This window comes from Actinomycetospora sp. CA-101289 (genome assembly GCF_050955895.1).
Taxonomy (GTDB): Bacteria; Actinomycetota; Actinomycetes; order Mycobacteriales; family Pseudonocardiaceae; genus Actinomycetospora.
Map to the genome: position 1 here is coordinate 729,304 of NZ_CP192093.1, position 895,502 is coordinate 1,624,805.

The following is an 895,502-nucleotide window of genomic DNA, read 5'->3' on the forward strand; positions in this document are numbered from 1 at the left end:
CGTGGTCCGCGAGGACGCGAGCGGCGAGATCGTCGGCACCTACCGGATGCTCACCCCCACCGGGGCGCGGGCGGCGGGGCGCCTCTACGCCGACACCGAGTTCGACCTCGGCGCCATTTACCCGCTGCGCGCCGGGCTCGTCGAGGTGGGGCGCTCCTGCGTGCACCCCGCGCACCGCCACGGCGTCGTGCTCTCGCTGGTCTGGGCCGGGATCGGGCGCTACATGGCGCTCACGGGCCATCGCTGGGTCGTCGGGTGCGCCAGCGTCCCGCTGACCGCCGAGGGCGCCCTGCCCGGCGGGGTGTGGGACCTCGTCGCGTCGCGCCACCTGGCCCCGGCCGCCCGCCGGGTGCGGCCCTGGCGCGAGGCCCCGATCGGCGCGCACGACCCGCACGCCCCCGGGGCCGGGCGGGCCGCGCACGCCGCGCTCCCGCCGCTGCTGCGCGGCTACCTGCGGCTCGGCGCCGAGATCGGCGGCCCGCCCGCCCTCGACCCCGACTTCGGCGTCGCCGACCTGTTCGTCCTGCTCGACCACACCGCGATCGACCCCCGCTGGCGTCGCCACCTGTTCGGGGAGGGCGCGTGAGTCCCTGGTCGCCGACCTCGCCCTGCGCCCCGGGCTGCCTGCCCGCCCCGGAGCCCGTCGCCGGCGCGGCTCGGGCCCGGTGCGTCGCGCGGGTGACCGTCCGCGTCGTCGCGCTCCTCGCGGTCCTGCTCGCGGGCCTGGTCGTGGCCTTCCTCGTCCCGCTGGTGCGCCCCAGCGCGGTCGGGCGGGCGCAGCAGTGCTGGACCGCCGCCGCGCTGGGCGCCTGCGGGGTGCGGGCGCGACGCACCGGCCCCGCCGTCCCGCCCGGCGCGCTCGTCGTGGCCAACCACGTCTCCTGGCTCGACGTGCTCGCGCTGGGCGCCGTGGCACCGGTGCGGATGCTCGCCAAGCGCGAGGTCCGTCAGTGGCCCGTGCTGGGCGTCATGGCCGCCTGCGTGGGCACGGTGTTCCTCGACCGCGACCGTCTGCGCGCCCTGCCCGCCGCCGTCGCGGGCCTCGCCGACGCCCTGCGCGCCGGCACCCCGATCGGCGTCTTCGCCGAGGGCACCACCCGCTGCGGGCGCGACCTCGGCCCGTTCCGCCCCGCGGCGTTCCAGGCCGCGCACGACGCCGGCGCGCCCGTCGTCCCGGTGGCCGTGCGCTACCGCCGCGACGGCGTCCCCCTCGACGCCAACGCGGCCTTCGTCGGCGACGACACGCTCGCCGACTCGCTGCGCCGCGTGCTCGCCGCGCGCGGGCTCGTCGTCGACGTCGTGGCGCTCCCGGCGATCGATCCCGGCGCGGTGCCGGCAGGGCCCGCCAACGCCGACGCCCGCCGGGCCCTCGCGCGGGCCGCGGCCACGGCGATCGCCGACGCCCTGCCGCCCGACCCCGGCGGCCACCCCGCCGCCGGTCCCCTCACCACCGTCCGGGAGCTCGACCATGCCGCCTGAGCCCGCCCCCCGCGCCGCCTCGTTCGCCGACCGCGCCGTGTTCGCGGCCCAGTTCGTCCGCGCGCCGCTGGCCACGGCGTCGGTGTGGCCGAGCAGCTCCGCGCTCGCCCGCGCCGTGGCCGACGCCGCCCTGCGTGTCGCGCCCGCCGACCCCGTCGTCGTCGAGCTCGGGGCGGGCAGCGGGGCGTTCACCGGCCTGCTCGCCCACCGCCTCGCGGGGCGGGGCCGCCAGCTGGCGGTGGAGGTCAACCCGGTGCTCGCGCACCGCCTCGCCGAGCGGTTCCCGCGCGTGGAGGTCGTGCCCGCCGACGTCGCCGAGCTGGACGCGCTGCTGGCCCTGCGCGGCATCGCCGGCGCCGACGTCCTGGTCAGCGGTCTGGGCTGGTCGGCGACCCGGCCCGGGCGCGGGGACTCGCTGGTGCCGGTGATGGCGCGGGCGCTCGCCGACGACGGGGTGCTCGTCCAGCTCGCGTACGGCCCGACGTCGTGGGCCGCGCCCGCGCGGGCCCTGCGCGCCGACCTCGCGGCGTGCTTCGCCGAGTGCGGGACGTCCTCGATCGTGTGGCGCAACCTGCCCCCGGCCCTCGTGCACCGCGCGGCCCGCCCGCGACGCTGAGCCGTGCCGGGCGGTCGCCCACGCGTCACACGCGGCACACCCGCCTCGCCCGTGGGTGACGGCGGGTCACCCGGTCGGCCAGCGAGGGTCACCGAGGGCCGACGCGTCGTGATCCGCCCAGGTCAGGGGCGGGGTGGTCCGCGGACTCGTGTACGGTCCCGCAACCATCGGCCCGGCCGTCCGGACCGCGGCAGCCGTCGCGGCGTGGCGTCCTCGGTCGAACCACCGTCCGTGTGACCGTCTGTCTGACCGGTCCGACCGACGTCGCGGACCCCGCGACGATCCCGCACCACAGAGAGGGGAGACACCGCGATGGCACTCCCGACGCTGACCCCCGAGCAGCGCGAGGCCGCCCAGGCCAAGTCGCGCGAGGCCCGCCAGGCGCGCTCCGCCCTGCTGGCCGGCATCAAGAGTGGGGACGAGTCCATCCCCGCCGTGCTCGACCGTGGCAAGAGCGACCCGATCGCCGGCAAGACCAAGGTGTCGCAGCTCGTCCGGGCACTGCCCGGCTACGGCCCGGCCAAGGCCGCCGCCGTGCTCGAGCAGGCCGGCATCCCCGAGGACCGCCGGGTGGCGGGCCTCGGCTCCCGCCAGCGCGAGGCACTGGTCTCGGCGCTGGGCTAGAGACACCGCGCCCGCCCCGCCAGGGCGGGCCCGGAACGACACCGGGGCGGCCGGCGATCCTCATCGGATCGCCGACCGCCCCGTCGTCTGTCTGCTGTCTGCCCGGAGCGGCTCAGTAGCCGCCGGAGTCCTGCGCGTCGCCCGTGCGGTCCGCCCGGTGCCGGCCGCCGCCCTCGGCGTCGCGCGGCGTCGAGCGCTCGGCCGAGGACGCGGCGGGCGACGGGGTGGCCGCCGCGGGCGCCACGGCTGCGGCCGCCGTCCCGGCCTCGCTCACCCGGAGCTCGCCGGTCGGGGGCGTCGGGTCGTCGCCGAGCATCGCGCTGCCGCCGACGACGGCGACCCCGCCCGCGGCCAGGGCGCCGACGAAGGCCAGGGCGCCGGCAGTGCGGGTGGGCAGGGGGACGCGCCGTCCCGGACGCCCGCGGCCGACGGCGGGCACGGCGTGCGACGGCGTCGGCGGGGCGAGCGCGCTGGGCACCGCGGCGGGGTAGGCGGGACGCGGCGTGCCGCCGGTGCTCGGGTCGGCGGGCAGGTCGGCCGCCGTGCGAGGCACGGCGGCGGTCGCCGTGCCGCCGGTGGGCGACGTCCCGACCTCGGGCAGCCCGGCGCGGCGGGCGCTCGCCGCCGCGAGGGCGATGGCGGCGAGGTCGAGCGGCGAGGTCTCGGACGCCCGGACGGGCGCGACCGGCGGGAGTGCGGCGGGTGCCGGTCGGCGGGCGCCGCGGCCGACGCGGGGCAGCGGCCCCGAGGGGTGCGCGGCGCCGAGGCCCTGCTGCGGGAGCAGGGCGCCGAGGTCGGTGCGCGTGCTGGTGCTCGGTGGGGGCGGCGTCGCTGTTCGGGCGCCGTCGGCACGGTGTCGGGCCATGCGTCTTCTCCGTCGCGCCGCCGGGGGTGGACCTGGCCGAGGGGGAGCGAACCAGGTGCCGCGCGACCGGTGGGGAGTCCGGCGCCGGCGTTCGGCCTGTCCCGCGGATGCTCGGGGGCCGCGCCCGCCGGACAGGCCCGGGGCGGGACGAGCGCGGGTCCGGCCAGCTGCCACGAGTGCCCGGACGTCGATGACACTAGGCCCCGGGGGAAGACCGCCCGGGGCGCCCGTCTCCCGGCCGAGCGACGCCGCGGGCCCCGGATCTGCCCTGCTCACGGGGCTGCCGGAGGGTGACGACTCGGCGACGGTGAGGTCTCGGAACCATCACGGAGTGACGTAGGTCACCATCAGGTGCGGCTGTTCGGCGCAGGAGGGCCGTCGCGCTCCGCATCCGGCGCGCGGGTGCCCTGGGCCGGGTGGGGGTCGCGTACTGTCGCGGGTCGACAATCCGGGGACGGACGCGTTGCATCGGTGCCGTCCCCCGACCGACGCGGCGCGGGTGGTGGGTGCGCCCAGCCCCGGCCGCGCCCGCACCCCAGCACGGCGTCCCGGTCCACCGGGGCGCGGAGAGGCGTCGATGAGCGACCGGGTCTCCCCCCACCCCGATCCCCATCAGGACCCCCACCCCGACCGCCCCGGCTCCACCGGGGAGCACGTCCTCCAGGACGCGCTGGGCACCACCGACCGGGCGGCGCGCTTCTACGACGACCAGGTCTGCGACCGCCTCGTGCCGTCCATGCAGGAGTTCGTGGCGCGCATGTCGATGGCGTTCGTCGCCACCTCCGACGCCCACGGCGAGTGCGACTCGACGCTGCGGGCCGGGCCCCCCGGCTTCCTGCGGGTGCTCGACGACCGCCACGTCGCCTGGCCCGAGTACCGCGGCAACGGCGTGATGGCGAGCCTGGGCAACATCAGCGAGAACCCGCACGTCGGGCTGATGATGATCGACTTCACCGACGAGCTCATCGGCCTGCACGTGAACGGGAGCGCCCGGCTGGTCGAGGACGACGCGCTGCGCGCCGAGCACCCCGACCTGCCGCGGGAGTCCGTGCCGGGGCGCCGGCCCGACGTGTGGGTGGAGGTCACCGTCGAGGAGGCCTACGTCCACTGCCGCAAGCACATCCCCCGGCTGGTCCCGGTCGACCGCCGGCGCTCGTGGGGCACCGACGACGCGCGCCGCAAGGGCGGCGACCACTTCGGCGTCGCGGCGGCCCGCCGGGCGGTCGCCGAAGGCGCGGCGGACACCGAGGGCCCCGAGGTCGACCCCCGGACGGAGCAGCGGGCCGGGGCAGGGGCATCCTCCGCGGAGTGACCACCGATCGCCACGCGTGGAGCAGGCCCGAGCTCGAGAGGGTCGCCCCCGGCGTCCACCGCCTGCCCCTGCCGCTGCCGAGCGACGCGCTGCGGGCGGTCAACGTCTACCTGCTCGCTCCCCGGGGCACCGACGGTGAGCTGACCCTCGTCGACGGCGGCTGGGCGATCGACGCGTCCCGCGACGTGCTGGCCCGGCTGCTCGGCGAGCTGGGCGTCGAGACCCCCGAGGTGCGGCGCTTCCTCGTCACGCACGTGCACCGCGACCACTACAGCCAGGCCGTCGCGCTGCGCCGCGAGCACGGCGCCCGGGTGTCGCTGGGGACGGGGGAGCGCGACTCCCTCGAGCGCATCCAGGGCCCGGACCGCGGGTTCGACGCCCAGGTCGCGGCGCTCGACCGGGCGGGCGCGCAGGCGCTCGCCGACGAGGTCCGGTCGTGGCTCGCGCAGGCCGAGGCACCGCCCGCGGAGGACTTCGCCCTCCCCGACGACTGGCTGGTCGACGGCCAGCGCCTGGACGCGGGCGGGCGCTCGCTGCGGGTCCGCGAGACGCCGGGCCACACGCGCGGGCACGTCGTGTTCGTCGACGAGACCACCGCCGACCGGACGATGCTGTTCGCCGGCGACCACGTGCTGCCCCACATCACGCCCTCGATCGGCTTCGAGCCCGCCGCGCAGCCCGGGGCGCTCACCCGCTACCTGTCCTCGCTCGCGGCGCTGCGCGCCGAGCCGGACCGCTTGCTCCTGCCCGCCCACGGGCCGGTCGCGCCGAGCGTCCACGCCCGCGTCGACGAGCTGGTGGCCCACCACGACCGGCGCCTCGACGAGATCGCCGCGGCCGTCGCGTCGGGCCTGCCCACGGCGGCGGAGGTCGCCGGCGCGATCCGGTGGACGCGCCGCGAGCACCGTCTCGAGGACCTGGAGACGTTCAACCGGATGCTGGCGGTGCTCGAGACCGACGCCCACCTCGAGGTCCTCGCCGCCCAGGGCCGCGTGGCGCGGGTCGCCGAGCCGGACGGCGCCGGCAGCGACGAGGTCGTGCGACACACCGCCGCCTGACCCGACACGCCCGGCCCGGCGGCGCCGCGTCGCGAGCGCGGCTACCGTGGATGGTCGTCCCGGCACACCGGCGCCGGACCGTCCCGCTGGAGAAGGCCCGCGTGACCGCCTCGTCCACGTCCGCCGCCGACACCGCCCGCGGCGACCGCCCCGATGCCGACAGCTCCGAGATCGGCGGCTCCGCCGACCCGGTCGCCGTCGAGCAGCCCTACGTCACGATGCTCTACGGCAAGCTCGACGACCGCCGCGCCGAGACCGCCGGCCTGCTCGCCCGGGTCCTGCGCGACGAGACCACCGGGACCCCGCAGGCCGTCTCCGAGCGCGACGCGGCCGCCCAGATGTACTCCGAGCAGCTCGCCACGCTGTCCGCGGTCGAGAACGGGCTCTGCTTCGGGCGCCTGGACCTCGACCCCGACCGGCCCCCGCCCCCGCCGGCCGACGACCGCCGCGCGGGCGACGAGGTCGAGGGTCTCGAGCAGGACGTCCTCTACGTCGGGCGCCTCGGCCTGCTCGACGAGGACCACGACTACGAGCCGCTGCTCGTCGACTGGCGCGCCCCGGCCGCCCGGCCGTACTACACGGCCACCGCGGCCTCGCCCGACGGCGTGCGCCGCCGCCGGCACATCCGCTCGCGCAGCCGGCGGGTCACCGCGGTCGACGACGAGGTGCTCGACCTCTCCGAGGCCGCCCGCCTCGGCGCCGCCACCCAGCGCACCGGCCTGACCGGCGAGGCCGTGCTGCTCGCCGCGCTCTCGGCCGGACGCACCGGGCGGATGGGCGACATCGTCGCCACCATCCAGGGCGAGCAGGACCGGGTGATCCGCTCCAGCGCCAACGGCGTCGTGGTGGTCGAGGGCGGCCCCGGGACCGGCAAGACCGCGGTCGCGCTGCACCGCGCGGCGTACCTGCTCTACACCCACCGCCGCCAGCTCGCGAAGCGCGGCGTGCTCGTCGTCGGCCCCAACCCGACGTTCCTGCGCTACATCGAGCAGGTCCTGCCCTCGCTCGGCGAGACCAGCGTGCTGCTCTCCACCGTCGGCGAGCTCTACCCCGGGCTGTCCGCGCGCCGGGCCGAGCCCGCGGAGGCGGCCGCGCTCAAGGGCCAGGCGGACATGACCCGCGTGCTCTCGGCCGCCGTGCGCGACCGCCAGGAGCTGCCCCGGCGCCCCGTCGAGCTGGTGGTCGACGGCGAGCCGGTGGTGCTCGACCGCGACCTCGTCGCCCAGGCCCGCACCCGCGCGCGGCGCACCCGCCGCCCGCACAACGACGCCAAGCGCACCTTCGTGCGCGAGGTGGTCGACCAGCTCGCCCGCCGCGAGGTCGACCGGGTGGGCCGCGACCTCGACGGCCGTTCGAGCCTGCTCGACCGCGGCGACCTCGCCGACGTCCGCGCCGGGCTGCGCGCCGACCCCGACCTGCGGGCGGTGCTCGACGACCTGTGGCCGACGCTGACGCCGCCGCAGCTGCTCGCCGACCTGTGGACCACCCCGCACCGCCTGCGGGCCGCCACGCGCGGCTGGCCCGACGCCGACCGCCGCCGGCTGGCCCGCGCCGCCCCGCCCGCGTCGCTCGCCGACGGCGACTGGTGGAGCCCCGCGGACGCGGTGCTGCTCGACGAGGTCGCCGAGCTGCTCGGCGAGGACGACACCGCCGCCCGCGAGGCCGAGGAGCGCAAGCGCGAGGCCGACGAGGCCTACGCCGCGGGCGTACTGGAGATCCTCGCGATGGAGGAGGACTGGGACCCCGAGCTGCTGCGCCCCACCGACGTCATCGACGCCAGCGTGCTGGCCGACCGCACCCGCGAGGTCACCCACGCCTCCGCCGCCGAGCGCGCCGCCGACGACCGCACCTGGACGTTCGGCCACGTCATCGTCGACGAGGCGCAGGAGCTCTCGCCGATGGCGTGGCGGGTGCTCATGCGCCGCTGCCCCAGCCGCTCGATGACGCTGGTCGGCGACGTCGCCCAGACCGGCGCCCGGGCCGGGGCGTCGTCGTGGGGCGAGGTGCTCTCGCCCTACGTGTCCGCGCGCTGGCGCCGCGAGGTGCTGACGGTCAACTACCGCACGCCCGCCGAGATCATGGCGGTGGCCTCGGACGTCCTCGCCGCGATCGACCCCACGGCGGCCACGCCGACGTCGGTCCGCGAGTCCGGGGTCGAGCCCCGCGCCGTCGCCGCCGACGAGGCCGGGCTGGCCGCCGCGGCGGCGTCCTGCGCGCGCGAGGCCCGCGACGCCGTCCTCGACGCCGAGGGCGCCGGGCGCGTCGCGGTGCTCGCGCCGGGGACCCGGGTGCCCGCGATCGCCACGGCCCTGGGTGTGGCGGCGGGACCGGGCGGCGACCCGGCCGTGGACCTCGAGTCCGAGGTCGTCGTGTGCGAGGTGTCCGAGGCCAAGGGCCTGGAGTTCGACGCCGTCGTGCTCGTCGACCCGGACGGCGTGGTCGACGGATCGCCCCGCGGCCTCAACGACCTGTACGTCGCGCTGACACGCGCCACGCGCTCGCTCGTGGTGGTTCACCCCGGGGCGCTCCCGGCCGTCCTGGGCCGTCTCGAGGACGCCGATCGCCCCGTGTCCGGTGTGTCCTCCGATGTGTCCTGAGACCGATCGGGTAACGCCCGCGCGCCGCGAGCCGAACCACCGGGGGCAGGCCGGGCGCGGTCGCCGGTCCGTGGTGACGTCCGGGCGGCGGGTTGCCGAAGGGCAACCCGCCGTTCGGGCGACGCGCCGCCCCGGACGTCACGCAGACGAGGGACCCGGTCGTACGGGATGATCGGGGACCGAGCCGCGCACCGGGAGGAGGGCCGGCCATGAGTACGGACACCGGCCCACCGGCGACGGTCGGCGGCCGCTACACCCTCGGCGACCTCATCGGGCGCGGCGGTGCCGCCGACGTGTTCCGGGCCCGCGACGAGCTGCTGGGCCGCGACGTCGCCATCAAGATGTTCAACGCGGCCGGCTCGGCCACCGCCGAGGGCGCCTCGCCCGGCGACCCGGCCGACCCGGCGGAGAAGATCGGCGACATCGAGGAGGGCCAGGAGGCCCGCCACCGCCGCGAGGTGCTCACGCTGGCCGGCCTCTCGCACCCCGGCCTCGTCACCGTCTACGACGTCGGCGACGAGGACGGCCGCGCGTACTTCGTCATGCAGCTCATCGAGGGCGACACGCTGGCCCAGCGCGTGCGCGCGGGCCCGCTGCCCGTCGTCGACGTCGTCGCGCTGGGTGCCGCCCTGGCCGACGCGCTGGCCTACGTGCACCGCCGGGGCGTCGTGCACCGCGACGTCAAGCCGGGCAACGTCCTGCTCGACGCCGAGGGCCGCGCCCACCTCTCGGACTTCGGCATCGCCGCCGTCCACGACGCCGCGCCCGTGACGGCCGCCGGCATGGTCATCGGTACCGCGTCGTACCTCAGCCCCGAGCAGGTCCGTGGCGAGCCCATCGACGGCGCCGTCGACATCTACGCGCTGGGCCTCGTGCTCATCGAGTGCCTCACCGGGCGCCGCGAGTACCCCGGCAACGCGCTCGAGGCCGCGGTGGCCCGGCTGCACCGCCGCCCCGTCGTCCCGCCCGGCCTGCCGCCGGGTCTCGAGACGCTGCTCACGGCGATGACCGCCGACGACGCCGCCGACCGCCCGACGGCCGAGGAGGTCGTGGTCGCCCTGCGGGGCGTGTCCCGCGAGGTCGGCATGGAGGCCGAGACCGTCCTGTCGCCGGTGCTCATGAGCGCGCCCACCGGTGCGCTCGCGGGCTCCGGGCCGATGGCCGTCGGGCCCGCCACCCAGGCCCGCGCCCCCGAGCTGGAGGCCACCGGCGCCTCGCTGCTCGCCCAGCCGCCCGTGCGGCGGCGCCGACTCGCCGCCGCCGTGGCCGCCGCCGCGGCGGTGCTGCTCGTCGCCGGTTCGGCCGTGGCGTACGCGGTGCTCGCGCAGGACACGCCGCTGCCGCCCCCGCCGGTGGCCACGCTCGCGCCGCCCCCGCCGCCGCTGCCGATCGCGCCGCAGGTCACCACCACCACCGACGAGACCGAGGCGGCGGCCGCCCCGCGCACGCGCCGCAGCACCACCGTGCGCCGCACGACCACCACGACGACCACCACCACCACGACGACCACGCGACCCCCGGCCGTCGTCGTCCCGCCCCCGGTGGTCGAGGAGCCGGACGAGGACGACACCGAGACGGCCTCCCCGGGTGTCCCGGCGCCGCGCCAGGGGCAGACGGTCCCGTAGGTCACCGGGCGGGTCAGCCGCCCGCGGGCAGCGGGGTGAGCGCGTCGGCCACGGAGAGCACCGGGCCCGCCGGCAGCAGGCCGACCACGGCCTCCGGGGCGGGCGGGAACACCTCGCCGAGCCCCAGCGCCGTCGCGGTCTCCGGGTCGGGCACCGCCGACGCCGTCCCCGAGCCCGAGATCACCGTGGCGCTGCCCGGCGCGTCCGGGCGGCCGACGGGCACGGCGCGCACCGTGACCCCGGCGCCGGGCACGGCGACGGCGTCCACCCGGTCGCCGGAGCCGTCGGCCTGGGCGAGCGTCGCGGGCGGGGTCGTCGTCGCGGGCGGGGTGGTGCCGACCGTGAGCAGCACCGGCCCGCCGCCGTCGGCGCTCGCGCAGGTGGTGGGCGCGTCGGCCATCGGCACCGCGCGGGGCACCGGGTCGGGGTAAGCGCTCACCGCGATCCCGCGCGCCGTGCCCAGGGGCCGCAGCTGGCCCGGCGACACGATCGGCACCGGGGCCCCGGCCCGCGCGGGATCGGGGTCGGACAGGCGCACGAGGCGGGCGACGACCTCGGGCACCTCCTGCACCCCTTCGCGCTGCACGACGTACCAGCGGTCGGGCGTCCCGGGCCCGACGAGGCGCACGACCCCGCCGACCGGCTCGCCGACCAGCAGCCCGCCCGGCGGGACCTCGCTCCGCCCGAGGATGGCCGGCGCGGTGATGGGCGGGCCCTCGGCGAGGGTGTTGAGCAGGCTCGTGCTCACCGGGCGCGGCAGCTGCCCGGCGAGGCCGAAGGCGACGACGACGGCGGGGTCGCGCAGGTCGAGGCGCGAGCGCACCCCGTCGTGCACGAGCCAGGTGCCGTCGAACCGGTCGCGCAGCAGCAGCCCGCGCCCCGGCTCGAGGGGACGCGCGGGGGCGGTCGGGCCGGCGAGGACGGTGGTCCACACGCGCGGCTGCTCCCACGGCCGCGCGGCGCCGGGCTGCGGGCTGCCGGTGTCGCACACCGACCAGACGGGCGGCACCGGCGCCCCGGCCGGCGGGAGCGCCGGCGCGTCGACGATGCCGACCCCGCGCTCGCGGGGCGCGGCGGCGATGTCGGCCTCGGTGACCTCGACCGGGGAGGGGTCACCCGCCGGCCCGCCCGCGGCGGCGAGGGCGGCGAGCACGAGGCGCGCGGAGGCGAGGTTGGGCACGGGCACCAGCCGGTCGGGCTCGTGCACGACGACGTAGAGCGCGCCCGAGCCCTCGGTGACCACGACGCCGGCGGTGCGCCAGTCGGCGGGACGGTCGAGCAGGCCCCACACCGCGGCCACCCCGAGCGCCAGCGCCGCGATCACCACCCCGGCGAGCGTGGCGCGGGTGTGCGAGCGCAATGGGTCCGCGCCGGGCACGGCCTGGCGCCGGACCAGCGCGGACTGCAGCCGGCGCAGCCCGAAGCGGTACGCGTGGACCTGGTCGGAGGTCGTCGTGGGCGGGGGCATCTCGTCGCGGATCGTGGCACGTCCGGAAGCAGCGAACGCGCCGTTCGCTGCTTCTCACGCAACGAACGGCGAGTTCGCTGCGTTGTTGTGGGGCCGGGTCAGGCGGCGACGGGCGTGCGCGCCGGGCGCGGGGAGATCCGTAGGCTGATCGTCGCGTGGACGACCTCGCGGCCGTCGGCGTCGGTGAGCGTGATCTCGGCGTCGACGTCCTCGCGCTCGTCGCCGAACGCCGGGGCCTCGGGGAACGTCGCCACCGCCAGGAGGTCGGTCTCGGCCTTCGCCAGGTACTGCACGGTCATCCCGCGCGGGATCCAGCGGTGCGTCGAGGGCACCGTGGCCTCGGCGAGCACGCCCATCGCGTACTCGGCGAGGTTGCAGGACGCGATGGCGTGGACCGTGCCGAGGTGGTTGTGCACGAGCCACCAGTTGCGCAGCGACACCTCCGCCCGCCCCGGCTCGAGGCGGCGGATCACGGGCGCCGCGGTGAGGAAGTACGGCGCGCGCAGCCACACGGCCGCGCTGACGAGCAGGCGCCCCGGCCACGAGCCGGAGAAGCGGCGCCAGGTGCCCAGGACGCTCGGAGTGCTCACGGCGCCAGGTTACCGGGCGGTAGCAAGTCCCCGCCCCGGACGACCACCCCACGCAGGGGGTGACGCGGTGGTTGACGAACGGTCGTTCGGGGGTACCACGGTCGTGCGCAACCAGGCGCTCCCCGCCGGGAGGACCCGATGACCACCCCTGGACCCGCCCGTCCCGCCCCGCTCGGGCCCGAGGGACTGCGCGACGTGCTCGTCGCGGTGCTCGACGACCTGGTCTTCCCCGCCCGGCGCTGGCAGGTGCTCACCACCGGCGACCTCTACGGCGTCGACACCGCCACGCGCAGCCTGCTGGCGCTGCTGCCCGAGCGCCACTACTCGTCGCTGGCCGAGATCGCCGCGGTGATCACCGCCGTGCTCGCGGGCCGCCCCGTCGAGGCCGTCGGGCAGGCGCCTCGCCCGCCGATGCCGCCCATCGCCCCCCGCCGCGGCCCCGTGCCCGTGGCCGGGCGCCAGGTCGTGCGCACCCCGGACCGCGCGCCCGCCCGCCGCCCGGTGCCCTCCACGCCGGTCGCCTGACGCCGGTCGTCGGCTTCAGCCCTGCTCGACGAGGTCGAAGGCGTCGTCGCCGATCCAGACGCGCAGGCCCTCGCCGTCGTCGGTGATCGCGCCCTCCTCCTCCTCGGAGAGCTCGCGGGCCGCGCCGAGCGAGCGCTCGTCGTAGCCCACGCGACCGTCACCGAGGTCCCGCGGTCGGTACTCCGACGCGAGCACCGCCGTCCGGCTGCGCGTCGCGAGGTACGCGGCGTTGTCCGACCCGACGTCGGCGACCCAGTTCTGCGCCCGCATGGGTGTGGGTCTACTCGACTCGCCACGGCCGCACAATCCGCTGGACCCGCACCCCGGTGCAGGTCCTAGCGTCGCTCCCGGTCGGCGGGAGGGGGCGGGGAGATGCGCGCGCTGCGCCCGTTGCGGCGGTCCGCCTACCGGCGACTGGCCGCGGCGCTCGCCCTGTCGGTGCTGGCCGAGGGCGTGTGGACGCTCGCCGTGGTGTGGCAGGTGGTCGAGCTCGGGGGCGGGCCCGTGGAGCTCTCGCTGGTGGCGGCGGCGCTCGCGCTCGGCGTGATCGTGACGGCGCTGCTCGGGGGCGTGCTCGCCGACCGCGTGCCGCAGAAGCGGATCCTCGTCGGCGTCATGGCGCTGCTCGCCGGCGCGATCGGGCTGGTCGCGGGGCTCGCGGCACTCGGCGCGCTGACCGTCCCGCTGCTCGTGGCCGTCGCCGCGGTGATCGGCCTGTCCATGGGGCTGTTCTTCCCCGCGTACTCGGCGCTCGTGCCGGCGATGGTCGACGCCGACGAGCTGCTCGCGGTGAACGGGCTCGAGGGCGTCGTGCGCCCCGTGCTGCTCCAGGGCGCGGGCCCCGCGCTCGCGGGTGCGCTGGTGGCGGCCGCGTCGCCGGCCGCGGCGCTCGGGGTCGCCGCGCTCACGTGCCTCGCCGGGCTCGGCGCGGCCCTGTCCCTGCCCGCGCGGGCCCTGCGCCGCGACCTCGGCGCCGACGGCGGCGGCCGCGTCACCGCCGTGCTCCGCGACCTGCGCGAGGGCGTCCGCTACATGGTCGGCACGCGGTGGCTGCTCGTGACGCTGGTGTTCGCGTCGCTGATGGTCCTGCTGGTGCTCGGGCCGCTCGAGGTGCTCGTCCCGTTCGCGATCATCGAGCGGGCCGGCGGCGGGCCCGGCGGGCACTCGCTCGTGCTGCTCGCACACGGGGCGGGCGGGGCGATCGCGTCGGTCCTCGTCGCCTCGCTGCGCCTCCCGCGCCGGTACCTGACGGTCATGATCACGATGTGGACGGCCGCCTGCGTCCCGATGGTCGTCTTCGGCCTCGCCCGGTCGGTGTGGCCCATGGTCGTCGCGGCCTTCGCCATGGGCGGGCTGTTCAGCGCCCCGCAGGTGATCTGGGGGACGTTGCTGCAGCGCCGGGTCCCGCCGGCCCTGCTCGGGCGCGTGACGAGCCTCGACTTCTTCGTCTCGCTGGGGTTCATGCCGGTGTCCATGGCCCTCGCGGGGCCGGTCGGCGCGGTGGCGGGGCTGACGCCGGTGTTCCTCGTCGCCGGCCTCGTGCCGCTGGGCGTCGGGGCCGTCGCGCTGGTGCTCGGCCGCCTGGGCCCCGACGAGCTCGCGCACCCCCTCGACGTGGTGCCGGCCGGGGCGCGCTGACCTCCCGGCGAGGGGCACGGCGCGCATGATCGACGGGCGCTGGCCCTGCCGGAGGTGCTCCTCGCGGGTCGGCGCGGTCCATGATCGCTCCCGCTGCTCCTTCGGGCCCGCCACACGGGGTCGACGGAGCACCCGGAGCGATCACGCGCCGACCGGCCCCGCCCGCACTCCTTGTGTGTCGGCTGTGAGCCCTGGGGCGCCCCGGACGGGTAATAGTTACTGAGATGCCCTGCACTGCGAGGTGACGGACCTCCGGGAAGCGGGAATGTTGACAGGGTGATCCGTCCCATCCCGCGTTCTCGGCGTGTGCGCTTGGTCGTGCGCCTCGCCGTGGGCGTGCTGTCGATGGGCGTGGTCGTGGCTTCTGCGCTCGGCTGGGTCCAACTGCGCGCTCTGGATCGATCCACCCCGGTCGCCGAGGTGATCGACACCCCCGCGCCACCGGCCACCGGCGAGCAGAACATCCTGCTGGTCGGCCTCGACTCCCGCACCGACGCTCAGGGCAACCGCCTGCCCGAGGACGTGCTCGCCGCGCTCAACGCCGGCGACTCCGCGTCCGGCGGCGGCACCGCCGACTCGTTGACCGTCGTGCACGTCCCGGCGGGCGGCGGCCGGGCCACCGCGATCTCGGTCCCGCGCGACGCCTACGTCGATCTGGGACAGGGCCTCGGTCGCCACAAGATCAATTCAGCGTGGTCGCGAGCGGCGGCCCAGGCCACCGAGGCCATGACCGGGTCGGGGCCCACGGGCAGCACGAGCCTGTTCGCCGCCGAGGCCGCGGCGCCGCCGTCGCCGGACGACCCGGCGGTGGTGCGCACCGCGTCCGCCGCGGGCGCCCGCGCCACGATCGGCGCCGTGCAGCAGCTCACCGGGCTGCCGATCTCGCACTTCGCGGCGGTGAACCTCGCCGGGTTCGCCGACATCAGCACCGCGATCGGGGGCGTGCCGGTCTGCCTGCGCGCCCCGGCCCAGGACTCCTACACCGGCCTCGCGCTGCCCGCCGGGCCGCAGCAGGTCAGCGGCCCCCAGGCGCTCGCGTTCGTCCGCCAGCGCCACGGGCTCCCGGGCGGCGACCTCGACCGCATCGCCCGCCAGCAGGTGTTCCTCGCCGGCGCCACCGAGCGGCTGCTCTCGGCGGACACGGTCGCCGATCCGTTCGCGCTCGCGCGGATCACGTCGGCCGTGTCGCGGTCGGTCACCCTCGACACCGGGTGGGACGTGCTCGCCTTCGCCCGCCAGATGCAGGGCCTGTCCGCCGGCGCGGTCACGTTCCGCACGATCCCCACCGGCTCCACCGAGCTGAGCACCCCGTACGACGGGACGGCCGTCGCGGTCGACGCCGACACCGTCAGGGTGTTCGTCGGCACGGCGATCGCCGCCGACGCCGGCGACCCCGTCGCCCTCGCTTTCCTCGCGCCGCCGCCCCCGGCGGCCGTGCCCGACCCCTCGGTGGGCAGCGGGCGGGACCGCCTCGATGCCGTGTCCTCGGAGGACGAAGCGTCGGGCTCCGACGAGGACGGCGACGAGAGCGACGGGTCCGGCGAGGAGTCCCTCACGACGACCACCCCGACCGTCCCGCCGCTCTCCCCGACCCCGCCGATCACTGCCGCCGCGCCCGGCTGCATCAACTGACGGCCGGGGTTCGCCCGGACGCCGACCCCCCGGAACGAACGAACGGCGCTCTCGCTGCTTCCGAAGCAGCGAGAGCGCCGTTCGTTCGTGCGGGGGCGCGCTCAGCCGGCGCGCTCGGAGCCCAGGGTCACCGGGACGTCGCGCGGCTGACCGCCGGGCGAGGTGACGGTCAGCGTCACCGCGGAGCCCGGCTGCTGCGCACGGATCGCCGCGACGAGGCTGTCAGCGTCCGGGATGACCCGGCCGTCGACGCGGCTGACGACGTCGCCCTGCGCGAGGCCCGCCGCGGCCGCGGGGCCACCGGGCGTGATCTGCCCGAGCACCGCCCCGTCGGCCCCCTCGGCGACGCCGACCCCGAGCACCGCCCGGGTGGCGAAGCCCTGGGTGACGATCTCGTTGCCGATGCGCGCGGCCTGGTCGATCGGGATCGCGAAGCCCAGGCCGATCGAGCCCGACTGGCCGCCCGAGGACTGGCCCAGCGACGCGATCGCCGAGGTGATGCCGACGACGCGGCCCTGCATGTCGACCAGCGCGCCCCCGGAGTTGCCGGGGTTGATCGCGGCGTCGGTCTGGATCGCGTCGAGCACCGTCGCCTGCCCGGTCTGCGCACCGCCGCTGGCGACGGGCCGCTGGAGCGCGCTGACGATGCCGGTGGTCACCGTGCCCGACAGGCCCAGCGGGGAGCCGACGGCCACGACCTCCTGGCCGACCTGCAGCGACGCCGAGCTGCCGAGTGTCGCCGGGGTCAGCCCGGAGACGCCCTGGGCCCGCACGACGGCGAGGTCGGCGCCGGGGTCGGTGCCGACGACCTGCACGGGGGCGCGGGTGCCGTCCTGGAACACCGCGGTGAGGCCCTGCGCGGCGGCGCCACCCTCCGGCACGGTGCCCGAGCCCTCGAGCGGCGGCTGCTGCTGCTGCGCGGCCTGCCCGGCCTCGAGGACGTGGGCGTTGGTGAGGATGAGGCCGTCGGCGGAGATGACCACGCCCGAGCCCTCACCCGACGCGCCCTCGAGCTGGACGACGCTGGGCAGGACGGTCTGGGCGACCTGCTCGACGGAGCCCGCGGGCGCCGCGGCCGCCGGGGCGCCTGACCCGGACGGCGCCGACGAGAGCACCGAGGTGCCGGCGCCCGCGGACGCGGCCTCGTAGCCGACCGCGCCCCCGATGCCGCCCGTCACGAGCAGCGCGGCCAGCGCGCCGGCGACGAGGGCGACGGGACTCCGGCGCCGCGGCGGGCCGGGAGGCGGACCGAAGGGGCCGGGCGTCGTGGGCGGGGGACCGGGCGGACCGGTGGGGGTGTCGCCGAGGTGGCCGCGGCGGGACCACGGGTCGCCGGGGTGGCCGTAGGGCCCGCCGGCGGGGAGGCCGGAGCCGGGGGGCGCGGTGGGGTAGCCGCCGGGTCGCTCCCCGGCCGGGCCCGGGGGCAGGGTGCCCGTGCCCGCGGAACGTCCTGCGGGGTCCGCGGCGGGGGAGGGGGAGGTGGGGCTCGTGTCGCTCACCCTCACCACACTCGGCCCGGGAGCTGTGCCGACCCTGCGCTCCACCTGCGGAGATACTGAGAGGACGCCCTCGGTTCACCGCACGACGCGGTACCAGTGCTCCGTCTCGCCGGGGACCCTCTCGAGGCGCACGCGGTCGCCGTCGGGTCGCCGGAACAGCGGCGTGCCGTCGCCGAGGAGCACCGGGGCGAAGAACACGAGCACCTCGTCGAGGAGCCCCGCCGCGAGGCACTGCGCGGCCACGTCCGCGCCGAGGACGTTGACGTCGCGGTCGCCGGCCAGCGCCTTCGCCCGCTCGACCGCGGTCACGAGGTCGGTCGCGAACTCGACGCCGGCGGGCCGGTCGTCGGGGGGCCGGTGGGTGAGGACGACGACCGGGCCGTCGTACTGCCCGCCGAACGCGCCCTCCGCGTCGGTGCCCTTGTTCGGGTCGTCGCCGCCGTAGGTGACGCGCCCGACGAGCAGGGCCCCGAGGCGGCCGAGCAGCCGGTCGGCGGCCTCGTTCTCCCCGCCGAGGTGCTCGCTGAGCCAGGACATGTCGCCGCCCGGGCCGGCGATGAAGCCGTCGAGCGACGCGGTCGCGGAATAGATGACGGTGGCCATCGGGCTCCTCAGGGCCCCAGCAGGGCGTCGACGAACCGGTCCCAGGTGGGCTCCGGCGGCAGTTGGTGGCCCATGCCCTCGAGCTCGAGCAGCCGGGCGCCGGGGATCGCGGCGGCGAGCGCGCGGCCGTGCTCCACGGGGAACAGCGGGTCGTCGGTGCCGTGGACGACGAGCACGGGCAGGCCGGCGAGGTCCGCCATGGATGCGGGACCGGTCGGGCCGAGGTCCATGACGAAGTGGTTGGTCGTGCTCGCGGCGAGGTCGCGGGTCCGGGCGACGACCCGCTCGGCGATCGACTGCATGCGTGCGTCGTCGAAGGCGTCCGGCCCGGCGAAGGGGCGCTCGCCCTCGACGAGCGCCGTGACCGCCGCCGCGGGGTCCGACCAGTCCGGGGCAGGCCCCCGGTCGGCGAACACGGCCTGCATCTCCGGCGTGGCGCTCGGCAGCTGGCCGGCCGTCGGACCGATCGCCGTGGTCGCGACGAGGGTGAGCGCGCGCACCCGCTCGCGGTGCTCGAGGCCGAGTTCCTGCGCGATGCCGCCGCCCAGCGAGAGCCCGACGACGTGCGCGCTGTCGACGTCGAACGCGTCGAGCACGGCGACCGCGTCGGTGACGAGATCGCGCCCGGTGTACCCGGGGGCGCCGGCCGGCCAGGACGTCGAGGCGCCGGTGTCGCGGTGGTCGTAGCGGATGACCCGCTGCCCGCGGGCGACGAGGAGGGCGCACAGGTCGTCGTCCCACCAGTCGCGCGACCACCCGCTCCCGGCGATGAGGAGCACCGTGGGGGCCTCGGCCTCGCCGAGCACCTCCGCGTCGATCTCCACGCCCTCGCCGACCTCGACCAGCACGGCGACCCCCTCCGGTTGCGTTCTGCCACCGGTAGTGGAGCGGACGACCGAAGTGGTTGTCAAGTGCAACCGGTCCGGGTGGCGATCACAGCTCGCGCACAGGTCGGGCACACGACCCGTCCACGGTCGCGCCCGACGCTCGGGGTCATGGCCACCGCGACCCCGCTCCGCGCCCCGTCCGCCCTCCGCGCGCCGATCGCGGCGACCGGCGGCGTCGTGCTCGACGTCGTCGTCCCCGTCCTCGACGAGGAGCGCGACCTCGGTCCGTGCGTCCGGCGGCTGCACCGGCACCTGACGCACGGGTTCCCCTACCCGTTCCGCATCACCGTCGCCGACAACGGCAGCGCGGACGCGACGCCGGCGGTGGCCGCGGCGCTGGCCGCCGAGTTCGCCGAGGTCACCGTCGTCCACCTCGCCGAGAAGGGCCGCGGGCGGGCCCTGCGCGCGGTGTGGTCGGCGTCGGACGCGCCGGTGCTCGCCTACACCGACGTCGACCTGTCCACCGACCTCAACGCGCTGCTGCCGCTCGTGGCCCCGCTGATCTCCGGGCACTCCGACCTCGCGATCGGATCGCGGCTGGCAGCGTCGGCGCGGGTGGTGCGCGGGGCGAAGCGGGAGGTCATCTCGCGCTGCTACAACGTGCTGCTGCGCGGCACCCTGCGCACCCGCTTCTCCGACGCGCAGTGCGGCTTCAAGGCGATCCGCGCCGACGTGGCGCGCCGGCTGCTGCCGCTGGTGGAGGACACGGGCTGGTTCTTCGACACCGAGCTGCTGGTGCTCGCCGAGCGCTCGGGCCTGCGGATCCACGAGGTGCCCGTCGACTGGACCGACGACCCCGACTCGCGGGTCGCCGTGGTGGCCACCGCGATGGCCGACCTCCAGGGCGTCGTGCGCGTCGGCCGGGCCCTGGCCACCGGCGCGCTGCCGGTCGCCCGCCTGCGCCGGGAGATCGGGCGCGCCGACGAGGTCGCCGGCGTGACGCCCGGACTCACGGCGCAGCTGGTGCGCTTCGCCGGCATCGGGATCGTCTCGACGCTGGCGTTCCTGCTGCTCTACACGCTGTTCCGCGGGGTGCTCGGGCCGCAGCCGTCGAACCTGCTCGCGCTCGCGGTCACCGCCGTCGCCAACACCGCGGCCAACCGGCGCCTGACCTTCGGCATCCGCGGGCGCCGCCACGCCGGCCGCAGCCAGGCCGAGGGCCTCGTGGTGTTCGGCCTCGGGCTGGCGCTGACGTCGGGCTCGCTGGCCCTGCTCGGCGCGCTCGCCCCGGCCGCGAGCCACGCGGTCGAGCTCGCCGTCCTGGTCGCGGCGAACCTCGTCGCGACGCTCCTGCGCTTCGTCGCCTACCGCGCCTGGGTCTTCCACCCGCGCCGGCAGCAGTCATGAGGGATGTCAGCGGAGTGGCTCCGCTGACGTTCAGTGTCCGTAACTCCACTCCGATCATGAACCCGGAGCACCGATGACCACCGCGACCGCCCCCGACGTCGCCGCCCCGCCCGCCCCGCCGACCGACCCACCCCCGCGCGGCGCCTGGCCGCGGCGCGCCTGGCGCGGGCGGGCCGAGGACCCGCGCTGGGTGCGCCCCGCCCTGCTCGGGCTGCTCGCCGCCACCGCGCTGACCTACCTCTGGGACCTCGGCGCGTCCGGCTACGCCAACACCTTCTACGCCGCCGCCGTGCAGGCGGGCACGCAGTCGTGGACGGCGTGGCTGTTCGGGGCCCTGGACGCCCCGGGCCTCATCACGGTGGACAAGCCGCCGGCGTCGCTGTGGGTCATGGTGCTGTCCGGGCGGCTCTTCGGGTTCTCGAGCTGGTCGCTGCTCGCCCCGCAGGCGCTCATGGGCGTCGCCGCGGTCGGGCTGCTGTACCTGACGGTCCGCCGCTGGTCGGGGCCGCGCACGGCGCTCGCGGCCGGCGCCCTGCTCGCCGCGACGCCGGTCGCCGTGTTGATGTTCCGGTTCGACAACCCCGACGCGCTCCTCGTGCTGACCATGGTCGCCGCCGCGTACACCACCACGCGGGCGATCGACGCCGCCGGCCGCCGCGCGGGCACCTGGTGGCTCGTCGGCACCGGCGCGCTCGTCGGCCTGGGCTTCCTGACCAAGCAGCTGCAGGTGCTGCTCGTCGTCCCGGCGCTCGCCCTGACCGTGCTCGTCGTGGCGCCCTCGCGCCCCCGCCGTCGCGTCGGCGACCTGCTCGCCGGCGGTGCGGCGATGGTCGTGTCCGCCGGCTGGTACGTCGCGCTCGTCGAGCTCTGGCCGGCGTCGTCGCGGCCGTACATCGGCGGGTCGACGACGAACTCGCTGCTCCAGCTCGCGCTCGGCTACAACGGCCTGGGCCGCCTCCTCGGTGGCGAGGGTCCGGGCGGCGGCGGTCGGGGCGGGCCCGGCGGCCCGCCCGCGGGAGCACCTCCCGGAGGCATGGGAGGACCCAGCGGCCCCGGAGGCGGCGGCTTCGGCGGGAACCCCGGTGTCGGCCGGCTGTTCACCACCGAGTTCTCCGGCCAGGCATCCTGGCTGCTGCCGGCGGCGCTGGTGCTGCTCGTCGCGGCGCTGTGGGCGTTGCGCGGCACCCCGCGCACCGACCGCACCCGCGGTCTGCTGCTCCTCGGCGGCGCCTGGACGCTCGTGCACGCCGTGGTCTTCAGCGCGATGAGCGGGATCATCCACCCCTACTACGCCGTGGCCCTGGCACCCGGGATCGCGCTCACGACCGCGGTCGGGGCCTCGGTGCTCTGGCGCCGGCGCGCGGCGACGTGGCCCCGCGTCGTGCTCGCCGTGGTGGTCGCCGGGACCGCCGCGTGGAGCGCCGTCGTGCTCACCCAGCACGGCTGGCTGCTCGGGGCGCGCTGGGTGCTGCTCGTTGCCGGGGTGCTCGGGGCCGTCGCGGTGCTCGTCCCGCCCGCCCGCTGGGGCCGGGTGGCGACGGCCGGCGCGGTCGCGGCGCTCGTCGCCGTCCTCGGGGGCCAGGCGGCCTTCGCCGCGGTCACCGCGACCACCCCGCACACGGGATCGATCGTCAGCGCGGGTCCGGGGACGCTTAGGGACGGGCGCGGCGGCCCGGAGGGCGAGATCCCGTCACCGGCGCTCGTGGCCCTCGTCCAGAGCGCCGGGACCCGCTGGGCCGCGGCGACGGGCGGGGCCCAGGGCGCCGCGAACCTCCAGCTCGCCACCGGGGTGCCGGTGATGGCGCTGGGCGGGTTCTCGGGCAGCGACCCGGCGCCGACGCTCGCCGGGTTCCAGGCGGCCGTGGCGGCCGGGGAGGTCCGTTACTACGTCGAGGGGGGCGGAAGCGGCGGCCGGATGGGCGCCCGCGGCACCAGCGGTGAAATCCGTGCGTGGGTGCAGGCGCACTTCACGCCGATCGACGTCGCGGGGAGCACCGTGTACGACCTGGGCGCCCCGCGCCCGTAGGTCCCGCTGGACCACCGGCTCCGGCCGGTCCCCGCGAGGGCCGCGCGGACCCTCCCCTCGGGTCCGCGCGGCCCTCGCCTGCGGGGCTCAGATCGGGCGGTACGCCTCGACGAGGTGGCCGAACACGACGACGTTGTCCTCGTAGCTGCGGGTGCTCTCGTTGAAGACGCCGCCGCAGGTGATCAGCCGGAGCTGGCCGTCGTCGGTCGGCCCGTAGACCGCCTCGGTCGGGAACGCGTCCTTCGCGTACTGCTCGACGCGGTCGACCGTGAAGACGGCCGTCGTGTCGTCCTCGCGGTGCACCTCGACGGCGTCGCCGGGGCGCATGTCCTTGAGGCGGGCGAACGCGCCGGCCTCACCGCGGAAGTTGACGTGCGCGGCCAGCACGGCCGGCCCGATCTCGCCGGGGCTGGCGCTCTGCTGGTACCAGCCGACGGTCGAGGCGCTGCGCGGCACGTCGAGCGAGTTGTCGTCGCGCAGGCCCAGACCGGTCGTCTGGTCGGTGGCCAGCCCGATCGACGGGGCGTCGATCCCGCTGATCGGCGACGACGGCAGGGGCGTCGGCACCGCGACGCGCTCGGCGACCGGCAGCGAGTGGGCGCGCGGCCCCTCGTCCTCACCGCCCCCCACGAGCGACACGAGCACGCCCACCGCGAGGAGCGCGAGGACGATGGCGGTGATGCGGCCGGTCACGCCGCCGAATATGCCCCCACGGCGTGACGACGACTCCGGCGGTGCCTCGGCGACCTCGGGGGCCTCGGGCGCGGCCACGTCAGCCGGCCGCCCGGCGCGCGGACACGAGCTGGCCGCCGCGCACGGCGCCGGCCCCGGCACCGATGGCCGCGATCGCCAGGAAGATGACCTGGCCGGCGTTCGGGCCGGAGTCCGAGCCGTCGCCCGCCGCGATGCCGCCGACCGGGTAGCCGGTGTAGGCCACGCCGCCGACGCCGCGGTCGCACGCCTGGCCGTCGTTGTCGCCGTCGAGGTTGTTCGGGTCGGACGGGTCGGCGATGAGCACCGCCTGGGCGTCCGCGGTGTCGGCGAAGTTGATGCAGTTCAGATCGTTCGACGGGACCACCGGGGTCACGTAGCCGTAGTACGGGTTGCCCGGGCCGTAGTAGGCCGGGGGCACGGTGACCGTCTCGGTCTGCGTGTGGGTCGACGGCGTCGAGGACGTCGTCGTGGTGGTGGTGGTCGTGCCTGTGCCGGGGAGCTCCGGCAGCTCGATCTCCGGGATCTCCGGTCCGTCCTCCCCGCCCAGCAGGCCGCCCAGGTTCCCCAGCGTGTCGCCGAGGAAGTCACTGACCCCGCCCACCGGGTCCGAGAGGTCCAGCGGGCCCGCGGCCGACGCCACCCCCGCCGTGGAGATCATGCCCGCCGCCACCAGCCCGACCAGCGCGGTGACCCCGCGTCGACGCCCGTTCGCCATTCCCCGACCCGCCCCGTGATTCGTCCGATGTGTCCGGGGGCTCCACGTCTACGGCTCCCCCGTTCGACCTAACGGAGCAGAGACGCAGAGGGTACGGACGAGTACGGGCGGTGCTCAGGACCCGGACGGGCGCCCCGCGGCGTCCAAGCGGGCGACGGCCTGGTCGGGCAGGCGCAGCGAGCCGGCGGCCACGTTCTCCTCGAGGTGGGCGGGGTCGCCCGTGCCCGGGATCGGCAGCACCGTCGCCGACCGGCGCAGCAACCACGCCAGCGCGACCTGCGCCGGCGCCACCCCCAGCTCGCCGGCCACGTCGGCCACCGCTCCCGGGTCGGCCACCGCGCCGACGGCCAGCGGGAAGAACGGCAGGTACGGGATGCCCGCGCCGGCGCAGTGGTCGACCAGCGGGTCGTCGTCGCGCTGCAGCGGGCTGTAGAGGTTGGACACCGTGGCGACCTCGGTCATCCGCTCGGCCGTCCGGACCTGGTCGAGGTCGACGTTGCTCAGCCCGATCGCGCCGATCTTGCCCGCGTCGCGCAGCTCGAGCATGGTGCCCAGTGCCTCGGCGAACGGCACGACGTCCGGCCCGCCGTCGTCGATCCAGCGCAGGTGCGCGACGGGCACCGACTCGACCCCGAGCACCCGCAGGTCGCGCTCGGCGCCCTCGCGCAGCTGCTCGGGACGCAGCGCCGGCGCCCAGCCCGCGTCGTCGGTGCGCCGCCCGCCGAGCTTCGTGACGAACACGAGGTCGTCCGGGTACGGCCGCAGCGCCGCGGCGAGGATCTCGTTGGCGACGTCCTGGTCCGGCGTGCCGTAGTACCAGGCGGTGTCGATCACCCGGACGCCCAGCTCGACGGCCCGCCGGCACACCGCGACCGCGCGCTCGCGGTCCGTCGGCGGTCCCCACACCCCGGGGCCGGGCAGCCGCATGGCTCCGAACCCCATGCGGGGCACCTCGCGCCCCGCGAGACGGACGGTGCCGGCGTCGGTCGCGCTGACGGTCATGCGGACCACCCCAGCACACGGCGCCACCGCCGGCAGGTCGGCGATCACTCACCCGAACGGGTGTTCTCAGTCTCGTCTCAGCCATGGACACCGAGAGTCGGTAACGGCGTTCACTCTCCGTGCGACGACTCGGCGTGACGGCCGAAGGGTTTCGGCCGCGAGGACCCGATGAGGAGCAAGGATGAGGGGTCGACGGAGCAGCCGCAGCGCCGCGGTCGTGCTGGCCGGCTGTGTGGGCCTGGCGGTGATGGCGCCGGGTCTGGCGCTCGCCGCGGAGGTGCCGAGCCTGACGACGAAGTCCGACTGCGAGGCGGCCGGCTACACGTGGACCACCGCCGGTGTGTGTGACGACACCCCGACCTCCACGACGACGACCACCACGGAGTCCTCCGGCGGCGGGAGCACCGGCTCCTCGGGCGGCTCCGCCTCGTCCGACTCGACCGGTGTCGGCACAGGCAGCACGACGGGCACCGACGGCGGCAACACGACCGGCACGCCGGCGGGCACCCCCGGCACCGGGACCGCCACGGGCACCGCCGGCACGACGGGCACCGCCGGCACGACGGGCACCGCCGGCACGACCGGCACCGCGGGCACGGCGAACCCCGCCGCGGACGACTCCAGCGCCGCCGACGACACGACCCCGGCGCCGTCGGCCACTCAGCGGCGGGCGGCGGAGTCCCTCGTGGGGCCGAACGCGCTGAGCGCCGACGCCACGTCCGCTCTCCTCGCCGACGACCTGGTCCCCGGCCTCGACGGGCTCGGCCTCGACTTCTCCGACCTCCCTGTGCCGCTCCCGACCGGCGGCCTGGACTTCCCGAACCTCGAGATTCCCGCACTGCCGGCGGACGGCGTCTTCACCAGCCCGCGGGACGCCTGCGCCTACCTCGCCGGTTCGGTGCCGGCGCCAGCACAGGGTGCAGAGCAGCTGGCTGCGGCGTTCGAATCCTTCTGTGGGTCCCTGCCGGAGAGCTTCACCGACTTCGACCCGAACACCATCCTCGGCGGCCTGCTCGACCTCCTGAACAACCTGCTCAACGCGCTGCCGGACGCCCCGGGCAACATCTCGACCGAGGCGCCGCAGTACGTCCCCGCCGACTACTGGGGCTACTGGCACCACCAGTACGACGTCGACTGCCCCGAGCTCACCTACGACGAGGCCAACCAGATCCTCGACTGGGACTCCTCAGACCCGTTCCGTCTCGACCGTGACAACGACGGCGAGGCCTGCGAGGACAACGCCCACGGGAACCGCGTCGAGTCGGTCGAGTACATCGGCTACCCCGTCGGCGGGGTCGCGACGGGCGACGGCAGCACCGACTCCGGCGCCTCGGGCGTCGAGGTCGCGCTGGCCGCCGGCGTGCTCTCCGGTCTCGGCGTGACGGGCCTGGCGCTCGTCCGGCGCTTCGCGCGGCAGGGCTGAGGTCATGGCCACCACCACCGAGCAGCGCAGCAGCAGCACCAACGGCACCAGCGGCACGACCCGGGCGACGATCGGCATCCTGGTCGTCCTCGCGCTGCTCGCGGTGGTGGCCTACCTGTCGGGCGACCCCTCGCAGCGCGTCGGGCCCGCCGCGGCGGACCTCCCGGCCGACCGCACGGCGGTGGCGCTCCCGCTGGAGCCCGCCACCACGACGAACCTGCGCGTCCCGTCGATCGGGGTCGACACCCGGCAGCTCAAGGAGCTCGGGCAGACCGAGGACCGTCGCCTCGAGGTGCCGAAGGACGCCACGACCGTCGGCCACTACGCCGGCGGCGCGGCCCCCGGCGAGCGCGGGCCGGCGATCTACGCCTCGCACGTCAACTACCGCGGCGTCGACGGCGGCTTCGCCCGCCTCGCCGACGTCGAGGCCGGCGACCAGGTGCTGATCGACCGCGCCGACGGGGTCACGGTGGTCTACTCCGTCGACCGCGTCGACGAGGTCGGCAAGAACGCGTTCCCGACGGCCCAGGTGTACGGGCCGACCTCGGGTGCGGAGCTGCGGCTCATCACCTGCGGCGGCGAGTTCGACCCCAGCGTGCGCAGCTACGAGGACAACATCATCGTCTTCGGGCACGCGGTGGAGGCCTACCGGGCGTAGGCCCGTACGGCACACCCCGGGCGGCCGGGTCCCCTCACGGGGGCCCGGCCGTTCGGCGTTCTCAGGTGCCGCACAGGCGCCGGTCAGCCGCGGCACACCGGACGGGCGGAACGTCGGGTGCATGACGACGATCGCCACGGCGCCGACCGTGCCCCTGCTCGACGCCCCACCGCGCCGGCGCGGGGCCCCGGTCGCCGCGGTGCTCGCCGTCGTCCTCGGCGCTGCGACCGTCGTCGGCGCCTACCTCCTCGCCGTGCTCGACCCCGCGGGCCGCGCCCTCGACGACGCCGTGCTGCACGCCGCGACGAGCCTCGGCCTGCGCGGCGAGGGCCTCACGCTGCTCGAGCTCGTCGGCGTCCCGACGGTGGCGTTCGCGGTCGTGGTGCTCGCCGGCATCGCGATCGCCCGCGGACGGGGCGGGCGCGCGGTCGGCGTGGTGGCCCTGGTGCTCGGCGCCCAGGTCGTCACCCAGCTGCTCAAGGCGGGCCTGGCCCGCCCGGACTCGGTCGACGCCAACTCCCTGCCCAGCGGCCACGTCACGCTCGTCGCCTCGCTGGGCCTCGCCCTCGTGCTGGTGGTGCCGCGCCTGCTGCGCCCGCTCGCCGCGCTGGCCGCCGTCGCGGTGACGGGCGTCGCGGGGGTGGCGACGATGGTCGCCGGCTGGCACCGCCCCAGCGACGTCGTCGCCGCGGTGGGCGTCGTGGTGGCGACGGCCGGGGTGGTCAGCCTCGCGGGGGCGCTGCTCCCGGGGCGACGGCGTCCACGATCTGCATGACCGACTCCCACCGCGTCACCACGCGCCCGAAGCCGTGGCGCACGAGCGCGTCGGCGAGCTCACCGCGCCGGAACACCCGCATCTGACCGACGCGGCCGAAGACCTCCGTCGCCCACCGCGTCGGGCCGGGCCCGTGGGAGGGGACGGCGACGGCGAGCCGCCCGCCGGGGCGCAGGACCCGGACGATCTGCGCGAGCGCGGTGTCCAGGTCGGGCACCAGGTGCAGGCACAGCGAGCAGCAGAGCGCGTCGACCGTGCCGTCGCGCAGCGGGAGGTCCATGGCGTCGGCGCGGACGAAGACGGTGGTGTCGCCGGGGACGGCGTGCGCGGCCCGCCGCAGCATCGGCGGCGACAGGTCCGCGCCCACGACGAGCCCCGACGGTCCCGCGGCGTCGGCGAGGCGGCGGGTGTGCGTCCCCTGCCCGCAGGCGAGGTCGAGGACGGTCTCGCCGCCGACCAGCTCGAGGCGGCGGTCGACGGCGTAGAAGTCGCGGACCAGGCCGCCGACCGCGCCGGGCAGTCGGTCGCGCACGCGCTCCCCGGAGCCGAGCACGAGGTCGTAGGCCCCGGCGCCCCCGACCGACTCCCACAGGTCCTGGATGCGGCCCCGCGACCCCGGGTGGCCCTCGACCAGGTCGAGGAACGGCCCCGTCGTGTCCGCCGGCAGCGGGACCGACAGCAGCGTCGCGAGACGCTCGACCGCGCTCGCGGACGGGCTCACCCGCGGCCCCGGACGGCGTCGCGCAGCGCGTCGAACTCGCCGACGACGGCGTCGGCGAGGTCGTGCAGGTCGGGCATCAGCTCGGCGCAGGCGAGCAGGCCGATGTCGAGCTGGTCGACGTAGCTCTGCACGGTGATGTTGAGGCCGACGGGGTCGGCGACCGCGGACACCGGGATGTAGTGGGTCATCGCGGCGCCGCCGAGGTACAGCGGCTCGCGGGGACCCGGGACGTTGGAGACCACGGTGTTGAACGGGGCGGGGGCGATCGAGCCCCACCGGGTCAGGGCCCGGCTGACCGCACTCACCGTCGCGGGGACGCCGAGCCCGGCGGCGTCCGGGCTCAGCTCGCCGGGCAGCGCGGCGAACACCTGCTTGGCGACGCGGAGCCCGTCGTGGGCCACGCTCAGCCGCTCCACCGGGTCCTCGACGTCGGTCGGGAGCGCGGCCACGGTGGCCGAGACCCGGTTGGTCCACTGCTCGTCCTCGCCGCCCTCGCGCAGCGACACGGGGATCATCGCCGTCAGCGGCCGGTCGGGCAGCTCGCCGCGCTCGAGCAGCCAGCGCCGCAGGCCGCCCGCGCAGAGGGCGACGACCACATCGTTGATCGTGGCGCCGGCCTCCTTGCCCACCGACTTGACCTCGGCCAGCGGCAGCGCCCGGTGCGCGAAGCGGCGGTACCGGCTGACCGGGGCGTTGAACGGGGTGGGCGGCGTGACCAGCGGGGGCAGGCGGGGGAGGTCCTGCTCGGGGTCGCGCTCGCGGCCGACGTTGAGCACCGAGCCCAGCGGGCCGCGCAGGCTGCCGCGCACCCGGTCGGCGAGGTCGATCACCGCGGGGTTGCGGCTGGCGCGGGCCACGCTCTGGCCCGCCCGCGCGGCGAGCAGCAGCCCGCGCGCCGGGCGGCGCAGCCCGTTCGCGGCCGCCCGCGCGAGCACGCCCGCGGTCGACGGGGGCGCCTCGGCCTCCCACTCGCCCGCGTGGCTCGGCGCCTCGGCGTCGGGGGTGTCGTCGAGCATCAGCTCGAGCAGGTCCGCGCCCGCGGCCCCGTCGATCGTGCTGTGGTGGATCATCGTGAGGATCGCGAACCTGTTGTCCGACAGGCCCTCGATGACGTGCGAGACCCACAGCGGGTGGTCGCGGTCCATCGGCGCGGCGACCAGGCGGCCCACGAGCTCGTCGAGGTCGTCGTCGGACCCGGGCGGCGGGACGGCGCTGCGCCGCACGTGGAAGTCGAGGTCGAAGTCGGGGTCGTTGATCCAGTAGGGGTGGTCGAGGCCGAACGGCACCTCGACCAGGCGTCGGCGCAGGGGCTCGAGCTGGTGCAGGCGGTCGGCGAGCTGGCGGCGCCACACGGGGTGGGGCTCGAAGTCCGGGTCGTCGGGCCGCTGGAGGATCAACAGCTGGCTGACGTGCAGGAACTGGTGGTCGTCCTCCAGGTCCAGGAAAGCCGAGTCCAGACCCGACAACTGCTTCACGGTGGGTGACCTCCTCGTCGACGCCCTCGGCGAGTACCCAGTCTGTCGGCACGGTCCGCGCGCGACCAGGCGCACCCCCGGACGCATCCGGGCTCGCCGGGTTCACCTCATCGACGGACTCAAGTCGGGATCCCCGGCGTCCGTAACCTCCAAGCGTCACATCCGTTGAGCGATCCGGGGGGAGGGTCACCCGATCGGTGGTGCACCCCGGATCGCACGGACGGACGGAGAGCCAGCCATGGGCAGGCACCAGATGGCGGCGTCGACGTCGGCCCGCGCCCGGGTGGCCCTGGGTGCGCTCCCGCTGGTCGCCACCGTCGGCGCCATCGGCGTCGGCTCCGTGGTGATGAGCCCGACCGCCGCGGAGGCGCCCCTCGAGCGCCCGGGCGGGGGTGTCGGTGGCCTCGGTCCCGCGGCGCCGCTGCCCTTCGTGCCCGCACTGCCCGGCGCCCCGGTCACCGTGCTCGACCTCGCCAGCACCGGCGGCCCCGTCGCCGCCGACCCGATCGTCCCCGGCCGCACGGTCGGCGCCGCGTCCCCGGGTCGGGGAGACGCCGAGGCCGCCCCGCGCCGCACTGCGCGCGCCGGTGCGGCGGGCGGGGGCGGCACCGTCGCCCGTGCCACGGCTGCCCGCGATGCCGACGCCCCCGCGCGCGGGGGTTCGGGTGGTGGCGGCGGCTCGGTGGATCGCGACGACTCCGGGGGCGGCTCGGCGGGCTCCGGGGGCTCGTCCGGTTCCGGTGGCTCGGGTGGGTCCGGCTCCTCGGGTGGGTCGGGCGACTCCGGTGGCTCCGGGGGTCGGGGCGGTGGCCTCGTCGGCGGTCTCCTGGGCGGCGTGGGGCAGACCGTCTCCGGCGCGACCTCAGTGCTCTCGTTCGGCGAGTCGTCGCCGTCGCTGCTCTCGTTCGACGCCTGACGCGCTGACCCCGCGGGTGCGCCCGCCCGGCGCCCGCCCGGAACCGCCGAAAGGCGCCCACGGCCCGCCTGTCCGAGCGATGGTGCCCTTCGCTCGGAACCCCGGCGCACGTCACGCGGCCATTTACATAGTTAGGTGATACAACGGTCTGGTGACCGCACCGACCGACGCCCGGCTGGCCACCGCGGCCGCGCTCGACGCGTTCGCGACCTGGGCGATCCGCGCCACCGCGAGCCGTGAGCTCAGCCTGACCACCGCGTCCACGCTCGCGACGCTCGACCGCGACGGGCCGCAGCGGCTCTCCGACCTCGCCGTCCGCGAGGGCGTGACCCAGCCGAGCATGACCGCGCTGGTCAGCCGCCTGGAGCGCGACGGCCTGGCCGCCCGCGGCGACGACCCCGCCGACCGGCGCGCGGTCGTGGTGACGCTGACCGACGCCGGCCGCGACGTCCTCGCCGACCGGCGCACGCGGCGCGCGTCGCGACTCGCCGACCTGCTCGACGAGCTCGAGCCCGGCGAGCGGGAGGCGGTCGAGGCCGCTGCGGCCGCGCTGTCCCGCCTGACCCTGACCACCCCCGCACCCGCACGAGGAGCGTCGTGAGCACCGCCAGCCCGTTCCGCCAACCGAAGGCCGTCTGGGCGGTGGCCTTCGCCTGCGTCATCAGCTTCATGGGCATCGGGCTCGTCGACCCGATCCTGCCCGCGCTGGCCACCCAGCTGGCGGCGACGCCGGCGCAGGTCTCGCTGCTGTTCACGAGCTACCTGCTCATCACCGCGGTCGCGATGCTCGTGACCGGCTGGGTGTCCAGCCGCATCGGCGCCAAGGCCACGCTCGTCACCGGGCTGGTGATCATCGTGGTGTTCGCGGCGCTCGCGGGCGCCTCGGGCTCGATCGGCGAGATCGTCGGCTTCCGCGCCGGCTGGGGCCTGGGCAACGCGCTGTTCATCGCCACCTCGCTGGCGGTGATCGTGGCGTCCGCCAGCGGCGGCTTCGCCGGGGCGATCATCCTCTACGAGACCGCGCTCGGGGTGGGCATCGCGCTCGGTCCGCTGGTCGGCGGCCTGCTCGGCTCGGTGAGCTGGCGCGCACCGTTCTTCGGCGTCGCCGTGCTCATGGCGATCGCGCTGGTCGCGACCCTCGTGCTGCTCGACAAGACCCCCAAGCCGACCACGAAGATCGGGCTGCTCGACCCGATCCGCGCGCTGCGCCACCGCAGCCTGGCGACGATCGCCGTCACCGCGTTCGCCTACAACTGGGGCTTCTTCACGCTGCTCGCGTACTCGCCGTACTCGATGGGCGGGCTCTCCGAGCTCGGCCTCGGCGGCGTCTTCACGGCGTGGGGGGTGCTGGTCGCGATCTTCGCGGTGTTCGTCGCCCCGGCTCTCGAGCGGCGCTTCGGCACGGTGCGGGTGCTCTACGTCGTGCTGGCCCTGCTGGCCGTCGACCTGCTCGTCATCGCGGCCTGGGACGACACCCCGGCCGTCGTGATCGGCGCGGTGATCGTCGCCGGCGCCATGATCGGGCTGAACAACACGCTGGTCACCCAGGCCGTCATGTCCGTGGCGCCGGTCGCGCGGCCCGTGGCCTCGGCGTCCTACAGCTTCGTGCGCTTCCTCGGCGGCGGCCTCGCCCCGTGGATCGCGGGCCTGCTCGCCGACGCGTTCCTGCCGGACACGCCCTTCTGGGTCGGCGCGGGCGTCGTCACCCTCGGCATCGTCGTGCTGGCCACCGCGCACCGTCTGCTGCGCGCGGTCGAGACCGGGGAGACCACGGTCGACCCCGAGCACACGGAGAGCGACGAGGACTCCGACCGCCCCGTCCTCGTCGCCGTCGACGGCGCCCCGCACGCCCCCGCGGTCGCCGCCGCCGGCGGGCGCCTCGCCGCCCTGACGGGCTCGCCGGTCGTCGTGGTGCACGTGCCCGAGGACGCCGTGGTCGACGGCGCGACCGCGAGCGACGGCGACCCCGGCCTCGACCGCTCGGTGGCCGCCGCCCGCGAGGCCCTCGGGCCCGACGGTGCGGTGACGACCGAGACGCTGGCGCCGGCCGGGGACCACGGCGACGTCGGCGCCGCGCTGGCCGCCCTCGCCCGTCGGCGCCACGCCCGCGCCGTCGTCGTCGGCCCGCCGCGCGGGGGCGCGCTCGCCGCGGTCGTCGCGCCCAGTGCGGACCGGGCGCTGTGGATCCAGGGACCGTGCCCCGTCGTGGTCGTGCCCGACGAGGACCCGGCACCGACGGCCGTCGGGCGCTGACCCGCACACGCGAACGGGCCCGGCCCACCGTGACGGTGGACCGGGCCCGTTCGGGTGCCCGTGGGCTCTGCTCAGGCCGGGATGCCCGGGAGCTCGAACTGGCTGGGGAGCTCCGGGAGGTAGTCGCTCAGCACCGGGAGCTGCGGGAGGGTCGGCGCGTCCGGGAGGCCCGGCAGCTCGACGCCGTTGAAGGTGTTGTGCTGGCCGTTGCCCTGGCCGATGACGTTGCCGGCGTCCGCGCCGATGTTGCTGCCCTCGGACGTGACGTTGTTGTTCTCGTCGATGTGCGACTCCGACGCCGAGGCGAACGGCGCGGCGGCCATGAGACCGGCGGTGACGCCGACGGTGACGAGACCCATCTTCTTCAGCACGTGAACTCCTGGGGGTGTGGGGAGCGGGAGGAGTGGGGCCGTGCGTGTAGACCCCGGACACACGACGGTCCGGCCACGACGAGGTGACCGGACCGTCGCGCGGGTCCTGTTAGGAGGTCGGGAAGGTCGGCAGCTCGATGGGCACCTCGGGCAGCTCGGGGGTCTCGGCGCCCAGCACGCTCACGGCGACGTTGTTGCCGCTGACGTTGCCGTTGAGGATGTCGTTGCAGACGATGTTGAGGGCGTTGGCCCCGCCGATCGGCGCCTGGATGAGGGCGTTGCCGAGGACGGCGTCGCCGTCGATGCCGCCGTTGGCCTCGGACGAGCCGCCGGTGACGTTGCAGTCGGACGACGAGCCGTGGTCGGAACCGTGGCCCGATCCGTGGTCCGAGTCGTGGCCCGACTCGTGGGCGGAGGCGAACGGCGCGGCGACCATGAGGCCGGCGGTGACGCCGACGGTGACGACGCCCAGCTTCTTCAGCACAGGAACTCCAGGGGTTTGTCGGGGGAGCGGGGCGTGGAGCCGACTGGATGACAGCGCAGCGCCGTTCGCCTCAGACGGACCAACGAGGTCGTGATGAGCGCGTTACCTGTTTCCGGCCCATGTCCGCCGAACGGGGGATAGATCGTCGGGAACCTGCAGGTCACGCGGACGCACGAAGGCCCGGCCACCTCGCGGGTGGCCGGGCCTTCGTGGGCTCGCGGGACTACGGCAGCGGGAGCGCGGGGATGTCGGCGCCCAGCACGCTCACCGCGACGTTGTTGCCGCTGAGGTTGTCGTTGAGGATGTCGTTGCAGACGATGTTGCCGACGTTCGCTCCGCCGATGGGCGCCTGGACGAGGGCGTTGCCCAGGAACGAGTCGCCGCCGATGCCGCCGTTGGCCTCGGACGAGCCGCCGGTGACGTTGCAGTCGGACGACGAGTCGCCGTGGCCCGAACGGTGGCCCGAACCGTGGTCCGAGTCGTGGCCCGACTCGTGGGCGGAGGCGAACGGCGCGGCGACCATGAGGCCGGCGGTGACGCCGACGGTGACGACGCCCAGCTTCTTCAGCATGTGGAACTCCATGTGTGTCGGGGAGCGGGCGTGGGGCCGACAGGACGAGAGCGCGGCACCGATCACCTCGGACGGAGCAACGAGCACGTGACGGGAGCGTTACCTCCCGGCGGGGTGCTCCACCCGATCGGGTGCGGGAACGCGACAGGCCCGGGACGCACGAAGGCCCGGCCACCGAGCGGTGGCCGGGCCTCCGGACGAGCAGTCGCTCAGAGGACGTCCACGGCGACGTCGTTGCCGCTGAGGTTGCCGTTGAGGATGTCGTTGCAGACGATGTTGCCGAGGTTGGCCCCACCGATGGGCGCCTGGGCGAGCGCGTTGCCCAGGAACGCGTCGCCGTCGATGCCGCCGTTGGCCTCGGCCGAGCCGCCGGTGACGTTGCAGTCGGACGACGAGCCGTGGCTCGAACCGTGGCTCGAACCGTGGCCCGAACCGTGGTCCGAGTCGTGGCCCGACTCGGTGGCGGAGGCGAACGGCGCGGCGACCATGAGGCCGGCGGTGACGCCGACGGTGACGACGCCCAGCTTCTTCAGCATGTGGAACTCCAGTGGTGTGTCGGGGGAGCGTGCGTGGGCCGGACGGATGGGGCATGCCGGTCCTCGCTCGGACGGGCTCAACGAGGCCGCGACGGCTCCGTCACCTCTCGACGCGGCGGACGACCCGAACGGGTGACATCGCGGGCGCCGGACGGTCCCACGGACCCGGACGCACGAAGGCCCGGCCACCGATCGGATGGCCGGGCCTTCGGACGAGCAGTCGCTCAGAGGACGTCCAGGGCGACGTTGTTGCCGCTCAGGTTGTCGTTGAGGATGTCGTTGCAGACGATGTTGGCGAGGTTCGCCCCACCGATCGGCGCCTGGACGAGCGCGTTGCCCAGGAACGAGTCGCCGTCGATGCCGCCGTTGGCCTCGGACGAGCCGCCGGTGACGTTGCAGTCCGAGCTCTCGTGCCCACCGTGCTTCTTCTTGTGGTGGTGGCCGCCGTCGTCGTGGGCCTCGCCCGCCGACGCGAACGGGGCCGCCACGAGCAGACCCGCGGTGACGCCGACGGTGACCATTCCGGCCTTCTTGAGCACTGTTCCCCCAGGGGAGTCGTCGTTGGAGCGTTCACGGCACGGCGGGCCGTTCGGGGCTGGACCGCCGGAGGTGGGCCGCCGCGAGGGCGGCCCACCGTTCGCGTCGGGACCGGGCGGACCCGGTCACGTCACGTCGTCTCAGATCGGCAGGAGCCCACCGGCGACGTCGATGGCGACGTTGTTGCCGCTGAGGTTGTCGTTGAGGATGTCGTTGCAGACGATGTTGAGGGCGTTGGCGCCGCCCACCGGGGCCTGCGCGAGCAGGTTGCCGGCGAACGTGTCGCCGCCGATGCCGCCGTTGGCCTCGGCCGAGCCGCCGGTGACGTTGCACGAGCCCGAGTCCTCGCTGCTGCCGTGACCACCGTGACCACCGTGGCCACCGTGGCCGTGGCCGCCCTCGGTGGCGGAGGCGAACGGCGCGGCGACGACGAGTCCGGCGGCGACGCCGATACCGACGACACCCAGCTTCTTGATCACATGTACTCCTCGGAGAGCTTGTCGGGGGAGCGGGACACACCCGGTCGGTCCGCCCGTGAGATCGGGCAAGGACGCGGGGGCGTGTCCCCGAGGAGTCACCGCCCCGGACCACGAGGGTCCGCGGGATGACGTCGGGGTCTCAACGACGCGATCACGGGGCGGTTACGCAGCGGATCTGAACTGGCCGTGTCCGTGACGATCCGTGATCGCAGAGGGCTGATCGGCGACGCCCTGCGTCCTCCGTCCGGGGCTCCGACGCGTCAGCCGTTCGGCGCAGTGGCCCCGGTGCTCGCGGAGCCGGAGAGTGGCCACACCACCAGATCAGGGGGCGGTCCGTCAGCAGATCCACCGACGCCCGGCGTGAGCCCCCGGTCGGCGCAGGCTGCTCCGGCCGTGCGGGACCATGAGCCGGTCCCTTCGACAGAGGTGGTGGGTGTGGGTCAGGCCCTGCGCGAGCTGGTCGACGACGTGCTCGACCTGGAACGCATCGAGCGCGACATCTTCCGCGGCCGCAGCCCGCGCGAGTCGCTGCTGCGGGTGTTCGGCGGCCAGGTCGCCGGCCAGGCGATGGTCGCGGCCGGACGCACCGTCGACGACGACCGCGGCGTGCACTCGCTGCACGGCTACTTCCTGCGCCCCGGCGACCCGTTCGCCCCGATCGTCTACGAGGTCGACCGCACCCGCGACGGGCGTTCCTTCACCACGCGCCGCGTCACGGCCGTCCAGCACGGCGAGACGATCTTCACGATGTCGGCGTCGTTCCAGCGGCCCGAGGAGGGCGTCGAGCACCAGGCGCCGATGCCGGAGACGCCGGGGCCGGAGGGCCTGCACCGGCGCGACATGCCACCCGTGCCGCGCGACGAGCCCGCGTACACGACCACCGGCCGGGCGCTGACCTGGCCGCTCGACGTGCGCTACGTCGACCACGCGCCCTGGGACGAGACCGCGGACCGCGACGCGCGCAACCGGGTGTGGGTGCGCGCCGACGGCGAGCTGCCGGACCCGGACGAGGCCGGTGGCCGCCTGCTGCACGTCTGCGTCCTGACCTACGCCAGCGACCTCACCCTGCTCGAGGCGGCGGTGTTCCCCCACGTCGTGGGCGGCGCGGCGTCGGGGCGGGTCAGCCTGGCCAGTCTCGACCACGCCGTCTGGTTCCACCGCCCGTTCCGCGCCGACGAGTGGCTGCTCTACGTGCAGGAGTCGCCGAGCGCGGGCGGGGGCCGCGGTCTGGCCGCCGGGCGCTTCTACACCCGCGACGGCGTGCTGGTGGCCTCCGTCGTGCAGGAAGGGCTCATCCGCCGGCGCTCGTCGTAGGAGTCGGCTCCCTCCGTCTCCGCCTCCGACGCCTCCTCCGGCGTCGGCGTGGCCGCCGCGTCCGCGGCGCGGCCGAACAGCTCGAAGTCCGCGGGCTCGAACCGGCGCGTGCGCCACCAGTACCGCACGGTGGAGCCCGGCCAGGTGGTCCGGTCGACCCCGGCCGCGTCGAGGTACAAGCTCGTGCACCCGCCGCGGGTCCAGATGCCCCGGCGCAGGCGGCGCTGCACGGCGGCATTGCTCCGCTGCTGCACCTCGGCGCGCACGTCGAACCCGCCCATGCCGGTGGCGTGCACGGTGGTGATGGCCTGCGCGACGTAGCGGGTCTGGCACTCGATCATGAAGACGACCGGGTTGTGGCCCAGCCCGGTGTCGGGGCCGAGCAGGAGGAGGAACAGGTTGGGGAAGTCCGACACCGTCATCCCCAGGTGCGTGGCCATCCCGTGCTCGGCCCAGACCTCGCGCAGCGTGCGCCCGCCGCGGCCGACGATCTCGAGGCCGTCGAGGGCGTCGGTGACGTGGAAGCCCGTGCCGTGGACGATGACGTCCACCTCGCGCTCGGTGCCGTCGCCGTCGACGATCGCGTGGGGCCGGACCTCGCGCACCCCGCCCGTGACGACCTCGACGTCCGGGCGGGCGAGCGCCGGGTAGTAGTCGTTGGAGACCAGCACCCGCTTGCCGCCGATCGAGTGGTCGGGCGTCAGCTTCGCGGCCAGGTCGGGGTCGCCGACCGAGCGCGCGATGTGCCGGGCCACCAGCGCCTCGACCGGCTTCAGCGCCTTCGGGTGGAGGTGGAAGGCCACCGCGCGGGACTCGAGCGCGGCGGACATCGCGGCCCGGTAGGCGCGGTGCGCGCGCGGGTGGCGGGCGAAGAAGGCGCGGCGGCGCGCCGAGAGCGGCCCGTCGTTCTTCGGCAGCACCCAGGCCGGCGTGCGCTGGTAGAGCTGCACCTCGGCGGCGACCTCGGCGATCTCCGGCACGAACTGGACCGCGCTGGCCCCGGTGCCGATCACCGCGACGCGCTGGCCCCGCAGGTCGACGTCGTGGTCCCACTGCGCGGAGTGGAACGCCGGGCCGGCGAAGGTGTCCGCGCCGGGCAGGTCCGGGACGTGCGGCCGGTGCAGCGCGCCCGTCCCCGCGACGAGGAAGCGGGCGCGCCACGTCGTGCCGCCGCGGGTGTGCACCGTCCAGGTGCGGTCCTGCTCGTCCCAGGTGGCGCCGGTCATCTCCTGGCCGAAGCGCACGTGGCGGCGCAGGTCGTGGTCGTCGGAGAGCGAGTACGTGTGCGACGGGATGTCGCACGCGCAGCCGGGATGGGTGTTGTCGCGCCAGGTGCCGCCCGGCGCGTCGGCCTTCTCCAGCAGCACGACGTCGGTGATGCCGGCGCGGCACAGCGCGAGCAGCTGCCCCAGCTCCGCGAACCCGGACCCGACGACGACGACCTCGTGGGTGGTCTCAGGCGCCGACACGGGCGGACTCCTCCTGCGGGATCACGGTGGTCAGCTCGCCGGCGGGCGCATCGAGCAGCCCGGCGAGGTGCGCGGCGACCTCGGCCGCGCGCTCGAGGTTGATCATGTGCCCTGCGCCGGGCAGCAGCACGATCCGCGCGTCCGGCAGCTCACCGGCGATCGCGCGGGCGTGGTGCTGGGGGCAGAGCCGGTCGCGGTCGCCGACGAGCACGACGGCCGGCACGCCCCGGAGCGCGGCGAGGGCCTCGCGCCGGCGGTGCTCGCCGATCGACAGGCGGAAGGCGGCGACGCTCGGCGGGTGGGCGGCCAGGGCCTGCTCGGCGACCGAGAGCACGTCGGCCGGCCGGGGGTGGCGCCCGAACACCAGCGCCCGCACGCTCGGGGCCAGGAGGGTGGCGCGGGTGCGGGGGCGGGCGCCGCCGGCGCGGCCGACGTCGCCGATCTCGCCGGCCGGCGCGCGGTGGCCCAGCCGGGCCATGAGGGGGACGAGGACGTGCTCACCACGGGCGACGAGGCGGCCGCGCCGTCCCGAGAGTCCGAGGTCGAGCTGGTCCATGTCGTCGCTGGCGGTGGCGACGAAGGCGATCCCGACGACCCGCTCGGCCACCAGCCGCGGATGGCGCTCGGCCAGGGCCATGAGCGTCATGCCCCCCATGGAGTGGCCGGCGAGCACGAGCGGGCCGTCGGGGACGCGCTCGCCGATGAGGGCGGCGAGGTCGTCGGCGGCGGTGCCGATGGTCGCGGTGCCCTCGGCGGCCGCGTCCGAGCCGCCGTGGCCACGGTGGTCGTAGCGCAGGATCCGCGTCGTCACCCCGCTGCGGCGGAGGTCGTCGACGACGCGGTCCCACGACCGCAGGTCCTGCGACCACCCGTGCACCAGCAGGAGGGTGGGCGCACCGTCGGACGCGCCGGACTCGGCGACGCGCAGCCGCGTCCCGTCCGGCGTGGTGAACCGGTCGACGTCCTCGCCCACGACGTGCCCCTTCCCCGACGGATCCAGTGCCTAACGCTCTCCCAGGAGGAACGACTGGCGCCACCACGTCATGCCCGGGTGACCGACCAGACCCACCTCGTCGAGGAACGGGACGATCTTCTCGCCGGCCCACCGGACCATCTCGTGGTGGTGCGGGTTGGCCAGCGCGGCGCGGCGGCCCTCGGCGGGGTCGATGCCGACCGCCGCGTAGACCTTCGGGTTGATCAGGCTGCGCACCACGAACATCGAGATGAACGCGATGATGAAGCGCTGGTAGGCCTTCTCGGTGCGCGAGATCTCCGCCATGCCGCGGGTGACCTCGTCGCGGGCGAAGGAGACGTGGCGCGCCTCCTCCATGATGTGGATGCGGTTGACCTGGCGCATCAGCGGCTGGATGCGCTCGTCGTTGGCCTGCTCGCGCTGCAGCCGGTCGAGCACCTCCTCGGCCACGAGGATCGCGCCGTAGGCGGCCGGGCCCCGGCTGACCACCGAGAAGAGCTTGCCGAGCTGGCGGACCGACTCGCGCGGGCCGTAGGGGTCGACACCCGCGGTGGCGACCATGCGCGCGAACATCTGCGAGTGGCGGCACTCGTCGGCGACCTCGGTGAGCGCGTACTGGGCCCGGGGCGAGGTCGGGTCCTCGGCGTAGAAGTCCTTGAGCAGCCGCTGCATGAGCAGCACCTCGAACCACAGCCCGACGCTGGCGACGCTGCAGGCCTCGTGCTTGCCCAGCTCGAGGCGCTGCTCGGGCGTCAGTCGCTCCCAGAGCTCGGTGCCGTAGAGCGAGACCCGGTGCTCGGGCACCCAGAGCGCGTCGTCGACCAGGGGGGCGTCCCAGTCGATGTCCACCGACGGGTCGTAGGCCTTCTTCGCGGAGGACTTGAGGAGCCGCTGGGCCGTGGCGTGCCGGTCCGGGTTGGTCCGCTGTGCCGTGGGGGCGCTCATCGCTGCTGGTCCTCCTGCATCGAGACCGGGGGGTCGCGGTAGGTCGTACTCCGGGTACGCCGCACCTGGTGTACGTCTTACCGCTGGTAACTGTAACTGGTGGTAGCCTGCGGAGCCGTGCCGGACGATGTCAAGCCGCGAGCCGCATCCAGCCCCGTCCGTGACGGGCGTCGCACGCGCTGGGAGAAGCACCGGGCCCAGCGGCGTGCCGAGTTCGTCGAGGCCGCGATGCGCGTGCTCGCCGACGTGGGGCCCGACTTCGGCATCGAGTCGGTCGCGGTGGAGGCCGGTGTCACCAAGCCGGTGCTCTACCGGCACTTCTCCGACAAGGCCGACCTCGTCGAGGCGATGGGCGAGCGGGCCACCGAGATCCTGCTCGACCGGCTGATCCCCGCGCTCAACAGCGAGGAGGCGCCGCTCCCGCGCATCCGCAAGTCGATCGACGCCTTCTTCGGGACGCTCGACGACTACCCGAACCTCTACTGGGTCCTGGCCCGGCACACCCCGATCGACGGCCGCGGCCCCGACGTGGTGCGCGAGGACAAGGAGATCATCGCGACGGCGCTGTCGGCGCTGCTCGGCGACTACCTGCGGGCCTTCGGGCTCGACTCCGGCCCGGCGGAGCCGTGGGCGCACGGGGTCGTCGGCTTCGTCCAGAACACGGCGGAGTGGTGGCTCGACCGCCGCTCGATGAGCCGTGAGAGCGTCACCGAGTACCTCACCGTGCTGGTGTGGGCGGCCATCGACGGCTTCGCCCGCGAGCACGGGGTCACCATCGACCCCAACGTGCCACTGGAGATCAACAAGGTGGTCCAGTTGCGGTCCGGCGACGACCGGGGCGCCGTGCCCCGGGCCGGGGACGGTCGAGCAGGCGGCCGTGTGGGACCAGGCACCACCGATCGAGCAGTGAGGAGCCCCGAGCGATGACGCCAGCGGCAGCACCCGAGCACGACGGAACCCACGACCACGACGAGGACGGCTACCGGGGCCCGGCGACGCTCCTGGTCGACGGCACGGAGTACGCCGTCGACGTGGTCCTCGTCGGCCACTTCGAGCCGCTCGACGGGCGCTACCACTGGTACGGGCGCGTGGGCGCCCACGCCGAGCTGGACGCCGCGCTGGGCGGGGCGAAGCGCCCCGCGCGGGTCACCACGCCGGCCGGCACCGCCGACGGCGAGCTCTCCGACGTCGACCCGTGGGGCCGCTACCGGCTCGCGGGCGTCTCGACCCCGCCCTTCGCGGTGGAGTCGGCGGGCGAGCTCGAGGCCGACACCGTCGGGGCGCTCTGATGGCCGCCGCCGGAGGCGGGCGCTACGCGCGGGCCGAGGCCGAGCGCGAGGCCGCGGTCCACGGCCTGTCCCTCGACACCGTCCTGGCCGTCGCCACCCCGGAGCGCGCCGTCCGCGTCATCTCGGACCTGCTCGGGCCGACGGTGACGTTCGGCCCGGTGCCCGCGGGGCCGCACGACATGGCCACCGCCGAGGCCACCGGCACCGTGGGCCGGCTGACCGGGCGACGCGACGGCGTCACGCGGGTGGTGGTCCACGTGCCCGTGGCCCTCGACCTCACCGTCACCATCGGCTCGCGGCGCATCCCCGCCGAGGTCGACCTCGTGGTCCGCGTCGGCCTCGCCGGCCGGGCGGTGGCGGGCGCGGTGGAGATCGACGTCGACCCGATCGCGGCGGAGGACATCGACGCCGACATCCGCACGCGCGGCGTCGGCGGGGTGTTCCTGCGCCGGCTCGGCGACCTCGACGCCGAGGTGCGCCACCACGTCGGGGTCTGGGCCTCGACGCTGCTGGCGACGCCCGAGGCGATCGAGGAGTGCCGGATCGCGGTTTGAGCCCTACGTGCGTGATCTTCTGAGCTATGGCTCAGAAGATCACGCACGTGGTTAGGCGCGGGACAGCTTGACCAGCTCGTCGCGGTCGACGACCTTGACCCGCGGGCGCCCGTGCGGCTCGCCGCGCCCGCGCTCGTGGGCGTCGATGGCCGCCCAGCCCTCCTGGTCGACGAGATCGGGGCAGCGGTCGCGCAGCCACGCCTCGACCTCGTCGGGAGCGTGCCCGCGCGGCTCCCGCTCCCCGAGGTCGGCCAGCATGTGGCGCACCGTCTCGTTGGCGTCCTTCTTGTTGGTGCCGATGATCCCGGTGGGCCCGCGCTTGATCCAGCCGACGACGTACTCGCGCTCGCGGTCGTCGACCCGGCCCTCGGCGTTCGGCACGGTGCCCGACGCCTCGTCGAACGGCAGGCCGGGCAGCTCCACGCCGCGGTAGCCCACCGCACGCAGCACCAGCCCGGTCGCCACCGTCTCGCGCTCGCCGGTGTCGACGGCGCGCACCCGCCCGTCGTCGCCGGTCTCGAGCCGGTTGACGCCCAGCACGACCTCCTCGACCCGGCCGTCGCCGCGGATCTCCACCGGCGAGCGCAGGAACCGGAACGCCATGCGGTGGCGCGCCGCCTCGTCGGGACCCTGCTCGGCGAAGCGGCGCAGGATCTCGAGGTTGCGCCGCGTGCCCTTGCTCAGGGTGTCGTCGTCGGCGATGCCCGCGGGCACCTGCTCGGGGTCGACCACCACGGCCAGGTCGTCGATGTCGGCGAGCTCGCGCAGCTCGGTGGTGGTGAACGAGGCCTCGAGCGGCCCGCGCCGCCCGCACACCAGCGCCTCGCGCACCGACGACGCCGCGAGCGCCTCGACGGCGTGGTCGGCGGTGTCGGTGGCGCGCAGGTCGGACTCGGGCAGCAGGAGCATCCGCGCCACGTCGAGGGCCACGTTGCCGGCGCCGATCACCACGGCGCGCTCGGTGTCCAGCGGCGGCTCGAGGTCGACGAAGTCGGGGTGGCCGTTGTACCAACCGACGAAGTCGACCGAGGCGACGCTGCCGCGCAGGTCCTCGCCGGGGATGCCGAGGCGGCGCTCGGTCTGCGACCCCACCGCGTAGAGGATCGCGTCGTAGCGCTCGAGCAGCTCCTCGCGCGTCACGTCCTCCCCGAGGTGGACGTGGCCGAAGAAGCGGAACCCCTCGCGCGCGGCGGTCTTGTCGTACTGCGAGCTCACTGACTTGATCTTCGGGTGGTCCGGGGCGACGCCCGCGCGGACCAGGCCCCACGGGGTGGCGAGCCGGTCGAACATGTCCACCCGCACGTCGGGCCCACCGGCCGCTCCTGCGTCCAGGAGCGAGGCCGCGGCGTAGAAGCCCGACGGCCCGGAACCGACGATCGCGACGTGGTGGGGTCGCGTCGTGTGATTCTCCACCGACGCATCGTGGCCCACCCGGCCGCAGCCCGCACCCGTCCGCCGGGACGGCCGCTGCCGACCGCAGTCGGGCGCTGTCGCGGTCACCGTCGCCACGCCGGTGGACGACACGCCGACGACAGGGTGATCCCGAGCCGTGGCGTGGCCCGATCCCGCCTCGGTCGAGTGGTCACTCCATGGGATTCCCGAGCGCGAAATCCGCCCCGGAGCAGGGCTAACGTCCTCGGCGATGATCAGCGACGGGCACGGCGGCGCGCAGCCGACCACGGTGGGGACGCCGTGGCGGCGCGGGCTCGACGTGTTCGACGACTACGCCGGTGGTGGCGTGCTGTCCGAGGAGCTCGCCGACGACCTCGTCAACGAGCTGATCGCCGGACCGCGGCCCCGCCGCACCCGGCGCGCCCCGGCCGGGCCACACCCCGCCGGTCGGCCCGGGCCGCAGCCCAGCCGTCCCGTGGCCAGCCCGCCGGCCGGGCGCCCGCGCCTGACGCTGGTGCGCGGAGGTGCCTTCGGCACGTGAGCAGAAATTGGTGCTGGAGCACCGACCGATGCTCACGTGCGCGTAGCGCACATCAGTCCTTCACCGCGACGAGCACCAGGTAGTACAGCTCGTCGCCGGCCATGCTCACGCGGTGCCGGAAGCGGCGGCGCACCACCGTGCGCGACGGGTGCTCCGACGCGGTGGTGTCGGCGATCATCTGCTCGACGTCGGTGGCGTCCTTGCCGCCCTCACCGCCCGCGAGGGTCAGGGCGAGGAACGAGCCGGGCGGGAATGCGTCCCACAGCTGCGCGAGGGCGTCCACCGGGACGTGCCCCTCGCCGACCGCGCCCGCGGCGACGAGCGCGGTCAGCCCCTCGTCGTGCACGAGCGCGGTGACCTCGTCGACGTCGAGGCGCTCGCCCACCAGGTAGTGCGCGTAGAGACCGGGCCGGTCGCGGTGCGCGGCGTCGCGGGCCTCGTCGACGCCGTCGGCGCCCGCGACGACGGTGACCCCGCGGTCGCGCAGCTCCTCGCCGACCACGCCGTTGCCGGCGCCCAGGTCGAAGGCGCGCAGCCCGTCCGCCGACCGTCCCTCGGCCTCGGCCGCCTCGACCAGCGCGCCGGCGACGGTGGCGGGGGAGGCGCACTGCAGCCGGTGCTGCACGACCTCCTCGTAGAGCCCGGGCACCGCGTACACCCGCGCGTAGTCGTGCAGCACGATCCGCTCGTCGCCGCCGTCGGGGTGGTGGAGGACGAACTCCTCCTGCGCCTGGCGCCGTCCCGGGGTCGTGTCGAGCTCGACGGTCCAGCCGGCCGCCGGCTCCTTCGCTGTGGCCATGGCGGTCATCCTGCCCCGGACGTGCGGTCCCGCGACCGTGACGAAGGTCCCCTCGCCGTTCCGCCCGCGGGCCCGGGGAGTCACGCTCGAGGGGCAGTGGCGCGTCGACGCCGTCGCGGCTCACCCACCTCGGCGGGGACCGGTGGCCCGGTTCCGTACGGGAGGTCCCCATGAGCGCTGGACCCGCGCCCGTCAACACCGTCGCCCAGCTACTGCGCCCGGGCTCGCGCCCGCGGGCGGCGGTCGTCGACGCCCAGGACCGGGAGCACGCCGTCACGGTGGTCTCGCACCTGCTGCACGCCGAGTGCGAGCAGTGGAGCTGGACGGTCCACCGGGCCGACGCCCACCGGGCGGACGCGCTGCGGATCGTCGGCGCGCTGTGCCGCGAGGGCTGGGCGCCACACCCGGCCGCGTGAGTGGCCGCACCGCCCTCGGCGTCCGGAGGTAGATTGCTGCTCCGATCGGCTCAGTGGAGCCGGAGGGGGTGAGCATGGCCATCGAGGTGGACGGCGTCGCGATCAACGAGACGTCACGGGGGTCGGGCGCCGCGTGGAAGTGGAGCACGAACGGGCCCGCCCCGATGGACTACGAGATCCAATGGGTCGAGAACAAGGACGTGTTCCTGTACTCCACCCGCGTGCGCCCGGGCGGCTGGAACGTCTCGCAGCTCGACCCGCAGACGTGGGTCGGCGACGGGACGCTCGAGGGCGCGCGGGAGATGGTCGAGCGCGGGCTGCCGACGCTGCCGCACTGACCCGTTCGGCGCATCACCGGAACGAACGAACGGCGCTCCTGCTGCTTCGGAAGCAGCGAGAGCGCCGTTCGTTCGTTCCGGGTGCGGGCGTCGGCTAGCTGCTGCCGCCCAGCACGCCGGCCTCGCTCAGCTTGGACATGACGGCGTTCGGGCCGTCGAACTGCTCCTTGTCGAGGCCCTTGAGCGTGTCGACGAGCTGCTGGTCGGCCCCGTTCGAGCTCGCGTGGTCGGCGAGCTCCTGCGGGCCCCCCGGGTAGTTGAACCCGGCCAGCGTCTTCTGCACCTGCGTGACGTCGTAACCCATGGCGCCCGGTTAACCACCCGGCACCGCCGACAACCCCTACGCTCGCGCCGTGCTGGCCCGCGCCTTCGGCATCGCCCGCTCCCTCGTGATGTACCACGGCATCCCGGGGCGCCAGCGCCGGATGCGCCGGTTCTACGGGCAGTTCCTCGGTCCCGGTGACCTGGCCTTCGACGTCGGCGCGCACGCCGGCAACCGGGTGCGCGCCTGGCGCGCGCTGAGCGCGCGGGTGGTCGCCGTCGAGCCCCAGCCGGACTTCGTCCGCCTCCTGCGCCTGTTCTTCGGGCGCGACGACCGCGTGACCGTGGTCCCGGCGGCGCTGGGCGCGGAGCCCGGCGTCGCCCGCCTGGGCATCTCCCGGGCCACGCCGACGGTCTCCACGGTGTCGGCGGACTGGCGCGCGGCCGTCAGGGACGACGCGGGCTTCGCCGCGGTGCGCTGGGAGGAGCCGGTGCCCGTGGCGCTGACGACGCTCGACGACCTCGTCGCCGAGCACGGCGTCCCCGCCTTCTGCAAGATCGACGTGGAGGGCTACGAGGCCGAGGTGCTCGTCGGCCTGTCGCGCCCGCTGCCCGCGCTGTCGTTCGAGTACCTGCCCGCCGCGCACGACGCCGCCCTGGCCGCGCTCGCCCGCGTCGAGGCGCTCGGCACCTACGCGTACCGCTACTCGCCGATCGAAACCATGCGCTGGGACCCGACCGCGCCCGACCGCTGGCTCGACGCCCGCGAGCTGGTGGCGCTGCTCGACCGGCGCCGCCCGGCGGGACGCTCCGGCGACGTCTACGCCCGGCGCCTGCCCGCGGCGACTCCCGACGTGTGACGACCGGTGCCGGCGACCCCGGGCTCCGGCATCCTGGACGGCGATGATCCACCGGTCCCGCGCCGCCACCCCGACCGCGCTGCAGCTGGCGGCGGCGGGCGCGCTGCTCGCCGGGGTCCTCGCGCTGCTCGTGGTCACGGTCGGCGTCGGCGCCCTGCGGGTCCTCGCGGCGGTGGCGGTGGCCGTCGTGGCCGGCGCGCTCGTCGCGCGGGCGGCCCGGCGCGCGGGGGCGATCACGCTCGGAGCGGCCGGCGCCGTCACGCTCGCCCGCGGGGTCCTGGTGATGGGCGCGGTCACCCTGGTCGGGCGGGTGGAGGCGTCGGCCGTGCTCGTGGGGCTGGCCGTCGTCGCGCTGGCCCTCGACGCCGTCGACGGGCCCGTCGCCCGGCGCACCGGCACCGCGTCGGCGCTGGGGGCGCGCCTCGACGTCGAATTCGACGCGTTCCTGCTGGTCGTGCTGTGCGTGCACGTCGCGCTGACCGGCGGTGACTGGTGGGTGCTCGCGGTGGGCCTGCTCCGCTACGCGTTCGTCGCCGCCGGCCGGGTCCTGCCCTGGCTGCGCGGGGAGCTGCCGGTGCGCCGCTCGGCCAAGGTGGTCGCGGCGGTGCAGGGCGTCGTCCTCATCGTCGCGGCCGCGGACGTGCTGCCCCCGGTCGTCGAGCGGGTCGCGATCGCGGTCGCCCTCGCGGCGCTGGTCTGGTCGTTCGGGGTGTCGGTCGTGTGGCTGTGGCGTGGCGCCCGCCGACCGGTGCGCTGAGAGACTCGTGCCCGTGGCGCCCCCGTTCCCGGCCGTGGTGTTCGACCTCGACGGCACGCTGACCCAGCCCGGCACCACCCGCCCCGCCCCCGGGGTGGTGGCGCTGGTGGAGACGCTGCACGCCCGCGGGGTGCCGCTGGCCCTCGCGACCTCGGCCGGCACGGCCACCGCCCGCCGGGTGCTGGACGAGCTCGGCCTGCTCGGGTGCTTCGGCAGCGTCGCGGGACGTGGGTCCGACGGCCTGCTGGCGGGCAAGGACGCCGTGGTCGGCGAGGCGCTGCTCGGGCTCGGGATCCCGCACGCCGCGCCCGGCAGCCTGCTGGTCGGCGACGGCCCGGCCGACGTCGAGGCCGCGCTCGCCCACGGCCTGGTGCCGGTCGGCGTCGCCTGGGGCGGGTCGTCGGCGGACGCGCTGCGGGCGGCGGGGGCGACGACGGTGCTGGAGCACCCGGACGAGCTGTGGGCGATCCGGGCATCCTGAGCCCGTGCCCCGCTGGGTCCTGCACCTCGACCTCGACTCGTTCTTCGCCTCCGCCGAGCAGCTGACCCGCCCGACCCTGCGCGGGCGGCCGGTGCTGGTGGGCGGGCTCGGGCCGCGCGGGATCGTCGCCGGGGCCAGCGGCGAGGCGAAGGCGCACGGCGCGCGCTCGGCGATGCCGATGGGCCAGGCGCGCCGGCTGTCCCCGCACGCGGTGGCGCTGCCGCCGCGCACCGCGCTCTACCGGGTGCTCTCCGAGCGTTTCTTCGGCGTCGTGCGGGCCTGGGCGCCGGTGCTCGAGCAGATCGCCTACGACGAGACCTTCGCCGAGCCCGAGGCGCTCGCCGACGCCCGCGCCGACGACGTGGCCGCCTTCGCCGAGCGGCTGCGCGCCGAGGTCCGGGAGGTCACGGGGCTCGCGGTGTCGGTGGGCGCGGGCTCGGGCAAGCAGGTCGCCAAGATCGCGTCGGGGCGGGCCAAGCCGGACGGCGTGCACGTCGTGGCCCAGGGCGGCGAGCGGGCGCTGCTCGACCCGCTGCCGGTGCGCGCGCTGTGGGGCATCGGGCCGGTGGCCGAGCAGACGCTGCACCGCGCGGGCGTCGAGACGGTGGCCGCGCTCGCCGCCCTCGAGCCCGGCGAGGTGACCGCGCTGCTCGGCTCCGCGGTCGGCACCGGCTTGCACCGCCTCGCCCGCGGGATCGACGACCGCCCGCTGGTGGAGCGGGGCGAGGCCAAGCAGGTCAGCGCGGAGACGACGTTCGACGAGGACCTCTCCGACCTCGGCGCGGTGCGGTGCGCGGTGGCCGAGCTCGCCGAGGGCGCGCACCGGCGCCTCGTGGCGTCGCACCGGGCCGCCCGCACGGTCAGCGTGAAGATCCGCAGCGCCTCGTTCGGGACGACGAGCCGCGCGGAGACCCACGCCGACGCCACCACCGACCTCGCGACGCTCACCGACACCGCCCAGCGCCTCGCCGTCGCCGCCCTGCCCGACGCCGGCGTGCGGCTGGTCGGCGTCTCGTTCTCCGGGCTGACCACGGCGGTGCAGGAGGCGCTGTTCCCCGGCACCCCCGCCGCGCCGGCCGCGGCCGCGCCAGCGCCCGTCGCGGAGCTCCCCGAGCCCGAGCCCGAGCCGCGCCGGGAGTGGCGCACCGGCGACGACGTCGCCCACCCCGAGCACGGCCACGGCTGGGTCCAGGGCGCGGGGCACGGGCGGGTGACCGTGCGCTTCGAGACCGCGACGACGGGCCCCGGTCGCGCGATCACGTTCCGCGCCGACGACCCGGATCTCGCCCGCGCGGACCCGGTGGCGAGTTTGGCCTGACGGCCTCGTGCGTGCTTGTCCGTGCTGGAGCACGGGATCAGGGGAGCACGCCGATAGGGCTCACAGATGCGGGAGCGCCGCGTCCACCAGCAGCCGCGCCGCGTCCCCGGCCGCCCGTAGAGCCGCCGGCTCCGCGGCCACGGCGTGGGCCACCAGCGCGCCCTCGTGCAGCACGAGCAGCTGCAGCGCCAGGCCCGGCGCGTCGGGGACCCCCGCGCGCTCGAGCTCGGCGGCGAACAGCGTCCGCAGCCAGCGTTTCTCGTCGTGGATGACCGCGCGGCCGGGGTGGGCGGCGTCGTCGAGCTCGGCGAAGGCGTTGACGAACGCGCAGCCACGGCCGGCGCCGGCGACCCACTCCTCGAGCGCGGCGAACGGGGCGAGCGCGCGGTCCACCGGGTCGTCCGCGGCCTCGACCGTCGCCACCACGAGGGCGCGCCAGCGCTCGTCGCGGGCGCGCAGGTAGGCGGCCACGAGCTCGTCCTTCGACCCGAAACGGTCGTACAACGTGCGCTTGGTGACCCCCGACTCGGCCGCGATCGTGTCGACGCCGACGGCGTGGATCCCGCGCTCGTAGAAGAGGACCGACGCCACGTCGAGGATGCGCCGGGCCCCGGGCGTCAGGGTCATGTCCTTGCCTTCACAGGTCTGTGAACCTACGGTCGGACTTCACAGACCAGTGTAGTGGAGGACGGTCATGATCCCCGAGACGATGCAGGCCGCGGTGCTCACCGGCTTCGGTGGTCCGGAGGTCCTGGAGCTGCGCACCGTCCCGGTGCCGCGGCCCGGCGACGGCGAGGTGCTCGTGCGGGTCACCGCGGCCGCGCTCAACAACACCGACCTCTGGACCCGCCGCGGTGCCTACGGCCTGCCCGGCGACCCGGACGCCCTCGCCGGTTGGCGGGGCCCGGTGGCGTTCCCGCGCATCCAGGGCGGTGACATCGCGGGCGAGGTCGTGGCCGTCGGTGCCGGCGTCGGCGCGGGACGCGTGGGCGAGCGGGTCCTCGTCGACCCCGCGTTCTACGACGGCCCCGGCCCGGACGCGAGCCCGGTGGGGCTGCTCGGGAGCGAGGCCGACGGCGGCTTCGCCGGGTACGTCGTCGTGGCCGCCGACCGCGCCCACGACGTGTCCGCGTCACCCCTGGACGACGACGAGCTCGCCTGCCTCCCGGTGGCCTACGGCACGGCGGCGGGGATGCTCGCGCGCGGGCGGGTCGGGGCGAGAGAGACGGTGCTGGTCACCGGGGCGTCGGGCGGCGTGGGCCTCGCGGCCGTGCAGCTCGCCGTGGCCCGGGGCGCGCGGGTCGTGGCGCTCACCGCCCCCGGCAAGGACGACGTCCTCCGCGAGGCCGGGGCCGACGCCGTCGTGCACCGCGGTCCCGATCCGGAGACCGTCGCCGCGGCCGCCGCCGATGCCGTCGGCGGCCCGCTCGACGCCGTGGTCGACGTCGTCGGCGGGCCGCTGCTGCCGGCGCTGCTGACGCGGGTGCGCGACGGCGGCCGGTGGGTGATCGCCGGGGCGATCGGCGGCGCGTCGGTGCCGCTGGACCTGCGCCGGCTCTACCTGCACAACGTCGCGCTCGTCGGGTCGTCGATGCACACCCCGGCGCACTTCGACGACCTCGTCGCCGACGCGGTCGCCGGGCGGGTCCACCCCGTCATCGCCGCCCGCCACGACCTCGCCGCCATCCACACCGCGCAGGACGAGTTCTCGCGGGCCGAGCGGGTCGGGAAGGTCGTGGTCCACCCGGTGTGAGTGCTTGTCCGTGCTCCAGCACGGACAAGCACTCACGAGCCGAAGGCCGACCGCAGCTCGTCGACGAAGTCGCCGGGGACTTCCAGCGAGGCGAAGTGTCCGCCGGCGGGCAGGGCGTTCCAGTGGCGGAGGTCGACGTAGCGCGCCTCGACCCACGCGCGGGGCAGCTTGACCATTTCGGCCGGGAAGTACGACACCGCGCTGGGCACGGTCACCGGCGAGGTGGTGTCGACGCCGCCGAAGCTCTCCCAGTACAGGCGCGCCGAGGACGCCCCGGACCCCGTGAGCCAGTAGAGCGACACGTTGTCGAGCACCCGGTCGCGCGGCACGCCGCCGAAGCCGTCGCCGTCGGTCCACGCGACGAACTTCTCGGCGATCCAGGCGAGCTGTCCGGCGGGCGAGTCGACGAGGCCGTAGCCCAGCGTCTGGGGACGTGTGCGCTGCTGCGCGGAGTAGCCCGAGCCGGCCTTGCGGAAGTCCTCGCTCTCGGCGAGCCACCGCCGCTCGGTCTCGTCGAGCTGCGCGTCGTCGAAGCCGTCCGGGCGCGGGGCGCGGGGCATCGTCGTGTGCATCATCGCCACGCGGTCGGGGTGGCGGACCGCGAGCGCCGTGGTGATCATCGCGCCCCAGTCGCCGCCCTGGGCGAGGAACCGGTCGTAGCCCAGGCGGCCCATGAGCTCGGCCCAGGCGTCGGCGATGCGGTCGACGCCCCAGCCGGGTCCGGTCGGCTTGTCGCTGAACCCGTAGCCGGGCAGCGACGGCGCGACGACGTGGAAGGCGGGCAGCGCCTGGCCGTCGGGTCCGTCACCGGGGTCGGTGAGCGCGTCCAGCACGTCCAGGAACTCGATCACCGACCCGGGCCACCCGTGGGCGAGGATCAGTGGCTGTGCGTCACGACGCGGTGACCGAACGTGCAGGAAGTGGAGGCCGAGACCACCGATCGCGGTGCGGTACTGCCCGCGCCGGTTGAGCTCGTCCTCCACCCGGCGCCAGTCGTGCTCCTCGAGCCAGGCGCGGCACAGCTCGGTGACCGCGTCCAGGCCCAGGCCCTGCGACGGGTCGGTCGCCGGCTCGGGCAGGCGGACCCGGCGCAGGCGTTCCCGCAGGTCCAGGAGCTGTTCCTCGGGCACGTCGAGCACGAACGGGACGACCTCGACGGTCGGATCGCCGGTCGGCACCGGGGCGGGGGAGGCCACAGCCGCAGACCCTAGGCAGACACGCGGGCACCTGCCGAGCGGTGCGCCCGGATGGAGTGTCGGTCCGGACCAGCGCGACACGCCGACGGCTGGTGTTCATGACCCGAACGAGCCAACTTGGCGCCGAGGTGTCACACGAGGGCCCATGGTGGCGATGGACGGAGCGGAGGTGATCAGCGTGCTCGATGATCGTTCGGCGGTCCTGCTCGCGGCGGCGGCAGACCTGGACGAGTGCGACGGCTACGTCGTGCTCGTGTTCGACCCCGAGACCGGGGAGCTCGACGCCCACGGTCCCTACGAGGGGGTCGAGGCGACACTCCGCGTGGAGGAGATGCGGAAGGAGTTCGACGACGACGGCCTCCGGGACGTCGTCATCCGCGTCTCGCGGCTGCACCGACCGCGCTGAGGACCATCCCGGTGCCGGGTCCCCCCACCGACCCCGGGATGGTCCCCAGCGCCCGGGGTACTCCTGGCGCCGGACGAGGCGACCGGCGCGGAGGAGTGGCTGCATGGTGAGCGGACCGACGGTGCGGGAGGCCTCCCTCGAGGTCTTCCGCGCCCACGGCATGACGACGGTGTTCGGCAACCCGGGCTCGACCGAGCTGCCGATGATCGCCGACCTGCCCGACGACTTCCGCTACGTCCTGGGCCTGCAGGAGGCCGTGGTCGTCGGCATGGCCGACGGCTACGCCCAGGCGACCGGCCGTCCCGCGCTGGTCAACCTGCACACCGCCCCCGGGGTGGGCAACGCGGCCGGCGCGATCGTGAACGCGGCGGCCAACGGGGCGCCGCTGGTGATCACGGCCGGGCAGCAGGTCCGCCCGATGATCAACCTCGAGGCGCTGCTGACCAACGTGGACGCGACGGTGCTGCCCCGGCCCGCGGTCAAGCTGTCGATGGAGCCCGCCCGCCCGGCCGACGTGCCGGCCGTGCTGGCCCGCGCGATCCACGTGGCGATGTCGCCGCCGCGCGGCCCGGTGTTCGTGTCGATCCCGATGGACGACTGGGACGCGGTGCTCGACCCCGAGACGGAGGCGGCCGCGCTCGTCGCCGGCCGCCGGGTGCACCACCGTGCCGGGCCCGACCCCGAGGGTCTCGACGCCTTCGTCGCGGCGCTGGACGGGGCGCGCGCCCCGGCGATGGTCGTCGGCGGCGACGTCGACGCCTCCGGCGGCTTCCACGACGCGGTGGCCCTCGCCGAGCGCCTCGGCGCGACGGTGTTCGCCCCGCCGTCGGACGGGCGGGTGGGCTTCCCCACCGACCACCCGCAGTTCCGCGGCGCGCTGCCGATGGCCATCGCGCCGGTGGCCGAGACGCTGGCCCCGTACGACGTCGTGCTCGTCCTCGGCACCGCGGTGTTCCGCTACTACCCCTACGTGCCGGGGCGCTTCCTGCCCGAGGGCACGCGGCTGCTGCACGTCACCGCCGACCCCGACCAGGCGGCGCGAGCCCCGATGGGCGACGCGGTCGTCGCCGACCCGACGCTGACGATCCGCGCGCTGCTCGAGCGCGTCGGCCCCGGCCCCGACGACCGGGCGGCCCCGCCGCCGGCGCAGGAGCTCGCGGCGCCGCAGGGCGGCAGCGGCGGGCGGCTCTCGGCCGAGGAGGTGTTCGCCACCCTCGCCCAGGAGTGGCCCGAGGGCGGGGTGATCGTCAACGAGGCGCCCTCGCACCGGCCGATCGCCATGGCCCGTGTCCCGCTGGCCCGCCCCGGCAGCTCGTACTTCTCCGCGTCCGGCGGCCTCGGGTTCGGGCTCTCGGCCGCGGTCGGCGTCGCGCTCGCCGACCCGCAGCGCCCCGTGCTCGCCGCCATCGGCGACGGCTCGCTGCAGTACACCGTGCAGGCGCTGGCGTCGGCGGCGTCGCTGCAGGTCCCGCTCACCGTGCTCGTCCTGGACAACCGGGAGTACGGGATCCTCAAGTGGTTCGCCGCGAAGGAGCAGACGCCGAAGGTGCCCGGGCTCGACCTGCCCCTGGTCGACCACGTCGGGCTCGCGCAGGCCTACGGCGTGCCCGCCGAGAGCGTGGGCGGTGTCGACGAGCTGCGCGCCGCCCTGCGCCGCGGGTTCGCCGGCCCGGGGCCGCGCCTGGTGCACGTCCCGGTGCCGCCGTCGGGGTACTGATCCTCTTGACCTCGACGTCGGTCGAGGTCCGATCGTGGTCGGCGTGAGCGCGGGCACCGGAATTCGGCATGAGGGTCGTCGGGCCCCCGGCGTAGCGTCGACCGGGCGCCGACGCCCGGGTCGGCACGGGGAGGACCACGCGGTGAGCACGCAGGCGACCACACGGCCGTCACCACCGGCGCGCGACGACGCGGCGCCCGCCGTCGAGGTCGTCGACCTCGTCAAGCGCTACGGCCGCAGCGGGCCGCCCGCGGTCGACGGGCTGAGCTTCGCCGTGCGCCGCGGCGAGGTCTTCGGGCTCCTGGGACCCAACGGCGCGGGCAAGACCACCACGGTCGGGGTGCTGACGACGCGGGTCACGCTCACCTCCGGGCGCGCCACCGTCGCGGGCATCGACGTCGCCACCGACCCGGTCGCGGCGCGCGCGGTGCTCGGCGTCGTCCCCCAGCGGCCCAACCTCGACCGCTCGCTCGACGCGCGCGGCAACCTCGTCTGGCACGCCGCGTACCACGGCGTGCCTCGGGCGCAGCGGCGCCGGCTGGCCGACGAGCTGCTCGAGCGCATGGGGCTCGCGGAGAAGGCGAGCACCAACCCCGACGAGCTCTCCGGCGGGCAGGCGCAGCGGCTGATCATCGCCCGCGGCCTCATGCACGACCCGCAGGTGCTGTTCCTCGACGAGCCGTCGACGGGGCTCGACCCGCAGGCGCGCCTGTTCGTGCACGACCGCATCGCCGACCTCGCCGCGTCCGGCGTGACGGTCGTGCTCACCACCCACGACATGGACGAGGCGGCCAAGCTCGCCGACCGCGTCGGCATCGTCGACCACGGCAAGCTGCTCGCGCTGGACACGCCGTCGACGCTGGTCGCGGGCCTGCCCGGCGAGGCCACCATCGACCTCGTGCTCACCGGCGCCGACGCGGCCACGGTGCGCGCGCGGGTCGGCGAGCTGCGGGGGGTGGCCGGCGTCGACGACCGCACCGGCGAGACCGACGAGACCATCCGCCTGCGGGTGCGCTGCGACGGCGAGGCCGGCGCGGCGCTGCCCCCGGTGCTCGGCGCGGTGGCCGCCACCGGCGCCACCGTGCACCAGGTCGAGCTCGGCGAGCCGACGCTCGAGGACGTGTTCATCGACCTGACGGGCAGGGGGTTGCGGTGAGCGCGCCGACGCGGACGGTCAGCCAGGGGCGCGCGTTCCTGGGCGTCCTGGGCCGCGACCTCGCGGTCACGGGCAAGGAGTTCGGCACCTTCGTCAGCCAGGTGCTGGTCCAGCCGTTCTTCCTGCTGTTCGTGTTCGGCGTGGTGCTGGGCCAGCTCGGCTACGTCACGCCGGGCTACGCGCAGCTGCTGCTGCCGGGGCTGCTGGCGCTCAACGCGTTCTTCGTGGCCGTGCAGGCCACCGCGATCCCGCTGGTCATCGACTTCTCGTACACCAAGGAGATCGAGGACCGCCTGCTCGCGCCGCTGTCCACGCGCCTGGTCGCGGTCGAGAAGATCGTGTTCGGCGCCGCGCGGGGCCTGTTCGGCTCGCTGGTGATGATCCCCGTCGGCTACCTCGTGCTCGACGAGGTCAACTGGCAGCTCTCGGGCCTGCCGATCGCGGCCGTGCTGCTGGTGCTCGGCGCGCTGGCCGGCGGTGCCGCGGGGCTGGTCATCGGCACGCTGGTGTCGCCCCGCAAGATCAACGTGGTGTTCGCGCTGGTGATCACGCCGCTGCTGTTCACGGGCTCGACGCAGTTCCCGTTCCTGCAGCTCGGGAACCTGCGCTGGTTCCAGGTGATCTGCGCGCTCAACCCGATCACCTATGTCTCCGAGGGGCTGCGGGGCGCCCTGACGCCCGCCGTGCCGCACCTCCCGGCCTGGGTCTGCCTGCTGGCGCTCGTCGCCGCGTGCCTGCTCTTCGGGGCGATCGGCATCCAGGGCTTCGTGCGGCGGGCACTCGATTGATCGGGTCGGCGTTCGTGGCGCTGTTGCATCGGCTCGACACCACGTTGTCGGCCGCGGGGTTCGACGATGTCCTCCGCCTCCCCGCCCTCCCGGCGCGCGGAGAGCCCGGGTCGCTCACCGTGCTGGCGCACCTCGACGACGCGCTGGCGCGGGCCGCGGAGGAGGTCGACGAGGAACTCGCCGACGTCCTGCGCCCGCTCGTGCGCGGGGTGCCCTGGCGTCAGACGGCCGCCTACGTCGACGCCCCGCCGGACGCGTCGTTCCTCGACGGCTACGCGCACGCCACACTGGCGGAGTCGCCGTGGGCCGCGTGCGGGCTCGTCCTGCTCGGGCCGGGCGTGCGCTGCCCCCCGCACCATCATCCCGCCGAGGAGTTCTACCTGCCGGCGGGAACGATCCGCTGGGTGCACGGGCTCGACGAGGCCCCTGCGCCAGAGCCGGCCGGCGCACTGATCCACCACGCGCCCTGGCAGCCGCACGGGATGTGGACCGAGGACCGCGCGGTCCTGCTCGTCTACGTCTGGACCGGGGCTGTCGCGACACCGTCCGCGTTCTGCTGACGGGGTCGTGGCGCTGGGCGTGCCGGGCCCGGCCGCTGGGTAGGCCCCGATCATGCGACACCAGGAGTTCCTCGCCGGCGTCGCCACCCGAGGTGGCTTCGCCGACAACGACGACGCCCGCCGGGCCGCCGACGCCGTGCTGGCCACGCTCGCCGAGCACCTGCCCGGCGACGACCGCGACGCGCTGGCCAAGGCGTTGCCGAACCTGCTCGAGCAGGAGGCCGGCGTCGACCGGGCCGGGGGCGGCGGGACGCCGACCGAGGCCGGCCTCGTCGACGAGGTCGCCCGGCGCAGCGGGTGGGCGCCCGAGCGCGCCCGCTACGCGCTGACGGCGGTGATCGGCCAGCTGCACGCGGAGGACGCGGACCTCGGCGAGCGCATCGGGCGCGTCGTGCCGGAGGACCTGCGGGGGAGCGGGCCGACGCTGCCGCCCGACGCCGCGTCCGAGGGCGCGCAGGGCCGCCCCCAGCCGGTCGACGCCGACGAGCTGCAGCGCGTGCTGAACCGGCTCACCGATTGGTCGGGCGACGGCTCGGGCATCGAGCGCACGGTCGAGCTGCCCTCGGAGCACATCGACCTCGTGCTCGAGCGCCTGCGGGCCGCCGAGAGCGAGATCGGCGCGCGCCTGCGCACCGTCGAGCGCACCGAGTCCTCGCTGACCGTGCGCGCGCGCACCGAGAGCATGCAGGCCGTCGCGGCCATCGACCTCGACCTCGCCGAGCGCTTCGACGACATCGTGGCGACGGTGGGCTCGGCCTGAGGTGCGCCCCGCGCACGTGAGCAGACAGCGGTGCTGGAGCACCGATTTCTGCTCACGAGCGCGCAGCGCACCTAGACGACGCTGAACCCGGGCGGCAGGGGGGCTCGCCCGGTCAGGGCGCCGAGGATCGCCGAGCCGTGGCCCAGCCGGACGCCGACGCGCGCGAGCAGGGCCGCGACCCCGGCCGTCGTCGCCTCATCGAACGCGACGGCGAGCCCGGTCGCCGCCGCGATGTCGTGCCCGTGCACGACGAGCTCGACGGTGCGCGTCGGCACGTACGACGCGACGCGCAGGCCGCCGGCGATCGTCTCGATCAGCGCGTCGGGGTCCGCCGCGCGGGCCGCGGCCACCGCGCGGTCGGCGAGGTCGCGGAACGCAGCGGCCGGGTCGTCACCGAGGGCCACGCCGGCGTCGCGCCCGCGCTGGGCCACGGCATCCTGGTCGACGCCCTCGCCGGTCGCCGACGGCAGCAGGGCGTAGTACCCCGCGGCGTCGGGGACGTCCTCGCGCGCGGCGGGCCGCTCCAGGTAGGTCAGCACGGTGACGAACGCGCGGCTCGTGTGCCCGACGAGCGAGCGCAGGTCCCACACACCGAGCGCGGGCGCGTCCCACGCGTTGGGCGGGATGCGCTCCACGAGCTCGGTCACGGTCCGGGCGGCGTCGGCGTAGTGGTCCAGCACGTGAGCGATCCTGGGGCCTATAGGCCCAAAGTTCACTCACGGAGGACTCAGGCGATCAGCTTCGCCGCCACCTGCGCCAAGCGGGTGCCCTGGACGCGCGCGGCGTGCAGGGCGTCGTCGTCGGGCGCCGCCGACTTCCTCGACACCCACGACGCGCCGTACGGGTTGCCCGACGACATCAGCGACGGGTCGGCGGCGTAGCCGAGCGGCATCACCAGCGCGCCCCAGTGGTAGAGCACGTTGTTCATCGACAGGATCGTCGCCTCCAGCCCGCCGTGGCCGGTGGACGCGCTGGTGAACGCCGTCCCGACCTTGGAAGCGAGCTTGCCCTGCGCCCACAGCCCGCCGGTGGTGTCCAGGAACGCCTTGAGCTGCTCGGCGGAGTTGCCGAACCGGGTCGGGCTCCCGAACGCCATGCCGTCGGCCCACTCGAGGTCGTCGAGCGACGCCTCGGTGTCGTACGGGTTGTCCTCGACCCACGCCTTCCACCGGCGGTTGGCCTCGATCGCCTCGGCCGGCGCGCGTTCGGCCACGGGCCGCACCCGCGTCTCGGCGCCCGCCTCGCGGGCCCCCTCCGCGAGGGCCTCGGCGAGCGCGGCCACGTTGCCGGTCGCGGAGTAGAAGACGACGACGATGCGGGGCGCGCGCTCGGGCACAGGGCCTCCCGGGTCGGGGTGGGACCCCGATCATGACGAGCGACCCGCGCGCTCCGCACACCGGGCCGCGGCGGCGCAGAATGGCCCGGTGACGACGCGGGAGGGCACGGCGCGGCCCCCGGTGGGCGGCGCCTCCGACGCCGCCGGCCCGCGCGGGCTCGTCGCCCTCTACCGCCGGCTGTCCGGCCTCGTCGCCGCGCCGTCGGCCGACGTCCAGGCGGTCGTCGCCGTCGTCACGGCCGAGCTCGGCGTGCTCGCGGCCGTCGTCGGGCCGTCGGCCGAGGTCCTCGCCGCCACGGCGCCCGGGCTCGGCGTGCCCGAGGCCTCGGCGCGCCTGCGCGGCACCGCTCACCCCACCGCCCCCGCCACCGCCTGGCCCCGCACCCTCGACACCGCCGCGGCGGCCGGCCGCGCCCTGCGCGTGCCCGGGCCCGGGACCCGTGTGCAGGTCGTGGCCCCGGTGCTGCTCGGGCGCGAGGTGCCCGCGTTCGTCGTGGCCGAGGAGGACACGGCCACCCGCGACCGCCCCGACGCTCTCGCCGGCGACGACGTCCTGCTGCTGGTCGCGGAGCACGCCGCCACCGTCGTCGGGGTGCTCGCCGGGCGCGACCGCGTGCTGGCGACGGCGGCGGGCCAGGTCCGGGGCGACCTCGTCTCCGGGCTGCTGCTCGACCGCGCCCGCGACGCCGACCAGGCCGCGCAGTGGGCCGAGCACGTCGGCTACGACCACGGCGTCGTCCACCGCGTCGTCGTCGTGTCCCCGGACGACGACGACGCCTACGGGGCGGGCCCCGCGAGCCTGCTCGGCGAGGCCGAGGAGCACCTGCTCGCGGCCGCCCCGGCCGCGCTGACCGTCGTGCGCGACACCGAGACCGTCGCCGTCGTCGGCGAGCCCGCCGACCCCGTGGCCGTCGGCGCCGCGTGCGCCCGCCGCCTCGCCCGCGGCCGGGTGCCCGACCCCGACGCGCACTGGCCGGTGACCGTCGCCGTCGGCGGACCGGTGCACGCCCCGCAGGAGATCGCCGCCTCCTACGACCAGGCGCGCCGCACGCTGGTCGCCGCGCGCCGGCTCGGGCGGGCCGGGCGCGTGCTGCGCTTCGACGACCTCGGCGTCCACCGGCTGCTGCTGCAGATCCCCGACCCCGACGCCGCCCGTGCCTTCGCCCGCGAGGTGCTGGGACGCCTCGCGGCCGAACGCTCCGAGCGCACCGTCGAGGTCCTGCGCACGCTCGCCCGCTACTTCCGCGAGGACGGCAGCCCGCAGCGCGTCGCCCGCGCCCTCAACGTCCACCCCAACACCGTCGGCTACCGCCTGCGGCGCGCCGAGGAGCTCAGCGGCCTGCACCTCGACACCTACCGCGACCGGCTCGTCGCCCAGGTCGCGCTGGAGATCCTCGGGGAGATGGAGGAGTGAGCGAGTCGTTCGCCACCGAGTCCTTCACCGCAGCCCTCGCCCGCCGCGTCCTGCTGTGCGACGGCGCCATGGGCACGCTCGCGCGGGCCTCGGGCGGGCAGGTCGAGGGACCGGGCGTCGAGCTCTGCGTCGTCGCCCCCGAGCTGGTCAGCGCCCTGCACGAGCGCTACCTCGCCGCCGGGGCGGACGTGCTGCAGACCCACACGTTCGGCGCCTCCCGCCCGCGCCTCGAACGCCACGGGCTCGCGCGCCGCACCCGCGAGCTCAACCTCGCCGGCGCGCGCCTCGCCGCCCAGGCCCGCGACCGCGCCGGGCGCCCGGCCTGGGTCGCGGGCTCGGTGTCGCCGGTGACGCCGCCCGGGCGCGGGACGACCGCCGACGCCGGCGGGGTCGCCGCCGCCATCCGCGAGCAGGTCGCCGCGCTGGTCGAGGGCGGCGTGGACCTCGTACTGCTCGAGACCTTCAGCCGTGCCGACGAGCTGCTCGCCGCCGTCGCGGCCACCCGCGCGGTGACCGACCTGCCCGTCGTCGCCCAGGCCACGTTCGTCGACGAGGACGGCAGCCCGCTGACCGCCGCCGGCGAGTCACCCGCGGACGTCGCCGCCCGCCTCGCCGACGCGGGCGTCGTCGCGGTCGGCAGCAACTGCACGCTCGGCCCGCAGGGGCTGCTCGACGTCGTGCGCCGCATGGGCTCGACGGACGGCCCGGTGCTCGCCGCCCAGCCGAACGCGGGCCTGCCGCACGTCGTCGCCGACCGCTCCGTGCGCTTCGCCGGCGACGCCGAGCACTTCGCGCGCTACGTGCTGCGCTACGTCGAGGCCGGCGCGCGCCTGGTCGGCGGGTGCTGCGGGACGACGCCCGAGCACACCGCAGCCGCCGCGAGCGCCCTGACCACCCACGACGCCTGGGCGCCGCCGTCGGATCCGTCGCCGCCGCCGGAGCCGATCGCGGTCCGCGGCGACGTGCCCGCGGTGAGCGACGCGCTGCCGCCCGCGCAGCCCGACGTCGCGCCCGGCGGCCGGGGCGCCCTGGAGCGCTGGTTGCGGGGCCACGGTCGGCGCGACTTCCTCGTCGCCGCCGAGGTGGCCGGGCCCGGCGGGCCGGACGAGCACCTCGCGCGAGCCCGCCGCGCCGTCGCCGGCGGGGCCCGGGCGCTCTGGGTGAGCCGCCCGCGGGCCCGGCGCGTCACGACCGGCCCGGCCGGGCTCGCGCTGCGCCTGCACGACGGCGTGGACGTCGACACCGTCCTCACCCTCACGAGCTGGCAGACCGGCATGCTCGCGCTGCAGGCCGACCTGCTGGGTCTGCACGCCCTGGGCCTGCGGGCCGTGGTGTGCGAGACGGGCAACCCGCCGGTGCACGCCGAGCAGGCCGTGCGCGACGGGGTGTGGGAGGTCGACGGCGCCGAGCTGCTGCGGATGGCCGCCGGCCTCAACCGCGGCATCGACGCCGACGGCGTGGAGCTGGGCGTCGCGACATCGTTCCGGCTCGGCGCCCGCTTCACCCCCGGCGCCGACGACCTCGACCACGAGGCTGCGCGCACCGTGGCCAAGGTCGAGGCGGGCGCGGAGTTCCTCGTGTCGCGGCCGGTGTTCGAGCTCGAGCGGCTGCGGGTCGTCGTCGACGCGCTCGACGCGGCGGGGTGCCGGGTGCCGGTGCTCGCGTCGGTCGGGGCGCTGACCGGCTACAGCCAGGCCGAGCACCTGCGCCACGAGGTGCCCGACGTCGTCGTCCCCGACGAGGTGCTCGAGGCGATGCGCGGCGCGGGCGACGTCCCGGACGCGGCGCGCACGGGCCTCGCGCTGGCCGCCGACCTCGTCGCGCAGGCCGCCGATGTCGTCGAGGGCGTCGTGGTGCGCTGGTCGGGCCCGGCGCTGCCCGGCCTCGACCCGGCGACGGCCGTGGCCCGCCTGCGCGCGGCAGCCGGGACCGGGGCGCGCGTCAGGCGCTGAGCGAGGTGACGGTCGCCTTGTGCTGGTGGACGGCGGGCTGCGGGGCGCCGCGCAGGCGCGCGACCGTGGCGCGGAGGTAGGCCACCTCGCGGGTCAGCGAGGCGACGGTCTCCCCGTCGAAGTCGTAGGACATCTCCTGGGGCATGACCACGACCCCGCAGCAGGGGCACGTCGTCGGGGCGTTCATCGTGGTCACTCCGTGATCGTCGGCGCGAGGGGCGGTCACGGCCCCGTCACCCTCCAGTGTTCGCCGACGCCGGGCGCCGGGCACTGTGCCCGCCCACAGAGATCACGACGGCGGCGTTGTGGTGCGCCACAGCCTGCCCCCGGTTGCGCGATCAGCGTCCGTCGACCAGCCGAGCCCGCCACGCGTCCAGGTCCGCCTCGGGCACGCCGGCGTCGCGGAGCGGGGCGCGCGGGTCGTCGTCGAGCAGGTCGAGGACGGCCTCGAGGTGCGCGGGCTCGACGCCGACGCGGCCCGGGTCGGTGTCCGGCTCGAGGGCGCCCTGGAGGGCCAGGCGGTCGCGCAGGGCGCGCCGGTGGTCGTTGGTGGCGGCGAAGTCGGCGGCCACCGCCTCGCGGGTGACCCCGGCGGTCCGCAGCAGGAGCGCGACGGCCACGCCGGTGCGGTCCTTGCCCGCGGCGCAGTGCACGAGCAGCGGTCCCGGCCCGTGCGCGGCGACGCGCACCAGGTCGGGCATCCACGCCTCGCCGGTGCGGACCAGGAGCAGGTAGAGCTCGTCGAGCCCCCGCCGCTGGCGCTTCTCGGGCGGGGCGCCGCGCATCAGCACACCGGGTGCGAGCGCCTGGATCAGCGGCAGCGGCGTCAGCTCGGCGACCTCGGCGAGCGGGTGGGGCCGCCCGTCGAGCTCCTCGGGGTTGCGCAGGTCCACGACGCTGCCGGGCGGCCACGTCTGCCCGTCGGGGCCCTGCTCCGCATCGCCGGCCATCGGCGCGTCCCCCCGCCACAGCACCCCGGGACGTGTGCGCCGACCGTCGACGGTCGGCAGGTCCCCGACGTCGCGCAGGTTGGCGAGGTACCGGACGGCGTTCGTCGTGACGGCGTCGGTGGGCGGGGGAGCGGCGGGCACCGGCGGTCTCCTCGTGTCGGGACCTCCATCGTGACCCCGCGCGACGCTCCGTCGGGGCGGGGGTGGGCGGCTTCACCCCGCCGTCGGGCTCGACCGGTGACCCGCTCGCTGCCCGACGAGCGTCCGGGCCGAGCTGAACCGTGTCCTGAGGACACGGGTCGCCGACGACCAGCTCCCGCACCTCGACACGCCGAGGACGCTGGCGCCGTGGTGTGGACAGTGACGGCGGACGCGGAGGAGTTCTGGCACGCCGTGCGTCCCTACCTGCGCGCCCATCGCGTCGAGTCGACGGTCGTGCTGACGATCGTCGACACCCTGCGGCGCCGCGGCCCGGCGCCCGGCGACCCGCCGGTGCTGGCGTGGTGGGACGCGGGCGACGGCGCGACCGCGGTGGTCGTGCAGACCCCGCCGTACCGGCCCGTGGTGTCGGCGATGCCCACCGACGTCGCCGCGGCGTGGGCGGGGGAACGGCCGCGCCCGGCGCGCCTGCTCGGTCCGGCCGCGGTCGTGGACGACCTGGCGGCCGCGTGGGACGCGACCACCGAGGTCGTCGTCGCCGAGCGCCTCCACCGCCTCGCCGGGCTCCGGCCATCGGCCGCCGCGACGCCGACGCGCCCCGCCCGTCACGCCGACCGCGCGGTGCTCTGGTCGTGGCTGCGGGAGTTCCACGACGAGGCGACCCCGGACGACCCGCTCCCGCCGCGGGCAGCGCTCGACGCGGCGATCGACGAGGGGCGGATCGTGGTCGCGGAGGCCGACGGGACGCCCGTCGCGTACGCCTCGGTCAGCCCGACGGTGCTGGCCACCGCCCGGATCGGCCCGGTCTACACACGCCCGGAGCACCGCGGGCGCGGTCACGGGTCGGCGGTCACGGCGGCGGCCGTTCGGCGCGCGGGCGAGCGCGGGGCCGAGGAGGTCCTGCTGTTCACCGACCTCGCGAACCCGACGAGCAACGCCCTCTACGCCCGGCTCGGGTTCGTCGGAGTCGCCGACCTCGTCGACGCCGCCCTCGTGCCCGTGACGGGGCGAGCGTCCACTCAAGGTTGACGATAAGGAGATCGTCAACCTACGGTGGACGCATGGCACCCACCAACGTCCGCCTCGACGACCTCATCAACGCCATCACCTCGGTGCACTCCGACGCCCTCGAGCAGCTGCAGGACGCAGTGCTCGCCGCCGAGCACCTCGACGAGGTCGCCGACCACCTCATCGGCCACTTCGTCGACCGCGCCCGCCGCTCCGGGGCGTCGTGGACCGACATCGGCAAGCGCATGGGCGTCACCAAGCAGGCCGCCCAGAAGCGGTTCGTGCCGAAGGGGTCCGGCGAGATCGACATGCAGGAGGGGTTCGGCCGCTTCACCCCGCGCGCCCGCAACGTCGTGGTGAAGGCGCAGGAGGAGGCCCGGTCGGCGGAGAACGCCGAGATCACGCCGGCGCACCTCGCGCTCGGACTGCTCCACGAGCCCGAGTCGCTCGCGGTGCTGTCGATCACGGCCCTCGGCGTCGCGCCCGAGACCATGCGCCGGACGCTGCTCGGCACGCTGCCCGCCCGGTCCGACGAGATCGGCGCACTCATCCCGTTCGACGCCGCGTGCAAGAAGGTGCTGGAGCTGACGTTCCGCCAGGCGCTGCGCCTCGGGCACAACTACGTCGGCACCGAGCACATCCTGCTGGCGCTGCTCGAGCACGAGGACGGCAGCGGCACGCTGACCGGGCTCGGGCTCGACCGCGAGGCCGTCGAGAGCCACGTCGTGCGGGCGCTCTCCGTGTTGACCGGCGCGCCACAGGACCCCGCCGCCGGGCCGAAAACCGGCTGAGATCGAGCCGGCGGCGTGGTCCGATGACCGCGTGCACGTCGCCTTCTCACCGCGCCCCGACGGCGGCTCGGTCGCCGACATCGACCGCGGCGACGGGCTCCGGTTGCGGCTGCGCTCCTACGACCGCACCGGCGTCGTCCCCCACGACGCCGTGCACCTCGTCGGCGAGCGCGCGCTCGGACTGACCGGCGGGCTCTGGGGCTCGATCCGCGCGGGCGCCCTGTTCGATAGCGTCGAGATCACCGGCGGGAACCCGCGCCACGACCGCCGCGCGGTGTCCGACCGGGTGCGGCGCGAGAACGCCCGCGAGCTGCGGCTCGCCGAAGTCGTGGTCGGTGTGCTCGCGGCGTCGATCGACGCGGACGGCCCGGCGCTCGAGGCCGCCCTGGACGCCGCGTGGGGCATCACCGAGACCGGACCCGCGCCCTTTACCGGCGAGCAGGCGGCGCGGGCCGCCGAGGAGCTGCGCGCGCTGCGGGACCGCTGGCGGACCCTGCGGCCCGGCGAGGTGATCGCCTACGACTGGCCCGAGGCGCCGGTCAGACGCCGTAGACGCGCCCGGGCGTGACGAACACGCCCGCCCGGCGTTCGCGGGACATCGTCGCGTCGAACTCGTCCCAGTCGTCGTGGGTGCCGCCGGCCGCGGTGAAGATGCCGCGCAGCAGCGCCGGCACGTCGTCGACCCCCGCGAGCACGTCGTCCGGGCCGGCCAGCTCGACCGAGCCCTCGACCGTCCCCCAGCGCCAGCCCGAGCGCACCGTCACCGTCGCCCACGGGCGCGCGCGCAGGTTGGCGAGCTTCACCGACCCGCCGACCGCCACGAACGCGACCACGGGCGCGCCGGTGACGGGGTGGTCCATCACCCCCGCGTTGACCAGCGTCGACTGGATCGCCCCGCCGGCGCGCGCGGTCGACACGACGACCAGCCCGTGCTCGTCGGCCAGCTTCGAACGGAAGTCGTCGAGGTCCACGCCGTGAGCCTGGCACGCGCTCAGCTCACGGCGAAGCCGAAGGGCAGCTCGAGGCGGTGGGCGGCGAGGAGGTCGGGGTCGGCGAGGATCTCGCGGGTCGGCGCGTCGGCCACGACCACCCCGCCGTCGATGACCACTGAGCGCGGGCAGAGCTGCAGCGCGTAGGGCAGGTCGTGGGTGACCATGAGCATCGTGCGGTCGAGGCCCAGCAGCACCTCGGCGAGCTCGCGACGGGCGACCGGGTCGAGGTGCGTCGAGGGCTCGTCGAGCACGAGGATCTCGGGGTCGCAGGCGAGCACGGTGGCCAGGGCGACGCGGCGGCGCTGACCGCCCGAGAGGTGCATCGGCGACCGGTCGGCGTGCGCGGCCATGCCGACGGCGCCCAGCGCATCGGCCACCCGCCGCGACAGCTCCGGCTCGGTGACGCCGAAGTTCGCGGGCCCGAACGCGACGTCGTCGCCGACGGTGGGCATGAAGAGTTGGTCGTCGGGGTCCTGGAAGACGATCCCGACGCGACGGCGGATCTCCTGGAGGTGCTCGCGGGTGACCTCGAGCCCGCCGACCCGGACCGCGCCGGCGCCCGCCCGGTGCACGCCGTTGAGGTGCAGCACGAGCGTGGTCTTGCCCGCCCCGTTGGGCCCCAGCAGCGCGACCCGCTCGCCGCGCTCGATGCGCAGGTCCACGCCGAACAGCGCCTGGTGGCCGTCGGGGTAGGCGAAGGCCAGCCCCGCGACCTCGAGGCTGGGGGTCATGGGTCGAGCTCCGCTGCGCTCCGTCTCCCCGACCGTCACCAGGCCCAGTATCCCGACGCCGCGAGCAGGACCGCCGCGGCCGCGGGCACCAGCGCGGCCGCCCACGTCGCCGTCGACGCCGACGCCGTGGTGAAGGCGGGCATGGTGCCGGTGTAGCCGCGGGAGAGCATCGCCAGGTGCACGCGCTCGCCGCGCTCGTAGGACCGCAGGAACAGCGCGCCGACCGACCGCACCGTCGCCCCGAGCTGCCAGGCGAACCGGGGGTCGTGCCCGCGAGAGATCCGCGCGAGGCGCATCCGGCGGGCCTCGGCCGCGATGACCTCGAGGTAGCGCAGCATCAGCGTCGCGATCACGCAGACCATCGCCGGCACCCGCAGCCGCGAGAGCCCGGAGACGAGGTCGCGCAGCGGCGTGGTGCCCGCCAGCGTCACCGACACCAGGACGCCGAGCGTGCCCTTGACCAGGATGTTCCACCCGGCGAGCAGCCCGTCGACCGACAGCGACATCCCCCACCACTCGACCCGCGGGCCGACGGCGAAGAACGGCAGCAGGACGGCGAGCACGACGAACGGCGCCTCGATGAGCGCGCGCGCCGCGAGCCACCCCGGCGGGATGCGCGCCGCGACCCATACGCCGACGAGCAGCAGGAACTGCAGCCCGAACACCGCGAACGCCTCGCGTGGCGTGGCCACCACGGCGAGCACGAACACGAAGGCGCCGACGATCTTCACGTGCGCAGGCAGGCGGTGGACCGCCGAGTCCCCGGCGCGGTAGAGCGGGTGGGCGTGCCCGGCCGCCACCGCTACTCGACCCGGCTCGGGGTCTCGCTCCGCGACGACCGCCGGCGCAGCACCCAGAACAGGCCGCCCGCGACCGCGAGGGTCAGCAGCACGCCGATCGCGCCCGCGACGCCGGTGGTGCCCTCGGAGCCGCCGACGGTGTAGTCGGCGAGCGGGCTCCCGGCGGTCGCGTGCTCGCCGGCGTTCTGGGCGATGCACGTGCCGCCGACGGGCTCGCCGGCCTCGTCGAGCTCGCAGCCCGACTGCGTCACGGCGTCGAGGCCGTCGGGGCTGCCGCTCGCGGCGTACGAGACGACCCCGGCGAGCAGCAGGGCGACGAGGAGGAAGCCCGCGTAGAAGGCCACCGGGAGTTTCTTCACGAGCGCGCCCCCTGCGTCCTGATCTGCAGCGACGGCCCGGCCGCGCGCGTGAGGTACACGAGGTCCGGGCGCGCGGCGGCGACCGCGCCGACGGTGAGGGCGGTGATGATCCCCTCGCCGATCCCGATCAGCGCGTGGAAGCCGGTCATCAGCCCGAACACGGTGCCCAGCGCCAGGCCCTGCCCCCCGAGCGCGTACTCGAGCACGAAGCCCAGCGAGGCGACCACGGTGTTGACCCACGCGGCGACGAACGCGGCGAGCACGAGACCCCCGCGGCTGCGCATCGCGATCCGGCGCATGGCCACCGCGACGCCGTAGCCGACGAAGCTGCCGATCAGCGCCATGTTCGTGATGTTGGTGCCCAGCGCCGACAGGCCGCCGTCGGCGAACAGCAGGGCCTGCAGGAGCAGCACGATCGAGACGCACAGCGCGCCGACGTAGGGCCCGACGAGGATCGCGCACAGCGCGCCGCCGAGCAGGTGGCCGCTGACCCCGGGCAGGATCGGGAAGTTCAGCATCTGCACCGCGAACACGAAGGCGGCGACCAGGCCGGCCATCGGCGCCGTGCGGTCGTCGAGGTCGCGGCGGGCGCGGGCGACGCAGAACGCCAGGCCGAGCACCGCGATGAGGGCGAAGAGCACCGAGATCGGGGCGTTCACGATCCCGTCGCTCATGTGCATGGCGACGAGCCCGGTGTGCGGTTCCACGAGTCACCCCCGCGAGGCGGACCGAGCCACCCGGTCGGGCGGTGGGGTCAGTGTGTCGCAGGTGACTCGTTGTCGCACTAATCCTGCGACAACCGATCACTGGCCGAAAGGAGGGTGTGGCGGGACCGTCGGCGTGGTGCGCCGGATCGGAGGATGCTCGGCGGCACGGGTCGTGGGAGGGGTGGTCGCGGTGGAGCGGACGACGTGCGTCGTGGTCGGCGGCGGGCCGGCCGGGATCGTCCTGGGCCTCCTGCTCGCCCGCGCCGGGGTCACCGTGACCGTGCTGGAGAAGCACGCCGACTTCCTGCGCGACTTCCGCGGCGACACCGTGCACCCGTCGACGATGACGCTGATCGACGAGCTGGGGCTCTGGCCCCGGTTCGCGCGGCTGCCCTGGAAGCCGATCGAGACCACGCAGGTCGTCCTCGACGCGGGGTCGGCGACGCTGGGCGACCTGCGGCGGCTGCGGCGCCTCGGCCAGCCGCACCCGTTCGTCGCGATGGTGCCGCAGTGGCACCTGCTCGACATGCTCGCGGGCGCCGCCGAGGAGGAGCCGGGCTTCACGCTCGTGCGCGACGCCGAGGTGGTCGACCTGCGGCGGGCGGGTGGGCGCGTCACCGGGGTGCGGTGGCGGGACCGGTCGTCGGCGGGCGGGGCCGAGCACGAGCTCGCCGCCGACCTCGTCGTCGCGTGCGACGGCCGGGGCTCGCGTGTGCGGGAGCTCTCCGGGCTGCCCGTGCACGACTTCCCGGTGCCGATGGACGTGTGGTGGTTCCGGTTGCCGCGCGGCGACGGCACCGGCGACCCCGCGGGCGGGATCGGCCGCGTGAGCGACGGGCGGCTCGTCGTCATGCTCGACCGCGGCGACCACTACCAGGTCGCTTACCTCATCCCGCGCGGCGCGGACGCCGCGTACCGCCGGCAGCCGGTGCAGGTGCTGCGCGACGACATGCGCCGGCTGCACCCCTGGCTCGGCGACCGCGTGGACGGGCTGCGGTCCTGGGACGACGTGAAGCTGCTGGCCGTCACCCTCGACCGGCTGCGGCGCTGGTCCGCGCCGGGCGTGCTCTGCGTCGGCGACGCCGCGCACGCGATGTCGCCGATCGGCGGGGTCGGCATCAACCTCGCCGTGCAGGACGCCGTCGCGGCTGCGCGGTACCTGGGTCCGCTGCTGGCCTGCGCCCCCGCGGACCCGGCCGCGGTCGACCGGGCCGCGGCCCGCGTGCAGCGCCGTCGGTGGTTGCCGACGGCGGCGACCCAGGCCGCCCAGCGGGTCGCGCACCGCGTCGTCGTCCGGGCCGTGCTCGGCGCGACCGCCCCGACGCCCGGCGGGGACCGGCTGCCCGCGCCGTTGCGGCTGCTCCGGCGGGTGCCCGCGCTGCAGGTCGTGCCGGCCTACCTCGTGGGCGTCGGGGTGCTGCCCGAGCGCGCGCCGATGTGGGCGCGCCGCGGCGCTCAGGAGACGGGCCCTCAGGACGCGGGCGCGAAGAACTCCAGCGCGTTGCCGTCCGGGTCGGTGAAGGACAGCGCCCAGCCGTAGTCGGCCTCGACGACGCCGCCGTGCGGCACGCCGAGCAGGTCGAGGTGCGTCTGCCACGCGGCGACGGCGGGCCGGTCGGGGCAGGCGAACCCGACGTGGTCCAGGCCCGGGGCGACGACGTCGAAGCGGTCACCGGCGCGCGCGGTCTCGTGGGCCGTCAGCCCGAAGAGCTGGCCGCCGGCCAGGGCGAACACCGTCCGCTCGAACGGCCCGTCGGACAGCGTCATGGCCGGCTCGACGCCGAGCAGCTGCTCGTACCAGGCGGTGCTCGCCGCGAGGTCGGTCACCGACAGGGCGACGTGGGCGATCGAGGGCAGCTCGGGCATCGAGACCTCCGAGGATGGTCGGGACGGTGACGCGCCGGAGGTCGGTAGACAGCGCGACGCAGGAGCGCTGACTGCCGCACCTCCTTGGCGCGACGGACTAGTCGGCGCGGACGGGGAAGTGTCGCGGTCCGCGCAGGACGGTGGCGACGCGGGGCACGATCCTCCCCGCGGGGCGCAGGCGCGGCATCCGCTGCGCCAGCACCTCGAGCGCGACCTCGCCCTCCATGCGCGCCAGGGCGGCGCCGAGGCAGTAGTGCGCGCCGCCCGAGAACGCCAGGTGCGGGGTGGTCTGCTCGCGGTGCGGGTCGAAGCGGTCGGGGTCGGCGTGCGCGGCGGGATCGCGCCCGGCGCTCGCGAGCAGCACGAGCACGCCCGAGTCGCGCCGCAGCGTCCGCCCGCCGATCTCGACGTCGGAGTGCGCGAACCGCGCCGTCAGCTGCACCGGCGGGTCGAAGCGCAGGGTCTCCTCGACCGCGCCCACGGCCAGGGCCGGGTCCGTGACCAGGTCGTCCCACGTGCCCGTGGCCTGCAGGGCGCGCACGGCGTTGCCGATGAGGTTGGTCGTGGTCTCGAAGCCCGCGACGAGCAGCAGCTGGGCCATCGACACCAGCTCGTCGAGGGTCAGCGCGTCCTCGTCGAGCGCGTGCACGAGCTGCGAGATGACGTCCTCGCCCGGGTCGGCGCGGCGGCGCTCGACGAGGTCGCCGAACAGCGCCCGCAGGTCCGCGGTGGCCCGGGACAGGGCGTGCGCGTGGCGCACCGAGCGCACGCCGTCCAGCGCGGCGCCGAGCGCGCGGCCCCAGCGGGCGAAGCGCGGGGTGTCCACGTCGGGGATGGCGAGCAGCTCGGCGATGATGCTGATCGGCAGCGGGGCGGCGAGGTCGGTGGCCAGGTCGAACGTCCCGCGGGCGTCCGCGTCGTCGAGCAGGCGGCCGGTGACCTCGCGGGCGGTGTCCCGGTAGCGCGCCAGCCGCCGCGGCGCGAACGTCGGCTGGGCGAGGCGGCGCAGCCGGGTGTGGTCGGGCGCGTCGAGCGCCAGCAGCGAGAGGTCGATCGGCTCGATGAGCGCGGCGCCCGGGTCGGTCGGGTCCTGCCCACTCGCGCTGCTCGCATCGTCGGTGGGGTCGAACGGCATCCGCCCGTCCGCCAACCGTACCCCGAACCGCCGGTCGCGCAGCACCGCGGTGCACGCCTCGTGGGTGGCGACGGCGTTGATGCCGGTGCGACTGCGGACCACGCCGCCGGCGGCCTGCGCACGCAGGGTGGCGTAGGTCGGGTAGGGGTCGAGGCGCCACGGCTTGTGCATCAGCCGCGCGACGGGGTCGCCGCGCAGGGCCAGGGCGAGGCCGCCACCGCGCATGACGGCGATGCGGGTGCCCAGGCGCAGGTCGGCGCGCCACCGCGGGAGGGACCGGCGCGCGGTGCGCGGGTCCGCCTGCTCCGTCGTCACGTGCCGCGGCCTCCCGGTCTGATCTGGACTGGTGCTCGTCGGGCGGGGGTGCCCCCGTAGGTTCGTCCGGTCCGGTGCGGAGTGTCACGTCTGCTCGGCTGGATCCGTCACCAGACCGGGCGGAGGGTGAACAGTGCCGGTCCGGGCGATCCCCGGACCACAGTGCCACCAGGATCGCCACCAGCATCACCGAGGATCCGCCGACGAGCAGGACGGGAGCGGGACGTGACCAGCACCAGCCCCGCGCCGCGGTCCGTCCCGGCACGCGCGACCGACCCGGTGCGCCTGCTCCGCTCGTGGACGCCGGGCCTCGGTTCGTGGCTGTCCGGCCCCGGCGGGTCGCTGCTGACCCGCGGGACGCTCGCCCGGCCCCCGTCGGCCGACGCCGACGCGGTCGCGCGCTGCCTGCGCGAGGTCGAGGCGGGCCGCCCCGCGTCCGCCGGGCCCGCCCTCGCCGTCGGCGCCCTGCCCTTCGACCCCGCCGCGCCGGCGCACCTCGTCGTGCCGGAGCACGTCGAGCGCGCGGCCCCGCTGGGCACCGTGCTCGTCGCCGAGCCCACCGGCGCGCCCGTCACGGGCACCACGCGGTCGGTCCCGGCCCCCGAGGCCTACGAGGCGATGGTCGCCGAGGCGCTGGCGCGCATGGGGTCCGGCGACCTGCAGAAGGTCGTGCTCTCCCGCGTCCTCGAGGTCGTCGCCGACGCGCCGGTCGACCCGGTGCGGATGGTGCGCGAGCTGGCCCACCGCGACCCGCGCAGCCACCTCTTCGCGGTCGACCTGCCCGCCGACCGGGCCGGCACGCCGCGGACCCTGCTGGGCGCGAGCCCCGAGCTGCTCGTCGCCCGTGACGGCGCCGAGGTCGTCGCCAACCCGCTGGCCGGGTCGGCCGCACGCTCGCCCGACCCCGCCGAGGACCGCCGCCGCGCCGACGCCCTGCTCGCCTCGGTGAAGGACCACCACGAGCACGCCCTCGTCGTCGCTGACGTCGCCGAGCGGCTGCGGCCCCTCGTCGACGACCTCGAGGTGCCCGCGACGCCCTCGCTCGTCGCCACCCCGACGCTGTGGCACCTGTCGACGACGCTGCGCGGGCGCGTCACCGACCCGGCGGTCACGTCGCTGCACCTGGCGCAGGCGCTGCACCCCACGCCCGCGGTCTGCGGGGTCCCGCGGGCCGCCGCGCACGCCGCCATCACCGAGATCGAGCCGTTCGACCGCGGCTTCTACACCGGCACCGTCGGCTGGACCGACGCTCACGGTGACGGCGAGTGGGTGATGGCGCTGCGCTGTGGCGAGGTCCAGGGTGACCACGTGCGTCTGTGGGCCGGCGCCGGCATCGTCCCCGCCTCGCGTCCCGCCGACGAGCTCGCCGAGACGGCGGTCAAGCTGCGGACGCTGCTCGACGCGCTGGGACTCGACGAGGCCTGATGGGTGCGACGGCTCCGACCTGGGCCCAGGTCCGCGACGGCCGCGAGGTCCTCGCCGACGACCACCTGCTGGTGCTGGACAAGCCCCCGGGCTGGTCGGTGATGGGCGAGCGCCACGACATCGACCTCGTGCGCCTGGCCCGCGACGCCGGCGAGACCCTGTGGCCCGCGCACCGCATCGACAAGGTCACCTCGGGGCTCGTGCTGTTCGCCCGCCGGCTCGAGGCCCACGGCACGCTGACCCGCCAGTTCGCCGAGCGCAGCGTCGCCAAGACCTACCTGGCCGTCACCCGGGGCACCGGGCTGCCCGCGAGCGGGTCGATCGAGCTGCCGCTGGCCGTGGGGCGCAAGAACCGCGTGCGCATCGCCGCCCCGCGCGAGGCGATCACCCGCGACGGCGACCACTGGAGCGTTCCCGCCGACGCCGTGCTCGCCGGCGACGTCTACCCGTCGACCACGACGTTCGAGCGGCTGGCCGAGGACGACGACCGCACGCTGCTCGCCGTCCACCCGGTCACGGGCCGGCGCCACCAGATCCGCGTGCACCTCGCCTGGATCGGCCACGCCCTGGTCGGGGACCCGTTGTTCGAGAAGGCGCCGACCACCCGGGTCGGCCTGCACTCCTGGCGCCTGGGCTTCACCGCCCCCGACGGCACGCACCACGATCTCGAGGCCCCGCCGCGCGAGGACTTCCGGTCGCTGGGTGCCTTCGGCATGTGAGCAGAAATCGGTTCTGGAGCACCGAATTCTGCTCACGTGCCGAAGGCACCTAGCCCAGCGCCTCGGCCAGCAGCCCGATCGACCGGCGCATCTGGTCCTCGCCGACCTCGCGCACCCGCTCGAGCACGGGCTCGTGGGTCACCGCGGACCAGTCGTGGGTGTGGGTCACGAGCGTGTGGTCGTCGTCGGTGGCCGCGAGCTCCCAGCTCCAGACGTGGCCGGAGGGCTGGGCGCCGGGCTTGGCGGGCGCCCACGCCAGCGCCCGGTCGGGCTCGTAGCGCACGACGTGGTTCTCCACCGTGTAGCGCCCGCGGTCGGGGTGCTCCATCTCCATGACGAACACGTCGCCGGCCTCGGTGATCGCGAGGTGGGTGTGGGAGGCGCGCACCGTGCCGCTGCCGTCGAGGTCCGGGTGGCGGTCGGGGTCGGCGAGCAGGGCGAACACCCGCTCGACCGGGGCGTCGACGGTGTCGCTGACCGAGATCTGGGTGTCGCTCACCCGGCGATCGTGTCAGGTCCGCCCGCGGGGTACTCGGCGCGCATGGGCACCCCGGAGATCACGCTGCACCGCGGCGACATCACCACCGCCGAGGTCGACGCCGTCGTCAACGCCGCCAACTCGGGCCTCCTCGGGGGCGGCGGGGTCGACGGCGCGATCCACCGCGCGGGCGGGCCGGCGATCCTCGAGGCCTGCCGGGAGCTGCGGCGTACGACCCTGCCCGACGGCCTGCCCACCGGGCAGGCGGTCGCGACGACGGCGGGGAACCTGCCGGCGCGGTGGGTGATCCACACCGTCGGCCCGGTCTACGCGAAGTCCCAGGACCGCTCCCACCTGCTCGCGTCGGCCTACCGCGAGTCGCTGCGGGTGGCCGACGAGATCGGGGCGCGCACCGTCGCGTTCCCCGCGGTGTCAGCGGGCGTGTACGGGTGGCCGCTCGACGACGCGGCGCGGATCGCCGTGACCACCGTGAAGGAGACCGACAGTGCCGTGCGCGAGGCACGGTTCATCCTCTTCAGCGATCAAGCGTACGAGGCATTCGTCCGTGCGGAGCAATCGAGTGGGTGATGTGTCCTGATCGTCGGCCACGCTCTGCGGCGAACAGCCCAGACCCACTGAGGTTGTGCCACGAACCGGTCCAGGTGACGTGCGCCCGACCACGGTGAACGGTCCGTGACCCCCTCGTCACTGCGTCGTTGTGCCCCTCGGATCGCGGTGCGAAACCGCTGGTCCATCCCCCGTCCGGGGTTCGGGCGGGGTGCACGGCGACGAGGGGCAGGGACCATGGCGGGCAGGCATCGCAGGGGGACGCGGCGCGGGGTGCCGACCGGTCGGATCGCGGTCTCGGTGGCCGCCGTCGGCCTCGGCGCGCTGCAGCTCGGCGGGATCGCGAGCGCGGCGCCCGCGGGGGCGGCCGGCGTCGGGGGGACGTCCTGCACGGACGCGCGCATCAAGGCGTGCGTCGACCTCTCCGAGAACCGCGCGTGGCTGCTCGACGGGCAGGGCAACGTCGTCCGCGGCCCGGTGGTCAACAGCCACGGCACCGAGGGCCACGAGACCCCGACCGGCGACTTCGTGATCCAGCGCAAGGAGCGCCACCACGTGAGCCGGGAGTACGAGGGCGCCGAAATGCCGTACTCCGTCTTCTTCGACAACAACGGCCGCGCGTTCCACGGCGGGAACACCGACCGCGAGTCGGCCGGCTGCGTGCGCCTCGGCATGGAGGACGCGAAGGCGTTCTTCGAGCACCTGAACCCGAACGACCGGGTCCAGATCGTGGAGTGATCCACCCCCTGAACGGGTCGCGGGGCGGGGGACACACGCGAGGGGGGTGTCCCGCGCCCCGCGACCGCTTTCTGGTCGGGGACCGGTCAGGCGCGCCGGCGCAGCACCAGCGCGACGGCGCCGGCGACCACGACGAGCGCGATGACCACGAAGACCCAGGCGGGGACGCCGCCGCCGGAGTCGTCGGTGGACGACGCGGCCGGTGACGGCGGTGCGGTCGGGTCCGCATGCCCGGCGTGGGCCGGGTCGGCCGGGGCCGCGGCGCCCGGGGTGGTGGCCGTCCCGGGCGCGACCGCGGCGGCCGGCGACGGGTTCGTCAGCGTGAAGCCGATCGACCCGCTGACGGGGTGCCCGTCGCTGGAGACGACCCGGTAGCCGATCTCGTAGGCGCCGGCGGTGGGCAGCGGCCCGACCGGCACCGTCACGACGTCGCCCTGGGTCGTCACCTGGCCCTGCTCGTGGTGGGCGCCGTCGGGCCCCACCACCGTCAGGGTCGCGAGGCCGGGCTGCGGCTCCTCGTCGAAGGTCACCGACACCTGGGTCGGCGCGGTCGCCACCGTCGCGCCGTCGGCCGGATCGCTGCCCGTGACGACGTCGTGCGCCGCCGCGGTCCCGCTGGTGAACAGCAGGGCCAGCAGGGCCAGCAGGGCGGCGGCGAGCAGGCTCCACCGCGCGGGGGGTCGGGGGACGGCGTGCGCCGTCCGCGTGGGGGTCATGGGGGTCCTTCCGGGGTGGGGGTGTCGTCGGCCGCGCGGATCAGCGCGGCGACGGCGGCCCCCGCCGCGGGTGGTGACCGACGGCCGCACGCGCCGTGGGCCCCGGCGCGGCCGGGGCGGGGCGGGCGAGCAGCGGGACGGGCCCGCCGGTGACCGGGACGTCGGTGAGGAGCGCCCGCCACGTGCGGCGCAGGGTCGTCCAGCGCTCGCGGGCCGCGCGGGCCAGGGCCCGGTCGGCGCGGGCGAGCGCGCCGCCGACGAGGGCGGCGACGGCGAGGTGCGCGAGCACCATCCCCGGGCCGTGGGCGGTGTCGGTCGCGTGGTGGTCGTGCTCGGCGGCGTCGGCCGGCAGGGACAGGTGCAGCGCGAGCTGCCCGACTGCGAGGAGGGCCACGGTGCGCGCGGGCGGGCCCGGGCGGGCGCCGAGCAGCGCGGTGCCCAGCACGACGAGGACGGCGACGGCCAGGGTCGGCAGGGCCGGGGCGACCGCGCCGCCCGCCTCGCCGTGGACGGCGACCCCGAGGACCGCGGCGCAGGCGCCGAGCAGCACGGCGCGGGGCGCGGCGGCTCGCTCGGGGGTCACGGGCCTCCACGGTAGCCCGGCACGCCGCGTGCCCCGCGTGCCCGTCCTCACCCGCCTCGTGAGCGATCCTGGGGCCTATAGGCCCAAAGATCGCTCACGTGTGGGCGCGCACGAACGCGGCGGCCTCGGCGACCGCCTGCAGCGAGGTGCGCGGGGTCAGGCCGCCGGTGGCGACGTAGCCGTGGGCGGCGCCGAGGTAGCAGGTGTGGCGGACCTCGACGCCCGCGCCGGCGAGCGCCGCGGCGTAGTGGTCGCCGTGGTCGCGCAGCGGGTCGTGCTCGGCGGTCTGCACCAGCGCGGGCGGGAGGCCGGTGAGGTCCGCGCGCAGCGGCGAGGCGTACGGGTGGGTGCCGTCGGCCCCGCCGAGGTAGAGCGCGTGGAACCCGCGGATGTCGGCGGCCGAGAGGATCGGGGCGACGGGGATCGCGCGCTCCGAGGGCAGGACGTCGACCATCTCGACGCCCGGGTAGACGAGCACCTGCGCGACGATCGCCGGCGCGTCCCGGCCGTCGCGGCGCCGGTCGCGGGCCATGAGGCAGACGACGGTGGCGAGGTTGCCGCCCGCGCTGTCGCCCATCACCGCGATGCGGGCCGGGTCGATGCCCCAGGCGCCGGGGTCGGCGACCAGCGCGGCGACGGCGTCGTAGCAGTCCTGCGCGGGCACCGGGAACGTGTGCTCGGGGGCGAGCCGGTAGTCCACCGAGACGACCACCGCCGCGGCCTGGCGGGCGACGTGCGCGCAGAACCACTCGGACTGGTCCAGGTCGCCCTGCACGAACCCGCCGCCGTGGAGGTTGACCACCACGGGGGCGGGCGCGTCGGTCGACGGCGGCCGGTAGACCCGCACCGCGAGCCCACCCGGCACCGCGGCGGTGGGCAGGCGCGCGTCCTCGACGGCGACGTCGCGCGGTGGGGTCCCCATCACCGCCCGGGCCAGCGGGCCGTGCTGCAGGCGCAGCACGGCCTCCCGGGCGGCGGGGACGTCGGCGGGCGCGAGGCGGGCGACGGAGCCGCCGAGACGGCGGCGCAGCGCGCCCACGGCGCGCAGGCTCAGGGGGAGACGCACGGTGCCATCACAGCACCGGTGCTCAGCCCACGGACGAGCTGATGTTGACCTCGATGTTGCCGCGCGTCGCCTTCGAGTACGGGCACAGCTCGTGGGCGCGGGCGACGAGGCGGTCCGCCGTGTCCTGGTCGGCGCCGGGCACCGTGGCGGTGAGCCAGACCTTGAGCCCGAAGCTCTCGGCGTCCGGGCCGATGCCGACCTTGGCCTCGACGCTCGAGGAGTCGATGTCGACCTTCTCCTGGCCGGCGGCCAGCTTGAGCGCCTGGTGGAAGCAGGCGGCGTACCCGGCGGCGAAGAGCTGCTCGGGGTTCGTGCCCCCACCCGGCCCGCCCATCTCCTTGGGCATGGTCATGTCCTGGTCGATGATCCCGTCCGACGAGCGGACGTGACCGTTGCGGGCGTCACCGGAGGACGTGGCCTCGGCGGTGTACTTGATGTCCATACGACACGGCGTACCCGGGCCGGGCCAGATCACTCACTCCGGCCAGGCCGGCACCCGCTTGCCGAGGAACGCGGCGATGCCCTCGCGGCCCTCCGGCGAGCGGCCGCGCTCGCCGATGCTGGCCGACTCGACGTCGAGGTGGGCGGACAGGTCGGCGGGGGTGAGCACCCCGCCGGCCGCGCGCACGAGCCGCTTGGTGGCCGCGAGCGCCTGGGGCGGCCCGGCCGCGATCCCGTCGGCGATCGCGTCGGCCTCGACGCGCAGGTCGTCGTCGGGCACCACCCGGGCGGCCAGGCCCGCCGCGAGCGCCTCGGCGGCGCCCATCGGCCGGTTGGTGAGGAACATGTCCATCGCGCGCGCCCGGCCCACGGCGGCGGGCAGCGACGCGGTCATGCCGCCGTCGGGGGTCAGCCCGATCGCGGTGTACGCCGGGCGCAGGCGGGCGCCGTCGGCCAGCACGACCAGGTCGCCGGACAGGGCCAGCGACAGCCCGATGCCCGCCGCCCACCCCTGCACGGCGATCACCACGGGCGCGGCGAGGTCGAACAGCGCCCGCTGGCCGGCGTGGAAGGCGTCGGCGAGCTCGGAGAGGCTGCGGTCGGGCTCGGCGGCGAAGCCCCGGATGTCGCCGCCGACGCAGAAGTTTGGCCCCTCGGCCACGATCTCGACGCAGCGCGCCTCCCGCGCCGGGCCCGTCACCGCGGCCAGGAACTCCCGGCCGAACGCGTGGTCGACGGCGTTGTGGGCGCCCGGGTTGGCCAGCACCAACCGGCACACCCCGTCGCCCTGCTCGATCCGGATCCGCTCGGGATCGCTCACCCGACACCCCTCCCTCGTCCAGCCCCCGTCCAGCACAGGCGGGGTGATGCTGCCACGCTCGGCCGCGCCAGCACCGCGCCGCGATCATCGAGGGTGACCCGTGCCCGACCTGCACATCCCCGCGTCCGCGGGCAGCCACCAGTCCGCCTACCTCGCCGTGCCGCCGGTGGGCGACGGCCCGTTCCCCGGCGTCGTCGTCCTGCAGGACGCCTTCGGGGTGGGCGAGAACATCAAGGACCACGCCGAGCGGCTCGCGGCCGCCGGCTACCTGGCCGTCGCCCCCGCGATCTACACCGCCCGCGGCGGCGGGCCCCGCTGCGTCGCGGCGACCATGAAGGCGATGGGCTCGGGCCAGGGTCCGGTGTTCGACGACATCGAGGCCGCCCGGACGTGGCTCGCCGGCCGCGACGACTGCACCGGGCGGATCGGCGTCATCGGGTTCTGCCAGGGCGGGACGTTCGCGCTGCTCTCGGCCGCGCGGCACGACTACGCGGCGGCGGCCCCGAACTACGGCATGGTCCCCGAGGACGCCGAGGCCGACCTGGCCGGCATCTGCCCCGTGGTCGCCAGCTTCGGCGGGCGGGACCCGGCGCTGCGCGGGCACCCGGAGCGCCTCGAGGTCGCGCTGACGAGCCTGGGCGTCGACCACGACGTGAAGACCTACCCCGACGCCGGGCACAGCTTCTTCGAGCACCTGGCCGGGAACCCCCTGCTGGTGCGCTTCGCCGGCTTCGGGTTCCACCGGCCCAGCGCCGAGGACGCGTGGGCCCGCATCCTGCGGTTCTTCCACACCCACCTGCGGGCGGAGGTGACGGCGACGTGAGCGAGCCCCTCGAGAGCTACCTCATCGACATGGACGGGGTGCTCGTCCACGAGGAGAACGCACTGCCCGGGGCCGACGAGTTCATCCGCCGCCTGGGCGAGGCCGGCAAGCACTTCCTGGTGCTGACCAACAACTCGATCTACACGCCGCGCGACCTGCAGGCGCGCCTGCACGCGAGCGGCATCGACATCCCCGCCGAGAACCTGTGGACCTCCGCGCTGGCCACGGCCCAGTTCCTGGACAGCCAGCGCCCGGGCGGCAGCGCGTTCGTCGTCGGCGAGGCCGGGCTGACCACGGCGCTGCACGACGTCGGCTACATCCTCACCGACCGCGACCCCGACTACGTCGTCATCGGCGAGACCCGCACCTACTCGTTCGAGGCGATCACGCGGGCGATCCGGCTCATCCAGGGCGGCGCGCGCTACATCGTCACCAACCCCGACGCGACCGGCCCGTCGCCCGAGGGCACGCTGCCCGCCGCCGGGTCGGTGGCCGCGCTGATCACCCACGCCACCCGCCGCGACCCGTACTTCGTCGGCAAGCCCAACCCGCTGATGATCCGCGCGGGCCTCAACACGATCGGCGCGCACTCCGAGACCACCGCCATGATCGGCGACCGGATGGACACCGACATGGTCGCGGGCATGGAGGCCGGGCTGCACACGATCCTCGTGCTCTCCGGCGTCACCGACCCGGCCGAGATGGACCGCTACCCCTACCGGCCCCAGCAGGTGGTGCAGAGCGTCGCCCACCTGGAGGTGGGCGTGCGGGGCTGACCGGGTACTTCGCCCGTATGCCGGAGGACTTCGAGGACCTGCCGTCGACGCTGCAGCGCTCGCCCAAGAGCGCCCGCGAGACCTACGCCAAGGCGAAGGAGTCCGCGGAGGACACGTACGGCAAGGGCGAGCGCGCGAGCCGCACGGCGTACTCGGCGCTCAAGCACACGCACGAGAAGGTCGGCGACCACTGGGAGCAGAAGGAGGAGTACGGCCCGTCCGACTCCCGCGCCGAGAGCGGTGGCGCGAACCCCAGCGGTGAGACCGGCGGCGGGGTCGACGCCAACGCCAGCAAGGAGCACCTCTACTCCCGCGCCAAGGAGCTCGGCGTCGAGGGCCGCTCGAAGATGGACAAGGACGACCTCGCGAAGGCCGTGCAGAAGGCCAACGACCGGGAGACGCGCAAGGCCCGGGGTGACTGACCCCGCCGTCGAGCCGGCCGACGCGGTCACCGGGCCGGTGCTGCCGGCGCGCCCCGCGCTCGGGTGGCTCGAGCTCGTGGTCGCCGCGGTGGCCTACGTCGTCCTGCAGATCGGCCTGTTCCTGCCGATCGGGCTGCTGTCCGAGGGCACGCCGCCCGCGCCGCTGCTGGTCGCCGTGTCCGGGGCGTCGGCGCTCGGCGCGGTCGCGATCGCGGTGTCCCTGCGCGTCCGCCGGCCCGCGGCGGTCGGCCTGGTGCGCACGAGCCTCCGCCTCGTCGCGCTCGGGGCGGGCCTGGGCGTCGCGGTGTGGCTGCTGTCCCGCGTGCTGATCGTCGTCTACATCACGGTCACGGGCGACACCTCCGACCCCCAGGCCGCCCTGACGCTGTTCAGCGGGCCGGTGTCCGCCGCGCTCGTCATCGCGATCGGCGGGCTGGTCGTCCCGCTGGGCGAGGAACTGCTCTTCCGCGGGCTCGCCTACCCGGTGCTGCGCCGGCTCGGGCGTGTCGTCGCCGTCGTGCTCACGGCGGGCGTGTTCGCCCTGGCCCACGGGCTCAACGTGGTGTTCGCCGCGGCGTTCCTGCTCGGCGTCGTCAACGCCGTGCTCTACGAGCGCACCGGCTCCATCTGGCCGGCCGTGGCCGCCCACGCCACCTTCAACCTGATCTCGTTCGTCCTGGTGCTGGTCGTGGGCGGCCAGGTGTAGGTGCCTGCGGCACGTGAGCAGAAATCGGTGCTGGGGCACCGAATTCTGCACACGTGCGCGCAGCGCACCTCTAGCCCTTCTGCTCGGTCGGGCGCACGAGCACCTCGTTGACCGCCGCGCGCGCCGGGCGCGTGACCATCCAGACCACGGCGTCGGCGATGTCGTCGGCGTGCAGCAGCCCCAGCTCGGAGGCCTGCGAGGCGTCGGGCTTGTTCTCGTCGCCGGTGTTGGTCAGCTCGGTGTCCACGAGCCCCGGCTCCACGAGGCCGACGCGCACGTGCTGCTCGGCGAGCTCCTGGCGCAGCGCCTCGGAGAACGCGCCGACCGCGTGCTTGGTGGCCGCGTAGACGTTGCTGCCGGGCCCGGTCACCGTGCGCCCGGCCACCGAGCTGACGGTGACGACGTCGGCGACCCCGCGGGCACCCTGCGCGGCCCGCGCGAGGTGGCCCAGGGCGGCGTGGGTCGTCGAGAGGACGCCGTGCAGGTTGACGTCGACCATCTTCTGCCACTCGCCGAGATCGGCGTCGCGGGCGAGGTCCATCGACCCGTAGCCGGCGTTGTTGACCAGCACGTCGACGCCGCCGTGCTCCGCGGCGGCCTCGTCGACCGCGGCGCGCACGGCGTCGGCGTCGGCCACGTCGACCTCGTGCACGCTGGCGCTGCTGCCCAGCTCGCGGGCGAGGTCCTCGAGCTTGTCGCGCCGCCGGGCGAACAGCGCCACGGCGGCGCCCTCGGCCGCCAGCGCGCGGGCGGTGGCGTTGCCGATGCCGCTCGAGGCGCCGGTCACGATCGCGGTGGTCCCGTTCAGCTGTCCCGTCACCGGGCGGGCGTACCCGGGGTGCGCTCCGCGCATGTGAGCACTTCTCGGTGCTCCGGCACGAAGAAGTGCTCACGTGCGCGTCAGCGCACCTGCTCTGTCGGCCGCACCAGCATCTCGTTGACCGCCGCGCGCCGGGGCCGCGTGACCATGTAGAGCACGGCGTCGGCGATGTCCTCGGGCTCCATGAGACCGAGCTCCATCGACGCCTCGGCGTCCTCCGCGGCGCCGCTGCCCTCGGTCATCTCGCTGCGCACCAGCCCCGGCTCCACCAGCCCGACGCGCACGTGGCGCGCGGCGAGCTCCTGGCGCAGGGCCTCGGAGAACGCGTTCACGGCGTGCTTGGTCGCGGCGTAGACGTTGACCTTGCCGGAGGCGACCTTGCGCCCGGCCACCGACGAGATCGTCACGACGTCGGCGACCCCGCGGGGCCCCTGCGCGGCGCGCACGAGGTGCGGCAGCGCGGCGTGCGTGGTCGCCAGCACCCCGGTCACGTTGACGTCGACCATGCGGTGCCACTCGGCGAGGTCGGCCTCGAGCGCCGGGACCATCGAGCCGTAGCCGGCGTCGTTGACCAGCACGTCGATGCCGCCGAGGTCGCGTGCGACGTCCTCGAGGGTGCGGGCGACCGCGTCGTCGTCGGTGACGTCGACCTCGTGGACCACCGCCCCGTCCAGCTCGCCGACCAGGGCGTCGAGGCGCTCGCGGCGCCGCGCGAGCAGCGCCACCCGGGCGCCCGCCCCGGCCAGGGCGCGCGCCGTGGCCTCGCCGATGCCGCTCGACGCGCCCGTGACCACGGCCGTCGTCCCCTCGAGTGCTCCCGCCACGCGGTCCTCCCCACATCGACGCTGATCACGCAGAGGCGTACCACGAGCAGGACCGTGGAACCCCCTGCTCCGTGAGTACCGCCATCGACACCGACATCGAGGTCCACGACCCGGCCACCGGCGAGCTCGTGGGCCGCGTGCGCCCCGCCGGCCCCGACGAGGTCGACGCCGCGGTCGCCCGCGCCCGCGCCGCCCGCGACGGCTGGGCCCGTACGGCGCCCGGCGACCGCGCCGGCCTCGTCCGCGACGCCGCCGGGGCGGTGCGTGCCGTCGCCGAGGAGCTCGCGCGGCTCAACGAGACAGAGACCGGCCGGCCCTACGACGACGGCCTGGGCGGCGTGCTCGCCGCGGCGGGCACGCTCGAGCAGTACGCCGAGCTGGGCCCGGTGCACCGCGGGCGCTCGCTGCAGGGCAGCTGGGGCGCGACCGACCTCATGGTCCCCGAGCCGCGCGGCGTCGCCGCCGTCATCACCCCGTGGAACGACCCGGTGGCCGTGGCCGGCGGGCTGATCGGGGCCGCGCTGGTCACCGGCAACACGGTGGTCCACAAGCCCAGCGAGCGCTGCCCGCACCTCGGGCGCCGGTTCGCCGAGCTCGTCGCGTCCTTCCTGCCCGAGGGCGTCCTCGAGATCGTCGACGGCGCCGGCCCGACGGGTGCGGCGCTCTCCGGGCACCCGGACGTCGACCTCGTCGCCCACGTCGGCTCGGTCGCCGCCGGCCGCGCGATCGCCCAGGCCGCCGCGGGTACCGGCGCGCACGTCCTGCTCGAGAACGGCGGCAACGACCCGCTCGTCATCGACGACGACGTCGACCCGCGCTGGGCGGCGGAGCAGGCCGCGCTCGGCTCGTACGCCAACGGCGGCCAGGTCTGCGTGTCGGTCGAGCGCATCTACGTCGCGGCCGGCATCGCCGAGCCGTTCCTCGACGCGCTGGCCGAGGAGGCCGCCCGCTGGGTGTACCGCCCCGGTCCGGGGGAGAAGGCGCTGGGCCCGCTGGTCGACCGCCGCCACCGCGAGCACGTCCACGGCCACGTCGCCGCGGCGATCGCCGACGGCGCCCGGGTGCACGCCGGCGGCTTCCTGCCCGAGGGCGAGGGCGCGTTCTACCCGGCGACCGTGCTCTCCGGGCTCACGCCGGCGATGACGATCCTGCGCGAGGAGACCTTCGGTCCGGTCGCCCCGGTGCGCGTGGTCGAGGACTTCGCCCAGGGCCTGGCCGAGGCGATCGACGACCCGCACGGCCTCGCCGCCACCGTGATGACCGGCCGCATGGCGCACGCCCAGCAGGCGTGGCGCGAGCTGCCCGTCGGCACCGTGAAGATCAACGCGGTGTTCGGGGGCGCGCCGGGCGGGGCGGCCGAGCCGCGCGGGCGCTCGGGGTCGGGCTTCGGCTACGGCCCGGAGCTCCTCGACGAGATGACGACCACGAAGGTCGTGCACTGGGCGCCGCTGCCGTAGCGGGGCCGGCCGGACCTCGCCGGACCCCGTGACGAACGAACGGCGCTCTCGCTGCCACCGATGCAGCGAGAGCGCCGTTCGTTCTCGACGGTGGTTCGCGAACGGGTGTGCGGGCTGCTCCGTCCCACCGGCAGGCCGGACCTCGATGGCGGAACCCGCGCTGAGCGCGGGATCCGCCACCGAAGTCGTCAGCGCATGAGGGCGACGAGGTCGCCCGGGAGCTGCTCGAGGGTGCGGTCGACCTGGTCCTCGGGCAGCCACTCGCGCAGCAGCCGCAGCACCTGCTCGACCTGGCGCTCGACCTCCTCGGCATCCACCGAGGTGACGTGGCCGCTGACGGCGTCGACGAACGCGTCCTTGCCGATCGCGCGGGCGGCGTCGTCCTTGGGCCGCTGGGCACGCAGCTCGGCGGACAGCTCCGGGGGCAGGGCGATCGTGAGCTCCTGCGCCAGGCCGCTGCTCACCGTCTTGCCGAACTCGTTGAGCGTGCTGCGCACGAGCACCTCGGCCTCGGAGGCGTTCTCGAGGCCGAGGCGACGCTGCACCTGGCCGCTGAACGCGGCGAGCGTCTGGCTGGAGCGGGCGGGGTTCGGGTCGTCGGGGTTCTCGTCCTGCTGGACGGGCGGGGTGGTCATGGTGCGTCTCCTCTGACGTTCGGTGCGCGCTCGTCCGTGCCGGAGCACGGACAGCCGCTCACGAGGCGGAGCCGAAGCCCTCCTGCGCGGCGTGGTGCAGGCCCGCGGTCCAGCGCGCGCGGCGCTGGTCGTCGGTCTGCTCCCACCACGCGGGGCCTCGCTCGCCCAGGGCGGTCTTGGCCGCCTGTACCCGCCCGCGGGCCGCCGACTCACCCTCGGTGTCGCCCGCGCGTGTCGCGGTGCCGACGTCGCGGCGGGCGGCCATCAGCCAGCGCCGCAGCACCGCCGCGTCGTCCTCGGGGATCGCCGGGTCCGTCGCCCGCCACCGCCGTCCCTTGACGACGATGTACCGGCCGTCGTCGGTGTGCTCGACCATGCGGCGCGTCAGCCGACCGGCACCGCGCGCACCCGCCGCGCGGCGTCGACGACCTCGCCGGGCGCGATCGCCAGGCACTCCTGGCCGAACGGGCACACGAGCTGGCGGCACGGCGCGCACGCGACCCGGACGGTGAGCACCTCGGCGCGGGTGGTGCGCGGCGCGTATTGGCCGACGGTCTCGGTGCCCGCGAACAGCTCCACGACCGGCGCGCCCACGGCGTCGGCGAGGTGCACGCCGCCGGAGTTGTTGGCGACGACCACCTCGGCGCCCGCGAGCACCGCGGCCAGGTCGCCGAGGCCGAGCCCGGTGACCGCCAGCCCGGCGCCGCCGGCGACCGTCGCGACGAGGTCGGCCTCCTTCGCCGTCCCCGTGACGGCGACGGTCAGGCCGTCGGCGGCGAGATCGCGGACGACGGCGGCGAAGCGCTCCGCGGGCCAGCGCCGCGACGGGCAGCTCGCCCCGGGCGCCACCACGGCGTAGCGCGTCCCCGCGAGCGCGGCGGGCACCTGGGCGTCGTCCGGCACGCGAGCGGCCAGCCCGTGGCCGCGCGACGGCACCCCGACGGCGGCGAGCTGGCCGAGCATCCGGTCGACCTGGTGCTCCTCGTCGGGCGGCGCGGGCACCCAGTGGGTCAGCAGCCCGCCGCCGAACTCCTTGGACGTGCCGACCCGCACCGGGATCCCGGCGCGGCGGGCGACCTCGGCGGCGGGCCACGGCGACTGCGAGAACGAGGTGAGCACGACCGCCGCGTCGAACCCGCGGGCCGCGAGGTCGTCGACGAGGGCGGCGTCGGGGTCGGCGCCGGGCACGAGCTCGAGCTGCTGCCACGACACCGATGCGGTGACGACGTCGTCGACCTCGGGCAGCAGCGCGGCCGCCGCGGCGCCGGCCGGGGAGGCGAGCAGCACCAGCTCCGCGCGGGGAGCGGCGGCGCGCAGCGCCCGGAACACGGGGCCGGTCATGAGGACGTCGCCGACGTTGTCCGGGCGCACGACGAGGACGCGGCGCATCGCGGCCCAGTCGGGGTCACCGTGCCCGGGGCGGTGCGCCGCGGGGTGCCGGAGATCGGGCAGCGGGTCGGCGGGCACGGCCGCGAGTACCCGCATCGGTGGCAGGCTCACCCGCCGTGACCTGGTTCTCCACCCGTCGCGTGGCCCCGGGGGTGTGGCTGGTCGCCGAGCCCGGGCACGTCAACTCCTTCCTCGTGGCCGGGCGCGACCGCGCCGTGCTCGTCGACTCCGGACTCGGGATCGCGCCGATCCGCCCCGTCGTCGAGGCGCTCACCGACCGCCCCGTCGACGTCGTGCACACCCACGCCCACCTCGACCACGTCGGCGGCGACGCCGAGTTCGACCGGGTCGCGATCCACCCCGCCGGGGTCGCCGAGCTGCGGGCGGGCGCGAGCGCGGCCGAGCGGCGCCGCTACCTCGCCCACACCCGCCGCCTGCTCGCCGCCGCCGACGCCTACCGGGCGCTGGACCGCGACTTCTTCCACCTGCTGTCCGCGGACTCGGACCCCCGCCCGCTGCCGCCCGGCGTCGACGAGAGCACCTGGGCGCCCGGTCCCGCCCCCGAGCCGGACCTGCTCGCCGACGGCGACGTCGTCGACCTCGGCGGGCGCGCGCTGACCGTCCTGCACACGCCGGGCCACTCGCCCGACTCGATCTGCTTCCTCGACGAGCGCGCCGGCCTGTTGTTCGGCGGCGACACGATCAACACCGGACCGACCTACGCGCAGGCCCCGGAGTCCGACCTCGCGGCCTTCGCCGCGTCGACCGCGCGGCTGGCGGCGCTCGCCGACGACGTGCACCTCGTGCTCGTGGGGCACTTCGGGCGCGCGGTGGTCGAGGGCGCCTACCTGCGGGAGGTCGCCGACGCCTTCGCCCGCGTCGTCGCCGGCGACGCCGTCCTGCGCCCGGCGCGCGACTGCGACGACGACCCGGTGCGCGAGGCCGTCTTCGACGCGTGCTCGATCTATCTTTGAGCTCCGCTCTCGTGCGTGCTCGCCCGTGCCGGAGTACGGCCAAGCACGCACACCTGCGCAGGTCAGCACGGTTGCCCGTCCGGCTGTCCGGGTATCGACGCCCGGTGAGTCCCCTCCGCGTCGCCCTCGTGCACGGGCGCGCCGACCCCGCCCACGACGGGGTCGCCGACTACACCATGCACCTCGGCGCGGCGCTCGATCGCCAGGGCGCCGAGGTCGTCGACGTCCCCGTGGACCCCGGTGTCCGCGGGCTCGCGCGCACCGCCCGCTACCTGCGCGCGAGCCGCGTCGACCTCGCCCACGTGCAGTTCGCGCCGTCGGCGTTCGGCTTCTCGGGCGCGGTCGGGCTGCTCGGCGACCTGGTCGGCGCGCCGCTGGTGACGACGCTGCACGAGTACGGCGGGTGGTCGTGCGCGCCGCGGGTGCCCGCCCCAGTGTGGTCGACGCTCGAGCGGCGCCGCCTCGCCGACCGCGACACCGGGCGCCTCGTCCCGCGCAGCGCCGCGGTGCTCACCACCAACGGCGAGCACGCCGCGGTCCTGCGCGAGCGGTGGGGCGTCGATCCCCGGCGCGCGCCGCTGCTGCCCAACGTCGAGGTCGACCCCGACGCCCCCGACCGCCCCACCACCCGGCGTGCCCTCGGGGTGCCCGAGGACGCCGAGCTCGTCGTGTTCTTCGGCTTCGTGCACCCGGTGAAGGGCCTGCGCTACCTCGCCGACGCCGTCGCGCGCCTGGCCGCCGAGCACCCGCGACTGCACCTGCTCGTGCTCGGCGGGTTCACCTCGCTGGCGCTGCCCGCGGACGAGGCGGCGGCGTTCCGCGACGAGCTCACCGGCCAGATCGCGGCGGTGGGGGCGGCCGACCGCGTCACGATCACCGGGCACCGCCCGGCCGGCGAGGTCTCCGCCGCGCTGCAGGCCGCCGACGTCGCCGCGTTCCCGTTCACCGCGGGGGCGACGCTGAAGAGCGGCGCGCTGCTCGCCGCGCTGGACCACGGGCTGCCGACGCTGGTCACGCGCCGCCCCGACGCGCCCGCGGACCCCGACCTGCGCGACGGCGAGACGGTGGTCGTGGCCCCGCAGGTGCGCGACGCCGGCGTGCTCGTCGACGGGCTGCGCCGGCTGCTGGACGACGAGGCCCTGCGCCGGAAGGTGGCCGCGGGCGGGCACGCGCTGGTGCACGGCCGCGACTGGGACACCCTCGCCGCGGACCACCTGGCGCTCTACCGGGATGTGCTGGCGTGCGGATCCTCCTGATCGACCTGCTCGGCGGGCTGGGCGACCTGATCATGGTGCTGCCGAGCGTGCACGCGCTGGCCGACGCCCACCCCGGCGCCGAGCTGACCGTGCTCACCCACGCCCCGAGCGTCCCGCTGCTGGCGCGCGACCCCGCCGTCGCCGCCGTGCGCACCGCCGAGAAGCACGACGAGCGCGCCGCCGTCGAGCAGGCGCTGGCCGACCTGGCCCCGGACCTCACGGTCACCACCACGCGCTTCGAGGGGATCGGCGACCTCGTGGAGGCCGACGCCGCGGCCCGTGGCACCCGGGCGGTCGCGAACCTCTGGCGCTCGCCGCCGCCCGACGAGCTGGTGGGCGAGCGCTACCAGCGGATCCTCGCGGGCGAGGGCCTCATCGCCGGCGAGGTCCGCCCCCCGCGCGTGGTCCTCGGCGACGACGAGCGCGCGGCGGGTCGAACCGCACTCGTGCAAGCGGCGGGCCACCTGCTGGCGATCAGACACAGCACGCCGATAGGGCCAGGAAATCACCCCGCTCGCGACCATGGGACGCCCACCGTCCTCGTCCCCGACGCCGGCATGGCCGTCAAGCGCTGGCCCGCGCGCCGGTGGGCCGAGCTCGCCGCCACGCTCGCCGGCCCCGTCCTCTCGGTCGGCCCGGTCGACGGCGCCATCGAGCTCCCGCCCACCGACCTCCGCGGACTCGGCGCCCTGTTCGCCGCGGTCGGCGAGGCCGGCGGCACCGTCGTCGGCCCCGACACCGGCCCGGTCCGGCTCGCCGCCGCCGTCGGCGCGCGCACCGTCGCGCTCTTCGGCCCCACGGCCGCGTCCCGCTACGGGCTCGAGGAGGGCACGAACCTCCAGGGCCTGCCCGAGTGCCCGCACCGCATGCCCACCGCGATCACCGAGCAGGTCTGCTGGTGGGACGCCGGCTGCCCGCTCGCGCCCGAGCCCGCGTGTCTCCTGGATCTCCCCGCCGACCGGGTGCGACAGGCGGTCCTCGCCGGCGGGTAGAAACGGGGACATGCGCTATCTCGACCTCCCCACCGCGAAGAGCTGGTCCGCGATCGGTCTGGGCACCTGGCAGTTCGGGTCCCGCGAGTGGGGCTACGGACGCGACTACGCCGGTGCCGACGGCGAGGCCGGGCGGATCGTCGCCCGCGCCCTGGAGCTGGGCGTCACCGTCTTCGACACCGCCGAGGCCTACGGCTTCGGGCGCAGCGAGCGCATCCTCGGCGAGGCCCTCGACCGCGCCGACGCGGACCCCGCGACCACCGTCGTCGCCACCAAGATCTTCCCGGTGCTGCCCGTGGACCAGGTCGTCGTCCAGCGCGGCACGTCCAGCGCCGCGCGCCTGCGCCGCAAGATCGACCTCTACCAGGTCCACCAGCCCAACCCCGTCATCGGCGACGGCACCACCATGGCCGGGATGCGGACGCTGCAGGCCGCGAACGTCGTCGACGAGGTCGGCGTCAGCAACTACTCGCTCGACCGCTGGCAGGGCGCCGAGACCGCGCTGGGCACCCAGGTGATCTCCAACCAGGTGCAGTACAGCCTCGTGTCCCGCGAGCCCGACCGCGACCTGCTGCCCTACGCGCGCACCGCGGGCCGGGCGATCCTCGCCTACAGCCCGCTGGCCCAGGGCCTGCTGTCGGGCAAGTTCGACGCCGACAACCGCCCGGCCAACCGCGTGCGCTCGCTCAACCCGCTCTTCCTGCCCGAGAGCCTGCGCCGGGTCACCCCGCTGATCGAGACCCTCCGGGCGATCGCCGACGCCCACGACGCGACGCCCTCGCAGGTGGCGCTGGCGTGGACGATCCACCACCCCGTGGTCTGCGCCATCCCGGGCGCGTCGAGCGTCGCGCAGCTGGAGAGCAACTGCGCCGCCGCCGAGATCCGCCTCGGCGACGACGAGTACGACGCGCTGACCGCGGCCGCCGAGTCGTTCGAGCCGGTGCGCGGGCTGTCGGCCCTGACCGGGATCGCGCGCGCCCAGATCGGCGCCTGACTCCGCGCCCGCACGGCCGACGCCGGGCGCGTCGTAACAACGGTCACCCCTCGACCGATCCCCGGCGGGGGAGTGCGCGGGCGCTTCCCAGAGGGGGGAGCGGGTGCTCGTCGCGCCGATGGTGTGTCCGCGGTGCCGCCAGGCGCTCGCGCCGAGCTGGCGCTTCTGCGTCGGCTGCGGGACCGGAGCGCCGCCGACCGCCCCCGCGCCGACCCCTGTCGCCCGACCGTCGTCCCTCGGCTGGGTGCTCGGTGGGGTCGGCCTCGCCGTGGTCGTCGTCCTCGTGCTCGTCGCCGCGCCCTCGGTGGCGAGATCGTCCGGCGCCGGCGCCCCGTCGTTGCGCGCGTGCGCCCAGCACTACGTCGACGAGTGGGGTCCCGGGCTGGCGTCCGCCCGCGGGCTGCAGATGGACCGGGCCGTGCTCGCGCTGGCGATCGTCAACGGCAGCTTCGACGCGCCGACCGACATCCCGCGCGACGTCCTTCGCCAGGCGTACCAGGGTCCGGCGCCGGATCGGTGGAGCCCGCCGGACCGGTTGATGGACGCCGCCGCCCGAGATCCCTGGTTCGGCACCTGCCACGACCAGCACGGTGCGTCGGCCGGGCGCGCCGACGAGGTCCTCGGCCAGTTCGGTTGCCGGCAGATCCCGCAACGACCATTCCGGGTCCGGTGCCAGTGACGACGCTGACGGCGTCGACGAGGAGGGGGACGGACATGGCGCAGTGTCAGGCGTGCGGGGGGAGGTCGTCGCACGCGGTGGGTTGCGTGGCCACCACGATCCCGGTGGGCGTTCCCGGACCGGTCACGGCCGCCCGCGTCCTGGTCGTGCTCTCGGGCGTCGGCGGCCTGCTGTGGGGCGTGTTCGGGGTGGCCGGCGGCCTCTTCGCGCTCTCGCTCAGCCGGTCCGCCGGCGTGGACGGGGACGCTCTCGGATCGTCCGAGATGGGGGCGTACGGGGTCGCGACGGTCGGGGAACTCGCCGTCTTCGGCGTCGTCGCCGGCGTGCTGTCGGTCGTCCTCGCGATCGTGGACTTCGTGTGCGCGACCCGGATCGGCCGTGGCAGCCGGGGTGCGCGGTGGCTCCTGACCGGGACCGTCCTCGCCGACCTGGTGCTCGGCGTCGTGCTCGGCACGGCCGTCGACCCGACGTTCCTCCCCCAGCTCGTCATCTCGGTCCCGTGGGCCGCCCTGGTCCTCGGGTTGCTGTGGCTCACGGGGTCGGCGCGCCGCTTCTTCGGCGACGAGGCGCTGCCACGGGACGCGGCGCCGGGCACCCCGGTCGGTCTGTCGACCCCGTTCCCGGTCGACCCCCCGACGTCGCCGCTCGGTCTCCTGGTGCCCGCCGACGTGGTCGTGCCGGCGCAGCACGCGCGGTTCTGCTCACGCTGCGGGCAGCCGAGAACGCCGGCCGGCGCCTTCTGCGGTGGCTGCGGTGCCTCCCTGCGGAACGAGACGCCCGCCGTCCGGATGCGGGGCTGATCAACGGGGACTTCACGCGCACAGAAGCAGCGAACAGCACGTTCGCTGCGGACAGGGTCAGCCCAGCCGCGCCAGCATCGTCCGGTTGCGCGTCCCGGTCTTGCGCAGCAGCGAGCCCACGTGCTTCTCGACGGTCTTGGCCGAGATGGCGAGGATGCGGGCGATCTGGCGGTCGGTGAGCCCCCGAGCCACGAGCCCGCGGACCTGGTGCTCGCGCGGGGTGATGCCGGCCGTGCGGGGCGGGGCGGCGAGGCGGCCGAGCTGGTCGTCGGCGAGCAGCGTCTCGCCCCGCCCGGCCGCGGCGACGACGGCGACGAGGCGGTCGGTGTCGGCGTCCGGGTCGACGCAGCCCTTGACGCCCGCGGCGATCGCGGCGCGCAGGCGTTCGTCGGCACAGTGTTGCGCGAGCAGGACGACCGCGGGCGGGTCGGGGAGCGCGGCGAGGCCCTCGAGGACGGCGACGAGGTCGTCGCCGAGCAGCTCGTGCTCGACCACGAGGACGTCGGGACCCAGCAGCCGGCAGGCGCCCGCGAGGTCGTCGGCGTCGGTGACGGCGGAGACCTCGGACACCATCCCGAGCCCCGGCTCCCCGAGCTGCAGCATCCGGACGACGCCGGCGCGCACCACCGGGCGGACCGCGGCCACGAGCACGCCGGTGCGGGCGCGTCCCGGGGTGGGCGCGGGCGCGGCGGAGCAGGGGACGGTGACGCGCAGGCGGGTGCCGCGCCCCGGCGTGCTGTCGATCTCGAGCTCGCCGTCGAGACGCCGCGCGCGGGCGGCCGTGGCCCGCAGGCCGAGGCGCGCGCCCGCCCCGGCGACGTGCAGCCGGGCCGGCGCGGCCGCGTCGAAGCCGCGCCCGTCGTCCTCGACGAGCACGGTCAGGGTCCCGGGCCCGTGCAGCACGCCGACCCGCACGGTGGTGGCCCCCGCGTGCACGACGACGTTGAGCAGGGCCTCCTGGGCCATGCGGAAGACCTCGTCGGCGACCTCGTCGGGGATGGCCCCGGCGCCCACGGTGACGAGGTCCGCGCGCACCGACCCGTGCGCCTCGACCCACGCCAGCTCCTGGCGGACGGCCTGCTCGAGGGTGCGCCCGGCGAGCGCCCCGCTGTCGGCCAGGGCCAGCACCGCGTAGTCGGCGAAGAGCTCGGCGAGGTGGACGTCGGCGCCGGAGAAGGGGCCGCCACCGGCGACCACGCAGGCGCCGACGATGCGCGGACCGCGCCGCACGGGCACCGCGAGCACCGGCGGGTGCCCGGGACCGTCGTCGACCACCGGCGCCCGCGTGGCGAGGACCCGCGCGACGGCGTCACCGGGCACGCTGCCCGTGCCGACAGCCACCGTCGCGCGCCCCGCGGCCTCGTCGACGCGCACCACCCAGCCGGCGCCGCCGGCGAGCGTGCCGAGGTGGTCGGCGATGCGCCGGAGCAGCGGGTCCTCGACGCCCGTGACCTCGGGCGTCGGGGAGAGCGGAGCCGCGGCGACCACCAGGCGTCCTCCTCGACGTCCCCTCGGACCCTAGATGCATACAAGATGCATCGATCTTCTGAGAGTAGGGTCACGCGCACTCGACAGCAAGGGTGGTGCGGTGGCGGGGAACGGGGTGTCGGCCAAGGAACGGGCATACCGGGACACCAAGGCACGCATCCTCGACGGCTCGCTGCCCGGCGGTGAGCTGATCACCGAGGGGCAGGTCGCCGACGCCCTGGCGATGAGCCGGACCCCGGTGCGCGAGGCGTTCCTGCGCCTGGAGGCCGAGGGGCTGCTGCGGCTGTTCCCCAAGCGCGGCGCGCTCGTCGTGGCGGTGTCCCCGGCGGAGGTCGAGGCCGTGCTCGAGGCCCGCGAGCTGGTCGAGGGGCACGCGCTGGGCAAGCTCTGCGAGGCGCCCGCCGACGAGCGCGCCGCCGTCGCCCGCGCCCTGCACGACGTGCTCGACGTCCAGCGCGCGGCGATGGCCGCGGACGACGAGCCGGCGTTCGCCGAGGCCGACCGGCGCTTCCACATCACGGTGGTCGAGAGCGCGCGGAACCCGATCCTGCTCGAGCTCTACGCCTCGCTGCGCGACCGCCAGCTGCGCATCAACCTCGGCTCCATGGACCGCGGGCCGCGGCGCCCGCGCGAGATCCTCGCCCAGCACGAGGCGATCGTCGACGCGCTCGGCCCCGGCGGGGCGGACGAGGCCCGCGACCGGCTGCGCGAGCACCTGGACGCCACCCGCCTCGCGGTCGGCGGCCTGCGCACCCCCGCCGCGCCCTAGCGAACGGTCGCGGGGGATTTCCCCCATGCCCGGGGGTGGGGAGAGTCCCCGTGGTCGGGGCGGGCCGGGCGCTCCTAGCGTCCAGCGACGCCGAGCGTTCGCCCGGCCTTCCCCCACCTCGCCCGGAGGCCCCTCCATGCCGGGACTGACCCTGGCCGACGCCCGCCGGATGCTCGACGCGGGACTGGCCGAGGCCGACGCGATCGGCCAGCCGATGAACGTGGCGATCGTCGACGCCGGCGGCCACCTCGTGGCGTTCGCCCGCCAGGACGGCGCGATCCGCGCCAGCATCGACATCGCCCAGCGCAAGGCGGCCACCTCGATCCTCATGGAGGCCCCGACGGCGGCGCTCATGCCGCTGGTGCAGCCGGGCGCCGAGCTCTACGGCCTCGAGCAGACCGCCGGCGGCATGGTCGTCTTCGGCGGCGGCATCCCCGTGCACCGCGACGGCGAGCTGGTCGGCGCCGTCGGCGTCAGCGCCGGCTCGGCCGAGCAGGACGTCCGCGTCGCCGAGGCCGCGGTCGCCGCGCTCAAGGCCTGACCCGAGCACGACCCCCCACGAGCGGATGGTGAGCGACCCGTGACCCAGACCGGTGACCGGCATCTCGACCCCGCGGTCGACTACCCCCTGAGCAGCCGGCGGCCCGACCTGCTGCACACCCCGACCGGCAAGCACATCGAGGACCTGACCCTGGACGCGGTGGTGGCGGGCGACCTCAGCCCGCTGGACCTGCGCATCGCGCCCGACACGCTGCTCATGCAGGCCGAGATCGCCGACGGCGTCGGGCGGTGGCAGCTGGCGGAGAACTTCCGCAGGGCCGCCGAGATGACCGAGATCCCCGACGAGCGTGTCCTCGCGATGTACAACGCCCTGCGGCCCAACGCCTCGACCGGGCAGGAGCTGGCCGACCTGGCCGACGAGCTCGAGCGTGAGCACTCGGCGTCGCGCACCGCGGCCCTCGTCCGCGAGGCCGCCGAGGTGTACGAGCGACGCAACCTGCTGGCCGCCGCCGACGACTGACCCCGCGGACGACACCGTCGCCCCGCGACCCGAGAGAGGCCGTCATGACCAGTACAGACCGCCCGGCCCAGAACCGGCACTCGCGGCGCACCGAGATCCTCGAGGCCCGACCGGTCCAGCTCGACGGCTTCGTCGAGGAGTGGCCCGAGGTCGGCATGATCGCGATGGAGAGCCCGTACGACCCGGAGCCGAGCGTCCGCGTCGAGGACGGCGTCATCGTGGAGATGGACGGGCGCGAGCGTGCCGACTTCGACTTCCTCGACCAGTTCATCGCCGACTACGCGATCGACGTCTCCGCCGCCGAGGAGGCCATGGCCCTCGACGCGCAGGAGATCGCCGCCCGGGTCGTCGACCCCCGGGTACCGCGGCAGGACATCCTCCACCTCACCCGCGGGCTGACCCCGGCCAAGCTGCTCGACGTCGTCGAGAGCATGAACGTCGTCGAGATCATGATGGCGATGCAGAAGATGCGCGCCCGGCGGACCCCGGCCAACCAGGCGCACTCGACCAGCGCCCGGGACAACCCGGTGCAGGTCGCCGCCGACGCCGCGGAGGCCGCGCTGCGCGGGTTCGCCGAGCTGGAGACCACACTCGGCATCGTGCGCTACGCGCCGCTGGTGGCCATCGCGCTGCAGGTGGGCGGGCAGACCGGGCGCGGTGGCGTCATCACCCAGTGCGCGCTCGAGGAGGCGACCGAGCTCGAGCTCGGGATGCGGGGCATCACCGCCTACGCCGAGACGATCTCGGTGTACGGCACCGAGTCGGTGTTCGTCGACGGCGACGACACGCCCTGGTCCAAGGCGTTCCTCGCGTCCGCCTACGCCTCGCGCGGGATCAAGATGCGCTTCACCTCGGGGACCGGGTCCGAGGTGCAGATGGGCAACGCCGAGGGCAAGTCCATGCTGTACCTGGAGATCCGCTGCATCCAGGTGGCCAAGGGCGCGGGTGTGCAGGGCCTGCAGAACGGCTCCATCAGCTGCATCGGTGTGCCCGGGGCCGTGCCGTCGGGCATCCGCGCGGTGGCCGCCGAGAACCTGGTGGCCAGCATGCTCGACCTGGAGTGCGCGTCGGGCAACGACCAGTCGTTCTCGCACTCACCCATGCGGCGCACCGCGCGCACCATGCCCCAGCTGCTGCCCGGCACCGACTTCGTCGTGTCCGGCTTCTCCGGCGTCCCCAACGCCGACAACATGTTCGCGGGCTCCAACTGGGACCCGGAGGACTACGACGACTGGAACACCATCCAGCGCGACCTCAAGGTCGACGGCGGGCTGCGCCACGTCGCCGAGAAGGAGGTCCTGGCGGTGCGGGGCAAGGCGATCCGCGCCCTGCAGGCCGTCTTCGCGGGCCTCGACCTGCCGCCGATCACCGACGAGGAGGTCGACGCCGGCATCTACGCCCACGGCAGCGAGGATCTCCCGGAGCGCGACGTGCTCGAGGACCTCAAGGCGGCGAAGGGCGTGATGGACCGCGGCATCACCGGGCTGGACCTGGTGGCCGCCCTGGAGAAGGGGGGGTTCCGCGACGTCGCCGAGAACCTGCTCAACGTGCTGCGCCAGCGCGTCTCCGGCGACCTGCTGCAGACCTCGGCGATCCTCGACGGCGACTTCTCCGTGCGCTCGGCGATCAACGACGCCAACGACTACGCGGGTCCCGGCACCGGCTACCGCCCGTCGGGCGAGCGCTGGGAGGAGATGAAGCGGCTGCGCCACGTGCTGTCCGCCAGCAACCCCGAGCAGGAGGTCGAGTGACGTGACCAGCACCGAGACCGGGCGACCGGAGCGCACCGCCGAGATCACCGAGACGGGCCCGGCCGGACGCGGGGAGCGCGAGGACGAGGTGGTCCTGGGGATCTCGCCCGCCTTCTGTTCCTTCTTCACCAAGACCATCTCGAACATCCCGCTCGCGGAGGTGCTGCGCGAGGTGATGGCCGGCGTCGAGGAGCAGGGCGTCGCGCTGCGCATCGTGCGCGTGAAGGACTCCAGCGACCTGGCCAAGATCGCCCACCGGGCGGCCCGGCTGTCCGGGTCGGGGATCGGGGTGGGGATTCTGTCCCGCGGGACCTCGATGATCCACCAGAAGGACCTGGCCAAGCTCAGCAACCTCGAGCTGTTCCCCCAGGCACCGCTGCTGACGCCGGAGACCTTCCGCGCCATCGGGAGCAACGCCGCCCAGTACGCGAAGGGCGAGTCGCCCGCGCCGGTCCCGGTGCAGAACGACTTCATGGCCCGCCCGCGCTACCAGGCCAAGGCCGCGCTGCTGCACCTCAAGGAGACCGAGATGATCGAGCCGGACGGGGGCATCGTCGAGCTCGACGTGTCGATCCGACGCGCCGGGAGCTGACCGCGGTGGCGTCCGGCGGGCCGCGCCTCGTCGTCGGCGTGGACATCGGCAACTCGACCACCGAGGCCTGCTGTGCCCGCGTCGACGACGACGGCGGCGTGGAGTACCTGGGCAGCGGCCTCGCGCCCACCACCGGGATCAAGGGCACCCCCGACAACGCCGAGGGCGTGCGGAAGGCCGCCGGGCAGGCGCTGGCCGACGGCGGGTGCCGGTGGCCGGACGTCGATCTCGTCCTCACCAACGAGGCCACCCCGGTGATCAGCGGGCTCGCCATGGAGACGATCACCGAGACCGTCGTGACCGAGTCGACGATGATCGGCCACGACCCCCGGACCCCGGGGGGCAGCGGGATCGGGGTGGGCACCACGGTCGCCCTGGCCGACCTCGCCGATCGACCGGCCGGCGAGGACGTCCTCGTCGTGGTGCCCGCCGCGGAGGACTTCGAGGACGTCGCCGAGGCCCTGGTCGCGGCGGCCCAGCGCGGGGTCGGGGTGCGCGGCGCGATCCTCGGGGGCGACGACGCGGTGCTGGTGGCCAACCGGCTGGAGGAGACCCTGCCGATCGTCGACGAGGTGACCCTGGTCGACGAGGTCCCGCTGGGCATGCTCGCCGCCGTCGAGGTCGCCGAGCCGGGACGCACCATCCGCACCCTGTCCAACTCCTACGGCATCGCCACCCTGTTCGAGCTCGACGCCGAGCAGACGAAGATGATCTCCCCCGTGGCCCGCTCGCTCACCGGCAACCGGTCCGCGGTCGTCGTGCGCACCCCCGGCGGCGACGTCACCGACCGCCGGGTGCCGGCCGGGTCCATCGCCCTGCGCGGGCGGTCCTCGACGGTGTCGGTCGAGGTCGACGCGGGCGCCGACGAGATCATGCGGGCGCTGGCCCGGATCCGGCCGCTGGTCGACGCCGAGGGGGAGAGCGGCACCCACGTCGGCGGCATGATCGCCGGTGTCCGCGACGCGATGTCGGAGCTGACCGGGCAGCGTCCCGACGAGGTCGCCATCGAGGACCTGCTGGCCGTGGACACGCTCGTGCCGCAGGAGGTCCGCGGCGGCCTGGCCAAGGAGGTCGCGCGGGAGGACGCCGTCCTGCTCGCCGCGATGGTGCGCACGAGTCGCGGGCCGATGGAGCAGGTGGCCGCCGAGGTGCGCCGCGTGCTCGCCGAGGAGGCCCAGCGCGTGCTCGAGGTCGAGATCGGCGGGATCGAGGCGGAGATGGCGGTCGGTGGCGCGCTGACCACCCCCGGCAGCGGGGAGCCGATCGTGGTGCTCGACCTCGGCGGCGGCTCGACGGACGCGGCCCACGCCGACACCGACGGCGAGGTGTACTCGGTGCACGTCGCGGGCGCCGGGGACCTCGTCACCACCCTCATCGATGCCGAGCTCGGCCTGGACGACAAGCAGGTGGCCGAGGAGGTCAAGCGCTACCCGCTGGCGAAGGTGGAGAGCTTCTTCCACATCCGTCACGAGAACGGCACCGCCCAGTTCTTCACCGAGCCGCTCGCCCCGGAGCTCTTCGCCCGGGTCGTGGTCCTCACCGACGAGGGCATGCACGCGGTGCCGGGCCGCCACGACCTGGCGACGCTGCGCCACACCCGGCGCGAGGCCAAGCGGCGGGTGTTCGTGGTCAACGCGCTGCGCGCCCTCGAGCAGATCGCGCCGGGCGGCACCCTGCGCCAGATCGAGTTCGTGGTGCTGCTCGGCGGGTCCGCGCTCGACTTCGAGATCCCCGACATGATCGCCGACGCGGTCGCGCCGTACGGCATCGTCTGCGGCACCGGCAACGTCCGGGGCAGCCTGGGCCCGCGCAACGCGGTGGCGTCCGGGCTGGTGGCCGGGCACGCCCGCGGCCGCCGGGTCTCGGGGGCGGCGTGAGCGTCGGCGACGGCCCGACCCGGCCGGTGGTGCTCGTCGCCGCTGCCGGGACGTTCCCCGCCGCCGTCCTGCGGGAGCTGCGCGCGGGGCTGGAGGAGGAGGGCGTGCCGCACGAGCTGCGGCCCGGGCACGACGACGAGCCCGACCCGACCGCTCTCGCCCACCGCGTCGCGCGCGACTCACCGCTCGAGGTCGGCGTCGGCCTGACCGAGCGCGGGATCGCCGTCCACCACGGAAAGCTCCCGGCGGGGCGACCGGTCGCGGTCGACCCCGACGTCACCGCCGAGGTCGCCCGGCGGATGGGTCACGACGCGGCCCGCGTCGTCACCGGCGTCCCCCTCAAGCTGGTGACCGAGGAGGACCGGGGATGAGCGGTTACTGGGTCGTATCCCTCGCTCAGCGAGGGATACGACCCAGTAACCGGCGTCAGGCCGTCGAGAGCTCCGCGTTGCGCCCGGGCTCGTCGAACTCGAGCGCCTGGCGCAGCGCGCGCTGACCGGTCTCGATCCCGCGGCGCAGGACGTCGGGGTCGGTCTCGAGCGGGTTGATCGTGTCCGCGCCCACGGGCGGGCGGATCTCGAACAGGTGCGGCGGGTCGTCGCCCGGCGACGCGGTGGCGTGGGCGAGGCGGCGGTCGTCGTCGCGGCGGTTCTCCAGGCGGTTGCCGACGACGTGCACGAGCCCGGGCACGTTGACGGTGCCCAGGCGCGAGACCAGCGCCTTCTCCAGGCGCGTGGCGTCGATCGCGGTCTGGTCGGCGCGCCGGGTGCGCAGGACCAGCACGTGCGTGGCGCCGTGGTCCAGCGCGATGTGGAAGGGGATCGGCTCGGCGACCGCGGCGTCGACGTAGCGGCGCCCGGCGATCTCGACGGGCAGCCCGGCGAGCAGGGGCACCGCGGCGCTGGCGCGCAGGGCGAGCTGCAGCGACTCCTTGTCGACGATCGTGTCGGCGAGGTCGACGGCCTCGCCGGTCTCGACGTCCGTGGCCACGGGGTGCAGCGTGACGGGCGCGTCGATGACCGCCTGCCAGTCGAACGGGATGACCTTCTCGCCGACGGTGTGCACGAGGTACTCGACGTCGACCACCGGCTGGCCGCGCAGCCCGCGCCCGGGGTTGGTGACGCGCGACATCAGCCCCGGGCGGTACCAGCCCGCGGTGCAGAGCGCCGCCTGCGCGCCCACCAGCCAGCTGCCCGCGAGCGCCCCGGCCGACGAGCCGTAGACGGCGTCGAAGCAGTGGGCGAGGCCCAGTTCCTCGAGCGCGAGCACCATGCCGCTGGAGTAGGTGGCGCGGCTGCCGCCGCCCTCGACGGCCAGCACGACGCGGTGGGCGTCGCTGCGTGTCTGCGGGCACGACCCCTCGGCGCGGCGGGCGGCCAGGACGTCCAGGACGGGGTGGGCACGCACCGGAGCATCATGCCCGGTGCCCTGCGGCTCCACCGATCGGGCTACGTGCGTGATCTTCTGAGCTATCGCTCAGAAGATCACGCACGTACATCAGCGGACGAGTACCACCCGGTCGATCTCCTGGCCCGTGTCGGTGGTGGCGCGGACGGTGAGGCTCGTCGGGCCGCCGGCGGCGGGGGGCGGGGCGACGTCGACGGTGACGTAGGCGTAGTCGAGGTAGCGCGCCTGCGACCAGTCGACCGGGTCGGGCTGCTTCTCGTCCTCCCCGAGGGCCAGGTAGCTGGCGACGGCCACGCCGCTGTCGGGGCCGGGTTGGCCGCGGTACCGGTCGGTCACGCCGGGCTGCCACTCGTAGCGCGGGCGCCCGCCCGAGCCCACGCACACGTACGTCGTCCCGTCGGTCTCCGGGCGCACGGTCGCGCCGTCCGGGGCCTGCAGCACCGAGCGCCCGCGCCGGATCGGGTTCGTGCGCTCGTACTGGTGATTGTGGCCCTGCAGGACGAGGTCGACGGCGAACTCGTCGCACAGCGGCGCCACCGCCGCGCGCACCCCGGCGTCCGACGCGTGCGCCTCGGAGGTGGCGAAGGCGCAGTGGTGCAGGAACGCCACGACCCAGTCGATCGACGGATCGGCGCGCAGCGCGGTGAGCGTCTCGCGCAGCCACGTCACCTGCGCCCCGCGCGAGTACCCCGCGTTCGTCGGGATCTCGGTGGACAGGTCGTTGGCGTCGAGGCTGATCACCCCGACGTTGCCGTGGCGGAACGTGTACACCGACGGGCAGGCCGACGGACCGTTGCGCGGCAGGTCCAGGCGCGCGGCGTGCCCGCCGTAGCCGTGGGTGGCGCCGCCGGGGCTGCGGTTGTCGTCGTAGAGCGCCTCCATGTCGTGGTTGCCGGTGGCGAACATCCACGGCGTCGACGCGGCGCTGCGCTCGATCTGCGCGAAGTACGTGGTCCACACCGTGGGGTCGAACGCGTCGAAGCCACCGGGGGCGCGCCGGGTCCCGGCGCTGCGCACGGGGTGGCCCTCGCCGGAGGGGTCGGCGTAGCAGATGTCGCCCGCGAGCAGGTGGAACGCGGGTCGCTGGGCGGCGACGCGCTCGACCAGCGCGGACGCCGGCGCGGGCGTGCGGCGCGTGTCGTCGGCGTCGTAGTAGCCGTTGGTGAAGCCGTCGAGCCCGCTCGGGGGCACGGTGTCGACGCCCTGGTCGGCGAACGCGGTGAAGCTCCACGGCGCCGTCGACCCCGGGCCGGGCGCGGTCGTGAAGTCGGCCTCGGCGGTGGTCGTGCCGTCGGCGAGGCGGAACCGGTAGCGGTAGCGCTCGCCGGGCGCGAGGCCGTCGGCCAGGGCGTGGACGAAGAACTGCTCGCTGCCGCGGATCGACCCGTCGGCCTGCGGCACCTGCGACACCAGCCGGCGCACCTCCACCGGCAGCGTCGTCCCGAACGCGCTGTCGCGGCCCAGGTCGACGACCACCGGGCCGGCCGGCGCCGCGGTGAGCTCGCCGGCGAGGGCCATCTGGCGCTGCGGGTCGGCGCCGAAGGCGAGGTGGCGGCCCACCACGGCCACCGGTGACTGCGCGGCCTGCGCGCACGCGGCGACCGTCCAGGGCGCCGAGGCCAGGCCCATCGCCGCGAGGACGCCGGTGCCGCCCTTGAGGGCCGCGCGCCGGCTCACCGGGTGGCGGCGCAGGTGCGAGGTCAGCCACTCGTGCTGCTCGGCGACGGTCATCCGGGCCGCCAGGGCGGCGGGGACGCCGACGTCGGGCGCCTCGCGGCGCGGTGTGGAGGTCACGGTCGCAGGGTCTCCGGCCGCGGGCGCTCCCGCCCGACGACACGGCGGACAGGCGGTGAACACGGGGCGACGTCCGGAGGGGTAACGGTCAGATCGCCCGCGCCTCCGCGCTGCCCGCGGCGATCGGGAACACTGATCGGGTGAGCCTCGCGACCGCCGTCCTGCGCCGGGTGATGCGCCTGCCCGCCCCCCGCGTGCCGCGGGTGTCGGTCGACCGCGACGTCGCGGTCCCGATGCCCGACGGCGTCGTCCTGCGCCACGACCACCACCGTCCCGCCGGGGTCGAGCGCGGACCGGTGGTCGTGGTGCGCAGCCCCTACGGGCGCGCGGGCTGGATCGGCACGGTGTTCGGGCGCCTGGTGGCCGAGCGCGGCTTCCAGGTCGTGGTGCAGTCGGTGCGCGGCACCGCGGGCTCCGGGGGCGTCCTCTCGCCGTTCGACGAGGCCGAGGACGGCGCGGCGTTCGTCGAGTGGGTGCTCGACCAGCCGTGGTGCGACGGGCGCCTGGCGACGCTGGGCCCGAGCTACCTGGGGCTGACCCAGTGGGCGCTCGCCCCGGCGGCGGGCAAGGCCCTGCGGGTGATGGGCACGCTGGTCACCGCGTCGTCGTTCCGCGACCAGACCTACGCCGGCGGGTCGTTCTCCCTGGACAACGCCCTGTCCTGGAGCTCGATGATGCGCACGATGGCCGCCGGGCCGGTCGCGCGCACCGTGCGCCTGCTGCGCGGGCGCCGCACCATCACCGCCGCCCTCGACACGCTGCCCCTGAGCAGCGCCGACCGCCGCGCGACCGGCGGCGAGGTCGACTGGTTCCAGGAGTGGCTGCGCGAGTCCGACCCGGACTCGGCGTACTGGACCCACCGCGCCTACACCGGCGGCGTCGAGGACGTGGCGCGCGCCGGGGTCGAGGTGACGATGCTCGGCGGCTTCCAGGACATCTTCCTGCCCTGGCAGCTCGCGGACCACGCCGCGCTGCGGGCCGCCGGCGCGCGCCCGCGGCTCGTGCTCGGCCCGTGGGTGCACACCGCCGGCCCGGGCATGGCTGCCGGGATGCGCGAGGCGCTGGCCGCGTTCGAGCGGGTGCTCGGCGACGGCGCGACGACGGTCACGGCCGCCACCAGCGACGACGCCCCGGTCGCGGTGACGCTCTCGGGCGGCGGGGGCACGCGGCGGCTCGCCGACTGGCCGCCGCCCGACGCCGCCGCGCGCACCTGGTACCTGCGCGCCGACCACTCCCTGTCGGTCCAGCCGCCGCCCGACCACACCGGCGGCGCCGTGCGCTGGCCCGGCACCCGCGTCGACTACGACCCCGCCGACCCGACCCCGGCCCTCGGCGGCCCGATCCTCACCGGGCGCTCGGGCCCGCGCGACCAGGCGGACCTCGAGGCCCGTCCCGACGTCGCCGTGTTCACCTCGGACCCGCTCACCGAGGACGTCGTCGCCCTCGGCCCGGTGTCGGCGACGGTGCACGTGCGCGCCGAGACCGAGCACCTCGACGTGTTCGTCCGGGTCTGCGACGTCGACCCGCGCGGGCGCTCGGTCAACATCACCGACGGCCTCGTCCGCCTGGCCCCGGGCTCGCCGGCGCCCGCCGCCGACGGCACCCGCGCGGTGGACCTGGAGCTGTGGCCGACCGGGCACCGCTTTGCCGCGGGCCACCGCCTGCGCCTGCAGCTCTCCGGCGGCGCGCACCCCCGCTTCGCCCGCAACCCCGGCACCGGCGACGCGCTGGGCGAGGCCACGACCCTCGTGCACCAGCCACGCGAGGTGCTCCACGACGCCGCCCACCCGACCGCGGTGACGCTGGCCGTCGAACCCCGTCGCTGACCGGTGAGCGGTGCCCCGGCTGCTCCGCCCGGGTGACGCCGTGCCGCCGCCGGGACCCAGGTCACACCGCCCGTCGGTGGCGGGCGTCCCCTGGTCGACGCCACCGGCCCGCGAGGTGGAGGCCGGGCGCCGACCGTCGACCCTTGGGGGCATGGCCGTCCTGACCCGCGCCCGCCCCGTCCACGGCGTGCGCACGAGCGACGGGGTGCCGCTGCACGTCGAGATCCGGGGCCACCAGGGTCCGACCGTCGTGCTCACCCACGGCTTCACCGTCGACTCCGCCGAGTGGTCGCCCCAGGTCGCGGCACTCGCCGACCGCGCGCGGGTCGTGTGCTGGGACCAGCGCGGCCACGGCCGCTCGGGCTGGGGTGACCCCGCGAACGCCACCATCGACCAGCTCGGGCGGGACCTCGCGGCCGTCGTCGACGCCGTCGCCCCGTGCGGGCGGGTCGTGCTGGGCGGGCACTCCATGGGCGGCATGAGCGTCCTGGCGCTGGCCCGCCAGCACCCCGAGTGGTTCGGCACGCGCGTCGCCGGGGTGTTCCTCGTCGCGACGTCGGCGGGCGAGCTCATCTCCGACGGGGTGCTCGGCGTCCTGCACGCCACCGCGCGCCGCGCGGGCGTCCTGCCCGCCGTGCTCCAGGGCGCGCGGCTCGCGGCGCCGCTCGCCGACCACCTGCCCTGGCGCGACTCGCTGGTGGGCCGCTGGCTGGTGCGCCGGCTCGCGTTCACCGCGGACGCGAGCGACGAGGAGGTGCGCCGCCTGCAGACGGTCACCGAGAGCGTGCCGCTGCCCGTCACCTCGGCGTTCTCGTCGACCCTGCTCGAGCACGACGAGAGCGGCGCGCTGCCCGCGCTGGCCCGCGTCCCCACGACGGTCGTCGCCGCCACCGACGACCGCCTGACGCCGGCCGCACACGGCCGGCGGATCGCCGAGGAGCTGGGTCCGCGGGCCCGGTTGGTGCAGGTCGAGGGCGCCGGGCACGCCGTCAACCAGACCCACCACGACGTCGTCGACGCCGCCCTGCTGGCCCTCGTCGACGGGCTGCGGCGCGGGTAACCTCGCGGCCGTCCCCGCCCGCCGGTCACGCACGCGGCATGTGTGAGCACCGGGCGTACGGGGCACTGACCAACCGCACAGGTTCTCCGGTTCAGACACCAGCCGGGTCAGCTCATGAACAACGAGCGCCCCGCCTGCGTCCGGAGACCCGCTCTCCGGATCCTCGGGGCCCCTCGGGGGTGACCGATGGCTGGACGCAGCAGTGAGTACGACGAGTACGTCCCGTTGCTGGCGGAGTACGCGTCGCTGTCCGACGACGATCCGCGGCGCGAGCGCGTCCGCGAGAGGCTCGTGGTCGGGTTCCTCCCGGTGGCACGCAACATCGCGCGGCGCTTCGCCCGTCGCGGTGAGCCCACCGACGACCTCGAGCAGGTGGCCTCGCTGGGCCTGCTCCACGCGCTCGACCGGTTCGACCCGGGCCGCGAGCGGGACTTCCTGTCCTACGCGGTCCCGACGATCATGGGCGAGGTCCGGCGGCACTTCCGCGACTCGGCCTGGTCGGTGCGCACGCCGCGCAGCGTCAAGGACCGCTACGTCGCGGTGGGTTCGGCGACGGCGTCGATGTCCCAGCAGCTGGGGCGGGCGCCGACGGCCGCCGAGCTCGCCGAGCACCTGGGCATGAGCCGCGACGAGGTCGCCGAGGCGATCGCCGCGCACGGCTCGTACCAGCCGGCGTCGCTCGACGAGTCCCTCGGCGACGGCGACGACTCGGCGCTGATGGACATCCTCGGGGTGGCCGACGGGGAGCTCGACCGGGTCGAGGTGCGCACGCTGGTGGGCGCCCTGGTCCGCGACCTCCCCGAGCGTGAGCGCACGATGCTCGCCCTGCGGTTCGTGCACGAGAAGACCCAGGCCGAGATCGCCGCGGTGCTGTGCATCTCGCAGATGCACGTCTCGCGGCTGCTCTCCCGGACGCTGGCCGCCCTGCGCGACCAGATCGAGCGCGAGGCCGGGATCGACCAGCTGGTGGCGGTCTGAGCGGGGGCGCGGTCGCGCTGGCCGGCCGCATCGGCGGACGGCTGCGCGACGGCGCCTGGCGCATCGCGCTCGCGGCGGTCACGGCCGCCGTGGCGTGGGTGGTCGCGCAGTACCTGCTCGGCCAGCCCGCGCCGATCTTCGCCCCGATCGCGGCGGTCGTCTGCCTCACCGACGCGCCCGGCGCGCGGGGCCGGCGCGCGGTGCGTGTGCTCGCCGGGGTGTGCGTCGGCGTCGCCGTCGGCGAGCTCGCCGTCCGGGTGCTCGCCAGCGGCTGGCTGCAGATCGGCGTGGCCGTCGCGGCCGGGATGCTGGTGGTCGCCCTCGGCAGCATCAACTCGCTGGCCCTGCTGCAGGCGGGCATCGCCGCGCTGCTCGTGGTGGCCCTGGCCTCGCCCCAGACGGGCTGGACGCGCCTGCTCAGCGCCGTCATCGGCGGGGCGCTCGCGCTGCTGGTCAGCCAGGTCCTCGCCACCCCGAGCCCGGCCCGGGTGATCACCGGGGCCGCCCGTGACGCCCTGCGGGTGCCCGCCGACGCGCTCGGCGAGGTGGGCGCCGCACTGCGCGAGCGCTCGGCCTCCCGGGCGGCGCGCGCGGTCGAGGCGCTGCGCGCGGGCCAGGGCGCGCTGGCGTCCTTCCTCGACGCCAGCGACACCGCCGCCGCCCTGGCCACCTCGACGCTGCGCGGGCGCCGGGAGCGCGGCCGGGTCGACGAGCTGCGGACCCGCCTCGCGGCCGTCGAGTACGTGCACGCGAGCTCCGTGCTGCTGGCGCGCACGGTCGCCGAGGCGCTGGGCGACGGCGCCGACGTCCCCGGGCACCTCGCGCGCGGCGTGGACGAGCTCGCCGCCGCGGTGCGCGCGGTGGCCGCCGACCCCGCCGCGCCCGACCCCTCTGCCGACGACCCCGCGGGCCCCCGCCCCACCCACGAGATCGCCGACGAGCTCGCCGCCGTCCGCCCGGGCGGGCTCGCCGACCGCGACGCCCAGCTCGCGACCCAGCTGCACCTGCTGGCCCTGGACGTGGCGGCGCTCGTGGACCCGTCCTCCGCTCCTGCCCGTACGTGAGCGATCTTTGGGCCTATAGCCCCCAGGATCGCTCACGTGGGGGAGCCGTTTGCCCCGCCGACCGCGGGGACACCTCCGGGGCATGGTCGCTCCCGCCCTCCCCGCGCACGAGCTCTCCGCGTGGCACGACCCCGAGCACGCCGAGGAGCCCGACACCTACCCCGCCCTGCGCGGCGACCGCCGGGTCGACGTCGCCGTCGTCGGCGCGGGCATCACGGGGCTGACCACGGCCGTGCTGCTCGCCCGCGAGGGGCTGCAGGTCGCGGTGCTGGAGGGCCGGCGGATCGGGGCGGTCGCCAGCGGCAACACGACGGCGAAGATCTCGGTGCTGCAGGGCACGCGGGGCGCCCAGCTCGACGCGCGCCACGACGAGGAGACCGTCGACGCCTACTTCGCCGCGCACCGCGCCGGGTACGACTGGCTCCTCGACCGCGCGCGGCGCGCCGACTGCGACCTCGAGCACCGTGACGCGGTCACGTGCGCGACGACGGGGCGCTCGTCGGCGGGCTCGGAGGCGGTCCGGCGCGAGGCCGCGGTGCTGCGCCGGGCCGGGTTCCCCGCGCAGCTGGGCACCGACGTCGGGCTGCCGTTCGCCGTCTCGGAGGCCGTGACACTGGCGGACCAGGCGCAGTTCGACCCCATGCCCTACCTCGCCGACCTCGCCCGCGAGCTGCACGACGGCGGCCACGCGGTGCACGAGAACACCCGGGTGCGCAGCGTCTCGCTGCTCGGCGCGCCCCGGCTGCGCACCGACCACGGCGAGGTCCGCGCCGAGCGGGTCGTGCTCGCCACCGGCGTCCCGATCCTCGACCGCGGCCTCTACTTCGCCCGCGTCGAGCCCAGCCGCTCCTACGCCCAGGCTGTCCGCGTCGACGGGCCGCTGCCCGAGGCCATGTACCTCTCGGTCGACGAGCCGACGGTCTCGCTGCGCACCGCGGTGATCGAGGGCGAGCGGCGCCTGCTCACCGGCGGCTTCGGCCACCGCGTCGGCGCGAGCACACCGACGTCGTCGCACGAGCGGGCCCTCGCCGACTGGGCTGCGCAGCGCTTCCCGGTCCGCGAGATCACCCACCGCTGGTCGGCGCAGGACTACCTGCCCGAGGACGGCCTGCCCTTCGTCGGCCCGATGCGCTGGCAGCCGCGGATCCTCGTCGCCACCGGGTTCGCGAAGTGGGGCATGACCGGCGGCACCGCGGCGGGCCTGGCGCTGCGCGACCACGTGGTCGGCCGCGACAACCCGTGGATGCGGGCGCTGCGCGCCGACCGCGCCCCGGCGGCCTCGGCGCTGCCGACCCTGGCCCGCGCCAACGGCGAGGTCGGCCGCTACCTGGCCACCGGCTGGGCGCGCCCGCACCTGCCCACCGGCGCCCCGCTGGCCGAGGGGGAGGGCCGGATCGAGACGACGTCGCACGGCAAGGTCGCGCGCTGCCGCGTCGGCGGGGTGGAGCACGAGCTCGGCGCCGTCTGCCCCCACCTCGGCGGGATCGTGGCGTGGAACGACGCCGCGCAGAGCTGGGACTGCCCGCTGCACGGCTCGCGCTTCGCTCCGGCTGGTGAGGTGCTGGAGGGCCCGGCCACGGCGGGGATGGCCTCGCCGCCGGGGCTCGGGCGGGTGGTGGCGCCGCGGTCGACGTGACCCGCGGCGACTTCGGTGGCGAAATCCGCGCTCAGCGCGGGTTCCGCCACCGAGGTGTGGCGTCACCGCCCCGGCCGCCGCCCCGTCAGGTCCGTGACCGCCCGCTGGGCGGCGCTGAGCAGCGCGCCCTCGACGCTCCAGCCCGTGCGCACCTCGCCGGACGCGCCGGGCAGCCGTCGGGCGGCCTCGCGGTGCACCGCGCCCATCAGCTCCAGCGCGCCGGAGCCGGGCGGGTGGCGGTCGGCCTGCGGCGACATCGCGCCGGGGTCGTCACGCACCTCCTCGAGCGCGCTCGCGAGGTGGTCGAGCAGGTCGGCGAACGACCCGACGAACATCGGGTCGAGGCAGCCCTCGTCGTCGGCCTCGCGACCCTCCTCCGCCGCGTCCGCCCGTGCCGCGTCCTGCTGCTCGGCGGCCTCGACCGTGGCCTCGGCGAGGTCGAGCACGTGGCCCGCCACCTCGACCAAGGCGTCGGCGGCCGGCCCGAGCGTTGCGGTCGGGTCCGGGGTGCGATCGCGCCGGCGCAGCGGGTTGAGCCGCAGGCTCTCGCGCGCCCAGGCGACGCTGTCGCGGGCGCGGCGTGCCTCGTCGGCGAGGGCGCGGGCGCGGTGCAGCCACTCGTGCGCGAGGTCCTCCCGCGGCTCCCCGTCCTCGCGCAGCGACGCGGCCATGCCCCGCAGCAGGTCGGCCTGGCGGGCGACCGCACCGGTCAGGGCCTCGCGGGCGTCGCGCTGGTAGACGGGCGGCAGCACGAGCATGTTGACCACGACGCCCACGCCGGCGCCCACGGCGATCTCGGCGAGGCGGACGACCGCGTGCAGGGGCGAGCTCGCCGCCGGTTCCGCCTCGCCGACCAGGATCAGCGCGGTCACCGCCACCCACTGCCCGTGCTCACCGAACGTCCGCAGGCGCCCGATCAGCAGCCCGACCAGCACGACGAGCGCCAGACCGACGACGACCTGGCTGGTCAGCAGGGTCGCGGCCAGCGCGAGCACGACGCCCGCGGTCACCACCGCGAGCTGCTGGCCGGCATCGCGCACCGACCGGTAGACCGTGACCTGCACGACCATGAACACCGCGGCGTACGGCGCGAGGAACGGCTGCGGTGCCTGCAGCACCCAGCGGGCGAGCAGCCACGCCAGCGCGGCGGCCGCCGCGGCCTTGGCCGCCTGGATGACCGCCTCCCGCTCCGGGCCGCTCGACCGTGCGGCACGGGCGAGGAAGCGCGGCGGGCGCAGCACCTGGCGACGGGCACGCCCGGAGAGCGTGCGGACGGAGGGCGGCATACGGCACGGTGTTCCCACCCGCGCCGCCGGCGCGAACACGACCACCGGGAGGTCCGCATGTCGCCGGCCCAGGACGCGCCCCCCGAGGCCGGGCCGGCCGACGCCGACGAGGAGCTCCCCACCTCGCTCGAGGACGCTGCCGACCTGCTCTACGGCATCGAGCGCGAGGAGTTCATCCCGCACCGGGACGCGCTGGTCAAGCGGGTGCGCAAGGCCGGCGACCGCGAGCTGGCGGGCGAGATCGGCGCGCTGCGCAAGCCGTCGGTGGCGGCGTGGGTGGCCAACCGCCTGGCCCGCGAGTTCCCCGACGAGATCGGCGGGCTGGAGGAGCTCGGCGGCTCGCTGCGCGAGGCGCAGGAGAAGCTCGAGGGCGACGCGCTGCGCCAGCTCTCCCGCCAGCGCCACGGGCTCATCAACGCGCTGGTGGAGCGCGGGCGGCGGATCGCCCGCGAGGAGGCCGTGCGCCTGGGCGATCCGGCGATCCGCGAGCTCGAGCGCACGATCGGCGCCGCGCTCGCCGACCCCACGGCCGCGCGGGCGCTGGCCGGCGGCCAGCTCGCCGGCGGGATGGAGGCCGGTCCGGGCCTCGGCGACGGCGGGATCAGCGCCGCGCTCGGCGGGCCCGCCTCCGGGGCGCGTGCCGGCCGCGCCACGCGGCCCGCGCCCGGCGGCACCCGCCGTCCCGACCGTCGCCCGTCCCGTCCCGCCGCCCCGGCCCGGGAGGAGCCGGACGAGGACCTCGACGACGAGGACGACGACGCCCTCGACGTCCGGGACGACCGCGAGTCCCGCGACCAGGAGGACCGCGAGCGCGCCGAGCAGGAGGAGCGCGAGCGCGCCGAGCGGGAACGCCGCGAGCGCGAGGAGCGCGAGCGCGCCCAGCGGGCCGCCGAGGAGGCCCGGACGCGGGCCGACGCGGCCGACGACGCCGCCCGGCGCGCGGGCGAGGACGCCGACGCCGCGTCCGCCGAGGCCGAGGACGCCGACGCGACCGTGAGCGACCTGCGCGCCCGGCTCGCGGCCGCCGAGGACGCCCGGCGCGGGGCCTGGGACCGCGCCGACACCGCGGCGCGCGAGCGCGACACCCGCCGCCGCGAGGCCGAGCGGGCGCGCGAGGACGCCGAGTCCGCGGAGCGCCACGCCCGCTCGCTCGACTGAGTCGGGTTCGGCAGGCTGCACCGCATGAGCGCATCGCCCGGCGGCACCGGCCCGCTGATCGTCACCGTGGGGCGCGAGGAGCTGGTGATCCGGCGGCGCTACGAGGTGCTGTCGATCGTCAACGACATCCTCGTCGCGATCTGGTTCCTCGTCGGCAGCATCCTGTTCTTCTCCGCGGCGACGACCTACGCGGGCACGTGGCTGTTCGTCCTCGGCAGCGTCGAGCTGCTGATCCGCCCGATGATCCGGCTCGCGCGGCGGGTGCACCTGCAGCGCGTGCCGGGCGCCCAGGGCGGCCCCACGGAGGCCGACGCCGACTTCTGATCCGGTGCGACGTGTCACCCGAGCGGTTCCGCCCGTCGGTGCTCGGGCAGGCCGTACCGATGAGCACCTCGCACGGGGCAGAGGCCGTCGAGGCCGTCGAGGGCGCGGCCGGGCATGCCGCGCACGAGGCCGCCGACGCCACCCTGCACGGCGGCGGCGACGCCCCGAGCCGCCTGGTGGAGATCCTGGGGCGGGCGGGGCTGCTGGCCTACGGAGCGGTGCACCTGCTCATCGCCGGCCTCGGGCTGCGCCTGGCGCTCGGGTCCCGCCCCGCCGAGGTCGACCAGCAGGGCGCCGTCGCGGCGGTCGCGGCCGTCGGCGTGGGCGGGCTCCTGCTGCTGGTGCTGTTCGTGGCCGGGCTGGTGGCGTTCGCGGCGTGGCAGATCACCGCGGCCGTGGCGGGGTTCCGCTGGGTCTCCGGCGGCGAGCGCTTCCGCAAGCGGGTCGGCGCCACGGCCAAGGCGATCGCCGTGCTCGCCGTCGCGATCGCCGCGACGCGGACCGTCCTCGGCGCGCCGACGAACGGGCGCGCCGGCCCGCAGAAGCTGGTCGCCTGGCTCCTGGAACTACCCGGCGGCGCGCTGCTGGTGGGCGCGGTCGCCGTCACGGTGATGATCGTCGCCGGGACGATGGTCTACACCGGCCTGGCCCGCACCTTCATGGGCGACCTCGTCGACGAACCGCCGGAGTGGGCCCGCCGCGCCGCGGTGGTCCTCGGCGCCGCCGGCAACCTCGCCCGCGCCGTCGCGTTCGGCGCCGTCGGGGTGCTTTTCGCGATCGCGGCGCTGCGCGGCGACCCGAGCCGGGTCGGCGGGCTGGACGCCGCCCTGCGCGAGCTCGTCAGCCGCTGGCAGGGAGTCACCCCGCTCGTCGCCGTGTCGCTCGGGCTGGGCGCGTTCGGGATCTACTGCGTGCTCGACGCCCGGTACCGCCGCTCCTACTGAGCCGCGCGCGCCCCGAGCCGCTCGAGGCGCCGCGCCGTCGGCCACTTGACGTGCGAGGCCCAGCCCAGCTTCTCGAACAGCCAGATCGTCCGCGCCGAGATGTCGAGCTGAGCGCGGCCGACGCCGTGGCGCGCCGAGGTCGGGTCGGCGTGGTGCAGGTTGTGCCACGACTCGCCCATGCTCGGGATCGCGAGCAGCCAGACGTTGGTCGAGCGGTCGCGCGCACCCCAGGGGCGCTCGCCGACGAGGTGGCAGATCGAGTTCGTCGACCACGCCACGTGGTGGGTCATGCCGACGCGCACGAGGCTCGCCCAGAAGAACGCCGTGACCGCGCCCCACCACGACCACGTCACGAGCCCGCCGATCAGCGCCGGCGCGCCGAGGCTCAGCACCGTCAGCCCGGTGAACCAGCGGTGCACCGCGCGCATGTCCGGGTCGGCGAGGAGGTCGGGGGTGAAGCGCTGCTGGTTCGTCAGGGACCGGTCGAAGATCCAGCCCATGTGCGCGTGCCAGAAGCCGCGTACGAGGGCGGCCGGCGACGTGCCGAACGCCCAGGGGGAGTGCGGGTCGCCCTCCTTGTCGGCGAACGCGTGGTGGCGCCGGTGGTCGGCCACCCAGTGCCGGATCGGGCCCTGGACGGCCATGCTGCCGGCGACGCCCAGCGCGATCCGCAGCCCGCGGTTGGCCCGGAAGGCGCCGTGGGTGAAGTACCGGTGGAAACCGACCGTCACGCCGAGCATCGTCACGGCGTAGAACCCGGCCGTCAGGCCGACGTCGAGCCAGGTCAGGCCCCAGCCCCAGGCCAGCGGCACCGCGGCGATCAGCGCCACGAACGGCACGAAGGCGAAGAGGTAGACCATGACGTGCGGGGCGATGTGGCGCCGGTGGTCGGAGAGGTCGGCGCGCGGGTCGACGGTCGCGTCGGGAGCGTCGGGCGGCGGGGTGGAGAGGTCGGCGGGGGGCAGGGCCGAACCGGACGTCATGCGGAGGTGCTCCCGGGGGGCGGCGGGTCGGAGGCGACGGACACGTCGACCAGACGGCGGGTGCCGACGAAGGCCAGCCTTACACGAGCACGGTGGGGCTCGCCCTCCGGGCACGTCCTGCACGCGCGACCGCCGGGCGAGGTTCGCCCGACGGTCGCTGCGCGCTCACCCGGACGCCGTACCTGCCGGCCTCAGCTCGCCGGGACGCCCGGGTAGCCGGTGACGGCCAGCTCGAGGCGGCCCTCGCGCACGCGGGTGCGGAAGGTCGGCTGCGGCGCGGTGGCCGGGCCGTGCACCACGGAGCCGGAGTCGAGCCGGAAGACGCTGCCGTGCCACGGGCACACGACGCAGTCGCCGCGGCCGTCGCCGTCGACGATGCTGCCCTCGTGCAGCGGCGCCGAGGCGTGCGCGCAGCGGTCGGCCAGCGCGTGGATCGTCTCGCCGCGGCGCACGACGAGCACCCCGACGTCGCCGATGATCCGGCGCGTCGGCTCGCCCTCGGGCAGGTCGTCGGCGGAGCCGGCGTCGGTCCAGTCGCCGGGAGCGATGTGGGGGTAGCCCTCGGCGTGGTTGGCGCCCATGGCCTGGTGGTACGCCATGTGCCCGCCGAGGTTCGCGCCGACGACGCCGGCCGCCAGCGCCGCCCAGCCGATCAGCGCGCCGCGGGTGCTGCGCCCGCGCAGCCGCGCGGCCAGCGAGGCCACGTAGCCGGCGATCATGGCGCCGTTGGCCGCGGCGTGCACGATCCCGACGCGCTGCTGCTCCTCGTGGCCGTCGGCGTAGTCGGCCCAGCCGGCGGCCAGCGTGGGTGCCGCCGAGACGAGCCCGAGGGCGATGAGCACGGTGGCCGGGCGCCGGGTGCGGGGCACGACGTCGAGCACGCCGGCCGAGGTGAAGAAGCTCAGCGACGCCTGCGCCAGCACCGGGTGCAGCGGGTGGCCGAGCCACACCCCGTGCAGGGCGTCCTTGACGTCCTGGCGCTGCAGCACCTTGTGCACGAGGTCGCGCGCGGGCGCGGCGATCTTGTCGAGGGCGGGGTTGTTCGCGAGACGGTCGATGTCGTCGAACGGGCGCACGGGAGCCTCCGTGGTGTGGTGGTGACGGTGTTTGGCCCAACTCGGCGTCCGGGCAAACCCCGCCGACCACCACCGGTGAACGAAGGTGCCGCCGTGACGGCGAAGCCCCGCCGCACCCGCGAGGACTACGAGCGCGGGCTGCCCGACCACCACGACCCCACCGCAGGCTTCGGCGGAGCGGCCCCGACCTACAGCGCGCTCACCTTCCGGGCGGTGCTCGCGGCGTTCGGGCTGCTCGCCTCGATCGCGGGTGTCGTCGTCTTCCTCGTGGTGATCTGGCTGCCGTGGGCGTCGGTCGCCTTCGGCGTCGTCGCCCTGGTCTGCCTCGTCGACCTCGTGTGGGTCCTGTACCGCAAGGCCCGCGGCGAGCCGGGCTAGGGCTGCCGGGCCAGCACGTAGGGGGCGAGCGCCGGCTCGGTGAGGACGTGCGGGTAGGTCGCGACCTGGAACCCCGCGCCCGCGACGTAGGACGCGAGGTTCCCCGGGAAGGCCACGGGGTCGACGCCCTCCTGGAACGGCGCCAGGCACGCCGCGCGGTCGATGCGCCGCGTCGCGGCCGGACCGTCGTGGTCGAGCGCGTCGACGACCAGGGCGTACGCGACGGCGTCGAACGAGCCCATCGACAGGTGCTCGGCGACGTGGCCGGGGCAGACGTCGAAGGTCGAGATGTTCGCCCGCCGGCCCTCGCCGGTGGTCAGCCGCGAGCTCGGGGCCGGGCCGAGGTTGGGCACGACGACCTCATCGGTCGGGGTCCACAGCGAGGTGTAGTCGATGCCGGCGAAGGTCTCGGCGCGCGAGTTGAGCGCCGTGGTGAACGCCGAGAGCGTCTGCTGCTGCCAGAACGCCGGCGCGCAGCCCGCCGCCGCGCACACCGGGTAGGCGTCGAGCGTGCCGTGGTTGGACGGGTCGATGCCGACGACCTCGCCGACCTGCGCGCGGGTGTCGGGCCAGAACCGCAGCGCCCAGCGCCCGATCATCCCGCCCTGGCTGAAGCCGACGATCGCCAGGCGCTGCCCGCTGCGCCGGTGCACCGCCCGGATCGCGGCGACGACGTACTCGGCGGAGACCTGGATGTCGCTCATCGCGTGGTTCGGCAGCGTCAGTGCGCAGTACGGGCGGTCGTCGGTGGCGAACGCGCGCTCGTAGTTCCAGGAGAAGTTCTCCTCGGCGGTCAGCGTCGTACCCGGGATCAGCAGCACCGGGGGGCGGGACGCGTCGTCGACGTCGGCGGTGCAGTCGAGTGCCTCGGCCAGCGCGCCGTCGCCCACCTGCAGCGCGGGCCCGGCGCGGTCGAGCGGGGCGTACTCGCGCGCGGGCTGCGGGACCGGCAGCGGGAGCTGGGGCACGGGCGCGGCGGCCGCGGGTGCCGCTGACACCACCACCGCCAGCGCCACCCCGAGGGCGACACACCACGCGCGGGCCCTGCTCGTCCGACCGCGCGCCATCGCGGACCTCCCATCGCGAGCCGGGTCACCGGCCCGCCGACACAACGACGGCGCGTGGGGCCGGTCACGCCCCCTGCTCGGCCTCGGCCGGGGGCTCGGCGCCGGGGGGCGCGGTGACGACACCGAGCGGGCGGCGGCGCGCGGCGGGCGAGCCCAGCGCGCGGGAGATGCCGCGGGCGGCCGCGCGCACCGCGGGCACGATCGCGCGCGGCTCGGCGCCCGCGCTGGGCACGACCACCGACAGCGACGCGACGACCCGGTCGTCCTCGCCGCGCACCGGGGCCGCGACCGACATCGAGAGCAGGTCGACCATCCCGTCGCACACCGCCACGCCCTCCCGGCGGACCGCGGCGAGCGTGCGGCGCAGGACGTGCGGGTCGGTGATCGTGCGCGGGGTCAGCGCCGGCAGCGGCCCGGCGAGGACCTCCTCCTGCACCGCCGCCGGCGCGTACGCGAGCAGCACCTGCCCGACGCCGGTGGCGTGCAGCGGCATCCGCCCGCCGACCCGGGTGAACACGCGCACCGCCTCGGGGTGGGCGAGCCGCTCGACGTAGACCACCTCGTGCCCGTCGCGCACCCCGAGCTGCACGTTCTGCCGCGTCGCCTCGTAGAGGTCCTCGAGGTAGGGCATGGCGCGTTCCCGCAGGCCCAGGCTGCGCGGCGCCAGCGCGCCGACCTCCCAGAGCCGCAGGCCGACGCGGTAGCGCCCGTCCTCGCCACGCTCCAGCGCGCCCCACGCGGCCAGCTCGCCGACGAGCCGGTGCGCGGTCGAGAGCGGCAGCCCGGCGGCCCGGGCGATGCCGGAGAGCGTCAGCGCCTCGGCGCCCGGCCCGAACGCGGAGAGGATGCCGAGGACGCGCGCGGTCACCGACGGACCCGCGCCCGACCCGCCCTGGTCGTCGTCCCGACGGCTCACCCCGTGCTCCTTCCGGTGGCCGGAAGCGCGATTCTGCCACGGCGCGGCGGCACGGCACGCTGGCGCGGTGACCACCACCGACGGCGTCCCCGCCCCGGGCCCGCGCACCGCGACGCAGCGGGAGGTCTCGGCCGAGATCGTGACCGCCGCGGGCACCGCGCCGCGCTCCGACGGCCACCCCGACCGTGCCTACCTCCCGTACCGCAGCACCGCCCTGCGCGCCCCGCAGCGCCCGCTGGTGGTCTCGCCGCCGAGCCTCACCGAGCTCGCTGCGCCGGTGTTCGGCGTCGCGGACGTGACCCCGGTCGAGGCCGACCTGACCCGGCACCACACGGGCGAGCCGCTCGGGGAGCGGATCATCGTCACCGGCCGGGTGATCGACGGGGACGGGCGCCCGGTGCGGAACCAGCTCGTGGAGATTTGGCAGGCCAACGCGTCGGGGCGCTACCGCCACGAGGGCGACCAGCACCCGGCCCCGCTCGACCCGAACTTCACCGGTGGCGGGCGCGCGCTGACCGACGAGGACGGCACCTACCGCTTCGTGACGATCAAGCCGGGCGCCTACCCGTGGCGCAACCACACCAACGCCTGGCGGCCGGCACACATCCACTTCTCGCTGTTCGGCACGGCGTTCACGCAGCGCCTCGTGACGCAGATGTACTTCCCGGGCGACCCGCTGTTCGGCCTCGACCCGATCTTCCAGTCGGTCACCGACGAGAAGGCCCAGCAGCGGCTGGTCGCCGCGTACGACCACGACGTCACCCAGCCCGAGTGGGCGCTGGGCTACCGCTGGGACATCGTCCTGGACGGGGCCCACGCGACGCCGCCCGACCCTGACCAGGGAGACGGAGCCTGATGCTCGACCTCACGCCCTCCCAGACGGTCGGGCCGTTCTTCGCCTTCGGGCTGCCTTTCGACGGCGGCGGGGACGTCGTCCCCGTCGGGACGCCCGGCGCGATCACGCTGCACGGCACCGTGCGCGACGGGGCCGGCGCGGCCGTGCCCGACGCGCTGCTGGAGTTCTGGCAGGCGGGCCCCGACGGCCGCGTGCCGGTGCGCCCGGGCTCGCTGCGCCGCGACGGCCGCTCGTTCACCGGCTTCGCGCGGGTGGCCACCGACCGCGCCGGCGACTACCGCCTGCGCACCCTGCGCCCGGCGGCCCCGAGCGACGCCGTGAACGCCCCGCACCTCGCGGTGACGGTGTTCGCGCGCGGGCTGCTGCACCACCTCTTCACCCGCGTCTACTTCCCCAACCACGTGCAGGCGAACGCCGACGACCCGCTGCTCGCCGCCCTCGACGAGGAGCGCCGGGCGACGCTGATGGCCGTCCCCGACGGCGGCGTCACCGGCCCCGGCTACCGCTTCGACGTCCGCATGCAGGGCCCGGGCGAGACGGTGTTCCTCGACCTCTCCGCCCACGGGCTCGCCCAGCCGCCCGCCGAGACCGTCGAGACCCCGGAGACGTCGTGATCCCCGACCGCACCCAGGTCGCGATCGTCGGCGGCGGGCCCGCGGGGCTGATGCTGGCGCACCTGCTGCGGCTGCGCGGCGTCGACTCGGTGGTGCTCGAGGCCCGCCCGCGCGAGCGCGTCGAGACCCGCCAGCGCGCCGGCATCCTCGAGCACGGCACCGTCGACGCGCTGCGCGAGGTGGGCGCCGACGCGCGCATGGACGAGCTCGGGCTGCCCCATGACGGCTTCGAGCTGCGCTTCGAGGGGCGCAGCGTGCGCGTCGACATGCAGGAGCTCACCGGGCACCGCGTGATGATCTGGGCGCAGACCGAGGTGACCAAGGACCTCATCGCGCTGCGCCTGGAGCAGGACGAGCCGCTGCTTTTCGACGCCGAGGTGCTGGCCGTCGAGGACGTCGAGACGGACGCCCCGAGCGTCCGGTACCGCCACGACGGCGCCGAGCACGTGTTGCGCGCCGACGTCGTCGTGGGCGCCGACGGGTCGTACGGGCCGGCGCGCCGCGCGATCCCCGAGCACCTGGTGCGCCGCTTCGAGCGCATCTACCCGTACTCGTGGCTGGGGATCCTCGCCGACGTCGCGCCGTCGTCCCACGAGCTGATCTACGCCCGCGGGCGCGAGGGGTTCGCGCTGGCGTCGATGCGCTCGCCGAGCGTCACCCGCGCCTACATCCAGGTGCCGAACGGCACCGACGCGCAGACCTGGGCCGACGAGGCGATCTGGGACCAGCTCTCCGCGCGGTTCGCGCTCGACGACGGGTCGTTCACCTTGGAGCGGGGGCCGATCACTGACAAGTCGGTGACCCCGATGCGCAGCGTCGTCACCGAGCCGATGCGCCACGGGCGGCTGTTCCTCGCCGGCGACGCGGCGCACATCGTGCCGCCGACCGGGGCCAAGGGCCTCAACCTCGCCGTCGCCGACGTGCGCGTGCTGGCCGAGGCGTTGGGCGAGTGGTTCGCCGCGAAGGACGAGACGCTCATCGACGCCTACTCCGACACGGTGCTGCGCCGCGTCTGGAGGGCCGCGCACTTCTCCTGGACGATGACCACGATGCTGCACGTCGACCCCGACGGCGACCCGTTCGACGAGCGCCTCGCCCTGGCCCACCTGCGCCACCTCGAGACCTCGGAGCCCGCCCGGCGGGCGCTCGCCGAGAACTACCGGGGGCTCGCCCTGGGGGCGGTGTAGCGAGGCCTAGGGTCTGCTCGACGAGCGAGCGACCCCGGGGGAGCACCGCATGGGCGACCGGCTGATCTTCCAGCTGGGCACCAACAACTGGCAGCGCGACGGCGAGTTCGCGCCGGGCTCGGGGATCCTCCACGAGGCGCACCACCGCGCCTACAACGAGCTGCCCGGAGTGCGCTGCTACTCGATGTACCCGTCGCGGGTGCAGCGCTCGCGGCCGGGCGAGGACGACGTCCGGGTGTTCGCGCTCGACCACGACATCCCGATCTGCGAGTCGATCTCCCCGGTCTCGAGCTACCGCTGGCACGCGATGCCGCCCGACGAGGTCGCGGCCTACCGGGAGCGCCTGACCGCCGAGGCCACCGCGTTCATCGACGACGTCGAGGCCACAACCGGCGACGAGTTCAGCCTGGCGATTGCCCACCACGCGTTCATGAACGCCGTCGTGATGCGGGACGTGGTGCGGGCGCGCGTGGCGGCCGGCCGGCCGCGGATGCCGCTGCTCGACTTCGCCCACGGCACCGAGCTCAAGATGTACGTCCACGAGCAGCGCGGCGACGACCCCGAGCACTTCCCGCTCCGGTTCCTGCCGTTCATGGAGCAGGAGAAGATCTTCGACCCCGGTCCGGAGCGCGGCGTCGACGTCGTCGCCTCGATCTCCTCGGAGCAGATCGAGGCGTTCTCCTCGGTGTTCGCCGACTTCCCGCGCGAGCGGATCGTGCTCTCGCACAACGGTTACAACCAGCAGGTCTTCTTCCCCGCGCCCGAGCTCTACGACGACCGTGCGCGGGTGCTCGGCGAGTTCACGACCCAGCCGCCGCCGGGCGGGGACCGGTCGCAGCCGTCCGCGTCCCGCGCGCCAGCTCCGCTGCGCTCCGTGTCGCCCCAGCCGGTGGCGCCCGAGGGCGGGTTCGACGCCGTCGTCGCGTTCGTCGGCAAGTTCGCCGACTGGAAGCGCCTCGACGCGCTGCTGCGCGCCGCCGCGTCCTACGAGCGCGACGAGCGCCGCATCCTCACCGTCGTCGCCGGCTCCGGGCCCGTCGAGGAGCAGGTGCGGATGCACGAGCTCGCCGCCGAGCTGGGCCTCGAGCGGACCTACTTCGTCGGGCCCCGCCAGCAGGAGGAGCTCGCGACGATCTTCGCCTGCGCCGACGTCGGGGTCTTCCCGTCGTGGCGCGAGCCGTTCGGCCTGGTGTTCCTCGAGTGCATGGCCTGCGGGACGCCGGTGATCGGCGCCGACTCCGGCGGCCCGCGCGACTTCGTCACCGACGAGGTCGGCACGCTCGTGCCCGAGACCGACGACCGCCAGGAGCTGGCCGACTCGCTGGCCGCGACCGTGCTCCGGTCGCTGGACGAGGGCTGGAAGCAGGCGAAGGGCCCAGAGGCCGCCCGCTACGCCCACGACCGGTTCAGCGTCGTCACCCAGGTGTCGGGCCTGCTCAGCGAGGTCGACCGGATCACCGGCTGAGTCCGGCCGTCAGACCCGTGTGACCCGGTCGACCAGCGCCGACGTCGCCACCATCGTCGTGAACCGCGCGACGCCCGGGACCCGCGCCAGCGTGCGCCGCAGCAGCACGTCGAGGGCCTCGACGTCGGCGACGTCGACACGCACGAGGTAGTCGACGTCGCCGGTGACGTGGTGGCAGCTCACCAGTCCGTCGAGGTCGACGATGTGGCGCTCGAACCGCCCGACGGTGTTGGCGGTGTGGTCGACGAGCGTCACCGACAGGTGCACGACCAGCCCGCGGCCGACCGCGTCGGGGTCGAGGACCGCGCGGTAGCCACGCACCACCTGCTCGCTCTCCAGGCGCCGCAGCCGCCGCTGCGCCGACGACGGGGAGATCGACACGGCCTCGGCGAGGTCGGCCAGGCTCTCCCGGCCGTGGTCGGCGAGGTGGTCGAGGATGCGGCGATCGACCCGGTCCAGGGCCGGCTGGGCGAATCGTGCGCGCTTCGGGGCGGTCACGACGCCATCATGCGCTTGAACTGCCCGGTTGCGCCGAGATCGCCCGACATCACCCGCACCCGCGCGCGCAGGGTGGAGGCATGAGCAGGAGGACGGCGCTGGGCGCGATGGTGATCGCCGGCGCGGGGTGGGGAGCGGTGTTCGCGGCGCCGGAGCTGGCGCCGCTCGCGCCCGCCCTGCTGCTGGCCATGGGGAGGTTCGTGGCCTTCGGGGCGGTGTCGCTGCCCCAGGTGCGCGCGGTGCTGCGCGCCGACGTGCCGTGGGGCCGCGTCGTGGCCCACGCGCTGACCGGCTCGTTGCTCTACTACGCCCTCGTCGCCCTGGCCGTGCGTCTCGCCGGCCCGACCCTCGCCGTCGCGACCATCGGGCTGGTCCCCGTGGTGATGGCGCTGGTGTCCGCCCGCCGGCGGGGGCGCGCGGGCCTGCTCGCCCTCGCGCCGGCGCTCGCGCTGGTGGCCGTGGGCCAGGTACTGGTGCACACCAGCCCGACGCCCGGGCCCGGCGGGTGGTCCGCGGTGATCGGGACGGCGCTGGCGCTCGTGGCCGTGGTGTCGTGGAGCTGGTACGGCCTCGACTCGCACCGCCTGCTCGCCGCGCGCCCCGACCTCGGCCCCGTGCTCGCGGGCGCCCAGGGCCTCGCGGCCGGCGTGCTCGCGCTGCCGCTGGCGATATGGCTGCTGGCCGTGGACGGCGTGCCCGCCGAGCCCGTGCGCGCCCTGCTCGTGGTGCTCTTCCTCGGCCTCGTGTCGTCGTGGCTGGCGGTGCGCCTGTGGCACGCGGCGGCCGCCCGGCTCTCGCCCGTGCTGGTCAGCCAGCTCATGGCGCTGGAGACCGCGTGGGGCTTCGTGTTCGCCGCGCTGCTCGCGGGCGCCGTGCCCGGCCCGCTGGCGCTGGCGGGCGAGGCGGCGCTGGTGGCCGGGGTCGCGCTGGCCGTGGTCACCGACGCCCACCGCGAGCGGCGGGAGCACGCCCACGGCGGCGCTCACACCGGCCCCGGCTCGTCGGTGAGCACGGCCCGGGCCACCCGCAGCGCCGCGTCGCGCACCCGTGACGAGCGCGGGTCCTCGGCCGAGGTGTGCGCGACGGCCTCGAGCAGCGCGCACACCTCGAACCCCGCGTAGTCGCCGGCGAGGCCCGCGTAGCGGCCGACCGCCACGCGGCGCCGCAGCACGGCGGCGGCGCGGTCGATGGTCTCGGCGTCGAGGCGCGCGCGGGCGCGGCGGTGGTCGATCGTGGACACGAGGGCTCCCCTCGGGCAGGCGCGGACAGGCGGATCCGGCGGGCGCCGCGGGGGAAGCGCGACGCCGACCATCCTGCCCGCGACCCCCGACAACCGCGCCCACCTCAGCCCGCGCGACGCGCGAGGTGGTTGCAGCGAAGGCGTCCCTGGCTGCGCGGGACGCAGTCGAGGCGTCCTTCGCTGCGACGCCTCGGGACTCCTCAGCCCGCGGGCCACCGCACGACGAGCCGGGTCCCGCCGTCCGGCGAGGTCGTGGCGCGCGTCGTGCCCCCGCGCCCCGCCACGAGGCGCGCCACCAGCGCCAGGCCCAGCCCGCTGCCCGCGCCGGCGTCGGGGCGCAGGCGGGTGAAGCGGTCGAAGACCCGCTCGCGCTCCGCCGGCGGGATGCCCGGGCCGTCGTCGTCGACGAGCAGGCGCACCCACCGCCCGGCGGGCACCACCGCCACGTGCACCACCGTCGCCGCGTGGCGCCGGGCGTTGGCGAGCACGTTGTCCAGCACGATCCCGACCTCGCCCGGCGTCGCCGCGACGGTCACGGGGCTCGGCGCCCACAGGGTCACCGCGACCGTGGGCTCCTCGGGAAGCCGCGCCAGCGCCTCGCCGACCGCGTCGACGAGGTCCACCGGCCGGGCCGGCACCCGGTCGCCCGCGTCGGCCCGCGCCAGCGCCAGCAGGTCGCCGACCAGCCCCGACAGCCGCTCGGCCTCCCGCGCCACCGCGTCCCACGAGGGCGCCTGGTCGGGGTGCGCGACGGCGACGTCGGCCTGGGCGCGCAGGGCGGTGATGGGGGAGCGCAGCTCGTGCGCGGCCTCGTCGGTGAAGCGCTCGAGGCGGGCGACGGCATCGTCCCGGCGCGCCAGCAGCGCGTTGATCTCGGCGGCGAGGGCGGCGAGCTCGTCGCGCGCCGGCGGCACCGGCAGGCGCTCGCCCGGCGGGAGCGACGCCGCCGCGGCCCGCATCCGGTCGACCGGGCGCAGCGCCACCCGCGTCGCCACCCCCGTCGCGAGGCCCACCCCGAGCGCCCCCAGCAGCGCGGCCACCACCAGCGCGCGGGCCGCGTCGGCGAGCAGGGCCGCCGCCCCGACGAGGTCCCGAGACGCCAGGACCAGGCGCGGCGACCCGTCCGGCGCCGGGACCGGCACGGCGACCCAGCGCTGGGGACCGAGCGGACCCGCGACCGTCACCGGCTGCCCCGCGGCCAAGTCGCTCGTCGCCTCCGCGTCGACGGGGCGCGGGCCGCGGCCGTCGACGGGCTCGCCCGCGAGGTCGATCACCCGCACCCCGACCGGCACGGCGGTCCCGCCCGCCACCGCGCCCGCGGCCGCCGCGGCCCGCTCGGTGAGCGCCTCGTCGCCACTCCCGATCACCGCCGCGTACAGCAGCCCACCGGCCACCCGCCCGACCACGAGCAGGGCGACCAGGGCGACGACCCCGACGACGAGGCTGATCCGCGTCCGCAGGGGGCGCCGCGCCCACCAGCGCTTCACCCAGGGCCCAGCCGGTAGCCGCGCCCGCGCTCGGTGCGCACGAGGTCCCCGGCGCCGACCGCGGCAAGCTTGCGCCGCAGGTAGCCGACGTAGACCTCGACGACGTTGCGGCTCGCCGATCCGCCGCCGCCCCACACCGCGGTGAGCAGGTCGTCGCGCGTCAGCACCGCTCCGGGCCGCACCGCCAGCGTGTGCAGCACCGCGAACTCGCGCGCGGACAGCTCGACCGGGCGCCCGTCCCACGTCACCGACCGCGTCGCCGGGTCGAGGCTCAGCGCGCCGTGCACGACCCGCGCCGCGGCCGGGCCGGAGCGCCGCAGCAGCGCGCGCAGCTGGGCGACGAGCACGACGAACGAGAACGGCTTGACCAGGTACCCGTCGGCGCCGAGGTCGAGCCCGTCGGCCTGGTCGACCTCGCCGTCCTTGGCCGAGAGCAGCAGCACCGGGGTCGCGACGCCCTCGGCGCGCAGGGCCTCGAGCACCCGGTAACCCGAGAGCCCGGGCAGCAGGATGTCGAGGACCACGACGTCGTACCCGCCCGTCGCGGCCTCCCGGAGCCCGGCGTGGCCGTCGGCGACGGCGAGGACGTCCATGCCCTCGGCGGTCAGCCCGCGGCTCAGGGCGTCGCGCACCCCGGGCTCGTCGTCGACCACCAGAACCCGGGGCACGCCCTCGACGGTAGGGCTTGCCGACACCCCCAGCGCGCCCCCGACGCTGAGACCGTCTCAGGCGTCGGGGGCGACGATGGACCCATGGGACGCAGGAGCTGGGTCGGGGCAGGGCTGGGGGCGGCGCTCGCGGGTGCCGTCGGCGTGGGGCTCCTGGTCGCCCCGGCGGGCGCCGCCGCGGCGCCGGTGCTGCCGCCGGTGAGCCCGGAGGACCTCGTGTCCTCGGTGATCGCCGCCGACGCGCCGCCGCTGGCCGGCGAGGTCGAGGTCGACAACGCCCTCGGCCTGCCCGCCGTCCCCGGGGTCCCGCAGCTCGCGAACGGCACCTCCGCCGTCCGCGTCTGGTCCGGCGGCGACGGTCGCGGCCGTGTCGCGCTCCCGTCGGCCGACGGCGAGCGGACGCTGGTCTCCGACGGCACCACGCGCTGGTCCTACGACTCCCGCGAGCGCACCGCGACCCGCGCCCCGGCCGAGTCCCAGGACCGCCCCGACGCCCAGGACCCGACCACCGCCGCGACGCAGGCCGTCGCCACCCTGCGGCAGTCGAGCACCGTGGCCGTCGACGGCACCGCCGAGGTCGCCGGACGCGCTGCGTACCAGCTGGTGCTGACCCCGCTGCCGACCGAGCGCACGCTGCTGCGCGAGGTCCGCGTGGCCGTCGACGCCGAGACGCGCCTGCCGCTGCAGCTCACCGTGCTCGCGCAGGGCTCCGGCGAGCCGGCCCTGCAGGTCGGCTTCTCCGAGATCGCCTACGGCCCGCAGGACCCGGCGCTGTTCACGTTCACCCCGCCGCCCGGCACGACCGTGCAGGACGCGCCGGCCCGCGACGGGGTGCACCCTGACGGCGACCGGCCGGGCACCACCGTCGGCGACGGCTGGGACCGGGTCGTGGTCGGCCAGGTCCCCGCTCCCGAGCAGGGACAGGCACGGCCCGAGGGCGCGCCGGACCTGTCGGCGCTGGGCACGCCGGTCAGCGGCCCGTGGGGCACCGGGCGCGTCATCACCACCGCGGTCGCCACCATCATCGTCACCGACGACGGCCGGTTCGCCGCGGGTGCGGTGCCGCAGCAGGTGCTCACCGAGGCCCTGACCCGGTGACGGCGGCGACCCGGGCACCGGAGACGGCGAGCACCCCCGAGACCGGCGCGGTCGCCGCGCGGGTCCGGGGGCTGCGCAAGACGTTCGGGTCCACGGTGGCGATCGACGACGTCGACCTCGACGTCCCCGCCGGCGCCGTGCTCGGGATGCTCGGACCCAACGGGTCGGGCAAGACCACGCTCATCCGCATGCTGCTCGGGCTCACCCGCCCCACCGCGGGCACGGTGGAGCTGCTCGGGCACGCCGGGGACGACCTGCCCGCGGCGCTGCCGGACGTCGGGGCGCTCGTCGAGGGCCCCGGCTTCCACCCCTTCCTGTCCGGGCGCGACAACCTGCTGCGCGCCGCCGCCACCGAGCCGCGCCTCGACGGCGACCTGCGCGCGCCGGTCGACGCGGCGCTGGAGCGGGTGGGCCTCGCCGAAGCCGCGCGCCGGCGCTACCGGGGCTACTCGCTGGGCATGAAGCAGCGCCTCGGTCTCGCCGCCGCGCTGCTCGTCCCGCGCCGCCTCGTCGTGCTCGACGAGCCGACCAACGGCCTCGATCCCGCCGGCACCCGCGACGTGCGCCGGGTCGTCGCCGAGCTGCACGACGCCGGCGCGACCGTGCTGCTCTCGTCGCACCTGCTCGCCGAGGTCGAGGCGGTGTGCAGCCACGTCGCGGTCCTGCAGACCGGGACCCTGCTCGTCGCCGGCGAGCTGACCGCCCTGCTCGACGCCGACGCCGGCGGCCTGGTCGTCAGCACGCCCGACGCCGACGACGCGATCCTCGCCCTGCGCGCGGCCGGCGCGCCCGCCTACCGCGCCGAGGGCGGCGTGGCGGTGCCGCCCGGCCCGCTCGAGGCGCCGGAGGTCGTCGCCGCGCTCGTCGGGGCCGGGGTCGCCGTGTGGGAGGTCCACCGCCGGCGTGCCCACCTCGAGGAGCTCTTCGCCCGCCTGACCGAGGAGGACGCGTGACAGCGGTCGAGACAGGGCCCACCCCGGCGCGCACCACCGCCCCGCTCGGGCGCCTCGCCGCCGCCGAGGTCCGGTGGGTCCTGCGCCGCCCGCGCACCCTGGTGCTGCTCGGGCTGCTGGCGCTGGTGCCGGTCGCGCTGGGCGTCGGCATCGCGCTCACCGGCGGCCCGGGTGGCGGCGACGGCGACGGGCCCGGGCTGGTGGCCCAGGTGGCCGGCAACGGGCTGGTCCTGCCGATCGCCGCCCTCGGGCTCGCGCTGGCCCTGCTGCTGCCGCTGACCGTGGCCACCGCCTCCGCCGACGCGATCGCCGGCGAGGCCGCTCACGGCACCCTGCGCGGGCTGCTCCTCGCGCCGGTCGGGCGGACGCGGCTGGTGGTGATGAAGGCGGCCGGGGTGGTGACCGTCGCCGTGCTCGCGGTGCTCGTCGTCGCCGTCGTCGGCGTGCTCACCGGCCTGGTGGTCGTCGGCGGCCCCGGCGGCACGATGATCACCCTGTCCGGCACGACGCTCGGGCTCGGCGAGGCGCTCGGGCGCGTCGCGCTCGTCGCCGGCTGGACCGTCGTCCAGCTCCTGGCCGTCGCCGCGGTCGCCCTCGCGGTCTCGGCGTTCACCGAGCACCCGCTGGTGGTGCTGGCGTCCGTGCTCGGCGGGCTGATCGTGTTCGGCGTGCTCGCGGCGATCCCGTCGCTGGAGTGGCTCCAGCCGCTGCTGCTGACCTCGGGCTGGGGTGCGGGCACCGACGCCCTGCGCGACCCGCTGCCGCTGGGTGACCTGGCCTCGAGCTCGCTGCGCGCGTTGGTCTACGTCGTCCTCGGCGCCGCGGTGACCGTGGCGCGGATGCGGCGCCGGGACGGGTAGGCGCTCACACGAAGGCGTCGCGGTGCTCGTGCACCCACTGCGCGAAGGTCCGCCCGGGCTTGCCGGTCAGCGGTTCCACGTCGTCCACCGGCTGCGGCACGCCGTCGCTCGCCGCCCACAGGTGCAGCAGCGAGTCGGCGACCGCGGGCGGGGCGTAGGGCCCGAGCTGGACGCGGAACGCCTCCGGCGACTGGGCAGCGACCTCGACCTCGCGGCCGGTCTCGGCGGCGATCACCGCCACCTGGTCGCGGAACGACAGCGACGCCGGCCCCGAGAGGCTCGGTGCGCTGCCGCGGACGTCGCCGCCGGTCAGGGCCGCGACGGCGACGTCGGCGATGTCGTCCTCGTGGATCGGGGTGACGTGGCTGTCGGGGTAGGGGAGCTCGACGCGCCCCGCCCGCACCCCGCCGGCCCAGTCCAGCGTGTTGGCGGCGAACGCGCCGGGGCGCAGCAGGGTGGCGTCGAGGTCCGCGGCGCGCAGCGGGTCCTCGGCGCGCCGGTGCATCGCGCCGATGAGGTCCTCGGGGTCGTCGTCGAGCGTCGAGGCCGACGACAGCAGCACGACGTGCTCCACCCCGGCGGCGACCGCGGTCTCGGCGACGGTCGCCGTGTCGCCCAGCGCGTAGAGGAACACCTGGTCGACGCCGTCGAGGACCGCGCGCAGCGTCGCGGGGTCGGCGAGGTCGACCGCGACGCGCGCCACGCCGTCCGGGACGTCGAGGGCCGCGGGGTCGCGGCCCGAGGCGCGCACCTCGCCCGCGGGCACGCCGGCGTCGAGCAGGGCGCGGACGACGCGGCGGCCGACGGTGCCGCGGGCTCCGGTCACGAGGATCATGCGAGTTCTCCTTGAGTTCGCGAACGGCGTTCGCGACGAACACCGTACGCCACGAACACCATTCGTCAACTAGGCTCCGCCGGGTGCCCGCCGGACCCCGCACGCGTCCCGCCAAGGCCGCCCTGAGCCGCGAGGCCGTGGTGGCCGCGGCGCTGCGCGTCGTCGAGGAGGTCGGGTACGACGCCGCGAGCATGCGGCGGGTGGCCACCGCGCTCGAGACCGGGCCGGCGTCGCTCTACGTCTACGTCGCCGACCGGCGCGAGCTCATGGAGGCGGCGCACGACCTGGCGCTGGCCGGGGTGGAGGTGCCGGCCGAGGGCGACTGGCGCGCGCGCCTCGAGCTGCTCGTCGACCGCGTCGTCGCGGCGCTGGCCGCCCACGGCGACATCGCGATGGCCGGGATCGCCGAGGTCCCGCTCGGCCCGCACGTCCTGCGGCTGCACGAGGCGATGCTCGGGCTGCTGCGCGCCGGGGGCATCGACGAGGCGTCATGCGCGTGGGCGGCGGACCTGCTCGGCCAGTACATCGCCTCGTCCGCGCTGGAGCAGGCCGTCTGGTACCGCGAGCAGGCGGCGATCGCCGACCCCGACGAGGCCACCGAGGAGGCCATGGGCGCGGCGTTCGGCGCCCGCCTCGACGCCGTCTACGCCGCTCTGCCGCCCGCGGAGTTCCCCGTCCTCACGGGCCTGCGGCCCTGGCTGACGCACGGCGGCGGGGACGCGCGGGCGTCGTGGAAGCTGCGGGTGATCGTGGACGGGCTGCTGGCCCAGGGGTAGGTGGCGCGCGACGGGGGCGCGGTGCCCATGATGTGCGCCATGACGCTGCTGGCTGCGCTGCTCGGCGGGGGCCTCGACGATCCCGAGGCGATCCGGGTCGGCGACACGGCCATGTCCGGCCCGGAACTGCTCGGGGCCGCGGCCGTCGTCGCCGACCAGATCGCCGAGCGCCCCTCCGAGGGCCCGGTGGCCGTCCTCGCCGAGCCGACGGCGCGCACGCTCGTCGCCATGGTCGGCGGACTGCTCGCGGGCGTCCCGGTCGTCCCCGTCCCGCCGGACGTCGGTCCCGGCGAGCGTGCCCACGTGCTCGCCGACTCCGGGGCGTCGCTGTGGATCGGCGAGCGCCCGCCCGAGATCACGCTCCCGGTGCGCAAGGTCGACCTCAACCGCCGCAGCGGCGACCCCGCCCGGGAGGTCCCGCACGACGGCCCCGCCCTGGTCCTCTACACCTCGGGCACCACCGGCGCGCCGAAGGGCGTGCTGCTGTCGAAGGCCGCCATGGGCGCGGGCCTCGACGGGCTCTTCGACGCGTGGGGATGGACCGCCGACGACACCCTGGCCCACGGCCTGCCCCTGTTCCACGTGCACGGGCTGGTGCTCGGGGTGTTCGGCGCGCTGCGGGTCGGGTCGCCGCTGGTGCACGTCGGGCGGCCGAAGCCCGCGTCGTACGCGGCGGCGGTGCGCGAGCAGGGGGCGAGCCTGCTGTTCGGCGTCCCGACGATCTGGTCGCGGATCGCCGCCGACCCCGAGGCCGCGGGCGCCCTGCGCGCCGCGCGCCTGCTGGTCTCGGGCAGCGCGCCCCTGCCGGTGCGCGTGTTCGAGCAGCTGCGCGAGCACACCGGTCAGGCGCCGGTGGAGCGCTACGGGATGAGCGAGACCATGATCACCGTGGCGGTGCGCGCCGACGGGGAGCGCCGCCCGGGCTGGGTCGGCGTCCCCGTCGCCGGCGTCGAGACCCGGCTGGCGTCCACCGACGAGGACGCCGAGGGCGAGCTCCTGGCCCACGACGGCGAGAGCATCGGCGAGCTCCAGGTCCGCGGCCCCGGGCTCTTCGAGGGCTACCTCGGCCGCCCCGACGCCACCGCCGAGACGTGGACGCGCGACGGCTGGTTCCGCACCGGCGACGCCGCGGTGATCGACGAGGGCGGCTACCACCGCATCGTCGGGCGGCGCTCGGTCGACCTCATCAAGACCGGCGGCTACCGGGTCGGCGCGGGCGAGATCGAGACCGCGCTGCTCGAGCACGCCGGCATCAGCGAGGCCGCCGTGGTCGGGGAGCCCGACGACGACCTCGGCCAGCGCATCGTCGCCCACGTCGTGCTGGCTGGGGACCCGGTGGACCCCGACGAGGTCATCGCCTTCGTCGCCGAGCGCCTCTCGGTGCACAAGCGCCCGCGCGAGGTCCGCGTCGTCGACGCCCTGCCCCGCAACGCGATGGGCAAGGTGCAGAAGGCGCGCCTGTCCATGTGAGCGATCTTTGGGCCTATAGGCCCAAAGATCGCTCACATGGGACGGCGGGCGCGCAGGACGGCGTCGTAGAGGAACCGCGGGCGCCCGTCGGGCTGCACGGCGTCGCGGCCGCGACGCTCGGCGACCTCGACCGTCCAGCCCTCCAGTGCGTCGTCCAGCTCGACGACCAGCTCCTCGGCGGTCGCGAACATGTCGGCCGGGTGGTGGTGCTCGGCCTCGGGCGGCATGCCCTCGGGGTCGTGGCCGACGAGCAGCAGCGTCCCGCCGGGGCCGACGGCGCCGGCGATCGCCCGGTACAGGCGCGGCCGGTCGGCGCCCGGCAGCTGCATGAAGTGCGCGGTGACGAGGTCGAAGCCGTCGGGTAGCGGGTCGGCGAAGAGGTCGACGACGCTCGTCGTCACCCGGTCGGCGAGGCCCTCGTCGCGTGCCCGGGCCGCGACCCGGTCCAGGGCGACCCGGGAGACGTCGATCGCGGTGACCCGCCAGCCCCGGCCGGCGAGCCAGATCGCGTCCCCGCCCTCGCCGCTGCCGACGTCGAGCGCGGTGCCCGGCGCGAGATCGGTGACCTCCTGGACGAGGACGGCGTTCGGCTCGCCGCTCCAGACCCGCTCGGTGGCGCCGTAGCGGTCGTCCCAGAACGCCGCGGTGTACTGCTCGTGGGTGGTCATGCGGGGACTCCTTCCCGGCGGCGGGCGACGGCCCGCGCGATGTCTTCCTCGACGAGATCGGCGTTGATGCGGGCGCCCGCCATGGTGCCCTCGGCGGCCGCGGCGACGACCTGGGCCGAGAGGTCGCTGACGTTGCCCGCGACCCAGACGCCCGGCACGGCGGTGCGCCCGGTGAAGTCCGCCGTCACGACGTGGCGTCCGCCCATGGGGTGGTCGGCGACCTCGACGCCGAGGTCCTCGAGCAGCCCGCTGCGGGCCACGAACCGGGGCCCGACGACGAGGGCCTCGCGGGCGACGACGCGGCCGTCGGCGAGGCGCGCGCCGACCAGGCGTCCGTCGGCGATCTCCAGCCCCGTCACCTCCTCGTCGATGACGGCGACGTCGAGGGCCGCGAGCTGCTCCTCCTCCTCGTCGGTGAGCGCCGGCGCGTGGTGCCGGAGGTAGACGAGGTCGGCGGTGAGCTGGGAGAAGAGCTTGACCTGGTGCAGGCTGTTCGGCCCGGTGCCGAGCACCGCCACCGCCTGGTCGCGCACCTCCCACCCGTGGCAGTACGGGCAGTGCAGGACGTCGCGGCCCCAGAGCTCGCGGACGCCGGGCAGGTCGGGCAGCTCGTCGACCAGGCCGGTGGCGACGAGCAGGCGGCGCGCGTGCAGCGTGTCGCCGTCGGCGGTGTCGACCGCGAACAGGTCGCCCTCGCGGCGGGCTGTCGTCGCGGTGCCCGACCGGATGCGCCCGCCGTAGGACTCGACCTCGGCGCGGCCGAGGCGCACGAGCTCGGCGGGCGGCAGGCCGTCGCGAGTGAGGAACGCGTGCACCCCGGCGGCCGGGGCGTTGCGGGGTTCGCCGGCGTCGAGCACCAGGACCGAGCGCCGGGATCGGGCGAGGGTCAGCGCGCCGGCCAGGCCGGCCGCGCCACCCCCGAGGACGAGGACGTCGAGGGGTTCTTCCATGCCCCGAGCGTGCTCCGGCGCTCGTCACGCGGCCAGGATTCTTGCCAGGATGGCAAACGTGGACGACGTGCTGGACGACCTCGGTGCCCGCCTCGCGACCCGCCGCCGCCGCGCGGGCCTCGGGCTGGCGGAGCTGGCGGAGCGCACGGGCATCTCGATGAGCACCCTGTCGCGCCTCGAGCACGGCGGCCGGCGCGCCACCCTCGAGCTGCTCCTGCCCCTGGCCACCGTCTACGGCACCGGGCTCGACGAGCTCGTCGGGCTGCGCGAGGGCACCCCGGCGCGCGACGAGCCGGTGGCGCGCACCGAGGACACGGTCATGTACCGGCTCTCGCGCAGCCCCGGACAGCCGGCGGCGTACAAGTTCGTCTTCTCGCCGGCGCGGAGCACCCCGCCCGACGAGCTGCCCACCCACCAGGGCTGGGAGTGGGTCTACGTCCTCGCCGGGCGGCTGCGCGTGATCAACGGTGACGACGACCTCGTGCTGCGCCCGGGCGAGGCGACCGAGATCGACACCCGCCGCCCGCACTGGCTGGGCAGCACGGGCGACGGGCCGGTCGAGGTCCTGGCGCTGTTCGGGCGCCAGGGCGAGCGGGTGCACATGCGGCGCGTTTGACCTCCGGTCTCGTGCGCACACGGCGGACGCCCAAGATCAGCAGGCCCTCACGCACCTCGTGGAGATCGACATCGACCACCAGGTCCTGCTGATCTTCGACGAGGCTTGACCGCCCGCAGTTGTGAGCGCTTGCCCGTGTTCTGGCACGGTCAAGCACTCACGAGCGCGCAGCGCAAAGGTGGCCTGTCGCACGGAGGAGAACCGGTCGGGCCTGACGGTCCTACGATCCCGCGCATGACCTCACAGCTCGACGAGAGCCCCGAGGACCTGACCCTCGCCGCGCAGTTCGACGACCCCACGCGCGCGCAGTGGCGCGAGCTCGTCGCCGGGGTGCTGGCGAAGTCCGGGCGCGAGGTCTCCCCCGAGGAGGCCGAGGCCGCGCTGGCCACGGTCACCGACGACGGCATCACGATCGCCGGGCTCTACGCCGCCGAGGACGCGCCGGACGTCGCCACCGGGGTGCCGGGGCTGCCGCCGTTCGTGCGGGGCGCGCGCGCGGAGGGGCAGGTCGCGGAGGGCTGGCTGGTGCGCCAGCGCCACGCCTTCCCGCCCGACGCCGACGTCGCCGAGGCCCACGACGTCCTCATGGCCGAGCTGGAGAACGGGGTCTCGTCACTCTGGCTGGTGCTCGGCGACGCCGGCGGCCCGCCGGTCGACGCGCTGCCGCGCCTGCTCGAGGGCGTCTTCGTCGACCTCGCCCCCATCGCCCTCGACGCCGCCCGCGACACCCCCGCCGCGGCCGCCGCGCTGCTGCGGTTCGCCGAGGAGAACGGCCCCGGTGCGATCGGCGGCAGCCTCGGCTACGACCCCCTGCTCGACCGCACGCAGGGCGGTGCTCCGCTCGACGACGCCTACCGCACCGCCCTCGTCGACCACGCGAAGCAGGCCGCCGCCAGCCACCCCCAGCTGCGGACCGTCGTCGCGGACGGCCTGCCCTACCACCGCGCCGGCGGCAGCGACGCCCAGGAGCTCGGCGCCGCGCTGGCCGCCGGGGTGCACGCGCTGCGCCTGCTCACCGACGCGGGCCTCGACACCGACCAGGCGTTCCAGAGGATCGAGTTTCGCCTCGCCGCGACCGCCGACCAGTTCGCCACGCTCGCCAAGCTCCGCGCCGCGCGCCGGTGCTGGGACCGCATCGGCGACGTCTCCGGTGCCGGCGAGCCCGCCCGCGCCATGCACCAGCACGCCGTCACGAGCCCCGCGATGATCACGCGCCGCGACCCGTGGGTGAACATGCTGCGCACCACCGTCGCCACGGTCGGCGCGGGCCTCGGGGGAGCCGAGGCGGTCACCGTCCTCCCGTTCGACAGCGAGCTGGGCCGCCCGGACGACGCCGCACGGCGCCTGGCGCGCAACACCCAGGCGCTGCTGCTCGAGGAGTCGCACCTCGCGCACGTCATCGACCCCGCCGGCGGCTCCTGGTACGTCGAGTCGCTGACCGACGCGCTGGCCCGGAAGGCGTGGGACGAGTTCACCCGCATCGAGCGCGACGGCGGCATCGTCGCGGCCCTCGATACAACACAGCACGCCGATAGGGGCAGCCTCGCCGCCCGCCTCGACGCGACCTGGGAGCAGCGGGCCGCCCGCATCGCCCGCCGGAAGGACCCCATCACCGGCGTCAGCGAGTTCCCGAACCTGCACGAGGACCTGCCGCGCCGCGAGCCCGCCCCGGACACCCCGCACGAGGGCGGTCTGCCACGGCGGCGCTACGCCGAGGTCTTCGAGCACCTCCGCGACCGCGCCGACGCCGCCGCCACCCGCCCGACGGTCTTCCTCGCCACGCTCGGCGAGCTCGCCGAGTACACCGCCCGCGCCTCGTTCACCACGAACCTGTTCCACGCCGGCGGCGTCGCCACCACCGACGGCCCCGGCGGCACCGACCCGCAGGAGATCGCGACCGCGTTCCGCGAGGCCGGCACACCGGTGGCGGTGATCGCGTCGTCGGACAAGGTCTACGACCAGCACGCCGCGGACGTCGCGGCCGCCCTGCGCGAGGCGGGGGCCACCCGCATCCTGCTGGCGGGGAAGAAGGACGTCGAGGGCGTCGACGGCACCCTGTACGCCGGGTGCGACGCCGCCGCCGTCCTGCAGGACACCCTGGAAGCGCTGGAGGTCCGATGAGCATCCCCGACTTCACCGACGTCGAGCTCGGCACGCCCGCGGGCCCGTCGGGCGACTGGGAGACCGCGCTCGAGGAGGCGACCGGCAAGGGCGCCGAGGACCTCGTCTGGGAGACCCCGGAGGGCATCGGGGTCAAGCCGCTCTACACCGAGGCCGACCTCGAGGGCCTCGACTTCCTGCGCACCTACCCGGGCATCACGCCGTTCCTGCGCGGGCCCTACCCGACGATGTACGTGACGCAGCCGTGGACCGTGCGCCAGTACGCCGGCTTCTCCACGGCCGCGGAGTCCAACGCGTTCTACCGGCGCAACCTCGCCGCCGGGCAGAAGGGCCTGTCGGTCGCGTTCGACCTGCCCACGCACCGCGGCTACGACTCCGACAACCCGCGGGTGTCGGGCGACGTCGGGATGGCCGGGGTGTCGATCGACTCGATCCTCGACATGCGCCAGCTCTTCGACGGCATCCCGCTGGACCGCATGTCGGTGTCGATGACCATGAACGGGGCCGTGCTCCCGGTGATGGCGCTCTACGTCGCCGCCGCCGAGGAGCAGGGGGTGGCGCCGGAGCAGCTGGCCGGGACCATCCAGAACGACATCCTCAAGGAGTTCATGGTCCGCAACACCTACATCTACCCGCCGAAGCCGTCGATGCAGATCATCTCGGACATCTTCAGCTACACCTCGGAGAAGATGCCGAAGTTCAACTCGATCTCCATCTCCGGCTACCACATCCAGGAGGCCGGGGCCTCGGCCGACCTGGAGCTGGCGTACACGCTGGCCGACGGCGTCGAGTACCTGCGGGCGGGTCGAGACTCCGGTCTGACGGTTGACGAGTTCGCCCCGCGGCTGTCCTTCTTCTGGGGCATCGGCATGAACTACTTCATGGAGATCGCCAAGCTCCGGGCCGCGCGGCTGCTGTGGGCGAAGCTCGTGGCGTCGTTCGGCGCGCAGAACCCGAAGTCGCTCTCCCTGCGCACGCACAGCCAGACCTCCGGCTGGTCGCTGACCGCGCAGGACGTCTACAACAACGTCGTCCGCACCTGCGTCGAGGCGATGGCCGCCACCCAGGGGCACACCCAGTCGCTGCACACCAACGCCCTCGACGAGGCGCTGGCCCTGCCCACCGACTTCTCCGCCCGCATCGCGCGCAACACCCAGCTGCTGCTCCAGCAGGAGTCGGGCACCACGCGCACCGTCGACCCCTGGGGCGGCTCGGCCTACGTCGAGCGCCTCACCCGCGAGCTCGCCGGGCGCGCGTGGGCGCACATCGAAGAGGTCGAGTCGACCGGCGGCATGGCGCAGGCGATCGACGAGGGCCTGCCGAAGATGCGCATCGAGGAGGCCGCCGCGCGCACCCAGGCGCGCATCGACTCGGGACGCCAGCCGCTGATCGGCGTCAACAAGTACCCGCTGACCGCGGGCGAGGACGTCGACGTCCTCAAGGTCGACAACGCCGACGTGCTCCGCCAGCAGGTGGAGCGGCTCAAGCAGCTGCGCGACGACCGCGACGGCGAGGCCGTCCGCAGCGCCCTGGAGCAGCTGACGAACGCCGCCCGCGCCGCGTCCGAGGGCACCCGCGAGCGCGGCCTCGACGGCAACCTGCTCAAGCTCGCCATCGACGCCGCGCGCGCCAAGGCCAGCGTCGGCGAGATTTCCGACGCGCTCGAGGAGGTCTACGGGCGGCACCGCTCGGACGTCCGGACGATCTCCGGCGTCTACCGTGACGAGGTGGGCGAGAACTCCGCGGTCGAGGCGGCCCGGCAGGCCGCGCAGGCCTTCGAGGACGCCGAGGGCCGCCGCCCGCGCATCCTCGTCGCCAAGATGGGCCAGGACGGCCACGACCGCGGGCAGAAGGTCATCGCCACCGCGTTCGCCGACCTCGGCTTCGACGTCGACGTGGGCCCGCTGTTCCAGACGCCCGCCGAGGTCGCGCGCCAGGCCGTCGAGTCCGACGTGCACGTCGTCGGCGTCTCGTCGCTGGCGGCCGGCCACCTGAGCCTGGTCCCCGCGCTGCGCGACGAGCTCAAGGACGCCGGTGCCGAGGAGATCCTCATCGTCGCCGGCGGCGTCATCCCGCCCGGCGACCACGAGGAGCTGCTGGCCAAGGGCGCGGCGGCGATCTTCGGGCCGGGCACGGTGATCGCGGAGGCGGCGACCCAGCTGCTCGAGACGCTGTCCGAGCGGCTGGGGCACGGCTCGGCCTGACTTGACCAGGTCTGACCAGATAGGCTGGGGACGTGGCCGACCAGGTGAACGTCTACGAGGCGAAGACGCAGCTCTCGAAGCTGCTCGAACGCGTCGAAGCGGGCGAAGAGATCGTCATCGCCCGCAACGGGCGGCCGGTGGCGCGGTTGGTGCCGTCGCAGCGGAGCGCCCAGCAGGAGCCGCGACGGCTCGGCGGGCTCGAAGAAAAGATCTTCTACACGGGCCACTGGTCCGACGGGGACGAGGAGATCGCCGACCTGTTCCACGGCTCGGCCGGCGCCGAGGGCCACGAGCCGTGAGGCTCCTCCTCGACACCCAGGCGCTCATCTGGTCCGTGGGGAGCTCCTCGCTGCTCGCAGCGCCCGCGAGGCAGGCACTCGAGGATGCGGCGAACACCGTGGTCGTCTCGGTCGTCTCGCTCTGGGAGGCAGTGATCAAACAGGCGACCGGGAAGCTGGTCCTCGACGAGGACCTGGCGTACGCCGCGCGGGAACGCGGCTTCGACGTCCTGCCCATCCGTGAGGAGCACGCCCGGGCCGTCGCCGACCTCCCCCTCCACCACCGCGACCCGTTCGACCGGATGCTGGTGGCACAGGCACGTCACGAGGGGTTGACGCTGGTCACGGCCGACCGGCGCCTCGAGGCGTACTCGGTGGCGGTACTGCGTGCGGACGCGTGAGACGGGAGATCCGGTGATCGACCTCGAGAAGTACGTCGACGGCGTCCGGTCCGGCTCGCGGCTCTGGATCGGGCGGGGGATCACGCTCGTCGAGTCCACGCGCCCCGACCACCGCGAGGCCGCGCAGGAGCTGCTCGTCGAGCTGCTGCCCCACGCCGGCGGTGCCCGGCGGATCGGCATCTCCGGGGTGCCCGGCGTCGGGAAGTCGACGTTCATCGGCGCGCTCGGCTCGACGCTGACGGCGCAGGGCAGCAAGGTCGCGGTCCTCGCGGTCGACCCCAGCTCCACCCGCTCCGGCGGCTCGATCCTCGGCGACAAGACCCGGATGAACGAGCTGGCCACCGACGACGACGCCTTCATTCGCCCGTCGCCCACCGCGGGGACGCTCGGCGGGGTCGCGAAGGCGACGCGCGAGACGATGGTCGTGATGGAGGCGGCGGGCTACGACGTCGTCATCGTCGAGACGGTGGGCGTCGGGCAGTCCGAGACGACGGTCGCGCAGATGGTCGACTCGTTCCTCTTCCTCACCCTGGCCCGCACCGGCGACTCGCTGCAGGGCATCAAGCGCGGCATCCTCGAGATCGCCGACGTCATCGCGGTGAACAAGGCCGACGGCCCGCACGCCCGCGAGGCCAAGCGGGCGGCGCGTGAGCTGGAGCAGGCGCTGGCGATGCTGCGTCGCCAAGAAGACGGCGAGGGCCGCGAGACCTGGAAGGTCCCGGTGCTGACCTGCAGCGCCGCCGAGCGCACCGGCCTCGACGACGTCTGGTCGGCGCTCGTGCGCCACCAGGAGCACCTCGACGACGGGGGCGGCCTGGCCGAGAAGCGCGCCCGCCAGCAGGTCGACTGGACCTGGCAGATGGTGCGCGACCGTCTGCTCGGCCGGCTCAAGGACCACCCGGAGGTCAAGGGCATGCGCTCCGAGCTCGAGCGGGAGGTCCAGGCCGGGGAGCTGACGCCGGCGTTGGCCGCCGACCGGATCCTCGACGCGTTCCTCGAGCGAGCGGGTACTCCCGCACCATGAGCGAGGCATCGGGGCCGGCGTCGGGCGGCGACGAGGGGTACCTGTCGAGTGTCGTGTCCGGGCTGCGCGGGGCCGCGGAGAACGTCGTCCGGGCCGCCGGGGCGGTGAACCCGCTGGGCGAGATGCCCGCGCTCCCGGAGGTGGCGACGCACCCCGGCGCGATGTCGGCGGCGCAGCTCGGCGCGATCCGGTCGGCGCTGCAGGCCCAGCGCGACGCCGTCGGCGCCATGCAGAGCCAGCTCACCGCGTTCGACGAGCAGCTGCAGGTGCTGCAGCGCCTGCTCGTCCCGCTCGCCGAGTGGAGCGCGACGTGGGCGCGGCTCGAGGAGCGGGTGGTGCCCCGGGCCGCGGCCGAGGAACCCGATGAGTCCTAGTTGCTGATCGCCGGCGCCGCGCCGACGTAGCGGTCGTCGACGAGCTGGTCGACGAGGAACGCCGCGATGTCGGTACGCGCCATGGGGCTGCCGACGCGGTCGCGGCCCAGGAAGCCGACGCGCAGGGTGCCGTGGGTGGGGATGTCGATCGGCGCCGTGATCCGGGCGATCGTCCAGTCCAGGCCCGAGGTGGCGACGACCTCGCTCATGCCCTGCACCTCGCGCAGCGCACCCGGGATGAGCAGTCCGATGGCTACGGGCACGAGGCGGTCGACGAGGCCCGGTCGGTCGCGGGGGTCGGGAACGCTGACGGTGGCCAGGGCGACGATCCGCCGGACGCCGGACTCGTGCATCGCGGCGACGATCGTCCGCGTCGCCTCGGTGAGCGGGCCGCTGCGCAGGAACGGGTCGATGGCCGGGCCGAGCGCGCTGATGACCGCGTCCGCGCCGTCGATCGCGTCGCGGACCGCGTCGGTGTCGTCGAGCTCGGCGACGACCAGCTCGAGGCGGTCGTCGGTGATGGTCATCTTCTCGGGCGAGCGCACCAGGGCGGTGACGTCGTGGCCGACGGCGAGGAGACGGCGCACGAGGTGCAGGCCGATCTTGCCGGTGCCCCCGAAGACGGTGACCTTCACAGGCGGACCTCGCGATCATCGGGGGTTGGTCCCGACGGGTTACCCGCGGATCGGCCGTGCAGCCGTAACCGCCCTCACACGCCGTCGGCCTGCAGCCCGCCCCCGCCGTCCGCGACGACGACGCTCGCGGCGGTGGACGCGGGGACCCCCGGGGTGCTCACCGCGGCCACGACCCGGAAGTCCGCGCGCCACGCGCGGGGCGTCACGGTGTGGCGCACGTAGCCGCGGCGCCGGTCGACGAGGTGGATGTGGGGGTTCTCGGCGAGCAGCGCGGCGTCGCCGGGGCCCTGGGGCGCGCCGTCGCCGCCGGAGCTGATCGAGGTGGTCACGAACTCGGTGGCCACCGGCCGCGAGGTGGGGTCGCGCGAGTCGGCGGGCACGTCGCAGGCGTGGTGGGCGTGGACGTCGCCGGTGAGGATCACCGGGTTGGGCGTGCGGGCGGCGACGAGGTGGTCGCGCAGGGCGTCGCGCTCGACGGCGTAGTCGTCCCAGGAGTCCTCCTCGATGGCCGTCCCCGGTCCGGGCGCGAGGTCACGGGGCGAGAAGAACACCTGCTGGGCGAGCGTGGTCCAGCGCGCCCGCGGCGTCGCGAGCCCCTGCCACAGCCAGGCGCGCTGCTCGGCGCCGAGCAGGGTGCGCGCCGGGTCGGCGGGGTGGGCGGGGTCCTGGTCGCTGCGGTGGCGGCGGGTGTCCAGCAGGTGCACGTCGAGCAGGTCGCCGAAGGTCAGGCGGCGGTGCATCGCCATGTCGGGGCCCACCGGGCGCTGGGCCCGCCGCAGCGGCATGTGCTCCCAGAACGCGCGGTAGGCGTCGGCGCGCCGGGCGCGGAACACGGCCGGGTCGCCGTCGGGCTCGCCGTCGACCTGCGAGACGTCGCCGGCCCAGTTGTTCTCCACGTCGTGGTCGTCGAGCGTCACCGCCCAGGCGGCGGCGGCGTGCGCGGCCTGCAGGTCCGGGTCGGTGCGGTACTGGGCGTGGCGCACGCGGTAGTCGGTCAGCGACGACGCCTCGGTGACGGGCAGGTGCCCGCGCCCGAGCGTGCCCTCGCCGGGGCCCTCGTAGATGTAGTCGCCGAGGAAGACGACGAGGTCGAGGTCGTCGCGGGCCATGGCGGCGTAGGCGTTGTAGTACCCGTCGGGCCGGTTCTGGCAGCTCGCGACGGCGAACGCGAGGAGGCCGAGCGGGGCGCCGGGCGGCGGGGCGGTGCGGGTCCGCCCGACCGGGCTGGTCTCGGCGCCGGCGCGGAACCGGTAGAAGTGCTCGGCGCCGGCGCGCAGGCCCGCGACCTCGACGTGCACGGCGTGGGCGTCCTCCGGCCGGGCGACGACGCTGCCGCGCGCGACCGGGCGCCGGAACTCCGCGTCCGCGGCGACCTCCCACCCCACGAGCACCGGCCGAGCCGGCATGCCGCCGTGGCCGTCGGGGGCGACGGGGTCGGGCGCGAGCCGCGTCCACAGCACCACGCCGTCGGGCGTCGGGTCGCCGGACGCGACGCCGAGCGCGAAGGGGTAGGGGGTCGCGGGCGCCGCGGCGTCGGCCGCGCGCACCCACGGCGCGCCCAGGACCACCGCCGCCCCGGTGAGCGCCGCAGCGCCGCCGAGCAGCGTGCGGCGCGACACCACCGCACCCGCCTCGTCCACGTCGCCGCTCCGTCCCGGTGGCGGGCCGCCGGCGAACGCCGTGCCCCCACCCCAACAAACGGCTCACGGGGCTCCGCGGATGCCGACCGTCCGTCGCCGGACGTGTTCGCGGCGCACAGCTGGTACACAGCGAGCACCCAGCGGGCGCCGACCGGCGGCTGTCACGCTGAGGCGCGTGAACGCAGCCAGCCGCTCCGACCTGCGGCGTCCCGACGGCACCCCGGTGCGGGCGCTGGTGGTCGACGACGAGCCCACGCTCGCCGAGCTCCTCGCGATGGCCCTGCGCTACGAGGGCTGGGACGTCCGCAGCGCCGCCGACGGGCTGGGCGCGGTGCGCCAGGGACGCGAGTTCCGCCCGGACGTCGTCGTCCTCGACGTGATGCTCCCCGACATCGACGGGTTCGAGGTGCTGCGCCGGCTGCGCGCTGAGCGCCCCGACGTCCCGGTGCTGTTCCTGACAGCCCGCGACGCCGTCGAGGACCGGGTCGCGGGCATCACCGCCGGCGGCGACGACTACGTGACCAAGCCGTTCAGCCTCGAGGAGGTCGTCGCCCGCCTGCGCGGCCTGCTGCGGCGCGCGGCGGTGGCGACGGCGGTGCGCGGCGACGCGACGCTCGCGGTCGGCGACCTGACCCTCGACGAGGACAGCCACGAGGTCGCCCGCGGCGGCGAGCCCGTCGAGCTGACGGCCACCGAGTTCGAGCTGCTGCGCTTCCTCATGCGCAACCCGCGCCGGGTGCTGTCGAAGGCCCAGATCCTCGACCGGGTCTGGAACTACGACTTCGGCGGCCAGTCGAACATCGTCGAGCTCTACATCTCCTACCTGCGCAAGAAGATCGACGCGGGGCGGACGCCGATGATCCACACGGTCCGCGGCGCCGGCTACGTGCTGAAGCCGGCGTGACCGTGCGGTCCTGGGCGCCGTCGCTGCAGAGCCGGCTGGTGGTGACCACGGTGCTGCTGCTGACGCTCGTCAGCGGCGTGGTCGGTGCCGGCGCGGCGCTCTCGCTGCGCGGCTACCTCTACCGCCAGCTCGACCAGCAGGTCGGCGAGATCGTGCGCTTCCGCGCGGACCCGCCCCCCGGCGACCCGGACCGCCGCCCGCCCCCGCCCGACGCCGGCGGCGGCTTCGTCGGCGGGGGACCCGAGCGGCCGGCCGACACCCTCGAGGTCGTCGTCGACGACGGCCGCGTCGTCCGCGCCGTCCTGATCGGCCGGGGCGGCACCAGCCGCGCCCTCCCCGCCGACCAGGCCGCGCCGGCCATCGCGGTGGCGCCGGGCGGGCCGCCCGACACCGTCGAGCTCGAGGGCCTCGGTCCCTACCGCGCCGCCGCCGTCGCGCGCCCGGACGGCACGGTGGTCGTCGTGGGCCTGTCCACGGCGGCCCTGGAGAACACCGTCGACGAGCTCGTGGCGCGCGAGGCGGCGATCTTCGGGGTCGGCGTCGTGCTCGCCGGCGTGGCCGCGGCGTTCCTGACGCGGCGCACCCTGCGCCCGCTGCACCGCGTGTCCGCGACCGCGCGGCGGGTCTCGGAGCTGCCGCTGTCGTCGGGCGAGGTGGAGCTGGCCGACCGCGTGCCCGAGGCCGACGCCGACGACCGCTCCGAGGTCGGGCGGGTCGGGGCGGCGCTCAACCGGATGCTCGGCCACGTCGCCGCCGCGCTCGCCGCGCGCCAGGAGAGCGAGACCCGGGTGCGGCGCTTCGTGGCCGACGCGAGCCACGAGCTGCGGACCCCGCTGGCCGCGATCCGCGGCTACCACGAGCTCGCGGTGCGCCGGGGCGGCGACGTGCCCGACGAGGTGGCGGGCCTGCTCGACCGCATGGGGGCGCAGACCGAGCGGATGTCGGCGCTGGTCGAGGACCTGCTGCTGCTCGCCCGCCTCGACGCCGGCCGGCCGCTCGCCCGCGAGCCCGTCGACCTCGCCCGCGTCGTCGTCGACGCCGTCACCGACGCGCACGCCGCCGCCCCGGACCACCGGTGGGCCCTGGACCTGCCCGATGCCGAGGACGAGGAGCCGGCGGCGCTCGAGGTCGTCGGCGACCCGGAGCGCCTGCACCAGGTGGTGGCGAACCTGCTCGGCAACGCCCGCACCCACGCGCCGCCGGGAACAGGGGTCACCGTGCGGCTGCGCGGCGGGCCCGACGGCGTGCGCCTCGAGGTCGCCGACGACGGCCCGGGCATCCCCGCCGACCTGCTGCCGCACGTCACCGAGCGCTTCGCCCGCGGTGACGCCGGGCGGGCGCGCACCACGGGCAGCACCGGCCTGGGCCTCGCGATCGTGGCCGCCGTCGTCGCCGAGCACGGCGGCCGGCTGGAGATCACCAGCGTGCCGGGCGACACGCGGGTCACCGTGGCGGTGCCCGCCGCGCCGTCGGCTCCCGTCGCCCCCGGCGTCCGCCTATCCTCCGGGCCATGAGCCACCCGGGGCCGGACGAGACCCCGCCCGACGAGCAGGGCGCCAACGAGCCGTCACGGCCGCCGACCGCGCCCGTCGCGCCGATGACGCCGCCGCCGATGCGCGCGTCGGACGCCGACCGGGAGCGAGTGGCCGAGGTCGTGCGCACGGCGGTGTCCGACGGGCGCCTGACCCTCGTCGAGGGCGACGAGCGCCTGCGCGAGGTCTACGCGGCGCGCTTCGTCCGCGACCTCGAGCCGGTCACCGCGGACCTGGGCCCGACGGGGACGGCCACGCCCGCGGCCCCCGCCGCGGCGCCAGCACACCGCCCGCTGGGGCACATCGAGCGGCCGGCCACGACCTGGTCGGTGGCCGTGCTCTCGGGCGCGCAGAAGCGCGGTGAGTGGACGCCGGGCCACACCCACAGCGTGGTCGCGTTCTGGGGCGGCGCCGACCTGTCGTTCCGCGACGCGCGCATCGACGACGCCGGCCTGGAGATCGCCGCCGTCGCGGTCATGGGTGGCATCGAGATCGACCTGCGCGGCATCCCGGCGGGCGCCGAGGTCACGGTCCGGGCCGTGGCGATCATGGGTGGCATCGAGGTGGTGGTCGATCCGGACACCCGCGTCACCGACGGCGGTGTCGGGCTCCTGGGCGCGTTCGAGAACGGCGCCGGCGTGCCCCGCGGCACGTCCGGGCCCCGCGTGCGCGTCGTCGGGGTCGCCCTGCTCGGCGGGGTGTCGGTGTCGCGCAAGCCGCTGGCGATCGAGGGCTGAATCAGCGCTCCAGCAGCCGGTCGAGCTTCTCCTCGATGCGGTCCATCCGCGCGCTGAGCTCGGTCAGCGTCCGGAAGGCGGTGGCGTCGGTGTTGAGCACGGCGTCGAGCCCCGACATGCGCACCGGCGACCCGGGGACGCGCGACGGGTGGCGCTCGCCCTCGAGCAGGGCGGCGTGCAGCTCGTTGACCCGGTAGTCCAGCCACGCCAGCAGGTCGCCGACCGCGATGCCCCGCCCGTAGCGGGTGCGCACCTGGTCGCGCAGCAGCGACGCGTGCTGCGGGCGGTGGCTCGCGTGACCCCGGTGCCCGTCGTCGTCGAACAGCTCCTCGAGGATGCCGTCGTCGTCCTCGTGGTGGTGATGATGGTGCTCGACGGGGGGCGGTGGCTGTCCCCAGGGCTCGCTCACGGCGGCCACTCTAGGTCAGCGCTCGAAGCGCTTGGCCACGTCGTCGGCGAGCCCCGACACGACGCGGGCGGCGGCACCGGCGGCGCCCTCGGCCTGCTCCTTCGCGGCGCCCGCGACCTCGGCGGCCTTCTCGCCCGCCTGCTCGGCGGCCAGCCCGACCTTGTCGGTGATCGATCCCGACTCGAACGTCGCGTCCGGGCCCGGGGTCACGAGCGTCTCCTCGCCCGAGTCGAAGCGGACGCGGTACGGCGGCCCGTCCTCGCCGAGCACCTCGACGACGGTGCCGGTCCGGTCGGGGACGTCGGTGTGGTTCGCGTGCATGCGGATGCGGTCGCCCACGGACGCGCTCACGGGGTCCTCCTTCGCGACGGGATGCCGGCGGACGGGTACCCCGACACGAGCGAAGGGCACCTCCGATCGGTCTACCCGATCGAAGGTGCCCTTCGCTCAGTACTGCGGGCCGGTCAGCCGGTGGCCACCGCGGCGGCCGGGCTGTCGACGGCGAACGTCAGCTCGCCGTCGGCGACGTCGACCGTCACCGTCTGCCCGCCGTGCAGCTCGCCGCCGAGCAGCATCGACGAGAGCCGGTTGCCGACCTGGCGCTGGATGGTCCGGCGCAGTGGCCGGGCCCCGAACTCGGGCTGGAAGCCCAGCTCGGCCAGGTGGTCGACGGCGGCCTCGGTGACCGCGATGCCGATGTCCTGCGTGGCGAGGCGCTCGCGCGTCTCGTCGAGCAGCAGGTCGGTGATCCGGCGCAGCTGCGCGGCGTCGAGGCGCTTGAACACGATGACCTCGTCGATCCGGTTGAGGAACTCCGGCCGGAACGACTCCCGCAACCGCGGCATGAGCCGCTCCTGCAGGGACTGCGACGGGTCGACGCTCGACGGCGCGAACCCGAGGGCCTGCGTGTTCGTGGTGATCAGCTCTGAGCCCACGTTGCTGGTCATGATCAGCACCGTGTTGCGGAAGTCGACCGTGCGGCCCTGCGAGTCGGTCAGCCGCCCGTCGTCCAGCACCTGCAGCAGCGTGTTGAAGACGTCGGGGTGGGCCTTCTCCATCTCGTCGAGCAGCACCACCGAGTACGGCCGGCGGCGGATCTCCTCGGTGAGCTGGCCGGCCTCGCCGTACCCGACGTAGCCGGGGGGCGATCCGACGAGCCGCGAGACGGTGTGCCGCTCGGAGTACTCGCTCATGTCGACGCGGACCATGCGGTCCTCGTCGCCGAACATCTGCGCCGCCAGGGCCTTGGCCAGCTCGGTCTTGCCGACGCCGGTCGGGCCGAGGAACAGGAAGCTGCCGATCGGGCGGTCGGGGTCACCCAGACCGGCCCGCGAGCGGCGCACGGCCTCGGCGACCGCGGCGACCGCGTCGTCCTGGCCGACGACCCGCTCGTGCAGCTCCTCCTCGAGCTTGAGCAGGCGGTCCCGCTCGGTCTCGGTGAGCTGGCTGACCGGGATGCCGGTCGAGCGCGAGACGATCTCGGCGATGTCCTCGACGCCGACCTCGAGCACGCCCGGCTGGTCCGACCGGCGATCGGTGCGGGCCTGCTCGAGCTGCGTCTGCGCCTCCGCGATCTCGTCGCGCAGGGCGCCGGCGCGCTCGTAGTCCTCGTCGGCGACGGCCTGGTCCTTGTCGCGCTGCAGCGACTCGAGCTTGCGCTCCAGCTCGCGCGAGTCGGTGTGCGGGCCCTTGGACCGCAGCCGCTTGCGCGCGCCGGCCTGGTCGACGAGGTCGATGGCCTTGTCGGGCAGGAACCGGTCGGTGACGTAGCGCTCGGACAGCTCGGCGGCCGCCGTCAGCGCCTCGTCGGTGAACCGCACCTGGTGGTGCGCCTCGTACCGGTCGCGCAGCCCGTGCAGGATCGCGATCGTGTCGTCGACCGACGGCTCGGGCACCATCACCGGTTGGAATCGACGCTCGAGCGCCGCGTCCTTCTCGATGGACTGGCGGTACTCGTCGAGCGTGGTCGCGCCGACGATGTGCAGCTCGCCGCGGGCCAGGGCCGGCTTGAGGATGTTGCCGGCGTCCATGCCGCCCTCGGACGAGCCGCCCGCGCCGACCATGGTGTGCAGCTCGTCGATGAAGACGATGAGCTCGTCGGAGTGCTCGCGCACCTCGGCGACCAGCTTGGTCATCCGCTCCTCGAAGTCACCGCGGTAGCGCGTGCCGGCCACCATGCCGGTGAGGTCGAGCTGGACGATCCGCTTGCCCTCGAGCTGCTCGGGGACGTCGCCGGCAACGATGCGCTGGGCGATGCCCTCGACCACCGCGGTCTTGCCGACGCCCGCCTCGCCGATGAGCACGGGGTTGTTCTTGGTGCGCCGCGAGAGGACCTCCATGGTCTGGTCGACCTCGTCCTCGCGGCCGACGACCGGGTCCAGCTCGCCCGCCCGCGCCTTGGCGGTCAGGTCGACGCCGAACTGGTCGACGGTGGGGGTGTCACTGTCGCCGCCCTGGCCGCCGGCGCCGCCCTGGCCGCCGCCGCTCGGGCGCTGGCCACCGGTGGCGGCGGAACGCTGCAGCGACTGCGGGGTGACGCCCTGGGCGCCGAGCGCACGGCCGACGGGGCTGTCGTTGTTGGCGGCGAGCGCCAGCACGATGTGCTCCGGGCCGATGTAGCTCGAGCCGAGGGCACGGCTGATCTGGTGCGCGTCGAGCAGCGTGCGCTTGGCCGTCGGGGTGAGCGACGGCGGCTCCGTGCGGGCCTCGCCGCGGGGCAGCTGCTCGTCGGCGGTGCGCTGCAGCGCGTCGGGGTCGGCCCCGGCGCCGGACAGCAGCTGGCGCAGCGGGGGGACCTGCGTGACGACGTGCAGCAGGTGCCACGCGTCGAGGTCCGCGTTGCCCCGCTCGGCGGCCTGCTGGGCCGCGGCGCCGACGAGCTGGCGCGCCGGCTCGGTCATGAGCTGGGTGATGTCGATCCGTTGGACGCCCCGCGGGGAGGCACCGCCCAGGAAGCGGGCGAGGAAGTCGTCGAACGGGCCGGACCCGGGACCACCGGGCCCGAAGGCGCTGGTCATGAAGCTCCTCAGTGGGTCCACGCCGGCGGGTGACGCCGGCACTGACGGGATCAGCAAAGACGGCGGGACTTTCATTCCTGAGCCGCACCGACTCAAGTCGTGACGCGGGCCATGAGTCGACCGCACTCAGGATCGGGCTACCCGGGTCACGGCATGGTCACGCGCCCGCGCGGGCACGCCGGGCGCATGAGCCGCCCGATGACTGCAGGGACCGTGACCGCCCGCGAGGTCCACCTCGTCCGCCGCCCCTCGGGGATGCCCGATCCCGACGACTTCGCCCTCGTCGACCGCGACCTGGGCGAGCCGGGCGACGGCGAGGTCCTCGTCGCCAACCACCACTTCTCCGTCGACCCCTACATGCGCGGCCGGATGAACGACGTCCCCTCGTACGTGCCGCCGTTCCGCCTCGACGAGCCCATGGACGGGCGGGCCGTGGGCGAGGTGGTCGCCAGCAACAGCGACGACGTGGCCGTGGGCGACCTCGTCACGACCAACCTCGCCTGGCGCACCCACGGGATCGTCCCCGCGCGGCAGGTGCAGAAGGTCGCCGCGCCCGAGGGCGTGAGCCCGTCGGCGTTCCTCGGCGTGCTGGGCGCGCCCGGTCTGACCGCGTGGGTCGGCCTGCTGGACAAGGCGTCGTTCCGCGAGGGCGACGCGGTGTTCGTGTCCGGCGCCGCGGGCGCGGTCGGCAGCCTCGTCGGGCAGCTCGCGAAGCTCAAGGGCGCGTCGCGCGTGGTCGGCAGCGCCGGCAGCGCGGACAAGGTGCGCTGGCTGACCGAGGAGCTCGGCTACGACGCCGCGTTCAACTACAAGGACGGCCCCGTCGTCGACCAGCTCCGTCAGGCCGCACCCGACGGCATCGACGTCTACTTCGACAACGTCGGCGCCGACCACCTCGAGGCGGCCATCGCCTGCGCCAACGACTTCGCCCGCGTCGCCGCCTGCGGAGCGATCGCGCACTACAACGACACCGACGAGGACCCGACCCCCGGTCCGGCCAACCTCTTCCAGATCGTCAAGAAGCGCCTGTCGATCCAGGGCTTCATCGTCACCGACTCGCTGGACCGGATGCGCCCGTTCCTCGAGGAGGTCACCCCGTGGGTCGCGGAGGGCCGGGTGAAGTTCTCGGAGACCGTCGTGGAGGGCATCGACCGGGCCGTCGAGGGTTTCCGCGGCATGCTCCGGGGCGAGAACACCGGGAAGATGATCATCAAGGTGTAGGTGATCCGGTCGTGCCCGGGGCGTCGTTTCGGGACGCGACGCCACCGGGCAGCCGGACCCATGCGTGCACTGACATGGCAGGGACAGCAGGACGTCCGCGTCGAGACCGTGCCGGACCCGACGATCCAGCAGCCGACCGACGCGATCATCAAGGTCACGAGCACCGCGATCTGCGGGTCCGACCTGCACCTCTACGAGGTGCTCGGCCCGTTCCTCGACCCGGGCGACATCCTGGGCCACGAGCCGATGGGCGTCGTCGAGGAGGTCGGGTCCGACACCGGCGACCTCGAGGTCGGCGACCGCGTCGTCATCCCGTTCAACATCAGCTGTGGGCACTGCTGGATGTGCGAGCGCCAGTGGTTCGCCCAGTGCGAGACCACCCAGAACCGTGACCAGGGGATGGGCGCCTCGCTGTTCGGCTACACGAAGCTCTACGGCCAGGTCGCCGGCGGCCAGGCCGAGTACCTGCGGGTCCCGCAGGCGCAGTTCGGGCCGATCAAGGTGCCCGAGGGCCCCGCGGACGAGCGCTTCCTCTACCTCTCCGACGTGCTGCCGACCGCCTGGCAGGCCGTCGCCTACGCCCGCGTCCCCGAGGGCGGCAGCGTCGCGGTGTTCGGGCTCGGCCCGATCGGTCAGATGGCCGCCCGGATCGCCCGCCACCAGGGCTTCCGCGTCATCGCCGTCGACAGCGTGCCCGAGCGCAACGCGATGGCCCGCCGCCACGGCATCGAGGTCGTCGACGCGTCGAGCGTCGACGACGTCACCGCCGCCATCCGCGACCTCACCGACGGCCGCGGCACCGACTCCGCGATCGACGCGGTCGGCATGGAGGCGCACGGCAGCTCGGTGATCCCGCAGCTCGCGCAGAAGATGGCCAGCAAGCTGCCCAGCGCGATCTCCGCGCCGCTGATGCAGGTGGCCGGCGTCGACCGCACCGCCGCGCTCGTGGCCTGCGTCGACGCGGTGCGCCGCGCCGGCACGGTGTCGCTGTCCGGCGTCTACGGCGGCACGGCCGACCCGATCAACATGCTGAAGATGTTCGACAAGGGCATCGAGCTGACCATGGGCCAGGCCCACGTCAAGCGCTGGATCCCGGACATCCTGCCGCTGCTCACCGACGAGGACCCGCTCGGCGTGCACGACCTCGAGACCCACCGCCTGCCGCTCGAGTCGGCGGCGCACGGGTACGAGATCTTCCAGAAGAAGCAGGACGACTGCATCAAGGTCGTCCTCGCGCCGTGAGCGCCCCGCACGAGTCGTCCCTGACGTTCATCGGGACGGCGACGACGCTGCTGCGGTGCGGGGGGATGACGGTCCTCACCGACCCGAACTTCCTGCACCGCGGGCAGCGCGCCTACCTCGGCTACGGGCTCTGGTCGCGGCGTCTGACCGAGCCCTACCTGACGCCCGCCCAGCTGCCCGCCCTCGACGGCGTCGTGCTCTCGCACCTGCACGGCGACCACTGGGACCGGGTGGCCCGGCGGGGCCTGGACCGCTCGCTGCCGATCGTCACGACGCCGGCGGCGGCGCGCACGCTGCAGTCGCGGCAGCGCTTCCGCCGGGCCACCGGCCTGGAGACGTGGGAGCAGCACACGCTGCTCGGGCCGGCGGGCGCGACGCTGCGGGTGACGGCGCTGCCCGGCATCCACGCGCCGCGCCCGCTGACCCGCCTGCTGCCGCCGGTGATGGGCAGCCTGCTGGAGTTCGCGGACCCGTCCGGCGAGGTCGTGCGCCGCATCTACGTCTCCGGCGACACGCTGCCCTTCGAGGGCATCCGGACCATCCGCGAGCACATCGGGGAGGTCGACCGCGCCGTCCTGCACCTCGGCGGGACGACGCTGCCCGGCGGGCTCGTCGTGACGATGGACGGGCGCATGGGCGCCGACGTGCTGGAGACGATCGCGCCCCGGCGCGCGACCCCGATCCACTACGACGACTACGGCGTCTTCCTCTCACCGCTCGAGGACTTCCTCGGCGAGGTCGAGCGGCGCGGGTGGGACGACCGCGTCGACGTCGTCCGGCGCGGCGAGACGATCGCTCTCTAGCCGGACATCCTCGCGGCGATCTCGGCCGGCATCCCGGGGCCGGGGACGGCGCGCAGCTCGGCGGGGTCGTGCACCTCGCCGCAGGTGTCGCACACCAGGCGCTGCGCGACGTCCCCGCCGCACCCCTCGTGCCGGTAGAGCACCGGCGGGCCGTCGGGGGCGAGGTGGCGGTCGCCCCACGCGGTCAGCGCGACGACCACGGTGGCGAGCTCGCGGCCCTGCTCGGTGAGCGCGTACTCGGCGCCGTCGGGGCCCGTGCGCTCCATGATCCCGTCGGCGACGAAGCCGTCGAGGCGCTTGGCGAGCACGTTGGTCGCGATGCCGAGCGAGCGGAAGTCGCCGAAGCGGCGGGCGCCGGCGAACAGCGCCTTGCGCACGATCAGCAGGCTCCACCGCTCCCCGACGACCTCGAGGGCGCGCGCGGCGGAGCACACCTCCGCGTCGTAGGTCCTTCCCAGCACGGGGCCGAGGCTACGGACGCGGGCTTGCATCACGCAACTCGCTGCGGCGAGGCCTGAACGAACGAACGGCGCTCTCGCTGCTTCGGAAGCAGCGAGAGCGCCGTTCGTTCTCCGGGTCCCGGCGCGCCGTGAGCGACACGCCGAGGACCGGGGTCAGGCGTCGCGGAGCGCCAGGAGCAGGTGGTCCTTGCCCTTGGTGCTCACGAGCTTCGCGTCCCACCCGCCGTCGACGGCGGCGGTGTGGAAGTACGCCTTGGACGGCGCGCGCACCGGGGCCTTGAACACCACGTCGACGGTGAACGCCGGGCCGTGGCGCCCGGCGAGCGCGGCGAGCGCCCGGGCCTTGGTCCACATCCCGTGCGCGATGACCCCGGGCATCCCGAACGCCTTGGCCGCGAGGCCGTTGACGTGGATCGGGTTCACGTCACCGGACACCGCGGCGTAGCGGCGCCCGATGTCGCCGGAGACCGTCCAGATCGCGTGCGGCAGCCGGCCGACGTGCGGCTCGGGCTCGGGCGGCGCGGCGGGCACGTCGTCGGCACCCTCGGGGGCCGGCGCGCCGCGCACGAAGTACGTGCTGCGCGAGCCCCAGATCTCGGCGTCGTCCTCGTCCCGCACCTCGGTGACGAGGTCGACCTGTGCGCCCTTGGGGTGGGCGGCCAGGCGCTCGGCGTGCACGACGACCCGCAGCGGCTCGCCCACCGCGGGCGGACGGGCCTGGGTGATGACGTTGCGCAGGTGCACCATGCCCGGCGCGGGCAGGGGGAACTCGCGGTCGGTCATCAGCCGCATCTGCAGCGGGAACGCCAGCATGTGCGGGTAGGTCGGCGGCACGACGCCCCCGACCTGGAACCCGCAGACGTGCGCGTAGTCGGCGACGGCGTCGGCGTCGATGCGCACGCCGGGCAGCTCCAGGCGGCGGTCGGGCAGCGTCGAGCCGCCCGAGCGCGCCGTCAGCAGGGCCCGGCCGTAGAGCACGCCCAGGGTGGGCGGCCCGTCCAGCGTCTCGGTGGTCACGGTCGTCAGGCCCCCAGGTAGTTCTGGCCGTCGACCCGCAGGACCTGGCCGTTGACGGCGTACGAGGCGCCCTGCGCGAACCAGGCGATGGTCTCGGCGACGTCCACCGGGAGCCCGCCCTGGGTCATCGACGACAGGCGCCGCCCGGCCTCGCGGGTGCCGACGGGCATGGCCTTGGTCATCGCGGTCTCGATGAACCCCGGCGCGACGGCGTTGATCGTCGCGTCCTTCTCCACGAGCAGCGGCGCGGTGGCGTCGACCATGCCGATGACGCCGGCCTTCGAGGCGCCGTAGCTGGTCTGGCCGCGGTTGCCGGCGATGCCGGCCATCGACGACACGGTGACGATGCGCCCGCCGCGGTGGAACACGTCGGACGACAGCAGCGCGTCGTTGATCTTCAGCTGGGACTCCAGGTTCACCGCGATCACCGAGTTCCAGCGGTCGCGATCCTGGTTGGCCAGCAGCTTGTCGCGGGTGATGCCGGCGTTGTGCACGACGACGTCGAGCCCGCCGTGGCGCTGTGCGTGCTCGAGCAGGCGATCGGCGGCGTCGTCGCCGGTGATGTCGAGCTGCAGCGCGCTGCCGCCGACGTCGTTGGCGGTGCGCGCCAGCGCGTCCCCGGAGGCGGGCACGTCGACGCAGATCACGGCCGCACCGTCGCGGCGCAGCGTCGCCGCCACCGTCGCGCCGATCCCGCGTGCGGCCCCGGTGACCACCGCGGTGCGCCCCGCGAGGGGCTTGTCCCAGTCGACGTGCTGGCTCGACCCGGAGAACCCGGGCACGGTGCCGACGTCGAGGCGCTGCCCGTGCACGAACGCCGAGCGCGACGAGAGGAAGAAGCGCAGCGTCGACTCGACGTCGTTCTCGGCGCCGTCGGCGACGTGCACGAGGTTGACCGTCGCGCCGTAGCGGGCCTCCTTGGCCGCCGAGCGCACCAGGCCCTCGAGGGCGCGGCGGGCCGCGCGGACCGCGGGTGAGGTGGCCTCGGCCGGCACGTCACCGATGACCAGGACGCGTCCGGACGGGCCGACCCGGCGCATCACCGGGGTGAGGAACGCCTGGACCTCGGCGAGGTCCATCGGGCCCGACAGCCCGGTGGCGTCGACGATCCCGGCCGCGACCTTGGAGGTCGAGCTGCCGCCGCCGACCGGGGCGTTCGGGTCGTCGTGCACCTCGATTCCCAGGTCGGTGAGCAGGGAGCGGACGACCTTGGCCACGCGGCCGTCGGCGGTCGCGCTGCCCAGCAGCGCCGGGCCGGACAGCAGGGGCTGGCCGGGCTCGTAGCGGCGCAGCTTCGGCACCGGGGGGAGCCCGACCTGGCCGGCGATCGTCTTGCCGAACGAGGAGTTGACGAAGTCGGAGTACCAGTCGTTGCTCATCTTCCTAGGCCTCCAGGATCGCGACGACGCCCTGACCGCCGGCCGCGCAGATCGAGATCAGGCCGCGGCCCGAGCCCTTCTCGTGCAGCAGCTTCGCCAGGGTGGGGACGATGCGGGCGCCGGTGGCCGCGAACGGGTGCCCCGTGGCCAGCGACGAGCCCACGACGTTGAGCTTGGATCGGTCGAACGAGCCCAGCGGCTCGTCGTACCCGAGCTTCTCCTTGCAGAAGATCGGGTCCTCCCACGCGGCGAACGTGGCGAGGATGGTCGAGGCGAACGCCTCGTGGAACTCGTAGAAGTCGAAGTCCTGCAGCGTCAGGCCGTTGCGCTCGAGCATCCGCGGCACGGCGTAGGCCGGCGCCATGAGCAGGCCCTCGTCGCCGTGCACGTAGTCGACCGCCGAGGTCTCGGCGTCGACGAAGTGCGCCAGCACCGGCAGGCCCCGCTCGGCGGCCCACTCGTCGCTGGCCAGCAGCACGGTCGCGGCGCCGTCGGTGAGCGGTGTGGAGTTGGCCGCGGTCATCGTGGCCTCGGTGTCGGGGTAGCCGGCCGGCTTGAACACCGGCTTGAGCTTGGCCAGCCCCTCGACCGTCGAGTCGGCCCGCAGGTTGTTGTCCTTCGTGAGCCCGAGGTAGGGCGTCATGAGGTCGTCGAAGAACCCGCGGTCGTAGGCCTTGGCCAGGTTCTGGTGGCTCGCGGCGGCGATCTCGTCCTGGGCGCGGCGGCTGATCTGCCAGGCCGCGGCGGTCTGGGCCGCGTGCTCGCCCATCGACATGCCGGTGCGCGGCTCCTTGTTGGCCGGGATCTCGGGGACGATCTGGCCGGGGCGCAGGCCGGAGAGGGCCTTGAGGATGCCCGCGGTGGACTTGGCGCGGTTGGCGGCCAGCAGGACGCTGCGCAGGCCCTCGTTGACCTCGATGGGCGCGTCGCTGGTGGTGTCGACGCCGGCGGCGATGCCGCTCTCGATCTGCCCGAGGGCGATCTTGTTGGCGATCAGCAGCGTGGTCTGCAGGCTGGTGCCGCAGGCCTGCTGGACGTCGTAGGTCGGCGTCGCCGCGGCGAGGCGGCTGCCGAGCACGGCCTCGCGGGTGAGGTTGAAGTCGGTGCTCTTCTTGAGCACGGCGCCGGAGACGACCTCGCCGACGTGCTCGCCGGCCATCCCGAACCGGGCGACGAGCCCGTCGAGGGCGGCGGTGAGCATGTCCTGGTTGGACGCGCGGGCGTAGGCGCCGTTCGACCGCGCGAAGGGGATGCGGTTGGCGCCGACGATCGCGGCGCGGCGCGGCAGGGAGCGGGACGGTGATGCCGAGGACGAGGTGGGGGCCACGTTTCCTCCCGGGTCGCGGACGGGGGCGTTCACGGCAGCGTGACGTGCGCCGTGGGGGCGGAGTTACCCGAAAGTATCAGGTACCGTCGGTAACGTGAGCCGTCGTTCCACGCATCACGTCGACACGGGCCCCGGTGCGGGCCGTGACGGCGAGCGCGACGGCTCGCGGCCGCGGCGCGACCGGCGCTCGAGCCGCTGGGACGAGCATCGCCGCGCCCGGCGCCACGAGCTCACCGCCGCCACGATCGTGGCCATCCGCGCGCACGGCGCCGAGGTCGGCATGAGCCAGGTCGCCGCGCAGGCGCGCACCAGCAAGACCGTCGTCTACCGGCACTTCGCCGACAAGAACGACCTCTACCTCGCCGTGTGCGACCGGGTGGCCGAGGTGCTCGTCGGCCAGCTGCAGAGCGCGATGCGGGACTCCGCGGACGACCCCCGCGAGACGCTGGTGTCGGGCATCGACGCCTACCTGCGGCTCATCGAGGCCGACCCCGAGGTCTACCGCTACGTCATGCGCCCGCCGAAGCTCGACCGGCCGGCGAACGAAGACCCCGTCAGCGATCTCTGCACGGTCATCGGCGACCACATCGCGGAGATCATCTCCACCGAGCTCCGTCGCCAGAACCGCGCCGTCGACCCCGCACTGACGTGGGGCCACGCGCTGGTCGGGATGGTCCGGGCGGCCGGCGACCAGTGGCTCGCCGCGCGGCCGGACCTCGAGCGCGAGGTGCTCGCCGCCCAGCTCGCCGACCTGGCCTGGGCCGGGTTGTCGCGCACCGTGACGCCCTCCGCGGCGTCCTCCGCGTCCTGACGGCCCCGCGAAACCCCACTCCGCTCCCCCGGGAGGACCCCGTGAATCACCCGACCGATCGAGTTACCGACCAGTACACCGAGGCGACCGTCGCCGCGGTCCAGCGCACCCTCGACGGCCGCTGGCACACCCTGCGCGACGAGATCCGCGGCCGGCACGACTTCGCCGAGCTGCGCGTCCACCCCGGCACCGACGTCGAGAGCTACCGGGCGGCGATCTGGGAGATGCTGCAGCGCCTGGCCGACGACGGTCACGCGGTGCACGGCTTCCCGACGGCCGTCGGCGGGCGCGGCGACATCGGCGGCTCGGTCGTCTCCTTCGAGATGCTGGCGTTCGCCGACCTGTCGCTGCAGGTCAAGAGCGGTGTGCAGTGGGGTCTGTTCGGCGGCGCGATCCAGGCGCTGGGCAACAGCGAGCAGCACGCCCGCTTCCTGCCCGGGGTCATGGACCTCTCCCTGCCCGGGTGCTTCGCCATGACCGAGACCGGCCACGGCTCCGACGTCCAGTCGGTGCACACCACCGCGACGTACGACCCGGGCACCCGCGAGTTCGTCATCGACACCCCCACCGAGGCGGCGCGCAAGGACTACATCGGCAACGCCGCGCGCGACGGGAAGATGGCGGCGGTGTTCGTGCAGCTCTACAGCCTGGGCGAACGGCACGGCGTGCACGCCGTCCTCGTCCCGCTGCGCGGCGACGACGGCGAGGTCCTGCCCGGCGTCGAGATCACCGACGACGGGCACAAGGAGGGGCTCAACGGCGTCGACAACGGGCGCCTGGCCTTCCACGGCGTCCGCGTGCCGCGCGAGAACCTGCTCGACCGCCACGGCTCGGTGGCCGAGGACGGCACGTACTCCAGCTCGATCGAGAGCGAGAACCGGCGCTTCTTCACCATGCTCGGCGCGCTCGTGCGCGGGCGCGTGAGCGTCTCGGGCAGCGCGGTGGGCGCGGCGTCGCTGGCCCAGACCATCGCCGTGCGCTACGGCGAGGCACGCCGCCAGTTCGCCGCGCCCGGGGGCGAGGACGAGATCGTCGTGCTCGACTACCTCGCTCACCAGCGCAAGCTGCTGCCCGGCCTCGCGCGCACCTACGCGCTGCGGTTCGCGCAGAACGAGCTCGTCGAGATGCTCCACGACGTCCAGACCACCCGCGAGGCCGGCGGGGAGGTCGACGAGAAGCGCCAGCGCGAGCTCGAGTCCCGCGCCGCGGGCACCAAGGCGCTGACCACGTGGCACGCCACCGCGACCATCCAGGCCTGCCGCGAGGCGTGCGGCGGGCAGGGCTACCTGTCGGAGAACCGCCTCGGGCAGCTGCGCGCCGACACCGACGTGTTCACCACGTTCGAGGGCGACAACACGGTGCTGCTCCAGCTCGTGGCCAAGGGCCTGATCTCGGGCTACGCCGACGACTTCGGCAACCTCGACACCCTGGGCACCGTGCGGTTCGTCGCCGACCAGGTGCTCGACACCGTCGCCGAGCGCACCTCGCTGCGCCAGCTCGCCGAGCGCCTGCGGGCCGTGGGGCCGGGCCGCGACGAGGACGACGTGCTCGACCGGTCGTGGCAGGTCAAGCTCCTCGACGACCGCGAGGAGCACACCCTCGACGGGCTCGTGCGCCGCCTGCGGCCTGCGCGCGACAAGAGCCTCTCGCCCGAGCGCCAGTTCGCGATCTTCAACAACGCGCAGGACCACCTCCTGCGCGCGGCCCGCAGCCACCTCGACGGCCTCGTGCTCGACGCCTTCGTCCGCGGCATCGACCAGGCCGTCGACCCCTCGGCCCGCACGCTGCTGAGCAAGGTCTGCGACCTGTTCGCCCTCTCGCTCATCGAGGAGGACAAGGGCTGGTTCCTCGAGCACGGGCGGATCTCCGCGACGCGGGCGAAGACGGTGACCGCCGAGGTCAACCGCCTGTGCCAGGAGCTGCGGCCCCACGCCCGCGCGCTCGTCGAGGCCTTCGGCATCCCGGAGGAGTGGATCGGCGCCCCGATCGCGACCGGGGCCGAGGACCGCCGCCAGGACGAGGCCCGCGCCCACGCCGCCTCGCTGCACTGACGGTGCACTGACGGTCCGCGCACCGTCCGTCGTCCTCTCGCGCGACACCATCCGTGGACTCCGGTCGGAACGGGTACGGGTGGCACGATGACCGCCCGGCCGTCGGCCGGAGCAACGAGGGCGCGAGAGGACGACGACGTGAGCACTCCGGGCGAGGGCTACGGCCAGCAGAACCAACCGGGTCAGGGGCAGTCCTACGGGGAGCCGGCGTACGGCGCGGGCTCGGGTCCGAACCCGCCCGGCTGGGGGGACCCGGCGACCCCCACGGCGAAGCCGCGCAACGGGGCCGGCATCGCCTCGCTGATCCTCGGGATCCTGTCGATCCTGCTCTGCTGGCTCGGCTTCGTGGGCGTCCTGTTCGGGGCGGGCACGGCGTTCGGCCTCGGCGCGATCCCCGTGGTCCTGGGGCTCCTCGCGATCATCCTCGGGATCGCCGGCCTACGACGAGCGCGGCAGGGCGTCGCCAGCAACCGCGCTGTCTCCATCATCGGCCTGGTCCTCGGCATCCTGGGTCTCATCGCCGCAATCGCCATCACGCTGACCGCCGCGCTCGCATCGACGGTCGTGCAGCCGAACGTGCAGGAGCTCCAGCAGTGCATCTCGAACGCGCAGGGTGACCCGGTCGCCCTCCAGCAGTGCCAGCAGCGGTTCTCGGGGCAGTTCCAGAACCTGCAGAACGGCGTCCCGCAGGGCGACGGCGGCTGACGCACCCACCGACGACGACGGCCCCCGCACCCGATGGGTGCGGGGGCCGTTCTCGCGTCTGGGTGTCCGGACCGGGCGATGAGCCGCCTCGCGGCGCGTGGCACAGCAGGGCTTCAGCCGAACGATCGTCCCTGGAGGCCTTCTTAAATGAGACCCGGGGGCACATGGCGCCCGGCCCGGACACCCCATTGAACCCCATGCCGGCGCGGTCTGTTCCCGGGGTCCGGCGATCCCGTCAGCGGGGGAGGACGGCCAGGGCGTCGGTCACGGCGCGCAGCGGGTCGGCCGACGGCGCGTTGACGATCGCGAGATCCTCGTCGCGGCCGCGGCGCACCATGGTCGTCGACCCGCCCCCGTCGAGCGACGCCGCGACGGGCGCACCGAGGTCGGTGAGCAGCCGGGCCAGCTCGGCGAGGGTGGTGCCGATGCTCGCCTCCTGGCGCCCGTCGACGGTGACGAGCCAGAGCCGCCGCCCGTCGTCCGAGAGGCCGACCGCGGTGCGCGGCGCCCGCTCGCTGTCCTGCAGGCCGGCCAGCACCCGCCCGCCCCGCGCCAGCGGCAGGGCGCCGACGGCCACGCGCAGCGGCGGCGCGCCGACCGCGGCGACGGTGCGCTCGACCCGCAGCGCCGTGTCCACCGCGAGCCCGCGCAGGGACGCCGCGCCGTGGTCGCGACCGACGAGGGCGACGGTGCCGGCGGGCAGCCGGTCCGCGCCGGGCGGCCCGACCGCGACGACCTGCCCCCGGGCCACCCGGACCTCGAGCGTGTCCGCGCTGCACGGCGCGTGGGCGTCGGTGTCGGTGCCGCAGGTGGCGCGCGCCCGCGGGGAGTCGCCCCAGGCCGCGTCGAAGACGCCGACGCCGTCGACGGGCACCGCGTAGCCGTCGAGGCCCGCGAGGGGCACCTCCCGGTCGGCGGCGACGGCCCGTCCGCGCTGGGTGACGCGCGCCAGGTGCGCCCGCCCGTCGGCGTCGACGCCCACCACCGTGTCCGGGTCCTCCCCGGGCGGTCCCGGGGGCGCGGGACGCCGGCCGGCAGGGACGCCGGAGCTGCGCAGGGCTCCGTCGACGACCTGCACGCCGACCGGCGCTCCGCTGCCGCCCTGGTCGAAGAACCCGCCGTTGACCGCCGTCACCGCGCCCGCGCGCCCGGCGAGCTCTGGCACGGTGGCGACCGCGGCCACGACGGGCGGGGTCAGCAGGTCCACGCGCACGGCGGGCGAGGCGAGGTCGACCTCGACGACGTCACCGCGGATCGGTCCGCCGCGCGGGTCGGGCAGCGTCGTCGTGAACTCGCGGTACGTCGTCCCGGGCAGGTCGGGGGCCGCGCGGGGGACGAGCAGCGCGTCGAGCACGCGGCCGTCCGGGGGCGGCGGCTCCGGCGGGCCGGCGCCCAGGGTCAGGGCCGCGGCGGCCAGCAGCGCGAGGGTGCGGGCCCACCGACGCCTGGCGGCCACGCGTGCCTCCCGGGGCGTCGGCGGGCCCGCCTGGGGAGCCCGGCCCGCGACCCTGGACCGGCGGTGCGCCCCGGAACGGCCCCGACACACCTCGTCCGCCGGACACCGCCCGGTCGGGTGGCGCCGGAAGAATCCGACAAGCCGGTCGTTCCGGACGGAGCGTCGGTATCGTCACAGCGGGGAACCCTCGTTCCGGTGTGTCCGTTGCGAGCGCGAGCACTCGAGAGCCGACGGCAGTGGTGGAGGAACAGGCGTGACGGTCCCGCTTTGGGCATGGGCGGCCACGATCGGTGGCATCGTCGTCCTCGTCGGCATCGACATCTGGCACGCCCGCTCGCCGCACGAGGTGAGCTTCCGCGAGGCGACGCTGTGGTCGGTCATCTACGTCGCCGTCGCCGTGGTCTTCGGCGTGATCCTCCTGTTCGCGATGGGCACGAAGGAGGGCACCGAGTACTTCGCCGGCTACCTCGTCGAGAAGAGCCTGTCGGTCGACAACCTGTTCATCTTCGCGGTGATCCTCGGCCAGTTCGCGGTGCCGAAGCGCCACCAGCAGAAGGTGCTGCTGTGGGGCGTCATCGGGGCGCTGGTGATGCGCGCGATCTTCATCGCCATCGGTGCCGCGGTGATCTCGGCGTTCGCGTTCGTGTTCGTGATCTTCGGCCTGTTCCTCATGTACACGGCGTGGACGCTGATCCGCCAGCACGGCCAGGAACCGAAGGACATGCACGACAACCGCGCGGTGAAGTTCGTGCGGCGGATCGTCACGGTGCACGAGGACCAGGGCGACCACCAGGGCGAGTCCGACGACGGCAAGCTGACCGCGCGGGTCAACGGCAAGTGGGGCGTGACCCCGCTGTTCATCGTCGTCGCGGTGATCCTGTCGGTGGACCTGGTGTTCGCGCTCGACTCGATCCCCGCGATCTTCGGCATCACGCAGAACGCCTACATCGTCTTCACGGCCAACGCGTTCGCGCTGCTGGGCCTGCGGGCGCTGTACTTCCTGCTGGTCGGCCTGCTCGACCGCCTCGTGCACCTGTCCTACGGCCTGGCGTTCATCCTGGCGTTCATCGGCGTCAAGCTGATCCTGCTGTACCTGCACGAGGACGTGAACCCGGCGATCCCCGAGATCCCGACGTGGCTCTCGCTCGTGGTCATCGTGGCCACGCTCGCCGTCGTCACGGTCACGAGCCTGGTGTCGACGAGGAACGCCGAGGCGAAGGCCGCGGAGTCGTCGGACGCCCCGGCCGAGCTCGAGTCGGGCGACGGGGGCGGCACCAGCAGCACCACCGACGCCGACCAGACGGGCTCGCGCACCCAGTCCTAGGGTCGAGGGCGTGACCGACGGGCGGGACCGGGACGCCGAGGGCCGCGCGCGCAACGCGCGGCCCCGGGACGCGAGCGGGCGGCCGCTGCCGCGGGGCGTGCGGGGCGTGGAGCGGCCCGAGGAGGACGAGCCGCTCCCGCCGGACGAGGCGTTCGCCCGGGCGCAGGAGTTCCTCGACCACGATCGGCCCTTCGACGCGCACGACGTGCTCGAGGCGACGTGGAAGGCCGCGCCGCCCGACGAGCGCCTGCTGTGGAAGGGCCTCGCTCAGCTCGCGGTCGGCCTGACCCACGAGCAGCGGGGCAACCCGCGCGGGGCGTCGTCGCTGCTGCGGCGCGGGGCGGAGACCATCGGCGAGGCGCCCGAGGCGGCCGCCCGCCATGGCGTCGACCTCGTGGCCCTGGCCGACTGGGCCGCCGCGCGGGAGGCGTCGGGGCCGTCCGCGCCCGGCCTGGTGCTGCGGGCCCGCTGACCGTTTCGGGTCGCCCGCCTCCCGGGCAGCCGAGGATCGACGGCGCCGGGACCGGCGCCGCGTCGACTCCCCGAGGAGGAAGCAGACGATGGCGGGCGAACTGGACGGACGGCGGGTCGCGATCATCGCCACCAACGGCGTGGAGCAGGTGGAGCTCGAGCAGCCCCGGTCGGCGGTCGACGGGGCGGGCGCGCGCAGCACGCTGATCTCGCTGTCGACCGACCCGCTCCAGGCGATGAACTCGGACATCGACAAGGGCGACACGTTCACCCCGGACGCCGCGATCTCCGACGTCTCGGCCGACGACTTCGACGCGCTGATCCTGCCCGGCGGCACGATCAACGCCGACCAGCTGCGCCAGAGCGGCGACGTCGTGTCCTTCGTGCAGGCGATCTTCGCCGCCGGCAAGCCGGTCGGCGCCATCTGCCACGCGCCGTGGACGCTCGTCGAGGCGGACCTGGTCCGCGGGCGCACGCTGACGTCGTACCCGAGCCTGCGCACCGACATCCGCAACGCCGGCGGCAACGCCGTCGACGAGGAGGTCGTGGTGGACAAGGGCCTGGTCACGAGCCGCACCCCGAACGACCTCGACGCGTTCTGCTCGAAGATCGTCGAGGAGTTCGCCGCGGGTGCGCTGACGCGCACGTGAGCAGAAATCGGTGCTGGAGCACCGTTCGCTGCTCACGTGCACGGAGTGCACACTGCCCCGCGTGACCGACCCCGGGCTGTTCGACGCCGTGCTCGCCCGCGGGGGCGCCCGGGGCGCCACGACGGACGCGGCGTGGGTCGCCGCCCTCCTCGAGGTCGAGGCGGCCCTCGCCGCTGCGGCGGCCGACGCCGGCACCCTCGACCGCGCCGACGCGGAGGCCATCGCCGACGCGTGCCGCCGCCCCGTCGACCCCGGTCGCCTCGGCGCGGCGGCGGCGTCGTCGGGCAACCCCGTCGTGCCCCTGGTGGCCGAGCTGCGGTCCGCCCTCGAGGGGTCCGCCGCATCCGGGGTGCACCGGGGCGCGACGAGCCAGGACGTCCTGGACACCGCGGCGGTGCTGGTCGCGCGGCGCGCCGTCGCGGCGGTCACCGACGACCTGCGCACTGCCGCCGACGCGGCCGCCGCCCTCGCCGCCGCGCACCGCGACCTCCCGGCGGCCGGGCGCACGCTGCTCCAGCAGGCCGCACCGATCACCGTCGGCCTGCGCGCCGCCGGGTGGTGCGCCGGCCTCGAGGCCCCGGCGGCCGCCCTCGCGGCGTGGCGTCCCGCGGTGCAGCTCGGGGGCGCGGTCGGCACGCTCGCGGCGTTCGACGGGCACGGTCGCGAGGTCCGGGCCGCGCTCGCCCGCCGCCTCGACCTCGACGAGCCCGTGCTCGCCTGGCACACCGAGCGGGGGCGCATCGCCGAGCTCGCGGGGCTGCTGGGGCGCGCCGGCGCCGCGGTCGGCACCGTGGCCACGGACCTCGTGCTGCTCGCCCAGACCGAGGTCGGCGAGGTCCGCGAGGACGTCGCCGGCCGCGGCGGATCGTCGACGCTGCCCCACAAGCGCAACCCCGTCGCCGCGGTGTCGGCGCGCGCCGCGGCGATCACCGCGCCGGGCCTCGTGGCGTCGCTGCTGACCGCGGCCGGCCTCCACGAGCACGAGCGCGCCGCCGGCCCGTGGCACGCCGAGTGGCGCCCGCTGACCGAGCTGCTGCGCACCGTCGGGTCCGGGGCGTCGTGGCTGGCCGACGCGCTGACCCACCTCGCCGTCGACCCCGACCGCGTCGCCGCCTCGCTCGACGTCACCGGGGGCCTGCTGCTCGCCGAGCAGGCCACCACGGGCCTGCGCGCGCGGCTCGGGCACGCCGCCGCGAAGGACCTCGTCACCACCGCCGCCGGTACCGCCCAGGACGAGCACCGCCCGTTCGCCGACGTGCTGACCGAGGCGCTCGCCGATCTCGAGAACCCGCCCACCGACCCCGCGGCCGAGGTCCGCGCGCTGCTCGACCCGGCCGCCGCGGTCGGGGAGGCGGCGGCGCTCGTCGACGACTTCCTGCGATCCCGTGAGGTGACCTCGTGAGTCCGCACCCCTCGACCCAGGACTGGGACCCGGCCGGCGAGGAGGTGCGCCGGGCCGTGCTCGGCGACGCCCACGTCGACCGCGCCGTCGCGAGCACCGACGACGTCACCGCCGACTTCCAGGACTTCATCACCCGCTACGCCTGGGGCGGCATCTGGACCCGGCCGGGCCTCGCCCGCCGCGACCGCAGCATCGTCACCCTCTCGGTGCTCGCCGCCCTGGGCCACGAGGGCGAGCTGGGCATGCACGTGCGCGCGGCGCGGCGCAACGGCCTGACCCGCGAGGAGATCCAGGAGGTCCTGCTCCAGGTCGGCGTGTACGCGGGCGTGCCGACGGCCAACCGGGCGTTCGCCGTGGCCCAGAAGGTGCTCGCCGAGCTCGCCGAGGAGCCCGGCACCGCCTGACGCCCGCCGCGTCGGGCGACGGCTACCGTGGTCGGCGCAGTACGGTCACTCGGCGCCCGGCGACGGAGCCTGACCGGTGCGGGCCGACGACGATGGGCGGGGACGGGAGCCGATGGAGCGCGCGGGGGAGGCACGGGGGCGCGTCCGCCGTGCCGCGCTGGCCGGGGCGCTCGCGGGCCTCGCGCTGCTGGCCGCCGCCTGCTCCTCGGGGCCGCCCACGGGCACCCCGCCGATCCCGACGTTCCCCGGTCCGGGCGCCGCGCCCGTCACCAGTGCGCCGCCGCCGCGCAACAGCATCCTGCCCACCGAGTGCGACCAGGTGCTGGGGTCGGACCAGCTGCCGAACTACCTCGGGCTGCCGCTGGGCTCGGTGCGGGTCACCGCGCTGCGCGACGTCCCCGCCCCGCAGGTCGGGCGCCTCGAGCGCGTGACCTGCAACTACACCTCGCTGGGCGGGCCGGGTGCGCCGCCGCCGAACACGCTGATCCTCAAGGTGCTCACCAGCGGCTACACCGACCCCGGCGCCGCCGCGGCGCAGTCGCAGGTCAACCGGGACGCGAACGCCAGCTCCGGCGTGCCCGCGCAGCCGGTGCCCTTCGGCACCGCCGAGGCGCTGTTCTACCCCGACCCCGAGGGCCCGGTGCTCGTCGTGGTCTACGGGCGGGTGACGGCCAGCTTCACCCTCACGCCCGACCGCCCGGTGCCCGACGAGCAGGCCCAGCCGGTGCTCGTCGACCTGGCCCTGCGCGCCCTCCCGGTGCTCGTGCCGCCCACCGGGTCCTGACGGGCTGCGCGCCTGACCTACGCCGGGGCGCGCGCCGCGTCCACCCTGCCGTGGACCGCGGCGAGGAAGGTGTCGACGCGCACGCGCAGGGCGGCCACGCGCTCGTCCACGGGGTGGCTGAGGTCGGGAGCGACGGTCGGCGTCGCCTTCTCGAGGCGGGTCACCGCCGGGCACGCCAGGTCGTCGCAGATGTAGGTGCCGACGCTGTTGCCCTCGCGGCCGGCGGCCCCCGCGCGCGGCGCCGTGTGCAGGGTGACGGCGCCGTCGGAGCGCGTGGTGCGGCAGAGCGCGCACATCGCCGTGCGCCGCCGACCGCCGCCGGCGGCCGGGCGCAGGAGCACCCCGGTGACCACGCCCTCGTGCAGGCTCACGAGGTAGGCCCGCTGGGGCATGCGCGGGTCGCGCCAGCCCACGAACTCGACCTCGTCCAGGTCGGTGCCGACGACGTCGTCGGCGAGCGTCATCCGCTGCGCGTCGCCCTTCGAGCAATTGATCATCGAGCGACGGACGGCGTCGGCGGTCAGCGCGTGCACGGGTCACATCGTGCCAGGGAACCCCGGCGCCTATAGTTGCCCGAAGCTAAGCACCCGAGAGCGCGGAGGCGACGTGACGACCAGCGTGGGGGAGAGCCCGACGGACTCCCGGTACCGGTGGATCGCACTGACCAACACGACGCTCGGCGTGCTGATCGTGACGATCAACATGTCGATCCTGCTCATCGCGCTGCCCGACATCTTCCGCGGCATCGCGCTCGACCCGCTGCGCCCCGAGAACATCAGCTACCTGCTCTGGCTGATCATGGGCTACCTCGTGGTGACCGCGGTCCTGGTCGTCACCTTCGGACGGATCGGCGACATGTTCGGCCGCACGCGGATGTACACGCTGGGCTTCGCGGTCTTCACGGTGTTCTCGGTCCTGCTCGCGGTCACGTGGCTGCAGGGCGACGCCGGGGCGATCTGGCTGATCGTCATGCGCGTGCTGCAGGGCATCGGCGGCGCGCTGCTGCTGGCGAACTCGACGGCGATCCTCACCGACGCCTTCCCGGCCCACCAGCGCGGCCTGGCGCTGGGCATCAACTCGATCGCCGCGATCGCCGGCTCGTTCCTCGGCCTGATCATCGGCGGGGTGCTCGCGCCGGTGGCCTGGCACCTCGTCTTCGTCGTCTCGGTGCCGTTCGGTCTGTTCGGCACGGTCTGGGCCTGGGCGAAGCTCAAGGAGACCAGCGAGCGCCACGCGGGCCGCATCGACTGGTGGGGCAACGTCACCTTCGCCGTCGGCCTCGTCGCGGTGCTCATGGGCATCACCTACGGCATCCAGCCCTACGGCGGGCACGTCATGGGCTGGACCAGCCCGACGGTGCTCGTCTGCCTGATCGGCGGCGTCGTGGTGCTCGGGGTGTTCGTCGTCATCGAGCGGCGCATCGCCGACCCGATGTTCCACCTGTCGCTGTTCTCGATCCGCGCGTTCACCGCCGGCAACATCGCCAACCTGCTCTCCGCGCTCGGCCGCGGCGGCCTGCAGTTCATCCTCATCATCTGGCTGCAGGGGATCTGGCTGCCGCGCCACGGCTACGACTACGAGTCGACGCCGCTGTGGGCCGGCATCTACATGGTGCCGCTGACCGTCGGCTTCCTGATCGCCGGACCGCTCTCGGGCGTGCTCTCCGACCGCCACGGCGCCCGCTGGTACGCGGGCGGCGGCATGGTCGTCGCCGCGGGGAGCTTCCTCGCGCTGGCGTTCCTGCCCGTCGACTTCCCCTACGTGTGGTTCGCGGTGATCCTCGCGGTCAACGGGCTCGCGATGGGCCTGTTCTCGTCGCCGAACCGCGCCGCGATCATGAACAGCGTCCCCGCCCGCCAGCGCGGCGCGGCCGCCGGCATGACGGCGACGTTCCAGAACGGCGCCACGGTGCTCTCGATCGGCATCTTCTTCTCGATGCTGATCCTGGGCCTCGCGTCCACGCTGCCGTCGGCGCTGTTCACCGGGCTGACCGGGCAGGGGGTGCCGGCCGACGCCGCCGGCCGGATCGCCGAGCTCCCGCCGGTGAGCACGCTGTTCGCGGCGCTCCTGGGCTACAACCCGATCGAGACGCTGCTCGGGCCGGGCGTGCTCGCCCAGGTCGGCCCCGACCAGGCCGCGTTCCTCACCGGGCGCAGCTTCTTCCCGCAGCTCATCAGCGGGCCGTTCGCCGACGGGCTGACGCTGGCGCTCGGCTTCGCCGCCGCGTGCTGCCTCGTGGCCGCGGTCGCCTCGCTGCTCGACGGGGGCAAGCCCAGCGTCGAGGCGGAGGCGGCCCCGGCGCTCCCGCCGGCGGGCCCGCCGGCCGACGGGCGTCCCGTCGCCGTGACCGGCCGCGTGCTGGCCGGCGACGACGCGCCGGCCGCCGCGGTGCTCACCCTCGTCGACGCGCGCGGGCAGGAGGCCGACCGGACGACCACCGACGACGACGGCCACTTCGCCCTGCGCGCCGACGGGCACGCCGGAGAGCACCTGCTCATCACGTCCCCGCGCGGGCGGACCGCGGTGGCACCGGCGGCCACCCGGGTCACCGTCAACGGGGCGCCGGTGCACGTCGACGTCGTCCTGCGGGAGCGTGCGGCCGCCCGCTGATGGGCCCTCGGATGTGGCAGTTACTGGCTCGTATCCCTCGCCAGGCGAGGGATACGAGCCAGTAACCGGGGACGACCTCACGCTGCGCTCGCCGCCAGCGCGCGGCGGACGACGTCGGCGAGATAGTGAGGGTTCTCCTGGAGCTCGTACCAGGTCACCCGGATGACCCGCCAACCCCCGATCACGACCTCGTTCTGGCGCAGGCCGTCCCGGCGGAAGCGGTCGACGTCGCGGTGGAAGGCCCAGCCGTCGATCTCCACCGCCACGCGTTGCACGGGGAACGCGAGGTCGATGACGACGCGGCCGAAGCCCGGGAGGTCGACCGGGAGGTTCGCCGTCCAGCCCGTGATGCGCGCCCGGTCCAGGAGGCGGACCGCGTCCCGCTCGGCCTCCGATCGCGCTCCGCCGTCGGCGAGCTCGACCAGGCGGCGAGCGAGGACCGCGCCGTGGCGCTGACCCGTCTCGCGCAGGGCCTCCCGCAGGGCGGACACGCCGAAACGGCGACGCTGGAGAGCCCGGTCAAGCAGTCGCGCGCCCTCCACGAGCCCCAGCGTCGTCGCCGCCTCGAGGGCGGCGAACGACTGCCGCACCACCCACACCCCGTCGACCAGCTCCCGGTCGAGGGGGGAGACCGTGCGGCGCACGACGCGGACACCGGGCGGCGCCCTGTGCCCGGCCGTCGGCCCCACCGCGATCGTGATGGTCGCGGGCCGGCGGTCGGTGAGGTCCCACCACGCCGCCCCCGCGTGCCCGATCAGCGTCGCGCCCTCCCCGCCCCAGAGCGCGGCCGCGCGCAGCCTGGCCCTCGGGGTGAGGTCGTGGGTCGCGGCGAGGTAGACCCGTGGGTGCACCACGAGCCACTCCCCGGAGTCGACCCGGCGATCGATGGCGGCAGGGGACAGACCGAGCCGGCGGGCCTGGTCGTGGCGGACGAGGCCGTCCTGGCGGCGCAGGAGCTGGAGAAGCTTCATGCCGGGTTCGACGCAGCGGCCCCGCGCCCGGCTCCACAACGGGTGTCTCCGGCGCCGGCCTCAACGGTTACTGGCTCGTATCCCTCGCCAGGCGAGGGATACGAGCCAGTAACCGCGCAGAGCCGGGGTCAGCCCGCGCGCACGGCCTCGATGTCGATCTCGATGCGCAGGGTCCGGCCGACCGCGAAGATGCCCGCGATCACCGACTGGTTCCAGCGGATGTCGAAGTCGTCGCGCGAGAGCTGGGTGGTCGCGCTGAAGCCGGCGCGCTCGCCGCCCCAGAGGTCGGGGCCGGCGCCGTGGTAGACGACGTCGAGGTCCACGGTGTGCCGCACGCCCTTGAGCACCAGGTCGCCGGTCATCGTCCACCGGTCGCCCGTGTGACCGGCGATGCGCGTCGACGAGAACTCGATGTGCGGGAACGCGAGCACGTCGAGGAAGTCGCCCGCCCGCAGGTGCTGGTCGCGGGTCTCGTCGTCGGTGTCGACGCTGGCGGGGTCGATGCGGGCGTGGACGTGGGTGCTCGCGAGGTCCGGGCCCATCTCGATCGCGCCGGAGAAGCGCCGCAGCCGCCCGTGCACCTTGGTGATGCCGAGGTGGAACGCCGACGCCGCGATGCGCGAGTGCACGGGGTCGATGTCCCAGCGGCCGGGCGCGGGCAGGGTCAGCGCCCCGGTGCGCGTGAGCACCACGCGGCCGAGGTCGCCCGCGCCGGCCACGGGCCGCGCCGCGGGCGTGTGCCCGAGCGCCGAGGTGATGACGGTGGCGGGCCCGTCGGGGAGACCCTCGACGACGAACGCGCCGTCGCCGCCGACCGAGGTCCTGCCGATCTGCGTGCCCGCCGCGTCGATCACGGTGACCACGGCGAACGGGACCGGCCAGCCGTCGCTGGTGACCGCGACACCGCGCACCCACCCGCCACCACGCGAGGCGCCGGACACGACCGTCCGCTCGCCGGCGCTCACCACCGCTCCGTGCGCTCGCCCGCCTCGGTCACCTCGTCGGTCTCGAGGTGCTGCCCGTGCCGGCCCTCGGCCACCGGCTCGCCGTCGGTCGCCGTCGCCCGGCCCGCCCACCCGTCGCCGTCGGACGCGGCGCCCGGCCCGTCGACGGCCGGCGGGACGAGGCTCAGCACGACCTCCGACGGGTGCCCGGGGCCGATCTCGATCTCCGAGGCCACCGGGGCGTAGCCGCTCGCGGTGATCGTGTAGACGCCGTGGGCGACGTCGTCGAAGCGGAACGACCCGTCCTCGCCGGTGACGCGCGAGCCGACGACGTGGCCGTCCTCGCTGACCAGCGTGGCCAGTGCCTCGGCCACGGGACGCCCCGCGCCCGCCGAGCGCACGGTGCCCGTGAGCTGGGTGCGCGTGGCCAGCGAGATGTCGTGGGCGACGTGGCCCTCGCCGGGCACGCGGACGGTCTCGGCCACGGGGGCGAGGCGCGCGGCCGCGGCGGTGAGCGTGTAGGTGCCCTCGGTGAGGTCGGAGAACCGGTAGCCGCCGTCGGCGTCCGAGCGCGTGACGGCGACGACGGTGCCGCGGACGTCGGTGAGCGTGAGGACGACGTCGCCCTGGCCGCTGACCCCGCCGGCCTCGGTGTGGCCGTTGGTGCCGCCGCCGTGGCGCACGCCGACCGTGCCGCCCAGCGTGGCGCCGCCGCCGGCGAGGCCGACGTCGTGGCGCAGCGGCCGGTCGGCCACCGCGACCAGCGAGGCCTGCGGCTGGTGGGTCGACGACGAGCAGATGACGAGGTACGTCCCGCCGGTGGGCGGGACGAGCTGGAAGTGCCCGCCCTCGTCGGCGGCGGCGCGGTCGAGCTGGTCGCCAGAGAGGTCACACAGCGTCAGCGCCGCACCGGGCACCGGGGCGCCGTCGCCGCGCGTCACCCGACCGAAGATCATGATCGGTTCCTGACCGTCCACCGACGTCCACCTCTCGACTCTCGCGCGCCGGCGGCCGGACGGCCCCGAAGCGCTTGGATAGTACAAGCATCCATGTGTCCGGGCTCGCCGTCGATCGTCTGGCGCCCTCCCCACGATCGGGCCACCCTGGAGGCATGGCCGACGCCCCGTCCGACACGCCCGCGCTGCCGCGTCCCGAGCTCGACCTGGACGCGGACCGCGAGGCGCTGGCCGATTTCTACTCCTACGGCGACCTGCTCACCGACGACGAGACCGCGACGCTGCGGCGCCTGCGCGGCTACCTCGCCCGGGACGTCGCGCCCGTCGTCGAGGGCGCGTGGGAGCGCGCGGAGTTCCCGTCCGAGCTGGTCAAGGGCTTCGCCGCGCTCGACCTCGCCGGCCTGCCCTACGGCCTCGGCGAGGGACGCACCGAGCCCGCGCGCCGCGTCTTCCTCGGCTTCATGCACGCCGAGATCGCGCGGATCGACCCGTCGGTCAACAGCTTCTTCGGCGTGCACACGGGGCTCGCGATGGGCTCGATCCACGCCGGCGGCACCGAGGAGCAGCGCCAGCGCTGGCTCCCGTCGATGGCGCGCATGGAGACGATCGGCGCGTTCGGCCTCACCGAGCCCCACGGCGGCTCCGACGTCGCCGGCGGCATGGAGACCACCGCGACCCGCGACGGGGACGAGTGGGTCCTCGAGGGCGACAAGCGCTGGATCGGCAACGCCACCATCGCCGACCTCATCGTCATCTGGGCCCGTGACGGGGAGACGAACGACGTGCGCGGCTTCGTCGTCCCGTCAGACACCCCGGGCATGACGGTCACCAAGATCGAGGGCAAGACGGCCCTGCGCATCGTCCAGAACGCCGACATCGCCCTGCGCGGCGTGCGGGTGCCCGACGACCACCGCCTCTCCGGCGGCTCGGGGACCTTCGCCGACGCGGGCGGGGTCCTGCAGCGCACGCGGGCCAACGCGTCGTGGGGCGCGGTCGGCACGCAGATGGCGGCCTACGAGCTCGCCCTGTCCTACGCGCAGCAGCGCGAGCAGTTCGGCCGGCCCATCGCCGGCTTCCAGCTCATGCAGGAGCTGCTCGTGCAGATGCTGGGCAACGTCACCGCCTCGCTCGGCATGGCGGTGCGCAACGCCCAGCTCCTCGACGCCGGCGGGGGCTCGGACGCGCACTCGGCGCTGGCCAAGGAGTACTGCGCGAGCCGGATGCGCGAGACCGTCGCGTGGGCCCGCCAGCTCGTGGGCGGCAACGGCGTCGTGCTGGCCAACGGCGTGGCGCGGTACTTCGCCGACGCCGAGGCGCTGTACTCCTTCGAGGGCACGCGCGAGATGAACACGCTGATCGTCGGGAAGCGGATCACCGGCCACAGTGCGTTCGTGCGCTGACCGCCCCCGACCGGGTAGACCCCCCGCCGTGCCACGCCCCGGAGACAACACCAGGTGACGCCGTCCTCGACCATCGCCGTCGGCCTGGCCTGCTGCTCCGCGCTCGCCTACGCGCTGTCGGCGGCCCTGCAGCGCCGCGAGACCGGCCGCACCGCGGACGGCCCCGACCGCAGCGGTGTGCCGTTCTTCGGCTCGCTGCTGCGCCGGCCGTGGTGGTGGGGCGGCGTGGCGGCCATGGTGCTCGGCGCGCTGATCCACGTGGTCGCGCTGTCCTTCGGCCCGATCACGCTGGTCCAGCCGATCGGGGTGACTGCGCTGATCCTCGCGCTGCCGCTGGACGCGTGGCTGGAGCGCCGCCGCATCCAGCGCCGGGAGTGGTTCGGCGCGGTGGTGCTCGTCGCGGGGCTGGCGGGGCTCTTCGGGCTCGCCGAGCACCAGCCGAGCCTCGCCCGCCCGGAGACGGGGATCGTGCTCGGCGCCATCGGCGCGGTGCTGGTGACGGCGGCGCTCGTGACGCTGGCGAGCGGCCGCGCCCCCGCCGTCCCGCGCGCGGTGATGCGGGCCGCGGTGTCCGGGCTGTGCGCCGGCGCGACCTCGGGCCTGGTGCGTACGACGTTCCGGCTCGTGGAGGACGGGCGCTCGCCGTGGCTGATCGCGGCCGTGCTCGCCGCGGTGTGCGTGCTGCCGGTGGCCTCGATCCTGCTGCTGCAGACCGCCTACCGCGACGGTGGCCTCGACACCGGCCTGTCCACGCAGATCACGCTCGACCAGGCGGCGGCCATGGCCATCGGCATCGTCGTGCTGGGGGAGCGCTTCGCGATGGGCCTGCAGGGCGCGACGCTGGCCGCGGTCAGCGCGGCGGTCGCGGTGGTGGGCCTCGTGACCCTCATCCGCTCCGGCCCGACGCCCGAGCGCACCGAGCCCGCGCCTACAGCACCAGCACCAGGCCGCTGAGCAGCGCGAGCACGGCGACCGCACCCCCGAGCACGAGGACAGCGCGGTCGGCGGCGAGCGGGACGGGCAGCGGGGCCCGGCGCAGGCGCAGGGTGCGCTGCCGGCCGTAGAGGGCGACGCCGGCGGCGAGGACGAGCGCCAGCACCGCGACGCCCGAGGCCGGGCCGAGCCGGCCGTGCGACACCTCGCGCACCGCGAGCAGCAGCGCGTTGGCGCCGACCCCGAGCGAGGTGCGGCTCCACGCCAGCCCCGTCCGCTCGGCCTGCAGGCCGCCGTCGGACGGGGACGTCACCGCGTCGCGGCTCACGCCGCCGACCGGAAGGCGACGATGGCCAGCCCGAGCAGCGCCAGCGTGACCAGGCCCGCGGCCAGCACGTAGGGCAGCCGCTGGCGGGGCAGCGGGCGGCCCCGGCGGATCGCGGTCTCGACGCCGCGCCAGCGCAGCACCCCGCCCGCGGCCGTCACCACGGCCAGCGCGGTGAGCAGCCCGCCGACGACCGCGCGGGTGCCGGGGATCGCGAACTCGGGCAGCAGCTGGACGACGGCCACGCCCGCCGCGAGCAGCGAGAGCGACGTCCGCAGCCAGGCGAGGAACGTGCGCTCGTTGGCCAGGGTGAAGCGGTAGTCGGGCTCGTGCTCCTGCTCCTCGGGGGCCTCGCCCACGGACACTCCCTCCCGGCGCGCACACGGTGGACGTGCGCATGCTGCCGGGTCGGGGGCGCGGGCGCTCAGGCCAGGGCGGGGACGAGCACCACCAGCGCGCCGAGCGAGCCGTTGGTCTGCGGGCTCGTGGGTGCGGCGGTGTTCTGGGCGAGCAGGAACAGGACCACGGCCAGCACGATCACGGCCGCGAGCACCGAGCCGACCATCAGGCCCACCCGCAGGGTGCGCTGGGGACGCCGGTCGCTCATGGGGACCACCTCCGGGGAACACGTCGTCGTGGACCCCATCGGATAGCCGGTGGGCGCGCGCCCACCCGGCTCGTGCGTCACACCACGTGCAGCGTCACGTGCGCCCAGGAGTTGTTCACGTAGCCCTTCGGGTTCCACAGCTCGGCGGGGTCGGCGGGCTGCACGCCGCCCGCGGAGTCCCAGGCCCGGACGACGACGCGGGTGGTGCCCACCGGCAGGTCGAGCTCGGCCTCCCAGAGCCGCCAGCTCCAGCGTCCCGCCTGCGGCTCGAGGTCGGCCTGGATCCAGCTCGCACCGCCGTCGGTGGAGACGTCGACGCGGACGATCGTGCGGTCGCCCCCGGCGAGCGCGTAGCCGGCGATCCGCGTCGGGCCCGCGGGCACCTCGGCGCCGTCGTCGGGGGTGAGCACGTCCGCGTTGACCGCGATCTGCCCGAGCGCCACGCCGCGGCCCCGCGCAGGGGACGCGTCGGCGGGCAGCAGGCGGTAGGCGACGGCCTGGAAGAAGCCCTCGGAGGGTGCGTCGCGCACCGTGACGCGCTCGACCCACTTGACGCTGCGTGCGCCGATCCAGCCGGGGACGACGACCCGGACGGGGGCACCGTGCGCGGCCGGCAGGGGCTCGTCGTTCATCGACCAGGCCAGCAGCACCTCCGGCGCGAGCGCCTTCTCCAGCGGCACCGAGACCGTGTACGGCTCGGGCTCGCCCGGCTCGTCGGTGACGTCCGCGCCGACGAGCTCGACGTCGGTCGCGTCGGGGTCCACGCCGACGTCGCGCAGGACGTCGGCGAGGCGGACACCGGTCCAGCGCGCCGTGCCGGTGGCGCCCGGGCCCCACGGGGTCTCGCCCGGCAGGTCGGCCACCTCGATCAGCCCGGCGCGGCGGTTGCCGGCGCACTGCAGCGTCACCACGTCCGTGTGCTCCGCGAAGCGCTCGCGCAGCGCGCCGAGGGAGAACGTGGCGGGCCGCTCGACCCGCCCGTCGACCCGCAGCGTCCACGCCGCGGGGTCGATCCGGGGCGTCTCGACCGCGTGGTTGCGGTGGTAGAAGGCCTCGACGGGCGTGAGGTCGCGACCCGCGAGCGCGCTCCGCGGTGGCTCGGCGTTGTACGGCTGCGACGAGTGGACGGTCATCTCGTCCGGCTGGGTGGACACGGTGCTCCGGGGGTCGGCGACGCGGGGTGAGGAGGCTCCGGGGTCGGTTGATCCGACCGGGTGGACCTCCGGACCGGGTCCGTGATCAGGTCTCCCCGAGATCGACGAGGACCGCGGTGACGGCGACGAATGCCCAGGTCAGGGCCGGTGGGAAACGCCCGTGTGGTGCTGGTGTGGTGCCCGTCGGGCGGTCGGGGCGGAGTCGTAGGGTGCGCCACATGACGCAGACGCCGATCTACGAGGAAGTCCGCCGGGCGCTCGGGCGGGCCGACCGCGGCGCCGGCCGGCGTGCGTTCCGCGAGGACCTCTCCACGGGCGCGGACGAGCGCCCCTCGCGCCCGGTGATGCTGCGCGGCACCGGCGGTCGCCACCGCCGCTCGGGCGACTGAGAGCGGTCGAGGCGATCGCCCCGCCGCGGGGCCCCGCCGTGGGGCGCGAGCGCCGTCGGGCACGCTGGTCCCCCGGAGCGACCGGTGCCGGGGCCGGTCGCCGAGGTCAGCGAGGGCAGCCATGAGCGAGCAGTCCGGACCTCCGGGCGCGCCCGGACCGGGCCGCGGGCGCCACGCCGCGCCCGGCGCCGGGACCGGCGAGCAGCCCGGTCCCGGTCCTGCGCCTGGTTCCGAGGACGGCGACCGGCCGCCCGGCGCCGTCCCGGGCCGCCACGCCGCGGGCCCGCCCGGCCCCGATCTGCGGGGACCCGATCCGCGCGGTCCCGGCGGTCCGCCGCGCGGTCCGCAGGGACCCCCGCCTCCCGGCTACCGGCCCGGCCCGCCCGGGTCCGGCCCCGGACCAGGCCCCCAGGGCTGGGGCCCGCCCGGCCCGGGTCCGCAGGGTCCGCAGGGTCAGCCCGGGCCGGGTCCGCAGGGTCCGCCCGGCGGCGGGATGGCGCCCGGCCGCCCGGGCCCGCCCCCGCCCGGCGCCTGGGCCCCGCCCCCCGGACCACCCGCACCGCCCGCACCGTCGCGTCCGGCACCCGGCGCCCCCGTCGAGCCGCCCACCCGCCGCGTCGGGGGCGACGAGTCCCCGACCCAGCTCACGGCGGACCGGGACCCGGACCCGGACCCCGACGACGAGCCGGCGGGCCACCGCGCGGCGGGCGGCGGCGAGAAGCCGGGGCTGTCGGTGGCCAAGGTCAGCGGCCAGGCCGCCGCCGCGGTGACCACCGCCGGGGTCGGCTCGTTCCTCGGCGGGGCGAGCGGCACCGTCGCCGGCGCCGGCATCGCCGCGATCATCACGACGGTCGGCGACGCCTTCTACCAGCGCTCCATCGAGCGCACCCAGCACCACGTCCGCAGCCGGATGCGGGGACGCCGCGACCCGGCAGACCCGGCCGATGCGGACCGCACCACGGTCTCGCCCACCGGCCCGGGCACCGACCCCGCCGAGCACCCCACGGTCGTCATCGGCGCCGACGACGCCACCCGCGCCGCGCCGAGCGCCGGCCCCGGCACCCGCGTGCTCGGTGCCGACCGGGACGACGCCGACGACGAGGCCACCGCCCTGCACGGCGCGCCCGGCGGTGACCCGGACGACCCCGACGAGGACCCGGACGGTCCCCGTCCCACCCCGTGGCGGCGCTACGCCCTCCTCGCCGCGACCGCCCTGCTGATCTTCCTCATCGCGATGCTGGCGATCACGGGCATCGAGCGGGTCAAGGGCTCGCCGCTGGGGGGCGACGGCCAGGGCACGAGCGTCGGCTCGGTGTTCGGCACGGCCGAGCCCCGGACGTCGACCTCGGCACCCGAGACCAGCGACAGCGAGCCGGCCGACGACACGACGACGAGCGAGGCCCCGGCGAGCACCACGTCGGAGGCGCCGGACACCAGCGTGACCACCACCTCGCAGCGCCCGCAGCTGGTGCCCAGCGGCCTGCTGCCGGGTAACTGAGCCGGGTGCGCACCGACTTCGACCCCAGCACCGTGGGCGCCGGCGGCTTCTACAAGCTGCTGACCTCGGTGATCGTCCCGCGACCGATCGCCTGGGTGGTGACGCGCTCGGCCGACGGCGTCGACAACCTCGCGCCGCACTCGTTCTTCACCGTCGCGTGCACCGACCCGCCGATCGTGCAGTTCACGTCGATCGGGGAGAAGGACTCGCTGCGCAACGCCGAGGCCACCGGCGAGTTCACGGTGTGCCTGACGCCCGAGCCCCTGCTCGAGCACGTCAACGCCACGGCCACCGACTTCCCGCCCGGCGAGAGCGAGATCGACGCGACCGGGCTGACCCGCGAGCCGTCCCTGCGGGTCGTCACCCCGCGCATCGCCGAGTCACCGGTGGCGCTGGAGTGCCGGCTCGAGCAGGTCGTGCGCCTGGGCAACTCCGCGATCGTCCTCGGCCGGGTGCTGCACGCCGCGGTCGACGACGCCGTCCTCGTCGACGGGCGTCCCGACGTGCGGCGCCTCGCGCCGATCGCGCGCCTCGGCGGCAACGAGTGGTCGACGCTGGGCGAGGTGCTCGCGACCCCGCGGATCCGCTACGCCGACTGGCCCGGTCACTTCTCGGGGGAGTCTGCCGCAGCGTCGTCGAGCACCTGAGCGACCCGGTCGGCGTCCCCGAGGGCGATCAGCCGGCCGCGGGGGTCGGCGACGAGGCGCCGGGTGGCGTGGTCGAGCAGGCCCATCGTGCCGGTGATCGTCGCCGCGACCGTGTTCCCGCGACGCAGCTCGGTGTCCATCCGGAACGTCTTGCCCGCCCCGAAGCGCACGTCGACGGTGACCTCGACGTCGTCGCCCACGCGCAGCTCCGCGAGGAACCGCACCGTCGACTCGAGGATCACCGGTCCGACGCCGGCGGCGGTCATGTCGGGGACGTCGATCCCGGTCGCCCGGAACAGCTCGGTGCGGCCGTGCTCGGCGTACTGGTGGTACACCGCGTGGTTGACGTGCCCGTTGGCGTCGGTCTCGTAGCCGCGCACCGTCACCGTCGTCGCGAACATCGCGGTGATCGTGACAGGCTGCCCCGGTGCGCATCGGGATGGGTCTGAACTACAGCGGCGGCTTCGAGGAGACGGTGGCCGAGCTCGCCGAGCACGAGGCCGCCGGGCTGGACATCGTCTTCGTCCCCGAGGCGTACAGCTTCGACGCGGTCAGCCAGCTCGGGTACATCGCCGCGCGCACCAGCACCGTCGAGATCGCCTCGGGCATCCTGCAGATCTACACGCGGACCCCGTCGCTGACCGCCATGACCGCCGCGGGCCTCGACTACGTGTCGAACGGCCGCTTCACCCTCGGGATCGGCGCGTCGGGGCCGCAGGTCATCGAGGGCTTCCACGGCGTGCGCTACGACGCGCCGCTCGGGCGCACGCGGGAGATCGTCGACGTCTGCCGGCAGGTGTGGCGCCGCGAGAAGGTGCAGCACTCCGGCAAGCACTACACGATCCCCTTGCCGGCCGAGGAGGGCACCGGGCTCGGCAAGCCGCTGAAGATCATCAACCACCCGGTGCGCGACCGGATCCCGATCGTGCTCGCGTCCATCGGCCCGAAGAACGTCGCGCTGACCGCTGAGATCGCCGAGGGCTGGCTGCCGATCTTCTTCGTCCCGGAGCGGGCGCACGAGGTCTGGGGCGAGTCGCTCGAGGCGGGCAAGGCCAAGCGGGACGCGGCGCTCGGCGACCTGCAGATCTACCTGCAGGCCGCGCTGTGCATCACCGAGGACGCCGCCACCGCCCAGCAGATGCTCGACGGGATGCGCCCGATGGTCGCGCTCTACGTCGGCGGCATGGGCGCGAAGGGCAAGAACTTCTACAACGACGTCGCCCGCCGCTACGGCTACGAGGAGGAGGCCGACAAGATCCAGGACCTCTACCTCGACGGCAAGAAGGACGACGCCGCCGCCGCGGTGCCCGAGGAGCTCGTGAGGGCGATGTCGCTGATCGGGCCCCGCACCTACGTCGAGGAGCGGCTGCAGGCGTTCGCCGCCGCGGGCGTCACCACGATCAACGTCACGCCCCTGGCCGGCACGCCCGAGGAGCGGGTGTCGCTGGTCGGCCAGGCCAAGCAGCTCGCCGCCGACCTCTAGGAGCTCCGGAATGCGCGTGTTCGCCGACGTCGACGAGCTGCGCGGTGCGGTGGGGGAGGACCTGGGCACGAGCTCCTGGGTCACCGTCGACCAGCACCGCGTCGACATCTTCGCCGACGCCACCGACGACCACCAGTGGATCCACGTCGACCCCGAGCGCGCCGCCGCGGGGCCGTTCGGGCGCACCGTGGCCCACGGATTCCTCACCGTCGCCCTCATGCCGAAGTTCGGCTGGGACACCTTCGAGGTGAAGGGGGTGTCGATGACGGTCAACTACGGCCTGAACAAGGTGCGGTTCCCGGCGCCGGTCCCGGTGGGCAGCCGTGTGCGAGGTCACTGCCGTCTGGCGGACGTCACCGACGTCGCGAACGGCGTGCAGGCCACCATCGCGGGGACCGTGGAGATCGAGGGATGGCCGAAGCCGGCGTGCGTCGCCGAGGTCCTCCTGCGCTACCTGCACTAGCCCGTCACGAGGAGGTCGGCCGTGGCCGATGCGGTGATCTGTGAGCCCCTGCGCACCCCGGTGGGGGGCTTCGGCGGGGCGTTGCGCGACGTGGCGCCCCAGGAGCTGGCGGCCACGGTGATCCGTGAGCTGGTGTCGCGGACGGGCATCTCGGCCGACGACGTCGAGGACGTGGCGTTCGGGCACTGCTACCCGACGATGGACGCCCCGGCGATCGGGCGGGTCGCGGCGCTGGACGCGGGCCTGGAGGTGACGGTGCCGGGCATCCAGGTCGATCGGCGCTGCGGTTCGGGGCTGCAGGCGGTGCTGTACGCGGCGATGGCGGTGCAGACCGGCGGGGCGTCGCTGGTGCTCGCCGGGGGCGCGGAGTCGATGTCGGGAGCGTCGTACTACTCGGCGGCCCCGCGCTGGGGCACCAAGGCCGGCGGCTTCGAGATGAAGGACGCGCTGGCCGAGGGCCGGGTGCACGCCGGCGGCAGGAACCACCCCGTGTGGGGCGGGATGATCGAGACCGCGGAGAACGTGCGCAAGCGGTACTCCATCGGCCGCGAGGAGCAGGACCGGCTGGCGGTGCGCAGCCACGAGAAGGCGACCGCGGCGGTCAAGGCGGGCCGCTACGCCGACGAGCTGGTGGCGGTGACGGTGCCGGGGCGCAAGTCCTCGACGGTGGTGGACGCCGACGAGCACATCCGCCCGGACGCGACGCTGGAGTCGCTGGCGAAGCTGCGCCCGATCATGGGGAAGTCCGATCCCGAGGCGACGGTGACGGCGGGCAACGCGTCGGGGCAGAACGACGGCGCGGCGGTGTGCATCGTGACGACGCCGGATCGTGCGGAGCAGTTGGGGCTGCGGCCGCTGGCGCGGCTGGTGTCGTGGGGGCTGGCGGGCGTGGGTCCCGAGGTGATGGGGATCGGGCCGGTGCCGGCGACGGCGGCGGCGCTGGGCCGCGCGGGGCTGACCCTGGCGGACCTGGACGTCATCGAGCTGAACGAGGCGTTCGCCGCCCAGGCGCTCGGGGTCGGGCGCGAGTGGGGCATCGACCTGGTCACCGACGAGCGCGTGAACCCCAACGGCTCGGGCATCTCGCTGGGCCACCCCGTCGGCGCGACCGGGGTGCGCATCCTGGCGACGATGCTGCGCGAGATGGACCGCCGCGAGGCGCGCTACGGCCTGGAGACCATGTGCATCGGCGGCGGCCAGGGCCTGGCGGCGGTGTTCGAGAGGCTGGCGTAAGTCGTGCCAGCGTGGGGGCCACGCTGGCGTCAGACGCCAGGAAAGCCCCCACCTCGCCGGGCCGGTGACGCCGGTCAGCGACCCTGCCAGCGGGGTTCGCGCTTCTCGCGGGCCGCGGTCATGCCCTCGACCGCGTCCTGAGTGCCGCCCGCGACCCGGCGCATCGTCTCGCCGAAGCGGATCGCGTCGGTCTCGCCGAGGTGCGGCGCCCGGCGCGCCATCTCCTTGATCGCGCGCTGGGCCAGGGGCGCGCCGGCGAGCAGCCGGTCGGCGAGCGCGCGGGCCTCGGTCATCAGCTCGTCGTGCGGCACCACGCGCGACACGAGCCCGATCTCCCGGGCGCGCTCGGCGTCGACGCGCTCGCCGGTGAGCAGCAGCTCCATCGCCGGCTGCCAGCCGATGCGCTGGGGCAGGCGGATCGCGCCGACGATCGTCGGGATGCCGAGCCGGACCTCGGGGAAGCCGAACGTCGCCCGCTCGCTCGCGATCACGAGGTCGCACCAGGTGACGAGCGTCAGCCCGTAGCCCAGGCAGTGCCCGTTCACCGCGGCGATGACGGGCTTGTAGATCTCCCAGCCGCTCTCGAACGAGTTGACGGTCGGGCGCTCCCAGAACGAGCCGGGGAAGTCGCCGGCCGGGTTGCCCTCGCCGCTCGCGTCGGCGCCGACGCAGAACGCCCGCCCCTTGCCGGTCACGATGCCGACCCACGCCTCGTCGTCGGCGCGGAAGCGGTCGAACGCCTCGTTGAGCCCGTCGCGCATCGCCCCGTCGATCGCGTTGAGCTTCTCGGGGCGCGCGTAGGTGATCGTCGCGACGTGGCCGTCGCGCTCGTAGCTGACCCGCTCGCTGCTCACGGCGACACCGTAGGGCGGCGGTGCGCACGCGGTGGACCGGCGCGCCCTCCGGGCGAAGGGCGCCCGTGGCCCGTCTAACCAGCACGGGCGGCGCGGACCGGGCCGCCACCAGATGTGCGCGCCTGCCCGTGCCCCAGCACGGGCAAGCGCGCACGAGTGCGCAGCGCCAAGTGACGTACTCGATCGGGGGTCCGGGTCGCCGACGTCGAGGGGCAGGCGCATACTTGTACTCAGCAACCGATTGTACGGAGCATGCAATGGATTCGACCGGGCTCCCCGCGCCGCCGGGGGTGGACGACCGCTGGCTGGTCTCGGACCGCCTCGGCCACCAGCTCATCCGCGTCAAGCGCGCGATGGAGCGCGCCAAGGCCAGCGGGGCGGTCGGCCCCGACGGGGTCGAGCGCGCCGCGTACATCCTGCTCGCCCGCCTCGTCCTCGAGGGCCCCCGGCGCTCGAACGCGCTCGCCGAGTCGGTGCACTCCGACCCCTCGACGGTCAGCCGGCAGGTCGCGGGCCTCGTGCGGGCCGGCCTCGTCGAGCGCACCCCGGACCCCGAGGACGGCCGCGCCACGCTGCTCGCTCCCACGCCCGAGGGCCTGCGCGTCTTCCAGACCAACCGCGATCGCCGCAACCGCGAGATCAGCGCCATGACCGGCCACTGGGACGAGGCCGACCGCGTCCGCCTCGTCGAGCTGCTCGGCCGGCTCGCCGGCGACCTCGAGGACCACACGCCCGCCCCGTCCCACGCCCCGTCCTCACCCGTGCTCGCTTCCCCGGAGACCTCATGAGCACCACCACCGCGGCCCCGGCTCCCCCGGCCGCCGCCACCGACGCCCCGGGGAGCACCGGCTTCACCCACCGGCAGATCCTCGCGATCCTCTCCGGGCTGATGCTCGGGATGTTCCTGGCCGCGCTCGACCAGAACATCGTCGCCACGTCGATCCGCACGATCGCCGACGACCTCAACGGCCTGAACCTGCAGGCCTGGGCGACCACCGCCTACCTGCTCACGGCCACGATCTCGACCCCGCTCTACGGCAAGCTCTCCGACCTCTACGGGCGCAAGCCGTTCTTCCTGTCCGCGATCGGGATCTTCGTCGTCGGCTCGGTGCTGTGCACCATCGCGACCTCGATGTACGAGCTCGCCGCGTACCGCGCCATCCAGGGTCTCGGCGCCGGCGGCCTGATGAGCCTCGCGCTCACGATCATCGGCGACATCGTCCCGCCGCGGGAGCGCGCCCGGTACCAGGGCTTCTTCCTCGCCGTGTTCGGCACGTCGAGCGTGCTCGGCCCCGTGATCGGCGGCTTCCTCGCGGGCCAGGACACGATCATCGGGATCACCGGCTGGCGCTGGGTGTTCCTCGTCAACGTCCCGATCGGGATCATCGCGTTCTTCGTCGTGTTCCGGGTGCTCAACCTGCCGCACACCCGCCGCGAGCACCGCATCGACTGGCCCGGCGCGCTCGCGCTGGCCGTCACGCTCGTCCCGATCCTGATCATCGCCGAGCAGGGTCGCGAGTGGGGCTGGGGCTCCACGTCGGCGATCGTCTGCTACGTCGTCGCGGCGGTGGGCCTGGTCTCGTTCCTGCTCGCCGAGCGGGCGTACAAGGACGACGCGGTGCTCCCGCTGCGCCTGTTCAACAACTCGGTGTTCAGCCTGACCTCGATCATCGCGATCATCACCGGCATCGGGCTGTTCGGCGGGATCGCGCTGGTCCCGCAGTACCTCCAGATCGTCACCGGCTCGACGCCCACCGAGGCGGGCCTGGAGATGCTGCCGCTGGTCGGCGGGCTGATGGTGTCCTCGATCGTCTCCGGCCAGCTCACCTCGCGGACCGGCCGCTACAAGATCTTCCCGGTCATCGGCCTCGGGCTCATGACGATCGGCCTGGTGCTGTTCCACTTCCGGCTGCACTACGACACGCCCTACGGCGAGGTCGCCCTGCTCATGGTCGTGTTCGGCCTCGGCGTCGGGCTCTGCATGCAGACCCTGGTGCTCGCCGTGCAGAACGCGGTGCCGGCCAAGGACATGGGCGTCGCGACCGCGTCGGCGACCTTCTTCCGCCAGATGGGCGGCACGCTGGGCGTCGCGGTGTTCCTGTCGATCCTGTTCTCCACCGTGGGCGACAACATCCGCACGGCGTTCGCCACCGCGATCGGCACCCCGGCGTTCCAGGCCGCGGCCGCCGACCCGGCGGTGCAGGCGAACCCCGCCAACGCCGTCGCGCTGAACCCCGCCACGGGGGCGGCCCAGGTCGTCCAGGACTCCTCGGTCCTCCAGCGGATGGACTCCCGCCTCGCGGAGCCCTTCCTGGTCGGGTTCGCCGACTCGATGGACCTCGTGTTCCTCGTCGCGGCCTGCGTCGTGGCCGTCGGCTTCGTGCTCATCTGGTTCATGCGCGAGCTGCCGCTGCGCACGGTCTCGGGCATCCAGGCCCGCGACGCCGAGCGGGCGGGCGGCCCGGGGGCCGAGGCGGCCGAGTCCGCCGCGCTGAGCGCCCCCTCGACGCCGCCGGTGCCGGCGGACGCCGCCACGGCACCCGCGCAGAACGGACACAGCCAGAACGGGTACGGCCTGAACGGGCACGGCCAGAACGGTCACCACCAGAACGGGCACGCCCAGAACGGCCAGCGCCCCGACTGGGGTCCGCCGTCCACGGTCGGCGCCCCGGCACCGCAGGGCCCCCGGGTCCACGGCCTCGTCACCGGCACCGCCGGCGGCACGGTCACCGCCGCGGACGAGGTGACGATCTCGCTGCACGGCCTCGACGGGGCCCCGCTGCAGCGCACGGGCCTCGACGCGCGGGGCGGCTACGCCCTCACCGCGCCGGGGGCGGGCACGTACGTGCTCATCGCCAGCTCGCCGCGGCGCCGGCCCTTCGCCGAGCTCGTCTCGGTCGACGGGATGCCGGTGCGCCGCGACGTCGCCCTCGCCCGCGTCGCCACCCTCGGCGGGCGGGTCACCGAGCCCGACGGCACGCCGGTCGCCGGGGCCACGGTCACCGTCACCGACCCGGCCGGCGGCGTGGTCGCGGTGCGCCGCAGCGACGATCAGGGCACGTGGGGGAGCGGGGAGACCGAGCCCGGCGTCTACACCGTCACCGTGCTGGCCCCGGGCCGCCCGCCGGCGGCCGGTCGCGTCGACGTCCGCGAGGAGGGCGCCCGCCACGACGTCGTCGTGCCGGTCGTGCGCCACGTGCTCGACGGCGTGGTCCGCGGCGGTGGCGGCGCCCCGGTGCCCGAGTCGCTGGTGGTGCTCGTCGACCGCGACGGCGGCGTCGTCGCCTCGACGGTGACCGGGGAGGACGGCCGCTTCCACTTCGCCGACCTCGCCCCCGGCCGGCACATGCTCACCGCGAGCGGGTTCGCGCCGGTGAGCGAGGAGGTCGTCGTCGACGGGGCGCTGCCGGCGGACGTGACGGTCAGCGTCACCCCGCCGCGCCCCGCGGTCCCGGGCCGCCACGAGGCGCCCGAGCAGCCCGAGCAGACCGGGGACGAGCTCACCCGCTCCGCGTACTGACGGCGGCGGCCGGGACGGGGCACCCCGTCCCGGCCGTCAGCTCGTGGCCCGCTCCAGCGACGCCTCGACCTCGAGCTCGGCGTCGGTGCGCCCCACCCAGGAGGCGCCCTCGACGCTCTTGCCGGGCTCGAGGGTCTTGTAGACCTCGAAGAAGTGCTGGATCTCCAGCCGGTCGTACTCCGAGAGGTGATGGATGTCGCGCAGGTGGTCCTGGCGCGGGTCGCGGGCGGGGACGCACAGGACCTTGTCGTCGGGGCCGGCCTCGTCGGTCATCCGGAACATGCCGATCGGGCGCGCCGCGACCAGGCAGCCCGGGAACGTCGGCTCCTGGATGAGCACCAGCGCGTCCAGCGGGTCGCCGTCCTGGCCGAGCGTGTGCTCGATGTAGCCGTAGTCGGCGGGGTACGCCGTCGCCGTGAACAGCGTCCGGTCCAGCCGCAGCCGGTGGCTCGTGTGATCCATCTCGTACTTGTTGCGGACCCCCTTGGGGATCTCGATCAGTACGTCGAACTCCACGGTGTCGTCACCGCTCCCTGTGCTCGTGCGCCTCGTCGGGGACCCCCGCCCGGCCTCTAGTGTGGGGCACCGGCCGGGGTGAGCCGGCACACCGCACAGGTGACCCCGCCCTCGTCCGGGTGGGGTGAACGGCAGGTGAGGAGGGGTGCGGGCACGTGAGCGGCGACGACCACCCCGCGCACCCCGGGACGCCCTCCGCCGGCCGGCGGTGGGGCCGGCGGCTGCTGGCCGTGCTCGTGACGGTCGTCCTGCTCGGCGGCCTCGGGATCGGCACCGCGCTCTCGGCGCCGGCCTTCGCCCGCTCGGTCGGCCTGCCCGTGGCGCTCGTCGGCGGCGAGGCGGCCGAGCCGCCGGAGCCCGCCACGCCGCGCGCGCGCCTCGCCGCGGTCGGCGCCGACGCGCCCGCTCCCACCGGACCGGGGCTCGCTGCCGCGCTCGACGCCCGCGTCGCGGCCCTGGGCGACGTCACCGGCTCCGTCGTGGACCCCGCCACCGGCGCGGTGCTGTGGAGCCGGCGGCCCTCGGAGCCGCAGGTGCCGGCGTCGGTGACGAAGCTGCTGACCAGCTCGGCCGCGCTGCTGCGCCTCGACCCGACGCTGCGCTGGACGACCACGGTCGTCGCCGGCCCGACCCCGGACTCGGTGGTGCTGGTCGGCGGCGGCGACCCGACGCTGGCGTCGCTGTCGGGCGGGCGCCCGACCGTCTACCCCGACGCCGCGCGCCTCGACGACCTCGTCGCCGCGGTGCAGACGGCCCGCGCCGGGCAGCCGGCGATCAAGCGGGTCTACGTCGACGTCTCCCGCTACGAGAACGGCGGCGGCAACGGCGTCGCCGCCGGCTGGGACCCGACCGACGTCGCGAGCGGGTTCGTCGCCCCGATCGTGCCCGTGATGCTCGACGGCGGGCGCAGCGACCCGACGGCGCTCGACGTCACGCGCACCGCCACGCCCGCCACCGACGCGGCCCGCCAGCTGGGCGCGCGCCTGGCCCGCGGCGGCAGCGCCCCGGTCGCGGTCGTCGGCACCGCCCCGCCGGGCGCGCCCGTGCTCGGGCAGGTGACCTCGCCCCCGGTCACCGAGCTCGTGCGCACCGCGCTGCAGAACTCGGACAACGTGCTGGCCGAGGCCCTGGGCCGCGAGGTGGCCCGGGCCGTCGGCGAGCCGACCACCTTCGACGGGGCCGCCCGGGCGGTCACCCGCGTGCTGGGCGAGGCGGGGATCGGCACCAGCGGGGTCACGCTCGCCGACACCAGCGGGCTCTCGGTGAACGACCGCGTCCCGGCGACCGCGCTCTCGGGGGTCCTCGCGCCCGCTGCCGCCCCGAACGGTGCCGATCCGCGCACCGCGGCCCTGCGTCCCCTGCTCGACGGGCTGCCCGTGGCCGGCGGGGGCGGCACGCTCGCCGACCGCTACACCCCGGGCACGGCGGCGGCGGACGGACGCGGGTGGGTGCGCGCCAAGACCGGCACGCTCACCGCCGCGAACGCGCTGGCCGGCGTCGTCGAGACCGCCGACGGGCGGGTGCTCGCGTTCTCGTTCATGAGCAACGGCGTCGACCCGGGTACGGCCCGGCCGCGGCTGGACGCGCTGGCGGCGGCGCTGCACGCGTGCGGGTGCCGCTGAGCGGGTGACCTGCCGACGTACGGTGGGTTCGTGGCCGCTGACCTGACCTCCGTCCCGCGTGGCACGGGCCTGCCCGTCGACTGGGACCTGGCCGCGGCCACGGGCGCCCGCCTCGTGCCCGCCGGCCCGGTCGTGACGCCCGAGCAGGCGGCCGCCGAGGTCAGCCGGCTGCGCGAGGGCGCGCGGGCGGGGGAGCAGCACGTGCGCGACCTCACCGGCCTCGGCGCCGGCCTCCCGGTGCCCGAGGCCATGGTCGTCGACCGGCCGGGCTGGATCCGGTCGGCCGTCGACGGCATCGCCGCGCTGCTGGGTGACGTCCCCGGTCCCCGCGCGCCGGAGGGCCTGGTCGGCGACGCGCTGGGGCGGGTCACGCGCTCGGCGTCGGGGCTGCAGATGGGCACGCTGCTGGCGTTCCTGGGCAGCCGGGTGCTCGGGCAGTACGACCCGTTCGGCGGGGAGGACCGCGCGGGGCGCCTGCTGCTCGTCGCGCCCAACGTCGTCGCTGCCCAGCGGGCGCTCGACGTCGACGCGCAGGACTTCGCGCTGTGGGTCTGCCTGCACGAGGCCACCCACCGGCTGCAGTTCACCGCCGTCGACTGGCTGCGCGACCACTTCCGCGCCGAGGTCGCCACGTTCGCCGGCGGCTTCGACCGCACCGCGTCGGGCGCCGTCGACCGCCTGCCCGAGGTCCTGCGCGCCGTGCGCCGCGACCCGCCGCGCGACGGCCTGGCGCTGGTCGAGGCGCTGCAGGGCCCCGAGCAGCGCGCCGTGCTCGACCGGCTGCTTGCCCTGACCACGCTGCTCGAGGGCCACGCCGAGCACGTCATGGACGCCGTCGGCCCCGAGGTCGTGCCGTCGGTGGCGTCGATCCGCGCGCGGTTCACCCAGCGGCGCCGCGGCGGGAGCCTCGTCGACCGCGTCCTGCGCACGCTGCTGGGCGTCGACGCGAAGATCAAGCAGTACGAGCAGGGGCGGGTCTTCGTCGACCAGGTGGTGGACGTCGTCGGGCTGTCGGGGCTCAACGCGGTCTGGACCTCGCCGGACACCCTGCCCCGGCGCGCCGAGATCACCGACCCGGCCGCCTGGGTCGCGCGCGTCCACGGCTGACCTCGTCGTGCGGGTGCCCGAGCCGGTCGCCACCGTGCGCCGCGCGGTGCGCGAGGCCCTGGGTGCGTCCGGCGAGGTCCTCGTCGCCTGCTCCGGCGGCGCCGACTCCCTGGCCCTCGCGGCCGCCGCGGTCCACGTCGCGCCGGGGCGGGTCCACGGGGTGGTCGTCGACCACGGCCTGCAGGACGGCTCGGCCGACCGGGCCGCCGACGCCGCCGCGCAGCTGCGGGACCTGGGCGCGACGGCCGAGGTGGTCGCCGTCGACGTCGGCACCGCCGGCGGCCCGGAGGCGGCGGCGCGCGTCGCCCGGTACGCGGCGCTGCGGAGCGCGAGCGAGGCGCACGGCGACGCACCCGTGCTGCTCGGGCACACGCTCGACGACCAGGCCGAGACCGTGCTGCTCGGGCTCGGGCGCGGCTCCGGGGCGCGCTCGCTCGCGGGCATGGCGGCGTGGGATCCGCCGTGGTGCCGGCCCCTGCTCGGCGTCCGCCGGGCGACGACGCGGGCCGCCTGCGCCGCCGCCGGCCTCGGGGTGTGGGACGACCCCCACAACGACGATGACCGGCACACCCGCGTGCGCCTGCGCCACGAGGTGCTGCCGCTGCTCGAGGACGTGCTCGCGGGCGGGGTCGCGCGCGCCCTGGCCCGTACGGCCGGCCAGCTCGCCGACGACGACGCGGCGCTGGTGACCTGGGCCGACGCGCGCCGCGCCCTGCTCGTCGACGCGGACGGCACCCTCGACGCCGTCGGCCTGCACCCCGAGCCGCCCGCGGTCCGCCGGCGCGTGCTGCGCGCGTGGCTCGCCGCTGCCGGTGTCGCGGAGCTCACCGAGGCGCACGTGCGGGCGGTCGACGCGCTCGTCGCGGCGTGGCGCGGACAGGGAGCACCGCCACTCCCCGGCGGGTTGGAGGTGGTGCGGGGGCATGGCAGGCTGCGGATGCTCGCCGGCCCGGACCGGGCACTCGGCGCAGCGGAGCCGGCTCACCGGGAGGCACCGGTTCCACCACCGCCCGCCCTCCCGCCTCGAGCCCCGGTGAGGAGCCCGTCAACGGTGTACGACGGCGACATCGCGTCCGTGCTGATCACCGAGGAGCAGATCCAGGACAAGATCGTCGACCTGGCCGCGCGGATCGGCGCCGACTACGGCGAGCGCGACCAGGACCTCGTCCTCGTCGGGGTGCTCAAGGGTGCCGTGATGTTCATGACCGACCTGGCGCGCCGGCTGCCCATGCCCACGCAGCTGGAGTTCATGGCCGTGAGCTCCTACGGGTCGTCCACCTCGTCGTCGGGTGTGGTCCGCATCCTCAAGGACCTCGACCGCGACATCTCCGGGCGCCGGGTGCTGATCGTCGAGGACATCATCGACTCGGGCCTGACGCTGTCGTGGCTGCGCAAGAACCTGGAGTCGCGGGGGCCGTCCTCGCTCGAGGTGGTCACGCTGCTGCGCAAGCCCGAGGCGGCGAAGCTGGACGTCGACGTGGCCTACGTGGGGTTCGACATCCCCAACGAGTTCGTCGTCGGGTTCGGCCTCGACTACGCCGAGCGCTACCGCGACCTGCCCTACATCGGGACGCTCGACCCGCACGTCTACGCGTGACGGAAGCGTGACGGACCCCGGTCGCTGAACCGTCACTCATCCGGTGCGGCCCCGGGCGTCGCACTGCGGTGACGGGGGGCTACCGTCCGCCACATGGCGGGTGCGCGTCGCTCTCTGTGGCTCGTCAACGGGCTGATCGTGCTGGTGGTGCTCCTCGCCGCCGGCGGTGCCGTCGTGGCGCTGACGTCCAGCGGCGCCCAGGACACCGGGCTGCGCACCACCCCGGTGGGCCGTGGCACGGTCGCCGAGACGGTCACGGCCTCCGGCGGGGTCACCAGCGCCCGCGGGTCCACGTTGAACTTCGCGGCGGGCGGGCGCATCGACGAGGTCCGGGTCGCGGTGGGCGACCGGGTCACGGCCGGCGAGGTCGTCGCCACCCTCGACGCCGACTACGCCGACGCCAACCTCGACGCCGCCCGGGCGCAGCGCGACGCCGCCCGCGAGCAGCTCGACGACGCCCGCGAGGCGCGCGACAACCCGCCGGCGACCGCCACCCCGGCGCCGGCCGCGGCTGCCCCGGCGCCCGCCGCGGGGGCCGGGGCCGCGGCACCCACGATGCCCGGCGCCGCCGCCCCCGGGGCCACCACGCCCGGCGGCACCGCGCCCGGCACGGCGCAGCCGTGCCAGCCCTGCCAGCCGGGGACCCCGGGCCAGCCCGGCCAGCCCGGCCAGCAGCCGCCGGGCCAGCAGCCGCCCGGCCAGCGGGACGCGCCCCTGGTGGGCGTCCACGGCTTCTCGTCCGCGCTCCCCGCGGCCGCGCCGAGCACCACGCCCGCCCCGCCCGGAGGCGGCACCGGCGGCACCGGGACCGGGACCACGGGCGGCGCCGGGGGCACCGGCGCTGCGGGCGGGGCCGGCGGGGCCGGCGCGACCGGGGGCTCCGCGAGCTCGCCCGAGACCGCCGTCGCGCAGGCCGAGGCCTCCCTGGCGCAGGCCGAGGCGTCGGTCGTGCAGGCCGAGCAGGCCACCGAGGACCTCGAGCTCGCGTCGCCGCAGGACGGCACCGTCGTCAGCCTCGACGCCGGCCCCGGCCAGCTGGTGCCCGCCGGCGGCACGGTGACGAGCTCGACGTCGTCGGGCAACCCGACCGGCGGCACGCTGCCCGACGGCTCGGCCGCGGGCGGGTCGGGTGCCGCCGGGGCCGCCGCGTCGGCGGCGGCCGGGGCCGCGGGCGCGGCCGGTGCCGCGGGCGGCGGCGCCGGTGGGTCGGGCGGCGTCACGGGCTCGCCGACGGCGCCGGCGGTCATGACCGTCCTCGACCTCTCGGCCCTGCAGATCCGGGCGGAGGTCCCCGAGCTCGACGTGGGCCGGCTGACGGTGGGCCAGCCGGTCGAGGTGACGGTGAACGCGCTGGCCGGTCAGACGCTGCCGGGCACGGTCACCGCCGTCGACCTGCTGCCCGGCACCGGCAGCTCGGTGCAGTACGGCACCGTCGTCACCCTCGCCGGCCCGCCGCCCAACCTGCGGCCCGGGATGTCGGCGAGCATCGCCGTGACCGTCGCGCAGTCGCCGAACGTGACCTTCCTGCCGTCGGTGGCGGTGACGCCGATCGGCGGCGAGTCCGCGACGTCGGGCACCGTGCGGGTCCTCGGGCCCGACGGCGTCCCGCAGGACCGCACGGTCGGGCTGGGGCTCTCGTCGGACACGCTCACCGAGGTGCGCTCGGGGCTCGCGCCCGGCGAGCTCGTCGTGCTGCCCGACCCGAACACCGCCAACGTGTTCGGCCCCGGGCAGGGGCCGCCGCCGAGCCTGGAGGGCGGCGGGGACTCGGGCGGGCGCGGCGGGGGATGACCGCGGACGCGCCGGTCCCGCACGTCCTCGACGTGCGCGGGCTCTCGAAGGTCTACGGCGAGGGCGAGACCGCCGTGCACGCCCTGCGCGACGTCGACTTCTCGGTGCGCCGCGGGGAGTTCGTCGCGGTCATCGGCCAGTCGGGGTCGGGGAAGTCGACGCTGCTCAACGTCCTCGGGTGTCTCGACGCCCCGACGTCGGGGAGCTACTTCCTCGAGGGCCTCGACGTCGCGCAGCTCGACGAGCGCCAGCAGGCCGTGATGCGCAACCGGCAGATCGGGTTCGTGTTCCAGGCGTTCAACCTCATCCCGCGCACGAGCGCGCTCGCCAACGTCGAGCTGCCGCTGATCTACGCCGGGGCCGGGCGGCGGGTGCGCCGCGAGCGGGCGCTGGCGGCGCTGCAGCTCGTGGGCCTGGCCGAGCGCTCCGACCACCGTCCCAACGAGCTCTCCGGCGGCCAGCAGCAGCGTGTCGCGGTGGCCCGCGCGCTGGTCACGGGCCCGGCGCTGCTGCTCGCCGACGAGCCCACCGGCAACCTCGACTCGGAGAGCACCACCGACGTCCTCGCCCTGTTCGACGGCCTGCACCGCAGCGGCCGCACGATCGTGCTGATCACCCACGACGACGAGGTGGCCGCCCGCGCGGAGCGCGTCGTCGTCGTCCGCGACGGGCGGCTGACCGAGGCGTCGCCGCGGCGGGCGCGGGCGTGGTGACCCGGTGAGCCCACGATGAGTCCGGTCGAGATCGTCCGCTTCGCGGTGCGCGGTCTGATCGCGAACCGGCTGCGGTCGCTGCTGACGATGCTCGGGATCATCATCGGCATCGCCGCGGTCATCCTGCTCACGGCGCTGGGCAACGGGGCGTCGCAGTACATCCAGGGTCAGATCGCGGGCCTGGGCGCCAACAGCATCACGGTCATCCCGCGCCAGCCGCCCGCGAGCGCCGGCACCGACGGCCGGCCGCTGAGCGCCGCCGACGCCCGCGCCCTCGCCGACCCGCAGGGCGCGCCGGACGTCGCGTCGGTGTCGCCGGTGGTGACGGTGTCGGCGTCGGTGGACGCGGGGCGGGCGAGCTCCGACGCCACGGTCATCGGCAGCACGCCCACCTACTTCACGGGCGCCAACGTGCAGCTCGGCACCGGGCGCACCTACACCGAGGCCGACGTCGCCGCGGGGCGCAAGGTCCTGATCCTGGGCCGGACCGTCGCCGACGACCTGTTCGGCCTGGGATCGGACCCCGTCGAGCGCGACGTGCTCGTGCGCGGCGTGCCGTTCCGCGTGATCGGCACGCTGGCCAAGGCCGGGCAGGGCCAGGGCCTGTCGAACCCCGACGAGAACGTGCTCGCGCCGATCACCGCGCTGCAGGGCTCGCTGACCGGTTTCGGCGACCTCAGCCAGATCGTCGTGCAGGCCCGGTCCACCGAGGCGCAGTCCGCCGCCGAGAGCGAGATCAACAGCATCCTCGACCGCCGGCACGGCATCAGCAGCCCCGACGCCCGCGACTACCAGGTCATCAGCGCCCGCCAGCTCGCCGAGGTGCTCAACCAGACGCTGGGGGCGTTCACCCTGCTGCTCGCGGCGATCGCGGCGATCTCGCTGGTGGTCGGCGGGATCGGGATCACGAACATCATGCTGGTGTCGGTCACCGAGCGGACCCGGGAGATCGGCATCCGCAAGGCCCTCGGCGCGCCACCGTCGGCGATCCTCGGCCAGTTCCTCGTCGAGTCGATCATCCTGAGCCTGGTCGGCGGCGTGCTCGGCGTGGCGGTCGGCTTCGCCGGCACCCTCGTCCCGCTCGGCGACTTCCGCCCCGTCGTCCTGCCCGCCGCCGTGGTCGCGGCGGTGGGGGTGTCGGCAGCCATCGGCATCTTCTTCGGCGCCTACCCCGCCCGCCGCGCGGCACGCCTGCGCCCCATCGACGCCCTGCGTCGCGAGTGACCCCGTGACGTCCCGAGGAGGAGCCGTGAGCCAGTCGCCCGAACCCGACCGGTCGGCGTCGGAGCCCGCCGAGACCGCGTCGACGGAGACGGCGGGACCGGAGCCGGCGGGGACCACCGAGACGACCGAGGAGCCCCGTCGGCCCGCCGACGACGACGGCCACGGCGCGGTCACCGAGCAGTTCCCGGTGCCCCCGCCCGCGCGCCGGTCGCCGGCGCCCCGTGGACCGATGGGGGGCCCGCAGGGTCCTCCGCCGGGCCAGCCGCCCGAGCGCTCGCCCGACCAGGAGCGGGCGGCCGCGGTGCTCGACCAGCCCGTCGACGACCGCGACCTCGCCACCCGCCTGCGCCGCCCCGGTCTCGCGCGGTCGACGCGGGTGCTCCTGCTGGTGCTCGGCGCGGTGGTCTGCCTGGCGCTCGGCGCCTTCGTGGGCCGGGCGACGGCGCCGGACATCGGCCCGGGCTCGGTGCCCGACCTGCTGGGCGTCGTCGAGTCCGTCCAGCCGAGCAGCGGCGGCTTCCCGATCGTCACCATCCGCTCGGGCGACGGCACGCTCACGCCGCTGCGGACCTCGGCGGGCACGAGCGTCGCGGTGCCGCGCCCCGACGGGCCCGCGGGTCTGCGGGCGGGCCAGCAGGTGACCGTGCACGCCGAGCGCGGCGCCGACGGCGCGATCACCGCGGTGCGCGTCGACGTCCCGGCGGGCGGCTGACAGGCGGAGGCGGGGCAGCGAAGGACGCCTCGCCTGCGTCGCACGCAGCGGAGGTGACCTTCGCTCCCGACCACCACCCACCCCGAGCTGATCCCGCCCGCGCGCCGGGGCACCGCTAACCTCCCCCCGTGGCCGACCAGGGTGCAGCTGCCGAGATCGCCGCCGGGTACGCGACGGAGGCCGGGGCGCTCGAGCTCGGCACCGTCGTCGTCGACGGTGTCGCCGACCCCGCCGCGCGGGTGCGGATCCCGTTCGCGACGCTGAACCGTCACGGCCTCGTGGCCGGCGCGACGGGCACGGGCAAGACGAAGACGCTGCAGAACCTCGCCGAGCAGTGCTCGGCGGCCGGGGTCCCGGTGCTGCTGGCCGACATCAAGGGCGACCTCTCGGGCCTCGCCCGCGCCGGCGAGTCGTCCGACCGCGTCACCCAGCGCTCCGCCGACACCGGCGACGACTGGACGCCCACCGCGTTCCCTGTGCAGTTCCTGTCGCTGGGGGCGGGGATCGGCGTGCCGGTGCGCGCGACGATCACGGCGTTCGGGCCGATCCTGCTGGCCAAGGTGCTGGGCCTCAACGACACGCAGGAGTCGACGCTCGGGCTGATCTTCCACTGGGCCGACCAGCAGGGCCTCGCGCTGCTGGACACCAAGGACCTGCGCTCGGTGATCCAGCACCTGCTCTCCGACGAGGGCAAGGAGCAGCTCAAGGGCATCGGCGGGGTCTCGGCGTCGACGGCCGGGGTGATCCTGCGGGCGCTGGTCAACCTCGAGGCCCGCGGCGGCGACGAGTTCTTCGGCGAGCCCGAGTTCGACCCCACCGATCTGCTCGCGGTGGAGCCCGACGGCAAGGGCCGGGTGACCCTGCTCGAGCTGGCCGACCAGCAGGCCGACCCGACGCTGTTCTCCACGTTCCTCATGTGGCTGCTCGCCGAGCTCTTCGAGGAGCTGCCCGAGGCCGGCGACATCGAGAAGCCCAAGCTCGTCTTCTTCTTCGACGAGGCCCACCTGCTGTTCTCCGACGCGTCGAAGGCGTTCCTCGACCGCATCGAGCAGACGGTGAAGCTCATCCGGTCCAAGGGCGTCGGCGTCTTCTTCTGCACCCAGCAGCCCACCGACGTGCCGAACGACGTGCTCTCGCAGCTCGGGGCGCGGGTGCAGCACGCGCTGCGGGCGTTCACGCCCGACGACCAGAAGGCGCTGACGCGCACCGCGCGCACCTACCCGAAGAGCAAGGTCTACGACATCGAGGAGTCGCTGACCTCGCTGGGGACCGGCGAGGCCATCGTCACCGTGCTCTCCGAGCGGGGCGCCCCGACGCCCGTGGCGTGGACGCGGCTGCGCGCGCCGCGCTCGCTGATGGCCGCGATCGGCGAGCCGGCGGTCACCGAGGCCGCGCACGGCTCCCCGCTGTGGGGGAAGTACGGCACGCCGCTGGACCGGGAGTCGGCCTACGAGAAGCTGTCGGCGAGCTCCGGGGCGACGGGCGCGCCGGCCACGCCGCCCGCGGAGCCGGTGCCGCCCCAGCAGCCCCCGCAGGAGGCGCCGCCGCAGGCCCCGCCGCCGGCGGAGGACGAGGGCCCGGGGTTCGTGGAGAAGGCGATGGCCAACCCGGTGGTCAAGTCGTTCGCCCGTTCGCTGGCCTCGTCGCTGGGACGTGAGATCACGCGCGGCCTCTTCGGCACCGCGCGCCGGCGGCGCTGAGGGCGCGGGCGAGCTCGCGCGCCCGGCCCGGTGTCGTGCCCGGGGGGTACGATCGAGCAGATCAGGGCCCCACGGACCACCGTGCGTGCGCGGACCCCGAGCCGAGACGAACTGACTCCGACCGCAGGGTCCACCCGGGGAGGGTCGAGGGCCGCCTGGAGGCCGCAACCGCATGGACCGCAAGCGCCTTCTCCGCAATCCACTCATCTGGATCGTGGTGTTCTTCCTGGTCTACCTCGGGGTGTCCTCGCTGCTCAGCGACACCCGGGGGTACACCGAGGCCCCCACCTCGCTCGCGCTGCAGCAGATCGAGACGCGCAACGCGTCGGAGATCACGATCGAGGACAAGGAGCAGCGGCTCCGCCTGACCCTCGCCAACCCGGTGCAGGTGCCGGGCGTCGACGGCGCGCAGGCCACGACGACCAACCAGATCTACGCGCAGTACCCGGCCGCCGCGACCGACCAGATCTTCGCCCTGGTCCGGCAGAACCAGGTGCCCCAGGGCTTCGACACACGGGTCACGCAGGACTCGATCCTGACCCAGATGCTGATCTACCTGATCCCGCTGGGTCTGGTGCTGCTGCTGCTGTTCTGGATGATGAACTCCCAGGGCGGCGGCAACCGCGTCCTGTCGTTCGGCAAGTCCAAGGCCAAGCAGCTCAACAAGGACATGCCGAAGACCACCTTCGCCGACGTCGCGGGCGCGAACGAGGCGGTGGAGGAGCTCTACGAGATCAAGGACTTCCTCCAGAACCCGAGCCGCTACCAGCAGCTCGGCGCCAAGATCCCCAAGGGCGTCCTGCTCTACGGCCCGCCCGGCACCGGCAAGACGCTGCTGGCCCGCGCGGTGGCCGGCGAGGCGGGCGTGCCCTTCTACACGATCTCGGGCTCGGACTTCGTCGAGATGTTCGTCGGTGTCGGCGCCTCTCGCGTGCGCGACCTGTTCGAGCAGGCCAAGCAGAACTCCCCCTGCATCGTGTTCGTCGACGAGATCGACGCCGTCGGCCGGCACCGCGGTGCGGGCATGGGCGGCGGCCACGACGAGCGCGAGCAGACGCTCAACCAGCTGCTCGTCGAGATGGACGGCTTCGACTCCCGCGGCGGCATCATCCTCATCGCCGCGACGAACCGCCCCGACATCCTCGACCCGGCGCTGCTGCGCCCCGGCCGCTTCGACCGCCAGATCCCCGTGGCGGCCCCGGACCTCGCCGGCCGGCGCGCGATCCTGCACGTGCACTCCGCGGGCAAGCCGCTGGCGCCCGACGCCGACCTCGACGGCCTGGCCAAGCGCACGGTCGGGTTCTCCGGCGCCGACCTCGCCAACGTCATCAACGAGGCCGCGCTGCTCACCGCCCGCCTCGGCGGGCAGCAGATCACCGGCGCGAACCTCGAGGAGTCGGTCGACCGCGTGATCGGCGGCCCGGCGCGCCGGAGCCGGATCATCTCCGAGCAGGAGAAGAAGGTCGCGGCGTACCACGAGGCCGGCCACGCGCTCGCGGCGTGGGCGATGCCCGACATCGAGCCGGTCTACAAGGTCACGATCCTGCCGCGCGGGCGCACCGGCGGCCACGCGCTCGTCGTCCCCGAGGACGACAAGGAGCTCATGACCCGCTCCGAGATGATCGCGCGGCTCGTGTTCGCCATGGGCGGGCGCTCGGCCGAGGAGCTGGTGTTCCACGAGCCGACCACCGGCGCGTCGTCGGACATCGAGCAGGCCACCAAGATCGCCCGCGCGATGGTCACCGAGTACGGCATGAGCGGCAAGCTCGGCGCGGTGAAGTACGGCCAGGAGCAGGGCGAGCCCTTCCTCGGCCGCACCGCGGGCCGGCAGGCCGACTACTCGCTCGAGGTGGCCCACGAGATCGACGAGGAGGTGCGCAAGCTCATCGAGGCGGCGCACACCGAGGCGTGGGAGATCCTCAACACCCACCGCGACGCCCTCGACGCCCTCACCGGCGAGCTCATCGAGCACGAGACGCTGCAGCGCAAGGACCTCGAGCGCATCTTCGCGTCGGTCACCAAGCGCCCGCGGATCACCGCGTTCAACGACTTCGGCGAGCGCCACCCCTCGGACCGGCCGCCGATCAAGACCCGCCGCGAGCAGGCCGTCGAGCGCGGCGAGCCCTGGCCGCCGGCCGGCGAGCGCGACGAGCGCGCGGCGGTCAGGACGGCCGTCGGCAACGGCTCGGGCAACGGGCACGCCGTGCACGGCACCAACGGTGCGCACGGCTCCCACGCCTCGGGCAGCGGCCCCGACGCCGGGTCCGGCTACGACGCCGGCTCCGGGCACGACGGCGGCTCGACGCCGACGCCGCCCGCGGGCCTGCCCTCCACGGGCATCCCGGACGTCTACCGCACGGGCGCCAACGGGCGCCGGTCCGCGGACGCCGGCGACAAGCCGTCGTCGGTGGCCCCGAACTACGGGGCGCCGCCCGGGTGGACGCCCGCCACCGTCCCGCACGGCACCACCTGGAACCCCGGCGGCGCCGGGCGCTCCGGCGGTCAGCACGGTGCTCCGTACGGCGGACAGCACGGTGCGCCGCAGGGCGGTCCCGCCGCAGGGCCGTACGGCTCGTCACGCTCGCCGGGCGAGGCCGTTCCGAACCCGTACGGTGAGCCGGACGGCCGCACCCGCGAGGGTCGGCACACCGGTTCGCCGGGCTGGGCCCGCGACGGCCAGCCCGGACAGGACGGTCACGACGGCCCCGACGGCGGTCCCGAGGGACGCGACACCCCGCGCGGTCAGGGCTGAGCCAGGGTCGGCGCGCGCCGCCGACCGGGTCGAGGAAGACCGCGAGGGAGACGTGACGACGAGCCAGGAGCTGGACGGCGACCTCGACCCCACCGGGGTGCGGCCCGATGACGACGGAGCCGGCGGCCCGGTGGGCGCGGCGATCGCCCCGCCGTGGCCGGGCTTCGACGCCCCGCGCGCCGAGGCCGCGGTGCGCGAGCTGCTGCTCGCGGTCGGGGAGGACCCGGACCGCGAGGGCCTGCGCGAGACCCCGGCGCGGGTGGCGCGGGCCTACGAGGAGCTCTTCGCCGGCCTGCGCAGCGACCCGGCCGCGGTGCTCGACCGCACCTTCGCCGAGGACCACGACGAGCTCGTGCTCGTGCGCGACATCCCGATGTTCTCGACGTGCGAGCACCACCTGCTGCCCTTCCACGGGCAGGCGCACGTCGCCTACATCCCCGCCCACGACGGCCGGGTCACGGGGCTGAGCAAGCTCGCCCGCCTCGTCGACCTCTACGCGCGGCGCCCCCAGGTCCAGGAGCGGCTCACGCGCCAGGTCGCCGACGCGCTGTCCGAGCGGCTCGGGGCCCGGGGCGTGCTCGTGGTGATCGACGCCGAGCACCAGTGCATGTCCGCGCGCGGGGTGCGCAAGCCCGGCGCCCGCACCACGACGTCGGCGGTGCGCGGGGTCATGAAGACCTCGGCGAGCACCCGCGCCGAGGCCCTCGGCCTGATCCGGGGCAGCTGAGTGACCACCCCCCGCCCCGTCCCGCACGCGCTGCCCGACCCCGGGCGGTGCGTGGTGATGGGCGTCCTCAACGTCACCCCCGACTCGTTCTCCGACGGCGGGCGCTGGCTCGACCGCGACCACGCCGTGGCCCACGGCGTCGACCTGCACCGCCGCGGCGCCGACCTCGTCGACGTCGGCGGCGAGTCGACGCGCCCCGGCGCGCAGCGCATCGACGCCGAGACCGAGACGGCCCGCGTGGTGCCCGTGGTCCGCGAGCTCGTGGCGTCCGGGGTGCGCGTCAGCGTCGACACCACGCGCGCCGCCGTCGCCGCCGCGGCCGTCGAGGCCGGCGCCACCATGGTCAACGACGTGTCCGGGGGCCTGGCCGACCCGCGCATGGCCGCCACCGTCGCCGACACCGGCGTCCCCTGGGTGATCATGCACTGGCGCGGTCCCAGCGACCGGATGACCGAGCTGGCGTCCTACGAGGACGTCGTTGGCGAGGTCCGGGCCGAGATCGTCGAGCAGGTCGACCGCGCGGTGATGGCGGGCGTCGACCCGGCGCGGCTCGTCCTCGACCCCGGGCTCGGCTTCGCCAAGACCGCGGCGCACAACTGGCAGCTGCTGCGCAAGCTCCCGGTCTTCACCGGGCTCGGCTTCCCGATCCTCATCGGGGCGTCGCGCAAGCGCTTCCTCGGCGCCCTGCTCGCCGACGACGACGGCACCCCCCGCCCGCCCGACGGCCGCGAGATCGCCACGGCCGCGGTGTCGGCGCTGGCGGCGGCGCAGGGCGCGTGGGGTGTGCGGGTGCACGAGGTCGGGCCGTCACTGGACGCGGTCGCGGTCGCGGCGGCCTGGTCGTGGGGCACGTCGCCGGCGGAGGTCGAGCCGTGACCGACGTGACGGACCGCATCGCCCTGCGCGGGCTGCGGGTGCGCGGGCACCACGGCGTGTTCGACCACGAGCGCCGCGACGGCCAGGACTTCGTGCTCGACCTGGTGCTCGACGTCGACCTCGCCCCGGCCGGCGCGTCCGACGACCTCGCCGACACCGTCGACTACGGCGCGCTCGCCGAGGGCGCGGCGGCCGTGGTCGCCGGTCCGCCGCGGCAGCTGATCGAGGCCGTCGCCGCCGAGGTCGCCGAGCGGGTGCTCGCCGACGCGCGCGTCGCCGCCGTCGAGGTGACGCTGCACAAGCCGCAGGCCCCGATCGGCGTCCCGTTCGACGATGTCGCGGTGGTGGTGCGGCGGGAGCAGCCGCGGTGAGCCGGGCGGTGCTCTCGCTGGGCTCGAACATCGGCGACCGGGCGGCGAACCTGAACGGGGCCCTCGCCACCCTGCGCGCCGCGGGCGCCCGGGTCGTGGCCGTCTCGCCGGTGTACGCGACGGCGCCGTGGGGCGGGGTCGAGCAGGACGAGTTCCTCAACGCCGTCGTCGTGGTCGAGGACCCGGCGTCCCGGCCGCAGGACTGGCTCGCCCGCGCCCGCGCCGCCGAGAGCCGCGCCGGGCGCACCCGTGACGTGCGCTGGGGCCCCCGCACGCTGGACGTCGACGTGATCGACGTCGACGGCACCACCAGCGACGACCCGCGGCTGACCCTGCCGCACCCGCGCGCCCACGAGCGCGCGTTCGTGCTGATCCCGTGGCTCGACGTCGACCCCGACGCCCGGATCACCGGGCGCGGGCGTGCCGCCGACCTGCTCGCGGCCCTGCCCGACGCCGAGCGCGACGGCGTCCGGCGCGACGCGGCCGAGCTGGCGGGGCCGCGGTGAGGACCCGGACGAGCCCGTCGGTGCTGCTCGTCGCCGCGGTCGCGGCGGGGCTGACGGTCAACGTGCTCCTGCAGGCCGCGTACGGCGAGCTGCCGCCCCTGCCGCTGCTCGCCGGGCTCACGCCGCTCGTGCTCGGCCTCGCCGAGCTCGTGCTCGCCGGCGTGCTGCGCGCCCGCATCCGGCGCCGGCCCGGGTCGCGACCGGTCGACGCGCTCGCCACGGCCCGGGCGGTGGCGCTGGCCAAGGCGTCGTCGCTGGCCGGGGCGCTGGTGGGCGGCGCGTGGGTCGGGGTGCTGGCCTACGTCCTGCCGCTGCGCGACCGGGTCGACGCCGCGGGCGCCGACACGGCCAGCGCCGTGGTGGGTGTCGTCGGCGCGGCCGTCCTCGTGGGCGCCGGGCTCTGGCTGGAGCACTGCCTGCGCACGCCCGACGACCGCGACGGCCCGGCCGACCGCAGCGACCGCTCGGGGCCCTCGGGCCCGGCGCGCCGGCCCTGAGCGGGACGTCACCCGACCGCGGACCGGCCGTGCCCCGGCGGGGGGACCCGGGCCGGACCCGTGTCCTCGCTATCGTGGACCGATGAGCACCCCGGACGGGGAGCTGCGCGCGAGCGTCGGCCCCGACCGCCGACGCGGCGCGTTGGTCGGCGCGGCATCCGTGCTCGCGGTGCTCGCCGCGTCCGCCGTGGTGCTCGCCGAGGACGCCCGGTGGCTGCGCCTGGCCGTGGTGGCTGCGCTCTGGGCCGCGCTGATCGCCGCCTTCGTGCTCGCCCGCCAGGCACGGGCCGCCGCGGCCGGGGCGGAGGCGGTCGCGGAGGCGGACGACCTCGCCGACGAGCTCGCTGCCGCGCAGGAGGAGGCCGAGGAGCGGATCGCGGCCCTGCAGCGCGACCACGAGCGACGCCTGGCCCGCGAGACCGGCGCCCGCGAGGAGGCCGAGCTGGTCGCGGAGAAGGCCCGCGAGGAGGCCGCGTCGCTGCGCGAGGAGCTGGTCCGCGAGCGGTCGCACGCCGACGCGGTGACGCTGCAGTCGGTCGGGGTGCCCGCCGTGCACGGGGCGCCCGGCCCGCGCGGGGTGCGCCTGCGGGTCGTCGGCGACTCCGGGCCGCTGCCCCGGGGCGCGGCGCCGGTGCCGCCGCCCGCCCCGCTGCGCCCGACCGGGCCGAGCGCCCCCGCCCCTCGCTCCGGGAGCTCCTCGGGCGCCTCCCGCCCTGGCATGGCCCCCCTGCGCCGGGCGCCCGGACCCGACCGCCCGCTGCGTCCCGCGGCGCCCCCGGACGCGCCGGCCCCTGCCGCGCTCGCGGGCGGCTCGTTCGTCGACCAGTACGTCCGCGAGGCCGGCTACGCACCCGGCGAGCAGGCGCCCGACGACCAGCCCGACGAACGCCGGGCCCGCCGCGGTCCGCCCCGTGGCGCCGCCAACCGCTGGCCCGGCGACTCCTCCACCAGCGGCGGGCGCACCGTCGCCGAGCTCCTCGCCGCCCACGCGGCCACCGGCGGTCCCGGCGGACGCCGCCGCCGCGAGCCCTGACCGGGCTCCTGAGCCGGCCGCAGGGACCCGACCCCGCGCCCCCCGGCGTCGAGGTCGTTACCCTCCGGCAGAGTGATCGCCCCTCCCGTCCGCTTCGCGCCGCAGCAGCGCCGGACGTTCGTCTGGCCCCTGGTCGGCCTGACGGTGCTCGGGCTCTGCGGCCTGGCCACGGTCGGCCTCGCGAGCACCGAGATCGGCGTGGCCGGCGTCCTCGTCGGCGTCGTGCTCGCGCTGCTCCCGGTCGCGCCGGTGGTGGCCGCGTTCCTCTGGATCGACCGCTTCGAGCCCGAGCCGCCGCGCCTGCTGCTCGCCGCGTTCCTGTGGGGCGCGGGGCTGTCGGCGCTCGTCGCGGTGGTCATCAACTCCAGCGCGATCATCGCCGCCGAGCTGCTGCTCGGGCGCGGTCAGGGCGACCTGATCGGCGCGGTGATCTCGGCCCCGCTGGTCGAGGAGTTCGTCAAGGGCGCGTTCGTCGTCGGTCTGCTGCTCGTGCGGCGCCGGGAGTTCGACGGGGTCGTCGACGGCGTCGTCTACGCCGGGATCACCGCGGCGGGCTTCGCGTTCACCGAGAACATCATCTACTTCGGCCGGGCCTTCACCGAGGCCGAGGGGGCGCCCGCCACGGCCGTCGTGGCGACGTTCGTGCTGCGCGGCGTGCTCTCGCCGTTCGCGCACCCGCTGTTCACGGCGATGATCGGCATCGGGGTCGGGATCGCCGCCGGCGCCCGCTCGCGGGTCGTCGGCACGGTGGCGGTGCTCGGCGGCTACGTGCTCGCGGTGATCCTGCACGCGCTGTGGAACTCCTCGACGCAGCTCGGCGCCGGGTTCTTCGGGGTGTACCTGCTGATCATGCTGCCGCTGTTCGCCGGCATGATCGGCCTCGTCGTCTGGCAGCGCCGCCGGGAGCGCGACGTCCTCGCCGCCCAGATGCCCGGCTTCGCCGCCGCGGGCTGGATCGCGCCGAGCGAGGTGGCGCTGCTCTCGAGCCTCACCGGGCGGCGGCGGTGGCGAGCGGCCGTGCACCGGCGGGCGGGCAAGGTCGCGGCACGAGCCGTCGAGGACTACCAGCACGCGGTCACCGAGCTCGCCTTCCTGCGGGCGCGGGCCGAGCGCGGCGCGCTGCCGCCCCGCGCGGACTGGCACGCCGAGCTCCTCGACACCGTCGTGCGCACGCGCCTGGCCGCCGTCAACGCCCCCGGGGTGCAGGGCCCCACGGGCCCACCGCCCGGCGCCGGCGGCCCGCCACCCTCGTGGTTCGGCGGCGCGCCCGGTGGTCACCCCGGCCAGCCGGGCCCGCCCCGGCACTGAGCGTCGCCGCGCCGGGTGTGCAGCGAAGGACGCCTCGGCTGCGTGGGACGCAGCGAAGGACGCCTTCGCCCGCCACCGCCCCCCACGTCCCGCCGCGTGAACCCGCTCACCGCCGCCACCGCGGCGCGCGGCGGCGGTTACCGTGGGCCTCAGTGATCGTCCGGTACCCGCGCGAGTGGGACGGGAACGAGCCGGAACGAGGTGGCGCGTGGGCACCGACGCCGACGAGGGCGTCGGGCGGTGGGAGCAGAGCTCTGCCGGTCCGACCCCTCGCGAAGGATCCCGGCTCGCGGTCGGCGTGGTCTCCGCCGGGCGGGTCGGCGCCGTGCTGGGCGCCGCGCTCGCGGCCGCAGGCCACACCGTCGTCGCCGCCTCCGCGGTGTCCCGCGCCTCGCGGGCCCGCGCCGAGGCCCTGCTGCCCGGCGCCGAGATCCTCCCGCCCGACGAGGTCGTGCGCCGGTCCGACCTCGCGCTGCTCGCGGTGCCCGACGACGTGCTGCCCGGCCTGGTCCGCGGGCTCGCCGCGTCGGACTGCCTGCGCCCCGGGCAGATCGTCGTCCACACCTGCGGCGCCGCCGGCGTCGGCGTGCTGGCCCCGGCCGTCGAGCACGACGTGCTCCCGATCGCCCTGCACCCCGCGATGACGATCACCGGGCGCGCCGAGGACGTCGCGCGCCTGTCCGGCGCCTGCGTCGGCGTCACCGCTCCCGAGGGTCCCCTGGAGGACGCCGAGGCGGCCTGGCTGGTCGGCGAGGCCCTGGTCGTCGAGATGGGCGCCGAGCCCGTCCGCATCCCCGAGGCCGCGCGCCCGCTCTACCACGCGGCCCTGGCCCACGGCGCGAACCACCTGGTCACGCTCGTGCGCGAGGCCGCCGACCTGCTCCGCGGCGCCGGCATCGAGCCCGCCGAGCGGGTGCTCGCGCCGCTGCTGTCCGCCGCGCTGGACAACGCCCTGCGCCACGGCGACCGCGCGCTGACCGGGCCCGTCGTCCGCGGCGACGCCGGCACGATCGCGACCCACCTGCAGCACCTCGAGGACCGCGCCCCCGACGCGGCCCCGCTCTACCGGGCCCTGGCCCGCCGCACCGCCGAGCGCGCCCGCGCCGGCGGCCTGCTCGACCCGGCCGCCGCGGACCACGTCGTGTCCGCCCTCGCCGAGAGGCACCGCCCGTGACCAAACCGTCCAGCCTGCGCACCCACGACCTCGTGGGTCGCGCGCGCCCCCGGTACCGCGCCGACAACCTGACCGTGCACCGCGACCCGACCGCCCTGCGTCGCGTCACCCGCGCGCTGCGGGGCGCCGGTCGGCGCGTCAACCTCGTGCCCACCATGGGCGCCCTGCACGAGGGCCACCGCGAGCTCATGCGCCGGGCCCGCGGCGTCCCCGGCGCGACCACCGTCGTCTCGATCTTCGTCAACCCGCGCCAGTTCGCGCCGGGCGAGGACCTCGACCGCTACCCGCGGGCCTTCGAGGGCGACCTCGAGATGTGCCGCGAGGAGGGCGTCGAGCTCGTCTTCGCCCCCGAGGTCGAGGACGTGTACCCGGCGGGGTTCGCGACCTCGGTGCACCCCGGGCCGCTGGGCGACGAGCTCGAGGGCGCCGTGCGCCCGGGCCACTTCGCGGGCGTGCTCACCGTCGTCGCCAAGCTCTTCGCGATCACCGTGCCCGACGTCGCGTTCTTCGGCGAGAAGGACTACCAGCAGCTCACGCTCGTCAAGCGCATGGTGCGCGACCTCGACATCGACGTCCACGTCGTCGGCGTCCCGACCGTGCGCGAGAGCGACGGGCTCGCGCTGTCGAGCCGCAACGCCTACCTCTCCGACGACGAGCGCGCAGCCGCGGTCGCCCTCTCCGCGTCGCTGGCGGCCGGCCAGTACGCCGGGGAACAGGGCGCGGCCGCGGTGCTCCACGCCGCGCGGTCGGTGCTCGACGCCGAGCCCCGCCTGCAGCTCGACTACCTCGAGCTGCGTGACGACGACCTCGGGCCCGCCCCCGAGATCGGCCCCGCCCGCCTGCTCGTCGCCGCCCGGGCCGGCGCCACCCGCCTGATCGACAACGCGGCCGTGTCCGTCGTGAGGAGAGTCTGACGTGCAGCGCACAATGCTGAAGTCCAAGATCCACCGTGCGACGGTGACCGACGCGAACCTGCACTACGTGGGTTCGGTGACCGTCGACGAGGACCTCATGCGGGCCGCGGACCTGCTGCCCGGCGAGCAGGTGGCCATCGTCGACGTCACCAACGGCGCCCGCCTCGAGACCTACGTGATCACCGGCCCCGCCGGCTCCGGGGTCATCGGGATCAACGGCGCCGCCGCGCACCTCGTCTCGCCCGGCGACCTCGTCATCCTCATCTCCTACGGGGTCATGGACGACGCCGAGGCGCGGACGTACCAGCCGCGCGTGGTGTTCGTCGACGAGGCCAACCGCGTGCTCGACCGCGGCGTCGACCCGGCCCGCGTCCCCGACGCCGCCCCCGCGACCTCACTGCTGCGCCCGGGCACCGACGCCCGGCCCGCGGCGCCCCGCGAGACCCGTCGCCCCGTCGCCGGCCCCGCCATGACCACCGTCGGCGGGTGGGGCGCGGAGCCGCCGCGCGAGACCCGGGACGAGCGGCCGCGCCGCGACTCCCGCACCGCGGCGGAGACCACCGACGCCCGTCGGCTCGACGCTCTGCTCTCCGCGGACCACTGAGCCGCGGGCGGGGCTGACGGACCGGGGGGACCGCGGTGCTGCTCTGCGTCGACGTCGGCAACACCCAGACCGCGCTGGCCCTCTACCCCGACGACGGCGACGGGCCGGCGGTGTGGGACGCGCGGATGCGCACCGAGCCCCGCGCCACCGGCGACGAGCTGGCCCTGCTCGTGCGGGGCCTGCTCGGGACCCGGGTCGGCGACGTCACCGCCGTGGCGGCGCTGTCGACCGTCCCGGCCCTCCTGCGCGAGATGCGCGCGATGGTGGCGCGGCACTTCGCGGGCCTCGACCACCTGCTCGTCGAGCCCGGGGTCCGCACCGGGGTGCCGCTGCTCGTCGACAACCCCAAGGAGGTCGGCGCCGACCGCGTCGTCCAGGCCCTCGCCGCCTTCGAGCGCCACGGCGGTCCGTGCGTGGTCGTGACGTTCGGGACCTCGACGACGGTGGACGGGGTGTCGGCACGCGGGGAGCTGCTCGGCGGCGCGATCGCCGCCGGCGTCGCCGTCTCCGCCGAGGCGCTCGCGGTGCGCGCGGCGGCGCTGCGCCCGGTGGAGCTGGTGGTGCCCCGCTCGGTGCTCGGACGCAACACCGTCGAGAGCATGCAGGCCGGGCTCGTGCTCGGGGCCGCGGCGCAGGTCGACGGCCTGGTGGCGCGCGCGTCCCGGGAGATCGCCGAGCGCGACCCCGAGGGCCGGGCGCCGGTGGCCGTCGTCGCCTCCGGGGGCCTGGCCCCGCTCGTGGTCGACGAGTGCGCCACCGTCACCCACCACGTCCCGGACCTGACGCTGCTCGGCCTGCGCTCGGTGCACCGCCGCCGGCAGGAGCGCCGCGACGACCGGGCCGCCCGTCGGGGCACGCGGGCCTGATTCTCGACGAGGTGCGCGAGGCGGGCGACCGCCAGGCCGTCCCGGAGTAGGACTGAGGGGCGCCCTTGCTGCACCCCACGCAGCGGGGGCGTCCCTCGCACGTCCGGGCCCACCCGACGAAGGAGCCGACGATGACCGATCCGTCCACGACCCTGCGCGAGCTGACGGGGCTCCCGGCCACGCCGGCGGCCCTGCGCGACTCCGTGCTCGTGATGATCGACCTGCAGAACACCTACACCCGCGGCGTCATGGCGCTCGAGGACGTCGAGCCCGCCATCGACGAGGCCGCGGCGCTGCTCGAGCGGGCACGCACCGCCGGCATCCCGATCGTCCACGTGCAGCACGACGCCGGCGAGGGCTCGCCCTACGACGTGCGCGGCGAGAGCGGCGCGATCGTCGACCGCGTGGCGCCGCGCGAGGGCGAGCACCGGATCGTCAAGAACTACCCGAACTCGTTCGTGGGGACCGATCTGGAGGAACACCTGCGCGGCCGGTCGGCGCAGAATCTCGTCCTCGCCGGGTTCATGACGCACATGTGCGTGAACTCCACGGCGCGCGCCGCGTTCAACGCCGGTTTCGCGTCGACGGTCGTGGCCGCGGCCACCGCGACGCGCGCACTCCCCGGACCGGACGGGACGGTGTCGGCGTCCGCGCTGCAGAGCGCGAGCCTCGCCGCCCTCTCCGACATGTTCGCCGTCGTCGTCCCCGACTCGCGCGCGGTCCCCGACTGACGTGCAATTCACGCTCCCCGTGCGGGGCGGCACACTCGACAAACGGAGTGTCGCGGAAATAGGGTCCGGCCACCATTTTTCTTCGGTCGAACTCCCGGGAGGTCGCGCGATGGCGCAGAAAGTCGTGGTGTCCCTGGTCGACGACCTGGACTCGTCGGAGGCCGACGAGACCGTCGAGTTCGGCATCGACGGCGCCACGTACGAGATCGACCTCTCGGAGACGAACGCCTCCGCGCTGCGCGACGTCCTCGCCGACTACGTCGCCCACGCCCGCCGCAGCGGCGGACGCCGCAAGTCCGCGGCCGCCGCACCGGCGGCGTCCCCGCGCCGCGGCAGCGGCGGCGGGCGCGCCGCGGTCGACCGCGAGCAGAACCAGGCGATCCGCGAGTGGGCCCGCAAGCAGGGCATGACGGTCTCCGAACGCGGTCGCATCCCCAGCGAGGTCTCCGAGGCCTACCACAAGGCGCACTAGGCCCCGGCCGGGACCGCCGGGGCAGGCGACCACCGCTCCGGCGGCGGTTGTCCCGCCGTCGCCGGTCTGGGACAACCCCGGCATGGGCGATGACGGGAGCACCCGCTGGGTCGGGTCGATGCCGGAGGTCTACGCCCGGTGCCTCGTGCCCGCGGTGTTCCGCCCGTTCGCCCGCGAGCTCGCCCGGCGCGCCGCCCAGCTCGCGCCGACGCGGGTGCTGGAGCTCGCCGCGGGCACCGGGGTCGTGACCGCGGAGCTGGTCGCCGCGTGTCCCGACGCGGACGTGACGGCGACCGACCTCAACGAGGCGATGGTGCGGCTCGCGGAGCCCCGGGTGCCGGGTGCGACCTGGCGGGTGGCCGACGCCGCGGCGCCGCCGTTCCCGCCGGGATCGTTCGACCTGGTCGTGTGCGGGTTCGGGGTGATGTTCCTGCCGGACCGCCCGGCCGCGTACGCGCAGGTGGGCCGCGTGCTCGTCCCGCACGGCCGCTTCCTGTTCAGCACCTGGGGCACCCTCGCCGACCACGGCTTCGAGCGGGATCTCGTCCGCGCCCTGGAGCGGCTCTTCCCCGGCGAGGCGCCCACGTTCCTGCAGCGGGTTCCCCACGGCTACGCGGACACCGCGCGCGTCGCCGACGACCTGCGCGCCGGCGGATTCGACGTCGTCGCCATCGACACCGTGACCCTCGAGGGCCATGCCGACGGCCCGGAACAGATCGCCGTCGGCTACGCCACCGGCTCACCGGTGCGCGCCGAGCTCACCCGTCACGGCGATCTCGACACCACCGTCGCGCGCCTCACGGCGGCCCTGACCGAGATCGTCGGCCCGGGCCCGCTCACCGTCCCCATGACGGCCCACGTGGTCGAGGCGCGCCGACCCGCGTGATCGACGCGCGCCCGGCTACGGGCCGGCGGCGTAGGCGGTGAGGGCCGTCCGGTCCACCGTCGCCGCGCGCCCGCCGGGGTGCAGGACGAGCACGCCGCGCTCGGCCAGCGTGCGCAGGGCGGTGTTCAGCGTCTGGCGCGCGATGCCCAGACGCTGGGCGAGCAGGGTCTGCGGGCGCCCTCGCCGCCGCTGGTCCCCGCCACCCTGACCGAGCCGGTCGCCCCGGTGACGGTCGACCGGACGCCGCCCGCGCGCATCTCGCCGCCGCTGCGCGGAGCCGGCTGGCTCGACGGCGACAGCTGCTGCCGGCTGGGCGCGCACCGGGGCGCGGTCAGCCCGATCGACGGGCAGCTGTGGGCGCCGGAGCGCTTCGCCATCGACTACGTCCAGACGGACCCGGCGGGCCGGATGATGACCGGACCGCCGACGGACATCGCCAGCTACCCGTACGTGGGCTCGGACATCTTCGCCGTCGCCGACGGGCCGGTCGTCGGCCTCGTGGGCGACCTCCCGCAGCAGCCGCCCGGGATGAGCCCGAGTGGCCTGACGCTGCAGCAGTACGGCGGCGACCACGTGGTGCAGGACATCGATGGCGGGCGTTACGCCTTCTCCGCGCACCTGCAGACGGGGAACCCGCTGAACCTCGCCGTGGGGCAGCAGCTGACCCGCGGCCAGGTGGTCGGCAAGCTGGGCAACTCCGGCAACACCGACGCACCCCACCTGCACTTCCACGTGATGGACCGCCCGGACCCGCTCGCGGCCAACGGCCTGCCGTTCGAGTTCGACTCCTTCACCCTCGAGGGACGGGTGACCTCCGAGGAGTCCCTGCAGCAGGGCACCGCGGGTCCCGTGCCGTTCCGGATCGACCGCCGGCTACCCGTCGGCGCCGTGACCCCGCCCGGGTGGTTCGCCCGTCGCGAACACCGTCGCGGGAAGACCGGGACGACGGCGGTCGTTGCACCCCCCGTGACCCCGGACGACCGGTCCGGGGAGTCGGCGGGCGTGTCCGCCGTCACGGTGGTGGAACCGTCGCCGTCCCGTGACGTCACGCGCGACGACTAGGATGGCCTTACGGTGCTTCTGTCCGGGCACCGTGGGGGTCCCGATCCGTCATCGGGCACCAGCCAAGGGGCCACCGGGCCGTCTCCTTCGGGGACACTCGGTGGAGGACCGCCGGCGCAGCAGTCAGGAGTGACGAATGTTCGAGAGGTTCACCGACCGCGCGAGGCGGGTGGTCGTCCTGGCCCAAGAAGAGGCCCGGATGCTCAACCACAACTACATCGGCACCGAGCACATCCTGCTCGGGCTGATCCACGAGGGCGAAGGCGTCGCCGCCAAGGCCCTCGAGTCGCTGGGCATCGCCCTCGAGGGTGTGCGCCAGCAGGTCGAGGAGATCATCGGTCAGGGCCAGCAGGCCCCGTCCGGCCACATCCCCTTCACCCCCCGCGCCAAGAAGGTGCTGGAGCTGTCGCTGCGCGAGGCGCTGCAGCTCGGGCACAACTACATCGGCACCGAGCACATCCTGCTCGGGCTCATCCGCGAGGGCGAGGGCGTCGCCGCCCAGGTGCTCGTCAAGCTCGGCGCGGACCTCAACCGTGTGCGGCAGCAGGTGCTGCAGCTGCTCTCGGGCTACCAGGGCAAGGAGCCCGCGGAGTCCGGCAGCCAGCGTGGCGAGGGCACCCCCTCGTCGTCCCTGGTGCTCGACCAGTTCGGTCGCAACCTCACCCAGTCGGCCCGCGAGGGCAAGCTGGACCCGGTCATCGGCCGGGAGAAGGAGATCGAGCGGGTCATGCAGGTCCTCTCCCGGAGGACCAAGAACAACCCGGTCCTCATCGGCGAGCCCGGCGTCGGCAAGACCGCCGTCGTCGAGGGCCTGGGCCAGGCCATCGTCAAGGGCGAGGTGCCCGAGACGCTGAAGGACAAGCAGCTCTACACGCTCGACCTCGGGTCGCTCGTGGCCGGCTCGCGCTACCGCGGTGACTTCGAGGAGCGCCTCAAGAAGGTGCTCAAGGAGATCCGCACCCGCGGCGACATCATCCTGTTCATCGACGAGCTGCACACGCTCGTGGGTGCGGGTGCCGCCGAGGGCGCGATCGACGCCGCGTCGATCCTCAAGCCGATGCTGGCCCGCGGCGAGCTGCAGACCATCGGCGCGACCACCCTCGACGAGTACCGCAAGCACGTCGAGAAGGACGCCGCGCTCGAGCGCCGCTTCCAGCCGATCCAGGTGGGGGAGCCCTCGGTGGCCCACTCCATCGAGATCCTCAAGGGGCTGCGCGACCGCTACGAGGCGCACCACCGCGTCTCGATCACGGACCCGGCGCTGGTCGCGGCGGCCACCCTGGCCGACCGCTACATCAACGACCGCTTCCTGCCGGACAAGGCCATCGACCTCATCGACGAGGCCGGCGCCCGCATGCGCATCCGCCGCATGACCGCGCCGCCGGACCTGCGCGAGTTCGACGAGAAGATCGCCGATGTCCGTCGCGAGAAGGAGTCCGCGATCGACGCGCAGGACTTCGAGAAGGCGGCGCGGCTGCGCGACGAGGAGAAGAACCTCATCGGGCAGAAGACCGAGCGCGAGAAGCAGTGGAAGTCCGGTGACCTGGACGTCGTCGCGGAGGTCGACGACGAGCAGATCGCCGAGGTCCTGGCCAACTGGACCGGCATCCCCGTCTTCAAGCTCACCGAGGAGGAGACCACCCGCCTCCTCCGCATGGAGGACGAGCTCCACAAGCGGATCATCGGCCAGGAGGACGCCGTCAAGGCGGTCTCGCAGTCGATGCGCCGTACGCGGGCCGGCCTCAAGGACCCGAAGCGTCCCTCGGGCTCGTTCATCTTCGCCGGCCCCTCGGGTGTCGGTAAGACCGAGCTCACCAAGGCGCTCGCGGAGTTCCTGTTCGGTGACGACGACGCGCTCGTCCAGATCGACATGGGCGAGTTCCACGACCGCTACACCGCCTCGCGGCTCTTCGGCGCGCCCCCCGGGTACGTCGGTTACGAGGAGGGCGGCCAGCTCACCGAGAAGGTGCGCCGCAAGCCGTTCTCGGTGGTCCTGTTCGACGAGATCGAGAAGGCCCACTCCGAGGTCTACAACACGCTCCTGCAGGTGCTCGAGGACGGCCGCCTGACCGACGGTCAGGGCCGCATCGTCGACTTCAAGAACACGGTCATCGTGTTCACGTCGAACCTCGGTACGCAGGACATCTCGAAGGCCGTCGGTCTCGGGTTCCAGTCCGGTGCGGATGCCGGCTCGAACTACGAGCGGATGAAGAACAAGGTCACGGACGAGCTCAAGAAGCACTTCCGTCCCGAGTTCCTCAACCGCATCGACGACATCATCGTGTTCCACCAGCTGACCGAGAACGAGATCGTGCAGATGGTGGACCTGCTGATCGGGCGCACCGAGAAGCAGCTGGCCAACAAGGACATGGCGCTCGAGCTCACCGACAACGCGAAGAAGCTGCTCGCCCAGCGCGGCTTCGACCCGGTGCTCGGCGCCCGCCCGCTGCGCCGCACGATCCAGCGCGAGATCGAGGACCAGCTCTCCGAGAAGATCCTGTTCGGGGAGATCGAGTCCGGGCAGATCGTGCTCGTCGACGTCGAGGGCTGGGAGCCCGAGAACGACGAGAAGGGCGTCACCAAGCCGGCGCCGGAGACGGCCACCTTCACCTTCCGCGGTGAGGCCAAGCCGACCCCGGTGCCCGACACCCCCGAGGTCGCCGCGGCGGAGTGACTCCGCCCGCTGATCGTCACCCGAGCCCCGGTCCTCTGCGGAGGGCCGGGGCTCGGTGCGTGTCGGGGGTCTTCCTCGCCAGCCAGTGTCAGCGGAGCGGCTCCGCTGACGATGAGTGTCCGCAACTCCGCTCCGTCGACACCCCGATCCTCAGGCGGAGTCCCTGAACAGCCTGATCCGCGGTGGAGGAAGGAGCCGGGCGATCTCGACCCCGGCCTGGAGGTCGGCGGCGACGCCGTCCGGGTCGTCCCGGCGCTGCGAAGGACGTGTGCTGAGGGCGTGCAGGCCGACCGCTCGGAGGCACCGCTGGCGCTCGACGGTCTCGCGGACCTGGTCCGGCGTCGCGAAGTGCTGCTCGACCGAGTCGATCTCCCACACGAAGCCGATCTCCTCGACGAGCCCGTCGACGATGGCGACGAAGCGTCCTCGCTCGTCGTACACCGTCACGTTCCACGAGATGGCGGGTAAGCCGTCGATGCTGTTCCAGAACTCCCGGGCCTCGAACTCGGCCGGGGACAGCACGCCGTCGTCGACAGCCGCGAGCACTCGGCGCGGCGCCGCCGTCCCTTTGCGCGACGCCCGGTCGAGCTCGACGCGCAGCATCTCCCCGGTCAGCATCCGCCGCTGCACCGCTTCGGTGAACAACGCGGCGATCGCGGCGAGGTCCTTCATGCGGCGAGCGTGGTCCATCAGGCACCGGGCGAGGGGAGCCACGGGTAGCCCGTCACGGAGAACCGCCTTCGGCATCCGGCGTGTCCTCTCCACGATGGCGTGGCCGGTGCTGGTGATCTGGCGATCGTTCGACACGAGTACGTGCACCGTCTCGAGATCGTGGCCCCGTCGCATTCCGTGGTGCCGGGCCGCGCCGAGACCGGTGAGGACGGCGCCCGGGCCGGCGTAGTGTAGCGCTGCGATCTCGAGCTCGCGTCGTGTCGGCGTGCCGTTGGACAGCTTGATGGTCGCGGGGAGCAGGAGCGTCCACGGACCGTCCGCCTGCGTACGCCGGTAGGTGGTGCGCTCGGGAACGCCCAGCCGGGCGAGTTCGCGGGCGCGGATGACTCCCTCCCAGCTGGCCGCGAGGAGTCCGGCGAGGTCGTTCCACCGCGTCCCGTGTCGCACGCCTCCACTGTCGATCTGGGACTCCCCATCGGTCACGCACTGGCTCTGGAGCCGGTGGACGCATGTGGCCGATGGGGACGGTGCCCGGCTCAGCGGATCGACGGAGCGCCATAGCGGACACTCATCGTCAGCGGAGCCGCTCCGCTGACACTCAGGGGTACAGGGCGGCCAGGGCGCGGGCAGTGTCGATCATCTGCTCGCGCAGGGCCGGGGGCCCGAGCACCTCGACGTCGGCGCCCAGGGCCAGGAGCTCCCCGCGGGCGTGGGCGATCGACTCGATCGGGATCACCGCGCGCACCCAGCCGTCATCGTCGGTCGGCCACGCGCCCTCGGCCAGCGCGCGGGCGGTGTGCGGGCTCAGGCGCACCGGGGCGAGCTCGAGCGCCCGCGGGGAGAAGCGCACGGTCGCCTCCGCCTGGTACAGCGCGTCGGTGAGCTCCTGGGTGCGCTGGTGCCAGTACTTCCAGAGGTCGAAGCCGTCGGGGCGCTCGAAGCGCACGTCGAGGGTCTCGAGGTCGAGGATGCGCGCGATCCGGTAGGTGCGCGGCGACGCGGCGGGCTCGCCGTGCGGCGAGGCCACGAGGTACCAGGTGCCGGCCTTGAGCACGAGCCCGAGCGGTTCGAGCTCGCGCTCCACCTCCGGCTCGCGCCCGCCGGTGGCCCAGCGCCGGTAGCGCACGCGCAGGACCCGCTGGTTCCACACGGCGTCGGCGACGCCCGTGAGCGTCGGCACCTGGTCGGCCTCGCGGAACCAGCCGGGGGCGTCGAGGTGGAAGCGCTCGGCGATCCGGCCGGCGCGGTCGGAGAGCTCGGTGGGCAGCGCCGCCTGGACCTTGAGCTGCGCGGCCACCAGCACCCGCCCGAGCCCCAGCTCGGCGGCCGCCTCGGGCATCCCCGACAGCGCGAGCGCGTCCGCCTCCTCGGCGGTCATGCCGGTCAGGTGAGTGCGGTAGCCGTCGAGCAGCGAGTACCCGCCGTCGGGCCCGCGGTCGGCGTAGACGGGCACGCCCGAGGCCGACAGCGCGTCCATGTCGCGGTAGATCGTGCGGATCGAGACCTCGAGCTCGTCGGCGAGCTCGCGCGCGGTGAGGCGCCCGCGGTTCTGCAGCAGGAGCAGCACGGAGAGCAGGCGGCTGGCGCGCACGGGTCAGTCGTACCCCATCCCTGACAGGTCCTGTCAGGCACGTCCCCCGTCCGGACCGACAGCTTCCACCGGCTGCCGATCCGGAGCGGCCCCACCTGCGTCCCCGGGCCCGTCGGGCTGGAGCTCGTCGGGGATGCCGTCACCGTCGTCGTCGCGCAGCAGCGGGTCGACGATGCCCGCGCGGGCGGCCTCGAGCTGCGCGGCCACGGCGACGCCCAGCAGCAGCGCGATGCCCGTCACCGTCGCCCAGAGCAGCAGCGCCATGACCCCGGCCAGCGGGCCGTAGGTGTCGCTGAAGTCCCCGGACACGGCCACGTACAGCGCGACGCACCCGGACGCGGCGAGCCACAGCACGACGGTCAGCCCGGCGCCGAGCGCGAGCCACGAGAGCCCCGGCTGGTGGCGTCGCGGCGAGTGCCGGAACAGCACGGTGACCGCGAAGAGCATCGCCGCGAGCCCCACCGGCCAGCGCAGGATGTCGAAGATCGTCTCGGCGACGTCGCCCCACCGGTAGACGTCCTCGACGGCGTCGCCGAGCGGCCCGCCGGCGATGATCAGCACCAGGCCCACCCCCAGCGCTGAGCCCGCGGTCAGCGTGAGCACCGCCGCCCGGGCGTACTTGCGGACGAACGGCCGGTCGCGCTCGGTGCCGTAGATGCGGTTGGTGCCGCGCTCGAGCTGGGCGATCGCGCTCGTCATGGCCAGGAACGCCGTCGTGAGGCCGAACGCGACGGCGAGCTCACCGACGTTCTCGCTGCGCGAGTCCTCGGGCTCGCCGTCCTCCTCGGGGAGCTCGGCGGGCCCGCGGGCGACGACGTCGGCGAGCAGCTGGTCCCCCGCGCCCGGGGACACCGCCACGACCGTGCGCGCGACGACCTGCGCCACCGACTCGGCGCCCACGGCCGTCGCCAGCCCGCTGCCGGCGATGACGAGCGGGACGATCGCCAGCGCGAGCTGCAGCGCGAACCCGCGGGCGTGGCTGAACCCGTCGCCGTAGCGGAAGCGCAGCAGCGCGGTGCGCAGCAGCGTGACCAGCCCGATCCCGCGGGCGGTGTGCCAGGCGTCGTCGGCCTGCAGGGCGTCACCGTCCATGTCCGTGGTGACGGGGACCGCGCGCACCGAGCTCACGGCGCCATCTTGCCCGGGATCCTGACGGAGGGTGTCACCCGCGGTGCGGCAGGCTGGCGCCCATGGTGGTGACGATGAGCCGCGAGCAGGTGATGGCGCACCGGGTGGCCGCCCAGGGGCTGCACCGCGACCGGCCCGCGGCGGTGGGCGCGCTGGCCGCGCTCGGCATCCAGGACGCGGGGCCCACGGCCCGGCTCGCGCTGGCCGCGCGCACGGACGGCGACCCCGACCCGGTCGCCCACGGCCTCGTGGACGGGTGGACCCACCGCGGTGCCCCGCACCACCACCCGCCCGTCGAGCGCAACGCGATCGCCCTCGCCGCCCGCCCGTTCGACCACACCGACGCGGCCGCGCGGCTGCACTGGAGCGGCCCCGAGCAGCAGCGCGTGGGCATCCCGGCGCGCGAGGCGATCGACCGGGCCGCCGACGCGCTCGCCGAGGTCGTCACCGAGCCCATCACCAAGGGTGCCGCCAGCGGCGCGGTGACCAAGCTGCTGCCCGACGCGCTGCTGCGCGACTGCCGGCCGTGCGCCTGCGTCCACATCAACGAGCAGCTCATGCGGCTCTCGGCCCTGCCCGTCGGCGTCGGGCTGGACGCGACCGGCAAGACGCTGCTGCTCACGCCGCCGCCGACGGGTTGGGAGCGCCCGGTCGACGGCGACCCGGCGCAGGCCGCGCGGCTGGTGCTCGCCTACCTGCGGGTCCTCGGTCCGGCCGGGCCCCGCGAGGTCGCCGACTTCGTCGGGACGTCGGCGAAGGCGTTCGCCCCGGCGTGGGAGGCGGCGCTGCCGGTGCTGGCCGAGGTCCGCGTCGGCGACCGGGCGGCGTGGCTGCCGGCCGACGACCTCGACGCCGCCCTCGACGCCCCCGAGCCCGACCTCGTGCGCTTCCTGCCGCCCTGGGACCCGATGCTCCAGGCCCGCGACCGCGAGCTGCTCGCGCCCGACGCCGGCGTGCGCAAGGAGCTGTACAAGATCATCGGTAACCCGGGGGCCCTGCTGGCGGGCGGCGAGATCGTCGGCACCTGGCGGCCCCGCGCGTCGGGCAAGCGCCTGACCCTCGAGGTCAGCCTGTTCGGCCCGCTCGAGCCCGACCTCCGCGCACGACTGGACGACGAGGCCGAACGCGTCGCCGCCGCGCGGGGGCTACGCCTGGCGGGGCTGAGTGGGGTGTGAGCGCTTGCCCGTGCCTGAGCACGGGCAAGCGCTCACGAGCGCGCAGCGCCAAGCGCCTCGAGGGTCGCGCGGGCGCCGGCGGCCAGGGAGACGCCGCGGTCGTGACGGATGTCCGGCTCGCGGACGTTGATGCGGATCAGCGCGCCGGACGCTGCGGATGCGAGCTCGGCGTGCCGGCGCACGGTGGGCACCGCGGTACCGGCGCCCAGCTCGACCACGACCAGCCGTGACGCGTCGCGGGCCCGCAGCCACGCGCGGTGGGCGTCCTCCTTGGCGGCGTGGTGCCCGGGCACCCAGGCCCCGTCGCCGAACATGAGGATGTTCGGCCGCGCCACCGCCCCGCACCGCGGGCAGGCCGGCAGCGGCGGGCGGGCGCGCATCGACTCCTCGTCGATCGCGAGGTCGACGTCGTCGGCCGGCCAGGTGCCCTCGTGGCAGGGCCGGGTGCACTGCAGCATCCCGATCGCGCCGTGGCACTCGGTCACGTCGTCGTCGGCGAACCCGGCGGCCTGGAACGCCCCGTCGACGTTGGACGTGAACACCCGTGTCGGCAGGCGCTCGGCCCACCGGCGCAGCACCGCGAACCCGTCGTGCGGGACGGTGCGTCGGTAGAGCGCGAGCCGGTGGCCGTAGAAGCCCCACGCGAGCTCGGGGTCGGCGTCGAAGTGCTCCGGGTCGGCGATCTCCTCGAAGCGCAGGCCGAGCCGCCGGTAGGGCGGGTAGGCGCGCCAGAAGCCCTCGGGGCCGCGGAAGTCGGGCAGCCCGGAGTCCACGCCCATCCCGGCGCCGGCGCAGATCAGGAGCGCGCCGGCGCCGTCGAGCAGCGCCGCCGCGGCGGCGACGCCGGCGGGGTCGGGCGCGGGTGGCGCCTCGCTCAGGACTCGCCGCCGCCCTTGCCGACCGACAGGGCGACCTCGAACTGCAGCAGGTCCGCCCCGGTGGCGACGGGCTGGGCGCGCTGGCCGCTGTGCGCGGCCTCGGCGGCGCCGCCGGTGCGCCAGGCCTCGAAGGCCTCGTCGGACTCCCACCGGGTGTAGACGAAGTACCGGTGCTCGCCCTCGATGGGGCGCAGCAGCTCGTAGCCGAGGAAGCCGGGCGTGGCCAGCATGCTGTCGCCGTGGGCGGCGAAGCGCTTCTCCAGCTCGGGCCCGCTGTCCTCGGGGACGTGGATAGCGTTGATCTTCACGACGGCCATGGCCACCAGCCTACGTCTCGCCGGGCAGCGCGAAGCGGCCGTCGGCGAGCTGCTCGACGAGCCCGTCGACGAGCAGCGAGTCGAGGCACCGGGCGCGCTGGGCGGGGTCGGTGAGCCACGCGGCGTCGAGCTCCGGAGCGGGCACCGGACCCGTCGCGTCGCGCAGCACCGCGAGCAGCCGTCCGCGCACCTGGCGGTCGGTGCCGGCCCAGGTCTGCGCGCGGCGCACCGGCCCGTCCCACGCCGGGCGCCCGCGCCGCTGCCACGCGCAGTGCGCGAGCACGGGGCAGTCGGCACACCGCGGACCGCGCGCGACGCACACGGTCGCGCCGAGCTCCATGAGCGCCGCCGACATGGTCGCCGCGTCGGCGTCGTCGCCGGGCAGCAGCACCTCGACGTCGGCCAGGTCCCGCGTCGCGGCCGCGCCCGCCTCGGCCTGCCCGTGCACCGCGCGGGCGACGACGCGGCGGACGTTCGTGTCGACCACCGGCACCCGGCGGCCGTAGGCGAAGGCGGCGACGGCGCGGGCGGTGTAGGTCCCGATGCCGGGCAGCGACTCCAGCGTCGCGACGTCGGCGGGGACCACGTCGCCGTGCTCGGCGGCGACGGCCTGCGCGGCCGCGTGCAGCCGCAGTGCGCGCCGCGGGTAGCCGAGCCGCCCCCACGCGCGCAGCACGTCCGCGGCCGGCGCGGCGCCCATGGCCGAGGGGCGGGGCCAGCGCTCGAGCCACTCGCGCCACGGCCCCTCGACCCGCGCGACGGGTGTCTGCTGCAGCATGATCTCCGAGACCAGCACGCCCCACGCGGTCGTCCCCGGGCGGCGCCACGGGAGGTCGAGGGCGTGCGCGCGGAACCAGGGCACGAGGACGTCGGCCAGGGTGCCCGGGGACGTCCCGGCGGTGGTGGTGGCCATCGACCGCCGATCCTGCCCGGGGCACCCGCCGTCGCCACCGTCGGGTGAAACGGTCCGGGCACGGCGTGGTGAAGGGTCGCCGAACACGAGCGCGAACCTACTTTCCGTGACGTGCTGGAGCCGGTCGGACCACTGGCGCCGTCGGTGTACTGGCGGCGGCGGTCCGTGGCGCTGGGTGTCGTCGTCGTCGTGTTCGGCCTGCTCTTCTGGGGTGTGACCGGCGGGGGCGGCGAGCCCGAGCCCGCCGCGGTCGAGGCCCGCGCGCGGGCGGCGGCGATGGCCGGGACGCCGGGTGAGGACGCTCCCGGGCCCGTCGAGGCCGCCCTGCCCACCTCGCCCCCGGGGGTCGCGGGATCGCCGGTGGCCCCGGTGCTCCCGCCCGGCGACGCCCCCGGCATCCCCCCGACCCCGGGGCCCGACGCCGCGCTCTTCGCGCCCCCGGGCGGCGACGGCTTCCGCGGCCTCCCGCAGGGCGTCCCGACCGGCTCGGCCGGTCCGCTGCTCTCGACCCCGACGGCCACGGCGGCCCCGACCGCGGCGGCCCCCGCCGAGACGCCCCCGACGACCGCGCCCCCGGTGGAGGCGACCCCCGCGAGCGAGCCCGCCCCCGGTCCTTGCGCGGACGGCGACCTGCGCGTGACCGCCCGCACCGACGCGACGACCTACCCCGCCGGGCAGAAGCCGGTGCTGAGCCTCGTGGTGACCAACACCGGCGCCGTGCCCTGCGTGCGCGACCTCGACGCCGCGAAGCAGGCCGTCGCCGTCGTGCGACAGCCCGGCGACGGGCTCTGGGGCAGCAACGACTGCTCGCCCGGCGACACCGACGACGTGCGCACGCTGCGACCCGGCGAGGAGGCGGTGTTCTCGGTGCGCTGGTCGGGGCGCACGTCGACGCCGGGCTGCGCGGGGGAGCGGACGGTGGTGCCGCCGGGCACCTACCAGCTCATGGCGCGCCTGGACGGGATCGTCAGCGAGCCCGTGGCGTTCACGCTCGCGGGCTGACCCGCCTCAGACCTGCGAGCGCTCGAGGCCCACCCGCCCGAGCGCCTCCACGAGGTCGTCGACGGCCACCGAGACTAGGCCCGGCGGCGACCGGACCTCGCCCGGCGGGACGAGCGCCCGGCTGACGCCCAGCCGGCCGGCCTCGGCGAGGCGACGCTCGAGCCCCACGACGCGGCGGATCTCCCCGCCGAGCCCGACCTCGCCGATGGCCACGAGCCCCGAGCGCACCGCCTCGCCGCGGAACGCCGACGCGATGGCCAGCGCCACCGCCAGATCGGACGAGGGCTCGCGCAGCCGCATGCCGCCGACGGTGGCGACGAACACGTCCCGGTCGTAGAGCCGCATCCCGCAGTGCTCCTGGAGCACCGCGAGGATCACCGCGACGCGCCCGGCGTCGAGGTCGGACACGACACGGCGGGGCGGGGCGCTCTCGGAGCCCCGCTTCGCGACCAGCGCCTGGACCTCGGCCATGAGGGGCCGCTTGCCCTCCATGGTGACCGTGACCGCCTGGCCCGCGACCGTGCGCTGGAGGCCGCCGGTGAACAGGCCCGACGGGTCGGTGACCTCGGCGATGCCGGCCTCGTGCATCTCGAAGCACCCGACCTCGTCGGCGGCCCCGAAGCGGTTCTTCAGTCCGCGCACCATCCGCAGCGCCGAGTGCCGCTCGCCCTCGAACGACAGGACGACGTCGACGAGGTGCTCGAGCGTGCGCGGCCCGGCGATGGCCCCGTCCTTGGTGACGTGCCCGATGAGCACCACCGGGAGGTCGCGCTGCTTGGCCAGGGCGACCAGGGCCGTGGTGACCGCGCGGACCTGAGAGACGCCGCCGGGCGTGCCGTCGACGGTGGGCGTGCCGACGGTCTGCACCGAGTCGACGACGAGCAGCTCCGGGTCGACCGCCTCGACGTGCGCCGCGACCTCCTCGAGGTCGGCGGTGGCCGAGAGGAACAGGTGCGGCGCGAGCGCCCCCGTGCGCTCCGCACGCAGCCGGACCTGGCCCGCCGACTCCTCGCCCGTGACGTACAGCACGGTGGCACCGGCGCGCGCCCGCTGCGCCGCGACCTCGAGCAGGAGTGTGGACTTCCCCACCCCCGGCTCGCCCGCGAGCAGCACGACGACGCCGGGGACCAGGCCTCCACCCAGCACGCGGTCGAGCTCGCCCACCCCGGTGGGCCGGGCCCGCGCCGTCTCGAGGTCGACCTCGCTGATCAGCCGGACGGGGCTGGACGGCCGGGCGGACGGCGACGGCGGCACCCCGGAGCGCCCGGCGGGACCGGCCGCCGGCATCTCGGGCGCCTCCTCGACCGTGCCCCAGCCCCCGCACTCCGGGCAGCGCCCCACCCACTTCGCGGTGGCGTGGCCGCAGGCGGTGCACTCGAAGCGGGCGGCGCGGGTCCGGGGCATGTCGGCACCGTAGGCCGGACCCCCGACAGCGGTGGCCGGGTCGGGCGGGTCAGCCCTCCGAGGGCCCGGCCCCGACCACGATGACGGGGATCGTCACGGCGCCGGCGCGCTCGAAGGTGAAGGTCACCGCGTAGGTGGGCCCGGCGCGGAGCTGCTGGGTGACGCCGGTGAGCACCACGCGCATCGAGGCCGTCAGACCGCGGTTCGCCGGGTCGGAGGGGCCGGCCGGGCCGGGCTCGGCGCCGAGGATGCGCACCGCGTTCTCGCCCGGGACGACCGCGGAGCCCTCGACGCGGGCGCCCACCGCGTACGGCGTCGTCACCGACACGAGGCGGTCGGGCTCGGCGCCCTCGTTGATGATCGTGCCGCGGATCGGCACCTCGGCGCCCGAGGGCACGGTCTCGGTGGGGCCGGAGTCGATCGAGACGTCCTGCAGCACCATGGCGCCGACCGCGCCGCGGGCACCGGCGGCCTGGGAGACGATCGTGTCGGTCTGTGTGACGGTCCCGGCGCTGCAGCCCCCGAGCGCGAGCCCGGCGGTCAGCAGGGTCGCGACGACGATCGCCGGTCGGGTCCCGCGCGGGCGGCGGCTCATGATGCGGAGCGTCCTCTCGGGCGTGCGGCAGGCTCTCTCGGGCAGCGACACCCTAGTACCAGCCCCGCGCTCCGGCCCTTCGGGAGCGGGCCCCCACCGGGCCGAGCACGGCGCAAGCCGACTTGTCAAGTCCCTGACCTGCGAAGACGGCGCAATCCCCTGCGATGCCCGCGCGGCGGGCGTGTTAATCTGGAAAGAGCGAAAGGGGCTCGGGACACATGGTTTTCAAGGTCGGCGAGACCGTCGTCTACCCGCACCACGGTGCCGCTCTCATCGAGGCCATCGAGACCAGGACGATCAAGGGCGAGGAGAAGAAGTACCTCGTCCTCAAGGTTGCCCAGGGCGACCTGACCGTCCGGGTCCCCGCGGACAACGCCGAGATCGTCGGCGTCCGCGACGTGGTGGGCCAAGAGGGTCTGGACCGGGTGTTCGAGGTGCTGCGTGCGCCGCACACCGAGGAGCCGACCAACTGGTCGCGCCGGTACAAGGCGAACCTCGAGAAGCTCGCGTCGGGCGACGTGAACAAGGTGGCCGAGGTCGTCCGCGACCTCTGGCGCCGCGAGAAGGACCGCGGCCTGTCCGCGGGCGAGAAGCGGATGCTGGCCAAGGCGCGTCAGATCCTGGTCAGCGAGCTGGCGCTCGCGGAGGGCACCGACGAGGTGGCCGCCGAGTCGCTGCTCGACCAGGTCCTGGCTTCCTGACCGGCGTCGCGACGGTGACGGTGCTGCGGACGCGGTGACCGTCGCCGCGATCGTCCCGGCGGCGGGGCGAGGTGAACGGCTCGGCCTCGGCCGGCCGAAGGCCCTCGCCGTCGTGGGCGGTCTGACGCTGGTGGCCCGCGCCGTGGACGGTCTCGTCGCCGGCGGGGTGGACGTCGTCGTGGTGGCCGCGCCACCCGGCGACGAGGACGCGGTGCGGTCCGCGCTCGGTCATCGCTGCGCGACGGTGGTGACGGGCGCGGACGACCGCGTCGGCTCCGTCGACGCCGCCCTCGCCGCGCTGCCCGCCGACACCGAGGTGGTGCTCGTGCACGACGCCGCCCGCTGCCTGTGCCCGCCGGACGTGGTGCGCGCGGTGGTCGACGCCGTGCGCGCCGGACACGCGGCCGTGGTGCCGGCGATGGCTGTCGCCGACACGCTCAAGCGCACCGGCCCGGCCGGCGAGGTGACCGCCACCGTCGACCGGTCCGGCCTGGCCGCCGTGCAGACGCCCCAGGGCTTCGCGGCGACGACGCTGCGCGCGGCCCACGATCGCGCTCGCGCCCGCCGCGAGGCCGGCGAGCCGCCCGCGGCGACGGACGACGCCGGCCTCGCCGAGGACCTCGGCGTCAGCGTGGTGACGGTTCCGGGCGACCCACGCGCGTTCAAGGTGACCACCCCGCTCGACCTCGCGATGGCCGAGGCGTTGGTCGTGGCGGGGTCGGCGTGAGGGTCGGTATCGGTACCGACGTGCACCCGGTCCGCCCCGGCGTGCCGTGCTGGGTCGCGGGCCTGCTCTGGGAGGGCGTCGACGGCTGCGCCGGGCACTCCGACGGCGACGTCGCCGCCCACGCGTTGTGCGACGCGGTGCTCTCGGCGGCGGGCCTCGGCGACGTCGGCGCGGTGTTCGGGACGGGCCGACCCGAGTGGGCGGGCGCGTCGGGCGTGCGGTTGCTCACGGAGGTCCGCGGGCTCGCGGTCGCCGAGGGCTGGGCGCTCGGCAACGCCGCGGTGCAGGTGATCGGCAACGCCCCGCGGATCGGTACGCGGCGCGACGAGGCGCAGGCCGTCCTGTCCGCGGCGCTCGGCGGGCCGGTCGCGGTCTCGGGGACCACCTCGGACGGCCTGGGGCTCACCGGGCGCGGCGAGGGGCTGGCGGCCGTGGCGACCGCGCTGCTCGTCCCGGCCTGATCCTCGCGGGTTCTCCCGAACCGCACCCACGCGCCGCGGCGACTGCCTAACCTCGCGACGAGGGGAGGCGCCGGTGTTCACGACCAACTGGGGGAGCTGGTCCCACCAGGCGATCTACGACGCCCTCCACGGCGCCGACCAGGGGCGCGACGGCTTCCGCGAGGCCGGGGGCACGTGGGGCGCCCTGGCGGGGCGCATGGTCGCCGTCACCGACGCCATCGGCCGCGCCAACACCACCCTGGGCGCCGTCTGGAAGGGCGCGGCGCAGGAGGGGGCGACGGAGGCGATCCGGCCGCTGAGCCCGTGGGTCGACAGCGCGCGGGAGGCGGCGGGCACCGTCCAGATCGCCGGGCAGCAGCAGGCCGACCGGCTCCGGGGCACCCGGGACGCGGTGCCGCCGCCCACCTACTCGTCGTGGATGGACGCGGGCGTCGAGGGTTTCCTCGACGGCAGCTCGCTGTCCACCGCGGGCCTGGCGACCCTGCCGGGCGGCCCCGGCGTCGTGCTCGGCACCGCCGGGGACGACATCTACCGGGCGATCACGCGGCAGCAGGACGAGGAGCGCGCCGCGCAGCAGGCCATGGACCGTTATCAGGAGACCAGCAAGCCGCAGATGGCGGCGCTGCCGAAGTTCGCCGGTCCCGGGGCCAACGGTGTCGAGCCGTCCGTGCCCGGGGGTGGCGGCGACGGCGGTGGCGGGGGCGGCGGAGGCGGTGGTGCTCCGGGCGGCGCCGGCGTGCCCGGGGTCGGTGGGGTGCCCGGCGCGGGTGCCGGTGGTCTCCCGGGGGCGGGTGCCGGCGGCGTGCCGGGCGTCCCGGGGGCCGGTGCCGCGCCGGACGGCACCACCGGATCGGGTGACGCGCCGGACGCTGGGCTGCCGGGTGACGCCGGCGGGCCGGGCGCGCCGGACGTCGACGCCACCCCGTCGGGGCCCTCGTCGACCACCACGGCGGGTGCCGCGCCCGTCCCGACCGTGCCGGGGCTGCCGGGCACGGGCGGCGCGCCCGCCGCCGGCGGCGTCCCGGGTACCGGTGCGCCCGGCGGCGGCGCGGGGGCCGGGGGGACGTTCCTGCCGCCGGTGGGCGGGGTGCCGGGCACGGGCGGAGGCGCCGGTGCCGGCGGGCGCCTCCCGCCGGGGTCGGCCACCGGCACGACCCCCGGCGGCGCCGGACGCGCCGGCCTCCCGGGGCTGCCCGGCGCCGGGAGCGCCGGCCGGGGAGGAGGACTCGGCGGCGGGGTGGTCGGTGGTGCCGGCGGCCTGCCGGGGACGCGGGCGCCCGGGGTGGCGGTCGGCGCCGGGGAGGCCGGTGGAGGAGGTCTCGGGGGCGGTTCATCGAGTGGCGGCCGCTCGGGCGGCCTCGGGGGCGTGGCGGGCCTCGGCGAGGGCGCGCGTGCCGGGGCCGGGGGTGGCGCCACGGCCGAGACGGCCGCGGTCCGCGCTGCCGGAGCGGCCGAGGGACGCGGCGGGGGCGTCCCGATGGTGCCGCCCGCCGGCATGGTCGGCGGCCAGGGCGGCGACGGCCGGCATCGCCGGCCCGACTACCTCACCGAGGACGACCCCGACGCCATCGCGGGCGCGCTGCCCGCCACCGCGCCGCCGGTGATCGGGGAGTGAGCGCCGGGTGAGCACCGCCGCCTCCACCCGGCCGGCCGGGCGCTCCGTCGGCGTCCGCCTCGACCTCGGCCAGTACCTCGCCCTGTGGCGTCACCTCGGGCTCGGGGAGCGTCCGGCAGCGCTCTACGTCCGCGACCACGGCGCGACCCACGAGGAGCGCGACGCCCTCGACGCGGCCGCGTGGTGGCGTCTCGGGGCCCGCGGGCTGCTCGACCACCGCGGGGCGCCCGACGCCGGCCTCGCCGACGCCCTCGCCGTCCTCGCCCGCCCGGCCCGCGAGGTGGACGTCGTCGTGCAGGCGCCGGGCGCCGAGCCGCACACCGTGTGCGCGGTCGCCCGGGGCGGGCTGGGGCTCGTGGCGCGCCTCGAGGACGGCGGGCTGCTGGTGGAGCCGGCCGACCCGCACGACCTCGCCGGCTCCCTGCTCGCGCGCCTGCCCGACGCGCGCCCGGCGCCCGGCGTCGCCATGTCCCTGCCCGCGGAGGCCCTGTTCGGCAAGGGGCTCTCGCTCGACGAGCGCTCCCGGCGGCTGCGGCGCGCGGGGGTGTCGCCGCACCGGGTGGAGCGGCTCCGCACCTTCTGGTCCCGCCCGCCCGACCGCGCGATGACCTTCGGCGTCGCCGCCCGCGACCCGCACGGGCGACCGCACCGCGGCGCACGCACCGTCACCGTCCTCGACACCGCCGCGGGCCGCGTGTCCTGGGGCCTCGACCCCACGGGCCGCCACGTCCTCGTCCACCCCCTGGACCGGCCGCGGCTGCGCACCGAGCTGGGCAAGCTCCTCGACGCGCACGTCGGGGAGGTGGCCCGCGGGCGGTAGCTCAGCGCAGCACGGCGCGCACGGCCGCCGGGGCGTCCGACGGGCGGTGCAGCGGCACGGAGCGCCCGCCGCCCGCCGCGGCGAGGCGGGCGCAGGAGATCCGCGCCTCCTCGTCGTCGACGGTCACCAGCGTGTGCACGCGCGCGGCGCCCGCGGCCGCGGCGATGGGGGCCGGGTCCTCGCCCTCGTTCCACGCGCCGTCGGTGAGTACGAGGACGTCGGCGTGCGGGACGCGCGCGGCCGTGGCCTGGGCGAGCGCGGTGCGCAGGCCGAGCGCGAGGTCGGTGGTCGAGCCCCCGCGCAGGTCGAGCAGGGCGTCGAGCACGACGGACGGGGCGGCGGGGGAGTGCAGGTGGCGCAGCACCACCGCGCGCGACCAGAAGGCGACGACGGCGAGCTCGTCGTCGGTGCGCAGGCCCGCGGCCAGCGCGCCGGCCGTGGTCACCGCGGTCGTGAGCGGCTTCCCGGCCACCGACCCCGACGCGTCGACCAGCAGCACGAGCGCCCGGCCCGGCGAGCGCCAGCCGCGCCAGCGCAGGTCCTCGGCACGGATGGGGCGGTGCTCCAGCGAGCGTTCGAGCGTGGCGTCGAGGTCCAGGTCGAGACCCTCGCCGGCCACGGTCGCGAGCCGGCTCGACCCGCGGCGCTGCGTCTCGCCCGCCCGCGCCGGGGGCACGAGCAGGCGCACCGCGAGTCGTCGCGCCTTCGCGCGCAGCGCCGGGTCGGTGGCGCGCCCGAGGTCGGCGAGCAGGTCGACGGCGGCGTCGGGGTCGGCGTCGTAGGCCCCGGCCATGGCCGCCTCGTCGAGCACCCCGACGGTCGGCGTCACCTGCTGGAGGTCGTCGTGGCGGCGCTGGAGGTCGGCGCGGGTCTCGGTGCGCCGCGCCTGGTCGCGCAGGAGCTCCTCGACCTCGCGCGGGTCGGACACGACGCGGGGCGGGGCCCCGGGCGACCGGCCCGGTTGCTGCGGGGGCGGGTCGCCGGGGCTCAGGCTTTTCCCGCGTCACCGTCCCCGGAGCCGTCCTGCTCGTCGGCGGGCGCGCTCGCGGCCCACAGCTCGGCGACGACCTCCTCGACCGTGCGCGTCGAGCCCTCGAGCAGCTGCACGCGCCCGGACAGCGCGGCCAGGGCGGCGTCTGTCCCGGTGGTCTCCGCGCCGGCGGCGAGACGCCCCGCGAGCCCGACCTCGCGCAGCTCGGCGAGCGACGCGGCGACGGCCACGAGGTCCAGCGCGCCGCGCACCGACGACCCCAGGCGCAGGTCGGGGTGCGCGCGGGTGGCGCGCGTGGCGCGGACGGCACGCTCGAGGAAGCCCGCGTCGACGACGCCGTGGTCGCGGCGCACGATCGCGGTCTCCTCGTCGGCGTCCTGGTGGACGAACCCGACGCGGCACGACCGGTCGTAGAGCGCCGGCGTGATGCGCCCCGTGCCGACCGCGTCCGACGGGTTCATGGCCGCGACCAGCCGGAAGCTGGGCGCGGCGTCGACGATCCCGAGGCGCGGCACGTGCAGGCGGCGCTCGGAGAGCACCCCGAGGAGCACGTTGAGCGTCTCCTCGGGGACCCGGTTGAGCTCCTCGACGTAGAGCAGGGCGCCCGAGGTCAGCGCGCGCACCAGCGGGCCGGGCACGAAGTTCTCGGGCCGGTAGTCCTCGGTGAGCACGCGGGAGGGGTCGTGGTGGCCGACGAGGCGGGCCGGCGAGAGCTCGGCGTTGCCCTCGACCAGCTCGAGGCCGACGCCGGCGCCCTCGGCGAGCGCGCGCAGCAGGGTGGTCTTGCCGGTGCCCGGCGGACCCTCGAGCAGCACGCTGCGCCCGGCGGCGAGCGCCGCGGCGATCACCTCGGACTCGCGCACGCGCCCGACCACCGACGCGCGGGCGGCGTCGATCATGGAGCGGACCGGCAGCGAGCCGGCGGTGGGCAGACCGGGGGCGGCCCCGGGGTCCACGAGGGACACCGGGGCCGCTGAACCGTTGATCAAGGTCGTCGATACCTCAGTCGAAGATCAGGACGCCGCGGATGTTCTTGCCGGCGTGCATGTCCTCGTAGCCCTGGGCCACCTCGTCGAGCTTGTACTGCTTGGTCACGAGCTCGTCGAGCTTGAGCTTCCCGTGGTTGTAGAGGTCGAGCATCTTCGGGATGTCGGCGCGCGGGTTCGACGAGCCGAAGAGCGAGCCCTTGAGCTTCTTCTCGAAGAGGGTCAGCTCGCCGATCGGGATCGGCACCCCCACCTCGGTGATGTCGCCGAGGCCGGTGACGATCACGGTGCCCTGCTTGCGGATCGAGGAGAACGCCTCGCCGACGTGCTCGGGCTTGGTGACGCCGATGGTCACGATGGAGACGTCGGCGCCCTGGCCGTTGGTGAAGCCCTGGGCGATCTCGGTGGCCTCGGACATCGACTCGACGGCGTGGGTGGCGCCGAGCTCGAGGGCCTTCTCGCGCTTGAACGCCACCGGGTCGACGGCGATGACGTTGGCCGCGCCGGCGTGGGCCGCGCCCTGGACCGCGTTGGCGCCGATGCCGCCGATGCCCTGGATGATCACCGTGTCACCGGGCTGCACGTCGCCGGTGTTCACCGCGGAGCCCCAGCCGGTGCCCACCGAGCAGCCGAGCAGGCAGGCGACCTCGAGCTTGGTGTCCTCGGGGACCTTGATGGCCGAGTCGACCGCGACGGTCGTGTACTCGGTGAAGGTGCCGATGCCGCACATCTGGCCGACGTTGCTGCCGTCCTCGAGGTGCAGGCGCGTCGACGGGTCGTCCCAGCGGGTGCCGGCGAGCAGGCCCGCGCCGAGGTCGCAGAGGTTCGAGTGGCCGGTGGCGCACCAGCGACACTTGCCGCAGGCGGGCAGGAACGAGAAGACGACCTTGTCGCCCACCTCGAAGCCCTTGGTGTTCGGCCCGACCGACTCGACGATGCCGGCGCCCTCGTGCCCGCCCGCGAACGGGTAGGTGCCGACCGGGATGTCACCGGTGGCGATGTGGTCGTCCGAGTGGCACAGACCCGAGGCGACCATCTTCACCCGGATCTCGTCCTGCCGCGGGTCGTCGACCTCGACCGTGGCCGTCTCGTACTTCCCGGGGGCCTGTCGAACGAGGGACGTGCGGCACGTGATGGACAACGCTGACCACTCCTTGCGTAGTGAGACCGTCGAATGATGCGCACGACTCTATGGCTCCCCTCACACGTTGGGAAGAGGGTGACCGAACGATCGGTCGGTCGGCTGACGGCGGGCTCACCGACGGGTCGGCGGGGCGGATCCGGCGTTCCGTAGGATCCGGACGGTGAGCCTGCACCTGTACGACACCGCACGACGCGAGCTGCGGGAGTTCCGTCCGCAGCGCGCCGGCACGGCGTCGATCTACGTGTGTGGCGCCACCGTGCAGGGCGTGCCCCACGTGGGCCACGTCCGGTCGGGTCTGGACTTCGACGTCCTGCGCCGCTGGCTCGCGCACAGCGGCTACGACGTGCTGCTCGTGCGCAACGTCACCGACATCGACGACAAGATCCTCACCAAGGCCGCGGCCGCCGGCCGGCCGTGGTGGGAGTGGGCCGCGACCCACGAGCGCGCGTTCGCCGCGGCGTACGACGCCCTGGGCTGCCTGCCGCCGTCGGTGGAGCCGCGCGCGACCGGCCACGTCACCGAGATGGTCGAGCTGATCGAGCGGCTGATCGAGGGCGGGCACGCGTACGCGGTGGACGGAGACGTCTACTTCGCGGTGAGCACGTGGCCGTCCTACGGCGAGCTGTCCGGCCAGCGCATCGACGAGATGGAGCAGGGCGAGGGCAGCGACACGCGCGGCAAGCGCGACGCCCGCGACTTCACGCTGTGGAAGGCGGCCAAGCCGGGCGAGCCGGACTGGCCCACCCCCTGGGGCCGCGGACGCCCGGGCTGGCACCTCGAGTGCTCGGCGATGGCCACCCACTACCTCGGCCCGCGCTTCGACATCCACGGTGGCGGCCTCGACCTCGTGTTCCCGCACCACGAGAACGAGCTCGCCCAGTCGCGCGCCGCGGGCGACGGGTTCGCCGAGTACTGGATGCACAACGCCTGGGTGACGATGTCCGGCGCCAAGATGTCCAAGTCGCTGGGCAACACACTGACCATCCCGGCGGTGCTCGAGCGCGTGCGCCCGGTCGAGCTGCGCTACTACCTCGTCGCGCCGCACTACCGCTCGACGGTGGAGTTCTCCGAGCACGCGCTGGCCGAGGCCGCCGCGGCGTACCGGCGCATCGAGGCGTTCGTGCACCGCGTGCACGACCGCGTCGGCGCCGTCGAGGTCGGGCGGATCGCCGACGCGTTCGCCGCGGCGATGGACGACGACGTCGCCACGCCCGCGGCGCTCGCCGAGGTGCACGAGACCGTGCGGCGCGGCAACGCGGCCCTCGACGCGGGGGAGCGCGCGGACGCGCTGGCCGCCGCGTCGGCGGTGCGGGCGATGACCGGCGTCCTCGGGCTCGACCCCGTCGTCTGGGCCGACGGCGCGACGGGCGGCGGGGCCGCCGACGCCGCGCGCCAGGCCCTGTCGTCGCTGGTCGAGTCGCTGCTCGACCAGCGCATCCGCGCCCGCGGCGAGCGCGACTTCGCCCGTGCCGATGCCCTGCGCGACGAGCTGACCGCCGCCGGCGTCGCCGTCGAGGACACCGCCGACGGGCCCACCTGGTCACTCAAGGACGGTGCGTAGATCCATGGCCGGCAATTCCCGCCGCCCCGGTGCCCGGCGCAAGCCGGGGACGAAGAAGGGCCCGACCAAGGGCTCGGGCGGCAAGGGCAAGCGCAGTCTCGAGGGCAAGGGCCCGACCCCGCCCGCCGACAAGCGCCCCAACCACAAGTCCTACCGCAGCGACGGCGCCTCGTCGTCGGCCTCGCCGGCGCGCGCGTCGGCCTCGGCGCCGCGGCGGCCCGCGGGTGAGGACCGGGGGCGCCGCCCCTCGTCGCGCCGCGAGGACCCCGACGGCCCGCAGACCGTGCTCGGGCGCAACCCGGTGGTCGAGAGCCTGCGCGCCCACATCCCCGCCACCGCGCTCCACGTCGCGCAGGGCATCGAGGTCGACGACCGGGTGCGCGAGTCGATCCGCAGCGCCTCCGAGCGCGGGATCTCGGTGCTCGAGGTGCCGCGCGTCGACATCGACCGGATGGCCGACGGCGCCGTGCACCAGGGCCTCGCGCTCACGGTGCCCGCGTTCGAGTACCTGCACCCCGACGACCTGCTCGAGGAGGCCCGCCAGCGCGCCCACCTCGCGCGCGTCGAGCCGCTGCTCGTGGCCCTCGACGGCGTCACCGACCCCCGCAACCTCGGCGCCGTCCTGCGCTCGGCCGCGGCCTTCGGCGCGCACGGCGTGCTGCTGCCGCTGCGCCGCTCGGTGGGCGTGACCCCGGTGGCGTGGCGGACCTCGGCGGGCGCGGCGGCGCGCATCGCGGTCGGGCGCGCGACCAACCTCAGCCGCACGCTGGGCGCCTGGCTCGACGAGGGCCTCGTCGCGGTGGGGCTCGACGGCGAGGCGCCGGCCGACATCGACCACCTCGACGACGTCGCGGGCCCGGACGCCGCCCGCGGGCCGCTGGTGCTGGTCGTGGGCTCGGAGGGCAAGGGCCTCTCGCGCCTCGTGCGGGAGACGTGCACGGGGTCGGTGTCGATCCCCATGGCCGGCGACGTGGAGTCGCTCAACGCGTCCGTCGCCGCCGGCGTGGCCCTGGCGGACGTGGCGCGGCGCCGGCGGGCGTGACCGCCCGGAGTCGGTGATCAGCAGGTCGAAAAGCACCTCCGGAGGGGTCGTTCCGGTGCCTTTCGACCTGGTGATCACTGGGTGACGCGTGCTGCTCGGGACGCGCACCGACGGCCCGCCTATCCGAGCGAAGGTGCCCTTCGGTCGGAATCCTCGCGCGCCTCGTCCTCGCGCGCCCCGTCCTCACGCCCCGCGCCCGGCCCCACCGTGCAGGCCTCGGCGTGCTCGCCCGGCACGGCGATCTCGGTGTCCTCGTCCCGCCCCCGCAGGGCGCGCGTGCCCACGACCCGCCAGTTCCTCGCCTCGTCGCCCGCGCGCTCCAGCGCCGCGCCGGACGCCACGACGCAGCCCTCGATCTCCTTGGCGACCTCCGTGAGGCGCGCGGCCTCGTTCACCGGGTCGCCGATCACCGTGTACTCGTAGCGCCGGGTGTCGCCGATGTTCCCGGCGACGGCCTCGCCCGCCGACACCCCGATGCCGGCGCTCACCCCGTCGAGCTCGTCGGCGATGCGCCGGCCCAGCTCGCGACCCGCGCGCAGGGCGCAGCCGGCGGCGTCGTCGAGCGCGGTCGGCGCCCCGAACACGGCCAGCGCCGCGTCGCCCTCGAACTTGTTGATCCAGCCGTCGTGCTGCTCGACGACGTCGATGACCACCGCGAAGAACGCGTTGAGCATCTCGACGACCTCGGTCGGCGGGCGAGTGGCGGCGAGCTGCGTCGACCCGACGAGGTCGACGAACAGCACCGCGACCTCGCGGACCTCGCCGCCGAGCTCGACGTCGTTCTCCAGCGCCGTCCGCGCGACGTCCTCGCCGACGTGGCGGCCGAACAGGTCGCGCACCCGCTCGCGCTCGCGCAGCCCGGCGACCATGGTGTTGAAGCCGGCCTGCAGCAGGCCCAGCTCGGTGGTGTCGAACACGGGGACCTCGGCGTCGTAGTCGCCGTCCTCGACCCGCCGCTGCGCCCGGCGCACCGCGAGCACCGGCGCGGCGGTGGACATCGCGGTGAGCACGGTGACGAGGAACCCGACGACGAGCGCGACCCCGCCGAGCACCACCACGACGAGCGCGAGCCGGTCGACGGTGTAGCCGCCGAACACCCGCGCGGCGGCCGCCGCGAGCACCACCCCGGCCAGCGGGACGGCGGTGCCCATCACCCACGAGCCCACGGCGCGCAGCGCGACGCCGGGCAGGATGCGGTCCTCGGGCGGCTGGTCGTCCAGCACCCGCGCGACCTCGCGGCGCAGCACGCGCTCGACGAGCCGGTAGGTGACGGCGACCGTCGCGAGCCCGCCGAGGGCCACCGTCACCCCGACCGACATGCCCAGCCGCGGGCTGGTGAAGACGTTGATCAGCACGAACAGCACGAGCGCCGCGACCCACAGCACCGTCTGCACGGTGGCGAGGCGCAGCGGGCCGCGCAGCACCACGCGCCGCACGCGCTTGCGGTGCCGGCGCACCGTCGTCGCGTCGGCGCCCGGCCCGGGGGCGCGGGGCACGCGCATCCGGAGGTGCCCCCACACCACGCCGACCAGCACCGCGCCGAGCAGGTAGCCGCCGAACGCGACGAGGTTGCGCATCAGCGCACCCGGGTCGTCCTCGGTGAGCTCGCCGAGCGGCAGCACCCACGCGGCGACGACGAGCACCACGCCCGCGCCCACGATGTTGGGCGTGACGACGACGAGGCCGAGCGCGAGCCGCGTGACGAGCCGCAGACCGCGGTCCTCGGGCGCCGCATCGCTGGACGCACCGTTCATGCACGGAGTGTAGCGGGGAGAGTGGCGTTCAGCGCAGTCACCAGGCCCGACCGGCGACGACGATCACGCCCCGCAGCGGGTCAGCCCGCGGCGACCGCGACCCGTCCCCACCGGGCCCGGACGGCGCCGAGCACCCGGCACACGAGGTAGATCGCGAACGCGATCGAGGCGACGAACGGGCTGATCGGCAGCCCGGCGACGAGCGAGATCAGGATCCCGCCGATCACCGCGACTTCGGCGAACACCACGGCGAGCACGGTGGCCAGGGTCGGCGAGGCCGTCAGCTGCGCGGCTGCGGCGGCCGGGGTGATGAGCAGGCAGAGCACCAGCAGGGCGCCGACGATCTGCACCCCGAGCGCGACCGTCACGCCGAGCAGGACCGCGAACACGATCGACAGGGCCCGCACCGGGACGCCGCGGGCGGCGGCCATGTCGGGGTCGAGGCTCGCGAACAGCAGCGGCCGGTGCACCACCGAGAGCACGACGAGCACGACCACCCCGACGACGGTCAGCGCGAGGACGTCGCCGACGTCCACGCCGACGATCTGGCCCACGAGCAGGCCGAACTTGTTCGCCGAGCGCCCGGTGTAGAGCGCCTGGAACAGCACGCCGAGCCCGAGCCCGAACGAGAGCAGCACCCCGATGACCGCGTCGCGCTCGCGCTGCGCGCGTCCCAGGGCGCCGAAGACCAGCGCGACCAGTACCGCCCCCACGAGCGCACCCCAGCCGACCGCGTCGCTGCCGAACACCAGCAGCGCCCCGGCCCCGCCCGCGAACGCCAGCTCCGCGGTGCCGTGCACCGAGAACGCCATGCCCCGGCCCACGACCAGCGGGCCGAGCAGCCCGGAGAGCACCGCGAGCACGACGCCCGCGATCAGCGCGTTGCGCACGAAGTCCAGGGAGAGGAGGTCGAGGGTCGAGGTCACGAATGGCCCCCGGTGGGGACGAGACGGTCCTCCGCGCCGACGACGAGGATGCGGTCCCGCACCCGGACGACCTCGACGTCGGTGCGGTAGAGCTCCGAGAGCGTCTCCGACGTCATCACCTCGTCGGGCGTACCGACGCGGAACTGCCCGTCGACGAGGTAGAGCACCCGGTCGGTGACGGGCAGCACGGGGTTGAGCTCGTGGGTCACGAACACCACCGCGGTGCCGTGCTCGCGGCGGCGGCGCTCGATCAGCTCGACGACGGTGCGCTGGCGGGCGAGGTCGAGGGACAGCAGCGGCTCGTCGGCCAGCAGCAGGCCGGGGTCGCCGACGAGGGCCTGGGCGATGCGCAGGCGCTGCTGCTCGCCGCCCGACAGGGCGCCGACCGGGGCGTCGGCCCAGTCCAGGGCGTCGACCTGCAGCAACGCCTCCCGCACCCGCCGGGCCCGCTCGGCGCGCCCGCGGAAGGCCGGCCCGAACCGGTGCCCGTCCAGGCCCAGGCCGACGAGGTCGCGCCCGCGCAGCGGCGTCAGCGGGTCGACGTTCTTCTGCTGCGGGACGTAGCCGACCGTCGGGCTGCCCCGCCGCGGCGGGCGCCCGCCGACCTCGCACGTCCCCGCCGACAGCCCGAGCAGGCCGAGCAGCACCATCAGCAGCGTCGTCTTGCCCGACCCGTTGGGCCCGAGCACGGTGACGAACTCGCCGGGGGCGACGTCGAGGTCGAGGCCCGACCACAGGGTGCGGCCCCCGCGCCGGACCTCGGCGCCCGACAGGCGGATGGACGGGGTCACGCGCTGGTCCTCACGCCGGCGCGCCGTCCAGCGCGCGGGCGAGCTCGGTGCCGGTGCCGCTGTACCACGGCAGGTAGTCCAGGCCGGCGGGCAGCGTCTCGGTCACGTTCACCACGGGCACGCCGGCGCCGCCCGCGGCGTCGCGCAGGCCCATGGTGAGCGGGGTCTCGGTCTGCGGGTTGAACACCAGCGCGGTGACGCCCCGGCCCGTGACCAGCTGGGTCGCCTCGGCGAGGGTGGCCGCCGGCGGGTCGGTCTCGTTCTCGATCGCCTCGCTGAACGCCGGCGGCGTCGCGTCGGCGACGCCTGCGGTGGCCAGCAGGTAGTGCGCGATCGGCTCGGTGGCCAGCACGCGCGAGCCCGGGCGGGCCGGTCCGATCGCGGCGACGCGGGCGGCCTCGGTGTCGACCTGCCCCGAGAACGCCGTCGCCCGCTCGCGCAGCGCCGTGGCCTGCGACGGCTCGACGGCGGCCAGCCGGTCGGCCACCTGGGTCACCACGCCCTTGACCGCGGTCGGGTCGAACCACACGTGCTCGTTTTCCTGCGCCTGGTCCCCGCGCAGCGCGAAGGCCTCGACCGACCGCCCGCGCAGGGCGGGGTCGCCGTCGAGGATCTGCTCGACCCACTCGTCGTAGCCGCCGCCGTTGACCACCACGAGGTCGGCGCCGGCGATCGCCGCGGCGTCGGCGGGCGTGCTCTCGTAGGAGTGCGGGTCGGCGGCCGGGTCCTGGATGATCGAGCGCACCTCGACCCCGGGCCCGGCGACCGCGCTCGCCACCGCCCCCCACACGTTCGTCGTGGCCACGACCTTGAGGGTCCGCCCCGGCGCGGCGCCGTCCGACGGCGGGGTCTGCGGGGCGGGCGCACCCCCGCCGCACCCGGCGACGAGGAGCAGTGCGCCCACGAGCACGGCGAGCACGGCGGTCGGGCGGGCGCGGACGGACACGGCTGACTCCTCGGTACGGCGGCTCCGACGGCCGTAACGATAACGGTTATCAGTTGCCGCAGGGGGCGCCGGGGTCCCCCGACCAGGTCACACCCGGCGCACCAGGACCCCCACCGGTCGCGTGGAGTGGCCCTAGATCGAGACAGTCGATACGTTCGGGCGGTGGGTGAGGCACTCGAGGGGCGCCGGTCGCGGCGCACCGCCACGCTGGCCTCGCTGGCGGCGGAGCTGGGCGTGTCGCGGACCACGGTCTCCAACGCCTACAACCGCCCCGACCAGCTGTCGCCGGCGCTGCGCCGGCGCGTCCTGGACACGGCGCGCCGTCTCGGCTACCCCGGGCCCGACCCGGTGGCGCGCTCCCTGCGCACCCGCAAGGCCGGCGCGGTCGGCCTGCTGCTCACCGAGGCGCTGTCCTACGCCTTCCGCGACCCCGTGGCCGTGCAGTTCCTCGAGGGCCTCGCGCTCGCGTGCGAGGACAACGGCTCCGGCCTGCTGCTCGTCCCCGTGAACCCCGAGGCCGACGACCCGGGCGCGGTCGCCCGCGCCGGCGTCGACGGCTTCGTCGTCTACTCGATGCCCGACGACGACGACAACTTCCATGCGGTGCTCGAGCGCCCGGTGCCCGTCGTGGTGTGCGACCAGCCGACCGCCGTGCCCGACGTCGACCGGGTCGGCATCGACGACCACGCCGCGATGGTCGACATGGCCCGCCACCTCGTGGGGCTGGGCCACCGCCGCGTCGGCGTGCTGTGCATGCGCCTGTCGACCGAGCGCAACGACGGCTTCGCCAGCCTGGAGCGCCAGGAGCGCGCCCGCTACGAGGTGCAGCGACGCCGGCTCACGGGGCTGCGCGAGGGGTTCGGCGAAGCCGGCGTGGACTGGTCGACGGTGCCGGTGGTCGAGCGCTACGACCACAGCGAGTCGGCGGGCGCCACCGGCGCCGAGCAGCTGCTGGCGCGCCACGGCGACGTCACCGCGCTGGTGTGCACCTCGGACATCCTGGCCCTCGGCGCGTTGCGCCACGCCCGCCAGTCCGGGCGTGTGGTGCCCGACGACATCACCGTCACCGGGTTCGACGGGGTCCCCGCCGCCGAGCGCGCCGAGCTGACCACGATCCGCCAGCCCACCCTCGACAAGGGCCGCGCCGCCGGCGAGTTGCTGCTCGACCGCGGCGACCGCCAGCGCTCGCGGACCCTCCTGCTGCCCACCGAGCTGCTCGCCCGCGCGACCTCGGGGCCCGCGCCGCAGCGCTAGTCGCCGACCCCCAGCACCTCGAGGAAACCTGCGGCCCAGCGCTCGACGTCGTGCTCCAGCACCTGCTCGCGCAGCACGCCCATGCGCCGCCGCGCCTCGTCCGGGTCCTGCGACGCGGCCTCGACCACCGCGTCGCCGACGGCGTCGAGGTCGTGCGGGTTCACGAGGTACGCGCCCGCCGCGAGCTCGTCGGCGGCGCCGGTGAACTCGCTGAGCACGAGGGCGCCGTCGCCCTCGGTGCGCGACGCGACGTACTCCTTGGCCACGAGGTTCATGCCGTCGCGGTAGGGCGTCACGAGCATGACGTCGGCCGCCCGGTAGAACGACACCAGCTCGGCGCGGGGGACGGGCTGGTGCACGTAGTGGATCACCGGGTTGCCGATCGAGGCGTGCTCGCCGTTGATCCGCCCGACGGTCAGCTCGATGTCGTCGCGCATCTCGGCGTAGTGCTCCACGCGTTCGCGGCTCGGCGTCGCCACCTGGATGAGCACGGTCTCGGCGGCGTCGAGGCGGCCCTCGGCGAGGACCGCGGCGAACGCCCGGAGACGGACGTCGATGCCCTTGGTGTAGTCGAGGCGGTCGACGCCGAGCAGGACCGTGCGGGGGTCGCCCAGTTCGTGACGCAGCGCCTTGGCCCGCTCGGTGGTCGCGTCCTCGCGGGCCGCCGTGTCGAGCTCGCCGGAGTCCACCGAGATCGGGTGCGCGCCGATCGTGATCGTCCGGCCGTCGGGCGCCGTGACGTGCCCCGCCTCGCCGTCGGTGGTGATCGCCGCGTCGTCCGCGGTCGCGTCGGTGAGGCGGGCGGCGACGCGGCGGAAGTTCTCGGCGCTGCCGACCGTCTGGAACCCGACGACGTCGGCGCCCAGCAGGCCCTCGACGACGGGACGACGCCACGGCAGCTGGGCGAAGAGCTCGACGGGCGGGAACGGGATGTGCAGGAAGAACCCGATGTGCAGATCCGGGCGGCGGTCGCGCAGCAGCCGGGGCACGAGCTGGAGCTGGTAGTCCTGCACCCAGACCGTCGCGCCCTCCGCGGCCACCTCCGCCGCGGCGTCGGCGAACCGCTCGTTGACCCGGGAGTAGGCCTCCCACCACGAGCGCTCGAAGCGGGGCGTCGCCACGACGTCGTGGTAGAGCGGCCAGAGCGTCGCGTTGCTGAAGCCCTCGTAGTAGGCCGGGAGCTCGTCGGCGGTGATCGCTACGGGGCGGATGCCCATGCCGTCGTCGTCGAACGGCTCGGGCTCCGCGTCGGCGACGCCCGGCCACCCGACCCACGTGCCGCCGCGGGCGCGCAACGTCGGCTCGAGGGCCGTGACGAGCCCGCCCGGGCTGCGGCTCCAGTGGCCGTCCTCGTCGAGGTCGAGCGGCAGCCGGTTGGCCACCACGACCAGGTCAGAAGACCCGGGGGCGTCCTCGGTTCGACTCACGTGCCCTGTCCTCCGCGCTGAGTCCGGGGATGCAGCGGCGGATCAGCCGCTGCAGGGGCCAGCCGATCTGCTCACCGAAGGACACCCCGGCCGCGAGAGCGAGACCGAAGGCCAGGGCGAGGAGGATCGTCACCGCGCTCGAGCCGACGCTGTTGTACGCGAGCTGCGAGAACCCGCGGTACATCGTCAGTCCGGGGAGAAGCGGTGTGATCCCGGCGATCACCAGCACCAGCGGGGGTGTACCCAGTGAGCGGGGCAGCACCATCGCGACGAGCCCGAGCGCCGCGGCCGCGAGTGCGGCGGCCACGACGTCCCCGGCGCCGGCCAGGGTGAACAGCGCGTAGACGCCCCAGGCGGTGGCCCCGGCGACCGCGGCGAGCGGCAGCGACCGCAGCGGCGCGTAGGCCGAGAGGGCGAACAGCAGCCCCGCCGCCGCGGCCGCGGTCAGCGACAGCGGGTGCAGCGTCGGCGTGGGGCTGGGCGGGACGACGGCGGCGAAGGCCATCGCGCCGGTGCCGAGCACGCTGCCGACGAACTTGATGCTGACGACGACGCCGACCAACAGGCCCGCGGAGGCCAGGACGACCTCCACGGCGCGGCCGGCCGCCGTCAGCGGGAAGCCGGAGATCGCGTCCTGCACCAGGCCGACCAGCGAGAGCCCGGACAGCAGGACGACGAGGCCGGCGGCGATGACGAAGGCGGGGGAGTCGTCGAGCACCCCGGAGAAGGCCAGCGAGGTCGCGATGACGGTGACCACGGCCGAGCCGACCATCTGCTGGAAGAACATCGGCACCCGCCGTCGGCGCAGCCATCGGGCCGCGCCCCAGACGATGCCGGTGGCGACCGTGGCGAGCACCGCGACCAGCAGGCCGCCGCCGATGAGGAACCCGACCGCGCCGGCGAACAGCGACCGGGCGAGCCCGGCGACGAACCGCGGGTACGGGTGGGGGCCGTCGGCGGCCTCGCCGAGGCGGGTGAAGGCCTCCTCGAGCGCCAGCGGCTCGTCCCGCTCGACGATCGTGGCGATGATGTCGTCGACCTCGGTCAGGCGCGTGTAGTCCTGGGTGCGGTACCGGACGTTGCGCATCGTCGTGACCGGGCCGGCCTCGTTGCCGCGGTGGCAGCACATCGTGATGGTCGAGAACGCGATGTCGACATCGCAGACGGGCAGGCCGTAGGCGCTCGCGATCGCGAGCATCGTGTCGTGCGCGACGGCCGCGCCCGCGCCGGTCGCGAGCTGGACCTCGCCGACGCGCAGCGCCAGGTCGAGCACGCGCAGCACCGTGCTGTCGTCCGCGACCTCCGGGCCGGGCACCGCCGGCAGCAGCGTGTCGCGCATGGTGGGCGCGTCGATCGCGCGCCGCAGATCGGGTGAGACGGGGAACTGTCGACGGAGCGAGCCACGGGCTCGCTGGGCCACCCCCACGGGCGGACCTTCCTCTCCTTGCGCACCGGGCTGCTCGCGTCGCGCACGTGGCACCCGGGGGAACTTCATCCAGCACCTGCCCAGACGTGTGGGGTCCGACCGCGGTTGTCGTGAGGGACCGTGCGCCGCGTCCCACCCGGCTGGAGGTGGGCCCGGGGCTCGACCGTCACCTCGCGCCCCGACCCTAACGACGCCGTCGACCCGCCCGCCGGGCCGCCGGGGCCAGCGGCCCTCGTAGCATGGGCGGCGTGCCGGCGTAGCTCAATCGGCAGAGCACTCGCCTTGTAAGCGAAAGGTCCGGGGTTCGATTCCCCGCGCCGGCTCCGTCACCTGACACGCGCCCACCGGGCCGCCTGGCAGGCTCGATCCGTGCCGAGTCCGACCATGCGCCCCCTCCGTGACCTCGCCTGGGCCGCCATCGGGCTGGGCGGCGCCTTCGGCTGCATGCGCGCAGTCGAAGCGCTGCGTCCTGAGGTCGTCGCGGACGACCCGCGCACGGCCGAGGACGACCCGTTCCGCCGCGAGCTGCCCCGCGCCTACGCCGTGTCCGCGGCCGCGATCCTGGCCAGCCCGCTCCTCGGGGCCGGCACGGGGCGGCTGCCGTGGATCACCGGGCCGCTGGGGCTCGGGGTACAACTGGCCGGCGTCGGCCTGCGGGTCTGGGCGATGCGCGAGCTGCACGGGCACTACGCCCGCACGCTGCGGGTGGTCGACGAGCAGCCGGTGGTGCGCACGGGGCCGTACCGGTACGTCCGCCACCCCGGGTACCTGGGCGCGTTGCTGATCTGTGTCGGCGCGGCGGTCAGCGCCCGCAACGTCGCCGCGGTCGCCCTGACCGCCACGGCCGTCGGCACGGCGTACGGGCACCGCATGGACGCCGAGGACGCGCTCCTGCGCCGCGACCTGTCCGGATACGCCGACTACGCCGCGACGACCCACCGCCTGGTGCCCACGACGGGGTAGGGGCACCATCGCGCGGCATGTCCCTCGACGATGTGCGCGCGGCCATCGACCGCATCGACGACCAGATCGTCGCGCTCCTCGCGCAGCGCCAGGCGCAGGTCGAGACGGCGGCCACCTTCAAGGCCGACGACGCGGCGGTCCGCGCGCCCGATCGCCGCGCCGCGCTCCTGGCGCGGGTGCGTGACCGCGCGGTCGAGGAGGGTGTGCACCCGGACGTGGTCGCGGCGACCTACACCGCGATGGTCGACGCCTTCATCGCCCTGGAGCTGGGGGAACGCCGCACCCGCGGGAGCTGACGATCTCGATCGGCGGCGTGTCGCCACACGAACGGCGGACACGGTCGGAGATCCGATAACGCCCGACCGCGGGGCCTCGAACTGCCGGGTGACGAGATCGACGACTCCGCGGGGAGAGCCACCATGATCGCGCACGTGCCCGGCACCGACCGGACCCTCGACATCGCCACCGAGATCGACATGCCGCGCCCGCGCCCCGCCGAGCCCACGCTCGTGCCGGCGCCGGACACCGCGCGGGACCCGTTCCTGGTCGCCGCGCAGCTCGAGTCCTCGGCCGTCGTGCTGACGTGGCTCGTGCGCCTCGCGCTGCTGGTCGTCGTCGGGCTGGCGGTCCTGGTCGCGGTGCTCTGACCGCGCCGGCCGGACCGTGATCGCCCCCGGTGCTCCCACGACCCCGCCAGGCGAGGTCGTCGGAGCACCCGGAGCGATCACGAGCACTCAGGGCGTGATGACCACCTTCAGCGCGAGGTTCGCCGCCGCGTCGGCGAAGACCGCGTAGGCCTCGTCCATCTGGTCGAAGGTGAAGGTGTGCGTGCCCATCTTCTCGGCCGGGATGCGGCCGCTGGCGACCATCTTGAGCAGGGTCGGGATGGACACGGTGTCGACGAGGCCCATGGTCAGCGTGACGTTGCTGATCCACATGTCCTGCATCGGCAGCTCGACCGGCGTCCCGTGCACGCCGACGTTGGCGATCGTCCCGCCGGGCCGGACGAGCGACGCCGCGGTCAGCAGGGTCTCCGGGTAGCCGACGGCCTCGATGGCCACGTCGACGCCGAGCCCGTCGGTCAGCGCGATGACGTCGCCGACCGTGCCCGGGCCGACCTCGACGACGTCGGTGGCGCCGAACTCGAGCGCCTTCTCCAGGCGGAACTTGTTCGAGTCGATCGCGATGACCTTCGACGCGCCCCAGAGCCCGGTGGTCAGCACCGCGGACAGCCCGACCGCGCCCGCGCCGACGACGGCGACGGTGTTGCCCGGGCGCACGCCGCCGGCGAGCACGCCGACCTCGTAGCCGGTGGGCAGCGAGTCGGCGAGGAAGATCGCCTGCTCGTTGCTCACGCCCGTCGGCACCGCGTACAGCGAGGTGTCGGCGTAGGGCACGCGCACGAACTCGGCCTGCGTGCCGTCGATGAGGTGGCCGAAGATCCAGCCGATGCCGCCGACGGTCTGGCAGTGCGAGGGCATCCCGCGCTGGCAGTACTCGCAGCGCCCGCACTTGGTGATGGCCGGGACCAGCACCCGGTCGCCGACCGAGAAGCCGCGCACGGCGTCGCCGACCTCGGTGATCGTCCCGACCGCCTCGTGGCCGAGGATGCGGCCGTCGGTCACGGCCGCCACGTCGCCCTGCAGGATGTGGAGGTCGGTGCCGCAGATCGTGGTGGTGTCGACCTTGACCACGACGTCGGTGGGCTCCTGCACCCGGGCGTCCGGGACGTCCTCCCAGGCCTTGTTGCCGGGACCGTGGTACACCAGTGCCTTCATCGTCCGCCTCCGTCGCGCTCGTCGCCCCCGCCGGAGATCGACGCTAGTGGCGCAGGACACACGGGTCTGTCCCATCCTGGGACGATCGGGAGCCGCTCGGCGGGCCCGAGGCCGCGCGGCGTCCCGGGATCGGGACAGGTGCGCTCCGCGCACGTGAGCACCTCTTGGTGCTGCAACACCGAGAAGTGCTCACGTGCGCGCAGCGCACCTCACCCATTAGGCGATGTAGCTGATCCCGAACGCGTCGATCTTGCGGTAGAGCGACGAGCGGGCGATGCCGAGCAGGGCGGCGGCCCGGTAGCGGTTGCCGCGCGCCTCGTAGAGCGCCTGGATGATCGCGTCGGCCTGCGCGGTCTCCAGCATCGACAGGCGCGGCGCGCGGCGCGTGAAGCAGAGGGCGGGCAGGTCGGGCGCCTGGACGACGCCGACCGGCTTGCGGGCCACGACGTAGCGCAGCACGTCCTCGAGCTCGCTGATGTTGCCCGGCCACGCGTAGCCCTCGAGCACGCGCACGACCTGGTGGGACAGCCGCAGCGAGCGCCCGCCGCTCATGGTCCGCAGGACGGCCTGGGCGATGTCGCCGAGCTCGTCGGCGCGGTGGCGCAGCGCGGGGACGCGCACGGTCTCGTGGAAGTGGCGCAGCAGCAGGCCGTAGGGACGGCTCGCGTCGACCGACGTGGTGTCGAGGCACGCGACGGCCGCGACCGTCTCGGAGCGCGCGAGCAGCAGGCGCAGCGACTCGTCGAGGCGCCGCGCCGAGAGCGGCGTGAGGTGCGCGAGCCCGCGCAGGACCACGAGGTGCGGGCGCGTCGGGGGCCGCTCGGCGAGGCGGGCGACGGGCTCGGTGGTGCGGGCGCCGTCCCCGGGGTCGGCGTCGAGCACGGTGACGGCGCCGTCGCGGTGCAGCCGCCCGAAGTGCTCGACGGCCAGCGTGCACTTGCCGACGCCGGCCTCGCCGACGAGCACCTGGTGGCGGCGCTGGGCGAGGTTGGCCACCAGCTCCTGGCGGGCCCGCAGCGACGGGGTGAGCAGGTCGCGGTTGGCGCGCACCCGCGCCTCGGCCTGGCTGCGGTCGGCGGGGTCGCGCTCGTCGCGCAGGTCGGCGGCGAAGTCGCGCCGGGCCGTGGGCGCGACGTGCGAGCCCTGGCGGCGGCGGGCCTCGGCGTCGCGCCAGGCGTGCTCGTCCACTGCGGGCCCGGCCGCGAGCACGCACCCCACGAGTGCGCCGTCGTGGCGGACGTCCTCGAGGTCCACGTCGGCGGACGCGCCCGAGGGCAGGTCCACGCGCGCCGGGTCGGCCGCGCGCCCGAGGGCGAGGCCGGCGACGGCGAGGTCGGCCAGGGCCTGCTGGTCGCCGGGCGGCAGGCGCCGGACCCCGGCGCCGAGCACCACCTGCTCGCCGTCGGTGGCCACCGTCCACGCCGCCCCGCCCGCGGCGGCCGCGGCAAGGGCGTCGTGCACCGCGAGGACGCGGCCGCGACCGTGCACCCGGTCGTGCTCGGCGACCTCGCGGGCCAGGGCGCGGACGAACGGGACGTCACGGGCGGCGCCGTCGGCCGCGTGCCGCACCACGACCAGGGCGAGGCCGTCGACGGGCGCCGCGGCGGCGGCGAGCACGCCGAACGCGGGGTGCAGGTGCTCGGGCCCCTCGACGGCCAGCGCGCACCCCTCGTGCAGGGCGAGCGCGGCCGCCGTGGTGCCGACGGCGTCCTCGGCGTGCCGGTGACCGGGCACGAGGCCCACCGCGTCGAGCAGCTCGCCCAGCGCCGTGTCCCCGTCGCGCCGCACCTGGACCACCCCGTCGCGGTCGACGACGAGCACGGAGGCGTCGAGCTCGGGGTGACGGGCGTGCACGCCGTCGACCACCGACTCGGCCGCGGCGACCCGCGGGCCGTGGTCCAGCCCGGTGACCGCGGCGACGAGCCGCTGGGTGTCGACGCCCGCGGCCCGCGCCCGCTCCCACGACGCGAGGACGGCCGGCCGCACGACCTCCGGCGCGACGGCCTCGCGGCCCAGGAAGCGGCGACGCGCGGCCTCGAGCTCCCGCGGGTGGGCCACCCCTCGACGCTAGCCCGCGACCAGGGGCGCGGACAGGTCCATGCGCGGGGGGACTTGCCGCCGACACCGGCCGCCGATTCACTGGCAGGCCGATCGCGGGTCCACCCGGGCGGCCTGCGGTCGGGTCCCCATCCCGTCACGCCCAGGAGCACCGTGGCCGATCCCCGGCAGGAACTCGTCGAGCTCATCGACCTCGTCGAGGAGGTCGCGTCGCACGTCGAGGCCCTCGAGGAGACCGACGACACCGACGCGCCGCCGCCCGTCGCGGGCCCGTCGCCCGCGGCGAGCGAGGAACGGGCCGTGCGCGCCGCCGGCGCCCGCTTCGCCGGCCAGCGGGCGCGCGAGATGCGCGAGGGGCTCGACCGCATCCGCGCCCACGCGCAGCGCGTCGCCGACCAGGCCCGGCGCAGCGGGGTGGCCGCCCGGGAGGCCGCGCGGGGTGGGCAGCCGGGGCCGACCGTGTGGGCCGGGACCCCGTGGCCGGCGGTGGAGCAGGCCGGCCGGCGGCTCGCCGGCCTGTCCGTCGACACCGGCGACGTGCCGTGCGACCAGGTCGTCGAGATCGTCCGCGACGCGCTGGCCACGGCGCGCCACGTCGGCCTCGCCACGCCCGACGAGCACGGCCGGGCCGTGCTCCTGGCCGGCGACCACGCGCTGCGCGAGGTCCTCGAGGACGAGGCCGCGGGGGACGGGCCGGTCCGGGCGGCGCTGCACGGCACGGCGCCCGTCGAGCCGACCGTCCACCCCGGCCTCGGGAGCGTCCTGGTCCTGCCCCTCGTCCCCGTCGCGGACGGGCGCCCCGAGGACCGGCCCCGGCCGATGGCCCTCGTCCTCGCCGCCCCGGAGCAGGACGGGATCGACGCCGTCACCGCGCGCCTGGTCGCCGTGCAGGTCTCGGTGCTGCTGTGCGGGGCCCGCCGCGTCGCCGGGCTGCACCGCGCGCTGGAGAGCCGCGACCTCATCGGCCAGGCCAAGGGGATCGTGATGCAGCGCGACGGGGTGGACGCGCAGACCGCGTTCCGGGTGCTCGCGCAGGCCTCGCAGCACGCCAACCTCAAGCTGACGTCCGTCGCGCAGTGGCTCGTGGCGGAGATCGCGGCCCGCGAGGGGGCTGGCTGCTAGGCGCGCAGCGTTTCGCTGGGCGAGCACCCGTAGCGGCGGCGGTAGACCACCGAGAAGCGCCCGGCGTGGGTGAAGCCCCAGCGGGCGGCGATGTCGGCGACGGTCGCGCCGCGGCGCGGGTCGGCGGCGAGCAGCTCGTCGTGCGCCCGCCCCAGCCGCAGGTGGCGCAGGTGCGCGAGCGGGGTCGTGTCGCGCCAGCGCCGGAACGAGGTCTGCAGGCCCCGGACCCCGAGCCCGGCGGCGGCGGCCACGTCGGCCACGTCGACGTCCTCGCCGGCGTGCTCCTCGAGGTAGGCCAGGGCGCGGCGCAGCGTCGCCGGCTCGGGTGGCGGGCCCGGCGCGGCGTCCTCGCCGGGCACGGGGCCGAGCTCGTCGACGACCTCCCCGGCGCAGGCCAGCAGCGTGACCCCGGACCGCACGGCGCGTTCGAGCAGCGCGTCGAAGGCCACGTCGGGGGCGACCCGGTCGTGCCGCGCGAGCAGGGCGCGCGCCGCGGCGACGAGGTCGCGCGCCCGTCCGGCGGGGTCCGGTGGCACCGGGTGGCCCGCCGCGCGGGCGGCCACGAACCGGCCGACGTGGCGGGCGACCTCCGCGGCCACCGCGCGGACCGGCGCGGGGAAGGCGGCCCGGGTCCCGGCGGCGAGCGCCAGCGTCCCGCCCGTGCCGGCACCCAGCGGGACGACGAGCAGCGACGCCGGCGCCGGGTCGCCCGCGCGCAGCCCGGGCCAGCGCGGGTCGCCGGCGACGTCGTCGACCGCGATCGGGGTTCCCGACCGGGCCGCGAGCACGCACGGCCCCTGCGTCACGGCCTCGGCGGCCGCCGGCGCCAGCGTCCCCGCCGACGGGGTGCGCACGCCGCCCTCCCGGGTGGGGACGGTGATCCGCGCCCACGACACCGACTCGCCGACGGCCAGGGCCTGGCGGCACAGGCGCGCCAGCGCGTCGACCGGGAGCCCGTCGGCGTCGAGGCGGGCGGGACGGGCGCGCTCCTGGACGCGGCGGGCCCCGCGCGCCATCTCCCGGGCCCGCGCCCGGACCTCGGCGACCTCCGCGCGCAGCGCCCGGGTCTCGGCGCGGACCAGGTGGGCCTGGGCGCCGCGGATCGAGCGGTTCTCCGCCGCCGCCGGGTCGTCGCCCGCGAGCACCAGGGGCCCGCAGTGCTCGTCGATCGCGGCGAGGCGACGGGAGAGGTCCTCGAGCATGTCGGCCAGGTCGTCGACCTCGTCCGCGCCCGCCTGGTCCTCGGACGTCACGGCGTCGCCGCCGGCGTGCCGGGGGCGTCGACCTGGTCCATGAGCACGATCGCGCCGCCGGGGCGCTCGCGCCCGGACAGCGGCGAGATCGAGATGGCGAGCTGCACGGTGCGCCCCCGCCGGTTGACGGCCTCGAGCCGCAGCGGGTCCTCGCGCGGCGGCGTCCCCTGGAGCACCTCGCGCACCAGCGGGCGCACTTCGTCGGTGGCCAGCCCGATGTCCAGGTTGAGCAGGTGCTGGCCGACGGCCTCCTCGGACCGCAGGCCCCACAGGTCGTCGGCGCGCCCGTTCCAGGCCTGGACGATGAGGCCGGTGTCCACGACCACCACGGCCGTGCGCAGGCTGCCCAGCACGGACTCGAGGAAGTCGTTGGCGCGGTCGAGCGCGACGCCGCGGTCGCGCAGCTCGTCGTTCATCGACCGGAGCTCGTCGTTGGTGCTCTGGAGCTCCTCGTTGGTCGTCTCCAGTTCCTCGACGGTGCTCTGGAGCTCTTCGTTGGTGGTCTCGAGCTCCTCGACGGTGCTCTGGAGCTCCTCGTTGGTGGTCTCGAGCTCCTCGACGGTGCTCTGCAGCTCCTCGTAGGCCGTCTCCACCTGGCGGTGCGCCGACTGCAGCTCGGCGGTCATGCGCCGGTAGCGGGTGACGTCGGTGAAGTACAGCGCGACCGGCACGCCGTCGGCGGTGCCGGCGTCGAGCGGGACGATCTGCACGTCGAAGACGAGGGTCTCCGACGCGGAGCGGGTGAACTCGGCCTCGTGCTGCCACATCGACGTCCGGTGGCGGCGGACGTCCTCCCAGGCCGAGCGCAGCCCCGTGATGCGGTGGCAGAGCTCGAGCTCGGTGAAGCGGCGACCCACCTCGCGCGGCGACACCCCGAGCTGCGCCTCCGCGCGCTGGTTGATCCGCGCGACGACCTCGTCGGGGGTGACGACGATCGTCGCCAGCGGGCTCTGCCGCAGCGTCTCGTCGTCGAGGGCCTCCTGGGTGCCGGTACGCGCGGGCACCCGGCCCGCCGCCGCGCCGAGGCGCCCGCCGCCGTCGCCGCGGTCGGCCTTGCGGAAGAAGCGGCGCTCGAGGTCGACGGGCAGGAAGAGCCGGCCGTGGGACAGGAGCATCTCGGCCTTGCCGAGGAACAGCACGCCCGCCGGGTTGAGCGCGAAGTGGAAGCGGCGCAGCACCTCGGCCTGCGTCTCGGCGTTGAGGTACATCAGCGTGTTGCGGCACACCAGGAGATCGAGACGGCCGATCGGGGCGTCCTGCACCAGGTCGTTGCGCCCGAAGATGACGCTGCGGCGCAGATCGCCGCGGAAGGTGTGCCGGGTGCCGGTGCGCTCGAAGTAGCGGTCCCGCCACTCCGCGGGCAGCGCCTGCAGGTCCTTGTCGGTGTAGGCCGCCGCGCGGGCCGTGGACAGGGCGTCCTCGTCGACGTCGGTGGCGTAGACCTTGACGCGGCGCCGGAACTCCTCGAACCCCACGGCCTCGGCGAGCACCATCGCGAGCCCGTAGGCCTCCTCGCCGCTGGCGCAGCCGGCCGACCACACGCGCACCGGCTCGTCGCGGGTCTTCGTCGCCAGCAGCTGCGGGACGACCTCCTCCTGCAGCTGCCGCCACGCCTCGGGGTCGCGCAGGAACCCCGTGACGTTGATCAGCACGGTGTCGAAGAGGTGCGTGAACTCGTCCTGGTCGACCTGGAGGAGGTCGAGGTAGTCGGCGAACGCCCCGACGCCCACCTGCTGCATGCGCCGCTGGACGCGCCGCTGCAGGCTGGAGCGCTTGTAGCCGGTGAAGTCGAAGCCGCGGCTCTCCTTGAGGAAGCCGAGCAGCGCCTCGAACGCCGCGTCCGGCCCGGCGTCGACCCCGTCCTCGCTCATGCGGCGCGCGCGGTGAGCCGGGAGAGCTCGCCGCCGATCCGGGCGAGCGGCCGGACGACGGCGTCGGGGACCCGCGCCAGCGCCGCGCGGGGCATGGAGTCGAACAGCGCCTCGTCGGGGTCCTGCACCACCGCGGTGCCGCCCCGGCGCACGACCTCCACCAGGCCCGCGGCCCCGTCGTCGAGCAGCCCGCTGAGCACGCAGGCGATGCCCCCGGGCCCCGCGATCGACCGGAAGAGCGGGTTCACCGCGGGGCGGTGCCCGTCCTCCCGGGGACCCTGCACGACCTCGGCGCGCCCGTCGCCGGCCAGCAGGTGGTGGTCCGGGGGCGCCACGAGGACCTCGCCGGCCCGCAGCGGCTCGCCGTCGCGGGCGTGGCGCACCGGCAGCGCGCAGCGGCGCGCCATCAGCGCGGGCAGCACCGTCGGCCCGACCGGGGACTGGTGCAGCACGACGAGCACCGTCGCGGGGAGGTCGGCGGCGAGGTCGCCGGCGAGGACGAGCAGGGCCTGCACACCCCCCGCCGAGGCACCGACACCGACCAGGAACGCGGGCGGGTCCATCGCTGCTGCCTGCCTCTCACGGGTCGATCGGTCATGCTAGACCCGGGGCCGGGAGCGGACGGGGCTCCTGCCCGGGACCCGGACCAGGGGGTTCGATGGACGACGCCGAGCTGGAGCGGGCCGCGCAGGCCCGGCACGCCGCGCGCGAGCAGGCCGAGCACCTCGGGCACCGCATCGCGGACCTCGCCGCGCGGATCGCCGACACCGAGGAGGGCGTGGCGGACGTCTACGAGGACGCCGCCCGCGTGCGCCCGCACGCCGCGGAGCGCCTGCAGGCGCGGGCGCGGGAGGCGCGCGCCTTCGCCGAGAAGGAGCGGCGGGCCGCGGGCGAGCGGGTCGAGGGCGCGGACGACTGAGCCGTCCCGTTCCCGGCGATACGCTCCCGCGCATGCCTCCCGGGACCACCGCCGGCGACGACGCCGCCCGCGTGCGCCGCGCGGGGTGGCTGGTGACCGGCGCCGCGGTCACCGTCGCGGTGGCGACGCTGCTCGTGGTCGGGCTGGTCCCGCCGGGGCCCGGGCGCACCGCCGCCGTGGTGACCGCCGTGGTGCTGGCCTTCGCGCTGGCCGCGTGGCGGGCGGTGCGGGCGCGCCGCGACACCACGGCCGTCGCCGGCCTGCGCCCGATCTCGAGCTGGCTCGCGGCCTTCGCCTGGGCGGTGACGGTGTTCTCGGCGCTGGTGGCGCTCGCCGCCCCCGACGAGGGCGGGCGCGCGGTGATGGCCGGGCTGCTCGCCGGCTGCCTGCTGGTGCTGGTGGGGCGCGGCGCCGAGCAGGTGGGGGCCAGGAGCTAAGTGAGTCCGGCGCGCCGCCAGACGATCTCGGAGGCGCCGCCGACCATGCCGACCTCGCGCAGGAAACCCAGCACCTTCTCGGTCATGAACCGCTTCGTGGCGGCGTGGTGCGGGTTGGCCAGCGCCGCCGTGCGCCCGACCCGCCCGGAGAGACCCACCGCGCGGTAGACCCGGGCCTGCACGAGCGCGTTGACGACCTCGCACGAGACGAGCGCGGTGAGCCAGCGCTCGCGCTCGAGCGCCGCCCGCGACAGCGTCGGCACCAGACGGGCGAGCTCCTCGCGGGCGAACCGGACGTGGCGCGCCTCCTCGACGACGTGCACCCGGCTCACGGCGCGCAGCAGCAGCTGCACCCGCTCGTCGTGCAGGGCCTCGCGCTGCAGCCGGTCGGTGGCCTCCTCGGCGACGAGCACGCTGGCGAACATGCTGGCCCCGGCCCCGATGTGGCCGTAGAGGCCGCCGAAGCGGTGCAGCAGGCCGTGCGGGCGGTAGTCGGGCGTCCCGAGCGCCGCGACGGCGCGGGCGAACATGACGGAGTGCCGTGTCTCGTCGCCGACCTCGGTGAGCGCGTACTGGGCGTGGCCCTCGCGCAGGTCGAAGTCGTAGGCGTAGCGCGTGAGCATCTGCATGAGGATCAGCTCGAACCACAGGCCGACCGAGAGCATGCTCGCGACCTCGTGCTCGGAGAGCCGGATCCGCTGCGCCTCGTCGAGGGTCTCCCAGAGCTCGGTGCCCCACAACGACGTGCGTTCCGGGGGCATGCCCCAGCGGCCCTCGACCAGCGGGGCGTCCCAGTCGATCTCGACGTTCGGGTCCAGCGTGTGGCGCGCGGAGGAGGCGAGCAGCCGCGAGGCGACCTGCTCCCGCGCGGCGGGGATGAGCGTGCGGGTCATGGTCTCCCCTTCGTCGGCGGACTCAGTGTTACACGTACACGGTGTCTCGTGTAGTTGGTCCCGTCACGCCGCCGGTGCCACCCTGGTCCGACCATGACCGAGACGTCCCCCACCGACGGCCGGGCCCTGCGCTGGGCCGGGCACCGTGAGGCGCGGCGACTCGAGATCGTCGACGCGGCGGTGGCGGCCATCGCCGAGCACGGCCCGGACGTCACCACCGAGCAGATCGCCGCCGGCGCCGGCGTGTCGCGCCCGGGGCTCTACCGGCACTTCGAGGGCCGCGACGACCTGCAGAGCGCGATCGCCGCCCGCTCCGTCGAGCGCCTGGTGCACGAGCTGGAGCCGGTGTGGCGTCCGCAGGGCCGTCCCTTCGACATGCTCGCCCGGGCGCTGCGCGCGCACCTGCGCTGGCTCTCGGACAACGCCAACGTCTACCGCTACCTCAAGCGCACCTCGTTCGGCACCGGCGGCGAGTCGGCGACGACCAACGTGCGCGCCACGGTCGCCGAGCACGTCGCGGGCATGCTGATCGACGGCTCGCTGGGCGCGGAGATCGAGCCCGCGACGGCCCACCCGCTCGCCTTCGGGCTGATCGGGATGGTCGACTCGGCCGCGGCGCACTGGCTCGACGCCCCGCACGGCGCCTCGCTGGACCAGCTCGTCACCCAGCTGACCGAGTCGTGCTGGGCGGTCATCCGGGCCACGGTGGGCACCGCGCGCCTGGACGCGGCCGGGAGCCCGTAGATCGACCCTGCTCCGGCGGTGCGACGATGAGGGCCCCCGCCGGAGAGAGGATCCGACGCATGGCGATGCGCCGCTCGTTCCCCACCGTGCTGTCCGACCGGCTGCCGGAGACCCGTGACTTCTACGTCGCCCTGCTCGGGTTCGAGGTCGCCTTCGACAGCGACTGGTACGTGGCCCTGCGCCGCGGCGACGGCGACGGCGAGCACGAGCTGGCCGTCTGGGCCGTGGGCCACGAGCTGGTGCCCCCGCCCTACCGGGCCGACCCGGCCGGGGTGATCCTCACGTTCCTCGTCGACGACGTCGACGCGGTGCACGCCGACGCGCGCCGCCTGCGGGTGCCGCTGGTCGCCCCACCCCGCGACCTGTTCCACGGGCGGCGCCAGATGCTCGTCACCGACCCGAACGGCATGCTCGTGGAGATCTCCAGCCCGAGCACGCCGTCGCCGGCGTTCACGGCCGAGCTCGGGCGCCGGGGACGGGCCGCGGAGACCACCGGCTGACGTGCCCGACGACCGGGATCACCGCACGAACCCCTTCACCGAGCTCCTCGGGGGCCGCGGCCAGGCGCTGGACGCGTCGCTGCCGTCGGTGGCGTTCGTCGCGGTGTGGCTGGTCGCCGACGGGCTGGGCGCGGCGCAGCCGGTGCTCGCCGGGGGCGTCGCCGCGGTGGTCGTCGCCGGCGGCGTCGCGCTCTGGCGCCACCGTCGCGGCGAGCGGCCCCGGGCCGTGGCCGTCGGGCTGCTGCTGGCGGTCGGCGCGGCCCTGCTCGCGCTCTACACCGGGCGCGCCCAGGACTTCTTCCTGCCGCGGATCATCGCCAACGCCGGGAGCCTCGCGGCCTGGCTCGTCTCGATCGCGGTGCGCTGGCCGCTGCTGGGCCTCGTGGTGGGCGCGCTGAGCGGCCACCCCACGCGCTGGCGGGGCGACCCCGACCTCGTGCGCGGCTACTGCCGGGCGAGTTGGGTGTGGGTCGCGCAGTACGCGGTGCGCGTCGCGGTGTTCACCGGGCTGTGGCTGGCCGACCAGGTCGTGGCGCTCGGGATCGCCCAGGTCGTGCTCACCTGGCCGCTCGTGGTGGCGTGTGTCGCAGCCTCGTGGCCGTTGGTTCGCTCGGCCCTCCCGCCGGGGCACCCTGGGCCCTTGCGCCCCGTCGTCCAGGAGTCCTGACCCACGTTCGAGCAGGGAATCTGCGCCGTCCGGTCCAGCGATTGGGCCGGTCGGGGGAGAGCCTTTGCGTCCGCGGGTGAACGCTCTCACGCATGGGCAACGAGGCACGATGGCGGGCGTCGTCCGTAGTGGTCGGCGGGAGCGTCGAACGACGCGGGCGCCCCCGCCGACCGGCCATCCGGCCCCCGCGAGGGACCGTCCGCCCCCGATCCGCGCCATACGGGAGCCATGTCCGAAGAGACCTCCGACAAGCCCGGGAACTCGTCCTCCGGTATCGGTCTGACCTTCCCGCAGATCATCGCCAGCGCCCTGGCCGCCGCGACCGCGGCGATCATGGGGTCGTTCCTCGGTGTGCTCGGCACCATCGGCGGCGCCGCCGTCGCGTCGATCGTGAGCACCGTGGGCTCCGCCCTCTACCAGCGCTCGCTCGAGGCCACCCGTGACCGGGTCAAGCAGCGCCTCGTCGTCACCGGCACCGGCCACACCAGGGTGGCGTCGGCCGTCGGCCGCGTCACCGGCCAGGCCGGTCAGGGCGCCGCGCGCGCCGTGCCGCCCCAGGGACAGCCGGGCGCCCGTCCCGGTGCGCCGACGCAGGCGCACCCCACCCGCCGGGTGGCCGGGCCGCCGATGGCGGGGCCCGGTGTGCCGCCGGGTCCGCCGCCGCTGCGACCGGGCGTGCCGCCCGCCGACCCCACGCGCCCCGTCCCCGGGGTCGCGGGTCCGCCGGCCGGGCGTCCCGCGCCCGGCCGGGTCGCCCTGCGGGCCGAGGGTCTCGCCGACCCCACGCGGGTGCACCCGCAGGTGGGCCCGCCCACCGGGGCGCGCCCCACGACGTTCATCCCGCAGAGCCGCCAGACCGGCACCCCGCCCGGCGGCGGACCGGCGCAGGCGGGTCCGACCCAGGTCATGGGCCAGGGCGGGCCCGGCGGGCCGTTCGGCCCAGGTGGGCCCGGCGGTCCGGGTGACGTCACGCAGGTCGCCCCGGTCGAGCCGGGGCCCCACGGGCGGTTCAGCGCCGCGGCGCTGATGACGGCCCTGCGGGGGCTCGGGTGGAAGACCTGGGTCACCCTCGGGGGCGTCGCCGCGAGCGTGTTCGTCATCGCCCTGCTCGCCACGGTCGGCGTCGAGACGGCCACCGGGCACCCGCTCTCGGGCGGGTCGAGCGGGACCTCGGTGGGCAGCATCTTCGGCCAGGAGACCGGCACGGGCGAGGCGACGACCGCGCCGTCGGACGCCACGACCGACGACTCGACCGCGACCTCGACCGACCAGCAGGACACGCAGGACGCCGACCAGCCCCAGGACGGCGACACCTCGAGCAGCCAGCCGCGCAGCACCACCCCGTCGCCCCGCTCCTCGCAGGGTGGCGTGCTGCCGAACCTGGTGCCGGGCTCGGGCGGATCCGGCGGGGGACCCACCAACGGTTGATCTCGCGCCGCGCCACACCTCGACGGCCGGACGAACGCTCTAGCGTTCGTCCGGTCGTCGTCGTTCGTCCGGACGGCGTAGTGCGCGCGAGGCGGGGGTGCGGGGGATGGGTCGGCGGCACGGCACCGGCCTGCTCGCGCTGCTGCTGCTCGCGGCGGCCCTGCTCGCCGCCCCCGCGCCGGCGTCCGCCGCCGCGCCCGACCAGCTGCGCCAGGTCAAGGAACGCCTCGACGCCCTCGCCGAGCAGCGCGGCGCGCCCGCGGCGGTCAGCGCGTGGTGGGTCGACGCGCCGAGCGCGACGGTCGTCCTGGCCCTGAACGCCCGGCCCCGCGACGCCCGCGCCGCGGCCTGGGTGGACGAGGCGCAGCGCGTGGACCCCGCGGTGCGCCTGGTGGACGGGGTGGCGGCGCCGACGCCGCGCGCCGACCCGCCGCCCGTCTACGACCTCGTCGGCGGCGACGCGATCCGCCTGGGCGGGAGCCGCTGCTCGATCGGGTTCTCGGCGCGGACCGCCACCGGCGCGCCCCGCCTCGTCACCGCCGGGCACTGCACGAACCGCGGCGGGGACGTCAACGGGGCCAACAACGTGCCGATCGGGCCGGTCCGCAGCTCGGTGTTCGACCGCACGGGCGACTGGGGTGTCGTCGACGTCGGCCCCGGCTGGCGCCCGACCCCGTCGGTCGCGGCCGAGGCGTCCACCACCCGCGCGGTGACGGGCACCGCCACCGCCCCGGTCGGCGCCGCGGTCTGCCGCTCGGGCTCCACCACGGGGTGGCGCTGCGGCACGGTGACCGCCGTCGACGTCACCGCGAACTACTCCGCGGGCCCGGTCCAGGGCCTCGTGCTCACGACCGCGTGCAGCGAGGGCGGCGACTCCGGCGGGCCCTTCGTGGCGGGCAGCGCGGCGCTGGGCGTGCTCTCGGGCGGCACGGGCGACTGCACCACCGCCGGCGGCTCGAGCCTCTACCAGCCCATCGACGAGGTGCTGCGCAGCGAGGGGCTGACCCTGGCTACCGCCTCGTGAGTGCTTGTCCGTGCCAGGGCACGGACAAGCACTCACAAGCGCTGGCGCAAAGCTCGGGCGGCGGCCTCGGGGTCGTCGGCCTCGGTGATCGCGCGGACCACGACGATGCGCGTCGCCCCCGTGGCGAGCACCTCGTCGAGGCGGGCGTGGTCGATGCCGCCGATCGCGAACCAGGGCCGGGCCGGGGCCGCGGCGGCGGTGCTGCGGACCAGGTCGAGGCCCGGGGCGGGGCGTCCCGGCTTGGTCGGCGTCGGCCAGCACGGCCCGGTGCAGAAGTAGTCGACGCCGGCCTCGGTCGCGGCCGCGGCGGCCTGGTCGGCGTCGTGGGTGGAGCGCCCGATCAGCACGTCGTCGCCCACCACCCGGCGCGCCCACGGCACGGGCAGGTCGTCCTGGCCGAGGTGCAGCACGTCGGCGTCGGCGGCCAATGCGAGGTCGGCGCGGTCGTTGACGGCCAGCAGGGCGCCGTGGCGCCGGGCGACGCGGCCCAGGACGGCGAGGGCGGCGAGCTCGTCGCGCGCCTCGAGGCCCTTCTCGCGCAGCTGCACCACGTCGACCCCGCCGCGCAGGGCCGCGTCGGCGAACTCGGCGAGGTCGCCCTGCGCCGCGCGGGAGTCGGTGCACAGGTAGAGCCGGGCGTCCTGGAGGCGGTCGCGGCGCGCGTCGCGGGGCGTCGTTCGCGGTGCACTCACCGCACGACGCTATCGGAGTAGCGTCGAAGCCCGTGCGGGACCGGCTGGTCGTGGTGGGGGCGGGCGCGGTGGGGGCGGCGATCGCCTGGGCCGCGGCCCGCGACGGGCTCGCCGGCGAGGTGGTGCTCGTGGACCCCGACCCCGGCTCGGGGGCCTCGCGGGTGGCGGGCGGCATGCTCGCCCCGATCAGCGAGGCCTGGCCGGGGGAGCAGGAGGTCCTCGAGCTGGGGGCGGCGTCCCTGGCCGCGTGGCCGGCGTTCGCCGCGGCCGTCGCCGCCGACGCGGGGCGCCCGGTGGGCCTGCGCACCGAGGGCACGCTGCAGGTGGCCACGGACGCCGCGGACGTCGCGGACCTCGACCGGGTCGTCGAGCACCTGCGCGCCTGGGGCCGCGAGGTCGAGCGCCTGACCGGCCGCGAGGCGCGCCGCCGCGAGCCCGCGCTGGGGCCGGCGGTGCGCGCGGGCCTCGCGGTGCCCGACGACCTCGCCGTCGACAACCGTGCCCTGCTCGCCGCGCTGGACGCGGCCGGGCGTGCCCGTGGCGTGGTGGCCGAGCGCCGGCGGGTGACCCGGGTGCTCGACGACGGGGTGCGGGTGACCGGGGTGGAGGTCTCCGACGGCGTGCTCGAGGCCGACCGGGTCGTCGTCGCGGCGGGAGCCTGGTCGGCGTCGCTGCACCCGGCGCTGGCGGGGCGCGTGCGCCCGGTCAAGGGCGAGATCCTGCGGGTGCGCGCCCGGCGCTCGTCGCTGCCGCCGCCGGTGCGCACGGTGCGGGCCGCGGTGAACGGGCGCGGGGTGTACGCCGTGCCCCGCGACGACGGGCGCATGGTCGTCGGTGCCACGCAGTACGAGGCCGGCTTCGACCCGGACGTGCTGGTCGGCGGGGTGCGCGACCTCGTCGCCGACGTCGAGCGGGTCCTGCCGGGGATCGCGGACTACGCGCTCGAGGAGGCCGCGGCGTCGTTCCGTCCGGGCACCGACGACAACCTGCCGCTGCTCGGTCCCCTCGGGCCGGCGGGTCTCGTCGCGGCGACCGGGCACGGGCGCAACGGGATGCTGCTGGTCGCCGTCACCGTCGACGCGGTGAGCGCCGTGCTGCGCGGCGAGGCGCTGCCCGATGTGGTCCGTCCCGCCGCCGCCGCGCGTAGCGTGGGCGCCGCAACCACGGGAGCCCGGACGGACGCGGGCTGAGAGGGGGCCTCGCCAGATCGCTGGCCGTGGCCCCGACCGTCGAACCTGATCCGGGTCATGCCGGCGCAGGGAGGGGGAGGCCATGGACGTCTGGCTCAACGACGACCGTCGCGAGGTCCCGGCGGGCACCACGGTGGCCGCCCTCATGAGCGAGCAGGGCGTGCCGGAGCGCGGCGTCGCGGTGGCCGTGGACGGTGCCGTCGTGCCGCGCGCGTCGTGGGCGACGGTGCGGCTGGTCGACGGCACGCGCGTCGAGGTCCTCACCGCCGTGCAGGGAGGGTGAGCATGGAGCCGCTGGAGATCGGGGGCCGCAAGCTCGGTTCCCGCCTGATCATGGGCACCGGAGGCGCGGCCAACCTCGCGGTGCTCGAGCGGGCGCTCGTCGCGTCGGGCACCGAGCTGACGACGGTGGCGATGCGCCGCCTCGACGCCGGCGGCGGCCCGGGGGTGCTCGCGCTGCTCGAGCGCCTGGGCATCGAGGCCCTGCCCAACACCGCCGGCTGCCGCACCGCCGCCGAGGCCGTGCACACGGCGCGGATGGCGCGCGAGGCGCTGGGCACCGACCTCGTGAAGCTCGAGGTGGTCTTCGACGAGCGGACCCTGCTGCCCGACCCGATCGAGCTCCTCGACGCGGCCGAGCAGCTCGTCGACGACGGGTTCACGGTGCTGCCCTACACGAACGACGACCCGGTGCTCGCGGCGAAGCTCGCCGACGCCGGGTGCGCCGCCGTGATGCCGCTGGGCGCGCCGATCGGGACGGGGCTGGGCATCCGGAACCCGCACAACATCGAGATGATCACCGCGTCCTCGCCGGTGCCCGTGGTGCTCGACGCGGGGATCGGCACGGCGTCCGAGGCGGCGCAGGCGATGGAGCTGGGGTGCGCGGCGGTCCTCCTGGCGACGGCCGTGACCCGCGCGTCGGACCCGGAGGCCATGGCGCACGCCATGCGCCTGGCGGTGGAGGCCGGCCACGCAGCCCGGGGGGCCGGGCGCATCCCCCGCCGCTTCTGGGCCCAGGCCTCCAGCCCCGTCATCCCGGGCCAGGACGGGCAGGACTGAGTGTCAGCGAAGTGGCCCTATCGGCGTGCTCCCCTCATGCAGACGTTGAGTGTCCGTATCGGCACTTCGATCACCGAGGTCAGAGGCCCGCGACGGCCAGGCGGCCGGCGGCGTCCATCGGCTCGGTGGAGCGCAGGGCGCGGCTGAGGACGAAGGCGCCCTCGAGGGCGCTGAGGATGCCCAGCGCGCGCTCGCGGTCGCCGCCGAGACGCTCGGTGAGGACCTCGGTCCACGACGTGAAGACCTCGGCGGTGGCCTGCCGGAGGACCTCGTCGGTGCTCGCGACCTCGAGGGCGACGGTGGCGATGGGGCAGGCGTCGACGTAGTCGGTCTCCTCGAGCGTCTCCGCGGCCCCGGCGAACACCGACCGTACCGACTCGGCGGTGGTGGCCTGCGCGTCGTAGACGGCGAGGACGAGCGCCTGGAAGTAGGCGCCGCTGGCGCGGACGACCTCGGCGCCCAGCTGCCGCTTCCCGCCGGGGAAGTGGTGGTAGAGCGAGCCGAACGGGGCCTCGGCCTGCGCCACGACCGTCTTGAGCCCGGTGCCGGTGTAGCCCTGGCGCCGGAAGAGCTCGGCGGTGGCGAACAGGATTCGGTCGCGCGTCGGGGGCTTGTCCACCCCGCGATCCTATGCTCTTCTCTCACTAGAGCGATCTATCTAGAAGTAGAGGAGTCAGGGCATGAGGGAGATGCTGGCGGGCGCCGCGGTCGGGGCCGTCGCGGGCCTGGGTGCCCGCGCGATGGTGCCCGTGGCGTTGCGGGGCAAGTTCCGCGGGGACGTCCGCCGACTGAACGCGGGGGACCCGTCCACGCTCCTCGGCGCCTACGCCGACGACGCGGTGCTGCACTTCCCGCAGGGCGACCACCGGTTCTCCGGCCCGTGGCGGGGCAGGGCCGCGATCGAGCGCTTCCTGCGGACGTTCGTCGCCTCGCGCATCCAGGGGCAGCTGCGCGACGTCGCGGTGAGCGGCCCGCCGTGGGCGCTGACGATCTGGGCCCGCTTCGATGACCACGCCGACGCCGACGACGGCACGAGGCTCTACGAGAACCGGGCCGTGCTGGTCCTGCGCACGCGCTGGGGACGCGTGGTCGACCACGAGGACTTCTTCACCGACACCGAGCGCATCGCCGCCTTCGACCGGGCGCTCTCCGAGCGGGAGCTCGTCGCGTCAGCTCGCTGACTCCGCCAGCTCCTTGAGGCGCGGCAGGGTCGCCTCGATGCTGCGCGCGTTCATCGCCGGGAACGAGGTCCGGTCGATGAGCGCCGGGCCGAGCGAGGTCGACCAGTCGAAGGTCTCGGTGACGCGGGTGCCGTCCCCGGCCGGCTCCAGCTCGTAGCGCCACCGGTGCCGGCCGAAGTGGCGCCAGGCGATGCGGCGGTCCTCCTCGAACTCCACGACGGTGTTGGAGATCCGGTAGGGCAGCCGGATGCGCATGGCGACGCCGAACGTCGCGCCCAGCGACAGGCGCGCCGGCCCCGACACCGCCGAGCGCACGGAGCCCGAGCCGTCGAAGTCGGGATGACGACGCGGGTCGGCGAGCAGGTCGAACACGGTGTGCGGCGGGGCGTCGATCTCGATCGAGCGGGACACCTGGCGTGCGGTCACGCCCGCCGCCTACCCGCGCGCCGGATCGAGGATGCGGATTTCCTCGCGTTGAACGCCAGCGTGGCCCCCACGCTGGCACGGGGCGCGGTCAGGACAGGGCCACCGGCAGCGCGTCGACGCCGTAGACGATCGAGGTGGTGCGGAACGGCTGGTCGTCCAGCGTGCCCGCGCCGTCGGCCAGGTGCAGGTGCGGGAACCGGCGCAGCAGGGCCGGGTAGGCCGCGCGCAGCTCCATGCGCGCCAGCTCCGCGCCGACGCAGCGGTGGATGCCGTGGCCGAAGGCGAGGTGCGGGGTCGGCTCGCGGCGGGGGTCGAAGCGCTCGGGGTCCGGGGTCAGGCGCGGGTCCCGGTCGGCGGCCGAGAGCGACACGAGCAGCCCGTCGCCCTTGCTGATCTGTACCCCGCCGAGCGTCATGTCCTCGGTGGCGAAGCGCGGGAACGCGATCTGCACCACGGTGAGGTAGCGCAGCAGCTCCTCCACGAACCCGTTCACCGCGTCGGGCTCGTCGCGCACGAGGGCGAAGCTGTCGGGGTCGCGCAGCAGCACCATGGCGCCGAGGGCCAGCATCGACGCCGACGTCTCGAGCCCGCCGGTGAGCAGGCCGTCGGCCAGCTCGGCCAGCTCGTCGTCGTCCAGCTCGTCGCCGTGGTCGCGGATCAGCTGCCCGAGCAGGCCCTCGCCCGGCGCGACGCGCTGCCGCGCGACGACCCCGCGCAGGTACTGCATCGACCCCGAGATGTTGTCGAAGACCGCGCCCGCGCCGCCGAAGAGGTCGAAGCGGGCGGTGGAGAGCGCCTGGAACTCGTCGCGCTCGTCGTACGGGATACCGAGCAGCTCGCAGATGGTCAGCGACGGGATGGGGGTCGCGAAGTCGCGCACCAGGTCAACCGGCTCGCCCGCCGCGACCAGTGCCTCCATCACGTCCAGCTGGCCCTCGACGATCTCGGCGATCCGCGGGCGCAGTCGGCTGAGGCGCCGGATCGTGAACTCGGGGGTCAGGAGGCGGCGCAGCCGCGTGTGCTCCGGCGGGTCGGTGAAGCCCAGCCCACCCGGGTTCTGGCCCTCCTTGACGCCGGCCTGGCCCACGAGGTGGCCGAAGTCGTTCGAGAGCCCCCGGGTGCGGCCGAGGACGGCGCGCGCCTCCTCGTGGCCGGTGATCAGCCACGCCGTCACCCCGAAGGGCAGCGGGAAGTGGCGCACCGGCGCATCCTCGCGCGCCTCCCGCAGCGCCGGCACCGGGTCGAGTCCGTCGCGGCGCAGCGGCATGAGGGCGTGGTCGGGCAGCAGCGTCACCGGATCGAGCCCGCGCCGGCTGCGCCAGGCGAGGTAATGGCGCGCCGCCCAGCCCACGACGCGCGACCGCCATGCGGCCAGGCGTGATCGGTCCACCGTGTCCATGCTGCCCCTCCCGTGCGTCGCGACGCCGACCGGGGGCCGAGGCTAGGACGTTGGGCTGCCCGGGGGACCCGGTGGTAGGGGTGTGTCACCCCACCGTTCGTCGGGGTCGGCCCCGGAGCCGTCCCCGGACGTCCGTGACGCCGTGCTGTCCGGATCGTCCCGTACAACCGGTTCGGGGTCCACGGCCGGGGCGCGGACGAACGTCGGACCGCGCAGCCCGAGGCGGGCGAGCTCGATCTCGGCGAGCCGGGACAGGACGTGCGGATCGCCCCGTCGCCAGCCGCCCGCCGCGCCCGGCACCGCGCGCGCCAACCGGCGCGGCGAGCCGTTGGCCAGGGCACGGAGGGCCAGCAGGTCCGCGTCACCGGCGCCCGCGGCGCGGCCCAGGCCGTCGCGCAGCGCGAGCACGGCGCGCGCCGAGAGCATCCAGCGCACCCGCAACGACAGCCACACGGCGACGACGGGCAGCAGCGCCAGCACCACGAGCAACCAGGCGAGCCCGGTGGCCAGCGACGCGACCGCGGCGACCTCCTGCTCACCGGCCGCGACGAGCGAATCACCTGCCTGGGTTCCCCCGGACAGGGCGCGGGCGAGGTCGTCGCCCACGAACGGCACCCCGGACGCGGTGTCGGCGGCGGAGCCGAAGGTGTCGCGCACCCGCTCGCCGGCCCCGCCGAGCCGGCGCCCCGGCTCCTGCAGGGCGAGGACCGCGTCGTGGAGCAGGACCGCCATGGACACGACGATCGCCGCCCACGTCAGCACCGCGACGTCGGCGACGAACTGCTGCGCGCGCCGTCGCGGCCGTTCGGCGTACACCGCCCAGCGGGCCCGGGTGGGACGCAGCACGGGCAGCGGGTCGGCGTCGGGCGGCACGGCGGGTGTGTGCCCCCGCACCCCCGGGGGCACACCCGGCCCGTGCCGACCCCGCGCCGCCCTCACCGCGTTGCCGTGCTCGACGACTACCAGCAGGTCGCCTCGGCCCACGCCGACTGGGACTCGCTCGGCGCGCAGGAGGTGACGTTCTTCACCGAGCACCTCGGGGGGCCCGACGACGTCGTCGCCGCCCTCGAGCCCTACGACGTCGTCGTGGCGATGCGCGAGCGCACCGCGTTCCCCGCCGACGTCCTCGCGCGCCTGCCGCACCTCGGCCTGCTGGTGACGACGGGCCCGGCCAACGTCGCCATCGACGTCGCCGCGGCCCGCGAGCGCGGCGTCACGGTCTCGGGCACGGGCGGCGTCAGCCCGTCCACGCCGACGGTCGAGATGACGTGGGCGCTGATCCTCGCCGCCGCCCGCCACGTCCCCGCCGAGGACCGCGCCGTGCGCGAGGGCGGCTGGCAGCACACCCTCGGCCGCGACCTCTCGGGGCGGCGCCTCGGCGTCGTCGGCCTGGGCGGGCTGGGGCGGCCGGTGGCGACGGTCGGGCTCGCCTTCGGCATGGACGTCGTCGCGTGGAGCCAGCACCTCGACCCCGACGAGGCCCGCGCCGCCGGCGTCACGCCGGTCGAGGAGGACGAGCTGCTGGCCACCTCCGACGTCGTGACGATCCACCTCAAGCTCTCCGAACGCACCACCGGCCTCATCGGGCGCGACGAGCTGGCGCGGATGAAGCCGACCGCGCTGCTCGTGAACACGTCCCGCGGCCCGATCGTCGACGAGGACGCGCTGGTCGCGGCGCTGCACGAGGGCCGGATCGGCGGGGCGGCGCTCGACGTGTTCGGCACCGAGCCGCTGCCCGCCGACTCGCCGCTGCGCACGTTGCCGAACACCGTGCTGACCCCGCACCTGGGCTACGTCACCGAGGGCTCCTACGACGTGTTCTACCGCGAGGCGGTGGAGGACATCGCCGCCTGGGCCGACGGCGCCCCGATCCGCGAGCTCGGGTGAGGTGCGCTCCGCGCACGTGAGCACCTCTCGGTGCCCGAGCACCAAGAACTGCTCACGTGCGCGCAGCGCACCTCACCGGTGGGCGTGCACCGCCCAGAACGGCGAGACCGGGCCGACGCCGGCGCCGAGGGGGTAGGACTCGGCGACCGCGCGCCGGATGTAGCGCTCCGCCGACGCGACGGCGTCGGGCATGTCCAGGCCCCGGGCCAGCGCGGCGCACGTCGCGCTGGCCAGGGCGTCGCCCGCGCCGTGGACGTGCGGGGTGTCGATGCGCGGGCCGCTGAACTCCCAGGTCCGCTCGCCGTCGAAGAGCAGGTCGATCACCTCGGGCGACCCGCGCAGGTGCCCGCCCTTGACCAGCACGTACCGCGGTCCCAGCGCGTACAGGGCCGCGGCGGCCTCGCGGGCGGTCGCGGCGTCGGTGACCTCGACGCCGACGAGCAGGCGCACCTCGTCGAGGTTCGGGGTCGCGAGCGCCGCGCGGGGGAACAGCCGCGTGCGGATCGCCTCCATCGCGTCCTCGGCCAGCAGCGGCTCGCCGGCCATCGACGCCGCCACGGGGTCGACGACGAACGGGACGCGGTCGGCGTCGCGCCCGATCCCCACGTCGTCGACGACGTCCGCGACCGCGTCGATGATCTCCCGCGACGCGAGCATCCCGGTCTTGGCGGCCCCGACGCCGATGTCGGTGACCACCGCCCGCACCTGCGCGGCCACGGTCTCCGGCGGCACCAGGTGCACCCCGGAGACGCCGAGCGAGTTCTGCACGGTGACCGCGGTGACGGCCACGCACCCGTGCACCCCGCACGCCGTCATCGCCCGCAGGTCGGCCTCGAGCCCGGCGGCGCCGCCGGAGTCGGAGCCCGCGATGGTCAGCGCGCGCGGCGGGGTCTCGGCCATCGGCCCATCATCGCCTCACGCGTCGCGCTCCCAGTCGGCCACCGACCACAGCGCCGACACCGGGCCGTGCCCGGCGCCCAGGGGGTAGGCGTGCGCCACCGCCCGCGTCACGTACGCCTTGCCCAGCGCCACGGCGTCGGGCAGCGCCAGGCCCCGCGCGAGCCCCGCGGTGGTGGCCGAGGCCAGCGAGTCGCCGCCGCCGTGGCTGTGCTCCGTGTCGATGCGCGGCGACGAGTACGCGCGCTCGGTGCCGTCGGCGGTGACGAGCAGGTCGACGACCTCGGCGGACCCCTCGAGGTGCCCGCCCTTGACCAGCGCGGCGCCCGCCCCGAGGTCCAGCAGCGCCCGGGCCGCCTCCCGGGCGGTGGCCTCGTCGACGACGTCGACGCCCACGAGCAGCCGGACCTCGTCGAGGTTGGGGGTCACGAGCGTCGCCCGCGGGATGAGCGCGTGGCGCACCGCGTCCAGCGCGTCGGGCGCCAGCAGGGAGTGGCCGTGCATCGACGCGGCGACGGGGTCGACGACGAACGGCACGCGCGTCCCGAGGCCCACCTCGCCGGCGGCCGCCACGACCGCCTCGATGATGTCGCTCGACGCCAGCATCCCGGTCTTGGCCGCGTCGACGCCCATGTCGCCGGCGACGGTGCGGATCTGGTCGGCGACGACCTCGGGCGGCACGGCGTGGAAGCCGGAGACGCCCACGGAGTTCTGCACGGTGACGGCGGCGATCGCCACCGCCCCGTGCACCCCGCAGGCGGTGAAGGCGCGGACGTCGGCCGTGATGCCCGCCCCGCCCCCGGAGTCGGTGCCGGCGATCGCGAGGGCGACGGGCGGCGTGCGGGCGTCCACGGTGATCCCTCCCGTGCCGGCATTACCCGGCGTGGTGCGACGGTCGGCGGCGCGGGCCGGTGTGGCCAGCCGCCCTCTCAGCCCGCTCTGGCGAGCTCCCGCGATCGGTGCGGCGACGCTATCAGCGCTCGGCGAGCTCCGTCGGCACGGCGAGGACGTCGACCATCGCCGCGCCGCGCAGCACCGTCACCGGCATCGTGCGCCCGATCGACGGCGCGAACAGCCGGCGCTGCAGGCCCTGCGCGTCGCTGACGGCCTCGCGGTCGGCCGAGACGACGAGGTCCCCGGGACGCAGGCCCGCGCGCGCCGCCGGGCTGCCGGCCACCACCTCGGCGACCCGCAGCCCCTTCGGGCGGCCCAGGCGGGCGGCGATCTCGGCGGGCAGCGGCGCCGGCGCCCCGACCAGGCCGAGGTAGCCGCGGCGCACCCGTCCCTCGGCGCGCAGCGTCTCGAGGATGCGCCGCGTCGTCGCCGAGATCGGCACCGCGAGCCCGAGGCCGACGCCCGCGACCGCGGTGTTGATGCCGACCACGCGCCCCGACGCGTCCGAGAGCGCGCCCCCGGAGTTGCCCGGGTTGAGCGCGGCGTCGGTCTGGATCACGTCCTCGACCACCCGGCTCGCCGATCCGCTGCGCACCGGCAGCGCCCGCCCGAGCCCGCTGACGACGCCGGCGGTGACCGAGCCGGCGAGCCCCAGCGGGTTCCCGACGGCCACGACCAGCTGGCCGACCACGAGCGTCGCGGCGTCGCCGAGCTCCAGCGGCGGCGGCGTGGGGTCGGGGGTGACGAGGACCGCGAGGTCGGAGAGCGCGTCGGCGCCGCGGACGGTGACCGTGCCCTCGGTGCCGTCGGCGTAGGCGACCGTGCCCTCGCGGTGCCCGCCGACGACGTGCGCGTTGGTGACCAGCACCCCGTGGTCGAGCACCACGGCCGACCCGCTGCCCCGGCCCGCGCGCACCGCGGCGACCGAAGGGCCCACGGCGGCCGCGACCGTGCTCACGGTGCGGGAGTAGGCGTCGAGCTCGTCCACGCCCTCGTGCTTACACCGTTGCACCGGTCCCGGTGCGCGTGTCCGCTGTGGGTGAACCGGGGCCTCAGTGCCCGAACGGGTCCGGGTCGACGCCGGGCATCCAGGAGTGGCCGGGCACGCCCCAGCCGTGGCTGCGCACCGCGCGCTTGGCGGCGCGGCGGTACCGGCCCACGAGGCGGTCGAGGTAGACGTACCCGTCGAGGTGGTCGGTCTCGTGCTGCAGGCACCGGGCCAGGTAGCCCGTGGCCGTCACGACGACCTCCTCGCCCTCCGCGTCGGCCCCGCGCACCTCGGCGGCCTCGGCCCGCCCGGTGGGGAACGCCTCGCCGGGCACCGACAGGCAGCCCTCCTCGTCCTCCTCCTCGTCGGGCATGGTCTGCGGCGGCGGGTCGGCGGTGAGCACCGGGTTGACCACGACACCGCGGCGGCGCTCGCCCCCGAGGGCGGGGTCGGGGCAGTCGAAGACGAACACCCGCCGGTCGTCGCCGATCTGGTTGGCGGCCAGCCCGACGCCGTTCGCGGCGTCCATGGTGTCGAAGAGGTCCGCGACGAGCGTGCGCAGCGACTCCCCGCCGAACTCCTCCGCGTCGACCCGGCGGGTGGGGCGGTGGAGCACCGGCTCACCGACGACGAGGACGGGCCTGACGGTCACGGCGGGCACCGTAGTGCCCGCCCGTCCGCGTCGACCCGGCGCCGGACGCCCCGCGTTGTCGGGGCGTCGTGCTGTAATGGAGGGGCGCTAATGACAGGCGTGTCATTCGCGCCAGCTCCGACGCCGTGGCAGGAGGCGAGCAGCGTGGCGGACGCGGTACGGGTGCATCCCCCGCAGGACGACGAGCCCTCGGACGGGCTCGACCGTCGGGATCGGGAGATCCTCGCGTTCGAGCGTCAGTGGTGGAAGTACGCGGGCGCGAAGGAGCAGGCGATCCGCGAGCTCTTCGACATGTCCGCGACGCGGTACTACCAGGTGCTCAACGCGCTGGTCGACCGCCCGGAGGCGCTCGCGGCCGACCCGATGCTCGTCAAGCGGCTGCGGCGCCTGCGCCAGAGCCGACAGCGGGCGCGTGCGGCGCGTCGGCTCGGAGTCGAGCCGCGATAGTGGTCTCCTGACCTCCGTGCGGTAGATCGCCGCCACGGAGGGAGCAGGATGACTGGGCCAGGGTCCGACGCCTCGCGGATGCGCATCGCGGGCATCGTCCTGCTCGCCGTCGCGGGTGTGGCCGCCGTGGTCGGCCTGCTCGCGCTCGGTGGCGAGGGGCCCTCGAGCCCCACCGCGGCCCCCGCGAGCCCGACCTCCGCCGCGCCCCTGCCCGGGGCCACCGGCGACCCGGCCGCGGGTCAGCCCGGGGGTCCGCCGGTCGGCGCCCCCGGCCAGGCCCCGCCCGGCCAGCCCGGCGGTCCGGGCGGCTTCGTCCAGCCCGGTCAGCCCGGCGCTCCCGGCCAGCCCGGCGCTCCCGGCCAGCCCGGCGTCCCCGGCTCCCCGCTCGCCGCGGGCGCCCCGGCCGTCGGCGCGCCGATCGTGCCCGGTGGCGGCGGGGCCGGCGGTGCCGGCGGCGGTGCGCCCGGTGGCGGCGGTGGCGGCGGTGGCGGTGGGGCCGGCGGCGGCTCCGGTGCCACGTCGGCGGTCGCGGTCCGGGTCTTCAACAACTCGACGATCGTCGGTCTCGCCGACCGCGCCGCGGGCGACCTGCGGGCGCGGGGCTGGAACGTCGCCGAGGTCGGCAACTACCCCAACGGCGTCATCCCCGAGAGCACCGTCTACTTCCGCCCGGGCAGCGGCGAGGAGGGCCCGGCGGACGCGATCGCGCGCCAGTTCGGCATCCGCGCGATGCCGCGCTTCGACGGCATCCAGGGCGCCTCGCCCGGCGTCATCGTGATCGCGACCAACAACTGGCGCTCGGGAGCCAGTTGATCCGCGCCGGATCTCCTTGGCGCGACCAGTTAGCCCGTCTGGTCGGCGTAGGCCTCGAGCTCGGCGAGCTGGCGCGGGTCGAGCGAGGGCCGCACGGCGTCGCGGGCCGCGGCCAGGTCCGCCGCCGACACCTCGGTCGAGTCCAGCGACGTGCGCATCGCCGTGAGCGCCGCCTCGCGGATCAGGGCCGCGCAGTCGGCCGCCGAGTAGCGGTCGAGGTCGGCGGCCAGCGCGTCCAGGTCGACGTCGTCGGCCAGCGGGGTGTCCCGGGACGACGCGCGCAGGATGTCGGCGCGGGCGGCCGCGTCCGGCGGCGGCACGTACACGCGCCGCTCGAGCCGCCCGGGGCGCAGGAGCGCGGGGTCGATGAGCTCGGGGCGGTTGGTGGCGCCCAGCACGACGACGTCGCGCAGCGGCTCGGCGCCGTCGAGCTCGGTGAGCAGGGCGGCGACGACGCGGTCGGCGACACCGGCGTCGGTGGACCCACCCCGGCGCGGGGCCAGGGCGTCGATCTCGTCGAGGAACACCAGCGCGGGCGACGCCGCCGCGGCGCGGGCGAAGAGCGACCGCACCGCGCGCTCGGACTCGCCGACGTACTTGTCGAGCACCTCGGCGCCCTTGACCACGAAGACGTTCAGCGAGCCGGTGCCCGCCAGCGCCCGCACGAGGAACGTCTTGCCGCACCCGGGCGGGCCGTAGAGCAGCACGCCCCGCGGCGGGGACACCCCGAGCCGGGCGAACGAGTCGGGGTAGCGCAGCGGCCACAGGATCGTCTCGGTGAGCGCCTGCTTGGTCTCCACCATGTCGCCGACCCGGTCGAGGGTCAGCCCGCCCGACGACAGCGTCTGCGACCCCGACGACAGCGACGCCGGGCGCACCGACGACACCCCGCCGAGCAGGTCGTCGGTCGTGAGCGTCGGCTCACCGTCGTCCGGCCCGACCCGCAGCGCCGCGCGCACCGCGGCCTCGCGGCGCAGCGCGACGAGGTCGCCCGCGACGAAGCCCGGGGTGCGGGTGCCGACGGCGGCGAGGTCGACGTCGCGGGCCAGCGGCACCTCGCGCAGCAGGACGCGCAACAGCTCGGCGCGGTCGCGGTCGCCCGGCGCGGGCAGGGTCAGCTCGCGGTCGACGAGGTCGGCGCCGCGCACCCGCGGGTCGAGCGCCTCCGCGCGCGATGACGTGATCACCAGCGCGACGCCCGCGGTGCTCGACGCCCGGCGCAGTGACTCGAGCACCAGGGTCGACAGCGGCGGCGGGTCGGCGGCGGGCAGCAGCATCTCGCCGTCGGTCACGAGCAGGACGCCCGGCGCGCTCGACAGGGCGTCGTCGACGGCCTCGCGGACGCGGGCCGCGGCGGTGCCGGCCTCGATGGCCGCGACGGCGGGGCCGTCCAGGTGCACCACGCGTGCCTCGGCCTCGGCGGCGACCGCGCGGACCAGCGTGGTCTTGCCGACGCCCTCGGGGCCGCTGACCAGCACCCCGAGGTGCGGCGCGGCCCCCAGGCGCTCGAGCAGCTCGGGGCGGCGGAAGACGAGGTCGAACCACTCGCCGAGACGGCGGGCGGCGTCGGCGTGCCCGATGAGGTCGCCGACGGCGACGACGGGCTCGGCGGGCGCCTCGGCGACCGGCGCGGGCACGGCGGCCGGGGCCGTGGTGGAGACCGGCGCGGTCGACGGGGCGGCCGCCGTCCCCGTGCTCGCCCCGTTGCGCCAGCGCACGACCGTGGTGGGGCCGACGGCCAGGGCGGCGGCGGGGTCGATGCCGGCGGGCGCCTCGGCGGCGGTCACCGTCACCAGCTCGGTGGTCCACGTCCCGCCGAGCGCCGCGGCGAGCCCGCGCCGCGCGCCCGGGGCGTCGGCCCCTGGGGCCGGGGCGAGGTCCTGGGGCAGCAGCGAGAGCGTGTCCCCGGGCAGCAGGACCTTGCCCGTGAGGGCGAGGCGCAGCGTCGCGGGCGGCAGGGCGGCCGTCGCCAGCCGCGAGCCGGCCAGCTCGACGTGGCGCGCGACCGCGACCGGTGCGGCGGCCACGCCCACGGTGGCGCCGTCGACCGCGCCGGCGTTGACCATCGTCGTCTCGTCGAGCACCGCCGCGCCGGGCGCCGCGGGCTCGGGGGCGGGCGCCGCGAGCGCGGCCGTGGTGCGCGCGCCGGTGACGCGGACGGCGTCCCACGCCTGCAGACCCAGCGCGGTGATGACCTCGGGGTGCAGGCGGACGACGCCACGGCGGGCGTCGCCGGCGGAGGTGCCGAGGCGGGCGAGGAGGTCGACGCGGCCGGGGGCGGTCACGGGCGCTCGTCCCGGTGACGGCGCAGGCCGAGCCGGCGCGAGCCGCGCGGGCGGGGCCGGCCGCGGGCGTCGTACCCGTCGCGCTCGTCACGCCCGCCCCTCCGGCCCCGCCCGTCACTCGACGGCGTCGGGGGTGGCAGCGGCGCGGTGCGCTCACCGCCGCGCACGCGGTCGCCGTCGCGGTCCCGGTCGCGGCCGATGTTGCGGGCGGCGCTGCCGGCGCGGGCCGCGGCACCGGCGACGCGGCGGCGCAGCGGGCGCCGGGGCGGCGCGAGGCCGAGGCGGCGGTGCGCCCGGCGGACGGCGCGGCGCTGGCGCGGGGGCACGTGCCACACCTCGGGGTGGCGGCCGAGCCAGCGGTAGCGGTTGGCGGCGTAGGGGATGTGCAGCAGGTAGATCGCCACCGCCACCGCGTAGACCACGAAGGGGAACGTCACCAGGGCCGCGGCCGCGAACGCGACGGCCACGAGCAGGGGCGCGACCAGGGGCGGCGGGACGCGGACGCTCTTGAGCGACGCGGTGGGTACGCGGCTGATCATCAGCGCGCCGGCCAGCACCGTCCACACCGCGACGGCGATGGGGCTCGACCAGAACCCCGGGCCGAGCTGGACCTCGAGCGCCAGCGGGGCCAGCACGACGAGCGCGCCCGCGGGGGAGGGCACGCCGACGAAGAACTCCCCGGCGTACGGCGGCGCCTCGTCGTCGTCGGAGAGCGTGTTGAAGCGGGCGAGGCGCAGCGCCGCGGACACCACCAGCACGAGCGCCACGACCCACCCGATGCGGATGTCGTGCAGCGTCCACAGGAACAGGATCAGGGCCGGGGACACGCCGAACGAGATGCAGTCCGAGAGCGAGTCCAGCTCGGCGCCCATGCGGCTCGTCGCGTCGAGCAGGCGCGCGAGGCGGCCGTCGAGGGCGTCGAAGACGGCGGCCAGCGCGATGGCGGCGAGGGCGGCGACACGGTTGTCGGTGAGCATGAACTGCACGCCCGAGAGCCCCGAGCACAGCGCCAGCACGGTGACCGCGTTGGGCAGCAGCCGCACCCCGCGCCCGCCGGACCGCCCGGCGGCGGCGTCGGGCGTCATCGGGGGCCGGGCTCGGGCAGGTCGGCGAGCACCGTCTCGCCGCCGACGGCCCGCTGACCGGGCTCGACGTGGATCGTGCTGCCGGGCGGCAGCAGCAGGTCGACGCGCGAGCCGAAGCGGATGAGCCCGTAGACGTCGCCCGCGCGCACCTCGTCGCCCGGCGCCACGTCGCAGACGATGCGGCGCGCCACGAGGCCGGCGATCTGCAGGACGACGAGGTCGTGCCCGTCGGTGCCGTGCACCCACGCCGCCGTGCGGGCGTTGGTGTCGCTGGCCGCGGGCAGGTCGGCGGACAGGTAGCCGCCGGGCGTGTGCTCGACGGCGCGGACCTGGCCGTCGACGGGGACGCGCTGCACGTGCACGTCGTAGACCGAGAGGAAGACGCTGACCCGCGGTCGCGGCCCCGGCGGCAGGCCGAGGGCGACGAGGTCCGCGGGCGGCTCGGCGACGTCGACGAGGCTGACGGTGCCGTCCGCGGGCGCGACGGCGATGCCCGCCCGGCGCGGCGTCGTGCGGTGGGGGGCGCGGAAGAACGCGGCGACCCCGGCCGTGACCGCCAGCGCGGCGAAGGTGCCGCGCCCGCGCAGCGCGCGCAGGCCGAGCGCGGCGGCGGCGACCGCGCCGATCACGGGGCGGCCGCCGGGGTGCAGCGGGGGGATCGTGTCCCTCACGAGGGTCAGTGCGTGACGGACGGTGCCGCCGGGGACGGTCTCGGACTGGCCCATCGTCGCTCTCGGATCCCTCTCCTCGACGGCGCGCGCGAGGAAAACCTATCGGCAGGGCCGCGGTGAGGACGAGGTGGGAAGGGGGCGGGATGGGGCCGGGGCCGCCAACCCCCGAGTCGGCGACCCCGGCCAGGAACCGCTCGTCCGCTCCCCAGCGACAAGCGGTTGGTCCTCGAGGGGCCCACCCGGGAAGTGTCCGGGACGCGCTCCGCGCACCCCATGACACCTGTCACACATGGTGCCCGATGTCGGGCGGTGGCGGAAGGCCGGGTCGCCCCAACGGCGCAACGGGACCGCTCGACGGGACGGTCGACCCCGCCTCGACCGGGGCGTGAGGCGCCACATCGAGCCACTCCTGCATCACCCGTCCAGGAGCCAGACCTCGACGGGCTCGCCTGCGTCGACGTGCGTGGTCTGCTCGCCGACCACCAGGAGGCAGTCGGCGCGGGCCAGCGCGGCGAGCAGGTGCGAGCCCGCCGCGCCCACCGTCGAGACCGTCCCGGCGACCGCGTCGATGCGCCCGCGGCGGAACTGGCGCCGCCCGGCCGGCGAGTCGAGGGCCTCGGCGAGGCGGGCCCGCACCCGCGGCCGCGCCGGCTGCGGGTGGCCCGCGGCGGCGCGCAGGGCGGGGCGGACGAACACCTCGAACGACACCAGCGAGCTCACCGGGTTGCCCGGCAGCGTCACCACGGCGACGTCGCCGAGGGGGCCGGGATAGCGGCCGAGGCCCTGCGGCATCCCGGGCTGCATCGCCACCTTGGTGAACGTGACGCCCCGGTCGGTGAAGGCGTCCTTCACCACCTCGTACGCGCCGGCGCTGACCCCGCCCGAGGTGAGGACGAGGTCGACCGGGTCGTCGGGGTGCGCGGCCAGGGCGTCGTCGAGGGTGGCGGTGAACGCGGCCACGTCGTCGGGGACGAAGCGCAGGAGCTCGGCCGTGCCGCCCGCGTCGGTGACGGCGGCGGCGAGCATCGGGCCGTTCGACTCGTGGATCTGCCCGTGCGCGAGGGGCTCGCCGGGCGCGACCAGCTCGGAGCCGGTGGACAGCACGAGCACCCGGGGCCGGCGGCGCACCGGCAGCGCCCCGGCGCCGACGGCGGCGGCGAGCCCGAGCTGCGCGGGCCCGAGCAGCGTGCCGGTGGGCAGGACGACCGTCCCGGCCGTGACGTCCTCGCCGGCGCCCCGCACGTTCTGGCCGGCGGCGACGGCCCGGTCGACGCGCACCCGCTCGGTGCCGGCGTCGGTCCACTCGACCTGGACGACCGCGTCCGCGCCCTCGGGCAGCGGTGCGCCGGTCATGATCCGGTGCGCGGTGCCCAAGGCCAGCGGCGGACCGTCGGTGCGCCCGGCCGGGATGTCGGCGGCGACGGGCAGCGCGACGGGGACCTCGCCGAGGTCGGCGCTGCGCACCGCGTAGCCGTCCATCGCCGAGTTCGCGAACGGGGGCAGGGCGACGGGGGAGGCAAGGTCCTCGGCGAGCACCCGGCCCAGCGCGTCCGCCAGCGGCACCGTCTCCGCGGGGGTCGGGGAGAACAGGGCGGCGACGGCGGCGGCGTGCTCGTCCACCGGCCGCATCGCCGCGGGGTCGCCGTGGTCGTGGCCGTGTCCCTGCCCGTGCCCGTGTCCCGTCACGGCGCGCATCGTCCCGTCCGTCACGTGACCTCGCGATCGGGCCCCGCGATCCGGCCCGGTGGCGGCGCAGGGCGGCGTTAGGGTCTGCGGCGTGGCGGACCGGAACACGCAGGACCTGACCGGGCAGCGGCTCGGTCACTTCCGCGTGGACGGGGTGATCGGCCGCGGCGGCATGAGCGTGCTCTACCGCGCCACCGACACCCGCCTGGGCCGCCGCGTCGCGCTCAAGGTCATCGACGAGGCCCTGGCCGCCGACCGCGAGTTCCGCGAGCGCTTCGTCGACGAGGCCCGCAACACCTCGGCGATCGACCACTCCCACGTCGTCCCGCTCTACGACTTCGACGAGACCGACGGCCACCTCTACATCGCGATGCGCCACGTCGAGGGCCCCGACCTCGCCAGCATCATCGACGGGCGCCCGCTCACCGTGGCCCGCACGCTGCGCCTGCTCGGCCAGGTCGCCGACGCGCTGGACGCCGTGCACGCGCGGGGCCTCGTGCACCTCGACGTCAAGCCGGCCAACGTGCTGGTGACGACGCGCGAGTCGGCCGGCGAGCACGTCTACCTCGCCGACTTCGGCCTCACCCGCCGCGGCGCCACCGGCCACCGCACCTCGGGCGGCGACTTCCTCGGCTCGCCCACCTACGCCGCCCCCGAGCACCTGCGCGGCGAGCCCGTGGACGCGCGCACCGACGTCTACTCGCTGACCTGCGTGCTGTTCACCTGCCTCACCGGGCGCGCCCCGTACCTGGGATCGGTCACCGAGGTCATCGACGGCCACCTCGGCGGCGACGTGCCCTCCGTCGCGGAGCTCGCCGGGCTCGACCCCCGCATCGACGAGGTCGTGCACCGCGGCATGGACCCGGACCGCCCCCGGCGCCACGAGTCGGCGAGCGCGGTCATCCAGGCCGCCCGCGGCGCGCTCACCGGGCCGGGCCCCGCGCCGCTCGTGGGCCCCCCGCCCGCCCGGAGCGTCACCGGCCCGCCGTCCGGGCCGCTGCGTCCGCCGGGTGGGCCGGGGGGCGACGGGGCCGACCGGTCCGCCGCGTCGAACGGCACCGGGCCTCCCGCGGGCACCCCGCCCCGCGGCACACCGCCGCCCGGCCGCCCCGGGGGGCCCCCGCCGACCCCGCCGCGCGGCGCCCCAGGACCCGGGCGTCCCCCGTCGGGACCGCCCCGTCCCCCGGGTCCGCCGCCGGGACCTCCGGGCGCGCCGCCGCCCGGCCCGCTCACGCGGTCGTCGGTGGCGCCGCCGATGCGCCTGCGCGACCCCGTGCCGCCCGACCGCGACGGCTCGTTCGCCCGCGCCGGGGCCGGTCCCGGCCGGGTGCTCGTCATCGCCGGCGGGCTGGCTCTCCTGCTGCTCGTGGTCCTGCTCGTCCTGCTCCTGGGCTGATCCCGACACCCCGGGGGGTTCGGTTGCACTCCCTCGACCCGAGTGCCAGCATGGACTTGGCACTCGGTATCGTCGAGTGCCAGGTCGGGACGGTGAGGCCGGCGGAACGGAGCCGGCCGTCCGTCGCGGGCACCGGACCCCGGCCCAGCACGTCTCTCATCGGAGGACCCCCCGCATGGCCAAGATGATCGCGTTCGACGAAGAGGCCCGGCGTGGCCTCGAGCGGGGCATGAACACCCTCGCAGACGCCGTCAAGGTGACCCTCGGCCCGCGTGGCCGGAACGTCGTCCTGGAGAAGAAGTGGGGCGCCCCCACGATCACCAACGACGGCGTCTCGATCGCGAAGGAGATCGAGCTCGAGGACCCCTGGGAGAAGATCGGGGCCGAGCTGGTCAAGGAGGTCGCGAAGAAGACCGACGACGTCGCCGGTGACGGCACGACCACCGCGACCGTCCTCGCCCAGGCGCTCGTCCGCGAGGGCCTGCGCAACGTCGCGGCCGGCGCCAACCCGATGGCCCTGAAGAAGGGCATCGAGAAGGCCACCGAGGCCGTCTCCCAGCAGCTCCTGAAGTCGGCCAAGGAGGTCGAGACCAAGGAGCAGATCAGCGCCACCGCGTCGATCTCCGCCGGCGACTCGCAGATCGGCGAGCTCATCGCCGAGGCGATGGACAAGGTCGGCAAGGAAGGCGTCATCACCGTCGAGGAGTCGCAGACCTTCGGGCTCGAGCTCGAGCTCACCGAGGGCATGCGCTTCGACAAGGGCTACATCTCGCCCTACTTCGTCACCGACCAGGACCGGATGGAGGCGGAGCTCGACGACCCCTACATCCTGCTCATGTCCTCCAAGATTTCGTCGGTGAAGGACCTGCTCCCGCTGCTGGAGAAGGTCATGCAGTCCGGCAAGCCGCTGGCGATCATCTCGGAGGACGTCGAGGGCGAGGCCCTGGCCACCCTGGTCGTCAACAAGATCCGTGGCACCTTCAAGTCGGTCGCCGTCAAGGCCCCCGGCTTCGGTGACCGCCGCAAGGCGATGCTGGCCGACATGGCCATCCTCACCGGTGGCGAGGTCATCTCGGAGGAGGTCGGCCTCAAGCTCGACACCGCCGACCTGACCCTGCTGGGCCGCGCCCGCAAGGTCACCGTCTCCAAGGACGAGACCACCATCGTCGACGGTGCCGGCGAGCAGGACCAGATCCAGGGTCGCGTCACCCAGATCCGCTCGGAGATCGAGCGCAGCGACTCCGACTACGACCGCGAGAAGCTCCAGGAGCGCCTCGCGAAGCTGGCCGGCGGCGTCGCGGTGATCCGCGCCGGTGCCGCCACCGAGGTCGAGCTCAAGGAGCGCAAGCACCGCATCGAGGACGCGGTGCGCAACGCCAAGGCCGCGGTCGAGGAGGGCATCGTCGCCGGCGGCGGCGTCGCCCTGCTGCAGGCCTCGGTCGGCGACGTCTTCTCGGGCCTCGGGCTCGACGGGGACGAGGCCACCGGCGCCAACATCGTGCGCACCGCGCTCGAGGCGCCGCTGAAGCAGATCGCCCACAACGCCGGCCACGAGCCCGGCGTCGTGGCCGAGAAGGTCCGCGGTCTCGCGCTCGGTGAGGGCCTCGACGCCGCCACCGGCGAGTACAAGGACCTGATCGCCGCGGGCATCATCGACCCGGCCAAGGTCACCCGGTCGGCGCTGCAGAACGCCGCGTCGATCGCGGCGCTGTTCCTCACCACGGAGGCCGTGGTGGCGGACAAGCCGGAGAAGAACGGCGGCGGCGGGGGCGACCCCACCGGCGGCATGGGCGGCATGGACTTCTGATCCACGCCTGACTCAGCACGAAGGGCCGCACCCCTCAAGGGGTGCGGCCCTTCGTCGTTCCCGGGGTCGCGGGCGCTCAGCCTGGCGGGGTCAGGACGACGAGGAGGCGCTCTCGCTCTCGGTGTGCTCGTCGTCCTCGCCGATCTCGTCGCGGCGCTGGCGCTCGCGGTAGCCGTACGCGGCGCGCCGGACGGCGTCCTCGCTGTCGAGCCCCGAGCCCAGGGCGCCGGCGATGGTGGCCAGGCCGGTGGCGAGCCAGGCGAGCACGAGGTGGTCGCCGAACGTCGGTGGGCGGCCCAGGCTCGAGCCGAGGACCGACGGCTCGAGGAAGAACAGCGCGCCGAGCAGGGTGAGCACGTACACCGCGGCCGCCATGGTCAGGACGCCGAGGGACAGGGTGATCACGGTGGAGGCGTTGTAGAGGATCGTCTCCTCGCGCTCGCCGGGGTCGCGGGCCCGTTCCCAGAGGTGGTGGGCGCCGATGATCCAGGCGACCATCAGCGCGACGGCCACCAGCAGGGTCAGGATGAGCTTGCCGGTCGCGAGGCGGGTGGACAGCACCCAGGTCGTGGTGGAGGTGAGGGTCAGGTAGGCGCTGGTGCCCAGGACGGCGGCCAGTGCGGTGCGCATGCCCACCACGAGGCGCCAGGGCTGGTTGGTGCGCACCATGCCGGCGAGCAGGCGGGCCCGCCCGCGCCCCCGGGTCGTGACGTAGCGCCGGGTGTGCCGCCCCTGGTCGAGGTGGACGACGCGGACCGGCTGCAGGTGCTTCGCCGCCGCGCGTCCCAGGCGGCCGGGGTGGTGCTGCCCGCGCTCGAGGCCGGCGTCGGCGGTGCCGGTGAGGTCGGCGACCAGGCGCACGATCGCGTGGCGCACCTTGTGGTGCTGCAGGAACGGGCCGAACCCGGGCAGGGAGAGCCCGGCGACGCGGCGGTCGTGGTCGAGGTCGGCGAGGATCGGCTGCTGGCCGTGCTGCATCGGCAGGTCGGTGAGGTACACGCCGATGTCCCAGTCGGTGTCGGCGGTCTTGTCGGCGACCGCGCCGAGCACCTCCTCGGGGTCCTGCACCGACGCCGTCACGGGGTGGGTCATGGTGCGGACGTCCCAGTGGGTGTCCCCGTCGACGCGTTCCCCGAGGACGCCGGGCAGGGTGTCGACCAGCTTCGCGGCGACCTCGGCGGGGGTGTCGGGATCGGCCAGCAGGCCCACCACCACGGTGCGGCGCTCGTCCTGTGCGGACGGGTCCCTGCTGCGTCGTTGCTCGAGGTCGGTCATCGGCCCTCCTCGCCCGTGCTCGACCGCCTGGTGAACCCGGAGGGTGGCCGGCACGGCGCGGACGGCAAACCACGCCCGACGCGGTGATCACGGGCACCTCGTCGACGTCGGGCAGGTGCGCGCGGTGCACCCGGTGCCCGTGATCTCCGAGGACCCGCGCCCCGCGCGCCTTAGGCTGGGCCGGTGGCGACCGCCCCCGTGCCGCACGCCGTGTCCGCGCTCCCCGCGCCGGGCGAGGTGCCCGTCGACCTGCCGGACCTGCTCGGCCGGCTCGCCCGTCGCGACCCCGCGGTCACCGCCGTGCTGGACGCGACCCCGGACGGCGCCGTCCACCCGGTGACCCGCGGGGAGCTGTGGCGCCGCACCCGCGCCCTGGCCGAGGAGCTCCGCGAGCACGGCGTCGGCCCCGGCGACGCGGTGGCGGTGTGGATGCCGAACTGGAGCGACGCGATCGTGTGGCAGGCCGCGGCGGCGGCCCGCGGCGCGCACGTCGTCGGCGTCAACACCCGCTACGGGGTGGAGGAGGCCGCGCACGTCCTCGAGCGCGCCCGGCCGCGCCTGGTCGCGCTCGCCCAGGGCTTCCACGGGCTCGACCTGCTCGCCACGCTGCGCGACGCGGTGGCGCGGGCGGGCGTGGTCCCCGAGGTCGCCGTCATCACCGGTCCGGGCGGGCCGGCGCCCGAGCCGGAGACCTCCGACGTCGGCGCGGGCGCCTGGACCCCGCGGCGCGACGACGGCCCGGAGCCCGCGCCGTCGGACCCGACTGCGCTGGCGGTCGCGTTCACGACGTCGGGCTCCACGGGCCTGCCCAAGCTCGCTGCGCACACCGGCGCCGCCGTGCTCGCCCACGCCGTCGCCGACGCCGCGGTGCTCGGGCTGGGCGAGGGCGACGTGGTGCTCGGGGCGCTGCCGCTGTCCGGGGTGTTCGGCTACAACGCGGCGATGGCCGGGCTCGCGGCCGGCGCGGCGGTCCTGCTCGAGCCGACGTTCGACGCCGACCGCGTGCTCGACCACGTCGCGGCGCACCGGGTCACCCACCTGGCCAGCGGCGACGACCTCGTCCTGCGCCTGCGCGCGGCGTGGTCGGCACGGCCCCGCGACCTGTCGAGCTGGCGCTGGTGGGGTGTCGCCGACTTCCAGGGCCGGTCGCACGAGCTGGCGGCCTGGCTGGGCGAGTTCGGGACCCGTGTCGCCGGCGTCTACGGCTCGTCGGAGGTCTTCGCCCTCACCGCGACCTGGCCCGACGACGAGCCCGCGCCCGCGTGCCTCGCCGGCGGCGGGCGCGTGGTGCACCCGGACATCGCGGTCCGGGTCGTCGACCCCGACACCGAGGCCGTCCGGGAGCCCGGCCAGGAGGGCGAGCTGCAGTTCCGCGGGCCCGCCGTGGTCGACGCCTACCTGGGCGCCGAGGTGCCCGACGCGTTCACCGCCGACGGCTGGTTCCGTTCGGGCGACCTCGGCGTGCTCGTCGACGAGGGCGCGTTCGTCTACGTCTGCCGCCGGGGGGACGCGCTGCGCCTGCGCGGATTCCTCGTCGACCCCGCCGAGATCGAGCGCCGGCTGGCCGCCCACCCCGACGTCGCGACGGCCAAGGTCGTCGGGGTGCCCGACGCGGACGGGGCGACGCGCGCGGTCGGGTTCGTCGTCGCGACGGCGGGGAGCGCGCCCGCGGGGGAGGATCTGGCGCGGTGGTGCCGGGAGGTCCTGGCGGGGTTCAAGGTGCCGGCGGCGGTGCACGTCGTCGACGCCATGCCGACGACGTCGGGCACCAACGGCACCAAGATCAAGGCCGCGACGCTGCGCCAGTGGGCGGTCGAGAGGGGATGAGGCGGTGCGGGGCGTGTACCTGCCCGGCGGACGCCGGGTCGACCTGCGCGAGGTGCCCGACCCCGAGCCGGGCCCGGGCCAGGTCGTCGTCGGCGTGCGCGCGTCCACGATCTGCGGCAGCGACCTGCGGGCGATCTACCGCGAGCACCTCGGCGAGGGGCCCGAGGCCTACCGGGACGTGATCGGCGGGCACGAGCCGTGCGGGCAGGTCGTCGCCGTCGGGCCGGACGTGGCGCGGGTGCGCCCCGGCGACCGCGTCGTCGTCCACCACATCAGCGGCTGCGGGCAGTGCGACGAGTGCCGGCGCGGCTACCAGATCAGCTGCACCTCGCCGCGGCGTGCGGCCTACGGCTGGCAGCGGGACGGCGGGCACGCCGACCTCCTGCTGGCCGAGGAGCGCGACCTCCTCGTCCTGCCCGACGCCCTGACCTTCCTCGACGGCGCGTGCGTGGCCTGCGGGTTCGCCACCGCCTACGAGGCGCTGTGCCGGGTGGCGCTGGCGGGCGGCGAGCAGGTCCTCGTCACCGGGCTCGGCCCGGTCGGACTGGCCGTGGGGATGCTGGCGTCGGCGATGGGCTCGCCGTGGGTGGTCGGCACCGACCCGTCGCCGGAGCGCCGCGCGCTGGCCCGCGACCTCGGCGCCGTGGACGCCGCGGTGGAGTCCGACGACGGTGTGGACGGGGATCTGGACGACCTGCTCGGCGACGGCGCCGAGGTCACCGTCGACTGCTCCGGGGTCGGCGCCGCCCAGCTCACCGCGCTGCGCCACACCCGTCGGCACGGCCGCTGCGCCCTGGTCGGCGAGGGGGCGACGCTGACCGTCGACGTGAGCGAGGTCCTCATCCACCGCCAGCTCACCGTCCACGGCTCCTGGGTGGCGCCCACGTGGCGGATGGCCGAGCTCCTCGAGCGCCTCGTGCGCTGGGACCTGCACCCGGAGCGCGTGGTCACCGACCGGTTCGCGCTCGCCGACGCCGCGCGCGCCTACGAGGTGGCCGACGCCGGCGCGCGCGGGAAGGTCGCGATCACCGCCGAATAGCCCGGATGCCCGGTTCCTGTACCGGGAGCGCCCGGTCGCCTACGGTGCGTCGCACGGGGGCGAGCGGGAGGAGCACGGATGAGTCAGGTGTCCGATCCGACGAGTACCGAGCGCCACCGGTTGCCGGTGCGCACGCTCGTCGCGGCGAGCATCGGCAACGCGGTCGAGTGGTTCGACTGGACGATCTACGCGACGTTCGCCGTCTACTTCTCCTCGCAGTTCTTCGACAAGAGCAACCCGACGCTCGCGCTCATCGGCACGACGAGCACGTACGCGCTCGCGTTCTTCTTCCGTCCGCTGGGCGGGGTGATCCTCGGGCGGCTCGCCGACCTGCGCGGACGCAAGTTCGCCATGCTCGTGACGATCATGCTGATGGCGGGCGGCTCGCTGCTCATCGCCGTGCTGCCGACCTACTCGGTGGTCGGCTGGCTCGCGCCGATCCTGCTGCTGCTCGCCCGTATCGCGCAGGGGCTCTCGCTCGGGGGCGAGGTCTCCAACGCCAGCGCCTACCTCGCCGAGATCGCCCCGCCGGCGCGCCGCGGGCGCTACTCGAGCTTCTTCTACATCTCCACGGGCACGGCGCTGCTGGCCGCGTCGCTGCTCGGCCTGCTGCTCACCACACAGCTCGACCGTCCCGAGCTCGAGTCGTACGGGTGGCGCATCGCGTTCGCCGTGGGCGGCGTGCTGGGCATCGTCGGGCTCTGGCTGCGCCGCACCCTGGTCGAGACCGAGCAGTTCGAGGAGAACGTCGAGAAGGCGCGGAGCACCAAGAACCCGCTGCTCCGGACGCTCACGCACTACCCGCGCTCGGTGCTGCAGCTCTTCGGGTTCACGCTGCTCTCGACGCTGTGCTACTACACGTTCTTCAGCGCGCTGACGCCGTTCGCGGTGCAGTTCCGGGGTGCCCCCGGGAGCGACGTGTTCCTCGCCCTCTCGATCGGCACCGTCGTCTTCATCGTCCTGCAGTACCCGATGGGTGCCCTCGCGGACAGGTTCGGCCGCAAACCGCAGATGCTCGTGTGGTCGGCGGCGTTCACCGTGCTCACGGTGCCCCTGAGCCTGCTGATCACCGATCGACCGCCGCTGATCAACCTGATCATCGTGTTCTCGGTCGGGCTGGGGCTCTACGCGGTGTTCTCCTCCATCGCGCCCGCGATCATGAGCGAGATCTTCCCGACCGAGCTCCGCGCCCTGGGCATCGGTGCCTGGTACAACCTCACGGTCGCGATCTTCGGTGGCACCGCGCCCCTGTTGATCGCGGCGCTGTCGAGCGCGGGGCGGCCCGACCTCTTCTTCTGGTACGTCTCCGCCGGCGCGCTGATCGCCTTCGTCATCATCCTGACGCTGCCCGAGACCAAGGGCCGCGAGCTGACGTAGGGGACGAACCGGGCGGGTGGTGGCACGCTGGGGGACATGGCGCTGCTCCGGACCCTGCTCAACCTCGTCTGGCTCGTGCTGGCGGGGGTGTGGATGGCCCTGGGCTACGTCGTCGCGGGCGTGATCTGCTGCGTCCTCATCATCACGATCCCGTGGGGCATCGCCTCGTTCCGCATCGCCCTGTTCGCGCTGTGGCCGTTCGGCAGCCGGATCGAGCGCCGGGGCGACGCGGGCCTGGGCTCGACGCTGGGCAACATCGTCTGGTTCGTCGTCGCGGGCTGGTGGCTGGCGCTCGGGCACGTCGTGACGGCGATCGCGCTGGCCATCACGATCGTCGGCATCCCCTTCGCCTGGGCGAACCTCAAGCTCATCCCGGTCTCGCTGACGCCGCTGGGCCGCCGCATCGTCGACACCGAGGACGCGGCGGCCTTCGCGGTCGGTGACCACCGCACCCCGGCGCCGACGCGCCGGTGATCGAAGTACCGATACGGACGTCCAGTGTCAGCGACGCCACTTCGCTGACATCTCGGGCTGGTCGTACCGCCGCCGGATGCTCGAGCCGCGGCGGGTGACGTCGACGCCGTAGACGTGCAGCGAGATCGTCGTGCCCGGCCCGGTGCTGGTCACCCGGTGGATGTCGCCGGGCGGCAGCAGCCCGGTGACGGTGCCGGGCCCGGCGACGTCCTCGCCGGTGGCGACGAGCCGGCCGCCGTCGAGGCGGTAGCGCGTCTCGTGCTCCTCGCCGCTGTGCACGCCGACCACGCACCACGAGAGGTGGTCGTGGACCGGGGTGCTCTGCCCCGGCAGCCACACCAGCGCGACCAGGGAGAACGCGCCGTCGCCCGCGACGTGCAGCACGTGCTGGCGGTAGTGGGCCGGGTCGCCGACGCACTGCGCCGGCGTGAGCAATCGTGGATCGCCGAGGTGCGGGGCCAGGGCGTGGCCGACGGCGTCGACGCGCGCGAGGCCCGGCGCGGTGTCGCGGACGGCGGCGTCGAGGGCGGTGGTGAGGGCGGTCAGGCCGGTGGTGAGGGTCGTGGTCATCGGTGGCTCCAGGGGGTGTCGGGTCGTGCTCAGGCGACGGCGGCGAGCGGGGTGGCGGGGCGCAGGGCGGCGGTGAGGGTGACCACGTGGCCGGCGGTCTCCACGGCGATCACCGGGAGCACGGAGGCGACGAGGACGCGCACGCCGACGTTCTCGGCGAGCACGTCGGCGACGAGGCGCGAGTAGCCCTGCGCCCGGCCTCGCGAGGCGACCGCGGTGAGCAGCCGGCGTCCGACGCCGCGTCCCTGCCAGGCGTCGACGACCTCGATGGCCAGCTCGACCTCACGGAGGCCCGTCGACATGAGCCGCGCGATCCCGACCGGGGTTCCGTCGGGGGCGAAGGCGGCGACGGCGAGGTGGCGCCGGCCGTCGACGGCGGCGAGCTTGCGCCGCACCGCCCCGGTCATGCGCGGGGTGGCGCCGTGGAAGCGCAGGTAGCGGCTGTGCGCCGACAGGCCGGCGAACACCGCGTCGAGCACAGCGGTCTCGCCGTGCCCCAGCTCGCGCAGGGTCACCGTCGGCGGGCTGCCGCGGTGCCGGGACCTCGCTGTCGCGCTGGTCGGGTGGGTCGGGGTGGTCGGGGCGGGGAAGTCGATGACGGTCATGGAGCGAGGGTGCGGCGCGAGGGGTCGTCACCTCGTCGGTGAGCGCTCCCCATCTCGCGGCGCGCCGTTCCCCATGTCGCGGTGCACGGCCGATCGGCGGTTCTCGCCGCCCCGGACCGTCCCTAGCGTGGTGGGGCCTGCCACCCGCGGAGGACCCCGTGACCGCCCCGCCCGACACCGCCGACCTCGCCGACCGCCTCATGGGCCTGTGGTCGACGCCGCTGCCCGAGGACGACGCCGAGGCGCTGCGGGCCTTCGCCGCCGTCTACACCGACCCGGTCGAGCTCAACGGGACGACGACGGCCCTCACCGACCTCGTCGCCCGCGCGCGGCGGACGCAGGCGGCCTACAGCGGCATGCACCACCACCTGCTCGACCGGGTCGACGCGCCCGGCCGGCTCGTGATCGCGTTCCGGCTGCGCGGGACGCACACCGGCCCCGCCCCGACGGCGCTGGGCGACGTCCCGGCCACGGGCCGGCCCGTCGACGTCCGCGTGATCGACGTGCTGACGCTGACCGGGGACCGGATCAGCGGCATCGTCATGGTCGCCGACGAGCTCGGGCTCCTCCACGGCCTCGGCGCGGTCGCGCTGACGACCGCCTAGCTCGACGGGTCGGGCCTCTCCGACTCCGGCTCGCCCTCGCTCTCGACGTCCGGGATCACCGGACCGAGCAGGTCGTCGGCGTCGACGATCCGGTAGGCGTAGCCCTGCTCGGCGAGGAAGCGCTGGCGGTGCGCGGCGTACTCCGCGTCGACCGAGTCGCGGGCCACCACGGAGTAGAAGTGCGCCTGGCGACCGTCGCCCTTGGGTCGCAGGATGCGGCCGAGGCGCTGGGCCTCCTCCTGTCGGGACCCGAACGTCCCCGACACCTGGATCGCGACCGAGGCGTCGGGCAGGTCGATGGAGAAGTTCGCGACCTTCGACACGACCAGCACAGGGATCTCCCCGCGCCGGAACTGGTCGAACAGGGACTCGCGCTCCTTGTTCTTCGTCGAGCCCTGGATCACCGGGGCGTCGAGCGCGACGCCGAGCTCGTCGAGCTGGTCGAGGTAGGCGCCGATGACCAGCGCGGGCTCGCCGCGGTGGCGCTCGAGGATGCTCTTGACCACCGGGATCTTGGTGCGCGCGCAGGCGCAGAGCCGGTAGCGCTCCTCGGCCTCGGCGGTGGCGTAGATGATCCGCTCGTTGTCGGTCATGGTCACGCGGACCTCGACGCAGTCGGCGGGCGCCACCCAGCCCTGGGACTCGATGTCGCGCCACGGCGCGTCGTAGCGCTTGGGCCCGATGAGCGAGAAGACGTCGCCCTCGCGGCCGTCCTCGCGCACCAGCGTCGCGGTGAGCCCGAGGCGGCGGCGCGACTGGAGGTCCGAGGTCATGCGGAACACCGGCGCGGGCAGCAGGTGGACCTCGTCGTAGATGATCAGCCCCCAGTCGCGGGAGTCGAACAGCTCCAGCGCCCGGTACTCGCCCTTGGTCTTGCGGGTCATCACCTGGTAGGTCGCGATGGTGACGGGGCGGATCTCCTTGCGCTCCCCGGAGTACTCGCCGATCTCCTCCTCGGTGAGCGACGTGCGCGCGATCAGCTCGCGCTTCCACTGCCGCCCGGCCACCGTGTTGGTGACGAGGATCAGCGTCGTGGCCCCGGCCCGCGCCATCGCCGCGGCGCCCACCAGCGTCTTGCCGGCCCCGCAGGGCAGCACGACCACGCCCGAGCCGCCGTGCCAGAAGCCCTCGACGGCGTCGGCCTGGTAGTCGCGCAGCTCCCAGTCGGACTGGTCGAGCTCGATGGCGTGCGCCTCGCCGTCGACGTAGCCCGCGAGGTCCTCGGCGGGCCAGCCGACCTTGAGCAGCGCCTGCTTGAGCCGCCCGCGCTCCGACGGGTGCACCACGACGGTGTCGTCGTCGATGCGGTCGCCGATCATCGGGCTGATCTTCTTGTTGCGCAGGACCTCCTCGAGCACGGCACGGTCGTTGGAGATCATGACCAGGCCGTGGACCGGGGAGTTCGTCAGCTGCAGGCGCCCGTAGCGGCCCATCGTGTCGACGACGTCGACGAGCAGCGCCTGGGGCACCGCGTAGCGGCTGTACTGCACGAGCGCGTCCACGACCTGCTCGGCGTCGTGGCCCGCGGCGCGGGCGTTCCACAGCGCGAGCGGGGTGACGCGGTAGGTGTGGACGTGCTCGGGGGCGCGCTCGAGCTCGGCGAACGGCGCGATCGCCTGACGAGCGGCGGGGGCGGCCTCGTGGTCGACCTCCAGCAGCAGGGTCTTGTCGGACTGCACGATGAGCGGTCCGTTGCCGGGCTGGCTCAACCTCTCGACCTCCGGGCACATCGACGGGTGGTCCGTCCCATTCTCCCCCGTCGGCGGGGCGCGCCGTCGACCGGAGCGGGGACACCGCTCGGGGAGCGTCCCGGCGGTGCCGGACATTCCCGGGCGCACGGCGGATACAGTGGCCCCGCTCGACCCCGCCCACGATGGGTGACGGCCCGACTCGTCGGCGTCACCCGCGCCGACGCCAGGGACGCCTGACCACGCTGATGCTCTCGACCGACCTGCTCCCCGACCATGCTGACCGCGGGTACCCGCGCGCCAGCGCGGCGTCACCCACGTGCCGCGGTCCGGTGCGGTCGGTCGCGACCATAGACCATGACTGGTCACCCAGCGTCGACCAGGGACGTGTTCGGCGCGGGGGAGTGCCGGGCGAAGTCCGACCGACCGGCGGAACCGGGAGGACCCGTCCGTGACCACCACCGAGCGAGCGCCCGACCGCACGCCCGACCGCGCCTCGGTCCGGTACGGCAGCGAGGGGCGCGACCCGCGGCCCGACGAGCGGTCCGGCGGCGACTGGAACGAGCGGCTGGCGCTGCGCAACTGGAGCCTGCCGGTCAAGCTCGCCGCCGTCCTGCTGGTCCCCACGCTGTTCGTGGTGGTCCTGGGCGTGCTGCGCATCGTCGAGCAGACCGACGAGGCGGCGTCCTACGACAGCGTCCAGCAGGCGGTGTCGCTGGAGGACCGCACGTCGCAGGTCCTCGACGACCTCGCGGCCGAGCGCTCCGCGGCCGCGGTCTACGTGGCCTCCGGACGCGCGGGCGGGTCGGGGCCGGTCGAGGAGCGCATCGGCATCACCCGCGACGCGGTCTCGGAGCTGCGGCGCGCGGCCGGCGGCGCGGACTCGCTCGACCAGCAGACCATCACCTCCTTCGACCAGGCCGACGGCGAGCTCGACCAGCTCGACCGGCTGCGCGACGACGTCGTCGACGGCCGGGTGGACGCCGCCGGCGCGATCGCCCGCTACACCGAGACCGTCGACACCCTCGAGGTGTTCGACCGCTCGCTCTCCCGCGAGGCCGCCGACCCCAGCGTCGCCGGGCTGTCGTCCGGGCTCTACTCGCTGTCGGTGGTGCGCGAGGAGGACGCCTACGTCCAGGCCGTCGTCGCCGCCGGCATCGCCGCGGGGCGCATCGACGCGCCGTCGATCGACCAGGCGCGCAACGCCACGCTGCGCCGCTCGATCGCCGTCGACGACTTCCGGTCCGCGGTCGGCAGCGCCGACGCCGGCCTCGCCGACGCCGTCGTCGGCCCGGACGTGGACAACCGCGACCTGCTGGCGCAGGTCGTGCTCGGGCGCGGTGCCGCCGGCCTGCCGCTGCAGGTGTCGGGGCCCGACTGGGAGCGCGCGTCCGGCGCGGTCGAGGACCGGGTCGGCGGCGTGGCCGAGCAGCTGCGCGGCCAGCTCCAGGGCCAGGCCTCCACGCTGCAGCAGGACGCCCGCAACGGGGCCGGCATCTCGTCGGTGATCCTGCTGCTCGCCCTGCTGGCCGGCGCCGCGGTGGTCTTCTTCGTCACCCGCTCGCTGCTGCGCCCGCTGCGCCTGCTGCGCCGCACCGCCCTCGACGTCGCCGAGCGCCGCCTCCCGCAGGCCGTGCGCAGCCTGCGCGAGGGCGAGGCCCCCGACACCACGATCGTCCCGACGCCGATCACCACCCGCGAGGAGATCGGCCAGGTCGCGCGCGCGTTCGACCAGGTGCACGAGCAGGCGGTACGCCTGGCCGCCGAGCAGGCCGGTCTCCGGACGGCGTTCAACTCGATCTTCATCAACCTGTCGCGGCGCTCGCAGGCGCTGGTCGAGCGCCAGCTGCGGCTCATCGAGCAGCTGGAGAACTCCGAGGAGGACCCGGAGGCGCTCTCCAACCTCTTCCAGCTCGACCACCTCGCGACGCGCATGCGCCGCAACTCCGAGAACCTGCTCGTGCTCTCGGGCACCGACCTCTCGCGGCGCGGCAGCAAGCCGGTGCCGCTGGTCGACGTGCTGCGCGCGGCCGCGTCCGAGGTCGAGCAGTACCCGCGCATCGACCTCGCCCCGCCGCCCCAGGCCCAGCTGCTCGGGCGCACCGCCAACGACGTCGTGCACCTCGTCGCCGAGCTGCTCGAGAACGCCACCACGTTCTCCGCGCCGGACACCCGGGTGCAGGTCCGGGCCACGCAGAACGCCGACGGCAGCGTCCTCGTCGAGATCGTCGACGCCGGCGTGGGCATGAGCGAGGAGGACCTGCACGAGGCGAACACCAAGCTCGAGTCGCCGCCGACGGTCGACGTGTCGGCCTCGCGGCGGATGGGCCTGTTCGTGGTCGGCCGCCTGGCCACCCGCCACGGCATCGCCGTCTCGCTGCGCAACCGCGAGGAGGGCGGGGTCGTCGCGACGGCCCTCGTGCCCGCCACCGCGGTGCTCGCCGTCGTGCCCGACGGCGCGCCGGCGGTGCCCGGCGGTCGGCCGCGCGTCCCCGAGCAGGGGCGCACCGGCACCGGCCTGCCGCAGCGGGGGCAGCGTCCCCCGGGCGCGGGCTCGTTCTTCTCGCCCGGCGTCGACCCGGAGGCCGGGTCCGACGAGGGCGCGCGCCCGTCGCTGCCGCGCCGCGGGGCGACCAACGGGGCGCGCAACGGCCACGGGATCCCCGGCGGCCAGGGCTCCAGAGGTCCCGGACGCCCGCGCCATCCGGAGCAGGGCCCGCCGCGCGGTCCCGAGGGCGCGCCCGCCGAGGCCCCGACCGCGTCCGCGCCCGAGGCGGCCCCCGAGGACGAGGCACCGGAGCAGGGCGAGGGCAGCCGTCACGGCATGGTCGGCGGCACCGCGGCCGCGGGGTCGGCGGCGCTGATCGGCGCGGCCGCGGCCCGCCGGCGGCGCCCGCGCGACGGGGACGACGAGGACGCCCCGGTCGACGACCGCGAGGCGGTCGAGGAGGCCGACGAGGTCCCCGAGCAGGCACCCGCCGAGGGCGCCGGCGAGGACGACCCCGAGCCCTCCGGGCGCCACGTCCTGCGTCCCACCGGCCCGCCGCCCGGACCGCCGCCGCAGCAGCAGCCGCAGCAGCAGCAGCGTCCCGGCGCGCCGGTCGGACTGCAGGGCGGTCCCACGGGGCCCGGTGGTCCGGGTGGCCCCGGCGGTCAGGGCGGTCCCGGCTGGGGGCCGCCGCCCGGCGGCCGTCCCGGGGGTCCGCCTCCCGGCTGGCGCGGTCCCGGTGCCCCGGCGGGTCCCCCGCCCGGGCGCGGACCCGGTGGCCCGCAGGGCCCCGCCGGCCCGCCCCGCGGCCCCGCCGCCGGCCCGCCGATGTGGAACGGCGCCCCCGTCGTCCCGCCGCCCGGCGGGCCGATGCCCCCGGCCACGGACGACGCCGGAGCGGCGGCGCGCGAGGACGCGCCGGAGGAGGTCCCCGCCGACGCCGTCGAGCCCGCCGACCTCACCGAGGGCACCGACATCCCCGACATCCCCGACGTCGGCGACCAGGTGACCGGCGACCGCGACCACGACCGGGTCACGCCCGGCACGGCCGGTGTGGCGATCCCGGCCGAGCCGGAGCCGCCCGCGGAGACGCCGGCGCAGGACACGGCCGCGCCGCTGCCGACCCGCGAGCCCGGCACCACGCGGCGGGGCACGTTCCCGCTGCGGCCCCGGGTCGTCCAGACCCAGCCCCGCCCGGCCGAGCCGGAGCCGGCCGCCACGGAGGCCCAGGAGGCGCCGGAGGCGCCGGAGACCCCGGCGTCCGACGAGCCGGTCGCCGGCAGTGCCGACACCGTGATCGCCCCCGCGGTCGGCGCCGACCCCCTGCCGGACCCCGACCCGGAGGCCGAGGACGCCGAGGCGCCCGAGGCGGCGGCCCCGGACGCCCCCGAGAGCGAGCCCCTGGAGCGGCGCTCGCCGGGGCGGCGGCTGCCGCCCAGCGGGGTGCCCTTCGCGCCCGGTCTGGCCCCGCGCCTGCGCCCGCGCCGTCCCACCGGCAGCCCGGCCGACGAGGCTCCGGAGCCGGCGGAGGCGCCGGGCCGGGTCGACGAGCCCGTCGCCCCGGCGGTGTCCGAGCAGGCCCCCGAGCAGGCCCCCGAGGACGTCGAGCCCCCCGCCACCCCGGCCACCCCGGCCGGCGACGGCCCGGCAGATGGCCCCGCGGACGTCCCGCCGGCCACCGGCGGGCTCCCGCGGCGCGCGCCGCGCCAGCCCGTCGGATCGCCGGCCCCCACGTCCGACGGCGGCCTCCTGTTCGACCCGGCCCCGGCGGCGAACGGCAGCAACGGGAGCAACGGGCACACCGGCAACGGCGGGTCCCGTCCCGGCCGCGCGGCGCCCGAGCGGCTGCCGACGCGGGCAGGCACGCCGCAGCGCGAGCGGACGCCGATCTACGACGAGGTCGCGTCGGCGTGGTTCCGCGAGGCGCCGCCGGCGGCGGGACCCGACGAGGCCGAGTGGGCCTCCAGCTCGGGCGACGAGGGCTGGCGCGCCGCGGCCGCCACCGCGGACGCGCTCGACGCCGGCACGGGCGAGGGCACCACGGAGGCGGGGCTGCCCCGCCGCCGGCCGCGGGCGCACCTCGTGCCCGGCGCCGCGCGTCCCGCGCCCCCCAGCGAGGGGCCCGCGATCCCGCGGCGCAGTGCCGAGGCGATCCGCGGTCGTCTCGCGAGCTACCAGCAGGGCGTGACGGACGGGCGCACCACGCGGCGTGCCCGGCCGGCCGACACCGTGGGCGAGCCCGACGCGCGCCCCGGGGATGAGGAGGAGCAGTGACCGGAGCCCAGTCGCAGCCGAGCCGCTTCGGCTGGTTGGTCTCGAACTTCGCCGAGCGGGTGCCCGGGGTGGCCCACGCGGTCGTCGTGTCGGCCGACGGGCTGCTGCTGACCGCGTCCAGCCGGCTGCCGCGCGACCGCGCGGACCAGCTCGCCGCGGTGGCGTCGGGACTGATCAGCCTCACGCAGGGCGCCGCTCGCTGCTTCGAGGCCGGCGAGGTCGTGCAGACGGTGGTGGAGATGGAGCGCGGCATCGTGCTCCTCATGTCCATCAGCGACGGCTCGTGCCTGGCCACCCTCGCCGCCCCGAACTGCGACATCGGGCTGGTCGGGTACGAGATGACGTTGCTGGTCGACCGTGTCGGCCAGCTGCTGACCCCCGAGCTCCGCGCCGAGCTGCAGGGGTCGGCGGTGCGATGACCGCGTCGAGGGGGTGACCACCCGTGAGCGATGAGCCCGGCGAGTCCTTCGCCGACGTCCTCAACGGGATCAGCGGCGCGCCGCGCCCGAAGGGCGAGCGGCGCGGGCTGTTCCGGCGCCGGCGCGCGGGCGACGCCCCCGAGACGCCGGCGACCCCGGACGACGGCGCGGGCCCCGGCCCGGACCCCGACGGCACCGAGGGCTTCCTCGCCGCGGACGGCCACCTCGACGGCGAGGGCGCTGAGGGCGCGCACGCCCTGGCGCCCGGGGAGCCCCGGACCGCGCCCTACGGCGTCCCCCGGTCCGGGCCGCCGCGGCACGAGCTCGCCGAGCCCGAGTCGCCGGCCGAGCGCGACGAGGACGTCGCGATCGTCCGGCCCTACGCCTGGACCGGCGGGCGCACCCGCCCGGTCTACGACCTCGCCGTCGAGACCCTCGTCTCGGTCGGCACCCCGGGCCGCGATCCGTCGCGCATCCCGCGGTACGAGCACCGCGCCGTGGCCGAGCTGTGCCGCGAGCCCCGATCGGTCGCGGAGGTGGCCGCGTTGCTGACGCTGCCGCTGGGCGTGGCCCGGGTGCTCATCGGCGACATGGCCTCCCAGGGCACCGTCGTGGTGCACCAGACCGCCTCGACCTCGGGCGACGTCCCGGACCGGGCGCTGATGGAAAGGGTGTTGAGTGGACTTCGACGGCTCTGACCCGGTCGTGGCCGATCCTGTCCCGACCACCACCTCCGCCAAGATCGTCGTGGCCGGCGGGTTCGGGGTCGGCAAGACGACGTTCGTGGGCTCGGTCTCGGAGATCGACCCGCTGACCACCGAGGCCGTGATGACCGACGCCAGCGCGGGCGTCGACGACCTCTCGGCGGTGCCGAACAAGCGCACCACCACGGTCGCCATGGACTTCGGGCGCGTGTCGCTCGACTCCGACCTGATCCTCTACCTGTTCGGCACGCCCGGGCAGGACCGGTTCTGGTTCATGTGGGACGACCTCGTGCGCGGCGCGATCGGCGCCGTGGTCCTCGCCGACACCCGCCGCCTCGCCGACTGCTTCGCCGCGGTCGACTTCTTCGAGGACCGGCGCCTGCCCTACGTCCTCGGCGTCAACCTCTTCGACGGGCAGCTGCGCCACGACCTCGAGGACGTCCGCGAGGCGCTGGCCATCGACCCCGCCGTGCCGGTGCTGACGGTGGACGCCCGCGACCGCGAGTCGACCAAGCACGCGCTCATCGCGCTCGTGGAGCACGCGATGCAGGTCTGGGCGGTCGGCGCCCGGGCGTGATCTCGGCTCGCCCCCGCGCTGCGCCATCTGCGCGCGCCCTCCCGGAACGAACGGCGCTCTCGCTGCTTCCGAAGCATCGAGAGCGCCGTTCGTTCGTCCGGGGTGGCGAGCTAGCGGTCGGCGAGCACGCTCACCGAGGTGATGCGGTGCAGCGCGAACGACAGCGGGGCAGCGCCGATGGTCGAGCCGTTGGTGTCGCCGTCGTCCTCGGTGCCCTCGACACCCTCCAGCACCCCGCCGCCGACGCGCAGGGGGCGCACGACGCGCTGGGACGCCGTGCCGTGGGCGTCGACGTAGCCGATCCACACGCTGCGCCCGGTGCGGGCGGCCTCGGCCAGGACAGCTACCGTCGCCGACGTCGCCGAGCGCCCGGACCCCGCGCCGGTGGTGCGGCCCCGTGACGCCGTCGCCGCGCGGTCGCCGGCACGCATCTGGGCGACGAGCGCGGTGACCTGGTCCCCCGAGAGCGTCGGCGTGGTGCCGTGCGCGCGCTCGGGGCGGCGGGCGGGGGTGCGCCGGCCGCGGGGGCGCAGGTCGAGCACCCCGCCGACGTCGTCCTCGGCCACCGGCGAGAGCCCGGCGGCGCGCAGGGCCTCGAGCACGTCGGCGAGCGGCTGCGGGCTGACGATCACGGTGGGCGCGATGCGGCGCAGCTCGAGACGCTCGGCCTCGGGGTGGGCGAGCACCTCGGCGACCAGCGCCTCGTCCTCGGAGCGCAGGAACGACGCCGCCGCCCCGCCGCGCAGGCGTCCGTGGCGGCGGGCGACGTCGTCGACCATGTAGGTCAGGCCCTGGGGCACCGGGGTGGCCGAGCGGGTGGCGAACAGCTCGTGCAGGTCGCCGGCCGTCTGCCCGAGATCGAGCGCCCTGCGCACGGTGGCCTCGCTGATGCGGTACACCGTGGCGCTGCCCGCGGACTCGACGTCGGCGACGCGGTCGAGCGCCATGGCCAGCTCGGGCTCGAGGCGCCCCGGGGCGATCGCGGTGAGGTCGGCCTGCAGGAGCACGTGGTCCACGGGGTCGGGCAGGGCGCGGCGCAGCGCGGCGGCCGCGGCGCCGTCCGGGTCGTCGCCGGGGCCGCGGGCGACGATGAGCAGCTCGCGGGTGGCCGAGGTGATCGCGTCGTGCGCGACGAGCCCGAGCGTCGTCGCCTCGCGCAGCACCGTGCGGACCATCTCGTCGCGCTGGCGCCCGCCCTTGCGCGGCGCGCGCCACGCCAGCGAGGCGACGAGGTCGTCGGTGCTGGGCGGGCCGTCGCCGTCGTCGAACTCGCGCAGCCGGTCGAGCACGCGGCGGCGCAGCGCGGGCGCCCAGGGCCGGCGCGCCTCGTCGGACAGCGGGCCGATGAGCTTGTCGCCCACGTCGCGCGCACCCACGAGCGACGGGGCGCGCGGGGTGTCCAGCCAGCCGCGGGCCAGCGCGACCCAGCGCAGGTCCGGCCCGGAGGCGAGCCAGCGGTCGACGGTGACGGTCGGCGTCCAGGCCGGGTCGGCGCCCTCCGAGACGGCGATCAGCCCGGCCCCGGCGAGCACCTCGACGAGCAGCGCCGCGCCGGCCTCGTCGAGACCCAGGTCGCGGGCGACGCGGCGCAGGTCGCGCACGCCGAGCCCGCCCGAGCGCAGCACCGCGGGCGGGCGCGCCGACCACGCGGTGAGCACGGCCTCCGCGCGGCGCGTGAGCTCCAGGACCTCGCCGGCGGCGGTGGCGTCGACGTCGGCGGGCGTGTGCCGCCGCGGCGGGGGCATGGGGTCGGTGGTCGGGACGTCTCCCAGGGGGCGGTCGCCCCGCACCCCGAGGGCGGCCTCGCGGGTGAGCTCGACGGTCTCCAGGTCGATGCGGACCAGCAGGCCCGCGGCCAGCAGCCGCCCGACCGGCCCATCGTCGACTCCCTGGGCGCGGCTGCGCCCCACCGGACCGTCGGCGGCCAGCGCCTCGACCACCCCGCGCTCGTCGGCGGCCAGCGCGTCGACGACCGCGGCGGGGTCGTCGGCGGTGGCGATCGCGGAGAACTCGGGGGCGGGCCGGCCGAGGCCGCCGGGGTAGCGCACGGAGACGTCGCGCAGCGCGGGGACGGCGCGCAGGCCCGTGGTGGCGTCCGGGTCGGCGCGCGGCAGCGTCGTGGCCACGGTGGAGCCGTCGGGCCAGACGAGCGCCCGCTCCTGGAGCCGGGCGAGCGCCGCGCGGCCGTCGGCGACGCGGTCGGCGCCGAGCAGCGCGAGCACGTCGCCGACCGCCACCGCGGCCTCGTCGGCGCGCACCACGAGCAGCGCGTCGACCACCTGCAGGGTGAAGGCGTCGAGGTCCTCGCAGACGCGGCCGACCGACATCCGCACGCTCGCCCGCGTGGCCACCACCCCGGTGTCGGCGGGGGCCGGCAGCGCCAGGTCCGGGCGCGCGCGCAGCAGCGCCCCCAGGGTGTCGTCGTCCTGGGCGCGCAGGTGCTCGAGGAGGGTCCGGCCGGACATCGGCTCCCACGGTAGTCGGGGACCGGCGCGGGCACCCCCGAGGTGCGGCAGACTGGAGCCCCGCCGACCGGGCGGGGTGGGATGCGGGAGGAGCCGGGCATGGCCGACCACGACGAGGGCCGCGAGCAGTCGAGCGAGACGCCGCGCCAGGACCCCTGGTGGCCGGAGGTCGACGGCGGCCACCCGATCACCGAGCTCATGGCACCCACGCAGGGCTCCCCGTCGCCGTACGGCGAGACCGAGTTCCCGCTCCCGGCCGACCAGCTCGGCTACGAGCACCCGGTCACCGAGATCAACCGCTGACCACCGTCCGGGTCGCCGGCCTCCTGCTCGCCGCCGGCGGCGGCACGCGGATGGGCCGGCCCAAGGCCGCCGTCGAGCTCGACGGCGAGCCGCTCGTGGTCCGGGCCGTACGCGCGCTGACCGAGGCGGGGGCCGACCCCGTCGTGGTGGTGCTCGGCGCCGGCCTGCCCGACGCCGCCGCGCTGCTGCCCGCGGGTACGCGGTGGGTGCCGGCGCCGGGGTGGGACACCGAGGGCCAGGCGGCGTCGCTGCGGGCGGGGCTCGACGCGCTCGCCGGGACGGACGCCGACGCGGCGCTCGTCGCGCTGGTCGACACCCCGGGCATCGGGCCCGCGGCGCTCGCCCGGGTGGCCGCGCACGCGACCGGCCCGGACGCCCTGGCCCGCGGCGGGGTGGACGGACGCGCGGGCCACCCGGTGCTGCTCGGGCGGGCGCACTGGGACGCGGTGCGCGCGGCCGCCCACGGGGACGCGGGGGCCCGCGGGTTCCTGCGGGGCCGCGACGATGTGACCGTGGTGGAGATCGGCGACGTCGCGGTCGGCGACGACCTCGACACCCCCGAGGACGTGCAGCGCTGGACCCATCGGAAGGAGGCGCGACGGTGACCGTCCCCGGACCCGGTTACGCGATCACGGCACGTGTCGAGGCCCCGGCGAGCGCGACCGCGGCGGGCGACCTCGCCGTCGCCGTCGGGCGCGTCGGCGGGGTGATGACGGCGTTCGACGTCGTGGAGTCCCGCGCCGAATCGATCATCATCGACATCAGCTGCAACGCGCTGTCCGAGGAGCACGCGGAGCAGATCACCGACGCCCTCGGCGGCCTCGACGGCGTACGGGTGCGCAACGTCTCCGACCGCACGTTCCTCATCCACCTCGGCGGCAAGATCGAGGTGACGCCGAAGGTCGGCCTGCGCACCCGCGAGGACCTCTCCCGCGCCTACACGCCGGGCGTCGCCCGCGTCTGCCAGGCCATCGCCCGGCGGCCCGAGGACGCACGCAGCCTGACGATCAAGCGCAACACGGTCGCCGTGGTCACCGACGGCTCCGCCGTGCTCGGGCTGGGCAACCTCGGCGCGGCCGCGGCCATGCCGGTGATGGAGGGCAAGGCGGCGCTGTTCAAGCGCTTCGCCGGCGTCGACGCGTGGCCGGTGTGTCTGGACACCCAGGACACCGAGGAGATCATCCGCACCGTGCAGGTCCTCGCCCCGGTGTACGGCGGCATCAACCTCGAGGACATCGCCGCGCCCCGCTGCTTCGAGATCGAGGAGCGGCTGCGCGACCTGCTCGACATCCCCGTCTTCCACGACGACCAGCACGGCACCGCCGTCGTCGTCCTCGGCGCGCTGCGCAACGCCCTGCGCGTGGTGGACAAGGAGATGAACGACTGCCGGATCGTGGTCTGCGGGGTCGGCGCGGCCGGCTCGGCGATCATCCGGCTGCTGCTGCCGCTGGCGCCCGCCGACCTCATCGCGGTCGACGTCGACGGCGTGATCCACCCCGACCGCCCGGGCCTGCACCCGAGCCTGGAGTGGGTGGCCGAGCAGACCAACCACGAGCGCCGCACCGGCACGCTGCGCGACGCGATGCCCGGCGCCGACGTGTTCATCGGGGTGTCGGCGCCGAACCTGCTGCACGAGGCGGACGTCGCGGGGATGGCCGACCGCGCCGTGGTGTTCGCGCTGGCCAACCCCGACCCCGAGATCGACCCGTCGCTCGCCCAGCGCCACGCGGCGGTCGTCGCCACCGGGCGGTCGGACTACCCGAACCAGATCAACAACGTCCTGGCGTTCCCGGGAATCTTCCGCGGGCTGCTCGACGCCCAGGCCCGCGGCATCACCGACGACATGCTGCTCGCCGCCTCGGCCGCGATCGGGGACGTCGTCGCGGAGCCCAACCCGCTGTTCATCGTGCCCAGCGTCTTCGACGCCACGGTGGCCTCGGCGGTGGCGGGCGCGGTCCGCAAGGTCGTCGAGCGCGCCCGCGAGGAGGGCGCCACGGCGGTCGACGTCGGCGAGGCCCTGGCCCTGGGCGAGGAGACGGCGAAGGCGGTCGAGGGCGCGGATGAGTGAGCAGTCGGGTCTCACGCACGTCGACGCGACGGGCGCGGCGCGCATGGTCGACGTCGGCGACAAGGAGGTCACGCGCCGCACGGCGACGGCCACCGGCGTCGTGCGCACGACCGCCGAGGTCACCGCCGCCCTGCGCGACGACACCGTGCCCAAGGGCGACGCGCTGGGCGTCGCCCGGGTCGCGGGCATCATGGGGGCCAAGCGCACGCCCGACCTCGTGCCGCTGTGCCACCCGATCCCGCTGGCCGGGGTGACGGTGGACCTCGAGGTCGGCGACGACCACGTCGCGATCACCGCCACCGCCCGCAGCGCCGACCGCACCGGCGTCGAGATGGAGGCGCTGACGGCGGTGGCCGTCGCGGGGCTCACGCTGCACGACATGATCAAGGCACTGGACCCGGCGGCGACGCTGGACGCGGTGCGCCTCGAGCGCAAGGAAGGCGGACGCTCCGGTGTCTGGACCCGACCCGACGGCCGCTGACCCGACCCGGCGCGCGCGCGTCGTCACCGCGTCCAACCGCGCGTCGTCGGGCGTCTACACCGACCGCGGCGGGCCGATCATCGTGGAGTGGCTGCGCGGGCTGGGCTTCACCACGCCCGACCCGGTGGTCGTGCCCGACGGCGAGCCGGTGGCCGCGGCGCTGCGCGAGGCCGTCGCCGACGGGGCGCACGTCGTCGTCACCACCGGCGGCACCGGCATCGCCCCCACCGACGCGACGCCCGAGGCGACGCGGGCGGTCATCGACTACGAGGTGCCGGGGCTCGCCGACGCGGTGCGGCGGGCGGGCGCGGACAAGGTCCCGACGTCGGTGCTCTCACGTGGCGTCGCGGGCGTCGCGAAGCGCACCCTGGTGGTGAACCTGCCCGGCTCCCCGGGCGGGGTGCGCGACGGCCTGGCCGTGCTCGAGCCCGTGCTCGCCCACGCCGTCGACCAGATTCTCGGAGGGGACCACCAGTGAGCGCACCGGAGACCGCCCGCATCCTGCGCGCGACCGTCACCGAGGAGCCCCTCGACGTGGCCGAGCACGCGGCGCTCGTCGACGACGCCGCGGCGGGCGCGGTCGTCACGTTCGCGGGTGTGGTGCGCGACCACGACCACGGCCGCTCGGTGACCGCCCTGGACTACGAGGGCCACCCCAGCGCCGCCGCCGTCGTGGAGAAGGTGGCCGCCGACGTCGCGGCGAGCTTCCCCGGGGTGCGGGCGCTCGCGGTGACCCACCGCGTCGGCCCGCTCGGCATCGGTGACGTGGCGCTGGCCTGCGCCGTCGCCGGCGAGCACCGCCGCGAGGCGTTCGACGCCTGCAGCGAGCTCGTCGACGCCGTGAAGCGGGAGCTGCCGGTGTGGAAGCGCCAGGAGTTCACCGACGGCACCGAGGAATGGGTCAACTGCCCCTGAGCGGGCCCCTCCTCGCGCAGCGAAGGCGTCCCCGACTGCGTGGGACGCAGTCGAGGTGACCTTCGCTCCGCGCACCCGGCGCCGCGTCAGCCCATCGCCAGCGTCTGGCCCGGGAGGATGAGGTCCGGGTCTCCTGCGATGTCCGGGTTGGCCTGGGCCAGCGAGCGCCACGAGGCCCCGTGCGCCGCGGCGATCGAGCTGAGCGTGTCGCCGGCCTTCACCGTGTAGCTGCCCGCCGAGGACGACCCGGACGACCCGGTGTCGCGCACCGTCCGCGTCTCGGTGTCCTCGGACTCGTCGTCCTCAGAGGAAGAGGAAGACGACGACGACCCCGACGGCGCGCTGCCGTTGGGCGAGTCATCGGTCTGCCCGGTCTTGCGCGAGCACGTGGGCCAGGCGTTCATGCCCTGCTCCGCCTTGACGCGCTCGGCGACGCGGATCTGCTCCGCGCGCCCGGCCTCCTCGGGCTGGCCGCTGCCGCCGAAGGCGCGCCAGGTCGAGTCGGTGAACTGCAGGCCGCCACCGAAGCCGTTGCCGGTGTTGATGCCCCAGTCGCCGCCGCTCTCGCACTCGGCGAGGGCGTCCCAGTCGGTCTCGGCGTGCGCGACCGGGGCGGCGAGCAGGGCGGCGGGGATCACGGGCGCGCCGGCGGCGACGAGGGCGAGGCCCGCGCGGCCGAGGCGGCCGGGACGGCGGGGCGCGCGGTGGCGCCCGGAGCGGGCGGGGGTGGCCGAGGACAGCACAGTGTTCTCCACGGGCCGCGTCGCACCGCCGATCCGGGCCGTCGCGGTGGGGGAGCGGACGGCGCATCCGGTCGTCGGGTCCTGTCCGGGCACGTGCTCGGGGGAGCGGGGGCCCGCCGGACAGGACGCACGGGCTCCGGTCGGCACCGCCGTGCGGGCCGACGCGCCGAGGCTAGATCCGCGGCGAGGTCGCGACCGGTGGCTCTCAGCTTCGTGAGGAGACGAGGAGATCACGAACGGGTGACGAACGGGCAGCTCCGCGGTCTCGTCGTCACCGAGGGCGACTCATCCGCGGCGGACCGTGGCTGAGGAGGAGTGGCGCACGTCACTCCCACACACGGCGACCCCGGCTCCTCGGGGGCGGGAGCCGGGGTCGTCGCAGGCGTGCGGGGAGTGTCAGCCCACCTTGAGCTGCTGGCCCGGCGCGATGGTGTCCGGGTCGGCGAGGGCGTTGTTCTGCGTCAGCGACGCGACCGAGGTGCCGTGGGCGGCGGCGATCGCGCTCAGCGTGTCGCCGCTGGCCACCGTGTAGGCGGTGCCGGGGGCGGCGGGCTGGGCCGGGGTGGTCGCCGCGATGCCCTCGGTCTCGGCAGCCGAGTCGTCCGACGCCGAGGACGACGACTCCGAGGAGGCCTCGGACGCGCCGGAGTCCTCGCTGTTCGCGGAGCTGTCGGTGTTCCCGGTCTTCTTCGAGCACGTCGGCCAGGCACCCATGCCCTGCTCGGCCTTCACGCGCTCGGCGACCTGGATCTGCTCCGCGCGACCGGCGTCCTCCGGGTCACCGGAGCCACCGAACGCCTTCCAGGTGGAGTCGGTGAACTGCAGACCGCCACCGAACCCGTTGCCGGTGTTGATGTTCCAGTCGCCACCGCTCTCGCACTGGGCGAGCTCGTCCCAGTCGGTGTCGGCCGACGCGATCCCGGTGCTGAGCGCCAGCGGGGTCGCCGCCATCGCGCCGACCAGGAGGACCTGCGCCGCTCGCCGTCCGAGGGCGTGCGCCAGCGACTCTTCGGTGTTCCGAGCCATGACCTCTCTCCGTACCGCGCCGGGCGAGGTGAGCCGTGCGGGCGGGTCGACGGCCGGTTCCACGCGGCCTCACCGCCCGGGGTGCCGAGCACCCGGGGCCTCTGTCCTGCCACCCGTCCGGTCCGCAACTTTCGTCTCGGGTCACCCGGGGCCGCTGGACGGGTGTTCGGCGCGGCGACCCCGGGGGTGTCGGGCTCCCCGGACCGAGCCGGTCCGTCGGTGGAGCCGTTGGCGAAGGTACGGAGCGCACAACAGGTTTCAACCCGGGCTCCGTGCGACCGCCGTCACCCGATCGTCACGGTTTCGTGACCTACCGGAGCGGAGATCCCTGCTCCACGGCCGAGATGATCTTGCGTGTCCGGATGTTGCACGCGTGTCGTTAAGATCTGCTCTGTGCGTGGCCTCACGCCCGGCACACGACCGTTCGGAGCAGCTCCGGAGCAGCTCCGAGCAGCTCTGCCCTGTCCTCCCAGGTCGGGGAGCCCATCCTGCCCGGTCGTCCGGTGGCTGCCGGATCGGGGCTGCGGGATGCTGGGGACGTGACCGCACCGACCGCCAGCAGCCCGGACGACCTCGCGCGCGCCCTCGACCGCACCGGGTACCTCGCCGACGCGGGCCTGGCCTCGGCGGCGTTCCTCGCGCTGCGCATGGGACGCCCGCTGTTCTGCGAGGGCGAGCCCGGCACCGGCAAGACCGCGCTCGCGCACGCGCTCTCCGAGGCGTTGGGGCTGCCGCTCGTGCGGCTGCAGTGCCACGAGGGCATCGACGCCTCCCAGGCGCTCTACGACTGGGACTTCCCGCGCCAGCTCCTGCACCTGCGCGCCCTCGAGGCCTCCGCCACCGCGTCGCACGCCGAGCTCGACGTCGACGCCGTCGAGTCCTCTCTCTACGACCGTCGCTTCCTGCTCGCCCGCCCGGTGCTGCAGGCGCTGCAGGACGCGCCGTGCGTGCTGCTCGTCGACGAGGTCGACCGCGCCGACGACGAGTTCGAGGCCTTCCTGCTCGAGGTGCTCGCCGAGAACTCGGTGACGATCCCCGAGATCGGCGTCGTGCGGGCCGAGACGCCGCCGCTGGTGGTGCTGACGTCCAACCGCACCCGCGAGGTGCACGACGCCCTGAAGCGCCGCTGTCTCTACCTCTGGCTCGAGCACCCCGACCTCGCCCGCGAGACCGCGATCCTGCACCGCCGGCTGCCCGACCTGCCCGAGGGGCTCGCCGAGCAGGTCGCCCAGGCGGTGCACGCGCTGCGCGGCCTGGACCTGCTCAAGCCGCCCGGCGTCGCCGAGTCGATCGACTGGGCGCAGGCACTGCAGCTCGTCGGCGCGCGCTCGCTCGACCTCGCCTCGGCCACCGCCACGCTCGGCGCGGTCCTGAAGTACCGCGAGGACGCCGACCGGGCGCGCGACAAGCTGGACGCCCTGCTCGCCTCATGAGCACCGGTGACCAGGGCGGGAGCAGCGACGCGCCGGCGCCCCGCCCGCACGCCGGCGCCGTGCTGGCCGCCGGCGTCGTCGACACGCTGGGCGGGACCGCGCCCCCCGACGGCGACGCCGTGCTCGAGGACCTCGTCGCCTTCACCCGGCTCGTCCGCAACGCGGGCGTCCCGGTCACCACCGACCGCGTCGCGGCCTACCTGCAGGCGCTGCGCCTGTCCGACCTGACCAGCGAGGTCGCCACCTACTGGGCGGGGCGCCTCACGCTGTGCGCCGACCCCGACGACGTCGTGCGCTACGACCACGCGTTCGCCGCGTGGTTCTCCGCCGATCCCCGGGACCAGCGGATGGGCCGGTCCGCGCCGCCGAAGCCGCGCATCTCGACGATGGCCGCGCTCACCGAGCCGCCGCCGGGGTCGGGCGTCGACGGCGACGAGGAGGAGACCCCGGAGCTGCGCGTCGCGGCGTCGGGCGAGGAGATCCTGCGCGACCGCGACATCGCCGAGCTCTCGATCGGCGAGCGCGAGCACCTCAAACAGCTGCTCGCCCTGCTGCGCCCCGCCCCACCGCGTCGGCGCGCCCGTCGCCGGCGTCCCGCGCGGCGCGGCGAGCCGGACATGCGCCGCACGCTGCGCGCCGCGCTGGCCAACGGCGGCGAGATCGGTGACCTGCGCCGCCGCGCCCGCCGCGTACGCCCGCGCCGGGTGGTGTTCCTCATCGACGTCTCCGGCTCGATGAGCCCCTACGCCGACACGCTGCTGCGCTTCGCGCACGTCGTCACGCGCCGGACACCGAGCGCGGTCGAGACGTTCACGCTCGGGACGCGGCTGACCCGTGTCACCCGCGAGCTGCGCCAGCGCGACGCCGAGCGCGCCCTGGCCGACGCTGGCCGCGCGATCCCGGACTGGTCGGGCGGCACGCGCCTCGGCGAGGTCCTGCGCGCGTTCCTCGACCGCTGGGGCCAGCGCGGTGTCGCGCGCCGCGCCGCGGTCGTCGTCTTCTCCGACGGCTGGGAGCGCGGGGGCGCCGACCTGCTCGGCGAGCAGTCCGCGCGGCTGGCCCGGCTGGCGCACGCGGTGATCTGGGTGAACCCGCACGCGGGCAAGAGCGGCTACGCGCCGGTCCAGGGGGGAATCGCGGCGGCCCTCCCGCACGTTGACCGGTTGTTGGCGGGTCACTCCCTGACCACGCTGGCCGAGCTGCTGGAGGTACTGCGCGATGCGTGACGTGCTGCCGACGCTGGAGGGCTGGTGGGCCGAGGGCCGCCCGGCCGCGCTGGCCACCGTGGTGGGGACGTTCCGGTCGGCGCCGCGACAGCCCGGCGCCTCGATGCTCGTCGGCGACGACGGCCAGGCCGTCGGCAGCGTGTCCGGCGGCTGCGTCGAGGGCGCGGTCTACGAGCTCGGCTCGGGCATCCTCGAGGGCACCGACGACGCGACGCTGCAGCGCTACGGCGTCTCCGACGACGACGCGTTCGCGGTGGGCCTGACCTGCGGCGGCATCCTCGACGTCTACGTCGAGCGGGTCGACCGCGAGTCGTTCCCGCAGCTCGGGGCCATCGCCGAGGCGGTGCGCGAGCACCGCTCGGTCGCCGTCGCCACCATCGTCTCCGGGCCCGCCGACCGCATCGGGCGCCGGCTCGTGGTCTGGCCCGACGAGGTCGAGGGCAGCACGGGCTCGGCCCGCCTCGACGACGCGCTGCGCGACGACGTCCGCGGCCTGCTCGCCGCGGGCCGCTCGGTGCTCGTGTCCTACGGCACCGACGGCGAGCGACGCGGCGAGGGCCTGCAGGTGTTCGTCGAGTCGTTCGCCCCGCCGCCGCGGCTCATCGTCTTCGGCGCCATCGACTTCGCCGCCGCCGTGGCGCGCATCGGCACGTTCCTCGGCATGCGGGTCACCGTGTGCGACGCGCGCCCGGTGTTCGCGACGTCCAGCCGCTTCCCCGAGGCGCACGAGGTCGTCGTCGACTGGCCGCACCGCTACCTCGCCGCCGAGGCCGAGGCCGGGCGGATCGACGGGCGCACCTCGCTCGCGGTGCTCACCCACGACCCGAAGTTCGACGTGCCGCTGCTCGAGGTGGCGCTGCGCCTGCCGCAGGTCGGCTACATCGGCGCCATGGGCTCGCGGCGCACCCACCTCGACCGCCAGCAGCGCCTGCTCGACGCGGGCGTCACGCCCGAGGAGCTCGCGCACATGTCCAGCCCGATCGGGCTCGACCTCGGCGCCCGGACCCCGGAGGAGACCGCGGTCTCGATCGCCGCCGAGATGATCGCCCAGCAGTGGGGCGGGCGCGGCACGCCGCTGTCGGACCGCGAGGGCCCGATCCACACCGAGTCGAACGTCGAGCCGGGCATCCGGAGCGGCGAGCCCGAGCCCGAGGTCGCCGGCGCCCTGAGCTGACCGGCGACCGCGGGAGCCTGCTCAGACGACGCGGGCGGTGAGCAGCAGGTACTCCCAGTCCATCACCGTCGCGCCCGTGCCCCGGTCGTGGCGCTCGGCCACCGCGGCGATGTCGCGGTCGAGGGCCGCGGTGCGCTCGGGGTCGTCGGCGTTGTTGCGGTACGCCACGATCGTCGGGCCGTAGGTCTCCCGCCAGTAGGTGCGGAACTCCTCCGGCGAGTCGAACATCGTGACGGTCACCGTCTGCCGGCGGACCTCGACGTCGGTGACGCGGTCGCCGAGCAGCTCGCGCACGTGCGCCTCGTCGCCCCACAGGGGCGGGGGCTGCGCGCCGGGCGGGGGCGGCGGCACGTACGGCTTCATCGTCCGGAACAGATCCCCGACGAACCCCTCGGGCGTCCAGCTGATGAGGCCGAGGCGTCCTCCGGGGCGGGTCACGCGGACGAGCTCGTCGGCGGCCTGCTGGTGGTGGGGCGCGAACATGACCCCGACGCAGGAGGTCACGACGTCGAAGGTGTCGTCGGCGTAGGGCAGCGCCTCGGCGTCGGCCTCCTCCCACCGCAGGTCCACGCCCTGGCTCGCCGCGAACGCGCGCCCGGCGTCGAAGAGCTCGGGGGTGAGGTCGGAGGCGACGACGTCGGCGCCGGCGAGCGCGGCGGGCACCGCGACGTTCCCGGTGCCCGCGGCGACGTCGAGCACCCGGTCGCCGGGCCGGATCCCGACCGCGGTGACGAGGACCGGGCCGAGCTCGGGGATGAGGCGGGCGGCGACGTCGGGGTAGTCGCCCAGGCCCCACATCGTGCGGTGCTTCGCCTTGAGGGCCCGGTCGGCGTCGGTGTCGGTGACGGTCATGGTGGAACTCCCTCGTCCGTGGGGCCGGGGCCGTCCCGACCGCCACGGAGAGCGTCCGCCGCCCGCCGCCACCGGCACATCGGGAACGCCTCCCCATGTTCGGAGGGAGACGACTAGGCCGATCGGGACGTTTCCCCCGTGATGTCGATCACGTACCGTGATACGGGTGGAGTTGCTCGAGCGCGACGACGAGCGGCGCCTCCTCGAGCGGGCCTGGCAGGAGGCGCGGTCGGGCGCGGGCTCGATCGTCCTGCTCGCGGGCGAGTCGGGCATCGGGAAGACCTCGCTGGCCCGCGACGTCGCGGCCGGGCTCGACGCCGCCGAGGTCCTGTGGGGCGTCTGTGACCCGCTGGGCGTGCCCCGCCCCCTCGGCCCGCTGCACGACGTGGCCGCCGACCTCGGCGAGCCCGTCGCCGGCCTGCTGCACGCCGGCGCCCCGCCCCACGAGATCCACCGCGCGCTGCTCGAGACGCTCACGGCGCGCCCGCTGCTGCTCGTCGTCGACGACCTGCAGTGGGCCGACGAGGCGACGGTCGACCTGCTGCGCTTCCTGCTGCGCCGCATCACCGGCTGCCGCTCCCTGGTCCTCGCCACCTACCGGGCCGACGAGCCGGACGCGCAGCCGGCGCTGCGCGCCCTGCTCGGCGACGTCGCGCGCACGCCCGCCGCGACGCGCGTGGAGCTCGGCCCGCTGTCGGTCGACGCCGTCACCGCGCTGGTGGGCGAGCGCCCCATCGACCCCGCGCGCCTGCACCGGCTCACCCGCGGCAACTCGTTCTTCGTCACCGAGGTGATCAGCCAGGACGGGGACGCGCTGCCCGTCTCGGTGCGCGACGCGGTGCTCGCCCGCACCGCCGGCCTCGACGCCGACGCCCGGGACCTCGCCGACCTCCTCGCCTGCGCCCCCGGCGCCGTGCCGGACACGCTGCTGCCCGCGCTCGGCGTCGGCATCGGGCCCCTGCGCACGCTCGACGCCGCCGGCCTCATCGCCCGCGACCGCCGCGGCATCACCTACCGCCACGACATCTGCCGCCTCGCCGTCGCCGGCGCCATCCCGCCCGGCGGCGAGGTCGACCTGCACCGGCGGATGCTCGCCGCGCTCGAGACGCTCCCGGACCCCGACCCGGCGGTGCTCGTGCACCACGCGCTGGCCGCCGGCGACGACTCGCGCGTGTTCCGCCACGCCGGGCGCGCCGGGCGGGTCGCGGCCGCGTCGGGCGCGCACACCGAGGCCGCGCGCTTCTTCGCCACCGCCCTGGAGCACGCCCCCCACGACGCCCGCGGGGCCCGGGCCGGGCTCTGCGAGATGCTCGCCCAGGAGCTCTACCTCACCGACCGCCTCGAGGAGGCGATCGCGGCGTGCGACCGGGCCATCGCCTGGTGGGAGGCCGACGGCGACCTCGACGGCGTCGCCGCCGGGCACCAGTCGCTGGCGGTGTTCCAGTGGTACAACGGCGACCGCCCGCGGGCCGAGGAGCACGCGGCCACGGCCGTCGCCATCCTCGCGCCCCGCGCCGATCCCGGCACCCGCACCGCGGCCCTGCTCGGCAGCGCCCTGATGATCCAGGCCGTCCAGGCCATGCAGGAGAGCGACCTGCCGACGGCCCGCGAGCGCCACGACCGGGCCCGCGCGGTGGCGGCCGGCGTCGTCGACTACCGGCTGGACGTCCGGCTCACGGTGGTCGACTCGGTGGTGGCGATGATGTCGGGCGACCTGCGGGCCCGCGACCGCATCCTCGCCGTCCTCGACGCGGCGGGTGACCGCTTCTGCGAGGCGCACTCGGCGGGCTGGAGCAACCTCGTCAACGCCGACGTCGAGAACCGGCGGCTCGACGCGGGGGAGAAGGCGCTGGACCGCAGCCTGCCGCTGACCGTCCAGTGGGACGTCCCGCTGTGCCACGGCTGGCAGCGCGGCGTCCGCGGCCGGCTGCGCATGCTGCGCGGCGCCTGGGACGAGGCCCTGCACGACGCCGCGGCGGTGCTCACCGACAGCGCGGCGCCGCTGACGCACACCTGGCCCTCGCTCGTGCGCGGGCTCGTCGAGCTGCGCCGCGGCGACCCCGCGGCGGACGCGCACCTCGAGCAGGGCTGCGACCTCGCGCGCCGCTACGCCGAGCCGTTGCGGCTGCTCCCGGCGGCCTCCGCGCTCGCCGAGCGCAGCTGGATCACCGGCGTCCCGGACCCGCGCCTCGACGGCGCGGCGGAGCTGCTCGCCGTCGCGGGCTCGCGGCCCGGCGTCGAGTGGTCGGCCGGCGAGCTCGCGGTGTGGCTGCGGCGCCTCGGGCGCCCCGTCACCCCGCCGCCCCTGCCGGCCGACTCCCCGTCGCGCCTGCTGCTCGACGGCGACGCCCGTGCCGCCGCCGCGCGCTGGCAGGAGCTCGGGTGCCCGTACGACCAGGCCCTCGCGCTGGTGGACACCGGCGAGCCGGCGGCGGTGTTCGCCGCGCTCGAGGTGCTCGACCGGCTCGGGGCGGACGCGGTCGCGGCCAAGGTGCGGCGCGACCTGCGCGCCCGCGGGGTCACCGGCGTGCCCGCCCGGCCGCGGGCCGCGACGCGCACCAACCCCGCGGGGCTCACCGCGCGCCAGGTCGACGTGCTGTGCCTCGTCGCCGAGGGCCTCACCAACGCCGGCATCGCCGCGCGGCTCTACATCTCCGAGAAGACCGCGGACCACCACGTCTCGGCGATCCTCACCAAGCTCGACGTGCGCACCCGCCGCGAGGCGGCCGTCGCGGCCCGCACCCTCGGGCTCCTCCCCGAGCGCCGGCGGCGGGCGCGCGAGACCGCCGCGGGCTGACCCGGGCACCCGAGATGGGGAGCGGGCACCGATGTGACCGCCCCCCGCCCGGCCGCACCGTCGGCGCATGCACCTCACCGCGACCCCCCGCCCCGCCACCGCCACCCCCGCGACCAGGACCTTGCTCGGGATCTGGGCCCACCCCGACGACGAGACGTTCGTGTCCTCCGGCCTGCTCCTCGAGGCCCGGGAGCGGGGCGACCGCGTCGTGCTCGTGACCGCGACCCGCGGCGAGCACGGCACCGACGACCCCGGGCGCTGGCCGGCCGACCGCCTCGGCGCCCACCGGGCCCGCGAGCTCGACGCCGCGCTGGCGATCCTCGGCGTCACCGAGCACCGCTGGCTCGGCTACGAGGACGGGACCCTGCCGCTGGTGCCCGTGCGCACCGGGGCCGCGCGCGTCGCGGCGATCGTCGAGGAGGTCCGGCCCGACACGATCGTCACCTTCGGCCCCGACGGGTTCACCGGGCACGCCGACCACCGGGCCGTCGCCGCGTGGACCCGGCGCGCGTGGCGGGCCGCGGCGCCGGGCGCCGAGCTCGTCCAGGCCGTGCTGCCGCCGGGGTTCACGCGGCGCTTCGCGGCGATCAACGACGAGTTCGGCGTGTTCATGGACGCGCCCGCCGCGGAGGTCGCGCCGGACCGCCACCTGCGCCTGAGCGGCGCGCGGCTGGACCGCAAGATCGCCGCGATGCTCGCCCAGGACAGCCAGACGCGGCGCCTCGTCGAGGGCGTCGGGATGGCCACCTTCCGCCGCTGGTGGGCCGAGGAGTCGTTCGTCGTGCGGACTTCGGCGGCTGTGAGAGCGGCGTGAGGAGGAGCCTCGGAGAGGCCTCCGTTAGGCCGGACGGAGCAAGACCGAACTCGTCGGTCACCCTGCCGCCACCCCTTGTCCGTCTGTAACGTGGCCCACGAACCGTCCGGCGAGAAGGGGGCAGCGTGGTCCTCGTCGACAGCGTGACCCGTGCGGGGGGTTCGGTCATCGCGCGCCGGCGCTCCGCGGAGGAGCCCGCGGACGAGGCGACCGTCTCGCCGGCCCCGCGCCCGGCCGACCGGGCCGCCGCCCGGCCGCGCTCCGCGACGCCCCGGCTCGCGAAGTTCCACGTGCCGGAGATCCTGTTCGGCCCGGGCTCGCTGCCCGAGGCCGCGCACGCCGCGGTGCGCCTGGGCGCGCGCCGCCCGCTCCTCGTCACCGACCCCGGGCTCACCGAGGCGGGCTGGCCGGCGCAGCTGTGCGCCCACCTCGCCGACGCCGGGCTGCGCGCCACGGTGTGGGACGGGGTGACGCCCAACCCCAAGGACCACGAGATCGCGGCCGGCCACCTCACCTACCTCGACCAGCGCTGCGACGTCATCGTCGCGCTCGGCGGCGGCTCGGTGATCGACGCGGCCAAGGGCATCGCGCTGCTCGCGGGCAACGGCGGCACGATCCTCGACTACGAGGGCGTCGACCGCATGGCGCTGCCCATCCCGCCGCTGGTCATGGTGCCGTCCACCTCGGGCACCGGCGCCGACGTCTCGCAGTTCTGCATCGTCACCGACACCCGCCGCAACACCAAGATCACGATCTTGGGCCGGGCGATGGTGCCCGACGTGTCGGTGGTCGACCCGCACCTGCTCACCACGATGCCCGACTGGCTCAACGCCTCCACCGGCCTCGACGCGCTCACCCACGGCATCGAGGCCTACGTGTCCCGGGCGCACAACCCGCTCACCGACCACCACGCGCTGCAGGCCATCGCGCTGGTCGGCGAGCACCTCGAGCGCACCATGGACCACCCGTCCGAGGAGGCCGCGCGCACCTGCATGGCGCAGGCCGCGCTCGAGGCGGGCATGGCGTTCACGAACGCGATCCTCGGCGCCGCGCACGCGATGAGTCACCAGGTCGGCGGCCTGCTCGACCTCCCGCACGGCGTCATCAACGGCGTGCTGCTGCCGCACGTCATCCGCTTCAACGCCGAGCACGACCCGCACCGCTTCGTGCCGATCGCGCAGGCCCTCGGGCTGCCCGGCGACATCGCGCCCGACTCCGACGCCGGCGCGGCCGAGGCCGCCGAGTGGGCGGCGTGGGAGGTCCGGCGCCTCGCCGACGAGCTCGGCGTCCCGAAGGGGCTGGGCGAGATCGGCGTGACCGAGTCCGACGTCGGCCTGCTGTCGGTGATGACGCTCGCCGACGCCTGCCTGTCGACCAACCCGCGCGAGGCCGACCAGACCGACGTCGAGACGCTGTTCCGGGCGGCGCTGTAGTGGTGGCCGGCGTGGGCGCGGCATGAGCAGCCGGATCTCCCCGGACCACCACGACCTCGACCAGCTCACCGGCATCCGGTCGGGCAAGCCCTCCTTCTACGTCGAGTACCTCGCGTCGGCCGAGCGGCTGCGCCGGGTCATCCACGCCCTCGACCGCATCTCCCGCGCGCTGGTGCGCACCACCGAGGGGCCGGGCACGCTCGTGCGCGCGGTCGCCGAGGCCGCCGCCGACCACCTCACCGCCCACTGGGTCGTGTTCGCGCTGGCCGACGGGGCGCTGCCCGAGGCGGCGCCGCGCCATCTCGTGCTCGGGCCCGTGGGCGACGAGGTCGACGCCGACGACCCCGTGGTCCCGCCGTGGGTGTCGGCGCACCTGCGCGGCGTGCGCTCGGGGGCCGGGCACCGCCACGGGGCCGACGCCGAGCCCGCGCCCGGCCACCACGCCCAGGACCCGCACCACCTGCACGTCCCGGTGCACCTCGACGGCGACGTCGTCGGCGAGATCGTCGCCTGGACCGGCGCCGAGCGGGCCATCGACGCCACCGACGCCTCGGTGCTGCGCGTCCTCGCGGGCCAGACGGCGGCGGCGCTGCAGAACTCCGCGCTGCACCAGCGCACGATGCGCCTCTACGGCGAGGCCAGCCGCCACGCCGAGGACCTCGCCGCGCGCAACGAGCAGCTCCAGCGCACCCGCGACGCGCTCACCGTGGCCCGCCAGCGCGAGGTGCTCGACTCCGAGCGTCACCGCATCGCCCGCGAGCTGCACGACTCGGTCACCCAGTACGCGCTCTCGGCCGGCATGCAGATCGAGGTCGTGCGCTCCGAGATGCGCGACGAGCGCCAGCGCGAGCGCCTCGAGACCGCCAAGGCGCTCACCCGCCGGGCCGTCGAGCAGCTGCGCTCGGCGATCTACGCGCTGCACCACTCCGGCGACCGCGGGCGCCAGAGCCTGCCCGCGATGCTCGAGGAGCTCTCGACCGTCCACATGCCCTCGGACCTGCGGGTCGAGGTGCGCATCGAGGGCCGGCCCGTCGCGCTGCCCTCGGCCGCCGAGCGCTCGCTGTTCCGCGTGGCCGGCGAGGCGCTGTTCAACGCCGCCGTGCACGCGGAGGCCGGCGTGGCCGTCGTGCGGCTGGCGTTCCGCAAGGACCGCCTGGTGCTGTCGGTGTCCGACGACGGCACCGGCGACCCCGAGCACGTGCGCCGCGCGCTGCGCGTGGCCGCGGCCGGCGATCTCAACGGCTCGCACCGCGGCCTGGTCAACATGGCCGAGCGCGCCCGCGAGATCGGCGGCACCCTGCGCATCCGCCGCTCCCCGCAGGGCGGCATCCGCATCGAGGTCGGCGTGCCCCTCCCTCTCCCCGCCGGCGTGTCGCCGTCGGGTGCCCCCGACCACTCCGACCCAGGGAGCCGGTCATGACCGACATCCGTGTCCCCGCCCGCGCCACCGCCCGCCGGGGGGAGGTGCGCATCGTCCTCGTCGACGACCACGCGATCGTGCGCCAGGGCCTGCGCTCGGTCCTCGAGCGCGAGCCGCAGTTCGCCATCGTCGGCGAGGCCTCCAGCGCCGCCGAGGCGCTCGCCGTCGTCGCGCACCAGCGCCCGTCGATCGTGCTGCTCGACCTCAAGCTCTCCACCAGCTCCGACTCCGAGGGCCTGCAGCTGTGCCGCCAGCTGACCCAGGCGCACCCGGGCGTCGGGGTGCTCGTGCTGACGACGTTCCTCGACGACCGCCTGGTCGTGGAGGCCGTGCACGCGGGCGCCCGGGGCTACGTGGTCAAGGACGTCGACACCACCGAGCTCACCGCGGCCATCCGCGCGGTCTCGCGCGGCGAGTCGGCGTTCGACTCGCGCTCCGCCGCCGCCGTCGTGCGCTCGCTCAACGGCCAGCAGGCCCACGGCGACCCGCTGACCACCCGCGAGCTCGACGTCCTGCGCCTGCTCGCCCGCGGGATGTCGAACCGCACCATCGGCCGCGAGCTCTTCATCTCCGAGACGACGGTGAAGTTCCACGTCGGCAACCTCATGCGCAAGCTGGACGTCACCCGCCGCGCCGAGGCCGTCTACGCCGCCTCGAAGATGGGGCTCATCTAGTCGCTCCAAGGAGATGCGGTAGTCAGCGCTCCTCCGTCGCGCTGTCTACCGACCTCCGTCACGCTCCGACGGCACCGGGGGGAGTGCCGTGGCGCACGGGATGTGCCAGCGTGGGGGCCACGCTGGCGATCCGATACAGCACGCCGATAGGGCCAGGAAAGCACCCACGATCACCTAGAGAGCTCCACGTCCAGCGCGGCGATCACTTCGGGGTCGGCGATCATCTCGATCACCGCGATCCGGCCGTCGACCACGACGAGCTCGAACGCCGAGTACACGTGCCCGCCCGGGGCGTAGACCGCGCCCGGCACGCCGTCGAGCAGCGCCGGCTGGGCCGCCTGCGCGCGCCCGCTGAACACGCGGGCGACGGCCTCGGCGCCCTGGAGGCTCTCGGCGAGCTCGGGGGCGCCGCGGTCCCGGTTGGCTTCCGCCGCGGCGACGGCGACGCGGTCGGCGCGCAGCTCGACGTCGGGGTCGAGGACGGCGAGCAGCCCTGCGAAGTCGCCCTCGCGGGCCGCGGTGAGGAACGCGTCGACCACCTCGCGGCGCCGCGCCGGGTCGGCGTCCGCGTCGGCCGACCCGCCTCGCACCCGGCGACGCCCGCGGCTGGCGAGCTGCCGGGCGGCGGCGGGGCTGCGCTCGACGACGGTCGCGATCTCGGCGAAGGGCACGGCGAAGAGGTCGTGGAGCACGAACGCCAGGCGCTCGGCGGGCTCGAGGCGCTCGAGCACGACGAGCAGCGCCCCGCCCAGCGCGTCGGCCTGCAGCGCGCGGACCTCGGGGTCGGGATCGGGGTCGGCGGCCGCCTCGGCCTCCTCGAGGTCCCACTCGGAGCGGGTACCGCGACTGCGCAGCATCGACAGCGCCACCCGGCTCGCGACCGTCGTCAGCCAGGCGCGCAGGTTCTCCACCTCGGAGACGTCGGTGCGCGCCAGCCGCAGCCACGTCTCCTGCACGGCGTCGTCGGCCTCGGCGGGGCTGCCCAGCAGGCGCAGCGTCACGGCCCGCAGGTGCGGCCGGTGGGTCTCGAAGTCAGCGGCGAGATCGGTCTCGTCCATCTCCTGTCACATCCTCCGCTCGGGGTGCGTCACCTCCATGACCGGCACGCGCCGGCCGATGTGACCACATCTCGCGAGGAGACACCCATGACCGGACGGCTGGAGCAGTTCACCCGCGCCCTGCCCGGGTTCGGCGAAGCAGTCGGCTCCATGATCGGCACCATCCACGCGACCGGCGTCCCGGACACGACGCTGCAGCTCGTGCACCTGCGGATCAGCCAGATCAACGGCTGCGCGTTCTGCGTGGACAGCGGCACCAAGACGCTGCGCAAGGGCGGCGAGCCCGACGAGCGCCTCGACATGCTCGCGGTCTGGCGCGAGGCGCCTGGCTACTCCGACGCCGAGCGCGCGGCGCTGGGCCTGGCCGAGGCGGCGACGCGGATCGCCGACCGCCCGGACGCCGTCCCGGACGCCGTCTGGGACGAGGCGGCCCGGTACTTCGACGAGACCGCGCTGGCCGGGCTCGTCGCGCAGATCGCGCTGACCAACCTGTTCAACCACGCCAACGTCACGATCCGGCGGCCCGTGGGCGCGTGGTGACGGACCCATGTGCGTGATCTTCTGAGCCATAGCTCAGAAGATCACGCACGTCAGGGGAGCGGCGCCAACAGCCGGTGGGGATGGCGCAGCGCGCGGCTCACCGCGTCGTCGCGCTCCGGGCGCGTGCCGTCGTCGTCGTCCGGGTCGACCGACCGGGTCTCCAGCGACGTCGCCGGCGGCAGCGTCCCGCATGCCGGGCACAGCCCGCCGGTGGTGAGGTCGGCCCCGCCGGCGGGGCAGTCGGCGTGGCGGAAGCGCCGGCGCCCGCCGCCGGGCCCCACCCGGTGCCGGTCGCCCCAGCGCGCGAGCGTGAACAGCGCGGGCCAGAGGTCGAGCCCGGCCGGGGTGAGCACGTACTCCTCGCGGCCCGGGGCGTACGGGCGGCGCTCGAGGACCCCGGCGTCGACGAGCGTCGCCAGGCGGTCCGACAGCACGGCGCGGGGGATGTCGAGGTGGGCGCGCAGGTCGGCGAAGCGGCGCACGCCGAAGAAGCAGTCGCGCAGCACGAGCAGGGTCCAGCGCTCGCCCAGCACCTCGAGGGCGCGGGCGAGCGCGCAGTCCTGGCGGTCGTAGTCGCGGCCCAGCGGCACGGTGACCACGCTAGCAGTTCGGTTCAACCATCGAACCGCACCTGCTAGCGTCCGGCCCGTGACCACGAGCTCGGTCGACCGTCCCCGCGCCACCCTCGCCGTCGCCGGGGCCGCCACGTTCCTCGCGCTCGTGGTGTTCACGACGCCGCTCGCGACGCTGCCGTCGACCGCCACCGCGCTGGGCGCGGGCCCCGCGGCGCAGGCCTGGATCCTCAGCTCGATGAGCATCGGGCTCGGCGTCGCCCTGCTGTCGGTCGGCGCGCTGGGCGACGACCTCGGCCGCCGCCGCGTCCTCGTCCTCGGCGCGGTGGTGCTGGCGGCGTCGTCGGTGCTCGGGGCGCTCGCGCCGTCGGCGTTCGTCCTGGTCGTCGCGCGCATCCTGCAGGGGGTCGGCGGGGCGGCGCTGGTCGCGTGCAGCCAGGGCCTGCTGGGGCACGCGTTCCCGGCCGGCACCCCGGAGGCGCGCACCGCGAGCAGTCTCTGGGGCGCGAGCCTGGGCGCCGGCATCGCCGCCGGCCCCTTCCTCGCCGCCGGCCTCGACCACGTCGTCGGCTGGACCGGCGCCTACTGGGCGGCGGCCGTGGGCGCCCTCGTCCTCGCGCTCGTCACCCACCGCGCCGTGCCCGAGTCGCGCGCCGCGCAGCCGCGCCCGGTCGACCTGCCCGGCGTGCTCGTCCTCGCCGCCGGCGTCGCCGCCCTGCTCGCCGGGCTGGTCGAGGGCCGCGCCGGCTTCGGGCGCCCGGTGGTGCTCGCCCTGCTCGCGGTGGGCGTCGTGCTGCTCGTCGTGTTCGTGGTGCTCGAGCGCCGGCGGGCCGCGCCCATGCTGGACGTGACGCTCTTCGCCTCGCCGGCCTTCGTGGCCGCCACCGTCGGCGCCCTCGCCACCGGCATGGGGATCATCGCGACCACGTCCTTCCTCGCCACCGTCGTCGAGCGGGGCCTGGGCAGCACGGCGCTGGTCGGGGCGCTGCTGCTGTTCGCGTGGTCGGGCACCAGCGTCGTCACCGCGGTGCTGGCGCGCCGGCTGCCCGCCGCCTGGTCCGGGCGCCTGCAGCTCGCCGCCGGGCTGGTGGTCGTCGCCGCCGGGCAGCTGCTGCTGTTCGGGCTCGCGACGGGCGACTCGCCGCTGTCGCTGATCCCCGGGCTCGCCCTCGCCGGCGCCGCCAGCGGCGTGGTCAACGCCGCGCTCGGGCGCGAGGCCGTGGCCAGCGTGCCCGCCGGCCGCGGCGCCATGGGCGGGGGCGCCAACAACACCGCCCGCTACGTCGGCTCGGCGATCGGGGTCACGGTGATCGCCGTCGTGGCCACCCGCCCCTCCCTGGGCGGCGGCGCCGAGGGGCTCGTCGCGGGCTGGAACGACGCGCTGCCGATCTCCGTGGCGTTCTCGGTGCTCGGCGCGGGCGCGGTGGCGGCCTGCCGACCCCGGCGGGTGCGGACCGCCGTGGCGAGCGGGTGACGCACGCGCGTCCGCGGGGGAGGATCGGGGCCATGGACAAGTCGAAGCTCGCCGAGACCCAGGGTCCGCTCAAGTCGCAGTACAAGGACGACCCGGAGTCGGCGGTCGTCACGCTCAAGGCCGACGGCGACGTCGACGGCTCGGGCATCGCGTGCCGCGTGCAGACCGCCCAGGCGATGGCCGAGGCCGGGCTGCACCCCGCCACCGGCGGCGACGGCACCCAGCTGTGCTCCGGCGACATGCTGCTCGAGGCCCTCGTCGCCTGCGCCGGCGTGACGCTGCGCGCGGTGTCGACGTCGATGGGCGTCGACGTGCGCGGCGGCAGCGTGCACGCCGAGGGCGACCTCGACTTCCGCGGCACCCTCGGCGTCGCGAAGGACGCGCCGGTCGGGTTCCGCGAGATCCGCCTGCGCTTCGACCTCGACACCGACGCGGACCCCGACACCCTCGCGACGCTGCACAAGCTCACCGAGCGCTACTGCGTCGTCTTCCAGACCCTCGCCAAGCCGCCGGAGCTCTCGGTCGAGATGACCCCGCGCCAGACCGCGAGCGCCTGAGGCCCCGCCGCCGGAACGAACGAACGGCGCTCTCGCTGCTACGGAAGCAGCGAGAGCGCCGTTCGTTCGTGCGGGGACGACCTCAGTCGGTGTGGTAGGGGTCGTAGTGGATGTTGCGGAACGGCGTCCCCGCGTCGAGGAGCGCGTTCGTGGTGGCCCGGACCATGGGCGGCGAGCCGCTGATGGTGATCTCGCGGTCCGCCCACGCGCCGTAGCGCGCGACGACCTCGGCCAGCGTGCCGGTCTCGGCGCCGTGGCGGCGGCCGTCCTCCGGGTCCTCGACCACGGGCACGACCGTGAACCACGGGAACTCCTGCGCGCTGCGGCGCAGGCCCTCGATGTCGTAGAGGTCGCTCCACGTGCGGCCGCCGACGAACAGGCACACCTTGCGGTCGGTGCCCTCCATCATGAGCTGCTCGACGATCGCGCGCGCCGGGGCGAGGCCCGTGCCGCCGGCGATCATCAGCAGGTCCGAGCGCCCGCGGGGGTCGAGGGTCATCTGGCCCATGGGCGGGCCGATGCGCCACACGTCGCCCACCCGGGCGTGCGAGACGATCGCGCGGCTGACCCAGCCGCCCGGCACCGTCCGGACGTGGAACTCGAGCACGCAGTCGGGCCCGGGCGCGTTGGCCGGCGACATCGAGCGCCACATGCGCGGACGCTGCGGGGTCTCGACGCTGACGTACTGGCCGGCGAGGTAGGGCACCGGCTGGCTGGTCTGCACCCGCACGACGGCGAGGTCCTGGTTGATGCGGCGGTGCTCCATCACGCGCGCCATCCACACCGCGGGGCCGCGCTCGGCGTCGGCCGCGTCGCGCATGGCCTGGGCGACGATCGAGTAGGCGCCGCCCCAGGCCTCCTCGACGTCGCGGGTCCAGATCCGGGGCCCGGCGATCTCGCCGATCGCGCCGAGGAGGGCCTCGCCGACGCGGTCGTAGTGCTCGCCGATGACGCCGAACTTGCGGTGGTCACGCCCGAGCTGGCGCAGGAAGATCGACAGCTCGTCGGGCCGGTCGACCATCTGCACCACGTGCACCAGGGCGCGCAGCAGCCGCGTGCGCTGCAGCTCCATGGTGACCGGGAACAGCTCGCGGGTCTCGGGCGCGATGCGGAACAGCCAGCCGTAGAACAGCGAGGTGAGCTCGTCGGAACGGTGCGCGACCGCGGCGAAGCTCTGCCGGATGAGCGCCACCATGTCGTTGACGTCGTTGGACGCCGCCGCCTCGCGCGGCGCCGGCATCCCGAAGTTCTCCGGCGGCGCGGGCTGGGACACCGAGCTCGGCATGGGCGGCGGGGGAGCGGTCGGGACCATGCTCCCGCCCGGGCCCGACGGCATCGCCGAGGTCGTCTGCCCCGACCCGTAGGACGGCGGCGCCGGCGCACCGGCCGGCCCCATGGGGCGTTGGCGCAGGCCGGCGGGCGGGCCGGCCGGCCCGGTCGGGTAGGTCATCGGGCTCCCATCGGACGCGGAGCGGTACGGACCCGGCGCGTCGAGTCCGGTGCGTGGCGCCCCGTGCGGGGCGTCGCGGCGATCGTCGGCGATGTCGAAGACCGAGCTGTCGGTCTCCTCCGGACCACCCGGGCGGCCGGCGCCCATCGGTGGTCCGAGGGGACGTGAGGACGTCTCGTAGCCGTCGGGCTCCGGTCGCCCGCCGTACCAGGCGTCCTCGGTGGGGGGATCACGATCGGGCTGGACACCCGGGCCACGGGACCGGCCGTCGGGTCCCCCGGCCAGGGAACGGTCGTCCCTCGCTGCGGTCACGTCTGGTCGACTCCTCGTCCCGGATGACTGGACTCCCCCCGGCGTCGCGCCACCCTAGCGGTTGTCCCCGACCAGGAAACGCTACTCCGCGTCCCACTCCGCACCGCTCCGTCGTGTGCTCGTGCGGTCAGCGTAGGGCCGCGCCCGCCGAGCGGGACCCCCGGGCTCCCGCATCGGGTGACGCGTCCGAACGGCCCCGTCACCCGTCGTGGCGGGACGACCGCTCCCCGCGACCGGGGCGGATCGGGCGCGCCGGGCGGGCTCTCGCCGTCGCCGGACGGCGGTCAGTCGGCGGTGGGGTCGCCCTCGTCGGCCTCCGGGCCGGGCGCGAGGTCGTCCAGTCCACGGTCGCCCTCCGTGGCCTCGCGATTGCCCGGCGACTCCTCGTCCGGGTCGTCGGCGCGGGTCGTCGGGCGCTCCGTGGTCGTGGAACGCGGGGTGCCTGTCGACGAGCTCGGTGACCCGGCCCGCGTCGACGTCGTGGGTCGCGGGCGGGCCGTGGTGGCCGGCGCGCGGGTGGCCCGGGGTGCGGCGGCCGCCGACGGCTCCGCGGCCCGGCGCGCCGTCTCCCCCCGCGGGGCGTCGCCGTCGTCGACCGTGTCGAGCAGGCTCGTGCGCGCGGTGGGGGTGGTGCCGGCGTCGCCGACGGGGCCGGCGCCGATGGGCGCCTGCTCCGCCGGCACCTGCGGGATGTCGGGCAGCTCGACCTGCTGGCCGGTGCGCTGCGCGTCGAGCCCCAGGGCGATGCCGACCCCGCCGACGGCCACCGCGGCCATCACCGCGGCCGCCGCCGGCACGGACGACAGGCCGCGACGGGGACGCCGGCCGGCCGGGGACAGCACGCGCGCCATCTCGTCCGCGCGTGCCCGCATCCGCCGGGACGGGCGCGGCCACCGGTGCGCGGGCGGCGCCTCGGGCGTGAGGACGGCGTCGACGTCGGGGCGTCCGGGTGCGGCGAGGTCGGCGATGGCCGGGACCTCGGGGACCGCGGGTCGTGGTGGCTCCGGAGGCTTCGCGCGGGGCGCCGGGCGCGCCGGCGGCAGCACCACGGTCGCGCGGTCGTCGGCGAGCGGCTCCTGCGGGCCGCGCCGAGCGATCGCGGGCCCCGCGGGCTCCGGGGCTCGCGTCACGGTGCACCTCCCGGCCCCGCGAGCGCGTCGTCCCCGACGACGTGACGCGCTGTGTACGAGACCATCACACGTTGTCGACGGCAGAGGGTGCCAGACGTGCTCGACCGGCGAAGGACGACCCGGCGCGCCGATCCCGTCGATCACCCGTCGGTGGCTGCCGACCGTGTCCGGACCACCCTCTACAGTGGCGTCACGTGGAGCCGTCACGGGTGATGGGTACGCGCGCGCAGCCGGTGACGGCACGCGGCGTGGTCGTCGCGCGGCGCTCGGACCCTTTCGGGGTCGACGTGCCCGCGATCCGGGGCCCCGGCGCTCTCCCACCTGCCCCGACAGGCCCTCGGCCCGGTCGTGGCGTGCACGGTCTCCGCGGCGTCGTTGCGCCGAACAGGCGATCCGGGTTCGAACGCTTCCCGGAGTGATTGATCCGAACGGCGAGATCCGCTTCCAGCACCGGGGCGGCACAGTGAACGGCGGCCGCGCGGGGACGGCACGACGACACGGAGGTGGCATGACGCGCGGCGTTGCGGTCGAGGTCGTCAGCACGGGGGACCAGGTCCCCACCCCGCACCCGCGGGACCGTCGACCCCGTCCCCGTCCCCGGGTGCCCGCGGCCGGGCCGGTGACCCCGGACGTCGAGGTCGCCCCGGCGCCCCGCGAGGGCCCCGACGACGTCGTCGTGGCGGTCGTGGGCCCGGCGGCGGACGAGGTGGCCCCGGACGCCGTCGCTGAGCCGGCCGGCGAGGCTCCTGTCGACGTGGCCGACGCGTCGGCCGAGACGACCGTCGAGGTGGGGCCCGCCGCGGTGCGCCCGCCGGCACCGGCCCAGGCCCCGGCGTGGACCCCCGTGGACCCCGACGTGGCCGAGGAGTTCCTCCGGCTCTTCCACGCCGAGAACCCGGCCGCGGGCCCCGTCGAGCCCCGCGTCGCCGCGGTCCGCGACGAGATCGCGCGCACCGGCACCTACGTCCACACCCACGACGAGCTCGAGTTCGGGGCGCGGGTGGCGTGGCGCAGCTCCGCGCGCTGCATCGGGCGCCTGTACTGGCGCAGCCTGCACCTGCGCGACCGCCGCCACGTGACCGCGCCCGACGAGGTCGCCGCCGAGTGCGTCGGGCACCTGCGCGACGCCACGCGCCGCGGGCGCATCCGCTCGACCATCACGATCTTCGCCCCGGACGGCCCCGCCGGCCCCGGGCCGCGGGTGTGGAACGAGCAGCTCATCCGCTACGCGGGCTACCGCGCCGGCGGGCGGGTGCTCGGCGACCCGCGCTACGTCGGCTTCACCGACACCGCCCGCTCGCTGGGCTGGCTGCCGCCGAGCCCCATGGGGCGCTTCGACGTGCTCCCGCTGGTCGTCAGCGGCGGTGGCGAGCACGCCGCGGCGGGCCCGCAGATGCACGAGGTGCCCCACGACGCCGTGATGGAGGTGGAGCTGCACCACCCCGAGCACGCGTGGTTCGCCGACCTCGGGCTGCGCTGGCACGCGCTGCCGGTGATCAGCAACATGCGCCTGGACATCGGCGGCATCTCCTACCCGGCCGCGCCCTTCAACGGCTGGTACATGGCCACCGAGATCAGCGCGCGCAACCTCGCCGACGCCGACCGCTACGACATGCTCGGCGAGGTCGCCGAGGCCATGGGGCTCGACACCTCCAGCGACCGCACCCTGTGGCGCGACCGCGCGGCGATCGAGCTGACCAGCGCCGTCCAGCACTCCTTCGATGAGGCCGGCGTCTCGCTGGCCGACCACCACGGCGAGTCGCGGCGCTTCCTGCGCTTCGTGGAGAAGGAGGAGGCGGCCGGGCGGCACTGCCCCGTCGACTGGAGCTGGATCGTCCCGCCGATCTCCGGGGGCCTCACGCCGGTGTTCCACCGGTACTACGACGAGCCCACCGATACCGGCCCCATGTTCCGCGTCGACGACCAGGCCAAGGCACGCGGCCAGGGCTGTCCGATCTAGTCACGGCCGATCTGGTCGGGCTCGTCGAGGAACGCCTCCACGCGAGGCGCGAGCTCGTCGGCCTCGGTCACGAGGGCCAGGTGGCCGCCGTGGTAGAGGTGCAGGCGGGCGTGGGGCAGCAGGCGCGCCAGGATCTTCGCGTTGACGACGGGGATGATCGGGTCGTCGTCGCCCGCGAGGATCAGCGTGGGCTGGCGCAGCAGCGGCAGCACCGGCAGCGTCGTCCACCACGACCCGGCGGCGAGCTGGTAGAGGTAGCCGCGCAGGGACGTCTCGCTGCGCCCGGTGTGCAGGAGCTCGGCCGCGCGCTCCGGGTGCGTGCGCATCGTGCCGCCGTAGATCGACCCGGCGATCCGCGCCGCGTAGCCGGGGTCGCGGTGGCGCCGGGGCGACACCATCCGGGCCAGCACCTTCGGCCGCGCCGGCACCATCAGCGCGCCCGTGCCGGTGGCCACGAGCACCAGGCGCCGGCAGCGTGAGCGGCACTGGAGCGCGAACTGCTGGGCGAGCCCGCCGCCCCACGAGATGCCCAGGACGTCGACGCGGTCGTGGCCCAGGCGGTCGAGCAGCTGCGCGACCAGGGGCGCGAACGTCGTCATGTGGTACGGCAGCACCGGCGTCGCGGAGCCGCCGATCCCCGGGACGTCGAACCGGATCACCCCGCGGGCGGGGTCCAGGGCGTCGACGAACGGGCCCAGCAGCTCGAGGCTCGCCCCGATGCCGTTGAGGAGCAGGAGCGGGGGCGCCGACCCGTCGCCCACCCGCTCGACCACGCGGAGCCGCCGGCCGCGCACCACCACGGTGCGCGCCGGGGGGTCAGGTCGTCTCGCGGACGTACTCACCGGGAGCCTTCCCGAGCACCGGGTGGGCGGCCGAGCCCGGCGACGACGGGGCGGGTCGCCACGCCCCCGAGCGCTCGCCCAGCCACGCCGCCCAGTGCGGCCACCAGCTGCCCTCGGTCGTGGTGGCGCCGGCCCGCCAGTCGTCGGGGTCGGCGGGGTTGTTGTCGCGCGTCTCGAAGCTGGCCGAGGACTCCTCCGGCGGGTTGACCGTCGCGACGACGTGGCCGCTGGTCGAGAGCACGAAGCGCGGCTCGGCGCCGAGCAGCCGCGTCGTCGCGTAGACGTTGCGCCACGGGGCGATGTGGTCGTCGACGGCGCCGACCAGGTAGCTGTCGACGGTGACGGCCGACAGGTCGATCGGGGTGCCGAGCACCGTGATCGCCCCGGGCCGCGTCAGCGGGTTCTCCAGCCCCATCTGCACGAAGTCGCGGTGCAGGGCGGCCGGCATGTTCGTCTGGTCCTGGTTCCAGTACAGGACGTCCCACGCCGGCGGGTCCTGGCCCAGCAGGTAGTTGTTGATCCAGAAGTTCCAGATCATGTCGGTCGGGCGCAGGAAGGAGAACATCGCCGCGAGCCCGCCGCCGTCGAGGTAGCCCTTGCGGGACGACTCGGCCATGGCCGCGGCCGCGGTGAACCGGTCGAGGAACGCGCCGTGGGTGCCGGCCTCCGCCCAGTCGAGCACGGTCACCGAGAGCACCAGCCCGGCGATGCGGTCCTGGCGCCCGGTGGCCGCGAGGTGCCCGAGCACCATCGCCGAGAGGGTCCCGCCCGCGCACAGGCCCATGAGCTGGGTGGACGAGGAGCCGGTGACGTCCTCGACGGCGTCGAGGGCGGTGAGCACGGCGTCGGCGTAGGTGTCGAGGTCCCAGTCGGCGTGGCGGCCGTCGGGGTTGCGCCAGGAGATGGCGAAGACCTGCTGGCCCCGGGCGACGGCGTACTCGAGCAGGCTCTTGCCCGGCGCGAGGTCCGCGATGTAGTACTTGTTGATCATCTGTGGGACCAGGAGCAGGGGCGCCTCGCGCACCTGTTCGGTCTGCGGGTCGTACTGGATGAGCTCGAAGACCTCGGTGCGGGCCACGACCGCGCCCGGCGTCGTCGCGAGGTCCTCGCCCACGGTGAACCGCGAGGCGTCGACCGTCGAGGGCAGGAGCGAGCCGGAGCGCAGGTCGCCGACGAGGTTGCGCAGGCCCCGCAGGAAGTGCGTCCCGCCCGAGTCGACGGCCGCCTTGAGGACGGTGGGGTTGGTCAGCGGGAAGTTCGAGGGGGAGAGCGCCTCGAGGACGTTCCCGGCCACGAACCGCAGCCGCTCCTGGGTGCGCCGGTCGAGGTCGGCGTCGTCGATGAGCTCGTCGATCGTCCGGCCCGTGGCCACGTAGGCCTGCAGGAGGCGGTGCAGGGCGGGGTTGTGACGCCACGCCGGGTCCTTGAACCGTTTGTCGCCGCCGGCCTCGACCTCCGAGCGGCCCGCGACGATCTGGCCGAGCTCGCCGGCCCAGCGCAGTCCGTGGCGCGCGACGCTGCCGGGGTGCGACAGCAGGGCCAGGGCCGCCTTGGCGGGCGTGAGTCCCGGGGGGTGCGTCGGACCGTCGCCCCGGACGATGTCGCGGGTGATCGCGTCGGTGGTGGTCCGCTGGCCGCTGCGGGGCGCCCCGGAGCCGTCCGTCCGTTCGGTGGTGGTGGTGATGGCGCTTCTCCTCGGACCCGGACTGACACGGAGTGTGCAACCGACCACACGCCGTGCGGCCCGTCAAGCTGGGCCGAACGGCGCTGATCATTCCCCCGCGGCACGGTTGGCCGGACGCCGAACGGGGCACCGTTCCGCCCACCCTCCACACCGGGAGTCGACGATGACGAATCTGGCCACGGGGCTGGTCGAGACCTCCGAGGAGCACGGCGACCGGCCGGCGCTGCGCCTCGACGACCAGGTCGTGACCTACGCCGAGTTCCTCGACGCCGCGCGCCGGGTCGCGGGCATGCTCCGGGCGCGCGGGCTGGAGCCCGGCGCGCGGATCGGGCTCGTCTTCCCGAACGTCCCCGCGTTCCCGATCGTCTTCTACGGGGCCGTGCTGGCCGGCTGCATCGTCGTGCCGATGAACCCGCTGCTCAAGGGCCGCGAGATCGAGTACTACCTCGACGACGCCGGCATCTCCGTGGTCTTCGCCTGGGACCAGGCCGCCGACGCGTCGCGGGAGGCCGCGCAGGGCCGGGACATCGAGGTGGTCGCCGTCGGCGCCGCCGGGCCCGAGGACGACCAGCTCGACGGCACGCCGGTGGACGACCCCGCCGACCGCGCGGACGACGACACCGTCGTCATCCTCTACACCTCCGGCACCACGGGCTCGCCCAAGGGCGCCGAGCTGACCCACGCCAACCTGTCGACGAACGCCCGGACCTCGGCGAAGACGCTGATGGACCTCACCGCCGACGACGTGGTGATGGGCTGCCTGCCGCTGTTCCACGTGTTCGGGCTGACGTGCGGGCTCAACGCCACCGTGGTGACCGGCGCCTGCCTCACGCTGCTGCCGCGCTTCGACGCGGCCTCGGCGCTGTCCATGATCGGGCGCGACGGCGTCACGATCTTCGAGGGCGTGCCCACCATGTACTCGGGGATGCTCCACGTCGACGGGCGCGAGCAGTACGACATGTCGTCGCTGCGCTCGTGCCTGTCCGGGGGCTCGGCGATGCCCGTCGAGGTGCTCCGCGAGTTCGAGGAGACATTCGGCTGCATGGTGCTCGAGGGCTACGGCCTGTCCGAGACCTCGCCCGTGGCCTCGTTCAACCACCCCGACGCCGAGCGCAAGGCGGGGTCGGTGGGCACCCCGATCGCCGGCATGGAGATGCGCCTGGTCGACGACGACGGCAACGACGTCACCGGCGAGGACGCCGGCGAGATCGCCATCCGCGGCGAGGGCCTCATGAAGGGCTACTGGGGCCGCCCGGAGGCGACCGCCGAGTCGGTCCCGGACGGCTGGTTCCGCACCGGGGACGTCGGGCGCCGCGACGACGACGGCTACTTCTTCATCGTCGACCGCAAGAAGGAGCTGATCATCCGCGGCGGGTACAACGTCTACCCCCGCGAGATCGAGGAGGCCCTCTACGAGCACTCGTCGGTGGCCGAGGTGGCCGTGGTCGGCATCCAGGACCGCGACCTCGGCGAGGAGGTCGGCGCCGCCGTCGCCCTCAAGCCGGGCGCCGACGTCTCCGTCGACGAGCTGCGCGACTTCGCCAAGGAGCGCCTCGCGGCCTACAAATACCCGCGCCACGTCTGGCTGCTCGACGAGCTGCCCAAGGGCCCGACCGGGAAGATTCTCCGTCGCGAGATCGAGCCGCCCGAGGACCTCTAGGGTCTCAGCCCACCTCGACGACCAGCCAGCCGCCGTGGTCGTCGGACACCGTGAAGGGCCGGCCTGCTCGCTCGCCGAGGGCGCGCAGGTCGGCGTGGTCGAAGGTCCGCAGGTGCCCGTACACCGGCTCGGGAACGTCCTCGTAGGGCACGGCCACGACGACGCGGCGGCGGGCCACGCGCAGCGCCTCGTCGAGCACCGCGGTGGTGTCGCCCGCGGGCAGGTGCTCCAGCAGGTGCACCGCGGTCACCGTGTCGACGGAGCGGTCGGCGGCGGGCAGGGCGCGGGCGTCGGCCACCACGGGGCGCACGGTCTCGCCGCGGCGCCGGGCCACGGCGCCGAGCAGGCCCATGGTGCCGCGGGTGTGGTCAGTGGCGACGACGTCGAGACCCTCCTGCGCGAGGCGCAGCGGCAGGAACCCGAAGCACGAGCCGACGTCGAGCACGCGGTACCCGCGGACCTCGGCGAGCGCCCGCTCGTGCACCGGCGCGAACGCCGCGAGCGACGACTCCGGCGCGACTCCGGCGTCGACGGCCGGCGCCGGGGAGCGGAGTGCGGCGAGGCTGTTGGCGTAGAAAGTCGACCAGGCCGTGAGCGGGTCGCTGATCGTCGAGCGGACGACGCCGGTGAAGATGCGCTCGAAGTCGGCGGCGGACGCGACGAGGCCGGTGAGCTCGCCGGCGATCAGCCCGGCGATGTCGTCGTCGAGCTCGTCGGGGCGCAGCCGGTGCAGCACGAGCAGCCGGTCGCCGGGGCGGTGCACCTCGAAGTGCTCGGTGACCCGCTCCGGCGGGCGCGCGGCGACGAGGCGTACCGGGACGGGCGCGCGGTCGACGTGGCACACGACGACGTGCCGGTCCTCCCACCGCCCGGGGTGCGAGGGCGCGAGCGGGTCGATGCGCACGGTGCCCGCCGGGACGCCCGCGTCGCGCACGCCGGTCACGGCGTCCTCATCGCCCGATCATCTCGGCCGCCATGTCGTGGCTGACCTCGGAGAGCCCGGTGAGGTCGCGCACGACGCGGATGCGGTCGACGTACTCGGCGTAGCGCGGCAGGTCGCACGCCCCGAGACCCCAGGAGTAGCGCGGCTCCGGGGTCAGCCAGATCGTCTCGCGGGCCCGGCGGGTGATCTCGGCGAACGCCTCGAGGTTCGCGTCGTTGCCGTTGCCCCGCCCGTCGCCCAGCACGATCACCGTGGAGCGGCGGTTCACCGCCGACCCGTGGTCCTCGAGGAACGTGCCGAACGAGGTGCCGTAGTCGGAGTTCGCGTCGACGTCGAGCATGTCGCCGCCGAAGATCAGGCCCAGGGCGTCCTCGACGGTGTGGTCGGCGAACAGATCGGTGACCTCGAGCAGGTCGGCGACGAACGCGAACGAGCGCACCTGCCCGAACATGTCCTGCAGGCCGTGCACCAGGTGCAGCGTGAACCGCGCGGTGGCGCGCACCGACAGCGACACGTCGGCGAGGATCACCAGCCGCGGCTTGTCCTCGGTGCGCGAGACCGTCACCGGCCGGAACGGGATGCCGTCGAAGCGCATGTTGCGCCGCATCGTGCGGCCGGGGTCGATGCGCCCGCGCGGGGACTCGCGGCGCTTGTGGGTCAGCGCGCCGTGCAGGGTCTTGGCCAGCCGGCGCAGCGAGTCCTCGAGCTGCTGTCGCTCGTGCTCCTCGGCCCGGTCGACCTCGGCCCGCTGCGCCTCCTCGTCGGCGTGCCCGCCGTCCATGACCCGCTGCTCGATCTCCAGCAGCCGCTCGAGGTGGCGCTTGATGGCCTCGGGGAGGTTCTCGAGCATGCCGGCGAGGCGGCGGCGCAGCGCCATGGCGTCGCTCTCATCTCCGGCACGGCCCTCGGCGTCCTCCTCGACGCCCTGCAGCCACCCCAGCAGGGCCTCCTGCTGGGCGACGTCGAGGTCGGCGTCGACCTTGGTGCCCGACGCCGTGGCGATGTCGCCGGGCAGACCGCCGCCGTGCAGGTGGTCGGTCTCGATCTGGACCTTCTCGCCCGCGCCGGTCTGGTCGGTGGCCCCGTCCTTGGAGAAGATGATCTCGTCGGTCATCGCCGCGAGGTCGATCTTGTTGGCCTCCTGGTGCAGGTTGTACTGCTGGGCCATGTCGTCGGGGTCGAAGAACTCCCGGATGTCCACCGGCTTGCCGTGGTCGTGGCCCTGCTCCGGGGTCTCGCTGGGCTCCTCGCCGATCGTGAAGTTCTCGAGCGTGCCGTCGTCACTGAGGTCCTCGTGCCCGTGCCCGTGGCCGTGCCCGCGCTCCTCGGCGCCGATGCGCACCAGGGCGAAGAACGCGTCGAAGATCTCGTCGAACGTGTCCTCGTCGCGGATGTCCTTGACCAGCGAGACCCGCAGCGCGGCCTTCAGCGTCTCGCGGTCGGCGAGGACCCCCGGTTCGCGGGCGCAGCGCATGGCGTCGAGGACCTCCGAGGTGGAGACCCGGACCTGCCGGACGCGCAGCAGGCGGACGAAGCGGTGGATGCTGGCTTCCATCTAGAGCGCGCGCTTCTTGCCCAGCCCGAACGAGCGGTTGCCCTGCGACGAGCTGATCTTGCGGGGCTGGCTCGCCGGTGCCTCGCCGGACTTCGCCTTCTCCTGGTACTCGCGGCCCGGGGCGCCGTAGACCCCCGCGTGCCGCCCCTCCTGGTCCTTCGCGGCGCGCACGGCGCGGCCGTCCGGCCCGTCGTCCGCGTCGTCGTCGACCGGCCGCGCGACGGCCGGCGCGGGGCCCGACGAGCGCCCGTCGTCGTGCTCGCCGTCGTGCCCGTGTCCGTGCCCGTGTCCGTGGCCGTGCCCGTGGGCGTCGTCGAGCTCGGCGTTCGGGTCGACGAGCTTCGGCAGCGCGCCGAGCGCCTTGGTGACGTCCTTGTCGTACTTGACCACGACGCTCACGGTGTCCGAGAGGATCGCGCTGGAGAGCTCGTCGACGCCCAGCACGGCGAGCGTGCGGGCCCAGTCGATGGTCTCGGAGATGCTCGGCGCCTTGCGCAGCTCGAGCTCGCGCAGCCCGCGCACCACCTCGACCAGCTCGCGCGCCGCGGCCTCGGGGAGCCCCGTGCCCTTCGAGCGGACGATCTCCAGTTCGCGCTCGGCGGTCGGGTAGTCGAGGAACAGGTGCAGGCAGCGCCGCTTGAGGGCGGCGGCCAGGTCGCGGGTGTTGTTGCTGGTCAGGATGACGTAGGGCTTGTTGTCCGCGATGAACGTCCCCACCTCGGGCACCGAGATCTGGAACTCGCCGAGAGTCTCGAGCAGCACCGCCTCGAGGGCCTCGTCCGCGCGGTCGACCTCGTCGATCAGCAGCACGACGGGCTCGTCGGAGCGGATGGCCTGCATCAGGGGGCGCTCGGCGAGGAACTGCTCGGAGAAGAACACGCTGTCCTGCGAGGCGATGCGCTCGACCGACGTCGCGATGTCCGGGGCGTCCTGGACGATCTCGGCGATCTTCTCGCGCAGCATCTGGGTGTAGAGCAATTGCTTGCCGTAGTCCCACTCGTAGAGGGCCTTGGTCTCGTCCTGGCCCTCGTAGCACTGCAGCCGCAGGAAGCGCCGTCCGGTGGCGGCGGCGAGCATCTTGGCCAGCTCGGTCTTGCCGACGCCGGCCGGGCCCTCGAGCAGCAGCGGCTTCTCGAGGCGGGTCAGCAGGAACACCGTCGTCGCCAGGCGGCGGTCGGCGATGTAGCCCTGCGCGGCGAGCGCGTCGACGACCTCGTCGACCGAGCCGAAGGGGAACGTGGCGTCGGTCGGGGTGCTCACGCGGGGGGTCCTCTCGCTGTCGGGGTGTCGTGGTGGACACGCCGGTGCCCGGCAAGCCAGAAAGAAGATTCTGCCCTGCCGGGCACCGGGCGATGCGTCAGCTCAGCAGGTCGTCGAGGTCACCGTTCATGCAGTGGTCGACGACGGGGCGCACCGTCGTGAAGGTGCACTCCTTGGGGTTGCCGGGCGTACAGGCGTCCCCGAGGACGTGGTTGGTGATGCGGTCCACGTCGGCGGCGTCACCGGTGATCGTCTTCTGGCCCTCGTAGTAGCTGGTGGGGCCCTTGCCCAGGCGGTTCTTCGAGTACGAGTCCTGGGTGACGTCGGTGAACTTCTCCGGGATGCCCACGTCGCGCAGCAGGCGGATGGCCGCGGCGAGCGCGGCCTCCGCGGCCTGGACGTCGGTCATGTGCGTGGTGTCCACGCCCATGGCCTGGGCGATGCGCGCGAACTGCTTGTAGGCCACCGGCATGTTGAACGCCCACACGCGGGGGAGCGCGACGGCGTTGTTGAGGCCGTGGTGGGTGTCGTAGAAGGCCGACACCGCGTGCGAGATCGAGTGGATGATCCCGAGGCCGCCGGAGTTGAAGGCCTGCGCGGCGATGTACTGGGCGTACATCATGCCCTGGCGGCCGGGCAGGTCCTGCCCGTTCCAGACGGCCTCGCGCAGGTGCTGGTTGGTCAGCTCGATCGCGTGCAGGGCGTTGCCGAGGCTGGGCTCGAACTTCAGCCGCGAGACGTAGGGCTCGGAGGCGTGCGCGAGCACGTCGAAGCCGCACTGCGCGGTGAAGTCGACCGGGCAGTCGTAGTAGAGCACCGGGTCGTCGATCGCCAGGCTCGTCACCGAGTTGTCGTCGAACGCGACGTACTTGTGCGGGTTCGCCGGGTCGGTCGTGGTGTCGGTGATGACGTAGGCCCACGACGTCTCGGAGCCGGTGCCGGCCGTCGTCGAGACCGCGATGTGCGGCGGGTTCTTCGGGTTCTCGGACTGGTTGAAGCCCTCGAACTCGTTGACGTTGCGGCCGTCGTGCGCCACCGAGATGCGGGCGCCCTTGCAGGCGTCGTGGCTCGAGCCGCCGCCGATGGAGACGAAGCCGTCACAGGAGTTCTCCTGGTACATCTTCACCGAGTCCATGACGTTGTAGTCCTTGGGGTTGGACTCGACCTGGTCGTAGATGACCGTCTCGATCCCGTGCCACTTCATGGACTCGGAGATCTTGTGGACGATGTCCGTGCCGCGCAGACCCGAGGTCATGATCAGCGTCTTCTTGAAGCCCATCTTGAGGGCCTCGGGGCCGATCATCTCGTGCGAGCCGGGCCCCAGCAGTGCCCGCGGGAAGGGGTGGAACTCCTTGATCGGGAACGGCTTGAGCAGCTCGTCTACCTGCATGGCGGTCCTCTCGTCGACTCCAGGTCCGCCAGCGACCCGTCGAGGCCGGCGCTGGCGTGATCCGGCGCGACGCTAGGCGTGGCGCCGGTCACGGCAGAAGGGGTCCGTGGTGATCCCGACCACGGCGACGGTCCGGGCCCTGCACCTTCGGGCAGGTGGCCCGCCTGCCCATCAGGCGGCGTTGTCGTTCTCCGGTTGTTGCCAGCTCGTGGCCGGAGACGGCGCGGGTGGGAACGGCGGGCCCGGGGAACCTCCGGCGGGTGGCGGGCGAGCTGGCGGGACGCACGGCGCTCGTGACGGGCGCGAGCCGCGGGCTCGGGAGGGTGATCGCGGCGGGCCTGGCGTCCGCGAGCGCCGACGTGGTCGGGATGGCGCGCGATCCCGCGGCGCTGGAGGCGGCGGTGGCGTCGTTCGGGGGTCCGGGGTCCCACACGGCGCTGGCCCACGACCTGGCGGACGTCGACGGGATCGCCGCGCGCGTCGAGGGCCTCGAGGTGGACGTGCTGGTCAACGCCGCGGCGGTGATGAGCGGCCGGCGATCGAAGACGCTCGACACCTCGCTGGCCGAGTGGCGCGACGTGCGCGCGGTCGACCTCGACGCGCCCTTCGCCCTGGTCCAGGCGCTGGTGCCCGGGATGGCGCAGCGACGGTGGGGCCGCGTCGTGAGCGTCAGCGCCTGCCTCGGGCGGATGTCCGGGCCGGGCACCGCCGGCGGCCTCGCGCCCTACCGCGTGGCCAAGGCGGGGCTCAACGCGCTGACCCGCAACCTCGCGCACGAGCTCGCGCTGGGCCGCCGCGGTGTCCTCGTCGACGCGACCTGCCCGGGCCACTGCCGCACCGACATGGGCGGGCCCGAGGCGCCCCGCTCGGCCGAGGAGGGCGCGGACACGGCGCTGTGGCTCGCCTGCCGGGACTCGACGCCCGCGGACCCGGCGCCCACCGGGCGGTTGTGGGAGGACCGGGTCGAGGTGCCGTGGTGAGGGCCGGTCGGGTCGCGGAGATCCGGATGGGTGGCGCGTCCGTCCCGCTGAGCGGAGCGTCCGCGCCACAGCTGCAGATCTCCGCCCTGGTCAGCCCGGGTGTGCGTGCTTGCCCGTGCCAGGACACGGGCAAGCGCTCACGAGGGCGGAGCCCAAAGGGCCGCCCGGGCGAGGTCCAGCGCGCGCTCGGGGGAGACGCCGAGCGCGGTGACCCGGCGCGCGTACTCGGCGGCCAGCTCGCGGGCCGGGTCGCTGGCGGCGTCGGCGCCGACGATGAACGTGCCCAGACGCCCGCGGGTCTCGACGACGCCCGCGGCCTCGAGCTCGCGGTAGGCGCGGGCGACGGTGCCGGGCGCGACGTTGAGGTCGCCGGCGAGGCGGCGCACCGCGGGCAGGCGGGTGTGCGGGGCGAGCTCGCCGGAGCGCGCGAGCGCGGTGATCCGCGAGCGCAGCTGCTCGTAGGGCGGGTCGGAGGACGCCGGGTCGAGGTCGATCAGCTCGCTCACGCGAACCCCCGCGCCAGCGCGTCGAACGCCTCGTCCACCAGCGCGCCGAGGGCGTCGGCGTCGGCCTCGGGGTGCCCGTGCCAGGCGCTGAACACCGCGCGCATCGCCGCCACCACGGCCCGGCCGAACACCTGCGCGCGCAGCGACGCCGCGTCGACGGCCCAGCGGCGGGCGGCGTCGGCGGCGAGCGCGGACTCCCAGTCGCGGTAGCGCACCGTGGCGCGCGCGGCGAGCTCGGGCACGTCCTCGATCAGCCCGAGGCGCCGGCGCAGCGCGGGGAGCTCGACGTCGGCGTAGCGGTTGACCGCCAGGAACGCGGCGCGCGCCGCGGCCACGGGGTCGGCGCCGGGCTGCTCGGCCAGCGCGAGGACGAGCCCGGCCAGCCCCTCGTCGAGCTCGCCGAGCACCACGTCGAGCTTGGTGGGGAAGTACCGGAAGAACGTGCGACGCCCCACCCCGCCGGCCGCGGCGAGCTCGTCGACCGTGGTCTCGTCGAAGCCCTGGGCCGCGAACAGCTCGAGCGCGACGTGCTCGAGGCGCTGGGCCACGGGCACCCGGCGCGCACTCCTGGTCACCACACCAGCATCCCCTACCAACTCGCGTCCATGGTCGCCCCCGCCGAACGGACGGGCGGGTCCCACCCGGTGAGCGTCTGGCGGGTGGCACCGAGTGCCGCTTAGCGTCACCAGCGCCCGAGGCACCCGCTGGTGAGGAGGACGCGATGGAGGAGAACGAGGAGTTGGTCGAGGAGACCCTCGTCGAAGAGGTCTCGATCGACGGCATGTGCGGCGTCTACTGATGACGACGACGGCGGCGGGGGCCGGCCCGCAGAGTCAGATCTCGGGCTCAGCCCCCGCCGGCGTCGACGGCTTCGACGCGGACGGGCCGTACCGGATCTCCGGTTCGGTCTCTGTGCGCCCGGAGTCGTTCGGCGCGCTGGTCTACGACTTCCACACCCGGCGGCTGTCCTTCCTCAAGACCCGGATGCTCGTCCGGGTCGTCGAGACGCTCGCCGACCACCCCGACGTCCACGGTGCCCTCGCCGCGGCCGAGGTCCCTGCACACCAGCGGGAGCAGTACCTCAAGGCCCTCGCCGGCCTCGCGCGAGCGGGCACGATCAAGCCCCGGGAGGACGCCCCGTGAAGCTCGTCGACCACTTCGTCGAAGGCCTGACCTCCCCGATCTGCCTGACCTGGGAGCTCACCTACGCCTGCAACCTCTCCTGCGTGCACTGCCTGTCCAGCTCCGGCCGGCGGGACCCGGACGAGCTGTCGACGGACGAGGCCAAGGCCGTCATCGACGAGCTCCAGCGCATGCAGGTCTTCTACGTCAACATCGGCGGCGGCGAGCCGACCGTGCGCAGCGACTTCTGGGAGCTGCTCGACTACGCAATCGCCCACGACGTCGGCGTCAAGTTCTCGACCAACGGCGTCAAGCTCGACGAGGCCCGCGCGGCGCAGCTGGCGAAGACCGACTACGTCGACGTCCAGATCTCCCTCGACGGCGCGACGGCCGAGGTCAACGACCACGTCCGCGGGCCCGGCTCCTACGCCACGGCGATCCGCGCGATGGAGAACCTGTACGAGGCCGGCTTCGGCCAGTTCAAGATCAGCGTTGTGGTGACGCGCCACAACGTCGACCAGCTCGACGACTTCAAGGCGATCGCCGACCGCTACGGCGCCCAGCTGCGCATCACGCGCTTCCGGCCGTCCGGTCGCGGCGCCGACTCGTGGGACGAGCTGCACCCCACCCGCGAGCAGCAGCGCCAGCTCTACGACTGGCTCGTCGCGCGCGGCGAGGACGTCCTCACCGGCGACTCGTTCTTCCACCTCTCCGCGTTCGGCGAGGAACTGCCGGGCCTCAACCTGTGCGGCGCCGGGCGCGTGGTGTGCCTGATCGACCCGGTCGGCGACGTCTACGCCTGCCCGTTCGCGATCCACGAGCAGTTCCTGGCCGGCAACGTCCGGTCCGAGGGCGGGTTCAAGACGGTGTGGCAGGACAGCGAGCTGTTCGCCGAGCTGCGCGGGCCGCAGTCGGGCGGGGCGTGCACCCAGTGCTCGCACTACGACGCCTGCCAGGGCGGCTGCATGGCGGCGAAGTTCTTCACGGGGCTGCCGCTCGACGGGCCGGACCCGGAGTGCGTGCTCGGCAACGGCGAGCGCGAGTTGGCGAAGCTGGAGATGGACACGATCGTCCCCAAGCCCTCGCTGGACCACTCGCACCGGACGAAGCCCCGGGAGCAGGGCGGGCCGGTCCCGCTGACGCTGTCGGTGCGCCGGCCGGACCGGGCGTGCGACTCCGACCCCCTCGCCGGGGAGGGGACCCGCCTGCCCGCCGGCATCCGGGTGGGCTGACCGCCCGCACAGCAACGGTCGCGACCGCGGTGTCCTCCCGCGCGTGACCGTCGGGTCGACCCGGGCCCCCCCGCCCGGGTCGGCCCACCCCACGGCGGCGTACGCAGCCCCCGCCGCCGTGGTCCCCCTGCCCGGCGGGGCGCGCGACGCTCGGGAGCATGCCCACGATCACGGCCAACGGCACGACGCTCTACTACGAACGGCGCGGCGAGGGGCCACCGCTGCTGTTCGTCTCCGGCGGTCCCGGTGACGCCGGGTTCTGGCCGGAGGCCGCTGACGCCCTGGCGGACGAGTACACCGTGGTGAGCTACGACCGACGGGCGACCTCGCGCAGCCCACGCCCCGAGAACTGGACGGCGACGTCGGTCGAGGAGCAGGCCGACGACGCCGCCGCCCTGCTCGAGGCGCTCGACCTCGCGCCGGCCGTGGTCCACGGCCACAGCGCGGGCGGGATCATCCTGACGAGCCTCGCACTCCGCCGACCGGACGTGCTGCGCGGCGCGATCTTCCACGAACCGGCGTACGTGGTGACCCCGGGCGGGCACGAGACCTTCGCCGGACTCCAGCAGCGCCTCGGCGGCGCGATGGGGGAGGGCGGGCCTGCCCACGGCATGGAGGTGTTCCTGCGCTGGGCCGACGGCGACCAGGTCTACGAGTCCCTCGATCCCGACTTCCGCGATCGGATGCTCGGCGACGGCGAGGTCCTCTTCGGCCTCGAGATGGGACCGGCGCTGAGCTACATGCCCACGCCCGAACAGCTCGCGGCGATCGAGGTGCCGTGCGCCGTCGTCGTGGGGGCGGACAACCGGGATCCCGGGGCCACCCACCACTGGGCGTACGAGGCGTCGCAGTGGATGGCCGAGAGCCTGGGCGCCCCGCTCGTGGAGACCCCGGGCGCCCACGGATCGATGATCACGCACCCGCAGGCCTTCGTGTCGACCCTGCGCCCGATCCTGGCCGACCTCGCCGCCCCGTCGCGGGTCGAGGCCTGACCCGATCCGATCACTCGGTTCCTCCCGCTGCGAGGGGTGGTCGGACCGTTCGCACCCACTTCTGATCCGGGTCCCCGACCAGCACGTATGACCCTGCATGAGCGCGTCATCACCCTCCGCACCGGAGCCGCTGGCCGCCCTCCCGTTGCTGGCGGAAGCCGGCGTGAGCGTCTACTGGGTGCCGCTGGACGGCCGCACCGCCTGGATCGCCGACGCGGACACCCGGCAGGTCTGGATCTCCCGGGCGATCCCCGGCCACGCCCTGCTGCGCTACCTCGTCGAGGCGCTCGGGTTCGTGGAGGAGGCCTCGGCGGCGCCGGACGAGCCCGGCGAGCCGGTCCTGCGGCTGGTCCACTCCGCTGAGCGGGTCGAGTGCCGGTCCCGCCGCGGGCCGGCGACGCTGGGCGTCGTCGACGACGGGTGACCGGCGCGTCGGCGTCCTGACCTACACCCGGTGCCACCCGAGCGCCGTGTCGTCGAGCAGGTGGCGCACGAGCAGTTCGGTGCTGGCGGTGGCGTCCGGGTGGGTGACGACGTGCCAGGGCCGCGAGACGGGCACGCCCGGCACCGGCAGCTCGACCAGCGTGCCGTCGGCGAGCAGCCGGGCCACGCCCTCGCGGGCCACGAGCGTCACGCCGAGCCCCGCGCGGGCCGCGGCGATCGTCGCGCCGTGCGAGCCCAGGACCAGCTGTGACGGGGTGCCGGGCAGGTCCTCGAGCAGGGCGCTGAGCGTGGCGCGGATGCCCGAACCGGTCTCGCGCAGCAGCCAGGTGGCCGACGCGGGGTCGAAGTCGGCGGCGACGTCGGGGGCGCCGACGACGGTGAGGACGTTGTCGCGCACCGCCCGCACCCGGGCCCCGACGTCGCCGGGCGGGCTGCCGGCGACGACGACGTCGACCTCGTGGTGGCGCAGCATCGGCCACACCGCGGCGCTCGGGGCGACCTCGACGCCGAGCGTGACGTCGGGGTGGCGTGCGCGGAACGACGTCAGCAGGGCGGGGAGCAGGTGCTCGCCCGCGGTGGTCACCGCGCCGAGGCGCACGAGCCCGCGTTCGGGGTCGGCCTCGCCGTGCGCGGCGGCCGTGGCCTCGTCGAGCAGCCCGAGGATCCGGCGGGCGTAGCCGGCGTAGCGCGTGCCGGCGGGGGTCAGGCGCACGCCGCGCCCGTCGCGCTCGAGCAGCGCGACGCCGACCTCCTCGCCCAGCGCGCGCACCGCGGCCGAGACGGTGGACTCGGTGACCACGAGCGCGCCCGCCGCCCCGCGCACCGACCCGTGGTCGGCGAGGGCGACGAACGCCCGCAGGCGCGCGGTGGTGGTCACCGGCCCAGCTTGGCGCTCCGCACGTGTGCGCGCTTGCCCGTGCTGGAGCACGGACGAGCGCGCACGAGAGCGGAGCTCAAAGGCCGCCCTCGAAGACGCGGCTGGCGCGCAGGTCGGGGGCCTCGAGGGTCGTGAGGTCGTCGAGACCGACCTTCCCGCCGCCCTCGCCCAGGCGGCGCGCCTGGCGCATCCGGGTGCGGTCGAGCGCGTTGCGGACGCTGCGGGCGCCCGCGAACCACGGCTGCTCCCGGCGCAGCGCGAGGTACTCGTGCAGGGCCCTGTGCGCCTCGTCGGAGAACCGCAGGCCCTGCTCGGCGACCATCCCCTCGGCGATGGTCACCAGCTCGTCGGCCGAGAAGTCCGGGAAGTCGACGTGGTGCGCGACCCGGCTCTGCATCCCGGGGTTGGCCTCGAAGAACGTGGCCATCCGGTCGGCGTAGCCGGCGAGCACGACGACCAGGTCGTCGCGGTGGGACTCCATCGCCTGCAGGAGGATCTCGATCGCCTCGCCGCCGTAGTCGCGCTCGTTGCCCGGGCGGTGCAGGTAGTACGCCTCGTCGACGAACAGCACGCCGCCCCGGGCCTTGCCCACGATCTCCTTGGTCTTCGGCGCGGTGTGCCCGACGTACTCGCCGACCAGGTCGTCGCGCGTCGCCGTCACCACGTGGCCCCGGCGCAGGTACCCGAGGCCCTTCAGCAGCTCGCCGATCCGCTGAGCGACGGTCGTCTTGCCGGTGCCCGGGTTGCCGGTGAAGCACATGTGCAGCGTCGGGCGGTCCGCCGTGATCCCGAAGCGTTCGCGGACGCGGTCGACGACCAGCAGGGCGGCGAGCTCGCGCAGCCGCTCCTTGACCGGGGTCAGCCCGACGAGCTCGCGGTCGAGCGCGTCGAGGACGTCGTCGACGCCGGCGTCGCGGCGGACCTCGGCCAGGTCGACGGTGTCGTCGGGCGCGAGCGCCTCCTCGCCGCGTCGACGCTCCTCGGCCTCGGCCGCCGTCTCGTCGGAGACGGCGGCCGAGCGACCGGAGGTGCCGAACGCGGCGCGTCCGTCAGCGGCCATCGCCGTTGCTCCGCGCCCCGTCACCGTTGCGGCGGTCGCGGCCGTAGCGCTGCCCGGCCGGGCGCTCGGTGGCGTAGGAGTGCGTGGTGTAGGCGATCTGGCGGTCGCGGCCCTCCTGGCGCTCCAGGCGGAAGCCCGGCTCCTCGGACGGCCGGTTGACCAGGAACGACAGCGCGACCGTCTGGCGACCCAGCGAGGCGTCGTAGGCGATGACCCGGACGTAGTGCTCCGGGTGCTCGTCGCGGCAGGCGCGGACCTCGTCGAGCAGGGCCGCCGGGTCCTGCAGGTCGAACATCGGCAGGCCCCACATGTCCCAGTAGGTGTTGCGGGGGTGTGGGTCGTCGGTGAACTCGATCGACAGCGGCCACTCGTGCGCGAGCGCGTAGTCGATCTGCAGCCGGATCTCGTCGTCGGTCAGGTCGGGCAGGAACGAGAAGGTGCCCTGGGTGATCCTCATCGGTGGTCCTCCTCGGGTCAGCTGGCGGTCGGGGTGGCGTCGACGGTGTCGGTCGAGGCGTAGTCGAAGGTGACGTCGCCCCAGGTCGCCAGGGCCATCTCGAGCGGCTTGTTGCGCTTGCCGGCGTCGCGGAGGATGTCGGGACCCTCGGCCAGGAAGTCGCGGCCCTCGTTGCGGGCCTTGATCATCGCCTCGACGGCGACGCGGTTGGCCTCGGCGCCCTGGGCGATGCCCATGGGGTGGCCGATGGTGCCGCCGCCGAACTGCAGGATCGTGTCCTCGCCGAGGTGGTGCAGCAGCTGGTGCATCTGCCCGGCGTGGATGCCGCCGGAGGCGACCGGCATGGTCGCCGGCATCGAGACCCACTCCTGGTCGAAGTACAGGCCCTTGGACGGGTCGGCGGAGTACGAGTCCTTGCGCAGCACGTCGTAGAACCCGTGGACCGAGGCCGGGTCGCCCTCGAGCTTGCCGACGACGGTGCCGGCGTGGATGTGGTCGACGCCGGCGAGGCGCATCCACTTGGAGATGACGCGGAAGCTCACGCCGTGCGTCTTCTGGCGCGTGTAGGTGGCGTGGCCCGCGCGGTGCAGGTGCAGGATCACGCCGTTGCGCCGCGCCCACTTCGACATCGACTGGATCGCCGTGTAGCCGACGGTGAGGTCGAGCATGACGATGACGCTGCCGAGGTCCTTGGCGAACTCGGCGCGCTCGTACATCTCCTCCATGTCGCCGGCGGTGATGTTGAGGTAGTGGCCCTTCACCTCGCCGGTCTCGGCCTGGGCCTTGTTCACCGCCTCCATGCACGCCAGGTACCGATCACGCCAGCGCATGAACGGCTGGGAGTTGATGTTCTCGTCGTCCTTGGTGAAGTCCAGCCCGCCGCGCAGGGCCTCGTAGACGACGCGGCCGTAGTTGCGCGACGAGAGCCCCAGCTTCGGCTTGGTGGTCGCACCGAGCAGCGGGCGCCCGAACTTGTTGAGGTACTCGCGCTCCTGCACGATCCCGTGCGGCGGGCCCCGGAACGTCTTGACGTAGTGCGGCGGGATCCGCATGTCCTCGAGGCGCAGCGCCTTGAGCGGCTTGAAGCCGAAGACGTTCCCGATGATCGAGCTGGTCAGGTTCGCGATCGACCCCTCCTCGAACAGGTCGAGGTCGTAGGCGATGTAGGCCATCCACTGGCCCTCGGCGCCCGGGACGGCGTCCACGCGGTAGCACTTCGCCTGGTAGTGCTCGAAGGTCGTGAGGCGGTCGGTCCACACCACGGTCCACGTGGCGGTGCTCGACTCGCCGGCGACGGCGGCGCCCGCCTCCTCCGGCGGCACCCCCTCCTGCGGCGTCACGCGGAACGCGCAGAGCAGGTCGGTGTCCTTCGGTTCGTAGTCGGGCTGCCAGTAACCCATCTCCGCGTAGGGGATGACGCCCGCGCTCCAACGATCGGCCATGACACGAGAGTGGGCGTGATCACTGTGGAGGACAATCAAGTGTTGTGGGTGGACTCTTCGCTTTGCGACGAAGTGTCGAGCGGCGCGGTCACCGCCACCCTCGTGCCCGTCCCCGGGCGCGAGGTGATGCGCACGGAGCCGCCGACCAGCTCGGCGCGCTCGCGCACCGACGCCAGCCCGTGGCCGTTCCCGGCGCGCCGGGAGGGGTCGAACCCGACGCCGTCGTCGGCGAGCTCGAGCCGCACGCCGTGCTCGCCGGTCGCCAGGCGCACGGTGACCTCCTGCGCCTCGGCGTGCTTGAGCACGTTCTGCAGCGTCTCCTGCGCGATCCGGTAGAGCGCGACCTCGACGTGCTCGGGCAGGCGCCGCTCGTCGAGGTCGAGCACGGCGCCCACCCCGGGCAGCCCGCGCGCCAGCGCCGCGAGCGCGCCCGCGAGGCCGAGGTCGTCGAGCACCGGCGGGCGCAGCGCCCCGATCGCCGACCGGGCCTCGTCGAGCGTGGTGAGGACGAGGTCGCAGGCGGTGGCCAGGTCCTTGCGGGCCGCCCCGGCCTCGTCGCGGTCGACGAACGTGCGCACGGCGTCGAGGTGGAACGACAGGGTCACCAGGCGCTGGGAGATGCCGTCGTGGATGTCGCGGGCCAGGCGCTGCCGCTCGGCCTCCTGCGCGGCCACCATCTGCTCGGCGAAGCGCCCGTGCGCCTCCTCCCGCGCCGCGAGGCGCCGGTGCATCCGCGCCTGGTGCAGGGCGCCGGCCAGCAGGCTCCCGATGGCCAGCAGCACGCGCACGTCGCGGTCGTCGAACTCGCGGCGCGCCAGCGTGTGCACGTTGAGCACGCCCGCCAGGCCCGCGGGCTCGCTCTCCATCGGCACCGACACCATCGACGCGTAGCGCTCGCCGTGCAGCTCCGGGATCGCGACGTAGCGGGGGTCGGCGTGCTTGTCCCCGGGGATCACCGCGGGCTCCCGGTGGCTCGCGACCCAGCCCGTGACGCCGGTGTCGAGCGGCAGCCGCACCTTGCCCACCTGCGCGTCGAACGGCGGCGTGGCGCCGGCCAGGGTCAGCGAGCGCTCGGTGTCGTCGAGGACGTGGACGAAGCAGACGTCGGTGGCCGTCGCCTCGGTGATGACGCGGGCGACCGCGGCGGCGAGCGGCTCCACGCCCGGCCCGCTGGTGGTGGCCTCGATGATCGCGAGCAGGACCTCGTTCTCCCGCTGCGGGTCGTCCAGCCCGAGCCCCCGGGTGGTCACCGGAAGACCCCCTCGCGCAGCGCCGCCGCCACGGCCGCCGTGCGGTCCGCGACCTGCAGCTTGCGCAGCAGCGAGCGCACGTGGCTCTTCACCGTCTCGTCGCCGATGACGAGCTGGCCGGCGATCGCGCGGTTGCTGTGCCCGGCGACGAGCAGGGCCAGCACCTCGCTCTCGCGCTGGGTCAGCCCCAGGTGCGCGCCGGGCCAGAACTCGTCGCGCTCGAGGCGGGCCGCCGACGCCGCGGCCCGCCCGGCCATCGTCGCGTCGACCACCGTCGTCCCCGACGCCGCCATCTCGAGGTGGCGGACGAGCTCCTCGCCGCCGATGTGCTTGAGCAGGTAGCCCGCCGCCCCGGCGCGCAACGCCTGGTAGAGGTACTGCTCGTCGTCGTAGACGCTGAGCAGCACGACCTTCTGGCCCGGTGCCCGTTGCGCGAGGCTGCGGCACAGGTCGAGGCCGCTGTCGCCGCGCAGCCGCACGTCGCAGAGCACGATGTCCGGGGTCAGCGAGAGCGCGACGTCGAGGGCCTCCTCGGCGCCGTTGGCCGTCCCGACCACCCGGACCCGTGCGGCGAACGGGGCGAGCATGGCCTTGAGGCCCGCGATCACCATCTCGTGGTCGTCGACCAGCACCACCCGGAGCGGCGGTGTGGTCCGGGTCATAGGCCCACACTAGGTGCCGTCTCCCCCCTCCCACCCCCCGTCGCGGGGGAGAGGGGATCAGGCCCCCCGCCTAGCGTCGGCGAGGACGAGAGGAGACCTCGTGCCCGACAAGTCCCTGCGCATGCGGCGCGCCGGCGGTGACACCCCGGTCAAGCGTCCGGTGATGCTCGCCATCGCCGGGGACAGCGCCGCCGGCAAGACGACCATGACCCGCGGTCTGGTCGAGGCCCTCGGTCCCGAACGGTGCGTGTCGCTGTGCACCGACGACTACCACCGCTACGACCGGGAGGAGCGCAAGGACAAGCCGTTCACCGCGCTCCACCCGGACTGCAACTTCCTCGAGATCATGGAGCAGCACCTGCAGCTGCTCGCGACGGGCGCCCCGGTGCTCAAGCCCGTCTACGACCACAGCACGGGCCAGCTCGTGCGCCCGGAGCTGGTCGAGCCCGCCGAGTTCGTCATCGTCGAGGGGCTCTTCCCGCTGTGGAGCAAGCTCTCGCGGGCCTGCTTCGACGTCTCGGTGTTCCTCGACCCACCCGAGGAGATCCGGCGCGGCTGGAAGGTCGCGCGCGACACCACCAAGCGCGGCTACACCGAGGAGAAGGTGCTCGCCGAGCTGGAGACCCGTGAGCCCGAGTCCGAGGCGTACATCCGCCCGCAGCGGGCGAACGCCGACCTCGTGGTGCGGTTCGCGCCGATCGAGGGCCGCGACGACCCCGAGGACACCCCGCTGTCGGCGACGGTGATGATGCGCCCGACCATCGACCACCCCGACCTCAGCGACGTGCTGGCGGCGGGGCTCTCCCGCGCCATGCACCTCAAGCTCGAGCGCGACGACGACGGCCGGCCCGCCGAGTCGCTGCACGTCCACGGCTACGTGCCGCGGGAGGAGAGCCTCGCGGTGGAGAAGGCGATCTGGAGCGCGCTCGGCGCGCCCGACACCGAGACCCCGGACTGCCTCGGGCGCCTCGGTGACGCGCGCAGCGAGCCGCTGGCGATCGCCCAGCTCCTGCTGCTCTACCACCTGACCGACGCGGCCCGGTGAGTGCGCTCCGGGCCGTCGTGTTCGACGTCGACGGCACCCTCGCCGAGACCGAGCGCGACGGGCACCGCGTCGCGTTCAACGAGGCCTTCGCCGCCGAGGGCGTCGACCTGCACTGGGACGTCGAGCGCTACCGCGAGCTGCTCGCGGTGACCGGCGGCCGCCGGCGGGTGGCCACCGCGCTGCGCGAGCAGGGCGCTCCCGACGCCGAGGCCGTGGCCGCGCGGGTGCACCGGACGAAGACCGACCTGTTCCTCGACATCGTGCGCCGCGGCGAGATCGACCCGCGCCCGGGCGTCCGGGACCTCGTCGACGACCTGCACGCCCACGGCGTGCGGGTCGCGGTGGCCACGACGGGCCGGCGGGCGTGGGTGGAGCCGCTGGTGACGCACCTGCTCGGCGCCGGAGCGGTGGAGACCACCGTCTGCGGGGACGACGTCGAGACCCTCAAGCCCGACCCGGAGGCCTACCTGCTCGCGCTGCGGCGGCTGGGTCTCGACGCCGCCGGGGTGGTCGCCGTCGAGGACTCCGGCCCCGGGCTGGCGGCGGCGCGGGCGGCGGGTCTCGTGACCGTCGTGGTCACCAATCCCGACACCGCCCACCACGACGTCGGCGACGCCGCGGTCGTGCGCGAGGCCTTCGACCGCCCGACCCCGCTCACCGCGGCGGCCCTGGACGACGTGCTGACGGGCGCCCGCCCGTAGGCGGACGCCCGTCGCGTCCCGTCGGTCCCGCACACCGGGTCAGCCGTCCTGGCCCCCCTCGTGCCCCGAGCCGCCGCTCGACGGGGACGACTCGTGGCCGCCGTCGTCACCGGACTCGTGGTGGTCGTCGCCGGAGTCGTGGTGGTCGTCGGTGGTGTCGTGGTGGTCGTCGGTGGTGTCGTGGTGCGTGTCCGACGACGGGCGCCAGGTCGACGATCCGCTCGACGAGCTGCCCGCGGAGCGCGGGGCCGGCGCGGCCGAGGAGCTGCTCGCGGTGGCCGGGGCGACGACGGGCTGCGCGGGCGCGGACGACGCCGGCGCGACGACGGGCTCGGCGGGGACCTCGACCGGGGCCTCGGGCGCCGGCTCCTCCGACACCTCCGTCACCTCGGCCACCGGCTCCGACGCCGCGGCGACGGTCGGCGAGGCGGCGCCGGCGAGGGCGATCGCGCCGCCGCCAAGCACCCCGACGGCGACGGCGGCCGCGGCGAGGGCGACGGCGATGCCGCGGCGCTTGTACTGCGGGGGACGGACGGGGGCGACCGGGGCCGAGAGGGGCCCGGGGCCGGACGCGGGGCCGGCGGCGGGACCGGCCGCACGCAGCGGGCGCACCCCGGAGACGGGGCGGGTGGGCGCGAGCCCGACGGCGCGGGTGACGCCGTCCTCGGCGGAGCGGGCGGCCAGCCGCGCGGCACCCCGCGCCACGGCGTGCTCGGGCTCGGGGTCGACGGCCACGGGGCGCCCGAGCGCGTCGGCGATCGAGGCCGCGACCGACCCGATGCGCGGCGACCAGCCCGCGAGCACCACGGCGTCGAGGTCGGCCGCCGCGACCTGCGCCGACGCGAGCGTGCGGTGCAGGCCGGCGGCGACGTCCTCGTCGGCCGGCTGCGCGCCGGCGGGGTAGGCGAGGCCCTCGGGGCGACCGAGGACGGTGAAGACGCCGGAGCGGTGCCGCAGGACGGTGGCGTCGACGCTGCCGCCGCCGAGGTCGACGACGGCGAGGACCGCGTCCTCGCGCAGGCCGTTGCCGGCGGCGTGCTGGCGGGCGGCGGCCTCGGGCTCGCTGACGAGGCTGACCTCGCCGAGCCCGAGCGTGCCGGCGACGCCGGCGAAGGCGTCGCGGTCGGCGGCGCTCCAGCTCGCGGGGTGGGTGAGGACGGTCGCGGCGGGCGCGCCGCCCTCCTGCGCCGCGACGACGTCGACGACCCGGCGCAGCAGCACGCCGAGCAGCGCGCCGGCCGCGAAGGGGGCGCCGTCGAGCAGGAAGGGGGCGGGGTCGGCGAGCCGGGGGCGGATGGACCGCGCGACGCGGGCCGGCTCGGCGACGGCCGCGCGCTCGGCGGCGTCGCCGATCAGCGGCGGGCCCTCGGCGCTCCAGAGCACGACGGACGGCATGGCCGCGGTGTGCTCGCCGAGCGCGGCGACGTCGACACGCCCGTCGCGGTGGACGGCGGCGGTGGTGATCGTCGTGCCGAGGTCGATGCCGAGGTGGTAGGTCATGGCGTGCTCCGTGGTGTCGGGGGCTCCGGGCGGGACGACCACGAGCTTCGTGTCCCGGCGCCCCGCGCGGAGGGGGGTGAACCCCACCTCGGGCGGGGGCGGACCCGCGGATTCCGGCGGGCCCGGCGCCGGGTACTCCACCGGGCGTGACTTCCCTACTGAGCGGAATTCGGCGGGGCCTCGCGGCCGGCGCGGCGGGCACGACGGCGCTCAACGCCGCCACGCAGGCCGACATGGTGCTGCGCGCCCGCCCCGCGAGCGGTGCGCCGGCCGAGCTCGTGTCCACGGCCGCCGACCGGCTCGGCGTCGAGGTCCCCGGGAAACGGGGCGAGCGGACGCAGCGCCTGGAGGGCCTGGGCGCGCTGGCCGGCACCGGGACGGGCCTCGCGGTCGGGGCCGTGGCCGGCGTCCTGCGCGCGGCCGGGGTGCGGCTGCCGGCCGCGATCGGCGGGCCGGTGCTCGGCGCCGCCGCGATGGCGGCCACCGACCTCCCGCTGGCGCGCCTCGGCGTCAGCGACCCCCGGAAGTGGGGCGCTGCGGACTGGGCCGCCGACGCGCTCCCGCACCTCGTCTACGGCGTCACCACCCACGCGGTGCTGGCGGCCGGCGACGACGCGGACCGGTACGGGGCGCCGCCGGCGCCGTCGGCGGGCTCGCTGGTGCGGGCCACGCTGCTCGGCGCGGCCACGGGGTGCCGCAGCACGGTCGGGCTCACCGCGCTCGCGCTGCGCGCCCGGCGCACCGACCCGTCCCCGGCGAACTGGTTCGCGTCCCCGGGCCGCCGCGCGGTGCCCGTGCTGGCGACGCTCGGCGAGGTGGCGGGCGACAAGAGCGCGGCGGTCCCCGACCGCACGAGCCCGGGCGGCCTCGCGCCGCGGATCGTGCTCGCGTCCACGGCCGCCGACCTCGCCGCCCATCGGGACCGCTACGAGGGCGGGCCGCCGGCGCTGGTCGCCGCGCTGGCCGCGGTCGGCACGGCGATCCTGGGGCAGCGCCTGCGCGGGGTGGCCCGGCAACGTTTCGGCTCCGACCTGCCGGGCGCGCTGATCGAGGACGGCGTGGCCGCCGGGCTGGCGTGGGTCGGCGCCGGCGGCGTCACTCGTAGAAGTACGCGCCCCGGGTCTTGAACGACCCCATGCCGGTGGTGCCCGAGACGTGGATCGTGGGCCGGCCCGGTCCGGCGGGGCCGTGGTGGCGGTTCTTCACCGAGCCGCCCCAGGTCGCGCGCAGTTCGTCGGTGTCGACCGACCAGCCCTCGGGCACGACGAGCACGATGCTGCCCATGCCGCCCTTGACCTCGAGGTCGATGTGCGGCGGCGGGGACGGGACCTGGCGGAAGTCGAGCTTGACGTCGGACATGCTCGGCTCGGCGACGATGCGCCGCGGCACCCGCCAGGCGCCGGTGCGCTTCTCGCTGGACCACCCGGCGCTGAGCACCAGGGGCTTCTCGTCCGCCGGCGGTGCGGGCGGCTCCTGCCACGGCAGCGTGGCGGGGAGGTCGGCGACGAGGGGGTCGAGCTCGCCGTAGGTGCGGGCGGCGTAGGTGCGGGCGAGGCGCTCGTCGACCTCGTGCAGGTCGAGCCGGCCCTCGGCCAGCGCCTCCCGCAGGATCGCGGCGACGGCCTCGCGGTCGGCGTCGCCGGCGCGCATGGCCTTCGCGTCCTCGCCCACGGCTGAGGATCCTAGTCGCCGCGGCTAGCGTGATCGTGTGCTCGGCGACCCCGTCGCGCTCGGCCGGCGGACGGCGCCGAGCCGGGTGCTCTTCGGCCCGCACACCACGAACCTCGCCGACCCGCGCCGCCCCCGCGCGCTGGGCGACGACCACGTCGCGCACTACCGGGCGCGCGCGGCCGGGGGTGCGGGCGTCGTGGTCACCGAGGTCGCGTCGGTGACCGCCGACGACCACCCGGGGGAGTACGCACCGCTGGCGGCGGAGTGCTCGGCGGGCTGGGCCGCGGTCGCCGCGGCGTGCCGGCCGTACGGGACCCTGGTGCTCGCCGGGCTCGGGCACGCCGGCGGACAGGGCTCGTCGGCGTACACCCGGGGCCCGCTGCGGGCGCCGTCGGCGGTGCCCGACCCCGCCACCGGTGAGGTGCCCGCGCCGTTGGACGCGGACGGTCTCGCTGTCGTGGTCGCCGGCTTCGCGGAGGCCGCGGCGGCGGCGGTCGCGGCGGGCTGCGAAGGCGTCGAGGTGCAGGCGGGCCAGCACGCCCTGCTGCGCCAGTTCCTCTCCGGTCTGACGAACCACCGCGACGACGCGTACGGCGCGGACCGGGCGCTGCTGCTGGTCGAGGTGCTCACCGCGGTGCGCGAGGCGGTTGGGCCGTCGGCGCTGGTCGGTCTGCGCTTGACCGTCGACGAGAGGGCGCCGTGGGCGGGGATCACGCCGGCGTCGGCGCGCGCGGTGCTCGCGCGGGTGGCGCCGCTGGTGGACGTCGTGGTGCCGGTGCGCGGGTCGGCGCTGTCGGTGGGCGCGACGCGGCCCGACGCGCACACGGGGCCGGGGTTCCTGCGGGCCGTGTGTGCGGACCTGCGGGTCCCGGGCGTGGCCACCGTGCTCGCGGGGAGCGTGGTCGACCCCGATCTCGCCGACGACGTGCTGCGCACCGGCGACGCCGACCTCGTCGAGATGACCCGCGCCCAGCTCGCGGACGCCGACCTCGTGGCGCTCGTGCGGGCCGGGTCGACGCCGCGCCCGTGCGTGCTGACCAACCAGCGCTGCCGGGTGCGCGACGTCCGCAACCCGCGGGTGTCGTGCACGGTGGCGGGGCCCGAGGTGCCCGAGCGGGTGATCGGGCGGGACGTGGCGCCGGTGCTCGTCGTCGGCGCGGGGCCGGCCGGGCTCGAGGGCGCGCGGACGCTGGCGCGGGCGGGGTGCGCGGTGCGGGTGGTGGAGCGCGAGGGGGAGGCCGGCGGGCTGTTGCGGCTGGTGGCGGGGCTGCCGGGGCTGGAGCGGTTCGCGCGGCTCGTCGCGTGGTGGCGCGACGAGCTGCACGCCCTCGGCGTGGCGGTGGAGCTGGGGGTCGCGGTGGACGTCCCGGCCGAGGGGCGGGTGCTGCTGGCGATCGGGGGCGTCGACCGGCCGTCGCGCGGGATCCCGATCGCCGCGGCGCTGCGCGACGGCCTGCCGCCGGGCCCGGTGGTGGTCGACGACCCGGTGGGCGACGGCGCCGCGGTGGCGCTGGCCGAGCGGCTGGCGGGCGACGGCCGGGAGGTGGCGATCGTGGTGCCCGGCGTGCTCGTGGGACCGGGGCTGGCGCGCACCGGCGACCTCGTCGACGCGCAGGGCCGGCTCGCCCGGGCCGGGGTGCGGCGGGTGCGCGAGGCACGGGTGACGGGGTTCGCCGGCGGCGCGGTGACCGTGGCCGACGTCGTCACCGGTGCCGAGATCGTGCTGCCGGCGACGGCGCTGGTGGACGCGGCGCCGCGGCGCGCGGATCCCGTGGCGCCCCGCCCCGGGCTGCACGTGGTCGGCGACGCCGTCGCTCCGCGAACCGTCGCCGAGGCGGTGCGCGAGGGGCGGGCGGCGGCGCGGGCGTTGCTGTCGTGAGCGATCTCGGGGATCCCGTGCGGCTGGGGCCGCTGGTCGCGCGGAACAGGATCGTCTTCCCCGCGCACCTGACGAGCGCGGCGGTGGCGCGGCGCCCGACCGCCCAGCACGCCGCGTACTACGGGGCGCGGGCGGCCGGTGGAGCTGCGCTGATCATCACCGAGGAGCAGTCGGTGGACCACGCCGACCGCCCCTACGAGAAGCTCGTCGACGGCACCGACCCCGCCGTGGTGCCGGGGTACCGGGCGATCGCCGACGCGGTGCACGCGCACGGGGCGCTGGTGCTCGCGCAGCTCGGGCACAACGGCGGGCAGTCGTCGTCGGTGTACTCCGGCGCGCCGGTGGACGGGGCGGACGACGTGCCCGACCCGATGTTCGGCGAGGTCCCGCGGGTGCTGACCCCGGCCGGGTTCGACCGCCTGGTGGACGGCTTCGGGCTCGTGGCGTCCCATGTGGCGGCGGGTGGGATGGACGGCGTCGAGGTGCAGTGCTCGCAGGCGTCGCTGCTCCGGGCGCTGTTCTCGCGGGGCTCGCCGCGGGCGCTGCCGTTCCTGGTCGCCGTGCTGCGGGCCGTGCGCGCGGCGGTCGGGCCGGGGCGGGTCGTCGGTGTCCGCGTGCAGGGGGACGAGGGGGTGGCGGGGGGACTGTCGACCGCTGACGCCGTGCGCGTGGCCGTCGCGGTCGAGCCGTACGTCGACTACGTCAACACCGCCGTCGGCGTCGCCACCCGCACCCTGCCGCTGATCGAGCCGCCGATGGGCGTGCCCGCGGGCTACGCCGCGCACGTGCCGTCGGCGGTGCGGGCGGCGGTGTCGGTGCCGGTGATCGGGGTGGGGCGGTTCACGACCCCCTCGCAGGCCCGCGAGACGTTGCGGGCGGGCGCGTGCGACCTCGTGGGCGTGGTGCGCGGCCAGATCGCGGACCCGGAGTTCGCGCGCAAGGCCCTCGCCGGCGGGCGCGTGCGGCGCTGCATCGGCTGCAACCAGGAGTGCATCGCGCGCGTGGGCCTCAACCGGCGTCTGGGGTGTGCGGTGAACCCTGGTGCCGGTCGTGAAGCAGCGAACGCCCCATCGGCGTGCTCCCCTGAACTCGCTGCTCCTCCGCGCTCCCCGTTCGCTCGCGTCCTCGTGGTCGGCGGCGGGCCCGCGGGGCTGGCGGCGGCGGTCGCGGCGGCGCGGTCGGGGCACGCGGTGACGCTCGCCGAGCGAGGTGACGCCCTCGGTGGGCAGCTCGCCCTCGCCGCCCGGGCCCCCGAGCGCGGCGAGCTGGCCCACGCCGTCGCCGACCTGGCGCACGCCGCGCGCGAGGCAGGGGTGGCCGTGCGGCTGCGGACGGAGGTGAGCGACGCCGGCGGCGCCGATCTCGTCGTCCTCGCCACCGGCGCCCGCCCGGCCCTGCCCGCGTGGGCCGAGGGGCACGAGCGCGTCGTCGACGTCACCGACGTCCTCGCCGGGCGGGTCACGCCGACCGGGCGCGTGCTCGTCGTCGACGCCGGGCGGTCGCACGCGGCGACGTCGACCGCAGAGCTCCTGGCGCGCCGGGGTGCGTCGGTGGCCACGCTGACCCCGGCCCTCGTCGCGGCGGGCGACCTGGCGCCGACCCTGGACCGCGAGCGCTGGCGCCGCCGGGCCGCCGACCTCGGGATCGTCGAGCACACCGACCGCGTGGTGCTCGGCGCGCGTCCTGGCGGGCTCGACGTGCTCGAGCACCTCACCGGCGAGGTCACGCCGTGGGACGCCGACTGGGTGGTGCACGCGGGCCCGCCGACCCCGCACGTCCCGGACCTGGGCACCCTCGACGTGCCCGTCGTCCGCGTCGGCGACTGCGTGGCTCCCCGGGACCTGGGCGCGGCGATCCGCGAGGGCGCTGCCGTACGTGAGCGATCCTTGGGCCTATAGGCCCGAAGATCGCTCACCTAGGGTCGGCCCCGTGGAGATCGCCGACGCCCGGTGGCCGGAGTGCGAGGACGTGCCCGTGCTACTCGTGCCCGTCGGGGCCACCGAGCAGCACGGCCCGCACCTGCCGCTCGGCACCGACACCCTCGTCGCCGCCACCGTCGCCGCCCGCAGCGGGCTGCCCGTCGCCCCGGCCCTGCCCTACGGCGCGTCGGGCGAGCACGAGACCTTCCCCGGCACCGTCTCGATCGGCACCGAGATCCTCGCCGCGGTGATCGTCGAGCTCGGTCGCTCCGCCTGCCGGTTCGCCCGCCGGCTCGTGCTGGTCAACGGCCACGGGGGCAACGTCGCCGCCCTGCGCGCCGCCGTGCCGATGCTGCGCGCCGAGGACCGCGACGTCGCCTGGTTCCCGTGCAGCGTCCCCGGCGCCGACGCCCACGCCGGCCGCCACGAGACGGCCGTGGTGCTCGCGCTCGCCCCGGACACGGTGCGCGAGGACCTCGCCGCGCCCGGCAACACCGCGTCGCTGCGCGAGCTCATGCCCGCGATCGCGGCCGGCTCGGTGCGCGACGTCAGCCCGTCGGGGGTGCTCGGCGACCCCACCGGCGCCGGCGGGGGCGAGGGCGCCGAGACGGTGTCGGTGATGGTCGCGGGGCTGGTCACGGCCGTGGAGCGCTGGGTGGTCGACGACGCGTCGGGGCGCCTGACCTGAGCTGGTCGCGCCTAGGGTGCGGAGCGTGGGCCGCCCGTTCGCCGACCGCGCCGACGCCGGGCGCGCCCTCGCCGCGCCGCTGGCCGAGCTCGGGTTGCGTCGCCCGCTGCTCGTGGGGCTCGCCCGCGGCGGGGTGCCGGTCGCGGCCACCGCGGCGGCGGCCCTGGGCGGCGGCGCCGAGGTCGGGGTGGGCGTCGCCCGCAAGATCACCGCGCCGGACCGCCCCGAGGCGGGCCTCGGCGCCGTGGCGAGCGGCGGCGAGCCCGTGTGGTTCGACCTCGCGCTGGACCACGCGGGCCTGACCCCCGACGACCTCGCCGACGTCGTCGCCGCCGAGCGCGCGGAAGCCGCCCGGCGCGAGGAGGCGTACGGCCCGCGGGGCTCCGTGGCGGGGCGCGACGTCGTGCTGGTCGACGACGGCGTCGCGACGGGCATGACGGTGCGCGCGGCCCTCGGCGGGCTGGAGGCCGGGGGGCCGGCGCGGGTCGTGCTGGCGGTGCCGGTGGCGGCGCCCTCCGCGCTCGAGCGCCTGGCCGCCGACTGGGGCGGGCGGGTCGTCGCCGTCCTCGTGCCGCCCGACTTCCGGGCCGTCGGCGACGTCTACGACGACTTCGCCCAGCTGACCGACGACGACGTCCGGCGTGTCCTCGGTCGCTGACCCGCCACAGCGACGCTGCCTAGACTCGCCGGTCATCGCCACCCCCACCCTGCCCGCCACGGCTCCGCCCCGGCCGGCGCGCCTCCCGCACGGCTGGACGATCGTGCTCGACCGCCGCGTCCTGCGCGTCGACGGCGGGCGCACGCTCGTCGGCGGGTCGCCGCCGCGCGTGCTGCACCTGTCGCCCGCGGCGTACGGGCGGCTCGCGGGCCCCGGTGGCATCGCGGCGGACGCCCGGCTGACCGTCACCGACGCGACCTCCGCGGCGCTGGCCCGGCTGCTCGCCGACGCCGGCGTCGCGCACCCCGTGCCCGCGCACGGGTCCGCGCCCGGCGCGGACGCCGTGTCGGTCGTGGTGCCGGTGCGCGACCGTCCCCGGGAGCTCGCGCGGCTGCTCGCCGCAGTGCGGGCGACGGCGCCGGGGGTGGGCGAGGTGGTGGTCGTCGACGACGGCTCCGCCGACCCCGACGCGACCTCGCGCGTGGCCGCCGACCACAGGGCCCGGGTGGTCGGTCACCCGACGTCGCGGGGCCCGGCGGCGGCGCGCAACACCGGGGCAGGCGCGGCCACGGGGGAGCTCGTCGCGTTCCTCGACTCCGACGTGGTGCCCGAACCCGGCTGGCTCGAGCCGCTGCTCGGGCACCTCGCCGACCCCGCCGTCGCCCTCGCCGCACCACGCATCGTGGCCTGGTCCCGGGGTGTGGTGACACCTGCCGGTGCCAGCGTGGGGGCCACGCTGGCAGATCCAATACAGCACGCCGATAGGGCGAGAAAAGCCCCCAGCTCGATCGCGCGCCGGGTCGTCGCCCGCTACGAAGAGCGACGCTCCAGCCTCGACCTCGGCCCCCGCCCCGCGCCGGTCACCGCGCGCTCGCGGGTGGCCTACGTGCCCAGCGCCGCGCTGCTCGTGCGCCGCGAGGCCCTGGGCGCCGGGTTCGCCGAGGACATGCCCGTGGCCGAGGACGTCGACCTCGTCTGGCGCCTCGCCGCCGACGGCCACCGGCTGCGCTACGAACCCGCGTCGCGCGTGGCCCACGAGCACCGCGACGCGGTCGGCGCGTGGCTGGCGCGCAAGGCGTTCTACGGCACCGGCGCGGCCCCGCTGGCGCTGCGCCACCCCCGCCGCGTCCCGCCCGTGGCCCTCGCGCCGTGGACGGCGGCGGCGATCACGCTCCTGGGCGTCCAGCGGCGGTGGAGCACGGTCGCGGCGGGCGGCGTCACGGTGATCGCGACGGCCCGCCTCGCCCGGGGTCTGGCGCGCCGGTCTCGCGGTGATCGGGGTGCCGATACGGACACTCAACGTCTGCGACGCCACTTCGCTGACACCACCGGAGCCCTCACCCTCGCCGCCGTCCTCGCGCCTTGGGGCCTCGGCGGCGCGGCGTGGCAGGCCGCCGGCGCCCTGACCCGCCACTGGTGGCCCGCGGCCGCCGTCGCCGCGCTCGCCTCGAAACGCGTGCGCCGGGCCCTCATCGCCGCCGCCGTCGTCGAGGGCCTCGCCGACTGGGCGCGCTTCCGCCCACCCGGGGCCGGGCCGGCCGACGCCCTGGGCCACGTCGTCGCGCACCGCCTCGACGACCTCGCCTACGGCGCGGGCCTGTGGTGGGGCGCGTGGCGCCACCGGACGGCCGCGCCGCTGCGCCCCGATCTCTCCGGGAAGGGACCCGACCGATGACCGTCCTCGTCCGCACGGTGGCCGTCGGCCGCCCCCGCGAGGTCCCCGGACCCCGCGACGGCGACCTGACCAGCACCGCCATCTGGAAGGAGCCGGTCGAGGGCCCCGTCGAGGTCGGGCCCGAGAACCTCGCCGGCGACGAGCAGGCCGATCGCGTGAGCCACGGCGGCCCGGACAAGTCCGTCTACGTCTACGGCGAGGAGGACCTCGCCTGGTGGCGCGGCGAGCTCGGCGCGCTCGACGACCAGGTCTTCGGGCAGAACCTCACCACGGTCGGCTACGACCTCCGCGACGCCGTCGTCGGCGAACGGTGGCGGGTCGGCACGGCCGAGTTCCTCGTCGTCCAGCCCCGCACCCCGTGCTTCAAGCTCGGCATGCGCGCCGGTGACCGCAGCATGCCGCGCCGGTTCACCGCCGCCGTCCGCCCGGGCGTCTACCTGCGGGTCACGACGACGGGCACGCTCGCCGCGGGCGACGAGCTGCACGTCCTGGATCGCCCTGCGCACGGTGTCACCATGGCCGAGGCGTTCGCGATCGTGCACCACGACCGGGACCGCGCCGCCCGGCTCCTCGAGGCGCCGGACCTGCCGGCCGGGTGGCACGCCTGGGCGCGGGAGCGCCTCGCGCACCACCGGTGATCGTGGGGGATTTCCTCGCGTTGAACGCCAGCGTGGCCCCCAGGCTGGCACACCCCGTGGCACAACCCCGGCGGGCCGGCGTAGGCCCCTCGTGAAGCCCGCCCCTCCGTTCGGAGGGGGACGCTGCTGTCCGGAACGGTCTGATTCGGGCGCAGCGTCCGACGCTCCCACCGACCTCGGCCCGCACACGCGGAGCACGGCAGCTTTAACACCCGCGTCTGCGGACCTCGGCCCCGGATCGGCCCGGACCGGCTCGCGATCACCCCCGACCCGCCCACGAGTGGATGTTGCGCCGCCCGGACGTCGGGGGTGTGATGTGGCAGCCGCCACGCCGGAGTTGGTCGGCAACCTGTGCCCGCAGCCGTCGCGGACGAATCCTCGTCGGTGTGTGGGTGCGGTGTTCGAACACCACCACCACGTCCTCGGCCCTCGACGTCCGGGCTCCGGTGCCACGCCGTCGAGCCGAGTGAGGAGTGAGGTCCATGGCACGCATCCGGACCACCGTCGACGGACTCGTCTACGAGGACGACGTCGAGCCCCGCATGCTGCTCGTCCAGTACCTGCGCGAACGACTCGGCAAGACGGGCACGGTGATCGGCTGCGACACCAGCAACTGCGGAGCGTGCACCGTCCACCTCGACGGGTTGAGCGTGAAGTCCTGCTCCGTCCTGGCCGTCCAGGCCAACGGCAGCGAGGTGCTCACCATCGAGGGGCTCGAGCGTGACGGTCAGCTGCACCCGATGCAGCAGGCCTTCCACGACAACCACGCGCTGCAGTGCGGCTACTGCACGCCCGGCATGATCATGCAGTCGATCGACCTGCTCGGGGAGAACCCCGACCCCACCGAGCAGGAGGTCCGGGAAGGCATCGAGGGCAACCTCTGCCGCTGCACCGGCTACCAGAACATCGTGCGTGCGGTCCAGGACGCTGCCTCGAAGATGAAGCCGGGCAGCTCCCCGGCCGCCGAGGCCGGCGCCAAGCAGACCGTCGCCGGCGGAGGCGCCTGATGACGACCACGGAGAACCCCACCACGCCGACCACGGAGATCGGCCGTGACCGGCGCCGCAAGGAGGACCGCCGGCTCATCACCGGGCGGACCCAGTGGACCGACAACAAGGCCCTCACCGGCCTGCTGCACATGGCGATCGTCCGCAGCCCGTTCGCGCACGCGAACGTCAACGCCATCGACACCTCGGCCGCCAAGCAGGTCCCGGGCGTCGTCGCCGTGTACACCGCGGCCGACATCGGGGCCGACCAGGTCCAGCTGCCCTGCGCCTGGCCGATCACCAAGGACATGAAGTCCCCGCAGCGACCGGCGCTCGCCGGCAGCCGCGTGAACTTCGCCGGCGAGGGCGTCGCCGTGGTCGTCGCCCGCAGCGCGGCGATCGCCAAGGACGCGGCCGACCAGGTCGAGGTCGACTACGAGCAGCTCGAGCCGGTCCTCGACATGGAGGACGCGCTCAAGGACGGCGCCACCCTCGTGCACCCCGAGCTGGGCACCAACCAGAACGCCCAGTGGATTTTCGACTCGGGCGAGGCGGGCTCGGGCGGCAGCCTCACCGAGGCCCTGCAGAAGGCCGAGTCCGACGACGACCAGATCGTCGTGCGACGCCGCTTCCGTCAGCAGCGACTCGTGCCGGTGTTCATGGAGCCGCGCTCCACCGTGGTCGACCCCAGCGGCGAGCAGCTGGTCATGTGGTCGTCGACCCAGGTGCCGCACATCCTCAAGACGATGCTGGCGCTGACGCTCGGGCTGCCCGAGCACAAGATCCGTGTCATCGCGCCGGACGTCGGCGGCGGCTTCGGGGGCAAGCTGCAGGTCACCCCCGAGGAGGTCGTGACCCTGCTGGTGGCCCAGAAGCTGGGCAAGCCGGTGAAGTGGACCGAGACCCGCTCGGAGTCGCTGCTCTCGGCACACCACGGCCGTGACCAGATCCAGGACCTGACGATGTCGGTCACGAAGGACGGGCAGATCACGGGCCTGGGCGTCGAGCTCCTGGCCGACATGGGTGCCTACCTCGGCCTGGTCGGGCCGGGCGTGCCGGTCCTCGGTGCGTTCATGTTCAACGCGATCTACAAGATCCCGGCCTATCGGTTCGACTGCACCAACGTCTTCACCACGAAGACGATCACGGACGCCTACCGCGGCGCCGGGCGCCCCGAGGCCACCTTCGGCATCGAGCGGATGATGGACGAGGTCGCCCTGGAGCTCGGCATGGAGCCGATGGAGTTCCGGAAGAAGAACTGGATCCGGAACGACGAGTTCCCGTACACGACGGTCAGCACGATGACCTACGACTCGGGCAACTACGAGGCCGCCACCGAGCAGGCCATGCAGATGTTCGACTACGACGGTCTGCGTCGCGAGCAGGAGGAGCGTCGCCGCCGCGGCGACGTCAAGCAGCTCGGCATCGGCATCTCGACCTTCACCGAGATGTGCGGGCTCGCCCCGTCGCGCGTGCTCGGCTCGCTGGACTACGGCGCCGGCGGCTGGGAGACCGCGTCCATCCGGATGCTCCCCACCGGCAAGGCCGAGGTCGTCGTCGGCGTCAGCCCGCACGGGCAGGGCCACGAGACCGCGTTCTCGCAGATCGTCGCCGACCAGCTCGGCGTCGGCTTCGACGACGTCGAGATCCTCCACGGCGACACCCAGTCGTCCTACCGGGGCCTCGACACCTACGGTTCGCGCTCGCTCGTCGTCGGTGGCATCGCCATCGTCAAGGCGGCCGAGAAGGTCATCGAGAAGGCCAAGCCGATCGCCGCGCACATGCTCGAGGCCTCCGAGGGCGACCTCGAGTTCTCCGGCGGGCGGTTCACGGTCAAGGGCACCGACAAGGGCGTGGGCATCGCCGACATCGCGCTCGCGGTGTTCGCGGCCCACGACTACCCGGAGGGCATCGAGCCCGACATCGACGCCCACGCGACCTTCGACCCCGAGAACTTCTCGTTCCCGCACGGCACGCACCTGTGCGCCGTCGAGGTCGACACCGAGACCGGCATGGTCTCGATGTACAAGTACGTCTGCGTGGACGACGTCGGCAACGTGATCAACCCGCTGATCGTCGAGGGCCAGGTGCACGGCGGCCTGGCGCAGGGCATCGCCCAGGCCCTGTTCGAGGAGGCCGCGTACGACGACCAGGGCACGCTGCTCTCGGGCACGCTGGTCGACTACACGCTGCCCAGCGCGGCGGACCTGATCCACTTCGACACCGCGAACACCACCACCGCGTCGACCACCAACCCGCTCGGGGTCAAGGGCGTCGGCGAGGCCGGGACGATCGCCTCGACCCCCGCGGTCGTGAACTCGGTGCTCGACGCGATCCGCCACCTCGGTGTCAAGGACATCGACATGCCGACGACGCCCTACCGCGTCTGGTCGGCCATCCAGAAGGCGTCGGGCACCGCCGGTCGCGGCGACGAGGCGAACATCGCCTCGCCGGGCGCCGGTCTGGGCTCCACGGCCAGCGACATCTCGAAGGGCGACACCCAGGGAGGACACCTGTGATCCCGGCCCAGTTCGACTACGTCCGGCCCACCACGGTCGACGAGGCGCTGCAGGCGCTGCGTGACGGCGGGGACGACGCCAAGATCCTCGCCGGCGGGCAGAGCCTGCTGCCGGTGCTGCGGCTCCGCATGGCGGACCCGTCGCTGATCATCGACCTCAACGGCATCGCCGAGCTCAAGGGTGTCCGAGAGGAGGGTGACCGCATCGTCGTCGGGGCGATGACGTCGCACTACGACGTCACCCGCGACGACACGCTGCGCCAGCACGTCGCGCTCATCCAGGAGGCGACCAAGACGGTCGCCGACCCGCAGGTGCGCCACAAGGGCACGCTCGGCGGGGCCCTGGCCCACGCCGACCCGGCCGGCGACCTCGCCGCCCCGGCGCTGGCCCTCGAGGCCGAGTTCGTCATCGCGGGCGCCAGCCGAGACGGGTCCGGGACGAGCACCCGCACGGTGGCGGCGGCGGACTTCTTCGAGGACTACTTCACGACCGCCATCGGCGACGCGGAGCTCCTCACCGAGATCCGCTTCCCGAAGTACACCGGGTGGGGCGCGCGGTACGAGAAGTTCAACCGGGTCGCCCAGGCCTGGTCGATCGTCGCCGTGGCCGCCACGGTGAAGGTCGACGGGGGCACGATCTCCGACGCCCGCATCGGTCTGACCAACATGGCGGGCACCCCGGTGCGCGCCCGGGCCGTGGAGTCGGCCCTGGTCGGCCAGAGCGCGACCGAGGAGAATGTCCGCAAGGCCGCCCAGGCCGCCGCCGAGGGCACCAGCCCGACCGCCGACGCCGACGCCGGTTCCGACTACCGCGAGCACCTCGCACGGGTGCTCACCGGTCGGGCCGTCCTCGCCGCCGCGGGCTGACGCTCCCGCGTCGACCGCCGTCCGACGACCCGTTCGTCACGACGCCCCGGCCCGCCCCCGCCTCGCGGGGGCGGGCCGCCGTCGTGAACCGCACCCTCTCGGAGGTACGCCAGTGAAGCTCGAGAACGAGTTCACCGTCCCGGTGGACATCGACACCGTGTTCGACGCCCTGAACGACCCGGAGAAGGTCACGCCGTGCTTCCCCGGGGCCACCCTCGACTCGCGCGACGGGGACGACTTCACCGGCACGGTCAAGGTGAAGCTCGGCCCGATCTCGATGACCTACAAGGGCAAGGGCACGTTCATCGAGCGCGACAAGACCAACCACAAGGTCGTCGTCGACGCCCAGGGCCGTGACTCGCGGGGCAACGGCACCGCGTCGGCCAAGGCCACGCTGACGATGACCGACGAGGGCGGCAAGACCAAGGTCAACGTCCTCACCGAGATGCAGGTGACCGGCAAGCCCGCGCAGTTCGGCCGCGGCGTGATGGCCGACGTCGGAGACAAGATCCTCGGTCAGTTCGCGACGTGCCTCGCCGACGAGTTCGGCAGCGCGTCCGGCGGGCCGGCCGCGGCGGGCGTCAGCGGCACCGACACCGCCGCGTCCGGCGGCAACGGCACCGCCCCGGCCCCCGAGGCCGTGTCCGGTGGCTCCGGCGCGCCGGTCACCGGGCCGCCCTCGCCCGCCCCGGTGGCGTCCGGCTCGGGCGCGCCCGCCGCGGCGGCCATGCCCACCACGGTGGCCGAGGCCTCGAAGGGCGACCAGGGCGCCAAGCCCGGCGCGTCCGTCGGCGGGGCCGCGAGCGGCACCGGCCAGGCGGCCGCCCAGCCGAGCCAGCCGCGTCGCCAGCAGGTCGAGGCCATCGACCTGCTCGACAGCTCGCGCGACGCGATCCTCAAGCGCATGGTGCCCGTGGGCATCGGCGCCGGCGTCCTCGCCGCGCTGATCGCGATCATCCTGGTCGTGCGCGGGCGTTCGTCCTAGTCGCGTCCGTGTTCGCAGCGATGGGCCCCTTCGGTCGAGTAGACCGACCGGAGGGGCCCTTCGCCCGTGTCCGGGGTCCCGCACGGCACAGTGACGACCATGACCGCCTCCCCGACCTCGCGCACCGCGGTCCTCCTCGACGCGCTGCACGGGGGGACACCGCTGGTGCACTGCGTGACGAACCTGGTCGCCACGAACTTCTCCGCCAACGCGCTGCTCGCGCTCGGCGCGTCGCCGGCGATGGTGGAGGACCCCGAGGAGGCCGGCGAGCTCGCCGCCGTCGCGGGTGCGCTCGTCATCAACACCGGGACGATGTCGCCGGCGCGCGCCGACGGGATGCACGCCGCGGTCGTCTCCGCCCGCGGTGCGGGGACGCCGTGGCTGCTCGACCCCGTCGGCGCCGGCCCGCTGACCATGCGCACGCGGGTGGCGGGGCACCTGCTCGACCTCGGGCCGACGGTCGTGCGCGGCAACGCCTCGGAGATCCTCGCGCTGGCCGGACAGGAGGGCGGGGGTCGCGGGGTGGACGCGACCGCCTCCGTCGAGGACGCCGCCGGCGCCGCCGACGAGCTCGCGCGCCGGCACGGCACGGTGGTCGCCGTCAGCGGCGTGGTCGACCGGCTCACCGACGGGTCCACCGTGCACCGCGTCGCCGGCGGCCACCCGCTGATGGGCCGCGTGACGGCCATGGGCTGCGCGCTGGGCGCCCTCACCGCCGCGTTCCTCGCCGCCGCCCGCACCACCGGTGACGACGCGCTGACGGCCGCCGTCGCCGCGCACGCCGTCGTCGGCGCCTGCGGGGCCGCCGCCGGGGCGACCGCCCGCGGGCCCGGGTCGTTCGTCCCCGCGTGGCTGGACGAGCTGGCGGCCCTCGACACCGCCGCCGCGGCCGGCACCGACGCGCTGGTGGACCCGGCGTGACGCCGCTCGATCCCCGCCTCTACCTCATCGTCGACCCGGTGCACGGTCCCGGCGACCCGCTCACCGTGGTGCGCGCCGCCGTGGCCGGCGGGGTCACCGCCGTGCAGGTCCGCGCGCCGGACGCCACCGGCCGCGAGCTGTTCGCGGCCACGCGGGCGGTGCTCGACGCGCTGCGCGACGCCGGGGTGGCGGTGATCGTGGACGACCGCCTCGACGTCGCGCTGGCCGCCGGCGCCGACGGTGTGCACCTCGGCCGGAACGACGTCCCGCCGGAGGCCGCGCGCCGCGTCGCCGGCCCGGGGCTGTCGATCGGCTGGTCGGTGACCGGGCCCGACGACCTCGATGCCGCCCGCGCCCTCCCGGCCGGCACGATCGACCTCCTCGGCATCGGCCCTGTGTTCGCGACCGCCACCAAGCCCGACGCCGCCCCGCCCACCGGCGTCGACGGCCTGCGCCGGCTGTGGGAGGACGCGCGGGCGCTCGGGCTGCCCGCGGTGGCCATCGGCGGGATCGGGCCGGACAACGCCGCCGAGGTCCTCGCCGCCGGCGTCACCGGGCTCTGCGTCAGCTCGGCGATCGCCGGCGCGCCCGATCCGGGCGCCGCAGCCCACACTTTGCGCTCCGCGCTCGTGAGCGCTCGCCCGTCGTGGGGCACGGACAACCACGCACAGGCCGGTGGCCCAGACTGATCCCGTGCGCCCCGGTCCCACGAACTCCCTCGTCGACGTCGCCGGCCTGCAGGTCGGGCACGCGCAGCTGACCGGGGAGGGCGCGCTGTCGGGGACGACGGTCGTGCTCCCGGGCCCCGACGGCGCGGTGGCGGGCGTCGACGTGCGCGGCGGCGGCCCCGGCACCCGCGAGACCGACGCCCTCGACCCCCGCACGCTCGTCGAGCGCGTGCACGCCGTCGTGCTCACCGGCGGCAGCGCCTACGGGCTCGCGGCGGCCTCGGGGGTCGCCGACATGCTCGGTGACGCCGGGCGGGGCTTCCCCGTCGGGCGCGGTCCGGGCGAGGTCGTGCCCGTCGTGCCCGGCGCCGTGGTCTTCGACCTCGGGCGGGGCGGGCGCTTCACGGCGCGTCCCACCGCCGACACCGGGGCCGCGGCGCTCGCCGCCTGCAGCGATGCCCCGCCCGCCGAGGGCGTCGTCGGCGCGGGCACCGGCACGCTCGTCGGCGGGCTCAAGGGCGGCGTCGGCACCGCGTCGGCGGTGCTGTCGGACGGGACGGTGGTGGCCGCGCTGGTGGTCGCCAACGCGGCGGGCTCCGCGGTCGACCCCGTGACCGGCGAGCTCTGGGGCTCCCGGCACCGGTACGACGGCGACGCCGAGCTCCCCGCCCTGCCCGCCGACCGGTCCGCGCTGCTCGCGGCCCTGCAGGAGGCGGCCGCCCCGCCGACGCTCAACACGACGATCGGCGTCGTCGCCACCGACGCCGGGCTGTCGGTGGCCCAGTGCGCCAAGCTCGCGGCGGTCGGCCACGACGGCCTCGCCCGCGCCGTGCGCCCCGTGCACGGGATGACCGACGGCGACACGCTCTTCGGGCTCGCCACCACGGCGCGCCCGGCGCCGGATCTCTTCGCGCTCCAGGAGATCCTCACCGCGGGCGCCGACTGCGTCACCCGCGCCGTCGTCCACGCCGTCCTCGCCGCCCGCTCGGTGCAGACGCCGGCGGGGCACTGGCGCGCGTACCGCGACCTGGTGGGGTGACCGCCTCGCGCGGCACCATGGAGCGCGTGGAGGGCTACCGCGAGCGGCCGGTGGCGCCCGGGGTGGTGCTCTGGGCCAGCGACGGGTCGGCGACGACGATCCTCCCCGACGGCTGCCTCGACCTGATCTGGAACGGCGCCGGCCTCGTCGTCGCCGGGCCGGACGCGGCCGCGCGACACCACGCGGGCGGTCCCCCGCACACGGGCCTGCGCTTCTCCCACGGACGCGGGCCGGCCCACCTCGGCGTCCGCGCCGACGAGCTGCGCGACACCACGGCGCCCCTGGCCGCCGTGTGGTCCGACGCCGCGGCGCGTGAGCTCACCGAGCGCGTCGCCGACGACCCCGCCCGCGTGCTCCCCGGCCTCGCCACGCTGCCGGGCGCCGACGACCGCTTCGGCGCCCGCGTGTTCGCTGCCCTGCAGCGGGGCGCCGGCGTCGCGGGCCTGGCCGACGCCCTGGGCACCACCACCCGCACCCTGCACCGGCGCTGCCTGCCGGTGTTCGGCTACGGCCCCCAGCACCTCGGGCGGATCCTGCGCCTGCAGCGCGCGCTGGCCCGCGCGCGGGCCGGGACGCCGTGGGCGGAGGTCGCCGCCGTCGAGGGCTTCGCCGACCAGCCGCACCTGGCCCGCGAGGTCCGCGCCCTCGCGGGCACGACGCCGGGCCGCCTACTGCAGTAGCGCGAACAGGTCCACCTGCGACCCGTCGGGGTCGTGCACCACGGCGTAGCGCATGCCCCACGCGGCGTCCCACGGCGCCAGCTCGCCGACGTGCCCGGCGTCGACCAGCGAGGTGTAGACGGCGTCGACCTCGGCGGGCGAGTCGCACCGGAAGGCCAGCGCGTTGCGCTTCCCGCCGCTCGGCGGGGTCCAGGACGGGTCGATGGAGCGGACCGTGGCCTCGGTGTCGAAGGCCAGGCGCATCCCGCCGCCGAGGTCGACCTCGACGTGGGGCTGGCCGTCGGCCTCGGGCGGCGCGTCGAGGCCCAGGCGGCGGTAGAAGGCGAGGGCGGCGGCCATGTCGGAGACGACGAGCTCGACGACGGTGAGACGGGGCGGCATGGCCGAGACCGTAGGCGCCGTCCGCCCCGCGGGGCTTGGAGCGATCGGACAGGATGCGCACGTGCCGCACGCCGAGGAGCGCACGCTGGGCTTCACCGCTCCGCTGCGCGCCGACAACCTCTTCGGTCACCTCGTGGCCACCGCGGTCCCGGGCGTCGAGGAGTGGCACGACGGCGCGTACCGACGCAGCCTCGACCTTCCCGGCGGGCCCGGCGTCGTCGCGCTGCAGCCCGGTGCCGACGGAATCCGCGCCGTCCTGACCCTCACCGACCCCGCCGACGCCGACCGCGCGACGACGCTCGCGCGCCGCATCCTCGACCTCGACGCGGACCCGGTCGCGGTCGACGCCACCCTGCGCGCCGACCCCGTCCTCGCCCCGCTCGTCGACGCCGCGCCGGGCCGCCGGGTGCCCGGCTCGCCCGACCCCGACGAGTTCGCGGTGCGCGCCGTCCTCGGCCAGCAGGTCTCCACCGCCGCCGCGCGCACCCACGCCGGCCGCCTCGTCCGCGGGCACGGCACGCCGCTGCCCGAGGGTTTCGCCGGCGCCGGCAGCACGCTCACCCATCTCTTCCCGAGCGCCGCCGCGCTGACGGCCGTCGACCCCGACGAGCTCGGCATGCCGCGCACCCGCAAGCGCACCCTGCTCACGCTCGTGCAGGCGCTGGCCGACGGCGACGTCGTGCTCGACCCCGCCGGCGTCCCCGCGGCCCGCGCGGCCCTCGGCGCGCTGCCCGGGATCGGGCCCTGGACGGTCGACTCGGTGGCCATGCGCGCCCTCGGCGACCCGGATGCGTTCCTGCCCTCCGACCTCGGGATCCGCGTCGCGGCCGAGCGCCTCGGGCTCCCGGGGCGCGACCGCGACCTCGTCGCGCGCGCCGAGGCGTGGCGCCCGTACCGGGCCTACGCGACGCAGTACCTGTGGGCGGCGCTGGACCACGCCGTCAACGTGATGCCAGGGTGAGCGCGTGGACGCCGACGACGAGATCTGGAGCGCGCTCGACAAGGTCGCGGAGACGCGGACCCTGCTCGTGGCCTGCGCCTTCGACGGCGCGCTCGCCGCGGACGACGGCGATCCCGCCCAGGCCCGCGCCGAGCAGCAGTCCTCCGAGGCGCTCAACGTCCTCATCGCCCTGCCCGCGACGACGGTGGCGGTGGTGTCGGAGCGGCCGGCCGAGGAGGTCGCCGAGCTGATGTTCCTCAGCGGCGCGAAGGGCGGGGGACGGGTCGTCGCCCCCGAGGGCGTCGACGCGCTGCGCGCCGAGGTCGGGGCCACCGCGGTGGTCGCGGTCGGCGTGCTGCCCGACCCGGTGCCCGGCGACGACGACGTCGTCATCGGCCTGGCGACGATCCTCGGGACCGAGGACGCCCCGTACCAGGTGGAGGACGTCGACGACGTCGCCGAGCTGCTCGAGGAGCTGGCGAGCCTGCGCCGCCGGGTCTGACCGTCAGAACAGCAGGCGGTCGCGGCCCTCGAGATCGAGCAGCGCGCGCTTGCGCTCCAGCCCGCCCGCGTAGCCGGTGAGGCTCCCGTCGGCGCCGACGACGCGGTGGCACGGCACGACGATCGCGACGGGGTTGCGGGCCATCGTCCCGCCGACGCGCCGCGCCTCGGCGGGGCCGAGGCCCACCGCGGCGGCGAGCTTGCCGTAGCTCACGGTCTCGCCGTAGCCGACGGCGGCGAGGCCGTCGAGGACGCGGCGGTCGCCCGCCGGGTGGGCGTCGAGGTCGACGGGCACGGTGAACTCCCGCAACGTGCCGGCGAAGTAGGCGTCGAGCTCGCGGCGGGCGAGCTCGAGTACTCGGCCCGCGTCCCCGTCCGGGAACCCTTCGCCGTCGCCGGGCGAGAACCCGAGCAGGGTCAGCCCCCGCGGTGACGCGTCGAGGTGCAGCGGGCCGATCGCGGTGTCGTGGACGACGCTCATGTCCTGGGGAACACCGACTCGGCCGAAAGCGTGGCGGTCAGCCGCCGGCGAAGGGCGGCAGGACGTCGACGACCGCACCCGATGCGGGCACCACGGTGCGGTCGCGCACGGCCACCTCGTCGAGCAGGAAGCTGGCGGCGGCGAGCACGCGGGCGAGTGCTTCGCCGTGGTCGGCGGCCAGGGCGGCGACGAGGTCGTCGACGGTGGCGCCCGCGGGGACGGTCACGTCCTCGCTGCGCGTGCCGGCGGCGGCCTTGGCGCCCGCGAAGTAGCGCACGGTCAGGGTGGTGGTGGGCGCCGAGGGGGCGCTGGTGGCACGGGTGGGCGCGCTCATCATCCTCCGATCGCGCTCATGGGACGGTCGGGCTGCAGGAAGCCGGGCTCGTCGATGCCGTGCCCGGGCTTCTTGCCCCACATCGCCACGCGCCAGGCGTCGGCGATCTCGTCGTCGCTGCCGCCGCCGCGCAGCAGGGCGCGCAGGTCGTTCTCGCTGCGCGCGAACAGGCAGGAGCGGACCTGGCCGTCGGCCGTCAGCCGCGTGCGGTCGCACGCGCCGCAGAACGGGCGGGTGACCGAGGCGATGACGCCGACCTTGGCCGGCGACCCGTCGTGGCCGGTCCACCCGTCGACGAGGAAGCGCTCGGCCGGCGCGCCGCCGCGCTCGGCCGGGTCGGGCAGGAGGTCGAAGCGGGTGCGCAGCGAGGCGAGGATCTGCTCGGCGGTGATCATGCGGTCGCGCTGCCACGAGTGCCCGGCGTCGAGGGGCATCTGCTCGATGATGCGCAGCTCGTAGCCCTCGTCGAGCGCCCAGGCCAGGAGGTCGGGCGCCTCGTCGTCGTTGAGGCCGGGCATGAGCACCGTGTTGACCTTGATCGGGTCGAGCCCGTGCTCCCGGGCCGCGCGGAGCCCGTCGAGGACGTCCTGGAGCCGGTCGCGCCGGGTGATCTCGGCGAAGCGCTCGGGGCGCAGCGTGTCCAGCGAGGCGTTGACGCGGTCCAGGCCCGCCGCGGCGAGGGCGGCGGCGCGGCGCGTGAGCCCGAGGGCGTTGGTGGTCACCGACATCTCCGGCCGCGGCGTGAGCGCGGCGGTGGCGGCGACGATGTCCTCGAGGCCCTTGCGCAGCAGCGGCTCGCCACCCGTGAAGCGGATCTCCTGCACGCCCAGGCGTTCGACGGCGATGCGCACGAGGCGCACCACCTCGTCGTCGGTGAGCGCCTCCTCGCTGGGCATCCACTCCAGGCCCTCGGCGGGCATGCAGTAGGTGCAGCGCAGGTTGCAGCGGTCGGTGAGCGAGACCCTCAGATCGGTGGCGACCCGGCCCCACGCGTCGACCAGACGGGCGTCGTCAGGTCGGCCGGTGGTGTCCGTGGTGGCGGTGTCGGCCCCGGGGACGGCCGGCACACCGAGATCGAGAACGGTCATCACCATCCACCCTAACCGCGGCGCGCGGCGGCGGTGGGCGACATCTCCGCAGGTGGGTGGCCCTGCGCCGCAGGTGCGGTGCGTCGTCCGGGCGACGCTGCGCACGTGCGGGCGCACGCCGGGCACAACGGTCCGATCGGAGGGGCTCAGGGACCCCGGGGGAGCAGGCCGTGGACGGCGGCGCGGGCGAGGCCGGCGGCGATCGTGCCGTCATCGTGGTCGGGAGTCGGGCCGCCGGCGAACGACTCGAGGAACGCGCTCATCTGGCAGGCGCCGAGCAGCAGCACCGCGGCGGCCCGCGGGTCGACCGCGGCGGCGACGCGGCCGGCGTCCCGCTCCGCGGCGAGGTAGGCCGCGACGGCGTCGACCACGGCGTGCGGACCGGTGCCCAGGCGGTCGAGCGCGGCACGGTGGGCGGCGAGCACGGCGGGTTCGGAGTACAGCGAGGCGGCCATCGGGAACGTCTCGCGGTAGAAGGCGAGCGCGTCGGCGGCGACCCCGGCGAGGACCGCCTCGACGTCCGCCGTGCCCACCCGGGCGGGCAGCGCGTCGAGCCGCCGGCCCAGCCCCGAGGGCAGGCGCTCGACGAGCACGGCGACGAAGAGCGCCGTCTTGTCCTCGAAGTGCTTGTACAGCGCGGCCTCGGAGAACCCGGCCTCGCGCGCGATCTCCTTGGTCGTCGCGCGGGCGAGGCCCCGGGTGCGCATCACCGTGTAGGCGGCGTCGAGCATGCGGTCCCGCGTGCTTGACCCGGTCCGCGGCATCCCGTCATCCTAGGTTGGTAAGTACTTACTCACCGAGGAGGGGCCGTGCGGGTCGTGCTGCTGGGGGCGTCCGGGCGCACCGGACGCGAGGTCGTGGCGCAGGCCCTCGCGCAGGGCCACGAGGTGGTCGCCGTCGCCCGCGCGGGTTCCGACGTGCCCGACGGGGTCGAGATCCTGCGGGCCGGCTTCGACGACGACGCCGCGGTCGAGGGGGCGGTGCGCGGGGCCGACGCCGTCGTCTCGGCGCTGGGTGGCCGCGAGCGGGGCCCACGGACGGTGTGCGCCGACGGTGTCGCCGCCGCGGTGACCGCCATGCGGGCCACCGGGGTCCGCCGGCTCGTCGTCGTCAGCGCGGCGGGGATGCCCGGCGAGGGCGACGACCTCCCGACGCGGTGGGTGCTCAAGCCGATCCTGCAGCGGGTCTTCCGCGACGCCTACGCGGACATGGCGCGGATGGAGGAGATCGTGCGGGCGAGCGGCCTGGACTGGACGATCGTGCGCCCGCCGCGGCTGGTGGACGGCGTGCGGACCGACCGCTACCGGCGCACGCTCGACCGCCACGTGCACGGCGGGCGCCAGGTCTCCCGGGCCGACGTCGCCGCCGAGGTCCTGCGGGCGGTGACCGACCACGACACCGTCGGGCACCTCGTGGCGATCGCGGACTGACACGCTCGGCCCCGGACGGGTGACACGCCGGGGCGATCGGGTCCCCGGGCGCGGCGCGCCGGGCCACTAGCGTCGGCGGCCATGTCCACCGGTCGGCGCCGCCGGGGCTGGCTGGTCCCGACCCTGCTGGTCGCCGTCCTGATCGCCGGGGCCGCGGGCGCGGTGATCGTGCTGCGCTTCCCCGACCTCGTGCCGGGTCCGTCGGCCACCGTGGTGCCCGTCGTGCGCGCCGACGTGGTCGCCGAGGTACGCGCGCCCGGCGCGGTCCGCAGCGCCGCCGAGTCCGAGGTGTCGTTCTCGGTCAGCGGCACCGTCACGGCCATCGAGGTGGCGCCGGGGACGCCCGTGCGGGCCGGTGACGAGCTCGCCCGCCTCGACACGGGGCCGACCACCGGCCGCCTCGACGCCGCCCGGGCCGCCCTCGACGCCGACCTCCGGGAGGTCGACCTCGCCCGCCAGCGCGTCCCCGTCGACGTGGTGGTCCTCGCCCGGGCGGAGGCCGACGCGGCCCGCGACCGCGCCGACGTGGGCGACGCCGAGCGGGCGCTCGAGGACGCCGTCCTGCGCGCCCCCCGCGACGGCACCGTGACCGCGGTGGCCGGCCAGGTCGGCGACCGGGTGCTCGCGGGCGCGCCCACCCCCGACGACGCGCCGAGCCGACGGCCCTTCGTGCGCCTCGCCGACCTCGGGGCGCTGGTCGTGCGGGCGTCGGTGGCTCCGCGCGACGTCGCCCGGGTCGAGGCCGGCCAGCCGGCGAGCGCGGCGGTGGACGGGGCCGGCCCGGCCGTGTTCGGCGAGGTCGTCGGCGTCGAGCCCGCACCCGGATCGGACGGCGCCTACGGGGTGACCGTGGCCGCCGCGACCCCGCCGCCGGCGCTGCGCGTGGGCCAGGGCGCGCAGGTGCGCGTCCTCGTGGCCCGGGCGATCGGCGTCCCGGTCGTGCCGGTCGAGGCCGTGCGGGTGACCGGCCCGGACCGTGGCACGGTGCTCGTCCGCGCGCCCGAGGGCCGCGGACCCGACCGGGCCGTCGCCGTGACGACCGGGCTCGCCGACGACGTGTCGATCGAGGTCCGGGACGGGCTGCGGGTCGGCGACCGCGTCGTCGTCCCGCGCACCCCGTTCGTCGGGGCGCGCCCGTGACCGCGCCCGACGAGGAGGACACCGACCCGCGGGCCGCCCTGCCCCCGCTCGCGCCGCCCGAGCGTCCCCGCCCGCGGCGGTGGGTGATCGGGCTGGCGCTGCTCACGGTGTTCGTGCTCGGGGTGGTCGGCGGGGTGCTCGCCGACCGCCACCTCGCGGTCGGGTGCCGGGGCTGCCCGCCGCCCGCGGGGGAGGGGACGCCGCTGGTGGGGACGGTGGAGAGCGTGGCCGACGGCCTGCTGGCGGTGCGCACGCCCGAGGGTCGGCTCGTGGTGGTGCGGGCCGCCCCGGACACCCGCGTGCTCGACGAGCGCCCCCGCGCCGGCGGGCCGGCGGGGCTGTCGCGCGGGACGCGCGTGAACGTGGTCGGGGTGCGGGACGCGGACGGGCTGCTCACCGCCCTCGAGGTCGGGGTGCCGGGCTGATCCGGTCAGGAATCGAGAAGCAGCGATCTGTGGGCCCTCCCTAGCGTTCTTCCTCGTCGGGAAGCGCACGGGAGGGGGCGGACAGATGACGCAGGCAGAGGTCGCGACGGGGGCACGGCCGGGGAGACGGGCCAGGGTCATCCGGCAGACCCATCGCTGGGTGAGCATCGCGTTCGTGATCACGGTCGTCGCGTCGACGGTCGTCGTGGCCGGGGGCAGCGCCGCCCTGTTCTGGGTGGTCTACACGCCGCTGCTCCCGCTCGCCGCCCTCGTGCTGACGGGTCTGTGCCTGTTCGCCCTCCCGTACTCGGCGCGCCGACGGGCGGCGGCCGGGGGCCGCTGAAGGCCCTCGCGTCGAGCGGTGCGGCTCGTCCGTCGCCGAGGCGAGTGCCGAGCGCCCCGCGCGAGCCCGTCGGCTTCCCCGAACGACCCGTGGTTGTCGGGGGTGGGCGCTAGTGTCGACCCATGTTCGAACACGTGTTCGCATCGCTGCCGGAGGGTGTCGCCACGACGCCTCCCGGTGCGGCGTTGGGCGCGCTGCTCGAGCAGGTCGACCCCCGCACAGTGTCCCCGCACGACACCGTGGTGCTGGTGCGGGCGTGGCGCCGCCAGCTCTCCCACCACGAGGCCCGCTTCGCCCTCGCCGCCCGCGAAGCCGCCCTCGCCGACCCCGACCGGCCCGGCGGCCGCCGCGAAGGGATGGGCGAGTTCTCCGCTGATGAGTTGCGGGTGGTGCTGCACGAGTCCCGCACCCGGGTGGGGAAGCTGCTGGGTCAGGCCGACACGGCGATCGCCGCGATCCCGCCGCTGTGGGCGGCGTGGGACGCCGGGCGCATCGACACCGACCGCGTCCGCATCTGTGTCACGTGGACGTCGTCGTTGTCGGCCGAGCACGCCGCCCGGGTGGTGCGCGAGGTCCTACCCGAGGCCCCGCGGTTGACGTTGTCGGGGTTGATCGACCGCATCCAGCAGCTCGCGTCGGGGCTCGACCCCGGGTGGGCGGCCCGGCTCTACGACAACGCCCGCCGCCAGCGTCGGGTGCGGACGCGGCGCACCGAGGCCGGCACCCTCAACCTCTCCGCCCTGGACCTGCCCCTCGACGCCGGCTGCCGGTCGGCGGCGCACATCGACGCCATGGCCGTGCGCGCCAAAGCCCTCGGCCATCCGGGGCTGATCGACACCATCCGCACCGACATCCTGCTGGCCCTGCTCTCCCCCCGCGGCGCCGGGCACGACGACGACACCGTCATCGCCGCGGTCATCGCCGCCGCCGACCCCGCCGACCCCCCGGGCCGCCGGTCACCCCAGCACGTCGGCCGCACCCGACCCGCCCGAGAGCCTGCCGAAGACGACGGGGAGCCCGACGGGGAGCCGGCCCGGCCTGGTGGTGGCCCGCGGCGGTCGCGGATCGAGCTGCGGGTGGGTCTGCTGACGTTGTTGGGGCTCGACGAGAAGCCCGCGACCATGCCCGGCTACGGGGTGGTGCACAGCGTGCTGGCCCGCCAGTTCGCCCGCCAGCTCTGTTCGGCGCAGTGGCGGGTCGCGGTCACCGACGACCAGGGGTTGCCGGTGGCGGCGCTGCTGCTGCGCCGCCGGCCCCGCGGCTACGCCACCACCCCACCCGAGGACCCGTCTGACACCCCGGTGATCGGGCCGCGCCCGATCGTCGAGCTCCACATCGACGAAACCGCCCTGGACCGGCTCCGCCCCGCCGAGCACCCCGGCTGGACCGAGGTCATCGAGGAGCTCCAGGCGCAGTACGCCGCGTGGCGCCCACCCGAGCCCGAGAGTGCCACCGAGGCGGCGCGGCGGCTGCCGCCCGAGGCCCTCACCCGCTGGATCCAGGTCCGCGACCGCACCTGCGTGTTCCCGCCGTGCCGGGCGTCGTCGGTGGCCGCCGACATCGACCACACCCGCGCCGCCACCACCGGCGGCCCCACCGCGGGGGCGAACCTCGGGGCGCTGTGCCGCCACGACCACCGCCTCAAGCACGAAGCCGGCTGGCACCTCGACCAGACCGCACCCGGCACCTTCACCTGGACCAGCCCCACCGGCCACACCTACCGACAGCACCCCCAGGCCGCGGCCCCCGACATCCCGCCGCCCGCGACCTTCCGGCCCCGCTCCAGCACCACACCCACCGAACTCGCCAGCGACGAACCCCTCTGGACCAACGACCCCTACCCCGACACCGACCCCGCCAGCCCACCCGGACGCCACGGGCGACCCGACGACCCGCCGTTCTGAGTGACGGGCCTGCTCTCGCGGGCCGTGCTCAGAGCGCTCGGTTGAGCCAGTTCAGCAGGTCGGCGCCCCACCACGAGTCCGTGGCGCCGGCCGGGGTGACGGGCGCGGGCGTGTAGGGCGGGTCGGGCGGCAGGTCGAGCACCAGGCCCGGCGGCGGGATGCGCGTCGTGGTGGTGGTGGTCGTCGTGCCCGGCTCGGTGACCTCGGGTGCCGTCGTGGTCGTGGACGCTGGCGGAACCACCGTGGTCGTCGTCGGCCCGGCCGTGAGCGGCACGGTCACAGTCGTCGGGACGATCACGGTCGTCGGCGCGAGCGTGGTGGTCGTGGGCGCGAGCGTCGTCGTGGTCGGCGCGACCGTCGTCGTGGTGGTCGGCGGCACCGTCGTGGTTGTCGTGCTCGGGGGCACCGTCGTCGTCGTTGTCGGCGTGACGGTGGTCGTGGTGGTCGGTGGCACGGTCGTCGTGGTCACCGGCACCGTCGTCACCGGCGCCGCCGTGGTCTCGGTCCGCGTCTCGGTCCTGGTCCGCGTCGCGGTCTCGGTCGTCGTCCGCGCCGGCGCGGCGGTGCTGGTCAGCCACAGCCCCCGCAGCACCGGCACCGCGCCGTCCGCCCCGCGGCGCAGCAGCACCCGCACCGACAGCTCGCCGGTCGGGCGGGGGAGGGTCGCCTCACCGCTGCGGGGCACGGTCACCCACGGACCCCAGTGCCCGTCGGCGCCCAGCCCGCGGGCCTGGACCACGACGCTCGTCCCCTCGGGCGTCTCGGCGGCCGGCACCCCGGACACGGCGGACACCGGCCCCTCGGTGCGCCGGGGGGCGAGGACGAGCTCGCCGATCTCGAGCCCGCTCGGCCGGACCGCGCCGTCGACGAGCTCGACGCCGCGGTCGTCACCGCCGGCCAGCGCGATCTCGGGGGCCCAGCTCTCGGTGCCGGCCGTCGCGGCCGCGGGCACGGCGAGCGCCACGGTGAGACCGACCCCGCCGGCCACGAGCGCGAGGACCGCCGCCGGGCGGCGTCGGGGATCAGCAGGTCGGGACATCGCGCGCCTCCAGCAGGTCGGCGGGCACGTACTGGGCGTCGCCCACGCGGATCCAGCGCGGGCCGATCCCGGTGCGCCCGCCCGGGCCGTCGGCCGCGCACTCGTAGGTCACGCGGGCCCGCGGGGCGACGACGCCGACGACCGGCGCGTCGGGGGCCGGTGCGGCCCGGACCTCGACGCGGGCGTCCCGGTCGAGCGGGCTGCCCGAGGGCCCGGTACCCGTCCAGAGGTAGGTGACGGAGACCCACGCGTTGTCGGTGAGCCCGAGGTCGTCGCGGAACGTGCCGTCGGCGAGGTCGATGCCGGCCGGGTTGGTCACGCGGCGACCGGAGCCGTCGCGGCCGTCGCGGTAGCCGTCGGCGAAGGCGGCCTCGGCCTGCGGTCGTCCGCGGGGCAGGTCGCCGAACGCCTGGCGCTGGTCGGGGGTGTTCCAGTGGTCGTCGGTGGTGTTCCACGGACCGAGGTCCCACACCGGGGCCCAGGTGCAGCGGTCCGGGCGAGAGCAGACGCGGACGGTGTAGTCGCCGCTGCCCCGCGGCGCGAGGGCGCGGCGCGACGGCAGGGCGACGAAGCGGTCGTCGCGCTCGACCTCGTGGCCGTTGGCGGTGTCGTTGCCGACCAGGCCGATGCGGGTCGCGAACACCTGCGCGGTGAACGGACGGACCGGCCGGGGCGTGGGGAGCACGGCGGGTCCGCGGTCGGCGGTCAACCAGAGCCGCCGCAGCGCCGGGGCGCGGCCGTCGGGGGCGGCGACCAGGGTGATGCGCACCTGCAGCTCGACCGTCGGCTCGAACAGGCGCGCGGGCATCCCCGGCCGGGCCTCGGACCAGGAGCCCCAGGTGCCGTCGTCGCGGGTCCCGCGCACGGCGACGATCACCTCGGCGCCGGGCGGCACGTCGGCGGTGGCGTCGGCGGCGACGCGGTCGGTGACGGCGGCCGGGCGCCGGGGCGCGAGCAGCAGCTCGCCCTCGGCCGGCGCCGGGCCGCGGCTGGTGGCGCGGGCACGGAGGTCCTCGAGGCGCACGGCGTCCCCGTCCGCGACGACGTTGGTGTCGTCGCCCCCGGCGATCGCGAGCTCCGCCGCCCACGACTCGCTCGACGGCACGGCCCCCGCAGCCGGGGTGACGAGACCCGCGGCGAGCGCCGCGGCCGCGAGTACCCCCGCGATGACCAGCGCCCGGCCCGACCGCCGTGTCGGCATCCGCACTCCCACCGTCGGGTCCTCGCGGGAACGAGGACGTCGCCGCCCATGCAAGGGCGCGGACTCTCCGTGGACAAGCGAAACCACTGGGACGCGTGTGGGTGATAGCCGGACAGGTGACTTACACCGTTGTCGTTCTCTTGATCGACACGCCGCGCGGCGTCCCGGTCACCCCGGGCCGGTGCGGTACGTGTACGCGAGTGCTCGACGAGGGGGTGGCCGGCGCGACGTGCGTGGTCCATGACGAGCGCCCTCAGGCCCGCCGCCGGCTGACGCTGCTCCTGCGCGAGGCCACCGGACCCGACGCCGTCGTCGAGGCCGAGGACGCCGACGATCTCCTCGCGCGCCTCGCGGTGACGGACCGGGCGATGGCCGTGCTGGGGCTCGCCGAGAACGAGCCGACCGGCCTCGCCGCCGTGCGCCGCGTGCTGACCGAGGCGCCGGGGACGGCCGTGCTCGTCGCCGGCTCCACCGAGGCGAGCGGTCAGCAGGCGCTGGCCGAGGGCGCCGCGGGCTTCCTGCGCTGGGACGCGCCCCGCACGATGATCCGCACCCTCGTGCGCAGCCTGTCCTCCGCGGCGGCGGGCGACGACCTGCTGCCCCGGGCCGCCACGTCACACGCCCCGGCGCCGCGCACCGGCGAGGCCGACGGACTCGGCGGCCTGCGCGACGTCGTCGTCGACCTCGAGGCCCAGCGCCGCCTCGAGCTCTCGGTACGCGAGGTGCAGGTGCTCATCGGCGTCAGCCGCGGGCTGACCAACGCCGACATCGGACGCCGGCTCTACCTCTCGGACCACACGGTCAAGTCCCACACCGGGCACCTGTTCCGCAAGCTCGGCGCGGGCGACCGCGCGCAGGCGGTCAGCCACGCCTGGCGGCTGGGCCTGTTCGTCCCCGCGCCGACCAGCCGCGCCGGCGCGGCTAGTGCGCCTTGATCTCCTGGCGCGCCACGGAGCGCAGGTGCACCTCGTCGGGACCGTCGGCCAGGCGCAGGGCGCGCGCCCAGGCGTAGGCGTAGGCCAGCGGGAAGTCGTCGGACACGCCGCCCCCGCCGTGGATCTGGATGGCACGGTCGATGACGCCGCACGCCATCCGCGGGCACACCACCTTGATCGCCGCGATCTCGGTGGCCGCGCCCCGCGCGCCCACGTTGTCGATCATCCAGGCGGTCTTGAGCACCAGCAGGCGGGCCTGCTCGATCTCGATGCGGCTCTCGGCGATCTGCTCGCGCACGACGCCCTGCTCGGAGAGCGGGCGCCCGAAGGCCACGCGCTCGTTGGCGCGGCGCACCATCGCGTCCACGGCGCGCTCGGCCATGCCGATGAGGCGCATGCAGTGGTGGATGCGGCCCGGGCCGAGGCGCGCCTGGGCGATGGCGAAGCCGCCGCCCTCCTCGCCCAGCAGGTTGTCCACGGGCACGCGGACGTCGTTGAACTCGATCTCGCAGTGCCCGTGCTGGTCCTGGTAGCCGAACACCGGCAGCGCGCGGGTGATCGTCATGCCCGGGGTGTCACGGGGGACCAGCACCATCGACTGCTGGCGGTGGGTCTGCGCGTCGGGGTCGGTCTTGCCCATGACGATGAAGATCTGGCAGCGCGGGTCGGCGGCGCCCGAGCACCACCACTTCGTGCCCGTGATGACGTACTCGTCGCCCTCGCGGCGGATCGAGGTGGTGATGTTGGTGGCGTCCGAGGAGGCCACGCCGGGCTCCGTCATCGCGAACGCGGAGCGGATCTCGCCGGCGAGCAGCGGCTCGAGCCAGCGCTGCTTCTGGTCGGTGGTGCCGAACAGGTGCAGCGTCTCCATGTTGCCGGTGTCGGGCGCCTGGCAGTTGATCGCCTCGGGGGCGATCACCGGCGACCACCCGGACACCTCGGCCACGGCCGCGTACTCGAGGTTCGACAGGCCCGAGATGTCGGGCAGGAACAGGTTCCACAGGCCCCGGTTGCGGGCCTCCGCCTTCAGCTCGTCGACGATCGGCGGGCACTCGTGCTCGGCCGACGTCCCGCGACGCTCCTCCCGCCAGGCCTCGTAGACCTTCTCCGCGGGGAGCACCGCCTCGTCGAGGAAGGCCCGCATCCGGTCGGTGTAGTCCTGGGCTGCGGCGCTGGGTGCGAAATCCACCCCTGCAGCTTCGCACCGCGGTCCGGGGTGGCGCGAGGGCAGGCCCACGAGGCGTGATCTCGGACCTGCGGCTCGACCGGCTCACTGCGAACGCACTTCCGGGCCTATGCTGCCCGATCGTGACGCACTTCCGGATCGCCGAGGCCGCGCGGCTGCTCGGGGTCAGCGACGACACGGTCCGCCGCTGGACCGACGGGGGCGCCCTCGCGGTGGCCACGGACGCCAGCGGGCGCAAGGTCATCGCCGGCGCCGACCTCGCCGCGTTCGCCCGCGCGCAGGCCCACGCCACCCCCGACCCCTCGGGCGTCGGGCGCTCGGCGCGCAACCGCTTCGTCGGCCTCGTGACCCGCGTGGTCAGCGACACGGTGATGTCGCAGGTCGAGATGCAGTGCGGGCCGCACCGCGTGGTGTCGCTGATGAGCACCGAGGCCGTCGAGGAGCTCGGGCTCGAGGTCGGCTCGCTCGCGGTCTCGGTCGTGAAGGCGTCGCACATCATCGTCGAGACCCCCGGAGGCATGGCGTGACCCGCGCCCGCGTGCTCGTCGTGCTGGTCGCCCTGGTCCTCACCGCCTGCGGGACCTCGTCCGGCCAGGAGGCGCCCCCGGCCCGCACGCTCACCGTCTCGGCGGCCGCGTCGCTGACCGACGTCTACGACCAGCTGAAGCCTCAGTTCGAGCAGGCCAACGCGGGCACCGAGGTCCGCTTCAACTTCGGCGGCTCGGACACCCTCGCCCAGCAGATCGTGCAGGGCGCGCCGGCCGACGTCCTCGCCACCGCGAGCGCCCGCACCATGCAGACCGCGCAGCAGGCCGGCCGCATCCAGGGCCAGCCGGTCACGTACGCGACGAACAAGCTCCAGATCGCGGTGCCGCCCGGGAACCCGAAGGGGATCACCGGCCTCGCGTCGCTGGTCGGTCCGCAGGTCACCGAATCGGTCTGTGCCCCGGCGGTGCCGTGCGGCGCCGCCACCGAGGCCGCCGAGCGGGCCGCCGGCGTCACGCTCGACCCGGTCAGCGAGGAGCAGGACGTGCGCTCGGTGCTCCAGCGCGTGCAGACCCGCAACGTCGACGCGGGCCTCGTCTACATCACCGACGTCAGGGCGTCGAACGGGCAGGTCCAGGGTGTCGACTTCCCGCAGGCGACGGCCCCGGGCGCGGCGCAGAGCTACCTGATCGGCGCCGTGACCGGCAGCCAGGACGCCGACCTGGCGGACCGCTGGATCCGGTTCGTCACCGGCCCGCAGGGCGACGCGGCGCTGACGCAGGCGGGCTTCGAGCTGCGGTGACGCGCGCGCTGCGCCTGCCCTGGCCGGTGTGGGTGCCCGCCGCGGTGGGCTTCGGCCTCATCGCGGTGCCGGTCGCCGGCCTGGTCGTGCGCACCAACTGGCCCGACTTCGTCGCCCTCGTCACCACGGAGGCCGCCGTCGACGCCCTGTGGCTCTCGCTGCGCACGGGACTGCTGGCCACGGCGCTGTGCCTGCTCCTCGGCACGCCGCTGGCGCTCGTGCTCGCACGGTCGGACCTGCCCGGCCTGCCGGTGCTGCGCTCGATCGTCCTGCTGCCGCTCGTGCTGCCCCCGGTGGTCGGCGGGCTGACCCTGCTGTTCCTGCTCGGGCGCACCGGACCCGTCGGGCGCCTGCTGGGGGAGTACGGGATCACCGTCCCGTTCTCCACGGCGGCCGTCGTGATCGCCCAGACGTTCGTCGCGATGCCCTTCCTCGTGGTCAGCCTGGAGGGCGCGCTGCGCACCGCGGGCGACCGCTACGAGGTCGTCGCCGCCACCCTCGGCGCGTCCCCGCTGACCACGTTGCGCCGGGTGACGATCCCGGTGGTGCTGCCCGGCCTCGTGTCGGGAGCGGTGCTGGCGTTCGCCCGGGCGCTGGGCGAGTTCGGCGCCACCATCGCCTTCGCCGGCAACCTCCAGGGCACCACCCAGACCCTGCCGCTGCTGATCTACATCCAGTCGCAGGACGACCTCGACGGCGCGGTCGCCCTGTCCCTGGTGCTCGTCGTGGTCGCGGTGCTCGTCATCGTCGCCACCCGCACCCGCACCCGCGACGCCACGGGTGTGCGGTGACGGGCCTCGACGCGCGGGTCACGACGCGGCGCGGCGCGTTCGTGCTCGACGTCGCCATCGAGGTCGCGCCCGGCGAGGTCGTCGCCGTGCTCGGGCCCAACGGGTCGGGCAAGTCGACGCTCCTGGCGACCCTCGCCGGGCTCGACGCGCCCGAGGACGCGCGGGTGACCCTCGGCGGCCGCACGCTGACCGACACCGCCGCCGGCGTCGCGGTTCCCCCGCACCGGCGCCGGGTCGGCCTGCTCTCCCAGCAGGCGCTGCTGTTCCCGCACCTGTCCGCGCAGGACAACGTCGCGTTCGGCCCCCGCTGCGCCGGGCACCGCCGCCGCGACGCGCTGGCCGCGGCCCGGGAGCGGCTCGCCGACGTCGGCGTCGCGGAGCTCGCCGACCGGCGCCCCGCGGCCCTGTCCGGCGGCCAGGCGCAGCGGGTCGCGATCGCCCGGGCCCTGGCCACCGAGCCCGAGCTCCTCCTGCTCGACGAGCCCTTCGCCGCGCTCGACGTGGACGCCGCGCCCGCGGTGCGCTCGGTGCTGCGCCGGGTCGTGCGCGACACGGGCCAGACGACGCTGCTCGTCACCCACGACGTGCTCGACGCCGTGGTGCTCGCCGACCGCCTCGTCGTGCTGGCCGAGGGGCGGGTCGTCGAGCAGGGCCCGACCGCCGAGGTCCTCGCCCGCCCGCGCTCGGCGTTCGCCGCCCGGATCGCCGGCCTCGACCTCGTGCCCGGCACCGCCGCCGCCGGGGGCCTGGGCACCGCGGACGGCACCACCGTGCACGGGGCCGCGTCGCCGGAGGTGACGCCCGGCGAGCCGGCGGTCGCGGTGTTCGCGCCCAGCGCGGTGGCCGTGCACCGCGAGCGTCCCGGCGGCAGCCCCCGCAATGTGCTGCCCGTGCGCCTCGCCGCCCTGGAGCCCCGCGGCGAGGTCGTGCGGCTGCGCGCGGCCGCGGTGCCCGGCGGGCCGGCGTGGGTCGAGGGCCTCGCCGCCGACGTCACCCCGGCCGCGGTCGCCGAGCTGGGCGTCGGGCCCGGCGACGACCTGTGGTTCGCCGTCAAGGCCACCGAGGTGTCGGTGCACCCCACCCGGCGCTGAGGCCCGAGGAGGTGGGACTCAGCCCGCCTTGCTCGCGATCATGTCCAGCGCCTGCTCGAGGTAGCCCTTGAAGCGCGGATAGTTCTCGCTCATCGGGAAGTGTCCGATCTCGGCCATCTCGAGGAACTCGGCGCCCGGGATGCCGTCGGCGGTGCGCCGACCGTCCTCCGGGGTGGTCAGGTAGTCGTACTCGCCGGTCAGCATCACCACCGGGCAGCGCCCCGTGTCGATCTCGCCCAGCTTCCCGCGCAGGTCGTGGTCGACCGAGTAGTAGTACAGGTCGCCGCGGAACGCCTCGGAACCCTGCGTGTAGTAGAACCACGTCTTCCAGCGGTCGGCCAGCGGCGACTGCGGCGCCATGAGGTCCCACGTGCCGCTGGCGGAGACCTGCGCGGCGTTGGCGTGCGGGTGCTGCCACCAGTCGAGGAAGAAGCCGGGCGCGTAGTCGGCGCCCTCGACCGGGATGACGCCGTGGAAGCGGTCGGGCCGGCGGTGGGCCAGGTCGAGGGCGACGTTGCCGCCGAACGACGAGCCCATGAAGATCGGCTCGTCGAGCGCGAGGGCGTCGCAGAAGTTGACCACGAACTCGGTGAAGTGGTCGGTGGTCAGCCGGTACTCCGACGTCCACCACTCGGTGTTGTTCGGCGGGTCGGACTTGCCGTGGCGCGGCAGGTCGTAGGCGATGACCCGGTAGCGGCTGGTGATGTCGGGGTCGCGCAGCAGCTCGCGCCACTGGTGGTTGTGGCACCCCGCTGTGTGCTGGCACACCAGCGGGCGCCCCTGCCCGGCCTCGAGGTAGAAGACGTCGTACTCGGCGCCCTCGACCTCCACGCGGACGTACCGTCCGACGACCTCGTCGTGGTTCGCGCTCGTCACGTGGTGCCCCCTCAGCCCAGCGGTCCGGTGATGCGCAGCAGCTCGAGCTGGCGGGTCAGCACGCGCAGGTTCTGCATGATCACGAGGTGGTCGCCCTCCAGCGTCATGTCCCGCTGGAACGTCGCCGACCAGATGCCGTGGCACATCGGCGGCGGCACCTCGGAGCAGAAGCCCTCCCAGGTCTCGCGGCCCGCGCGGATCGCGAAGTCGTAGGGCTCGAGGGGCCCGGGATCGGTGACGAGCTCCTCGACCTTCCCGCGGTGCATCCGCACCAGGAAGCGGTGGTCCACCATGTCGAGCAGGTAGCTGCACGAGAAGTAGCGGCCGTGCGCCTGGATCTCGGGATCACCGTCGGAGAGCTCGCGGAACCGCTCCACCGCGGTCGTCGCACCTGTGCTGGTCATCGTGCCTCCGGCTCGTCGCGGGCGGGCGTCCCGGGGGCTTGCCGGCATGACCCACGCCACAAACCGCTAGAGGTCCGGCGGTCCCCCGAACAGCGGCTCGTCGACCGCCCGGATCTCCTGGCCCGGCAGGCCCTCGGGGTGCTCGCGGCGCACGGCGTCGAGGGCGTCGAGCGCGAGGTCGAGGTGGTGGCGCTTGGACGCCTCGTAGAACTCCTGCGCGCCGACGGCGAGCTTCGGCGAACCGTGCAGCGGCTTGTCCGAGACGCACAGCAGCGTCGCGTGGGGCACGCGGTAGCGGAAGCCGTTGGCCGCGATCGTCGCCGACTCCATGTCGACCGCGACGCTGCGGCTCACGCGCATCGCCGCGAGCGTCGCCTGCTGGGTGAACTCCCAGTCGCGGTTGTCGGTGGTGTGCACGATGCCCAGCCGATAGGTCATGCCGGCCTTCTGCAGCGCGTCGAGCAGGAACGAGTTGAGCCGGTGGTTGGGCACCACGGGCACGTCGAGGGGCAGCACCTCGTCGAGGACGTGGTCGGCGCGCTGGTAGCCCGTGGCCAGCACGAAGTCGCCCTTCTGCTGGTGGTTCCGCAGGCCGCCGCAGTGCCCGATCATGATCATGGTGTCGGGGCGCAGCACGGCGACGTGGTCGGTGGCGGTCTTCGCGTTGGCCGGCCCGACGCCGATGTTCACGAGGCTGACGCCGTCGCCGTCCTCGGTGCGGTGGTGGAACGCGGGCATCTGCACGCCTTCGCGCGCCGGGCGCTCGGCGTCCGGGAAGCGCTCGCAGAACGCGTCGACGTGCATCGCGTAGTTGGTGAACAGCACGTGGCGCTGGAACGAGGTCGCGGGCGTGCCCGTGTAGTGGCCGATGCGGTCGAGCGAGAGCGCCATCCGCTCGGGGGAGAACAGGAACAGCTTCTTCGACCGCGTGTCGACGCGCTCCTCGTCGAGCGCGGAGAAGAACGCCGGGTCGTCGAACGGCGGCTGGGGGCGCGACGCGCGTGCGGTGATCCGGGCGCCGGCGTGCAGCAACCCGGCCAGCTCGCGGCACAGGTAGCGGCGGATGGCGCTCGCGCGGGCGAACTCCCCGTCGAGGTGCGGGTTGTGCGTCGACCACGGCCGCTCGACCTCGAGCGCCCCGTACCAGCCCGCCGCGTCGGCGTCGGCGAGTGCGGTGACCAGGCGCTCGGTCGCGGCGTCGACGTCCGCGGGCGCGGTGCGGGTGCCGTCGACGGTCACCGGGGCGGTCGGGGCCCCGGGCGAGGCGGGCCGACCCTCGTCCCGCGCGGCGTCGTCGCCGCGGGTGTGGATGGAGGACATGCCGCGATCGTCGCAGCGCCCTCTGCCGCTCTCCGTCCCGGCGTGCGATCGTGGCCGGGACCACACCCGAACGATCGTCCGGCCGACGGTCGGCCCCAGCGAGGAGGCCCGCAGCGGTGAGCGCCCCCAGCGTCCCGAGCACCCCGTCCTACACGTCGGGGACGTCCGACGTCCCCCTGCTCGGGGACACCATCGGCGACAACCTCGACCGCACCGCGGCCGCCCGTCCCGAGGCGGAGGCGCTGGTCGACCGGGCGCGCGGCGAGCGGTACACGTGGGGGCAGTTCGTCGCCGAGGTGGACGCGCTGGCGCTCGGGCTGCTCGACGCCGGGGTGGCCGTCGGCGACCGCGTGGGCATCTGGGCGCCCAACTGCGCGCCGTGGACGCTGCTGCAGTACGCGACGGCCAAGATCGGCGCGATCCTGGTCAACATCAACCCGGCGTACCGCACCCACGAGCTCGAGTTCGTGCTCAACCAGGCCGGGGTGTCGGTGCTCGTCGCCGCGCGCAGCTTCAAGACCTCGGACTACGCCGGGATGATCGAGCAGGTCCGCGGCGACTGCCCGGGCCTGTCGCGCGTGGTCATCATCGACTCCGACGAGTGGACCGGGCTCTTCGACCGGTCGTCGGACGTGGCCCGCGTGCGCGAGGTCCAGGCGACGCTCACCCCGGACGACCCGATCAACATCCAGTACACGTCCGGGACCACGGGCTTCCCCAAGGGCGCGACGCTGTCGCACCACAACATCCTCAACAACGGCTTCTTCGTCGGGCAGCTCATCGGCTACTCCGACGTCGACCGCGTCTGCATCCCGGTGCCCTTCTACCACTGCTTCGGCATGGTCATGGGCAACCTGGCGTGCACCAGCTCCGGCGCCACGATGGTCATCCCCGCGCCCGGATTCGACCCGACGCTGACGCTGGACGCCGTGGCCGCCGAGCGGTGCACCTCGCTCTACGGCGTGCCGACGATGTTCATCGCCGAGCTGGGGCTGGACGACTTCGAGTCCTACGACCTCACGAGCCTGCGCACCGGGATCATGGCCGGCTCGCCCTGCCCGATCGAGGTGATGAAGCAGGTCGTCGAGCGGATGGGCATGAGCGAGGTGGCCATCTCCTACGGGATGACCGAGACCAGCCCCGTCTCCACCCAGACCCGCACCGACGACTCGCTGGACCGTCGCGTGTCGACGGTGGGCCGCACGATGCCGCACCTCGAGTCGAAGATCGTCGACCCGGAGACCGGGCGCACCGTGCCGCGCGGCACCCCGGGGGAGCTGTGCACCCGCGGCTACTCGGTGATGCTCGGGTACTGGGAGCAGCCCGACAAGACCGCCGAGGTCATCGACCGCGCCCGCTGGATGCATACCGGCGACCTCGGCGTCATGGACGACGAGGGCTACATCAACATCACCGGACGCATCAAGGACATGGTCATCCGCGGCGGGGAGAACATCTACCCGCGGGAGATCGAGGAGTTCCTCTACACCCACCCCGACATCGTCGACGCCCAGGTCATCGGGGTGCCCGACGAGCGCTACGGCGAGGAGCTCATGGCCTGGGTGCGCCAGAAGCCGGGCACCGACGCGCTGACCGTCGAGTCGCTGCGCGAGTTCTCGCAGGGCCGGCTCGCGCACTACAAGATCCCGCGCTACGTGCACGTCGTCGAGGAGTTCCCGATGACCGTCACGGGCAAGGTGCGCAAGGTCCAGATGCGCGAGGAGGCCGTCGGGCTGCTCGGCCTCGGGAGCAGCCCGACCGCCTGAGCCCCGTCGCGACTCCGATTCGCGGTGGCCGCGGCGGGCTAACCTGGAGCCCTGCGCTCCGGCCGGTCGCCGGGGCGCTTTCTCGTCGATGACGTTGAACAGGAGACGACGGTGCCGACCGGCAAGGTCAAGTGGTACGACGCCGAGAAGGGCTTCGGCTTCCTGTCCCAGGAGGGCGGGGCCGACGTCTACGTGCCCAAGAGCGCGCTGCCGCGCGAGGTGGAGGCGCTGAAGTCGGGGCAGCGGGTCGAGTTCGGCATCGCCGAGGGCCGGCGCGGGCCCCAGGCGCTGCAGGTCCGGCTGGTCGACCCCCTGCCCTCGGTGGCCGAGGCCTCGCGCCGCTCGCCCGACGAGCTCCACGGCCTCATCGACGACATGATCAAGGTGCTCGAGGCCCGCGTGCAGCCCGACCTGCGCCGCGGCCGCTACCCCGACCGCCGGCACACCAAGCAGCTCGCCGAGGTCGTGCGTGCCGTGGCCCGGGAGCTCGAGGGCTAGTCACGGTCGGCGCTCCGCGCTGGGCCCGGCGGATTGCGGGCCTACCTCTCGTAGACCTCGAGATCGTCGTTCCACGCGACGTGCCTGTCGGACTGGCTGTCGCGGTAGACACCGGTCTTGAGGTAGTTGGTCTCGTTCTTGACGATGTTGGCGAAGTTGATCCCGCCGAGGGGCACCCCGTCGCGGGAGAGCTCCTGGAAGCCCACGCGGGAGTCCCGAGACCACTTCACGTGCAGCACGTAGTCGTGCCACACGCCCGGGTCGATCGGGCAGAGGTTCTTGGTGACGCCGATTCGGTCGTTCTGGATCGACACCTGTCCGCCCTCTGCGTGCAGCGACAGGGGCGGCGAGCCCGAGGCCGAGTGCCACTGCATGAAGATCAGGCCCCAGCCGGTCGCCTCGGGGAAGGTTCCGCCCTCGTCACCGAAGCGGGACGACCACCGATACCAGGTCTCCTCGCCCTCCGAGACCAGGAACGCGCCCTCGACGGCGACCTCGGAGCGCTCGTCGCCCCCGAAGTTCGGGACGTCGCCCGGGCCGACCTCGAAGCGGGACGCGGTCGGATGACCGGCTCCGCCGTCGCGGATGCACGCCCGCGTCGTGCAGTAGCTGCCCGGCGTCCCGTTGAGGTCCTTGTTCTGCATGTTCGACCACGGCGACCACCCGCCGTCGTAGTTGAGCCTGCCCACCAACCGCGCGTCCGCCGGCGTCACGGGGGTGGTCGGGGGGACGGTCGTGGTGGTGGTCGTCGTCGGCGGCTCGGTCGTCGTCGGCGGCTCGGTGGTCGTCGGCGGTTCGGTGGTCGTCGGCGGTTCGGCGGTGGTCGTGACCGGCGGGGTCGTGGTGGTGGTCGTGGTCGTCGTGGTGGTGGTCGGCGGGGTGGAGACCGCTGGCACCGTCCAGCGCTGGGCGGTCGCGGTCGAGCAGCCGGTGACGACGACGGCCGTGCCGGGTGCGGTGCCGTTGCTCTGCGGCGTGAGGCACCGGTTGGCCTTCTGGTTGAGGAGCGTCCCGTCGGTGCGGACCGTCCACCGCTGGGAGGTGGACGGTCCGCACGCCGCGAGCACGACGGGCGTGTTGTTCCCGGACGCGCCGCCCGAGGTGTCCAGGCAGCGGCCCGCCGGGGTGCGGATCGACCCGTCGGACCAGCGACTGAACTGCTGGGTCGTCGTGGTGGCCGGGCCGCACAGGCCGATCCTGACGGGGCTGCCCGGCGCCGTCGCGTCGTTCGGGTTCTCCAGGCAGCGGTCGGCGGCGTTGCGGAACTGGCCGAGGACGGTGTCGGCCGCCGCCGTCGGCGCCGCCATCACCGAGAGGACCACGAGCACCGCTGTGGCGAGGGCCGCGAGCGCAGCCTGCCAGCGCTTCGTGCGCTGACCGACCTCGTCGGACGGCGTGGTGGTCGGTGTCATCACGGTCTGGTTCCCCCTCGGCCCCAGCAGTCGCGAGAGCCTTGTGTGAGCGTTTGCGGGCCCGGAAGGTCCATACGAGCGACCATCGACCCGACGTCCAGGCGATCGGCGACCCGCCGCGTTGCGGATCTGGCCGACGACCGGTGCGGCGTCGGCGGCGGGCGCCGAGATGACGGTCGAGATCGCGAGCGCGGCGGCGATGAGCACGCCGTGTGGCGAGCCAGCGGTGCGCTCGACGCGTGGCGACGGCCACGTGCGATGTCCATGAAGCGATTCCCCCCAGGAGTCGCTGGTGCATCGTGGACGCACGAGGTGATCGTTACTGATTCGACACAGCTGAACGGGTGAGCAGGTCGTCCACGACCCGATGTGGCGTCGTTGCGCCGGGTGGCGGCGCTCTCGGTCGCTCAGCCCGCCGGGACGGCCGGGGTCGAGGTGACCGGCACCGGGGCGCTGGTCTCCGTCGTCGCCGGGGCGGTGGCGGCGGTCGGCGCCGGGGTGGCCGCGGGCTCGACGAGCTCGGGCAGCAGGGGCTGGCGCGGGGTCCCGCCGCCGCCGACGCTGCCCGGCCCGTTGTTGTCGACGGCGGCGAGCGCGGTGCGGATGCGCTGGAGGTCGCGGCTCCAGGCGTTCGCGGAGCTCGCGTAGACCTCGAAGTCCTGGCCGTAGTCGCTGCGGAACTGCGTGCGCGTGTTGCCGCCGGGGCCGTTCTCGGCGTTGAGGGCGAACGAGGGACCGTAGGTGTCGTCGACGACGTAGGCGCCGTAGTTCTGCAGCGTCCAGGCGATCTGGCGCCCGGGTTCGGTGGTCAGCCCGAGCGAGGCGATGTCGACGCTCGGCGGGATCGCGAGCAGCGAGCCCATGCGCATGGCCGCGTTGGTGTTGCCGCCGACCGAGCCGTACCAGCCGACCGCGTAGCTGTCGGACTTCACCGCGGGCCAGCGGAAGCACTCGGCGCGGGTGGTGCACTGCGCGAGCTCGCCGCGGGCGTAGAGGTTGATCTTCAGAGCGTGGCGGGGACCTTCGCTGCTGCCCGGGCGCAGCTCGCCGACGCGGATCGAGCCGCCGAGGCCGCTCATGCCCGAGCCGCCGTGGGCGCCCTGGACGCCGGGACCGTAGATGTCCTGGTCGGGATACCGGACGTAGCTCGTGGCGGGCCCGCCGGCGGTGCAGCGGGCCAGCGGCTGCGTCGAGACCACCGTCCGGCCGTCGGCCGCGAGGAACGACGCGCTCTCGTTCTTGTTGTTGCTGGGCAGCACGTAGCCCGCCGGGATCGGCACGGTCGCGAGCGTCGTCCGCTCGGTCTTGCACCGGTCGCCGCCCCAGCCACCGGAGCTCGCGAGGACCGGGGTGAGCGGAGCCGTGGGCGTCATGACGATCGGCTCGTCATCGATCTGCGGCACCCGGGCGCCGGTGCTGCCGCCGGGCAGGGCGGGCAGGCCCGCCGGGACGTAGACCGCCCCGCTGCCGATCGGGGTGTTCCAGATCGAGCTCGAGGCGAACGGCTGGCGGAGCGGGTCGCGCGCGCCGGTCGGCGGCGTGGTCGTCGTGGTCGTCGTCGGCGGCACGGTCGTGGTGCTCGTGGTCGGCGGGGTCGTGGTCGTCGTCGGGGTGGTCGTCGTGGTGGTGGTCGGCGGGGTGGAGACCGCCGGCACGGTCCAGCGTTGGGCAGGGACGGTCGAGCAGCCGGTGATGACGACCTCTGTGCCCGCTGCGGTGCCGTTCCCCTTCGGCGCGAGGCACCGGTTGGCCTTCTGGTTGAGGAGCGTCCCGTCGGTGCGGACCGTCCACCGCTGGGAGGTGGACGGTCCGCACGCCGCGAGCACGACGGGCGTGTTGTTCCCGGACGCGCCGCCCGAGGTGTCCAGGCAGCGGCCCGCCGGGGTGCGGATCGACCCGTCGGACCAGCGACTGAACTGCTGGGTCGTCGTGGTGGCCGGGCCGCACAGGCCGATCCTGACGGGGCTGCCCGGCGCCGTCGCGTCGTTCGGGTTCTCCAGGCAGCGGTCGGCGGCGTTGCGGAACTGGCCGAGGACGGTGTCGGCCGCCGCCGTCGGCGCCGCCATCACCGAGAGGACCACGAGCACCGCTGTGGCGAGGGCCGCGAGTGCGGCGGCCGAGCGCCTCGTGCGGCGACCGATCCCGTCGGACGATGTCGTGGTCGGTGTCGTCACGATGTGGTTCCCCCCTCGGTCCCAGCAGTCGCGACAGCGTTCAGTGAGCCTCGTCCGGCCCGGAAGGGCTGGACCGGTGAACGCCGCTCCGACGTCCGGGTGAGGAAGCAACCGCCGGTGGTCGACCGGCCGCCGAGGGCTGCTCCGCCCGGCCGCCCCCACTGCGCGGGACGGCCGGGGTCGTCGCCGGGGCGGCCACCCCGGCCTCAGTTGGCCGGGACCGCCGGGATCGAGGTGACCGGGACCGGAGCGCTCGACTCGGTCGTCGCCGGAGCGGTCGCCACCAATGGCGTCGGCATCACCGGCGGCTCGACGAGCTCGGGCAGCAGCGGCTGGCGCGGCGTGCCGCCACCGCCGACGCTGCCCGGACCGTTGTTGTTCACGACCTGGAGCGCCTGGCGGAGGCGCTGCACGTCGCGGCTCCAGGCGTTCGCGGAGCTCGCGTACACCTCGAAGTCCTGGGCGTAGTCGGCGCGGAACTGCGTGCGCATGTTGCCTGCGGGTCCGTTCTCGGCGTTGAAGGCGAAGGACGGGCCATAGGTGTCGTCGACGACGTAGGCGCCGTAGTTCTGCAGCGTCCAGGCGATCTGGCGTCCGGGCTCGGTGGTCAGGCCCAGCGTGGCGATGTTGACCGTCGGCGGGATCGCGAGCAGCGAGCCCATCCGCATCGCGGCGTTGGTGTTGCCGCCGACCGAGCCGTACCAGCCGACCGCGTAGCTGTCGGACTTCACGGCGGGCCAGCGGAAGCACTCGGCGCGCGTCGCGCACTGGGCGAGCTCGCTCTTGGCGTACAGGTTGATCTTCAGGGCGTGGCGCGGGCCGGTCTGGCCCGGACGCAGCTCGCCGATGCGCAGTGAGCCGCCCAGCGCGCTCATGCCCGAGCCGCCGTGGGCGCCCTGGATGCCGGGGCCGTAGATGTCCTGGTCGGGATAGCGCACGTAGCTCGTCGCGGGGCCACCGGCCGCACAGCGGGCCAGGGGCTGGGTCTGCACGACGGTGCGGCCGTCGGCGGCGAGGAACGCCGCGCTCTGGTTCTTGTTGTCGCTCGGCAGCACGTAGCCCGCCGGGATCGGCACGGTCGCGAGCGTCGTCGGGTTGGTGACGCAGCGGTTGCCGCCCCAGCCGCCGGGGCTGGCGAGGATCGGCGTCAGGGGGGCCGTCGGGGTCATCACCAGCGGCTCGTCGTCGACCTGCGGCACGCGCGCGCCGGTCGAGCCGCCGGGCAGGGCCGGCAGCCTCGCCGGCACGTACTGCGCGCCGCTGCCGATCGGCATGTTCCAGATCGAGCTCGAGGCGAACGGCTGCAGCAGCGGGTTGCGCGGCCCGACGGGGATCACCGGCGGCGTGCTGGTCGTGGTCGTGGTCGTGGTCGTGGTCGTCGGCGCCGGCGTGGTCGTGGTGGTCGTCGGCTGCGTGGTGGTCGTGGTCGTGGTGGTGGTCGTCGGGGGCGCGGTCGGCGTCGAGACCGCGGGCGTGGTCCAGCGCTGCGCGGCCGCACCCGTGCAGGTCACCAGCACCATGCGGGTGGCGTTGGCCGTGCTGCCGTTGAGCGGCGAGAGGCAGCGGACCGCCTGGCGGTTCACGATCAGCCCGTCGGTGCGCACGACCCAGTGCTGGGTCTGCACCGCGGGGTTGCAGGCGACGAGCACCACCGAGGTGTTGACGGCGGTCGCGTTGTTCAGGGTGCCCAGGCACCGCCCGGCGGGGGTCTTGATCGACTCGTCGGCCCAGCGCGTGAACTGCTGTGCGGGCGCCGTGATCGGGCCGCAGGGGTTGATCTGGATCTTGTTGTTCGCGGTCGTCGCGTTGTTCAGGTTCTCCAGGCAGCGACCCGCGGCGTTGCGGAACTGGCCAGGGATCGGTGCGGCCTCCGCCGCGGGCGCCGAGATGACGGTCGAGATCGCGAGCGTGGCGACGAGCACGCCGAGCGTGGCGAGCCAGCGATGGGCCTGCCGTGTGGTGATGGCCCGTGCGATGTCCATGAAGCGATTCCCCCCGAGAGTCGCTGGTGCATCGCGAACGCTGTCGGTCATCGTTACGAAGCAGGCAGGGCCGTACGGGTGAGAAGGTCGCAGACCACTCGATGGGGTGTCACTGCACCGGGTGGTCGCGCGTCACCTCGCGGTCGGTCGCGCGTGCCTCAGCGGTCGTCGACGCTGAGCACCCAGGTGGCGCGGGTGGCGAACTCGAGCCCGTTCGGGCCCTGGGTGATGCGCGCGCCGTACTGCTGCACCTCGGCGCTCGCGAGCTGGTCGGTCGCCGTCGGCAGGACCAGCGTGAAGCTCGGCGTGGAGCCGGGCGGGAACACCGGGCTGCGGCCCTGCTGGGTGGCGCCGGCGGCGTCCCGGAAGGTGAACGCGAGCTGCCAGGGCGTGCTCGCGACCGCGTCGGGGACGATCACCGCGAGGGGGGTGTTCGGCGGCACGCGCAGCACGGCCACCGCGTCGGGGTCGCTGTCGCACTCGGTCACCGCGACGTCGCAGAACTGCCCGGCGCCCACCGCCGTGCTGGCCCCGCCCGCGGCGAAGGCGACGTCGCCGGGGGAGTCCGGCCCGGACGTCGCGCGCACGACGAGGACGACCACCACGACGACCACGACCACGAGGACGGCGGCCGCCACGGCCACGGTGCGCCGCGAGAGCGTCCTCACCGGCGCAGCCGCGGCAGCATCGACGACCCCCGGGTGATCAGCACGGTCTGCACGGTACCGAGGGCCACGACGACGGCGATCACCGTGAATCCGATCCACCACGTCGGTGGCAGCAGCACGCCCAGCGCGCCCCCGAACACCCACGACAGCTGCAGGATCGTCTCCGAGCGCCCGAACGCGGACGCCCGGCCCGCCTCCGGCAGGTCGCGCTGCACCACCGCGTCGAGGCAGACCTTGAGCAGCGCGCTCGTCGTCGCCGCGACGAGGGCGGCGACGGCGGTGGTGGCGATGCCGGTGAGCACGGCGGCGGTCACGGCCGCGGCCAGGGCGAGCACCAGGCAGACGACCATGAGCACCCGGGGGCGCCCGAAGCGCTGGCGGGCCCCGATGAAGTTGCCGAGGAAGCCGCCCGCCCCGGCCGCCGCGCCCACCGCGCCGAGCAGCAGGAGCTGGTCGCCGGGCGCGCCCTCGGTCTCGTTCTTGACCACGAACGCGGCGAACAGCATGAGGAAGCCGGTGAGGCTGCGGATGGTGCCGTTGGCCCACAGGGCGGTGGCGACGTCGCGGGTGAGCGGGGCACGCTTCGGCGCGTCCGGGCCGACGCCGGGCACCGGCAGGATCGTCGTCGGGATCTCGCCGTCGGTGACCTCCACCCACGCGGGGATGCGCAGGCACAGCCACACCCCGGCCAGGCAGATCACGGCGGTGAGCCAGGCCGCGCCGGGCGAGCCGAACAGCCACGCGACGCCGGCGCCGATGCCGCCGGCCACGCCCGAGGCCACGAGCCCGAACACCGTGAGCCGGGAGTTCGTGGTGACCAGCGACATGCCCGGCGGGAGCACCCGCGGGGTCACCGCGGCCTTGAGCACCCCGAACGACTTGGACAGCACCATGATCCCCAGCGCCGCGGGGTAGAGCGCCCAGGTGTCCATGTAGAGGGCGAGGACGACCGCGAGCGCGCCCTGGCCCGCCGTCGACACGGCCATCGCCACGCGCCGGCCCTGCTGGAGCCGGTCGAGCAGGGGGCCGATGACCGGGGCCACCAGCGCGAACGGCGCGACGGTGATGAGCAGGTAGAGCGCGACCTTGCCCTTGCTCTCGGCGCTGGCCGCCGAGAAGAACAGGGTGTTGGCGAGGGCGACCGCGAGCGTCGCGTCGGAGGCGTAGTTGGCCATCCAGGCGTAGGTCAGCGCCGTCATGCCCGAGCGGTCGGCGCCGTCGGCCGACGCCGCGCGGTGGAACGCCTGCGCGCCCCGCTGGGTCAGCCGCCGGGCGCGCCAGGCCGCCACGCGCGTGACCGTGATCTTGCGGGGGCCGGCGTCGTCGTCCTCGGGGGCCTCGACGTAGGTGTCGCCGGCCTCCGGCCCGGGATCCGGCTCCGGGGCGGGCTCGCCGGTCGGGGGCCGGGTGTACGGGGCGGTCGGCGGCAGCCGGCCGGGACGCCGCGGCGGCGGGGGACCGTAGGCGCCGTGGCCCGGCCCGCCGCCGGGTGGCGGCGTGCGCTGGTCAGGGCCCGGCCGGCGCCGCGGGTCGTCCCCGGGCGGGCGCCGGAACGGTCCGGTCACGGGTCCATGATGACCGAGGACCGGTCGCCCTGGGGACCCTCGGTGACCGGCCGTCGACCGCGGGTGCGCGGGCCGGGGCCGTCAGGGAGGGGGCGAGGGTGCAGTTCGGGCCGTACCGGATCGAGAGCGAGCTCGGGCGTGGCGGCATGGGCACCGTCTACCGCGCCTACGACACCCGCCGGGGCCGCACGGTCGCGCTCAAGCTGCTGGCCGACCACCTCGCCGGCGACGAGACCTACCGCGAGCGATTCCGCCGCGAGGCGCACGCCGCGGCGCAGCTGCAGGACCCGCACGTCATCCCGCTGCACGACTTCGGCGAGATCGACGGGCGGCTCTTCCTCGACATGCGGCTGGTCTCCGGCGTCGACCTCGCCGCCGCCCTCGAGCGCGGCGGGCGCCGCCCGCTGGACCCCGCCCGCGCCGTCGCCCTGGTCGGCCAGGTCGCCGAGGCCCTCGACGCCGCCCACGCCGCCGGGCTCGTGCACCGCGACGTCAAGCCGTCGAACGTGCTCGTCACCGACACCGACTTCGTCTACCTCGTCGACTTCGGCATCGCCCGCTCGGTGCGCGACGAGGGCACGGCGCTGACGACGACCGGCGCGGCGCTGGGCACGCTCGACTACATGGCGCCCGAGCGCTTCGACGGCGCGCCGCCCGACCGCGCCGCCGACGTCTACGCCCTGGCCTGCCTGCTGCACGAGGTGCTCACGGGCACGCGGCCCTTCGCCGCCGACACGGCCATCTCGGTGATGCGCGCCCACCTCGCGGCGCCGCCGCCCCGGCCCAGCGCCCGCGCGCCCGTGCCGCCCGGTCTCGACGAGGTCGTGGTGCGGGGGATGGCCAAGGACCCGGCGCACCGGTACCCGAGCGCCGGCGCGCTGGCCGCCGCCGCGCGCGAGGCCGTCGCGGGCCGTCCCGTGGCGCCGCCCCCGGCACCGCAGGCGGCGATGCCGACGATGACGCCGGGGCCCGTCGGGCCGCCCCCGGGCACGTGGCGCGCCCCGTCCTGGTCCGGTGCGGCCGCCCCGCCGCCCCCACGCCGGGCCCGGTGGGTCGTGCCGCTGGTCGCGGCGCTCGTGCTCGCGGTCGTGCTGCTGGCCGTCGCGCTGGTCGTGGTCCGGCCCGGCAGCGCGCCGGGCCCCGCGCCGACCGCGGCGCCGGCGACGGCGCCGGCGACGGCACTGACCAGGGCGGCCCCGTCGTCGAGCGTCACCGGGGTCCCGGTCAGCGGCGTCCCGGTGTCGATGCGCGGCGAGTGGGCGGGCACGGGGTCGGAGGCGACCGCCGCGACCGTGCAGGTCTCGCTGCGCGACGGCCAGGTCGGCGAGCGCGTCGCCACCGTCGCCCTGCCCACCGCCGGCTGCTCGTTCGCCGGCGTGCTCACCGGCGCCGCCGGGCAGGTGGTCACGATCGGCATGACCGCCGAGACCAACGGCGGCGGCTGCGTGTCGACGGGCACCGCGACCCTGACGCTGAGCGGCGCGACGCTCACCTATCGCTTCACCTACCCGTGCCCTCCCGGGTGCGGGACGCCCGACAACGTCGCCCGGCTCAGCCGCACCGTCGGGTGAGCGGCACAATCGTGACGTGGTCCCCTTCGCCGACCCCTTGAACCAGGTCATGACCGACCCCGAGACGACCGAGCCCCCCGTGGCCCCGCACCTCGCGGCCGAGGGCGACCTCGCGCGAGCCGCCGCCGTGGAGGAGGCCGAGGGTGACGCCGGCCAGGTCGGCGACACCGTGGCGGTGCGCACCGAGGACGTGCCCGACGCCGCCACCCACTACTTCGCCGCGGCGAAGCCCGGCTACCGCGGCTGGTACTGGGCGGTCACCGTCGCCGGGCCCGAGGGCGACGTGAACGTCAGCGAGGTCGTGCTGCTGCCCGGCCCGGAGTCGGTGGTCGCGCCGACGTGGGTGCCGTGGAGCGACCGTGTCCGCGCCGAGGACCTCGGCCCGGGTGACCTGCTGCCGGTGGACGACGACGACGAGCGCCTCGTCCCCGCCCACGCGGCGCTGGACCCGGACGGCGACGAGCCCGTCGAGGTCTCCGAGGCCGGCGAGGCGGGGCCCGGCGTCCGCGAGGTCGGCGACGAGCTCGGCATGGGCCGCCCGCGGGTGATGAGCCGCGAGGGGCGCCTCGACGCCGCCGGGCGCTGGTCGGACGGCGAGTTCGGGCCGGGCGCGGAGATGGCGAAGGCCGCGTCGGCGCACTGCGGCACGTGCGGGTTCTACCTGCCGGTCGCGGGCTCGCTGCGCGCCGCGTTCGGGGTCTGCGGCAACGGCAACGTCCCCGCCGACGGGCACGTCGTGCACGCCGAGTACGGCTGCGGCGGGCACTCCGAGCTCCAGGTCGACAGCGGGTCGATCGTCGCCGTCGCCGACCTGATCTACGACGACGGCGTCGAGATGGAGCCGGAGACCACCGGATCGCGCGGCTGAGGAGCGTGCAGGCGGGGGCCACAACGGGCACGAGGTGCCCGTGAGCCCGGACCCCTTCGACACGGCCGCCCTGCGCCGCGTCGTCCTCGACGCGTGGGCGGCGTCGCCGGCCCGCTTCCGCGAGGACGCGAACGCCGAGGAGGACCTGCTCCGCGGCGGGTACCGCGACCGCTGGTTCGTCGAGCTCGCCCAGAACGCCGCGGACGCCGCCGAGCGGGCCGGGACCACCACGGTGCTGCGGGTGCGCATCGTCGACGGTGCCGTGCACGTCGCCGGTGCGGGCGTGCCGCTCGACGCCGACGGGGTGGCCGCCCTGGCGTCGCTGCGCGCGTCGGCCAAGCGCGACGGCGGGGGCGTCGGGCGCTTCGGGGTCGGCTTCGCCGCGGTCACCGCGATCAGCGACGCACCGCGGGTCGTCACGCGCCGCGGGGACGGCACCGTCGCCGGCGTCGCCTTCGACCGGGCGCGCACGGCCGCCGCGGTCGCCGAGGCCGGGCCGGGGGCGGCCGAGGAGCTGGCCCGCCGCGACGGGGCGGCGCCGGTGCTGCGGCTGGTGTGGCCCACCGGTCCCGACGAGCCCGCCCCGCCCGCGGGCACGGACACCGAGGTCCGGTTGCCGCTGCGCGCCGGCCTCGACCCCGCCGCGCTGCTGGCCGCGGCCGCCGCGCAGGCCGAGGACCTGCTGCTCGCCCTGCCCCCGCTGCACGCGGTCGACCTGCCCGACGGGGTCGTCGCGCGCACCGCGGAGGGCGAGGGCACCGTGCGCGTCGGCACCCGGCGCTGGCACGTGCACCACGTCGAGGGCGCGATCCCGGCCGAGCTGCTCGCCACCCTCGCCGTCGAGGACCGCGCCCGCCCCGCCTGGCGCGCGACGTGGGCCGTCCCCGCCGACGGCCCGCCCCTCGGGTCCGGGCACCCCGACGTCCTGCACGCGCCGACCCCGACCGACGAGCGCACCACGCTGCCCGCGCGCCTGCTCGCCGCCGTCCCGCTCGACCCCGATCGCCGCCACGTGCGCCCGGGCCCGGTCACCGACCACGTGCTCGCCGCCGCGGCCGCCGCCTACCCCGACCTCGTGCGCGCCCGCCCGCCGCGGGAGCGCGCGGCGCTCGTGCCCCGTCCGGCGCTGCCCGGCTCCGCGGTCGACGCGGCGCTGCGCGACGGCGTGCTCGCCGCCCTGCGCACCGCCGCGTGGCTGCCCGCCGCCGGCGGGGGCGCCGCCGTGGCCCCGGCCGGCGCGCAGGTCCTCGACCTCGACCCCGCCGGTCCGCCCGACGTCCTCGCCGCCCTCGGCGAGCGGCTCGCCCCGGTGCTGCCGGGCCTCGTCGACAGCCGCCTCGCCGGTCCCGCCGATGCCGGGGCGCTCGCCGCGGTCGGCGTGGCGCGGGTGGGCGCCGCGGGCCTCGTCGACGCCCTGGCGGGCCTCGAGCGGCCGGTGACGTGGTGGCGCGCGCTGCTGGCGTGCCTCGCCGCGCTGCCCGCCCTGACCGGCGCGCGGGAGGAGCTGGGCGCCCTGCCGGTCCCGCTGGCCGACGGCCGCGTGGTCCTCGGGGCCCGCGAGGTGCTGCTGCCCGGCGGGGACACGGCCGTCGCCGAGCTCCTGGCCGCCGCCGCGGTCCCCGGCCTGCGGGTCGCCGCGCCGGGCCTCGACGACGACCCCGCGGTGCGCACGCTCCTGCTCGGCCTCGGCGCCCGTGCCCTCGAGGGGTCGGCGCTGCTCGCCGACGCCGCGCTGCGCGAGGCCGTCGAGCGCTCGGAGGACGACGCCGAGGCGGGCGCCGACACCGACGCCCTCGCCGACCTGGTGCTCGCGCTGGTGGCGGGGGGCGCCGAGGCCGGCCCCGAGCTGGGCGCGCTCGCGCTGCGCGCCGCCGGCGGCGGGCACCGGCGCGCCGACGAGCTGGTGCTGCCCGACGGCGCGCTGCGCGACCTCGTCGACCCCGACGGGCCGCTCGGGGTGCTCGACCCGGGCGTCGCCTCCGCCCACCCGCGGGCCGCGCTGGTCGCCGTCGGCGTCCTCGACGGCTTCGCCGTGCTGCGCGACGACGACCCCGTCGGCCCCGACCACGACCTCGACGACGAGGAGACGTGGTGGGCCGAGGAGATCGACCCCGCCGACCGTCCCGGCGGGACCCTCGCCGATCCCGGTCCGCTGGTCGCCGTGCGCGACCTCGACCTCGTCGCCCCCGACCGCTGGGACGCGGCGTGGCCGGTGCTCGCCGCCGACCGCGAGGTGCGCGAGGCCCTCGGCGGCGCGCGCCCCGTCGGGGTGCCCGGCGACGAGGGCCCGCGGCCCTACACCGCGTGGTGGCTCGGGCGGCACGGGCGGCTCGCGGGCCGCCCGCCCACCGCCTGGCGCCTGCCCGCGGCGGGGGCGGTCGACGGGCTCTACGACCCGGTGCCCGACGACGTCGCCGCCCGCCTCGACCCGGCCTTCCTCGCCGCGGTCGGGGTGCGCACGCGGGCGCGCGTCACGGGGGCCGACGACGCCGCCGACCTGCTCGCGCGGCTCGCCGACCCCGCCCGCCCCGTGACGGCCGCCCGGGCCGCCGCCGCCCACGCCGCGCTCGCCGACGCCGTGGCCGCCGGCCGGGTGCCGGTGGCCGACGTCGAACCACCCGCCCGCGTGCGCACCGCCGACGGGCAGGTCCACGACGCCGAGACCGGGTCGTCGGGCCGGGCGGGCCGCGGCGTCCCGCCGGCCGTCCTCGACCGCGCGCAGCTGGCCGGCGTCCTCCCGCTCGCGGCCCTCGTCCTGCCCGGCGGCGGCGACCCGGTGCTGCTCGCCGACCTGCTCGACCTCGCCCCCGCCTCCGAGCGCGTCCGGGTCACCGTGCGCGAGGGCGGTCGCCCGGTGCCGTGGGAGGATCTGGCGCCGGCCGTCGCCTGGGCCGCGGTGCTGGGCCGCCCGCTGCCCGAGGGCGCGCTCGTGCTGCACGACCGCCTGCGCGTGCTCGTCGTCGACGACGAGCGCGGCGGGGCGCCCGTCGAGTACACGCCCGCGGCGTGGGTGGACGGTGACGGCGTGGTGCACGCCGACGACCCCGTGCGCGGGCTGCTCGCGGCCCTCGCGCCCTGACTGACTACTCCGTCTTCTGGGCCCACTTGACGCCGCGGCGCTTGGCCCGTCGCTGGAGGCCCAGCACGATCAGCCCCAGCCCGCCGAGGCCGATGCCGACCAGGGCCGCGCCGAACCACACGTCGAGCGGGCGGGCGCCGGTGGCCGCGAGGACGCCGAGCACCACCGCGACGGCCACCCACACCGCGGAGCCGACGAAGATCGCCAGCACGGGGTCGGTCAGCCGGGTCGGCAGCGCCGGGGGCTCGGCGTGCAGGTCGAAGCGGGCCACGCCCCGCATCCTAATGTGAGTGATTTCCCCGGCGATCGAGCCGCGAAGATCACGCACATGGGATCCGGGTGAACTGGTTAGCCTGCCGCCCGTGCTGCAGCGCTACTTCCGTCTGAACGAGCGCGGGACCTCGGTCGCCCGTGAGGTCCGCGGTGGCGTCGTCACCTTCGTGACCATGGCCTACATCGTGGTCCTCAACCCCCTGATCCTCGGCAGCATCGACCCGGCGTCACCGTCGGCGAAGCGCGACGTCATGGGCATGACGCTCTCGGTGCCGCAGGTCGCGGCCGTGACCGCCCTGGTCGCCGGCGTCATGACGATCATCTTCGGGCTGGTCGCGAACTTCCCGTTCGCGATGGCCACCGGCCTGGGCATCAACACCCTCGTCGCGGTGTCGATCGCCCCGCAGGTCGGCTGGTCCGAGGCGATGGGCCTCGTCGTGGTCAACGGCGTGATCATCGTGATCCTCGGCCTCACCGGGTTCCGCACCGCGGTCTTCAACGCCGTCCCCGACCCGCTCAAGATCGCGATCGCGGCGGGCATCGGCGCGTTCATCGCCTTCATCGGCCTCGTCGACGCCGGTTTCGTGCGCCGCCTGCCCGACGCCGCGAACACCACCGTCCCGGTGGGCCTGGGCATCAACGGCTCGATCGCCTCGTGGCCCACCGCCGTGTTCTGCTTCGGGCTGGTGCTCACCGGCGTCCTCGTCGCCCGCGGCGTGCGCGCCGGGATCCTGCTCGGCGTGCTGGGCACGACGGTGTTCGCCGTCCTCGTCGAGGCGATCGTGCAGGTCGGGCCGTCGAACGGCACGAACCCGAAGGGCTGGAACCTCGGCTACCCGGGCCTGCCCGACTCGATCATCTCGGTGCCCGACCTCTCGCTGGTCGGCGACGTCTCGTTCGGCGCGTTCGCGCGACTGCCCGCGCTGGCGGTGACGCTGCTGGTCTTCACGCTCGTGCTCGCCAACTTCTTCGACGCCATGGGCACCATGACCGGCCTCGGTCGCCAGGCCGGGCTGCTCGACGAGAACGGGCAGCTCCCGCGGGTCGGGCGCGCCCTGGTCGTGGAGGGCGCGGGGGCGGTCGCCGGCGGCGTCGCGTCGGCCAGCTCCAACACGGTCTTCGTCGAGTCCGCGTCGGGCATCGCCGAGGGCGCGCGCACCGGGCTCGCCAACGTCGTCACCGGCCTGCTCTTCCTCGCCGCGATGTTCTTCACCCCGCTCTACGAGGTCGTGCCCGTCGAGGCGGCCGCGCCGGCGCTGATCATCGTCGGCGCCCTGATGATCGGCGGGGTGCGCGACGTCGACTGGTCGGACTTCTCGGTGGCGCTGCCGGTGTTCCTGACGATCGTCGTCATGCCGTTCACGTACTCGATCGCCAACGGCATCGGCGCCGGGTTCATCAGCTGGGTGCTGCTGCGGTCGGCCACCGGCCGCGTCCGCGCGATCCACCCGCTGATGTGGGTCGTCGCGGTCGCGTTCGTCCTCTACTTCGCGGTCACACCGTTGCGGGTGCTGTTCGGCCTGTGAGGTACTCGGTGCCGTGATCGAGCCCTACCAGGTGGTCGGCCTGGTCCCGACGATGCGCGGCATCCGGTACCGCGACGAGATCCAGCGCAACATCGAGCACCTCGAGCACCTGGTGAAGGCCGCGTCGTGGCTCTCGGCGATGGCGCTGCCCGTCCGGCTGATCACGATCCCGGAGGGCGCGCTGCAGGGCTTCAACGACGAGGTCCTCGACCACGACCACGAGTGGTTCGCGCGCGAGTGCGCGATCGACATCCCCGGCCCGGAGACCGACGCGCTCGGGCGCATGGCCGCGACGTACGACGCGTACGTCATGGCCACCGCGAAGGCGCGCCACCCCGAGTTCCCCGGCCGGTTCTTCAACGTCGGGTTCGCGATCTCGCCGCAGCAGGAGATCGTGCTGAAGCACCACAAGGTGGTGCCGCTGCTGCCCGTCGAGCACTCGGTGACGCCGCACAACGTGTGGGACCGGTGGGTCGAGCTCTACGGCGACGGCCTCGACGCCTTCTACCCGGTGGCCGACACCGAGATCGGGCGCCTCGGGAGCATGATGGCGAACGAGGCGTCGTACCCGGAGAACGCCCGCGGGCTGGCGATGAACGGCTGCGAGGTGGCCTACCGGGGGCCGTACCCCCACCCGCACGCCGGCAACGGCTTCTACGAGATCCAGAACAAGGCCCGGGCGCTGGACAACAACATGTACGTGGTGGCCAACCAGGTCGGCACGTACTACCTGGACGCGGACTCCGACATCCCCATCGACACCTTCGGGTCGCCGAGCATGGTCTGCGACTACCGCGGCAGCGTGGTCGGGGAGGTCGGGTACTCCGGCCACTCCACGTACCTGGCGGGCACGATCGACATCCCGGCGCTGCGCGACTTCCGCGCCCGCGCGCAGTTCGGCAACTGGATGAAGGACCTGACCACCGAGCAGTACCAGGCGATCTACCGGGACCCGATCTACCCGAAGAACCTCTACCTCGACCGCGCGCCCTACGGCCACGCGGAGTACCGCCGCGAGGTCACCGAGAAGCAGATCGAGCTCCTGCACGAGCGCGACGTGTGGCGGCGTCCCTGACCGGAGCCCTGGCCGGGCCCCGGGTGTGACGCAGGCCGGGCTCCGGTTGACACCACTGCCCGGTACCGGGAGCGTCGCGCCGATGGGTTGGGCACCGCTGACGCGCCGCAGGCACGTCGACCACGGGCTGCTCGCGACGACGCTCTGTCGTCACTGAATCGCTGCCCCCACGCCGCCGCACCGCCCCCTGCTCGCCCTCCACCCCCTCTCCGAGGAGGCCATTCGCCGTGTCCGTCGGCATCCCCACCGAGCCCCTGAAGTTCGCCTACTGGGTCCCCAACGTCTCCGGTGGCCTGGTCACCAGCGCCATCGAGCAGCGCACCGACTGGAACTGGGACTACAACCGCGACACCGCGATCGCGGCCGAGAACAACGGCTTCGAGTACGCGCTCTCGCAGGTGCGCTACATGGCCAGCTACTCCGCCGAGTACCAGCACGAGTCCACCTCGCTGTCGCTGGCGATCATGATGGCCACCGAGCGCCTCAAGGTCATGGCCGCCGTGCACCCCGGCATGTGGCACCCCGGCGTGTTCGCCAACTTCGGCGCCACCGCCGACCACCTGACGAACGGCCGCTTCGCGACGAACGTCGTGTCCGGCTGGTTCAAGGGCGAGTTCACCTCGTTCGGCGAGCCGTGGCTCGAGCACGACGAGCGCTACCGCCGCACCGAGGAGTTCATCCGCTGCCTCAAGGGGATCTGGGAAGAGGACCACTTCGAGTTCCGTGGCGACTTCTACCGGTTCCACGACTACACGCTGAAGCCCAAGCCCCTGAACACCCCGGAGCGGCCGCACCCGACGATCTTCCAGGGCGGCAACTCGACGGCCGCGCAGAAGATGGCCGGCCGGGTGTCGGACTACTACTTCTCCAACGGCAAGGACTTCGACGGCGTCATCGAGCAGCTCGACGTCATCAACGCGACGGCGGCCGAGCACGACCGCACCGTCAACTTCGGGCTCAACGGCTTCATGATCGTCCGGGACACCGAGAAGGAGGCCCGGGACACGCTGCGCGAGATCGTCGAAAAGGCGAACGTCGAGCAGGTCGAGGGCTTCCGCCAGGCCGTGCAGCAGGCCGGCGCGTCGGCGTCGGACAAGAAGGGCATGTGGGCGGACTCCTCGTTCGAGGACCTCGTCCAGTACAACGACGGCTTCAAGAGCCAGCTCATCGGCACCGCCGAGCAGGTCGCCGAGCGGCTCGTCGAGTACAAGAAGCTGGGCGTCGACCTCTCCCTGCTGTGCTTCCTCCACGTCAAGGAGGAGATCGAGCAGTTCGGCGAGAAGGTGCTCCCGCTGGTGCGCGAGATGGAGGCCGAGCTCCCCGACGCCCGGCCGGCGCTGGCGCAGGCCTGACTCCTACGTGAGCGGAATTCGCGGCGATGGCCGCGAATTCCGCTCACGAAGGGTCGCGCGGCCCAGCCGCGCCGCGTAGATCACGGCGCTGAGCAGGAAGAACGCGGCGGTCAGCAGGAGCCACGTGGTGGCGTAGCCCTGCGTCGTCATGCCCGCCGAGAAGAGGAACGCGCCCTCGGCGTGGCCCGTGATCGTCGGCAGGTAGATCAGCCCCAGCACGGCGGACGCCATCACCGGCAGCCGCACGTGGTTGGTCGCCGCGACGGTCACCGGACGCGCGGAGACCCGGCGGCGGACCCAGCGCGTGAGCACCAGCGACCGGTCCGCGAGCGCGTAGAGCGGGTAGAGCACGAGGTCGTGCGCGATCACCGCGCCGAGGAACCAGACGAGCAGGTACCAGGCGCTCGGGTCGGGGACGACGAACGTGAGCACGGCGCCGATCAGCGCGAAGCAGCCGAGCAGCGCCAGCAGGTGCAGCGGGTGCGAGCCGTAGAACCGGCGGAAGGCGTCCATCACGCGACCCGGAAGTCGATCGAGGCGACCCACTTGGTGTTGTGGACGCCCGGGAGCGCCGGGACGATCACGCGCGCCGGGAAGCCGTGGTCGAGCGACAGGTCCGCGAGCGGGCTCCCGTCGTCGTCGCCCACCCGCAGGGCGAGCAGGGCGTCGGGGTGGAGCACCTGGTTGGCCTGCAGCGTGGTGCGGGCGAACGCCCCGGAGGTCTCGACCGACGCGACGTACGCGTTGGCGGGCTCGGGGACCCCGGCGCGGGCCGCGAGGTCGCGCAGCCGCACGCCGCTCCAGGTCCGCGTCGTCGACCAGCCCTCGACGCACGCGATCGGCAGCGTCGCGGTGTGTTGGGGCATCGCGGCGAGGTCGGCGCGGGTGAGGGCCACGGCCACCGGGCCGCCGGTGAGGCGCAGCGTCCAGCCGTCGCCGACCGTGGGCGGGATCCCGGCGCCGAAGGCCGTGCGGTTGACCTGGAAGTCGTTCGGCCCGGTCCCGTAGGACTGCCCGCGCGGGTGCAGCAGGGCCAGCGGGCGCAGGGCGTCCCACGTCGACCCGATCGACAGGACGCCGACCAGCACGCCGCCACCGGCGACCGTGCCGAGCAGCCCGCGGCGGCTCATCGTCGGCGGTGAGGGGGCGAGGGCGACGAGGCCGTGCTCGTCGGGGGGCTCGGGGCGCGTCTCGTCGACGGTGTCGTGCAGCCACCGCCCGGGCGCCCCGGAGCGCAGCGACCGCACCATCGTCGGGAGCTTGATGACGACGTGGCTGACGAAGCCCGCGATGAACACCCACGCGCCCCAGTAGTGCGCGGTGTAGAAGCTGAAGCCGAACGAGTAGTCGTACTGGATGTTCATGATGCCGGTGATCAGCTCGAACAGGATGCCGCCGACCAGCGCGAGCAGCGAGATCCGCTCGAGCAGCGACGCGATCGAGACCACCGGCGGCCACGCGAAGAGCTTGGGCACCACCGACCACAGCTTGGCCAGCACCACCGGCACGAGCACCAGGCCGCCGACCACGTGCAGGCCCTGGGTGAGGCGGTAGAGCCACGAGGGGCTCGCCGGCCAGTCCCACAGCGGCAGACGCAGGAGCCCGACGTCGCCGGGGATCGCCTGCCCGAACTGCGGGCCGTAGGCGAGGTAGGACAGCAGGCCGGTGAGGATGACGATCGGCAGGCCGACGAGCAGGACCGAGGCGAACACCGACGTCAGCCACGGGCCGCGCAGGGGGCTGCGCCAGGTCCGGGGACTGAACGGCGGGGGCACCGGGATGCGCGCCAGGCCGCGCCACAGCCCGCGGGGGAAGCCGTAGGGCGGCTCGGGACGGGTCGGGGGCGGACCGTCGTCGACGACGGCTCGCTCCTCGCGGTCCTCGGTGGCACTGCTCACCGTGCGCCTCCCGTCGAGCGGCGCGGTGCCGCTCACGTGGGTGTCCGTGGTGGAACGGGTATCGGTTCAGTGCAGGGAACAGGATGAACACCGTCGTCTGACAGGAGCCCACGCGTGGCGGACAACGTCTACAGCAAGACCGAGATCGTCGGCAGCTCGGCGGACAGCGTCGACGAGGCGATCCGGGGGGCCGTCCGCCGGGCCTCGGCGACGCTGCGCCAGGTCGAGTGGTTCGAGGTCGTCGAGATCCGCGGGCACGTGCAGGACGGCGAGGTCGGGCACTTCCAGGTGACCCTCAAGATCGGCTTCGCCCTCGAGGACACCAAGTCCTGAGTCGGCACGTCCCCCGAACCGTTAGGTAAGCTCACGATCGTGATGCGTGGATGCGGGCCCCGGTGAGCGGCGGCACCTTCGCCGCCCTCCGGGTCCGCAACTACCGCCTCTTCGCCTCCGGCCAGGTCGTCTCGCTGGTCGGCACCTGGATGCAGCGCGTCGCCCAGGACTGGCTGGTCCTCGAGCTCTCCGGCGGCAGCCCCGTCGCCCTGGGCGTCGCCGCGGCGCTGCAGTTCGGCCCCACGTTGCTGCTCTCGCTGTGGGGCGGGGCGATCGCCGACCGCTACGACAAGCGCCGCCTGCTCATGGGCCTGCAGATCGGCATGGGCGCGTGCGCGCTCGTCCTCGGCCTGCTCGACGTCGGCGGCCTGGTCACCCTCGCCCAGGTCTACGTGCTGTGCGTGCTGCTGGGCTGCTTCTCCGCCCTCGACGGGCCGGTGCGCCAGTCGTTCGCCGGCGAGATGGTCGGCTCGGGCGGGCTGGCCAACGCCGTGGCCCTGAACTCGATGACGTTCAACACCGCCCGGATCCTCGGCCCGGCGGTCGCGGGCCTGCTCGTGGCCGCCGTCGGCACCGGCTGGGTCTTCCTCATCAACGCGGTCACCTTCGTCGCCGTGCTGGCCGGGCTGTTCGCCATGCGCTCCGCCGAGATGCACGCCTACGCCCGCGCGCCCCGCGAGCGCGGCGCCGTGCGGGCGGGGCTGCGCGAGGTCCGCCGGCACCCCGACGTCGTGCTGCTGCTGGTGCTCGTGTTCTTCGTGTCCACGCTCGGCATCAACTTCTTCGTGACGCTCGCGATCGTGGCGCGCAACGTCTTCGGCCGCGGCGCGGAGTCCTACGGCCTGCTCACCTCGGCGCTGGGCCTGGGCTGCCTGCTCGGGGCCTTCGGCGCCGCCCGGCGCGTGGGCCGCCCGCGCCTGCGCACGGTGCTCGTGGCCGCGGCGGTGTTCGGGGTCTGCGAGCTCGTCGCGGGCCTCATGCCGAACTACGCGCTCGTGGCCCTGCTGCTCGTCCCCACCGGTGCGGCCCAGCTGCTGTTCACCAGCGCCGCCAACGCCGCCGTGCAGCTCGGGGTCGACGAGTCGGTGCGCGGGCGGGTCATGGGCCTGTGGATGCTCGTGCTGCTCGGCGGCACGCCCGCGGGCGGGCCGGCGCTGGGCTGGCTGGCCGAGGAGTTCGGCGGCCGCGCGCCCCTGGTGCTCGGCGGCGCCGCGTCCGTGGTGGCCGCGCTGGCGGCGGGGCTGTGGGTGGTGCTGTGGCGGCGCCGGGAGGGCCGGGGCGGTGGGGATCAGCCGCCGGGCCAGTCGTGGACCGGCTCGTTGGCCTCCATGCCCTCGAGGTAGCCGCGCATCATCCGGCGGATCGCGGCGGGCCGGTCGGCGCCGTCGCGCTCGGCCTCGGCAACGGTGCGGACCTGCCACGTCGCGCCCGTGCACCGGCGCACACAGCGCTGCTCGATGATCCCCAGGTAGCGGTCGACCGCGGCCCCGTCGACGCCCCAGGCGGCCAGCCCCTCCTGGGCCAGCGGCAGCATCCGGCGCAGCGCCAGCTCGTCGGCCCGCACGGTGCCGATACCCGGCCAGTACAGCGCCGCGTCGATGCCGTGGCGCGCGCCGGCGGTGAAGTTGGCCTCGGCGGCGTCGAACGACATCAGCTGCCAGGGCGGGCGCTCGGACTCGGCGAGGGCGCGGATGAGGCCGTAGAAGAACATCGCGTTGGCCACGGCGTCGACGGCCGTCGGCCCGGCGGGCAGCACGCGGTTCTCCAGCCGCAGGTGCGGGACGCCGTCGGCGACGTCGTACACCGGGCGGTTCCAGCGCCACACCGTGCCGTTGTGCAGGCGCAGCTCGTGCAGGCTCGGCGGGCGGCCCGCGTCGAGCTCGGCGAACGGGTCCTCGTCCTCGGCCAGGGGCAGCAGCGCGCCGAAGTAGCGGACGTTCTCCTCGAACAGGTCGTAGGCCGAGTGCGCCCACCGGTCGCCGAACCACACCCGCGGGCGCACGCCCTGGTTGCGCAGCTCGACGGGCCGGGTGTCGACGGCCTGGGTGAACAGCGGGACCCGGGTCTCGGCCCAGAGGCGGCGCCCGAGCAGGAACGGGGAGTTGGCCGCGAGCGCCACCTGCAGGCCCGCGATGGCCTGCGCCGCGTTCCAGTACGCCGGGAACGCGTCGGGCGTGAGCTGCAGGTGGAGCTGCAGCGACGTGCAGGCCGCCTCGGGGGCGATCGAGTCGACGTCGAGGACGAGGTGCTCGGCCGGGGCGCCGCCGACGGGGCCGTGGCGCGGCGCGGGCGGCTCGGTGATGTCGAGGCGGAACGGCTCGCCGCGGGCGGTGAGCATCTGCCGGTTGAGCAGGGCGTAGCGCGGGTCCTCGGTGAGCTGGTCGGAGGCGAGGTGCTCGGCGGCGAGGGTGGGCAGGATGCCGATCGTCACCGCCCGGGCGCCGACGCCGCGGGCGCAGTCGCCGGCGGAGGACACCGCGTCGAGCACGTCCTGCTCGAGGTCACCCGCGCTGGCGCCGGGCAGCATCCGCGGCGGCAGGTTGATCTCGAGGTTCCAGCGCCCGAGCTCGGAGGTCAGGACGTCCGAGGCGGACCGGTCGAGCACGGCGTGGTTGAGCATCGCCGGGCGCATGTCCTCGTCGACGAGCGCCAGCTCGATCTCGACGCCGGTGCTGGGCTCCTCGGCGGCGAAGCGGCCCTCGGTGACCATCCGGCCGAAGGCCTCGAGGCACCGGTGGATACGGGTGCGGTACCGGGCCTGGTCCGAGGCGGTGAAGAGGGTGGCGGTGAGGTGCTGGCCCATTGCCCGCGCGGCTCCCGTCCCGAGTCCGACCTGATCGTCGGAGCTCCCGATGGAGCCCCGACCCCCTCACGTGCGTGCACCCCGACGCGCGGCCACGCTGACACAGCCCGCTGGAACACGCCAGGCGCTGACACCGTCCGTCCACGGAAAGCGTCCGTTCAGCGTACGGCAGCGCGGAGAGCGACCGTTCGTCGACGGAGCGTCACCACCAGGCGGGCGGTGCGCTGCGGCGTCACCCGCTGCGCCCGAAGTCCTCCGGCGAGATGTTGTCGAGGAACGCGCGGAAGCGGTCGACCTCGTCCTCGTCGGTCGCGGCGCCGCTCGCCGGCGTCTCCTCGGCCTCGTCGTCCTCGACCACGACCCCGGCGTCGGCGAGCACGCCCTCGGTGGCGTGGATCGGCACGTCGGCGTGCAGCGCGATGGCGATCGAGTCGCTGGGCCGGGCCGACACGCGCAGCCCGCGGTCGAAGACGAGGTCGGCGTAGAAGGTGCCGCCGCGGACCTCGGTGATCTCGATGCGCTCCAGGCGCCGCCCCAGGGCCGACACCACGTCCGAGATCAGCACGTGGGTCAGCGGGCGCTCGGGCAGACGGCCCTGCTGCTCGAGGGCGATCGCCTCGGCCTCGGCCAGCCCGATCCAGATCTGCAGGCAGCGCTTGCCCTGGGTCTCCTGCAGGAGCACCACCGGGTGCCTGCTCTCGCCGGCCCCGCTCGCGCCGCCCTGCTGCGTGGCGTCGTCCACGGCCAGCACGCCGACCACCCGCATCTCGCTCACGCGCCCAGCCTCCCACGTCCCCGGGCACTGCCGGGGGCTTCCGTTCCGTCGGCCACCGGGTGCCCGACCCGCGGGCCACGACACTCCTGCGACACCCCCGACCTCGCCGATCGCCGCCCTCCCCGGCGGGTCGGTGAGGTCTGGAACGATACGCACGTGGCGCGTGTGGTGGCGGTCGACGACGCGGCGGACCCGCGTCTGGCCGACTTCCGCGACCTCGCCCGCGCCGACCGCCGCCCCGACCGCCCGGGCGGCCGCGGGCTGGTGCTGGCCGAGGGCACGGTGGTGGTCCGCCGCCTGCTCGCCTCGGGGTACCCGCCGCGCGCCCTGCTCGGCGTGGCCCGGCGGATCGAGGATCTCGCGCCCGACCTGCACGCCACCGACGTCCCCGCCTACGTCACCGACGCCGACACCATGGCCGACGTCGTCGGCTTCCACCTCAACCGCGGGGTGCTCGCCAGCGCCGACCGCGCCCCGAGCCCCGACCCGGCGGCCCTGGTGGCCGGCGCCCGCCGGGTGGCGGTGCTCGAGGGCGTCAACGACCACGAGAACCTCGGCGCCCTGTTCCGCAACGCCGCCGCGCTCGGGGTCGACGCCGTCCTCGTCGGCCCCGGCTGCGCCGACCCGCTCTACCGCCGCAGCGTGCGCGTCTCGATGGGCCACGTCCTGCGCGTGCCGTTCGCCACCTGCGCGCTCGACACGGCCGTCGCCGCGCTGCGCGACGCCGGCTTCACCGTCGCCGCCCTGACCCCGGCGGGCGGCCCGTCGGCGCTGGCCGCGCTCGCGGGCCATGAGCGGCTCGCGCTCCTGCTCGGCGCCGAGGGCCCGGGGCTGTCGGAGGAGGCGCTCGCGGCCGCCGACGTCCGGGTGCGCATCCCCATGGCCGGCGACGTCGACTCGCTCAACGTGGCCACGGCGGCCGCCGTCGCCTTCCACACCACCGCTGTGGCCACGGGGCCGCTGCGGTGAAGGTCGTCGAGGTGCGGGCCGTGCGCGGCCGCGTGATGGTCGCGGGGGTGCCGCTGGGGGACCAGGGCGTCGAGGGGACGGCCGGCGGGCGCACCTGGGGCCTGCCGCCGGACCTCGTCGACGCGCTGCAGGAGTGGGCGCGGGTGGCCGCGACGGTCCGCCCGCTCGCGGCGGTCCCCCGGGCGCACCCGACGGCCCCGCCGCCCGCCCCCGACCCGGCCGCGGACTCGGTCAGCCGCCGTGGCCGCCAGCTCGCCGCCCGGGTCTCGGTCGAGCTCGCCGTGCCCGTCGACTACTGCGACCCGGTCACGGGCCACCGTGTCGCGCTGCGCGCCGTCACGCGCACCCCGCACCCGCCCCCGGTGCCGCTGCCCGTGCGCGCCGTCGAGGGCGACGGGGCGGCGCCCCACCCGACCGGCGAGGGCGACGGCACGCCCTCGCCCGCGGCGGCCGCCGCCGAGGCCACGCCCTGGGGCACGGGGCTGGTGCTCGCGGTGCTGGTCGCGGGCCTGGTGCTGCTGGCCAACCTCGCGCTCGCCGCGCCCCTGATCACCGGGCTGGGCGTGCTCGGCCTCGCGGTCGACGCCGCGGTCGTCGCCGGCCTCGTGCCCGCGCTGTGGCTCAACCGCCACGTGCCCACCTGGCGCTGGGCGGTCTACGGGACGTTCGCGGGCACCGGGCTGGCGCTGCTCTTCCTGGCCGTCGCGGCGTTCTGAGCCGGTCCTGGGCGGGTCCTGGGGTCGATCTAGGCGCGCGGCGAGCGCGTGCCCAGCAGGACGTCCTCCCAGGACGGGACGATCGGGTGCGTCCGCCGGCCGCGGCGACCGGCGTCCTCGGGCGGCACGGTGGCGGTGGCGGCACCGGGCTCGTCGCCGTCGCGCCGCTCGGTGCGGGGCACGGGCACCTGCTCGCCGGTGGCCGGGGGTGCGGGGACGGTCGCGGGGACGTCGGCGGGGACGTCGGCGGGCGGCACGACCGGGCGCGACGGGCGCGCCCCGCGCCGGGCCGTGGGAGCGCCGCGGCGGCCCGAGGGGGGCGTCACGGGAGGCGTGCCGCGTCCCGACGTCGCCGGCCCGCGCGCCGGGGTCGTGTCGCCCGAGACGGCCAGGGCCGGCGTGTCCTCGGGCGCCGCGACGGGCTCCGGGGCCGGTTCCGGAGCAGCGGCCGGGGTGCCGTCGCCGCGGCGCGGGCCGCCGACGGGGTCCTGGCCGAGCAGCTCGCGGGCCGCGTCGTCGCGCGGCTCGACGGTGCCGCCGGCGGGGCCGGGGCGGTACGTCCAGCGGGCCGTGTTGTCCGAGCGCCCCGCCTGCCACGAGAGCGTGACGACCCACTGGGCGTCCTCGCCCTTGCACGCGTCCCAGCGGGCCTCGTCGTGGTCCTGGCCGCGGGCGGAGAAGGTGGCGGCGAGGATCTCGCCGAGCGTGCGTCCGTCGGTGCGGGCGGGGTCGGCGGGCAGCAGGGGGTGGGCGCGCCGGGCGATCTCGGCGACCCGGGCGCGCTCGAGCAGCACCGGGTAGGCGAAGCGCTCGACGTGCGCGACCGTGACCCCGCCCGCGGCGGCGACCTGGTCCACCGACTCGCCGGCGCGCACCCGGGCCTGGATGTCGCGCGGGCGCAGCGGGCTGGTCACCTCGATCTCCATCTGGCCGAGGCGCCGCACGTCGCCGCGGGCCGCGGCGCGCAGCCGCTCGTCCCCGGCGACCGCGAAGCGCTCGTGCCGGATGGGGTCCTCGAAGATCACGGTCTGGTGGTCGTCTGCCAGGCCGACGACGCGCAGCTGACGCATCCAGGCCTCCCCGTCGGCTCGCGGCCCGGGCCCCGGACAACACTGCCGCTCTGGGTGAGCGGTGGAGGGGGCGCCGTGCTCGCCCACCGACGCTAGGCGACCCCTCTCCCCGGACGAGGGAGGCGCGCCGCCCGTGTCACGGGTCAGGAGTGGCCGGAGTGAGCGGTGGACACGGGCGGGGCGCCCTCCTCGGAGCGCCCTCGCCCGTTCAGCCCAGCGCGGTCACGTCAGACGCTCGACCACCCAGTCGATGCAGCGGGTCAGGGCGGTGACGTCGTCGGGCTCGACCGCCGGGAACATCCCGACGCGCAGCTGGTTGCGGCCGAGCTTGCGGTAGGGCTCGGTGTCGACCACGCCGTTGCTGCGCAGGATCGAGGCGACGGCCGCGGCGTCGACGTCGTCGGAGAAGTCGACGGTGCCCACGACCCACGAGCGGTGCTGGGGGTCGGTGACGAACGGCGTCGCGAACGGCGACTCCTCGGCCCAGGTGTAGAGGCGGTCCGAGGAGTCGCGGGTGCGCCCGGTGGCCCAGTCGAGCCCGCCGCCGGCGTTCATCCACTCGATCTGGTCGGCGAGCAGCAGCAGCGTCGCCACCGCCGGGGTGTTGTAGGTCTGGTCCTTGCGGGAGTTGTCCAGCGCCGTGGGCAGCGACAGGAACTCGGGGATCCAGCGCCCGCCCGGACGGTCCCGGTCGATCTCCTCGACGCGCTCGAGGGCGGCCGGCGACATGATCGCGATCCAGAGCCCGCCGTCGGAGGCGAAGGACTTCTGGGGGGCGAAGTAGTAGACGTCGGACTCGCTGATCTGCACCGGCAGGCCGCCGGCGCCCGAGGTCGCGTCGATGGCGACGAGCGCGTCACCGGACCCGCTGGGCCGCGTGACGGGCACGGCGACGCCGGTCGAGGTCTCGTTGTGGGCCCAGCCGATGAGGTCGGCGCTGGGGTCGGACGTGGGGGCCGGGGCGCTGCCCGGGTCGGCGGAGACGACGATCGGGTCGGCGAGGAACGGCGCGCCCTTGGTCACCGAGGCGAACTTCGAGGAGAACTCGCCGTAGGTCAGGTGCAGGCTGCGCTCGCGCACGAGGCCGGCCGCGGCGGCGTCCCAGAAGGCGGTGGTCCCGCCGACGCCGAGCACGACCTCGTAGCCGTCGGGGAGGGAGAACAGCTCGCGCAGGCCGTTGCGCACCCGGCCGACGATCGACTTGACCGGCTTCTGGCGGTGCGAGGTCCCCATCACGCCGGCGGACTCGGCGAGGTGGGCGAGCTGCTCGGGGCGCACCTTCGAGGGGCCGCACCCGAACCGCCCGTCGCTGGGCAGGAGCTCGGCGGGAATCTGCAGCGTGTCGGTCGACGTGGTCACGGCGGCCATCTTCGCAGCGCGCCCGCGCCGTCGCTGTCGTGTGGGCCACTGTCACGGGCTTTGCCAGCGTGGCGGCCACGCTTGCACTCAACGCCAGGAAAGGCCCCACGATCACCCGGCTCAGGCCGAGCGCGCCACGTCCGCCACCGGCCGCGCGCCCGGACCCACGTACTGCGCCGACGGCCGCACGAGGCGCCCGGTGCGCCGCTGCTCCAGGACGTGCGCCGCCCAGCCGGCGGTGCGCGCGCACGTGAACATCGCCGGCATCATCGGCGCCGGGACGCCCGCGAGGTCGAGCACGACCGCCGCCCAGAACTCGACGTTCGTCTCGATCGCCCGGTCCGGGCGACGCTCGCGCAGCGCCGCCAGCGCGGCGGCCTCGAGCGCCGCGGCCGCCTCGAAGCGCGGGGCGGCGAGCTCGCGGGCGGTGCGCCGCAGCACGCGGGCCCGGGGGTCCTCGGCGCGGTAGACGCGGTGCCCGAAGCCCATGAGCCGCTCGGAGCGGTCGAGCACCCCGCGCACCACGGCCTCGGCGTCCCCGGTCCGCTCGACCTCCTCGAGCATCGGCAGCACGCGCGCCGGCGCCCCGCCGTGCAGCGGGCCCGACATGGCCCCGACCGCCGCCGACAGCGCGGCCGCGGCGTCCGCCCCGGTCGAGGCGACGACGCGCGCGGTGAAGGTGGACGCGTTGAGCCCGTGCTCGGCGGCCGAGACCCAGTAGGCGTCGAGGGCGCGCACGTGGACGGGGTCGGCGTCGCCGCGCCAGCGCCGCAGGAAGCGCTCGACGGGGTCGGCGACGCCGTCGAGCTCCGCCTCGGGCACCGGCGGCAGGCCGTCGCCCCGGGCCGCGCGGGCGGCGAGGACCAGCGCGGCGGCCGCCCCGCGGGCGAGGTCGTCGCGGGCGCGCTCCGGGGTGGCGTCGAGCAGCGGCAGCAGCGACCAGCGCGCCCCGAGCAGCGCCAGCCCGGCCTGCACGTCGACGCGGACGTCGCCGCTGAACGGGGGCTCGGTGCCCGGCTCCTCGTGGGGCAGCGGCCGCCCGAGGTCGCCGTCGACGAGCAGCCCGAACACCTCGCCGAACCCGACCGTGCCCACGAGGTCCTCGATGTCGACGCCGCGGTAGCGCAGCGCGCCGCCGTCGCGGTCGGGCTCGGCGATCTCGGTGCGGAAGGCGACGACGCCCTCGAGCCCGGGGGAGTAGCCCGGGGGCGGCGGCGGGACCGACGTGGAGGCGGGAGCAGCAGGGGTCAAGAGGTCCTCCTCGCAGCACGACGCGGGGACCCGGGTGCGGGCCCCGCTGCCCGACGGACCCGCCGGTCCGCCGGGGTGTGGCGACGCGTGGTGGGCCCGCGTGCACGGTGCGCCGCGCGTGGGCCGAGGGGCTATGTGGGCCTGCTCACGTCGCCCCGGGAGTGACCGGGGATCTGTCGCGGACGGCGCCGGATCCCTACCGTGCGCCCGGGAAACGGACACCGGACGCACGAAGCCGATGAGGAGGCCGGGTGACGAGCACGGGCGCGGAGCTGCCGGGCATGCGGGAGGACTACCGGTCCGCGTCGCTCGACGCCGCCGACCTGGCGGACACGTGGCACGCCCAGCTGCTCGCCTGGATCGCGGCCGCCCGCGAGGCCGGCCTGCCCGACGCCAACGCCATGGTGCTCGCGACCGCCGACGACGAGGGCCGCGTGACCACGCGCACCGTCCTGGCCAAGGACGTCGACGAGCGCGGGGTCACGTTCTTCACCAACTACACCTCGGAGAAGAGCCACCAGCTCCGCCAGACCCGGCGCTGCTCGGCCACGTTCCCGTGGCTCGCGCTGCAACGGCAGGCGACGGTGATCGGCACCGTCGAGCTGGTCTCCCGCGAGGACACCCTGGCCTACTGGCGCACCCGGCCGCGCGGCTCGCAGCTCGGCGCCTGGGCGTCGCCGCAGTCGGCCGTCGTGCGCGACCGCGGCGCCCTCGACGACCAGCTCGCGACCGTCACCGAGCGCTTCGCCGACGAGGAGGAGATCCCACCGCCCCCGCACTGGGGCGGCTGGCGGATCACGCCCACCCACGTCGAGTTCTGGCAGGGCCGCCCCGACCGCCTCCACGACCGCCTGCGCTTCCGGCGCACGGACCCGGGCTGGGTGGTGGAGCGCCTCGCGCCCTGAGGGCGCAGGATTCCCCGGTGCCACGGGATCGATCAGCGCGCGGGTTCCTCGCCGACACCACGCCGCTGCGCACGCCGGCGTTCCGGCGGCTGTGGATCGCCGCGATCATCACGGTCGTCGGCGCGCAGCTCACGGTCGTCGCGGTCCCGACGCAGCTCTACCAGCTGACGGGGTCGTCGACGTGGGTCGGGCTCACCGGGCTCTTCGGCCTCGTCCCGCTGATCGTCTTCGGCCTGTGGGGCGGTGCGATCGCCGACGCGGTCGACCGGCGCGGCCTGCTGGTGTTCACCGGCACGGGGATCGCGGTGACGTCGACGCTGCTGGCGGTCGTCTCGCTCACGGGCGTCGGTGGGCCCTGGACGATCCTGACCCTCTACGCGGTGCAGAGCGCGTTCCTCGCGGTCAACCAGCCGACCCGGGCGGCGGTGCTGCCACGGATCCTCCCGCACCACGAGCTCCCGGCGGCCAACACGCTGCTGTTCACCGTGAACCAGCTCGGCTCGATCGCCGGCCCGCTGCTGGCCGGGGTCGCGCTGACGTTCACCTCGGTGGGCACGCTCTACATCGTCGACGCGGTCTGCCTGACCGCGTCGATCTACGCGGCCTACCAGCTCCCGCGCCTGCCCGTCGCCGACGGCGAGCCGGGCGGCCTGCGCGGGGCCGTGCACGCGGTGCGCCGCAGCGCCGGGTTCCGCGACGTCCTCGCGGGCTTCCGCTACATCGCCATGAGCCAGGTCCTGCTCGTCTCGTTCCTCGTCGACGTCGTGGCCATGGCCGTCGGCATGCCGCGCGCGGTGTTCCCCGAGGAGGCGGTGACGGTGTTCGGGGACCCGCCCAGCGGCGGCCCCGCGCTCGGCGCCCTCTACGCCTCGATCGCGATCGGGGCGACGCTCGGCGGGCTGTTCTCCGGGCGCCTGCACGGCATCCGCCGCCAAGGGGTCGCGGTGACGGTCGCGATCTGCGTCTGGGGCCTCGGCGTCGCCCTGTCCGGGCTGACCTCCATGCTGTGGCTCGCCGTCACCCTGCTGGCCGTCGCGGGCGCCGCCGACCTCGTCAGCGCGGTGTTCCGGCAGACGATGCTGCAGGTCGTCGCCACCGACGAGATGCGCGGCCGGATGCAGGGCACGTTCACCGTCGTCGTCGCCGGCGGCCCGCGCCTGGGCGACCTGTGGCACGGCCCCGCCGCCGCGGCCTTCGGCCCCCAGGCGGCGACGACGATCGGCGGCGTCGGCGTCATCGTGCTCACGCTGCTCGTGGTGGCGATCTTCCCGGTGTTCTGGCGCTACCGGGCGCCGGTCGGGGACGACGACACCGTCGGCTGAGCCCCTACTCCGCGACCTCGCTGCGCTGCTCCTGGCGCTGCTCGCCGTGCTGCTCGTTGCGCCGCGACCCCGGCGCCGCGGCGTGCGGGAAGCCGAGCCCGTGCTGGGGCACCTCGGGGGAGGCGGAGTCCAGCGGGACGGCCGGCGAGCGCACCAGCCCGAGCTGGGCGGTCTGGCGCGGCAGCAGCGCGTCGAGGGTCCAGTCGACGGCGGTGCGGATGCGGTTGCCCGGCATCGACATGAGGTGGTAGCCGCGGGCGACGACGTGGGCGGGCGTGCCGGTGAGCTTGATGCCCAGCGGGTTGGCCGCCGCCTGGAAGCCGCCGAGGTCCACGACGAAGCCGAGATCGCGGTGCTTGTAGGCCTTCTCGCGCCCGTGGCCCAGCGACGCGGCGACGTTGCGGCCCGCCAGCGTGCCCTGGCGCTCGGCGTGCTGGGCGGTCATCGCCGTGTACTGGCCGGGCCGCGCGCGGTCGGGGACGGCGGCGGCGTCGCCGCACGCGAACACCTCGGGGTGGCCGGGCACGCGCAGGTGCGAGTCGACGACGAGCCGGCCCTGGTCGACCTCGAGGCCCAGGTCGTCGATCAGCGGGTCCGGGCGCACGCCGACGCACCACAGCAGCGTCCGGGTGGGGATGGTGTCGCCGGACGTGAGGCGCACCCCGTCGCCGGTGGCCTCGTCCATCTGCTCGTGGGTGCGGACGTCGACCCCGCGCTCGCGCAGCACGCGGTCGGCGGTGTGCGCGAGGTGGTCGGCGAGCCCGGCCAGCACCTCGCCGCGGCTGACCAGCACCCAGTGCGGCTCCTCGAGGCCGCGGCTGCGCGCGAGCTCCTTCATGAACAGCTGGCCCTGCGCGGCGACCTCGGTGCCCGTGTAGCCGGCGCCGACGACGACGCAGGTCAGGCGGGCCGCGCGCTCCTCGGGGTCCTCGGACATCGTGGCGAGCTCCACCTGCCGGATGAGGTGGTCGCGCAGGTAGAGCGCCTCGGGGACGCCGCGGAAGCCCTGGGCGTACTCGGTCACGCCGGGCACCGGCAGCACCTTGTGCACGCTGCCGGCCGCGATGACGAGCCGGTCGTAGGTGGTCTCGTGGTGGGCGCCCTCGGGGTCGAGCCAGCCGATGCGGCGCTGGTCGAGGTCGAGCTCGTCGACCTCGCCGGGCGCGTGGCGCACGCAGGCCGGCAGGGCAGCCCGCAGCGCCACCGTGATGCGGCGCGGCTCGAGGATGCCGGCGGCGACCTCGGGCAGCAGCGGCAGGTAGAGGAAGTAGTTCGTCGGGCTCACGAGGAGGATGTCCACCGCGTCGCCCATCCGCTTGGAGAGGGAGCGCGCGGCCTTGAAGCCCGCGAAGCCGCTGCCGACGATGACCACCCTCGGCGGGCGTCCGGTGGTGGGCCCCGTGTCGTCCGTCATGCCCTGCACTGTTTCCGCTCGGGGGCACCCGTCAAACCGGGCACGCACGGCCGACCCCCGATCGTCACAGCGTTAACGTGGGCCGGTGCCCCCCACCGGCGAGCAGATCGACCTCGTGGCGGCGGACGGCCGCGCCGTCGTGACCGGGGTGGGCGCGGGTCTGCGGGCGCTCGCGCTCGGCGGCCACGACCGCGTCGAGGGCTTCGACGTGGAGTCCACGCCGCCCAAGGGGGCGGGCATGGTGCTCGTGCCCTGGCCCAACCGCATCGCCGGCGCGCGGTACACCTGGCGCGGCGAGGCGTACGCCCTGGAGGTCACCGAGCCCGCCCGCGGGCACGCCATCCACGGCTTCCTGCGCCGCCGGCCGTGGACGGTCACGGCGCGCGCCGAGGACGCGGTGACGCTCGCCGCGGACGTCGACCCCGCCTGGGGATGGCCCGCGGCGCTGCACGTCGAGACCGCCTACGCGCTCGCGCCGGGCGGGCTCACCGTCACCCACGCCCTGACCAACACCGGCGACCGCGACGTCCCCGCCGCCCTGGGCACCCACCCGTACCTGCGCGTCGGCGACGCCGCCCCCGACGACTGCGTGCTGACCCTCTGGGCCGACCGGGTCGTCGACGTCGACGACGCCCTCGTGCCCACGGGGGTGCGCCCGGTGACCGCGGCCGAGGACCTCCGCGCCGGGCGCCGCGTCGGCGACCTCGCCCTCGACACCTGCTTCGGCGTCGCGCCCGCGCCGGACGGGACGCTCGGCGTGCTCACCGCGCCCGACGGCCGCGCCACCGCCCTGTGGGGTGACGCCGACGTCCGCTGGGTGCAGGTCTTCACCCCCGACGACCTCGACGGCCGCGGCCGCGCCGTCGCCGTGGAGCCGATGACCTGCCCGCCCGACGCCGCGCACTCGGGCACCGACCTGCACGTCCTCGCGCCGGGGGAGACGTGGACGGTCCGCTGGGGCATCCGGGACGCGGAGCGAAGCGGAGCCGGACCATCCGACGCAGTGCGGGACGACACGTGAGCGGCCGCGTCGTCGTCGGCGGCGAGGCGCTGGTCGACCTCGTCCCCACCGACGGCGCGGCTGGTGTCGGCTCGGCCGGCGGCGACCCGGCCCTGCGCCCCCTGGCCCCGCGCCTGGGCGGCGGGCCGTTCAACACCGCCGTGGGTCTCGGGCGCCTCGGGGTCCCGACGACGATGCTGACCCGCCTGTCCACCGACCCGTTCGGCGACGCGCTGGTCGCGCGGCTCGAGGCCAACGACGTCGACACCGCCCTGGTGCAGCGCGGCCCCGAGCCGACCACGCTGGCCGTCGTCACCCTCGACGCCGACGGCGCCGCGCGCTACGCCTTCCACGTCGAGGGCAGCGCCGACCGCCTGGTCGCCGACCCGGGCGAGCTCCCGCCCGACACCGCGGCCCTGGCGGTCGGGACGCTCTCGCTGGTGCTCGAGCCCGGCGCGAGCCGGTACGCCGCACTGGCGCAGCGGGAGGCCGGGCGCGGGCGGCTGGTCAGCCTCGACCCCAACTTGCGGCCCGGGCTGGTCGACGACCCCGACGCCGTGGTGGCCCGCCTCGACGCGATCGCGGCCGTGGCCGGGCTGGTCAAGCTCTCCGACGAGGACGCCGAGCGGTGGGGGCGCACGCCGTCGGACCTGCTCGACGCCGGCGCGGGCGCCGTCGTGCTGACCCGGGGCGCGGACGGCCTCACCGCGCACACCCGCGGCGGCGGGGTCGTCGAGGTGGCCTCGGACGAGGTGGGCCCGCTGGTGGACACCATCGGCGCCGGCGACAGCGTCCATGCCGCCGTCCTGGCCTGGCTGGCGGACCGCGACGCCCTCGACCGCGACGCCGTCGCCCGCCTCGACGCCGACGCGTGGAGCGAAGGGCTGCGGTTCGCCGCGCGGGCCGCGGCCTGGACCGTGTCCCGCGCCGGCGCCGAGCCCCCGTGGCGCGCCGAGCTCGACGGCACGGCACCCGGCCGTCACGAGAGTGACGCGGACCACGTCGGGCGGCGGCGAGGCTCGTGATGCGTCACGGACCGCGCGAGCGCTACGGTTCGCGCTCGTACGAACCCCGACTGTTGCGGGAGTGCGCCGCGGGGACACCCCCGGCGCGCCGGCGGTCCGGCTCGAAGCCCGCGGCCGGCGCCGCCGCCCCTCCCGCTCACGACGCTCGTGAGAGGGACTGACTGCCGATGGCCAGCGAGGACTCCGAGAAGCGCACCGCCACGCTGTCCTACCCGGGCGGCGAGCACACGATGGAGATCGTCGAGGCGACCGAGGGATCCTCGGGGGTCTCGCTCGGCAAGATGCTCGGCGAGACCGGGCTGATCACCCTCGATCCCGGCTTCGTGAACACGGGCGCGTGTCGCTCGGACATCACCTACATCGACGGCGACGCCGGCATCCTGCGCTACCGCGGCTACCCCATCGAGGATCTGGCGAAGAACTCGACGTTCGTCGAGACGAGCTATCTGCTGATCTACGGCGAGCTGCCGAACAAGCAGCAGCTCGAGACGTTCACCGACCAGATCCAGCGGCACACGATGCTGCACGAGGACCTCAAGAAGTTCTTCGACGGCTTCCCGGTCGACGCGCACCCGATGCCGGTGCTCTCGTCGGCGGTCTCGGCGCTGTCGACCTTCTACCAGCGCAGCCTCGACCCCTTCGACGAGCCCAACGTCGACCTGTCGAGCGTCCGGCTGCTGGCCAAGGTCCCCACGATCGCGGCCTACGCCTACAAGAACTCGATCGGCCAACCGTTCCTCTACCCGGACAACTCGCTGGGCCTGGTCGAGAACTTCCTGCGCCTGACCTTCGGCCTGCCCGCCGAGCCCTACGAGGTCGACCCCGACGTCGCCAAGGCGCTCGACATGCTGTTCATCCTGCACGCCGACCACGAGCAGAACTGCTCGACGTCGACGGTGCGCATGATCGGCTCCTCGCAGGCCAACCTCTTCGCCTCGATCTCCGGGGGCATCAACGCCCTGTTCGGCCCGCTGCACGGCGGCGCCAACGCCGCGGTGCTCTCGATGCTCGAGGGCATCCGGGACAACGAGGGCAACGCCGACGAGTTCGTCCGCAAGGTCAAGAACAAGGAGCCGGGCGCCCGGCTGATGGGCTTCGGGCACCGGGTCTACAAGAACTACGACCCGCGCGCCGCGATCGTCCGCGACACCGCCCGCGGCATCATCGAGAAGCTCGGCGGCGGCGACGAGATGCTCGACATCGCCATGCGGCTCGAGGAGTTCGCGCTCGAGGACGACTACTTCGTGGAGCGCAAGCTCTACCCGAACGTCGACTTCTACACGGGCCTGATCTACCAGGCGATGGGCTTCCCGACCGAGATGTTCACGGTGCTCTTCGCCATCGGCCGCCTGCCCGGCTGGATCGCCCACTGGCGCGAGATGATCGACGACCCGGACACCCGCATCGGCCGCCCGCGCCAGGTGTACACGGGGCCCACCGAGCGCTCGTACGTGGACCTGAGCCAGCGCTAGACCGATCGGCCGCACCCCCGAACGAACGAACGGCGCTCTCGCTGCTTCCGACGCAGCGGGAGCGCCGTTCGTGCGTTCAGCGGCCGGGCGGGGCACATACTGCGCGCCAGGTGGGGTAGCCGGGGCGCATGAGCGACGCCGGGGACGAGACCGCGATCGTCTGGTTCCGCCGCGACCTCCGGGTGTATGACCAGCCGCTCTTCGAGGCCGCGGCGGCGCGGGCGCGGCGGTCGCTGGCGGTGTTCGTGCTCGACCCGCGCCTGCTCGACCCGTCGGGCACGCGGCGCCGCACGTTCCTCTACCGCAGCCTGCGCGAGCTCGACGAGGCCCTCGACGGGCGCCTGCTCGTCGTGCGCGGTGACCCCGCGGAGGCGATCCCGAAGCTCGCCGGCGCGGTGGGCGCGGGCAGCGTGCACATCGCCGCCGATTTCGGCCCCTACGGCCGCGAGCGCGACGAGGCCGTCGGCAAGGCGCTGGAGCAGCGGGGCGTCGAGCTCGTGCGCACCGGGTCGCCCTACGCCGTCGAGCCCGGGCGGATCACGAAGTCCGACGGCGAGCCGTACAAGGTCTACACGCCGTTCAGCCGCGAGTGGGCCAAGCGGGACAAGGGCGCCCCCGCCGCGACCGACGGCCGCACCGTCGACTGGCTCGACCCGTCGGAGAAGGACGGGGGCCCGCGCGCGGTGCGCATCCCCGACGACGAGGACGTCGACGCCGACCTCCCCGCCGCCGGCGAGCAGGCCGCCCGCGAGCACTGGGAGGCGTTCGTCGACGAGCACCTCGAGGACTACGACGAGATGCGCGACCGGCCCGACAAGCCCGCGACCTCGCGGATGTCGGTGTACCTGAAGTACGGCGTGATCCACCCGCGCACGCTGCTCGCCGGGCTCGGCGGCACCGGCAAGGGCGCGACGTCGTTCCGCAACGAGCTGTGCTTCCGCGACTTCTACGCGTCGGTGCTGTGGTTCTGGCCGCGGTCGGCGCGCGAGAACTTCAACCCCAAGTTCGAGCGCATGCCCCTCGACACGGGCTCCGACGCCGAGGAGCGGTTCCGCGCCTGGCAGGAGGGGCGCACCGGCTTCCCGGCCATCGACGCCGCGATGCGCCAGCTGCAGGGCGAGGCGTGGATGCACAACCGCATGCGGATGGCCGTCGCCTCGTTCCTGGTCAAGGACCTGCACCTGCCCTGGTGGTGGGGCGCGCGGCACTTCATGCGGCTGCTCGTCGACGGCGACCTCCCGTCCAACCAGCACGGCTGGCAGTGGGCCGCGGGCACGGGCACGGACGCGGCGCCCTACTTCCGCGTGTTCAACCCGGTGACCCAGGGGGAGCGCTTCGACCCCCAGGGCGACTACGTGCGCCGCTGGGTGCCCGAGCTGGCCGGGATCGAGGGCAGGAAGGTCCACCAGCCCTGGAAGCTGCCCGAGCCCCCGAGCGACTACCCGGCCCCGATCGTCGACCACAAGGCCGAGCGCGCGGAGGCGCTGGACCGCTTCAACAGGCTCTGAGGGCCGCCCCTCTCAGCCCCGCGCCCGCCCCAGCGCCTCGCGGAAGCTCACCCGGGCGCCGGTGCGCAGCACCGAGTTCGCGTAAATCCGCCCGCCCAGCCACAACGTGCCGGCGGTGAACGCGAGGGTCAGCGCGAACGCCAGCACCACCTGGCCCACCGGCGCGACGCCGAGCGCGACGCGGGCGGGCATGAACAGCGGGCTGAACGGGGGCAGCAGCGAGATCACGGTGATCGGGGTGCCGCGGGGGTCGGACGTCAGCAGGTTGAAGCCGACCACGAACCCGAGCAGCACCGTGATCGTCACCGGCGAGAGCACGCTCTGCGTGTCCTCCTGGCGCGACACCAGCGAGCCCGCGGCGGCGAAGACCGTCGCGTAGAGCGCGAAGCCGAGCAGGTACCAGACCAGCACCGACACCAGCGTCGACACCAGCCCCGCCCCGGCCGCGAGCACCCCGGCCGCCCCGGCGACCGCGAGCCCGGCCCCGCCCAGCACGACGAGCTGCACCAGCCCCACCGCGCCCAGGCCGAGCACCTTGCCCAGCAGCAGCTGCCACGGCCGCACCGACGACAGGACGATCTCGACGACGCGGCTCGACTTCTCCTCGACCACGCCCTGGGCCACCATCGCGCCGTAGGTCTGGATGGAGAAGAAGAGCAGGAACGCGCCCGCGAGGCCGAGGCCCAGGCGCTGCCCGGCCTGCGGGTCCGGCGGCTCGGCGGCCACGACGGCCGGCCCGGCCTCGGACACGACCGCGTCGAGCGCGGCGGGATCGACGCCGCGGCCCGCCAGGAAGGCGTCGCGGGCGGTCGCGGCGGTGGCGTCGACGATGACGCGCTCGAGATTCGCGTCGGGCTCGGTCTCGACGTACACCCGCGGGCGCACGGGGTCGCCGGTGATCAGGGCGTCGAGGTCGCCGGCGCGCACCGCGGCCTCGGCGGCCGCCGGGTCGGGCGCGCCGACCACCGTGAGCGTCAGGCCCTCGGTCGGCGCCGCGCGCAGCAGGGGGTCGGTGAGCGCGACCGCGGGGCCCGCGACGGCGACGCGCGCGGTGTCCTCGCCGGAGGCGATCGTGGCCACCACCGCCGCGTAGACCGCGAGCAGCAGGAGCACGACCAGCGTGCCGACCACGAACGCGCGGCCCTTGACCTTGGCGGCGAACTCCCGGCGCGCGATGAGCAGCACGGGGCGCAGGGCGGGGCTCACGCGGCCACCCCGGGCCCGGCCGGCGCGGTGGTCCCGGCGACGGTGCCCCGGTAGATCTCGGCGAGCGCGGGCCGGCGCCGGCGGAACTCGTGCACCGGGCCGGTGCGCCGCGCCGCGTCGAGCACGCGCGCCAGCGTCGCCTCGGACGCGTCGGCGAGGGTGAGGACGGTGCCGCCCTCGGCCGCGCGGCTGCCGGTGACGCCGGGCAGGCCGTCGGCCCACCCCGGCAGGGCGGCCGGGGCGACGACGACCAGCTCGCTGGCCGAGGCCTCGCGCAGCTCGTCGACCGTGCCCTCGGCGACGGCGCGCCCGGCGCGGACGATGCCCACGCGGTCGCAGAGCCGCTCGACGAGCTCGAGCTGGTGGCTCGAGAAGACCACGGGGGCGCCGGCGTCCCGGCGCTCGCGCAGGACCTCGCTCATGACGTCGACGGCCACCGGGTCCAGGCCGGAGAACGGCTCGTCCAGCACGAGGACGTCGGGGTCGGCGACGAGGGCGGCCGCGAGCTGCACGCGCTGCTGGTTGCCGAGGCTCAGGCGCTGGACCTCGTCACCGCGGCGCTCGGCGAGCCCGAGGCGCTCGGTCCACCGGTCGGCGGCGACGCGGGCGTCGGCCGCCGAGCGCCCGCGCAGCTCGGCGAGGTAGCGCAGCTGGGTCCCGACGGCCATGCGCGGGTAGAGCCCGCGCTCCTCGGGCATGTAGCCGATCCGGCGCCGCGACACGGCGTCGAGCGGCCGCCCGTCGAGGCGGACCTCGCCGGCGTCGGCGGCCAGCACGCCCAGCGCGATCCGCATCGTCGTGGTCTTGCCCGCGCCGTTGGCGCCGACGAAGCCGTAGAGCTCGCCGGGCCGCACCGTGAACGTCATCCGGTCCAGGGCCACCGTCGACCCGAACCGCTTGGAGATCCCGTCGATCTCGAGCATCCGCTCCCCCTGTCCCGGCCGGGCGACAGGATGTCCGACGCCGTGGATCCCGTCCAACCGAGGTGCCGGCACCCGATCGTGACCGCGTTCGCCGTCACGGGACCTGGTGGTCGGACGATCTGCAGAGCAGGGTGAAGGCGTCGGGAGGGGACGATCGTGCGGCTGCTGGTGGTGGCGGGGCTGACGCTCGTGCTGTTGATGGGCGCCGTGCCCCTGGCGGTGCCGGGCACCCCGCCGGCGGTGAGCGTGGCGCTCTTCCTCGTGGCCGGGTTCGCGCTGCTCGGGGGGCTGGTGCTCCTCGCGCGGAGCCGTCGTGTGCAGGGTCGTGCGGACGTCTCGCCGGTCGTGGCGGCCCCCGTGATGCCCGTGCCCGCCGTGGCGGGCCCGGCCGGCGTCACGGACTACGTCACGGTGCGCACGCGCTGGTAGCCCCGCTCAGCGGCCACTGGAGGGCCAGGGCGCGGTCAGCGGGGCGCCGGTGAGCTCGCCCCGCCACGTCCACACCCACGCCGGCACGCGGGCGTCGACGGTGTGCACCACGGCGCGCTCGCGCCGGTAGTCGGGGCCCTCGTAGTCGTCGAGACGCGGCAGCGCCGACGCCGGGTCCGCCAGGCGCAGCAGCACGCCCCGCGCCCGCCCCGTGCCGCCGCGGGCGAGGGCGGGATAGCCGCGCCCGGTGTCGTGCACCCGCCCGGGCAGCCACGCGTCCTCCGGCGCGCCGGTGACGAACGGGGCCACGAGCCGCCACGCCCGCCGGCCGGGCATCAGCGTGCCGTAGACGAGGACGCGGTCGGGCCAGGCGAGCGGCTCCGGGGTGCCGGGCTCGACGGTCACCGCGCCCGGGGTGAGCGCGCCGGGCTCGCCGACCAGGGCGCGGGCGGCGTCCTGGTCGACGTCGGCGACCCGCACCGGGGCGCCGTCGACCAGCAGCGGCGCGCGCACCGGATCGCCCGCCCAGTACGTCCACACGCGCTCGAGCTGCGCGCCGTCCTCGGTGACCACGCGTCCTGTCTCCAGGCGCACCAGGTCGTAGCGCTCGCCCCGGCCCTCGCAGCGGTCGAGCACGGCGACCTGGTCCGGCGTCGCCATCCACACCGCGTGGGTCTCCACCGCGCCGGGCACGGGCGCGAGCGTCGCCGGCCGGACGCCGTCGCGGGCACGCAGCCCCGACGCCCAGACGGCCGCGAGGCCCTCGACCCGCGCGCGGAGCACCACGACCGGGCCCGCCAGACCCAGGTGCTCGCGCAGCCACGTCAGCTTGCCCGGGTTCCGGTTGGAGCCGAAGGCGAGCACCGGGACCCGGGCGACCATCGGCGCGGCGCCCCGGCCGGCGAGCCACTGGTCGAGATCGGTCCCGTCGACCGTCCAGCCGGACGCGTGCGCCGACGGCGCGAGCCGGTGGCTCGCGCCGTCGAGGTGCACGAACGAGAAACCCGGCGCGACCCCGGGGTAGGGGTCGGCCGGGTACTCGGTGTCCGGGGTCGGAGAGCTCAGTAGCCCCGCTCGCGGTACTCGTCGAGGCGGGCGGCCTCGTCACCGACCTTCGTCGTGTCCCCGTGCCCGGTACGCACGATGGTGTCGCCGGGCAGCGAGAACACCTTGTCCGCCAGCTGCTCGATGAGCACGTCGAAGTCCGAGTACGACGGCCCCGTGGCGCCCGGGCCGCCGTTGAACAGGGTGTCCCCGGAGAACAGCGTGCCGATGTCTGGTGCGTAGAACACCGTCGACCCGGGGGAGTGCCCCGGCGTGTGGATGGCCCGCAGGTCGATCCCCGCGATCGTGAAGGTCTCGCCGTCGACGATCTCGCCGTCCGGCTCGCGGTCCGGGTAGGTGAGGTTCCAGATCACCCGGTCGTCCGGGTTGAGCAGGATCGGCGCGTCGAACGCGGCCGCGATCTCCGGGGCGGCGTTGACGTGGTCGTTGTGCGAGTGCGTGCACAGGATAGCCACGACGTTGCGGTCGCCGATCGCCTTCTTGATCGCCGCCGCGTCGTGCGGGGCGTCCAGGAGGACGACCTCGGAGGAGTCCCCGATGATCCACACGTTGTTGTCGACGTCGAACGAGTTGCCGTCGATCTGGAACTGACCGGACGTCGTGAGGTGCTCGACGCCCTCGCCGACCTTCTCGGCGGTCACAGGATCACCACCGAACGCAGCACGTCGCCGGCGTGCATCTTCTCGAAGGACTGCTCGACGTCGTCGAGCGAGATCCGCTCGGTGACGAACTTGTCGAGCGGGAAGCGGCCCTGCAGCGCGAGGTCCACGAGCATCGGGAAGTCGCGGTTGGGCAGGCAGTCGCCGTACCAGGACGCCCGCAGGGATCCGCCGTGGGAGAAGAACGGCTGGAAGTCGGCCTCGAGCTTCATGTCCGGTGCCGGCACGCCGACGAGCACCAGCCGGCCGGCCAGGTCGCGGGCCTCGAAGGCCTGCTTCCAGGTGGCCGGGATGCCCACCGCGTCGATGACGACGTCGGCGCCGAACCCGTCGGTGAGCTCGCGGATGCGCTCCACCGGGTCCTCGTTCTTGGCGTTCACCCCGTGGGTGGCGCCGAAGCCCTTGGCCCACTCGAGCTTCCGGTCCTCGGTGTCGACGGCGATGATCGTCGTCGCGCCGGCCAGCGCCGCGCCCGCGATCGCCGCGTCGCCCACGCCGCCGCAGCCGATGACCGCGACGGACTCGCCGCGCTGGACCTGGCCGGTGTTGATCGCCGCCCCGGTGCCCGCCATGACGCCGCAGCCGATGAGGCCGGCCTCGGCCGGGTCGACCTCGGGGTTGACCTTGGTGCACTGGCCGGAGTGCACCAGCGTCTTCTCGATGAACGCGCCGATGCCCAGGGCCGGCTTGAGCTCCTCGCCGGTCTCCTTCAGCGTCATCGACTGCGCGGCGTTGTGCGTGTCGAAGCAGAGGTGCTGCTGGCCCTTGCGGCAGGCCCGGCACTTCCCGCAGACCGCGCGCCAGTTGAGGATCACGAAGTCGCCGACCTCGAGGCCCTGCACGTCGCCGTCGCCCACCGACTCGACGATCCCCGCAGCCTCGTGGCCGAGCAGGAACGGGTACGCGTCCTCGATGTTGCCCTCGCGGTAGTGCAGATCGGTGTGGCAGACCCCGCACGCCTGGACCTTGACCACGGCCTCACCGGGACCGGGGTCCGGGACGACGATCGTCTCCACCGTCACCGGCTTGCCCTTTTCCCGGGACACGACGCCCCGGACCTCCTGCGGCATGTGTGTGCCTCCGTGTTGCTTCGGGTGTGCTCCCGGTCACCTGTGCCCGGGTGACCACCCTGGCATGCGCACCCGACCATGGTCACCGCCGTGGGCATGATCAGCACCGGAGATTCGGGAACGGGGCCGCGGCCGGCTCCTCCCACCCACCGCGGCCCCGCACGTGGTTCGACGCACCGACCGGCGCAGCGGTTCCCGGGGAACGACGACGCGGCGGCCACCCCGCGAGGGGTGACCGCCGCGTCGCGGTGATCGGAGTGGAGATACGGACACTGAACGTCAGCGGAGCCGCTCCGCTGACACTCAGCGGGCCTCAGACGTGGAGGATCAGCGCCGAGCCCTGGCCGCCGCCGCCGCAGAGGCTGGCGACGGCGTAGCCGCCGCCGCGGCGCTGCAGCTCGTGGGCGCAGTGCACGGCGAGGCGGTTGCCGGTGGCGCCGACGGGGTGGCCCAGGGCGATGGCGCCGCCGTCGGTGTTCACCGCGTCGGACGGGAGCCCGAGCTCGCGGGCCGACTGGATCGCCACCGCCGCGAAGGCCTCGTTGATCTCCCAGAGCGAGACGTCGGAGGCCTCGATGCCCTCGCGGCGCAGGGCCTTGAAGGCGGCGTTGGACGGCTGCGAGAGCAGCGAGTTGTCCGGGCCGGCGACCCAGCCGTGGCTGCGGATCTCGCACAGCGGCGTGAGGCCCAGCTCCTGGGCCTTCTGCGCCGACATCACCACGGTGGCCGACGCGCCGTCGGAGACCTGCGACGCGCTGCCCGCGGTGATCGCGCCTTCCTTGTCGAAGGCCGGCTTGAGCTTGCCCAGGCCCTCGGCGGTGGTGTCGCCGCGGACGCCCTCGTCCTCGGTGACGGTGATCGGGTCGCCCTTGCGCTGCGGCACCTGGACGCCGGTGATCTCCGCCTCGAAGCGGCCGTTCTTCGCGGCGTCCGCGGCGCGCTGGTGCGACGCGGCCGAGACCTCGTCCATCTCCTGGCGGGAGAGACCGGCGGCCTTGGCGAAGCGCTCGGTCGAGGCGCCCATCGACTCGCCGTCGTAGGCGTCGGTGAGGCCGTCGTGGTCGGTGGCGTCGATGAGCTTGCCGGGGCCGTACTTGTAGCCCTGGCGCGCCTTCGGGAGCATGTGCGGCCCCGCGGTCATCGACTCCATGCCGCCGGCGACGACGATGTCGTACTCGCCGGCCTGGATCATCTGGTCGGCCAGCGCGACGGCGTCGAGGCCGGACAGACACACCTTGTTCAGCGTGAACGAGGGGGTGGACATCGGGATGCCGGCGTCCGTGGACGCCTTGCGGGCCGGGTTCTGGCCGTTGCCGGCCTGGATCACCTGACCCATGATCACGTACTCGACCTGCTCCCCGCTGATGCCGGCGGCGTCGAGCGCGGCCTTGATGGCGGCCGTGCCGAGGTCACCGGCGGTCATGCCGGCGAACGCGCCGGAGAGCTTGCCGATGGGGGTGCGCTTGCCGGAAACGATGACGGAGCCGGGCATACGGGTCCTCCTGGTCGATGGGTGGCGCGACGGTGGGCCGGGACGACCGACCACCGGGGTGGTCTCGGCGCTCTGCGGCCCCCCTCGGATGCGGAGAAGCCGGGATCCTGAACGTACCCGCGGGCCCCGGATCGATCCCAGGGTCGGAGACGGCCGATCCTCGGAATCGGTCAAGTGGGGCCCGCGAGGCTGTCCTAGTCGGTGCGGCGCGAGAGCTCCGCGACGGCGGTCATGAGCGGCGGCCACTCGTGGCGCAGCGCCTGGTTGCCCATGAACAGTCCGAGGTGGCCGCCGGGCGCGGTGCGCCGCGTGACCTGGTCCGCCGGGGTCGACACGAAGTCGGCGGCCGCGAAGACCTGCACCGGCGGGGTGATGTGGTCGGTCGCGCCGCCGAGCAGGAACAGCGGGCAGGAGATGTCCCGCATGTCCACGCGGCGCCCGTCGACCTCGAGGGTGCCGTTGACCAGCTCGTTGCCGGCGAACAGGTGCTCGACCAGCCACAGGTAGAACGTCCCGGGGACGTCCTGCGTGTGCTTGAACCAGTCCTCGAACGCCTCGTAGCGCGCGATGGCGGCCGGGTCGTCGAGGTTGCGCAGCAGGTCGACGTGCTTGGCGATCTCGGCGTCCGGCTTGATCGCGATGAACCCGCCGAGGACGAACGAGCCCGGCATGTTGCCGCCGCCCGCCGCGACCATGGCCCGGTAGGGCAGCTGGCCGAAGCGCTGGCTCATCACCCGCGACGAGGCGCCGATGGGCGTCTCGCCGGCGTGGAAGTCGATCGGTGCGCCGGCCAGGGTCAGCGTGTTGACCTTGTCCGGGTGCATCGCGGCGTAGATCGTCGCGAGCCAGCCGCCCTGGCAGTCGCCCACCAGGTTCACGTGACCACCGCAGTGCTGCACCGCGCGGTCGACCACGGCGATGTAGTCGGAGATCGTCGTGCCCGACGTCGCCCGCGTGGCGCCGACCCAGTCGAGGGTGAACGCGCGGGTCAGGCCGGCCTCGCGGATCACCATCATCTGCGACTGCGACGGCTGGAAGTCGACGATGCACGAGTCGTGGCCGGCCTGCGGCGGCAGCACGAGCGTGGGGACGACGTCGTCGGTCGAGCCCTGCGAGAAGTCCCGCAGGCGGGCGATCGGCGTCTCGAAGACGATCTCGTGCTCGTTGTGCCACTGCGGGCGGCGGCGGGTGAGCACGTGGCGCCACCAGCGCCGGGCGTCGTGGGTGTTGCGCCCGGGCGAGGTCGACTGACGGAGCGCCCGCTCCAGCACGTAGCCCGCGCCCTTGGTCATCTCCGCGGCGCCGCGGACGGCCGCGGTGACGTGGTAGCCGCGCAGGTAGGCGGCGGGATCGGTCGCGGGGGCCTCGGTCTGGACCTCTGCGGGATCGCCCGTCGGGGCGACCTGCTCGTCGGTGGGGGCCGTCATGGCACACCTCCTCGCGCCGCGCGGTGGCGACGCTCGACCGCACCCGGCTCTGGGTGCTGTGTGGAACGTACGGACGCTTGGGATGTTTCGCAACGGGCCCGTACTCGTGGGTAGGGCACTCCGTGCCCTTCCCGATGGACCGGATGCCCGATTCGATGGGCCCCGGACCGTGTGGCGCGGGCCACGTGCGGGGTACACGCACGCCGACCGACGACGATGTCGAACAGCGAGGGAGCACGCATGGGAGACATGACCGGACAGGTGGCCATCGTGACCGGCGGTGCCAGGGGCATCGGACGCGCGATCACCACGCGGCTCGCGAAGCGCGGGATGAAGGTCGGTGTCGGCTACTCGTCGGACTCGACCTCGGCGGAGGAGCTCAAGGCCGAGTTCCCCGACCAGATCACGATCCACCAGGGCAACATCGGCAACCGCGGCGACTGCGAGCGCGTCATCGACGAGGTGCTGCAGGCGCACGGGCGCATCGACGTGCTCGTGAACAACGCCGGCATCACCGCGGACAAGATGGTCGCGAAGATGGAGGTCGACGACTGGGACCGCGTGGTCCAGGTCAACCTCTCGGGCACGTTCTACATGTCGCAGATCTCCTACCTGCACATGGCCGAGCGCGGCAGCGGCCGCATCGTCAGCATCAGCTCGGTGATCGGTGAGGCCGGCAACGCGGGCCAGGTCAACTACGCGGCGACGAAGTCCGGCCTGTTCGGCATGACGATGTCGATGGCGCAGGAGGGCGCGCGCAAGGGCGTCACCGTCAACTGCGTGGCCCCGGGCTACATCGAGACCGACATGGTGGCCGCGGTGCCCGAGAAGGCGATCGAGAAGATCGTCTCCGGCATCCCGCTGCGCCGTCTCGGCCAGCCCGACGAGGTGGCGCGCGTGGTGGAGTTCCTCGCCGACCCCGAGTCGGAGTACATCACCGGGCAGGTCTACTCGGTCAACGGCGGCCTGCACATGTAGGTCGGGCCAGTGGTCAGGCCAGGCGCGCGGTCAGCTCGGCGCAGACGTCGTCGAGCGCGGCCGCGGCCGCCCGGCACACGCCGGGGAACGTGAGGAAGCCGTGCACGGCGCGGGCGTGGTCGGTGTGCCGGACGGGCACGCCGGCCTCGCCCAGCCGTCGCGCGTAGTCGACGCCGTCGTCGTGCAGCGGGTCGACGGCGGCGGTGATGACCAGGGCCGGCGGCAGGTCGCCGAGGTCCGGGGCGAACAGCGGCGAGCACAACGGGTCCGTCGCGTCCCCGTCGTCGCCGAGGTAGTGCCTGCGGAAGACCTCCATGTCCGCCCGTGTCAGCACGGGGCCGTCGCCGAACCGCTCCACCGAGGGGCGGCTGAAGGTGAGGTCCAGCGCGGGGTAGAGCAGCACCTGGGCGTCGATCACCGGGCCCGCCTCGCGCGCCAGCAGGCACACGACCGCGGCGAGGTTGCCGCCGGCGCTGTCGCCCATGACCGCCAGCCGGTCGGACCGCGCGCCCAGCGCCTCGGCCTGGCGCGCCACCCACGTGACGGCGGCGTAGCCGTCCTCCCGCCCCGCGGGGTAGGGGTGCTCGGGGGCGAGGCGGTAGTCGACCGAGATCACGAGCGCCCCGACGCGCGACGCCACGTGTGCGCACAGCCAGTCGGACTGGTCGAGGTTGCCCAGCGTGCCGCCGCCGCCGTGGAAGTTGACGACGACGGGCAGGGCGCGCGCGGTGTGCGGGCGGTAGAGCCGCACCGGGAGCGGGCCGAGGTCGGTGTCGGCGACGCGGTCGGTGACGAACACGCCGCGGGGCATCGGCCCGAACACCCGCGAGGTCACGAGGTTGTGGCTCAGCCGGCGCTCCCGGGCGCGGGCGATCTCCTCGGGGCTCATGCGGCTGACCGCGACGGCGCCCGAGACCTCGGCGAACCACGTGAACATGCGCAGCCGGACGTCGATGTCCATGCCTCACCTCCGAGCCCCGGGTCGATCACCGGCGGGCCGACAGACTGCCCGATCGACCCGCGGGCGGGCGCCTCGAACGGACCACCGATCGGGGCCTGTCGGTGACCGGCCGCCGCCGTACGGGGACGAGCGGGTGAGGCGCGTGTCGCAGGCGACGACACTCCCGGTGGTACCGACGGACGGTCCCCTCGTCGGGGCCCGGCGGCCGGACGTGGCCGGCGTGACGCAGGCGACGATGCCGCGAGGCGCCGGGCGACCCCGTGTTAGGTTCCCCTCAGCGAGGGGGAGTAGCTCCCAACACCGCGCTCGACACACTGACGCCGCTCGCGGCGTCCGGGCGCGGGGGCCACCGGTCGACGGCGGCGGGCGAGACCTTCGGCACCGATCCACGCACCCTGGACCGGGCCGGAGACGTGCGTCCCCCGGTCCGGCCGGACCCCGGAGGGCCCGCCACCGTGACCGGTTTCCTCGCCGCGACCGCCATCAGCTTCGCCGTCATCCTCGTGGCCGAGCTGGGCGACAAGTCCCAACTGATGGCGCTGACGTTCGCCACCCGCTTCCGGGCGCTGCCCGTGCTCGTCGGCATCACCGCCGCCACCGCGGTCGTCCACGCCGTCTCGGTCGGCGTCGGCTACCTGCTCGGCGCCGCCCTGCCGACCTTCTGGATCTCCGTCGCCGCCGCGGTCGCCTTCGTCGGCTTCGGCCTGTGGACGCTGCGCGGGGACACGCTCTCCGACCACGAGCAGGAGAAGGCGAGCGGGACGAAGCGCTCGGCCGTGCTCGCCGCGAGCGTGGCGTTCTTCCTCGCCGAGCTGGGCGACAAGACGATGCTGGCGACGATCACGCTGGCCACCCAGTACCCGGGCGCCGGCGGGGTGACCGGCGTGTGGCTGGGCTCGACGGTGGGCATGGTCGCCGCCGACGGGCTGGCCATCCTCGTCGGCCGGGCGCTGGGGCGGAACGTGCCCGAGAAGCTCATCCGCGTCGGGGCCGCCGTGCTGTTCTTCGCCTTCGGCGCCTGGCTCGGTGTCGAGGCGTTCCTCACCGGCTGACCATCCCCGCGCGCCGTAGCGTCGCGGGGGTGAGCACGCCGCAGCGCAGCGACGCCGACGCGCGGCAGCTCGAGCACCTGCTCGCCGCGGCGGTCGTGCTGGTCCTGCTGGTCGGCGCGGGGGTGGCGGGCGTCGTGGTCGCCACCCGGCGCGGCCCCGACGCCGCGCCCGCCTACGCCCAGCCCGTCTCCGCGCCCGTGCCGGCCGACGCGGCGGCGCGCGCCGCCTGGGCGGCGCAGCGCGAGGCGTCCACCGGCGTCCCCGCCCGCGTCCTCGTCGCCTACGCCGGCGCCGAGGTGGCCGCGCGCTCGGAGCTGGCCGACTGCGGCCTGTCCTGGGTCACGCTGGCCGGTCTCGGGCGGGTGGAGTCGAACCACGGGCGGTACGGCGGTGCGGCCGTCGACGCCGCGGGCCGGCCCTCGGAGCCCATCCGGGGTCCGCAGCTCGACGGCACCGCGGGCAACCGCGAGATCCGCGACACCGACGGCGGGCGGCTCGACGGCGACACCGCCTACGACCGCGCCGTCGGGCCGCTGCAGTTCATCCCCACGACCTGGGCGCGCTTCGGCGCCGACGGCGACGCGGACGGCGCGTCCGACCCCGACGACCTCGACGACGCCGCCCTGGCCGCGGCCCGCTACCTGTGCGCCGACGACCGCGACCTGCGCCGCGGCGACGACTGGCGCGCCGCGGTGCTGGCCTACAACCGCTCGCAGTCCTACGTCGACCGGGTGCGGCGCGAGGCGGTCGGGGCCGCGGGCGCGGCGGGCTGAGCGGCGGGCTGCGGGGTGGTCAGCGCCGCGCGAGCCGGCGCTCGCCGAGCGAGCCCGTGCGGTAGTCCAGCCCGTAGTGCGCGAACACGCTCGGCTCGTCCTCGGCGAGCAGCTCGCCGTCGGTGTCGATGGACGGGGCCTCGCGCACGAGCTCCCGGCCGAACGCGATCTTGAGGTGGTCGGGCGTGACGACGGCCCCGCTCAGCGGCGCGAAGACCAGCCGGCTCTTGCCGAACAGCGACGACACCTTGACCGTGACGAACACCGGCTCGTCGCCGAGGGTGTCGACGTACACCGCCTCGAGGTCGCCGATCTTGGCCTCGTCGGGGTCGACGACGTGGCGCCCGCGCCAGTCACGGATGTTCTCGGCGGGGATCACGGGGGCTCCTCGGTGGCGCAGGGTCACACGCCGCGCAGGGCGGGCGGTGCGATGGGGTGGGGGTGCGAGGCGGTGTCCGGGCGGGTCTGCTGGTCGGACTCGTCGGTGACGGGCAGGTCGTCGCGCGTGACCCGGCCGCCGGCCGCGAGGGCCGCGCCGATCGGGTAGCGGCACGCGGCCGCGGGCAGCGGGCCCTCGTCGCCGCCGAGGTGCACGCGCACGCCGGCCGGCTCGGCCGCGGGGTCCTCGGGCAGGCCGAGGCGGCGCAGGGTCTGCCCGGCGACCGCACGCGAGCTGTCGTGCAGGCCGGTGCCGGGGGGCAGGGCGGCGAGGATCTCCTGCACGACCAGCGGGTAGTGGGTGCAGCCGAGCACCACCGAGCGGCAGCGCGCCGGGGTGCGCTCCGCCGCGAGCGCGACGGCGGCGCGCACCGCGTCCGGGTCGGCGTCCTCCACCGCCCGCGCCAGGCCCGGGCACGCGACGGCGTCGGCCTGGCCGGGCGCGGCGAAGCGCTCGACGAGGTCGCGCTGATAGTCGCTGCCCGTGGTGCGCTCGGTGGCCCAGATCGCGAACGGCAGGCCCGTCGCGCCCGCGGGCTTGACCGCCGGGACCGTGGCGACGACCGGGCGCTCGGGCTCGACGGCGGCGCGCAGCGGCACGATCGCGGTGACCGAGGCCGTGTTGCAGGGGACGACGATCGCGTCGGCGCCCCGGGCGACGGCGCGGCGCCCGGTGTCGAGGACGCGCTCGACGATCCAGGCCGACGACTTCGAGCCCCATGGCATGCCCTCGGGGTCGAGGTAGAGGTCGAGCGCCAGGTCCGGGCGCAGGTGACGCAACCAGCCCGCGGTGGGCAGCAGGCCGATCCCCGAGTCGATCAGGGCGACACGCGTCGGGTGGCGGACCATCGCCGCCCACTGTAGGACCCGCGCGTCTAGACCATCGCGGCGCTGCCGACGTCGGGGTGCTCGCGGTGGAAGGCGACCATCGCGCCGACGTGCTCGGCGAAGGGCGGGCAGCGCACGCCGACCTCGTCGAGCAGCGCGGTGGTGGCCGTGACGTCGTAGACGGTCGGGTGGGTGAGGTAGTCCAGCGTCGAGGACGGCAGCTTGAACACCCGCCCGACGCCGGGCAGGCGGTCGATCGCGAACTTCGAGAGCGGGGTCGGCACCGGGACCACGCGCAGCTGCTTGCTGGTGTGGGTCGCGAAGGCCTCGCACATCTCGAGCACCGACGGCGGGTGCGGCGCGGCGAGGGCGACGGTGCGCCCGAGCGCGCCGGGGTGCGGGGCGAGCGCGGCGATCGCGTCGACGACGAAGTCGCTGGGCACCAGGTTGAACTGGACGCGCGAGGGGTCGCCGGGCAGCGGCATGACCGCGACGCGGCCCTGGCGGGCGATGAGCTGCAGCGCGTAGTACGGCCCGTCGTACTTCTGGGTCTCGCCGGTGCGGCTGTCGCCGACCACCACCGACGGCCGGTAGATCGTCACGGGCACGCCGGCGTCGCGCGCCTTGACCACGATGCGCTCGGCCTCGTGCTTGGTGTGCTCGTAGTGGTTGGCGAACGTCTGGCCGAGCTCGAGGTCGTCCTCGGAGAAGATGCCGGGGTAGCGCCCCGAGACGTAGCAGGTGCTGACGTACTGCAGGCGCACCAGCTCCTCGGCGGTGCGCGCCAGCTCGACGACGTGGCGGGTGCCCTCGACGTTCACCGACCAGGCGAGGTCCGCCGGCACCGAGAGGTCGTACACCGCGGCGAGGTGGAAGATCTCCAGCGGCCCCTGGCGCAGGGTCGCGAGCTCCTCGTCGTCCAGGCCGAGCCCGGACCGGGTGATGTCGCCGACGACCAGCCGGGTCCGGCCCGCGATGCGCGGCTCGTCGGCCTCGAGGCGCGCCAGCGTGCGCCGCGCCTGGTCCATCCACTTCTCCTGCACGAGGGCCACGGCGGTGGCCTCGGGGGCGCGCTGCAGGGTGCGCGGCAGCAGGGCGGTGCCGAGGAAGCCGGGGAAGCCGGTGAACAGCACGGTCGTGGACACGCGGGGAGGGAATCACGCCCGCGACCTCGGCGCCGGACGGCGGTACCCGGATGTGCACGCTGTGAGGACGGTCATGCGATGTGACCCATCGACGGGGTGAGGTGTCGCGGGCGCCACCAGGGGAAACTCTGCGAGGACCAATCTGCCCTCGGGCACGACGGGAGGACGTCTCAGGATGAGCGCGCAACGCATCGTGGTGGTCGGCGCCGGGTTCGCCGGCTTGAAGTGCGTCCAGCGCCTCGAACGTGAGCTCAAGGGCGAGCTGGCGCGCGGCGAGGTGGAGGTCGTGGTGGTCAACCCCCACGACTACATGCTCTACCTGCCCCTGCTGCCGCAGGTGGCCGCCGGGGTGATCACGGCCCAGTCGGTGACCGTGCCCCTGCCGCGGGCCATCCGGCGGGCGCAGCGGCTGCCCGGCCAGGTGGTCGGGCTCGACCTGGAGCGCAAGGTCGCGGTCGTGAAGAAGATCAGCGAGGACGTCGTCGACCTGCCCTACGACCGCCTGATCATCACCGCGGGCAGCGTCACCCGGCAGTTCGACATCCCCGGGCTCGAGGAGCACGGCCTGGGCATGAAGAACCTCGGGGAGGCCGCGTACCTGCGCGACCACGTCCTCTCCCAGCTCGAGCTGGCCAACGCGTCCACCGACGCCGACGAGCGCGCGTCGCGCTGCGGCTTCGTGGTGGTGGGCGGCGGCTACGCCGGCGTCGAGACCGCGGCGTGCCTGGAGCTGCTGACCGACGCGGCGATGAAGCGCTTCCCGCGCCTCGACCCGACGCTGGTCCGCTGGACCGTCGTCGACATCGCGCCGCGGCTCATGCCCGAGCTCGGGCAGCGCCTCGGCGAGGAGGCCCTCACCCTGCTGCGCAAGCGCGGCATCGGCATCCGGCTCGAGACCGGCGTCGAGGAGGTCACCGCCGAGAGCGTCACGCTCACCGACGGCAGCACCATCCCGACGCGGACGCTCGTGTGGACCGCGGGCGTCACGGCCAGCCCGCTGGTCAAGACCCTGGGCGTCGAGCTGGTCCGCGGGCGGGTCAAGACCCGCACCGACCTGCGGCTCGACGGCTACGACGACGTCTTCGTGCTCGGTGACGCCGCCGCGGTGCCCGACCTGACCGCCGACGACCCCGACTCGGCGATCTGCCCGCCCACCGCGCAGCACGCCACGCGGCAGGCGATCACGGCCGCCGACAACGTCGTCGCGTCGCTGCGGGGGCAGTCGCTGCGCGAGTACAAGCACCACGACCTCGGGCTCGTGGTGGACCTCGGTGGCACGCAGGCCGTGGCGCACCCCCTCAAGCTGCGCCTCACCGGCATCGTCGCCCAGGCCGTCACCCGCGGCTACCACCTCTACGCGCTGCCGCTCATGCGGACGCGGGTGCGGGTGGTGGCCAACTGGCTGCTGCACCTGTTCGGCGGCGACGACTTCATCCGCATCGGCTTCCTCGCCGGGCGCAAGAGCGAGACCTCCTCGTTCGAGGAGACCCGCGAGTACCTGTCGGACGAGGAGATGAAGGAGCGCGCGGCGGCCGCGTCGTGACCGAGCCACCCGGGGAGCTGCACGACGACGTGCAGGCTCCCGACGGCACCCGCCTGCGGCGCTGGGACAACGGCGCCGCAGGCGTGCCGGTGGTGGTGTCCAACGGGCTCGGGGCGAGCCCGAAGGCGTGGCCGTTCCTGCACGGCGAGGACTGCGGCTACCACGCCACGAGCTGGCACCACCGCGGTCTCGGCGGCTCGGAGCGCCCGGCCGACGAGACGCACATCGGCGTCGGCGACCACGCCGGTGACCTGCTCGCGGTGATGGACGCCGCGGGCATGGAGCGGGCCGTGGTCGTCGGCTGGTCGGTGGGCGTGCCCGTCGCGATCGAGGCGGCGCGCCGGGCCCCCGAGCGCGTCGCGGGCCTGCTCGCCATGGGCGGGGCGTCCTCCGGCGCGTTCCGCGTGCTCCCCTCGCCGGTGCCCGAGGGCGTGCACCGCGGGGCGGCGAAGACCGGCGCCTGGTTGCTGCGCGTCGTCGGCCCGCCCGTGGCCGGCGTGATCTCGATGCTGCCGCGGGGGCTCGACGCGATGGGACGGGCGGGCATGGACGCGGCCGCGCTCGACCCCACGGGGACGACCTCGCTGGTGACCCTGGCCGAGGTCGCGCGCGAGTTCGCCGCCCACGACTGGACCTGGTTCTCGCGCATGGTGCTCGCCGCCGCCGACCACGCCCCGCTCGACGACGCCGAGCTGGCGGCGGTCACCGTGCCGGTCACCGTGGTCGCCGGCGACTTCGACACCCTCGCCCCGGTCGCGGACATGGCCGCCCTCGCGCACGCGCTGCCCAACGCCCGGCTCGTGCACCTGCCGGGCTCGCACTTCCTGCCCCTGCAGTTCCCCGAGGCCCTGGCGTCCGAGCTCGGGTACCTCGCGCAGCGCGCCGGGCTCTGACTCAGGTCCGGCGTACCAGGCGCTCGGCGAGGAACCGCAGCGCCAGGTCGTAGCCGGTGATCCCCGCGCCCGCGATGACGGCCGTGGCCACCGGCGAGACGTAGGAGTGCGACCGGAACGCCTCGCGGGCGTGGACGTTCGACAGGTGCACCTCGACGACGGGCACCGGCAACGCGGCCAGCGCGTCGCGCAGCGCCACGGACGTGTGCGTGTAGCCGCCCGGATTGATGATCACTCCGCCGTGGCCGGTCATGGCCTCGTGGACGGCGTCGATGAGCACGCCCTCGTGGTTGCTCTGCCGCGCGTCGACCTCGAGACCGAGCTCGGCGGCGGTGCGTCGGCAGCGATCCACCAGGTCGTCGAGGGTGTCGTGCCCGTAGACCTCCGGCTCGCGCCGGCCCAGGAGATCCAGGTTCGGGCCGTTGACGACCAGCACGCGCCGGGGGCTCATACGCCACTCCATCGGGGGTTCACAACCACATCCTTGTCATTCGGGGGTCAAGCGGACGGGTGGGGCGGCCGATGAAGGGGACAGCGCCCACCACGGGCGGTCTCCCCACCTCGGACGGAGTCTGTATGAGGACGGTTCTGATCTGCGACGACCGGCGCAGTGTCCGCGAGGGCCTGACGCGCGTCATGTCCGCGGTCCCCGGCGTCCAGCGCATCGACTGCGTCGCCACCGCGGACGAGCTGCTCACCCGCTACGCCCGCCAGAGCGCGGACGTCGTGTTCGTGGGCACCCAGCGTGCGGTGGCCTCGGGCGCCGAGGCGACCCGTCGCCTCATGTCCGCCCACCCCCAGGCCAACGTCATGGTCTTCGGCGCCCCCGACGACGCGGGCAGCATCGCCGCCGCGATCGCCGGCGGCGCCCGCGGCTACCTGCGCTGGGACGCCTCGCGCCCCGAGCTGGTCGCCGCGCTCGCCCACTCGTCGATCGGCGCCGAGGTCGGCGCGATGCCGATGCAGCGCGGCGCGACCCCCGGCCCGGGCGTCAACCTCACCGAGCGCGAGATGCAGGTCCTGCGCGGCATGAGCCAGGGCAAGAGCAACGGCCAGATCGGCCGCGAGCTCTACCTGTCCGAGGACACGGTGAAGACCCACGCCCGCCGGCTGTTCCGCAAGCTGTCGGCGGCCGACCGGGCGCAGGCGGTGGCCCAGGGCTTCCGCTGCGGCCTGGTCTCCTGACGGCCCCGCCGTCGGGTCAGCCTGACGACGTCCCGCCGGGTCGGAGGCGGCAGGAGGTCGGTCAGGGAGAAGAAGGCGGGTCGGCCGGACCCGGTGGGTGGGCGTCCCCGCACGCGCCCATCCACCGGGTCCGGCCGGCGCGTGCGTCGCGACGCCCGTCGGGACCGGGCCCTCAGGGCCCGACGACGGTGCGGATCCGGTCGTCGCGCAGCTCGGTGCGCGCACGACGGTGGGCCCCGAAGCGGTGTCGGATCCCGTCGGGGCCGGACAGCCAGCCCTGGTAGCCGTCGACCACGTGCTCGCGGCGCTCCCCGGACTCGTCGCGCACGGTGATCCGGTACGCGGTGTCGCGGGCGAACGCGAAGCGGGGAGCGGGGGCACGGGTCGGAGCGGCCATCACCGGCGATCGTACGGACCCGGAGGACCGGCGCGCCCTGGTCGCGGCCATGATCGACCGAGAAGGTGACCGAGGTCTCGGGGCCGGCGCTACCGTGGCCGCCGTGGACCCCGTGGCCGATCCCGACACCGTCCGCGCGGCCTGGTCCGCGGGCCGCGCCGCCCGCAACGGCTGGCTCACGGTGCCCGACCCGCACCTCGTCGAGGTCGTCGCCGCGTACGCCGCCGGCCACGACCTGCTCGACGCGCTGACCCTGGACCTGCAGCACGGCCTGTTCGACCGGGCCCGCACCGCCGACGCGGTGCGCGCGATCGCCGCGCACGGGCTCGCCCCGCTGGTGCGCCTGCCCGCCGTCGACGAGGCCACCGTCGGCTTCGTCCTCGACCTCGGGGTGCGCGGCGTGATCGCGCCGATGGTGTCCGACGCCCCGACCGCCGCCGAGCTGGTCGCCGCCTGCCGCTACCCGCCGGCGGGGCGCCGCTCGTTCGGCCCGCTGCGCACGGCGCTGCGCCCGGGCGACGACCCGGTGGCCGCCGCGGGGACCGTCCTCGCGTTCGCGATGATCGAGACGGCGGACGCCCTGGACCGCGCGGGCGAGATCGCCGCGGTGGACGGGCTCGACGGCCTGTTCGTCGGCCCCGGCGACCTCGGGGTGGCCCTCGGACTCGGGCCGGCCCAGGACCGCGAGGAGCCGGCGATCCACGACGCGTTCCGCCGCGTGCTCGACGCCTGCGCCGCGGCGGGCGTCCGCGCGGGCGTGCACGCCACCCGCGCCGCGTACGCCGCAGCCCGCGCCGCCGACGGGTTCGCGCTGGTCACCGTGTGGTCGGACGTCCCGGCGCTGCTCGCGGGCCTGGACGCGACGAGGCCCGCCACCTGATCCGCGGTGGCGGACCGCTCCTGTCCGCCACCCGCGGCACACTGGCGCCGTGCTCGAGACCTCGGCCCGCCTGCTGCGCCTGCTGTCGCTGCTGCAGTCCCGCCCCGAGTGGACGGGCCCGGAGCTCGCCGAGCGCCTCGGCATCACCACCCGCACCGTGCGCCGCGACGTCGACAAGCTCCGGGGTCTCGACTACCCCGTCGAGGTCGGCCTAGGACCCGGCGGCGGCTATCGCCTCGGCGCGGGCGCCGCGCTGCCGCCGCTGCTGCTCGACGACGACGAGGCCGTCGCCGTCGCGGTCACCCTGCGCACGGCGGCCGGGTCGGGCGTCGCGGGCACGGGGGAGACGGCGCTCGCCGCGCTGGTCAAGCTCGAGCGCATCCTGCCCGCGCGCCTGCGGCAGCGGATCACCGCGATGCCCGTGGCCATCGTCGCGCCGCGCGTCGCCCCGTCGGTCGACCCGGCCGTGCTGGCCGCCGTCGGCGCCGCGTGCCGCGACCGGCGCGTGCTCGAGATCGACTACACCGCACGTGACGGCGCGGCCACCCGCCGGCGCATCGAGCCGATCCACCTCGTGGCCTGGGGGCGGCGCTGGTACCTCGTGGCCTGGGACCGCGACCGCGACGACTGGCGCACGCTGCGCGTGGACCGGCTGACACCGCGTCTCGCCCCCGACGGCCTGCCCACCGGCCCGCGCTTCGCCCCGCGCGAGATCCCGGGCGGCGACCCCGCGGCCTTCGTCGCCGACCGCGTCGCCGACGTCCGCCCGTTCCGCTGCGTGGTGCGCGTCGAGGCCCCCGCGGCGCAGGTCCGCGCCACGATCTGGACCGACCAGGTGCGCGTCGAGGCGATCGACGCGGCCGCGTGCCGCGTCCGCCTCGCCGCCGAGGACGCCCGCTCCGCGGCCCTGATCCTCACCGGCCTCGACGCCGACTTCGCGGTGGAGTCGCCCGACGAGCTGGTCGACGAGCTGCGCCGGGTGGCCACGCGCTACCAGCGGGCCGTCTCCGGGGCTCAGCCGACCGCGCCGCCGACGAGCACGCCGATCCCGTAGGTCGCCGCGAGCCCCAGCGCGCCGCCGACCATCACGCGCAGCACCGCCCGCCGCGGGGTCGCGCCCCCGAGCCGCGCGCCGAGCCAGCCGGCGAGCCCGAGGGCCACGAGCACCGCGACGACGGTGACCGGCACCCGCCAGGTGGCCGGGGGCAGGAGCACCGCGACCAGGGGCAGCAACGCACCGAGCACGAACGACACCGCCGACGCGCCCGCCGCCCGCCAGGGGCTGGTCAGCTCGTCGGGGTCGAGGTGCAGCTCGGCGTCGAGGTGGGCGGACAGGGCGTCGTGCTCGGTCAGCTCGACCGCCACCTGCCGGGCCGTCGCAGGGGACAGCCCCTTCGCCTCGTACAGGGCGACCAGCTCGTCCAGCTCCTGCTCGGGGGTCTCGGCCAGCTCGCGGGTCTCCCGGATCAACTGCGCGCGCTCCGAGTCGCGCTGGCTCGACACCGACACGTACTCGCCGAGCGCCATCGACACCGCGCCCGCCACGAGGCCGGCGATGCCCGCGGTCGCGATCGGCGCGCGCTCGACGGTCGCCCCGGCCACGCCGACCACGAGGCCGGCCGTCGACACGATCCCGTCGTTGGCGCCGAGGACGCCGGCGCGCAGCCAGTTCAGCCGCTGGAAGAGGTCGCCGCCGTGGGGCTCGGGGTGCGGGCCGGGTGCGGCGGTGGCCTCGGGACGGGCGGCCTCGGACATGCCTCCACGGTCCCAGGACCGGCGATCCACGGCGACTCACGGCGATCCGGCGTGGGGAGGCGCACGATGGGTGGTGCCGGTCGGGCATCTCGGGGACGCCCGGTCGGCGGGAGGAGACGCCCGTGGACCACGACGACGCGCACACCGACCGTCCGTCGCCCGGCGAGGACGGGGAACTCGCGGACCTGCGCCTGGGCGACGCCGACCGCACGGCCGCGCTGGACGCCCTGGGTCAGCACCTGGAGGCGGGGCGCCTGGACGTCGAGGAGTTCGGCGAGCGCTCGGTGCGGGCGTCGATCGCCGTCCGGTGCTCCGACCTGCGGCCCCTGTTCGCCGACCTCCCGGCCCCGCACCCGCCGCTGCCGCGCCCGCCGTCACCCGAGCAGCTCGTGCCCGCGCCGCGCCGGGCCGAGCCGACGCCCTTCGCGCGCGTGCCGCAGCGGCACCACCCCGGGCTGCCGCCGGCCCTGCGCGCGGGCGTGCTGGCCGCGGCCGTGGCCCTGCCCGTGATGCTGATCCTCGCCACCGGACCCGGATCCGGCGGCCTGCTGGTGCTCCCGCTGCTGCTCGTGCTCCTCGGCGGGCTGCGGCACGGCGGTCCCGGCGGGCCCGGTCACGGGCACCGGCACGGCCCGGGCGGCGGGTGGTGACGGGGGACTGGCGCACCCCACCTCGATGAGGTTAGGCTTGCCTCATCGCTGCGCGGGTGTTGTGGTGGCGCCCAGCGGCAGCGGCGAGAGGTGGGCCCGGGCTCGAGGGACGAGCCCGGGCCCACCGATCTCTCCTGCCTACCACCCGGACCGGGTCGGTGTCTCCCCCGGATGTCTCCCCCCGATGAGCAACCCCGTGCCGCAGGACGAGGGAGACCCGGGCCCGCCGCCCGTCCCGTCGCTCGCGGCCCCGTGGTCGCTGCGCGCGGCCACCCGCGCCGACGCCGCGACCGTCCACGCGTGGATGCACCGGCCCCACGTCGCGACCCGCTGGGACCAGGCGTGGCCCCGCGCGCGGTGGGACGACGAGATCGCGCGCCAGCTCGCCGGTCGGCACAGCCGCCCGTGCCTCGTGGCCCACGACGGCGCCGAGGTGGCGTACGTCGAGATCTACCGGGTGGCCCACGACGGGCTGCGCGAGCACTACGCCGCGGGCGCCCACGATCTCGGCCTGCACGTGGCCATCGGCGACGAGGGCCGCACGGGCGCGGGCCTCGGGACCGCGCTGCTCGACACCCTCGCCGCGGCGCTGCTGCGCGCCGACCCCCGCTGCGCGCGGATCGTGCTCGAGCCCGAGGAGGGCAACGCCGCCATGCACCGGGCGCTCGCGAAGGCGGGCTTCGCCGCGACGGCCCGGGTGGCCCTGCCGCACAAGGTGGCCCTGCTGCACGTGCGCGACCGCGACCCGGTCGCGTGAGCGCGGCCGCGGGCCGGGCGGTTCGAGGTGCCGCGGCGCGCCGCACAGGGAAAGCTGGGCCGCGATGGACGTGATCGAACGGGTCGTGCTGCTCGACGAGACCGGTCAGGTGGCCGGGACCGCGGCCAAGGCCGAGGTGCACCACGACGCCACCCCGTTGCACCTGGCGTTCTCCTGCTACGTCTTCGACGGGCGCGGCGACCTGCTGCTCACCCGCCGGGCGTCGAGCAAGGCGACCTTCCCGGGCGTGTGGACCAACACCTTCTGCGGCCACCCCGGCCCCGGCGAGCCGCTGGACACCGCGATCCTGCGGCGGGCGCGCCAGGAGCTCGACCTCGAGATCGACGCCCTGCGCCTCGTGCTCCCCGGCTTCCGGTACCGGGCCGAGCAGGGCGGGGTGTTCGAGAACGAGATGTGCCCGGTGTTCGTCGCCCACACCTCCGACGTGCCCGGGGACCCCGATCCCACCGAGGTCGACGAGGTGCGCGCCGTGGCGTGGGAGCCGTTCCGCGACGACGTCCTCGCCGGGACGTGGCCGGGCATCTCGCCGTGGTGCGCCGACCAGGTGCGCGACCTCGCCCCGCTCGGCCCCGACCCCGTCCGCTGGGCGCCCGGCGACCCGCGCGCCCTGCCGCCCGCCGCGTTCCTGGCGAGCTGATCGGGGCCGGGACCGATGACTCCGCGGCCCCGCGGCGGTTCCCCCGGGTGAGAGCACGCCGCACCCGAGGAGGACCGCCATGGCCGACGACGAGCAGGACATCCGGGCGCTGATCGAGCGCTGGACCCACGCGGTGCACGCGGGGGACCTCGACGCCGTCCTCGCCGACCACGCCGCCGACATCGTCATGTTCGACGTGCCGCCGCCGCACGACGGCGTGCGGGGGATCGCGGGGTACGCGGCGACGTGGCCGCCGTTCTTCGGCTGGCAGGCCTCCGGCGCCTGCTTCGAGATCGTGGAGCTCGACGTCACCGCCGGCACCGACGTCGCGTTCGCGCACGCCCTGCTGCGCTGCGACACCCCGGGCGAGCTCGCCGCCCACCCGTCACGGCGCCTGCGGCTGACCCTGGGCCTGCGCAAGGAGGGCGGGCGCTGGGTCGTGGCCCACGAGCACCACTCGTTCCCCGACGAGACCCCGATCGCCGCCGACGACGAGGCCGCCGTGCGCGAGGTGCACCGCCGCTGGGCCGAGGACACCGCCGCGGGGGACCTCGACGCCCTCACCGCGCCGATCGCCGACGACATCGTGTCCTACGAGCACGAGGGCGCCATGGCCTACGTCGGCATCGACGAGGTGCGCGAGGTCTGCCGCGCCGGGCTCGAGGCCTCGCCGGACCCGGTGCGCTGGGCGATCCCCGACCTGCGCGTGGTCGCGAGCGGGGACCTGGCCGTGTCGTGGGGGATCGACGAGCTGACCCCGGGCGAGGCCGAGACCGTCCGCTCGCGCGGGACGCGCGTGTTCCGGCGCACCGAGCAGGGCTGGCGGATGGTCCACCAGCACCTGTCGTTCCCGGCGCCCCCGGGCTGAGCCGCTCAGGGCCGGGGCGCACCCGGGTAGGTGCCGAACTGCCAGTGGTTGCCCTCGGGGTCGCGGATCGCGACGTCGTGGGAGCCGTAGCCGGTGTCGTAGGGCTCGTCGAGCACTTCAGCGCCGTCGGCGGCGCGCACCCGCTCGGCGAGCGCGTCGACTCGGCCGCCTCGGGCACGACGACGTAGGCGGTGAAGGCGCCGGGCGGGGTCGCGCGGCCGCGGGCGTCCGGGCGCTGCTGGCCCATCATGACCCCGCCGCCGGCGGGCCACGCCAGCTCGGCGTGCTGGACGACGCCGTCGTCGGAGGCGTAGCTGACGACCTCGACGAACCCGAGGACGTCGGTCAGGAACGCCATCTGGGCGCGGGCGTCGTGCGCGGCGAAGGTGGGCCAGACCTGCGGGGGAGGCGTGTCGCTCATGGTCGGTGATCCTCCGCCGGCAGGGCCCTCGCGTCTTGGACGTTCCCGATCTCCTCGGCCAGCCAGCGTGTCGGCGAGCACCTGGCGAGCGCCCCGAACTCGCGGGACAGGTGCGCCTGGTCGGCGTAGCCCCCCTCGGCGGCGAGGTCCGCCAGCCCGAGCGGCGCCCCGGCGGCGGCCCGGGCGGCGAGGCGGCGGCGGGCACGGTCGAAGCGCGCCATGCGTCCGGCCACCTTCGGGCCCACGCCGATCTCGGTGCGGAAGCGCTGGCCGAGGTGGCGCTCGCTCCAGCCCACCTCGTCGGCCAGCGCGCGCACCGGCACCGTGCCGGCCGAGCCCACGACGCGACGCCAGGCGTGGCGCACCTCGGGGGCGACGGGACGGCCGGCGGCGCTCCCGGGCGAGACGGCGCCGAGCACGCGGAGCAGCACGTCGTCGAGCGCGGCGAAGCGCCCGGCCCAGCCCTCGGCGCCGTCCACACGCTCCTGCACCTCGCGCGCGAGGGTCCCGAGGACCTCGTCGCCGTCGACCGTCACGCCCGCGATCTCGGCGGCGGGACGCCCGAGCAGGGCGCGCGCGGCCAGGGGGTCGAGCACCACGTGGACCCCGGACTGCCGGCCGTCGTGGACGATCGTCTCGGGCGTCGTGTGCAGCCCGCCGAGCGCGACCGCGCGCTCCACGAGCCCCCCGTCGGGCGTCCGCATGATCAGCGGGCGGTCGAAGGTGACGATCAGTGTCAGGTAGGGCGAGGGGAGGCCGCGGTGCGTGCCCGGCGGCCCGCCGCGCAGGTCGTAGCCGTGGTAGGCGACGTGGCCGCGCAGCGGCCCGGCCGGGTGCCCCGACCGCCCGTCGCTGCTGGTCCCGGCGTCGTCCACGGGCGCCAGTCTGGCCTCAGGCGTCGTCGTAGTCGACGGTCAGGGCGTCGCTGGTGGGGCGCGACTGGCAGGTCAGGATGCGCCCGCCGGCGACCTCGGCCTCGGTCAGCGCGTGGTGCACGGCCATGTGCACGGTGCCGGTGCGCAGGGTCGCGACGCAGGTGCCGCACGCCCCGCCGGCGCACGAGTACGGGGCGTCGAGGCCCGCGCGCAGCGCCGCGTCGAGCACCGCCTCGTCGGGCCCGCAGTCGACCTCGGTGGTGCGGCCCTCGAGCACGACACTCACGCCCGCCGCGGTCGTGCCCTCGACGGGCCCGGTCGGCGCCACGGAGGTGAAGTGCTCGCGGTGCACCCGCGCGCCGTCGACCCCGCGCGCGCCGAGGCCGTCGACCAGCGTGTCGGTCAGCGCCTCCGGCCCGCAGAGGAACCAGCCGTCGACGTCGTCCGGGCGCCCGACGTGCGCGAGCACCCGGTCGACGTCCAGCCGCCCGGCCTCGACGGTCTCCCAGCGTGCGGCGTCGTCGGGGCGGTGGTCCGGCACGTCCGCACCCCGCGAGCGCACGTGGACCAGCCGCAGCCGCCCCTCGGCCCGCGCCACCAGCATCGACAGCTCGTCGGCGAACATCGTCGATGCGGCGTCCCGGTTGCCCAGCAGCAGCACCAAGCGCGTCGCGGGCTCGGCGTCGAGCACGCCCGCGACGATCGGGAGCACCGGCGTGATCCCGCTGCCCGCGGCCACCGCGACCAGGCGCCGTCCCGATGCCAGCCCGGCGGGCGGCTCCGGGGTGAAACGGCCCGCGGGCGCCGCGACCTCGAGCGTGTCGCCGGCGGCGAGGTCGCGCGCCACCCAGGTCGAGAAGCGGCCGCCGTCGACGGTCCGGATCCCGATCCGCAGCACCCCGGACCCTGCGGCCGAACAGACCGAGTACGTGCGGCGGACCTCCTCGCGCTCCGGCCCGTGGTCGCCCTCCAGCCACGCCCGCACCGTCACGTGCTGCCCGGGCCGGTGGGCGAAGGTCGCGGCCAGCTCGTCGGGGACGTCGAAGGTCACGGCGACGGCGTCCGGGGTGAGCCGCTTGACCTCGGAGACCCGCAGCCGGTGGAAGCCGGACCGGACCTCGCCAGAGGGCGCGTCCATCCCGTCGGTGAGCCCGCGCCAGGCCCGGTACTCGGCGGGCGTGAGCTCGGTGCCCCAGGCCGTCGCGAGGGGGACGTCGCGGGCGAGGTAGTCGTCGCGGGTGTTCTCCCAGGCGCGCACGTAGCGGTAGAACGGGATGGTCGGGTGGATGTGGTGCACCAGGTGGTAGTTCTGGTACAGCATCACGGGCGTCATGAACCACTCGCGCCCCACGCGCACGCGGGTCGCGCGGAAGCGGTCGGTGCGGGCGGTGACGCCGAGGTCGTGGTGGGGCAGCCAGTCGAACCACCAGGCGAGCACGCCGATCCCCAGGCGCTGCGGCAGCAGGTAGACCACCACCAGCGCGAGGCCGTGGCCGGTGGCGGCGAGGGCGACCGCGATCCCGATCACCACGGCCAGGGTCGCGAGCGCGCCGGCCACCTCGCCGCGCGGGCGGCGGCGCATCCGCGGCCCGTAGAAGCGGAAGTACCAGCCGTCGATCGCGAGCCACCGCAGCGGGCGCTGCCACACCGGGCCGCCCTCGACCCACGCGTCGGGGTCGAGCAGGACGTCCTCGTTGGTGTGCCGGTGGTGCTCGATGTGGATGTAGCGCACGAGCGGGAACGTCGCCCACGCCACGACGAAGGGCACCGCGAGGCGTCCGAGCACCTCGTTGACCCCGCGCAGGCGTCCGGCCGCGTGGTGCGTCGCCTCGTGCAGCACCGTGAACATCGTGAAGGTGACCAGCGCGTGCGCCGGGACGCTCGCGACCAGCCACCAGCGGCTCACGCTCCCGTCGAGCGCGGCGAGGGCCAGCGCGGTCGCCCCGAGCCAGAGCGCGAGCGAGCCGGCCCACAGCGCGACGGTGGGCCAGGCGACGGCGGGCAGCGGGATGCCCGGATCGGGCACCCCGCGGCGCACGGCCGCGGCCTCGTCCTCGCTGAGCACGCGGCGGGGCGGGGCTTCGGACGACATGCATCGACGGTAGGTCGCCGCTGCTACTGAGACAAGTACGAGTTTTTGTCTCAGCAACGACCGTGGCGGCGGGGTGCTCCGGCGCGCGAGGATGACCACCGCCCGCAGACCCGCCGACATCGAGGGAGCCCCCGTTGATCCTCATCAACGTCAAGTGGACGGTGAAGCCGGAGTACGCCGAGCAGTTCCCGTCGTTGGTGCAGGAGTTCACCGACGCGGTCCGCCAGGAGCCCGGCAACATCTTCTTCGAGTGGGCGCGCCACCTCTCCGAGGACAACACCTACGTGCTCGTCGAGGCGTTCCAGGACGACGCGGGCGAGGCGCACGTGCAGTCCGACCACTTCAAGAAGTTCGTGGACCAGGCGCCCGACTGGGTGTCCACCGCGCCGAAGATCATCAATGTCCAGGGCGTCGACCAGGACGGCTGGGGCGAGATGGGCGAGGTCCAGCCCCGCTGACCCTCGAGTCCGGCTGCGCGCTCGCCGTCACACGGCGGCGGGCTCGCGGTCGGGCGCGGCCTCGTCGGTCCGCGCCCGGCCCAGCAGGCGCCAGGCGCCCAGCGCGGTGAGCGCCAGCACGGCCGCCCCGAGCACCGCCGCCCCCTGAAGGCCCGCGGCGAACGCCTCCCGCGCGCTCGCCAGCAGCGCCGTGCCCGCCTCGTCCGGCAGGTCGCGGGCGGCCACGAACGCGCCGCCGAGCGTCTCCTGGCCGGTGCGTCCGGTGAACACCGCGGCCGCGATGCTGCCCAGCACCGCCGTGCCCAGCGCGCCGCCGAGCTCGTAGCCGGTCTCGGAGATCGCCGACGCGGCCCCGGCGCGGTCGGCGGGGGCGGCGGCGAGGATCAGGTCGTTGGTGAGCGCCTCGGAGAGCGCCACCCCGCCGCCGAGCAGGACGAAGCCGATCACGACACCGGCCAGGCCGCCGACCGCCGCGACGACGAGCAGCCCGCCGCCCGCGGCGCCGAGGCCCAGTCCGACCAGCGCCGGCGCGCTGAGGTGGCGCGCCAGCCGCGCGCCGCCGAGGGCCCCGGCGACGCCCGCCACCGAGCCGGGCAGCATCCACAGCGCCGCCTCCAGCGGGCCCATGCCGAGCACGAGCTGCAGGTACTGCGGCAGCAGCAGGAGCAGCCCGACCAGCGCGAAGACGCCGAGCAGGTTGACGGTCACCGACACCGAGAACGAGCGCCGCGCGAACAGGGCGAGGTCGAGCAGCGGGTGCGCGAGGCGGCGCTGGCGCCGGACGAACACCGCACCGGCGGCGACGCCGAGCGCCGCGGCGAGGCCCGCGCCGAGCGTCGCGCCCTCGGTGGCGACGGTCTTCAGCGCGTAGACCAGCGGCAGCATCGCCACGAGCGAGAGCACCGCGGAGAGCAGGTCGAACGGGCCGGGGTGCGGGTCGCGGCTCTCGGGCAGCACGAGCGGCCCGAGGACGAGCAGCACGGCGATCACCGGGACGTTGACGAGGAACACCGAACCCCACCACAGGTGCTCGAGCAGCACGCCGGCGACCACCGGCCCCGCGGCGGCACCGCCGGAGAACGCGGCGGACCAGACGGCGACGGCCGTGGCGCGGCGGCGCGGCTCGGGGAATGCCGTCTTGATCAGCGAGAACGTCGAGGGCATGAGCGTCGCCCCGCCCAGGCCGAGCAGGGCGCGCGCGGCGACGAGCGCCCCGGCCGTCGGCGCGAAGGCCGCGAGCACCGAGGCGACGCCGAACGCCGCGGCGCCCCACATCAGCAGACGGCGCCGGCCGATGCGGTCGCCGAGCGTGCCCATGCTGACCAGCAGCCCGGCCAGCACGAACGAGTAGGCGTCGACGATCCAGAGCTGCTCGGCGGCGCCGGGTCGCAGGTCCTCGGCCAGGGCGGGCAGCGCGGTGCCCAGCACCGTCATGTCGATGCTGATGAGCAGCACGGGCAGCACCAGGACCGCCAGCGCGACCCAGGGCGACCGGCGGGACATGACGCCTCCCAGGAGAGTGGACCGTCCAGACGGTCCAGTTTCGGACGAGGTCGAAACTACACCGGCTGGACGGTCTAGTGTCAACGTCGTGCCTCGCCCGTCACAGCGCGACCGCATCCTGGACGCCTACACCGAGTTGGTCGTGACCTCCGGCCCCGAGACGGTCACGCTCGAGGCCGTGGCGACCGCCGCCGGCGTGTCCAAGGGCGGGCTGCTCTACCACTTCGGCTCGCGCGAGGCCCTGCTCGAGGGCCTCCTCGAGCGCGCACGGGGCCTGAACGACGACGACCTCGCCGCCGCGCGCGCCGCGCCCGAGGGCGTCGCGCGGTACTACCTGCGCACCTCGGTGGACGAGCCCGTGGCGGGCAGCCCCGTGTACCGGTCGACCGTGGCGCTGATCAAGCTCGCGCCCACCGAGCCCCGCGCCGCCGAGGCCACGCGGCGCTGCCTCGCCGGCTGGCGGACGGCGCTCACCGACGAGCTCGGCGACCCCCTGTCCGCCGACCTGGTCGCCGCCGTCGGCGACGGCATCTACCTGCGCGCGATCGTCGGCGACTCCAGCGAGGGGCTGGGCGCGGCGATCGACGAGGTGCTGCGGCGGGTCTCGCCGCGCTGAGCACGGGTGTCCGTGGCCGAGGACACGGTGTCCCGGGCGACGTTCCTGCCCACCCGGAGGTCGTGGAGCACCAGGCCGCCGACGCCTACACCCAGATCGTGCGCGCTCTCGAGCGCCAGGACCCGCGCTTCGTCCGGCGCGTGAGCGAGCCCGCCGGCGGCTTCGGCGCCGGGGAGCTCATGGTCCTGCTCGGGCTCGCCGCCACCGTCCTGCTCGGCGTGATCCCGCTGGCCCTGGGCCTGCAGGCGGGCGCCCCGGCCCTGGTCCTGCTCGGGACCACCGGCTGCCTGCTGCTGCCGGTCGGGGCGCCGCTCGCCGTGCGCGGGGTGCTGCGGCGGCTGCGCCCGCTGCGGGTCTGAGCGCCTACACCGCCACCGCGTCGACCCGGCGGCGCAGCGTCGCCAGGTCGCGCACCACGATGTGCCGCCCGTCCTTGACCAGCACGCCCTCGGCGACGAGGCGCGAGAGCTCGCGGCTCAGCGTCACCCGGGTCAGCCCGACCATGAGCGCGAGCTCGTCCACCGGCGGCCGGACGGACAGGCGCGCCGACGTCCCGAGCGCGCCGTCGCCGTAGGCCTCGACGAGGTGGCCGAGCAGCAGGACCACCCGCTCGCGGGCGGGCAGGCCGTCGAGGAAGACGTGCAGGTGCAGCACCCGCTGCTTGTGGGAGACCCGGCGCACGACCTCGACGAGCAGCTCCGGGTCGTCGCGGGCGGCGGCGACGAGGGCGTCGCGGCCGACGGCGAGCACCTCGCAGGGCGTGAGCGCGGTGGCCGACACCTGGTTGAGGCCGCCGTCGAAGCAGACGCCCTCGCCCAGGCTCGCGCCCGGCTCGGCCCACGAGATCACCCGCACCGTGCCGTCGGGGCGCAGCATGTGCACCCGGACCCGGCCGCTGACCACGACGTGGAACGACGACGACGCCTCGCCCTGCCGATAGAGGTGCTGGCCGGCGCGCACGGGCCGCGGGACGCCGAGGGCCTCGATGCGCCGGCTCACCGGCCCGGGCTCGGCGAGCAGGAAGGGCGAGACGGTCGGGGAGGGCGGCACGCCGTGCGGAGCCATCGCTGTCCTCGATCCGGCCGCCCGAGCGCGGGTGAGGGCAGGGTACGACCCGGACGGACGTCCCGAAAGGGACAGACAGGACGCCCGTCCGGAGGTCGATCAGGCCGGCGCGGGGGCGGGCGCGACGTAGGCGATGGACTCGGCGTTGGTGTCGGGCAGCGCGATCGTGCACAGCAGGCTGACCACCGACAGGCCGGCGAGCAGCAGGCCGATCGCGAGGCTCGAGCCCAGTCCCGCGACCAGCGCGGTGGCGATCAGCGGGACGACGCCGCCGCCGAGGACGCCGGCGAGGTTGTAGGCCATGCCCGCGCCGGTGTAGCGGTAGTGCGTCGGGAAGAGCTCCGGGAGCTGCGCGCCCTGCGGGCCGTAGGCGATGCCGACGACCCCGAGCACCAGCGAGAGCCCCAGCCCGAACGACCACGCGGTGCCGATGTCGAGGATCGGGAACGCGATGACGCCCGCGACGATGGCCGACGCGTTGCCGATGATGATCATCTTTCGTCGCCCGACGCGGTCGGAGAGGATCGCGCCGGCGATGGTGGTCGCCGCGAAGACGAGGCCGCCGATGATGCCCATCGCGAGCACCGTGGTGCGCGGCAGGCCGAGCTCCTGCGTGCCGTAGCTCGTGAGGTACGTGACGCCGATGTAGAAGAACGCGAACACGGCCATCGTCGAGCCCGCGCCGAGCAGCACCCGGCCCGTGTGGGTGCTCAGCACCTCCATGACCGGCATGCGCGTGCTCGTCGTCTTCTCCCGCGCCATGAACGCCGCGGTCTCGGTGATGGCGAGCCGCACGTAGAGGCCGACGGCGACGAGCACGACGCTGCCGATGAACGGCACCCGCCAGCCCCAGGCCAGGAACGCCTCGTTGCTCATGGTCAGCGCGGTGGTCAGGAACGTGGCGCTGGCCAGGGCGAACGCCAGCGACGGACCGAGCTGGGGGAACAGCGCGAACTTGCCGCGCGTCTTGCCCGGCGAGTTCTCCGCGGTCAGCAGCGTCGCGCCCGCCCACTCCCCGCCGACCGCGAGGCCCTGCAGGATGCGCAGCACCACGAGCAGGATCGGGGCGGCGATGCCGATCGTCCCCGTCGTGGGCAGCAGACCGATGGCCAGCGTCGACAGGCCCATCAGCAGCAGCGTCGTCACCAGCGTGCGCTTGCGGCCGAGCTTGTCGCCGAAGTGCCCGAAGAGCACCGACCCGAACGGTCGCGCGACGAACGCGACCCCGAACGTCGCCAGCGCGAGCGCCGTCCCCGCGGCGGCCCCGAGCGACGGGAAGAACACCTTGTTGAACACGAGGGCGGCGGCGGTGCCGTAGATGAAGAAGTCGTAGAACTCGATCACCGTGCCGGTCATGCTCGCGATCGCGATGCGGCGCATCGGCGGTGTTGCGCTGGTCGGGGGCGACGCGTCGGTGCTGGTCACGGGACCTCCTGAACGTTCGTACGGGCCCGTGGAGTGTCCGGTGAAGGAGTCGTGCGGTCTGTATCAGCCACTACAGACGGATGACGCGGCACGTGCTGTGTGAGGCACGTGCCGGGGCGTCACATCCGCGCGCGGATCTGCCACGACGACGCGCGACGACCCTCGATCCGCCAGGCTGCGGCGGATCGAGGGTCGGTGTCACGGAGCCGATGTGGTCGGGCGGACCGACGTGAGACTGGCGAAGACGAGGACGTTGGCCTCGTAGCTCCCGGCGGACCTGTCGAACGCGCCCCCACACGTGACGAGACGCAGCTCGGCTTCGGAGGTGTCGTTGTAGACCGCGGCGGTCGGGAACTTGTCCTTCGGCACGACGTCGACGTGGTAGACCGTGAAGATCGCGGTCTGCCCGTCGGCCCGATCGATGAGGACCTCCTGGCCGACCTCGACCTTCTTGAGGTTGAAGAAGATCCCCGGCTTGCCGCCACCGTTCACGTGGCCCAGCACGATCGCCGGGCCCGCCGCGCCTGGTGTGGGGCTGCGGTCGTACCAGGCGGCCTGCATCGGGGTCTCCACCGGCGGGACCTGCAGCTGCCCGTCAGGCTCGATCCCGGTCGGGACGAGCGTCGAACTCGCCGAGATCGCCGGCACCGTCACCCGGGTCGGCGCCGAGGCCGCGAGTAGGAGCGGGCCGCCGTCCGACGAGGAGCCCGACGTCATTCCGGCCACGAGGGCCAGGAGGGCGAGGACCACGACCAGCCCGATCCCGACCTTGGACGAGACCTTGTCGGCGGAGGACCGGCCGGTGGACGGCGACTCCGCAGTGGTCACGGCTGGAACGATCCGTCACCGGTGGCGACTCCACCCACCGGCACGCTGCCGACCTGCGTCGCGTACACCGGCTGCTGCTGGTAGTCGGCGTAGCGGCCGTAGGGGCTGTAGGTGCCCGACGCCCGGCCGTAAGTCGACCCGTGGTCGGTCTCGTACTGGGTCTCCGTCACGCTGCCACCGCTCGAGGAGCCCGAGGAGCTCGTGCCGTTGCAGAGCGGGTTGTTGAAGAACGCCTGCTGGGCGCTTTGGAACTGGGCGCGGGCCGTCTCCAACTGCGCGAGCAGGGCACCCAGGGGAGCGCCGACCGGCGATGCCTCGATCTGGTCCAGCACGGACTGGAACTGGGCCGACGCCTGGTTGAGCGCGTTCTGCAGAGCCGCGCACTGGCCGCTCGAGGTGGAGGTGCCCGAGGTGGAGGTGCCCGAGGTGGAGGTGCCCGAGGTGGAGGTGCCCGAGGTGGAGGTGCCCGAGGTGGAGGTGCCCGAGGTGGAGGTGCCCGAGGTGGAGGTGCCCGAGGTGGAGGTGCCCGAGGTGGAGGTGCCCGAGGTGGAGGTGCCCGAGGTGGAGGTGCCCGAGGTCGAGGTGCCCGAGGTCGAGGTGCCCGAGGTGGAGGTGCCCGAGGTCGAGGTGCCCGAGGTCGAGGTGCCCGAGGTCGAGGTGCCCGACGTGGAGGTCAGCGACGTGGAGGTGAGCGACGTGGAGGTGAGCGAGGTGGAGGTGAGCGAGGTGGACGTGCCCGAGGTCGAGGTGCCCGACGTTGAGGTGCCCGACGTCGACGTGCCCGACGTCGATGTGCCGAAGGCTGGGCCGACGCCCAGTGCTGCGACGAACAGCATGCTGGCGCCCACCGTCAGCAGCCGTCGGCTGGAAGCGCCTGTTCCCGTCCTCATGTCCCACCGTTCCTTCGTCTGCACGGCGTCATGCCGGCGATCAACTGGCCTCTTCCGACGTGTCGGCGGCTCACCCGTCTGTGTTACGTCCAACGACCAGCGATGTCTAAAGTTTGGTCTCAGTTAGATAACGACGCTTGGCCGTCTCCCGTCTCGCGCTGCGGGCCGTCGCTCCGTCGCCTCCGGATCACGCGACGCTGGCGCCGAGCTCGTACCCGATCCCGTCCACCGGTCAAGAGCGCCTCGGCTCGCTCGGGCGGCACGAAGGCGAGGTACATCGTGAGCACTGCGACGCTGAAGAAGCCGATATCGAGCGTGATCGCGATTCCGAGGTGCATCAGCACCCCAAGCCCTAGCACCCAGGGGCGTGCGGTGCGGTTCCACACCAAGATGGCGATGGCGAGTTCGGTGGTGAGCGTCCCGAATGTCATCAGTTCCGACAGCACGATCGAGTCGCTCAGCCAGGAAGGCGTCGGGAGGCGTTCGAAGTCGCCGATCCTCAAGGCGTACGAGACCGCAGAGCCCTCTCGCCACAGCTGCCCCTGGACTTTCTCCCACACGGCGGACAAGTAGAGCGCGCTGAGCTGGATCTGCATGAGCCGCAGTGCCCACGGTGCTCGACGGGGGAACGACCAGATAGGTGCGGCGCCGCTGAACCACCGGTCGGCCGACACCGCCGTTCCGGCGGGCGAGAGCGCGAGGTACAGGGCGAGCATGCGCAGCAGGAAGTCCCCGGTGTTGAAGACGTTCGGGGCCTGGCGCTCGAAGGAGAGCATCGCGACGAACACGATGGCGGCGGCCAGCCGGGTGCGGTAGCCCACGAGAACGCCGACGGCGGCGAGCAGGGTCGCGAACCAGACCACCCAGATGACGGACGGACTGTGGATGAGGCTGAAGAGCGTCCAGGCTCCGGACTCCAGCGCCGGAGTCTCGGGCACCGCAGCGCCCGGTCCGTAGAACGCCATCAGGGTGGGAGCCAGAGACAGGGTCCACAGGACCGTGAGAGCGCCGAACGCGATGCGGAAGAGCTCGATCGGCGCCGTCGACTCGGGGAGGAACCAGAAGCGTCCCCACGCAGCGGACACGCTCCGTGGCAACGGAGCCGTCGAGAGGCGAGTTCCGAGCTTTCCCATCGCGCTCACCGCACCTCCGCCGTGGTCACGGAGAACACTTCCTCGCGCCACGGGCCCTGAGCCGGACCAGGCCCAGGCGGCAGCGTCTCCGCGACCCGGCGCACCAGTTCCACCCTGACGGGGTGTCGCCCCTCGGCGCGTTGGTTCTCGACCAACCAGGTGGCGAAGGCGTGTCGCTCCTCGACGCGGGTGTTGCCGCCCCATAGCTGCTCGACGTACTTCCGCCACCTGTAGTTCCAGTAGTCGGGCACTCCGCTGGTCGGAGGGGCTGTCCAGGTGGTCGTGGTGCCGTCCACATCGAGAATCCGCGCCTCGACGAAGCTCGAATCCTGGCGAGGATTGGGCGCGAACACGCCCCACCGTTGATCGAGGCCCGTGGCGAGGAGGAAGGGACCTGCCACGGTCAGCGCGCTGTTGCGGATGGCCGAGGCAGGCATCACCGACACCGCGATGGCGACCACGGTCACTAGCAGGAACACCGTGAGCAGACGGCGCCCCCACGGCGTCTCGTCCAGACGCCGCGCTGTGCCGGCATCGGCCTCGGCCGGGTCCTCGTGCTCCGTCGCGATCGAGTCCCCGTCGTTCGCCGCCTGGTCGCTCGACGCGTCGACGTCCTCCTCGTGTGTCGTCGCGCTGCTCGTCGAGACACCCACGGCACTCGGTCCTCCGCCACGTCCTGCCAGCCCTGCATCCATTGCTCGACCACCAGCCCCGACGGCTCACCCTCGTCGCGGCGAGTGTCGCTCTTGATGCCAGCCTCGTTACCGATCATTCGTGAGGACCGGGTCGGACGAACGGCCGTATCGTTGCGGGCGGATGTCCGACGACGGACGCTACGTCGACGCACGGAGACCCCATGACGATCTTGGTGGCCGTTACCGCCGACGACGAGGGCACCGCGGCCCTGGAGGGCGCGCTCGCCGAGGCCCGCCACCGCGACACCGACGTGGTGGCGCTGAACCTCCGGCCGCTGCCGCTCGACGTCCCGGACGCCGCCCGCGTCACGGTCGTCGACCGCGTGCTGGGGGTCGAGGACGGCGACGCGGTGCTCGAGCGACTGGAGAAGGACGTCGGCGTCGACCTCCTCGTCATCGGCGTGCGCCGCCGGAGCCCGGTGGGCAAGGCGTTCCTCGGCGACGTCGCCCAGCGCCTGCTGCTCGAGGCCCCGGTGCCGGTGCTGGCGGTGAAGACGGGGTCCTGAGGGGGTTACTGGCTCGTATCCCTCGCTGAGCGAGGGATACGAGCCAGTAACCGTCACCGAGCCCCGAGGTCGCCGCGCTGTCCGCTCTGCGTGATCGACCTGGGGCGGCTCCGTGGTCCACGCTCACCCCCGTGCGCTCCCCGGCCGTCCGCCTGACCGTCGCCGGCGCGGCGGTGGTGGGCGTCGCGTACGGCATGGGCCGGTACGCGTTCGGGCTGACGCTGCCCTCGCTGCGCGGGGACCCCTCGCTCTCCGCCGACGGCCTCGACGACGCCGTCCTCGGGCTGATCGCCTCCGGGTCCTTCGCTGGCTACCTCTTGGGACTGCTCCTCGCGCCCGTGGTCGGCCGGCGGCTCGGCCCGCGGGCGCCGACGACGGTCGGCGGCACGTGCGGGCTGGTCGGCGGAGTGCTCGCCGCCGTGGCGCCGTCGCCGCTGGTGCTCGCCGTCGGCACGGTGCTCGCCGGCAGCGCCGCCGGCTGGGTGTGGGCGGCGTACTCCGACCTCGCGGCCGTCGTCGTCGACCTGCCCGCGCGCCCACGGACGCTGGCGATCATCAGCACCGGGACCAGCGCGGGCCTCGTGGTGTCCGGGCTCGTGGGGTTGGCCGCGATCGGGGTGCCCGGCTGGCGCCTGGTGTGGGTGGCGATCGGCGTCGCCTCCGCCGGGGCGGCCCTGCTCAACATCCGCTGGACGCCCCGCGTGCCCCCGCCGCGCGCGGGCCGCGCCGGACGACTCGCGCTGCGCGCCCTGGTGGTCCCGACGGTCTTCTCCGTGGCGTTCCACGTCGGCGTCACGACGTTCTTCACCTGGGCGGCCGACATGCTGCGACGCGCCGCCCTCGCGCCCGGGTGGGCGCCCGTCCTCTACGCGCTCGTCGGGGTGGTCGGCCTCGTCGCGCTGGGGACCGGCGGCTGGTGCGCACGGTTCGGCACCGTCCGCGTCGCGGCGGCCACCCTGCTCTTCATCGCCGCGTCGCTCGTCGTCCTCGGTCTGGGCGCGGGCTCCGCGGCGGTCGCGCTCGCCGCGGCCGCCGTGTTCGCGCCCGGGATCATGGGCGGCGCCGCCGTCCTCGCCGTGTGGACCGCCGAGATCGAGCCCGAGCGCTCCGGCGAGGCCCTGACCGTCGTGGTCGTGGTCGGGGCGTTCGCCGCGGTCGTGGCGCCGGCCGTCGTGGGAGTGCTGCTCGGGGTGGTCAGCCTGACCGCGGTGCTGGTCGGGCTGGCGCTGCTGCTCCTCGTCACGGCGGCGGGCCTGCTCACGGCTCGAACCGGTACCCCCGCCCCGCCTCCGTGACCCAGGTGCTGCGGTGAGGTCGATGCGCAGCGGAGGCGACGGGCTGATCAGCCGCCTGTGATCCGGCACGCTGACGTGGTGGACACACGCTGGCTCGGCATCCTGCTGTTCGAGGACGTGGAGGAGCTCGACGCCGTCGGGCCGTGGGAGGTGCTGTCGTGGTGGACGGCGAACTTCGCCGACGACGGCTACCGCGTCACGACGTTCTCGGTCGACGGTTCGCCGGTGCGCTGCGCGAAGGGCATGACGATCGTCCCCGACCTCGCGGCCGCCGACCTCCCGCCGCTCGAGGTGCTCGTGCACCCCGGCGGGCGGGGCACGCGCCAGATGCTCGAGGACGCCGAGCACCTCGAGCGCGTGCAGGCCTGGCGCCGTGACGTGCCGCTGATGACCAGCGTCTGCACGGGCTCGCTCGTCTACGCCGCGGCCGGGCTGCTCGGCGGCCGACCCGCGACGACGCACCACGCCTCGCTGGACGTGCTCGGCGGCCTCGACGCGAGCATCGAGGTCCGTCCCGACGACCGCTTCGTCGACGACGGCGACGTCGTCACCAGCTCCGGGGTCTCCGCGGGCATCGACATGGCCCTGCACCTGGTCGCGCGCCTCGTCGGGATCGAGCGCGCCCGCCAGGTCCGCCGCGGCATCCAGTACGACCCCGAGCCCCCCGTCTAGGTCGCGAGCTCCCGCAGCACCGCCATCGCGTCGTCGCGCCGGTCCCAGGGCACGAACAGGTGGTCGTGGTGGAACCCGGCGACGGGGTTGGTGCCGATCCCGGCGTCGGCGAGCGCGCGGGTGATCGCGGCGAGGAAGCCGACGGCCTCGAGCGCCGAGTGCACGCGCAGCGTGATGCCCGCGCAGGGGAACGCGCCGGCGAGCCCGTGCGCCGCCGCCTCCGCGGCCGTCACCACCGCCGACAGGCCCTCGTCCTCGCGGATCGTCGCTCGCGGGACGAGCCCGGCGGGCAGCTCCGCCACGGTCACGAAGACGTAGGGCTCGGGATGCGGGGCGGGGTCCATGCCGGCCAGGAGCCGGGCGAGGTCGGTGTCGGCGGGCACGCGGGAGAGCGTGCTCCCTGCGATCACGGCCACCAACAGCTCAGCGAGTGATGAGGTGTCGCGGCACGCCACCTACGGTGTGGCGGTGCGAGCGCGTGGACACCTCGGCCTGGTCGTGCTGCTGGCGCTGCTGGCGGCCGTCCTCGCCCCCGTCGCGTCGGCGCACGAGGCCCTGCCGACCGGGGTCCAGCGCGTCGAGCTCTCGCTCGGCGAGCGCGAGCTGGCGCTGACCATCACCGCGCCGCCCGAGGGCGGCGGCCGGCTGCCGGTCGTCGTCCTGCCCCGCGGCGAGGCCCGGCCCGGCGAGGTCACCCTCGCCGCCGTCCGCCCCGGCGGCGATCCCGCCGCGGGCGGCCCGGTCGCCGTGCCCGTCGCGCCGGTCGGGCAGCCGCGCGAGGTCGCGCTGACCGCGGACGCCCCGGGGGAGTGGGAGGTCGTCGTCGCCGACGGGGTCACGGTCGCCCGCGTCCCGCTGACCGTCGCCGCGCCCGCCCCGACGCCGGGGTGGGTGTGGGCGGTGCGGATCGGGGCGGTGCTCGGCGTCGTGGCGCTCGTCGCCGCGCTGGCCCCGGCGGTGCGTGCCCGCCCGCGGCTCGCGGTGGGTCTCGGGGCCGTGGCGCTGGTCGCGGTGACGGTCGCCGTGACGGCCGCGATCACCGCGCCGGGGGGTACGCCCGCGCCGGCGCCCGCCGCCGCTCCGGCCCCGATCCCCACGGGTGGGCACGCCGGTCACGGGGGGATGGCGGCGATGCCCATGGCCCCCGTGCCCATGGCCACGATGCCGTCCGGCGCCGTGGTCGTCACCGCGCGCACCGGGCCCGACGCCCGGGCCGGCGTCCCGACCGACCTCGTCCTCGACCTCACCGACGGGTCCACCGGCGCCGTCGTGGACGACCTCACCATCCACGACGAGGCCCTCATCCACCTCGCGGTCGTCGGGCCCGCCGGCGACCTCGCCCACGTCCACCCCGTGCGCACCGCCCCCGGCCGCTACGTCGTGCGCGTCGTGCCGCCGACGGGCGGGCGCTTCGGCGTGTTCGCCGAGATGGAGCGCGCCGGCGAGGGCGGCCACCAGGTCGCGCGCACGGCGTTCGCGGTCACGGGGCCCGCGCCGGCCGCGGTGCCGGCGCCGGGACCGGGCGTCCGGGAGGTCGACGGGATGCGCGCCGACGTCGCCGTCCCCGACGCCGTCGCGGGCCGCCCCACCCGGGTCTCGGTGACGTTCACAAAGGCCGGCGCGCCGGTCACCGACCTCCAGGGCTGGCTCGGGATGGGCGCGCACCTCGTGCAGCTCGGCCCCGGCGTCGGCGGTGGCCCCGACCCGGTCGACCCGGCGTCGGCCTTCGGCCACGGGCACGACACGACCCCCGCGGGACCGGCCGGCACCTACGGCCCGCAGGTCGCGTTCGACCAGACCTTCACCCGCGCCGGGCGCCACGCGCTGTGGATCCAGGTGCAGCGCGACTGGCGGATCGTGACCATCCCGGTGACCGTCGACGTCGCGCCGGAGAGCCCCGCGCCCTGATCAGGCCTCGGCGCGACCGAAGTGCCGCTGGAGCCGCCGGTGCCGGTGCGCGAAGAAGGCGCTGACCACCCGCCGCAGCAGCGGCCCGAGCACCACCAGCGGGGCGCGCGGGGTGAGGGCGACGCGGTCGGTGACCGCCGTGCCCCGTGGCGCGGCCTCGACCGTCCGCTCGTGGACCCAGCGCCGCATGCTGGCCATCGACGACTCCTCGAGGAACCGCCGGCCGGGCTCCAGCTCGGTGACCACGAGGTCGTCGTAGTCGAACGGCACCACCCCGAACAACCGCAGCCAGGCGCGCCCCACGGGCTCGCCGACGCACACGGTGTCGACCGCGAGGTCGGCGCGCGGCAGCGTCATCGACATCCACGGGCGCATCTCGTCGTCGATGCCCGCCGGGGTCACCACGCGGCGCCACACGACGTCGGGCGGGGCGGCCACCACCGACGACCGCTCGAACGACCACCTGCCGCGCACGGAGCGCAGTCTGCCCGGCGTGAGAGCGTGCGCGGGTGCGCACGGTGCTGGTGGTCGGGATCGGGTTGGGCGAGCCGGGTCAGCTGACCCTCGACGCGGTCGAGGCGCTCGGCGGGGTGGACGTCGTGGTCCTGCTGCACAAGCCGGGGCCGGCGGACGAGCTCACCACGATCCGCGCGGGAATCGTCGCGCGCTTCGCCCCGCAAGCCCGGGTGGTCGAGCGGGACGACGCCGTCCGCGACCGGGCGTCGGCCGACTACGAGGGTGCCACCGAGCGCTGGCGCGACGAGCGCGCGGCGCTCTACGAGCAGACCCTGCTCGACGAGGTGCCCGAGGGCGGCTCGTGCGCCCTGCTCGTGTGGGGCGACCCGGCGATCTACGACGGCACCGTCGAGATGCTCCACCGGCTCGACGCCCGCGGGGGCGTCGCGCTCGACTGGCGCGTGGTGCCCGGCCTCGGCGCGCCCTCGGTGCTCGCCGCGGCGCACCGCACCACGCTCACGCGCACCGCCCGCGCCGCCACGATCACCCCCGCCCGCCGCGTCCTCGACGAGACCGTCGACTCGGGCGAGGCCGACCTCGTCGTCATGCTCGACGGCTCGCGCGACCACGGGCTCGCGCACCTCGACGACGACGCCACCGTCTACTGGGGCGCCTACGTCGGGACGCCGGACGAGGTGCTGGTCGCCGGGCGGGTGGGCGACGTGCGCGAGGAGATCCTCGCCGCGCGCCGCGAGCACCGGGAGCGCAAGGGCTGGATCATGGACACCTACCTGGTGCGACGCCGGTAGGGCCTCAGTAGCGCAGGCCCGCGGCGGTCGACCCGCCGAGGGTCCGCAGCCAGTGCGCCAGCTCGTCGGAGCCCGCCGCGACGGCCGCGTCGAGGGGGGTCGACTCGGCCCCGGGCGCGCAGCGGTTGAGCTGGGCCCCGTGCCGGAAGAGGATCTGCGCGGCCCCGACGTGCCCGCCGCGGCAGGCGCGCCAGAAGGCGAGGTCGATCTCGTCGAAGCCCGGCGGGGGCCGGACGTGCAGCAGCGCGGTGACCGTGTCGTCGAGGCCCGACTCCGCCGCCTCGCCGACGGTCATCGCCCGGCGCCCGTCGTCCGGGGACGGGGTGACAGCGCTCACACGGCGTCAGTGTGGTGGCTGCGCTGCCCCGCCGCGAATCGAGCGGCGCTCAGCCGGACGCCGGCGCCAGCGCCCGCAGGTTCCAGCGCCCGGCGCGTCCGGTGAGCACCGCGAGGGTCAGCGGCGCCACGTCGACGCGCCACAGTCCGGCGGGCCCGGCGCCCAGCGCGTGGGCCACGGCGGCGCGGACGACGGGCGGGTCGACGACGGCCAGCGCGAGGCCCCGGTCGTCGTCGGCGTCGAGCCCGTCCATCCAGCCCGCGACGCGGGCGAGCAGCGCCGCGAGCGACTCGCCTCCGGGCGGTGCGCCGTCGGGGTCGGTCATCCAGGCCTGCAGCGCCGCGGGGTCCTCGGCGGCGAGCTCGCCCGGCGCCCGCCCGGCCCACGCTCCCGACGCGGGCCCGGCCGGGGCGTCGCCGTCGACCGCGCGCCCGGGCAGCACCAGCGCGGCCGTCTCGCGGCACCGCCGGGCCGGGGCGCACCACAGGCGGTCGGGCGCGGCGAGCGACACCGACCCCGCGGCCCGCCGCCCGCCGTCGTCGAGGGGCTCGTCGGCGGGGAAGCGGGCCTGGCGCGACGCGGCGGTGGCGGCGTGGGTGAGCAGGTGCAGACGCACGGTGACCTCCCTCGCAGCACCTAGATCGCCCAGCTCAGGGCGGATAGCTCATCACTTGCTGAGGTGTTGACGGCGTGATCGTCGGCCCCTAGCGTCGCACCTGCTCGCCGCCCGTCGGGACGGCGCGTCCGTCGTGCGTCGAAGATCAGGAGAGTGCCCGTGACCACTGCCGGTGCTGTTGTCCGCGCGAAGGCCACCGCCGTCCCCGCGTCCGAGACGCTCCCGTGGCTGCTCAGCGCCGTGATCGTCGGGCTGGTGCTCTACTACTTCATCGGCATCGACCAGGGCGCGGTCTCCGTCTTCGGCGACACCTCGGTCGTCCACGAGCTCGTCCACGACGCCCGCCACTTCCTCGGCTTCCCCTGCCACTGAGCTCCGGCCGGTCGAGGAGGGCTCCCTGATGGAGGCACGGTCGTTCGTGCTGCGCGGCGTCCTGGCCGGGGCGGTCGCGGGCCTCGTCGCCTGGCTGTTCTCGCTGGTGTTCGCCGAGCCGCAGATCGAGGCCGCGATCGCCTACGAGGAGGGCCGCGGCGCGGCCGAGGAGGCGCTGGCCGTCGCGGCCGGCGCGGCCCCGGCCGGTGGTTCCGAGGAGGAGGTCGTCTCCCGCGGCGTCCAGGCCACGATCGGCCTCGGGGTCGGCATGGTGGGCATCGGCATCGCGCTGGGCCTGCTGTTCGCCGTCGTCTACACGCTGCTGCACGGCCGCGTGGCGCTGCGCCCCCGGGTGCTGGCGCTGGTCGTCGCCGGCGCCGCGTTCCTGACGCTCTACGCGACGCCGTTCGTCAAGTACCCGGCGAGCCCGCCCGCGGTGGGCGCCGACGAGACGATCGGCGACCGCACCGCGCTGTACCTGGCGATGGTCATCGGCTCGCTGGTCGCGCTGGCGGTCGCGGTGGTCGTGGCCCGGGCCGTGCGCGCCCGGGTCGGGACGTGGAACGCGGTGCTGCTCGGCGGCGCCGCGTACATCGCCCTGGCCGCGGTGCTCATGGCGGTGCTGCCGGGCCTCGGCGAGCTGACGATCAACGCCGCGGCGGGCGGCCCGCGGGTCGCCGAGACGCCGCTGCCGCTGCGCGACCCGGCCGGCACGATCGTCTTCCCCGGCTTCGACGCGGACGTGCTCTACGCGTTCCGCGTCGCGTCGATCACGGCGCAGGCGCTGCTGTGGGGCGTGCTGGGGCTGGTCTTCGGCGCGCTGGTCGAGCGCCGGATGGCGCGCGACGACGAGCCCGCTTTGGCTGCCGCCTCGTGAGTGCTTGCCCGTGCTGGAGGACGGGATAGCGCGCACACCCTCGCGACCCGACGGCCTCGTCCCTTCCCGGGGGCGGGGCCGTCGTCGTGTCACCCCCGACGACCTGTGAGTGCTTCCCCGTGCCCTGGCACGGGCAAGCGCGCACGAGGCGTCAGCCCAAGAGGCGGACCACGCCGGCCACCGAGGCGCACACCACGAACCCGAGGCCGAGGGGCAGCAGGGTGGCGACGGCCGTCCAGCGCGCGCTGCGGGTCTCCTTCCAGATCGTGAGCACCGTGGTGCTGCACGGGTGGTGGAGCAGCGTGAAGATCATGAGGTTGACCGCGGTGAGCAGCGTCCAGCCGCCGCCGAGGAGCACCGACGAGATCTGCGCGTCGTCACCGAGCTCCAGCATCACGCCCGGCGCGGCCCCGGAGGCGGCGGGTCCGAGCGTCAGCGTCAGCATGACGATCGTCGGGATGATGATCTCGTTGGCCGGCACCGCCACGAGGTAGGCCAGCAGGATGACGCCGTTGAGGCCCAGCACCCAGCCCAGCGGACCCAGCGCGGTGACGAGGTGCCCCGCGAGGCTCGCGTCGCCGAGGTGGATGTTGCTGATCAGCCAGATCACCGCGCCGGCCGGCGCCGCCATGACGACGGCGCGGCGCAGGACCTTGAGCGTGCGGTCGACGACGCTGGTCCACAGCGTGCGCCAGAGCTGCGGCGGCCGGTACGGGGGCAGCTCCAGCGAGTACACCGAGCTCTCGCCGCGCAGCACCGTCCGCGACAGCGTCCACGACACGGCGAGCGTCACGCCGATGCCGAGGACCACCACGGCGATGACGCTGCCCGCCGCCACGAACCCGGCGAGCGCGGGCGGCACCACGGCGCCGACGAAGATCGTCCCCATGAGGATCAGGGTCGGCCAGCGCCCGTTGCAGATGCTGAAGTTGTTGGTGATGATCGCGATGAGGCGCTCGCGGCGGCTGTCGATGATCCGCGTCGCCGTGACGCCGGCGGCGTTGCAGCCGTAGCCCATCATCATCGTGAGCGCCTGCTTGCCGTGCGCCCCGGACCGCGCGAAGAGCCGGTCGAGGTTGAACGCCACCCGGGGCAGGTAGCCGAAGTCCTCGAGCAGCGTGAACAGCGGGAAGAAGATCGCCATCGGCGGCAGCATCACCGCGATCACCCAGGCCGTCGCGAGGTAGACGCCGTCGACGAGGAGCCCGGTGACGACCGCCGGCGAGCCCGCGGCGACGAAGACGTCGCGCAGCCAGGCGTGGCCGTTCTCGACGAGCAGCACGTAGAGCAGGTCCGATGGCACCGCCGCGCCGGCGATGGTGAACCAGAAGACGCCGAAGAACAGCACACCCATCGCGACGAAGCCCCACACGCGGTGGGTCAGCACGCGGTCCAGGGCGCGGTCGAGGGTGAGGCGGCCCCGCGCGTCGTCGCGGTCGACGCTCGTGGACGCGAGCCGGGCGGCGTCGGCGTAGAGGGACTCGACGACGCGGTCGCTCACGTCGCCGGGCAGCTCACCCCGCAGCCGGGAGGCCTCGTCGAGCAGGTCGGTCATCCCGCGCGCTCCACCGTCGCTCCGGTCATGGTCCCGGGCCGCGTGAGCTCGCCGAGCGAGCCGTCGCGGACCGCCGCCTCGATGCCGGGGTCGCCCTCGAGGAGGCGCAGCGCGACCCAGCGGGTGTTGGGCACCCCGGGGAACTGCGCGGCGACGCGGTCGGCGAGCGTGGCCACCGCCTCCTCCAGCTCGCGGTCGCGGTGCACCAGCCGCATCGGCGGCGGCGCGTCTTCCGTGGTGGCGACCTGCGCGACGGCGGCGAGGAGGTCCGGCAGGCCCTCGCCCCGACGGGCCGCCATCGGGACGACGGGCACGCCGAGCTCGCGGGTCAGGTGGCGCGCGTCGACGGTGATGCCGTGGCGGCGGGCCTCGTCGACGAGGTTGAGCGCGACGACGACGCGGCCGGTGATCTGGCGGATCTGCAGCACCAGGGGCAGGTTGCGCTCGAGGCGCGTCGCGTCGACGACGACCACGACGACGTCCGGGCGGCCGAAGAGCAGCGCGTCACGGGCGACGTCCTCGTCGGCGCTGGTGGAGAGCAGCGAGTAGGTGCCGGGGAGGTCGACGACCCGGTAGCGGGCGTCGCCGTAGGTGAAGCCGCCCTCGGCGCGCGCGACCGTCTTGCCCGACCAGTTGCCCACGTGCTGGCGCAGGCCGGTCAGGGCGTTGAAGACGGTGCTCTTGCCGGTGTTCGGGTTGCCGGCGAGGACCACGACGTGGTCGTGGCGGCCCGGCGCGAGCCCCATGCGGGCGAGGCGGGCACCACCGGTGGACAGGGCGCACGAGCCGCAGGCGTGCCCGGCACTCCCGTGCGCGGGCGGGTCCGGCGCCGCCGCCCCGAGTGCTCGCGGCGTCGGGAGGTCCTGGGTGCCCCCTCCCGCGCCGCCCACGCTCAGCGCTCCTCGAGCTCGACGTGCACCGTGCGGGCCTGGTGGTCACGCAGCACCACGAGCGTCCCGCGCACCTCGTACGCGGTGGGGTCGCCGAGCGGGCTGCGCAGCTCGGCGCTGATCGCGGCGCCGGGCAGCAGGCCCAGGTCCATCAGGCGGCGGCGCTCGGCCCCCCGGGTGTCCAGCGACGTCACGATCCCCCGCCGGTCGCGGGGCATCTCGTCGAGCGTCATGCGCGCCACCCCGTCCGTGTCCCGGCGGCGACTTCGCCACCGCGTCGTGCGGAAGTTCGCCCGGCCGAACTCTCGCTCCGGATGCTACGTCGCCGTCTCCCGGGGGACCACCCCCGGCGCCACCTGATCGACCCAGAGAGCCTCGGCCAGCTCGGGGCCGAGGTCGTGGTCCCGGGTGCCCACCCCGTCCTCCGCACGCACCAGGAACGGCCCGCCGAACGGGCGCCGGGCCACGAGCTCGAGGGCGATGCCGAGCTCCAGGCCCTGCTCGCGCAGCCAGGCGAGCATGGCGGGGTCGGTGTCGTCGACGCGGATCAGCCGCCCGCGGTCGCCGGGGTCGAGCGTGGAGAACCGTCGGCCCTCGAAGGGCGCCACCGTGCCGTCGGCGGCCGGGATGGGGTCGCCGTGCGGGTCGAAGCGCGGGTGCCCGAGGCGGGCGTCCATGCGGTCGAGCAGCCGCTGCGACACGTGGTGCTCCAGCACCTCGGCCTCGACGTGCACCTCGTCCCAGCCGTAGCCCAGCTCGCTGACGAGGTAGGTCTCGAGCAGCCGGTGGCGGCGCAGCACGGCGAGCGCGGCCCGCGTGCCCTCGGCGGTGAGGCGGATGCCGCCGTAGCGCCGGTGCTCCACGAGGCCCTGGTCGGTGAGGCGCTTGACCATGCCGGACACCGACGAGGCGCCGACGCCGAGGCGCTTGGCCAGCCCGCTGGTGGACGCCGGGCCCTCGCCGCGCTCGACCGAGGCGTAGATGGACTTGAGGTAGTCGTCGACCGCCGCCGAGTGCGGGGCGACCGGCTCGGACATGGCGGAAGGGTAGCGAGCGCGGGCCGACGACGTCGCTGGTCGGCGCCCGCGACGACCTACCCTCGGGAGCGTGTCCGACGTCCTCGACCGCGCCCGCGAAGTGGCCGGCGCGGTGCTCCTGCCCGCCGCCGACGAGGTCGACGCCACCGCCACGATCCCCGCGACCCACTTCCGGGCGCTGGCCGACGCCGGGCTCTACGGACTCGCCGCCCCGCCGGAGGCCGGCGGCCCGGACATCGGACTCGACGAGTTCCTCGCGGTGGTCGAGACCCTCGCCGGCGCGTGCCTGACCACCACGTTCACGTGGATGCAGCACCACGGCACCGTGCGCGGGCTCGCCGGCACCACGAACGCCACGCTGCGCGAGCGCCACCTCGCCGACGCGGTGCGGGGTCGCACGCGCTGCGGCGTCGCGTTTGCCGGCGCGATCCCGCAGCCGCCGAAGCTCTGGGCCACCGCGGTCGAGGGCGGCTGGCGCCTCGACGGCGTCGCGCCGCTGGTCACGGGGTGGGGCCTCGTCGACCTGCTCCAGGTCTCCGCCCGCGACGCCGCCACGGCCGACGCCGACGACGAGCACGCGCGCGTGGTCGCGCTGCTGGTGCCCGCGCACGCCGCCGATGGCGTGACCGTGCACCCCCTCGACCTCGCCGCCGCCAACGGCAGCCGCACCGTGCGCCTCGACGTCGACGGCTGGTTCGTCGGCGACGACGCGGTGGTCGCGGTGCGCAGCCGCGCGGAGTTCCTCGCCGGCATGCTCGGCAGCGCGCGCACCAACGGCTGCCTGGCCCTCGGCGTCGCCGGGCGCTGCGCCGCGATGGTCGCGGAGGCCGGGGAGGCCGTGGCCGCGGCGGCCCTGCGGGAGGCCCTCGACGCCGCGCGCGACGACCTCGACGCGGCCCTGGCCGAGCCGACCGCGATGCCGGCCGCCCGCGCCGCGGCGTCGGCGCTCGCGGTGCGCGCGGCGGCGACGCTGACCGTCGCGGTGGGCAGCCGGGCGATGGTCGCCCGGCACCCCACGCAGCGGCTGGCGCGCGAGGCGGCGTTCACGCTCGTCGCCGCCGGCCGCCCGGAGATCCGCGCCGAGCTGCTGGGTGCCCTGGCGGGCACGTGAGCACTACTCGGTGCTCCAGCACCAAGAAGTGCTCACGTGCGCGGAGCGCACAACGACCCCCCGGCCCAGGGGCACGGGGGGTCGTCGCGCGCCGCGCGGCGGACGCTTGTCGGAACGATCACCGCGCGAGATCGGGGTGGGTCAGACCAGCGAGAGGCCCTGGGCCTTCTCGAAGCGCTCGGCGGCGTCGGCCCAGTTGACGACGTTCCACCAGGCCTTCACGTAGTCCGGCTTCACGTTCTGGTAGTCCAGGTAGAAGGCGTGCTCCCACATGTCGAGCATGACCACCGGCACGATGCCCAGCGGCACGTTGGCCTGCTGGTCGTAGAGCTGGAAGATGCGCAGCTTCCCGGTGAGGGAGTCGACGCCGAGGATCGACCAGCCCGAGCCCTGGATCGTCGTGGCGACCGACGTGAAGTGCTTCTGGAACAGGTCGAACGACCCGAAGTCGCGGTCGATGGCCGACGCCAGCTCGCCCGTCGGCTTGTCGCCGCCGTCCGGGCTGAGGTTCTTCCAGAACACCGAGTGGTTGATGTGCCCGCCGTAGTTGAAGGCGAGGTTCTTCTCCCACAGCAGCGCCGTCGTGCCGATCGTGTCCTGCTCGCGGGCCTCCGCGAGGGCGTCGATCGCGGCGTTGAGGCCGGTGACGTAGGTGTTGTGGTGCTTGTCGTGGTGCAGTTCCATGATCTTGCCCGAGATGTGCGGCTCGAGGGCGCCGTAGTCGTAGGGCAGGTCGGGGAGCGTGTACTCCGCCATCCGGTTCTCCTCCGGGTCGGCTGCTGCGAACGCGTCTGAGGCCAGCGTGGTGCTGTTGCCGGTCTTTTGCAACTCCGGGCCGTTCGCGGACCCGGAGCCCATCGACCGGGCCGGTGTACCCACTCGTCGCCCGGTGAGACCTACGCGCGCTTCCGGGCCTGGGCGATCGCGGTCGCGAGCAGCTCGTCCAGCCCGATGCCCCCGGCCCGGGCCATGACGGCCAGCACGCTGGCGGGCGAGAACGAGCAGTAGAGGCTCGCCTCGAGGAACACCGGGCGGCCCGCCGGGTCGATGCGCAGGTCGAACAGCGAGTAGTCCCGGCAGCCCAGCGCGACGTGGCAGCGGCGCGCCACGTCCCACACGCGGGCGGTCAGCGGGTCGTCGGCGTCGACGATGACGACGTCGGGGTCGTCCTTGGCCACCAGGCGCAGCCCCGCGTCGTCGCGGGCGAGCTTGTCGGCGTACGCGCGCACCGGTCTCGCGTCGTCGAGGAGGTACTCCTCCAGCGGCAGCCCCACGAGCTCGCCGTCCCGCTCGACGAGCCCGCAGCGGACCTCGCGGCCCAGCGGCACGAACTCCTCGACGATCACGCGGTCGGCGTGGGCGAACGCCGCGTCCAGGGCCGCGCGGACGTCGCCGGGCTCGCGCACCAGCGTCACGCCCAGCGAGTTGTCGGCGTCCTCGGGCTTGACCACCGCTGGCGGGGAGATCGTCGGGCGCTCGCCGCGCCGCAGGACCTCGCCGACGGGGACCTCCACGCCCGCGGCGCCGACCATCGCCTTGGCGACGGCCTTGCGCGCCCCGATCGCCATGACCTCGCCGGTGTTGCCGACCACGGGGATGCCCAGGACGTCGAACATCGTGCGGTAGGACGTCATGCCGGGCAGGCAGAACATCTGCGGGAGCACCACGTCGAGGCCGAGGCGTCCGAGGTGGGCCAGGGCGTCCGCCGGCGCGAGCGGGGTGGCGCCGGCGATCGCGTCGGCGTCGAGCGACGCCGGGAAGCGCCAGCGACCGTCGGGGGAGACGTAGGCGGGCACCGGGTCGTAGCGCGCGGGGTCGGCGGTGGCAGCGAGGCACCCGCGGGCGTAGGTCAGCGAGAGGTCGGCGTGGAAGTCGCTGACCGCCGAGCCGGCCAGGTGCAGCACGCGGAGCGGCATCTCAGTCTCCCGCCGGCTCGACGAGCTTGCCGATGTTGACGTCGACGCGGATCCACGGGCGTCCGGCGACGAGGTTGCGCAGCAGCAGGGACGGTATCTGCAGGTGGTGCAGCAGCAGGAACGGCAGGGGGTCGTCGCGGTCGAACACGGCGTCGGTGCCGCGCCGGATCACCCCCAGGCGCTCGGGGATCGTCGACGGCCGCGACACCATCCGCCACAGCTCGTGGTAGAGCCAGTGGGTCGGGCGGCTGTCCGGCCGGGGCGTCAACGGGGGCTCGCCGGGGCCGAGGTCGTGGAGGTAGGCGCGGGCCAGGGCCACCTCGTCGCGGTGGAACATCGTGATCGCCGAGTGGGTCCGCGGGTTGCACTCGAGGGCGACGAGGCGCCCGTCGGGGGTCTCGATGAAGTCGAACGACACCTGGCCGGTGACGCGCAGGGCGCCGACGAACCGGCGCACCCACTCCTGGATCGCCGGCTTGTCGACCATGGCGTAGTTGAGCTGGAACGCCGACGACTCGCAGCACGCCCACACCTGCACGCGGCCGTCGCGCACGGTGCTGTGCGTGCAGTACTCCCGGCCCGGGGTGAACTCCTGGAGGATCCAGGGCGTGTCCGCGGACATCGGCTTCGACCGGGCGAACTCCTCGGTCTCGGCCGCCGTGGGGCGCGGCAGGGTCGTGAGGTCGAGCCGCGCGACCGGGTCGTACGGGACGCTCTTGAGGATCCAGGGCCCGGGCTGCGCGTCGAAGTCGAAGTCCTCGACCTGCTTCGCCGCGACCACGCGGTGGGTCTCGGGCACGGGCAGGCCCAGGGTGTCCGCGGCCTCGGCGAACCGGTCCTTGTCGTCGAGGATGCCCAGCACCTGGGGGTCGGGGTGCAGCACCTCGCAGAACTCGGCGAGCACCGGCTTGGCCAGCGCGTCGTACCGGCTCGCGGCCGGGCTGCACACCGGCACCCACACGTCGACGCCCTCGGCGACCACCACGTCCCGCAGCGCCTCGACGTAGCCGGGCGCGCCGGGCTCCGGCACCACGTGGAAGGCGTCGACCGCGCGCGAGAACCGGTGCCCGGTGAGCCGGTAGCGCGCCGACTCGACCAGCACGACGCGGTGCCCGGCGGCGTGGAACGCGCGCGCCAGCGCCAGCGCCTTGGTCATCTTCCCGCCGCTGACGAGCACCGTGCGCGGGTCCTCGGCCTCCGCGCGCACCGGCGTGACCAGCAGCGACCGGACCAGGGCGGCCGCGGTCACCGCGAGGGTCACCGGCAGCGGCACGGTCAGCAGCGCGAGCGCCCCGAGGGTCCTCGGGGCGTGGACGAGCACCCGGCGGGCGTGGTCGAGGGCGCTCACGACGCGGCGACCATGCCCCGGTGCATCACCCGGTCCCCGGTGACGTCCGCGTGGTCGGCGCGGTGCAGGACGCAGCCGTTGTCCCACACCACGACGTCGCCGGGCGACCAGGCGTGCCGGAACGTGTTGTCCTCGGCCGTCGAGTGCTCGTAGAGGTAGCCGATCGTCGTGCGCGCCGCCCCCCGGTCCATCCCGCTCATCGCCACGCAGCGCTCGGGCGTCGAGAGGTAGAGCGACGTGCGCCCCGACACCGGGTGCCGCCGGAACACCGGGTGCTCGGCGCTGGTCTCGGGCCCGGCGTCCTCGGGTCGCAGGCCGCTGACCTCGTGGGTGATCGTGCGGCCCGCGAGGTGGGCGCGGATGTCGGCGGGCAGCGTCTCGTAGGCCCGGTACTGGTCGGTGAACAGCGTCTCGCCCCCGCGGGACGGGATCTGCACGGCGCGCAGCGCGGTGTAGGCCGGCGGCCGCGCGACGTAGCTGGTGTCCGTGTGGAAGACGCTGCGCGGCGGCGTCGTGCGCCGCACGTTGGAGACGACGTTGAGGTCGTCGCGGCCGGGCACCGGCGTCTCCCCGACGGTGAAGACGACGTCGCCGAAGCGGCGCAGGAACGCGGCGAAGCCGTCGTCGTCGAGCCCGTCCTGGCCCGGCACGACGACGACGCCGTGCTCGGCCAGCAGGACCCGGAAGGCCTCGACCTGCTCGTCGTCGAGGGCGGTCAGGTCGACGTCGGTGACCTCGACGCCCAGCGGGCTCAGCGGTCTGGTGTGCACGGGATCTCCTCGTGTCCTGCTCAGCCGCTGCGGCGGATCAGGGTCAGGCCGTCGCGCAGCGGCAGGAGCACCTGCTCGACGCGCGGGTCGCCGGTGACGGCGTCGTTGAACGCGGCGATCGCCGCGGCGTTGGCGGTGGGCTCGCCGGAGAGCCACGGCCCGCCCTGCAGGAGGGTGTTGTCGACGGCGACCAGCCCGTGCGGGGCGAGCAGGCCGGTGTCGAGCAGGGTCGTGAGGTAGCCGGCGTAGCCCGCCTTGTCGGCGTCGACGAAGACGAGGTCGAACTCCTCGCCCGCCGCCGCCAGCGCGGCGAGCGTGTCCGCGGCCGGGCCCACCTCCACGGTGATGCGCCCGCCGGCGGGGGACCCGGCGAAGGCGCGCCGGGCGAGGTCGGCGACCTCCGGGTCGATCTCGCAGGCCACCAGCCGGCCGTCGGTGGGCAGGGCCTCGGCCATGGCGAGCGCCGAGTAGCCGGTGAACAGCCCGATCTCGAGCACGCGCCGCGCCCGGGTGGCCGCGACCAGCATCTTCAGCGCCTGGCCCTCGACGTGCCCGGAGAGCATCTCCTGCTCGAGGAACACCGCGTCCGGGTCGCGACGGGTCCAGTCGTGCTCCTGGGTCCGCGCGGCGAGCCGGGCGAGCGCGGGCGACTCGGGCGTGGTGCAGCGCTCGAGGTACGGATCGAGCCCGCCGGCGAGCTCCTGCGCCCGTCGCAGGTCGTCGCGCACCTCGTCGGGCACGCCCGCGACCCCGTCGAGGCCCGCGGCGACGCGGTCGAGCGCCGCGGCGAGGATGCCGACCGGCGTCACCGGCCGCGGGCCGGCCTGCACTCCCGGCGCGCTCATCGCCGGAAGGCGTCCACGCCGAGACCGTCGCGCGCGAGGTCGCGGCAGATCGCGCGGTGGGCCTCGAGCGTCTCGGCCAGCTCGTCGACGCCCAGGTCGTTGAGGAAGTGGCACGTCCCGATGGGCCGCGGCACGGCGGCGCGCAGGTGCCCGCCGCGGGTCTGCAGGATCGCCTCGGTGCCGCGGCGCAGGACGTCGGGGGTGAGCAGCGGGCTGTCCAGGGAGAGCCCGAGGCGGCTCATGAGCCCGAGGACCCGGTCCCGGTCGCTCGGGGTGATGTAGCCGCGGCGGGCCGCGAGCGTGGTGGACAGCGCCATGTCGATGCTGATCGCGTGCCCGTGGAAGAAGGGCTGCTCGCCGGAGAGCTCGAGGGTCGGGCTCCAGGTGTGCCCGAACGCGATGACGCGGTCGAGGTCGAGCTCCTGGAGGTTCGGGACCTCCAGGCGCAGCATCGTCTCGATGGCGTCGTAGGTCAGGCGGTGGGTGACGTCGAGCAGCCCCGGCGGGCCCTCGCGGTAGCCGAACCCGGTCTCGAGCAGGTCTTCGCCGTACTTCTCGAGCAGCGCGAAGATGCGCTCGTTGCCGACCACGGCGATCTTGACCAGCTCGGCCATGCCGTTGCGGATCTGCTCGACCGGCAGGGTGGCGAGGAACGAGAAGTCCAGGAACACCTGCCGGGACGCGTGGAACGCGCCGAGGCGGTTCTTCGCCTTGCCGTGGTTCACCGCGACCTTGATGGCGACGCTCGCGTCGACGAGCCCGATGAGCGTGGTGGGGATGCGGATGTAGTCGGTGGCGCGGCGGTACATCGAGCAGGCGAACCCGGCGACGTCGGTGGTCAGGCCGCCGCCGACGACGAGCACCGGCTCGGTGCGCACGAGCCCGAAGTCGCCGAAGGCGTCGACGATGCGCTCGGCGGTGCGCATGGTCTTGTCGGCCTCGTCGATGGCGACGGGGAAGACCGTGAGGTCGAGGTCGTGGTGGGCGAAGTAGGCGCGCATGGCGTCGCCGTGGAGCTCGGCGACGTTCGCGTCGACCACCGCCAGGCAGCGCCCGTACGGGCGGTAGGCCTCGGCGAGGCCGGTGTTCTCCGGCGCGAACACGCCGTCGGTGAGGACCAGCGAGTAGTCGATCTTCTGGTAGCCCTCGACGTGGAAGGCGGACTCGGTGGCGGTGAGGGTCGGCTCGACGGTCATGGGCGCGGAGGTCTCCGTCCGTGTCTGGTCACGGGGTGGCGGTGGGAGGGCAGGCGGCATCGCGCCGCCGCCGGCGGCGTGCGCGGGACGTCAGGCGCCGGTCAGGCGGCGGTGAGGGAGGTCAGGTCGTCGAGGGTCAGGCGGTCGATGCGGCGCGCCGCCCCGTCGAACTCCTCGTCGGCGGTGTTCTCGTTGGGGAACGCGAGGCACGCGACGCCGGCCGCGGCGGCCGCGCGCACGCCGTCGGGGTTGTCCTCGACGGCCACGGCCGAGGCCGCGTCCTCGCCGAGGGTCGACAGCGCGTAGGTGTAGGCGGCGGGGTCGGGCTTCGGCGTGCCGACCTGGTCGGAGGCCACGATGACGTCGAAGTCGTTCGCCCCGACGAACGACTCGAGGGCGCCGAGCAGGGCGAGCACGTTCTCGCGCGAGGTCGTGGTGACGAAGCCGGTCTTCCAGCCCCGGCTGCGGGCGGCCTCGAGGACCTCGAGCACGCCGGGTCGCGGCACCGGGGCGTCGCTGCTCAGGTTCTCCTGGAAGATGCGCGACTTGGTGGCGTGCACCGCGGCGGCGTCGACGTCCTCGCCGCGGGCGGCGGCCTCGTCGGCGATGCGGGTCTCGCCGCCGGCCTTCCCGAGCCGCGAGCGGTAGTCGTCACGGTCCCAGTGCCAGTCCAGGCCGTGCTCGGCGAACGCGGCGTTGAACGCGGCGCGCTGCAGTTCGGAGGTGTCGGCGACGCTGCTGAGGGAACCGAAGAGGAGTGCGGTCACCGAGGGTGTCCCTTCGTCGTGGAGCACGAAGGTGCGCCGCGATGCGGGTGTCCGCTGGGGACCGGCCGAAACTCCTGCTTCTCGCTCGGCGGTCGGGTCAGCGCCGCCCCGTCGCCACGAGCTGCTCCGGTGCGGCGGGCCGGGGCGCGTCGACAGGGGCCGTCAGGTGGACCTCCAGGCCGCCGGTGCGCCGCAGCTTCTGCCACCCCAGACGGATGCCGCCGGCCGCGGTGACCACCGAGCGGATCAGCACCGCGTACATGAGCTGGCGGTACACGACCTGCTGCAGCGGCAGGAGCCAGAGCACGCGCAGCCGCTCGCGCTCGAGCCGGAACGCGACGACCGCGGCGAGGCACTGCACGGCGAGCACCGCGCTCCACGCCACCAGCGTCGTCACGGGGTCGAGGAAGAGCAGCCCGTAGACCAGGAAGATGTCCACCAGCGGCGCCAGCAGGGGCAGGAGCACCTGGAACAGCGCGAGGTGCACCAGGCCGCGGCGGCCGAAGCGGCCCGACGCGCCGGTCTCGAGCACCGCCGCACGGTGCTTCCACATCGACTGCATCGTTCCGTAGCTCCAGCGGTAGCGCTGGCGCCAGAGCTGCCCGAGCGTCGCGGGCGCCTCGGTCCAGGCGCGCGCGGAGTCCTCGTAGACGACGCGCCACCCGGAGCGGCAGATCGCCATCGTGAGGTCGGTGTCCTCGGCGAGGGTGTCGTCGCTGACGCCGCCGACCTCGAGCAGCACCGAGCGCCGGAACGCGCCGATCGCGCCCGGGATCGTGGGCATGCACCGCAGGACGTCGTACACGCGGCGGTCGACGTTGAAGCCGACCACGTACTCGATGTGCTGCCAGCGCGCGATCAGCCCACGGCGGTTCGCCACCCGGGCGTTGCCCGCGACGGCGCCGACCTCCGGGTCCGCGAACGGCGCGACGAGCCGCCCGACGGTGGCCGGCTCGAACACGGTGTCGCCGTCGATCATGACGATGAGGTCGTGGCGGGCGTGGGCGATGCCCGCGTTGAGGGCCGCGGGCTTGCCGCCGTTGGCCTGCCGCAGCACGCGCACGCCCGGCAGGCCGAGCGCCTCGACGATGTCCGCGGTGCCGTCGGTGCTGCCGTCGTCGACGACGAGGACCTCGACGGGGTGGTCGCTCGCCGCGAGCGAGCGCACGACGGAGGCGATGTTCGCGGCCTCGTCGAACGCCGGGACGATCACCGACACCGGTGCGGTCACCGGCGGCCCCCACGACCAGCCGGGCCGGTGGCGACGGCGGTGGTGCCGGCGGGCGACGGCGAGCATGAGCACCAGGCGGAGCACGACGAGCACGCCGACGACGAGCAGCAGCCAGACCAGCGCGTCGACGACGACCCCGGCCACCGCGACCAGGCCGATCGCCGTGCTGCCCAGCAGGTGGTCGGCGCCGGCCACCGGCCGGTTGTCGGCGGGCAGGCCGACCGCGGTCTCGGGGGTGGCGAAGCGGTAGCCCTGCGCCCGCAGCTGCGGGATGAGGCGGTCGAGGGCGGCGACGGTCTGGGAGCGGTCGCCGCCGGCGTCGTGCAGCAGGACGACGCCGCCCGCGCCGTGCGCGGGGATCGCGTTGGCCACGATGGCGTCGACGCCGGGGCGCTCCCAGTCGCGGCTGTCGACGTCGGAGAGCACGGTGACGTAGCCGCTCGCGCCGGCGGTGCGGAACGAGCGCAGCGCGTCGTCGGTGACCGCGCTCGCGGTCGACGAGTACGGCGGGCGCAGGAGGTAGCTCGACTCGCCGAGGGCGCCGTTGAGCACGAGCTGGGTCTCGGTGAGCTCGCGGTCGATGCGCAGGTCCGAGGCCGCGGACAGGTCGGGGTGGGTGAAGGTGTGCAGGCCCACCGCCGACCCGGACGCGCGGATCTCGCGCAGCAGGCCGGGGTGCTGCGCGGCCATCGACCCGACGACGAAGAACGTCGCGGGCACCTGGTGGCGGCGCAGGACCTCGAGGACCTGCGGGGTCCACACCGGGTCGGGGCCGTCGTCGAAGGTGAACGAGATCGTCCGGTCCGGCATGCGGGCGCTCACCGGGGTGGGTCCGCGGGCGTCGACCACCGGCCCGCCGTCGAGGATCGCGGGTGGTACCTGGCCGATGGCCTCGGTCCCGGGCACCGCTCCGGCGGCGTCGACGCCGACCTGGGAGCGGGCGAGGCCGTGCACCAGCAGCAGGCAGCTGAACATGGTCAGGGCGACGACGACGAGCACGACGCCGCGCCGGGGCGCGAGGCGCCGGCGCGGGGCGGGGGTCGCGCGGTGACGGGCCACGGTCAGACCCCGAGCCCGATCGAGACGGGGCCGATCGCGAGGACGTCGGAGGTCGCGGGGTCGGACACGGTGCCGGTGCCGGGGTCGTCGGTGCCGGTGTCGGTCCCGGCGTCGCTGCCCGTGTCGTCGTCGGTGCCCGTGCCCGTCGTCGGGCCCGCGCCGCCCGACGAGGAGCCGCCCGGACCACCGGTGGCCGGTGTCGTGTCCGGGGTGGGACGGGGGGTGCCGGTGCCGGCGGGCGCCGGGGTGGCGGTCGGGGTGCTGGGCGTCCGGGTGGTGGCGGCGAGGGGGAGCGTCCGCGCCGTGTGCCGGCGGGTGGGGGTCGCGTCCTCCTCGGCCGCGGCGTGGCGTCCGCGGGCCGGTTCGGTCGTGGGGTGCGCGTGGCGGGCCGGCCGCGTCGCGGCGGCGTGCTTGCCCGCGGTGGGGGCCGGGACGACGGTGTCGGCCACGGCGACGGTCTCGCCGCCGGCCTCCTCGGCGCCCTCGTCGACGACGGGGCCCGGGTCGAGCGCGACGCCGGACGCCGGGATCGTGCCCGCGGTGGTGGAGACGGTGATGCCGAAGGCCGCGAGGTAGGCGGTGCACGCCGACGCCCCGAGGTAGCCCAGCACGGCTATCCCACGGCGCCGGCGTCCGCTGACGTCGACGAACACCGGCGCCGTCGCGACCGGCTCTCGTGGCCCTGCGTCCATGGTGATCTCCCCGCCTGCGCCGAGGTGGCGTCGCCGAGCCCCGGTGTGGGGCTCGTCGACCACTCATCGTCACGAGTAGGGGTCACCGCTACGGTCCAGCCGTCACTCGAAAGGTGGAACGCAGGGCCGGACGGTGGTCAGGCGGCCGAGGCGGTCTCCGTCGGCAGGGCGTCGCGCACCGCGCGCAGCTCCTGCGCCACGGTGACGAGGCCGTCGGCGTTGACGCGCTTGAGCTCGTCCAGGACCTGCGCGAGCAGGCTGTTGGTGGTCTCCAGGGCCTCGCGCAGGGGCGCGGTGCCGGCGATGTCGCCCAGCATGGGTTCTCCTCGTGTCGGACTGCGTTATCCGGTACCGACGGTACCCGATACTCGGCGACCCGTGCAGTGTCAGGACGCGAGGAGCACGTGCAACAGCGCGTCGCGGCGCTCGCCGCGCACCAGGAGACGGTCGCGCAGCAGGTCCTCCGCAACGAAGCCGGCGCGGGCGGCGAGCGCCCGGCTGGCGTGGTTGCCGGGCTCGATGAGCAGCTCGAGCCGGCGGGCGCCCACGTGCGCGAACGCCCACGAGGCCAGCGTCGTGAGCGCGTCCGCGCCGAGCCCGCGCCGGCGCGCCCCGGGGGCGATCCAGTAGCCGATCTCGCCCACGCCCGCTGCGAGCTGCAGCAGGGTCGTGCTGCCCGCGAGCGTCACGTCGGCGAGGTCCTCGACCGCGAACGCCGCGCCGCCGCGGGCGCGGGCCTCGGGCACCCGGCGCGCGAGGAAGTCGTCGGCGTCGGCGGGGGCGTAGGGCACCGGGACGGTCGTCCAGCGCTGGATGTCCGGGTCCTGGCACGCGGCGTGGATCGCGGGGGCGTCCTCCGCCCGCCACGGACGCAGGCGCACGTGGGTGCCCGTGAGCACCGGGAGGACGTCGCTCATCCCTCAGTCCTGCCGGTAGGTCTCCAGGAAGCGGCCGATGCGCCCGATCGCGTCCTCCAGCGTCGCGGCGTGGGGCAGGGTGAGGATGCGGAAGTGGTCGGGGGTGGGCCAGTTGAAGCCCGTGCCCTGCACCACCTGGATCTTCTCCTCGCGCAGCAGGTCCAGCACGAAGCGCTCGTCGTCGTGGATCGGGTAGACCTCGGGGTCGAGGCGCGGGAAGGCGTAGAGCGCGCCGCGGGGCTGCACGCACGACACCCCGGGGATCGCGTTGAGCGCCTTCCACGCGGTGTCGCGCTGCTCGCGCAGGCGCCCGCCGGGGCCGGTGAGCTCGTGGATCGTCTGCCGCCCGCCGAGCGCGGCCTGGATCGCGTACTGCGCCGGGGTGTTGGCGCACAGCCGCATCGAGGCCAGCATCGCCAGGCCCTCGAGGTAGTCGCGGGCGTGCTGGCGCGGGCCGGTGACCACCAGCCAGCCGGAGCGGAACCCCGCCACGCGGTGGGTCTTCGACAGCCCGCAGAACGTCAGCACGACGAGGTCCTCGGCGAGCGAGGCGATGTCGTGGTGCACGGCGTCGTCGTAGAGCACCTGGTCGTAGATCTCGTCGGCCATGACCATCAGCCCGTGCCGGCGGGCGAGGTCGAGCAGGCCCTCGAGGACCTCCTTCGAGTACACGGCCCCGGTCGGGTTGTTCGGGTTGATGATCACGAGCGCCTTGGTGCGGTCGGTGATCTTCGCGGCGACGTCGTCGAGGTCGGGGAACCAGTCGGCCTGCTCGTCGCAGCGGTAGTGCACGGCGTGCCCGCCCGCCAGCGTCGCGACCGCCGTCCACAGCGGGTAGTCCGGCGCCGGCACGAGCACCTCGTCGCCGTCCTCGACCAGCGCCTGGACGGCCATGGAGATCAGCTCGGACACGCCGTTGCCGAGGAACACCTCGTCGACGTCGACGTCGAGCCCGCGCGCCTGGTAGCGCTGGGCCACCGCGCGCCGCGCCGGCAGCACCCCGCGGGAGTCGGTGTATCCGTGCGCCTGCGGGAGCATCCGGATCATGTCCTGGACGATCTCCTCGGGCGCCTCGAAGTCGAACAGCGCCGGGTTGCCCGTGTTGAGGCGCAGGACGCTGTGCCCCGCCTCCTCGAGCAGGTTCGCCTGCTCGACCACCGGGCCGCGGATCTCGTAACAGACGTCGCGCAGCTTGTTCGACTGCCGGAACTCCATGGGCTGACCTCTCGCACCCGGGCGCGGCACGGCACCGTGCCCGTGCCCGGTCTACCAAACGGGGTCCGCCGCGTGACCCACCGCGCCCTTGCTCAACCTGAGGGTTGAATGAACGGTTGCGCGGCGATACCGTCGTGTCCTGCCGAGGGACGAGGAGCCGGTCATGGCCGTGGTGCTGGTGGCGACGATGTCGCTCGACGGGTTCATCGCCCGTCCCGACGACTCGGTGGGCCCGATCTTCGACTGGTTCACCGCCGGCGACGTCGACGTGCACGCGGGCGACGCGCAGCGCCCCTTCCGCACGGGCACGGAGAGCGCGGACTGGATGCGCGAGCAGTGGGGTCGCATCCGCGCCGGCGTGATCGGGCGCCACCTGTTCGACCACACGAACGGCTGGGAGGGGCGCCCGCCGGCGGGGGAGCACGTCGTCGTCCTCACCCACCGCGTGCCGACCGACTGGGCGCACTACGGCACCGCCCCGTTCACGTTCGTCACCGAGGGCGTCGAGGCCGCGGTGGCGGCGGCGCGCGAGCTCGCCGGGGACGCCGACGTCTCGGTCACCGCGGGCGACGTCGGCGGGCAGGCGCTCGCGGCCGGGCTGGTCGACGAGGTCGAGATCTCGCTGGCGCCCGTCGTCCTCGGCCTCGGCAAGCGCTTCTTCGGCGAGGACGCACCGGAGCTCGTGCTGGACGACCCGTACGTCGTCGTGCCCGGCCGGCGCGTGACCCACCTGCGCTACCGGGTCCGCGCCGCCTGACCCCTCGGGCTCGTTGCGTGGGTGGCCAAAGTGTGTGCACTATGAGCCGCCGAAGGGAGCCCCGTCGATGCCGACCCTCTCCGCGAGTCCCGTGCCGCTGGCCTGGCCCGCCGTGCCGCGCGCGGTGCCCGCCACCGCGACCGCGGTCGTGCTCGACGCGTTCGGCCCGCCCGACGTGCTCCACCCCGCCATGCTGCCCACCCCCTCGCCCGGGCCCGGCGAGGTCCTCGTGCGCGTCGCCGCCGTGTGCGTCGGGCGCTTCCTCGACGTCGCCCTGCGCGCCGGGCGGCACCCGGTGAAGCCCGCTCTGCCCCACGTGCTCGGCGTGGAGCACGCGGGCACGGTCGTCGCGCTCGGCCCGGACGTGGACGGGATCGCCGTCGGCCAGCACGTGGCCGTCTGGCCGGTTCTGGGCTGCGGGCGGTGCGCGGCGTGCGCGGAGGGCAGCAAGGAGGCGTGCCCCGGGCTGCGCATCGCCGGCGTGCACTCCCGCGGGGCCTACGCCGAGTACACCGCGGTGCCCGCCGCGGCGGTCTGGGCGATCCCCGACGACCTCGACCCCGCCACCGCCGCGGGCGTCGCGCTCGCCGGCCCGGTGGCGATGAACCAGCTCCGCCAGGCGGGCCTGCGCGCCGGCGACTGGGTGCTCGTCGCAGGCGCGGCGTCGGCCCTGGGTTCGACCACCGCCGAGCTCGCCCGCCACCTCGGCGCGCGGGTCATCGGCACCTCCCGGGCGGCCTGGAAGCGCGAGCGGCTCCTGGAGCTCGGCCTCGAGGCCGCGCTCGACCCCACCGCCGACTCCTTCGTCGACGACGTCCGCGGCCTCACCGGCGGGGCCGGCGTCGCCGTGGCGGTCGACGACCTCGGGGACGCCGAGATCTTCGCCCGCCTCACCGCCGTCCTCGCGCCGCGGGGCGCGATCGTCTCCTCCGGGGCGTTCCTCGGGGGCTCGGTGCCGCTCGACCTCGCCCGGCTCTACACGCTCAACCAGCGGATCCTCGGCGTCCGCACCGGCGACGACGCGAGCGGGCGGGCGCTGTGGGCGGAGGTCGCGCGCGGCTTCCGGCCCGTCGTCGACCGGGCGTTCCCCCTCGAGCAGGCGGCCGACGCCCACCGCTTCCTCGAGGCCGACGACAACATGGGCCGCATCGTCCTGACCGCGGGCCAGGAGTAGGAGTTCAGCGTGCGCGAGGCACCGTGGATGCTCGTCACCGCCCACCAGGGCGATGTGGCGAAGGCCGAGGTCGGGGTGCTCGCCGCCGGCGTGGTCCGCCGCGCCCCCGAGGAGCTCGCCGGCCGCACGATGCTCGAGGTGCTCGCCGACTGGGACGCCCTCGCACCCCGGCTGCGCGGCCTCGACCCCGAGCAGCTGGCCCCCCTCGAGGGCGCGGTGCTGCTCGCCCCGCTGCGCTACCCGCCCAAGGTGCTCTGCGCCGGCGCCAACTACTACGCCCACCTCGCCGAGATGGGCGTGCCCCGCCCCGCCGGCGCGGTCGAGCCGTACTTCTTCTTCAAGCCGCCGACGACGTCCGTGGTGGGCCCGGGCGACGCGATCGTGCTGCCGTCGCGCCCGGGCCGGAAGATCGACTGGGAGATCGAGCTGGCCGCGGTGATCGGGCGGCGCTGCGCGGACGTGCCCGTCGAGCGCGCGCTCGACGTGGTGGCCGGCTGGACCGTGGTCAACGACGTCTCCGCGCGCGACCTGCTCGACCGCGCCGACCCGGTCGCCCCGCCGTTCGGCTTCGATTGGGTCGGCGCGAAGGCGGGGGACACGTTCTGCCCGCTCGGCCCCGGCATCGTGCCCGCGTGGATGATCGAGGACCCGCAGCGGGTCGCGCTGCGCCTGTCGGTCAACGGGGTGGTCAAGCAGGACTCGAGCACCGCCGACATGGTCACCCCGATCGCCGAGCTCATCGCCGGCGCCAGCCGCGCGATCACCCTCGAGCCGGGCGACGTCATCGCCACCGGCACGCCCTCGGGCGTCGGCTTCCCGCGCGGCGACTTCCTGGCCCCGGGCGACGAGGTCGTCGCCGAGATCGACGGGATCGGCGCGCTGCGCAACCCCGTCACCGACACCGTCGAACGAGAGGAGCGGCCGTGACCGCAGAGCCTGCCGTCCGCGTCTCCAAGCTGGGCTACGTCGGCTTCGAGACCCCGGACGTCGAGCGCCTGGTCGAGTACTACACGCACGTCCTGGACTTCGTGCTCGTCGAGGGCGACACCCACGGGGCGTTCCTGACCACGGGCGCCGACCACCACTGCGTCGTGGTCACCGAGGGCGGGACGCGGGCCCGCCAGGTCGTCGGCTACGAGATCTGGGAGGACCTGGACGCCGCGGCGCGGCGGCTGGAGGAGGCCGGGTACGCCACCGAGCGGCGCAGCGACGTCGGGCCGGGCACCCCGGACGTCCTCGTGCTGGAGGAGCCCGGCACCGGGGTGCCGCTGCACCTGGTCACGGCCCAGGACCCCAGCGGCGCCGACGGCTTCACCCCGCTGCGGCCCACCAAGCTCGGGCACGTGGCGGCCTACACCCCCGAGCTGGCCGGCATCCAGGGCTTCTACCAGGACCTGCTCGGGTTCCGGTGGTCGGACACCGTCGGCGACTTCTTCGTCTTCCTGCGCTGCAACGCCGACCACCACGCGGCCAACTTCATGGCCAGCACCAAGTACTCGGGCATGCACCACGTCGCCTACGAGATGCGCGACCCGAACCACCTGATCTCGATGCTCGACCACCTCGCGCGGCACTCCTACCGGCTGCACTGGGGACCGGGACGCCACGGTCCGGGCCACAACCTGTTCACCTACCACCGCGACCCCGACGGCAACGTCGTCGAGCTGTTCACCCAGATCGACGTCGTGCACGACGAGGCCAAGGGCTACTGGGAGCCGCGGCCCTGGCACGAGCAGGTCCCGATGGGCCCGCGCACGTGGGAGGTCGACATGGCGACGGTCAACCAGTGGGGTCCGATCGATCCCCCGTCCTTGGACCACTGAGTAGTCGCTCCAAGGCTTGGGTCGTCAGCGCTCCGCCGTCGCGCTACCGACCCGGCGCCGTCGCGGTGTGGTCGCCCAGCAGCAGCGCGAGTGCGGCGTCGACGCAGGGCGTCCCGTGCCCCGGGGCGTGCCCGTCGACGACGCGGCGCGCGGTGCCGGCGAGGTGGCCGGACATCTGCTCGACGGCGGCCTGCGGGTCGCCGTCGCGCACGGCGTCGAGGATCGCCTGGTGCTCGCGCTGGCGGGCGGCGAAGTCGTGCCGGCGGGTGAGCTGGTCGATGCGCACGTAGCGCTCGCTCTGCTCGGCGTAGGAGTTGATGGTGCGCAGCACCGTGGCCCCGCACCGGCCGACGAGCAGGCGGTGGAACGAGCGGTGTGCGACCGTCCAGCTGGCCGTGTCGCCCGCGCGGTACGTGCGCTCCATCTCCTTGAACGCGGCCGTGGCGCTGCGCAGCTCCTCGCGGCTCAGCGCACCGGCCGTGAGCCGCGCGCCCAGGGACTCCAGCACGACGCGGGCCGCGTACAGCGAGTCGAGCTCCTCGGCGTCCAGCCCGATGACCCGGCTGCGCTGGTTGGGCTCGGCGGAGATGAGCCCCTCCTCCTGCAGCATCCGGAACGCCTCGCGCAGCGGCGTCCGGGACACCGCCAGGACGCGGGCGAGCTCGGCCTGCTTGAGCTGGGTGCCGGGCGGGAGCGCGCCGGTGATGATGAGGTCCCGCAGGTAGGCGTGGACGCTCACGCTCGTCTGGCGGGGATCGGCGATCCGCAGCCCGTCCCGCCCCCCGATCAGCTCGCCGATGGACACCGGCGGAGTGTAGGCAGGCGGTCGCCCGGAGGTGCCCGGACCGGCGGTCACGGCGACGCCAGGTGGTGCCACAGGCGCTCGAGCAGCGGCGGTCCCGCGGCCCGCCAGGCGTCGACCTCGTCGTCGTCCAGCGGACGCGGCGTGTGCCCGGCGGTGGCGAGCCGGACGCGGCACGCCGCCTCGAGCAGCCACATGCGCGCGACCGCGACGCCGGGCGAGGAGCCGACCGTCAGCGCGCCGTTGCCCCGCAGCAGCACCGCGTCGGCGTCCCCGAGGGTGCGCGCGGCCGCGGCGGCCAGGTCGGGGTCGCGCAGCAGGCGGGCCGGTTCGTGGACGGGTACGCGGCGCCCGAGCCACGCCGCCTGGCCGTGCAGCGGAGCGAGCTCGGTGCTCACCGCGGCCGCGGCGAACGCCGCCTCGGGCTGGGCGCGGGCGACGGCGGCGACGTCGGGGCGGGCCCGGTACACCGCGAGGTGCGCCCACGTCTCGGGGGCCGCGCCCGTGGGCAGCACGTCGGCCGCGAGGTCGACGTCCACGACGGCGCCGGCGGTCATCCGGGCCGGCGCGATGGGCATGGTGACGAGCACCCGGTCGCCGTCGCGCACCGAGACGTGCCCGAACGCGGTGACCAGGCCGTGGTGCGCGAGGACCCGCGCGGCGAGGGCGAGCTCGTCACGCGGGTCGGTGGTCACCGGGCGCTCACGAGGCGCTGACCGGCGTCCCCTGCGCCTCGGCGGCCATCGCCGCGAAGAGCGGGGCGAGGTCGATGTGGACGCGCAGCGACGAGACCAGGCCCTCGGGGGTCCCGTCGAGGATCGAGACGCAGGGCAGCGGCACGTGTGCGCCGCCGGCGGTCGTGTAGTGCGTCGTCACCTCGAGGACCACGGTCGCGCCGCCGTCGACGTCCCAGCGGTGGTGCACCTCGTGGCGCAGCCCGCCGATCATCGCCCAGAAGCCGCCGATGGCCCCGGCGATCGCCTCCCGGCCCACCGCGGGCGGGTTGTTGCCGAAGATCACCTGGGCGTCCTCGGTGTGCCGCGCGACGTAGGGCTCCAGGCGCATCGCGTCGACGTCGGCGTAGTACTCGGTGATCCAGTCGGACATCGGTGTCCCTTCGGAGGAGGTCAGACGGTGGCGCCGGCGGCGATCCGGCGGATGGCGTCGAGCGTCGCGGCGACGGCGGCGCGGTAGCTGTCGGTCATCTGGTCGGCGTGGGCCTGCTCGCCGGGCGAGCCGCCGGGCTCGCCCGCGACGACCAGCGCGAAGCTGAACCGCAGGGTGAGCTCGTCCGGCGCGTCCCCCTCGATCTCGTTGGCGATCGTCCCCAGCACCGGCCCGGCGATGCGGGTGAACACGACGCGGTGCGGGTGCTCGAGGGTGATGCGCTCGGAGAACGCCTGCCCCTTGAACACGATGTCGCGGTCGAAGATCGTGTCGCCGTGGCGCGCGGTGACCGTGCAGTCGGTCATCGACGGCACGAACGGCAGCGCGTTCTCGGCCTTGCGCACCAGGCCGTCCCACAGGGCGTCGCGGGTGACCAGCGGCTGGCCGGGCTCGTTCACGGGCAGGGCGTGCGTCACGAAGATCACGGGCGGACCGCCTCGGGGAGCAGATGGGGGACCTGGGCCTGGGTGCGCGGCTTCTGCGTCGGCCCGAGCCACACGTCGATGGAGCCGCGCTCGGCCGGGTCGAAGAACCGGGGGCGCCACGCGGCCTCGTCGGTGATGCGGCGGACGCCGTAGGAGTACTCGTAGGTCAGGCCCTCGGGCCCGAGGAAGTACAGGAAGACTGCGCCGGACTGCGGGTGGCGTCCCGGGCCCATCTCGATCTCGACGCCGAGGTCCTCCAGGTGGTGCCAGTTGCGGAAGACGTCGTCGAGCTCGGCGACCTGGAAGTTCACGTGGCAGAGCCCCGGTTGGTCGCCCTGGAACACCGCGAGCTTGTGGTGGACCTCGTCGATGCGCATGAGGCACGCCGCGTCGCCGATCCAGTCCGAGGCGCGCGCGTTGAACGTCGTCGACCAGAACCGGTGGGCGTCGGCGACGTCGGGAGCGTCGAGGCACAGGTGGCCGAACTCGGTGATGCCCGAGCCCCGGCCGGGCACGACGGGGCGAGCGAGGGTCTGCTGGCCGCACACGAGCTCGATGCGGTTGCCGAACGGGTCGTCGAACCCGATCACCTCGGCGACGCGCCGCGAGCGCGCCTCGTCCGGGCCGCCGCGCCGCACGGTGATGCCGCGGGTCTCCAGCTCGGTCTCGGCCAGGGCGAGCGCGCCCGGGTCCGCCACCGTGAACCCCGAGGCGAGGACGCCCGAGACGCCCTCGACGAACGCGAGGCAGTGGTGGCGGCCGTCGGCGCGCAGGTGCGCCACCCCGGGCTCGCCACCGTCGACCTGCTCCAGCCCGACGACCTCGGTGGCGAAGCGCACCGCGGCGCCGAGGTCGGCGGCGCCGGACCGGACGTAGGCGATGTCGACCAGCTCGATCACACCGGACCTCCCGCCTCGACCGTGACCTGGGACACCCAGGGTGCATACAGTTGGAGCGGGTGTCAATCGGCCTCCGAGGTCGGGCGGGTGCCGTTGACGCCGGGTCCCAACTGTGCACACTCTGGGAAGGTGAGTACCTCGCCGACGCGGCCCGCCCCTTCCCCGACGACGTCGGCGTCCGCGCCGCCCGGTGGACGGCTGGCCGGCAAGCGGGTGCTGCTCACGGGCACCGCCGGCGGGCAGGGCGAGGCGGCCCAGGCCGTGTTCGCCCGCGAGGGCGCCCGGGTCGTCGGCTGCGACGTCCAGCCGGGCGCGGCGGAGGCCACCGCGGGCGTGCTCGCCGCCGAGGGCCTCGACGTCGTCGGCCACACCGTCGACCTCGCGGACCCGGTCGCGGCGGCGCGCTGGGTGGACGAGAGCGCCGCGCGCCTCGGCGGCATCGACGTGCTCTACAACAACGCCGCGGGCGCCGGCTTCGCGCCGTTCGACCAGATGTCGCTGGACCTGTGGCGCCACGTGCTGCACGTCGAGCTGGACATCGTCTTCCACGCCACCCGGCCCGCCTGGCCGCACCTGCTGGCCACCGGCAACGCCTCGGTCATCAACACCGCGTCGATGTCCGGGCTGCGCGGCATCGCGCCGCTCGGGCAGGTCGCGCACTCGGCGGCCAAGGGCGGGGTGATCGCCATGACCCGGTCCCTCGCGGCCGAGGGCGCCGAGCAGGGCGTGCGGGTCAACGCGATCTCGCCGGGCTTCGTGACGTCGCCGGCCACCGACATGTTCGTCGGCGACGAGCTGCGCGAGTTCCAGATGGGGATGCACCTGATCCGCCGGCCGGGCACCGGGTTCGACATCGCCCACCTCGCCGTCTACCTGGCCTCCGACGAGTCGGTGTGGGTCACCGGCCAGAACTTCTCGGTGGACGGCGGGGTGACGGCCGGTTTCCGGTGAGGCTCAGGGCCGCCGGGCGCACACGATCCACGTCGCCGAGTCGTACGTGACGCCGTCCGGGCCGTGGTGCGCGACGAGGTCCGCGCGCAGGGCGGCGAGGGCGTCGTCGCGGGCGGCCGGGTCGAGGTCGCCGAGCAGGCCCGACTGCATGCCCGCGACGTAGCCCAGCGCGTCGTCGGGGTCCGCGCCGAACACCATCGGCGCGCGGTGGCCCTCGAGCTCGACGTCGGCGAACCCGGCGCCCTCGAGCAGGGCGCGCACGCGGTCGGGATCGGACAGCGACAGCGGGCTCGGGCCGTGCGGCGGCGGGAACCTGACCTCCCGGCCGGCCGCCAGCACCGTGTTGAACGTCCGCAGCCATTCCTGGTGCTCGATGCCGCGCCAGGTCAGCAGCACCATCCGCCCGCCGGGGCGCAGGGCGCGCGCGAGGTTCGCGAACGCGGCCGCCGGGTCGGCGAAGAACATCGTGCCGTGGCGGCTGACCACGAGGTCGGTGGCCGCGGCGGGGAAGGGGTGCACCTGCGCATCGGCCTGGAGGAACACCACGGTGTCGAGGCCCGCGGCGGCGGCCCGGGCGCGGGCGATGGCGAGCAGGCGCGTCGACAGGTCGATCCCGGTGACCGTGCCCGGCGCGGCCCCCGGCGCGAGGTCCAGCGAGGTGCGCCCGGCCCCGCACCCGACGTCGAGCACGGTCTCGCCCGCGCCCACCGCGGCGGCCTCGAGGAACGCACGTCCGTGCGCGGCGCCGACGGCCTCGAAGCGGTCGATGTGGTCGGCCCAGTACGCGCCGGTCTCGCCGTCCCACGCGTCGCGCTGGGCCTCGTTGCCCGCGCCGACGCCCGGCGTGCTCACGGCAGCGACGCCGGCAGCCCGAACCGCGCGTGGTGCTCGGCGCCGATGAACGAGGTGACCGCGGCGATCCGGTCGCCGCGCAGGGTGAGGACGTCGATCGACCAGGCCGTGTGCGGGGCGTCGGGCGGGGCGTCGGGCGGGCGCCGGTAGCTGGCGACCGCGGGCTGCCCGTTGGCGCCGACCGGCAGGTGCCGCCACGCGCCGCACGACCCGGCGGCCGGGACGGCGCGCACGAACGCGTCGACGGACGCGCGCCCGGCGTACCAGTGCGCCATCGGCGGCATCGACCACGTGACGTCATCGGTGAGCAGGGCGACCAGCGCGTCGGCGTCGCCACGCTCCAGCGCGGAGGAGTAGCCGGTGACGACGTCGCGCAGGCGGGCGTCGTCGATCTCGCGCAGCGAGCGCTGCTGGCTCGCCGACGGCACCTTCTCGGCGACCAGCTTGCGGGCCCGCTGCAGCGCCGAGTTCACCGACGCCGTCGAGGTGTCCATCGTTGCGGCGATCTCGGCGGCCGAGAAGCCGAGCACCTCGAACAGCACGAGCGCCGCGCGCTGGTTGCCGGGCAGGTGCTGCAGCGCGGCGACGAAGGCGAGCTCGACCGACTCGCGCTGCTCGAGGCGCGCGCCGGGCTCGTCCGGCCAGGGCCCCAGCCACGCGACCTCGGTGACGGGCACGTCGCCGGTGACGACCCGCTCGCTCGCCGGGCCGAGGTCGACCGGCAGCGCGCGCCGGCCGCGGGCCTGGACGAGGTCGAGGCAGGTGCGCGTGGCCACGGTGTACAGCCAGGTGCGCAGGGTGCTGCGTCCCTCGAAGCCCGCCAGTGCGCGCCACGCGCGCAGCAGCGCGTCCTGCAGCGCGTCGTCGGCGTCGTGGGCGGAGCCGAGCATGCGGTAGCAGTGCGCGTGCAGCTCGCGGCGCAGCGGCGCCACCAGCCGGCCGAAGGCCGCGTCGTCGCCGTGCCGGGCCAGAGCGAGGTCCGGGGTGGGGTCGGCGGTGACGGTCTCGCTCACCCGGCCGAGTCTGCCCGACCCGTCCCGTCCGCGGGAGGACCCTGCTCGAGGGCGTCGGAGACCTCGTCGAGGAAGCCCGAGATCGCGGTCGGCATCGCCTGGCGGAACGTGGCCAGCAGCGCCTGCGCGGCCACCGGCTGCAGGGCGCCGACGACGTCGCGCACCTGCTGCTGGCGCTCGTGCGGCAGACCCTCGTTCACGTAGTCCGACCACACCGTCTTGCGGAACAGGTCGACGAAGCTCGCGGTGACGGCGACGACGTGCGTGGACAGCTCCTCGTAGAGCGCCACCAGGGTCTCCGGGGGCATGCCCAGCCGCACGGCCTCCGCGCCGGCCCGCACGAGTCCGGGGTTGGGCACCCGCACGCGGTCGTCGTCCACGCGCTGGAGCACCCCGGCGCGGAACAGCGTCTCCCACCGGTCGTCGTCCACCGGGACGCCCAGCCACCCGGGCAGCTCGGCGGCGGCCATGTCCAGGGCGGGCTCGGGCGCCCACGGCGCGAGCATGTGGAGGTACTGCGCGAGCGCCTCCTCCGCGGACTGGTGCGGGGTGGCGGCGACGAGTCGCTCGATGGCCGCCAGCGCGAAGCCCTGCTCCTGGAGCTGGGTGATGAGGTCGAGCCGCGTGAGGTGCTCGGGGCCGTAGTAGCCGGTGCGCCCCTGCAGGAGCGGCGGGGGCAGCAGCCCGCGCGCCGCGTGGGCACGCACGTTGCGGACCGTCATGCCCGCTCGGCGCGCGAGCACGTCGATCGTCATCGCGCGCCCCGTGTCCACGGGAACCCAGGCTAGTCTGCGTGCCTCGTGTCACCGGGGGACGACATATGACACCTGCTCGTGTTTCATCCGGGTGAAGACTGGCAACCCGTGGCTGACGGCCATTTGGCCGTTACTCACGGTTCCCGATACTAACGGTACCGTGTAGTATGGCGGAGGTGAGCACCGTGAGCGAAGCCGAGGGCACCACGCCCGGCCGCCTGCCCCGTGGGGTCAACCGGTTGCGCAAGGTCGCCGCCCGGTTCACCACCCCCCTCCTGCCCGACGACTACCTGTCGCTGATCAACCCGCTGTGGTCGGCGCGGGAGCTGCGCGGCAAGGTCGTCAAGGTCGTCCCCGAGACCGGGGACGCCGTCACCCTCGTCATCAAGCCCGGCTGGGGCTGGTCGTTCGACCACCAGGCCGGCCAGTACGTGGGCATCGCCGTCCAGGTCGAGGGCCGCTTCCACTGGCGGTCGTACTCCCTGACCTCGCCGCCCCGGCGCGACCAGGGCCACCTGTCGGTGACGGTCAAGGCCATGCCCGAGGGCTTCCTCTCGAAGCACCTCGTGGAGGGCCTGGAGCCGGGCACCATCGTGCGCCTCGCCCCGCCGCGCGGTGAGTTCGTGCTGCCCGACCCGCCGCCGGACAAGATGCTCTTCCTCACCGGCGGCAGCGGCGTCACCCCGATCATCGCGATGCTGCGCACACTCGACCGCCGCGGCACGATGCCCGACGTCCTCATCGCGCACTCGGCGCCGGACGAGGACAGCCTGATCTTCGGCGAGGAGCTCGACCGGCTCGCCGGGAAGCACGAGAGCCTGCGGGTGCACAAGCAGTACACCCGCTCCGACGGGCACCTCGACCTCGACAACCTCTCGGAGCTCTGCCCGGACTGGCGGGATCGCCAGACCTGGGTCTGCGGGCCGAACTCCCTGCTCGACGAGGCCGAGCGCGTCTACACCGACGCCGGCCTGGAGGACCAGCTCCACGTCGAGCGGTTCTCGGTCGACATGTCCGGCGGCGAGGCCGAGGGCGGCACGGTGCGCTTCGCGCAGTCCGACGTCGAGATCGAGATCGACGGCGCCACCACCCTGCTCGAGGCCGGCGAACAGGCCGGCCTGCAGCTCCCGTTCGGCTGCCGCATGGGCATCTGCCACACCTGCGTCGTGCCGCTGCGCGACGGCGTCGTCCGCGACCTGCGCGACGGCACCGAGCAGCGGGCCGACGGCAGCGGCGGGGCCGACTGGGACGCCATCAAGATCCAGACCTGCATCGGCGCCGCCGCGGGCGACGTCGTCATCGACTTCTGACCCACCGACACGCACGACCGCCCGACCGACCGTCGACGAGGACCCGGACGTGTTCACCGTCCTGGAGAGGAAGAACCTTATGGCCATTGCGGACGTCAAGGAGTTCGCCCACCTCAACGAGGCCGACGTGGAGGCCCTCGGACGCGAGTTCGACCAGATCCGCGCCGAGTTCGAGGAGAAGCGGGGCGACGAGGACGCTGCCTACATCCGGCGCCTCATCACCATCCAGCGCCGGCTCAACGTGGCCGCGCGGGCGATGCTGTTCGGCAGCCACCGCCGCGAGCTGTGGTGGGCCGGCGCGCTGACGCTGGGCGTGGCCAAGATCCTCGAGAACATGGAGGTCGGCCACAACGTCATGCACGGCCAGTGGGACTGGATGAACGATCCCGAGGTCCACTCGTCGACGTGGGAGTGGGACAACGTCTGCCCCGCGGACCAGTGGAAGCACTCCCACAACTACCTGCACCACACGTACACGAACGTGATCGGCAAGGACAAGGACGTCGGGTACGAGATCCTCCGCGTCCGGTCCGACCAGCCGTGGCACCCGTACTACCTCACCCAGCCCGCGGTCAACACGCTGCTGATGGTCGCGTTCGAGTACGGGGTGTCCCTGCACGACCTCGACATCGACGGCCTCGTGAAGCTGCAGCTCGAGGACCCGGAGGAGTTCAAGCGCAAGCTGATCGCCATCGGGCGCAAGCAGGCCCGCCAGATCGGCAAGGACTACGTGCTCTTCCCGGCGCTGACCGGCAAGAACTTCCTGTCGACGGCCACCGCCAACTTCACCGCCAACATCATCCGCAACGTGTGGTCGTACGCGATCATCTTCTGTGGGCACTTCCCGGACGGCGCCGAGGTGTTCACCGAGGAGGAGCTGGAGAACGAGACGCAGGGCGAGTGGTACCTGCGCCAGCTGCTCGGCTCGGCCAACTTCACGGGCAACCGGCTCATGCACGTCATGTCGGGCAGCCTCGGCTACCAGATCGAGCACCACCTGTACCCCGACCTCCCGTCCAACCGGTACCCGGAGATCCAGGAGAAGGTCCTCGCGATGTGCGAGAAGTACGACCTCCCCTACACCACCGGGTCGTTCCCGCGGCAGTTCTGGCAGGCCACCCGGTCGATCTGGCGGCTCTCGCTGCCGGCCCGGAAGCTGCGCGAGGCGTCGGAGAAGCGGCAGTCCCTCGGGTTGCCGCGCCACAGCGGAGCGGTCCCGTCCACCGGCGACCAGACCCCGCAGACGCCGCAGACCCCGCCGGCCCCGGCAGACACGCCCGGGCACCCCGGCCCGACCGGTTCGACGTACGAGAACCGGCACAGCGAGGGCTGAGCAGGAACTGAACGAAGGGCGCCTCCGGTCGATCACTTCGACCGGGGGTGCCCTTCGCTCGTTCAGGACCCGAGGGCCAGGACGTTGCAGACGTCGCCGCGGGGGCCGGTGCTCGTGAGCCCGCGGCGGGACCCGATGCGCTCGGCGAGGTGCTCGGCGTCGCGTCCGACGCCCGAGAAACGCCCGGAGCCCCACGTCCACAGCCACGGCAGGCCGAGGAAGTACAGGCCGGGGGAGCTGGTGACGCCGCGGGTGTGGGCCGGCGCGCCGCGTCCGGAGAACACCGGCACGTCGACCCAGCGGAAGTCCTGGCGGAAGCCGATGCACCAGACCACGGAGGTGATGCCGGTGTCGGCCAGGCGCAGCTCGGCGACCTCGGGGCCCGGACGCCAGACCGGGGCGTAGCGCGGCTCGACGGGCGCGTCGACCTGCTTCTCGGCGATGTGCCGATCGATCGTGTCCTTGATCGACTCGGAGACCTCGTCGGCGTGGTCGAGGCGCCGGGTGAGGTCGGTGTCGAAGTGCAGGACCCCGTCGCGGTGGTCGGTGAGCAGGCCGTAGAGGCGCATGCCGTCGCGGGCGTGGGCGCGCAGGTCGATGTCGCGCCCACCGTCGCGCCCGGTCACGTAGTGGTTTGCCTGGGCGCGGACCGCCTCCCGGCGCGGGTGCTCGGTGACGGGCATGTCGTAGTAGCCCATCTCGGCGAGCCAGTCGGTGACGTCGCGCCCGCGGTAGAAGCGCGCGACGCGCGGGGCGTCGCCGACGACGAGGTGCACCCGGCGGCCCTCGAGGTGCAGGTCCTCGGCGATCTGCGCGCCGGACTGGCCGGAGCCGACGACCAGGACCTCGCCGGGCGGGAGCTGGGCGCCGCTCTTGTAGTCCTGGGACGGCACCTGGGTGATGCCCGCGGGCAGCGGCTGGGACAGGGGCGGGGTGATCGGCGTGTGGTAGCCGCCGGTTGCCACGACGACCTGGTCGGCGGTGAGGTCGCCGGCGCTCGTCGCGAGGTGGTAGGTGCCGCGCTCGTCGCGCGTCAGATGCTTGACCTCGACGCCCTCGACCACCGGCGGGTCGACGAACGCGCGGTAGGCCTCGAGGTAGTCGACGATCTGCTCGCGCACCATGAACCCGTGCGGGTCGTCGCCCGCGTACGGGAAGTCGGGCAGCCGGCACTGCCAGTTCGGCGTGACGAGGCAGAACGTGTCCCACCGGTAGGTCTTCCAGGAGTGCGCGACCTGGGCGCGCTCGAGCACGACGTGGTCGATCCCGCGGCGCTGCAGGCAGCGGCTCATCGAGAGCCCGGCCTGCCCACCACCGACCACGGCCACCGGCCAGTGCCGCCCGGCCAGGTCGTCCGGGCCCGGGGGCCGCTGCCGAGAGGTCCCGGTGTGCGGGGCCGTGTCGGTGGTGAGCGCCATGGTGATCACGGTGCGCGCGCGCTGTTGCCTGGTGGTTGCCGCCTGACTGCTGCGGGGTTTCCGTGTGTAACGGGTCCCGGGCCGACGGCTCAGGTGGTCGGTTCGCAGCCGCCCGAGACGTAGAAGTCCGCGCTCCGGCCGGCGTCGTTCCCGGTGTAGAAGCGGTACGACACGCTGCGACCGTCGGAGGAGAAGTCCCCGGTGTAGTAGCTGTTGTCGACGGCTCCCTGCGGGGTTCCCTGGGACCTGTCGAGGAGAGTCCCGGCGGGACACGTCACGGAGACGCCGATGTTCCCGGTGAAGTTCCCCCGCCCCGTGAAGTAGGACCTCCGCGCGTCCGCGCTGCACTCGATGGTCACGTCGCGGTTGCGCACGTCCTCGTAGGTCATGGCGGTGCCGTCGGCGCACCTGATGGTCTTCAGCGGCCGGTCGGTCGTGCCGCCGGTGCCGCCGGTGCCGCCGGTGCCGCCGCCTGCGCCGCCGCCTGCGCCGCCGCCGCCTGCGCCGCCCCCGCCGCCGCCCGCGCCGCCGCCGCCGCCCGCGCCGCCGCCCGCGCCGCCGCCCGCTGGCCGGGTGGTCGGCCGAGCTCGGCCCCGATCCCGAGGACGGCAGCGCGCCGGTGATCACGTGGACCTCGCCGTCCGGACATCGCTGGTCGGTGCCCTCACCGGCGCTCGACCCGCCGCGGTGGGACAGCGACGCGGACGACTGGCCCCTCGACATCGACTCCTGGCGGCGCCGGGAGGCCCAGCCGCGCCGGGTCGACCCCTGGCGGCGCGCCGTCTGAGCGCACAGGAGGCACACGGCCGCCCACCTCCGACCGCCCACCGCCCTCCCGGTCGCCGGGAGCCGTACTGCGCCGGGCGATCAGCCGGGCGAGGCTGACCGCGTGCGGACGGACGTGGTCGTCGTGGGTGCCGGACCGGCCGGCCTGGTGCTCGCGTGGCTGCTGCAGCGCGCGGGCGTGGCGACGGTGGTGGTCGAGGCCCAGACGCGCGAGGAGCTCGGGAAGCTGCCGAAGGCGGGCATCGTCGAGTACCGCACCGTGCAGATGCTGACCGCCGAGGGGCTGGGCGGCGCCGTCCTGGACTTCGCCGCGGAGAACCACCGCTGCGAGTTCCGGACCGCCGACGAGGCGGTGCTCGTCGACTACGGCGCGCTCACCGGGGGACGGCCGCACTACGTGTTCCCCCAGCACGAGCTGGTGGCGCGGGTCGCGGCGTCGCTCCAGGACGAGGGCGGCACCGTCCTGTTCGAGCAGCGGGTCACCGCCGTCGAGCAGGACGCGCACGAGGCGCGGGTGACCACGACGGGTCCCGGCGGGACGCAGGAGCTCGTCGCCGACGTCGTGGTCGGGTGCGACGGCGCGGGCAGCGCGGTGGCGCGCTCCCTCGCCGGCGACGTCACCCAGCACGACCACCGTCACCCGCACCGGTTCCTCGTGATCAGCGCCGCCATGCCGTCCCTGGTCGACCACACGATCTACGCCGCCCACCCGCGCGGTTACGCCGCCCACATGCGGCGGCTCCCGGAGGTCACGCGCCTGTACCTCGAGGTCCCCGGCGACCAGGGGCCCGCCGACTGGCCCGTGCCCCGCATCCGCGAGGAGGTCGGACGCCGTCTCGGGGTGGGCCGGGCGCTGGAGGGCGTCGAGCTGCCCGAGGTGGACGTCCTCGACCTCCGGACGCGGGTGACGACGCCGATGCAGCACGGGCGCGTGTTCCTGGTCGGCGACGCGGCGCACCTGATCACGCCCGCCGGGGGCAAGGGGATGAACCTCGCCCTCGGCGACGCGGTCGAGCTGGCGCACGGGCTGATCCAGCGGTACGGCCCGACGCGGGACGGCGCGCGGGCGGATGCCTACAGCGCCACCCGCCTCCCGGCGATCTGGCGGACCCAGGCGTTCTCCGACTGGTTCCTGCGCGTCATCTCCGCGCCCCCGGTGACGGGCGACGGCCGCGACGGCTTCGGCCTGGGCCTGCGAGAGGGCTGGGTCGGCGCGCTGCAGCGCGATCCGCTGCTGCGCCGCTGGTTCGCCCACGCCTACGCGGGCGTCGACCCGGACCCCGAGAGCTGACGACCCTCACGCGCCGTGCGTCGCCGCCGACCGGTAGTCGGTGTACGTGTACGGGTTGTCGAGGATCTTGGTCTCGGGCACGTCGGGGTTCATCCCCTGCTGCCACGCCTCCTCGCCGAGCGTGCCGCGCAGGTGCTCCACGGTCTGCTCCACGGTGCGGCGGGCCGCGGCCAGGTCGACGCCGACGAGGCGGTGGTCGCGCTTGACCACGCGGCCGTCGACGAGCACGGCCTCGACGTCACCGCGCTGGGCCTGGAAGACGACGTGGCCGTAGGGGTGCAGCACGGGGAAGCCGACCGGCGAGTGCTCGTTGCGGATGAGCACGAGGTCGGCCTTCTTGCCCACCTCGACGCTGCCGAGGTCGCTCTCGCGCCCCAGCGCGCGCGCCCCGCCGAGCGTCGCCATCTCGACGACGTGCTCGGCCCGCAGGGCGTGGTGCGTGACCGTCTCGCCCTGGGCGTGGGCCTCGAGGTGCTCGCGGGAGCGGTCGGCGCTCAGCGTGGAGCGCATCGCGGAGAACAGGTCGCCGCTCCACCACATCGAGGTGTCCATCGACAGCGACATCGGGATGTCGTGGCGGCGCAGCACCCAGGAGGGCGGGTAGCCCTGGCCGGCGCTCTGCTCGGACTCGGTGGACACCGACACCGAGCCGCCGGTGGCCGCGATCCGGTGGTAGGAGTCCGTCGACAGCGTCGCGGCGTGGACGTACACCGTCGCCGGGTCCATGTACCCGTGCTCGTGCATGAGGCGGATGCCGTCGTCGTTGGTCGCGCCCCACACGCCGGCGTGGGTGGTCACCGGCAGGCCGAGGTCGCGGGCGACGTCGAACGCCGGCCTCTCCGGGAACGACGGGTCGCCGGTGACGTCGAAGGCGAGCTGGAAGCCGTCGACGTCGCCGCGGCGGCGCTCGAGGACGTCGCGGAAGCCCGGGTCGGCGGTCCAGTTCGCGGGGGCGTCCTGGATGTTGCCGTAGGCGAGCACGAAGCGGCCGGGCACGGACGCCAGGGCGTCGACCGCGGCGTCGGCGTGCTGGGGGGTCTGCAGGTTGTGCGACCAGTCGACGCAGGTGGTGACGCCGGCCTCGACCGCCTCGAGCGCGGCGAGCAGGCCGCCGGCGTGGATGTCCTGCGGGCGGAAGACCTTGCCCCACTCCAGGTAGTTCCACACGAAGTACTGCGTCAGCGTCCAGTCGGCGCCGTAGCCGCGCATCGCCGTCTGCCACATGTGCCGGTGGGTGTCGATCATGCCGGGCATGACGACGCCGCCGGTCGCGTCGATCTCCTCCGTGCCGGCCGGCACCTCGAGGCCGACGCCGATCGCGGCGACGCGGTCGTCGACGACCAGGACGTCGTGGCCCTCGAGCACCGTGCGCGCGGCGTCGACGGTGAGCACGGTGCCGCCGCGCAGGACGACCGGGCGCCGCTCGGGCGTGGGCTGGCTCATGACGTGGCTCCTCGCCGGTGTTCCACCCGTGACCAGCCGCGGAGTCCGAGCGGACGGACGTCCGGCCAGCGGTCAGATGACGCGGATCACTGTCGTCCAGGGTCGTCCCGCTGTCAACGATCGCCCGGAGCCTGTGGCGATCGACCGCGAGGAAACCCTGCTGTCCGCCAGGCGGTCGGGCCGCTACTGTCCGGGGCGTCGCCCGGTCACCGGGCCCGAGGAGGGTGGGTGCCATGCCGCGGGACGGAGCGGGGCCCGACTTCATCGAGGCCCTGGCGCGCGGGCTGGACGTCATCACCGCGTTCGGGGCGGCGCGGCCGGCGATGACGCTCGCCGAGGTGGCGTCGGCGACCGGGCTCGCCCGGCCCACGGCCCGCCGCATCCTGCTCACGCTCGCCGAGCTCGGCTACGTCCGCACCGTCGAGCGGGGCTACACGCTCACCCCGCGGGTGCTCGACCTCGGGGTGTCCTACGTCGACGCCCTCGGCCTCTGGGACGTCGCCCGCCCGCACCTCGAGCGCCTGGTCGCGCGCACCGGCGAGTCGTGCTCGATCGCCCAGCTCGACGGCTCCGACATCGTCTACGTCGCCCGGGTGGCCGTGCCGAAGATCGTGTCGCTGACCGTGCAGATCGGCACCCGGTTCCCCGCGCTGCCCACGTCGCTGGGCAAGGTCCAGCTCGCGGCCCTGGCGCCCGACGAGCTCGAGCGCGTGCTCGCCGAGCCCACACGCTCGGGCCTCACGCCGCGGTGGCGGCCGGACCGCGAGGAGCGCGACGCGGCCCTGCGCGAGGTGCGCGCCCGCGGCTGGGCGCTCACCGACGAGCAGCTGGCCCCGGGCATCCGCTCGGTCGCCGCGCCGCTGCGTGACGGCGAGGGCCGGGTCGTCGCCGGTGTCAACGTCAACTGCCACGCCGCCGAGACGTCCGTCGAGCACCTGCTGGAGCGCCACCTCCCGCTGCTGCTCCAGGCCGCGGGCGACATCTCCGCCGACTTCGCGCGGCGCACCGCGCTGCCCCGGGTGACGCTGCCCGCGTCGTGATCACGGGTTGACAGGGCCCTCCCGCGGGGGTTTCGATCGACGGGGGCGGACGGGTGTCCGTCCAGCGGACGAGGAGGGTCGATGGCCGACGACGGCAGCGCGGCGACCACCGGCGGGCCGCTGGCCGGCCTCCTGGTGGCCGACTTCTCGCGCGTGCTCGCCGGGCCCTACGCCACGATGCTGCTGGCCGACCTCGGCGCCGAGGTGGTCAAGGTCGAGTCGCCCCAGGGCGACGAGACGCGCACGTGGACGCCGCCGACCCGCGACGAGATCTCGACCTACTACCTCGGGATCAACCGCGGGAAGCGCTCGATCGCGCTGGACCTGCGCGACCCCGACGACGTCGCGGTGGCGAAGGAGCTCGCCCGCCGCGCCGACGTCCTCATCGAGAACCTGCGTCCGGGCGGCATGGCCAAGTACGGGCTCGACTACGCGTCGGTCGCCGCCGACAACCCGGCGCTGGTCTACGCCTCGATCTCCGGCTTCGGCTCCACGGGCGGCGCGCACGTGCCGGGCTACGACCTCATGGTGCAGGCGGTGTCGGGGCTGATGAGCCTCACCGGGCCCAAGGACGGGCCGCCCTACCGAGCCGGCATCTCGATGTTCGACGTCATGGCGGGCAAGGACGCGCTGATCGGCATCCTCGCCGCGCTGCGCCACCGCGACGCCACCGGCCGGGGCCAGCACGTCGAGCTGAGCCTGCTGGCGTCGGCGATGTCGGGGATGGTCAACCAGAGCTCGGCCTACGTCGCGGGCGGCGTCGTCCCGCACCGCATGGGCAACGCGCACCCCAGCGTCGTGCCCTACGAGCCGCTGCCCACCGCCGACAACGACATCGTCATCGCCGCGGCCAACGACGGCCTGTACCGCAAGGTCTGCCAGGTGCTCGGCGTGCCCGAGCTCGCCGACGACCCGCGGTTCGTCCGCAACGCCGACCGCACCGAGCACCGCGAGGAGCTGCGCCCGCTCCTGATCGAGGCCCTGGCCACCAAGGGTGCCGACGAGTGGTTCGAGCTCCTCGTCGACGCCGGCGTGCCGTGCGGGCCGATCAACTCCGTCGCCGGCGGCTTCGCCATCGCCGAACGCTTCGGGCTCGACCCCGTCGTCACCGTCGGCGAGGGCGAGCGCGCGGTGCCGACCACCCGCAACCCAATCCGCTTCTCCGACACCCCGGCGACCTACGAGCTCCCGCCGCCGGAGCTCGACGAGCACGGGGACGAGCTGCGGCGCTGGCTCGCGTCGCCGGAGGGCCGGCAGTGACCGCCGAGTACCCCACCGCCCTCGGTGCCGCCTCCCGCGAGACGATCACGCTGCTCGGCCACGACCTGGCCCGCGACGTCATGGGCGAGGTGTCGTTCGGCGAGCTGGCGTTCTGGCTGGCCACCCAGCGGCGCCCGACGCCGGGGGAGACCCGGGTGTTCGAGGCGGTGCTGGCCGCGCTCGCCGACCACGGGTTCACCCCGACCGCGATCATCACGCGCCTGACCTACCTGTCGGCGCCCGACTCCGTGCAGGGCGCGCTGGCCGCGGGCCTGCTCGGCGGGGGCTCGCGCTTCCTCGGGGTCACCGAGGACTGCGGACGGTTCCTGCACGAGGTCCTCGTCGAGCACCGCCCCCTGCCCACCGATGACGCCGGCTGGGACGCCGTGGCCCTGGAGACCGTCCAGCGGCAGCGCGAGGCCGGGAAGTTCGTCCCCGGCCTGGGCCACCACGTCCACAAGGACGGCGACCCGCGCACGCCGCGGCTCATGACGATCGCGACCGAGGAGGGTCTCTACGGCCCGCACCTGGCGCTGTTCGCCGCGATCGGGCGGGTGCACCCGCAGGTGCTCGGCAGGACGCTGCCGCTCAACGGGGCGGGGGTGTGCGGGGCGGCGCTGGCCGACCTCGGGCTGCCGCTCGAGCTGCTGCGCGCGTTCGCGCTGCTGGCCCGCACGGCCGGGCTCATCGGCCAGCTCGCCGAGGAGCTGCGCCACCCCGTCGCGAACGAGGTCTTCCTGTCGGTGGACCTGAACAACCGCCCGACGGATCCTGATCCCCTCGACCCGCCGGATCTCTGAGCCCCAGGAGGGCGCGATGGCGCACCCGGTCACCCCCGACCCCAGCACGGTCACGGCCGTCACCGAAGACACGATCACCGAGCTCGCCGCGGCCCGGTGGTCGACGGCGCACGACCCGCGCCTGGCGCAGCTGATGAGCTCGCTCGTGCGCCACCTGCACGCGTTCGCCCGCGAGAACGGCCTCACCGAGGCCGAGTGGATCGCCGCGATCCGCTGGCTCACCGACACCGGCCAGATCAGCGACGAGAAGCGCGAGGAGTTCATCCTCGCCTCCGACGTGCTGGGCCTGTCGATGCTCGTCGTGCAGCAGAACCACCGGCTGGCCCCCGAGGCGACGCCCGCGACCGTGCTCGGCCCGTTCCACATCGAGGGCTCGCCGGAGCTCGGGTTCGGCGGCGACATGTCCGACGGCGTGCCCGGCGCCCCGCTGTTCGTGCACGGGGTCGTCCGCGCGCTGGACGGCGCGCCGGTGCCCGACGCGGTGCTCGACGTGTGGCAGGCCGACGCGGAGGGCGCGTACGAGTCGCAGCTCCCGGAGGTAGACGAGGCCCGCCTGCGCGCCAAGTACACGACGCGCGCCGACGGCACCTACTGCGTGCGCACGATCGCCCCGCTGGGCTACGCGATCCCCATGGACGGGCCGGTCGGGCACCTCGTCGCGCGCACCGACATCAGCCACTACCGCCCCGCGCACGTGCACTTCCTGCTCAACGTGCCGGGGTACGCGCCGCTGATCACGCACCTGTTCCAGGAGGGCGCGCCGTACCTCGACAGCGACGTCGTGTTCGGGGTGAAGCGCGAGCTGGTCGTCGCGTTCACCGAGCGCGCGCCGGGCCCGACGCCGGACGGCGGGCAGAGCGACGTCACCTGGTACGAGGCCGTCTACGACTTCGTGCTCCAGCCGACCTGACGGCCGCTCCCGGTGACCACCGGACCCGCTCTAAGCCGTGCCTCGTCGCCCGTTCAGACCATTACCCCGCTGGTAGCGCGGAGTAATGTCACGGTGTGCCAACGGCGCCGCCGTCTGCGTGACGGGAAGTGAGCGCGGACGCGCTCGGAGGACGGACGTGCGGTGAGGGGCCGGGGGCGATGGCGTTGAGGTTCGGACGTGTCGCCGACGTCGCCGGGCTGGACGCGGAGCTGGCGAGCGCCCGCGAGGCGATGGCCACGGGCAAGCGCAGCAAGGCCCGCCGCGCGTTCCGCCGCGTCGTCACCGACGCGCCCGCCGTGCCGGCCCCGGACCCGCGCGCCGTCGCCGAGCGGCACGGCGCCGCCCTCATCGGGCTCGGGGACCTCGACTGGGCGGAGGGGCAGCAGGCCGAGGCCCTCGCGTCCTACCGGGAGGCCGTCCGGTACGCCCGGGTCCCGCCGCCGGTGTGGCGCGTGCTGGCGGAGGACGCCGCGACGCGCCAGGACGCCGGCACCCAGGCCCTCGACGAGGTGGTCGGCCACCTGGGGGTCGAGCACCCCGCGGCCTGGTCGCCCGTGGTCGTGCGGTTCGCCCAGCAGGTCTGCTTCCCGCCCGACGGGGTCGACGCCGACGCGCACGCCCGAGCGGCGTCGCTGGCCGGGCGCATCGCCGGGGCCGCCCCGCGGGTCGAGTGGGCGCACCGCGCGCGGGGGTTCGCGCTCGCGACCCTGGGCCGGCCCGCCGAGGCGGCCTCCGCGCTGCGGGAGTCCGAGCGCCTGGACCCCGGCCACGCGGTGGTCCCGTACTGGCTCGGCGTGCTCCACCACGAGGCCGGCGACCTCGACGGCGCCCACGACGCGTTCCGGCGCTCGCTGGCCCTCGACGGCGCCCAGCCCGAGGTCCTGCGGTGGGCGGCGCGCACGGCGCTCGCACGGGCCGACCGGGACGGCACCGGCCCCGGGCGTGCGGGCACCGCCGTGGACGAGGCCGTCGCCCGGCTCGGCGAGGCGACGCGCCTGCAGCCCGCCCGCGCCGAGCTCTGGTTCGAGCTCGGCCGCGCCCTGCTGCGCCGCGACCGGCCCGCGGCGCGGCGCCCGCTCTCGACCGCCGCGCACCTGGCGCCCGGGATGCGGGACCACCACCTCGCGCTGGCCGACCTGGCCGTCGACCTCGGCGAGCCCGAGGAGGCGCTCGCGGTCCTGCGCAACGCGCAGCGCCACGTCCCGCCCGACGTCGAGGTGCGCCGGCGGCTCGGCGCGGTCCTCCTGCATCTCGGCCGGCCCGCCGAGGCCGAGGCGCCGCTGCTCGCGGCTGCGGCCGCCGCCCCCGGCGACCGCGAGCTGGGCCGCCGGCTCGCCCGCTGTCACCTCGCGCTCGACCACCCCGAGCGCGCGGTGGCCTTGCTCGAGGTCGTCGCCGAGCGCACCCCGGCCGAGGCGGAGCTGCTCGCGCGCGCCCGGGCCGCCCGCGGCGAGGCCGAGGCGGCCGTCGCGGAGCTGGAGGCCGCGCGGCGGCGCGCGGGCGGGCGCCTCGAGCCCGGCCCTGCGTTCGTCCTGGGGTGCCTGCGGGCCCGCGCGCGGCGGTGGGCGGGCGCGGTCGAGGCGTTCGACGAGGCCCGGGCCGGGTCCGGTCGCACGCGGCCGCCCGCCGATCTCGACCTGCACACCGCCGTCGCCTGCCTGCGCCTCGGCGAGACCGACCGCGCGCGGCGCCTGCTCGAGACGGCGCCGGACGACGCGCGCCGGCAGTACGCGCTCGGGTCGCTGGCCGCCGCCGACGACGACTGGGGCGCCGCGGGCATGGCGTTCTCCCGGGCGCTCGCCCTCGACCCCGCGCACCGCGAGGCGCGGGTCGGGCTCGGCGTCGCGCTCGAGCACGCCGGGCGGCCGGGCGAGGCCGCCGACGCCTACGAGAGCGCCCTGCGCGAGGCGCCGGACGACGTGTGGTTGCGGAGCCGGCTCGCCGCCACCTGCCTGCTCGCCGACCGCCCCGTCCCGGACGGGCGGGAGACCGACGTCGTCCGCCTGCGCGCCCTCGCGCTCGCACGGGGCGGCCTGTTCGGGAAGGCCCGCCACACGTGGATGTCGGCGGTCGGCACCGACGACCCGGGGGGCATCGCCGCGGCCGACGCCCGCACCGCCGGGAACCACCAGGCCTGGTCGGCCCTGCGTGACGGCGACGCGGCGTGGGCCCTGCGGCTGTGGGAGCCGATCCGGGTCGCCGACCCGCACGACGCGTGGCTCGCGGGCGCGGTGGCCGAGGCGGCGCTGCGCGCGATCGCCGCCGAGGCCCGGGCCGGCGGCGCCGTCGAGCACCTGCGGGAACGCCTGGAACCGGCCCTCGCACTCGCCCCCGACGACTCCCGCCTGCGGTACCTCGCGGGTCTGCTCGCCCTGCGCGACGAGGACGGGAGGGCCGCCGCGATCCTCCTGCGCGACGTCGACGACCCGTACCACCGGGCGCTCGCCGCCGCGATGGCCGGCGACCCCGGCGAGACCCCGTCCTCCGTCGGCCCGGCGCGGTTCGCCCTCCTGCGCGGCACGGTGCTGGCCCGGGCGGGCCGGTGGTCGGACGCGCTGACCGCCTGGGCCGCGGGGCTGGCGGCCTCCGGTCCCGGCCGGTGGCCGTGGACCCTGCTGCTCGACGGCATCGCCCGGGCCGCGGTCGGGGCCGCCGCCCCCGCGTGGGGCGCCGGCGTGCTCGCTCCCTTCGTCACGGCGTCGCCGGCCGCGGCGCAGCGGGCGGCCCTCCTGCACCTCGAGGCCGGTGACCCCGACGCCGCGCGCCCGGTGCTGGACGCCGAGACGGCGCCGGTGCCGGCGGAGGGCGAGCGTGCGGGCCTGCGGGCCGCGCTCGCCCGCGGGGCGCTGCGGTACGCGGTGGACCGGCTCGGCGTCGAGACGCTGGACGGCGCCGTCACGGCCCTGTCGCGCGCCGCCGCCGTCGACCCGTCCACCGCGCTCGGGCGGCGGGCGGCGTCGTGGGCCGCCGAGGTGCGCGCCCTGCCGCTCGGGGTGGACGACGACCTGACCACGGCCCTGGTCCACGCCGAGGGACGGCTGCGCCGCGACCCGACCGACCTCGTCGCCGCGCACCACGTCGCCGTCCTGAGCCACCGCGTGCTGCTCGCGTCCGAGCCCGGCGCCGCGGCCCCGTCGACGGTGTGGCCCGTCCCCGGCCTGCTCGTGGCCACGTGGGGCGCGGTCCTCGCGAGCCCGGGCTTCTGGGCGTCCCTCGCCACGCTCACCGGGCGCGAGCCCGACCCCGAGGCCCGCGAGCAGGTCAGCGACGAGTTCTCCGACGAGGTCGTCCGGGGCCTGCGCGACCGCGCGATGCGGGACGGGGCGGGCACCGCCGTGCCGCACCTCGAGCTCGACTGGGGCATCGAGCTGCGGGTGGCCCGCGCGGTCGCCGACCTGCCCGCCGCCCGGTCCTCGCTGCGCCCGACCTGGTTCGCGTGTGGCCCGCGGATGCTGGAGATGCTCGAGGCCGCGGGCACGGATGGCGCCGCGCTGGCCACCGACGTCCGCCGCACCGCCGAGCGCTCCGACGCCGACCTCGCCGCGCTCCTCTCGCCCTGGGCGCGGGCCCGCTACCTGCTCGACGAGGGACGCCCGGACGACGCCCTGGAGCACCTCGCGGGCACCGACGCCTCGCCGCAGCGCACGCGGCTGCGCGCGGAGGCGTGGACGGCGACGGGCGTGACGCGGGCGGAGACGAAGGACTGGGCGGGCTCGGTGAAGGCCTTCCTCGCCGCGGGCGAGGCCGGCGCCGACCTCGCCCCGCACGCCGAGCACGCGCGGCGGGCGGCCTCGAAGCGCGCCGGCGAGATCACGCGCACCGACGGCCGCCACGCCCGGGCGGTGGAGGTCATGGAACGGGTGCGTGCCCTGCTGCCCACCGACGCCGGCTACGACGCCGACCTGGCCGCGGTGCTCTCGCAGCACGCCCTCGAGCTCAACAACGACCAGAAGGACTACGAGGGCGCCATCACGGTGCTGCGCCGCGCGGTCGCCCTCACCCCGCCGGACCCGACCACCACCCGCTACGCCCGCGTGGCGATCATCAACCTGGTCCAGGAGCTGGTCGGGGACCCCGGCGCCATCGACCGCCTGGAGGCGCTCGTGGGCGAGGCGGTCGCCCTGGAGCCGGACGCCACGGCCCGGACGGAGGCGCGCCGCGTCGCGGGCACCGTGGTGCACAACGCGGCCGTGGAGCACGCCAAGGCGGAGCGCTACGACGCGGCCGTGCGGCTGTTCGGCCTGTCGCTGCGCGTCGAGGACGACGCCCGCACCCGCTCGGAGGCGGCCCTGGCCCACGCCCGCCGGGCCGGGGTCCGGCTCGACCGCGGGGACCGCGCCGGCGCCCGCGTCGACCTGCGCGGCGCCGTCGCGCTCGACCCCGAGAACACCCGCTACCGCACGTTGCTCGCGCAGCTCGACTAGCTCGACCAGGAGGTCGCCGTGTCCCCGCCCGCCCCGTCGCCCTACCGGATCCTGGGCGTCACGTCCGCCGCCTCGCCCGACGAGGTCCGGCGGGCCTACGCGCGGGCGCTCAAGGAGCGCCGGCACCCGCGCGAGCAGATCACCGCGGCCTTCAACCGCCTGCGCGACCCGCGCCGGCGGCTGGCCCAGGACCTGCGCGAGCTCGACGTCGGCGGCCTCCTGGCCCGGCTGCGCGAGCAGGTCGCCGCCGAGGCGGCCGCGCCGCTGGTCGACGACGCGTCGACGCCGGTGCCGTCGTGGTCGGCGCTGGTCGACCCGGACGCCGCCGGCTGGGACCCGCCGGCGGCCGACGTCCCCGCCCCGCGCGCGGAGTACCGGTCCGCGCGCCTGCTCGAGCCGCCGCCCGCCGCGGCGCTCCCGATCCCGGAGTTCCGCCTCCCGTGAGCGAGCACCACGACCCCTGGGCGATCGACGAGGCCCCCGTCCCGGTGCCCGACGCCGTCGCCGCCCTGGACCTGGCGCGGGCGACGGCGGCCTGGTCCGGGCTCATCGTGGGCCGGGGCGAGCTGGAGAGCCGCCGCGAGGCCGAGGCCCGGAAGGCCGACGCGACCCTGCGCGGCCTGCTCACCGACCTCGTCGGCGTGCTGGACGCGCTCGACCGCACCGTCGGCGCCGCGACCGGTGACGACCCGGGCATGACGGCCGCCGTGTCGTCCACCCGCCGGCGCCTGGCCCGGGTGCTGCGGCGCCAGGGGGTCGAGCAGGTGGAGCAGACGGGACCGGTGGACCCGGAGACCTCGGACATCGAGGACGCCGAGCCGCACCCGGACCTGCCCCCGGAGACCGTCGTCCGGGAGACCATCGCCGCCTACCGCTGGAACGGGGTGGTGCTGCGGCGGGGTTCGGTGATCGCATCGTCGGGTCCGGCCGGGCGCCCCGCGCCCGCGCCGGGGGAGTGAGGGGGAGACGTGCAGCGCGTACTGGGGATCGACCTGGGCACGACCAACTCGGTGATGGCCTGGATGCGCCGGGGCCAGCCCGAGATCGTGCCGAACAAGAACCGGGACTCGACCCCGTCGGTCCTCGGGCTGGGCAAGAACGGCGAGCTGCTGGTGGGGGACAAGGCCGGCGCCCGGGAGAGGGTCGACCCCGCCAACGTGGTCCGCTCGGTGAAGCGGTTCATGGGCCGGCAGTTCGCGGACCCGGAGGTGGCCCGCGCCGCGGAGCGGATGGCCACCGCGGTCGCCGCCGGGCCCGACGGCGACGTCGCGATCACGTTCGCGGGGCGCTCGTACAGCCCCACCGAGCTCTCCTCGATGATCCTGCGCCGGCTCAAGGAGGAGGCCGAGGACAGCGCGGGCGTCGAGTTCCCGCGCGCCGTGATCACCGTGCCCGCGTACTTCACCGAGCGCCAGATCCTGGCCACCCGCCAGGCCGGGCGGCAGGCCGGCTTCCAGGTGCTCAAGGTGCTCGACGAGCCCACCGCCGCCGCCCTCGCCTACGCCTACCAGCGCGAGGAGCCCGAGGACGCGACGCTGCTGGTGTTCGACCTGGGCGGCGGGACCTTCGACATCTCGGTGCTGCTCGTCGTCGAGGGCGTGTTCACGATCCTCGACATCGAGGGCGACAACTTCCTCGGCGGTGACGACTTCGACGCCCTGCTCGCCGAGCGGGCCGCCGCCGAGTTCCGGGCGCTCGGCAGCCGGCTGGGCGCCGCGGACCGCGTCACCGTCCGCAGCGAGGCCGAGCGCGCCAAGATCGACCTGTCGACCGACCCGGACGCCGAGCTCAACCTGGCCAACCTCGGCACCCCACCCGAGACGGTCGACCTCGAGATCGACCGCGCCGACTTCGTCGAGCTCATCCGCCCGCGCGTCGACCGGGCCCTCGAGCTCGTCGTCGAGGCGATGCGGGTCGCGGACGTCGACCCGGCCGGCATCGACCAGGTGCTGCTGGTCGGCGGGTCGACGGCCGTGCCGTACGTGCGCGAGCGGCTCGCGGAGGTGTTCGGGGCCGATCGGCTGCGCACCGGCGTGCACCCCATGAAGTCGGTGGCCCTCGGCGCCGCCGTGCACGGCACCCACATCGCGGAGGTGCGCTGCGAGCACTGCGACGCGGCGTCGCCGGTGGCGGCGGAGGAGTGCGTCGCGTGCGGGCGCTCGCTGCGCCCGCCGGTGAAGATCACGTGCCCGATGTGCTTCCTGGCCGCCGACGCCGGTGTCGCGTCGTGCCCCAAGTGCTCGTTCCCGCTGGGCGGCGCCGTCACCGGGGGCCCCGACCGGATGGCGCCGGAGCCGGCCGCGCCGGCGACCACGACGCTCTCGGTCGACGTGCCCGCCGAGCCCGACGGCCAGCAGTGCCGCGCGTGCGGGACGGTCAACGTGCAGGGGGCCACCACCTGCGCGACGTGCGGGCACGCGCTGGTCGAGCCGGTCCTGGAGATCACGCCGCAGGACCGGGGCATCGAGCTGCACGACGGCACGATGAGCGTGGTCATGCCCAAGGGGACGCCGTACCCGACGTCGGCGCAGGAGTTGGTCAGCCGCGACTACGTCACCGCGGTCGCCGACCAGCGCCGCCTGGAGATCGTCGTCTACGAGGGCGGCTCCGAGATCGCCGGCCGCAACGCCCTGACCGGCTACCTGACCATCGCGCTGCCGCCCGGCCTGCCCCGCGGCGCCCCGATCAACGTGGCGTTCGGGCTGGACGCGAGCAAGACCCTCACCGTCGAGGTGCGGGTCCGCGCCCTCGGCGACGACCCGCACCGCGTGACCATCCAGCACGAGCGGATGCTCGGGCCGGACGACCTGCGCCGCGTCGAGGAGCAGCGGCTCAAGACCACCGACTTCGTCGACCGCTGGAGCGGCGAGCTCAGCCCGGCCGAGGCGGGCGTCTTCTACGACCTCATCGGCGAGATGGACGCGACGATGGCCGACGGGCGGGTCACCCGGGCCCAGGCCGAGGAGACCAACCGGCGGGCCGACCGCCTCGTCGAGACCGTCGCGGAGATCCGCGGCTTCGACGCCTTCCTCTCGGCGCTGCTGGTGGGCGCGGGCAAGTACCTCGACCCCGACGACCGCGACGAGATCCTGCGCTTCTCCACCGAGATCGACGAGGCCCGCGACCGCGCCGACTGGGGTGCCGCGTCGGTGGTCGTCGGGCAGGGCCGCGAGCTCACCGGCGGCTTCCCGCGCGAAATCCACGACCTCGTCTACTGCCGTACGTTCTCCCGCCAGGGCTCGGTCTCGGCCGGGCTGGGCCACCGGATCGAGACGGCCCTGACCGCCTACGACGACGCCCACGACAAGGGAGACCGCGCCGGCAAGCGCGGGGCCGCCGCCCACCTCGCCGAGCTGTGGGACGAGGTCCAGGCCGAGCTCAAGACCAACCGCGACGGCCCGGTGGCGGTCACCAAGCCCCGCCAGGCCGGACGGTGACGCGGGCCGCGGGGCCGTCGCTGGAGCCGGTCCGCTGCCCGCTGTGCGCCGTCCCGCCCGGCCCGGACGGCGTGTGCCCGGACTGCGGCGAGGACCTGACCCCGCTGTCGCACCTGCAGGCCCGGCCGGTGCTGCTCTACAACCGGGCGCTCGCGCTGGCCGCGGCGGGCGACGACGACCGCGCGGTGCGGGCGGTGTCCGCGGCGCTCGCCGAGGACGAGCGCTTCGCCGACGCGTGGGTGGTGCTCGGCAAGCTCGAGGCGCGCCGCGGGCACCGGGACGACGCCCGCCGCGCCTGGCGCTCCGCCCTCGACGTCGAGCCCGGGCACGCCGGCGCGCAGGCGGCGCTGGCCGCCCTGGACGAGGCGGCCCCGGACCCCGAGCCGGCACCCCGGCGGCGCGTCCTGCCGCTGGTCCTGGCCGCCCTGCTCGTGCTCGCGCTGGTCGCGGCCGCGCTCGCGTTCCTCCTGCCCCGGTCCCCGGGAGCGCCGGTCGCCGGGGGCTCGCCGCTCACCGTCCTCACGCGCGACCGCACGGTCACGGTGCTGGGCGGGGTGCCCGACGCGCTGGCCCGCGAGGCCCTCGTCCGTGCTGCCGGCGCCGGGGCCCCCGGCGCGGCGGTCGCGGCCGACGGGCTGGACGTGGCGCCGGGCGTGCCCCCGCCCGCCGTGGCCCCGGAGCAGCTGACGGGCCTCGTGCGGCTCCTCGCCGCGGCGCCCGGCGCGCACACGCTGACCGTCGCGGGCGGGCGGGCCGTGCTCGGCGGCGACCCGGGACCGGGCCTCGCCGACGGCCTGCGCACCGCGCTGCCGGGGGTCGAGGTGGTCGACACCGCGGCGGTGTCCGCCCCCGCCGGCGGCTCCGACGCCCGCCTGCTCGGGGACGCGGTCGCCGCGGTGCAGGGCCTCGCGCCGATCACGTTCCCGGGCGCCGCGGGCGACCCGTCGCCCGCGGGGGCGGCCACGGCGCGGACGCTGGCCGGGCTGCTCGCCGGGCAGCGCACGCCCGCCGTGGTCGAGGGCTACGCGGCGCGCACCAGGGGTGGCTCGCCCGAGGGCGCGCGGCAGCTCTCGGAGGTCCGGGCCGCGAGCGTCCGTGCCATCCTCGTGGCCGGCGGCGTCGACCCCGCGACGATCACCGTGCGGGGGCTCGGGGACGCCGACCCCCAGCCTACCGTTGCCGCCAGCCGTCGCGCCGTCGTCCGCCTCGGCGCTCCCTGACCCCGGAGGTGCCCGTGCCGAGCCTGCCCCTGCTGCCCACGTCGCTGGTCGGGAGCTACGCCCAGCCCGAGTGGCTCATCGACCGCGGGAAGCTCGCCGGCCGCTTCCCGCCGCGCGTGCGGGCGCAGGAGCTGTGGCGGGTGGCGCCGGAGCTGCTCGGACAGGCCCAGGACGACGCGACCCTGCTGGCGATCCGGGCGCAGGAGGACGCCGGGCTCGACGTCGTCACCGACGGCGAGATCCGGCGCGAGAGCTACTCCAACCACTTGGCCACCGCGCTCGACGGCGTGGACGTCGACAACCCGGGCACCGCGCTGGACCGCAGCGGCCACCCCAACCCCGTCCCGCGGATCACCGGGCCGATCAGCCGCCCCGCGCCGATCCAGGTCGACGACCTGCGGTTCCTGCGCGCGGCGACCGACCGGACGATCAAGATGACCGTGCCCGGCCCGTTCACCATGTCGCAGCAGGCGCAGGACGACCACTACGGCGACCCGGGTGAGGCGGCCCTGGCCTACGCCGCGGCCGTCAACGCCGAGATCCGCGACCTGTTCGCCGCCGGCGCCGACGTCGTCCAGATCGACGAGCCCTACATGCAGGCCCGCCCCGACGCCGCGCGCGAGTACGGGCTCGCCGCGCTGAACGCCGCCCTCGAGGGCGTCACCGGCACCACCGCGGTGCACATCTGCTTCGGCTACGCCGCGATCATCCACGCCCGGCCCGAGGGCTACTCGTTCCTGCCCGAGCTGGCCGGCTCGCCCGTCGACCAGATCTCCATCGAGACCGCGCAGTCCGGGCTCGACCTCGGGGTGCTCCGCGACCTCACCGACAAGACGATCATCCTCGGGGTCCTCGACCTGTCGACCCCGGAGGTCGAGGACGCGGAGACCGTCGCCGGGCGCGCCCGGCGCGCCTTCGACCTGCTCCCGCGCGAGCAGGTCGTGCTGGCCCCCGACTGCGGGCTGAAGTACCTGCCGCGGGAGTCCGCGGCCGGCAAGATGCGCGCCCTCGCGGCCGGCGCCCGGCTGCTGCGGGAGGAGGCCGGGTAGCCCATCGGGCGCAACGGGTACCAGGACTCGCGAGGCGTACGCGTCAGTAGCTGCGTCACCACGAGGAGGAGTCCATGGCCGACCCGGCCGAGACGAACAAGGCGACCCGCGCCGGTCAGCGCGTCGCCGGCGCGGTCAAGCAGGCCGCCGGCGCGGTCACCGACAACCAGGACCTGCGCGCCGAGGGCGAGCTGCAGCAGGAGAAGGCCGACGCCGCCAAGGAGGCGAAGCGCGCCGACGAGTTCGCAGAGCAGAAGCGCGAGGAGGCCGAGGCGCGCGCCAAGGCGGAGGAGCTCGAGGTCGAGCGCGAGCGCATGGCCGCCGAGGACACCGCGGCCGCCCGCGAGCAGCGGGCCGAGCAGGACCGCGCGGCCGAGCAGCAGCAGGCCGCGCAGGACACCGCGGTGCGCAAGCAGGCCACCGAGCAGGTCGCGCAGTCCCGTGAGCAGGAGCTGCGCCGCGACGAGGTCGACGCCGTCAAGGAGCGCGCGGCGGCCGAGGAGCGGGCGCAGGACGAGGAAGTCCGAGCCGAGCGCGCGCGCCGCGACGCGGAGGCGCTCGAGAACGTGGAGGAGACCTGAGATGGCGAACCCTGTGGCAGTGGTACCGCGGACGCTCGTGTCGATCGGCTTCGGCGTGGCCCGCGTGCCCGTCGACCTGCTCGCGCAGGTGACCGGCAACGGCGGCAACCGCGAGTGGGGGCCGACGCTGGCGTTCGACAGCGTCGAGGCCACGGTGCGGGGCGTCCTCGGTTCCGTGCTCGGTGACCCCGAGATGGCCGGTCAGGGCCAGGTCAAGGAGGCGCGGGTCCAGCAGCGCTCCGAGGCCGCCGAGCGCGACCAGGCCGCCGACGCGCGCCGCGAGGTGGCCGACGAGCGCCTCCAGGAGCGTCGCGAGTCCGACCAGCAGCGCCGCGAGCAGGTGCGCGGCCAGAAGCAGGAGCAGCAGCAGCGCCTCGAGGAGGAGCGCCGCCAGCGCGCGCAGAAGGCCGAGGAGCGCGAGCAGCAGCGCAAGGAGCAGGCCGAGAAGGACAAGGCGAAGGCGCAGGAGCGCGCCGACGCCGACGCGCAGGAGGCGCGACGCACCCGCGTCGAGGAGGAGACCGAGGCCGTCAAGGCCGAGCGCGAGGCCGCGGAGCGCAAGGCCGAGGCGCTCGAGCTCGCGGAGGCCACCGACGAGGCCCGCAAGCGTCGCTGACCCCGCCGTTTGACACGGTTCGCGGCCATCTGCATGCTACCGGTAGTTACTGTTACTTCCGGTACGTAGGAGGCTGGGGATGGCCGCGCCCGTGGAGCCGAAGGCCGCCGGTGGCGCCGCGCTCGACCAGATCGCGATCGCCACCGGCGGCGCCGTCGTGCTCACCGCGGCGCTGCTGCTCGGCGGGTGGGCGCACCGGACCGGGCGCACGCAGGTGCTGGCGAAGGCCGCCGCGTTCTTCGAGCGCGCGGCGCCCACGCGGGGCCTGCCCGGCTGGGTCGGGCTCCCGACCTACGCCGCGATGGTCTCGCTGATCACCGCGCTGCTCGGCATGTACTGGGACATCTCCCTGCACATCAGCCAGGGCCGCGACGAGGGCCCGCTGGCCAACATCGCGCACTACCCGATCCTCATCGGCCTGTTCGGGATTTTCGCCTCGGGCGTGCTGGCGATGGTCCTGCCGCTGGGCCGCGAGAAGCCCGGTCCGGCCGCGGTCCGCATCACGAAGGACTGGTACGCCCCGGTCGGCGGCGTGCTCCTCGCCGGCGCGGGCTTCTACGCCCTGCTCGGCTTCCCGCTCGACGACGCGTGGCACCGCGTCTTCGGGCAGGACGTGACGCTGTGGGGCCCCACCCACCTCATGCTCATCGGCGGCGCCGGGCTCTCGCTCGTCGCGCTGGCCGTGCTCGACCGCGAGGGGCGCCTGGCCCGCCAGGGCAGCACCGGCCAGACCGCGGGCCGGCAGTTCCTCTACCGCGGCATGATGATGGGCGGCTTCCTCATCGGCCTCTCGGTGTTCCAGGCCGAGTGGGACTTCGGCGTCCCGCAGTTCCGCATGGTCCACCAGCCCTATCTCATCGCCGCCGCCGCGGCCTGCGCGCTCGTCGTCGCGCGGCTGTGGGTCGGGCGCTACGGGGCGCTGTTCGCCGTCGGCTTCTACCTGCTCGTGCGCGGCGGCGTCGCGGTCGTCGTGGGCCCGGCGCTGGGCGAGCTGTTCGCCACCGTGCCCTTCTACCTCGGCGAAGCCGTGATCATCGAGCTGCTCGCGGTCGTGCTCGCCCGCCGCGTGCTGGCGTTCGGCGTGGTCTCCGGCGTCCTCGTCGGCACTGTCGGCTACGCGGTGCAGTACGCCTGGAGCCAGGTGGCGTTCCCGCTGCCGTGGACCCCCGACATGCTCGGCGAGGGCCTGTTCTCGGCGCTGCTCGGCGGCGTCGCGGGCGGGATCGCCGGGGCGCTCCTGGTGCTCGGGCTCCGGGGCCGGCTCCCGCGGCCCGCGGTGTCGCGCTCGCTGCTGGCGACGTCGCTGGTGCTCGTCGCGGTCGTCGTCGGCAACGCGCTGGTCTACACCGTGCCGCAGGGCGCGAACGCCCAGGTCACCCTCGGGCCCGTGCGCGACGGGATGGCCGAGTCGCTGTCGGTGCGGATGGACCCGCCCTCGACCGTCGACGACCCGACGTGGTTCACGCTCACCGCGTGGCAGGGCGGCGACCTGCACGTCGACCGCCTCGTGCCCGCCGGTGACGGGTCGTGGCGCACCACCGAGCCGGTGCCGGTCTCCGGCGACTGGAAGACGCTGCTGCGCGTGCACGAGGGCCGCAGCATGGGCGGTGTCGAGATCTACCTGCCCGCCGACCCGGCGCTCAACGCCTCCCTGGTGCCCGCCGACCCGTCGTTCACCCGCCCCGTCGTCCCCGAGCACGAGATCCTCCAGCGCGAGCTCAAGCCCGGCGTGCCGGTGTCGCTGTTCACCGTCGGCTCGATCGTCGTGCTCGGCCTGAGCCTCGCGCTGGTGCTCTCGCTGGCGTGGGGCGTCGGGCGCACCGCCCGCTGCGGGCCCGACCCGGTCCGCGGGGTCGAGGGCGAGGACGCGGACCGGCAGGTCGCGCAGGCATGACCGGCGTCGTGGTCCTGGCCGACCACTCGATCATCGACACCGCGCCGTTCTTCCTGCCGGCGTTCCTCGTCGTCGGCGTCCTCGTCGCCATCGTCGTGCGCGACCGGCGGCGCCAGCGGCGCGAGGACGAGGAGGAGACCGAGGACGAGGTCCGCTGACCGTGCGCGCGACGACCCCGCCCGACCTCCTCGCGCACGGCCTCGGCGGGCGGACCGACCTCCCCCTCGACGCGGGCGCGGCCATGGCCGGCGGCGCCGTCGCGGTCGCCGTGTCGTTCCTGGCCCTCGCCACCCTGCGGTCGCGCCCGTGGCTCGACCCCGACCGCGGGCGGGCGCTGCCGGGGCTGACCCGCGTCGTCGACCACCCCGCGCTGCGCGCCGCCGCCCGCGGGCTGGTGCTGGCGCTGACCCTGTTCGTCGCGGTCGTCGGGCTGTTCGGCCCGCCGGCCACCGAGGCGAACCTCGCGCCCTGGGTGCTCTACGTCGTGTTCTGGGTCGGGCTGGCCGTGGTCAGCCCGCTGCTCGGTCCGGTGTGGCGCGCGGTCAACCCCGTGCGCACGCTGGCCCGGCTGCTCCGGTTGTCGGGCACGCGCCGGTTGCCCGAGCGCCTGGGCCACCTGCCCGCCGCGGCCTGGCTGGCCGGGTTCGTGTGGCTCGAGCTGGTCGCCCCCGAGCGCGCCGACCCGCTGCTGGTCGGGGCGCTCGTGCTCGGCTACGTCGCGGTGACGCTGGCGCTGGTCGCGGTGTACGGCGAAGGGTGGTGCGCGCGCGGCGACGGCTTCGAGGTGCTCTCCACCGCGCTCGCGCGCCTGGCGCCCGTCGCGCGCCGGGACGACGGGGTGCTCGCGCTGCGCAACCCGCTGGCGGGGCTGGTGCGGCCCGACCCGGTGCCCCACCTCGCCGTCGTGCTCGTCGTGCTGCTCGGCTCCACCGGGTTCGACGGGCTCACCCGCACCCCCTGGTGGGCGCCGTACGGCGAGTCGGTCGCTGCGGGGACGCTCGGGCTCGCGACGTCGATCCTGGCCGTGGGCCTGCTCTACGGCGTCGCCGTGCGGGCCACCGCGTGGGCGTCCGGGTACCGCGCCGGCCGCGCCCGCCCGTCGTTCGCCACCACGCTGATCCCGATCGCGCTCGGCTACACCGTGGCGCACTACTTCTCGTTCCTGCTCGTCGAGGGCCAGAACGCGGTGCTCCTGGCCGGCGACCCCTTCGGCACCGGGCTCGACCTGTTCGGCACCGCCGGGCGCGCCGTCGACCCGGGGGTCGTGTCGCCGACGGTGGTGGCCGCGGTGCAGGTCAACGCCATCGTGCTCGGGCACGTCGCCGCCACCGTCGCCGCGCACGACCTCGCGCTGCGCGGCGGGACGCGGGCCCGCTGGGGGCAGCTCCCCCTCGTCCTCGCGATGATCGTCCTGACGTGCGCGGCGCTCGGCCTGCTGCTCGGCGGGTAGCCGGGACCGTGGCCGCCGGTGACACGCGCAGGGAAGCACTCCGCACCCGCTACCGCGAGCTCGTGGACCGCGAGCTGCCCGCCGCCGCGGCTCGCGATCGGTGGACGCTGCGGAACGACCACTGCTTCGGGCGCGTGCTGCTCGACGACGCCGTCGGCGCCTGCTGGTACGACGTCCTCGGCCGGGGCCGCGGCGCGGCGTACCGCCGGCTCGACGACGACCGCCTCGCCCACGCCGTGGCGCAGGGGGAGCGGCTGCTCGCCGAGGGCGACCCGCTGCTCCGCGAGCTCGACGCGCGGTCGCTCGCGTGGCGGGGGAAGCAGCCCAAGCGCTAGTCGCCCGGGCGCTGGCCGGAGCCGCTGCGCGCTCCCGGCCGGTGGGTCTCGTGCAGCAGCCACGCGCTCACCGCCGTGACCACGCCCATGGCCAGCAGGTACCAGGACGTCGATGCCGAGGTGCCGGTGGCCTCGAAGAGCGAGGCGGCGATGAGCGGGGCGAGCCCGCCGCCGAGCACCGCGCCGATCTGGTAGCCCAGCGACGCCCCGGAGTAGCGGACCTCGGCGCTGAACAGCTCGGCGAACAGGGCCGCCTGCGGGCCGTACATCGCCGAGTTCGCGATCCCGCCGAGCAGCAGGCCCAGGAAGATCAGGAACGTGGCGCGGGTGTCGATGAGCCAGAACACCGGGAAGGCGACGAGGACGGTGCCGATCGCCCCCGCGAGGTAGACCGGGCGTCGGCCCACCCGGTCGGAGAGCAGCGCGAACAGCGGGATGAGCGCCAGGTTGACCGCGCTCGAGCCCAGGATGCCGACGAGCATCGTCGACTCGGGCAGGTCGAGCACCTTGGTGCCGTAGCTCAGCGAGTAGACGATGTAGATGTAGAAGCCGCCGTTGACCGCGATGAACGACCCGGCGGCCAGCAGCACCTGGCGCGGGTGCGAGCGGAGCACCTGCAGGATCGGCGAGCGCTGCTTGCCCGCACCCTGGTGCTGCTGGATCTGCTTGAACGCCGGGGTGTCCTCGAGGCGCAGCTGCGCGTAGAGGGCGACGCCGATGAGCAGCACCGAGAGCAGGAACGGCACGCGCCAGCCCCAGGACGTGAACGCCTCCTCGCCGAGCCCCGCCTCGAGGCCCAGGAACAGGCCGTTGGACACGATGACGGCGATCGGCACGCCCAGCTGCGGGAAGCTGCCGTAGTACCCGCGCCGGTGCGGCGGGGCGTTCTCGGTCGCGAGCAGCACCGCGCCGCCCCACTGCCCCCCGACGGCGAGGCCCTGCAGGATGCGCAGCACGAACAGCAGGATCGGGGCGGCCACGCCGATCGTCGCGTAGCTGGGCAGCAGGCCGACCAGCGTCGTCGACGCCCCCATGAGGAACAGCGCCGAGACCAGCGCCTTCTTGCGCCCGATGCGGTCGCCGAAGTGGCCCCAGATGATGCCGCCGACGGGCCGGGCGATGAACCCCACCGCGAACGAGCTGAACGCGGCGAGCGTGCCGAGGAACGGGTCGGCGCTGGGGAAGAACGCCGTGTTGAGGACGAGCGCGGCGGCCGTCCCGTAGATGAAGAAGTCGTACCACTCGATCGTCGACCCGAGCAGGGCCACCAGCGACGTCCGGCGCACCTCGCGCCGGTCGACCCCCGACCCCGCCCCTGACCCCGCCCCCGACCCCGTCGCCGTCATCCCCGCAGCGTCACCCCGCGGTGCGCGGCAGGCCAATGGGCGCCGAGCACAGGATGTGACGTGGACCGCACAGCCCTGCGCACGGCATGCTGCGCCGGTGGCCGCTCCCGTCCGGCCGGACGGCGCCCCCGACGCCGCCCGGGACGCCCTCACCGCGCTGTGCCGGGCGCTGCTCGAGGAGGTCGACGCCCTCGCCGCGCGGCTGACCCGGCGCCTGCTCGAGCGCGAGGACGTCTACGCCGCGCTCGGCGTCCCCGTCCGCGACGACCTGCGCGCCACCTGCCGGGCGAGCCTCGAGCGCCTGCTCACCCAGCTCGCCGGCGACCTGCCGCCCGGGGTGGACGCGGCCGCGCTCACGGTCGACACCGGGGAGCGGCGCGCGCGCCAGGGCGTCCCGCTCGAGGTCGTGCTCCGCGCCTACCGCCAATGCGGGCGGCTGGTGTGGGCGCGGATGCGCGAGGTGTCCCGCGAGCGGTTCGCGGGCCGGTACGACGCGGCGCTGCTGGTGGTGGCCGACGACGTGTGGCGCATCCTCGACGCCAGCTCCGACCGCCTCGTCGACGCCTACCGCCGCGAGGAGGCCCGGCTGCGCGGGCTCGAGCTCGGGCGCCGCTGGGCGGTGCTGGAGGGCCTGCTCGCCGGACGCGGGCGCGACCCCGCCGTGGCCCGCGACGCCGCCCGCCTCCTCGACGTGCCCGAGGACGCGCCGCTGTGCTGCGTCGTGGCGCCGACCGGGGACGGGGACGGGGACGGCCGGAATGACCCGCTGCCCGCGCCGTCGGAGGCGCTCGCCGGGCTCGCGTCGTCGGTGTGGCACGCGCGCTCGGGCGAGGTCGTCGGCGTGGTGGTGCCGGGCGACGCGGGCGCCCTGCCCGCGGTGATCGCGGCGCTGAGCCGGCGCGCTCGCGGCCCGGTGGGCGTCTCCCCGCCCGTGGCGGGCCTCGGCGAGCTCGACGTCGCGCACCGGTGGGCGCGGCTCGCGGCGCGGACCCTGCCCGCGGGCACGGCCACGGTGGCCGGGCTCGACGAGCGGCTGCCCGAGGCGCTGCTGGCCGAGGCGCCCGACCTCGGCCCGCGCCTGCGGCGCGTGGCGCTGGGCGACCTGCTGGACCTGCCCACCGCCGAGCGGGCCACGCTGCTCGCCACGCTGCGGGCGGTGCTCGACGCCGACGGGTCACCCTCGCGCGCGGCGACCGCGCTGTACTGCCACCGCAACACGGTGATGTACCGGCTCGCCCGGATCGAGACCCTCACCGGGCGGCGCCTCGCCGACGCCCGCGACCGCCTGCTGCTGGGGCTCGCGCTCGCGGCCCCCGACGCGGACGGCGATCAGGGGCGGTAGCCGGTGTCGATCGCGAGGCGCCCGCCCACCGCCCGCGAGACGCAGGCGCACAGCCGCGTCGAGGCCTCCTGCTCGTCGGCGTCGAGGAAGACGTCGCGGTGGTCGACGACCGTGTCGCCCCCGAGCACGCTCACCGTGCACAGCCCGCACTCGCCGCGCAGGCAGTCCCACACCATGTCCACCCCGGCGTGGTGCAGCGCCGCGAGCAGCGTGCGGTCGCGCGGGACGTGCACGCTCAGGCCGTGGTCGCGGACGTCCACGTCGAACGCCGCGGTGGGGTGGCGCCCGCCGGTCCCGAACGTCTCGGTGCGCAGGCGCCGCGCCGGGCGCCCGTGCGCCGCCCAGCACGCCCGCACGCCGTCGGTCAGCCGCGGTGGCCCGCACACGTAGACCTCGCCGTCGGGGTGCAGGGCGGCGACCTCGGCGGCGAGGTCGAGGCGCTCGCCGTCCTCGCCGGCGGCCGTGACGACGGCGTCGTCACCGAGCAGCCCGCGCAGGTGGTCGACGAACGGCATCGCCGCACGCCGCCGCCCCGCGTAGGCCAGGCGCACCGGGGCGTCACGCCGGGCCAGCACCTCGGCCATCCCCACCAACGGGGTGATGCCGATGCCGCCGGCGACGAGCAGGTAGCCCGGCCGCCCGGGGTCGAGCTCGAAGTGGCTGGTGGGGTGGCGCAGCTCGAGGCGGTCGCCGGTCGCGAGCCCGTGCACCCGCCGCGAGCCGCCGCGGCTGTCGGGCAGCAGCTTCACCGCGATGCGGTACGCGCCGTCCTCCGGCGCCGCGCCGACCACCGAGTACGAGCGCACCACCGGCAGCCCGTCGACCTCCAGCGCGAGGTCGAGGTGGCTGCCCGGGGGATAGCCGCGCGCCCCGTCGTCGGGCACGAGCTCCACCTGGCGCACCTCGTCGGCCACGGCCCGCACGGCGCGGACGCGGGCGCCGACAAAGGTCGACGTGCTCACGACCCGCTCCGCGCGCGCTCGGCCTCCGCCCGGGCCCGCGCGACCTCGCGCTCGCCGCCGTCGCCCGGGTCGGTCCGGTCGTGCTCGGCGATGTCGCGCTCGGCCCGCGCGCCGGCCGCGGCGTAGGAGTCGTCCTCGGCGGCGAGCATCAGGTCGATCATGCGGCGGGCCCACATCGCGCCGCCGTCGATGTTGAGGTTGTAGAAGTCCTTCTCGGGGTGGGCGTCGATGGCGCGCTGCTGGGCGGCGAGCACCTCCTCGTCCTCGCCGAACACCCCGCTGACGCCCTCGCGCAGCAGCGTGGTGATCCGCTGGTCGGTCAGTGCGTAGTTGCGCGCGAAGGCCCAGAAGTAGTGCGTGGAGGTCGCCGACTCCGGGGTCATCGTGTTGAGCACGAACCCGTTGACCCCCTGCGACCGGTCGCCCTCGGGCGCACCGGTGCCGGTGGGGGCGACGCCGACGTCGATGGCGATCGTCCCGGGCGGGGTGAAGTGGATGATCTGCCAGCGGTCGACGTTGCCCGCCGGCGCCCCGCGCCACTCCAGCTGCCGCGCCCAGAACGGCGGCGCCTCGACGTCGATCATCCAACGGGTCACGGTCACGGTGCCCTTGCCGTGGGTCACCTCGAACGGCGACTCGGCCACCGAGCGGTGCCCGATGCTGCCGCCGTGCACGAACGTCTCGTGCGTCAGGTCCATGAGGTTGTCGACGATCAGCTTGTAGTTGCACTCGACGTGGATCAGGTCCCCGTCGCCGGCCCAGGCGGGGTCGTCGTTCCAGTGCAGGTCGGGGATCGCCGCGGGGTCGGCGTCGGCCGGGTCGCCCGTCCACACCCAGACGAAGCGGTGCCGCTCCACCACCGGGTAGGAGCGCACGCGCGCCGAGGGGTTCACGGTCTTCTGCGACGGCATGAACGTGCAGCGGCCGTCGGCGTCGTAGCGCAGGCCGTGGTAGCCGCTCGTCGCCGAGGAGCTTGCCCTCCGAGAGCGGCAGCAGCCGGTGCCAGCAGGCGTTCTCCAGCGCGCGGGCCTCGCCGGAGGGGGTGCGGAACAGCACGAGCGACGCCCCGGCGACGGTGCGGGGGAGCAGGTGCGCGCCCACCTCGACGTCGTAGGCGGCGGCGTACCAGGCGGCGCGGGGCCACTCGCGGCGGGCGAAGGTGTCGGGGGCGGCGCGCAGCGGCTGGTCGGGCGTGGTGGAGGTGGTGGTCACGACGGCTCCTCGTGGACGGATCGCCCGAGGGTGCGGACGCGCCGCCCGCGCCCGCCACGACCCCTCCCGGCATCCGGGAGATCGATGTCCCGGCCGGGCCGCGGATGGTTCCCTCCACACCGTGGTGGTGGAGCTCGACGTGGACCCGTTCGCCCTCGACGTCCTCGCCGACCCGATCCCGGCCGACACCGCGATCCGTGAGGCCGCGCCGCTGGTGTGGCTGCCCGCGCACGGGGTGTGGGCCGCCGGGCGGCACGCCGACGTCGCCGGGGTCTTCCGCGACTGGTCGACGTGGTCGTCCGCGGCCGGCACCGGCCTCGCCGACATCCGCCGCGGCGAGGGCTGGCGCCCGCCCAGCGTGCTGCTCGACGCCGACCCGCCCGCGCACACCGGGGCGCGCCGCGTCATGAACCGGGTGCTGGCGCCGCGCGCGCTGGCCGGGCTCGCGGAGCGCTTCGCCGTCACCGCCGAGGAGGTCGTCGACCACGCGCTGGAGGCCGGCGAGGTCGACGCCGCGACCGACCTCGCCGAGCGCTTCCCGATGACCGTCCTGCCCGACGCGGTGGGCATGGCGCCGCAGGGCCGCGAGCACCTGCTGCCCTACGCGGCGCTGAACTTCGAGTCGATGGGGCCGCACAACACCCTGCGCGCCGAGGCCGAGCGCCGGGCGGGCGGGGCGCGCGAGTACGTGGCCTGGCAGGTCCGGCGCGAGGCGCTGGCCCCCGACGGCATCGGGGCGGCGATCCACGCCTACGCCGACAGCGGCGACATCACCCCCGACGACGCCGCGCTGCTCGTGCGCTCGTTCCTCTCGGCCGGGATCGACACGACGATCCTCGCCCTCGCCTCGGTGATCCACGAGCTCGCGCGCCGCCCGGAGCAGTGGGCGGCGCTGCAGGCCGACCCCGGGCTCGCGCGGGCGGCGTTCGAGGAGGGGCTGCGCCTGCACACGCCCAGCCCGGTCATCGGCCGCACGGCGACCCGCGAGGTGGCCGTCGGGGACGCGACGGTCGCGCCGGACCAGAAGGTGCTGCTCATGCTCGGGGCGGCCAACCGGGACCCGCGCCGCTGGGACGCCCCCGACGACTACGACCTGCACCGCCGCGCCGCCGGGCACACCGCGTTCGGCGGCGGCGTGCACAACTGCGTCGGCCAGGTGATCGCGCGCATGGAGGCCGAGGCGCTGCTGGGCGCCCTCGCCCGCCGGGTCGCGCGGGTGGAACCGGCGGGGGAGTCCGCGCCCCGCCTCTCGAACTGGCTGCGGGGGTTCGCGACGGTGCCGGTGCGGCTCGTCCCCGCCTGAAGCCCATCGGTCTTCCGGCATCCGGAAACGGTCGTTGGGCACGGCACGTGACGGCCCGCACACTCCGGCGATCCGTGACGTCGACGCCACCGGAGGGGACATGGCCGTCGCCCGTGCCGTCCCGCACCCCGCTCCCGAGCCGGGCGCGGAGCGCGTCTCGACCGGACCCGTCGTCGCCCGCGCGCTGCGCCTGCTCGAGGCGTTCTCCGACGAGCGCCCGACGCTGACGCTCAGCGAGATCTCCCGGCGCTCCGGGGTCCCGTTGTCGACGGCGCACCGGCTCATCGCCGAGCTCGAGACCTGGGGCGCGGTCGAGCGCGACGGCGCCGGCCGCTACCAGGTCGGCCTTCGGCTCTGGGAGGTCGGCGCGCTCGCCCCCCGCGGTCCCGGCCTGCGCGAGCGGGCGCTGCCCTACCTCGAGGACCTCTGCGCGGTGACCCGCGAGAACGTCCAGCTCGCGGTGCGCGAGGACGACGAGATCGTTTACGTCGAGCGCCTCGCCGGCACCCGCGCGGTCGGCGTGCACATCCGCGTCGGCGGCCGGTGGGCCATGACGGCCACCGGCGTGGGCCTCGTGCTGCTCGCGCACGCGCCGGCCGACGTCGTCGAGCGCGTGCTCGAGGGCCCGTTCCCGCGCCACACCCCGTGGACGCTCACCGACCCCGCGCGCATCCGGGAGACGCTCGCCGCCGTGCGCACCCGCGGCTACGCCGTGAGCGAGCGCCAGATCACCACCGACGCGACGTCGGTCGCCGCCCCGGTCCGCGACGCGTCCGGCGAGGTCGTGGCCGCGCTGTCGGTGGTGGCCCACCACGACGCGAACATCGCGGCGCTCGCGCCCCTCGTGCGCACCAGCGCCGGCGGCGTCTCGCACGCCCTCGCCGCCGGCCGCCGCCGGCGCCCGCCCCCACCCCGCTGACCACCACCCCGGACGACCCCTGCCGCCTGGAGGCCCCGTGTCCACGTCCTCAGCCGCACCCTCACCGCCCGCACGCTCCGCCCGCGAGGTCCGCAAGGTCGCGTTCGCGAGCCTCGTGGGCACGTCGATCGAGTGGTACGACTTCTACATCTACGGCCTCGCCGCCGTGACCGTCTTCGCGCCGCAGTTCTTCCCCAAGACCTCGACGTTCACGGGCACGCTCGCCGCGTTCGCCACCTTCGCGGTCGGCTTCATCGCCCGCCCCATCGGCGGCGTGGTGTTCGGCCACCTCGGCGACCGCATCGGGCGCAAGGCCACGCTGGTGACGACGCTGGTCACGATGGGCATCGCGACGACGCTCATCGGCGCCCTGCCGACCTACGCGACCATCGGGGCGCTGGCGCCGGTCCTGCTCGTGGTGCTGCGCCTCGTGCAGGGCTTCGCGGTGGGCGGCGAGTGGGGCGGCGCCGTGCTCATCTCCGTCGAGCACGCACCGGAGTCCAAGCGCGGCTTCTACGGCAGCTTCCCCCAGCTCGGCGTCCCGATCGGGCTCATCGCGTCCAACGCGGCGTTCCTCGTGCTCGCGGCCGCGATGCCCGCCGAGGCGTTCGCGTCCTGGGGCTGGCGCATCCCGTTCCTGGCCAGCGCGCTGCTCGTCGCCGTCGGGCTGTACGTGCGGCTGCAGATCGAGGAGAGCTCGGAGTTCGTCGCCGTGAAGCGCACCGGCTCGATGGCCCTGCCGCTGGCCTCGGTGCTGCGCCACCACTTCCCGCAGGTGCTCTGCGGGATCGCCATGTTCACCGGGATCACGGGCATCGGCTACATGGCCGCGACGTACTCCATCCAGTACGGCTCCTCGCAGCTCGGGCTCCCGCGCGCCCCGCTCATCGCGATCGTGCTGGTCGTCGCCGTGCTCGAGGTGCCGATCATCCTGTGGTTCTCCGCCGCGTCGGACCGCTGGGGCCTCAGCCGCACGATCGTCGCCGGCAGCATCGCCACCGCCGTGGTCGCCGCCGTGTTCCTGCCGCTGCTCGCGACGGGCTCGCTGGTGCTCATCGCCGTCGCGGTGGCCGGGGCGCGCTGGGCGTCGGCTCCGATGTGGGGACCGTCAGCGGCGCTCGCCGCCGAGTGCTACCCACCGAGATCCGCTACAGCGGCGCGTCGGTGGGCTACCAGCTCGGCTCGATCGTCGGCGGCGCGCTCGCCCCGATCTTCACGACGCTGCTGCTCGCCTCGCCGCTGGGCATCGTCGGGGCCTCGGCCTACCTCGTGATCATCACGGTGCTGACCGGGGTCGGTGCGGTCGCGGCGTCCCGGTACACCCGTCGTGCCCGCACCGGCACGGCCGGGGAAGCCCGCGTCGCCTGAGCCGAAGATCACCAGGCCGAAACGCACCTTGCGAGCACCTCGTGAGGTGCGTTTCGGCCTGTTGATCTCGGGCCTCTCCTGGTTCGCGACAAATCCCATAGGATATCGTCGCGGCGGTGAGCAGCGCCGCCCCCGACACCGCCGTGCCGGGGGACGCCCCGGCGCTGCCGGAGCGGGTCGTGCTGCAGCTGCGCGAGCGCATCCTCTCCGGCGTGCTGCGCCCGGGGACGTTCCTGCGGCCCGACCGCCTGGCCGTCGAGCTCGGCGTCAGCCCGACGCCGGTGCGCGAGGCGCTGCAGGCGCTGCGCGCCGACGACATGGTGCGCGCCCTGCCGCGCCGCGGCTTCGTCGTCGCGCCGCTCGACCGCGGTGACGTCGTCGACCTGTTCGCCGTGCAGGCCCACCTCACCGGCGAGCTCGCCGCGCGCGCCGCCACCGCCCTGGACGCCGACGGGCTCGCGGTGCTGCGCGACCTGGCCGCGGAGGTCGACGCGCTCATCGTGAACGGTGAGCCGGGCGACCTCGCCCTCGCCGAGGCCGAGCACCGCTTCCACGCCGCGCTCAACCGGGCCGGCGGCGCGCGCAAGCTCGCGTGGCTGGTGGGGCGCGCCGCGCACTACCTGCCGCCGCGCTTCTACACCGACCGCGAGGCCTGGCGCACCGCCACGGTGGACGCCCACCGGCGGCTGCTCGCGGCCCTGGCCGCCGGCGACGCCGACACCGCCCGCGCGGCGATGGCGGGCCACGTCCTCGACGGCCGCGACCTCCTCGTCGCCCACCTGGAGGCCGTCGGCTTCTGGGACGAGACCTGATCACCCAGAGACACGCCAGAGACGCCCAGGAGACCGACGATGCCCGTCACCCTCACCGAGGAGCAGCAGGACCTCGCGACCGCCATCGGCGAGTTCGCCCGCCGCGAGGTGCCCGACAAGGCGCGGCGCGACGAGCTGACCGTCGAGGGCCCGCACTCGATGGAGATCTACCGCAAGATGGCCGACCAGGGCTGGCTCGGCATCGCGCTGCCCGAGGCGTACGGCGGGTCCGGCGGGTCGATGACCGACCTGCTCGTCTTCCTCGAGGAGACCTCGTACCACCAGATCCCCATCGGCGGCTTCGGCACCACGATCATCACCGCCGCCGCGCTCGAGCGGTCCGGGTCCGAGGAGCAGAAGCAGCAGTTGCTCAGCGACGTCATCAACGGCGAGCTGCTCGCGATCTCGATGTCCGAGCCCGGCGCGGGCTCCGACGTCGGCGGGCTCGTCTGCAAGGCCGAGAAGTCCGAGGACGGCTGGGTGGTCAACGGCCAGAAGACGTGGTGCTCCAACGCCCACATCTCGAAGCACATCCTGCTGGTCGCGCGCACCTCCACCGAGGGCGGCAAGCACGAGGGCCTGACGATGTTCATGGTCCCCACCGACGCCGACGGCCTCGAGATGCACGGCATCGAGACCATGGGCGGCAAGGAGGTCAACGACCTCTACTTCACCGACTGCCACCTGCCCGCCGACGCCGTCGTCGGCACCGAGGGGCAGGGCTGGCGCCAGCTCATGGCCGGGCTCAACCTCGAGCGCATGATCCTCGCCGGGCTGATGCTCGGCCTCGCGCGCCGGGCGTTCGACGACACCCTCGCCTACGTCAAGGAGCGCAAGCAGTTCGGGCGGCCCGTCGGCAGCTTCCAGGCGATGCGCCACCGGATCGCCGACAACGCGACCGAGCTCGCCGCGACGAAGCTGCTCGTGCACGACACCGCCCGCACGATCGACGCGAACCCGGGCGCGCTGTTCCCGCGCGAGGCGTCGATGGCCAAGCTCAAGGCCACCGAGATCGCCAAGCACCTCTCGCTCGAGGGCATGCAGATGCTCGGCGGCTACGGCTACGCCACCGAGTACGGCATGGAGCGGCTGCTGCGCCAGAGCGTGGTCTCCACCGTCTACGGCGGCACCAGCGAGATCCAGCGCGACATCATCGGCAAGACGCTGGGGCTGTAGGGGCGTGCTGCCCCCCGTGGAGCCGCGATCGGCCCGGGACCTCGTGCTCGGCCCGGTCGTGCTCTCGGCCACCGCGAACGTGGTCATGGAGCTGTCGTGGCCGGGGGTCGGGCACGGGGTCGCCGAGAGCCGCGTCGACTCCGGCAACGTCATGCTCCACCCGCTGCACCGCTTCCGGACCACCAACGCCTACCTCGCCGTGGCCCTGCTCGGCACCGTCGAGGAACGGTGCGCGTACCGGCGGGCGGTGGGCCGCTCGCACGCCCAGGTGCACAGCACCGCGGAGAGTCCGGTGTCCTACGACGCCTTCGATCCGGAGCTGCAGCGCTGGGTCGCGCTGTGCCTCTACCGCGCGTTCGAGGACACCTGGGGCCTGCTCGCCGGCGCGCCCGGTATGCGCCTGCCGGACGACGTCTACCGGGAGTGCGCGACGCTCGGGACGACGCTGCAGGTGCGGCCCGAGCAGTGGCCCGCCGACCGCGCCGCCTTCGACGACGCGTGGGACGACGGGCTGACCCACGTGCGGATCGACGACGCTGTCCGCGCCCACTTCCACCGGCTCCTGCGCGGCGACTTCCTGCCGGAGCCGGTGCGCCGGGCGACGGCGTCGACGCGGGCGTTCTGGACCACGGGGTTCCTGCACGAGCCGTTCCGCGCGCTGCTGGGCCTGGAGTGGTCGGCCGCCGACCAGCGCCGGTTCGAGGACCGGGGCCGCCGCCTCGGCGCGATCGTGCACCGGCTCCCGCCGTTCGTCCGGCAGGCGCCCTACAGCACTGCCCTGGCCGACCTGCGGGTGCGGCGGCGGCTGGGCCTGGCCCTCGTCTAGGAGGCCGGCTTCCAGCCGAGCGCCGGCCCCAGCTTCGTGGCCATGTCGGTGAGGATCTGCACGTAGTCCTCGTGCTCGAACGTGAACGGCAGCGCGAAGACGACCTCGCGGACCTCGCGGAACGCGGCGTCGGCGTACAGCTTCTCGGCGACCTCCTCGGAGGTGCCCAGAACGTCGGGCGCCGCGAGCAGGCCCGGTCCGGGCGGGCCCATCGGGGCGGCGGTGCGCGGGGTGCGCTTCTCGACGTAGGCCTCGTACTTGGCGCGCTGCTCCGGCGTCGCCGAGTCGGTCGGGATCACGACGAGGCCCTGCGAGACGCGCGCCGCCTCGCCCGCGGGGTGGTGCGCCCTGAACAGGGCGATCTGGCGCTGCTGGATCGCGGCGAAGTCCCAGCGTCCGTCGGTCTCGAGGTCGCTGTCCTCGGGCTTGATGATGTTGCTGGTGAGCAGGTTCAGGCCCTGCTCGGCGGCCCACTGCGTCGAGCGCCTGCTGCCGGCGCCGTACCAGATGCGGTCGGCCAGGCCGGGGGAGTGCGGCTCGACGCGGGCGGAGAACTCCTCGAAGCCCTGGGTGCCGGAGAACGTGCTGACCGGCTCGCCGCGCACCATCCGCAGGAAGCGGGCGACGCGCTCGTAGGTCAGGTCCTCGACGTCGGCGGTGTCGGGGTAGAGCGCGCCCTTGACGTCGTCCCAGTGGATGGGCGGGCCGACGCTGAAGCCGGGCTCGAGGCGCCCGCCGGACAGGATGTCGACGGTCGCGAGGTCCTCGGCCATCCGCAGCGGGTTCTCCCAGCCCAGCGGTGTCACCGCCGTCCCCATCGCGATGCGCGTCGTGCGCTGCGAGGCCGCGGCCATGATCGCGATGGGCGAGGAGATGCCGGTCTGGAAGTGCCGGTGGCGCAGGTAGGCGCTGTCGAAGCCCAGCCGGTCGCCCAGCTCGATGACCTCGAGCGTGCTCTCCATGCCGGGGCCGGGGTCGTCCCCGTCGAACAGGCCGAGAGTCAGGAAACCCAGCTTCTCGAGCGGGACGTCGGGCGTGGGCACGGCGGGGCTCCTCTCCGGTGAATCCGGTGACCGGGCAACGACGGCCGGGCCAGGGGTGTTCCCCGGCTACAACGCGGCGGCCGCCGCCGTGGCCACCGCCTGGTCCTGCTCGCCGGTGCCGCCGCTGACGCCCACGGCGCCGACCACGGAGTCGCCCGACATCAGGGGGACGCCGCCCGCGAAGATCATGATGCGGCCGTGGTTGGAGTCCTGGATGCCGTAGAACTGCCCGCCCGGCTGGGCGTTCGTGCCGAGGCCCTCGGTCGACACGTCGAACGCGCGGGCGCTGAACGCCTTGTTGATCGCCACGTCGACGCTGCCGATCCACGCGCCGTCCTGGCGGACGTGGGCCACGAGGACACCGCCCACGTCGACGACGGCGATGTTCACCGGCTGACCCTGCTCGTCCGCCGCCTTCTCCCCGGCGGCGATCACGCGGCGGGCGTCGTCCAGGGTCACGGTCTCGATCGAGCGCATGGTGGGTCCTCTCCGGACTGCGGGCGACGCCGGTGGGTCGACGCCCGCCCGCCATCGTGGCCGCGCCACCGCGTGGCGTCGAGCACCCGGTCCCTCGACGAGCGCTGAGTCATTCGACGGATCGCGGGAGGCCGCGCGTTCACTAGGGTCGACGGGGAGTCAGCAGGACCCGGCCGAGACGGAGTGATGACGTGGCGACCACGCGCGGTTTCCTCGGGCGGCGCAAGGAGCGCGATCCGCGCCTGCCGCCCGGCCAGTACGACGTCGGCGCCGGGTGGCCGGTGCTCACCGCGGAGGCCACGCCCCGCGTGGACGCCGACACGTGGACGGTCACCGTCGACGGTCTCGTCGAGACCTCGAAGACCTGGACGCTGCGCGAGCTGCGCACGCTGCCGCCCTCGGTGTACGCCGGCGACATCCACTGCGTCACCACGTGGTCGAAGCTGGACACGAACTTCACCGGCATCTCGGTCGACACGCTGTTCGCGGCGGTCGGCGTGCGGCCGGAGGCGACCTTCGTCGTCGAGACGTCCACCACCGGCTACACCACCAACCTCCCGATCGCGGACGTCACCGGCGGCAAGGCCTGGCTGGTGTGGGAGCACGAGGGCAAGCCGCTGACCCGCGAGCACGGCGGCCCGGTGCGGATGCTCGTGCCGCACCTGTACTTCTGGAAGTCGGCGAAGTGGATCTCGAAGATCACGCTGCTCGACCACGACGAGCCCGGCTTCTGGGAGGTGAACGGCTATCACGAGCGAGGCGACCCCTGGCGTGAGCAGCGCTTCGACGGGGACTGAGCCGGACCCGGAGCAGTACACCGTCCCCGACGACCGCGCGGGCGGGCCGAACGACCGGCGCGCGGCGGCGAAGTGGCGCGACGCGCGGGTCGTCGAGGTCGCGCACCCCGCGGTCGACGCGGTGGTGCTGCGCCTCGCCGTGCCCGAGCGGGTGCAGCACCACCCCGGCCAGCACTACGTGGTGCGCCTGCGCACCCCTGACGGCTACACCGCGCAGCGCTCGTACTCGGTGGCCTCGGCGCCGGGCGACGACCTCGTCGAGCTGTTCGTGGAGCGCATCGAGGACGGCGAGGTGTCGGGCTACCTCGCCGACGTCGTCGAGCCCGGCGACGAGCTCGAGGTCCGGGGGCCGATCGGGCGCTGGTTCGTGTGGAGCGGGCGCACCCCGGCGATCGGCATCGGCGGGGGCAGCGGGGTGGCGCCGCTCGTGGGCATGCTCCGCCACGCCGGCGACCTCGGGCACGTCGAGCGCCTGCGCCTCGCGGTCAGCGCCACCACCCGGGCGCGCCTGCCCTACGCCGGCGAGCTCGAGGCCGCCGGCGCCCGGATCGCGCTGACCCGCGAGACCGGGCCGCACGCCGGGCGCCTCGACGCCGAGGCGATCGGCGCGCTCGTCGACCCGGCCGCGGCCGTGTACCTCTGCGGCTCCGCGCGCTTCACCGGCGCGATGGAGACGCTGCTCGTGGACGCGGGCCAGCCCGCGGGGACGATCCGTGTGGAGCGCTTCGGCCCCACGGGCTAGTTCAGGTGGCGTTGCCAGTCGGCCGGGACGCGGTCGGCCGGCCCGGGCACCGTCTGGTCCTCCGGGTGGTTCTGCGCCCCGGCCAGCACCGGGCCGTGGCCCACCGTGCCGTCGCGGTCGTCGAAGAACCAGTCCTCGCCGGGCTCGAAGCTCGTGAGGATCGGGTGCCCCTGCTCGCGGGCGTGACGGGTCGCGTGCTGGCTCGGCGAGGAGTCGCAGCACCCGATGTGCCCGCACGCGGCGCAGCGGCGCAGGTGGAACCACCACCCGCCGGCCGCGTCGCACTCCCGGCAGCCGGTGCCCGAGGGCTGGGCGTGCGGGTCGATCTCGGGCCCGTCGCTCGACGTCACGAGGCCTCCTCGGTGGGCGCCGCCAGCCCGAGGGCCCGGCGGTCGTCGGCGGGTACGTCGGCCAGGTACTCGGGGTGCGAGCCGAGCCAGTGCTGCACGTAGGGGCACCGCGGGACGACGGGCGCTCCCGCCGCGCGGGCGGCCTCGAACACCGCCCGGACGAGCCGGCTGGCCAGCCCCCGGCCCTCGTAGGCGTCGTCGACCTCGGTGTGCACCAGGACGACCGCCGCGGGGGCGTCGCCGTCGCCGTGGCGGTGGTGCATGTCCATGTGCCCGGCCTCGGTGCCGTCGACCCGCAGCACGGCGCTGTCGCCGTCGAGGTCCACGTCCACCCGGACGTCGTTCTCGTCGCCCATCGCTCTCCTCCTCGGCTCGCCCCCGCCCCGCCCCATCCTGCTCCCGCCCGGCGGCGAGCGCCGGTGAACTGCGGCACCCCGCGTTGACGTCCTCCCCGGGCGGGCGCACGATCGGGACCGATCGGTCCGGGACCGGTCGGTCCACGAGGAGGAACCATGAGGGACGCGGTCATCGTCGACGCCGTGCGCACCCCGCTCGCCAAGGGCAAGCCCGGTGGGGCGTACGCGCAGGTGCACCCGGTGGAGCTGCACGCGCACGTGCTGCGGGCACTCGTCGACCGGACGGGGCTCGACCCCGCCGAGGTCGACGACGTGATCGGCGGCGCGGTGGGGCAGGTCGGCGAGCAGAGCGGCAACACCACCCGCTTCGCGGCGCTGGCCGCGGGCTTCCCCGAGTCGGTGCCCGGGGTGACGGTCGACCGCCAGTGCGGGTCGAGCCAGCAGGCGCTCTCGTTCGCCGCGCAGGGCGTGGCCGCCGGGGCCTACGACATCGCGATCGCGTCGGGGGTCGAGTCGATGTCGCGCATCCCCATCGGCAGCCAGACGGTCGTGGACGGCGTCCGCCAGGACGTCGCCGGCCCGTCGGTGGCCGGTCGCTACGCGCCGGGGCTGGTCCCGCAGGGCGTGAGCGCGGAGCTCATCGCGCGCCGCTGGGGCCTGTCGCGCACGCAGCTCGACGAGTTCGCGCTCGCGAGCCACCAGAAGGCCGCCGCGGCGTGGGCGGACGGCCGGTTCGCCGCCGAGGTCGCGCCGCTGAAGTCGGCGCGTGCCGACGGCTCGCTCGAGCGGCTCGAGACCGACGAGACCATCCGCCCCGGCACCACCGCCGAGGCCCTCGCCGGCCTGCGTCCCGCCTTCGCCGACGCCCGCTGGACCGAGCGCTTCGGTGAGATCGACTTCTCGGTGACCGCGGGCAACGCCAGCCCCTACAACGACGGCGCCGCGGCCCTGCTCGTGACGACCTCGGAGATCGCCGCCGCCCACGGGTGGACCCCGCGCGCCCGGGTGCACACCGCGACGGTCACCGGCGACGACCCGGTCTCCATGCTCACCGGGATCATCCCCGCGACCGCGAAGGTGCTCGCCCGCGCCGGGCTCGCGCTGGGCGACATCGACGCCTTCGAGGTCAACGAGGCCTTCGCGTCGGTGGTGCTGTCGTGGATCGCCGAGACCGGCGCCGACCCGGCGCGGGTCAACGTGAACGGCGGCGCGATCTCCATCGGCCACCCGCTCGGCGCCAGCGGCGCGCGGCTGGCCACCACCCTGCTCGGCGTCCTCGAGCAGACCGGCGGGCGCTACGGACTGCAGACCATGTGCGAGGCCGGCGGCACCGCCAACGCCACGATCGTCGAGAGGATCGACCGGTAGGTGCTCAGCTCGGTGCGTGCCCCTCGGCCGGGGTCAGGGGCGTGATGCGCACCCGGGCCACGCGGTGCCCGTCGACGGCCGCGACGGTGAAGCGGTGGCCGAGGCCGTCGACGGCGTCGCCGACGTCCGGGGTGCGCCCGAGCTCCTGCAGCACGAAGCCGCCGAGCGTGTCGAACGACCCCTCGGGCAGCGTGATCCCGGTCTGCTCGGCGACGTCGCTGCGGTGCAGCAGGCCGTCGGCCTCCCAGGTGCCGTCGGCCTGCGGCCGGGCGGGCACGGCCTTGGGGTCGTACTCGTCGCGGATCTCGCCGACGATCTCCTCGACGAGGTCCTCGACGGTGACGATGCCGTCGGTGCCGCCGTACTCGTCGATGACCACGGCGAGGTGCCCACCGCCGCGGCGCATCAACGACAGCGTGTCGAGCACCGGCTTGCTGCCGGGCAGGATCGTCACGGTGCGCGCGAGGTCGCGCAGCCGCGGCGGCGTGCCGTCGGGCAGTGGGCGCGCGGTGAGCAGGTCGCGGACGTGGACCACGCCGACGACGTCGTCGACCGTGTCGCCGATGACGGGGTAGCGCGAGTGCGGGCGGTCGCTGACGTGCGTGACGGCGTCGGTGGCGAGGACGTCGGCGTCGAGGAAGTCCACCTCGGTGCGCGGCACCATGACCTCGCTGATGACGCGGTCGGTGGCGGTGAAGGCGTCGGTGAGCAGGCGGCGCTCGGCGGCGGTCAGGGTGCTCGTGGTGCGCACCATGTCGCGCAGCTCGTCCTCGCTGACCTCGTCGGCGGGTGTGCGCGGGTCGACGCCGAGCACCCGCACGACCGCGTTGGTCGAGCGCGACAGCAGCCAGATCAGCGGTCGGGTGAGCGTCGCGAGGCGGTCGAGCACCGGCGCCGTCGTCAGCGACACCGCCTCGGGCTTCTGCAGCGCCAGGCGCTTGGGCACCAGCTCGCCCACCACCAGCGACAGGTACGACACCAGCGCCGTGACCAGCACGAGAGCCGCGGTCGACGCGAGCGCGATCGGCAGGCCGAGCCCCGCGAGCCCCGGCTGCAGGCGGGTGGCGAGCGTCGCGCCGCCGTAGCTCGAGGCGAAGAAGCCGGTGAACGTCACGCCGATCTGCACGGCGGACAGGAAGCGGTTCGAGTCGCCGCGCAGGCGGGCCACCGCCCGCCCCCGCGCGCTGCCCTCGGCGAGCGCCGTCACCTGCCCCGAGCGCAGCGACACCAGCGCGATCTCCGCGGCGGCGAAGAAGCCGCCGATGAGCACGAAGAGCAGCACCAGCCCGATCTCGAGCGCGACGTCCACCCCCCGATCCTCCCAGCCGGGAGGTATCGGAGGAGTCGGGCGGGGAGCCGGGCGTCTTGCCCCGGGCCGCTCCGCCGGTCAGGGTGACGCCGTGCTGGCGGAGACCCTGCGGGACCCGGTGGTGGTGGCGGCGCCGTTCTTCGTCGCCTTCATCCTGCTCGAGGCCGTGTCGTTCCACGTCCTGGCCGACGACGACCTGCGCGGCTACGAGCGCCGCGACGCCTGGACCAGCATCACCATGGGCCTCGGGTCGCTGGTGTTCACCGGGATCGCGCGCGGGCTGGCCCTGCTGGGCTACGCGGTGCTCTACGAGCTGACCCCGCTGCGCCTCGACCCGGCGCACCCGCTGACCTGGGTCGGCGTCCTGCTCGGGGTTGACCTCCTCTGGTACCTCTACCACCGCAGCTCGCACCGCATCCGGCTGCTCTGGGCCGCGCACCAGGCGCACCACAACAGCACCTACTTCAACTACTCCACCGCGGTGCGCCAAAAGTGGAACCCGTGGTTCGAGGTGCTGTTCTGGGTGCCGCTGCCGCTGCTCGGCGTGCCGCCCTGGATGGTGTTCACGGCCTTCTCGATCAACCTCGTCTACCAGTTCCTCGTGCACACCGAGCGCGTCGGCACGCTCCCGCGCCCGATCGAGCTGGTGTTCAACACCCCGTCGCACCACCGCGTGCACCACGCGAGCGATCCCGAGTACCTCGACAAGAACTACGGCGGCATCCTCATCGTCTGGGACCGGCTGTTCGGCACGTTCGCGCCGGAGACGCACCGCCCGACCTACGGGCTCACCCGCCCCGTGGGCACCCAGAACGTCCTCGCCCTGCAGTACCGCGAGTTCGGCGCGATCGCCCGCGACGTGCGACGGGCCGGCGGGTGGCGCGAGCGCGTCGGCTACGTCCTGCGCCCGCCGGGGTGGCGGCCGCGCGCCGAGGTCTGACCGGTCCTCAGGCGATGCGGTGCGCCCGCGTCCCCGGCACCGCGGGGAAGCGCCGGGTGACCTCGGGGTCGTGGCCCGGCACCACGAGCTCCGGCGCGTCGGCCAGCTCCCGCACCCGGTCGAACGCGGCGTAGACGTCGGGCATCGCGTGCAGGATCGGCGCGGGCCGGTCGTCGGCGAGGTTCTCGGCGAAGTGGGCCGCGTCGGAGGCGAGCACCACCCACCCGGCCGCGGTGTGCACGCGCACCACCTGCATGCCCGCGGTGTGCCCGCCGACGCGGTGCACGCTCAGCCCCGGCGCGAGCTCCCGGTCGCCGTCGACGAGCGCGAGGCGGTCGCTGCCGAGCACGTGGCGCACGTCCGCGTCGGTGCAGAGCCAGTGCTCGCGGTGGATGCGGGCGGCGACCGGCCCGGTCCAGTAGTCGGCCTCGGCGCGCTGCACCACGTACCGCGCCCGCGGGAAGCGGGCCACGGTGCCGGTGTGGTCGTGGTGCAGGTGGGTCAGCACGACGTCGGTGACGTCGCCCGGGTCGACGCCCAGCGCGGCGAGCCCGTCCACCGGCGAGCCGTGGAACTCCAGGCCGGGCAGGGCTGAGTGGTGCTCCGGGTCGAGGCCCGCGTCGACGAGCACCACCCGCCGGTCGGAGACGGCGAGCCACACGTAGTACGCGGTGGGGTGTGGCTCGCCGGACCGATCGTCGTGGCCGAGGAAGTGCTGGCCCCGCAGGCCCTCGCGCGACGCGAAGTGGATCGCGTGGACGACGAAGACCTCCGGGGCCTCCGACTCCGGGCTCACGACGCCGTGGCCGTGACGCGGTCGGACGACGACCGCGGCACCGGCTCGCCGCCGAGCTGCTCGGTGGGCGTGTGGACGTAGTCGCGCCCGGTGCCGACGGCCACCGCGTTGATCACGCAGACCACGGCGACGACCGACGCGACGGCCACCCAGTTGCTGCCGTCCCCGCCGGCGACCGCGGCCGCGATCGAGGGGGCGAAGCCGGCCACGGCGAACCCGATCTGGGTGCCGACGGCCGTGCCCGACAGCCGGACCCGGGCGGGGAACATCTCGCCGTAGAAGGCGGGCCACACGCCGCCGGTGGCGCTGTGGACCACGCCGAACATGAGGATGCCGACGACGAAGATCAGCGCGTAGTTGCCGGTGGAGATCGCGCCGAGGTAGCCGAACATCAGCACCCCACAGCCGATCGTGCCGGCGAGGAACACCGGCTTGCGCCCGATCCGGTCGGCGAGCAGGCCGAAGAGCGGGATCGCCGCGAGCGCGACGATGTTGGCGAGCACGCCCACCCACAGCATCGCACTGCGCGAGAGCCCGACGGTGTTCACCGCGTACGACAGCGCGTAGACGGTGAAGATCGTGCTGACCGTGGCGATCGTCGACGCACAGATCACGCGCACCACCGAGCCGAGGTGGTCGCGGAACAGCACCGCGAGCGGCAGGCGCGCGACCTCGTCCTTCGTGCGCTCGCGCTCGAAGACCGGCGTCTCCTCCAGCGTGCGGCGGATGAGCAGGCCCGCGACCACCACGACCGCGCTGAGCCAGAACGGCAGCCGCCAGCCCCAGGTCAGCAGGTCCTCCTCGGGCAGCACGGCCACCGGCAGGAACACCGCCGTGGCCAGGACCTGGCCGAACTGCGTGCCCCCGAGGGTGAAGCTCGTGTAGTAGGCGCGGCGGTTCGCCGGGGCGTGCTCCAGGCTCATGGAGTTGGCGCCGGCCTGCTCCCCGCCGGCCGAGAAGCCCTGCAGCAGGCGCAGCAGCACGAGCAGGATCGGGGCGGCGATGCCGATCGTGGAGAAGGTGGGCAGGCAGCCGACCGCGAACGTCGCGATGCCCATGAGCAGCACGGTGGCGACGAGGACGCGCTTGCGGCCGAAGCGGTCACCGATGTGGCCGAGCACGAGGGCGCCGATCGGACGCGCCAGGTAGCCGACGCCGAACGTGGCGAGCGCGAGCAGTGTGCCGGTCGCCGGCGCGGAGGAGGGGAAGAACAGCTTGTTGAACACCAGCGCGGCCGCGGTGCCGTAGATGAAGAAGTCGTAGTACTCCAGCGCGCTGCCGATCCAGGCCGCCAGGGCCGCCTTCCGCGGCTGGGCGGTGGGGGCCGGGGCGGGCGGGGGTGAGGACACGGGGCCTCCCTGACGTGGTGCTGCGGTGCGACACACGTCCGACGCGCGGGCCGGTATGTACCGTCTGGTTACGTACCGGATGGTGAGTTGAGTCGCAGCGCCGTGTCAAGGACCGGTCACGCACGGCCGACGTGGGCGGTCATGTACCCGAGCACCAGGTCGCCGAGCATCCGGCGCTGGTGGGCCCGGCGCGCCGGGTCGAGCAGGTCCCGGTCGAAGACGGCCGCGAAGGTGTGCCGGTTCGCGGTGCGGAAGATGCAGAACGCGCTGATGACCATGTGCACGTCGAGGGCGTCGACGTCGTCGCGGAACAGGCCGGCCGCCCGGCCACGGGCGAGGATGTCGCCGAGGACGTCCACGGCCGGCGCGGCGAGCCCGGGCAGCAGCGGCGAGGTCCGCAGGTGCTCGGCGTGGTGGATGTTCTCGATGCTGACCAGTCGCACGAACGCCGGGTGCGACTCGTGGTGGTCGAACGTCAGCTCGGCCAGCGAGCGCAGCGCCCGCGCCGGATCGAGGTGCTCGACGTCGAGCTGCTGCTCCAGCGCGCGGATGCCGCCGTACGCCTGCTCCAGCACCGCGACGTAGAGGCCGCGCTTGCTGCCGAAGTAGTAGTAGATCATCCGCTTGGTCGTGCGCGTCCGCGCGGCGATCTCGTCGACCCGCGCCCCGGCGAGGCCGCGCTCGGCGAACTCCTCGGTGGCGATCTCGAGGATCTCGGCCCGGGTGCGCTCGGCGTCGCGCCGCCGCTCCGGGTCGGACTGCTCCGCGGCGCTCACGACGCTGCTCCGCTCACGGGCCCGACCCTAACGAGGCGGGGGTTCCGTCAGCGGCCCCGATCGGCTACAAGTAACCAGGCGGTACATAGACCAGCGGGACGAGGTGAGTGCGTGCCCTCCGTGACGAGCCCCCTGCGCACCGGGCTGATCGGGGCGGGCATCGGCCCGTCGCTGTCGCCGGCGCTGCACGAGCGCGAGGCGCGCGAGCTGGGCCTGGAGTGCCGCTACGAGCGCTTCGACCTCGACGTCCTCGGGCTGGGCCCGGCCGACGTCGGCGGGCTGCTGGCCCGCACCCGCGACGAGGGTCTCGCCGGGGTGAACGTCACGCACCCCGTCAAGCAGGCGGTCATCGCCCACCTCGACGAGCTGTCCGCGGACGCGGCGGCGATCGGCGCGGTCAACACCGTGGTGTTCTCCGGGGGGCGCGCCGTCGGCCACAACACCGACTGGTCGGGCTTCCGCGACGGGCTGCGCGACGGCCTGCCCGACGCGGCGCGCACCCGCGTGGTGCTGCTGGGCGCGGGTGGGGCCGGCGCGGCCGTGGCCCACGCGCTGCTGCGCCTGGAGGTCGGCACGGTCGCGGTGCTCGACACCGACGCGGCGCGCGCACGGGCCCTCGCCGCCGACCTCGTGGCGCGCGCCGGGCCCGGGCGCGCCGAGGGGCACCCGGCCACCGCCGCGGCCGTGGTCCTCGCCGGCGCCGACGGCCTGGTGCACGCCACCCCCGTCGGCATGGCCGCCCACCCGGGCCTGCCCCTGCCCGCCGAGCTCCTGCGCCCGGACCTGTGGGTGGCCGACGTCGTCTACCGGCCGCTGGAGACCGAGCTGCTGCGCCGCGCGCGCGAGCGCGGGTGCCGCACCCTCGACGGCGGGCGGATGGCCGTCGGACAGGCCGCCGAGGCGTTCCGGCTGTTCACCGGCCTCGACCCCGACCCCGCCCGGATGCGGCGGCACCTCCTCGAGCTGGTCGGTCCCGGACGGGAGGGCTCCCGTGTCGCGTGAGCCCCGCACCGCCCTGGCCACGGTGTGCCTGTCGGGCACGCTCGAGGACAAGCTGGCCGCCGCCGCGGCCGCGGGGTTCGACGGCGTCGAGATCTTCGAGCCCGACCTCGTCGCCTCGCCGATGCCGCCCGGCGAGGTCCGGCTGCGCTGCGACGACCTCGGCCTGTCGGTCGACCTGTACCAGCCGTTCCGCGACCTCGACTCCACCGACGCCGACCGCTTCGCGGCCAACCTGCGCCGCGCCGACCACAAGTTCGACGTCATGGCCGCCCTGGGCGCCGACACCGTGCTGGTCTGCTCGTCGGTCGGCGCCGACGCGGTCGCCGACCCCGACCGGCTCGCCGAGCAGCTCGCCGCCCTCGCCGCGCGCGCCGGCGACCGGGGGCTGCGCATCGCGTACGAGGCGCTCGCGTGGGGCGCGCACGTCGACACCTGGGAACGGTCGTGGGACGCGGTCCGCCGCGCCGACCACCCGGCGCTCGGGCTGTGCCTGGACAGCTTCCACATCCTGTCGCGGGGCTCCGACCCGGCCGGGATCGCCGACGTGCCGGGGGAGAAGCTGTTCTTCCTCCAGCTCGCCGACGCGCCGGCGCTGTCGATGGACGTGCTGCAGTGGAGCCGCCACCACCGGCTCTTCCCCGGACAGGGCGCGTTCGACCTGCCGGCCTTCCTCGCCCCGGTCCTGGCCGCGGGCTACGCCGGGCCGCTGTCGCTCGAGGTGTTCAACGACGTCTTCCGCCAGGCCGACCCCGGGCGCACCGCCGTCGACGCGCACCGCTCGCTGCTCGCGCTCGCCGAGGCGACGGCGGCCCGCGGGCACGGCGCCGACCCCGTCGCCGCGCCCGCCCCGGAGGTCCGCGGCTGGGCGTTCGTGGAGATCGGCGCGGGCGGGGACGGCGAGGCGGCCGAGCTGACCGGCGCGCTCGGCGCCCTGGGCTTCACCCGCACCGGGCGCCACCGCACCAAGCCCGTCGAGCGCTGGGAGCAGAGCGGCGCGCGGGTCCTCGTCAACCGCTCCGGCGGCCCCACCGCGATCACCGCGCTCGGGGTCGAGACCACCGACGCCGCGGCCGCGGCCCGGCGCGCGGAGCGTCTCGGCGCCCCGCGCCTCCCCCGGCAGCGGGGCCCGGCCGAGGCGGACCTCGACGCCGTCGCCGCCCCCGACGCGACCGCGGTCTTCCTCTGCCCCGCGGGCGCCGCGGCGTCGTGGACGGCTGACTTCGTGGCCACCGACGACCCGCCCGGCGCGGCGGTGGGCGTCACGGGGGTCGACCACGTGGGGCTCGCGCAGCCCTTCGACCACTTCGACGAGGCGACGCTGTTCTACCGCGCGGTGCTCGGGCTCGGGTCCGCAGCGACCGCCGAGGTCGCCGCGCCGTTCGGGCTGGTGCGCAGCCGCGTCGTGGTCGACCCCGCGCGGCACCTGCGGCTCGCGCTCACCGTGTCGCTGCTGCGCCGCGGGACGTGGGCGCCCGGGGTGGCCGAGCCACAGTACGTCGCGCTGGCCACCGACGACGTCGTCGCGGCGGCCCGCGCGGCGCGGGCCGCTGGCGCGCCGCTGCTGGCGATCCCCGACAACTACTACGACGACCTCGAAGCCCGCCTGGAGCTCCCGCACGAGCGCGTCGCGGTGCTGCGCGAGCTGGGGATCCTGCACGAGCAGACCCCGCAGGGCGCCTACCTGCAGGTGTGCACCGAGGTCCTCGGCGGGCGCATCTTCCTGGCCCTCGTGCAGCGCGTCGGCGAGCACGACGGCTACGGCTGGACCGACGCACCGGTGCGGATGGCCGCCCACCGGCGCCGGCGGCTGGTGCGCTCGTCCGGGCGGTGAGCGTGCCGCCGGTGTGACGTGGGTAACCCCGAGGGTCGTCGCGCGAGCGGCGACGAGTCATCGGAGGTGGGCCATGGCCGCAGGACCCGAGGCAGGACCTGACGCGAGGCGCGAGCCGACCAAACCGCTCGCGCGGCACGACGCCGACGAGCCGGTGCGCAAGGGCAACGTCCACGGGCTGCTCGAGGCCGCGCGGATGTGGGCGAGCCAGCAGGGCATCCCGGTGCCGCGCACGGGACCGGTGCCACAGGAGGTCCTCGCGCAGTACAAGCGCCGGCAGACCTGGGAGTAGCTCGGACACACGTGAGCGATCTTTGGGCCTATGGGCCCAAAGATCGCTCACGTGGGGGTCAGAAGCCGTTGGGGTCGCTGGCGAAGGTCTCGTAGTTGCCGTCGGCGTTGGTGTCGACCGCGGAGGAGTCGAAGTCGCCGTCGTTGTCGGTGTCGACGAGGATCGTCTCGCCGTAGCCGTCGGCGTTGGTGTCCACGACGCCGGTCTCGAAGCTGCCGTTGTGGTCGGTGTCGGCGACGATCGTGTCGATGTAGCCGTTGCCGTCCTCGTCGGTGGCGGTGGACTCGAGGTGGCCGTGCTCGTCGAGCTGGTAGGTGCCCACCTGGGTGCCGTCGGCCTCGTAGATGTTGCCGTCGGACGCGAAGTGGCGGTCGGTGCTCATGGCGGGTGCTCGCTCTCTGTGTGCTCGGTGCCGGTGCGGTGGGCTCTCGGCACTGTGACGGTGCGAGCGGGCGGGGATGTTCCGGCCCCGAGCAGCAATTCTCTGCGCGACCGCCCGCTCACGCGCCGTGTCGGCGGCGGAACGTGCTCGGCGGCTCGTGGAACGTCTCCTTGAACGCCCGGCTGAACGCGGCCAGGTCGGCGAAGCCGCAGCGCAGCGCGACGTCGGTGACCGACAGGTCGGTGCGACGGGGGTCGGCCAGCTCGCGCCGCCCGTGCTCCAGGCGTCGCTGCCGCACCACGCGGCCCACCGTCGTCGCCGCGTCCGCGAAGGCCCGGTGCAGCTGGCGCGTCGACACGAAGTGCGCCCGCGCGATCATGTCCGGCCCGCGAGACCGGCGAGGCCCAGCCGCTCAACCTGCTCTCGCCCAAGTCCCACGCCTACATCAACTCGAGCGCCGGCGACCAGGCGATGCAGAAGCGCGTGCAGGGCGAGCAGACGGTGACCATCCACCCCGCGGACGCCGAGGCCCGGGGCGTCGCGGACGGGCAGTACGTGGCCGTGTCCAACGACCGCGGACGCTTCGTCGCCCTGGCGCGGATCTCCGACGAGGTGGCCCCGGGCGTGGTCGTGTGCCCGATGTGGTCGTGGGCGAAGAACGCGAAGGACGGCTCGACGGTCAACGCCGTGAACCCGTTCGCGTTCGCCGACCTCGGCAACGCCCCGACGTTCTCCGACACCCGCGTGGAGGTCGCGCCGGTCTAGCGCCGGTCCAGCTCAGCGAGCCGCGAGCGCTCCGGGTGCCGGCTCGGCGGGGGTGCGCGGTGCGGGCGCGGTGCGCGCCGTCGCGGCGGCGCCGGCCTCGGCGTCGGCGCGGATCCGGCGGGCCGCGCGCTCGGCGGCGTCGGTGACGTCGGCGCCGTCGCGCGCGAGCACGCGGAACAGCTCGGCGAGCGCGGCGGCGGACGACCCGGACAGGGTCACCCCGCCGTCGTGCCGCGCACACGGCGCGAGGGCGCGGGCGGTCCGGCGGCACTCGTCCGCCGTGTCACCGCCCGCGGACACGGACCGACTCCGGGACGTCGCCCGCCTGGACCGCAGCGGGGGTGTCGTGCCAGACGTACTGGAACGAGTCGCGGGACGGCGTGGGGCGACGGCGCTCGACGCGCGTCCCGTCGCCGGCCGACTCGGCCGGACGGGACCGGCGCGTCGCTTCGGCGCGCCAGTGCAGGTGCCACATGGGCGGGGACCTCCTCGTCCACCACCGGGGCCGTGCGCGCGGGGAGCCCGGGGGGCTCCGGGCGAGCACGGAGGGTCGACCGTTGCTCGCGGACTGAACACGGCACCGCCGATGGTGGTCCCGGTCACGCGTCGTCCGCCAGGCGGACCGGATCTGGACCGAAACAGCACCTCTTCGGCCCACGTCGCCGTCACTCGGATACGCGCAGCCCGAGGATCCGCTCGAGCACCCGGAAGCGGAGCGCCAGGCTCAGGGTGACGAACCACAGCACCAGCCCGATCGCGGGGATCTGCACCACCGGCGGGTCGGGCGCGGTCAGCCCGAAGTACTCGCGTGTCGCCGGCACGATCAGGACGACGGCGAACGCGACGAACAGGCCCAGCGCGAGCCACGTGGGCCGGCGGTCGGCGCTGACCGGCGCCCACGCGGTGAAGATCCGGTGTGGGGGCTCGAGCAGCAGGATGAGCACGATCGCCGTGGTCGAGACGAACACCGACATCGCCGACTGCGCACCGAGGGTGGCCGAGGCCTCGACGAAGTCGGCGTCGACGCCGTAGGTGAGGCCGGTGTACTGCTCGAACAGGCGGATGGCGTCCGGGAAGGGCGTGCCGGTGAAGCCGTCGAGGATCTGGCGGTAGAGGTAGGCGTAGATCGCGGTGGCGAACCCGGCGGTCAGCACGCCGACCGGGATGACGAACCGGGCGAGGGACACCAGCAGGTCGTCGGCCGGCGGGTCGGGGCGCGCCCACAGCGTCAGGAAGAACGTCGGCACGCCGACGGTGAACAGCGTCAGCCCCACCTGCGTCGGCGTGTACGGGAAGCCGAGCCCGAGCAGCGTGACGGTGAGGATGACGAGCATCTGGGTCGAGACCCGCGAGAGGAACAGGTACATCGACGAGCTGACCCCGGCGATGATGCGGCGCCCCTCGGTGCGGGCGGGCGGCAGCGTGGTGAACGAGTCGTCCAGCAGGACGATGTCGGCGACGTCGCGCGTCACCGAGCTGCCCGAGCGCATCGCGACGCCGACCTGCGCCCGCTTGAGCGCGCGGGCGTCGTTGACCCCGTCGCCGACCATCGCCACCTGGTGCCCCGCGCGGCGCAGCGCGTCGACGATCTGCTCCTTCTGCTCCGGGGCGACGCGGCCGAAGACGCCGTGGGTGTCGACGGCCTCGTCGAAGGCGGAGCCCTCGAGCGCGGCGAGCGCCGGCCCGGAGATCGCGGGCGCGTCGAGCCCGGCGCGGCGTGCGAGGGCGGCCACGGTGTCGGGGTCGTCGCCCGAGATCACCTTGACCGCGACGCCCTCCGCGCCGAGCCCGGCGAGCACGTCGGTGACGCCCTCGCGCAGCTCGTCGGCCAGGGCGACCAGCGCCACCGCGCGCAGGCGGGGCAGCGCCGGGCGGTCGTCGGCGTCGCGCACCGCCCCGGTGCCGCGGGCGAGCACGAGCACCCGCAGGCCCTGGTCGGTGCGCCGGCGGACGGCGTCGTCGGCGGCGAGCGCACCGTCGGCGAGCGCGGGACGCAGCGTCGACGGCGCCCCGAGCACCAGCGACGTGCCGTCGGCGAGCGTGATGCCGCTCCAGCGCAGCGACGAGCGGAACTCCACCTCGTCGACGACCTCGCCCGCCGCGCCGGGCAGGGACTCGTCGGCGGCGAGGGCGGCGGTGGTGGCGTTGGTGCTCGTCACCGAACGGGCGAAGGTGCCGAGCAGCGCCCGCGCGCCGGCCTCGTCCCCGCCGGCGGGCACGACCTCGACGAGGCTGAGCCGCCCGCTGGTCAGCGTGCCGGTCTTGTCGGTGCACACGACGTCGACGCGGCTGACGGCCTCGACGGCGTTCGTACGCTGGACGAGGGCGCCGCGGCCGGCGATGCGCGCCGCGCCGACGGTGTAGGCCACGGCGATGAGGAAGAACAGGCCGTAGGGCACCAGGCCCGAGAGCACCGCGGAGGTCTGGACGAAGCGCAGCACGGTCGAGCCGTCGAGCAGGGCCTGCGCGAGGATCGCGCCGCTGATGAGCACGACGAGCGTGATGACGATGCGCACCACCAGCTCGATGCGCCACTGCAGCGGGGTCAGCACCGAGGTGTCCGCGCGCGCCGCGAGCGTCAGCCGGCCGGCGTGGCTGTCGGTGCCGACGTGCTCCGCGCGCTGCAGGCCCTCGCCGCCGGAGCACGAGCTGCCGGACAGGAGCACGTCGCCCACGCCCTTGGCGACGGGATCGGACTCCCCGGTCAGCAGCGACTCGTCGGCCTCCACCCGGCCGCCCGCCCCCGTCACCGCGACCAGCGGCCCGTCGACCACGACCTGGTCGCCCGTGCGCACCCGCAGCAGGTCGCCGACGACGACCTCGCCCGGCCCGACGGCCCGCTCCTCGCCGTCGCGGACGACCGTCACGGGCTCGCGGGCCAGCAGCTGCAGGCGGTCGAGCTGGCGCTTGGCGCGCAGCTCCTGCACCGCCGCCAGCGCGGCGTTGATGATGCCGAGACCCACGCTGACCAGCGCGTCGCTGTAGCGCCCGAGGACGAGCAGCGCGAGGCCGATGGCGAACAGCGTGTTGTTGTAGAAGGAGAAGACCGTGGTGCGCAGGATGCGCGCGGTGGTCCGCTCCGATCCCGAGACCGGCGTGTTGGCGCGGCCCTCCCGGGCGAGCTCCCGGGCCCGCGTCTCGGTCAGGCCGTCCGTGTCCACGCCGGAGATGATCCTGGGCGTGCCTGATCCGGAGCTGAAGGGGCCGGAGTCGGCTGTCACTTGCGTGCCGGGATGGCAAGTATGTCCGGGCGAGGCCATGGGGCGCGCGGGTCGCCGTGCTCGAGGGACTCGACCATGGGTGGCTCGCGCAGGACCCGTCCCGTGCCGCGAGGGTGCTCGTGGACTCCTGGGCGTCGGTGCCGACCGGGGTCGGCGCGACATAGGGCGAAGATCGCGTCGAGACTGCGCTCGACCCCTGTTTCCGCTCGTGGGTGGGACTGTCGGGGGTGTGGTCTAGCTTCGAACACATGAGCGAAGGTGGGGTTGTCGGGCCGGTCGAGCGGGAGGCGCTCGACCGGTTCCGGGAGCGCTACGTCGCCCTGCGCCGCGAGCAGTACCGGTTGTTGGAGGACGTCGCCGACCTGCAGCGGCTGGGGGTCGCGCAGCAGACCGGGGACCGGTTCACCGAGCGCCTGCTCCAGGATCTGGGGCGGCTCAACCGGCGCGACGCGGACCGGTTGGTCGACGAGACCGCCGACCTCGTCCCCCAGCTCGCCCTGTCCGGCCAGCCGCTGCCGCCGCGTCTGCCCTGCACCGCCACCGTCTACGCCGCCGGAGAGATCGGCCCCGGTCACGTGGCGATCATCCGCCGGACCATGGCGCGCCTCGACAAGGTCGACGGTCTCGATCCGGCGGTGTGGTCCGAGTATGAGGCGACGTTGGCCGAGGCCGCGACCCGGCTGTCGCCGGATGCGTTGGTGAAGGTCGCGGCCCGGGTGCTGGCCTACGCCGACCCCGACGGCGCCGCCCCGGATCCGCGCGAGGAACGCGACGACGAGCTGCTGATCTCCTCGCGGCGGGACGGGACGTTGCGGATGACCGCCACCTTCCGCGGGGCGGTGAACGCCGAGATCGTCCGCGAGGGCTTCGACGCCGCCTCCACCCCGGCCGGGCCGGACGACGACCGGTCGTTGGGCAACCGGCAGGCGGGGGCGCTGGTCGAGTTCGTGCTCGGCGCGCAGGGTGCCGGCGGCATCCTCGCCGATGACGACATCAGCGAGCCGCAGCCGGATCCAGAGCCGGCGCTCATCCCGCAGCCCCGCCAGTCCGAGCCGGCACCGGCAGCCCTCCGGCGCCGGCCGCGCTCGATGGGGCGGCCCCTCCTGACCATCACGATGGACCACCGGTGGCTCCAGGCCGCGGTCGGTCACGGCACCCTCGACTCCGGGCACCTCGCCGACGCCGCCACAGTCCGCCGGTGGGCGTGCGACGCCGAGATCATCCCGATGGTCCTGGGCGCGAAGTCCGAGCCCCTCGACGTCGGACGCCTCGCGCGCACCGCCACCGACGCCATCCGCCGCGCGCTGAACCTCCGCGACGGGGGCTGCGCCTTCCCCGGCTGCACCCGACCACCCCGCCGATGCCACGCCCACCACATCCACCACTGGCTCGACGGCGGCGACACCGACCTGCACAACATGGTCCTGCTCTGCCAGCACCACCACCTGGTCGTCCACCACGACCACTGGCACCTCGAGATGATCGACGGCCTGCCCTGGTTCACACCCCCACCCTGGATCGACCCCGAACAACGCCCACGACCCGGCGGACGACCCCGTGTGCCGACCTAGGGGCCGCCGCTCACCACGCCACGGGCAGGCGCTCCAGGCCGTGGATGGCGTGCTGGGTCGCCCAGGCGATCTTGCCGTCGCTCACCGCGAGGTGCAGCGTCGGGAACCGTTGCAGCAGGGCGGGGAAGGCGATGCGCATCTCCATGCGCGCCAGCGGCGCCCCGAGGCAGTGGTGCACGCCGTGGCCGAAGGCGACGTGGGGCGGGCCGTCGCGGGTGATGTCGAGGCGGTCGGGGTCGTCGACGGCGGCGGGGTCGCGGTTGGCGGCCGGCAGGTTGAAGAGGACCAGGTCGCCGCGCCGGATCGTCTCGCCTGATCACGACGTCGCGGCGCGCGAGCCGCGGCGAGCCGCTGCTGACGATCGAGAGCCAGCGCATCAGCTCCTCGACCGCGCCCGGCACCGCCTCCGGGTCGTCACGCACAGCCGCGAGTTGCTCGGGGTGGCGCAGCAGGGCCGGCGCGGTCGTCGTGGCCGCCGGCTACGGGCTGGGCGCGGTGTAACACGCGTCGGTGTGGCAGCTCGTGCTCAGCTCGGTGGTCATCGCCTGCGGCATCGGCCTGTCCTACGGCGCGATGCCCTCGCTGATCATGGCGGCGGTGCCGATCGCGCAAACCGCGGCGGCGAACAGCCTCAACAACCTCATGCGCGCGCTGGGCACCTCGTTCGCCAGCGCGATCGCCGGCGTCCTGCTCGCCTCGCTCGTCACCAGCGCCGGCGTGCCGACGGAGGGGGCGTTCGTCCTCGTCATGCTGCTCGGGGCGGGGGCCGCGGTGCTCGCGCTGGGGATCGTCGCGTGCATCCCGCTGCCCCCGGGCCCCGCCCCGCTCGTACGCGGCGTCGTCCGCCACCGCGACGGCCCCGCGGCGGGCGCTCTGCTCACCGTCGTGAGCACCGACGGCCACCAGCTCGGTGCCGGGCGGGCCGGGGACGACGGCGCCTACGCCCTGGCCCGCACCGGCCCCGGCCGCCCGCACCTGCTGGTGGTGCGCTGGTCAGGGACGTCGCAGGCCGAGCCGCTCACGGGAGTCGACGGGCTCGTGCGCGACATCGCCCTCGTCGACCGGGTGCCCGTCCGCACGCCCAGCTGAGCTACAGCACCTGGTGCCCGTACATCTCGCCGAGCGGGTCGGAGATCAGCTCGATGCGCGCGCCGTCGGGGTCGCGGAAGTACACCGAGACGCCGCTGTGCACCTCGTGCTCGACGCCGGCCTCGGCCAGCCGGGCGACGAGGCCCTCCCAGCGTGCGGGGTCGACGCTGATCGCGACGTGGTGCAGCCCGCCCAGGACCTCGGCGTACGGCCCGAGGTCGAGGCCCGGGAAGTCGAAGAACGCGAGCAGGTTGCCGTTGCCGATGTCGTGGAAGAAGTGCGACGAGCCGGGGTAGTCGCGGTTGTCGATCAGCTCGGTCAGCGGGAAGCCGAGCACGTCCTGGTAGAACGCCACGGTCCGCTCGACGTCGCCCGAGACGAGCGCGGTGTGGTGCAGCCCGCGAGCGGTCGAGGCCGGGCGCTCGTCGATGGGGCGCAGGTAGCGCTCGCGGATCGCGGTACGCCGGTGCTCGATCGCGGTGGTGTCGGTCATGGTGATCTCCTGGAGGGGACGGGCTCAGCGGGACAGCAGGGCGGTGAAGTCGGGGACGTCGGCGAACGGGTCGGTCGGACCCGTGGCGGGCCGTGCGGCGACCGCCGCGGCGAGCTCGGCGCCGGCGCGCTCGATGCGCGCGCCCAGCTCTGCGGTGGCGCCGCCCGCGCCCCAGTCCTCGGACGCGGCGAACACGGCGGTGGGGACGACCGCGGCGTGCAGGTACGCGAACAGCGGGCGCATCGCGTGGTCGAGCGCCAGCTGGTGGCGCGCCGTGCCCGCGGTGGCACCGAGCAGCACCGGGGTGCCGTCGAGCGCCTCGCGGTCGAGGACGTCGACGAACGTCTTGAACAGGCCGCTGTAGGACGCCGAGAAGATCGGCGTCACGGCGATCAGGCCGTCGGCGCCGGCGACGGTGTCGAGCACCGGGCGCAGCGCGGCGTTCGGGAAGCCGGTGACGAGGCGGTCGGCGAGGTCGCGGGCGTGCTCGCGCAGCTCAATGATTTCGAGATCGACCTCGAGACCGACCTCGACGCCGCGCTCGCGGAGGGCCGCGATCGTCGCGTCCGCCAGCCGGTCGGCCAGCAGGCGCGTCGACGAGGGCACCGAGAGTCCGGCGCTCACGACGGCCAGGGTGCGGGTGCTCATGCGACGACCTCCAGCGGTGCCGTGCGGGCGGCGACCAGGGACTCGTGGGTGGGCGCGTCGGGCACGTGCGCGGGCTTGCGGGCCGCGAACTCGCGGCGCAGCACCGGCACGACCTCCTCGCCGAGGATGTCGAGCTGCTCGAGCACGGTCCTCAGCGGCAGGCCGGCGTGGTCGATGAGGAACAGCTGGCGCTGGTAGTCGCCGACGTACTCGCGGAAGCCGAGCGTGCGGTCGATGACCTCCTGCGGGCTGCCGACCGTCAGCGGCGTCTCGCGGGTGAAGTCCTCGAGCGACGGCCCGTGCCCGTAGACCGGGGCGTTGTCGAAGTAGGGCCGGAACTCGCGCACGGCGTCCTGCGAGTTCTTCCTCATGAACACCTGACCGCCGAGTCCGACGATCGCCTGGTCGGCGTCCCCGTGGCCGTGGTGCTCGTAGCGCCGGCGGTAGAAGTCGACCATGCGCCGGGTGTGGTCGGCGGGCCAGAAGATGTGGTTGTGGAAGAAGCCGTCGCCGTAGTACGCGGCCTGCTCGGCGATCTCGGGGCTGCGGATCGACCCGTGCCACACGAACGGCGCGACGCCGTCGAGGGGGCGTGGCGTGGACGTGAAGCCCTGCAGCGGGGTGCGGAACTTCCCCTCCCAGTCCACGACGTCCTCGTCCCACAGCCGGCGCAGCAGCGCGTAGTTCTCCACCGCGAGCGGGAGGCCCTGGCGGATGTCCTGGCCGAACCACGGGTAGACGGGCCCGGTGTTGCCCCGGCCCAGCGTGAGGTCGACGCGACCGCCCGCGAGGTGCTGCAGCACGGCGTAGTCCTCGGCGATCTTCACCGGGTCGTTCGTGGTGATCAGCGTCGTCGCGGTCGAGAGCTGCAGGCGCTGCGTGCGCCCGGCGACGTACCCGAGCGTCGTGGTGGGCGAGGACGAGAAGAACGGCGGGTTGTGGTGCTCGCCGAGCGCGAAGACGTCGAGGCCGACCTCCTCGGTCTTCTCCGCGATGCGCAGCACGGCCTGGAGGCGCTCGGCCTCCGTGGGCGTGCGGCCCGTCGTGGGGTCGGTGGTGATGTCGCTGACCGAGAAGACACCGAACTGCACGGCGACCTCCTTGAAGTTGAACCGTCAACTACCTTCGTCCGGCTGAACCCCAAGGGGTGCGCCGTTGTTCCCGGGACACCCCGTAGCTTCGGGGTCCGCGTCGTCGGGGTGTCCGAGGGGGACCACACATGCCGTTCGAGAGTCCGGATGTCGAGCTCGAAGACCTGCTCGAGCTCGCGGCGACGGGGAAGCTGCAGCTCCCGGACTTCCAACGGGGCTGGAAGTGGGACGACGACCGCATCCGCGCCCTGATCGCCAGTGTCGCCCAGGGGCATCCGGTCGGCGTGGCGATGACGCTGGAGGTCGGCGGCGGCGGGTCCAACTTCAAGCCGATCCCGATCGCGGGTGTCGATCCGAAGTCTGCGGCCGCGCCCGAGCAACTGCTCCTGGACGGGCAGCAGCGGACCACGTCGCTGTACCAGGCTCTGTACTCGGGCCGCGTCGTGGACACCAAGGACGCGCGTGACCGGCGCATCAGGCGCTGGTACTTCATCGACATCGAGAAGGCCCTGGCCCCGAACGCCGACCTCGAGGACGCGGTCGTCTCGATCCCGGAGGATCTGGTCGTCCGTGAGAACTTCGGCAAGGACGTCGCCACCGACCTGGGCACGACGGAGAAGCAGTGCGAGGCGGGCGCCTTCCCTGCGTGGATCGTCTTCGACAGCGACGCCACCACCGAGTGGATGTGGGCCTACATCGAGGCCGAGCCCACGAACAAGGACCGGTGGAAGGAGTTCCACAAGAAGGTCCTCAAGGAGATCACCGGTTACAAGGTCCCGGTGATCCGCCTGACGAAGGACACCTCGAAAGAGGCCGTCTGCACGGTGTTCGAGAAGGTCAACACCGGCGGCGTCCCGCTCAACGCGTTCGAGCTGCTGACCGCCACCTTCGCCACGGAGGACTTTCCGCTGAAGGACGACTGGGCACACCGGCAGGAGCGTCTGCACCGCAAGCCGGTCCTCCGCTCGCTCGAGAGCACGGACTTCCTCCAGGCGATCTCGCTGCTGGCCACCGGTGCCCGTCGGGACGACGGGCTGATCGAGCCGGGGTCGACCTCCTGCAAGCGCCGGGACATCCTCCGGCTGAGCCTCGAGGACTACCGACGGTGGGCCGACCCCGTCACCGAGGCCCTGGAGTGGTGCCACCAGTTCCTGGCGCGCGAGCACTTCTTCCGCGCCGCCGACCTTCCCTACCGGACGCAGCTCGTCCCCCTCGCGGTCATCAGGGTCCTCCTCGGCAAGGACGCCGACGTGTTCGCCACGCGGGCGATGATCCGCCGCTGGTTCTGGTGCGGCGTCCTCGGCGAGATGTACGGCGGGAGCACGGAGACCCGGTTCGCGCGGGACGTCGAGCAGGTCCCGGCCTGGGTGCGGGGCGGTCGCCGCGAACCGGGCACGGTCGGCGAGGCCGCCTTCTACGCGGCCCGTCTCCTCACCCTCAAGACCCGCAACTCGGCCGCGTACAAGGGCGTGTACGCCCTCCTGATGAAGCGGGGAGCGCTCGACTGGATCAAGGACCAGCCCATGGGGCTGGCCACGTTCTTCGACTTCAAGATCGACATTCACCACATCTTCCCGAAGGCGTGGTGCGACAAGAACGGTGTCGATGGCGATCATCGCGAGAGCATCGTCAACAAGACCGCGATCTCCTTCGACACGAACCGGGCGATCGGCGGCGTCGCGCCGTCCAGGTACCTGGACAAGGTCGAGAAGAAGTCGGGCCTCGACGGTGCGGCGCTGGACCGGGTGCTCGGAACCCATCTCGTCGACCCCGCCGCCCTGCGCGCGGACGACTTCGACTCCTTCTTCCGGGCTCGTCGCGCCGCCCTCCTCGACCTGATCGCCGAGGCGATGGAGAAGCGGGCCATCGACGACGCGGCGGACGACGCCGCGGAGGCAGCGATGTTCGAGCCGCAGGCGGAGGATCCGGAGGACGAGAGCGGCCTGGTCGGGGAGATCCCGGCGGCCTGATGGCCGCGTGGCAGACCCGTGTCCTCAGGACACGGTCCGCGCGACCGGTGGCGCCGGTGGGAGCCCGAGCCTCAGGTCCCGCAGTAGGTGACGTAGGCGGCCGACCCGCCGGGCGCCGGGGCGGCGTACTCCTCGAGGCCCGGGCGCTCCTCGAACGGGCGCGCGAGCACGTCGACGAGGCGGCGGAACGGCTCGAGATCGCCCGCGACGCCGGCCGCCAGGGCTTCCTCGACCTTGTGGTTGCGCGGCACGTACACCGGGTTGACCCGGTCCATCGCGTCCGCGACCTCCTCGACCGGGCGGCCCTGCGCGGCCAGCGCGGCGCGCCAGCGCTCGAGCCAGGCGTCGACGGCCTCGCGGTCGATCACGAGGTCGCGCACGGGTGCCGCGTCCCCGCGGGCGGCGGTGGACAGGGCGCGGAAGAACCGGGTGTGGTCGGGGTGCTGCGCGGCGAGGAGCTCGAGGAGGTCCTGCACGAGCTGCGGCTGCTCGTCGTCGAGCCCGAGCTTGGCGTGCAGGCCCGCCGACCAGTGGCGCGTGTAGCGCTCGCCGAACGACGACACGACCTCGCTGGCCAGCTCGACGGCGCGCTCGGCGTCGTCGTCGATGAGCGAGAGCAGCGACTCGGCGAACCGCGCGAGGTTCCACGCCGCGACCCGCGGCTGGTTGCCGTAGGCGTAGCGCGCGCCGTGGTCGATCGAGCTGAACACCGTCGACAGGTCGAACGCGTCCATGAACGCGCAGGGCCCGTAGTCGATGGTCTCGCCCGAGATCGTCATGTTGTCGGTGTTCATCACGCCGTGGATGAAGCCCACGGTCATCCACCGCGCGATCAGCGACGCCTGCACCTCGACGACCGCCTCGAGCAGTGCGAGCGCCGGGCGCTCCGCCTGCGCGGCGTGCGGGTGGTGGCGGGTGATCGCGTGGTCGGTGAGGCGCCGCAAGAGGTCGGCGTCCTGCGTGGCCGCGGCGTACTGGAAGGTGCCGACGCGCAGGTGGCTGGACGCGACGCGGGCGAGCACGGCGCCGGGCTGGACGGTCTCGCGCGCGACCTCCTCGCCGGTGGTGACGACGGCGAGCGCGCGGGTGGTCGGGACGCCCAGCGCGTGCATCGCCTCGCCCACGATGTACTCGCGCAGCATCGGCCCGAGCGGGGCCTTGCCGTCGCCGCCGCGGGCGAACGGGGTGCGCCCCGAGCCCTTGAGGTGCAGGTCGCGGTGCCGACCCTCGGCGTCGACGAGCTCGCCGAGCAGCAGGGCGCGGCCGTCGCCGAGGCGGGGCGAGTAGTTGCCGAACTGGTGCCCGGCGTACGCCTGGGCCACCGGGGTCGCCCCGGCGGGCACGGCCGCGCCGGCGAGCACGGCGACGCCCTCGGGCGAGCGCAGCGCCTCGGCGTCCAGGCCGAGCTCGGCGGTGAGGCCCTCGTTGAGGGCGACGAGCTCGGGCGACGGGGCGGGCGCCGCCTGCCACGGCCGGTACAGCCCGCCGAGATCGCGGACGAACCAGTCGTCCAGGGCCAGGGGCCGTGCGTCGGCGACGGTCATGGATCCGAGGCTAACCGCGGAACTCCGAAGGTATGCCTGACGAGCGTCGTGATGCGCACCAGCGACGGCGCCCGCGGCGTCGAACCGAAGCCGAAGCGCACGGGCGGGTCCACCGGCGTGAGCGCGCCCTGGTCCTCACCCTCCCAGCGCACGCGGGCGTCGACGACGCGGTGCAGGTCCCGGGCGCCGTAGTACTCGCGGCGGCCGCCGCCCGCGCTGCCCACCGTGCGCACACCGGGCAGCACCCGCCGGGCGATCGCGTCGATCGCCGCGATCCAGACCGGGGCCGTCGCGAGCGGGCGGGGGACGGCGCGCAGCAGCCACCCCAGCGCCGGGCGCGCGCCGGTGCGCAGGGTCAGGTCGAGCTCGGTGGTCACCACGTGGTGCTCGGTGCCGTGCCGGTCGTGCGACACCGGGCCCAGGCGCGTCTCGTCGAACGTGTAGGTCGAGGAGACGAACTCGGCGGTCTGCTCGTCGGGCGCGAGCAGGAGCCGGTGGCCGTCGGGGCGCTCGACCATGACGTCGGTGAACGCCCCGTACGGCGAGTGCGGCCAGTGCCCGACCACCACCCGCAGCCCGGCCGCCGTGCCGACGCCGGCGATCCACCCGTCGAACCGGTCGGTGTGCCCGCGGGAACGCATGGCGCCCGGCTACCCCGGTCCGGCGCCTAGGTTGCGGTCATGGGCGGACGGGTGGACGGCAAGGTCGCGCTGGTGACGGGCGCGGCGCGGGGACAGGGGCGCGCGGACGCCGTGCGGCTGGCCGGGGAGGGCGCCGACGTCGTGGTCGTCGACGTCTGCGGCCCGCTGCCGGGCGTGGACTACGCCGCGGCGACGCCGCAGGACCTCGACGACACCGTCGCCGCGGTGGCGGCGACGGGGCGCCGCGCGGTGGCGGCGCAGGTCGACATCCGCGACCTCGACGCGCTGCGCAGCGCCGTCGACGACGCCGTCGGCACGCTCGGGCGCCTCGACGTCGTCGTCGCCAACGCCGGCATCTGCATCCCGCGCGCCTGGCACCGCGTCACCCCGGAGATCTTCCGCGACACGATCGACGTCAACGTCACCGGCACCTGGAACACCGTGATGGTGGGCGCGCCGCACCTCGTCGCTGCGGGCGGTGGCTCCGTGATCATCATCAGCTCGGCGGCCGGGATGAAGGTGCAGCCGTTCATGGTCCCCTACACCGCGAGCAAGTGGGCGGTCCGCGGCATGGCGAAGGCGTTCGCCGCCGAGCTTGCGCAGCACTCCGTGCGGGTCAACAGCGTGCACCCCACCGGCGTCGCGACGGGCATGGGCGGCGAGGCCATGCAGGCCGCGCTGGGCGAGGCCATGGCGGAGAACCCGCGGCCGGGCGCGATGTTCACCAACATGCTGCCGGTGGGCGTCACGCAGCCCGCGGACATCGCCGACACCGTGCTGTTCCTCGCGTCCGACGAGTCCCGCTGGGTCACCGCGCACGAGCTCGCCCCGGACGCGGGGGTCACCGAGTTCTAGCGTTCAACGGACCAGCCCGACCTGCTCGCCCGCCCACCGCTCGAGCACCGACGTCGCGGCCTGGTGCCCCAGCGAGCCGGCGGGCCCCACGTCGAAGGCGTGGTCGGCGAACGGGACGTCGACGCGCCGCGCGTCCACCCCGGCCGCGCGCGCGGCGTCGACGAACCGGTCGGCCCCGCCCGGCGGCACGAGCCGGTCGCGGGTGGGCACGACGGCCAGCGTCGGCGGCGCCCCGGGCGTGATCGCCTCGACGCCGGCGACCGCGCGGTAGCGGTCGGGCACCTGCTCGGGCGTGCCGCCGGTGTAGACGACGGCGAAGTCCCGGGCGCCGTCGCCGCGGCGGTACGTGTCGGCGAGGTCGACGGCGGGATAGAGCGTGGCGATCGCGCGCGGCACCGGGACCGGCGAGGGGCACGCCGAGGCCTGCGTGCCGGCCGCGGCGCGGTAGCCGACCGAGACCGCGAGCTGCCCGCCGGCCGAGTCCCCGCCGACCACGAGGCGGCCCGGGTCGCCGCCGTACTCGCCCGCGTGCTCGGCGACGCGGGCCAGCGCGCACGCCACCTGCGGGCCGGCGACGTCCCACGTCGGGCGGCCCGGAGCGGCCAGCGTGTACTCGACGGACACGACGAGCCAGCCCTCGCCGGCGAGGCGGCGCGCGTCGTCGGCGCGGTCGAGCTCCGAGCCGCTGACCCAGCCGCCGCCGTGCACCCACACCAGCACGGGCGCGGGCCCCGTCCCTGCCCGCGGTCGCGTCACGGCCAGGTGCAGGTCTTGGCCCTCCGGGGTCGTCAGGTAGACCGGGTGCTCGTCGGGCGCGCCACCGCCGGAGCCGGTGAGGGCGATCGCGCGCAGGGGATCGACGCCGCCGCCGGCCCCGACCGTCGCGGCGACCACCGCGCCGACGGCGCCCGCGAGCGCCAGGGTGCCGACGGCGGCGACGACCGTGACGGCCGTGGCGACCCGGCGGTGGGCGCGGCGCAGCAGCCACGCGACCACAGCGGTCACCAGCCCGAGCGCCACCAGCTGCAGGCCGTGCACGGTGACGACGGCGGGGGAGAGCGTGGCCCCGAGCAGCGCCGCCCCGGGGATCACGGCCGTGAGCGCGGCGAGCAGGACGAACACCGCCGCCAGCCCGAGCAGGCCGAGCACGACCCCGGCGGCCAGGGCGGGCGACGGGCGCCGCCCGCGCGCCGGGTCCTCGGTGCCGCTGCCGGCGCTGACGTGGACCACGGGGGAAGCGAAGCACGGCGCCCGCGCGGGCGTTTCTCCCGGACGGGTGGTCGTGCCGGGTTCTAGACGCCCGACCCCACCCGCGCCCGCGGCGCGTGCACGTGGGTGGGGCGGCGGCGCCCGCGCAGGCGCACGACGTCGACCTCGGTCCACTGCCCGGCCTCGTCGCCGCCCGCGCGGTCGACCGCGGCGCCGGACGCCGCCACCCGCCCGTCGAGGCCCTTCGCGATGTCGCAGAGGCGGGCGGCTTCGTTCACCGGGTCGCCGATCACCGTGTACTCGTAGCGGCGGGCGTTCCCGATGTTGCCCGCGACCGCCGGTCCGGCCGAGACCCCGATGCCCGCCGCCGGCTCCAGGCCGTCGAGCCGGTCGGCGAGGGCGCGGGCGGCGGCGAGTGCGGGGGCCGCGGGGTCGCCCATCGCGTTGGGCGCGCCGAAGACGGCGAGCGCGGCGTCGCCCTCGAACTTGTTGATCCAGCCGCAGTGGCTCTCGACGATGTCGACGACCTCACCGAAGAACCGGTTGAGCACCTCGACGACCTCGTGCGGCGGGCGGTCCAGCGCCATCTCGGTCGAGCCGACGAGGTCGACGAACAGCACGGCGACCTCGCGCACCTCGCCGCCGAGCTCGATGTCGCCCTCCATCGCCGCGCGCGCGACCTCCTGGCCGACCTGGCGCCCGAACAGCTCGCGCAGCCGGTCACGCTCGCGCAGCCCGGCGGCCATGTCGTTGAAGCCCGCCTGCAGCATCCCGAGCTCGGTGGGGTCGGAGACCTCGACGGTCGCGTCGAGGTCGCCCTCCTGGACGCGCCGCTGCGCCCGCCGCACCGCCATCACGGGAGCGGCCACCGAGGTGGACGTCAGCGCGGTGAGCAGGAAGCCCACGGCCAGGGCGACGGCGGCGAGCACGAGCACGACCCAGCCCAGCTGCGGCACCGTGTAGTAGTCGTCGAACAGCAGCGACGCGGCGGCGGCCAGGGCGATGCCGAGCAGGGGCACCCCGGTCCCGAGCACCCAGGCGCCCAGCGAGCGCGCGGCGACCCCGGGCAGCAGGCCGCGCTTGTTCGGCGGCTCCTCGGCGAGCACCCGCGCGACCTCCCGGCGCAGGGTGAGCTCGGTGAGGCGGTAGCCGACGGCGACGGTCGCGATCCCGCCCAGGGCGACCACACAGCCGACCGTGAGCGCGACGGTCAGGGAGAACACCGCGTTGATCGCGACGAAGACCACGACGGCGACGAGCCAGGGCACGCCCTGGATGACGCTGATGCGCAGCGGCGCGGCGAGCACCGCGCGCCGCGCGAGCCGGCGGTGCTGCTGCCAGTCCTCCTCGTCGGCGTCCGCGACCGGTGCGGGCGGCACCCGGATCCACGACCACCCCCAGGCGAGCCCGGCGACCACGGCGATCGCCAGGTAGAGCCCGAAGGCGAAGAGGTTGCGGTCGAGCGCGTCCTCGAGGTCGTCGACCAGCGTCTGCGTCGGCAGCACGTAGCCGGCGAGCCCGAGCACGATCGCCGCCCCGACCACGTTCGACACCACGACCTGCGCCCCGACCAGCGCCTTCGTGGCCGGCCGGAAGTCGCGGTGCACGACGCCGCGCTCCGGGGTGGACATGGACCCGAGCCTAGCTATCAGGTACCGGCGGTACCGCCCGAGCCCGACGACATCACTGCGGCCCGGTCGCCGCCCGCCCGGCCTCGAGGCGGGCGACGGGTACGCGGAACGGCGAGCACGACACGTAGTCCAGGCCGGCGCGGTGGAAGAAGTGCACCGAATCCGGGTCGCCGCCGTGCTCGCCGCAGATGCCGAGCTTGAGGTCGTGGCGCACCTCGCGCCCGCGCCACGACGCGATCTCGACGAGCTCCCCGACGCCCTCGACGTCGAGCGACTCGAACGGCGAGACCCCGAAGATGCCGGTCTCGAGGTAGTCCGAGAAGAACGAGCTCTCGACGTCGTCGCGGGAGAAGCCCCACGTCGTCTGCGTCAGGTCGTTGGTGCCGAACGAGAAGAACTGCGCGGTCTCGGCGATCTGGGCCGCGACCAGCGCCGCGCGCGGCAGCTCGATCATCGTGCCGATCTGGTGCTCGACCGGCGCCCCGTCGACCAGCGACTCCGGCTCGGCCACCACCTGGGCGATCTCGGCCGCGACGGCCTGCAGCTCCTGCACCGTGCCGACCAGCGGCACCATGATCTCGGGCAGCACCGCCACGCCCTCGCCCGCCAGCCCCGCCGCCGCGCGGGTGATCGCGCGGACCTGCATCGCGTAGAGCCCGGGCACCGCGATCCCGAGGCGCACGCCGCGCAGGCCGAGCATCGGGTTCTGCTCGTGCAGGCGGCGCACCGAGGCCAGCAGCTCCTCCTTCTCCTCGGTCAGCTCGCCGCGTTCGCGGGCGACGGCGACCTCGACGGAGAGGTCGGTGAGGTCGGGCAGGAACTCGTGCAGCGGCGGGTCGAGCAGCCGGATCGTCACCGGAAGCCCCTCCATCGCGCGGTAGATCGCGGTGAAGTCCTCGATCTGCAGCGGCAGCAGGGCGGCGAGCGCCTTCTCGCGCTCGTCCTGGGTCTCGGCGAGCACGAGCGTCTCCACCAGCTCGCGGCGCTCGCCCAGGAACATGTGCTCGGTGCGGCAGAGCCCGACGCCCTCGGCGCCGAACGTGCGCGCGGTCGCGCAGTCCTCGCCGGTGTCGGCGTTGACGCGCACGCGCAGCCGACGGCCGGCGTCGGCGTGGCGCATGATCCGGTCGACCGCGGCGACGAGGTCGTCGTTCTCCGCGAGCCCCGTCGACCCCTCGAAGTACGCCATCACCGGGCTCGCCACCACGGGGACCTCGCCGAGGTAGACCTCGCCGTTGGTGCCGTCGATCGAGAGCACGTCGCCCTCGGACACCTCGCGGCCGTCGGGCGTCGTGAGCTTCTTGGCCTTGACGTCGACCTCGAGCTCCTCGGCGCCGCACACCGCGGTCTTGCCCATCCCGCGCGCGACGACCGCGGCGTGCGAGGTGCGCCCGCCGCGGCTGGTCAGCACGCCCTCGGCGGCGATCATGCCGTCGAGGTCGTCGGGGTTGGTCTCGCGGCGGACCAGCAGCACCTTCTCGCCGGCCTTCGCGCGGCGCACCGCGGTCGGCGAGTCGAACACCACCGCGCCGACGGCCGCGCCCGGCGAGGCGTTCATGCCGGTGGTCAGCAGCTCCTTCTCGGCGTCCCGGTCGAACCGCGGGAACATGAGGTTGGCCAGCTGGGCCCCGGTGACCCGCTGCAGCGCCTCGTCCATGTCGATGAGGCCCTCGTCGACGAGCTGGCAGGCGACGGTGAACGCCGCCGCCGCGGTGCGCTTGCCGACGCGGGTCTGGAGCATCCAGAGCTTGCCGCGCTCGATGGTGAACTCGATGTCGCAGAGGTCGCGGTAGTGGTTCTCCAGCGTGGTCATGATGTCCATCAGCTGGTCGTACGAGGCCTTGTCGAGCCGCTCCAGGTCGGTGAGCGCGAGCGTGTTGCGGATGCCGGCGACGACGTCCTCGCCCTGGGCGTTCTGCAGGTAGTCGCCGTACACGCCGCGGGCGCCCGACGAGGGGTCGCGGGTGAACGCGACGCCGGTGCCCGAGTCCATGCCGAGGTTGCCGAAGACCATCGAGCACACGCTCACCGCGGTGCCGAGGTCGGCGGGGATGCGCTCCTGGCGGCGGTAGACGTTGGCGCGCGGCGAGTTCCACGAGTCGAACACCGCGCGCACCGCGAGGTCCATCTGCTCGCGCGGGTCCTGCGGGAAGTCGCGCCCGACGTGCTCGCGGATGACGCCCTTGAACGTCTCGACCAGCGTGCGGAAGTCGTCGGCGTCGAGGTCGAGGTCGTTCGCCGTGCCCTTGGCCTTCTTCGCGGCGTCGAGGGCGTCAGCGAAGTGCTCGGCGGGGATGTCGAGCACCGTGGCCCCGAACATCTGCACGAGGCGGCGGTAGGAGTCCCACGCGAAGCGGGCGTCGCCGGCCTGCGTGGCCAGGCCCTCGACCGACGCGTCGTTGAGGCCGACGTTGAGGACGGTCTCCATCATCCCGGGCATCGAGAACTTGGCCCCGGAGCGCACCGAGACGAGCAGCGGGTCGTCGGCCTGCCCGAGCTGCTTGCCCATCGTCTTCTCGAGCGCCACCAGGTGCTCGGTCACCTCGTCGCCCAGCCCCGCGGGCTCGACGCCGTCGACGAGGTAGGCCCGGCAGGCCTCGGTGGTGATGGTGAACCCGGGCGGGACCGGCAGCCCCAGGTTCGTCATCTCGGCGAGGTTGGCGCCCTTGCCGCCGAGCAGGTCCTTCTGGTCCTTGTCGCCCTCGGCGAACGAGTACACGAACTTCGGCATGCTGCCTCCGGCACTTCCACGGCGGACGCCACGTCGGCGTCGTCGCGGCCAGCCTGACGGAGGTCCCACACGGCGGCCAGACCCCCGGTGCGCCGATACTGCTGGCATCTCCCCGATTCTTGATTCATTCCAGTCTAGGGGCCAGACTGCGGGCGTACCGCCACCTGAACAAACGTGACGACGACCACCCACCGACCTTCGGAGGACCACCTCGTGTCCGAGAGCCACGTCACCCGCGAGACGACCATGAACACGGAGGACGCCGGCGGTTGCCCGGTCAACCACGGTCGCCTCGCGCACCCGACCGAGGGCGGCGGCAACGTCGACTGGTGGCCGAACCAGCTGAACCTGCGCATCCTGCGCGCGCACACGCCGGTCTCCAACCCGATGGACCCCGACTTCGACTACGCCGCGGAGTTCGCGACCGTCGACCTCGACGCGCTCGCGGCCGACGTCGACGAGGTCCTCACCACGAGCCAGGACTGGTGGCCCGCCGACTTCGGCCACTACGGCGGCTTCATGATCCGGCTGGCCTGGCACTCGGCCGGCACCTACCGCCTGGCCGACGGCCGCGGCGGCGCCGGCATGGGCATGCAGCGCTTCGCCCCGCTCAACAGCTGGCCCGACAACGGCAACCTGGACAAGGCTCGCCGCCTGCTCTGGCCGGTCAAGCAGAAGTGGGGCAAGAAGGTCTCCTGGGCCGACCTGCTGATCCTCGCGGGCAACCGGTCGCTGGACACCATGGGCCTCGAGACCTTCGGCTTCGCCGGCGGGCGCCCCGACGTCTTCGAGCCCGACAACGAGACCTACTGGGGCCCGGAGAACTACTGGCTCGGCGCCGACCAGCGCTACACCGGCGACCGCCAGCTCGAGCAGCCCCTGGGCGCCTCGCAGATGGGCCTGATCTACGTCAACCCGGAGGGCCCGGACGGCAACCCCGACCCGCTGGCCGCCGCGCGCGACATCCGCGAGACCTTCGGCCGGATGGCGATGAACGACGAGGAGACCGTCGCCCTCATCGCCGGCGGCCACACCTTCGGCAAGACCCACGGTGCGGCCGACCCCGAGCAGTACGTCGGCCCCGAGCCCGAGGGCGCCTCCCTCGAGGAGGGCGGCCTGGGCTGGAAGCAGGGCTTCGGCAAGGGCAAGGGCCGCGACACGATCACGTCGGGCCTCGAGGTCACCTGGACCTCCACGCCGGTGCAGTGGAGCAACGGCTACTTCGACAACCTGTTCGGCTACGAGTGGGAGCTGCACAAGTCGCCGGCCGGCGCCTGGCAGTACCGCCCGGTGGACGGCGGCGGCGCGAACACCGTGCCCGACCCGGAGACCGGTGAGCTCACCCGCCAGCCCACGATGCTCGTCACCGACCTCTCGCTGCGCGTCGACCCGATCTACGGCGAGATCTCGAAGCGCTTCCACGAGAACCCCGACCAGTTCGCCGACGCGTTCGCCCGCGCCTGGTTCAAGCTGACCCACCGCGACATGGGCCCGATCCAGCGCTACGTCGGCCCGTGGGTGCCGGACGAGACGCTGATCTGGCAGGACCCGGTGCCCGCGCACGAGGGCCCGCTCGTGGGTTCCACCGAAATCTCCGAGCTCAAGGCGCAGATCCTCGGCACCGGCCTGAGCGTGTCGCAGCTCGTCAAGGCGGCCTGGGCGTCGGCGTCGACGTTCCGCATCGGCGACAAGCGCGGCGGCGCCAACGGCGCGCGCGTACGCCTCGACCCGCAGATCGACTGGGAGGTCAACGACCCGCAGGAGCTGCGCCGCACGTTGTCAGCCCTCGAGGACGTGCAGTCGGCGTTCAACGCCTCCGGCACGCAGGTCTCGCTCGCCGACCTCATCGTGCTGGGCGGCGTCGCGGCCATCGAGAAGGCCGCGTCCGACGCCGGCGCGTCGGTCACGGTCCCGTTCACCCCGGGCCGCACGGACGCCTCGCTCGAGTGGACCGACGTCGACTCGTTCACCCACCTCGAGCCGAAGGCCGACGGGTTCCGCAACTACCTCGGCAAGGGCCACCAGCTCCCCGCCGAGTACCTGCTCGTGGACCGCGCGAACCTGCTCAACCTCTCGGCGCCGGAGATGACCGTGCTCGTCGGCGGACTGCGGGTGCTCGGGGCCACCACGGGCGGCGTGTCGCACGGGGTGCTCACCGAGCGGCCCGGGCAGCTCACGAACGACTTCTTCACCAACCTGCTCGACATGAGCACCACCTGGGCGAAGGTCGCCGAGGAGGAAGGGCTCTACGAGGCCCGCGGCACCGACGGCGAGGTCCACTGGACCGGCACCCGCAACGACCTCGTGTTCAGCTCCAACTCCGAGCTGCGCGCCCTGGCGGAGATCTACGCCGAGAACGGGTCGGAGGAGAAGTTCGTCCGCGACTTCGTGAAGGCCTGGGACAAGGTCATGATGCTGGACCGCTACGACGTGTCGTAGTCCCCGCACGGAACGAAGGACGCCCCGGCTGCGCACGATGCAGCCGGGGCGTCCGTGTTCCGGGGGCGCGCTACTCCTGGGTCGGTAGCCAGGCCCCGTGCAGGCCGAGCGGGACGCGCACGGGGATGCGCACGGTCGCCACCGGCCCCGCGCCCGGGTCGGCACCCGAGAACACGAGGAAGCAGCTCGACCGGTCGGTGCGCTCGAGGGCGAACGTCACCCACCACCCGTGCGCGGTGTCGTCGTCGCCCGGACGCGGGACGAAGCACGGCTCGCCGACCGCGTACTCCGGGGCCTCCCAGCGCACGGTCCGCCCGGTCTCGGGGTCGAGCCACACCACGGCGTCGTGGTCGCCGGGGACGAGCGGCTGGCGACCCGTGATCGTCCCCAGCGCGACCACGTCGTGGCGACGGCCGAGGCGGCGGTCGTCGACACGCGGGAACTCCATGGACGCCGGGTCCACGAGGAAGCGCCGCGACATCGTGCCGGCCACGGGGTCGATCTCGGCGCGGGCCAGGCCCCCGACGATCGGGCCGGTGTCCGGGCTCATGCCGCCCGGTCGTGACCACTGCACGTAGTCCAGGACGACGCGGCCGTCGTCGGTCTCGTAGGCGTTGGCGTTGTGCCACGACCAGTAGGCCTCGCTCGTCGCCCACCGCACCGGCCCGCCGTCGCGGGGGATCAGCGCGACGCGGGTGCCGTCGTCGGGACGCCACGCGAGCATCGACCCGCCGCGCATCGCCGCGGCGATGTCGAAGTACAGCGGCGCCAGCACGAGCACGAGGAAGCGCTCGGTCAGCGCCATGTCGTGGACCATCACCGGCTCGTCGACGTCGGGCACCGCGGTGGGGTTGCGCCGCGTCGTGCCGTCCGGGCCGAGCAGGGACCACGTGAGGTACGGCGGCTCGAGGCCGTAGCAGAAGACGGCCATCTCCCCGGTGCGCGGATCGACCTTGGGGTGCGCGGTGATCCCGGCCGGGATGGTGCCGTCGAAGGTCTCGCGCCCGCACGTCGCGAGCTCCGGCGTGAGCCGGAACGGCGTCGCCGACTCGCCGAGGGCGAGCAGCCTGCCGCCGTGGCGCACGACGTTGATGTCGGGCATGTCCTTGAACGTGTGCGCGAGCGTCGGGCCGACCTCGTCCTCGCCCGGCGTGTAGCCGGTCATCAGGCCGCCCCACAGTGCGCGGCCGGCGGCCACCTCGACGTCGAGCGCCGGGGTGCGCACGAAGCGGTTCGTGTAGTGGGCGCGGCCGTCGGAGACGCGCAGGCCGTGCACCATCCCGTCGCCCTCGAGCGGGTAGACGTACGAGCCCAGCGGCGTGAAGCGCGGGTTGGGGCCGTTGCGCAGGTACATCCCGTCCATCTCGGGCGGGAGCTCGCCGGTGACCTCGAGGTCGCCGGCGTCGATCTCGTCGATCACCGGCTCGAAGGCCCCGGACAGGTGCGGGTCGTGGGCGGCGTCGACCGGCGGCGGGGCGCCGTGGGGCGCGGTGGCGGTCATCGCGCATCGGCCTGCCGGACCGACGGTGCCTCGTGCGCGCCCTGGGGCTGGTCCCGTCCGGTGACGTGGTCGGGGTACCAGCTCGTGAACCGCACCGCGGCCACGATCGCGACGATCGGCACGACCCAGTTGAAGACGTCCGGGCTCAGCCCCGCGTAGGCGACGGCCACGTCGCACAGCGCGTTGACGACGAACACCAGCCCCCACACCGCGGTGATCGCGCGGTTGATGCTCTTGAAGGTCGGGCTGTCCCAGTACTCGCGCGGGGTCTGCTGTCGCGCGTAGTACTCGGTGAACGGCCGGCCCACCGCGAGCGACCCGAGGGCCACCACCGCGATGACGACGCTGGAGATCAGCTGGGCGCGGTCCTCGATCGGCTGCAGCGCCGCGCGGTCGAGCACCAGCGCGAGCACCACCAGGACGCCGAAGAAGAGGAGGCCGGCGGCGTCGAGGACGCTGATCGAGCGGGACCGGCGCCAGCTGGGCACCGAGAGGATCACCGAGCACGCGAGGGCGGCGAGCGCCGCCCACATCCACGTGCTCGGTCCCGCGACGACCGAGAACACGATCCACGGGACGAACCCGAGGAAGATCGCTGCCTTCTGCACGACGGCCTCCTGCCGATGACGGTGACTGTCCGTCAGGATGCGGCCGATGGAGCACCGCGATCAAGCCTCCTGTCTTCCGCTCTTCTCGCGGCGAGTAACGATTTCGCGCAGGTGCTGCTCCGTTCGAGCACCCGGTCGTCACCGAGGGGCGGTCCAGGTCCCCTCGTCCCGCGAGACCCTGTGGCTCGCGGCCCCGACGGCCAGGATGATCAGGAGCCCGAGGGTCAGCGCGGCCCCCGGCGCGACGAGGCGCGCGAGCAGCCCGCCCGCGACGACGCCGACGACGAACGCCAGCACGGCGAGCACGCGGCGCAGCACCAGCGGGTCGTGGCGGCCGCTGCCGCGCTCGGTGAGCACCCCGATCGCCGTCAGGGTCAGCACGGCGGTCGGCAGCTCGGGGACCTTGACGTAGCGGATCAGCGCCAGCTGCAGGCCCATCGAGGCGGCCAGCAGGGCCGTGACCGCGAGGCGCACGGCGGGCGGGAGGGGCTCGACGGCGAGCACGCCGACCGTCACGGGGACCGCGAGCACGGTCTTGCCGATCGCGGTGTCGCGCACCGCCCGGCCGCGGTGACCTCCCGGGCGCCGGCAGACGCGGGCGTTGACGACGGCGCCGACCGCGAACCCCGCCACCGCGACCACCGACGAGACCACCGGGAATCCGGCCCCGGCCAGCCCGAGACCGAGGAAGACGACGTTGCCGGTGATGGTGGCGACGAAGACGTGGTCGAGCGCGAGGATGCTCGTCGCGTCGACCACGCCGGCGAGCACCGTGAACGCGAGCAGCATCGCCGGCAGCGGTCCTTCGCGGTCGTCGACCAGGGCGCGGCGCAGGCCCCGCGGACCGGCCGGCCGTTCGTCGGTGGTCACGGGGTCGAGTAGACCGGGCGCCGGGTCGTCCGGGCCAGCCCCGTCGCGGGGATGCCGGAGGGGGCGGACGGGTACTGGTCCGCCATGCCGCTGCCGCCCCCCGGTCCCGACGCCCACGTCCTCGTCACCGGCGCGTCCTCCGGGATCGGCGCCGCGATCGCCCGCTCGCTCGCCACGCGCGGCTACCCCTTGCTCCTCGTCGCCCGCCGCGCCGACGCGCTCACCGAGCTCGCGGGCGAGCTGCGCGGGCTCTCGGGGCTCACCGCCGAGGTGCACACCGCCGACCTCGGCACCGACGACGGGCTGGACACGATCCGCGACATCGTCCTCGGCGACGAGCGCATCGTCGGCCTCGTCAACGCCGCGGGCTACGGCGTCACGGGCCGCGTCGCGGACCTCGCGGGCGACCCCGAGCAGCGGGCGGCCCTCGACGGCCTCGTGCGGCTCAACGTGCTGGCGCTGCACGACCTCACGGTCGCTGCACTCGCGGCGTTCACCCCGCGGGTGCGCCGTGGCGGGCACGCCGCCGCGGTCCTCAACGTCTCGTCGATCACCGCGTTCCAGCCCTTGCCCGGCACCGCGAGCTACGCGGCCAGCAAAGCCTTCGTGCAGTCGTTCTCCGAGGCGGTGCACGCCGAGCTCGCGGGCACCGGCATCACGTTGACCACCCTGAGCCCGGGGCTGACCCGCACGGGGTTCGCCGACGCCGCCGGGACGGACGCGTTCGACAAGGCGCCGGACCTCGTCGTGGGCGAGGCCGCCGACGTCGCCGAGGCGGGGGTCGCGGCCATGGTCGCCGGGGACCGCACCGTCACCCCGGGCCTGGTCAACCAGCTCAGCGCGCTGGGCGGCCGCCTCGCGCCGCGCTCGCTGCTGCTGCCCGCGATCGACCGGGCGATGGACGCGTTCGGGAGCTGACCGGGGTCGTCGGGCCGGGGGTCAGGCGTCGCTGCCGGCGTGGGCCCCGGCCACCGCCGCGCGCAGCGGGACGCCCCCGACCGCCCGCGGCAGGGGTACCGGCCCCGCGACCGCGTTGACCACGATGAGGCCGTCGACCGCGGGGTGCTGGGCGTAGCGGGCCAGGCGCCCGGCGAGCGTGTCGTCGAAGCCCCCGAGCGCCGGCACCACGCCGATCGAGGCCTCGACGCGCGGGAAGGGCTCGGCGACCAGGAGGGGAATCCGGTCGGCGCCGTCGAGCACGTAGTCACGGACCGTCACCAGTCCGGCGCCGGCGAGCACCAGCGCGATCACGGTCATCACCGACGAGGGGTCGAGGTGGGGGAACGCGGCGCCCTCGATGAGCTCGGCGACGCGCTGTCCCAGCAGTTCTGCGTGCACGTCAGCCTCCCACCCGGCCTCGTCAGCGCGGGTCCGGCCCGTCCGGTCCGCGCGTCACCATTGATGATGACCTGTCGAGGCCTCCGGGGCGAGGGCCGTTCGCGGTGACGGTGCGGCGTGTCGGGACGGATCGGGCACCGGATCCCGGCGCGGCAGCGGTTCGCCCCGTGTGGGGGATCGAGTCGCGGGCGCCACGCGACGTCGTAGAGGGCATGACCGTCTCCGATCAGATCGCGCCCGCCGTCGTCACGCTCGACGCTCTGACCCCTCGCCGGGCGCCGGACGGCGTGGTCCCCCCGGCCGCCCCGCGGACCGCCCCGGCCGCTCGTGTGCGCGAGGGCGTGGCACGGATGCGCCGCGCGCTGGCCGATGGCTCGCTGCACCACCACCCGCCGCGCGAGGTCCCCGCCGGGCACCGCTCGCACGCGATCGACGTCGTGCGCGCGTGGGCCGCGGGCGCCGGGCCGGTGGCACAGCGCCGGCTGTGCGGGGTGTGCTCGCCCCGCTCGTCGGCGCTGCACTGACCTCCGCTCAGACGTCCACCGACGCCGCCTCGGGATCGGCGGACGCACCGCGCACCGGCAGCGTCGCGAAGAACGCCGGCGGCTCGCTCCACGGGTCGGCGAGCGTGCCCGCCTCCGCGTCGCGGATCGCCCGCCACACCCGGTCCGGCGTCAGCGGCATGTCGACGTGGCGGACACCGAGCGGGGCGAGCGCGTCGACGACGGCGTTCTGCACCGCGGGCGTGGACCCGATGGTCGCGGCCTCGCCGATGCCCTTGGCGCCGAGCGGGTTGTACGGCGTCGGGGTCTCGGTGCTCGCCGCCTCGTAGCTCGGCAGCTCCGCCGCGGTCGGCAGGATGTAGGCCGCGAAGCTGCCCGACGTCGGGTTGCCGTCGGTGTCGTAGCCGAAGCCCTCCCACAGCGCCTGCGAGATGCCCTGCGCGAGCCCGCCGTGCTGCTGCCCCGCGACCAGCACGGGGTTGAGCACGGTGCCGCAGTCGTCCACCGCGACGTGGCGCACCGGCGTCACCCGCCCGGTGTCGAGGTCGACGTCCACGACCGAGATGTGCGCGCCGAACGGGTAGGTCGCGCCGGGCTGCGACTCGTCGCGCGCCTCGGACAGCGACACGCCCTGCGCGTGCGCCGCGGCCGCGACGTCGCGCCAGCTCAGCACGCGGTCCGGGACGCCCGCGACGCCGACACCACCGTCGACGGCGGTGATGTCGTCGGGGTCGGCCTCGAGCGCGGTGGCGACGACCTCGCGCGCCCGCGCCATCACTGTGTCGGCGGCGACGAGCACGCTCGAGCCCGCGAGCTGCAGCGAACGTGAGCCGCCGGTGCCGCCGCCGCGCGGGACCGCCGCGGTGTCGGACTGCACGAAGCGCACCTGCTCCATCGGCACGCCGAGGCGGTCGGCGACGATCATCGCGAACGACGTGGCGTGCCCCTGGCCGTGTCCCGAGGTGCCCACGGACACCGTCGCGCCGCCGTCGTCGTCGACGCTCACGGCGCCGTACTCCTGCGCGCCGCCACCCGCGGTGACCTCGACGTACACGGCCAGCCCGATGCCCAGCGCGACCCGGTCGCCGCGCGCGCGGCGGGCGGCCTGCTCGCGGCGCAGCTCGTCGTACCCGGCGATCTCGAGGGCCTTGTCCAGCGCCTTCTCGTAGTCGCCGGAGTCGTAGAGCGAGCCGGTCTGCGTGGTCAGCGGGAACTCGTCGGGCTGCAGGAGGTTCTGCCGGCGCAGCGCGGCCGGGTCGGTGCCGAGCTCGACGGCGGCCATGTCCACGAGCCGCTCGAGCATCGCCGCGGCCTCGGGCCGGCCGGCGCCGCGGAACGCGCCCATCGGCGTGGTGGTGGTCAGTACGGCGGCACCGTCGTAGGCGATGGTCGGGATGCGGTACACGCCCTGCGCCATGTTGCGCGTCGGGCCGAGCGTGAGCGCGCCGCCGAAGCCGGCGTAGGCGCCCGCGTCGCCGACCACCCGCGCGCGCAGGCCGACGATCGTGCCGTCGCGGCGCAGCCCCAGCTCGCCGTACTGCACCTGACCGCGCCCGTGCGGCATCGCGGTGAGGTTCTCCGAGCGGGTCTCGGTCCACGTCACCGGCCGCCCCAGCCGGCGCGCGGCCTCGATGACCACGGCGTGCTCGGGCGCCAGTCCGGCCTTGCCGCCGAAGCCGCCGCCGACGTGCGGGGCCACGACGCGCACGCGCTCGGGCTCCCAGCCCCACTGCTGCGCGACCTGCGCGCGCAGCCCGTGCGGCATCTGCGTGGAGACGTGAACGGTCACGTCGTACGGCTGGTCGGGCGCACCCGGCGTGGCCGTCACCGCGTTGCCCTCCATCGGCGCGACGGCGAGGCGCTGGTTGACGATCCGCGCGCGCACCACGACGTCGGCGCCGGCGAACGGGTCGACGTCGTCGGGGTCGCGGACGCCGGCCGCGAGGTTGCTGCCGAGCTCCTCGAACTGCAGCGGCGCGCCGTCGGCCAGCGCGGCCTCGGGATCGACCACCGCCTCGAGCGGGTCGTAGTCGACCTCCACGAGCTCGGCCGCGTCGACGGCCGCGGCGCGGGTGGTGGCGACGACCGCGGCGACCATGTCCCCGACGAAGCGCACCTTGCCGCGCGCCAGCAGCGGCCGCGCGCAGGTGTCGTTGAGGACCATGAACGGACGGTGGTCCGGCAGGTCGGTGAGGTCGTCGCCGGTCAGCACGGCGACGACGTCGGGGGCCTCCCGCGCCTTCGCGGCGTCCACGGTGCCGAGACGCGCGTGGGCCAGCGGCGAGCGGACGAAGACGCAGTGCAGCGCACCGGTCGGGACGATGTTGTCGACGTAGGTCCCGTGGCCGCGGAGGAGCTCGGGATCCTCGACGCGGCGGACGGCCGTTCCCATGATCGAACCAGGCACGGGGACGACGCTAGGCCTTCGAGCGCGCTCGAACGCAAACACGCCGGGATTTCTCGCGGGTCGGCCTGTCGAAGACGGCCGTGCCCGCCCGACGTCCGGGCAGACAGTCCCCGCATCCCGGATCGGAGCCCCCCGATGAGCACCCCGAGCGCCCCCCGCACCGGTTACGCCGACCTCGGCGACCTGCACATGTACTACGAGGTCCACGGCGAGCCCGCCGACGGCACGACGCCGCTGCTGCTCCTGCACGGCGGCCTGTTCGACATCGACCTGCAGTTCGGCGCCGTGCTGCCGGGCCTGACCGCCGGCCGGCAGGTCGTCGCCACCGACTTCCAGGGCCACGGCCGCACGAACGACCTCGACCGCCCGCTCTCGAGCGCCGCGCTCGCCGACGACGTCGTCGGGCTGCTGGGTCACCTCGGCCTCGCAAAGGTGGACGTGTTCGGCTTCTCGGTCGGCGGCGCGGTAGCGCTGGAGCTCGCCGTGCGGCACCCCGGGCTCGTGCGCCGGGTGATCGTCTCGTCGGTGTCCTTCCGTCCCGACGGCATGCGCCCGGAGAACGCCGAGGCGGTCGGCTCCCTGACCGTCGACATGATCGAGGGCACGCCGATGGCGGACTCCTACCGCGCGAAGTCGCCGCACCCCGAGGGCCTGCAGGGCCTGCTCGACAAGCTCGGCGCGTTCGACGGCGGGCCGGGCTGGAGCGACGAGGAGATCGCCGGCATCGCGGCGCCGACGCTCATGACGATGGGGGACTGCGACGCGGTGCGCCTCGAGCACGCGCTGGCCTTCCTGCGCCTGCGCGGCGGCGACGTCAACGGCGACTTCGCCGGCGTCCCGGCCTCGCAGCTCGCGGTGCTGCCGGGGACGACGCACTTCAACGGCCTCGCGCGCACGGGGCTGGTGCTCGACGTGGTGACGACGTTCCTGGACGGCGCGGCCTGATCGCGGGCCCCGGACGGACGACCGCCCCGGCACACCGTGGTGTGCCGGGGCGGGCGTGGAGTGACGGTCGGACTCAGCGGCGCGGGTTCCCCTGCGGCGGCGTCGGCGAGACCGGCTCGGTGCCGTGGTACGGGTCGCCGGGTCGCGCCGGCCCGCCCGCGGCACCGGGGGTGCCGGGCACGCCGCCGGGCTGGGCGTACGGGTCGGCGGGCTGGGCGTACGGGTCCCCGACCTGGCCGTACTGGGCGGTCGGCGGGACGTCGGCCGGTCCGGCCTGGTAGGCGCCGGGCTGGACGGTCTGGCCGCCCTGCCCGCCGTTCGGGCCGTACTGCTGCGTGTACTGCTGCGCCTCGGCCTGGGCGCGCTCGCGACCGACCTGCAGGTCGCGCTGGACCTGGTCGGACTGCTGCTGGGCCTTGCGGTAGCCGGAGTTGATCAGGTCGGCGGCGGCGTCGCGGCCACCGAGCCCGAAGGCCAGCGCCGAGCCGAGCGCGACCGCGCCGATGAGGGCGATGTAGGTCGCGGTGACGATCGTCTGCGCGATGCCGAGCTGGTTGAGGATCATGAACACGGCGATCGCCATGACCAGGGTCGGGGCCGCGGACCGGACGACGCGCCCGGTCGGGGTCTCGCCCATCGTGCGGTGCACCAGCCCGCCGACGGCGGCGGCGATCGCGGCGGCGACCAGGAAGATCAGCAGCGCGGCGATGACGTTCGGCAGGTACGACAGCACCAGCGTCACGAAGCCGGTGACGGCCGGGATGTTCAGGGTGCCGACCGCCGTGACGATCACGAAGACCATCAGCACGTACTGGACGACGAGCCCGACGAGCTGGGAGGGCTTGCCCTGGGGGGAGAAGCGGGCGACGTACTCGCCGCCCTTGCCGTGGGTGAGCTTCTCGTCGACGCGGGCCTTGCGCAGCAGTCCGCTGATCCCGGCGCGGATCAGCCGGGCGATGATGAAGCCGATCAGCAGGACGAGCAGGGCGCCGATCACGTTCGGCACGTAGCTCAGGAAGGTGGTGAAGGCATTCTGCAGCGACTGCAGGATGTTGAAGCCACCACCGCCGTCAGGCGGTGCAGGGGTCATGGTGCGGTCTCCTCGTTCCGTCGGCGTCGTCCGCCGACTCACTCCGTCGTGCGGCCGGTGGTGCCCGATCGGTGACGCGCGGAACCGTGCGATCCCCGAACGGGTGATGGACGCGCGCCCGCAACGGGTACCAGCGGCGGGCAACCGACCCGAGGGAGAAGTCCGTGGGTGCGATCGTCCGTCTGCTCTCCGCCGTGCTCGTCGTCCGGACCGTGGTGCAGGGCCCCGACGAGGACGCGCCGCCCCGACGGCGGTCGCTGCCGACGTCCGCGCCCTCCGACGGCGGGGTGCCGGGGTCGCAGGCCACCGGTCCGACGGAGGTCCCGGCGCGCGGGTGGTGGCAGATCCTGCGCCGCGCCTTCGCCGAGGGCAGCAAGGACAACGTGAGCATGCTCGCGGGCGGCGTGGCCTTCTTCGGCTTCCTCGCGGTGATCCCGGCGCTCATCGCCCTCGTCTCGCTCTACGGCCTCGTCGCCGACCCGGCGGAGGTCGCCGCCACCATCGAGGGCCTGAGCGAGGCCCTGCCCGCCAGCGCCCAGAGCCTCGTCGTCGACCAGATCGGGTCGGTGGTCACCGCGGGCACCGGCAGCCTGACCACCGGGCTGGTCATCTCGGTGCTCGCCGCGCTGTTCAGCGCCTCGAGCGGCACCCAGAACCTCATGGCGGCCATCAACATCGCCTACGACGAGACCGAGGGCCGCGGCGCGGTGAAGCTCCGCGCGCTGGCCCTCGCCCTCACCGCCGGGGCGATCGTGTTCGTCGTCGTGGCGATCGTGCTCGTCGCCGTCGCCCCGGTGCTGCTCGACGCGTTCGGCACCGCCGGGCGGATCGTCGGGCAGATCGTACGGTGGGTGCTGCTCGTGGGCCTCGTCACGCTGGGTCTGGCCGTGGTCTACCGCGTCGCGCCCGACCGCGACGCGCCGCGCTTGCGCTGGGTGACGCCGGGCTCGGTCGCGGCGACCGTCCTGTGGATCGTCGGCAGCATCGCGTTCAGCTTCTACGTCGACAACTTCGGCAGCTACAACAAGACCTACGGCGCGCTCGCGGGCATCGTCGTGTTCCTGCTGTGGCTCTACCTCACCAGCTACATCGTCCTGCTCGGCGCCGAGATCAACTCGGAGGCCGAGTACCAGACCGAGCAGGACACGACGAAGGGCCCGCCGCAGCCGATGGGCACCCGCGGCGCGGCGAAGGCGGACGACGCCGTCGATCCCTGACCGGGTCAGCGCGCGGGCAGGACGCAGAACTCGTTGCCCTCGGGGTCGGCGAGCACGACCCAGGGGTGGTCGGGGGCGACGTCGAGCACCGTGGCGCCGAGGCCCACCAGACGGCCCAGCTCGGCCTCCTGGTCCCCGGGCGCGGCGACGTCGAGGTGCACGCGGTTCTTCCCCGCGGTCGGCTCCGCGACCGCCTGGAACAGCAGCACCACCTCGCCGACCAGCCCGATCTCGACGTACGGGGTGTCGTGCGCGTCGGTCCACCGCCGGACGACGTCGGTGCCGAGGACGGCGCACCAGTACGCGGCGAGGGACTCGGGGTCGCGGGCGTCGACGGCCACCGCGATGGGGCGGGCTGCGGTCACGCAGCGGGACGCTAGCCGAGGCGCGGCGGGGTCAGCCGGCGGTCTGCACCAGGTGGGCGTGCAGGGTCCGGGCCGCGGGGGACAGGTGGCGTTCCCCGCGGTGGACCAGGCCGATCGGCGGGTGGGCCGGTGCGGGTCGGACCTCGTGGACGCCGACGGCGGGGCCCGCGTCGCGGACCGTCGACGCGGCGAGCAGGGCGACGCCGAGGCCCGCGCCGACGAAGGCCCGGACGTCCGCGGGGGTGGGCGCCTCGAGGGGCACGTCCGCACGGAAGCCGGCGTCGGCGGCGGCCGCGTCGAGCGCCCGCCGCAGCCCGCTGTCCGGCGGCAGGCACACGAACGGGTCGTCGCGCAGGTCGGCGAGATCGATGCGCGCCGACCGCGCCAGCCGGTGCCCCGGCGGCGTCAGGAGCACCAGGTCGTCCTCGACCAGGGGCGTCGCGGTCTGGTGGCGGGGCAGGTCGTCGTCGAGGGGACCGAGCACCAGGTCCACCTCGCCGACGTCGAGATCGGCGAGCAGTCCCGCGACGGGCGCGGAGCGCACGGTGAGGAGCACCCCCGGGTGGCGGGCGGCGAAGGCGGCGAGGGCCGCGGCGAGGTCGAGGCCCCCGAGCACCGGGGCCGTCCCCAGGACCACCTCCCCGCGGAGCACCGCGGCGAGGTCGGCGGCCTCGTCGCGGGCGGTCTCGAGCTCGGTGAGCACGCGCCGCACCCGGGCGAGGAAGAGCTCGCCGGCCTCGGTGAGCCCCACCCGGCGCGTGGTCCGGGCGAGCAGGCGCACCCCGAGCTCGTCCTCCAGGCGCCGGATGTGCGCGGAGACCGCGGGCTGGGCGATGTGCAGGTGCTCGGCCGCGCGCCCGAACCCGCCGTGGCGCACCACGGCGTCGAAGGAGACGAGCTGGCGCAGCTCCACGAGGATTCATCGTGCTGGGTGATGGATCGCGGCACAAGATGGGCTCGAGCTTCTCGATCCGACCACTCGATCAGGACGTCAGTGCCCGCTGCAGCTGCTCGTCGAGCGGCCGGCCGTCCGCGCCGTTGTCGACGGCCAGGTGCGGCACCGGCGGCGGGACGTCCGGACGCATGCGGGCGGTGAACGCGGCGAAGTCCGCGAGCTTGCCGGCGTCGTGCGGGCGCCCGCGCGCCTCGAGGCGCCCGCGCAGCGTGGCAGCGTCGCACGCCACCCAGACCAGGCGCACCGGCTCCCCGCCGAGCTCGTCCGACCCACGCCCGCCAGCGCGCGGGGTCGCGGATCGCGCCGGTGAACGGGGCGCTGAGCAGGACCGGGCACCCGCGGGCGCGGATCTCGCGGGTCGCCGCGGTCAGCCCCGCGTACTCGTGCACCTTGACGTGGTCGTCGTACCAGGGACCCTCGCGCTCGCCGTCGGACCGTCCGGCGGCGGCCAGCGTGGCCGCGACGAAGCCGCCGTAGAGCGTGTCCTTGTCGAGCAGCGCGGGCACGGGGTGCAGGAGCGCGAGCAGCGCGTCGGCCACCGTGCTCTTGCCCGCGCCGGGCGCCCCGGCCACGACCCACACGTCCGCGCCCACGGGGCCACCCTGGCAGGACCTCAGACCAGGAGGGCGTCCGCCCCGTGCGGGCGGCGCGCCACGAAGCGCAGGACGTCGCCGTCCCCGTCGTCCGCCTGGTTCCAGCCGCTCACGAACACCCCGCGCTCGGTGAGCACGCGCACCGCCACGGCCTGGGCGACGGCCGGGCGCACGCGAGGTGCGGCGCCGCGCGGGGCGAGCGGGATCGACAGCACGACCCGGCCCCCGCGGCGGCCCTGCAGCGACCAGCCCTCGGCCGACGGCGGCTCCTCGCGGACCAGCACGTACTCGACGTCGGCGGCACCGGCCGCGGGCAGGTCGAGGGAGCTGGGGGTGATGAGGTCCAGGTCGCGTCGAGTGATCACGTGACGCCCCTTCCGCCGGCGGTCCCACCGCGCCCCTGCGATACGGACCAGATGTGTATCGGATCACAGGGGACGTTAGCGGGCCGGTGGGCGGGAGAGCAACACGCAGGGTGGTCAGTCACGGGAGGGAGCAGCCGCGACGGTCCCTGGTTCACCCTCACGGCCCAGTGGCTGGCGACGGTGAGACACCGGTGACGGTCCATCGGTCCCGATCAGGGATACGAGACGTTTGTGGATCGGTGTCCACCGGACACCTTCTCCGTCGTGCCCCACGCCGACGAGCCCGGCCCCGCACCGGCCGCCCCGGCGACGCGACGCGTCGCGGACGGCGACGGAGCGGCCACCGTCGCCGGGCGTCCCCGCAACACGGAGATCGACCGGACGGTGCTCGCGGTGGCGCTGCGCCACCTCCGGGCCTCCGGCGTGCAGGGGCTGTCCGTCGCCGCCGTGGCCGAGGAGGCGGGCACGACGCGCGCGGCGGTCTACCGCCGGTGGTCCGGGCGGACCGAGCTGGCGATCGCGGCCATCGGCACCATCGGGCACGACACCCCGCCGGCGCCGTCGGGCGACGCCTTCGCCGACCTCGTCGCCGAGCTCGCCCGTTTCCGGCGCTTCGTGCTCGAGGCCGACGCGACCTCGCTGGCGGCCACCGCCCTCGGCGACGGCGCCGACCCCCGGGTGCGCGAGCAGTTCCGCCGCCACGTGGTCGAGCCCCGCCACCGGCGCTTCCGCGCGTGCCTGCGGGCCGGGGTGGAGGCGGGCGCGCTGCGCGGGCAGGCCGACTACGCGATGGCCGAGGACCTGCTGACCGGGTCGTGGCTGGCCCACGCCGTGCGCGGCGAGCCCATCACCGACGACTGGGCCCGGCGCACCGCCGCGATGGTCTGGACGGCGTGCGGGGGCGTGGCGGGCGAGCGGTGACGCTCAGGCGCCGGTGACCTCGATCCCGGACCGGGAGCCGGCGTCGAGCAGCGCGTCGAACAGGTACTGGCCCGACGAGCGCTCGCAGTGCAGCAGGTAGGAGCGGGTCCCGACAAGATCATCACGCACCACGTCGGTGACCACCCCGGCGACCGAGGTCCGCAGCGCCGTCCCGTCGGGGGTGACGCGGTCGGCGAGGTCGATCGCGCAGAGCCCGGCGAGCACGGCCGGGGACGTCGCGCCTCGCAGCCGCAACAGGGCCCGACCGTGCGTGAGGTCGAGGACCGAGGTGAACTCCCCGGTGCCCGCCAGCCGCTCCTCGAGCGCCGCCGCCACCGCCCCGGCCGTGCCCGGCGCGCCCAGCGCCAGCCACTCGCCCGGCCCGGAGCCGACGAGCAGGACCTCGCCCGCCGCCCCCAGGGCGGTGCGCCGGGTGCGCCCGAACGGCACGCCGAGGGCGTCGCGGGCGGCGCCGGCGAACGGGGCGCGCACCGCCACCTTGGCGCGCGGCGTCTCGTCCGCGAGCGTCAGGGCGCCGGTGGCCACCCGGGCGCAGACCTCCCACCCGGCGACGACGGTGGCGGGCGAGGCGGCGACGGGGCTGCGGGCGATCGGGACGCCCACGGAGCCGGGTCGGTCAGACACGCTGGCGCTCTCCTTCGGGGTCGACGTGGACCCGCTCGGTGACCTCGGCGGTGACGTCGCGCCCGTCGGGCAGCCGGACGGTGACCCGCGTGCCGAGGGCGGCGAGCTCGGGGTCGAGCTGCGCCAGGGCGATGGAGCGCCCGAGCGTCGGCGACATCCGGCTGGACGTCACGCGCCCGGCGATGGCGCCGGCGCGATCGAGGATCTGGCTGGCCTCCGGCGGCACCACCGACCCGTCGACCGGGCGCAGGCCGACGAGGCGCGGGTGGGTCCCGCGCTGCTCCTGCCAGACGAGCTCGGGCCGCCCGACGAAGTCCGGCTTGTCGAGCTTGATCATCTCGTCGACGCCGGCGCTGAACGCCTGGGTGAGGCCGTCGGTGTCCTGCCCGACGATCGCGTGGCCCTTCTCCAGCCGCAGGACGCGCTGGGCCTCGACGCCGAAGGGCCGCACGCCGAGGTCCTGCCCGGCCTCGACGAGGCGCTCCCACACGTGCAGGCCGTACCCGGCGGGCACGTGCACCTCGAAGGAGAGCTCGCCGGTGAAGCCGATGCGCCACACCACGCAGTCGGCGACGCCGGCCACGGTGCCGGTGCGCACGCTCATGTAGCCGAAGGCCTCGGCGCCGAGGTCGAGATCGGTGAGGCGGGCGAGCAGCTCGCGCGAGCGCGGCCCCGCGACGTTGACGCTGGCGTAGGCCGTGGTCACCGGCGTGACGTGCACGCGCCAGTCGGGGTGGGCGGTCTGCAGCCAGCGCTCCACCCACTCCCACACGGTCGCCGCCCCGGACGACGTGGTCGACATGAGGTAGTGCTCCTCACCGAGCCGGCCGGTGACGCCGTCGTCGAGCACCACCCCGTCCTCGGCGCACATCAGCCCGTAGCGCACCCGGCCCACGCCGAGCTTCTGCCACTTGTTGACGTAGAGCAGCTCGAGCAGCTTCGGGACGTCGGGGCCGCGGAGGTCGAGCTTGCCGATCGGGGTGACGTCGATGAGGCCGACCGCGGTGCGCACCGCGGTCACCTCGGCGGCGGGGTCGCCGTAGTGGTCGGGCCGGATCCACTGGCCCGCGACCAGCGGCACCGCACCGTGGCGCTCGTGCCACGGCTGCATCGGTGAGTACCGCACCGGCTCGCGCGGCCGCCCGGCGAGCGCGCCGAGCGTCACCGGCGCGTACATCGGGCGCCAGGTGGTCGTGCCCGTCTCGGCGATCGTGCGCCCGGTCGCCGCCGCGACGATCGCGACCGTGTTGACCGTCTCGAGCTTGCCCTGGGCCGGTCCCATCGTCGCCGTGGTGTAGCGCTTGACGAGCTCGACCGAGTCGTAGCCCTCGGCGACCGCGGTCAGCAGGTCCTTGGCCGACACGTCCTCGGAGAGGTCGACGAAGCCGCCGGTGCCGGCCGAGAACAGCTCCGGGTGCTCGGCGACCGGCAGCCCGGACACGGCGACGGGGGCGCCGCCGTCCGCGGCGTGGGCGCGACGTGCCGCCTCGCGCCCCACGGCGTCGCCGTGCTCGACGAGCGCGTCGAGGTCCCCGTCGCCGACGATGCCGCCCGCGGCCAGCACGTTCGGCGGCATCCGCTCGAGGTCGGGCCGGAAGCGGGCCGCGCGCGGGTCGTAGACCGGCGCGTCGCCGGACTGGTTGAGCAGCGAGGTCGGCGCGGTCCAGCCGACGGCGGTGACGAGCAGGTCGGCCTCGACGCGGCGGCCGTCGCCGAGCTCGACCGCGCGCACGCCCTGGCGCCCGTGCGCCCTGGTGACCGTCTCGCCGCGGCGGGCGTCGACCACGGCGGCGACCTCGACGCCGGCCGCCTCGAGGTCCGCGACGGCGGCGTCGCCCTCGGGGTTCGCGGTGAGCACGACCGCCCGGTGCCCCGGCTTCACGGCGTGCAGGGTGATCAGCCGGCGGACCGCGGTGGACAGGACGACGCCGGGCAGGTCGTTGCCCGCGAAGACGTAGGGCCGCTCGATGAGCCCGGGGGCGACCACGAGCGTGCCCGCCCGGGCCTTGATCAGGCGCTCGTCGACGCCGGGCAGGCCGCGCTGGACGATCGGGATCCAGTTGTCGTCGAAGCGCGCGGCCACCACGGAGTCGAGCAGCACCTCGATGCCGGGCTCGGCGGCGACCGCCGCGGCCAGCTCGTGCAGCCGCGCCCGCTCCGCCGGGCCGCCCCAGCGCAGGTGCCCGCCGAGCTGGTGCTCCTCCTCGACGAGCATCACCGACGCGCCCGCGCGGGCGGCGGCCACGGCGGCGGCCATCCCCGCCGGCCCGGCGCCGGCGACGACGACGTCGGGGTGCGCGTGGCGCTTGTCGTAGTACCCGGGGTCGCCGTCGGCGGCGATCTCACCGGCGTGCACGAACGTGCGCAGCACCTTCTCGTAGAGGGGCCACAGCGGCTCGGGCTTGATGAACGTCTTGTAGTAGAAGCCGGTCGCGAGGAAGCGCTCGGCGAGCCCGTTGACGGCCTTGACGTCGAAGCGCAGTGACGGCCACGTGTTCTGCGAGCTCACCTCGAGCCCGGCGCGCAGCAGGCGGTGCGCGCCCCGGACGTTCGGCTCGTCGCCGACCTGCACCATGGCGCCGGGGTCGAGGTAGCTCGCGGTCACCAGGCCCCGGGGCCGGTGGTACTTGTAGCTGCGCGAGAACACGCGCTCGCCCGCGGCCGCCAGCGCCGAGACGATCGTGTCGCCGGGGTGGCCGGTGTACCGGGCGCCGTTCCAGCGGAACTCCAGGGTCCGCCGCCGGTCGATCACCTCGCCGTCGCGGCGCGGGAGCCGCATCGGCGCCGTGTCGACGGCGCGGGCGCCGCGCCGGAGCGTGGGCAGGATGCTCATCGGGCGTCCTCCCGGGCGTCGTGCGCCGAGCGCACCTCGTGGGTGAGCGTGTTCCGCTCGACGGTGAGGAACCGGCGGCAGCCCGCGGCGTGGTACCAGCTCTCGGTCTGCCAGCCCCGCGGGTTGTCGTGGAAGTACAGGTAGTGGCGCCACTGCTCGGGCGTCGCCGTCGCGGGGTCGGGCCGCGAACCGGCCGCCCCACCGAAGCGGAACTCGGTGGCGTTGCGGGGCCCGCACCAGGGGCAGGGGAGCAGCATCACGGGGGGATCACCTCGGGCGGTCTCGGCGGGGGAGGGGACGGCAGCGTCAGTGGCCCACCGCGGCGGCGCCCTTCTCCCCGACGAGGCGACCCTCGAGGAACCGGTCGAGCCCGAAGGCGGAGATGATCTCCGGCGGCTTGCCCTCGGCGAGGCACGCGGCCATCGCCTCCCCGGAGACGGGCCCGGCCTTGAAGCCGTAGGTGCCCCACCCGACGTCGACGTAGAAGCCCTCGACCGGCGTCGGTCCCATGATCGGCGAGTAGTCCGGGGTCATGTCGCAGAGCCCGGCCCACTGGCGCAGCAGCCGCATCTTCGCCAGCGAGGGCATGAGCTCGAGGACGTGCCCCGCGATGCCCTCGGTGAACTCCAGCGACCCGCGCACCGAGTACGAGGCGAAGGGGTCGACGCTGGCGCCGAAGACGAGCTCGCCGCGGTCGGTCTGGCTGACGTAGACGTGCAGCGTGCCCGACACGACGACGGTGTCGAGGAACGGGCGCACCGGCTCGGTCACCGCGGCCTGCAGCGGGAACGTCTGCACGGGCATCTCGACCCCGGCCATGTGCGACACCAGGCTCGACCAGCCGGCCGTGGCGTTGAGGACCACCGGCGTCGCGATGCGCCCGCGGTTGGTCTGCACGCCGGTGACGCGGCCGTGCGCGACGTCGATGCCGGTGACCTCGGTCTGCTGGTGGATGTGCACCCCGTGCGCGTCGGCGGCGCGGGCGTAGCCCCAGACGACGGCGTCGTGGCGGACGATGCCGCCCGGCGGGTGGTAGAGCGCCCCGAGGATCGGGTAGCGGGTCTCGGCCGAGGTGTCGAGGTGCGGGACGAGCTCCCCGACCCGGTCGGCGTCGATCACCTCGGAGTCGACGCCCTGCAGCTTGTTGACCTCGGTGCGCCAGCGCATGGTGCGCAGCGAGGCGTCGTTGTGCGCCAGCGTGAGGTGCCCGCGCTGGGAGAACATGACGTTGAAGTTCAGGTCCGCCGCGAGGTGCTCGTAGAGCTTGATCGAGCGGTCGTAGAACCGCACGCCCTCGGGGGTCAGGTAGTTCGAGCGCAGGATCGCGGTGTTGCGCCCCGACCCGCCGCTGCCGATGTACGCGCGCTCGAGCACCGCGATGTTGCGCATGCCGTGGTCGCGCGCCAGGTAGTACGCGGTGGCGAGGCCGTGGACACCGCCGCCGATGATCACGGCGTCGTAGCTGCCGCGCAGCTCGTGCTCGTGCCAGGCCCGGGGCCACGCCGAGGGCGCGAGCCCGTGGCGCAGCAGGCTCCACGCCGAGTAGCCGCGCACGCGCCGGTGCCCGTTGCCGTTCCCGTTGCTCGTGCTCACGCCGGTGGTCCTCCCACCATCGATGGCCGGGTCATGCCTGCGTCAGGTAGCGCCGGACCTCCCAGTCCGAGACCGTCGCGTGGTACTCGTCGAACTCCTGCTGCTTGACCGCGGCGTAGTAGTCGACGAAGTCGCCGCCCGGCGTCTTGCCCAGCGCGGCCCGCAGGACGTCGTCGGCCACGAGCTCCTCGACGGCACGGTCGAGCGTCTTCGGGAGGTGCTTGATGCCGCGGGCGCGCACCTCCGCGGGCGGCAGCGCGAAGAGGTTGTCGTCGGTGACCGACCCGGGGTCGAGCTCCCGGTCGATGCCGTCGAGGCCGGCCGCGAGCAGCGCGGTGGCGGCGAGATAGGGGTTGGCCGACCCGTCGACCCCGCGGTGCTCGACGCGCCCGCCCTCGGGCACGCGCAGCATCACCGAGCGGTTGTTGCCGCCGTAGGCGACGTAGGCCGGCGCCCACGTCGAGCCCGACGTCGGGGCGCCGACACCGATGCGCTTGTAGGAGTTGACGGTGGGACAGATGATCCCGGCGACCGCGCGGCCGTGCTCGATCAGCCCGCCCAGGTAGTGGTACGCCGTGGGCGACAGACCGAGCGCGTCGCCCTCGTCGTCGAAGAGCGCCCGGCCGTCCTGCGTCCACAGGCTCTGGTGGACGTGCAGACCGTTGCCGGTGACGTCGCTGAACGGCTTGGGCATGAACGTGGCGACCATGCCGGCGTCGTGCGCCATCATGTGGATCATGTAACGGAAGAAGATCGTGCGGTCGGCGGTGGTCAGCGCGTCGCTGTAGTGCCAGTTGTTCTCGAACTGGCCGTTGCCGTCCTCGTGGTCGTTGGCGTAGTTGCCCCACCCGAGGGTGTTGAGGTTCCGCGACACCGAGGAGAGGTGGTCCCACATGCGCGTGAGGCCCTTGACCTCGTAGCAGGGCTTGTCCGCGGTGTCGTCCCGGTCCGCGATCTCCAGCGTCCCGTCGTCCCGCCGACGCAACAGGCTGTACTCCAGCTCCGTGCCGGTCTTGAACACCCAGCCCCGCTGCTCGGCGAGCTCGTCGAGCTGGCGGCGCAGGATCACCCGCGGCGCGTAGGGCCAGGGGCGGCCGTCGACGTGCGGGTCGCAGTGCAGCACCGCGACGCCCGGCTTCCAGGGCAGCGGCGTGTACGACGCCGGGTCCGGCACGACGAGGATGTCCGGGTCGGCCGGCGACTGTCCGAGGTCGCCCGCGGCGTAGCCGGCGAACCCGGCGCCACCGTCCATGAGCAGGTCGAACGAGGAGAACGGGATGGCCTTCGCGCAGGGCTTGCCGTGGAGGTCGACGAACAGCGCCAGGAAGAACTCGATGCCGTCGGCCTCGGCGCGTTCCCGCAAGTCACCGCGCGCATCACCCTGTGCATCACCCATGCCGGCCTCCTCCGTCGCGCGACCGACGACCATGTCGGGCCTGGTTGGTGTGGTCTTAGGACCTTTCATCAGGCAACCGGCCCGGGCTCGGGGTGTCAACCCCGTCACATCCGGCCGTCCCGCTGTGGATCACGCAGGGTGACGGGCGCGGTACCCTCCCGATCATGGCCAGGCAGGTCACGTCCACCACGCTGGCCCAGGCCGTGGCCGACCACCTCCGGATGCGGATCCACCGCGGCGACGTCAGCCCGGGCGAGCGCCTGCCCGCCGAGCGGGAGCTGGCCGAGCAGCTGGGCGTCGCCCGCATCAGCCTGCGCGAGGCCATCCGCCAGCTCCGCGAGGACGGCTACGTCGAGGTCCGCCGGGGCTCCAGCGGCGGCACGTACGTCACCGAGCTGCGCCGCCCCGCCGAGGCCTGGCGGGCGCGGATGCGGGCGCAGGTCGGCGAGATGGACGACATCCTCGACTTCCGGATCGCGCTCGAGACCGAGACCGCGGTGCTCGCCGCGCGCCGGCACACCGAGAGCAGCCTCGTCCCGGTCCGCGACGCGGTCGACGCCCTGCACGACGTCATCGGCCGCACCGCCTTCCGTCAGGCCGACTCGCGCTTCCACGTCGCGCTGGCCCGCGCCGCGGGCAACGAGCGGCTGGAGGAGGCCATCGAGACCGCCCGCGGCGAGCTCTTCAGCCCGCGGGACCTGCTGCCGTTCCGCGAGCCCGTCGAGGAGACGCTGCGCGACCACCGGGCGGTCTACGACGCCGTCCGCGCCGGCGACGCCGACTCCGCGGCCGAGGCGATGCGGGCGCACCTGGAGCGCTCGCGCCGGCAGCTGCGGATCATCGTGTTCGGCGCCGAGGACGACGTCGTTGACGACGTGCAGTGGCCCGCCGGCTGAGGCCGGTCCTCACGCGCTCTTGACACGGTGTGGCGTGGGTCTCCTATCGTGGCGGCGGTCATGGTCTTCCCTTGAGACCAATGCATGGACCCCTCATCGACCCGCGCCCGCAGCCGCCGCCGGCCGCCCGCGCGGTGGACGGAGGCACGGTCATGGCAGCTCCCGACGACCGGCTCGACGAACGGATCGCGGCCCTCGTGCGCCGCGACCGGCTCCTCGCGATCGGCAGCACGGTCGCGATGTGGGTGGTGCTCGTGTTCGTCTTCCTGGTCTCGGCGCCGTCGGTGCCCGGGGCCGCGTTGGTGGTGGTGCTCGGCCTGGCGATGCTCGCGCTCGGCGGGCTCAACACCGCCTCCGCCCTGGCGCTGATCCGGCGCTACCGGGCCGCGCAGGACCAGGTCTACCGCCCCGACATCGAGAACCTGGACGCCAAGCGCGCCCTGCGGGCCCGGGCGGGAGGTGCCTCGTGACCGACGACGCCGTGAACCCCGCGAGTCCCACCGGGACCGGGACGGCGCCCGCCTACCGGCCGCCCCAGCAGGCCGTCCGCGGCCAGCTCCTCGACGCGGTCGTGGTGCTGGTCCTGATCTTCGTCACGCTCTTCGCCACCACCTACCTCACCGAGGCCGCGGAGACGCCGTCGGCCGACCCCCGCCCGCTGGCCGAGCTGCCGCTGACGCCGGGCGAGCGCGTGCAGTACCAGAAGATGATCGACTCGGGCACCGCGGACCTGCCGACGATCGCGGCCGCGGTGGAGGCCAACCAGGCCAGCGCCGACAAGTACGACATCGACGTCCTGGCCCTCATCGGGACGGCGCTGCTGCTGGCCGTCTACCTGGGCTTCGTCTACCGGACCTCGTTCCGCGAGTACCGCGAGGTCATCGAGGAGAAGTTCGGTCCGCGCCCGCCGGACGGCGGGTCGGACACCGTGTCGGACACCGTGTCGGACAGGGACACCGGGAGGACGCCGTGAGCTCGGTCGCCGTGGTGGAGCTCGTCGCCTGGGTGCTCAGCGCGCTCATCGCGGGGTGGCTGCTGGTGGACATGGTGCGGGTCGCCCGCACCCACGACGAGGCGACGCTCGTCAACGCGCCGGACCCGCTCGAGGTCCCGCCGCCCGCCGCCAACGGCACCTCGGTGCGGTCCTCGTGAGCGCCACCGAGGACGCCCCGGCCGCCGTCGGGACCGGGGCGTCGGCGCAGGAGCGTCCCGCGCTGCGCAAGGTGCTCGCCCCGATGCACATCTGGGCGCTCGGCGTCGGGATCGTGCTGGTCGGCGAGTTCATGGGCTGGAACTTCGCCGTCGAGAAGGGCGGCATGTACGGCGCGCTCGTCGCGTGCTGGGTCGTCGGCCTGCTCTACACGTGCATCGTCATGATCAACTCTGAGGTCACGTCGGCCATCCCGGCCGCCGGCGGCCAGTACGCGCAGGCCAAGCACACGGTGGGCCCGCTCATGGCGTTCAACGTCGGGCTGTACCTGACGCTGGCCTACACGATGCTCGAGGCGGCCAACGCCAACGTCCTGAGCTACCTGCTGACCACCCTGTCCGGGCTGATGGGCAGTGACCAGGAGCTCTCGCCGTACCCCTTCGCGGTGCTGGCGATCCTCGCGCTCGCGTTCCTCAACTACCGCGGGGTGTTCGCGTCGCTGACGCTGAACTTCGTCATCACCGGCTTCGCGTTCGCCACGATCCTCGTGCTGTTCGTGGGCCTGCGGGCGTGGTCGCCGTCGGCCGAGCTCGACCTCGCCGGCCTCACCGGCGACGCCGCCAACGCGCTGCCCTACGGCTGGATCGGCGTGATCGCGGCCTTCCAGTTCGGCATGTGGTTCTACCTCGGCATCGAGGGCACCGCGCAGGCCGCGGAGGAGTGCCGGTCGGCGCCGCGCTCGGTGCCGCTGGGCAGCCTCGCCGGGATCATGACGCTGATCATCGCGGCGTCGCTGACCTGGTACGTCTGCGCCGGGACCCTGCCCTGGCACTACCTCGGCACGGCGATCACGCCGCTGTTCGACGCGGCGCGGCTCTCGGGCAGCGACGTGCTGGTGGTGCTCCTGCTGCTCGGCACGCTGTGCGCCACGCTGGCCTCGGCCAACGGCTGCATCAACGACGCCTCGCGGGCGTGGTTCTCGATGGGCCGCGACCGCTACCTGCCGGAGTGGTTCGGCGCGGTGCACCCGCGGTACCACACGCCGTTCCGGGCGATCATCTTCCTCGTCCCCGTGGCGATCGCCTTCGCGCTGCTGCCCGTGGTGCTCGACCAGCCGACGCTGCTGTCGGTGGTGATCACCTTCTCGATCCTGTCGGGCCTGCTGATGTACAGCTTCATGGGGCCGAGCTTCATCCGGTTCCGCCGGCTGTGGCCCGAGGGCACCATCCCGCGGGCCTACACGCTGCCGCTGCACCCGGCGCCCGCGATCGCGCTGACGGCGCTGTCGGCCGTGGTCTTCTTCGCGACGTTCCTGGGCTACGGGGCCGCGCTGATCTCGATCCTGTCCTTCTACCTGCTCGCGTCGATCTGGTTCGTCGTACGCCGGTACAAGTACGTGCGCCGGGGCGCGCAGTTCACCGCGGACCTGCCCCGGCCGCAGGGGTACTGACCGGTGTCGCCCACGACGGCCGGCGTCCTGGTGGTGCTCGCCGCCGCCGTCCTCGCCCTCGCCGTGCAGCACCGCGGAGCCCGGCGCGCCGACGTCCACGAGCGCGCCCACGTGTTCGACGCGCTGGTGCCCCGGCTCGCCGACGCCCGCCTCACCGGCGACGCCGAGCACGGCTACCCGGTGCTCACCGGGCGGCTCGACGGGCGCCCGGTGACCGCGCGGGTGGTCGTCGACGCGGTCACCCTGCGCAAGCTGCCGGCCCTGTGGGTCGAGGTCGTCGTGCACCGCGCGCTGGCGGCCGGGGGCACGCTGAACGTCCTGCGGCGCCCGACCGGCACCGAGTTCTTCTCCCCGGACGCCGGCCTCCCGCACGAACTGGCCCCGCCGCCCGGGGTCCCGCGCCCCGTCCGCGTGGCCTGCGCGTCGCCGGACCGCGCCCCGTCCACCACCGTGCTCGCGCCGGCGACGGCGCTGCTCGCGGACCCGGCCACCAAGGAGGTCGGGGTCGGGCGCCACGGGCTCCGGGTGGTGCTGCTGGTCGCCGAGGGCGACCAGACGAGCTACCGGACCGCGCGCCGCGCCGTGTTCGACCGGCCCCGCGTCGACCCCGACGCGGTGGCCCGGGCCGTGGCGGTGCTGGAGGAGGTCGGGGACCGGGTCGGCGACGTGGTCACCGCGCCGGTGGGGACGGGGGCGTGATGCGGGTCCGGCCGTGGATGGTCCTGCTCGTCGCCGTCGTGCTGCCCGGCGCCGGGCACGTGCTCGCCCGCATGCCGGTGCGGGGGCTGGTGTTCGCCTTCTACACGGTGCTGCTCGGCGTCGTCACCTGGAACCTGACGACCCCGGAGATCTCGCTGGTCGGGCGCCTCGCCGGCGGGCTGTTCGTGTACGCGATCAGCGTGTTCGACGCCTACACCTGGGCGTCTCGACGTTTCGTGCGGAGCAACGTAGTTTCGCAGCAGTAGTCATCGACCGTAGGAAGGCCCGAGTCCCATGTGCGGCATCATCGGTCTCCACCTCCGCGATCCCGAGCTGCACCCGGAGCTCGGGCGCCTGCTCGACGCCATGCTCTGCGGCGTGTCCGAGCGCGGTCCCGACTCGGTCGGCATCGCCGTCTACGGCGACGAGACGCGCAACCCCGCGGGCCACACCGCGGTGTCGGTGCTGCGGGCGCCCGGCGACCTCGCCGCCACCGTCGCCGCGCTGCTGCCCGGCGCCCCCGACGTGCGCGCACAGCCGGCGGGGGACACGACCGTGATCACCGCGCCCGTCGCCGTCGAGGCGCTGACCGCCGCGGTCGCGGCCGCCGCCCCCGACGCGCTCGTCGTCGGCAGCGGGCGCGAGCTGGTCGTCTACAAGGGCGCGGGCCACCCGCAGGACCTGGCGCGGACCTACGGGCTGCGCGACGTCAGCGGCTGGCAGGGCGTCGCCCACACCCGCATGGCCACCGAGTCCGCGATCAACCCCGAGGGCTGCCACCCGTACTCGGTCGGCGCCGACCAGTGCCTCGTGCACAACGGCTCGTTCTCCAACCACGCCACCATCCGCCGCGAGCTGCGCCGCCAGGGCGTCTCCTTCGACTCCGAGAACGACACCGAGGTCGGCGCGCGCTTCGTCGCCGCCTGCCTCGCCGAGGGCGACGACCTCGAGAAGGCGCTGCTGCGCCTCGGCGAGACCTTCGACGGCTTCTACACGCTGCTGGTGACCACCGCGGAGGGCTTCGCGGTGGTGCGCGACGAGATCGCCTGCAAGCCCGCGGTGATCGCCGAGCACCCGCGCTGGGTGGCGATGGCCTCGGAGTTCCGCGCCCTGGCCGACCTCCCCGGCATCGACGAGGCCCGCATCTTCGAGCCCGACCCCGGCAAGGTCTACACATGGCAGCGCTGAGCCGCGCCGAGGCGGAGGAGCGCGCGCCGCAGCCGGTGACGATCGACCTCGCCGAGGTCGGGGTCCGCGCGCTCAACACCGAGCTCCACGCCCCGAGCGCGGCGTCCTACGAGGTGCTCCACCCCCACGGCGCGCACTCGATCGCCGCCGGGGTCCACGACGAGATCGACGTCCACGTGCGCGGGCACGCCGGCTACTTCTGCGCGGGGATGAACCAGCTCGGGCGCGTCGTCGTCGACGGCTCGGCCGGCAACGGCGTCGCCGAGAACATGATGTCGGGCTCGGTCCGGGTGCGCGGCGACGCGTCACAGGCGGCCGGCGCCACGGGCCGTGGCGGCCTGCTCGTCGTCGAGGGCCGGGCATCGATGCGCTGCGGGATCTCGATGAAGGGCATCGACATCGTGGTCGGCGGCGACATCGGCGCGATGGGCGCGTTCATGGCCCAGGCCGGGCGCCTGGTCGTGTGCGGCGACGCGGGCGACGGGCTGGGAGACTCGATCTACGAGGCCCGCCTGTACGTGCGCGGGCGCACGGGCACGCTCGGGGCGGACTGCGTCGAGAAGCCGGTGCGCGACGAGCACCTCGCCGAGCTGCGCGAGCTCCTGGCCGCCGCGGGCCTCGACCACGACCCGGCGGAGTTCCGCCGCTACGGCTCGGCGCGCGCGCTCTACCACTTCACCACCGAGCACTCGGGGAGCTACTGACGTGAAGGACCCCGCCGAGCGGGGGTTGCGCGAGTCGGCCACGTTCGACCGCGCCACCATCGCCGCCATCCAGCACGCCGCCCGCACGGGCGTCTACGACATCCGCGGCTGGGGCGCCAAGCGCGCCGTGCCGCACTTCGACGACCTGCTGGTGCTTGGCGCGTCGATGTCGCGCTACCCGCTCGAGGGCTACCGCGAGCGCTGCGACACCGACGTCGTGCTCGGCGACCGGCACGCCACGCGGCCGCTGCACCTCGACACACCGGTGACGATCGCCGGCATGAGCTTCGGCGCGCTCTCGGCCCAGGCCAAGGAGGCCCTGGGACGCGGCGCCAGCGAGGTCGGGACGTCGACCACCACCGGCGACGGCGGCATGACCGACGAGGAGCGCGGCGAGTCGAAGACGCTGGTCTACCAGCTGCTGCCGAGCCGCTACGGGATGGACCCGGACCACCTGCGGGCCGCGGACGCCATCGAGATCGTGCTCGGCCAGGGCGCGAAGCCCGGCGGCGGCGGGATGCTGCTCGGGCAGAAGATCTCCGACCGCGTGGCCGAGATGCGGACGCTGCCGCCGGGCATCGACCAGCGCTCGGCCTGCCGCCACCCCGACTGTACCGGCCCGGACGACCTCACCATCAAGATCGGCGAGCTGCGGGAGATCACCGACTGGGAGAAGCCGATCTACGTCAAGGTCGGCGCCACCCGCACCTACTACGACGTGAAGCTCGCGGTGGCCGCGGGCGCGGACGTCGTGGTGGTCGACGGGATGCAGGGCGGGACGGCCGCCACGCAGGAGGTGTTCATCGAGCACGTCGGCATCCCGATCCTCGCGGCGATCCCGCAGGCCGCGCAGGCGCTGCGCGAGCTCGGGGTGCACCGCAAGGTGCAGCTCATCGTCTCCGGCGGCATCCGCACCGGCGCCGACGTCGCCAAGGCCCTGGCGCTGGGCGCCGACGCGGTGGCCATCGGCACCGCGGCGCTCATCGCGCTGGGCGACAACGACCCGAAGTACGCCGAGGAGTACGAGGCGCTCGGGTCGGGCGCGGGCTACTACGACGACTTCCAGGACGGGCGCGACCCCGCCGGCATCACCACCCAGGACCCGGAGCTCGCCGCCCGGCTGGACCCCGTGGAGGCCGGGCACCGGCTCGCGAACTACCTGCGGGTGCTGACGATGGAGGCCCAGACGCTGGCCCGGGCCTGCGGCAAGGCCCACGTCCGCCACCTCGAGCCCGAGGACCTCGTGGCGCTCACCGTCGAGTCCGCGGCGATGGCCCGCGTGCCGCTGGCCGGGACGTCCTGGATCCCGGGTGCCGGTCGCTAGGGTCGCGTGATGGCCCGACCGGCGAGCGAGGTCCCGGACGTGCCGCCCGGGCCCGCCGCGCGCGAGATCGCCGGCCCGGCCGAGGCCCGCGGCTGGCTCGAGCAGGCGATCGCGGTGCGCGTCCGCGAGCTGCGCCGCCTGGGCGGGGCGACGGTGGCCGACGTCGCGGCCCGCGCGGGGATCTCGAAGGCGACGCTGTCGAAGATCGAGAACGCGCAGATCTCGTGCAGCCTCACCACGCTCGCCGGGCTCGCCGAGGCGCTCGACGTGCCGGTGACGGCGTTCTTCCGGGGCGCGGAGGGCCCGCGCGAGGCCGTGCACACCCCGGCGGGCGCGGGGGCGCGCATCGTCGCCCGCGGGACGCGGATGGGGCACGACTACACGCTGCTCGGCGGCCTGCGGGGCCCGCACCAGCGCATGGAGGCCCACCTCGTGAGCCTCACCGAGCGCAGCGAGGTGTACCCGCTGTTCCAGCACCCGGGCACCGAGCTGCTCTACGTGCTCGAGGGCTCGATGGTCTACGGGCACGGCGCGTCGAGCTACACGCTGCACCCCGGCGACGCGCTGCAGCTCGACGGCGAGGGCGTCCACGGCCCCCGCGAGCTGCTGACCCTGCCGATCCGCTTCCTGTCGGTCGTGGCCCACGCCCACCCCGACGACGCGGCGCACGACGCGGGGCACGTGTGAGCACCGTGCGCACGGTGGACTGGGACGGCGCCGGCGGGGGAGCGGTCGCCGCGATCGACCAGCGCGCCCTGCCCGGCGAGTACCGTGTCCGGCGCCTCGCGACCGTGGACGCGCTGGTCGCGGCGGTCGCCGACCTCACGATCCGCGGCGCGCCGGCGCTCGGGGCGGCCGGCGCGCTCGGCGCCGCCCTCGCCGCCCGCCGGCACCCGGACGACCCCGCCCGCGTGCGCGCCGAGGCGGAGCGGGTCGCCGCCGTCCGCCCGACGGCGGTGAACCTGCGCCGCGGCGTGGAGCGGGCGCTCGCGCGGCTCGACGACGGCGCCGACGCGGTGCTCGCGGAGGCGTGCGCGCTGCTCGACGAGGACGAGGCCACCAACCGCCGGCTCGGGTGGCGCGCCGCAGACCTGCTCAGCGAGCTGTGCCCGGGGCGCCCGCTGCGGGTGCTGACCCACTGCAACTCGGGCGCGCTCGCCGCCGTCGCGTGGGGCACGGGGCTGGGTGCCGTGCGCGAGCTGGCCGAGCGCGGTCTCGTCGAGGAGGTCATCGCGTGCGAGACGCGCCCGCTGCTGCAGGGCGCGCGCCTGACCGTGTGGGAGCTGCGCGAGATGGGCGTGCCCCACCGCCTGTGCGTCGACTCCGCGGGCGCCTCGGCGATCGCGCGCGGGCTCGTCGACGCCGTGGTCGTCGGCGCCGACCGCGTGGCCGCGAACGGCGACGCCGCCAACAAGATCGGGACCTACGCGCTGGCCTGCGCGGCCGCGCAGAGCGGGATCCCGGTGGTGGTGGTCGCGCCCGACACCACCGTCGACCACGCCACGGCCTCGGGCGCGGACATCGTCATCGAGGAGCGGGCGCCCGACGAGGTGCGGGCGTTCGCGGGCGTGCCGGTCGCGCCCCCGGACACGCCCGTCTACAACCCCGCCTTCGACGTCACGCCCGCGGGGCTGCTCGCCGCGGTCGTCACCGAGTCCGCGACGTTCCGCGACGGCTCCTGGACGGGAGACCCCGCCGACGCCGTCGCCGCGGCGAACCCCGGCAGCGCGTGGGGGTCCCGGTAGGGCGCGGTGCCCGCGACCCGCGCGATCTGCACGAGCACCGACTGCGCGGACGTCGCCTGCGCGAGCCGCGAGGTCGGCACGTCGCGGGTCAGGACGTTGGGGTTGCCGTGCAGCTCGGGGCTGTCGTCCTGCGCGGGGTCGAGCGGGGTCCACCAGGCGCCGGTGGCCAGCAGCGCCACGCCGGGCACCACGTCGTCGGACACCACGGCGCCGACGTGGGTCTCGCCGCGCGCGTTCCAGACGCGCAGCACGTCGCCGTCGGCGATCCCGCGCGCCGCCGCGTCGTCCCGGTTCACCACGCACGGCTCGCGGCCGGCGACCTTCGACGCCGCGCTGACCCCGGCCATGTCGAGCTGGCTGTGCAGCCGCGTGCCCGGCTGCGGCGACAGGAGGTGGATCGGCGCCGCGGTGCTCGCGGCGCCCGCCCACTCGGCGGGCGGTAGCCAGGTCGGGTGGCCCGGGCAGTCGTCGTAGCCGAACCCGTCGATCGTCGCCGAGAACAGCTCGATGCGCCCCGACGGCGTCGCGAGCGGTGCGGCATCGGGCGCGCGCCGGAAGGCCGCGTACGGGGGCGGGGGTGCGGGCAGGTCGTAGCGGAAGTGGCCCACCGACCAGAACGTGGCGAAGTCGGGCAGGTCGTGGCCGTGCCGTGCGGCCGAGCGGCGCGCGTCCTCGTACATCGCGCGCAGCGCCGCGGCGTCGTCCCGGCCGCCCGTGTACTCCTCGGCGACGCCGAGGCGCTCCGCGAGCGCCGCGAGGATCGTCCGGTCGTTGCGCGCCTCGCCCGGCGGGTCGAGCGCGCGCTGCATCGCGACGATCCACGGGTCGCCGGAGGTGGCGGCGATGTCGTCGCGCTCGAGCGTGGTGGTGGCGGGCAGCACGACGTCGGCCATGCGCGCGGTCGGGGTCCACCAGGGCTCGTGCACGACCACGGTGTCGGGGCGCTGCCAGGCCCGGGCGAGCCGGTTGAGGTCCTGGTGGTGGTGGAACGGGTTGCCGCCGGCCCAGTAGACGAGCCGCACGTCGGGGTAGTGGTGCACGGCGCCGTCGAAGTCGTAGGCCTCGCCGGGGTGCAGCAGGGCGTCGGCGAGCCGGGCCACCGGGACGCGCACCGGGCACGGGTTCCACCGCGCCGCGAACGACGGTGTCCCGAACGGCCGGTAGGTGCTGCCGGTGCGGGCGACGCAGCCGTACCCGAAGCCGAACCCGCCGCCGCGGCGCCCGATCTGGCCGAGGTACGCGGCGAGCGCGATCACCGCCCAGTACGGCTGCTCGCCGTGCTCCGCCCGCTGCAGCGCCCACGTCGCGGTGACCAGCGTGCGGCCGGTCCGCAGGCGCCGCGCGAGGTCGGTGATCGTCGCGGCCGGGACGCCGGTGACCGCCTCGGCCCACGCCGGGGTCTTGTCGACGCCGTCGCTGTGCCCGCGCAGGTAGGCCCGCAGCCGGTCGTCGCCGACCGTGCCGCGCGCGACGAAGTCCTCGTCGACGGCGCCGTCGGCGTCGAGGCGGCGCATCAGCGCGAGCAGCAGGGCGGTGTCGCTGCCCGGGCGGATCGGCACCCACGTCACGCCCGGGTGCTCCGGGGCGTCGCTGCGCACCGGGTTGACGTTGACGATCCGGGTGCCCGCCGCGAGCACGCGCGCCAGGCCCTCGCGGGCGATGTGGTCGCCGGTGCCCCCCGACTCCATCTGCACGTTCTTCGCCGGGGCGCCGCCGAGCATCAGCAGCGTGTCGGTCTCGGCGGCGATGTCGTCCCACGTCGCGACCTGCCCGGTGACCGCGGAGGCGTCGCCGACGACGTGCGGCAGCAGGCGGTCGGCGGCGCCGTAGCTGTAGTTGGAGACCTGGCCGGCGTAGCCGCCGAGGCAGGCCAGGAAGTGGTTGAGCTGGGTCTTGGCGTGGTGCAGGCGCCCGGCGCTCGACCAGCCGTACGACCCGCCGAAGATCGCCTGCGCGCCGTGCTGCGCGCGGGTGGTCGCCAGCGCGTCGGCGACGAGGTCGAGCGCGGTGTCCCAGGAGACCTCGACGAACGGGTCCGCGCCGCGGCGCCCGCCCGTGCCGTCGAGCCAGGACCGGCGCACCGCGGGCCGCGTGACGCGGTTGCGCGCGTGCACCGCGCCGGGCACCGAGTCCAGCAGCGGCGAGGGGTCGCGGTCGCCCTCGAAGGGCACGGCCTCGGTGAGCCGGCCGTCCTCCACCCGCGGGCGGAAGGTGCCCCAGTGTGCTCCGTGGATGGGGGATCCGCTGGTGCTCACCCGAGCACCACCGCGTCCCCGCGGCGCACGGGTCCGCCGTGGAGGACCTCCGCGTAGACGCCCGCGCAGGGCAGGACGCCGAAGCCGGGGACGTCGACGCGGTTCGCGGTGAGCAGGGGGCGCAGGGCCTCGGGGGCGCGGGGCAGGTCGCCGTGCTCGAGCGTGGGCACCGAGCAGCGCGGGGTGGGCAGCACGACCCGCAGCGTCGCCCCGCCGACGGTCAGCTCGCGGCCCACCCAGTCGGTCTCGGCGAACGGGTCGGTGTCGGCCTCGACGACGAGGTTCGGCCGGTAGCGCGCGGGGTCCATCCCCAGGTACGCGAGCGTCGTGGTCGTCACGAGGTGCACCGGCGCGTAGTCGACGAACGTGTCGGCGGCGCTGCCCTGCGAGATCTCGAGGGTGGGGGCGGCGACCGTGGCCTCGACACCGTGCGCGAGCACGTCCTCGGGGTCGGGGCGCTCCACCTCCGACCCCGCGGGCCGGGCGGCGGCGACGGTGACGGCGCGCCCGAGGTCGGCGGTGAGGTCCTCGGCGAGGCGGGGGTCGTCGACGTCGCGGACGTGCCCGTCGGGCGCGGTGACACGCACGCCGCCGTCGGCGCCGCTCGCGGAGTACTGCAGGAGCCGGCGCCACAGCCGCGGGTGCTTGGCGGTGGCGACGTAGCCGGTGGCGGCGTCGAGCAGCCCGTAGCGGCGGTCGAGGGGCAGGCCCGCGGACCCGAGGAGGGCCTCGTCGAGCTGCTCGCCGAGCATCGACTTCACGGGATAGCGGGACAGCGTCGCGACGCGCACGTCATCGCCCCTGGGGTCGTCGGGGGAGGACGGGCTTGAGGTCGACGACGGGCGTGCCGTCGAGGGCCTCGAGCGCGTCCACGTGGAGCCGGACGCCGTCGACCTCGAGCACCCGGGTGGTGTGCAGGCCGAGCGGGTTCGGGCGGTCGGGCGAGCGGGTGCTGAACACGCCCGTGGGTGGCCGGGTGGTGTCGTCGCGGGGGTGGGTGACGAGCACGTCGCGGTCGGCCTCGTGCAGCCACGTCACCACGACCAGCTCGTCGCCCGCGCGGAGGTCCGCGGCGGCCGGGGCCACGTCGTCGTCGAGGACGATCCAGGCGTCGGGGGCGCCCTCATCGGCCTGGCGGGGGGCGGCGGCGCGGTCGGTGAGGGTGGACCGCACCGTCCCGATCACCCGCAGCTCGCCCGTCACCGCGCCACCTCCGTCAGCCGGCCGGCGACCGCCGCGGCCACCCGCTCGGCCTCCCGCTCGAGGTGCCGGCACGGGGCGGGGGAGCAGGGACCGTCGCCCGGGGCGGCGACGGTGAACAGCGCCGGGTGGCCGGCGGGCAGGCCGAGCTGCTCGTGCGCGGGCGGGCCGGCGTCGGGGTCGTCGGTGACGACGAGGACGTCGAGATCGCGGACCGTGCCGTCGGTGAGCGCGAGGCCGCGGGGCACGACGCGGGCGTCGCTGACGAGCTCGACGTGGTCGGGGCCGAAGGCCTCGAGCCACCCGTCGTCGAGGGCGACCGGGCCGGGCGCGCCGTCGGGCACGAGGAGCGAGGCGTGCCCTGGGTCGGCGAGGCGGGCGCGCATGGCGTCGCGGTCGGGGGCCGGGGCGACCGGCGGCGGGCCGTCGCGGAGCTCGGCGAACCGGGCGCGGTAGGCCTCGCGCTCCCGCCAGCCGTAGTGCGGGTTGTCGCGGCGCACGACCTCGCGCGGGCGGTCGGCCACGACGGTCAGGTGCGCCACGACGTCGACGATCCACGGCACCAGCTGGACCGCCGCGCCGGTCGTCCCGAGCACCCCGACCCGCCGGCCGGTGAGGTCGTGGCGGTCCTCGCGCCAGGACGCCGTGCGCAGCACAGTGCCGGCGAACGCCGTGACGTCGGCCGGCGTCTCCCGCGGCCGCCGCCCGGTGCAGGCGATCAACGACCGGGCGTGCACCACCGCGCCGCGGTCGGTGTGCACGGTCCAGCGTTCGCCGTCGTGGTGGGCGCCGGTGACGGTCGTCGACAGCGCGACGTCGCGGCGCAGCCCCAGCCGGTCGGCGGCGAAGCGGAACCAGCGCTGCACCTCGTAGCCGGCGGGGTGGCGCTCGCTCCAGCCCCACTCGCGGAACAGCCGCTCGGAGAACGCGTACTGGTACAGGTGGCACTCGGTGTCCAGCCGCGACCCCGGGTACGCGTGCCACCACCACGTCCCGCCGACGTCCCCCGCGGCGTCGTAGGCGCGCACGCGCAGGCCCCGCTCGCGCAGCAGGTGCAGCACCGCGAGGCCGCTGAAGCCGGCGCCGACGACGAGGGCATCGAGGTCGTGATCGGTGCCGGGCACCGGCTCACGATCGTCGCTCGCCCGCCCGCACGACAAGGGGGGCGATCTCCTCGCCGACGGCCCTTCTCCGGGGCCGTGCCGCGGGGCAGGATCGGGGACGGTCCCGGGACGCGCTCCGGCGACCGGCGAGGAGGCAGCGATGATCCCCGAGGCGACATCCCCGGACCAGGCCACCGACGAGGCCACGGAGGCCGCCGGCACGCCGTCCGACCCCGACCTCGCGGCGCTGCTCGCCGCCGAGGCCGTGGCGAACGACTACCACCCCGGGCGCGGGGACTGATCCGTCAGCGGGTGCCGGCGGGTGTCCCGACGTCGGTGAGCCCGCGCAGCGCCCGGGGCAGCGGGCCCCGGTGCAGGACGTCGAGGCGCTGCGTGGCGCGGGTGAGGGCCACGTAGAGGTCGGCCGCACCGCGCGGGCCGTCGGCGAGGATGCGGTCGGGGTCGACGACGAGGACGGCGTCGAACTCGAGGCCCTTGGTCCCCGCCGGCGTCACCGCGCCGGGGACGGAGCCCGCCGGCCCGATCACCACGCTCGTGCCCTCCCGACCGGCCTCGTCGCGCACGAAGTCCTCGACGGCGCCGGCCAGCTCGTCGTCGGTGACCCGCCGGGACCACGGCCCCGCACCGGCGGCGCGCACCGAGTCGGGCGGCCGGACATCGGGCGCGAACTCCGCGAGCAGCGCGGCCGCCACCGCCATGATCTCCGCCGGCGTGCGGTAGTTGACCGTCAGCGACCGGTACACCCAGCGCCCCGGCACGTAGCGGTCCAGCATCCCGCCCCACGACGTCGCGCCGGCGCTCGACCGCCGCTGGGTGAGGTCGCCGACGACGGTGAACGAGCGGCTCGGGCAGCGCCGCATCAGCACCCGCCAGTCCATCGCCGACAGCTCCTGGGCCTCGTCGACCACCACGTGCCCGTACGTCCAGTCGCGGTCCGCGGCGGCGCGCTCGGCCAGGTCGCGGGTGTCGCGCTCGACGAAGCGATCGCCCAGACCCTCGGCGTGGATCAGGTCCGCGACGCGCACGCCGAGGTCCTCGTCCAGCTCCTCGCGGTCGAGGGTGAGGATGTCCATGACGCCGGCGGCGTACGCGGCGCCCGCGTGCTCGTCGCGCGCGGCGGCGGCCCGCTCGGCGGCCACCGCGGCCGGGTCGGGGCCCAGCAGGTCGACCAGCTCGTCCAGCAGCGGCACGTCGGACACCGTCCACGCCGCGCCGTCCGCGCGGCCCAGCACCGGGTCCGCCCCGGCCGCCCGCAGCCGCGCCGGCGACGCGTAGAGCGGGCCCAGCAGGGACTCGGGTGTGAGGACCGGCCAGAGCGCGTCGAGGGCCGCGGTGCACGCCGCGCTCTCGGCGAGCTCGGTCAGGACGTCGGCGCGCAGCTGCTCCCACGCGTCGCGGTCGGACCGCGTCACCCAGCCCCGCCCGATCCGCGACGCGGCCCGCTCGGAGAGCACGTAGGTGACGACGTCGGTGAACACCGCCCGGGCCTCGTTGTGCGGCAGCCCGCTCGCGCGGGCCTCGTCGCGCGCCCACTGCGCGGTCGCGGCGTCGATCCGCACCGTCACGTCCGCGAGCGCGATCGGCAGCGGTTCCTCCGGGAGGCGCTGGCGGTCGGCGATCGCGGCGGCGAGCACGTCGAGGATCGCCGGCGAGCCCTTGAGCCGCGCCGCCTCCGGGGTGTCCTCGGCGGTGACGCGCAGCCCCGGCACGAGGCCGCCGGTGGTCGTGAACACCACGTCGGACTCGCCCAGCGACGGCAGGACGCGGTCGATGTGGTGCAGGAACGTCGCGTTCGGCCCGACGACGAGCACGCCCTGGCGCTCCAGGCGCTCGCGTCGCGTGTAGAGCAGGTACGCGACGCGGTGCAGCGCCACCACGGTCTTCCCGGTGCCCGGTCCACCCTCGATGACCGCCACCCCGGGGTGGTCGAGGCGGATGATCTCGTCCTGCTCGGCCTGGATCGTCGCGACGATGTCGCGCATGCCCTCGCCCCGCGGCGCGTTCACGGCCGCGAGCAGGGCCGCGTCGCCCCCGTCGTCGCCTGTCGGCCGACCGAGCACCTCGTCGGTGAAGTCGTCGACGCGGCGCCCGCGCGTGTGGAACTGCCGGCGCCGGCGCATGCCCTCGGGGTGCGCGCCGGTGGCGGTGTAGAACGGCCGCGACGCCGGCGCCCGCCAGTCGAGCAGCAGCGAGGCGTACTCGTCGTCGGCGTCGAGGATCCCGATCCGGCCGATGTACGACCGTTCCCCGCCGGCGCTGTCGAGGCGGCCGAAGCACAGGCCGTCGTCGGCGACGTCCAGGCGCCGCACCTCCGCGCCCGCGGCGCGGACCTCGACGTCCCGCTCCATCGGGGACTCGCCGGTGCCGCGCAGGGCGGCGGCGTACCGGGCCTTCGCCCGGTCGCGTTCGGTGTCGAGCCGCGCGTACAGCCCGGCGATGTGCTCGCGTTCGGCGTGCAGTTCCTCGTCGTGTTCCCGGTGCGTCACGGGCCTCTTTCCTCTCGGAGGCCGACGATTCTGCGGAAGGGCCCGGGTCTTGCCGCAAGACCCCGGGTCCGCTATACGTTGGACACGGCGGAGAGATCGTCCCGCCCGCCGCTGCTCAGGTCAGCGTGGCGATGGCGGCGTAGCCGCCGGTGGGATGTGCCCCGGGGTCGGGCGTCGGCCAGTCGACGATGTCGACCATCCCGGGCGCGACCAGCTCGTGGCCGCCCAGCAGCGCGGTGATCTCGGCGCGGCTGCGCAGCACGACCTCCGTGGCGCTGCCGCGGTAGCCGTCCTGGATGGCGCGGGTGCGGGCCGCCAGGCCGGGGTCGTCGTGGTCGGCGCTGCCGTGGGTGATCACGTGCACGCTGCCCGGCGCCAGCGCGTCCCGGTACCGCGCGAGGATCGCGGCCAGCTCGGGGTCGGGGACGAAGTGCAGGACCGCGACGGTCAGCAGCGCCACCGGACGGCTCAGGTCGAGCAGGTCGCGCACGCCCGGGGCGGCGAGCACCTGGTCGGGGTCGCGCATGTCGGCCCGGGTGACGGAGACGCCCTCGAGCCCCTCGATGAGCTCACGGGCGTGGGCGACGGCGACGGGCTCGAAGTCGACGTAGGCGACGCGGGCGCCGGGGCGGCGCGCGAGGGCGATCTCGTGGACGTTGCCGACCGTCGGCACCCCGGAGCCGAGGTCGAGGAAACGGTCGACGCCCCGCGCCAGGCACCACGACACGGCGCGGCCCAGGAAGGCGCGGTTGGCCCGGCAGACGTAGCCCATGTCCGGGTTCTGGGTGAGGATCTTCGCGGCCTGCTCGCGGTCGACGGAGAAGTTGCACCCGCCGCCGAGCAGGTAGTCGTAGATCCGGGCGGCGTTGGCCCGGTCGAAGTCGATGCCGGCCTCCAGCGCTCGCTCGGGCTCCGGCCAGTCGTCCTCGGCCGGACCCCGCCGGTCTCCCTCGTCCGATCGCCCCGTCAAGACGCCCCCGCCCCTCGGTGTCCCCGCCGCCCCGCATCGATCTTCGCACCGCGGCGCCCGCGGCGGTGACTACGCTCGCCGGGGTGTCGAGGTCGACCGCGGACATCTACCGGCGCTTCGCCGAGACCGACGCCGCCGGCACGCTGTACGCCCCCGTCGCCCTCGCCCTGGGCGCGTCGGACGAGGCGCTGCGGGCCGTCGAGGCGGTGCCCGCGCGTCGCCGGCGGCCCGGGGTCGTGCTCGCCGCGCTGCACGACCTGGCCCTCGCCGGGCGCGCCCCAGCGCTCGCCGCGGCCTACGCGGCGGGGGACGGCGACGCCGCGGCCGCGGCGGCGGTCGACACCCTGCGGCGGCGCGGCGACGACGTCGCGGCCGTCGCGGGGCGCCGCCGGCTGCGGTCCGGCGAGACCGGACGGTGCGCGGTGCTCTACCCGCTGATCGCGGAGGCGGCGCGCCGGGCGGGCGCGGACGCGATCGGTCTCGTCGACGTGGGGTGCTCGGCGGGGTTCAACCTGACCGTCGACCGCGTCCACCTCACCTACGACGGCGGCCCGACCCTCGGCGACCCCGCGTCCCCGCTGCGGATGGCGGCGGCGATCGTGCAGCACCGGCCCGTCCCGGCGCGGGCGGTGCCCGAGGTCGTCGCCCGGATCGGGATCGACCGCGAGCCGGTCGACGTCACCGACTCCGACGAGGCCCGCTGGCTGCGTGCCTGCCGCCCGCCGGACGCGCCCGACGCCGCGGAGCTCGACGCGCAGATCGCGCTGGCGGCGTCGGTCGCGTCGGTGCTCCTGGCCGGCGACGTCCTCGAGGTGCTGCCCGACGCCCTCGCCCGCGTGCCCGCGGACGCCCTGCCCGTCGTCACCACCACGTGGACGCTCTCGGACCTCGCCCCCGAGCAGCGCCTGCGCTTCCTGCAGCGCCTCGACGAGGTGGCGGCCGGGCGGACGGTGGCGTGGGTGTCGGCGGAGGGGGTCGGCGTGGCGCCCGCGATCCCCACCCAGGGCGATCGGCGCGCCTCCGGCCACAGCATCCTCGGCGTCGCGCTGCTCGACCACACGACGGTGCGCACCCAGGCCGTCGGCCGGTGCTGGTCGCGGGGCCGCCTGCTGGCGTGGACGACGGACGCCTGAGCCGGGCGGTCAGCCCTCCGCGAGCGGCGCGTGACCCAGGACGCGGGCGGCGCCCTCGAGGTAGGCCTCGCGGTACGCCGGCGGCACCCACTGCGCGGTGCGGAACACGCGCAGCGCCGCGTCGTCGCCGGTGTGCTCGATGCGGACCCGGGCCCCGTCGGCGTCGGCGACCTGCTCGCCGGCGGCGTGCGTGTCGTGCGGGATGGTGGCCATGAGACAACAGGATGCACGTCCGCGGCGTCCGAACCCACCTCACCGGCGACCAGCAGCGCGAGGCCGGTGTGGCAGCAAGCGGTTGCTGTCGATCTCGTCCCCGTCTCGATCCGGCAACGGGCGCCCGGTGACGTAGCGCTGTCGACCCGGTGCGCGATGTGGTCACAGGACGTCGGTGCAGGGTCGGGGGCGGGGCAGTGAGCGGCGAGCGGTTGATGCACGATCCGTGGGAGCGCAGGCCCCCACGGCGACGCCACCTGGGCGACGCCGCGCCGGTCCTGCCCGCGGTCCCGGTCGAGGCCGCGACCGTCCCCCCGGTCGAGGCGGCGGACCCGGAGGTCGGCCCCGAGACCGAGTAGGGCGCTCCCGGCCGGCGGGTCTTGATGGCCGTCGTCCCGGCGCCCATGCTGCGACGCGTGGCCCCATCCCCGCCGTCGGCGCAGGACGACCTCGCCGCGCTGGAGGCGCTGCTCGCCGGGCTCCCCGGCGCCGTGGTCGCGTTCTCGGGCGGGGTCGACTCGTCGGTCGTGTCCGCTGCCGCGGCGCGGGCGCTGGGGGAGCGCGCGCTCGCGGTCACCGCCGTCTCGCCGGCGCTGGCGACGGGCGAGCTCGACGCCGCCGCCGGGGTCGCCGCCGCCGCCGGTGTCGCGCACCGCGTCGTGACCGGCACGGAGCTCGACCGCGTGGCGTACCGGCGCAACGACCGCCACCGCTGCTACCACTGCAAGACCGACCTCTACGAGCGGCTGGCCGCGACGGCACGCGCGGCCGGCGGCTGGGTGGTGCTCTCGGGCGCCAACGTCGACGACCTCGGCGACTGGCGCCCGGGACTGGTCGCGGCCGCGGAGCACGGCGTCCGGCACCCCCTGGTCGAGGCCGGGATGGGCAAGGCGCGCATCCGGGCCGTAGCCGCGCTGCTCGGCCTGCCCAGCGCGGCGAAGCCGGCGTCGCCGTGCCTCGCGTCGCGGGTCCCGTACGGCACCGCGGTGTCGGCGCCCGTCCTCGCGCAGGTGGACCGCGCCGAGGCCGCGCTGCACGCGCTCGGGTGGGCCGTCCTGCGGGTGCGCCACCACGGCGACCGGGGCCGGGTGCAGATCGCCGGCGACGAGCTCGGCCGGCTCGACGCGCCGGGGGAGCGCGACGCCGTCGTCGCCGCCGTGCGCTCGGCGGGCTACCGCGAGGTCGAGATCGACCCCCACCCGTTCCGGTCGGGCTCGTTGAACCTGGAGATCACGCCGGCGTGACCGAACCCCCCGACGCCCTGCCCGACGGCGGGCGCCGCGCCCGCACCGGGATACCCGAGATCGTGTTCGCCGAGGGCAAGCCGGCCGGGCGCACCCTGTCCCTGCTCGCCGAGCTGCGCCGCCTCGACCCCGACGGCCCGGCCCTCGCGACCCGGTGCCCCGCGCCGGTGCTCGACGCCGCGCCGGACGCGTTCCCCGGCGAGGACGTGACCGTCGACCCGGTCGGGCGCACCGTGACCGTCGGCGCCGTCCCGCCGGGCAGGGGCGACGTCCTCGTCCTCACCGCCGGCACCACCGACCTGCCCGTCGCCCGCGAGTGCGCGGCGACCCTCGCGGCGCTCGGCGTCGGGGTCCGCCTGCTGCCCGACGTGGGCGTCGCCGGGCTCCACCGCCTGCTCTCCCGCCTCGAGGACGTCCGCCGCGCCGACGTCGTGGTCGTCGTCGCCGGGATGGACGGGGCGCTCCCCGGCGTCGTGGCCGGGCTCGTGGCCGCGCCGGTGATCGGGCTGCCGACCAGCGTGGGCTACGGCGTCGCCGAGGGGGGCCGCGCGGCGCTCACGACGATGCTCGCCGCCTGCAGCCCCGGCGTGGTCGTGGTGAACATCGACAACGGGGTCGGCGCCGCCGCCCACGCGGCGAAGGTGCTCCGGGTGCGGCATGGGTGAGTCCGTGGCCTGGGTCGACGCCACCGGGGGCGTCGCCGGCGACATGCTCCTCGGCGCCCTGCTCGACGCGGGCGCGGACCTCGACCGGGTGCGCGCCGCCGTCGCCTCGCTGGGCGTCCCGGGGCTGACCGTCGACGTGGCGCGGGAGCGCCGCGGGGGCTTCGCCTGCCTGCGCGTCCTGGTCGGGACGCCGGACGCGGTGGACCGCGAGCGCCGGCTCGCCGACGTCCTCGAGCACGTGGAGCGCGCCGACCTCGACCCCGCGGCGCGGCGGTGCGCCGCCGACGTCTTCACGGTGCTCGCCCGCGCCGAGGCCGCCGTGCACGGCACGGCGCCCGAGGAGGTCCACTTCCACGAGGTGGGCGCGTTCGACGCCCTCGCCGACGTCGTCGGCGTCGCGGCCGCCGCCGCCTCGGTCGGCCTGCTCTCGCCGGGCGCCGCGACGTGGTGCTCGCCGCTCGCCGTCGGGTCCGGGACGGTGCGCAGCGCCCACGGCCGCCTGCCCGTGCCGGCGCCCGCGGTGCTGCGGATCGCGGCCGATGCCGGGCTGGAGCTCGCGGGCGGCGACCTCGAGGGCGAGCGCACCACGCCCACCGGCGCCGCACTGCTCGCCGTCCTCGCCACCTCCGGGTCACTGCCCGCCCTGCGCGTCACCGGCGTCGGGGTGGGCGGCGGCCGGCGCGACCCCGCCGACCGGCCCAACACCACGCGCGTCGTGCTCGGGCGGGCCGCCGGCGCCACGGAGCACCGGGGCCGCGACGAGGTCCTGGTCGTCGAGGCCACCGTCGACGACCTCGACCCGCGGCTGTGGCCCTCGGTGCTGGCCGCGGTCCGGGCGGCCGGTGCCTGGGACTGCTGGACGACGCCGGTGGTGGGCCGGCACGGACGCCCCGGTCAGGTGCTCTCGGCGCTCTGCCCCGACCCGGTGCGCGAGGCCGTGGTGCAGGCGGTGTTCCGGCACACGAGCACCTTCGGCGTCCGGTGGTCTCGCTGGGAGCGGGCGACCGCGCACCGCCGGTCGGTGCGCGTCGAGGTCGGGCCCGCGGACGCGGTCCAGGTGGTGACGGTCAAGGTGGCCGAGGACCCGGACGCCCCCGGCGGGCTGCCCGTCGCGACCCCCGAGCTGGCCGAGGCCGAGGCCGCCGCCACCGCGCTCGGGTGGCCGGTGCGGGCCGTGTGCGAGGCGGCGCTGGCGGCGTTCCGTCGCGCCGAGGTCAGGAGCTCCTGAACTCGATCTCCGGGCCCAGGCGCAGGGTGTTGGTGACGTAGCAGACCCGCTCGGCGACGGTGATCAGCCGCTCGAGCTCCTCGCCCCGCGGCGCCTCGGCGTGCACGGTGACCCGCAGCGCCACGAACCGCGGCCCGTCGTAGGTGCCGGTGGCGTCGACCCGCAGCCCGCGCAGCTCCACGCCCCGTTTGGTGGCGCTGTGGGAGAGCGCGAGCGTGAAGCACGAGGCGATCGAGGCGAGGAAGAGCTCGGTCGGCTGGGGGCCCTGGCCGGTGCCGCCCGCCGAGGCCGGCTCGTCGACCGTGATCGGGAACCCGCCCGCGTCCACGGTGCACCGCATGGCCTCCTCCCACACGGCCGAGACGGTGCGCTCAGCCACGGGAGGCTCCGTGCAACACCGCTGCAACATCGTCGGGAACAGTGGCGCCCGTCACGTTCCCGACGAGGTGGAGCAACCGATGAGCATCGACAGCACGGTGCACCCGGTGGTCGTCCCGCTGGCGGGCCGGCCGCCCGCCGGCGCCGGGGGCTGCCGGCCGGACCGCCGCCTGCGCGTCCACCACGACCGGCTGCTGCGCATCGAGGACGACCCCGACGAGGTCGTCGAGCTCCTCGAACTGGCCGTCACCTGGGGCGAGCTGGACTGGTCGGAGAGCGCCGTGGTCCCGCCGGAGGCGTGGATCGACTTCGCCGCCGGGCACCGGTGGCGCGACCCCGACCGCGTGCTGCGGCTGTTCTCCCTGGCCGCCGACGTGGCGCTGCGCGGGCCGCACCGCCTGCCGGCGCCCGGCCCGGCGCCGTGCTCCGGGACGGCCGCGGCGCGGCTCGGGCTCGCCGACGCCGACCTGCTCGCGGGCGAGCTCTGACCCGTTCACCCGGCAGTCCGCGGCAGGCGCGTCACCGCGCGGCGGGTGAGGTCGTAGGCGGTCGCCGTCGCCGCCCCCCGGCGCAGCCCGATGCGCCCGGTGTCGTCGATGCGCCCGACGACCGCGGCCTCGAGGTCGCGGTCGCGGAACGCCGCGAGCACCTCGTCCTCGCGGCCGTCCGGCGCACACAGCAGGAAGCCGAAGCTCGGGAAGCAGGTCAGCCACGCCGCCGGCGCCACGCCGCGGGGCGTGGGCAGGACGTCGAGGTCCACCTCGACGCCGAACGTGCCCCACTCCAGGAGCATCGCCAGCGACCCGACCAGCCCGGCCATGCTGATGTCCTTCGCGGCCACGCACGCGCCGCTGCGCGCGAGCGCCGGGAGCACCCGGACGTCGTCCGCACACCGCTCACCGCGCTGCTCGAAGGCGGGGAAGAACGGGAAGTCCGCGCGCATCGCGCCGTCGGTGGCCGCGGCGACGACGAGGCTCTGGCCCGGCGCCACGTGCGTCATCGAGAGCGGGGCCCCGACCTCGCCGAGGCCGAACGCGGAGATCGAGGGCTCGCCGTCGTGGCGGGTGAGGTGCCCGCCGACGATCGGCACCCGGTAGAGCCGCGAGGCGTGCCGCATCCCCTCGAGGGCGGCCCGCGCGGTGGCCTCCGACGCCGCCACCGTGTTGACGATGCCGAGGGGCTCCGCGCCCATCGCCACGACGTCGTTGACGTTGGCGAGCACGGCGGCGAAGCCGGCGCCCCACGGGTCGCGGGCGACGAACGGCGGCCACAGCGCCTCCCCGCACGCCACCACGGCGCCGGTCGAGGTGGCGACGACCGCGCCGTCGTCGCCGGGCCCGCTGGTCCAGTCGGTGTCGCCGAGGACCTCGCCGACCAGCCCGATCTCGGTCTTCGCCAGCAGCCCGGGATGGGCGGCGACGACGCCGACGATCTCGTCGAGCTCGCTCGTCGCGGTGGTCGTGCCCACGCGGACCTCCTCGCCTCGTCTCGCATCGTAGGCGTACATCTACTATGTGATCTAGCATGGATGGCCATGGGCCCCGCGAGCTTCCTGACGCTGCCGCCCCGGCCGTCCAAGCCCCGCTCCACCGGGCTCACGCACGTCCTGGACCCCGGCGTGACGCCCGCGGCGGCCGCCGACGTCCTGGGCGGGGCCGCCGCCCACGTGGACATCTGGAAGACCGGCTGGGGCACGGCCTACGTCGACGCGCGGATCGGCGAGAAGCTGGCCGTGCTCGCCGCCCACGACGTCGCGTCCTGCCTCGGCGGGACCCTGCTCGAGATCGCGTGGGCCCAGGGGGCGGCCGAGGCGTGCCTGGCCTGGGCGCACGCCGCGGGCTTCACCCACGTCGAGGTGTCGCGGGGCACCATGCCGATGTCCCTCGACGCCAAGCACGAGCTGGTCCGGCGAGCGGCCGACCGCTTCGTGGTGCTCACCGAGGTGGGCGCCAAGGACCCGCACCAGCGGCACACGCTCGCGCAGTGGGGCGACGAGGCGGGGCGCGACCGCGCGGCCGGCGCCGCCCTCGTGGTCGCCGAGGGCCGGCAGAGCGGCACGGTCGGGATCTACGACGCCGACGGGTCGGTGCGCGAGGACGTGGTGGACGCGGTCGTCGACGCCGTGGGGCCCGACCGCGTCGTGTTCGAGGCGCCGCGGGCCGGGCAGCAGGCGTGGTTCATCCGCCGCTTCGGCCCCGCCGTGAGCCTCGGCAACGTCGCCCTCGACGAGGTCCTGTCGGTCGAGACGCTGCGCCTGGGCCTGCGCTCGGACACCGCCGCGGTGACGGTCCCCGACGTCGCGGCCGCGGAGCCCGTCCGGTGACCCGCGCCGGCGCCAACCGCATCCCCGGGCGCTACCGCGGCGTCGCCGTCGCGCGGTACGACGGGGCGTGGGACGAGGCGTCGCTGCGTGCGCACTTCGTCGGGCTCGAGGCGTACTGGAAGACCCGGTTCCTCGTGGTGCGCCCGCACGACGAGGACGCGGGCGACGTCGCCCTCCTCGCCGTGGCCCGCGACCCCGGCGACGCGCTGTTCAGCCCGATCACCGCGGTGGAGCTGCTCGCCGGGCCGGGGGAGTGCGCGTTCGTGCACCGTCCCGAGGTGGACACCGCGATCCCGTCGGCGCTGGCGGCGGTGGCGGAAGAGGTCCCCGACGCCCGCGCGGTCGTGGTGCAGGGCCGCTACGAGCACGTCAACTTCGTCGTCGACGCCGACCCGCTGCGCGTCGTGGTGCGCGAGGTCGTGCCGCCGCACCCCGCGAAGCTCGTCGACCAGGCCCGGCGCGTCGTCGACGTCACCGAGGACCTGCGCCCGCTGCGGCTCGAGAGCGCGGTGGTCGACCTCGCCGACCTGGCCCGCCGCGCGCCCGCGGACCACTACCTGCTGCCGTGCCGCGGCGGGGGCAGCGAGGTCCCCGGCGCCACGGTGTCCTACCTCGACGAACGGCCCGAGCCCGCCGACTGGACCCTGCTGGGCTGCGAGCGCTCGCGGCAGATCCACCACTGGTTCTACGGCCACGACGCGCCGCGGGTCGACCTGTGCCCCAAGGTCGACCCCGCCGCCGCCGGGCCGGGCGCGCTGCTGACCAAGTGCTGCCTGCAGCAGGAGGAGCTCGACGAGGGCGTCGACACGGGCCCGGACGGCGAGACGACGTGGGTGTCGGTGCCGTGGGGCGCCTCGCTGGAGCACGTCACCGAGGCGCTGCGCCGCCTGACCGCGCTCGCCGAGAGCCGGGGAGCGCCGCCGTGGTCACCCGCCTGACCGACTCCGCGGTCTACGCCCACCTGTGGTCGACCCCGGAGCTCGAGGAGCGCTTCGGGGAGACCGCCCGGTGGCAGGCCTGGCTGGACGTGCTCGTCGCGCTGGCCCGGGTGCAGGCCCGCCACGGTCTGGTCCCGCCGGCGGCCGCCGAGCAGATCGCCGACGTCGCGCGCGCCGAGCACCTCGACCTCGACCGCGTCGCGGCCGGGACCCGCGCGACGTCGCACTCGACTCTCGGGCTCATCCGCGAGCTGCAGCGGGTCCTGCCGGAGTCCGCGCGCGAGCACGTCTACGTCGGCGCCACCGTGCAGGACGTCAGCGACACCTGGTTCGGCCTCGTGATGCGCGACGTCGGCGCCCTGGTGCTGCGCGACGTGCAGGCGCTGCGGGCGACCGTGCTGGACCTGGCGCGGACCCATCGCGACACGGTCATGGTCGGGCGCACCCACGGCCAGCCCGGCGCCCCGATCACCTTCGGGTTCAAGGCGGCGTCGTGGGCCGACGAGCTGGGCCGCCACGTCGACCGCCTGCGCGAGGGCGCGCCTCGCTGGGCGGTCGGTCAGCTCGCCGGCGCGGTGGGGGCCCTCGCCTTCCACGACGCGGACGTCGACCCCCTGGCCCTGCGGCGGGACTTCTGCGCCGAGCTCGGGCTGGGCGACCCCGGCGCGTCGTGGACCACCAGCCGCGACCGCGTGGCGGAGTTCGGCCACGTCCTGGCCCTGGTCGGCGGGACGCTGGCGCGCATCGGCGGCGAGGTCTACGAGCTGGCCCGCCCCGAGATCGGCGAGCTCGCCGAGCCCACCACCGCCACCGCGGTCGGCAGCATCACGATGCCCCACAAGCGCAACCCAGAGGCCAGCGAGCACCTCGACACCCTGGCGCGGCTGGCTCGCTCGTCGGCCGGCGTGCTGCTCGAGGGCACGGTCGTCAGCCACGAGCGCGACGGCCGCGGCTGGAAGGCCGAGTGGGTCGCGCTGCCCGAGGTCTGCCTGCTCACCGGGACCGCGCTGTCGCTGGCGCGCGGGCTGCTCGACGGGCTCGAGGTCCACGCCGACGCGATGGCCGCCAACCTCGACCGCTTCGGCGACCGGCTCGCCTCCGAGCGCGTGCTCGCCGGGCTGTCCGGGCGCCTCGGCAAGCACGCCGCGCAGGCCCTGCTGCAGGAGGTGCTCGCCACCGGGGAGGACGTCGCCGCAGCCCTCGCCGCGCAGGGGGTCGCGACGCCCGAGGAGGTGCGCGCGTGGACGGCCCGCGACGCCGTGGGCACCGCGGGGCGGATGGTCGACGAGGTCGTCACCCGGGCGCGCGCGTGATCCCGCCGCGCCTGCCGCTCGGGGTGCTCCCGACCCCGCTGGTCCCCGCGCCGCGCCTGCGCGCCGCGCTCGGGTGCGGGCCGCTGTGGATCAAGCGCGACGACCTCGCCGGCTTCGGCGTCGCCGGCAACAAGACGCGGCCCCTCGAGCACCTGCTCGGCGACGCCCTCGCCCGCGGCGCCGACGTGCTGGTCACCGGCGGCGGGCCGGACTCGAACTTCGTGGCGGCGGCGGCCCTGGCGGCGCGGGTCGCCGGGATCGACTGCGAGCTGGTGGTGTGGGGCGCCGACGCCCCGGAGCCGACACCGAACCTGGCCCTCGCCGCCGCCGCGGGCGCCACCGTCGTGCCCCTGGGCGACGTCGGGGTGGGCGACCGCGAGCGCGTGGACGTCGTCGTCGCCGAGCGCGCCGCCGCCCTGCGGGCCGCGGGCCGGCACCCCGTCGCGGTCACGCGCGGCGGGACGACGCCGGTGGGCGCCGCCGGGTTCGCCGTGGCCGCCGGCGAGCTGCTCGCGCAGATCGAGGCCCCGGCCACCGTCGTGCTCCCGCTCGGTTCCGGCGGCAGCACCGCGGGGCTGCTCGCCGGGCTGTCCGCGGCCGGCGCCGACACCCGCGTGCTCGCCGTGTCGGTGAGCCGCCCGCCCGCGGAGATCACCGAGAAGGTGCTGGCGCTGGCCGCCGCGTGCGCCGAGCTGCTGGACACGCCCGCGCCGCGCGCCGACCGCCTCGAGGTCGTCGACCACCGCGGCCCCGGGTTCGGCGTGGCCGCGCCGGGCGACCGCGCGGCGGCGGCGACGGTGCTGCGCACCGAGGGCCTGCTGCTCGACGACACCTACGGCGCGAAGGCGTTCGCCGTCGCCCTCGACCGGCTGCGCGCCGGCGCCCTGCCCGGCCCCGCCGTCCTCTGGCACACCGGCGGCGTCGCGTCCGCCCTGGCCCACCTCGCCGACGACCACCCCGCCCTGACAGGAGCACCATGACCGTCCGCCGACGCGAGGAGGGGCCGCCGCGCGCCGCCGCGGCGCGCGAGCTCGTCGACTCCGGCTTCACGCTGGAGAACGCCGACGCCCCGTTCCTGCACCGCGGGCTGAACCTGGCCGACATGGGCCACGTGCTCGACCTCGCGCGCCGTGGGCTCGTCCCCGACGAGGCGCGCCGCACCCTGCTGGGCCTGCTCCTCGAGGCCGACGCGACGCCGGCCGAGGAGTTCCCGTACGACCCCGAGCTGGGCGAGCCCTACAACTCGCGCGAGGCCTACTTCGTCGCGCGGGTCGGCGACGTCGCGGGCTGGCTCCACGCCGGGCGCCCGCGCCGCGAGGCCGTGCGGATCGCGCTGCGCCTGCACGTGCGCCGCCAGATCACCGAGCTGGTCGCGGAGGCCGCCCGCTTCGGGCTCGCCGCGGTGGCGCGCGCCGAGGAGCACGCCGAGACGGTGATGCCCGACCAGACCTACCTGCAGCACGCGCAGCCCTCGACGTTCGCGCACTACCTGCTCTCGTTCGTCTACTCCACGCTGCGCGACGGCCGCCGGCTGCTCGACGAGCTCGACTGGGTCGACGCCAGCCCCGGCGGCGCGGGCTGCGTGAACGGCACGCGCCTGCTGGACGACCGCGAGTTCATCGCCGAGACCCTGGGCTTCGCCGACGTCATCGAGCACACCCGCGACGCGATGTGGCAGGTCGACGGACTCATCGCGGTGCTCGCGACCTCGTCGAGCCTGCTGACGAATCTCTGCAAGCTGGCCGAGGACCTCGAGATCTGGTCGTCGAGCGAGTTCGACTACGTCGACCTGGACGACGGCTACACGCGCGCCAGCGTGCTCATGCCGCAGAAGCGCAACCCGTACGCTCTGTCGATCATCCGCGGCGCCTCGGGCGTGCTCATCGGCCGCCTGTCGGGCTTCCTCGCGGTCACCAAGAGCCCGTCGGCGCGCAGCGACAACCTCATCTACGCCTACGGCGAGGTGCCCCGGGCCCTCGACCTGACCCTGCGGATCGTGCGGCTTGCGACCGGCGTGGTGCGCACCCTGCGGGTCAACACCGGCCGGCTCGCCGAGGAGGTCCGCGGCGGCTACACGCAGGCCACCGACCTCGCGGAGTACCTCGTGCAGGCCTGCGACGTCGACTACCGCACCGCCTACGTCATCGTCGGGCGCACGGTCCGCGCCGCGAGCCGCGCGGGCGTGCCCGGCGTCGCGATCACCGGCGACATGATCGACGAGGCCGCCGTCGAGCACCGCGGCACCCCGCTCGGGATGGCCGGACGCGACCTGTCCGCGGTGCTCGACCCGTGGCAGATCGTGCTCTCCCGCGGCGCCCGCGGCGGAGCGTCGCCCGAGGCGCTGGGGCGGATGACGACGGCCCTGCACGCCGACCTCACCGCCCTCGCCACGGCCGCCGCCGACCGGCTCGCCGGCTACGAGACCGCCGAGGGCGCGCTGCTGGACGCGGCCCGCCGCGACGCCGTCACCCCGCCCCGCCAGACCGACCCCGCCGTCCCCACCGACCGTGGAGGAGCCCCGTGAGCGCCCCCGAGATCGTCGTCCTGCCCGACGCGGTGGAGGTCGTCAACGTCGGCCTGCCGATGTTCGCCGACGCCGTGCGCGCCCAGGGGCGTCCCGTCGAGCACGTCGACTGGCGGCCCCCGGCCGGCGGGTACCCGGAGGCGATCCGGGCTCTGACGCGCCTGCACGCGGAGCGCGGCGCGGCGATCGACGCGGCCAACGCCGAGGTCCTGCGCCGGCTCGACACCGGCGTGCCCTTCCTCGTCGGGGTCGCGCCCGCCGGTGACGTCGTCCCCGGCCTCGCGGGGCGGGTGCTGCTGCACTGCGGCCCGGCGATCGGGTGGGACCGGGTCGTCGACCCGCTGCGCCGCTCGATGCGTGCGGCCGCGGTCGCCGAGGGGTGGGCGGCCGACACCGCCGGGGCCGACGCGCTGCTCGCGTCCGGGGCGGTGCGCCTGGAGCCCGCGAACCCCCACGACACGGTCGTGCCGATGGCCAGTGCGATCGGCCCGTCCGCGCCGGTGCTCGTCGTCGAGATGAGCACCCCGGACGGGCCCGTGCGCACCTTCGCGCCGATCAACCAGGGCCCCGGGGAGGCCCCGTGGTTCGGCCGCGACACCCCCGCCGCGATCGAACGCCTGCTCCTGCTGCGCGACGTCGCCGGGCCCGCGGTCGCCGCCGTGCTGGAGCGCACGGGCCCGCTCGACGTCCTGGCCGTGGCCGCCCAGGGGATCGCGATGGGCGACGACCTGCACATGCGCACCCAGGCCGCGACCAACCTGCTCGCGCGCACGTGGCTCCCGCACGTCGCGGCGCTGCCCGACCACCTGCGCGAGCGCTTCGCGGCGTTCCTCGGCGGCAACCACCTGTTCTTCCTCACCGTCGCGATGGCGGCGGCGCGGGCGCTGACCGCGTGGGCCGGCCGCGTCGAGGGGTCGAGCATCGTCACCACGATGTCGCGCAACGGCACGACGTTCGGCGTCCGCCTCGCCGGCTCGGACCGGTGGCACATCACGGACTCGCCGCCGGTCGGCGAGGCGCTGTACTACTCCGGCTACGGGCCGGAGGACGGCGCGCCGGACATCGGCGACAGCGCCGTGCTCGAGCTCGTCGGCCTGGGCGGGCCCGCCGCGGCCAACTCGCCCGCCGTGGCCGCGTTCCTCGGCGGCACCATGGCCGACGCCGCCCGCGCCACCGAGGTCTTCCGCCGCATCTGCGTCGGGGCCAGCAGCCGCTTCACGCTGCCCGCCCTCGGGTTCAGCGGGTCCCCGGTGGGCGTCGACGTCCGCGCGGTGGTGGAGCTCGGCATCACCCCGAAGGTCACCACCGGGATCCTGGCCGCGCACTCGGGGGCCGGGCAGGTCGGCGCCGGCGTGGCCACCGCGCCGCTCGCGTGTTTCGTCGCGGCCCTGCTCGAGCTCGCCGGGGACTGACCGCGCGTGCCCGTCGTCGACGTGGGGGAGGGGGCGCACGCCGTCCTCGCGCGCCCGGGCCGAGGACGGGTGCTCGCCGTGTACCGGCGGGCGGCGTACCTGAGCCTCGACGGGGCGGTGATCGCGCTCGCCGACGCGACCACCGTCCCGGCGGGGCCGCTGCACGTGCGGTACGACCCCCTGCCGCGCCTGCGGGCGGGGCTCGCGGTGAGCACCGACGGGGTGCGCCTCACCGGCGGGCACTGGGCGCTGCGCGTCGACGGCACGGTGTGGCGCGGCGCGCTGCCCGACCCGGACGCGCTGACCGGCGACGACGCGCCCGGCGAGCTCGCCGTGCTCGTCGGGGCGGAGGTGGCCGACCTCGTGCGCGCCGGGCGGATCGAGGACCTCGCCGCGGCGGTCGGCGGGCGCGGGCCCGGGCTCACGCCGTCCGGCGACGACCTGCTCGCCGGGGTCCTCGTCGTCGCCCGGGTGCGCTGGGGAGCGGAAGCGGAGCCGCGTCTCGGCGCCGTGGCCCGGGGCGTGGCGACGACGGAGATCGCGCGGGCGTTCCTCGTCCAGGCGGCGCGGGGGCGCAGCATCGCCCCGGTGCACGACTGGCTGGTCGCCGTGGCGGCGCGGCGGGCCGACGACGCGGCACGGGCGCGGACGCGGCTGCTCGCGGTGGGCGCGAGCTCCGGGGCCCACCTCGCGGCCGGCCTGGCGCTGGCGGTGTCCCAGCTCCCGGGGTCTCAGCTCCCGCGCAGCGCGAGCCAGACCGCGCGGGCGGGGCCCGAGCCGGAGTTGCGCCAGACCGACGGGCGGTCGCCCGGGTAGTGCAGCGTGTCGCCCGGGCCCACGACGTGGCGCTCGCCGGCCAGCTCGAAGGTGAGCTCGCCGTCGAGGACGTGCACCAGGACCTCCCCGCTGCGCGGGCCGTCGTCCGCGCCCGCGGCGCCCTCGCCGACCTCGGTGACGGTGCCCTGCAGGCGGAAGCGCGCCCCGGGCCCGGTGATGCCCGCACGGTCCACCGCGGGCTCGGCGGAGGCCACCGCGGGCCGCGCACCGGCCGGGACGAGGCTCGCGACCGGCTCGGGCACGCGGTCGTCGACGAAGTGCCCGATCGGGCGCTCGAGCGCCGCCGCGAGCTTCAGCAGTGTCGTGATCGTCGGGACCATGTCGCCCCGCTCGACCTTGTGCACCGACGCGGCCGAGACGTCGGCGCGCCGCGCCAGCTGCTGCAGGGACAGCCCGGCCTGCTGGCGCAGGTCGCGCACCTTGGGTCCGATGGCGTCGACCACCGACGCCCAGCCGGGGATCGGCTCGGGCTCGGGCTCCGCCATCGGGCCTCCTTGACACGGTTGGCGCGGTTAGTATCGTAAATGACCATCACCTATGGTGGCCATCCCGGAGCGGGCCCGACGCCGATGTCGACGTCGCCCCCGCGCCCGACGCCGCATCGTACGAGTCCGACGAGGGGTTCCGTGTGCCGCACAAGACCGTGATCATCGGTGGTGGGGCCGCCGGTCTGGGCGCCGCCGGCGGCGTCAAGGCCGCCCGTCCCGACGCCGAGGTGGTCGTCTACACCGAGTACGAGGACGTCGCCTACAGCCCCTGCGGCATCCCCTACGTGCACGGCAAGGAGATCTCCGACTTCGACAAGCTGTTCCTCGCGACCAAGGAGCAGTACGTCAGCGTCGGGATCGACGTGCACTACGAGACCACGGTGACCAAGGTCGACACCGCGGCGCGCAAGGTGCACGTCGAGGGTGAGGGCGCGGTCGAGTACGACACCCTGATCTTCGCCACCGGCTTCGAGTACGCCGACCCCGGCGTCCCGGGCGGCGATCTCGGCGGCCTGTACTACGTCAAGAACATCCGCCGGGCCATGGAGTGGGACCGGGTCCTCGACTCGGTCAAGAAGGCCGTCGTCGTCGAGGCGACGCCGCTCGGGGTCGAGATGACCACGTCGCTGGCGCACCGGGGCATCGAGACGCACCTCATCGACCCGCACCCGTGGCCGCTGGCCGAGATGGCCGACCCGGACATCATGGCGCCGGTCGAGGAGTCGTGGCGCGAGCTCGGCATCACCACCCACTTCAACACCGAGCTGCAGGGCTTCGTCGGCCAGGGCCAGGTCAACGCCGTGCGGACCTCGGACGGTGAGATCCCCTGCGACCTCGTGGTGGTCGCGACGCACAAGGTCGCCAACGCGCGCCTCGCCGCCGAGGCGGGCCTGAAGATCGGCTCCACCGGCGGCGTGATCGTCGACGAGCGGATGGCGACGTCCGTGCCCGGCGTGTTCGCCGCGGGCGACTGCACCGAGATCCCGCACGGCCTGACCCGCGTGCCGCTGCAGGGGCTCACCGGCAGCCACGCCTACGCCCAGGGCAAGACCGCGGGCGTGAACGCCGGCGGCGGCGACCGGCGGTACAAGGCGGTCTACGTGCCCTGGGGCACCCCGGCCGGCAAGTGGATCATCGGCGGCGCCTCGTTCGGCGAGACCACGGCCACCGCGCTCGGCATCCCCTACGTGCTCGGGCAGGCGCAGGGCATCAGCCGCGCCCGCTACTACCCGGGCGTCAAGCCGGTGAAGGTCAAGCTGCTCGCCGAGCCCGGGTCGCTGCGGCTCATCGGCGCCCAGATCGTCGGCGGCGAGGGCATCAAGGAGCGCGCGGACTTCCTCGCGATGGCCGTCAAGCACGGCTTCACGTTCCACGACCTCTCGACCATGGAGAACGTCTACTCCCCGGCGATCGGGGCCCTCAACGAGCCGATCGTCGTGGCCGCGACCAACGGGCTCGACGAGCTGCGCAAGGCCGGGAAGCTCTGAGATGGCCCTCCCCTCCTTCTCCCGCTGGCTGCGGGAGAACTCCGAGCACTACCTCATGATCGACGCCCACGAGCGGCTGGCGAAGCGCTACTCCGGCACGCGCCCGCCCACCCGCCCCCACGGGATCGTCGAGCTCTTCTGGCGGCGCGTCTTCGCGCCGACCTACCGGGCGCTGCCCTGGCCCCTGCGCCACCGCGTGATGCGCGCGATGCCCGGCAGCCACCGCCAGACCTGGTCACCGCCGCCCGAGCCACGGGAACCGGCCGTGTGAGGACACCGGGGGGCGCCCGCCCCGCGGACCGCAGTGTGTACCCGAACGAAGGAAGAGGTGGCCGAGGTGGCGCAGATCGTGGGCGAGCGGGTCCAGAAGGGCGACGCGATCGTCGACTACGAGGACAAGGTCTTCGACGACATCCAGGCCGAGCAGGGCGAGAAGGCGTACATCTTCATGCACACCGTGCCCTTCGAGGGCTCGGTCGGTCTGGTCAACATGCTCACCGCCACCCGGGTCAACCGGAAGGGCTTCGACACGAGCATCGTGCTGTTCGGCCCCGGTTCGCTCATGGCGTCGGCCACCCGCGGCTACCCCCGCGTCGGTGACGAGGCGTTCCCGGGCGGGCTGGGCTACAACAACCAGCTGAACACGTTCATGGGCGAGGGCGGCCACGTCTACGCCTGCCGCTTCTCGGCGGCCATGCTGTACGGCATGCGCGAGGTGGACATGCTCGAGGGCGTCAAGCCGATCAACCCCCTCGACGTGCTCGACGCGCAGCTCACCGCCCGGCGCGAGGGCGCGCTGGTCATGCAGACCTGGACCGTTTGACCTTCGGTCTCGTGCGCGCTCGTCCGTGCCAGGGCACGGACGAGCGCGCACGGGTGCGCAGCGCAGAGGAGGACCCGTGGACTCGATCGCCGACATGGGCGGCACCCAGGGCTGGGGGCCCGCGCAGGTCCCCACCGACGAGCCGCCCTTCGCGCAGGCGTGGGAGGGGCGCAGCTTCGCGATCACGGTGCTGACGATGGGGCGCATCTCCGGGCGCAACCTCGACGCGTTCCGGCACGCCCTCGGGCGGCTGCACCCCGTCGACTACCTCGTCGACGGCTACTACGGCCGGTGGCTCAACGCCGCCGAGCTGATGCTCACCGACTCCAGCATCCTGGCGCCCGGCGCCGTCGACGCCCGCGCCCGGCGCAACCTCGGCGAGGACGTCACCGAGCCGCCGTTCCCCGAGCCGGACCGCCCCGACTACAAGCCCACCGCGGGCGGGTCGCTGCGCGAGGTCGACCGCGACCCGGCGTTCGCCGTCGGCGACGCCGTCGCCACCTTGGACGTGCACCCCGAGGGCCCGACCAAGCTGCCGGCCTACGTGCGCCGGCGCTCCGGCACGGTGACCGCGATCCGGCCCGCGCACGTCCTGCCCGACACCCACGCGGTGTTCGAGGGCGAGAACCCCCAGCACGTGTACACCGTCGCGTTCGACTCCACGGAGCTGTGGGGCCCCGACGCCGAGCCGTTCACGCTGCAGGTCGATCTGTTCGAGAGCTACCTAGCCAAGATCTCCGAGAGCGAGGCCGATCAGTGAGCGCCGCCCCCGCCGACCGCCTGTCCCCGGCGCTGCGCACCGAGGCGCTCGAGCAGCTCCTCGTCGAGCGCGAGCTGATCGACCCGGCGGTGATGGACAAGTTCATCAAGACCTACGAGCAGGACGTGGGCCCGCTCAACGGCGCGAAGGTCGTCGCCCGCGCGTGGACCGACCCCGAGTACCGGGAGTGGCTGCTGCGCGACGGCACCGCCGCGATCAAGGACATGGGCTTCGGCGGCCCGCAGGGCGAGCACATGGTCGTGGTGGAGCAGACCGACGACGTGCACCACGTCGTCGTCTGCACGCTGTGCTCCTGCTACCCGTGGCCGGTCCTCGGGCTGCCGCCGACCTGGTACAAGGACCCGGCCTACCGCGCGGGCATCGTGCGCACGCCGCGCCGGGTGCTGCGCGAGATGGGCCTCGAGGTGAGAGAGGGCAAGGAGATCCAGGTCTGGGACTCCAGTTCCGAGGTGCGCTACCTCGTGCTGCCGCAGCGCCCCGCCGGCACCGAGGACCTCGACACCGACGCGCTCGCCGCGCTGGTCACCCGCGACGCGATGGTCGGGGTCGCCGAGGTGGCGGCCCCGTGACGGCGCTGCTCGAGGTCGACGGCGTCGCGGCGCCCCCGCGCGCCAACGGCGAGCTCGTGTTCGCCGAGCCCTGGGAGAGCCGCGCCTTCGGGATGGCGGTGACCCTCGCCGAGGCGGGCCTGTTCACCTGGGACGAGTTCCGCGACAGCCTCGTCGCCCGCGTCGCGGCGTGGGAGGCCGACCACGCGCCGGGCGAGGAGTACCGCTACTACCGCTGCTGGCTCGCCGCGCTCGAGGACCGGGTGGTGGCCGCGGGCGCCCTCGACGCGGTGGCGGTGGCCGAGCGCTCCGCCCGCCTGGCCGAGCGGCCCGCGGGCCACGACCACGCCGACGGCGACGACCACGGGCACGGCCACGGGCACGGCCACTGAGGCCCGTCACAGGTCGACGAGCACGATGCCCACGGCGACCACCGCCGCGGCGATCACCCGGTTCCGACCGAAGGGCTCGCCGAGGAACAGCGACCCGATGAGGGCGCCGATGACGATGCTGCTCTCGCGCAGGGCGGCGATCGCGGCGGTGGCGCCGCTGGTCTGGGCGACGAGCACGAGCCCGTAGGCCACCAGCGACACGACCCCGCCGCCGAGCCCGGCGAGGGCGACCGGGCGCACCTGGCCGACCAGGGCGCGGCCGCGGCGCGCCAGGGCGATCAGGGGCAGCACCGGGCCCTGCAGCAGGAACATCCACACCGCGTAGACGGCCACCGGGGTGGTGGCGACGGCGCCCGCGTCGACGACGGTGTAGCCGGCGATGGCGACGCCGGTCGCGAGCGCGGCGCCCAGCGCGGGCAGCGCGGCGCGGGTGTGGCGGCCGCCGTCGAGCGCGAGGCTGATCAGCCCCAGGGAGATCACCGCGATGCCGAGCAGCTGGAGCGCGGGCAGCGGGCGCCCCAGGGCCACCTCGATCGCGACGACGGTCAGCGGCGCGCTGCCCCGCGCGACGGGGTAGACGCGGCTGAAGTCGCCGAGCTCGTAGCTCGTCCAGAGCAGCAGCGTGTAGACGACGTGCAGCCCGGCCGAGACGAGGATCGCGGGCCAGGCCGCGGCCGGCGGGAGCCCGAGGACGAGCGCCCCGATCCCGGCGACCACCGTGTAGGCCACCCCGATGAGGGCGAAGCCGACGAGCCGGTCGCGGACGCCGTGCGCGAGGGCGTTCCACACGGCGTGCAGCACGGCCGCGACCAGCGTGATCGCGACGGCACCGGCGGGGACCCCGGCGGACAGGACGACGGCACTGGCCACGAGGCTCCCGGGCGTCGGCGGACGCCCGGGTACCTACCCCGGGCGGGGCGTCGGGACGCGGGCCGCGCGCACCTCGTCGTAGATCACCGCGTGGCGCTCGGCACTGCGCGACCACCGGAAGCGCCGCGCCGTCGTGCGCCCGCCCGCGACGAGGCGGCGGCGCAGCGCGGTGTCGGCGTACATCTCGCGCATCGACGCGGCCAGCGCCGCGCTGTCGCCCGAGCGCGGCAGCAGGGCGTCGTGGTGGTCGAGCAGGTACTCGCGGAACACCGGCAGGTCGCCGGCGAGGACGGGCAGGCCGGCCGCCATCGCCTCCAGGACGGCCAGGCCCCAGCCCTCCTTGACCGACGGGAAGCACAGGGCGTCGGCGCTGCGGTACCAGGCGCCGAGCTCCTCGTCGGGCAGCGTGCCGAGCAGCACGACGTCGGTGCCGAGCGTCAGCCCGAGCCCGGGCAGCGCGTCCAGCGCGGCCTCGCGGTAGGGCGCGTAGTCCTGGAACGAGTGCCCGCCGACCACGGCGAGCATCGGCGGCCGGCGCATCCCGCGCATCAGCTCGCCCAGGGCCTCGAACGCGTGGTGGGTGCCCTTGCGCGGCTCCACCCCGCCGACGGCGAGGAACAGGAAGCGGTCGCCGGCACCGATCGACGCCCGCAGCGCGGCCCGGCGCCCGGCGGTGATCGGCGGGAAGCGGTCGGGGTCGACGCCGTTGGGGACGACGGTGGCCTCGGTGGCGTAGTGGTCGTGGAGGATCCGGCGCCACACCTCGCTGACGACGAGCACCCGGTCCGGCTCGATGATCGCCTCGCGCTGGCAGGTGACGAGGGCCGGGGTGGTGAAGTCGTCGACGTGGTGCACGGTGCGCACCACCGGCACCGCCGCGCCGGCGTCGCGGACCCGGGCGGCGGCGCGCGCGGCGATGCAGTCCTGCGCGTGCAGCACGGTCTCGCCGCCGTCGGCCACCATCGCGGAGAGGGCGTCGGTCAGCGCGTCGATCGAGGCGAACACGCGGTCGGTGAGCGTCCCGGTCCTCGCCGGCGCGGGCAGCACGGTGTGCGGCACCGCGGTGGGGCGGAAGAGGCCCGCGGCCGGGTCGCCCTGGGTGACCAGGTGCACCGGGCGACCGAGGGCGTGCAGCGCCTCGGCCAGCGCGAGCGTGTGCACCATGCCTCCGCGGGGCGACGTGGAGTGGGTGACGAGGACGACGCGGGGGACGGCGGCACCGCTCACAGGACCGCCTCCGCGAGCGCCGGGTCGCGGCGGGCGATCGCCGCGGCGGCCAGCGACGCGCGCGCCGCGGTCTCGGTGACGACGCACTCCGCGTCGCGGAACGCGCGGCGCTGGCGCTCGAAGCCCTGGGGGTCCTGCTCGGTGCCCAGGACGTAGACGACGACGCGGGGCCCGCCGTCGGCGGTGATCTGCGCGCACACCGGCGCCAGCTCGCCTGCGGGGTCGGGGTGCGCCCCGTACCCGAGGACGACGTCGAGCACGATCGCGGCCACCTCCGGGTCGCGGCCCTGCTCGCGCAGGTGCTCGAGGCGCGCCTCGGGGTCGATCATCGGGTGGGGCCGCCCGCGCGTGTACTCCTCCTCGCCGAGGTCCAGGCAGACGTGCGCGGCGTCGGGGGCCGGCAGCCCGAGCTCCTTGTCGACCGGGGTGTTCGAGTACACCGGGCCGAGCACGCGCCCCAGCACGACCAGCGACTCGTAGCAGAGGGTGCCGCCCGAGAAGAGGCCGCGCACCAGCGTCCGCTCGGCGCCGATCGCGGCGATCGCGCCGTCCACCTGCGCCCGCAGCCCGGCGGCGACGTCGGGCCGGGGGCGCCCGAGGCGGTCGAGCGTGGCGAGCACCCCGGTCTCGAGCGTCGTCGCCCCGTCGGGGCCGGGCTCGTCCAGGCCGATGAGCGCGGCCACCAGCGGGGTGTCGCCGGCCTGCGCGGTGACGGTGGCGGCGACACGCGCGTCCGGCGGCTTGGAGACCAGCAGGATCGCCTCGGTGGCGGGGTCGGTGGCCAGCGCGCGGACCGCGGCGCGCCCCATGGTCCCGCCCACGTCGGCGCCGAGGTCGCGGCCGCCCAGGCCGACGACGTGCGTCACGCCGACCCCCGCGCGGTCGAGCAGCACGGCCGCCTCCTGGGCGCCGGTGCCCGCCGCGGCGACCACCCCCACCGCACCCACGCGCTCGGCGAGCGGCGCCACGACGTTGGCGAAGCCCAGGCACGTCCGCCCCAGCATCGCGGTGCCCGCGCCCGGGCCCATGACGAGCAGGCCCAGGGACTCCGCGCGGGTCTTCAGCTCGACCTCGACGGCGACCGGGACGTTGTCGCTGAACAGCAGCACGTGCAGCCCGGCGCTCAGGGCCTTGTGGGTCTCCAGCGCCGCGTGCTCGCCGGGCACCGAGATCACCGCGACGTTGCCGCCGGGCAGGCGGGCCAGGGCCTCCTCCTGCGTGCGGGCCGGGCTCTCCGCCGCGCCGGGCCCCGTCTCGTCGGCGCGCGCGGAGAACATGGCGTCGCGACCGGCCTCGTGCGCCGCCTGCGCCGCGTCGTCCGACGCCGCGCGCACGGCGAGGACGAGGTCCCCCGGACCGGCGTCCGCGAGGTCGTCGCCGTCGAAGCCCTCGTCGGCGAGGGTGCCGAGGTTGGCCGGGGTGGCCATCGCGGCGGTCGCCCAGTCGACCCCCTCGACCGCGCGCATCGCCCGCGTGCCCGAGAGCTGGACGACGGAGTCGAGGTAGGTGTCCTTCACGACCCGCACCGAGGTGGTCACGCCCGCACCCCCACGATGCGCGTGCCGGTGCGGTCGTCGGGGTGCGTGCCGACGGCGTCGAGGGAGGGCCCGGCGCGGTCGGCGGTGGTGATGACGGCGGTGCGCCCGCCCTCCTTGATGAACCGGACGGCCGCGCGGACCTTCGGGCCCATGCTGCCGTCGGGGAACTGGCCGTCGTCCAGGTGCTTCGCGGCCTCGTCGACGCTCATCTCGTCGATCGCGCGCTGCTGCGGGGTGCCGAAGTCGAGGTGGACCTTGGCGGTGTCGGTGATCAGGACGAGCGCGTCGGCGTTGACCGACGCCGCCAGCCGCTGCGCGGTGAAGTCCTTGTCGATGACCGCGTCGATGCCCTCGAGCCCGTGGTCGCCGGCCATCACCGGGATGCCGCCGCCACCCGCCGCCACCACGATCATGTGCTGCTCGATGAGCGCGCGGATCGCGTCGACCTCGACGATGCCCACCGGCTTCGGCGACGCCACCACCCGTCGGTAGCCGCGGTCGCCGTCCTTGACGATGTCCCAGCCGCGGTGCTCGGCGAGCTCCTTCGCCTGCTCCTCGCTGAAGAACGGCCCCACCGGCTTGGTCGGCCGCTGGAACGCCGGGTCGTCCGGGTCGACCATCACGTGGGTCACCACGGAGACGACGCCGGGCAGCCGCCCGCGGCCCTCGGCCAGCAGCGCCAGGCTGAGCAGGCTCCCGAGCTGGCCCTGGGTCATCGAGTTCACGCAGAACAGCGGCAGCGGCGGCACGATCGCGGCCGCCTCGTCCTGCTGGATGGCGAGGTTGCCCACCTGCGGCCCGTTGCCGTGGACGAGGACGACGTTCCACCCGGCGTCGCGCAGCGCGCACACCGCCGCGGCCATGGCGTGGGCGTTGCGCGACTGCTCCTCGTAGGTCCCGGACTGGCCGTTGCGGGTGATGGCGTTGCCGCCGAGCGCGACCACTGCGGTCCTGGGCACGAGCCCTCCTCCTCCGCGGGTGGACGGGGGGTGCCGCCCACGTCGACTATAGTAGATGATCAGACCTGATAAGAGGTACGGCGTCGGGAGGTTCCGCATGGCCGAGCAGACCGGGATCGACCCCGGCTGGGACGCCGCCCGAACCCGGTGGCGGACGGCCGCCGACCGGCTGTGGTCGGTCGCGCTGGTCGACGACGAGGGCTACCGCCGAGCCGCCGGTGGCGTCGGCGCCGTGCTCGACGCGATGCGGCGCACGGTCACCACGCCGGAGGAGCTGCTCGCCGTCGACGCCGAGCCCGGCGGTTTCCTCGCCGACCTCGACGGGCCGGGGAGCGAGGCGTCGCCGCTGGTCGTGGGGGCCGCGTGCGCGGTGCGCGCCGACGAGATCGAGGCCGGCCGGGCCCGGGACGCCCGGGTCGCACGTGTGGCGGCCGCCCGCGCCGAGGGCCGGACCTGGGTGGTGCTCGAGGAGGGCTGGACGCGCTCGGTGTCGATGCACCTGGCCACGGGCGTCGCACTGGTGGTGATCGACGATCCCTACCGCGACCGCGAGCCGCACGGGCTCGGGGAGGCGGTCCTCGCGACCGGCACCGGGGACCCGCTCGCGGGCCGCGGCGGCGCCGAGGAGTGGTTCTCCGTGGCCGCCGACCGCGACGCCGCCCTGGCGCGGCGCCGCGCCGACATCGACGCCCTTGACGGCGACGGGCCCATGGTTTCCGATGAGCGATGAACGTTTCCTGTAGTCAACGAGGGGCGAGGGTGGATCACGGATGACCGGCGTCCTGGGCCATGAGACGGCGCCGCACGACGGGCCCGACCCCGCCTCCGTCGCCGCCCTGATCGTCGAGCTGCAGAGCGTGGGCCTGCGCACCGACGCCGACGTCGAGACGCGCGTCGGCGGGGCGGGGCCCACCGACGCCGGCATGCTGTGGATCGAGGGCTTCCCGGTGACGGTCCCGGTCCGCACCGAGGACGCCCGGCGCTCGCCCTACGTGCTGCGCCACGAGGACGACGGCGGCCGGGCGATCTACCGCGACGGCCGGCGGCTCGCCTCGGTGGCGGACACCCACCGGCCCCGGTACTACGACCGCACCACCGCCGACGGCGTGCCGTACTGGAAGATCGCCCTGCTGCACCTGGACTCGATGGCCAGCACCGTCGTCCAGACCTGCAACTACTGGAACACCGCGGACCAGTGCAAGTTCTGCGGGATCGGCGTCTCGCTGGCCGCGGGCAGCACGATCGTCAAGAAGACCCCCGAGCAGCTCGCCGAGGTCTCGGTCGCCGCGAAGGAGCTCGACGGCGCCGTCGACGCCACCCTCACCACCGGCAGCTCCACCGCGCCCGACCGCGGCGCGCGCTACGTCGCCCGCTGCGGGCGCGCGGTCAAGGACGCGTCCGGGCTGCCCGTCGAGATCCAGTTCGAGCCGCCGCGGGACCTCGGGATCCTCGACGAGGTGCACGCCATGGGCGGCGCCGACGCGGTCGGCATCCACGTCGAGACCTTCGACCCGCAGGTGCTCGCGCACGTGGCCCCGGGCAAGGCGCGCACGGGCATCGAGACCTACTTCCGCACCTGGGAGCGCGCCGTCGCGCTGTGGGGCGAGGGCCGGGTGTCCACCTACGTCATCCTCGGCATGGGGGAGGACCCCGACCTCACCGTCGCGGCATGCCGGCGCGCCGTGGACATCGGCGTCTACCCGTTCATCGTCCCGCTGCGGCCCGTCGCCGGCAGCCTCATGGAGGACTGGGCGCCGCCGCCCGGGCCCTACAGCAACCGCGTCTACCGGCAGGTCGCCGCGTACATGAGCCAGCGCGGCATGAGCGCGGAGAACGCGGTCGCCGGGTGCGCGCGGTGCCAGGCGTGCTCGGCGCTCAACGCGGTGCAGCCGCTGCTGCAGATCGGCCGGCGTCCGGAGGCCGGTGCGTGACGACGGGTGAGGCGCGGCCGGTGACCGGGATCCGCGGGGCGCCGCCGCGGGCCGACTGCCGGCTGGTCGCGGGCGCCGAGGAGGCCGCGGAGCACCACCGCGTCCGCCACGCCGTGTTCGTGGTCGAGCAGGCGGTGTTCGCCACCAGCGACCTGGACGCGCACGACGCCCGGCCCGACGTGCTGCACGTCGTCGCCTGGGTCGACGGGCACGCGGCCGGCGTGGTGCGGCTGTTCCCGCTCTCCGGCGTGGGGGAGGGGCCGGGCGACTGGCAGGGCGACCGGCTCGCGGTCCTCCCCGGGTTCCGCACCGCCCGCGTCGGCGCCCCGCTCGTGCGGTTCGCCGTGGCCGCGGCCGCCGCCCGCGGCGGCACCCGCATGGTCGCCCACGTCCAGCAGGACAACCGGCGCTTCTTCGAGCACCTCGGCTGGACGGCGCGGGCCTCGGAGATCTACGTCGGGCGGCCGCACGTGGTCATGGACATCGCGCTGCGCTGATCAGCGCGTGCTCGGGGCGGGGACGGCCAGCCGGCCGCGGGCGACGAACCGCGTGCGCAGCTCGGGCGGCAGGGCGGCGGCGATGCGGTCGCGCGCCGCGACGCGCTCGGCGGGCGCGCCGGTCTGCGCGACGACCAGGTCCGAGCGGGTGCGCGCGCCGACTCCTGCGGCCTCCTGGTCGCGGCCCAGGTGCCCCAGGGCGAGGGCCTCGTACTTCGCCGAGCGGTAGGTCCGGGCCTGGTCGAGCAGGGCCTCGGCTCGCTCGGGCTCCCAGCGCGCCTGCATCTCCAGCAGGCGCATCGCCGCGCGCGGCCGGAAGGGCAGGGGCCGGTCCAGCAGCGGGGCGGCGCTCTCGACGCGCGCGCCGGCGTCGTCGTCGCGGCCCTCGAGCAGGTCGCAGTCGGCGAGGGCCAGCAGGGCGTGCAGGCCCTGCTCCAGCTCGAGGGCCCCGCCGCCCCGGCTCGCGAGGTCGACGGCCAGCTCGGCGTGCTCGCGGGCCCGCCCCAGTTCGCCCAGCTCCTGCCACAGCCAGGACGTCGTGGTCTCGATCCCGGCGCGGTAGTAGCCGACGCCGGCCTCGTCGATGAGGCGGCGCGCGCGGTCGAGGGAGCGCAGGGCGCCTGCGAGGTCGCCGACGTCGCCGCGCGCCAGCCCGCAGAAGAACAGGCTCTGCAGCAGGGTGCGGAACTCGCCGGTGCGCGTGCACAGGGCCACGGCGCGCTCCAGCACCGCGCGGGCCTCGGCGAACCGGTCCATGTGCTGCAGCAGCGCGCCGCGGTAGGCCATGGCGACGGCGCTCGTGGCGTCGTCGGTCTCCACGGCGAGCACCTGCTGGTAGGCGCGCGTCGCCCCGGTGTAGTCGCCGTCCCAGTGGCGGACGCGCCCGAGCAGCAGCAGCGAGCTCCGGCGCGCACCCGGTGCCGCCGCGGCGGACTCCGCGAGGTGGCCGGCGCGCTCGGCGAGGTCGACCGCGCCCAGGGCGTCGCGCGCCCACAGCGCGGTCCAGCCCAGGCCCTCCAGCGCGCGGGCCTCGAGCTCCTCGTCGGCCAGCACGCGCGCCAGCGCGAGGGCCTCGTCGTGGTCGTCGCGGGCGTCCTCGTGGTGCCCGAGGTCGCAGCGGACCGCACCGCGCCGCAGCAGCACCGCGGCCTGCAGCGACGGGTCCGCGGCGCTGCGCGCGCTGCCGGCCGCCGCGGTGAGCAGCTTCTCGGCCTCGACGTGCGCGAACACCAGGTGCGCGGCGTCCGCGGCGGCCATCCACGACCGGCAGGCCGCGGCGTGGTCGCCCGCGGCGGCGTGGTGGGGGGCCGCGGCCTCGGGCTGGTCGGCGAGCAGGGCGGCGACGCGGCGGTGGCGGCTGATCCGCACGGGCAGCGGCGCCGACTCGTAGGCGATCCGACGCACGATGTCGTTGGCGAAGCGGTAGCTCGGGCCGTCGGCGACGAGGAACCCGGCGCGGGTGGCGCGCCCGGCCCGGTGGGCGCACTCCTCCACGTCCAGCTTCGACAGCGCGGCGACGTCGTCGAGGCGGAACGACGTGCCCCACACCGCTGCCTGCGCGAGCAGCAGCGTGACGTCCTCGGCCGTCGCGGCCAGCCGGCGCGAGAGCGCCTCCTGCAGCGAGCCGGGGATGGTGGGCACCGCCCCGTCGCCGTCGGGGGCGACGCTCTCGGGGTGCCGCAGCAGCTCGCTGACCAGCAGCGGCGAGCCCCCGGTCCACGCCACGAACCGTTCGAGGTCGTGCTCCCGGCCGGCCTGCGCGAGCAGGGACCGCACGGCCTCGCGCGACAGGGCGCCGATCTCGAGGTGCGTCGCCACGTCGCGCAGGGTCGCCGCGGCGCCGGGGGCCTCCGAGGTCCGCTCGGTGGCGACGACGAGGACCCGTCGCTCGGTCATCCGCGTGGCCAGGAAGTGCAGCGCCTCGACGGTCTGCTGCCCGGCGTGCTCGAGGTCCTCGACGGCGAGCAGCACGGGGCGCGTCGTCGCGACCCGGCCGAACAGCTCCGCCATCGCCTCGAGGGTGCGCCGCCGGCGCAGCTCCGAGGGCGACGTGCCCGGGGCGCGCGCCGGGGCGACCTCCGGCACCAGGTCGGCGAGGGCCTCGCGGTCGCGCTCGGGGAGCAGGTCGCCGGCGTCGGGGGCCTGCCGCAGCACGATCCCGCGGACGGCCTCGGCGAGGGGCTGCAGGTAGAGCGAGCGCTCGGCCTCGGAGCACCGGACGACCTCGACGAGCCCGCCGCTGCGCCGAGCCTCGGTGCGCAGGACCGCGCTCAGCGCGCTCTTGCCGATGCCGGCCTCGCCGGTGATCAGCACGAGCCCGCCGTGCCCGCGGGCGGTGGCGGCCCAGGCGCGCGAGAGGACCGCGACCTCGTCCTCCCGGCCCGGCAGCGGGGACGGCCCCGGCGCGCGGACCGGCTGCGGGGCGCTCCCGGCCCGGTCGTGGTCCGGGCGCAGCAGCGCGAGGAAGACGTCCCGGGTGGCGGGGGACGGGTCGGTGCCCAGCGCGTCGGCCAGGGTCCGCCGCAGCTGCTCGTACGCGGCGAGGGCCGCGGCGTCCGCCCCGCGGCGCCGGTGGGCGAGCATGAGGGCGCGGCAGGCCGGCTCGTCGAGCGGGTTCGCGGCGAGGGCCCGCGACGCCTCGTCGGCGGCGGTGTCGAGGTCCCCGAGCGCGAGGGCCGCGGTCCAGCGCACCGCCCGGGCGCGGGCGAGGGTGGTGGCCGCCCGGTCGCGCACCTCCGCGGCCCAGTCGGCGTCCGGCTCGGCGGCCAGCGGGGGGCCGTCGGCGAGCAGGCCCACGGCGACCTCCGCGCTCACCGCGGCGAGGGCGTGGCGGTCGCGGGCGAGCTCGCGCTCGGCGGTGACGACCAGGTCGGCGGCCTCCGACACGTCCACCGTCGTCGCGGCGTCGCGCACGAGGCGGTAGGCCCGCGGGTCGCCCTCGAGGCGCTCGCGACCCAGCGAGCGCCGCAGGCGGCTGACGAGGGCGGCCAGGTTCCGCTCGGGCTCCGCGGGCCGGCGGTCGGGCCACAGGAGGTCGGTGAGCACGCTCGTGGGCAGGAATCGCCCGTGGTGGGCGGCGAGGATGCTGAGCAGGCGTTCGGCCTGACCGCTCGGGACCGGGCCGTGGACCTCGCCCTCCACCCGAAAGCGGCCGATCAGCCGCAGCCGGAGGGTGTCCTGGGTCACCTGGGTGATCGTACGGCGCGCGTCGGATGCCGTCGTCCCGTCCGATGAGCGCACGCCGCGACGTCAGGAGCCGACCGTGGACGCGAGGCCCCTCCGCCGTCGCGCGGTGCTCGGCGCGGCGGTCGCGGCACTGGGCCTCACCGGTCTGTCGGCGAGCGGCGCCGGACGGCGCGCCGTCCCCGCCGGCGAGACCGTGTTCGACGTGCGCGACCACGGCGCGCGCGGCGACGGCGCCACCCGGGACACGGCCGCGATCCAGGCCGCGATCGACGCGGCGTCGGCGAACGGCGGCGGGACCGTGGTCCTGCCCGCCGGGCGGTTCCTCACCGGGACGATCGTGCTGCGCAGCCGCGTGACGCTGCACCTGACGCCCGGCGCGGTCCTGCTCGGCAGCCCCGACGTCGCCGACTACCCGGCCCGGGCCTTCCCCGCGCGCGACCTCGACGTCGGCGGCTACGAGGTGTGGGCGCTCGTGTTCGCCGAGGACGCCGAGGACCTCGCGATCGAGGGCGGCGGCGTGATCGACGGCAACGGCGCGCACTTCCCGCGCGAGGTGGTGCGGGACCCGGACGCCGCCGGGCGCCCCCGGCCGCGGATGGTGTTCTTCCGGAACTGCCGCCGGGTGGGGCTGCGCGACCTCACCCTGCGCGAGTCCGGCCTGTGGACGGTGCACCTGGCGCTGTGCGACGCGGTGCGCCTGGCCGGGCTGCGCATCACGTCCACCTCCCACATCAACCAGGACGGCATCGTCCTCGACAGCTGCCGCGACGCGGTGGTCAGCGACTGCGCGGTGGACACCGAGGACGACGCCGTCGTGCTCAAGAGCTCGTTCCCGCGCCCGTGCCGCGACGTCGTGGTCCGCGACTGCGTCGTGCGGTCCCGCTGCGCCGGGATCAAGCTCGGCACGCAGTCGCTCGGCGGCTTCCGCCGGATCGCGATCTCGCACTGCGTGCTGCACGACTGCCGGCTGGGTGGCCTCAAGCTCCAGACCGTCGACGGCGGCGACCTCGAGGACGTGACGGTGCACGACCTCGTCATGCACGACGTCGCCGCGCCGATCGCGATCCGGCGGGGCCGGCGCGGCTTCGATTTCGGGTTCCGGGAGGTGGAGCGGCCGCGGCCGGTCGGGGCCCTGCGCGGCGTGTCCGTCCGCGGGGTGCGCGCCACGATGCCGGCGGACGCCCGGCGCGACGGCCACACGATGAGCATCGCCGGCCTCCCCGGGCACCCGGTGGAGGACGTGGTGCTGGCGGACCTCGACATCACGTTCCCGGGCGGCGGCACGCCCGACGAGGCGCGCCCCACCGGGATCCCCGAGCAGGAGTCCGCCTACCCCGAGCACACGATGTTCGGCGTCCTGCCCGCCCACGCCCTCTGGGTGCGCCACGCCGCGCGCGTCGCGGTGCGCGACGTCCGGTTCGGGCTCGCCGCCCCGGACGCTCGCCCGGCGGTGGTCGCCGACGACGTGGTCGACCTCGAGCTCACCGGGGTCCGTTCGACGTCGCCGTGACGACGCCCGCCCGTCACTCCGGCAGCGGTCCGCCCCTGCGCAGCGCGTCCCGGTACGGGTCCGGCGAGAACACCGCCGCGACGATCGTGATCAGCACCATCGCCGACATGTAGACCGCGATCCAGCCCCAGCCGCCGGTCGCGTCCAGCAGCGCGGTGGCGATGACCGGGGCCAGCCCGCCGGCGAACACGCTCGCCCCCTGCGCGCCGATCGACGCCCCGCTGTAGCGCACCTCCGGCTCGAACAGCTCGGAGAAGTAGGCGGGCTGCGGCGCGTACACCGCCGAGTTGCCGATGTTCACCGCCACCACCGTGGCGAGCACGATCCAGGCGAGCGACCCGGTGTCCAGCGCCCAGAAGTACGGCCAGCTCATGGCGAGCAGCACCAGCGAGCCCCACAGCACCACCGGTTTCCGCCCGAACCGGTCGCACGCCCAGCCGTAGAACGGGATGCTGACCAGCCCCAGCGCCGAGGAGACGATCACCGCGAGCAGGAGGTCGTTGCGCGCCAGCCCGAGCACGACGGTGCCGTAGGTCAGGACGAACGTGGTGTGGATGTAGAACGTGCTGTTCTCGGCGAAGCGCAGGCCCGCGGCCCGCAGGACGTTCAGCGGCTGGCGGCGCAGCACCGCGATCACCGGCTGCCGCTCGATCTTGCCGGCGCTCTTGGCCTGCTCGAAGACCGGCGACTCGGCCACCCGCAGGCGGATCACGATGCCCACGACGACGAGCACGATCGAGGCCAGGAACGGCAGCCGCCAGCCCCAGGACAGGAACGCCTCGTCGGACAGCACGGCCGAGACGAGCAGCAGCGAGAGGTTGGCGATGAGCATGCCCGCCGGCACGCCCGTCTGCGGGAAGCTGCCGAAGAACCCGCGGCGATTCGGTGGCGCGTACTCGACCGCCATCACCGCGGCCGCCCCACTCACCGCCCAGCCCGATGCCCTGCACGATCCGCAGCAGCACGAGCAGGATCGGCGCGGCGATCCCGATCGACGCGTAGGTGGGCAGCAGCCCGACGAGGAACGTGCCCCCGCCCATCATCACCACGGACAGGACGAGCATCGACTTGCGGCCGATGCGGTCCCCGAAGTGCGCGAAGATCACCCCGCCGAACGGGCGGGCGATGAATCCGACACCGAACGTCGACAGCGCGAGCAGGGTGCCGGTGAGCGGGTTCGCCGTGGGGAAGAAGAGCTTCCCGAAGACCAGCGCGGCGGCCGCGCCGTAGACGAAGAAGTCGAACCACTCGATGGACGTGCCGATCAGGGTGGCGCCGGCGACCCGGCGCGTCTCCTTCGCCGTCGGGGCGGGCCGTGCGGTCGTCGTGGATGGCATCGTCGAACTCCCTACCTCGGGCGGAGTGGAGATCGTTCGTGTGACGCACATCATACGAAAGGGGACGCCCGACCCACCAGGGTCGCGGAGCGGTCACCAGGCCGGCGGGGTCCCCGAGGGCGTGGAGGATGCCGCGAGCGCGGGACGTCCCGCGGGGAGGTGGAGGCGGGTGATGGTGATCTGGATGTCCTCGACCTCGTCGAGATCGAACTCGAGCCGTGTCCGCTCCGCCGCGCGGAGGGCGTCCAGACCGTCCTCGAACGGGCCGTGCGCGTCGGTCTCGCCGGTCTGCGCGTCGCGGACCACCACGACGTAGCCGTCGCAGGCGTCGAGCTCCGTGAGCCGTTCGATCAGCTGGTCGGCGAGGTGCTGGTGGGCGTCCACGATGGATCTCCGCTCGGTCCGCCGCCGGCCGCACGCACACGAGCCGGTGGGGTGGCAGACACCCCCCGGGGCGACCGGGTCGGGCAGCTGAGGGACTTCCGCGAAGCCCGTACCCGTAGAGTAACCACTCAAGCTCTGCGATACTCCTACTGAGGAGTTGCTCACCTGTTCAGCTCAATGATGGCGCCAAAATGGTAACTCCCTGTGACGCACCCGTGCGGCCGTGGCGAGACTGGGCCGGGATCGGCTTGTGCTCCCCACGCAGCACGCGTCGCCGCGCCAGCAGATCGTCGAACTCCATGTAGACGTTCTGGAGGTGGCGGGCGCCGCTGGCGGGGTCGTAGGCCAGCCGACCGTGGAGGACCCGATGGGCGTGGACGGTGAGCAGGTCGCCGTCGGCCGCCGTGAAGGTGGCGCGGTAGCGGCCGGAGTCGATGATGCGCCCGAGGGTCCGGTAGGCCGCGTAGAACGCCTCGACCTGGTCGAACGGGGCGTGGAGCGGCTGGGCGAGCTGGTTGGAGAAGCGGCACAGCCGCACCTCGCCGGACGGGTCGAGCTCGATCATCGGGGCCTCGGCGGCGGTGTCCTCGTGATCGCTGAACATCTGGAAGGGCACCGCGACGCGCGCCAGGACGGCGAAGTGCTCGGGGTGGGCGCGGCGGAGCTCGGCGATCGCGGCCCACCCGTCGACCAGGTTCGACTGCCCGCCGGTGGTCCGGTTGGCCCGGAAGTGCAGCAGCTGGACCGAGGGCGGCCACGCGTAGCTGGGGAAGTCGGTGTGGGGCTTCAGCTCGCCCGCCGTGTGCGCGACGTTGTAGCCGGCCGGGTCGAGCCGCACGTTGTGCACGCGCTCGAACGCGAGCTCGCGGACGGGCCCGAAGACCTGGGCGAACCGCTCGACCTCCCCGTCGACGGACGGGACACCGCTCACGATCACGGCGCCGTGCTCGCGGACCGCGTCGAGGTAGGCCAGCGCTCCGGCCTCGGTGCCGACCACCTCCGCGTGCCCGAGGCGCGGTGGCTCCACGGCCGCCGCGGGCCACAGCGGCGGGGCGAACCGTCGGGCCCGCCGGGCGGGCTCGTCGGAGTAGTCGTGCCGGCGTAGCCAGGCCGGCGCGTAGGTGCAGGCACGTCCATCGTCCCAGAGGACGTCCAGGCCGAGGTCCGGGTCGAAGGCGACCGAGACCGGTCCGACGGCCTCGTCGATGTCGGCGGTGAACAGCCGGCGCTCGCTGCTCTGGGCCACCCGGTCCTCGGGGGCCCAGCTGTTGTCCCGCAGCCACACGTGGTGGAAACGGCGCACCACCCCGTCGAGCACCACCGTCAGGTGGGACGGGAAGAGCTCGACGGTGCCCTCCGCCGGTGACGGTTCGGTGGCGTGCCGGGTCTGGCCCACGGTCGGGGGTCCTCTCGGGGAGCGGAGGTCCCACCACTTGACGGTGACACCGGAGCGCAACAGCGCATTACCATGATGCGCCTTGGGTCTCCCGTTGTCGCCCAGGCCGGGCGAGAGGCACCGATGGACGCGACGCAGGCCAGGACCACCGGGGCGGGCGACCTCCGCACGTTCGCCGTCGCCGTCGTCGTCGCGCTCGTCCTGTTCGTGACGGGGGCGGTCCTGCTCACGGCGAGCTGGACCGGTGTCCGGGACAAGCTGCTCGTCAGCAACTGGTTGTTCCTGATCAGCGGGTCCGCCGCGGCCGCGTGCTGCCTCTACACCGCGTCGAGGACCACGGGGGCCCTGCGCCGGGCGTGGACGCTCTTCGCCGCCATGGGCGCGGCCTGGACGGTCGGCAACATCGTGTGGTTCGTGCAGAGCCTCGAGCCCGTGAAGCCGTTCCCGACCGTCAGCGACCTCTTCTTCGTGATCGCGCTCGTCCTGGCGGCGGCGGGCCTGCTGCGGTTCCCGGCCGGGAGCCGGGCGAAGAACGACCGCGTGCGCCTGCTCCTCGACGGCCTCCTGATCGGGTGCTCGGTGCTCTTCCTGAGCAGCGTCCTGGTGCTGGGGGAGATGTCCGCGCGCCTGGGCCCGGGGCTCGGCGCCCTCCTGCTGGGCATCTACCCCCTGGGTGACGTGCTGCTGGCCAGCCTCGCGCTGCTCCTGCTGACCCGGAGCCCCAGCCGCCGGCGGGCGGACCTGGTGCTGCTGGCCTGCGGGCTCCTCGTGTACGCGGTGGAGGACACGGCCTACGCCCTGCTGCAGGCCCGCGGGGTGTTCCACACGGGCACGCCGTTCGATCTGGGGTGGATCGGGGGCTACCTGCTGATCGCGCTGGCCGCGCTGACGTTCTCGGCGCGGGCGCCGGGCACCGGCGCGCTGCGGGCGGCGGCGGACAGCCGCCTCGGCGACGTGCTGGTGAACCTCGTCGTGGGCCTGGCGGTGGTGACCGCCGTCGGGGTGGGGATCGACGGGTGGTTCGACGTCGGGGTCGGGGTGCTCCTGCTGGCGATCTTCGGTGTACGCCAGGGGGTGCTCTCGGGCGACAACCTCGCGCTGCGGCGGGACCTCGCGCAGCTCGCCGAGACCGATCCCCTGACGGGCCTGGCCAACCGGCGCCGCCTGGACCGCGATCTCGACCGGCTGCAGCTGCTGGTGGTGCGCCAGCGCACGACGCTGTCGCTCGCGGTGGTGGACCTCGACCACTTCAAGGGGATCAACGATCGCCACGGCCACGCGGTCGGCGACGAGACGCTCCGCCGGGTGGCGGCCCACCTGCAGGGCGCGTTCCGCGGCGAGGACGTGATCGCGCGGATCGGCGGCGAGGAGTTCGTGGTGGCGATGATGGGGATGGCCCGCGAGGACGCGGTCGCGCGCCTCGCCGACGTGCTGGCGGCCCTCGCCGACACGACGCAGGACGTGGACGGGCAGCGCGTGGGTGTCGGGGCCAGCGCCGGCGTGGCCGAGCAGGGCCGCGACGGCACGGGCTTCGAGGAGCTCTACCGCGCCGCCGACGACGCCCTCCGGCTGGCGAAGACCAGCGGGCGCGGTCGCGTCGTCGGCGCCGTGCCGCTCGTGGCTCCCCGCCCGCCGGTGACACGGTGAGGTCACACCGATCAGGTTCCCGCGCCGCGCCCGTCTGTACGGGGGAGAGCGATCCACGGGAGGCGGCACGGTGCGGAAACTGGTCTTCGGCATGAACGTGACACTGGACGGCTACATCGCCGCGACCGGCGACGACATCGGCTGGGGCGGGCCGCCGAGCGACGAGCTGTTCGGGTGGTGGCTCGACCGGGAACGGGCGATCGAGGTGTCGCTGTACGGGCGCAGGCTGTGGGAGGCGATGAGCTCCTCCTGGCCGACCCGCGACCAGCAGCCCGACGCCACCCCGGCGGAGATCGCCTACGCGCGGAACTGGCGGGACACGCCGAAGGTGGTGTTCTCGTCGACGCTCGACGAGGTCGGCTGGAACTCCCGCCTGGTCACCGGTGACGCGGTCGCCGAGATCACCCGGCTCCGGGCCGAGGACGGCGGCCCCATGGGCATCGCGGGCGCCACGCTCGCCTCGTCGGCCGTGCGCGCCGGGCTGGTCGACGAGTACGTCCTGGTCACCCACCCGGTCCTGGTGGGCGGCGGCACGCCGTTCTTCACGGCGCTGGACAGCTGGGTGGGCCTGGACCTGGTGGAGACGCGGACGTTCCCCGGCGGCGTGGTGCTGACCCGGTACCAGACGAGGCGATGAGCGCTCTGATCACGGCGTCGGGGGCAGGCCGAGCCATGGCTCGTCCCTGACGTCGAACCCGGTGAGCTCGGCGATCTCGCCGTCGACGACGTGCAGGACCGCCATGGTGAACAGCCGGTGGACCGGGTCGTCGGGAGTGCGGAGGTACAGCACGGCGGCCGGCATGCGGTTGACCGTCGTGGCGACGCCGCGCCAGTCGTCGTGGACCCGGAAGAGCCCACCGGAGACCCAGCCGTCAACCGCCTCCTTCGCCGTCGTGCTCACGGTGCCGGGGTCGGGCAGCATCGCGAAGCGCAGGTCGTGGCGCAGCAGGGCCGTCAGCCCGGCGAGGTCGTTGCGCTGGTGGGCGTCGATGTACGCGGTCAGCACCCGGCGCTCGTCGTCCGACAGCTCGTGGGTGGCGGGGGTCCGCCAGTCGAGGCGGCGGTCGGGCAGCTGCTCGCGCATGGTCACGCGCGCCCGCTGCAGGGCGCTGGTCACCGAGGCGACGGTCAGCTCGAGGGCGTCGGCGGCCTGCGGCGCCGGCCAGCCGAGGACGTCGCGCAGGACGAGCACCGCCCGCTGCCGCGGCGGCAGGTGCGCGACGGCGACGACGAACGCCAGCTCGATCGTCTCCCGCGCCACCACCGCCTCCTGCGGGTCCTCGGGGAGCATCCGGTCGGGGTACGGCTGCAGGTGCGGCACCTCGTGCTCGACGTCCGGCAGCTCGGACGGCATGGGGGTGCGGTCGCGCTTGTCCAGGAGGTCGAGGCAGGCGTTCGTCGCGATCCGGTACAGCCAGGTCCGCAGGGCGGCGTGGCCCCGGAACGACTCCCGCTTGTTCCACGCCCGCAGGAACGTCTCCTGCGTCAGGTCCTGGGCGTCCTCGTAGTTCGCGAGCATCCGGTAGCAGTGCACCTGCAGCTCACGCCGGTGGCGCTCCGTGAGGAGGGCGAACTGCGCCGCGTCGCCGGACCGGACCGCCGCGGGGGTGGACTCGTCGCCCTGCGGGCCGGCGTCGGTCATGGTCGTCGATCCTTCCACCGGGGCGAGGGGTCAGGACCGACGACGCGGCGGAGGATTCCTGATCGGTGGAGCGGCGGACGGGCCCGGCCCTCGGCGACGTTGTCGTGGTCGGAGTCTGGGCTCCTCCAGGACCGGCGGACGTAGGCGTCGACGTTGAAAGGGGCATCGGGGGCGGTCAATCTGGCATTGTCGCCGGCTCTGACCCCGCCCGGCGGGTTCGAATTCGGCCCGGTTGCTCGCCCTCGGTAGGCGATCCGGCACTACCCGCCGCGTGGCCGCCACCCCAATGGCGGACGAAGGTACTTTGAACCACTTGGCTACCGGCTGGATGACGTCGAGAAGCCGATCGCGCCATGCGCCCGGGGCTCTGCCACCTGGATCGGCCCGTGGACGTCGACGTCGAGGTCGAGCTCGCCGACCCCACTGCCGCAAAGCCAGCGGGGCCAACTCGACTTAAGGTCGCGCGAGAAGCTCGAACATGACCCCGGCCTGGCATGCAGAACGGGATGTGGCATCTGCGGCCACGTTCCGAACGCAGGACGTTAACCGTTCACGCAAGCTACACCCGTTCAGCTTATTGGCTTCGCCACCGTTGTAGCTCAGTGTAGTCAGTACTTGTCGATCCCGGGGGCACTTTGAGTTCGATGCTGTACAGCCTGCAACAGATGGGTCAGTGGTCCTACGAGACCTTCGGCGTCCTCGGCGCAGTGGTCTTCGTCGTTGCCGTAGTCGGAGTCGCTTGTTACGGCCTGAGCCAGCTCTTCTCTCGGCGTACGTGAGGGCGTGTCGAGCAGATGCTTCGGGTTGCGCAAGTCGTCGACCGATGTCGAAGGGCGTGCATGAGTCGTGCGTCTGTGGCATGGAGCGTGCGGATCAGGAGCGGCACCTCCAACGTCGGCCTTCGGGAATCGGGTCTAGGTGGTGGCACCCTGAGTTCACAGGAGCTCGAGGACTGCGAGGCACGAACTAGCTGGCTAATCTGTACCTAGAAGGGGGCTACTTGAGTACGGCTTTCGAGAACAGTCAAAGAGCGGGGGAGTCAAAGAAGGAGGTCGTCGTTGCTGTCGGCACCTTCGTGCTGATACCACCGCTATACTTCCTCCTCAAACTCTTCTTGGAGGATGGCCCCGCGCAGGTCATTTCGTCGGCCCTTTGGCCCGTCCGTCTTTGTCGTAACGAGATTCCGTTTCAAGCGAAGGACTGGACCGGCGGCGGACATTAGGGACGCTGCCGCTGGCCGCATCTCAATCAACCCATTCCTCGTATGTGTCTCGTTCGCGTCGGTATTGTTGATGACTGAATCCTTCTTTGGTGGGGTGTTCGGTTATGTTTCTTTCACCTCGGCTGCGTTGGCTGCTCCGGAAATTCAGTACGACCAAGCGCTGGAAATATTCTTCGCTGCGGGAGCGCCAGCGACACTCCTATGTGTATGTCTTTGTACTTGGCCTATCGCTCAGCGCGCCTCACACTATCTAGGTAGCCACACGGTGGCTTGGATCGCTCTAGGACTTGCGCTGGCTGCCGCTCTCAGGCTAGCGATACAGGTTCCGATCCTGGGCCCGCCCTCAGCGTTCCTTCTCTTCGACAAGGCAATCTCGACCCTGCTTATCTTCGCTTTCGCCCTCGCGGGTTTCTTCAGTTCGCGACGTACGCGCCCACTCTTCCTGCTAGGTCAAGCATTCCGTAGGCTGGATTCGGAGGACCGCGTTGCCGTGCTTGAGTTGCTGGCTGAACGGAAAGCAGAGGAACCCACGTCCCCGGAAGTCGCACAATGATCGGCTGAGCTCATTCCTGCCATCGCACGGGTCCGCCACGACTCCTCATCGCGTCACTCCTCGATCGAGACCGCGTTTGTTGCACCGGCATCGCCGAACGAGCACCGCATCGCTAGCTGCTCGAATGCCAGTGGTCATGCACACGTGTTGCGACCATCGACGAGTTCATGATGGAAAAGCGCAGTTCGGTCGCGCTCCCCGCCCCTTGGGCGTACGTCTCCACCGGTTAGGTGCCAGCCAGCCAGCCAGCCCTACCCGCTCGAGGGCTCCGCAACCAGCGGCTCGGCGCGGGGATCCGTGGTCGTCGGTGCGTACGTCCTTGCAAGAGCAACGCCAGGAGTTCGATCGTGCCCGCCGTGGGCACTACACGTTCTTGCGGTGAACGTCGAGGTCAAGCGGCGCCCCCGGCAGGATTCGAACCTGCGACACCCGCTCTAGGAGGACGGTCCACCGCGCCGACCAGGGCTGCTACCAGCGGCTATGCAGGCAGTCCGACCGACTCAGCCCGCACCCGGGCACGATTCGACCCCAGTTCGCTCCCCAACCCGCACCTAGGCGTAGATCGACTTGTGCGCAAACCGTGCACAACAGCCGTTTATCTGCACTTGGCGCGACGGCTTCGCCAGACGTGGGTGAAGGACTGGCGGTTCGCGCTCCCACTTCGCCGACCCCTCCCGCAGCTGTTCGACCTGCGGCCCGGGGCGGTCGCTAGGTCGGTGCTGATCTCGATGTTCGGCCTCAACCCAAACTTGCGACGACGTTTGCCGGAGGTCGCCCAAGCTTTGCTCGACCGGGCCCCGCTCGTCACGCTCCCCGAAGGCACGCGGCTGTCGATGGCGTTGTTCCGCGGTCGACGTGCGCGCATCTCGGGAGGGATCGGCGCGGTCGACATGCTCAATACAACGGGATTCGCTCGACGGGTCGGAATCATGAGCGATGCCCAGGTCTACTTCCCGTCTTTGTCCTGGGAGCTCGAGGACGTGAATTCGCGGCGTGCTCATGTACCCGACTTCTGGTCGCTGACCGAGGCGTTTGGTTGGGGTGACGTCTCGAGCTGGACGCGGATCGACCCCCGAGAGTGCCGGGACTTGCACAGCATCTTCCTGACGTTGCCGGCAGTGTGCCATCCCGAAGACATTCCTGGGTTGGGGGACGACTGGGTGGAGCTCGTCTCTGACAACATCAGTGAGATCCTGGTCGCGGACGTAGACACTCCGGGGGCAGGCGGATGAGTCCGCAACGTCGAGTCCGACGGGAACGAGGCTTACGACCTGGTGCGCCGACTCGCAATGCGCGGCCGCGCCGCGTACGACAGCTTTCTCACGCCAGCGCCCCTTTGGGGAGGTGGAATAGAACAGTCAGATTAGACGGCGGGTCGCAAAAGTCATCGCCCGCAACCCTCGCCGCGATCGCCGCCGTTATCTCGGCGCTGGCGGCGTTGGCCGGAATCTTGGTCTCCGTCTCCACATTCTCCGCAACCTCTGACCAGGCGCTGCAGGCTCAGTTCGCGGATCGCTATACACGGGCTGTGGCGCAGCTGGGGGAGCCGGCCGTGGACGTTCGAATTGGAGGGATCTTCGCCCTCCAACGGCTCGGGATCGACTCGCCCCGCGACCAGCCGACCGTCGTTACCGTGCTGTCCGCGTACGTTCGTAACCACCTACCGTTCGCAGACAGCGCGTGCCTTGCCATCGACGCAGAGGCTCGTCGCTCAGGATTCCCGCCGCTCCTCCCGAGCGATGTGGCGACCGCGATCGACGTGCTGGCCCGACGCGACCGCGACGATGACGGAGGCGCCGTGGCCAACTTGGCTGGAGTGTGTCTCCCGGGCTCGATCATTCTCCGGGGCCGTGACTTGAGCCGATTCGACCTGGGGTTCGCCAACCTCGATGACGCCACGCTCGACGGCACAGGGTTTCGGGGCGATTCGCTGGTCGGGGCCGTCCTGCTGCGGGCCGAGTTGCGCGGCGCCGACTTCACCACGGCGAACGTCGATCGGTCTTACCTCAGCGGCGCGAGGAACGTTGACCTCTCGGGGGCCGTCGGCACGCCGTCCGCTCCACCCGGCGGCAGCTAGGCGAATCCGTGCTTCGTTCTTCCGCACCAGTCGAGCAAGAATCAGAACCAGGCCTGACACAACGTGCGGAGGCGGGTCAGTCGGTGGGCACCCGCTCGAGGTCGGTCCCGTGCAGGGCGAGGAGCTTCGCCATCGCGTCCGTGTCGCGGTCCCGGATGGCGGACGCCATGCCCTCGTGGACGTCCAGGGCGTGGGCGACGAGTTCCTCGCGGGGTTCGACGAAGGCCGCGCGCACGACGCCGGCGCGCAGCAGCGCGACCACGGTCTCGTAGAGCCCGACGACGACCGTCGGGCCGGCGGCGTGGGCGATCGCGGTGTGGAACTCAACGGTGGCGCGCATGTAGGCGGCGGCGTCGTCGGTGTGGCGGCGCATGTCGTGCAGGGCCGACTCCATGGCGCGAACGTCGTTCGGGCCGGCGCGGTCGACGGCCAGCACGGCGAAGGTGTCGTCGAAGAAGGTGCGGGCCTCGAACAGCTCTCGGGGATTGCCCACCGCAGTGGAGAACCACAGATCGATCGCGCCGAGGCGCACCTGGGCGGGCTGCTGCGCCACGAACACCCCGCCGGAGGGCCCGGGCCGGACGGTGACGATGCCGCGGTCGCGCAGCAGGCGCAGCGCCTCGTTCATCACCGAGGGGCTCACGCCGTGGCGCTCGATCAGCTCGGTCCGCAGCCCGAGGTGGTCGCCGGTGGCGGCGCCCGAGGTCGCGATCTCCTCCTGGATGGCCTCGGCGACGGCCTCCGCGCGCGAACGTCCGCGGCGTACCTCGGGGCCGTCGGTGGGACGGGTCATGGCGCCTCCTGATCAGAAGTTGACGAACTTTAGCGCAACCCGGCGGCTGTCAGACCGCGTAGGCGGAAACCTCTTGCCATTGTTCATAAAGGTTTTCTATGGTCGGCCAGGTCACACCGCGTCGAGGCGAGGAGGTCGGCATGGGTCTGGTCGACGTCCACACGCACGCCGTCGCGCCCGACCTGGCCGCGCCGGCCGACGCGCTGCCACACCCGTGGGTCACCGTGCGCCGCGAGAGCGCGACCTCGGCCGCCATCCACGTCGGGGACCGGCGGTACCGCGCGATCGACGAGCGCTGCTGGTCGGCGGAGGCCCGGTTGCGCGACATGGACGCCGAGGGCGTGGAGGTGCAGGTCGTCTCGCCGATCCCCGTCACGCTCGACCACGGCGCCCCCGGGATCGGGGCGGCCGAGCAGGCGCGGGCGCAGAACGACTTCTTCGCGGCGCTCGTGGCGCAGGCCCCCGACCGGTTCCGCGCGCTCGGTGCCGTCCCTTTGCAGTGCCCGGAGCTCGCGGTCGCGGAGCTGCGGCGCTGTGTGCTCGAGCTCGGCTTCGTCGGCGTCGAGATCGGCACCCGTATCGGGTCGCTCGAGCTCTCCGACTCGAAGTTCGGCCCCTTCTTCGACGCGGCCGACCAGCTCGGCGCCGTCGTGCTCGTGCACCCGGTCGACGAGACCCTCGATCCGAGGCTGGCCGCGGCCGGCCTGGCCTTCGGGGTCGGGATGCCCAGCGAGACCGCGGTCGCCGGCGCCGGACTGCTCACCGCCGGTGTGCTCGCCGCGCGTCCGAACGTCCGCGTCTGCCTCGCCCACGGCGGGGGAGCGCTGCCCGCGATCCTGCCGCGCGTCGCGAAGGGACAGGCCCTCGCCGGCTCCGAGCCCACCGTTCTCGCCGCCGCTCGCGGCCTCTGGTGCGACTCGCTGACCTACGACGCCACGAGCCTCGCGCTGGCCCGCGAGCGCTTCGGCGCCGACCACGTCGTCCTCGGTACCGACTACCCCTTCGCGGCGCGCGAGGCGCCCGCCGGGGCCGTGCTGCACGAGCTGGGCCCCGAGCTCGCCGCCCGGATCGGGCGCACGAACGGCCGGGCCCTGCTGACCCCCGTCCCCGAGAAGGAGACCCGATGACCGCGACCACCGACGTGTCCGCCGGCCGGTACGCCGACGTGCGCGGCGTCCGCACCCACTTCCACGACGCCGGCACCGGCGAGCCGGTGATCATGCTGCACGGCTCCGGTCCGGGCGTCTCGGCCTGGGCGAACTGGCGGCTGAACCTCCCGGTGCTGGCCGAGCGCTTCCACGTGCTGGCCCCCGACATCGTCGGGTTCGGACACACCGAGCGCCCCGAGCACGTGCGCTACTCGCTGCGCACCTGGACCGACCACGTCTGGGACTTCGCCGACGCCCTCGGTCTCGAGCGGTTCTCGCTGGTCGGGAACTCCCTGGGCGGTCGGATCTCGCTCGAGATGGCCGCCGAGCGGCCCGACCGCATCGCGCGGATGGTGCTGATGGGCTCGCCCGGGGTCGGGATGACGATCACCGACGGGCTCAAGGCGCTGCGGGCCTACGAGCCGTCGCCGGAGAACATGCGGACCCTGCTGCGGACCAACTTCGCGGTCGACCCCGACCTCATCACCGACGACCTCGTGCGCGATCGCTACGAGGCCAGCGCCGCCCCGGGCGCCCACGAGGCCTACACCGCCATGTTCAACGACCCGCGCCACGCCGGCGGCGAGCTGGGCATCACCGAGGAGCAGGTCCGCGCCACGGTCACCCCGGCGCTGCTCGTGCACGGCCGCGAGGACCGCGTGGTCCCGGCGCAGGTCTCGCACTCGATGGTCCACCTGCTGCCCGAGGCCGACCTGCACGTCTTCGCCCGGTGCGGCCACTGGACCCAGATCGAACGGGCCGACGAGTTCAACGCCCTCGTCGGCGACTACCTCGGGAGGGCGTCGTGACGCTGCTCAACGATCGCCCCGTCCTCGGGACGGGCTCGCGGCTCGTGGTCGAGGAGCCCGACCGGTTCCGGGTGCACCGCGACTCCATGACCTCGGCCGAGGTGCTCACCCAGGAGCAGCGGAAGATCTTCGACCACAACTGGCTCTACGTGGGCCACGAGTCCGAGATCGCGAACCCGGGCGACTACGTCCGCCGCCGCGTCGGGGGCCGGCCGCTGTTCATGGTCCGCGGGGTGAAGACCGGGCAGGTGAACGTCTTCCACAATTCCTGCACCCACCGCGGAGCGGTCGTCTGCCGCAAGGACCAGGGCAACGCGAAGGTCTTCCAGTGCTTCTACCACGCCTGGACCTTCGACTCGGAGGGCAAGCTCTCGGGTGTCCCCGACCGGGACGCCTACGCCGGCGGGCTCGACTTCGAGGCGCTGGGCCTGGCCCGGGCCGCGCGGGTGGAGAGCTACCGGGGCTTCGTCTTCGCCTGTTACGACCCCGACGTCGTCGGGCTGGTGGAGTACCTCGCGGGCGCCAAGGACTACCTCGATCTGATCATCGACGCCGCGCCGGCCGACATGGAGATCGTGAACGGCAGCCAGCACTACGGCATGGACGCCAACTGGAAGCTCCTGGTGGAGAACTCCATCGACGGCTATCACGCCGTCTCCACCCACGACACGTACTTCAAGTACCTCGTCGCGCTGGGCACCGACCTCTCGGTCGGGGTCAAGGGCACCTCGCGCGACCTCGGCAACGGGCACGCGGTCCTCGAGTACGAGGCCCCCTGGGGGCGGCCGGTGGCCAAGTGGGAGCCCTTGTTCGGCGAGGACGCCCGCCCGTCGGTGGAGGGACTGCGCCGCGATCTCGTCGAGCGGTTCGGGGAGGAGCGCGCGCACCGCATGGCCGACCTCAACCGCAACATGCTGATCTACCCGAATCTGATCGTGAACGACATCATGGCGCTCACCGTGCGGACCTTCGTGCCCACGGCGCCCGACAAGATGGAGATCTCGGCCTGGGAGATGGCCCCGCGCGACGAGCAGCCCGACGTCCGCCAGCGCCGCCTCGACAGCTTCCTGACCTTCCTCGGCCCGGCCGGCTTCGCGACCCCGGACGACATCGAGGCCCTCGAGTCCTGCCAGCTGGGGTTCACCAGCGGCGGGGTGGAGTGGAACGACATCTCGCGCGGGATGGGCCGCGAACCGCTGGCCACGGACGAGGCCCAGATGCGGACGTTCTGGCGTCGGTGGCGCGACGACATGGACCGCGAGCGGGGAGCAGTGCGATGAGCGCCCCCGCGCGCATGCGCACGCCCACCCGCGCCGAGGTCGAGGACCTGCTCTATCTCGAGGCCGAACTGCTCGACACCTGGGACCTCGACGCCTGGCTCGCGCTCTACACCGACGACTGCCGCTACGTCGTCCCGGCCACCGACACCCCCGACGGAGATCCCTCGACCGACCTGGTCCTGGTCGATGACGACCGCCTGCGCCTGCGTCTGCGGGTCGAGCGGCTGCTGAGCCGCAAGGCCCATCGCGAGTACCCGCACTCCGCCCTGCGTCACCTGGTGACCAACGTGCGGGTCGGTGCGTCGGAGGGCGGCGAGGTGGAGGTGCGCGCCTCGTTCGTCGTCTACCGCTCCCGCAACGGCAAGGACACGGTGTTCGTTGGGGGCTACACCTACCGCCTCGTCGAGATCGACGGAGAGCTCCGGGTCCGCTCCAAGCGCGTGGTGCTGGACATGTCGTCGCTGCGCCCGGCCAACGACGTGGCGGTCATCCTCTGATGGGGCCCCTCGCCGGGCGCGTCGCGGTGGTCACGGGCGGGGCGACCGGGATCGGGCACGCCATCGTCCGGCGCCTGGCCGCCGACGGGGCCGCGGTGGTCGTCGCCGGTCTCGGGCAGGCCGAGGTCGACGAGGCCGTGAGCGCGATCGACGGGGCCGCCACGGGCTTCGTCGGGGACCTCGCCGTCGCCGGAACCGCCGAGGCGCTGCGCGACCTCGTGGTCGCGCGTTTCGGTGCCGTCGACGTGCTGGTCAACAACGCCGGGGGAGGGGTGATCCGGCCGACGCTGGAGCACACCGAGGAGACCCTGCGCGCGACGATCGACAACAACCTGTGGACCACGCTGCGCTGTTGTCTCGCGTTCCTGCCGACCATGCGCGGGCGCGGCTACGGACGGATCGTCAACATCGGCGCGGAGTCGGTCCGCAACGGCCTGACCGACCACGCCGTCTACAACGCCGCCAAGGGCGGTGTCCACGGCCTGGCCGTCGGGCTCGCCCGTGAGTTCGCGGGGACGGGCGTGACCGTCAACGTCGTCGCGCCCTCCTACACCCGCACCGACGCGCTCGACGCCGCGCTCGCGGCGGGCACGGTCCCCGACCGGATGCGGCGGGTGGTCGACGACGCGGTGGGGCTCATCCCGCTGGGCCGGCCCGCGGAGGTCGACGAGATCGCCGGCGCGGTCGCCTACCTGGCGCGCGACGACGCCGGCTTCGTCACCGGGCAGGTCCTGAGCGTCAACGGCGGAAGCAGCATGAACTGAAGGAGAACGACATGGCCGACTTCCTGGGTCTCGGACTGACTCACTACCCGCTGCTCGCCGGCACCGATGAGCACATGGCCGGACTGCTGCGCTGGACCCTGGCCGACCCCGACGTCCCCGAGGCGGAGAAGGACCCTGCGTCCTGGTCGCCGGAGATGCGTGCGGAGTGGGGCGACGACCAGGGCCGGACGGCAGCCGCCGGGCACCGCAAGGCCCTTGTCGAGAACCTCGCCCGCTGCCGCGAGGCGCTCGACGCCTTCGCCCCCGACGTGGTCGTCGTCTGGGGCGACGACCAGTACGAGAACTTCCGCGAGGAGGTCGTCCCGCCGTTCTGCGTGCTGGCCTACGACGACCTCGAGGTCCACCCGTTCTCCCTGATGAACGAGCGCGGCAGCCCGAACGCCTGGGGCCTGCCCGACGACATGACCTTCACCCTGCGCGGCAACCGCGACTGGAGCCGCACGCTCGCCGACCGGCTCATCGGCGACGGCTTCGACATGGCCTACAGCTACCGCAAGCGCGAGGGCTCACACTTCCCGCACGCCGTCGCCAACACCCAGCTCTTCCTCGACTACCCCCACGCGGGCACCGAGTTCGACCTGCCGATCCTGCCGATCACCGTCAACTGCTACGGCCAGCACGCCATTGCCCGCCGCGGCGGCCTCGCCCGGTTCGCCGAGATCGAGACCGAGCAGCTCGACCCGATCGGCCCCACGCCGGCCCGCTGCATGCAGCTCGGGGCCGGGGTCGCCCGGGCCCTGCGCGGGGAGGACCGCCGCATCGCGCTGGTCGCCTCCTCGAGCTGGTCGCACGCGTTCCTCAACGACAAGGACTGGCACCTGCGCCCCGACACCGCCGCAGACCTCGAGCTCTACGAGGCCCTCGTCGCGGATGACCGCGACCGGTGGCGGCGGACCACCGGCGCGGAGATCGTCCGCGACGGCCAGCACGAGATGCTCAACTGGTTCTGCCTGCTCGGCGCTGTCGAGGAGCTGGGGATGGACCTGTCGTGGTCGACGATGGTCACCACCGACGTCTTCAACTCCAACAAGTGCTTCGCGGTCTTCGAGCCCGCCACCGTCACCCCCGCAACGTGAGGGACGCCGTGTCGACTCCGAACGACACAGCCACCGGCACGGCTGTCAGCGCCGCCGCCGACCGCCTGACCGCTGCCGGGACGAACCGTGCCCCCTGCCCGCCGGTCCGCGATCTCATCGGTGGCGACGACGTCGACGCCGCCAACGGGCGGCCCAGGGCCCGTTCGGCCGGACGATCGCGCACGGCCTCCGGACCCTCTCGCTCTTGCCCGTGCTCCTGACGGGGCTCTACCGCATCGAGAACGTGCGCATGGGCGCCAACCACGGGTTCAACAAGGCCCGCTTCCCCGCGCCCGTCGCCGTCCGGTCCCGGGTCCGGGCCACCGCGGCGATCGCCGAGGCGACGCGCTCGACGGACGTTACAATTCTCCGCTCTGAGTAGGCAGAACGGCTCGCCGGTAATGAGCCTCGCTGCGTTCTGGCATCGTGCAAGATGGCGCAGCGCTCAGCAGTCCAGACGCTGCTCCAATAACGAAAAATGTGTCATCGGCGCACTGATACCGCGATCACGCGAATCGTCGCTTCGACCGTATGTCGCCCGGTGGCAAGACCGTCACCGGGTGGGGCTCAGTGCCGGGCAGTCCACGAGTTCGGTCGCCGAGCTCCCGCACCTGGAAGCGAAGGGGTGACGGTCGTCGTCGGTCCCGCCCTGCGGTTCGAGGCGCCCGGCACCGCCGAGCAGTCAGCTCAGGCCGAGTGCTCCGGCCAGGCGGCGCAGGTGGGGAAGGAGGTCGTCGCCCTCCGCGGTGAGGATCTGGGCGCAGACGTGGTCGGCGCCGGCGGCGAGGTGCTCGTCGAGCCGCGTCGCGACGGACTCCGGCTCGCCGTGGGCGACGAGGGCGTCGATCAGGGCGTCGCTGCCGCCGTCGGCGATGTCGTGGTCGGTCCAGCCGAGGCGCTCGAGGTTGCTGACGTAGTTGCGCAGCCCCAGGTAGGGCTTCTGCACGGCGGGGCGGCCGATGTCGCGGGCGGTGGCCGGGTCGGGGTTCAGGACGACCTTGTTCTCCGGGGCGAGCAGGGCCGCGTCGCCGAGGATCTCGCGGGCGCGGCGGGTGTGCTCGGGCGGGACGAGGTAGGGGTGGGCCCCGGCCGTGCGCTGCGCCGAGAGCCCGAGGACCTTGGGGCCGAGCGCGGCGAGGATCCGGCGGTCGGCGGGGACGTCGGCGGCGTCGAGGGCGTCGAGGTACTCGACGATCGTGGCGTAGGGCTTCTGGTAGTCGCGGTTGGCCTCGGGGTGGCTCACGCCGACGCCGAGCAGGAAGCGGCCGGGGTGCTTGGCCTCGAGGCGGTGGTAGGAGGCGGCGACCTCGTCGGCCGGGGTGGACCACATGTTGACGATGCCGGTGGCGATCACGAGGTTCTCGGTGGCGCCGAGCAGCGACTCCGCGAGGGCGAGGTCCCCGGGAGGGGAGCCGCCGATCCAGATGGTGCCGAACCCCAGCGACTCGACCGCGCGGGCGAGCTCGGGGTCGAGCTGACCCGCCCTCTGCCAGATGCCGTACCGGCCCAGGTCCATCGTCATGAGTGCTTCCTCCTACTGTCGGGGTCGGTCGTCGGGGTAGGGACGTGGTGGCCTTCGTCCACGTGACCGGAGACTCCCTCCGGTTACCGTACACGGAGACCTTCTCCGGTACTGCCCGGGCTCGGGGGCCGGCTCGGCGCACTCGGGGAGAGACCCCGCAACGTTCCCGTCGCTGCCCCCGATCAGCCGGGGCCACCGCGACCACCGATTCGACCGGACGCCCGACCCCGCCGGTTGAGGGACGGGTCATCGCGGCAGGGGGACGAGCGAGCGGGAGAGCCGGGACCCGTCTCTTTGTCCTCCTGCAGACATGGACGTATCCTCCGGTTAGTGACCGAGGAGGTCGGATGATGGCCCGATCGGAGACGACCGTGCCGAAGGTGCGCGCTGACGCGGAGCGCAACCGGCTGCACATCCTCGAGGTCGCGGAGGAGTTATTCGCCGAGCACGGGGTGAGCGGTCCGATGCAGGACATCGCCCGGCGAGCCGGTCTCGGACCGGGCACCCTCTACCGGCACTTCCCCACCCGCGAGGCCCTGCTCGCGGCGCTCCTGCAGGCCCGTTTCGAGGAGTTGGACGCCCGCCGGGTCGAGATCGAGGCCGAGCACGCCGATCCTCTCGCCGCGCTGGAACTCTGGTTGACCGCGCTGGGTGGCTACGTGACGGTCTTCGACGGCCTGCCCGGCCCCCTGCGGGAGGCGCTGAGCGAGACCACCTCACCGCTGGCCATGACCTGCGAGTGGCTCGTCGAGACCACCGGGACCTTCCTCGCCGCGGCCCAGGCCGCCGGCAGCGCCCGCCCCTGGGTGCGCGACCGGGACCTCGTCCTCACGGTCCTGGCAACGGCGTGGGTGAGTGACGCACTGTTGGCCGACGAACGGTCGGGAGACGGTCTGCGCGCCATCGTGCGCGAGGGGTGGCAGAGCCCCTCCCGGGCCGCGGAGTCCTCTCCGAGGTCCTGACCCGAGAACGTCGCTGAGCTGCGGTCGGCGTGCCCGCCGCCGAGCTCGTCAGGCCCGCGCATCCGGTTCCCTCCGGCGCCTTGGTGTGCTCGACATCCAGGCGTCGTTGTCGCCTCGATCACGCCCTCGACACCCTCGTTGACAAGACGGAGACACCCTCCATATCTTCGTGAAGTCAAACGGACACTGCTTCCGTTCCATCCGGTCCGCCGGATCACCTGCTGACACCAGCATGTTCCTGCGTCCATCGCCGACGGCCACCGCCGATCGAAGGCCCTGCCCTGTGCGGTGCCGGCCGGTCCGGTGGCCCGGGTCCGACCCGTGCTCCGCGCCGACGCGGCGGGCACGTCGCTCTGATCGATCTTCTACCGACCTCTCGAGACAGCGAGCACACACGTGGCCGTCCCGGACACATCCACTGAAGCTTCCGCCCCGGCACCGGTGACCCCCTCCGGTGACCGGCTCCCCCCCGGCACCGCCCTGGTCATCGGGGTCCTGATGGTCTCGACGTTCATCGTCTTCCTCAACGAGATGCTCCTGGGCGTCGCGCTGCCCACCCTGATCGTGGACTTCGGGGTCAGCCCGGGTACCGGGCAGTGGGTCACGACCGGCTTCCTGCTGACCATGGCCGTGCTGATCCCGGCCAGCGGATTCGTGATGCGGCGGTTCAACCTGCGGACGGTCTTCCTGGTCGCGCTGTCGCTGTTCATCGTCGGGACGACGCTCGCCGCGATCGCGCCGGCGTTCGGCGTGCTGGTGGCCGGCCGGATCGTCCAGGCGTCCGGCACCGCGGTCTTCCTGCCCCTGTTGATGAACACCACCATGAGCCTGGTCCCCGTCGGTCGCCGCGGTCAGATGATGGCCATCACGACCGCCGTGCCGTCCGTGGCGCCGGCTCTCGGCCCGGCGCTGTCCGGTCTCGTGCTCTCCACCCTGAGCTGGCGCTGGCTGTTCATCCTCATGCTGCCGGTCGCCGTCGCCGCCCTGGTCCTGGGGGCGTGGAAGCTCCGCAACATCGGCACCCCGGAGCCGGTGACCCTGGACCTGCCGTCGTTGCTGCTGTCCGCGATCGGGTTCGGCGCGCTGGTCTACGGACTCTCCCTGATCGGCGAGGCCTCGGCCGGGAACGCCCCGATCTCGCCGTACCTGCCGATCGCGGTCGGACTGGCGGGCCTGGTGGCGTTCGTCCTGCGACAGGTCCCGCTGCAGCGTCGCGATCAGGCGTTCCTGGACATGCGGATCTTCCTGCGGAAGCCGTTCACCCTGGCGCTGTTGATGATGGTGTTCATCGCGGGGAACGGGATCGGTCTGCTGGTCGTGGTCCCGCTGGTGCTGACCAACGTCACCGGCCTGAGCACCCTGCAGCTCGGCCTCTTCCTGATTCCCGGCGGCGCGGCGATCTCGATCGTGGCTGCCCTGAGCGGCCGGGTGTACGACCGCCTCGGACCGCGCCCGCTGGTGATCCCCGCAGCGATCATCTGGGTGGCCGTCCTGGGGTTCCTCAGCCAGGTGGACGAGAACACGAGCGTGGTCACGCTGTTGGTCGCGTGGCTGGTGTTCACCAGTGCGATGGCCGCGATGTGGACGCCGCTCACGACCAGTGCGATGGGCGCTCTGCAGGCCGAGCTCTACCCGCACGGCACCGCGGCCTTCGCCACCGTCCAGCAGCTCGCCGGAGCCGCGTTCGGGGCGGTGTTCATCTCGGCCTACACCATCGGTTCCGGTGCCCGCGACGCCGGCGTGCTCGACACGGCCCAGGCCACCGACGCCGGACAGGCAGCCTTCATGACCGCCTGGGTCGTCGGACTGGTCGTGCTGGTGGGCGCCTTCTTCATCCGTCGGACACCGGATCCGGACGCCGACGGCCCGGTCCCTGCCGCATCGGCCGCCGCCCGGAGCGCCCGCCGCGCCGACGGGGCGCTGACCGAATCCGGCCTGACGAGGGGTACGGCATGACCGACAGGAAGCTCGTCCTCGGGATGGGCATGATCGACGGATACGGCGGCCTGCACGGCGCCTGGCGGGCGCCGCACGTGGACCCCGGGACCTACGCCGACGTCGACGCCACCGTGCGTCACGCGAGGGCCGCCGAGCGCGGCCTGTTCACGTTCCTGTTCACACCCGACTTCCCCGCCGTCCGCGGCGACGTCGAGCACTCGACGATCAGCAACCTCATGGACCCGCTGATCGAGCTGACCGCCGTCGCGCGCGGGACGACGACCATCGGGTTCGTCGCGACCGGGTCGACGACCTTCCAGGAGCCGTTCACCACGGCCCGCCAGTTCAAGGCCCTCGACATCGTGAGCCACGGCCGGGCCGGCTGGAACGCCGTGACGACGAGCGATCCTGCCGTCGCGGCCAACTACGGACGACCCGTCGCCGACCGCGGCGAGCGGTACCAGCGCGCCCACGAGGCGATCCAGATCGTCCAGGCGCTGTGGGGCAGCTGGCAGGAAGACGCGTGGATCCAGGACCAGGCCGCGAACCGCTTCATCGACCCCTCGAAGCTGCAGCCCGTCAACCTGCAGGGCCGCTACGTCGCCTCCCGGGCCCCCTGGCCATCCCACCCTCGGAACAGGGTCAGCCCGTCGTCTTCACCTCCGGCGGCCCCAGCCCCCACCTCCTGTCCATCGCCGGCCGCTACGCGAGCGGCTTCATCGCCGAGGTGTGGACGATCGAGGGGCGCGCGCCCAGCGCGAGCTCGTGCGCACCGCGGCGCGCGAATCCCCGGCGGTTCGACGAGCCGCTCACCCGCGAGCAGCTGGCCTCCGCAAACGCCTCACCCCGAGACCCGCGGTCGTCGATCGCTCTGCAGGTGGCACGCGAGGGGTGGTCCCCCCGCGACGTCCTCGCCCACGGCGTGATCGACTTCCATCCCACCGTCGTCGGCCCGGGGAAACTCCACGCCGACCACCTGCAGGAATGGTTCGAGGCGGGAGCCGCCGACGGCTTCTGGGTGACCCCCGACATCTACGAGGACGGCATCGACGCGTTCGTCGACGAGGTCGTACCGATCCTGCAGGAACGCGGCATCTATCCCACCGAGTACCCGGGCAGGACCCTGCGCGCGAACCTCGGAGTCCCGCACCACTACGGACCCGACCCGCGCACCGGCGGAGGTGACCAGTAGCCGGAGTCGGCCGTGCTCACTCGCGGAGCAGGCGGGCCCGAGCGGCGTCGAGGAACTGCTCGGAGATCGGGTCTCCCGCGGTGGCGCGCGCGAGTACCTGGGCCCCGACGAGGGTGGCGAGCTCCGCCAGGGCCTCCGGGTCGTGGCGGCCGGCCCCGGGCATCGTCGGGACCGCGCCTACGGCCTCCCCGGACCGCAGGGTGTGCAGGGTGTCGACGAGCCGGGTGACGCCCGCGACGTAGGTGTCGTGCAGCGGATCGTCGGGTCCGCGGCGGGCGACGTCGGCGGCCAGCGCGACCCCGGCGCACCCCTCGCCGGGGTGGTCGCGGTGCGCGGTCGACAGGTACTGGGCGACGAAGCGGGCTCGGGCCGTCGCCGGGTCGGTGTCGACGAGGTCGTCGAGCACCGCCGACCGCTCCGCGAACGCCCCGGCCCCGGCCTCCGCGAGCAGGGCCTCCTTCGAGGCGAAGTGCTTGTAGAACCCGCCATGGGTCAGCCCGGCCGCGGCCATCACCTCCGGCACGCTGACACCGTCGGCGCCCTTCTCCCGGATCAGCCGCCGGGCCTCCTCGAGCACTCGCTCGTGGTTCTCCGCCATCTGCTCCCGCGATGCCCTCGGCATGGCCCCTCCCCGTCCGACCCTCGGGGCCAGCCTATTGACACGATAGATGATGTGCATACTCTATCGTCGATCCACAGGCTCTTGGACGGGAGAAGCAGATGACGGACGTCGCCGGAGCGGTCGCGGTGGTCACCGGAGGGCGGCGGGGGCTGGGCGCCGCGTTCACCGCGGAGCTCCTCGAGCGCGGGGCCGCGAAGGTCTACGCGACCGCGCGGCGCCCGCAGCCCTCGTCGGACCCGAGGGTCGAGGCGGTCGCGCTCGACGTCGTCGACGACGAGTCGGTGCGCGCCCTCGCCGAGCGCGCCGGTGACGCGACGCTGGTGTTCAACAACGCCGGCGTCCTGTTCCCGGGCGCGCTGCTCAGCGGCTCGATGGACGACGTGCGCTCGACGTTCGAGACCAATGTCCTCGGTGCCCTGCGCGTGGCCCGGGCCTTCGCGCCCGTCCTCGCCGCCCACGGCGGTGGGGCCCTCGTCGACCTGCACTCGCTGCTGTCCTGGGGTGCCGGGGCCGGGGCCTACGGCGCGTCGAAGGCAGCGTTGTGGTCGATCACCAACTCGCTGCGCCTCGAGCTCGCCGGGCAGGGCACCCACGTCGTCGGGGTCCACCTCGGCTTCGCCGACACCGACATGGTCGCGGCGATGCCCGGGGAGAAGCTGTCGCCGGCCGAGGTGGCGACGAGGGTCCTCGACGGGATCGAGAAGGGCGAGGACGAGATCCTCGTCGACGACGTCTCGCGGCACTTCAAGGCCGCGCTGTCCGGGCCGGTGGAGGGCCTGACCGTTCCGCTCGGCGGGTGAGACCCACGTCCCGCACGCCTCACCGTCCCAGGAGGAACCATGCCGCTCTGGTCGATCTACCACTCGCCCGGCGTCTACACGGCCGAGGACAAGCAGAACTTCGCGAACGACGTCACGGGCATCTACACCGGGATCGGGCTCCCGCGGTTCTACGTCGTCGTCGGCTTCCACGAGGTCGACCCGGAGAGCCTGTTCATCGGCGGGGAGAGCGCCGACGCCGCGGTCCGGATCGTCATCGACCACATCGCCCGCCACAGCGCCGCCCCGGAGGACCGGCGGCGGATCGGCGACACGATCAGCCGTGTCGTGGCGCCCTATACGACCGACCGCGGCCTGCACACCGAGTTCCACGTCGACGAGACCCCGCAGGACCTCTGGATGATCAACGGGACGTGGCCACCGCCCGGCGGCAGCGACGGTGAGAAGCTCTGGGCCGAGAAGAACGCGACCGTGCCCTACTGACGAACATCGGAGCGCCGGAGGCCGGCTACTCCGCCAGTGAGGTGCAGCAGGAGTCGGGGGGGCGTGGCCGGGAGGATGGCCGAGCAGCTGCGCGAGTTGGCCGAGCAGCTCGACGCGAGCGGGTGGGCCGCCGAGTTGCTCGACCACCGGTGGCAGCTGGTCTGGATGTCGACCGAGCCCAACGGTCCCTACCTGCTCCACGGCGCGGGAGCCGACGCGGAGCAGTTCGCGGAGGACCTCGACGCGGAATCCGCGATGTTGCTCCGGGCCTGTGACCCACGTCCGGCTCCGCCCGCCTGGGCCTCGACGGTCGACTTCGCCCGCGACGAGTTCTTCGGACGGTTCAGCTATCTCACGCAGCGGGTGCACGCCGACACGGGCGAGCTGCTGGGCTATCTCGTCGTCTACACCCTGGACGTGCCCGCGAGCACCGCGGCGCTGCTGCTGCGGGGCGATCGTGCGACGCACGAACGCATGGCGATGCTCGTGCACCCCGGGCAGCGGTCGTCGGCGGTCCTGTTCGCCGACCTCGAGGCCTCCGGGTCGCTGTCGCGACAGCTCCCGAGCTCGGTCTACTTCCGGCTGGTCCAGGAGATGAGGACGGCGATGGAGGCGGCCGTGTCCGCGGGAGGAGGAATCGTCGGGAAACACGCCGGCGACGGGATCAGCGCCCTGTTCCTCCCGAGCAGCTGCACTCGGACTCCCGCGCGGCCCGCGTGGCGCTGGAGACGGCGCGTGGCCTGCCCGGTGCTATCCGCGAGGTCACCGGCAGGCTGACCGCCCTGGGCGCCGAGATGAACGAGGCGGCGCGGATCGAGCAGTGCGCCGCCGGGGGACAGGTGCTGGCGTCGAAGGCGCTGGTCGAGAGGCTCGACGAGCACGACACGGCGTTGCTGGGGCTCGATCCCGCCCGGGTCGTCTACCGGGCCGTCGCCGACATCGAGGGCGTCGACGAGAAGGCGAAGCGCGACGCGGGCTCCGTGGCCGTCGCGGACCTGCTCTGACCCGCCGTCAGCGGGAGCGGGCGGCCAGCAGCACGCTCCACCACACCTCGACGAGAGCGGCGACGGCGGTGTCGTCGTCGAGGCCGGTCTGTCCGCGGACGGCCTGCTGGTAGCAGGTGCGCTCGTTCATCCAACAGAGGGCGGTGGCGGTCGCGGTGGCCTCGTCGGCGCCGAGCCCCTCGGCGTGGAGCCGGTGGCGGGTGCCCGTGATGAAGCGGCCGATGACGCCGTCCCAGTACGCGGCGATCTGCTCGTCGTAGCTGGCGGCCTCCACGACTGCTCGTACGAGCACGGCGTGGCGCCGGATGGTCCCCAGCAGTCCTCGGAGCGAGGCGGTGAGCTCGTCGCGTCCGACGGGACCGTCGCCGGCGAGGAACGGGCCGATCGCGGCCAGTCCCTCGCCCGCGGCCTCGTCGAGCAGGGCGAGCAGCAGCTCACGGCGGTCCTCGAAGTGGGCGTAGAACGCCGTCCGTGTCCGGCCGGCCCGCTCGGCGACCCGGCGGACGTTGAGGTCGGCGAACGACGAGCCCTCGGTGAGCAGCGCCTCGGTCGCGCGCAGGAAGGCGTGCTCGGTGGCGTGCCGCCGTGGGTCGTCACGACTGCGCTTGTCCAGGACGCCCACAGCCCTACCCTAGCGCCGATGCATGACGGCTTGTAGTGACACTGTGTCTGTCTTAGGCTGCGGCGAGGCCGGGGTCCGCCGGTCGCTGTATGGAGGAGCTCGCCCATGGACGTCGAAGCCGGCCGGTACACCGCGAACTACCCCGACGACTTCGTCGTGTTCTTCATCGGGATGCGCATCAACCACTGGTGGCGGGTGACCGAGTGGGTCCCGGTCATGTGGTCGGCGTTCGGGATGGTCCGGGAGCTGCGGGCGATGCGGGACTCGCCGCTGCTCGAGTCCCGCCTGGTGCTGTCGGTGGGGGACTGGCGCCTGCCGTTCTTCGTCCAGCACTGGCGATCGGTCGAGGACCTCGAGGGTTGGGCCAACGACAAGGACCGCTCCCACAAGCCCGCCCAGCGGGAGTTCTTCCGGCGCACCGCCTACAACGGCCACGTCGGGGTCTGGCACGAGACCTACCGCGTCGCCGCCGGTCAGTTCGAGGCGATCTACGCGAACATGCCGCGGATCGGCCTCGCCGCCGCCGGGGAGTACCGCCCCCTGGGGGCGACGTCCCGGCTGCAGGACCGCATCGGCGACACCGAGGCGAACTGATGCGCCGCCCCCGAACCTCGTGATCTCGCGGGCGCCCGGAACCGGGCTCCCCCGCTCCGCGCACGTCCGTCGCGGTCTGACCCGACCACCGCCGAGCGGTGTCACCGACAGGAGTTCGACGATGACCGGTGCTGATTTCGTGACCATCGACGCGCTCGAGCGTCCGCGGCGGGCTTCCTGCGCTGGCGGCGGACGGTCAGGGCGGCGCTCGCCGGCGGGATCGACGGGCTGCGCACGGCGAGCGTGAACCACGCCAACGACGGCACGCACAGGATCGTGCCGCGGCTGCTGCCGTCGAGCTGCGCGCTGGTCGCGGCGTGGGACTCACCGGAGGCGGCGCACGCGGCGTGGGACGGCCCCCTACGGGCGGCGCTCGAGAGCCACGGCCACTTCGGGATGGACGGTGAGATCGCCCGCGTCCGACGCAACGACGAGCACGACGACTGGCACGGCTGGAACCCCTCGGCCGAGGGCACCGAGCCGGTCGCGAAGGACGAGCCGGTGGTGGTGGCGGTGCACAGCGTCCTGCGTCCACGCCACCTGCCGGGTTCCTGCGCAACAACGTCCACGCCGCGAGCCGCGCCGCCCACCATCCCGGCCACCGCGGCAGCATGGACGTCTCCTCGGCGCTGCCCTTCGAGCACACCTCGATCAGCCTCTGGACGACCCGCGCGCAGGCCGAGGACTACGCCTACTCGCCAGGCGGCCACTCGTTCGCCATGAAGCACGCCCTGTCCGCGCAGACCCACCGCGTGGGCGTGTTCCTGCGGATCCGTCCGCTGGCCGCCTCCGGCGCGCTCGGCGTCGATACTTCGGCCTTCCCCTCGTTGCCCCCGATCGGCCGGGGGCCCCGGCCGCGAGGCCCAGAGCTGATGAGGCGGCACTCGCTGGACCGCTGCTCTACGGCGCCCCCATCATCGAACGCTCCGGGATCAGCCTGGCCGAGCAGGCCGCCCTCACCCTCAGTGCGCTGCGCAGCCCACGCGGGGCCGCCGCGAGCGCTCTGCGAGGGATTTTCCAGAGCCACACCACCTGGCTGGCCGCCGATGCCGCCCGCCACGAGATCCGCGAGCGCTGGGCGCGGTTCTACGAGGACTTCGACGTCCTGCTGCTACCGGTCACCCCGACCGCGGCGCCGCCCCACCACGGCGACGACCTCAACCGCGACGCGCGCCACATCGACGTCGACGGGGGGCGGCGCTCCTACTGGGACCAGATGTCGTGGAACGCCGTCGCCAACGTCGCCGGCACCCCCGCCACGACGATCCCCGTGACGAGCACCGCCTCCGGGCTCCCGGTCGGAGTCCAGGCGATGGGAGCCGCAGGAGACGACCTGACCACCATCGAGTTCGCCGCGCTCCTGGGCGCGGAGCTGCAGGGCTATCGCATCCCGCCGGGCGCCGGGACGAGCAGCGCGCTGACCGGCTGAGGTCCGTCCTCCCTGCGATCGACCGGACAGACCAGGTTCTTGCTCTTCAGCGGATCCCCACTGCGGCCCGCCATCTCGGCTCTCGTCGGCGAGGCGGCGCACCGGAACCCGAGAACGTTCACCAGGTCGGAGCGCCCAGCTCCGACGCGTCGAGGTAGCGGGCAGCGAGATCGGTCGCGACGTGCGTGACGTGATCGAGGATTGCCTCACTGCTCGCGGAGATCATGCCGGCCTGCCAGGCGGTGAGCACCTCGACGAAGCCGCCCACGCCGAGCAACGTGGTCATCCGGAGCCCCTCGGCAGACGCCCCTGGGCGCAGCACCGGGGTGGCGAAGTCGACGAGTAGGTCGGTGAAGACGCGCAGGATGTCGCGCCGCCGCTGTTCGAGCACGGCGCTGCCGGCGTTGTCGCCGAGCAGGATGCGGGTCTGCTCCGGCTCGGTGCGCGTCGCATCGAGGACGGCGGCGATCGCGGCGCGGAGGCGGGCGATCGGCGGCAGGTCGACGCTGCTCACCATCGCCGCCACGACCAGGGCCACGACCCGATCGCGCAGGTGGTCCCACACGGCGACCAGCAGAGCGTCACGGTCGGCAAAGCTCTCGTAGAAGTACCGGTCGACGAGCCCGGCGCGGGCGCACACCCCGCGCATGGTCACCGCGGCCCACCCCTGCTCGGCCCATATCTCCATCGCGACAGCGATGAGACGCCCGCGGCGCTCGGCACGGCGCTCGTCGGCCGTCCGGCCGGCGTAGATCCCGCTACGGCTGCGCGTCACGACCACATCTTGACGCACGGGCCCGCGTCCGTGAATCTGATGGCATGCGCCTTCAGGGAAGTCGCCCGCCTGCAGATGGCGAGCGCCCCTCCTGCGCGGCGGTGTTGACGACGACGTGGCTCCGGTGGACGACGCGTCCCGTCGTCGAGTTGCTGCCCGACACCCCCGCCGGGATCCGTGGGCCCGCTGGCTCGTTGCAGGCTTCCTCGCCGCCGTCGGCCCTGCCGAACGCGGGGCCCGCTTCGTCCCGGTGGACGTCGCGACCGGAGCGGGACGGGTGCGCGGCGAGTGGGCGCTGCCCGCGGGGGCCGAGGGTCCCGCCCGTCTCGACGAGGGCGTCCTGCTGTACCTCCACGGCAGCGCCTTCGCGGTGGCCTCCGCCCGGACCCACCGCGGCATCACGTCCCGGCTCGCGACCGCGACCGGCCGCCCCGTCTTCGCCTGCGACTACCGGCTCGCGCCGACGCACCGCTTTCCCGCCGCCGCGCAGGACGTGGCCGCGGCCCACGCCTGGCTGGTGGCGCAGGGAGTCGACGCGCGGCGGATCGTCGTTGCCGGCGACTCGGCCGGCGGCCACCTCGCGGTCGACCTCGGGGCGACGCTGCGTGACGCCGGTGAGCAGCTCCCCGCGGGCTTCGCGCTGTTCTCGCCCCTGATCGATCTCTCGCTCGATCGCGCTCGACACCGCGAGCGCGCAGTCATGCCCGACCCGATGCTCTCGGCCGACCGTGCCGCCCGTCTACTCGCGCACCACCTGGGCGAGGCCGACCCGACGTCGCCGCGGTTGCGGTTCGACGCCGCGACCGTCCACGGTCTCGGGCCGTTCCTGATCCACGCCGGCGGCGCGGAGATGCTCGCCGACGACGCCACACACCTCGCCGACCTCGTCCGCGCGGCGGGAGGTCGGGTGCAACTGCGGATATGGCCCGGCCAGGTGCACGTGTTCCAGGCCCTGTCCGCGGTGCTCCCCGAGGCCTCCGTCGCGCTGGCCGAGGCGGCCGCGTTCGTCCGAGTCTGCCTCGACGAGCAGCCGGCCACGGACGTCCGCGCGATCGCAGGCGAGGTGGCGGCACCGTGACGGCCGGGTGGTGGCCGTGGTGGCCCCAGCGGCCGATTCTCGGGGGGTCGCGCGGGGCCGACGCCGTGGTCACCGGCGCCGGCAGTGGGCTCGGGCAGGCCTTCGCACTCGAGCTCGCCCGGCGCGGCGGACGGGTGCTCTGCGCCGACGTCGACGAGGTCGCGGCCGAACGGACGGTGGCCCGGATCGCCGCCGTGGGCCCGGAGCGGTCGGCAGCCCTGGCCCGGCGCTGCGACGTCACCCGCCTCGAGGACGTGATCGAGCTCGCCGCCGCGGCCGATTCCTGGTTCGGTGGCCCGCCGTCGCTGGTCGTCAACAACGCCGGTATCGGGGCGGGCGGCACGCGCATCGGCGAGGACACGCTGGCCGACTGGCACGCGACGCACGCGGTGAACTTCTGGGGTGTCGCGTACGGCTGCCACGTCTTCCTCCCGCGGCTGCGACGCGCCGGTGGCGGCGGTGTGCTCAATGTCGCCTCGGCCGCGGCCTTCGGCGCCGCACCACGGATGGGCGCCTACTCGACGAGCAAGGCCGCGGTCGTCTCGCTCTCGGAGACTCTGGCCGCCGAGGTCTCGGGCACCGGGATCCGGGTCAGCGTGTTGTGCCCGACCTTCGTGCGCACCGGCATCGTCTCCTCCAACGGTGGGCGGATCGACGGCGGCGCGTCCGCCCTCGCGACCCGCCTGATGGCGTTGACCGGTCGCGATCCCGACGCGGTCGTCCGCACGGCGCTCGACGCGCACGACGCGGGCCGCCTCCACGTCGCGCCACAGATCGAGGCCCACCTGCTGTGGCTCGCCAAGCGCGCGTTCCCCGGCCCGTTCACCCACGCGTCCGGTCTGTTCGTCCGCCTCGCCGAAGCCGTGGCTACCACCGCCGACACCACCCGAGGAGCCTGACGTGGCACACGATCTCGCAACCATGCTGGAGAAGATCAAGAACAGGCAGTGGGCCCTGGCCGACGTCGACTGGGCCGCCCCCGGCGCCGAGTCGGTCACCGACGAGCAGCGGCCCCGACTGCGCGCGTTCATGGCCGACCTGGTGTGGGTGGAGAACATCGGGGCCCGTGGCTTCGCCGCGATGGCGACCAAGGCCGAGGACCCGACCCTGCGCGAGATCTACCGCTGGTTCGACGCCGAGGAGCAGCGCCACGCGAACGCCGAGCTCGCGCTGATGCGGCGCTGGGGCATGCTCGCCGACGACGAGGTCCCCGAGCCCAACGTCAACGTCCGCCTCGCGATCGAGTGGCTCGACCGGTACGCCGACGGCATGTCGCTCTCGGTGCTCGGGACCGTGATCCCGATGCTCGAGGTCGCCCTCGACGGCGCGCTGGTCAAGTTCCTGCTCGACGAGGTCCGCGACCCCGTCTGCCACGAGGTGTTCGCGAAGATCAACGCCGACGAGTCGCGCCACCTCGCGGTCGACTTCCAGGTACTCGAGATGCTCGGCAACGCCCCCCTGCGCCGCCTGCTGATCGACTCCGTCGGCGCCCTGTTCAGCCCGTCGGCGCTGCTCGGCGCCCTGATGTACATGCCGCTGCTCAACAGGGTGCGCGACAACGTCGTCGCGATGGGTCTGCCCGAGGAACAGCTCTACCGTGCGATCCGGCGCTTCGCGTCCAACGGCGACCGCAGCGACGCCACCCGCCGGCTCCCGATGTACCACGTGGTTCGCGCCCAGGGGAGCATGGCGGTGGACCGGGCGCATCCCTACCACTACGCCGCCGACCTCCTGGTCCGGGTCTCGGACCTCGTGCCGCGCGCCCTGCTGCCGCGCACCCCGAGCTGGGCCCGCGAGCTGACCCACGAGCCGGTCGCCCGGTGAGCGTCGGCGACGACCACGGGCCGCACGCCGTCCTCGTCGTCGGCGCGGGGCTCGCCGGGCTGGGGGCGGTGATCCGGCTGCGCGACCACGGCATCGACGACGTCGTGGTGCTCGAGCGCGGCGACCGCGTCGGGGGCACCTGGCGCGACAACACCTATCCCGGGGCGGCCTGCGACATCCCCTCGCTGCTCTACTCCTACTCCTTCGCGCCCAACCCGGACTGGTCGCGCACCTACGCGGGTGGCGAGGAGATCCTCGACTACGTCGAGCACCTGGCCCACAGCCGCGACCTGCTGCGCCACGTCCGCTTCGGGAGCACCGTCGAACGGCTGAGCTGGGACGACGCGACGGGTACGTGGACCGCGTACGTGAGCGGGGCGGCACCGGTCCGGGCGCGAGCCGTCGTCATGGCCGCCGGGCCGCTGGCGAACGCGAGCCTGCCGGACCTGCCCGGGCTCGCCGACTACACCGGCACCACGATGCACTCCGCGCGCTGGGACCACGACGTCGACCTCACCGGCCGTCGTGTGGCCGTGATCGGCACCGGGGCGAGCGCGGTGCAGATCGTGCCGCGCCTGACCGAGCGGGTCGCTTCGCTCAAGGTGTTCCAGCGCACGCCGGGATGGGTGCTGCCCCGCCTCGACCGGTCGAACACACCGGCGACCCGCGCGGCGTTCCGTGCCGTACCCGCGCTGCAGCAGCTCGCCCGGTCCGTCCTCTTCGGCGCCCAGGAGCTGGCTGCCCTCGGCCTCGTCTGGCCCACTCCCGTGACGACGATGATGGAGGGAGCCGCTCGTGCCTGGCTGCGCCACGAGATTCCCGACCCGTGGATGCGACGCCAGCTCACCCCCGACTTCCGCGCCGGCTGCAAACGCATGCTCGTCAGCAGCGACTACCTCGCCGCGCTCCGCGCCGACAGCACGAAGCTGATCACGTGGCCGATCGCCCGGCTCTCACCTCGTGGTATCCGCACCGCCGACGGGATCGAGCACGAGCTCGACGCCGTCGTGTTCGCCACCGGGTTCGACGTTTCGCGGACCGGCACACCGTTCCCCGTCCTCGGGCGGGGCGGACACACCCTCGACGAGCGCTGCAAGGCGGGCGGGCACGCCTACCGCAGCGTCACGACCGCCGGCTTCCCCAACCTGTTCTTCACCTTCGGCCCCAACTCCGGGCCCGGGCATCACTCCGCCCTGGTCTACGTCGAAGCACAGCTCGAGCACATCGCCACCGCGGTTGGTGTCATCGTCGATCGCAACCTGCGTCGCTTCGAGGTCCGGGCCGATCGGGAACGGGCGGAGAACGACGAGCTGCAGCGCCGGCTCGCGGGTACGACGTGGAACTCCGGCTGCGCGAGCTGGTACCTCACACCCGATGGACACAACGCGACGATGTACCCCGGCTTCGCCACCCAGTACGTGCGTTCGACGCGTCGCGTCGAGCTCGACGACTACGAGATGACACGCAGCAGCACGTGAGGGGTGCAGGTCGCGGAGCGGCACCGGCGGCGTGAGCTTGTCCCGGCCGTTCTACTCGAGGCGGCTGACCGAGGCGATGGCGGGAACGGGTGGTGTCCGGTGATTGCCTTGGCGTGGCCCGCGTCGAACAGGCGGGCGATCCGACGCCGAGCGCTGTGTCGGCCGCTGCGTCGACAGGTCGTCGAGCGCTCGAGGGGAATGGGTCGAGGAGCTTGCGCACGGTGTTGGCCGCGAGCGGGCGGCAGACGTGGCCCGCCTTCGGCCTGCCCGAGCACAGCTCGCGGCAGCGACGGAGCCTGGCGTGGAAGAGCTCGAGGACCTCGGCGTCGAGCTTGCCGCCGGACATGGAGCCGAAGGTCGGGCGAGGTAGATGCGGATCAGATCCGCGTACCGCTCCGCGGTGCTCTCGTCGTGGTCGGAGACCTCCATCCACTGATCGAGAAGTGCGCCCATGGTGGTGTTCGTCCGGGGGTGGTGCTTCTCGTCGACCTTGGTCTGCAGCCGGGCGAGAGCCGCCTGCGCCGCCTTGCGGGTCGGCGCGGACTCCCGGAGGTAGCGCTCCTTGCCGGTCAGCGGGTCGATGCCCGCGTAGATCACCGCGCGGTACGAGCCGCTCGACCGCTGCTCGACGTACCCCGGCTTCGGCTCTTGGTCGCGCCCGCGGGGAGGAGTTAGGCCGATTTCATCCCCCGAGTCCCTCCCATGACGGGGTGAGCGCGTGGGGTCGAACGGTGAACGTGCAGGTCAGACCCGGCGCCCCCGGCAGTGTCGTGTCTCAACACATCCCGGACAGGTGTCTCACGACATGCCGGACAGATGTCGCGGGTGATCCCGGACGGGCTCGGGACGCTCGTGCATGTCGTCCAAGGCGCGTCTGGTGATCACTGCTGTGGTCGTGGAGAAGCGGCCGGTCGCGCAGGTCGCGCGCGAGTACGGGGTGTCGCGGTCCTGGGTCTATGAGCTGCTCGCCCGCTACCGCGCCGAGGGTGACGGGGCGTTCCGGGCCCGCTCACGGCGACCGAAGACCTCGCCGCGGGCCACCCCGCCGGAGACGATCGAGATGGTCTTGGAGCTGCGCAAACGCCTCGCCGGGCAGGGCCTGGACGCCGGGCCGGACACCATCGTCTGGCACCTGGCCCACCACCAGGGCGTGGCCATCTCGCGGGCCACGGTCCACCGAATCCTGGCCCGCCACAGCCAGGTCGTGCCGACCCCGGCCAAGCGCCCCAAGTCGTCCTACCTGCGCTTCGAGGCCACCTACCCCAATGAGTGCTGGCAGTCCGACTTCACCCACCACCGCCTTGCCGGCGGCGCCCACGTCGAGATCATCACCTGGCTCGACGACCACTCCCGCTACGCCCTGGGGGTGACCGCCCACCACCGAGTCACCGCCGGAATCGTGGCCGCCACCTTCGCCACCGCGGCCGCTGCGCACGGGTTCCCGGCCTCGACCCTGACCGACAACGGCATGGTCTACACCGTCCGGCTGGCCTCGCGCCGCGGCGGTCGCACCGCTCTCGAGCACGAACTTGCCCGCCGCGGCATCACCCAGAAGAACAGCCGACCGTCGCACCCCACGACCTGCGGCAAGGTCGAACGTTTCCAGCAGACCCTGAAGAACTGGCTGCGCGCACAACCCCACCCACCGGCGACGATCGTCGAGCTCCAAGCCCTGCTCCACCGCTTCGTCGAGACCTACAACCACCAGCGGCCACACCGCGCGCTCGCCCACCGCGCCACCCCGGCCACCGCCTACACCGCCCGCCCCAAAGCCGCCCCCGGCGCCGACCGCACCACCGACACCCACCACCGCGTCCGCACCGACAAGATCGACAAGTCCGGGACGGTCACCCTGCGCGTCGCCGGCCGGCTGCGCCACATCGGCATCGGCCGACCCCACAGCGGAACCCACGTCCTACTGCTCACCCAGGACCGCCACGTGCGCGTCATCGACGCCGCCACCGGCGAACTCCTCCGCGAGCTCGAGATCGACCTCACCCGCGACTACCAGCCCCGACACCCACCGACCCCGAAATGACAAACGCCCGAACCCACACAACGTGGGTCCGGGCGTCCGGGATGTCCTGAGACATCACACCGGCGCCCCCGGCAGGATTCGAACCTGCGACACCCGCTTTAGGAGAGCGGTGCTCTATCCCCTGAGCTACGGGGGCCCGGATGCACTCTAGCTGCACGTTCGTCCTCCCAGGGTCCACACCCGGTGCACGAGATGCGCGGGAGACAGGTGAGCGCGGGCAGACTCGTCGGCGTGCGCGCGCTGGTGATCGGACACGACCACATCGGCGGCACGGGGCACGTCGGCACGGCGCTCACCGCGGCCGGTTGGAGCCTGGAGAAGTTCACGGTGGTGCCCGCACACCGATTCACGAGTCCCGACGTCGAGGCCGAGTTCCCGAGTGCGGACGGCTACGACCTCGTCCTGACGCTCGGCGCTCCGTGGCCGCGGTCGGCCATCTCGACGTGGGCGGGCTCCGAAGTGGACTTCCTCGCCACGGTGCACGAGCGGGGCACGCCGATCCTGGGCATCTGCGCGGGCGCTCAGTTCCTCGCCGAGGCACTGGGCGGGGGATGCACGCCCCTCGGTGTGGAACGGGTCGGCTGGCACGCGGTCCGGTCACGTGGGGGCGTGGTCCCGAGCGGTCCGTGGTTCCAGTGGCACGCCGACCGGATCGGGGTGTCGGCAGGCGCCGAGGTGATCGCGGACAGCGAGGACGGGCCCGAGGTCTTCCGGGTCGGCAACTCGGTCGGCGTGCAGTTCCACCCCGAGATGTCGGCCGCCCTCCTGGACCGCTGGCTGGGAGCGACGCCGATCCCCGACCAGCGGGCGGCAGAGCTCCGGCTCGCTGCCGCGGCACACGAGCACGACGCGCTCGATCGTGCAGAAGCGCTTCTCCGCGGCCTGCGCTGGATCTAGGGCGTCGCGGTTGTGGTCCGCCCCCGCGGGCCGCGATGATCCCCCCGTGTCGGTGGCCGCGATCACGTTCGCGCTGGTCTTCCTCGCGGAGGTGGCCGACACCAGCGGCCTGGTGACGCTCGTGCTGGCCACCCGCTTCCCCGCACGCTGGGTGCTGCTGGGCGTGTGCGCGGGGATGCTGGTCCACGTCGCGATCGCGCTCGCGGCCGGCGGTCTCCTCTCGCTCCTGCCCGGGCGTCTCCTCGAGGCCGTCCTGGCCCTGATCTTCCTCGTCGGCGCGTTCCTCATCTGGCGCGAGGGCGAGGAGGACGACGATGACGACGACGAGGCCGGCCTGGAGAAGGCACCGAAGAGCCGCTGGGGCGTGGTGGCGACGGCGTTCGGGGTCACCGCGCTCTCGGAGTTCGCGGACCCCTCGCAGATCGTCACCGTCTCGCTCGCGGCCCGCTACGGCGACCTGGTCGCCGTGGGCATCGGTGCGCTGCTCGGTCTGTGGGCCTGCTCGGCGCTGGCCGTGTGGGGCGGCGACCGCCTCCGGCGGCTGATCCCGGTGAAGTGGGTGACCCGGGTGGCCGCCGCGGTGATGGTGGCGCTCGCCCTCTGGACCGCGGTCGACGCGATCCGGGGGTGACCGCGCGGTGCCCGGACGGACTCGGCGAACCTAGGCTCGCCCGCGTGCTGGCGTGGCTGAGGAGCTGGAAGGGTGGCACCGCCGTCGCCGCCGCGTGCTTCGTGATCGGCGGCGTCCGCGTCGCGAGCGCCGAGCACGGCTGGCTGACCTGGATCCTGTTCCCCCTGGCCGCGGGCTACGGCCTGGCGGCCGTCGTCGACCGCCGCGCCCACCACGCCCGGCGCACCGCGGCCCACCCCGACCCCACCCGGTGGACCACCCAACCGTCACGGTTGGGTGCCTGGTTCGCCGCCCAGCGCGGGCGGGCGCACCACCCCGGCCAGGCGCCCGTGCCCGTCACCCTCACCGTCGCCACCTCGACCAAGGACCGCGTCGGCGCGCTGCTCGCGATCACCGCCGCGGTCGTCGGCCTGGTCCTGGTGTTCCAGGACGGACGGATCGAGGGCACCGGACGCCGGCCGCCCCGGGGCAGGTGCACCACCAGCCGCCGCCGGGGAGCGACGACTGACGGTGAGCACCGCCGCGGGTGTAGCGTGCGCCCGGTCGGCTCGACAGGGCTGCACGCAGGGCCCCGATCGGGACCACGTCGGGAATCTCCGGGTGGACACACGCCATCCGGGACGACGACCGAGGTGGGCGCGGTGGACCAGGTGCGGCTGAGCCAGGCGCTGGCGGCCGCGGTCGCGAGCAACGACCCCGACGCCCCGCTGGCGGTCTGCCGGGCGTGCGTCGCCTGGCTGCCGGTCACCGGCGCCGCCCTCACGGTCATGGCCGGCCCCGATCGCCAGGAACCCGTGTGCGCCACGGACGACGTCTCCGCGCGGATCGACGAGCTGCAGTTCAGCCTCGGCGACGGCCCGTGCGTCGAGTCGTTCTCCACGGGCCGCGCCGTCCTCGTGCCCGACATCGCCGACCCCCACGAGCGCCGGTGGCCGGTGTTCGCCGCCGCGGCGGCCGACACGGGCGCCCGCGGGATGTTCGTGTTCCCGCTGAACGTCGGCGCGAGCCGGATCGGCGTGCTCGACTGCTACCGCGACACCCCGGGCGGCCTCGACGACCGCGAGCTGACCGGCGCGCTGCGGGCGGCGGACGCGGCGGTGTGGACGCTGCTCGACACGCTCGCCCCGCGGGCCAGCACGAACGGGGCGGCGGAGGTCGAGGTCGTCGACGGTTCGTCGCTCACCCGCGCCGAGGTCCACCAGGCCACCGGGATGCTGCTCGCCCAGGGCCACCTCAGCGCGGCGGCCGCTCTGGCCCGGCTCCGGGCCGCCGCCTTCACCACCGGACGCACGATCAACGACATCGCCGACGACGTCCTCGCCCGTCGGCTGCGCCTGCACCCCGACGGGTCCTGGCACAGCAACGGGTACCGGGACGATGAGACGATCGACCACCCCGCTCCCCCCAGGAGCCGGGGCGAGGAGGACCCGGAATGACCACGCCGCCGCAGCAGCGCGAGCAGACGCTCGTCGAGGCCTTCGTCCGGCTCGCCGACACGCTGGTCACCGACTACGACGTCATCGACCTGTTCCACGGGCTGTGCACCGACTGCGTGTCGCTCCTCGGGGCCGACGCCGCCGGGCTCCTGCTGACCGACCAGCGCGGGAGCCTGCAACTGGTGTCGGCCTCGAACGAGCAGGCGCAGGTGGTGGAGCTCTTCCAGCTCCAGGCCGACCAGGGCCCCTGCCTGGACTGCTTCCGCACCGGCGTGCAGGTGCACGCCACCGACCTGGCCGCCGAGGACCGGTGGCCCAGGTTCACGTCCCGCGCGCGGGACAACGGGTTCGCCGCCGTGCACGCGCTGCCGATGCGCCTGCGCGGCGAGGTCGTCGGCGCCCTCAACCTCTTCCACCGCCAGCGGCGCGCCATGGACGAGGCCGACCTCGGGGTGGGGCAGGCACTGGCGGACGTCGCCACCATCGCGATCCTCACCGACCGCAGCAGCCGCCAGCGCGAGCTGCTCACCGAGCAGCTCCAGGCCGCGCTGACCAGCCGCGTCATCATCGAGCAGGCCAAGGGCGTGCTGGCCGAGCGCGGCGGCATCGGGCTCGACGAGGCCTTCGGCCGGATGCGCTCCTACGCCCGCGGACACCAGCTGCGCCTCGCCGACGTCGCCCGCGACGTCGTGGAGGACGCCGTCGACACCTCCGTGCTGCTCGACTGATCCGTCCGCCCGATCACCGCCGTGATCGTGCGCGGGGTGGACAGCCACCGCGTCATGAGCGACGGTGGAGATGTCGACCAGGACCCCGTCGGCGCGCCCTCGTCGTTCCTGCGAGGGCCAGGTCGATCCCGGGGGACCCATGCGCCGCAGGCGCCTGCACGACCACGATCAGCAGTCCGAGGCGGACGTCCGCCGCGCCCAGCGCCTCGTCGCCACCACGCGGGGCTGCACGCTGCGCGAGGGCGCCGACGCCCTGCGCGCCCGTGCCACCGACCTCGGCGTCTCGCTGCACGCCGCGGCCCTGGCCGTCCTCACGACGCGCCCCGTCGACCCGCTCCTGCGTGACCAGCCCGTCCGCTGAGCCCTCCCACCCACCGTCCGGCCCACACCGGAGCCGGCAGCCCACGGAAACGAGCGATGACGACCATTCCCGGCATCGGACCGAACGTCCGCACCGACACGACCGACCTCGACCTCGAGCGCCTGCAGGTGGCCGCCCGCGCGGTGCTCGACTGGCTCGACCGCGACGGCGGGACGGGGCTGAGCGCCGTGCGGATCGACGAGATTACGCGGCACGCCCGGATCCTCGCCGAGGCGGTCGCCCGGGCGACCCCGTTCGCCGCGACGCGCGCGCACGCCCTGACGGTGCGCAACGAGCTGATCGTCCTCGCCACCGAGCAGTCGCTGACCTTCGCCGTCTGGTTCGACGACGCCCTGGGTCTCGGCGCGCTGCGCGGCGCCGCGGTCACGGAGGACCCGGCCGAGCTCCGCGGCTGACGCACGGGCCCGCTGGTTTCGGACCCGCGTCGGATCGGGAACGGTGAGACGCCGCCGGCCGAGGGCCGGCGGTCGGGTCGGTCCCGTCGGAGGTTGAGCAGACAGCGCCGACGGGACCGTCTCCGCCTGACGCCCAGGCGTGTGCCTAGAGCTAGGTGTACTCGGGCGAGCGGGAGTCGACGGGCATGCGCGGCACCGGCGTCTCGGCGGCAGTACGGGAGCGCTCCGCGGCGTCGGTCAGCGCCTCGAAGAACCGCGCCGACTCCGGACCGCCGTCCGTCGACACCACGCGGCAGCTGCGCTCGGTGGAACCTACCGGCGTGCTCAGCAGGCTCAGGCCCGGCGCGCCGTCCGCGTCCCCCGCGGTCACCTCGACCTGCTGGAGTCGGTGGAACGTGACCTGGGTGTCCGGGTCCATCCCGTCGCTGTCCGGGTCCCGGTCGCACACGACCAGGACGTCCGGGGTCAGCAGGAGCTCCACGGCGTGACGCCGCGGCCGGCTCCGGCCGAACCAGCGACTGCCGACGCTGACCACGTCGGTGCGCAGACCGTGCGTGACCTCGGGCAGCGGGTCGCGGAACAGTCCGCGCACCTCCGCCTGCTCCTGGATCAGCGAGATGACCGGCGTCGGCAGGCCGTGCACGCCGATGACACGGGACGACGGGTTGCGCAGGGTCCCCACGACACCCCTCCACTCCGCGTCGGAGCCGGGGATACGTCCCCCGGACGTGCTCGCGACGCCGCATGGGTGAGGTCGAGGTGGGACGGGCGTGTGTTACAGGCGCCCCTCGTCAGGGTGACCCGCGCGGATCAGCGGCCGAAGTCGGCGAGCACGCGCTCCAGCGGCGCGGGGCGGACCGAGACGTCGCCGGAGAACGGGTGGTCGATCGAGACGGCGACGAAGAGCAGCACGCCGATGACCGCCGCGAGGCTGCCCGTCATGATCACGTGCAGAGCGGTGCTCTGCAGGCCGAAGATCATCGCGAAGCCGATGGTCACCGCCGCACCGAACACCAGCGCGACCCACAGCACGCCCGGCAGCCCCTGCTCGACGAAGTCGAGCCGCTGCGAGCGGTACGAGACGACGTCGGCGAAGCGGTCGGCCTCGACGGCGACGTAGGCCTCGCGCGTCGGCGAGTCGGCGGGCAGGGCGGCGAGGTCCTCGGCCGTGCGGTCGAGCACGGCGGCGACGGCCGGGTGCCCGGGCTCGCCGCGCCCCATCGCGGGCCACTCGTCGTCCAGCACGGCGGTGACGTAGGCCCGCACGTCCTCCTGGACCTGCCGGCGCACCTCGGGCGGGAACGCGGCGCTCTCGCGGTACAGCCCGCGCAGCGCGCTCGCCTCCTGCCCCACGACGCCCTCCGCCTCGCTGAACTGCTCCCAGGACACGATGACCACGAACGCCAGCAGCACCGCGTAGATCACGCCGACGATCGCGATGATGAACCCGGCGACGTCGTTGTGCCGGCCCTCGGCGAGCTGGGGCCAGCGCCGGCGCACGAGCACCTGCAGCCCGACGACTGCGGCCGGCGCCGCGATGACGAGCAGGAGGAAGAGCAGCCAGATCGGGAGCGAGCCCACGGTCGGCAAGGTACTCATGGAGCATGGCCCGCCGACAGATCGCGCTCCCGGGATTGGACCGCCCGCGAGCGGTGACCCCTGCACCATGGTGACGAGCACGGCGGGTCCCGCCGGCGGGGACGTCGACGGTGTGGACCTCGGGCTGTTCGGTCCGTCGTCGGTGACGTGGCGGGTCCAGCTGGAGCCCGTGCTCTGGGTCGCCGGCATGCGCGCCCTGCTCCTGCAGTCGCTCCACCCGCGGGTGATGCGCGCGACTTACCAGAACTCGGCGCTCTTCGATCCCAAGAAGGCCTGGCCCCGCTTCCAGCGCACGGTCGGGTTCGTGGGCACCCGCACCTTCGGTACCCGCGCCGACGTCGAGACGGCCGGGGCGCGGGTCCGGCGCATGCACGCGACGCTGCGCGGGCGGGAGCCCGACGGCACCGTGATCGCCCTCGACGACCCCGAGAACCTGCTCTGGGTGCACAACGCCGAGATCGACTCCTACGCCGACGTCGCCCGCCGGGCCGGGGTGATCGACGACGACGAGGCCGACGCCTACATCGCCGAGAGCGTGCGCGCCGCGGAGGTCGTGGGCCTCGACCCGGCGCGGGTCCCGGCCTCGCGGGCCGCGCTCGCCGCCTACTTCGACCGCGTGCGCCCCGAGCTGCGGCTCACCGACGAGGCGCGCTGGGGCGTCGGCGGCCTGCTCACCCCGCAGCCGAGCGCGCCGACGGGCATCGCGCTGGCGCTCTCGTCGGTGGCCGCGGTGTCGTTCGCGACGCTGCCCCGCTGGGCGCGGCGGATGTACGGGCTGCCCGGCCTGCCCACCACCGACCTCGGGGTCACCGTCGCCCTGCGCGCGCTGCGCAACGCCACCGACCGGCTGCCCGACATCCCCGCCCCGCCCGAGATCGCCCGGGCGCGCCAGCTGGTGCGCGAGGCCCGCGCGGCGGGGTGATCGGGGCGGGGTCATCGTGGCACCCCTGGTGCCAGCGTGGGGGCCACGGGCGGCACGGAGCGCAGCGGAGCTGCCGCGCCGGAGGCGGATGACCGACACTGGGTGCGAGAAAAGCACCCACGATCACCCCGGAGGCACCGTGCCCGTGACCGAGGCGTACATCGTCGACGCCGTCCGCACGCCGGTCGGGACGCGCAAGGGCGCGCTCGCCGCCGTGCACCCCGCCGACCTGGGCGCGCACGCGCTGCGGGCCCTGGTCGAGCGCACGGGCATCGACCCGGGGGCGGTCGAGGACGTGCTCATGGGGTGCGTGTCCCAGCTCGGTCCGCAGGCGGGCGTCATCGGGCGCACGGCGTGGCTCTCGGCCGGCTTCCCCGAGCACGTGCCCGGCACGACGATCAACCGCGCCTGCGGGTCGTCGCAGCAGGCCCTGCACTTCGCGGCGCAGGCGGTGCTCTCGGGCACCCAGGACCTGGTGATCGCCGCCGGCGTCGAGAACATGGCGATCGTCCCGATCGACGCCAACGCCTCCGTGCTCGAGCGCATGGGCACCCGCCGCGAGGGCGCGGGCTGGATCGAGCGCTACGGCGAGCAGGAGATCAGCCAGTTCCGCGGCGCCCAGCTGATCGCCGAGAAGTGGGACCTGACGCGTGCGCGGATGGAGGAGTTCGCGGTCGAGAGCCACCAGCGGGCCGCGCGGGCCACCGACGAGGGCCGGTTCACCGGGCAGATCGCGCCGCTCGAGGGCCTCGACCGCGACGAGGGCATCCGGCCGGACGCGAACGTCGAGAAGATGGCGACGCTGCCGCCGCTGCGCGAGGGCTACGACCTCACCGCCGCGGTCTCCAGCCAGGTCTCGGTGGGCGCGGCGGCGCTGCTGGTCGCGTCCGAGGACGCGGTGCGCACGCACGGCCTCACCCCGGTCGCCAAGGTCTCGACGCTGGCGGTGGTGGGGGAGGACCCAGTGCTCATGCTCACCGGCCCGATCCCCGCGACCCGCGCCGTGCTGCAGCGGGCGGGGCTGGGCATCGACGACATCGACCTGTTCGAGTGCAACGAGGCCTTCGCGTCCGTGGTGCTCGCCTGGGCGCACGAGACGGGCGCGGACCTGGCGCGCACCAACGTCAACGGCGGGGCGATCGCGATGGGGCACCCGCTGGGCGCCACCGGCGCGATCCTCGCGACCAAGCTCGTGCACGAGCTGCAGCGCACCGGGGGCACCCGCGGGCTGCAGACGATGTGCGAGGGCGGCGGCCAGTCCAACGCCACGATCATCGAGCGGGTCTGACGCCGTGGAGCTCCGTGATCGCGTCGCCGTCGTCACCGGGGCGGGCGGCGGCATCGGCCGGGCCCTCGTGGGCGCCCTCGCCGACGCCGGCGCCCGCGTGGTGGCCACCGACCTCGCCGTCCCCGACGCCGAGGGCGCCGTCCTGTCCCGCGCGCTCGACGTCACCAGCGCCGACGCGACGGCGGCGCTGCTCGACGAGGTCGCCCGCGAGGTCGGGCCCGTCGACGTCTACCTCGCCAACGCCGGGGTCGGCGCGGGCACGGACCCGGTCGAGACCCCGGACGCCGTGTGGGACACCGTGCTCGACGTCAACCTGCGCGCGCACATCGTCGCCGCGCGCCTGCTGCTGCCCGGCTGGCTGGAGCGCGGCGAGGGCTACTTCGTCTCGACGGCCTCGGCGGCGGGCCTGCTCACACAGATCGGCTCCGCGCCCTACGCCGTCAGCAAGCACGCGGCGGTGGCCTTCGCCGAGTGGCTCTCGGTGACCTACGGCTCCCGCGGCGTCCGCGTCTCCACCGTGTGCCCGATGGGGGTGGCGACGCCGATGCTCGAGTCGGACCCGGACGGCATGGGCGCCACGGCGACCGGCGCGGTGCGGGCGGCGGGCGAGGTGCTCACCCCCGAGGCGGTCGCCGCCGCGGTCGTCGACGGGATCGGGCGCGAGGAGTTCCTCGTGCTCCCGCACCCGGAGGTGCTCACGTTCTTCCGGCGCAAGGGCGAGGACTACGAGCGCTGGCTCGCGGGGATGCGCCGGCTGCAGGACAAGGTCACGCGGACGTAGGGCGGCACCGCTCGCGCAGCGACGCGGCGAAGGCGGCGGGACGGGCATGATCGCGGGCGTGGACGTCCGCTTCTGGTTCGACCCCGTGTGCCCGTTCTGCTGGCTGACGAGCAAGTGGCTGCGCCTGGTCGCCCCGCAACGGGACCTCGCGATCGAGTGGCGCTTCATCTCGCTGCGCCTGCTCAACGCGCACGTCGACTACGACGCGCAGTTCCCGCCCGAGTACGAGGCGGGACACACCGCCGGCCTGCGGGCCCTGCGCGTCGCGGCGCGCGTGCGCCACGAGCACGGCCCCGAGGCCCTCGACCGCCTGCAGGACGCGTTCGGGCGGCACGTCTTCGAGCAGGAGCCGGTGCCCGACACCGCGGAGGCGAAGGAGGTGCGGGGCACCGACCGGTTCGTGGCGGGCGTGCTGGCCACGGCCGGCCTGCCGCCCGGGCTCGCCGAGAGCGTCGAGGACACCGCGTGGGACGCGGTGATCCAGGCCGAGACCGACGAGGCGCTGGCCGCGACGGGACGGGACGTCGGCACGCCCATCGTGCAGATCGACCCGCCCGACGGCCTCGCGTTCTTCGGGCCCGTGATCAGCCGCATGCCCTCCGCGGAGCAGGCGGGCGAGCTGTGGGACCACACCGTCGGGCTGGCGCGGTTCCCGGGGTTCGCCGAGCTCAAGCGCAGCCTGCGCGAGCAGCCGCAGCTACCCGCGTTCGGGGTCGCGGCGGGCGAGGCGGGCGTCGTCGAGGACTGGCACGGCGGGAGCCGCCGCCAGCACCGCTGAGCCCGTCACCACACCGACAGCTGGTAGTCGCCGCGCCCCTCGTCCCACTCCATCGTCACGAGGTCGCGGGCGCGCGCGGCGCGGGCGAAGCTCAGGAAGCCGTTGAAGCCGAAGCGCTTCTCCGAGAAGCCGGGGTCGCGCTTGCGCATCTGGTCCTTGAGGCCCGAGAGCTGGGGCGGGGCGCCGGCGGCCTCCTCCAGGTCGCGCACCGTCGTGGCGAACAGCGCGAACGCCTCGTCCTCGGCCGACGTGTCCTCGGGGAACGCCACCTCGGGGTCGCCGGCCGCGGTGCCCGGCGCGAGCGCCACCACCCCGCGGTTCTCGAGGTGGCGCAACAGCTCGCCGAAGCCGCGGAAGCCCTGGTCGCCCTCGTCGAACGTCGGGTCCTTGCGCAGGATCGCGCGCTTGAGCGTCGACGCGCGGACCGCCCCGTCCGCGGCGCGGGCGAGCCCGGCGAGGGTGCTGGTCACGACGGTGGTGAGGTCGGGGTCGGGGCCGCCGGACGAGGTGTCCTCGGACGGCTCCGGGGTGGCGGGCGCCACCGGCTCGACGGGCTCGATCGGCCCGGCCGGCCCGGCCGGCTCCGCGGCGGGGGTCGCCGGCGTGGCCGGCGTGGCCGGCGTGGCCGGGACGGCGGGACGGCGCCGGGACGATGACCGCGCCGGCATCGGGCGGCCCTCGACGCCGGGCAGGCGGTCGTAGAACAGGAACTCGTCGCACGCGGCCGGCAGCAGCTTCGACGTCGAGGACTGCACGCCGATGCCGATGACGCGCTTGTCCATCTCGCGCAGCTTGTGCATCAGCGGGGTGAAGTCCGAGTCGCCGGTGCCGATGGCGAACGTCGTCACGAACTCGCGCTCGTAGGCCAGCTCGATGGCGTCGACGGCCATCTTGATGTCGGCGGCGTTCTTGCGGGAGCCGCCGATGCGCTGCGGGATCTCGATCAGCTCGACCTGGGCGCGCGCCAGCAGGCGGCGGTCCTCGTCGAACGACGACCAGTCGGCGTACGCCCGCCGCGTCACCACGCGTCCGCGCTCGGCGAGCGCGTCGGCGACAGGCCCGAAGTCGAAGGGCGAGACCCCGAGGCCGTCGCGCGCCCCGATCGCGAGGTTCTCGTAGTCGAGGAACAGGGCGATGCGTTCGTCCTCCGGGGCCATCGGGGCAGCGTAGGTGGCGGTGGTGACGCGGACGCGTGGGCTCCTCCGTGCGGAGGCAGTTCGGTGACGATCCCGTACGAATCCTTGCGTGCTCGGATAGTACGTGTTCGGATTGGCGATGGAGGTGGTCGTGATGGACCAGAACCTGTTCAACGACATCTGCCTGCAGCAGCTGCGGCTCTCGGGGGTGCGCGAGGGCGAGACCGTCGCGGTGCTCACGCGCGGGGCCGAGCGCGGTGAGTACGCCGACGCGTTCCTGTGGGCGATCCAGCAGCTGGGTGCCGCGGGCTACCACCTGCGCCTGCCGGCGCCGGCGAGCGCGAGCGGGGCGTGGGCGGTGGGCGACTCCGGGCTGGGGCGCAACCCGCTGGCCGTCGAGGCGCTCAAGGCGGTCGACATGGTCGTGGACTGCACGTTCCTGTTGTTCAGCCCCGAGCAGTTCGCGATCCAGGACGCGGGCACCCGGATCCTGACCGCGGTCGAGCCCCCGGAGCTGCTGGCGCGGCTGATGCCGACCACCGAGCTGCGCGAGCGCGTCGAGACCGGCGCGGAGCTGCTGGCGAAGGCGTCGTCGATGCGGATCACCAGCGCGAACGGCACCGACGTCACCTACCGGCTGGGCGTGTACCCGACGATGTCGGAGTACGGCTACACCGACACCCCCGGGCGGTGGGACCACTGGCCCGCGGCGTTCGTGTTCACCGGCGGCGCCGACGACGGCGTGGACGGGCAGATCGTGCTCTCGCCGGGCGACGTGCTGCTGCCGTTCAACACCTACGTGCAGACCCCGGTGACGCTGACGATCGAGCAGGGGTTCATCCGCGACATCCGGGGTGGGCTGGACGCGGAGCTGCTCGCGTCGTACATCGCGTCGTTCGAGGACCCGCGGGGCTACGGCATGTCCCACGTCGGGTGGGGTCTCGACGAGCGCGCCCACTGGCACGGGCTCACGCAGTTCGGCGGCGGCATGGGCATGGAGCTGCGCAGCTTCTACGGCAACGTCATGTTCTCGATCGGCCCGAACAACGAGCTCGGCGGGCCCAACGACACCCCGTGCCACTTCGACATCCCGATGCGCGGCAACTCGCTCTACCTCGACGACGAGCTCATCGTGGACAAGGGTGAGCTGACCGTCCCCGAGATGCGACCGGCAGGGAAGCGATGACCGACCACCACATCGGGATGATCGTCCCGAGCTCGAACCGGACGATGGAGACCGAGCTGCCGCGGATGTTCGCGGCGCGCGAGCAGGCGATCCCCCACGACCGCTTCGTCTTCCACGCCGCCCGGGCCCGCATGAAGCACGTGACGCCCGAGGAGCTCCAGGCCATGAACGCCCAGGCGACGCGGGCGGCCACCGAGCTCGCCGACGTCCGCCCCGGCGTGGTGGCCACCGCCTGTCTGGTCGCGATCATGGCCCAGGGCCCCGGGTTCCACTGCACCGCCGAGGACGACATCACCCGCGCCCTGCGCGCCGAGGGCGCCGAGGTGCCGGTGATCTCGTCGGCGGGCGCCCTGCTGTCGGGGATCGCGGCGCTGGGGGCGCGGCGGGTCGCCCTGATCACCCCGTACATGAAGCCGCTGACCGCCGCCGTCGTCGCGTACCTGGAGGACGCCGGCGTCGAGGTCGTCGACTCGCTGTCGCTCGAGGTGCCCGACAACCTCGCCGTCGCCCGCCTCGACCCCGCCGACCTGCGGGAGCACCACCGTCGTCTGGACCTGTCGCGTGCCGACGCGCTCGTGCTCTCGTGCTGCGTGCAGATGCCGTCGCTGCCGTCGATCGAGCCGGTGCAGGACGAGGTCGGTATCCCGGTGCTCTCCGCGGCCACCGCCACGACCTTCCGCATCCTGTCCGAGCTGGGGCTGGAGACGCGGGTGCCGGGCGCGGGGCACCTGCTCAGCGGTGGCGTCGCCGACCCCGGGGGCGTGACCCGGGCGGCCTGAGCGCCACCGCCGGTCCGACCGAACGGCACCTTCGCTCGAGTAGTTCGAGCGAAGGTGCCGCTCAGATCATCGACCGCAGGGCGTCCCGGGTGGCGGTCATCGCCGCCTCGGGGTCGTCCCAGAACACCATGTGGCCGGTGCCCGGGACCTCGACCATCGACGCGTCCGGGTTCGCCTTCGCCGCCTCCTCCGCGCCGGCGGCGGTGACCACCGGGCTGTCGCCGCCGTGGATCAGCACGGTCGGGGCGGGGACCGACGGCCAGGTGGCGAAGAAGTCCTCGGACTCGAAGCCCTGGTGCGTGGCGATGATCGCGTCGCGCGAGATGGAGCCCAGCCAGCGGGCGCGCAGCTCCTGCTCGCGGCGGGCCCAGCGGGGCCAGGACGCGGCGACCTCGTCGGCGTCGGTGCCGCGGCGGGCCTGGTCGAGCTGGCCGAGGAACGCCTCGAGCGTCGTCGGGTAGGGCCCGCGGCCGGGGCCGCTCATCGGGGGGTCGACGAGCACGCTGCCGCGCAGGTCGAGCCGGGTGGCGGCGACGGCCGCGATCCGCGCGCCCATGGAGTGCCCGAGCACGATCGGCCGGCGGAGGCCCAGGCCGTCGACCACGGCGGCGACGTCGCCGGCGTAGGCGTCGAGGTCGTAGCCCTCGCCGTTGTCCGACAGGCCGCGGCCGCGGACGTCGAGCACGATCGGGCGCACGAGGTCGGTGAGCTCGCGGGCGACGAAGTCCATGGCGATCGCGGGGCTCGTGATGCCGGGGACGATCAGCAGCGGTGTCCGATCCTCGGGCCCGAAGTCCAGCAGGTGCAGTCTCGTCGCCCCGGACCGGACCCAGCGGCTCACCGCCGGGGTCTCGGCGAGGTCGGCGACCGCGGGCTGGGTCAGGACGCGCTGGGTGGGCGATTCGGTCACCGCTCGGCCTTCCGGAAGGGGTCGTCGAGGTAGGCCACCGCGTCGTCGAGGGCGACGACGTCGGCGTACTTGGCCTGCAGGTCGTACAGGGCGGCGTCGTGCGGGCCGCGGGCGCGGTCACCGCAGGCGTCGGCGACCACGAGGGTGTCGAAACCGGACTGCACGGCGTCGACGGCCGTCGCGCGCACGCAGCCCGAGGTGGTGGCGCCGCAGACGACGGCGGTGTCGACGTGCAGGCCGGCGAGCAGGCCCGCCAGCGCCGAACCGTGGAACGCCGACGCGCCCTTCTTGACGACGAGGTGGTCGCCGTCGCGACGGTCGAGGCGCGGGTCGAGGGCGACGGCGTCGCTGCCCTCGCGCAGCGCGCGCATGCCCGGGGCCTTGCGCAGCCACGCGAGCGCGTCGCCGTCGGCCTCGGCGGGGGTGTAGGCGATGACGGTCCAGAGCACCGGCACCCCGCCGGCGCGGGCGGCGGCGACGAGGCGGTTGGTGGCGTCGACCTCGGCGGTCAGGTCGGAGCCCGAGGGGAACGCGGGCTCGGTGAAGCCGCGGGTGAGGTCGACGACGACGAGCGCGGGCCGGGGTCCGCGGGGGACGGCGGCACCGAAGCCGGCGCGCGCGAGGGCGGCGTCGGTGTCGGGGCCGTGGAGCCCGGCGCGGGTGTCGGGTTCAGCGTCGGCCACGGTGGCGCAGCTCCTCGATCAGCAGGGACTGCCCGCGCAGGCGGCCCAGGAGGTAGCCCTGGAACAGGCCCAGGCCGGCGACGGCGGCGAGCGCGGCGTAGCGCCCGGTGCCCGCGGGCAGGAGCATCGCGAGGCCGTCGAGAGGTTCGTCGGCGGCCGCCGGGGCCGGCGAGGTGGGGGCTTTCCTGGCGTTGGACGCCAGCGTGGCCCCCACGCTGGCACCGGAGGTGCCGTTTTCCCGGTCAGGAGAGAGCTCGCCGGCGAGGTTGCGGGCGAACTGGTCGAGCAGGCGGCTCGAGACCGTGGTGATCGCGCCCTTGCCGAACTGCGCGATCTTGCCGCGCACCAGGAGGTCGGTGTGCAGGTCGAGCGTGGCGCCGCCGTCGGCCTCGGCCACCGACAGGACGACGTCGGCCTCCGCGTCGCCGGCGCCGTGGGCGTCCGTCGCGCGGGCCGACAGGCGCAGGGTGCGCTGTTCGGGCAGGACCTCGGTGAACCGCAGGGTGCCCGCGTAGGCGGCGCTGATCGGCCCGACCTTGACCTTCACGCGGCCCCGGTAGGCCTCGCCGTCGCGGCCCTCGAGCGTCGCGCCGGGCAGGCAGCCCGCCACCCGCTCGACGTCGTTGAGCAGCGCGAACACCGCGTCCGGGTCGGCGGGGACGGCGAGGTGGTTGTCCAGGATCACGAGGAACGCTCCTTGCGCGAGGCCGCCGTCGCGCACACCGCGTCGACGATGGTCTGGTAGCCGGTGCAGCGGCACAGGTTGGCCGAGAGCGCCTCGCGGATCTCCTCGCGCGACGCGTCCGGCTGCTCGGCCAGCACGCCCTCGGCGAGCATGAGGAAGCCGGGCGTGCAGAACCCGCACTGCAGGCCGTGGTGCGCGCTGAACGCCTGCTGCAGGTCGGACAGCTCGCCGTCGTGGTCGAGGGACTCCACGGTGCGCACGTCGGCGCCCTCGGCCTGCACCGCGAACACCAGGCAGGCGCGGGTCGGGGCGCCGTCGAGGAGCACCGTGCACGCCCCGCACACCCCGTGCTCGCAGCCGACGTGGGTGCCGGTGAGGCGCAGGTCGTGGCGCAGGACGTCGGCGAGCGTGCGCCGAGGCTCGACGACGACCTCGTGCTCCTCGCCGTTGACCTGCAGCGTCAGCAGGTGGGGATCGTTCACGGCCGGCCCTCCAGGGCGTCCAGCACCGTCGCGGGGTGGATCGGGGTGGTGTCGAGCTCGACGCCGGTGTGGCGCAGCGCGTCGTTGACGGCGTTGAGCACCGCGGCCGGGGCGCCGATCGTGCCGCCCTCGCCGGCGCCCTTCGCGCCGTTGGCGGTGAACGCGCACGGCGTCTCGAGGTGCGCGATCGTGATGTCGGGGATCTCCGTCGCCGTCGGCACCAGGTAGTCGATGAACGACGCGGCCGACGGCTCGCCCTGCGCGTCGTAGGTGACCTCCTCGAACAGCGCGCCCGCGATGCCCTGCGCGATCCCGCCGCGGCACTGCCCCTCGACCACCTGGGGGTGGATGACGACGCCGCAGTCCTCGACGCACGCGTAGCGCAGGATCCGGATCGCGCCGGTGCCCGGGTCGGCCTCGACCACGACGGCGTGGGTGGCGTTGGAGAACGTCCCGTCGCCGGGGACGTCGAAGCTCGCGGTGGCGGTGAGGGTGGGTTCGACGTCCTTGGGCAGCAGGTGGCTGCGCAGGTAGGCGACGTCGGCGATGTCCTCGTACGACAGCCGCCGGTCCGGGTCGTCGAGCTGCGCGACGCCGCCGTCGCCGTCGAGCGCGACGTTCTCCGGGCGCGTCTCGAGCAGGTGCGCGGCGATGCGGCACAGCAGCTCGCCCAGGCGCTCGGAGGCCAGCGCGACCGCCGACCCGCCGATCGTCACCGACCGGGACGCGAACGTGCCCCAGCCGTAGGCGATGCGCTCGGTGTCGCCCTGGCGCAGCTTGACGCGCGCGGTGTCGATGCCGAGCCGGTCGGCCACGATCTGCGCGAACGTCGTCTCGTGGGACTGGCCGTGGTTCATCGTGCCGCTGGTGACGACGACGGCGCCGGTGGTGTCCATGCGGATCTCGGAGAGGTCGAAGCCGGGGACCACGGTCATCTTGCGCTTGGCGAACGCCTCGGAGCCGTAGCCGGTGCGCTCCGAGAAGCAGCAGAAGCCGATGCCGAGGTGCCGGCCCGCCGCCGCGGCCCGGTCCCGCTCGTCGTACCAGCCCTCGTCACGGATGATCGACTCGGCGAGGTCGAGCGACTCGCGGTAGGTCCCCGGGTCGTAGGTGACCCCGTTGACGCCGGTGTAGGGGAACTGCGTGACGACGTTGCGCCGGCGGACCTCCACCGGGTCCAGGCCCAGCTCGCGGGCCGCGCGCTCCATCACCCGCTCGATCGCCACGACGTACTGCGGGCGGCTCACCCCGCGGTACGGGGCGGTGGGGGCCTTGGTGCTGGTGATCGCGCGGCCGCGCACCCGATAGGCGGGCACGCGGTAGACGCTGGGCATCTCCGCCGACGCCATCAGCGGCTCGATGCCCGCGGTGAAGGGGTAGCAGGAGTACGCGCCCATGTCGCAGACGACGTCGACGTCGAGGGCGGTGATGTGGCCGTCGCCGTCGAACGCCGCGCGGGTCCGGTAGTGCTGCTCGCGCGCGAGGAAGCCCGCGGTGAGGGCCTCGCGCCGGTCCTCGATCCACTTCACCGGGCGGTGCAGGCGCTGCGCCGCGGCGGCGACCGCGATCTCCTCGCGCCCGACGACGCACTTCTGCCCGAAGCCCCCGCCCATGTCCGGCACGGTCACCCGCACCGTGCGCTCGGGGACGCCGAGGCAGCGCGCGACCATCGTGCGCACCTGGTGGGGGACCTGCGTGGTGGTCTGCACGAGCAGCTGGTCGTCGCGCGCGTCCCACGACGCGAGGGCGCCGCGGGTCTCCAGCGGCAGCGCGTTCTGGCGGGCGCTGTGGGTCTCGACCTCGACGACGCAGCCGGTGGCGGTCGTTCCCGCGGCAGCGAACGCCTCGTCCACGCCCGGGGTGTCGAACATGGACACGTCGAGCAGCACGTTGTCGGGGGCCTCGTCGTGCACCACCGGCGCGCCGGCGGCGAGCGCGGCGTCGGCGGAGGTGACGGCGTCGAGCACGTCGTAGGCGACGCGCGCGGCCTCGATGCCGTCCTCCACCGCGTACGGGTCGCGGGCGACCACCAGCGCGACGGGCTCGCCCACGAACCGCACCTTGTCGCGGGCCAGCACCGGCATCGCGGTGGGCGTGAACTCCTCGGCGGGGCGGTCGAGGATCGCCACGATGTCGCCGAGGGCGAGGTCGGCGGCGTCGTAGGCGGCGACGACGCCGGGGACCGCGCGGGTCGCGGACAGGTCCAGCTCCGTCACGCGGCCGTGCGCGACGGTGGCGCGCACGAATCCCGCGTGCAGCATCCCGGTGAGCGCGATGTCGTCGAGGAAGCGGCCGCGCCCGGTGAGCAGGCGCGGGTCCTCGTGGCGCGGGATCGAGGCGCCGACCCAGCGGCCGCGGTGCCCGTCGAACCGCGGCTCGGCGGGAGTGCCGTGGTCGCCGCCGCCCTCGGGGCGGTCGGGGTCCGCGTCGGCGGGGAGACCGGGCGCGTCGGTGGTGGTCACCGGGGCACCCCCGCGGCGCGGCGGCAGGCGTCCGCGACGAGCGTGCGCGTGAGCCGGCGGCGGTAGGCCGCGGTCACCGGCGGGTCGTCGGGCGGGTCGATCGCGGCGGCCGCGGCGTCGGCGACCGCGGCGAACAGCGCTCCGCCGGCCTCCCCGCCCACCACGCCGCCGCCGGCCAGCACCGCCTCGGCCTCGGGGACGCGCACCGGGGCCGGCGCCACACCGCCCAGGACGACGCGACCACCGGTGACGGCGTCACCGTCGAGATCCAGCGCCACCGCCGCGTCGACGATCGCGAAGTCCCCGTGGCGGCGGGCGAACTCGCTGAGCGCCGCGTGCGGCGCCGGGCGGGTGAAGCGGACCTCGACGACGACCTCGTCGGGTTCCACCGCGGTGGCGTAGAAGCCGTGGAACATCTCGTCCGCGGGGATCTCGCGGCGCCCCGCGGGCCCCTCGGCGACCATGACGGCGTCGAGCAGCAGCGCCAGCAGGCACCACTCGGCGGTGGCGTCGCCGTGCACGAGGCTGCCCGCGACCGTGCCGCGGCTGCGGATCGGCAGGTGCCCGACCCACCGCATCGCCTCGGTGAGCACCGCGAAGCCGGGGGAGAGGGCGACGGTCTCCACCGCGTGGTGGGTGACGAGCGCGCCGAGGGTCAGCGCGTCGCGCCCGTCGGTCACCGCCGTCATCGCCGGCATCCGCCGCAGCGGCCCGAGGTCGACCAGCGCCGACGGGCGGGCGAGCCGGAACGTCATCATCGGCATCAGGCTCTGCCCGCCGGCGATGAGCTTCGGGTCCTCGCCCGCCGTGGCGAGGTCGGTGAGCAGCCCGACGGCGTCGGTGACGTCGTGCGCGCGGTGGTAGGTGAACGCGGCGGGCTTCATGCCCGGGTGCGCTCGGTGCCGGTCGGGGCCGGGGTGTCCGGCACGTCGGTGGTGATGCGGTCGAGCTCGCGACCGGCGGTCTCCGGCGCGCCCACCCACATGAAGATCACCGCGGCGACGACGAGCAGGCCGAGCAGGGTGAAGGTCAGCGGCAGGCCGAGCACGGGCCAGAGCACGCTGCCGAACAGCAGCGGGGCGAAGCCGGTGATCGCCCGGCTCGACGACGACGCCCAGCCGAAGCCCGAGGCCCGCAGCTCGGTCGGGTAGAGCTCTGAGACGTAGGCGTACATGACCGGGATGACGATCAGCGCGAACATGCCGAACGCGCCGATCGCGATGACGGCCAGCGTCGGGGTGCCGAGCAGCAGCGAGAACAGCACCAGCGTCGCCGCGGCCACCGGGCCGGCGATGGCGATGACGCGCTTGCGGCCGTAGCGGTCGACCACCAGCACCGAGATCGCGACACCGACGATGCCGAGCGCGTTCATCAGCGTGGTGGAGGCGAACGCGGCGATCTCGCCGAAGCCCTCGGCCTTGAGGATCGAGGGCATCCAGCTCAGGGCGGCGTAGTAGACGAGCATGACGGCGATGAACAGCGACCAGGCGACGCCGGTGATCGTCGGGTTGAATGCCCACACGCGGCGCAGCTGGTCGATCGCGGCGGCCCAGGCCCCGCCGCGCTTGTCCTCCTGCACGGCGGGCGGGATGACGTAGGGCTCGGGCGTGGTGCCGGTGCGGGCGACGAGGTCGTCGATGACGACGCGGGCCTCGGCCTCGCGGCCCATGCGCGAGAGGTAGATCGGCGACTCCGGCACCCCGCGGCGGATCCAGAACAGCAGCAGGGCCGGCAGAATCATCAGCACGAGCATCCAGCGCCAGTTGCCCGTGACGGGCACGAGCAGCGTCGCGGAGACGCCGGCGAGCGTGGCGCCGATCGGCCACCAGCCGTCCATCGCCGAGAGGACGCGGCCGCGGCTCTTGCGGGGCGAGAACTCGCTGACGATCGCGTAGTCGACCGGGATGCAGCCGCCCAGCCCGACGCCGGCGAGGAAGCGCAGCGCGAGGAACAGCTCGATGCTGGGCGAGAGCGCCCCGAGCACCGAGAACAGCGCGAAGATCAGCAGGGTGATGCTGAAGGCCTTCTTGCGCCCGATGCGGTCGGCGACCGTGCCCCAGGCGACGGCGCCGACGGCCATGCCGATGAGGTTGGCCGTCGCGACCAGGCCCTTCTGTCCCGGCGTCAGCCCGAACTCGGTGCCGACGAGCGGGGTGAGGAAGCCGTTGAGGGCGACGTCCCAGGCGTCGAACATGTAGCCGAGGCCGCCGATGAGGAAGATCTTTCCTTGGACGCCCCATCGCCAGGGCAGGTCCTGGACGATCTGGTCTCCGGTGCGCATGGGTTCGCTCCCGTCGCGGGTGGTGAGGTCGGGCCGTCCGCGCATCAGCGGGCGAACTGGTAGTGGATGGACTCGGTGTCGTGGTCCTGCAGCGGGCTGCCGTTCCACAACCAGTCGTAGGAGACGTCGGACTCGCCGTCGAAGCGGCGCAGCTTCTCGTCGCGCTCGCGCTGCTCGGGGCCGTCGGGCAGGTGGTAGAAGGCCATGTTCTGCAGCGAGGCGTCCTGGACCATCCCCGCGTGCTTGGCGCGGCGGTCGACGTAGCGCACGAGGGCGCCGTCGATGCCGTCGCGCGTCACGCGGCCCAGCTCCTCGGCCAGCACCGCGGCGTCCTCCATCGCCTGGGACGCGCCCTGGGCCTGGTAGGGCAGCATCGCGTGGCACGCGTCGCCGAGCAGGGCGACGCGGCCGTCGACCCAGACGGGGTCGCGACGGCGCCGGTACATCGCCCAGAGCGAGACGTCCTCCGGCTTGGCCTTCGACAGCATCGCCGGCACCCGGTCGTCCCAGTCGGCGAAGTCGGCCGCGAGCTGGTCGGGGGTCGCCGGGCCGCTCCAGTCGCGCTCGATCGTCTCCGAGCAGGGGACGATCGCGACGACGTTGAGGTACTGGCCGTTCCGCAGGATGTAGTGCACGAGGTGCTTGTCGGGGCCGTACCAGATCGTGGAGTGGTAGCGGTCGACGAGGAAGCGCGTGGCCGGGTCGGCGGCGACGAGCTCGCCGGGGATCAGCGCGCGGTAGGCCATCTCGCCGGAGAAGACCAGCGAGTCCTCGAAGCCCGCGAGGTCCCGCACGGCCGAGCGGATGCCGTCGGCGCCGACCAACACGTCGCCGGCGAAGCGGCGCCCGTCCTCGGCGACGGCCACCGGGCGCGCGGGGTCGCGGCGGTCGAGCTCGACGACCTTCGCGCCGGTCGCGAGCGCGACCACGGGGCCCGGGAGCTCGGGGTCCGAGCAGGCGTCGAGCAGCACGCGGTGCAGGTCGGCGCGGTGGTAGTGCCAGTAGGGGGCGCCGTACTGGTCGATCACGCGCTGGCCCAGGGGCAGCTGGGCGATGATGCTGCCGTCGGCCCAGCGCCGGCGGACCTGGTCCTCGGGCTGGGTGCGGATCGCCTCGAGCTGGGCGCGCAGCCCGAGCCCGATGAGGATGCGGCTCGCATTGGGGGCGGTCTGGATGCCCGCGCCGATCTCGCCGAGCTCGGGGGCGGCCTCGACCACGGTGACCCGCAGGCCGCGCTGGCGCAGGGACAGCGCCGCGCAGAGCCCGCCCAGGCCCCCGCCGACGATGGTGACCTCGAACGACTGGCTCGCCATCTGGCCGCCTCCCGGTGTGTGCTGGATCGCTCCGTGAGGAATATCCGAGCACGTACTATCCGAGGACGCAATAGTTCGACGGGTCCCGAAACGCGGCCGTGACCGACGGATGCTCCGTCGGGAGGAGCCGGTTGGGTCGCTCGCGAGGGGTGCGGCGCTCAGATCGCGTCGCGGTCCGCGATGCCCTCCCACTGCGCGCCGAGGTCGTTGAGCAGCGCCGCGAGGTGCGGGCGCTGCTCGGACGGGCAGCCGGCGAGCAGGGCGTCGTCGAGGGCACGGGCCCGGCGGTTGGTCTCGGCCAGCGCCGCGACGCCGTCGTCGGTGAGCGTGAGGACCTTCGCCCGCGCGTCGTGCGGCGCGGCGTGGCGGCTGATGAGGCCCCGGCGCTCCATGCGGCGGCAGACGTCGGCCATCGTCGAGGTGTCGAGGGCGACGGCGGACGCCAGCGCGGTCTGGTCGGCGTCGGGGTAGGCGCGGACGGCGGAGAGCACCGCGAACTGCGGCCCGGTGAGCACCGCGTCGACATGACGGTTCCACGCCGCGAGGTAGGCCTGGTAGAGCCGCCGAGCGCCGTAGCCCGGCGCGGCCACGAGGTCGGGCGGCGGGTCCGGGCTGACTCGGCCGCGGGGGGTGCCGCCGTGCGTCGTCGACCTCGTCACGGCCCCCACCTCGCCCTCCGCTCGCTGCCCGCCCGTCACCGATAGTACGTGCCCGGAACGGATCGCGACGGGTCGCCGGGCGTCACCCGGGCAGGGCGGCGAGGCCGATCCGGTTGCCCTCGGGGTCCTCGACGTGGCCGACGACGAGGCCCGACGGCGCCGCGGCCGGGCCGAACACCCGCCGGCCCCCGAGCGCCTCGGCGCGATCGAGGGCGGCCTCGACGTCGTCGACGGCGACGTAGAAGACCGTCCCGGGCGTGTGGCCCGGTCCGCCACCGACGCCGCCGGGGATGCCGGGCCCTCCCGCGTCCGGCGTGGTGAAGCCGTACGCGTCCGGGTCGGAGATGCCCTCGGCCACCCGGCTGGGCACCTCGAACTCCCACCCGAAGAGCCCTGCGCACCAGCGCCGCAGGGCCTCCGGGTCGCGACCGGTGATCTCGAAGTGGACGACGGGCTGGGCCATGGGGCGTCTCCCTGGATCGGTGTGTCCGGGGTGGGACGCCCCGCGGGCGCCGGACTCATCGGTCGGCGAGCGTCCCCGCCGCGAACGCCGGGTCGCGGCCCAGCCACGCGACCAGCCGGGCGGTGGGCGCGGCGTCCGGCGCGGCGGGCACGGGCGGGCCGAAGGGGATCGGGCCGCCGCGGGGCTCGGCCGGCAGCACGCGGTGCGCGGTGTCCTCCACGGCCGCGGCCAGCGCATCGTCGAGCCCTGCGGTGCGCCCGGTGGCCGCGGCGAGGTCCCACGCGTGCACGGTGAGCTCCTGGACGTAGCCGAAGCCGACGAACCGGCCGGGCATGGTGCCCCAGGGCACGGTGAGCTCGCGGTCGAGCACCGGGGCGTCGGAACCGTCGAGACCCCACCTGCGGTCGACGTCGGCGCGGGCGGCGGCGAGCTCGGCGGCGAGGCGGTCGGCGGCGACGTCGGGCATCGACGACACCTCGGAGAACAGCCCGCCGCCGCCGACGTGGGCGATGCGGCGGTGGACGCCGACGAGGTGCGCGAGCAGCGTGCGGACGTCCCAGTCGTCGCAGGGGGTCGGCGCGTCGAGGGCCTCGGGCGGGGTGGCGGCGACGAGGTCGCCGACCTGGCCGAGCGCGCGGGTGAGCAGGGGGCGGGGGTCCGGTGCGGTCATGGGGAGGACTCTGCGCCCCCATACCGGACACCTGCTGTCCTGATTCTGCGGCATCCTCGACGGCGTGCGCTCGGACCGGCTGCTGGCCACCCTCCTGCTGCTGCAGACCCACGGGCGGATGGCGGCGCCGGAGATCGCGCGGCGCCTCGAGGTGTCCACGCGGACCGTGGCGCGCGACGTCGAGGCCCTCTCGGCCGCGGGCGTGCCCGTGTACTGCGAGCGCGGGCGCCGCGGGGGCGTCGTGCTCGTCGAGGGCTACCGCACCGACGTCACCGGCATGACCGACGAGGAGGTCCGGGCCGTCGTCGCGCTCGGCTCGTCGGCCGATGGCGGTGCGCTGGGCCCGGCGCTGGCCTCGGCGTCGCGCAAGCTGCTCGCGGCGCTGCCCGAGGCCCGGCGCCCCGGGGTCGACCGGGCCCGACGCCGGCTGCTCGTCGAGCAGCAGGGCTGGCGCCGGGCGCCCGAGGACCTGCCCGCGCTCCGCGCGCTCGACGCCGCGCTGGTGGCCGACGAGCGCGTGCGCCTGCGCTACGCCACCGCGGACGCGCCCACGGCGCCGTGGCGCACCGTCGACCCGTACGGCCTCGTCAGCAAGGCGGGCACCTGGTACCTCGTCGCCGCGCACCGCGGGGTCCCGAAGATGTTCCGCGTCAGCCGGGTGCGCGAGGTCGCCGCGACGGGCGTGCCCGCGCGCCGCCCCGACGAGCGCGACCTCGCCGAGGTCTGGGTCGAGCTGCGCGACCGGCTGGAGACGCCGAGTGCCGAGGTCGAGGTGCGGCTGCGTGTCGACCCGGCGTGGGCGCCGACGCTGCGCCGGGTGCACCTCGCCCAGCTCGCGGGCCCGTGGCGGCACGAGGGCGTCGAGGCCGACGGGCGCGAGGTGCTCGTCGCCCCGTTCCGGTCGCTGCTGGCCGCGCGGGCCGCGCTCCTGGGCTACGCCGAGACGGTCGAGGTGGTGGGCCCCGACGAGCTCCGCGCGGAGATGGCCGACGCGGCGAGGCGCGTGGTGGCGCTCTACACAGCCGAGCTGGATCGATCGTCCCTGCCGGAGCCCCGCTCGCCCCATTAAGGTCACGCGCCATGACGAGCGTGCTGGTGACCGGCGGCGGGGAGCGACTGACGGAGGTGGCCGAGGCCATCCGGGCCACGGGGGCGGAGACCACGGTGGTCGACACGCTCGACCGGCTCGGCGAGGTCGTGCGCGACACGACGTTCGACGCCTACGTGCAGCTGCCGGTGGCCATGACGCCGCGCCACGGCAGCCTGGTCTCGCGCGTCGAGCAGTTCCTCTCCGAGGGCCTGCTCTCGCGCTTCCGGGCCGCCGAGACCGTGCTGCCCACCCTCGCCGAGTCGGCGACCGTGGTGCTCGTCGGTGGCCAGACCAACGTCGACGTGGACGCCCCCGACGACCAGCAGGCGCGCACCGCGCTCATGCGCGTGCTCGCCCACGCCCTGCGCGCCGAGCGGGCGCCCGGGCACCTGGTCGTGCGCACCGCGGGCCCCGACTGGAGCGCCACCGACATCGCCGCCAAGCTCACCAGCGAGGACGACGAGCGCTCGTCGAGCCCCGATCAGGCCGGCAGCCGCGAGGCCATCGGCAAGGCCTACGCCGACTGGCGCGCTGAGGTCCTGGGCCTGGTCCGCGCGGAGTTCTGACCGCACCGCACGGCGCGGCCTTCCCAACGTCTCGGCCGATCGGCACAATCCGCTCCTACGCCGAACGCCGAGGAGGTCGACGTGACCAGCACCGCCGACGAGCGAGCCGGAGCCAGCGACACCGAGTTGGCGGCCGCCGGCCTGGACGGCCAGAACAGGACCGCGCTCGGGCGCCTGGTCGGCACCGGGAACATCGGCTACGCCGAGGAGGGATCCGACGGCGTCATGCGCGCCACCGTCCGGATCCCGGAGGACGAGCTGGTCTGGGACCCCTGCATCCTCGTCTTCCCGCACGGCGGGGACGTCGAACTCACGCTGATCAACGACGACAGGAACACCCACTGCGCGGTGCTGCCCAACAACGGTGATGCCAAGATCCTCTGGTTGGTGAACCACTCGAAGGGCCGCGCCCGGCTGAACCTCGACGGGCCCGGGATCCACTGGTACAGCTCCACGACGGGCAACGACGAGGGCCGCGGGCTCTGCGGGGCGCTCGTCTTCGGCGGGGAGGTCCCCGACTCGGCCAGGATCGACCGGCCGCCGCAGCCGCGCCCCTGAGGGATCGGCGCTAGGCCGACGCCAGCGCCGAGCCCTGCCGGTACTCCTCCCACGGGATCGTCCAGTCGGCGATGTCCCCGTCGCGGGTGGTCAGGGGGCGGCCCGAGCCGACGATCTCCACCGGGTCGCCCATCTGCACCCAGTTGAAGAAGAACTGGCCGTTGGTCGGGGACAGGTTCACGCAGCCGTGCGAGACGTTGCTGCGGCCCTGCTGGCGGACCGTCGCCGCGTTGACGTGCACGAACTCGCCGTTGTTGGAGATGCGCACGGCGAGCGGGAGGTCCTCGTCGTAGAAGCCGGCCTGGCCCTCGGCGGGCCCACCCCACGTGTCGGAGCGCATCCGCTTGACCTCGTGCTTCTCGAACGCGACGTGCACGCCGTACTGCGTGGGGTAGACGTCGCGGCCGTACGAGGCCGGCATGCTGCGCAGCTCCTGGCCGTCCTGGTACAGCACGAGCGTGTGGGCGGTGACGTCGCCGCGGGCGCGCTGGTCGCGGCCGACGGTGAACGAGAACGCGGTGTCCTCGGCGCCGTAGAGGCCCTCGCCGCTGTCGACCCCGAAGAGGCGCGCGTCGACCGTGACCTGCGTGCCGGGCTTCCAGTACTCCTTGGGCCGCCAGTTGAGCTGCTCGTCGGACATCCAGCGGAACGAGCCCTCGGTGGGCACCGAGGTGGTCACGGCGACCCGGCGCTCGACGGCGGCGCGGTCGGTGACCGGCGCGTCGAAGGTGATCGAGATCGGCATGGCCACGCCGACGGTCTGGCCGTCGGTGGGCCGGATGCTGGCGACCTCGAGGGTCTGCTCGGGGGCGACGGTGCTGAAGGTCTGGTCGAGCGGGGCGCCCGGGGTGCCGTGCTCGTCGACGCCGACGGCCTGCACGCGGTAGTCGGTGCCGTAGGCCAGGGCGGCGCTGGTCCAGCGGGTGCCCGACGGGTCGACCGTGCCGGCGAGGGCGGCACCGCCGGCCGGGGTGACGGTGACCGAGGTCAGCCGGCCGCCGGCCGCGGACACCACGAGGGGCTCGGCCGGGGCGACGTCGACCGCGCCCGGCCCCACCGATGCGGCGAGCGCGACCGGGGGCACGGGCGGCGGTCCGGCCGCCGAGGAACCGCCGGGACCGGTGCTGCACCCGGCCACCAGGGCCAGCAGGGCCAGCACCACCACGATCGGCGCACTCCACGCCCGATCGAGCCACACACCCGGCCCCGACCGGCCGCGCTGCGTCCTCACCACACCGTCCCCCTCGCCCCGATACGGGACATTCTGCCGTACCATCCTCGCCCGACCGAGACGCCGGGAGCGTGAACCGGTTGCGTGTCGTGAGGTGTCGATCAGGTCTCGATCGACGGTCGAGGCCCTGACCTCGACGTTCGCCGGGCGGCGGTCTCAGCGAGGTCTCAGGCCGCGGCCCCACACTGGGCCCATGCGGATCCTCGTCGCGGACGACGACCGGGCGGTGCGCGACTCGCTGCGCCGCTCGCTGGCGTTCAACGGCTACCAGGTCGAGCTCGCCGCCGACGGACAGCAGGCCCTCGAGGCCATCGAGGGGCAGCGTCCGGACGCCCTCGTGCTCGACGTCATGATGCCGCGCGTCGACGGGCTCGAGGTGTGCCGGCGCCTGCGCAACGCGGGCGACGACATCCCGGTGCTCGTGCTCACCGCGCGCGAGGCCGTGTCCGACCGCGTCGCGGGCCTCGACGCCGGCGCCGACGACTACCTGGCCAAGCCCTTCGCCCTCGAGGAGCTGCTGGCCCGGCTGCGCGCCCTGCTGCGGCGCCGGGTGCCCGACGAGACCGGCGCGCCCGACCCCGAGCCGCTGCGCTTCGCCGACCTGTCGCTGGACCCGATCACGCGCGAGGTGCGCCGGGGCGAGCGCCCGATCAGCCTCACGCGCACCGAGTTCTCGCTGCTCGAGCTGTTCATGGCCAACCCGCGCCGGGTGCTCACGCGCAGCCGCATCCTCGAGGACGTCTGGGGCTACGACTTCCCGACCACGGGCAACGCCCTCGAGGTCTACGTCGGCTACCTGCGCCGCAAGACCGAGGCCGAGGGCGAGGTCCGGCTGATCCACACCGTCCGCGGCGTGGGCTACGTGCTGCGCGAGACCCCGCCCTGATCCCCATGTGCGTGATCTTCTGAGCTATGGCTCAGAAGATCACGCACGTACTCAGGTGCGGGGGATCCAGAAGCGCAGCAGCGCCCCGCCCTCGGGGGCGCGGCCGGCGGACACGCCGCCGTGGTGGCGCTCGGCGACCTGGGCGACGATCGAGAGCCCCAGCCCGGAGCCGCTCATCGTCCGCGCGTCCAGCGACCGGTAGAAGCGCTCGAAGACCAGGTCGAGCTCCTCGTCGGCGATCCCCGGGCCGGCGTCGGCCACCTCCAGCACCGCGGTGCCCGGGCGCTCCGGTGCGACGCCCGCGCGCAGGGTCACCCGCACCCGGCCGCCGGGCGGGCTCCACTTCGCGGCGTTGTCGAGCAGGTTGAGCACCGCGCGCTCGAGGGCATTGGCGTCGCCGGTGACGTCGCAGGAGGCCAGGTCGACGTCGAACACCACGTCGACGGCGGCCCCGCGGCGCCGGGCGCGGTCGAGGGCGCGCTCCACGACGTCGGCGAGGTCGAGGGGCTCGGCGGCCACCTCGGGCGGGTCGTCGCGGGCGAGCTCGACGACGTCGCCGACGAGGTTGGCCAGCTCGTCGACCTGCGCGCGCAGGTCGGCCTGCAGCTCCGCCCGGTCCTGGTCGGAGAGCTGCGGCGCGTCCGGCCGCCCCGACGCCTGCTCCGAGGCCACGAGCAGCTCGAGGTTCGTGCGCAGCGAGGTCAGCGGCGTGCGCAGCTCGTGGCCGGCGTCGGCGACGAGGCGGCGTTGTCGCTCGATCGACGACGCCAGCGCGGCGAGCATGGCGTTGAAGCTGCTGGTCAGCCGGGCGATCTCGTCACCGCCGGTGACGGGGATGGGGCGCAGGTCGCCGGTGCGCGCGACACGCTCGGTGGCCGAGATCAGCCGCTCCACCGGGCGCAGGCCCGCCCGGGCGATCGCGACGCCGGTCAGCGCCGCGAGCAGCACCCCCGAGGCGCCGGTGACCAGCAGGACCACGGCGAGCTTGGACAGGGTCTGGCGCGTCGGGTCGAGCTCCTGGGCCAGCACCAGCGCCCGGCCCTCGCCGGCGTAGACGGCCACGACGCGCTGGAGCTCGCCGTCGACCATGCCCGTGCGCACCGACGTCGGCGGGTCGCGGCGCGCCGCGGCGATCTCGGGCGCCCCCAGCGGCGGGCTGTTGCCGGCGAGCGTGACGAACTCGCCGTTCGCGGTCACGATCGCCACCCGCACCTCGCCCGCCGCCAGCGCGTCCGAGCTGACCCGCAGCAGCAGGGCGGGATCGGCGAGGTCGCCGGACGCGGCGACGGTGGCGCGCTGCACGAGGCTCTCGTCGAGCTGGTCGTAGAGCGCGCGCTGCGCGGTGAGGTACACCGCGACCGCGATGAGGGCGACGAGGATCCCACCGCCCACCGAGACGAGGATCCCGACGCGGCGGCGCAGCGGGATGCCCTGCAGGACGTGGCGGACCAGGCCCGGCGCGGGCTCCTCGTCGGCGGGCGCCGATCCGGGGCCGGGGACGCGACCGGTCGGCGCACCGGGCACTGCTCCGGTCGACGGGGTGGCCGTGGGGCCGTCGGGCGGCACGCCGGTCGGCGCCGCCACGGACGGCGCGGCGGCCGTCGACGGGCCGGGTACGGGGCGCTCCACCCCTCCAGCTTGCCCCGTCGGCGCACCGGCGGGCGGGGGCGCCTGTCGGCGCGCGCGCGGAGGCGATGCGGGAGGCTGGGGGACATGAGCGAGAACGACGCCGCCTCCGCCACCCCGGACGGCTCCGGGACGGGGCCCGCCGCGCCGCCCGGATCGACGTCGGCGCCCGCCCCGGAGCGGGCGGGCGCGTCCTCGCGCGCGGCCACCGACCCGGGCGGGGGCTCCTCGTCCCGGCCGAACGGACCTGCGCCGAACGGACCAGCCGCACCCGGCGGTCCCGGGGGAGTGCGCTGGGCCGAGGGCACCGGCCGCGAGTACGACACGACCACCACGGAGCGCGCGGGCGCCACCGAGGGCGCGACCCCGTACAGCGCGCCCACGACGGTCACGCCGCAGCCGCCGTCCCCGCAACAGCAGGCCCCGTCCCAGCCCCAGCAGCCGCCCGGCGGCGGCTTCCCGGGCCGCCCGCAGCAGACCCCGGCCTTCGGTCTCGGCGGCCAGCCCCCCGGCCCGGGCGGGACGTCGGCGTTCGGCGCCCCGTCCTACCCGGCGACCCCGCCGCAGGGCGGTCCGCCCACCCGCGAGGGCGGCCCGGGCGGCTACGGCGGCCCCGGCGGTCCGGCGGGGTACGGCGGTCCGCCCCCGGGTGGCGACGGCGGGTACGGCTGGGGCGGCACGGCAGCCGGCCCGTCGACACCCCCCGGCGGCTACCCCCGCGACCCGGGCGGCGGCTGGAGCGGCGGCGGCACCCCCGGCCCGGCGATCGCGCAGCGCGGCCGGCGCCCCGGCACCCTCGCCCTCGTCGCGCTCGCGCTGGTCGCGGGCCTCATCGGCGGCGCCCTCGCGGCCGTCGGGATCGGCGGGCTGGGCGGGTCGGGCTCCTCGCAGGGCACGGCGCTCGACGATCCGGTGCCCGACGCCGCACCGTCGGAGGCCGCGCCGGGGTCCATCGAGCAGATCGCGGCCTCGGTGCTGCCCAGCGCGGTGCAGATCCGCGGGGCGGCGGGCGAGGGCTCGGGCATCGTGCTCTCGGCCGACGGGCTGATCATGACCAACAACCACGTGCTCCAGGCCGGGCAGGGCGGCGGGCTCGAGGCCGTGTTCTCCGACGGGCGCACGGCGCCGGTGCAGGTGGTCGGCACGGCGCCGGCCGCCGACATCGCCGTGGTGCGGGCGAGCGGGGTGAACGACCTGCGGGCCGCGAGCCTCGGCAACTCTGATCAGCTCCGCCAGGGGCAGACCGTCATCGCCGTCGGGTCGCCGCTGGGCCTGTCCGGCACGGTGACCACCGGCATCGTCAGCGCGCTGCAGCGCCCGGTCGAGGCCGGCGGCTCGGGGGCCGGCCAGAGCAGCGTCCTCGACGCCATCCAGACCGACGCCGCGATCAACCCCGGCAACTCCGGCGGCCCCCTGGTCAACGGCCGGGGCGAGGTGATCGGGGTGAACACCGCGATCGCCAGCGTCACCGGCAGCGCGGGTCAGGAGGCCGGCTCGATCGGCCTCGGCTTCGCGATCCCGATCAACCAGGCGCGCCGCCTCGCCACCGAGCTCGTCGACACCGGGCGGGCCACGCAGGCCGTCATCGGCGTCGGGGTGGCCGACGCGGCCCCGCGCGGCGCGGCGATGGCCGACGTGCAGCCGGGCTCGCCGGCCCAGACCGCGGGCATCGTCGCCGGGGACGTCGTCGTGCGCGTCGACGACCGGCCGATCGAGGACGCGAACGCGTTCGTCGCGGCCATCCAGTCCCGGGCGCCGGGACAGACCGCGAGCCTCACGCTGGCGTCGCCCGGTGGCGGGCAGCGCCAGGTCACCGTGACCCTGGGCAGCCGGGTGATCGGCGGCCGCTGAGCTCGTCGGGGCTCAGGCCGGCGCGAGCTCCACGAAGCAGCGGTCGCCCTCGGCGCGGGCACGGATCACCAGGCCGGCCTCGGCGGCCACCTCGTCGACCGCGTGCGGGCCGAGCACCGCCCACGGGAACCACGGGCCGGCGTCGAGGGCCTCGAGCACCGTGAGGCCGTCGACGGGCTCGTCGGCGTCGGTGCTCTCCAGGTAGGCGGTGCCGCACCAGAGGGCCGCGCCGGGCGTGAGCTCGAGCAGGATCGTGCCGCCGTCCGCGAGCAGCGCCCGGCAGCGGCGCAGCAGCGACACCGGGTCGCCGCCGATGCCGATGTTGCCGTCGGCCAGCACGACGTGCTGCCAGCGGCCCTCGCCGGGCAGGCGCTCGAACGCGTCCCGGTGCAGCACGGCGGCGCCCCGCTCGAGGCAGCGCTGGACGGCCTGGATCGACACGTCGACGCCGAGCGCGGGGACCCCGCGGTCGGCCAGCGCCACGACGAGGCGGCCGGGCCCGCAGCCCAGGTCCAGCGTCGCGCCGGCGCAGCGGGCGAGCAGCCAGTCGTCGTCGGTGTCGGCGTCGTCGTGCCAGCGCTGCACCGCGAGGGGCAGCACGACGCCGTCGCCGCGCACCAGCCGCTGGCGTCGTCCCGCCAAGGCCGCGTCGAACACCGCGCCGGTCTCGGCCGGCTCCGTCGACGCGTGCCGGATCGCGGACGCCAGTGGTGTCGACGTCATGGGGGTCATCGTGGGAGGCCTCCGGGAACGGGGAGGAGGAGCGGAGCTGAGCTCGGCCGGGGGACGAGGAGCTGGTCCGCGACGGCGCGGGCGAAGCGGCCGGTGGGCACGAGGTCGGCGACGGTGACGGCGTCGTCCGGGGTGTCCACGTCGGACAGGGGCGGCAGCTCGAGCACGCGCTCCGGGTCGAGCCCGGGGTGCCCGGCCCGCAGCGCCGCGAGGGTGCGCGCGCCCGTGTCGTCGCGGGAGGTGGGGACGGCGGCGATGACCGCGGCGGCGCGGGGGTCGGCCAGGGCGAGCGCCCACCAGCCGCCGTCGAGGGCGAGGCCGAGGGCGGCGTCCGCCCCGCCGTCGGCCACGAGGTGCAGCGCGTCGGCGAGCAGCCCCGCGTCGACCTGCGGGGTGTCCATCCCGATCTGTACGCTCGCCGCGCCGGGGAAGGCGGCGGCGACGTCGTCGTGCGCGGCGGTGATCCGCTCGCCCAGCGTGTGGCCCCGCTGCGGGACGACGACGGTGCCCGCGAGCGCGTCACCGATCTCGTCGGCGCGCTCGGCGATGCGCGGGTCGCCCTCGAGAGCGACGACCACGCGGGCGCCGGGCACGGCCGCGGCGGCCTCGAGCGTGTCGAGCAGGGCGGCGGCCGCGATGCCGGCGGCGCCCTCGGGCGTCGCGACCGGCATCAGCCGGGTCTTGACTCGGCCCGCGACCGGGGCCTTCGCCAGCACGAGGACGACCCTCGCGCGGGCCTCACTGGTCCGCATGGCAGACCCGTTCGTACGGGGTGTCCTGATCGGTTCGACCCCGTCGCCCATCAGCGTGTCCCCGTCCCGCCGGCTGCCGCCGCGGGACGGGTGCGCGCGATCGCGACGGACATGTCGCGGACGGCTCGGGCGGTGCCCTTGACCGAGCCCGAGACCTTCGATCGCCCGCCGGCCCGCGGGCGGTAGGCGACGTCGACCTCGCGGATGCGCCAGCCCGCGGCCCCGGCCCGGATCAGCAGCTCGAGCGGGTAGCCGAAGGCCCGGTCGGTGATGCCGAGGTCGAGCAGCGCCTGCCGGCGGGCCACGCGGATCGGGGCGATGTCGCGCACACCGACCCCGCGGGCGCGCATCAGCCCCGAGAGCACGAGGTTGCTCACGCGGGCGTGCCACGGCCACACCCCGCGCGCCTGGGGCACCCGGCGCCCGACGACGAGGTCGGCGTCGGTGTCGAGCAGCAGGCGCACCATGGCCGGCATCTCGGCGGGGTCGAGCGAGCCGTCGGCGTCGATCACCGCGACGACCTCGGTGCGCGTGGCCTCCAGGCCCGTGTGCACCGCGGCGCCGTAGCCCTTGCGGGTCTCGTGCACGACGAGGGCGCCGAGGCGCTCGGCGAGGTCGGGGGTGCCGTCGGTGGACCCGTTGTCGCAGACGACGGCGTCGAAGCCCTCCGGCAGGGCGGCCAGGACGCCCGGCAACGCCTCCGCCTCGTCGAGGCACGGGAGCACGACGTCCACACGACCTTCCATCGTGGTCACGCTATGAGGTCGGACGTGAACCCGCCGCGTGGGGTCGGACGACCGCAACCGAACGCGCGTCGTCCTTCCGGGCGCCCGTCCGACGCCCCGGCCGGGGGACCGCGACCCCCCGGGCGGCCCTCCTCACGCCGGGGTCACCGCGCGGCCGTACCGTCCCGCGGTTGTGACCAGCCTGCTGCGGGGGCGCCCCGGGCCCGCCGACGAGCCCGCCTCGCCGGCGCGCCGGCCCCTGCGCCTGCGAGGCGACCTGGTCGCGGTGGTGGTCGCCGCCCTGCTGGTCACAGCGTCGTCCGTGGTCGGATGGAGGTTGATCGAGGCCGGGGTCCCGGTGCTCGTGGGGTGGCCGCCGCTGCTGGCGTCGTGGCTCCCGCACGTGGGGCCGGGCACCGTGCCCGCCGTCCTCGTGGCGCTCCTCGTGGCGCTCGGGGGGCCCGCGGTCGCCCGGCGGCTGCGGTGGGGCCCGCTGCTCGTCGTCGCCTACGCCGCGTCACTGGCGTGGACGTTCGCGCTGGCGACGATCGACGGGTGGTATGTCGGGGTCGCCGAGCGGCTGGCCACCCCGTCGGAGTACCTGGCCGAGATCCCGCGCACGCCCGACATCGCGGTCTTCCTCCAGACCTTCGCCGACCGCATCGCGGGCCAGACACCGGACAGCCTCGTGACGCACTCGGCGGGGCACCCGCCGGGGGCGACGCTGGTGTACGTCCTGCTCGACCGCCTCGGGTTCCCCGGCGGCGAGTACGCCGGTGCCCTCACGGCCACCGTCGGCGCCTCGGCGGTGGTCGCCGTCGGCCTGACCCTCGCCGCCCTCACCGACCGCGACGTCGCGCGCACCTACCTGCCGTTCGGGGTCCTGTTCCCCGGCGCGGTGTGGGTCGGGGTGTCGGCGGACGGGATGTTCGCGGCGGTGCTGGCCTGGGGCGTGGCGCTGCTCGCGCTCGGGGCGGTCCGCCGCGGGGTCGGCGGCGTCGCGTTCTGCCTGGGCGGCGGCCTCGTGCTCGGGCTGTCGCTGTTCCTGTCCTACGGCCTGGTGCTCGCGGGCCTGCTGCCGATCGCGGTGGCGCTGGTGACGCGGCGGGTGGTCCCGCTGCTCGTCGGCGGCGTGGGCGCGGGCGCGGTCGTCGCGGCCTTCGCCGCCGCGGGGTTCTGGTGGTACGAGGGCTACGAGCAGGTGACGGTCCGGTACTACGAGCCCTTCGAGTACGGCCTGCTGCGGCCCTACGAGTACTGGGTGTGGGCCGACCTCGCGGCCGTCGTGCTCGTGCTCGGGCCGGCCGTCGTCGCGGGGCTGCGCCGGGCCGTCTGGCGCCCGCGCGCGGTGCCCCTGGCCATGCTCGCCCTCGCCGGGGCGGCGCTGACCGCGATCCTCGTCGCCGACGTCTCGGGGCTCTCGAAGTCCGAGGTCGAGCGCATCTGGCTGCCCTTCGCGCTCTGGATCGTGCCCCTGGCGGTGCTCCTGCCCCGCCCCGCGGCGCGGTGGTGGCTGCTGGCCCAGGCCGCCCTCGCCCTCGCGGTCAACAGCCTGCTGGCGACGGTCTGGTAGCGGGCACCCCACCCGCAACGAACCCGCCGTTCACTGCTTCTCGGCGTACGAACTCCCCGTTCGCTCCGGTCGGCGTCAGCCGACGGCGTCGCGCAGCGGGTCGGTGGCGAAGGCCGCGATGCCCTCGGCGAAGCGGGTGCGCGCGCGGAAGCCGAGGAGCTCGGTGGCGCGCGCGGGGTCGGCGGTGACGTGGCGGACGTCGCCGGGCCGGGCACCCCCGACGACCTGTGGCGCCGGCCCGCTCATGGCCTCGGCGAGCGTCGTGGCCAGGTCGCCGATCGTGCGCACCTCGCCCGAGCACACGTTGAGCGGGACGCAGCGGGCTTCCGCAGCCGGCGTCTCGAGGGCGGCGACGTTGGCCTCGGCCACGTCGGTGACGTGCACGAAGTCGCGCCGCTGGCGCCCGTCCTCCATGACGCTCGGGGCCTCGCCGCGCTCCAGCGACGACCGGAAGATCGACGCGACGCCCGCGTACGGGGTGTTCTGGGGCATCCGCGGGCCGTAGACGTTGTGGTAGCGCATCGCCCACACCCGCCCGCCGGTCGCCCGCGCCCACGCCACCGCGAGGTGCTCCTGCGCGAGCTTGGTCGCGGCGTAGGTGCTGCGGGGCTCCAGCGGCGCGTCCTCGGGGATCAGCTCGCCGGCGAGGTCGCGGCCGCAGTGCGGGCAGGGCAGGTCGTAGCGCCCGGCGTCGACGTCGGCCTGCGTGCGCGCGGGCGCCGGGACGACCCCGTGCTCCGGGCACGAGTAGCGGCCCTCGCCGTAAACCACCATCGAGCTCGCCATGACCAGCTCGCGGTGCCCCGAGCGGTACATCGCGGCCAGCAGCACCGCGGTGGCGAGGTCGTTGTTCTCGACGAAGCCCGGCGCGTCGTCCGGGTCGACGCCGTGGCCGACCATCGCCGCCTGGTGGCACACGGTGTCGACCTGCGGCAGCAGGCGGTCGAGCAGCTCGGCGTCGCGGACGTCGCCGTGCACGAGCTCGTAGCGGTCGAGCCACGGCGGGGCCTTGCCGGCCGCGTGCGCCTGGGGCAGCAGGGCGTCGAGCAGCACGGGCGTGTGGCCCCGCTCGGCGAGGAGGTCGGCGATGTGCGAGCCGATGAACCCGGCCCCACCCGTGAGGAGTACGCGCACGCTCCGCACGCTAGCCACCGGGGCCACCGGCGGCGCGGACGGGCAGCTCCGCTCCGCTGCACGGAGGGTGACCCGTCCCCACTACGTTGGGCGGCATGGAGAACCGGCCGCTGCACGGCGGCGAGGAGGAGTTGTTGGGACGGGCACTCGTCGTCGTCGTCGACGACCGGGTGAGCCGGGGCGAGTCCTCGGACACGATCGGCCCGCTGGTCACCGAGCTCCTCGGGGAGGCCGGGCTGGTCGTGGACGGCACGATCGTGGTGCCGGGCGAGGCGGTGGCGATCCGCAACGCCCTCAACACCGCGGTGATCGGCGGCGTGGACCTCGTGGTCACCGTCGGCGGCACCGGCGTCTCGCCGCGCGCCGTCACCGCCGACGCCACCACCGGCGTCCTCGACCGCCCCATCCCCGGGATCGCCGAGGCCATCCGCGCCTCCGGCCTGGCCGCCGGCGCGGTCGACGCGGGCCTCTCCCGCGGGCTCGTCGGCGTCTCGGGCAGCACCCTCGTCGTGAACCTCGCGTCCTCGCGCGCCGCCGTGCGCGACGGCATGGCGACGCTCACCCCGCTGATCTCGCACGTCATCGCCGAGCTCTCCGGGATGGAGGAGCACTGACCGCCGGGCCCGACGGGTCCGATCGGCCCGACGGGCGCGACGAGCAGGCCGAGCGGGACGAGGCCCGGCGCCGGGCGGCCCGGCGCGCGGCGGTCTTCGGCGACGACCCGGTGACCTCGGCCGACGAGCGCGAGCCCGGCGAGGACGGCGGCGGCCGCGACGACGCCCGCCGCCGGTACGAGGCCGAGCGCCCGCCCCACCACGACCGACCCTGACGGTCCCACCCCCGCGGCTCAGCGCAGCGTCACGGTGACCTCCTCCCGCAGCGAGGCCGTCGCCACCCGCGCGGCGAGGCCCGCGGGCAGAGCGACGACCACGACGGGCCCGGACCCGGCCGTCCGGTCGGGAGCGGGCAGCACGGCGAGCACGACCGCGCCCGACGCCAGCACGACCGGGTCGGGGTCCGCGGTCGCCGCCACCGCGGAGCCCGGCCCGGCCGCCCCCACGAGGTCGACGCGCGCCCCGGGCGCGAGCAGCGCCGCCACGCCCGCGTCCGCGAGCCGCACGGGCACCCCGGCCGCGTCGGGCACCCCGGCCGCGGCGACCGCCGCCGCGGGACCGAGCAGCCGCACGTCGGTCAGCGCCTCGCCGGCCCGCACCCCGCCGACCACCTGACGCCCGGTGACCCCCGCCGGGTCGGCGAGCGCCCCGCCCGGCACCGCCTCCGCGGGCAGCGTGCGCACCACCACGTCGGCGGGCGCGAGGGCGACCCCCGGCGCGAGGTCGCGCGCCGCGACGAGCACCGGCGTCCCGGCCGGCGCCACCCCGGGCGCGGCCAGGAGCCCGAGGGCCACGAGCACCAGCAGCCCCGCCGCGGCCCGGCGCAGCGCCACCACCCGCCGCCAGCCCGGCGGCGGGAGACGCCACCGCCGCCTCGGCCCGCGTCCCGGCTCGTCTGCACCCACGTCGATGACGCTAGGGCGGCGCGGGCGGGCCGGTCACGGGTCGGCCTGCGGCCCTGTGGACGCATCCGGACGATGGGGACAGGGCGAGAGCAGCAACGGGTCGGTGTGGACGGCACCGATCGCGGGCAACGGACCGGCGGGACGCCGGTGCCGCGGTGAGCGGTAGTTTGCGGCCCGGAGATCGCCGGATGTCGGGAACCGAGAGGGTCGGGGGCGGGCGCAGGCATGGCGGTGGTGCTCGTGCTGCTGGCCACCATCGGCAACGCCACGGCCCTCGTCCTGCAGCGCAAGGCCGCGCAGGACAGCGCCCGGGCCCGCGGGGTCAGCGCCGGCACGTTGCGCGATATGGTCCAGCGCCCGGCCTGGCTCGTCGGCACGTCGGTCTTCGCGGTGGCCCTCACCCTGCAGGTGATCGCGCTGAGTCTCGGGTCGATCGCCCTCGTCCAGCCCGTGCTGGTCATGGAGCTGCCGTTCACGCTGCTCCTGGGCTGGTTCGTGCTCGGCGGGGCGCTGCGTCGCCGCGAGTGGATCGCCGTCGGGATCATGTCGGTCGGGCTGGTCGTCCTGCTCGTGAGCCTGCAGCCCAGCGGTGGCGACGCCCTGGGCGCCGGGTGGCTCGTGTGGGTCCCGGGCACGATCGTGACCCTGGGCCTCCTGGGACTCTGCACCTCGGTCGCCCAGCGCTCCCGGCCTGTCGGGCAGGCCGCGTGGTACGGCATCGCCGCGGGCATCGGCTCGGGGTTCGTGGCCGTGATCGTCAAGGCGATGACCGAGGCGCTGGCCGAGGGCGGACTCGGCGCGGTCCTGCTGACCTGGCAGAGCTACCTGCTGATCCCCGTCGCGCCGGCGGCGTTCCTCACGCTGCAGCACGCCCTGCGCGCCGGGCGCCTGCTCGCGTCGCAGCCGGGCCTGATCCTGGGCAACCCGCTGCTGGCGTCGTTCTGGGGCGTCGCCCTGCTCGGCGAGGAGGTCAACGGGGGCTTCGCCCTCATCGGCGGGTTCGCCGGAGCCGTGCTGCTGACGGTCGGGGTGTTCCTGCTGTCGCGCTCGCCGCTGCTGGCGGCCCAGGAGGGCGGGCCGCGGGGAACGTCGGGGTCCGCCGGCAAGGCGCGGCGTCGACCGCTCTGACCGGCGGTCCTGCGCTCGAAACCTGCCCCGTGTCACCCGACCGGGTGACGTCGCGCAGATGCCGCAACTTCTGGGCCGCTCGGCCGTCAAACAGGGTGCGAGGAACGGTGCCGGCCGCTGGGGAGCGGGTGGGCGCCGAGAGGTCCGGGATGCCGGCTCGGGGTCGGCGTCCCGGACCACCCCTCGCGACTCAGGCCGACTTCGCGGACGAGCCCGACGACCCGGTCGATCCGGAGGAGCTCGAGGACCCGGACGAGCTCGAGGTACCCGATCCCGAGGACGCCGCGGTGGAGCCCGACTCGCTCTTCGTGCCGGACTCGCTCTTGGTCCCGGACTCGGTCTTCGTCCCGCCGTCCGACGAGCCCTTCGACTCGCCCGACGAGCTCGACGACTCCGACGAGGAACTGGCGCCGGCCCGCGCGTCGTTCCGGTAGAAGCCGCTGCCCTTGAACACGATCCCCACCGACGAGAACACCTTGCGCAGCCGTCCGCCGCACACCGGGCACTCGGTCAGCGAAGGGTCGGAGAACGCCTGGACCTGCTCGAAGCGGTGATCGCAGGCGGTGCAGGCGTAGGGATAGGTCGGCACGTCCACTCCCGGTGTCGTCCGCCCCGTGGTGGGGGCGGTGATGTCCGCGCGCAGTGTAGATGGCACTCGCGACGCGAGAGTGCCAACGCCGGGAGCGTCACGCCTGTTCCGCCGAGCGGGCGCGCCGGTCGATCGAGATGGGGGCTCCCCTGACGTTGAACGCCAGCGTGGCCGCCACGCTGGCACACGCCGTGCGCCATCCCGCCCATCACGTCGGACTGCGCCCGATCCGGGGCGTCAGTCCGCGAGGGGGAGCGGGGTCAGGCCCGTCGCCGGGCGCCAGACGGCGTGCACCGGGACGTCGTGGGCCTCGACCGGCAGGGGGTCGGGGACGAGTCCGTCGTCGTCCACGAGGGCCACGAGGCGGGTGTGCGGCCCGGCGAGGGGCAGTGTGCGGTCGTAGTGCCCGCCGCCGCGCCCCAGGCGCACGCCGCGGTGGTCGACCGCCAGCGCCGGGACCACGATCAGCCCGACGTCGGCGACGGCGTCCGGGCCCAGGCGCGGACCCACCGGCTCGAGCAGCCCGTGCGGGCCGGGGCCGAGGGCGTCGCGGCCGGTGTAGGACGCCCAGCCCAGCGGGGCGGCGCCGACCGTGACGGGCAGGAGCACCCGGCGGCCCAGGGCCAGGGCGGCGTCGAGCACCGGCAGCGCGCCCTCGGGCGTGGCACCGGGCTCGCCGCCGACCGCGACGAAGAGGCAGACCGGGTCGGGGACCCCCTCGAGCACCGCGGGCAGGCCCGCCGCCAGCGCCGCCGCGTCGGCCCGGCGCTGCTCGCCGGTGCGCTCCCGCCGCGCCGCCAGCAGCGACCGGCGCAGCTCCGACTTGGACCTCACCCCTCGAGCACCTCGCCGTCCTCGACGTGCCGGGGCCCGCGCACGGTGACCTCGCCCTCCACGGTCACGCGCGCGCCGAAGGTCACGTCGCCCTCGACGGTCAGCGCCGACGCGCCCGCCAGCGATGGGACGCCGCCGGCGAAGCGGCGCTCGAAGTCGCCGAGCATCTTGAAGGCCTCGTCGAGCTTCACCACCGGCGCGTCCCCGGACCACGTCGGCACCATGCGGCCGTCGTCGGTGAGGTCGTAGAGGTCCGAGCGTGCGACGAGCAGGTCGTCGGTGGTCTTCACCGGCGCGAAGCGCGTGCGCGGCACCTCGAGCGCCCGGGCGCCGTCGATCGAGCCGATCGCGGCGCCCATCGCGGTCTCCAGCTGCAGCACCGGCGTCGAGGACTTGTCGGTGGGGTCGACGGTCTTCCGGTTGACGATCAACGGCAGGTACGGCGCCGCGGCGTCGTCGGCCTGCAGTGCCCGCAGGTGCTCGAGGTCGATCCACAGGTTGTTGGTGTTGAACCAGCTGAAGCGCTCGATGTCGGTGAACGAGTCGTCGCCCTCGGGCACCTGGGCGGTCTCGCGCAGCACCAGCGATCCGTCGCGGGAGGCGAGGTGCCCGCCCTTGCGGTCCATCGCCGTCCGGCGCGCCACCTCGAGGGCGAAGGGCACCTCCTGCGCGACGACCCAGGCCGCCACGCGCACGTCGGGGATCGCGCCGAGGTTGTCGGAGTTCGACACGAACGCCCACCGCACCCCGGCCGCGAACAGCCGCTCCAGCGCGCCGGACGCGGCGAGCGCCGTGTAGAGGTCACCGTGCCCGGGCGGGCACCACTCGAGGCGGGGGTCGGCGGGCCACGACACCGGCTCCCACGTGTCGGCGCGCAGCTTGGGCTCGGAGCCCTGCAGGAAGTCCAGGGGCAGCTCGGGGTCCTCGAGGCCCTCGTGGCGTCGGAGCGCCTCCAGCGACGGGCCGCGCGTGCCCTCGGAGTCCATGAGCAGCAGCGGCAGGCGCGCGGAGTGCCGCTCGCGCAGCGCGAGGGTCTGGCGGGCGACGGCGTCGAGGAAGCTCGTGCCCGGCTTGATCTCCAGTAGCGACTTCGGCCCGTCGAGGCCCATGCTCGTGCCCAGCCCGCCGTTGAGCTTGATCACTGCGAGCCGGTCGAGGGCGTCGCGGGCCGCGGCGTCCGAGGGCTCGTCGAGGGCGTCGAGCGTCGGCAGGTCGGGGACCGGCTCCAGCGCGTCGCCGGGCACCACGGCGCTGTCCGGCTCGGCGAGCTGCTCGAGGCGGCGACGGAAGGCCTCGACCTCGGCCGGGTGCGCGTCCCGCTCGGTCAGGGCGGCCAGGGCGGCGTCGACGTAGGAGGACATGCGGGCCATCTTCCCGGTCACCGGTCCCGGGCCGACCCACGGTCCCGGGCGCGTCGGTCCCTCCCGAGACGCGCCCGGCGTAGGACGATGACCAGCATGTGGAGCGAATCGCGGTGAGGACGGTCGAGGCCCAGCTGCGTCGCGTGCTCGACGCCGCGGTCCGCCCGGCGCCGGTGCGGGTGGACATCTCCTCCGCGCAGGGGCTGCTGTGCGCCGAGGAGGTCGTCGCCGACCGGGCGCTGCCCGGCTTCGACCAGGCCGCCGTCGACGGCTTCGCGGTGCGCAGCGTCGACGTCCGCGCCGCCGCCGAGGAGCCCGTCGAGCTCCCGGTGGTCGGCGAGGTCGCCGTCGGCTCGCGGCAGGCGCACCGGCTGCAGCCCGGCCAGGCGGTGCGCGTGGCCACCGGCGCGCCGCTGCCCACGCTCGCCGACGCCGTCGCCCCCCACGACCACACCGACGCCGCCGACGACCCGGGCAGCCGGGGCACCGGCCACCGCGCGCGCCTGACCGTCAAGACGCCCGTCCCGTCCGCGGCCTGGGTGCGCCGTGTCGGCGAGGACGTGGCGCCCGGCGACGTCGCGGTGCGCCGCGGCGCGTCCGTCGGGCCCGCGCAGGTCGGGCTGCTCGCCGCCGTGGGCCGCACCAAGGTGCTCGTGCACCCCCGCCCCCGCGTCTCGGTGATGGCCGTCGGCGACGAGCTCGTCGACCTGGACCGCACGCCGGGCACCGGCCAGGTCACCGACGTCAACTCCTACGCGCTGGCCGCGGCCGCCGCCGACGCGGGCGCCGAGGTGACGCGCCTGCCGATCACGTCCACCGAGCCGACGGCGCTGCGCGAGGCCGTCGAGTCGGCGCTGGCCCGCTCGGAGATCGTCGTGCTCGCCGGGGGCGTCGGCGGGCGCGTGGGGGAGGACGTCCAGGACGCGCTCGCCCAGCTCGGGCCCGTCGACGTCTCGCGCGTGGCCATGCACCCCGGGTCCGTGCAGGGCTTCGGGCGCCTCGGCCGCGAGGAGATCCCGACGTTCCTGCTGCCGGCGAACCCGGTGTCGGCGCTCGTGGTGTTCGAGGTGCTCGTGCGCCCGCTGATCCGCCTCACCCTCGGCAAGCCGGAGCTGCACCGGCGCGAGGTCACCGCGTCCCTGCTCTCCCCGGTCAGCTCGCCGGCCGGGCGCCGCAGCTACGTGCGCGGGCGCCTGCTGCGCGACCGGCGCACCGGCGACTACCTCGCCCAGCCGCTGGGCAACTCGGGCGACCACCTGCTGTCGTCGCTGGCCGAGGCCAACGCGCTGATCGTGCTCGACGAGGACACGACCGAGGCGGGCATGGACGCCGCGGTGCGCGTGTCGTTCCTCGCGCCGCGCACCTGACGCGCGTGTCCGGCTCCCCCTGGGGCGGGGCCCGGCCGACCGGGCGGCACCCGGGCTGGCCCGCGCGCACCCGCGCGCTGCGCGTCCCCGCCGGCGTCGTCGAGCTGCGCCCGATCCGCCTGCGCGACGGCGCCGCCTGGGCGCGCATCCGCCGCCGCGACGAGGAGCACCTCGCGCCGTGGGAGCCGACGCTGCCCGGACCGTGGGCCGACCGCAACGCGCTCGCGGAGTGGCCCGCGCGGTGGAGCGCGCTGCGCTCGATGGGGCGCACGGGCCAGGCGCTGCCCTTCGCGCTGCTCGTCGACGGCGAGTTCGCGGGGCAGGTCGTCGTCGGCAACGTCGTGCGCGAGCCGCTGCTCTCGGCCTACGTCGGGTACTGGGTCGGCGCGCACGTCGCCGGGGGCGGCGCGGCGACCGCCGCCGTCGCCCTGGCCGTCGACCACTGCTTCGCCCGCGTCGGCCTGCACCGGATCGAGGCGACGGTGCGCCCCGAGAACGTGCGCAGCCGGCGGGTGCTCGCCAAGCTCGGGTTCCGCGAGGAGGGGCTGCTGCGCCGCTACCTCGAGGTCGACGGCGACTGGCGCGACCACCTCGTCCTGGCCGTGACCACGGAGGACGTCCTGCCCGACGGCCTCGTCGCGCGGCTGCTGCGGGCGGGAGGGGCCGAGCGTGCGTGAGTCATCCACCCACATGGCCCAGAGGTCGAGGGTGGCAGACCATCCGGTCGAGTGCTATGGCCCGTAAACCTGATGGCCACGGGTTCCCCTACTGGAGGGATCTCGTCACCGCGTGCGCACGACACGCCGTCGCGGCTGCGGGGCGCACGGGGCTCGTGTGACTAGCGTGGCTCATGCGGCGACCGGATCCGGGCGTCGCGGTCGTCCCGGGGTGGGAGGTGTGCGGTGCCGAGCTCGGTCGTGTTCGCGGCTCTGGTCCTGGCGTGGCTGGTGGTGCTCGTCCCCGTCGTTGCCCGCCGCCGACAGATGGTCCCGCGCTACGCGGACGCGGACCTGAGCGCACGTGTGCTGCCGAGGACGGCCGGAGCACCCCTGATCGAGGAGGCCCCCGTGACCACGACCCCGACGAACGGGCGCGGCGACCGCACGGCGGTGGCGGGAGCCCCGAGCGGCGCCACGGCCGTGTCTGCCGGCACCGCGACGGCCCTGGCCGAGCGGGCCGACGAGACCCCCGAGGCCGTCGACGCCGAGCTCGACCTCGACGCCGAGCTCGACGCCGACCTCGACGAGGACGAGCTGGACGAGCTGGACGAGCCGGACGGCGTCGTCGCGGTCGGCGAGGCCCCGCGCCCCCGGCGCGAGCGGGTCCTGCCGCGCCGCGCGCCCGAGGCCGAGCGGGTCGACGACGAGTACGACGAGTACGACGAGTACGACGACGACGAGGACGACGACGAGGCCTACTACGAGGACGCCGACGACCTCCGCGACGACGAGCCCGTCGGCCGGGAGCTGCGTCCCTACCGCCCCGGTCGCGGTGGCTTCGACCCGGACGCCGCCGAGGCCGCGGCGCACGCCCGCTACGCCTTCCGCCAGCGCGTGGCCCTCGGGCTGATCGCGGTCGCGGTGCTCTCGGCGCTGGCCGCGATGGTCGTGTCGAGCGCGATGTGGTGGCTGCACGCCGTCGCCGACGTCGTGCTGATCGGCTACCTGGTCTTCCTGCGCCGCCAGACGCGCATCGAGGAGGAGGTGCGCGTCCGCCGGGCCGCGCGCCTGTCCGGGGAGCGCCGCGCGCTGGAGGCCCGCCGGGCCCGCCAGGCCGAGCACGACGCGCGGATGGCCGCGCTGCGCGACGAGGACTGGATCGACGCGGACGTCGAGGAGGACGACCTCCGTGACGACGATCTCGACGACCTCGACGACGACCGCTACGGCGTCGACCACCGCGACGCGACGCCGCGCTGGGCGGCCCCGCGCACCCCCGCGCCGAAGGTGCCCGAGGACCTCGAGCTGGTCGACGACACCGACGACGACCCGGCGTTCCACGACCTCGACGGCGAGCGCAGCTACGGCTACCGCCGGGCGGCGGGCGCCTGACCCGCCCTCGGGTGACGGGTCGCGACGTTGCTAGAGTGGCGTCGCACCAGGGGCTGTGGCGCAGTTGGTAGCGCGACTCGTTCGCATCGAGTAGGTCAGGGGTTCGATTCCCCTCAGCTCCACCCTGTGTTCTCCCGCGATCACCAGTCGGCCCGTCGGGCGATGGCTCGCAGTTCGTCCGGGTCGGCCACGGCCTCGGCGGGATCCTCCGGCCAGCGCTCGATCTGCGTCTCGGCCCAGTCGGCCCACCGCGCCACCGTGGCGTAGAGGTCGGTGAAGAACGCCCCGGCGAGCATCCCCTGGGCCGCGCGGTCCTGGTACGGCCCCTCGCCGGCGGCGTACTCGCGCGCGGCGGCGAGGTTCTCGACGTTGCGGTCCCGTGCCCACGCGCGGGCGGCGGCGACGGTGCGCAGGGCGTCCGCCCGCGTGCCGTGCTCGGCGAAGCTCAGCTTGACCAGCTGCTCGAACTCCACGACCGGTCCCTCGCCGGGCTCGGCCAGCCAGGTGGCGAGCGCGGCGCGGCCCTCCTCCGTGATCGCGTAGACGGTGCGCGGCCGGCGCCCGACCGGCTCGGTGGCGGCGGACGCGAGGCCGAGTGCGACCAGCTTCTTCGGCTCCTCGTAGAGCTTGCTCGCGGCGCGCGGCCACATGCGCCCGAGGCTGCGGTCCATCTGCTGGGTCAGCTCGTAGGTGCTCCAGGACCGCACCGCGAGCAGCCCGAGGACGGCGAACGACGTGCTCGTCAGGCGAGGGCTTGACACGTACTCCCCTTGGGACGACATTGATACTCCCCAAGAGAGTACAGGAGAACGCGATGACCACCGTGACGACGTCCGTCGACCCGACCAACCGCGCGCAGGCCGAGGCCTGGGACGGCACCGAGGGTGGCTACTGGGCGACCCACGCCGAGCGGTTCGACGCCGCGCTGGCGCACCACCAGCCGGCGTTCCACGCCGCGGCCGGGATCCGGCCTGACGACCGCGTGCTGGACGTGGGGTGCGGCACCGGGCTGACCACCCGCGCCGCGGCCCGGGCGGCGCCGGCGGGGGAGGCCCTGGGGGTCGACTTCTCCTCGCGGATGATCGACCTGGCCCGCACCCTCGCGGCGGCCGAGGGCGTGCCGAACGCGCGGTTCGCGCGGGCAGACGCCCAGGTCCACCCGTTCCCGACGGCCGGGCTGGACGCGGTGATCAGCCGCACCGGTGCCATGTTCTTCGGGCGCCCCGACGTGGCCTTCGCGAACCTGGCCCGCGCCCTGCGCCCCGGCGGGCGGCTCACCCTGCTCACCTGGCAGCCCGCCGAGCGCAACGAGTGGATCGGCGCGTTCGCCCGCGACCTGGCCGGCCAGGCGCCCCCGTCGCCGCCGCCCGGGACCCCGGGCCCGTTCTCGCTGAGCGACCCCGACCACGTGCGGGACCTGCTCGCGGGTGCCGGCTTCGTCGACGTCGCGATCGACGGCCGGACCGCGCCGATGATCTACGGACGCGACGCCGCGGAGGCGCAGGAGTTCGTCCTGGGGCTCCTCGGCTGGATGCTCGCCGGCCGGACGCCCGGCGAGCGGGAGCGGGCGGTCGCGGCGCTGCGCGCCACCCTGGAGGCCCACGAGGGCCCGGACGGGGTGGGGCTGGCGTCGGCGACCTGGGTCGTCACGGCTCGCCGGCGCTGATGCCGTCCGGCGCTCCTCGGCCGGGCGCTCCTCGGGCGGGCGCCGACGCGAGGGCCTCGCCGAGGATCGCGACCCCGCGGCGCCGCGAGGTAGCCCGGCGGCAGGTCGACCACCCCGCCCGAGCTCAGGATCGGCTCCACGAGGCACGCGGCGGGGCTGCCGACCGACTGGGCGTCGACGAGGTCGAAGCCCAGGTCGAGCTGGCGGCGCCAGTCGAGCTCGCCGTCGGCGTCGACGATGCCGGGGCGGAAGCGGTCGGGCACCGGCAGCGCGACGCCGCCGGGGACCGCCGGCCCGTAGCCGGTGCGGCCCGCGACGTAGGTCGCGCTCGCCGCGGCCTGGGTCATGCCGTGCCACGACCGCGCGAACGACACGACCTCGTACCCACCGGTGATGAGCTTGGCCATGCGCAGCGCGGCCTCGTTGGCCTCGGCGCCCGTCGTCAGGAACACGACCTTGTCCAGGGGCTCCGGCAGCGTCGCGGTCAGCCGCTCGGCCAGCTCGAGGACCGGCGGGCTGAGCATGCCGCTGTGCAGGTGGTCGAGCCGGGCGACCTGGTCGCGGACGGTCGCGACGATCTCGGGGTGGGAGGGCCCGAGGATCGCGCTCATCTGGCCGGAGGTGAAGTCGAGCAGCTCGCGGCCGTCGGTGGTGAACACCGAGCTGCCGGACGCCCGGGCGATGACGTCGGGGGAGAAGTCGCCGCGGCCGGAGTACCGGATCAGGTGCTGGTCGTGGGGCACACCGGTGAGCATCCCCGGTTCAGCGCCAGGACGGCAGCCACAGCTCGGCGTTCCAGCGGTCCGCGGTGATCCAGGCGCCGACGAGGATCGGCCACAGCCACACGAAGTTCGCCACGACCAGGCCCGTGTAGATGCCGACCACGAGCGTGCCGGTGCGGCGGCGTTCGAGCCCCTGCTCGCGGCGCCCGAGGAACTCCCCGAGCGCCAGCACGATCGCCAGCACGAGGAACGGGGCCACCGGCGTCATGTAGAAGAAGTACATCTGCCGGTCGATGTTGGTGAACCACGGCAGGAAGCCCGCGCCGTAGCCCACGAGCACGGCGGCGTGGCGCCAGTCGAAGGCCGTGACGACGCGCCACACCGACCACCCCAGCGCCGGGACCGCGAGCCACCACATCGCCGGCGTCCCGATGAGCATCACCGCCGAGACGCACGACGACGAGCCGCAGCCGAGCTCGCCGGCGCCCGACTCGTAGGAGTAGAGCATCGGGCGCAGGCCCATCGGCCAGGTCCAGGGCTTGGACTCCCACGGGTGCGGCGAGCCGCGCGGGGTGTCGAGCGTGGCGTGGAACTCGAGGACCTTGGTGCTGTAGTAGACGAGCCCGCGCAGCCAGTCGGGCAGCAACCCGCCGGAGGACAGCTGCTGGCCCACGGCGTGGCGGTCGGTGCCGGTCTCGCTGGCGATCCAGGGCAGCCAGCTCGCGACGTAGAGCAGCACGGGCACCGCGAGGCACGCCCAGAGGGCCGGGGCGACGTCGCGCACCAGCGTGCCGACGAACGGGCGCGCGACCCCGGCCGCGCGGCGGGCGGCGGCGTCGAACCCGACGAGCAGCAGGCCGAAGAACGCGATGTAGTACAGGCCCGACCACTTCGCGGCGAGCGAGAGCCCGAGGCACGCGCCGGCCGCGAGGCGCCACCAGCGGATGCCCAGCCGCGGCCCCCAGACGCTGTCGCCGATGCGGCCCTCGGCGACGACGGTGGCCAGGCGCGCGCGGACGTCGTCGCGGTCGACCAGCAGCGCGGCGAACGCCAGCAGCACGAACAGGGCGGGGAAGACGTCGATCATCCCGACGCGCGCGGACACGTGGCTCACGCCGTCGGCGATGAGCAGCACGCCGGCCAGGCCGCCGAGCAGCGTCGAGCGGGTCAGGCGCCGGGCGACGCGGACGATCGCGAGGATGCACAGCGTCCCGGCCAGCGCCGACGCGGCGCGCCAACCGACGGGGTCGTAGCCGAACACCCACTGCCCGGCGGCCATGAGCTGCTTGGCCAGCGGCGGGTGGACGACCAGCTCGTAGCCCGGGTTGTCCTCGTACCCGCCGTTGCGCAGCACCTGCCACGCCTGGGGCACGTAGTGCTTCTCGTCGAAGATCGGGGTGCCGTGGTCGGTGGGCCACCCGAGGTCCCAGAACCGCACGACGCCGCCGACCACGGTGAGCACCAGGGCGACGACCCAGCCGCGCAGGCGGTCGGTGGGCATCGGACGGCCGAGGAGCTGCGCGATCGCCGGGGCGTCCTGCGGTGCGGGACGCGCGGCGGCCGCCGGTGGGGCGGGGCGCGCGACGGTGCTGGTGGCCGTCACGACCACCGATCGTAGGGTTCCGGGGGTGGGGACGGGGTCGGACGGGGTGCTCCTGCTGGCCGCGGTGCCGCTGGGCGACACCGGCGACGCCTCGCAGCGCCTGCGCGACGCCCTCGCCACGGCCGACGTCGTCGCCGCGGAGGACACCCGCCGGCTCTCCCGGCTCGCCGGCGCGCTGGGCGTGACCGTCGGCGGGCGGGTCGTGAGCTTCTACGAGGACGTCGAGGCGTCGCGGGTCCCGGGCCTGGTGGCGGCGGTGCGCGACGGGTCGACGGTGCTCGTGGTCACCGACGGCGGCATGCCCTCGGTGTCCGACCCCGGCTACCGCCTCGTCGTGGCGTGCGTCGACGCCGGCCTGGCCGTGCGCTGCCTGCCCGGGCCGTCGGCGGTGCTCACCGCGCTCGCCGTGTCCGGGCTGCCGACCGACCGCTTCTGCTTCGAGGGCTTCGCCCCGCGTGCCGACGGGCGGCGCCGGACCTGGCTGCGCACGCTGGCGACCGAACCGCGCACCACGGTGTTCTTCGAGTCCCCGCGCCGGCTGGCGTCGCTGCTGGCGGTGGCGGTCGAGGAGCTGGGCGGCGAGCGCCCGGGGGCGATCTGCCGCGAGCTGACCAAGACCCACGAGGAGGTCGTGCGCGGGTCGCTCGCGGAGCTCGCGGCCTGGGCGGACGAGCGCGACGTGCTCGGCGAGGTCACGGTCGTGCTCGGCCCGGCCGTGCCCGTGACGCCGGAGCCCGAGGACCTCGCGGCGCAGGTCCTCGGGCTCGTGGCGGACGGCCGGCGCCTGCGGGACGCGGCGCGCGACGTCGCCGCCGCCCACGGCGTCTCGAAGAACGCGCTCTACGACGCGGCCCTCCGGCTACGTGAGTGAAATCGTGGGCTATAGCCCACAACTTCACTCACGTAGCTCACGGGACCAGCACGAGCTTGCCGGCGACGCGGCGGTGCTGGTTGTCGTCCTGGGCCTTGCCGGCCTCCTCGAGGGGGTAGGTGACGACGGCCGGGGCGCGCAGGCGGCCGTCGGCCAACAGCGCGACGGCGTCGGCGAGGGCCCGGGTCTCGGCGTCCGGGTCGCCGCCGGAGGAGAAGGTGACGCCCAGCTCTTGCGCGCCCGCGTAGTCGGCGATCGTCAGCACCTTCTCGGGCGCGCCCGTGAGCGCGACGAGGTCGCGCAGCGAGCCCTGGCCCGCGGTGTCGACGGCGCGGTCGACGCCCTGCGGGGCCACGGCGCGGACGCGGTCGGCGAGCCCCTCGCCGTAGACCACGGGCATGGCGCCGAGGGCGCGCACGTCGTCCTGGTGGGCCTCGCTCGCCGTGCCGATCACGGTCACCCCGCGGGCGACGGCGAGCTGCACGGTGATCATGCCGACGGCGCCGGCCGCGCCGTCCACCACCAGCGTGGTGCCGGTGTGGTCGCCCGCGCCGAGGCCCAGCAGGCCCAGCACGCGGTCCGCGGTGGCGACGCCGGTCGGCAGCGCCGCGGCGACCTCCCACGCCACCTCGGCGGGCTTGCGGGTCAGCGCCCGCACGGGGGCGAGCGCCTTCTCCGCGTAGGCGCCGCCGACCGACTTGCCCAGCACCTCGTCGCCGACCGCGAGGTCCACGACCCCGTCGCCGACCGCCTCGACCACGCCGGCGACGTCGAAGCCGGGGACCCGCGGCTCGGGCGGCGCGTCCGCCGAGGCCATCGCCCCGCTGCGCAGCTTCCAGTCCAGCGGGTTGACCGGCGCGGCGCGCACGGCCAGGCGGACCTGGCCCTCACCGGGCGCGGGGTCCTCCCGCTCGACGATCTCGAGGACCTCGGGGCCGCCGAAGCGGCGGTACTGCACGGCACGTGACGTCATGCCCGCGCAACGTCCCGGGCGCGCGCTACATGCCCGCGCGCTCGACCGCCGCGAGCGCGACGGTGGCGCCCAGCTCCCACGCCGCCTCGCGCCCGGCGCTCCCGATCTCCCCGGTGGTCTCGCAGACCGCGGCCGCCTGCTCCCACCCGAGCGCGCCGGTGATCCGCAGGACGTCGCGCACCGCGCCCGCGGTGTCCGACCCGCCGTGCACGTAGAGCCCGAACGGACGGCCGACCGTCTGGTCGAGGCAGGGGTAGTAGGCCTGGTCGAAGAAGTGCTTGAGCGCCCCCGACATGGTGCCGATGTTCGCCGGCGTCCCGAGCACCACGGCGTCGCACGCCAGCGCGTCCGCGGGGCCCGCGGTGAGCGCCGGGCGGCTCACGACCTCCACGTCCGCCTCGATCTCGTCGGTGCCCGCGCCCGCCAGGACGGCGGTGAGCAGCTCGTGCAGCGCGGGCGAGGGGGTGTGGTGGACGACGAGCAGGCGCGTCACGCCCGCTCCAGCACCCCGGCGACGAGCCGGTGCAGCAGCTCGCCGGTGCGTGCCGCGGACGCGTGCACCGCGTCGATGACCGCGAGGTGGTCGATCGGGGCGCCCGTGGTGCCCGCGGCGGGGTTGCTGACCAGGGCCACCCCCGCGACGCGCGCCCCGGCCGCCCGCACGGCGATCGTCTCGAGCACCGTGGACATGCCCACGAGGTCGGCGCCCATCCCGGCGAGCATGCGGATCTCGGCGGGCGTCTCGAAGTGCGGGCCCGGCAGCCCCGCGTAGACGCCCTCGACGAGGCCGGGCTCGATCGCGCGGGCCAGCGCGCGCAGCTCGGGGTCGTAGGCGTCGGTGAGGTCGACGAACGCCGGCCCGACCAGCGGCGAGCGCCCGGTGAGGTTGAGGTGGTCGGCGATGAGCACCGGCTGCCCGACCTCGTACGACGGGTCGATGCCGCCCGCGGCGTTGGTGAGCACGACCGTCGTCGCGCCGGCCGCGCACGCCGTCCGTACGGCGTGCACCACCTGCGTGGGCCCGTGGCCCTCGTAGAGGTGCGTGCGCCCCAGCAGCACGAGCACGCGGCGCCCGCCGACCTCCACCGAGCGCGCCGTCCCGGCGTGGTCGGGCGCGCCCGGCGGGGTGAAGCCGGGCAGCTCGGCGACGGGCACCTCGGCCACCGGCGACCCGAACGCGTCGGCCGCCGGGCCCCAGCCCGAGCCGAGCACGACGGCCACGTCGTGGGTCAGGGCGCCGGTGCGGCGCGCGAGCTCGGTCGCCGCCTCCTCGGGCGACGGCAGGGGCGGGGGCTCGAAGTCGATCTCGGTCATCGGCCGGGAGCCTAGGCGGGGGGTCCGGCGAAGCTGTCGGCGACGGCGCGGAACTGCTCGGGCGCCCCCGTCACGTCGGTGCTCACGGCGGTCAGCCGCACGACCCACAGGGCGGTGCCGGACGGCACGAGCCGCGTCCACGTGGTGCGGTCGTCGGTCGGTCCGGAGGTGGTGCGGTAGACGGTCTGCTGCGGCGGCTCGGCACCCGGCGCCGCCGGCCCGACCGCCTCGACCGGCCCCACCGCGCTGGCGTCGACGCCGAGACTCGCGGGGCGGGCGAGCAGGGCGACGTAGTCGGCGGTGCGCTGCGACGGGAAGAACCCGGTGACCCGGTCGATGCGCAGCTCCCGCTGCGCGTCCGGGGACACGAAGCGCACCGCGACGTCGCCGCCGGGCTGCTCGAGGCGGAACTGCTGCCAGTCGGCGGGCACCAGGGCGCTGAAGCCGAGCCCGGTGCCGGCGTAGCGCTCGTCGGTGTCGGCGTGGGCGATGAGCACGGTGCCGGCGACCTCGGGTCCCGCGGCCGTCAGCGACGCCGAGGTCGCGGGCTGGCCGGCCAGGGCGCGGGTGAGCGCGTAGGCCCCGATCGCCCCGAGCGCCGCGACGAGCACGAGCAGCGCCACCACCGCGGCGAGCACCCATCGGGAGCGCCGCGGAGGCCCCGCCGGACGGGCCGACGGCGTGAACGGCAGCGGGCCGGGGTCGACGGCCAGCGGCTGCCCGGTGCCGGTCCCGGTGCCCGTGCCGGTCGTCGGGGGGCGCGGGGGCCCCGGACGCCAGCCGGGCGACCCGGGCGCCGGGGCGCCGCGCGGCGGGGTCCAGCGGGCGGCCGCCGGCGGGCCGGGGGTGCGCCGCGGCGGGGCCGGCGGGCGGCGCACCGTGCGCGTGACCTCCTCGCCCGGCGGCACCCGCGGGCCGACCATCGTCGTCTCGGCGTCCGTGGGTGCGGGCACGCGGGCGGCGGCGGGCCGCGGGGAGCCGGAGCGCGGGGCGCCGTCGGCGGCGGGGGTCTTCGTCGGCTCCGGGGCGGGCTTCTCCGGCGGGGCGGTCGCGGCGGCAGGGGCCGGGGTCTCCGTCGGCTCGTCGGACGGGGTGTCCGGCGCCGCGTCGGGGACCTTCTCCGGCGTCTCGTCCGCGGCCGCGTCCCCCGAGGTCGCCGGGGTGGTCTCCTCCGCGGCGGGGACCTCGGCCGGGCTCTCCGCGTCCTCGTCCGTCGCGGCAGCGGGCTCGTCGGCGGACTTCCCGGCCGCCTTCTCCGTGGGCTCGTCCGCCGGGTCGGCAGGCGTGGCCTCGGGGTCCTCCTCGGCGCTCTCCTCGGCGGCCTCCACCGGGGTCGGCGCGGCTGGTGCCGCGTCCTCCTCCGGTGGCGCGGCTGGGGTCGTCACCTCGGCCGCGGGCGTCTCGGGAGCCTCCTCGGCCGCCTCCGCGGCCGGCGCCTCGTCCTTCTCGTCCGCCGCGCCGTCCTCGTCGCCGCCGGTCGCGGCCGCCGCCGCCGCGCCCACGGCGACCCCTGCGGCGACCGCGGCACCCGCCGCAGCCGGCTCGGAGCCCTCGTCCGCCGCTTCATCCGCATCGGCCGCGTCCTCGGCCGCCTCGGCCGCCGGCTCGTCCTTCTCCGCGGAGTCGTCGGACTCGCCGGACCCGGCCACCGGCGTCTCCGCGCTCGGCGCGTCGGGGTCGTCGGGGTCGTCGGGGCGCTGGGGGGACGGGCGCGGGCGGGGCCGGGGCGAGGCTGCCGTGGCCGGCGGCTCCTCGGGCGTGGCGGCCGGGGAGCCGTCGACCAGCGTCCCCGCGGGCCCCCGCGACGACGAGACCGGCAGGAGCCCCGCCTGGTCGCTGTCCTCGCCGGGCGGCGGGATGCGGATGGCCGCGGTGCGCGGGCCCGTCGACACGGCCAGCACCGGCCCCTCGGGGTCGGAGAGCAGCGGGCGCAGCCGCCGTCGCACGGCCTCGAGCGGCATCCGCAGCGCCGGGTCCTTGACCATCAGGCCCCGGATGACGTCGACCACCGGGCCCCGCCCGTGCGGCACCGGCACCTCGCCGTGCACGACCTCGGTGACCGTGCCGACGGGGTCGCCCGCGTCGTAGGGCGGGCGCCCTTCGAGGCAGGCGAAGAGCGTCGCGCCGAGCCCCCACAGGTCGGCGGCCGGGCCCACGGCGCGGCCCATGGCGACCTCGGGCGCGATGTAGGGCGGCGACCCGAGCACCGTGCCGGTCTGGGTCATCGACTGCTCGGCGGCGTTGCGCGCGATGCCGAAGTCGGTGAGCTTGATCTGCCCGTTCTCGCCGATGAGGACGTTGCCGGGCTTCACGTCGCGGTGGGTGATCCCGGCCCGGTGCGCCGTGGCCAGCGCCGACGCGACCGCGGACCCGATCTCGGCGGCCTCGGGCTGGGTGAGCTGGCCGCGGTCGCCGATGTAGCTGGCGAGGCTGCGCGAGGGCAGCAGCTCCATGACGACGTAGGGCTCGGAGTTCACCTCGACGACGTCGTAGAGCGTGACGACGTTGGGGTGGCTGAGCATCGCGGTGGACCGCGCCTCGCGCAGCGTGCGCTCGCGGACGATGGCCCGCTCGTTCACCGGCACCGACGACAGCCGCACCTCCTTGACCGCGACCGAGCGGTGCAGCACCTCGTCGTACGCGGCCCACACCGTGCCCATCGCGCCGCGGCCGAGCTCGTGCTCGAGGCGGTAGCGCCCGACGATCCGGCGCGGGCCGGAGGAGTCGGCGGCTGCGGGGGTCACGAGACCATCATGGCAACGTCGACCGTTGGACGGACCGCCCCCGGGGTACCCCGGTCCCCAGACGCTGCGACGGACGGGGGGCGACTGCCGAGTAGCGGTGTGCCACGCCGGTGACCTGCACCGACCGGCCGCTCGTCGGCCGGGTCATCCGACCGGTGCGCCGCACACAGCCTCGTCGGGACCCCTCGGCGCGAGCGGCCCCCGATCGGGCGCAACCGCCGACCGGCGCAGGCATGCTGGTCCGGACAGTCGGGCCCGGGACGGGTTCGGCACGGGAGGTGTGTTCGATGACTCTGGCGGAGCCTCGCCCCGCGCCGGCCCCCGTGGCCGACCTCGGCGCCGGCAACGGCCCGGAGTGGATCGACCGCTGGCTCGCCGACCACGCGGGCGACGTGGTCGCCTGGCGGCGCGCCGTCCACGCGCGCCCCGAGCTGGCCCGCCGCGAGCACGAGACCACGCGGCTGTGCGCCGAGACCCTCGCCGCCGCCGGCCTGCAGCCCCGCCTGCTCCCCGGCACCGGCCTCGTCTGCGACATCGGCGAGGGGCCCCGCACCGTCGCCCTGCGGGCGGACATGGACGCCCTGCCGCTCACCGAGCAGACCGACGCGTCCTACAGCTCGCAGGTGCCCGGCGTCGCGCACATGTGCGGCCACGACGCGCACACCGCGATGCTGCTCGGCGCCGGCCTCGCCCTCGCGTCGGCGCCCTCGCTGCCCGGGCGGGTGCGGCTGGTGTTCCAGCCGGCCGAGGAGGTCCAGCCCGGCGGTGCCCTCGACGTCATCGCCGCCGACGGCCTCGCCGGGGTCGACCGCATCTTCGCGCTGCACTGCGACCCGCGCCTCGAGGTCGGCAAGGTCGGCACGCGCACCGGGGCCATCACCTCGGCCTGCGACATGCTCGAGCTGCGCCTGACCTCGCCGGGCGGGCACACCTCGCGCCCCCACCTCACCGCCGACCTGGTGCACGCGCTGGGCACGGTGATCACCGGGCTGCCCGACCTGCTGTCCCGCCGCGTCGACCCGCGCTCGGGCACGGTGCTCGTGTGGGGCACGGTGCAGGCCGGCCACGCCGCCAACGCGGTGCCCCAGCAGGGCGTCCTCGGCGGCACGCTGCGCACCGCCCAGCACGCGACGTGGAACGAGCTCGAGCCGCTGGTGCGCTCGCTCGTCACCGCGCTGCTGGCGCCCACCGGCGTCGGCTACGTGCTCGAGCACCGCCGCGGCGTCCCGCCGGTGGTCAACGACGCGGTCTCGGCCGACCTGCTGGCGTGCGCCGCCGAGCGCGCCGCGGGACCGGGCGCGGCGGTGGGCACCGAGCAGTCCAGCGGCGGCGAGGACTTCGGCTGGTACCTCGAGCACGTGCCGGGCGCGATGGGCCGGCTCGGGGTGTGGTCGGGGATGGGCGAGATGTCCGACATCCACCAGCCCACGTTCGACCTCGACGAACGTGCCCTCCCGGTCGGCGTGCGGACGCTCGTGCACGCGGCCCTGGCGGCGCTCGCGGGTTAGCAGCGCCCAACCACGTCGCACGGCGAACAGCCCGTGGGGCACGATGGCAGCCGTGAGCGATGCGACGGTGACCGCCACTGGTGTGCCCACCCCCGACGCGGGCGTGGGGGAGGTCCCGGTGCTCCCGCCGGTCACGCGCCGCATCGCCGACGAGCTCGCGGTCGGCGAGGGCCGGGTGGCCGCGGCGGTCGAGCTGCTCGACGGCGGCGCCACCGTCCCGTTCGTCGCGCGCTACCGCAAGGAGGCCACCGGCGGCCTCGACGACGCGCAGCTGCGCACGCTCGAGGAGCGCCTGACCTACCTGCGCGAGCTCGAGGAGCGCCGCACGGCGGTGCTCGAGTCGGTGCGCGCCCAGGGCAAGCTCGACGGCGAGCTGGCGGCCCGCATCCTCGGCGCCGAGACCAAGAGCCGGCTCGAGGACGTCTACCTGCCGTTCAAGCCCAAGCGGCGCACCAAGGCGGCCATCGCCCGCGAGTCCGGCCTGGAGCCCCTGGCCGACTCCCTGGTGTCCGACCCGACGCACATCCCGCGCACCGCGGCCGGCGCGTACGTCGACCCGGACCGCGGGGTGCCCGACCGCGACGCCGCCCTCGAGGGCGCCCGCGCGATCCTCGTCGAGCGATGGGCCGAGGACGCCGACCTCGTCGGCGCGCTGCGCGAGCAGATGTGGCGCCGCGGGCGCCTGACGGCCACCTACCGCGAGGGCCGCGGCGGCGAGGGCGACACGGCGGCGGCCAAGTTCTCCGACTACGGCGCCTTCGACGAGAAGTTCACCCGGCTGCCCTCGCACCGCATCCTCGCCGTCCTGCGCGGCGAGGCCGAGGAGGTCCTGGCCCTCACGCTCGACCCCCTGGCCGCCGACGACGACGAGTCCGCGATCGGCGAGGTCTACCTCGCGCGCATCGCCGCCGCCGTGGGCGTCGCCGACCGCGGGCGCCCCGCCGACCGCTGGCTCGCCGAGGCCGTGCGCTGGGCCTGGCGCACGCGCATCCTGTCGCGCCTGGTGGTCGACCTGCGGGTGCGCCTGCGCGAGGTCGCCGAGGAGGGCGCGGTGCTCGTCTTCGCGGGCAACCTGCGCGACCTCCTGCTCGCCGCGCCGGCCGGCGCCCGCCCCACCATGGGCCTCGACCCGGGCCTGCGCACCGGCGTGAAGGTGGCCGTGGTCGACGGCACCGGCAAGGTCGTCGCCACCGACACGATCTACCCGCACGTGCCCCGCCGGCAGTGGGAGGCCTCGCGCACCCGCCTCGGCGAGCTGGCGCGCGAGCACGGCGTCGAGCTGGTCGCCATCGGCAACGGCACCGCGTCGCGCGAGACGCACGCGCTGGTCCGCGACCTCGTCGCCCGCGAGCCCGACCTGGGCCTCACCCCGGCGGTCGTGTCGGAGGCGGGCGCGTCGGTGTACTCCGCGTCCGAGCAGGCCTCCGCCGAGCTGCCCGAGCTCGACGTGTCCCTGCGCGGCGCGGTGTCGATCGCGCGCCGGCTGCAGGACCCGCTGGCCGAGCTCGTCAAGATCGACCCCAAGTCGATCGGCGTCGGCCAGTACCAGCACGACATCGCCGGCACCGCCCTGTCCCGCTCGCTCGACGCCGTCGTCGAGGATTGCGTGAACGCCGTCGGCGTCGATGTGAACACCGCGTCCGCGCCGCTGCTGCGCCGGGTGTCGGGCATCAGCGCGGGCCTGGCCACCACGATCGTCGGCTACCGCGACGAGCACGGCCCGTTCCCGTCGCGCACCGCCCTGCGCGACGTGCCGCGCCTGGGCGCCAAGGCCTTCGAGCAGAGCGCGGGCTTCCTGCGCATCCCCGCCGCGGCCGACCCGCTCGACCGCTCGGGCGTGCACCCCGAGTCGTACCCCGTGGTGCACCGCATCGTCGAGGCCACCGGCACCGACGTCGACGGGCTCGTCGGCAACTCCCCGCTGCTCTCGGGCCTCGACCCGGAGGCGTTCACCGACGAGCGCTTCGGCCGCCCGACCGTGCTGGACATCATCAGCGAGCTCGACAAGCCGGGCCGCGACCCGCGTCCGGAGTTCACCACCGCCGAGTTCGCGGAGGGCGTCGAGCAGATCACCGACCTGACGCCGGGCATGGTCCTCGAGGGCCAGGTCACCAACGTCGCCGCCTTCGGCGCGTTCGTCGACGTGGGCGTCCACCAGGACGGGCTCGTGCACATCTCGGCGATGTCGAAGGACTTCGTCGACGACCCCCGCGCGGTCGTCGGCCCCGGCGACGTCGTGCGCGTCCGGGTGCTCGACGTGGACGTCGAGCGCAAGCGCATCTCGCTGACGCTGCGCGTCGACGAGGAGGAGCCGGCCGACACCGCCGGCGCCCCCTCCGCCCGGCCCGGCGGTGGGCGCGGTCGGGGCCGCGGTGGCCGTGGACGTCCCGGCGCGGCCGCGGCGCCCACGGGCGACGCGCCGGCCGCCGAGGGCGCGCCGAGCACGCCGGCCGAGGGTGGCGGCGGCCGGCGGGGACGCGGGGGCCGGGGTGGCCGCGGCGGCGGTGGCCGGGGCCCCGCGCGTCCGGCGGCCGCGACGACCGGCGGGCAGGACACGGCGCCCGCCGCGTCCGCGCCGGCCGAGGCTCCGCCGGCGGCACCCTCCGAGCAGGCACCCGCCGCGGCGGCGCCCGCCGAGACGGGTGGCCGCGGGCGCGGTCAGGGACGTCCGGGCGGCCGGGGTCCCGGCGCCGGCGGCCCGGGCGGCCAGGGCCAGCGCGGCCAGGGTCCGCGCGGCGGCGGCCAGGGCGGTCGTGACCAGCGCGGGGGCGGCGGCCAGGGCGGCCGCGACCAGCGCGGGGGCGGCCAGGGTGGCCGCGACCAGCGCGGCAGCCGCGACCGCCGCCCGGCCCCCACCAACGACGCCATGGCCGACGCCCTGCGCCGCGCGGGTTACAGCGGCTGAGCCCCGACCGGGCGGACCGGCGGCGGGGTCCCCTCAGAGGTCGGAGATCGGCCCCGGTCCCGGTCCGACGGAGCGGCAGGGGCGCTCGCGGAGCGCGCGGACGTAGTCGTCGGGCGCCCCGGCGGCCTCGGCCGCGTCGGAGAGAACGCCGATGTAACGCGCGGAGGGCAGGCCGCCCTCGTAGGCGTCGAGCACGTAGACCCACGCGAGCTGCGGGCCGTCCATGGTCTGGATGCGCAGGCGCAGCTTCTTGTGCATCCCGAGCTCGCCGCCCTCCCACCGGTCGAGCTGGTCGACGTCGAGCGGGCTGACGTCGTAGAGCACGACAAAGACGCGGGAGTCGGGGTCCTCGACGACGGTGGAGAGCGCGCCCTCGAGCCCGTAGTCCTCGCCGCCGAAGGTCAGACGCCACCCCTCGAGCCACCCCGTCCCCGACATGGGGGAGTGGGGCGCACGTTGCATCATCTGCTCGGGGTCCATGTTGGATCCGTACGCGGCGTAGAGCGGCACGGCGGACAGGGTAGCCAGGACGGACAGGGGCGCCCGTCATCCCCGTCAGGGACGATGGGGGGTGACGTAACAGGAGGGAACCACCACATGACCCGCATCGTCATCCTCGGCGGGGGACCGGCGGGGTACGAGGCGGCGCTCGTCGCCGCCCAGCACGAGGCGGACGTGACCGTCGTCGAGCAGGACAGCCTCGGCGGCACCTGCGTCGCCTACGACTGCGTGCCGTCCAAGACCTTCATCGCCTCAGCCGGTGTGCGCGCCGGGTTCCGGCGCACCGCGGAGATGGGCGTCGACGTCGACGACCCCCGCGTCGACCTGGCCCGCGTCAACGGCCGCGTGCACGGGCTGGCGCTCGCGCAGTCCGCGGACGTGCGGGAGAAGCTGCAGGCCGAAGGTGTGCGCATCGTGGCGGGCCGCGGGTGGTTCGAGGAGAGCGACCGCTCCAGCGCCGCCCACGACCTGTGCGTCGCCTACCCGGACGGGTCCACCGAGACGATCACCGCCGACGTCGCCCTCATCGCGACCGGCGCGTCACCCCGGGTGCTGCCGGACGCGCAGCCCGACGGGAAGCGCATCCTCACGTGGCGCCAGATCTACGACCTCGACGCGCTGCCCGAGCACCTCGTCGTCATCGGCTCGGGCGTGACGGGCGCCGAGTTCGTCTCCGCGTACGCCGAGCTGGGCGTGCCGGTGACGCTGATCTCCAGCCGCGACCGCGTGCTGCCGCACGAGGACCCCGACGCGGCGGCGACGCTGGAGGAGGTCTTCACCGAGCGCGGGGTGACCATCGAGCCGCGCTCGCGCGCCGACAAGGTCGTCGCCACCGCCGACGGCGTGCGGGTGACGCTCTCCGACGGCCGCGAGGTCGAGGGGTCGCACGCACTGATGACCGTGGGCTCGGTGCCGAACACCGCGGACCTCGGCGCCGAGAACATCGGCCTGACCCTGACCGACTCCGGTCACATCACCGTCGACCGGGTCTCGCGCACCGACGTGCCCGGCGTCTACGCCGCCGGCGACTGCACCGGGCTGCTCCCGCTGGCCTCGGTGGCGGCCATGCAGGGCCGCATCGCGATGTGGCACGCGCTGGGGGAGGGTGTGGCGCCGCTGCGCCTCAAGACGGTCGCGTCGGCGGTGTTCACCCGCCCCGAGGTCGCGACCGTGGGCATCGGGCACCAGCAGGTCGAGTCCGGTGAGTTCTCCGCCCGCGAGGTGATCCTCCCGCTGGGGACCAATCCGCGGGCGAAGATGTCCGGGCTCCGCGAGGGCTTCGTGAAGGTGTTCTGCCGGCCGGCCACCGGAGTGGTCATCGGCGGGGTCGTCGTGGCCCCGGTGGCCAGCGAGCTGATCCTGCCGCTCGCCATGGCTGTGCAGAACAACCTCACGGTGGACGACCTCGCCCACACGTTCTCGATCTACCCGTCCCTCTCGGGGTCGGTGACCGAGGCAGGCCGTCGCCTCATGCAGCACGACGACCTGGACTGAGCCCCCGACCTACGCCCAGTCGAACGTGCGGGTGACCGCCTTCTTCCACTGGGCGTAGGTCTCGTCGCGCAGGGTCGGGTCCATCTGCGGCGTCCAGACCTTGTCCTGGGCCCAGTTGTCGCGGATGTCCTGCTCGGAGTCCCAGAACCCGACGGCGAGGCCGGCGGCGTACGCGGCACCGAGGGCGGTGGTCTCGGCGACCACCGGGCGGATGACCTCGACGCCGAGCAGGTCGGCCTGGAACTGCATGAGGACCTCGTTGCCGACCATGCCGCCGTCGACCTTGAGGGTCGTCAGCGGCACGCCCGAGTCGGCGTTCATGGCGTCGATGACCTCGCGGGTCTGGAACGCCGTCGCCTCGAGCACCGCGCGCGCCAGGTGGCCCTTGTTGACGTAGCGGGTCAGGCCGACGATCGCGCCGCGGGCGTCGGAGCGCCAGTGCGGGGCGAACAGGCCGGAGAACGCGGGGACGAAGTAGGCGCCACCGTTGTCGTCGACCGTCTTGGCGAGCTCCTCGATCTCCGGGGCCGACGAGATGATCCCGAGGTTGTCGCGCATCCACTGCACCAGCGAGCCGGTGACCGCGATCGAGCCCTCGAGGCAGTAGATCTGCGGCGCGTCGCCGATCTTGTACCCGACCGTGGTGAGCAGGCCGTTCTTCGACTCGACCTTCTCGGTGCCGGTGTTGAGCAGCACGAAGTTGCCGGTGCCGTAGGTGTTCTTGGCCTCGCCGACCGCGAGGCAGGCCTGCCCGAACGTCGCCGCCTGCTGGTCGCCCAGGATGCCGGACACGGGGACGCCGCTGAACGTGCCGCGGGCCCGGATGGTGCCGTACTGCTCCGACGACGACCGGATCTCCGGCAGGATCGCCATCGGGACGCCGATCTCCTCGCAGAGCTCGGGGTCCCACTCGAGGGTGTCGATGTTCATCAGCAGCGTGCGCGAGGCGTTGGTGGGGTCGGTGTAGTGCAGGCCGCCCTCGGCGCCGCCCGTCGCGTTCCACAGCACCCAGGTGTCCATGGTCCCGAACGCCAGCTCGCCGCGCTCCGCCCGCTCGCGCGCGCCCTCGACGTTGTCGAGGATCCAGCGCGCCTTCGGGCCCGCGAAGTAGGTGGCCAGCGGCAGGCCCGTGCGGGAGCGGTAGCGCTCGGCCCCGCCACCGAGGGCGCCGAGCTCGTCGCAGATCGCCTGGGTGCGGGTGTCCTGCCAGACGATGGCGTGGTGGATCGGCTCGCCGGTGGCGCGGTCCCAGATGACGGTGGTCTCGCGCTGGTTGGTGATGCCGACCGCGGCGATCGACGAGGCGTCGAGGTCGGCGCGGGCGAGCGCCCCGCCGCAGACCTGGCGGGTGTTCGTCCAGATCTCGTTGGCGTCGTGCTCCACCCAGCCGGCCCGCGGGAAGATCTGCTGGTGCTCGAGCTGATCGACCGCGACGACCTGACCGGAGTGGTCGAAGATCATGCACCGGGTGGAGGTCGTGCCCTGGTCGATCGCGGCGACGTACTGGGTCATGCGCGGGGCTCCCTGGCTCGGGTGTGCGTACAGCTGGCGAGTGGTGGGCGTCAGCCCATCTTGACGGGCGCGATCGCGGCGACGGCGGCCGCGAGCGCGGCGCCGATCAGCGGGCCGACCACCGGCACCCAGGAGTAGCCCCAGTCGGGACGGCCCTTGCCGCGGATCGGCAGGATCGCGTAGGCGATGCGGGGCCCGAGGTCACGGGCCGGGTTGATGGCGTAGCCGGTCGGGCCACCCAGCGACTGGCCGATGCCCATGACGATCGCGGCAGCCGCGGCGTAGATGGCGGGACTGTCGCCGTACGGCGCGACGAGCAGGAACAGGACGAGCGCGAACGTCGCGATCGCCTCGGTGACGAGGTTCCACAGCGGCTTCTTGATCGGCGGGTTCGTCGAGAAGATGTTCAGGGTGCCGGCGTTGTCCTCGCTGGCGTCGAACTGCAGCTTGTACACCAGCCAGGCCAGGACCGCCCCGACGAAGGCGCCGAGGAACTGGCCGATGAGGTACCACGGCACGTCGGACCACGGCGTCCCGCCGGCGATGGCGCTGCCCAGCGTCACGGCGGGGTTGATCGCCCCGCCCGAGTAGTCGGCGATGCTCGCGCCGGCGAACACCGCGAAGCCCCAGCCGAGGGTGATGAGGACCCAGGAGGCCGTGTCGCCGTCCGCGTTGGTGCGGGTCAGCAGCACGTTCGCCACGACCCCGGCACCGAAGAGGATCAGCACAGCGGTGCCGAGGAACTCGGAGAAGATGATGCCCAACGCGCTCACGAGGACTCCCGTCGACGGCGACCCGGCCCTGCGGTGTGCCGGCCCCGCGGGGGCGGGGTCGGACGTGATCAGTCTCCGACGCTAGTGGCGCGGCTCACGGTGTGTCCACGGTCGCGGCCGATCAGCGTGGCCCTGCCGGACCGGGGCACCCGGCGGCGAGACGAGGTGGGGTGCGTCCCGCGCGTCCGGTGCCCCGGGTGGTGCCGGGGGTTAGCGTGGGCGGCGAGAGCGTTCTCGGCCCGCGCGGCCGCGGCCCACGCCGGGCCCCGGGCCACCTCGACCGAGGAACACCGAGAGAGGGGTCCCACGTGGCTGGACGAGGCGCACAGGGCGACCGGAGCGGGTCGTCGGAGCACCCCGACGCCGGCACCGCCGCGGAGGCCGAGGCGCTGGACGCGGCCGCCGAGCCCGCGCGGCTCGGTCCGGGCACACGGGCGCGGTCGTGGGAACGGCTCGCCAACGAGCACTTCGACGTCGTCGTGGTCGGCGGCGGCATCGTCGGCACCGGGGCGGCGCTGGACGCGGCCACCCGAGGGCTCAAGGTGGCCCTCGTCGAGGCGCGCGACCTGGCGTCGGGGACGTCGAGCCGGTCGTCGAAGCTGTTCCACGGCGGGCTGCGCTACCTCGAGCAGCTGGACTTCGCTCTGGTCCGCGAGGCGCTGCGCGAGCGCGAGCTCAACATGACCCGCCTCGCCCCGCACCTGATCAAGCCGGTCAGCTTCCTCTACCCGCTGACCAAGCACTGGGAGCGTCCGTACGTCACCGCCGGCGTCACGCTCTACGACACCATCGGCGGCAAGAGCTCGCTGCCCCACCAGAAGCAGCTGACCCGCTCCGGGGCCCTGCGCATGGCGCCGGCGCTCAAGCGCAGCGCGCTGGTCGGGGCGATCCGCTACTTCGACGCCCAGGCCGACGACGCCCGCCACACGATGATGGTGGGGCGCACCGCCGCGCAGTACGGCGCCGTGGTCCGCACGTCGACGCAGGTCGTCGAGTTCCTCCACGAGGTCGACCGCGTCGCCGGCGTCCGGGTCCGCGACGTCGAGACCGGCCAAGAGACCGACGTGCGCGCCTCGGTGGTCGTCAACTGCACCGGAGTGTGGACCGACCAGATGCAGCACGCTGCCGGCACCCGCGGCCGGTTCCGGGTCAAGGCGTCCAAGGGCGTGCACTTCCTGGTCGCCCGCGACAAGATCCCGTCGGACACCGGGATGATCCTGCGCACCGAGAAGTCGGTCCTGTTCATCATCCCGTGGCGCAACCACTGGATCGTCGGCACCACCGACACCGACTGGAACCTCGACCTGGCCCACCCCGCCGCCACCCGCGCCGACCTCGACTACCTGCTCGAGCACGTCAACTCGGTGCTGGTCACGCCGCTGAGCCACGACGACATCGAGGGCGTGTACGCGGGCCTGCGCCCGCTGCTGGCCGGCGAGAGCGAGGAGACCTCGAAGCTCTCGCGCGAGCACGCCGTGTCCCGCGTGATGCCGGGCCTCGTGGCCATCGCGGGCGGCAAGTACACGACCTACCGGGTCATGGCCGCCGACGCGATCGACGCCGCCGCCGAGGACATCCCCAGCCGCGTCGCCCCGTCGGTGACCGACCGGGTGCCGCTGGTCGGCGCCGACGGCTACTTCGCGCTGGTGAACCAGGCCGAGCAGCTGGGCCTGCAGCACGGGCTGCACCCGCACCGCGTGCGCCACCTGCTCGACCGCTACGGCTCGCTGCTGCACGGCCTGCTGGCCATGTGCGACGACGACCCGTCGCTGCTCGAGCCGGTGGAGGCCTCGCCCGACTACCTGCGCGTGGAGATCGCGTACGCGGTGGCCTACGAGGGCGCCCTGCACCTCGACGACGTCCTCGCCCGCCGCACCCGCATCTCCATCGAGTACGCCCACCGCGGCGTCGACTCGGCGGCGGCGGTCGGCGCGCAGATGGGCGAGCTGATGGGCTGGACCGACGAGCAGCGCGAGTACGAGGTGCGCTCGTACATCGAGCGGGTCCAGGCCGAGCGCGAGTCGCAGACCGTCGACACCGACGTCGAGGCGGACAAGCGCCGCGTCGCCGCACCCGACCCGCGCGCCCCGCGCCTGGCGGCGCTCGGCACCGGCTGAGGCTCACCGCCCGGACGGGCGGGCAGGGACGGCGGACGCGCGGCGATGGTGCCGCGTGGACCGCCGCGGTGAGCTGGGTCCATGACGGTCCTGGTCCTCGCGGTGCACCTCGTCGCCGCCGCGCTCGCGTCCCTGCTCGCGGGGGTCTACCTCGCGTTCTCGCTGACGATCATGCCAGCGCTCGCCGGCCTGCCCGACCGGGTGCTGGTGACCGTGATGCAGACGGTCAACCGCGTCATCGTGCGGCCCGGGTTCGCGCTGCTGTTCTTCGGCGCGCCCCTGGCCGGCGTGGCGACGGCGGTGCTCGTGCCCCTGGACGGTGCGCCGCCGGTGCTCGTGGCGCTCGCCGTCGCCGGCGGCGTGCTGCAGGTGGCGTCGATCGTGCTGACCGTCGTGGTGCACCTGCCCCGCAACGACGCCCTCGACCGCGCGGACCCGGACGACGCCGGCGACGTCGCCCGGGCCCGCGAGGCCTTCGAGCGTCCCTGGACCCGCGCCCACCGCGTGCGCACCGCCGTCACGACGGTCGGCGCGCTCGCGCTGGTGGCGGGCCTGGTGTGACTAGTGCCCGGCGACCGGCGTGTTGCGGACCTCGTCGGCCGGCTGCTCGCCGGCCGGCTGCTCGCCCGTGCCGGCGTCGCCCGCGGCCGACTTGCGCCGGACCATGGACGAGACGCCGACCGCGATCAGCCCGATGACACCGGCCGCCATGAAGGCGAGACGCAGGCCGCTCGCGTCCGGCGTGCCGGTGGTCGAGGCCGACCCGATCGCGGCGATGGTCACGAAGCCCGCGGTGCCGGCCGCACCGGCGACCTGCTGCAGCGTCGTGAGGATCGCGCTGCCGTGGGAGTACAGGTGCTCGGGCAGCACCGAGAGCCCTTCGGTGAGCAGCGGCGTCATCATGAGGCCGAGCGAGGCCATGAGCAGGATGTGCGCGGCGATCGCCATCCACAGCGAGGCGTTCGGGCCGAGCGCGGCGAACGTCCACATCGACACCGCGAGGCCGATGGCCCCCGGGATGACGAGCGGGCGCGCACCGACGCGGTCGAACAGGCGGCCGACGGGACGTCCCATGAAGCCGAGCACCAGACCGCCGGGGAGCACGGCGAGGCCGGTGACCGCGGCGCTGAGCCCGAGGACGTTCTGCAGGTAGATCGGCAGCAGGATCGCCCCGGCACCCAGCAGCGACATGAACAGCAGCGCCGACAGGATGATCGCGATGACGAAGGGCCGGTGGCTGAACGGCCGCAGGTCGAGCAGCGCCGACTCGGTGCGCTGGAGCTGCCGCTGGCGGGCGACGAACACGAAGAGGGCGACGGCCCCGATCACCAGGGCCACCCACGGCGGGAGCACGGCGTCGCCGCCGTGGCCGAGCGTCGACAGGCCGTAGACGAGGCCGCCGAAGCCGACGAAGGACAGCGCCACCGAGAGCAGGTCGAGCGGCGTCGACCGCGTCTCGCTCGCGACCCGGAAGATCACGAAGCCGACGGCGAGCGAGGCCAGCGACAGCGGCAGCACGCTCCAGAACATCCACCGCCAGTCGAGCGAGGCGAGGATGAGGCCGCCGATGGTGGGCCCGATGGCCGGCGCCACGGCGATGACGATCGAGATCGTGCCCATGGTGGCCCCGCGACGCTCGGCGGGGATCAGGCGCATCACCGACGTCATGAGCAGCGGGATCATCACCGCGGTGCCGCCCGCCTGCACCACGCGGCCGGCGAGCAGCAGCGGGAAGCCGGGGGAGAGCGCGCAGATGAGCGTGCCGGTGCTGAACAGCGTCATGGCCGCGAGGAAGACCTGGCGGGGCGTGAACCGCTGCAGGATGAACCCCGTGGTCGGGATGACCACGCCCATGGTGAGCAGGAAGCCGCTGGTGAGCCACTGCACCGTCGTGGCCGAGACCCCGAGGTCGCCCGTGAGGTGGGGCAGCGCGACCGACAGGATCGTTTCGTTGAGGATCATGACGAACGCCGACACGACGAGCGTCATGATGATCACCATCGGGCGTGCCGACGTGGTGTCCCGCCGCTCGGGGGCGGCGGGGGTCGGGCCGGTCATCGTTCTCCCTCACAGCGGCGTCCGGGTCGGTCACGGGGTGGTGGACAGAGCATCACACCGACCCCCGACAGGCGAACGGATTCCGCGCGTAGGTGAACCGGGCACGTCGACGGACACCCGGGCGGACCTGCAGACCAGCGCGCCGACCGGTCCTTCTATTCCCCGGGACGGGGTCCGTCCGTCACTGCTGGTGGCGGTAGGAGATGTACGCCACCGTGGCCAGCACGACCGGGACGAGCACGAAGACCCACGGGAACCGCCCGCCGGACAGCGCGAAGAGCACCGCGGCCACGGCCGGGGTCAGCAGCGAGATGAGCCCGGCGTGCCGCGCGATCGCCGCGCCCGCCGGCCCGACGAGCTCGGGCAGGTCCGGCGCGGCCGGCGCCCCGACCGGCTCGGGGCGCGGCGCGGGGACGGCGCGGGCGGCGGACGGGTAGGCCGGGTGCGGTTCGGGCAGGTCGCGGAACAGCGCCTCCAGCTCGGCCCGCGTCGTCGCCCGGGACGCTGCGGCGCACCGGCTGGCGTGCTCCCCGCGCTCCAGCCGCCCGTCACGGCGGTGGGCGTCGAGGGCCTCCATCGCCAGCTCCCGCTCGTGCGCCCCCACGTCCGCCACGCCTCCGAGTATGCGCGGCGCGCGGGCTCAGCTCGCGTCGGGGATCTCGCAGATCACGGCGCCCTGGTTGACGCTCGCGCCCGCCTCCAGGGTCAGCCCGGTGACGACGCCGTCCTTGTGCGCGGTGACGGGGTTCTCCATCTTCATGGCCTCGACGACGACCACGAGGTCGCCGGTCGACACCGTGTCGCCCTCGGAGACCGCGACCTTGACCACGGTGCCCTGCATGGGCGCGGTGACCGCGTCGCCGGAGACCTTCGCCCCGCCGCCGGAGCGCTTGCGCGACTTCTTCTTCGGCGCCGCACCACGGCCGCCACCCCCGCCACCGATGGCGAGGTCGCCCGGCAGCGAGACCTCGAGGCGCTTGCCGCCGACCTCGACGACCACGGTCTGGCGCGGCGCGGCCTCCTCCTCGTCGTCCTCGGCCGGCGCGGCCTCGTACGGCGGGATCTGGTTGTCGAACTCGGTCTCGATCCACCGCGTGTGCACCGTGAACGACTCGGCGCCGTCCGGGGCGGTGAAGGCGGGGTCGTCGAGCACGGCCCGGTGGAACGGGATGACCGTCGGCAGGCCGTCGACGACGAGCTCCGCCAGCGCGCGCCGCGAGCGGGCGATGGCCTGCTCGCGGTCCTCGCCGGTGACGATCAGCTTGCCGACCATCGAGTCGAACTGGCCGCCGATGACGGTGCCGGTCTCGACCCCGGAGTCGACGCGCACGCCCGGCCCGTCGGGGGCGACGAAGCGGGTGACGGTGCCCGGGGCGGGCAGGAAGCCGCGGCCGGCGTCCTCGCCGTTGATGCGGAACTCGATCGCGTGCCCGCGCGGGGTGGGGTCCTCCGTGAAGCGCAGGTGCTGGCCGGCCGCGATGCGGAACTGCTCGAGCACCAGGTCGAGCCCGCTGGTCTCCTCGGAGACCGGGTGCTCCACCTGCAGGCGGGTGTTGACCTCGAGGAACGAGATCGTGCCGTCCTCGCCGACGAGGAACTCGACGGTGCCGGCGCCGGAGTAGCCGGCCTCGACGCAGATGTCGCGGGCCGAGGTGTGGATGCGCTTGCGCTGCTCGTCGGTGAGGAACGGCGCGGGCGCCTCCTCGACCAGCTTCTGGTGACGCCGCTGCAGCGAGCAGTCGCGGGTGCCGACGACGATGCAGTTGCCGTGCTGGTCGGCCAGGACCTGCGCCTCGACGTGGCGGGGCCGGTCGAGGTAGCGCTCGACGAACGACTCGCCGCGCCCGAACGCCGAGACGGCCTCGCGCACCGCGGCGTCGAACATCTCGGCGATCTCGTCGCGCTCGCGGGCCACGCGCATGCCGCGCCCGCCGCCGCCGAAGGCCGCCTTGATCGCGACCGGCAGGCCGTGCTCGTCGGCGAACGCGATCACCTCGTCGGCGTCGGCGACCGGGTCCTTCGTGCCGGGCACCAGCGGCGCGCCGGAGCGCTCGGCGATCTTGCGGGCGGTGACCTTGTCGCCCAGGTCGCGGATGGCCTGCGGCGACGGCCCGACCCAGATGAGGCCGGCGTCGATGACGGCCTGCGCGAAGTCGGCGTTCTCCGAGAGGAACCCGTAGCCCGGGTGCACGGCGTTCGCGCTGGTCTCCCGCGCCGCGTGCAGGATCTTCTCGATGTCGAGGTAGGAGTCCGCGGCGGTCTCGCCGCCGAGCCCGAACGCCTGGTCCGCGAGCCGCACGTGCGGGGCGTCCCGGTCCGGATCCGCGTACACCGCGACGCTCTTCAGGCCCGCGTCGGTGCACGCGCGCACCACCCGCACCGCGATCTCGCCGCGGTTCGCGACCAGGACGGTGTGCAGCGGGTCGAACCCCGTCGGGGCGGACGCGGCCATCGGTTGACCTCCTGGGGGATTCCTCGCTGAACCGGGACGGTCGGGGCAGTCTAGGTGCGGCCGGACGGCGGCCCGGCCGGGTCACTCTCTCGCACTCGGCCCCGGCCCGTCGCGGGCCTGGGCGTGGCCATGACCACACGCGTGACCACGGCCGAGATCGCGCCCCGGTGCGGGTCGCCCCCGCACCGCGGCCTACGGTCGGCGACCGATGCAGCCTTGGTGGTGGCGGTCGGTGACCGCGTGCGCGATCGTGCTGGTGCTCGCCGGCCTCGTCGCGGTGTTCGCCGGTGCCGTGGGCGCCGACCGCGCGGCCGCGCTGCGCCTGGCCGGGGAGTCGTCGGCGGGCGCTCCGGCGGCCGCTCCGTCCGATGCCCCGGCTCCGTCGTCGAGTCCCGCGGAGGAGCCCGAGCCGGCCCCGGCCACCCCGAGCGAGGAGCGCGTGCCGGACGCCGCGTCGTCCACGTCCCTGGCCCTGCTGCCGGGCTGGCGCGTCGTCCCGTCGCAGGACGTCGTCGAGGTGCCGCCCGGGCGCTTCGCGGGCGCCACGGTGCTGCAGCGCGGCGAGGGCACGGTGGTGCTCGTGGGCCTGGCCGACCCCGCCCGCGTGCCGCCGCGCGCGGACCCGGCCGCACCCGACCCCGCGCAGGAGGAGGCGCTCGCCGCTGAGGCGCGCCGGCTGGCCGACGCCTACGCCGAGCTGCTCGCCCCCGGCGCCGAGACCGCGTCGCTGACCGACAACGCCGAGGTGATCGCGGACCTGCCCACCCGTACCTCGGTGCGGCGGGTCGAGGGCGGCGGGCTCGACGGTGCGCTCGTGCGCGTCAGCACCCTCGCGGCGACCGGCCGCACCCTGACGGTGCTGGCCGTGGCACGTCCCGCGCCCGACATCGACGCGCAGGGCGACGCCGCGGACGCGCTGGTGCGCTCGCTGCGCCTCGAGCCCGCGCCCTGACGGTCGGCGCCTCAGCCTGCCGGGGCTCAGCCGACGGGCGCCGTGCGCGGACCCGCCGAGGCGGCCCACAGCGCGTCGACACCGACGCCGATCTCGGCGAGCAGCCGGCGGGTCAGGGGCAGGCTCAGGCCGACGACGTTCGACGGGTCGCCCTCGATGCCCTCGACGAACCAGCCGCCCCGCCCGTCGAGCGTGAACGCCCCGGCGACGGACAGCGGCTCCCCGCTCGCGAGGTAGGCCTCGAGCTCGGCGGTGGTCGGCCGCGAGAACGTGACGGCGGTGCGGGCGTGGCCGGCCAGCTCCTGGCCCGGCGCCCCGCCGCCGACCCGCACCAGCGCGTGCCCGGTGAACAGCTCGGCGGTGCTGCCGGCCATCTGGTCCCAGCGCCCGCGGGCGACGTCGGCGGAGCCGGGCTTGCCCACCAGCTCGCCGTCCAGGAACAGCATCGAGTCGGCGCCGACGACCACGCACTCCGGCTCGACCGCCGCGACGCGGGCGGCGACCGTGCGCGCCTTGGCCAGCGCCAGCGCCGTGACGGTGTCGACCGCCGAGGCCTCGGGGCCGAGCTCGGCGAGCAGGGCGTCCTCGTCGACGTCGGACACCTCGACGAGGGGCTCCACCCCGGCACCCCGCAGGATCGCCAGACGGGCCGGGGACGCAGACGCGAGGACCAGACGCACGGGGCGGAACCCTACGTCGGCAGCGGTGCGTCGGCCGCGGGGCCGTCCGTCCGGCGGGCCACGCCCGCGAGGATCGAGACGTGCGTCGGGCGTTCGAACCCGCGCCAGCGGCAGACGTCGACCACGCCCGGCTCGATGAGCGCGAAGCCCGCGAACAGCGCCTCGATCTCCGAGCGGGACCGCAGGTGACCGCCGCGCGGGGTGCGGGCGTAGGCGGCGTGGATCTCGGCGAGCTCGCCGTCGGACAGGTTCTCCGAGCTGCCGGCGGAGAGCACCAGATAGGAGCCCGGGACCATCCGGCGGCGGAAGTGCTCGACGATCCGCCGGGGCTCGTCGCCGGCGGAGAAGTGCAGGACGGCGACGAACATGACCGCGACGGGGCGGTCGAAGGCGATCAGCCGTGCCACGTCGGGGTGGTCGGTGATGACGTCCGGGTCGTGCATGTCGGCGTCCACCACGGCGAGCGCGGGGTCGTCGGCGAGCTGCGCCCGGGCGTGGGCGAGCACCACGGGGTCGTCGTCGACGTACACCACGCGGGCGTCCGGGTGGGTGCGGCGGGCTACCTCGTGCACGGTCGGCGACGTGGGGATGCCAGTGCCGATGTCGATGAACTGCGTGATCCCCGCCGCCGCGAGGTGCTCGACCGCGCGCACGAGGAACGCCCGGTTGTTGCGCGCGAGCTGCCGCTGCTCGGGGTGACTCGCGATCACCGCCTCGGCCGCCTCGCGATCGGCGGCGAAGTTGTCCCTCCCGCCGAGGTAGTAGTCGTACATCCGCGCGGGCGAGGGCACGCCGCTGTCGAACCCCTCGGTCACCGTCGGCCCCCTCGCACGGCGCCACCGTAACCGCCGGGCGCCCTGACCTCGGCGCGCATCAGAACGGTGGGTCGTCGGGTCGCCCGTGGCGTCCGGGTGGGCGGGTGGTGTCGGGGTCGGGGTAGGGGTCGTTGGTCCAGAGGGGTTCGTCGCTGGCGAGTTCGGTGGGTGTGGTGCTGGAGCGGGGCCGGAAGGTCGCGGGCGGCGGGATGTCGGGGGCCGCGGCCTGGGGGTGCTGGTGGTAGGTGTGGCCGGTGGGGCTGGTCCAGGTGAAGGTGCCGGGTGCGGTCTGGTCGAGGTGCCAGCCGGCTTCGTGCTTGAGGCGGTGGTCGTGGCGGCACAGCGCCCCGAGGTTCGCCCCGGCGGTGGGGCCGCCGGTGGTGGCGGCGCGGGTGTGGTCGATGTCGGCGGCCACCGACGACGCCCGGCACGGCGGGAACACGCAGGTGCGGTCGCGGACCTGGATCCAGCGGGTGAGGGCCTCGGGCGGCAGCCGGCGCGCGGCCTCGGCCGCGGTGTCAGGTTCCGGGGACCGCCACGCGGCGTACTGCGCCTGGAGCTCTTCGATGACCTCGGTCCAGCCGGGGTGCTCGGCGGGGCGGAGCCGGTCCAGGGCGCCTTCGTCGATGTGGAGCTCGAGCACCGGGCGCGGCCCGACCGCAGGGGTGTCGGGTGGGGTGTCGGGTGGGTCGGGTGGGGTGGTGGCGTAGCCGCGGGGGCGGCGGCGCAGCAGCAGCGCCGCCACCGGCAACCCCTGGTCGTCGGTGACCGCGACCCGCCACTGCGCCGAACAGAGCTGGCGGGCGAACTGGCGGGCCAGCACGCTGTGCACCACCCCGTAGCCGGGCATGGTCGCGGGCTTCTCGTCGAGCCCCAACAACGTCAGCAGACCCACCCGCAGCTCGATCCGCGACCGCCGCGGACCACCACCACGCTGCGCCGGCTCCCCGTCGGGCTCCCCGTCGTCTTCGGCAGGCTCTCGGGCGGGTCGGGTGCGGCCGACGTGCTGGGGTGACCGGCGGCCCGGTGGGTCGGTGGGGTCGGCGGCGGCGATGACCGCGGCGATGACGGAGTCGTCATCCTGGCCCGACCCGCGCGGGGACAGCAGCGCCAGCAGGATGTCGGTGCGGATGGTGTCGATCAGCCCCGGGTGGCCGAGGGCTTTGGCGCGCACGGCCATGGCGTCGATGTGCGCCGCCGACCGGCAGCCGGCGTCGAGGGGCAGATCCAGCGCGGACAGGTTGAGCGTGCCGGCCTCGGTGCGCCGCGTCCGCACCCGACGCTGGCGCCGTGCGTTGTCGTAGAGCCGGGCCGCCCACCCGGGGTCGAGCCCGCGGGCGAGGTGCTGGATGCGGTCGATCAACCCCGACAACGTCAACCGTGGCGCGTCGGGTAGGACCTCGCGCACCACCCGGGCGGCGTGCTCGGCCGACAGCGACGAGGTCCAGGTGACACAGATGCGGACGCGGTCGGTGTCGATGCGCCCGGCGTCCCACGCCGCCCACAGCTGCGGGATCGCGGCGATCGCGGTGTCGGCCTGCCCCAGCAGCTTCCCCACCCGGGTGCGGGACTCGTGCAGCACCACCCGCAACTCATCGGCGGAGAACTCGCCCATCCCTTCGCGGCGGCCGCCGGGCCGGTCGGGGTCGGCGAGGGCGGCTTCGCGGGCGGCGAGGGCGAAGCGGGCCTCGTGGTGGGACAGCTGGCGGCGCCACGCCCGCGCCAGCACCACGGTGTCGTGCGGGGACACGGTGCGGGGGTCGACCTGCTCGAGCAGCGCGCCCAGCGCCGCACCCGGAGGGGTCGTGCCGACACCCTCCGGCAGCGATGCGAACACGTGTTCGAACATGGGTCGACACTAGCGCCCACCCCCGACAACGACGGGCCGTTCGGGGAAGGCCGTCAGCTCCGGAATCCCGGGTCCGCCTCGTGCGCCACCGGCGCCCGCCCCTTCGGCTGCTCCCAGTCCTCCTGCCGGCCCAGGGCGGTGAGGTCGAGCAGGTGGTAGCCGTGCATCATCGCCTCGACCCCGCGGCCGTACGCGGCGTAGGTGTGGAACACGTCGTCGCCGTCGCGCACGAACGCGCTGATCCCGGGCTGCTCGCCGACGTGGTCGAGCATCCAGCCGAAGCCGGAGGCGACCAGCTCGTCGGCGCCGCGGAAGTTGTAGCTCACGGGCGCGACGGACGCGTCGAGCGTCGTGTGGAAGTCGTGGTTGAAGGTGCTGTCGGCAGACGAGTACCAGGCGAAGGTCCAGCCGCGGGCCTCGGCCACGGCCGCGAGCCGCGGGAACGGCGCCCGCGACACGGCGGCGAACGCGGTGTCCCGGCGTGCGAGGTGCTCCCGCACGCCCTCGCCCGTGTCGGCGGCCATCGCGCTGCAGCTGTGACAGGGCACGTCCCACGCCGGGTCGAACATGAAGTGCTGGAGCACGAGCTGCCGGTGACCGCCGAACAGGTCGAGCAGCCCGACCTCGCCGGTCGGACCGGTGAAGCGGTAGTCCGCCTCGACCCGCACCATCGGCAGCCGCCGGCGGTCGGCGTTGAGCACGTCCCGCGCCCGCGTCAGCTCCTTCTCGCGCTCCAGGAGCGCCCGTCGCGCGGCCAGCCACTCGTCGCGCGAGACCACGTCCGGCATCGCCATCGTCCTCACCTCGTCCGATCGACTTGCGTGAAGCAAGCACGGTAGGACGGTGGCTTGCTTCATGCAAGCACGGGGAGTCGACTGCTCAGTCCGGCAGCGATGCCTCTTCCGCCGTCGGGCGGTCGCCGTGGCGATGCACGATGCGCCAGACGCCGTCCTCCCGCCTGTACACGTGGGTGACCCGGAGCGTGTAGGAGACGGGTTCGCCATCGACGACGAATGTCTTGTGCTCGAACCCCACGGTGAAGGCCAGGTCCCCGGACGCCCCGGCGGCGACGAGCTCGAGGTCGTACTCGCGCAGGTGCTTCCCCGTGAAGCGCCCGGCGAGCCGGTGGAAGGTCTCGTCCACCTCGTCCCAGCCGCGCCGGAGCCCTCCGGCGGCGCCGAAGAGGGTGACCGGGTCGTTCCGCGACCACGTGTCGCCCCGCGCGTCGGCGTCACCGCGGCACAGGGCCTCCTCGGCGTCCCGCTGTCGCGGCAGCATCTCGCCCAGGAATGCCTCGACCTCGCCCGTCCGCGCCATCGCCCCCACTTCCGATACATTTCTTACTCATCGAATACAAGGAGGTTGTACCCGATGTCCGAGGGCGTCAAGAGGCGCTACGACTCCACCCGTCGGCGGCAGCAGGCGCAGGAGAACCGCCGTCGTGTCCTCGACGCTGCGCTCGAGTTGTTCGTGGACAAGGGCTATGGCGCCACGACGATGGCCGAGGTGGCCGGAGCGGCGGGGGTCGCCGTGGAGACGGTCTACGCAGCGTTCCGCACCAAGCTCACGGTGCTGCGCCGGGCGTGGGACGTCGCCGTGGGCGGCGACGAGGATGACCTCCGCCTCCTGGACCGGCCCGAGCTGCGGGCCGTCTTCGCCGAGCCCGACCTCGCCGCGCGGTTGGTGCGGTTCGCCACCGTGAACACGGCGATCATGCGACGGACCGCCCGACTGCGCCTCGCCATCCAGGGCGCCGCCGGCGGTGACCCCGGGGCCGCCGAGTTCCTCGCCGAGATCGATCGGGAACGCCTCGCGGCCATGGGCGAGCACGCCCGGGCCGCGGAGGTCACCGGGCAGCTGGCCGTGCCCGAGGACACCTGCCGCGACGTCCTCTTCGCCACCACCGACGGGTCGCTGTGGCTCACCCTCGTCCGTCGGCGCGGGTGGTCCGACGAGGCCTACGCCGCCTGGCTCGCGCAGCTCTGGACGGCGACGCTCGTCACGCCGGAGCCGTCAGAGCTGTAGCACCGCCTGCACGTCGAGGTGGATCTGGATCGTCGACCCGACGACCGGGACGCCCCGGGCGACCATCTGCTGCCAATTGAGCGTGAAGTGCTCCCGGTGCAGCGAGGTGGTGGCCGTCGCGCCGATCCGGGTGCCGTTCCAGGTCTGGGTGCCCAGGTAGGTGGTCTCGAGGCGGACGTCGTTGGTGCGGCCGCGGATGGTGAGGTCGCCGTCGATGGTCCAGGTGTTGCCCGCGCGCACCGCGAACCGCGTGCTGGAGAACTGCAGCTGCGGGTGGTCGTCGACGTCCAGGAAGTCCTGGGAGCGCAGGTGGGCGTCGCGCTGGGCGTTGTGGGTCTCGATGCTGGCGGCGTCGATGACGACGTCGATGCTGGAGTCCTCGAGGTCCTCGGCGACGACGATCGACCCGCGGAACCGCGTGAACTCGCCGTACACCCGCGACAGGGCGATGTGGCGGGCCACGAACCCGAGCCGGCTGTGGGCGTCGTCGATGACCCACTCGCCGGGCGTGGGGCGGGTGCTGCCCTGGTCGGCGGACAGGGTCAGGGCGCCGAGGGCGGCGTGGTCGCCGCGGCCGACGACGAGGTCGCGGGTCAGGGTGCGGTAGCCACCGAGGGTGGCCCGCAGCGAGTAGGACCCGCTGGGCACGGCCGCGGTGTAGAAGCCGAACGGGTCGGTGGGCGACTCGGTGACCACCCGCCGCAGGCCCTCGGCCTCGACGACGGCCACACTCACGCCGGGCAGCGGCCGGCCCTCGACGTTGCGCAGCTGGGCGCTGACCAGCCCGCCGGTGGGCGGGATCGGCAGGAGGGCGTGGTCCGCGTCGCGGAAGGACTCGCCCCCGACGAGCGTGCGACGGCGTCGGCGCAGCAGGGCCATCAGCGCGGGCGGGCCGAGGCGCGCCAGCCGCCGGGCGCGGGGTGGACGGGGCCGCGCACGAGATCGACGCGGCGCGACCACGTGGACGGCGGCGGGGGCTCCGGGGCCTCGTCGTCCCCACCGCCCGCGGCCGCGAGCACGACGGTGAGCGCCGCCAGCTCCGCGGCGTCGGGCTCCCCGCGCACGATGCGGAGGAGCGGGCGGGCCGGTGCCTCGTCCTCGCTCACAGCCACACCTCGTTCGCTGCGCTCACAGGGGCACGTTCCCGTGCTTGCGCGGCGGCAGCGTCTCGCGCTTGGTCTCGAGCATCCGCAGCGAGCGGGCGACGTAGCCGCGGGTGTGCGACGGCGGGACCACGGCGTCGACGTACCCGCGCTCGGCGGCGACGTAGGGGTTGGCCAGCGTGTCCTCGTACTCCTGCTGGAGCTCGGCGCGCCGGGCCTCGACGTCGCCGCCCTCGTCGGCGACCCGGGCCAGCTCCTTGCGGTACAGGATGCTCACCGCGCCCGACGCGCCGGTGACCGCGATCTGCGCGGTGGGCCAGGCGATGTTGACGTCGGCGCCGAGGTGCTTGGAGCCCATGACGTCGTAGGCGCCGCCGTAGGCCTTGCGGCAGATGACCGTGACCAGCGGGACCGTCGCCTCGGCGTAGGCGTAGATCAGCTTGGCGCCGCGCCGGATGATGCCGTCGTACTCCTGGTCGGTGCCGGGCAGGAACCCCGGCACGTCGACGAAGGTCAGCACCGGGACGTTGAACGTGTCGCACGTGCGCACGAAGCGGGCGGCCTTCTCGCTGGCGCCGATGTCGAGGCATCCCGCGAGCTGGGTGGGCTGGTTGGCCACGATGCCCACCGGCCGGCCCTCGACGCGGCCGTAGCCCACGACGATGTTGGGCGCGTACAGCTGCTGGACCTCGAGGAACTCGCCCTCGTCGACCACGCGCGTGATGACGTCGCGCATGTCGTAGGGCTGGTTGGGGGAGTCGGGCACGATGCTGTCGAGCTCGAGGTCGGCCTCGCCGATGCCCTCGGGCACCGAGCCCGTCTCCTCCTCGCCGGGGATGCGCGGCGGGTCGGTGAGGTTGTTCGACGGCAGGTAGCCCAGCAGCTCCTGCACGTAGGCGATCGCGTCCTCCTCGTCGGAGGCCAGGTAGTGCGCGTTGCCCGAGGTCTGGTTGTGGGTGCGGGCGCCACCGAGCGCCTCGAACTCCACGTCCTCGCCGGTGACCGTCTTGATGACGTCCGGGCCCGTGATGAACATGAACGACGTCTCGTCGACCATGATCGTGAAGTCGGTGAGCGCGGGGGAGTACACCGCGCCGCCGGCCGCCGGGCCCATGACCAGCGAAATCTGCGGGACGACGCCCGAGGCGTGCACGTTGCGCCGGAAGATCTCGCCGTAGAGGCCGAGCGCGACCACGCCCTCCTGGATGCGCGCGCCGCCGCCGTCGTTGATGCCGACGACCGGGCACCCGATCTTCATGGCCACGTCCATGACCTTGACGATCTTCTCGCCGTAGACCTCACCCAGCGCCCCGCCGAACACCGTCGCGTCCTGGGAGAACACGCACACCGGGCGCCCGTCGACCGTGCCCTGGCCGGTGACCACACCGTCGCCGTAGGGGCGGTTGGACTCGAGCCCGAAGTTGGTCGAGCGGTGGCGCGCCATGGCGTCGAACTCGAGGAAGGAGCCCTCGTCGAGCAGCAGGTCGAGGCGCTCGCGCGCCGTCTTGCGGCCCTTGGCGTGCTGGCGCTCGACGGCACGCTCGCTGCCGGCGTGCACGACGTCGTCCTGACGCCGGTGCCAGTCGGCCAGCTTGCCGGCCGAGGTGTGGACGTCCGGCTCCTCCGAGGCCCCACCCTTCGAGCTGTCCGGCTGCGGCAACGGCTCCGTCGCGGCGGTCATGGCGGCACCCTAGCGACCGCCCCCGACACGGCCCCGGTTCGCGGCGGCGAGGTGATCAGTCGCACTACTACGGTGCGCGCCCGTGGCCGCACCCCTGGACCGAGACGCCCTGCGACGCACCCTGGGACCCCCGGCGGGCCCCTGGGCGTCGCTGGAGGTCGTGACGAGCACCGGCTCGACCAACGCCGACCTCGCCGCCCTGGCCGGTGACCCGGCCGCCGCCCCCGACCGCACCGTCCTGGTCGCCGAGCACCAGGACGCCGGGCGGGGCCGCCGCGACCGGGTGTGGTCCGACCGCGCGGGCGAGGGCCTGACGTTCTCGGTGCTGCTGCGCCCCCGCGAGGTGGCCGTCGAGCGCTGGGGCTGGGCACCGCTGCTCGCCGGGCTGGCGCTGGTCGAGGCGGTCGGGGAGGTCACCGGGGGCGAGGTCCCGGCCGCCCTGAAGTGGCCCAACGACCTGCTGCTCGGCGACGCGGGCGCCAAGGGCGCGGGCGTGCTCGCCGAGGTCGCGTCCGGCGGGGGCGACGAGCGCGCGCTGGTGGTCGGGATCGGGCTCAACGTCACCACGCCCGTCGACGACCTCCCCGCCGGCGGCACCTCGCTGGCCGCCGAGGGCGCCGGGTACCTCGGGCGGGACACGGTGCTGGTGGCCGTGCTCCGGGCGCTCGCCGACCTCGACGACCGCTGGCGCTCCGCGTACGGCGACGTGGTCGCGGCGGGTCTCGTCGACGACTACCGCGCCCGCTGCGCCACGCTCGGGCGCGAGGTGACGGTGACCCTGCCCGGTGGACGGGTCCTCGAGGGCCGCGCCGTCGACGTCGACCGCGACGGGCGCCTCGCCGTCCGCGAGGCCGGCGGCGACACGACCGTGGTGTCGGCGGGCGACGTGGTCCACGTGCGGCCCGCGGGTCGCTAGCCTCGACCCGCCGGGTCGAGGAGGTGCGCGTGGCCTATCCGGACGCCGTCCTGCGTCGCGGCGAGCACGTCCTCGCCCACCGCCGCCCGCACTGGCGCATGCTCGTGGTGCCCGCGCTGGTCCCGCCCGCCGCGGCGTTCCTCGCGGCGTTCCTGGCCGCGCTCGCGACGACGGTGCCCTCCGACGCCACCCGCACGGCGCTGCGGCTCGCGCTGGTCCTGCTCGCGGTGCTGGCCGTCGCGTGGCTCGCGGTGCTGCCGCTGGTGCGCTGGCGCTGCACCCACCTCGTCGTCACCGACCGCCGCCTGCTCGTGCGCGAGGGCGTGCTGGCGCGCGAGAGCGTCGACGTCGCGGGCGCGACGATCACCGGTGTCCGCACCCGGTGCACCGGGTTCGAGCGCGCGCTGGGCTCGGGCACGCTCGTGGTGGCGACGGTCGGCACCGAGGAGCCCTGGGAGTTCTCCGGTCTCGGCCGCGTCGAGCGCCTGGCGACCATGGTCGAGGGCGTCGCCGCCGACCGGGGCGGGCTCGGTCGGGCGGTGACGGCCGGGCCCGCGGACGAGGACCTCGAGGACGACCTCGACGAGGATCTCGCGGACGACGAGGACGACCTCGACGACGACCCGGAGCCCGTGCCCGCGGGCGGGCCGGTCAGGCGCTGGCGGTCCCGCCGGGCGCGCGCAGCCCGAACATCCCGGTGAAGCGGCCCCGGTAGACGGTGACGGGGTCTGCCCCGTCGTCCCCGCGGGTCAGCGTGCCGACGAGCGTCACCAGGCCCAGGTTCGGCCGGCTCGCCGACACCCGCGCGGCGACGATCTCCAGCGCCGCGTCCAGCCGGTCGCCCGGGAACACGGGCGCCGGCCAGGCGATCTCGTCGCCGCCCGGCGACCCCAGCGCCGCCGCCCGGGACAGCAGCCCGTCGACGTAGCAGCGCATCCACAGCGACGCGGTGAACCACCCCGACGCGCACAGGCCGCCGAACAGCGAGTCCCGCGCGGCCTGCTCGTCGACGTGGAAGGGCTGCGGGTCGAAGCGGCGGTTGAAGGCGAGCATCTCGTCGCGGTCGACGACCACGGAGCCCAGCGCGATGCGCCGGCCGGCGGGTAGGTCCTCGAAGCAGACCTCGGGGGCGGTCACGGCGGTGATCGTGCCAGCCGACGTCTTCCCGGGTGGGACGGAACCGTGCGCCGCCCGGCTGCGTCGGAACCCGTGTGCGGGCGGCGGAGCTGGCGGGCTGGCTGGAGGCGGCCGGGGTGGCGGACGCGGCGGTCAGCGTGGGCGCGGAGGCCGACCGGGCGTGGTGCGTGCGCGCCGTGCCCGGCGGCGGCGAGGGCGGTGAGGGCAGCTGGGAGGTGTTCTGGTGCGACGGCGGTGGGCGCTTCGAGTGGACGCGGTTCGACGACGAGTCGGTCGCGTGCTTCTCGCTGTTCGGGCGGCTGGTGTGGGCGCGGCTCGCGGGGGCGTGAAGTCCGTGCGAGACCACTGCTCGCTCCGGCACCCGCCGCTCGCCCGCAGACCCCGTCCCGCCGCCCGCCGCGGTCCGTGATCGTGTCCGCGTGGGCCGTGCCGGTCCTGGTGATCGGCCAGTTCGCGATGGTGGCGGTCCTGCCGGTGGCCCTCGTGCTGATCGGGACGCTGCGCGACGCCCGGCTGCGCGCGCTGCGGCCGTGGCCTACGCGGTCGCCTTCCACGTGCTCCGGCGCCGGGACCGCGCGGCGGCGTGAGCGACCTATCCGCGGGCGGTGCCCACCAGGGCCAGCGCGGCGTCGTGCAGCTGCCCGTTGGTGGTCAGCGAGTCCCCGCCGTCGGGCCGCGCGGCGCCGGAGAGGTCGGTGAGACGGCCCCCGGCCTCCTCGACGAGCACCTGGGCCGCGGCGAGGTCCCAGGTGTTGGCCTCGGGCTCCACGGCGACGTCGAGCACGCCCTCGGCGACGAGGCAGTGGTGCCAGAAGTCGCCGAACGCGCGGCTCTCCCAGCACGCGCGGGTCAGCGCCAGCCACCGGTCCTGGCGCTCGAGGGTGCGCCAGCTGTCGAGGTCGGTGGTCGAGGCGTAGGCGTCGGCGAGGTCGGCGACGCCCGACACCGCGATCGGCCCCGCGTCGACGCCACGGGCGGGGTCGCGGGTGAACGCGCCCCCGCCCTGCGCGGCCCACCAGCGCCGGCCCAGCGCCGGGGCGCTGACCACGCCGACCACCGGGCGCCCGCCCTCGACCAGCGCGACGAGGGTGGCCCACACGGGCACGCCGCGGGAGAAGTTCTTGGTGCCGTCGATCGGGTCGATCACCCAGACCCGCCCGCCCCCGAGCTCGCCGCCGCGCTCCTCGCCGAGCACGGTGTCGTCGGGGCGCTCGGTGGCGAGGACGGCGCGCAGCCGGTCCTCGCACGCGGTGTCGGCGTCGGTCACCGGCGTGCGGTCGGGCTTGCGCTCGACGCGCAGGTCGACGGCGCGGAAGCGGGGCAGGGTCACGGCGTCGGCGGCGTCGGCGAGGTCGAGGGCGAGCGCGAGGTCGGCGGCGCGCCCGGTCGCGGGGGTCCCGGGGCTCATGGTCGGCGATCGTGCCAGTCGGCTGCCGCGTGCGGGCTAGGCTGGCTGCGTGACCACGGTGCTGCTCGTCGAGGACGACGCGGCGATCGCCGGACCCCTGTCCCGCGCCCTGCAGCGCGAGGGCTACGAGGTCGACGTCGTCGCCGACGGGCCGGCGGCGCTGACCCGTGCGGGCGGGGCCGGGCCGGACCTCATGGTGCTCGACCTGGGCCTGCCCGGGATGGACGGGCTGGAGGTCTGCCGGCGCGTCCGGGTCGACCAGCCGGACCTCCCGGTCCTCATGCTCACCGCCCGCACCGACGAGGTCGACTTCGTCGTCGGGCTCGACGCCGGCGCGGACGACTACGTCGGCAAACCCTTCCGGCTGGCCGAGCTGCTCGCCCGGGTGCGGGCGCTGCTGCGCCGCCGGGCGCCCGAGGTGCTCGACGCGGCCGGGGTGCGGCTGGAGCCCTCGGCGCGGCGGGTGACCGTCGACGGCGCCGAGATCGGGCTGGCCAACAAGGAGTTCGAGCTGCTGCGCGTGCTCATGGCGCACGCCGGCCAGGTGGTCTCGCGCGAGGAGATCCTGCGCGAGGTCTGGAACGACCCCGAGATGAAGACGTCGAAGACGCTCGACATGCACATGTCGTGGCTGCGCCGCAAGCTCGCCGACGAGGGCGGCGGCACCGGCAAGCGCATCAGCACCGTCCGCGGGGTCGGCTTCCGCTTCAACACCTGAGGACCCGGGGTGCGCCGCCGGATCCTGATCTCCACGCTCATCGTCGTCACCATCACGGTGGCGGTGCTGGGCGGCCCGCTGGCGCTGACGACGTGGCGGCTGGTCGAGGACTTCACGCGCGCGGACATCAACTCCCGGCTCCGGCAGGTCGTCGCCACCCTTGACTCGCAGGGCTCCGGCGACCGCCCGATCGACCTGTCCGGCGTCGGGATCGCGGTCCCGCCGGGCGGGTCGCTGGTGGTGCGCACGCCCCGCGGGGTGAGCACGCTCGGCGTCCTCGCGCCCGGGCCGACGGTGAGCGAGACGCTGCCGTTCGGGCTGTCGGGCTCCGCGGTGCTCGCCGAGCCGACCGCGGAGATGCGGGCCCGCCAGCTGCAGGCGACGGCGCTGGTGCTGGCCGCGGTGCTGCTGTCGGTGGCGGTCGGGGCCGTGGTGGCGACGCTGACCGCGCGCCGCCTCGCCGACCCGCTGCAGCAGGTGGCCGGGCGGGCCGCGCGCCTCGGGGCCGGCGACTTCCGGCCCGCGCCGCACCGCCACGGCATCCCCGAGCTCGACCGCGTCTCCGACGTGCTCGACTCCTCGGCCACCGCGCTCGCCGAGCTGCTCCAGCGCGAGCGCGACCTCGTCGGCGACGTCTCCCACCAGCTGCGCAGCCGCCTGACCGCGCTGCAGCTGCGCCTCGACGAGCTGGCCGCCAACCCCGACGAGCACGTGTCCGCCGAGGGCGCGGCCGCGCTGGAGCAGGCCGAGCGCCTGGCCCAGGTCCTCGACGAGCTGCTCGCCTCGGCGCGCGAGGCCCGCGCGTCGGGGGCAGGGCCGGTGGAGGTCGCGGGCGAGCTGGAGGCCGTCGCCGCCGAGTGGCGCGACCCGCTGCGCGCCGAGAGCCGGGTGGTGCGGGTCCGCGCGCCCGAGGGGCTGGTCGCGCGCGCCACGTCGGGCCGGCTGCGCGAGGCGCTCGGCGTGCTGGTCGACAACGCGCTGCGCCACGGCAAGGGCACGGTGACCCTCTCGGCCCGGCTCTCGGACAACGACACGATCGTGGTCGAGGTCGGCGACCACGGCGACGGTGTCCCGCCCGCCCTCGCCCCGCACGTGTTCGACCGCGGGGTCTCCGGCGCGGCGTCCACGGGCGTCGGGCTCGCGCTGGCCCGCGCGCTGGTCGAGGCCGACGGCGGGCGCCTCGAGCTCGCCCGCACCCGCCCGGCCACCTTCGCGGTGTTCCTGCCCGTGCCCCGCACCGACCGCACGGTCGCCGCGGCCCGGCCGCTGCCCAGCACGCCGCGCTGAGAACCGGTCAAGCCCGCCGCGCCGCGAGCACCTCCCGGCAGGCCGCGACGTAGGCGCGCACGGCGGGGCGGGTGTCGTCCGCGCGCCGGGCCAGCACGAGCACCGCGGGCGGCAGGTCGTCGACGTCGACCACGGAGACGCCGTCGCGGGCCAGGGCCGGGGCGTTGCCCACCGCCACGAGCACCACGCCGCGACCGTCGAGCAGGGCCTCGTGGGTCTCCTCCACCGTGCGGACCTCGGCGCCCACGCGTGCCGGGCGCCCGTCGCGGTGGGCGTCGGCCAGCCACGTCGCCCGCAGCGGCCCGGCGCTCGGCGGGAGGGCGAGGAACGGCTCGTCGCGGACGTCGGCGAAAGCCACCGAGGCGCGCCCGGCGAGGGCGTGCCCGGGCGGCAGGGCGACCGCGACCGGCTCCCGCGCGAGCTCCAGCACCTCCACCCGCCCCGGCACCGGCGCCCAGGCCACGGCGACGTCGCTGGTGCCGTCCGCGAGCCCCGCGCTCGGGTCGTCCCACGGCACGGTCCGCACGCGGGGGTCGACGCCGGTCGCCGCCACCCGCGAGCGCACCGCGGGCAGCAGGCCCCGCCCGACGCCGGTGCTGACCCCGACCACGAGGTGCCGGCTCGCGGCCGCGACGTCCCGGGCGGCGTCGTCGGCGCGCTCGAGCAGCGCGCGGGCGTGGGGCAACAGTGCCTCGCCCGCCGGCGTCAGCTCCACCCCGTGCGGCAGGCGCCGCAGCAGCACCGCGCCGACCTGCCGCTCGAGGGCGCGCAGCTGCTTGCTCAGCGCGGGCTGCGACACGTGCAGCGCGGCGGCCGCGCGCGTCACGTGCCGTTCCTGCGCGACCGCGACGAGGTAGCGCAGGTCGCGGAGGTGGACGTCCATAGCCGATGGTGATCGCGCCGGGTCTTGGACGTCCAGCGGGGGCCCGCGCCAGGCTGGGCCCATGAGCTCCCCGTCACCCCGTGTCTGGCTCGTCACCGGCGCCTCGAGCGGCTTCGGCCGCGCGATCACCGAGGCCGCCGTCGCCGCCGGCGACACCGTGGTCGCCGCGGCCCGGCGCACCGAGGCCCTCGCCGGGCTCGCCGACGCCCACCCCGGCCGCGTCGAGCCCCTCGCCCTGGACGTCACGGCGCCCGGCGACGCGCTCACCGCGGCGGTGGACGACGTCGTCGCCCGCCACGGCCGGCTCGACGTGCTGGTCAACAACGCCGGGCGCACGCAGGTCGGCGCGCTCGAGGAGACGACCGAGGACGAGCTGCGCGCCCTGTTCGACCTGCACGTGATGGGGCCGGCGCTGCTCACCCGCGCCGCGCTGCCGCACTTCCGCGCGCAGGGCTCCGGGGCCGTCGTGCAGATGTCGTCGGTCGGCGGGCAGGTGACCGTGCCCGGCTTCGGCGTCTACTGCGCCACCAAGTTCGCGCTCGAGGGCCTCACCGAGACCGTGGCGCAGGAGTGCCCGCACGTCCGGTTCCTCGTCGTCGAGCCGGGCGCGTTCCGTACCGAGCTCTTCCGCCCGGGCGCGGCGGTGCTCTCGACGTCGATGCCCGAGTACGAGGACACCGTCGGGCCGACGCGCGCGTTCGTCACCGGCGGCGACGGCACCCAGCCCGGCGACCCCGACAAGGCGGCGGTCGCGATCCTGCGCGCCCTCGAGGCCGAGGACGCGCCGCTGCGCCTGCCCCTGGGCCGCGACGCGGTGACCGGGATCCGGTCACGCCTCACCGGGATCGCGGACGACCTCGAGCGGTGGGAGCCGCTGTCGACCTCGACCGATCGCGACGACGCCTGAGGGGTCCTATTGACGGGGTCGGTGGTGGCGCACGAGCGCCACGGTCACGTCGGTGAGGTCCTCGGCGTCGAGCTCCTGGCGCCGGTCGTCGGCCTCGGCGCGGGCCCGGCCCGCGGGGTAGGGCCCGTAGGTGTCGGCCGCCCCGGTGACGGGGTCCAGGACCAGCACCATGAGCCCGTCGCAGTGCTCGAGCTCGTCGGGACCCGACCGGGTCGGGACGGCTCGGGCAGCGGGTCGGTGCGGGCAGGGCATCCTGGGCACAGCTGGTCCTCCTCCGCGTCCGGTGTGTCCCGACCTTCCGACCGGCCGGTCAGGCGGTACCGAAGGTATCAAGAACCTTGGTTCTCTCCGCCCGTTCGGGCGACGACCGGTGCACGTTCGGAGACCGGCGGTCGTGGTCGACGCCACCCGAGGGAGTCGAACGGCTCGGTCGGGGCACCCGGTTCCCCCGATCGGGCCGGGACGTGGTCACGCCGGGCGGCGGAGTCGCGTCCTCCCTGGTCGCGGGCTCAGCGCAGCGGACCGACCTCGTCGGGGAAGACCCAGCGGCGGAACGCCCACCACCGGAAGACCATCGCGAGCAGGGTCCCGACCACCTGCGCGCTCACCAGGTCGGCGACGTGCTCGGTGAGCGACGAGACCGCGGGCTGGGCGAGGTCGAGCACGTAGCGCGAGAACCCCAGCGGCGCCGCGTTGATGGCCATCGCGATCCCGGAGACGGCGAAGTACAGCAGCGCCTCGTGCGGTCGACCGCGGCCGCCGCGCAGGCGGAACGACCACTCGCGGTTGAGCACGTAGCCGACGATCGTGGCCACGAGCACCGCGACGATCTTGGCCGTGACCGGCTTGGGCTCGAGCACCGTGGACTTGGCGACGACGAAGACGGCCGTGTCGACGACGAACGTGATCCCCCCGACGAGCGCGAACTTGACGAACTCGCCGTGACGCCCGGCCAGGCGCGCAGCGCGGTCCCGCAGCGCCGGGGGGAGCGGCAGCGCGCGTGCCCGCTGATCGGTCATCGGGTCGGAGTGTAGTGACGCGGTCCGGTCAGCGAGGGCCGGTCGAGCACAGCGCCCCGGCCGCGCCCACGACGGGCAGGCGCACCGTGAGGGCGCAGTCGGGCGCACCCCGGCGGTCCGACCGGTCCTCCCGCGCGGCGGCACGGTCGGGGGTGCGGTCGGGGGTGCGGTTCGCGGCCGTGCGGGCCCGGGTCGTCGCGCCGCCGCCGTCCTGCTCGCCGTCGGACCGGGTCGCGACCCCGCGACGCGACGCGTCGCCGTCCCCGGTGCCCTGCTCGCGTCCCGCGTCCGTCCCCGCGGCAGCGCCCAGCCCCGGCACGTCGAGGGCCGGGTCGGACAGCACGAGCGGGGGCAGGGCGAGCGGGGGCAGCGCCGGCAGCGCGAGCAGCGGCGGCGGGGCGGGCAGGGCCGCACCGGGCGCCGGCGCGGCGGACGGGGGGAGCAGCGGGACCGGCGCCGGCTCCAGGGCGTCGCCGAGCACGAACGCCCCCAGGCCGACGGCGCCGGCGAGGCCGACCACGCCGACGGGTCCGAGGCGGCCGGTGACGGCGGGACGCACGGCGCCGGTGACGCCGGTGATCCCGCCCAGCCCCGTCAGTGCCCCGAGCACGCCCAGCGCGCCGCCGCCCGCGACCGCCAGCTCGCCGGTGGTCGCGTCCAGCGCGAACGTGCCCGTGCCGCCGCGCGAGGCGAGGTAGCCCATGAGCCCCGCGCCGAGCACGAGCGGGGCCACGACCGCGCGGACCATGCCGGAGTTGACCTCGCGCAGCTCGTCGGCCAGCGCGCGGCACTCGGCGCACTCGGCGAGGTGGGCCTCCACCCGCTGCGCGTCGCGGCGCGAGAGGCCCCCGCGGGTGTAGGCGCCGAGGCGCTCACCGGTGTCGCGGTGGCGCCGGTCCCAGCGCCCGGAGCCCGCGGCGAGGTGCTCCTGCAGGTAGGCCTGCCGCAGTCCCTCGCGGGCGCGGTAGCCGAGCGCGGACACGGCGTTCGGGGTCAGCCCGAACAGCGGGGCGATGTCGGCCGGGCTGTCGCCCTCGACCTCGAGGTGCCAGAGCACCGCCTGCCAGCGCTCGGGCAGCGTCGCGAACGCGCGGGCGGCCAGGGTGCGCTCGAGTCCGGCGAGCGCCGGGTCGGTGAAGGGGACGACGGTGCCGTCGGGGTCGACGCCGTGCACGCCGGTGAGGTCGTCGGTGAGGTCGAGGCGGCGCTCGGCGCGGGTGCGGTCGTAGGCGAGGTGGCGCACCGAGGTCAGCAGGTAGGCGCGGAACGCCTCGGTGGGTCCCCGCCCGGCGCGCAGCACCTCGAGCATGCGCGTGAAGGCGCCGGCGACGAGGTCGTCGGCGTCGGCGGGGGAGCGGGCGAGCTGGCGGGCCAGCGCGCGCGCCGCCTGGTGGTGGCGGGCGTAGAGCGTGGCGAACGCGGCGGTCGAGTCGGGGTCGGCGCCGCGTCCGCGCAGGCGGGCGATGAGCTCGCCGTCGCTGCGCGGGTCGTCCCCGCCGGGGCCGCCACCCCCGGGGGCGCCACGGGACGGGTCGGGTCCGGGGTGGCCGTGCTCGTCCGCCGTCATCGCCCCGACCACCCCCTTCACCCGTCCGGCCGAGTGTGGCGGCCTCCGTGCGGCCGAACTGGTGACCGTCACCGTCATGGATGACGCCCCCGCGCGTCTCCAGCCCGGAGGCGACCAGGCCTCCCATCGCGACGGGCACGATGCGGACCGGAGGTGGGCCGGGGGGATGGACGGCGTGACGGACAGCAGGACGGACAGCAGGACGGACAGCGCGACGGACGCGGCGGCCGAGGGCCGGCCGCGCCTGGTCGGGCGGCCGGGCGCCACCGCGCGGGCCGCGGCGCTGCGGGAACGGTGGTTCGCGTGCAGCAGCGCGCTGGGCTGGACCGCCGCCGCGGAGTGGCCCGATCCGGCCGTGGACGCCGTGTGCGACGTGGTCACCGCCCGCCACGGGGGGCACGAGGCCCGCGACCGGGCCGTCGAGCGCGCCCTCGCGCGCTGGGCCGGCGTGCGGGCGGGCGCGGGGGTGGGGCTCGCCGAGACGCTCACCGACCTCGCCGCGCTCAACACCGCCGTCTCCGGCGCCGACCGGGTCGTGGACGCGCCCACCGAGGGTCCGGCCGCCGTGCGGCGCCCCGACGGGGTGCGGCTGCTGCGCGCGGTGTCGCTCGCCTGGACCGACGTGGCCTGCGGCGACCTCGCCGAGACCGCGGCGGTCGACCCGCTCTCGGGGCTCGCGAGCGTCCGCTACCTGCGCACCCGCCTCGCCGAGGTCTACCGCGCCGCCCGCGCCCACGGCCGCGAGGCGGGCGCCGACCGGGCGCTCGTGGTGCTCGCCCTCGACGTGCGCGACTGGCGGCGGGTCGCGCCGCTGACGATCGCCGGCGAGGCCGCGGGCGTGGTGTTCGACGCGGGCGAGTCGATCGCCGTCGTCGGGCGCGGCACCGTGGTCGTGCTCGCCCCGCGCGAGGGCCTCACCGAGCGCGCCGGGGTGCTGCGCCGCCTCGTCGAGCGCCGGCTGGCCGCCGCCGAAGGGATGGTCGGGACGCCGACCGTGCGTGTGGAGCCGCTGCCCCGGACCCACGACGAGGCCTGCGCGCTGCTCGGGCGGCTGCGCGACGAGGAGCCGGGGGCGGACGAGGACGCCGAGCCGCAGCGGGCCTGACCGGGCGCGTACGGTCCCCGGGCTGTGGACGAGCGCACCGGTCTGCCCGTGGTGACCATGATCGGCGGGGGCCAGCTCGCACGCATGACCCACCAGGCCGCCGTGGCGCTCGGGCAGTCGCTGCGGGTCCTCGCGACCGGCCCGGACGAGCCCGCCGCGCTCGTCGCCCCCGACGTCGTGCTGGGCGATCACCGCGACCTCGACGCCCTGCGCCGCGCCGCCGCCGGCGCCGAGGCCGTCACCTTCGACCACGAGCACGTGCCCGGCGAGCACCTGCGCGCCCTGCTCGCCGAGGGCCACACCGTGCACCCCGGCCCCGACGCCCTGCTCCACGCGCAGGACAAGCTCGTCATGCGCCGGCGGCTCGCGGAGCTCGGCGAGCCGGTGCCGCCCTTCGCGCCGGTGGAGACGCCCGACGACGTCACCGCCTTCGCCGCGGAGCAGGGCTGGCCCGTGGTGCTCAAGGCCGTGCGCGGCGGCTACGACGGGCGCGGGGTGTGGGTGCTGGACGACGCCGACGCCGCCCGGACGACCGTCGACGAGCTGCTGGCCGCCGGCACCCCGCTCATGGTCGAGCAGCGGGTGCCCCTGCGCCGCGAGCTCGCCGCCGTCCTCGCGCGCTCGCCGTTCGGGCAGGCCGCCGTCTGGCCCGTGGTCGAGACCGTCCAGGAGCACGGCATCTGCACCGAGGTGCTCGCCCCCGCGCCCGGCCTCGACCCCGGCCGCGCCGAGGAGGCCGAGGAGCTCGCGCTGCGGATCGCGCACGCGCTCGGGGTGGTCGGCCTGCTCGCGGTGGAGCTGTTCGAGACCGCGGACGGGCTCGTCGTCAACGAGCTCGCCATGCGCCCGCACAACTCGGCGCACTGGACCATCGAGGGCTCGGTGACCTCGCAGTTCGAGCAGCACCTGCGGGCCGTGCTCGACTACCCCCTCGGCGCCACGGCGACCACCGCGTCGGTCACGGTGATGGCCAACGTGCTGGGCGGCGACCCCGTGCCGGCGATGCGGGTCGACGAGCGCCTGCACCACACGTTCGCCCGTTTCCCCGAGGCGCGCGTGCACCTCTACGGCAAGGCCGAGCGCCCGGGCCGCAAGGTCGGGCACGTGACCGTGCGCGGCGACGACCTCGACGACGTGCGCCGCCGCGCCCGCCTCGCCGCCGACCACCTCTCCACCGGCGTGTGGAGCGACGGATGGGACCCCCACTCATGAGCAACCCGCCCGTCGGCATCGTCATGGGCAGCGACTCCGACTGGCCCACCATGCGTGCGGCCGCCCAGGCGCTCGACGAGTTCGGCGTCGGCTGGGAGGCGCGCGTGCTCTCCGCGCACCGAACGCCGCGCACGATGCTCGACTGGGCGGCGTCGGCGGCGGGCCGGGGCGTGCGCGTCGTCGTCGCCGGCGCCGGGGGCGCGGCGCACCTGCCGGGCATGGTCGCGTCGGCCACGGTCCTGCCGGTGATCGGCGTCCCGGTGCCGCTCGCGCACCTCGACGGCATGGACTCGCTGCTCTCGATCGTGCAGATGCCCGCCGGGGTGCCGGTGGCCACGGTGTCGATCGGCGGCGCGCGCAACGCGGGGCTGCTCGCCGTCCGGATCCTCGGCGCGTCCGACCCCGAGCTCGCGCGGGCGATGGAGCGCTTCCAGACCGGGCTGGCCGAGAGCGTCGCCGCGAAGGACGCCGCGCTCGCCGCGCGCGCTCAGGAGGAGTCCAACGGCTCCGTGAGGTAGCGCTGGATCGTCCGGCCGTAGATGCCGACGAGGAGCTCGCGGTCGGCGGCGGCGAGCTCGGGCAGCGCCAGGATCTGGCGGGCCATGAGGATCCCGACGATCTGCGAGGCGCACAGGTCCGCCCGCAGGCGCGGCCGGTCGGCGTCGATGGCCGCCGCGATGCGGTCGAGGATCGCCTCGCCGAGGAACTCGCGCATCATCCGGGCCGCGTCGGGGTGGGTCACCGCCGAGCGCACGAGACCGAGCATCGGGTTCGTCTCGCCGAGCTCGTCGATGATCCCGAGCAGGAAGCGCAGCAGCCGCTCGCCCAGCCCGTGCACCCCGGGCCCGAGGAGGTGGGGGACGAGCACCCCCGGGTCCACGGGGAACTCCATCGCGGCCACGAACAGCGCCTGCTTGGTGCCGAAGTAGTGCATGACCAGCGCCGGGTCGACCCCGGCGTCGCCCGCGATGGCGCGCACCGTCGCGCCCCGGAAGCCCTCGCCGCTGAAGCGAATGCGCGCCGCGTCGAGGATCGCCTCGCGCGTGCCGGAGTCGCCCGGACGGCGTCCCCGGCGGCCGTTGCCCGGGCTGTCGGTGCTCGCCACACCGCCGATCGTACCCACTTCTCAACGACCGTTGATTTCCGCCGGGGGCGGGTGCACACTCGGATTCAACAGACGTTGAGATGATGGAGGTGGGGACGATGGAGCGGACGACGTGCTGCGTGGTCGGTGGCGGCCCGGCGGGCATGGTCCTGGGGCTGCTGTTGGCCCGGGCCGGCGTGGAGGTCACCGTCCTGGAGAAGCACGCGGACTTCCTGCGCGACTTCCGGGGCGACACCGTCCACCCGACGACGCTGGACCTGCTCGAGGAGCTGGGGCTGGGGGAGCGGTTCGACGCCCTGCCGCAGAGCCGGATCGACCGGGTCGGGTTCCCGGTGGACAACGAGGGCACCGTGCTCCCGATCGGCGACATGCGCCGCCTCGCCGGCCGTGTCCGCCACCCCTACATCGCGATGGTCCCGCAGTGGGACCTGCTCGACCTGCTCGCCGACGCCGGTGTCGAGGAGCCCGCGTTCACGCTGCGGATGAGCACCGAGGTCGTCGGCCTGCGCCGCGACGACGCCGGCCGGGTCGCCGGCGTGGCCTACCGCACCGCCGCCGGCGAGCAGGGCGAGATCGCCGCTGACCTCGTGGTCGCCTGCGACGGCCGCGGGTCGGCCGCGCGGGCCGGCGCGGGGCTCGAGGTGATCGACTTCCCGTGTCCCATGGACGCGTGGTGGTTCCGCCTGCCGCGCCGCGCCGAGGACCGGACGGCGGCGCTCACCCCGCGCATCGCCCGCGGCCGCCTGGCCGTGGTGATCCCGCGCGAGGGGTACTTCCAGATCGCCTACATCGCGGCCAAGGGCGGCGACGCCGGACTGCGGGCGCGGGGCATCGAGGCCTTCCGCGCCGACATCGCCGAGCTCGCCCCCGACCTCGCCGACCGCGTCGACGCGCTGGAGAGCATGGACGAGGTCAAGCACCTCGACGTCCGGCTCGACCGGCTGCGCCGCTGGCACGTCGACGGGCTGCTCTGCCTCGGCGACGCCGCCCACGCCATGTCGCCGATCGGCGGCGTCGGCATCAACCTCGCCGTCCAGGACGCCGTCGCCGCCGCGACGCTGCTGGCCGCGCCGCTGCGGCGTCGCCAGGACGGCGGCGCCCGCGTGACCGGGGACGAGCTCGACGGGGTCCGGCGCCGCCGTCTCCTGCCCACCGTCGCCGTGCAGACGCTGCAGCGGCTGATGCACCGCGCGCTCGTCCGGCCGACCCTCGCGGGGCGGCGCGCCGGCCCGCCGAAGTTCGTGGCGCGCCTCGCCGAGAGGTTCCCGGCGGTGACGATCGTCCCCGCCTACCTCATCGGCGTCGGTCTGCGGCCCGAGCACGCGCCCGACTTCGCCCGGCGCGCGCCGATGCCGGTGGCGTCAGCTGCGGGTCAGGTCGGCGCCGACCGAGCGTAGTCGGGACCACACCCGACCCTGGGGCCGCGAACCCCCACAACGGTAGGACGTCCGAGTACCGTGATGGCGCAACGCAGCCGTGTGTGGAGGGACCGTCGTGGATCCGGACTTCGACCTGTACAGCCTCGGCGAGGAGCGCGACGCGCTGCGCGAGTCGATCCGCGCCCTCGCCGAGAAGGAGATCGCGCCCCACGCGTTCGACGTGGACCAGCAGGCCCGGTTCCCCACCGAGGCGCGCACGGCCCTGACGCAGGCGGGCTTCCACGCGATCCACATCCCCGAGCAGTACGGCGGGGAGGGCGCGGACTCGATCGTCGCCTGCATGGTGATCGAGGAGGTCGCCCGCGTCGACGCGTCGGCCTCGCTGATCCCCGCGGTGAACAAGCTCGGCTCGATGCCGGTGATCCTGTCGGGCTCCGAGGAGCTCAAGCAGGAGGTCCTGCCCTCGATCGCCTCGGGCGAGTCGATGATCAGCTACGCGCTCTCGGAGCGCGAGGCCGGCTCGGACACCGTCTCGATGCGCACCCGGGCGCAGCAGGACGGTGACGACTGGGTGCTCAACGGCACCAAGGCCTGGATCACCAACGGCGGCGTCTCCGACTGGTACACGGTCATGGCGAAGACCGACCCCGACAAGGGCGCCAACGGCATCTCGGCGTTCGTGGTGCACAAGGATGACCCCGGCTTCTCGGTGGGGCCGAAGGAGCACAAGCTCGGCATCAAGGGCTCGCCGACCACCGAGATCTACTTCGAGAACTGCCGGGTGCCCGGCCGCCGGATGATCGGGGCGCCGGGCACGGGGCTCAAGACCGCGTTCGCCACCCTGGACCACACGCGCCCGACCATCGGCGCGCAGGCCGTCGGCATCGCCCAGGGCGCCCTCGACGCCGCCGTCGACTACGTGCGCGAGCGCCACCAGTTCGGCAAGGCCGTCGCCGACTTCCAGGGTGTCCAGTTCATGCTCGCCGACATGGCCATGAACACCGAGGCCGCGCGCCACCTCGTCTACGCCGCGGCCGCCCGGGCCGAGCGGGGCGTGAAGAACATGGGGCTCATCGCCTCGGCGTCCAAGTGCTTCGCCTCGGACACCGCGATGCAGGTGACCACGGACGCGGTGCAGCTCTTCGGCGGCGCCGGCTACACGGTCGACTTCCCGGTCGAGCGGATGATGCGCGACGCCAAGATCACGCAGATCTACGAGGGCACGAACCAGATCCAGCGCATGGTCATGGCCCGGAGCATCCTGAAGAAGTAACCCGTCCGGAGTAATGCTCACGGAGCGTGCGTGGCGCTAGTCTGCTCAGGCGACAGAGGCCGCGACAGGGGCGGCCAGCCACGACGCTCCGTGAGAGGTCCCCCATGCAGTGGTACCTGAAGGTGCTCAAGCAGTACGCCGACTTCAACGGGCGTGCGCGGCGCACCGAGTACTGGATGTTCGCGCTCTTCAACTTCATCGCGCTGGTCGTGCTGAGCCTGGTCGACGCGCTGATCGGTACCTCGAGCTTCACGTCCTCCGGCTCGGGCTTCTCGGCCGGACTGGGTCTGCTCGGCGGCATCTACACGCTCGCGGTGCTCATCCCGTCGATCGCGGTGGCCGTCCGTCGTTTCCACGACCAGGACAAGTCCGGCTGGTTCGTCCTGCTCGGCCTCATCCCGTTCGTCGGCGGGCTCATCGTCCTGATCTTCATGTGCATCGAGGGCACCCGCGGCCCGAACCGCTTCGGCCCGGACCCCAAGCAGGAGGCCATGGCCGGTGGCTACCCGCAGCAGGGTGGCTACCCGCAGCAGGGCTACTCGCAGCAGCCCGGCTACCCGCAGGCCGGCTACCCGCAGCAGGGCCCGCAGCAGCAGGGCTACCAGGGCCAGCCCCCGATGCCCCAGGCCTGACCGCCGCGCGACCCCGACACGACCGACACCGGATCCGGCAGCCGCCGGGTCCGGTGTCGTCGTCCGTGGGGTCGCCGGGCCCCGGGCGCTCGTCCGTCGGGGCTAATCTGCACCGGCGAGAGGGTCGCGGAGAGCGGCCCCCGGCCACGACGCTCGTGAGAGGCCTCCCCCATGCAGTGGTTCCTCAAGGTGCTCAAGCAGTACGCCGACTTCGACGGGAGGGCCCGGCGTACCGAGTACTGGATGTACACGCTGTTCTGGGCCGTCTTCTACATCGCGGTGATCCTCGTCGACGTCCTGCTCGCGGTGTCGATCGGCATCTTCGGCCTGACCTTCATCTACATCCTCGGCACGATCGTGCCGACCTTCGCGGTCGGCGCGCGCCGGCTCCACGACACCGGCCGGTCCGGCTGGTTCCAGCTGCTCTCGCTGATCCCGTTCGGCTCGATCGTCCTGATCGTCTTCTACGCGGAGGACGGCCACCCGGGCGCGAACCAGTACGGCATGAACCCGAAGCAGGACGTGATGGCGGGCGGCGGCTACCCGCAGGTCGGCGGCGGCTACGACCAGGGCTACGGCGCCGGCTACCCGCAGCAGGGCGGCTACCCGCAGGGCTACCCCCAGCAGGGCGGCTACCCGCAGCAGGGCTACGGCCAGGGCGGTTACCCCCAGCAGGGCTACGGCGCCGGCTACCCGCAGCAGGGTGGCTACCCGCAGCAGGGCTACGGCCAGCAGGGCGGCTACCCGCAGCAGGGTGGTTACCCGCAGCAGGGCTACGGCCAGGAGTACGGCCAGGGCGGCTACCCGGGCCAGCCGCCGACGTCCCAGAGCTGAGAGCCCGCGCCGCCCGGTCCGAAGGCCAGGGCGGCGAAGCGCTCGGCCATCAGCGCGTGGGTGGCGGCGTCGGGGTGCAGCCGGTCGGGCAGCGGCAGCGCTTCGGCGTCGGCCTCGCCGTAGAGCGCGCGCCCGTCGAGGTACGCGAGGTGCGGGTCGTCGGCCGCGCGCTGGGCCACGACGCGGGCGAGCTCCTCGCGCACGACGCGCAGCGTCAGCCGGCCCGCGGCGACGTCGGCCGGGTCGCCGGTGGCGCGGAAGCGCATCGCCCCGTCGTCGTCGAGGTCGACCGCGCCCGGGCCCGGCGTGTCCTCGTGGATCGGGCAGAGGATCGGCGACACCACCAGCAGCGGCACCGTCGGGCGTCCCTCGCGGATCGTGTCGAGGAACCCGTGCACCGCGGGGCCGAGAGCGCGCCGGCGCATGACGTCGCCGTTGACGACGTTGATGCCGAGCTTGACGCTGACCAGGTCGGCGGGCGTGTCCCGCAGCGTCCGCGCGACGAACGGGTCGATCATCGCGCTGCCGCCGAAGCCGAGGTTCACCAGCTCGACGCCGCCGGCGGCCGCGGCCAGCGCGGGCCACGTGGTGGCGGGGCTCGCGGCGTTCGACCCGTGGCTGATCGAGCTGCCGTGGTGGACCCAGACCGGCCGGTCGCCGGGCGGCGCCGCGGCGACCGGGGCGTCGCTGCGCAGCGCCACCAGCTCGGTGATCTCGGTGTGCGGCAGCCACACCTCGAGGTCCTTCTCCCGCTCGGGGAGGCCGTCGAAGCGGACGGTGCCGACCGGGCCGGGCTGCGTCTCCGTCGTCCCCGTCGCCGGGTCGAGGTACATGACGCGCCCGCCCGTCGCGCGCGCCCGCGTGGTGAGGCGTCCGTCGACGAGCAGGTCGTAGACCCCGTCGGGCCGCAGCGGCAGGTCGCGGTACCCGACGCGCGTGCGCAGCGTGTCCAGCTCGACCACCGTCGCCCGCGTCCGCAGCACGAGCCGCACCCCCGAGGGCTGGGCCTCGGCCATGGCGATCTGGCCCCTATCGGCGTGCTCCATCGAATTCACCTGGGCACGGGCCCGGGCGGGCAGGCGGTGCGGGGCCAGCCCGAGCTCGGTGCGCTCCAGCTCGAGGGCGCCGCGCACCAGCTCCGGAGTGATCGGGGTCGTGACCAGGTCGAGGCTCACGACGGGCCGCCGAGGACGCGGGTGACCTTCTCGGTGGCCGCGCGGCGCTCCTGGTCGCCCGCGGGGTGGCGCACGTGCACCAGCGAGGCGCCGGCGGCCAGCACGGCGAGCAGGCCGTCGACCAGGCCGCCCGTCGTGGCCAGCGGCCAGTCGAGGGTGGAGAGCACGCGGTCGCCGGCGGTGAGGCCCAGGGCGGCGGCCCGGTCCCGCGCGCCGGTCACGACGGCGCCGACGGCCACGCCGGCGAGGGCGGGCGTGTCGTCGGGGACGGGGGCGAGCGGGTCGAAGTGGTCGCCGTGCACGCGGACCTCGGTCGCGTAGTCGACGCCGCCGGCCGGCAGCGCGTCCCCGAGCCCGCGCCCGAAGGCGTCGAGCGAGAAGCCGACGACCAGCGCCGCGCCCGCCACGTCGGCCCGCTCCAGGGCGTCCTCGGCGGCGAGCACCACGTCGGCGCCCGCGGGGTCGGTGACGGCCTCGGCACCGCACCACCACAGCGCGCACAGCGCCGCCGCCGTCTGCCAGTGCGCCGGGAGCAGCACGGCGACCGGGGTGCCGGGCTCGACGTCGCACTCGTCGCGCAGCAGGTTGGCCGTCTTGGCCACCCAGTTGCCGAACGTGGCGCCGGAGAGCTCGATGCGCTCACCGGTCGCGTCGTCGTAGAACGTGATGAGGGGTCGGGCGGGGTCGGCGGCGAGCAGGGGGCCGAGGAGGGCGTCGGTGACGGTCATCGGCCCGCAGGCTAGGCGACGCAGGGCACGCCCTCGGCGGTGATGGCCGGTTGCGGCGGCGGCACGGGGGCGGGCGCCTCGGTGCCCGCGGACGTCGACGCGCCCTCGGTGCCCGTGCCCCCGCCGCCGAACGGGGAGGAGGGCGGGGCCGCGCCGGGGCCCCGGTAGTCGGCGGCCAGCACGACGCGCACCGTGTTGGGGGGCATCGTCGCGTCGAAGCCGGTCGGCAGGTCCCCGAGGCTGCGCGCGACCCGCGCGCCGGCCGCGTCGCCCGCCGGGCCGAAGAAGACCTCGGAGCGCGGTGCGGTGCCCTCGGCGTTGCCCGCCACCGTCCGGGCGTAGCCCTGCGCCGAGAGCACCGCGACCACGCGGGCGGCGGCGCCCTCGGTGCCCGAGGCGTTGCGGACGTCGACCGGGATCGTCGCGGGCGCGGGCCCCTCGTCGGCGCCCCCGGACTCCTCGGGGCCGATGGCGTCGGTGACGAACTGCGCCACGGCGGCGGGGTCGACGTCGAGGACCTCGCCGCGGCCGTCGACGTTGCGCGTGCCGTTGGTCGGGATCGTCAGGAACGCCACCGCGCCGGCGCTGACGTCCTGCATCTGCCGGCCGAAGCGCAGCAGGTCCCAGTCGCCGTCGAGCACCACCGACTGCCGCACGGCGTCGAGCAGGCGCGTGAGCGTGATCGGGTCGGCGAGGGTGCCGCTGGAGAGCACCTTGCGCGACAGCGAGGCGAGGAACGCCTGCTGGCGGCGGATGCGGTCGAGGTCGCCCTGGGGCAGGCCGTGGCGCTGGCGGACGAAGGCGAGCGCGTCGTGCCCGGCGACCGTGCGGGGCCCGGCCGGGAAGTGCGCGCCGGAGAGGTCGTCGTCGACCGGGTCGCGCAGGCACACGTCGACCCCGCCGACGGCGTTGGTCAGCGTGTAGAAGCCCATGAGGTTGACCTCGGCGTAGTGGTCGACCGTGAGGCCCGTGAGCTCGGCGACCGCGCGCACCAGCTCCTGGCGCCCGGCGTCGGACGAGCGGACGTCGACCTCGCGCGGGTCGGTGACGCCGGACTGCACGAGGCGGTTGGCCTCGTCCGCCTTGGCGCCCGGGTACGCCGAATTGATCTTGTCGCGCCGGAACGCGCCCGGGATCGAGACGTAGCTGTCGCGGGGGATCGAGAACGCCACCGCGCGGCTGCCGTCGTTGGGCACCCGCACCAGCATCATCGTGTCGGTGTTGACGACGCCGTCCGCGGCGCTCGCCCCCAGTGAGCGCAGGGCGTCGTCGGGCAGCGGGCGGCCCTGGGCGTCGGTGCGGCTGTCGACGCCGACGAGCAGGATGTCGGTGGCCCCGTCCGCGGCGTCGCCCACCGGGCCCTCGCCGAGCGCCCCGGTCATCGTGCCGACGCTGCCCGACAGCGCGGCCCAGGCCGTGCCCGAGACGGCGAACACGAGCACGGACAGCACGGTGATCGCCAGGCGCACACCGCGCCGGGCGTTGCGGCGGCCGCGGCCCTCGTCGTCGGGCTCGACGCGCACCGGGCGCGGGGGGCGCGGGGGACGGGGCGGCGCCGCGGGCGGCCGGACCCGGTCGCTCTCCCGGTCCCGGTCCCGATCGACCGGGCGGCGGGGCGGGCGGGGGTCGTCGAGGTCGCGCTGGTCGCGCGGGTCGCGGTCGCGGTCGCGGGGCGGGCGGCGGGGCCGGTCCGCCGGCGGCGGCTCGCGGCGCCGCGTCGTGCCCGGCGGGACGGCGGACAGTTCGGCGAGGTCCCGGCGGCGCAGGCGCGGGTCGGCCCCGTCGCGCTCGGGCTCGGGGGCGCGGCCGCGCCCGTCACGGGCGTCGCGCTCGTCGGACGGACCGCCGGCGCGCCCCGGGCTGCGGCGGGCGGCGGTGGGACCGTAGCGGCGGGCGGGGTCGCGGCGGGCCCGGTCGGGGTCGTCGAGGTCCACCGGTCCCCCCTCCCCTCGCCGTCGGGTCGGTCGCCGACCGTCTCCCGGTCGCCGGGCCCGGCCCGGTGTCCCGCGCTCGTCCTCGTCTCCGCACGATCCCGTCCCGCGGTTCGGCGGAATCCCGGGCGCGCCGTCGCGTCCCGGGGGAGTACCCGCCGACTCGGGAGATCGTCCTCGAGTCGCAGGCTAGACGGCCTCCGGCCCGCGCGGGGCTTCTCACCCGTCCGACGGCCCGTCGGCGCGTCGCGGCCACGCCGGGTGAGTGACCTGCCCGTGACCTGGGCATCTCCGGGGTCACGGGCGCCCACGACGGTGCGGGGCGTGACGGCGGCGGTGGGACACTGCGCGCCGGGTGATCGACGGGGGTGGGGTCGAGTGCGGTGGATGGTGACCGGCGCAGGGGGCGCGCTGGGGCAGGACCTGGTGGCGCGGCTCGCCGCTCCCGACGTCCCGCCGACCGACTCCGTGCGGGCCCAGCCCCGGGCGACGCTGGACGTCACGGACGCGGACGCGGTGCGCGCGGCGGTGCACGCGTGGGCGGCGGCGCCCGGCGAGGGCCCCGCGGTGCTGATCAACGCGTCGGCGTACACGGCCGTCGACCGCGCCGAGACCGACGAGGACGCCGCGGCGGCCGCGTGGGCGGTCAACGCCGAGGCGCCGGGGCTGCTCGCGGCCGCGTGCGCCGAGGTGGGCGCGGCGATGGTCCACGTCTCCACCGACTACGTCCTCGGTCCGCTGCCCGGGGGCGAGCGGCGGCCCCTCGAGCCGGACGACCCGGTCGCCCCGACCGGGGTCTACGCGCGCAGCAAGCTCGCCGGCGAGGAGCGGGTGCGCGCCGCCCGGCCCGGCGCGCACCACGTGGTGCGCTCCGCCTGGCTCTACGGCGCGACGGGACAGAACTTCGTCCGGACCATGGCCCGGCTCGCCCGCGAGCGCGACACCCTCGACGTCGTCGACGACCAGCACGGCTCGCCGACGTGGACCGCGGACCTCGCCGACGGCCTCGTCGCCCTCGCCCGCTCGTCGGCCCCGGCGGGCACGCGGCACGCCGCCGGCGGGGGAGCGACCACCTGGTGCGGGTTCGCGCGGGCGGTGTTCGCCGAGATGGGCGCCGACCCGGAGCGCGTCCGTCCCTGCGACACGGCGTCCTTCCCGCGTCCGGCCCCGCGGCCCGCGTGGTCGGTGCTCTCCGACGCCTCGTGGCGGGCGGCGGGCCTCGCTCCTCTACCAGCCTGGCGGGACGCCCTGCGCACCGCCGTCGCCCGCCACCCTGACCTCCTGCTGGGCTGACTGGCCCACGGTCGTAATCCCATCGGTGTGATTCGCGTGTCCCCCACGCCGGGTCGCGCGTTGAACGGTCATGGCAGTGGAGACGGTGCTCCTCGCGTTGCTCGGCCTCGTCGCCGTGTGGCTCGTGATCGACGCCGGACGGGAACGCCACCGGCTGGCGGCCCGGGTGGCCCGGGACGAGCGGTGGCGCGCCGAGAAGCGCCGCACCGCGCGTCGTGCGGCCTCGTCGGCGGCGACGTCGAGCGCGTCGCCCGACGACTGGCGCTACTGGCCGCTGACCCTGCCCTCGCCCGACGACGTCTCGCGCGGACCGCGCCTGTAGGTGGAGGTCCGCGCCCGGCCCTGACAGGCTGGCGCGATGGCGGACGGTGCCGCGTCGGGAGCCGAACCCCTCTGCGACGAGGTCCGGCGGCGGCGCGGGACGCCCGGCGCCGACCTCGACGAGCACCACCGGGAGCTGGTCGCCCTGCTGCGCCGGGCGTTCGCCAGCGGCGAGCCCTCGGCGCCGTCGCTGCTCGCCACCGTGCACCTCGACCACGGCGAGCGCCGCGAGGCCGTCGACGTGCTCTCCCCGGTGGTCCTGGGCCACCGCCGGGCGGACCTCGCCGGCCTGCTCGGCGAGACCCTCGCCGCGATGGGCGACCAGGCGGGTGCCGAGCAGGCGTTCCTCGTCGGCCTCGACGGCGGCGACCCCGGCGCGATGAACGACTACGGCGTCTTCCTGCGCGACCGCGGCCGCACCCAGGAGGCGCTCTACGTCCTCGACCGCGCGGTGCGCGCGGGCGACGACCTCGCGCCGCTCAACCTCGTCGCCCTGCACCTCGAGGAGCTCGACGACCCCGCGACCGCCACCGACCTCGCGGAGCGGCTCCTGGACGACGCGAAGCCCTCGACGCTGGTCGCGCTCGCCGACTGCCGCCTCGCCGCCGAGCGGGTGGAGGAGGCCGGCGAGCTCTACCGCCGGGCGGCCGACGGCGGCGGGGCGTGCGCGCACATCTACTACGGCTGGTTCCTGCGCGACCGCCACGACGACCTCGCCGGCGCCGAGGAGCAGCTGCGCCGGGCCCACGAGGTCGGCGAGCCGGGCGCCGCGTTCCACGTCGCGCGCTTCCTGTTCGACCACGGGCGCCCGGACGATGCCCTGCCGTACTTCGAGGAGGCGGCGTGGCACGGCGACCCGGACGCCGTGGCCGTGCTCGAGGCCGAGTACCGCGGGCTGGTGGACGAGTACGACGACTGAACGGGCAGGATGCGGGCCGTGGCGCACCCCGTCTACGGACCCGGACTGGCCGTCGTCTGCGTGACCTACTCGCCGGGCGAGGCCCTCGGCGAGTTCCTCGCGTCCCTGGACAAGGCGACGACGCGGCCCTACCGGGTCGTGCTCGCCGACAACGGCTCGGTCGACGGGGCCCCGGAGGCCGCCGCGGCCGCCGACGAGCGGGTCGAGCTGCTGACCATCGGCGAGAACGTCGGCTACGGCGCCGCCGCCAACCGCGGCGTGGCGGGCCTGCCGGCCGACGTGGGGTGGGTGCTCGTCGCCAACCCCGACATCGTCTGCGGTCCCGGCGCGCTCGACGCGCTGATCGCCGCCGCCGACCGGTGGCCCCGGGCGGGCGCCCTCGGACCGCTCATCCGCACCGGCGGCGACGTCTACCCCTCCGCGCGCCTGCAGCCCTCGCTCGGGCGGGGTCTGGGGCACGCCGTGTTCGCCGCGGTGTGGCCCGCCAACCCGTGGACGCGCTCCTACCGCCAGGCCGGGTCGGTGGCCGAGCGCACGGCGGGCTGGCTCTCGGGGTCGTGCGTCCTGCTGCGGCGCGAGGCGTGGGACTCGGTCGACGGCTTCGACCCGCGCTACTTCATGTACTTCGAGGACGTCGACCTCGGCGACCGCCTGGGCCGCGCGGGCTGGCTCAACGTCTACGTCCCCGACGCCGAGGTGGTGCACACCGGCGGGCACGCCACCGAGCGCGACGCCCCCACCTCGAGCCGGATGCTCGCCGAGCACCACCGCAGCGCGTATCGCTTCCTCGCCGACCGCTACCGCGGCGCCCGCTGGGCCCCGCTGCGCGTCGCGCTGCGCGTGGGCCTGGGCCTGCGGGCGCGCACGGGGGTGCGGGCCGCGCCCTGACGGGGTGCGGCGCGGTCAGCGCCCGAAGAGCCGGCGCCACCAGGACCGGCGCGGCGGCTCGTCGTCCTCGTGGTCGTCGGCGCGTCCGTCCTCGGCCGGCCGGGGGTTGCCCCCACCGGGGAACGGGTTGGCGGGGAACGGCGAGGTGCCCGGGTGGCTCGGCCCCTGCTGCGCGCCGAGCCGCACGGTGGCCGGGTCCTCGGGAGGCCGCCCGTGCCGCCCGCCCTGGCCGTTGCCGTTGCGGTGGGGTCCCTGCCCGTTGCCCGGCCGGCGCCCGCCGTCGTTCTGGGGCAGGCGCTGGGTGAGGTCCGGGTCGCCGCCGTGGCGCCCCGACGTCATCGCGGCGGGCAGCACCGCCGTGCTCGAGGCGTCGAAGGGGGAGACCGCGTTGTCCGGGGTGACCACGTCCTCGTCGCGCTCGGCGGCCCGCTGGTGGGCGTGCGCGATGGCCTCCTGAGCGCGCTCCCACGCGTTCGAGGCCACGGCGACCCTCCTGCTCGTTCCCCCGACGGGCGGGTCTGTCCCGGGCCACGGCCGAAGGAGCGTCCCGGAGGGTCCACACTATCGCCCGCGGTCACGTTTCGTCATCGACGAGGGGGGTCTGATGGTGGCGCAGGCAGGGGACGGCGGGGGCGGCACACCGGTGATCGACCCGGCCCGGACGGCGGCGGTCGTGCTGGTCGGGGGGCAGGGCAGCCGGTTGCGCCCGCTCACGCTCGGCACCCCGAAGCCGATGCTGCCGACCGCCGGCGTCCCGTTCCTCGCGCACCTGCTCTCCCGCATCGCCACCGCCGGTATCCGCCGCGTCGTGCTCGGCACCGCCTACCGCGCCGAGGTGTTCGAGGCGTTCCTGGTCGAGGGCGGCACCCGGGGGCTCGACGGCCTGGAGCTCGAGTGCCGCGAGGAGCCCGAGCCGCTGGGCACCGGCGGCGGCATCCGCTTCGCCGCCGAGGCCCTGGGCCCGGGGTACGACGAGGTCGTCGTCTTCAACGGCGACATCCTCTCGGGCGTCGACGTCCGCGCCGTCGTCGGCGAGCACCGGGCCGCCGGCGCCGACGCGACCCTGCACCTCGTCCGCGTGCCCGACCCCACCGCGTTCGGCTGCGTGCCCACCGACGCCGACGGCCGCGTGACCGCCTTCCTGGAGAAGACGCCCGCGCCGCCCACCGACCAGGTCAACGCCGGCTGCTACGTCTTCCGCCGCGAGGTCGTCGACACGATCCCCGGCGGGCGCCCGGTGTCGGTGGAGCGCGAGACCTTCCCGGACCTGCTCACCGCCGGCTCGCGCCTGCAGGGCCACGTCGAGTCGTCGTACTGGCTCGACCTCGGCACGCCGGCCTCGTTCGTCCGGGGCAGCGCGGACCTCGTGCAGGGGGCGGCGCCCACCGCGGCGCTGCCCGGGCCGGTGGGGACGTCGCTGCTGCTGCCCGGCGCCGAGGTCGCGGCCTCGGCGTCGCTCACCGACGGCACCACCGTGGGCGCCGACGTCCGGATCGGCGAGGGCAGCCGCGTCTCGGGGTCGGTGCTCATGGACGGCGCGCGGATCGGCGACGGGGCGCTCGTCGAGCGGTCGGTGATCGGGCCGGGCGCGACGATCGGCGACGAGACCGTGGTGCGCGACGCCGTGGTGGGCGAGCGCGCGTCCATCGGGGCGTCGTGCGAGCTGCTGGCGGGCGTCCGGATCTGGCCCGGACTCGTCGTCCCCGACGGCGGTCTGCGATTCTCGGGTGGTGCCTGAGGTCGGGACGCGGAGCGCAGCGGAGCCGGACCCTCCGAGGTATCCCGCTCCGGTGGCCGAGCGGACCTGGCGTCCCGCCTTCGTGCTCGACGTCCGGGCCCTGCTCGCCCCGCTGCGCCGGGGCAAGGGCGACCCGACGTTCCGCACCGAGACCGACGCGTCCGGCGGGGCCGGCGTCCTCTGGCGCACCACCCACACCCCCGACGGCCCGGCGTCGCTCGCGCTGTCGCGTCGCGACGGCGTGGTGCTCGCCCGCGCCTGGGGCCCGGGCGCGGGGTGGGTGCTCGACGGGGTGCCCGCGCTGCTCGGCGAGGAGGACGACGACGAGGGGTTCGTCGGGCACCACCCGCTGGTCGCCGAGACGCGCCGGCGCATGCCCGGCCTGCGGCTCGGGTCGACGCGCACGGTGTGGGACGTGCTCCTGCCCTCCATCCTCGAGCAGAAGGTCACGGGCACCGAGGCCCGCCGCTCGTTCCGCGAGCTGTGCTGGCGCTTCGGCGACGACCCGCCGGGTCCCGTCCCGGCCGGGATGAAGCTGCCGCCGACCCCCCGGCAGATCCGCGCGATCCCCGACTGGGAGTGGCACCGCGCCGGCGTCGACCAGTCCCGCCGCCGCGCGATCCTCGCGTGCGCCACCGTCGCCCACCGCCTCGAGAAGGCCGCGGAGCTGCGCGGCGAGGCCGGGCGCGCCCTGCTGCAGAAGGTGCCCGGCATCGGCGTGTGGACCGCGGCCGAGGTCGCCCAGCGCGCCTGGGGCGACCCGGACGCGGTCAGCGTCGGCGACTTCCACATCCCCTCGACGGTCGGCTGGGCGCTGGTGGGGCACAAGCTCGACGACGACGGGATGCTCGAGGTCCTCGCCTGCTACGCGCCCCAGCGCCAGCGGGCGGTGCGCTACATCGAGGCGTCGGGCTTCCGCCGCCCCCGCTTCGGCCCGCGGTTCGCGCCGACGGACTACCGCAGCTACTGACGCGCGCCCGGGTCGGTCGTGGGCCCGAACGACCTGACGTCCGTCGGGTGCGAGGGATGCTTCGGGAACCGAAGCATCTCCGCGATGTCCGGCGCGCTCAGGCGCCCGGCGCGAGGGCGCGCCCGAAGGCGACGTCGTCCGGCAGCTCGGCCAGCGGCCACCAGCGCAGGTCCAGCGACTCGTCACTGATCGTCTCCACCGCCCCGGCGGGCGCGCGGACCACGAAGCGCACGTCGAGGTGGCGGGTGGGCACGCCCAGCGAGCAGGTCAGGGCGTGGACGTCGACGTGCAGCGGCTCGGGGTCGACGACCAGGCCGGCGATCCCCGACTCCTCGCCCGCCTCGCGCAGCGCCGCGCCGGCCAGCGTGGTGTCGTCGGGCTCGATGTGGCCGCCGAGCTGCACCCACTTCCCGATCCGCGGGTGCAGGGTCAGCAGCGCGTGCTCGCCCGCGGCGTCGAGCACGAGCGCCGACGCGGTGAGGTGGCCGGGCGCGCACGCGCGGGCGCACGCGTCGGGGCGGGCGTCGAGGTAGGCGAGCACGGCCTGGCGCACCGACTCGAGCTCGCGGGTCCCGCCGCGCCAGCGGTCGAGGACCGCGCGGGCGTCGGCGTGGACCGCCGCGGTCGAGACGGCGGCGCGGGTGGTGGACGCCAGGGTGCGCTCCTCGGTCACCTCTCCACCCAGCGATCGTCGACGGCCGGCTCGCTGCGCGGCGGCGCCGCGGCGGCGGGGTGCCCGATCGCGACGGCGCCGAGGGGCTCCCAGTCGGCGGGCAGCGCGAGCACGTCGCGCACGACGTCCCGGGCGAAGATCGTCGAGGACACCCAGCACGACCCGAGCCCCTCGGCGGCCAGCGCGACGAGCAGGCCCTGCACCGCGGCGCCCCCGGCGACGGTGAACATCGTGTGCTCGGCGGCCGCCCGCCGGGCGTCGGGGTAGGCGTGGGCCCCCTCGAGCACGAGGAACGGCAGGACGACCTCGGGCGCGGTGCGCAGCAGGTCGCCGCGGGCCACCCGCCGGGCGACCTCGTCCTCGGGCCGCCCGTCGGCGCGCAGGTCCGCGCGCCACGCGTCGGCCATCGCGTCGAGCAGGCGGGTGCGCACGTCTGGCCGGGCGAGGTGCACGAAGCGCACCGGGCGGGTGTGGTGCGGGGCGGGCGCGGTGAGCGCGGCGGCGCCGGCGCGCCGCAGGGCGTCGGGGTCGACGGGGGTGTCGGCGAACGCCCGCACCGAACGCCGCGCCGGGACGGCCTCGCGCCGGCCCTGCGCTCGTCCCCGGGCGAGCGCCTCGTCCGTCCCCAGCCAGAACAGGTCCTCGTCCACCGGGCGGACCAGGTCGGCGCCGCGGCCGGTCTCCGAGCGCAGCACCGCCGGCAGCCCGCGCACCACGGCCACCGGCACGCCGCCGAGCTTGCCCTTGACCAGGTCGGCGGCCGCGGCCACCTCGTCGGCCACGGCCACCTCGGTGACCACCAGCTCGTTGCCCTGGGAGTCCACCGCGCCGCCGTAGGCGTGGACGACCTCGAGGCCCGCGGCGCCGATCGCGGCGTCGGTCTGCCCGGTGCGCCAGGTACGGCCCATGGTGTCGGTGACGACGACGGCCACGTCGACCCCGAGGCGGTCCCGCAGCGCCGCGCGCAGGGCGGCCGCCGAGCCGTCGGGGTCCTCGGGGAGCAGCGCGACCTCGTCGCCGGCGACGTTCGACGCGTCGATCCCGGCCGCGGCCTGCACGATCCCCAGCGGGTTGGCGACGATCTTGGTGCGGCCCTTGGTGGCCAGCAGACGCACGGTCTCGCGGTCGATCAGCGCGCGGCGGGCGGCGTCGCGCGCCTCGGGGTCGGCGGGCACCCGCACGAGGCGGCCCTCGACCTTCGACAGCACCTTGGACGTGACCACCACGACGTCCCCGTCGGCGAGGGCGCCGTCGAGGGCGTCGGCGAGCGCGCCCGCGAGGTCGTCGCCGGGCCGGAACTCGGGCAGTCCCGGAACGCCCCAGAGGGTCAGTCCGCCGGCGGCGTGGTCAGACACCCGCGACCTCGTAGGCCGCCCGCACCATCGCCGCCGTGGTGTCCGGGTCGGTCATCATGAGCGGCACCTCGCGGACCTCGACGCCGGGCACGTCGGCGCCGTCGCCCGGGGCCACCAGCCAGCCGTCCAGCAGGCCGCCGGTGGAGCGCGCGCCGTACCAGCGGCCGACGCCCTCCGCGCTGACCGGCACGTCGACGGCCGCCAGGCACGCCTCGGCCATCCCGCGCACGGCCTGCCCGCCGACGATCGGCGACACCCCGACGACCTTGCCCGCCGCCGCGGACAGCGCCGGCCGCATCCCGGGGACGTCGACGACCGTGTGCACGCTGACCACGGGGTTCGACGGCGCCACGAGCACCACGTCGGCGTCGGCCACGGCGGCCAGCGCGTCCGGGCAGGCCGTGGCCTGGTCGCGCCCCACCGAGGCGAACCCGTGCGCGGGCAGCGCGGCGCGGTGGCGCACCCACCACTCCTGGAAGTGGATCGCCTTGCGGGCGGGCGGGTCGTCGGCGCTGTCGGGGTCGTCGACGACGACGTGGGTCTCGATGCGGTCGTCGCTGGCCGGGATCAGCTCCACCCCGGGCGCCCAGCGGCGGCAGAGCGCCGCGGTGACCTGCGAGAGCGGGAAGCCCGCGCGCAGCATCCGGGTGCGCACGAGATGGGTGGCGACGTCCCGGTCGCCCAGGCCGAACCACGTCGGGTCGGCGCCGTAGGCCTCGAGCTCCTCGCGCACCGACCAGGTCTCCTTGGCCCGGCCCCAGCCGCGCTCCGGGTCGATGCCCTCGCCGAGCGTGTACATGCAGGTGTCGAGGTCGGGGCACACGCGCAGGCCGTGCAGCCAGATGTCGTCGCCGACGTTGACCACCGCGCGGATCGCGTCGCCGGGGCCGGCGGCGGCCTTGACGCCCTGCAGGAACCGGGCGCCGCCGACGCCGCCGACCAGGACCGTGACCTTCATGCCCCCGATCGTCCTCCCGCGCGCGCTCACCCGAGCAGCCGGGCGAACTGGATGTTGCCCTGGACGACGAGGTCGCGGTCGCCGCCGACGAGCGAGTACAGGCTCGCCGACGCCTCGGCCAGCAGCTCGCCGGCGGGCCGGAAGAGGAACAGGGCGAGGATCACCACGAACGGCGCGTAGGGCGCGATGCGCGCCGCGCTGGCCCGCGTCGTGCGGGGCAGGTACGGGTCGATCACGCCCCAGCCGTCGAGGCCCGGGATCGGCAGCAGGTTCAGCACGAACGTCAGGACCTGGATCAGGCCGAGGAACGACAGCGCGGCGGCCAGCGGCAGCGGCGGGGTGGTGAGCACCACCCCGATCCCGATGACGGCGGCGAGCGCGAGGTTGGCCAGCGGCCCGGCCGCCGACACGGCGCTGATCGCGGCCCGCGAGCGCAGCGACGCCCGCTGGATCCAGACGGCCCCGCCCGGCAGGGGGATCCCGCCGATCAGGAGGAACAGCAGCGGCAGCACCAGGGTCAGCCCGATGTTGGCGTAGCGCCGGATGTCGAGGGTCAGGTAGCCCAGCGCGCGCACCGAGTGGTCGCCGCAGCGGTCGGCGGTCAGCGCGTGGGAGAACTCGTGCAGGCACAGCGACACGGCCCACCCGGCCAGGACGAGCAGGACGGTGCCGCCGATGATCGCCCCGGACGCCGGGACCAGCGTCAGGGCGCCCCCCGCGACGGCCAGCGCCACGAGGACGAGGAAGATGGGGCTGACCGGCGAGCGCAACCGGGAGACGCGGGGAGCCACGCCCCCCAGTGTGTCCCTCCGGACGGAGCAGGCACCGCCCGGCGCCCCGAGAGGGTGGCGGGGCCCGATTGCTACGGACAGCGCATGACGCTCACCGCACGTGACGACCGCCCGCCGCGACATGCGGCCAGGTGGGTCCCCCGGCTTGACCCGGATGGAACGACACCGGTGTAATTCCTACGCGATGACACGTCGGTGCGGGGCCGACGCCTCGTCCACTCAGTGGGGGCCGGGGGAGTCTGAGGCGAGCGGAGGCGTCGTGCACGGTGCGGAAAGTGGTTCGGTGGTGCTGGGCAGCGGAGGACACGGAATGCGGGACGTCCTCTCGGAGCTGGCCATGATCACCGAGGACGAGCAGGAATGGCAGGAGCGCGCACTGTGCGCGCAGACCGACCCGGAGGCGTTCTTCCCCGAGAAGGGCGGGAGCACCCGGGAGGCCAAGCAGATCTGCAACAGCTGCGACGTCCGCACCGAGTGCCTCGAGTACGCGCTCGGGCACGACGAGCGCTTCGGGATCTGGGGCGGGCTCTCCGAGCGTGAGCGCCGGCGCCTCAAGCGCCGCGTCGTCTGACACCCCGGCCGGGCGGCGCGAGCCCGGCGACTACCCTCGGCCGCCTGACCGGAGCGCGGGCGCCCCTGGGGTGGCGGCTGCCCGAGGGGGAAGGACGGCGGGCGCGTGGCGGTGACGTCCCCGGTGGCGCCGGTGCTCGGCGTCCTGGTCTGCCACGACGGTGACACCTGGCTCCCGGAGACCCTCGCGGCGCTCGCGCGCCTGACACAGCGCCCGCGCTGGGTCATCGCGGTCGACACCGGGTCCATCGACGGCACCGGGTCGCTGCTCGCGGCCAGCAACCAGGTCGACGTGGTGCTGCGCATGCCCCGCGACACCGGCTTCGCCGAGGCGGTGCACACCGCGGTCGACGACGCCGACCGGCGCTGGGGCGCGAACGCCGGCGAGTGGCTCTGGGTCCTGCACGACGACGCCGCGCCCGCGCCCGACTGCCTCGAGGTGCTGCTGTCGGTCGCCGACGCCTCGCCCTCGGCCGCAGTGCTCGGCCCGCTGTGCCTCGACTGGGAGGAGCCCCGCCTGGTCGTCGAGGCCGGCGTGTCGATCGACGCCTCGGGCTCGCGGCAGACCGGGATCGGTGCCGACGAGCTCGACCTCGGCCAGTTCGCCACCAACTCCGAGGTGCTCGCCGTCGGGTCCGCGGGCTCGCTCGTGCGGCGCCGCGAGTGGGACGCCCTCGGCGGCTACGACACCGCGCTGGGCCTGTTGCGCGAGGACGTCGACTACGGCTGGCGGGTCAACCGCGCCGGCGGCCTCGTCCTCTGCGCGCCCTCGGCCCGCCTGCGCCACGCCCGCGCGCTGCAGGTCCGCGCCCGCGAGCTCGACACCGCCGGCGTCGATCGCCGCTACCGCGCCACCGACCGCGCCCACGGGCTGCGGACGTTCCTCGCCAACTGCTCGACCCCGGCGTTCGTCCTCGGCCTGCTGCGCCTGCCGGTGCTCGCGGTGCTGCGCGCGCTGGGCCTGCTGCTGGTGCGCCGGGCCCGCGCGGCCGGCGCCGAGCTCGCCGGCCTGACCCGCGTGCTGGGCTCCGGGCCGGGCGTCGCCGACCTCGCCGACGCCCGCAAGCGGCGCAGCACCGGCGCCACCGCCCTGCCCCGCGAGCTGCGGGGCCTGCTGACCAGCCGCACGACCCGGCTGCGCAACGCCGTGCGGGGCGGGCTGACCTCGCTCGTGCGCGGGCGCCTGCGCGAGGAGCTGGAGCTCGGCCGGCTGCCCGAGTGGGCCGAGCGCGGCGCGCGGCCCGACGAGGACGCCGAGGACGAGGCCCGGCGCCGGCGCGCGGCCGTCGGTCCCGAGGCCCTGCCCGCGGGCGCCGGGGCCGGGGTGCGGCGCACCCGCCGCACGGCGGGCCTGCGCCGGCCGGGGGAGTCGCTGGCCGTCGCGCTGCCCGGGCCGCGGGCTGGGCGGGTGGGGGAGGGCGCTGACGAGGCCGTGGGTGCCGCGCCGCCGGAGGGCGACGCCACCGAGGTCATCAGGACCGCCGACGGGGCGCCGGCCGAGCCCGCGACCGCGGCGGGCGAGCGCGTCGTCGTCGTCCCCATCACCGCCGGCCGGGTCGCGCGCGAGCTGCTCCTCGCCCCGCCGCTGCTGCTCGTCGTCGGCCTGACGCTCATCTCGCTCGCGACGCAGCGGGCCCGGCTGGGGCTCTCCCTCGCCGGCGGGCGCATCGCCGAGGTCCCGGGCCTGCGCGAGCTGTGGTCGTCCTACCTCGCCGCCTGGCACCCCGTGGCCGGCGGCACGGGTGCCCCGGCGCCGGCGGCGCTGGCGGTGGTCGGCGCGCTCGGCGGCCCCGCGGTGCCCCTGGGCGGCCCGCCCGCCGCGGTGTCGATCCTGCTCGTGGCTGCGCTGCCGCTGGCCGGGCTGAGCGCCTACCTCGCCACCCGCGAACTGCGCGTCGGCCGCGTGCTGCGCGCGCTCGCCGGGGCGGTCTACGCCCTGCTCGGGGTCACCGCAGGTGCCGTGGCCCAGGGCCGGCTCGACGGCGTGGTGGCGGCGGTCCTGCTGCCACTGGTGCTCGCCGGCGTCGTCGCGGTCCTGCGGGGCGTGCGCACGGCGGGCCGGCGCGGCTCGTGGTGGAGCACCGCGGCCGGCACGGCGCTCGCGCTGGGCGTCGTCAGCGCCTTCGCGCCGCTGGTGCACGCGCTGGTGCTCGTCGTCGTGGTGGTCGGCTTCGTCCTGGTCCCCGCGCCGCCGGGGGCCGCCGGGCGGCGGGCGATGTCCCTGGCCGTGATCGTCGTGCTGCCGGTGCTGCTGCTCCTGCCCTGGCCGACGGTGCTGCTCACCGCGCCCGAGGTGCTGCTGCACGGCACCGGCGCCCCGGTGCCCGAGCGCTTCGTCGCCGCGCTGGAGATCCTCGCCCTCGACCCCGGCGGCCCGGGCACCCTGCCCTGGGCGGGCCTGGTGCTGGTCGCCGTCGCGGTCGGCGGCGCGCTCATCGCGCCGCGGCGCGCGGCGGTCCCGGGGCTCGCGCTGCTGGTGCTCGGCATCGTGGCGGCCGGCGTCGTCGGGTCGTTCGCGCTGTCACCGCTCTCCGGCGGCGACCCGCGCCCCGGCTGGACCGGCCCGGCGCTCGCCCTCGCCACCACCGGGGCGCTGTGGAGCCTGCTGGCCCAGGTCGCCGCGGCCCGCACCGAACCGCTCGGCCAGCTGCTCGGCCGGCGGGACCGCGCCGGCCGCGCCCCGCTGCGCCGCGGCGACTCCGAGCTCGACCTCGGCGGCGCGGGCTTCTCCGGGCGCCTCGCGGGCGCGGCCGAGCGGGTGGGCGCGGGCGCGTCGGGCCTGGCCCGGCGCCTGCGACCGCGCCCCAGCGACACCGGCGAGCGCGACCGCAGCGCGCAGCGGGCCCGCGGCGTGGCCGTGCCCGTGCTGGCGGTCGCCGTGGCGACGCTCGCGGTGGTCACGGTCCTGGCCGGCGGGTCGGGCCCGCTGGCCGACACCCGCGCGCCGACCCTGGCCGCCCCGCTGGCGAACGAGCTGGCCACGGGCGGGGCGGGCGTCGTCGTGGTCACCCGCGACGCCGACACGACCCGGCGCGGCGGCCCCGGGCTGCCCCGCTACGGCGACGACGACTTCGCGCCCGTCGGCGCCGCGCCCGCCCGCCTGCAGCGCGACGTGCGCGCCCTGCTCTCCGGCGACCCCGCCACCGTGCAGGCCGGCGTCGCCGAGCTCGCGACGGCCGGCACCGGCGCGGTCGTGCTGCCCGACCAGGCGACGGCGCGGGTCGCGCGCCAGGCCGCCGGGCCGCTGCTCGGCGACGCGCCGCCCGTCTCCGACGGGCGCCCCGTGGTGCGCGTCGCCCTGCCGGTCGCGGGCGCCGTGCTGCTCGAGCCCCCGATCTCCGACGACGCCACCGAGGCGCGCGCGGCGCCCCGGCGCGCCGCGGGCGTGACGCCGGTGCCCTCGGACCTGCCCACCGTCGCGGTGCGCGTGTCCCCGGGCGCCGACCGCCGCCTGCTCGTCGTGGCCGCGGAGCTGGAGTCGGGCTGGTCGGCGACGGTCGGCGGCGCGCCCGCCCCCGTCGTCCCGGCCTGGGGCCACCTCGTCGGCGTGGGCGTCGGACCCGGCGGGGGCGCGGTGGTCGTGGAGCGCGACGACACCACCCGCCTGCTCCTGCTGCTCCTGCAGCTGGCCCTCGTGCTGTTCACGGCCATCTCGGCGCTGCCCTCGCGCAAACGCCTCGACTAGATCCCGGTCCCGGGCTGTCGGGGTCAGGCCCTAGGTTCGGCGACGTGTTCGACCACCTCGGTTTCCCCTGTCGCGACGTCGAGACCTCCGTCGCCTTCTACTCCGCGGTGTTCGCGCCGCTCGGCATGGCCGTCGGCCTGCGCATCCCCACCGGCCCGCCGGGCGCGCCCGAGGTCGTCGGCCTGGGCGCCGGCGGGCACCCGGCCTTCTGGCTCGCGCCCGGCGAGCCCGTGACGCAGGAGCTGCACGTCGCCTTCGCCGCGCCGGACCGCGCGGCCGTCGACGCCGTGCACGAGGCGGCCCGGGCGCACGGGGCGGAGGTGCTGCACGCGCCGCGGATCTTCCCGGAGTACCACCCCGGCTACTACGCCGTGTTCCTCCGCGACCCCGACGGCCACAACGTGGAAGCCGTCCACCACACCTTCTGATCGCGCCAGGCAGGTCCGCGTCCCGTGGTCGCTCGGGTGCTCAGTCCTCGTCGCCCGCGATCGTGTCGGGCTCGACGCCGAGGTATCCCGCGACCTGTTCGACGAGCACGTCGTGCAGCAGGTCCGCGAGGTCCTCGCCGTCGAGCGCGCGCGCCTCGAGCGGGCGGCGGTAGAGCACGATCCGCGCCCGGGTCACGGCGCCGCGGCGGTCCATGCCGGCGGGCACGAGGCGCGCCAGCGGCACCTCGCCGTCGCCGAGCACGGCGTCGTCGTCCACGGGCGGGTCGTCGGTGGCGGCGGGCACCTCGGGCACGTCGTCGACGGCCACGTCCAGCTCGGCGAGCTCGGTGCCCCAGCGCTCCTCGATGGGCTCGAGCGCCTCGAGCACGAGGGCGTCGAAGCGCTCGGCGCGGGTGCGGGCGGCGGGGGAGCCGGAGGGGTAGAGCGGCATCCGCAGCCCGCGCCCGCGGCGGTCGCGCCGACGCCGGCGCGGCCGGGGCGCGGAGGTGCCGCCCCGGCGGCTCGCGCTCCTGGTCACGCCCGCGGAGCCTACGCGGGCCCCCCGGACGAGGACCGACGCGCCGCGCGCGCCTGCGCGGCGGGCACGTCCGACCGGGCTATCGTCGGCGGCGTGCGAGGAGTGCGGAAGTGCTCACGGACCGGGTGTGGTCACGCGGCCGTGGCCACCCTGACCTATGTCTATTCGGACTCGACCGCCGTGGTCGGTCCGCTGGCCACGAGCGCCGAGCCGCACTCCTACGACCTCTGCGAGCGCCACGCCGTCCGTCTCACCGCGCCGCGGGGGTGGGAGGTCGTGCGCTACGAGGGCGACTTCCCGGCCGAGCCGTCGGCCGACGACCTCACGGCCCTGGCCGAGGCCGTCCGCGAGGCCGGGCGGGCCGACCGCCCGCTCGCGTCGCCCGAGAGCCGCACGCGCATCACGGCCGGGACCGGCGCCGCGGCGGCGTCCTCGGGGTCCTCGCCGGCCATGCCGGCGGGTCCGCCGCCGCCGGGCATGGCGGCCGGCATGGCGGGCGCGCCCACGGGCCGCCGCGGCCACCTGCGCGTGCTGCCCGACCCCGCGTCCTCCTGACGACGAGGGGCCCGGCACACGCCCACGGCCAGGGATCACCGTTCGGCGGACGGCTGCGCCCGGCGGGCGCCGGTGTCGTGCCGCGCCGATAGGCTGGTGAGGTGTCCAGCACACCGTCCGCCACCTCGTCCGCCGCGGCGGCTCCCGACCGCGCCCAGGTGATCGACCAGGTCATCAAGGCCTACGACATCCGCGGTCTCGTCGGCTCCCAGCTCGACGCCGCCTTCGTGCGCGACGTGGGCGCGGCGTTCGCCCGCGTCCTGCTCGACGAGCAGCGCTCGGGCCAGGGCACCGGGCTCGGCGGGGGCAAGGGCGTGGTGGTCGCGCACGACATGCGCGAGTCGTCGCCGGAGCTCGCCGACGCGTTCGCCGAGGGCGTCACCGGTCTCGGCGTCGACGTCGTGCACATCGGCCTGGCCAGCACCGACATGCTCTACTACGCCTCCGGCGCGCTCGAGATGCCCGGCGCGATGTTCACGGCCAGCCACAACCCGGCCACCTACAACGGCATCAAGCTCTGCCGCGCCGGCGCGTCGCCCGTGGGGCAGGACTCCGGGCTCGACGAGATCGCCGCGCTGCTCGACCGCGGGCCCGGCGAGGCCGCCGCCGACGCGTCCGCGGGCGAGCGCGGCAGCGTCAGCCACCGCGAGATGCGCGACGACTACGCCGCCTTCCTGCGCTCGCTGGTCGACCTGTCGGGTATCCGGCGCCTGTCGATCGTCGTCGACGCCGGCAACGGCATGGCCGGCTACACGGTGCCCGCGGTGCTCGACCCGCTGCCCATCGAGGTCGAGCCCCTGTTCTTCGAGCTCGACGGCTCGTTCCCCAACCACGAGGCCAACCCGCTGGACCCGGACAACCTGCGCGACCTCCAGCGCAAGGTCATCACGCTGGGCCGCGTCGACGCGGGGCTGGCCTTCGACGGCGACGCCGACCGCGTGTTCCTCGTCGACGAGAAGGGCGACGCGGTGAGCCCCAGCGCCATCACCGCGCTGGTCGCCACCCGCGAGCTCGGCAAGCACCCCGGCTCCACGGTGATCCACAACCTCATCACCTCGCGCGCCGTCCCCGAGATCATCACCGAGGCGGGCGGCACGCCGCGGCGCAGCCGGGTGGGCCACTCGTTCATCAAGGCCACCATGGCCGAGACCGGCGCGGTCTTCGGCGGCGAGCACTCGGCGCACTACTACTTCCGCGACTTCTGGAACGCCGACTCGGGCATGCTCGCCGCGCTGCACGTGCTCGCCGCGTTGGGGGAGCAGGACAGGCCGCTCTCGGAGCTCATGGCGCAGTACGACCGCTACGCCGCCTCCGGTGAGATCAACTCGACGGTGCAGGACGCGCAGGCGGCCATGGCCGAGGTCGAGCAGACGTTCGGCTCGCGCGAGGGCGTCACCACCGACGACCTCGACGGGCTCACCGTCGCCCTGCCCGACGGCAGCTGGTTCAACCTGCGGCCGTCCAACACCGAGCCGCTGCTGCGGCTCAACGTCGAGGCCGCCGACGACGACGCCGTCGCCGCGCTGCGCGACGAGGTCCTCGCGCTCGTGCGTGGCTGACCCGGATCGAGAAGGAGACCCCCGATGCCGCTCGATCTGGACCCCGACCTGCTCGAGATCCTCGCCTGCCCCGCGCCCGACCACGGCACGCTGCACCCCGGGACGCCCGACGACCCCGAGGCCGCGGCGCTGACCTGCTCGGCGTGCGACCGGCGCTACCCGGTCACCGACGGCATCCCCGTCCTCCTCCTGTCCGAGGCGAGCGGGGGACCCCCCGGGGAGACGGCGGGGCCGGACGACCGGCGGGGGTGAGGGCCGTGCTCGACGACGCCCTGCTCTCCGACGAGCCGCGCCTGATCGCCGCCGACCGTGAGGGCACGCTGCGCGCGGTGGCCACCGCGGGCGCCCAGGTGCGCACCACGTGGGCGGCCGCCCAGGACGCGGGCGTGCCCGCCGACCTGGCCGGCCTGCGCCCCCGCGCCCTGGTCCTGCTGACCCGCCCGGGCACCACCGAGTCCGCCTGCCGCCTGCTGGCGTCGCTGCTCACGCCCTCGGCGCCGCTGCCGGTGATCGTCACCGACGTCGCCCCGCCGTGGCTGGGCCCGCTCGACGTCGTCGTCGCCTCCCACCGCGGCCGCGAGGGCGACCCGGTCGAGGCGGACGTGGCCGAGTCGGTGCACCGCGCCGTGCGCCGCGGCGCCCACGTCGTGCTCGCCGGGCCGTCCGAGGGCCCGGCGGCCGCGGCCGGCGCCGGGCGCGCCCTGCCCGTCGTGCCGCGGCTGGCGCTCGGCGTGTCGGGCGTGGACCTCGACGGGCTCGACACCGCGACCGTGCTCACCACCGGCCTGGTGGTGGCCCGCTCGCTGGACCTGCTCGCCGTCGACCCCGACGCGCTCGCCGACCGCCTCGACGCCGAGGCCGAGCGCGACGGCCCCCGCGGCGAGGCCTTCGTCAACCCGGCCAAGACCCTGGCGCTGCGGCTCGCCGAGCGCACGCCGCTGCTCTGGGGCGCGGACCCGGTCGCGGGGCTGGTGGCGGGTTACGGCGCGACCGTGCTGGCCACCCACGCGGGAGTCGTCGCGCAGGCCGCCACCACCGCGGCCGCGGCGGCGCAGCCGGCGCTGCTGGCCCGGCTGCGGGAGGACGCGGGGGAGGCGTCGATCTTCGCCGACCCCTTCGACGATCCGGCCCCGGCGGCCCCGCCGCCCCGGCTGGTGCTGTTGGCCGTGCGCGAGGACCTCGCGGTGCGGCGGCTGGTCGCCGACGTCGGCGCCCGACACCCGGGTGCGGACGTGCTGGAGATCGACGACGTGGACCTGTCCGGGGAGGGGCCGGTCGCCGACGCGCTCCGCGCGGCCGTGCTGGCCACCCGACTCGACTTCACCGCGGTCTACCTCGGCCTGGCCCTCGGGGCCCGGGTGCCGGGGGTCCGCACGGGCTAGCCGCCCGACAGCGAGAGAGGCACACACGTGGAGGTCCTCAAGGGCAGCGTGCGCACGTACACGTGGGGCTCGCGGACGCACCTCGCCGACCTGCTGGGCGAGGAGGTCCCGTCGCCGCACCCGCAGGCCGAGCTCTGGCTCGGCGCGCACCGCGACGAGCCCTCGCGGTTCGACGACGGCGGGCGGACCCTCGCCGACGTGCTGGCGTCCGACCCCCTGGGCGCGCTGGGCCCGGCGCGGAGCGCCCGCTGGTCGGACAAGCTGCCGTACCTGCTCAAGGTGCTCGCCGCCGAGGAGCCCCTGAGCCTGCAGGCGCACCCGTCGGCCGAGCAGGCCGAGGCCGGGTGGGCGCGCGAGGAGGCCGCAGGCATCCCGCGCACGGCCTCCGAGCGCAACTACCCCGACCCGCTGCCGAAGCCCGAGCTGCTCTGCGCGCTCACCGAGTTCCACGCGCTCGCGGGCTTCCGGCCGGCCGACGAGACCGTGCGGCTGCTGCGCGCGCTCGACGTGCGCGCCCTCGCCCACCACACCGAGCTGCTCGCGGGCCAGCCCGACGCGGACGGCCTGCGCGCGGTGTTCACCACCTGGATCACGCTGCCCCAGCGCGCGGTCGACGAGCTCGTCCCCGCGCTGCTCGAGGGCTGCGTGGCGCACGTGCGCGCCCGCGGCGAGTTCACCGCCGAGGCCCGCACGCTGCTCGACCTCGGCGAGCGCTACCCGGGCGACGCCGGCGTGCTGGCCGCGCTGCTGCTCAACCGCGTGGTGCTGGCGCCGGGGGAGTGCCTCTACCAGCCGGCGGGCTCCCCGCACTCGTACCTGGCGGGCTGCGGCGTCGAGCTCATGGCCAACTCCGACAACGTGCTGCGCTGCGGCCTGACGCCCAAGCACGTCGACGTGCCCGAGCTGCTGCGCGTCCTCGACTTCACGCCCGGCCGGGCGCCCCTGCTGCACGGCGAGGGGACGGGCCCGGTCACGCGGTTCACGCCGTCCGAGTACTTCAGCCTGGCCCGGTGCGCGTTCGACGACACCGGTGTCGGCGGAGAGAGTGCCGGGGAGGAGCCGGTCGACCTCGGCGTCGAGGGCCCCCGGATCGCGGTCGCGGTGGAGGGCAAGGTGCGTCTGCGCAGCGCCGGCGGGCAGGAGCAGGTCGTCTCCCGCGGCACGGCCGTCTGGATGCCGGCGTGCGACGGCCCGGTGACGGTCGCCCCCGTCGAGCGACCGGCCCTCGCCTTCGTCGCCGCCGACGGCCTCGGCCCGGGCTGACCGCGCCCGGTACCTTCACCGGCGCACCATTTTTCCCGCCCGGTCGACCCTGGAGGCCCCGTGTCCGCAGAAGGAGGCGGCAAGGCGATCGTCGCCGCGCTCGCGGCCAACGCCGGCATCGCCGTCGCGAAGTTCATCGGCTTCGCCATCACGGGCTCCTCGTCGATGCTGGCCGAGGGCGTGCACTCGGTGGCCGACACGAGCAACCAGGGCCTCTTGCTGTTCGGCCGCAAGCGCGCGCGGCGCGAGGCCGACAGCGAGCACCCCTTCGGCTACGGGCGCGACCGCTTCTTCTACTCGTTCATCGTCGCGCTGCTGATCTTCAGCCTCGGCTCGGTGTTCGCCCTCTACGAGGGGATCCACAAGCTCTCGGGCTCCGACGACCTCACGAGCCCGATCGTCGCCGTGGTCATCCTCGTGGTCGCGATCTGCCTGGAGTCCTACAGCTTCCGCACCGCGGTCAAGGAGTCGCGGGAGCTCAAGGGCGAGCAGTCGTGGTGGAGGTTCATCCGGACGTCGGTCAACCCCGAGCTGCCGGTCGTCCTGCTCGAGGACTTCGGGGCCCTCGTCGGGCTGGTCCTCGCCCTCGCCGGCGTCGGGCTCAGCGTGCTGACCGGCGCGGTGATCTGGGACGCGATCGGCACGATCTGCATCGGCGTCCTGCTCGGGGTCATCGCGGTCATCCTGATCGTCGAGACCAAGAGCCTGCTGATCGGCGAGGGCGTCAGCGCCCGCACCGCGAACACGATCACCTCGTCGCTGGTCGGCGGCCCGGTGGAGCGGGTCATCCACCTGCGCACCCAGTACCTCGGCCCCGAGGAGCTGCTGGTCGCCGCGAAGATCGCGGTGTCCTCGCAGCTGCCGGCCGAGACGATCGCCGAGGCCATCGACCACGCCGAGGCCCGGCTGCGCGAGGCGGTGCCCGAGGCGCGCCTCGTGTACCTCGAGCCCGACCTCGACCGCACCGGCGGCGGCCCGATCGACGAGGCCCTCGACCCCCGCCCGGACACCGCGTCCCGCTGACCGGGCGCCACTGGACCCCCGAGCGGGTCAACGAGGTGAACACGGCGTCACGGATCGAGCCGTGTCCGTGCTCCCGGGCGGTCTGGCGGGCGTAAGGTCCCGCCGCACCCTCGATCACTCGACGGGCCCGGACGCAGGATTCTCGGGAGGAACGCCCATGACGTCGACCCAGCCACAGAGCGGGCTGTTCCGGACCAAGTCGGTGGAGCAGTCCATCGCCGACACCGACGAGCCCGGCAGCAAGCTCCGCCGCGAGCTCGGTGCCTTCGACCTCACCGTCTTCGGCGTCGCGGTGCTCATCGGCGCCGGCATCTTCACCATCACCGCGCGCGTCGCCGGTGACATCACCGGCCCGGCCATCGCGATCTCCTTCGTCATCGCCGCCATCGCCTGCGGGTTCGCGGGCCTCTGCTACGCCGAGTTCGCCTCGACGGTGCCGGTGGCGGGCAGCGCCTACACGTTCTCCTACGCCACGTTCGGCGAGTTCATCGCCTGGATCATCGGCTGGGACCTCATCCTCGAGTACGCCCTCGGCGCCGCGGTGGTCTCCAAGAGCTGGGCGCAGTACCTGGGCGAGCTGTTCGGCGGCAGCAGCACCTCCGCGTCCCTCGAGCTGGGACCGGTGACGTTCGACTGGGGCGCCGTCCTGGTCATCGCCGGCCTCACCGTCGTCCTCGTGCTCGGGATCAAGCTCTCGAGCCGGGTCTCGACGATCATCACCTCGATCAAGGTGCTCGTGGTGCTGCTCGTCATCGTGGTCGGGCTCTTCTACGTGAAGGCCGCGAACTACTCCCCGTTCATCCCGCCGCCCGGGGGCGAGCAGGAGAGCGGTGGCGGTGCCGACGCGTCGCTGCTGTCGCTGATCGCGGGCAGCGAGGGGTCGACCTTCGGCGTCTACGGCCTGCTGGCCGGCGCCTCGCTGGTCTTCTTCGCGTTCATCGGCTTCGACGCGGTGTCCACCACCGCCGAGGAGACGAAGAACCCGCAGAAGGACCTGCCCCGCGGCATCCTCGGCTCGCTCGGCGTCGTCACCGTGCTCTACGTCGCCGTCTCGCTCGTGCTGGTGGGCATGGTCAACTACACCCAGCTGGCGACGCCTCCCGGCAGCGACGAGAGCGCCACCCTGGCCACGGCGTTCACGATCGTCGGCGCGGACTGGGCGTCCACGATCATCTCCATCGGTGCCCTCGCCGGCCTGACCACCGTGGTCATGGTGCTCATGCTCGGCCAGAGCCGGGTGTTCTACGCGATGAGCCGCGACGGGCTGCTCCCGCGGAACCTCGCCCAGACGGGCTCGCGGGGCACCCCGGTGACGATCACGATCATCATCGGCGGCCTCTGCGCCGTGCTCGCCGGCTTCTTCCCGATCGACGAGCTCGAGTCGATGGTCAACATCGGGACGCTGTTCGCCTTCATCCTGGTCTCGGTCGGCACGGTCTACCTGCGACGTCGCCGCCCCGACCTGCAGCGGAGCTTCACGGTCAAGGCCCTGCCGGTCGTGGCCACGCTCGCGGTGCTCAGCTGCCTGTGGCTGATGCTGAACCTGACCGTCGAGACCTGGATCCGGTTCATCGTCTGGATGGTGCTGGGCGTGGTCATCTACTTCGCCTACTCGCGGCGGAACTCCGTGCTCGGCAAGCGCGAGCGCGGCGAGGAGCGGTCGGTGACCAACCCGGGCGGGCCGTCGGCGCCGCCGACCCAGCCCCAGTAAGCGCGACACGTCGGACACGACAGGGCCCGCCCGGCACGTGCCGGGCGGGCCCTGTCGTGTGTGCGGGGTGGGCTCAGGCCTGCGCGTACTTCTCGCGCAGGGTCTTCTTCGAGAACTTGCCGGTCGAGGTCTTGGGCACCTCGTCGATGAACCACACCTCGTCGGGCACCTGCCACTTGGCCACGCGGGACGCGATGTGCTCGAGCACCGCCTCCTTGGTCAGCTCCACGCCCTGCTTCGGCACGACGCACGCCAGGGGGCGCTCCGACCACTTCTCGTCGGGGATCGCGATGACGGCGGCCTCGGCGACCCCCTCCATCGCCATGATCTCGTTCTCCAGGTCCACGGAGGAGATCCACTCGCCGCCGGACTTGACGAGGTCCTTGGTGCGGTCGACGAGCCGGACGTAGCCGTACCGGTCGATGACCGCCACGTCGCCGGTCTTGAGCCAGCCGTCGGAGGTGAACTGCTTCCCGCCGTCCTCGTTGCGGTAGTACGACGCCGCGATCCACGGGCCGGCGGCCTGCAGCTCGCCGGAGGTCTCGCCGTCCCACGGCAGGACCTCGCCGGTGTCGGGCTCGCAGATGCGCAGGTCGACCAGCGGTGACGGGGTGCCCGCGGTGGCGCGCACGTCCGCGAGCTCCTCGTCGGACAGGCCGTCGTGGACGCTGCGCAGCAGCCCGGTGGTGGCGATGGGGCTGGTCTCGGTCATGCCCCAGGCCTGGGTGATCGGCAGGCCGATCTTCTTCCGCCAGCCCTCGGAGAGTGACTTCGGCACCGCGGAGCCGCCGCAGAGCAGCAGGCGCAGGTCGGGCAGGTCGCCCTCGGAGAGCTCGGGCAGCACGCCCATCCAGATGGTCGGCACGCCCGCGGTCACCGTGATGTGGTGGTCGCGCAGGATGCCGGCGATGGCCTTCGGCGTCATGTTCGGGCCGGGCATCACCAGCGACGAGCCCGCGAACACCGCGGCGTACGGCGTGCCCCAGGCGTTGGCGTGGAACATCGGGACGATCGGCAGCAGGACGTCGCGCTCGACGATCCCGGCCACGTCGGCCATGAGCACCGCGATCGAGTGCAGCACCGTCGAGCGGTGCGAGTAGACGACGCCCTTGGGGTTGCCGGTGGTGCCCGACGTGTAGCACATCGCCGCGGCCTGGTTCTCGTCCGCGACGTGGAACCGGCCCGCGTGGGGCTCCACCGAGGCGAGCAGGGCGTCGTAGTCGGTGATGCGCTCGTCGTCGGGGATCTCCACGTCCGCGCCGTCGTCGATGACGATGACCTTGCGGACTCCTCCCATCTGGTCGATGTAGGGCCAGAACTGGCCGAACAGCGACCGGTCGACGAAGACGACCTCGTCCTCCGCGTGGTTCGCGATGTAGATCAGCTGCTCGGTGAACAGCCGGATGTTGAGGGTGTGGAGCACGCGACCGCTGCACGGGACCGCGAAGTAGAGCTCGAGGTGCGCCGGGCTGTTCCAGCAGAAGGTGCCGACCCGGCCCTCGGGCGACACCTCGAGGGCGTCGAGCGCGGCGGCGACGCGCCGCACGCGGTCGGCCCAGCCGGCGTAGTCGGTGCGGTGCACCGTGCCGCCCGCGCCCACACCGACGATGGGCTTGTGGGCGAACAGCTGCTCGGCGCGGTGGAACACGTGCGGCAGGGCGAGTGGGTAGTCCTGCATCTGTCCGAGCACGTTCGTGGCCTCCTGGCGGCGTCTCCTGTGGCTGCGATCACGCATCCTACGGACCGCGGCGCGCCGTGTGACCGGTCTGACGTCGGGGCCCGTCGCGGTTGACCGCCCCCGGGGCCTGTGCTGGACTTGGTCCACGGCATCGATCGCACAACACGTGCGAACGGAAGCCGTCGAGTGGCGCTGCAACGGACGGCCGAGGTCCTTGGCCCGTCCGCCACGCTCGGCGGTGGTCCGTAAACCTTCGCAAGGGCGCCTGCGGATGGTGATGAACCGTGTCCTGGTGACCGACGGACGCCGGCCTGCCGCCCTCCCTCCCGCACCCGCGAGCGACGGCGACACCCCCCCGGCGACCTCAGGCACCCGTCCGGTTCGCACGGTCCTTGATCACCGAGCAGAGGGAGTCATGACGAACGCTGTAGGCACCGTCAACGACAAGCACGACACCCGCAACGGCATCGACTTCGCCGTCGCGGACCTGGACCAGGCCGACTTCGGCCGCCGCGAGATCCGTCTCGCCGAGCACGAGATGCCGGGTCTGATGACCCTGCGCCGCGAGTACTCCGAGGCCAAGCCGCTCCACGGCGCCCGGATCTCCGGCTCGCTGCACATGACGGTGCAGACCGCGGTGCTCATCGAGACCCTCGTCGAGCTCGGCGCCGAGGTCCGCTGGGCCTCCTGCAACATCTTCTCGACCCAGGACCACGCGGCCGCCGCGGTCGTCGTCGGCCCCCACGGCACCGTCGAGCAGCCCCAGGGCGTCCCGTGCTTCGCCTGGAAGGGCGAGACGCTCGAGGAGTACTGGTGGTGCGCCGAGCAGATGATGCGCTGGGCGGACGCCGACACCCGCGGCCCGAACATGATCCTCGACGACGGCGGCGACGCCACGATGCTCGTCCACAAGGGCGTCGAGTTCGAGAAGGCCGGCGTCGTCCCCACCACCGAGATGGACGACCCCGCCGAGTACCAGGTCGTGCTGGCGACGCTGCGCCGCAGCCTCGAGGACGACCCGCAGCACTGGACCAAGGTCGCGTCGGGCATCAAGGGCGTCACCGAGGAGACCACGACGGGCGTGCACCGCCTGTACGAATTCTTCAACGAGGACAAGCTCCTCTTCCCGGCGATCAACGTGAACGACTCGGTCACCAAGTCGAAGTTCGACAACAAGTACGGCTGCCGCCACTCGCTCATCGACGGCATCAACCGCGCCGTCGACGTGCTGCTCTCGGGCAAGAAGGCCGTCGTCTGCGGCTTCGGTGACGTCGGCAAGGGCTCGGCCGAGTCGCTGCGGGGCCAGGGCGCCCGCGTGACCATCACCGAGACCGACCCCATCTGCGCGCTCCAGGCGCTCATGGAGGGCTACGACGTCAACACGCTCGAGAACGTCGTCGAGTCCGCCGACATCGTCATCACGACGACCGGCAACAAGGACATCGTCACCCTCGACCACATGAAGCGGATGAAGCACCAGGCGATCCTGGGCAACATCGGGCACTTCGACAACGAGATCCAGGTCGAGAAGCTCGAGAAGTCCGGCGCCACGCGGATCAACATCAAGCCGCAGGTCGACGAGTGGCGCTTCGACGACGGCCACTCGATCATCCTGCTGTCCGAGGGCCGGCTGCTGAACCTCGGCAACGCCACCGGGCACCCGAGCTTCGTCATGTCGAACTCGTTCGCGAACCAGACCATCGCGCAGATCGAGATCTTCACGAAGCCCGACGAGTACCCGATCGGCGTCTACCGCCTGCCCAAGCACCTGGACGAGAAGGTCGCGAAGGTCCACGTCGAGGCGCTCGGCGCGGAGCTGACCAAGCTCACCAAGGAGCAGGCCGAGTACATCGGCGTCGACGTCGAGGGCCCGTACAAGCCGGAGCACTACCGCTACTAGTCGGTCGCGGCAAGCAGGTCCGGTCGTCAGCGCTCGTTCCTCGCGCTACCGACCGACCTGCGCCGCGCTCCGGTGGTGAGCGTGTGCGTCTGCGTGGGAACTGACCGAAGGGCTCCTTCGCTCGATCTACTCGAGCGAAGGGGCCCTTCGCTCGTTCCGGGGGCCCGCCATAAGGTCTCTTCGTGGGCGTGGTGGTGGCCGTCGAGGGGCTCGACGGCGCGGGCAAGGCGACGCTGGTCGCGGCCCTCGCCGACGCCGCGACACGCCGGGGCGCGCGTGTCGCCGTGCTGGCGTTCCCGCGCTACGACGCCGACGTGCACGCCGGGCTCGCGGGGGAGGCGCTGCACGGCGCCCACGGCGACCTGCGCGACTCGGTGCACGCCATGGCCGTGCTCTTCGCGCTCGACCGGGCCGGCGCGGCCGCGGAGCTGCGGCAGGCCGCCGCGACCCACGACCTCGTGCTCGTCGACCGCTACGTCGCCTCCAACGCCGCCTACGGCGCGGCTCGGCGCGGCGAGGACGTGGACGGGCCGTTCGTGGCCTGGGTACAGGCGCTCGAGCTGGAGCGCCTCGGGGTGCCGGCCCCCGACGCGCAGGTGCTGGTCCGCGTGCCGGGCGAGCTCGCCGCCCGGCGCGTCCGCGAGCGCGCCGCCGCCGACCCGACCCGCACTCCCGACGGCTACGAGGCCGACGCGGCCCTGCAGGCCCGGTGCGCGGAGGTCTACGACCAGCTCGTCGACCGCGCCTGGCTCGCGCCCTGGGCGGTCGTCGGCACCGAGGGAGACCGCGCCGAGGTCACCCGGACGGCGGAGTCGATGGTGGCGGAATGGCTCTCCAGGGCCTCCCCGCGCGAAGTCGGCTCCGGATCGTCGGTGAGAAGTGACACCATTGAGACATGAGCACGCGAATCCTCGTGGTGGACGACGACGCCTCCCTCGCGGAGATGTTGACGATCGTCCTCCAGGGCGAGGGCTTCGAGACCACGGTCGTCGGCGACGGGACGGGGGCGCTGCCCGCACTGCGCGAGAGCTCGCCGGACCTCGTGCTGCTCGACCTCATGCTCCCGGGCATGAACGGCATCGACGTGTGCCGGGCGATCCGGGCGGAGTCCGGCGTGCCCGTGGTCATGCTGACCGCGAAGACCGACACGGTGGACGTGGTGCTGGGGCTGGAGTCGGGCGCCGACGACTACGTGGTCAAGCCGTTCAAGCCCAAGGAGCTGGTGGCCCGCATCCGCGCGCGGCTGCGGCAGTTCCCCACCGAGCCGGCCGAGCAGATGCAGATCGGCGACGTCACCATCGACGTCCCGGCCCACCAGGTGCGCCGCGGCGGGCGCACCATCCCGCTCACGCCGCTGGAGTTCGACCTGCTGGTGGCCCTGGCCCGCAAGCCGCGCCAGGTCTTCACGCGCGAGGTGCTGCTCGAGCAGGTCTGGGGCTACCGGCACGCCGCCGACACCCGGCTGGTCAACGTGCACGTCCAGCGCCTGCGCTCCAAGGTCGAGATCGACCCCGAGCACCCCGAGGTCGTGCTGACCGTCCGCGGCGTGGGCTACAAGGCCGGCCCGCCCTGATCGGTGGGACACCGTGCTGACCGCCCTGCGTCGCCGGCTCGAGCGCTTCCTGGCCGAGCGGGTCGGCCAGGTCCGGGTGCTGTGGCGCCGCTCGATGCAGCTGCGCGTGGTGCTCTCGACGCTGGCGATGTCGGTGGTGGTCGTCGCCGTGCTCGGCCTCGTGCTGCAGACCCAGATCGCCGACCGCCTGGTGCAGGGCAAGGAGCAGGCCGCCCTCATCCAGGCCGACATCTCCCGCCAGGCCCTCGAGCGCGACCTCGCCCGCGTCGACCCCGACCGCGACGGCGCCCAGGCCGTGCTCGACGACGTGCTCGACCGCCTGTCCACCAGCGGACAGGGCGGCGAGGTCCGCGGCAGCGACCCGGTCAGCGACGCGGGCGCCTTCGACGCGGTGCTCATCGCCGGCTCCGACACCGTGGGCGGCGGCGGGCCGGGCGCGCTGCCGACCGTGCCGGGCGGGGTGCCGGTGGAGGTCAGCGCCGGGCCGGCGGAGGTCATCCCGCCGCAGCTGCGCGCGCCCGTGCTGCAGGGCTTCCTGGCCACGAAGTACCTGACGCTCGCCTCGTCCACGCAGGCCGCGCCGGTGCCCACGCTGGTGGTCGGCCAGCCGGTGCGCACCGCCGGCCGCAACCTGCAGCTCTACCTGCTCTTCCCGCTCTCGGCCGAGCAGCGCACGCTCGCGCTGGTCCAGAGCACGCTGGTGCTGGCCGCGGGCGTGCTGCTCGTGCTGCTGGCCGGCATCTCGTCGGTGGTCACCCGCCAGGTCGTGCGGCCGGTGCGCCAGGCCGCCGACGTCGCGGAACGCTTCGCCGACGGCCACCTCGACGAACGCATGCCGGTGCACGGCGACGACGAGGTCGCGCGGCTCGCCGAGTCGTACAACGAGATGGCCGCGAGCATCCAGTCGCAGATCCGCCAGCTCGAGGAGTTCGGCGCGCTGCAGCGGCGCTTCACCTCCGACGTCAGCCACGAGCTGCGCACCCCGCTGACCACGGTGCGGATGGCGGCCGAGGTGCTGCACGCCCAGGTCGACCCCACCGACACCACGGCGTCGCGCGCGGCGCAGCTGCTCGTCGACCAGCTCGACCGGTTCGAGGGCCTGCTCGCCGACCTGCTCGAGATCAGCCGCCTCGACGCGGGCATGGCCGAGCTGGGCCTCGAGGAGGTGGACGTGGGCGCGCTGGTCCGGCGGGCCGCGGAGACCGTGCGCCCGCTCGTCGAGGACACCGGGACGCCGCTGCTGCTCGACCTGGGCGAGGACGGCGACGAGCCGGTCCTGGCCGAGATCGACCCGCGGCGCGTCGAGCGCATCCTGCGCAACCTGCTGGCCAACGCCATCGACCACGGCGAGGGGCGGCCGATCGAGGTGCGCCTCGCCGCCGACGAGGGCGCGCTGGCCGTGGTGGTGCGCGACCACGGCGTGGGCCTCAAGCCGGGCGAGGCGGGGCTCGTGTTCAACCGCTTCTGGCGGGCCGACCCGTCGCGCCAGCGCCGCAGCGGGGGCACCGGGCTCGGGCTCGCGATCAGCCTCGAGGACGCCCGCCTGCACGGCGGCTGGCTGCAGGCGTGGGGCGAGGTCGACCGCGGCGCGGTGTTCCGGCTGACGCTGCCGCTGCGCCACGGCGAGCGCCTGCGCACCAGCCCGCTGCCGCTGCTGCCGGTCGCCGCCACCCCGGCCGCCGCGGAGCCGGGGATCCACGACGCCGCGGCCACCGCGGGCACCGCGCTGCCCCCGATGGACCCCGAGCCCGACCCCGAGCCCGGGACGGCCGACGACGACGGGCTGCCGGCGCCCGCGCCCCCGCCGGGACCGGGCTCGAGCGTGGTCCGGTGACGCGCTCGGTGCGGCGGCGTGCGCTCGCCCTCCTGCCCCTGCTGCTCGTGCTGGCCCTCGGTGCCGGCTGCGCGTCGGTGCCGGGCTCGTCCGAGGTGACGGTGCTGCGGCGCGTGTACGACGCCGCGGAGCCGACCGTCCCGCCCGGCCCGGCGCGCGACGCGGGCCCGCTGGAGACCGTGCGCGGCTGGGTCCTCGCGTCCGGGGCGGCCGCCGAGCGCCACCAGGCCGCCCGCGCGTTCCTCACGCCCGGCGCGGCCGGGACCTGGGACGACGGCGCGCGCCCGACCGTCGTCTCCGACCAGGTCGACACCGTCTTCGTCGACCGGCCCGCCGGGGTCGGCCGCGCCGCCGTGCGCATCCGCGCCACCGCGCTGGGCGTCCTGAACTCCGAGGGCGTCTTCGAGGCCGATCCCCGACCGATCGAGTTCGAGGTGGACCTCACCGAGCAGAACGGCCAGTGGCGCATCGCCACCCTGCCCACCGGCACGATCGTGCGGCGCTCGGACCTGCGCGCGAACACCCGCCCGGTGCGCACGTGGTTCCTCGACCCGCAGCGCGGCGAGCCCGTCTCCGACCCGCGCTACCTTGCGACGAGCCCGTCGCGCAGCGTGCCGACGCGCACCCTGCAGTACCTGCTCGCCGGCCCGTCGGCGGCGCTCGCCGGGGCCGCGGTGAGCGCGCTGCCCGCCGGCACCGGCCTGCGCTCCGACGTGGGGCTCACGCCGGAGGGCACCGCGGTGGTGGACCTGACCGCCACCGGCCCGCTCGACGACGTCCGGCGCCGCGGGGTCGTCCTGCAGGTGTCGCTGACGCTCGCCGGCATCGGGGTGCCCCGCGTGCGGTTGCTGCTCGACGGCCAGCCCCTGTTCCCCGCGACGCCCGAGGTCGGCGTGGCCGAGGCGCTCGCGGGGTTGCCGCCCGAGATCGCGCGCCGTCCCGACCTGCCCGTCGACCCCGTCGTCGGCGGCCCCGCGGAGTCCCAGGTCCCGGTGCTCGTCGCCGACCAGGGGCGCCTGCGGCTGCTCTCGGGCGAGCCGGCGGGCGGCCCGGCCGGGCGGGGCACCTACCGCGCCGTGTGCGCGTCGGCGAGCCCCGGCGGCGACGTCGCGGTGGTGGCCGAGGACCAGCCCGCCGGCGCGCCGAGCGGCGAGCCGGCGCCGCCGCGGGCCCGGCTGCTCACCGGGCCGGCCGGCTCCGAGCTCGCGGCCAGCGGGATCGAGGGGCGCGCCCTCACGCGCCCGTCCTGGACCCCCGACGGGTCCGAGGTGTGGTCGGTGGTCGACGGCACCACGGTGGTGCGCGCGGGCCGGCAGGGGCAGAGCGGCCCGGTGCGGCCGCTGCCGGTCGACGCGTCCGGCCTGGCCGCGGTGGGGGTCAGCACCGCGCCGGGGGCGCCCGGCCCGCTGTCGGCGCTGCGCATCTCGCCGGACGGGTCGCGGGTCGCGCTCGTCGCCGGGGGCCGGGTGGTGGTGGCCGCGGTCGCCCGCGACGGCGCGGGCGGCGTCCGGCTGGGCTCGATCGCCGTGCTGCGCGCCGACTCGCTCGACCAGGTGCTCGACGTCGGCTGGACCCGCACCGACCAGCTCGTCGCCGTCGGCAACCGCGCCGACCGGCCGGTGACGCTCGTGTCGGTGGACGGGCTCGACCTCGAGTCGCTGTCGAGCACCAACCTGACCCCGCCGGTCACGGCCGTCGCCGCCCGTCCCGGCCGGCCCCTCGTCGTCGCCGACCAGAGCGGCACGTGGACCCTCCCGCTCGCCGGCGACGGCAGCGGCGGCTCCGGGGGCGACGTGTGGCAGGCGGTGCCCGGCTTCGGCCCCGCCACGGTGCCCGCCTACCCCGGATAGGGCTCGGGCATATCCGGGTTGGTCCGGACGCCGTCCCCATCGGCCGGATGCGTCCCCAGGGTCGGGACGAGGTGCTGGCCGGCGCGGGCGCCCGGTCGCGAGGCTGACCGGGTGCACCCGTCCCGGGCCCTGCTCGCCCTCGCCGACCTGCTGCTGCCCGCGCCCTGCGCCGGGTGCGGGCGGGACGGTGAGCGCTGGTGCGCGGGGTGCCGTGCCCGCTGGCGGGCGCCCGCGCTGCTCGAGCTGCCCGGGCTGCCGCCGGTGCTCGCGCTGGCGCCCTACGCCGGCAGCGCCCGGGCGGTGGTGCTCGCCTACAAGGAGCGCGGGCGCCGCGAGCTCGCCCGGCCGCTGGCCCGGGAGGTCGCGGGCGCCCTGCGCGCCGCCGCGGTCCCGCCCGCCGCGATCGTCCCCGCCCCCTCCCGGCCGGCCGCCGCGCGCGCCCGCGGCGGTGACCACGTGCTGCGCCTGGCCCGGGCGGTGGTGGCCGGCAGTGCCGACGGTGCCGACCCCGCCGACGGGGTGCCCTGCGTCTCCCGCGCGCTCGCGCTGGGCCGGCGCGCCGTCGACTCGGTCGGGCTCGACGCCGCGGCGCGCGCCGACAACCTCGCCCGGCACCTGCGCGTGCGCCCGCGCGGGCTGCCGCCGCCGGGGTGCGCGGTGGTGCTGCTCGACGACGTGCTGACCACCGGCGCGACGGCGCGGGCCGCCACCGCGCGGCTGGCCGCGGCGGGCCGGCCGGTGGACGTCGTCGTGGTGCTCACGCTCGCGGACCGCCGCGCGGCACGGTCACTCGTCCGGGTGGAGACGACTCTCGGCGCCCGACGTCACCCGGGCGGACGCCGCGACGTCGCGTGACCCGCCGACCGGGCGTCCGCGGTGCGCATCGGGCAGATCGGACCTTCCGCGGAGCGGCCGGTCGACACTACGGTGACGCACCACATCCTGACTCGGTGCACGACAGGAGGCGCGAACGTCGCAGTAGACGCGGTCGCCGTCCTGGCCGAGGGCACACCGACTCCTCCCCGGGCCGCGACCGCGTTTCGTCACCCCCGACCGGGAGGTCGCCAGTGGAGATCGTTCTCTGTGGACGCAACGTCGAGGTCCCGCAGCACTTCCGCGAGCACACGTCCGAGAAGCTCGCTCGCCTGGAGCGCTACGACCACAAGATCGTGCGGATGGAGGTCCAGCTCTCCCACGAGCCGAACCCACGCCGCAGCAAGAACTGCCAGCGCGTGGAGATCACCGGTCGCGGACGCGGCCCGGTCGTGCGCGGTGAGGGCTGCTCGGCGGACTTCTACTGTGCGCTGGACCAGGCCGTGGCCCGTCTCGAGGCCCGTCTGCGCCGCGCCCACGACCGCCGCCGTGTGAGCCACGGCCGGCGCGTACCGATCTCGGTGTCCCGCGCGCTGGGCGCGCTCACCGAGGTGGACGCGACGGGCGCGGTGACGGGGCTGCTCGAGCGCGACGACCAGGAGGCGGTCCACGAGATACCGGGGGGCTGGCCGGTCGACGTCCCGTCAGCCCGTCCGGCGGGCGACGACACGCCGACCGCGGGGAACGGCACCGGGAGCGACACCGGGACCACGGAGAACGGAGCGGCGGAGGACGGCCACCGGCCGGGGCAGATCGTGCGCCGCAAGGAGCACCACGCGGTGCCCATGACGGTGGACGACGCCCTGTCGCAGATGGAGCTCGTCGGCCACGACTTCTTCCTGTTCGCCGACGCCGCGTCCGGCCGGCCGAGCGTGGTCTACCGGCGCCACGGCTACGACTACGGCGTCATCGCCCTCGTCTGAGTCGCACCGGGCGGCCCTGAGCCGCTCTGAGCCGCACGCACCCGCCCGGGCCGCCCCCGGCCCGGGCGGGTGTGCGGGCGGCCCCCCCGTCGGGTGCACCCGCACGCGCGCGGAGGCTCCGCCGCCGCAGCACCTACCATGGGTGTCGGGCCCGTGCCGGCACGCGCCGGGGCGGCCCGTTCCCGTGGCGCCGATTGCACGAGCGAGGTCACCAGCGTGGTCCTGAACCGACTGCTGCGCGCCGGCGAGACGCGCACGGTCAAGCGCCTCGGCAAGATCGCGGACTACGTCGACACGTTCGCCGACGAGATCGCCGAGCTGACCGACGCCGAGCTGCAGGCCAAGACCGTGGAGTTCCGCGAGCGCTACGCCGACGGCGAGTCGCTGGACGACCTGCTGCCCGAGGCGTTCGCCGTGGTCCGCGAGGCCGCGTCCCGCACGCTGGGCCAGTTCCACTACCCGGTGCAGCTCATGGGCGGTGCTGCCCTGCACGAGGGCAACGTCGCCGAGATGCGCACCGGCGAGGGCAAGACCCTGGTCTCGACGTTGCCCGCGTACCTCAACGCGATCGCCGGCGAGGGCGTGCACGTCGTCACGGTCAACGACTACCTGGCGCAGCGCGACTCGCAGTGGATGGGCCGCGTGCACCGCTTCCTCGGGCTCGAGGTCGGCGCCATCTACTCGGGCATGCCGTCCGACCAGCGCCGCGCCGCGTACCGCGCCGACATCACCTACGGCACGAACAACGAGTTCGGCTTCGACTTCCTGCGCGACAACATGGCCTGGTCGAAGGCCGAGTGCGTGCAGCGCGGCCACGCCTTCGCGATCGTCGACGAGGTCGACTCGATCCTCATCGACGAGGCCCGCACGCCGCTGATCATCTCCGGGCCCGCCGAGCAGAGCGCCCGCTGGTACACCGAGTTCGCGCGCCTGGCCCCGAAGATGACGAAGGACGTCCACTACGAGGTCGACGAGCGCAAGAAGACGATCGGTGTCACCGAGGAGGGCGTGTCCTTCATCGAGGACCAGCTCGGTATCGAGAACCTCTACGAGGCGGCCAACACCCCGCTCGTCGGCTACCTGAACAACGCCGTCAAGGTCAAGGAGCTCTTCCTCCGCGACAAGGACTACATCGTCCGCGACGGCGAGGTCCTCATCGTCGACGAGTTCACCGGCCGCGTGCTGATGGGCCGGCGCTACAACGAGGGCCTGCACCAGGCGATCGAGGCCAAGGAAGGCGTCGAGATCAAGGCCGAGAACCAGACGCTGGCCACGATCACGCTGCAGAACTACTTCCGCCAGTACGAGAAGCTCTGCGGGATGACCGGTACCGCCCAGACCGAGGCGGCGGAGCTCTCGAAGACCTACAAGCTCGGTGTGGTCACCATCCCGACCAACCGCACGCCGCAGCGCCTCGACCAGCCCGACCTGGTCTACAAGACCGAGGCGGCGAAGTTCGAGGCCGTGGCCGACGACGTCGCCGAGCACTTCGAGCGCGGCCAGCCGGTGCTGATCGGCACCACGAGCGTCGAGCGCTCGGAGTACCTGGCCAAGCTGCTCACCCAGCGCGGCGTGGAGCACTCGGTGCTCAACGCCAAGTTCCACGAGCAGGAAGCCCAGATCATCGCCGAGGCCGGGCGGCGTGGGTCGGTCACCGTCGCCACCAACATGGCCGGTCGCGGCACCGACATCGTGCTCGGCGGCAACCCCGACTTCATCGCCGACCAGCGCCTGCGCGCCAAGGGCCTCGATCCCGTCGACTCCCGCGAGGAGTACGAGGCGGCGTGGGACGACACGCTCGCCGAGGTCAAGGACGAGGTCGAGCGAGAGGCCGAGGACGTCAAGGAGTCCGGCGGTCTCTACGTCCTGGGCACCGAGCGCCACGAGTCGCGGCGCATCGACAACCAGCTGCGCGGCCGCTCCGGCCGTCAGGGCGACCCGGGCGAGTCGCGCTTCTACCTGTCGCTGGGCGACGAGCTGATGCGGCGGTTCAACGGCGCCATGGTCGAGGCGATCATGACCCGCTTCAACCTGCCCGAGGACATGCCGATCGAGGCCAAGATGGTCTCGCGGGCGATCCGCAGCGCCCAGACCCAGGTCGAGCAGCAGAACTTCGAGGCCCGCAAGGACATCCTCGAGTACGACGAGGTGATGAACCAGCAGCGCACGGTGGTCTACGCCGAGCGCCGCCGGGTCCTCGAGGGCGAGAACCTCTCCGACCAGGTCCAGAACATGATCGTCGACGTGGTCACGGCCTATGTCGACGGCGCCACCTCCGAGGGCTACAGCGAGGACTGGGACCTCGAGAAGCTCTGGACCGGGCTGGGCCAGCTCTACCCCGTCGGCACCTCGTGGCAGGACCTGCTCGAGGAGCACGACGACATCGACCGCGACCTCCTCGTCGAGGTCCTCACCAACGACGCGCTCGACGCCTACGCGCGCCGCGAGGACGAGATCGACCGCATCGCCCCCGAGGGCGGCATGCGCGAGCTGGAGCGCCAGGTGGTCCTGTCGGTGCTCGACCGCAAGTGGCGCGAGCACCTCTACGAGATGGACTACCTCAAGCAGGGCATCGGGCTGCGTGCGATGGCCCAGCGCGATCCCAAGATCGAGTACAAGCGCGAGGGCTTCGAGATGTTCACCTCCATGATGGAGGGCATCCGCGAGGAGTCCGTCGCGTTCCTGTTCAACCTGACGATCCACGTCGAGGAGCAGGCGCCGGTCGACGCCGTGCCGGGGGCCAACCCGACCACGGACACCAGCGTCCAGGCGGCCATCACGCCGGACACGCCCGACCCGCGCACCGGCCAGACCCGCACCACCGCGGGCGCCGCGCCGCTGCCGATCGACCCGCGGATCGCCGCCGCGCCCACCGGCGCGATCCCGGTGCCGCAGCGCGCGCCCGGCACCCCGACCGTGCCGCCGACCGGGCCGGCGGCCCCGGCCGCACCCGCCACACCCCAGGCCCCGGCCGCTTCCGCCGCGCGCGGGGGCCGGAGCCGTCCGGGCCGCGGGCCCGGTGGGGGCACGCAGCGTCCGGGTGACCAGGGTCGCCGGGGCAACGGTCAGGGCAACGGGCAGGGCAACGGCCAGCGGGCGGGTGCCCACGCCGCGCCCGACAGCGGGCCGCCCACGGCCGCGGGGCCTGCGCTCTCGCAGCTCGGGCAGGAGGCCATGCCCAACGCCTTCCGGGGCGCCGGGCTGGGCGGCCAGCGCCCGCAGCAGCTCGACTACACGGGTCCCGACGAGGACGGCCACGCCTCCCGGCACGCGGCCGCGGGCGACCAGCCCGTGACGCGGGCGGCGCGCGCCAACCCGAACCAGGCCCGCCGCTCGGAGGCGCCCTCGCGCAACTCGCCCTGCCCGTGCGGGTCGGGGCGCAAGTACAAGCAGTGCCACGGGGCGCCGCCCCGGACGCCGGGCTGATCACCGACGCTCACCCCGGGCACAGCGCCACGAGGCGCCAGCGCCCGGGGTCGGCGGGTCCGTCGCCGTCGCGCTCGAGGCGGGCGGCGAGGGCGCGCACCCGGTCGCGGCCGTGCACCACGGCCGCGACCTCCACCGCGCGCCGGTCGACCGCGCACACCCGCAGCCCGCGCAGCCCCGCGCCGGGGGCGGCGCCGCGCGCGGACGCCGCGTCGGGCCGTCGCGCGCCCGGCCGCGGTGCCGCGCGGACCAGCGTCGCGAGCGCGGCGGGGGCGAGCAGCCCGTCGAGGTGCGCGGGCGGGCGGCGCCCGGCGAGCACGTCGGCCACCGCGGTGAGCAGGCGCGCCGCCACCGGGCGCAGGGCGGCGGCCACGCGGTCGAGCTCGTCCTGGGCCTGGCGGGTGCGGGCGTCGGCGCTCGGTGGCGGCGTGGGCCGTGGATGCCGGGGGAGCACGTCGGCCAGCGGGCGGACCCGCGGCACGGGCACGTCGCCGACGCGCCGGACGCGGGCGGGGGCGAGCGACGGGGCGGGCGGCACGACGACCACAGGGGTCCTCCCGGGCTGCGGGACGGGGCGCGCGCGGGCGCTCCGTCGGTGGCGGCGCCCGGGGGAGGACCGGGCTCGTGGCGACGCGCGCCACGGTAGGCGCGCCCGGCCGCCGGTGGGGTGCGTTCCGCGAGGCCGGCTCAGCCGCGGCGGCGGGCGAGCTCGAAGCAGGCGACGGTGGCCGCGCAGGCGGCGTTGAGCGACTCCACGCCCGCGGCCAGAGGGATGCTCAGCGAGCCGTGCAGCTCGGCGCGCACGTCGTCGGTGAGCCCGTCGGTCTCGCCGCCGACCACCAGGGCCACGCGCCCGGGCAGCTCGGCGGTGAACAGCGACGCGTCGCCCGCCCCGTCCAGCCCGTAGAGCACGAACCCGGCCTCGGCGAGGGCGGCGAGGCCGTCGGCGGCGGTGCGCGACCGCAGGACCGGGGCCTGGAACGCCACGCCCGCGGAGGCCTTGACCACGAGCGGGTCGATGGACGGCGCGCCGCGGCGCGGCAGGAGCACGCCCTCGAGCCCCGCCCCGGTGGCCGAGCGCAGGATCATGCCGACGTTGGCGGGGTTGGTCAGCCCGTCGAGCACGAGCACCCGCGCGTCGGCCGTCTCGGGCAGGTCGGCGAGGAAGTGCTCCAGCGGGCGCATGCGCGGGGCGACGACGTCGGCGAGCACGCCCTGGTCCTGGCGCCCGTTGCCGGCGAGCACCTTGACCCGCTGGGCCGAGGCCCGCTGCAGCTCGAGCCCGCGGGCCCGGGCGGCCTCGGTGAAGGTGCGCACGGCGCCGCGGTCGACGCCCTCGGCCAGCACCACCTTGTCGACCACCAGGCTCGGGTCGCCCAGCGCCTCGAGCACCGGCTTGCGCCCGTACACCGTGACGAAGGCGTCCTTCGGCGAGACGGGCCGGTCGGGGTCCGACGAGGTGGGTGAGGGCGTCATCACCTCCAGCCTGGCAGAGGTGCCGACCCCCGGCCGCCCGCCCGGCCCTGTGCGACGATCGCGCCCATGCCGGACCGCCTGTCGGCGCTGGATGCGTCCTTCCTCTACATGGACCAACCGACGACGCCGATGCACGTGGGGAGCGTGTCGATCTTCCGCAAGCCGCGCTCCGGCTTCGACTACGACGGCCTCGTCGACCTCATCTCCAGCCGCATCGGCCTGGTCCCGCGGTACCGCCAGAAGATCCGCGAGGTGCCCGGGCGCATGGCGCGGCCGGTGTGGATCGACGACGTCGACTTCGACGTCACCTACCACGTGCGCCGCTCCGCGCTGCCCTCGCCGGGCACCGACCGATCGCTCAACGACCTCGTCGCGCGCCTCATGTCGCGCTCGCTGGACCACACGCGGCCGCTGTGGGAGATGTACCTGGTCGACGGTCTGGCCGGGGGCCGGGTGGCGCTCGTGACCAAGACCCACCAGGCGATGGTCGACGGCGTCGCGTCGATCGACATCGGCCAGGTGGTGCTCGACGACACCTCGTCGGGGCGCCGCACCCCGGACGACACCTGGGTCGCGCGGCGCGAGCCCACGTCGTGGCGGCTGGTCTACGACGCGATGGGCGAGGCGGTCGCCCGCCCGGGCAACGCCGTCGAGGCCGCCCGCGACGCGGTGCGCGACGCCGCCGACACCGTCACCAAGGTCGCGGACGTGGCCGGCGGGCTGTTCTCCGCGGTGCGCGCGGCCGTGCGGCCGGCGCCGGTGAGCCCGCTCAACGTGCCGATCTCCACCCAGCGCCGGTTCGCGACGGCCCGCACCGACCTCGAGGACTACCGGGCCGTGCGCCGGGCGCACGGCGGGACGATCAACGACGTCGTGCTCGCCGTGGTGTCCGGCGCGCTGCGCAACTGGCTGCTCAGCCGCGGGGCGACGGTCTCGCCCACCACGACGATGCGCGCGATGGTGCCGCTGTCGGTGCGCGGCGACGCCGAGACCACGGGCTCGATCGCGGGCGCGGGGCTGCTGGGCAACCAGATCGCCTCGTTCCTCGTCGACCTGCCCGTCGGCGAGCCGAACCCCGTGCTGCGCATGCACCACGTGGCGCACGCGATGCGCGAGCACAAGGAGTCGGGGCAGTCGGTGGGGGCGAACGCGCTGGTGCGGGTGGGCGGGTTCGCGCCGCCGACGCTGCACGCGCTGGGGGCGCGGGCCGCCAACGGGTTCGCGCGCCGGCTGTTCAACCTCGTCGTGTCGAACGTCCCGGGCCCGCAGCACGCGCTGTACGCGGCGGGGGCGAAGCTGCTCGAGATGTACCCGGTGGTGCCGCTGGCGAAGGGGCAGTCCCTGGCGGTGGGGCTGACGTCGTACGACGGCGGTGTGTTCTACGGGTTCAACGCCGACCGTGACTCGATGTCCGACGTCGACGAGCTGGGCGAGCTCGTCACCGAGGCGCTGGCCGAGCTGGTGGCGACGGTGCCGAAGGGGTCGTGGCGGTGAACCGGGAGACGCAGCGGAGCGGAGCTCGACCATGAACTTCGGGCTGGTGCTCGGGACGGGTGGCTCGCTGGGCTACGCGTGGATGGTCGCCGCGCTGTCGACCTGGGAGCAGGCGACGGGGCGCGACGCGCGCGACGCCGAGGTGCTCGTGGGGACGTCCGCGGGCTCGGTGGTCGCCGCGGCGCTGGCCAGCGGGGTGCCGGTGTCGGAGATGCTCGAGAGCCTCCTGGACCCGCCCCCGCCGAAGCCGCGGCCCGCCGGCGCGCCCGCCTCGACGGCCCGGCGCGGGCTGCCCCCGGTGCCTCGCGTCGGCCCGGGCTCGCTGCGCCTGCTCCGCCGGATCGCGCGCCACCCCCGGCGCTACCCGCCGCTGGCGTTCGGCGCGGCGCTGCTGCCCACCGGCCGCGGCGACACCACCGGCCTGCACCGCTGGGCCACGAAGTGGGCCCGCGAGACGTGGCCCGAGCACCCCCAGGTGCGCATCGTCGCCATGGACTACGACAGTGGCGCCCGCGTGCCGTTCGGCCGTCCCGGCGCCCCGGCGGCGTCGATGGCCGAGGCGGCGACGGCGTCGTGCGCGGTGCCGGCCTGGTTCTCGCCGGTGCGCATCGGCGGGCGGCGCTACGTCGACGGCGGCGTCTGTTCGGCGACGTCGGCGGACCTCCTGCTCGACACCGACCTGCCCCGCGTCGACGAGGCCCTCGTGCTCGTGCCGCTGGCCCGGTCGGGCACGACGCCGCGGCCGTGGGCGGACCCCGTCGGCGCCACCGACGGCTGGCTGCGCGGGCTGATCGGCGGGCGCTCGAGCCTGGAGGTGCGGCGGCTGCGCGACGCCGGCATCGCGGTCACCGCGCACGCCCCGGGCGTCGAGGACCGGGCCGTCACCGGCTGGAACGTCATGGACCCCCGCAAGCAGGCCGAGGTCGCGCAGGTCGCCCTGCGGACGACGGCGGCGCGGTGGGCCGAGCTCGAGACAGGAGAGCGTTGAGGATCTACGTCCCGTCCACCGTGGCCGGTCTGCGCCGGCTGCTCGACAGCGAGCAGCTGCAGCCCCTCTCGGGCACGGCGTTCGCGCTGACCCCGCGGCTGCGGGAGTCGTACGCAGCGGGCGACGACGAGGAGCTCGAGTACGCCGCCATGACCGAGGCGGCGCGGGCCTCGCTGCGCCTGCTGTCGATCGAGCTCGCCGAGGATCCCGAGACCCCGATGCGCCGGGCCGTGGTCAGTGCGGACGTCGAGGACGTGACCCTGCGCCCCGACCTCGACGACGCCGTGGTGCGGGTGGCCGGCCCGATCCCGATGGCGCGGCTGGCCGCCGTCCACCTGGACCTCGCCGAGGCGGGCGACGCGGTGCGCGCGGCCGTGGCGGCCGTGGACGCCGCCGACCTGGGGGATCCCGACGCCGAGTTCGCCCTCGGGGAGGCCGAGGGCCACGAGCTCGCCTGGTACGGCGTGCAGGAGCTCCCGTTCGTGCTGGAGCTGATGTAGCCCCTGCGGGGGAGACCGGATCCGGGCCTGTCGAGGGATTCGCCGGGCGGGCACGCGTCCTACCGTCCTCGTCATGGCGGACGGGCGGTGGCGCGCGGTGGGCCGCCACGTCGGGGCCGGCCTCGGGCTGCTGCCGGCGTCGCTGGGCGAGCTGGGCCGGCTGGTGGGCGGCGAGCCGACGCAGGCGGTCCTCGTGGCGCGCCGGCACGCGCTGGGCGCGGGGTCGACGGCGTCCGGTGGTCGGGTGGGCGTCGCGCGGGTCGCGGTGCACGCGGTGCTCGGCCTTCTGCTCGGGGCCTTCTTCTGGTGGCTCGCAGCCATGGCGGTGATCGCGACGGCGCGGGGGCCGTTCTACGGGTTGGTCGACGCGGGGCCCCACCGCGACTCCTGGGGCGGACCGAGCCTGGCCGGGGCGTGGGCGGTGCACGCCGGGGTGTGGGTGCTCGTGGTGGCGGTCCTCGGCCTGCTCTGGTGGGGGCTCGTCACGCTGCACGCCCGCAGCACCGAGCACCTCCTGGGGGTCCGCCGGCGGGGGTGGGCCGTGCCGGTCGCGGTGCTGGTGGCGCTGGCATCGGCGGTGTTGGTGGTGTCGTGGGTGCAGCAGGTCTGAGCGAACGGCCCGTGGTTGTCGGGGGTGCTCGCTAGACTCGAACACGTGTTCGAGGATGGTTGGCAGGTGGTGCCGGCGGGGGTGGAGGAGCTCCCCGCCGGCGCCGCGCTGGCCGCCGTGCTGGAGGGGCTGGATCCGGCGCGGGTGTCGCCGTTCGACACGGTGCGCCTGGTGGCCGCGCAGCGCCGCCAGCTCGCCCACCAGCAGGCCGTGTTCCACGCGTGTGCGCGGGAGGCGGCGCTGGCGGATCCGGGCGCGCCGGGTGGGCGCGCGGATCGTGATGTGCCGGCGGCGGGGGATGAGCTGCGGGCGGTGCTGGCGGCGTCGCGTACCGCGGTGGCCCGGTTGTTGGATGTCGCGGACGGCGCGGCCCGGTATCCGCGGTTGGGGGAGCGGTGGCGGGCCGGGGGGATCGACGAGGCGCGGGTGGCGATCCTGGTGCGCTGGACCAGCGCGCTGTCGTCCGAGCACGCCGGGCAGGTGATCGACCGGTTGGTGGACGAGGCGGCGGGGCTGACCCCGTCGCGGTTGATCGACCGGGTGCAGGCGCTGGCTAAGGCCCTGGACCCGGGGTGGGCGGAGAAGCTGTACCGGCAGGCGCGGCGGCAGCGGCGGGTGCGGGCGCGGTGCACGGAGGCGGGCACGGTGAACCTCTCGGCGCTGGACCTGCCGCTGGCTGCCGGGGTGCGTTCGGTGCGGCGGGTCAACGCGTTGGCGGCGCGGGTGCAGGCGGCGGGGCATCCGGGGTTGATCGACACCATCCGCGCCGACGTGATCTGCGCGCTGCTGCACCCCCGCAGCGCCGGCGCCACCGACGCCGAGATCGTGGCTGCGGTCCTCGCCGCCGCCCACCCCGACGACCCCCAACCCCGCCGCACCCCCGACCCCGCCCAGGCACCACCCGACGACCCGACCCCACCCGACGAGCCCACGCTCGACGACCCGGCCCCGGCCGACGACCCGGGCTCGGCCGATGATCCGGCGCCAGCCGAGGACCCGGCGGCGGCGGACGACCCGGCGCCGACGGATGACCCGGCGGCGGGGGTGGGGCGGCGGTCGACGCGGCAGTCGCGGTTCGAGCTGCGGGTCGGGCTGGGCACGCTGCTCGAGCTCGACGACCGCCCCGCCCGGCTGCCCGGCTGGGGTGTCATCACCGCCGGGCTCGCCCGCGAGCTCGCCGCCGCCTACAGCGACGCGGAGTGGCGGGTCGCGGTCACCGACCACAGCGGCGCCCTGGTCGCCGCCCTGCTCACCCGCCACCGCCCCACCCACACCACCGCGAACCCACTCGAGCCGGCGATCCCGGGGGCGCCGCGCCCGGTGATCGAGCTCCACGTCACCGCAGCCCAGCTCGACCAGCTCCGCCCCACCGATCACCCCGCCTGGACACGGCTGCTCACCGACCTGCACCACCAACACCAGCTCTGGCGCACCGCCCGCACCGCTCGCACCAACGACGACGCCGACGACCACGGCTCGCGGGAGGCGTTGGCGCGGTTCCCGTCGGTGGCGTTGCGCCGCTGGATCACCATCCGCGACCGCTCGTGCGTGTTCCCGCCCTGCGGGGTCCCCGCGCTGGCCGCCGAGATCGACCACACCCGCCCCGTGGTCGAGCACGGCCTCACCGTGCCCGGGAACCTCGGGCCCGCGTGCGGGCACGACCACGACCTCAAGGACCAGGGCTGGACCCTGCACCAACCCCGACCGGGCTGGTTCACCTGGACCAGCCCCACCGGGCACACCTACCCCCGCCCACCCCAAGCCATCACCGACGCCCTGCCCGCCCCCCAACCACCGGCGGTCCCCTCCAGCACCGAACCCGACCGCTACGCCGACGACGGCCCCCTCTGGGACCGACCCCCGGCACCCCCGCCCCGACCACCACCCACACCCACCGACCAGGACCCCGACCCGCCGTTCTGACGATGACGCGCGCCCGGCGGCGTCGAGGACACTCGTGCTCCGCGAGCGACGAACTGCAGTCCGGTCGGGATTGCAAGGCGCGTACGCAGCGCGCCTCGATGGGGTGCGATCGGCGGGCCCGTCGCCGCAGCTGGCTCTGACGGCGCCGTGGTGGCGGACGTCCTCAGCATCAGGGTCTCGGTTGATCCAAGGAGGCTGTGGCCGAGGGTCCGGCCTCGGCGTCTGGATCGGGTGCCCCTTGGATGCGGCTCCCGAGTCCGGCGACCCAGCCGCCGACGGCTCGCCGGCCCTTCACCGCGGCCTTCGCGGCCACGATCTGCGCCTCGCGGGCCGCGTCGCGGATACCCGGAGTGCTCCCCGGCGCCCAGGAGTCGAGCTGCTGAGCTCGGGCGGCCGCGAACTCGTCGACCTGTGCGCGCAGATCGACCCCGGCGGCGGGGAGTCTGGAGCGGGCGACGAGCCGTACCCCGTCGAGAGCCGTGACACGGGTCAGCTGACCGATCGCCTCGCGCAGCGACCCGATGAGCTCACGATCGGCGTGCGCATTCTCCGCGAGCATGGCCTTCGCTGCCTCGGCCTCGGGGTAGAGAGACTCCGGTTCGACGGCACGGACCTCATCGAGCTTGAGCGAGCGCCACAGCAGCCGGCACTGCTCGGCGAGGACCAGCAGCTTGAGGCAACGACGAAGAGTGCCTTCCTTCGCGAGGCGGCGGGCAGCGTCGAGCCGATCACCGGTGTCGTCCTCGAGGGGGAGGTCGTCGATGACCCGGCGGAGGTAGGCGCGGAGCCGGTCGGCGGACTGCTGGGCGGTCACCTCGTGGGTAGCGATCGACTCCCAGGTGGTCCGCGAGATCGTCCCGGTCTTGTCCACCTGTGCCCGGGCGTTGGCGAGCACTCGGTAGAGGCCGGCAAGGTTGCCGATCTCGGTGGTCTCCGCGATGCGCTTGAGGTCGTCGACGTTCTTCGCGACGTCCTCGACGGCGTCGGCCACCGACTGGATTGCCATCTGCAGCGCAGCCATGGCGACGAGGACCTCGGGCTGTGTCGCGAGTGCGGCCTTCCTGGGGTCGACGGCCCGGTTGGCGACGATCTTGCCTGTCTTGAGGCTCTTCGTGATCTCCCGGAACTCGGTCGTGAAGCGGTCCGGCGCGGCATCGGTGGTGAGGCCCTTCCACCGCTGAGCGCTGAGCTCGACATAGCGCTTGGCCACCCCGCCGGGGTCCGCCCGCACCAGGGTGCCGACACCGGCGGCGAGGGAAGCGTATGACGTCAGGTCGAGTTCCCTCTCGGGCTTCAGCTCGAGGATGTACTTGTCGACAGCGGACGGATCGCCTGCCAGCAGGACACGACCGTCCTCGGCGTACGCGACCACCTCGCCACCGTCGGCCGGCCCGTCGCTCGAGGTCTCCTCGTCTGGCACCGACGATTCCCCCTTCGCGGTCCTCGGGCGCACCCGTGACCCACTGTTGCCGTTAGTATGCGCAGTGTGTCAGGGGCCCGACGGGCGCGGGCTCGACGGGGAGACTCCGGCGCCCGGGACGCGGGGAGAGCGCTCCGGCCCGACGAGCCGTGAGGCCCGGCGCTCAGAGGTCCCGCACCCAGGTCCCGAGCCGCCGGGCCACGGCGTACAGCTCGTCGATCTCGGCGTCGTCGAGGACGGCGGGCAGGGCGGTGATCAGCCGCGGCAGGCTCGCGGGCGTCGCGACCAGGACGCCGCGCGGGTGCTGCCCGCCGGGCGCCGGCGCCACGGACGCGGCGATGACCGCCAGCGCCGCGGTGACCGGAGGCGCCTCGTCGTCGCCGATGCCCCGGGCCGCGGCGAGGAGCCGGCCGGCGCGCTCGGCCTCGGCGCGGGCGCGCGGCACGTGGTCGGTCGGGCGCCGGTCGACGGTGAGCTGATCGCCGTCGAAGCGCACCGCCCACCCGGGGTGGTGCTCGGTGTTGACGGTGACCACGCCCGGCGGCCCGAGCAGGACGTGGTCGATGTCGCCCCGCCCGGTGCCCACCGGGACCGAGTGCAGGACGCGCCACGGCGGGCGCCGCCGGGTGAGGCGGGCCAGCACGTTCGGCTCGGTCAGGCCCCGCAGCGCCTCGGCGAGCCGGACCTCCTCCGGTACCGGCGGCGGACCGGAGTCGTCCGCGACCGGCTCCGGTGCGGGCTCGACCTCCGTCCCGTCGGCCCGTATCCCCTCCGCCGGTGTGCTCGGCCCCGGCAACCACCTGGCGAGCTCCGGCATCCCTGGCTGCGGGGCGTACCAGCGCTTCGCCCGCCAGTCCCACCGCGCGCCGGCGGCCTTGGCCTCGTCCTTCTCCCCGAACGGCACGTCCAGCCACGGCTGCTGCTCCCGCGCCATCACGACCCCCTCGCGGGACCTCCCGGACGCCCCGCCCGGGGCAGCGTCGCACGCCCGACCGACACGGGGGGCGCTCCGGGAGAGGGCCTCAGCCGTCCGGATTCGCCGGCATCCCCTTGCGCCACGCGGTGTACGACTGCATCCGCCCGGCGCGCGGGCGGAAGAGCCAGCGCCACGGGTGCACCACGGCGGGCTCGAGCGCGGCGGCGCGGCGCCGGTAGCCCGGCACCGGCGCGAACGTCACGGCCAGGCGCCGCCCGGCCAGCTCGTCGGGCACCCGGCCGCGACGGATCTCCACGGGGCGCCGGGTCGCGAGGTCGGCCAGGGTCTCGGTGAGGAACACCAGCCGCTTGCCCGACAGCATCAGCCGGCGCAGCAGCGGCTCGTCGAAGCAGAACACCGCGGGCACGTCGGGGTGCGCCGCGAGCGCGGGGTCGGCGTCGCCCAGCGACTCCGCGGTCAACCACACCGCCTCGACGTCGCCGTCGCCGGACGCCACGGTGGTCGCCTCCGGGCCGCCCGTCACCGACGGGTCGGGGTCGGCGCGCAGCAGGTCCGAGGCCGCCACGCGCGTCGTGCGCTGCTCGTCGGGCCACCCCTGCACCGGGCACGCGTCGTGGAGCACGCAGCGCCGGCACAGGCCCGGGGCACGCTTCTCGACCTGCCACCGCGAGAACCCGTAGGCCTTGCCGTTGCCCGCGCCGGTCGTCCACTGCCAGTTGAGGCGGTTCGCGGCACGGGAGCCGTCGAGGAGGTGGGTGAAGAACTCCTCCTCGCCGTCGCGCCAGCGCGCGCCCGCGCGCACCGTCCACTGGCTCGCCAGCCACATGCGCGTCTGGTTCACCAGCCAGCCGTCGGTGTGCAGCTCGCCGACGGTGGTGTCCATGCACTCCATGTCCCGCGGCCACGGCTCGTCCCAGACCACGGGCGGGCGCGGGGGCTCGGCGCGCAGCACCTCGCGCAGCGCCGGCTCGCCGTCGCGGCCGAACCGCGCGTAGAGGTGGCGCGTGAACTCCTGCCAGGCCAGCTCGTCGCGGTACTTGCGGCGGTCGTCGGACGGGGCGTCGGCGACGTGGTCCCACAGCGTGGGCAGGTCGACGAGGTTGTAGCGGATGTACGGCGACATCTTCGACGCCCCGCGCCGCTCGGGCGGCCACACCTCGTTGCGCCGTCCCGCGTAGCCGGTGACGTCGAGGGACGCGAGCGCCGCATCGGCAGCGGTCTGCCCGCCCCGGATCGCCTCGGACGCCGCCGCGGTGTCGCAGGTGAGGTCGGCGAGGTGCTCACGCACGAAGGCGACCGCGGCGGCCGGACCGGGCGCGGGGACGGGGAGCTGCACCCTCCTGCGTACCCGCCGGTGGGCGATCATGCGCGTCATGACCGCCGACATCGCGCATCTCCTGGCGGCCGCCCGCGCCGACGGCCGGCGCCGGGTCCTCGGCGTCGCCGGCGGGCCGGGCGCGGGCAAGTCGACGGTGGCCGCGTCGCTGGCCGGCCCCGAGGTCGCCGTGGTGGGGATGGACGGCTGGCACCTCGCGAACTCGGTGCTCGACCGCCTCGGGCGCCGCGACCGCAAGGGCGCCCCGGACACCTTCGACGCCGCCGGCTACGTCGCCTTCCTCGCGCGGGCCCGGTCGCGGGAGGCCACGGTGTGGGCGCCGGAGTTCCGCCGCGAGATCGAGGAGCCGATCGCGGGCGCCCTCGAGGTGCCGCCGACGGCGCTGGTGCTCGTCACCGAGGGCAACTACCTGCTGCTCGCCGAGCCGCCGTGGGACGGGATCCGGGCGCTGCTCGACGAGGCGTGGTTCCTCGAGCCGGACGACGACGTCCGCCGCGCCCGGCTCGTCGCGCGCCACGAGCGCCACGGCCGCAGCCACGCCGAGGCCGTGGCCCGCGCCGACGGCAGCGACGCCGTCAACGCGCGGATGATCGCGGCGACGGCGCACCGTGCTGATGTCGTGCACCGGGAGAGGAGCTGACGGTGCGTCACGTCATCGGTCGGCATCACCCGCTCGGCGGAGCGGAAACCGTGAGATGGCGACGTTCGGTGGTTCCTCGTTCCGCGCCGGGGCTCGCATCCTGGGTGACCCACGGCACAGAAAGGGAGGCGGGGAGATGACCGACACGACGCTCGAGCAGCAGGCCCGGGACGGGCTCGAGGCCTTCAACCGCGCGGACTGGGAGGCCCTGCGCGCCACGATGACCCCCGATTCGGTCTACGAGGAGACGGCCACCGGCCGGTCGCTGCACGGCCCCGACAGCATCCTCGGCGCCCTGCAGGACTGGCGCACCGGCGTCCCGGACGTCACCGGCGAGATCCAGCGGGTGGTCACCGACGGCGACACGGCCGTCCTCGAGGTCGTCTGGCGCGGCACGCAGTCCGGCCCGCTGTCCGCCGGCGCGGGCACGCTCCCGGCCACCGGCCGCTCGTTCACCATGTGGTCCACGATGTGGCAGACGTGGCGCGACGGGAAGCTCGTGGCCAACCGCCACCACCAGGACATCCACGGCATGCTGGTCCAGCTCGGCGCGGTGCCCGCGCCCGCGTGACGGCCGTCAGCCCGGCGACCGCCCGGAGCGGGACGGGGACCGGGCCCGGTCGTGCTCCTGCTGCCAGGTGGCCAGGAGCGTCCCGTAGCGCTCGAGCACGGCGGCCCGCAGATCCGGGTCGGACCGCGGCACCGGCTCGATGAAGATCTGGTCGAGGTCGGTGAAGCGCTCGCGCAGCTCGTCGTCGAGGCGCACGCAGGCGCGCTCGAGGTCGGCCGCCGTCAGGTCGTCGACGAAGTCGACCCGCGCGCACAGCAGCACGCTGTCGGTCCCGGTGAGCATCGACTGCAGGTCGACCACGGTGTCGACCTCGGGGGCGTCCGCGAGGTGGTCGAACACCGCGTGCATCACCCGCGGTTCCGCCGAGCGCCCGATGAGCAGGTTCTTGTTCGTGCGCCCCAGCGCGTAGGCGACGAAGCCCAGCAGCACGCCGATCATGACCGAGGCGATGCCGTCCCACACCGACGACCCGGTCAGCTGGTGCAGGCCCACACCGGCCAGCGCGAACAGCAGGCCCACCAGCGCGGCGGTGTCCTCGAACAGCACGCTCTTGACCGTCGGGTCGTCGGAGAGCCGCAGATAGCTCCGCAGCGAGAGGCGCAGCTCGCGCTTCTCGCGCCACACCTGCCGCACGGCCTGCTGCCACGACGTGCCCTCGATCAGCGCCGACAGCCCGAGCACCGCGTAGGCCACCCACGCGTACTGCTCCTCGGCGGGGTCGCGCGGGTGCTCGACGATCGTCGCGATGCCCTCGTAGATCGAGTAGGCCGCGCCGGTGACGAACACCGACACCGCGGCGATCATCGCCCAGAAGAAGCGCTCCTTGCCGTAGCCGAAGGGGTGGCGCCGGTCGGCCCGCCGCCCCGAGCGGCGCAGGGCGGTGAACAGGAAGACCTCGGTGGTCGTGTCGGCCACGGAGTGCGCGGCCTCGGCGAGCATCGCCGATGACCCGGTGAGCAGGCCCGCGACCAGCTTGAGCACCCCGACCAGCGCGTTCGCCGCGAGCGCCAGCACGACGGTGAGCGTCGACTCGCCGCCCCCGGAGCCCTCACCGGAGCTCCCGTCCTCGTCCTCGTCCGCCACCCTCCCGTGCTACCCGGCCGCCCGGGCGTCTACGTCAGGTCTCCCACGCCGGGATGCGCAGCGCGGTGAGCACGCGGCGCAGCGCCTCCAGCCGCCCCTCCGGGAGCCGCCCGGCGGCGACCTCGGCGTCCAGGGCGCACTCCGGGTCCGCGGGCGGTCCGAGGTGCGAGCACCCGCGGGGGCAGTCCTCGATCGCCGTGGCCAGGTCGCCGAACGCGGCCACCACGTCGTCGGGGGCGATGTGGGCGAGGCCGAACGAGCGGATGCCCGGCGTGTCGATCACCCAGCCCCGGTGGTCGGGCAGCGCGAGGGCCACCGCCGAGGTCGACGTGTGCCGCCCCTTGCCGACGCCCGACACGACGCCCACCGCGCGGTCGGCGTCCGGCACCAGCTGGTTGACCAGCGTCGACTTGCCGACGCCGGAGTGCCCGACGAGCGCGGTGACCCGCCCGTCGACGACCGGGCGGACCTGCTCCGGGTCCCCGGCGCGCGTGACGACCACAGGCAGGTCAAGTTCCGCGTACTGCGCGGCGAACGGCTCCGGGTCGGCGAGGTCGGCCTTCGTCAGGCACAGCACCGGCGTCAGCCCGCCCGCGTAGGCCGCGACCAGCGCGCGGTCGACGAACCCGGTGCGGGGGAGCGGGTCGGCGAGCGAGGTGACGATGATCAGGTGCGAGGCGTTGGCGACGACGACCCGCTCGTAGGGGTCGGTGTCGTCGGCGGTGCGGCGCAGGACGCTCGCGCGCTCGGACACCCGCACGATGCGTGCCAGCGCGTCCTCGCCGCCGGAGACGTCCCCGACCAGACCCACGCGGTCGCCGACGACGACGGGCGTGCGCCCGAGCTCGCGGGCGCGCATGGCGGTGACCCGGAGGTCGGGGTCCGCGTCCGGCGCGCAGGTCCACCGCCCGCGGTCGACGCCGACGACCATGCCCTCGGTCGCGTCGGCGTGGTCGGGGCGGCGCTTGCTGCGCGGGCGCGTGCCCCGGCCCGGGCGCACCCGGACGTCGGACTCGTCGAGCCGCGACGTCTCGCCGCGCCCGCCGCCCCGTGACCCGCTCGGCACCGCCCGCCCCCTCAGGCCCCGACCGGCGCCGTGACGAGCGCGGGCCAGTCGTCGGCGAAGTCGGGGAGGGTCTTGGTGGTGGCGGCGACGTCGTCGATCGCGACACCGGGCACCACGAGCCCGACGATCGCGCCGGCGGTGGCCATGCGGTGGTCGGCGTACGCCCGCCACGGCCGGGTGGGCGCACCCAGCGGCCCCGGCGCGATCTCCAGGCCGTCGTCGGTCTCGGTGACGCGCGCCCCGACCGTGACCAGCTCGGCGGCCAGGGCGGCGAGCCGGTCGGTCTCGTGGCCCCGGATGTGCCCGACCCCGCGCAGCCGCGAGCGCGCCCCGTCGCGCGCGGCGAGGGCGGCCAGCGCGGCGACGGTGGGGGTGAGCTCGCTGACCTCGGTGAGGTCGACGTCGACGCCCGCGAGCCGGTCGGGGCCGCGGACGGTGAGGCCGTCGGCGTTCAGTTCGACGTGCGCGCCGAAGGCCTCGAGCACGCGGAGCACGGTGCGCCCGGGCTGCAGGTCGGTCGCGGGCCAGCCCGCCACCGTGACCTCGCCGCCCGTGGCGACCGCCGCGGCGAGGTACACCGCGGCGCCGGAGAGGTCCGGTTCCACGTCGAGCACCCCGGGCGCCCGGACGGGGCCGGGGGCGACGTGCCAGCGGTCGGTGCCCTCGTCGACGGTGACCCCCGCCGCGCGCAGCATCGCCACGGTCATCGCGACGTGCGGCAGCGACGGCACCCCGCGCTCGCCGGCGTGGGCGACGGTGACGCCGCGGGCGTAGCGGGCGCCCGAGAGCAGCAGCCCGGACACGAACTGGCTCGAGGCCGACGCGTCGACGGTCACCTCGCCGCCCGCCGGGTGCGGCCCGCCCGCGACGGTCAGCGGCAGCGCCTCCCCGGTGACGTCGACGCCGAGACCGCGCAGGCCGGCGACGATGCCGTCCATCGGGCGCTCGCGGGCGCGGGGGTCGCCGTCGAGGACGACGGGGCCGTCGGCGAGGGCCGCCAGCGGCGGCACGAAGCGCATGACGGTGCCCGCGAGCCCGCAGTCGACGTGCCCGCCGTGGAAGGTCTCCGGGGCGGTGATGGCCAGGTCGACGGTGCCGGCGCGCCCGTCGGACGTCGTCACCGTCGCCCCGAGCGCGGCCAGCGCCCCGGCCATCAGCGTAGTGTCGCGCGAGCGCGCGGCCCCGCGGACGTGGCGCGTGCGCCCGTCGGCGCCCAGCGCGGCGAGGACCAGCGCCCGGTTGGTCACCGACTTCGACCCGGGCACCGACACCGTGCCGCGGACCGGTCCGTGCGCCACCGGTGCGCTCCACGCCTGCTCCATGACCCCCATCCTCTCGCGAGCCGTCGGCTGTCGGGGGCCGGTGCCAGGATGGACCCCATGTGCGGCCGCTACAGCCAGGCGAAGGACCCGGCCACCCTCGCCGAGGAGTTCGACGCCCTCGACGCCACCGACGGGGCGTGGCCCGGCCCCGAGCACAACGTCGCGCCCACCACCACGGTGCTCGCGGTGGTCGACCGGCACCCGCGCGACGCGGCGGGCAAGGCCGACCCGCAGCGCCTCGAGCGCAGCCTGCGCGCCATGCGCTGGGGCCTGGTGCCCGGCTGGGCCGACGACCCCAAGGTCGGCAACCGCATGATCAACGCCCGGGCCGACTCGCTGACCAGCAAGCCCGCCTTCCGGCGCGCGGCGAAGGGGCGGCGCTGCCTGCTCCCGGCCGACGGGTGGTTCGAGTGGCAGCGCGACGGGCCCGCCGGACGCAAGGTGCCGTACTTCATCACGCTGCCGGGCGGGCGCTCGATCGCCTTCGCCGGGCTGTGGGAGACGTGGCGGCCGAAGGACGCGCCGCAGGGCACCGCCCCCCTGATCAGCACCACCGTGGTCACCGTCGACGCCGCCGGCCCGCTCACCGCGATCCACCACCGGATGCCGCTGGTGCTGCCCGCCGAGCGCTGGCAGGCCTGGCTCGACCCCGACAACGACGACCCCAGCGGGCTGCTCGAGCCCCCGCCGCCGGAGCTGCTGACGTCGCTCGAGCTGCGCCAGGTGTCCACCAAGGTCAACAACGTGGCGAACCACGGCCCGGAGCTGCTCGAGGAGACCCACGACGAGCCCGAGCAGGTCGGGCTCGACCTCGACCTGGATGCCGACGTGCCGGCCACCCAGTGATCACCCGATGACCACGGAGGTCGACGAGCTCGACGTCCCGACGCCCCACGGCCCCGCCCGGGTCGCGCTGCGCCGGTCCGGGCTGTGCTCCGGGCTGATGGTGCTCGGGCACGGCGCGGGCGGGGGCATCGAGGCGCCCGACCTCCTCGCCGCGGGCGAGGCGGGCGACGGGCTGTCCCTCGCGGTCGCGCGCGTGCTCCAGCCCTACCGGGTGGCCGGCCGCAAGGCGCCCGCCCCGGCTGCCCAGCTCGACGAGTCCTGGGCCTGCGTGCTCGCCGCGCTCACCGACCGCTTCCCGGACACCCCGCAGGTCCACGGCGGGCGGTCGTCGGGCGCGCGGGTGGCGTGCCGCGGGGCGATCACGGCGGCGCCGCCCCCGGTCGGGGTGCTCACGCTGGCGTTCCCGCTGCTCGCCCCGGCCCGCAAGGACGGCACGCGTCCCGACCGCGGGCCCGAGATCGACGCCGTCGACGCGGCCGGCATCCCGGTGCTCGCGGTCTCCGGCGACGCCGACCGCTTCGGGGTCCCGTCGGCCGGTGAGCACCGCGAGGTCGTCACCGTGCGCGGCGACCACTCGCTGCGGGCCAAGGGTCCCGTGCGCGACGCCGTCGGGGCCTGGCTCGAGGGGCTCTTCCCCGGGGTCCGGGAGCTCCCGCCCGTGGAGTGACCTCCGCGCTCACCTGGCGCCCGCCACCGCCCGCAGGTACCGCTCGCCCGAGGTGCGCAGCTGCGCCACCAGCTCGGGGGGCCCGTCGACGCGGAAGTCAAGGTCGAGCATGCCGATGTACGCGGCCACGGTCGCGACGCTGTCCGCGCCGGTGACGAGCACGCAGCTCCGCGCGTCCCGCGGCTCGACCACCCCGACAGCGGGGTTGATCCGCGCCAGCACCTCGGCCGCCGGCGCCTCGACCACGATCCGCGCGTGCACCGACCACCCCGTGGCCGCGACCTCGCGCAGCACGAGGTCGGTGAGGTCCTCGGGTGGCTCGACCGGGGCGTAGCGCGGCCCGGCCGGGGTGCGCAGCTCCAGGCCGTCGGCACGGAGCACGGTCCACCGCCCGTCGTGGGGATCGCGCACCACGACGTACCAGCGACGCTCCCAGCTCACGAGGCGGTAGGGCTCGAGCGGCCGCGCCGGCCCGTCGACGCCGCCGACCCGCAGCGACGTCCGGTCGCGGATCGCCTCGGCGACCGTGCGCAGCACCGCGGGGTCGACCTCGGGGTCGGGGGCGTCGGACCCGGTGTTCTCGGGCCCGCGGTCGGTGGCCGCCGTGAGGGCGGCGACGGTCCGGCGCAGGCGGTGCGGGAGGACCCGGTCGAGCTTGGCGAGCGCGCGGTCGCCGGCCTCGCGGGTCCCGGCCAGCCCCGTGCCGGCGCGCAGGCCGAGGGCGATCGCCACCGCCTCGTCGTCGTCGAGCAGCAGCGGCGGGAGCGAGGCGCCCACCCCGAGCCGGTAGTGGCCGGTCCGCCCGGTCTCGGCGTCGACGGGGTAGCCGAGCTCGCGCAGCCGGGCGACGTCGTGGCGGATGGTCCGGGTGCTCACCCGCAGGCGCTCGGCGAGCTCCGGCCCCGGCCAGTCGGGCCGTGACTGCAGTAGGGACAGGAGGGCCAGCATCCGGGCCGAGGTGTCGCGCACGGGACGAATCCTGGCGCAGAACGAGGAAGGAAACGTGCCTGGTTGGTTCCTACCGTTCTCCCATGAGCAGCGACACCGTCACCCCCTTCACCATCGAGGTCCCGCAGGCCGAGCTCGACGACCTCGACGACCGGCTGGCCCGCACCCGCCTGCCGCGTCCGGCGCCCGGGGACGACTGGGACTACGGCACCCCGAACCACTACCTCGCCGCGATGGTCGAGCAGTGGCGCACGACGTTCGACTGGCGCGCCCAGGAGGCGCGGATGAACGCCGTGCCGAACTACCGCACCGAGATCGACGGCCAGACGATCCACTTCGTGCACGTGCCCTCGGTCGAGGCGGGCGCGACGCCGCTGCTCCTGCTGCACACCTACCCGGGGTCGTTCGCCGAGTTCCTGGACCTGATCGGGCCGCTCACCGACCCCGTCGCGCACGGCGGGCGGGCCGAGGACGCGTTCTCGGTGGTCGTGCCGTCGATGCCGGGGTTCGGCTTCTCGACGCCGCTGGCCGACCGTGGCTGGACGATGGCCCGCGTCGCGCGCACGTACGACAGGCTCATGCGCCGGCTCGGCTACGAGACCTACGGCGCCCACGGCAGCGACGGCGGCGCGATGATCTCCCGCGAGCTCGGGCTCCTCGACCCGCCCGGGTTCCTCGGCCTGCACGTCCTGCAGCTGTTCAGCTTCCCGTCGGGTGACCCGAGCGAGTTCGAGCGCCTCGAGCCGTCGGACTACGCCGGGCTCGAGCACATGCAGTGGTTCCAGCAGGTCGGCGGCTACAACCAGATGAACGGCTCGCGCCCGCAGACCGTCGCCGTCGGGCTCGCCGACTCGCCGGTCGGTCAGCTCGCCTACAACGAGCTGTTCACCTCCTTCGGCAACGGCACGAGCCTGGTGACCGAGGAGCAGATCCTCACCCAGGTCTCGCTCTACTGGCTGACGAACACCATGGCGGCGGCCGCGCGCTACCACTTCGAGGAGGCGCACTGCGGGGTCGAGCCGCAGGTCAGCGCGGCACGTACCGGCGTCCAGGTGTTCGCCGACGACTTCCAGACGATCAAGGTGTTCGCCGAGCGGGACAACACTGACATCGTCCACTGGAGCCGGCACGAGCGCGGCGGGCACTACGCGGTGCTGGAGGTGCCGGAGGCGATCGTCGCCGACCTGCGGGTCTTCTTCAGGAGCTGATCTCGGCCAGCTCGGCGCCGGTGGCGGCGACGAGGTCGTCGGGGGCCAGCTCCATCTGCAGCCCCCGACGGCCGGCCGAGCAGTAGACGGTCGCGTGCTCGACGACCGAGAGGTCGACGACGACGGCGAGCGGCTGGCGCCCGCCCAGCGGGGCGATGCCGCCGACGACGTATCCCGTGAGGCGCTGGGCCTTCGCGGGGTCCGCCATCACGGCGCGCTTGCCGCCGCACGCCGCCGCCAGCGCCTTGAGGTCGAGCGTCCCGGCCACCGGCACCATCGCGAGCACCGGCGTGCCGTCGACCTCGGCGACCAGCGTCTTGAGCACCCGGTGCGGGTCGAGGCCCAGGGCTTCGGCTGCCTCGGTGCCGTAGGCGGCGCGGCCCGGCGCGGTGTAGGGGTGCGTGGCGTACGGGACGCCGGCGTCGTCCAGCACCGCCAGGGCCGGGGTCGATGCCGCCGCTCGTCGCGCCACGGGGCGCGAGGCTAGTCCGGGCCCCCGCAGGTCGCGGGGAATCCCGCACCCCGGGACGGCGTTGACCCGGACATGCCAGCAGTGATGACGAGGGCGGAGGCCCGTCCGGCCGCCGCGGCGCCGTTCGACGGCGTGACGTCGTCCGCGGGGCGGGGTGGGGTGTTCCCGACGCGGGTAGTCTCCGCGGGATTCACCGACGTCCCGACCGCGCCGAGAGCGCGGCCCGAAGGGAGCCCCGTGGCCGACGCGGCGAGGGCGACGACACCTGACCAGCGCGACGACGAGGCCGGGCGGCCCGGCGAGGTCGACCTGGCCACCGAGACGCCCGAGCAGCGCGCCGAGCGGTTCGAGCGCGACGCCATGCCCATGGTCGACCAGCTCTACGCGGCGGCCCTGCGGATGACTCGCAACCCCGCCGACGCGGAGGACCTGGTCCAGGAGACGGTGCTCAAGGCGTACGCCTCGTTCGCCTCGTTCACCCCCGGCACCAACCTCAAGGCGTGGATGTACCGCATCCTCACCAACTCCTACATCAACACCTACCGCAAGAAGCAGCGCCAGCCCCAGCAGTCGCCCACGGACGAGATCCAGGACTGGCAGCTGGCCCAGGCCGGTGAGCACAGCTCGGCCGGGCTGCCGTCCGCGGAGGCCGAGGCGCTGGAGAACCTCCCGGACAACGACATCCGCGACGCGCTGCAGGCCCTGCCGGACGACTTCCGGATGGCGGTGTACCTCGCCGACGTCGAGGGCTTCGCCTACAAGGAGATCGCGGACATCATGGGCACGCCGATCGGCACCGTGATGTCGCGGCTGCACCGCGGCCGCCGCCAGCTCCGCGAGGCGCTCACCGGCACGGCCCGCGAGCGCGGCTTCCTGCGCGACGAGAACGGCGCCCGCGTGACGACGGGAGAGGGGGCCGCGCGATGAGCTGCGGAGAGCCCCACGAGACCGACTGCTCCGAGGTCCTCGCCGAGGTCTGGCTGCTGCTCGACAACGAGTGCGACGCCGAGCGCGACGCCCAGCTGCGCCGCCACCTCGACGAGTGTGGCCCGTGCCTGGCCCGCTACGGGCTCGAGGAGAAGGTCAAGACGCTGCTGAGCCGCAGCTGCGGCGGGGAGCACGCGCCCGCCGGTCTGCACCAGCGGCTGCGCGAGCAGATCCGCCACACGGTGCTCGAGCAGGCCGACGTCACCGTCGAGCGCGGCCCGTCCGGCACCGTCGTCGAGGTCAACCAGACGCGCGTGGAGTCCTGGCGCAGCTGACGCCCCGCACGACGCACGAGGGCCCGCCCGCGATCACCGCGGGCGGGCCCTCGTGCGTGCGGGGCAGGCGCTCAGGAGTTGGGGCGCTTGCCGTGGTTGCTGGCCTTCTTCTTGCGGTCCCGCTTCTGGCGCGCGCGCTTCGACATGGGGCCATCGTCCCACGTCGGGAGGCGCCGACCCGCGCGGTGGTTGGATGATCGCCGTGGGGAACCGTGGCCGCCCGGTGTCGACGCTGTCGAACCTGCTGGCGGCGAACACGGCGCTGACCGGCGCCGCGGTGGCCCACCTGCAGCGGGTGGTCGCCGAGTGGCAGCTGCTCGCCGACCTGTCGTTCGCCGACTTCCTCCTGTGGGTGCCCGTGGGCGAGGGCCGCGACCGGCGGTTCCTCTGCGTCGCGCAGTCCCGCCCGACGACGACGGCGACCGCCCACCCCGAGGACATGGTGGGCAGCACGGCGTCGGCGAGCCAGGTCCCGCAGCTCGAACGGGCCCTGGAGGACGCGGCGATGCGCCGCGAGGACCAGCCGCGCTGGCACCGGGGACGGTCGGTCCGCCGCGAGGTGGTGCCCGTGCGCGTGCCGGGGGACGGCCCCGGGGTCGTCGCCGTGCTCGGCCGCGACACCAACCTCGCCGCGCCCCGCGTGCCCAGCACCCTCGAGGTCTCGTACCTCGCCGTCGCCACCGACCTGTGCCAGATGGTGGCCGACGGGACGTTCCCGGTCGCCGCCGGCCGCGACGAGGGCTCGTCGACGCCCCGGGTGGGCGACGGGCTGGTGCGCCTGAGCTCGTCGGGGCGCGTGCTCTACGCGAGCCCCAACGCCGCCTCGGCGTTCCACCGCCTGGGCCGCACCGAGGAGCTGGTGGGCGCCGACCTCGCCACCGTGGTCCGCGAGGTCGCCGACGACGCCTTCGAGGCCGGCGAGGCGGCCGAGCACCTGCGCGGCGCGCTGGCGGGCACGCCGTCCTCCCGCTCCGAGCTCGAGGGCCACGGGGCCTCGGCGGTGCTGCGCGCCCTGCCGCTGCGGCCCCGCGGGGTGCCCAGCGGGGCCCTGGTGCTGGTCCGCGACGTCACCGAGGTGCGCCGGCGCGACCGCGCGCTGCTGAGCAAGGACGCCACGATCCGCGAGATCCACCACCGCGTGAAGAACAACCTGCAGACCGTCGCCGCGCTGCTGCGCCTGCAGGCCCGCCGCACGCCGCACGCCGAGGCCCAGGAGGCGCTGACCGAGTCGGTGCGCCGGGTGGCCTCGATCGCGCTGGTGCACGAGGCGCTGGCCGCGTCGGTGGACGAGCGGGTGGACATCGACGAGGTCCTCGACCGGGTGCTGCCGATGATGAACGACCTGGCCCGCCCCGACCGGCGCGTCTCGATGCGCCGCGAGGGCGAGGTCGGCGTGCTGCCCGCCGTGATGGCGACGCCGCTGGTCATGGTGGTCACCGAGCTGGTGTCGAACGCCCTCGAGCACGGGTTCGCCGAGCGGTCGTCGGGCTCCGTGGTCATCGCCGCCCGGCGCACCGCCGCCCAGCTCGAGGTGGAGGTCCGCGACGACGGGCGCGGGCTGCCCGAGACGTTCTCGCTGGAGCGGGCCCCGGGGCTGGGCCTCCAGATCGTCCGCACCCTCGTCGACTCCGAGCTGGCGGGCAGTCTGAGCATCCGTCCCGGCGAGGACGGCGGCACGCGCGCGGTGCTGGGCGTGCCGCTGCAGCACCGGGGTCGCTGACGGTGCCCGCACACGCACGAAGGCCCCGGCGCCGTCCTCGTGGACGGGGCCGGGGCCCTCGGGTCGAGCTCTCGGTGCCGGCGGGACCGGACGCGTGGGGAGCGAGCGTTCGATCCCGGTCGGTCAGGCTCCGGTGTGCACCTCGGCCGGGATGCCGCGACGCTTGAGCGCGCGGCGCTCGTCCTCGCTCGCTCCGCCCCAGACGCCCGCGTCCTGGCCCGACTCGAGCGCCCACTTGAGGCACTCGGTCATGGCCGGGCAACGCCGGCACACGCTCTTGGCGCGCGCGATCTGGGAAAGTGCGGGGCCACTCGTGCCGACCGGGAAGAACAGTTCCGGGTCTTCGTCGCGGCAAGCAGCGTCGTTCCGCCAGTCCATTGCTGAGCTCCTCGGTGGGTGCGCTTCGGGGCGCGCACTCGTCGTGGTCGTCGTCGTGTCGACCTCGTCGCGGGCCCTCCGTCGGGCCCTCGACCTGGCACGGAGGTCTGGTGTCGACCTCCCGCCCGCCGTCCGATCACTTCTCGGACGCCGGACCCATCCGGTCCGGACTGCCCGTCCCTCTCGGGTCGTGCGTCCTTCCCGGTATTCGCGGGGGATGCGACTCAATCTGCAGGACGTGACCAGTGAGATCGAGTGGCAAGCGGCTCGACGGACGAACTCGGTCGGTGAGTGGAATGGCGCGCACCGTCATGGCCGTCCGGCTGCGACGAGCGACGATCCCGACACGACGAACCGTCCACCTGTCCTGGACCGTGCGACGAGCGGTCGTCAGGGGTGAGCAGCACGGCTCGATTCAGAGACCCGGGGGAGACGCGCCCCGACCACACCGGCGCTTCACGCGACCACCCGGAGCGCGTCGGGGACCGAGACGAACTCGACGTCGCTGCGCTGTCCGAGGTGGTCGCCGTCGACCTGGAGGTTCACCGGCTCGCTCGAGGTGATGCGCAGCGCGGGCACGTCGTCGTGGCGCACCACCGAGCGCAGCCCGGTGGCCCCGTCGCGGCGCAGCACCTGGTGCACGAGGCGCAGGACGGTGGGCAGGCCGAGGTGGCGCAGCGCGAAGACGCCGAGGCCGCCGTCGAACGAGCAGCCCGGGTTGGTGCGCACCGGGCGGCCGCCGAGGTAGGTCCAGGGGTCGGTGTTGGACACCAGCGCCAGGCGCACGCCGCTGACGGGCTCCTGGCCGGGGATCTCGACGGTCAGGTCGGGCGGGTCGACGCGCGCCCGCGTCCAGCGGCGGATCGAGGTGGCGACGTAGCGGGTGGGCGTGGCCTCGCGCCCGCGCCCGCGGGCCCGCTCCATGGAGGCGATGACGTCGGCGTCCCACCCGAGCCCGGCGTTGAAGCTGAACCACCGCTCGTCGGCGCGCCCCAGCCCGACGGTGCGCGAGCGGCCCTCGGCGATCGCGCCCAGCAGGGTGTGCGTGGCCTCCAGCGGCTCGCGGGGCACGCCGAGCGCGCGCGCGAAGACGTTGGCCGAGCCGCCGGGCACGACGCCCAGCGCCGGCACGTGGTGGCCCGGCCCGTCGGCGAGCAGCCCGTTGAGGGCCTCGTTCACCGTGCCGTCGCCGCCGAGCACGACGAGGAGGTCCACGGCCTCGGCGCGGGCGCGGGCGGCGAGGTCGGCGGCGTGCCCGCGATAGCGGGTCTGGACGACGTCGAGCTTGATCTCGCTGGAGAGCGCGTGCGCGATGACGTCCTGACCGGCGGCCGTCGTCGTGGTGGCCGACGGGTTGGCCACGAGCAGCGCGCGCACGGCGCTCACCGTAGACGGCCCGCCCCCTCCGTCCGGGGGGTGCGGGGTCCGGATGTCGCCGATCTCTCCACCGTCCCCCCGACCCGGAGGGTGGCGACGCCTAGGCTGACCGGTGTGAGCGCTGGTCCGATGGTGCCCCGTCCCGTGCGCCTCGCGGCCCTCGGCGTGCTCGCGGAGGGTGTCGTCGGCGTGGTCGTCGTCGTGGTCATGGTCGTCGCCGGCCTGACGTTCTCGGTGTGGGGCTTCGTGGCCCTGCTCGCGGTCGCCGTCGTCGTGGCCGGGGTCGCGCTGCTGCTCGGGCGCCGGGGCGCGCGCGGGCCGTCGGTGGTCGCCCAGCTGCTCGCCATCGGCTGCGCCTTCTACGCCGCCGTGCCCTCCGGGCGCCCCGACTGGGGCGTGCCGGTGCTGGTGTTCGCCGCGGCGGTGCTGGCGGGCCTGGTGTCGCGCCCGGCCCGGGAGTGGGCCGGGCAGTGACGCCCGCCCACCCGCCGTCTAGCGGTCCGCCGGCGGCGGGGGCGGCTCGACGAGGCCGCCGGGGGCGTTGAGCAGGTCGATGCGGGGCACGCCGCGCTCGTGGCCCAGCACGGTCACCGACGCCGCGTCGAAGGCGAAGCCGACGCCGGCCGACGCGTCGAGGCCCAGGTAGCGGGCGATGAGCACGCGGCCCGCGTGCCCGTGCCCGACGAGCACGACGTCGTGCTCGGCGAGCTCGCGCTCGGCGTCGGCCAGCACGCGGTCGAGGCGCTCGGCGACCTCGGGCCCCGTCTCCCCGCCGGGGCTGGCGTGGGTCCACACCGTCCATCCCGGGTCGTCCTCGCGGATCTCCGGGGTGGTGCGACCCTCGTAGGCGCCGTAGTCCCACTCCACGAGGTCCTCGAGGACGGCGTCGGGCTCGAGGCCGGCCAGGCGCGCGGTCTCGGTGGCCCGGCGCCGCGGACTCGTCCACACGACCGGGGGTGTGGCGTCCTCCCCGCGCAGGGTGACCAGCAGGCGCCCGGCGGTGCGGGCCGCGTCGCGACCGGCCTCGGTGAGCGGGAGGTCGGTGCGGCTCGTGTGGCGCCCGGCGCGGGACCACTCGGTCTCGCCGTGGCGCAGGACGTACACGCGTCCGGTGGGGCTGGCGGTGGTCACGGCACTCCTCCTACCCGCTTTCGACGCACGAACGGCGAGTTCGCTGCTCCTGGTGCAGCGAACTCGCCGTTCGTTCGTGCCGTGCGCGCGGGACTCAGCCCTTCTTGGTCTCCCAGAAGATGTCCGAGATCTCGGCGATGTGGTCGAGCACCTGCTGGCCCGACTGCGGGTCCATGGACGACTTGGCGCCGCCCTCCCCGCCGCCGGCGGCCTTGGTGGCCTTGTTGAACAGCTCGTGGAGCTGCGGGTACTTCTCGAAGTGCGGCGGCTTGAAGTAGTCCGTCCACAGCACCCAGAGGTGGTGCTTGACGAGGTCCGCCCGCTCCTCCTTGATCTGGATGGCGCGGGCCCGGAAGGCCGGGTCCTCGTTGGCCTGGTACTTCTCCTGGATCGCCTTGACCGACTCGGCCTCGATCCGGGCCTGGGCCGGGTCGTACACGCCGCACGGGAGGTCGCAGTGCGCGGTGGCCTCGAGTCGCGGACGGAGGACGCGCGAGAGCAGTCCCATCTCGCCTCCCTCTTCCTGGTGGGGAATGGTGATCGTTCCGACGACAGGGACCGTACCCCTGTGGGGAACCGCCGACACGTGGAGCGCCGCCGGTGAGCACACCCCGGGAGCCGCTGGTCACGCGGGTGATCGGCCTGGTGGGCGGCCTGCCGCGGCGGGTGCTCGTGCGCGGCGGGTCGATGGCCCCCACGCTGCGCGACGGCGACGTCGTACTCGCACGGCCGGGCGCGCCGGTGCGGCCCGGGGAGCTCGCCCTGGTGCGGTGGGCGTCGCGGCCCGGGCAGCTCTCGGTCAAGCGCGCGGCGCTGCCCCTCGACGACGGGTGGTTCGCGGTGGGCGACGCCCCCGCGGCCTCCACCGACTCGCGCACCCTGGGACCCGCCGAGGCGCTCGGCCCGGTGCGGTGGCGCCTGTGGCCGCGTCCCGGGCGGCTACGGGCGCGCTGAGCCGGCCAGGAGCTGCTCCCGCCGGGCGAGGCACGCCTCCCACGTGGGCAGCGTCCCGGCGTCGCGGGCCTCGGCGAGGGTCGCGGCGGCGGCGTCCTTGTCCGAGAGCACCAGGTCCTCCGCCGCGCACCACCGCGACCACGGCAGCCCGAGCGCCGGGTCGAGGGGCGACACGCCGTGCTCGGCGGCGGGCACGTACTCCCGCGAGCACAGGTAGGTGGTGACGCTGCCGTCGGCGAGGGCGAGGAACGCGTGCCCCAGGCCCTCGGCCAGGTAGACCGCCTGGAGCGTGTCGCCGTCGAGGCGCACGGCGTCCCAGGCCCCGAAGGTCGGCGAGCCGACCCGGAGGTCCACGACGACGTCGAGGACGGCCCCGGCGCTGCACTGCACGTACTTGGCCTGGCCGGGCGGCACGTCGGCGAAGTGCACCCCGCGCAGGACCCCGCGGCGGGATACGCTCGTGTTGGCCTGCGCAACATGCAGCGGGTGCCCCACCACGTCGGCGAACACCTCCGCCCGGTAGGGCGCCGCGAAAGCGCCCCGCGCGTCGGGGAACACCGGCGGGCTGAACAGCCACGCGCCGGGCACCCCCAGCTCCCGCGCCTCCACGGCCGCCGACACTACGGCCTCGCCGGGACGCGCCGGCCGCCGCGCGACCACCGGGGCACGGCCCCGCCCGCACGCCAGGATCGCGACCCCCGACCCCGCTTGGAGTCCCCGTGAGCGACGTCCCGCCCGACGACACGTCCGACCACCAGCCCCACCTCGACGGCCGGGACATCACCGAGGAGGAGGTCTTCGCGGCGCACGAGGCCGGCAAGCTGTCGGTGACGCCCACCGTCGGGCTCGCCGGCCGCCGCGACCTCGCCATCGCCTACACGCCCGGCGTCGCCAAGGTGTGCCGGGCGATCGCCGACGACAAGGCGCTCACCGCCCGCTACACCTGGACCCACCGCCTCGTCGCCGTCGTCTCCGACGGCACCGCGGTCCTCGGCCTCGGCGACATCGGCCCGCGCGCCTCGCTGCCCGTGATGGAGGGCAAGTCGGCGCTGTTCAAGGCGTTCGCGGACCTCGACTCGATCCCCCTGGTGCTCGAGACCACCGACGTCGACGAGATCGTCGACACCCTCGTGCACCTGCGGCCCAGCTTCGGCGCCGTCAACCTCGAGGACATCGCCGCGCCCCGCTGCTTCGAGATCGAGCGCCGGCTGATCGAGGCGCTCGACTGCCCGGTCATGCACGACGACCAGCACGGCACCGCGATCGTCGTGCTCGCCGCGCTGCAGAACGCCGTGCGCGTCCTGGGACGCGACCTCGCCTCGCTGCGCGTCGTCGTCAGCGGCGCGGGCGCCTCCGGGGTGGCCTGCGCCAAGATCCTGATGTCAGCGGGGGCCCACGACGTCGTCGTGCTCGACTCCCGGGGCGTCATCCACGCCGGCCGCGACGGCATGAACGTCGAGAAGATCGCGCTGGCCGAGGAGACCAACCCCCGCGGGGTGCGGGGCGACCTCGCCGCGGCCCTCGAGGGCGCCGACGTCTTCCTCGGGCTGTCCGGCTCGACGGTGCCCGAGACGGTGATCGCGTCCATGGCCGACGACGCGATCGTGTTCGCGCTGTCCAACCCGGACCCCGAGATCGACCCCGAGGTCGCGCGCAAGCACGCCGCCGTCGTCGCCACCGGGCGCAGCGACTACCCGAACCAGATCAACAACGTGCTGGCGTTCCCGGGCGTCTTCGCCGGCGCCCTCGACGCCGCGGCCCGGCGCATCACCGAGGCCATGAAGCTCGCCGCCGCCGAGGCGATCGCCGAGATCGCCGCGGGCGACGAGGACTTCGGGCGCGACCACATCGTGCCCAGCGCGCTCGACGCCCGCGTCGCGCCCGCCGTCGCCGAGGCCGTCGCCCGCGCGGCGTCGGAGGAGGGCGTCGTGCGCCGCCACGTCGCCGAGGTGGCCGCCGAGCACCGGTGACCCGCGTCTCAGCGGGTGTGTGCACGGTGCCGGTCGGGCACTCGCGTCCATCGTGCACGGCCGATGGACGTGGGCGCACCCGCTGGACGTCGCTCGCCCGGCGCAGAGGAGATCCACCGAACGGCGGTGGTGCGGCGCTCGCGGCGCGGCACGGACCGCTCACGGAGCGTCGTTCGCACCGTCGGTACACCGCTGAGCCGCACGTGGGTGACCCGGCGGCCCATCGGCCGAGTGGCGCTGGGCCACCCGCCGTTCGTCGTGGCTGCCGTCCGCTTCGGCGCGACGACCGGTCGGTGGTCTCAAGGTCCACCGGTCGGGGTGTGCTCCCGAACGCGTGCGACGTCACGGTCGCCGCGCGGGGTCCCCCCACGGGGTGATCCCCCCGGACCCGGACCGGGTCTCCTTCGTTGCTGAGACAGACGCGGACGGTCCGTTCCACAACGGGACGGAGACGGGCCGCGGGCGAGGAGACGACCGTGAGCAGAGCCGCGCCGGCGCCGGGCCCTCGGGGCCTCGCCGTCGTCCGGGCCACGGCGCCGTCCCGCCGTCCCGGGCGCGCGACCCTGCCCACCACCGTCGACCCCGAGACCGCCGAGCCGCACCCCGACGCCGTGGGCCCCGTGGGTGCCGTCGGCACCGTGTCGCTGCCGCCCGGCGCGGCCCTGCGCCACGACGCCCAGGGCCGTCTCGTCGAGGTCCGCGAGCCCGTGGCCCGCCTCGTCGACCCGGCCGGCGGCCTGGAGCCGCGCCACATGCTCGGGCGGCCGCTGACCGAGCTGGTGGCCGACCTCGGCCACCCCGGCCCCGACGGCCTGCTCACGGGCCGCCTGCGCCGCGTGGGCGCCTCCCCGTTGCCCGTGCGCGTGGTGGTGTGGCCGGAGGCGAGCGGCGGCGCCGTGCTCGTCCTCGTGCCGGAGACCCCCGTGGCGCCGGTGGCGTCCGTGACCGCGCCCGTGACGCCCGCCGGGCGGCCCGCGACCTCGGCGCCCTCGGCGGCCGACGTGGAGCGCATCGCGGGCCTCGGGCACTGGGAGGTCGACCTCGCCTCGGGCACCGCGTCCCTCTCGCCCGTGCTCGCCGAGCTGCTCGGCGCCGACCGCGGCGGCGTGCGCCGGCCCGAGGACCTCCTGGCCGCCGTGCACCCCGACGACCGCGCGGGCCTGGCCCGCCGCTGGGCCGCGCTGCTGGCCGACGGGGTGCCGCTGGACGACGAGGTGCGCCTCGGCGACGGCAGCGGGCGGATCCTGCACATCAACGCCGGACGGCGTGGGGACGGCGACCCGGCCCCCGGCCCGGCGTCCGGCCCGGCGTCCGGCTCCGTGCTCGGCACCGCCGCCGACGTCACCGCGCGGCGCCAGGCCGAGGAGCGGCTGCGCGCCTCCACCCAGCGCTTCACCGACCTGCTGGCCGTCGCCCCGGTCGGCATCGCGCTCTTCGACGACGACGAGCGCCTCATCAAGGCCAACCAGGCGCTGTGCCGGCTGCTCGGCGAGGGCCCCGAGGCGCTGCGCGGCTGCCGCGCCGACGAGCTGCTCGACCTCGGCGCCGAGGCCGCCGCGGGCGCCGGCCCGGCGACGCCGCTGCTGGCGCGCCCCGCCGGCTCGGCGGGCTCGGTGAGCTGGTCGTGCACCCCGCGCGCCCTGCGGACCCGCGAGCGCGGCGCCGGCGGCGCGGACGCCGCCGCCGTGTGGTGCGAGCTGCACGTGTCGGTGTCGGTGCACGACGACGGCGGCGTCACCCACCTCGTGGTGTTCACCGACGTCACCGACGCGCGGCGGGTCGAGGCGAGCCTGCGCCACCAGGCCATGCACGACGAGCTGACCGGCCTGCCCAACCGCCGCGCGCTCACCACCACGGTGTCCCGGCTGCTCGCCGGCCCCACCGCGCGGCGCACCGGCGTCCTGTTCTGCGACATCGACAACTTCAAGCGGGTCAACGACTCGCTGGGCCACGACGCCGGCGACGAGCTGCTCGTCGAGCTGGCGCAACGCCTGCGCGAGCGGCTGCCCGCCGGCTGCGCCGCCTCGCGCAGCGCGGGCGACGAGTTCGTCGTCGTCTGCGCCGACGTCGACCTGCACGGCGGCCTCGACGCGCTCTCGGCCACCGTCGCCGGCATCCTGCGCACCGCCATCCCGGTGCACGGCCAGCTCGTGCGCATCTCGGCGACGGTCGGGGCCGCGGTCGGCGCGACCATCGGGATCGGTGCGGCCGTGCCGGAGGCGCCGCGGCCCGACCCGTACCGCCTCGACGACCCCGCCGCGCCCGACATCGACCCCACGGACGACCCCGTCGCCCAGGTCCTGCGCCGGGAGCGCGCCACCGAGCTCGCGGGCCTCGAGCCCGCGCCGGCCCACCCCGGCACCGGTGACCTCATGCGCTTCGCCGACGCCGCGCTGTTCGAGGCCAAGAGCGGCGGCAACGGCCGGTTCGCGCTGGCCGACGAGGCGATCATGCGCGGCGCCGACGAGGCGCTGCGGATGGAGACCCAGCTGCGCGAGGCGATGGTCAACGACGAGCTGGTGCTGCACTTCCAGCCCGTCGTCGGCCCCGACGGGCGGGTGCAGACCGCCGAGGCGCTGGTGCGCTGGCAGCACCCCGAGCACGGCCTGCTCTTCCCCGACAAGTTCCTGCCCGTGGCCGAGGCCGCCGACCTGCTCGGCGACCTCGACCGGTGGGTGCTGCGCGCCGCGGTGCGCGAGGCGGCGACCTGGCCCGCCGCGCGCCCGGGCGGGACCCCGCCGTCGGTGGCCGTGAACCTCGCGGGCCTGCTGCCCGGCGACCCCGACTTCCTGCCCGTCGTCCGCGCCACCGTCGCCGAGTCCGGGCTGCCCTGGGACCGGCTGGTGCTCGAGCTCGTCGAGACCTGCCTGGCCGACCTGCCGCCGCACACGCTGCGGGAGATGAACGAGCTCATCGCCGCCGGCGTGCGCTTCGCGGTGGACGACTTCGGCACCGGCTACTCGTCGCTCTCGCGCCTGACCGGCCTGCCCGCCCAGATCGTCAAGCTCGACCGCGGCTTCGTGCGCGGCGTGGCCACCGGCGAGTCCGACCGGGCGGTGGCGCGCGCGGTGGTCGAGCTCACCGCGGCCATCGGCCAGACCTGCGTGGCCGAGGGCGTGGAGGACGCCGACCAGTTCGCGGTGCTGCGCGACCTCGGCGTCCACGCCTTCCAGGGGTGGCTGTTCGCCCGCGCGATGCCCGCCGAGGCGTTCACCGAGGTGCTGCGCCGCGGCCCGCTGACCCCGCAGGACCGCGCGGCCGGCTGAGACCGGGGTCACACCGGAGCGTGTGGCCGGCCCGTGATCGCTCGCGGGCGTCGGGGGGCGGGGCTAGATTCTCGCGACGACGCGGTGGCCCACACGGGTGCCACCGGCGGACCCGGGGGCGGCACGTGATCGAGTTCCGGGACGTGGGCAAGCGGTTCGCGGACGGCACGGTGGCCCTGGAGTCGCTGTCCTTCACCGCCCGCGAGGGCGAGATCACCGTGCTGGTGGGCCCCTCGGGCTGCGGCAAGACGACGTCGCTGCGGATGGTCAACCGCATGGTCGAGCCGACGTCGGGCTCGGTGCTCCTCCAGGGCGCCGACGTCGCCGACGCCGACCCGCCGCTGCTGCGCCGCGGCATCGGCTACGTCATCCAGCAGGCGGGACTCTTCCCGCACCGCCGCGTGCTCGACAACGTGGCCACGGTGCCCGTGCTGCAGGGCCTGTCGCGGCGCGAGGCGCGGGCGCGGGCGGCCGAGCTGCTCGAGCGGGTCGGGCTCGACGGTGCGCTCGCGCAGCGCTACCCCGCGCAGCTCTCGGGCGGGCAGCAGCAGCGCGTCGGCGTCGCCCGCGCGCTGGCCGGCGACGCCCCGGTGCTGCTCATGGACGAGCCGTTCTCCGCGGTCGACCCCGTGGTGCGCGTCGAGCTGCAGGACGAGCTGCTGCGGCTGCAGGCCGAGCTGGGCAAGACCATCCTGTTCGTCACCCACGACATCGACGAGGCCATCCGCCTGGGCGACCGAGTGGCCGTCCTGCGGGTCGGCGGGCGCCTGGCCCAGTTCGCGCCGCCCGACGAGCTGCTCGCGCACCCGGCGGACGAGTTCGTCACCGGGTTCGTCGGGCGCGACCGCGGCTACCGGCGGCTGGGCTTCGTCCCCGCCGCGTCCCTGGCGCTGGTCGACCTGCCCACCACGCGGGACGGCGCCGACGGCGGGGCCGCGCCGGGGGAGTGGACCGTGCTGCTCGACGGCGACGCGCACCCCGCCGCCTGGCTGGCCCCCGACGGCGGGCGCCACGACCTCGGCTCGGTGTACGTCACCGACGCGAGCGGGGCGGTGCAGGAGGGCGCGGGCACGCTGCGCGGGGCCCTCGACGCCGCGCTCAGCTCGCCGGCGCCGTGCGGTGTCGCCGTCGACGCCGACGGCCGCTACCGGGGCGGGGTCGCCGCCGACGACGTGCTGGCCCTGGTCGACCGCGACCCGGGACGGGAACCCGCCCGGTGAGGGCCTTCGGCTACGACATCGACCAGCTGGTGCTCGCCCACGTCGCGCTGGCCGTGGTCCCCGTGGTGGCCGGGCTGCTGCTCGCGATGCCGGTGGGGTGGTGGGCGCACCGCTCGCCGGCCGCCCGGCGGGTGCTGGTGCCGCTGACCGGCGCGCTGTACACGATCCCGTCGCTCGCCCTCATCGTCGTCATGCCGATCATCCTGGGCACCGGCATCCTCAGCGCGATCAACGTCGGGGTGACGCTGACGATCTACACGGTGGCCCTGCTCGTGCGCAGCGTCGCCGAGGCCCTCGACGCGGTGGCGCCGACGGTCACCACCGCGGCCGTCGCCATGGGCTACCGGCCCGCCGGCCTCCTGTTCGCCGTCCAGCTCCCGCTCGCCGTCCCCGTGCTCACCGCCGGGCTCCGGGTGGCGTCGGTGTCGGCGTTCTCGCTGGTCACGGTGGGTGCGCTTGTCGGCATCGAGTCGTTGGGCACGCTGATGACCTCGGGCTTCGAGCAGGACTACCCGGAGATGGTCGCGGCCGGCATCGTCGGCTCGCTGGTGCTCGCGTTCCTCTTCGACGCGCTGTGGCTGGGGCTCGGGCGCGTGCTCACGCCCTGGTCGCGCGCCCGGACGGGGGTGTAGCCGTGGTCGGCCAGCTCCTCGACTGGTTCGCCGCCCCCGGGCGGTGGAGCGGCGGCACCGGCATCCCCGCCCGCGTGCTCGAGCACCTCGGCTACACCCTGCTCGCCGTCGCCATCGGGGCCGTCATCGCGCTGCCGGTCGGCGCGGTCGTCGGGCACACCCGCCGCGGCGGGCTCGCCGTCGTCGGCGCCGCCAACGGCCTGCGCGCGCTGCCCGAGCTCGGCGTGCTCGTGCTGCTCGTGCTGCTGCTGGGGCTCGGCCTGCTCGCACCCACGCTGGCGCTGGTGCTGCTGGCGATCCCGCCGATGCTCGCCGGCGCCTACGCGGGGGTCGCCGGCGCCGACCCGGGGGCGGTCGACGCCGCGCGGGGCATGGGCATGCGCGAGCACCAGATCCTGCTGCAGGTCGAGGTGCCCGCCGCCGTGCCGCTCGTGCTCGGCGGCGTCCGGTTCGCCACGCTGCAGGTGATCGCGACGGCCACCATCGCCGCCTTCGTCGGGCTCGGCGGCCTCGGGCGCTACATCATCGACGGCTTCGCCGTGCGCGACTTCCCCCAGATGCTCGGCGGCGCGCTGATCGTCGCCGTGCTCTCGATCGCCGTCGAGCTCGTCCTCCAGGGCCTCGGCCGCCTCGTCACCCCCGGACCCGACCGGCTGCGGCTCCGCCGCACCCCGCACACCCCCACCCCCCGAGGAACCACCAGAGAGGCCCGATCGTGATCCGATCCCCGCGCGCACTGCTGCTGGCGGCGCTGGCCGTCGTCGGCGTGTTCCTCGCCGGCTGCGGCGCCGACTCCGACCCGCTGGCCACCCAGCCCGTCGCCCCCTCGGCGCAGGGCACGGTCCGCATCGGCTCGGCCAACTTCACCGAGAACCGCCTGCTGGCCGAGATCTACGCGACCGCGCTGGAGATCCGCGGTGTCGCCGTCGAGCGCAGCTTCGGCATCGGCAGCCGCGAGACCTACTTCCCGGCGCTGCAGCGCGGCGAGATCGACCTCGTCCCCGACTACACCGGCAACCTGCTGCAGTTCGTCGACCCACAGGCCACCGCGACGGCGTCGGACCAGATCTACCAGCAGCTCACCACCACGCTGCCGCCGCAGCTGCAGCTCCTGCAGCAGAGCGCCGCGCAGAACAAGGACGCCGTGGTCGTCACCCGGGCGTTCGCCACGCAGAACAACCTGCGGTCGATCCAGGACCTCGCCCCGCTCTGCGGCACCGTCAGCTTCGGCGGGCCGCCCGAGTTCCAGCAACGCCCCTACGGCGTCCCGGGCCTGCAGCGGCTCTACGGCTGCACGTTCAAGGAGTTCCGGGCGCTCGACGAGGGCGGGCCGCTGAGCATCGCCGCGCTGCGCGACGGCACCGTCCAGGCCGCCGACATCTTCACCACCGACGCCTCGATCCCCGACAACGACTTCGTGGTGCTCGAGGACCCGCGGTCCAACTTCGCCGCGCAGAACATCGTGCCCCTGATCAACCGGGCCAAGACGTCGGACCCGCGCGTGGCGGCCACGCTCGACCAGATCTCCTCGCGGCTCGACACGGCGACGCTGACCGACCTCAACCGCCGCCTCGCCGGCCCCGACCGCCCCGACCCCGCCCAGGTCGCCCGCGACTGGCTCGCCTCGGCGGGCATCGCCTGACCACCGGGGCTCCGCGCGGCGTGCCCCGTCGCGTCCCGGTCGTGCTGGTCGCCGGCGGCCTCGGGGCGGGCAAGTCGACGCTGGTCAACCACCTGCTGTGCCACGCCGACGGCGTCCGCATCGGCGTCGTGGTCAACGACTTCGGCGCGATCGGGATCGACGCGATGCTCGTCGCCGGGCAGGCCAGCGCCGTGAGCTCGCTCGCCGACGGGTGCCTGTGCTGCACGACCGACGCCAACGGTCTCGCCGCGCTGCTCGCCGACCTGACCGCGCCACGGGCGCGCCTCGACCTCGTCGTGGTGGAGGCCAGCGGCCTCGCCGAGCCCCGCGAGCTCGTGCGCCTGCTGCTCGACGCGATCGCGGGGGAGGCGCGGCACGCGGCGTACGGCGGGCTCGTGGTGGTGGTCAGTGCGGTGGAGGGGGCCGTGGAGGGCGAGCACGACGGCGCGGTGCGCCTCGCCGACCTCGTGGTCCTCAACCAGGTCGACCGCGTCGACGACCCCGCCCCGCTGGTCGCCGCCCTGCGGTCGGCTGCGCCCGGACCGGTGCTCCCGGTGGTCCGCGGGGCCCTCGACCCGGCGCTGCTCGTCGACCCGCCGGCACGTCGCGGGCCGCCCCGGACGGGCCAGCTGTCGTTCGACGTGCTGCTGCGCGAGGACGCTCCCACCGAGCACGCCCACCCCGCCGGGGAGAGCGTCGCGGTGCAACGGGACGTCCCGCTCGACCCGGCGCGGTTCGCGGCGTTCCTCGAGGCGGGTCCGGCCGGCGTGTTCCGGTCGAAGGGCGTGGTCCGGTTCCCGGGCGCCGCGCCGTTCGTGGTGCAGACGGTCGGGACGGCGATCCGGGTGCGGCCGGCGCCGCGCTCGGTCGACGTCGCCGGCGCCCGGCTGGTTTTCCTCGGCGTGGGGCTCGATGAGGCGGCGCTGCACGCCGCCGTCGACGCCTGCGCCGCCGACCCCGCGGTCGGCGAGCCGTCGTTGCTGCCGGTGCTGCGGTACGAGGAGTCCGACCGGGTCGACGCCGGCTGACGGGCGCTAGTCGTCGTCGCTGTCGTCGCGCGCGAGGAACGTCGCGAAGCGGTCGGCGGCGCCCGCGTGCTCGGGGTGGGCGTCGACGAAGGCGCGGAGGCGGTCGGCCAGCCAGGCCAGGCTGACCTCCTCCTCGCCCCGCCGGTCCTCGAGCTCCTCGATGCCGCGGTCGGTGAAGTACATGCCCGACCTCAGTCCGCAGCCATCAGTCGGACAGTGCCTCGGCGATGAGCGCCTTCTGCTCCACCTCGTGCACCTTGGCGACGCCGGCCGCCGGGGCGGCCATGCGGCGTCGGGAGACGCGGCGCAGGTGGGGCAGACGTCCGTTCATGCGCTCGGGCAGCCACAGGCCCAGGAACGGCCAGGCGCCCTGGTTCGCCGGCTCCTCCTGCACCCACCGGACGTCCTGGCCGACGTTGGGGTACCGGTCGAGGACCGCGGTCAGCTCCTCGGTGGCCAGCGGGTAGAGCTGCTCCATGCGCACGATCGCGGTGTCGTGCGTGCGGCCCGCCTTCTCGCGCGCCGCGACCAGCTCGTAGTAGATCTTGCCGGTGCAGAGCAGGATCCGCGTGACGCCGTCCGTGCCGCCGTCGGCGAAGGCCGGGTCGTCGAGGATCGGCCGGTAGCCGCCCGACGTGAAGTCCTCGACCCGGCTGACCGCCGCCTTGTTCCGCAGCATCGACTTCGGGGTGAAGACGATGAGCGGGCGGCGCACGCCGTCGGTGGCGTGCCGGCGCAGCAGGTGGAAGTAGTTCGCCGGGCTCGACGGCACCGCGACGGTCATGGAGCCCTCGGCGCACAGGGTCAGGAACCGCTCGATGCGCCCCGAGGTGTGGTCGGGGCCCTGGCCCTCGTGGCCGTGCGGCAGCAGCAGCACGACGTCCGAGGTCTGGCCCCACTTCGCCTCACCGGACGAGATGAACTCGTCGATGATCGACTGCGCGCCGTTGACGAAGTCGCCGAACTGCGCCTCCCACAGCACCAGCGCGTCGGTGTTGGCCACCGAGTAGCCGTACTCGAAGCCCACGGCCGCGAACTCCGAGAGCGCCGAGTCGTAGGGCATGAACTTGCCCTGGTCGGCGGTCAGGTTGCGCAGCGGGTAGTACTCCTCGGCGGTGTGCCGGTCGATCACCACCGAGTGGCGCTGGACGAACGTCCCGCGCCGCGAGTCCTGGCCGGACAGGCGCACCAGCTTGCCGTCGATGAGCAGCGAGCCCCAGGCCAGCAGCTCGGCGTAGGCCCAGTCGATGCCCTCCTCGCTGTCGGCCGCCGCGGCCTTGCTGCGGCGCTCGAGCACCGGCTTGACGCGTGGGTGCACCGCGAAGCCCTCGGGCAGGTCGACGTGCGCGCGGGCGATGCGCTGGATGACCTCGAGCGGCACCGCGGTCTGCAGGGAGTTCGGCACCGCCTGCTCGTACTCGACCGACGGGCTGGGTGCCGGGTCGGCCTTCTCCAGCTCGCGGACCTCGTTGAACACGTGCTCGAGCTGGCTGCCGTAGTCGCGCAGCGCGTGCTCGGCCTCCTCGAGCGAGATGTCGCCGCGGCCGATCAGCGACTCGGTGTAGGTCTTGCGCACCGAGCGCTTGGCGTCGATGACGTCGTACATCTCCGGCTGGGTCATCGAGGGGTCGTCGCCCTCGTTGTGGCCCCGGCGCCGGTAGCAGATCATGTCGATCACGACGTCGGAGTGCCAGCGCTCGCGGAACTCGACCGCGAGGCGCGCCACCCAGACGCAGGCCTCCGGGTCGTCGCCGTTCACGTGGAAGACCGGGGCGTCGATCATCTTCGCGACGTCGGTGCAGTAGTGCGTCGAGCGCGTGTGCTCGGGCGCGGTGGTGAAGCCGACCTGGTTGTTGACGACGACGTGCACCGTGCCGCCGGTGCGGTAGCCGCGCAGCAGCGCGAGGTTCAGTGTCTCGGCCACCACGCCCTGGCCGGCGAACGCGGCGTCGCCGTGCATGGCCACCGGCAGCACCGTGAAGCCGTCGGGGCCCTTGTCGAGCATGTCCTGCTTGGCCCGCGCGATGCCCTGCATGACCGGGTCGACGGCCTCGAGGTGCGACGGGTTGCTGGTCAGCGACACCGTGGTCTCGCCGTCCCCGAACATGCGGAAGAACTTGCCCTCGGCGCCCAGGTGGTACTTCACGTCGCCGGAGCCGTGCGCCTGGCCCGGGTCGAGGTTGCCCTCGAACTCGCGGAAGATCTGCGACACCGGCTTGCCGACGATGTTCGCCAGGACGTTGAGCCGCCCGCGGTGCGGCATGCCGACGACGACCTCGTCCAGCTCGTGCGCCGCGGCCGTGTCGAGGACGGCGTCGAGCAGCGGGATCACCGTCTCGGCGCCCTCGAGCGAGAAGCGCTTCTGCCCGACGTACTTGGTCTGCAGGAACGCCTCGAACGCCTCGGCGGCGTTGAGCTTGGACAGGATGTACTTCTGCTCGGCGACCGGCACCCTCTCGTGCGGCTTCTCGATGCGCTCCTGCAGCCACGCCCGCTTGGAGGGGTCGAGGATGTGCATGTACTCGACGCCGATGGTGCGGCAGTACGAGTCGCGCAGGACACCGAGGACGTCGCGCAGCTTCATGCAGCCGCGCCCGGCGAAGCCGTCGACGGGGAACTCGCGGTCGAGGTCCCACAGCGTGAGCCCGTGCGACGCGATGTCCAGGTCGGGGTGCTTGCGCTGCGGGTGGCTCAGCGGGTCGGTGTCGGCCATGAGGTGGCCGCGTGTCCGGTACGCGTCGATCAGCTCGATGATGCGCGCGGTGCGGTCGATCTGCGACGACGGCAGGTCCTGGCGCCAGCGGATCGGCTCGTAGGGGATGCGCAGCGCCGCGAAGATGTCGTCGTAGAACCCGTCCTCGCCGAGGACGAGGTGGTGGATGCGGCGCAGGAAGTCGCCCGACTCCGCACCCTGGATGATGCGGTGGTCGTACGTGGACGTCAGCGTGATGATCTTGCTGATGCCCATGTCGGCGAGCTTCTCCTCGCTCGCCCCCTGGAACTCGGCGGGGTACTCCATCGCGCCGACGCCGACGATCGTGCCCTGGCCGACGGTCAGGCGCGGCACCGAGTGGTTGGTGCCGATGGTGCCGGGGTTGGTCAGCGAGATCGTGACGCCCGCGAAGTCCTCGCCGGTCAGCTTGTTGGTGCGCGCCTTGCGGACCATGTCCTCGTAGGCGGCCCAGAACTGGGCGAAGTTCATGTTCTCGGTGCCCTTGAGGGCCACGACCACCAGCGTGCGCGAGCCGTCCTTGCCCGGCAGGTCCATCGCCAGGCCGAGGTTGACGTGCCCCGGGTCGACGACGGCGGGCTTGCCCTTGTCGTCCTCCCCGAAGTGCCGGTTCATGTTCGGGAAGTCCGCGAGGGCACGGACCATCGCGTAGCCGAGCAGGTGGGTGAACGACACCTTCCCGCCGCGCGTGCGCTTCAGGTGGTTGTTGATCACGATGCGGTTGTCGGCCAGCAGCTTGGCCGGCACGGCGCGCACGCTCGTGGCCGTCGGCAGCTGCAGCGACGCCGTCATGTTCTTCGCGATGGCGTTGGCTGCGCCCCGCAGCGGACGGGTGGTCTCGCCGTCGGCGTCACCGGCGCCGGGCTGCGCGGACTTGGCAGGGCTCGTGGTGCCCGCCGCCGGCTTGCTCGCCGGGGGCTCCTCGCCCGTGCGCGACGACGTCGTGCGTCCCGCACCCGTGGCCGCCGAGGACGCGGCGGCGCTGTCGGTGCCGCCGGTCCCGGTGGTGCTGCCCGAGGGTGCGCTGCCGTTGCCGGCCGACCCGCTGCTCGTGCTGCCCGACCCGTCCGTGCGCGCCTGCCCGTTGCTCCCGGACGTGCTCTCGGACGAGGACGACGAGGTGGACGACGTCGACGGGGCAGTCGGGGCCGCCGGGGTGTCGGCCGCGGGCGCGGTGGCGCCGGGGGTGGTGTCAGCGGGCGCCGGAGGCGCGGTGCTGCCGCTGCCGTCCGTGGCGTCGGGGGAGGACGCCGTCGCCTCGGCGTCGGCCCCGTCGGCGGGGGCGTAGTCGGCGAAGAACTCGTGCCAGGCCGCGTCGACCGAGTCGGGGTCGGCGAGGTAGCGCTGGTACATCTCGTCGACCAGCCACTCGTTGGGTCCGAACTGCGCGGTCGAACTACTACTCGACACGACTCAGGATCGCCTCAATCAGTCGTCGCGGTGCCGGTGGGAGCAGTGTCCAGATTAGCGCTTGACACCGGCCGTGGTCGGTGCCGTGTCGCCTACTGCACCGGTCCATGCGGCTGGTACCGACCTCGAGGGCACCCTCCGTCGCCTGCAGGGTCCCCGTTCGTCCACGGGCCGTACCGGCTCCGCGCCGATCGGGGCCGGTCAGCGGGTCAGGCGAGGAGGCGGGCGAAGACCACGGTGTTGTCGCGGTAGGAGCGCGCGGCGTCGTCGAAGTCGCCGCCGCACGTGATGAGGCGCAGCTCCGGGCCGGGGGTGTCGCCGTAGACCTCGAGCCGCGGGAACGCGTCCTTGGCGACCTGCTCGCTGCGCTCGACGGCGAACGTGCGCGCGGTGCGGTCGGCCAGGGTGACGGTGATCCGGTCGCCGGGGCGCAGGTCGCCGAGGCGGTAGAAGACCGACGGCCCGGCGGCGGCGGAGTCGACGTGCCCGAGGATCACCGCGGGGCCGACCCGCCCGGGCGTCGGCGACCCGCGGTACCAGGCGGCGTGGTCGTAGCCCGGGCCCGGCGCCGGCACCTCGAGGGTGCCGTCGGGCGCCAGGCCCACGGAGTCGACGGGTCCGGAGACGCCGATCGCGGGGATGTCGAGGGCCACCGGGGGCGCGCCGGACGCGGGCTCCTGGCGCGGGCCGGCGGCGGCGGTGGGGGCCGTGGTGGGAGCGGTGGTGGGAGCGGCGGTGGGCGCGGTGGTCGCCACGGGTGGCGCGGCCTCGGCGGCTGACGGGGCGGGCGGCCCGGTGCTGGCCAGCGCCCCGACCCCGACGAGCGCCAGGCCGAGCACCGCCAGGACCACCGCGAGGGCGGTGAGCACCCCGCGGACACGGGGTCGGGACGGGGACACGGGGCCACCTCGCGGGTTTCGGTGGTTACTGGCTCGTATCCCTCGGTGAGCGAGGGATACGAGCCAGTGACCAGGGGGAGTGCGGGACGTCAGCCCCGACGGCCGGCGGAGCGACGGCGCGCGGCGAAGACGCCGACTCCGCCCGCGGCGATCAGCGCGGCGAGGCCGGCGGTGACGAGCCCGGCGTCCGGCCCGCTCGTGGCGCCGCCCCCGGTCTCGACCCCGCCCTGGGGCATCTCGGACATCTGGCCGGGCAGGTTGACGACGATCGTGGCGACGCCGATGGTCAGGCCGCCCTGGATGGCGTCGGTGCCGAAGGCCTGGTTGAGCGCGGTCGCCGCCGTCGAGGACAGGCGCACGGTGGTGCCGGTCAGCGTGGCGGTGCCCGCGGCGGCGTCGGTCTGGATCGGCTGCAGCGTCGAGCCGTCGAGGTCGAACAGCACCGCGGACTCGGCGACGGTCTGGCCGCCCGCACTGACCTTGCCGCTCAGCGTCGCGGGGTTGCCCGGGTCGATGACGAAGTTCGTGAGCCGGACCTCGGTGTCGCCCTTGGTCAGGCTCAGTCCGCTGCCGTCGTGCTCGATGCGGCCCTGGACGTAGGGGTTGACGGTGCCGGGCGCGTAGACGGTGACGTTGCCGCCGGTGATCGGGAACTCGACGCTCCCGTCCGCCAACGTCGCGTCACCGGTCACGCCCGGGGTGACCTGGAGCTGGGTGAGGGCGTCGGTGAAGCCGGAGTCGAGCCGCACCGAGGTCGACTGACCGGTGAGGTCGGGGATGGTGGCGACGGGGTCGGCGGCGACGGCGGTGCCGGCGGTGATGCCGGTCAGGGCCAGCGCGGCGGCCCCCGACACGATCACGGCGGCGAGCCTGCGAGGAATGCTCACGGTGGGCCTCTCTGGGCGAGGTCGGCGACGTCGCCGACCTTCTGCCTGACCTTCCGTTGTGCACGAGCGATCGGTTCGCGCATCCACCGATGCGTCACGAAGTCGAACCGATGGCCTCGAAGGAACGAACACTTCGCCCGAGAAGGTGCTCCGTGTCCGGATCAGCTCACCCGGGCGAGGTCGTCCGTGCTGCCGTCGTCGTCCGCCAGGGCGCCCTCGCCGACCGCCTCGTCGATCGTCCCCGCCCCCGCGCGCCACAGGCGGGCGTAGGCGCCGTCGCGGGCGAGCAGCTCGCCGTGCGTGCCCTCCTCGAGGATGCGCCCGCCGTCGATCACCACGACGTGGTCGGCCCGCGCGGCCGTGGCCAGGCGGTGCGCGACGACGAACGTGGTGCGCGGCGCGGCCAGCCGCTCGCCCGCGGCCAGCACCGCGGTCTCGGTGGCCGGGTCCAGGGCCGCGGTGGCCTCGTCGAGCAGCAGCAGGCGCGGGTCGACCAGCTCCGCGCGGGCCAGCGCGACGAGCTGGCGCTGACCGGCCGACAGGCCGCCGCCGCGCTCGCCCACCGGCTGGCGGAACCCCGCGGGCAGCGACGCGATCATCTCGTAGGCGCCGACGTCGCGAGCCGCCTGCTCGATGCGGGCCGGCGTGGCCGCGGGGTCGCCGTAGGCGATGTTGGAGGCGACGTCGCCGACGAACAGGTGCGCCTCCTGCGGGACGACGCCGAGGCGCCGGTGCAGGGTCGGCAGGTCGTGCTCGCGGATGTCGACCCCGTCCACGAGCACGGTGCCCGCGGTGACGTCGTAGAAGCGCGCCACGAGCTTGACCACCGTCGACTTGCCCGCGCCCGTCGCGCCCACGAGCGCCACGGTCTGCCCCGCCGGGACGTGCAGCGAGAAGTCCGACAGCGCCGGGGTCTCGGCGCCCGCGTAGGAGAACTCGACGTCGCGCAGCTCGACCTCGCCGCGCAGGTCGTCGAGCACCACGGGGTGCGCGGGCTCCGGCACCGACGTCGGGGTGCGCAGCAGCTCGGCGATGCGCAGCAGGCCGATGCGCGCCTGCTGGTAGCCGTCGAAGACCTGGGAGAGCTGCTGCACCGGGCCGAAGAACATCGCCAGGTAGAGCAGGAACGCCGCGAGCACGCCGGGGGAGAGGCCGCCGGTGGCCACCCGCGCCGCCCCGACGCCCAGCACCGCCGCCTGCGCGAGGTCGGAGAGCATCGCCGCGAACGGGAAGTACGTCGCGATCAGGCGCTGTGCGCGCAGCCGGGCGCGGCGGTAGGCGTCGCTGTTGTCGGCGAACGTGGCCGCCGACCGCCCCTCGTGGGTGTGCGCCTGCGCGACCCGCAGGCCCGCGACGTTCTCCTGCAGGTCGGCGTTGACCACGCTGATGCGCTCGCGGGCCTCGGCGTAGGCCGCCGACGACAGCCGGCGAAAGACCACCGTGGCCGCGACGAGCACCGGCATGACGGCCAGCGACACGAGCGCCAGCTCGAGGTCGGTGACCAGCAGCGCGACCGCGACACCGATGATCGTGAGCACGGCGACGACCGCCTGCGCGAGCCCGGTCTGCAGGAACGACGACAGCGCGTCGACGTCCGTGGTCATCCGGGTCATGATCCGGCCGCCGAGCTCGCGCTCGTAGAAGTCGAGCCCCAGGCGCTGGAGGTGGGCGAAGCTGCGGGTGCGCAGCAGGAACAGGCGTCCCTCGCCCACCCGGGCGGTGAGCACGGTCTGGGTGGCGACCACCACCCAGTCCAGCGCCACCACCCCGACGCCCAGCCCGACGGCGAGCCAGAGCACGTCGATCGAGCCGGCCTGGATGCCGCCGTCGACGGCCAGGCGGGCCAGCGACGGGAACGCCACGGTGGCCGCCGCGTCGAGGGCGACGCACAGCACGACGAGCGCGAGGGCCCAGCGCACGGGACGCAGCAGCCGCCCGAGGCGGAAGTCGGGGTCCGGGGCCGTGGGGTCCTCGCCGTGCAGGTCCGGGTCCTCGGTGGCGGGCGGCAGCCGGTCGAGCGCCTTGCGGATCTCGGGCGGGGCGGTGCCGTCGACCCCGCCGAGGGCCTCCGACCCGACGGCGACGACGGCCGGCGCCGGCGGGGGTGCCGGCCGGTCGGGCGCCGGGGCGTCGGGCCACAGCGACGGGGTGATCGCCGTCCCCGCGGTGGCGGGGGTGTCGGCCGGCTCGGGCTCGTCCTCGGGCACCCAGCCGGTCTCGTCGATGCGCTCGGCCGGCCCGGCGAGCAGCTCGCGGAACAGCCGGCAGCGGCCCTCGAGCTCCTCGCGGGTGCCGACGTCGACGACGCGGCCGCCGTCGAGCACCGCGATGCGGTCGGCGAGCGTGAGCGTGGAGCGCCGGTGCGCGATGACCAGCGTCGTGCGCTGCGCGGTGACCGTGCGCAGGGTCTCGCCGATCGCGGCCTCGGTGGTGGCGTCGACCGCGGAGGTGGCGTCGTCGAGGACCAGGACCCGCGGGTCGTAGAGCAGGGCGCGGGCGAGGGCCACGCGCTGGCGCTGGCCGCCCGAGAGGGTCAGGCCGCGCTCGCCGACGCGGGTGTCGTAGCCCTCGGGGAGCTCGCGGATGAACGCATCGGCCTGCGCGGCCTCCGCGGCGGCGTGGACCTGCGCCTCGGTGGCGTCGGGGGAGCCGTAGGCGATGTTGGCGAACACGGTGTCGGAGAAGAGGAAGGCCTCCTCGAACACCACGCCCACCGCCCGGCGCAGGGCCTCGAGGCGCAGGTCGCGCACGTCGACGGCGTCGCCCGGCGGCCCGAGGCGCAGGGACCCGCCCTGCAGGTCGTAGAACCGGGGCGCGAGCAGCGAGATCGTCGACTTGCCCGAGCCGGCCGTGCCGACCACCGCCATCGTCTCGCCGGGCGCGACCGTCAGCGACAGCCCGTCGAGCACCGGCTCGCTGCGGGCGTAGCCGAAGCGCACGTCGTCGAGCTCGACGCCGAGGGGCCCGTCGGGCACCTCGCGGGCGCCCGGCGCGTCGACGATCTCGGGCTGGGAGTCGATGAGCTCGTAGACCCGCTCGACGCCGGCGCGGGCCAGCTGCCCGGTGACGACGAGGCTCGCGACCAGGCGCGCCGGGCCGACGAGCGCGGCGATGTAGCTGGTGAACGCGACGAACACGCCCAGGGTGATCTGGCCGTTGAGGGCCATCGCGCCGCCGAGGGCGAAGACCCCGAGCTGCCCGACGGTGGGCAGGGCGGAGAGCGTGGGCGTGAGGCGGGAGTTCAGCCACGCGGCCCGCAGGCGCTCGGCGTAGAGGCGGCGGGCGGCCTCGCGCAGCCGGCCCGTCTCGTGGGCCTCCTGCCCGAAGCCCTTGACGACGCGGACGCCGGTGACGGCCTCCTCGACGTTCTGGGCGACCTCGGCGGCGCGCTGCTGGGCCGCCCACGTCGCGGGGAAGAGCTTGCGGCGCATGCGGCCGGTGAACACGATCCCGGCCGGCAGGACGACGAAGGCGACGAGCGTGAGCAGCGGCGAGAGCCACAGCATGATCGCGATCGAGACGACGAGCTGCCCGAGCGTGCCCGCGACGAGCGGGACCATGCCGAGCAGGCCCTGGACCTGCTGCAGGTCGGAGTTGGCGCGCGAGACCACCTGGCCGGTGCGCAGCGCGTCCTGCTTGGGGCCGTCGAGGCGCGACACGGAGCCGAAGACCCGGCGCCGCAGGTCGTGCTGGACGCCGAGCGAGAGCCGCCCGCCCAGGTAGCGGCGCAGGAACGCCGCGCCGAAGCGGACGACGGCGATGACCGCCATGGCGGCGACGAGCACGCTCAGCCCGGCGGTGGAGCCGGCGACGGCGCGGTCGACCGCCGTGCCGATGAGCAGGGGTCCGACGGCCTCGAGGCTGACGCCGAGCACCGAGGCGGTGAGCGCGGCGGCCGTGAGGCCCCGGTGACGCCAGCAATCGCGGGCGAGACGGCGGACCCAGCCGCGGCCCCGGTCGGCGCCGTGCTCGTGGGTGTGGCCGAGGGTGCGCTCGGTGGTGCGCTCCGTGGTGTCCTCCGGGACGTGGTGGTGGTCTGCGGGGCGGTGCGGCACCGTCTCCCGCCACCAGGTTAGGACGGCACCCCGACAGCCCGCCCCGCCGCGAGGTGGGGCACGGGTGATCGGCCGCCCCGGAGATGACGTACCCCCGGCGTCGTGGTCCAATGACGCCGTGCGCCACTTCCTGCTCGGCCCCCTCTGGGAGAGCCGCCGCGCGCACGTGTTCGACCAGTGGTGTACCCGGGCCTGACGAGCTGACCGTCGCGTGCCGCCCGGCCGCGACGTCCCCTCGCCCGCGCGTCGCACCCCATCCTCCCGGCCCGTCCCGCCCGGTGACGTGTGCGCGCGGACGCCCGCACCCGGAGGACGACCGTGACCACCCTGGTGGACACCCCTGTACGACCCGCCCCGACCGGCCCGTTCGCCCGGCCCCGGACCCGCCGCGCGGACCGCCGCCGCTGGCAGGACGGCCCGACCCCCGCGAGCCTCGACGACCTCACCGCGATCACCCGCGAGGTGGCGGCCGAGGTCGAGGACGGCCGCCACGGCGTCGAGGTCGACCCCGTGCACCGCTGGTCGCGGCGGCTGCACGCCGACGATCACCTCGACGTGTGGCTCATCTCCTGGACCACCGACCAGGGCGCCGAGCTGCACGACCACGGCGGGTCGATCGGCGCACTGACCGTCGTGCGCGGCGCGCTCACCGAGTGGCGCTGGACCGCGGGCAGCGACGACGACGGCACCTGCCCGGCCGAGGAGCTGCACGCCCGCGGGCCGGGCCTGCGCCGGCGCGTGCTCGACCCCGGCCGCAGCGTCGCGTTCGGCCTCGGCCACGTGCACGACGTCACCAACCGGGCGGTCGAGACCGCGGTGAGCGTGCACGCCTACTCCCCGCCGCTGTCGGCGATGTCGTACTACCGCGTGGAGGCCGGCGTGCTGCGCCGCACGCGTTCGGAGCTGGTGGCCCCGGGGCAGGCGCCGGAGTGAGCGCCGTCGCCGACCTGCTCGCCCGGGCGCGGGCCCGGCTGCAGCGCCTCGACCCCCGCGACGCCGCGGCGGCCGTGGGCGACGGGGCGCTGCTCGTCGACATCCGCCCGGGCTGGCAGCGCCTCGACGAGGGCACGGTGCCCGGCGCGCTGGTGATCGAGCGCAACCACCTCGAGTGGCGCCTCGACCCCACCTCCGACGCCCGCATCACCGAGGCGACCGACCACGACCGGCAGTGGATCGTGCTGTGCTCCGAGGGCTACACGTCCTCGCTGGCGGCCGCCGCGCTGCAGGACCTCGGCCTGCACCGGGCCACCGACGTCGCCGGAGGCTTCCGGGCCTGGGCGGCGGCGGGGCTGCCGACCGCGCCCGGCTCCGACGAGCGCCCCGACTACGCGCGTGACCCTGGCCCGTCACACGACGACGCGACATGATCCGGGGCGTGGACACGCCCGAGACCTGGATCACCCCGCTCACGCCGCTGGCGTTCCTGCGCCGTTCGGCGGACGTGTACCCGGACAAGGTCGCGATCGTCCACGGCACCGCGCGGCACACGTACGCCGAGTTCGCCCGCGCCGCCCAGCGCCTGGCCCGCGGGCTGCGCGCGAGCGGGGTCGGGCCGGGCGACCGGGTGGCGTGCCTGCTGCCGAACGTGCCGGAGATGCTCGTCGCGCACTTCGGGGTGCCGCTGGGCGGGGCGGTGCTGGTCGCGGTGAACACGCGGCTGTCGAGCGAGGAGGTGCGCTACATCCTCGACCACTCGGGCGCGACGGTGCTGGTGGTCGACTCGACGCTGCGCAGCGTCGTCGACCCGGTGGCGGACTCGCTGGAGACGGTGCGCGAGGTCGTCACGCTGGTCGACGAGCAGGGCCCGGACGCCGGCGCCACCGCGGACGGGGCGAGCTGGGAGGACCTGCTCGTCCGCGGCGACGGGGACGCGGATCTGCCGTGGGAGGTCGAGGACGAGCGCTCGACGATCAGCATCAACTACACGAGCGGCACCACCGGGCGCCCCAAGGGCGTGCAGTACCACCACCGCGGGGCGTACCTGAACTCGCTGGGCGAGATCGTGCACTCGTACCACGACCCGGCGAGCGTCTACCTGTGGACGCTGCCGATGTTCCACTGCAACGGCTGGTGCACGCCCTGGGCGATCACCGCGATCGGCGGCACCCACGTCTGCCTGCGCGAGGTGCGCGGCGACGCGATCTGGGCGCTCATCGGCGAGCACCGGGTCACCCACCTCAACGGCGCACCCACCGTCGTCACGACGATCATGAACGCGGCCGAGGCCCGGACCCTGGACTACGCGCTGGTGGTGACCACCGCCGGGGCGCCGCCGAGCCCGACCACCATCCTCGAGATGGAGAAGATGGGCTTCCGCATCGTCCACGTCTACGGCCTGACCGAGACCTACGGGCCGTACACGGTGTGCCAGTGGCAGGAGGACTGGCGCGGGCTCGAGGAGCACGAGCGCGCCCGGCTGCAGTCCCGCCAGGGCGTCGGGATGCTCATCGCCGAGCCGGTGCGGGTGGTCGAGGTCCTGGCCGAGGACGCGAGCGACTGGTCGTCGGTCGAGCTCGTGGACGTGCCCGCCGACGGGCAGACGATGGGCGAGATCGTCATGCGCGGCAACAACGTCATGTCCGGCTACTTCCGCGACCCCGACGCGACGGCGAAGGCGTTCGCGGGCGGCTGGTACCACTCCGGCGACCTCGGCGTCATGCACACCGACGGCTACGTCGAGCTGCGTGACCGCGCCAAGGACGTCGTCATCTCCGGCGGCGAGAACATCTCCACCGTCGAGGTCGAGCAGGCGGTGCTCTCGCACCCGGCGGTGCTCGAGGCCGCGGTGGTCGGGGTGCCCGACGAGCGCTGGGGCGAGCGGCCCAAGGCGTTCGTGGTGCTGCGCCAGGGCAAGGCGGCCGAGCCGGGCGAGATCATCGACCACGTCAAGGGCGCCATCGCGCGCTACAAGGCCCCGCGCGACGTCGAGATCGTCGAGGAGCTGCCGAAGACCTCGACCGGCAAGATCCAGAAGTTCGAGCTCCGCGCCAAGGAGTGGGGCGACTCCGGCACCCGGATCCGGGGGTAGGCCAGTGTCAGCGAAGTGGCTTCGCTGACGTTGAGTGTCCGTATCGGCACTTCGATCACCGCCGCTCGCCTCGCGGCGCCGACCGCCCCGCCGCCCCGGTCCCGGGCGGCGCATGGGTGGGGGTGCCCGCGGGAACGGGGCCCGCGCGGCGGAGGATGTCCGTCGCCGGTCACCCACGAGGAGCGAGGGCGCGTGAGCGAGGAGTCCGTCGAACGGGGCGAAGCCGTCCTGGACAACGACATGACGAGCCTGGACACCGAGCCGGCCGTGATCACGGACGAGGACCGCATGGGCGCGGACCCCCTCGAGGACGGCATGGACGCCCCGGAGGGCTACAGCCGCGACGTCCGGCTCGGCGGCACCCGCGAGTGGGAGACCACCGACCCGAGCATCGACTACCGGCTCCCGCAGGAGCAGCCGGACGTGACGGCCGAGGAACCGCCCGACCGGCCCCTGTCCGCGACGCCGATCGACGACCTCGACGAGTCGATCGACGACCCGGAGAACGCCGTCGACGGGGTCGGCGGCGGTGTGGTGCTCGACGCCGAGGGCGCCGACGGGGTCGCCGCCGACGAGCAGCTCGTCGAGGACGGCCGCGAGGTCCAGCTCGGCCTCTCGTCCGCGCCCGGCGCCGCCGAGGCGACGGGACTGCCCGCCGACGACACGGTCGGCGAGGTCGCCGCCATCGACCGCGAGCCCGGCACGGTCGAGGAGCAGGCGCTGCGCGTGGAGCAGGAGCACTGAGCGCCGACGGGGCGCCGCGTGGCGCCGGGGTGCCGCGGGTGAGCCGGCCCGTCGCGCTCGCGGCCGGCGCGGTGGTGCTCGCCCTCATGCTGCTGCTGGTCGGGGCGCTGCTCGGCGGCTACCGGCCCTTCGCCGCGCAGCCCGACGTGCTGACGTTCGGCGCCGGCGGGGACCTGGAGCAGTTCGTGCTCTTCGACGGCCAGTGCGCCCGGGGGGAGCTCGTCTCCGGGGGCAACTTCGGGGCGTCGGCCGACGCGCAGTGCGGCACGCCCCACGACGTCGAGGTGGTCGCGGCGCGGACGCCGATCGACCAGGGCCGCCCGGTGGCCTACCCCGGGGAGCCCGCGATGCGCGACTTCGGCCGGGCCTTCTGCGCGCTGTTCATCGACTCCGACCTGCTCGTGCCCTCCTCGAGCGGCGTCGACCGTGCGGACCTGCGCATGACCGCGATCGTGCCGAGCGAGGCCGCGTTCGACGACCCGCGCTCCGCGGGATCGGTGTCCGGGGCGCGCCAGGTGAGCTGCGTGATCTCGCGGACCGACGGGGAGGAGCTCACCGATCGCTTCTCGGTGATCTGAACGGCCGAGTGGGTGTGGTGCAGGTGAGCTATTGCCCCATGTGGGTGTGATCGCGAGCATGGCCCGGCATGAGCACCCTTCCCGCCGGAGCGAACCGTCGGGCGCTCAAGCGCCGCGCGGTCGTCGCGAGCACGGTCGGCACCACCATCGAGTGGTACGACTTCTTCCTCTACAACACCGCGGCCGCGCTGGTCTTCGGGCCGCTGTTCTTTGGCACCTCGTCGGTCGGCGGTGTGCTGGCCTCGTTCTCCCTCCAGTTCGTGGGCTTCGCGGCGCGCCCGATCGGCGCGGCGATCTTCGGGCACTTCGGCGACCGGATCGGGCGCAAGTACAGCCTCGTGGCAACGCTCCTGCTGATGGGCGGCGCGACCGTGCTCATCGGTTTCCTGCCCAGCTACGAGACGATCGGTGTGTGGGCCCCGATCCTGCTGACGGTGCTGCGGGTGGTGCAGGGCATCGGCGTCGGCGGTGAGTGGGGCGGCTCGGTGCTCATGGCCATGGAGTGGGGCCACCGCCGCCAGCGCGGGCTGCTCGCCGCCTGGCCGCAGACCGGCGTCCCCCTCGGGCTGGTCACCGGCACCGTTGTGCTCTACCTCTTCTCCGACACCGCATCGTTCCTGACGTTCGGCTGGCGCATCCCGTTCATCGCCAGCGTGCTGCTCATCGCCGTCGGCCTGTGGGTCCGGCTCTCGGTGCTCGAGTCGCCGGCGTTCGCCCAGATCAAGACGGCGGGCAAGGTCGTCAAGATGCCGCTGGTCGACACGCTGAAGACGCAGTGGCGCGACGTCCTCAAGGCGATGTTCGTCCGCACCGCCGAGCAGGCGCCCTTCTACATCTTCACCTCGTTCGTCCTGACCTACGGCGTGAAGCAGCTCAAGCTCCCGCAGACCGAGATGCTGGGCTATCTCGCGATCGCCGGGTCGTTGGGCATCGTCAGCGTGCCGTTCTTCGGATGGCTCTCCGACCGGATCGGCCGCCGCCTCGTCTACGGCGCGGGGGTGGTGCTGACGGGGCTCTACGCGTTCCCGTACTTCGCGCTGCTCAACACGCGCGCCGGCGGGCTCGTCCTCCTGGGGATGGTGCTCGGTCTGATCTTCCACGACATGATGTACGGCCCCCAGGCGGCGCTGATCTCCGAGAGCTTCGGCACCGGCATCCGCTACACCGGTGCCGGCCTCGGCTACCAGCTCGCCTCGGTCACCGCGGGCGGGCCGGCACCGCTGATCGCCACCGCGATCCTGGCCGGCACCGGCTCGACGACCTGGATCTCGATCTACATCATCATCTGCGCGTTCGTGTCGCTGGGCGCGCTGGTGCTCATGCACCCCCGCCCGCCCGAGGCCGACGAGGCCGACTTCGCCTCCGAGGACGAGGCGGGGCAGGACACGATCCGGGGGGCCGCGCAGGCCTGAGGCGCGGCATCCTGGGTGGGATGCCGATCCGCCCGCTCACGCCCGAGGCCCTGACCGACGAGATCGTGGCTGCCGTCGATGCGGCCGGGCCCGGGTACGTGCGGGTGCTCGTCGACGGGGCCCCGCCCGCACGGCCGGAGGTGCTCGCCGACGCGCTGGTCGACCCGCTGCGCGTGCGCTCGCGGCCGGTCGTGCGGGTGTCGGCGTGGGAGTTCTTGCGTCCGGCGTCGGTGCGCCTCGAACGGGGGCGCACCGACCCGGACTCGTTCTACGACGACTGGCTCGACGCCGGCGGGCTCGTGCGCGAGGTGCTCGCGCCGCTGGGCGCCGGCGGCAGCGGGTGGGTCCTGCCGCGCCTGTGGGACGTCGCCGTCGACCGGGCGGCGCGCGCCGAGCGGGTGGACCTCCCGCCCGGCGGCGTCGTGGTCGTCGACGGGCCCCTGCTGCTCGGCCGCGGCCTGCCCGCCGAGCTGACCGTGCACCTCGCGCTCTCGGCCACCGTGCTCGCCCGCCGCACCCCGCCCGACGAGGCGTGGACGCTGCCGGCGTACGCCCGCTACGCCGACGAGGTCGACCCGCTGGCCGTCGCCGACCTCGTCGTGCGCGCCGACCACCCCGACCGCCCGGCGCTCCAGAGCTGACCGACTCGTCCCCTGTGACGCTCCTATGGGCGTCAAGGTCGTGAGGGGCGGGTTTCGAGCTGTCGGTAGAGCTGTCGGGCGATGTAGCGCTTGAGGCAGCGTCGGATTTCGCGGTCGGTCTTGCCTTCGCTTCGGCGGCGGTCGATGTAGTCGCGGGTTGGCTGGTGGTAGCGCTGTCGTGAACCGCCCCGGCGTGTCCGGAGACCTGATCGTCTGAGGAGATCTGGTCATGACACGTCGGTCCCAGCCGCCCTATCCGCCGGAGTTGCGGGAGCGGGCGGTGCGCATGGTCGCCGAGGTTCGGGCGGACTACGAGTCGCCGTGGGCGGCGATGAACGCGGTCGCCGAGAAGCTCGGGGTGGGCACCGGGGAGACGGTGCGCAAGTGGGTCCGTCAGGCTGAGATCGACGGTGGTGTGCGCCCAGGCGCGACGAGCGAGGAGTCTGACGAGCTCAAGCGGCTGCGCCGGGAGAACGCCGAGCTCAAGCGGGCCAACGACATCCTGAAGGCGGCCTCGGCTTTCTTCGCGGCCGAGATCGACCGGCCACCGCGACGCTCGTGAAGTTCATTGACGAGCACGCCGCCCGCAGCAGTGCGGGCCGGCGGTGGGGCGTCGAGTCGATCTGCACCGTGCTCGGCGAGCTCGGTGTGTCCATCGCCCCGTCCACCTACTACGAGGCCCGCAAGGCTCTTGCGGCCGAGCCCACCGCCCAGGCATGTCGCGACGAGCAGCTGAGCGTCGAGGTGGCCCGGGTGCACGCCGAGAACTACGGCGTCTATGGCGCCCGCAAGGTCTGGGCCCAGCTCAACCGCGAGGACATCCCGGTCGCCCGCTGCACCGTGGAGCGGCTGATGCGCGCCCAGGGCCTGGCCGGAGTCCGCCGCGGCCGCCGGATCCGCACCACCATCCCCGGCGATCAAGCCCGAGCCCGCGACCTGGTGGGCCGGCGCTTCAACCCGGCCGCACCGGACCGGTTGTGGGTCGCGGACTTCACCTACGTCCCGACCTGGTCCGGGATGGTCTACGTCGCCTTCGTCCTCGACGCCTACTCCCGGCGCATCCTCGGCTGGCGCGCCGCCACCACGATGCGCACCAGCCTCGTGCTCGACGCCCTCGAGCAAGCCGTCTGGACCCGCCGGCAGGAAGGCATCACCGAGCTCGGAGGCCTGGTGCACCACTCCGACGCCGGCTCCCAGTACACCTCGATCGCCTTCACCGAACGCCTCGCCGAGGCCGGTGCCGCACCCTCGGTCGGCTCGGTCGGCGACGCCTACGACAACGCGCTGGCCGAGTCCACCATCGGACTGTTCAAGACCGAGCTGATCAAGCCGCGGGCGCCCTGGCGCACCGTCGAGCAAGTCGAGATCGCCACCCTCGAGTACGTCGACTGGTTCAACCACCGCCGACTACACAGCACCGCCGGCGACATCCCACCCGTCGAGCTCGAGCACGCCCACTACCGTCAACACCACGCCCAACCCGAGCCCGAGCACTCAATCCCATAGCTCTCCGGACACGCCGGGGCGGTTCAGTTCGAGCAGGTCAGGCCGCCAGGAAGTGACCACGGCGCGGATCGCGCGCTCGTGCTGGGCGGCTTCCTGCTCGAGAGCGCGCACGCGTCCGGCGATGGCCTTGAGTGTGCTCAGCGCGGTGAACACCTCGACCTGGCTGGCGGTGTGCGCGGGCCGCAGCCGTAGCGCGGTGGCGAGCATGGTGCGGGTGCCCTGCCCGCGGAATCGGGCCCGGACCCTGTCGGGGGCGGTGACGACCAGTGCGTGAAGCTGGTTCTGGGCCTCGGTGCTGGCCGCGACCGCGGCTCGGCGGGCGGCGAGCAGGATCTGCAGCGCGTTGCGTTCAGCGCCGCCGCGGGGAGCGGCGAGTCGGGCGCGGGCCAACGCGTCGCGGGCGGCGCGGACCGCGTCGATCGGGTCGGACTTCGCCCCACCTCGTCGTGGCGGGCGCGCCGGGCGGTCAAGCTCGACGACCAGCTCCCCGCGGGCGCCGAGCTCGTTGGCCAGCCCGGCGCCGTAGCTGGCTGAGCCTTCCAGGGCCCAGGCCCGCAGTCCGCCGTGCGCGTCGGCGAGTTCGACGAGTTCCCGATAGCCGTCCGGGTCGGCGGCAACGGTGGTCTCGGCCAGCACCGCGCCGGTCGAGGCCAGCACCACCGCGGCGGTGTGGGTGTGCTTGTGGGTGTCGACGCCGATGACGACGTCGACCAGGTCTGCGAGCATGGACAACGGCGTTCTCCTTGACCGGGAGGGACGTGGGTTCCGGTCCGGCTGGAGAGCACGGCAGGACTGTGACGGGACACGCCAGCGCCTACTGGCGGTCAAGCTCCTGATCAGGCCAGCAGCTCCCGGCCGGGCCGGCGCCGAAGGCAGCAGACGGACAAGTCACACCCAAGGCACCCAGAGGGCCATCCAGCGTGGGAGTCACGCCCACCACCAACGCCACCAGCCCACCACACCGCGAACCGGCGCTCTCACCCTCACAGCCAGCGTGGGGGCCACGCTGGCGTCCAACGCCAGCAAAGGCCCCACGATCACCGCCGGTCGTCGGCGCCCTCGGTCGCGTCGCGATGGGCCTCCCGGTAGCGGGTCCACACGTCGGGGCGGAGCCGGCCGCGCTCGGGGACGTCGATGCCGGCGGCCCGTGCCCAGGCCCGGACTTCCGCGGTCGAGGGCGAGGGCGGGGGCGAGGGCGCGGTCGAGCCCGGGAGCTCGGACGTCGCGCCGGGGAGTCGCGCGCCGATCACGTGCTCGTCGTGCGCCCAGGCCAGGGCGGCGGCGAGGAAGCGGTAGGTCCACTCCTCGGCCAGCGGGCGGGTCTCGGCGAAGACGATCGGGACGCCGGGCCACCGGACCTGGAGCTCGGCCAGGGAGTCGGCCACCTGGGCCGGACGGACGTGGCGCTGCGCGAACACCTGTGACCAGCGGTCCTCGACGACCACGGCTGCGCGGGGAAGCGCGGCGAGCTCGCCGAGGGCGAACCGCAGTCGGCCGCTCGCGACGCTCGAGATCAGGTCGGGCAACGACTTGCGCTCGACCGAGGCCACCAGGGCGTCTCCCAGGACGAGGCCGTAGTCGCCCGCAGCAAGCGCACGTCGGACGATCCGGACCTGTTGGGACGCGAACCGGTAGGGGTAGCGCTCGTGGGCGTCGACGACGATCTCGATCTCGTCGCCACCGGCGCCGACGGCACGGGCGGTGGGCGTGCGGACCTGTGGCCGGGCCTGCTTGCGGGTGCGCGGTGACTGCCAGAAGACCATGTCCCGCCCGCGACCGCGGGTGTAGACGATCTGGGACCGGTTCTCCCGGGATCGGTCGAGCACGACGTCGATGGCGGCCCCGCGGCGCGCGCACGACCGCAGCCCGACGCGTTCGACGACCTCGAGGTCGTCCCCGGCCGGCCACTCGTCGGGTTCCGCCGGGTGGCAGTAGAGGGCCTTGGTGCGCGGCCAGGTGTCCGACGTGCGGAACAGCAGCCCGTCGCCGAGAGGCAGCCAGAGCAGGAAGCCGAGCGACGACCCCGGGTCGGGGTTGCGGGCGATGACGAGCTCCGCCACGACGACGACCCTAGCGACGCTGGATCAGCGGATCGAGCACCCCGGGTTGAGTGTCCCCTCCGGGTCCAGCGCCGCCCGCACGCGCCGCAGGACGTCCAGGGCCACGGGATCGCCGAGCTCCGCCAGGTGGTGGGCCTTCGCCCGCCCCACGCCGTGCTCGCCGGACACGGCCCCGCCCAGCGCGATCCCGGCCGCGAAGACGTCGTGCAGCGTCTGCGCCAGCCGCTCGGGGTCGGGCTGGAACACCGCGAGGTGCACGTTGCCGTCGCCCGCGTGCCCGCAGCCCAGCACCCGCGCGTCGTGCGCGTCACCGGCGGCCCGGGCGCGGGCCAGGAACGCCGCCATCGCCGAGCGGGGCACGACGAGGTCGACGATCTCGTCGGCGCCCGCCGCCTTGACCGCCCAGAACGCCTTCTCGCGCGCCTCGACCAGCCGGCGCGCCGCGCCCGCGGGCAGGTCGAACACCTCGCTCGCCCCGAGCGCGGACAGGACGTCCGCGAGCTCCTCGGCGTCCTCGTCCACCCGCTCCTGGCGGCGCCCGGCGAGCTCGACCAGCAGGTGGTCGGCGTCGAGGAGCTCCTCGGGCAGCCCCAGCGAGAGCCCGGCGTTGGTGCAGATCGCGCGCATGGTCGGGCCGTCGAGGTACTCGCACACCGTCGGCGCTAGCCCGGCGCCGACCACCCGCCCGACCGCGGCGGTGACCTCCTCGGCGGACGAGAACGGCGCCAGGACCGTGCCCCGGGCCGGCAGGGCGGGGTGCAGCCGCACGACCACCTCGGTGACCAGCGCGAGCGTGCCCTCCGAGCCGACGAGCAGCTGCGTGAGGTCGTAGCCCGTCGAGAGCTTCGCCAGCCGCCCGCCCGTGCGCACCAAGGACCCGTCGGCGAGCACCGCCTCGAGCCCGAGCACGTGCGCGCGGGTGACGCCGTAGCGCACGGCGCGCATGCCGCCGGCGTTGGTGGCGACGGTGCCGCCGAGCGACGCCGACTGCTCGCCAGGGTGCACGGGGTAGGTCAGGCCGTGCTCGCCGGCCGCGGCGTCGAGCACCTCGAGGGCCACGCCCGGCTGCACGACCGCGACGCCGTCGACCGGGTCGATCTCGAGGACCCGGTCCATCCGCGCGAACACCACGAGCACCGCGCCGTCGTCGGGCGTCGCGGCGCCGGACAGGCCGGTGCCCGCCCCGCGCGCCGTCACCGACGCGCCTGCCGCCCGCGCGGTACGCACCACGGCCACGACCTCGTCCCGGTCGCCCGGACACACGACGTACGCCGGCTTGCCCGGGGGCACGCCCAGCGCCTCGTCGGCGCAGAGGTCCGCGACCGACGGGTCGTCGCCCGCCACGACGTGCTCCGCGCCGACCGCCTCGACGAGCTGGGAGAACATCCCCGTGGTCTAGCACGGACTGCTACGGTCCGGGGTGATTGCAGAACGCAACCACCAGGAGGCGCGCCGATGGGCCGGCTGATCTACTCCATGATGACCTCGCTCGACGGCTACACCGCGGATGCGGACGGCGACTTCGGGTGGGGCCTGCCCGAGGACATCGCGCTGCACCGCTACCTCGAGGAGCTCACCCGCCCGCTGAAGACGTTCCTCTACGGCCGGCGCATGTACGAGACGATGGTCTTCTGGGAGACCGCCCACGAGCTGCCGGACGAGCCGCCCGAGATGGCGGAGTTCGCCCGCACCTGGCAGGCGGCCGACAAGATCGTCTACTCGCGGACCCTCGACGAGGTGTCCAGCGCGCGCACCCGCATCGTCCGCGACTTCGACCCCGACGAGGTGCGGGAGCTGAAGGAGGGCGACGGCGACCTCGGCGTCGACGGCCCCGGCCTCGCCGCCACGGCGCTGGCGGCCGGGCTGGTCGACGAGGTCGGGCCGATCGTCGCGCCCGTCGTCGTCGGCGGCGGCACGCCGTTCCTGCCCGCGGGCGTGCGCCTCGACCTCGAGCTCGTCGGCGAGCGCCGGTTCGACAGCGGCGGGGTGCACCTGCAGTACCGGGTCCGCCCCTGACCCTCGACGCTGGTTAGCGTGGGTCCATGGTGGTCCGCGACGCCCCGGTCGTCTCGCACGTCGAGCACCCCGAGCAGGCGCGCCACGCGCGGCGGGTCGAGGTCGTCGACGTCACCGACCCGACGCCGCGGATGCGCCGCGTGCGCCTCGCGGGCGACCTCGCCGACCTCGTCGTCGCCGGGCCCACCGACCACGCCAAGCTCTTCTTCCCGACCGCGCCGGGGCAGGAGCCGGCGGAGCCGGAGTTCTCGGCGCGCGGCCTCGTCGCCCCGCCGGTCGGCGCGCCGCGGCCGTACCGGGAGTACACGCTGCGCCGCCACGACCCGGTGGCCGGCACCGTCGACGTCGACCTCGTGCGCCACGGCGGCGGGCTCGCCGGGGCGTGGATCGAGGACCCGCGGGGCGCGCTCTGGCTGCTCGGGCCCCGGTCGAGCGCGGTCGTCGACCCCCGCGACTGGTACCTGCTCGGCGGCGACGAGACCGCCCTGCCGGCGCTGGCGCGCTGGGTCGGGCAGCTGCCGGCCACGGCGCGCGTGCACGTCGTCGCCGAGGTCGCCGACGCCGCCGAGGAGGCGTACCTCGGGGACGTCCCGGCGCACGTGACCGTCGACTGGCGCCGTCGCGACGGCGCGGCGCCGGGGACGACCACGCTGCTCGACGACGCCGTCGCCGCGTTCACGCCGCCGGCGGGCGAGGGGTTCGCGTGGATGGGCGCCGAGGCCGGCGCCCTGCGCCCGGTGCGCCGGCGCCTGCGCGCGCTGCTGCCCACCGCCGCGGTCGACCTCGACGGCTACTGGCGCCGCGGCGTCGAGGGCACCGGCCTGGGCTGACACGTGAGTGATCTTTGGGCCTATAGGCCCAAAGATCACTCACGTCGCGGGGACGCGGCGGATCCAGAGCAGCCCCAGGATCGGCAGGACCACGGGGACGAAGCCGTAGCCCACACCGAAGTCCGACCACACGGTCGGGTCGGGGAAGTCCTCGGGCCGCAGCAGCGACAGCGTCCCGATGCCCAGCACCCCGACGAGCTCGACCACCACGGCCGCCAGCGCCACCCGCCGCGCGCCCCGCCCGAGGGCCACCGCCGCCACGAGGTAGACCGCCGCCGCGAACGCCGAGAGCAGGTAGGCCTCCGGCGCGCGCTCGAACTGCACCCCGATCTGGTAGAGCGCCCGCGCCCCCGCCGAGATCACGAAGACGACGTAGACCACGAGCAGCACCCGGCCCGGCCCGGCGGACAGCGAGCGCGTCTCAGGCACGGGTCACCGTCCACACCTGCCCGGTGCGCAGCGACAGCACCGCCAGCGTGACCCCGGCGACGGCCAGGACGATCGAGCCGTAGCGCGTGCGCTCGCCGTGGGCCAGGGCCGCGCCGATCGGCAGCGCCACGAGCGTCGCGATCAGGTAGCCGACGATCTCGACCACCGCGCCCGCCGACCGCCCCGGCTCCACGAACAGCCCGACGACCAGGACCAGCGCCTGCACCAGCGCCACGGCCTCGAGCACCAGCAGGCCGAGGCGGTGGCGGACCGTCGGGGCCTGGCCGAGCGCGGCGGACACCGCGCACCACAGCGCCCACGCCAGCGCGAGCGCGAGCACCACGAGGGTGAGGCCGACGATCACGCGCGGCAGCCTACGAGCCGCTCAGGAGGCGTGCTGCGTCCCGGCCTCGCGGCGCGCGTAGGACACCGCGGTCATCGCCGCCCGCACGGGCGCGAGGACGGACGCCCAGTCCGCCTCCGACCCGCCCGAGCGCAGGGCGATCAGCGCCCGCGCGCACAGCGCGGCCTCGTGCGCGGCCCACAGCACCGGGTCCCGGTCGGCCGGCGGCGTGCTCAGCTCGTCGACGACGGCGGCCAGGTGCTCGTCGAGCGCGGCGAGGGACGTGGTCGGGGCGCTCATCCCGTGACCCCCGCCTCGGCGAGGAACGCCGCCATCGCCTCGACGCTGCGGAAGCGGTCGACGTCGAAGTCGTCGAGCGGGAGCCGGCACCCGAAGGTGTCCTCGATCCCGACGATCAGCGTCACGAGCGCGAGCGAGTCGAGCAGTCCGGCCGCGACGAGGTCGGTGTCGGACGAGGGCACGTCGACGCCGAGCTGGTCGCGGACCAGATCCGTCAACTGCGCGATCACGCTCCCGGGTGGGGCGTCGGGCACGGTCACTGTCCTCCTGTCGCGGCGCCGGCGGGAGCGAACCGCTCCCGCAGCGCCGGCCGATCGATCTTGCCGTTGACGTTGTGGGGCAGGTCCTCGAGCTCCGCCCAGCGCGCGGGCAGCATGTAGCGCGGGACGAGGTCGGCGAGGGCGCGGCGCACGTCCGTCGGGGGCAGGACGTGGCCCTCGGCCACCGAGTAGGCGCCGCAGATCGTCGTGCCCTCGAAGCCGCCGGTGTCCACGCCCACCACGGCGCACTCGCGGATGCCGGGCACCGTGGCCAGCGCCGCCTCGATCTCGCCGAGCTCGATGCGGTAGCCGCGGCTCTTGACCTGCGAGTCCGCGCGCCCGAGGAAGTGCACGATCCCGGCGTCGTCCACGCGGGCGAGGTCGCCGGTGCGGTAGATCCGCTCGCCGTCGGGCCCGGTGACGAAGGCGGCGTCGGTCTTCTCCTGGTCACGCCAGTAGCCCGGGGACAGGCCCACCCCGCCGATGTAGAGCTCGCCGATCTCGCCGGGCGGCACCTCGCGGCCCTCCTCGAGCACCAGCAGGCGCTCGCCGTCGCACGGCACACCGATCGGCACCGGGACGGTCTCGTCGGCGGGCACCTCGGGCACGTCGAAGAACGACGACGCGATCGTCGCCTCGGTGGGGCCGTAGAGGTTGGTGAACCGCACGTGCGGCAGCTTGCGCATCCAGTGCGCGAGCACCGGCGTCGGCAGCACCTCCCCGCACCACAGCAGCCGCTCGAGCGCGGGGAAGTCGTCCTGGCCCACGGCGTCGAAGCGCGCCAGGTAGGTCAGCACGCTGGGCACCGAGAACCACTGGGTCAGCGCGCGGTCGCGGATGAAGGCCGCCGTGCCGCGCGGGTCGATGCCCAGCGACCCGGGCACCAGGTGCAGCTCCGCGCCGGCCGACAGCGTCGCGTAGATGTCGAACGTCGAGAGGTCGAAGTGCAGCGGCGGGTGCCCGGACACGCGGTCGCCGGCGCGCGTGCCGAAGTGCCGCACCGCCCAGTCGACGAACGCGAGCACCGTGTCGTGGGTGATCATCACGCCCTTGGGCACGCCCGTGGAGCCCGACGTGAACAGCAGGTGCGCGAGCTCGGCGGGGGCCACGTCCGGCGCCCCGTCCGGCGCGGCGAGCAGGTCGGCGCGCGTGAACGTGCCGGGCGCGTCGTCCAGCGACCCCACCACCGGCGGCGCACCCGGCATCTCGGCGAGCACCGCGTCGAGCAGCGGGCGCGACGGCGCGTCGACGAGCACCACCGCGGGCTCGGCGGCGCCGACGATCCGCGCCACGCGCGACGCGGGCCCGGCCGGGTCGACGGGCACGTACGCCCCGCCGGCGCGCAGCGTCCCGATCAGCGCGGCGATGGTCCACGGCGCCTTGTCGGCCAGCACACACACGCGGTCGCCGTGGCGCACCCCGTGCGCGAGCAGCACGTGCGCGACGCGGTTGACCGCGGCGTCGAGCTCGGCGTAGGTCATCACCTCGTCCCCGGCGGCGCCGCCGACGAGCGCGGGGAGGTCGGCGTGACGCTGCGCCGAGTCGGCGAGCAGGTCCTGCAGGTGCCGCACGCCCGGCCTCACGCCCGCGCCGCCGCGCTCGCGCGGGCGAACACCTCACCGGCGTGGGCGAGGTCCTCGGGGTCCGGCGGGATGTCCAGCACGAACACGTCGGTGCCGCGCTCGAGGTGCCGGGCCACCTCGGCGGCGACGCGGTCGTGCGAGCCGACGAGGTAGGGGCAGAACGTCTTGTAGTTCTCGAACGGCCCGAGCCAGTAGGGGTCGGGCTCGGCGCCGAGGTCGGGCGTCTCCGCCGGGGCCTTCGCGCGGGTCGCCAGCTGGTGGTGCCAGTGCGAGTCCGAGACGCGCATGGCCATGGCGTGCGCGACCTGCCCGCCGCGGTCGGGAGGGAAGCGCTCGTGGGCCACGCGCCACGCCTCGTCGGCGTCGTCGCGGGCGATGAGCCCGACGCGCACCCCACCGCCGGTGGGCACCTCGCCGGTCTCGGCGCCCAACGGCTCCGGGTAGCGGATCGGGGTCGCGCCGATCTCCTCCGCGGCGGCGCGCCCGGCGGGCGACGACCCCGAGATCAGCAGCTCGGGCATCAGCTCGGGCGGCAGGGCGGGGGCCAGCTTGAGGTTCTCGACGTGGTGCCAGCGCCCGTGGTGGGTGACGGTCTCGCCGCGCAGCAGGGCGGTGAGGATCCGCGTGTACTCGACGGTGCGCGTGTAGCGGTCGTCGTGGGCGGTGTCGTCGCCGAGCGCGAGCAGGTCGTTGCGGAACCCGCCGGCGAGCATGTTCAGGTGCACCGCACGCCCGTGCAGGTAGGCGAGCGAGGACACCATCGACGCGGCCGTGTACGGGTGCATGTACACCGGCTGGACGGCCACCAGCGGGGCGAGCCGCTCCGTCGCGGCGATCGCGGTCTGGGCGACCAGCCACGGGTCGGCGATGCCGTTGTCGGTGTAGACGAGCATCCCCGCGCAGCCGGCCTCCTCGCTCCACCGGGCCGTCGCCGCCACCGCGGCCAGGTAGTCGCCCGCGGGCACGTCCTTGGACTGCGGGCACGTCGAGTAGACGGTCGGGCTCATGTGGTGGTGTCCCCTCCTCGGTACAGCAGGTGGTGGCCCATCCACCACTCGCCGTCCAGCCGGGTCAGCAGTGATTCCTCGGTGTCGAGCGCCGCGAGGAGGCTGGTGTCCTCGCTGTCGGCCAGCGCCCACGACGCCGACCGGATCAGGCAGCGCCGCGTCCGCACCGCGTCCGCGAGCGGCGCCTCGAGCCGCCCCGCGACCGCCACGGCACCGCGGGCGTCGGCGTCGGCGATGACGTGGTCGAGCACGGGCCCCGGGTCGGGGCCGACGGCGGCGAGCTGCTGGACCTGCATGATCCCGCCCGCCGGCGCGAACGCCACGTACCAGCCCCGCACGCGCCCGTCGTCGCCGCGCACGAGCCGGCGCACGACCTCCCCGCGCACGGGCGCCACCGCCTCGAGCTCGGTGAACACCGCGTCGAGGTGCGCCGCGTCGTAGTCCGGGTGCAGGCGCCAGCGCCGCGGCGCGTCCGCCATCTGCTCGAGCAGCGCGTCGACCGTGAGCAGCTCGGACGTGAGGCCCTCGGGCATCGCGGGCGCCAGGCGGGAGGACACGCGCGGGATCCGGCGGGCGAGGGCGTCGACGCCCGCCCCGACGCTGCGCAGCGGGCCCGGCACCGGCCGGCCGCGGTCCTCGAGCCGGGCGGTGATCGTGGAGGTGGGGCGCAGCACCCGGTACCAGCCGAACGAGGGCGCGGTGCGCACCCGCCCGCGCAGCGTGCGCCAGATCCGGCGCATGAGGTCGGTCGCGCCGTCGGTGACGGTCAGGTCCTGGGGGCCGCGCATGTAGGTGCGCGCGAGCAGCGCGCCGACCCCGGGGTTCGACGGGTCGGCCGCGAGCTGGCCCGAGCAGCCCACCCGCAGCAGCCGGCCGTCGAGGCGCACCCGCCGCGGGTACGACCCGAGGAACCCGATGATGCTCCCGTCGCGCGCCTCGCTGACCAGCGCCGGGATCTCCGGGTCGACCCACGGGGCGTCGAGGCACAGGCGCGCGATGTAGTCCGCCAGGCCCGCGGGGGCCGTGTCGTTCCCGGTGCGCCGGACCCGCTCGTAGAGCGCGGCCACCGCCGGCAGGTCCTCCCGGGCGAGGGGACGGATGGTGCTCATCGGCGTCCCCGGTCCCGCACGACCCGCGTCATCCGCGGCTGCCGGGCGCGTCGCTCCCCGGCGTGGTGGCACGCTCCTGCGCCTCCACCACGTAGCCCTCGATGTACAGCCGGTCGAGGGCGATCCCGGCGAACGTGTCGAGCGCCGTGCCGGGATCCATGATCAGCGGCTGGCCCTTGACGTTGAACGAGGTGTTGACGACGACGCCGGCGCCCGTGCGCGCCTTGACCTCGCGCAGCAGGCGGGTGAACTCGGGGGCGAGGTCGTCGCGCACCGTCTGGATCCGCGCCGAGTCGTCGGCGTGCACGATCCCCTCGACCACCGCGCGCGCCTCGGGGCGCACCTGCGCGGTGCAGAGCATGTAGCGGTCGGGCTCGAAGCCGCGCGTGACGAACAGCCGGTCGACGTCCTCGTCGAGCACGGCCGGGGCGAACGGGCGGAACGCCTCGCGGAACTTCACCGCGCCGTTGATGCGCTCCTTGATCCGGTCGCCGTCGGGGCGGGCGAGGATCGAGCGGTGCCCCAGCGCGCGCGGACCGAACTCCATCCGCCCCTCGAACCAGGCGATGATCCGGTCGGCGGCGATGTCGTCGGCCGCGCGCGTGTAGTACTCGTCGGTCTCGCCGACGTACGTCCACCGCAGGTCGGGGCGGGCGTCGAGGGCCGCGCGGACGTCGTCGGGGGAGTAGCGCGCGCCGAGGTAGGGGTCGAACGGGCCGGTGACCGGCGCCAGGCCGCCGCCCTCGGTGCGCGCGACGTGCCACGCCGCGCCCAGCGCCGTGCCGTCGTCGCCGGAGGCGGGCTGCACGAACATCCCGTCCACCGCGGGCAGGTCGGCGACCGACTGGTTGGACTTGCAGTTGAGGAACGTGCCGCCCGCGAGGCACAGCCGGGTCTCGCCGGAGCGCTCCAGCCAGTGCCCCACGAGGTCGACGAGCACGGCGGTCAGGCGCTCCTGCAGCGCGGCCGCGAAGTCGGCCTCGTCGCGGTGGATGTCGCCGTCGGGCACGCGCGGGGTGAACGCGGCCTCGGCGAGGAAGGCGCGGGCGTGGGGGTAGCCCCGCTCGGCCTCGGTGAGCGCACCCGCGGGCCAGTCGATCACGACGGTGCCGCGGTCGTGGTCGACGTGGGCGAGCTTCTCGAACACCGACCGGAAGCGCTCCGGGTCGCCGTAGGGCGCGAGCCCCATGACCTTGTACTCGTCGTTGTTGAACTGGAACCCGAGGAACCGGGTCGCGATCGAGTACAGGATGCCGAGCGACGCGTTGATCGGCGTGGTGTGCAGCCGCTCGAGAGCGCCGTCGGCGGCGCGGAACACCGAGAGCGACTCGGTCTCGCCCATCCCGTCGCTGACCACGACCAGCGCGCGGTCGAAGCCGCTCGGCACGAGCGCGGACTCGGCGTGGGCGACGTGGTGGCGCACGGGGCGGAAGCGGTCGGCGACGCGCGTCCAGCCCAGCTCGGTGAGCCCGTCGACGACCGTCGCGCTCGCGTAGACCTCGTCGAAGGGCGCCCCGGCGATCTGGAAGGCCCGGCGGTGCCGCTCGTAGTCGAAGCCGTGGGCGATGAGGTCGACGTCGTCGGCCGCGACACCCGCCTCGGCCAGGCACCAGGCGATCGCGTGCACCGGCAGGCGCCCGGTGCCCTTCTCCCCGGTGAAGCGCTCCTCGGACGCGGCGGCGACGAGGCGCCCGTCGACGACCACAGCCGCGGCGCTGTCGAGACCCTGGCAGATGCGTTGGTCGAGCGGCGAGAGGTCCGGGTTCGTGCGCAGCAGGTGCTCCTGCGCGTGCGGTAGGCCGGACAGGCCCAGAACGATCACGACGGCCCCCTGGAGCGCGTTCCCATCGATGCGAGTCACCTCTACTATGGCGAGGACACGGTCGTGTCCTGCACGCGGGGGTCCGCGAGCGCGCGTCGGTCCGGGCACACTCCCCGGCCATGGCTCCCCGCGACGATCTCGCCGGCACCCTGCGCTCCCTCGACGGGGCGAGTTACGCCCGGTACAAGTCGTTGTCGGGGGCGTGGTCGGTCGCCGGCACCGGGCTGGAGATCCTGCGCGTGCAGGCCGACCCGTTCGCCCCGCCGAGCCGGGTGCGGCTCACGGTGTCCGACGCCGGCCTCCCCGACGACCTGTACGCGACCGCCGACCGGCGCCGGGCGCTCGCGTCGTTCCTGCTGCGCGGGCTGCGGCGGTCGTTGGAGGGCTCGCCGGTCCACGTCGACGCGGGCGGGCCCGAGGTGCTCGAGCGCAGCGCGGGCACGGTGCGCGCGGACGGCGTCGTGGTGGTCGAGGTGGGCGTGCCGTTCCCCGGTCCGAAGCGCCGGATCCTCGGTCGCGAGGCGGCGAGCCTGCTCGGCGACACACTGCCCGCGGCGGCCCGGGACACGCTGCGCTGGGACGCGGTGGACCAGGCGGCGGCGCGCGCGTTCGTCGAGACCGTCGAGGACGCCGTGGCGCTGCGCGGCGCGCTGGCCGCGCGGGGCCTCGTGGGTTTCGTCGCCGACGGCGCCGTGCTGCCCCGGCGCAGCGGGGTGGACGACCGCCCCCTCGAGGGGGCGACGCCGTTCGCGGGCCCGGACTCGCTGCGGGTGACGCTCACGGCGCCGAACGCCGGGGAGGTCGGCGGCCTCGGCGTGCCCGACGGCGTCACGCTGATCGTCGGCGGCGGCTACCACGGCAAGTCGACGCTGCTGCGCGCGCTGGAGGCCGGCGTCTGGGACCACGTGCCCGGCGACGGGCGCGAGCAGGTCGTGACCCGCCCGGACGCGGTGAAGCTGCGGGCCGAGGACGGGCGCGCGGTGGTCCACGACGACGTGTCGGCGTTCGTCGCGCACCTGCCCTCGGGCGAGCCGACCGACGACTTCTCCACCACCAACGCGTCCGGCTCGACGAGCCAGGCGGCGTCGACGGTCGAGGCGGTGGAGGCCGGCGCCGACGTCCTGCTCATCGACGAAGACACCTCGGCGACCAACATGATGATCCGCGACGCCCGGATGCAGCAGCTGATCGCCACCGAGCCGCTCGTGCCGTTCGTGGAGCGCGTGCGCCCGCTGCACGCCGAGCACGGGGTGTCGACGGTGCTGGTGATGGGCGGGTCGGGCGACTACCTCGGCGTCGCCGACACGGTGATCATGATGGACGCCTACCGGGCGTCGGACGTCACCGCGCGCGCCCACGAGATCGCGGCGTCCGGGCCGTCACGCGCGGTGGAGCACACCGGGTTCCCGGCCGTGACGCCCCGCGTCGTCGACCCGGCGTCGCTGGACCCGACGGCCAAGGGCAAGCGCCGGGTCACCGCGCGGGGCCGCGACCGGCTGAGCTTCGGCGAGGACGACATCGACCTCGGCGCCGTCGAGCAGATCACCGACCGCGCGCAGGTCGCGGGCATCGGGCGGGCGCTGGCGCTGCTGGGCGACGGCGTCCTCGACGGGACGATCACCCTGGCCGAGGGCCTCGACCTGCTCGACGCGGAGCTCGACCGGCGCGGCCTCGAAGCCTTGCTCGACGGGCGGAGCGAGGACATCGCCCGCCCGCGCCGCCACGAGGTCGCCGCCGCCCTCAACCGCCTGCGGTCACTGCGCCTCCGCATGTGAGCGATCTTTGGGCCCAGAGGCCCAAAGATCGCTCACAGCGGGTCAGGGGACGATCTGCACCTGGTCGTAGACCTCGAGGCCGTTGTAGAACGCCTGGGCGTCGGGGTCGGCCATGCGCACGCAGCCCGCGGACTGGCGCGCCGGGTCGCCCCCGTGGAACGCGCGGCCGTTGCCGTCGAAGAAGACCGACCACGGCATGCGGGCGTCGTTGTACTCCTTGGAGAGGTGGACCTCCTCCTTGCGCTGCACGGCGAACTTGCCGACCGGCGTCTCCTGGCCGGGCGCGCCGTGGTTCATGCGCACCGGACCGCGCAGGATGGTGCCCTTGCCGTCGGAGAGCCACGCCTCGTTGGTCGAGAGGCGGGCGCAGGCCTTGACGGTGTCCTCGCACGGCATGGCCGCGACCGGGGCCGCCATGGCGACCGCGCCGACACCCCCCAGCCCGCCGAGGGCCACGAGCCCGAGCCCCAGGGCCGCCGCGCGCCTACCGAGCCGCCGTCCCGCCCGCTGCACGCTCTCGCGCGCCCCGGACCGGACGTCCATCCACGTGTGCCGACCCACCCTGCTCCTCCCGACGGTGGACGCCGCTGTCGCGGCGCCTCCCTCTCAACGGCACGGCGACCGCCACGGACGAGTGGTCTGTCCGGGCGAATCACGGCGTCCTGATGCCGAGCCGGGTCGGCACTCTGCCATCCGGAGAGTGACCGTCCCCGGGGCCCCCGGGGGCCGTGTCGGGCTTGCCCCGCGGTGTCCGTCCCGGAAGGGTCACACCGTGGCGAGCACCGGTGAGGAGCGCGACGGCGTCGCGCTCACCAACCTCGACCAGGAGCTGTTCACCGGGGCCGGGGTGACCAAGCGCGAGCTCGTCGACTACCTCGACGCCATGGCCCCGCGCCTGCTGCCCGCGCTCGCGGGCCGCCCGCTGTCGGTGGTGCGCGCGCTGCGCGGGCAGAAGCCGTTCATGCAGAAGAACGTGCCGAAGTACGCGCCGGACTTCGTGCGCACGGTGTCGTTCTGGGCCGAGAGCTCCCACCGCGAGGTCGCCTACGCGCTGTGCGACGACCGGCCGACGCTGCTGTGGTTCGCCAACCAGCGCGCCATCGAGTACCACCCGACGCTGACGCACGCGGACACGATGGACACCCCCGAGAACCTGGTGCTCGACCTCGACCCGCCCGAGGACGCCGGGTTCGACGCCGTGGTCGCGGCCGCGCACCTCGTGCGCCGCGCGCTCGACGAGGCCGGGCTGCAGGGCGTCGTGAAGACCACGGGGGCGAAGGGCGTCCACGTGCTCGTCCCGCTCGCCCCGGGGCCGACGCACGAGGACGTCGCCGGCGCCACCCGCGCCCTCGCCGTGCACACCGAGCGCCTCGGCCCCGACCTCACGACCACCGCGTTCATCCGCGCCGATCGCGGCGGCAAGGTGTTCGTCGACCCCACGCGCGCCGGGGGCTCCACGATCGCGTCGGTGTACAGCCCGCGCGTACGCCCCGGCCTGCCGGTGTCGTTCCCGGTGTCGTGGGACGAGCTCGACACCGTGGTCCCGTCCGAGATCACGGTGCGCACCGCCCCCGACCGCCCGGACCCCTGGGCCGACCCGGCCGTCCACCCGGCGCCCCAGGCGCTCCCCGAGGACCTCGTGGCCGAGGGCCGCACGATCCCCGTGGCCCGCGTGCAGGCGATGCACGAGGGCAAGCGCCGCAAGCGCGCGGCCGAGAAGGAGGACTGAGTGTCAGCGGAGCGGCTCCGCTGACGTTCAGTGTCCGTATCTCCGCTCTCACGGTCGTGCGCGCCTACCGCTCACCACGGTCGCGTCCCGCTCCTCGTCCCGGGCGACCGCCGCCGCGAAGCCCGCGCCCGCCAGGGCCGCGCGCGCCGCCCCGGCCTGGTGCTCCGCGCACTCGACGAGCAGGTGCCCGCCCGGGCGCAACCACGCCGGCGCCTGCTCCGCCAGCCGGCGCACCACGTCGAGCCCGTCGCCCCCGCCGTCGAGGGCCGCGTGCGGCTCGTGCTCGCGCGCCTCGGCCGGCATGGCGGCGACGGCGTCGGTCGGCACGTACGGCGTGCTCGCGACGACGACGTCGACCCGCCCGGCGAGGTCCGGGGGCAGCGCCGCGAGCAGGTCCCCGCGGTGCACCCCCGCGGCGCCCGGCAGGTTCCCGCGGGCGCACGTCACGGCGGCGGGGTCGTCGTCGGCCGCGTGCAGCACGACGTCGGGCCGCGCCGCGAGCAGGGCGGCGCCGATCGCCCCGGTGCCGCAGCAGACGTCGACGACGACGGCGTGCGCCGGGAGCACCGCCAGCGCCTGCGCCACCAGGAACTCGCTGCGCCGCCGCGGCACGAACACCCCCGGCGCGACGGCGATCCGCAGCCCCGCGAACGCCGCCCACCCCACGACCTGCTCCAGCGGCTCGCCCGCCACCCGGCGCGCGACGAGCGTCTCCAGGTCCCCGCCGGCCTCGACCAGCAGCGCCGCCTCGTCCTCCGCGAACACGCACCCCGCGGCCCGGAGGCGGTCCACGAGAGGATCACCCACGCCGGGGCACCCCGAGGACCGCCCGCGCCTCGGCGGGTGTCGCCGGCCGGCGCCCGAGGTCCGCGAGCAGCGCCACGGCCCCCTCGACGAGCTCGGTGTTGGTGGGCGTCGAGGGCCCCGCGAAGTCCTCGAGCCCCACCCGCAGGTGCCCCCCGCGCCGCACCGCGGTCTCGGCGAGCCCGCACGCGACGACGTCGCCGCCGAGCACCGCGACCGACCACGGCAGCCCTGACGGCTCGAGCATCTCGAGGTAGGCCTCGAGCGCGGTGGCCGTGGGCGGCAGCCCGAACTCGAGCTCCCCGCCGAAGTACAGCTTGACGATCGCTCCCGGCGGCACGCGGCCGTGGCGGTGCAGGGTCAGCGCCGTGCGCAGGAAGCTCGGGTCGAAGATCGAGATGCTGGGCCCGGTGCCGTGCACCGCGCAGCGGGCGAACATGTGCTCGGTGTCGGCGTAACTGTTGGCGTACGGGCCGGGCGCGGCCGCGTCGGGGACCACGCCGTCGCTGGTCAGGCCCACGTTGACCGAGCCCGGATCGACCAGCGAGAGCCCGCCCGTCCCGCGCCGCGCGAGCTCCTCGACGTGCGCCCAGCGCCGCTCGATCGGGATGCCGCGCGCCCCGGCCGCCATCGTCGGGTAGGCCAGCACGTCCGGGTACGCCGCGAGCACCGGCGCCCAGGCCTCGAGGTAGGGCTCGACGGGGTGCACGCCGTCGGCGACGAACATCGCCTCGTGGTGGTCGTGCACGATGCTCGCCCCGCGGGCCACGCACGCCAGCATCGTGTCGGCCACCTCCGCGGGGGTGAGCGGGACGTGCGGGTTGACCGAGCGCGGGGTGGCGCCGTTGACGGCGACCTCGAGGACCACGGGAGCGGGCGGGGGCACGGCCGCCGAGCATGGTCGCCGCCCGCGCCGGCGTCGAGCACCATGGCGCCCGTGGAACCCCTCACCCCCGAGGAGCTCGGCCGCGTCCGTGCCCTCGCGACGTCGTCGCTGTGCGACGCCGACAAGACCCTGCGCCTGCCCGACCCCCTGATCCGCGCGATCGTGCCGGACGTGCGGATGGCCGGCCCGGCGGTCACCGTCGTCGCCCCGGACGACCACCTGCCGGTGCTGGCCGCGGTCGGCGAGGCACCGGCGGGGTCGGTGCTGGTGGTGGTGAACCCGCGCGGGGGCCGCGCGGTGGCCGGCGAGCTCGTCGCCGCCGAGGCCCGCCGCCGCGGTCTCGCCGGCCTCGTCGTCGACGGGTGGTGCCGCGACGTCGCGGGCCTGCGGGCGCTCGGCCTGCCGGTGTTCGCCCGCGGGTCGACGCCGGCGTCGGGCAGCGCCCGCGACCCGCGCGGGTCCGACGAGGCGCCGGTCGCGCTCGGCGGGGTGCGGGTGCGGCCCGGCGACGTCGTGCTGGGTGACGACGACGGCCTCGCCGTGGCCACGCCCGACGAGCTGCGCGCGGCCCTGCCCGGCGCCGAGGAGGTCGAGCGCGCCGAGGCGGCGGTCCTCGCGGGGATGGGGCAGGGCCGCTCGCTCGCCGAGCACACGACGATCGTCGAGCACCGCGCGGCGCGTGCCGCCGGGCGCGACTCGGCCCTCGGGTTCACGGTGTGAACCCGGTCGTGCTCGTCACCGGCGGGAGCCGCGGCATCGGCGCCGCCGTCGTGACCCGCGCCGCGGCCGCCGGCTGGAGCGTCTGCCTGACCTACCGCAGCGACGAGGCCGCCGCCGACGACCTCGTGGCCCGGGCCCGCCACGCCGGCGTCGACGCGCGGGCCGTGCGCGCCGACGTCGCGGTCGAGACCGACGTCGAGGCGGCGTTCGCCGCGGCGGACGCGATGGGCCCGCTCGCGGGCGTCGTCGCCAACGCCGGGGTCGTCGTGCCGAGGGCGCGGGTGGACACGATGTCGGCGCAGCGCGTCGCGGACCTGCTCGCGGTCAACGTCGTCGGCGCCGTCGTCACGTGTCGCGAGGCGGTGCGCCGGCTCTCGACCGCGCACGGCGCTCCGGGCGGGTCGATCGTGCTCGTGTCGTCGGCCGCGGCGCGGCTGGGCTCGCCCGGCGAGTACGTCGACTACGCCGCCTCGAAGGCCGCCGTGGACACCCTCGGCACCGGCCTGGCGAAGGAGGTCGCGGACGAGGGCGTGCGGGTCAACGTGGTGCGCCCCGGCCTCATCGACACCGGGCTGCACGCGACCGGCGGGCACCCGACCGCGTCGCGCGCATCGCCCCGTCGGTGCCGGTCGGGCGCGCCGGCACCGCCGACGAGGTCGCGGCCGCCGTGGTGTGGCTGCTCTCCGACGAGGCGTCCTACTGCACGGGAAGCGTCCTCGACGTCGCCGGCGGCCGCTGACCCCGGGGCCGCGACACGGCTGTCGGACCCGCGGGGGAGGATCACCGCCGTGACGAGGGAGGCCGCACTCGACGCACCGGTCCAGCGCACCCCGCGCGGGGCGTGGCGCAGCTACGTGGCGCTGGGCGACAGCTTCACCGAGGGCGTGGGCGACCCCGACCCGCACACGGGCACGGAGCGCGGCTGGGCCGACCGGCTCGCCGCCGTGCTGGCGCGCGAGGACGCGGGGTTCCGGTACGCCAACCTCGCGGTCCGCGGGCTGCTGCTCGACGCGATCGTCCGCACCCAGGTGCCCGAGGCGGTGCGGATGGCGCCGGACCTCGTGAGCATCTGCGCCGCCGGCAACGACCTGCTGCGCCCGGGCGCCGACCTCGACGCCCTGGCCGAGCGGTTCGAGGGCGCCGTGGCCACCCTGCGGGCGACGGGCGCGGACGTGCTCGTGTTCACGGGGTTCGACACCCGCGAGAGCCCGCTGCTCAACCTCGTCGGCCGGCGCCTGGCCGCGATGAACGACCACATCCGCGAGATCGCGCACCGCCAGGGCGCGTACCTCGCCGACCTCTGGGTGATGCCGCCGCTGGCGGACCCGCGCGCCCGCACCGACGACCGGCTGCACCTCAACGCGAGCGGGCACGCCCGCGTCGCCGCCCGGGCCTGCGAGGTCCTCGGCCTGCCGCCGGAGGTCGACTGGCACACGCCGTGGCCACCCGCCGAGCCCACCACCTGGGGCCGACGGCGCGCGGAGGACGTCCGCTGGGCGCGCGGGCACCTCTGGCCGTGGGTGCAGCGGCGGGCGCAGGGCCGCAGCACCGGCGACGCGCGGACGGCGAAGCGCCCGGCGCTCTCCCCGCTGCGGTGAGGATCGTCGTCGACGACCTCACCGGTCCCGAGGTCGCGGCCCTGCTGGGCGAGCACCTCGCGGAGATGCGCGCGGTGTCGCCGCCGGAGAGCACGCACGCCCTCGATCTCGACGGGCTGCGCCGTCCCGAGGTGACGTTCTGGACGGTGTGGGACGGCGCGGACCTGCTGGGCTGCGGCGCCCTGCTCGAGCTCGACCCGGCCCACGGCGAGATCAAGTCGATGCGCACCGCGTCGACGCGCCAGGGTCGCGGGGTGGGCGCGGCGCTCGTCGTCCACGTCGTCGCCGAGGCCCACCGGCGGGGCTACCGGCGCCTGAGCTTGGAGACCGGCTCGTCCGCCCACTTCGCGCCGGCCCGGCGCCTCTACGCGCGCCACGGCTTCGTCCCGTGCCCGCCGTTCGGCGACTACCCCGACGACCCGCACAGCGCGCACATGGAGCTGGTGCTCGGCGACCCGTGACCCGCTACAGCGCGCCCGCGACGATCCGCGTGGCCTCGGCGACGGTCGCCCGCCCGTTCGTGCTCTCCGGGTCCGCCGGCGTCGTGAAGACGGCGAGCACCAGCGGCGCCCGGCCCGGCGGCCAGGCCACCGCGACGTCGTGGTTCTCGCCCTGCGCGCCCGAGCCGGTCTTGTCGCCGACGCGCCAGCCCACAGGCAGGCCCGCGCGGATCTGCTGCGTGCCGGTGGTGGCGCCGACCATCCAGCCGGTGAGGAGGTCGCGGCCCTCGGGGTCGAGCGCGGCGCCGAGCACGAGGGCCTGCAGATCCGCGGCCATCGCCGCCGCGGTGGAGGTGTCGCGCTCGTCGCCCGGCGCGGTCTCGTTGAGCGCGGGCTCGGGACGGTCGAGACGCGTCACCCCGTCGCCGAGGGTGCGGACGAACGCCGTCGTCGCGGCCGGGCCGCCGAGCAGCCCGGTGAGCAGGTTCGCGGCGGTGTTGTCGCTGACGACGATCGCCGCCTCGCACAGCGCGGCGACGGTCATCCCGCCGTCGACCCGCGGGGTCGTCGCCGGCGCGTACTCCAGCAGGTCGGCGCGGGTGTAGCGGATCGTCCGCTCGAGCAGGCCCGGCTCGGCGAGCCGCCGGCGCAGCACCGCGGCGACGATCAGCACCTTGGCCGTCGAGCACATCAGCACGCGCTCGTCGGCCCGGTGCCGCACCGCCCGCCCGCTGCCCGTGTCGAGCGCGACCAGCGCGATCCGCCGGCCCTGGCGTCGTTCGAGCTCGGCCAGGGCGGGACCCGGGTCCGGCGCGGGTGCCGGCGACGGTGCCGGTGCCGGCGACGGGGGAGCGGCGGCCGGCGGCGCGCCCGCGCACCCGGCGGCGAGCGCGGCGGCGACGCCGAGGCCGCCGAGCAGCACGGCCCTGCGCGTCGGGACGATCACCCGCCGGACGGTAGCGACCGGTACTCGAGACCGGCGGCGGTACTGCGCCAGACGACCAGGCGGTCGAGGGTCACGACGATCGGCTGCGAGAACGTCATGAGCCAGGCGTCGAGCGGCTGGTCGCCGAGCAGCGGCGCGTACTTGCGGCCGAAGGCGTCCAGCGCGTCCTCGACGTGCGCGAGGTCCGCGAGGACGGCACGCCCACCGCCGGTGACGACGTCCGTGCCCTGCTCGGCGGTGTCGAGCGCGACGCTGACCTCGGCGTGCGCGCGCAGGTGCCCGACCTTGGCCGTGTCCGGCCGGCTGAACACCGTGACCACCGGGTCGTCGAAGGTGAACCACACCGGGACGGTGTGCGGGCGCCCGTCCGCCGCCACCGTGCCGAGCCAGACGACGGGCTCGCCGGTGAGGCGCTCGGCGGCGTGGGCGTCCGTCGCGACGGCCGGGTCGAGCAGTGGCGTGCCCACAGGGGTATCGCAGCAGACCGGTCAAGCGTGCCCCCTCGACACGGGGGGACCGCGGCGAAACGATGTTGCTCGACGGACGGCGACGAGGAGCGACGCATGACGAGCGCGGTGGGTGGGCCCGGCGTGCGCCGGGCGTCGAGCGGGTGGGGCTGGATCCTGGCCTCGGGGATCCTCGGGCTGCTGGTCGGCGTGATCGCGCTGTTCAACCAGGGCATCGCCATCCTGGCCGCGACGGTCTTCTTCGGGATCGGTCTGGTCATCCAGGGTGCCCTCGAGATCGTCGTCGCCTGGCACGCCGAGACCGGGTCCACCGGACGCGGCTGGCTCACGGCGTTCGGCGTGCTCGCCCTCGTGGCCGGCTTCGTCGTGCTCGTCCTCCCCGGCGTGGGCGTCGCCGCGCTGGCCTGGGGGCTGTTCCTCTGGTTCCTCATCGCCGGCGTGCACGACCTGCTCGTCGCGGGGAGCCAGCGCGAGCACCGCGGCTGGAACATCGCCCTCGGCGTGCTCAGCCTGCTCGTGGCGCTGGTGTTCCTGTTCTCGCCGGAGACGGCGGTGTTCACGATCGCGATCTTCGTCGCCGTCGGCTTCCTGTTCCGCGGCGCGATGGACGTCGGTCTCGCGCTGAGCATGCGCCGCACGCGCTGACCCGTCGCATGATGGTCCCGTGGACGACCGCGAGACCCGGGAGGTCGTGGCGCGCCGCTACGGCGAGCACCTGACCGACGCCGACCTGCTGGCCCTCTGTGGCGACCGGCCCGACCAGGTCCCGGCGCTGCGGCGCCACCCCGTCCTGGTGCTCGACCTGCTCGACCGGCCCCCGGTGGCCGACGCGGTGCTGCGCGCCGACCACGACCGGGCGGGACGGTTCCGCCACGTGTCGCCGTTCCTGGTGTTCGCCGCGGCGGTGCACCGCGTCGCCGGGGCGCTCGTCGGCCGCACCCACGTCGACGACCGCACCGCGCCGCGCTCCCGCGTGCCGGTCTTCGACGGCCCGGTGCTCGCGGCCTTCGCCGCCGACCCGGCGCACCGGCTCTTCCTCGCCGAGCTGCTCGCGTCGTACGCGCGCCTGGCCTCCGGTGTCGTGTGGCGGCGCGACCCGCAGGGCCTGCGGCGCCACCGGTGGGACGAGCTGGACCTGCCGGCCCTGGCGGAGGTGGTCCTCGCGCTGCCCGAGGACCAGCGCGCCGGGGGCTGGCGCCGCCTCGGCGACGGCGCGCTGTTCCTTGCCGCGGTGTTCCCCGAGTACGCGGAGCGCACCTATGGCGACGGGGGCCTCGCGCGGCTCGCCGGGGCGCGCGAGGGCCCGGTCACCGAGCTCCTCGAGGACCTCGCCGGCCGCGCCTACGCCCGCGCCGGGGCGGCGGTGCCCCCGGGCGTCGTCGCGTCACCGCACGCGGCGCGCCGGGTGCTGGCGCTCGTCGCCGACCACCACCTGCACGCGCAGGAGGGGTCCGGCCCGGTCGCGGGCGCGCGCTGACGCCCGGTCAGGCCGTCGGGTCCTCGGCGGCGGCACGGGGTGCGGGGATGCGGGCCACGGCCGGCTCCGGGTGGGCCGCGCCGGCCCAGCGGCCCGCCAGGTGGTCCCACCAGCAGGCCGAGGTGTGCTCGTGTGCGCCGGTCGGGACCGCCACGGGCCGGAGCGGGGTGCTGAGCGACATGGGTCCTCCTCCGTGCGGTGGTCACCCAAGGTGACAGAATCCGGGACACAAGTCAGGCTTTGTCACCCTGATGGCCCATCGGAGTGCGCACTGGGTGATCACCGAGGTCAGAGTTCCAGGTGCGCGATCGTCGTGTCGCCCTCGCGGTCGAGCGTCACGGGCCCCGCCCGGCGCAGGAGCCCGAGCATCGGCCGGTTCTCGCTGAGCACCTCGGCGGTGAGGCAGGTGATGCCCTCGTCGCGGGCCCGGTCGGCCACGGCGTCGAGCAGGACGCGGCCCAGCCCCCGGCCCTGCCACCGGTCGAGGACGGTGATCGCCAGCTCGGCGTGGGTCGGGTCGTCGGCGTCGCGCACGTACCGCGCGATGCCGAGCCCCTCGCCCGTGTCGGGCAGCAGGGCGCCCACCGCCTCGTGGTCGTGGTGGTCCACCCGCGTGAAGTACGCGAGCTGGGCCGGGGAGAGTTCGGCGTACAGCGTGTGGAAGCGGGTGTAGGCCGAGTGCGGGCTGAGCTCCCGGTACCCGTCGGCCAGCAGCTCGGCGTCGGCGGGCGCCACGGCCCGCAGTTCGACGGTGGTCTCGTCGGCGAGGACCACCGGCCACGCACCGGGTGCCACGGGGCGAGGGTAGGGGTGACGCCGCCCCCGCGCACCTGTCCGGTCCGTCCGGTTTCAGGCCCCGACGTAGCCGGCGAGGTGCTGACCGGTCAGCGTGGTCCGGTCGGCGACGAGGTCGGCGGGTGTGCCCTCGAAGACGATCCGGCCGCCGTCGTGGCCGGCCCCCGGTCCGAGGTCGACGATCCAGTCGGCGTGCGCCATGACCGCCTGGTGGTGCTCGATGACGATCACCGACTTGCCGGCGTCCACGAGGCGGTCCAGCAGCCCGAGCAGCTGCTCGACGTCGGCGAGGTGCAGGCCCGTGGTCGGCTCGTCCAGGACGTAGACCCCGCCCTCCTCGCCCATCTGCGTCGCCAGCTTGAGCCGCTGGCGCTCGCCGCCCGACAGCGTGGTCAGCGGCTGGCCGAGCGTGAGGTAGCCGAGCCCGACGTCGGCGAGCCGCACGAGAATCTTGTGCGCCGCGGACGTCCGGGCGCCCCCGGCGCCGAAGAACTCGACGGCCTCGGCCACCGGCATCGCCAGGACCTCGCTGATGTCCTTGCCGCCGAGGGTGTACTCGAGCACCGACGCCTCGAACCGCTTGCCCTCGCACACCTCGCAGAGCGTGGACATGCCCGCCATGATCCCGAGGTCGGTGTAGATCACGCCCGCGCCGTTGCAGTTGGGGCAGGCGCCCTCGGAGTTCGCGCTGAACAGGGCCGGCTTCACCCCGTTGGCCTTGGCGAACGCCTTGCGGATCGGCTCGAGCAGCCCGGTGTAGGTCGCCGGGTTGCTGCGCCGCGAGCCCTTGATGGCCGTCTGGTCGACCACCACGACGCCGTCGCGCCGCGCCACCGAGCCGTGGATCAGCGAGCTCTTGCCCGAGCCCGCCACCCCGGTGACCGCCACCAGCACGCCCAGCGGGATGTCGACGTCGACCCCGCGCAGGTTGTGGGCGTCCGCGCCGCGGATCTCCATCGCGCCGTTAGGGGTGCGCACCGTCGTCTTGAGCGACGCGCGGTCGTCGAGGTGCCGGCCGGTGAGCGTGCCGCTGGCGCGCAGGCCGTCGAGGGAGCCCTCGTAGACGATCTCGCCGCCCGCGGTGCCCGCCCGCGGGCCGAGGTCGACGACGTGGTCGGCGATCGCGATGGTCTCCGGCTTGTGCTCGACGACGAGGACCGTGTTGCCCTTGTCCCGCAGGCGCAGGAGCAGCGTGTTCATGCGGTCGATGTCGTGCGGGTGCAGCCCGATGGTCGGCTCGTCGAAGACGTACGTGACGTCGGTGAGCGCCGACCCGAGGTGCCGGATCATCTTGGTGCGCTGCGCCTCGCCGCCCGAGAGCGTGCCCGCCGGCCGGTCGAGCGAGAGGTAGCCGAGCCCGATCTCGACGAACGAGTCGAGCGTCTCGGTCAGCGACTCCAGCAGCGGTCCGACCGACGGGGCCTCGAGCTCCCGCACCCAGGCGGCCAGGTCGCTGATCTGCATCGCCGAGACCTCGCCGATGTGCTTGCCGCGAATCTTCGACGACCGTGCCGCCTCGGACAGGCGGGTACCGCCGCACTCCGGGCAGGTGGCGAAGACGACCGCGCGGTCGACGAAGGCGCGGATGTGCGGCTGCATCGCCTCCCGGTCCTTGCCCAGCATCGACTTCTGGATCTGCAGGATCAGCCCGGTGAAGGTCAGGTTGATGCCCTCGACCTTGATCTTGGTCGGCTCCTGGTGGAGCAGGTGGTCCAGCTCGCGCCGGGTGAACTGCCCGATCGGCTTGTCCGGGTCGAAGAACCCGGTGCCGCGCAGGATGCGGCCGAACCAGCCGTCGACGCTCATGCCGGGGATCGTGATCGCGCCCTCGTTGATCGACTTGCTGGCGTCGTACAGCGCGGTGAGGTCGAAGTCCGACGCCGTGCCGCGGCCCTCGCAGCGCGGGCACATGCCGCCGGTGATGCTGAACTCGCGGCGCTCCTTGACCTCCCGGCCCCCCTTCTCGAGGGTGACGGCGCCTGCTCCGCTGATGGACGCGACGTTGAACGAGAACGCCTGCGGACCACCGACGTGCGGCTCGCCGAGCCGGCTGAACAGGATGCGCAGCATCGCGCCCGTGTCGGTGGCGGTGCCGACGGTGGAGCGGACGTCGCCGCCCATCCGCTCCTGGCCGACGATGATCGCGGTGGTCAGGCCGTCGAGGACGTCGACGTCGGGCCGGTCCATCGTGGGCATGAAGCCCTGCACGAAGGTGCTGTAGGTCTCGTTGATCATCCGCTGGGACTCGGCGGCGATCGTGCCGAACACCAGCGAGCTCTTGCCCGAGCCCGAGACGCCGGTGAACACGGTCAGCCGGCGCTTCGGCAGCTCGACGTTCACGTCCTTGAGGTTGTTCTCGCGGGCTCCGTGGACGCGGATGCGGTCGTGTCCGTCGGCGGCGGACGCCGTCGCGGACGTGCCGGCACTCGTGGCCGTGCTCATCGGGTCTCCGTTCCTGCGGGTCGTGCGGTCACTTGACCTCGAAGATGCGGATCATGTTGCCCGCGGGGTCGCGCAGCGCGCAGTCGCGGATGCCCCAGGGCTGGTCGGTCGGCTCCTGCACCACGTCGACGTCCCCGGCCTGCAGGCGCTCGAAGGTGCTGTCGAGGCTCGTGGTCGCCAGGTTGATGCTCGCGAACGTGCCCTTGGCCATCATGTCGGTGATCGTCCGGCGCTCGTCGTCGGTGATCCCCGGGTCGATCGCCGGCGGGTGCAGGACGATCGACGTCCCCGGCTGCTCCGGGGGTCCGACCGTGAGCCAGTGCATGCCCATGTACTCGACGTCGTTGCGCACCTCGAACCCGAGCGTGTCGCGGTAGAAGGCCAGCGAGGCCTCGTGGTCGTCGTGGGGGAGGAAGGCCTGGTGGATGGTGAGGTCGGTGTCGCTCATGCCGCTCATGCTGGCCGCGGCGGCACGGTCCGTGCTTCTCGATTCCTGACCGGTCGTGTCACCTGCTTCGCCACGCACGGCGACATCCCCGCGCCCGGCGAGACGGCCTGCCGCCGGTAGGCGCTCGGCGACATCCCGACCAGCTCGGTGAACCGGGTGCTGAACGTGCCCAGCGACGAGGAGCCCACGGCGAAGCAGACCTCGGTGACGCCGAGGTCGCCGCGGCGCAGCAACGCCATCGCGCGCTCGATGCGCCGGGTCATGAGGTAGCTGTACGGCGACTCGCCGAACGCGCGCCGGAACTCCCGGCTGAGGTACCCGGCGGACATGTGCACGCCGCGCGCCAGCGCCTCGACGTCGAGCGGCTGTGCGTACTCGCGGTCGATCCGGTCGCGGACGCGGCGCAGCCGCGCGAGGTGCTGTCGGCGCTGCGGGTCCACTGCGGGTCAGCCCTCGTGTTGCTTGTCCACCGCGCCCTGCTCGCTGACCAGCCAGCGGGCGACGTCGACCAGCTTGATGTTCGTGTCCTGCGAGCTGCGCACGAGGCGCTGGAACGCCTCGTTGTCGTCGAGGCCGAAGCGCTCCATGAGGATGCCCTTGGCGGTGCCGATGACGTCGCGCGAGGCCACGGCGCGGTCGAGCTGCGCGGCGCGCTGCGCCCCGAGCAGCGCGAGGCCCGCCTGGTTGGCGAACAGCGCCCCGAGGATGCGGTCCTCGTCGCCGAACGCGTGGGCGTGGTGGCTGAACAGGTTGAGCGACCCGGCGCGCTTGTGGTGGCTGTAGAGCTGGAACGACAGCGAGCTGTGCACGCCGAGGTCGAGGGCGCGCCGGGCGAAGGTCGGCCAGCGGTCGAGGTGCTCGCCCATGTCCTGGACGAGCACGATCTCCTCGTCGTAGATGGACTCCACGCACGGCCCCTCGTCGTGCTGGGCCTGCACCTCGTCGAGCTCGTTGACCACGTGGTCGGTGGTGGCCGGCGAGGTGATCTTGCCCGGGCCCTCGAGGAGCATGACGCCGGCCAGGTCCGTCGCCGGTGACGTGTCGACGGCGGCCGTGATGATGAGCTGGAGCGTCTGCTCGACGGTCGTCGCCTCGGCGAAGCGCCGCCCCGTGCTGAGGAACTCGCGCAGGCGGGCATCGTCGTCGTCGGCGAACACCACGGGCTCGCTCCTCTCGGCAGGGGATACGGGACGGACGGGGTGCCAGCGTAGGGGGACCGCTGCGGCGGCGCGCGGCTCGGCGGGTCGCGTGGCTCCCGCCGCGCGGTGGAACCACCCGTCTCACCCCATCGGGCGACGCGGGTAACACGGGTGTCCGCAGAGTCGAGATCCACACAGAGCGTGCAGGCGGACTGACGAAGCGTGCCGGACGCGCAGGCGGAGGGCGTGGGACATGACGGCGAGTGCGAAGGGCCGCGGCGGCCCGTGGGCCGCCGGTCGATCCGGTCCGCTCCGTGACGTCACGACCGCCTCGGGCCACCGGTGGCACCAGGCCTCGGGGGAGGGCGGGTCGGGCGAGGGCGACCACGGGGCCGAGGTCCTGGAGTGGCACCCCGGCTACCAGCACGAGGTCGCCGTCGTCGCGCGCCTGCGCCACGTCGCCTGCCCCGGCGGGTGCGAGGAGACACCGGCCGTGGTGCTCCGGATCGACAACGCCGACCACGCCGGCGAGATCGCGATGACCGCCGAGGACCTGTCGTCCATGGTCAACGGCCTGCTCGGTCTGCGCCACGCGCTGCTGCCCCGCGACGGCGGGTGAGACCGGACGCCGACTGGGCGTCGTCACCGGTTGCCACGAGGCGAACACGCCCCGTACTCTCTCAATTCCTATTTACATTCTGCGCTCGATACTCGGTGCCCCAGCCCCCGGTGCCCTCATCAAACGCGTCATCACTCGACAACGGGACGGACGAGGGGGCTCCATGGGGATCGCGAGCTGGATCGGCGTCGGCTGCGCCTGCTGGTGCGTGCTGAGCTGCGGCCTGGGTCTCGTCGCGGCGAAGATCCTCGCCGTGCAGGACCGCGGCGCGGAGGTCGACGACCGGGTCCCCAGCGGCGCGACGAGATGAGCCACGTCTGCGTGGTCCACGACGACCGCCCCTGGGCGCGCCACCACATCGGGCAGATGCTCGTCGCGGTGCCCGGCGTGCGCCGGGTCGTCATGGCGGAGAACGTCGACGACCTGGTCCGCCGCCTCACCGAGGAGCCCGGCCGGGTGGCCGTCCTCGGGACGCGCCGCGCCGAGCCGGAGGACCTCGAGACCGTGCACCGGGTCCTCGCGACGTGTCCCGGCGTGCCGGTGGTGGTGGTCGGTGCGCGGGACGACCCCGCCACCGTCCGCGTGGCCGTGGCCACCGGGGCCTGCGGGTTCCTGCGGTGGGACGCGTCCGCCGACGTCACCGCGACCCTCCTGCACGCCACGGTCCGGGCCTGGGCGGTGAGCCCGCAGGCCGGGCGGATGGACGGCGCGCTGCTCGACGGCTCGGGCTCCCTGGGCACCGTCGTCCTGCACCGGGGCGTCCAGGTCAGCCTGCGCATCTCGCGGCGCGAGATGCAGGTGCTCGACGGGATGTGCGAAGGGATGAGCAACGCGCAGATCGGGAGAGAACTGTATCTCTCCAACAACACCGTCAAGTCGCTCGCGCGCCGGCTGTTCACGAAGCTGGGGGTGCACGAGCGCGCCCACGCCGTGGCCCGGGCCTATCGCCTCGGCCTGCTGGCCTCGGCCCCCGAGGGGTCGCGGGTCCGCACCTCCGCGCCGACCGGCTCCTGACGCGCGACCTCAGGCGTCCGGCGGGACCGGGGGCGGACCGGGCTCGGCGGCCCGCTGACGGCCCTCGTTGGCGATGCGGAACTGCCGGGCGACGTCGACCAGCGACCGCCACTGCTCGTCGGTGAGGTGGTGGAAGTCGTCGGGCAGGGTCCGGACCTGGTGGGCGGGCCGGCGGAGCTCGGCGAGCACCGCGTTGTAGTCGAGGTCCAGGACGAGGCACAGCGGCCGGATCGTGGCGTAGCGCGGGTGCGCGACCCGCCCCTTGATCACGTTGTGGATCGTGCCCTCGGAGACCGGGTCGTCGAGGTCGGCGGTGAGGCGGGCCAATTGCTTGATGTTGAGCCCGCGCCGGTGCATCGCCTCGCGGACGATCGCGCCCAGGCTCTGCTCCACGGGGGTGCACCTTACGACGGACGGCGTGTCCGGGTTGCACCCACCGTGACCGAAGATCCGCGAGGGGATGACGGACGGCGTCCGAAAGAGGTTCTCGTGGGCCCTCGACGACTCCGTGTCGACGCCAGGTTCCCTTGCGGGTGACGGGTGGCCGGTCTAATCTCAACTCTTAGTTGCGACTTGCTTCTACCCCACCCCTAGCCCCCGGGTGCGACTCACTCGCTCGCGCTCGAGGGAGGTCCTGCTGTATCGACGCGTGGGAAACACCTGCCGCGCGCCGGTCCGCCGCCCCCGGGCCGCCCGCCGTGGGTGCGTCGCGCCGGTCGGCGCGTCGGCTCCGTGGCGTCTCGTCGGCCGGGGGTCCCGGCGGGTCGGGACGGCTCGGCCCGGCGGCCGCCGCCGTGCTGGTCGAGGGTCTGCGGTCGATGCTGACGGTGACCTACGTGCCGCTCGACGGCGTCGTGGCGGTCCTGGACACGACGACGGCGGAGTGGGCGCTGCACCTCGACGCCGACAGCCCGGCCGAGGACCACT

895 protein-coding genes, 3 tRNA genes and 8 pseudogenes (2 of these 906 only partly in view) are annotated in these 895,502 nt (G+C 75.2%); 507 read left to right on the forward strand and 399 right to left on the reverse strand.

Translation table 11 applies throughout. The features are described 5' to 3' along the window. The 4 genes from ACQPX6_RS03585 to mihF form a co-directional block, all read left to right on the forward strand. Positions 1–586 carry the 3' portion of a GNAT family N-acetyltransferase gene (locus ACQPX6_RS03585; protein WP_433785478.1) on the forward strand. Its footprint begins 290 nt before the window's first position, so the window shows 586 of its 876 coding nt (coding positions 291–876); its start codon lies off the left edge, out of view; it ends in the stop codon at positions 584–586. Next, positions 583–1,479, forward strand: a complete 897-nt coding sequence (locus tag ACQPX6_RS03590; RefSeq protein WP_433785480.1) for a lysophospholipid acyltransferase family protein — start codon at positions 583–585, stop codon at positions 1,477–1,479. The genes ACQPX6_RS03585 and ACQPX6_RS03590 overlap by 4 nt, the downstream gene beginning before the upstream one ends. Then, the gene (locus ACQPX6_RS03595; RefSeq protein ID WP_433785482.1) at positions 1,469–2,095 is read left to right on the forward strand and encodes a class I SAM-dependent methyltransferase; all 627 of its coding nucleotides are present in this window, start codon (positions 1,469–1,471) and stop codon (positions 2,093–2,095) included. Before ACQPX6_RS03590 ends, ACQPX6_RS03595 begins: the two co-directional genes overlap by 11 nt. 312 nt (positions 2,096–2,407) lie before the next feature. Further along, complete coding sequence (gene mihF, locus ACQPX6_RS03600) at positions 2,408–2,719, forward strand: integration host factor, actinobacterial type (RefSeq protein ID WP_433785484.1); 312 nt, start codon at positions 2,408–2,410, stop codon at positions 2,717–2,719. A gap of 112 nt (positions 2,720–2,831) precedes the next feature. Here mihF and ACQPX6_RS03605 read toward each other — a convergent pair whose 3' ends face one another. Next, positions 2,832–3,584 (reverse strand): hypothetical protein, encoded by a 753-nt coding sequence (locus ACQPX6_RS03605; RefSeq protein WP_433785486.1) that lies wholly within the window; start codon positions 3,582–3,584, stop codon positions 2,832–2,834. Between the two features lie 577 nt (positions 3,585–4,161). Between ACQPX6_RS03605 and ACQPX6_RS03610 the strand changes: the two genes are divergently transcribed. The 4 genes from ACQPX6_RS03610 (at position 4,162) to ACQPX6_RS03625 (ending at position 10,176) form a co-directional block, all read left to right on the forward strand. Continuing rightward, complete coding sequence (locus ACQPX6_RS03610) at positions 4,162–4,896, forward strand: pyridoxamine 5'-phosphate oxidase family protein (protein WP_433785487.1); 735 nt, start codon at positions 4,162–4,164, stop codon at positions 4,894–4,896. Continuing rightward, a complete protein-coding gene (locus tag ACQPX6_RS03615; RefSeq protein ID WP_433785489.1) occupies positions 4,893–5,954 on the forward strand; it encodes an MBL fold metallo-hydrolase in 1,062 nt (353 codons plus the stop codon). Before ACQPX6_RS03610 ends, ACQPX6_RS03615 begins: the two co-directional genes overlap by 4 nt. Positions 5,955–6,055: 101 nt before the next feature. Then, on the forward strand, positions 6,056–8,551 hold the full coding sequence (locus ACQPX6_RS03620) for a HelD family protein (RefSeq protein ID WP_433785491.1): 2,496 nt from the start codon (positions 6,056–6,058) through the stop codon (positions 8,549–8,551). A gap of 209 nt (positions 8,552–8,760) precedes the next feature. Next, positions 8,761–10,176, forward strand: coding sequence for a serine/threonine-protein kinase (locus ACQPX6_RS03625; protein WP_433785493.1), 1,416 nt, complete (start codon positions 8,761–8,763; stop codon positions 10,174–10,176). Positions 10,177–10,189: 13 nt separating this feature from the next. Here the strand turns inward: ACQPX6_RS03625 and eccB are convergent, their stop codons facing one another. Then, positions 10,190–11,644, reverse strand: coding sequence for a type VII secretion protein EccB (gene eccB / locus ACQPX6_RS03630; protein WP_433785495.1), 1,455 nt, complete (start codon positions 11,642–11,644; stop codon positions 10,190–10,192). A 98-nt stretch (positions 11,645–11,742) separates the two neighbouring features. Then, on the reverse strand, positions 11,743–12,234 hold the full coding sequence (locus ACQPX6_RS03635) for a hotdog fold domain-containing protein (RefSeq protein WP_433785496.1): 492 nt from the start codon (positions 12,232–12,234) through the stop codon (positions 11,743–11,745). 138 nt (positions 12,235–12,372) lie between these two features. On the opposite strand from ACQPX6_RS03635, the gene ACQPX6_RS03640 reads away from it, so the two are divergent. After that, entirely contained in the window at positions 12,373–12,759 is a 387-nt protein-coding gene (locus tag ACQPX6_RS03640) for a hypothetical protein (RefSeq protein ID WP_433785497.1), read from the forward strand. 15 nt (positions 12,760–12,774) lie between these two features. Here ACQPX6_RS03640 and ACQPX6_RS03645 read toward each other — a convergent pair whose 3' ends face one another. Next, on the reverse strand, positions 12,775–13,029 hold the full coding sequence (locus ACQPX6_RS03645) for a hypothetical protein (protein ID WP_433785498.1): 255 nt from the start codon (positions 13,027–13,029) through the stop codon (positions 12,775–12,777). Between the two features lie 102 nt (positions 13,030–13,131). Between ACQPX6_RS03645 and ACQPX6_RS03650 the strand changes: the two genes are divergently transcribed. Both ACQPX6_RS03650 and ACQPX6_RS03655 read left to right on the forward strand, forming a co-directional pair. Next, positions 13,132–14,397, forward strand: coding sequence for an MFS transporter (locus tag ACQPX6_RS03650; protein ID WP_433785499.1), 1,266 nt, complete (start codon positions 13,132–13,134; stop codon positions 14,395–14,397). Between the two features lie 420 nt (positions 14,398–14,817). After that, the gene (locus tag ACQPX6_RS03655; protein WP_433785500.1) at positions 14,818–16,029 is read left to right on the forward strand and encodes an LCP family protein; all 1,212 of its coding nucleotides are present in this window, start codon (positions 14,818–14,820) and stop codon (positions 16,027–16,029) included. A gap of 101 nt (positions 16,030–16,130) precedes the next feature. Here ACQPX6_RS03655 and ACQPX6_RS03660 read toward each other — a convergent pair whose 3' ends face one another. The 3 genes from ACQPX6_RS03660 to ACQPX6_RS03670 all read right to left on the reverse strand — a co-directional run bounded on the left by ACQPX6_RS03660 (position 16,131) and on the right by ACQPX6_RS03670 (position 18,979). Beyond that, positions 16,131–17,528, reverse strand: a complete 1,398-nt coding sequence (locus ACQPX6_RS03660) for a S1C family serine protease (RefSeq protein ID WP_433785501.1) — start codon at positions 17,526–17,528, stop codon at positions 16,131–16,133. Positions 17,529–17,603: 75 nt separating this feature from the next. Beyond that, positions 17,604–18,131 (reverse strand): dihydrofolate reductase family protein, encoded by a 528-nt coding sequence (locus ACQPX6_RS03665; protein WP_433785503.1) that lies wholly within the window; start codon positions 18,129–18,131, stop codon positions 17,604–17,606. 8 nt (positions 18,132–18,139) lie between these two features. Then, positions 18,140–18,979, reverse strand: a complete 840-nt coding sequence (locus ACQPX6_RS03670) for an alpha/beta fold hydrolase (RefSeq protein ID WP_433785505.1) — start codon at positions 18,977–18,979, stop codon at positions 18,140–18,142. Between the two features lie 147 nt (positions 18,980–19,126). Between ACQPX6_RS03670 and ACQPX6_RS03675 the strand changes: the two genes are divergently transcribed. Together ACQPX6_RS03675 and ACQPX6_RS03680 are read left to right on the forward strand one after the other, a co-directional pair. Beyond that, positions 19,127–20,365, forward strand: a complete 1,239-nt coding sequence (locus tag ACQPX6_RS03675) for a glycosyltransferase (RefSeq protein WP_433785507.1) — start codon at positions 19,127–19,129, stop codon at positions 20,363–20,365. Between the two features lie 73 nt (positions 20,366–20,438). Then, positions 20,439–22,391, forward strand: a complete 1,953-nt coding sequence (locus ACQPX6_RS03680; protein WP_433785508.1) for an ArnT family glycosyltransferase — start codon at positions 20,439–20,441, stop codon at positions 22,389–22,391. Between the two features lie 87 nt (positions 22,392–22,478). Here ACQPX6_RS03680 and ACQPX6_RS03685 read toward each other — a convergent pair whose 3' ends face one another. The 3 genes from ACQPX6_RS03685 to ACQPX6_RS03695 all read right to left on the reverse strand — a co-directional run bounded on the left by ACQPX6_RS03685 (position 22,479) and on the right by ACQPX6_RS03695 (position 24,822). Next, complete coding sequence (locus ACQPX6_RS03685; RefSeq protein WP_433785509.1) at positions 22,479–23,084, reverse strand: class F sortase; 606 nt, start codon at positions 23,082–23,084, stop codon at positions 22,479–22,481. Between the two features lie 79 nt (positions 23,085–23,163). Then, positions 23,164–23,820, reverse strand: coding sequence for a hypothetical protein (locus ACQPX6_RS03690; protein ID WP_433785510.1), 657 nt, complete (start codon positions 23,818–23,820; stop codon positions 23,164–23,166). Between the two features lie 114 nt (positions 23,821–23,934). After that, positions 23,935–24,822 (reverse strand): aldo/keto reductase, encoded by an 888-nt coding sequence (locus ACQPX6_RS03695; protein ID WP_433785511.1) that lies wholly within the window; start codon positions 24,820–24,822, stop codon positions 23,935–23,937. A 181-nt stretch (positions 24,823–25,003) separates the two neighbouring features. On the opposite strand from ACQPX6_RS03695, the gene ACQPX6_RS03700 reads away from it, so the two are divergent. The 3 genes from ACQPX6_RS03700 (at position 25,004) to ACQPX6_RS03710 (ending at position 27,678) form a co-directional block, all read left to right on the forward strand. After that, positions 25,004–26,245, forward strand: a complete 1,242-nt coding sequence (locus tag ACQPX6_RS03700) for a hypothetical protein (RefSeq protein ID WP_433785513.1) — start codon at positions 25,004–25,006, stop codon at positions 26,243–26,245. A gap of 4 nt (positions 26,246–26,249) precedes the next feature. Beyond that, positions 26,250–26,903 (forward strand): sortase domain-containing protein, encoded by a 654-nt coding sequence (locus ACQPX6_RS03705; RefSeq protein WP_433785514.1) that lies wholly within the window; start codon positions 26,250–26,252, stop codon positions 26,901–26,903. Between the two features lie 121 nt (positions 26,904–27,024). Next, positions 27,025–27,678, forward strand: coding sequence for a phosphatase PAP2 family protein (locus tag ACQPX6_RS03710; RefSeq protein ID WP_433785515.1), 654 nt, complete (start codon positions 27,025–27,027; stop codon positions 27,676–27,678). Here the strand turns inward: ACQPX6_RS03710 and ACQPX6_RS03715 are convergent. Both ACQPX6_RS03715 and ACQPX6_RS03720 read right to left on the reverse strand, forming a co-directional pair. Beyond that, positions 27,626–28,399 (reverse strand): class I SAM-dependent methyltransferase, encoded by a 774-nt coding sequence (locus tag ACQPX6_RS03715; protein WP_433785516.1) that lies wholly within the window; start codon positions 28,397–28,399, stop codon positions 27,626–27,628. The genes ACQPX6_RS03710 and ACQPX6_RS03715 overlap by 53 nt on opposite strands. Beyond that, positions 28,396–29,874, reverse strand: coding sequence for a WS/DGAT/MGAT family O-acyltransferase (locus tag ACQPX6_RS03720; RefSeq protein WP_433785517.1), 1,479 nt, complete (start codon positions 29,872–29,874; stop codon positions 28,396–28,398). Before ACQPX6_RS03720 ends, ACQPX6_RS03715 begins: the two co-directional genes overlap by 4 nt. 238 nt (positions 29,875–30,112) lie before the next feature. Between ACQPX6_RS03720 and ACQPX6_RS03725 the strand changes: the two genes are divergently transcribed. From ACQPX6_RS03725 to ACQPX6_RS03735, 3 genes are all read left to right on the forward strand, one after another. Then, positions 30,113–30,790, forward strand: coding sequence for a hypothetical protein (locus ACQPX6_RS03725; protein ID WP_433785518.1), 678 nt, complete (start codon positions 30,113–30,115; stop codon positions 30,788–30,790). 151 nt (positions 30,791–30,941) lie between these two features. Next, positions 30,942–31,391, forward strand: coding sequence for a MarR family transcriptional regulator (locus tag ACQPX6_RS03730; protein ID WP_433785520.1), 450 nt, complete (start codon positions 30,942–30,944; stop codon positions 31,389–31,391). Continuing rightward, positions 31,388–33,043, forward strand: coding sequence for an MFS transporter (locus tag ACQPX6_RS03735; RefSeq protein ID WP_433785522.1), 1,656 nt, complete (start codon positions 31,388–31,390; stop codon positions 33,041–33,043). The genes ACQPX6_RS03730 and ACQPX6_RS03735 overlap by 4 nt, the downstream gene beginning before the upstream one ends. 71 nt (positions 33,044–33,114) lie before the next feature. Here ACQPX6_RS03735 and ACQPX6_RS03740 read toward each other — a convergent pair whose 3' ends face one another. The 6 genes from ACQPX6_RS03740 to ACQPX6_RS03765 all read right to left on the reverse strand — a co-directional run bounded on the left by ACQPX6_RS03740 (position 33,115) and on the right by ACQPX6_RS03765 (position 36,021). Further along, entirely contained in the window at positions 33,115–33,414 is a 300-nt protein-coding gene (locus ACQPX6_RS03740) for a hypothetical protein (protein ID WP_433785523.1), read from the reverse strand. Positions 33,415–33,523: 109 nt separating this feature from the next. Then, positions 33,524–33,898: a hypothetical protein gene (locus tag ACQPX6_RS03745; RefSeq protein WP_433785525.1), complete on the reverse strand. Its 375-nt coding sequence runs from the start codon at positions 33,896–33,898 to the stop codon at positions 33,524–33,526. A gap of 223 nt (positions 33,899–34,121) precedes the next feature. Beyond that, positions 34,122–34,469 (reverse strand): hypothetical protein, encoded by a 348-nt coding sequence (locus ACQPX6_RS03750; protein WP_433785526.1) that lies wholly within the window; start codon positions 34,467–34,469, stop codon positions 34,122–34,124. A gap of 209 nt (positions 34,470–34,678) precedes the next feature. Then, on the reverse strand, positions 34,679–35,005 hold the full coding sequence (locus tag ACQPX6_RS03755; protein WP_433785527.1) for a hypothetical protein: 327 nt from the start codon (positions 35,003–35,005) through the stop codon (positions 34,679–34,681). 224 nt (positions 35,006–35,229) lie between these two features. After that, the gene (locus tag ACQPX6_RS03760; RefSeq protein WP_433785528.1) at positions 35,230–35,526 is read right to left on the reverse strand and encodes a hypothetical protein; all 297 of its coding nucleotides are present in this window, start codon (positions 35,524–35,526) and stop codon (positions 35,230–35,232) included. A 156-nt stretch (positions 35,527–35,682) separates the two neighbouring features. Further along, complete coding sequence (locus tag ACQPX6_RS03765; protein ID WP_433785530.1) at positions 35,683–36,021, reverse strand: hypothetical protein; 339 nt, start codon at positions 36,019–36,021, stop codon at positions 35,683–35,685. A 435-nt stretch (positions 36,022–36,456) separates the two neighbouring features. Here ACQPX6_RS03765 and ACQPX6_RS03770 point away from each other — a divergent pair, with 435 nt between their 5' ends. Then, positions 36,457–37,335 (forward strand): acyl-CoA thioesterase, encoded by an 879-nt coding sequence (locus tag ACQPX6_RS03770; RefSeq protein WP_433785531.1) that lies wholly within the window; start codon positions 36,457–36,459, stop codon positions 37,333–37,335. On the opposite strand, the gene ACQPX6_RS03775 is transcribed toward ACQPX6_RS03770, so the two are convergent. The 3 genes from ACQPX6_RS03775 to ACQPX6_RS03785 are packed head-to-tail and all read right to left on the reverse strand — an operon-like array spanning position 37,266 to position 40,722. Then, positions 37,266–38,804: a flavin-containing monooxygenase gene (locus ACQPX6_RS03775; protein ID WP_433785532.1), complete on the reverse strand. Its 1,539-nt coding sequence runs from the start codon at positions 38,802–38,804 to the stop codon at positions 37,266–37,268. The two genes, ACQPX6_RS03770 and ACQPX6_RS03775, sit on opposite strands and share 70 nt — an antisense overlap. Then, complete coding sequence (locus ACQPX6_RS03780) at positions 38,791–39,777, reverse strand: alpha/beta fold hydrolase (protein WP_433785534.1); 987 nt, start codon at positions 39,775–39,777, stop codon at positions 38,791–38,793. The genes ACQPX6_RS03775 and ACQPX6_RS03780 overlap by 14 nt, the downstream gene beginning before the upstream one ends. 30 nt (positions 39,778–39,807) lie before the next feature. Then, complete coding sequence (locus ACQPX6_RS03785; protein ID WP_433785536.1) at positions 39,808–40,722, reverse strand: AurF N-oxygenase family protein; 915 nt, start codon at positions 40,720–40,722, stop codon at positions 39,808–39,810. Positions 40,723–40,839: 117 nt separating this feature from the next. On the opposite strand from ACQPX6_RS03785, the gene ACQPX6_RS03790 reads away from it, so the two are divergent. From ACQPX6_RS03790 to ACQPX6_RS03800, 3 genes are read left to right on the forward strand one after another with little or no spacing between them, the layout of a single operon-like run. Further along, the gene (locus ACQPX6_RS03790; protein WP_433785537.1) at positions 40,840–41,649 is read left to right on the forward strand and encodes a TetR family transcriptional regulator; all 810 of its coding nucleotides are present in this window, start codon (positions 40,840–40,842) and stop codon (positions 41,647–41,649) included. Then, positions 41,646–42,011, forward strand: coding sequence for a DUF4873 domain-containing protein (locus ACQPX6_RS03795; protein WP_433785538.1), 366 nt, complete (start codon positions 41,646–41,648; stop codon positions 42,009–42,011). Before ACQPX6_RS03790 ends, ACQPX6_RS03795 begins: the two co-directional genes overlap by 4 nt. Further along, entirely contained in the window at positions 42,011–42,565 is a 555-nt protein-coding gene (locus ACQPX6_RS03800) for a hypothetical protein (RefSeq protein WP_433785539.1), read from the forward strand. The genes ACQPX6_RS03795 and ACQPX6_RS03800 overlap by 1 nt, the downstream gene beginning before the upstream one ends. A gap of 51 nt (positions 42,566–42,616) precedes the next feature. Here ACQPX6_RS03800 and ACQPX6_RS03805 read toward each other — a convergent pair whose 3' ends face one another. Beyond that, the gene (locus tag ACQPX6_RS03805) at positions 42,617–43,978 is read right to left on the reverse strand and encodes an FAD-dependent oxidoreductase (protein WP_433785540.1); all 1,362 of its coding nucleotides are present in this window, start codon (positions 43,976–43,978) and stop codon (positions 42,617–42,619) included. A gap of 229 nt (positions 43,979–44,207) precedes the next feature. Between ACQPX6_RS03805 and ACQPX6_RS03810 the strand changes: the two genes are divergently transcribed. Then, entirely contained in the window at positions 44,208–44,498 is a 291-nt protein-coding gene (locus ACQPX6_RS03810; protein WP_433785541.1) for a hypothetical protein, read from the forward strand. A 52-nt stretch (positions 44,499–44,550) separates the two neighbouring features. Here ACQPX6_RS03810 and ACQPX6_RS03815 read toward each other — a convergent pair whose 3' ends face one another. Next, entirely contained in the window at positions 44,551–45,297 is a 747-nt protein-coding gene (locus ACQPX6_RS03815) for a hypothetical protein (RefSeq protein WP_433785543.1), read from the reverse strand. Between the two features lie 170 nt (positions 45,298–45,467). On the opposite strand from ACQPX6_RS03815, the gene ACQPX6_RS03820 reads away from it, so the two are divergent. Both ACQPX6_RS03820 and ACQPX6_RS03825 read left to right on the forward strand, forming a co-directional pair. Next, positions 45,468–45,713: a hypothetical protein gene (locus ACQPX6_RS03820; RefSeq protein WP_433785545.1), complete on the forward strand. Its 246-nt coding sequence runs from the start codon at positions 45,468–45,470 to the stop codon at positions 45,711–45,713. Positions 45,714–45,787: 74 nt separating this feature from the next. Beyond that, positions 45,788–46,051, forward strand: coding sequence for a hypothetical protein (locus tag ACQPX6_RS03825; protein ID WP_433785547.1), 264 nt, complete (start codon positions 45,788–45,790; stop codon positions 46,049–46,051). Between the two features lie 94 nt (positions 46,052–46,145). On the opposite strand, the gene ACQPX6_RS03830 is transcribed toward ACQPX6_RS03825, so the two are convergent. Further along, positions 46,146–46,355, reverse strand: coding sequence for a DUF2795 domain-containing protein (locus tag ACQPX6_RS03830; protein ID WP_433785549.1), 210 nt, complete (start codon positions 46,353–46,355; stop codon positions 46,146–46,148). Positions 46,356–46,404: 49 nt separating this feature from the next. On the opposite strand from ACQPX6_RS03830, the gene ACQPX6_RS03835 reads away from it, so the two are divergent. The 4 genes from ACQPX6_RS03835 to ACQPX6_RS03850 are packed head-to-tail and all read left to right on the forward strand — an operon-like array spanning position 46,405 to position 49,728. After that, positions 46,405–47,172, forward strand: a complete 768-nt coding sequence (locus ACQPX6_RS03835) for an FkbM family methyltransferase (protein ID WP_433785551.1) — start codon at positions 46,405–46,407, stop codon at positions 47,170–47,172. 43 nt (positions 47,173–47,215) lie between these two features. Beyond that, positions 47,216–47,929: a CDP-alcohol phosphatidyltransferase family protein gene (locus tag ACQPX6_RS03840; protein ID WP_433785553.1), complete on the forward strand. Its 714-nt coding sequence runs from the start codon at positions 47,216–47,218 to the stop codon at positions 47,927–47,929. Between the two features lie 13 nt (positions 47,930–47,942). Then, a complete protein-coding gene (locus tag ACQPX6_RS03845; protein WP_433785555.1) occupies positions 47,943–48,410 on the forward strand; it encodes an HAD family hydrolase in 468 nt (155 codons plus the stop codon). Between the two features lie 4 nt (positions 48,411–48,414). Then, complete coding sequence (locus tag ACQPX6_RS03850; RefSeq protein WP_433785557.1) at positions 48,415–49,728, forward strand: DNA polymerase IV; 1,314 nt, start codon at positions 48,415–48,417, stop codon at positions 49,726–49,728. Positions 49,729–49,788: 60 nt separating this feature from the next. On the opposite strand, the gene ACQPX6_RS03855 is transcribed toward ACQPX6_RS03850, so the two are convergent. Beyond that, positions 49,789–50,355 (reverse strand): TetR/AcrR family transcriptional regulator, encoded by a 567-nt coding sequence (locus ACQPX6_RS03855; protein WP_433785559.1) that lies wholly within the window; start codon positions 50,353–50,355, stop codon positions 49,789–49,791. Between the two features lie 67 nt (positions 50,356–50,422). On the opposite strand from ACQPX6_RS03855, the gene ACQPX6_RS03860 reads away from it, so the two are divergent. Next, positions 50,423–51,481 (forward strand): zinc-binding dehydrogenase, encoded by a 1,059-nt coding sequence (locus ACQPX6_RS03860; protein WP_433785561.1) that lies wholly within the window; start codon positions 50,423–50,425, stop codon positions 51,479–51,481. Between the two features lie 32 nt (positions 51,482–51,513). Here ACQPX6_RS03860 and ACQPX6_RS03865 read toward each other — a convergent pair whose 3' ends face one another. Next, positions 51,514–52,677: an epoxide hydrolase family protein gene (locus ACQPX6_RS03865; RefSeq protein ID WP_433785563.1), complete on the reverse strand. Its 1,164-nt coding sequence runs from the start codon at positions 52,675–52,677 to the stop codon at positions 51,514–51,516. A 154-nt stretch (positions 52,678–52,831) separates the two neighbouring features. Here ACQPX6_RS03865 and ACQPX6_RS03870 point away from each other — a divergent pair, with 154 nt between their 5' ends. The 6 genes from ACQPX6_RS03870 to ACQPX6_RS03895 all read left to right on the forward strand — a co-directional run bounded on the left by ACQPX6_RS03870 (position 52,832) and on the right by ACQPX6_RS03895 (position 58,064). Beyond that, entirely contained in the window at positions 52,832–53,083 is a 252-nt protein-coding gene (locus ACQPX6_RS03870; protein WP_433785565.1) for a hypothetical protein, read from the forward strand. A 103-nt stretch (positions 53,084–53,186) separates the two neighbouring features. Then, complete coding sequence (gene mdlC, locus ACQPX6_RS03875) at positions 53,187–54,800, forward strand: benzoylformate decarboxylase (RefSeq protein ID WP_433785567.1); 1,614 nt, start codon at positions 53,187–53,189, stop codon at positions 54,798–54,800. Between the two features lie 142 nt (positions 54,801–54,942). Further along, positions 54,943–55,956: an ATP-binding cassette domain-containing protein gene (locus tag ACQPX6_RS03880; protein WP_433785569.1), complete on the forward strand. Its 1,014-nt coding sequence runs from the start codon at positions 54,943–54,945 to the stop codon at positions 55,954–55,956. Beyond that, a complete protein-coding gene (locus ACQPX6_RS03885; protein WP_433785571.1) occupies positions 55,953–56,744 on the forward strand; it encodes an ABC transporter permease in 792 nt (263 codons plus the stop codon). Before ACQPX6_RS03880 ends, ACQPX6_RS03885 begins: the two co-directional genes overlap by 4 nt. Positions 56,745–56,758: 14 nt before the next feature. Continuing rightward, positions 56,759–57,304, forward strand: a complete 546-nt coding sequence (locus ACQPX6_RS03890; RefSeq protein ID WP_433785573.1) for a dimethylsulfonioproprionate lyase family protein — start codon at positions 56,759–56,761, stop codon at positions 57,302–57,304. A 52-nt stretch (positions 57,305–57,356) separates the two neighbouring features. Beyond that, positions 57,357–58,064, forward strand: a complete 708-nt coding sequence (locus tag ACQPX6_RS03895; protein ID WP_433785574.1) for a DUF2267 domain-containing protein — start codon at positions 57,357–57,359, stop codon at positions 58,062–58,064. Positions 58,065–58,135: 71 nt separating this feature from the next. On the opposite strand, the gene ACQPX6_RS03900 is transcribed toward ACQPX6_RS03895, so the two are convergent. Both ACQPX6_RS03900 and wrbA read right to left on the reverse strand, forming a co-directional pair. Continuing rightward, on the reverse strand, positions 58,136–58,744 hold the full coding sequence (locus tag ACQPX6_RS03900; protein WP_433785575.1) for a maleylpyruvate isomerase N-terminal domain-containing protein: 609 nt from the start codon (positions 58,742–58,744) through the stop codon (positions 58,136–58,138). A gap of 47 nt (positions 58,745–58,791) precedes the next feature. Beyond that, entirely contained in the window at positions 58,792–59,400 is a 609-nt protein-coding gene (gene wrbA, locus ACQPX6_RS03905; protein WP_433785577.1) for an NAD(P)H:quinone oxidoreductase, read from the reverse strand. 88 nt (positions 59,401–59,488) lie between these two features. On the opposite strand from wrbA, the gene ACQPX6_RS03910 reads away from it, so the two are divergent. Both ACQPX6_RS03910 and ACQPX6_RS03915 read left to right on the forward strand, forming a co-directional pair. Continuing rightward, on the forward strand, positions 59,489–60,814 hold the full coding sequence (locus tag ACQPX6_RS03910) for a PucR family transcriptional regulator (protein ID WP_433785578.1): 1,326 nt from the start codon (positions 59,489–59,491) through the stop codon (positions 60,812–60,814). Next, positions 60,811–62,766 (forward strand): homocysteine S-methyltransferase family protein, encoded by a 1,956-nt coding sequence (locus ACQPX6_RS03915; RefSeq protein WP_433785579.1) that lies wholly within the window; start codon positions 60,811–60,813, stop codon positions 62,764–62,766. The genes ACQPX6_RS03910 and ACQPX6_RS03915 overlap by 4 nt, the downstream gene beginning before the upstream one ends. Here ACQPX6_RS03915 and ACQPX6_RS03920 read toward each other — a convergent pair. Continuing rightward, positions 62,756–62,962 carry a hypothetical protein gene (locus tag ACQPX6_RS03920; protein ID WP_433785581.1) on the reverse strand — a complete coding sequence of 69 codons (207 nt, stop codon included), beginning with the start codon at positions 62,960–62,962 and terminating at the stop codon, positions 62,756–62,758. The genes ACQPX6_RS03915 and ACQPX6_RS03920 overlap by 11 nt on opposite strands. Positions 62,963–63,104: 142 nt before the next feature. Further along, entirely contained in the window at positions 63,105–63,857 is a 753-nt protein-coding gene (locus ACQPX6_RS03925) for a tyrosine-protein phosphatase (RefSeq protein ID WP_433785582.1), read from the reverse strand. 219 nt (positions 63,858–64,076) lie between these two features. Here ACQPX6_RS03925 and ACQPX6_RS03930 point away from each other — a divergent pair, with 219 nt between their 5' ends. Genes ACQPX6_RS03930 through ACQPX6_RS03940 form a run of 3 tightly spaced genes read left to right on the forward strand, consistent with a single transcriptional unit; the run spans position 64,077 to position 66,242 of the window. Beyond that, positions 64,077–64,904, forward strand: coding sequence for a GNAT family N-acetyltransferase (locus ACQPX6_RS03930; protein WP_433785584.1), 828 nt, complete (start codon positions 64,077–64,079; stop codon positions 64,902–64,904). A 32-nt stretch (positions 64,905–64,936) separates the two neighbouring features. Further along, positions 64,937–65,674, forward strand: a complete 738-nt coding sequence (locus tag ACQPX6_RS03935; RefSeq protein ID WP_433785585.1) for a Clp protease N-terminal domain-containing protein — start codon at positions 64,937–64,939, stop codon at positions 65,672–65,674. A 31-nt stretch (positions 65,675–65,705) separates the two neighbouring features. Further along, positions 65,706–66,242 carry a hypothetical protein gene (locus ACQPX6_RS03940; protein WP_433785587.1) on the forward strand — a complete coding sequence of 179 codons (537 nt, stop codon included), beginning with the start codon at positions 65,706–65,708 and terminating at the stop codon, positions 66,240–66,242. Here the strand turns inward: ACQPX6_RS03940 and ACQPX6_RS03945 are convergent. Genes ACQPX6_RS03945 through ACQPX6_RS03965 form a run of 5 tightly spaced genes read right to left on the reverse strand, consistent with a single transcriptional unit; the run spans position 66,214 to position 69,236 of the window. Continuing rightward, a complete protein-coding gene (locus ACQPX6_RS03945; protein ID WP_433785588.1) occupies positions 66,214–66,645 on the reverse strand; it encodes a pyridoxamine 5'-phosphate oxidase family protein in 432 nt (143 codons plus the stop codon). The genes ACQPX6_RS03940 and ACQPX6_RS03945 overlap by 29 nt on opposite strands. A gap of 20 nt (positions 66,646–66,665) precedes the next feature. After that, positions 66,666–67,397 carry an energy-coupling factor ABC transporter ATP-binding protein gene (locus ACQPX6_RS03950; RefSeq protein WP_433785590.1) on the reverse strand — a complete coding sequence of 244 codons (732 nt, stop codon included), beginning with the start codon at positions 67,395–67,397 and terminating at the stop codon, positions 66,666–66,668. A gap of 35 nt (positions 67,398–67,432) precedes the next feature. After that, positions 67,433–68,197 carry a cobalt ECF transporter T component CbiQ gene (gene cbiQ / locus ACQPX6_RS03955; protein ID WP_433785592.1) on the reverse strand — a complete coding sequence of 255 codons (765 nt, stop codon included), beginning with the start codon at positions 68,195–68,197 and terminating at the stop codon, positions 67,433–67,435. Between the two features lie 2 nt (positions 68,198–68,199). Further along, positions 68,200–68,556, reverse strand: coding sequence for a PDGLE domain-containing protein (locus ACQPX6_RS03960; protein ID WP_433785593.1), 357 nt, complete (start codon positions 68,554–68,556; stop codon positions 68,200–68,202). Continuing rightward, positions 68,553–69,236 carry an energy-coupling factor ABC transporter permease gene (locus ACQPX6_RS03965; RefSeq protein WP_433788181.1) on the reverse strand — a complete coding sequence of 228 codons (684 nt, stop codon included), beginning with the start codon at positions 69,234–69,236 and terminating at the stop codon, positions 68,553–68,555. Before ACQPX6_RS03965 ends, ACQPX6_RS03960 begins: the two co-directional genes overlap by 4 nt. Before the next feature lie 217 nt (positions 69,237–69,453). On the opposite strand from ACQPX6_RS03965, the gene ACQPX6_RS03970 reads away from it, so the two are divergent. Next, positions 69,454–70,803, forward strand: a complete 1,350-nt coding sequence (locus ACQPX6_RS03970) for an FAD-dependent oxidoreductase (RefSeq protein WP_433785595.1) — start codon at positions 69,454–69,456, stop codon at positions 70,801–70,803. Here ACQPX6_RS03970 and ACQPX6_RS03975 read toward each other — a convergent pair. Together ACQPX6_RS03975 and ACQPX6_RS03980 are read right to left on the reverse strand one after the other, a co-directional pair. Continuing rightward, positions 70,734–71,129: a VOC family protein gene (locus tag ACQPX6_RS03975; RefSeq protein WP_433785596.1), complete on the reverse strand. Its 396-nt coding sequence runs from the start codon at positions 71,127–71,129 to the stop codon at positions 70,734–70,736. The two genes, ACQPX6_RS03970 and ACQPX6_RS03975, sit on opposite strands and share 70 nt — an antisense overlap. A 97-nt stretch (positions 71,130–71,226) precedes the next feature. Then, positions 71,227–72,579: a cytochrome P450 gene (locus tag ACQPX6_RS03980; RefSeq protein ID WP_433785597.1), complete on the reverse strand. Its 1,353-nt coding sequence runs from the start codon at positions 72,577–72,579 to the stop codon at positions 71,227–71,229. 225 nt (positions 72,580–72,804) lie between these two features. Between ACQPX6_RS03980 and ACQPX6_RS03985 the strand changes: the two genes are divergently transcribed. Next, a complete protein-coding gene (locus tag ACQPX6_RS03985) occupies positions 72,805–74,004 on the forward strand; it encodes an isochorismate synthase (RefSeq protein ID WP_433785598.1) in 1,200 nt (399 codons plus the stop codon). Continuing rightward, positions 74,004–74,723 (forward strand): RluA family pseudouridine synthase, encoded by a 720-nt coding sequence (locus ACQPX6_RS03990; protein WP_433785599.1) that lies wholly within the window; start codon positions 74,004–74,006, stop codon positions 74,721–74,723. Before ACQPX6_RS03985 ends, ACQPX6_RS03990 begins: the two co-directional genes overlap by 1 nt. 49 nt (positions 74,724–74,772) lie before the next feature. Here the strand turns inward: ACQPX6_RS03990 and ACQPX6_RS03995 are convergent, their stop codons facing one another. Next, positions 74,773–75,222: an SRPBCC domain-containing protein gene (locus ACQPX6_RS03995; protein ID WP_433785601.1), complete on the reverse strand. Its 450-nt coding sequence runs from the start codon at positions 75,220–75,222 to the stop codon at positions 74,773–74,775. Positions 75,223–75,264: 42 nt separating this feature from the next. Here ACQPX6_RS03995 and ACQPX6_RS04000 point away from each other — a divergent pair, with 42 nt between their 5' ends. Together ACQPX6_RS04000 and ACQPX6_RS04005 are read left to right on the forward strand one after the other, a co-directional pair. Next, positions 75,265–75,789, forward strand: a complete 525-nt coding sequence (locus ACQPX6_RS04000; RefSeq protein WP_433788182.1) for an O-acetyl-ADP-ribose deacetylase — start codon at positions 75,265–75,267, stop codon at positions 75,787–75,789. 252 nt (positions 75,790–76,041) lie between these two features. Further along, positions 76,042–76,506: a L,D-transpeptidase gene (locus ACQPX6_RS04005; protein ID WP_433785602.1), complete on the forward strand. Its 465-nt coding sequence runs from the start codon at positions 76,042–76,044 to the stop codon at positions 76,504–76,506. Positions 76,507–76,592: 86 nt separating this feature from the next. On the opposite strand, the gene ACQPX6_RS04010 is transcribed toward ACQPX6_RS04005, so the two are convergent. The 5 genes from ACQPX6_RS04010 to ACQPX6_RS04030 form a co-directional block, all read right to left on the reverse strand. Then, a complete protein-coding gene (locus tag ACQPX6_RS04010) occupies positions 76,593–77,222 on the reverse strand; it encodes a copper resistance CopC family protein (protein WP_433785603.1) in 630 nt (209 codons plus the stop codon). A gap of 40 nt (positions 77,223–77,262) precedes the next feature. Next, positions 77,263–77,805 carry a hypothetical protein gene (locus ACQPX6_RS04015; RefSeq protein WP_433785604.1) on the reverse strand — a complete coding sequence of 181 codons (543 nt, stop codon included), beginning with the start codon at positions 77,803–77,805 and terminating at the stop codon, positions 77,263–77,265. 94 nt (positions 77,806–77,899) lie between these two features. Next, positions 77,900–78,871, reverse strand: a complete 972-nt coding sequence (locus tag ACQPX6_RS04020) for an alpha/beta hydrolase (protein ID WP_433785605.1) — start codon at positions 78,869–78,871, stop codon at positions 77,900–77,902. Between the two features lie 22 nt (positions 78,872–78,893). Continuing rightward, entirely contained in the window at positions 78,894–79,313 is a 420-nt protein-coding gene (locus ACQPX6_RS04025; RefSeq protein WP_433785607.1) for an organic hydroperoxide resistance protein, read from the reverse strand. Between the two features lie 33 nt (positions 79,314–79,346). Next, positions 79,347–80,132 (reverse strand): enoyl-CoA hydratase/isomerase family protein, encoded by a 786-nt coding sequence (locus tag ACQPX6_RS04030; RefSeq protein WP_433785608.1) that lies wholly within the window; start codon positions 80,130–80,132, stop codon positions 79,347–79,349. 100 nt (positions 80,133–80,232) lie between these two features. On the opposite strand from ACQPX6_RS04030, the gene ACQPX6_RS04035 reads away from it, so the two are divergent. The 4 genes from ACQPX6_RS04035 to ACQPX6_RS04050 are packed head-to-tail and all read left to right on the forward strand — an operon-like array spanning position 80,233 to position 82,859. Beyond that, positions 80,233–80,955 (forward strand): dienelactone hydrolase family protein, encoded by a 723-nt coding sequence (locus tag ACQPX6_RS04035; RefSeq protein WP_433785609.1) that lies wholly within the window; start codon positions 80,233–80,235, stop codon positions 80,953–80,955. Positions 80,956–80,984: 29 nt separating this feature from the next. Further along, on the forward strand, positions 80,985–81,731 hold the full coding sequence (locus ACQPX6_RS04040) for an HAD-IIA family hydrolase (RefSeq protein WP_433788183.1): 747 nt from the start codon (positions 80,985–80,987) through the stop codon (positions 81,729–81,731). A 17-nt stretch (positions 81,732–81,748) separates the two neighbouring features. After that, positions 81,749–82,153: a ChaB family protein gene (locus tag ACQPX6_RS04045; protein WP_433785611.1), complete on the forward strand. Its 405-nt coding sequence runs from the start codon at positions 81,749–81,751 to the stop codon at positions 82,151–82,153. Beyond that, on the forward strand, positions 82,146–82,859 hold the full coding sequence (locus ACQPX6_RS04050; RefSeq protein WP_433785612.1) for a lysostaphin resistance A-like protein: 714 nt from the start codon (positions 82,146–82,148) through the stop codon (positions 82,857–82,859). The genes ACQPX6_RS04045 and ACQPX6_RS04050 overlap by 8 nt, the downstream gene beginning before the upstream one ends. Positions 82,860–82,929: 70 nt before the next feature. Here the strand turns inward: ACQPX6_RS04050 and ACQPX6_RS04055 are convergent, their stop codons facing one another. Continuing rightward, a complete protein-coding gene (locus ACQPX6_RS04055) occupies positions 82,930–83,679 on the reverse strand; it encodes an SDR family oxidoreductase (RefSeq protein ID WP_433785613.1) in 750 nt (249 codons plus the stop codon). 80 nt (positions 83,680–83,759) lie between these two features. After that, positions 83,760–84,503: an SDR family oxidoreductase gene (locus ACQPX6_RS04060; RefSeq protein WP_433785615.1), complete on the reverse strand. Its 744-nt coding sequence runs from the start codon at positions 84,501–84,503 to the stop codon at positions 83,760–83,762. Between the two features lie 71 nt (positions 84,504–84,574). Here ACQPX6_RS04060 and ACQPX6_RS04065 point away from each other — a divergent pair, with 71 nt between their 5' ends. Then, entirely contained in the window at positions 84,575–85,960 is a 1,386-nt protein-coding gene (locus ACQPX6_RS04065) for an aldehyde dehydrogenase family protein (protein ID WP_433785616.1), read from the forward strand. A gap of 188 nt (positions 85,961–86,148) precedes the next feature. On the opposite strand, the gene ACQPX6_RS04070 is transcribed toward ACQPX6_RS04065, so the two are convergent. The 3 genes from ACQPX6_RS04070 to ACQPX6_RS04080 are packed head-to-tail and all read right to left on the reverse strand — an operon-like array spanning position 86,149 to position 88,095. After that, positions 86,149–86,595, reverse strand: a complete 447-nt coding sequence (locus tag ACQPX6_RS04070; RefSeq protein ID WP_433785618.1) for a DUF2267 domain-containing protein — start codon at positions 86,593–86,595, stop codon at positions 86,149–86,151. A gap of 58 nt (positions 86,596–86,653) precedes the next feature. Then, a complete protein-coding gene (locus ACQPX6_RS04075; protein WP_433785620.1) occupies positions 86,654–86,971 on the reverse strand; it encodes a hypothetical protein in 318 nt (105 codons plus the stop codon). An 8-nt stretch (positions 86,972–86,979) separates the two neighbouring features. Beyond that, on the reverse strand, positions 86,980–88,095 hold the full coding sequence (locus ACQPX6_RS04080; protein ID WP_433785621.1) for a glycosyltransferase family 9 protein: 1,116 nt from the start codon (positions 88,093–88,095) through the stop codon (positions 86,980–86,982). Between the two features lie 5 nt (positions 88,096–88,100). Here ACQPX6_RS04080 and ACQPX6_RS04085 point away from each other — a divergent pair, with 5 nt between their 5' ends. From ACQPX6_RS04085 to ACQPX6_RS04110, 6 genes are all read left to right on the forward strand, one after another. Next, the gene (locus ACQPX6_RS04085; RefSeq protein WP_433785623.1) at positions 88,101–88,958 is read left to right on the forward strand and encodes an MBL fold metallo-hydrolase; all 858 of its coding nucleotides are present in this window, start codon (positions 88,101–88,103) and stop codon (positions 88,956–88,958) included. A gap of 104 nt (positions 88,959–89,062) precedes the next feature. Beyond that, positions 89,063–90,214: a glycosyltransferase family 4 protein gene (locus ACQPX6_RS04090; RefSeq protein ID WP_433785624.1), complete on the forward strand. Its 1,152-nt coding sequence runs from the start codon at positions 89,063–89,065 to the stop codon at positions 90,212–90,214. After that, positions 90,199–91,206, forward strand: coding sequence for a glycosyltransferase family 9 protein (locus tag ACQPX6_RS04095; RefSeq protein WP_433785626.1), 1,008 nt, complete (start codon positions 90,199–90,201; stop codon positions 91,204–91,206). Before ACQPX6_RS04090 ends, ACQPX6_RS04095 begins: the two co-directional genes overlap by 16 nt. 10 nt (positions 91,207–91,216) lie before the next feature. Continuing rightward, a complete protein-coding gene (locus tag ACQPX6_RS04100; RefSeq protein WP_433785628.1) occupies positions 91,217–92,200 on the forward strand; it encodes an aldo/keto reductase in 984 nt (327 codons plus the stop codon). A gap of 103 nt (positions 92,201–92,303) precedes the next feature. Further along, positions 92,304–92,879, forward strand: coding sequence for a hypothetical protein (locus ACQPX6_RS04105; protein WP_433785629.1), 576 nt, complete (start codon positions 92,304–92,306; stop codon positions 92,877–92,879). An 86-nt stretch (positions 92,880–92,965) separates the two neighbouring features. Then, complete coding sequence (locus tag ACQPX6_RS04110; RefSeq protein WP_433785630.1) at positions 92,966–93,679, forward strand: hypothetical protein; 714 nt, start codon at positions 92,966–92,968, stop codon at positions 93,677–93,679. Positions 93,680–93,736: 57 nt separating this feature from the next. Here ACQPX6_RS04110 and ACQPX6_RS04115 read toward each other — a convergent pair whose 3' ends face one another. Then, on the reverse strand, positions 93,737–95,167 hold the full coding sequence (locus ACQPX6_RS04115; RefSeq protein WP_433785632.1) for a LuxR C-terminal-related transcriptional regulator: 1,431 nt from the start codon (positions 95,165–95,167) through the stop codon (positions 93,737–93,739). A 100-nt stretch (positions 95,168–95,267) separates the two neighbouring features. Between ACQPX6_RS04115 and ACQPX6_RS04120 the strand changes: the two genes are divergently transcribed. The 7 genes from ACQPX6_RS04120 to ACQPX6_RS04150 all read left to right on the forward strand — a co-directional run bounded on the left by ACQPX6_RS04120 (position 95,268) and on the right by ACQPX6_RS04150 (position 101,548). Beyond that, the gene (locus tag ACQPX6_RS04120) at positions 95,268–95,936 is read left to right on the forward strand and encodes a GntR family transcriptional regulator (RefSeq protein ID WP_433785634.1); all 669 of its coding nucleotides are present in this window, start codon (positions 95,268–95,270) and stop codon (positions 95,934–95,936) included. A 136-nt stretch (positions 95,937–96,072) separates the two neighbouring features. Beyond that, positions 96,073–96,477, forward strand: coding sequence for a GlcG/HbpS family heme-binding protein (locus ACQPX6_RS04125; protein ID WP_433785635.1), 405 nt, complete (start codon positions 96,073–96,075; stop codon positions 96,475–96,477). A gap of 39 nt (positions 96,478–96,516) precedes the next feature. After that, positions 96,517–96,957 (forward strand): diol dehydratase small subunit, encoded by a 441-nt coding sequence (locus ACQPX6_RS04130; RefSeq protein WP_433785637.1) that lies wholly within the window; start codon positions 96,517–96,519, stop codon positions 96,955–96,957. A 44-nt stretch (positions 96,958–97,001) separates the two neighbouring features. Next, positions 97,002–98,708 carry a propanediol/glycerol family dehydratase large subunit gene (locus tag ACQPX6_RS04135; RefSeq protein ID WP_433785639.1) on the forward strand — a complete coding sequence of 569 codons (1,707 nt, stop codon included), beginning with the start codon at positions 97,002–97,004 and terminating at the stop codon, positions 98,706–98,708. Position 98,709: 1 nt separating this feature from the next. Further along, a complete protein-coding gene (locus ACQPX6_RS04140; protein WP_433785640.1) occupies positions 98,710–99,300 on the forward strand; it encodes a propanediol/glycerol family dehydratase medium subunit in 591 nt (196 codons plus the stop codon). A gap of 5 nt (positions 99,301–99,305) precedes the next feature. Then, the gene (locus ACQPX6_RS04145; RefSeq protein WP_433785642.1) at positions 99,306–101,177 is read left to right on the forward strand and encodes a diol dehydratase reactivase subunit alpha; all 1,872 of its coding nucleotides are present in this window, start codon (positions 99,306–99,308) and stop codon (positions 101,175–101,177) included. After that, positions 101,174–101,548 carry a glycerol dehydratase reactivase beta/small subunit family protein gene (locus tag ACQPX6_RS04150; protein WP_433785644.1) on the forward strand — a complete coding sequence of 125 codons (375 nt, stop codon included), beginning with the start codon at positions 101,174–101,176 and terminating at the stop codon, positions 101,546–101,548. Before ACQPX6_RS04145 ends, ACQPX6_RS04150 begins: the two co-directional genes overlap by 4 nt. A gap of 55 nt (positions 101,549–101,603) precedes the next feature. Here ACQPX6_RS04150 and ACQPX6_RS04155 read toward each other — a convergent pair whose 3' ends face one another. After that, positions 101,604–102,584, reverse strand: coding sequence for a patatin-like phospholipase family protein (locus tag ACQPX6_RS04155; RefSeq protein ID WP_433785645.1), 981 nt, complete (start codon positions 102,582–102,584; stop codon positions 101,604–101,606). Between the two features lie 90 nt (positions 102,585–102,674). Continuing rightward, the gene (locus ACQPX6_RS04160) at positions 102,675–104,378 is read right to left on the reverse strand and encodes a metallophosphoesterase (RefSeq protein WP_433785646.1); all 1,704 of its coding nucleotides are present in this window, start codon (positions 104,376–104,378) and stop codon (positions 102,675–102,677) included. A gap of 140 nt (positions 104,379–104,518) precedes the next feature. On the opposite strand from ACQPX6_RS04160, the gene ACQPX6_RS04165 reads away from it, so the two are divergent. The 5 genes from ACQPX6_RS04165 (at position 104,519) to ACQPX6_RS04185 (ending at position 110,942) form a co-directional block, all read left to right on the forward strand. Then, positions 104,519–106,204 carry a CocE/NonD family hydrolase gene (locus ACQPX6_RS04165; RefSeq protein ID WP_433785647.1) on the forward strand — a complete coding sequence of 562 codons (1,686 nt, stop codon included), beginning with the start codon at positions 104,519–104,521 and terminating at the stop codon, positions 106,202–106,204. 151 nt (positions 106,205–106,355) lie between these two features. Continuing rightward, positions 106,356–107,264 carry an alpha/beta fold hydrolase gene (locus ACQPX6_RS04170; protein ID WP_433785648.1) on the forward strand — a complete coding sequence of 303 codons (909 nt, stop codon included), beginning with the start codon at positions 106,356–106,358 and terminating at the stop codon, positions 107,262–107,264. A gap of 186 nt (positions 107,265–107,450) precedes the next feature. After that, on the forward strand, positions 107,451–108,242 hold the full coding sequence (locus ACQPX6_RS04175) for a SigB/SigF/SigG family RNA polymerase sigma factor (RefSeq protein ID WP_433785650.1): 792 nt from the start codon (positions 107,451–107,453) through the stop codon (positions 108,240–108,242). An 89-nt stretch (positions 108,243–108,331) separates the two neighbouring features. Continuing rightward, complete coding sequence (locus tag ACQPX6_RS04180) at positions 108,332–109,306, forward strand: FUSC family protein (RefSeq protein ID WP_433785651.1); 975 nt, start codon at positions 108,332–108,334, stop codon at positions 109,304–109,306. Between the two features lie 82 nt (positions 109,307–109,388). Beyond that, entirely contained in the window at positions 109,389–110,942 is a 1,554-nt protein-coding gene (locus ACQPX6_RS04185) for an FAD-dependent oxidoreductase (RefSeq protein ID WP_433785653.1), read from the forward strand. A 62-nt stretch (positions 110,943–111,004) separates the two neighbouring features. On the opposite strand, the gene ACQPX6_RS04190 is transcribed toward ACQPX6_RS04185, so the two are convergent. Next, entirely contained in the window at positions 111,005–112,228 is a 1,224-nt protein-coding gene (locus ACQPX6_RS04190) for an FUSC family protein (RefSeq protein ID WP_433785655.1), read from the reverse strand. 57 nt (positions 112,229–112,285) lie between these two features. On the opposite strand from ACQPX6_RS04190, the gene ACQPX6_RS04195 reads away from it, so the two are divergent. The 3 genes from ACQPX6_RS04195 to ACQPX6_RS04205 are packed head-to-tail and all read left to right on the forward strand — an operon-like array spanning position 112,286 to position 114,654. Further along, on the forward strand, positions 112,286–113,386 hold the full coding sequence (locus ACQPX6_RS04195) for a hypothetical protein (protein WP_433785657.1): 1,101 nt from the start codon (positions 112,286–112,288) through the stop codon (positions 113,384–113,386). A 24-nt stretch (positions 113,387–113,410) separates the two neighbouring features. Beyond that, positions 113,411–113,710 (forward strand): YrhK family protein, encoded by a 300-nt coding sequence (locus tag ACQPX6_RS04200; RefSeq protein WP_433785659.1) that lies wholly within the window; start codon positions 113,411–113,413, stop codon positions 113,708–113,710. Positions 113,711–113,769: 59 nt separating this feature from the next. Continuing rightward, positions 113,770–114,654, forward strand: a complete 885-nt coding sequence (locus ACQPX6_RS04205) for a DUF1206 domain-containing protein (protein WP_433785661.1) — start codon at positions 113,770–113,772, stop codon at positions 114,652–114,654. On the opposite strand, the gene ACQPX6_RS04210 is transcribed toward ACQPX6_RS04205, so the two are convergent. Both ACQPX6_RS04210 and ACQPX6_RS04215 read right to left on the reverse strand, forming a co-directional pair. After that, a complete protein-coding gene (locus ACQPX6_RS04210; protein WP_433785662.1) occupies positions 114,648–115,637 on the reverse strand; it encodes an acyl-CoA desaturase in 990 nt (329 codons plus the stop codon). The two genes, ACQPX6_RS04205 and ACQPX6_RS04210, sit on opposite strands and share 7 nt — an antisense overlap. Before the next feature lie 191 nt (positions 115,638–115,828). Beyond that, positions 115,829–116,713, reverse strand: coding sequence for a Rieske 2Fe-2S domain-containing protein (locus tag ACQPX6_RS04215; RefSeq protein ID WP_433785664.1), 885 nt, complete (start codon positions 116,711–116,713; stop codon positions 115,829–115,831). 93 nt (positions 116,714–116,806) lie between these two features. On the opposite strand from ACQPX6_RS04215, the gene ACQPX6_RS04220 reads away from it, so the two are divergent. Beyond that, the gene (locus ACQPX6_RS04220) at positions 116,807–117,091 is read left to right on the forward strand and encodes a DUF6343 family protein (protein ID WP_433785666.1); all 285 of its coding nucleotides are present in this window, start codon (positions 116,807–116,809) and stop codon (positions 117,089–117,091) included. On the opposite strand, the gene ACQPX6_RS04225 is transcribed toward ACQPX6_RS04220, so the two are convergent. Together ACQPX6_RS04225 and ACQPX6_RS04230 are read right to left on the reverse strand one after the other, a co-directional pair. Beyond that, the gene (locus ACQPX6_RS04225; RefSeq protein WP_433785668.1) at positions 117,088–118,158 is read right to left on the reverse strand and encodes an esterase/lipase family protein; all 1,071 of its coding nucleotides are present in this window, start codon (positions 118,156–118,158) and stop codon (positions 117,088–117,090) included. The two genes, ACQPX6_RS04220 and ACQPX6_RS04225, sit on opposite strands and share 4 nt — an antisense overlap. Before the next feature lie 64 nt (positions 118,159–118,222). Next, complete coding sequence (locus ACQPX6_RS04230) at positions 118,223–119,074, reverse strand: IclR family transcriptional regulator (protein WP_433785669.1); 852 nt, start codon at positions 119,072–119,074, stop codon at positions 118,223–118,225. A gap of 136 nt (positions 119,075–119,210) precedes the next feature. Here ACQPX6_RS04230 and pcaH point away from each other — a divergent pair, with 136 nt between their 5' ends. From pcaH to ACQPX6_RS04250, 4 genes are read left to right on the forward strand one after another with little or no spacing between them, the layout of a single operon-like run. After that, positions 119,211–119,930, forward strand: a complete 720-nt coding sequence (gene pcaH / locus ACQPX6_RS04235) for a protocatechuate 3,4-dioxygenase subunit beta (protein WP_433788184.1) — start codon at positions 119,211–119,213, stop codon at positions 119,928–119,930. Further along, entirely contained in the window at positions 119,930–120,544 is a 615-nt protein-coding gene (pcaG, locus tag ACQPX6_RS04240; protein ID WP_433785670.1) for a protocatechuate 3,4-dioxygenase subunit alpha, read from the forward strand. The genes pcaH and pcaG overlap by 1 nt, the downstream gene beginning before the upstream one ends. After that, positions 120,541–121,731 carry a 4-hydroxybenzoate 3-monooxygenase gene (locus ACQPX6_RS04245; protein WP_433785672.1) on the forward strand — a complete coding sequence of 397 codons (1,191 nt, stop codon included), beginning with the start codon at positions 120,541–120,543 and terminating at the stop codon, positions 121,729–121,731. Before pcaG ends, ACQPX6_RS04245 begins: the two co-directional genes overlap by 4 nt. Positions 121,732–121,780: 49 nt before the next feature. Beyond that, complete coding sequence (locus ACQPX6_RS04250) at positions 121,781–123,196, forward strand: glycosyltransferase (RefSeq protein ID WP_433785673.1); 1,416 nt, start codon at positions 121,781–121,783, stop codon at positions 123,194–123,196. Between the two features lie 9 nt (positions 123,197–123,205). Here ACQPX6_RS04250 and ACQPX6_RS04255 read toward each other — a convergent pair whose 3' ends face one another. Then, complete coding sequence (locus ACQPX6_RS04255) at positions 123,206–123,694, reverse strand: Lrp/AsnC family transcriptional regulator (RefSeq protein WP_433785675.1); 489 nt, start codon at positions 123,692–123,694, stop codon at positions 123,206–123,208. A gap of 80 nt (positions 123,695–123,774) precedes the next feature. Here ACQPX6_RS04255 and ACQPX6_RS04260 point away from each other — a divergent pair, with 80 nt between their 5' ends. Continuing rightward, a complete protein-coding gene (locus ACQPX6_RS04260; protein ID WP_433785677.1) occupies positions 123,775–124,815 on the forward strand; it encodes an EamA family transporter in 1,041 nt (346 codons plus the stop codon). Positions 124,816–125,134: 319 nt separating this feature from the next. Here the strand turns inward: ACQPX6_RS04260 and ACQPX6_RS04265 are convergent, their stop codons facing one another. Continuing rightward, positions 125,135–126,421, reverse strand: coding sequence for a sensor histidine kinase (locus ACQPX6_RS04265; RefSeq protein WP_433785679.1), 1,287 nt, complete (start codon positions 126,419–126,421; stop codon positions 125,135–125,137). Continuing rightward, on the reverse strand, positions 126,418–127,089 hold the full coding sequence (locus ACQPX6_RS04270) for a response regulator transcription factor (RefSeq protein ID WP_433785681.1): 672 nt from the start codon (positions 127,087–127,089) through the stop codon (positions 126,418–126,420). Before ACQPX6_RS04270 ends, ACQPX6_RS04265 begins: the two co-directional genes overlap by 4 nt. Before the next feature lie 84 nt (positions 127,090–127,173). Between ACQPX6_RS04270 and ACQPX6_RS04275 the strand changes: the two genes are divergently transcribed. Genes ACQPX6_RS04275 through ACQPX6_RS04285 form a run of 3 tightly spaced genes read left to right on the forward strand, consistent with a single transcriptional unit; the run spans position 127,174 to position 130,000 of the window. Further along, positions 127,174–128,187 carry a LolA family protein gene (locus ACQPX6_RS04275; protein ID WP_433785683.1) on the forward strand — a complete coding sequence of 338 codons (1,014 nt, stop codon included), beginning with the start codon at positions 127,174–127,176 and terminating at the stop codon, positions 128,185–128,187. After that, positions 128,184–129,140 carry an ABC transporter ATP-binding protein gene (locus ACQPX6_RS04280; protein ID WP_433785684.1) on the forward strand — a complete coding sequence of 319 codons (957 nt, stop codon included), beginning with the start codon at positions 128,184–128,186 and terminating at the stop codon, positions 129,138–129,140. The genes ACQPX6_RS04275 and ACQPX6_RS04280 overlap by 4 nt, the downstream gene beginning before the upstream one ends. After that, positions 129,137–130,000, forward strand: a complete 864-nt coding sequence (locus ACQPX6_RS04285; protein ID WP_433785686.1) for an ABC transporter permease subunit — start codon at positions 129,137–129,139, stop codon at positions 129,998–130,000. Before ACQPX6_RS04280 ends, ACQPX6_RS04285 begins: the two co-directional genes overlap by 4 nt. 4 nt (positions 130,001–130,004) lie before the next feature. On the opposite strand, the gene ACQPX6_RS04290 is transcribed toward ACQPX6_RS04285, so the two are convergent. Continuing rightward, complete coding sequence (locus ACQPX6_RS04290; RefSeq protein WP_433785687.1) at positions 130,005–130,835, reverse strand: NAD(P)H-binding protein; 831 nt, start codon at positions 130,833–130,835, stop codon at positions 130,005–130,007. Positions 130,836–130,918: 83 nt separating this feature from the next. On the opposite strand from ACQPX6_RS04290, the gene ACQPX6_RS04295 reads away from it, so the two are divergent. Continuing rightward, a complete protein-coding gene (locus ACQPX6_RS04295) occupies positions 130,919–131,611 on the forward strand; it encodes a TetR/AcrR family transcriptional regulator (protein WP_433785689.1) in 693 nt (230 codons plus the stop codon). 39 nt (positions 131,612–131,650) lie between these two features. Further along, on the forward strand, positions 131,651–133,081 hold the full coding sequence (locus tag ACQPX6_RS04300; RefSeq protein WP_433785690.1) for an acyl-CoA synthetase: 1,431 nt from the start codon (positions 131,651–131,653) through the stop codon (positions 133,079–133,081). A 32-nt stretch (positions 133,082–133,113) separates the two neighbouring features. On the opposite strand, the gene ACQPX6_RS04305 is transcribed toward ACQPX6_RS04300, so the two are convergent. Then, entirely contained in the window at positions 133,114–133,749 is a 636-nt protein-coding gene (locus ACQPX6_RS04305; RefSeq protein ID WP_433785692.1) for an SAM-dependent methyltransferase, read from the reverse strand. Further along, positions 133,746–134,699: an NAD(P)/FAD-dependent oxidoreductase gene (locus ACQPX6_RS04310; RefSeq protein ID WP_433785693.1), complete on the reverse strand. Its 954-nt coding sequence runs from the start codon at positions 134,697–134,699 to the stop codon at positions 133,746–133,748. Before ACQPX6_RS04310 ends, ACQPX6_RS04305 begins: the two co-directional genes overlap by 4 nt. A gap of 49 nt (positions 134,700–134,748) precedes the next feature. Here ACQPX6_RS04310 and ACQPX6_RS04315 point away from each other — a divergent pair, with 49 nt between their 5' ends. The 7 genes from ACQPX6_RS04315 (at position 134,749) to ACQPX6_RS04345 (ending at position 141,717) form a co-directional block, all read left to right on the forward strand. Continuing rightward, a complete protein-coding gene (locus ACQPX6_RS04315) occupies positions 134,749–135,315 on the forward strand; it encodes a helix-turn-helix domain-containing protein (protein WP_433785695.1) in 567 nt (188 codons plus the stop codon). A 234-nt stretch (positions 135,316–135,549) separates the two neighbouring features. Beyond that, on the forward strand, positions 135,550–137,436 hold the full coding sequence (locus ACQPX6_RS04320) for a methylmalonyl-CoA mutase family protein (RefSeq protein ID WP_433785696.1): 1,887 nt from the start codon (positions 135,550–135,552) through the stop codon (positions 137,434–137,436). Continuing rightward, a complete protein-coding gene (gene scpA / locus ACQPX6_RS04325; RefSeq protein ID WP_433785697.1) occupies positions 137,433–139,640 on the forward strand; it encodes a methylmalonyl-CoA mutase in 2,208 nt (735 codons plus the stop codon). Before ACQPX6_RS04320 ends, scpA begins: the two co-directional genes overlap by 4 nt. Positions 139,641–139,672: 32 nt before the next feature. Further along, complete coding sequence (locus ACQPX6_RS04330; protein WP_433785699.1) at positions 139,673–139,939, forward strand: type II toxin-antitoxin system Phd/YefM family antitoxin; 267 nt, start codon at positions 139,673–139,675, stop codon at positions 139,937–139,939. Beyond that, complete coding sequence (locus ACQPX6_RS04335) at positions 139,936–140,319, forward strand: type II toxin-antitoxin system VapC family toxin (RefSeq protein WP_433785700.1); 384 nt, start codon at positions 139,936–139,938, stop codon at positions 140,317–140,319. Before ACQPX6_RS04330 ends, ACQPX6_RS04335 begins: the two co-directional genes overlap by 4 nt. 13 nt (positions 140,320–140,332) lie before the next feature. Next, positions 140,333–141,343, forward strand: a complete 1,011-nt coding sequence (meaB, locus tag ACQPX6_RS04340; RefSeq protein ID WP_433785703.1) for a methylmalonyl Co-A mutase-associated GTPase MeaB — start codon at positions 140,333–140,335, stop codon at positions 141,341–141,343. After that, positions 141,340–141,717: a hypothetical protein gene (locus ACQPX6_RS04345; protein WP_433785704.1), complete on the forward strand. Its 378-nt coding sequence runs from the start codon at positions 141,340–141,342 to the stop codon at positions 141,715–141,717. The genes meaB and ACQPX6_RS04345 overlap by 4 nt, the downstream gene beginning before the upstream one ends. Here the strand turns inward: ACQPX6_RS04345 and ACQPX6_RS04350 are convergent. Together ACQPX6_RS04350 and ACQPX6_RS04355 are read right to left on the reverse strand one after the other, a co-directional pair. After that, a complete protein-coding gene (locus ACQPX6_RS04350) occupies positions 141,714–142,352 on the reverse strand; it encodes an NAD(P)-dependent oxidoreductase (RefSeq protein ID WP_433785705.1) in 639 nt (212 codons plus the stop codon). The genes ACQPX6_RS04345 and ACQPX6_RS04350 overlap by 4 nt on opposite strands. 74 nt (positions 142,353–142,426) lie before the next feature. Further along, positions 142,427–143,992, reverse strand: coding sequence for an alkaline phosphatase D family protein (locus tag ACQPX6_RS04355; RefSeq protein ID WP_433785706.1), 1,566 nt, complete (start codon positions 143,990–143,992; stop codon positions 142,427–142,429). Positions 143,993–144,167: 175 nt separating this feature from the next. On the opposite strand from ACQPX6_RS04355, the gene ACQPX6_RS04360 reads away from it, so the two are divergent. From ACQPX6_RS04360 to ACQPX6_RS04370, 3 genes are read left to right on the forward strand one after another with little or no spacing between them, the layout of a single operon-like run. Next, a complete protein-coding gene (locus ACQPX6_RS04360) occupies positions 144,168–144,896 on the forward strand; it encodes a response regulator transcription factor (RefSeq protein ID WP_433785707.1) in 729 nt (242 codons plus the stop codon). Continuing rightward, positions 144,893–146,410 (forward strand): ATP-binding protein, encoded by a 1,518-nt coding sequence (locus tag ACQPX6_RS04365; RefSeq protein ID WP_433785708.1) that lies wholly within the window; start codon positions 144,893–144,895, stop codon positions 146,408–146,410. The genes ACQPX6_RS04360 and ACQPX6_RS04365 overlap by 4 nt, the downstream gene beginning before the upstream one ends. Beyond that, positions 146,407–147,165, forward strand: a complete 759-nt coding sequence (locus tag ACQPX6_RS04370) for a DUF1707 SHOCT-like domain-containing protein (protein ID WP_433785709.1) — start codon at positions 146,407–146,409, stop codon at positions 147,163–147,165. The genes ACQPX6_RS04365 and ACQPX6_RS04370 overlap by 4 nt, the downstream gene beginning before the upstream one ends. 1 nt (position 147,166) lies before the next feature. On the opposite strand, the gene ACQPX6_RS04375 is transcribed toward ACQPX6_RS04370, so the two are convergent. The 3 genes from ACQPX6_RS04375 to ACQPX6_RS04385 form a co-directional block, all read right to left on the reverse strand. Continuing rightward, positions 147,167–147,574, reverse strand: a complete 408-nt coding sequence (locus tag ACQPX6_RS04375; protein ID WP_433785710.1) for a hypothetical protein — start codon at positions 147,572–147,574, stop codon at positions 147,167–147,169. Between the two features lie 15 nt (positions 147,575–147,589). Then, positions 147,590–147,925, reverse strand: a complete 336-nt coding sequence (locus tag ACQPX6_RS04380; RefSeq protein ID WP_433785711.1) for a DUF1918 domain-containing protein — start codon at positions 147,923–147,925, stop codon at positions 147,590–147,592. 113 nt (positions 147,926–148,038) lie between these two features. Then, positions 148,039–150,591: an ATP-dependent Clp protease ATP-binding subunit gene (locus ACQPX6_RS04385; protein ID WP_433785712.1), complete on the reverse strand. Its 2,553-nt coding sequence runs from the start codon at positions 150,589–150,591 to the stop codon at positions 148,039–148,041. A gap of 198 nt (positions 150,592–150,789) precedes the next feature. Here ACQPX6_RS04385 and ACQPX6_RS04390 point away from each other — a divergent pair, with 198 nt between their 5' ends. The 3 genes from ACQPX6_RS04390 to ACQPX6_RS04400 are packed head-to-tail and all read left to right on the forward strand — an operon-like array spanning position 150,790 to position 153,857. Then, positions 150,790–151,812: an NADP-dependent oxidoreductase gene (locus ACQPX6_RS04390; RefSeq protein WP_433785714.1), complete on the forward strand. Its 1,023-nt coding sequence runs from the start codon at positions 150,790–150,792 to the stop codon at positions 151,810–151,812. A 60-nt stretch (positions 151,813–151,872) separates the two neighbouring features. Then, a complete protein-coding gene (locus ACQPX6_RS04395; RefSeq protein ID WP_433785716.1) occupies positions 151,873–153,054 on the forward strand; it encodes a zinc-dependent alcohol dehydrogenase in 1,182 nt (393 codons plus the stop codon). Then, positions 153,051–153,857 carry an MBL fold metallo-hydrolase gene (locus ACQPX6_RS04400; protein ID WP_433785717.1) on the forward strand — a complete coding sequence of 269 codons (807 nt, stop codon included), beginning with the start codon at positions 153,051–153,053 and terminating at the stop codon, positions 153,855–153,857. Before ACQPX6_RS04395 ends, ACQPX6_RS04400 begins: the two co-directional genes overlap by 4 nt. Here ACQPX6_RS04400 and ACQPX6_RS04405 read toward each other — a convergent pair. The 4 genes from ACQPX6_RS04405 to ACQPX6_RS04420 all read right to left on the reverse strand — a co-directional run bounded on the left by ACQPX6_RS04405 (position 153,854) and on the right by ACQPX6_RS04420 (position 158,041). After that, entirely contained in the window at positions 153,854–154,318 is a 465-nt protein-coding gene (locus ACQPX6_RS04405) for a winged helix-turn-helix transcriptional regulator (protein ID WP_433785718.1), read from the reverse strand. The genes ACQPX6_RS04400 and ACQPX6_RS04405 overlap by 4 nt on opposite strands. 153 nt (positions 154,319–154,471) lie before the next feature. Further along, the gene (locus ACQPX6_RS04410) at positions 154,472–155,335 is read right to left on the reverse strand and encodes a MaoC family dehydratase (RefSeq protein WP_433785719.1); all 864 of its coding nucleotides are present in this window, start codon (positions 155,333–155,335) and stop codon (positions 154,472–154,474) included. A gap of 5 nt (positions 155,336–155,340) precedes the next feature. Next, positions 155,341–156,714, reverse strand: coding sequence for a 3-oxoacyl-ACP reductase (locus ACQPX6_RS04415; protein ID WP_433785720.1), 1,374 nt, complete (start codon positions 156,712–156,714; stop codon positions 155,341–155,343). Positions 156,715–156,718: 4 nt separating this feature from the next. Next, entirely contained in the window at positions 156,719–158,041 is a 1,323-nt protein-coding gene (locus ACQPX6_RS04420) for an acetyl-CoA C-acetyltransferase (RefSeq protein WP_433785722.1), read from the reverse strand. A 94-nt stretch (positions 158,042–158,135) separates the two neighbouring features. On the opposite strand from ACQPX6_RS04420, the gene ACQPX6_RS04425 reads away from it, so the two are divergent. The 3 genes from ACQPX6_RS04425 (at position 158,136) to ACQPX6_RS04435 (ending at position 161,608) form a co-directional block, all read left to right on the forward strand. Continuing rightward, positions 158,136–158,852 carry a TetR family transcriptional regulator gene (locus tag ACQPX6_RS04425; RefSeq protein WP_433785723.1) on the forward strand — a complete coding sequence of 239 codons (717 nt, stop codon included), beginning with the start codon at positions 158,136–158,138 and terminating at the stop codon, positions 158,850–158,852. A gap of 41 nt (positions 158,853–158,893) precedes the next feature. Next, positions 158,894–160,903, forward strand: a complete 2,010-nt coding sequence (locus ACQPX6_RS04430) for an acyl-CoA dehydrogenase family protein (RefSeq protein WP_433785724.1) — start codon at positions 158,894–158,896, stop codon at positions 160,901–160,903. A gap of 138 nt (positions 160,904–161,041) precedes the next feature. Next, positions 161,042–161,608, forward strand: a complete 567-nt coding sequence (locus ACQPX6_RS04435; protein ID WP_433785726.1) for a DUF4190 domain-containing protein — start codon at positions 161,042–161,044, stop codon at positions 161,606–161,608. A gap of 235 nt (positions 161,609–161,843) precedes the next feature. Here ACQPX6_RS04435 and ACQPX6_RS04440 read toward each other — a convergent pair whose 3' ends face one another. After that, positions 161,844–163,064: a phosphodiester glycosidase family protein gene (locus ACQPX6_RS04440; RefSeq protein ID WP_433785727.1), complete on the reverse strand. Its 1,221-nt coding sequence runs from the start codon at positions 163,062–163,064 to the stop codon at positions 161,844–161,846. Between the two features lie 253 nt (positions 163,065–163,317). On the opposite strand from ACQPX6_RS04440, the gene ACQPX6_RS04445 reads away from it, so the two are divergent. The 6 genes from ACQPX6_RS04445 to ACQPX6_RS04470 all read left to right on the forward strand — a co-directional run bounded on the left by ACQPX6_RS04445 (position 163,318) and on the right by ACQPX6_RS04470 (position 168,099). Then, complete coding sequence (locus ACQPX6_RS04445; protein WP_433785728.1) at positions 163,318–164,388, forward strand: TerC family protein; 1,071 nt, start codon at positions 163,318–163,320, stop codon at positions 164,386–164,388. 10 nt (positions 164,389–164,398) lie between these two features. Then, positions 164,399–164,860 (forward strand): DUF309 domain-containing protein, encoded by a 462-nt coding sequence (locus tag ACQPX6_RS04450; RefSeq protein ID WP_433785730.1) that lies wholly within the window; start codon positions 164,399–164,401, stop codon positions 164,858–164,860. 88 nt (positions 164,861–164,948) lie between these two features. Further along, on the forward strand, positions 164,949–165,509 hold the full coding sequence (locus ACQPX6_RS04455) for a type 1 glutamine amidotransferase domain-containing protein (RefSeq protein ID WP_433785731.1): 561 nt from the start codon (positions 164,949–164,951) through the stop codon (positions 165,507–165,509). Positions 165,510–165,570: 61 nt separating this feature from the next. Then, positions 165,571–166,911: a lyase family protein gene (locus ACQPX6_RS04460; protein ID WP_433785733.1), complete on the forward strand. Its 1,341-nt coding sequence runs from the start codon at positions 165,571–165,573 to the stop codon at positions 166,909–166,911. Next, positions 166,908–167,315, forward strand: a complete 408-nt coding sequence (gene pcaC, locus ACQPX6_RS04465; RefSeq protein WP_433785734.1) for a 4-carboxymuconolactone decarboxylase — start codon at positions 166,908–166,910, stop codon at positions 167,313–167,315. Before ACQPX6_RS04460 ends, pcaC begins: the two co-directional genes overlap by 4 nt. Before the next feature lie 112 nt (positions 167,316–167,427). After that, positions 167,428–168,099, forward strand: a complete 672-nt coding sequence (locus ACQPX6_RS04470; RefSeq protein ID WP_433785735.1) for a hypothetical protein — start codon at positions 167,428–167,430, stop codon at positions 168,097–168,099. Between the two features lie 17 nt (positions 168,100–168,116). Here ACQPX6_RS04470 and ACQPX6_RS04475 read toward each other — a convergent pair whose 3' ends face one another. After that, the gene (locus ACQPX6_RS04475) at positions 168,117–168,632 is read right to left on the reverse strand and encodes an FBP domain-containing protein (RefSeq protein WP_433785736.1); all 516 of its coding nucleotides are present in this window, start codon (positions 168,630–168,632) and stop codon (positions 168,117–168,119) included. Between the two features lie 169 nt (positions 168,633–168,801). Here ACQPX6_RS04475 and ACQPX6_RS04480 point away from each other — a divergent pair, with 169 nt between their 5' ends. Continuing rightward, complete coding sequence (locus tag ACQPX6_RS04480; protein ID WP_433788185.1) at positions 168,802–170,709, forward strand: MFS transporter; 1,908 nt, start codon at positions 168,802–168,804, stop codon at positions 170,707–170,709. 77 nt (positions 170,710–170,786) lie between these two features. Here ACQPX6_RS04480 and ACQPX6_RS04485 read toward each other — a convergent pair whose 3' ends face one another. From ACQPX6_RS04485 to ACQPX6_RS04495, 3 genes are all read right to left on the reverse strand, one after another. Beyond that, positions 170,787–171,680, reverse strand: a complete 894-nt coding sequence (locus ACQPX6_RS04485; RefSeq protein ID WP_433785737.1) for a type IV toxin-antitoxin system AbiEi family antitoxin domain-containing protein — start codon at positions 171,678–171,680, stop codon at positions 170,787–170,789. Positions 171,681–171,808: 128 nt separating this feature from the next. Continuing rightward, complete coding sequence (locus ACQPX6_RS04490) at positions 171,809–172,645, reverse strand: YceI family protein (RefSeq protein WP_433785738.1); 837 nt, start codon at positions 172,643–172,645, stop codon at positions 171,809–171,811. Further along, on the reverse strand, positions 172,642–173,601 hold the full coding sequence (locus ACQPX6_RS04495; protein ID WP_433785739.1) for an MSCRAMM family protein: 960 nt from the start codon (positions 173,599–173,601) through the stop codon (positions 172,642–172,644). Before ACQPX6_RS04495 ends, ACQPX6_RS04490 begins: the two co-directional genes overlap by 4 nt. Before the next feature lie 134 nt (positions 173,602–173,735). Between ACQPX6_RS04495 and ACQPX6_RS04500 the strand changes: the two genes are divergently transcribed. Both ACQPX6_RS04500 and ACQPX6_RS04505 read left to right on the forward strand, forming a co-directional pair. Continuing rightward, complete coding sequence (locus ACQPX6_RS04500; protein ID WP_433785740.1) at positions 173,736–174,980, forward strand: acyl-CoA dehydrogenase family protein; 1,245 nt, start codon at positions 173,736–173,738, stop codon at positions 174,978–174,980. Between the two features lie 54 nt (positions 174,981–175,034). Then, positions 175,035–175,934, forward strand: a complete 900-nt coding sequence (locus ACQPX6_RS04505) for a DMT family transporter (protein WP_433785741.1) — start codon at positions 175,035–175,037, stop codon at positions 175,932–175,934. On the opposite strand, the gene ACQPX6_RS04510 is transcribed toward ACQPX6_RS04505, so the two are convergent. The 4 genes from ACQPX6_RS04510 to ACQPX6_RS04525 form a co-directional block, all read right to left on the reverse strand. Next, positions 175,909–176,241: a DUF202 domain-containing protein gene (locus ACQPX6_RS04510; RefSeq protein WP_433785743.1), complete on the reverse strand. Its 333-nt coding sequence runs from the start codon at positions 176,239–176,241 to the stop codon at positions 175,909–175,911. The two genes, ACQPX6_RS04505 and ACQPX6_RS04510, sit on opposite strands and share 26 nt — an antisense overlap. Beyond that, on the reverse strand, positions 176,238–176,597 hold the full coding sequence (locus tag ACQPX6_RS04515; protein ID WP_433785744.1) for a YidH family protein: 360 nt from the start codon (positions 176,595–176,597) through the stop codon (positions 176,238–176,240). Before ACQPX6_RS04515 ends, ACQPX6_RS04510 begins: the two co-directional genes overlap by 4 nt. Before the next feature lie 65 nt (positions 176,598–176,662). Then, positions 176,663–176,845 carry a hypothetical protein gene (locus tag ACQPX6_RS04520; protein WP_433785746.1) on the reverse strand — a complete coding sequence of 61 codons (183 nt, stop codon included), beginning with the start codon at positions 176,843–176,845 and terminating at the stop codon, positions 176,663–176,665. 77 nt (positions 176,846–176,922) lie between these two features. Beyond that, positions 176,923–177,999 carry a sulfite oxidase gene (locus ACQPX6_RS04525; RefSeq protein WP_433785748.1) on the reverse strand — a complete coding sequence of 359 codons (1,077 nt, stop codon included), beginning with the start codon at positions 177,997–177,999 and terminating at the stop codon, positions 176,923–176,925. A 218-nt stretch (positions 178,000–178,217) separates the two neighbouring features. Here ACQPX6_RS04525 and ACQPX6_RS04530 point away from each other — a divergent pair, with 218 nt between their 5' ends. The 3 genes from ACQPX6_RS04530 to ACQPX6_RS04540 all read left to right on the forward strand — a co-directional run bounded on the left by ACQPX6_RS04530 (position 178,218) and on the right by ACQPX6_RS04540 (position 180,533). Continuing rightward, a complete protein-coding gene (locus ACQPX6_RS04530) occupies positions 178,218–178,388 on the forward strand; it encodes a hypothetical protein (RefSeq protein WP_433785749.1) in 171 nt (56 codons plus the stop codon). A gap of 121 nt (positions 178,389–178,509) precedes the next feature. Next, positions 178,510–179,886 (forward strand): hypothetical protein, encoded by a 1,377-nt coding sequence (locus ACQPX6_RS04535; protein WP_433785751.1) that lies wholly within the window; start codon positions 178,510–178,512, stop codon positions 179,884–179,886. A 5-nt stretch (positions 179,887–179,891) separates the two neighbouring features. After that, positions 179,892–180,533, forward strand: coding sequence for a flavin reductase family protein (locus ACQPX6_RS04540; RefSeq protein ID WP_433785752.1), 642 nt, complete (start codon positions 179,892–179,894; stop codon positions 180,531–180,533). Here the strand turns inward: ACQPX6_RS04540 and ACQPX6_RS04545 are convergent. After that, positions 180,491–180,934, reverse strand: a complete 444-nt coding sequence (locus ACQPX6_RS04545) for an acyl-CoA thioesterase (protein ID WP_433785753.1) — start codon at positions 180,932–180,934, stop codon at positions 180,491–180,493. The genes ACQPX6_RS04540 and ACQPX6_RS04545 overlap by 43 nt on opposite strands. 26 nt (positions 180,935–180,960) lie before the next feature. Between ACQPX6_RS04545 and ACQPX6_RS04550 the strand changes: the two genes are divergently transcribed. From ACQPX6_RS04550 to ACQPX6_RS04560, 3 genes are read left to right on the forward strand one after another with little or no spacing between them, the layout of a single operon-like run. Next, a complete protein-coding gene (locus ACQPX6_RS04550; RefSeq protein WP_433785754.1) occupies positions 180,961–182,016 on the forward strand; it encodes an LLM class F420-dependent oxidoreductase in 1,056 nt (351 codons plus the stop codon). Between the two features lie 10 nt (positions 182,017–182,026). After that, entirely contained in the window at positions 182,027–182,479 is a 453-nt protein-coding gene (locus ACQPX6_RS04555) for a MaoC family dehydratase (protein ID WP_433785756.1), read from the forward strand. A 21-nt stretch (positions 182,480–182,500) separates the two neighbouring features. Beyond that, complete coding sequence (locus tag ACQPX6_RS04560; RefSeq protein ID WP_433785757.1) at positions 182,501–183,712, forward strand: acetyl-CoA C-acetyltransferase; 1,212 nt, start codon at positions 182,501–182,503, stop codon at positions 183,710–183,712. Between the two features lie 74 nt (positions 183,713–183,786). Here the strand turns inward: ACQPX6_RS04560 and ACQPX6_RS04565 are convergent, their stop codons facing one another. Beyond that, entirely contained in the window at positions 183,787–184,566 is a 780-nt protein-coding gene (locus ACQPX6_RS04565) for an enoyl-CoA hydratase/isomerase family protein (RefSeq protein ID WP_433785758.1), read from the reverse strand. Positions 184,567–184,823: 257 nt separating this feature from the next. On the opposite strand from ACQPX6_RS04565, the gene ACQPX6_RS04570 reads away from it, so the two are divergent. Further along, the gene (locus ACQPX6_RS04570; RefSeq protein WP_433785759.1) at positions 184,824–185,354 is read left to right on the forward strand and encodes a MarR family winged helix-turn-helix transcriptional regulator; all 531 of its coding nucleotides are present in this window, start codon (positions 184,824–184,826) and stop codon (positions 185,352–185,354) included. Beyond that, on the forward strand, positions 185,351–188,086 hold the full coding sequence (locus ACQPX6_RS04575) for an MFS transporter (RefSeq protein ID WP_433785761.1): 2,736 nt from the start codon (positions 185,351–185,353) through the stop codon (positions 188,084–188,086). The genes ACQPX6_RS04570 and ACQPX6_RS04575 overlap by 4 nt, the downstream gene beginning before the upstream one ends. A gap of 36 nt (positions 188,087–188,122) precedes the next feature. On the opposite strand, the gene ACQPX6_RS04580 is transcribed toward ACQPX6_RS04575, so the two are convergent. After that, entirely contained in the window at positions 188,123–188,602 is a 480-nt protein-coding gene (locus tag ACQPX6_RS04580; RefSeq protein ID WP_433785762.1) for an inorganic diphosphatase, read from the reverse strand. Positions 188,603–188,757: 155 nt separating this feature from the next. Between ACQPX6_RS04580 and dacB the strand changes: the two genes are divergently transcribed. The 26 genes and pseudogenes from dacB (at position 188,758) to ACQPX6_RS04710 (ending at position 216,521) form a co-directional block, all read left to right on the forward strand. Next, the gene (gene dacB / locus ACQPX6_RS04585) at positions 188,758–190,224 is read left to right on the forward strand and encodes a D-alanyl-D-alanine carboxypeptidase/D-alanyl-D-alanine endopeptidase (protein ID WP_433785763.1); all 1,467 of its coding nucleotides are present in this window, start codon (positions 188,758–188,760) and stop codon (positions 190,222–190,224) included. Positions 190,225–190,254: 30 nt separating this feature from the next. Then, a complete protein-coding gene (locus ACQPX6_RS04590) occupies positions 190,255–191,331 on the forward strand; it encodes a zinc-dependent metalloprotease (RefSeq protein ID WP_433785764.1) in 1,077 nt (358 codons plus the stop codon). Positions 191,332–191,338: 7 nt separating this feature from the next. Continuing rightward, positions 191,339–192,277 (forward strand): annotated as a pseudogene (gene tilS / locus ACQPX6_RS04595) (tRNA lysidine(34) synthetase TilS); the annotation flags it as partial. A gap of 105 nt (positions 192,278–192,382) precedes the next feature. Beyond that, complete coding sequence (gene hpt / locus ACQPX6_RS04600) at positions 192,383–192,928, forward strand: hypoxanthine phosphoribosyltransferase (protein ID WP_433788186.1); 546 nt, start codon at positions 192,383–192,385, stop codon at positions 192,926–192,928. Between the two features lie 93 nt (positions 192,929–193,021). Beyond that, positions 193,022–194,719, forward strand: coding sequence for an efflux RND transporter periplasmic adaptor subunit (locus tag ACQPX6_RS04605; protein WP_433785765.1), 1,698 nt, complete (start codon positions 193,022–193,024; stop codon positions 194,717–194,719). After that, positions 194,716–195,432 (forward strand): ABC transporter ATP-binding protein, encoded by a 717-nt coding sequence (locus ACQPX6_RS04610; protein WP_433785766.1) that lies wholly within the window; start codon positions 194,716–194,718, stop codon positions 195,430–195,432. The genes ACQPX6_RS04605 and ACQPX6_RS04610 overlap by 4 nt, the downstream gene beginning before the upstream one ends. Positions 195,433–195,447: 15 nt before the next feature. Continuing rightward, positions 195,448–196,656 (forward strand): ABC transporter permease, encoded by a 1,209-nt coding sequence (locus ACQPX6_RS04615; RefSeq protein ID WP_433785767.1) that lies wholly within the window; start codon positions 195,448–195,450, stop codon positions 196,654–196,656. A gap of 25 nt (positions 196,657–196,681) precedes the next feature. After that, on the forward strand, positions 196,682–197,368 hold the full coding sequence (locus ACQPX6_RS04620) for a hypothetical protein (RefSeq protein WP_433785768.1): 687 nt from the start codon (positions 196,682–196,684) through the stop codon (positions 197,366–197,368). A gap of 128 nt (positions 197,369–197,496) precedes the next feature. After that, positions 197,497–199,068 (forward strand): helicase HerA-like domain-containing protein, encoded by a 1,572-nt coding sequence (locus tag ACQPX6_RS04625; RefSeq protein WP_433785769.1) that lies wholly within the window; start codon positions 197,497–197,499, stop codon positions 199,066–199,068. 172 nt (positions 199,069–199,240) lie between these two features. Next, the gene (ftsH, locus tag ACQPX6_RS04630) at positions 199,241–201,820 is read left to right on the forward strand and encodes an ATP-dependent zinc metalloprotease FtsH (RefSeq protein ID WP_433785770.1); all 2,580 of its coding nucleotides are present in this window, start codon (positions 199,241–199,243) and stop codon (positions 201,818–201,820) included. 130 nt (positions 201,821–201,950) lie between these two features. Further along, positions 201,951–202,547 carry a GTP cyclohydrolase I FolE gene (gene folE / locus ACQPX6_RS04635; protein WP_433788187.1) on the forward strand — a complete coding sequence of 199 codons (597 nt, stop codon included), beginning with the start codon at positions 201,951–201,953 and terminating at the stop codon, positions 202,545–202,547. A 57-nt stretch (positions 202,548–202,604) separates the two neighbouring features. Beyond that, complete coding sequence (folP, locus tag ACQPX6_RS04640; RefSeq protein ID WP_433788188.1) at positions 202,605–203,423, forward strand: dihydropteroate synthase; 819 nt, start codon at positions 202,605–202,607, stop codon at positions 203,421–203,423. Between the two features lie 5 nt (positions 203,424–203,428). After that, positions 203,429–203,794: a dihydroneopterin aldolase gene (folB, locus tag ACQPX6_RS04645; RefSeq protein ID WP_433788189.1), complete on the forward strand. Its 366-nt coding sequence runs from the start codon at positions 203,429–203,431 to the stop codon at positions 203,792–203,794. Then, positions 203,791–204,300 (forward strand): 2-amino-4-hydroxy-6-hydroxymethyldihydropteridine diphosphokinase, encoded by a 510-nt coding sequence (gene folK, locus ACQPX6_RS04650; protein WP_433785771.1) that lies wholly within the window; start codon positions 203,791–203,793, stop codon positions 204,298–204,300. The genes folB and folK overlap by 4 nt, the downstream gene beginning before the upstream one ends. Beyond that, positions 204,297–204,797, forward strand: a complete 501-nt coding sequence (locus tag ACQPX6_RS04655) for a DUF3180 domain-containing protein (protein ID WP_433785772.1) — start codon at positions 204,297–204,299, stop codon at positions 204,795–204,797. The genes folK and ACQPX6_RS04655 overlap by 4 nt, the downstream gene beginning before the upstream one ends. Before the next feature lie 82 nt (positions 204,798–204,879). Beyond that, positions 204,880–205,830, forward strand: a complete 951-nt coding sequence (locus ACQPX6_RS04660; RefSeq protein ID WP_433785773.1) for a hypothetical protein — start codon at positions 204,880–204,882, stop codon at positions 205,828–205,830. Between the two features lie 72 nt (positions 205,831–205,902). Then, on the forward strand, positions 205,903–207,138 hold the full coding sequence (locus ACQPX6_RS04665) for a PrsW family intramembrane metalloprotease (protein WP_433785774.1): 1,236 nt from the start codon (positions 205,903–205,905) through the stop codon (positions 207,136–207,138). 208 nt (positions 207,139–207,346) lie between these two features. Further along, positions 207,347–208,312 carry a Rossmann-like and DUF2520 domain-containing protein gene (locus ACQPX6_RS04670; protein ID WP_433785776.1) on the forward strand — a complete coding sequence of 322 codons (966 nt, stop codon included), beginning with the start codon at positions 207,347–207,349 and terminating at the stop codon, positions 208,310–208,312. 14 nt (positions 208,313–208,326) lie between these two features. Further along, on the forward strand, positions 208,327–209,226 hold the full coding sequence (gene panC / locus ACQPX6_RS04675) for a pantoate--beta-alanine ligase (RefSeq protein ID WP_433788190.1): 900 nt from the start codon (positions 208,327–208,329) through the stop codon (positions 209,224–209,226). Between the two features lies 1 nt (position 209,227). Beyond that, positions 209,228–209,830: an aspartate 1-decarboxylase gene (gene panD, locus ACQPX6_RS04680; RefSeq protein ID WP_433785777.1), complete on the forward strand. Its 603-nt coding sequence runs from the start codon at positions 209,228–209,230 to the stop codon at positions 209,828–209,830. Positions 209,831–209,865: 35 nt separating this feature from the next. Beyond that, positions 209,866–210,696: a type III pantothenate kinase gene (locus ACQPX6_RS04685; RefSeq protein ID WP_433785779.1), complete on the forward strand. Its 831-nt coding sequence runs from the start codon at positions 209,866–209,868 to the stop codon at positions 210,694–210,696. A gap of 131 nt (positions 210,697–210,827) precedes the next feature. Further along, positions 210,828–211,427, forward strand: coding sequence for a cysteine hydrolase family protein (locus ACQPX6_RS04690; protein ID WP_433785780.1), 600 nt, complete (start codon positions 210,828–210,830; stop codon positions 211,425–211,427). Positions 211,428–211,536: 109 nt separating this feature from the next. Continuing rightward, positions 211,537–211,899: a histone-like nucleoid-structuring protein Lsr2 gene (locus tag ACQPX6_RS04695; protein WP_433785781.1), complete on the forward strand. Its 363-nt coding sequence runs from the start codon at positions 211,537–211,539 to the stop codon at positions 211,897–211,899. A gap of 82 nt (positions 211,900–211,981) precedes the next feature. After that, positions 211,982–212,785 carry a class I SAM-dependent methyltransferase gene (locus ACQPX6_RS04700; RefSeq protein WP_433785782.1) on the forward strand — a complete coding sequence of 268 codons (804 nt, stop codon included), beginning with the start codon at positions 211,982–211,984 and terminating at the stop codon, positions 212,783–212,785. 78 nt (positions 212,786–212,863) lie between these two features. After that, positions 212,864–213,847, forward strand: coding sequence for a M23 family metallopeptidase (locus tag ACQPX6_RS04705; RefSeq protein WP_433785783.1), 984 nt, complete (start codon positions 212,864–212,866; stop codon positions 213,845–213,847). Between the two features lie 136 nt (positions 213,848–213,983). After that, the gene (locus tag ACQPX6_RS04710; RefSeq protein ID WP_433785785.1) at positions 213,984–216,521 is read left to right on the forward strand and encodes an ATP-dependent Clp protease ATP-binding subunit; all 2,538 of its coding nucleotides are present in this window, start codon (positions 213,984–213,986) and stop codon (positions 216,519–216,521) included. Positions 216,522–216,671: 150 nt separating this feature from the next. On the opposite strand, the gene ACQPX6_RS04715 is transcribed toward ACQPX6_RS04710, so the two are convergent. From ACQPX6_RS04715 to ACQPX6_RS04725, 3 genes are all read right to left on the reverse strand, one after another. Then, a complete protein-coding gene (locus tag ACQPX6_RS04715; protein ID WP_433785787.1) occupies positions 216,672–217,640 on the reverse strand; it encodes a hypothetical protein in 969 nt (322 codons plus the stop codon). Positions 217,641–217,791: 151 nt separating this feature from the next. Beyond that, positions 217,792–218,784, reverse strand: a complete 993-nt coding sequence (locus ACQPX6_RS04720) for a helix-turn-helix transcriptional regulator (RefSeq protein ID WP_433785789.1) — start codon at positions 218,782–218,784, stop codon at positions 217,792–217,794. A 33-nt stretch (positions 218,785–218,817) separates the two neighbouring features. After that, on the reverse strand, positions 218,818–219,912 hold the full coding sequence (locus ACQPX6_RS04725) for a YihY/virulence factor BrkB family protein (protein WP_433785790.1): 1,095 nt from the start codon (positions 219,910–219,912) through the stop codon (positions 218,818–218,820). Positions 219,913–219,986: 74 nt separating this feature from the next. Here ACQPX6_RS04725 and ACQPX6_RS04730 point away from each other — a divergent pair, with 74 nt between their 5' ends. Next, on the forward strand, positions 219,987–221,087 hold the full coding sequence (locus ACQPX6_RS04730; protein WP_433785792.1) for a DNA glycosylase AlkZ-like family protein: 1,101 nt from the start codon (positions 219,987–219,989) through the stop codon (positions 221,085–221,087). Between the two features lie 32 nt (positions 221,088–221,119). On the opposite strand, the gene ACQPX6_RS04735 is transcribed toward ACQPX6_RS04730, so the two are convergent. The 3 genes from ACQPX6_RS04735 to ACQPX6_RS04745 all read right to left on the reverse strand — a co-directional run bounded on the left by ACQPX6_RS04735 (position 221,120) and on the right by ACQPX6_RS04745 (position 223,195). Further along, a complete protein-coding gene (locus tag ACQPX6_RS04735; protein WP_433785794.1) occupies positions 221,120–221,866 on the reverse strand; it encodes an SIR2 family NAD-dependent protein deacylase in 747 nt (248 codons plus the stop codon). Between the two features lie 95 nt (positions 221,867–221,961). Beyond that, positions 221,962–222,282: an antibiotic biosynthesis monooxygenase family protein gene (locus tag ACQPX6_RS04740; RefSeq protein ID WP_433785796.1), complete on the reverse strand. Its 321-nt coding sequence runs from the start codon at positions 222,280–222,282 to the stop codon at positions 221,962–221,964. A 10-nt stretch (positions 222,283–222,292) separates the two neighbouring features. Then, a complete protein-coding gene (locus ACQPX6_RS04745) occupies positions 222,293–223,195 on the reverse strand; it encodes an A/G-specific adenine glycosylase (protein ID WP_433785798.1) in 903 nt (300 codons plus the stop codon). Between the two features lie 111 nt (positions 223,196–223,306). Here ACQPX6_RS04745 and ACQPX6_RS04750 point away from each other — a divergent pair, with 111 nt between their 5' ends. Continuing rightward, a complete protein-coding gene (locus ACQPX6_RS04750) occupies positions 223,307–224,197 on the forward strand; it encodes a DUF4232 domain-containing protein (RefSeq protein ID WP_433785800.1) in 891 nt (296 codons plus the stop codon). 6 nt (positions 224,198–224,203) lie between these two features. Here ACQPX6_RS04750 and radA read toward each other — a convergent pair whose 3' ends face one another. Together radA and ACQPX6_RS04760 are read right to left on the reverse strand one after the other, a co-directional pair. Further along, positions 224,204–225,601 carry a DNA repair protein RadA gene (gene radA / locus ACQPX6_RS04755; RefSeq protein ID WP_433785801.1) on the reverse strand — a complete coding sequence of 466 codons (1,398 nt, stop codon included), beginning with the start codon at positions 225,599–225,601 and terminating at the stop codon, positions 224,204–224,206. Positions 225,602–225,650: 49 nt separating this feature from the next. Continuing rightward, the gene (locus ACQPX6_RS04760) at positions 225,651–226,196 is read right to left on the reverse strand and encodes a hypothetical protein (RefSeq protein ID WP_433785803.1); all 546 of its coding nucleotides are present in this window, start codon (positions 226,194–226,196) and stop codon (positions 225,651–225,653) included. A 218-nt stretch (positions 226,197–226,414) separates the two neighbouring features. Here ACQPX6_RS04760 and ACQPX6_RS04765 point away from each other — a divergent pair, with 218 nt between their 5' ends. The 5 genes from ACQPX6_RS04765 (at position 226,415) to ACQPX6_RS04785 (ending at position 230,520) form a co-directional block, all read left to right on the forward strand. Next, entirely contained in the window at positions 226,415–226,897 is a 483-nt protein-coding gene (locus ACQPX6_RS04765) for a CarD family transcriptional regulator (RefSeq protein ID WP_116707106.1), read from the forward strand. Between the two features lie 34 nt (positions 226,898–226,931). Then, positions 226,932–227,624: a 2-C-methyl-D-erythritol 4-phosphate cytidylyltransferase gene (gene ispD, locus ACQPX6_RS04770; RefSeq protein WP_433785804.1), complete on the forward strand. Its 693-nt coding sequence runs from the start codon at positions 226,932–226,934 to the stop codon at positions 227,622–227,624. Beyond that, positions 227,621–228,085, forward strand: a complete 465-nt coding sequence (gene ispF, locus ACQPX6_RS04775) for a 2-C-methyl-D-erythritol 2,4-cyclodiphosphate synthase (protein WP_433785806.1) — start codon at positions 227,621–227,623, stop codon at positions 228,083–228,085. The genes ispD and ispF overlap by 4 nt, the downstream gene beginning before the upstream one ends. Positions 228,086–228,158: 73 nt before the next feature. Further along, the gene (locus ACQPX6_RS04780) at positions 228,159–229,700 is read left to right on the forward strand and encodes a hypothetical protein (protein WP_433785807.1); all 1,542 of its coding nucleotides are present in this window, start codon (positions 228,159–228,161) and stop codon (positions 229,698–229,700) included. Positions 229,701–229,707: 7 nt separating this feature from the next. Continuing rightward, a complete protein-coding gene (locus ACQPX6_RS04785; protein ID WP_433785808.1) occupies positions 229,708–230,520 on the forward strand; it encodes an ESX secretion-associated protein EspG in 813 nt (270 codons plus the stop codon). A gap of 1 nt (position 230,521) precedes the next feature. Here ACQPX6_RS04785 and ACQPX6_RS04790 read toward each other — a convergent pair whose 3' ends face one another. The 3 genes from ACQPX6_RS04790 to ACQPX6_RS04800 are packed head-to-tail and all read right to left on the reverse strand — an operon-like array spanning position 230,522 to position 233,638. After that, positions 230,522–231,448, reverse strand: coding sequence for a VWA domain-containing protein (locus ACQPX6_RS04790; RefSeq protein ID WP_433785810.1), 927 nt, complete (start codon positions 231,446–231,448; stop codon positions 230,522–230,524). Between the two features lie 59 nt (positions 231,449–231,507). Beyond that, a complete protein-coding gene (locus ACQPX6_RS04795; RefSeq protein WP_433785812.1) occupies positions 231,508–232,467 on the reverse strand; it encodes an AAA family ATPase in 960 nt (319 codons plus the stop codon). Between the two features lie 46 nt (positions 232,468–232,513). Next, entirely contained in the window at positions 232,514–233,638 is a 1,125-nt protein-coding gene (locus ACQPX6_RS04800; protein ID WP_433785813.1) for an NDMA-dependent alcohol dehydrogenase, read from the reverse strand. A gap of 163 nt (positions 233,639–233,801) precedes the next feature. On the opposite strand from ACQPX6_RS04800, the gene cysS reads away from it, so the two are divergent. Both cysS and rlmB read left to right on the forward strand, forming a co-directional pair. After that, positions 233,802–235,202 carry a cysteine--tRNA ligase gene (gene cysS / locus ACQPX6_RS04805; protein ID WP_433785815.1) on the forward strand — a complete coding sequence of 467 codons (1,401 nt, stop codon included), beginning with the start codon at positions 233,802–233,804 and terminating at the stop codon, positions 235,200–235,202. Between the two features lie 4 nt (positions 235,203–235,206). Continuing rightward, positions 235,207–236,244 (forward strand): 23S rRNA (guanosine(2251)-2'-O)-methyltransferase RlmB, encoded by a 1,038-nt coding sequence (gene rlmB / locus ACQPX6_RS04810; protein ID WP_433785816.1) that lies wholly within the window; start codon positions 235,207–235,209, stop codon positions 236,242–236,244. Between the two features lie 119 nt (positions 236,245–236,363). On the opposite strand, the gene ACQPX6_RS04815 is transcribed toward rlmB, so the two are convergent. The 4 genes from ACQPX6_RS04815 to ACQPX6_RS04830 all read right to left on the reverse strand — a co-directional run bounded on the left by ACQPX6_RS04815 (position 236,364) and on the right by ACQPX6_RS04830 (position 240,661). Further along, positions 236,364–237,998 (reverse strand): adenylate/guanylate cyclase domain-containing protein, encoded by a 1,635-nt coding sequence (locus tag ACQPX6_RS04815; protein ID WP_433785818.1) that lies wholly within the window; start codon positions 237,996–237,998, stop codon positions 236,364–236,366. Between the two features lie 80 nt (positions 237,999–238,078). Further along, on the reverse strand, positions 238,079–238,924 hold the full coding sequence (locus ACQPX6_RS04820) for a metal ABC transporter permease (protein ID WP_433785820.1): 846 nt from the start codon (positions 238,922–238,924) through the stop codon (positions 238,079–238,081). Continuing rightward, positions 238,921–239,715 carry a metal ABC transporter ATP-binding protein gene (locus ACQPX6_RS04825; protein ID WP_433785822.1) on the reverse strand — a complete coding sequence of 265 codons (795 nt, stop codon included), beginning with the start codon at positions 239,713–239,715 and terminating at the stop codon, positions 238,921–238,923. The genes ACQPX6_RS04820 and ACQPX6_RS04825 overlap by 4 nt, the downstream gene beginning before the upstream one ends. A gap of 10 nt (positions 239,716–239,725) precedes the next feature. Next, positions 239,726–240,661 (reverse strand): metal ABC transporter solute-binding protein, Zn/Mn family, encoded by a 936-nt coding sequence (locus ACQPX6_RS04830; RefSeq protein ID WP_433785824.1) that lies wholly within the window; start codon positions 240,659–240,661, stop codon positions 239,726–239,728. A gap of 162 nt (positions 240,662–240,823) precedes the next feature. Between ACQPX6_RS04830 and ACQPX6_RS04835 the strand changes: the two genes are divergently transcribed. After that, complete coding sequence (locus ACQPX6_RS04835; protein WP_433785825.1) at positions 240,824–241,915, forward strand: LacI family DNA-binding transcriptional regulator; 1,092 nt, start codon at positions 240,824–240,826, stop codon at positions 241,913–241,915. Here ACQPX6_RS04835 and ACQPX6_RS04840 read toward each other — a convergent pair. Both ACQPX6_RS04840 and ACQPX6_RS04845 read right to left on the reverse strand, forming a co-directional pair. Then, positions 241,912–243,342: an alpha,alpha-trehalose-phosphate synthase (UDP-forming) gene (locus tag ACQPX6_RS04840; protein WP_433785826.1), complete on the reverse strand. Its 1,431-nt coding sequence runs from the start codon at positions 243,340–243,342 to the stop codon at positions 241,912–241,914. The two genes, ACQPX6_RS04835 and ACQPX6_RS04840, sit on opposite strands and share 4 nt — an antisense overlap. Then, the gene (locus tag ACQPX6_RS04845) at positions 243,308–244,681 is read right to left on the reverse strand and encodes a threonine/serine ThrE exporter family protein (protein ID WP_433785828.1); all 1,374 of its coding nucleotides are present in this window, start codon (positions 244,679–244,681) and stop codon (positions 243,308–243,310) included. Before ACQPX6_RS04845 ends, ACQPX6_RS04840 begins: the two co-directional genes overlap by 35 nt. Before the next feature lie 337 nt (positions 244,682–245,018). Between ACQPX6_RS04845 and ACQPX6_RS04850 the strand changes: the two genes are divergently transcribed. The 4 genes from ACQPX6_RS04850 to ACQPX6_RS04865 all read left to right on the forward strand — a co-directional run bounded on the left by ACQPX6_RS04850 (position 245,019) and on the right by ACQPX6_RS04865 (position 246,378). Beyond that, positions 245,019–245,091: transfer RNA gene (locus tag ACQPX6_RS04850), tRNA-Thr, on the forward strand. Positions 245,092–245,137: 46 nt separating this feature from the next. Further along, complete coding sequence (locus tag ACQPX6_RS04855) at positions 245,138–245,731, forward strand: methyltransferase family protein (RefSeq protein ID WP_433785830.1); 594 nt, start codon at positions 245,138–245,140, stop codon at positions 245,729–245,731. A 17-nt stretch (positions 245,732–245,748) separates the two neighbouring features. Next, positions 245,749–246,027 carry a chorismate mutase gene (locus tag ACQPX6_RS04860; RefSeq protein ID WP_433785832.1) on the forward strand — a complete coding sequence of 93 codons (279 nt, stop codon included), beginning with the start codon at positions 245,749–245,751 and terminating at the stop codon, positions 246,025–246,027. Positions 246,028–246,150: 123 nt separating this feature from the next. Further along, positions 246,151–246,378 (forward strand): hypothetical protein, encoded by a 228-nt coding sequence (locus tag ACQPX6_RS04865; RefSeq protein ID WP_433785833.1) that lies wholly within the window; start codon positions 246,151–246,153, stop codon positions 246,376–246,378. An 87-nt stretch (positions 246,379–246,465) separates the two neighbouring features. Here the strand turns inward: ACQPX6_RS04865 and ACQPX6_RS04870 are convergent, their stop codons facing one another. Both ACQPX6_RS04870 and ACQPX6_RS04875 read right to left on the reverse strand, forming a co-directional pair. Further along, positions 246,466–247,509 carry an alcohol dehydrogenase catalytic domain-containing protein gene (locus tag ACQPX6_RS04870; RefSeq protein ID WP_433785835.1) on the reverse strand — a complete coding sequence of 348 codons (1,044 nt, stop codon included), beginning with the start codon at positions 247,507–247,509 and terminating at the stop codon, positions 246,466–246,468. A 216-nt stretch (positions 247,510–247,725) separates the two neighbouring features. Beyond that, positions 247,726–249,567, reverse strand: coding sequence for a helix-turn-helix domain-containing protein (locus tag ACQPX6_RS04875; RefSeq protein WP_433785837.1), 1,842 nt, complete (start codon positions 249,565–249,567; stop codon positions 247,726–247,728). 153 nt (positions 249,568–249,720) lie between these two features. Here ACQPX6_RS04875 and ACQPX6_RS04880 point away from each other — a divergent pair, with 153 nt between their 5' ends. Then, the gene (locus ACQPX6_RS04880; protein WP_433785838.1) at positions 249,721–250,689 is read left to right on the forward strand and encodes an ANTAR domain-containing protein; all 969 of its coding nucleotides are present in this window, start codon (positions 249,721–249,723) and stop codon (positions 250,687–250,689) included. Here ACQPX6_RS04880 and ACQPX6_RS04885 read toward each other — a convergent pair. The 3 genes from ACQPX6_RS04885 to ACQPX6_RS04895 are packed head-to-tail and all read right to left on the reverse strand — an operon-like array spanning position 250,686 to position 254,376. Then, entirely contained in the window at positions 250,686–251,942 is a 1,257-nt protein-coding gene (locus ACQPX6_RS04885; RefSeq protein WP_433785840.1) for a helix-turn-helix domain-containing protein, read from the reverse strand. The genes ACQPX6_RS04880 and ACQPX6_RS04885 overlap by 4 nt on opposite strands. Beyond that, complete coding sequence (locus ACQPX6_RS04890) at positions 251,939–253,813, reverse strand: CheR family methyltransferase (RefSeq protein ID WP_433785842.1); 1,875 nt, start codon at positions 253,811–253,813, stop codon at positions 251,939–251,941. The genes ACQPX6_RS04885 and ACQPX6_RS04890 overlap by 4 nt, the downstream gene beginning before the upstream one ends. Beyond that, positions 253,810–254,376, reverse strand: coding sequence for a chemotaxis protein CheB (locus ACQPX6_RS04895; protein WP_433785843.1), 567 nt, complete (start codon positions 254,374–254,376; stop codon positions 253,810–253,812). Before ACQPX6_RS04895 ends, ACQPX6_RS04890 begins: the two co-directional genes overlap by 4 nt. A gap of 95 nt (positions 254,377–254,471) precedes the next feature. On the opposite strand from ACQPX6_RS04895, the gene ACQPX6_RS04900 reads away from it, so the two are divergent. Together ACQPX6_RS04900 and ACQPX6_RS04905 are read left to right on the forward strand one after the other, a co-directional pair. Then, positions 254,472–254,732, forward strand: a complete 261-nt coding sequence (locus tag ACQPX6_RS04900; RefSeq protein ID WP_433785845.1) for a hypothetical protein — start codon at positions 254,472–254,474, stop codon at positions 254,730–254,732. 32 nt (positions 254,733–254,764) lie between these two features. Further along, the gene (locus ACQPX6_RS04905) at positions 254,765–255,169 is read left to right on the forward strand and encodes a hypothetical protein (RefSeq protein WP_433785846.1); all 405 of its coding nucleotides are present in this window, start codon (positions 254,765–254,767) and stop codon (positions 255,167–255,169) included. On the opposite strand, the gene ACQPX6_RS04910 is transcribed toward ACQPX6_RS04905, so the two are convergent. Next, entirely contained in the window at positions 255,166–256,062 is an 897-nt protein-coding gene (locus tag ACQPX6_RS04910; protein WP_433785847.1) for an AurF N-oxygenase family protein, read from the reverse strand. The genes ACQPX6_RS04905 and ACQPX6_RS04910 overlap by 4 nt on opposite strands. Positions 256,063–256,155: 93 nt before the next feature. On the opposite strand from ACQPX6_RS04910, the gene ACQPX6_RS04915 reads away from it, so the two are divergent. The 5 genes from ACQPX6_RS04915 (at position 256,156) to ACQPX6_RS04935 (ending at position 260,425) form a co-directional block, all read left to right on the forward strand. Then, on the forward strand, positions 256,156–256,806 hold the full coding sequence (locus tag ACQPX6_RS04915; protein WP_433785848.1) for a TetR/AcrR family transcriptional regulator: 651 nt from the start codon (positions 256,156–256,158) through the stop codon (positions 256,804–256,806). 59 nt (positions 256,807–256,865) lie between these two features. Continuing rightward, positions 256,866–257,306, forward strand: coding sequence for a VOC family protein (locus ACQPX6_RS04920; protein WP_433785850.1), 441 nt, complete (start codon positions 256,866–256,868; stop codon positions 257,304–257,306). Position 257,307: 1 nt separating this feature from the next. Continuing rightward, a complete protein-coding gene (locus ACQPX6_RS04925; RefSeq protein ID WP_433785852.1) occupies positions 257,308–257,973 on the forward strand; it encodes a DUF3159 domain-containing protein in 666 nt (221 codons plus the stop codon). A 228-nt stretch (positions 257,974–258,201) separates the two neighbouring features. Beyond that, positions 258,202–259,401 (forward strand): hypothetical protein, encoded by a 1,200-nt coding sequence (locus tag ACQPX6_RS04930; RefSeq protein ID WP_433785853.1) that lies wholly within the window; start codon positions 258,202–258,204, stop codon positions 259,399–259,401. 106 nt (positions 259,402–259,507) lie between these two features. Then, positions 259,508–260,425 (forward strand): S1 family peptidase, encoded by a 918-nt coding sequence (locus ACQPX6_RS04935; RefSeq protein WP_433785854.1) that lies wholly within the window; start codon positions 259,508–259,510, stop codon positions 260,423–260,425. Between the two features lie 32 nt (positions 260,426–260,457). Here the strand turns inward: ACQPX6_RS04935 and thiE (ACQPX6_RS04940) are convergent, their stop codons facing one another. Then, complete coding sequence (thiE, locus tag ACQPX6_RS04940; protein ID WP_433785855.1) at positions 260,458–261,117, reverse strand: thiamine phosphate synthase; 660 nt, start codon at positions 261,115–261,117, stop codon at positions 260,458–260,460. Between the two features lie 32 nt (positions 261,118–261,149). Between thiE (ACQPX6_RS04940) and thiO the strand changes: the two genes are divergently transcribed. The 3 genes from thiO (at position 261,150) to ACQPX6_RS04955 (ending at position 263,366) form a co-directional block, all read left to right on the forward strand. Beyond that, positions 261,150–262,307, forward strand: a complete 1,158-nt coding sequence (thiO, locus tag ACQPX6_RS04945) for a glycine oxidase ThiO (RefSeq protein ID WP_433785856.1) — start codon at positions 261,150–261,152, stop codon at positions 262,305–262,307. A gap of 82 nt (positions 262,308–262,389) precedes the next feature. Next, a complete protein-coding gene (gene thiS / locus ACQPX6_RS04950; protein WP_433785857.1) occupies positions 262,390–262,590 on the forward strand; it encodes a sulfur carrier protein ThiS in 201 nt (66 codons plus the stop codon). Positions 262,591–262,592: 2 nt separating this feature from the next. Then, entirely contained in the window at positions 262,593–263,366 is a 774-nt protein-coding gene (locus ACQPX6_RS04955; protein WP_433785858.1) for a thiazole synthase, read from the forward strand. A gap of 79 nt (positions 263,367–263,445) precedes the next feature. Here the strand turns inward: ACQPX6_RS04955 and ACQPX6_RS04960 are convergent, their stop codons facing one another. Beyond that, the gene (locus tag ACQPX6_RS04960) at positions 263,446–263,985 is read right to left on the reverse strand and encodes a TetR/AcrR family transcriptional regulator (RefSeq protein ID WP_433785859.1); all 540 of its coding nucleotides are present in this window, start codon (positions 263,983–263,985) and stop codon (positions 263,446–263,448) included. Positions 263,986–264,046: 61 nt separating this feature from the next. Between ACQPX6_RS04960 and ACQPX6_RS04965 the strand changes: the two genes are divergently transcribed. Further along, complete coding sequence (locus ACQPX6_RS04965; protein ID WP_433785860.1) at positions 264,047–264,547, forward strand: nuclear transport factor 2 family protein; 501 nt, start codon at positions 264,047–264,049, stop codon at positions 264,545–264,547. Here ACQPX6_RS04965 and ACQPX6_RS04970 read toward each other — a convergent pair. From ACQPX6_RS04970 to ACQPX6_RS04980, 3 genes are all read right to left on the reverse strand, one after another. Further along, the gene (locus ACQPX6_RS04970) at positions 264,536–264,973 is read right to left on the reverse strand and encodes an SRPBCC family protein (protein WP_433785862.1); all 438 of its coding nucleotides are present in this window, start codon (positions 264,971–264,973) and stop codon (positions 264,536–264,538) included. The genes ACQPX6_RS04965 and ACQPX6_RS04970 overlap by 12 nt on opposite strands. Positions 264,974–265,061: 88 nt before the next feature. Continuing rightward, positions 265,062–266,348 carry a cytochrome P450 gene (locus ACQPX6_RS04975; protein WP_433788191.1) on the reverse strand — a complete coding sequence of 429 codons (1,287 nt, stop codon included), beginning with the start codon at positions 266,346–266,348 and terminating at the stop codon, positions 265,062–265,064. Positions 266,349–266,414: 66 nt separating this feature from the next. Next, positions 266,415–267,245, reverse strand: a complete 831-nt coding sequence (locus ACQPX6_RS04980; RefSeq protein ID WP_433785863.1) for a hypothetical protein — start codon at positions 267,243–267,245, stop codon at positions 266,415–266,417. 75 nt (positions 267,246–267,320) lie between these two features. On the opposite strand from ACQPX6_RS04980, the gene ACQPX6_RS04985 reads away from it, so the two are divergent. Next, on the forward strand, positions 267,321–268,259 hold the full coding sequence (locus ACQPX6_RS04985) for a D-2-hydroxyacid dehydrogenase family protein (RefSeq protein WP_433785865.1): 939 nt from the start codon (positions 267,321–267,323) through the stop codon (positions 268,257–268,259). Positions 268,260–268,331: 72 nt separating this feature from the next. Here the strand turns inward: ACQPX6_RS04985 and thiD (ACQPX6_RS04990) are convergent, their stop codons facing one another. From thiD (ACQPX6_RS04990) to ACQPX6_RS05005, 4 genes are all read right to left on the reverse strand, one after another. Beyond that, positions 268,332–269,159 (reverse strand): bifunctional hydroxymethylpyrimidine kinase/phosphomethylpyrimidine kinase, encoded by an 828-nt coding sequence (thiD, locus tag ACQPX6_RS04990; RefSeq protein WP_433785866.1) that lies wholly within the window; start codon positions 269,157–269,159, stop codon positions 268,332–268,334. Between the two features lie 15 nt (positions 269,160–269,174). Then, the gene (gene thiD, locus ACQPX6_RS04995; RefSeq protein WP_433785867.1) at positions 269,175–270,008 is read right to left on the reverse strand and encodes a bifunctional hydroxymethylpyrimidine kinase/phosphomethylpyrimidine kinase; all 834 of its coding nucleotides are present in this window, start codon (positions 270,006–270,008) and stop codon (positions 269,175–269,177) included. A 121-nt stretch (positions 270,009–270,129) separates the two neighbouring features. Beyond that, positions 270,130–271,038 carry a S1C family serine protease gene (locus ACQPX6_RS05000; RefSeq protein ID WP_433785869.1) on the reverse strand — a complete coding sequence of 303 codons (909 nt, stop codon included), beginning with the start codon at positions 271,036–271,038 and terminating at the stop codon, positions 270,130–270,132. A 64-nt stretch (positions 271,039–271,102) separates the two neighbouring features. Then, complete coding sequence (locus ACQPX6_RS05005) at positions 271,103–271,690, reverse strand: peptide deformylase (protein ID WP_433785870.1); 588 nt, start codon at positions 271,688–271,690, stop codon at positions 271,103–271,105. A 90-nt stretch (positions 271,691–271,780) separates the two neighbouring features. On the opposite strand from ACQPX6_RS05005, the gene ACQPX6_RS05010 reads away from it, so the two are divergent. Then, positions 271,781–272,137 (forward strand): DUF3263 domain-containing protein, encoded by a 357-nt coding sequence (locus ACQPX6_RS05010; RefSeq protein ID WP_433785871.1) that lies wholly within the window; start codon positions 271,781–271,783, stop codon positions 272,135–272,137. 48 nt (positions 272,138–272,185) lie between these two features. Then, positions 272,186–272,950: a LytR C-terminal domain-containing protein gene (locus tag ACQPX6_RS05015; RefSeq protein WP_433785872.1), complete on the forward strand. Its 765-nt coding sequence runs from the start codon at positions 272,186–272,188 to the stop codon at positions 272,948–272,950. 29 nt (positions 272,951–272,979) lie between these two features. Here the strand turns inward: ACQPX6_RS05015 and ACQPX6_RS05020 are convergent, their stop codons facing one another. From ACQPX6_RS05020 to moeA, 4 genes are all read right to left on the reverse strand, one after another. Continuing rightward, complete coding sequence (locus tag ACQPX6_RS05020) at positions 272,980–275,235, reverse strand: AAA family ATPase (protein WP_433785873.1); 2,256 nt, start codon at positions 275,233–275,235, stop codon at positions 272,980–272,982. After that, on the reverse strand, positions 275,232–276,320 hold the full coding sequence (pssA, locus tag ACQPX6_RS05025; RefSeq protein ID WP_433785874.1) for a CDP-diacylglycerol--serine O-phosphatidyltransferase: 1,089 nt from the start codon (positions 276,318–276,320) through the stop codon (positions 275,232–275,234). Before pssA ends, ACQPX6_RS05020 begins: the two co-directional genes overlap by 4 nt. After that, a complete protein-coding gene (locus ACQPX6_RS05030; RefSeq protein WP_433785875.1) occupies positions 276,317–277,045 on the reverse strand; it encodes a phosphatidylserine decarboxylase in 729 nt (242 codons plus the stop codon). Before ACQPX6_RS05030 ends, pssA begins: the two co-directional genes overlap by 4 nt. A 360-nt stretch (positions 277,046–277,405) precedes the next feature. Beyond that, entirely contained in the window at positions 277,406–278,620 is a 1,215-nt protein-coding gene (gene moeA, locus ACQPX6_RS05035; RefSeq protein ID WP_433788192.1) for a molybdopterin molybdotransferase MoeA, read from the reverse strand. Between the two features lie 148 nt (positions 278,621–278,768). Between moeA and ACQPX6_RS05040 the strand changes: the two genes are divergently transcribed. Further along, positions 278,769–280,073 carry a serine/threonine-protein kinase gene (locus tag ACQPX6_RS05040; RefSeq protein WP_433785876.1) on the forward strand — a complete coding sequence of 435 codons (1,305 nt, stop codon included), beginning with the start codon at positions 278,769–278,771 and terminating at the stop codon, positions 280,071–280,073. 175 nt (positions 280,074–280,248) lie between these two features. Beyond that, positions 280,249–281,880 (forward strand): chaperonin GroEL, encoded by a 1,632-nt coding sequence (gene groL, locus ACQPX6_RS05045; protein ID WP_433785878.1) that lies wholly within the window; start codon positions 280,249–280,251, stop codon positions 281,878–281,880. Between the two features lie 90 nt (positions 281,881–281,970). Here groL and ACQPX6_RS05050 read toward each other — a convergent pair whose 3' ends face one another. Beyond that, the gene (locus ACQPX6_RS05050; protein WP_433785879.1) at positions 281,971–283,155 is read right to left on the reverse strand and encodes a hypothetical protein; all 1,185 of its coding nucleotides are present in this window, start codon (positions 283,153–283,155) and stop codon (positions 281,971–281,973) included. Positions 283,156–283,338: 183 nt separating this feature from the next. Between ACQPX6_RS05050 and ACQPX6_RS05055 the strand changes: the two genes are divergently transcribed. The 4 genes from ACQPX6_RS05055 to ACQPX6_RS05070 all read left to right on the forward strand — a co-directional run bounded on the left by ACQPX6_RS05055 (position 283,339) and on the right by ACQPX6_RS05070 (position 287,872). Beyond that, the gene (locus tag ACQPX6_RS05055; RefSeq protein WP_433785881.1) at positions 283,339–284,982 is read left to right on the forward strand and encodes an AMP-binding protein; all 1,644 of its coding nucleotides are present in this window, start codon (positions 283,339–283,341) and stop codon (positions 284,980–284,982) included. A gap of 4 nt (positions 284,983–284,986) precedes the next feature. Further along, the gene (locus ACQPX6_RS05060) at positions 284,987–286,021 is read left to right on the forward strand and encodes a zinc-dependent alcohol dehydrogenase family protein (protein WP_433785883.1); all 1,035 of its coding nucleotides are present in this window, start codon (positions 284,987–284,989) and stop codon (positions 286,019–286,021) included. A 78-nt stretch (positions 286,022–286,099) separates the two neighbouring features. After that, positions 286,100–287,398, forward strand: a complete 1,299-nt coding sequence (locus tag ACQPX6_RS05065; RefSeq protein WP_433785884.1) for an MFS transporter — start codon at positions 286,100–286,102, stop codon at positions 287,396–287,398. Positions 287,399–287,434: 36 nt separating this feature from the next. Further along, positions 287,435–287,872 (forward strand): YccF domain-containing protein, encoded by a 438-nt coding sequence (locus ACQPX6_RS05070; protein ID WP_433785885.1) that lies wholly within the window; start codon positions 287,435–287,437, stop codon positions 287,870–287,872. Positions 287,873–287,899: 27 nt separating this feature from the next. On the opposite strand, the gene ACQPX6_RS05075 is transcribed toward ACQPX6_RS05070, so the two are convergent. Both ACQPX6_RS05075 and ACQPX6_RS05080 read right to left on the reverse strand, forming a co-directional pair. Beyond that, positions 287,900–288,442 carry a hypothetical protein gene (locus tag ACQPX6_RS05075; RefSeq protein ID WP_433785886.1) on the reverse strand — a complete coding sequence of 181 codons (543 nt, stop codon included), beginning with the start codon at positions 288,440–288,442 and terminating at the stop codon, positions 287,900–287,902. Between the two features lie 29 nt (positions 288,443–288,471). Continuing rightward, positions 288,472–289,047 (reverse strand): N-acetyltransferase family protein, encoded by a 576-nt coding sequence (locus tag ACQPX6_RS05080; protein ID WP_433785888.1) that lies wholly within the window; start codon positions 289,045–289,047, stop codon positions 288,472–288,474. A gap of 158 nt (positions 289,048–289,205) precedes the next feature. Between ACQPX6_RS05080 and ACQPX6_RS05085 the strand changes: the two genes are divergently transcribed. Beyond that, complete coding sequence (locus tag ACQPX6_RS05085) at positions 289,206–289,652, forward strand: ester cyclase (protein WP_433785890.1); 447 nt, start codon at positions 289,206–289,208, stop codon at positions 289,650–289,652. Here ACQPX6_RS05085 and ACQPX6_RS05090 read toward each other — a convergent pair. Further along, positions 289,649–291,361, reverse strand: a complete 1,713-nt coding sequence (locus ACQPX6_RS05090; RefSeq protein ID WP_433785892.1) for a DNA repair helicase XPB — start codon at positions 291,359–291,361, stop codon at positions 289,649–289,651. The two genes, ACQPX6_RS05085 and ACQPX6_RS05090, sit on opposite strands and share 4 nt — an antisense overlap. Positions 291,362–291,791: 430 nt before the next feature. On the opposite strand from ACQPX6_RS05090, the gene ACQPX6_RS05095 reads away from it, so the two are divergent. From ACQPX6_RS05095 to ACQPX6_RS05110, 4 genes are read left to right on the forward strand one after another with little or no spacing between them, the layout of a single operon-like run. Then, complete coding sequence (locus ACQPX6_RS05095; RefSeq protein ID WP_433785893.1) at positions 291,792–296,102, forward strand: nitrate- and nitrite sensing domain-containing protein; 4,311 nt, start codon at positions 291,792–291,794, stop codon at positions 296,100–296,102. Then, complete coding sequence (locus ACQPX6_RS05100; RefSeq protein WP_433785894.1) at positions 296,099–296,521, forward strand: roadblock/LC7 domain-containing protein; 423 nt, start codon at positions 296,099–296,101, stop codon at positions 296,519–296,521. Before ACQPX6_RS05095 ends, ACQPX6_RS05100 begins: the two co-directional genes overlap by 4 nt. A 23-nt stretch (positions 296,522–296,544) precedes the next feature. Beyond that, positions 296,545–297,219, forward strand: a complete 675-nt coding sequence (locus ACQPX6_RS05105; RefSeq protein ID WP_433785895.1) for a DUF742 domain-containing protein — start codon at positions 296,545–296,547, stop codon at positions 297,217–297,219. Beyond that, positions 297,200–297,802 (forward strand): GTP-binding protein, encoded by a 603-nt coding sequence (locus ACQPX6_RS05110; protein WP_433785896.1) that lies wholly within the window; start codon positions 297,200–297,202, stop codon positions 297,800–297,802. Before ACQPX6_RS05105 ends, ACQPX6_RS05110 begins: the two co-directional genes overlap by 20 nt. A 110-nt stretch (positions 297,803–297,912) precedes the next feature. Here ACQPX6_RS05110 and ACQPX6_RS05115 read toward each other — a convergent pair whose 3' ends face one another. Further along, complete coding sequence (locus ACQPX6_RS05115; RefSeq protein WP_433785898.1) at positions 297,913–300,267, reverse strand: helicase-associated domain-containing protein; 2,355 nt, start codon at positions 300,265–300,267, stop codon at positions 297,913–297,915. 99 nt (positions 300,268–300,366) lie between these two features. On the opposite strand from ACQPX6_RS05115, the gene ACQPX6_RS05120 reads away from it, so the two are divergent. From ACQPX6_RS05120 to ACQPX6_RS05145, 6 genes are read left to right on the forward strand one after another with little or no spacing between them, the layout of a single operon-like run. Further along, a complete protein-coding gene (locus ACQPX6_RS05120) occupies positions 300,367–300,570 on the forward strand; it encodes a hypothetical protein (RefSeq protein ID WP_433785900.1) in 204 nt (67 codons plus the stop codon). Positions 300,571–300,593: 23 nt separating this feature from the next. Then, entirely contained in the window at positions 300,594–301,175 is a 582-nt protein-coding gene (locus ACQPX6_RS05125; RefSeq protein ID WP_433788193.1) for a nucleotidyltransferase family protein, read from the forward strand. Beyond that, positions 301,172–302,638, forward strand: coding sequence for an NAD-dependent malic enzyme (locus ACQPX6_RS05130; RefSeq protein WP_433785902.1), 1,467 nt, complete (start codon positions 301,172–301,174; stop codon positions 302,636–302,638). Before ACQPX6_RS05125 ends, ACQPX6_RS05130 begins: the two co-directional genes overlap by 4 nt. Continuing rightward, positions 302,631–303,119, forward strand: a complete 489-nt coding sequence (gene moaC / locus ACQPX6_RS05135) for a cyclic pyranopterin monophosphate synthase MoaC (RefSeq protein ID WP_433785904.1) — start codon at positions 302,631–302,633, stop codon at positions 303,117–303,119. The genes ACQPX6_RS05130 and moaC overlap by 8 nt, the downstream gene beginning before the upstream one ends. Further along, positions 303,091–303,597, forward strand: a complete 507-nt coding sequence (locus ACQPX6_RS05140; protein WP_433785906.1) for a MogA/MoaB family molybdenum cofactor biosynthesis protein — start codon at positions 303,091–303,093, stop codon at positions 303,595–303,597. The genes moaC and ACQPX6_RS05140 overlap by 29 nt, the downstream gene beginning before the upstream one ends. Then, positions 303,594–304,034, forward strand: coding sequence for a molybdenum cofactor biosynthesis protein MoaE (locus ACQPX6_RS05145; RefSeq protein ID WP_433785908.1), 441 nt, complete (start codon positions 303,594–303,596; stop codon positions 304,032–304,034). The genes ACQPX6_RS05140 and ACQPX6_RS05145 overlap by 4 nt, the downstream gene beginning before the upstream one ends. Before the next feature lie 86 nt (positions 304,035–304,120). Here the strand turns inward: ACQPX6_RS05145 and ACQPX6_RS05150 are convergent, their stop codons facing one another. After that, positions 304,121–304,789, reverse strand: coding sequence for a transglycosylase family protein (locus ACQPX6_RS05150; RefSeq protein ID WP_433785910.1), 669 nt, complete (start codon positions 304,787–304,789; stop codon positions 304,121–304,123). A gap of 384 nt (positions 304,790–305,173) precedes the next feature. Next, positions 305,174–305,803: a transglycosylase family protein gene (locus ACQPX6_RS05155; protein ID WP_433785912.1), complete on the reverse strand. Its 630-nt coding sequence runs from the start codon at positions 305,801–305,803 to the stop codon at positions 305,174–305,176. A gap of 539 nt (positions 305,804–306,342) precedes the next feature. Here ACQPX6_RS05155 and ACQPX6_RS05160 point away from each other — a divergent pair. Genes ACQPX6_RS05160 through ACQPX6_RS05170 form a run of 3 tightly spaced genes read left to right on the forward strand, consistent with a single transcriptional unit; the run spans position 306,343 to position 309,636 of the window. Then, on the forward strand, positions 306,343–307,236 hold the full coding sequence (locus ACQPX6_RS05160) for an AAA family ATPase (protein WP_433785913.1): 894 nt from the start codon (positions 306,343–306,345) through the stop codon (positions 307,234–307,236). Further along, positions 307,233–308,462 carry a vWA domain-containing protein gene (locus ACQPX6_RS05165; RefSeq protein ID WP_433785915.1) on the forward strand — a complete coding sequence of 410 codons (1,230 nt, stop codon included), beginning with the start codon at positions 307,233–307,235 and terminating at the stop codon, positions 308,460–308,462. The genes ACQPX6_RS05160 and ACQPX6_RS05165 overlap by 4 nt, the downstream gene beginning before the upstream one ends. Beyond that, the gene (locus tag ACQPX6_RS05170; protein WP_433785917.1) at positions 308,455–309,636 is read left to right on the forward strand and encodes an XdhC family protein; all 1,182 of its coding nucleotides are present in this window, start codon (positions 308,455–308,457) and stop codon (positions 309,634–309,636) included. Before ACQPX6_RS05165 ends, ACQPX6_RS05170 begins: the two co-directional genes overlap by 8 nt. A gap of 21 nt (positions 309,637–309,657) precedes the next feature. Here ACQPX6_RS05170 and ACQPX6_RS05175 read toward each other — a convergent pair whose 3' ends face one another. Beyond that, a complete protein-coding gene (locus ACQPX6_RS05175; protein ID WP_433785919.1) occupies positions 309,658–310,488 on the reverse strand; it encodes a class I SAM-dependent methyltransferase in 831 nt (276 codons plus the stop codon). 166 nt (positions 310,489–310,654) lie between these two features. On the opposite strand from ACQPX6_RS05175, the gene ACQPX6_RS05180 reads away from it, so the two are divergent. The 5 genes from ACQPX6_RS05180 to ACQPX6_RS05200 all read left to right on the forward strand — a co-directional run bounded on the left by ACQPX6_RS05180 (position 310,655) and on the right by ACQPX6_RS05200 (position 317,626). Continuing rightward, positions 310,655–313,285: an ATP-binding protein gene (locus tag ACQPX6_RS05180; protein ID WP_433785921.1), complete on the forward strand. Its 2,631-nt coding sequence runs from the start codon at positions 310,655–310,657 to the stop codon at positions 313,283–313,285. Between the two features lie 67 nt (positions 313,286–313,352). After that, a complete protein-coding gene (locus ACQPX6_RS05185) occupies positions 313,353–314,099 on the forward strand; it encodes a PIG-L deacetylase family protein (protein WP_433785922.1) in 747 nt (248 codons plus the stop codon). Between the two features lie 143 nt (positions 314,100–314,242). After that, complete coding sequence (locus ACQPX6_RS05190; RefSeq protein ID WP_433785924.1) at positions 314,243–315,532, forward strand: iron-containing alcohol dehydrogenase; 1,290 nt, start codon at positions 314,243–314,245, stop codon at positions 315,530–315,532. 22 nt (positions 315,533–315,554) lie between these two features. Continuing rightward, positions 315,555–316,952, forward strand: a complete 1,398-nt coding sequence (locus tag ACQPX6_RS05195; protein ID WP_433785926.1) for a MadS family sensor histidine kinase — start codon at positions 315,555–315,557, stop codon at positions 316,950–316,952. After that, positions 316,949–317,626, forward strand: a complete 678-nt coding sequence (locus tag ACQPX6_RS05200; RefSeq protein ID WP_433785928.1) for a MadR family response regulator transcription factor — start codon at positions 316,949–316,951, stop codon at positions 317,624–317,626. Before ACQPX6_RS05195 ends, ACQPX6_RS05200 begins: the two co-directional genes overlap by 4 nt. A 170-nt stretch (positions 317,627–317,796) precedes the next feature. Here the strand turns inward: ACQPX6_RS05200 and ACQPX6_RS05205 are convergent, their stop codons facing one another. Beyond that, positions 317,797–318,684, reverse strand: a complete 888-nt coding sequence (locus ACQPX6_RS05205; RefSeq protein WP_433785930.1) for a sigma-70 family RNA polymerase sigma factor — start codon at positions 318,682–318,684, stop codon at positions 317,797–317,799. A gap of 87 nt (positions 318,685–318,771) precedes the next feature. On the opposite strand from ACQPX6_RS05205, the gene ACQPX6_RS05210 reads away from it, so the two are divergent. After that, positions 318,772–319,224, forward strand: a complete 453-nt coding sequence (locus ACQPX6_RS05210; protein ID WP_433785932.1) for a carboxymuconolactone decarboxylase family protein — start codon at positions 318,772–318,774, stop codon at positions 319,222–319,224. Between the two features lie 50 nt (positions 319,225–319,274). Here the strand turns inward: ACQPX6_RS05210 and ACQPX6_RS05215 are convergent, their stop codons facing one another. After that, positions 319,275–319,814 (reverse strand): winged helix-turn-helix transcriptional regulator, encoded by a 540-nt coding sequence (locus ACQPX6_RS05215; RefSeq protein ID WP_433785934.1) that lies wholly within the window; start codon positions 319,812–319,814, stop codon positions 319,275–319,277. Between the two features lie 58 nt (positions 319,815–319,872). Here ACQPX6_RS05215 and ACQPX6_RS05220 point away from each other — a divergent pair, with 58 nt between their 5' ends. Further along, a complete protein-coding gene (locus ACQPX6_RS05220) occupies positions 319,873–321,270 on the forward strand; it encodes an MFS transporter (protein ID WP_433785936.1) in 1,398 nt (465 codons plus the stop codon). A 32-nt stretch (positions 321,271–321,302) separates the two neighbouring features. After that, a complete protein-coding gene (locus ACQPX6_RS05225; RefSeq protein ID WP_433785938.1) occupies positions 321,303–321,827 on the forward strand; it encodes an OsmC family protein in 525 nt (174 codons plus the stop codon). 82 nt (positions 321,828–321,909) lie between these two features. On the opposite strand, the gene ACQPX6_RS05230 is transcribed toward ACQPX6_RS05225, so the two are convergent. Both ACQPX6_RS05230 and ACQPX6_RS05235 read right to left on the reverse strand, forming a co-directional pair. After that, entirely contained in the window at positions 321,910–323,022 is a 1,113-nt protein-coding gene (locus ACQPX6_RS05230) for an FAD-binding oxidoreductase (RefSeq protein ID WP_433788194.1), read from the reverse strand. Positions 323,023–323,873: 851 nt separating this feature from the next. Further along, a complete protein-coding gene (locus tag ACQPX6_RS05235; protein WP_433785940.1) occupies positions 323,874–324,719 on the reverse strand; it encodes a hypothetical protein in 846 nt (281 codons plus the stop codon). A 508-nt stretch (positions 324,720–325,227) separates the two neighbouring features. Here ACQPX6_RS05235 and ACQPX6_RS05240 point away from each other — a divergent pair. Next, positions 325,228–326,679 carry a nitric oxide synthase oxygenase gene (locus ACQPX6_RS05240; RefSeq protein WP_433785941.1) on the forward strand — a complete coding sequence of 484 codons (1,452 nt, stop codon included), beginning with the start codon at positions 325,228–325,230 and terminating at the stop codon, positions 326,677–326,679. On the opposite strand, the gene phaZ is transcribed toward ACQPX6_RS05240, so the two are convergent. Beyond that, entirely contained in the window at positions 326,676–327,521 is an 846-nt protein-coding gene (phaZ, locus tag ACQPX6_RS05245) for a poly(3-hydroxyalkanoate) depolymerase (RefSeq protein ID WP_433785942.1), read from the reverse strand. The two genes, ACQPX6_RS05240 and phaZ, sit on opposite strands and share 4 nt — an antisense overlap. Further along, positions 327,496–329,253 carry a PHA/PHB synthase family protein gene (locus ACQPX6_RS05250; RefSeq protein ID WP_433785944.1) on the reverse strand — a complete coding sequence of 586 codons (1,758 nt, stop codon included), beginning with the start codon at positions 329,251–329,253 and terminating at the stop codon, positions 327,496–327,498. Before ACQPX6_RS05250 ends, phaZ begins: the two co-directional genes overlap by 26 nt. A gap of 115 nt (positions 329,254–329,368) precedes the next feature. Between ACQPX6_RS05250 and ACQPX6_RS05255 the strand changes: the two genes are divergently transcribed. Next, positions 329,369–330,865 (forward strand): long-chain-fatty-acid--CoA ligase, encoded by a 1,497-nt coding sequence (locus ACQPX6_RS05255; protein ID WP_433785945.1) that lies wholly within the window; start codon positions 329,369–329,371, stop codon positions 330,863–330,865. Between the two features lie 4 nt (positions 330,866–330,869). Here ACQPX6_RS05255 and mftM read toward each other — a convergent pair whose 3' ends face one another. From mftM to mdo, 4 genes are all read right to left on the reverse strand, one after another. After that, positions 330,870–331,808 carry a mycofactocin oligosaccharide methyltransferase MftM gene (mftM, locus tag ACQPX6_RS05260; RefSeq protein ID WP_433785947.1) on the reverse strand — a complete coding sequence of 313 codons (939 nt, stop codon included), beginning with the start codon at positions 331,806–331,808 and terminating at the stop codon, positions 330,870–330,872. 7 nt (positions 331,809–331,815) lie between these two features. Further along, the gene (locus ACQPX6_RS05265; protein WP_433785948.1) at positions 331,816–333,363 is read right to left on the reverse strand and encodes a VWA domain-containing protein; all 1,548 of its coding nucleotides are present in this window, start codon (positions 333,361–333,363) and stop codon (positions 331,816–331,818) included. Next, on the reverse strand, positions 333,364–334,623 hold the full coding sequence (locus tag ACQPX6_RS05270) for an AAA family ATPase (protein WP_433785949.1): 1,260 nt from the start codon (positions 334,621–334,623) through the stop codon (positions 333,364–333,366). Positions 334,624–334,720: 97 nt separating this feature from the next. Further along, on the reverse strand, positions 334,721–336,013 hold the full coding sequence (mdo, locus tag ACQPX6_RS05275) for an NDMA-dependent methanol dehydrogenase (protein ID WP_433785951.1): 1,293 nt from the start codon (positions 336,011–336,013) through the stop codon (positions 334,721–334,723). A 260-nt stretch (positions 336,014–336,273) separates the two neighbouring features. Here mdo and ACQPX6_RS05280 point away from each other — a divergent pair, with 260 nt between their 5' ends. Continuing rightward, a complete protein-coding gene (locus tag ACQPX6_RS05280; RefSeq protein WP_433785953.1) occupies positions 336,274–336,993 on the forward strand; it encodes an SDR family NAD(P)-dependent oxidoreductase in 720 nt (239 codons plus the stop codon). A gap of 137 nt (positions 336,994–337,130) precedes the next feature. Here ACQPX6_RS05280 and ACQPX6_RS05285 read toward each other — a convergent pair whose 3' ends face one another. After that, positions 337,131–337,499, reverse strand: a complete 369-nt coding sequence (locus ACQPX6_RS05285) for a GntR family transcriptional regulator (RefSeq protein ID WP_433785954.1) — start codon at positions 337,497–337,499, stop codon at positions 337,131–337,133. Further along, entirely contained in the window at positions 337,496–338,074 is a 579-nt protein-coding gene (locus ACQPX6_RS05290; RefSeq protein WP_433785955.1) for a TetR family transcriptional regulator, read from the reverse strand. Before ACQPX6_RS05290 ends, ACQPX6_RS05285 begins: the two co-directional genes overlap by 4 nt. A 146-nt stretch (positions 338,075–338,220) precedes the next feature. Between ACQPX6_RS05290 and mftA the strand changes: the two genes are divergently transcribed. The 5 genes from mftA to ACQPX6_RS05315 all read left to right on the forward strand — a co-directional run bounded on the left by mftA (position 338,221) and on the right by ACQPX6_RS05315 (position 341,269). After that, positions 338,221–338,298 carry a mycofactocin precursor MftA gene (mftA, locus tag ACQPX6_RS05295; RefSeq protein ID WP_274192079.1) on the forward strand — a complete coding sequence of 26 codons (78 nt, stop codon included), beginning with the start codon at positions 338,221–338,223 and terminating at the stop codon, positions 338,296–338,298. Next, positions 338,298–338,642, forward strand: a complete 345-nt coding sequence (mftB, locus tag ACQPX6_RS05300) for a mycofactocin biosynthesis chaperone MftB (protein WP_433785956.1) — start codon at positions 338,298–338,300, stop codon at positions 338,640–338,642. The genes mftA and mftB overlap by 1 nt, the downstream gene beginning before the upstream one ends. Next, complete coding sequence (gene mftC / locus ACQPX6_RS05305) at positions 338,639–339,853, forward strand: mycofactocin radical SAM maturase (RefSeq protein ID WP_433785957.1); 1,215 nt, start codon at positions 338,639–338,641, stop codon at positions 339,851–339,853. Before mftB ends, mftC begins: the two co-directional genes overlap by 4 nt. 158 nt (positions 339,854–340,011) lie before the next feature. Beyond that, positions 340,012–340,845: an alpha/beta fold hydrolase gene (locus ACQPX6_RS05310; RefSeq protein WP_433785958.1), complete on the forward strand. Its 834-nt coding sequence runs from the start codon at positions 340,012–340,014 to the stop codon at positions 340,843–340,845. A 163-nt stretch (positions 340,846–341,008) separates the two neighbouring features. Further along, positions 341,009–341,269 carry a hypothetical protein gene (locus tag ACQPX6_RS05315; protein ID WP_433785960.1) on the forward strand — a complete coding sequence of 87 codons (261 nt, stop codon included), beginning with the start codon at positions 341,009–341,011 and terminating at the stop codon, positions 341,267–341,269. A gap of 21 nt (positions 341,270–341,290) precedes the next feature. On the opposite strand, the gene ACQPX6_RS05320 is transcribed toward ACQPX6_RS05315, so the two are convergent. From ACQPX6_RS05320 to ACQPX6_RS05345, 6 genes are all read right to left on the reverse strand, one after another. Further along, positions 341,291–342,166 (reverse strand): LysR family transcriptional regulator, encoded by an 876-nt coding sequence (locus ACQPX6_RS05320; RefSeq protein ID WP_433785961.1) that lies wholly within the window; start codon positions 342,164–342,166, stop codon positions 341,291–341,293. Between the two features lie 76 nt (positions 342,167–342,242). Continuing rightward, the gene (locus tag ACQPX6_RS05325) at positions 342,243–343,226 is read right to left on the reverse strand and encodes an AAA family ATPase (RefSeq protein WP_433785962.1); all 984 of its coding nucleotides are present in this window, start codon (positions 343,224–343,226) and stop codon (positions 342,243–342,245) included. Next, positions 343,216–343,683, reverse strand: coding sequence for a ribulose bisphosphate carboxylase small subunit (locus ACQPX6_RS05330; protein WP_433785964.1), 468 nt, complete (start codon positions 343,681–343,683; stop codon positions 343,216–343,218). Before ACQPX6_RS05330 ends, ACQPX6_RS05325 begins: the two co-directional genes overlap by 11 nt. Positions 343,684–343,700: 17 nt before the next feature. Continuing rightward, complete coding sequence (locus tag ACQPX6_RS05335; RefSeq protein WP_433785966.1) at positions 343,701–345,125, reverse strand: form I ribulose bisphosphate carboxylase large subunit; 1,425 nt, start codon at positions 345,123–345,125, stop codon at positions 343,701–343,703. Between the two features lie 35 nt (positions 345,126–345,160). Further along, positions 345,161–346,375 carry a GAF domain-containing sensor histidine kinase gene (locus ACQPX6_RS05340; RefSeq protein WP_433785968.1) on the reverse strand — a complete coding sequence of 405 codons (1,215 nt, stop codon included), beginning with the start codon at positions 346,373–346,375 and terminating at the stop codon, positions 345,161–345,163. Next, positions 346,372–347,037, reverse strand: coding sequence for a response regulator (locus tag ACQPX6_RS05345; RefSeq protein ID WP_433785970.1), 666 nt, complete (start codon positions 347,035–347,037; stop codon positions 346,372–346,374). The genes ACQPX6_RS05340 and ACQPX6_RS05345 overlap by 4 nt, the downstream gene beginning before the upstream one ends. Positions 347,038–347,137: 100 nt before the next feature. On the opposite strand from ACQPX6_RS05345, the gene ACQPX6_RS05350 reads away from it, so the two are divergent. Then, the gene (locus ACQPX6_RS05350) at positions 347,138–348,082 is read left to right on the forward strand and encodes a phosphoribulokinase (protein ID WP_433785972.1); all 945 of its coding nucleotides are present in this window, start codon (positions 347,138–347,140) and stop codon (positions 348,080–348,082) included. Beyond that, on the forward strand, positions 348,079–348,783 hold the full coding sequence (locus tag ACQPX6_RS05355) for an HAD-IA family hydrolase (protein ID WP_433785974.1): 705 nt from the start codon (positions 348,079–348,081) through the stop codon (positions 348,781–348,783). The genes ACQPX6_RS05350 and ACQPX6_RS05355 overlap by 4 nt, the downstream gene beginning before the upstream one ends. Before the next feature lie 39 nt (positions 348,784–348,822). Here ACQPX6_RS05355 and ACQPX6_RS05360 read toward each other — a convergent pair whose 3' ends face one another. Beyond that, the gene (locus tag ACQPX6_RS05360; RefSeq protein WP_433785976.1) at positions 348,823–350,283 is read right to left on the reverse strand and encodes an Hsp70 family protein; all 1,461 of its coding nucleotides are present in this window, start codon (positions 350,281–350,283) and stop codon (positions 348,823–348,825) included. Positions 350,284–350,429: 146 nt separating this feature from the next. Here ACQPX6_RS05360 and ACQPX6_RS05365 point away from each other — a divergent pair, with 146 nt between their 5' ends. Further along, positions 350,430–351,410 (forward strand): hypothetical protein, encoded by a 981-nt coding sequence (locus ACQPX6_RS05365; protein WP_433785978.1) that lies wholly within the window; start codon positions 350,430–350,432, stop codon positions 351,408–351,410. Here ACQPX6_RS05365 and ACQPX6_RS05370 read toward each other — a convergent pair. Continuing rightward, positions 351,379–351,954, reverse strand: coding sequence for a DUF1707 SHOCT-like domain-containing protein (locus ACQPX6_RS05370; RefSeq protein WP_433785980.1), 576 nt, complete (start codon positions 351,952–351,954; stop codon positions 351,379–351,381). The genes ACQPX6_RS05365 and ACQPX6_RS05370 overlap by 32 nt on opposite strands. A gap of 37 nt (positions 351,955–351,991) precedes the next feature. On the opposite strand from ACQPX6_RS05370, the gene ACQPX6_RS05375 reads away from it, so the two are divergent. The 14 genes from ACQPX6_RS05375 (at position 351,992) to ACQPX6_RS05440 (ending at position 368,075) form a co-directional block, all read left to right on the forward strand. After that, positions 351,992–353,833, forward strand: coding sequence for an FAD-dependent monooxygenase (locus ACQPX6_RS05375; protein ID WP_433785982.1), 1,842 nt, complete (start codon positions 351,992–351,994; stop codon positions 353,831–353,833). Beyond that, positions 353,830–355,731, forward strand: a complete 1,902-nt coding sequence (locus ACQPX6_RS05380) for an FAD-dependent oxidoreductase (protein WP_433785984.1) — start codon at positions 353,830–353,832, stop codon at positions 355,729–355,731. Before ACQPX6_RS05375 ends, ACQPX6_RS05380 begins: the two co-directional genes overlap by 4 nt. A gap of 31 nt (positions 355,732–355,762) precedes the next feature. Beyond that, on the forward strand, positions 355,763–356,440 hold the full coding sequence (mftE, locus tag ACQPX6_RS05385) for a mycofactocin biosynthesis peptidyl-dipeptidase MftE (RefSeq protein WP_433785986.1): 678 nt from the start codon (positions 355,763–355,765) through the stop codon (positions 356,438–356,440). 25 nt (positions 356,441–356,465) lie between these two features. Beyond that, positions 356,466–357,098 carry a phosphoribosyltransferase gene (locus ACQPX6_RS05390; RefSeq protein ID WP_433785988.1) on the forward strand — a complete coding sequence of 211 codons (633 nt, stop codon included), beginning with the start codon at positions 356,466–356,468 and terminating at the stop codon, positions 357,096–357,098. After that, complete coding sequence (locus tag ACQPX6_RS05395; RefSeq protein WP_433785990.1) at positions 357,082–358,773, forward strand: glycosyltransferase; 1,692 nt, start codon at positions 357,082–357,084, stop codon at positions 358,771–358,773. Before ACQPX6_RS05390 ends, ACQPX6_RS05395 begins: the two co-directional genes overlap by 17 nt. Further along, positions 358,770–359,411: an MOSC domain-containing protein gene (locus tag ACQPX6_RS05400; RefSeq protein WP_433785992.1), complete on the forward strand. Its 642-nt coding sequence runs from the start codon at positions 358,770–358,772 to the stop codon at positions 359,409–359,411. The genes ACQPX6_RS05395 and ACQPX6_RS05400 overlap by 4 nt, the downstream gene beginning before the upstream one ends. A 482-nt stretch (positions 359,412–359,893) precedes the next feature. After that, positions 359,894–360,418 (forward strand): (2Fe-2S)-binding protein, encoded by a 525-nt coding sequence (locus ACQPX6_RS05405; RefSeq protein ID WP_433785994.1) that lies wholly within the window; start codon positions 359,894–359,896, stop codon positions 360,416–360,418. Further along, positions 360,418–362,916: a xanthine dehydrogenase family protein molybdopterin-binding subunit gene (locus tag ACQPX6_RS05410; protein ID WP_433785996.1), complete on the forward strand. Its 2,499-nt coding sequence runs from the start codon at positions 360,418–360,420 to the stop codon at positions 362,914–362,916. Before ACQPX6_RS05405 ends, ACQPX6_RS05410 begins: the two co-directional genes overlap by 1 nt. Further along, on the forward strand, positions 362,913–363,782 hold the full coding sequence (locus tag ACQPX6_RS05415; RefSeq protein ID WP_433785998.1) for an FAD binding domain-containing protein: 870 nt from the start codon (positions 362,913–362,915) through the stop codon (positions 363,780–363,782). The genes ACQPX6_RS05410 and ACQPX6_RS05415 overlap by 4 nt, the downstream gene beginning before the upstream one ends. A 112-nt stretch (positions 363,783–363,894) precedes the next feature. Further along, positions 363,895–364,767, forward strand: a complete 873-nt coding sequence (locus tag ACQPX6_RS05420) for an SRPBCC domain-containing protein (RefSeq protein ID WP_433786000.1) — start codon at positions 363,895–363,897, stop codon at positions 364,765–364,767. 99 nt (positions 364,768–364,866) lie between these two features. After that, positions 364,867–365,688, forward strand: a complete 822-nt coding sequence (gene thiM, locus ACQPX6_RS05425) for a hydroxyethylthiazole kinase (protein ID WP_433786001.1) — start codon at positions 364,867–364,869, stop codon at positions 365,686–365,688. Beyond that, positions 365,685–366,377 (forward strand): thiamine phosphate synthase, encoded by a 693-nt coding sequence (gene thiE, locus ACQPX6_RS05430; RefSeq protein ID WP_433786003.1) that lies wholly within the window; start codon positions 365,685–365,687, stop codon positions 366,375–366,377. The genes thiM and thiE (ACQPX6_RS05430) overlap by 4 nt, the downstream gene beginning before the upstream one ends. Before the next feature lie 4 nt (positions 366,378–366,381). Next, on the forward strand, positions 366,382–367,395 hold the full coding sequence (locus ACQPX6_RS05435; RefSeq protein WP_433786005.1) for a P1 family peptidase: 1,014 nt from the start codon (positions 366,382–366,384) through the stop codon (positions 367,393–367,395). After that, positions 367,392–368,075 carry a helix-turn-helix domain-containing protein gene (locus tag ACQPX6_RS05440; protein ID WP_433786007.1) on the forward strand — a complete coding sequence of 228 codons (684 nt, stop codon included), beginning with the start codon at positions 367,392–367,394 and terminating at the stop codon, positions 368,073–368,075. Before ACQPX6_RS05435 ends, ACQPX6_RS05440 begins: the two co-directional genes overlap by 4 nt. Here the strand turns inward: ACQPX6_RS05440 and ACQPX6_RS05445 are convergent. After that, on the reverse strand, positions 368,064–368,456 hold the full coding sequence (locus ACQPX6_RS05445) for a VOC family protein (RefSeq protein WP_433786008.1): 393 nt from the start codon (positions 368,454–368,456) through the stop codon (positions 368,064–368,066). The two genes, ACQPX6_RS05440 and ACQPX6_RS05445, sit on opposite strands and share 12 nt — an antisense overlap. A gap of 61 nt (positions 368,457–368,517) precedes the next feature. Here ACQPX6_RS05445 and ACQPX6_RS05450 point away from each other — a divergent pair, with 61 nt between their 5' ends. Together ACQPX6_RS05450 and ACQPX6_RS05455 are read left to right on the forward strand one after the other, a co-directional pair. Continuing rightward, positions 368,518–369,417, forward strand: coding sequence for a DNA-3-methyladenine glycosylase family protein (locus ACQPX6_RS05450; RefSeq protein ID WP_433786010.1), 900 nt, complete (start codon positions 368,518–368,520; stop codon positions 369,415–369,417). Between the two features lie 4 nt (positions 369,418–369,421). Next, positions 369,422–369,898, forward strand: coding sequence for a hypothetical protein (locus ACQPX6_RS05455; protein WP_433786012.1), 477 nt, complete (start codon positions 369,422–369,424; stop codon positions 369,896–369,898). A gap of 3 nt (positions 369,899–369,901) precedes the next feature. On the opposite strand, the gene ACQPX6_RS05460 is transcribed toward ACQPX6_RS05455, so the two are convergent. The 4 genes from ACQPX6_RS05460 to ACQPX6_RS05475 form a co-directional block, all read right to left on the reverse strand. Further along, on the reverse strand, positions 369,902–370,378 hold the full coding sequence (locus tag ACQPX6_RS05460) for a methylated-DNA--[protein]-cysteine S-methyltransferase (RefSeq protein WP_433786014.1): 477 nt from the start codon (positions 370,376–370,378) through the stop codon (positions 369,902–369,904). 37 nt (positions 370,379–370,415) lie between these two features. Continuing rightward, on the reverse strand, positions 370,416–370,712 hold the full coding sequence (locus ACQPX6_RS05465; RefSeq protein ID WP_433786016.1) for a MoaD/ThiS family protein: 297 nt from the start codon (positions 370,710–370,712) through the stop codon (positions 370,416–370,418). Further along, a complete protein-coding gene (gene moaA / locus ACQPX6_RS05470) occupies positions 370,712–371,800 on the reverse strand; it encodes a GTP 3',8-cyclase MoaA (RefSeq protein ID WP_433786018.1) in 1,089 nt (362 codons plus the stop codon). Before moaA ends, ACQPX6_RS05465 begins: the two co-directional genes overlap by 1 nt. A gap of 146 nt (positions 371,801–371,946) precedes the next feature. Continuing rightward, positions 371,947–372,564 (reverse strand): TetR/AcrR family transcriptional regulator, encoded by a 618-nt coding sequence (locus tag ACQPX6_RS05475; RefSeq protein ID WP_433786020.1) that lies wholly within the window; start codon positions 372,562–372,564, stop codon positions 371,947–371,949. 45 nt (positions 372,565–372,609) lie between these two features. Between ACQPX6_RS05475 and ACQPX6_RS05480 the strand changes: the two genes are divergently transcribed. From ACQPX6_RS05480 to ACQPX6_RS05500, 5 genes are all read left to right on the forward strand, one after another. Next, the gene (locus tag ACQPX6_RS05480) at positions 372,610–373,230 is read left to right on the forward strand and encodes an NAD(P)-dependent oxidoreductase (RefSeq protein ID WP_433786022.1); all 621 of its coding nucleotides are present in this window, start codon (positions 372,610–372,612) and stop codon (positions 373,228–373,230) included. Positions 373,231–373,311: 81 nt separating this feature from the next. After that, the gene (locus ACQPX6_RS05485) at positions 373,312–374,370 is read left to right on the forward strand and encodes an efflux RND transporter periplasmic adaptor subunit (protein ID WP_433786024.1); all 1,059 of its coding nucleotides are present in this window, start codon (positions 373,312–373,314) and stop codon (positions 374,368–374,370) included. After that, on the forward strand, positions 374,367–374,795 hold the full coding sequence (locus tag ACQPX6_RS05490; RefSeq protein ID WP_433786026.1) for a hypothetical protein: 429 nt from the start codon (positions 374,367–374,369) through the stop codon (positions 374,793–374,795). Before ACQPX6_RS05485 ends, ACQPX6_RS05490 begins: the two co-directional genes overlap by 4 nt. 160 nt (positions 374,796–374,955) lie before the next feature. Beyond that, positions 374,956–375,138: a hypothetical protein gene (locus tag ACQPX6_RS05495; RefSeq protein WP_433786028.1), complete on the forward strand. Its 183-nt coding sequence runs from the start codon at positions 374,956–374,958 to the stop codon at positions 375,136–375,138. A gap of 122 nt (positions 375,139–375,260) precedes the next feature. Then, on the forward strand, positions 375,261–377,042 hold the full coding sequence (locus ACQPX6_RS05500; protein WP_433786030.1) for a hypothetical protein: 1,782 nt from the start codon (positions 375,261–375,263) through the stop codon (positions 377,040–377,042). Positions 377,043–377,070: 28 nt separating this feature from the next. On the opposite strand, the gene ACQPX6_RS05505 is transcribed toward ACQPX6_RS05500, so the two are convergent. Together ACQPX6_RS05505 and ACQPX6_RS05510 are read right to left on the reverse strand one after the other, a co-directional pair. After that, the gene (locus ACQPX6_RS05505; RefSeq protein ID WP_433786032.1) at positions 377,071–378,081 is read right to left on the reverse strand and encodes a hypothetical protein; all 1,011 of its coding nucleotides are present in this window, start codon (positions 378,079–378,081) and stop codon (positions 377,071–377,073) included. Continuing rightward, positions 378,065–379,282 (reverse strand): hypothetical protein, encoded by a 1,218-nt coding sequence (locus ACQPX6_RS05510; RefSeq protein WP_433786034.1) that lies wholly within the window; start codon positions 379,280–379,282, stop codon positions 378,065–378,067. Before ACQPX6_RS05510 ends, ACQPX6_RS05505 begins: the two co-directional genes overlap by 17 nt. A 200-nt stretch (positions 379,283–379,482) precedes the next feature. On the opposite strand from ACQPX6_RS05510, the gene ACQPX6_RS05515 reads away from it, so the two are divergent. Further along, positions 379,483–380,217, forward strand: coding sequence for a response regulator transcription factor (locus tag ACQPX6_RS05515; protein ID WP_433786036.1), 735 nt, complete (start codon positions 379,483–379,485; stop codon positions 380,215–380,217). On the opposite strand, the gene ACQPX6_RS05520 is transcribed toward ACQPX6_RS05515, so the two are convergent. Continuing rightward, positions 380,204–381,406, reverse strand: coding sequence for an acyl-CoA dehydrogenase family protein (locus tag ACQPX6_RS05520; RefSeq protein WP_433786037.1), 1,203 nt, complete (start codon positions 381,404–381,406; stop codon positions 380,204–380,206). The genes ACQPX6_RS05515 and ACQPX6_RS05520 overlap by 14 nt on opposite strands. Before the next feature lie 119 nt (positions 381,407–381,525). On the opposite strand from ACQPX6_RS05520, the gene ACQPX6_RS05525 reads away from it, so the two are divergent. The 4 genes from ACQPX6_RS05525 to ACQPX6_RS05540 are packed head-to-tail and all read left to right on the forward strand — an operon-like array spanning position 381,526 to position 384,573. Next, positions 381,526–381,930, forward strand: a complete 405-nt coding sequence (locus ACQPX6_RS05525; RefSeq protein ID WP_433786038.1) for a TOBE domain-containing protein — start codon at positions 381,526–381,528, stop codon at positions 381,928–381,930. Continuing rightward, on the forward strand, positions 381,927–382,691 hold the full coding sequence (gene modA, locus ACQPX6_RS05530; RefSeq protein ID WP_433786039.1) for a molybdate ABC transporter substrate-binding protein: 765 nt from the start codon (positions 381,927–381,929) through the stop codon (positions 382,689–382,691). The genes ACQPX6_RS05525 and modA overlap by 4 nt, the downstream gene beginning before the upstream one ends. Then, positions 382,688–383,482 (forward strand): ABC transporter permease, encoded by a 795-nt coding sequence (locus ACQPX6_RS05535; protein WP_433786041.1) that lies wholly within the window; start codon positions 382,688–382,690, stop codon positions 383,480–383,482. Before modA ends, ACQPX6_RS05535 begins: the two co-directional genes overlap by 4 nt. Beyond that, positions 383,479–384,573, forward strand: a complete 1,095-nt coding sequence (locus ACQPX6_RS05540; protein WP_433786043.1) for a sulfate/molybdate ABC transporter ATP-binding protein — start codon at positions 383,479–383,481, stop codon at positions 384,571–384,573. The genes ACQPX6_RS05535 and ACQPX6_RS05540 overlap by 4 nt, the downstream gene beginning before the upstream one ends. Positions 384,574–384,591: 18 nt before the next feature. On the opposite strand, the gene ACQPX6_RS05545 is transcribed toward ACQPX6_RS05540, so the two are convergent. The 3 genes from ACQPX6_RS05545 to ACQPX6_RS05555 form a co-directional block, all read right to left on the reverse strand. Further along, the gene (locus tag ACQPX6_RS05545) at positions 384,592–385,449 is read right to left on the reverse strand and encodes an alpha/beta fold hydrolase (RefSeq protein WP_433786044.1); all 858 of its coding nucleotides are present in this window, start codon (positions 385,447–385,449) and stop codon (positions 384,592–384,594) included. A gap of 11 nt (positions 385,450–385,460) precedes the next feature. Further along, positions 385,461–385,853, reverse strand: a complete 393-nt coding sequence (locus tag ACQPX6_RS05550; RefSeq protein WP_433786046.1) for a hypothetical protein — start codon at positions 385,851–385,853, stop codon at positions 385,461–385,463. A 66-nt stretch (positions 385,854–385,919) separates the two neighbouring features. Continuing rightward, the gene (locus ACQPX6_RS05555; RefSeq protein ID WP_433786047.1) at positions 385,920–387,173 is read right to left on the reverse strand and encodes an AMP nucleosidase; all 1,254 of its coding nucleotides are present in this window, start codon (positions 387,171–387,173) and stop codon (positions 385,920–385,922) included. A 116-nt stretch (positions 387,174–387,289) separates the two neighbouring features. Here ACQPX6_RS05555 and ACQPX6_RS05560 point away from each other — a divergent pair, with 116 nt between their 5' ends. Next, complete coding sequence (locus tag ACQPX6_RS05560) at positions 387,290–388,939, forward strand: AMP-binding protein (protein ID WP_433786048.1); 1,650 nt, start codon at positions 387,290–387,292, stop codon at positions 388,937–388,939. Between the two features lie 111 nt (positions 388,940–389,050). Beyond that, positions 389,051–389,437 (forward strand): cold-shock protein, encoded by a 387-nt coding sequence (locus ACQPX6_RS05565; protein ID WP_433786049.1) that lies wholly within the window; start codon positions 389,051–389,053, stop codon positions 389,435–389,437. A 41-nt stretch (positions 389,438–389,478) separates the two neighbouring features. On the opposite strand, the gene ACQPX6_RS05570 is transcribed toward ACQPX6_RS05565, so the two are convergent. From ACQPX6_RS05570 to ACQPX6_RS05590, 5 genes are all read right to left on the reverse strand, one after another. Continuing rightward, positions 389,479–390,849: a heparin lyase I family protein gene (locus ACQPX6_RS05570; RefSeq protein WP_433786051.1), complete on the reverse strand. Its 1,371-nt coding sequence runs from the start codon at positions 390,847–390,849 to the stop codon at positions 389,479–389,481. Between the two features lie 407 nt (positions 390,850–391,256). Further along, entirely contained in the window at positions 391,257–393,023 is a 1,767-nt protein-coding gene (locus ACQPX6_RS05575; protein ID WP_433786053.1) for a ricin-type beta-trefoil lectin domain protein, read from the reverse strand. A 206-nt stretch (positions 393,024–393,229) separates the two neighbouring features. Next, on the reverse strand, positions 393,230–395,005 hold the full coding sequence (locus ACQPX6_RS05580) for a ricin-type beta-trefoil lectin domain protein (protein ID WP_433786055.1): 1,776 nt from the start codon (positions 395,003–395,005) through the stop codon (positions 393,230–393,232). A gap of 158 nt (positions 395,006–395,163) precedes the next feature. After that, entirely contained in the window at positions 395,164–395,673 is a 510-nt protein-coding gene (locus tag ACQPX6_RS05585; RefSeq protein ID WP_433786057.1) for a DUF2771 family protein, read from the reverse strand. Then, on the reverse strand, positions 395,670–397,238 hold the full coding sequence (locus ACQPX6_RS05590; protein ID WP_433786059.1) for an MFS transporter: 1,569 nt from the start codon (positions 397,236–397,238) through the stop codon (positions 395,670–395,672). The genes ACQPX6_RS05585 and ACQPX6_RS05590 overlap by 4 nt, the downstream gene beginning before the upstream one ends. A 98-nt stretch (positions 397,239–397,336) precedes the next feature. Here ACQPX6_RS05590 and ACQPX6_RS05595 point away from each other — a divergent pair, with 98 nt between their 5' ends. Genes ACQPX6_RS05595 through ACQPX6_RS05605 form a run of 3 tightly spaced genes read left to right on the forward strand, consistent with a single transcriptional unit; the run spans position 397,337 to position 402,756 of the window. Next, positions 397,337–398,809: a serine/threonine-protein kinase gene (locus ACQPX6_RS05595; RefSeq protein ID WP_433786060.1), complete on the forward strand. Its 1,473-nt coding sequence runs from the start codon at positions 397,337–397,339 to the stop codon at positions 398,807–398,809. A gap of 16 nt (positions 398,810–398,825) precedes the next feature. Then, complete coding sequence (locus ACQPX6_RS05600; protein ID WP_433786061.1) at positions 398,826–399,677, forward strand: DUF3027 domain-containing protein; 852 nt, start codon at positions 398,826–398,828, stop codon at positions 399,675–399,677. A gap of 40 nt (positions 399,678–399,717) precedes the next feature. After that, positions 399,718–402,756 (forward strand): sacsin N-terminal ATP-binding-like domain-containing protein, encoded by a 3,039-nt coding sequence (locus ACQPX6_RS05605; RefSeq protein WP_433786062.1) that lies wholly within the window; start codon positions 399,718–399,720, stop codon positions 402,754–402,756. 4 nt (positions 402,757–402,760) lie between these two features. Here the strand turns inward: ACQPX6_RS05605 and ACQPX6_RS05610 are convergent, their stop codons facing one another. Beyond that, complete coding sequence (locus ACQPX6_RS05610) at positions 402,761–403,027, reverse strand: DUF2530 domain-containing protein (RefSeq protein ID WP_433786063.1); 267 nt, start codon at positions 403,025–403,027, stop codon at positions 402,761–402,763. A gap of 82 nt (positions 403,028–403,109) precedes the next feature. Between ACQPX6_RS05610 and ACQPX6_RS05615 the strand changes: the two genes are divergently transcribed. The 3 genes from ACQPX6_RS05615 to sfnG all read left to right on the forward strand — a co-directional run bounded on the left by ACQPX6_RS05615 (position 403,110) and on the right by sfnG (position 406,982). Further along, complete coding sequence (locus ACQPX6_RS05615; RefSeq protein WP_433788195.1) at positions 403,110–404,555, forward strand: NCS2 family permease; 1,446 nt, start codon at positions 403,110–403,112, stop codon at positions 404,553–404,555. Between the two features lie 13 nt (positions 404,556–404,568). Continuing rightward, on the forward strand, positions 404,569–405,630 hold the full coding sequence (locus tag ACQPX6_RS05620) for a nitrilase-related carbon-nitrogen hydrolase (protein ID WP_433786065.1): 1,062 nt from the start codon (positions 404,569–404,571) through the stop codon (positions 405,628–405,630). 227 nt (positions 405,631–405,857) lie between these two features. Further along, positions 405,858–406,982, forward strand: coding sequence for a dimethylsulfone monooxygenase SfnG (sfnG, locus tag ACQPX6_RS05625; protein ID WP_433786066.1), 1,125 nt, complete (start codon positions 405,858–405,860; stop codon positions 406,980–406,982). Positions 406,983–406,985: 3 nt separating this feature from the next. On the opposite strand, the gene ACQPX6_RS05630 is transcribed toward sfnG, so the two are convergent. Both ACQPX6_RS05630 and ACQPX6_RS05635 read right to left on the reverse strand, forming a co-directional pair. Beyond that, on the reverse strand, positions 406,986–407,495 hold the full coding sequence (locus ACQPX6_RS05630; RefSeq protein WP_433786067.1) for a hypothetical protein: 510 nt from the start codon (positions 407,493–407,495) through the stop codon (positions 406,986–406,988). After that, complete coding sequence (locus tag ACQPX6_RS05635) at positions 407,495–408,880, reverse strand: molybdopterin-dependent oxidoreductase (protein ID WP_433786069.1); 1,386 nt, start codon at positions 408,878–408,880, stop codon at positions 407,495–407,497. Before ACQPX6_RS05635 ends, ACQPX6_RS05630 begins: the two co-directional genes overlap by 1 nt. 114 nt (positions 408,881–408,994) lie before the next feature. Here ACQPX6_RS05635 and ACQPX6_RS05640 point away from each other — a divergent pair, with 114 nt between their 5' ends. Then, complete coding sequence (locus ACQPX6_RS05640; protein ID WP_433786070.1) at positions 408,995–409,213, forward strand: dodecin; 219 nt, start codon at positions 408,995–408,997, stop codon at positions 409,211–409,213. 50 nt (positions 409,214–409,263) lie between these two features. Then, positions 409,264–410,556 (forward strand): MFS transporter, encoded by a 1,293-nt coding sequence (locus ACQPX6_RS05645; RefSeq protein ID WP_433786072.1) that lies wholly within the window; start codon positions 409,264–409,266, stop codon positions 410,554–410,556. Here the strand turns inward: ACQPX6_RS05645 and ACQPX6_RS05650 are convergent. Further along, positions 410,502–412,016 carry a glutamate--cysteine ligase gene (locus ACQPX6_RS05650; RefSeq protein WP_433786073.1) on the reverse strand — a complete coding sequence of 505 codons (1,515 nt, stop codon included), beginning with the start codon at positions 412,014–412,016 and terminating at the stop codon, positions 410,502–410,504. The two genes, ACQPX6_RS05645 and ACQPX6_RS05650, sit on opposite strands and share 55 nt — an antisense overlap. Positions 412,017–412,248: 232 nt before the next feature. Continuing rightward, a complete protein-coding gene (locus tag ACQPX6_RS05655; RefSeq protein WP_433786075.1) occupies positions 412,249–412,791 on the reverse strand; it encodes a bifunctional nuclease family protein in 543 nt (180 codons plus the stop codon). Positions 412,792–412,947: 156 nt separating this feature from the next. Here ACQPX6_RS05655 and ACQPX6_RS05660 point away from each other — a divergent pair, with 156 nt between their 5' ends. Together ACQPX6_RS05660 and ACQPX6_RS05665 are read left to right on the forward strand one after the other, a co-directional pair. After that, positions 412,948–413,760 (forward strand): TrmH family RNA methyltransferase, encoded by an 813-nt coding sequence (locus ACQPX6_RS05660; protein ID WP_433786077.1) that lies wholly within the window; start codon positions 412,948–412,950, stop codon positions 413,758–413,760. Continuing rightward, on the forward strand, positions 413,757–414,476 hold the full coding sequence (locus ACQPX6_RS05665; protein WP_433786078.1) for a DUF2537 domain-containing protein: 720 nt from the start codon (positions 413,757–413,759) through the stop codon (positions 414,474–414,476). The genes ACQPX6_RS05660 and ACQPX6_RS05665 overlap by 4 nt, the downstream gene beginning before the upstream one ends. Before the next feature lie 29 nt (positions 414,477–414,505). Here ACQPX6_RS05665 and sepH read toward each other — a convergent pair whose 3' ends face one another. The 3 genes from sepH to ACQPX6_RS05680 all read right to left on the reverse strand — a co-directional run bounded on the left by sepH (position 414,506) and on the right by ACQPX6_RS05680 (position 418,156). Then, entirely contained in the window at positions 414,506–415,546 is a 1,041-nt protein-coding gene (sepH, locus tag ACQPX6_RS05670; RefSeq protein ID WP_433786079.1) for a septation protein SepH, read from the reverse strand. 222 nt (positions 415,547–415,768) lie between these two features. Then, positions 415,769–416,905, reverse strand: a complete 1,137-nt coding sequence (serC, locus tag ACQPX6_RS05675) for a phosphoserine transaminase (protein ID WP_433786081.1) — start codon at positions 416,903–416,905, stop codon at positions 415,769–415,771. Between the two features lie 120 nt (positions 416,906–417,025). Then, a complete protein-coding gene (locus tag ACQPX6_RS05680; RefSeq protein WP_433786082.1) occupies positions 417,026–418,156 on the reverse strand; it encodes a citrate synthase 2 in 1,131 nt (376 codons plus the stop codon). A 281-nt stretch (positions 418,157–418,437) separates the two neighbouring features. On the opposite strand from ACQPX6_RS05680, the gene pdxH reads away from it, so the two are divergent. Then, a complete protein-coding gene (pdxH, locus tag ACQPX6_RS05685; RefSeq protein WP_433788196.1) occupies positions 418,438–419,061 on the forward strand; it encodes a pyridoxamine 5'-phosphate oxidase in 624 nt (207 codons plus the stop codon). 17 nt (positions 419,062–419,078) lie between these two features. Further along, the gene (locus tag ACQPX6_RS05690) at positions 419,079–420,383 is read left to right on the forward strand and encodes an MFS transporter (RefSeq protein ID WP_433786083.1); all 1,305 of its coding nucleotides are present in this window, start codon (positions 419,079–419,081) and stop codon (positions 420,381–420,383) included. 4 nt (positions 420,384–420,387) lie between these two features. On the opposite strand, the gene ACQPX6_RS05695 is transcribed toward ACQPX6_RS05690, so the two are convergent. Then, positions 420,388–421,797: an NAD(P)/FAD-dependent oxidoreductase gene (locus tag ACQPX6_RS05695; protein ID WP_433786085.1), complete on the reverse strand. Its 1,410-nt coding sequence runs from the start codon at positions 421,795–421,797 to the stop codon at positions 420,388–420,390. A gap of 85 nt (positions 421,798–421,882) precedes the next feature. On the opposite strand from ACQPX6_RS05695, the gene ACQPX6_RS05700 reads away from it, so the two are divergent. From ACQPX6_RS05700 to ACQPX6_RS05715, 4 genes are all read left to right on the forward strand, one after another. Beyond that, positions 421,883–422,818, forward strand: a complete 936-nt coding sequence (locus tag ACQPX6_RS05700; RefSeq protein ID WP_433786086.1) for an aldose 1-epimerase family protein — start codon at positions 421,883–421,885, stop codon at positions 422,816–422,818. Then, positions 422,815–423,822: a carbohydrate kinase family protein gene (locus ACQPX6_RS05705; RefSeq protein WP_433786087.1), complete on the forward strand. Its 1,008-nt coding sequence runs from the start codon at positions 422,815–422,817 to the stop codon at positions 423,820–423,822. Before ACQPX6_RS05700 ends, ACQPX6_RS05705 begins: the two co-directional genes overlap by 4 nt. 167 nt (positions 423,823–423,989) lie before the next feature. Then, entirely contained in the window at positions 423,990–425,294 is a 1,305-nt protein-coding gene (locus tag ACQPX6_RS05710; protein ID WP_433786088.1) for a citrate synthase, read from the forward strand. A gap of 128 nt (positions 425,295–425,422) precedes the next feature. Then, the gene (locus ACQPX6_RS05715; protein WP_433786089.1) at positions 425,423–426,802 is read left to right on the forward strand and encodes a cryptochrome/photolyase family protein; all 1,380 of its coding nucleotides are present in this window, start codon (positions 425,423–425,425) and stop codon (positions 426,800–426,802) included. Positions 426,803–426,814: 12 nt separating this feature from the next. Here ACQPX6_RS05715 and ACQPX6_RS05720 read toward each other — a convergent pair whose 3' ends face one another. Beyond that, positions 426,815–428,008 carry an ABC transporter permease gene (locus tag ACQPX6_RS05720; RefSeq protein ID WP_433786091.1) on the reverse strand — a complete coding sequence of 398 codons (1,194 nt, stop codon included), beginning with the start codon at positions 428,006–428,008 and terminating at the stop codon, positions 426,815–426,817. After that, the gene (locus tag ACQPX6_RS05725) at positions 428,005–428,931 is read right to left on the reverse strand and encodes an ABC transporter ATP-binding protein (RefSeq protein WP_433786092.1); all 927 of its coding nucleotides are present in this window, start codon (positions 428,929–428,931) and stop codon (positions 428,005–428,007) included. The genes ACQPX6_RS05720 and ACQPX6_RS05725 overlap by 4 nt, the downstream gene beginning before the upstream one ends. Before the next feature lie 156 nt (positions 428,932–429,087). On the opposite strand from ACQPX6_RS05725, the gene ACQPX6_RS05730 reads away from it, so the two are divergent. Next, entirely contained in the window at positions 429,088–429,360 is a 273-nt protein-coding gene (locus tag ACQPX6_RS05730; RefSeq protein WP_433786093.1) for a hypothetical protein, read from the forward strand. A 6-nt stretch (positions 429,361–429,366) separates the two neighbouring features. On the opposite strand, the gene ACQPX6_RS05735 is transcribed toward ACQPX6_RS05730, so the two are convergent. From ACQPX6_RS05735 to ACQPX6_RS05755, 5 genes are all read right to left on the reverse strand, one after another. Beyond that, entirely contained in the window at positions 429,367–430,353 is a 987-nt protein-coding gene (locus ACQPX6_RS05735) for a gamma-glutamylcyclotransferase (protein WP_433786095.1), read from the reverse strand. A gap of 68 nt (positions 430,354–430,421) precedes the next feature. Further along, on the reverse strand, positions 430,422–431,066 hold the full coding sequence (locus ACQPX6_RS05740) for an MBL fold metallo-hydrolase (RefSeq protein ID WP_433786097.1): 645 nt from the start codon (positions 431,064–431,066) through the stop codon (positions 430,422–430,424). After that, complete coding sequence (locus ACQPX6_RS05745; protein WP_433786099.1) at positions 431,063–432,154, reverse strand: S-(hydroxymethyl)mycothiol dehydrogenase; 1,092 nt, start codon at positions 432,152–432,154, stop codon at positions 431,063–431,065. The genes ACQPX6_RS05740 and ACQPX6_RS05745 overlap by 4 nt, the downstream gene beginning before the upstream one ends. Before the next feature lie 313 nt (positions 432,155–432,467). After that, positions 432,468–433,646, reverse strand: coding sequence for an acetyl-CoA C-acetyltransferase (locus ACQPX6_RS05750; protein WP_433786101.1), 1,179 nt, complete (start codon positions 433,644–433,646; stop codon positions 432,468–432,470). A 194-nt stretch (positions 433,647–433,840) separates the two neighbouring features. Then, positions 433,841–435,073: an alpha/beta fold hydrolase gene (locus ACQPX6_RS05755; RefSeq protein WP_433786103.1), complete on the reverse strand. Its 1,233-nt coding sequence runs from the start codon at positions 435,071–435,073 to the stop codon at positions 433,841–433,843. Positions 435,074–435,313: 240 nt separating this feature from the next. On the opposite strand from ACQPX6_RS05755, the gene ACQPX6_RS05760 reads away from it, so the two are divergent. Continuing rightward, positions 435,314–436,051: a beta-ketoacyl-ACP reductase gene (locus ACQPX6_RS05760; protein ID WP_433786104.1), complete on the forward strand. Its 738-nt coding sequence runs from the start codon at positions 435,314–435,316 to the stop codon at positions 436,049–436,051. Positions 436,052–436,064: 13 nt separating this feature from the next. Here the strand turns inward: ACQPX6_RS05760 and ACQPX6_RS05765 are convergent, their stop codons facing one another. Beyond that, positions 436,065–437,012: an alpha/beta hydrolase gene (locus ACQPX6_RS05765; RefSeq protein WP_433786105.1), complete on the reverse strand. Its 948-nt coding sequence runs from the start codon at positions 437,010–437,012 to the stop codon at positions 436,065–436,067. Positions 437,013–437,467: 455 nt separating this feature from the next. Here ACQPX6_RS05765 and ACQPX6_RS05770 point away from each other — a divergent pair, with 455 nt between their 5' ends. Continuing rightward, the gene (locus tag ACQPX6_RS05770; RefSeq protein ID WP_433786106.1) at positions 437,468–438,064 is read left to right on the forward strand and encodes a TMEM165/GDT1 family protein; all 597 of its coding nucleotides are present in this window, start codon (positions 437,468–437,470) and stop codon (positions 438,062–438,064) included. 29 nt (positions 438,065–438,093) lie between these two features. Next, positions 438,094–438,837: a lytic murein transglycosylase gene (locus ACQPX6_RS05775; protein WP_433786107.1), complete on the forward strand. Its 744-nt coding sequence runs from the start codon at positions 438,094–438,096 to the stop codon at positions 438,835–438,837. A 19-nt stretch (positions 438,838–438,856) separates the two neighbouring features. Here ACQPX6_RS05775 and ACQPX6_RS05780 read toward each other — a convergent pair whose 3' ends face one another. From ACQPX6_RS05780 to ACQPX6_RS05790, 3 genes are read right to left on the reverse strand one after another with little or no spacing between them, the layout of a single operon-like run. Further along, complete coding sequence (locus ACQPX6_RS05780) at positions 438,857–439,216, reverse strand: PRC-barrel domain-containing protein (protein WP_433786109.1); 360 nt, start codon at positions 439,214–439,216, stop codon at positions 438,857–438,859. A 23-nt stretch (positions 439,217–439,239) separates the two neighbouring features. Continuing rightward, positions 439,240–440,124 carry a glutamate racemase gene (locus ACQPX6_RS05785; RefSeq protein WP_433786111.1) on the reverse strand — a complete coding sequence of 295 codons (885 nt, stop codon included), beginning with the start codon at positions 440,122–440,124 and terminating at the stop codon, positions 439,240–439,242. Positions 440,125–440,150: 26 nt separating this feature from the next. Continuing rightward, on the reverse strand, positions 440,151–441,248 hold the full coding sequence (locus ACQPX6_RS05790; protein ID WP_433786112.1) for an SDR family oxidoreductase: 1,098 nt from the start codon (positions 441,246–441,248) through the stop codon (positions 440,151–440,153). Between the two features lie 175 nt (positions 441,249–441,423). Here ACQPX6_RS05790 and ACQPX6_RS05795 point away from each other — a divergent pair, with 175 nt between their 5' ends. Continuing rightward, positions 441,424–442,791 (forward strand): NAD(P)/FAD-dependent oxidoreductase, encoded by a 1,368-nt coding sequence (locus ACQPX6_RS05795; protein WP_433786113.1) that lies wholly within the window; start codon positions 441,424–441,426, stop codon positions 442,789–442,791. Beyond that, positions 442,788–443,684, forward strand: a complete 897-nt coding sequence (locus tag ACQPX6_RS05800; protein WP_433786114.1) for an alpha/beta fold hydrolase — start codon at positions 442,788–442,790, stop codon at positions 443,682–443,684. The genes ACQPX6_RS05795 and ACQPX6_RS05800 overlap by 4 nt, the downstream gene beginning before the upstream one ends. Before the next feature lies 1 nt (position 443,685). Here the strand turns inward: ACQPX6_RS05800 and aroQ are convergent, their stop codons facing one another. Further along, on the reverse strand, positions 443,686–444,135 hold the full coding sequence (gene aroQ / locus ACQPX6_RS05805; protein WP_433786116.1) for a type II 3-dehydroquinate dehydratase: 450 nt from the start codon (positions 444,133–444,135) through the stop codon (positions 443,686–443,688). Between the two features lie 125 nt (positions 444,136–444,260). Between aroQ and ACQPX6_RS05810 the strand changes: the two genes are divergently transcribed. After that, on the forward strand, positions 444,261–444,869 hold the full coding sequence (locus tag ACQPX6_RS05810; protein ID WP_433786118.1) for a response regulator transcription factor: 609 nt from the start codon (positions 444,261–444,263) through the stop codon (positions 444,867–444,869). 172 nt (positions 444,870–445,041) lie between these two features. Here ACQPX6_RS05810 and ACQPX6_RS05815 read toward each other — a convergent pair whose 3' ends face one another. Beyond that, on the reverse strand, positions 445,042–445,266 hold the full coding sequence (locus tag ACQPX6_RS05815; RefSeq protein WP_433786120.1) for a hypothetical protein: 225 nt from the start codon (positions 445,264–445,266) through the stop codon (positions 445,042–445,044). A 103-nt stretch (positions 445,267–445,369) separates the two neighbouring features. On the opposite strand from ACQPX6_RS05815, the gene ACQPX6_RS05820 reads away from it, so the two are divergent. After that, positions 445,370–446,146 carry an HpcH/HpaI aldolase family protein gene (locus tag ACQPX6_RS05820; protein WP_433786121.1) on the forward strand — a complete coding sequence of 259 codons (777 nt, stop codon included), beginning with the start codon at positions 445,370–445,372 and terminating at the stop codon, positions 446,144–446,146. Between the two features lie 49 nt (positions 446,147–446,195). After that, positions 446,196–447,200, forward strand: a complete 1,005-nt coding sequence (locus tag ACQPX6_RS05825) for a helix-turn-helix transcriptional regulator (RefSeq protein ID WP_433786122.1) — start codon at positions 446,196–446,198, stop codon at positions 447,198–447,200. Here the strand turns inward: ACQPX6_RS05825 and ACQPX6_RS05830 are convergent. Next, positions 447,161–447,901, reverse strand: coding sequence for a VIT1/CCC1 transporter family protein (locus ACQPX6_RS05830; RefSeq protein WP_433786124.1), 741 nt, complete (start codon positions 447,899–447,901; stop codon positions 447,161–447,163). The two genes, ACQPX6_RS05825 and ACQPX6_RS05830, sit on opposite strands and share 40 nt — an antisense overlap. 122 nt (positions 447,902–448,023) lie before the next feature. On the opposite strand from ACQPX6_RS05830, the gene ACQPX6_RS05835 reads away from it, so the two are divergent. From ACQPX6_RS05835 to ACQPX6_RS05850, 4 genes are all read left to right on the forward strand, one after another. Beyond that, positions 448,024–448,551 (forward strand): DUF1707 SHOCT-like domain-containing protein, encoded by a 528-nt coding sequence (locus ACQPX6_RS05835; protein ID WP_433786126.1) that lies wholly within the window; start codon positions 448,024–448,026, stop codon positions 448,549–448,551. A 184-nt stretch (positions 448,552–448,735) separates the two neighbouring features. Continuing rightward, positions 448,736–449,308 (forward strand): GNAT family N-acetyltransferase, encoded by a 573-nt coding sequence (locus ACQPX6_RS05840; protein WP_433786128.1) that lies wholly within the window; start codon positions 448,736–448,738, stop codon positions 449,306–449,308. A 73-nt stretch (positions 449,309–449,381) separates the two neighbouring features. Further along, positions 449,382–449,966, forward strand: coding sequence for an isopentenyl-diphosphate Delta-isomerase (gene idi, locus ACQPX6_RS05845; RefSeq protein WP_433788197.1), 585 nt, complete (start codon positions 449,382–449,384; stop codon positions 449,964–449,966). A gap of 79 nt (positions 449,967–450,045) precedes the next feature. Beyond that, on the forward strand, positions 450,046–450,834 hold the full coding sequence (locus ACQPX6_RS05850; protein ID WP_433786129.1) for a YybH family protein: 789 nt from the start codon (positions 450,046–450,048) through the stop codon (positions 450,832–450,834). Between the two features lie 5 nt (positions 450,835–450,839). On the opposite strand, the gene ACQPX6_RS05855 is transcribed toward ACQPX6_RS05850, so the two are convergent. From ACQPX6_RS05855 to ACQPX6_RS05865, 3 genes are all read right to left on the reverse strand, one after another. Next, entirely contained in the window at positions 450,840–450,974 is a 135-nt protein-coding gene (locus ACQPX6_RS05855) for a hypothetical protein (protein ID WP_433786130.1), read from the reverse strand. Positions 450,975–451,251: 277 nt separating this feature from the next. Then, a complete protein-coding gene (locus ACQPX6_RS05860) occupies positions 451,252–452,130 on the reverse strand; it encodes a helix-turn-helix domain-containing protein (protein ID WP_433786132.1) in 879 nt (292 codons plus the stop codon). A gap of 16 nt (positions 452,131–452,146) precedes the next feature. Then, positions 452,147–454,222: a fatty acid desaturase gene (locus ACQPX6_RS05865; RefSeq protein WP_433786133.1), complete on the reverse strand. Its 2,076-nt coding sequence runs from the start codon at positions 454,220–454,222 to the stop codon at positions 452,147–452,149. Positions 454,223–454,356: 134 nt separating this feature from the next. Here ACQPX6_RS05865 and ACQPX6_RS05870 point away from each other — a divergent pair, with 134 nt between their 5' ends. Further along, on the forward strand, positions 454,357–454,680 hold the full coding sequence (locus ACQPX6_RS05870; protein ID WP_433786135.1) for a putative quinol monooxygenase: 324 nt from the start codon (positions 454,357–454,359) through the stop codon (positions 454,678–454,680). 27 nt (positions 454,681–454,707) lie between these two features. Here the strand turns inward: ACQPX6_RS05870 and ACQPX6_RS05875 are convergent, their stop codons facing one another. Beyond that, positions 454,708–456,183, reverse strand: a complete 1,476-nt coding sequence (locus tag ACQPX6_RS05875; protein WP_433786136.1) for an MFS transporter — start codon at positions 456,181–456,183, stop codon at positions 454,708–454,710. Positions 456,184–456,271: 88 nt separating this feature from the next. Here ACQPX6_RS05875 and ACQPX6_RS05880 point away from each other — a divergent pair, with 88 nt between their 5' ends. Continuing rightward, positions 456,272–456,799, forward strand: coding sequence for a TetR/AcrR family transcriptional regulator (locus ACQPX6_RS05880; RefSeq protein WP_433786137.1), 528 nt, complete (start codon positions 456,272–456,274; stop codon positions 456,797–456,799). Positions 456,800–456,861: 62 nt separating this feature from the next. Further along, positions 456,862–457,158 (forward strand): DUF3040 domain-containing protein, encoded by a 297-nt coding sequence (locus ACQPX6_RS05885; RefSeq protein WP_433786138.1) that lies wholly within the window; start codon positions 456,862–456,864, stop codon positions 457,156–457,158. Positions 457,159–457,162: 4 nt separating this feature from the next. Here ACQPX6_RS05885 and ACQPX6_RS05890 read toward each other — a convergent pair whose 3' ends face one another. The 4 genes from ACQPX6_RS05890 to ACQPX6_RS05905 all read right to left on the reverse strand — a co-directional run bounded on the left by ACQPX6_RS05890 (position 457,163) and on the right by ACQPX6_RS05905 (position 460,287). Then, complete coding sequence (locus ACQPX6_RS05890; protein ID WP_433786140.1) at positions 457,163–457,864, reverse strand: Crp/Fnr family transcriptional regulator; 702 nt, start codon at positions 457,862–457,864, stop codon at positions 457,163–457,165. Between the two features lie 99 nt (positions 457,865–457,963). After that, on the reverse strand, positions 457,964–459,289 hold the full coding sequence (locus ACQPX6_RS05895) for an MFS transporter (protein ID WP_433786142.1): 1,326 nt from the start codon (positions 459,287–459,289) through the stop codon (positions 457,964–457,966). A gap of 198 nt (positions 459,290–459,487) precedes the next feature. Continuing rightward, positions 459,488–460,117 (reverse strand): class F sortase, encoded by a 630-nt coding sequence (locus tag ACQPX6_RS05900; protein WP_433786144.1) that lies wholly within the window; start codon positions 460,115–460,117, stop codon positions 459,488–459,490. Next, complete coding sequence (locus tag ACQPX6_RS05905; RefSeq protein ID WP_433786145.1) at positions 460,114–460,287, reverse strand: hypothetical protein; 174 nt, start codon at positions 460,285–460,287, stop codon at positions 460,114–460,116. The genes ACQPX6_RS05900 and ACQPX6_RS05905 overlap by 4 nt, the downstream gene beginning before the upstream one ends. Positions 460,288–460,318: 31 nt before the next feature. Here ACQPX6_RS05905 and ACQPX6_RS05910 point away from each other — a divergent pair, with 31 nt between their 5' ends. After that, positions 460,319–461,134 carry a hypothetical protein gene (locus ACQPX6_RS05910; protein ID WP_433786146.1) on the forward strand — a complete coding sequence of 272 codons (816 nt, stop codon included), beginning with the start codon at positions 460,319–460,321 and terminating at the stop codon, positions 461,132–461,134. On the opposite strand, the gene ACQPX6_RS05915 is transcribed toward ACQPX6_RS05910, so the two are convergent. After that, on the reverse strand, positions 461,127–462,140 hold the full coding sequence (locus ACQPX6_RS05915; protein ID WP_433788198.1) for an HTTM domain-containing protein: 1,014 nt from the start codon (positions 462,138–462,140) through the stop codon (positions 461,127–461,129). The two genes, ACQPX6_RS05910 and ACQPX6_RS05915, sit on opposite strands and share 8 nt — an antisense overlap. Before the next feature lie 5 nt (positions 462,141–462,145). Continuing rightward, positions 462,146–462,793 carry a hypothetical protein gene (locus ACQPX6_RS05920; protein ID WP_433786148.1) on the reverse strand — a complete coding sequence of 216 codons (648 nt, stop codon included), beginning with the start codon at positions 462,791–462,793 and terminating at the stop codon, positions 462,146–462,148. A 203-nt stretch (positions 462,794–462,996) separates the two neighbouring features. Here ACQPX6_RS05920 and ACQPX6_RS05925 point away from each other — a divergent pair, with 203 nt between their 5' ends. From ACQPX6_RS05925 to ACQPX6_RS05935, 3 genes are all read left to right on the forward strand, one after another. Continuing rightward, positions 462,997–463,341: a universal stress protein gene (locus ACQPX6_RS05925; RefSeq protein WP_433786150.1), complete on the forward strand. Its 345-nt coding sequence runs from the start codon at positions 462,997–462,999 to the stop codon at positions 463,339–463,341. Positions 463,342–463,472: 131 nt separating this feature from the next. Then, on the forward strand, positions 463,473–464,636 hold the full coding sequence (locus ACQPX6_RS05930) for an MFS transporter (protein WP_433786152.1): 1,164 nt from the start codon (positions 463,473–463,475) through the stop codon (positions 464,634–464,636). Between the two features lie 78 nt (positions 464,637–464,714). Continuing rightward, positions 464,715–465,308, forward strand: coding sequence for a DJ-1/PfpI family protein (locus tag ACQPX6_RS05935; protein ID WP_433786154.1), 594 nt, complete (start codon positions 464,715–464,717; stop codon positions 465,306–465,308). Here the strand turns inward: ACQPX6_RS05935 and ACQPX6_RS05940 are convergent. Then, a complete protein-coding gene (locus ACQPX6_RS05940) occupies positions 465,305–465,691 on the reverse strand; it encodes an ACT domain-containing protein (protein WP_433786155.1) in 387 nt (128 codons plus the stop codon). The genes ACQPX6_RS05935 and ACQPX6_RS05940 overlap by 4 nt on opposite strands. Positions 465,692–465,776: 85 nt before the next feature. Between ACQPX6_RS05940 and ACQPX6_RS05945 the strand changes: the two genes are divergently transcribed. Beyond that, positions 465,777–467,216, forward strand: a complete 1,440-nt coding sequence (locus ACQPX6_RS05945; protein WP_433786156.1) for a hypothetical protein — start codon at positions 465,777–465,779, stop codon at positions 467,214–467,216. Here the strand turns inward: ACQPX6_RS05945 and ACQPX6_RS05950 are convergent, their stop codons facing one another. After that, complete coding sequence (locus ACQPX6_RS05950; protein ID WP_433786158.1) at positions 467,217–467,690, reverse strand: hypothetical protein; 474 nt, start codon at positions 467,688–467,690, stop codon at positions 467,217–467,219. It lies immediately after the preceding gene. Positions 467,691–467,725: 35 nt separating this feature from the next. Here ACQPX6_RS05950 and cobF point away from each other — a divergent pair, with 35 nt between their 5' ends. Continuing rightward, positions 467,726–468,481, forward strand: coding sequence for a precorrin-6A synthase (deacetylating) (cobF, locus tag ACQPX6_RS05955; protein ID WP_433786159.1), 756 nt, complete (start codon positions 467,726–467,728; stop codon positions 468,479–468,481). A gap of 4 nt (positions 468,482–468,485) precedes the next feature. Here cobF and ACQPX6_RS05960 read toward each other — a convergent pair whose 3' ends face one another. Both ACQPX6_RS05960 and ACQPX6_RS05965 read right to left on the reverse strand, forming a co-directional pair. After that, on the reverse strand, positions 468,486–468,818 hold the full coding sequence (locus ACQPX6_RS05960; protein ID WP_433786161.1) for an ankyrin repeat domain-containing protein: 333 nt from the start codon (positions 468,816–468,818) through the stop codon (positions 468,486–468,488). 49 nt (positions 468,819–468,867) lie between these two features. Continuing rightward, complete coding sequence (locus ACQPX6_RS05965; RefSeq protein WP_433786163.1) at positions 468,868–469,434, reverse strand: histidine phosphatase family protein; 567 nt, start codon at positions 469,432–469,434, stop codon at positions 468,868–468,870. 159 nt (positions 469,435–469,593) lie between these two features. Between ACQPX6_RS05965 and ACQPX6_RS05970 the strand changes: the two genes are divergently transcribed. Together ACQPX6_RS05970 and ACQPX6_RS05975 are read left to right on the forward strand one after the other, a co-directional pair. Then, positions 469,594–469,806, forward strand: coding sequence for a CbtB domain-containing protein (locus tag ACQPX6_RS05970; RefSeq protein ID WP_433786164.1), 213 nt, complete (start codon positions 469,594–469,596; stop codon positions 469,804–469,806). A gap of 28 nt (positions 469,807–469,834) precedes the next feature. After that, positions 469,835–470,683 carry a CbtA family protein gene (locus tag ACQPX6_RS05975; RefSeq protein ID WP_433786166.1) on the forward strand — a complete coding sequence of 283 codons (849 nt, stop codon included), beginning with the start codon at positions 469,835–469,837 and terminating at the stop codon, positions 470,681–470,683. A gap of 151 nt (positions 470,684–470,834) precedes the next feature. On the opposite strand, the gene ACQPX6_RS05980 is transcribed toward ACQPX6_RS05975, so the two are convergent. The 4 genes from ACQPX6_RS05980 to ACQPX6_RS05995 all read right to left on the reverse strand — a co-directional run bounded on the left by ACQPX6_RS05980 (position 470,835) and on the right by ACQPX6_RS05995 (position 474,165). Beyond that, positions 470,835–472,238 (reverse strand): nucleoside recognition domain-containing protein, encoded by a 1,404-nt coding sequence (locus ACQPX6_RS05980; RefSeq protein ID WP_433786168.1) that lies wholly within the window; start codon positions 472,236–472,238, stop codon positions 470,835–470,837. Then, entirely contained in the window at positions 472,235–473,128 is an 894-nt protein-coding gene (locus ACQPX6_RS05985) for a FeoB small GTPase domain-containing protein (protein WP_433786169.1), read from the reverse strand. Before ACQPX6_RS05985 ends, ACQPX6_RS05980 begins: the two co-directional genes overlap by 4 nt. Before the next feature lie 2 nt (positions 473,129–473,130). Then, entirely contained in the window at positions 473,131–473,361 is a 231-nt protein-coding gene (locus ACQPX6_RS05990; protein ID WP_433786171.1) for a FeoA family protein, read from the reverse strand. Between the two features lie 84 nt (positions 473,362–473,445). Beyond that, the gene (locus ACQPX6_RS05995) at positions 473,446–474,165 is read right to left on the reverse strand and encodes a metal-dependent transcriptional regulator (protein WP_433786172.1); all 720 of its coding nucleotides are present in this window, start codon (positions 474,163–474,165) and stop codon (positions 473,446–473,448) included. A 70-nt stretch (positions 474,166–474,235) separates the two neighbouring features. Here ACQPX6_RS05995 and ACQPX6_RS06000 point away from each other — a divergent pair, with 70 nt between their 5' ends. Further along, positions 474,236–475,276 carry an acyl-CoA dehydrogenase family protein gene (locus ACQPX6_RS06000; RefSeq protein WP_433786174.1) on the forward strand — a complete coding sequence of 347 codons (1,041 nt, stop codon included), beginning with the start codon at positions 474,236–474,238 and terminating at the stop codon, positions 475,274–475,276. 141 nt (positions 475,277–475,417) lie between these two features. On the opposite strand, the gene ACQPX6_RS06005 is transcribed toward ACQPX6_RS06000, so the two are convergent. The 12 genes from ACQPX6_RS06005 to ACQPX6_RS06060 form a co-directional block, all read right to left on the reverse strand. Next, positions 475,418–476,032: a superoxide dismutase gene (locus ACQPX6_RS06005; RefSeq protein WP_433786175.1), complete on the reverse strand. Its 615-nt coding sequence runs from the start codon at positions 476,030–476,032 to the stop codon at positions 475,418–475,420. A 140-nt stretch (positions 476,033–476,172) separates the two neighbouring features. After that, positions 476,173–477,192: a D-alanine--D-alanine ligase family protein gene (locus ACQPX6_RS06010; protein WP_433786176.1), complete on the reverse strand. Its 1,020-nt coding sequence runs from the start codon at positions 477,190–477,192 to the stop codon at positions 476,173–476,175. 1 nt (position 477,193) lies between these two features. After that, complete coding sequence (locus tag ACQPX6_RS06015; protein ID WP_433786178.1) at positions 477,194–478,540, reverse strand: ATP-grasp enzyme; 1,347 nt, start codon at positions 478,538–478,540, stop codon at positions 477,194–477,196. Further along, positions 478,537–479,310 carry a TauD/TfdA dioxygenase family protein gene (locus ACQPX6_RS06020; RefSeq protein WP_433786179.1) on the reverse strand — a complete coding sequence of 258 codons (774 nt, stop codon included), beginning with the start codon at positions 479,308–479,310 and terminating at the stop codon, positions 478,537–478,539. The genes ACQPX6_RS06015 and ACQPX6_RS06020 overlap by 4 nt, the downstream gene beginning before the upstream one ends. A 20-nt stretch (positions 479,311–479,330) precedes the next feature. Next, positions 479,331–480,155, reverse strand: coding sequence for an O-methyltransferase (locus ACQPX6_RS06025; RefSeq protein ID WP_433786180.1), 825 nt, complete (start codon positions 480,153–480,155; stop codon positions 479,331–479,333). Continuing rightward, positions 480,152–481,351: a sedoheptulose 7-phosphate cyclase gene (locus ACQPX6_RS06030; RefSeq protein ID WP_433786181.1), complete on the reverse strand. Its 1,200-nt coding sequence runs from the start codon at positions 481,349–481,351 to the stop codon at positions 480,152–480,154. The genes ACQPX6_RS06025 and ACQPX6_RS06030 overlap by 4 nt, the downstream gene beginning before the upstream one ends. A 101-nt stretch (positions 481,352–481,452) precedes the next feature. Then, a complete protein-coding gene (locus ACQPX6_RS06035) occupies positions 481,453–482,118 on the reverse strand; it encodes an HAD family hydrolase (protein ID WP_433786182.1) in 666 nt (221 codons plus the stop codon). Positions 482,119–482,215: 97 nt separating this feature from the next. Then, the gene (locus ACQPX6_RS06040; RefSeq protein WP_433786183.1) at positions 482,216–484,408 is read right to left on the reverse strand and encodes a bifunctional polysaccharide deacetylase/glycosyltransferase family 2 protein; all 2,193 of its coding nucleotides are present in this window, start codon (positions 484,406–484,408) and stop codon (positions 482,216–482,218) included. 2 nt (positions 484,409–484,410) lie between these two features. Then, entirely contained in the window at positions 484,411–485,100 is a 690-nt protein-coding gene (locus ACQPX6_RS06045) for a hypothetical protein (protein ID WP_433786184.1), read from the reverse strand. A gap of 137 nt (positions 485,101–485,237) precedes the next feature. After that, positions 485,238–485,417 carry a hypothetical protein gene (locus ACQPX6_RS06050; protein WP_433786185.1) on the reverse strand — a complete coding sequence of 60 codons (180 nt, stop codon included), beginning with the start codon at positions 485,415–485,417 and terminating at the stop codon, positions 485,238–485,240. Positions 485,418–485,486: 69 nt separating this feature from the next. Next, positions 485,487–486,017, reverse strand: a complete 531-nt coding sequence (locus ACQPX6_RS06055) for a GNAT family N-acetyltransferase (protein ID WP_433786187.1) — start codon at positions 486,015–486,017, stop codon at positions 485,487–485,489. A gap of 3 nt (positions 486,018–486,020) precedes the next feature. After that, a complete protein-coding gene (locus ACQPX6_RS06060) occupies positions 486,021–487,232 on the reverse strand; it encodes a pyridoxal phosphate-dependent aminotransferase (protein WP_433786188.1) in 1,212 nt (403 codons plus the stop codon). A 163-nt stretch (positions 487,233–487,395) separates the two neighbouring features. Here ACQPX6_RS06060 and ACQPX6_RS06065 point away from each other — a divergent pair, with 163 nt between their 5' ends. From ACQPX6_RS06065 to ACQPX6_RS06080, 4 genes are all read left to right on the forward strand, one after another. Continuing rightward, complete coding sequence (locus tag ACQPX6_RS06065; RefSeq protein WP_433786189.1) at positions 487,396–487,989, forward strand: dihydrofolate reductase family protein; 594 nt, start codon at positions 487,396–487,398, stop codon at positions 487,987–487,989. Positions 487,990–488,056: 67 nt separating this feature from the next. Beyond that, positions 488,057–489,163 carry an alcohol dehydrogenase catalytic domain-containing protein gene (locus ACQPX6_RS06070; protein ID WP_433786191.1) on the forward strand — a complete coding sequence of 369 codons (1,107 nt, stop codon included), beginning with the start codon at positions 488,057–488,059 and terminating at the stop codon, positions 489,161–489,163. A gap of 9 nt (positions 489,164–489,172) precedes the next feature. Continuing rightward, the gene (locus tag ACQPX6_RS06075) at positions 489,173–490,090 is read left to right on the forward strand and encodes a fumarylacetoacetate hydrolase family protein (protein ID WP_433786192.1); all 918 of its coding nucleotides are present in this window, start codon (positions 489,173–489,175) and stop codon (positions 490,088–490,090) included. Next, positions 490,087–490,986: a VOC family protein gene (locus ACQPX6_RS06080; RefSeq protein ID WP_433786193.1), complete on the forward strand. Its 900-nt coding sequence runs from the start codon at positions 490,087–490,089 to the stop codon at positions 490,984–490,986. Before ACQPX6_RS06075 ends, ACQPX6_RS06080 begins: the two co-directional genes overlap by 4 nt. A gap of 43 nt (positions 490,987–491,029) precedes the next feature. Here ACQPX6_RS06080 and ACQPX6_RS06085 read toward each other — a convergent pair whose 3' ends face one another. Genes ACQPX6_RS06085 through ACQPX6_RS06105 form a run of 5 tightly spaced genes read right to left on the reverse strand, consistent with a single transcriptional unit; the run spans position 491,030 to position 494,279 of the window. Continuing rightward, positions 491,030–491,791 (reverse strand): GntR family transcriptional regulator, encoded by a 762-nt coding sequence (locus tag ACQPX6_RS06085; protein WP_433786194.1) that lies wholly within the window; start codon positions 491,789–491,791, stop codon positions 491,030–491,032. A gap of 47 nt (positions 491,792–491,838) precedes the next feature. Beyond that, positions 491,839–492,483: a class II aldolase/adducin family protein gene (locus ACQPX6_RS06090; protein ID WP_433786195.1), complete on the reverse strand. Its 645-nt coding sequence runs from the start codon at positions 492,481–492,483 to the stop codon at positions 491,839–491,841. A gap of 7 nt (positions 492,484–492,490) precedes the next feature. Continuing rightward, entirely contained in the window at positions 492,491–492,895 is a 405-nt protein-coding gene (locus ACQPX6_RS06095; RefSeq protein WP_433786196.1) for a nuclear transport factor 2 family protein, read from the reverse strand. A gap of 20 nt (positions 492,896–492,915) precedes the next feature. After that, positions 492,916–493,380, reverse strand: a complete 465-nt coding sequence (locus ACQPX6_RS06100; RefSeq protein ID WP_433786198.1) for an SRPBCC family protein — start codon at positions 493,378–493,380, stop codon at positions 492,916–492,918. Further along, on the reverse strand, positions 493,377–494,279 hold the full coding sequence (locus ACQPX6_RS06105; RefSeq protein WP_433786199.1) for a VOC family protein: 903 nt from the start codon (positions 494,277–494,279) through the stop codon (positions 493,377–493,379). The genes ACQPX6_RS06100 and ACQPX6_RS06105 overlap by 4 nt, the downstream gene beginning before the upstream one ends. A 129-nt stretch (positions 494,280–494,408) precedes the next feature. On the opposite strand from ACQPX6_RS06105, the gene ACQPX6_RS06110 reads away from it, so the two are divergent. After that, positions 494,409–495,230 carry an SDR family NAD(P)-dependent oxidoreductase gene (locus tag ACQPX6_RS06110; protein ID WP_433786201.1) on the forward strand — a complete coding sequence of 274 codons (822 nt, stop codon included), beginning with the start codon at positions 494,409–494,411 and terminating at the stop codon, positions 495,228–495,230. Between the two features lie 3 nt (positions 495,231–495,233). Here the strand turns inward: ACQPX6_RS06110 and ACQPX6_RS06115 are convergent, their stop codons facing one another. From ACQPX6_RS06115 to ACQPX6_RS06125, 3 genes are read right to left on the reverse strand one after another with little or no spacing between them, the layout of a single operon-like run. Then, positions 495,234–496,082 (reverse strand): class I SAM-dependent methyltransferase, encoded by an 849-nt coding sequence (locus ACQPX6_RS06115; protein ID WP_433786202.1) that lies wholly within the window; start codon positions 496,080–496,082, stop codon positions 495,234–495,236. After that, positions 496,079–497,095, reverse strand: coding sequence for a sigma-70 family RNA polymerase sigma factor (locus ACQPX6_RS06120; protein WP_433786204.1), 1,017 nt, complete (start codon positions 497,093–497,095; stop codon positions 496,079–496,081). The genes ACQPX6_RS06115 and ACQPX6_RS06120 overlap by 4 nt, the downstream gene beginning before the upstream one ends. Further along, entirely contained in the window at positions 497,092–497,868 is a 777-nt protein-coding gene (locus tag ACQPX6_RS06125) for a MerR family transcriptional regulator (RefSeq protein WP_433786206.1), read from the reverse strand. The genes ACQPX6_RS06120 and ACQPX6_RS06125 overlap by 4 nt, the downstream gene beginning before the upstream one ends. 167 nt (positions 497,869–498,035) lie before the next feature. Between ACQPX6_RS06125 and ACQPX6_RS06130 the strand changes: the two genes are divergently transcribed. Both ACQPX6_RS06130 and ACQPX6_RS06135 read left to right on the forward strand, forming a co-directional pair. Next, a complete protein-coding gene (locus tag ACQPX6_RS06130; RefSeq protein WP_433786207.1) occupies positions 498,036–499,160 on the forward strand; it encodes a ferredoxin reductase in 1,125 nt (374 codons plus the stop codon). Positions 499,161–499,239: 79 nt separating this feature from the next. Further along, a complete protein-coding gene (locus ACQPX6_RS06135) occupies positions 499,240–500,493 on the forward strand; it encodes a fatty acid desaturase family protein (RefSeq protein ID WP_433788199.1) in 1,254 nt (417 codons plus the stop codon). A gap of 62 nt (positions 500,494–500,555) precedes the next feature. On the opposite strand, the gene ACQPX6_RS06140 is transcribed toward ACQPX6_RS06135, so the two are convergent. Together ACQPX6_RS06140 and ACQPX6_RS06145 are read right to left on the reverse strand one after the other, a co-directional pair. Continuing rightward, positions 500,556–501,911 (reverse strand): MSMEG_0569 family flavin-dependent oxidoreductase, encoded by a 1,356-nt coding sequence (locus tag ACQPX6_RS06140; protein WP_433786208.1) that lies wholly within the window; start codon positions 501,909–501,911, stop codon positions 500,556–500,558. Positions 501,912–502,000: 89 nt separating this feature from the next. After that, complete coding sequence (locus tag ACQPX6_RS06145; RefSeq protein ID WP_433786210.1) at positions 502,001–502,300, reverse strand: hypothetical protein; 300 nt, start codon at positions 502,298–502,300, stop codon at positions 502,001–502,003. Between the two features lie 230 nt (positions 502,301–502,530). Here ACQPX6_RS06145 and ACQPX6_RS06150 point away from each other — a divergent pair, with 230 nt between their 5' ends. Further along, positions 502,531–502,698 (forward strand): hypothetical protein, encoded by a 168-nt coding sequence (locus ACQPX6_RS06150; RefSeq protein WP_433786212.1) that lies wholly within the window; start codon positions 502,531–502,533, stop codon positions 502,696–502,698. 102 nt (positions 502,699–502,800) lie between these two features. Then, a complete protein-coding gene (locus ACQPX6_RS06155; RefSeq protein ID WP_433786213.1) occupies positions 502,801–503,988 on the forward strand; it encodes an FAD-dependent monooxygenase in 1,188 nt (395 codons plus the stop codon). Between the two features lie 6 nt (positions 503,989–503,994). Here ACQPX6_RS06155 and ACQPX6_RS06160 read toward each other — a convergent pair whose 3' ends face one another. Beyond that, positions 503,995–505,431 carry an amidohydrolase family protein gene (locus ACQPX6_RS06160; protein ID WP_433786215.1) on the reverse strand — a complete coding sequence of 479 codons (1,437 nt, stop codon included), beginning with the start codon at positions 505,429–505,431 and terminating at the stop codon, positions 503,995–503,997. Positions 505,432–505,664: 233 nt separating this feature from the next. On the opposite strand from ACQPX6_RS06160, the gene ACQPX6_RS06165 reads away from it, so the two are divergent. The 16 genes from ACQPX6_RS06165 (at position 505,665) to ACQPX6_RS06240 (ending at position 524,468) form a co-directional block, all read left to right on the forward strand. Further along, positions 505,665–506,471, forward strand: coding sequence for an IclR family transcriptional regulator domain-containing protein (locus ACQPX6_RS06165; protein ID WP_433786217.1), 807 nt, complete (start codon positions 505,665–505,667; stop codon positions 506,469–506,471). 81 nt (positions 506,472–506,552) lie between these two features. Beyond that, on the forward strand, positions 506,553–507,731 hold the full coding sequence (locus ACQPX6_RS06170; RefSeq protein WP_433786218.1) for a CaiB/BaiF CoA transferase family protein: 1,179 nt from the start codon (positions 506,553–506,555) through the stop codon (positions 507,729–507,731). Further along, positions 507,728–508,531, forward strand: a complete 804-nt coding sequence (locus ACQPX6_RS06175; RefSeq protein ID WP_433786220.1) for a citryl-CoA lyase — start codon at positions 507,728–507,730, stop codon at positions 508,529–508,531. Before ACQPX6_RS06170 ends, ACQPX6_RS06175 begins: the two co-directional genes overlap by 4 nt. A 16-nt stretch (positions 508,532–508,547) precedes the next feature. Beyond that, the gene (locus ACQPX6_RS06180) at positions 508,548–509,441 is read left to right on the forward strand and encodes a dioxygenase (RefSeq protein WP_433786221.1); all 894 of its coding nucleotides are present in this window, start codon (positions 508,548–508,550) and stop codon (positions 509,439–509,441) included. Between the two features lie 179 nt (positions 509,442–509,620). Then, positions 509,621–513,886: a tetratricopeptide repeat protein gene (locus tag ACQPX6_RS06185; RefSeq protein WP_433786222.1), complete on the forward strand. Its 4,266-nt coding sequence runs from the start codon at positions 509,621–509,623 to the stop codon at positions 513,884–513,886. An 18-nt stretch (positions 513,887–513,904) separates the two neighbouring features. Continuing rightward, complete coding sequence (locus ACQPX6_RS06190; protein WP_433786224.1) at positions 513,905–514,330, forward strand: hypothetical protein; 426 nt, start codon at positions 513,905–513,907, stop codon at positions 514,328–514,330. Further along, on the forward strand, positions 514,327–514,845 hold the full coding sequence (grpE, locus tag ACQPX6_RS06195) for a nucleotide exchange factor GrpE (RefSeq protein ID WP_433786225.1): 519 nt from the start codon (positions 514,327–514,329) through the stop codon (positions 514,843–514,845). The genes ACQPX6_RS06190 and grpE overlap by 4 nt, the downstream gene beginning before the upstream one ends. Positions 514,846–514,854: 9 nt before the next feature. Beyond that, positions 514,855–517,323: an Hsp70 family protein gene (locus ACQPX6_RS06200; RefSeq protein ID WP_433786226.1), complete on the forward strand. Its 2,469-nt coding sequence runs from the start codon at positions 514,855–514,857 to the stop codon at positions 517,321–517,323. Then, complete coding sequence (locus ACQPX6_RS06205; RefSeq protein ID WP_433786228.1) at positions 517,320–518,543, forward strand: OmpA family protein; 1,224 nt, start codon at positions 517,320–517,322, stop codon at positions 518,541–518,543. Before ACQPX6_RS06200 ends, ACQPX6_RS06205 begins: the two co-directional genes overlap by 4 nt. 14 nt (positions 518,544–518,557) lie before the next feature. Then, the gene (locus ACQPX6_RS06210; RefSeq protein ID WP_433786229.1) at positions 518,558–519,592 is read left to right on the forward strand and encodes a uroporphyrinogen decarboxylase family protein; all 1,035 of its coding nucleotides are present in this window, start codon (positions 518,558–518,560) and stop codon (positions 519,590–519,592) included. Positions 519,593–519,666: 74 nt separating this feature from the next. Continuing rightward, a complete protein-coding gene (locus ACQPX6_RS06215; RefSeq protein WP_433786230.1) occupies positions 519,667–520,173 on the forward strand; it encodes a hypothetical protein in 507 nt (168 codons plus the stop codon). A 1-nt stretch (position 520,174) separates the two neighbouring features. Next, positions 520,175–520,789, forward strand: a complete 615-nt coding sequence (locus ACQPX6_RS06220) for a hypothetical protein (RefSeq protein WP_433786232.1) — start codon at positions 520,175–520,177, stop codon at positions 520,787–520,789. Between the two features lie 79 nt (positions 520,790–520,868). Continuing rightward, positions 520,869–522,683 carry a hypothetical protein gene (locus ACQPX6_RS06225; protein WP_433786234.1) on the forward strand — a complete coding sequence of 605 codons (1,815 nt, stop codon included), beginning with the start codon at positions 520,869–520,871 and terminating at the stop codon, positions 522,681–522,683. After that, on the forward strand, positions 522,680–522,841 hold the full coding sequence (locus ACQPX6_RS06230) for a hypothetical protein (RefSeq protein ID WP_433786235.1): 162 nt from the start codon (positions 522,680–522,682) through the stop codon (positions 522,839–522,841). Before ACQPX6_RS06225 ends, ACQPX6_RS06230 begins: the two co-directional genes overlap by 4 nt. A gap of 2 nt (positions 522,842–522,843) precedes the next feature. Then, positions 522,844–524,133 (forward strand): hypothetical protein, encoded by a 1,290-nt coding sequence (locus ACQPX6_RS06235; RefSeq protein WP_433786236.1) that lies wholly within the window; start codon positions 522,844–522,846, stop codon positions 524,131–524,133. Positions 524,134–524,141: 8 nt separating this feature from the next. Next, positions 524,142–524,468 (forward strand): hypothetical protein, encoded by a 327-nt coding sequence (locus tag ACQPX6_RS06240; RefSeq protein ID WP_433786238.1) that lies wholly within the window; start codon positions 524,142–524,144, stop codon positions 524,466–524,468. Here the strand turns inward: ACQPX6_RS06240 and ACQPX6_RS06245 are convergent. After that, complete coding sequence (locus tag ACQPX6_RS06245; RefSeq protein WP_433786239.1) at positions 524,465–525,814, reverse strand: MFS transporter; 1,350 nt, start codon at positions 525,812–525,814, stop codon at positions 524,465–524,467. The two genes, ACQPX6_RS06240 and ACQPX6_RS06245, sit on opposite strands and share 4 nt — an antisense overlap. 97 nt (positions 525,815–525,911) lie before the next feature. Here ACQPX6_RS06245 and ACQPX6_RS06250 point away from each other — a divergent pair, with 97 nt between their 5' ends. Next, entirely contained in the window at positions 525,912–527,156 is a 1,245-nt protein-coding gene (locus ACQPX6_RS06250) for a PucR family transcriptional regulator (protein ID WP_433786241.1), read from the forward strand. On the opposite strand, the gene ACQPX6_RS06255 is transcribed toward ACQPX6_RS06250, so the two are convergent. From ACQPX6_RS06255 to ACQPX6_RS06265, 3 genes and pseudogenes are all read right to left on the reverse strand, one after another. Beyond that, the gene (locus tag ACQPX6_RS06255) at positions 527,144–528,118 is read right to left on the reverse strand and encodes a PDR/VanB family oxidoreductase (protein WP_433788200.1); all 975 of its coding nucleotides are present in this window, start codon (positions 528,116–528,118) and stop codon (positions 527,144–527,146) included. The two genes, ACQPX6_RS06250 and ACQPX6_RS06255, sit on opposite strands and share 13 nt — an antisense overlap. Further along, a complete protein-coding gene (locus ACQPX6_RS06260) occupies positions 528,115–529,029 on the reverse strand; it encodes an aromatic ring-hydroxylating dioxygenase subunit alpha (protein WP_433786243.1) in 915 nt (304 codons plus the stop codon). Before ACQPX6_RS06260 ends, ACQPX6_RS06255 begins: the two co-directional genes overlap by 4 nt. Before the next feature lie 118 nt (positions 529,030–529,147). Continuing rightward, positions 529,148–529,519: pseudogene (locus ACQPX6_RS06265) on the reverse strand (hypothetical protein); the annotation flags it as partial. On the opposite strand from ACQPX6_RS06265, the gene ACQPX6_RS06270 reads away from it, so the two are divergent. The 6 genes from ACQPX6_RS06270 to ACQPX6_RS06295 all read left to right on the forward strand — a co-directional run bounded on the left by ACQPX6_RS06270 (position 529,452) and on the right by ACQPX6_RS06295 (position 535,734). Further along, complete coding sequence (locus ACQPX6_RS06270; protein ID WP_433786244.1) at positions 529,452–530,633, forward strand: cytochrome P450; 1,182 nt, start codon at positions 529,452–529,454, stop codon at positions 530,631–530,633. The pseudogene ACQPX6_RS06265 and the gene ACQPX6_RS06270 overlap by 68 nt on opposite strands. A gap of 100 nt (positions 530,634–530,733) precedes the next feature. Continuing rightward, positions 530,734–531,552 (forward strand): IclR family transcriptional regulator, encoded by an 819-nt coding sequence (locus ACQPX6_RS06275; protein ID WP_433786245.1) that lies wholly within the window; start codon positions 530,734–530,736, stop codon positions 531,550–531,552. Positions 531,553–531,589: 37 nt separating this feature from the next. Next, a complete protein-coding gene (locus ACQPX6_RS06280) occupies positions 531,590–532,825 on the forward strand; it encodes an MFS transporter (RefSeq protein WP_433786247.1) in 1,236 nt (411 codons plus the stop codon). 211 nt (positions 532,826–533,036) lie between these two features. Then, the gene (locus ACQPX6_RS06285; protein WP_433786249.1) at positions 533,037–533,732 is read left to right on the forward strand and encodes a GntR family transcriptional regulator; all 696 of its coding nucleotides are present in this window, start codon (positions 533,037–533,039) and stop codon (positions 533,730–533,732) included. Between the two features lie 39 nt (positions 533,733–533,771). Beyond that, positions 533,772–534,908, forward strand: a complete 1,137-nt coding sequence (locus ACQPX6_RS06290) for an acyl-CoA dehydrogenase family protein (RefSeq protein WP_433786250.1) — start codon at positions 533,772–533,774, stop codon at positions 534,906–534,908. Between the two features lie 16 nt (positions 534,909–534,924). Continuing rightward, on the forward strand, positions 534,925–535,734 hold the full coding sequence (locus tag ACQPX6_RS06295) for an oxygenase MpaB family protein (protein WP_433786251.1): 810 nt from the start codon (positions 534,925–534,927) through the stop codon (positions 535,732–535,734). Here the strand turns inward: ACQPX6_RS06295 and ACQPX6_RS06300 are convergent. Continuing rightward, a complete protein-coding gene (locus tag ACQPX6_RS06300; RefSeq protein ID WP_433786253.1) occupies positions 535,731–536,777 on the reverse strand; it encodes an LLM class flavin-dependent oxidoreductase in 1,047 nt (348 codons plus the stop codon). The two genes, ACQPX6_RS06295 and ACQPX6_RS06300, sit on opposite strands and share 4 nt — an antisense overlap. 66 nt (positions 536,778–536,843) lie before the next feature. Next, complete coding sequence (locus tag ACQPX6_RS06305; protein WP_433786255.1) at positions 536,844–537,254, reverse strand: GlcG/HbpS family heme-binding protein; 411 nt, start codon at positions 537,252–537,254, stop codon at positions 536,844–536,846. 191 nt (positions 537,255–537,445) lie between these two features. Here ACQPX6_RS06305 and ACQPX6_RS06310 point away from each other — a divergent pair, with 191 nt between their 5' ends. Continuing rightward, a complete protein-coding gene (locus ACQPX6_RS06310) occupies positions 537,446–538,051 on the forward strand; it encodes a sulfite oxidase-like oxidoreductase (protein WP_433786257.1) in 606 nt (201 codons plus the stop codon). Next, positions 538,026–538,793 carry an FAD-binding oxidoreductase gene (locus ACQPX6_RS06315; protein ID WP_433786258.1) on the forward strand — a complete coding sequence of 256 codons (768 nt, stop codon included), beginning with the start codon at positions 538,026–538,028 and terminating at the stop codon, positions 538,791–538,793. The genes ACQPX6_RS06310 and ACQPX6_RS06315 overlap by 26 nt, the downstream gene beginning before the upstream one ends. Here the strand turns inward: ACQPX6_RS06315 and ACQPX6_RS06320 are convergent. Beyond that, complete coding sequence (locus ACQPX6_RS06320; RefSeq protein WP_433786259.1) at positions 538,790–539,143, reverse strand: UBP-type zinc finger domain-containing protein; 354 nt, start codon at positions 539,141–539,143, stop codon at positions 538,790–538,792. The two genes, ACQPX6_RS06315 and ACQPX6_RS06320, sit on opposite strands and share 4 nt — an antisense overlap. Continuing rightward, positions 539,140–539,499: a GNAT family N-acetyltransferase gene (locus ACQPX6_RS06325; RefSeq protein WP_433786261.1), complete on the reverse strand. Its 360-nt coding sequence runs from the start codon at positions 539,497–539,499 to the stop codon at positions 539,140–539,142. Before ACQPX6_RS06325 ends, ACQPX6_RS06320 begins: the two co-directional genes overlap by 4 nt. A 156-nt stretch (positions 539,500–539,655) precedes the next feature. Here ACQPX6_RS06325 and ACQPX6_RS06330 point away from each other — a divergent pair, with 156 nt between their 5' ends. Beyond that, positions 539,656–540,867 (forward strand): thiolase family protein, encoded by a 1,212-nt coding sequence (locus tag ACQPX6_RS06330; protein WP_433786263.1) that lies wholly within the window; start codon positions 539,656–539,658, stop codon positions 540,865–540,867. Between the two features lie 4 nt (positions 540,868–540,871). Here ACQPX6_RS06330 and ACQPX6_RS06335 read toward each other — a convergent pair whose 3' ends face one another. Continuing rightward, the gene (locus ACQPX6_RS06335; protein ID WP_433786264.1) at positions 540,872–542,176 is read right to left on the reverse strand and encodes a hemolysin family protein; all 1,305 of its coding nucleotides are present in this window, start codon (positions 542,174–542,176) and stop codon (positions 540,872–540,874) included. 91 nt (positions 542,177–542,267) lie between these two features. Between ACQPX6_RS06335 and ACQPX6_RS06340 the strand changes: the two genes are divergently transcribed. Further along, positions 542,268–543,116 (forward strand): sterol desaturase family protein, encoded by an 849-nt coding sequence (locus ACQPX6_RS06340; protein ID WP_433786266.1) that lies wholly within the window; start codon positions 542,268–542,270, stop codon positions 543,114–543,116. Positions 543,117–543,123: 7 nt separating this feature from the next. On the opposite strand, the gene ACQPX6_RS06345 is transcribed toward ACQPX6_RS06340, so the two are convergent. From ACQPX6_RS06345 to ACQPX6_RS06355, 3 genes are all read right to left on the reverse strand, one after another. After that, positions 543,124–543,912: an N-acyl homoserine lactonase family protein gene (locus ACQPX6_RS06345; protein WP_433786268.1), complete on the reverse strand. Its 789-nt coding sequence runs from the start codon at positions 543,910–543,912 to the stop codon at positions 543,124–543,126. Beyond that, on the reverse strand, positions 543,909–545,261 hold the full coding sequence (locus ACQPX6_RS06350) for an MFS transporter (protein WP_433786270.1): 1,353 nt from the start codon (positions 545,259–545,261) through the stop codon (positions 543,909–543,911). The genes ACQPX6_RS06345 and ACQPX6_RS06350 overlap by 4 nt, the downstream gene beginning before the upstream one ends. Before the next feature lie 116 nt (positions 545,262–545,377). Beyond that, complete coding sequence (locus ACQPX6_RS06355; RefSeq protein ID WP_433786271.1) at positions 545,378–546,037, reverse strand: TetR/AcrR family transcriptional regulator; 660 nt, start codon at positions 546,035–546,037, stop codon at positions 545,378–545,380. Positions 546,038–546,157: 120 nt separating this feature from the next. Between ACQPX6_RS06355 and ACQPX6_RS06360 the strand changes: the two genes are divergently transcribed. The 3 genes from ACQPX6_RS06360 (at position 546,158) to ACQPX6_RS06370 (ending at position 549,162) form a co-directional block, all read left to right on the forward strand. Beyond that, positions 546,158–547,039 carry a shikimate dehydrogenase gene (locus ACQPX6_RS06360; RefSeq protein WP_433788201.1) on the forward strand — a complete coding sequence of 294 codons (882 nt, stop codon included), beginning with the start codon at positions 546,158–546,160 and terminating at the stop codon, positions 547,037–547,039. Next, positions 547,029–548,870: a TIM barrel protein gene (locus tag ACQPX6_RS06365; protein ID WP_433786272.1), complete on the forward strand. Its 1,842-nt coding sequence runs from the start codon at positions 547,029–547,031 to the stop codon at positions 548,868–548,870. Before ACQPX6_RS06360 ends, ACQPX6_RS06365 begins: the two co-directional genes overlap by 11 nt. A gap of 73 nt (positions 548,871–548,943) precedes the next feature. Continuing rightward, the gene (locus tag ACQPX6_RS06370; protein ID WP_433786273.1) at positions 548,944–549,162 is read left to right on the forward strand and encodes an Lsr2 family DNA-binding protein; all 219 of its coding nucleotides are present in this window, start codon (positions 548,944–548,946) and stop codon (positions 549,160–549,162) included. Between the two features lie 58 nt (positions 549,163–549,220). Here ACQPX6_RS06370 and ACQPX6_RS06375 read toward each other — a convergent pair whose 3' ends face one another. Further along, a complete protein-coding gene (locus tag ACQPX6_RS06375) occupies positions 549,221–549,544 on the reverse strand; it encodes a hypothetical protein (protein WP_433782823.1) in 324 nt (107 codons plus the stop codon). A 118-nt stretch (positions 549,545–549,662) separates the two neighbouring features. After that, the gene (locus ACQPX6_RS06380) at positions 549,663–549,923 is read right to left on the reverse strand and encodes a helix-turn-helix transcriptional regulator (RefSeq protein ID WP_433786274.1); all 261 of its coding nucleotides are present in this window, start codon (positions 549,921–549,923) and stop codon (positions 549,663–549,665) included. Between the two features lie 38 nt (positions 549,924–549,961). On the opposite strand from ACQPX6_RS06380, the gene ACQPX6_RS06385 reads away from it, so the two are divergent. Continuing rightward, positions 549,962–550,309, forward strand: a complete 348-nt coding sequence (locus ACQPX6_RS06385) for a molybdopterin dinucleotide binding domain-containing protein (protein ID WP_433788202.1) — start codon at positions 549,962–549,964, stop codon at positions 550,307–550,309. Between the two features lie 12 nt (positions 550,310–550,321). On the opposite strand, the gene ACQPX6_RS06390 is transcribed toward ACQPX6_RS06385, so the two are convergent. From ACQPX6_RS06390 to ACQPX6_RS06400, 3 genes are all read right to left on the reverse strand, one after another. Further along, on the reverse strand, positions 550,322–550,609 hold the full coding sequence (locus tag ACQPX6_RS06390; RefSeq protein WP_433786276.1) for a hypothetical protein: 288 nt from the start codon (positions 550,607–550,609) through the stop codon (positions 550,322–550,324). Beyond that, the gene (locus ACQPX6_RS06395) at positions 550,593–550,784 is read right to left on the reverse strand and encodes a hypothetical protein (protein ID WP_433786278.1); all 192 of its coding nucleotides are present in this window, start codon (positions 550,782–550,784) and stop codon (positions 550,593–550,595) included. Before ACQPX6_RS06395 ends, ACQPX6_RS06390 begins: the two co-directional genes overlap by 17 nt. Before the next feature lie 190 nt (positions 550,785–550,974). Then, a complete protein-coding gene (locus ACQPX6_RS06400) occupies positions 550,975–553,470 on the reverse strand; it encodes an HAD-IC family P-type ATPase (protein WP_433786279.1) in 2,496 nt (831 codons plus the stop codon). 308 nt (positions 553,471–553,778) lie between these two features. On the opposite strand from ACQPX6_RS06400, the gene ACQPX6_RS06405 reads away from it, so the two are divergent. Further along, positions 553,779–555,101 carry a DUF222 domain-containing protein gene (locus ACQPX6_RS06405; RefSeq protein ID WP_433786280.1) on the forward strand — a complete coding sequence of 441 codons (1,323 nt, stop codon included), beginning with the start codon at positions 553,779–553,781 and terminating at the stop codon, positions 555,099–555,101. Positions 555,102–555,111: 10 nt separating this feature from the next. Here ACQPX6_RS06405 and ACQPX6_RS06410 read toward each other — a convergent pair whose 3' ends face one another. Next, a complete protein-coding gene (locus ACQPX6_RS06410) occupies positions 555,112–555,405 on the reverse strand; it encodes a cytochrome P450 (RefSeq protein ID WP_433788203.1) in 294 nt (97 codons plus the stop codon). A 206-nt stretch (positions 555,406–555,611) separates the two neighbouring features. On the opposite strand from ACQPX6_RS06410, the gene ACQPX6_RS06415 reads away from it, so the two are divergent. After that, positions 555,612–556,190: a hypothetical protein gene (locus ACQPX6_RS06415; RefSeq protein WP_433786281.1), complete on the forward strand. Its 579-nt coding sequence runs from the start codon at positions 555,612–555,614 to the stop codon at positions 556,188–556,190. A 1-nt stretch (position 556,191) separates the two neighbouring features. Here ACQPX6_RS06415 and ACQPX6_RS06420 read toward each other — a convergent pair whose 3' ends face one another. From ACQPX6_RS06420 to ACQPX6_RS06430, 3 genes are read right to left on the reverse strand one after another with little or no spacing between them, the layout of a single operon-like run. Next, the gene (locus ACQPX6_RS06420; RefSeq protein ID WP_433786283.1) at positions 556,192–556,683 is read right to left on the reverse strand and encodes a VOC family protein; all 492 of its coding nucleotides are present in this window, start codon (positions 556,681–556,683) and stop codon (positions 556,192–556,194) included. Positions 556,684–556,707: 24 nt separating this feature from the next. Beyond that, positions 556,708–557,331, reverse strand: coding sequence for an FMN reductase (locus ACQPX6_RS06425; RefSeq protein WP_433786284.1), 624 nt, complete (start codon positions 557,329–557,331; stop codon positions 556,708–556,710). Then, the gene (locus tag ACQPX6_RS06430) at positions 557,328–558,422 is read right to left on the reverse strand and encodes an LLM class flavin-dependent oxidoreductase (protein WP_433786286.1); all 1,095 of its coding nucleotides are present in this window, start codon (positions 558,420–558,422) and stop codon (positions 557,328–557,330) included. Before ACQPX6_RS06430 ends, ACQPX6_RS06425 begins: the two co-directional genes overlap by 4 nt. Before the next feature lie 128 nt (positions 558,423–558,550). Here ACQPX6_RS06430 and ACQPX6_RS06435 point away from each other — a divergent pair, with 128 nt between their 5' ends. Next, complete coding sequence (locus ACQPX6_RS06435) at positions 558,551–560,392, forward strand: GmrSD restriction endonuclease domain-containing protein (RefSeq protein ID WP_433786288.1); 1,842 nt, start codon at positions 558,551–558,553, stop codon at positions 560,390–560,392. Positions 560,393–560,463: 71 nt separating this feature from the next. Here ACQPX6_RS06435 and ACQPX6_RS06440 read toward each other — a convergent pair whose 3' ends face one another. Together ACQPX6_RS06440 and ACQPX6_RS06445 are read right to left on the reverse strand one after the other, a co-directional pair. After that, a complete protein-coding gene (locus ACQPX6_RS06440) occupies positions 560,464–561,936 on the reverse strand; it encodes a protein adenylyltransferase SelO (RefSeq protein WP_433786290.1) in 1,473 nt (490 codons plus the stop codon). Beyond that, positions 561,933–562,577, reverse strand: a complete 645-nt coding sequence (locus tag ACQPX6_RS06445) for a hypothetical protein (RefSeq protein WP_433786291.1) — start codon at positions 562,575–562,577, stop codon at positions 561,933–561,935. Before ACQPX6_RS06445 ends, ACQPX6_RS06440 begins: the two co-directional genes overlap by 4 nt. A gap of 39 nt (positions 562,578–562,616) precedes the next feature. Between ACQPX6_RS06445 and ACQPX6_RS06450 the strand changes: the two genes are divergently transcribed. Next, entirely contained in the window at positions 562,617–563,432 is an 816-nt protein-coding gene (locus ACQPX6_RS06450) for a mycofactocin-coupled SDR family oxidoreductase (protein WP_433786292.1), read from the forward strand. A 3-nt stretch (positions 563,433–563,435) separates the two neighbouring features. Here the strand turns inward: ACQPX6_RS06450 and ACQPX6_RS06455 are convergent, their stop codons facing one another. From ACQPX6_RS06455 to ppdK, 3 genes are all read right to left on the reverse strand, one after another. Then, entirely contained in the window at positions 563,436–564,662 is a 1,227-nt protein-coding gene (locus ACQPX6_RS06455; protein WP_433786294.1) for an alpha/beta hydrolase, read from the reverse strand. 62 nt (positions 564,663–564,724) lie between these two features. Beyond that, positions 564,725–566,272 carry an adenylate/guanylate cyclase domain-containing protein gene (locus ACQPX6_RS06460; RefSeq protein WP_433786296.1) on the reverse strand — a complete coding sequence of 516 codons (1,548 nt, stop codon included), beginning with the start codon at positions 566,270–566,272 and terminating at the stop codon, positions 564,725–564,727. A gap of 52 nt (positions 566,273–566,324) precedes the next feature. Beyond that, positions 566,325–569,003 (reverse strand): pyruvate, phosphate dikinase, encoded by a 2,679-nt coding sequence (gene ppdK, locus ACQPX6_RS06465; RefSeq protein ID WP_433786298.1) that lies wholly within the window; start codon positions 569,001–569,003, stop codon positions 566,325–566,327. 246 nt (positions 569,004–569,249) lie between these two features. Between ppdK and katG the strand changes: the two genes are divergently transcribed. Further along, the gene (gene katG / locus ACQPX6_RS06470; protein ID WP_433788204.1) at positions 569,250–571,442 is read left to right on the forward strand and encodes a catalase/peroxidase HPI; all 2,193 of its coding nucleotides are present in this window, start codon (positions 569,250–569,252) and stop codon (positions 571,440–571,442) included. Positions 571,443–571,512: 70 nt separating this feature from the next. Here katG and ACQPX6_RS06475 read toward each other — a convergent pair whose 3' ends face one another. The 3 genes from ACQPX6_RS06475 to ACQPX6_RS06485 form a co-directional block, all read right to left on the reverse strand. Further along, positions 571,513–572,943, reverse strand: a complete 1,431-nt coding sequence (locus ACQPX6_RS06475) for a carotenoid oxygenase family protein (RefSeq protein WP_433786299.1) — start codon at positions 572,941–572,943, stop codon at positions 571,513–571,515. Then, positions 572,940–573,551 (reverse strand): hypothetical protein, encoded by a 612-nt coding sequence (locus ACQPX6_RS06480; protein WP_433786300.1) that lies wholly within the window; start codon positions 573,549–573,551, stop codon positions 572,940–572,942. The genes ACQPX6_RS06475 and ACQPX6_RS06480 overlap by 4 nt, the downstream gene beginning before the upstream one ends. A 138-nt stretch (positions 573,552–573,689) precedes the next feature. Continuing rightward, positions 573,690–574,421 (reverse strand): YoaK family protein, encoded by a 732-nt coding sequence (locus ACQPX6_RS06485; protein WP_433786302.1) that lies wholly within the window; start codon positions 574,419–574,421, stop codon positions 573,690–573,692. A gap of 51 nt (positions 574,422–574,472) precedes the next feature. Between ACQPX6_RS06485 and ACQPX6_RS06490 the strand changes: the two genes are divergently transcribed. Then, the gene (locus ACQPX6_RS06490; RefSeq protein WP_433786304.1) at positions 574,473–575,339 is read left to right on the forward strand and encodes an SDR family NAD(P)-dependent oxidoreductase; all 867 of its coding nucleotides are present in this window, start codon (positions 574,473–574,475) and stop codon (positions 575,337–575,339) included. A 21-nt stretch (positions 575,340–575,360) separates the two neighbouring features. On the opposite strand, the gene ACQPX6_RS06495 is transcribed toward ACQPX6_RS06490, so the two are convergent. Further along, a complete protein-coding gene (locus ACQPX6_RS06495; protein WP_433786306.1) occupies positions 575,361–575,759 on the reverse strand; it encodes a hypothetical protein in 399 nt (132 codons plus the stop codon). Between the two features lie 212 nt (positions 575,760–575,971). On the opposite strand from ACQPX6_RS06495, the gene ACQPX6_RS06500 reads away from it, so the two are divergent. After that, positions 575,972–576,283 (forward strand): hypothetical protein, encoded by a 312-nt coding sequence (locus ACQPX6_RS06500; RefSeq protein ID WP_433786307.1) that lies wholly within the window; start codon positions 575,972–575,974, stop codon positions 576,281–576,283. 7 nt (positions 576,284–576,290) lie between these two features. On the opposite strand, the gene ACQPX6_RS06505 is transcribed toward ACQPX6_RS06500, so the two are convergent. Continuing rightward, positions 576,291–578,669 (reverse strand): xanthine dehydrogenase family protein molybdopterin-binding subunit, encoded by a 2,379-nt coding sequence (locus ACQPX6_RS06505; protein ID WP_433786309.1) that lies wholly within the window; start codon positions 578,667–578,669, stop codon positions 576,291–576,293. 135 nt (positions 578,670–578,804) lie between these two features. On the opposite strand from ACQPX6_RS06505, the gene ACQPX6_RS06510 reads away from it, so the two are divergent. Continuing rightward, the gene (locus tag ACQPX6_RS06510) at positions 578,805–579,614 is read left to right on the forward strand and encodes an alpha/beta fold hydrolase (RefSeq protein ID WP_433786310.1); all 810 of its coding nucleotides are present in this window, start codon (positions 578,805–578,807) and stop codon (positions 579,612–579,614) included. Between the two features lie 73 nt (positions 579,615–579,687). On the opposite strand, the gene ACQPX6_RS06515 is transcribed toward ACQPX6_RS06510, so the two are convergent. Next, the gene (locus ACQPX6_RS06515; RefSeq protein ID WP_433786311.1) at positions 579,688–580,704 is read right to left on the reverse strand and encodes a mechanosensitive ion channel family protein; all 1,017 of its coding nucleotides are present in this window, start codon (positions 580,702–580,704) and stop codon (positions 579,688–579,690) included. A gap of 164 nt (positions 580,705–580,868) precedes the next feature. Here ACQPX6_RS06515 and ACQPX6_RS06520 point away from each other — a divergent pair, with 164 nt between their 5' ends. Further along, positions 580,869–581,921, forward strand: coding sequence for a YihY/virulence factor BrkB family protein (locus ACQPX6_RS06520; protein ID WP_433786313.1), 1,053 nt, complete (start codon positions 580,869–580,871; stop codon positions 581,919–581,921). Between the two features lie 5 nt (positions 581,922–581,926). On the opposite strand, the gene ACQPX6_RS06525 is transcribed toward ACQPX6_RS06520, so the two are convergent. The 4 genes from ACQPX6_RS06525 to ACQPX6_RS06540 form a co-directional block, all read right to left on the reverse strand. Continuing rightward, a complete protein-coding gene (locus ACQPX6_RS06525) occupies positions 581,927–582,286 on the reverse strand; it encodes a VOC family protein (protein ID WP_433786315.1) in 360 nt (119 codons plus the stop codon). Positions 582,287–582,317: 31 nt separating this feature from the next. Next, positions 582,318–583,199 carry a LysR family transcriptional regulator gene (locus ACQPX6_RS06530; protein WP_433786316.1) on the reverse strand — a complete coding sequence of 294 codons (882 nt, stop codon included), beginning with the start codon at positions 583,197–583,199 and terminating at the stop codon, positions 582,318–582,320. Positions 583,200–583,269: 70 nt separating this feature from the next. After that, on the reverse strand, positions 583,270–583,485 hold the full coding sequence (locus tag ACQPX6_RS06535) for a hypothetical protein (protein WP_433786318.1): 216 nt from the start codon (positions 583,483–583,485) through the stop codon (positions 583,270–583,272). Between the two features lie 369 nt (positions 583,486–583,854). Further along, entirely contained in the window at positions 583,855–584,199 is a 345-nt protein-coding gene (locus tag ACQPX6_RS06540) for a hypothetical protein (protein WP_433786319.1), read from the reverse strand. Positions 584,200–584,463: 264 nt separating this feature from the next. Between ACQPX6_RS06540 and ACQPX6_RS06545 the strand changes: the two genes are divergently transcribed. Beyond that, positions 584,464–585,120: a TetR/AcrR family transcriptional regulator gene (locus tag ACQPX6_RS06545; protein ID WP_433786320.1), complete on the forward strand. Its 657-nt coding sequence runs from the start codon at positions 584,464–584,466 to the stop codon at positions 585,118–585,120. A 3-nt stretch (positions 585,121–585,123) separates the two neighbouring features. Here the strand turns inward: ACQPX6_RS06545 and ACQPX6_RS06550 are convergent, their stop codons facing one another. The 5 genes from ACQPX6_RS06550 to glnT are packed head-to-tail and all read right to left on the reverse strand — an operon-like array spanning position 585,124 to position 591,587. Next, positions 585,124–585,765, reverse strand: coding sequence for a sarcosine oxidase subunit gamma (locus ACQPX6_RS06550; RefSeq protein WP_433786321.1), 642 nt, complete (start codon positions 585,763–585,765; stop codon positions 585,124–585,126). Then, entirely contained in the window at positions 585,758–588,598 is a 2,841-nt protein-coding gene (locus tag ACQPX6_RS06555) for a 2Fe-2S iron-sulfur cluster-binding protein (protein ID WP_433786322.1), read from the reverse strand. Before ACQPX6_RS06555 ends, ACQPX6_RS06550 begins: the two co-directional genes overlap by 8 nt. Next, positions 588,595–588,855, reverse strand: coding sequence for a sarcosine oxidase subunit delta (locus ACQPX6_RS06560; RefSeq protein ID WP_433788205.1), 261 nt, complete (start codon positions 588,853–588,855; stop codon positions 588,595–588,597). The genes ACQPX6_RS06555 and ACQPX6_RS06560 overlap by 4 nt, the downstream gene beginning before the upstream one ends. Before the next feature lie 49 nt (positions 588,856–588,904). After that, positions 588,905–590,191, reverse strand: a complete 1,287-nt coding sequence (locus ACQPX6_RS06565) for an FAD-dependent oxidoreductase (protein ID WP_433786323.1) — start codon at positions 590,189–590,191, stop codon at positions 588,905–588,907. A 31-nt stretch (positions 590,192–590,222) separates the two neighbouring features. Continuing rightward, positions 590,223–591,587 carry a type III glutamate--ammonia ligase gene (gene glnT, locus ACQPX6_RS06570; protein WP_433786325.1) on the reverse strand — a complete coding sequence of 455 codons (1,365 nt, stop codon included), beginning with the start codon at positions 591,585–591,587 and terminating at the stop codon, positions 590,223–590,225. 164 nt (positions 591,588–591,751) lie between these two features. Between glnT and ACQPX6_RS06575 the strand changes: the two genes are divergently transcribed. The 12 genes from ACQPX6_RS06575 to mtnA all read left to right on the forward strand — a co-directional run bounded on the left by ACQPX6_RS06575 (position 591,752) and on the right by mtnA (position 600,743). Then, positions 591,752–592,483: a FadR/GntR family transcriptional regulator gene (locus ACQPX6_RS06575; protein ID WP_433786326.1), complete on the forward strand. Its 732-nt coding sequence runs from the start codon at positions 591,752–591,754 to the stop codon at positions 592,481–592,483. Between the two features lie 152 nt (positions 592,484–592,635). After that, on the forward strand, positions 592,636–592,953 hold the full coding sequence (locus tag ACQPX6_RS06580; protein WP_433786328.1) for a hypothetical protein: 318 nt from the start codon (positions 592,636–592,638) through the stop codon (positions 592,951–592,953). Then, positions 592,950–593,456 carry a hypothetical protein gene (locus ACQPX6_RS06585; protein ID WP_433786329.1) on the forward strand — a complete coding sequence of 169 codons (507 nt, stop codon included), beginning with the start codon at positions 592,950–592,952 and terminating at the stop codon, positions 593,454–593,456. The genes ACQPX6_RS06580 and ACQPX6_RS06585 overlap by 4 nt, the downstream gene beginning before the upstream one ends. Next, complete coding sequence (locus ACQPX6_RS06590) at positions 593,453–593,635, forward strand: hypothetical protein (protein WP_433786330.1); 183 nt, start codon at positions 593,453–593,455, stop codon at positions 593,633–593,635. Before ACQPX6_RS06585 ends, ACQPX6_RS06590 begins: the two co-directional genes overlap by 4 nt. Beyond that, on the forward strand, positions 593,632–595,083 hold the full coding sequence (locus ACQPX6_RS06595; RefSeq protein WP_433786331.1) for an APC family permease: 1,452 nt from the start codon (positions 593,632–593,634) through the stop codon (positions 595,081–595,083). Before ACQPX6_RS06590 ends, ACQPX6_RS06595 begins: the two co-directional genes overlap by 4 nt. A gap of 3 nt (positions 595,084–595,086) precedes the next feature. After that, the gene (locus tag ACQPX6_RS06600) at positions 595,087–595,782 is read left to right on the forward strand and encodes a hypothetical protein (RefSeq protein WP_433786332.1); all 696 of its coding nucleotides are present in this window, start codon (positions 595,087–595,089) and stop codon (positions 595,780–595,782) included. Then, the gene (locus ACQPX6_RS06605; protein WP_433786333.1) at positions 595,779–596,048 is read left to right on the forward strand and encodes a hypothetical protein; all 270 of its coding nucleotides are present in this window, start codon (positions 595,779–595,781) and stop codon (positions 596,046–596,048) included. Before ACQPX6_RS06600 ends, ACQPX6_RS06605 begins: the two co-directional genes overlap by 4 nt. A 28-nt stretch (positions 596,049–596,076) precedes the next feature. Continuing rightward, the gene (locus tag ACQPX6_RS06610) at positions 596,077–596,970 is read left to right on the forward strand and encodes a glutamine amidotransferase (RefSeq protein ID WP_433786335.1); all 894 of its coding nucleotides are present in this window, start codon (positions 596,077–596,079) and stop codon (positions 596,968–596,970) included. Next, on the forward strand, positions 596,958–597,674 hold the full coding sequence (locus ACQPX6_RS06615) for a glutamate synthase (protein WP_433786336.1): 717 nt from the start codon (positions 596,958–596,960) through the stop codon (positions 597,672–597,674). The genes ACQPX6_RS06610 and ACQPX6_RS06615 overlap by 13 nt, the downstream gene beginning before the upstream one ends. Before the next feature lies 1 nt (position 597,675). Then, positions 597,676–598,998 (forward strand): FMN-binding glutamate synthase family protein, encoded by a 1,323-nt coding sequence (locus ACQPX6_RS06620; protein WP_433786337.1) that lies wholly within the window; start codon positions 597,676–597,678, stop codon positions 598,996–598,998. Positions 598,999–599,007: 9 nt separating this feature from the next. Then, positions 599,008–599,685 carry a helix-turn-helix domain-containing protein gene (locus ACQPX6_RS06625; RefSeq protein ID WP_433786339.1) on the forward strand — a complete coding sequence of 226 codons (678 nt, stop codon included), beginning with the start codon at positions 599,008–599,010 and terminating at the stop codon, positions 599,683–599,685. Next, positions 599,682–600,743, forward strand: a complete 1,062-nt coding sequence (gene mtnA / locus ACQPX6_RS06630) for an S-methyl-5-thioribose-1-phosphate isomerase (RefSeq protein ID WP_433786341.1) — start codon at positions 599,682–599,684, stop codon at positions 600,741–600,743. Before ACQPX6_RS06625 ends, mtnA begins: the two co-directional genes overlap by 4 nt. Before the next feature lie 47 nt (positions 600,744–600,790). On the opposite strand, the pseudogene ACQPX6_RS06635 reads toward mtnA, so the two are convergent. From ACQPX6_RS06635 to ACQPX6_RS06650, 4 genes and pseudogenes are all read right to left on the reverse strand, one after another. Then, positions 600,791–602,998 (reverse strand): annotated as a pseudogene (locus tag ACQPX6_RS06635) (molybdopterin-dependent oxidoreductase); the annotation flags it as partial. Then, the gene (locus tag ACQPX6_RS06640) at positions 602,995–603,789 is read right to left on the reverse strand and encodes an MOSC domain-containing protein (RefSeq protein ID WP_433786342.1); all 795 of its coding nucleotides are present in this window, start codon (positions 603,787–603,789) and stop codon (positions 602,995–602,997) included. The gene ACQPX6_RS06640 and the pseudogene ACQPX6_RS06635, both read right to left, overlap by 4 nt. A 1-nt stretch (position 603,790) precedes the next feature. Then, positions 603,791–604,201, reverse strand: coding sequence for a tRNA (N6-threonylcarbamoyladenosine(37)-N6)-methyltransferase TrmO (tsaA, locus tag ACQPX6_RS06645; protein WP_433786344.1), 411 nt, complete (start codon positions 604,199–604,201; stop codon positions 603,791–603,793). Then, positions 604,198–605,322: a flavin-containing monooxygenase gene (locus ACQPX6_RS06650; RefSeq protein ID WP_433786345.1), complete on the reverse strand. Its 1,125-nt coding sequence runs from the start codon at positions 605,320–605,322 to the stop codon at positions 604,198–604,200. Before ACQPX6_RS06650 ends, tsaA begins: the two co-directional genes overlap by 4 nt. Before the next feature lie 139 nt (positions 605,323–605,461). Here ACQPX6_RS06650 and ACQPX6_RS06655 point away from each other — a divergent pair, with 139 nt between their 5' ends. Beyond that, a complete protein-coding gene (locus ACQPX6_RS06655) occupies positions 605,462–605,602 on the forward strand; it encodes a hypothetical protein (protein WP_433786346.1) in 141 nt (46 codons plus the stop codon). 4 nt (positions 605,603–605,606) lie between these two features. Here the strand turns inward: ACQPX6_RS06655 and helR are convergent, their stop codons facing one another. Further along, the gene (gene helR / locus ACQPX6_RS06660) at positions 605,607–607,808 is read right to left on the reverse strand and encodes an RNA polymerase recycling motor ATPase HelR (protein ID WP_433786347.1); all 2,202 of its coding nucleotides are present in this window, start codon (positions 607,806–607,808) and stop codon (positions 605,607–605,609) included. A 115-nt stretch (positions 607,809–607,923) separates the two neighbouring features. Next, the gene (locus tag ACQPX6_RS06665; protein ID WP_433786349.1) at positions 607,924–608,778 is read right to left on the reverse strand and encodes an SAM-dependent methyltransferase; all 855 of its coding nucleotides are present in this window, start codon (positions 608,776–608,778) and stop codon (positions 607,924–607,926) included. Positions 608,779–608,861: 83 nt separating this feature from the next. On the opposite strand from ACQPX6_RS06665, the gene ACQPX6_RS06670 reads away from it, so the two are divergent. Then, positions 608,862–609,911, forward strand: coding sequence for a DUF2332 domain-containing protein (locus ACQPX6_RS06670; protein WP_433786350.1), 1,050 nt, complete (start codon positions 608,862–608,864; stop codon positions 609,909–609,911). Between the two features lie 9 nt (positions 609,912–609,920). Here the strand turns inward: ACQPX6_RS06670 and ACQPX6_RS06675 are convergent, their stop codons facing one another. Further along, positions 609,921–610,124, reverse strand: a complete 204-nt coding sequence (locus ACQPX6_RS06675; RefSeq protein WP_433786351.1) for a hypothetical protein — start codon at positions 610,122–610,124, stop codon at positions 609,921–609,923. Positions 610,125–610,339: 215 nt separating this feature from the next. Here ACQPX6_RS06675 and ACQPX6_RS06680 point away from each other — a divergent pair, with 215 nt between their 5' ends. The 4 genes from ACQPX6_RS06680 to larC are packed head-to-tail and all read left to right on the forward strand — an operon-like array spanning position 610,340 to position 613,261. Continuing rightward, positions 610,340–610,483, forward strand: coding sequence for a hypothetical protein (locus tag ACQPX6_RS06680; RefSeq protein WP_433786353.1), 144 nt, complete (start codon positions 610,340–610,342; stop codon positions 610,481–610,483). Positions 610,484–610,540: 57 nt separating this feature from the next. After that, entirely contained in the window at positions 610,541–611,368 is an 828-nt protein-coding gene (gene larE, locus ACQPX6_RS06685; RefSeq protein WP_433786354.1) for an ATP-dependent sacrificial sulfur transferase LarE, read from the forward strand. Next, positions 611,365–612,033: a nickel pincer cofactor biosynthesis protein LarB gene (gene larB, locus ACQPX6_RS06690; RefSeq protein WP_433786355.1), complete on the forward strand. Its 669-nt coding sequence runs from the start codon at positions 611,365–611,367 to the stop codon at positions 612,031–612,033. Before larE ends, larB begins: the two co-directional genes overlap by 4 nt. Continuing rightward, entirely contained in the window at positions 612,026–613,261 is a 1,236-nt protein-coding gene (larC, locus tag ACQPX6_RS06695) for a nickel pincer cofactor biosynthesis protein LarC (protein ID WP_433786356.1), read from the forward strand. The genes larB and larC overlap by 8 nt, the downstream gene beginning before the upstream one ends. Here the strand turns inward: larC and ACQPX6_RS06700 are convergent. Then, entirely contained in the window at positions 613,248–613,640 is a 393-nt protein-coding gene (locus tag ACQPX6_RS06700; protein ID WP_433786357.1) for an OsmC family protein, read from the reverse strand. The two genes, larC and ACQPX6_RS06700, sit on opposite strands and share 14 nt — an antisense overlap. A 79-nt stretch (positions 613,641–613,719) precedes the next feature. On the opposite strand from ACQPX6_RS06700, the gene ACQPX6_RS06705 reads away from it, so the two are divergent. Beyond that, a complete protein-coding gene (locus tag ACQPX6_RS06705; protein WP_433786358.1) occupies positions 613,720–614,127 on the forward strand; it encodes a hypothetical protein in 408 nt (135 codons plus the stop codon). Between the two features lie 5 nt (positions 614,128–614,132). On the opposite strand, the gene ACQPX6_RS06710 is transcribed toward ACQPX6_RS06705, so the two are convergent. After that, complete coding sequence (locus ACQPX6_RS06710; protein ID WP_433786360.1) at positions 614,133–615,107, reverse strand: AIR synthase related protein; 975 nt, start codon at positions 615,105–615,107, stop codon at positions 614,133–614,135. Positions 615,108–615,173: 66 nt separating this feature from the next. On the opposite strand from ACQPX6_RS06710, the gene ACQPX6_RS06715 reads away from it, so the two are divergent. From ACQPX6_RS06715 to ACQPX6_RS06745, 7 genes are read left to right on the forward strand one after another with little or no spacing between them, the layout of a single operon-like run. Beyond that, entirely contained in the window at positions 615,174–615,962 is a 789-nt protein-coding gene (locus ACQPX6_RS06715; RefSeq protein WP_433786361.1) for a phosphosulfolactate synthase, read from the forward strand. Beyond that, positions 615,959–616,900, forward strand: coding sequence for a DUF7714 family protein (locus tag ACQPX6_RS06720; RefSeq protein WP_433786363.1), 942 nt, complete (start codon positions 615,959–615,961; stop codon positions 616,898–616,900). Before ACQPX6_RS06715 ends, ACQPX6_RS06720 begins: the two co-directional genes overlap by 4 nt. Further along, positions 616,885–618,213 (forward strand): class-II fumarase/aspartase family protein, encoded by a 1,329-nt coding sequence (locus ACQPX6_RS06725; protein WP_433786364.1) that lies wholly within the window; start codon positions 616,885–616,887, stop codon positions 618,211–618,213. The genes ACQPX6_RS06720 and ACQPX6_RS06725 overlap by 16 nt, the downstream gene beginning before the upstream one ends. Continuing rightward, positions 618,210–619,193, forward strand: a complete 984-nt coding sequence (locus ACQPX6_RS06730) for a 1-aminocyclopropane-1-carboxylate deaminase/D-cysteine desulfhydrase (protein ID WP_433786365.1) — start codon at positions 618,210–618,212, stop codon at positions 619,191–619,193. The genes ACQPX6_RS06725 and ACQPX6_RS06730 overlap by 4 nt, the downstream gene beginning before the upstream one ends. After that, positions 619,190–620,737, forward strand: coding sequence for an argininosuccinate lyase (gene argH, locus ACQPX6_RS06735; RefSeq protein ID WP_433786367.1), 1,548 nt, complete (start codon positions 619,190–619,192; stop codon positions 620,735–620,737). The genes ACQPX6_RS06730 and argH overlap by 4 nt, the downstream gene beginning before the upstream one ends. Beyond that, on the forward strand, positions 620,734–622,149 hold the full coding sequence (locus ACQPX6_RS06740; RefSeq protein ID WP_433786369.1) for an oxamate carbamoyltransferase subunit AllG family protein: 1,416 nt from the start codon (positions 620,734–620,736) through the stop codon (positions 622,147–622,149). The genes argH and ACQPX6_RS06740 overlap by 4 nt, the downstream gene beginning before the upstream one ends. 6 nt (positions 622,150–622,155) lie before the next feature. Continuing rightward, the gene (locus tag ACQPX6_RS06745) at positions 622,156–622,965 is read left to right on the forward strand and encodes an oxamate carbamoyltransferase subunit AllH family protein (protein ID WP_433786370.1); all 810 of its coding nucleotides are present in this window, start codon (positions 622,156–622,158) and stop codon (positions 622,963–622,965) included. On the opposite strand, the gene ACQPX6_RS06750 is transcribed toward ACQPX6_RS06745, so the two are convergent. After that, positions 622,881–623,471 carry a helix-turn-helix domain-containing protein gene (locus ACQPX6_RS06750; RefSeq protein WP_433786372.1) on the reverse strand — a complete coding sequence of 197 codons (591 nt, stop codon included), beginning with the start codon at positions 623,469–623,471 and terminating at the stop codon, positions 622,881–622,883. The two genes, ACQPX6_RS06745 and ACQPX6_RS06750, sit on opposite strands and share 85 nt — an antisense overlap. Positions 623,472–623,614: 143 nt before the next feature. Between ACQPX6_RS06750 and ACQPX6_RS06755 the strand changes: the two genes are divergently transcribed. From ACQPX6_RS06755 to ACQPX6_RS06780, 6 genes are all read left to right on the forward strand, one after another. After that, positions 623,615–624,961 carry an FAD-dependent oxidoreductase gene (locus ACQPX6_RS06755; protein ID WP_433786373.1) on the forward strand — a complete coding sequence of 449 codons (1,347 nt, stop codon included), beginning with the start codon at positions 623,615–623,617 and terminating at the stop codon, positions 624,959–624,961. A gap of 1 nt (position 624,962) precedes the next feature. After that, the gene (locus tag ACQPX6_RS06760) at positions 624,963–625,232 is read left to right on the forward strand and encodes a hypothetical protein (protein WP_433786375.1); all 270 of its coding nucleotides are present in this window, start codon (positions 624,963–624,965) and stop codon (positions 625,230–625,232) included. Positions 625,233–625,298: 66 nt separating this feature from the next. Next, complete coding sequence (locus ACQPX6_RS06765) at positions 625,299–625,784, forward strand: MSMEG_0572/Sll0783 family nitrogen starvation response protein (protein ID WP_433786376.1); 486 nt, start codon at positions 625,299–625,301, stop codon at positions 625,782–625,784. 76 nt (positions 625,785–625,860) lie between these two features. Beyond that, complete coding sequence (gene nthB, locus ACQPX6_RS06770; protein WP_433786377.1) at positions 625,861–626,544, forward strand: nitrile hydratase subunit beta; 684 nt, start codon at positions 625,861–625,863, stop codon at positions 626,542–626,544. Next, a complete protein-coding gene (nthA, locus tag ACQPX6_RS06775; protein WP_433786379.1) occupies positions 626,541–627,134 on the forward strand; it encodes a nitrile hydratase subunit alpha in 594 nt (197 codons plus the stop codon). The genes nthB and nthA overlap by 4 nt, the downstream gene beginning before the upstream one ends. Continuing rightward, positions 627,131–627,505 (forward strand): nitrile hydratase accessory protein, encoded by a 375-nt coding sequence (locus ACQPX6_RS06780; RefSeq protein WP_433786381.1) that lies wholly within the window; start codon positions 627,131–627,133, stop codon positions 627,503–627,505. The genes nthA and ACQPX6_RS06780 overlap by 4 nt, the downstream gene beginning before the upstream one ends. Positions 627,506–627,511: 6 nt before the next feature. On the opposite strand, the gene ACQPX6_RS06785 is transcribed toward ACQPX6_RS06780, so the two are convergent. Genes ACQPX6_RS06785 through ACQPX6_RS06800 form a run of 4 tightly spaced genes read right to left on the reverse strand, consistent with a single transcriptional unit; the run spans position 627,512 to position 632,099 of the window. After that, positions 627,512–628,375 (reverse strand): EamA family transporter, encoded by an 864-nt coding sequence (locus ACQPX6_RS06785; protein WP_433786382.1) that lies wholly within the window; start codon positions 628,373–628,375, stop codon positions 627,512–627,514. Between the two features lie 33 nt (positions 628,376–628,408). Then, positions 628,409–629,602, reverse strand: coding sequence for an MSMEG_0565 family glycosyltransferase (locus ACQPX6_RS06790; protein WP_433786384.1), 1,194 nt, complete (start codon positions 629,600–629,602; stop codon positions 628,409–628,411). Further along, positions 629,599–631,140 (reverse strand): protein FdrA, encoded by a 1,542-nt coding sequence (locus tag ACQPX6_RS06795; RefSeq protein ID WP_433786385.1) that lies wholly within the window; start codon positions 631,138–631,140, stop codon positions 629,599–629,601. Before ACQPX6_RS06795 ends, ACQPX6_RS06790 begins: the two co-directional genes overlap by 4 nt. Next, on the reverse strand, positions 631,137–632,099 hold the full coding sequence (locus ACQPX6_RS06800) for a carbamate kinase (RefSeq protein ID WP_433786386.1): 963 nt from the start codon (positions 632,097–632,099) through the stop codon (positions 631,137–631,139). Before ACQPX6_RS06800 ends, ACQPX6_RS06795 begins: the two co-directional genes overlap by 4 nt. A 97-nt stretch (positions 632,100–632,196) precedes the next feature. On the opposite strand from ACQPX6_RS06800, the gene ACQPX6_RS06805 reads away from it, so the two are divergent. Genes ACQPX6_RS06805 through ACQPX6_RS06815 form a run of 3 tightly spaced genes read left to right on the forward strand, consistent with a single transcriptional unit; the run spans position 632,197 to position 634,527 of the window. Next, a complete protein-coding gene (locus tag ACQPX6_RS06805) occupies positions 632,197–632,829 on the forward strand; it encodes a hypothetical protein (RefSeq protein WP_433786388.1) in 633 nt (210 codons plus the stop codon). Between the two features lie 40 nt (positions 632,830–632,869). After that, positions 632,870–634,030: an MSMEG_0568 family radical SAM protein gene (locus ACQPX6_RS06810; protein WP_433786389.1), complete on the forward strand. Its 1,161-nt coding sequence runs from the start codon at positions 632,870–632,872 to the stop codon at positions 634,028–634,030. Beyond that, the gene (locus ACQPX6_RS06815) at positions 634,027–634,527 is read left to right on the forward strand and encodes an MSMEG_0567/Sll0786 family nitrogen starvation N-acetyltransferase (RefSeq protein WP_433786391.1); all 501 of its coding nucleotides are present in this window, start codon (positions 634,027–634,029) and stop codon (positions 634,525–634,527) included. The genes ACQPX6_RS06810 and ACQPX6_RS06815 overlap by 4 nt, the downstream gene beginning before the upstream one ends. Here ACQPX6_RS06815 and ACQPX6_RS06820 read toward each other — a convergent pair whose 3' ends face one another. Next, positions 634,528–637,713: an ATP-binding protein gene (locus tag ACQPX6_RS06820; protein ID WP_433786392.1), complete on the reverse strand. Its 3,186-nt coding sequence runs from the start codon at positions 637,711–637,713 to the stop codon at positions 634,528–634,530. It lies immediately after the preceding gene. Between the two features lie 76 nt (positions 637,714–637,789). Between ACQPX6_RS06820 and ACQPX6_RS06825 the strand changes: the two genes are divergently transcribed. Beyond that, positions 637,790–639,223 carry a glycoside hydrolase family 28 protein gene (locus ACQPX6_RS06825; RefSeq protein WP_433786394.1) on the forward strand — a complete coding sequence of 478 codons (1,434 nt, stop codon included), beginning with the start codon at positions 637,790–637,792 and terminating at the stop codon, positions 639,221–639,223. A 13-nt stretch (positions 639,224–639,236) separates the two neighbouring features. Here the strand turns inward: ACQPX6_RS06825 and ACQPX6_RS06830 are convergent. From ACQPX6_RS06830 to ACQPX6_RS06840, 3 genes and pseudogenes are all read right to left on the reverse strand, one after another. Then, positions 639,237–640,614, reverse strand: a pseudogene (locus tag ACQPX6_RS06830) (MFS transporter). 39 nt (positions 640,615–640,653) lie between these two features. Continuing rightward, positions 640,654–640,944: a hypothetical protein gene (locus ACQPX6_RS06835; RefSeq protein WP_433786395.1), complete on the reverse strand. Its 291-nt coding sequence runs from the start codon at positions 640,942–640,944 to the stop codon at positions 640,654–640,656. A 169-nt stretch (positions 640,945–641,113) separates the two neighbouring features. Further along, on the reverse strand, positions 641,114–642,340 hold the full coding sequence (locus ACQPX6_RS06840) for a TauD/TfdA family dioxygenase (RefSeq protein ID WP_433786396.1): 1,227 nt from the start codon (positions 642,338–642,340) through the stop codon (positions 641,114–641,116). A gap of 123 nt (positions 642,341–642,463) precedes the next feature. Here ACQPX6_RS06840 and ACQPX6_RS06845 point away from each other — a divergent pair, with 123 nt between their 5' ends. Continuing rightward, positions 642,464–643,987, forward strand: a complete 1,524-nt coding sequence (locus tag ACQPX6_RS06845) for a GGDEF domain-containing protein (protein WP_433786397.1) — start codon at positions 642,464–642,466, stop codon at positions 643,985–643,987. 70 nt (positions 643,988–644,057) lie between these two features. Then, positions 644,058–644,624, forward strand: coding sequence for a dihydrofolate reductase family protein (locus tag ACQPX6_RS06850; RefSeq protein ID WP_433786399.1), 567 nt, complete (start codon positions 644,058–644,060; stop codon positions 644,622–644,624). 9 nt (positions 644,625–644,633) lie between these two features. Here ACQPX6_RS06850 and ACQPX6_RS06855 read toward each other — a convergent pair whose 3' ends face one another. Continuing rightward, on the reverse strand, positions 644,634–645,629 hold the full coding sequence (locus ACQPX6_RS06855) for an RNA polymerase subunit sigma-70 (protein WP_433786400.1): 996 nt from the start codon (positions 645,627–645,629) through the stop codon (positions 644,634–644,636). 2,491 nt (positions 645,630–648,120) lie between these two features. On the opposite strand from ACQPX6_RS06855, the gene ACQPX6_RS06860 reads away from it, so the two are divergent. Both ACQPX6_RS06860 and ACQPX6_RS06865 read left to right on the forward strand, forming a co-directional pair. Beyond that, positions 648,121–648,636 carry a hypothetical protein gene (locus tag ACQPX6_RS06860; protein ID WP_433786402.1) on the forward strand — a complete coding sequence of 172 codons (516 nt, stop codon included), beginning with the start codon at positions 648,121–648,123 and terminating at the stop codon, positions 648,634–648,636. Positions 648,637–648,932: 296 nt separating this feature from the next. Then, complete coding sequence (locus ACQPX6_RS06865) at positions 648,933–649,481, forward strand: pentapeptide repeat-containing protein (protein ID WP_433786404.1); 549 nt, start codon at positions 648,933–648,935, stop codon at positions 649,479–649,481. Positions 649,482–649,557: 76 nt separating this feature from the next. On the opposite strand, the gene ACQPX6_RS06870 is transcribed toward ACQPX6_RS06865, so the two are convergent. Further along, positions 649,558–650,274, reverse strand: a complete 717-nt coding sequence (locus tag ACQPX6_RS06870; RefSeq protein WP_433786405.1) for a FadR/GntR family transcriptional regulator — start codon at positions 650,272–650,274, stop codon at positions 649,558–649,560. A gap of 140 nt (positions 650,275–650,414) precedes the next feature. On the opposite strand from ACQPX6_RS06870, the gene ACQPX6_RS06875 reads away from it, so the two are divergent. From ACQPX6_RS06875 to ACQPX6_RS06905, 7 genes are all read left to right on the forward strand, one after another. Beyond that, positions 650,415–651,401 carry an amidohydrolase family protein gene (locus ACQPX6_RS06875; protein ID WP_433786406.1) on the forward strand — a complete coding sequence of 329 codons (987 nt, stop codon included), beginning with the start codon at positions 650,415–650,417 and terminating at the stop codon, positions 651,399–651,401. Beyond that, positions 651,398–652,231 carry an alpha/beta fold hydrolase gene (locus ACQPX6_RS06880; protein WP_433786407.1) on the forward strand — a complete coding sequence of 278 codons (834 nt, stop codon included), beginning with the start codon at positions 651,398–651,400 and terminating at the stop codon, positions 652,229–652,231. Before ACQPX6_RS06875 ends, ACQPX6_RS06880 begins: the two co-directional genes overlap by 4 nt. Next, complete coding sequence (locus ACQPX6_RS06885; protein WP_433786408.1) at positions 652,228–653,511, forward strand: aromatic ring-hydroxylating oxygenase subunit alpha; 1,284 nt, start codon at positions 652,228–652,230, stop codon at positions 653,509–653,511. Before ACQPX6_RS06880 ends, ACQPX6_RS06885 begins: the two co-directional genes overlap by 4 nt. Next, the gene (locus ACQPX6_RS06890) at positions 653,508–654,008 is read left to right on the forward strand and encodes an aromatic-ring-hydroxylating dioxygenase subunit beta (RefSeq protein WP_433786409.1); all 501 of its coding nucleotides are present in this window, start codon (positions 653,508–653,510) and stop codon (positions 654,006–654,008) included. The genes ACQPX6_RS06885 and ACQPX6_RS06890 overlap by 4 nt, the downstream gene beginning before the upstream one ends. Continuing rightward, complete coding sequence (locus ACQPX6_RS06895; RefSeq protein WP_433786411.1) at positions 654,008–654,772, forward strand: SDR family NAD(P)-dependent oxidoreductase; 765 nt, start codon at positions 654,008–654,010, stop codon at positions 654,770–654,772. Before ACQPX6_RS06890 ends, ACQPX6_RS06895 begins: the two co-directional genes overlap by 1 nt. Positions 654,773–654,783: 11 nt before the next feature. Next, the gene (locus ACQPX6_RS06900; protein WP_433786412.1) at positions 654,784–655,869 is read left to right on the forward strand and encodes an extradiol ring-cleavage dioxygenase; all 1,086 of its coding nucleotides are present in this window, start codon (positions 654,784–654,786) and stop codon (positions 655,867–655,869) included. Positions 655,870–655,963: 94 nt separating this feature from the next. Beyond that, positions 655,964–656,251, forward strand: a complete 288-nt coding sequence (locus ACQPX6_RS06905) for a MaoC/PaaZ C-terminal domain-containing protein (RefSeq protein WP_433788206.1) — start codon at positions 655,964–655,966, stop codon at positions 656,249–656,251. Between the two features lie 300 nt (positions 656,252–656,551). Here the strand turns inward: ACQPX6_RS06905 and ACQPX6_RS06910 are convergent, their stop codons facing one another. Then, entirely contained in the window at positions 656,552–657,391 is an 840-nt protein-coding gene (locus ACQPX6_RS06910; RefSeq protein ID WP_433786413.1) for an LLM class F420-dependent oxidoreductase, read from the reverse strand. Positions 657,392–657,771: 380 nt separating this feature from the next. Between ACQPX6_RS06910 and ACQPX6_RS06915 the strand changes: the two genes are divergently transcribed. From ACQPX6_RS06915 to ACQPX6_RS06930, 4 genes are all read left to right on the forward strand, one after another. Next, positions 657,772–658,353 carry a TetR/AcrR family transcriptional regulator gene (locus ACQPX6_RS06915; RefSeq protein ID WP_433786414.1) on the forward strand — a complete coding sequence of 194 codons (582 nt, stop codon included), beginning with the start codon at positions 657,772–657,774 and terminating at the stop codon, positions 658,351–658,353. 441 nt (positions 658,354–658,794) lie between these two features. Continuing rightward, positions 658,795–660,309, forward strand: a complete 1,515-nt coding sequence (locus tag ACQPX6_RS06920) for a DHA2 family efflux MFS transporter permease subunit (RefSeq protein ID WP_433786416.1) — start codon at positions 658,795–658,797, stop codon at positions 660,307–660,309. After that, positions 660,306–661,217: an LLM class flavin-dependent oxidoreductase gene (locus ACQPX6_RS06925; RefSeq protein WP_433786418.1), complete on the forward strand. Its 912-nt coding sequence runs from the start codon at positions 660,306–660,308 to the stop codon at positions 661,215–661,217. The genes ACQPX6_RS06920 and ACQPX6_RS06925 overlap by 4 nt, the downstream gene beginning before the upstream one ends. Next, positions 661,214–661,483, forward strand: a complete 270-nt coding sequence (locus ACQPX6_RS06930) for a hypothetical protein (RefSeq protein WP_433786419.1) — start codon at positions 661,214–661,216, stop codon at positions 661,481–661,483. The genes ACQPX6_RS06925 and ACQPX6_RS06930 overlap by 4 nt, the downstream gene beginning before the upstream one ends. Before the next feature lie 16 nt (positions 661,484–661,499). Here ACQPX6_RS06930 and ACQPX6_RS06935 read toward each other — a convergent pair whose 3' ends face one another. Beyond that, the gene (locus tag ACQPX6_RS06935) at positions 661,500–662,105 is read right to left on the reverse strand and encodes a TetR/AcrR family transcriptional regulator (protein WP_433786421.1); all 606 of its coding nucleotides are present in this window, start codon (positions 662,103–662,105) and stop codon (positions 661,500–661,502) included. A 98-nt stretch (positions 662,106–662,203) separates the two neighbouring features. Between ACQPX6_RS06935 and ACQPX6_RS06940 the strand changes: the two genes are divergently transcribed. From ACQPX6_RS06940 to ACQPX6_RS06955, 4 genes are all read left to right on the forward strand, one after another. After that, the gene (locus ACQPX6_RS06940) at positions 662,204–662,905 is read left to right on the forward strand and encodes an SDR family oxidoreductase (RefSeq protein ID WP_433786423.1); all 702 of its coding nucleotides are present in this window, start codon (positions 662,204–662,206) and stop codon (positions 662,903–662,905) included. Positions 662,906–662,944: 39 nt separating this feature from the next. Then, complete coding sequence (locus ACQPX6_RS06945; protein ID WP_433786424.1) at positions 662,945–663,367, forward strand: tautomerase family protein; 423 nt, start codon at positions 662,945–662,947, stop codon at positions 663,365–663,367. Positions 663,368–663,430: 63 nt separating this feature from the next. Then, positions 663,431–664,144 (forward strand): hypothetical protein, encoded by a 714-nt coding sequence (locus ACQPX6_RS06950; protein WP_433786426.1) that lies wholly within the window; start codon positions 663,431–663,433, stop codon positions 664,142–664,144. 17 nt (positions 664,145–664,161) lie between these two features. Then, a complete protein-coding gene (locus ACQPX6_RS06955; RefSeq protein ID WP_433786427.1) occupies positions 664,162–664,371 on the forward strand; it encodes a hypothetical protein in 210 nt (69 codons plus the stop codon). A gap of 7 nt (positions 664,372–664,378) precedes the next feature. Here ACQPX6_RS06955 and ACQPX6_RS06960 read toward each other — a convergent pair whose 3' ends face one another. Beyond that, entirely contained in the window at positions 664,379–664,993 is a 615-nt protein-coding gene (locus ACQPX6_RS06960) for a TetR/AcrR family transcriptional regulator (RefSeq protein ID WP_433786429.1), read from the reverse strand. A 105-nt stretch (positions 664,994–665,098) separates the two neighbouring features. On the opposite strand from ACQPX6_RS06960, the gene ACQPX6_RS06965 reads away from it, so the two are divergent. Continuing rightward, the gene (locus ACQPX6_RS06965; protein ID WP_433786430.1) at positions 665,099–665,587 is read left to right on the forward strand and encodes a DUF4188 domain-containing protein; all 489 of its coding nucleotides are present in this window, start codon (positions 665,099–665,101) and stop codon (positions 665,585–665,587) included. 403 nt (positions 665,588–665,990) lie between these two features. Then, positions 665,991–667,016, forward strand: coding sequence for an amidase family protein (locus ACQPX6_RS06970; RefSeq protein WP_433786432.1), 1,026 nt, complete (start codon positions 665,991–665,993; stop codon positions 667,014–667,016). 118 nt (positions 667,017–667,134) lie between these two features. Here the strand turns inward: ACQPX6_RS06970 and ACQPX6_RS06975 are convergent, their stop codons facing one another. Then, positions 667,135–667,791 carry a TetR/AcrR family transcriptional regulator gene (locus ACQPX6_RS06975; protein WP_433786433.1) on the reverse strand — a complete coding sequence of 219 codons (657 nt, stop codon included), beginning with the start codon at positions 667,789–667,791 and terminating at the stop codon, positions 667,135–667,137. 250 nt (positions 667,792–668,041) lie between these two features. Here ACQPX6_RS06975 and ACQPX6_RS06980 point away from each other — a divergent pair, with 250 nt between their 5' ends. From ACQPX6_RS06980 to ACQPX6_RS07000, 5 genes are all read left to right on the forward strand, one after another. Further along, entirely contained in the window at positions 668,042–668,869 is an 828-nt protein-coding gene (locus ACQPX6_RS06980; RefSeq protein ID WP_433786434.1) for an alpha/beta hydrolase fold domain-containing protein, read from the forward strand. Beyond that, positions 668,866–669,768 carry an SDR family NAD(P)-dependent oxidoreductase gene (locus tag ACQPX6_RS06985; protein WP_433786436.1) on the forward strand — a complete coding sequence of 301 codons (903 nt, stop codon included), beginning with the start codon at positions 668,866–668,868 and terminating at the stop codon, positions 669,766–669,768. The genes ACQPX6_RS06980 and ACQPX6_RS06985 overlap by 4 nt, the downstream gene beginning before the upstream one ends. A 1-nt stretch (position 669,769) precedes the next feature. After that, on the forward strand, positions 669,770–670,693 hold the full coding sequence (locus tag ACQPX6_RS06990; RefSeq protein ID WP_433786438.1) for a ferritin-like domain-containing protein: 924 nt from the start codon (positions 669,770–669,772) through the stop codon (positions 670,691–670,693). After that, positions 670,690–672,171 (forward strand): flavin-containing monooxygenase, encoded by a 1,482-nt coding sequence (locus ACQPX6_RS06995; protein ID WP_433786440.1) that lies wholly within the window; start codon positions 670,690–670,692, stop codon positions 672,169–672,171. The genes ACQPX6_RS06990 and ACQPX6_RS06995 overlap by 4 nt, the downstream gene beginning before the upstream one ends. A gap of 856 nt (positions 672,172–673,027) precedes the next feature. Next, positions 673,028–674,209, forward strand: coding sequence for an IS481 family transposase (locus ACQPX6_RS07000; RefSeq protein ID WP_433781575.1), 1,182 nt, complete (start codon positions 673,028–673,030; stop codon positions 674,207–674,209). A 63-nt stretch (positions 674,210–674,272) separates the two neighbouring features. Here the strand turns inward: ACQPX6_RS07000 and ACQPX6_RS07005 are convergent. After that, positions 674,273–674,345: transfer RNA gene (locus ACQPX6_RS07005), tRNA-Arg, on the reverse strand. Positions 674,346–674,416: 71 nt separating this feature from the next. Between ACQPX6_RS07005 and ACQPX6_RS07010 the strand changes: the two genes are divergently transcribed. The 6 genes from ACQPX6_RS07010 (at position 674,417) to ACQPX6_RS07035 (ending at position 678,678) form a co-directional block, all read left to right on the forward strand. Continuing rightward, entirely contained in the window at positions 674,417–675,106 is a 690-nt protein-coding gene (locus tag ACQPX6_RS07010; RefSeq protein ID WP_433786442.1) for a type 1 glutamine amidotransferase, read from the forward strand. 46 nt (positions 675,107–675,152) lie between these two features. Beyond that, complete coding sequence (locus ACQPX6_RS07015) at positions 675,153–675,737, forward strand: TMEM165/GDT1 family protein (RefSeq protein ID WP_433786443.1); 585 nt, start codon at positions 675,153–675,155, stop codon at positions 675,735–675,737. Between the two features lie 44 nt (positions 675,738–675,781). Then, a complete protein-coding gene (locus ACQPX6_RS07020) occupies positions 675,782–677,173 on the forward strand; it encodes a GAF domain-containing protein (RefSeq protein ID WP_433786444.1) in 1,392 nt (463 codons plus the stop codon). Continuing rightward, complete coding sequence (locus ACQPX6_RS07025) at positions 677,170–677,901, forward strand: GAF and ANTAR domain-containing protein (protein ID WP_433786445.1); 732 nt, start codon at positions 677,170–677,172, stop codon at positions 677,899–677,901. Before ACQPX6_RS07020 ends, ACQPX6_RS07025 begins: the two co-directional genes overlap by 4 nt. A gap of 139 nt (positions 677,902–678,040) precedes the next feature. Then, positions 678,041–678,262: a hypothetical protein gene (locus tag ACQPX6_RS07030; protein WP_433786447.1), complete on the forward strand. Its 222-nt coding sequence runs from the start codon at positions 678,041–678,043 to the stop codon at positions 678,260–678,262. A 56-nt stretch (positions 678,263–678,318) separates the two neighbouring features. Beyond that, complete coding sequence (locus ACQPX6_RS07035; RefSeq protein ID WP_433786449.1) at positions 678,319–678,678, forward strand: hypothetical protein; 360 nt, start codon at positions 678,319–678,321, stop codon at positions 678,676–678,678. A 151-nt stretch (positions 678,679–678,829) separates the two neighbouring features. On the opposite strand, the gene ACQPX6_RS07040 is transcribed toward ACQPX6_RS07035, so the two are convergent. Beyond that, positions 678,830–679,360 (reverse strand): hypothetical protein, encoded by a 531-nt coding sequence (locus ACQPX6_RS07040; protein WP_433786451.1) that lies wholly within the window; start codon positions 679,358–679,360, stop codon positions 678,830–678,832. Between the two features lie 128 nt (positions 679,361–679,488). Further along, positions 679,489–680,259, reverse strand: coding sequence for a DUF4239 domain-containing protein (locus ACQPX6_RS07045; RefSeq protein ID WP_433786453.1), 771 nt, complete (start codon positions 680,257–680,259; stop codon positions 679,489–679,491). 85 nt (positions 680,260–680,344) lie between these two features. Between ACQPX6_RS07045 and ACQPX6_RS07050 the strand changes: the two genes are divergently transcribed. The 4 genes from ACQPX6_RS07050 to ACQPX6_RS07065 all read left to right on the forward strand — a co-directional run bounded on the left by ACQPX6_RS07050 (position 680,345) and on the right by ACQPX6_RS07065 (position 684,046). Further along, the gene (locus ACQPX6_RS07050; RefSeq protein ID WP_433786455.1) at positions 680,345–681,199 is read left to right on the forward strand and encodes an oxygenase MpaB family protein; all 855 of its coding nucleotides are present in this window, start codon (positions 680,345–680,347) and stop codon (positions 681,197–681,199) included. A gap of 145 nt (positions 681,200–681,344) precedes the next feature. Further along, positions 681,345–682,487 carry an acetyl-CoA C-acetyltransferase gene (locus ACQPX6_RS07055; RefSeq protein WP_433788207.1) on the forward strand — a complete coding sequence of 381 codons (1,143 nt, stop codon included), beginning with the start codon at positions 681,345–681,347 and terminating at the stop codon, positions 682,485–682,487. Positions 682,488–682,491: 4 nt separating this feature from the next. After that, the gene (locus tag ACQPX6_RS07060) at positions 682,492–683,268 is read left to right on the forward strand and encodes an SDR family oxidoreductase (protein WP_433786456.1); all 777 of its coding nucleotides are present in this window, start codon (positions 682,492–682,494) and stop codon (positions 683,266–683,268) included. 58 nt (positions 683,269–683,326) lie between these two features. Next, complete coding sequence (locus ACQPX6_RS07065; protein ID WP_433786457.1) at positions 683,327–684,046, forward strand: mycothiol-dependent nitroreductase Rv2466c family protein; 720 nt, start codon at positions 683,327–683,329, stop codon at positions 684,044–684,046. Positions 684,047–684,051: 5 nt separating this feature from the next. Here ACQPX6_RS07065 and ACQPX6_RS07070 read toward each other — a convergent pair whose 3' ends face one another. After that, complete coding sequence (locus tag ACQPX6_RS07070) at positions 684,052–685,203, reverse strand: NYN domain-containing protein (RefSeq protein WP_433786459.1); 1,152 nt, start codon at positions 685,201–685,203, stop codon at positions 684,052–684,054. 133 nt (positions 685,204–685,336) lie between these two features. Here ACQPX6_RS07070 and ACQPX6_RS07075 point away from each other — a divergent pair, with 133 nt between their 5' ends. Next, positions 685,337–686,368: a leucyl aminopeptidase gene (locus tag ACQPX6_RS07075; protein ID WP_433786461.1), complete on the forward strand. Its 1,032-nt coding sequence runs from the start codon at positions 685,337–685,339 to the stop codon at positions 686,366–686,368. Next, positions 686,365–687,147, forward strand: coding sequence for a maleate cis-trans isomerase family protein (locus ACQPX6_RS07080; RefSeq protein ID WP_433786463.1), 783 nt, complete (start codon positions 686,365–686,367; stop codon positions 687,145–687,147). The genes ACQPX6_RS07075 and ACQPX6_RS07080 overlap by 4 nt, the downstream gene beginning before the upstream one ends. A gap of 61 nt (positions 687,148–687,208) precedes the next feature. On the opposite strand, the gene ACQPX6_RS07085 is transcribed toward ACQPX6_RS07080, so the two are convergent. From ACQPX6_RS07085 to ACQPX6_RS07135, 11 genes are all read right to left on the reverse strand, one after another. After that, a complete protein-coding gene (locus tag ACQPX6_RS07085) occupies positions 687,209–688,057 on the reverse strand; it encodes an alpha/beta fold hydrolase (RefSeq protein ID WP_433786464.1) in 849 nt (282 codons plus the stop codon). Beyond that, on the reverse strand, positions 688,054–688,740 hold the full coding sequence (locus ACQPX6_RS07090; RefSeq protein WP_433786465.1) for an isochorismatase family protein: 687 nt from the start codon (positions 688,738–688,740) through the stop codon (positions 688,054–688,056). The genes ACQPX6_RS07085 and ACQPX6_RS07090 overlap by 4 nt, the downstream gene beginning before the upstream one ends. After that, positions 688,727–689,425 (reverse strand): SRPBCC family protein, encoded by a 699-nt coding sequence (locus tag ACQPX6_RS07095; protein WP_433786467.1) that lies wholly within the window; start codon positions 689,423–689,425, stop codon positions 688,727–688,729. The genes ACQPX6_RS07090 and ACQPX6_RS07095 overlap by 14 nt, the downstream gene beginning before the upstream one ends. Next, entirely contained in the window at positions 689,422–689,907 is a 486-nt protein-coding gene (locus ACQPX6_RS07100; protein WP_433786469.1) for a (2Fe-2S)-binding protein, read from the reverse strand. The genes ACQPX6_RS07095 and ACQPX6_RS07100 overlap by 4 nt, the downstream gene beginning before the upstream one ends. Continuing rightward, the gene (locus ACQPX6_RS07105) at positions 689,904–692,240 is read right to left on the reverse strand and encodes a xanthine dehydrogenase family protein molybdopterin-binding subunit (RefSeq protein ID WP_433788208.1); all 2,337 of its coding nucleotides are present in this window, start codon (positions 692,238–692,240) and stop codon (positions 689,904–689,906) included. The genes ACQPX6_RS07100 and ACQPX6_RS07105 overlap by 4 nt, the downstream gene beginning before the upstream one ends. Positions 692,241–692,365: 125 nt before the next feature. Then, positions 692,366–693,253, reverse strand: a complete 888-nt coding sequence (locus ACQPX6_RS07110) for an FAD binding domain-containing protein (RefSeq protein ID WP_433786470.1) — start codon at positions 693,251–693,253, stop codon at positions 692,366–692,368. Continuing rightward, entirely contained in the window at positions 693,250–694,650 is a 1,401-nt protein-coding gene (locus tag ACQPX6_RS07115) for an MFS transporter (protein WP_433786471.1), read from the reverse strand. Before ACQPX6_RS07115 ends, ACQPX6_RS07110 begins: the two co-directional genes overlap by 4 nt. 44 nt (positions 694,651–694,694) lie before the next feature. After that, positions 694,695–695,963 carry an FAD-dependent monooxygenase gene (locus ACQPX6_RS07120; protein ID WP_433786472.1) on the reverse strand — a complete coding sequence of 423 codons (1,269 nt, stop codon included), beginning with the start codon at positions 695,961–695,963 and terminating at the stop codon, positions 694,695–694,697. A 158-nt stretch (positions 695,964–696,121) separates the two neighbouring features. Beyond that, positions 696,122–696,622 (reverse strand): MarR family winged helix-turn-helix transcriptional regulator, encoded by a 501-nt coding sequence (locus ACQPX6_RS07125; protein WP_433786474.1) that lies wholly within the window; start codon positions 696,620–696,622, stop codon positions 696,122–696,124. Positions 696,623–696,704: 82 nt separating this feature from the next. Then, positions 696,705–697,085, reverse strand: coding sequence for a VOC family protein (locus ACQPX6_RS07130; RefSeq protein WP_433786476.1), 381 nt, complete (start codon positions 697,083–697,085; stop codon positions 696,705–696,707). A gap of 55 nt (positions 697,086–697,140) precedes the next feature. After that, positions 697,141–697,755, reverse strand: a complete 615-nt coding sequence (locus tag ACQPX6_RS07135; protein ID WP_433786477.1) for a TIGR03086 family metal-binding protein — start codon at positions 697,753–697,755, stop codon at positions 697,141–697,143. A 64-nt stretch (positions 697,756–697,819) separates the two neighbouring features. Here ACQPX6_RS07135 and ACQPX6_RS07140 point away from each other — a divergent pair, with 64 nt between their 5' ends. From ACQPX6_RS07140 to ACQPX6_RS07150, 3 genes are all read left to right on the forward strand, one after another. After that, positions 697,820–698,824 (forward strand): helix-turn-helix transcriptional regulator, encoded by a 1,005-nt coding sequence (locus ACQPX6_RS07140; protein ID WP_433786479.1) that lies wholly within the window; start codon positions 697,820–697,822, stop codon positions 698,822–698,824. An 11-nt stretch (positions 698,825–698,835) separates the two neighbouring features. Next, positions 698,836–699,411: a hypothetical protein gene (locus ACQPX6_RS07145; RefSeq protein WP_433786481.1), complete on the forward strand. Its 576-nt coding sequence runs from the start codon at positions 698,836–698,838 to the stop codon at positions 699,409–699,411. 81 nt (positions 699,412–699,492) lie between these two features. Beyond that, the gene (locus tag ACQPX6_RS07150) at positions 699,493–699,969 is read left to right on the forward strand and encodes an MSMEG_3727 family PQQ-associated protein (protein ID WP_433786483.1); all 477 of its coding nucleotides are present in this window, start codon (positions 699,493–699,495) and stop codon (positions 699,967–699,969) included. Positions 699,970–699,979: 10 nt separating this feature from the next. Here ACQPX6_RS07150 and ACQPX6_RS07155 read toward each other — a convergent pair whose 3' ends face one another. Continuing rightward, positions 699,980–701,200, reverse strand: coding sequence for a L,D-transpeptidase (locus ACQPX6_RS07155; RefSeq protein ID WP_433786484.1), 1,221 nt, complete (start codon positions 701,198–701,200; stop codon positions 699,980–699,982). Between the two features lie 193 nt (positions 701,201–701,393). Here ACQPX6_RS07155 and ACQPX6_RS07160 point away from each other — a divergent pair, with 193 nt between their 5' ends. Beyond that, positions 701,394–702,086 carry a response regulator transcription factor gene (locus tag ACQPX6_RS07160; protein WP_433786486.1) on the forward strand — a complete coding sequence of 231 codons (693 nt, stop codon included), beginning with the start codon at positions 701,394–701,396 and terminating at the stop codon, positions 702,084–702,086. A gap of 51 nt (positions 702,087–702,137) precedes the next feature. Here ACQPX6_RS07160 and ACQPX6_RS07165 read toward each other — a convergent pair whose 3' ends face one another. Next, positions 702,138–703,715: an ATP-binding protein gene (locus tag ACQPX6_RS07165; RefSeq protein WP_433786488.1), complete on the reverse strand. Its 1,578-nt coding sequence runs from the start codon at positions 703,713–703,715 to the stop codon at positions 702,138–702,140. Between the two features lie 84 nt (positions 703,716–703,799). On the opposite strand from ACQPX6_RS07165, the gene ACQPX6_RS07170 reads away from it, so the two are divergent. Then, positions 703,800–705,563, forward strand: coding sequence for a S1C family serine protease (locus ACQPX6_RS07170; RefSeq protein ID WP_433786489.1), 1,764 nt, complete (start codon positions 703,800–703,802; stop codon positions 705,561–705,563). A 12-nt stretch (positions 705,564–705,575) separates the two neighbouring features. Here ACQPX6_RS07170 and ACQPX6_RS07175 read toward each other — a convergent pair whose 3' ends face one another. Genes ACQPX6_RS07175 through ACQPX6_RS07185 form a run of 3 tightly spaced genes read right to left on the reverse strand, consistent with a single transcriptional unit; the run spans position 705,576 to position 707,793 of the window. Then, a complete protein-coding gene (locus tag ACQPX6_RS07175; RefSeq protein WP_433786491.1) occupies positions 705,576–706,286 on the reverse strand; it encodes a class I SAM-dependent methyltransferase in 711 nt (236 codons plus the stop codon). Between the two features lie 5 nt (positions 706,287–706,291). Continuing rightward, positions 706,292–707,047, reverse strand: coding sequence for a TIGR04282 family arsenosugar biosynthesis glycosyltransferase (locus tag ACQPX6_RS07180; RefSeq protein ID WP_433786492.1), 756 nt, complete (start codon positions 707,045–707,047; stop codon positions 706,292–706,294). A gap of 50 nt (positions 707,048–707,097) precedes the next feature. Further along, positions 707,098–707,793, reverse strand: a complete 696-nt coding sequence (locus ACQPX6_RS07185) for a glycosyltransferase family 2 protein (RefSeq protein WP_433786494.1) — start codon at positions 707,791–707,793, stop codon at positions 707,098–707,100. 172 nt (positions 707,794–707,965) lie between these two features. Between ACQPX6_RS07185 and ACQPX6_RS07190 the strand changes: the two genes are divergently transcribed. Beyond that, positions 707,966–709,345, forward strand: coding sequence for a hypothetical protein (locus tag ACQPX6_RS07190; RefSeq protein WP_433786496.1), 1,380 nt, complete (start codon positions 707,966–707,968; stop codon positions 709,343–709,345). 75 nt (positions 709,346–709,420) lie between these two features. On the opposite strand, the gene ACQPX6_RS07195 is transcribed toward ACQPX6_RS07190, so the two are convergent. Continuing rightward, positions 709,421–710,479: an NAD-dependent epimerase/dehydratase family protein gene (locus ACQPX6_RS07195; protein ID WP_433786498.1), complete on the reverse strand. Its 1,059-nt coding sequence runs from the start codon at positions 710,477–710,479 to the stop codon at positions 709,421–709,423. 95 nt (positions 710,480–710,574) lie between these two features. Between ACQPX6_RS07195 and ACQPX6_RS07200 the strand changes: the two genes are divergently transcribed. Continuing rightward, a complete protein-coding gene (locus ACQPX6_RS07200) occupies positions 710,575–711,093 on the forward strand; it encodes a MogA/MoaB family molybdenum cofactor biosynthesis protein (protein ID WP_433786500.1) in 519 nt (172 codons plus the stop codon). A gap of 233 nt (positions 711,094–711,326) precedes the next feature. On the opposite strand, the gene ACQPX6_RS07205 is transcribed toward ACQPX6_RS07200, so the two are convergent. Continuing rightward, positions 711,327–711,998, reverse strand: a complete 672-nt coding sequence (locus ACQPX6_RS07205) for an SAF domain-containing protein (RefSeq protein ID WP_433786501.1) — start codon at positions 711,996–711,998, stop codon at positions 711,327–711,329. 225 nt (positions 711,999–712,223) lie between these two features. Between ACQPX6_RS07205 and ACQPX6_RS07210 the strand changes: the two genes are divergently transcribed. Both ACQPX6_RS07210 and ACQPX6_RS07215 read left to right on the forward strand, forming a co-directional pair. After that, positions 712,224–713,126: a DMT family transporter gene (locus tag ACQPX6_RS07210; protein ID WP_433786503.1), complete on the forward strand. Its 903-nt coding sequence runs from the start codon at positions 712,224–712,226 to the stop codon at positions 713,124–713,126. A gap of 149 nt (positions 713,127–713,275) precedes the next feature. Further along, positions 713,276–713,560, forward strand: coding sequence for a hypothetical protein (locus ACQPX6_RS07215; protein WP_433788424.1), 285 nt, complete (start codon positions 713,276–713,278; stop codon positions 713,558–713,560). Positions 713,561–713,622: 62 nt separating this feature from the next. On the opposite strand, the pseudogene ACQPX6_RS07220 reads toward ACQPX6_RS07215, so the two are convergent. From ACQPX6_RS07220 to ACQPX6_RS07230, 3 genes and pseudogenes are all read right to left on the reverse strand, one after another. Beyond that, positions 713,623–713,901, reverse strand: a pseudogene (locus ACQPX6_RS07220) (FmdB family zinc ribbon protein); the annotation flags it as partial. A gap of 51 nt (positions 713,902–713,952) precedes the next feature. Then, entirely contained in the window at positions 713,953–714,549 is a 597-nt protein-coding gene (locus tag ACQPX6_RS07225) for a 5-formyltetrahydrofolate cyclo-ligase (protein ID WP_433786505.1), read from the reverse strand. Further along, on the reverse strand, positions 714,546–715,910 hold the full coding sequence (locus tag ACQPX6_RS07230; RefSeq protein ID WP_433786507.1) for a UTP--glucose-1-phosphate uridylyltransferase: 1,365 nt from the start codon (positions 715,908–715,910) through the stop codon (positions 714,546–714,548). The genes ACQPX6_RS07225 and ACQPX6_RS07230 overlap by 4 nt, the downstream gene beginning before the upstream one ends. 113 nt (positions 715,911–716,023) lie before the next feature. Here ACQPX6_RS07230 and glp point away from each other — a divergent pair, with 113 nt between their 5' ends. The 4 genes from glp to ACQPX6_RS07250 all read left to right on the forward strand — a co-directional run bounded on the left by glp (position 716,024) and on the right by ACQPX6_RS07250 (position 719,450). Then, positions 716,024–717,277, forward strand: a complete 1,254-nt coding sequence (glp, locus tag ACQPX6_RS07235) for a molybdotransferase-like divisome protein Glp (protein ID WP_433786508.1) — start codon at positions 716,024–716,026, stop codon at positions 717,275–717,277. A 5-nt stretch (positions 717,278–717,282) separates the two neighbouring features. After that, positions 717,283–717,954, forward strand: coding sequence for a GNAT family N-acetyltransferase (locus ACQPX6_RS07240; RefSeq protein WP_433786510.1), 672 nt, complete (start codon positions 717,283–717,285; stop codon positions 717,952–717,954). Positions 717,955–718,194: 240 nt separating this feature from the next. Continuing rightward, positions 718,195–719,328: a divisome protein SepX/GlpR gene (gene sepX, locus ACQPX6_RS07245; protein WP_433788209.1), complete on the forward strand. Its 1,134-nt coding sequence runs from the start codon at positions 718,195–718,197 to the stop codon at positions 719,326–719,328. A gap of 49 nt (positions 719,329–719,377) precedes the next feature. Continuing rightward, positions 719,378–719,450, forward strand: a tRNA-Ala gene (locus ACQPX6_RS07250). Positions 719,451–719,468: 18 nt separating this feature from the next. Here ACQPX6_RS07250 and ACQPX6_RS07255 read toward each other — a convergent pair. After that, the gene (locus ACQPX6_RS07255) at positions 719,469–720,089 is read right to left on the reverse strand and encodes a PadR family transcriptional regulator (protein WP_433786512.1); all 621 of its coding nucleotides are present in this window, start codon (positions 720,087–720,089) and stop codon (positions 719,469–719,471) included. A 53-nt stretch (positions 720,090–720,142) separates the two neighbouring features. Between ACQPX6_RS07255 and ACQPX6_RS07260 the strand changes: the two genes are divergently transcribed. Beyond that, positions 720,143–720,994, forward strand: coding sequence for a class I SAM-dependent methyltransferase (locus ACQPX6_RS07260; protein WP_433786514.1), 852 nt, complete (start codon positions 720,143–720,145; stop codon positions 720,992–720,994). 53 nt (positions 720,995–721,047) lie between these two features. Here the strand turns inward: ACQPX6_RS07260 and ACQPX6_RS07265 are convergent. Together ACQPX6_RS07265 and ACQPX6_RS07270 are read right to left on the reverse strand one after the other, a co-directional pair. Next, a pseudogene (locus tag ACQPX6_RS07265) lies at positions 721,048–721,749 on the reverse strand (aminotransferase class III-fold pyridoxal phosphate-dependent enzyme); the annotation flags it as partial. Between the two features lie 7 nt (positions 721,750–721,756). Beyond that, positions 721,757–723,217 (reverse strand): dolichyl-phosphate-mannose--protein mannosyltransferase, encoded by a 1,461-nt coding sequence (locus ACQPX6_RS07270; protein ID WP_433788210.1) that lies wholly within the window; start codon positions 723,215–723,217, stop codon positions 721,757–721,759. Between the two features lie 127 nt (positions 723,218–723,344). Between ACQPX6_RS07270 and rsmI the strand changes: the two genes are divergently transcribed. Beyond that, complete coding sequence (gene rsmI / locus ACQPX6_RS07275) at positions 723,345–724,190, forward strand: 16S rRNA (cytidine(1402)-2'-O)-methyltransferase (RefSeq protein WP_433786516.1); 846 nt, start codon at positions 723,345–723,347, stop codon at positions 724,188–724,190. 37 nt (positions 724,191–724,227) lie between these two features. Here rsmI and ACQPX6_RS07280 read toward each other — a convergent pair whose 3' ends face one another. The 4 genes from ACQPX6_RS07280 to ACQPX6_RS07295 are packed head-to-tail and all read right to left on the reverse strand — an operon-like array spanning position 724,228 to position 729,221. Continuing rightward, a complete protein-coding gene (locus ACQPX6_RS07280; RefSeq protein ID WP_433786518.1) occupies positions 724,228–725,163 on the reverse strand; it encodes a quinone oxidoreductase family protein in 936 nt (311 codons plus the stop codon). A gap of 25 nt (positions 725,164–725,188) precedes the next feature. Beyond that, on the reverse strand, positions 725,189–725,656 hold the full coding sequence (locus tag ACQPX6_RS07285; RefSeq protein WP_433786519.1) for a flavodoxin family protein: 468 nt from the start codon (positions 725,654–725,656) through the stop codon (positions 725,189–725,191). Continuing rightward, positions 725,653–726,477: a purine-nucleoside phosphorylase gene (locus tag ACQPX6_RS07290; RefSeq protein ID WP_433786520.1), complete on the reverse strand. Its 825-nt coding sequence runs from the start codon at positions 726,475–726,477 to the stop codon at positions 725,653–725,655. Before ACQPX6_RS07290 ends, ACQPX6_RS07285 begins: the two co-directional genes overlap by 4 nt. Positions 726,478–726,488: 11 nt before the next feature. Beyond that, positions 726,489–729,221, reverse strand: a complete 2,733-nt coding sequence (locus ACQPX6_RS07295; protein ID WP_433786522.1) for a protein kinase domain-containing protein — start codon at positions 729,219–729,221, stop codon at positions 726,489–726,491. A 287-nt stretch (positions 729,222–729,508) separates the two neighbouring features. On the opposite strand from ACQPX6_RS07295, the gene ACQPX6_RS07300 reads away from it, so the two are divergent. Together ACQPX6_RS07300 and ACQPX6_RS07305 are read left to right on the forward strand one after the other, a co-directional pair. Continuing rightward, positions 729,509–730,729 (forward strand): amidohydrolase, encoded by a 1,221-nt coding sequence (locus ACQPX6_RS07300; RefSeq protein WP_433786524.1) that lies wholly within the window; start codon positions 729,509–729,511, stop codon positions 730,727–730,729. Between the two features lie 118 nt (positions 730,730–730,847). Further along, positions 730,848–733,634, forward strand: coding sequence for a Tex family protein (locus tag ACQPX6_RS07305; protein ID WP_433788211.1), 2,787 nt, complete (start codon positions 730,848–730,850; stop codon positions 733,632–733,634). Positions 733,635–733,667: 33 nt separating this feature from the next. Here the strand turns inward: ACQPX6_RS07305 and ACQPX6_RS07310 are convergent, their stop codons facing one another. Continuing rightward, complete coding sequence (locus ACQPX6_RS07310) at positions 733,668–734,144, reverse strand: gamma-glutamylcyclotransferase (RefSeq protein WP_433786526.1); 477 nt, start codon at positions 734,142–734,144, stop codon at positions 733,668–733,670. 87 nt (positions 734,145–734,231) lie between these two features. On the opposite strand from ACQPX6_RS07310, the gene ACQPX6_RS07315 reads away from it, so the two are divergent. Next, positions 734,232–735,629: an NAD(P)H-quinone dehydrogenase gene (locus ACQPX6_RS07315; RefSeq protein ID WP_433786528.1), complete on the forward strand. Its 1,398-nt coding sequence runs from the start codon at positions 734,232–734,234 to the stop codon at positions 735,627–735,629. A 9-nt stretch (positions 735,630–735,638) separates the two neighbouring features. Here the strand turns inward: ACQPX6_RS07315 and glpK are convergent, their stop codons facing one another. Together glpK and ACQPX6_RS07325 are read right to left on the reverse strand one after the other, a co-directional pair. Beyond that, positions 735,639–737,141 (reverse strand): glycerol kinase GlpK, encoded by a 1,503-nt coding sequence (gene glpK, locus ACQPX6_RS07320; protein ID WP_433786530.1) that lies wholly within the window; start codon positions 737,139–737,141, stop codon positions 735,639–735,641. 50 nt (positions 737,142–737,191) lie between these two features. Then, positions 737,192–737,914 carry an MIP/aquaporin family protein gene (locus ACQPX6_RS07325; protein ID WP_433786531.1) on the reverse strand — a complete coding sequence of 241 codons (723 nt, stop codon included), beginning with the start codon at positions 737,912–737,914 and terminating at the stop codon, positions 737,192–737,194. Between the two features lie 389 nt (positions 737,915–738,303). On the opposite strand from ACQPX6_RS07325, the gene ACQPX6_RS07330 reads away from it, so the two are divergent. Together ACQPX6_RS07330 and ACQPX6_RS07335 are read left to right on the forward strand one after the other, a co-directional pair. Further along, positions 738,304–740,031: a glycerol-3-phosphate dehydrogenase/oxidase gene (locus ACQPX6_RS07330; protein ID WP_433788212.1), complete on the forward strand. Its 1,728-nt coding sequence runs from the start codon at positions 738,304–738,306 to the stop codon at positions 740,029–740,031. Positions 740,032–740,112: 81 nt separating this feature from the next. After that, positions 740,113–740,592: a DUF1772 domain-containing protein gene (locus tag ACQPX6_RS07335; RefSeq protein ID WP_433786532.1), complete on the forward strand. Its 480-nt coding sequence runs from the start codon at positions 740,113–740,115 to the stop codon at positions 740,590–740,592. Here the strand turns inward: ACQPX6_RS07335 and ACQPX6_RS07340 are convergent, their stop codons facing one another. From ACQPX6_RS07340 to ACQPX6_RS07350, 3 genes are all read right to left on the reverse strand, one after another. Beyond that, complete coding sequence (locus ACQPX6_RS07340) at positions 740,593–742,089, reverse strand: MDR family MFS transporter (RefSeq protein WP_433786534.1); 1,497 nt, start codon at positions 742,087–742,089, stop codon at positions 740,593–740,595. A 181-nt stretch (positions 742,090–742,270) separates the two neighbouring features. Then, entirely contained in the window at positions 742,271–742,702 is a 432-nt protein-coding gene (locus tag ACQPX6_RS07345) for a DUF1707 domain-containing protein (protein WP_433786535.1), read from the reverse strand. 27 nt (positions 742,703–742,729) lie between these two features. After that, positions 742,730–744,541, reverse strand: a complete 1,812-nt coding sequence (locus ACQPX6_RS07350) for an acetyl/propionyl/methylcrotonyl-CoA carboxylase subunit alpha (protein ID WP_433786537.1) — start codon at positions 744,539–744,541, stop codon at positions 742,730–742,732. A gap of 232 nt (positions 744,542–744,773) precedes the next feature. Between ACQPX6_RS07350 and ACQPX6_RS07355 the strand changes: the two genes are divergently transcribed. Continuing rightward, the gene (locus ACQPX6_RS07355; protein ID WP_433786538.1) at positions 744,774–745,493 is read left to right on the forward strand and encodes a hypothetical protein; all 720 of its coding nucleotides are present in this window, start codon (positions 744,774–744,776) and stop codon (positions 745,491–745,493) included. Positions 745,494–745,519: 26 nt separating this feature from the next. On the opposite strand, the gene ACQPX6_RS07360 is transcribed toward ACQPX6_RS07355, so the two are convergent. The 5 genes from ACQPX6_RS07360 to ACQPX6_RS07380 all read right to left on the reverse strand — a co-directional run bounded on the left by ACQPX6_RS07360 (position 745,520) and on the right by ACQPX6_RS07380 (position 750,154). Further along, positions 745,520–746,173: a Maf family protein gene (locus ACQPX6_RS07360; protein ID WP_433786540.1), complete on the reverse strand. Its 654-nt coding sequence runs from the start codon at positions 746,171–746,173 to the stop codon at positions 745,520–745,522. An 11-nt stretch (positions 746,174–746,184) separates the two neighbouring features. Continuing rightward, a complete protein-coding gene (locus ACQPX6_RS07365; RefSeq protein WP_433786541.1) occupies positions 746,185–746,988 on the reverse strand; it encodes an SAM-dependent methyltransferase in 804 nt (267 codons plus the stop codon). Positions 746,989–747,046: 58 nt separating this feature from the next. Then, positions 747,047–748,837, reverse strand: coding sequence for a hypothetical protein (locus tag ACQPX6_RS07370; RefSeq protein ID WP_433786542.1), 1,791 nt, complete (start codon positions 748,835–748,837; stop codon positions 747,047–747,049). A gap of 53 nt (positions 748,838–748,890) precedes the next feature. Beyond that, complete coding sequence (locus ACQPX6_RS07375) at positions 748,891–749,631, reverse strand: DUF899 domain-containing protein (protein ID WP_433786543.1); 741 nt, start codon at positions 749,629–749,631, stop codon at positions 748,891–748,893. A gap of 85 nt (positions 749,632–749,716) precedes the next feature. Beyond that, complete coding sequence (locus tag ACQPX6_RS07380; RefSeq protein ID WP_433786544.1) at positions 749,717–750,154, reverse strand: YybH family protein; 438 nt, start codon at positions 750,152–750,154, stop codon at positions 749,717–749,719. Positions 750,155–750,208: 54 nt separating this feature from the next. Here ACQPX6_RS07380 and ACQPX6_RS07385 point away from each other — a divergent pair, with 54 nt between their 5' ends. After that, on the forward strand, positions 750,209–750,862 hold the full coding sequence (locus tag ACQPX6_RS07385) for a TetR/AcrR family transcriptional regulator (protein WP_433786546.1): 654 nt from the start codon (positions 750,209–750,211) through the stop codon (positions 750,860–750,862). On the opposite strand, the gene ACQPX6_RS07390 is transcribed toward ACQPX6_RS07385, so the two are convergent. Genes ACQPX6_RS07390 through ACQPX6_RS07400 form a run of 3 tightly spaced genes read right to left on the reverse strand, consistent with a single transcriptional unit; the run spans position 750,851 to position 753,646 of the window. Continuing rightward, positions 750,851–751,741, reverse strand: coding sequence for a YceI family protein (locus ACQPX6_RS07390; protein ID WP_433786548.1), 891 nt, complete (start codon positions 751,739–751,741; stop codon positions 750,851–750,853). The genes ACQPX6_RS07385 and ACQPX6_RS07390 overlap by 12 nt on opposite strands. Next, positions 751,741–751,968 carry an acyl-CoA carboxylase epsilon subunit gene (locus tag ACQPX6_RS07395; protein WP_433786550.1) on the reverse strand — a complete coding sequence of 76 codons (228 nt, stop codon included), beginning with the start codon at positions 751,966–751,968 and terminating at the stop codon, positions 751,741–751,743. Before ACQPX6_RS07395 ends, ACQPX6_RS07390 begins: the two co-directional genes overlap by 1 nt. 22 nt (positions 751,969–751,990) lie before the next feature. Beyond that, positions 751,991–753,646, reverse strand: a complete 1,656-nt coding sequence (locus tag ACQPX6_RS07400) for an acyl-CoA carboxylase subunit beta (protein ID WP_433786552.1) — start codon at positions 753,644–753,646, stop codon at positions 751,991–751,993. A gap of 82 nt (positions 753,647–753,728) precedes the next feature. Between ACQPX6_RS07400 and ACQPX6_RS07405 the strand changes: the two genes are divergently transcribed. Together ACQPX6_RS07405 and ACQPX6_RS07410 are read left to right on the forward strand one after the other, a co-directional pair. Then, positions 753,729–754,562 (forward strand): biotin--[acetyl-CoA-carboxylase] ligase, encoded by an 834-nt coding sequence (locus tag ACQPX6_RS07405; protein ID WP_433786554.1) that lies wholly within the window; start codon positions 753,729–753,731, stop codon positions 754,560–754,562. Positions 754,563–754,591: 29 nt separating this feature from the next. After that, a complete protein-coding gene (locus ACQPX6_RS07410; RefSeq protein WP_433786555.1) occupies positions 754,592–755,263 on the forward strand; it encodes a PH domain-containing protein in 672 nt (223 codons plus the stop codon). Here ACQPX6_RS07410 and ACQPX6_RS07415 read toward each other — a convergent pair. After that, the gene (locus tag ACQPX6_RS07415) at positions 755,214–755,699 is read right to left on the reverse strand and encodes a MaoC family dehydratase (protein ID WP_433786558.1); all 486 of its coding nucleotides are present in this window, start codon (positions 755,697–755,699) and stop codon (positions 755,214–755,216) included. The genes ACQPX6_RS07410 and ACQPX6_RS07415 overlap by 50 nt on opposite strands. A gap of 74 nt (positions 755,700–755,773) precedes the next feature. Between ACQPX6_RS07415 and ACQPX6_RS07420 the strand changes: the two genes are divergently transcribed. Continuing rightward, positions 755,774–756,028, forward strand: a complete 255-nt coding sequence (locus tag ACQPX6_RS07420; RefSeq protein ID WP_433786560.1) for a hypothetical protein — start codon at positions 755,774–755,776, stop codon at positions 756,026–756,028. Between the two features lie 263 nt (positions 756,029–756,291). On the opposite strand, the gene hisN is transcribed toward ACQPX6_RS07420, so the two are convergent. Next, positions 756,292–757,107, reverse strand: a complete 816-nt coding sequence (hisN, locus tag ACQPX6_RS07425) for a histidinol-phosphatase (RefSeq protein ID WP_433786561.1) — start codon at positions 757,105–757,107, stop codon at positions 756,292–756,294. A 49-nt stretch (positions 757,108–757,156) separates the two neighbouring features. On the opposite strand from hisN, the gene ACQPX6_RS07430 reads away from it, so the two are divergent. Beyond that, entirely contained in the window at positions 757,157–757,825 is a 669-nt protein-coding gene (locus ACQPX6_RS07430) for a response regulator transcription factor (protein ID WP_433786564.1), read from the forward strand. A 9-nt stretch (positions 757,826–757,834) separates the two neighbouring features. Continuing rightward, positions 757,835–759,112, forward strand: a complete 1,278-nt coding sequence (locus ACQPX6_RS07435) for an ATP-binding protein (RefSeq protein WP_433786566.1) — start codon at positions 757,835–757,837, stop codon at positions 759,110–759,112. Positions 759,113–759,119: 7 nt separating this feature from the next. Here the strand turns inward: ACQPX6_RS07435 and ACQPX6_RS07440 are convergent, their stop codons facing one another. Further along, positions 759,120–759,995, reverse strand: a complete 876-nt coding sequence (locus tag ACQPX6_RS07440; RefSeq protein WP_433786567.1) for a LysR family transcriptional regulator — start codon at positions 759,993–759,995, stop codon at positions 759,120–759,122. A 61-nt stretch (positions 759,996–760,056) separates the two neighbouring features. On the opposite strand from ACQPX6_RS07440, the gene ACQPX6_RS07445 reads away from it, so the two are divergent. Continuing rightward, positions 760,057–760,902 carry an SDR family NAD(P)-dependent oxidoreductase gene (locus ACQPX6_RS07445; RefSeq protein WP_433786569.1) on the forward strand — a complete coding sequence of 282 codons (846 nt, stop codon included), beginning with the start codon at positions 760,057–760,059 and terminating at the stop codon, positions 760,900–760,902. A 6-nt stretch (positions 760,903–760,908) separates the two neighbouring features. On the opposite strand, the gene ACQPX6_RS07450 is transcribed toward ACQPX6_RS07445, so the two are convergent. The 3 genes from ACQPX6_RS07450 to ACQPX6_RS07460 form a co-directional block, all read right to left on the reverse strand. After that, positions 760,909–761,163, reverse strand: a complete 255-nt coding sequence (locus ACQPX6_RS07450; RefSeq protein ID WP_433786570.1) for a hypothetical protein — start codon at positions 761,161–761,163, stop codon at positions 760,909–760,911. A 248-nt stretch (positions 761,164–761,411) separates the two neighbouring features. Next, on the reverse strand, positions 761,412–761,921 hold the full coding sequence (locus ACQPX6_RS07455; RefSeq protein ID WP_433786572.1) for a GtrA family protein: 510 nt from the start codon (positions 761,919–761,921) through the stop codon (positions 761,412–761,414). 28 nt (positions 761,922–761,949) lie between these two features. Continuing rightward, positions 761,950–763,488, reverse strand: coding sequence for a sigma-70 family RNA polymerase sigma factor (locus ACQPX6_RS07460; protein WP_433786574.1), 1,539 nt, complete (start codon positions 763,486–763,488; stop codon positions 761,950–761,952). A 166-nt stretch (positions 763,489–763,654) separates the two neighbouring features. Between ACQPX6_RS07460 and ACQPX6_RS07465 the strand changes: the two genes are divergently transcribed. From ACQPX6_RS07465 to purE, 3 genes are read left to right on the forward strand one after another with little or no spacing between them, the layout of a single operon-like run. Then, entirely contained in the window at positions 763,655–764,593 is a 939-nt protein-coding gene (locus tag ACQPX6_RS07465; protein ID WP_433786576.1) for a GGDEF domain-containing protein, read from the forward strand. A gap of 24 nt (positions 764,594–764,617) precedes the next feature. Next, entirely contained in the window at positions 764,618–765,805 is a 1,188-nt protein-coding gene (locus ACQPX6_RS07470) for a 5-(carboxyamino)imidazole ribonucleotide synthase (protein WP_433786578.1), read from the forward strand. Further along, the gene (gene purE / locus ACQPX6_RS07475) at positions 765,802–766,323 is read left to right on the forward strand and encodes a 5-(carboxyamino)imidazole ribonucleotide mutase (protein ID WP_433788213.1); all 522 of its coding nucleotides are present in this window, start codon (positions 765,802–765,804) and stop codon (positions 766,321–766,323) included. Before ACQPX6_RS07470 ends, purE begins: the two co-directional genes overlap by 4 nt. Here purE and ACQPX6_RS07480 read toward each other — a convergent pair. Then, positions 766,293–766,910, reverse strand: coding sequence for a TetR family transcriptional regulator (locus ACQPX6_RS07480; RefSeq protein ID WP_433786579.1), 618 nt, complete (start codon positions 766,908–766,910; stop codon positions 766,293–766,295). The two genes, purE and ACQPX6_RS07480, sit on opposite strands and share 31 nt — an antisense overlap. Before the next feature lie 98 nt (positions 766,911–767,008). On the opposite strand from ACQPX6_RS07480, the gene ACQPX6_RS07485 reads away from it, so the two are divergent. The 4 genes from ACQPX6_RS07485 (at position 767,009) to ACQPX6_RS07500 (ending at position 771,028) form a co-directional block, all read left to right on the forward strand. Beyond that, entirely contained in the window at positions 767,009–768,307 is a 1,299-nt protein-coding gene (locus ACQPX6_RS07485) for an FAD-dependent oxidoreductase (RefSeq protein WP_433786582.1), read from the forward strand. Positions 768,308–768,404: 97 nt separating this feature from the next. Continuing rightward, positions 768,405–769,562: an acyl-CoA dehydrogenase gene (locus ACQPX6_RS07490; protein WP_433786583.1), complete on the forward strand. Its 1,158-nt coding sequence runs from the start codon at positions 768,405–768,407 to the stop codon at positions 769,560–769,562. A gap of 104 nt (positions 769,563–769,666) precedes the next feature. Continuing rightward, entirely contained in the window at positions 769,667–770,194 is a 528-nt protein-coding gene (locus tag ACQPX6_RS07495) for a DUF805 domain-containing protein (RefSeq protein ID WP_433786585.1), read from the forward strand. Between the two features lie 171 nt (positions 770,195–770,365). After that, positions 770,366–771,028 carry a DUF805 domain-containing protein gene (locus ACQPX6_RS07500; RefSeq protein WP_433786586.1) on the forward strand — a complete coding sequence of 221 codons (663 nt, stop codon included), beginning with the start codon at positions 770,366–770,368 and terminating at the stop codon, positions 771,026–771,028. Here the strand turns inward: ACQPX6_RS07500 and ACQPX6_RS07505 are convergent. Genes ACQPX6_RS07505 through ACQPX6_RS07515 form a run of 3 tightly spaced genes read right to left on the reverse strand, consistent with a single transcriptional unit; the run spans position 770,995 to position 774,865 of the window. Next, the gene (locus ACQPX6_RS07505; protein ID WP_433788214.1) at positions 770,995–772,191 is read right to left on the reverse strand and encodes a GDSL-type esterase/lipase family protein; all 1,197 of its coding nucleotides are present in this window, start codon (positions 772,189–772,191) and stop codon (positions 770,995–770,997) included. The two genes, ACQPX6_RS07500 and ACQPX6_RS07505, sit on opposite strands and share 34 nt — an antisense overlap. A gap of 8 nt (positions 772,192–772,199) precedes the next feature. Next, a complete protein-coding gene (locus tag ACQPX6_RS07510; RefSeq protein WP_433786587.1) occupies positions 772,200–772,931 on the reverse strand; it encodes a TIGR03089 family protein in 732 nt (243 codons plus the stop codon). A gap of 11 nt (positions 772,932–772,942) precedes the next feature. Continuing rightward, on the reverse strand, positions 772,943–774,865 hold the full coding sequence (locus ACQPX6_RS07515; RefSeq protein WP_433786588.1) for an LCP family protein: 1,923 nt from the start codon (positions 774,863–774,865) through the stop codon (positions 772,943–772,945). Between the two features lie 384 nt (positions 774,866–775,249). On the opposite strand from ACQPX6_RS07515, the gene rfbD reads away from it, so the two are divergent. The 4 genes from rfbD (at position 775,250) to ACQPX6_RS07535 (ending at position 778,283) form a co-directional block, all read left to right on the forward strand. Next, on the forward strand, positions 775,250–776,155 hold the full coding sequence (gene rfbD, locus ACQPX6_RS07520) for a dTDP-4-dehydrorhamnose reductase (RefSeq protein ID WP_433786591.1): 906 nt from the start codon (positions 775,250–775,252) through the stop codon (positions 776,153–776,155). A gap of 70 nt (positions 776,156–776,225) precedes the next feature. Beyond that, positions 776,226–776,477, forward strand: a complete 252-nt coding sequence (locus tag ACQPX6_RS07525) for a hypothetical protein (RefSeq protein WP_433786592.1) — start codon at positions 776,226–776,228, stop codon at positions 776,475–776,477. 36 nt (positions 776,478–776,513) lie between these two features. Beyond that, the gene (locus ACQPX6_RS07530) at positions 776,514–777,395 is read left to right on the forward strand and encodes a tetratricopeptide repeat protein (RefSeq protein ID WP_433786593.1); all 882 of its coding nucleotides are present in this window, start codon (positions 776,514–776,516) and stop codon (positions 777,393–777,395) included. Between the two features lie 18 nt (positions 777,396–777,413). Then, positions 777,414–778,283, forward strand: a complete 870-nt coding sequence (locus ACQPX6_RS07535) for a glycosyltransferase family 2 protein (RefSeq protein WP_433786594.1) — start codon at positions 777,414–777,416, stop codon at positions 778,281–778,283. 15 nt (positions 778,284–778,298) lie between these two features. Here ACQPX6_RS07535 and ACQPX6_RS07540 read toward each other — a convergent pair whose 3' ends face one another. Then, entirely contained in the window at positions 778,299–778,766 is a 468-nt protein-coding gene (locus ACQPX6_RS07540) for a hypothetical protein (protein WP_433786595.1), read from the reverse strand. A gap of 121 nt (positions 778,767–778,887) precedes the next feature. Between ACQPX6_RS07540 and ACQPX6_RS07545 the strand changes: the two genes are divergently transcribed. Then, a complete protein-coding gene (locus tag ACQPX6_RS07545; RefSeq protein ID WP_433786597.1) occupies positions 778,888–780,021 on the forward strand; it encodes a sugar phosphate nucleotidyltransferase in 1,134 nt (377 codons plus the stop codon). Between the two features lie 52 nt (positions 780,022–780,073). After that, on the forward strand, positions 780,074–780,991 hold the full coding sequence (locus tag ACQPX6_RS07550) for a DNA-3-methyladenine glycosylase family protein (protein WP_433786599.1): 918 nt from the start codon (positions 780,074–780,076) through the stop codon (positions 780,989–780,991). A 97-nt stretch (positions 780,992–781,088) separates the two neighbouring features. On the opposite strand, the gene ACQPX6_RS07555 is transcribed toward ACQPX6_RS07550, so the two are convergent. From ACQPX6_RS07555 to ACQPX6_RS07570, 4 genes are read right to left on the reverse strand one after another with little or no spacing between them, the layout of a single operon-like run. After that, entirely contained in the window at positions 781,089–781,664 is a 576-nt protein-coding gene (locus ACQPX6_RS07555) for an NUDIX hydrolase (protein ID WP_433786601.1), read from the reverse strand. Then, positions 781,661–783,019: a coenzyme F420-0:L-glutamate ligase gene (locus ACQPX6_RS07560; RefSeq protein ID WP_433786602.1), complete on the reverse strand. Its 1,359-nt coding sequence runs from the start codon at positions 783,017–783,019 to the stop codon at positions 781,661–781,663. Before ACQPX6_RS07560 ends, ACQPX6_RS07555 begins: the two co-directional genes overlap by 4 nt. After that, positions 783,012–783,977, reverse strand: coding sequence for a 2-phospho-L-lactate transferase (cofD, locus tag ACQPX6_RS07565; RefSeq protein ID WP_433786603.1), 966 nt, complete (start codon positions 783,975–783,977; stop codon positions 783,012–783,014). The genes ACQPX6_RS07560 and cofD overlap by 8 nt, the downstream gene beginning before the upstream one ends. 26 nt (positions 783,978–784,003) lie before the next feature. Next, the gene (locus ACQPX6_RS07570) at positions 784,004–784,768 is read right to left on the reverse strand and encodes a site-2 protease family protein (protein WP_433786606.1); all 765 of its coding nucleotides are present in this window, start codon (positions 784,766–784,768) and stop codon (positions 784,004–784,006) included. Positions 784,769–785,078: 310 nt separating this feature from the next. Between ACQPX6_RS07570 and ACQPX6_RS07575 the strand changes: the two genes are divergently transcribed. The 3 genes from ACQPX6_RS07575 to ACQPX6_RS07585 all read left to right on the forward strand — a co-directional run bounded on the left by ACQPX6_RS07575 (position 785,079) and on the right by ACQPX6_RS07585 (position 789,451). Then, on the forward strand, positions 785,079–785,339 hold the full coding sequence (locus tag ACQPX6_RS07575) for a WhiB family transcriptional regulator (protein WP_433786608.1): 261 nt from the start codon (positions 785,079–785,081) through the stop codon (positions 785,337–785,339). Between the two features lie 105 nt (positions 785,340–785,444). Further along, positions 785,445–789,023 (forward strand): glycosyltransferase, encoded by a 3,579-nt coding sequence (locus ACQPX6_RS07580; RefSeq protein ID WP_433786609.1) that lies wholly within the window; start codon positions 785,445–785,447, stop codon positions 789,021–789,023. 44 nt (positions 789,024–789,067) lie between these two features. Further along, positions 789,068–789,451 (forward strand): VOC family protein, encoded by a 384-nt coding sequence (locus tag ACQPX6_RS07585; RefSeq protein ID WP_433786610.1) that lies wholly within the window; start codon positions 789,068–789,070, stop codon positions 789,449–789,451. A gap of 40 nt (positions 789,452–789,491) precedes the next feature. Here ACQPX6_RS07585 and ACQPX6_RS07590 read toward each other — a convergent pair whose 3' ends face one another. After that, a complete protein-coding gene (locus tag ACQPX6_RS07590) occupies positions 789,492–789,902 on the reverse strand; it encodes a metallopeptidase family protein (RefSeq protein ID WP_433788215.1) in 411 nt (136 codons plus the stop codon). Between the two features lie 180 nt (positions 789,903–790,082). Between ACQPX6_RS07590 and ACQPX6_RS07595 the strand changes: the two genes are divergently transcribed. The 7 genes from ACQPX6_RS07595 to ACQPX6_RS07625 all read left to right on the forward strand — a co-directional run bounded on the left by ACQPX6_RS07595 (position 790,083) and on the right by ACQPX6_RS07625 (position 797,482). Continuing rightward, positions 790,083–790,544 carry a DUF3499 domain-containing protein gene (locus ACQPX6_RS07595; protein WP_433786611.1) on the forward strand — a complete coding sequence of 154 codons (462 nt, stop codon included), beginning with the start codon at positions 790,083–790,085 and terminating at the stop codon, positions 790,542–790,544. Between the two features lie 158 nt (positions 790,545–790,702). Further along, on the forward strand, positions 790,703–792,103 hold the full coding sequence (locus ACQPX6_RS07600; protein WP_433788216.1) for a phosphomannomutase/phosphoglucomutase: 1,401 nt from the start codon (positions 790,703–790,705) through the stop codon (positions 792,101–792,103). Between the two features lie 24 nt (positions 792,104–792,127). Then, positions 792,128–792,355 carry a Trm112 family protein gene (locus ACQPX6_RS07605; RefSeq protein ID WP_433786613.1) on the forward strand — a complete coding sequence of 76 codons (228 nt, stop codon included), beginning with the start codon at positions 792,128–792,130 and terminating at the stop codon, positions 792,353–792,355. A 5-nt stretch (positions 792,356–792,360) separates the two neighbouring features. Then, positions 792,361–793,485 carry an SIS domain-containing protein gene (locus ACQPX6_RS07610; protein WP_433786614.1) on the forward strand — a complete coding sequence of 375 codons (1,125 nt, stop codon included), beginning with the start codon at positions 792,361–792,363 and terminating at the stop codon, positions 793,483–793,485. 27 nt (positions 793,486–793,512) lie between these two features. After that, the gene (gene manA / locus ACQPX6_RS07615) at positions 793,513–794,748 is read left to right on the forward strand and encodes a mannose-6-phosphate isomerase, class I (RefSeq protein WP_433786615.1); all 1,236 of its coding nucleotides are present in this window, start codon (positions 793,513–793,515) and stop codon (positions 794,746–794,748) included. Between the two features lie 60 nt (positions 794,749–794,808). After that, positions 794,809–795,771: a cation diffusion facilitator family transporter gene (locus ACQPX6_RS07620; protein WP_433786617.1), complete on the forward strand. Its 963-nt coding sequence runs from the start codon at positions 794,809–794,811 to the stop codon at positions 795,769–795,771. Between the two features lie 157 nt (positions 795,772–795,928). Then, positions 795,929–797,482, forward strand: a complete 1,554-nt coding sequence (locus ACQPX6_RS07625) for an amino acid permease (RefSeq protein WP_433786619.1) — start codon at positions 795,929–795,931, stop codon at positions 797,480–797,482. A 73-nt stretch (positions 797,483–797,555) separates the two neighbouring features. Here ACQPX6_RS07625 and ACQPX6_RS07630 read toward each other — a convergent pair whose 3' ends face one another. After that, positions 797,556–799,160, reverse strand: a complete 1,605-nt coding sequence (locus tag ACQPX6_RS07630; protein ID WP_433786621.1) for a long-chain fatty acid--CoA ligase — start codon at positions 799,158–799,160, stop codon at positions 797,556–797,558. Positions 799,161–799,575: 415 nt separating this feature from the next. Between ACQPX6_RS07630 and ahcY the strand changes: the two genes are divergently transcribed. The 8 genes from ahcY (at position 799,576) to secA (ending at position 811,539) form a co-directional block, all read left to right on the forward strand. Further along, positions 799,576–801,060 carry an adenosylhomocysteinase gene (gene ahcY / locus ACQPX6_RS07635; RefSeq protein WP_433786622.1) on the forward strand — a complete coding sequence of 495 codons (1,485 nt, stop codon included), beginning with the start codon at positions 799,576–799,578 and terminating at the stop codon, positions 801,058–801,060. Positions 801,061–801,242: 182 nt separating this feature from the next. Then, positions 801,243–801,959 carry a dTMP kinase gene (locus ACQPX6_RS07640; RefSeq protein WP_433786623.1) on the forward strand — a complete coding sequence of 239 codons (717 nt, stop codon included), beginning with the start codon at positions 801,243–801,245 and terminating at the stop codon, positions 801,957–801,959. Beyond that, positions 801,956–802,633, forward strand: a complete 678-nt coding sequence (mtrA, locus tag ACQPX6_RS07645; protein ID WP_433786625.1) for an MtrAB system response regulator MtrA — start codon at positions 801,956–801,958, stop codon at positions 802,631–802,633. The genes ACQPX6_RS07640 and mtrA overlap by 4 nt, the downstream gene beginning before the upstream one ends. Positions 802,634–802,646: 13 nt before the next feature. Further along, positions 802,647–804,467 (forward strand): MtrAB system histidine kinase MtrB, encoded by a 1,821-nt coding sequence (gene mtrB, locus ACQPX6_RS07650; RefSeq protein WP_433786626.1) that lies wholly within the window; start codon positions 802,647–802,649, stop codon positions 804,465–804,467. After that, positions 804,464–806,317 carry an LpqB family beta-propeller domain-containing protein gene (locus tag ACQPX6_RS07655; protein ID WP_433786627.1) on the forward strand — a complete coding sequence of 618 codons (1,854 nt, stop codon included), beginning with the start codon at positions 804,464–804,466 and terminating at the stop codon, positions 806,315–806,317. Before mtrB ends, ACQPX6_RS07655 begins: the two co-directional genes overlap by 4 nt. A gap of 111 nt (positions 806,318–806,428) precedes the next feature. After that, positions 806,429–807,172: a ComF family protein gene (locus tag ACQPX6_RS07660; RefSeq protein WP_433786629.1), complete on the forward strand. Its 744-nt coding sequence runs from the start codon at positions 806,429–806,431 to the stop codon at positions 807,170–807,172. A 212-nt stretch (positions 807,173–807,384) separates the two neighbouring features. Further along, positions 807,385–808,113: a ribosome hibernation-promoting factor, HPF/YfiA family gene (gene hpf / locus ACQPX6_RS07665; protein WP_433786631.1), complete on the forward strand. Its 729-nt coding sequence runs from the start codon at positions 807,385–807,387 to the stop codon at positions 808,111–808,113. A gap of 216 nt (positions 808,114–808,329) precedes the next feature. Further along, positions 808,330–811,539: a preprotein translocase subunit SecA gene (gene secA / locus ACQPX6_RS07670; RefSeq protein ID WP_433786633.1), complete on the forward strand. Its 3,210-nt coding sequence runs from the start codon at positions 808,330–808,332 to the stop codon at positions 811,537–811,539. Between the two features lie 10 nt (positions 811,540–811,549). On the opposite strand, the gene ACQPX6_RS07675 is transcribed toward secA, so the two are convergent. Both ACQPX6_RS07675 and ACQPX6_RS07680 read right to left on the reverse strand, forming a co-directional pair. Continuing rightward, entirely contained in the window at positions 811,550–812,086 is a 537-nt protein-coding gene (locus ACQPX6_RS07675; protein ID WP_433786634.1) for an Rv3235 family protein, read from the reverse strand. Between the two features lie 140 nt (positions 812,087–812,226). After that, positions 812,227–813,015 carry a TrmH family RNA methyltransferase gene (locus ACQPX6_RS07680; protein ID WP_433786635.1) on the reverse strand — a complete coding sequence of 263 codons (789 nt, stop codon included), beginning with the start codon at positions 813,013–813,015 and terminating at the stop codon, positions 812,227–812,229. A 66-nt stretch (positions 813,016–813,081) separates the two neighbouring features. Between ACQPX6_RS07680 and ACQPX6_RS07685 the strand changes: the two genes are divergently transcribed. The 5 genes from ACQPX6_RS07685 (at position 813,082) to ACQPX6_RS07705 (ending at position 818,530) form a co-directional block, all read left to right on the forward strand. Then, positions 813,082–814,509: a WS/DGAT/MGAT family O-acyltransferase gene (locus ACQPX6_RS07685; RefSeq protein WP_433786636.1), complete on the forward strand. Its 1,428-nt coding sequence runs from the start codon at positions 813,082–813,084 to the stop codon at positions 814,507–814,509. 31 nt (positions 814,510–814,540) lie between these two features. Beyond that, positions 814,541–815,497 (forward strand): patatin-like phospholipase family protein, encoded by a 957-nt coding sequence (locus ACQPX6_RS07690; protein WP_433786638.1) that lies wholly within the window; start codon positions 814,541–814,543, stop codon positions 815,495–815,497. Continuing rightward, the gene (locus ACQPX6_RS07695; RefSeq protein ID WP_433786639.1) at positions 815,494–815,997 is read left to right on the forward strand and encodes a DUF6912 family protein; all 504 of its coding nucleotides are present in this window, start codon (positions 815,494–815,496) and stop codon (positions 815,995–815,997) included. The genes ACQPX6_RS07690 and ACQPX6_RS07695 overlap by 4 nt, the downstream gene beginning before the upstream one ends. Before the next feature lie 73 nt (positions 815,998–816,070). Then, entirely contained in the window at positions 816,071–816,607 is a 537-nt protein-coding gene (locus ACQPX6_RS07700; protein WP_433786641.1) for a hypothetical protein, read from the forward strand. A 45-nt stretch (positions 816,608–816,652) separates the two neighbouring features. Further along, a complete protein-coding gene (locus ACQPX6_RS07705) occupies positions 816,653–818,530 on the forward strand; it encodes a hypothetical protein (protein WP_433786642.1) in 1,878 nt (625 codons plus the stop codon). A 169-nt stretch (positions 818,531–818,699) separates the two neighbouring features. On the opposite strand, the gene ACQPX6_RS07710 is transcribed toward ACQPX6_RS07705, so the two are convergent. The 3 genes from ACQPX6_RS07710 to ACQPX6_RS07720 all read right to left on the reverse strand — a co-directional run bounded on the left by ACQPX6_RS07710 (position 818,700) and on the right by ACQPX6_RS07720 (position 822,274). After that, a complete protein-coding gene (locus tag ACQPX6_RS07710) occupies positions 818,700–819,950 on the reverse strand; it encodes a hypothetical protein (protein WP_433786645.1) in 1,251 nt (416 codons plus the stop codon). A gap of 163 nt (positions 819,951–820,113) precedes the next feature. Further along, a complete protein-coding gene (locus tag ACQPX6_RS07715; protein ID WP_433786646.1) occupies positions 820,114–820,884 on the reverse strand; it encodes a DUF5710 domain-containing protein in 771 nt (256 codons plus the stop codon). 88 nt (positions 820,885–820,972) lie between these two features. Further along, positions 820,973–822,274, reverse strand: coding sequence for an FAD-binding domain-containing protein (locus ACQPX6_RS07720; RefSeq protein WP_433786648.1), 1,302 nt, complete (start codon positions 822,272–822,274; stop codon positions 820,973–820,975). Between ACQPX6_RS07720 and ACQPX6_RS07725 the strand changes: the two genes are divergently transcribed. Both ACQPX6_RS07725 and ACQPX6_RS07730 read left to right on the forward strand, forming a co-directional pair. Then, entirely contained in the window at positions 822,261–822,863 is a 603-nt protein-coding gene (locus ACQPX6_RS07725) for a nucleoside/nucleotide kinase family protein (protein WP_433786649.1), read from the forward strand. The genes ACQPX6_RS07720 and ACQPX6_RS07725 overlap by 14 nt on opposite strands. Positions 822,864–822,999: 136 nt before the next feature. Then, entirely contained in the window at positions 823,000–823,434 is a 435-nt protein-coding gene (locus tag ACQPX6_RS07730; RefSeq protein WP_433786650.1) for an ester cyclase, read from the forward strand. 6 nt (positions 823,435–823,440) lie between these two features. Here the strand turns inward: ACQPX6_RS07730 and ACQPX6_RS07735 are convergent, their stop codons facing one another. Genes ACQPX6_RS07735 through aroA form a run of 3 tightly spaced genes read right to left on the reverse strand, consistent with a single transcriptional unit; the run spans position 823,441 to position 826,905 of the window. Beyond that, positions 823,441–824,517, reverse strand: a complete 1,077-nt coding sequence (locus ACQPX6_RS07735) for a cation diffusion facilitator family transporter (protein WP_433786652.1) — start codon at positions 824,515–824,517, stop codon at positions 823,441–823,443. 34 nt (positions 824,518–824,551) lie between these two features. Then, the gene (gene rsgA / locus ACQPX6_RS07740) at positions 824,552–825,583 is read right to left on the reverse strand and encodes a ribosome small subunit-dependent GTPase A (protein ID WP_433786653.1); all 1,032 of its coding nucleotides are present in this window, start codon (positions 825,581–825,583) and stop codon (positions 824,552–824,554) included. 11 nt (positions 825,584–825,594) lie between these two features. Further along, positions 825,595–826,905 (reverse strand): 3-phosphoshikimate 1-carboxyvinyltransferase, encoded by a 1,311-nt coding sequence (aroA, locus tag ACQPX6_RS07745; RefSeq protein ID WP_433786654.1) that lies wholly within the window; start codon positions 826,903–826,905, stop codon positions 825,595–825,597. 57 nt (positions 826,906–826,962) lie between these two features. On the opposite strand from aroA, the gene ACQPX6_RS07750 reads away from it, so the two are divergent. Further along, the gene (locus ACQPX6_RS07750) at positions 826,963–827,751 is read left to right on the forward strand and encodes an SOS response-associated peptidase (protein ID WP_433786656.1); all 789 of its coding nucleotides are present in this window, start codon (positions 826,963–826,965) and stop codon (positions 827,749–827,751) included. A 7-nt stretch (positions 827,752–827,758) separates the two neighbouring features. Further along, a complete protein-coding gene (locus ACQPX6_RS07755; RefSeq protein WP_433786658.1) occupies positions 827,759–828,418 on the forward strand; it encodes an alpha/beta hydrolase family protein in 660 nt (219 codons plus the stop codon). A gap of 9 nt (positions 828,419–828,427) precedes the next feature. Here the strand turns inward: ACQPX6_RS07755 and ACQPX6_RS07760 are convergent, their stop codons facing one another. After that, positions 828,428–829,387 carry a helix-turn-helix transcriptional regulator gene (locus ACQPX6_RS07760; RefSeq protein ID WP_433786659.1) on the reverse strand — a complete coding sequence of 320 codons (960 nt, stop codon included), beginning with the start codon at positions 829,385–829,387 and terminating at the stop codon, positions 828,428–828,430. Between the two features lie 62 nt (positions 829,388–829,449). Here ACQPX6_RS07760 and ACQPX6_RS07765 point away from each other — a divergent pair, with 62 nt between their 5' ends. Continuing rightward, complete coding sequence (locus tag ACQPX6_RS07765; RefSeq protein ID WP_433786660.1) at positions 829,450–830,574, forward strand: epoxide hydrolase family protein; 1,125 nt, start codon at positions 829,450–829,452, stop codon at positions 830,572–830,574. Here the strand turns inward: ACQPX6_RS07765 and ybaK are convergent. Further along, positions 830,564–831,046 (reverse strand): Cys-tRNA(Pro) deacylase, encoded by a 483-nt coding sequence (gene ybaK / locus ACQPX6_RS07770; protein WP_433786662.1) that lies wholly within the window; start codon positions 831,044–831,046, stop codon positions 830,564–830,566. The genes ACQPX6_RS07765 and ybaK overlap by 11 nt on opposite strands. Before the next feature lie 237 nt (positions 831,047–831,283). Here ybaK and ACQPX6_RS07775 point away from each other — a divergent pair, with 237 nt between their 5' ends. Then, a complete protein-coding gene (locus tag ACQPX6_RS07775; protein ID WP_433786663.1) occupies positions 831,284–831,973 on the forward strand; it encodes a sigma-70 family RNA polymerase sigma factor in 690 nt (229 codons plus the stop codon). After that, positions 831,970–832,308 (forward strand): mycothiol system anti-sigma-R factor, encoded by a 339-nt coding sequence (gene rsrA / locus ACQPX6_RS07780; RefSeq protein WP_433786666.1) that lies wholly within the window; start codon positions 831,970–831,972, stop codon positions 832,306–832,308. The genes ACQPX6_RS07775 and rsrA overlap by 4 nt, the downstream gene beginning before the upstream one ends. A gap of 71 nt (positions 832,309–832,379) precedes the next feature. Here rsrA and ACQPX6_RS07785 read toward each other — a convergent pair whose 3' ends face one another. After that, positions 832,380–832,454, reverse strand: coding sequence for a 50S ribosomal protein bL37 (locus ACQPX6_RS07785; protein WP_378034828.1), 75 nt, complete (start codon positions 832,452–832,454; stop codon positions 832,380–832,382). Between the two features lie 77 nt (positions 832,455–832,531). Here ACQPX6_RS07785 and ACQPX6_RS07790 point away from each other — a divergent pair, with 77 nt between their 5' ends. Beyond that, positions 832,532–834,028: a sensor histidine kinase gene (locus ACQPX6_RS07790; RefSeq protein WP_433788217.1), complete on the forward strand. Its 1,497-nt coding sequence runs from the start codon at positions 832,532–832,534 to the stop codon at positions 834,026–834,028. A gap of 123 nt (positions 834,029–834,151) precedes the next feature. Here ACQPX6_RS07790 and ACQPX6_RS07795 read toward each other — a convergent pair whose 3' ends face one another. Together ACQPX6_RS07795 and ACQPX6_RS07800 are read right to left on the reverse strand one after the other, a co-directional pair. After that, positions 834,152–834,406, reverse strand: coding sequence for a WhiB family transcriptional regulator (locus ACQPX6_RS07795; RefSeq protein ID WP_433786667.1), 255 nt, complete (start codon positions 834,404–834,406; stop codon positions 834,152–834,154). Between the two features lie 456 nt (positions 834,407–834,862). Next, on the reverse strand, positions 834,863–835,783 hold the full coding sequence (locus ACQPX6_RS07800) for a diacylglycerol/lipid kinase family protein (protein WP_433786668.1): 921 nt from the start codon (positions 835,781–835,783) through the stop codon (positions 834,863–834,865). Between the two features lie 114 nt (positions 835,784–835,897). On the opposite strand from ACQPX6_RS07800, the gene ACQPX6_RS07805 reads away from it, so the two are divergent. Then, the gene (locus tag ACQPX6_RS07805) at positions 835,898–836,257 is read left to right on the forward strand and encodes a hypothetical protein (RefSeq protein WP_433786670.1); all 360 of its coding nucleotides are present in this window, start codon (positions 835,898–835,900) and stop codon (positions 836,255–836,257) included. Positions 836,258–836,275: 18 nt separating this feature from the next. Here the strand turns inward: ACQPX6_RS07805 and ACQPX6_RS07810 are convergent, their stop codons facing one another. Together ACQPX6_RS07810 and sodN are read right to left on the reverse strand one after the other, a co-directional pair. After that, positions 836,276–836,914 (reverse strand): histidine phosphatase family protein, encoded by a 639-nt coding sequence (locus ACQPX6_RS07810; RefSeq protein WP_433786672.1) that lies wholly within the window; start codon positions 836,912–836,914, stop codon positions 836,276–836,278. 94 nt (positions 836,915–837,008) lie between these two features. Beyond that, positions 837,009–837,422 (reverse strand): superoxide dismutase, Ni, encoded by a 414-nt coding sequence (gene sodN, locus ACQPX6_RS07815; RefSeq protein ID WP_433786673.1) that lies wholly within the window; start codon positions 837,420–837,422, stop codon positions 837,009–837,011. A 92-nt stretch (positions 837,423–837,514) separates the two neighbouring features. Between sodN and ACQPX6_RS07820 the strand changes: the two genes are divergently transcribed. Next, positions 837,515–837,868: a S24/S26 family peptidase gene (locus ACQPX6_RS07820; RefSeq protein WP_433786674.1), complete on the forward strand. Its 354-nt coding sequence runs from the start codon at positions 837,515–837,517 to the stop codon at positions 837,866–837,868. Here the strand turns inward: ACQPX6_RS07820 and ACQPX6_RS07825 are convergent. After that, entirely contained in the window at positions 837,854–838,477 is a 624-nt protein-coding gene (locus tag ACQPX6_RS07825) for a dTDP-4-dehydrorhamnose 3,5-epimerase family protein (RefSeq protein WP_433786675.1), read from the reverse strand. The two genes, ACQPX6_RS07820 and ACQPX6_RS07825, sit on opposite strands and share 15 nt — an antisense overlap. Before the next feature lie 110 nt (positions 838,478–838,587). Here ACQPX6_RS07825 and ACQPX6_RS07830 point away from each other — a divergent pair, with 110 nt between their 5' ends. The 7 genes from ACQPX6_RS07830 to ACQPX6_RS07860 all read left to right on the forward strand — a co-directional run bounded on the left by ACQPX6_RS07830 (position 838,588) and on the right by ACQPX6_RS07860 (position 847,626). Continuing rightward, positions 838,588–839,838, forward strand: coding sequence for an NAD(P)-dependent malic enzyme (locus tag ACQPX6_RS07830; RefSeq protein ID WP_433786676.1), 1,251 nt, complete (start codon positions 838,588–838,590; stop codon positions 839,836–839,838). A gap of 476 nt (positions 839,839–840,314) precedes the next feature. Then, positions 840,315–843,104, forward strand: a complete 2,790-nt coding sequence (locus tag ACQPX6_RS07835; RefSeq protein WP_433786677.1) for an EAL domain-containing protein — start codon at positions 840,315–840,317, stop codon at positions 843,102–843,104. A gap of 125 nt (positions 843,105–843,229) precedes the next feature. Then, a complete protein-coding gene (locus tag ACQPX6_RS07840; protein WP_433786678.1) occupies positions 843,230–844,324 on the forward strand; it encodes an ABC transporter ATP-binding protein in 1,095 nt (364 codons plus the stop codon). Further along, on the forward strand, positions 844,321–844,956 hold the full coding sequence (locus ACQPX6_RS07845) for an ABC transporter permease (RefSeq protein WP_433786679.1): 636 nt from the start codon (positions 844,321–844,323) through the stop codon (positions 844,954–844,956). Before ACQPX6_RS07840 ends, ACQPX6_RS07845 begins: the two co-directional genes overlap by 4 nt. A gap of 2 nt (positions 844,957–844,958) precedes the next feature. After that, positions 844,959–845,675, forward strand: coding sequence for an ABC transporter permease (locus ACQPX6_RS07850; RefSeq protein ID WP_433786681.1), 717 nt, complete (start codon positions 844,959–844,961; stop codon positions 845,673–845,675). Continuing rightward, on the forward strand, positions 845,672–846,598 hold the full coding sequence (locus ACQPX6_RS07855; RefSeq protein ID WP_433786683.1) for an ABC transporter substrate-binding protein: 927 nt from the start codon (positions 845,672–845,674) through the stop codon (positions 846,596–846,598). The genes ACQPX6_RS07850 and ACQPX6_RS07855 overlap by 4 nt, the downstream gene beginning before the upstream one ends. A 20-nt stretch (positions 846,599–846,618) precedes the next feature. Beyond that, positions 846,619–847,626, forward strand: coding sequence for a CobW family GTP-binding protein (locus tag ACQPX6_RS07860; RefSeq protein WP_433786684.1), 1,008 nt, complete (start codon positions 846,619–846,621; stop codon positions 847,624–847,626). Positions 847,627–847,632: 6 nt separating this feature from the next. On the opposite strand, the gene ACQPX6_RS07865 is transcribed toward ACQPX6_RS07860, so the two are convergent. The 5 genes from ACQPX6_RS07865 to ACQPX6_RS07885 form a co-directional block, all read right to left on the reverse strand. Further along, positions 847,633–847,809 (reverse strand): DUF6104 family protein, encoded by a 177-nt coding sequence (locus tag ACQPX6_RS07865; RefSeq protein ID WP_433786686.1) that lies wholly within the window; start codon positions 847,807–847,809, stop codon positions 847,633–847,635. A gap of 22 nt (positions 847,810–847,831) precedes the next feature. Next, the gene (locus ACQPX6_RS07870) at positions 847,832–851,710 is read right to left on the reverse strand and encodes a multifunctional oxoglutarate decarboxylase/oxoglutarate dehydrogenase thiamine pyrophosphate-binding subunit/dihydrolipoyllysine-residue succinyltransferase subunit (protein WP_433788218.1); all 3,879 of its coding nucleotides are present in this window, start codon (positions 851,708–851,710) and stop codon (positions 847,832–847,834) included. A 266-nt stretch (positions 851,711–851,976) separates the two neighbouring features. Next, a complete protein-coding gene (locus ACQPX6_RS07875) occupies positions 851,977–852,666 on the reverse strand; it encodes a class F sortase (RefSeq protein WP_433786688.1) in 690 nt (229 codons plus the stop codon). Between the two features lie 89 nt (positions 852,667–852,755). Continuing rightward, the gene (locus ACQPX6_RS07880; protein ID WP_433786689.1) at positions 852,756–853,526 is read right to left on the reverse strand and encodes a hypothetical protein; all 771 of its coding nucleotides are present in this window, start codon (positions 853,524–853,526) and stop codon (positions 852,756–852,758) included. A 188-nt stretch (positions 853,527–853,714) separates the two neighbouring features. Then, entirely contained in the window at positions 853,715–857,608 is a 3,894-nt protein-coding gene (locus tag ACQPX6_RS07885) for an ABC transporter ATP-binding protein (protein ID WP_433786691.1), read from the reverse strand. 318 nt (positions 857,609–857,926) lie between these two features. Between ACQPX6_RS07885 and ACQPX6_RS07890 the strand changes: the two genes are divergently transcribed. From ACQPX6_RS07890 to ACQPX6_RS07925, 8 genes are all read left to right on the forward strand, one after another. Then, on the forward strand, positions 857,927–858,541 hold the full coding sequence (locus tag ACQPX6_RS07890) for a cysteine dioxygenase (protein WP_433786693.1): 615 nt from the start codon (positions 857,927–857,929) through the stop codon (positions 858,539–858,541). Next, positions 858,538–858,975, forward strand: a complete 438-nt coding sequence (locus ACQPX6_RS07895) for a rhodanese-like domain-containing protein (protein WP_433786696.1) — start codon at positions 858,538–858,540, stop codon at positions 858,973–858,975. The genes ACQPX6_RS07890 and ACQPX6_RS07895 overlap by 4 nt, the downstream gene beginning before the upstream one ends. Beyond that, the gene (locus ACQPX6_RS07900; RefSeq protein WP_433786697.1) at positions 858,972–860,636 is read left to right on the forward strand and encodes an acyl--CoA ligase family protein; all 1,665 of its coding nucleotides are present in this window, start codon (positions 858,972–858,974) and stop codon (positions 860,634–860,636) included. The genes ACQPX6_RS07895 and ACQPX6_RS07900 overlap by 4 nt, the downstream gene beginning before the upstream one ends. Positions 860,637–860,828: 192 nt before the next feature. Continuing rightward, on the forward strand, positions 860,829–861,380 hold the full coding sequence (locus tag ACQPX6_RS07905; RefSeq protein ID WP_433786698.1) for a hypothetical protein: 552 nt from the start codon (positions 860,829–860,831) through the stop codon (positions 861,378–861,380). A gap of 38 nt (positions 861,381–861,418) precedes the next feature. Further along, positions 861,419–861,958, forward strand: coding sequence for a hypothetical protein (locus tag ACQPX6_RS07910; RefSeq protein WP_433786700.1), 540 nt, complete (start codon positions 861,419–861,421; stop codon positions 861,956–861,958). A 68-nt stretch (positions 861,959–862,026) separates the two neighbouring features. After that, positions 862,027–863,370 carry an MFS transporter gene (locus ACQPX6_RS07915; RefSeq protein ID WP_433786701.1) on the forward strand — a complete coding sequence of 448 codons (1,344 nt, stop codon included), beginning with the start codon at positions 862,027–862,029 and terminating at the stop codon, positions 863,368–863,370. A gap of 20 nt (positions 863,371–863,390) precedes the next feature. Continuing rightward, complete coding sequence (locus tag ACQPX6_RS07920) at positions 863,391–864,011, forward strand: uridine kinase (protein ID WP_433786702.1); 621 nt, start codon at positions 863,391–863,393, stop codon at positions 864,009–864,011. A 229-nt stretch (positions 864,012–864,240) separates the two neighbouring features. After that, a protein-coding gene (locus tag ACQPX6_RS07925) for an IS3 family transposase (RefSeq protein WP_433782182.1) occupies positions 864,241–865,517 on the forward strand; the annotation gives its coding sequence in 2 pieces (ribosomal slippage) (positions 864,241–864,529 and positions 864,529–865,517; 1,278 coding nt in all). On the opposite strand, the gene ACQPX6_RS07930 is transcribed toward ACQPX6_RS07925, so the two are convergent. From ACQPX6_RS07930 to ACQPX6_RS07940, 3 genes are all read right to left on the reverse strand, one after another. Continuing rightward, the gene (locus ACQPX6_RS07930; protein WP_433786703.1) at positions 865,506–866,243 is read right to left on the reverse strand and encodes an IS110 family transposase; all 738 of its coding nucleotides are present in this window, start codon (positions 866,241–866,243) and stop codon (positions 865,506–865,508) included. The two genes, ACQPX6_RS07925 and ACQPX6_RS07930, sit on opposite strands and share 12 nt — an antisense overlap. Before the next feature lie 311 nt (positions 866,244–866,554). Continuing rightward, the gene (locus ACQPX6_RS07935; RefSeq protein ID WP_433786704.1) at positions 866,555–867,577 is read right to left on the reverse strand and encodes an ERCC4 domain-containing protein; all 1,023 of its coding nucleotides are present in this window, start codon (positions 867,575–867,577) and stop codon (positions 866,555–866,557) included. A gap of 24 nt (positions 867,578–867,601) precedes the next feature. Then, the gene (locus ACQPX6_RS07940) at positions 867,602–868,963 is read right to left on the reverse strand and encodes an FAD-binding oxidoreductase (protein WP_433786705.1); all 1,362 of its coding nucleotides are present in this window, start codon (positions 868,961–868,963) and stop codon (positions 867,602–867,604) included. A 69-nt stretch (positions 868,964–869,032) separates the two neighbouring features. Between ACQPX6_RS07940 and ACQPX6_RS07945 the strand changes: the two genes are divergently transcribed. Further along, positions 869,033–869,593 (forward strand): dihydrofolate reductase family protein, encoded by a 561-nt coding sequence (locus tag ACQPX6_RS07945; RefSeq protein ID WP_433786706.1) that lies wholly within the window; start codon positions 869,033–869,035, stop codon positions 869,591–869,593. 26 nt (positions 869,594–869,619) lie between these two features. Further along, positions 869,620–870,423, forward strand: a complete 804-nt coding sequence (locus ACQPX6_RS07950; protein ID WP_433786709.1) for a siderophore-interacting protein — start codon at positions 869,620–869,622, stop codon at positions 870,421–870,423. 39 nt (positions 870,424–870,462) lie between these two features. Here the strand turns inward: ACQPX6_RS07950 and ACQPX6_RS07955 are convergent, their stop codons facing one another. Genes ACQPX6_RS07955 through ACQPX6_RS07990 form a run of 8 tightly spaced genes read right to left on the reverse strand, consistent with a single transcriptional unit; the run spans position 870,463 to position 877,276 of the window. Continuing rightward, a complete protein-coding gene (locus ACQPX6_RS07955; protein ID WP_433786710.1) occupies positions 870,463–870,852 on the reverse strand; it encodes a hypothetical protein in 390 nt (129 codons plus the stop codon). Continuing rightward, positions 870,845–871,216 carry a hypothetical protein gene (locus ACQPX6_RS07960; RefSeq protein WP_433786712.1) on the reverse strand — a complete coding sequence of 124 codons (372 nt, stop codon included), beginning with the start codon at positions 871,214–871,216 and terminating at the stop codon, positions 870,845–870,847. The genes ACQPX6_RS07955 and ACQPX6_RS07960 overlap by 8 nt, the downstream gene beginning before the upstream one ends. A 21-nt stretch (positions 871,217–871,237) precedes the next feature. After that, positions 871,238–871,495, reverse strand: a complete 258-nt coding sequence (locus ACQPX6_RS07965; protein WP_433786714.1) for a hypothetical protein — start codon at positions 871,493–871,495, stop codon at positions 871,238–871,240. Then, on the reverse strand, positions 871,492–871,749 hold the full coding sequence (locus ACQPX6_RS07970; RefSeq protein WP_433786716.1) for an acyl carrier protein: 258 nt from the start codon (positions 871,747–871,749) through the stop codon (positions 871,492–871,494). The genes ACQPX6_RS07965 and ACQPX6_RS07970 overlap by 4 nt, the downstream gene beginning before the upstream one ends. A gap of 2 nt (positions 871,750–871,751) precedes the next feature. After that, on the reverse strand, positions 871,752–873,326 hold the full coding sequence (locus ACQPX6_RS07975; RefSeq protein ID WP_433786717.1) for an amino acid adenylation domain-containing protein: 1,575 nt from the start codon (positions 873,324–873,326) through the stop codon (positions 871,752–871,754). An 8-nt stretch (positions 873,327–873,334) separates the two neighbouring features. Next, entirely contained in the window at positions 873,335–874,345 is a 1,011-nt protein-coding gene (locus ACQPX6_RS07980) for an LLM class flavin-dependent oxidoreductase (RefSeq protein ID WP_433786719.1), read from the reverse strand. Beyond that, positions 874,342–875,454 (reverse strand): N-acetyltransferase family protein, encoded by a 1,113-nt coding sequence (locus ACQPX6_RS07985; RefSeq protein WP_433786720.1) that lies wholly within the window; start codon positions 875,452–875,454, stop codon positions 874,342–874,344. Before ACQPX6_RS07985 ends, ACQPX6_RS07980 begins: the two co-directional genes overlap by 4 nt. Before the next feature lie 28 nt (positions 875,455–875,482). Continuing rightward, positions 875,483–877,276 carry a carbamoyltransferase family protein gene (locus tag ACQPX6_RS07990; RefSeq protein ID WP_433786722.1) on the reverse strand — a complete coding sequence of 598 codons (1,794 nt, stop codon included), beginning with the start codon at positions 877,274–877,276 and terminating at the stop codon, positions 875,483–875,485. Between the two features lie 119 nt (positions 877,277–877,395). Here ACQPX6_RS07990 and ACQPX6_RS07995 point away from each other — a divergent pair, with 119 nt between their 5' ends. Then, positions 877,396–879,051: a P-loop domain-containing protein gene (locus ACQPX6_RS07995; RefSeq protein ID WP_433786724.1), complete on the forward strand. Its 1,656-nt coding sequence runs from the start codon at positions 877,396–877,398 to the stop codon at positions 879,049–879,051. Positions 879,052–879,093: 42 nt separating this feature from the next. On the opposite strand, the gene ACQPX6_RS08000 is transcribed toward ACQPX6_RS07995, so the two are convergent. Further along, positions 879,094–879,612, reverse strand: coding sequence for a L,D-transpeptidase (locus ACQPX6_RS08000; RefSeq protein ID WP_433786725.1), 519 nt, complete (start codon positions 879,610–879,612; stop codon positions 879,094–879,096). A gap of 211 nt (positions 879,613–879,823) precedes the next feature. Between ACQPX6_RS08000 and ligD the strand changes: the two genes are divergently transcribed. After that, entirely contained in the window at positions 879,824–880,780 is a 957-nt protein-coding gene (ligD, locus tag ACQPX6_RS08005) for a non-homologous end-joining DNA ligase (RefSeq protein ID WP_433786726.1), read from the forward strand. Positions 880,781–880,828: 48 nt separating this feature from the next. Here the strand turns inward: ligD and ACQPX6_RS08010 are convergent, their stop codons facing one another. Further along, positions 880,829–881,587, reverse strand: coding sequence for a putative protein N(5)-glutamine methyltransferase (locus ACQPX6_RS08010; RefSeq protein WP_433786727.1), 759 nt, complete (start codon positions 881,585–881,587; stop codon positions 880,829–880,831). Next, entirely contained in the window at positions 881,580–882,470 is an 891-nt protein-coding gene (locus ACQPX6_RS08015; protein WP_433786729.1) for a 3-keto-5-aminohexanoate cleavage protein, read from the reverse strand. The genes ACQPX6_RS08010 and ACQPX6_RS08015 overlap by 8 nt, the downstream gene beginning before the upstream one ends. Before the next feature lie 42 nt (positions 882,471–882,512). Between ACQPX6_RS08015 and ACQPX6_RS08020 the strand changes: the two genes are divergently transcribed. From ACQPX6_RS08020 to ACQPX6_RS08035, 4 genes and pseudogenes are all read left to right on the forward strand, one after another. After that, positions 882,513–883,190: an RraA family protein gene (locus ACQPX6_RS08020; RefSeq protein ID WP_433786731.1), complete on the forward strand. Its 678-nt coding sequence runs from the start codon at positions 882,513–882,515 to the stop codon at positions 883,188–883,190. Between the two features lie 50 nt (positions 883,191–883,240). Beyond that, positions 883,241–883,863: pseudogene (locus tag ACQPX6_RS08025) on the forward strand (SDR family oxidoreductase); the annotation flags it as partial. A gap of 190 nt (positions 883,864–884,053) precedes the next feature. Then, a pseudogene (locus ACQPX6_RS08030) lies at positions 884,054–884,788 on the forward strand (SGNH/GDSL hydrolase family protein); the annotation flags it as partial. After that, the gene (locus ACQPX6_RS08035) at positions 884,785–885,249 is read left to right on the forward strand and encodes a GNAT family N-acetyltransferase (protein ID WP_433786732.1); all 465 of its coding nucleotides are present in this window, start codon (positions 884,785–884,787) and stop codon (positions 885,247–885,249) included. The pseudogene ACQPX6_RS08030 and the gene ACQPX6_RS08035, both read left to right, overlap by 4 nt. Positions 885,250–885,253: 4 nt before the next feature. On the opposite strand, the gene bla is transcribed toward ACQPX6_RS08035, so the two are convergent. After that, on the reverse strand, positions 885,254–886,174 hold the full coding sequence (gene bla, locus ACQPX6_RS08040) for a class A beta-lactamase (RefSeq protein WP_433786734.1): 921 nt from the start codon (positions 886,172–886,174) through the stop codon (positions 885,254–885,256). Next, complete coding sequence (locus ACQPX6_RS08045) at positions 886,171–886,641, reverse strand: pyridoxamine 5'-phosphate oxidase family protein (RefSeq protein ID WP_433786735.1); 471 nt, start codon at positions 886,639–886,641, stop codon at positions 886,171–886,173. The genes bla and ACQPX6_RS08045 overlap by 4 nt, the downstream gene beginning before the upstream one ends. A 96-nt stretch (positions 886,642–886,737) precedes the next feature. Here ACQPX6_RS08045 and ACQPX6_RS08050 point away from each other — a divergent pair, with 96 nt between their 5' ends. Both ACQPX6_RS08050 and ACQPX6_RS08055 read left to right on the forward strand, forming a co-directional pair. Beyond that, entirely contained in the window at positions 886,738–887,286 is a 549-nt protein-coding gene (locus tag ACQPX6_RS08050) for an HdeD family acid-resistance protein (RefSeq protein WP_433786736.1), read from the forward strand. A 19-nt stretch (positions 887,287–887,305) separates the two neighbouring features. Further along, positions 887,306–888,118 (forward strand): hypothetical protein, encoded by an 813-nt coding sequence (locus tag ACQPX6_RS08055; protein WP_433786738.1) that lies wholly within the window; start codon positions 887,306–887,308, stop codon positions 888,116–888,118. A gap of 7 nt (positions 888,119–888,125) precedes the next feature. Here ACQPX6_RS08055 and ACQPX6_RS08060 read toward each other — a convergent pair whose 3' ends face one another. From ACQPX6_RS08060 to ACQPX6_RS08085, 6 genes are all read right to left on the reverse strand, one after another. Further along, entirely contained in the window at positions 888,126–888,299 is a 174-nt protein-coding gene (locus tag ACQPX6_RS08060) for a hypothetical protein (RefSeq protein WP_433786739.1), read from the reverse strand. A gap of 107 nt (positions 888,300–888,406) precedes the next feature. Then, the gene (locus ACQPX6_RS08065) at positions 888,407–888,913 is read right to left on the reverse strand and encodes an N-acetyltransferase family protein (protein ID WP_433786741.1); all 507 of its coding nucleotides are present in this window, start codon (positions 888,911–888,913) and stop codon (positions 888,407–888,409) included. Positions 888,914–888,967: 54 nt separating this feature from the next. Beyond that, positions 888,968–891,355, reverse strand: a complete 2,388-nt coding sequence (locus tag ACQPX6_RS08070; RefSeq protein ID WP_433786742.1) for an ATP-binding cassette domain-containing protein — start codon at positions 891,353–891,355, stop codon at positions 888,968–888,970. A gap of 28 nt (positions 891,356–891,383) precedes the next feature. Next, a complete protein-coding gene (locus ACQPX6_RS08075; RefSeq protein ID WP_433786744.1) occupies positions 891,384–891,803 on the reverse strand; it encodes a VOC family protein in 420 nt (139 codons plus the stop codon). A gap of 5 nt (positions 891,804–891,808) precedes the next feature. Next, positions 891,809–892,243, reverse strand: a complete 435-nt coding sequence (locus tag ACQPX6_RS08080) for a helix-turn-helix transcriptional regulator (protein ID WP_433786745.1) — start codon at positions 892,241–892,243, stop codon at positions 891,809–891,811. Between the two features lie 6 nt (positions 892,244–892,249). Continuing rightward, positions 892,250–892,963 (reverse strand): GAF and ANTAR domain-containing protein, encoded by a 714-nt coding sequence (locus ACQPX6_RS08085; protein ID WP_433786747.1) that lies wholly within the window; start codon positions 892,961–892,963, stop codon positions 892,250–892,252. Between the two features lie 232 nt (positions 892,964–893,195). Between ACQPX6_RS08085 and ACQPX6_RS08090 the strand changes: the two genes are divergently transcribed. The 3 genes from ACQPX6_RS08090 (at position 893,196) to ACQPX6_RS08100 (ending at position 894,575) form a co-directional block, all read left to right on the forward strand. Beyond that, positions 893,196–893,561 (forward strand): hypothetical protein, encoded by a 366-nt coding sequence (locus ACQPX6_RS08090; protein WP_433786748.1) that lies wholly within the window; start codon positions 893,196–893,198, stop codon positions 893,559–893,561. A 163-nt stretch (positions 893,562–893,724) separates the two neighbouring features. Continuing rightward, complete coding sequence (locus tag ACQPX6_RS08095; RefSeq protein ID WP_433786751.1) at positions 893,725–893,871, forward strand: hypothetical protein; 147 nt, start codon at positions 893,725–893,727, stop codon at positions 893,869–893,871. Then, a complete protein-coding gene (locus ACQPX6_RS08100; RefSeq protein ID WP_433786752.1) occupies positions 893,868–894,575 on the forward strand; it encodes a response regulator transcription factor in 708 nt (235 codons plus the stop codon). The genes ACQPX6_RS08095 and ACQPX6_RS08100 overlap by 4 nt, the downstream gene beginning before the upstream one ends. Before the next feature lie 9 nt (positions 894,576–894,584). On the opposite strand, the gene ACQPX6_RS08105 is transcribed toward ACQPX6_RS08100, so the two are convergent. After that, positions 894,585–894,968 carry a helix-turn-helix domain-containing protein gene (locus tag ACQPX6_RS08105; RefSeq protein WP_433786754.1) on the reverse strand — a complete coding sequence of 128 codons (384 nt, stop codon included), beginning with the start codon at positions 894,966–894,968 and terminating at the stop codon, positions 894,585–894,587. 425 nt (positions 894,969–895,393) lie between these two features. Here ACQPX6_RS08105 and ACQPX6_RS08110 point away from each other — a divergent pair, with 425 nt between their 5' ends. After that, on the forward strand, positions 895,394–895,502 hold the 5' portion of the coding sequence (locus ACQPX6_RS08110; RefSeq protein ID WP_433786756.1) for a hypothetical protein. Its footprint extends 74 nt past the window's final position; 109 of the gene's 183 nt are visible here — the first part of the coding sequence; the start codon lies at positions 895,394–895,396; its stop codon lies off the right edge, out of view.

What these genes read in the sequence shown, in the direction of transcription:
- ACQPX6_RS04935 (WP_433785854.1), top strand. Translation starts at nt 259,508, where the DNA reads ATGGGTCGGCGGCACGGCACCGGCCTGCTCGCGCTGCTGCTGCTCGCG.
- ACQPX6_RS04555 (WP_433785756.1), top strand. Translation starts at nt 182,027, where the DNA reads ATGCGCGTGTTCGCCGACGTCGACGAGCTGCGCGGTGCGGTGGGGGAG.
- ACQPX6_RS03760 (WP_433785528.1), bottom strand. Translation starts at nt 35,526, where the DNA reads ATGGTCACCGTCGGCGTCACCGCGGGTCTGCTCGTGGCGGCCCCGTTC.
- ACQPX6_RS03610 (WP_433785487.1), top strand. Translation starts at nt 4,162, where the DNA reads ATGAGCGACCGGGTCTCCCCCCACCCCGATCCCCATCAGGACCCCCAC.
- ACQPX6_RS04260 (WP_433785677.1), top strand. Translation starts at nt 123,775, where the DNA reads ATGAGCAGGAGGACGGCGCTGGGCGCGATGGTGATCGCCGGCGCGGGG.
- ACQPX6_RS05195 (WP_433785926.1), top strand. Translation starts at nt 315,555, where the DNA reads ATGAGCAGCCGGATCTCCCCGGACCACCACGACCTCGACCAGCTCACC.
- ACQPX6_RS07930 (WP_433786703.1), bottom strand. Translation starts at nt 866,243, where the DNA reads ATGCTCGCAGACCTGGTCGACGTCGTCATCGGCGTCGACACCCACAAG.
- ACQPX6_RS05030 (WP_433785875.1), bottom strand. Translation starts at nt 277,045, where the DNA reads ATGGGCCAGTCCGAGACCGTCCCCGGCGGCACCGTCCGTCACGCACTG.
- ACQPX6_RS06055 (WP_433786187.1), bottom strand. Translation starts at nt 486,017, where the DNA reads ATGAGCGACGTCCTCCCGGTGCTCACGGGCACCCACGTGCGCCTGCGT.
- ACQPX6_RS07945 (WP_433786706.1), top strand. Translation starts at nt 869,033, where the DNA reads ATGGGCCGGCTGATCTACTCCATGATGACCTCGCTCGACGGCTACACC.
- ACQPX6_RS03695 (WP_433785511.1), bottom strand. Translation starts at nt 24,822, where the DNA reads ATGACCGTCAGCGCGACCGACGCCGGCACCGTCCGTCTCGCGGGGCGC.
- ACQPX6_RS06900 (WP_433786412.1), top strand. Translation starts at nt 654,784, where the DNA reads ATGGCCGACTTCCTGGGTCTCGGACTGACTCACTACCCGCTGCTCGCC.
- ACQPX6_RS04710 (WP_433785785.1), top strand. Translation starts at nt 213,984, where the DNA reads ATGTTCGAGAGGTTCACCGACCGCGCGAGGCGGGTGGTCGTCCTGGCC.
- ACQPX6_RS05815 (WP_433786120.1), bottom strand. Translation starts at nt 445,266, where the DNA reads ATGGCCGCTCCGACCCGTGCCCCCGCTCCCCGCTTCGCGTTCGCCCGC.
- ACQPX6_RS07350 (WP_433786537.1), bottom strand. Translation starts at nt 744,541, where the DNA reads ATGGCCGCGTCCGCCCCGACGGGGTTCGACCCGCTGCACACCGTCCTG.
- ACQPX6_RS03815 (WP_433785543.1), bottom strand. Translation starts at nt 45,297, where the DNA reads ATGGCCACAGCGAAGGAGCCGGCGGCCGGCTGGACCGTCGAGCTCGAC.
- ACQPX6_RS03895 (WP_433785574.1), top strand. Translation starts at nt 57,357, where the DNA reads ATGCGACACCAGGAGTTCCTCGCCGGCGTCGCCACCCGAGGTGGCTTC.
- ACQPX6_RS07115 (WP_433786471.1), bottom strand. Translation starts at nt 694,650, where the DNA reads ATGCGCACCGGAGACCAGATCGTCCAGGACCTGCCCTGGCGATGGGGC.
- ACQPX6_RS03680 (WP_433785508.1), top strand. Translation starts at nt 20,439, where the DNA reads ATGACCACCGCGACCGCCCCCGACGTCGCCGCCCCGCCCGCCCCGCCG.
- moaA (WP_433786018.1), bottom strand. Translation starts at nt 371,800, where the DNA reads ATGACCGTTCTCGATCTCGGTGTGCCGGCCGTCCCCGGGGCCGACACC.
- ACQPX6_RS07335 (WP_433786532.1), top strand. Translation starts at nt 740,113, where the DNA reads ATGACGGTCCTGGTCCTCGCGGTGCACCTCGTCGCCGCCGCGCTCGCG.
- ACQPX6_RS04250 (WP_433785673.1), top strand. Translation starts at nt 121,781, where the DNA reads ATGGGCGACCGGCTGATCTTCCAGCTGGGCACCAACAACTGGCAGCGC.
- ACQPX6_RS05995 (WP_433786172.1), bottom strand. Translation starts at nt 474,165, where the DNA reads ATGTCCGAGCCGGTCGCCCCGCACTCGGCGGCGGTCGACGACTACCTC.
- ACQPX6_RS05830 (WP_433786124.1), bottom strand. Translation starts at nt 447,901, where the DNA reads ATGTCCGAGGCCGCCCGTCCCGAGGCCACCGCCGCACCCGGCCCGCAC.
- ACQPX6_RS07230 (WP_433786507.1), bottom strand. Translation starts at nt 715,910, where the DNA reads ATGTCCTCCTACGTCGACGCCGCCCTGGCCGCCCTGACCGAGCGGGAC.
- argH (WP_433786367.1), top strand. Translation starts at nt 619,190, where the DNA reads ATGACCGTCCGCCGACGCGAGGAGGGGCCGCCGCGCGCCGCCGCGGCG.
- ACQPX6_RS04195 (WP_433785657.1), top strand. Translation starts at nt 112,286, where the DNA reads ATGTCGCCGGCCCAGGACGCGCCCCCCGAGGCCGGGCCGGCCGACGCC.
- pssA (WP_433785874.1), bottom strand. Translation starts at nt 276,320, where the DNA reads ATGACGCCCGACGCCGCCGCCGGGCGGTCCGGCGGGCGCGGGGTGCGG.
- ACQPX6_RS05750 (WP_433786101.1), bottom strand. Translation starts at nt 433,646, where the DNA reads ATGCCCGGCTCCGTCATCGTTTCCGGCAAGCGCACCCCCATCGGCAAG.
- ACQPX6_RS07375 (WP_433786543.1), bottom strand. Translation starts at nt 749,631, where the DNA reads ATGGCGATGCCGGACGTGGTCTCGCGCGACGAGTGGCTGGCCGCGCGA.
- ACQPX6_RS07445 (WP_433786569.1), top strand. Translation starts at nt 760,057, where the DNA reads ATGAGCTCCCCGTCACCCCGTGTCTGGCTCGTCACCGGCGCCTCGAGC.
- ACQPX6_RS03975 (WP_433785596.1), bottom strand. Translation starts at nt 71,129, where the DNA reads ATGCCCGAGCTGCCCTCGATCGCCCACGTCGCCCTGTCGGTGACCGAC.
- ACQPX6_RS05555 (WP_433786047.1), bottom strand. Translation starts at nt 387,173, where the DNA reads ATGTCCTCCATCCACACCCGCGGCGACGACGCCGCGCGGGACGAGGGT.
- ACQPX6_RS05080 (WP_433785888.1), bottom strand. Translation starts at nt 289,047, where the DNA reads ATGACCGTCATCGACTTCCCCGCCCCGACCACCCCGACCCACCCGACC.
- ACQPX6_RS08075 (WP_433786744.1), bottom strand. Translation starts at nt 891,803, where the DNA reads ATGAGCGACACCGACCTCACCATCCACCAGGCCTTCCTCCCCCACGAC.
- ACQPX6_RS04955 (WP_433785858.1), top strand. Translation starts at nt 262,593, where the DNA reads ATGGAGCCGCTGGAGATCGGGGGCCGCAAGCTCGGTTCCCGCCTGATC.
- ACQPX6_RS07725 (WP_433786649.1), top strand. Translation starts at nt 822,261, where the DNA reads ATGACCGCCGACATCGCGCATCTCCTGGCGGCCGCCCGCGCCGACGGC.
- rlmB (WP_433785816.1), top strand. Translation starts at nt 235,207, where the DNA reads ATGGCCGGCAATTCCCGCCGCCCCGGTGCCCGGCGCAAGCCGGGGACG.
- ACQPX6_RS04320 (WP_433785696.1), top strand. Translation starts at nt 135,550, where the DNA reads ATGACCTCACAGCTCGACGAGAGCCCCGAGGACCTGACCCTCGCCGCG.
- sepH (WP_433786079.1), bottom strand. Translation starts at nt 415,546, where the DNA reads ATGCGTCAGCTGCGCGTCGTCGGCCTGGCAGACGACCACCAGACCGTG.
- ACQPX6_RS07070 (WP_433786459.1), bottom strand. Translation starts at nt 685,203, where the DNA reads ATGGCCCCGGAGGACGAACGCATCGCCCTGTTCCTCGACTACGAGAAC.
- ACQPX6_RS04210 (WP_433785662.1), bottom strand. Translation starts at nt 115,637, where the DNA reads ATGACGTCCGGTTCGGCCCTGCCCCCCGCCGACCTCTCCACCCCGCCG.
- ACQPX6_RS04845 (WP_433785828.1), bottom strand. Translation starts at nt 244,681, where the DNA reads ATGCGCGACACGCTGCTGCCGGCGGTGCCCGGCCCGGAGGTCGCGGAC.
- ACQPX6_RS06705 (WP_433786358.1), top strand. Translation starts at nt 613,720, where the DNA reads ATGAGCATCGACAGCACGGTGCACCCGGTGGTCGTCCCGCTGGCGGGC.
- ACQPX6_RS04025 (WP_433785607.1), bottom strand. Translation starts at nt 79,313, where the DNA reads ATGGACATCAAGTACACCGCCGAGGCCACGTCCTCCGGTGACGCCCGC.
- ACQPX6_RS04735 (WP_433785794.1), bottom strand. Translation starts at nt 221,866, where the DNA reads ATGGGCGTGGACTCCGGGCTGCCCGACTTCCGCGGCCCCGAGGGCTTC.
- ACQPX6_RS07400 (WP_433786552.1), bottom strand. Translation starts at nt 753,646, where the DNA reads ATGACCGCCGCGACGGAGCCGTTGCCGCAGCCGGACAGCTCGAAGGGT.
- ACQPX6_RS05755 (WP_433786103.1), bottom strand. Translation starts at nt 435,073, where the DNA reads ATGACGGCCCCCACCGACGAGCAGGTCGCCCCGACGGGCGATCCCGCA.
- ACQPX6_RS05255 (WP_433785945.1), top strand. Translation starts at nt 329,369, where the DNA reads ATGACGAATCTGGCCACGGGGCTGGTCGAGACCTCCGAGGAGCACGGC.
- ACQPX6_RS07440 (WP_433786567.1), bottom strand. Translation starts at nt 759,995, where the DNA reads ATGGACGTCCACCTCCGCGACCTGCGCTACCTCGTCGCGGTCGCGCAG.
- ACQPX6_RS05120 (WP_433785900.1), top strand. Translation starts at nt 300,367, where the DNA reads ATGGCCGACCACGACGAGGGCCGCGAGCAGTCGAGCGAGACGCCGCGC.
- ACQPX6_RS07175 (WP_433786491.1), bottom strand. Translation starts at nt 706,286, where the DNA reads ATGACGTCGACACCACTGGCGTCCGCGATCCGGCACGCGTCGACGGAG.
- ACQPX6_RS04470 (WP_433785735.1), top strand. Translation starts at nt 167,428, where the DNA reads ATGGAGCGCGCGGGGGAGGCACGGGGGCGCGTCCGCCGTGCCGCGCTG.
- ACQPX6_RS04910 (WP_433785847.1), bottom strand. Translation starts at nt 256,062, where the DNA reads ATGACCCGCACGCTCATCCCCGCCGCGCGGGAGCAGGTCGCCTCGCGG.
- ACQPX6_RS04905 (WP_433785846.1), top strand. Translation starts at nt 254,765, where the DNA reads ATGCCTCCCGGGACCACCGCCGGCGACGACGCCGCCCGCGTGCGCCGC.
- ACQPX6_RS04200 (WP_433785659.1), top strand. Translation starts at nt 113,411, where the DNA reads ATGAGCGCATCGCCCGGCGGCACCGGCCCGCTGATCGTCACCGTGGGG.
- ACQPX6_RS05795 (WP_433786113.1), top strand. Translation starts at nt 441,424, where the DNA reads ATGAGCGCGCAACGCATCGTGGTGGTCGGCGCCGGGTTCGCCGGCTTG.
- ACQPX6_RS04310 (WP_433785693.1), bottom strand. Translation starts at nt 134,699, where the DNA reads ATGGAAGAACCCCTCGACGTCCTCGTCCTCGGGGGTGGCGCGGCCGGC.
- ACQPX6_RS06460 (WP_433786296.1), bottom strand. Translation starts at nt 566,272, where the DNA reads ATGTCCACCCCGGAGCGCGGCGTCGTGCACCGCGACTTCCGGCCGGCC.
- ACQPX6_RS06305 (WP_433786255.1), bottom strand. Translation starts at nt 537,254, where the DNA reads ATGCGCTCGATCGAGACCGTGACCCTGGACGACGCCCGCCGCGTGATC.
- ACQPX6_RS06810 (WP_433786389.1), top strand. Translation starts at nt 632,870, where the DNA reads ATGACCGGCGTCCTGGGCCATGAGACGGCGCCGCACGACGGGCCCGAC.
- groL (WP_433785878.1), top strand. Translation starts at nt 280,249, where the DNA reads ATGGCCAAGATGATCGCGTTCGACGAAGAGGCCCGGCGTGGCCTCGAG.
- ACQPX6_RS06160 (WP_433786215.1), bottom strand. Translation starts at nt 505,431, where the DNA reads ATGAGCCAGCCCACGCCCGAGCGGCGCCCGGTCGTCCTGCGCGGCGGC.
- ACQPX6_RS04660 (WP_433785773.1), top strand. Translation starts at nt 204,880, where the DNA reads ATGAGCACCCCGGACGGGGAGCTGCGCGCGAGCGTCGGCCCCGACCGC.
- ACQPX6_RS03860 (WP_433785561.1), top strand. Translation starts at nt 50,423, where the DNA reads ATGATCCCCGAGACGATGCAGGCCGCGGTGCTCACCGGCTTCGGTGGT.
- ACQPX6_RS05580 (WP_433786055.1), bottom strand. Translation starts at nt 395,005, where the DNA reads ATGGACATCGCACGGGCCATCACCACACGGCAGGCCCATCGCTGGCTC.
- ACQPX6_RS06220 (WP_433786232.1), top strand. Translation starts at nt 520,175, where the DNA reads ATGGCGAACCCTGTGGCAGTGGTACCGCGGACGCTCGTGTCGATCGGC.
- ACQPX6_RS08060 (WP_433786739.1), bottom strand. Translation starts at nt 888,299, where the DNA reads ATGTCGCTCAGCACCCCGCTCCGGCCCGTGGCGGTCCCGACCGGCGCA.
- ACQPX6_RS04915 (WP_433785848.1), top strand. Translation starts at nt 256,156, where the DNA reads ATGACCGAGACGTCCCCCACCGACGGCCGGGCCCTGCGCTGGGCCGGG.
- ACQPX6_RS06010 (WP_433786176.1), bottom strand. Translation starts at nt 477,192, where the DNA reads ATGCCGCTCCGCGTGCTGCACCTGGCCGGCTCGGCGGTCAGCGACTTC.
- ACQPX6_RS08100 (WP_433786752.1), top strand. Translation starts at nt 893,868, where the DNA reads ATGAGCCACGTCTGCGTGGTCCACGACGACCGCCCCTGGGCGCGCCAC.
- ACQPX6_RS07180 (WP_433786492.1), bottom strand. Translation starts at nt 707,047, where the DNA reads ATGCGGACCAGTGAGGCCCGCGCGAGGGTCGTCCTCGTGCTGGCGAAG.
- ACQPX6_RS06760 (WP_433786375.1), top strand. Translation starts at nt 624,963, where the DNA reads ATGGCCCTCCCCTCCTTCTCCCGCTGGCTGCGGGAGAACTCCGAGCAC.
- ACQPX6_RS05010 (WP_433785871.1), top strand. Translation starts at nt 271,781, where the DNA reads ATGACAGGCGTGTCATTCGCGCCAGCTCCGACGCCGTGGCAGGAGGCG.
- ACQPX6_RS05200 (WP_433785928.1), top strand. Translation starts at nt 316,949, where the DNA reads ATGACCGACATCCGTGTCCCCGCCCGCGCCACCGCCCGCCGGGGGGAG.
- sodN (WP_433786673.1), bottom strand. Translation starts at nt 837,422, where the DNA reads ATGGGACTGCTCTCGCGCGTCCTCCGTCCGCGACTCGAGGCCACCGCG.
- ACQPX6_RS04895 (WP_433785843.1), bottom strand. Translation starts at nt 254,376, where the DNA reads ATGGACCCGCCCGCGTTCCTGGTCGGTGTCGGTGCCTCGGCGGGGGGT.
- ACQPX6_RS05345 (WP_433785970.1), bottom strand. Translation starts at nt 347,037, where the DNA reads ATGACCCGGACCACACCGCCGCTCCGGGTGGTGCTGGTCGACGACCAC.
- ACQPX6_RS04315 (WP_433785695.1), top strand. Translation starts at nt 134,749, where the DNA reads ATGGCAAACGTGGACGACGTGCTGGACGACCTCGGTGCCCGCCTCGCG.
- ACQPX6_RS06425 (WP_433786284.1), bottom strand. Translation starts at nt 557,331, where the DNA reads ATGAGCACCCGCACCCTGGCCGTCGTGAGCGCCGGACTCTCGGTGCCC.
- ACQPX6_RS07455 (WP_433786572.1), bottom strand. Translation starts at nt 761,921, where the DNA reads ATGACCGATCAGCGGGCACGCGCGCTGCCGCTCCCCCCGGCGCTGCGG.
- ACQPX6_RS07210 (WP_433786503.1), top strand. Translation starts at nt 712,224, where the DNA reads ATGGCGGTGGTGCTCGTGCTGCTGGCCACCATCGGCAACGCCACGGCC.
- ACQPX6_RS05460 (WP_433786014.1), bottom strand. Translation starts at nt 370,378, where the DNA reads ATGAGCGTCGTCCACGACACCGCGATCGGCCCGCTGCACCTCGACGCG.
- ACQPX6_RS06615 (WP_433786336.1), top strand. Translation starts at nt 596,958, where the DNA reads ATGGCAGCGCTGAGCCGCGCCGAGGCGGAGGAGCGCGCGCCGCAGCCG.
- ACQPX6_RS04300 (WP_433785690.1), top strand. Translation starts at nt 131,651, where the DNA reads ATGACGCTGCTGGCTGCGCTGCTCGGCGGGGGCCTCGACGATCCCGAG.
- ACQPX6_RS06260 (WP_433786243.1), bottom strand. Translation starts at nt 529,029, where the DNA reads ATGCCGTCGCAGAAGACCGTGAACCCCTCGGCGCGCGTGCGCTCCTAC.
- ACQPX6_RS04185 (WP_433785653.1), top strand. Translation starts at nt 109,389, where the DNA reads ATGGTCGCTCCCGCCCTCCCCGCGCACGAGCTCTCCGCGTGGCACGAC.
- ACQPX6_RS07630 (WP_433786621.1), bottom strand. Translation starts at nt 799,160, where the DNA reads ATGCAGGACTACCCACTCGCCCTGCCGCACGTGTTCCACCGCGCCGAG.
- ACQPX6_RS06395 (WP_433786278.1), bottom strand. Translation starts at nt 550,784, where the DNA reads ATGTGGCACCTGCACTGGCGCGCCGAAGCGACGCGCCGGTCCCGTCCG.
- ACQPX6_RS06580 (WP_433786328.1), top strand. Translation starts at nt 592,636, where the DNA reads ATGGCAGCTCCCGACGACCGGCTCGACGAACGGATCGCGGCCCTCGTG.
- ACQPX6_RS06370 (WP_433786273.1), top strand. Translation starts at nt 548,944, where the DNA reads ATGGCCGCAGGACCCGAGGCAGGACCTGACGCGAGGCGCGAGCCGACC.
- ACQPX6_RS06025 (WP_433786180.1), bottom strand. Translation starts at nt 480,155, where the DNA reads ATGAGCGCGCCGGGAGTGCAGGCCGGCCCGCGGCCGGTGACGCCGGTC.
- ACQPX6_RS04075 (WP_433785620.1), bottom strand. Translation starts at nt 86,971, where the DNA reads ATGGTCGAGCACACCGACGACGGCCGGTACATCGTCGTCAAGGGACGG.
- ACQPX6_RS05715 (WP_433786089.1), top strand. Translation starts at nt 425,423, where the DNA reads ATGAGCGACGCCGGGGACGAGACCGCGATCGTCTGGTTCCGCCGCGAC.
- ACQPX6_RS06420 (WP_433786283.1), bottom strand. Translation starts at nt 556,683, where the DNA reads ATGACCGACACCACCGCGATCGAGCACCGGCGTACCGCGATCCGCGAG.
- ACQPX6_RS05070 (WP_433785885.1), top strand. Translation starts at nt 287,435, where the DNA reads ATGGCGCTGCTCCGGACCCTGCTCAACCTCGTCTGGCTCGTGCTGGCG.
- purE (WP_433788213.1), top strand. Translation starts at nt 765,802, where the DNA reads ATGAGCAACCCGCCCGTCGGCATCGTCATGGGCAGCGACTCCGACTGG.
- ACQPX6_RS07750 (WP_433786656.1), top strand. Translation starts at nt 826,963, where the DNA reads ATGTGCGGCCGCTACAGCCAGGCGAAGGACCCGGCCACCCTCGCCGAG.
- ACQPX6_RS05505 (WP_433786032.1), bottom strand. Translation starts at nt 378,081, where the DNA reads ATGTCCCGACCTGCTGATCCCCGACGCCGCCCGGCGGCGGTCCTCGCG.
- larC (WP_433786356.1), top strand. Translation starts at nt 612,026, where the DNA reads ATGGGTGAGTCCGTGGCCTGGGTCGACGCCACCGGGGGCGTCGCCGGC.
- ACQPX6_RS05975 (WP_433786166.1), top strand. Translation starts at nt 469,835, where the DNA reads ATGGAGGCACGGTCGTTCGTGCTGCGCGGCGTCCTGGCCGGGGCGGTC.
- ACQPX6_RS03795 (WP_433785538.1), top strand. Translation starts at nt 41,646, where the DNA reads ATGACGCCAGCGGCAGCACCCGAGCACGACGGAACCCACGACCACGAC.
- thiM (WP_433786001.1), top strand. Translation starts at nt 364,867, where the DNA reads ATGACCGCCTCCCCGACCTCGCGCACCGCGGTCCTCCTCGACGCGCTG.
- ACQPX6_RS07530 (WP_433786593.1), top strand. Translation starts at nt 776,514, where the DNA reads ATGGCGGACGGTGCCGCGTCGGGAGCCGAACCCCTCTGCGACGAGGTC.
- ACQPX6_RS04730 (WP_433785792.1), top strand. Translation starts at nt 219,987, where the DNA reads ATGAGCCGCGAGCAGGTGATGGCGCACCGGGTGGCCGCCCAGGGGCTG.
- ACQPX6_RS07625 (WP_433786619.1), top strand. Translation starts at nt 795,929, where the DNA reads ATGACGTCGACCCAGCCACAGAGCGGGCTGTTCCGGACCAAGTCGGTG.
- ACQPX6_RS04370 (WP_433785709.1), top strand. Translation starts at nt 146,407, where the DNA reads ATGAGCCACCCGGGGCCGGACGAGACCCCGCCCGACGAGCAGGGCGCC.
- ACQPX6_RS04125 (WP_433785635.1), top strand. Translation starts at nt 96,073, where the DNA reads ATGCCGGGACTGACCCTGGCCGACGCCCGCCGGATGCTCGACGCGGGA.
- ACQPX6_RS06290 (WP_433786250.1), top strand. Translation starts at nt 533,772, where the DNA reads ATGCCCGTCACCCTCACCGAGGAGCAGCAGGACCTCGCGACCGCCATC.
- aroA (WP_433786654.1), bottom strand. Translation starts at nt 826,905, where the DNA reads ATGGAGCAGGCGTGGAGCGCACCGGTGGCGCACGGACCGGTCCGCGGC.
- ACQPX6_RS03700 (WP_433785513.1), top strand. Translation starts at nt 25,004, where the DNA reads ATGAGGGGTCGACGGAGCAGCCGCAGCGCCGCGGTCGTGCTGGCCGGC.
- ACQPX6_RS04135 (WP_433785639.1), top strand. Translation starts at nt 97,002, where the DNA reads ATGACCAGTACAGACCGCCCGGCCCAGAACCGGCACTCGCGGCGCACC.
- ACQPX6_RS04615 (WP_433785767.1), top strand. Translation starts at nt 195,448, where the DNA reads ATGAGTCCGGTCGAGATCGTCCGCTTCGCGGTGCGCGGTCTGATCGCG.
- ACQPX6_RS07340 (WP_433786534.1), bottom strand. Translation starts at nt 742,089, where the DNA reads ATGACCGGCCCGACCCCCGCCGCCCCCGAGCGGCGGGACACCACGTCG.
- ACQPX6_RS05230 (WP_433788194.1), bottom strand. Translation starts at nt 323,022, where the DNA reads ATGGTGGCGCTCATCCGGCAGAGCTTCGCCGCGGTCGCGCACCGTTCC.
- ACQPX6_RS05550 (WP_433786046.1), bottom strand. Translation starts at nt 385,853, where the DNA reads ATGACCAGCACAGGTGCGACGACCGCGGTGGAGCGGTTCCGCGAGCTC.
- ACQPX6_RS04535 (WP_433785751.1), top strand. Translation starts at nt 178,510, where the DNA reads ATGAGCGAGCAGTCCGGACCTCCGGGCGCGCCCGGACCGGGCCGCGGG.
- ACQPX6_RS05465 (WP_433786016.1), bottom strand. Translation starts at nt 370,712, where the DNA reads ATGAGCGCGCCCACCCGTGCCACCAGCGCCCCCTCGGCGCCCACCACC.
- ACQPX6_RS07120 (WP_433786472.1), bottom strand. Translation starts at nt 695,963, where the DNA reads ATGGCGAGCCAGTCGTTCGAGGTCACCATCGTCGGCGGGGGCCTGGGC.
- ACQPX6_RS05645 (WP_433786072.1), top strand. Translation starts at nt 409,264, where the DNA reads ATGCGGGCCCCGGTGAGCGGCGGCACCTTCGCCGCCCTCCGGGTCCGC.
- mdo (WP_433785951.1), bottom strand. Translation starts at nt 336,013, where the DNA reads ATGCAGGTAGACGAGCTGCTCAAGCCGTTCCCGATCAAGGAGTTCCAC.
- ACQPX6_RS06030 (WP_433786181.1), bottom strand. Translation starts at nt 481,351, where the DNA reads ATGACCGTCGAGCCGACCCTCACCGCCACCGAGTCCGCCTTCCACGTC.
- ACQPX6_RS07385 (WP_433786546.1), top strand. Translation starts at nt 750,209, where the DNA reads ATGTCCGAGGGCGTCAAGAGGCGCTACGACTCCACCCGTCGGCGGCAG.
- ACQPX6_RS06875 (WP_433786406.1), top strand. Translation starts at nt 650,415, where the DNA reads ATGGGTCTGGTCGACGTCCACACGCACGCCGTCGCGCCCGACCTGGCC.
- ACQPX6_RS05400 (WP_433785992.1), top strand. Translation starts at nt 358,770, where the DNA reads ATGACCGTCCTCGTCCGCACGGTGGCCGTCGGCCGCCCCCGCGAGGTC.
- hisN (WP_433786561.1), bottom strand. Translation starts at nt 757,107, where the DNA reads ATGAGCCCCGGGACCCCCGCGACCGGGCGCGCCGCCGACCTCGCGCTC.
- ACQPX6_RS06845 (WP_433786397.1), top strand. Translation starts at nt 642,464, where the DNA reads ATGGACGCGACGCAGGCCAGGACCACCGGGGCGGGCGACCTCCGCACG.
- ACQPX6_RS06855 (WP_433786400.1), bottom strand. Translation starts at nt 645,629, where the DNA reads ATGACCGACGCCGGCCCGCAGGGCGACGAGTCCACCCCCGCGGCGGTC.
- ACQPX6_RS07080 (WP_433786463.1), top strand. Translation starts at nt 686,365, where the DNA reads ATGACCGACCACCACATCGGGATGATCGTCCCGAGCTCGAACCGGACG.
- ACQPX6_RS07525 (WP_433786592.1), top strand. Translation starts at nt 776,226, where the DNA reads ATGGCAGTGGAGACGGTGCTCCTCGCGTTGCTCGGCCTCGTCGCCGTG.
- ACQPX6_RS07030 (WP_433786447.1), top strand. Translation starts at nt 678,041, where the DNA reads ATGCGCCGCAGGCGCCTGCACGACCACGATCAGCAGTCCGAGGCGGAC.
- mtrA (WP_433786625.1), top strand. Translation starts at nt 801,956, where the DNA reads ATGAGCACGCGAATCCTCGTGGTGGACGACGACGCCTCCCTCGCGGAG.
- ACQPX6_RS07730 (WP_433786650.1), top strand. Translation starts at nt 823,000, where the DNA reads ATGACCGACACGACGCTCGAGCAGCAGGCCCGGGACGGGCTCGAGGCC.
- ACQPX6_RS03990 (WP_433785599.1), top strand. Translation starts at nt 74,004, where the DNA reads ATGGGTGCGACGGCTCCGACCTGGGCCCAGGTCCGCGACGGCCGCGAG.
- ACQPX6_RS06895 (WP_433786411.1), top strand. Translation starts at nt 654,008, where the DNA reads ATGGGGCCCCTCGCCGGGCGCGTCGCGGTGGTCACGGGCGGGGCGACC.
- ACQPX6_RS04070 (WP_433785618.1), bottom strand. Translation starts at nt 86,595, where the DNA reads ATGACCACCCCGCCCGTCCAGCAGGACGAGAACCCCGACGACCCGAAC.
- ACQPX6_RS03645 (WP_433785498.1), bottom strand. Translation starts at nt 13,029, where the DNA reads ATGCGGGCGCAGAACTGGGTCGCCGACGTCGGGTCGGACAACGCCGCG.
- ACQPX6_RS04040 (WP_433788183.1), top strand. Translation starts at nt 80,985, where the DNA reads ATGGACGGGGTGCTCGTCCACGAGGAGAACGCACTGCCCGGGGCCGAC.
- ACQPX6_RS06625 (WP_433786339.1), top strand. Translation starts at nt 599,008, where the DNA reads ATGGCCCGACCGGCGAGCGAGGTCCCGGACGTGCCGCCCGGGCCCGCC.
- ACQPX6_RS05445 (WP_433786008.1), bottom strand. Translation starts at nt 368,456, where the DNA reads ATGCCGCCCCGTCTCACCGTCGTCGAGCTCGTCGTCTCCGACATGGCC.
- ACQPX6_RS07145 (WP_433786481.1), top strand. Translation starts at nt 698,836, where the DNA reads ATGACGAGCGTGCTGGTGACCGGCGGCGGGGAGCGACTGACGGAGGTG.
- ACQPX6_RS04530 (WP_433785749.1), top strand. Translation starts at nt 178,218, where the DNA reads ATGACGCAGACGCCGATCTACGAGGAAGTCCGCCGGGCGCTCGGGCGG.
- radA (WP_433785801.1), bottom strand. Translation starts at nt 225,601, where the DNA reads ATGCCCCGGACCCGCGCCGCCCGCTTCGAGTGCACCGCCTGCGGCCAC.
- ACQPX6_RS07510 (WP_433786587.1), bottom strand. Translation starts at nt 772,931, where the DNA reads ATGACCGTCACCGACGCCCTCCTCGGCCCCCTGCTCGCCGCCGACCCC.
- ACQPX6_RS06490 (WP_433786304.1), top strand. Translation starts at nt 574,473, where the DNA reads ATGCCGGAGGGGGCGGACGGGTACTGGTCCGCCATGCCGCTGCCGCCC.
- rfbD (WP_433786591.1), top strand. Translation starts at nt 775,250, where the DNA reads ATGGTGACCGGCGCAGGGGGCGCGCTGGGGCAGGACCTGGTGGCGCGG.
- pdxH (WP_433788196.1), top strand. Translation starts at nt 418,438, where the DNA reads ATGCGGGAGGACTACCGGTCCGCGTCGCTCGACGCCGCCGACCTGGCG.
- ACQPX6_RS06405 (WP_433786280.1), top strand. Translation starts at nt 553,779, where the DNA reads ATGAGCGAAGGTGGGGTTGTCGGGCCGGTCGAGCGGGAGGCGCTCGAC.
- pcaG (WP_433785670.1), top strand. Translation starts at nt 119,930, where the DNA reads ATGCTCGACCTCACGCCCTCCCAGACGGTCGGGCCGTTCTTCGCCTTC.
- ACQPX6_RS04500 (WP_433785740.1), top strand. Translation starts at nt 173,736, where the DNA reads ATGGCCGACGCCCCGTCCGACACGCCCGCGCTGCCGCGTCCCGAGCTC.
- ACQPX6_RS06515 (WP_433786311.1), bottom strand. Translation starts at nt 580,704, where the DNA reads ATGACCCCTGCACCGCCTGACGGCGGTGGTGGCTTCAACATCCTGCAG.
- ftsH (WP_433785770.1), top strand. Translation starts at nt 199,241, where the DNA reads ATGGACCGCAAGCGCCTTCTCCGCAATCCACTCATCTGGATCGTGGTG.
- ACQPX6_RS07915 (WP_433786701.1), top strand. Translation starts at nt 862,027, where the DNA reads ATGAGCACCCTTCCCGCCGGAGCGAACCGTCGGGCGCTCAAGCGCCGC.
- ACQPX6_RS06945 (WP_433786424.1), top strand. Translation starts at nt 662,945, where the DNA reads ATGCCGCTCTGGTCGATCTACCACTCGCCCGGCGTCTACACGGCCGAG.
- ACQPX6_RS06955 (WP_433786427.1), top strand. Translation starts at nt 664,162, where the DNA reads ATGAACGAGGCGGCGCGGATCGAGCAGTGCGCCGCCGGGGGACAGGTG.
- ACQPX6_RS06445 (WP_433786291.1), bottom strand. Translation starts at nt 562,577, where the DNA reads ATGCGTTCCCGCGGGCACACCGACCGGTTCGACGGGTGGATCGCCGGC.
- ACQPX6_RS05155 (WP_433785912.1), bottom strand. Translation starts at nt 305,803, where the DNA reads ATGGCTCGGAACACCGAAGAGTCGCTGGCGCACGCCCTCGGACGGCGA.
- mdlC (WP_433785567.1), top strand. Translation starts at nt 53,187, where the DNA reads ATGGTGAGCGGACCGACGGTGCGGGAGGCCTCCCTCGAGGTCTTCCGC.
- ACQPX6_RS06330 (WP_433786263.1), top strand. Translation starts at nt 539,656, where the DNA reads ATGAGGGACGCGGTCATCGTCGACGCCGTGCGCACCCCGCTCGCCAAG.
- ACQPX6_RS07940 (WP_433786705.1), bottom strand. Translation starts at nt 868,963, where the DNA reads ATGTTCTCCCAGCTCGTCGAGGCGGTCGGCGCGGAGCACGTCGTGGCG.
- ACQPX6_RS06560 (WP_433788205.1), bottom strand. Translation starts at nt 588,855, where the DNA reads ATGCTGCTCCCCTGCCCCTGGTGCGGGCCCCGCAACGCCACCGAGTTC.
- ACQPX6_RS04385 (WP_433785712.1), bottom strand. Translation starts at nt 150,591, where the DNA reads ATGACCAGCGCCTTCGGGCCCGGTGGTCCCGGGTCCGGCCCGTTCGAC.
- ACQPX6_RS08095 (WP_433786751.1), top strand. Translation starts at nt 893,725, where the DNA reads ATGGGGATCGCGAGCTGGATCGGCGTCGGCTGCGCCTGCTGGTGCGTG.
- ACQPX6_RS04745 (WP_433785798.1), bottom strand. Translation starts at nt 223,195, where the DNA reads ATGGCCACCACCACCGCCGGGACGTCCCCGGGCACCCTGGCCGACGTC.
- moeA (WP_433788192.1), bottom strand. Translation starts at nt 278,620, where the DNA reads ATGCGGCCGGTGGACGAGCACGCCGCCGCCGTCGCCGCCCTGTTCTCC.
- ACQPX6_RS07215 (WP_433788424.1), top strand. Translation starts at nt 713,276, where the DNA reads ATGCCGGCTCGGGGTCGGCGTCCCGGACCACCCCTCGCGACTCAGGCC.
- ACQPX6_RS06910 (WP_433786413.1), bottom strand. Translation starts at nt 657,391, where the DNA reads ATGACGATGGACCTGGGCCGGTACGGCATCTGGCAGAGGGCGGGTCAG.
- ACQPX6_RS04480 (WP_433788185.1), top strand. Translation starts at nt 168,802, where the DNA reads ATGTCGATCCTGCTCATCGCGCTGCCCGACATCTTCCGCGGCATCGCG.
- ACQPX6_RS05330 (WP_433785964.1), bottom strand. Translation starts at nt 343,683, where the DNA reads ATGAGGATCACCCAGGGCACCTTCTCGTTCCTGCCCGACCTGACCGAC.
- ACQPX6_RS03725 (WP_433785518.1), top strand. Translation starts at nt 30,113, where the DNA reads ATGGGCAGGCACCAGATGGCGGCGTCGACGTCGGCCCGCGCCCGGGTG.
- ACQPX6_RS05630 (WP_433786067.1), bottom strand. Translation starts at nt 407,495, where the DNA reads ATGGACGCCTTCCGCCGGTTCTACGGCTCGCACCCGCTGCACCTGCTG.
- ACQPX6_RS07460 (WP_433786574.1), bottom strand. Translation starts at nt 763,488, where the DNA reads ATGACGGCGGACGAGCACGGCCACCCCGGACCCGACCCGTCCCGTGGC.
- ACQPX6_RS03595 (WP_433785482.1), top strand. Translation starts at nt 1,469, where the DNA reads ATGCCGCCTGAGCCCGCCCCCCGCGCCGCCTCGTTCGCCGACCGCGCC.
- ACQPX6_RS04455 (WP_433785731.1), top strand. Translation starts at nt 164,949, where the DNA reads ATGGCGGGCGAACTGGACGGACGGCGGGTCGCGATCATCGCCACCAAC.
- ACQPX6_RS06380 (WP_433786274.1), bottom strand. Translation starts at nt 549,923, where the DNA reads ATGATCGCGCGGGCGCACTTCGTGTCGACGCGCCAGCTGCACCGGGCC.
- ACQPX6_RS06165 (WP_433786217.1), top strand. Translation starts at nt 505,665, where the DNA reads ATGCCGCGGGACGGAGCGGGGCCCGACTTCATCGAGGCCCTGGCGCGC.
- ACQPX6_RS07000 (WP_433781575.1), top strand. Translation starts at nt 673,028, where the DNA reads ATGTCGTCCAAGGCGCGTCTGGTGATCACTGCTGTGGTCGTGGAGAAG.
- ACQPX6_RS07075 (WP_433786461.1), top strand. Translation starts at nt 685,337, where the DNA reads ATGGACCAGAACCTGTTCAACGACATCTGCCTGCAGCAGCTGCGGCTC.
- ACQPX6_RS07755 (WP_433786658.1), top strand. Translation starts at nt 827,759, where the DNA reads ATGACCACGGAGGTCGACGAGCTCGACGTCCCGACGCCCCACGGCCCC.
- ACQPX6_RS04930 (WP_433785853.1), top strand. Translation starts at nt 258,202, where the DNA reads ATGTCCGAAGAGACCTCCGACAAGCCCGGGAACTCGTCCTCCGGTATC.
- ACQPX6_RS07995 (WP_433786724.1), top strand. Translation starts at nt 877,396, where the DNA reads ATGGCTCCCCGCGACGATCTCGCCGGCACCCTGCGCTCCCTCGACGGG.
- ACQPX6_RS06680 (WP_433786353.1), top strand. Translation starts at nt 610,340, where the DNA reads ATGCACGATCCGTGGGAGCGCAGGCCCCCACGGCGACGCCACCTGGGC.
- ACQPX6_RS06965 (WP_433786430.1), top strand. Translation starts at nt 665,099, where the DNA reads ATGGACGTCGAAGCCGGCCGGTACACCGCGAACTACCCCGACGACTTC.
- ACQPX6_RS07135 (WP_433786477.1), bottom strand. Translation starts at nt 697,755, where the DNA reads ATGACCGCACCGGACCCCCGCCCCCTGCTCACCCGCGCGCTCGGCCAG.
- ACQPX6_RS03870 (WP_433785565.1), top strand. Translation starts at nt 52,832, where the DNA reads ATGGACGGAGCGGAGGTGATCAGCGTGCTCGATGATCGTTCGGCGGTC.
- ACQPX6_RS07700 (WP_433786641.1), top strand. Translation starts at nt 816,071, where the DNA reads ATGGCGGACGGGCGGTGGCGCGCGGTGGGCCGCCACGTCGGGGCCGGC.
- ACQPX6_RS05875 (WP_433786136.1), bottom strand. Translation starts at nt 456,183, where the DNA reads ATGTCCCGCCGGTCGCCCTGGGTCGCGCTGGCGGTCCTGGTGCTGCCC.
- ACQPX6_RS06245 (WP_433786239.1), bottom strand. Translation starts at nt 525,814, where the DNA reads ATGACGGCGACGGGGTCGGGGGCGGGGTCAGGGGCGGGGTCGGGGGTC.
- ACQPX6_RS06180 (WP_433786221.1), top strand. Translation starts at nt 508,548, where the DNA reads ATGGCGCACCCGGTCACCCCCGACCCCAGCACGGTCACGGCCGTCACC.
- ACQPX6_RS04170 (WP_433785648.1), top strand. Translation starts at nt 106,356, where the DNA reads ATGGCCGTCCTGACCCGCGCCCGCCCCGTCCACGGCGTGCGCACGAGC.
- ACQPX6_RS07980 (WP_433786719.1), bottom strand. Translation starts at nt 874,345, where the DNA reads ATGAGCCCGACCGTCTACTCGACGTGCCCGCAGTCCAAGGACGTGCCC.
- ACQPX6_RS07715 (WP_433786646.1), bottom strand. Translation starts at nt 820,884, where the DNA reads ATGGCGCGGGAGCAGCAGCCGTGGCTGGACGTGCCGTTCGGGGAGAAG.
- ACQPX6_RS03640 (WP_433785497.1), top strand. Translation starts at nt 12,373, where the DNA reads ATGACCACCCCTGGACCCGCCCGTCCCGCCCCGCTCGGGCCCGAGGGA.
- ACQPX6_RS07290 (WP_433786520.1), bottom strand. Translation starts at nt 726,477, where the DNA reads ATGACCGAGATCGACTTCGAGCCCCCGCCCCTGCCGTCGCCCGAGGAG.
- ACQPX6_RS04690 (WP_433785780.1), top strand. Translation starts at nt 210,828, where the DNA reads ATGACCGATCCGTCCACGACCCTGCGCGAGCTGACGGGGCTCCCGGCC.
- ACQPX6_RS07270 (WP_433788210.1), bottom strand. Translation starts at nt 723,217, where the DNA reads ATGCCCACCGACCGCCTGCGCGGCTGGGTCGTCGCCCTGGTGCTCACC.
- ACQPX6_RS04175 (WP_433785650.1), top strand. Translation starts at nt 107,451, where the DNA reads ATGGCTGGACGCAGCAGTGAGTACGACGAGTACGTCCCGTTGCTGGCG.
- ACQPX6_RS05915 (WP_433788198.1), bottom strand. Translation starts at nt 462,140, where the DNA reads ATGGGAAAGCTCGGAACTCGCCTCTCGACGGCTCCGTTGCCACGGAGC.
- ACQPX6_RS07050 (WP_433786455.1), top strand. Translation starts at nt 680,345, where the DNA reads ATGGTGACGAGCACGGCGGGTCCCGCCGGCGGGGACGTCGACGGTGTG.
- ACQPX6_RS06045 (WP_433786184.1), bottom strand. Translation starts at nt 485,100, where the DNA reads ATGGACGCAGGGCCACGAGAGCCGGTCGCGACGGCGCCGGTGTTCGTC.
- ACQPX6_RS04605 (WP_433785765.1), top strand. Translation starts at nt 193,022, where the DNA reads ATGGCGGGTGCGCGTCGCTCTCTGTGGCTCGTCAACGGGCTGATCGTG.
- ACQPX6_RS06450 (WP_433786292.1), top strand. Translation starts at nt 562,617, where the DNA reads ATGGGCGGACGGGTGGACGGCAAGGTCGCGCTGGTGACGGGCGCGGCG.
- ACQPX6_RS04920 (WP_433785850.1), top strand. Translation starts at nt 256,866, where the DNA reads ATGGCGATGCGCCGCTCGTTCCCCACCGTGCTGTCCGACCGGCTGCCG.
- ACQPX6_RS03755 (WP_433785527.1), bottom strand. Translation starts at nt 35,005, where the DNA reads ATGCTGAAGAAGCTGGGCGTCGTCACCGTCGGCGTCACCGCCGGCCTC.
- ACQPX6_RS05170 (WP_433785917.1), top strand. Translation starts at nt 308,455, where the DNA reads ATGCGTGACGTGCTGCCGACGCTGGAGGGCTGGTGGGCCGAGGGCCGC.
- ACQPX6_RS07260 (WP_433786514.1), top strand. Translation starts at nt 720,143, where the DNA reads ATGACCACCGTGACGACGTCCGTCGACCCGACCAACCGCGCGCAGGCC.
- ACQPX6_RS07690 (WP_433786638.1), top strand. Translation starts at nt 814,541, where the DNA reads ATGAACTTCGGGCTGGTGCTCGGGACGGGTGGCTCGCTGGGCTACGCG.
- ACQPX6_RS04395 (WP_433785716.1), top strand. Translation starts at nt 151,873, where the DNA reads ATGCGTGCACTGACATGGCAGGGACAGCAGGACGTCCGCGTCGAGACC.
- ACQPX6_RS06555 (WP_433786322.1), bottom strand. Translation starts at nt 588,598, where the DNA reads ATGAGCATCCTGCCCACGCTCCGGCGCGGCGCCCGCGCCGTCGACACG.
- ACQPX6_RS04275 (WP_433785683.1), top strand. Translation starts at nt 127,174, where the DNA reads ATGGGACGCAGGAGCTGGGTCGGGGCAGGGCTGGGGGCGGCGCTCGCG.
- ACQPX6_RS06925 (WP_433786418.1), top strand. Translation starts at nt 660,306, where the DNA reads ATGACCGACAGGAAGCTCGTCCTCGGGATGGGCATGATCGACGGATAC.
- ACQPX6_RS06065 (WP_433786189.1), top strand. Translation starts at nt 487,396, where the DNA reads ATGGCCGTGGTGCTGGTGGCGACGATGTCGCTCGACGGGTTCATCGCC.
- ACQPX6_RS06095 (WP_433786196.1), bottom strand. Translation starts at nt 492,895, where the DNA reads ATGTCCGACTGGATCACCGAGTACTACGCCGACGTCGACGCGATGCGC.
- ACQPX6_RS04700 (WP_433785782.1), top strand. Translation starts at nt 211,982, where the DNA reads ATGGGCGATGACGGGAGCACCCGCTGGGTCGGGTCGATGCCGGAGGTC.
- ACQPX6_RS07380 (WP_433786544.1), bottom strand. Translation starts at nt 750,154, where the DNA reads ATGGCGCGGACGGGCGAGGTCGAGGCATTCCTGGGCGAGATGCTGCCG.
- mftB (WP_433785956.1), top strand. Translation starts at nt 338,298, where the DNA reads ATGACGACGACGGCGGCGGGGGCCGGCCCGCAGAGTCAGATCTCGGGC.
- ACQPX6_RS06940 (WP_433786423.1), top strand. Translation starts at nt 662,204, where the DNA reads ATGACGGACGTCGCCGGAGCGGTCGCGGTGGTCACCGGAGGGCGGCGG.
- ACQPX6_RS06005 (WP_433786175.1), bottom strand. Translation starts at nt 476,032, where the DNA reads ATGGCGGAGTACACGCTCCCCGACCTGCCCTACGACTACGGCGCCCTC.
- ACQPX6_RS05510 (WP_433786034.1), bottom strand. Translation starts at nt 379,282, where the DNA reads ATGCCGACACGGCGGTCGGGCCGGGCGCTGGTCATCGCGGGGGTACTC.
- ACQPX6_RS06510 (WP_433786310.1), top strand. Translation starts at nt 578,805, where the DNA reads ATGAGCACCCCGAGCGCCCCCCGCACCGGTTACGCCGACCTCGGCGAC.
- ACQPX6_RS06325 (WP_433786261.1), bottom strand. Translation starts at nt 539,499, where the DNA reads ATGGGCGACGAGAACGACGTCCGGGTGGACGTGGACCTCGACGGCGAC.
- ACQPX6_RS04545 (WP_433785753.1), bottom strand. Translation starts at nt 180,934, where the DNA reads ATGTTCGCGACGACGGTGACGGTGCGCGGCTACGAGACCGACGCCAAC.
- ACQPX6_RS05065 (WP_433785884.1), top strand. Translation starts at nt 286,100, where the DNA reads ATGAGTCAGGTGTCCGATCCGACGAGTACCGAGCGCCACCGGTTGCCG.
- aroQ (WP_433786116.1), bottom strand. Translation starts at nt 444,135, where the DNA reads ATGAGCCCCCGGCGCGTGCTGGTCGTCAACGGCCCGAACCTGGATCTC.
- ACQPX6_RS05050 (WP_433785879.1), bottom strand. Translation starts at nt 283,155, where the DNA reads ATGACCGACCTCGAGCAACGACGCAGCAGGGACCCGTCCGCACAGGAC.
- ACQPX6_RS06500 (WP_433786307.1), top strand. Translation starts at nt 575,972, where the DNA reads ATGACCGTCTCCGATCAGATCGCGCCCGCCGTCGTCACGCTCGACGCT.
- ACQPX6_RS06880 (WP_433786407.1), top strand. Translation starts at nt 651,398, where the DNA reads ATGACCGCGACCACCGACGTGTCCGCCGGCCGGTACGCCGACGTGCGC.
- ACQPX6_RS04345 (WP_433785704.1), top strand. Translation starts at nt 141,340, where the DNA reads ATGAGCGAGGCATCGGGGCCGGCGTCGGGCGGCGACGAGGGGTACCTG.
- ACQPX6_RS04000 (WP_433788182.1), top strand. Translation starts at nt 75,265, where the DNA reads ATGGGCACCCCGGAGATCACGCTGCACCGCGGCGACATCACCACCGCC.
- ACQPX6_RS07575 (WP_433786608.1), top strand. Translation starts at nt 785,079, where the DNA reads ATGCGGGACGTCCTCTCGGAGCTGGCCATGATCACCGAGGACGAGCAG.
- ppdK (WP_433786298.1), bottom strand. Translation starts at nt 569,003, where the DNA reads ATGCCGAAGTTCGTGTACTCGTTCGCCGAGGGCGACAAGGACCAGAAG.
- ACQPX6_RS05360 (WP_433785976.1), bottom strand. Translation starts at nt 350,283, where the DNA reads ATGACCTACCACCTCGGCATCGACCTCGGCACGACGATCACCACCGCC.
- ACQPX6_RS07950 (WP_433786709.1), top strand. Translation starts at nt 869,620, where the DNA reads ATGGTGGTCCGCGACGCCCCGGTCGTCTCGCACGTCGAGCACCCCGAG.
- ahcY (WP_433786622.1), top strand. Translation starts at nt 799,576, where the DNA reads ATGACGAACGCTGTAGGCACCGTCAACGACAAGCACGACACCCGCAAC.
- ACQPX6_RS05015 (WP_433785872.1), top strand. Translation starts at nt 272,186, where the DNA reads ATGACTGGGCCAGGGTCCGACGCCTCGCGGATGCGCATCGCGGGCATC.
- ACQPX6_RS06070 (WP_433786191.1), top strand. Translation starts at nt 488,057, where the DNA reads ATGCCGACCCTCTCCGCGAGTCCCGTGCCGCTGGCCTGGCCCGCCGTG.
- ACQPX6_RS03690 (WP_433785510.1), bottom strand. Translation starts at nt 23,820, where the DNA reads ATGGCGAACGGGCGTCGACGCGGGGTCACCGCGCTGGTCGGGCTGGTG.
- ACQPX6_RS06935 (WP_433786421.1), bottom strand. Translation starts at nt 662,105, where the DNA reads ATGCCGAGGGCATCGCGGGAGCAGATGGCGGAGAACCACGAGCGAGTG.
- ACQPX6_RS07315 (WP_433786528.1), top strand. Translation starts at nt 734,232, where the DNA reads ATGACCCGCATCGTCATCCTCGGCGGGGGACCGGCGGGGTACGAGGCG.
- ACQPX6_RS07160 (WP_433786486.1), top strand. Translation starts at nt 701,394, where the DNA reads ATGCGGATCCTCGTCGCGGACGACGACCGGGCGGTGCGCGACTCGCTG.
- ACQPX6_RS03820 (WP_433785545.1), top strand. Translation starts at nt 45,468, where the DNA reads ATGAGCGCTGGACCCGCGCCCGTCAACACCGTCGCCCAGCTACTGCGC.
- ACQPX6_RS04865 (WP_433785833.1), top strand. Translation starts at nt 246,151, where the DNA reads ATGATCGCGCACGTGCCCGGCACCGACCGGACCCTCGACATCGCCACC.
- ACQPX6_RS07720 (WP_433786648.1), bottom strand. Translation starts at nt 822,274, where the DNA reads ATGTCGGCGGTCATGACGCGCATGATCGCCCACCGGCGGGTACGCAGG.
- ACQPX6_RS06715 (WP_433786361.1), top strand. Translation starts at nt 615,174, where the DNA reads ATGGGCCCCGCGAGCTTCCTGACGCTGCCGCCCCGGCCGTCCAAGCCC.
- eccB (WP_433785495.1), bottom strand. Translation starts at nt 11,644, where the DNA reads ATGCCCCCGCCCACGACGACCTCCGACCAGGTCCACGCGTACCGCTTC.
- folP (WP_433788188.1), top strand. Translation starts at nt 202,605, where the DNA reads ATGGGCGTCCTCAACGTCACCCCCGACTCGTTCTCCGACGGCGGGCGC.
- ACQPX6_RS04190 (WP_433785655.1), bottom strand. Translation starts at nt 112,228, where the DNA reads ATGCCGCCCTCCGTCCGCACGCTCTCCGGGCGTGCCCGTCGCCAGGTG.
- ACQPX6_RS03965 (WP_433788181.1), bottom strand. Translation starts at nt 69,236, where the DNA reads ATGCACATGAGCGACGGGATCGTGAACGCCCCGATCTCGGTGCTCTTC.
- ACQPX6_RS03675 (WP_433785507.1), top strand. Translation starts at nt 19,127, where the DNA reads ATGGCCACCGCGACCCCGCTCCGCGCCCCGTCCGCCCTCCGCGCGCCG.
- ACQPX6_RS07035 (WP_433786449.1), top strand. Translation starts at nt 678,319, where the DNA reads ATGACGACCATTCCCGGCATCGGACCGAACGTCCGCACCGACACGACC.
- ACQPX6_RS07680 (WP_433786635.1), bottom strand. Translation starts at nt 813,015, where the DNA reads ATGACGCCCTCACCCACCTCGTCGGACCCCGACCGGCCCGTCTCGCCG.
- ACQPX6_RS05760 (WP_433786104.1), top strand. Translation starts at nt 435,314, where the DNA reads ATGGGAGACATGACCGGACAGGTGGCCATCGTGACCGGCGGTGCCAGG.
- ACQPX6_RS03950 (WP_433785590.1), bottom strand. Translation starts at nt 67,397, where the DNA reads ATGACCCCCAGCCTCGAGGTCGCGGGGCTGGCCTTCGCCTACCCCGAC.
- ACQPX6_RS05500 (WP_433786030.1), top strand. Translation starts at nt 375,261, where the DNA reads ATGTTCGAACACGTGTTCGCATCGCTGCCGGAGGGTGTCGCCACGACG.
- ACQPX6_RS03625 (WP_433785493.1), top strand. Translation starts at nt 8,761, where the DNA reads ATGAGTACGGACACCGGCCCACCGGCGACGGTCGGCGGCCGCTACACC.
- ACQPX6_RS05745 (WP_433786099.1), bottom strand. Translation starts at nt 432,154, where the DNA reads ATGCCGCAGGAGGTCCGGGGCGTCGTGTCCCGGGAAAAGGGCAAGCCG.
- ACQPX6_RS05710 (WP_433786088.1), top strand. Translation starts at nt 423,990, where the DNA reads ATGGCCAGCGAGGACTCCGAGAAGCGCACCGCCACGCTGTCCTACCCG.
- ACQPX6_RS07900 (WP_433786697.1), top strand. Translation starts at nt 858,972, where the DNA reads ATGATCCGGGGCGTGGACACGCCCGAGACCTGGATCACCCCGCTCACG.
- ACQPX6_RS08070 (WP_433786742.1), bottom strand. Translation starts at nt 891,355, where the DNA reads ATGAGCACGGCCACGAGTGCCGGCACGTCCGCGACGGCGTCCGCCGCC.
- ACQPX6_RS06805 (WP_433786388.1), top strand. Translation starts at nt 632,197, where the DNA reads ATGGCCGAGCAGACCGGGATCGACCCCGGCTGGGACGCCGCCCGAACC.
- ACQPX6_RS03710 (WP_433785515.1), top strand. Translation starts at nt 27,025, where the DNA reads ATGACGACGATCGCCACGGCGCCGACCGTGCCCCTGCTCGACGCCCCA.
- ACQPX6_RS06060 (WP_433786188.1), bottom strand. Translation starts at nt 487,232, where the DNA reads ATGGAGTTCCGGCAGTCGAACAAGCTGCGCGACGTCTGTTACGAGATC.
- ACQPX6_RS06655 (WP_433786346.1), top strand. Translation starts at nt 605,462, where the DNA reads ATGATCCCCGAGGCGACATCCCCGGACCAGGCCACCGACGAGGCCACG.
- ACQPX6_RS06440 (WP_433786290.1), bottom strand. Translation starts at nt 561,936, where the DNA reads ATGACCGTCGCCGACGCACGGCCCCTGGCCCTGGACGACTGGTTCGTC.
- ACQPX6_RS06750 (WP_433786372.1), bottom strand. Translation starts at nt 623,471, where the DNA reads ATGGCGGAGCCCGAGCCCGAGCCGATCCCCGGCTGGGCGTCGGTGGTC.
- ACQPX6_RS06140 (WP_433786208.1), bottom strand. Translation starts at nt 501,911, where the DNA reads ATGGCGCTCACCACCGACACGGCCCCGCACACCGGGACCTCTCGGCAG.
- ACQPX6_RS05115 (WP_433785898.1), bottom strand. Translation starts at nt 300,267, where the DNA reads ATGTCCGGCCGGACCCTCCTCGAGCACCTGCGCGCCCAGGACGACGAC.
- ACQPX6_RS07870 (WP_433788218.1), bottom strand. Translation starts at nt 851,710, where the DNA reads ATGTACCAGCGCTACCTCGCCGACCCCGACTCGGTCGACGCGGCCTGG.
- ACQPX6_RS05410 (WP_433785996.1), top strand. Translation starts at nt 360,418, where the DNA reads ATGACGACCACGGAGAACCCCACCACGCCGACCACGGAGATCGGCCGT.
- moaC (WP_433785904.1), top strand. Translation starts at nt 302,631, where the DNA reads ATGAGTGAGCAGTCGGGTCTCACGCACGTCGACGCGACGGGCGCGGCG.
- glnT (WP_433786325.1), bottom strand. Translation starts at nt 591,587, where the DNA reads ATGGGTGATGCACAGGGTGATGCGCGCGGTGACTTGCGGGAACGCGCC.
- ACQPX6_RS05725 (WP_433786092.1), bottom strand. Translation starts at nt 428,931, where the DNA reads ATGCTCGAGATCGACGGGATCTCCAAGCGGTTCGGGTCGACGGTGGCC.
- ACQPX6_RS05185 (WP_433785922.1), top strand. Translation starts at nt 313,353, where the DNA reads ATGCACCTCACCGCGACCCCCCGCCCCGCCACCGCCACCCCCGCGACC.
- ACQPX6_RS03825 (WP_433785547.1), top strand. Translation starts at nt 45,788, where the DNA reads ATGGCCATCGAGGTGGACGGCGTCGCGATCAACGAGACGTCACGGGGG.
- ACQPX6_RS07110 (WP_433786470.1), bottom strand. Translation starts at nt 693,253, where the DNA reads ATGAAGCCCGCCGCGTTCACCTACCACCGCGCGCACGACGTCACCGAC.
- ACQPX6_RS05925 (WP_433786150.1), top strand. Translation starts at nt 462,997, where the DNA reads ATGACGATCTTGGTGGCCGTTACCGCCGACGACGAGGGCACCGCGGCC.
- ACQPX6_RS06275 (WP_433786245.1), top strand. Translation starts at nt 530,734, where the DNA reads ATGGCCGTCGCCCGTGCCGTCCCGCACCCCGCTCCCGAGCCGGGCGCG.
- ACQPX6_RS07300 (WP_433786524.1), top strand. Translation starts at nt 729,509, where the DNA reads ATGACTCTGGCGGAGCCTCGCCCCGCGCCGGCCCCCGTGGCCGACCTC.
- ACQPX6_RS06170 (WP_433786218.1), top strand. Translation starts at nt 506,553, where the DNA reads ATGGCCGACGACGGCAGCGCGGCGACCACCGGCGGGCCGCTGGCCGGC.
- ACQPX6_RS04100 (WP_433785628.1), top strand. Translation starts at nt 91,217, where the DNA reads ATGCGCTATCTCGACCTCCCCACCGCGAAGAGCTGGTCCGCGATCGGT.
- ACQPX6_RS05075 (WP_433785886.1), bottom strand. Translation starts at nt 288,442, where the DNA reads ATGACCACGACCCTCACCACCGGCCTGACCGCCCTCACCACCGCCCTC.
- ACQPX6_RS06890 (WP_433786409.1), top strand. Translation starts at nt 653,508, where the DNA reads ATGAGCGCCCCCGCGCGCATGCGCACGCCCACCCGCGCCGAGGTCGAG.
- ACQPX6_RS03810 (WP_433785541.1), top strand. Translation starts at nt 44,208, where the DNA reads ATGATCAGCGACGGGCACGGCGGCGCGCAGCCGACCACGGTGGGGACG.
- ACQPX6_RS06435 (WP_433786288.1), top strand. Translation starts at nt 558,551, where the DNA reads ATGCCGTTCGAGAGTCCGGATGTCGAGCTCGAAGACCTGCTCGAGCTC.
- ACQPX6_RS05310 (WP_433785958.1), top strand. Translation starts at nt 340,012, where the DNA reads ATGCCCACGATCACGGCCAACGGCACGACGCTCTACTACGAACGGCGC.
- ACQPX6_RS06870 (WP_433786405.1), bottom strand. Translation starts at nt 650,274, where the DNA reads ATGACCCGTCCCACCGACGGCCCCGAGGTACGCCGCGGACGTTCGCGC.
- ACQPX6_RS06050 (WP_433786185.1), bottom strand. Translation starts at nt 485,417, where the DNA reads ATGCTGGGCGACATCGCCGGCACCGCGCCCCTGCGCGAGGCCCTGGAG.
- ACQPX6_RS07865 (WP_433786686.1), bottom strand. Translation starts at nt 847,809, where the DNA reads ATGTACTTCACCGACCGCGGCATCGAGGAGCTCGAGGACCGGCGGGGC.
- ACQPX6_RS04225 (WP_433785668.1), bottom strand. Translation starts at nt 118,158, where the DNA reads ATGGCGCGCGGTCGGACGAGCAGGGCCCGCGCGTGGTGTGTCGCCCTC.
- ACQPX6_RS05335 (WP_433785966.1), bottom strand. Translation starts at nt 345,125, where the DNA reads ATGGCCGATCGTTGGAGCGCGGGCGTCATCCCCTACGCGGAGATGGGT.
- ACQPX6_RS07280 (WP_433786518.1), bottom strand. Translation starts at nt 725,163, where the DNA reads ATGACGTCACGTGCCGTGCAGTACCGCCGCTTCGGCGGCCCCGAGGTC.
- ACQPX6_RS04520 (WP_433785746.1), bottom strand. Translation starts at nt 176,845, where the DNA reads ATGAGCGACCGGCGTCCCCAGCGCACCCTGCGGGTGGGCCTGATGGTC.
- ACQPX6_RS04765 (WP_116707106.1), top strand. Translation starts at nt 226,415, where the DNA reads ATGGTTTTCAAGGTCGGCGAGACCGTCGTCTACCCGCACCACGGTGCC.
- ACQPX6_RS07685 (WP_433786636.1), top strand. Translation starts at nt 813,082, where the DNA reads ATGCCGGACCGCCTGTCGGCGCTGGATGCGTCCTTCCTCTACATGGAC.
- ACQPX6_RS05765 (WP_433786105.1), bottom strand. Translation starts at nt 437,012, where the DNA reads ATGGACATCGACGTCCGGCTGCGCATGTTCACGTGGTTCGCCGAGGTC.
- ACQPX6_RS05980 (WP_433786168.1), bottom strand. Translation starts at nt 472,238, where the DNA reads ATGACCGACCTGCTCGACGAGGCCTCCCGGCTGCGGGGTGAGCTGCCC.
- ACQPX6_RS03650 (WP_433785499.1), top strand. Translation starts at nt 13,132, where the DNA reads ATGCGCGCGCTGCGCCCGTTGCGGCGGTCCGCCTACCGGCGACTGGCC.
- thiD (WP_433785866.1), bottom strand. Translation starts at nt 269,159, where the DNA reads ATGGCCGAGACCCCGCCGCGCGCGCTGACCATCGCGGGCTCCGACTCC.
- ACQPX6_RS06185 (WP_433786222.1), top strand. Translation starts at nt 509,621, where the DNA reads ATGGCGTTGAGGTTCGGACGTGTCGCCGACGTCGCCGGGCTGGACGCG.
- ACQPX6_RS06135 (WP_433788199.1), top strand. Translation starts at nt 499,240, where the DNA reads ATGGCCATTGCGGACGTCAAGGAGTTCGCCCACCTCAACGAGGCCGAC.
- ACQPX6_RS04390 (WP_433785714.1), top strand. Translation starts at nt 150,790, where the DNA reads ATGACTGCAGGGACCGTGACCGCCCGCGAGGTCCACCTCGTCCGCCGC.
- ACQPX6_RS07025 (WP_433786445.1), top strand. Translation starts at nt 677,170, where the DNA reads ATGACCACGCCGCCGCAGCAGCGCGAGCAGACGCTCGTCGAGGCCTTC.
- ACQPX6_RS07920 (WP_433786702.1), top strand. Translation starts at nt 863,391, where the DNA reads ATGCCGATCCGCCCGCTCACGCCCGAGGCCCTGACCGACGAGATCGTG.
- ACQPX6_RS05405 (WP_433785994.1), top strand. Translation starts at nt 359,894, where the DNA reads ATGGCACGCATCCGGACCACCGTCGACGGACTCGTCTACGAGGACGAC.
- ACQPX6_RS07605 (WP_433786613.1), top strand. Translation starts at nt 792,128, where the DNA reads ATGCCGCTCGATCTGGACCCCGACCTGCTCGAGATCCTCGCCTGCCCC.
- ACQPX6_RS06475 (WP_433786299.1), bottom strand. Translation starts at nt 572,943, where the DNA reads ATGACCGCCACCGCGCCCCACGGCGCCCCGCCGCCGGTCGACGCCGCC.
- ACQPX6_RS07495 (WP_433786585.1), top strand. Translation starts at nt 769,667, where the DNA reads ATGCAGTGGTACCTGAAGGTGCTCAAGCAGTACGCCGACTTCAACGGG.
- mftA (WP_274192079.1), top strand. Translation starts at nt 338,221, where the DNA reads ATGGAGGAGAACGAGGAGTTGGTCGAGGAGACCCTCGTCGAAGAGGTC.
- ACQPX6_RS05890 (WP_433786140.1), bottom strand. Translation starts at nt 457,864, where the DNA reads ATGGCTCCGCACGGCGTGCCGCCCTCCCCGACCGTCTCGCCCTTCCTG.
- ACQPX6_RS03840 (WP_433785553.1), top strand. Translation starts at nt 47,216, where the DNA reads ATGATCCACCGGTCCCGCGCCGCCACCCCGACCGCGCTGCAGCTGGCG.
- ACQPX6_RS06675 (WP_433786351.1), bottom strand. Translation starts at nt 610,124, where the DNA reads ATGGCCACCATCCCGCACGACACGCACGCCGCCGGCGAGCAGGTCGCC.
- ACQPX6_RS04305 (WP_433785692.1), bottom strand. Translation starts at nt 133,749, where the DNA reads ATGACCACCCACGAGCAGTACACCGCGGCGTTCTGGGACGACCGCTAC.
- ACQPX6_RS04900 (WP_433785845.1), top strand. Translation starts at nt 254,472, where the DNA reads ATGGACGACGCCGAGCTGGAGCGGGCCGCGCAGGCCCGGCACGCCGCG.
- ACQPX6_RS06145 (WP_433786210.1), bottom strand. Translation starts at nt 502,300, where the DNA reads ATGACCTACGAGGACGTGCGCAACCGCGACGTGACCATCGAGTGCAGC.
- ACQPX6_RS07390 (WP_433786548.1), bottom strand. Translation starts at nt 751,741, where the DNA reads ATGGCCCTGCTGCGCCGACGCCGTCGCACGCTCGTCGGGGGCGAGTCC.
- ACQPX6_RS04570 (WP_433785759.1), top strand. Translation starts at nt 184,824, where the DNA reads ATGGATTCGACCGGGCTCCCCGCGCCGCCGGGGGTGGACGACCGCTGG.
- ACQPX6_RS04610 (WP_433785766.1), top strand. Translation starts at nt 194,716, where the DNA reads ATGACCGCGGACGCGCCGGTCCCGCACGTCCTCGACGTGCGCGGGCTC.
- cofD (WP_433786603.1), bottom strand. Translation starts at nt 783,977, where the DNA reads ATGAAGGTCACGGTCCTGGTCGGCGGCGTCGGCGGCGCCCGGTTCCTG.
- ACQPX6_RS07590 (WP_433788215.1), bottom strand. Translation starts at nt 789,902, where the DNA reads ATGCCGCTCTACCCCTCCGGCTCCCCCGCCGCCCGCACCCGCGCCGAG.
- ACQPX6_RS05650 (WP_433786073.1), bottom strand. Translation starts at nt 412,016, where the DNA reads ATGGGCCAGCACCTCACCGCCACCCTCTTCACCGCCTCGGACCAGGCC.
- ACQPX6_RS05210 (WP_433785932.1), top strand. Translation starts at nt 318,772, where the DNA reads ATGACCGGACGGCTGGAGCAGTTCACCCGCGCCCTGCCCGGGTTCGGC.
- ACQPX6_RS05175 (WP_433785919.1), bottom strand. Translation starts at nt 310,488, where the DNA reads ATGACCGTCACCGACACCGACGCCGACCGGGCCCTCAAGGCGAAGCAC.
- ACQPX6_RS07485 (WP_433786582.1), top strand. Translation starts at nt 767,009, where the DNA reads ATGGAGCGGACGACGTGCTGCGTGGTCGGTGGCGGCCCGGCGGGCATG.
- thiS (WP_433785857.1), top strand. Translation starts at nt 262,390, where the DNA reads ATGGACGTCTGGCTCAACGACGACCGTCGCGAGGTCCCGGCGGGCACC.
- ACQPX6_RS03665 (WP_433785503.1), bottom strand. Translation starts at nt 18,131, where the DNA reads ATGGCCACCGTCATCTATTCCGCGACCGCGTCGCTCGACGGCTTCATC.
- ACQPX6_RS05240 (WP_433785941.1), top strand. Translation starts at nt 325,228, where the DNA reads ATGACGCGCGGCGTTGCGGTCGAGGTCGTCAGCACGGGGGACCAGGTC.
- ACQPX6_RS04290 (WP_433785687.1), bottom strand. Translation starts at nt 130,835, where the DNA reads ATGATCCTCGTGACCGGAGCCCGCGGCACCGTCGGCCGCCGCGTCGTC.
- ACQPX6_RS05325 (WP_433785962.1), bottom strand. Translation starts at nt 343,226, where the DNA reads ATGGCCGCTGACGGACGCGCCGCGTTCGGCACCTCCGGTCGCTCGGCC.
- ACQPX6_RS05990 (WP_433786171.1), bottom strand. Translation starts at nt 473,361, where the DNA reads ATGACGCTCGACGAGATGCCCCGCGACCGGCGGGGGATCGTGACGTCG.
- ACQPX6_RS07765 (WP_433786660.1), top strand. Translation starts at nt 829,450, where the DNA reads ATGAGCAGCGACACCGTCACCCCCTTCACCATCGAGGTCCCGCAGGCC.
- ACQPX6_RS05840 (WP_433786128.1), top strand. Translation starts at nt 448,736, where the DNA reads ATGAGCAACCCCGTGCCGCAGGACGAGGGAGACCCGGGCCCGCCGCCC.
- ACQPX6_RS07965 (WP_433786714.1), bottom strand. Translation starts at nt 871,495, where the DNA reads ATGAGCGCCCCGACCACGTCCCTCGCCGCGCTCGACGAGCACCTGGCC.
- ACQPX6_RS03855 (WP_433785559.1), bottom strand. Translation starts at nt 50,355, where the DNA reads ATGACCCTGACGCCCGGGGCCCGGCGCATCCTCGACGTGGCGTCGGTC.
- ACQPX6_RS05695 (WP_433786085.1), bottom strand. Translation starts at nt 421,797, where the DNA reads ATGACGGACGACACGGGGCCCACCACCGGACGCCCGCCGAGGGTGGTC.
- ACQPX6_RS07370 (WP_433786542.1), bottom strand. Translation starts at nt 748,837, where the DNA reads ATGTTCGAACACGTGTTCGCATCGCTGCCGGAGGGTGTCGGCACGACC.
- ACQPX6_RS07795 (WP_433786667.1), bottom strand. Translation starts at nt 834,406, where the DNA reads ATGGACTGGCGGAACGACGCTGCTTGCCGCGACGAAGACCCGGAACTG.
- ACQPX6_RS04205 (WP_433785661.1), top strand. Translation starts at nt 113,770, where the DNA reads ATGAGCACCTCGCACGGGGCAGAGGCCGTCGAGGCCGTCGAGGGCGCG.
- ACQPX6_RS05205 (WP_433785930.1), bottom strand. Translation starts at nt 318,684, where the DNA reads ATGGACGAGACCGATCTCGCCGCTGACTTCGAGACCCACCGGCCGCAC.
- ACQPX6_RS04815 (WP_433785818.1), bottom strand. Translation starts at nt 237,998, where the DNA reads ATGAACGGTGCGTCCAGCGATGCGGCGCCCGAGGACCGCGGTCTGCGG.
- mihF (WP_433785484.1), top strand. Translation starts at nt 2,408, where the DNA reads ATGGCACTCCCGACGCTGACCCCCGAGCAGCGCGAGGCCGCCCAGGCC.
- ACQPX6_RS06375 (WP_433782823.1), bottom strand. Translation starts at nt 549,544, where the DNA reads ATGAGCACCGACCGCCACTTCGCGTCCGACGGCAACATCTACGAGGCC.
- ACQPX6_RS06610 (WP_433786335.1), top strand. Translation starts at nt 596,077, where the DNA reads ATGTGCGGCATCATCGGTCTCCACCTCCGCGATCCCGAGCTGCACCCG.
- ACQPX6_RS04870 (WP_433785835.1), bottom strand. Translation starts at nt 247,509, where the DNA reads ATGAAGGCACTGGTGTACCACGGTCCCGGCAACAAGGCCTGGGAGGAC.
- ACQPX6_RS04965 (WP_433785860.1), top strand. Translation starts at nt 264,047, where the DNA reads ATGAGGGAGATGCTGGCGGGCGCCGCGGTCGGGGCCGTCGCGGGCCTG.
- ACQPX6_RS06230 (WP_433786235.1), top strand. Translation starts at nt 522,680, where the DNA reads ATGACCGGCGTCGTGGTCCTGGCCGACCACTCGATCATCGACACCGCG.
- ACQPX6_RS05225 (WP_433785938.1), top strand. Translation starts at nt 321,303, where the DNA reads ATGGACAAGTCGAAGCTCGCCGAGACCCAGGGTCCGCTCAAGTCGCAG.
- ACQPX6_RS05475 (WP_433786020.1), bottom strand. Translation starts at nt 372,564, where the DNA reads ATGCCGCGGACCGGGTCAAGCACGCGGGACCGCATGCTCGACGCCGCC.
- ACQPX6_RS06575 (WP_433786326.1), top strand. Translation starts at nt 591,752, where the DNA reads ATGGCCAGGCAGGTCACGTCCACCACGCTGGCCCAGGCCGTGGCCGAC.
- ACQPX6_RS08020 (WP_433786731.1), top strand. Translation starts at nt 882,513, where the DNA reads ATGGCGCCCGTGGAACCCCTCACCCCCGAGGAGCTCGGCCGCGTCCGT.
- ACQPX6_RS05485 (WP_433786024.1), top strand. Translation starts at nt 373,312, where the DNA reads ATGTCCACCGGTCGGCGCCGCCGGGGCTGGCTGGTCCCGACCCTGCTG.
- ACQPX6_RS04860 (WP_433785832.1), top strand. Translation starts at nt 245,749, where the DNA reads ATGTCCCTCGACGATGTGCGCGCGGCCATCGACCGCATCGACGACCAG.
- ACQPX6_RS06225 (WP_433786234.1), top strand. Translation starts at nt 520,869, where the DNA reads ATGGCCGCGCCCGTGGAGCCGAAGGCCGCCGGTGGCGCCGCGCTCGAC.
- ACQPX6_RS03785 (WP_433785536.1), bottom strand. Translation starts at nt 40,722, where the DNA reads ATGAGCGCCCCCACGGCACAGCGGACCAACCCGGACCGGCACGCCACG.
- ACQPX6_RS05865 (WP_433786133.1), bottom strand. Translation starts at nt 454,222, where the DNA reads ATGTCGTCCGAAGCCCCGCCCCGCCGCGTGCTCAGCGAGGACGAGGCC.
- scpA (WP_433785697.1), top strand. Translation starts at nt 137,433, where the DNA reads ATGAGCATCCCCGACTTCACCGACGTCGAGCTCGGCACGCCCGCGGGC.
- ACQPX6_RS04010 (WP_433785603.1), bottom strand. Translation starts at nt 77,222, where the DNA reads ATGACCCCCACGCGGACGGCGCACGCCGTCCCCCGACCCCCCGCGCGG.
- ACQPX6_RS04695 (WP_433785781.1), top strand. Translation starts at nt 211,537, where the DNA reads ATGGCGCAGAAAGTCGTGGTGTCCCTGGTCGACGACCTGGACTCGTCG.
- ACQPX6_RS08050 (WP_433786736.1), top strand. Translation starts at nt 886,738, where the DNA reads ATGACGAGCGCGGTGGGTGGGCCCGGCGTGCGCCGGGCGTCGAGCGGG.
- ACQPX6_RS04415 (WP_433785720.1), bottom strand. Translation starts at nt 156,714, where the DNA reads ATGAGCAACGACTGGTACTCCGACTTCGTCAACTCCTCGTTCGGCAAG.
- ACQPX6_RS07170 (WP_433786489.1), top strand. Translation starts at nt 703,800, where the DNA reads ATGAGCGAGAACGACGCCGCCTCCGCCACCCCGGACGGCTCCGGGACG.
- ACQPX6_RS07985 (WP_433786720.1), bottom strand. Translation starts at nt 875,454, where the DNA reads ATGAGCACCATCCGTCCCCTCGCCCGGGAGGACCTGCCGGCGGTGGCC.
- ACQPX6_RS07130 (WP_433786476.1), bottom strand. Translation starts at nt 697,085, where the DNA reads ATGGCCCAGCCCGTCGTCCACTTCGAGATCACCGGTCGCGACCCGGAG.
- ACQPX6_RS04890 (WP_433785842.1), bottom strand. Translation starts at nt 253,813, where the DNA reads ATGAGCGAGGACGGGGTCGACGCCGGGCCGGACGCGGCGTTCGAGGCG.
- ACQPX6_RS05165 (WP_433785915.1), top strand. Translation starts at nt 307,233, where the DNA reads ATGAGCACCGGTGACCAGGGCGGGAGCAGCGACGCGCCGGCGCCCCGC.
- glpK (WP_433786530.1), bottom strand. Translation starts at nt 737,141, where the DNA reads ATGACCCAGTACGTCGCCGCGATCGACCAGGGCACGACCTCCACCCGG.
- ACQPX6_RS03935 (WP_433785585.1), top strand. Translation starts at nt 64,937, where the DNA reads ATGGCACCCACCAACGTCCGCCTCGACGACCTCATCAACGCCATCACC.
- rsrA (WP_433786666.1), top strand. Translation starts at nt 831,970, where the DNA reads ATGAGCTGCGGAGAGCCCCACGAGACCGACTGCTCCGAGGTCCTCGCC.
- ACQPX6_RS05570 (WP_433786051.1), bottom strand. Translation starts at nt 390,849, where the DNA reads ATGACACCGACCACCACGCCGTCCGACGAGGTCGGTCAGCGCACGAAG.
- ACQPX6_RS04485 (WP_433785737.1), bottom strand. Translation starts at nt 171,680, where the DNA reads ATGAAGCTTCTCCAGCTCCTGCGCCGCCAGGACGGCCTCGTCCGCCAC.
- ACQPX6_RS03830 (WP_433785549.1), bottom strand. Translation starts at nt 46,355, where the DNA reads ATGGGTTACGACGTCACGCAGGTGCAGAAGACGCTGGCCGGGTTCAAC.
- ACQPX6_RS03705 (WP_433785514.1), top strand. Translation starts at nt 26,250, where the DNA reads ATGGCCACCACCACCGAGCAGCGCAGCAGCAGCACCAACGGCACCAGC.
- katG (WP_433788204.1), top strand. Translation starts at nt 569,250, where the DNA reads ATGAACACGGAGGACGCCGGCGGTTGCCCGGTCAACCACGGTCGCCTC.
- ACQPX6_RS07200 (WP_433786500.1), top strand. Translation starts at nt 710,575, where the DNA reads ATGGAGAACCGGCCGCTGCACGGCGGCGAGGAGGAGTTGTTGGGACGG.
- ACQPX6_RS03800 (WP_433785539.1), top strand. Translation starts at nt 42,011, where the DNA reads ATGGCCGCCGCCGGAGGCGGGCGCTACGCGCGGGCCGAGGCCGAGCGC.
- ACQPX6_RS04760 (WP_433785803.1), bottom strand. Translation starts at nt 226,196, where the DNA reads ATGAGCCGCCGCCCGCGCGGGACCCGACCGGCGATCGTCGTCGCGACC.
- ACQPX6_RS08090 (WP_433786748.1), top strand. Translation starts at nt 893,196, where the DNA reads ATGACGGCGAGTGCGAAGGGCCGCGGCGGCCCGTGGGCCGCCGGTCGA.
- ACQPX6_RS03605 (WP_433785486.1), bottom strand. Translation starts at nt 3,584, where the DNA reads ATGGCCCGACACCGTGCCGACGGCGCCCGAACAGCGACGCCGCCCCCA.
- ACQPX6_RS07545 (WP_433786597.1), top strand. Translation starts at nt 778,888, where the DNA reads ATGGTGGCGCAGGCAGGGGACGGCGGGGGCGGCACACCGGTGATCGAC.
- ACQPX6_RS05850 (WP_433786129.1), top strand. Translation starts at nt 450,046, where the DNA reads ATGGCCGACGACGAGCAGGACATCCGGGCGCTGATCGAGCGCTGGACC.
- ACQPX6_RS07500 (WP_433786586.1), top strand. Translation starts at nt 770,366, where the DNA reads ATGCAGTGGTTCCTCAAGGTGCTCAAGCAGTACGCCGACTTCGACGGG.
- ACQPX6_RS04575 (WP_433785761.1), top strand. Translation starts at nt 185,351, where the DNA reads ATGAGCACCACCACCGCGGCCCCGGCTCCCCCGGCCGCCGCCACCGAC.
- ACQPX6_RS04045 (WP_433785611.1), top strand. Translation starts at nt 81,749, where the DNA reads ATGCCGGAGGACTTCGAGGACCTGCCGTCGACGCTGCAGCGCTCGCCC.
- ACQPX6_RS04740 (WP_433785796.1), bottom strand. Translation starts at nt 222,282, where the DNA reads ATGGCCGTCGTGAAGATCAACGCTATCCACGTCCCCGAGGACAGCGGG.
- ACQPX6_RS07465 (WP_433786576.1), top strand. Translation starts at nt 763,655, where the DNA reads ATGGACGGCGTGACGGACAGCAGGACGGACAGCAGGACGGACAGCGCG.
- ACQPX6_RS05785 (WP_433786111.1), bottom strand. Translation starts at nt 440,124, where the DNA reads ATGGTCCGCCACCCGACGCGTGTCGCCCTGATCGACTCGGGGATCGGC.
- ACQPX6_RS05265 (WP_433785948.1), bottom strand. Translation starts at nt 333,363, where the DNA reads ATGGAAGCCAGCATCCACCGCTTCGTCCGCCTGCTGCGCGTCCGGCAG.
- ACQPX6_RS05810 (WP_433786118.1), top strand. Translation starts at nt 444,261, where the DNA reads ATGAGGACGGTTCTGATCTGCGACGACCGGCGCAGTGTCCGCGAGGGC.
- ACQPX6_RS07185 (WP_433786494.1), bottom strand. Translation starts at nt 707,793, where the DNA reads ATGGAAGGTCGTGTGGACGTCGTGCTCCCGTGCCTCGACGAGGCGGAG.
- ACQPX6_RS03750 (WP_433785526.1), bottom strand. Translation starts at nt 34,469, where the DNA reads ATGCTGAAGAAGCTGGGCGTCGTCACCGTCGGCGTCACCGCCGGCCTC.
- ACQPX6_RS06215 (WP_433786230.1), top strand. Translation starts at nt 519,667, where the DNA reads ATGGCCGACCCGGCCGAGACGAACAAGGCGACCCGCGCCGGTCAGCGC.